Here is a 900,846-nt window from a genome sequence, read left to right on the forward strand (position 1 = left end):
CGATCGGTCACAAAACCGAATCCCACTTTTGCTAACCGTGCCCGCGAGCAGAACCCGCACAAAACTCTATAGCCCCCACGGGCTACGTGGAAGCGATTTATCATTGCCAATCTTGGATTATTTTAGGCAGTATGTCGTGGCAGGGTCTTAGGCGGGGGCTTTAGATTGACCGAGGCAAACAACGATCCGGTACGTTCGCCGATAGCCTTTGCCGATTTTTCAGCACCACCACGATCTCGACAATATTTCTGTATTTTGATCCAGTCCTTGCTGACTTTTGGGAGAGTCTCACCATGACAAAACTGACAAAGCTTATGATGGCGTCCGCATTGCTTTCCACCGCAATGTCGGCAGTCCCTGCTTTCGCCGCCGATCCTGGCTCCGCCAGTGCCGGCAATGGCGAAAGTATGCGGGACGTGACGTCAGGCGACTACAAGCCCGGGCGGGCCAAGCCGATCGCGCCGCCGACGCTGACTGACGAAGACAACCGCGCCGCGCCGATCACCGACGAGAAAGCGGCTGTCAAATCCTATGGCATCATCGGACGTTCCGCCGATGGCAAGGAGATCAAGATCGAACCGAGCGAAGCGCTGCGAGAGATCATCATCAAGGAACTGAATGCGCCGGCAAATGGCGCCGAGGGCGGCCCGCGCAAGACCGAGGATCCTGACCTTGGCGAAGGCGAAGCCGGACGTCAGGTTTTCGGCACCGACGATCGTGAGCAGGTCAAGAACACCAAGACCTATCCGTTCTCGGCAATCGGCTATCTCGAAGCCAAGTCGAAGACCGGCTACGGCAGCTGTTCGGCAACGCTGATCGGCCCGCGCACCGTGCTTACCGCCGCACACTGTCTCTACAGCCACGAGGACAAGGACTGGCTCTCCGACTACCTGTTCGTGCCGGGCCTCAATGGCAGCACCGCCGATGACGCTCCGTTCGGCGCCTTCAGCTATGAAAGCGCCTATGTGCTGCAGGGCTTCATCGACAACTACCAGGGCTATTATGGCTCCGTGATCCCGTGGGATCTCGGCATCATCACGCTGAAGCAGGATGTCGGCACCAATCTCGGCTGGCTGGGCTACGCCAACTATGACGATCTCGGCGACTTCACCGCCAACCTCGTCGGCTATCCCGGCGACAAGCCGATGGGGACGATGTGGAAGGCAAGCTGCGAAGTGCATGCCGAAAACATCGCTCCGGAATATTTCCAGTATGACTGCGATACGTTTCCGGGGTCGAGCGGCAGCTCGGTCTATGCCTATGACAACAACTCCAAGCAGCGCATCATCACCGGCGTCAACGTGGCGGAAAGTCCCGACGCGAACACTGCCGTACGCCTGAACGCCGCCAACATCCAGTGGATCAACAGCCTGTACAAATAACACTCGTACTCGCAGTTACCGTCAAAGGCGGCGGATCAATCCCGCCGCCTTTTTCATGCCGACCCTCCGCACGGCTTCTCTTGCACGAGGCCGGCGCCCCGACTACGCTTGATCCTCCAAGGGGTTGGGCGTCCAAAGGGGCTTGGAGCATGGCGCGGGCAAGGGCAGTGCTGGGGATCGCGGCCGCATTGATGCTGGCCACGCCGATGCTTTCACCGGCTTCCGCCGATACGGCCGCCGGTGCCTGGGCAGAGCGCGTCCAGATCCTCTACCAGAGCGATACGCGCTCGGTGCTGCGCAGGGCGGTGCGGGTGTGGGATTTCCACCCGGAGAAGAATCTCGACTTCACCTGGGAGCCGGCGGCGGGCCAGTCGCCAGACAGGACGGTCGCGCAGGACGGAACGATCAACGGCAAGGGCAGGCTGGTCTGGCGTGTGCGGGGCTCGGCGAGCTACGACCCCAAGACCGTCTATTCCAGTTATTTCGGCGATATCAGAAACGGCAGGCCCGACGGGCAGGGCCGGCTCGAGTTGCGCTCGGGCGAGGTTTTCGAGGGGCATTGGTTCGCTGGAGATCTCGACGGAAAGGGCATCCATGTCGATGCCGAGGGCAACCGCTATGAAGGGCAATTCGTCCGGGGCGTTCCGAGCGGCGAAGGCAGGTTGCTGTCGACGACGGGCGAAATATTCGTCGGCTCATTTGTTGACGGCCTGAAGGACGGCAAGGGCCAGACCCGGCTCGCCGGCGGCACGGTCTACAGCTCGCAATGGGTGATGGGCAAGGAGGTCGGCGGATCGCGTCCCGACGTGCTGGCAGACGCCAGGGTGGGCGGCCTGCTCAAGGCACAGGCCGGCGGCGGCGATGCCGACAGGGTCGAGATCGGCGTGGTGGTCGACCAGCGCATGACGCAGCAGGCCGACATGAGATACCAGCACCTGGTGCGAGACGAGGACATCGCGATCTATCCGGAGGACAACCTCTACAATGATGCCTGGAACGGCACCGGGCAGGTCAACACGACCAATGTCTATGAAGGTGCCGACTGGGAGGACACGCCGGCCTTTGCCGAGGTCGACCTGAAGACGACGGATCAGTCCAAGGTCAAACTCGACAGCCTGGAAATGAAGGTCGCGGCCAGCGACGCCTATCGCAAGCCGATGCTGTCGATCTCGGAGCATTTCGGCTGCATCGGTTTCCGGCCGGATTTCTCGATCGTCAACAATGGCTGGGGCGGCGCCAAGGACATGAAGATGTCGATCCAGTTCACCACTGTGGACGAAGAGGGCAATCCGACCGGTCAGCCGAGCCGCATGTTCACAAAAGATGTCGGCGGCTTCGGCGATGGCGTCGATGTGTCGATCAAGAGCGTGCTCGACGAGGCCGGCGTCGATACGGCCAGTCTGGAAACCGGACGTTTCCCCTGTCCCTCGGTCGACAGTCTCAATGTCTGCCGCGGCCAGCTCACCAACAAGATCAAGTTCGGCGAGGTCGGCGATTATCTCGGCAATTTCAACCAGGCGATGACGCTGAACGCGATCGGCAAGTTCGACTATTCCTGGGCCGACGACCAGGGCAATGTCACTCAGCAGAGCGAGCCGTTTCGCGCCCAGATGACGATGGCGGTTTTCGAGGTTCCCGAATCGATGGCCGAATGCGGCGACGGCGGTGGCGGCAGCCCGGAAGCGATGCGCTACCAGAACATCGAGTTCCCGATCGGCAAGCACGACTACACTTTTCCCATGCCGGTGCGTGGCAACAAGACTATCAGTGCCTACACGGCGCGACTGAAAATGTGGTCGGCGATGTCGTCGATCCACCGCTTCAGCATCGCCGCGCATTTCGCCGATGGCAGCGTGCGCGAGAGCAAGCCGGTGAGCTTCTTCTATTTCCGGCCGAAGCAGTCGCTGTTCGAGACCAAGACAGAGCCCGCGACGTGCTATTTGCCGCGCAGCATGGCCGGCTGCGGCTAGGGGGTATGTCGATATTCAGGTGAGGCCTAGAGCCGTTCCGCATTTCACGGAATCGCCGAACGGCTCTAACTCTTTGTTTTACGCAATTCCGAACGGAAAACCGCTACGCACTTTTCCTGGAATTGCTCTACGGCGGCTACTTGCGTCCCATCTCGAAATAGTTGGGCAGCGGGATGAGCCTTGTGAAGACGGTGCCTTGCGGGAAGACACGTAGTTCCAGCATCGACCCCGACGAGCGCTCTGCGCTCTGGTCGAACAGGAAATTGCCGAGCGAATAGACCTCCGCCACGTCGCCGCCGGCAAGCGGGACGATCGCTTCGCTCGACACATGCGGATGGCCGCCGACGATGACTGACGCGCCGCGCAATCGCATCTCGTCGGCGAGCCTGTCTTCGCGCGGCGACGGCTCGGTCTTGTACTCGCGGCCCCAGTGGACGAAGGCGGCCACCGGGCGTTCCGCATTCTCGTGCAGCAGCCGGTCGAGCAAGGCAGGGGTGAGCAGGTCGGTGTTCTTGGAGCCGTTGGTGTCGATGTCGGTCAGGCCGACGAGGTCGAGATCGGGGAGCGCCAGCGTCTCGCCCTGGCCGAAATGCGGGATGCGGGCCCCGTCCAGCGCGCGCAGCGTCTCGGCATAACCCGACGGACCGAGATCGTAGGCATGATTGTTGGCGAGGCCGACGCCGGCGACATGCAGCCGCTTCAGCATGTCGACAGCCAGGCCTTCCGGCATTGCCAGCGTCATGTCGTCGATGGCTTCCGGCACGTTGGGCAGGATGACGCCTTCGAGGTTGACGATCAGCGGCCGCGAGCCGGTCAGCGACAGGATGCTGCCGATGATCCGGTCGGCAACGCCGTCGCGCAGCAAAATCTTCTTCATGGCACGGCCGAAATTCACGTCGCCGGCGAGATAATAGATCTTGTCCTTGGGCCGCGCCGGGCTGTTGAAGCCAGGACCGAAGGCGCCGAACAGCGCCACCACATAGCTGGTGGTACGCTCGACATAGTCGGCTGTGTGCTCCTGCGAGTTCTCGTTGGCGACGACCAGCGGCTGGGCGCCGAACAATTCACGCTGCAGCCTGGTCTGGATGTAGAGCGCGCCCACGGAATCGGCATGATCTGGCTGGCGCAATGCCGCGACGCCGTCGAGCGATCCGGCGGCCAGCATGGTGAGCGACTGCTGGTCGAAACGCCTGGAGTCATGCTGGGGCAGATAGTGCGAAAAGTCGGTGGATTCGACGATCAGCGTGTCCTGATCGACGATTGTCTTGAGCGCCTCGGCAAGCCTGTCCCAGTCGCCGCGCCGCGCCTTCACCGACATCGCCACCGGCACGATTTTCGCCTCGGGGAAATAGTGGTGGAGGAAAGGCAGCATGGCGCGTACGCCATGCTCCTTGCCGAACAGACAGGACTCCTCGACCATGTCGCTGTTCTTCTCCAGCAGCCGCACCGCATCGGTGTCGGCTTCTACCGGACCAAGCACGGTGTCGAAGCCGCGCATGGAAGTGGCGTAGAGCTTGCGCGTCTTGTGGAAATGGTCCGGTGACAGAATAACGATGCGTTTGTAGCGGAAGCCGGAAGCGGCATGGAAACCCAGCGCCACCAGGTCGGCGGCCAGCAGATGATGCGGCACGGTGATGCCGGTCAGACGCTGATTGGATGGCTGGACCCCGGCCGCGCCGGCGATGGCATTCTCGAACAGCTTAGCGTCGTCGTAGAAGGGCGGGAAATTCTCGGCGCCGGGCGGGCAGACGAGAGGGGTGGCGAAGGCTGGGAGGGGGAACAGGAGACCGAGTACGAATATAAGCACAACGACAGTTTGCGCCCAGGCCCCCTCTCTGTCCTGCCGGACAGCTCCCCCTCAAGGCGGGAGATTGGCAGTTTCGTCGCCGGCTCGTTCTTTGAAACGTCGATGATTGGCGAAGTCGCAGACAACAGCCGATCTCCCCCCTTGAGGGGGAGATGTCCGGCAGGACAGAGAGGGGGGACCGGGCGCAGAGGCCTCACGGCTCGGCCAACACGATGTTTTCCACGCCGCCGACATAATAGAACGGCTTCTGCTTCGAAGCGGTCAGCCGCACCACTTCGCGCGAGATGAAATCGGCGAGCCCCAACAGCGTCACGCCGCCGTCGGAGGTCCTCGCCTTGCCGCGCAGGCCTTCGAGGATCGAATAGGTGAATACGCCGTGGCCGAGCTCCGGCAATTCGGCGGCGGTGTTGTTGGCCGCGGTCGCTGAAAACACGACGATGCGCGCGTCCTGCGCGTCCTTTTCCAGGCGCGGATTGAAGGCGTTGGCGGCATGGCAGGTGTCGAGCAGCATGAAGCGCATGCCCTTGGCTCGCTCGACCGATTTCTGGATGTCGGACCAATCCACCAGCGAAGAGCGCTTCCAGCGCTCGGCATCCTGTTTGCGGCCATCGGTCGGGATGAAATAATAGTCCTCGTCGATGTTGATGCCGTGGCCGGCGACGAAGATGATGGTGGTGTCGTGCTCGCCGGGCCTGTCGAGGAAATCGGCGAGTTGGTCGTCGATCGCGTGCGAGTCCGGTTCCATGATGCTGTCGGCACTGGCGACGGTGTAGGTCTGCCTGGCCATGTCGGGGCTCTCGTCGAGTGCTTGGCGGTTGACCAGCACCAGCGATTCCATCGACGAGAACAGCGGTGCCGATTTCTGCGCAACCACTTTGAGAAACTCGGTGGCGTCGTCGACGGGGTAGCGCAGGTCGCAGGCATGGCCCGAACAGGCGTCGGTCAGGAACGGATATTTGTCGACGCCGATGACCGCGACATAGAGCTTGCCCTTGGCCTCGGCCTTCTCGGTTTTTCTTGCCAGCGCCGTCACGCTGCGCTCGGTCAGATAGCCGTATTCATTGGTGCCGGTGATGCGGATGGTGTTTTGGCCATCCTCGACCGGAACCTCGACGATGGTGTTGCTGCCGTCCACTGAGCGTGCGGTGACGTCGCCGACATTGCGGCTGTTCGAAAGGATCGAGAAGCCGGCGGCATCAGTGCCGGCCTCCTTGGCGCCTGATATCTCGACCGCGACGTAGCCGTCGCGGGCCTTGCTCTGGTCGTCGGCGAGGCGGATGCCGAACTCCGGCGGCTTGCGCTGGAGAAGCTTCCGCAACTCGTCGTCGACGCCGGGCCGCATCTCCTTGACCGCCTGCCTGGCGCTGCGCAGGATGATGGCGCGGCGCACCATTTCCGGGCTCCAGAGATATTTCTTCAACTGGCCGGCGCGGATGAAGCGGCCTTCATGGTCGCGGCCTTGGTTAACGTGCCAGCCGATCAGCTTGTCGCCCTCGTCGGAGGAATAGTAATAGCCCTGCGGCATCCAAGCGATCCATTGCGACCCGGCAAAGAACATCGACACGATCAGTTCGTGCGTCTTCAGGTTCCAGAGCCGGAGCGTCTGGTCGGCACTGCCGGTGACCAGCAGACTGGCCTTTTGCGAGGCGACCATGGCATTGACCTCGCCGGTATGGCCGGTGAATTCACCTGACACCCTGGCGGTCGCGGATTTGTATTCCAGCAGCGTGCCGTCATTGCCGCCGGTGATCAGGCCAAGCCCGTTGTCGATCAGCGTGAAGGCGGAATGGGCAAAGCCGTTGGTGGCGTCATTCTCGATCGCACGCACGACCTTGCCGCCATTGGCGATCTCCAGCACGGCGTTTTCCAGCGCGTCCTTGCCGCCGACCGTGGCGTGCAGCGACCACTGGCCGTCGGTCAGCGTGGCGCGGGCAAACGCGTTTGGCTCCGCCAGCGGCTGGGGGTCGTCGAAGAACCGCTCGGCGGTAGGCAGTTCCAGCTTCTTGTCCAGCGCGCCCATTTGTTCCGGGCAGGCGACGCGCTCGGGGCAGGGGTAGGCATCGCCCCAGGCGATGACGCCGTTCGCCGCGTCGATGCCGACCGCGGTCACCGGTTCACCCGATCCCTGCAGTAGGGCTTTGCGTTCTCCTGTCGCCGGGTCCCAGACCTGGATGGCGTTGCGTGTGCCGCCGGCGGTCGCCACCAGCGAGCCGTCGGCATTGACGGCGCTGGCATAGACGGTGCCGTCATGGCCGGCATAGTCGAGCAGCTTGTCGCCAGTGTCGGTGTTCCAGACGATGGAGCGGTGCTTGTCGGCGCAACGATAGCCGCACGAAGCCACCAGCCGCGAGCCTTTGGCGAAGGTCAGCGAGCCGACGAGGAAATCCTGCTTCGGCATGGCGCGCACCAGCGTGCCGTCAGCCGCACGCCAGAGCTGCACCTGCCCGTCCTTGCTGCCGGTGGCAAACAGACCGCCGTTCAGCGAAACGGCCAGCGCCATGACGCCGACATCCCGGAGCGGCTCGGCGTCAGCCGGCAATGCGATCTGCTCGCCCTTCGTGATGTCCCAGAGCCGGATGCCATTGTCCGTCGTCGTTGCGGCCAACCGGGTTCCCGCCGCGGCGAAAGCCAGTTTGTCGATATGCCAGGAATCGGCGTCGAGCTTTTTGTCCAGTGTCCATCCGGCTGTGGACTTGTCGTCCAGCTTCCAGAGATAGACGACGCCATCGGCGCCACCGGCAGCCAGCATCTTTCCATCGGGAGAGAAGGCAAGGTCATAGGTCGCGTAGTCGGCGGCCTTGAGCACGGCCTTCATCTTGCCGGTGGCGAAGTCAAACAGCCTGACGTCGCCATAGGGTGGCTTGTCGCCGAGACCGGCGCCGAAATAGCCGCCGGCGGCTATCGTCTTGCCGTCCGGCGAGACCGCTACCGCGAAGATCTTGCCGTCGTTGCCCTTGCCGAGATAGCCACGGATGGTGCGCAGGCTGACGCCGCTTTGCCAGTCCCAGATGCGGATGGTCTTGTCGTCGGAGGCCGAGACGAGGTTCTCGCCATCGGGCGTGAAGGCGAGATCGGTGACCCGCGCGCTGTGGCCGCCGGTGTCGAGATCAAGATGGAAATCCGGGGCGTCCTCGGCATGGGCGACCGACGCCGAGATCAGGGCTCCGGCCATGGCAAGCCAGAGGCAGGCACCTATGAGGCGGAAGCTCACCCTTGTCATCGTTATTTGGTTTCAGCCGACGGTTGCCCGCTGCGCACATAGGCCTCGATCGCCGTCGCGAAAGTAGGCGACCCGGCCTTGCGCTGCTTGTCGACATAGCCGGCAAAGTAACTCCAGAAGGAGACGGCATAGTCGCGGAAATAGGCGTCGGTCACCTTGCGCGAACACAGGTCGCCATCGACGCAGAAGGAGAGCCGGTTGAGGAAATAGACGATGCGGTCGAACTTCTCGCTGAAGTCGGCGAGCGGCATGTCGCCGCCGGAAGCGCTCATCGCCTCGATGCCGATACGTTGCCGGAATACCTGCTCCTCGGTCGGCGAAGGGTTGGCGCTGAGCAGATTGTCGTATTTGGAATTGAGGGCCGCGAGGCGATCCTTGAGTGCCCGTTGCGCCTGCTGATAATCCTTGGTCTCCCAAAGCTCGACCAGCGACATGGTCTGCTCGACGCGCTTCTGCTCCTGGTTGGCCAGGAACTGATAGACCGAGAATGCCAAGGTGAAGATGATGGCGAAGCGCACCAGCATGCCCGACCAGGCATAGACCAGCATGCGCCAGTCGCGGTCGGTGAAGGGGTTGCTTTCCTTCTTGATCTCATGACTGCTCAGCCACGGGAAGCCTTCGGTGGTTTCCGGCAGCGCCTGCTTCGCAGCCGCCTCCTTTGCCGGTGTCACTGCTGCTGCCTGCTTCGTCGTGCCCCCGGCTTCTTCATTTGCAGCTATCCAGTTCGATGGTGGCGGAGGGATCGAGCACCACGCCCGGCGCTTCGAGCTGCTTCTTCAGGCACGCCAGTTGCGGGCGCGAGACAATGAAATGCACGTCCGGTTCCGCCGGCGCCTTGTTCGGCGACGGCAAGGCTTCGACGATGCCGCGCGAGGCGCAGCCCGAGAGATCGACGACGATCGCGTCGCTGCTGGCCTTGGCAATCTGGTCGTACTGGTCGAGAAAACAGGTCGCCAGTTCCGAATTGATGATCACCTGCTTGGCGCAGAGGCCGCAGGCGTCCTGCGCCGACGCGTCGGCAACCAGCAGCAGGCCGGCGGCGATGCCGCCCACCGTGGCACTCCAGGAAAATACGCTATAGCTCACGAACCACCCCATCCATTGCGCCGGCCGCGTCATCTCCCGACGCTGCGGCTAAAAGTTTTCACCCCATCGTGCCGGCAGTGCAAGGCCTGGCCATGAACACCCCCGCCTGGATTCTCAGGCGCGCGGCACCGTCTCCATCGGGAAGATCATCACCGCTCCCTTCGGGCCGCTCTTGTCGGCAAGCCGCATCACCGATCGGGTCGACGGCGCCACGCCGATATCGGCAAGCATGTCGGAGAAGCTGGCGGAGCCTATCCCGCGCGTCATCGACGCGACACCGTCCTGCGCCAGAAAGCTCAGATCCTCCTTTTCGCTTTCCGGCGGCGCCTCGGTCAGCACCGCGATCATCCGCTCCATGCCGAAGCTGGTGTCGGTGAAGGCAAGCAACCCTTCCTCGACGGTAGCCTGCGGGGCGAGGCGCTCGGCAACGATGTGGGTGATCGAATAGTCGCTGCCGACATAGAGCACATTGATGTCGACCAGCTGGTCCGACCTGTTCTTCGCCAGCACATGCACCTCGTCGCCGGGCGAGACGCGTGGCACCACCGAGGCCTGCAACGGCTCCAGACCGTCCTTGTCGCGACGCTTGACCTGGAATTGCACGTCGACGTCCTCCGGCTTGTAGTCGAAGGCCGCCGCCAGCCTGGAAAGCCCGGTGGCGCGGAAGATGGTGCGCAAATTCCTCGCCGTCGCATCGACAAGCTTCTGGCGGTCGTCGGGGTGGATGATGATCAGCGGCGGCCTGCCGCCATCCTTCAAGGTCACGTCGCCCGAAGCCGGCAGGAACCACAGGGCCGGCTTGTCGGTCGCGTTCCCGTCGGCGCCGGCAATGGCATTCTCGCGCATCACCGCGAAGCGAAGTTCGGCGCTCTTGCCCGGATCGACCAGTTCGATGTTGAAGCCGGTCTCCTTGGCCGCTGCAAGTTCGTCGAGAACCGAATTGACGAGTGCCGTTTCCGTCTCCAATCCCTTGGTCGCGGCCGGCCGTGCAACGGCGAGCTTGTAGTCGACAGCGATCTCCGCCACCCGGGCATACGCATTGGCGGGGATATCGGCAACGTTGAGTGCGGGCTTCTTGTCGAAATCGACCGGCTTGACCCGGCTCTCCAGGTTCTTGGCCGATTCCACTTCGAGATAGCCGACGGCGTCGGATAGCGACGACAGCGCCGACGGCAGGATGGCGAGCTTGCTACCCGGCGTGAGGCGATGCAGCAGGCCGGCGCCGATCGTCGCCTCGCCGTCCTTGACGATAATGGGCCATTGCATGACCGCATCCGTCTTGTCGGTGCCGAACACGCGCGCGTCGAGTTCGCCTTCGAACAGCGGCGTTGGCCGGGTACGGCTGTCGGCCGAATATTGCTGCAGCACAGCCTGGCCAAGCTGGCGATAGGTAACGTTGGGGTTTTCGGCGAGTTTCGACAGTATGGTGAAAGTGAACAGGCCGAAGCGCGGCGCATCCGCCGTGCCTCTGGGCAGCGGCATCTCCGGCGTCGTCTCCACCGTCTGCGCGGCATAGAAGGCGACCAGCTTGCCCTTGGTGATTGGCTCGCCGCCAGTCGGCGTCAGGTTGAAGGCCGGTTTGCGCTGGCCATTCTCGTCGAGGCCGCGCGATGCGCTTGCGACGGTGTTGTCATACGCCTTGACGGCTGCCGCCCTGGCCGCCTCGTCGCCACCTACCAGGTCGGCGAACTCGACCTTGCGTTCCAGCTCGTCATCGACATCGACGGCGCGGGTGGCGGTGCCGGAATGGCAGCAGTCGAACACCGCCCAGACGAAGGCGCCCTTGTTGCGGATGGCATCGAGCGCATCGCCGATCTCGTTGTCGACCAGCGCGTTCGGAACGCCGGCATCCCTGTTGATCCACTTCTCGATGTCGACGGGCAGGAAAATTTCGTCGAGTCCGTCGGTCTCGTCGCCCTTGACCCTCTCGGGCTGCTGGGCGCCGTGGCCGGACAGATGCAGGTAGACGAAGTCGTCGCGCCGAACCTTGGCGGCGAGATCGGCCAGTGCCGTCTTGATCGCGGCATGGGTCGGCAAGCCCTTGGCGCCGGGCACGTCCTTGGCGAGCAGCGTGACGTTCTCGGGCGCGAAGCGCACTGGATCGGGGACGTTCTTCAGCAGGTATTCGTGCACCAGGCCGGCATCGTTCTTCGGCCCGATCAGCCAGTTTCTCTGCGGCAAGGCCGGATATTCGGTGCAGGCGACGAGCAGCGCATGGTAGGTGCGCGACGCGGCCAACGCCCGGAACGAAACCGTGCCGGCAGCCATCAGCGCGGACGTGCCGACAAGCAGCGTCCGGCGTGTCAATTTGATCATATTGCTTCCCCAAGCCCGATCGAATTTCCCAAGCGAGACCATCCTCGTCGAGGATTTTGGCAGTATTTTGAATGTCGCTCCGTCATCAAGCCTGCCATCACCAATGTGCCGGCATGTCATCGATCGGCTCGGGACAGCAACAGAAGAGTAGCAAAGAAGGCGGTTCGTCGCTATCTGAATGGGATCAGGCCGTTTGCGTGAACAAACAGCCTTGTGATGGCGTAGGGCAGGTTGGAACAGAACCATGGCGGCAAGGGATGTGCTGACGAAAAACCAGTTGTGCGTGCTCGAGAAACTCGAGACCGCCAGCGGGCCGCTCAGCGCCTACACCTTGCTTGATCAGTTGCGCGAGCGCGGTTTTCGGGCGCCGCTGCAGGTCTATCGGGCGCTCGACACGCTGGTAAAATCAGGCTTCGTGCATCGGCTGGAGAGCATCAACTCCTTCGTCGCCTGTGCCGAGCCGCACGACCACAGCCACTCGATGACCGCCTTCGCCATTTGCGACAGCTGCGGGCAAGTGACCGAAATGTCCGATCACGACGTCGACCACCGGCTGAACGAATGGGTCAACTCGACCGGCTTCGCCGCCAGGAAGGCGGTGATCGAATTTCGCGGGACGTGTGCGAAATGCAGCGCTGAGGCCGCCTAGTGCGGTTCAGTGTTGATAGAGTCTCTGACCCGCTCTAACTTCTTGTTTTTACGCAATTCCGAACGGAAAACCGCCACGCACTTTTCCTGGAATTGCTCTAACGCGCCGTCGACCAAGCAAACCAGAAGGCAACGAGCGCAAGCAGAGTCGAAAGCAGCCGTCGGCTGGTCCGTTCCAGCCGCGGATCGTCGAGGAACGGCTGCAGTGCTCCCGCCAATATGACAATCAGACCGTGGATGGCGGTCGCAACAGCCACATATGTCAGGGTTAGCACGACAGTCTGGCCAAGGACGGGTCGTTCCGCCTCGACGAATGTCGGGAGCACGGCGACATAGAAGACCGCGGCCTTCGGATTGAGGAGGTTGGTGACAAATCCGCGCGTGAAATATTTTCCGCCCGGTTTGCCACTATTGGTGACGAGATCAGTTCCAGCGGTCCAGCCCTCCCAGGCGAGATAAAGCAGGAACAGTATACCTGCCCAGCGGAGACCCTCGTAGAGCAAGGATGAGGCCTGAATGAGTTCGGCAACGCCCAAGGCGGCGATGCCACCGATAAACGCAAGGCCCGCTGCGATGCCTGCCACCGTGGCAAAGCCCGCACGCCGACCGTCACTGGCGGAAACCAGCGCCAGATAAGTCATATTCGGACCCGGCGTCAGTTCGATCAGCAGGGACGCCAGCGTGAAGGAGAGGAGTGTGCCTATCGAAAACGGCAGCATTTTCAACCGGCCTCAGTGCGCCTCGTCCCAGTTGTTGGCGGCACGGGCGTCGACATGCAGCGGCACCGACATCGAGACCGCGGGCATCGCGGCGTTTTCCATGACGTGGCGCACGACCGGGATCGTCGCCTCGACTTCCGCCTCGACCGTCTCGAAGATCAGTTCGTCATGCACCTGCAGGAGCATGCGGGCGGACAGCTTGGCCTTGTCCAAGGCTTCCTCCATGCGGATCATGGCGCGGCGGATGATGTCAGCGGCGGTGCCCTGCAGGCGGGCATTGATGGAGGCGCGCTCGTTGAAGGCGCGCAGTGACGGGTTCGACGACCTGATGTCGGGATAGTGGATGCGGCGGCCGAAGATCGTTTCGACAAAGCCGTGCTCGCGGGCATAGGCCTTGGTCTCCTCGATATAGTCGCGGATGCCGGGGAAGCGCTCGAAATATTTCTTGATATAGGCGCTCGCCTCCTCGCGCGGGATCGACAGCTGGTTGGCGAGGCCAAAGGCCGAGATGCCGTAGATAATGCCGAAATTGATCGCCTTGGCACGGCGGCGCACTTCCGACGGCATGCCCTCCACGGGCACGTTGAACATTTCAGACGCGGTGATGGCGTGGATGTCCGCGCCATCCGCAAAGGCCTGGCGCAATTGCGGGATTTCGGCGACGTGGGCGAGCACGCGCAGTTCGATCTGGCTGTAGTCGGCTGAAACCAGCCGGTGGCTCTTGTCGGTGATGAAGGCGGTCCTGATCTTGCGCCCTTCAGCCGTGCGCACCGGAATGTTCTGCAGGTTCGGGTCGGAGGACGACAGACGGCCGGTCGTCGTTGCGGCAAGCGCGTAGGAGGTGTGGACGCGCTTGGTGTCGGGATTGACGAAGCCGGGCAGCGCATCGGTGTAGGTCGATTTCAGCTTGGTCAGCTGGCGCCAGTCGACGATCTTGCGCGGCAGTTCGTGACCTTCGGCGGCGAGATCTTCGAGCAGCTGCGCCGAGGTCGACCACTGGCCGGTCTTGGTCTTGGAGCCGCCGGGCAGCCCCATGCGGCCGAACAGGATGTCGCCGAGCTGCTTGGGCGAGCCGATGTTGATGCGCTCGCCGATGAGCTGGTAGATTTCCTCTTCCAGCCGGGCCGCACCTTGCGCCAGTTCCCCCGACAGCCGGGACAGGATCTGCCGGTCGACCGAGATACCGCGCTGTTCCATGCGCGCCAGCACCGGCACCAGCGGCCGCTCCAGGCGTTCATAGACCGAGACCAGTCCCTTGGCGGCAAGCCGCGGCTTCAGCACCAGCCACAGCCGCAACGTCACGTCGGCATCTTCGGCGGCGTGAGCGGTCGCCCTGTCGATGTCGACCTGGTCGAAACCGACAGAGCTCTTGCCGGAACCGGTCACGTCCTTGAGTTGAAGGGGGTATGGCCAAGCCATTTGTCGGCAAGGGCATCCATGCCGTGGCCATGGGGGGTGCCGGCGTCGAGCACGTAGGAGATCAGCATGGTGTCGTCGAAGGGTGCGACATCGACGCCGTAGCGGCTCATGATGACCAGATCATATTTCAGGTTCTGCGCGATCTTGAGGACCGATCCGTCCTCAAGCAGTGGTTTCAGCACCGCCAGCGCCTCGCGAAGCGGGATCTGGTTTTCGAGCATACCGCCGCCGAGCAGGTCGCCATTGCCGCTCTTGTGGGCGAAGGGGATGTAGGCGGCGCGGCCGGGCGCCGTGGCCATTGCCATGCCGATCAGTTCGGCCTGCATCGGATCGGTCGAGGTGGCCCTGACGTCGAAGGCCGCGATACCGGCCTCCCGCGCCTCGGCGACCCAGGCTTTCAGCGTCGCGATATCGCGGATGCACTGATAGGCCAAGGTATCGATCTTGGCGGTCGCCGCGCCCTCCAGCCGCAATGCGGCCAGGAGGGAAGGGGTGTCACCTTTTTTTGGCGTCTCCGTCTCGGCTTCAGCGGCCTGGCCCGGCTCGGTGGCCGCCCCGTTTCGGGCGACGGGCGGCGTTCCGGCCCCGACGTCGGGCCATGTGCGTTGTCGGCGCGTTCGACGGTCACCGCGACGGCCTGGACGTCGCCGGCCTCCGTGCCGGTCGCTTCCGCCACGCGGCGGGTCAGCGAGGTGAATTCCATGGTCTTGAGGAAGCCGATCAGCTTCGGCCCGTCGGGAGCATGCAGCACGAAATCGTCCAGTCCCTCGGCCACCGGCACGTCGTTCTTCAGCGTCACCAACTGGCGCGAGATGCGTGCCTTGTCAGCGTTGGCGATGATCGATTCCCGCCTTTTCTCCTGCTTGATCTCGCCGGCTCGGGCGAGCAATCCATCGAGATCGCCGAACTGCTCGAGCAGTTGCGCCGCGGTCTTTGGCCCGATGCCGGGCACGCCAGGCACATTGTCGACGGAGTCGCCGGTCAGCGCCTGCATGTCGATCATCTTTTCGGGCGGCACCCCCATTTCTCGATGACTTCAGGGATGCCGATCTGGCGATCCTTCATCGGGTCGTACATGCCCACCGTGTCGCCAACCAGTTGCATCAGGTCCTTGTCGGAGGAGATGATGGTGGTGTCGCCGCCGGCCTCGCAGGCCAGCCGGCAATAGGTGGCGATAAGATCGTCGGCCTCGAAGCCTTCCATCTCGACGCAAGGCAGGTTGAACGCCCTGGTTGCCTGGCGGATCAGGCCGAATTGCGGGATCAGATCCTCGGGCGGCGCCGAACGGTTGGCCTTGTATTCGGGATAGAGGTCGTTGCGGAAGGTTTTCGAGGAATAATCGAAAATGACGGCGAAATGCGTCGGCACAATGCCCACATCGGTGTTGCGGGCATCCTGCATCAGCTTCCACAGCATGTTGCAGAAGCCGGAAACGGCACCAACCGGCAGGCCATCGGACTTGCGGGTCAGCGGCGGCAGTGCGTGATAGGCCCGGAAGATGTAGCCAGAGCCGTCAATGAGGAAGAGATGATCGCCTTTTTTCATGCCGGCAGGGATAGCGCGGCGCGGTGGCTTGGTCCATGCCAAAGACATCGCCAGATAGAGGTTCCGTCAACACCCTGACAGATCGGGTGACGGATCAGGACCCTGACAGATCGGAGTTATTCAGCACCGCTCACGGCTACGTTACAAAAGTGTAACGTAGACGCCCTTGAATCGCCACGTTCAGAGACCCAAATACACCTCATCGGCAGTTTTCGCCGAAGTCCGGAGCAAGGCCCGTCCCCGCCTATACCGGACACCTGCGGCAGCCTATCCCCCTCTCCGGGCTGCCGCATCGTTTCGAGTAAAAGACCGCCGTGGTTCCCCCTCCACCACGGCGGTCTTTTTTGCCTGCGGCCGCCGTAGCGGGCCGTGGTCCAATCGTCTCGGGCTTTTCGTTTCGCCGCTCTGCCTTTACGGTTCCGGCACTGAATCGAAAGGCTTGCCAGATGTCCGCAATTTCCCCCGTCCTCGACCGTCTCGACAAAAATCTCGATCAGAGCCTGGAACGGCTCTTCGGCCTGCTCGGGATCAAGTCGATCTCCACCGATCCAGCCTACGCCGCCGACTGCCGCAAGGCGGCGGAATGGCTGGTCGGGGAACTCAAGGTGATCGGTTTCGACGCCAGCGTGCGCGACACGCCTGGACATCCGATGGTGGTCGCGCATCATGACGGGCCGGCGGGCGCGCCGCATGTGCTCTTCTACGGCCATTATGACGTGCAGCCGGTCGACCCGATCGAACTGTGGGAAAACGACCCCTTCGCCCCGCGATCAAGGAGGTCGGACCTGGTCACAAGGTCATCACCGGGCGTGGCTCGGCCGACGACAAGGGCCAGTTGATGACCTTCGTCGAAGCCTGCCGTGCATGGAAACAGGTGCACGGCAGTCTGCCGTGCCGCGTCACCATCCTGTTCGAAGGCGAAGAGGAATCCGGGTCGCCCTCGCTGAAGCCGTTCCTCGAGGCCAATGCGGAGGAACTCAAGGCCGACTTCGCGCTGGTCTGCGATACCAGCATGTGGGACCGAGACACGCCGTCGATCTGCGTCGGGCTGCGCGGTCTGGTCGGCGAGGAGATCACGGTGAAGGCCGCCGACCGCGATCTGCATTCGGGCCTCTATGGCGGGGCTGCAGCCAACCCGATCCGCATCCTGGCCAAGGTGCTGGCCGACATCCACGACAAGGACGGTCATATCACCATTCCGGGCTTCTATGACGGTGTCGAGGAAACGCCCTCGCAGGTGCTGAAATCATGGGAGACACTGGGCGAGACGGCCGAGACATTCCTCGGACCTGTCGGCCTCTCGATCCCGTCGGGCGAAAAGGGCCGCTCGGTGCTGGAACTGACCTGGGCGCGGCCGACCGCCGAGTTCAACGGCATCATCGGCGGCTACACCGGCAAGGGATTCAAGACTGTCATCGCGGCGGAAGCCTCGGCCAAGGTTTCGTTCCGCCTTGTTCACAAGCAGGATCCAAAGAAGATCCGTGCAGCCTTCCAGAAATTCGTCGAGGAGCGCATCCCGGCCGATTGTTCGGTCGAATTCCATGCCCATGGCGGCTCACCGGCAATCCAGCTTTCCTACGACTCGCCCTTCCTGGCCAAGGCCAAGATCGCGCTCTCGGACGAATGGCCAAAGCCCGCGGTGACGACCGGCAGCGGCGGCTCCATTCCGGTGGTGGGCGACTTCCAGACCTATCTCGGCATGGAATCGCTGCTGGTCGGCTTCGGCCTCGATGACGACCGCATCCATTCGCCCAACGAGAAATACGAGCTCAGCTCCTTCCACAAGGGCAGCGCTCATGGGCGCGCATTCTGGATGCTCTGACGCGGTAAGGCGGACGACGCTGGACGGCGGAAAAATCAACTTTCTGTTGATTTTTTCGCCGATCACGGCGAGGACGGGTCGACAGCGCAATGTGTTGGAGCGCGTGTGCGCTTCTTCGATGGATGCGCGACGCCGAAGGCCGCGACCCGGAGAAGACGATGAGCGATATCCGCTTCCATAAAAACGATCTGCCTGACCTTTCCCGCTACAATGTCGCGGCGGTGGCCATCGATACGGAAACGCTCGGCCTCAACCCGCACCGCGACCGGCTCTGCGTGGTGCAGATTTCGCCTGGCGACGGCAGCGCCGATGTCATCCAGATCGCGCCGGGCCAGAAGAAGGCGCCGAACCTTGTCAGCCTGTTGAGAAACCGCACGATCACCAAGCTGTTCCACTACGGTCGCTTCGATCTCGCCGTGCTCTACAATGCGTTTGGCGTAATGCCCGAGCCGGTGTTCTGCACCAAGATCGCCTCGCGGCTGACACGCACCTACACCGACCGGCACGGGCTGAAGGACATTTGCTTCGAGCTTCTCGGCGTTGGCTTGTCCAAGGCGCAGCAATCGTCGGATTGGGCGGCCGAAACGCTGTCGCCCGAGCAACTCGAATACGCCGCCTCGGACGTCCTCTATCTGCATCGGTTGCGCGACGTGCTGGCCGGTCGGCTGGCGCGCGAGGGGCGCACGAAGGAGGCGGACGCCTGTTTCCGCTTTCTGCCGACCCGGTCCAAGCTTGACCTGATGGGCTGGGCCGAAGAGGATATCTTCGCTCATAGCTGAAAAAGGGATGAGATGGCTGACAGAAAGCCGATATCGACCGCGCCGACCGACGGCTCCAAGGTCACCGTCACCTGGAAGGACAGCGATGGCGTCCTCAATGAATCCATAGCGCAATACCGCGACGGCGGCTGGTGGGTCTACACCGACAGCCACACCCTGAAGAAGGTCGAGCCGACCAGCTGGCGGCCCACTGCCGGCGACGACGACGACCAGTGAGCGCGCCGCTGGCTAGGCCGGGTGCTTTCGCATAGCCTGAAGCCGTTGATATCGGGGCCGATTCGGAGCCTTCCGCTCCGCGTTCGCCCGCTTGCTCGGAGGAAACCGCTATGGGTGTCGAAAGCCTTCTCGTCTTCATCATCATTGGTGCCATCGCCGGCTGGCTCGCCGGTCTCATCGTTTCGGGTTTCGGCTTCGGCCTGATCGGCAACATCATCGTCGGCATCGTCGGCGCGTTCATCGCCGGCTGGCTGTTCCCACGGATCGGCTTCTCGATCGGCGGCGGCATCATCGCCTCCATCATCCACGCCACGATCGGCGCCATCATCCTTCTGGTTCTGGTCAAGGTTCTGAAACGAGCCTGAGGCTCGGCACGACAAAGGGCGCGCCATGAAGCAGAACACACTCTATCTCATCATTGGCGCGCTCATCGTCGTGGTCATCGCGCTGGGCGTCTACGTCTACCGCGAGCAGACCAGGCCGAAAGGCGTCGAACTCAAGATCGACGACAAGGGCATTTCGATCCAGCAGAACTGAGCCTGCGATCGGGTTGGGATGTCGTTTGATTCTCCGGATGGCGGGCAGCCTTTGATCGACAAGCGCGACGGGCATGGTTGGCGACCCGAAATCCAGGGACTGCGCGGGGGTTCGTCAATGGTCCGGGTCTGCAAGACGGATCTTTCAAAGCTCGATCTCGACGGGAGTTGCACGAGGATACGTCCGGTCGCGTTCAAGGCCAGCCAAGCCGTTCGGGCGGCGCTTTCGGCCATGGGACGCACCGAGGATCTGCGCTTTTCGCCCAGCAACCGGCTGCTGGCGATCGCGGCCTTCGCGCGCAAACGCTGCCTGCTCCTGCGTATCGATGTCGAGATGCGGCCCGACGGTCCAGACATTACCATCCATGATTTCATGGAACTGAGGTCGGACGACATCGGCGAGGTCCATGGCCTCGACTTCATCGATGACAAGACCCTGGTGGTTGCCAACCGCGATGGGGAGCTTGCGATCTTTGCCCTGCCCGTGGAAAGCATGGCGGGCCAGCATCGGGAGATCACCGCGTTTCGGCGGATTGACGGCAAGCCTTTCTGCAAACTCAGGACACCCGGCTCGGTTGTCGTCCGCCGCGAGTCCGGCGGCCGCGTCAGCCTGCTGGTCTGCAACAACTATACGCATGTGGTCACGCGGCACGTGGCCATCCGCTGGCTTGGCCATCGGACGGTCAGGAACCAGCCATTGCTCAGCAACGGTCTCGACATACCCGACGGCATAGCAATCAGCCATGACGGTCGATGGATTGCCGTCAGCAGCCATGGCACCAGGGATGTGAAGCTTTATCGGATGTCCTCATCGCTTGGGCCGAAGAGTGAGCCTGTCGGCATCCTGCAGGACGCGGGCTTTCCACATGGCCTTCGCTTCACCGGGGATGACCGGCATATGCTCGTGGCCGATGCCGGCAGCCCCGCGGTGCATGTCTATGAACGCGGCGACGGCTGGACGGGGCGCCGCGGCCCTGTGCGTTCGGTCGGCGTGCTCGACGAGGAGACCTTCCTGCGGGGCAGGGCCAGCGTCGAGGAAGGCGGCCCCAAGGGTCTCGACATCGACCGCTCGAACAGTGTCGTTGCGGTTACTTGCGAGGAGCAGGCGCTGGCCTTCTATCCGCTGGCGTCGATTGTCGGAAAGACAAGGTCGGGGATCGAGCCAGGCGTGGCGCGCCGGTAGGCACCTAATCGATCGGAACAAAGCACCAGAAAATGGCCATGCTTACTTGCGTAGCCTGGCGGCAAAGGCCTTCATGCCCTTCTTGATTGCCCTGCGCGCATCACCGGCATCCTGCCAGCCTTTGAACTTGATGGTTTTGCCGGTGCCAAGCACTGACGACAGAAAGAACTGTTCGATCTCGCGCCTGAGATGCTCGGGCACGCGGTCGGCGGCCACGGGCTCGTCCTCAGCATCCTCCTTGTGAGGACAGAAGACGTAACGGTCGTTGCGCAGGGCCTCGCCGCCGTGATCCTTCTGCTTGACCCGCAGCGCACCCAAAAGGTTGCATTTGATGACGGTGCCGGGACCCGTGGCGGCCTGATGGATGACTAGCCCATCCAGTGGATCGCCATCGTCCCCCAATGTGGAGGGAATAAAACCCCAGTCGTAGGGGTAGGTCATTCCGACGGGTAAAGGGCGGACATAGCCGAATACCTGGGTAGCCGGCTCATAGGCTACTTTGGCTGCGGCACCGCGCGGGGTTTCGATGACGACCCTGACAAGGCCCTTCGTCGTCGTCGGCAGCTTGAGGTAGTCGGGCATGAAGCGCCTCTGTCGCGTTCCGGGTTGATCCGGGGTGGAACTCCAAGGCGCAATGAATGTTCCCAAGATCAGGCCGAGGAGATTTCAGGGCATGACAAAAGCTTCTTTGCACTTGCTCAAGGGCGTGGGCTATCTGATCTCAACCCTGAGCGTCGTGCTGCTGGCCATCGTCAGTTGGTCAAGCGCTTCCAAAAGCCCGCTGCTGACCACCTGTCTGCTTGTCGGCGCGGCGGCTTCGATTGCCGGCATGTTCTGCCGATGGCTGACCTATGAGATCGAAAAACGTAGGGAAGGCAAATAAGGCGCGTTGCGGCCTGCGTAAGCCGGCTGTCATCCGGCCACCAAGACCGGCGGCAACAGGATTAACAAATTCCTAACAAAATTCAAAGGCTTGGCCGAAGGCCTGCTTAACCCGCCCTTAAATCGCCGCATCTACTCTTCAACCCGAGCGCCATTGGCACCGGGGATATCAGCGCAGCGCATGGCGAACCGCAGAGACAGCCGCATCGAGCCCAGCTTCGAGGGACCGCCACGGGCGAAACCCCAGGCGGGTCTTTCGGTGAGCGAGGAGGACCGCGTCGTGCCGAGCAACCGCAAAGCCTCCGCCAAACGCAAATCATCGAAGGGGAAATCGGCCCGGGGAAGGCGCGGTGGAAGCGGGCGCGGCCTGGTCGGGGTGCTCGGCCGGCTGTTCTACTGGTGCTTCGTGCTGGCGATCTGGGGCGGCATCGCTGTCGCCGGCGTGGTTATCTACTACGGCGCCAAGATGCCGGCGGCCACCACCTGGTCGATCCCGGACCGTGCGCCCAACATCAAGATCGTCTCGGCCGATGGCCAGTTGCTGGCCAATCGCGGCATGAGCGGCGGCGAGGCGGTCGGCCTGCATGAAATGTCGCCCTATATCCCGGCAGCCGTCATCGCCATCGAGGACCGCCGGTTCTACTCGCATTTCGGCGTCGATCCGATCGGCCTGTCGCGCGCGATGGTCACCAATCTGCTCGGACGCCACTTCTCGCAGGGCGGTTCGACGCTGACCCAGCAATTGGCGAAAAACCTGTTCCTGAAGCCCGATCGCACCTTGGAGCGCAAGGTGCAGGAGGTGCTGTTGTCGCTGTGGCTGGAGCACAAGCACAGCAAGGACCAGATCCTCGAAATGTACCTCAACCGGGTCTATTTCGGCTCCGGCGCCTATGGCGTCGAGGCGGCCTCGCGCCGCTATTTCGGCAAAAGCGCGCGCGACGTCACCTTGTCCGAGGCAGCGTTGCTGGCCGGCCTGTTGAAGGCGCCGTCGCGGCTGTCGCCGGCGCGCGACCCCAAGGCGGCCGAGGAGCGGTCGCAACTGGTGCTCGCCGCGATGCGCGAGGAAGGCAGGATCAGCGAGAAGGAACTGAAGACGGCGCTCAGCGCGCCGGCGACGCGCTCGCCGTCCTACTGGACCGGCTCGGAAAACTATGTCGCCGACACGATCATGGAAGAACTGCCCGACCTGATCGGCGACGTGCGCGGCGATATCGTCATCGACTCTACCGTCGATCTGAACCTGCAGAAACTCGCCGAACAGTCGATCCGCCGGCTGATCGACGACAGCGGCAAGAAGCTCAACGTCACCCAGGGCGCCTTGGTATCGATCGACGATTCCGGCGCGGTGCGCGCCATGGTCGGCGGCTACGACTATTCGACCAGCCAGTTCGACCGCGCCTCCGAGGCGCGCCGGCAGCCTGGCTCGGCGTTCAAGCCGTTCGTCTACATGGCGGCGCTCGAGGCTGGCCGTACGCCCGACAGCGTGCGTAACGACGCGCCGATCAAGATCGGCAACTGGACGCCCGACAATTACGGCGGCAAGTACTTTGGCAAGGTGACGCTGGCGACGGCGCTGGCGAAATCGCTGAACTCGGTGGCGGCGCAGCTGGCGATGGAAGTCGGGCCGAACGCAGTGGTGGAAGCCGCGCACCGCATGGGCATCCAGTCCGACTTGCAGGCCAACACCTCGATCGCGCTCGGCACCTCCGAGGTGACGCCGCTGGAATTGACCTCGGCCTATGTGCCGTTCGCCAATGGCGGCTACAAGCCCGACATCCATTTCATCCGCCGTATCACCTCGGCCGACGGCAAGGTGCTCTATGACAGCGGCGGCAGCGGCAGCGCGCCGCGCGTGATCAAGCCCGAGATCGTCGGTATGATGAATTCGATGATGACCGGCACGGTCGAGGTCGGCACCGCCAAGAAGGCGGCCTTCGCCTGGCCGTCTGCCGGCAAGACCGGCACCAGCCAGAATTCGCGCGACGCCTGGTTCGTCGGCTACACCGCCAATCTCACCACCGGCGTGTGGTTCGGCAATGATGACGGCACGGCGATGAAGAAGGTCACCGGCGGCGCGCTGCCGGCGCAGGCCTGGCACGAATTCATGGTCGCCGCGCATGAGGGCGTGCCGGTGAGGCCGCTGCCCGGCACCTGGAAATCGACGCCTGCCGACACGGTGGTGCCCGACGAGATACCCTCCGCCAACAACAACCAGCAGGCGCCAGTGCCCCGGGCCCCGGTCGGCCAGTCCGCGCCAGTCGCAGCTTCGCCAACCGGACAGCCGGCGGTGCGTGCGCCCCGTCCCGCGCAGACGGTCGACGCGGACGACTTCGATATGCCGAGCGATTCCGGCACCACAGCGTCCGTCGGGCATCCGGTGCCGCCCGGCAGCGTTGGCGGTCCGCTGAAGAAGAAGCAGACCTCGATCCTGGATATTCTGGGCGGCGGCTGAACGGGCGCTTCTCTATTTGCGTCTTCGGCTGGGCGCGGCCGAGCAGTTTGCTGTCGAAGGCCAGCTTGTCGCTGTGGATCTTGCCGCCACTGACGGTGAGATGTTTCGCGCAGGACAGCGCGCCGGACGACTTTGTCATCAGATCGTACATCAGCAGTGCCTGGTGTTCGTCGCCGAAGGCGGCGATCATGCGCATGCCGGTCACATCCTGCGATAGTTTCGTCAGGCCTTTCAAATAGGGCTCCTTGCCGGTCGACTGCTGCATCGGTCCGTCGAAGACGACATCGTCGGCGACGAAGGATGCTGCCTTTTCGAGATCGTGGCCCGTCCATGCCCTGGTAAAGGCGGTGGCGATATCGAGTGGTGTTGTCTGTGTCATGGCTCTTGTCCTGACTGGCTGGCAGAGCCCCGCGCCCGCATCTTTCTCGTGTCGAACCAACGGCGTGCCTGCTGGGCGGTTCCGTACGCAAGGGCGCATGGTGACATTTCGGCCTCTCGCCACCTTGGCGGTGTTCGGCTACATGTCGAGCCCGGAGACCGCGACATGGCTGAACTCGACACCAGAAAAACCATCGTGCTGACCGGCGCCAGCCGGGGCATCGGCCATGCCACCGTCAAGCGCTTCTCGCGCGAGGGATGGCGCGTCATCACCTGTTCGCGCCAAGCGTTCGCCGAGGATTGCCCGTGGCCGGCCGGCCCGGAAGATCACATCAAGGTCGATCTCGCCGACCAGGAAGATGTCGGCATCGCCGTCTCCGAGATCCGCCACCGGCTCGAGGCGCATGGCGGCCAGTTGAACGCGCTAGTCAACAATGCCGGCATTTCGCCCAAGCTCAAGGACGGCAACAGCCGCATGAACTCGATCGATACGCCGATGCATGTCTGGCGCGACGTGTTCCAGGTGAATTTCTTCGCACCGATCATGCTCGCGCGGGGGTTGTTCAAAGAGTTAGCCGCCGCCAAGGGTTCGATCGTCAACGTCACCTCGATCGCCGGCACTCGCGTCCATCCCTTCGCCGGCACGGCCTATGCGACGTCGAAGGCCGCACTAGGCTCGCTGACGCGCGAGATGGCGCATGATTTCGGCCCGCACGGCATCCGCGTCAACGCCATCGCGCCGGGCGAGATCGACACCGCGATCCTGTCGCCAGGCACCGACAAGATCGTCGAGACCATTCCGCTCAGGCGGCTTGGCACCACGGCGGAAGTCGCCGACATCATCTTCTTCCTGTGCTCGGCCCAGTCGTCCTATGTGTCCGGCTCTGAAATCCACATCAATGGCGGCCAGCACGTGTGAACTGGTCGAGCCAAGGTCTGCTCATCCGGTCAGGGTGAGAACGGCCTTGCCGCTGAAGCTTCGCTGGCGCAGTGCGTCCAGGGCTTGTCCGATCTCCGTCCACGGCACGGTCATAGCCACGCGGGTTTCCAGCCGTCCGGCGGCGACCAGGGCGAGCAGCGTGGCGATATCCGCGCCGATGGCGGAACCGGACGTGTAGTAGGCGAATGTCTGAAGCCTCGCCCCCTCGTGGCCCGGAACGAACTGACGGAATCCAACCGGCGTGAGTTCGCCGCTGCTCGAACCGAAGATGACGATTGTCCCGCCAGGCGCGACGCGTTCGATCGCGCGTGCGAGGCTTTTGCCGCCGACCGACTCGGTGATCAGCGAAAACGGTCCCTCGGCCTGCTCGATCGACTCGACAATCTGATCGGCTCCCAATCCGCGCAGATCCTCGTGGTGCCGGGCCGCGGCGATGGCGGTCACCAACGCACCCAGCTCGCGGGCGATCTGGATCTGGAAGCGACCGACGGCACCGCTTGCACCGGTGATCAGGGCCTTTAGGCCGGCCAGGTCACCGCCATGACGCAAAGTCCTGAGCGCCGTCGTGCCCGCCACGGGGAGCGTGGCTGCCGAGACGAAGCTGACCTCATCCGATAGGACTGCGAGACGGTCGGTTGAAACGGCGACCCGTTCGGCCCAGCCGGCCTGGTCGACCAAAGCCGCGACCCGGGTGCCCGCAGCCGGACCGGAGCCATCGGCGGCCGCGCGTTCGACAATTCCAACGATGTCCTGGCCGGGTATCCAGCCGTTCGGACGGATGGTGAGCAGGCGCAGTTCACCCCGGTTCAACGAGGTTGCGTGGACGGACACGAGCGCTTCGTCCGCGAGGGGCCGAGGTTCTTCCACCTCGGCGAGCCTGAGCCGCGTGGCGCTGTCGGAAGATATGACTAAGGCGAGCATGTCTACGTACCGTTCTTGCTGGAGGCCGGACCTTACTGGCTTTCGCAGCTTGAAGAATTTAGCTATCATGGAATTTAATCGCTAAAAGCAGTCGATCATGAGACAGCCTCTTCGCTACCCATGGCTCAATTTCGATGTCGATGATGTGCTAGCGCCAGCCATCGCCGTTCGTGTCGACGTCACCGAAACCAGAGCGGAGGTGCCCGCCCATTGGCACCGCAAGGGCCAGCTCGTCTTTACGCTCGGAGGCGGCGTCACATGCCGTGTTCCGAGCGGCCTGTGGATGGTGCCGCCGCATTGCGGGGTATGGATCCCCGGTTCCATGGAGCATAGCAACATCGCGACGGCCAATGCCCGGATCTTCTTCGTATATATCGAGCCGGGAGCCGCCGAATTGCCGGACCGGTGCTGCACGCTCTCGATCTCGCCGCTGTTGCGCGAACTGATCGTCGAGCTGTCCGACAGCGTGCAGGACGACAAGGCAAGGGATGAGCTCCTGACCAAGACCCTGCTTGCCGAACTGCCGCGCATGCCTGTCCAGCAACTGCATCTGCCGATTTCAGCCGAGCCGCGATTGAGGCGGATCGCCGAGGCGTTGGCGCAGGACCCCGCCGATCGCAGCACGTTGGCGCAATGGGCCAATCGCGTTGCGCTCAGCGAAAGCAGTCTGGCGCGTCTCGTCGTCAAGGAGACTGGCTTGAGCTTCGGGCGCTGGCGCCAGCAATTGCACCTGATCGTCGCCATTCGCGAGCTGGCCTCGGGTGCGAGTGTGCAGCAGGTCTCGGGCGATCTCGGCTATGGCTCGGTCACCGCCTTCATCACCATGTTCAAGAAGGCGCTTGGCAAGCCTCCGGCAAAATACCTCGGCAGCGTCGCGCAAAACGGCGGTTCAGCATTCGTGGCATGATCAGCGCGCCTGTGGGCACGTCGGTTCAGGCAGCGGACGGTTCAGCGGCCCGCGGCTTGTGGCCAAGCACCTCTTCGACAATGCCGCGCGCGATCTCGCGTTCGCCCATGATCACCGTATCGGCGCCGAGCCCCTTCAGATGCTCGACCTCGGCGTCGGAATGGGCGCGGGCGACGACGTTGATGTTGGGATTGGCGGCGCGCGCCCGCAGCACGATCTGGCCGGCCTCGAAGGCATTGGGAATGGCGAGGATCAGCCGATTTGCGCCCTCCGGATTGGCGGCGGCGAACACTTCGGCATTGGCGGCATTGCCGGCGATGGTTTCGATGCCGTCTGCTTTCAGCTTCGCCAGCGTCTTGTCGGCGTCCTCGATGACGAGGAAAGGCAGTGCCGCTTCCTTCAGCGCGGCACCGACGAGGCCGCCGACCCGGCCATAGCCGATCAGGATGGCATGACCGGCAAGCGCCGTCCTCGGCGGCGGCCCGTCTTCCTTGCTGGATGTTGCGGCGACGGAGGCCACCTGGCCCGGTTCCGTCGCCGGACCAACCGGCTTGGCGTCCACCGGCGGTGCCGTCCTGGCGGCGCGGGCCTCCAGCCAAGGCTTCATCCAGTCGATGACCAGGAACATCAGCGGGTTGAGCACGATCGACAGGATGGCCCCGGCCAGGATCAGATCGCGGCCCTGTTCGGGCAGGAGTTTCAACCCGACGCCGAGTTCGGCCAGGATGAAGGAGAATTCGCCGATCTGGGCAAGGCTGGCCGAAATCATCAAGGCCGTGGCCAGGGGATAGCCGAAGGCAACGACGATGACGAACGCCGCCAGCGACTTGCCGATGACGATGATGGCCAGCGTCGCCAGGATCGGCAAGCCGTTGCTGATCAGGCTGAACGGGTCGAACAGCATGCCGACGGAAACGAAGAACAGCACCGAGAAGGCATCGCGCAGGGGCAGCGATTCTTCCGCCGCGCGGTGGCTGAGCTCGGATTCGCTCATGATCATGCCGGCGAAGAAGGCGCCCAGCGCCAGCGAAACGCCGAACAATTTTGCCGCGCCGAAGGCGACGCCGAGGGCGATGGCGAGCACCGAGAGACGGAACAGTTCGCGCGACCCGGTATGGGCGACGTAGTGCAGGATCCACGGAATGACCCGGCGGCCGACCACCAGCATGACGACGACGAAGGCGGCAACCTTGGCCAGCGTGATGCCGACTACACCCCAGATGCCGTAGCTGGCCGGCAGCGACAGCAGGCCGCTCGAATGGGCATCGGCCTGTTCCTGGCCGCCGAGCACGCCGGCAAGCGCCGGCAGCAGCACCAGCGCCAGCACCATTGCCAAGTCCTCGACGATCAGCCAGCCGACGGCGATGCGGCCGCGCTCGGTCTCGATCAGCCGGCGTTCCTGAAGTGCGCGCAGCAGCACCACGGTCGAGGCGACCGACAGCGCCAAGCCGAACACCAGGCCCGCACCCATCGACCAGCCGAGCATCCAGGACAGCCCGGCGCCGAGTGCGGTGGCAAAGCCGATCTGGACGATGGCGCCGGGCACGGCGATGGCGCGGACCGACAGAAGGTCCTTGAGCGAAAAATGCAGGCCAACGCCGAACATCAGGAGGATGACGCCGATTTCGGCCAATTCGTTGGCAAGCCCGGCGTCGGCGACGAAACCGGGCGTGTTCGGCCCGACCAGCACGCCGGCTACGAGATAGCCGACCAGTGGCGGAATGCGGAAACGATTGGCGAGAGCGCCGAAGACGAAAGCCAGCCCCAGACCGGCGACGATGGTGGCGATAAGGGGCGTGTCATGCGGCATTGTCTATGGAGCGCCTTTCAAGCTAGCGATGTCGGATATGCGCCGCCCGAAGCCGTCGCCTGTCTTGCAATATGGTGGAAGCGGTAACGATGATGCAACCCGCAAGGGTGCGAAAAGCGACGGCGCGGCGACAAAATGCCGGACCGGCGAACGGATGCCGCCGATCTGTTCGAGCCCGCGACGGTATTCGCCTGTTGCCGGCGATCAGGCTGCCTGCAGCAAGGCCTCGATCTCGGAAATGTCGTGGTTGGTCATGGTCTTCGGGATCTCGGCCGTCACCTTGTCACCAACCTCCTTATGCAGCTTCTTGCGCATGGCGCCGAGCACCACCGGTGGGGCGACAAGCACGATGCTGTCGAATTCGCCGTCATGGGCAAGCTTGTAGAGCCGGGCGGCAATCTCCTGGGCGAAGCGTTCCTTGCCGATACGGTGCCAGTCGGTCTCCTCGACCGCGCTGCGGTGCACGGATGGGCCGTCATTGTATCGGCCCGGGCTGTCGCTTCCCTGTTCGCGAGTGGGCGGGTTTTCCTGTTCCATCACCTGCACGACTTCAAGGTTGGGAAACTTGGTGTCGCCGGCGTTCTTAAGCAGGAGCGCCTTTTCACCGTCGGCCACCAGAACCCAAATGCCATGCTTCAATTTGATCGTGTTCATGAAAACGCTCCTTGTTGAGTGGTGGCTATTCCGGGAACGCGTTCTGGCCAGTCAACGTTCCAACTGAAACGGCGGACCGAGAGGTCGCGAAGACGGTCGTCGAACATGAAATCGCTTCTGCACGACTTTAATCTACTAAATTGGTAGAATTTAGAAAAAACTGTTTTGTGGGATAAGTCGCCGGCAGCTAAAAGTGCCTGAAATCAAGGCCTGTTTCGGCGGTCTTGATGTGCTCAGGGTATGGGCGTGGAATATTTTTCTCCGGCTCTTCGCGGTTGCGAAAAAGCGATTGCCTGCCATCACCGGATGCGCGAGTGCTTTGCTTCTGCTTTTTTACGCCTGGGCGTAAAACTGCGAAACTGTTCCCGGATTGCTTTTCTGATGCCGCAAGCCACCACCAAACTCAACGCCTTTCCCGTCTTCATGCGGGTCGAGGGCGAAGCTGTGGCCATTGTCGGCGGCGGCGAGCAGGCGCTGGCCAAGGCGCGGCTGATCGCCCAGTCGAGCGCGGCTCTGTACATCATCGCCGCAAATGCCGAACCGGAGCTGTTGGCCTTCATCGCCGAGACCGGCGCGAACCATGTGGCCGCGGGGTATGACGCCTCGCAGCTTGAAGACGCCGTGATGGTGTTTGCCGCCAGCGGCGACGAGGCGCTCGATCGTCGCGTGGCCGCCGACGCGCGCCGGCTGGGCATTCCGGTCAATGCGGTCGACCGGCCGGACCTCTGCGATTTCTTCACGCCTGCGCTGGTCAACCGCGCACCGGTCGCCATTGCCATCGGCACCGAAGGCGCGGGCCCGGTGCTGGCGCAGATGCTGCGCGGCCGCATCGACCGCATGCTGTCGCCGTCGCTCGGGCCGCTGGCGGCGCTTGCCGCCTCGTTCCGCAATGCCGCCGAGAGATTGCCCAAGGGCAATATACGCCGCCGTTTCTGGAGCGACTTCTTCGGCGGAGCGCCGGCGCGCGCCGTCGAGGCCGGCGAGTTTTCGCAGGCGCGCGAAGCCGCCGCCGATCTGTTGTTTTCCGACGCGCCGGTTCGCGGCCACATCGCCCTGGTGGGCGCCGGTCCCGGCGCCGAGGATCTCCTGACCCTGCGGGCGCATCGTCTCCTGATGGAAGCCGACGTCATCGTCCATGACGCGCTGGTGCCGGAGGCGGTCGTCGCCATGGGACGCCGCGATGCCGAGCGTCTGCCGGTGGGAAAGCGCAAGGGCTGCCACACCAAGAGCCAGACCGAAATCAATGCATTGCTGGTGGAGCTCGGCCGTGCGGGCAAGCGCGTCGTGCGGCTGAAGTCCGGCGACCCGCTGGTGTTCGGCCGCGCCGGCGAGGAGATGGCGGCGCTTCGCGATGCCGGCATCGCCTATGAGGTGGTTCCTGGCGTCACCGCGGCCTTCGCCGCTGCCGCCGATTTCGAGCTGCCGCTGACGCTGCGCGGTGTTTCCTCCTCGATGGTGTTCACCACCGGGCACGATCTCAAGGGCAATTCATTGCCAGACTGGGCCAAGCTCGCCATTTCCGGTGCTACCGTCGCCGTCTATATGGGCCGTTCGGTCGCGGCCGAAGTTGCCGGCCGGCTGATCGAGGCCGGCCTGTCGCCGGACACGGCGGTCGCCGTGGTCGAGAATGCCAGCCTGACCAATCGCCGACGCTTCCACGGCACGCTCGCCGACCTGCCGTCGCTGGAGGCGCGCGCCGATCTGTCGGGCCCGGTCATGACCATTATCGGCGACGCTGTCGCCGGCGCCAATTTCGAGCGGTCCGAGCCGCTCGCGGCACACAGGCATGCGCCCGTAGCGGTCACCGAGGGAGTTCAGCCATGAAGATACTGACCGCCAATCGCCTCGGCGACGGCATCGCCGTCTGGTACGCCGATGGCGGCTGGGCCGAGACGGTGGACCATGCAGACCTTGCCCATGACAAGGCGGCCGAGGATCGGCTGGAGGCAATCGGCGTCAAGGCCTATGCCGACAATGAAGTGGTGGACGTGAATCTGATCGACGCGGAAGTCGTCGACGGCGTCGTCGAGCCGGTGCGGCTGCGCGAGAAGATCCGCGCCGCCGGTCCCACCATTCGTGGCGATCTCGGCAAGCAGGCTATACGGGCGGCGTAAGCCAGACTGAAAGTGAAAGGTGGGCGGACGCGCCCTGAAAGACGAAGCATGTACCGTTACGATGAGTTCGACCACGATTTTGTCCAGGCCCGCGTCGCCGAGTTCAGCGACCAGGTCCAGCGCCGGCTGTCCGGCGAGATCACCGAGGACCAGTTCCGGCCGCTCAGGCTGATGAACGGCGTCTACCTGCAGCTGCACGCCTACATGCTGCGCATCGCCGTGCCCTACGGCACGCTGAACGGCAAGCAGTTGCGCATGCTCGGCCACATCGCCCGCAAATACGACAAGGGCTACGGCCATTTCACCACGCGCCAGAACATCCAGTTCAACTGGCCGGCGCTGTCGGACATTCCGGCGATCCTGGCGGACCTGGCCAGCGTCGAGATGCACGCCATCCAGACCAGCGGCAACTGCATCCGCAATGTCACCGCCGACCATTTTGCCGGCGCCGCCGCCGACGAGGTCGCCGATCCGCGCCCCTATGCGGAAATCCTGCGGCAGTGGTCGTCGGTGCATCCGGAATTCTCGTTCCTGCCGCGCAAATTCAAGATCGCGGTGACGGGAGCCGAGCGCGACCGCGCCGCCATCCAGACGCATGACATCGGCCTGCACCTGAAGAAGAACGCCGCCGGCGAACTTGGCTTCGCCGTTTATGTCGGTGGCGGCCAGGGCCGCACGCCGATGGTGGCGAGGAAGATCCGTGACTTCCTTCCGGAAGCCGATCTTTTGTCCTACTGCACGGCGATCCTGCGCGTTTACAATCTCTATGGGCGCCGCGACAACAAATACAAGGCGCGCATCAAGATCCTGGTCCACGAGACAGGCGCCGAGGAAATCACCCGCCAGGTCGAGGCCGAGTGGCAGGAGTTGAAGGATGCGGAGCTGAAGCTGCCTGAGGCGGACATCCGCGCCATCGAGGCCTATTTCGCGCCGCCGGCGCTGGCCGGGCGCCCGGAAGGCGACGCGGCCGTCAAGGTGGCGCGGCTGGATTCTAAGGGCTTCTCGGACTGGCTCGACCAGAACGTGGTGACGCATCGCCATCCCGACTACGCGGCGGTAACCATCTCGCTCAAGGGTATCGGCGAAGTACCGGGCGATGCGACCGACAGCCAGATGGAAGCGGTCGCCGACATCGCCGAGAAGTACGCCTTCGACGAGTTGCGCGTCAGCCACGAGCAGAACCTGATCCTGCCGCATGTGGCGCGCGCCGACCTGAAGGCCGTCTATGACGCGCTGGTCGACATCGGGCTGGCAACGGCCAATTCCAACCTGATCTCGGACATCATCTCGTGCCCGGGCCTCGATTATTGCGCGCTGGCGACGGCGCGCTCGATCCCGATCGCGCAGGAAATCTCGCAACGCTTCGCCTCACTGGAGCGGCAGCGCGAGATCGGCGAATTGAAGCTCAAGATTTCCGGCTGCATCAATGCCTGCGGCCACCACCATGTCGGCCATATCGGCATCCTCGGTGTCGAGAAGAAAGGCACCGAGCTCTACCAGGTGACACTCGGCGGTTCGGCCGACGAAAACACCTCCGTCGGCGAGATCATCGGCCGCGGCTTCTCGTCGGAAGAGATCACCGACGCCATCGAGACGATCGTCGATACCTATCTCGGCCTTCGACTCAATCCACAGGAAATATTCATCGACGCCTACCGCCGTGTCGGTCCCGGGCCGTTCAAGGAGGCGCTCTATGCTGGCGAAGCCAAGGCCGCTTGAGCGTATTGCCGACGTCGAGGACGGCGCCGCCGCCAAGGCGGCGGGCCTCGATGCGCTCTATGGCCATTTGAAGCCGCTTGAGATCATCGAACGTGCGGCCAGGGAGCTCTTCCACGATGAGATCGCCGCCGTGTCTTCGTTCGGCGCGGATTCGGCGGTGCTGCTGCACATGATCGCGGAGATCGACCGCACGCTACCGGTCATCTTCCTCGATACCGGCAAGCATTTCGAGGAGACGCTCGGCTATCGCGACGCGCTGGTCGCCGATTTCGGGCTGACCAACATCCGGGTGATCAAGCCCGACGAAGCGGCGCTCGAACGGATCGACCCGACCGGCAATCTGCATCAGAGCAACACCGATGCCTGTTGCGACGTGCGCAAGGTCGAGCCGCTGGCACGTGGCGTGGCCCCCTTCCGTGCCTGGTTCACAGGTCGCAAGCGCTTCCAGGCCTCGACACGGGCCGCACTTCCGGTGTTCGAGGCGGTCGGCCCGCGCATCCGCATCAATCCGCTGGCGCACTGGACGACGTCGGACCAGGCCGACTACATGCGTTCGCATGCGCTGCGCGAAAATCCGCTGGTCGCCTATGGTTATCTGTCGATCGGCTGCTTCCCGTGCACGCAGCCGGTGCAGCCGGGCGAGGACGCGCGCAGCGGCCGCTGGGTCGGCCACGCCAAGACCGAGTGCGGCATTCACCTGTCGGGACTGGAAGTGTCGCTGACCGACGCATCACTATAGGGTAGGTTGCAATTCAGGTGAGGCCGGCCTGCAAACGGCAGCTTCCTGCGCTTCCGGGGCTCACGTACTTCAAGTACGCTCCGCTCCGGTTCTCGGAAGCAGCCGTTTTCGAAGCGGCCTGACCTGAATTTCAGCACGCCCTTGAGCTCTTTGAATTTTTAGGAATTTTGATGACTGAACCGACGACACCGGAGACCCGGCTCTGGACCCCTGAAGGGTTTCGCGAGGACGAGTGGAGCCATGCCGAAAGCGCCGACGCGCTGGCAGGCAATGGCCGCTTCATCCTGCCGTTGCAGGCGTTCCTCGATCTCGACCCGGAGGTGCGCCGCTCGGCAAAGGAGCGGCTCGGCGTCGTGCTGCAGCCCGGTGATCAGCTCGAGAAGATCGCCGACCTGCTCGACCAGCTGTCGCTGGTGGCGCTGGCCTTCCCGGCTTTCGGCGACGGCCGGTCTTTCTCCAAGGGCGAACTGCTGCGCAACCGCTATCATTTCACGGGCGCGCTGCGTGCCACCGGGCAGATTCTGGTCGACCCGTTGCCGCATATGCTGCGGCTTGGCTTCGACGAGTTCGAGATCTCGAATCCAGTGCTCTTGAAGCGCCTGGAAGAGGGCCGTACCGGCGGATTGGGGCTTTACTACCAGCCGGCCGCCATAGCGGAGCCCAAGGGTCCGAAATATTCCTGGCGGCGCCTTCGCAACAGCTGACGCAGCGGTAATTGCGCAGCGCTTTACAACAGCTCTGATCGGGCCTTCTCTTGGCTGTCCGGACGGAAACATCCGCCGGTGCCGGGAGGAGATCATGGATTTCGATTATGTCATCGCCGGCGGCGGCTCCGCCGGCTGCACGCTGGCCGCGCGGCTGTCCGAAGACGCATCGAAAACGGTCTGCCTGATCGAAGCCGGCGGCGATGGCAGGAACCTGCTCATCCGCGCGCCGGCAGGCATCATTGCCTTGCTGCCGGGCCGGCCGAAGATCAACAACTGGGCCTTCCAGACGGTGCCGCAGCAGGGGCTCGGCGGTCGCAAGGGCTACCAGCCGCGAGGCAAGGCGCTCGGCGGCTCCAGTGCCATCAACGCCATGCTCTACACGCGCGGGCACCGTGGCGATTATGACGAATGGGCCGACCTCGGCTGCCAGGGCTGGTCGTGGGACGACGTGCTGCCCTATTTCCGGCGCGCCGAAGGCAATCAGCGCGGTGCAGACGCACTACATGGCAGCGAAGGACCGCTGCGGGTCGGCGAACAGCAGGAGCCGCGTGCGCTCTCAAGGGCCTTCGTCGAGGCCTGCGGCGAAAACCACATACGCCGCAACGACGATTTCAATGGACCGGAGCAGGAAGGGGCGGGGCTTTATAGGTGACGCAGTTCTGGGGCGAGCGCCGCAAAGGCGAACGATGCTCGGCGGCGGCGGCATATCTGCATCCGGCCATGAGCCGGCCCAACCTCACCGTCATCACCGGCGCGCATGCCACCGCTATTGTCTTGGACGGCAGGCGCGCCACCGGCCTGCGGTATCGCAAGGGCAACACCGAGGCCGTGGCGAAAGCCGGGCGCGAAGTCATCATCTGCGGCGGCGCCTTCGGTTCGCCGCAACTGCTGTTGTTGTCCGGCATCGGCCCAGCGGTCGAACTTGCCGCACATGGCATTGCCGTCGCGCACGAACTGCCCGGCGTCGGCAAGAACCTGCAGGATCATCTCGATTTCATCATGGGCTGGACATCAAGGGATGCCGATATGATGGGCATCGGCCTGCGCGGTCTGCCTGGCCTGCTGCGGCATATGCTGCGCTGGCGCAGGGATGGCGGCGGCATGATCGCCACGCCCTACGCGGAAGGCGGCGCCTTCCTCAAATCCAACCCGGCGATCGACCGGCCCGACCTGCAACTGCATTTCTGCATCGCCATCGTCGACGATCACGGCCGCAAGCTGCATATGGGTTACGGTTTTTCCTGCCACGTCTGCGTGCTGCGGCCATATTCGCGGGGCGAGGTCGGGCTGTCGAGCGCGGATCCGTTGGCGCCACCGCGCATCGACCCGCGCTTTCTATCGGACGAACGCGACGGCGAGCTTCTGCTGAGGGGTGTCCGAATGATGCGCGGTGTCCTGGAGGCCCCGGCACTGGCCAAATACCGCCACAAGGAAATCTACACGGCCGGCGTGTCGAGCGATGCGGAGCTTATGTCCCATATCCGCGCCCGCGCCGACACGATTTATCACCCGGCCGGCACCTGCAAGATGGGCATCGACGATATGGCGGTGGTTGATCCGGAACTGCGTGTGCACGGCATGCAAGCCTTGCGCGTCGTCGACGCCTCGGTGATGCCGAGGCTGATCGGCGGCAACACCAATGCGCCGACCATCATGATAGCCGAGAAGGCCGCGGACATGATCAAGGCGGTTGCCTGACCGTAGTCTGGTCGAACCAATGGCACCATTTCGGCCTTGTTAACGACTCTATTTGTGGGAGATCGTGCCAGTCTCCGAAAACTGGTCTTACCAATAGGGCGATTTCCGCTTTCCCTTTCACCGTCCTGCCCTTAGGATAAGTCGATTATTTCATCACCCGAAATTAATGGCCACAAAGGGAGGAACCGGGAATGGCTGGCAAGAAAATATTGATGCTCGTTGGCGAGTTCAGCGAGGAATATGAGATTTTCGTCTTTGAGCAGGCCATGCATGCCGTCGGCCACACCGTGCATGTCGTGTGCCCGGATAAGAAGGCTGGCGACGTGCTGAAGACATCGCTGCACGATTTCGAGGGCCACCAGACCTACACCGAAAAGCTCGGCCACGATTACATCCTCAACAAGACGTTTTCCGAAGTGGATCCGGGCCAGTACGATGCCGTCTACGCGGCGGGCGGGCGCGGGCCCGAATACATCCGCATCGACAAGCGCGTACAGGCGCTGGTGCGGCACTTCCATGAGACCGGCAAGCCGATCTTCACCATCTGCCACGGCGTGCAGATCCTGATCGCGGTCGACGGCGTGGTGCGGGGCAGGGAGGTGGCGGCGCTTCACTATTGCGAGCCGGAAGTGACGCTGGCCGGCGGCATCTATATCGACGTCGCGCCGAACGGAGCCCATGTCGACGGCAATCTCGTATCTGCCAAGGGCTGGCCGGGCCTGTCCAATTTCATCCGCGAATGCCTGAAGGTGCTGGGTACGGAGATCCGCCACGGCGAGATCCTGATGCGCGACGAGCGGCAGGCGGCCTGAGGCTCTGAGAACCGGCTGTTCGTCTATGCTTTCAACTCAGGTCGGAAAGCTCGGCGCTGCTTCCTCATCCGGCTCTTGGGCATTGTTCGAAAAGCCAGACAATTGGCTTTTCGTCCATTGCGCGGACCACGCTTCACCTCTCCGTTGATGGAGAGCAAGGCAAGCGCTACAGCGCCGCGTGTGCCTCTCGGAACGATATCAGCTTGCTGCGGCTTTCGTCCCACAAGGCCAGTTTGACGCAGCGCAGGCTGTCGAGCAGCGTGACGCGGCCGATACCGCGCAGTTCCGGATAATCACGCAGCACTTCCTGCAACCGGTAGCCGGGCACCTTGGCGGAGAGGTGGTGGACGTGGTGGACGCCGATATTGCCGGTGAACCAGTTCAGCACCGGCGGCAGGTCGTAGTAGGACGAGCCGTGCAGGGCGGCGTGCTGGAACTGCCATTCCTCGTCCTTCGCCCATTCGGTCTCCTCGAACTGATGCTGGACGTAGAACAACCAGATGCCGGCCGAACCGGCGAGAATGACGATCGGCAGATGGACGATCAGGAACGCGCCGGGACCGACGGCCCAGATAAGCAATGCCGCCGCAAGCGCAATGGCGAGATTGGTGGTCATCGACGACACCCAAGGCGTCAGGCCGCCGCGCATCATGCCGATGGGCAGCCTTTGTGAGAAGATGAACAGCCAGATCGGCCCGAGCCCGAACATCACCAGCGGATGACGATAGAGGCGATAGGCCAGGCGGCCGCGCCAGGACAGGCGCCGGTACTCGGCGACGGTCAACGTCCTGATGTCACCCATGCCGCGCTCATCGAGATTGCCGGCGCTGGCATGATGCACGGCGTGGGCACGCCGCCAGCAATCGTAGGGCGTCAGCGTCAGGACACCGAGCGCACGGCCGATCCAGTCGTCGGCAATGCGATTGGCGAAGAACGAGCCATGGCCGCAATCGTGCTGGATCATGAAGATCCGCACCAGGAACCCGGCCGCGGGCAGGATGAGGATCAGCCCCCACCAATGGCCGTAGGCATAGGTGGCGGAAGACAGAGCCCACAGCGTGGCGAAAGGAATGAGGGTAATGGCGAGTTCGAGTGCGCTGCGCCGCCTGTCGGGCTTCTTGTAGCGTGCCAGAATCTTGAGCCAGGCGCGCTTGCTACTGGCCGCCATTTCGGGGGAAATCATGTTCATCAGGAAGCATAGGCAGGGTGCGCCGCCGCCGCAAGCCGGCCATCACGTAAAGTTACTGTGCGTAATTGTCGCGTAAGGCCGGACGAGGAGCCTACTGCCGCCGCCAGGCGTCGCCGTCCTCGACCCGGTCAAGGCGGTCGAGCAATTGCCTGAATCGATCGGGGATGTCGGTCTCGGTGCGGAAGGTTGGCAAGGTGCGCAGAAAGCGCGCCATCGTCTCGGCACCGAGCTGGCGCCGAACTTCCGCGGCGAGCCTTTCGCTTTTTTCAAGCTTGTTGCGGGTCATCATCTTAAAAATCCTGTGTCGGGTCCGAAACTCCTCCAACGACGGAATGGTTCCCGCATCCCGTCCTTGTGGCAAGCAAAGCCGGCAAGTACGGTAAAATTTGAATTAAAATCGAAGTACCGCCTTGGCGCATTCCAGGTCCGGTCAAAGCTCCTTAGGGTCGCTTTCCCCTTGATTTTTGGCCTGCGAACCTCGATATCGGGCACAAAATCCACACCATTCAAGATGACGGGAAACGGCGATGAGCGACCAGGCAAAAGACGAACGCGCGCCCAGTGAAGCCGAGGCGGCCGAGGCCAATGCCGAGCGCACGGAAGGCAGCATCGATGGCGACTATGAAGCGCTTGTACGACTGCTGAAGGAAAACGAAGAACTGAAGGACCGCGCGCTGCGTGTCGCGGCCGAGATGGAGAACCTGCGCCGCCGCACCGCGCGCGACGTGCATGACGCGCGAACCTATGCGGTGGCGAATTTCGCTCGTGACATGCTGTCGGTGTCGGACAATCTGCGCCGCGCGCTGGATGCCATTCCCGCCGAGGCCAAGGCGTCGGGGGACGCCGGCTTCAAGGCACTGATCGAAGGCGTCGACCTGACCGAGCGCGCCATGCTGTCGGCGCTGGAACGGCACGGGGTCAAGAAACTCGCGCCGGAAGGCGAGAAGTTCGATCCCAATTTCCACCAGGCGATGTTCGAAGTGCCCAATCCCGACGTGCCGGCCAACACCGTGGTCCAGGTCGTGCAGCCGGGCTATTCGATCGGCGAGCGGGTGCTGCGCCCGGCCATGGTCGGCGTCGCCAAGGGCGGCCCGAAAATTGCCGCCGACGCGCCGGTCGAGCCAGGGCCGGTCAATGAGCAGGCGGAGAAGGATGCGTGATTAGGGAATAGGGAATAAGTGAGTAGGGGGCAGGGCAGGAAAACACGAAGCCGTATGAATCATGCGGCTTCGTGCTAAACATACTCCCATACTCCCATACTCCCATACTCCCATACTCCCATACTCCCATACTCCCATACTCCCTAACCGCCTAACTCATGAACCCCATCGCCCTTCTCGACTATGCCGGCGTTGCCGTCTTCGCGGCGACGGGGGCGTTGGCGGCGTCGCGCAAACAACTCGATATCATCGGCTTCCTGTTCCTGGCCAGCGTCACCGGTATCGGCGGCGGCACGCTCCGCGACGTCATCCTCAATCTGCCGGTTTTCTGGGTCGCCAACTCCAGCTACGTGCTGATCTGCGCGGCGGTCGCGGTGCTGGTGTTCTTTGGTGCGCACCGTGTCGAATCCCGCTGGAAATGGCTGCTCTGGCTCGACGCCATCGGGCTGGCCGCTTTTTCGGTGATGGGCGCAGCCAAGGGTCTGGCCATTACCGGTTCGCCGGTCGTCTCCGTCATCACCGGCGTGCTCACCGCCACGTCAGGCGGTATCCTGCGTGATCTGCTGGCCGGGGAGCCTTCGGTGCTGCTGAGGCCGGAAATCTACGTTACGGCCGCTCTCGCAGGCGCTGCAATCTTCACGGCTGGCGACGTCACAGGATTGCCGCCGATCGTTTCAGAACTCGCCGGCTTCGCCGCGGCGTTCGCGGTGCGCGGCGGTGCACTCCGTTTCGGCTGGACGTTTCCAGCCTACAAAAGCCGGCCCGGCCGGCGGCCGGAAGACATTCCATGAAGAGAGGGGATAGGGAATAGCCAGTAGTCACCGAAGCATGAATCGTAGCGTCTTCACTACTGCCTACTGCCTACTGCCTACTGCCTACTGCCTACTCGCTCACGCCGCGAAGCGCTGCGCTTCGCTGCCATAATAGTTGACGTAGCGGGCGCCGATCTCCTTGACCGGCATCACCACAAAAATGTCGACGGTCGAGAATTCGCGGTCGATGACGCAACCATCGCCGATGCGGGCGCCGACCCGCAGATAGCCCTTGACCAGGGGTGGCATCGCCGCGATCGCCGCCTTGGTGTTGACCGCCTCGATCGGCATCAGGTCCATGGAGCAATAGCGCCCGGACACAGCGCGCACGTCCCAGGCCGAGTTGGTGCGGCAGTGATGGGCGAGATAGGTGAGCGCCTCGGCGTGCGCGGCCGGCACGGTGCCGTGGAAGGAGGCACAGCCGGTCATCACCCCGATCTCGTAATGATTGATATAAGCCCAGATGCCTTGCCACAGCGCCTCGATGGTGCGCTTCGAACGGTATTCCGGCAAGACGCAGGAGCGGCCGAGTTCCAGGAAACGCTGGCCGGGATGACGAGCGATGAGCTTGGTCAGCTCGAATTCGCCTTCGGAATAGAAGCCTCCGGCGGTTGCCGCGATTTCTTGCCGCAGCAAGCGATAGGTGCCGACGATGCGGCGGTGCTCAGGGCCGGAAAGCGAGGTATCGAGGACGAGCAGATGGTCGCAGAGCGGGTCGAAGCGGTCGGCGTCGCGGCGATCCTGCGCCTGGAACAGATCTTTCCTGGCGCCAAGCTCGTCATAAAATACACGGTAGCGCACTTCCTGCGCGGCCGCGATCTCGGCCTCGTTGCGGGCGAGCCGCACTTCGAGATTGCCGATACGGCCGAGCGCTGCGCCTTTTATGACGGAATCGACATTACGTCCGGCGAGCAAGGCGCTGCTGGCGTTCGGCCGAGTGTCACATTCCGGCATAACTGTATGCACGAGTGATTCTCCTTCGAGCCATCCCTCTTGGCACGGGGATACGGTGTAGGTGCAACAGGATTGTGACAGTACCGTGATACGGCGTCGCGGGCAATACTTCGTCGGCTGGCGAAAACGGTCAACCGGCTATGTTGCGTCACAAGACCCTGCGCGCGTTGGGTTCGCGGGCGCCCGAAACCGGGCTGCTTTTTTTGGCGGACTTCGTCAGCCATGCACCGGAAAAAGGCTGCTCAAGCGGCGACCTGGCCTTCGACGGCACTGACCAGCGCGTCGGGGTCGAGCGGCTTGGTGACGAAGCCGCTGGCGCCGTGGGCGAGCACCGCATGGCGGGTCTTTTCCTGGCTGTCGGCCGACAGCACCATGATCGGCACCGGCGGTACGGAGGCTTCCTCCTCGTGGCGGCGGATCGCGGCAATGGCGTCCAATCCGTCCATGACAGGCATATGCAGATCCATCAGCACCACGTCGAAGCGCTGCTTGTGGCCGGCGCCGGTGACCGCCTCGACGGCAGCCTTGCCGTTGCCGACCACCTTGACGCGATGCCCGGCCTTCAACAGCGTTGCGCGGGCCAGCATGGCATTGATGTCGTTGTCCTCGGCGATCAGCACGGACAGGCCCTGTTGGCGTTCGCCTGAGGCACGAAGCGCCGGTGCGCGGCGTTTTTCCGGCCGCGGCGGGGCGAGGACCGGCGTCTGGCTGCTCAAAAGGACACGCAAAAGTGTTCCTCCGCGCACCGGCCGGGCAAGGAATGTCGCGTAGCCGCTGGCACGAAACTCGCCAAGCATGCCGCGGTCGGTGGGTGCGATCAGCGTGACGGCTTCGCAATCGGTAAACCCATGCTGGCGAAGCCGCTTGAGCAGCTTCCCGTCACTCTCTTCCAGGGCCGCGTCGACCAGAAGCACGTCACAGCCGTCGGCAAAGGATGCTGCCTGCGCCACGGTGGTGGCGATGCCGGCCGCGCCGCCATTGGCGCGGATGGTGCGGGCGATGGCGTCGGCCTCGACGGTGTTCTTGGACAGGATCACGGCGCGTCGGCCGGCAAGTGCGTTCAGCCGGCCTTGCGGCGGCTCGGTGGCCGATATGGCCGGAATCTCGAAAACGAATTCCGATCCCTGGCCAAGCCGGCTGGATACCGAAATCGTGCCGCCCATGGCGGTGACCAGGCGCTTGGAGATGGCAAGCCCCAGTCCGGCACCGCCATGCGTGCGCGTCGAGGTACCGTCGGCCTGCTCGAACTCCTCGAAGATGCGCTCCATGTCCTCGTCGCGCAGGCCGGGACCGGTATCGGCGATGGTGAAGCAGATGCGATCGCTGGTCTCGGTGCGGGCGCGCGCGACGCTGACCAGTACGCCGCCGCTGTCGGTGAACTTGATGGCGTTGCCGATGAGGTTGAGCAGCACCTGCCTGACCCGGCCCGGATCGGCGGTGATCAATTGCGGCACATCCGGTTCGACATGGCAGCCGAGGCCGATATTCTTGGCGAAGGCGCGCGCGGCCATCAATTCGATGATGTTGTCGGCGATCTCGCGCACGGACATGGGCTGCGGTTCGGGATCGAAGCGTCCGGCCTCGATCTTGGAATAGTCGAGCAGGTCCTCGATCAGGGCAAGCAAGGCGCTGGCCGAGGTCGAGATGGCGCCGACATAGGTCTGCTGCTCTGGCGACAGGCTGGTGTCGGCGAGCAGTCTGGCCATGCCCATGATGCCGTTCATCGGCGTGCGGATCTCATGGCTGACGGTGGCTAGGAAACGCGACTTGGCCTGGCTTGCGAACTCCGCCCGCTCGCGCGCCGTGATCATGGACGATTCGGCGCGCTTGCGTGCGGTGATGTCGCGGGCAATGGCGCGATGCGAGACGGCGTCGCTGTCCTTGTCGCGCACAGACAGCTCGATCCAGGAGAACCAGCGCGGCCCGGTGGGCGTGCGGATGGCGACGTCGGTGGAACTCAGGCACTCATGGTCGGAGAAAGCGGCATCGGGAACGATGCCGACCTCGATGCCGAGTTCGGCCAGCGTCTTGCCGGCAAGGTCGCGCTGATCGGTTTCGACAAGGTCGGCGAACACCTTGTTGGCATAGACGATGTAACCGTCGCGGTCGCGATGGATGACGAGGTCGCCGAGCGCGTCGATGAGACCGCGAAAGCGCTCCTCGCTTTCCTGCATCTCCCACATGCGGTCGGCCAGCGTCTCGATCTCGGCGCGGTTGCGGGCGGTGGTTTCGTCGAGCAGGACCGTACTTCGGCGTACGCTGCGCCTGGCGTGCAGGTGCATGGCCAGGCCGGCAAGGCCGGTTGCCAGCAACGCAAGGCTGATGAAGGCCGGCGCTCCGGTCAGGTAGGAGAGGCCGGCCAGCACCATGACAACAAAGGTCAGGATCGGCAGGCCTTCGCGCTTGGCCGGTTGCTGATCGGGCACCAGCGGTGGCGCGGCGATAAACCGCCGCGCCATTGCCGGCGCTTGCGCCGGTGCCGCAACGATGTCGTCGCCAGGGTCGGCCCGTTGGCTGTCGGATTCCGCGATCATGCGAAATCCTTTGCAGATAGACATTATGGAAAATTGCGGGGGATCGTTCGAATTTTAGCGGATCGGGGGTTTTTGTCCGGCGAAGACCGATTTGCCGGCCGATATGGCAACTCCGTCCGGCCTGCGATCCCTCAGTCCGGTCACATGTCGACGACGACGCGGCCGCGGATCTTGCCATCGACGATGTCGTGTGCCGCACCGATGATGCCGTCGAAGCCGATGGTCGTGGACAGGCTGGCGAGCTTGTCCACATCGAGATCGGAGCCGATGCGCCGCCAGGCTTCGAGGCGCACGGCCTTCGGCGCCATCACTGAATCGATGCCGAGCAGCGAGACGCCGCGCAGGATGAAGGGGGCGACGCTCGATGGCAGATCCATGCCACCGGCGAGACCGCAGGCCGCGACCGCCCCGCCATAGGAGGTCATCGACAGCACGTTGGCCAACGTGTGGCTGCCGACCGAATCGATACCACCGGCCCAGCGCTCCTTGGCCAGCGGCTTGGCGGGCTGGTTGAGCTCGTCGCGCGATATCACTTCGGCGGCGCCAAGGTTGATCAGATAAGGGCTTTCGGCATTGCGGCCGGTCGAGGCGACGACATGGTAGCCGAGGCTGGACAGGATGGAGACCGCGACCGAACCGACGCCGCCAGCAGCGCCCGTCACCACGACAGGGCCGCGATCGGGCAGGATGCCGTGCCGCTCCAGTGCCATGACGCAGAGCATGGCCGTGTAGCCGGCGGTGCCGACCGCCATGGCATCGTGCGCGCTCATGCCTTCCGGCAACGGCACCAGCCAATCGCCCTTCACCCGGGCGCGCGCCGCATAAGCGCCGAAATGGGTTTCGCCAACGCCCCAGCCGTTCAGGATGACCTTGTCACCCTTGCGCCAGTCGGGATTGGAAGAGGAGATGACAGTGCCGGCAAGGTCGATGCCCGGCACCAGCGGCCATCGGCGGATCACCGGCGCCTTGCCCGATATGGCCAGTCCATCCTTGTAGTTCACCGTCGTCGCCTCGACCGCGATGGTGACGTCGCCCTCCATCAGATCGGCGTCGGTGAGATCAGTCACGGCGACCGACTGTTTTTTCTCGGCGTCGCGCGAAACGAGGATGGCTTTGAAGGTTTCGGTCATCTTTCTCTCCGCGAACTTGCTTGGCGTCTGACTGTGCGGCGACGGCCGCGCGGGGTCAATCTTTGGAAGGCTTGGCGTTCGAAGGCTTGGGTTCACGCCGCCAGCCGATGAGTTCGTCGAACACGACCAGCGCCGCGCCCACGGAAATGAAGGTGTCCGCAAGGTTGAAGACTGCGAAGGACCAGACCGGCGTGTGGAACAGGATGTAATCGATGACATGGCCGTAGACGGCACGGTCGATCAGATTGCCCAGCGCGCCGCCGATGATCAGGGAAAAGCCGATGCGGGCGATGACATGGCCCGATGGCGTGCGCGTGGCGAGGTAAAGCACGAAAGCGACGACCAGCACGGCGATGACCACGAGGCCGGTATCGCCGAAGGAGGAGAACATCGAGAAGGCGATGCCGGTGTTGTAGGTGCGAAACAGCGCCAGGAAGGGCAGGAGGTCAAGCTTCTCCTGGAAGGGCAGGCCGGCCTCGACCAGTGTCTTTATCCATTGGTCGAGCGCGATGGCCACGATGACGAGCAGCGCGTAGGGAGACCATGATTTCACGATTGGACAACCTTCATTGCTGGTCCGGGATTGGTTCGAGTTTCAGCGCGCCGCGCCTGATCTCGAACAGCATGATGCCGGTGGCGACCGCGAGATTGAGGGAATCGGCACGGCCTACCTGCGGGATCCTGAGCAGTCTGTCGCAGCTCGCCGCCAGGCTTTCGGGCAGTCCCTGCTGCTCGTTGCCCATCATCAGCAGCACCGGCCCGCGGGAAAAATCAACCGAGCGGTAGTCGACCGCGCCTTTCAGATGGGTGCCGGCGACGAGACCTGAAAAGCCGCCGCGCCAGGTGAGGAATACCTCGGTCGTTGCCTTCGCCACTGGCACGGCGAAAATGGAACCCATGGTGGCGCGCACCGTCTCCACCGAAAACGGATCGGTGGTGTCGCCGACCAGGATGACGCCCTTGGCGCCGACGGCATCGACGGTGCGGATGACGGTGCCGAGATTGCCGGGATCGCGCACCCGGTCGAGTGCGACCCAGACATCGCCATTGTCGGCACGGATGTCCTTGAGGGCCAGGAATTTCTGCGAGAAGACGCCGACCACCATTTGCGGATTGTCGCGGCGGGTGATGGCGACAAGCACTTTTTCCGATACTTCGAGCACGGTGCCGCCGGCGGCAACCGTGCGCGCCGCGACCTTTTCCACGGCGGCGTTGCCGCGTCCGGCCTTGGCGAAAACAAGCGTCCTGATCTGCCAGCCCAGGTCGAGCGCATCGATGACCAGCTTCAGCCCTTCGGCCATGAAGGCGTTCTGCTGGTCGCGGAATTTCTTCAAGGCGAGTGCCTTGATGTCCTTGACCAGCGGATTGGCAAGACTGGTGACTTCCTTCACCTGGCCGGGTGCGCCGGCGTGCCGTTCGTTCATGTCAGGCCACCCAGCGCGAAAACAGTGAAGTCGAAAGCGCCCGGCCGGCGGACTTTTCACGGATGATCAACTCACCCGATTCAACCTTGCCGCCCATGCCGGCGAAGGTGTCGCGCATCAGAGCGTGGATGGCGAAGAAGGAGGCACGGATCGAATAGGCGGTCAGCACCACGGCGAGCGGTTTTGGGGTCAGGATCGAGCGACAGAGGTCCGTCAGATCAGGCAGGTCCTCGAACAATTGCCAGACCTCGCCTTTGGGGCCGCGGCCATAGGCCGGCGGATCGAACAGGATGATGTCGTAGCGGCTGCCGCGACGTTCCTCGCGCTCGGCGAACTTCACCGCGTCATCGACGATCCAGCGGATCGGCTTGGCGCCAAGGCCGGCCATCTCCTGGTTTTCGCGCGCCCAGCCGATCGCCTTCTTGGAGGCGTCGACATGGGTGACCTCGGCGCCCGCGCGCGCCGCCACCAGCGAGGCAAGGCCGGTATAACCGAACAGGTTGAGCACCTTGACCGGCCGCCTGGCCGCCGCGATCAGGCCCGCCATATGGTCCCAGTGCGAGGCCTGCTCGGGAAAGACGCCGACATGGCGAAACGAGGTAAAACGGCCGACGTAGTCGATGCCGTCATGCTTCATCGGCCAGGTTTCGCCGAGCGGCGTCTTGGGGAAGCGCCAGCGGCCGATGCCTTCCTCGTCGGTGTCGCCGGTGAAGATGGCGTCGGCGCGCCCCCAGTCCCTTGCCGGCAGAGCCTTCTGCCAGATCGCCTGGCCCTCGGGCCGCACGATGCGATAGGGGCCGTATTGTTCGAGTTTTTGTCCCGCGCCGCTGTCGAGCAACGCATAATCGGCGTTGGGAGCGACTTCCAGGATTACCGGGAGTTGCTCGGCGGGCAGGGCGCCGTCGCGGCGAGCGATGATGCGCGCCGCCGGCTTCGGCTCGGTCCGATCCTCGGCCCTGGCGGCCTGCTGCTCACGCGGCCGGGAATCAGGCCGCACGGCCGCGCGGTTCTCTGGCGTGCGCGATTGCGCGGCCCCACTCTTCGCCGGCTGGCGCGAGCGATCGTCGCGGCGTTTGTCGCGGAAGGATTTCAAGAAGCATCGTCTCCGGCGGTCTGGCCCGCTTCTGCCACAGCTACGCCCATTGGCGCAACAAACGCGCGCGACATTGCCTTGCCGGAAAGCTCAGCGCCTGATCGTAAGCAGGGCCAGGATCAGTGAGACGAAGCCTGCGGCCTTGAAGGCCGTGACAACCATATGGCCGGTCTCCCAACGCAGGCGGATGGCTTCGAAATCATCGGGAATCGGGCCTGGCACCCAGGTGGCAAGGACATCGTTGGCCGGCTTGACGAGTACGATCCAGAATATCAGCGACAGTGCATAGAGCAGGGCGGCGGAAAATGCGAACCAGAATGCCCGGCGATCCTCATGGATCAGCCATGCCAATAATGCCGGACAGGCGATCGCCGCGATATCCAGCGGTGCGCCGATGACGGCAAAGAGCAGGAACTGACCGTTGAAAACCGTGGTCTCGCGCCAGAGGACCGGCGGCCAATGCGAAAGCCGCGGCAGCGATTCCAGGACATGGGCGAAGGACGGTCCGAGGCTGAGCGCGCCGACCAGGGCGGTCAAGGCGGACCAGAACAGCAGGAAACCATATATCTGCATGGTGACTGAACGCTTCCGGGCCACGGCTGTTCCCCAGCTTGTGGTCGCCTGCGCTCCGGCCCTATCGTTGGCCCTTTCCGGATTGCCGCCAATGTCCCGTTCCGAACGCCTGCTTGACCTCATTCAGTCGCTGCGCCGGCACCGCCGGCCGGTGAGCGGGCAAGCATTGGCCGATGAACTCGGGATTTCGATCCGCACGCTCTACCGCGACATCGTAACGTTGCAGGGGCAAGGCGCACCGATCGAGGGCGAGGCGGGACTTGGCTATGTGCTCAAGCCCGGCTTCATGCTGCCGCCGCTGATGTTCAGCGATGAGGAGATCGAAGCCATCGTGCTTGGTTCGCGCTGGGTCGCCAAGCAGCCGGACCAGCGTCTTTCGGCTGCTGCCGCCAATGCGCTGGCCAAGATCGCGGCCGTGCTGCCGGACGATTTGCGTGAGGATCTCGATGCCTCGACGCTGCTGGTCGGGCCGCCGGCGGAGGTCATCGAGGGCATTGATCTCGGCCTTGTGCGGCAGGCCATCCGCAACGAACGCAAGCTCGCTTTCCACTACCGCGACGCTGGCGGCGCCTCCTCGCAACGTGTCGTCTGGCCGTTTGCGCTTGGCTTCTTCGACAAGGTGCGGGTCGTGGTGGCGTGGTGCGAGACGCGGCAGGATTTCCGGCATTTTCGCACGGACCGCATCGCGGAGCTGAAGCCGATCGACACACGCTATCCACGTCGGCGCCAGGCGATGCTCAAGGAATGGCGGGCGACGTTCGACAGGCCTCGCGGCTCTTAGTGGCTACTGCCAGAATCTGACAGTAGCCTGTTCTAAGGTCTCCAAATCGAAACACCGCCCTTGGAGAACAGACATGACCACCCCGAACTTTGTCATCCTCTATGTCGATCAGCCGCTCGAGAGCGGCGCCTTCTACAGCGCGCTGCTGGGACGCGAGCCGGTCGAAAGCGCACCGACCTTCGTGCTGTTCGTGCTCGATGCGGGCTTCAAGCTCGGGCTGTGGTCGCGTCATACGGTCGAGCCGGCCGCGACTGCCGTGGGCGGCGGCGCCGAGATCGTCTTTGCCCTGGAGACACCCGACGCGGTCGATGCCACTCATGCCGAATGGGCCGGGCGCGGCCTGAAGATATTGCAGGCGCCGACCGACATGGATTTCGGCCGCACTTTCGTTGCGCTCGATCCCGACAATCACCGTTTGCGTGTTTACTGGCTGAACGCGGGAGGACAGGCATGAACGCCTGCTGGATCGCGGTGGCGTCGGCCCAGCATGTCCGGCGCGGCCGGCAGGGCGGCTTCATGCAGGTCAACCACGGCAAGGCAGCACCGCTGCGCCGCATCAGGCCCGACGACGGCATCGTCTATTATTCGCCAACCACCGTTTTGGGGGAGAAAGACGGTCTGCAGGCGTTCACGGCGATCGGCACGGTGCGGGAAGGAGAACCCTATCAAGGCGAGATGGGCGGCGGCTTCACGCCGTTCCGCCGCGATGTCGACTGGGCGCAGGCCGGGGAAACGCCGATCAAGCCATTGCTTGAGAGGCTGGAATTCACCGCAGGCAAATCGAACTGGGGTTACCAGCTGCGCTTTGGCGTGTTTGCAATCAGCGCGGCCGATTTCGCCCTGATCGCAGGGGCAATGGGCGCCAAACTGGCTTCGACTAGCCCCTGAGTGCCTTGTAGACGGCGATGCCGGCTGCCAGGTCCTCAAGTGCCGCGCCGACCGACTTGAACAGCGTAATCTCGTCGGGGCTGCCGCGGCCTTGCTTCTGGCCGCGCGCCAGTTCGTGCAGGTCGGCGACGATGGCTTCCGGCTTCAGCACGCCGGAGGCCAGTGGCTGGACGATGTCGCCGGCCTCCTTGGTGGCGCCGGCGTGGGTGTCGACATAGACGCGGGCGCGCATGATCGCGTCGTCGTCGCTTTCGCGCATCGTCGGGGTGAAGCCGCCAACCAGATCGACATGGGTTCCCGGCCGCAGCAGCGCACCCTTGACCAGCGGCGTGGCGGTGATTGTCGCCGAGGAGACGATGTCGGCCTGGCCAAGCTCGGCATCCAGATCGGTCGCGGCGATGGCCGCGAAGCCCTCGGCGCACAGATCGGCCGCGACTTTCTCGGCGTTGGCTGGGGTACGGTTCCAGATGCGGATGGTCTTGATTGGCCGCACGGCGCTGTGCGCCTTGGCGAGGAAGGGTGACAGCGCGCCGGCGCCGACCACGAGCAGCCGGGAGGCATCGTCGCGGGCGAGATAGGACGCCGCGAGCGCCGAGGCGCAGGCCGTGCGCCACTGCGTCAGCCGCTGGCCGTCGATCAGGGCTTCCGGTTCGCCGGTGCTGCCGTCGAGCAGGAGATAGAGCCCCATCACGGCGGGCTTGCCGATGGCGTTGTTGTCGGGCGAGACGGTGACGATCTTGACGCCGATATGGCCGCCGGCCGAACCGCCCGCGGCGTGAAAATCAGTCCAGGCCGGCATCAGAAGCAGCGTCGACGCCGCGCCATCAGGCCTTTCGACCGCGTGATGATGCCTGACCGGCTGCACCGCGCCCTCGCGAAAAGCCGTGCGCAGCGTCTCGACCAGTCCAGGAAAGGTCAGCGCACGATCGACCTCCGCGGCCGAAATGGTCAGCATGAAAAGCTCCGTGAAAAGAAATGCGCCGGCCTGCGGTTCAAGTGGTCGGCTTCGGCAATACCGGTCCTTGGGCTGATCCTTGAACCGGCCCTTGCGGCACTGAGGGCGCGCGGCTGACCGCCTGGCGCAGGTTTTCCGCCTCGGCGCCGCGCTGGCGCGCCAGCTTGCGGTAGCGGCCCTGCTTGATCCAGGTTGCCAGGCTGCCGACGATCATGCCGATGGCGAGCGCCAGGAACAGGAAGATGAACAGCGGCAAGGTCAGCGTCAGCTTGGGATTGCCGGGATTGAACGGGTCCAGCGTGAAGGCGACGAGTTCGCGGTTGGCAACGGCCAAAGCGATCAGGATGATCGCCAGGGGTACGAAGACCACGATGAGCATGAAGCGATTGAGCATAATGTTTTCCGTTGCAAGCGGCCGGACAAGGCAGTCCGGCTACTTGCCGCCGTTCAGCCTTTCACGCAGTTCCTTGCCGGTCTTGAAGAACGGCACCCATTTCTCCTCGACCTCGACGGATTCGCCGGTACGCGGGTTGCGGCCGGTGCGGGCGGGTCGGTTCTTCACCGAAAAAGCGCCGAAGCCGCGCAATTCGACCCGGTTGCCCTCGGCAAGCGCGTCGGTGATTTCATCGAAGATCGCGCCGACGATGTTTTCGACGTCGCGCAGGAAAAGATGCGGATTGCGCGTGGCAATAATCTGCACAAGCTCGGACTTGATCATCAGACGGGTCCCCGTGAAAGCAGTTAGGCCAAAATTATCAGGATGATTTTATTTGCTTTTTCAGCTGTCCCAACGCGTCTCAAGGGTGCCAGACGGAAACGAGACCGTCAAGAAACAAGCGGTCGGCGCCAAGTTCATGGATGACGTCTCCGCCGGAATCCGGCAAGCCGAGCGCGCCGGCGATCGTGCGTGCCATCGCCTTCGAGAACAAGAAGCCGCCGCGCCGCTCCGTGTCCTTCCACTCGACCACCTTGAGCTTGGCATCGACACCCTTGGTCGCCAGCCAGTCGATGGCCACGGACTCGCCGCCGACGGCGTCGATCAACCCATTGGCAACACCCTGGCGGCCGGTGAAGATCGAACCGTCGGCGAGCGCCAGTGCTTGTTCGCGCGTCATCTTGCGGCGTTCCGCGACGATGCCGACGAACCAGTCGTAGCTGTCGAGGATGAGCTTGCGGACCATTGCGCGTTCGTCGTCATTGGTCGGCTTGAAGGGCGAGGGTGAGGCTTTCAGCGGCGAGGATTTCACTTCCTCCAGCTTGACGCCGAGCTTGTCCATCAGGCCGCTGACGTCAGGATACTGGATCAGCACGCCGATCGAGCCGACGATCGAGGTCTTGCGGGCGACGATATGGTCGGCGGCACTTGCGATCATGTAGCCCGCCGACGCGGCGAGCGTGCCGACCTCGGCCACGATCGGCTTGTCGGCGGCGAGCTTGCGCACCTCCTCGTAGATCGATTCCCCGCCGACGGTGGTGCCGCCGGGAGAATCGATCACTAGGATCACGCCTTTTACTTTCGGCGACTGGCGGATGGTCTCCAGCCGCTTGATCAGTTCGTCGTCCTCGGTGATGGTGCCTTCGATCCTGACCTTGGCGATGTGGTCGACGGTGGAGCCGCCGAAATCGTCGCCATAGAACCAAGCCGACAGCGCAATCACCCCGAGCGCCACGATGCCAAAGGCAGCGACACGCCAGAAAGTCAGCTTGCGCCGCAAGCGGCGGCGGTCGATCAGGTCGTCGGCTCTCAATGCCATCGTCAGCCTCACAGTCAGCGGGAAGACACGCTTTTAGACCATGATGTCTCCATCGGGAAGCAGTTCCATCCCGCACATGGCGCGGCAATCCGCGCGCGACGGTCCTTGTGCTGTCTGTTTTGTGACTGGCCTGTGCGAGGGACGCAAGGTAAGTGGGAAGAACTTCGGTGATGAAAAAAGACGCAAGGGCGACTATTTCTGCTATGAAGCACTGGCTGTTGCGCTGACCGGGGTTTCGTTTGTGCAATGGCAGCTGTCACATTTTTGCGGTTTTCGTCGGCTTGTGCTTGCGTGAGGACGCTGGCGTCCCACCTATAGGCGGTGCTCCCGGGGGCGGGTTTTTAGAAGAAAGCAGTCATGTTAGCGCGACCGAATGAACCGACCAGCCCGGAGACGGAGCTGGCTCCCCCGGCGGATGGCTGGACGCGGGACGAGGCTTTCGACCGCGCCCAGCGTCATTCACGCCGCGTGCGCGTGCTCAAATTCGCCGTGCCCTTGGCCGCGGCGCTGATCGCTGTCGCCTTCCCGATCTATTCGTATCTCGCCGCCCCCGTATCCGTCGCGGTGCAGGCGGAAGGCACCGCCTTCTCCAACGGCAAGCTGGTGATGGCCAATCCCAAACTCAATGGTTTCACCAAGCAGAAGCAGCCCTATTCGATGACGGCGCTGCGGGCGATACAGGATGTGAGCACGCAAGGCATCATCGAGCTCGAGGGCATCGACGCCGAGGTTCCGATCGCTCCCGACAATGTCGCGGCGGTAAAGGCCTCGCGTGGCACCTATGATCGCGACGGCAATACGATGAAACTGGACAGCGACGTCACCATCACCACGACCGACGGCATGCAGGCCAAGTTCAAATCGGTCTTCCTCGACATGGGCAAAGGCACTATGAAGACGGACGATCCCGTCGATGTCAGCCGTGGCGGGTCGCAGATCACAGCGAATTCCCTGTCGGTCCAGGACAATGGCAAGATCCTGGTGTTCGAGAATAGGGTGCGCGTCAACATTGATGCCGCCAGTCTGAAGGCGGCTGAGGCAAAGGGCGAAGAAGCGAATGTGGCTCAATAATTCGACACGGCTTGCGGCCGCAACTTCGGCGCTGCTCCTGCTCAGCCTGGCGCCGTCGCTGGCGCAGTCCTCTGCCGCCAGTCAGGTGTCAGGCCTTAAACTGGCCGGTGACAAGCCGATCCAGATCGAAAGCGACAAGCTGGAAGTGCGTCAAGCCGAGAATGTCGCCATCTTCACCGGCAATGTCACCGTCGTCCAGGGACCGACGCTGATGAAAGCCGGCAAGATGATGGTCTATTACATCAAGGATGCCAATGCCGCGGCCAAGGGCACGGAAGCCGCGGGCGCGGCGATGACCGGCTCGGCCAACATCGACCATCTGGAAATTTCCGACAAGGTGTACATCAAGTCGGATCAGCAGGTTGCGACCGGCGATCAGGGCAGTTTCGACATGAAGAGCCAGGTGCTGGTGCTTTCGGGCAAAAAGGTCGTCCTGTCGCAAAACGACAATGTCCTCGTCGGCTGCAAGCTTACCGTGCAGATGAAAAGCGGGCTTGCCCAGGTCGATCCATGCGTTGGGCAGCGCGTGCAGATGTCGATCACGCCGCCGCCGAAATCGGATGCGTCGAAATCGGGAGCGACGAACCCCTGATGGCCAGCCTGTCGTCGCTGACGGCGCGTCTTCCGGGACGGGCCGCAGGCAAGCTTTCGGCTCCGGCCACGGTCACCGTCGACAAGGCGAAGTTCAAGGGAACCTTGATCGCCAAGGGCCTGACCAAGAGCTACAAGGGCCGCAAGGTCGTCAGCGGCGTCACGCTGGGTGTGCGCGCCGGCGAGGCCGTCGGGCTGCTCGGCCCCAACGGCGCCGGCAAGACGACCTGCTTCTACATGGTTACCGGCCTGGTGCCGGTGGATGAAGGCACGATCGAGATCGACGGCTTCGACGTCACCTCGATGCCGATGTATCGCCGCGCGCGCCTCGGCATCGGCTATCTGCCCCAGGAGGCCTCCATCTTCCGCGGCCTCAATGTCGAACAGAACATCCGCGCCGTGCTCGAAGTGGTGGAAAAGGACCGCAAGGTCCGCGAGCGCAACCTCGACGAACTGCTCGAGGAATTCCACATCAGCCATCTGCGCAAGGCGCCGTCCATGTCGCTCTCGGGCGGCGAAAGGCGGCGCCTGGAAATAGCGCGCGCGCTGGCGACGCGCCCGGCCTACATGCTGCTCGACGAACCCTTCGCCGGCATCGATCCGATCGCGGTCGCCGACATCCAGCAATTGGTGCGTCACCTGACGGCGCGCGGCATCGGTGTCCTCATCACCGACCACAATGTGCGTGAGACGCTCGGCCTGATCGACCGTGCCTATATCATCCACGCCGGCCAGGTGCTGACCCATGGCCGCGCCGACGAAGTGGTGGCAAATCCCGACGTGCGGCGACTTTATCTCGGCGAGAGTTTTACGCTCTGAGCAATTCCCTCTCCTAAACGCCGCTCCGCTGCGTCTGTTTTTACGAAATTCCGGCCAGGAAGCTGTTTTTTCTCCGGCTCTTGGAATTGCTCTGAGCGTGAAATTTGTTTCCTGACACGATTTTTTGGGCGGTGCGGCCTGTTTTTTCGCGGTTTTGCCGCGGGATAACGCTCCGGTAAGCGGGTTTTGCTAGGCTTTGCCTTGACAAGCAAAAGCCGGGCCAGTTTCTATGCCCGCCGTGAAATTCATTCCGGAAGTCCGGACGCGTTCAGGAGGCGTTTGAAACCGAGCCATGGCGTTGGCGGCGAAACTACAGCTCCGACAGTCGCAGTCGCTGGTGATGACGCCGCAGCTGATGCAGTCGATTCGGCTGCTGCAGTTCACCCATGCCGAGCTCGAGCATTTCATCGACGAGGAGATCGAGCGCAACCCACTCCTGGAGCGCGCCGAGCCGCAGGACGATGCCGCGAGCGATCAGGCGCAGAAACTAGAGACAGAGCCGCAAGCCGCCCCCGCCGGCGACTGGTTCGAGAACGAGACGGCATGGAGCGCCGAGGCGATCTCGGAAAAGCTCGATACGTCCCTGGAAAACCTGTTTCCCGATGATCCCGGCAGCAGCGAACGGCTCGGGCCCGACCTGACGGCGCAATGGAAATCGGCTTCGGGCAGTGGCGGCGGCTCCTCGTCCGAGGGGCTCGATGCCGGCGACATGGCGGCGAGCGCGATCACGCTGCGCGACCATGTCGGCGAGCAGATCGCACTTGCCTTCACCGATCCCGTAGCGCGGCTGATCGCCGGAGAACTTTCCGATGGGCTCGACGAGACCGGTTATGTCAGGGCCGATCTGGCGGAAATCGCCGCGCGGCTTGGCATCGACGGCGTGGCGGTGGGCAAGGTGCTGGCCGTATGCCAGACCTTCGAACCGGCCGGCCTGTTTGCCCGCGATCTCGCCGAATGCCTTTCCCTGCAGCTTGCCGTGCGTGACCGGCTCGATCCGGCCATGAAGGCCCTGGTCGCCAACCTCGAACTGCTGGCGCGGCGCGATTTCCAGACCCTGAAGCGGCTCTGCGGTGTCGACGAGGAGGATTTGCTCGACATGCTGGCCGAAATCCGGGCGCTCGACCCGCGGCCGGGCATGGCGTTTTCGGGCGGCGCCAGCGACGCCATCGTCGCCGATGTCGAGGTGCGGGCGGCCAATGACGGCAGCTGGACCGTCGAACTCAATGCCGAAACGCTGCCGCGCGTGCTTGTCGACCATATTTATTTCGCCCAGGTGTCGCCGCACGCGAAGAACCAGGCGGAGAAGGACTTCCTGGCCGAGTGCCTGCAGAACGCCAACTGGCTGACGCGCAGCCTCGACCAGCGGGCAAAGACGATCCTCAAAGTGGCCTCGGAAATCGTGCGCCAGCAGGACGCCTTCCTCGTCCATGGCGTACGCCATCTGAAGCCGCTCAATCTGCGCACGGTGGCCGACGCCATCGGCATGCACGAATCGACGGTCAGCCGGGTCACCGCGAACAAATACATGCTGACCCCGCGTGGCGTGTTCGAGCTGCGCTATTTCTTCACCGCCTCGATCGCGGCATCGGGCGGCGGCGATGCGCATTCCTCCGAAGCAGTGCGTGATCGGATCAAGCAAATGATCGACGAGGAGAAGCCCGTCGATGTGCTGTCGGACGATGCTATCGTCGACATGCTCAGGGAAAGCGGCGTCGATATCGCCCGGCGTACGGTCGCCAAGTACCGGGAAGGCATGAATATTCCCTCGTCGGTGCAGCGCCGGCGCGAGAAACGGGCGCTCGCCAGCGCCGGCCGCTAAAGCAATTCCAGGAAAAGTGTGAAGCGGTTTTCCCGGGAAAAGCGCATGGCGCTTTCCCTTGGGAATTGCGCCAAGACAAAGAGATGGAGCGGTTCGGCCTTTCCGTGAAACGATGGACAGCTCCAGGCGCTCACTATTTCCACAGTTTTCGAGTTCATTGACAAGCCACGGTGAAGTGGCTAGAAGCCCGCCCGCATGAGACGGGCTTGATGCCCGCTAGCGGATGGTCCGTCACGACATGACCCCGGGACGGTCAAGAAGGCGGCTTGTGATCAACCGGAAAGTTCGGATTTAAATCGGCGCGAGTGACGCCGCAAAGCTTGTGCGCACGGATCACGAGTATAAACTCGGGCCAGTTTGAAGCCTGAGCAAGGAAGGTCAGTTTTCAGATGAATCTGCGCATATCGGGAAAGCACATGGATATCGGCGATGCGTTCCGCACACGCATCAATGATCGTGTCGGTGAAGCGATCGGCAAATATTTCGATCGCGGCTTCGCGGGACACGTCACCGTCATCAAATCGGGTTCGCGCTATTCGGCGGATTGCATGATCCGGCTGGATTCAGGCGCCTCGCTGCAAGCCACCGGCGATGCCCAGGATCCGACGCTGGCCTTCGAGGCCGCCGCCGACAGGCTGGAGACCCGGCTTCGGCGCTACAAGCGCCGTCTGAAATCGCACAATTCGGGCAATGGCAATGGCGAATTGACCGACATTGCCTATACCGTGATGGCACCGCTTGCCGATGACGATGAGGAAATCCCGGAGGATTTCGCACCGGCCATCGTCGCCGAATCAACCATGACGCTGAAGACCATGTCGGTGGCCTCGGCCGTCATCGAGCTCGATACCAAGGACAGTCCGGTGGTTGTTTTCCGCAATGCCGGAACCGACCATCTCAACATCGTCTATCGCCGGCCCGACGGAAACATCGGCTGGATCGATCCGTCCACGACCAAAGTCGCACAGGGATAAAAGCCAGCCGCACGAGGAGTGGGGACTGGCGCGGCAGGCGAACAAGGATTTTCAAGCATGGATCTGAGCGATCTTATCAGCGTTCCGGCGATTTTGCCGGCGTTGAAGGCGAACTCCAAGAAGCAGCTTCTGCAACTGCTGTCCGAGCGGGCGGCGGCGATTTCGGGCATTCCGGAACGGGAGGTGTTCGACACCATCCTGCAGCGTGAGCGCCTGGGTTCGACCGGCGTCGGCAACGGCATCGCCATCCCGCACGGCAAGCTCGCCGGCGTGAAGCGCATCGCCGGCGTTTTCGCCCGGCTGGAAACGCCGGTCGATTTCGAATCGCTGGATGACCAACCGGTCGATCTGGTGTTTCTGCTGCTGGCGCCTGAAGGGGCGGGGGCCGATCATCTCAAGGCGCTGTCCCGCATCGCGCGCGTGCTGCGCGACGCCGACACTGTGGCCAAGATCAGGGGAACGCGTGATGCCACGGCGATCCACGCGCTTTTGTCGGACACACAGGCCTCGCACGCGGCCTGAAGCCTTCTTCTTTAAGATAATCACCCCAAGGGCCGCCGTGAGCGGCCCTTTCGTTTCCGCCCCGCCTTAATGAATGGCGACGGTGGTCAGGTCGTTTTCCATGGCGCCGGCCAGGGCACGGTCACGCGCATCGGAAAGCAGGATCGGCTGGCCGTTGGCGCCAAACAGGGCCCACAGCTCCATGCCGGGCGCGATTTCACCGATGTTGGGGAAGCGACCGAGCAGTTCGTCGCTCGAGACCTTGCGCAGATAGGCGACCGAGCCTTCGCCGAGATGGGCGAACTCGCCGCTGGTCATGGTGATGGTTTCGTCAGTTCTGGTCATTTCAAGCCTCCTTGGCGCGAGGACGCCGCTCAAGGCCATCCCGCATGAGAGCCATCAGTGAAGATCAGTCTTTCACCGATATATTTATTTTCCGTACCAGCCGTTCGGACTCCGGCCGATCGAGGTCGATCGACAAAAGGCCGTTCTTCAGTTCCGCCGCGATCACGCGCATGCCGTCGGCCAGCACGAAACAGCGCTGGAACTGGCGCGCGGCAATGCCGCGATGAAGGAATTCGCGCTCGGTGTCGTCGGTTTGACGGCCGCGCACGACCAACTGGTTTTCCTCCGTAGTCACATCGAGATCGCTTTCGGCGAAACCGGCGACGGCGAGTGTAATGCGCAGCCTTTCGGCCTTGCCGTCGGCACCGCTGAGGCGCTCGATATTGTAGGGAGGGTAGCTGTCGCCGGACTTCGCCAGACGCTCCAGCGTCTTTTCCATGGCGTCGAAACCCAGGAGAAGCGGGCTGGAGAAAGGCGTCATTCGGCTCATGTTACACTGTCCTCTCAAGAGCGACATAAACTGGAAAAACCCGGATGGCATTTTTCCCGATGGTCTTGATATGGTCCGCCCCACGGCCAAGTTCAAGCCACCAAAAGACCCGCCCAAAAGACCAGGTCGTGGACTCACAGGAATAATCGCCATGGCGCTTGAAACGACGCGCGGATGCAACGAGAAGCGCGCAGGCCGGGACCGTTCCCCGTCAAGCGGTTCGGCAGCTTGCAGCCGGTCGGCGTCTTTCAGGCGCATGATCGACCCGGTGAGCTGATGGCCAGCCAAACAAGGAATTGAAATGCCTCAACCACGCAAGATCATCATCGACACCGACCCCGGCCAGGATGATGCCGTCGCCATTCTGCTGGCGCTCGGCAGTAGCGAACTGGACATCGTCGGCATTACCGCCGTTGCCGGCAACGTGCCGCTGAAACTGACCGAAAAGAACGCCCGCAAGATCTGCGAACTGGCCGGCCGGCCGGACGTCAAGGTCTATGCCGGCGCCATCCGTCCGTTGGCGCGCGAACTGGTCACCGCCGAGGAAGTGCATGGCAAGACTGGCCTCAACGGGCCGCAACTGCCCGAACCGACGATGACGCTGCAGGCGCAGTATGCCGTCGATTTCATCGTCGAGACGCTGATGCAGGAAGAGAGCGGCACCATCACGCTTTGCCCGCTCGGGCCGCTCACCAACATAGCGCTGGCATTGATCCGCGAACCGCGCATTGCACCGCGCTTCAAGGAAATCGTGCTGATGGGCGGCGGCTTCTTCGAGGGCGGCAACGTTACGCCCGCGGCCGAATTCAACATCTATGTCGATCCACAGGCCGCCGACCTGGTGTTCAAGTCCGGCATCCCGATCGTGATGATGCCGCTCGACGTCACCCACAAGGCGCTGACCACCACCAAGCGCATACAGGCATTTCGCGCGCTGGGCACCAAGGTCGGCACCGCGACCGCCGAGATGCTGGAATTCTTCGAACGCTACGACGAGGGCAAATACGGCACGGACGGCGGGCCGCTGCACGACCCCTGCGTCATCGCCTATCTCTTGAAGCCGGAGCTGTTCAAGGGGCGCCACTGCAACGTCAGCGTGGAGACCGCCTCGGAACTGACCATGGGCATGACCGTGGTCGACTGGTGGGGCGTCACCAAGCGGGAAAAGAACGCCATGGTCATGCGCGACATCGACCATGATGGGTTTTTCGCGCTGCTGGTGGAGAGATTGGGGCGGCTTTAGAGCCCCATACTCGGTGACTGAGCAGTCTGACCTTGTAGTTCATGGCGTGTCGGCACACGATGAACAGCCTCTCAATCGGCAAACCGGTAGAAGACGGAGCCGTTGTCGCGGGTAACGCGCTCAATTTTGACATGGGAGCCAATCAGGCGGGGTCGATCGTCGTCAACGAAAACCAGAGCATTGGTCTCTAGGAACAATCCATATTGAGACGTGCTGGTCATGTGCCAGTAGACGCCTTCGATGGTAGCGTTGATCGGGTCAATTGATCGAATCGGCGTTGCGTCATTCTCCCAATTACTCTGGGCCAATATGAACATTATCGCAAAAAAACCGGCGAAGAAGACCACGCTAGGCGCGTTCCTCTTCAAACCCTCATAAGTCGACGGTGAACGCATGAATCCCTCAACGTCGATTCATGTGGTAGCTGGAAGGTAGATTTTCATCAGCCGCCGGAGCAGCTTCAACGCGGCGCCGGCCTCGGCTGCCGTTACTTCGACCTTGAAAACGCCAGCCACAGGCCGCCGCCGACCATGAAGCTGCCGCTGATCCGCGACAAAAGTTTGATGCGGCTGGCCGAGAGCATGCGCCCGGCGCGGCCGGCGGCGAGCGCATAGGTCGAGTCCGACATGGCGGCGAAGATCATGGCGGTGAGGCCCATGATGACGATCTGCAGCGGGTAGTTGCCGGTGGGAGAGATGAATTGCGGGAAGAAGGCGCCGAAGAAGATCAGCGTCTTTGGATTGCTGAGCGCCACAGCCAAGCCCTGCAGGAAGAAGCCACCGCGTGGTTTCCGGGCGGTTCCGTCGGCGTTCAGCGTGCCCCTTGAGCGGAACATCTGCACGCCCATCCAGATCAGATAGGCCGCACCGATCAGCCTGACCCATTCGAACCAGTGGCCCATTCCCGCGATCAGCGTGTTGAGGCCGATGCCGACGATGGCGATCATGACGGCAAGGCCGGCCTGCGTGCCGGCGACGTTGGCGAGGCCGGCACGGGAACCATGGCGGATGCTGTTGGCGATGATCAGCGTGACCGTCGGCCCAGGCACCAGGATGATGACGATGCAAGCAAGAACATAGGCGGCGTAGAGTTCCAGCGACATGATTTTCCTCGCAATGCCGCTGTCGCGGCCTGTCAGGCGACAATCAATGCATGACGGCGAGGGCGAAGCAAGCTGGCGCGTCGCGCGTGGCTCAGGCGCCTGCCGGCCAAGGAAGCGTCGTTTCATAGGCGGCCGCGGCCTTCAACACGGCCAGGTCGCCGCGTGGCCGGCCGATCAGCTGCATGCCCATGGGCCGGCCCCTGTCGTCGAAGCCGACCGGGACATTGACCGCCGGGCAACCGCCCAAGGTGGCGAAGGCTGAAACCTGCATCCAGCGATGATAGCTGTCCATTGCCCGCCCGGCGACCTCGCGGGGCCAATGGGTGCCGACTTCGAAGGGAAAGACCTGCGCGGTCGGCAGCGCGATGAGGTCGAAGCGTTCGAAGATCGACAGCAGCATCCGGTGCCAAGAGGTGCGCATGACCGAGGCGGCGCGAATCTGCGGCGCCGTCAGCCGCAGGGCGTTCTCCACTTCCCAGACGGCTTCCGGCTTCAGCAGCCTGCGCCTGGCGGGATCGTCATAGTGCACTTTCAGCGCGCAGCCACTGCTGGCCTGGCGCAGCGTCACGAAGGCCTGCCAGAGTGCCTCGAAATCGAAATCCGGACGCAAGGGTTCGCTCCGGAAGGATGCATCCTTGAACCGTGCCAGCGCTGCCTCGCACAGGTCGAGGATGCCGGGCTCGACCGGCAGATGGCCGCCGAGATCGCCGAGCCAGGCGACGCGGCCGCCGGTCGCCGATGGCGAGAGCCCGTCGAGGAAGGATCCCGGTTTTTCATAGGAGAGAGGCGCTTGCGGATGGTAACCGGCCTGCACGTCGAGCAACAGCGCCATGTCGGCGACGTTGCGGCCCATCGGCCCCTCGACGCCCATCTGCGCGTGGAAAACCTCGAAGTCGGGACCACCGGGCACGAGCCCCTGCGATGGCCGAAAGCCGTAGACATTGTTCCAGGCGGCTGGGTTGCGCAGCGAACCGCCGAAATCGCTGCCATCGGCGACCGGCACCATGTCCAGCGCCAGCGCCACCGCCGCGCCGCCGCTCGAGCCGCCGGCGGTGAGCGCCGGATCGAAGGCGTTCAGCGTTGGCCCGAAAACGTTGTTGTAGGTGTTGGAGCCGAGCCCGAATTCGGGAACATTGGTCTTGCCGATGATGATGGCGCCGGCGTCGCGGATGCGTTCGACGAAGAAATCGTCTTCTTGCGGCACGAAATCGGCGAAGATCGGCGACCCGAACGAGGTTCTGAGGCCCGTTGTGGAGGCAAGGTCCTTGATGGCGATCGGCAGGCCAAAGAGGGAGCCGGTTCCATCCGCCCGCCTGGCATCGGCGGCGTCGGCCTCGCGCAGGATATCGGCGCGGTCGCGCAGCGAGACGATAGCGTTGACCAGTGGGTTGACCGCATCGATGCGATCGAGGAACGCCGTCACCACCTCGCGCACGGAGAGTTTCTTTCGGCGGATCGCGTCGGCGAGTTCGACAGCCGACAGGCGGCAGATGTCGCTGGCCGCGGGTACGGCATGCTTCGTGCGGGGGCGCATCATCTCAACTGGCCTCTTGCAAGGCCTGGTCGACGTCTTTCGCCAACGGGATCGCCGGCTGGGCGCCGGGCTTGAGGCAAGCAAGCGAACCGGCGGCACCGGCACGCGCAAGTGCCTGTTCGAGCGTGAGGCCCGACGACAGGCCGGCGGCGAAATAGCCGCAGAACGTGTCGCCGGCCCCGACCGTGTCGACCGGCGTGATCTTCAGCGCGGGAACAGTCAGGAAATCGCTCGGTGTCGCCGCCATCACGCCATCGCCGCCGAGCGTGACGACGATGGTGCGTCCGGTTTTCCCGGCAAAGTCGCGCATGCGTGCCGCACGATCGCGACCCTTCAAAGCCAGCGCTTCACCATAGAGGTCGAACTCGGTCTCATTGGCGACCGCGTAGTCGGCCCTGCCGAGGAAGGCGGCTGCCTCGCCATGAAAAGGAGCGGTGTTGAGGACAGTGACCGCGCCGGCCGTCCTTGCGTGGTCGAGTGCCGCGTCGATCGTCGCGAGCGGAATCTCATGCTGCAGCAGCACGACGTCGCCCTTTTTCAGAAAAGCCTTGGAGAGGTCGCCGGGCACCACGGAAGCATTGGCGCCGGGCACCACGGCGATGATGTTCTCGCCGTCATCGCCGACCATGATCAGCGCCGTGCCGGTCGAGGCAAAGGTTTCTCCCACGCCCGACAGGTCGACCTTGGCCTCGCGCAGCAACGCCAGTGCTTCGGGTGCGAAATTGTCCTTGCCGACGGCGCCGACCATGCGCACCTGAGCGCCGGCACGCGCGGCAGCCAGCGCCTGGTTGGCCCCTTTGCCGCCAGGCGCCGTCGAGAAACTGGAACCGCTCACCGTCTCGCCGGGGCTCGGCAAGCGTTCGACGTTGGCGATAAGGTCAAGGTTGATAGAGCCGACAACGACGATCAAGAAAGTGCCTCCTGCTGAATGCACGGGAAGCTACCCCGCCAGGCCGTTCGATGCCAGACCGCGCGGATGGTCCAGCGCGATTTGCTGCCTCACTCACATCGCACGGTGACGATGCCCTGATAATTGCCGGCGGGAAAGATGCCGCTCGATTTGGTGGCGGTGAGGTCGACCTGCATGGCGTGGGTACCGTTGATGACCCTTTGCGGCACGCTCCCATTGCTGTCGACCCCCGAGCCATCGAGGCGGTAGACCGAGGCGAAGGTCACGTTGGTGCCGCCGCCGCTCGGCGCCGACGAGAATGCGGCAGGCGCCGGCGCTGAAACAGAATAACAGTCAAGCAGGTTAAGTATCGAGCATAGCAGGGAGCTAGCCACCACGGTGGCATTGGCGCTCGATCCGCCTGCCTGCTTGGAGCCCAGTATGCCGATGGCCGGATTTGCGGTCATCGTTCCCGACGCCCCGACCATGATGGTGCAGGTGCCGATGATCGCCGCCTGCGCCGGAAGGCAGAAACCGGCGAGTGCGGCCATCGCAAGCAGCGCCCGGTTATTTCTTCTTCTTTTTCTTGCCATCGCTGTTTCCGGTCCTGATGCTCCAGCCTTCGTTGGCCCATCCAGGTGATGCGGCAGCGGTGGCGGGAGCGCTTGCGGCCACGCTCGCGGTCGTGCCGCCGTCGACATTGATGCCCATCTTCAACAGCTTCAGCTCCATCTGAAGGCGCTGCACCTCAAGTTCATAGAGCCGGCTGCAGTCGAGACGCTTCGGCGTCCGGCCAATCGGGATCACCACCCGGCCATAAGTGGCGACGCCATTGTTCGTCTGGCTGTTGCCTCTGATAACGCCGAGATCGACATAGGCACCGGAACCGGAAACGGCGGAACGGCAAGTGGTGCCATCCGCGGCGTGAACCTCGTCCTGGCCCTGGGGCAAGGTGACACCGGGCAAGTTGAAGCCGTTCTCGTTCTGGTTGAGATTGTAAATCTGTTCCTGGGCCTGGGTTGGAGCGGTGTTTGTCGCAGCAACCGCGAGCGCCAGCGTCAGGACTTGCGGTGCCCAAAAAACTTTCCGCATATCTGTGCCCTTATCTGCGTCTGTTGATTGGGAAAGGGGATGCTCTCGGTACAGATACGCACTTTACGCTCGGCAGCGCCGCCGAAGGGCACGACCACAAGGACAGGGCGGGAAGCCTGCGAGCCTAATTGGAAGACGCTTGGAGAGATCTTGGCGTCCACCGGCTGAAAATCCTGATCGTAGACGTGGATTTCGACCTTGATCTTCCGGTCGTAGGGATTGGCGGGGAACACGCGGACCGCGAAGGCGTCGGCGAAGCTGTTGACCTCACCCCGCATCGGCGACATCGACTGGGCGCCCGCGGCAATGGGCATCAATCCGACGGCCAGCGCCGCCGCCAGGTTCAGAGCATGTTTCAAGGATCCCTCCTTCGCGACGGCTTATTCGCAGCGCAGTGTTACGGTTGCCTGATAGTTGCCGTTCGCGAAGCGGTTGCTGCCACCCTTGGTGCCGGCGAGATGGACCGAGACAAGGTCGGCGCCGGGGGCGGTCAGGGCGGTGGAGGAACCCGTTTCCGCGATCGTGTGAGCGCCGCTGGACAAATAGGTCGGTGTCCAGGTGGTGGCCGTGCTGTCGGCGGCCGGCACGGTGGTCACGGTCACCGGATCGACGCTCAGCGAAACACCTCCGGTGGTGGTGAGCGTGACTGTTCCAGCCGAACCGCCGCTGTTGTGCGAACTCAGCGACTGGAGGTCGGGGCTCACCGTCATCGTGCCGTTGGAGCCGACAACGAGCGTGCAGGTCGCGGTTACCGTGCCGTTGAAAATGACATTCTGCGTTGTGGCCATTGCGGCGTGGTCCAGGCACGCGACCAGCAAGGCTGCACCGACGGTGGTGCGAAACAACGTCATCGAGACCCTCCTATTAAGTCGGACTGCCCGAATTAATATGGGTCATCATCGCTTTAGCATGGTTAATTTAGCGTAAACTCAAATAAATCGCCGAAACAACAGCCATGAAGAAACCGATGGTTGTCGCCGGTTGTATCCAGCAATTCCGAAAAGAATTCGCACTAATACTTTAAAATTCGAATATTAATATTTTCCTCGGAGTCGGAATTAAAAATCGAAATTTCAGGACGAAATCTGCCCCGCCTCCCAGCCCAGGATGGCGCGCTTGCGGGTCAGGCCCCAGTGATAGCCGGTAAGATCGCCTGATTTGCCGATGGCGCGGTGGCAAGGCACCACGAAAGAGAGCGGGTTGGCGCCGTTGGCGGCGCCGACCGCGCGGCTGGCGCTCGGCGCGCCGATGCTGGCGGCGATCGAGGAATAGGTGCGGGCCTTGCCCATCGGGATCTGCAGCAAGGCTTCCCAGACGCGGACCTGGAAGTCGGTGCCGATCATGACGACGTGCAGCGGCTGGTCGGCCCGCCATAGCGTCGGCTCGAAGATGCGCGCGGCATAAGGGCCTGTCGCTTCCCTGTCCTCGACATAGAGGGCGTTGGGCCAGCGGCCCGACATGTCGGCGAAGGCGGTGCGCTCCTCGCCGGCGTCGCAGAAGGCGAGGCCAGCAAGCCCGCGGTCCGTGGCCATGATCAAAGCGGTGCCGAATGGGGAGGGATGATAGCCGTAGCGGATGGTGAGGCCAGCGCCGCGCGTCTTGTAGTCGCCAGGCGACATCGCCTCATGGGTGACGAACAGGTCGTGCAGCCGGCCGGGACCGGACATGCCCAGTTCAAAAGAGGTTTCGAGCAGCGGCATGCCGGAATCGAGCAGCTTGCGCGCATGGTCCAGCGTCACCGCCTGCAGGAAGGCCTTGGGCGATAGACCGGCCCAGCGGGTGAAAAGTTTTTGCAAGCCGGTCGGCGTCTCGCCGACCTCTTCGGCCAGTTCTTCCAGGGATGGCTGGTCGCGATAGTCGAGGCTGATCTTCTCGATGGCACGACGCACGATTTCGTAGTCGCTGCCCTCGGGCGTGATGTCCCTCTTGAGGACTGCTGTGTGTGTGCTCATGGACCTGTCTCCTTGGGCTGGAATATCGCCCCTTGGGGCGCCGATCGCCACCCGAAACTTGCCTTCTTGCAGCACTTGCCCAGATAGACTCGGGATTCGAGCCACGGAGCCGCCCATGGCTGGCGAAAAAATACATTTGACGGGAGCAAAAGAGACTTTGCTCATGACCCTCTACGGCAAGGCGCTGGAGAGCCGGATGCCCCATTCGCTGCTCGGGGACCATTTCGCCGACCAGGCGCTGCGCAAGATCGACTATGATTTCGCCAGGCTCAAGGTCGACGAGAATCTCGGCATCGGCTTGGCGATCCGAGCCAAGACATTGGACGTCCGTGTCGAGGATTTTCTGGCCAGAAATCCTGGCGCCATCGTGCTGCATCTGGGTTGCGGACTTGATACTCGCATCTTCCGGGTCGACCCCCCACCGTGGGTGGACTGGTTCGATGTCGACTATCCCGAAGTGATCGAACTCAGGCGCAAGCTCTACCCGTCCCGCGACCATTACCACCTCATCGCTTCGTCGGTGACCGAGCCCGGCTGGTTGGCCGACGTGCCCCGCAACCGCTTGGCCATCGTGGTGGCGGAGGGGTTGACGCCATATCTCCCCGCCGACGAAGGGCCGCGCCTGCTTTCACGGCTTGTCTCGCATCTTGCCGGCGGCGAATTGATGTTCGACGCCTACAGCCGTTTCGGCCTGACGCTGCTTCGCCTCAATCCTACGATCAAGGCGACGGGCGCCGAGGTCCACTGGGCGATCGACGATCCGCACGAGCTGGAACTAGCCGTTCCGAAGCTGCGGTTCATCGAGGACATCTCGGCCTACAAGCCCGAGCACGCTGCCCGCATGGGCTGGTCCGCCAAGCTGTTCGTCCGCCTTTGGAAGCACATTCCGGCGCTGCGCAAGGTCGGCAGGCTGCTGCGGTATCGCTTCTGAAGCACATTGTTTGCCGCAATTGCGGACGGAAAACCGTTTCACACTTTTCCGGGAATTGCTTTAGCGCGCCTTGGCGGTCGCCAGAGCGCGCGCGAAGGCGGTGGCGAAGCTCTCGCGGGAATCGGGATCGAGGAAGCCGCCGATCGGCACGTTCTGGCCCTGTGCTTCCACGGTCATTCTGGTGATGCCGATCTCGGCGTGCCGGGCAACCGAAAACCGTGCCCAGAACGGATTGAAGCGGTGCGCTTCCGACTTTCCCGAGGGGGCCGTCTTGCGGATATCGAGGCTGGTTCGGGAGACCGACACTTCCTCGCGGGCGCGGGCGGCCCGATAGTTGACGCGGAAGGCAATGTAAACGGCGATCACGTCGAGGCCGAAGAAGCCGAACACCGGCCAGGCGCCGCGGGACAGGAAGAACGCCCCCGTCACCAGCCAGCCGAACATCAGCGCGCCCATCAGAATCAGGAAGCCCGTCCTGCCCAGCGACCGGTGTGGGGTCAGCAATGCATGAAAGAAGGGCTCGTCAGCCTGAAACGAGGCGTTTGTGTCGCTCATGACAGACTATTATAGGAGGGAAATGGCGAGCCCCAAGTCCAAAGATTCGTCCCTGCCCAAAAGTGAACTGTTGCCCGGACGGCGCGACGGCGCGAACGCCAAACCGCGCCCCAGGCCCGCGCGGTCCAGATCGATCTACAGCCCGACGGAAGTGCACGAGATATTCAGGCGCTTTTCGGTGCAGCGGCCGGAGCCCAAGGGCGAGCTCGAACATGTCAACGCCTTCACCTTGCTGGTGGCCGTGGTGCTTTCGGCGCAAGCGACCGATGCAGGCGTCAACAAGGCGACGCGTGCCCTGTTCAAGGTTGCCGATACGCCACAAAAGATGCTTGCGCTCGGTGAAGCCAGGGTCGGCGACTACATCAGGACCATCGGTCTCTGGCGCAACAAGGCCAAGAACGTCATCGCCCTGTCGGAAGCGCTGATCCGCGACCATGGCGGCGAGGTGCCTGACGACCGCGATGAGCTGGTCAAGCTGCCCGGTGTCGGGCGCAAGACCGCCAATGTCGTGCTCAACATGGCCTTCGGCCAGCATACGATGGCGGTCGACACGCACATCCTGCGCATCGGCAACCGGCTTGGCCTGGCGCCCGGCAAGACCCCGGACCAGGTCGAGCAGGGATTGTTGGCGATCATCCCGGACGAATATATGCGCCAGGCCCATCACTGGCTGATCCTGCATGGCCGCTATGTCTGCAAGGCGCGCAAGCCGGATTGTCCGGCCTGCGTCATCGCCGATATCTGCAAGGCGGAGGTGAAGACGACCAGCATTCCCGCTCCCCTGGTGCCGATCGCTCCACTTGAAACGGTCTCCGCTGACGATCAGTAGCCGTAGCCACGCGCCATCGCCGCCGCGAAGACCGGGATCAGCAGGAAGACGAACGCCTCGGCCCGGATATAGGTCTTCACCGAGGCCACTTCGCTGACAGGCACGGCGAAGGAAGGATTGGCACTCGCCTGCCGGCTCCAGGAAATGAAACGCACGGTCGGGACGATCGACAGCAGGCCGACGATGCCGAACGCCGCCATCTTGGCCCAGAACACCCAGTTGTGGACGTAGAACTCCCAGCCCTTGAGCCCCCAGAAGACACGGCCGATGCCGACGATGATGATGAGCGCGGCGATGATGCCGTAGTGGCGGTCGATGCCGGCGAGTCGCTTGAGTGTCGCGGCGGGCAGGTCGCCACGGATCAACACGAATTCGGCGCCAATGATCCCCGCCAGCGAGAACACCAGCAGATGGTGGATGATGGCGAGCACGAGGTCGGTGGTGTCCATGCTCGTTTCCCTTGGATCGGCGGCACCGGCCGGCGCCTCAAAATTTGGGCGTGCTGAATCAGCCCGCGTCGAAAATAACACCGCTACGGAAAAGTCCCAAAGCGCTGCCCGGATGTCGTGAAGGCAGGCGGACTTCGCACTGTCGTGCTGGATGACGGTCCCTGGGTTCGCTGGCTCTTGCACCGCGCCGGCGATTTGCTAACCGCAGGCCGTCACGCGAGGCAAATCCAATGAATACGACGCAAGCGAGCATCGCCCCCATCATCGAGACGCCACGAACCATCCTGCGGGCACACCGGCTCGGCGACTTCGATGCCTATGCCACGATGTGGGCCGACCCGGTCGTCACCCGTTTCATCGGCGGCAAGCCGCGCACGCGCGAGGAAAGCTGGATGCGCTTCCTGCGTCACGCCGGCCTGTGGTCGCTGCTCGGCTACGGGTTCTGGGCCATCGAGGAAAAGGCCACCGGCCATTTTATCGGTGAAGCCGGTTTTCACGATCTGAAGCGTGACATGCAGCCGTCGATCGAAGGCGTTCCGGAGGCCGGATGGGCGCTGGCGCCGGCCGTGCACGGGGCGGGCCTGGCCTCCGAGGTCGTCGGCCGCGTCCTGGCATGGGGCGAAGAGACGTTCGGGCGTGCCAGAACCGTCTGCATCATCGATCCCGAGAATACCGCCTCGTTGAACGTCGCAACGAAATGCGGCTACCGGGAAGTGGTGCGAACCGTCTATCACGAGGCTCCGACAATCCTGCTGGAGCGGCTGCCCTGAGAATCCAGATCTAGCTGGCTTTGCGACGCAGCTTCCTGGCCACATCGGCCCATGGATCCGCGATGCCCCGCTCGGCTGGTGCAGCGTTTTGGCAGAGCAGCACCGTCGAGGCATCGAAGGGCCGCGGCCTGGCGATCCCATAGCCCTGGGCGTAGTCGACGCCGATCTTCTTCAAGGCGGTGACGATGTCGTCGCTTTCGACGAACTCGGCGATGGTGCGCTTGCCCATGACCTTGCCGATATGGTGGATCATCTCGACCATGGCGCGGTCGATGCGGTCATCCAGCATGTCCTTGACGAAGCCACCGTCGATCTTGAGGTAGTCGACCGGCAGGTGCTTGAGGTAGGTGAAGGACGACATGCCGGAGCCGAAATCGTCGAGCGCGAAGCGGCAGCCCAACCCGCGCAGGTCGGCCATGAAGCGCATGGCATTGGTGAGATTGGCGATGGCGCTGGTTTCGGTGATCTCCAGGCAGATCATGGTCGGCGAAATACCATGGACGAGGAACTGCTCGCGCAGGAAACCGAGGAATGTCTCGTCGCCGAACGTCGCTCCGGAAAGATTGATGGCGCATGTGGCGATCGGCAGCATGCGCTGATCCGCTTGCCGCGCGGCCAGGATGCGGAACGTGTTGCGCACGACCCAACGGTCGATCGACGGCATCAGGCCGTAACGCTCGGCGGCGGGAATGAAGCTGTGCGGGGTGACGAAGCTGCCGTCTTCGTCGGTCAGTCGCAACAGGATCTCGATATGCGCTCCAGCCTCGGCGACATCGTCGTTGAGCGGCCAGATTTCCTGGGCATGAAGCCTGAAGCGATCTTCTTCGAGCGCGGCGTGCAGGCGTTGCACCCAGGCCATCTCGCCGAAGCGCTCGCGCAAGTCCATGTCGCCGTCGCTATGGATCTGGACGCGGTTGCGGCCTTTCTCCTTGGCCATGTAGCAGGCGACATCGGCGGCACGCAGGGCCTCCTCGATCGTCACATGCGCATTGGCGATCTCCACCATGCCGACGCTGACGCTGGTGTTGAAAGGCCTGCCGTCCCAGGCGAAATGCAACTCCTGCACGGCGGCGCGCAGCCGTTCGGCGATGTCGGCCGCCTTGTCTGCCTCGCAATCGATCAGCAGCACGCCGAATTCGTCGCCGCCCAACCTGGCCAGCACGTCGCCCGGCCGCAATTCGTTGGCCAGCAGCGCGGAAATCTGGCGCAGCAACTGGTCGCCCGCGGCATGGCCGCACGTATCGTTGACCAGCTTGAACTGGTCGAGATCGAGATACATCAACGCGTGCTGCCGGGGCCTATCCTGCGACTCGACGATCGTCCGCTCCAGCCGGCTCTCGAAATCGCGCCTGTTGGCAAGCCCGGTCAGCGCGTCATGCGAAGCCTGCCATGAAAGCCGCTCGATATAATCCTCTTCGCGCGTCATGTCGTGGAAGGCGAGCACGGCGCCGACGACTTCACCGGACACGAGCAGCGGCGCGCCGGTCAGCGCGACCGGAACAACGGAGCCGTCCGGCCGCTGCAGTAGTTGCGGACGGGCGCTGGAACGACGAGGCTCGCCGGCCAGGAGGCGTTCGATCAATTGGGGTTCTTCCACGCTTGTGTCCTTGTCCACCAGCCGAAACAGCGACGCCAACGGCTTGCCCCTGGCGGAGCCGAACGGGCATGCCAGCAATTTCTCGGCAACCGCGTTCATGTAGTCCAGTTGCCCGTCGGGGCCGGTGCTGATGACGGCCTGGCCGATTGAAGCCAGCGTGACCTGGGCGCGCTCGCGCTCGGCATTGAGCGCCAGCTGGAAGGCCTGGCGCTGCGCCAAGAGCTTGCGCGTGCGCCAGACGGCGAGCAGTATCAGCAATGCGGCCGTAACGAGATTGGCAAAGGTGAGCAGCATCTTGATGAAGCGCGACCCCTCGCCGAGGCTGTCCGAGAAGGCCTTGGAAAGCGGGCTGATCTCTCGGTCGAGCTGATGGATCTGCGCCTTCCAGCCGCTGATCTGAGCCGCCGATGCCGGGGCCTTGCTCAGCTTTTCATGCATCGCGTCGCCCAGCTCATGGATGGCGAGGATCATGACATCGGCCGCCGTCCAGTGCCGCACGGCGGCGTCGAGATAGCTGAAGCTACGGAAATTCTGGAACAGCCAGATCATCCCCGCAACGTCATCCGGGTGGTTCCCGCCCTGCAGAAAGCCCGCACGGGCGAGCTGCGTATCGGGCTCGGACTGCTCGAGGGCCAAGCGGGCCGAGCGATCGGCCAGTGGAACGGCGATCGCCGTACGATACTCGCTGAAGAATTCCTCATTGCCGGTATCGGCGTAGAGGCTGAGGAAATAGATGGCGTGCTTTTGCCCCTTGGACCACTGGCTCTCGCCACCGACATAGGCGCGAACCGCCGACAGCGTATAGAGGCTCAGGCTGGCGACCAGCGCCTGAATGAGAACGACGGCAACGAACGGCCACACAAGCCCGAGAAGACGGGGACTTGCGTCCATCGATGACAGCTTCATCGAATTCATGGACGTGCCATGATCCTATCAGCGTCCGTCCGGCTGTTTCATCCGCCGGTTGAGACGACGTTGCTCCCTCATGTCGCTCGCATGGCGACAACAATCGGGGTATCACGGTGGACTTAACAGCAAATAAATAGTTCCGCTTGCCAAGACGTCTTTTCTTGCCGAAGACGCCCGAATATTACGCAGCGTCAAGTGACTGCTTCAAGTTGAATCAGTTTGTATTCGAACTCAGCGGATTCTCGGACCGTAACCGCAGCCGCTAGACCGCGAGGCTCGCCTGCTCCAGCATGGAGGCATCCTCTCCGAAGGCACGGGTGGCACGGGCCGCCGCCTCGAGCAGCGGGCGCTTCATGCGCTGCAGGAAGGCTGCGTCGACCCGCGTGCTTGGACCAGCCAGCGTCAACGCGCCAAGCAGCACGTGTCCCGGCCCGAAAACCGGCGCCGACACGCCCGCAGTCTCGGGGTCGCGATCACCCACGGCGAGACAGGTGCAGGTTTTGCGGATGGTTTCGTAGGGTTCGCCCTGCTGGCCGCAAAACGCTGCCAGCACGCGGCCGCCGGAGCCGGCCAGCAGAGGCAATACGTCGCCTTCGCGTATCGTGTAGCGTATCGGATGCTTGGATTCGACCCGATAGAGACAGGTGCGCACGTCTCCCGAGCGGACGTAGAAGGCAACGCTCTCCCAGCTTCGTTCTGAGAGCTCGCGCATGATCGGCAACAGTATGTCGACCGCCACGACCGAGCGCTGGTAAAGCGCGCCCAGCCGAAAGGCGGCGGGTCCGACACGGTAGCGACCATCGTCGAGGCGCTCGAGCAGTTGGCCGCGCAACAGCGAATTGGCGAGCCGCAGGATCGTGCTTTTGTAGAGGCCGGTGCGCGCCGCGATTTCAGCCAGGCTGAGCGAGCGGTCGACCGTGGTGAAAGCATCGAGGATCGCGATCGCCCGGTCGAGTGCGGCAACACCTTCGGCGGACGCCCGCCGGATTTCCACATCGGCTGAGTTGGCTTGTAAGTCCATTGTGGTTCCCAAATCGGAGAAGCCCGAGCGGAATCACTCTGTCGCGCCGCTGGTGCGTTCTGTCCAGCAGAATATCGTTCCTGTTGACGGAACGAGGTAAAATCTGCTTGAACTCGATCACGGGTCTGTGAACAGACGCGTTTTGGCAGGCACCGGAGGAGGTGTCGTGATCTGGAGGAATCCCATGCTGAACAGACGCAGATTTTTGATGAGTACGGCGGCGGCAGGCGCGGCCGGGCTGGGGGCATCGCGTTTCTCACCCGCCTCCGCCGAAGGTGCACCGCAGATTCAGGTCTTCGTGCCGGCGGCACCCGGCGGCGGCTGGGACCAGACGGCGCGCACGATGGATCAGGTGCTGCGCAGCGAGAAGCTCATCTCCGGCTCGCAGATCACCAATGTCGGGGGCGCCGGCGGCACGGTCGGGCTGCCGCAGTTCATCAATCAGTGGAGCGGCAAGGGCAATTCGCTGATGGTCGCGGGCATGGTCATGGTGGGCGCCATCATCGCCAACAAGGCAGCCAACAACCTGACCCAAGTCACGCCCATCGCCCGTCTCACCGGGGAGTTCGAGGCGCTGGTGGTGCCGGCGGACTCGCCGTTCAAGACGGCCGCCGATTTCGTCGCGGCACTCAAGGCCGATCCGACGAAGGTTCCTGTCGCGGGTGGTTCCGCCGGAGGCTCAGACCACATCCTGTTCGGCCTGATTGCAAAGACGGTTGGCGTTCCAGCCCCCAGCCTTTCCTACGTGCCGTTCGCGGGCGGTGGCGAGGCCTTGTCGGCGTTGCTCGGCAACCAGGTCGCGGCCGGCATTTCCGGCTTCGGCGAGTTCTCTGAGCAGGTCAAGGCGGGCGCGCTCAGGCTGCTCGCCATTTCGGCCGACAAGCGCCAGGACGGTATCGACGCGCCGACGCTGAAGGAAGCCGGCATCGATGTGGAACTGTTCAACTGGCGCGGCGTCTTCGCGCCACCCGGCGTTTCCGATGCCGACAAGACGGCGATGATCACGCTGGTCGAGACCATGGCCAAGAGCGATGCATGGGCGACCGAATGCAAGAACCGCAACTGGACGTCCATCCTGCTCACCGGCGACGATTATGCGAAATTCGTCACCGAGGATTCGGCTCGCATCGAGGCCATCCTCAAGGATCTCGGTCTCGCCTGATTTTTCCCCAGGGGGCGGCTCGCGCCGCCCCTCATTTTTCAGTTGCGGCCGACCGCAGGGAGGCGATCGGTCTACAGGTGAAGGTACGGTGCAGGCTGGCTGCGGGCTGCCGCCGGTCTCGGCCATAACGGGGAGGACGTTCATGAGCACCATCAACCAGCCGGCGGCGCCCCCACGCCTTGCCGTACCGGAATTGTCGATCGGGATCGGCCTTCTGGCCTGCGCCGGGGCCGTCGCCTGGCAGACGCTGGCGATCCCGGTGTCGCCGCTCTATTCCAAGGTCGGTCCGACTGTCTTTCCCTATCTCACAATGGTCGGCCTCGTGGTGCTCTCCCTGCTGCTCATCCTCGCAGCGCTTCGCGGCGGCTGGCAGCCGGAGGAGGAAAAGGAAACGCCGACCGACTGGAAGGCGATGGGCTTCGTCGTCATCGGTCTTCTGGCCAATCTGCTGCTCATCCAGCCGCTCGGCTTCACGGCCGCATCCGTCATCATGTTCGTTCTCGTCTGTTACGGCTTCGGCAGCAGGCACACGCTGCGCGATGTGCTTACCGGCCTGGTACTGGCGCTGGCGGCTTATTTCGGCTTTGCCAAGGCGCTCGGCGTCAACATCGGCGCCGGCTTCATCGAGAACCAGTTGAATACGGTGATCGACGCCTTCACCAGCATGCTGGGAGGCTGAGACCATGGAAACGCTCGGCCATCTCGCACACGGTTTTGCGGTCGCGTTCAGCCCAACCAATCTTTTGTGGTGCCTGCTCGGCACCACGCTCGGCACGGCCATCGGCGTGCTGCCTGGCCTCGGGCCGGCGCTGACCATCGCGCTCCTCTTGCCGATCACCTACCAGGTGGCGCCGGAGGCGTCGTTCATCCTGTTCGCCGGCATCTATTACGGCGCCATGTATGGCGGCTCGACGACGTCGATCCTGCTCAACACGCCAGGCGAGAGCGCAACCATCGTCACAGCGCTGGAAGGCAACAAGATGGCCCGCTCGGGCCGCGGGGGCGCCGCGCTCGCCACCTCGGCGATCGGCTCCTTCGTCGCCGGCACGCTCGGCACGCTGGGCGTCGCCTTCCTGGCGCCTGTCGTGGTCAAGTTCGCGCTGGCCTTCGGCCCGGCCGAATATTTCTCGCTGATGGTGCTGGCCTTCATCACCGTTTCGGCGGTGCTTGGTTCATCGTCGGTGCGGGGTCTGACCAGCCTGTTTGCCGGATTCGTAATCGGCATGATTGGCGTCGATCTGCAGACGGGCCAGCCGCGCTTCACCTTCGGCATGACCGAACTGCTCGACGGCGTCGACGTCATCATCGCCGCCGTCGGCCTGTTTGCGGTCGGCGAGACACTCTACATGGCCTCGCGCCGCTATGCCGGCAAGGACGAGATCGTGCCGCTGAAAGGCTCGCTCTACATGACGGCGGCCGAATGGGGGCGTTCGTGGAAAGCCTGGCTGCGCGGCGCCGCGATCGGCTTTCCGATCGGCGCCATGCCGGCCGGCGGCGCCGAGATCCCGACCTTCCTGTCCTATGCGATCGAAAAGAAGCTGTCGAAGCACAAGGAGGAATTTGGAACGGTCGGCGCCATCGAGGGCGTTGCAGGCCCCGAGGCCGCCAACAACGCGTCCGCCGCCGGCGTGCTGGTGCCGATGCTGACGCTCGGTCTGCCGACCTCGGCGACGGCTGCGATCATGCTGTCGGCCTTCCAGAGCTACGGCATCAATCCCGGGCCGCTGCTCCTGACGACACAGGCCGACCTTGTCTGGGGCCTGATCGCCAGCCTGTTCATCGCCAACGTCATCCTGGTCATCCTGAACTTGCCGCTGATCGGGCTGTGGGTGCGGCTGCTGAAAATTCCGGCGCCGCAGCTTTATGCCGGAATTCTGGTGTTCGCCACTGTCGGCACCTATGGTATCTCGCAGTCGCCGATCGATCTCGTCATCCTCTATCTCCTGGGGGCCGCGGGCTTTCTGATGCGGCGGTTCGACTTCCCGACCGCGCCCGTCATCATCGGCATGATCCTGGGGCCGCTCGCCGAAACCCAGTTCCGACGGGCGATGACCATATCGAACGGCGACTGGTCGGTGTTCTACAAGCATCCACTGTCGCTGACCTTGCTGACGCTCGCCTTCATCGGCCTTGTCGGGCCGCATATCTGGGCCTTCATCGAGCACCGCCGACGGCGCGGGCCCGAACATGTGCCGGGCGATGCGTGAGCGATTTGAAAGATATGACAGACCTGCTTTCCGGTATCCGCGTCCTCGACCTCACCAATGTGCTCGCCGGGCCTTACTGCGCCTATCAGCTGGCCTTGCTGGGAGCCGACGTGATCAAGGTCGAAGGGCCGCAAGGCGGCGACCTGGCGCGCCAGCTCGGCGGTTCGCCAAAGCTCAACGGTGCCGGCATGGGCGCGTCGTTCCTGGCGCAGAACGCCGGCAAACGATCCGTCATGCTCGACCTCAAGAAAGAAGCGGATCGCGAGCGCTTCCTCGACCTGGTCGCCAGCGCCGATGCACTGGTCGAGAATTTTCGCCCCGGCGTGATGAAGCGCCTCGGTCTCGACTACGATGTGCTGAAGGCGGTGCGGCCCGGCCTCGTCTATTGCGCGATATCGGGTTTCGGGCAGAGCGGGCCGATGCGCGACAATCCCGCCTATGACCAGATTATCCAGGGCCTTTCGGGGATCATGAGCATAACCGGCACGCCGGAAACCGCGCCGCTGCGCGTCGGTTATCCCGTTGCCGACACGCTGGGAGGTTTGGTCGGAGCGTTCTCCATCGCCGCGGCACTGGTCAGGCAGAAGACATCGGGCGAGGGTGCGTTCCTCGACGTGTCGATGCTCGAATGCACGCTTTCAGCACTTGGCTGGCCTGTCTCCAACTATCTGACGGCAGGCGTCGATCCCAAGCCGATGGGCAATGAGAACATGACCGCGGCTCCCTCCGGCGCCTTCCGCACCGGCGACGGGCTCATCAACATCGCGGCCAACAAGCAGGAGCAGTTCGTGGCGCTGTGCCGGCTGATCGGACGGCCGGAGCTGGCATCGGACCCGCGCTTTGCCGAGCGCGAGACGCGCAAGAAGAACCGCGCGGCACTCAAGGGCGAGATCGAGGACGCTCTGGCAAGCGCTCCGGCGGCGGTTTGGGAAGAGACGCTCAATCGAGCCGGCGTGCCGGCGGGCAGGGTCCTGACGATCCCGCAAGTGCTGACCGAGCCACAAGTGCTCGAACGCCAGGTGACGGCTCGTTTCGAGGATGTGGCCGGCATGGACGGGCCGCTCACCGTCCTGCGCGGCGGGTTCATGGTCGACGGCACGGCACCGTTGCCGACGCGGCCGCCGCCGGTGCTGGGCGAGCACATGGACGAGGTGTTCGCCGGCCTGCCACCGCGCACCAAGGCAAAGGCCAGGGCGTGAGCGGCGTGGAGAAGAAAACAGGCCGCGACCGCGGCGAGGAATGGTGGCGGACCGGCATCATCGAGATGAGCCCCGGCATGATCCGGCTGCGCGGCTACGAGATCCAGGACCTGATCGGCCGTGTCAGCTTCCCCGCCATGATCTGGCTGATGCTGCGCGGCGAACTGCCCAGCGAGGACCAGGCGGCACTGCTCGGCATTGCTTTGGGAGCGGCCGTCGACCACGGGCCGCAGGCGCCGTCGATCGCCATCGCCCGCATGGCGGCAACCTGCGGCGTCGGCATCAACAGCGCCATGGCCTCTGCCATCAATGTGCTTGGCGACGTGCATGGCGGAGCCGGCGAGCAGGCGCTTTCCCTCTATGGCGATATTGCCGTGGCGCTCGAGGGCGGCATTGCCCTCAACGAAGCGGTCTCGACACGTCTCGACCAGTTCTTCGCGGAGGAAGAGGGCTACGTGCCGGGGCTTGGACATCGCTTCCACCCTGTCGATCCGCGCGCGCCGCGCCTGCTGGAACTGGTCAGAGATTTTGCCGCGCGTGGCGTCGTCAATGGACGGTACGCCGACATCGCCGAGGCGGCCGAGGCCGATGTCGCGCGGCGCAAGGGCAAAAAAATCCCGCTCAACATCGATGGCGCCACCGCCGTCATCTACGGCGAACTTGGCTTTCCGCCGCCGCTGACGCGTGGCCTCTTCGTGCTGTCGCGGTCTGTCGGCATCCTGGCGCATGCCTGGGAGCAATCGCAGCAGGCCGAGCGGAACAAGGGGCCGCTGCCGCGCGAATGGCTGTGGGCCTATAGCGGCCCGCCGGCGCGGCCGGTTCCTGAGGACGAAGGCACGGAGAATTGAGGCTTATGCCTGCTTGAGCGGCGTGGGCTCGGGCAGCGTCAAGCTCCTCACCAGCGTCGAGAGATCGGGCTCGTCGATGAGCATCGCGGCGTCGGCCGGCGCCAGCCAGGCTCGCTGCCGCCGTTTGGCCTCCTGCCAGGAGGCAAGCTCTTCCGTCACTTCCAGCAGAAACACGATGACATCGACGCGGACAAAGCGGTTGGCCAGGCGTTTCCAGTAGGAATAGGTGCCCGCCGGCTGCTTCAGCGTCTTGCCAAGCACGCCGGCCTCCTCCAATGCCTCGATGGTGGCTGCCTTGCGCCCGCTCTTGCCTTTCATCGGCCACCCCTTGGGCACGATGAAGCGTCTCGTCGTTCTCGACGTGACCAGCATCACCTCGATGTCTCCGTGCGCGTTCAGCCGAAAGGGAATCGCCGCCACCTGGCGGATCCTTTCGCCTTTCTTGGCCTGGCGTACGGCCTTTTTCTTGGTGGCTGCCATCTTAACAATCCAGTCGCTGCAATGCCCCTTAGCGTGATGCGATGCCTTTGCAAAATCCAAACTACCGCAGGGGCACCTGAAAGTGCCCTAGCATGTAAGTCGGCTAAATAAAAGAAGGTGCCCGTCTGTCAGCGGCAGGTGCTGACGGCGGTGTTGCCGATTATCTGGGTCTGGCAGCTCGGCCTGACCTGCGGAACGACAGGCGGCGGCTGCTGGACGATGACGCGATCCTGGGCACGATACTGCTGTTGCTGCTGCTGAAATTGCTGCCGCTGAACCTGGTTCTGCAAGGCCTGCAGATCATTCTGCTGGATGATCACATTGTTTCTGGCCGCAGGATTGAGCACCTGTGCGGAAGCGGGCGATGCAAAGCCAGCAGAAGCCGCCTCGGCCAGCACCGCCAATGCGAAAATCATCGATGAACGACGCATGCACAACCATTCCTGCAAAAAATCTCATCACGCCGGATATATAGGGTGTTTGTCCGGCGATGCCATGGCGGGAATGGTAATCGCCCTCACACCAACCACATCTGAGTACTGACTGCCATCCGGTCCCGGGGCGCAGATTGCCGTCAAATGACGACTATGAAAAGCAGATGGCTTTGGTCAGTGTCCCTTATGTAAGTTTTCGGTTCCTTCTGGCGCAAGTTTATGTATTCTAATTGAGCCAGTACTCCACAAGCGGGACTGCGGACTTGCTGGCCTCAATGCATTGAAGCTTGTTGCAAAGTGCCGGCATTTTATTGCGTGGACTGACCGTGGCGGGGGCGCCTAACTCAAGGAGGGATTGGGAGCGCCTGCTCTAAGGGGGCAAAGTGCATGGCGTTGTTCTCAAGGCGCTCTTTTGAGTGCGCGGATTTTGAGTGTGAGGATTTTGACGGCGAAGCGGTCGGACGCCGCTCCTGTATGCCGATCCTGACGGGAAGCCGACTTCTCCAGGTTGCACAATCTCCGGTGGCCGGAAACCCTCGTCTGGCAGTCATGGCAGCGCGGCTGACCCTGTTGCTTGGCGCCACGGCTCTGAGCGGGTTTGCCCTTCTGCACACAAGCCCGGTCCATGCGCAGGTCGTGATCAATCACGACGGCGCGCCCGGAGACAACGGCGCAAATGTGATCGGCGATGCCGATGCGGATGACGGCCATCCACCGACCGGACCGGTCAACTACACAAATAATGATCCGCAATCGAGCGTCGGCAGCGCCTTTGTCGGCAGCGCCGTTGGCGGCAGAGGCGGCAATGGCGGCTCGACCGTCGAGCCAACCCTTGTCCCTCCCTTCTTCGAGGTCGATGGCGGCAATGGCGGCAATGGGGCCAAGGGTGGCGTCGTCGATATCACGAATACGGCCCAGTTGCAGACCAGTGGCGCCTCCGCGAGCGGCATCGGTGCAAATGCAAGCGGCGGCGACGGCGGCAATGGCGGATTTGCCTTCCATCTGCTGCTGATCAACGGCGGTACCGGTGGCAGAGGCGGCGACGGCGGCACCGCGACCGTGACGACCACATCGACCAGCAACATCACAACGACAGCAGACCTGGCGAACGGTATCACCGTCAACGCCAGTGGCGGCAATGGCGGCAATGGCGGCACCGCCGTCGGCGGCATCGGATCCGGCAAAGGTGGTGATGGCGGTTCCGGCGGCAATGGTGGCTCGGCGTCCGCGGACAATGCAGGCGACATTCACACGCAAGGTGCCTTCGCAAAGGGAATCCTGGTTCGTTCGGCCGGTGGCTCCGGCGGCGACGGAGCGCAGGGAACCGGAATTATCAACGGTGGCGGTGGCAATGGCGGCGTACCGACCGTCGGCGGCTCGGCGGATGGCAAGAATTCCGGAAACATCACCACGATAGGCGACTTCGCCAGCGGCATGGTCGTCCAGTCCGTCGGCGGCGGCGGCGGCGACGGCGGCGGCGCCTTCGGCTTCTTCGGCGGCGGCGGCTCGGGCCAAGACGGTAACAATGGCGGTACAGCGACCGGCACCAACACGGGTTCCATCACCACCAGCGGCGTCGGCGCCATCGGCATGCTGGTTGAATCGGTCGGCGGTGGTGGCGGCGACGGCGGCGGCGCGATCGGATCGATCGCTCTCGGCGGCTCCGGCGGCGGCGGCGGCAAGGGCGGCAGTGTCTTCGGCAATCTCGGGGGCTCGATCAAGACCGGCGCCGACGGGAGCGGCGACGGCGCGATCGGCATCGTCATCCAGTCGATCGGCGGTGGTGGCGGTAATGGCGGTTTCGCCATCGCCGGCGGCCCCGTGGTCGCGGTCGGCGTCGGCGGTTCCGGCGGTGCGGCCAGCAATGGCGGCGACGTCAACGTCCAGCAAGCGGCCGGCGGTCCAACGGTCGAGACGAGCGGAATCTCGGCCATCGGCATACTGACGCAATCGGTGGGCGGCGGCGGCGGCAATGGCGGTGGCAGCTATACGGTCAGCGGAGCGGTTTCGGCCTCGATCGGCGGCAAGGGTGGCGCGGGCGGCGCCGGCGGCAACGTCATCTACAATGTCGGCACCTCGCATGTGACAACACATGGCACCGACTCGACAGGCATCCTGACCCAGTCGGTTGGTGGTGGCGGCGGCAATGGCGGGTTTGCGTTGTCGATCTCCGCGCTTATCTCGGTCGGCGTCGGCGGCGAAGGCGGCCCCGGCGGCAAGGGCGGCACGGTCAACATGACGACCGGCGGCAGCGTCGAAACATTCCAGGATCGCTCCGCCGGCATCATGGCGCAGTCGATCGGCGGCGGCGGCGGTAATGGCGGCGGCAGCGTCGCAGGCAGCGCCGGCGTCAGTGTCGGCATCGGCAGGAAGGGCGCCGGCGGCGGCATCGGCGATGCGGTCACCTTCAACGGCACCCAGTCCGATGTGACGACGCATGGCGCAGATTCGGCCGGCATCATTGTGCAGTCGGTTGGCGGCGGCGGCGGCAATGGCGGCTTTTCGATCGCCGTCTCGGCCATCGTTTCCGTGGGCGTTGGCGGCAGTGGCGGTGCCGCCGGCGATGGCGGCGTTGTCGATGCGCGTTCCAATGGCAGCGTGACAACGTCCAACGATCGGTCGGCCGGCATCATCGTGCAATCCATTGGCGGCGGCGGCGGCAATGCCGGCGCAGTGATCAGCGGCAGCCTGGGCGTGAATGTCGGCGTGGGCGGCAGCGGCGCGGGCGGCGGCAAAGGCATGGCCGCCAGCTTCTTCACGGACAATTCCGTCGTCAAAACCGCAGGTGCCGATTCGATCGGTATCCTTGTCCAGTCGATCGGCGGCGGTGGCGGCAATGGCAGCTTCGTCGGTGGCCTCGGCTTGGCCGCGTCCGTCGGCATCGGCGGCAGCGGCGGCGTTGCGGGCGACGCCAGTGCGGTAAAGATCACCGACAATGGCGGCTCCGTCACCACGACACGCGAGCGGTCTTCCGCCATGGTGGCGCAGTCGATCGGTGGTGGCGGCGGCAATGGTGGCGGCGTCGTCGCGCTCGGTGCCGGCGTCAACATCGGCATCGGCGGAAAGGGCGCAGGCGGCGGCGTTTCCAGCACGGTCGACGTCATCAACGCAGCCGCACTCAACACCGGGGGCTACCAGTCGCACGGTATCCTGGCACAATCGATCGGTGGCGGCGGCGGTTCGGGCGGCTTCAGCGTCACCTTGGGTGGCCCGTCCTTGTCGCTGGGCGGTACCGGCGCCTCGGCGGGCACGAGCGAAAAGGTGTTTGTCAACAACTCCGGCAAGATCGATACGGGTGGCGACCTGTCCAACGGTATCTTCGCGCAGTCGGTCGGTGGGTCCGGCGGCGACGGCGGCTTTGCCGTGGCCGGCGGGCTTTTCGCCGCCGTCGGCATCGGCGGCGCGGGCGGCGGTGGCGGCGCGGGTGGCGTGGTCGAGGTTATCAACAACGCCAACATTACAACCAAGGGCGCGCTCTCGAATGGCATACTGGCGCAGTCGGTCGGCGGCGGCGGCGGCAATGGCGGCAGCACCGGGGCCGTTGCCGTTGGCGCGTTCGGCGCGGCCGGCGTGGCGCTTGGCGGCGGTGGCGGCGACGCGAATCTAAGCAAGGAGGTCACGGTCACCCACAAGGGCGACATTCATGTGGCGGGAGCCGGCTCCAAGGGCATTCTTGCTCAGTCAGTCGGCGGCAGCGGCGGCAACGGCGGCAATGCCTATTCCGGTGCCTTCAGCGGCGGCCTTTATTTCTCCGCCGCCGTGGGTGTGTCGATTGGCGGCCCTGGCGGCGACGGCGGCCCTGGCGGCAAGGTCACGGTCAAGGCGGACGGCAACATCATCGCGGACACCGATTCGGTCGGCACCGGCGGCATCGTCGCGCAGTCGATCGGCGGCGGCGGCGGCAATGGCGGGCGGGCAACCACCATCACTGGTGCCGTCAGCACCGACGCCAGTGTCAGCCTGGGTGTTACGGTTGGCGGTTGGGGCGGCGATGGCGGCAGAAGCGATCTGGTGACTGTCGACACCGGCCTGAACGGTGGCGGCAGCATCGTCACCAGTGGCTATCAGGCGGTCGGCATTCTTGCCCAATCGGTCGCCGGCAGCGGTGGCAATGGCGGCGATTCCTGGGGGCGGCCGGCGGTTACGGCAACGATGTCGCCATCAACGCGACGGTCAGCATCGGCGGCGGTGGCGGTGACGGCAATGTCAGCGATGACGTCCTCGTCCACAACGCCTTGACGGTGCAAACCGCCGGCGACATGAGCGCGGCCATCATGGCTCAGTCGATCGGCGGCGGCGGCGGCAATGGCGGTTCGACCAATGGCGCGACGGCCGATCTCGGCGGCGGCGAGGGCGTCAACATCGCTGTCAATGTCGGCGTCGGCGGCGGCGGCGGGACCGGCAATACTTCCGGCGCGGTCGACGTGATCAACAGCGGCAATTTGACGACCACGGGCGATTTCTCCTCGGGCATCGTCGCGGAGTCGCTCGGCGGCGGCGGCGGCATGGGCGGAGCGAGCAACGCCAAGGCGTTCCATCTGGGCGGCACCAGCGAGACGAGCGTCACCGTCAATGTCGGCATTGGTGGCAAAGGCGGGTCCGGAAACGATGCGGCGATGTTCCGCCTCGATGGCGGCGGCAATGTCATCGGCGCCGGCGTGCATGTCGACAATTCCGGCGTGATCCGGACCCAGGGCTTCAATTCGATCGGCATACTGGCGATGTCGGTCGGCGGTGGCGGCGGCGGCGGCGGCGCGGCCTCGACCGACGAGGAGATCGTCGGCGACGGCAGCGAAGGCGACACCTCCGTCGGCATCGGCGCGGCCATCGGCCTTGCCGCTGGCGGCGCTGGCAATGGCGGCACGGTATCGGTCACCAACCGGTCCCTGATCGTCACCGACGGCGCCGATTCCTATGGCATATCAGCCAATTCCATTGGCGGTGGCGGCGGCGTCGGCGGTTCGGCGACATCGGCGTCATCGGCAAATATGCCATCGGTGGCGCACTCGGCGGCGCGGGCGGCGGCGGCGGCAGCGGCTTCGAGGTTGACGTCTTCAACCTATCCACTGCCGAAATCTGACCAAGCAGGAACGGTCGATCGGCATCTTCGCGCAGTCGGTGGGCGGCGGCGGCGGTGCCGGCGGCGCCGGTCAGAGCACGGGCAAGACCGACGATTCGGAAGTCAGCGTCAATCTCTCGCTCGGCGGCTCGGGCAAGGTCGGCGGCAATGGCGGCAAGGTAGTCGTAGAGAACAGCGGCTACATCCACACCGAGGCGGCCTATTCGCACGGCATCTTGGCGCAGTCGATCGGCGGCAGCGGTGGCGTCGGCGGTGCTTCCGGCACTTCGGCCAAGGACTCCAATGTGGCCATTACGCTCAGCCTCGGCGGAGCCGGTGGCGATGGCGGCAAGAGCGATTTCGTGCACGTGACCAACAATGCGTCAGGCGAGATTCTGACCAAGGGCGACAATTCCTACGGCATCTTCGCGCAGTCGATCGGCGGCGGCGGCGGCGCGGCCGGCGCCGGCTCGACCGAAACGGGCAGCGCGGAGACCTCCGTCTCGCTGGCGATCGGCGGCCTGGGTGGCGTCGGCAGCCGCGGTGGCGACGTCACGGTCGACAACCATGGCCAGATCACCACCCTGGGTTACCTCTCGCATGGTATTTTTGCGCAGTCGGTCGGTGGCGGCGGCGGTGCGTCAGGCGCAGCGGCCAATACGTCCAAGGCCGACATGACGATTGGCGGCGCGGCCTCGTTGCCAAGCGGCGACGGCTCCAATGGCGGCCATGTCATCGTCAACAATGACGGCGCCATCGAGACCTGGAAGGATGGCGCACTCGGCATCTTCGCCCAGTCCATCGGCGGCGGCGGCGGCTATGGCGGCGTGGTGTCGGCAGACACGGCGGGGGATGAATCGGTCGCGCTGCAGCTTGGCGGCTTCGGCGGCAATGGCGGCAATGGCGGGCAAGTGGATGTCACCGTTTCCGGCACCATCGTCACCCATGGCGAACGCGCGCATGGCGTGGTCGCCCAATCGGTCGGCGGCGGTGGCGGCTATGGCGGCGACGCCAAGGGCAAAAGCTCGAACGCGTTGGCCATTGGTGGTCTCGGCGGCAAAGGCGGCGATGGCGGCGACGTCACCGTCATCCGCACCGGCACGATCACCACGACCGGCAAGGATTCGATCGCCATCATCGCACAGTCGGTGGGCGGCGGCGGCGGCATCGGTGGTGCTGGCTTCGGCCGCTTTGGCGCCGACGACGATGGCGGCGGGCCAAATGCCATCGGCTTCAACACGCCCGGCGGCACCAAGGGCACCGGCGGCAAGGTGACCATCATCCAGTCGGGTGCGATCGAGACCGATGGCGACCGTGGCCACGGCATCGTCGCCCAGGCGGTTGGCGGCGGCGGTGGCGCCGGCGGCACGAATTCGCTCGGCATGGGCCAGTCGGCCGCCGGCTCACAAGGTGGCATCGGCGATGCCGCGGCGGCATCCGCCAGCACCGACAGCCGGGTCTGGGTGAAGGGCGCGAGTGCCTATGCCATGTTCGGGCAGAGCGCGACAGGCGACGGCGACGCCCATGCGGTCGACCTGACGGCGGGTGACAGCCTGTTCGCACAAGGCGCGGATTCGGTGGCTGTCTATGGCGAGAGCACGGCCAAAGGCGCCAAGGGCAACATCACCATCAACCTCAATGGCCAATATACGATCGGTGGGGCCGGAACCGGTGTCGCGGCGATGCTCGTCGGCGGCGCCGACAACACGCTGACCAACCACAGCCTGCTCTATGCGATGGGGGCGACGCCGACTTTCGAGATCCAGGCAGCACAGTTCCAGGCGTTTCAGGCTTTTCTGCTGGCGCCCGGCCCGGTGGTGCCGACAAACGCGATCCTGGAATCGCTGCTGGACAATTTCAGTCCGTTCGCCATCACCGGCACGTCGGGTGACGACCGTGTCGACAATTCGCAGGCGGCGGGCACGCTTGGGCGCGTGATTGGCAATATCGATCTCGGTGGCGGCAACAACAGCTTCCACAATTTCGCCGATGCCTCGATGGTCGGCCTCAAGACCATCAATCTCGGCGGCGGCCTGTTCACCAATGACGGGCTCTATACCAACCAGGGCATCGGCGTGGTTGCGAAAGTGGATGTCGGCGGCGGCTTCAAGCAGGTTCTCTCCGGCGACTTCGTCACCGACGTGGACCTCAACAACCAGATCACCGATGCCCTGGCGCTGACAGGCGCGGGCGACTTCAACGGCGAGGCTCCGTTGAACTTCCTCACGATCGACAAGCTGTTCACCGAATATGTGGTGGCCAAGGGTTCGGCGATGACCGATTCCGGCATCGTGGCGAAAACCCTGCATCCGGCAGTGGGCTTCAACTTCCAGTTCAAGGTGGATAACGGCACCGATCTCGTTCTCTACGCCGACAATCCGACCTTCCTCGAACTGGCACAGGATCCCGGTTCCGGAACCACCGATCCGGGCGTGTTCCAATTGGCGCAGTATCTCGACGACGTCGAGGCGGCCTCGACCCCGGACAACCCGATGGCGCGGTTGATCAACATGCTGCGCTTCCTGCCCAACGAGCAGGAACTGGGTGCCGCGCTGACGCGACTGACGCCGCACTATGCGGTGCATGCGTTCGACATGGTCAACCGCGAGGCCGACATCATGCTGGAAACGGCGCGCGAATGCACCGGCGTGCCGGCCTACAAGAATCCCGACGGCCGCTGCATCTGGGCGACGATCAGTCCGCAGGCCGAATACAGCCGCGATACGGGCGCCGGGACCACCAGCCGCGACGACGTCCTGAAGACCATGTCGCTTGGCGGCATCGGCGAGGTCGGCCAGAACTGGTCGCTCGGAGCCACCATCGGCCGGACGGAATTCGACTCCAAGATCGACTTCAACGGCGAACTGCTGTCGCAAACCACTGGCGAGGCCTGGCAGGCCTATGCGCTGGCGAAGTACGCCGACAAGAATTATTTCGTCGACTTCGCGCTCGGCGGCGGCACCGGCTCCTTCAAGGGCGAACGCGATACCCATATCGATCCGACGTTCTTCATTCCCGGCGAAACGCTAATCGGCGATTATCTGGACGAGGAAATGCTGCCCGGGATCGGCAACAGCGTCACCTACACGCAGAAGACCGCTCAGTTCGGCGGCTCGGCACGGCTTGGCTTCACGCAACAGATGGGCGCGTTCTACCTGCAGCCGACCTTGCAGTTCGACGCGCGCTGGCTGCGTGTTTCCGGAAAGGAAGAGGGATCGGTTGCCGGTTTCAACTTCGACGGATCGGCGGACACCTTCTATGCGGCGACGCCGGCGCTCGAAATCGGAACCGACATCGCACTCAGCGATATTGCCAGCCTTCGCCTCTATGGAAAGGCCGGGGTGGAGTTTTCAACCAAGGAGTGGGAGATCGAAGGACGCTTCGCGGCTGCGGAGAATCTGCCCGGCAACCCGGCATTGCACTTGACGGAGGCGATCGATTCGCCGCTCTATCGGGTCGGCGCTGGCCTCGAGTTGAATGGCGTCAATGGCGTCGGCATGTCCGTCAGGTATAGTGGCGCTTTCGGGGAAACGGTCAAACAGAATGCAGTCAGCGCGTCTCTCAAGGTCAGTTTCTAGGCTGGCTCGAGGCGGAGCCGGGCGGGAGAGGTCTTGATGAGGAAATACGCGTATTTCGCAGCCGTGCTGGGTGCTGCCTGTATCGCAGGCCTGCCGGCCATGGCGGCGCAAACCAAGAGCGACAAGGTGACGGCAACGCCGCCCGCCGCGGCTGACGCGCCGCAACTGCCCGGTGGTGCTTCGGCCTTGTCCGAAACCCATGGCGACTGGACGGTCAATTGCCAGATATCGGGCACCAACAAGGTCTGCAGCCTGTCGCACCAGCAGTTCAACAAGCAAAGCAACCAGCGGCTGCTGGCGATCGAGCTGTCGAGCAAGACCGGCGAGGATGCGACGGGAACCCTTGCCCTGCCGTTTGGCCTGGCGCTTGCCAAGGGCGTTACGCTGACCATCGACGACCAGAAGCTCGACGGCAGCCTGCCGTTCAACACCTGCCAGGTGGTCGGCTGCCTGGTGCCGGTGGCGTTCGATGCCAATGTCGCGCCGCTGCTCAAGAACGGCACCACGCTCAAGATCGATGCGTTCGCGGCGGATACGGGGCAAGTCGTAAGCTTTTCCATTCCGCTCAACGGCTTCGGTGGCGCGCTTGCCCGCACCGCGGAGCTTTTGGCCAACTGACGGCTTAGACCGTTACCGCAAGCGACAGGGTGTTGGCGGTAGATGCTTCCGCCGACACCTGTCAGACAACGATCGTTTTCAACCGCTCGGCGATGAGCGCGGCGAGCCGCGCCGCCACCTCGTCCTTGGTCATTTCAGGCCATTCCTCGACGCCGGCCTTCGACACGATCCGCACCCGGTTGCGATCGCCGCCCATCACGCCTGAAGGACCGATACCGCTGGCCTGCGACACATCGTTGGCGACGATGAGATCGGCGCCTTTCTTCCTGAGCTTGGCCTCGGCATTGCCCAAGAGATCCTGAGTCTCGGCGGCAAAGCCGACGACCAGGCCTGGTCGCTGCCTGTGGTGGCCGATGCCCGCCAGAATGTCGGGGTTCTCGACCATGCGCAGCACCGGCGGGCCTTCGCCCGCGACCTTCTTGATCTTCTCGCCGGCTGAAGTCTCGGTGCGCCAGTCGGCAACGGCGGCGACGAACACCGCGGCGTCGGCGGGCAGAAGCTGTTCCACCGCGTCGCGCATCTCTTGCGCCCGTTCGACATGGACGGTCTTCACCCCGGCCGGATCGGCGATGCCTACGGGACCGGAGACGAGACGCACGTCGGCGCCGAGCCTTGCCAATGCCGCGGCGATGGCGTGGCCCTGCTTGCCGGACGACCGGTTGGCGATATAGCGCACGGGATCGATCGGCTCGTGCGTCGGGCCTGACGTGACGATGATCTTGCGTCCCGCCAGCGGCCTGGGCCTGGCATCGAGCAGCGCCTCGACCGCGGCGACGATCTCCAGCGGCTCGGCCATGCGGCCTTCGCCGGCCTCGTTGCTCTCGGCCATCTCACCCTTGGCGGGGCCGACGAAGGCGATGCCGTCCTTGCCCAATGTCGCGCGGTTGCGGCGGGTGGCGGGATGCGACCACATCTTCGGGTTCATCGCCGGGGCCATCAGCACCGGCTTGTCGGCGGCGATGAGCACGGTCGAGGCCAGATCGTTGGCGTGGCCATTGGCGAGCTTGGCCATCAGGTCGGCGGTGGCGGGCGCCACCACCAGGAGGTCGGCCTCGCGCGACAGCCTGATGTGGCCGACATCGTGTTCATCGTTGGGGTCGAACAGGTCCGTGAAGACATGGTCGGCGGAGAGCGCGCCGACCGAGAGCGTCGTCACGAATTCCCGCGCCGCCGACGTCATGACCACCCGCACCGCCGCACCACGCTCGCGCAGCCTGCGGATCAGGTCGAGCGCCTTGTAGGCGGCGATGCCGCCGCAGATGATCAGCAGGATGCGTTTGTTGGAAAGTGTGCCTCGCGGCAAGCTCTTGCCTGCCAGGGCTGACGCCGGGGTGCCTTGCGAATTGGCCAGTTCCTGGAGGGCTTTCTCGATCTGGTCGAGACGGCCAACCGGGCCGATCTGACCGTCGACAGCGGCCCGGATCATCACCCGCGCCTGTTCTTCCATGGAGCGATCGTTTTCCGCCGCCAGCCGGCGCAGCAGCTCCTTGACCTCATCGTCAAGGTTGCGGATGGTGATGCTGGCCATATGATTGCACTCTACTCATCTTGCCTGATAGCGATGATAGCAATGCAATCAAATTGCCGCAAGCCGCAGGCCTCGCCTCGGAGTCTAAAGCAGCTTCCAGGCAATGTAGACCAGCGTCAGCGCGATCACCCACAGCGCCACGCGGCCGGATCGGCTGTAGCGCGCCTCGGCCTTGCCGATGGCGCGGGCGGTGGTCTCGTCGAAGCGCAGCCCGTGTTCGGCCATCAGGTCGATTTCGCGTGACAGCCGGTCGGTGCGCGCCGCAAGCTCCGGCGCCTGGCGCACCAGCGCCAGAAGCGCCTTGGTTCCGTCGCGGGCATCCACCATCAGACCGCGCGGCCCTAGATTGCCGGCGATCCAGCCGCCGACAACCGGTTCGGCGGTCTTCCACATGTTGAAGGCAGGGTCGAGCGTGCGTGCCACGCCCTCGACCACCACCATGGTCTTCTGCAGCAGGATCAATTCAGGCCGGGTCGCCATGTCGAAGAGTTCGGTCACCTCGAACAGCAGCGTCAAAAGCTTGGCCATCGAAATGGTTTCGGCGGGCTGGCCGTGGATCGGCTCGCCGATCGCACGGATTGCCTGCGCGAAGGCAGAGACATTGTGCTGGCGCGGCACATAGCCGGCCTCGAAATGCACCTCGGCGACGCGCAGATAGTCGCGTGTGATGAAGCCGTAGAGGATTTCGGCGAGGAAACGGCGCTCCTTCTTGCCGAGGCGCCCGGCAATGCCGAGATCGACGGCGACGATGGTGCCGTTTGCCTCGACGAACAAATTGCCCGGATGCATGTCGGCGTGGAAGAAGCCGTCGCGCAGCGTATGGCGCAGGAAGGACTGGATGAGGTTGGCGGCGATCGCCTTCAGGTCATGGCCGGCGGCTTCGAGGCCGGCGATGTTGTTCATCTTGATGCCGTCGACCCATTCCATCGTCAGCACGTCGCGGCCGGTGCGCTCCCAGTCGACGGTTGGGACACGGAAGCCGGGGTCATCCCTGGTGTTCTCGCCGAGTTCGGAGAGTGCCGCCGCCTCGAGCCGCAGGTCCATCTCGATCTTGGTGGTCTGGGCCAGCGTCTCGGTCACCTCGACCGGTCGCAGCCGGCGCGAGGAAGGAATGTATTTTTCCTGCAGGCGAGCGGCGAGAAAATAGCTTTCGAGATCGTGGAAGAAGCGGCGGCGAACGCCCGGCCGGATCACCTTCACCGCCACCTGGGTGGCCACGCCGTCATGCATGGTGTCGGCGGCATGCACCTGGGCGATGGAGGCAGCCGCAACGGGATCGCCGAACCGCGCATAGAGATCGCCCACCTTGCGCCCGAGCGAGGCCTCGATGGCCGCGATCGCTTCGGCCTTCGGGAAGGTGTGCATCTTGTCCTGCAGCATGGCGAGATCGAGCGCCATGTCGTTGCCGACGACGTCGGGCCGCGTCGCCAGGAACTGGCCAAGTTTGACGTAGGAAGGGCCGAGCCGGACCACCGCCTTCGCCAGCCGGTCGCTGCGCTCATAGGCGAGCGCGCGGCGACGGGTGAACAGCCGCGCCAGCCGCCAGCCGAATTTGGGCAGGCCGGACAGTTCTTCGCCGGGCAAGGCAGCAACGACGCCCTCGCGCACCAGCACCCAACCGGCCCGTATGAGCCGGAATCCCGCGCTGACGGTGCTCATGGCCGCGTCCGCCCCACCGGCTCATCGAACTGGCGCAAGGCACGCCGCGTGTCAGAGATGGGCGACGGCTTCAAAGCTTCCAGCCCGAATGCAGGGCCGCTATGCCGCCGGAATAGTTGCGGAAGGAGACGCGCTCGAAGCCGGCGCGGGAAATCATCGCCGCGAAGTTTTGCTGATTTGGGAATTTCGCGATCGATTCGACCAGATAGGAATAGGGCTCGCCGTCGCCGGTGACCATCTTGCCGATCTTGGGAATGGCATTGAACGACCAGGCTTCGTAAACCTTGTCGAGCAGCGGCATCTCGACCTCGGAAAACTCCAGGCACAGGAGGCGGCCGCCGGGCTTCAGCACGCGGAACGCCTCACCCAGGGCCACGTCGATATGCGGGACGTTGCGAATGCCGAAAGCGATGGTGTAGGCGTCGAAACTGGCGTCAGGGAACGGCAGTTCCTCCGCGTTGGCCTCGACGAAGTCGGTGTTGCCGGACAATCTCTTCTTTTCAGCCCTATCGCGGCCGACGGCGAGCATCGAGCCGTTGATGTCGAGCACGGTGGCATGGGCATGGCCATGGCTGGCATCGACGATACGGAAGGCGATGTCTCCGGTGCCGCCGGCAACATCGAGCACGCGCCAGCCGGCGCGCTTGGGCGGATTGAGCCAGGCGACCATGGCGTCCTTCCACAGCCGGTGCAGGCCGCCTGACATCAAGTCGTTCATCAGGTCGTAGCGGTTGGCGACCTTGTGGAAAACATCGTTGACCAGGGACTGCTTCTCGCCTTCCCCTACACGCTTGAAACCATAGGAGGTTTCCATGCCGCCGGCGGCCGTGGTTCTCTCAACTGACATTTTTTTGATCCGTCATAAAACCGGCGGGACCATAGCCGATCGATGATGCGGGCGCTATTGTTTAAGGCGCGGTGTTCAGCCGCGCTTCCAGGTGGTGGGTTTTCAAGACCTGGACTGACCGACGGGATGTTTGAATGCCTTTGAAAGCGGAACTGCACTGCCACATTGAAGGGGCAGCGGCGCCCGAGCTCGTCATCCGGCAGGCGCAGAAATACGGCAAGGATACCTCGCTTTATATCCAGAACGGTTCCTTCGTCTGGCACGATTTCACCTCCTTTCTCGCGGCCTACGACTTTTCCGCCGACCTGTTCCGAACCGAGGAGGATTACGCGCGGCTGGCCGACCATTATCTGACCAGCCTGGCCCGCGACGGGGCAATCTACTCCGAGGTGTTCACCTCGCCGGATCACGCGACGAAAGCCGGGCTGTCGCCCAAGGCCTACACCGACGCGCTCGGCGAAGGCATGCTGCGCGCCAAGGCCAAGACCGGCATAGAGGGCCGCATGATCGTCACCGGGGTGCGCCATGTCGGTGTTGAATCGATCGAGCGGGCGGCACGCTTCGCGGCGCGTTGCGGCCATCCGCTCGTCACCGGCTTCGGCGTCGCCGGCGACGAGCGCATGGGCGACATGGAGGATTATGTCAGGGCGTTCGAGATCGCACGCGAGGCCGGGCTCGGCATTACCATCCATGCCGGCGAACTGACGGGCTGGGAGACCGTCCAGGCGGCACTCGACCATATCCGCCCGTCGCGCATCGGCCATGGCGTGCGCGCCATCGAAAACCCCGACCTTGTCCGGCGCATCGCCGACGAGGGCGTCGTGCTGGAGTGCTGCCCCGGTTCCAACATCGCGCTCAAGGTGTTCGACAGTTTCGCCGATCATCCGTTTCCGGCCCTGCAGGCGGCGGGCTGCAAGGTAACGCTCAACTCCGACGACCCGCCCTATTTCTGGACTTCGCTGAAGCGCGAATACGACATCGCGGCGGAGCATTTCGCGATGAATGAGAAAGCGCTCGCCGCGGTCACCAGGACGGCTATCGAGGCGGCTTTCGTCGACCGCAAGACCAAAGCGGCGCTTCTGGCCCGCCTGAATGGTGCGGCTCGCTGATTTCTTCCGACAAAGCTGTGGTCGATGCGGGCCAAGCGGTTCCTTGGCCGGTCCAATACCGCTAGGGTTCGCCCAAGCAGCTTGAAGCGCGACACGTCCGAAAGGATCCATGCGCGCGGTTTCGGGCGACACCGCATCAGGAGACCATCAATGAAGGGCGTCACCGTCGTCGACCACCCGCTTGTCCAGCACAAGCTGACCATCATGCGCAAGAAGGAGACCTCGACGGCCGGCTTCCGGCGCCTGCTGCGCGAGATATCGCTGCTGCTCGGCTATGAGGTCACCCGCAATCTCGAATTGACGACGACAACGATCGAAACGCCCATGGAGACGATGGAAGCTCCGACACTGGAGGGCAAGAAGCTGGTGTTCGCCTCGGTGCTGCGCGCCGGCAACGGCTTGCTCGAAGGCCTGCTCGACCTGGTGCCGGCGGCCCGCGTGGCCCATGTCGGCCTCTACCGCGATCACGAAACGCTGGAGGCTGTCGAATATTTTTTCAAGGCGCCGAGCGACCTCGGCGACCGGCTGGTCATCGTCGTCGACCCGATGCTGGCGACCGCCAATTCGGCGATCGCGGCGATCGACAAGTTGAAAGAGCGCGGCGCCACCAACATCCGCTTCCTGTGCCTGCTGGCGGCGCCCGAAGGCATCGAGCGCTTTACCAAGGCGCATCCGGATGTTCCGGTCTTCACCGCGTCCATCGATCGCCAGCTCAACGAGAAGGGCTACATCATGCCTGGTCTCGGTGATGCCGGCGACCGTATGTACGGGACAAAATAATACCAAGCAAAGTGCTTGATATGATTTACCAAATGTTTACGCAAAGACGCGGTTTCGGCGTGCGTTAAGGCGGCAAACACCATCCAGCGCTAATGAATCGGCACGCACTACAGCGCCGTGCGTCTAATCGGATGCACAAAAGGACGCTGTAGCACTTTGTTTTTTGCGCATGAGGCTTTCCGAAAATCGATCTCGATTTTCGGGGTCATGCGGCGAGGCCGATCCATGCTGCGCAAGCTCCTTATCCTCAGCGTCTTTGCCGGTGCGTCGGCATCGATCCCGATTGTCTACCAGTCGAATCCGCGAATATTCGAAAACCTGTTGAAATCGGCTGTGACGGCCAAGCCCGGGGTCGAGACGCAACCCGAGGTCAGCCTGGCGTCCGTTCCCGACAAGCCGGTGGCGCCGCTGCCGACCGGCCGCAAGGTCGTGGTTGCGGCGGATGGGCGTGGACACTTTTCGTCCACCTTCAGGCTCAATGGCCGTCAGGTCGACGGCATGATCGACACCGGTGCGACGCTGGTGGCGGTCAATATGTCGACGGCACGCCGGATCGGGCTGTCGCTCAATCCCTCCGATTTCAGCCACGAGGTCAACACCGCCAACGGCTCCATCAAGGCAGCCGTGGTGATGATCGACCGCCTGCAGATCGGCAGCATCAGTGTCGACGGTGTGCAGGCGATCGTGCTCGACGACAAGGCACTGGGCACCAACCTGATCGGCATGAGTTTTCTCAATCGGCTGGGAAAATACCAGGCGGAGAACGGCACGCTGCTGTTGGTTCAGTAGGGCGCACTCAGCCGCGCGGCAGAATCCGCCGGATGACCGACTTGTCGGCGGACGGCTTCGAAGCACCGATCGCATAGGCTGAAAGCACCGCCGCGGCTGCCGCTTCGGCATCGGATGGTGAGCGGGCATGGATCAGCGCCAGCGCGTCTCCGGCGGCTACTTCCGCGCCTATCGGCAGCAGCCTGGTGATGCCGACCGCGGGATCAATCTTGTCGTCGGGCCGGGTGCGCCCGCCGCCCAGCCCGACCACCGCGAGGCCGATGTCGCGGGTGGCAATATTTGTGACGAAACCCTCTGTCGTCGCCTTGACCGCGAATTCCGTTGCCGCCTCGGGCAGGTATTTTTCCGGCTTCTCGACGAGATCGGCCGGGCCGCCAAGCACGGTCACCATGCGCGCGAAGGTGGCGGCGGCGCGGCCGCTGGCCAGCGTCTCGGTGGCGCGGCGCATGCCGTCCTGGTTGGACGATACCAGCCCCGCCGACTGCAGCATTTCAGCGGCAAGCGCCAGCGTCACATCCTCCAGCCGCCGGTCACGCAAGCGGCCGGTCAGGAAATCGACGGCATTGCGCACCTCGACCGCATTGCCGGCGGCCGAGGCCAGCGGTTCGTTCATGCCGGTGATCAGCGCCGAGACCTTCAGCCCGGCGCCGCTGGCGACCTCGACCAGGCTGTTGGCGAGCGCGGTCGCATCACGGGATTTCTCCATGAAGGCGCCGTTGCCGACCTTGACGTCGAGCACCAGCGATTGCAGGCCCGCCGCGAGCTTCTTCGACAGGATCGATGCGGTGATCAGCGGCACCGATTCCACGGTTCCGGTCACGTCGCGGATGGCGTAGAGCCGGCGATCGGCGGGTGCCAGATCAGCGGTCTGGCCGATGATGGCGCAGCCCGTTTCCAGCACCGCCTTGCGGAACAGCGTGATGTCGGGCTGGCTGGTGTAGCCGGGAATGGCATCCATCTTGTCCAGCGTGCCGCCGGTATGGCCGAGACCTCGGCCCGAGATCATCGGCACATAGGCGCCGCAGGCGGCGACGATCGGCGCCAGCATCAGCGAGACATTGTCGCCGACACCGCCGGTCGAATGCTTGTCGGTGACGGGGCCTGGCAAATCCGACCAGTCGAGCACGTCGCCGGAATCGCGCATGGCAAGCGTCATCGCCACGGCCTCGTCGCGGTTCATGCCGTTGAAGAACACCGCCATGGCGAAGGCCGCGACCTGGCCGTCGGTTACGGTGCCCGACGTCACGCCGTCGATGAAGGCGGCGATCTCATGAGGCGACAGCCTGTGGCCGTCGCGCTTGTGACGGATGATTTCCTGTGGAAGCATCAGCTCTCCAGCAGCCCGTCACGGAACACGCGCTGCAGCACCGTTGCCAGCCGCGATCCGCCAACCGGCGCCATGTCCTTGGTTTCCTGGTGCGAAAGCTCGGCTCCGGTCATGCCGGCGGCCAAATTGGTGATGACCGAACAGGCGGCGACGCGCAGGCCGAGGAAACGAGCGAGAATGACTTCCGGTACGGTCGACATGCCGACGGCGTTGGCGCCCATGGTGCGCGCCATGCGGATTTCGGCCGGCGTCTCGAAGCAGGGACCCGAGAACCACATATAGACGCCCTTGTGCAGCGCTGTGCCGGTCGCCTTCGCCGCGCGTTCGATCGCGTCGCGGATGTCGGCATCATAGGCTTCGGTCAGGCCGACGAAACGGCGGTCGCTCGGCTCGCCGATCAGCGGATTGGTGCCGGAGAAGTTGATATGGTCGGTGAGCAGCATCACCGAGCCCGGCGGCATGTCCGGATCGACCGAGCCGGCTGCGTTGGTGAGGATCAGTTTCGTGATGCCGATGCCGGCAAGCACCTCCAGCACCGGCCGCATCGCCGCGGCGTTGCCATGCTCATAGTAGTGGGCGCGGCCGGACAGCATCAGCACCGGAGCGCCGGCAAACAGCCCGGCGACCACTTCACCGGCATGGCCGCTGACACCGCTCCTGGGAAAGCCGGGCAGGTCGGCATAGGAGACGCGGATCGGATTGTCGATCCGGTCGACCAGGCCGCCCAGGCCCGAACCCAGCACCAGCGCGGTCGACGGCGCCAGGCCGTCAAGCCTCTCGATAAGATGGTCCAGCGCCTTTTCGGTCATCTCGGCCTACGCTTCATTTGAGCCAGCTTTTCATTTGAGCCAACGCGTCATTTGAGGATATCGCCGCGAAAACCGTAGGGCAGCATGTCGCCCATGGTCACCGTCTCGGCCACGCCGGTGTCGTCGCAGAGGTAGAGTTTCGTTTCCGGGCGGCAGAATTCGGCCAGCCGCTGACGGCAGCCGCCACACGGCGAGCATTTGGCCATGCGTTCGGCAAGGACGGCGATTTCCACGATCTTGCCGCCGCCGCCCATGATGTAGTGGCCAAGCGCGGTGGTCTCGGCGCACCAGCCCTCGGGATAAGAGGCGACCTCGATGTTGGCGCCGGTGAAGACGCGCCCGTCCTCGGTACGCAGGGCAGCACCCACCGGGAATTTCGAGTAGGGCGCATAGGCGTTGGCCATGGCAGCCTTGGCCGCTTCGAACAGATCATGCGACATTCAGGTGTTCTCTCCGATGATCGTGTCCAAACCCGGCGTGTGGAGTCTTGTCTTAGCGTTCCTTGACGTAAGGCACGCCGCCTGCGCGTGGCGGGATGGCCTTGCCGATGAAGCCGGCGAGCAGGATGACGGTCAGCACATAAGGCAGCGCCTGCATGAACTGCACCGACACCTTGCCGACAATGGGCAGCGGTGTCCCCTGCAGGCGGATCGACGCCGCATCGAGGAAGCCGAACAGCAGGCAGGCGAACATGGCGTTGACCGGTTTCCATTTGGCGAAGATCAGCGCGGCCAGTGCGATGTAGCCCTTGCCCGCCGTCATGTCCTTCACGAAGCCGCCATTCTGCACCATCGAAAGATAGGCGCCGGCGAATCCGGTCAGGATGCCGGTGCAGATCAGCGCGCGATAGCGCAGCCAGGCGACCGAGATGCCGGCGGTGTCGACCGCGGCTGGATTTTCGCCGACCGCGCGCAGCCTGAGGCCGAAGCGCGTGCGAAACAGCACCCACCAGGTGAACGGCACCATCGCAAAGGCGAAATAGACGAGGATCGAATGGCCGGAGATCAGTTCGGCATAGATCGGACCGATTATCGGCACGTCCCTGGCCGCTTCGGCGCCAGGCCAGATGATCGCCTCGAACCGCTCGCCCGGTTGCAGCGCCGGCGTGCGGCCACCCTGCTGGAACCAGGCCTGGCCGAGGATGATGGTCGATCCGGCGGCGACGAAGTTGATCGCCACGCCCGAAACGATCTGGTTGCCGCGATGGGTGATCGAGGCAAAACCGTGCACCAGCGCGAAGGCGACAGAGATCAGGACCGCCATGCCGAGACCGATAAGCGCCGAATGGAACACGGAAGCCGCGGCAGCCCCCGCGAAGGCGCCGACCAGCATCTTGCCCTCGAGGCCGATGTCGAAAATGCCGGCCCGCTCCGAATAGAGGCCGGCGAGGCAGGCAAGCAGCAGCGGCACCGACAGGCGGATGGTCGAGTCCAGCACCTGGATGATTGCGTTGAAGATATCCATCTCAGGCGCCCTTTCCGTTGACGGCCTGCATGCCCACCGATTTCGGGCTGAACGAGGCGAACAGAGCCTGGATATAGGGCCTGAACATGTGCTCCAGCGCGCCGGCGAAGAGGATGACCAACCCTTGAATGATGACGATCATGTCGCGGCTGATCGCCGGCATCTCGAAGGCGAGTTCGGCGCCGCCCTGGTAGAGCATGCCGAACAGGATCGCCGCCAGCACGATGCCGACCGGATGCAGGCGGCCCATCAGCGCCACGGCGATGCCGACGAAGCCGGCGCCCGAAACGAAGTCGATCGCGACATTGTGCTGGTCGCCCATCACCGGGTTGAGCGCCATCATGCCGGCCAGCGCGCCCGAGATCATCATGGCGGTGATGATGATGCGCGTTTCCGAAATGCCGGCATAGCGGGCCGCCTTCGGGCTGTGGCCATAGGTGCGCATCTCGTAGCCGAGCCTGGTGCGCCAGATCAGCAGCCAGACCAGGAAGGCCATCACCAGCGCCAGCAGGAAGCAGATGTTGAGCGGGGCCGAGCGGATCTTGGCGCCGAACAGTTCGATGATCCAGTTGAGCTTCGGCAGTTCGGCGCCGGCGAGGAAGTTGCGCGTCTGCGGCGCCTGCGACCCTGCCGGTTTCAGCGGACCGACCAGCAGGTAGACCATGATCGAGGCGGCGATGAAGTTGAACATGATCGTGGTGATGACGATGTGCGAGCCGCGCTTGGCCTGCAGATAGGCGGGGATCAACGCCCACAACGCGCCCACGAGCGCCGAGGCCACGATGGCCAGCGGAAATGTCAGCCACCAGGGCAGTGTGCTGTCGAAGGAAAGACAGACGATGGCGATGCCGAGGCCGGCGATGTAGGCCTGTCCCTCGGTGCCGATGTTGAACAGGCCGCAATGCGCCGCCACCGCCACCGAAAGCCCGGTGAATATGAAGGTCGTGGCATAGAACAGGGTGAAGGCGATGCCTGTTCCCTTGCCGAAGGCGCCTTCGACCAGGATGACGGCGGCGCGGAAAGGGTTTTCGCCGACCAGCATGACGACGAAGCCGGCAACGATGAAGGCGACCGACAGGTTGATCAGCGGGATCAGCCCATAGTCGGCCCAGGCCGGCAATTTGGCGTAAGGCGTGCTCACTGGGCGGCCTCCTGATGCTCGACACCGGCCATCAGCAGGCCAAGCTCGCCTTCGGTCGCCTCGGGGCCGCGCTCGCCGACGATGCGGCCGGCAAACATCACCAGGATGCGGTCGGAGAGCGAACGTATCTCGTCGAGTTCGACCGAGACCACCAGCACCGCCTTGCCCTGGTCGCGCATGGCGATCAGGCGCTTGTGGATGAATTCGATGGCGCCGACATCGACGCCGCGCGTCGGCTGACCGACGATCAGCACGCCCGGGTCCTGTTCGATTTCGCGCGCGAGCACGATCTTCTGCTGGTTGCCGCCCGAAAAATTGGCCGTCTTCAGGCGCGGATTGCCGGGACGAATGTCGTATTTCTCGATCTTGTCCTTGGCATCGGCCATGATGGCGTCGATGTTGAGGAACGGTCCCCTGAGGTAACGGGGATCGTCATGGTAGCCGAGGATGGAATTTTCGTTTTCCTCGAAGGCCAGCACCAGACCGACATGGTGGCGGTCTTCCGGCACGTGGGCGAGGCCGCGGTCGCGCAATTCGCCGGGATCGGCCTTGCCGGTGAGATCGATCGGCTTGCCCTCGAGCATCACGGAACCGGAAACGGCGTGCCTGATGCCGGAAATCGCCTCGAGCAATTCGGATTGGCCGTTGCCGGCGACGCCGGCGATGCCGACGATTTCGCCGGCGCGCAAATCGAAGGAGACGTCGTCGACCATGGTCACGCCGCGGGAATCCCTGACCGTCAGATTCTTGACCGCGAGCTTGACCGCACCGGCCTCGGCCTCGCGCTTTTCGACCCGGAGCAGCACGCGCCGCCCGACCATCAGTTCGGCCAGTTCCTCGACGGTGGTTTTCCTGGTCTCCCGGGTCGCCACCATTGTGCCTTGGCGCATCACCGACACGGTGTCGGTGATGGCCATGATCTCGCGCAGCTTGTGGGTGATCAGCACCACCGTCTTTCCCTGTTCCTTCAATTGCCTGAGGATGCGGAACAGGTGGTCGGCCTCGGCCGGCGTCAAGACGCCCGTCGGCTCGTCGAGGATCAGGATTTCGGCGCCGCGATAAAGCGCCTTCAGGATTTCGACGCGCTGCTGCAGGCCGACCGGCAGTTCCTCGATGATCGCATCGGGATCGACTTCCAGCCCGTATTCGCGCTCCAGCCGGTCAAGCTCGGAGCGCGCCTTGGCGATGCTGCTCTTCAGAAGCGCATCGGTTTCGGCGCCGAGGATGATGTTTTCCAGTACCGAGAAATTGTCGACCAGCATGAAATGCTGGTGCACCATGCCGATGCCGAGCGCGATCGCGTCGTTGGGGGTCTTGATCGACGCCGGCTTGCCGCCGACACGGATCTCGCCGCTGTCGGCCTGGTAGAAACCGTAGAGGATCGACATCAGCGTCGACTTGCCGGCACCGTTCTCGCCGACGATACCGTGAATAGTGCCGCGCGCGATCTCCAGATTGATGTCGCGGTTGGCGCGCACCGCACCAAAACTCTTGTTGATGCCTGTCAGTTCGATTGCGGCTTGCGCCATGCAGCCTGTCCCACTCTTATTTTTTTATCGCTTGGTCAAAATGCCTAGCATGACGCTCCGCCCATGCCAATTGTCCGGAGCAGCGTCCACTCTCGACAAATCCGCGCGCGCTTGTCAATTTCGAACGTGGCCGAAGCTCTCGCATTCGCTAATATGGCGAGGTCGATTTGACATTGCGGCGCAAGGTGTCGCGGCGCGAACTGGGGACTTTGCATGATCATGCCCGCCGACCGGCTGACGACGCTGGAAATCCGCGCCGCCGAACAGGAGAAGACCATCGAGGAACTGTCGGGCCAGATTGCCGAGCAGTGGAAGGTGATCGAACGCATGCAGCGCAAGCTCGATGCGTTGACCGACCGCTTCCTGGCCCTTGAAGAGCAGGCGGCACCGGATGTGCCGGTGACCAAACCGCCGCACTGGTGAGGAGAAGGGGAGGGTCCTGGCCATGGCCGGTGAAAGCGACCGCATCGCAAGGGCCGGCGATTATGTGCTGGGCCTGATGAACGATGCCGAGCGCGAGCGGGCCGAGCGCGATCTTGAGATCGACCCTGCCTTCCGCGACGCAGTGGTGCAACTCGCCGAACGCATGCATGTTTTCGACCGTGCCGAAAAACCAGCCGGCGCCAATCATTGGGCGCTGGTCACGCAACGCCTGGCCGAATTACCGCAAATGCGCAGCGTTGGCCTGGGCGGCAACGATGCCAAACCGCCGACAGTGATCCGAAGCCTGTCTCGACAGCCGTACGGCGTTGGCGTGCACGCGCTGGGCGGTCGGCGTGGGTACGTGGTCGCCGTGGCACTGATCGCGGCCTTCGCGCTGGGTTATCTGGCCGGCAAGCTGTAGGCCGACACAAAACCGCCGGGCGTTGCCCGGCGGTTCCAGTCATTGCCGTATGGTGCCGCCGATCAATAGGGGCAGGCGTTGTCGGCAGTGTAGTCGTGCACCTGGATCTTGCCGGCGATGATGTCGGCCTTGGCCTTTTCGACCGCCGCCTTCATTTCGTCGGTCACCAGCGCCTTGTTGTTGTCGTCCATGGCGTAGTCGACGCCGCCTTCCTTGAGGCCGAGATTTTGCAAGCCACCTTTGAAGGTGCCGTTCTTGCCGTCCATGAAGGCATTGTAGACGGCGACGTCCACACGCTTCATCATCGACGTCAGCACCTTGCCGGGCTGCAGGCCGTTCTGGTTGGAATCGACGCCGATGCCGAGCTTGCCGGCATCAGCCGCCGCCTGCAGCACGCCGACGCCGGTGCCGCCGGCCGCGGCATAGACCACGTCGGAGCCCTGGTCGATCTGCGTCTTGGCGATCTCGCCGCCCTTGGCCGGGTCGTTCCAGGCAGCCGGCGTGTCGCCGGTCATGTTCTGGATGACATCGGTCGCGCCTGCCGCCTTGGCGCCGCCGACATAGCCGCATTCGAATTTGCGGATCAGCGGGATGTCCATGCCGCCGATGAAGGAGACCTTCTTGGACTTCGAGGCCATCCCTGCCAGGATGCCGACGAGATAGGAGCCTTCATTCTCCTTGAACACCAGCGAACGGACGTTGGGCAGGTCGACGGCATCGTCGATGATGGCGAAGTTCAGGTCGGGATAATCTTTTGCGACCGCTTTGAGGGCGTCCTCCCAGGCAAAGCCGGCCATGACGATCGGGTTACGGCCGTCCTCGGCGAAGCGGCGCAGCGCCTGCTCGCGCTGCGAGGCGTTGGACACTTCGAACTCGACATAAGGGGTGCCGGTCTCGGTCTTGAATTTCTCGGCGCCGTGGAAGGCCGCCTCATTGAAGGATTTGTCGAACTTGCCGCCCAGATCATAGAGGATGGCCGGCTGGACATCCGCGGCGAAAGCCGGAAGAACCATTGCGGTTGCGGCCAGGAGGCCGAGAACGATACGTTTCATGTGATCCACACCCTGTCGGTTATTTTTTCCGTTACGCACCGCCTGTCTGCCCGGTTCTCCGGCAGGCAAACGACGTTAGCCAGGAGTGTATTCCCCTCCCGCTCCCGGCCAATCTGGCACGGCCCGAAACAAAATTCACGCGGAATTTTGACCTTTTGGAAAAGCATGCCATAGGCACGCCGCGCCGCGATCCGATCCTTGCGCGCAAGCCGTCAGGAGGTGGCCGGAACGACGCAGGCGATGCCGGTGGGTCAGTTCGCGGCGAACTGTCCCGTGCGCCGCTGCCGCCGGTAGCCTATGGCGTAAAGCAGGAAGGCCAGCACCGCGAAGACCGCAAAGCCCGGCTGGTTGAGCACCCAGGCGATGGCGCCATCCCACAACAGCGGACTGGCCTTGGCGCGGACATAGGTTTCGAAGGCCGCCCGCGTGTCCGGCGAGACAGCCAGCCAGCTGGCATTGAGCGGGGTCAGCACGAGGGCCGAAGCCGCCACCGTGCGCGTCGTGTCGAGCACCGCCATGATGACCGAAACCGACAGCGCGACCATGGCCGCAAGACGAAAGACGAAGCGAAACATCAAGGCTCTCCCCCGTTCATCCTGGGAACTGACCAGGAGCCCTCCGGCAGATGTCCCAACCAGAAATAGAATGAGTGCGGTTTGTCCGCAATCGCGATACGCGAATTTGAAGGCCGGCGCTTTCTGATCCCTATGCGACTGGCTTGCGCCCGCGGCGGTGGACGAGCCAGACGGCAAGAATGCCTCCGGCGATCGCGCCGACCACCAGCCCGGCCAAGCCGATGAAAGCGGCAAAGTAGCCGCAGCCGCCCTCGAAGCAACTGACCTCGGCGACATCGGCGATCACCGAGCCAGCCAGGAAGCCGCCAACGGCGCCAATGACCGCGCCCAGGATGATGCCGAGCAAGGCAGCGACGATGGAAACGAAGACCGACGGCGCTTCGGCCGGCGGCCTGGCATAGACGTCCTCGGCGCCGGAGCCGCGGCGCAACAGATAAATGCAAAGCAGGCCGATGGCGATTTCGGCGCCGCCGATGAGCTGGCTCCTGGCGGAGAAGACGAAATCGGGCACGGCAAGCACATAGGCCTGCCTCGCCAGCACCCAGACGATGGTCGCCACCTGCCAGATGATGAACTGGCGCGGGAAGCGCGCCGAGCGGCCAAAGGCAAGGCCGAGCAGGTAAAGGCCCCACAGGATGGTGATGATGTCGACGGCAAGCCCGCCAAGGAGGAAATAGAAGATCCTGTCCGGCAGGCCGGAGTCGCCGGTCAGCCACCAGGCCGAGGCCAGGCCGTAGACCGACCACGCCATGACGAAGATGAGCCAACCCACCGGGACATAAGACAGGTCATTGCCTGGCCGCCCGACTGGCGCCTGCCCACTGTTCGGTTGCCCACTGCTTGATGTCATGTCCGGACGATGCCCCCGCAAAGCCTCCGCATCACTCGACAGGTGGCCGGCGGCGAAGTCAAGCGCGGCGGGTCTTGCGGCCTCGCCTGTGCACATCATTCGGGGCGTCGGTACCTCGAAAACGGATGCAGCGGCGGCCTCACGAAGCGCTGTGTGGCCGGCAAAGCGAATAGACTGCCGTTATGGCTTGGCATTCGGCGCGGGATCGACTAGATGAGCCCCGCGCCTGTTGCTTTGACGGCTCAGGTGCGACGGGAAGGTGTTTGCTGGTTGGCGGCACCCACGGCGCGGAAATCGCGTCCCGGCTTCCTGAAGGGACTGCATTTGTCCCCAACCCGCGCGGCGAAACCGGCCGTCGCGAAAAATGCAAGGACGGAGAGGTGGCCGAGTGGTTGAAGGCGCACGCCTGGAAAGTGTGTTTACGGGAGACCGTAACGCGGGTTCGAATCCCGCTCTCTCCGCCATTTTTGTCGTCAAGCCACTGAATCACTTTTCTATTTGTAATATGCCGTGTGGCTCCGCTCGCTGAGACAACAGCGATTGCAGTAGCAAGCCGTCGGTCGCTTCCGCCCAGTTGATTACCAGACGCGGCTGCCTGCTCGGGAACCTCCTGCTTCGCAATGCGTTTCCCGGCGTCTCATCAGCAGATCCCGCCAGGATTTTCTGCGAGCACCGCCACCAATCAGGAGCCCGCTTCATGCATGACAAGCTGTTTCATTCGCCCGTCGCCTTGACCGTCGGCCTCGGCTTCAAGCGCGAGATCGCCTCGCTGGCCGAAATGCACGATTTCCTGACCAACTGGACGACCTCCCGCCGTGGTCCCCTTTATCGCAATGCCGTCGAGGCATGTGGCCTGGCCCTGGAAGGTTGCATCACGAGGGACGAGGCGCGACATGCGCTCGTTGAATTCGCGCAAGCCACCGGCATTCTCTGGCCCGAGATCGAGCCTGTCATCGTGGCGCGTGCCGTCGCGCGCGGCTATGGCGGCTACGCAGCCTGATCGTCCGACCTGCCATCATGGCGGCCAGTTTGTACGGCCACCACCGAAAGCCCGGCTTGGCCCTCCCGAGCCGGGCTTTCAATTTCATCTTGCAGAGGGTCTGCGTGGCCCAGCCGGCTGTCAGTCACACCAACTGGACGAGATGACGAGCGAAGCCTCGAAGACATGGCGCTCGCTCTCGTCGCGCACCTTCACGGTAATGGCCGTTCGGTCGTTTTCGATCATGCGGCCGACTCCCGAGCTGATGAAATTGACCGACAATTCGCGGGTTAAGCCGTTGTTCCATAAGAGATGATCTTCGCGGGCGAATAAGCGCCTTCTAACAAATGCCCCCCGAAGGAACAGGTGGCGATCGGCTCGGAGCCCTTTTCGCGCGCGTCGAGGCACCGCCCTTCGACGGCGAGCCCACGCCGGAAACCTTTATAAAATTCCTATTTCTTTGCGCCCCGCGCCGTCTCGAACCTTTATGGCGATCGGGTCCATATTCACACAACCAAGATTTGGTGCCACGTCGATGAACATGCGGCGGGGTTGTCACGGTATTGCGAGCCTTTCCAGGAAGGCACGAAGTACAAAGCACAAGGAACAGGCAAAATGGACATTATCGTGCTCGGGATCGGAGTTTTGTTCTTCGTCGTGTCCCTCGCCTACGTCAGAGCCTGCGACAGAATTTAAGCGGAAGGATCGAACCATGCTTGTCGTCTACATCCTCGGTGGCGGCGTGACCTTGTTCCTGCTCGCTTACCTGACCTACGCCCTCATTCGCCCAGAGCGTTTCTAGTCCACCGGTGCACGGAAGCTACATCATGACCATAAACGGATGGATACAGATCCTCATCTTCTGCGGGATCCTCGTTTTGCTGGTGAAGCCGCTCGGCGGCTACATGCACCGCGTCTTCAACGGCGATCGCACGCCGCTTTCGTCGGTCCTCGGCCCACTCGAGCGCGGACTCTACAGCATTTGCGGAACCAGCGAGCGCGAGGAACAGCACTGGACCACCTATGCGGTGTCCCTGCTGCTGTTCAACCTGGCGGGCTTTCTGGTGCTTTATTTCCTGCAGCGCCTGCAGGGCAGCCTCCCCTACAATCCGGCCGGCATGAGCGCGGTCGATCCGGCGCTCGCCTTCAACACCGCCGCCAGCTTCATGACCAACACCAACTGGCAGAACTACGGCGGCGAAAGCACGATGTCCTACCTCGTGCAGATGGCCGGCCTGACGGTCCAGAATTTCGTTTCGGCGGCCACCGGCATCGCCGTCGCGATTGCCCTGATCCGCGGATTTGCCCGCGCTTCGGGAAAATCGATCGGCAATTTCTGGGTCGATATGACGCGCGCCACGCTCTACGTGCTTTTGCCGCTCTGCATCGTGCTCACCCTGGTCTATGTCTGGCTCGGCATGCCGCAGACGCTCGGGCCTTATGTCGATGCCACCACGCTCGAAGGCGCCAAGCAGACGATCGCGCTCGGCCCGGTCGCCTCGCAGGTCGCCATCAAGATGCTCGGCACCAATGGCGGCGGGTTCTTCAATGCCAACGCGGCACATCCCTTCGAGAACCCCGACGCCATCTCCAACCTGATCCAGATGCTGTCGATCTTCGTCGTCGGCGCTGCCTTGACCAACGTCTTCGGCCGCATGGTCGGTAACCAGCGCCAGGGCTGGGCAATCCTTGCCTCGATGGGCGTGCTGTTCATCGCCGGCGTCGCCGTCTGCTACTGGGCGGAAGCCGCGGGCAATCCGCTGGTCCATGCGCTCGGCATCGACGGCGGCAACATGGAAGGCAAGGAGACCCGTTTCGGCATCGCGCTGTCGGCTTTGTTCGCGGTCATCACCACGGCAGCTTCATGCGGCGCGGTCAACGCCATGCACGACTCGTTCACCGCGCTTGGCGGCATGATCCCGCTCATCAACATGCAACTAGGCGAGGTCATCGTCGGCGGTGTCGGCGCCGGTTTCTATGGCATGCTGATGTTCATTCTGATTGCCGTCTTCGTCGCCGGCCTGATGGTAGGCCGCACGCCCGAATATCTCGGCAAGAAGATCGAGGCCAAGGAGGTCAAGATGGCGATGCTGGCCATCCTGTGCCTGCCTCTGGCGATGCTGGTCTTCACGGCCATCGCGGTGGTGCTGCCGAGCGCGGTCGCCTCGATCGCCAATGGCGGGCCGCACGGCTTCTCCGAAATCCTCTACGCCTACACCTCGGCGGCGGCCAATAACGGCTCGGCCTTCGGCGGCCTCACCGGCAACACGCCTTGGTACAACATCACCATCAGCATCGGCATGCTGATGGGCCGCTTCCTGGTCATCATCCCGGCGCTCGCCATCGCCGGCGCGTTGGCGGCGAAGAAGACCGTGCCCGCCTCGGCCGGCACTTTCCCGACCGACAGTCCGCTGTTCGTCGGGCTGCTGGTCGGCGTCATCGTCATCGTCGGCGGGCTGACTTTCTTCCCGGCGCTTGCCGTCGGACCAGTTGTCGAGCACCTGGCGATGATCCATGGACAGACATTCTGAGGTGCCCATGTCCTGGTTCAGCAACAAACGCCGCCATGTCAGGCGTCGGCCCGATCCGGGGAAAGAGGGGCTGCCGCCTCCTTTCCCGACCATGTCGACGTTTCTCGGGCTTGCCGGCGCCATGATCGCGCTTTGGCTGCTGGCCTACGGGCTTCCCCATCTTTTTTCGGCATCCGACCAATCGGCGCCGCACACCAACACTGAAGCCGGAGCTTCAAAATGAGCCAGTTAAAATCAGCGAGCATCGTGGATGCCCGCATCCTGTGGCCTGCCATTGGCGGCGCTTTCCGCAAACTCGATCCGCGCACGCTGGCTCGCAATCCGGTGATGTTCGTCGTCGCCGTCGTGTCGGCGCTGACATCGGTGCTGTTCGTCAAGGACCTCGTCACCGGCGGTGGCGATCTGCGCTTCACGCTGCAGATCATCATCTGGCTGTGGTTCACGGTGCTGTTCGCCAATTTCGCCGAAGCCGTCGCCGAAGGGCGCGGCAAGGCGCAGGCGGATTCGCTGCGCAAGGCGCGCACGGAAACCCAGGCCAAGCTTTTGACAGGCGAGGATCGCACCAGGTTCAAGCTGGTGCCCGGCACTGGTCTGAAGGTCGGCGACATCGTGCTGGTCGAGGCCGGCGACATCATCCCGTCCGACGGCGAGGTGGTGGAGGGCGTCGCCTCGGTCAACGAGGCGGCGATAACGGGCGAGTCCGCGCCGGTGATCCGCGAATCCGGCGGCGACCGCTCGGCTGTCACCGGCGGCACACAGGTGCTGTCCGACTGGATCCGCGTGCGCATCACCGCCGCCGCCGGCCATACTTTCCTCGATCGCATGATCTCGCTGGTCGAAGGCGCCGAGCGCCAGAAGACGCCGAACGAGATCGCGCTCAACATCCTTCTCGTCGGCATGACGCTGATCTTCGTGCTGGCCACCGCGACGATCCCGAGCTTTGCCTCCTATTCGGGCGGCTACATTTCGGTGACCGTGCTCGTCGCCCTGTTCGTGACGCTCATCCCGACCACGATCGGCGCGCTGCTGTCAGCCATCGGCATTGCCGGCATGGACCGCCTGGTGCGCTTCAATGTGCTGGCCATGTCGGGCCGCGCGGTGGAAGCCGCCGGTGATGTCGATACGCTGCTGCTCGACAAGACCGGCACGATCACGCTCGGCAATCGCCAGGCGACGGAATTCCGACCGGTCAAAGGCGTGAGCGAGCAGGAACTGGCCGACGCGGCACAGCTTGCCTCGCTCGCCGACGAGACGCCGGAAGGCCGCTCGATCGTCGTACTGGCCAAGGAGAAGTACGCCATCCGTGCCCGCGACATGGCGACGTTGCACGCCACGTTCGTGCCCTTCACGGCACAGACCCGCATGAGCGGCGTCGACATAGACGGCTCTTCGGTACGCAAGGGCGCGGTCGATTCGATCCTGACCTATGTCAGCCAGCCGACATCGGCCACGCATGGCATACGGCCCGGAAGCGATACCGTGCGCGACCTGCAGGCGATAGCCGACGAGGTCGCCAAATCGGGCGGTACGCCGCTGGCGGTCGAGCGGGACGGGCGCCTGCTCGGCGTCGTCCACCTGAAGGATATCGTCAAGGGCGGTATCCGCGAGCGTTTCGCCGAACTGCGCAGCATGGGCATCCGCACGGTGATGATCACCGGCGACAATCCGATGACGGCGGCAGCCATTGCGGCGGAAGCCGGCGTCGACGACTTCCTCGCCCAGGCGACGCCCGAGGACAAGCTGAAGCTGATCCGTGACGAGCAGGCCAGGGGCAAGCTGGTCGCCATGTGCGGCGACGGCACCAACGACGCGCCAGCGCTCGCGCAGGCCGATGTCGGCGTGGCCATGAACACCGGCACGGTCGCCGCCCGCGAGGCCGGCAACATGGTCGATCTCGACAGCGATCCGACCAAGCTGATCGAGATCGTCGAAATCGGCAAGGCGCTGTTGATGACGCGCGGTTCGTTGACGACCTTCTCCATCGCCAATGACGTCGCCAAGTACTTCGCCATCATCCCGGCCATGTTCGCCGTCTTCTACGTCGCGCCCGGCCACACGACCGGCCCGTTGCAGGCGCTCAACATCATGCACCTTGCGACACCGCAGAGCGCCATCCTGTCGGCCATCATCTTCAACGCGCTGATCATCATCGCGCTGATCCCGCTGTCGCTGCGCGGCGTGAAGTACCGGGCGATCGGCGCCGGCGCGCTGCTGAGCCGCAACCTTCTCGTCTACGGCCTTGGCGGCATCGTCGTGCCGTTCGTCGGCATCAAGATAATCGACATGGCTGTCACCGCCCTTGGCCTTGCATAAGGATCATTCCGATGCTCAAGCAAATCAGACCCGCGATCATCATGATCGTTTTCTTCACCGTGCTGACCGGGCTCGTCTATCCCATCGGCATGACCGGTATCGCGCAGGCGCTGTTCCCGCATCAGGCCAATGGCAGCCTGCTCGAGAAGGACGGCAAGGTGATCGGCTCCGACCTGATCGGCCAGGCCTTCGCCAGCGACAAATATTTCCACGGGCGGCCTTCAGCCGCGGGCAATGGCTATGATGCCAGCGCCTCGGGCGGTTCCAATCTCGGCCCGACCAACCCGAAGTTGATAGAGCGCATCAAGGGCGATGCCGAGAGGCTGAAGGCGGAAAATCCGAACGCGCCGGTGCCGATGGACCTGGTGACCACATCCGGCAGCGGCCTTGATCCGCAGATCAGCCCGCGGGCCGCTTATTTCCAGGTTCCGCGCGTGGCCAAGGCCAGGGACATCGACGAGGCCAAGGTCAAGGCGCTCGTCGACGGCCAGGTCGAGGACCGGGAATTGGGCGTGCTCGGCGAGCCGGCGGTCAATGTGCTGGCTCTCAACCTGGCGCTGGATGCCGCGAAATAGTTGATGGCAGGCGCCGGGGATCGACACGGTCCCCGGCGCCATTCATGATCGGACCCGATGCCGGACGACAGAAGCAACGTCGAAAACAGACCATCCCCCGACGCGCTGCTCGAGCACGCCGAGCGGGAAGGGCGCGGCCGTCTGCGCATATTCCTGGGCGCGGCACCGGGTGTCGGCAAGACTTACGAGATGCTGATGTCGGGCCGTGCCAGGCTGGCCGACGGCGTCGACGTGGTGATCGGCGTGGTCGAGACGCACGGCCGCAAGGAAACACAGGCCCTGGTCGAGGGGTATGAAGTCATTGCCCGCCGCAAGGTCGACTACAAGGGGCGTGTCCTCGACGAGATGGACATCGACGCCATCCTTGCCCGGCGCCCGGCGCTGGTCCTGGTCGACGAACTCGCCCACACCAATGCGCCCGGCAGCCGCCACCCCAAGCGCTACCTCGACGTTCAGGAAATCCTGGCGCGAGGCATAGACGTCTATACGACGCTCAACATCCAGCATGTCGAAAGCCTGAACGACGTCGTCGCCCAGATCACCCGGGTCCGGGTGCGCGAGACGGTTCCCGATTCCATCATCGACCGGGCCGACGATGTCGAAATCATCGATCTGACGCCGGACGACCTGATCAAGCGGCTGGAGGAGGGAAGGTCTATTTCCCCAACACGGCGCAGCGTGCCGTCGAGAACTATTTTTCGCCGGGCAATCTGACGGCGTTGCGGGAACTGGCGCTGCGCCGTACCGCCCAGCGCGTCGACGAACAGTTGCTCAACCACATGCAGTCCCACGCCATCCAGGGTCCGTGGGCGGCGGGCGAAAGGGTGCTCGTCTGCGTCGATGCGCGTCCGGGCGGAGCAGCCCGCATTCGCTACGCACGCAGGCTGGCCGACAGGCTTCGTGCGCCGTGGACGGCGCTTCATGTCGACACGCCTCGCTCGGCCGGCATGTCCGAGGATGACAAGGACAGGCTCGCCACGCTCCTGCGCCTCGCCGAGCAACTCGGCGCCGAGGTGACGACCATTCCGGGCCAGAGCGTCGCGCAGGACATCGTTCGCCATGCGACGGCGAACAATTTCACCCACATCGTGGTCGGCAGGCCGACCCGGTCGCGCTGGCGGGAACTTATCGAGGGGTCGCTCACCTATGATCTGATCCGCAATGCCGGCGATATCAGCGTCCATGTCATCTCCGGGACGGAGCGGGACACCGAGACGCCTTCGAGGAGAGTGAGCGCGGCAGCCGAGCAGAGGCAGTTTCAGGTCAAGCCGTATTTGCTCGCCACGGCTTACGTTGCCGGATCATTGGCCGTCAGCACCGCTCTCGACCAGTTCCTCGATGTCCGCAACCTGGCGATCGTCTTCCTGCTCTCCGTGCTGACATCGGCGGTGGCCGGTGGTCTCTGGCCGGCGCTTTACGCCTGTTTCCTCAGTGTCCTTGCCTTCAACTATTTTTTCCTCGAGCCGCGCTACACGCTGACGATCAGGGATCCCGAGAGCATCGTCGCGATTGCCGTCTTCATCGCCGTCGCCGTCATCGCCAGCAACCTGACGGCGCGCGTGCAGCGTCAGGCGGCCGCCGCCCGCTCGCGGGCGCGGGCAACCGAGGACATCTATCTCTTCTCCAAGAAGCTCGCCGGCGCCGGCACGCTCGATGACGTTCTTTGGGCCACAGCCTTCCAGATCGCCTCGATGCTGAAGCTGCGCGTGGTGCTGCTGCTGCCGGAAGACGGCACGATCACGGTCAAGGCAGGCTATCCGCCCGACGACACCCTGGCCGAGGCCGACATCGCCGCCGCCCGCTGGGCCTGGGAGCACAACCGTGCCGCGGGACGTGGAGCCGATACGCTGCCCGGCGCCAAGCGCCTCTATCTTCCCTTGCGCACGGGGCGCACCGCGATCGGCGTCGTCGGCCTCGACAATGACAAGCAAGGTCCGCTTCTGACGCCCGAGCAGCAGCGGCTGCTCGACGCGCTGGCCGATCAGGCGGCGGTGGCGATCGAACGTGTCCAGCTCGTCGCCGATGTCGACCGCGCCAAGCTCGCCGCCGAAGCCGACCGGCTGCGTTCGGCCCTGCTGACCTCGATTTCGCATGACCTGAAGACGCCGCTCGCGGCCATCATGGGGGCGGCCGGCACACTCAAGGAATTCGCGCCTGATCTGCCCGATCAGGACAGGGTGGAGCTTCTGTCGACGGTGATCGACGAATCGGAACGGCTGAACCGCTTCATCGCCAACCTGCTCGACATGACCAAGATCGAGTCCGGTGCGATGGAGCCCAACTACGCGCTCCACTATCTCGGCGATATCGTCGGCACGGCGCTCGACCGCGCCCGCAAGATCACCGGCGAACACCAGATCGAAGTCGACATTCCACCCGAACTGGCGATGCTTAGGCTTGATCCCGTGTTGTTCGAGCAGGTCCTGTTCAACCTTCTCGACAATGCCTCGAAATATTCGCCGCCCGGCTCGACGATCCGCGTCCAGGGATGGACCGACAATGGCTCCGTCGTCGTGCAGGTCATGGATGAAGGGCCGGGCATTCCGGCGCAGGACCTGGAACGCGTGTTCGACACATTCTACCGGGTTCGCAAGGGTGATCAGGTGCGTGCCGGCACCGGGCTCGGCCTGTCGATCTGCCGTGGCTTTGTCGAGGCAATGGGCGGCACGATCACGGCCGCCAACCGGACCGACCGCTCCGGTGCCGCCTTCACCATCCGGATGCCGGTGCCGGCGGAATTGCCCGATGTCGGCAATGGTGGCGACGAGCCCGGCGAGGATCAGCCCCGATGACCAATTCCAATGTCAGGATACTGGTTGTCGATGACGAGCCGCCGATCCGCAAGCTGCTGCGGGTCGGCCTCGCCAGCCAGGGTTACACGATCTGCGAGGCGCCGAACGCCAAGGTGGCGATCGAGCTGATCGAACAGGAAAAGCCCGACCTGGTGTTGCTCGATCTCGGCCTGCCCGGCATGGGAGGTCATGACCTCCTGCGCCAATGGCGTGACGGGGGCATCGACATTCCCGTCGTCATCCTCTCCAGCCGCACCGACGAGGCCGGTATCGTCAGCGCGCTCGAACTCGGCGCCGACGATTATGTCACCAAGCCGTTCGGCATGAACGAACTGGTGGCGCGCATCGGCGTGGCGCTGCGGCACAAGTTCCAGCAACAGGGCGAGAAGCCGGTTTTCCAGAGCGGCGACCTCAGCGTCGATCTGGTCAAGCGCATCGTCAAGGTCGATGACAGGGAGGTGAAGCTCTCGCCGAAGGAGTACGACATATTGCGCATCCTGGTGCAGCACGCCGGCAAGGTGCTCACCCACCACTTCATCCTGAAGCAGATCTGGGACGATTCGACCGATGTGCAGTATCTCAGGGTCTATGTGCGCCAGCTCAGGCAGAAGATCGAAAAAACCCCCGACCAGCCGCGCTACATCACCACCGAAACCGGTGTCGGCTATCGGCTGCGCGTCGAGTGAAATAACCCGTCTGCCGGAACCCGCGTCAGCCGATGACCGCGAGCGGCCGGTTTGCCGCCGCCGATGTCCGCAAGGCGGCGAGACAGCCAAGAATGCCGAGCGGCACGAAGGCAAGGAACAGCCAGCTCGCGACATCAGCGGCCGCGTCATGGGTCAGGCCTTGCGAAAAACCGCTGGCATTGGCGACGATGCCGGCGAGGGCTGCACCCACGGCATAGCCGATGCGCTGCATGGTCGGCACCGCAGCCGAGGCGATGGTCTGCTCGTCGTCCGGGGCGGAGGCGACGATGACGCGGGTCAGGAACGGCCAGGCAATGCCGAAGCCACCGCCCTGCAACAGGGCGCAGACCAGGATTAGTGGGATCGAGCCCAGCGGTATCGTGTAGGCGAAGCCGGCGATGCCCGCCGCGATCATCAGTGCGCCGCAGACGATGATCAGTCTTTCGCGCCGCGGCGGCGCGTTGGCGACGAGGATCGACAGGATCGACCAGGCGATCGATTCGGCGGCGATGATGTAGCCGGTGGTCAGCAGCGGAATGTCGTGCAGGCTGGTCAGCAGCAGCGGCCCGTAGACGCCGAAGGAGCAGGTCGCGATGGAAAAGGCGGCCACCATGGTCATGCCGGCGCCCACTGGCGTGCGCCACGAGAACAGCCGCGCCGGGAAGAGCCGGGAGCGCGGCTTCAGCGCGTCGATGTAGAAGAACAGCGCCAGCCCGGCGAGGCCCAGCACGATCAGCAGCGAGGAACGCAACAGGGCAATGTCGACGCCGGCCGAGGCAATCAGCACCACGGCGATGGCAAGGCAGCCAAGCGCCGAGAACGGGAAGGGCGGCGCCTTGCCGGCTCCGGTGCTGGGCCTTGTCGCTTCCGGTGTGTCGAGCACGAGGAAGCTTGCCAGCGCCATGGCGGTGCCGCCGAGAGTGAAGACGCCGAAGGCCCAGCGCCACGACAGCAATTCGGTCATGACAGCGCCGAGCAGGGGACCGCTGAAGGCAGCGACGCCCCAGATCGCCGACATGATGCCGAAAAGCTGCGGCCAGATGGCACGCGAAAACAGCCGCTCGACCGAGACGAAGGCCAGCGACACCAGCGCGCCGCCGCCCAGCCCCTCGATCAGACGGCCGGCCAGGAACAATTGCATGGAAGGCGAGGTGGCGCAGATCAGCGCCCCGGCGGCGTAAAGAAGGGCCGCGACCACCATGTTGGTGCGCAGCGCCACGTAGCTCACCAGCCGTCCGGCCGCGGCACCGGCGACGATGGCGCCGAGTTCGTAGATCGCCAGCGACCAGCCGACGAGCTGCACGCCGGCCAGTTCGCCGACCATGGCCGGCATGACCGTCGCCACCATTGTCTCATTGGTGGCGTGCAGCAGGATGCCGAGGCTGATGAAGCAGAAGCGCGCCAGGTCGCCGCTTGCCCACAATGCGCGCCAATCGACCTTCTTTGTGCTGATCTCAGTCATGTCCATCCCTGCTTTGCATATCGCGATGCCGGCGCACCGCACCAGAAGCCAGCAAGGGTTTCCGGCAGGACCATGCGCACGCGGTTCCAGTCCGGACGCGCTTGTAAAACCTCAACCTCGGTTGAGTTCAAGCGATTATTTCGAGGTATGTTTGGGCCAGTGTCGTCCTGGATGGACCGCTGGCGATCAGTTCTCGGTGCTGCGTAGCTGGAACTGGCTGACGCCGATGGCGAGATTGATGCCGGTCTGCGTCTGCAGGCTGAGCGGCTGCAGGGTGAAGGCCTGCGAGGAGCCGCCGACCAGCAGATTGGCGCCGGCGCCGACGGCGGCGGTCACTTCGGCGCTGGCGCCGACATAGTCACCCGCCAATGCGCCCGGCGCGTAGATGTTCTTCAGAGGCGTCAGCACCAGCCAGCGCATCACCGCCTGCTTGGTCGTGCCGATGTCGAGGCCGTATTTGTTGACGGCGCCGAAATAGGCTTCCGGGGCGAAGCTCTTGTCGACCGGGGTAAAGGTGCAGCTCAGATCCTTGCTCGAGCCGAAGATGAAGCCGGTGCCGCCTGATATGGCGCATTCAAGCGTGCCGAGCTCCACGCCTTGGTCTTGCGCTTGTGCAGTGCCGGCAAGCACGGTTACGATCATGGCAGCGGCGATGGCTGTCCTCGGCATGGCGTCCCCCAAATATCAAACGGCGCGGAACCATCCTATCCGGTTCCGCGCCGCCGAGTGAAGGGCCTGGAGCCAAGGCTCCGAACCGCTATTTGAGCGAGTGGATCAGCTCCAGCGAAGTCACCGCCACGGCGAGGTTGACGCCGGTCTGCGCCTGGACGCTGAGCGGCTCCAGCATGAAGGCGCTTTCAAAGCCGCCGACCAGCAGGTTGGCGCCGCCGCCGGTCACGACGCTCGCCTCGGCGTTGACGCCGTAGTAGCTACCGGCAAGGTCGCCCGCGTCACGATCGCGGGTCGCGGCAAAAACCGCCCAGACGAGCTGGCCCTGGTGCGTCTTGCCGACATCGACACCGAGCTTCGAGATGACGCCGGTATAAATTTCCGACGGCCCGTGATGATGGGGCCGGAAGACGCAGGACACACCCTTGTTGGAAGCGACGATATAGCCGGTGCCGCCATCGATGGTGCAGTCGAGCGTGCCGAGTTGCAGCCTGCCGGCGCTGGCCGGGGCGGCGGCGAATACGGTCGTTGCAAGGGCGGCGGCGCAGACGAGTTTCTTGATCATGGGAGGGTCCTTTCGCAGTCAGTCTTCAATAACGTCTCGGGTCCCGCGACCGTTCCGCTGAAAACTTGGCGCGAACAAGGCAAGGGTCAACGGCTTGCCGCCGGGGTTAACACAGGGTTGCCGGTTTCATGGCGATCCGACGCACCGCGTGTCCTTTCGGGCACGCACATGACGAAGTGGGGCGCTTGACGCGGTCCTGCGGAGCCGGTGTCAACTGACGCGGGCGAGGCCGTCCTTGGCCGGCTGGTAGCTGGGGTTGAGGCGCACGGCTTCATGATAGGCCTTCGCCGCCTTGGCCTTGTCGCCGCGCCGTTCGTAGATCAGCGCCTGGTTGGCCCAGGCCTCGGCGTTCTGGCCGTCGAGCTTGATGGCCATATTGAAGTCGGAGAATGCATTGTCCTCGTCGCCGGTCGCCAGATAGGAAAGGCCACGGCCGTTGTAGGGCTCGGCGGCATCCGGGGCCAGCGAGATGGCGGTCGAGAAGTCCTCGATGGCGAATTTGTGCTGGCCCTGGCTCTGATAGATCAGGCCGCGATTGTGGTAGGCGCGGGCGTCCGTCGTGTCGAGCTGGATCGCCTTCTGGAAGTCGTTGAAGGCGTCCTGGGTGCGGCCCGCCTTGCGGTAGAGGTTGCCGCGGCCGATATAGGCGGCGTCGTAATTGCCATTGATCTGGATCGAGCGGTTGTAGTCCGCCAGCGCCGCTTCCTGGTTGCCGAGGAAGCGCTGGATGAGGGCCCGGTTCGAATAGGCCTGATAGAAATTCGGATTGAGCTGGATGGCCTGGTTGAAGTCCTTGAGCGCCGCCTGGTACTGGCCGCCCCGACCATAGGCCGAACCGCGCACATTGTAGCCTTCGGGATCCTGGGGATTGCGCTGGATGACCGCCGACAGCGAGGAGATGTTCCCGCTCGACCCCTGCGCCTTGTCGATGTTGTTGAATTCGCCGGCTGGGCCAGATGTCTGGCAGCCGGCAAGTATCAGTCCGGAAAGCAGGGCCGCTGTCAGGGCGAAACCACGCAATACGGTTCCGCGCTCCACGCTTGTTGCGTTCATGTCTGCCCTGTCCTCACTTGCGCCGTCGTTCAGGTCCGGTTCCCCCTCCGGGCCGGGTCACAATCAAAATAAAAGGGTGGCGGCGATTCCGCATCGCGCCACCCTGGTATCCTTCGAAAAGGACGAAATATTGGCGATAATCAGCGCGGCGGACGCGCTGCACCGGCGGCACCGCCAGCAGCAACCGGACGCGGGGTCATCGGCAGCAGGCCTTCGCGCTGTGCGCGCTTGCGGGCCAGCTTGCGGGCGCGGCGAACGGCTTCGGCCTTTTCACGGGCGCGCTTCTCGGAAGGCTTCTCGTAATGGCCGCGCATCTTCATTTCGCGGAAAATGCCTTCGCGCTGCATCTTCTTCTTCAGCGCGCGAAGCGCCTGATCAACGTTATTGTCGCGGACGAGTACCTGCACGGGCAATCCTGTCTTTCGGGTTTGATATCAACAGGCAAGTAGCCATAGCCACAAGCCTCCGCGGCGCTCGACACCACGAATTGTGGCGGCTGATAGCAGAATCAAGCCTCGCTGTCCACAGTCGAAATGACGGACGGCAGCCAAATTGCCATGGTCGCGTGGAGACAGGGCGCCGTTACGCCGTGGCCAGGTGCAACCGCTCGAAATCCTCGAAGAACTCACCGTAATCACAGGTGATCTCCTCGCCGACGGCGATATCCCGGGTCGCGGTGGCGCCGCCATAGTGCGAAAAATCGGTGTTCGGGGTCGCCGAATGGTTCATGAAGCGGCCATTGTCGACCTCATAGACCATGAACCCGGGCTTGTCCGGGCTCGGATAGGCATAACGGTCGAGCAGTTCCTTCAGGGGCGGCGAGGCCGCCTCGTATTTTTCCATCGGGATCAGCCGATCGAAATCCGGATCGAGGCGCCAGATCGAGGCGCCCTTGCGGATCGGCTCGGCGGCGAACATGCCGACGCCTTCGATTGCGCTCTGGGCGACATAGGTTCGGATCAGCATCATGGTTCCAGGACCCGTCTTGGCAAGAAGACCCGTTTCGACAGGAAACGGAATCGCCAAATTGCGCCGAAAAAGCAAGACCGGCGGCCTGCGTCACAACGACGAACAGGCCTGTTCCCCGTAAAAGTCCTTCACGTCCGGTTGATCGACACACCGCCATCGGCAAACAGCGCGGTTCCCGTGGTGAAGCTCGAGGCGTCGGAGGCGAGGTAAAGCGCGGAGCGGGCGATCTCTTGCGGTTGCGCCATGCGCTTCAGGGCATGGAGGCCCTCGACGAAGGCGCGGGCCTCGGGCGTGGTCGTCGTCGCGCCTGGTGTGTCGGTGCCGCCCGGCAGCAGCGCGTTGACGCGCAGTCCCTTCGGTCCGTATTCGGCGGCCAACACCTGCGTCAAACCGATCAGGCCTGCCTTGGCGGCGGCATAGGCGGCCATGCCCGGCATGCCGGCGGTGTAACCGACAAAGCTCGACGTGAAGATGAGTGAGCCGCCGCCGCGCTCCAGCATGGCCGGTATCTGATACTTCGCGCCGAGAAAGGCGCTGGTCAGATTGGTGTCCATCGTCCCGTGCCATGTCTGTGCCGACATGTCGGGGACTGGCGCCATCGGCCCGACGGAGCCGGCATTGTTCAACGCGATGTCGAGTCCACCGAAGCTGCCGACAGCCAGCTCGACGAGGGCTTTCGCGTAGGTCTCGTCCGTGACATCCCCTGCGAGAGCGACGGCCGTGCCGCCGGCGTCCTCGATTTCGGCGGCGAGCGCATCAAGCTCCGTTTGGCGGCGGGCGGAAATGACGAGCCTGGCGCCCTCCTCGGCGAACAGCTTGGCGGTGGCGCGGCCGATGCCGGAACTGGCACCGGTGACGATGGCGATCTTGTTGGAAAGTGCGAGCATGTCTTGGCATCCCTGTCCTTCGCGCCAGCCTTGCCGGCGACCGGATGCTTGGTCGCAGGTTGGCGGGACAGGAGCCACCCGATACCTGCAGAGGTTCGCACCAACTATTGCCGAACCAGCCACGCCAGACGGTCTAGCGAGAACGCGTAGCTGATGACGATCAGCACGGCCATGATGATGCCCGTGGCGGCATGGCCTGCCAGATGAAAACCCGCCGCTCCGCCGAACAGGACGACGAATTCCAGCGCCAGCCTGACAGCGCCCGGCACAGGCACCGGTGCCCGGCCTGAACGGCTCGGATCGTTGAGGACCGCGAAGGTACCCCATGCCGCGGCTGCGGCGAGCGGCAAGGCAATGGCGAGGACCCAACGCCACGCTCCGTCCGAGAGACTCCAGCCTGCCATGCCGAGGCCAAGCAAAGCGGCAAGCTCCAGCAGGAAGCGCAATGTCAGATTCCACCAGGCGTTGCCCATCATCATCCTCCGAATCCCCAGCAGGGAGAAGTGTGACTGAAGGCGATCATCGTAGCCAGGCGGGCTACCTCTTTTTCAGCGCGGCGCAAAACGGCAAGCGCCGTCGCAAACAGCGCAAGGATCGCAGCGCCGTTTCGCTAGTGATACACCTCGCGCGCCGGGGCTTGATGATGAACGCCCGGCTGCCATTTGCGAGGCTGGACCGTGAAGAAATACTCTGTATTCGCCATCGCCCGAGAGGCCATGCGCGGCCACAAGGGCTGGGAGGAGCAATGGTCTTCGCCTGAGCCTAAAAAGGAATACGACGTCATCATCGTCGGCGCCGGCGGCCACGGCCTGGCCACCGCCTACTATCTCGCCACCGTGCATGGCATCACCAATGTCGCGGTGCTGGAAAAGGGCTGGCTGGGCGGCGGCAACACCGGCCGCAACACCACCATCATCCGTTCCAATTATCTCTATGACGAGAGCGCCGGCATTTACGACCATGCGCTGAAGCTGTGGGATGGGCTCTCCCAGGAGCTCAACTACAACGTCATGTATTCGGCGCGCGGCGTCATGATGCTCGCCCACAATGTGCACGACATCCAGGTGCTGAAGCGCCATGTCCACGCCAACCGGCTGAACGGCATCGACAATGAATGGCTGACGCCGGAGCAGGCCAAGGAATTCTGTCCGCCGCTCAACACCTCGAAGGACGCGCGCTATCCGGTCGTCGGGGCCGCCTTGCAGCGCCGGGGCGGAACGGCGCGCCATGACGCGGTCGCCTGGGGCTATGCGCGCGGCGCTTCGGCGCGCGGCGTCCATATCATCCAGAACTGCGAGGTTACCGGCGTCAAGCGGGCCGCCAATGGCGCGGTCATGGGCGTCGATACGACGCGTGGCTTCATAGGCGCCAAGAAAGTCGGCGTCGTCGCCGCTGGCCATTCTTCCGTCATCATGAACATGGCCGGCGTGCGTATGCCGCTGGAAAGCTATCCGCTGCAGGCGCTGGTGTCGGAGCCGATCAAGCCGGTCGTGCCTTGCGTGGTGATGTCGAATACGGTGCACGCCTATATCTCGCAGTCCGACAAGGGCGAACTGGTGATCGGCGCCGGCACCGACCAGTATGTCTCCTATTCGCAGACCGGCGGGCTTCACATTCTCCAGCATACGCTCGACGCCATCTGCGAGATGTTCCCGATCTTCACGCGCATGAAGATGCTGCGCTCGTGGGGCGGCATCGTCGACGTCACGCCCGACCGCTCGCCGATCCTGGCCAAGACGCCGGTGCCGGGCCTCTATGTCAATTGCGGCTGGGGCACAGGCGGCTTCAAGGCGACACCCGGCTCGGGCCATGTCTTTGCCCACACCATCGCCAAGGACGATCCGCATCCGATCAATGCGCCCTTCACCATCGAACGCTTCCGCACCGGCCGCCTCATCGACGAGGCGGCGGCGGCGGCCGTGGCGCACTGATGATGGCGCAGATGGCTGTTGCTATGCCGCTGATGCTGGCGGGGGAACAAGGCATGTTCCATTTTCCGACAGCGGCGGAGGTGCGGCTGCAGCCGATCGCGCGCGCCGGCAACGAAGCCGGATGGCCGTTTTCGGTCGACCATGGGACGCTCACCTGCGTCTGGAGTGGCGGCCAGAAAGTGGTGATGTTCTTCGAAGGCCGGCCACACGGGCTGGATGAGGACGAGGACTTCGAGCCGCGTGGGGTGATCGTCACCACCGACCCGCTGCAATTGACGCTCGGCAACATGGCCAACCGCGATCTGTTTCGTGCCGCGGCAAGCGTCGAGGAGCGGCTGCGGCTCGTCGCCCCGTTCATGGCCATGGGCCAAAAGCTTTGCGATCAACCCGCCGGCGCGCGCGTCGGCCACGGCGAATTGTAGGATCAAACACGATGCTTCTCATCCGCTGCCCCTATTGCGAGGAAGAGCGCCCGGAACTCGAGTTCCGCAACGCCGGCGAGGCGCATATAGCGCGCTCGGCCAACATATCAGGCGAGAGCGACGACGACTTCGAGAAGTTCTTCTTCATCCGCTCGAACCCAAAGGGCATCATCTATGAGCGCTGGCGGCACATGCATGGCTGCGCGCGCTTCTTCAACGCGGTGCGCGACACCGTCACCGACAAGTTCGTCATGACCTACAAGGCCGGCGAGCCGAAACCCTCCAAGCTGCCCGGAGTTGCGAAATGAGCGGCACGTTGCGCATTTCCGGCGCCGGGCGCCTCAGCCAGGCCAAGACCGCGCGGTTCAGCTTCGACGGCCAGTCCTATACCGGCATCGAGGGCGACACGCTGGCCTCGGCGCTGCTGGCTAATGGCGTGCATCTGGTCGGCCGTTCGTTCAAGTATCACCGCCCGCGCGGCATCCTGTCGGCCGGCGCGGAAGAGCCCAACGCGCTGGTGCAGATCGTGCGTGATGACGCGCGCAAGACACCTAACGTGCGCGCCACCGTGCAGGAGCTCTATGACGGGCTCGCCGCCAATTCGCAAAACCGCTGGCCGTCGCTGTCCTTCGATGTCGGCGCGGTCAACGACCTGGCATCGCCGCTGTTTTCGGCCGGCTTCTACTACAAGACCTTCATGTGGCCGAAGGCGGCCTGGAAGAGCCTTTACGAGCCCAAGATCCGCGAAGCCGCCGGCCTTGGCGTTTCGCCAGACAAGCCCGATCCTGACCATTATTCCTCGCGCTACGCGCATTGTGACGTGCTGGTGCTGGGCGGCGGTGCCGCCGGTATCGCGGCGGCACTTGCCGCGGCCGAGACCGGCGTGCGCGTCATCCTGGCCGACGAACAGGCCGAGTTCGGCGGCAGCCTGCGCTTCGAGAGCGGCGCCAGGATCGACGGCCAGGACGGCTTTGCCTGGGCGCAAGCGGCGATCGCCAGGCTGAGTGCGATGGGCAATGTCCGCGTGCTGCCGCGCACGACGGCGTTCGGCTATTACGCGCAGAATTTCGTCGGCCTGGTAGAGCGCGTCAGCGATCATTTGAAGGCCCCCGGCCACGACCTGCCGCGCGAGCGGCTCTGGCAGGTCCGCGCCAAGCGCGTGGTGCTGGCCTCCGGCGCCATCGAGCGCCACATGGTGTTTGCCAACAATGACCGGCCCGGCGTCATGCTGGCGGGCGCGGCGCGCACCTTCCTCAACCATTATGGTGTCGCCGTCGGCAAGAATGTCGGCGTCTACACCGCCAATGATTCAGCCTATGCGGCTGCGATCGACCTGAAGAAGGCCGGTGTCAACATCGCGGCGATCGTCGATTTGCGCGACAACCCGACCTGCCCGGTGATCGACGAGGCGAGGGCGCTCGGCATCGAGATCAATTTCGGCCGCGCGGTGATCCGCGCCGGCGGCAAGTTGCGGGTGTCGTCGATGACGGTGCAGCCGAAGAATGGCGGCGGCGAGCGCACTATTCCCGTCGACGCGATCCTGATGTCGGCGGGTTGGACGCCGTCTGTGCATCTGTTCTCGCAGTCGCGCGGCAAGGTCGCCTTCAACGACGAGACTAAGCGCTTCGTGCCCGGCACCTATGCGCAGGACTGCGTTTCGGTCGGAGCCTGCAACGGCACCGACGGCCTGTCGGCAACGGTCGACGAGGCCTATGCGGCGGGCGCCAAGGCGGCCAGGGATACCGGCGCCAAGACAGCCAAGGGCACCAAGCCGAAGGTGGACGCCTCGGAGAGCTGGTCGCGCGGCATGCTGGGCGCGGCCCCCGGCGCTGGGCCGGACACGACGGTGAAAGCCTTCGTCGATTTCCAGAACGACGTCACCGCCAAGGACATCCGCCAGGCGGTGCACGAAGGCATGCGCTCGATCGAGCATGTCAAGCGCTTCACCACCAACGGCATGGCCACCGACCAGGGCAAGACCTCCAACATGCACGGCCTGGCGATCGCCGCCGAGACGCTGGGCAAGCCGATCCCCGAGGTTGGGCTGACCACGTTCCGTGCGCCCTACACGCCTGTCACCTTCGGCGCGATCGTCAGCCATGCGCGCGGGCCGTTGTTCGACCCGACCCGCAAAACCGCAATTCATCCCTGGGCCGAGGCCCAAGGCGCGGTGTTCGAGGATGTTGGCCAGTGGAAGCGCGCCTGGTATTTCCCGAAAGCCGGCGAGGACATGCATGCGGCGGTCGACCGCGAATGCGTCGCCGTCCGCAACCAGGCCGGCCTGTTCGATGCCTCGACGCTGGGCAAGATCGAAGTGGTCGGGCCGGATGCGGCCAAGTTCATGGAACTGCTCTACACCAATCCGTGGGAGAAGCTGGAGCCAGGCCGCTGCCGCTATGGCATCATGCTGCGCGAGGACGGCTTCATCTATGATGACGGCGTCGTCGGCAGGCTGGCGCCGGACCGCTTCCATGTGACGACGACGACAGGCGGCGCGCCGCGTGTCATGAACCATATGGAAGATTACCTCCAGACCGAGTTCCCGCATCTCAATGTCTGGCTGACCTCGATCACCGAGCAATGGGCGGTGATCGCGGTGCAGGGGCCGAAGTCGCGAGACATCATCGCGCCTTTGGTCGAAGGCATCGACATGTCTGACGAGGCGCTGCCGCATATGTCGGTGCGCGAAGGCAAGATCTGCGGCGTGCCGACGAGGCTGTTCCGCATGTCGTTCACCGGCGAGCGCGGCTTCGAGGTCAACGTGCCGGCCGACTATGGCCAGGCGGTCTGGGAAGCTTTGTGGGCCGAGGGCCAGAAGCATGGCGCCACCGCCTATGGTACCGAGGCGATGCACGTGCTGCGCGCCGAGAAGGGCTACATCATCGTCGGTCAGGATACGGACGGCACGGTCACGCCAAACGATGCCGGTCTCGACTGGGCGGTCGGCAAGAAGAAGGCCGACTTCGTCGGCATCAGGGGCATGGCGCGGCCGGATCTGGTGGCCAAGGGCCGCAAGCAATTGGTCGGCCTCAAGACCAAGGACCCCAAGGTGGTGCTGGAAGAAGGCGCGCAGATCGTCGAGGACCCGAAGCAGGCGATTCCGATGAAGATGATCGGTCACGTCACCTCGAGCTATTGGTCGCAGAATTGCGGCCGTTCCATCGCGCTGGCGCTGGTCGCCGGCGGACGTGACCGGATGGGCGATACGCTCTACGTGCCGATGCCGAACGGGGTGATCGAAGTGGAGGTTACCGGCATGGTGTTCTTTGACGAGACAGGAGGGCGCCTCAATGGCTAAGGCTGCTGCAAGGACGGCGGCGACGGGTTCGCCCTCGGCAGAGCGGCGTCCGGCATTGGCCGGGAGCACCGTCTCCGCAACGGGTGTCAAGGTCGAAGTGCTGCCACCGGCCGAGCGCATCTCGCTGCGCGCGCCGGGAGCTTCGGTCGCCGCCCTGTCGAAGGCGCTCGGCGTGACTTTGCCGAAGCAGCCGAAAAACTCGGCGTCGAAAGGCGGGCGTACGGCGCTGTGCCTTGGGCCGGACGAGTGGCTTGTCATCGACGAGGCCGGCAAGGACCCGCTCGCCGATTGCGCGGAGGTTTCCGCCTTGCACTCGTCGGTCGGTATCTCGCATCGCAACATCGCGATATCCGTCACCGGTCCGGCGGCGGAAGCCGCGATCAATTCGGGCTGCCCGCAGGATCTGTCGCTCGAAGCCTTCCCGGTGGGCGCCGCTTCGCGCACCATCCTTGGCAAGGCCGAGATCGTGCTGTTGCGCACGGCCGACGACGCCTTCAGGGTCGAGTGCTGGCGTTCCTTCTCGGACTATGTCTTTACTTTCCTGTCCGAGGGAGCCCGCGACGCAGCCGGCTGACCCCGGAACGTTTGCCGCCCGCGTCCGTTGTGCGGCGACAAGTCGAGGGAGAGATGCCGATGTCGTCGAAGTCTGCGCCGAAATCGTCGAAAACCGCGGCGGTCCGTTCGCTCGAACATGAGCGGCATCAAGAGGCCGGCGCCGAAGAGGAACTCGAGGAAGGCCTCGAGGATACGTTCCCGGCCAGCGATCCGGTGTCCATCACCAGTTCGGCGATCCCTGGTGCACCCGCCAAGCCCGGCAAGGCCAAGACGGTGGCCGGACGCAAGACCCGCAAGCCCTGATTCTAGCAGATTCCGGTTGAAGGCATCTTCCCAACACCTCCGAAGATGCGATATTCAAAGCGCTTTGGAGAGGAAAAATGCCAATAAAAGCTGTTGTCTGGGGCGAAAACGTCCATGAACAGACCAACGCCGCCGTGCGCGAACTCTATCCGCTGGGCATGCACGGCACGATCGCCGCGGCGCTCAACCATGACAAGCGCATCGAGGCGACCACCGCGACCTTGCAGGAACCCGAACACGGCCTGAGCGAGCCGCGCCTAGCTGCCACCGACGTGCTGATATGGTGGGGCCATGCCGCCCATGGCGAGGTCAAGGACGAGATCGTCGAACGCGTGCAGAAGCGGGTCTGGGAAGGCATGGGGCTGATCGTGCTGCATTCCGGCCACTACTCGAAGATTTTCAAGCGGCTGATGGGCACGCCCTGTTCGCTGAAATGGCGCGAGGCGGGCGAGCGCGAGCGGGTCTGGGCGATCAATCGCGGCCATCCGATCGCGCAAGGCATCGGCGAATGCCTGGAGATCGGCGAGACGGAAATGTATGGCGAGCCGTTTGCGGTGCCCGAACCGCTGGAGACGGTGTTCATCTCCTGGTACGAGGGCGGCGAGGTGTTCCGCTCCGGCCTGACCTATCAGCGCGGCGCCGGAAAGATCTTCTACTTCTCGCCGGGCCACGAGACCTATCCGATCTATCACAATGAAGGCGTTCAGCAGGTGCTGCGCAACGCCGTGCATTGGGCACATAATTCCGCTCCGGCTTGGGCCGGCATCACCAACGCGCCGAATGTGCCGACGGACAAGGCCAAGGAGAAGATCGTCCAGAAAGGCCTGCGCCTGCATGCCGACGGTGATAAGGGGTTGAGCTGATGCACCGCCTGCTTTTGCTCGGCACCGGCTGGATCGCGGCACACCATATCGAGGAGTTCGGTCAGGTTCCTGGCTGCACCATCGTGGCTTGCGTCGATCGTCTGCCGGGCCGCGCGGCGGCGTTCGCCGCCGCCAACAAAATAGGCACTTTCTTCCAGAGCCTCGAAGCGGCGATCGCCTGGGGCGAGTTCGATGCCGCCATCAACGCGACGCCGGACCAGGTCCACAAGGCGACGACACTGGCCCTGCTGGCCGCCGGAAAACATGTCTTCTGCGAGAAGCCGCTGGCGCCGAACCATGCCGATGCGCTTGCGATGAGCGAAGCCGCCGAGGCGGCCGGGCTCGTCAATATGGTCAACCTGACCTATCGCAACACGCCGGTGATCCAGGAGGCGCGGCGCATGGTGCAGGCCGGCGAGATCGGCGAGCTGCGCCACGTCGAGGCCAGCTACAGGCAAAGCTGGCTGGTCAGCAAGTTCTGGGGCGACTGGCGGGTCGACGACAAATGGCTGTGGCGCCTGTCGAGCCGGCACGGTTCGACAGGGGTGCTGGGCGATGTCGGTATTCATATCCTCGACTTCGCCACCTATGCGGCGGCCGAGGATATCGTCTCCCTGCATGCCGATCTGGTGACGTTTCCGAAGGCGGAGGGCGACCGCGTCGGCGACTATGTGCTCGACGTCAATGACAGCTTGGCGATAACGGCGCGGCTCAGCTCAGGCGCGCTGGCCACGATCATGGCCAGCCGCTACACGACAGGCCATGGCAATGATTTGTCGCTCGCCCTGCACGGCACCAAGGGCGCGATCAAGGTCGAGACCGACGGCAAGGTTTCGCGGCTGTCCGCTTGCCTGGGTGACGACGTCGATCAGCACCGTTGGCGGACGCTGACGCCGCCTGACGTCAAGCACAATGCCCAGCGCTTCGCCGATGCGCTGGACACGGGACGGAACGGCGATCCGTCGTTCCGTCGCGCCGCCGAGATGCAGAAGCTGATCGACGCGGCCCTCGAAAGTTCAGCGACCAAGCTGCCGGTCTCGATCGCCTGAAATCACCATCTGGCCGGCCGAGCCGGCCAGAACCGGCTCTCCGAAATCTTAGTAGGCCGAAATCTCAGTAGGCGCTCGGCATAATCCACGGGTTCACCGTGATCCCGAGCCGCAGGCCCTTGCCGCTGGTCGTGGCTTCCGTGGAAGCTTTCTTGTCGACCGAACCGGTCGAAGCGCAATCGAGCTTCACATTGGTCTTGGTGTCGACGCAGGTCGCTGCAGTCGGGTGCTTGACCGGCTGGCTGGTGCCGGCGGCGAAGGCCGAACCCGAAAGTGCCAGCACGGCGGCGAGGGTGAGGAGTGTCTTTTTCATGGTCAGTCTCCGTGTTCGACGGGCGAACTTATTCCGTACATGTACGTTACTTCGTACAAATACGTCCGTCGATCGCGAAGTTCAAGGTAGAATCGTACACGTACGGTAGTTTTTTGTTAACCAAGATAAATCGTCCAGGTTTAGCTCTGCACTATGCGCAGATCTTCTCCGACTGGCGACTGATCGGCTCAAGGCTTGATTGCCACGTGGTTCCCCCAATCCGTCGCTGCTACGCAGCGCCACCTTTCCCCCCTCCGAAGGGAAAGGAAGGAGCGCTACTGGGCGAGCATTGACGGCAAAAAAGCTTGGCCTTTCCTCTCCCCCGTCGATCGGGGGAGAGGTGGCTCGGCGAAGCCGAGACGGAGTGGGGGTCGACCAGCGCAGAATAGGACAATCCATGCGCCAAGCTGCCATGCACGCTATCGGCAAAGATCAGCTGCTTGGAAAGAGATTTGGCTGAGCGATGGACATGGAAAATGAACGGCGGGCGCTCAGCAGTTGACCGGTTTTTCGGTCAATGGCGGCACATCTTGCGTGCTGAGTGTGGCAAGGGTGAAGTCGCACATCCGCTTCACGAAAGCCTGTGCGTCGCCGAAGGGATAGAAGGGGAAGGTGATCAACAGCGAGATCGTGCCATGGCCGACCGCCCACAGCATGGTGGCGATGGCGCGCGGATCGCCGTGCAATTTGCCGGCGGCGACACAGGCCTCGACCCTGCTGATCAGCACCTTCATCGCCGGATTGCCTTCCTCCATGTCTTCGTAGCTCCTGCCTTCCGGCAGCTTGGTCTTTTCGGTCATGAAGACGGTGCGGTACTCATTGGGATTGCCGAGCCCGAAGGCGGCATATTCGGTCATCACCGCCTGCAAGGCCTCGATCGGATCGTCGGACGGGTGCTCCTCGATGCGCCGGGCGAGCGTTTCGAACGCGTCCTCGGCCAGCGCGAACAGTATGTCCTGCTTGTCGGCGAAGTAGGAATAGACAGACATCGGCGCATAGCCGACCCGCTTGGCCAGCTTGCGGATGGTCAGGCCTTCATAGCCTTCTTCCTGGACGAGCTTGTGTGCGGCCTCGACAAGCTCCGAGCGCAGTTCGGCCTTTTGTTTCTCGCGGCGTTTCTGGACGCTCAGCGGCAAGTCTGTTGCCCTTGTCTGGTTGGTGCGTGGCTAAATTATATACGCTGTACGGAAACGGACAAGGGCGCCACGGGTTCCCGAGCGGCAGGCGTCAGATCGCTCCGACACCGCCATCGACGGCCAGCGCATGGCCGATCATGAAGGAGTTGGCCGGGTCGGCCGCACCCGTGATCAGCACCGTTGCTCCTTCGAAGCGGCCCATCCCGTCTTACGTCTGCTTGTCGATCAGTTTGGCGGCGAGGCGCGAGAGCAATTTCACCGCCTCGCCGTAGGTTTTGGCCGTCTCCGGATTGGAAGCATTGCCGTCGAGCGCGCGCTTGTAGACACCTTGGCAGATTGCCGCCAGCCGGAAGAAGGAGAAGGCGAGGAAGAACGTCCAATTGCCGATGCCGGTCAGCCCACGCCGCAGGCAATAGGCGGCGACATAGTCTTCCTCGGAGGGCAGGCCGAGTGCCGAGCGATCGATGCCGCCCAGGCCTCGAAAACCCGAGGCGTGCGGCAGGCGCCATTGCATGCATTGATAGGCGATGTCGGCGAAGGGGTGGCCAAGCGTCGACAGTTCCCAGTCGAGCACCGCCAGTACCCTCGGCTGGTCCGTCGCGAAGATCAGATTGTCCAGCCGGTAATCGCCATGCACCAGCGCAACCCTGATATCATCGGCTGGCATATGGGTTTCCAGCCATTCGATCAGCCGGTCCATGTCGGGAACGGCGCCAGTCTCCGAGGCGCGGTACTGGCTGGTCCAGCGTGCCAGCTGGCGCTCGAAGTAATTGCCGGGGCGGCCGAAATCGCCGAGGCCCACGGCCTCGACGTCGACGTCGTGCAGGGCGGCAAGCGTGGCGTTCATGGCATCGTAGATCGCGGCGCGCTCATCGTTGCCGCGGGCCTCGGGCAGCGCCGGATCCCAGAAGATGCGGCCCTCGAGGAAGTTCATGACGTAGAACATGCGGCCGGTCGGCGAGTCCTCGGCCGACAGATGCAGCATTTCCGGCACCGGCACGGCGGTGCCCGAAAGCGCCTTCATCACCCGGAATTCGCGGTCCACCTGGTGCGCCGATTTCAAGAGTTGGCCTGGCGGCTTGGCGCGCAGCACGTAACGGCCGCTTGCCGCCGTCAGGAGATAGGTCGGATTGGATTGGCCGGATTTGAATTTCTCGATTGCCGCGAGCCCGGAAAAGCCGGGGATGTGCGCCTCGAGGTAAGGCGCAAGCGCCGCCTGGTCGAGCACGTTCGGGTCGCTCATGCCGTCTCGGGCTGGCGTTCAATCAAGGTCAGCGTCAGCCAGCGGGCGGTCAGCGCCGGTTTCTTCGAACCTTCAATCTCGATGGTCACGTCGTGCGCCGTCTGCACCCAGCCCGACGGCCTGACCTTGACGTCGGCCAGCACGAAACGGGTGCGGATGCGCGCGCCGGTCTTCACCGGCGCCAGGAAGCGCAGCGAATCGAAGCCATGGTTGACGCCCATCTTGCCGTTTTCCAGCGGCGGCATGGTTTCGAAGGTCATGGCCGACAGCAGCGACAGCGACAGGAAGCCATGCGCGATGGTGCCACCGAACGGCGTTTCGCGCTTGGCCCGCTCCGGATCGCAGTGGATGAACTGATGGTCGTCGGTGGCGTCGGCGAACTGGTCGATCATGCGCTGCGTGACCACGCGCCACGGCGAAACGCCGACCTCCTTGCCGACACTGGCCAGAAGCACATCGAGACTGATCGGTTCCACGCTCATGTCCTCCTGTTTCACCCCCGGCTTCTGCGGCCGGAAAATGTCATTCCTTGAACAAGGTCAGCCCATGCTGCACCGACTGTCCGCCATCAATCGGCAGGATGGCGCCGGTGACATAGCTGCCTGCACGGCTGCACAAATAGAGCGTTGCGCCGGCAATGTCATCCGGTGTGCCGATGCGGCCGATCGGGACGTGGCTGCCGACATGCCTGGCCTGTTCGTCAGTGCCGGTGGCGAATGCCGTCATGCGGCTCTGGAAGGGGCCTGGTGCGAAGGCGTTGACGGTGATGCGGCGGCCGGCGAATTCGAGCGCCAGCGTGCGCGTCAAATGGTGAACCGCAGCCTTGGAGGTGGTGTAGGAATAGGCGTCGTCGGCCAGCGGCTGCGTGCCCATCACCGATCCCAGATTGATCACCCGGGCCGGATCGGCGTCGCGGGCAGCAGCATCGAGCAGCGGTAGCAATTCGCGCGTCAGATGGAAGACCGCAGTGACATTGACGCCGAACACCTTGGCCCATGCGTGGTAGGGAAAGCTCTCCAGGGGCGCGCCCCAGGAAACGCCGGCGTTGTTGACCAGAATATGCAGTCTTTCGGTCCGCGCCTTGACCTCGTCGACCAAGGCGGCAATGCCAGCCTCGCTGGAAACGTCGCCGGCAAAGCCTTCCGCCCGGCCCGGGGCGCCAAGTCCGTTCAATTCGCCGGCGACCTTGATGCAGTCCTCGCCCTTGCGCGAGGCGATCATCACGCTGGCGCCGGCCTTGACCAGCGCGGTTGCCGCCATGCGGCCGATGCCGGTCGCCGCTCCCGTTACCAGCGCGGTCTTGCCGGCAACCGAAAACAGCTCGTCCAGGTAGCTCATCCAAATTCTCCGCGCCGTTGCCCGCCTGCGGGCAAAACAGTTCGCGTTGACAAGGCTATCCGAAGTACGGTCATCCTTGCCACGGATAAAATGCCTGGCGTGCATGAAGGGTTGGCGACCGATGACGCAGATGAATCTCGGCATGACCGAGCGGCTGAAGCCGATCCACGCACGCGTCGCGGCCATGGTGCGCGACGAGATCATGCCGCTTGACAAGGAGTTCCTCAGCGAAGTCGGCAAGGCCGGCGACCGCTGGGTCTACAGCAAGCGCCAGAGCGAGATTCTCGAAGGGCTGAAGAAGACCGCCCGGGAACGCGGCCTGTGGAACTTCTGGCTGACCGGTTCGGAACGCGGCTACGGCCTGTCCACCGTCGAATACGCCTATCTGGCCGAGGAAATGGGCAAGGCACATCTCGGCGCCGAAACCTTCAACTGTTCCGCCCCCGACACCGGCAATATGGAGGTTCTGGAACGCTACGGCTCGGCCGAGCACAAGCGGGAATGGCTCGAGCCGCTGCTGGACGGCAAGATCCGCTCGGCCTATCTGATGACGGAGCCTGATGTCGCCTCCTCCGACGCCACCAACATTTCCATGCGCTGCCAGCGGCAGGGCAGCGATTATGTGCTCAACGGCGAGAAATGGTGGGCGTCCGGCGCCGGCGATCCGCGCTGCGCCATCTATATTGTCATGGTGCGAACCGGCGGCGATGAAGAGCCGCAGCACCGCCGCCATTCGATGATCCTGGTTCCGTCGGCCACGAAAGGCGTGACCAAGGTCCGCGCCATGCAGGTCTATGGCGACGATGACGCGCCGCACGGCCACATGCATCTTCGCTTCGACAATGTGCGGGTATCGGCGTCGAACTTGATCCTCGGCGAGGGCAGGGGCTTCGAGATCGCGCAAGGCCGGCTCGGGCCGGGCCGCATCCATCATTGCATGCGCGCCATCGGCCAGGCCGAGATGGCGCTGGAGATGCTGTGCCAGCGTTCGTTGCGCCGCGAGGCCTTCGGCCAGAAGCTGGCGAAACTCGGGGCCAATTTCGACATCATCGCCGAATGCCGCATGGAGATCGAAATGGCCCGGCTGCTCTGCCTCAAGGCGGCGTGGATGATCGACCAGGGCGACGCGCGGGCCGCGGCCCCTGGATCAGCCAGATCAAGGTCATCGCGCCACGCGTGGCGCTCAAGGTCACCGACGAGGCGGTGCAGATGTTCGGCGCGCAGGGGATCAGCCAGGACACGCCTCTCGCGCGCTCGTGGACGCATCTGAGGACGCTGCGCCTCGCCGACGGACCTGACGCAGTCCATCGCCGCCAGGTGGCGCGGACGGAGCTGAAGAAATACACGCAGGAGAAGGTCTGAGCGGCAGTTCGGCCGGCCACATACGGTTCTTCCCGCGGCAACCAAGGAGTGTCACCAATGACGATCCCGTCCGAAATGAAGGCGCTGTTCCTGGTCGGTGACGGCTACACCAGGACGCCGAGCGGCAGTGCGCTCGAGGCGATGGAGCCGTATCTCGAGGCGGGCAGCATCGCCGTGCCGGCACCGGGGCCGAGCCAGGTGCTGATCAAGGTCAGCCTGGCTTCGATCAATCCATCGGATGTCGCCTTCATCAAGGGCCAGTACGGGCAGCCGCGCGCCAAGGGCCAGCCGGCAGGCTTCGAGGGTGTCGGCACGGTCGTCGCGGGCGGCGAGGAGCCCTATCCCAGGAGCCTCGTCGGCAAGCGTGTCGCTTTCGCCACCGGTCTCAGCAATTGGGGCTCGTGGGCTGAATACGCGGTCGCCGAGGCGGCGGCCTGCATTCCGCTTCTCGATACGGTGCGCGACGAGGATGGCGCCGCGATGATCGTCAATCCGCTGACCGCGATCGCCATGTTCGACATCGTCAAACAGGAAGGCGAGAAGGCTTTCGTCATGACCGCAGGCGCCAGCCAACTCTGCAAGCTGATCATCGGCCTGGCCAGGGAGGAAGGGTTCCGGCCTGTCGTCACCGTGCGCCGCGACGAGCAGATCGCGTTGCTGAAAGGGCTTGGCGCGGCGCATGTCCTCAACGAGAAGGCGCCGGATTTCGAGACCACGCTGCGCGCGGTGATGAAGGCCGAACAGCCGCGCATCTTCCTCGATGCGGTCACCGGGCCGCTGGCTTCGGCGATCTTCAATGCGATGCCTAAACGGGCTCGCTGGATCATCTACGGCCGGCTCGATCCCGAGGCCACGGTCATCCGCGAGCCCGGCCAGCTGATCTTCCAGCACAAACACATCGAGGGCTTCTGGCTGAGCGAATGGATGCGCCAGTTCCGCGATCGCCGTGGTTCGGCGGTTCTCGAGGCGCAGAAGCGTTTTTCCGATGGACGCTGGTCGACCGACGTGACGGCGGTCATTCCGCTGGCAGAGGCAATGGCGCGCGTGCCGACGGACCTGGCCAAGCCCAACGGCAAGGTTTTCATCCGGCCTTGAAGCGGTGACCTTGCTCTCGATGGTCGACACATTCACGTGTCCGGGTGCCATCGGACCGACCGGATCGCCGCTTGCGCCATCGACCCCCTATGCCGCGCCGCTTTGTCCGTGATATGCCGCCGCCATCGAATGCCGGGACGACGTCAGGCTGAGGCGTCTTCCGCAATGGCGTGCGGGGTGTATTGATGACGATTTCCAAGCCGGTTTTCGACCGTTTGGGGCTGGGCCTGTGGGTCGGGGCGTTCCTGGTCGTCCTCGGGATGGTGCTATGGTCGCCCTACACGCGCACGGTGATGCAGGCCTACGGATTTGGCAGCGAGGCATTCCTCAGCGGCCAGCCACTGTACAATCTCCAGTCGGAGATGGGCTATCTCTACGCGCCGGCCTTTGCCGCGCTCTATGTTCCGGTGCTTAAGCTCGGTCCGCATCTGGGCGGACTGGTGTGGCACGTGCTGGGCTTTGCGGTGCTGACCTTCGCCGCGATGCGCCAGGTGCGCAAGCTCGGTGGCGGGGAATCGACGTGGCTGCTTTCCTTCGGGCTCTTCCTTGCCTTGCCGATGGCGCTGGGTGCGATCCGCAACGGCCAGGCGACGATCCTCCTGACCGGCGCCTGCTGGCTCCTGACCTTGTCGGCGCTCGAGGGACGGCGGGCCGAGACCTTCTTCTGGGCTTCGGTCGCCATCATTGCCAAACCGACCGCGATCGTCATGCTTTTGTTGGTGGGAGCCCTGCGCCTGCGCCTGATCCCCGTGCTCGTGCTGGCGGTGCTGTTCGTGCTCGCCATTCCATATGCCTTCGCACCTGCCGCCTACCTCAACGAGCAGTACGGTGATTTTGCCAGCATGCTGACCTCGATGGCGGTCGACAAGTCCGGCCACTTTGTGCCCACCGACTTCACGGCGCCTTTCACGTCGGCGGGCGTGCCCATGCCTGAATTCGCCGCCACTATCGTGCGCATCGTCGCGGCAATGCTTACGCTATCGACCGTTCTCTGGTTCGACCGCAAGCTCCAGCCTGGATTGGCGGGACTGGCCATCTTCCTGACGGCCGCCTTCTACATGTGCGTCTTCAATCCGCGCGTCGAGCCAAATACCTACGCCATGATCGCGGTGCCTGCCGGCCTCGCTATCGCCACACTGTGGCGGGAGGAGCGTGGCGGCGTCCTGGCTTCGGTGCTGTCGATGGTGTTGTTCCTCACAGGTTTGACGGGCGTCGAGCGCCACATGCATGATTTCTTCTTCCCCTGGTTCCGGCCGCTCGCGGTCACCTTCGTCGTCTGTCCGCTGATCTGGTGGTTCTGGGCCAAGGCGCGCGAAAAGATGGTGAATGTCGGACCCGTCGCACATGGCTGAGTTGCGTCAGAAACTCGATATCGTGGCGCCCTTCTTCAACGAGGCGCAATCGGCGTCGGCCTTTGCCGCGCTGCTCGACAGGCTCGAGGAAGCGGTATCAAGCCGTTTCGGCATGGTCGTCCACAAGATCCTGGTCGACGACGGCAGTCGTGACGATGGCGCCGAGCGGTTTTCGCTGGCGCTGTCGGGTTCCTGGGAGATCGTTCGCCTCAGCCGCAATTTCGGCAAGGAGGTCGCGGTGCTCGCCGGCCTCGACCAGGCGCGCGGCGACATGGTGCTGATCATGGATTCAGACCTGCAGCATTCCATGGACATCAGCCTGCAGATGATTGCCGAGTTGGTGAAGCACCCCGATATCGACGTCGTCTACGCCCAGAACGACCGGCGCGAGGCCAGCTGGCGGCGCAGTCAGCTGGCGAAGCTGTTCTATAGCCTGATCAACAGCAGCCAGCGTTTCGATATCCCCGAGAACGCGGGAGATTTTCGCGTCATGCGCGGCAGCGTCGCGCGCGCGCTGACCAGCCTGCGCGACAAGCGGCGCTTCAACAAGGGCCTGTTCGCCTGGGCGGGCTTCCGCCAGAAAGCCATACCCTATTCGCCGGAAAACCGGGCTGTCGGCACCTCGAAATGGAGCCGGCTCAACCTGATCGCCTTTTCGCTGGAAGGCTTTACGTCGTTTTCCGTCATCCCGCTGCGCATCATCAGCCTGAGCGGGATGCTGGCGGCGCTGGCGGGCATCGTTTACGGCGCCAAGGTGTTCTTCGAAGTGATGTTCTACGGCATCGCCGTGCCTGGCTATCCCAGCCTGATGGTCGCCGTCGTCCTGCTCGGTGGCCTCAACCTGACCTTGCTTGGCCTGATCGGCGAATATGTCTGGGTCACGCTGTCGGAGAGCAAGGACCGCCCGGTCTACATCGTGCGCGATGTCGTGCGCAGCGACATCTCGGACAGGCCGCCAGGCGCGTCCGGGATATGACGCGGCGCATTCGCCTGATCGCCGACGACTACGGCCTGGCGCCAGGGGTGTGCGCCGGAATTCTAGACCTGCTCGACCGGCGACGGCTGACCGGCACCAGCTGCATGACCGGTTTTCCGGAATGGGCCGGGGCGGCGGCGCGTATAAGACCGTTGTGCGGCCACGCGGCGATCGGGCTGCACCTGACACTTACGGACCAGCCGGCCGTCACAGGCAAATCGAGCCTGGCGCCTGAGGGCCGGCTGCCGCCGCTTCGTTCGCTCGCCCTGCCGGTCCTGCGCGGCCGGATCGACGGACGCGACATCCATGCCGAACTCGACGCGCAGTACAGTCGGTTCGTCGAGGCGCTCGGCCGCAAGCCCGACTTCATCGACGGTCATCAGCACGTGCATTTCCTGCCCGTCGTGCGCGGATGGTTGCGGGCGCATTTCCCCGACGCTGCCGGCAGGCCGGTGCTGCGCGGCGCTCCGGCGCTGGGCGATGCCGCCGTCGCACCGAAGATCGCGGCAATCGCTGCCGTGGCCGCCGGCTTCAACCAATCGATGCAGCGCGCCGGCTTTGCCGTTTGGAAGCCGCTCGCCGGCATCTACGACTGGCGGCAACCCGAAAAATTTGCGCCATTGCTGGAGGCTGCGGTCGAAGCGTTGCCGGATCGTGGGCTGTTCATGTGCCACCCCGGCCATGTCGACGAAACACTGCGCGCGCGCGACCCGATGCAAGGCGTGCGCGAAGTGGAATTCGGGGTGCTGGCCTCGGATGCGTTCGGCGCGAGCCTGGCCCGCGCCGGTGTCGAGATCATGGACGGCAAGGGATGAGCGGCGCCGAACGACCCCAGCGTTCAACGGGCAGCAAGATCGCCCGTTTTGCGCTTGTCGGACTGGCGAATACGGCCATCGACCTTGCCGGCTTTTCCCTGCTGCTCAAGCTGCACGTCCCGCCGCTTGCCGCCAATGTCCTCTCTTGGTCGGTCGCCGTCATCTTCTCTTTCGTGGCGAATGGCTTCTGGTCGTTCGAGCGCAATCACGCCATCCGGCTGCATGACGCCTTCCTGCGGTTTGTCACGGCCGGGGCGCTGATTTCGCTCGGCGTCTCCAGCCTGTCGATCGCACTCTTCGCCGGTATCACCGGCGTGTGGCCGGCAAAGATCGGCGGGGTCATCGTGGCGGCTGTGCTGAACTTCCTTGCCGCGCACTGGTCGATCGAAGGCCGGCTGCTGAAATAGCTATCTCTATTCCGCCGGTTCCACATTGGTGTAGGCGGCTTCCTCGAGTTCGCGCTTCACCCGCGCTTCTTCATGGGTCTTCGGCGTGACGAAGCGGCCAAGCAGGAGATAGGCGACCGGTGTCAGGAACAGCGTCGAGATGGTGGCCAGGCCAAGCCCTCCTACGATCACCCAGCCGAGCGCCACGCGTGCCTCTGCGCCCGCGCCGGCGGCCAGCACAAGCGGCACACCGCCAAGTATGGTGCAGATCAACGTCATCATCACCGGCCGCAGGCGGATGGTGGAAGCCTGCTCGATCGCTTCACGCACGCCCAGGCCGCGATCACGCAGCTGATTGGCGAATTCGACGATCAGGATGCCGTTCTTGGCCATGACGCCGACCAGAAGCACCAGGCCGATCTGGCTGAAGGCGTTGAGGCTGGTGCCCGACAGCAGCAGCGCGAAAATGGCGCAGGCAAGGCCGAGCGGCACTGTCGCCATGATGATGACGGCACTGACGAAACTTTCGAACTGGGCGGCCAGCACCAAAAGGATGATGACCAGCGCGAAGCCGAAGATGGTGACCATGGCGCTGTTGGTTTCGCCCAAAGTCGCGGCTTCGGCCAGCGGCAGGATGCGGCTGCCGGGCGGCAGGAGCGGCGTGGCGATCTCCTCGGCACGCGTCAGCGCATCGCCAAGCGCGAAATTGCCTGAGAGGTTGGAAGTGACTGCCACCGAAGGCTGCTGCTGTTCGCGCGACAGCGACGGCGGCACGGCGCGTTCGGTCAGCGTGGCGATGGTCGACATCGGCACGAAGCGGCCATCCGCGGTCTTGAGGAAGACATTTTCCAGATCGGTCGGGTCGTTGATCGGATTGGTGGTCGAGACCAGCTTCACGCCGTAGCTGCGGTCGGCGATGTAGACATCGACGACGTCGTTGCCGTCGAGCATGGCTTGCATGGTGTTGGCGAGCCCGGAGATGTCGATGCCGAGATCGGAAGCGCGCTCACGGTCGATGGCCACGGCCAGCTGCGGCTGCGTCGGGTCGATCGACAGGCGTGGCGTCTGGAAGCGCTGATCCTTCTGCATCTCGGCGATGATCTTGACCGCCGCATCTCCGAGCGCCTTGCGGTCGTTGCCGACCAGAGCGAATTGCAGGCCGTTGCCGGCGCCGCGGATGCCGAGACTGTTGGGCTGGACCGGGAAGATGCGCACGCTGGGCACCTGTTTGGTCAGCTGGCTGATCTCGGCCATGATCTCCTGCTGGCTGCGGCTGCGCTCGTCCCACGGCGCCAGCGTCATCACCATGAAGCCCGAGTTGTAGGAACCGTTCTGGCCGGCGTTCTCGAAGGTCGAGCGAATCTCGCCGGAATCGCGCATCGGCTGGATCAGCCGCTCGATCTTCTGCATCTGCTGCGTCGTGTAGTCGAGGCTGACGCCTTGCGGGGCGTTGATGCGCAACAGCACGGCGGCGCGATCCTCGGTGGGCGTCAGTTCCTGGCGGATCGTGCCGAACAGCGTGAAGGCGACGCCGGCAAACAGCACCGCGACCAGAACCACGATCCACGGCGCGTCGAGACATGCCTGGAGCGCGCGCTTGTAGCCGGCATTGAGGACGCCGCCGATGCGCGCGCCGATGCCGTGGCCGCCTTCGTGGTGAAGCGACGCGCTGGTGAGCATGCGCGAGGCAAGCATCGGGCAAAGCGTCAGCGCCACCACGCAGGACAGAAGCACCGACATCGCAAGCACGAAGCCGAATTCGCGGAACAGGCCGCCGGTCTGTCCCGGCAGGAACGAGATCGGCACGAAGACCGCGACCAATGTCAGCGTTGTGGCAACGACGGCGAAGAACACTTCCTGTGCGCCGAGCACGGCAGCCGCGCGCGGGCCCATGCCCTCATTGCGCCGTCGCACGATGTTTTCCAGCACCACGATTGCGTCATCGACGACAAGGCCGGTGGCCAGCACCAGAGCGAGCAGCGTCAGGATGTTGACCGAGAAGCCGGCCAGATAGATGGCGGCTATGGTGCCGATCATGGCAACCGGCATCGACAGGCCCGGGATCAGCGTGGCGCGCCAGTCGAGCAGGAAGACGTAGATGACGATCAGCACCATGGTGACCGACAGGCCGAGCGCGATCTCGACTTCGTGCACCGCACCCTTGACGAAGACGGCGTCGTCGCTGGTGATCTTGATCGCCATGCCCTTGGGCAGGTTCGCCTGCAGCTTGGCGACTGCGGCCTGGACGCCGGTCGAAATGTCCAGCGTGTTCGATTCCGCCTGCCGGATGATGCCGATGCCGATGCCGGTCTTGCCATCCGAACGCAGCGCCGTCTGGCCGACATCGGGGCCGAGCGTGACGGTCGCGACATCGCGAATGCGCGTCGTGCCGCCGATGATGATGTTCTCGAATTCGGCGGGCGTGGTCACGTCGGCCGTCGTGCGCACGATCAGGTCCTGATTGGTCGTGGTGATCGATCCGGCCGGGGAATCGAAGGCGACCGAGGCAAGCGCCGACCTCAGGCCAGCAACCGTGAAGCCGAGGCTGGCGAGCTTGTTCTGGTCGACGTCGATGCGGAAGATCTTGTCGCGGTCGCCATAGACCTGGACGTCGGCGACGCCCGGCACGGCGGCCAATTCGTCCTCGATCTGATCCTGGACAACGACCGTCATGTCCTGGATCGACATATTCTCCGAGGTCACCGCCAGCCGCATGACCGCGTCGGAATTGGCGTCGGCCTTGACGATGCGCGGCGGATCGGCGGTGTCCGGCATCTGGTTGGCGACGCGGCCGACCGCATCGCGCACGTCCGAGGCGGCGACGTTGAGGTCGACACCGTCGTTGAACTCGATGGTGACACGGCTCGAGCCGAAGGAAGAGGAAGACGAGATTGACTTGACGCCGGAGACGCGAGCGACGGCGCCCTCGATCGTGTCGGTCAATTCGCGGTCGACCGTTTCGGCGGCCGCGCCTTCGAAGGTGGTGGAGACTGTGACGACGGCGCGGTCGACGTCGGGCAATTCGCGGATCTCGACACCGTAGAAGGCCGCAAGGCCGGCAACCGCGATGAGGACGTTGAGCACGAAGGCCATGACCGGCCTGCGGATGAACAGCGCGGTGAAGCCAGTATCGGCGCCGGCATTGACGGGTCCGGTCATGATCCTTCCGCCGCGGTGGCGGCGCGCTGCTCCTGGCCGGCGATGCGGACTTCACCGCCCTCGCTGACACTTTGGGTGCCCTCGGTGACCACCATGTCGCCGCTGTCGATCTCCGCGTCGATCAGCACGGTCTCGGTGTTGCGCTGGATGACGCGAACCGGCAACCGCCTGGCCTTGCCGTCCTCGACCTGCCAGACATAGGCGCCGTCCGAACCCCACAGGATCGCCAGCGGGCTGACGGCCGGATAGGTCTCGCCGGGGAATTTCATGGTGATGGAGAACGACATGCCGGCGCGCAGCGAATCGGCCGGGTTGGCGATCTTGGCCTTGACCAGAAGCGTGCGGCTCTTTTCGTCGATATGATTGTCGATGGCCGACACTGTTCCGCTATAGGCGTTGCTCGGATTGGCGATCGACGTCGCCGTCAATTGCGCGCCGACCTTGACCGCGGCGGCGAAGCGCTCGGGCACCTGGAAATCGACCAGGATAGAGGACCGGTCGTCCAGCGTGGCGATTGCCGATTGATTGGTGACATAGTTGCCGGCCGAGATCGGCAGGATGCCGACGGTGCCTGATATCGGCGCGACGATCGAGCGACGCTGCAGCGCAAGCTCGGCATCCTGAAGCGCCAGCTTGGCGCCGGCCAGCACCACTTCGGCATCGGCGACCGCGACCGGCGTGGCGGCGTTGGAGGCGCGCAGCGACTTGACGCGGTCGAGCTTGGCTTGCGCATCCTGCAACGCGAGCTTGGCCCGATTCTGGGCGATGATCTCCGTCTCGGAATCGAGCGTGGCGATGGTCTGCCCCTTGTCGACGTGGCTGCCGGATTCGACCAGCAGTTCGGCAAGGCGGCCCGAACTATAGGGATTGACGGTCACCGAGGAGTTGGCGCGGCCGGTGCCGATGGCCTGCAGGCGGTCGTTGATGGTGGCCGTACCGGCAGGCAAGGCGATGACGTCGACCTGCCGGGGACCATTGCGGTTGCCAGCCTGTCTCGCGTCGGCCGCACTGTTTCCGGCCGGAGGCGTCGCCGCATAGGCCCAGTCTATCCCCCAACGCGCCAGCACTTCGGGAGCTCCGGGATAGAAGCGCGCCCAGGCAGCTCCGGCGGCAACCACGATCACAAGCGCAACGACAATTTGCTTTGAGGTGCGCATCGACACTCCGGTTTCAGGAATCGTCAGCCCTTCCCGGAGGAACGGCACAGCGACGGCACCGGCGCGCGGCGAAATCCGGCCACGCCGTAGCCGCATATCAGCGGTTTATGGCAATTATCACGCAATCGTGCACATTAAATCTCGGTAACGTGAAACCGAGACGCCCTGGCGGAGCCGATGCGATGATCCGGAGGATTCTGCCTATCGCAGGCCTTCCATCTCGCGGATGCGCCGGGCGCCGTCGGCCTCGAGCTGTCTTGTGACGGCGCCGATCAGCGTTTCGGCGACGACGAAAAGCGCCGCCGAGGAATCCCATGCGGAGGGCACGGCGGTTCGCCCGGCGATGACATGGCGGGCGAAGCGGGAGATGGGCGACAGCCACTGGTCGGTGAAGAGCACGATCTGCACGCCGCGCTGGTGGGCCTTCTCGGCGAAGCGGACGAGGCTGTCCTGATAGCGCCTGATGTCGAAGATCACCAGCACATCGCGCTTGCCCATGTCGATCAGCCTGTCGCGCCACATGCTCTCCTGCCCGGCAAGGTGGATGACGTCGGGCTGGATGATGGCGAGGTGGGCGGCCATGTAGCGCGCCAGGGGGTCGGTGAAGCGTCCGCCGATCAGAAATGTCTTGCCGCGCCGCTCGGCAAGCCTGGTGGCAATGTCGGCAAGCTGCTTGTCGGACAAATGCCGGAAGGTCTCGCGCATGTTGTCGAGCGTCGCTTCCAGCATTGGCGATCCAGTGCCGCCGGGCGAGGGCGGATTGAGTGTGCGGGTTGCCGGCGACTGCAATTGCGCCGCCAGTTCATCCTGCAGGCTCGACTGGAACTCGGGATAATTCTGGAAGCCCAACCGGGCGACGAAACGCAGGATTGTCGGCGAGGACACGCCGGCCGCGGCCGAGAATTCGGCGACCGTCTTCAGCCCGATCATCGGATAGAAGGCGATCAGCGTCTGGGCCGCCCGTCGTTCGCCGGCGGGCATCGCGCCGATGCGGTCGGCGATCAGTTCGGCAATGTTGGAAATCATGGTTTTCCCCACCCTTGGCCCGGCCGACGGTCTTTTCCCCAGATCGCATTTGACAAAGCCGGACAAACTGTATGAAATCATCCGTAGGGACGCAATGAGGCAAAATACGTAACATACGATACAGCGCTCCCCGGGGACGGCAGAGTATGGAGAAAGCACGGCCCGCCAGCCTTGCATTGCCTGATACCGTGGTGGTGACGAACCCCAGCGGATCGAGCCCTTTCGTACTGACCTGCGACCACGCTTCCAATTTCCTGCCGGCCGAATTCGGCACGCTCGGCCTGGCCGCCGAGGACCTGTCGCGCCACATCGCCTGGGATCCCGGCGCGCTGCCGGTTGCGCTGCGCATGGCGCAGGCGCTCGATGCGACGCTGGTTGAAACCCGCATTTCGCGGTTGATCATCGACTGCAACCGGCCGCTCGATGCGCCTGACCTGGTGCCGCCGGTCAGCGAAATCACAGCCATACCAGGCAATACCGGCCTCTCTGAAAAACAGCGCGCGGCTCGGGTCGCCCTGTCCTGGCAGCCGTTTCACGGCACCATCGAGCGCATTGTCGAAGACAGGCTGGCGCGCGGCCAGGAGACCCGCCTGGTTTCAGTCCACTCCTTCACGCCGGTTTACAAGGGCCGCCACCGGCCATGGCATATCGGCATCATCCATGACGAGGATCGCCGGTTGGCGGCGCCGCTGATCGGCGCGCTGCAGCGGTTGGCCGGCGTCACCGTCGGCGTCAACGAACCCTATTCGCCTGCCGACCGCGTCTATTTCACGCTCGAACGGCATGCGCGCTCGCGCGGGCTGCCCTGCGCGATGATCGAAATCCGCAACGATGAAATCTCCGGGGAAACCGGGCAGCGGAAATGGGCGGATCTGCTCACCGGCATTTTTTCGGATCTGGAACCGGAGGAGGCCACGCGGCCCAGATCGCATTCAGTCAGAAAGTCAGTCCAATCGGCCAGCTGAGAAACAAACAGGGGACTTCCAATGGCAGCACCGGGTTATACAGACGTTGACAAGGCGGAGGACGTAAAGGCCCTCCACAGCATGGGCTATGCCCAGGAACTGGAGCGGCGTCTCAGCCGCTTTTCGAATTTCGCGGTTTCCTTCTCCATCATCTGCATCCTGTCGGGCGGCATCAATTCGCTGGCCCAGGCAACTTCCGGCGCCGGCGGCATCGGCATCGGCATCGGCTGGCTGGTCGGCTGCTTTGTCTCGCTGACCTTTGCGGTCGCCATGTCGCAGATCAGCTCGGCCTATCCGACCGCCGGCGGCCTCTATCACTGGGGCTCGATCCTCGGCAATCGGGGCACCGGCTGGGTGACGGCCTGGCTCAACCTGCTCGGCCTGATCACCGTGCTAGGCGCCATCAATGTCGGCACCTGGACGTTCTTCGTCGGCGCCTTCGGGCCGGCGCTCGGCATCGAGGGCACGCTGACCAACCAGATGATCTTCCTGGTCATCATCACAGGCGCCCAGGCGCTGATCAACCATCTCGGCATCAAGCTGACGGCCAAGCTGACGGATTTCTCCGGCTACCTCATCTTCTTCGGCTCGATCCTGATCGCGGTCGTCTGCCTATTCTCCGCCGAGACCTGGGATTTCAGCCGTCTCTTCACGTTCCACAACTATTCGGGTGACGCCGGCGCCGGCGTCTGGCCTTCGGTCTCGAATGCTTGGGTGTTCGCACTAGGCCTCTTGCTGCCGATCTACACGATCACCGGCTACGACGCTTCGGCCCACACCTCCGAGGAAACCATCAAGGCGGCTTCCTCGGTGCCGCGCGCCATGGTCATGTCGGTGATCTGGTCGGCCGTCTTCGGCTACCTCTTCCTGGCCGCCTTCGTGCTGATGATCCCCAATATGGACGACGCCGCCAAGCAGGGCTGGAATGTTTTCTTCTGGGCTTTCGACCAGCGCGTCAGCCCCGGCCTCAAGGAGTTCGTCTACCTCGTCGTGTTCATCGCGCAGCTTCTGTGCGGTCTCGCCACCGTCACTTCGGCCTCGCGCATGATCTTCGCCTTCTCGCGTGACGGCGGTCTGCCCGGGTCGTCGGCACTCGCCAAAGTCAGCCCGACCTATCGCACGCCGGTGGCGGCGATCTGGACGGCGTCGATCCTGTCGGTGCTGTTCGTCTGGGGTTCGACGCTGGTTTCGGTCGCCGGCACTTCGGCCTACACCATCGTCGTGTCCTGCACCGTCATCTTCCTGTTCCTATCCTTCACCGTGCCGATCGTGCTCGGCATGCTGGCCTGGGGCACGCCGAAGTGGGACAAGATGGGGCCGTGGAACATGGGGCGCGGCGTGTTCATGCTGTTTGCCTTCCTGTCGATCGTGTCGATGATCCTGATCTTCATCATCGGCATTCAGCCGCCGAACGACTGGGCGCTCTACATCACCGTCGGTTTCTTCATCCTGACGGCGATCGTCTGGTTCGCCTTCGAGCGCAACCGCTTCCAGGGCCCGCCGCTCGGCGACATCATCGCTGCGCGCCAGGCTGCGATCAAGGCAGCCGAGCAGGCCGTCGGCGAGAGCGGTCACTGATCCCATGCCCTATCACCATGGCCGGCCTCGCGCCGGCCATGGCTTCGCTTCATCCCTCACAACGACCAAGCACTGGAGTGCCAAAGGAATGGCCGGAAATTTCTCGTTCGATCAGTTGAAGAAAGCGGTCTCCAATGGCGAGATCGACACGGTGCTGGCCTGCATTGTCGACATGCAGGGGCGGCTCGCGGGAAAGCGTTTCCTGGCCCAGTATTTCGTCGATTCCGCGCATGACGAAACGCATGGCTGCAACTACCTGCTGGCGGCCGATATCGATATGGAGCCGGTGCCGGGCTACAAGGCGGCAAGCTGGTCGAAGGGCTATGGCGATTTCGTCATGAAGCCGGACCTTGCGACGCTGCGGCGTATTCCCTGGCTGGAAAAGACCGCGCTGGTGATCTGCGACGTGCTCGACCACCATACCCATGACGACCTGCCGCATTCACCGCGCGCCATCCTGAAGAAGCAGGTCAAGCGGCTGACGGAGCGTGGCTATATCGGCTATTTCGCTTCCGAGCTCGAATTCTACCTGTTCAACGAAACCTACGATTCCGCCCGCAAGAAGCACTGGCAAGGTCTCGACACCGCGTCGCCCTATATCGGCGATTACCAGATCGGCATCACCACCAAGGAAGAAGGCGTCATGCGCCGGCTTCGCAACGAGATGGAAGCGGCCGGCATCCCGATCGAGAATTCCAAGGGCGAGTGGGGCCCGGGCCAGGAAGAGATCAATGTGCGCTACGCCGAGGCGCTCGACATGGCCGACCGCCACGTCATCCTGAAGAACGGCGCCAAGGAGATTGCCGAGTCCGAGGGAAAGGCGATTTCCTTCATGTCCAAGTACAATTACGGGCTCGCCGGCAATTCCAGCCACATCCACAATTCGCTGTGGAGCGCCGACGGCAAGACGCCTTTGTTCTTCGACAGACAAGCTGACTGGACCTTGTCGACGCTCGGCCAGCAATGGGCGGCCGGACAGTTGAAGTATGCGAAGGAATTCACCTGGTTCCTGGCGCCCTACATCAATTCCTACAAGCGCTTCCAGGCCGGCACCTTCGCGCCGACCAAGATCATGTGGAGCGAGGACAACCGCACCGCCGGCTTCCGCCTGTGCGGCGAGGGCACTAAGGGCATCCGCATGGAATGCCGCATCGGCGGCGCCGACCTCAATCCTTATCTGGCTTTCGCCGCACTGATCGCCGCCGGCCTTGCCGGCATCGACGAGAAGCTTGAGCTGCAGAAGCCGTTCGTCGGCGATGCCTACCAGGCCTCGCGCCTGCCGGAGATCCCGAAGACGCTGCGCGACGCCACCGAAACGCTGGCCAAGTCGAAAATGCTGAAACAGGCGCTCGGCGAGGATGTGCTTGAGCACTACGTCCACACGGCCAAGTGGGAGCAGTTCGAATACGACCGCCGCATTACGGATTGGGAGCTGCACAGAGGGTTCGAGCGGTACTAGGGTAGCCCGCGAACCGTCGGCGCTGCCCCTCACCCTTACCCTCTCCCCGTGAAGAACGGGGAGAGGGGGCGTCGACGTTGGTGCTTTCCCTTCTCCCCGTCACTATACGGGGAGAAGGTGCCGGCAGGCGGATGAGGGGCGGTACAAGCCAACTAATTTCGATTCTAAAGAAGTGCGAGGACTTACAAAATGACCGAAACGGTCAAACTCAAATCCCCCATCGATGGCTCGATCTATGCCGAGCGCCCGATCGCCACGGATCAGGCGGTCAGCGCCGCGGTCGAGCGTGCCAAGGCGGCGCAGGAGAAGTGGGCTGAGACGCCGATCGTCGAGCGCGGCAAGTACATGCTGGCGATGCTCGAAGCGCTGGTTGCGATGAGCGACGAGATCGTGCCGGAGATCGCCTGGCAGATGGGGCGTCCCGTTCGCTATGGCGGCGAGTTCGGTGGCGTCAAGGAACGCACCACCTACATGGTCGAGATCGCGGAGGCGGCGCTGAAGTCCGTGCCGGCTTCCAATCCCAAGGATGGCTTCCGCCGCTATGTGAAGAAGGATCCGCTCGGCGTGGTCATGGTGATCGCGCCATGGAACTATCCCTATCTCACCGCCGTCAACACAATCGTGCCGGCACTGATGGCCGGCAACGCCGTCATCCTGAAACATGCGGCGCAGACATTGCTGGTCGGCGAGCGCTTCCAACAGGCCTTCGACAAGGCCGGGCTGCCCAAGGGCGTGTTCCAGAACGTTGTTCTCAATCACGCCCAGACCGAAAAGCTGCTGGGTTCGGGCAAGATCGACCATGTCAATTTCACCGGATCGGTCGGCGGCGGCCGCGCCATCGAGAAGGCGGCGGCGGGTACTTTCATGACGCTCGGCCTCGAACTCGGCGGCAAGGATCCGGCCTATGTACTGCCGGATGCCAAGATGGACCACGCTGTGGCCAACCTGGTCGACGGCGCCTTCTTCAATTCCGGCCAGTGCTGCTGCGGCATCGAACGCGTCTATGTGCACGAAAAGGTCTATGACGAGTTCGTCGAGGGCTTCATCGCCGAGACCAGGAACTATGTCGTCGGCAATCCGCTCGACCAGGCGACGACGATGGGGCCGATGGCGCAGGCGCGTTTTGCCGATCTGATCCGCGAGCAGAAGGCCGAGGCGCTGCGCAAGGGTGCGGTGGCGCACATCAACATGAAGGTGGCCAAAGACCAGCCCGGCTCGCCCTATCTGGCGCCCGAGGTGTTGACCGGAGTCGACCACCAGATGAGCGTCATGCGCGAGGAAAGTTTTGGCCCGATCGTCGGCATCATGAAGGTGCGCAACGACGAGGAGGCAATCGCGCTGATGAACGACAGCCCCTATGGGCTGACGGCCTCGATCTGGACGCGCGACACCGAACGTGCGGTGGCGATCGGCGACCGCGTCGAGACCGGCACGGTGTTCATGAACCGTTGCGACTACCTCGATCCGGCGCTGGTCTGGACCGGCGTCAAGGATACCGGCAAGGGCGTTGCCCTGTCGGCGCTCGGCTATGACAATCTGACCCGGCCGAAATCCTTCCACCTGCGCGAAGCCATCTGATTTTTCGAAAGACAAAAAATGTCCAAGCTCATCTCCAAATGGAACTACCCCACCACCGTTCGCTTCGGCGCCGGGCGTATCGCGGAATTGCCTGAAGTGCTGGCGGCGACCGGCATCAAGCGGCCGCTGTTCGTCACCGATCCGGGCTGGCCAAACTGCCGGTCGTCGCCTCCACGCTCAGGATTCTCGACGACGCCAAGGTTCCTTACGGCGTCTTTTCGGAAGTGAGGCCGAACCCGGTGGAGTCCAACCTCACGGCCGGCATCGCCGTGTTCAAGAAGGGCAGGCATGACGGTGTCATCGCTTTTGGCGGCGGCTCGGCCCTCGACCTCGGCAAGCTGATCGCCTTCCAGGCGGGGCAGACGCGTCCGGTGTGGGATTTCGAGGATGTCGGCGACTGGTGGACGCGCGCCAATTCCGACGCGATCGCGCCGATCATCGCGGTGCCGACCACCGCCGGCACCGGATCGGAAGTCGGCCGCGCCGGCGTCATCACCAATGAGGAGACGCATACCAAGAAGGTCATCTTCCATCCGAAGTTGTTGCCGGCGATCGTGATCGCCGATCCGGAGCTGTCGGTCGGGATGCCCGGCTTCATCACCGCCGGCACCGGCATGGACGCGCTCGCCCACTGCCTCGAGGCCTATTGCGCACCCGGTTACCATCCGATGGCCGACGGCATCGCCGTCGAAGGCATCAGGCTGGTGTTCGAGAACCTGCCCAAGGCCTTCGCCAACGGCAAGGACCTCGTCGCCCGCGCGCATATGATGAGCGCCGCTGCCATGGGCGCCACCGCCTTCCAGAAGGGTTGGGCGCCATCCACTCGCTGTCGCACCCGATCGGCGCGCTCTACGACACCCATCACGGCATGACCAATGCGGTGTTCATGCCCTATGTGCTCGCCTTCAACCGCGACTCCATCGAGGAGCGTATTGCACGGCTCGCGGCCTATTGCGGCATCAAGGGCGGCTTCGACGGCTTCGCCAAGGCGATCATCAAATTGCGCAAGGAATTGAAGGTGCCGCATGCGCTGCCGGGCCTGATCAAGGGGCTCGACATGGACAAGAAGCGCAAGGGGCTGATCGCCGACATGGCGGTGGTCGATCCGACGGCCGGCGGCAACCCGGTCAAGCTGACCAAGAAGGCGGCGCTGACCTTGCTCGAAAACGCCATCGCCGGGACGGTCTGAGGCCGGTTTCGGGATGCGGAAATTTGGTTGGGAAACGAGGGGAAAGGAAAGGGGAAGCGGGGAAAGACAGGCGCATTAATGATTAGCCGGAAAATTAAGGGGTGGCTAATTGCTACAGCCGGTTAAAAAGAGTTAACTTTTCGTGCTGCTGGCGGCTGGTTTCACAAAGCTTTCATCTGGCTGTCACACGAAAACGATACCGCATCGCAGGCGTCCAACGGCGCCAGTTCAACGGAGAGGACACATGTTCAAATTCACGGGGAAAGTACTTTCCCTTTCGGCCGCGACCCTGATGGTGTCGTCGGTGATTTCGTCCGCGGCTTCGCTGGACGATCTCGTCAAGGCCGCGAAGGCTGAAGGCCAGCTCACCACCATCGCTTTGCCGCATGACTGGTGCGGCTATGGCGACGTCATCGCCGGCTTCAAGGCGAAGTATCCGGAAATCACTGTCAACGAACTCAACCCCGACGCCGGTTCCGGCGACGAGGTCGAGGCGATCAAGGCCAACAAGGACAACAAGGGCCCGCAGGCTCCCGACGTCATCGACGTCGGCCTGTCCTTCGGCCCGACCGCCAAGAAAGATGGGCTGCTGCTGCCTTACAAGGTGTCGACCTGGGACTCGATCCCGGACAGCGCCAAGGATGCCGATGGCGCCTGGTACGGCGACTATTACGGCGTGCTTGCTTTCGAAGTTAACAAGGATCTGGTCAAGGAAGCTCCGACGGATTGGGCTGACCTGCTCAAGCCGGAATTTGCCAACTCGGTTGCCCTTGCCGGCGATCCGCGCGCCTCGAACCAGGCTATCCAGGCCGTCTACGCTGCTGGCCTTTCCGGTGGCGCCGCCGCTGGTGAAGCCGCTGGCACCGCTGGCCTCGACTTCTTCAAGAAGCTCAACGCCGCCGGCAATTTCGTGCCGGTCATCGGCAAGACCGCGACGCTGGCGCAGGGCCAGACGCCGATCCTCGTCACCTGGGACTACAACGCGCTTTCGGGCCGCGACACGCTGAAGGGCAATCCGCCCGTCGACGTCATCGTGCCGAAGACCGGCGTCCTCGCCGGTGTCTACGTGCAGGCGATCAGCGCTTACGCGCCGCATCCGAACGCAGCCAAGCTCTGGATGGAGTATCTCTATTCCGACGAAGGCCAGATCGGCTGGCTGAAGGGCTATTGCCACCCGATCCGCTTCAACGATCTCGCCAAGAACGGCAAGATCCCGGCTGACGTGCTGGCCAAGCTGCCGCCGGCTGAATCGTATGCGGCCGCGGTGTTCCCGACGCTCGACGAGCAGGGCAAGGCCAAGGAAGCCATCACCAAGAACTGGGACGCCGTCGTCGGCGCCAACGTCAAGTAAGACTGAAATCCACCGGGCGGTCGCGAGGCCGCCCGGCCTTCCCTCGAAGACGGTAGGCGCATGACCGATCTCTCGCTTTCCAATCAGGCCATTGCGGGAAAGACCGCGCCGCCGGCACAGGCGCGCGCGCTGCGGTTACCGACGCAATGGCTCGGCGTGACGCCATTCTTCATCTTCGCCATCATGTTCCTGATTTTGCCGACGCTCTATCTGATGCTGGGCGCATTTCAGAACGATGCGGGCGAATTCACGCTGGAAAACATCTTTGCGTTGTCGCAGGCAAACATCGTTGCGGCCTATTGGATATCGATAAAGGTCAGCCTGGCCTCGTCGCTGATCGGCGCCTTCGCGGGCCTTGCCATCGCGATCGCCATCGTGCGTGGCGGCCTGCCCAACTGGATCCGCTCGGCAACGCTGACCTTTTCCGGAGTGGCTTCCAATTTTGCCGGCGTGCCGCTGGCCTTTGCCTTCATCGCAACGCTTGGCCGCCTTGGGCTGGTTACCGTTCTGCTCAATACGCTGGTCGGCCTGAACCTCTATGCGCATGGCTTCAACCTGTTGTCGTTCTGGGGGCTGACGCTCACCTATGTCTACTTCCAGATTCCGCTCATGGTGGTCATCATCGTGCCGGCGATCGACGGGCTGAAGAAGGAATGGGGTGAGGCCGCCGCGACGCTCGGCGCCACACAGTCGCAGTATTGGCGCATGGTTGTGATACCCGTGCTATGGCCAAGTTTCCTGGGCACTGTGATCTTGCTTTTCGCCAATGCCTTCGGCGCCATCGCCACGGCCTACGCGCTGACGGGCTCATCGCTCAACATCGTGCCCATCCTGCTCTACGCGCAGATACGCGGCGATGTACTGCACAATGCCCACCTCGGCTATGCGATTGCGTTCGGCATGATCTTCATCACCGGGCTGGCCAACATCTTCTACATCTGGTTCCGGACCCGTTCCGAGAGGTGGCTGAAATGAAGGCAGGCAAATTCTGGGCCTGGGTCGTCTTCATCCTCGGCGCGGCCTATTTCTTCATACCGCTGATCGCGACGATCGAGTTTTCGCTGCGCATGCGGCGCGGCGTTTATTCCTTCGATGCCTACAAGGTCGTGCTGGGCGACAGCCAGTTCCAGACAACTTTCATGTACTCGGTGATCGTGGCGGTCTTCACCATCCTGCTCGGTGTGCTGATCGTCGTGCCCACTGCCTACTGGATCCGGCTGCGGCTGCCCCATCTTCGTCCGGTGGTCGAATTCATCACGTTGTTGCCGCTGGTCATTCCGGCCATCGTCATCGTGTTCGGCTACATCAGAATGTACGGCTCGAATTCGCCGCTGCCGTTCCTGTCGAACAATACCGCCACAAATGCGCTTCTGGTCATTGGCTACGCGGCGCTGGCGCTGCCTTATATGTATAGGGCTGTCGACACCGGGCTGCGCACCATCGACGTGCGGACATTGACGGAGGCCGCGCAGATCCTCGGCGCCGGCTGGGGCACGATCGTCACCCGCGTCATCCTGCCCAACGTGCTGATCGCGGTGCTTTCGGGTGCCTTCCTTACCTTCGCGATCGTTATTGGCGAATTCACCATGGCCAGCCTGCTCAATCGGCCGGCTTTCGGGCCGTATTTGCAGAACCTGGTCGCCAACAGGGCCTATGAACCGGCGGCGTTGTCCATTATCGCCTTCGTAATCACCTGGGGCTGCATGTCGCTGATCCAGGTTCTGTCCCGCTTCGCGCCGAAATCGGCAAATAGACCGAACTGAAAGTCAAAGCCATGGCCGATCCATTCCTTTCCATCCAGCACGTTCGCAAATCCTTTGGCGCGACCACCGTCGTGGAGGATTTCAATCTCGACGTCGAGCCGGGTGAATTCGTCTCGTTCCTCGGCCCGTCGGGCTGCGGCAAGACGACGGTGCTGCGCATGGTCGCCGGCTTCGAGGAGCCTTCAGCCGGCAAGATCGTCGTCGCCGGCAAGGACATCACGCGGCTGAAGCCCAACCAGCGCAATGTCGGCATGGTGTTCCAGGCCTATGCGCTGTTCCCGAACCTGACCGTGGCGCAGAACATCGGCTTCGGCCTGAAGGTCGCCGGCATGCCGAGGGCGGACATCGATGCCCGGGTCGCCGAGATGCTGGGCATCATCAAGCTGCCGCAGATGGCCGACCGCTATCCCTACCAGCTTTCCGGCGGCCAGCAGCAGCGTATCGCGCTGGCGCGCGCGATCGCGCCGAAGCCGAAGCTGCTGCTGCTCGACGAGCCGCTGTCGGCGCTCGACGCGAAGGTGCGCGTGTCGCTGCGCGAGGAAATACGCTCGATCCAGAAGAAGCTCGGCATCACCACCATCTTCGTCACCCATGACCAGGAAGAGGCGCTGTCGATCTCCGACCGCATCGCGGTGATGTATGGCGGCAAGGCCGAGCAGGTCGGCACGCCGTTCGAGATCTACAACCGGCCGGCGACGAAGTTCGTCGCCAATTTCGTCGGTACGCTCAATGTGCTCGAGGGCAAGGTAACCGACGCCGCGTCCGGCAAGGTGCAGGTCAACACCCAGGAAGTCGAACTGAAGGGCAAGCTCAACGGCTCGAAGTCCGGCGATATGCTGTCGCTGGCGCTGCGGCCCGAGGCGATTTCGCTCGGCCGCCAGCCGGGCCGCGACTCCAGCCTGACCGGGGAGATTTCCGAAGTGCATTTTCTCGGCTCGGTGATCCGGGTCCGCGTCGGCATCGGCGGCAACACGGTGTCGCTCGACACGTTCAACAACTCCGCCACCCCGCCGCCCGCAGTCGGAGAAAAGGCCGAGATTTCGTTCTCGTCGAGCGATATGCTGGTGCTGCATTAGGGAGTGCCAATCGGTGCTCCAACAGTGCAGCGGCTCCTGATGTCGCGAGCAGCCTCTATGGCCCGCGTCGGGCCCTGGGTTATCGTTTCCCTCCATGACTTTGGCACTGCCAATCGTTTCGTTCGGCCGCTACGATAGAGCATGGCTCTTTTCGAACTGACGCTCGTCCTGCTTTTGACCGCCGTCGCGCTGACGGCGTTGTCGCGACGGCTGGAGATTCCCTATCCGTCCCTGCTGGCCTTGGCCGGCGTCGCGATTGCCTTCGTGCCGGGCGCGCCAGTGATCGAGATCGATCCGGAACTGGCGCTTGCCCTGTTCATCGCGCCGGTGCTGCTCGATGCCGCCTTTGACACGTCGCTGCGCGACCTGAAGCGCTACCGGCTGTCGCTGGTGCTGCTGGCGCTCGGCGCGGTGGTCTTCACCACCGTCGTGGTTGCCTTCGTCGGCTGGAAGATGGCCGGACTGCCGATCGCGGCGGCGGTCGCGCTTGGCGCCATCGTCGCGCCGCCGGATGCGGTGGCGGCAAGCGCGGTGCTTGGCCAGTTCAAGGTGCCGCACCGCATCACCGCCATCCTGCAGGGCGAGAGCCTGCTCAACGATGCCACGGCGCTGCTGATCTACAGGCTGGCGGTTTCGGCGGCGCTCGGCTCGATCATGCTGAGCAACGCCGTTCCGACCATCTTGCTGTCAACCATAGGCAGCCTGGTCGCGGGTTATGTGCTTGGCCGGTTCTCGCTGCTGACCCTCACCCGGATCGAGGACGCGGCGAGCAGCACCGTGGTGCAGTTCGCCGGGACATTCGGCGTATGGATCCTGGCCGACAGGCTCGGTCTTTCCGCCATCATCACCATTGTCGTCTATGCCATCACCCTTGCGCGCACGGCGCCACGCCGCATGTCGGCGAGACGTCGCGTCAGCACCTATTCGGTCTGGGAGTCAGCGGTGTTCGTGCTCAATGTGCTGGCTTTCGTGCTGATGGGCCTGCAGGCGCGATCGATCGTCGGCAGGCTTTCCGGCGACGGGCAGGGCGAAGCCTTTCTGTTCGCCGCAACCGTGCTGGTCGTCGTGATCGTGGCGCGTCTCGTCTGGGTGGCGAGTTACGTTGCGATCATCCGATGGTTCGCCCGCTTCCGCGGCGAAGGCAGGAGGCAGGACGCGCCGACATTTCGCGGCGCCGTGCTCGTCGGTTGGTGCGGCATGCGGGGGCTGGTGACGCTGGTGGTGGCGATTGCCCTGCCTGCCGACTTCCCAGGCCGAGACCCAATCGTTCTTGCGGCCTTCGCGGTGGTTCTGGGCACGCTGGTGCTGCAAGGCATGAGCCTTAAACCCTTGCTGCGAATACTCGCCTTCGAACGCGACACGACGATAGACCGTGAGGTGGCCCAGGCGCGCGTTGCCATCATGCAGGCCGCCCTTGACGTGTTGAGCCGCAAGACGTCGTCGGCGGCGGCCGTCGTGCGCGAGCAGTACGAGGCTCAGCGCGTGGTCGCGCAAAACCCGGAGGACGCTCAGGCGGCGACCGAATACGACCGGCTGCGCCTTTATGCCATCAACCGCCAGCGCGACACGCTTGAGGAACTGCGCAGCAATGGCACTATCGGTGACGAGGCCTATCACCGGCTGGAGGAAGAGATCGACTGGGCGGAATTGGCGGCATCGCCCGCCGGCCGCTTCCAGCCGCTGACCACCGACTAGCAGATACCGCGTCTCGACGGCCCTGCTGGCCCAAGCCCCCTCCGTCTTCCTGCACATTGCAAGCAATCGACCGAACCGCTACTGCCAACGCCGAGAAGTGAGCCGGATAAGCAATGAAGCTGGTCAGCTACAACATCCAGTACGGGTTCGGCAGCGACACGCGCTACGATCTTTCGCGCGCGGCGCGCCTTGTCGCCGGCGCCGACATCATCGCCTTGCAGGAGGTCGAGCGGCACTGGCAGCGCAGCAATTTCGACGACCAGCCGGAACTGCTTTCACGCCTTTTGCCTAGTTATCACTGGGTGTATGGCCCGGCCTTCGACATGGATGCCAGTGAGCGGCGTGACGGCCGCCTGGTCAACCGCCGCCGGCAGTTCGGCACCATGGTTCTGTCGAAGCTGCCGATCGTCTGGTCGCGGTTGCACGCGCTGCCGATGCGCCGCACGTTGCGGCCGCTCAACACGCGCAACGCCGCGCTCGAATGCATGATCCGCACACCGGCAGGGCCGGTCAGGGTGCTTTCGCTGCATCTCGCGCACATCGCGGCGGAAGAGCGGCTGGAACAGATTGATTATCTCTTGGCCGAGCACCGCCAGGCGCCATCGGAAGGCGGTCCGTGGAGCGGCACCGATGACGAGCCTTCGCGCAACTGGACGCATGGAGAATCAGAGCCGGAAAATCCGCCGGCGGCGATCTGGCTGGGCGATTTCAACATGGAGCCGGGCAGCGCCGAGTATCGCCGCATCGTCGGCAGCACGCCCTACCATCGGGGTGCTGCCTATCTTGACGGCTTCGTCGATGCCGCAGCCGTGGCGGTTGAACCGGCTGGTGATTTCCACACACATGAGAAGATCATCGACGGCAGACTGGCAAAGCGCCGGCTGGACCATTGCTTCGTCGGCGGTATGTTGGCCGGGCGGGTGAAATCGATCGGCTCCGACATCGGCGAGGTGGCGTCCGATCACTTCCCGGTCCGGGTCGACATCGACCTCGAAACGCCCCTCGGCTCGGGAGGTCGATGAGCCCCATATGACGCTTTTCGTCTTCTTCGCGGTGCTTGCCGCCGCCGCCATGCATGCGATCTGGAACGCGCTGGTCAAGGTGCATCTCGACCGCTTCCTGTCGATCACGCTGATGACGCTGGGTATGGGGGGCGCGGGCCTCGTCGTGCTGCCCTTTGTCGAGATGCCGAAGGCGGAAGTCTGGCCCTACATCATCGCTTCCGTCATCTTCCACATGGGCTATCGCACCTTCCTGATCGGCGCCTACCAGGCGGGCGATTTCGCCCAGACCTATCCGCTGGCGCGCGGCACGGCCCCTCTGCTGGCCGCGATTGGCGGCATGTTCGTGGTTGCCGAGGTGCCGGCGCCGCTCGCCATCGTCGGCATCCTGCTTTTGTCCGCCGGCACGCTGGTGATGTCGTTTCGCGGCGGCGCGCATCTGGAGAAGCTGAACCTGCGGGCGGTCGGCTTCGCCTTCGGCACCTCGGTGTTCATTGCCAGCTACACCCTGTCCGACGGCAGCGGCGCGCGGCTGGCGGCAACCGCGCAAAGCTATGCCGCCTGGCTGTTCATCTGCGATGCGCTTGGAGCACTGGTGCTGTGCCTCGTTTTCCGGGGGCCCAAGGCGTTGCCGGTGTTGGCGCGCGACTGGAAGACCGGGCTGTTCACCGGCGTGCTTAGCGGCGCGGCCTACTGGATCGTGATGTGGGCGATGACCAAGGCGCCGATCGCCTCGGTGGCGTCATTGCGCGAGACCTCGATCCTGTTCGCCATGATGATCTCGGTCTACGCGCTCGGCGAGAAGATGACGGGCTGGCGCGGTGCCGCCGCGCTCAGCATTGTCGCCGGAGTGATCGCGCTCCGGCTGGGGTGAGCCGTGCTCAACCCAGCACGGTCATCACCTGGCCGCGGCGTTCCGGACTGAAGCGGATGACGACGATGATGCATACGGCGACCACGCCGGCGAACAGCGCCAGCGCGTAGCCATAGCTGCCACCGGGCGCCTCGGCGACCCCCGCCTGATAGGGACCGCCATAGGAGGCGGCGAGATTGCCGGCCTGGTAGATGAAGCCGGGCAAGGTCGCGCGCACCGCTCCGGGCGACAGCTCATTGAGGTGCACCGGGATGACGCCCCAGGCGCCCTGGACCGCGATCTGCATGACGAAGGCCCCAATGGCCAGCATGAAGGGCGTTGAGCTGTAGGCCCATAGCGGGATCGCCGGCAGGGCGATGACGCAGGCCAAAGTAATGGCGTTGATGCGGCCGATCTTCTCGGACAGCGCGCCAAATGCCAGGCCGCCGACAATGGCGCCGATATTGGCGACGATGGTGATCCAGCTCACCGTGTGCGGGTCAAAGCCATGCTGCTTCTTCAGGAAGGTCGGGTAGAGATCCTGCGTGCCGTGGCTGAAGAAATTGAAGAACATCATCAGCACCACGGCATAGAGCGCGACGCTCCAATGCTTCTGCAGCGTCTCCAGAAGCCCCGGCTTGATGGATTTCTGCGCCTCGACGAAGGCGGGTGATTCCGGGACGTGCGAGCGGATGAAGAGTACGATCAGCGCCGGGATGAAGGAGAGCAGGAACATGAAGCGCCAGCCGATCGTGTAGCCGCCGATCGTCTGCTGGTAGAGCAAGCCATAGACTACCGCCGCCAGCAGATAGCCGGCGGGGTAGCCGCATTGCAGGATGCCCGAGACCATGCCGCGCGCGCTCGGCGGAATGGACTCCATGGCGAGCGAGGAGCCGAGGCCCCATTCGCCGCCCATGGCGATGCCGAACAGGGCACGTAACGCCAGGAAAATGCCGAGATTGGGGGAAAAGGCAGCCAGCGCCCCGATCACCGAGTAGCTGACGATGTTGAGCATCAGGATCGGCTTGCGCCCATACTTGTCGGCGAGCCTGCCGAAGAAGAACGCGCCGATGAAGCGCGTCGCCAAGGTCAGGAACAGGGCCTTCGAGACTGCCGGGACATCGGTCTGGAATTCACTCGCAATATCGGTGAGCAGAAATGTCAGAAGGAAGAAATCAAAAGCATCGAGCGTCCAGCCCAGAAATGAGGCCAGGACGGTTTTCTTCTGCTCGGCAGTGAGATTCAAGGCATCCTCCTTTGGTGCCCCCAAAGGAACGATATGTCGCCTTGTCGGTGAAAGAGAACAGCGATCAGCCGGCTTTCGAAAGGCCGGCGGTCACTTTTTCGTAAGGTCGAGATCGAAGACCATCAATCCATCCGTGCCGCCGTCGAGGGCCGCGACCAGTCGGGCGCCGGCACGCTGATGCGCCTCATGCACCAGATAGGCGTCGCGCGCCGCGGCATCGCGAAAGTCGATGGTGAAGCCATGGGTGAAACCCCGTGCGAAAGGCTCCGGACTGGCATTGACGCTGAAATGAACCGTCTCCATGCCTTCGATCACCTGTCGCAACGCCTCGAGGTCGGCGTGGATGGCCGTGCGCTCGGTCGGGGACACATCGGTACGAAATCTAGCGAAAACACAGTGTCTGATCATTTTACCACTCCCTAAGCAGCGCGATTGCCGGAAAACACCGCCGGCGCCAGCGGCTCGCGGCCAAGGATCAGATCAGCACCCTTTTCGCCAACCATGATGGTCGGCGCGTTGGTGTTGGAAGAAGGCACACGTGGCATCACCGAGGCATCGCACACCCGCAGGCCGTCGATGCCGCGCAGCCTGAGATCGGGCGTCACCACCGCCATCTCGTCATGGCCCATGCGGCAGGTGCCGACCGGGTGATGGTCGGTCTTGGAGGTGCGGCAGGCATAGTCGATCAACTCGTCGTCGCTGGCGAGCGACGGGCCGGGCAGCACCTCGCGCAGCACGTATGGGGCCAGCGCCTTCTGCCGCATGATTTCGCGGGCCAGCCGCAATCCCTTGAGCGACATGGCGCGGTCATAGGGATCGGACCAGTAGTTGGGGTCGATCAGCGGATGATCGGCGGGGTTGGCGCTTTTCAGCCGCACCGTGCCGCGAGAGCGCGGGCGCAGGAAGGCCGAGTTCAAGGTGACGCCCGGGTTGTTCAATTTCTCGACGCCAGCCTCGATGCCGGATCCCAAACCCAGATGGAACTGGATGTCGGGCGAGGCGGCGGTCGGGTCGGCGTACCAGAAGCCGCCGGTCTCGAACAGGCTGGAAGCCACCGGCCCCTTCTTCAAGAGCAGATATTGCAGGCCGGCCCAGGCCGTGCGGTGCAGCTTGGCGTAATTGTCATAGGTATGGTCGCCGGTGCATTCGGCGATTACGAACAGGTCGAGATGGTCCTGCATGTTGGAGCCGACGCCGGGCAGATCGTGTACCGGCGTCACACCGACCGATTTCAGATGGTCGGCCGGGCCGATGCCCGACTGCATCAACAGCTTCGGCGAGCCGATGGCGCCGGACGAGACGATCACCTCGCGGTCGGCGCGCACGATTTTTGTCTCACCGCCCGGCTTATCTACAACTTCGACGCCAACAGCGCGGGCTTTCTCGACGACGATGCGGGTAACCAGCACGTCTGTCCTGACGGTCAGGTTCTTGCGATCGCGGATCGGCTTCAAGTAAGCGACCGAGGCTGACGAGCGTCGGGCATCCTTCTGGGTCAGCTGGTAATAGCCGACGCCTTCTTGGGCAGCGCCGTTGAAATCCGGGTTGAAGGGAATGCCCATCTCCTGGCCGGCGCGGAAATAGGCCTCGCAGATCGGCAGCGGCGAAATCGGGTTCGACACGCCGAGCGGGCCCTGGTCGCCGTGGAAATCATTGGCGAAACGCTGGTTGTTCTCGGCGCGCTTGAAATAGGGCATCACGTCGCGGTAACCCCAGCCGGTCAGCCCTTCCTCCTTCTCCCAGGCGTCGTAATCGCGCGCATTGCCGCGCGTGTAGATCTGGGCGTTGATGGAGGAGCCGCCGCCTACCACCTTGGCCTGCGTGTACCAGAAGACGCGATCCTTCATGTGCTTCTGCGGCACGGTCGACCAGCCCCAGGAGGCAATGCCCTTGGTCATCTTGGCGAAACCCGCCGGCATGTGGATATAGGGGTGCCAGTCCCTGCCGCCGGCTTCGAGCAGCAGCACGGAATTGGAGGGATCCTCGCTCAGCCGGTTGGCCAGAACGCAGCCGGCCGGACCGGCGCCCACGATGATGTAGTCGGTCATTGTCTCATCCGTTCACAGCCGGGGCACGGAGAGCGCGCCGTCGACATTGATGATCGAGCCGGTCGAAAAGCCCAGTTTGCCGGCAGCGAGCGCCGCCACCATGGCGCCGATGTCGGAGGCTTCGCCCCAGCGTTTCGCCGGCACCAATCCACCTTCGATCAGCGCGTCATATTTGGCGGTCACGCCCGCCGTCATGTCGGTGCGGATGATGCCCGGCCGCAGCTCGAACACGCCGATGTTTTCCGGGGCGAGCCTGAGCGCCAGGTTCTTCACCCACATGGAAAGCCCTGCCTTCGACATGCAATATTCGGAGCGTTCCGGAGAGGCCATCTCGGCGCTGACCGAGGTGATGGTGATGATCGATTTCGCATGATCGCCTGGCTGGCGGAGCATCGCCTTGGCGACGGCCTGGCTGAGGAAGACGGTGCCTCGCAGGTTGATGCCAAGCGCGCGGTCGAAATTGTCGGGTTTGAGATCCAGCAGGTCGCCACGCACGACCGCGCCGATGCCGGCATTGTTGACCAGGCAGTCGATGCGGCCGAAGGTTTTTGTCGCGACATCGACAAGCGCTGCATGACTGGCGAGATCGGCGATGTCGCAGCTGACATAGGTGTATTTGGCACCGCGCGCGGCAAGATTATCGGCAAGTCCATTGGTGGATTTCTCGGCCAAGTCCGCGACAAGGATGTCAAAGCCGACGTTGGCGAGCGCTTCAGCGCAGGCAAGCCCGATGCCACGTGCGCCGCCAGTGATTATGGCCGCGGGACGGGTCATTGGAAACCAGCCTTACGGACGTTGGCGCTGCCCCTCATCGGCCTGCCGGACACTTCTCCCCGTATAGTGACGGGGAGAAGGATGCCGTCATCGCCGCTTTCGCCAATCGCCAGCGCTGCAAAAAGGTCGCCGGCGTTGCGGCCAGGTCCCTTCTCCCCGTCCTTCACGGGGAGAAGGTGCCGGCAGGCGGATGAGGGGCAGCGCCGACCTATCATGCCGCAAGCTCCGTCCTGCGGATATGGTCCGCCACCCGCAGCGCCTGGGCAGCGATCGACAGCGCCGGGTTCACGGCGGCGGAGTTCGGCAGGAAACTGGCGTCGACGACGAACAGGTTCCGGTGATCGAAGGCGCGGCAAAAGGGATCGAGCGGCGACGTCGCCGGATCGTCACCCATCTTCACCGTGCCGCACTGGTGCGAGGGTGTGCGCTTGTCGAAAGGGCGCGACAGCACGATGGGATAACCGCAGGCGCGAAAATTCGCGCGCATCACCTTGGTCAGGCCGTCGAGCGACTGCATGTTGGAGCGCCGCCATTGCATGACGATGTCCTTGCCGTCGACCATGATGCGGCTTTCGGGATCGGGGAGGTCCTCGCACATCAGGTACCAGTCGACGGCATGGCCGGCCATGTAATCGAGCGCGAATTTCGGCACATGTTTCACATTGGCCTTGAGCATGTTGCCGTCGATCTTGCCGAGAAGCTGGACATTGCCGAGCGGTTTGCCGCCCTTGCCGTCGGACAAATAGTAGTCGTTCAGCATCAGCGTCTTCTGGTAGACGGCATCGTTCCTGCGGCGCGGATCGATCGCCAGCATGGCGCTCGAATTGTGATTCATGAAGTTGCGGCCGACCTGGTCGGAGCGGTTGGCCAGGCCCTTGCCGCCCCCCTTGCCACTACCGGGTGAGGGCGAGCGCAGCAGGATGACCGCTGAATTGACCGCGCCGGCCGACAGGATGACCAGTTTCGGCGACAGCTTTTTCAACACGCCGTTCTGGCGATAATGAATGGCGGATATGGTTTTGCCGTCCGGGGACGTCTCGAGATATTCGACATAGGCGCCGGTTTCGAGCTTGATGTTCGGATCGGTCAATGCCGCCGCCAGCGGTGCGGTCTGCGCGTCCATCTTTCCCTGGCCCGTGTTTGGGAAGGCGTCCCAGCCGGTCCTGCCCTCCTTCAGCCATGTCTCTATGTCGACGCCGAGTGGCAGGGAGGCCGGATGCAGCCCCAGCCCCTTGAGTTCGGCGCGGGCGCGCGCGATCGGCGCCTCGTCGGGCACCGGCTTGAAGGCATAGGGAATCGAATGAAATGGCTCGGTTGGATCCTCGCCCAGCGCGCCGCGCACGCGGAAAAGCTGCTCTGCTTTCGAATACCAAGGCTCGAATTCGTCATAGGAAAACGGCCAGGCCGGCGAGACGCCGCCAAAGTGTTCCATGTCGGAAAAGTCTTCCTTGCGGTAGCGGATTAGCACCGCACCGAAGAACTTCGAGTTGCCGCCGACATAGTAGTAATTGCCTGGGTTGAAGGCAGCACCGCCGGCCTCGCGCCACATCTCCTTCGGCCGGTAGTGGCCGTCAACGAAGATCGAGCGCGTGTCGCGCGCGTGCGGCGTTGCCGGCAAGGGTTCGCCGCGCTCCAGCATCACGATGGCGGCGCCGCTGCCGGCCAGACCGGCGGCGATCGTGGCGCCGCCGATGCCGGAGCCGATGATGACGATATCGGGGTTTGCCATCACCTAAAGCGCGCCGCGTTTGAATTGACACATGCGCCGCGCATTAGGTCCTTTGTTTTGATGCATGTCGTTGCCCCAAAACCGGATCCACTGTTGGGCGACACGCATCAGCGAATACGGTTCTCGGTCGCCGGATCGAAGAACACCGCCTTGGTCAGGTTGAAGGCCAGTGGCGTGCTGGTGCCCGGCTGGATGTTGGCATCGGCGCGCAGCCGCGCCACCACGCCCTTGCCGCCGAGATTGGTGACGGCGAAAGTGTCGGAGCCGGCCGGTTCCACCACCTCGATATGGCAATCGGCGGTGGCGATCTGCGAGGCGTTGCGTTCCGCGCCTTCGGGATCGGTAAGCGCCTCCGGGCGAACGCCGAAGATGATTGACTTGCCCTTGAACGCCGACAATCCGGCCGGCGCGTTGGCCATCGGCAAGGTGATCGGCTGGCGTGCCTCGCGATCGAGCACGACGGCCAGATCGCCGCCATTGCCGTCGATGGTGGCCGGGATCAGGTTCATTGCCGGCGACCCCATGAAGTCGGCGACGAAGACATTGCTGGGGTTGTTGTAGATTTCCGCCGGCGTGCCGAATTGCTGCACCTCGCCGTCACGCATGACGGCGATCTTGGTCGCCAGCGTCATCGCCTCGATCTGGTCGTGGGTGACATAGACGATCGTTGTGCCCGTGGTGGCATGCAGGCGCTTGATCTCGATGCGCATGTCGACGCGCAGCTTGGCGTCGAGGTTGGACAGCGGCTCGTCGAACAGGAACAGTTTGGGGTCGCGCACCAGCGCCCGGCCCATGGCGACGCGCTGGCGCTGGCCGCCGGAGAGCTGGCTCGGCTTGCGCTGCAGGAGATGGCCGATCTGCAAGACCTTGGCCACCTTGTCGATCGCCTTCTGGCGTTCGTCGGCCGGCACGCCGCGCATTTCCATGCCGAAGGAGATATTCCCGGCCACCGTCATGTTCGGGTAGAGCGCATAGCTCTGGAACACCATGGCGATATCACGCTTGGACGGGTGAAGATCGGTGATGGTGCGGCCGTCGACGCGGATATCGCCGGAGGTGATCGTCTCCAGTCCGGCAATGGTGTTGAGCAAGGTCGACTTGCCGCAGCCGGAAGGACCGACCAGCACCAGGAAGCCGCCCTTTTCCAGCTCGAGATTGATCCCTTTCAGGATCTCGACCTGGCCGAAACGCTTCCTCAGACCATCAATTTCCAGAAAAGCCATTGGGTTATCCTTTGACCGCGCCCGCCATCAGGCCACGCACGAAATAGCGGCCGGCGAGCACATAGACGAGAAGGGTGGGGAGGGCGGCGATCATCGCAGCCGCCATGTTGACGTTGTATTCGACGACGCCGGTCGAGGTGTTGACGACGTTGTTGAGCGCCACCGTCATCGGCATCGCGTCGCCGGTGCCGGCATAGGCGGACGCGAACAGGAAGTCGTTCCAGATGTTGGTGAACTGATAGATGACGGTGACGACAAAGATCGGCATCGAGTTCGGCAGCATGATGCGCCGGAAGATCTGGAAGAAGGAAGCACCGTCGACCTGCGCGGCCTTGACCAGTTCGGTCGGGAACGCCTCGTAGTAGTTGCGGAAGAACAGCGTGGTGAAGCCGATGCCGTAGACGACGTGGACGAAGACCAGATTGACCGTCGAATTGCCGAGGCCGAAACTCGTTCCGATCGAGTTTTGCAGCGTCACGCCGAACCGGCCGACGCTGCCCAGGATCGTCGCCATCGGCAGCAGCACGGACTGGAACGGAATGAAGCAGGCAAACAGCATCAGTCCGAACACCAGCGTCGCACCGCGAAAGCGCCATTTGGTCAGCACGTAGCCATTGAGCGCACCGAGCATGGTCGAGATCAGCACGGCCGGAACCACCATCTTGATGGAGTTCCAGAAATAGCCCTTGATGCCGGCGCAGGTGAGGCCGACGCAGGTCTCGCCCCAGGCCTTCAGCCAGGGGTCGAAGGTCGGCGCCTTGGGCAGCGAAAGCATGTTGCCGTTCTGGATCTCGTCCATGGTCTTGAACGAGGTCACCAGCATGACGAACAGCGGCATCAGGTAGAACAGCGCGAACAGCGCCAGAAGCCCGTAGATGACGATGCGGTTGACGATCTTGACGTTCATGCCGCCGCTGGCCTGGCGGGCGGGAGTGGTCACGGCGCTCATCGCGGCTTCTCCCTCAGTTCTGAATAGAGATAGGGCACGATGATGGCGACGATGGTCATCAGCATGATCACGGCGCTTGCCGAACCGACCGCCATCTCGTTGCGCTTGAAGGTGTATTCATACATGAAATTGGATGGCAGCCATGCCGAGCCGCCGGGACCGCCGCTGGTCAGCGCCACGACCAGATCGTAGGATTTGATGGCAAGGTGCGCGAGCACGATGAAGGCCGACAGGAAGATCGGCCGCAGCAGCGGAATGACGATGCGGCGATAGAGCTGGAAGGTGGTGGCGCCGTCGATCTGCGCCGCCTTCATGATCTCGCCGTCAATGCCGCGCAGGCCGGCCAGGAACATCGCCATGATGAAGCCGGAGGCCTGCCAGACGCCGGCGATGACCACCGTGTAGATGACGAAATCCTTGTTCTTGATCCAGTCGAAATGGAAGCTCGTCCAGCCCCATTGATGCAGCGTCTGCTCGAGGCCGAGGCCAGGGTCGAGGAACCATTTCCAGGCGACGCCGGTGACGATGAAGGAGAGCGCCATCGGGTAGAGGTAGATGGGACGCAAAACGCCTTCGCCGCGGATCTTCTGGTCGAGCAGGATGGCCAGGAACAGGCCGAGCGCCAGGCAGATCAAGATGTAGAGAAGGCCGAAAATGCCCATGTTGGTGATCGACGTGTACCAACTCGACGGCGGATCGGTGTCGAAGGTCCAGTTCCACAGCCGCTGATAGGCACGCGGGCCGGTTATGGCGTAGGACGGGAAGGTCTTGGAATTGGTGAAGGACAGATAGATCGTCCACAGGATGAAGCCGTAGACGAAGACGACGGTGATGGCGAAGCTCGGCGCCAGCACGATCTTGGGCAAGGCGTCCTGCAGGCGCCCGCGCACCGAGGTGCGCGGGCGGGCATGCTCCGGCGTCAGCTTGATCTGGGTGGTCGCAACTGTGCTCATGGGGTTCCTCCCGTCGGCGTTCGGCCGACCGGCCTCACGGACCGGGAACCTTCCCCGCCGGAGCGGGGAAGGTGTTTGGGTGCGTAATGCTTACTTGGCGTCGTCGATTGCCTTGACCAGTTCGGTCACGGCCTCGTCCGAGGTCTTGATCTGACCGTGGACGAATTTGGAGACGACGTCCTTATAGGCATTGGCGACAGCCGGAGGCGCGCCATAACCCTGGGCCAGCGAGCCGAACAGCGTGCCACCTTCATTGGCCTTCTTCAGATCGGCAATACCCTTCTTGCCGCAAGCGTCGAAGTCGGTGTCAGGCACGTCGGTGCGGGCCGGAACCGAACCCTTGACGACGTTGAAGGCCGACTGGAAGCTCTTCGACAAGGTGGCTGTGGCCAGTGCGACCTGGGCGGCCTTGCGGTCTTCCGGGACGTTGAACATGCCGAACATGTCGGAGTTGTAGATCACCGAGCCGTCCGTGCCCGGGAAGCGATAGCACAGAAAATCCGTGCCCGGGGTCTTTTTGGCGGCGTGGAACTCGCCCTTGGCCCAGTCACCCATGACCTGCACCAGGGCATCGCCCTTGATGACCATGGCGGTGGCGAGGTTCCAGTCGCGGCCCGAGAAGTTCGGGTCGACATAGGTGACGAGCTTGGCGAGGTTGTCGAACGACTTCTTCATCGTGTCGGACTTGAGCGAGGCGTCGTCGAGGTCGTTCATCGCCTTCTTGTAGAACTCCGGCCCGCCGGTCGACAGCACGACGGAGTCGAACATGGTGGCTTCCTGCCAGTTCTGACCACCAAGCGCGAGCGGCGTGACGCCGGCCGCCTTGGCCTTGTCGAGCAGGGCGATGAAATCGTCGAAGGTCTTCGGCTCGGTGCCGCCGATCTTGTCCATCACCGCCTTGTTGATCCACAGCCAGTTGACCGAGTGAACGTTGACCGGAGCGGCGACCCACTTGCCTTCATAGACCGAGAACTTCTGCAAGGCGGCAGGAACCGATTTGTCCCAGCCTTCCTTCTTCGCCGTCTCGGTGAGGTCGCCCATGACGCCGGCTGCGGCATAGTCGAGCACGGTGTAGCCGAGCATCTGCGAGGCGGTCGGATAGTTGCCGGCCGCGACCATTGCCTTCAGCGCGGTCATGGCAGCGTCACCGCCACCGCCGGCGACAGGAACGTCCTTCCAGGCATAGCCTTCCTTGGCCAGATCCTGCTTGAGCACGTTGAGGGCAGCCGCTTCGCCGCCCGACGTCCACCAATGCAGCATCTGAACTTCCTTGACGTCGGCGGCGTGCGCCGCGAAGGCAAAGCTCGAAGCGAGAGCCGTTCCGATAAGCAGTTTGCGCAACATGTACTTCCTCCCTTGTTGCAACTCACATGACCGGCGGATGCCGCCGGGGTCTCCCAACTCAGCCGACCCACCAACCGGTGCGCTGGCCGCGATGAAACTGGATTGTCTTTTCCTCAGTATAGTCCTCGACGGCGCGCTTGCCGAGTTCGCGGCCCAGGCCCGACTGCTTGTAGCCGCCGAACGGCAGTTCTGGATAACCTTCCATGAACGTGTTCACCCAGACCGTCCCCGAACGCACGCCCCGCGCCACCGACATGCAGGTGTCGATGCTGGCGCTCCACACACCCGCCGACAGACCATAGGGCGTGTCGTTGGCGATGTGCAACGCCTTTTCAATCGTTTCAAAAGTCAGCACCGAGAGCACTGGTCCGAACACTTCCTCACGGGCGACGGCCATGTTTTCGGTGACGTTGCGTAAGATCGTCGGATCGAGATATTGGCCGGCATTCGAAGGCAGTTGCCCGCCGCCGCTGTAGATGCTGCCGCCCTCACTCGCGGCGGCCGCGACGTAATCGCTCACCTTGGCCAGATGGTCGGATGAAATCATCGCGCCGACCTTGGTCCTGTCGTCGAGCGGATCGCCAACCGTCACCTTGGCGGTAAGGGCCTTTACGGCGGCCAGAAAATCGTCGGCGATCGCCTCATGGACAATCAGCCGGCTGCCGGCATTGCAGCATTCGCCGGCGTTGAAGAATCCGCCGAACACTGCTGCATCGGCGGCCGCTTCAAGATCGGCATCGGGGAAGACGATCTGGCCGTTCTTGCCGCCGAGTTCCATCGAGACTTTCTTCAGCGACTGCGCGGCCGACGCCATGGTCATCTTGCCGACGCGGGTGGAACCGGTGAACGACACCATCTCGACCAGCGGATGGCTGACCATTGGCGCGCCGACATCGGCACCGAGACCGGCGAGGATGTTGACGACGCCGGAGGGCAGGCCGGCCTCCATCAGGATGTCGCCGAGCACGAAGGTCGAGGCCGACGTCATCTCGCTCGGCTTGACCACGGCCGTACAGCCGGCGGCCAGCGCGAAAGGCAGTTTCTGGCTGACGATGAGGAACGGGAAATTCCACGGCGTGATGATCGAGACGACGCCGATCGGTTCGCGCAGCACGACGCCCAGCATGGCGTCCCCGAGATTGGCGTAGCTCTCGCCGTGCAGCGTGCGGGCAAGCGAGGCGGCATAGCGCCAGATGTCGACGGCGCCACCGATCTCGCCGCGCGCCTGGGCGATCGGCTTGCCGGATTCCAGCGCATCGAGGCGGGCGATGTCTTCCAGTCGCACCTCGATCAGGTCGGCCGCCTTGAGCAGGATAGCGGCGCGCTCGGCCGCTTTCATGCGCGGCCAGGGACCGGTCTCGAACGCCCTATGTGCGGCCTGCGTCGCGGCTTCCACTTCGGCAGCACTTGCCTGAGCATAGTGTGAAACGGTGAAGCCGTGGCCGGGGCTCTTGCGTTCCAGCATGCGGCCGTCGCGGGCATCGACATGCTTGCCGTCGATCAGCAGCTTGTATGCCTTGGGCGCGGCGGAAGCCTCGGCGGGCATGGAAATCTTCAGAGGTGCATTCATGTGATTTCCACTCTGTCCTAGGAACGCGAAAACACGGGCTTCTGCTTGGTCTTGAAGGAGCCGACGCCGGCCTTGATATCCCCGGTGAGCGCTATGAAGCCGCTGGCCAGGGCTTCCGTCGCGGCAGCGCTTTCCTCGCCTTCGGCAATGGCGATCATCAGCTTGGCGGCTTCGGTCGCCAGCGGGCCGCGTTCGGCGATCTTTCCAGCCCAGGCCTTGGCTTCGTCTAACGCTTTGCCGGTTTCGACGACGCGGTCGACGATGGCAAGCACGAGCGCTTCAGCCGCCAGAACAATCTCGCCACCGACAGCCATACGGCGCACAGTCTGGGCGCCGAAGCGGCGCACCGCGCGTTGCGTGCCGGACCAGCCGGGGACGACGCCGATCGAGGTCTCGGGGAAGCCGAGCTTGATGTGCGCTTCCGCGACGCGAAAATCGCAAGCGACAGCCAGCTCCAGTCCGCCGCCGAGCGCATGACCAGACAGAACGGCGATGGTCGGCTGCCGCAGCCGTGCTAGCCGGTCGAAGACACGGTGGCCGTAGCGCACCCATTGCACCTGGAAATCGGCAGCACTCATGCCACCCCAGGCCTCGACATCGCCGCCAGCGCAAAATCCCTTGCCTTCGCCGCATATGAGGACGGCGCGGACACCTTGGGCGCTTTCCGCCTCATCGAGCGCCGCTTCCAGCGCGCGCAGCATCGGGATGTCGAGCGCGTTGAACTTTTCGGGTCGGCGCAAGGTGACGATGCCGATCCCACCATCCTGCTCGAAGGTAACGAGGCTCTCAGCCATGCGCGCCTCCGAGCGAGGCGCCGCCATTGAGCGAGAGGCCAATCGGCCGATCCTGGTAGAGCGCGGCCGGCGTCATCTTGAGGTCGTTGGCTACGTTGAGCGGGATCTCGGCCTGTGCCAGCACATCGCGCTCGAGGTCGATGCCCGGCGCCAGTTCCGTCACCATCAGCCCATCGGGCGTCAGCTTCATCACGCAGCGCTCGGTGACATAGGTGATGTCCTGTCCCTGCGCGACTGCACGCTTGCCCGAGAAGGAGATATGCTCGACCTCGTTGACGATCTTCTTGACCTTGCCCTCCGCATCGATGCGAATGCCGCCATCGGCCAGCGAGAGCTTTGCCCCGGCGTTGAAGAAGCCAGAGAAAACAATCTTCTTCGCCCGCGACGTGATGTCGACAAAGCCGCCGGCGCCGGCGGTGACATGCGGCCGCGCCGAAAGTTTCGAGACGTTGACCGAGCCGTGGCGGTCGATCTGCAGGAAGGAGAGCAGCGAAGCGTCGAAGCCGCCGGCCTGGAAATAAATGAACTGGTGCGGCGAGGGCATGATCGCCTCGGCATTGGAGGCGCAGCCGAACTTGAAGTCGAGCAGCGGCACGCCGCCGACGGCACCCTGTTCGATCACCCAGGTGACCTTGCCGTGCTGGCCTTCCTCCAAAAGAATGCGCGGCACGTTGGCCGAGATGCCGAAGCCGATGTTGACGGCCATGCCGTCGCGCAGCTCCATGGCGACGCGGCGCGCGATCACCTTCTGGACGTTCATCTCGGCATTGCGGAAGCTCGACAGCGGCCGGAAAATTTCACCCGAAATGGCCGGATCGTAAGGCGTCAGCGTCGTCTGCAACTGGTCCGGGGCGACGACGATATGGTCAACCAGCACGCCGGGCACGCGCACATCATGCGGCTTCAGCGTGCCGTTTTCGACGACGCGCTTTACCTGTGCGATGACGATGCCGCCATTGTTGCGGGCGGCGAGCGCCTGTTCCAGCCCACCGAGATAGGCGCCCTCATGCTCGTAGGTCAGGTTGCCGCGCTCGTCCGCCGTGGTGGCGCGGATGATCGAGACTTGCGGCACGATGGCGCGGAAATAGAGCCATTCCTCGCCGTCGAACTGCTGTACCGAGACGATCGGCTCGCCGGCGGCGGCGTTCATGGCGCAGCCCTGGTGGCGCGGGTCGGCGAAAGTGTCGAGGCCGACCTTGGTCAGCACGCCCGGCCGCTTGGCGGCGGCCTCGCGGTGCATGTCGAACAGGATGCCGGACGGCACGTTATAGGCGGCTACGGAATTGTTGCCTATCATCTTCCAGATCTGCGGCGGTTCGGCGGAGGAGGGGCCGGACGGATAGGAGCCGCAAAGCGTGCGCTTCAACAGGCCAGGCTTCGCCAGATGGTCGATGCCCTTGATGCCATACATGTCGCCGGCGGCGATGGGATGCAGCGTGGTGATGTCCTTCGGATGGCCCTCGCTGTCGAAGCGTTCGCCGATGGCGGCGAGTACGGCGTCGGGACAGCCAAGACCGCTCGACGAGGACACCGAGACGACCATGCCGTCCTTGATCAGGCTGGCTGCCTGCGCCGATGAAACGACCTTGCTCAATTCATGCTCCCGAATTTCGGGTCGATCTTGACGGCCTTGCCGGAATTGGCCGATTGCAATGCCGCCTCGGCCGCTGTGAGCGACCAGATGCCGTCCTCGCCGGTGGCGGAGGGCTGGTCCTCGCCACGGATCGCGGCATGGAACCGGCCCACCGACCTGACGTAGAGGTTCTCGCGGTCGAAGCTCAATTCTCCCTCGCTTTCCGCGGTGCGGAGCGTCACCGTGCCGACTGGTTTCTGCGTCATGACATTGCGGGCGATCAGCGAACCCTCCGAGCCGTGCACCTCGAAACCGGTGTCGGCAAACCTGGTGGTGAAGCCTTCATGCGATTGCGCGATGAGGCCCGACTTGAAGCGCCAGAGGCACATGGCGCCGTCTTCCAGCCCGCTGCCGGCCATGCCGGCTGATTGCGTGAAAGCGGAAACCTCGACCGGATCGTCGCCAAGCACGAAGCGCAGCGTGTCGGCATCGTGCACGGTGATGTCGAGCACCGCGCCGCCGCCGGCCTCGGGCCTGGCAATGCGCCAACCCTGCAGGTTCTCGGGCAGGTAGACGGAATGGAAGACCCGCGCGGCAATGGGCCGGCCGATGCGGCGGGCGGCAATCGCCTCGCGCATTACACGGTGCGCGCCGGCGTTGCGCAGATGATGATTGGTGCCGAGCACGATGCCCGCGGCTTTGGCCGCGGCGACCATTCTACGCGCGTCGGCGCTGGTCAGCGCCAGCGGCTTTTCACACAGCACATGCTTTCCTGCCTCTATCGCGGCGAGTGCTTGTTCGAGGTGCAGTTCGTTGGTTGTCGAGATGTAGACGGCGTCGATGTCGGACCCGAGCAAGGCATCGAGATTTGATACCGAGGCGGGAATGCCATTTTCCCTTGCATAGGCCGCGGCGCGTTCCGCGCTTGAACTCATCACAGCCGTGATCTCGCCATCGGCTTGCGCGCGAATGGCGTCGATCATGAATTGCCTGGCGATCGTGCTGGCGCCGATCAGCCCCCATTTCACGCTCATCTCGCGGCTCCCGTTGCGGCTGGCCTGTTTCGTGTGCGGCGATCTGGGCCGCAGCTTTCCCTGACCACGAGATTGACGGCGCCGATATGGTCCTCGGCGCGCGTGGTGCGTGACTGGATCATCTTGATCATGACGTGGGCCGCGCGTTCGCCGAGACCGGCGGAGTCCACCGCGACGCTGGTCAGCGCCGGCATGTAATGTTCGGCCTCGACCACATCGTCGAAGCCGACGACGGCGAAATCCGCGCCCGGCTCAAGTCCGCGCTTGCGCAGCGCCAGCATGACGCCAAAGGCGACGGCATCGTTGAAGCAGAGCGCCGCCGTTGGCGGCTCGACCATTGCGAGCGACGTCTCCAGGCAGGCCATGCCGCCCTTGCGATTTGTCTCGCCCTCGATGATGAGCGCGTCGCGGGGGTCTATGCCAAGCGTTTCGCAGGCTTCGCGAAAGCCGCCCAAGCGCTCATGATAGACGATGAGGTCGGACGAGCCGCCGAAGAAGGCCAGGCGGCGATGCCCCTTGCCGACGAGATGAGCGGTGGCGAGATAGGCGCCACGATGATTGTCGGGCGTGATCACCGGGATACGGCTTTCCGGCAAGCGGCGCATGGCGAAGACGACCGGCACGCCCGCCATCTCCAGTCGCCGGAAGGCACCGGGCGTGGTGCCGCGCGCCGGCGAGACGATGAGGCCGGCGACGCCTTGCTCCATCAGCGATTTCAACACTTCTTCCTGGCGCACCGGGTTCTCCGCCGTGTTGGCGATGAACGGCACGATGCCGGCCGACTGGAAGACGCGCTCCATGCCCACTGCCAGTTCAGCGAAGAACGGATTGGTGAGATCGTTGATGACCATGCCGATGACGTTGGAATGGGCCTTGCGCAGATTGGCGGCGCCGCGGTTGTAGACATAGCCGACATCCTCGATCGCCTTGCGAACCTTGACCGCGGTCTCGGGGCGGATCAGCCCGCTGCCCTGGAGCACGAGCGACACCGTCGATTTGGACACGCCTGCCTCGCGGGCGATGTCGAAGATCGTCGCCTTGGCGCGGCTGGCCATCCAGATATCTCCTCCCGGCTTTCTCAATCGAATTTATTGGAACGTTCTAATGTCTGCTCCATGGGTGAGTCAATCGAGATTTTTCTCAATCAAACCAGGACGATCATACGTGGTCCAACGATATGCCGTGCAAGGCTTCCTGTGTTGCAACGCAGCATTGGCCGGCGAGTCACTTTCGAATCTTAAAGGTTCTTGATTTATTGGAACGTTCCATTTAATAAACGCCGAAAACGGAGAGATCGATGGACATTGCCTTGCCCGGCGCGAGTGGCCGCAGCACCGGTTACGCGCTTGTCGGACAGCCGGTCCAGCCGGTGATCGGCGCGCGGTTCCCGCGCATCGCCTATGCCGCCGCGCATGTCGTCGCCGATCCCCTGGAAATGACCGATCCATGGTCGCGACCGGTTGTCGACTGGGACAGGACGATGGCGTTTCGCCATCATCTTTGGCGGCTCGGCTTCCGCATCGCCGAGGCGATGGACACGTCGCAGCGCGGCATGGGTTTCGATTGGGCGAGCGCCAGGGAATTGATCCGCCGTTCAATCGCGGAGGCGAGGACCGTCGCTGACGCCGATCTCGCCTCGGGCGCCGGAACCGACCATCTGCCGCCGGCGTCGGCCAGGACACTGGATGATGTGATCGCCGCCTATGAGGAGCAGTTCGCGTTTATCGAAGGACAGGGCGGCAAGGCGATCATGATGGCCAGCCGCGCGCTGGCCGCCGTCGCCAAGGGCCCGGACGACTATGCCTTGGTCTACGACCGCATACTGGGCCAGGCCTCCGGCAAGGTCATCCTGCACTGGCTGGGCGACATGTTCGATCCGGCCTTGAAAGGCTATTGGGGCAGCGACGATTTCGAGACCACACTCGATACGGTGGTCGCCATCATCGAGCGCCATGCCGGCAAGGTCGAGGGCATCAAGATATCGCTGCTCGATGCCGGCAAGGAGGTGGCGCTCAGGAACCGGCTGCCGGACGGCGTGGTGATGTTCACGGGCGACGACTTCAATTATCCCGAACTGATCGCCGGAGACGGCAAGCGCCACTCGCACGCGCTGCTCGGCATTTTCGACGCGATCGCGCCGGTTGCCAATGCGGCGCTGGCGAAGCTGGCTGACGGTGACCGTGCCGGCTATGACACGCTGATGGCGCCGACCGTGCCGCTGTCGCGAAAAATCTTCGAGGCGCCGACCGAATATTACAAGGCCGGCATTGTCTTCATGGCTTGGCTGAACGGCCATCAGGACCATTTCGCGATGGTCGGAGGCATGCAGTCGGCGCGCGGCATCCGCCATTATGCGGAAGTCTTCCGCCTTGCCGATCAGGCTGGATTGCTGGCCGATCCAGAGATAGCGGTTGCTAGGATGAAGAGCCTCTGCGCCGTCGCGGGCGTCTGAGTGGCACACAGGTGGGCCGTGTGCCGCCAACTTGAGTGTTGTGGCTTGACCCTTCGCAAAACTCGCTGACAGGCCTGGGAATACCCCTGATCCGACACCGCAATGATTCGATGAGGGAATAGGGCAGCGGGGGAATCAGGGCACGCAGCAGCGGCCAGGCCTTCTGCCCTATCTCTTCGACCTAGCTGGCTTGGATCTGGATGGTGGGCGTGACAGGGATTGAACCTGTGACCCCTGCAATGTCAATGCAGTGCTCTCCCGCTGAGCTACACGCCCATCCGAAGCCGCGCATACACCATTTTTGGTCCGGCGCGTCAATAGCAGGAAAAGAGGAAAAACACGTCGTCTCGCCGCGGCTGTGGACTGACCCCGGCGGCTTGCGGAAGGCGGCTCAGGCCGCGTGCAGCATCTTCTCGACCTCGTTGACGAGGTCGCGCAGGTGGAAGGGCTTGGACAGCACCTTGGCGTCTTTCGGCGCCTTGGAATCCGGGTTCAGCGCGACGGCGGCGAAACCGGTGATGAACATGACCTTGAGGTCGGGGTCGATCTCGGTGGCGCGGCGTGCCAATTCGATGCCGTCCATCTCCGGCATGACGATGTCGGTCAGGAGCAGCGAGAACGGTTCCTCGCGCAGCCGCTCATAGGCGCTGGCGCCGTTGTCGAAATCGCTGACCTGATAACCGGCGCGCTCCAGCGCCTTGACGAGGAACCGACGCATATCGTCGTCGTCTTCCGCCAGAAGAATGCGTGCCATGTTGTCCCGTCCGAATCACCCGCCGAGACTGCCGTGGGGCAGGCCCGTTAACCATCCTGTATATGAGGAGGTGAGAGTAAACATCAAGTGAACACGGACGCGCTTGTCCCACATTTGCCCAGCGGCACGACCGCCGAAATGCTGGACATGCGGCCAGCAAGGTGGCAGTTTCATGCCATGATGCACTGGTGTTTTCGGGTTCGTTCAAATTGAAGACGGCAGCCGAGGATTTTTCGGTCTTTCCACCCTTCGAAATCCGGTCGGGCGCCGAGCAGCGCGTCCCCTTCCTCTTCAATTCACCGCATAGCGGCCGCTACTATCCCGAACGCTTCCTTGCCATGGCAAGGCTCGATCGCAACGCCATCCGCCGCTCGGAGGATTGCTATGTCGACGAGCTGTTCGGCGGCGCCGTGGCACTGGGTGCGCCGATGCTGGCGGCAAATTTTCCGCGTGCCTATCTCGATGTCAACCGCGAGCCCTGGGAACTCGACCCGCGCATGTTCGCCGAGCCGGTGCCGTCCTTCTGCAACATCCGCTCCGCGCGCGTGGCCGGCGGGCTTGGCACCGTGCCGAAGCTGGTGGGCGAGGGGCTCGACATCTATGCTGGCCGCTTGCCGCTCGCCGAGGCGGTTGCCCGCATCGAAGCCGTCTACAAGCCCTATCACGAAACGCTGAAGCGGCTTTTGACCCGGACCCACGCCCGTTTCGGCTTTGCCGTGCTGATCGACTGCCATTCGATGCCGGCGAGCATCCGTGTCGGCGACAACGGGCTGCGGCCGGATTTCATCATCGGCGACCGTTTCGGCATATCGGCCACCGCGGCCCTGACCGAAACCGCGATCGGCCTATTGACCGCGATGGGCTATACCGTTGCTCACAACAAGCCTTATGCCGGTGGTTTCATCACGGAACATTACGGTCGCCCGGCGCGTCATCTGCATGCGCTGCAGATCGAGGTCAATCGCGGGCTCTACATGAATGAGCGGACATTCGAGAAAGCCGCCGGCTTCGACGCGCTGGCCGACGATCTGACGCGATTTTCAGCCGACCTGATGGCGATGCCGGACCACCATTTCATCGACCTGCCGCTGGCCGCGGAGTGAAGATCACGCCTTGTCCCATGCGTGCCACTGCCCGAACACCCTTTGTGTGGTTTTGGGCGGCACGCTCGGGAGCGGCGGCTGAAAAAAAGACCGCATCGTTTGCACGATACGGTCGAAGTCTAGGGAGGAAACGCCCAAGGAGGGCATGGACAGGAAACCCTGTCCGAGGTTGAGGGTATTGTGCAGCGCACAAATGTCAAGCGACGTTCAGGCTTTTTTAATTCAGAGTGATGTGGAAATTGCGTTTCGTTGACAGAAACGTGACATTTCAGCAACAGGTGTCGCTGCCGGAAAATTCTCGAACACCCTTGTCTTGGCGCGAGAGTGGCGGCAAACGACAGTCCAGGCATGCTGCAATGCGGGAGAATCAGTTGGACATCAGCATCGATTTCATGCGCCGCATCGCGCAAGCGGCAGCGGCTGAGACCTTGCCGCGCTTTCGCGCCCAGGGCGCGGTCGCCAACAAGGAAAAGGGCAGTTTCGATCCGGTCACCGAGGCCGATCGCGAGGCCGAGCGCGCCATCCGGGCATTGATATCGGCTGAGTATCCCGACCACGGTATCCTGGGCGAAGAGCACGGCAGCGAGAACATCTCCAGCCGGCATGTCTGGGTTATCGATCCGATCGACGGCACGCGCGCCTTCATCTCCGGCCTGCCGGTGTGGGGGACGCTGGTCGGGTTGACGGTCGACGGCGATGCGGTCGCCGGCATGATGGCGCAGCCCTTCACCGGCGAGCTGTTCTACGCCAATGAGTCCGGCTCGCATTACGAGGGACCGGGCGGTCCGCGAAAACTGTCGACCCGCAAGACGACAAAACTCGATGAGGCGACGCTGTTCACCACCACGCCGGCCCTGTTCAAGGGCGAAGCGCGCACGCGCTATGACGCGTTCGAGAAACAGGTCCAACTCGCCCGCTACGGCGCCGACTGCTATGCCTTCGCCATGATCGCTTCGGGCAGTGTCGACATCGTCACGGATCCCGGCCTGAAGCCTTACGACATCGTCGCGCTCATCCCGATCATCGAGAAGGCCGGTGGTGTCGTCACCACTTTCGACGGTGGGCCGGCGGAGAATGGCGGCGATGTGCTGGCGGCGGCGACACCGGAGCTTCATGCCGCCGCCATGGCTGCCCTGCGCGGCTGACATCACCTACGGTCAGCGCGACCGTATCGAACGCTGGAATTCCGCTGGCGTACGCCCGTAGACCTGCTTGAACGCCGCGCTGAAATGGCCGTGGCTGGAGAAGCCGAGATCCATGCCCAGCGTGGTCAGATTGTCGTAACGGCCAAGCAGGTCAAGCGCACGCGCCAGCCGCAGGCGCAGATGATAGCGGTAGAGCGGCATGGCTTCGACCTGCTGGAACACCTGCGTCAGGTAGACCGGCGAAACGCCGACCTCGACGGCGATCCCGGCCAGCGTCCAGCGCCGTGACAGGTCCGACGACAGCACGAGCTTGGCGCGGTCGACCAGCTTCTGCCGGCCGGGCTGGCGCCCGCGACATGCGAGGTGCGCTCGCCAAGCGAGCGCCGCACCAGTGTCAGGGCGAGTGTCTCGGCCTCCAGCGTTTCGGCGACCTTGCGGCTCAGGCTGTGGCGCAGCAGCGCCACCAGCGCCTGCGCGCGCGCGTCGATGCGCCGGCACTGACGACGAAACGCCAGCGTGCCGCCGGAGCGAAGCTGATCCTTCGGCGCCAGCTCCCGCAATTGACCCTCCTCGATGACGAGGTCGAGGCAGGCGTCGCCGCCCTCGATGGGATGGCTGACCTGATAAGGCTCGGCTTCATTGAAGAACAGCAGTTGATTGGCTTCCGCCACCGCGTCGTTGCGGCCGACATGGCGCACGAAGACACCGCGATAGGGAAACACCAGATGCATGGCCGCGGTGCATTCTTCATCGCTCCTGTGCCGGCACTCGCCACTGCAGACGACGTCCCTCACCCTGACGGTGCCGGTGTCGAGAAGCGGCTGTACCGTGAATTGCGACATGGCCGTTGCGCTCTTCCCCGCGCCGGAAAACGAACCCGGAATTGCGGAGAGCACTTTACGCAAGCGAACTGCCCAGTCCTGTCAGGAGACTTTCGACAGGCGCTTAGCGGCGCCTGAATTCCGCATAGGCCTGGCCACGCGAAAGACCGGTGTCCTTGAGCTGTTCGTCGCTCATTTCGAGCAAGGCAAGGCGGCTCCTTCGTTTCTCCATCTGGCGACCGAACCATCTTGCCACCGCAATGCAGTGGGCACGCAAGGACTGCTTGGCGGTCGCGGCGCGGACTGCCGGCGTCCGTCCGGAAAGGCGGTGCACGGTTGTGTGATCGGGGCGCATCGCTCAATCCTCGCCCGTGCCGGCCGCCGAGGCGCCGGCTTCGTTCAGCGCCTGCGCGCATTCCTCGCAGCAGACCTCGACGGTCTTGCCGCCGACCTTCACGCGGATCGGGTTGGCGTCCAGTTGGCAATCGCAGGCGGCGCAGGTTTTCTCGGTCATGATCTCATCTCCATGGCGTTCAATTCGACGCATGCAGATGAGCATTCCGGAGCGGCCGCGGGCTGTCAGAATCTTTAGCAGTTTGCGTACAGGGGGCCTGGCCGGCGCCTCCTTCCCGACAACGGGGTGTCAGCTATGCCGGCCTGTGGGAGGCGCTGCGGAGGGCCGTCAGGCCGTCGGGTCGTCCGAGCCGGGGACGAAGGCGTCGAAGGCGGCGAGGAATTGCTCGCGGTAGAGGTCGACTTCCTGCAGGATTTCGTGCTTGGCCCCGTCGATCATCAACAGCGATCCGAGTCTCAGATTTCTGGCGTATTTTTCCACCGCCTTTGTCGAGACGACCTGGTCGGCGCCGGCGGCGATGATCAGCAGAGGTACCTGGATGCGGGCCATGAAGTCGGGGTCGCTGATGGCTTCCGACGCCTTCGCCGCCGCCTGCAGCCAGCGGATCGTCGGCCCGCCAAGCGCCAGTTGCGGATATTCTTCATAGATGCGGGTGTTGCGGCGATAGCGCCGTGGATCCGACGTCACCTTGTTGGCTTCGAAGGGCAGGGTGTGTCTCGGCCGTGGACCCCAGGCGGCATAGAGCCTGCCGAGTCCCAGGGCGCAGAAAAGCGAACAGACCCGGCGCACCGTCCCTATCGAGACCGGCAGATCGGGCAATGTCAGGAATGGCGCGATCAGCACCATGCGCCGCACGCGGTTCACCATCGACGGCGCGGCAAGCAGCGTGATCACTGCTCCGGCGGAATGGGCAAGGATGTAGTAGGGTCCACGGCAGTCCGGCAGCACGATCTCCTCGAAGAACTGCTCCAGGTCGGCCGTATAGTCGCGGAACGACCTGACATAGCCGCGCTGACGATCCCGGATCAACCGGTCGGAATCGCCCTGGCCGCGCCAGTCGAGGGTGGCGACACCGAAGCCGCGCGCGGCAAGGTCGCGGATGGTCTCGAAATATTTCTCGATGCACTCGTTGCGGCCGCCAAGCAGCACCACGGTGCCGCGCAGTGGACGCGTCACCGCTGCGAACAGGCCATAACGTATCTTCTTGCCGTCGCGCGTGGTGAAAAAGCCGCCTGTGGCGTTTTCCGGCCGCGGATTGCCTTCAACTTCGTGAAAAAGGGGGGTGTCGTGGAAAAGATCCGTCATTCGGCGCTTTGTGCTCGGCGTCTTTGCGCGCCAGCTGTCGCGGCTGGCCTCGTCAAGGTGATAGACGCCAATACATCAAAAGCAAAGCAAATCCGGCTCATGGAGGACCGCAACGGGGAAGGCCGGAAGCGGCTTTGAGCGCGCTTCCGGCCCCTGTCGATCCGGGAGGAAGGGACGTTAACACCCGGTTCGGCCTCGATGCGGCACCTCTGGAAAACCGGCGCCGCCAATCCTTGATCTTGAGGGCCACTTTAGCGGCGGCTGTCTGAACGGACGCCGAAGCGCCGGTTCATCTGCCGTTCATCAAAAGGCTGGCCGCCTCACTCTTTTCCCGTCAAACGAAACTTGAAATGCTTTCGAGCGCTCCCCAGATGTGGTTTGCGGCCGCCAATGTCGGGGCCGCTGGTCTTCCCGAAACGCCGCTCACGGGTTTCGCACCGGCCATACGCAACCATGTTGCTCAACAGGAGAACACCTCATGCGTCACGTTGATTTTTCCCCGCTTTATCGTTCGACCGTCGGCTTCGACCGTCTCTTCACGATGCTGGATTCCCTCGCGCAGCCCGATGGCGCGCAGACCTACCCGCCCTACAACATCGAGCGCACCGGTGAGGATTCCTACCGCATCTCGATGGCGGTTGCCGGCTTCTCGGATGACGAGATCTCGATCGAAGCCCACCGCAACGTGCTGACCGTAAAGGGTGAGCGCAAGGACGAGGGCACCGGCGAAGGTTCGGAGCTGCTCTATCGCGGCATCGCCTCCAGGGCCTTCGAGCGCCGCTTCCAGCTTGCCGATCACGTTGAAGTCGTCGGTGCCGCGCTGAAGAACGGCCTGCTCTTCGTCGACCTCAAGCGCAACATTCCCGAAGAGCTGAAGCCGCGCAAGATCGCGATCACCTCGGCTCCGGCCAAGGCCAAGCAAATCGAGGCCAAGACCGCTGCGTAATATCTGTTCAGCGCAATTCCGGACGGAAAACCGCTTCACACTTTTCCTGGAATTGCTTTGAAGTCTCCCGAGACGGAAGCGGCGCCGAAAGGCGCCGCTTTTTTGTTGCCGGGGACACCGGTTAGCCGGCGATCAACTGGCCAAAGCGGTCGACTTCCTCCGGGGTCGTCGCAAAACTGGTGACGAAGCGATAGAGCAGCTCGTCCTCGCCGATATGACCGTCGAAGCCGTGCGGCCTGTGCCAGTCGTAGAAGGCCGCGCCGGCCGCCTGCAGTTTCTCGGCTTGCGTTTTCTTGATCACAGCGAAGACTTCGTTGGCCTGCGGCAGCCACGCTAGTTTGGCCGTGGCCGAATCCTCGATAGCTGCTGCCAGCCGCGCTGCCATGGCGTTGGCATGCCTTGCGGTGTCGAGCCACAGCCGGTCCTTGAAATAGGCTTCGAACTGCGCCGCGACGAAACGCGACTTCGAAAACAGCTGTGCCGCTCGCTTGCGCAGAAAGGCCAATTCCTTGGCGCGGTCGAGATCGAACAGCACGATCGCCTCGGCGCACCAGCAGCCGTTCTTGGTGCCGCCGAAGGACAGGATGTCGACGCCGCGTTTCCAGGTCATTTCGGCTGGCGTGGTGTCGAGCGCGGCCAGCGCATTGGCAAAGCGGGCGCCGTCCATGTGCAGCGGCACGGAATGGTGCTTGGCGATCGCCGAGATCGCTTCGATCTCGTCCAGGCCATAGATTGTGCCGACCTCGGTCGACTGGGTGATCGAAACGGCCATCGGCCGGCCCCAATGGACCACCTCGCCGGCGAAACGGCCGATCGCCCTGTCCAGATTGTGTGGTTCGATCTTGCCCAGCGCGCCGTCGACCGCGTGCAGTCGCGCGCCGCCTGAAAAATATTCCGGCGCGCCGCATTCATCTTCGATGACATGCGATTCGCGGTGGGCGAAGGAAATGCCGCCTGGCTTGTTATAGGTCGTCAGCGACAGCGAATTGGCGGCTGTGCCGGTCGCCACGAAGAATACGGCCACCTCGCGTTCGAAAATCTCGCTGAAGCGCTGGTAGACGGCCTGGTCGAGCGCACCGTCGCCGTAGGCGGTCGAAAAGCCGGCGGTATGAGCCGAGAGGCCGGCTGCAATGCTTGGGTGGGCGCCTGCCCAATTGTCGGAAGCGAAGAACATGCGTCTGCCTGTGTTGGGAAAATCGCCGGGGACCTTGACCGGTTTCATGACCCGCCCGCAAGAGCCAGCCACCAGAAAACGGGTAAAGCCAGTGTCGGGCTGGCGGCGGCCTTCAGAGACCGAAGCTTACGTTTTTCGGCTGCCTCACGAAATTTTGTGTCGCGATGCGGCCAAGTTTTTTGTGAATCGGTCTTGTGTGGGTTCTGGATTTCTGTCATAAAAATTTAGGACAGTAGTGCTGTCTTATTTTGTCGCACAAAACTGGCTGGATTGGCGTATCGTTTGGGCCACTCCGGCTTTTGCCGCGAGCGACAGGTGGACGGACCAGCTCTGGCCTGTACGATACCGGATGTGAACCTGCGGCGCGCCGCTTGGTTCGGCGATTTCGCAAGACGTGCCGCAAGAATGAAGGGGCGAGCCCAAGTGCTCGCCAAGGCAAACCAGCGCCCGCAGGCCATGCCAAGTGGCGCGGAACGGAGGATAGAACGATGACGGAATTGACGCTCTCTGCGACGAACGGCCAGGCCGCGCAGACGAAAGCGGCCGCCGTCAAAAATACCTCCATCAAAAATCGCGCGACTACCGGCGGCCTCACCCCTCAGGGTCTCTACGATCCGCGCAACGAGCATGACGCCTGCGGCGTCGGCTTCATCGTCAACATGAAGGGCGTGAAGTCGCATCAGATCGTCAAGGACGGGCTTGCCGTGCTCGAGAACCTGACGCATCGCGGCGCCGTCGGTGCCGATCCGCTGGTCGGCGACGGGGCCGGCGTGCTGGTGCAGCTTCCGGATCTTTTTTTCCGTGAGGAGATGGCGGCCCGAGGTATCGAACTGCCACCGGTCGGTCAGTATGGCGTCGGACACTGGTTCATGCCGCAGGATGCCATCCTTCGTGCCCATATCGAAGAGATCATCGCCGAATCGGCGCAGTCCGAGGGGCTGCCGCTGCTCGGATTCCGTGACGTGCCGGTCGACAATTCGTCGCTGTCCAAGGCGCCTGACATCGTCGCGTCCGAGCCGTTCCACCGCCAGGTCTTCATCGGCCGCACGGCCGATATCACCGATGACGAGGAATACGAGGCCAGGCTCTATCTGCTGCGCAAGGTCATCTCCGGTCGCATCTACGCCGAGAACGACAACAAGGATGTCGGCGCCTATTGCGTATCGCTGTCGGCGCGCACCATCGTCTACAAAGGCATGTTCCTGGCCTATCAGGTCGGCGCCTACTACAAGGACCTCAAGGACCCGCGTTTCGAAACCGCGCTGATCCTCGTCCACCAGCGCTTCTCGACCAACACCTTCCCGTCGTGGAAGCTGGCGCATCCCTACCGCATGGTCGCCCACAATGGCGAGATCAACACGGTGCGCGGCAACAACAACTGGATGGCGGCGCGCCAGGCGTCGGTCGATTCCGAACTGTTCGGCAACAACATCTCGAAGCTCTGGCCGATCTCCTATGACGGCCAGTCGGATACCGCGTGCTTCGACAATGCGCTCGAGTTCCTTTTCCAGGGCGGCTACAGCTTGAGCCACGCCATGATGATGCTGATCCCGGAAGCCTGGGCGGGCAACAAGCTCATGGATGCCGACCGCAAGGCTTTCTACGAGTATCATGCGGCGTTGATGGAGCCGTGGGATGGGCCGGCAGCAGTCGCCTTCACCGATGGCCGCCAGATTGGCGCCACGCTCGACCGCAACGGATTGCGTCCGGCACGCTACATCGTCACCGATGACGACCGCGTCATCATGGCTTCGGAAGCCGGCGTGCTGCCGGTGCCGGAGGAGAAGATCGTGCAGAAGTGGCGGCTGCAGCCCGGCCGCATGCTTCTGATCGACCTGGCCAAGGGCCGCATCGTCCCCGACGAGGAGATCAAGTCGGAGATCGCGACCAGGCACCCCTACAAGACCTGGCTCTCCAACACGCAGCTCATCCTGGAAGATTTGAAGCCGGTGGAGCCGCGCGCGCTGCGCAAGGACGTCAGCCTGCTCGATCGCCAGCAGGCGTTCGGCTACACCCAGGAAGACACCAAGCTGTTGATGTCGCCGATGGCGACCACCGGCCAGGAAGCGGTGGGCTCGATGGGCACCGACACGCCGATCTCGGCGATGTCGGACAAGTCGAAGCTGCTCTACACCTATTTCAAGCAGAATTTCGCCCAGGTCACCAATCCGCCGATCGACCCGATCCGCGAGGAGCTGGTAATGAGCCTGGTGTCCTTCATCGGACCGCGGCCGAACATCTTCGACCTGGTCGGCAATTCGCGCCGCAAGCGGCTCGAGGTGCGCCAGCCGATCCTGACCAATGGCGATCTCGAAAAGATCCGCTCCATCGGCCACACCGAGGACCGTTTCGACACCAAGACGATCGACATCACCTATGGGTCGAGCGAAGGCGCGGCCGGCATGCAGGGCGCCGTCGAACGTCTGTGCGAGCGGGCCGAAGCAGCGGTCGCCGGCGGCTACAACATCATCATCCTTTCCGATCGCCAGCTCGGACCGGACCGCATCGCCATTCCGGCACTGCTGGCGACGGCCGCCGTGCACCACCATCTGATCCGCAAGGGCCTGCGCACCGCGGTCGGCCTGGTCGTCGAATCGGGCGAGCCGCGTGAGGTGCATCATTTCTGCTGCCTTGCCGGCTATGGCGCGGAAGCGATCAACCCCTATCTCGCTTTCGACACGCTGCTCGACATGCACAAGCGCGGCGAGCTGCCGGAAGAGGTAGACGCCTATGAAGTGGTGTCGCGCTACATCAAGTCGATCGGCAAGGGCATTCTCAAGGTGATGTCCAAGATGGGCATCTCGACCTATCAGTCCTATTGCGGCGCGCAGATCTTCGACGCCATCGGGCTGAAGACCGATTTCGTGCAGCAGTACTTTACCGGCACCGCGACGCTGATCGAAGGCGTTGGACTTGATGAGGTCGCAGGTGAAACCGTCAGCCGCCACACAGACGGCTTCGGTAGCGATCCGGTGCTGCGCAACAGCCTGGAAGTCGGCGGCGAATATCTGTTCCGCATGCGCGGCGAGGCGCATATGTGGTCGCCCGACGCGGTTGCCACCTTGCAGCACGCCGTGCGCCAGGGTTCGTGGGACACGTTCAAGGAGTATTCGGCGCAGATCGACAGCGAGACGGCTCGCGCCCAGACCATACGCGGCCTGTTCAAGATCAAGCTGGCGGATGAGAGCGGGCGCAAGAAGGTCGCGCTCGACGACGTCATGCCGGCGGCCGACATCGTCAAGCGCTTCTCGACCGGGGCGATGTCGTTCGGTTCGATCTCCAGGGAAGCGCACACCACGCTGGCGCGCGCCATGAACCAGATCGGCGGCAAGTCGAACACGGGCGAGGGCGGAGAAGAGGCCGATCGCTATCTGCCGCCGCCTGGCGGCGGCAAGAACCCGGAACGCTCGGCGATCAAGCAGGTCGCCTCGGGCCGGTTCGGGGTGACGGCCGAGTATCTCGTCAATTCCGATGTCATGCAGATCAAGGTGGCGCAAGGCGCCAAGCCCGGCGAGGGCGGCCAATTGCCCGGCCACAAGGTCGACGCGACCATTGCCAAGGTGAGGCACTCGACGCCGGGCGTCGGCCTGATCTCACCGCCGCCGCACCACGACATCTATTCGATCGAGGATCTGGCGCAGCTGATCTACGATCTGAAGAACGTCAATCCGGCCGCCGACGTGTCGGTCAAGCTGGTGTCGGAAGTCGGTGTCGGCACGGTTGCCGCCGGCGTCGCCAAGGCGCGCGCCGACCACATCACGATCTCGGGCTACGATGGCGGCACTGGTGCATCGCCGCTGACCTCGCTCAAGCATGCCGGCAGCCCGTGGGAGATGGGTCTCGCCGAGACGCATCAGACGCTGGTGTTGAACGGCCTGCGCTCACGCGTGGCGCTGCAGGTCGATGGCGGCCTGCGCACCGGGCGCGACGTCATCATCGGCGCGCTGCTCGGCGCCGACGAGTTCGGCTTCTCGACCGCGCCGCTGATCGCGGCCGGCTGCATCATGATGCGCAAGTGCCATCTCAACACCTGTCCGGTCGGTGTGGCGACGCAGGACCCGGTGCTGCGCAAGCGCTTCAAGGGTACGCCCGAGCATGTCATCAACTTCTTCTTCTACGTGGCGGAAGAGGTGCGGGCGCTGCTCGCTGAAATGGGCTTTACCCATATCGACCAGATCATCGGCGACGCCGACCTTCTGGAAAAGCGCGACGTGATCAAGCACTGGAAGGCGCGCGGGCTCGATTTCTCGAAGATGTTCTACAAGCCCGATGCGCCGCATGAAGCAGTGCATTGGACCGAGCGGCAGAAGCACCCGATCGACGACGTGCTCGACCGCAAGCTGATCGAACTGGCGAAGCCTGCATTGGAGGCGAAGCAACCGGTCAAGATCGAAGTCGACATCCGCAATGTCGACCGTTCGACGGGCGCCATGCTGTCGGGTGAGGTGGCCAAGCGCTTCAAGCACAAGGGGCTGCGCGAGGACACGATCCAGGTCAAGCTCACAGGAACCGCCGGCCAGTCCTTCGGCGCCTTCCTGGCGCGCGGCGTTTCCTTCGAGTTGGTCGGTGCCGGCAACGACTATGTCGGCAAGGGCCTGTCGGGCGGCCGCATCGTCATCCGGCCGCCGCAAGAAGCTAGGATCGTGGCGGCCGATTCCATTATCGTCGGCAATACCGTGCTCTATGGCGCGACCGAGGGCGAGGCCTATTTCGCCGGCGTTGCCGGCGAGCGCTTCGCGGTGCGCAATTCGGGCGTGGCCGCCGTCGTCGAAGGCGTTGGCGACCATGGCTGCGAATATATGACGGGCGGTGTCGTCGTGGTCATCGGCAAGACCGGCCGCAACTTTGCCGCCGGCATGTCGGGCGGCGTCGCCTATGTGCTGGACGAGGCGGGCGATTTCGCCGAGCGCTGCAACATGGCCATGGTCGAGTTGGAGCCGGTTCCGGAAGAAGACGACCTGATGGAAAAGCTGCTGCACCATGGCGGCGACCTCGACCACAAGGGCCGCGTCGACGTCTCCGGCGACATGACCAGCCATGACGAGGAACGGCTCTACCAGCTGATCTCGAACCACGTGCACTATACGGGTTCGGTGCGCGGCCGCGAGATCCTGGACAACTGGGCGACGTTCCGGCCGAAATTCCGCAAGATCATGCCGGTCGAATACCGCCGCGCGCTGATCGAGATGGAACGCATGCGCATGGGCGTCGCGGCCGAATAGATTTTTGAGAATTGCCGGGGAGCCCAGGCTTCCCGGCTCCCTTCATCGACAAGTTTGACCTCGGGCTCAAGGTTGCCATGGCTGCCTCAAGAGGTTAACGGGTGCGGCGAAAACCGCACCATCTGGACAGCAGGAACTGGACTATGGGCAAGGTAACAGGCTTTCTCGAAATCGACCGGCAGGTGCACAAGTACCAGCCGGCCTCCGACCGCATCCGGCATTTCCGCGAATTCACGCTGCCGATGTCGGACAAGGAGGTCGAGAAACAGGCCGCGCGCTGCATGGATTGCGGCATTCCGTTCTGTCACGGGCCGACCGGCTGCCCGATCCACAACCAGATCCCCGACTGGAACGACCTCGTCTACAACAGGGACTGGGACAACGCGATCCGCAACCTGCACTCGACCAACAACTTCCCGGAGTTCACCGGCCGCATCTGTCCGGCACCTTGCGAGGAAGCCTGCACGCTGAACCTCGAGGACATTCCTGTCGCCATCAAGACGGTGGAGCAGGCGATCGCGGACAAGGCCTATGAGACCGGCCACATCCGGCCCTACCCGCCGGAGAAGAAGACCGGCAAGCGGGTCGCCATCATCGGCTCCGGGCCGGCCGGCATGGCGGCTGCCCAGCAGCTTGGCCGCGCCGGCCACGACGTGCATGTCTATGAGCGCGAGAGCCGGCCAGGCGGGCTGATGCGTTACGGCATTCCCGACTTCAAGATCGAGAAGCACTATATCGACCGGCGCATCGAACAGATGCAGGGCGAGGGCGTGACCTTCCATTGCGGCGTCAATGTCGGCGTCGACAAGCCCGTGGCTGAACTCCTCGCCGACCATGATGCCGTGCTCTATTGCGGCGGTTCGGAAACGCCGCGCGCCGCCGGTATTCCCGGCGACGATCTCGGCGGTGTGCATGACGCGATGCCCTACCTGGTGCAGCAGAACCGCCGCGTCGGCGGTGAGCCGATCCAGTCCGTGGCATGGCCGTCGCATCCGATCATCGCCGGCGGCCAGCATGTCGTCGTCGTCGGTGGTGGCGATACCGCCTCCGACTGCGTCGGCACCGCCTTCCGCCAGGGCGCCGTGCGCGTCACCCAGCTCGACATCCGCCCGCAGCCGCCCGAGAAGGAAGATAAGCTCGCCGTCTGGCCCTACTGGGCGACCAAGATGCGCACCTCGTCCTCGCAGGCCGAGGGCGCCGAACGCGAATTCCAGGTGGCGACGCTCGAATTCATCGGCGAAGAGGGCCAGCTTACCGGCGTCAAGTGCTGCGAGGTCGACGAGAAGCGCAAGCCGATCGCCGGCACCGAATTCGTCATCCGCGCCGATCTCGCCTTCATCGCCATCGGCTTTGCCGGACCGGCGACGGCAGGCGTTGCGGCGGAACTGGAAGGTGAGATGAAGATCACCACCGACAGCCGCCGTTCCAGGAATGTCGAGGCCAATGACCGCGACTACAGGACCAGCGTCGACCGGCTCTACGCGGCGGGCGACGTGCGCCGTGGCCAGTCGCTGGTCGTCTGGGCCATCCGCGAAGGCCGCCAGGCGGCACGCTCGATCGACGAGGCGCTGATGGGGACGACCGTCCTGCCGCGCTAAGGGGTGATCGCCGTCGTGGTATCGGCGGCCGCCGCCGCTGTTGCCGGACTTGCCTTCGGCGGCCAGGAAAAGTCGTCGGCGCGTCCGGGCGACGCTTCCGGCGCCTTGCCCTCGATCACCAGTCTTTCCCCGGGAAGAGCTGGATCGGCCTTCGGCAGTGGGGCGGCGCCGAGCAATTCGGTGCCGCCGTCGAGCGCGGGATCGCTGAGCAGCATGGGCTGGGTGCGATCGATGACGATGGGGGCGGCCGCCGGAGCGGGTGCCTCGACCGGTGCGCCTGCCGGCGCCGTCGTCGGTGCCACGCTTCCCGGCGCGGCCAGTCCAAGGATCTTCAGCAGCGGCTTTTCGGTGTAGAAGGCGAGCTTGCGCTTGCCTGCCTTGGACACGTTGATGCCGTCATCGGCACGCAGCCGCACGGGCTGGCCGTTCATGTCGGGGCCGTTGGTGATGAAGGCCCCGTTCTCGTCGACGAAGCCGTCCCAGACATCGACGAATTCGCCGCCGTGGCTTTCGGCCGCCTTGTGGTAGATGTCGTTGAAGGCCAGCATGTCCGAGGTCATCTTCGGCACCCGGAAGGCCGGCATGCCGACCCACAGGAAAGGCACCTTGGGGGTGGCGATTGCCTTGCCGAACTCATCGGTGCGGCGTTCGTATTCCTTGGTCCAGTTTTCGGAACGAGGCTGCTCGCGCACGTCCCCGACCTTCATCTGCTGGCGGTCGTTAGACCCAGCATGACGACCACCGCGGCGGGTTTCTCGGTTTCGATCAGCGATTTGATCTGTTCGGGCCAGTTGTAGAAATCATCGCGCACGAAGCCTGACGAGCCATTGCTGCGGACAACGATCCTGACGCCGGTATTCTCGGCGAAGGCTTCGTCCAGACCCTCGGCGAGGCCCGCCGCCATGAAGTCGCCGACCACAAGGACGGTGCGGGCGTCGGGCGCTTTTTCGGCCACGGGCGTCGCAGGCTCCTCGGGTGGGCGAGGCGCACGAGGTTTCTTCTTCGGCTTGGGTCTCGCCTGCTGGATGTCCAGCGGCGGCTCGACCCGCTCGCTGCGGCGCGGAAACAGAAGGTCGCGCAACGACCAGCCTCGGCTCTGCTGCGGCTGCTCCTGCGCCATGGCTGGGGCATGGACGGCGCCGGCCACGCCAATTGCCAGCAGGACGATCGCCAGAGTTAGGATCGGCATGCGACGAACAAACAACGCGATACGCGCGGCCGAAACCAATCACTCCTCCATCCCTAGTGCCTGGTCCCGCAAACCGGAGCCGTTTTTGGCGCCGGGCGCAAGTTCAAAGCGCCATGGCGCCGGGTTTGTGCGCAAAAAAAGCGCGTGGCGCCGTGGTCGGCTTTATTTCTGCCGGAGCCATTTCAGCACTTCCAAGCTCGGATAGCCATCCTGGGTCAAGCCAACCTTCGCCTGATAAGCCATGATGGCCGTCTTCGAGCCGTCACCGATCTTGCCGTCGAATTTGCCATCATAAAGGCCATGCTGGGAAAGTCGCTTCTGCAACTCCTGCCTTTCCTCGAAGCTGAGCTTGGTGAAAGGCCGCTGCCAGTCCTGCACCAGGCCGTTGCCGCCGGCGATCTCATCGGCAAGCAAACCGACGGCGAGCGCGTATTTATCGGCATTGTTGTAGGCCTTGATGACCGAGAAATTCCTGATCATCAGGAAGGCCGGCCCGCCACGGCCGTCCGGCACTTTCAGCGTCGCCTTGTCGGTAAGGGTCTTGAACGGCTTGCCGTTGGCCCTGACGACGCCGAGCGCCTGCCATTGCGCCAGCGTCTTCGATCCGCCCGGCAATTTGCCTGCCGGCAAGGTGACTTCGTAGCCCCAGGTCTTGCCGGCCTGCCAGCCATTCTTCTTGAGCAGGTTGGCCGATGTCGCCAGCGCATCGGGAATGGAATTCCAGATGTCGCGCTTGCCGTTACCATCCATGTCGACGGCATAGTGCTGGTAGCTGGTCGGAATGAACTGGGTCTGGCCCATGGCGCCCGCCCAGGAGCCCATCAGGTGGCTCTCGTCGCTGTCCCCGGTTTGCAGGATCTTCAGCGCTGCGACCAACTGGGTGCGGGCGTATTTCGAACGTTTCGGGTCGCCATAACCCAAAGTCGCCAGCGAACGCACGACGTTGCGCATGATGTCGTCGCGCTTGAGGATCTCGCCATAGTTCGATTCCATCGACCAGATGGCCAGGAGAACGTAGCGGTCGACGCCGAACCGCGCCTCGATCCTGTCCAGCCAAGGCTTCCACTTTTTCGCCATCTGCTGCCCGACGGCGACGGACTGGTCATGGACCCGGTTGTCGAAATAATCCCAGGCGGGTGCGGTGAATTCGGGCTGGGTGCGTGCCTTTTCCAGCACCACCGGATCGGGCTCGTTGATGCCCCTGAAGGCCTGGTCGTAGACGGCGCCGGAAACGCCGCCCGCCACGGCGGTGGCGCGGAAGCCGGCGACCCATTGCCGGAACCCGGCGTCGGCGAAGGCCGGCCCGGTGGGAATGAGCAAAGCGAGCGAGAGGCTGGCTGCCGTCATGACGCTGGTGAAAATTTTTGCGGCATTGCGAACGGACATCTTTTCCTCCTTCTTTGTCTCAGGAAAGACCATTCATCGCCGAACCGGGTTAGGAATTAGTTTACCATAGGCGTCGCCTGGAACGAAAAGACACCTCAATGCTTTAACCGGTGGAAGTTTCCCTCAGCCGCTCCAGTAATCTTCAATTCCGGCGTGAAAATGTCGCGAGACGGGATTGCGGAGCCGGCCAGCAAACGGATAATTGAAAGTATGAAGAGAGTTCGCAAGGCAGTTTTCCCGGTCGCCGGTCTCGGCACGCGGTTTCTCCCGGCCACCAAGGCTGTTCCCAAGGAAATGTTGACCGTCGTCGACAGGCCGGTCATCCAGTATGTCGTCGATGAGGCGCGCGAGGCTGGCATCGAGCATTTCATCTTCGTCACCGGCCGCAACAAGACGGTCATCGAGGACCATTTCGATATCCAGTTCGAGCTCTATGACACGCTGGCACAGCGCGGCAAGGACGAGCAGCTAGCCCGCTTGCAGCGGCTGCAGCCGGCGCCAGGCCAGACCAGCTTCACCCGCCAGCAGGTGCCGATGGGTCTCGGCCATGCCGTGTGGTGCGCGCGCGAACTGGTCGGCGACGAGCCGTTCGCGCTGTTGTTGCCCGACATGATCATGCAGTCGGAAAAGAGCTGCACGAAGGCGATGGTCGAACTCTACGAGGAAACCGGCAACAACATCATCGCCGTGCAGGAATGCGACCCGGCGGAGGCTCACAAATACGGCATTGTCGGCCGCGGCGAAGACACCCATCACGGCTTCCGCATCACCGAGATGGTGGAAAAGCCGCAGACCGGCACGGCGCCGTCCAACCTCTACATCAACGGCCGCTACATCCTGCAGCCGGAGATCTTCAAAATTCTCGAAGGCCAGGAGAAGGGCGCCGGCAACGAAATCCAGCTCACCGACGCGATGCTGAAGCTGGAAAAGCAGCAAGCGTTCTACGGCTACCATTATCAGGGCCGCACCTTCGATTGCGGCTCGCCCGAAGGCTTCGTCGAGGCCAATGTCGCCTTCGCGCTGTGGCGCAACGACATGAACCAGAGCATGGCCGGCGTCATCCGCACGCTTCTCGATGAGATGAAGCCATCAGAACGGCGCGGGGCGGCATTTTAGGCCCTACACTTCGTCATACTGGGGCGTAGCAAGGAGCGAAGCGACGCGGCGCAGGACGACGAAGTGCATACGCCTTCAGCGCTGCACTTTCATGCCGAGGTAGATGCTGTTGGCTGTGTAGTCGCGGCCGGGCAGGTTGCTGGTCAGCTTTTCGGTTCTTACCCGGGTGGTGAGGCCGGCATAGCGGTTCAGCCACCAGGTCAGGCCTGCTTCCGCGCTCAGGATCCTGTCATGGCCGTCGATGCCGACATAGTCGCGCCAGTCCAGGCCCAGGGCCGCATTCGCGGTGAGATTGGATCGGATCACGCGTTCGCCCGTCAGGCGTCCGGAGTAGAGGATATCGCCGCTTTCGCCCGATGTGGTCGTGGTCTCGACGGTGGTCTTGCCGGTCAGGCCGATCGTGGTGCCGCGTTCGGGCGACCATTTTAGATCGGCATTGACGGTGGCACCCGAAATCGCTTCAAGGCTTTTGTCGTCGACCGCTTCCCTGAGCCAGCCGGCCGAGAATTCACCCGACAGCTTCTCGCCCATGTCGACTTGCAGGCCCGCGCGGGCGCCGAGGCGCGTCGAGGATCGCTCGAAGCCTTCATTGTCGATGCGCTGGTCATAGGCCCGGCGGCCGACCTCGATTTCGGTGAAGGGCGTGAGCGCCGGGGAAATCTCGTAGCCCGTGCGCAAGGTTGCCGTGTAGAGCGTGTTGTCTTGATCCTTCTGCGACAGCGAGGTGCCGTCGGAGAGCTTGGCGTCACCGTAGAAGTCGTGTGAGACCGCTCCGGTCAACGTGTACTGCATCTTGCCGACCGCCTTCTCGACGCCGATGCTGCCATCGATCGTCTGCCGCAGCGGCTGGGTGCTGACGCCGGCAATGGCATCGGGCGAAGACGCCGATTCCGGCACGGCTTCGTAGCCGAGCTTGGCGATGGCGCGCAATTCCTTGTCGAGATCGACGTTGAGCTGGCCTTGGATGCGCCCCTGCGCATCGTGAACCGGGTAGCCCGACACGGTTTCGCGGAAAATGCCATAGCCGTCGATGGTCGCCGAGTTTTCGCGCCAGTCGGAAGCGGCGGTAAAGCGCAGCGCCGTCTCGGACAGCAGCGCCGAAGTGCCGGCACTGCTCGAATCGCCGTTGGTCGTCGCCGTCAGCCCCTGTTCGATGGTCGGCCGGATGACGAAGGAGCCCCATTTGACACCAGTGGCGGCGAACGGATCGTCCTCGGGCTTCTTGTTCCGGCCTTCGATCGCAGCGGTGCGCTCGGCGCCGGCGTCGAGTTTCTGCCTGTCCACACTGTCGATGGTAAGTGCACGGCGGTTGGCCGCTTCCTGGTCCGTCGCGGTGTTGTCGGTATCGTCGGTCGTCGCCGTAGTGGCGGTGGTGGTTGGATCCGTAGCCGCCGTGGTGCTCTTTTTCTTCTTGGACTTGTCGGCAGCCTTGTCCTTTGCCTTGTCGGCCGCGTTCTGCCTGGCGGTCGAAGTGCGGCGCGGCTTGGGCGGCGGCGGTGCGTCGGCGGAGGTATCGTCGGTGGCCTGGGGCGGGTCGAAGACGCTGGTGGTCGAGTTCGCGGCGTCGGCATCGTCAGGCACGGCACCGGCGCTGGCCGGCAGATAGGTGCGCGCCGACGCATCGCCCTGCGCGGCAGCATTGGCCGCCGCTTGCTGGACAAGAACCAGGTTTCTTGCCTTGCGCTGCTGGTCGGACAGGATCGCCGATTCCGACACTTCTCCACGCAGTTCCGTTTCCTGGGCCTGGAGGGGCGCAGGACGCAGCAAGGCAAGGACGCTGGTTGCCAGCAGCAAGGCGCAGACCGCCTTGCCCCGCCGTCCTCTCGATTTTTCTGGCTGGACCCCGGACATCGCCACCACTGCTTGCGCGGCGCGTGCGCGCCATACTTACCGAACCGTAAATGGGGATGGTTAACGGAGGATTGAGGCCGCGCGCGTCACCGGCCCAAACGCGATTTCCGCGGGCGACAATGCGGGTCCGCGTCGTGCTTTCTGTTTTGATCCTTGTGGCTGTCCCCAATTGCCGCACACATTCGGCCGTCATGCGGAAGGCCATTTCTGTTGGACAGGCGGGCGGCAAAGCGCTAATCGCATCATCCATGCATGCGAGACCTCTCGATAAGAAGCCCCTGGACAGGCAAGCGTCGATCGAATCGGCGCTGAGAACGGTGGCAACCGAGCAGGCCGGGATCGCGGCCCTTGCCGAGGCGCTCGAGAACGGATTGGCGGCACCCTTTGCCCATGCCGTCGACATGATCTCGAAGATCGAGGGCCGGCTCATCGTCACCGGCGTCGGCAAAAGCGGCCATATCGGTTCGAAGATCGCGGCGACGCTGGCCTCGACCGGCACGCCTGCCTTCTTCGTCCATCCCGTCGAGGCCAATCATGGTGATCTCGGCATGATCGCCAAGGACGACGCCATTATCGCCATCTCCTGGTCGGGCGAGAGCAAGGAGATGATGGGCATCGTCGCCTATTCCCGGCGTTTCTCGATTCCGCTCATCGCCGTCACTTCGGGCGAAACATCGGCGCTGGCGCGGGCGGCCGACGTCGTGCTTTTGTTGCCACGCGCCCCCGAGGCCTGCCCGCATGGCCTGGCGCCGACGACGTCGACGCTGCTGCAGCTGGTCGTCGGCGACGCACTGGCGATCGCGCTGCTCGAGGCGCGCGGCTTCACGCCCGACCATTTCCGCACCTTCCATCCCGGCGGCCAGCTCGGCGCCAACCTGACCATGGTCTCCGAGATCATGCGGGTCGGCGACCAGATGCCGTTGGCAGCGCTCGGCACCAAGATGCCGGAAGCGGTGATGACGTTGTCGCAGAAGAAGGTCGGCTGCGTGCTGATCGTCGACGCGAATGGCGAACTGGCCGGGATCATCACCGACGGCGATGTGGCGCGCAACCTGCACCGTAACCTGGCCGACGTCATCGTTGACGAGGTGATGACCCGTACGCCCAAGACGGTCGACCCGCAGACGCTTGCAGGCACGGCCATCGCGCTGCTCAACGAGCACAATATCGGCGCACTGGTGGTGACCAGGAACAACATGCCGCTGGGCGTGGTGCATTTCCACGACCTGCTGCGTATCGGCGCAGCCTGAGGCATCGATATTCAGGTGAGGCCGGCCTGCGAAAGACGGCTTTCTGCGCTTCCCCGTTCTACTGCGTCGCATTAGAACTGAGCTCACGTACTTAAGTACGCTCCGCTCCGGTTCTCGAAAGCCATCCTTCTCGACTCGGCCTGACCTGAATCTCAACACCTTAGCGCGTTGGCGCTGTCTGAATCTCAGACCTGCTCCACCGTCAGCTCCAGGTCGGTGTCGGCGGCGGCGGTGACGCGGACCTGGGTGCCGGCGGGCAAATCCGGGCCGGAGACGCGCCACAGCGTGTCGCCGAGCTTGATGCGGCCACGGCCGTCGCGGATCGGTTCGGCAAGTGTCGCCATCCTGCCGATCATCTGCGCGCCACGGCGGTTGAGCAGCGGCTGGTCGGTCGGCTGGTCGCGTCCGCCCATGAGTTTCTTGCCGACAAAGGCTGAAACCAGCGACAGCACGAGGAATAGCAGCACCTGGACCTGCCATGTCCAGATGGCGGCATCCCAGATCAGCAGCGACACCGCGCCGACGATCAGGGCGGCGACGCCGATCCAAAGCATGAAGAAACCCGGCGCGATGACCTCTACCACCAGCAGCACGAAGCCCAGAACCATCCAGTTCCAGGGACCCAGTTCAGAAACGATGCGGTCGATCATGAGCGTGGCCTATCTCAGTTTTCGGAGGGCCTGACGACAGGCGGACGTGCTGCCTGCCTTTGCGCACCGGTCGTACCTTCGCCGCGGAAGACTTCCTTGGCGATTTCGCCGATGCCGCCAAGCGAGCCGATCAGGGACGAGGCCTCGAAGGGCATCAGCACGATCTTGCTGTTGGTGGCGGTGCCGATCTTGCCCAGCGCCTCGGTGTATTTCTGGGCGACGAAGTAGTTCAGCGCCTGCACGTCGCCCTTGGAAATCGCTTCCGACACGACCTGGGTGGCGCGGGCTTCGGCTTCGGCGGAGCGTTCGCGCGCCTCGGCGTCGCGGAAGGCGGCTTCCTTGCGGCCCTCGGCTTCGAGGATCTGCGACTGCTTGAGGCCTTCGGCGGCCAGGATCTGCGCGCGCTTGTTGCGCTCGGCGGTCATCTGGCGGCCCATCGATTCGATCAGGTTGGCCGGCGGGTTGATGTCCTTGATCTCGACGCGGGTGATCTTGATGCCCCACGGATGCGCCGCTTCGTCGACGACGCGCAGCAGGCGCTCGTTGATGGCGTCGCGGTTGGACAACAGCTCATCGAGGTCCATCGAGCCCATGACGGTACGGATGTTGGTCATCGTCAGGTTGAGGATAGCGTTCTGCAGGCCGGCAACCTGATAGGCGGCCTGTGCCGCATTGAGGATCTGGTAGAAAGCGATGCCGTCGACGCCGACGATGGCGTTGTCGCGGGTGATGATCTCCTGGCTCGGAACGTCGAGCACCTGTTCCATCATGTTCATCTTGGCGCCGATACGGTCGACGAACGGCGTGATGAGGTTGAGGCCGGGGCTCAGTGTCTTGGTGTAACGACCAAAGCGTTCGACGGTATAGTTGTATCCCTGCGGAATTGTCTTGATGCCCTTGAACAGCACCAGCACGACAAGCGCGACCAGAACAACGACCGCAATATCGAAACCACTGAAATCCATTTGGCTCTCCCTCAGAGGCAGGCCACGCGAGCCATTCCCACGTGGCCGACTTCACCAAAGACTTAAGTGTGTTTCAGCAACGTTACAATCAGGTGATGAGGGATTGTTTGCGAGTATACACTCAACGGTTGAAGGCAAACAGGCTTGCATCCGTGTCTTCAAGCCCGCCGATCGAGGCCGGAACGATCTCGGCAGCGATGCGCGAGAAGGTGATGCCGTTGCCGCCATAACCCATCACGGCATGGATGCGCGGATGCCCGGGAATGGCGCCGATGTAGGGGAGGCCTGTGGTCGTCGTGCCGAAGGAGCCGGTCCAGGCGAATTCGGGCCTGGCGTCGAGATGCGGCAACAGCCTGCCAAGCTTTTCGGCAATGCGTTCGCTCTTGTCAGGGATGAGTTCGTCTCGCTGTGTCTCGTCGACGAAATCCTCGTCCTCGCCGCCGCATATGACCCGGCCGTCGGTGGTCGCCCTGACATAGAGGTAGGGATACGACGCCTCCCAGATGAACGTCGCACCCGGCCAGAGCTTTCGCGGCTGTGGGCGCGTCGCGATCGCCCAGGTCGAGATGATCTGGTGGGCCGCCGCCGGCACGATGTCGACTAACTCGTAACCGGTGGCCAAGACGACATGCCGCGCCGTGATGGTGGGGCCGTCCCTGGTTGCCACGACCACCTCGTCGGCACTGTCCTTGATCGCCGTCGCTTCGACGGGCGTGTAGAGGCGAGCCTTGCGCCCCAGCGCCTCGAGCAGCAGTCCTGCCGTCAGCTTGCGCGGGTCGAGCGCGACGTTGCCATGGCTGAGGATGGCGCCATCGCGGTCGACGCCAAACGCCTCGGCGAGCGGCCGAGGGGTCAGATAGGTCGCGGCGATCCCAGCTTGCCGGCGCGCCTCGGCTTCCTCACGCAATTGCGATGGGCCGAGCACGGTGCCGGCCAGATAGAGCGATTGGGTACGGCTCATGCCGCAGGTGATGCCGAGTTCGGTGACGCGGGCGGCAAGATTGGAAACGGCCAGCCGCGAGCGTCGCCACGCCTGCCGTGCCTCGGCCTTGCCAATCATTCTCGACAGAATTGAAAGCGGCTGGTCGATTTCGAACTGCACCAGCGCCGTGGTTGCCGCCGTCGAGCCTTTCAGCGGTCCGCGGCGGTCGATGCAGATCACGGCGTGACCGTCCGCCGTCAGCGCCTCGGCCATCATGGCGCCGCTGATCCCCATGCCGATGATCAGCACATCGGTCTTGACGTCCCGGGTCAGACTGTCGGTCGGCACCGCGGGCGCGCGATAGGCCGACCAGACGGGCCGGCCGGTTCTGAGGTCAAGTTTGCGCGGCATCCACGTCTCCGGAAGGTGCGCCTCAACGCCCCCGGAGTGGTGGTGGTTCCGGCGTCAGGCCCAGCCAGACAGCTCGCGCCGTACCATCGCTTCGATCACCGCCATGCCTTCCGGACTGTCGTTGAGGCAAGGAATATGGGCGAATTTTTCGCCACCGGCATGATGGAAGGTCTCGGCAGCTTCGCGGCCGATCTCGTCCAGCGTCTCGATGCAGTCTACGGAAAAGCCGGGATTGACGATGGCGATCGACTTGACGCCGTCCTTGGCCAGTTTCTCCACCGTCTTGTCGGTGTAGGGCTGCAGCCATTCCTGCGCGCCGAAGCGCGACTGGAAGGTGGTGATCAGCTTGTTCTCGTCCCAGCCCAGCCGCTCGCGCAGCAGCCGCGTCGTCTTGAGACAGTGGCAATGATAGGGATCGCCCTTCTCGAAATAGGGTTTCGGGACGCCGTGATAGGAGGTGATGACCACCTCCGGCTCGAAATCCAGCGTTGCCAGATGCTGCTCGATCGAATGTGCCAGCGCCTCGATGTAGACCGGCTCGTCGTAGTAGGGCGGCACGCTGCGGATCGCCGGCGCGCGGCGCATCTTCATCAGAGCGCGAAACAGCTGGTCGTTGGCGGTTGCGGTGGTGGTGGCGGAATATTGCGGGTAGAGCGGAAACGACAGGATGCGGTCGCAGCCTTGCGCGACCAGCCGCTCAGCCACGCTTGCCGTCGACGGATTGCCGTAGCGCATCGCCCAGTCGACGGTGACGTTGGGCAGGTCGCGCAGCGCCTCGGCCAGTTTTTCGCCTTGCGCGCGGGTATAGGTGCGCAGCGGCGACTCGTTTTTTTCCCGGTTCCAGATCCTGGCGTAGTTGGCGCCGGATTTTTTCGGCCGCGACGTCAGCACCAGGCCGTAGAGGATCGGATACCAGATCGCCTTGTTGAGCTCGATGACGCGCGGATCGGACAGGAATTCCCTGAGATAACGCCACATCGGCTTGAAATCGGTGCCGTCGGGCGTACCGAGATTGACCAGCATGACGCCAACCTTGCCCGTCTTGACCGGCGGATGGCCTGGCGGCAGCGGGCCAACCGCCTTTGCGGCGTCGGCATCGATCTGGGAAGAAAGCGTCATAAGGGTTCTCCGGATGGCGCGAACCTAACCATCTTGCGCAGGCTTTCAATGCTGCGTCTGGCCGCACCTTAGCCTTAAAAAGCGACACCCGCCCGGTTTCCCGGGCGGGTGGTGTTTTCCAGGCCTCGAAGCGAAGGCTATTTCGGCGGGATGGTCAGCGTGCCGCCAATCGGAAGCCGGTGAGGCTTCTGCCCCTTGTTGGCGTCGTAGATGAGCTTCCACTTGGTCGCGTCGCCATAGGCCTTCTTCGCCAGATCCCAGTAGGTGTCGCCCGTAACGATGACATGGCTGCCGGTGGCCGGTGCGGCTTCAGCGGGCTTTGCCGGCTCGGCGGGCGCGGGTGCTGCCGGGGCGGGAGCGGCTGGGGCAGTCTCGGCAGGCTTTGCCGGTTCAGGTGCCGGCGTGGCTGGTGAGGGAGGCGCGTTTTCCGTCGATATGGCTGGCGGCGTGTTGGCGATATCGCCTGAGTTGGCAGGCAGTTGAGGCATCGCCGGTGCGGCATCGGCGGGCTTTGCAGGTTCAGCCGGTTTGGCGGGCTCGGCCGGCGCTGCAGGCTTTGCTGGTTCGGCAGGCTTTGCCGGCTCGGCGGCAGGCGCCGCCGCAACCGTCGCCGCGATCTCGGTGATGCGGCCGTCGAGCTTCGGCGTATAGGGCCGGTGGGCGCCGAGATAGTCGGCAACCACCTGTTCGAGACCGGGGCCGTAGTCATAGGCGTTCTTGGCCTTTTCGGCGAAGACCTTGTAGCCGTCGCCGCCCTGGCGGACATAGTTGTTGGTGGCAACCAGATAGTCCTTGTCGGGATTGATCGGCGTCCAGGCGCCGTTTTCCATCACCTCCACCGACTTGACGCGGCCGGCATTGGGTGCGACCGACCTGTCGAAGGAATATTTGAGGCCCGCCACTTGCGGGAAGCGGCCGGCCCCGTCCTCGATCTGGCTGAGCCCGCCTTCGAGCCCGGCGACCAGGTCCTTGCCGGAAATCTGGAAGGTCGCCAGCGTGTTCTGGAACGGCAGCACGGTCAGCACCTCACCCATGGTGACGGTGCCCTTGTCGATCGAGGCGCGCAGGCCGCCACCGTTGGAGATGACGATCTCGACGCCCTGTCCCTTGACGCGGTCGAGGATGGCGTCGGAGACGAGGTTGCCCATCGCGCATTCCTTGGCGCGGCAGTTCTCACGGCTGCCGTCGATCACGTCGGTGGTCTCGGCCACTTCCTTGTTCTTCAAGGCCTCGATCGGTGCGCCGAGTTCCTTGATGCGGGCGAGCACCGCGGGGTCGGGCGTGATCGACTTGTCGAGATGGATCGGGTCGCCGCTCGCCGATTTGACGACGCCATTGTCGTCGAACACGACCTTGAACTCGCCGAGATATTTCGAATAGGACGCCGCCTGCACCACAGGTACCTTGTAGCCGCCGGGGTTGTCGACCATCGTCGGGTAGGGTCCCGCCGCCTTCGGGTCGGTGTTGGACAGAAGCGTGTGGCTGTGGCCGCCGACGACGACGTCGATGCCGGGGATCTTGGCAATGACGTCGCGCTCCCTGTTATAGCCGATATGGGTCACGGCGATGATCTTGTTGACGCCTTCTCCCTTGAGCTTCTCGACCTCCGCCGTGATCGACTTGACGTCGTCCTCGATGGTGATGTTGGGGCCAGGGGAGGCGAGTTCGGGCGTGTCGTTGGTGACGGCGCCGATGATGCCGATCTTCTGGCCGCCGACCTCGACGACGATCGACGGCTTGACGCGGTCGCCGAGCTTGGACTGGGCGTTGGCCTTGACGTTGGCGCCGAGCACGGGGAACTTGATCATGTCGAGGAAGGGCGCCAACGCCGTTTCGCCGTCGTCGAATTCATGGTTGCCGAGCGCCATGGCGTCGAACTTCATGTCGTTGAGGAACTCGCCTTCGACCTTGCCCTTGTAGGTGGTGTAGAACAGCGAACCCTGGAAATTGTCGCCGGCGCTGAGCAGCAACACGTTCTGGCCTTCCAGCTTCTTGCGTTCCTGGGCGATGGCGGTGATCAGCCGGCCGGCGCCGCCGATGCACTCGCCCTTGGTCTCCTCCTCGGCCGAGCAGGTCGATTCATATTTGTTGTTGCCTTCGATGCGGCTGTGCCAGTCATTGATGTGCAGGATGTTCAGTGTGTAGTCGGCAAAGGATGCGCCGGCCGACAGGCCAAGCGTCGACGCGGAAAGGGCGGCAATGGCGGCAAGCTTCTTCATCTTCGTCTCCCGGTAGGCTGATCAGAGGCGTCTAACGCCCTTGCTTGACTGGGATATAACAGCCAGCGTTGATCATGTTCCCATCGCCTTCCGGCCGACGCAAGCGGAAATCCAGGTGAGCTTTGCCGGCATAAAAAAGGACGGCGGCCAATGGCCGCCGTCCTTGAGCAAGCGAATGTTCTCCGGTTCAGGCGCGTCGCGTCAGCACGAAATTCTGGCCGCCCGAACTGGTGCAGTTGAGCTGGCTGGTCGACACCAGCAGGCAGTTGAAGCTGACGCCGGTCTGACGGATCAGCGAGGTGCCGTTGATCTGCACCGAAGTGGCGCCGGTCATCGTGTAGCTGCCATCGGCCAGCTTCTGGCCGGTGTCGGTGGCGACGGTCGTGAACTTGCCGCCGTTGAAGGTCGACAGGCCGGTGCCCTTGGCATCGATCCAGGAACCCTCGACGCCTTTCGGCGTCGTTGCCATCGGCGGCTCGCCGGGGCCGCTGGTGGTACAGGCAGCGAGCATCGAGACAATGGCGCCCGCCACGCCCATAGAAAGAACTTTGCGCGCAATAGTCATATGAATCCTCTCCAAACGCGTCGGTCCAAAAATCGGTCCGATTTCTGGAAATCGCGACGCGAACGTCCAAAGTGCTGGGGTGTGCTTATGCGTCCAACGGGACGCACTCGCCACTCCAGGCCGCATCCCTTCAATCGCCCGATTTCCGGGCGATTGCAAGGCAATGGCATAGGGTCCGCGCGATGCTATCGGACGAGGATGTTGCGGAATTGCCACGGGTCGCTGCGGTCGAGGTCCTCCGGGAAGAGACCTGGGCGCCTGTCGAGCGGCGTCCAGTCGGTATAATAGCCCTTGACCGGTCCGAGATAGGGCGACTGCACGTCGAGGCAGCGCTTGTAGTCCATCTCGTCGGCCTCGACGATGCCGGCGGCCGGATTTTCTAGCGCCCAGACCATGCCGGCCAGAACCGCCGAGGTGACCTGCATGCCGGTGGCGTTCTGATACGGGGCCAGCTTGCGCGCCTCGGCGAGCGACAGCTGCGAACCGTACCAGTAGGCATTCTTGTCATGGCCGTAGAGCAGGACGCCGAGTTCGTCGACACCGTCGACCAGTTCGTTCTCGTCGAGCACATGGTGCACCGGCTGCGGCTTGCCGGCGGCACCGAACATCTCGTCCAGCGACAGCATCGCATCGTTGCAGGGATGGTAGGCGTAGTGGCAGGTCGGGCGGTATTGAACCTTGCCCTTCTTGGAGCGCACGGTGAAGAAATCGGCGATCGAGATGGCCTCATTGTGCGTCACCAGCAGGCCATACTGCGGCCCGGGCGTCGGGCACCAAGAGCGCACGCGCGTGTTGGCACCCGGTTGCTCCAGGTAGATCGCGGCCTTGGACCCGTGCTTGTGCTTCTTGCCGTTCTTCGGCATCCAGGTCTCGTGCGTGCCCCAGCCGAGCTCGGCCGGCTGCAATCCTTCAGAGATGAAGCCCTCGACAGACCAGGTGTTCCAGAACACATCCATCGGCTTGGGCTTCTTGGTGCGCTGGGTGTCGCGCTCGGCGATGTGGATGCCCTTGACGCCGGCCTTCTTCATGAGCTTCGCCCAGCCCTCACGGTCGTCCTGCGCGGGCTCGGAGAATTCCATGCCAAGATCGGTGGCCAAATTGACCAGCGCCTGCTTGACGAACCATGACACCATGCCGGGGTTGGCACCGCAGGTGGAGATCGCCGTCGCGCCGCCGGGCTTGTCGTGCTTTTCCTTGATCAGCGCTTCGCGCAGCGCATAGTTGGTGCGGCTCGCATTGTCGGCCTTGGCGTCGAAATAGAAGCCAAGCCAGGGTTCGACGACGGTGTCGATATAAAGCACGCCCAGCTTGCGGCAGAGCCGCATCAAGTCCACCGAGCCGGTGTCGACCGACAGGTTGACGCAAAAGCCCTGCCCTGCGCCATTCGTCAGAAGCGGCGTCAAAAGCTTCTTGTAGTTCTTCTCGGTCACCGCTTCCTGGACAAAGGCGATGCCGCGCTCGTCGAGCAGCTTGCGATCGGTATCGCGCGGGTCGAGGACCGTCATGCGCGACTTGTCGAACTTGAAATGGCGTTCGATGAGCGGCAGCGTTCCGCGTCCGATCGAGCCAAAGCCGATCATCACCACGGGGCCGGTGATCTCACCGTAAACGGGCCAGTTTTCATTCGCCATTTTATCGAGCACTCCTTCAACTGCGTGCAAAGCCGGGCAACTACGTGCAAAAGCCGAGCAACCCCATGCAAAAGCCGGGCATTTTCGCCCAACGGCCATGCGCTACATCACAGATCATTGTCATAAACCAGCGAAAAGCGCCAACCCGCGGTTACGCGTCCTTGGCCATGTGGTTAAGGACAGCGATCAACCGATCGCGATCCGATGTCAGGCCCTTGTAGTCGAGCTGGGCGATATCGAGCGCTTCGAGTTGGGCAGCGAAGGACGCCGCCAGCGTCGCCCGGTCCGGGTGCCGCGCCAGCACGGCGAGCGGGTCGAGATGGATGCGGATGGTGAACAGGATATCGCGCGACGCCGGCAGTTTGCGCAACGTCTGGCGCTCCACTCGAATGAAGGCGTGCGCCTTGACGTCACCGTCGGGGAAACGTGTCGGCCGGCTGGTGGCGCGGTCGATGCGCTCGACATTGGACAGTGGATGGTAGAGCGCGTCCCCTGACTGGATCGACCAATTGTAACGCTCGACCGCCTGGCCCTGCAGGCCATCGAACATCCGGTTGATGAGATCGGCCGGCCTTGTGCCCGGGCCGAAGCCCGGCACCGGCTCGTGGATCTGCTGCAGCGGTTTGCCGAATTTTTCAGTGAGCGCCCAGGACGAGGGGAAGCACAGCGAACCCGCGGCCAGACGCCAGCCGCTGTCGTCGCGACGCATGAGGATGAGGTCTTCCTGGACAAGCAGCGAGGCCGCGACCAAGGGAGCGGCGGCGAGGCTGGAGGGGATCGTGGGACGGCCCGTCGCGCCCACGACCGCAACGCCCGCATCGCCGCGCCGGTGGGTGTCGGGGAATCTTTCCGGCAGGTAGGCGCCGAGCAATTCGAGCACCTCCTGCTGGGCGGCGCGCGTGCCGTCCTCCTCGACGAAAACTCGCTCGGGGATCTCGGCATAGAGCCGGCGCTTCTCGGCGAGATAGGGCAGCAGGTGATCGTCGACCTCGATCCAGTCCGCGGGGTCGAGCGGCTTCAGCCCGATGGTGAAGAGTTTCGACGAGCCATCATAGGGCGTGTGGGCGGGTAGGGACGTCATGCCTCAGATCAGTCTTACCGGGATCAGCCCGCGCAGCGAATTGCCGACGAACAGTGCCTTGGCGGATTTCAGGTCAGCCAAGCTGTAGATCGCTTCACTGGCGCGGCCTTCATCCAGAAGCGCGCCGCGCAATACGCCAGGCAGCAGGCCGCAATCGAGCCGCGGCGTCGCCAGTATGCCGTCGCCGAAATCGGCGAAGACATTGGTGATAGTGCCTTCGCAGATCTCGCCGCGCTCATTGGCCAGCAGCACCTCATCGGCCTGGGTGATGAGATATTCGGAGCGGGCCTGGGTGAAGAGCTGCCGGCGGCTGGTTTTGTGGCGCAGCAGCATGTTGCTCGAATCGAGTCTCGTCCGTGCCAGCCGCAGCGTCCACACCTTGTCGGAGGCAAGGGGTTCATAGGGTTGCGCAGAGGCGTTGGTCTCGCCATTTCGCGACAGAGCGAGCCGCGTGCGCATGGCGATGGGCGATCGATCGACCGCGCCGCTCAGGGCCTCGCCGACCTTTTGCGGATCATAGCTGAAGCCCAGTTCCACCGCCGAGCCATAAAGGCGAGCAAGATGGCGATCGAGGCGCAGGAAGCCCGAGGCGGGTTCCCAGCGCATGGTCTCGATCAGCTCGAAACCGGCGGTGTCCCCGTCGCGAAGCGGGCTTTGAGCAGACACTCCTGGTACTCCTCTTCCGCGACCGAATCGAAGACGATGCCGCCGCCGACATTGTAGACGGCCTCGCCGTTGGCAAAGAGCGAGATGGTACGGATCGCTACGGAAAAGCGCATCGTGCCGCCGGGTGCGATCCAACCGATGGCGCCACAATAGACATCGCGCGGCGTGCCCTCCAGATCGTGCAGGATCTCCATGGCGCGGATTTTCGGTGCGCCGGTGATCGAGCCGCAGGGAAACAGCGCCGCGAAGATCTGGCGTATGCCGAGGCCGGGCAGCAGCTTGGCCCTGACGTCGCTCACCATCTGGTGGACGGTCGGGTAGGTCTCGATGCGGAACAATTCCGGCACCTCCAGCGTGCCGACCTCGCTGATCAGCGATATGTCGTTGCGCAGCAGGTCGACGATCATCCGGTTCTCGGCCTGGTTCTTCTCGTCGGTACGCAGGAAATTCTTCTGCCGTTCGTCCTCGTCCCTGGTTGCGCCGCGCGGTGCGGTACCTTTCATCGGATGCGTCTCGATCCTCCCCGCCGCATCGATCTCGAAGAACAGTTCGGGCGAGCGCGACAGAACGATCGGGTCGCCGAGCGCGATCAGCGCGCCATATTTCACAGGCTGGCGTTCGGTCAGCGCGTCGAAGGCGGCGAGCGGATCGCCGGACCATTGCGCGTGCACCGGGAAGGTGAGGTTGCCCTGGTAACAATCGCCCCGCCTTATGTGCTGGTGCAGCCGCGAGAACCGCTTCTCGTAGTCTTCGAACGACCACGTCGCCCTTGCATCGAAGATCGGGCCATTGGTGGGCGTGCTTGGCTGCGGCACGGCTTCTTCATCAGGAGCATCGAAGACCCCGAGGCAAACCAGCGGGGCTCGGCGCCGGCCGGGCAGCAGGGGAACGAGTTTCGGCTCGAGCAGGTAACCGGCCTCGTAGGAGAAATAGCCGGCCAGCCATTTGCCGGCGTCATGCGCGGCCTGCGCCGCTTGCAACGCCGCCGGAAAGTCCTTGGCCTCATGCGCGACGATGATATCGGCCGGCCGCTCGAAAACGAGCTGGCGCGCGCTTTCGTCGTTGCGGAAAATTGCGGCGGGCAGGGACATGGGAACCGGGATCGATGTAGCCGACGATCGCTCTATATGGGGGGCCGTGCGCGCGCAATCGAGGGAACGGCACCCTGTCCCTCAAAGCCGACCTTTGCCGGATCGAACCTTGCCGGCAAAAAGAATGCGGCGGCGCCTTGGCGCCGCCGTCACATGGTCCCTGGATCCATCGCTCAGGTGTTGCTGGCGGTTCCGGCCGTCGGAAACTGCTTGGCGAATTCGGCCTCGTTGCCGGCGGCGAGCAACTTGGCCTGCTCGATCCAGCGTTCGCGGGCGATGCGGCCGTCGAAGTTCATGACATCCTCGATTCGCTTGATGTCGGCTGCCGTCCAGGCGGCGATCTGGGCGTAGGTGGTGACGCCTTGCGCCTTGAGCAGCTTTTCGTTGACCGGGCCAATGCCGATCAGCCGGCGCAGATTGTCGGGCTTGCCCGACGCCGGCTTGGCAGCTGGCGATGCCGTCTTTTTGGCGGCGGGCGCTGCCTTCGCCGGAGCTTTGGCAGCCGGTGCCTTGGTCGCTGGAGCCTTGGCCGCCGGTGCCGAAGCGGTTGCGGATTTGGCCGCAGCGGGCTTCGGCGCCGCCTTTGCCGGCGCGGCCTTCGCGGCGGCTGGCTTGGCCGTCGCCGGAGCGGATTTACCAACGGCAGGCGTCGACATCAGGGCTGCCGGTGGCTGGCTTGACGCCTTTGCTCCGCCGGCGCCCGACGAGGCCTGCGCCTCGCGCAGCTGGCGCTCGAGGTCGGAGCGGGTCTTGCCGCATGCGTTGAGTTCGCCGGTCAGGCGGTCACTGTCGGCGCGCAGCTTGTCGCGCTCGCTGCGGGTGCGATCGAGGTCGCCGCGCAGGCTGTCGAGCTCACCGCGCAGACGCCCCCAGATGAACCAGCCGACCAACACGCCTACCAGGAACGCCAGGACCACATAAAAAAAGTGCCCATTGTCTCTCTCCAGTCAGATCCGTCTGCCGCGGGGTCATGACCTTCGGCGAAGGACTACTCGATGATGGTCCCGCGGGTTCGCGGAACAGCCGGCTTCGGTTCGAGCTGTCGGCGATCGGCTTTCCTTGCCCATGGCCAACGGCCTTGTCGCGTTCGCCTGGACGCACGGCTGGCGGAGACTTTCCCTCGCCGATCCGCATGCGCTCCGGCTGAGCTTAAAGGGAAAGCTACCATAGAGCTTGCGGAAAGCTATCGGAAAACGTCCGTGGAGAGTTCTTCAAGAACAAATATTTAGGGCAAGAATAGCCGGGTCCAGACATGCATTCCGGCTAAACTGTTCTTGCCCGACCAGAGGGCGTCTCAATCGTCCAGCGTTTCCAGTTCGTCGATCAGGCCGCCGATCACGCCGAGCCCGATCTGCCAGAAGGCGGGGTCGGTTGCGTCGAGGCCGAATGGCGCCAGAAGCTGCGAATGATGCTTGGTCCCGCCGGCACGCAGCATCTCGAAATACTTGTCCTGAAAGCCGCGCTCGGCATTCTGGTAGACCGCATAGAGCGAGTTCACCAGGCAGTCGCCGAACGCATAGGCATAGACGTAGAAGGGCGAGTGGATGAAATGAGGGATGTAGGTCCAGAACACCTCGTAGCCCTCGCGCAATTTGATCGCCGGTCCCAGGCTTTCGGCCTGAACCTCCAGCCAGAACTGGCCGAGCCTGTCGGATGTCAATTCGCCTTTGCGGCGCTCGGCATGCACCTTGCGCTCGAATTCATAGAAGGCGATCTGGCGCACCACCGTGTTGATCATGTCCTCGACCTTCTGGGCGAGCATGGCCTTGCGCTCGCGCCGGTCGGTGGTCCGCTCGAGCAGCGAACGGAAGGTCAGCATCTCGCCGAAGACGGATGCCGTCTCCGCCAGCGTCAACGGCGTCGAGGCCATCAGCGCGCCTTGGCCGGCGGCGAGCACCTGATGCACGCCGTGCCCGAGTTCATGCGCCAGCGTCATCACGTCGCGCGGCTTGCCCATGTAGTTGAGCAGCACATAGGGGTGAGCCGATGGCACGGTCGGGTGCGCAAAGGCGCCGGGGGACTTGCCCGGACGCACCGGCGCATCGATCCAGTTGCGGTCGAAGAAGGTGCGCGCGATCTCGGCCATCTCGGGCGAGAAGCGGTGATAGGCCGACAGCACCGTGTTCCTGGCCTCGTCCCAGCCGATCACCGCCTGTGGCGTCTCCGGCAACGGCGCGTTGCGGTCCCAGTGGTTCATCACCTCCATGCCGAGCCAGCGCGCCTTCATGGCGTAGTAGCGGTGCGACAAGCGCGGATAGGCCTCGCGCACGGCGGTGGCCAGCGCATCGACCACGCCGCGTTCGACGCGGTTGGCGAGGTGGCGTGAATCGGCAATGTCCTCGAAGCCGCGCCAGCGGTCGGAAATTTCCTTGTCCTTGGCAAGCGTGTTGGTGATCAGCGTGAAGGTGCGCAGGTTCTTGCGGAAGGTGGTGGCCAGCGCCTCCGAGGCGCGCCGGCGGACCTCGCCGTCGGCATCCTGCAGGCGGTTGAGGGCCGGCTCCAGCGTCAGTTCCTCGCCGTCGATATCGAAGCGAAGATCGGTCATCGTCTCGTCGAACAAGCGATTCCAGGCGCCGCGTCCGGTGATCGATTTTTCGTGGAAAAGCTGCTCGACGCGGTCCTCGAGCTGGTAGGGCTTGTCCATGCGCAGATCGAGCACCCACGGGCGGTAATGCGCAAAGGCGGGGTCGCTGGCCAGCGCGCCTTCGATCGCCGCATCGTCGATCAGGTTCAACTCGAGCGCGAAGAACAGCAGATGCGCGCTGGCGTCGGTCATCTTCTCCTGGATGTCGCCATAGAGCTTGGCGCGCTGCGGATCGGCGGTGTTGCCGGCATAGACGAGGCCGGCATAGGAGACGATGCGGCCGATCAGTTCCTCGAGCGCTTCGTAGGCGACCAGCGCCTCGCCCAGTCGGCCGGCGCTGCCGCGCCCGGCCTCGGCGGCGAGCGTGCCTTTCCAGCGTGCCTCAAATGCGATGGCGTCGGCGGCCGCTTTGGCAAGGTCGCGTTTCAGTTCCGGCGCTTCCATGCCGGCATAAAGGTCGGCGAGGTTCCATTCCGGCAGATCGCCAAGCCCGGCCGCGCCCTGACCGGACGCTGGCGCCGCAATCCGCCGATCAAACATCATGCGCATCGACATACCTTCTTTGAACCAAACTGGCCTTCTTTGAATCAACTGGCCGCTTTGAATCAAGTGGCCGGAATTAGGGAGCCAGACTCAACGGGAATGGAGAAGCCGGTCAAATCCTAAGGAATTCGTTCACCGGGTTTTTTGAAACCTTATTTAGAACCCTGTGCCAAGATGATCCATGGGGAATTCGGGCGCGGGCAGACCAAGACAGTCATGACAGGTTCCATACTCATAGTCGATGACGATCCCGTGCAGCGCCGGCTGCTCGAGGCGGCGGTGACGCGGTTCGGCCATACCGCGATCGTCGCCGATGGCGGTGCCGCCGGCCTCGAAGTTCTCGACGGGCCTGGCGCCCGCGATGTCTCGGTCGTGATCCTCGACCTTGTCATGCCCGGTCTCGACGGCATCGGCGTGCTGAAGGCGATGCGCGAGCGCGACATCAGCGTGCCGGTCATCGTGCAGACCGCGCAGGGCGGTATCGAAACCGTGGTTTCGGCGATGCGCCACGGCGCTTTCGATTTCGTCGTCAAGCCGGCTTCGCCCGACAGGCTGCAGGCCTCGATCTCCAATGCGCTCAAGGTCGAAGCGGTCGAGGGCGAGGTCAAGCGCACGTCGCGCAAACGCGGCGGGCTGCTGACCTTCAAGGACATGGTCACCCACAGTCCGGCCATGGACAGGGTGATACGCCTCGGCCAGAAAGCGGCGGCCTCCCACATTCCGATTCTGATCGAAGGCGAATCCGGCGTCGGCAAGGAGCTGGTGGCGCGTGCCATCCAGGGCAGCGGCGACCGCCGCTCGAAACCGTTCGTCACGGTCAATTGCGGCGCCATCCCCGACAATCTGGTGGAATCCATCCTGTTCGGACACGAGAAAGGCTCGTTCACCGGCGCCACCGACAAGCACACCGGCAAATTCGTCGAGGCGCATTCGGGCACGCTGTTCCTCGACGAGATCGGCGACCTGCCGCTCGACGTCCAGGTCAAGCTGCTGCGCGCCGTCCAGGAGGGCGAGGTCGATCCGGTCGGCGGCCGCTCGACCGTCAAGGTCGACATCCGGCTGATCTCGGCGACGCACCGCAACCTCCTGCAGCAGGTCAAGGACGGCAAATTCCGCGAGGATCTGTTCTACCGGCTGAATGTCTACCCGATCTTCGTGCCGCCGTTGCGCGACCGCCGCGACGACATTCCCCATCTGGTCACGCATTTCATGGAAAAGGTGGCGCCGGCCGACCCGCGTCATCGGCTGAAGGGCATTTCGGCTGCGGCACTTGGCGTTCTGCAGGCCTATGACTGGCCCGGCAACATCCGGCAGCTCGAAAACGCCGTCTTCCGCGCCTCGGTGCTGTGCGAAGGCGATGTGTTGACCGCCGATGACTTTCCCCAGATCCGGGCGCAGGTGGAAGGCACTGTCAATCTCGAAGCGGATGACACGTTGGAAGCAAGCGGGGCTGCCCCCTCGCTGGCGCCGCGCGATGAGGATGTTGTGCCCGACGAGACCGCCCCGGCAGCTGTGCAGCCCGCCGGGGCGCAGCCCCGCTTCGGCACGCTGCGGGCGCTCGACGAGCGCGGCAATGTGCGTGCGCTGGCCGATGTCGAACTCGAAATGATCAAGCTCGCCATCGATCACTACAATGGCCAGATGAGCGAGGTCGCCCGCCGGCTCGGCATCGGCCGCTCGACGCTTTACCGCAAGCTCAAGGAATACGGCATCGACCCGGAAACCGGCCGCGTCGACAGGCTTGCTTCCTGAACCGCAAGGCCCGGACCAGTTTCCCTCGTCATTATAGGGGGCTGACAGAGTGCGTTCCCCGGACTATGGCGGGCCGGAGGCGGCACTCGATGGGGTGTTGTTCACGCATTGAGGCCAATGGTAACAGATCGTGTTCGGCCAAAGCCGGAATCCTGATCTAAACCAGCGGTTTACCAAGAAACCGTGCGAACAATTTTTGACGGGATATCGCCACGGTGTTACCGCATTTTGGCTTCAATAAGCGATGATTAACCATTAGGATCGATATTCGGATGTGAAAACGACACGTCCGTTTGGGCAAATCCGGGGACAAACGGCAGCCTGCAAGGCCTTTTGATTTGAACAGAATCGAACGACTCACAAACGGGCGGCACTATCATTTGAGCGTCTGGCCGAGATGGTTGGCGGCGGTGATTGTCGCATTTGGTTTTGTTGCCGCGGCCGCCACGGGCGCCCAGGCCGAAGTTCGTTCACTGAAGCTCTACCATCTCCACACGCACGAGAAGGCGGAGATCGTCTACAAGCGCAATGGCCGCTACGTTCCCGAGGGCCTGAGGAAGATCAACATCATCCTGCGCGACTGGCGCCGCAACGAGCCGACCAAGATGGACCCGCGTCTGCTGGATCTGGTCTGGGAGGCGTATCGTGAAAGCGGCGCCACCGACTACATCCAAGTCGTCTGCGGCTACCGTTCGCCGTCGACCAATTCGATGCTGCGCAGCCGCAGCCGCGGTGTCGCCGAGAAGAGCCAGCATATGCTCGGCAAGGCGATGGATTTCTATATTCCCGGCGTGCCGCTGAAGAAGCTGCGCAACATCGGCCTCAAGATGCAGGGCGGTGGCGTCGGTTATTACCCGACCTCCGGTTCGCCATTCGTCCACATGGATGTCGGTAATGTGCGCCACTGGCCCGGCATCAGCCGCCAGGAACTGGTCAGCCTGTTCCCCAATGGCAAGACGCTGCATGTGCCGAGCGACGGCCGGCCGCTGCCCGGCTATGAACAGGCGCTCGCCTCCTACAAGTCGCGCAAGGGTTCCGGCACACCGAATATCGAAATGGCCAGCGCTGGCGGCAGCGGCAAGAAATCCGGCGGGTTCCTCGCTGCCTTCTTCGGCGGCGGTGGCGACGACGAGGCCGACGATAGTGCCGACGTGGAAACCGCTTCGGCCGCACCTGCGCCCAAGGCTGGAAATCTGAAGCCGGCCGCGACCGCCAAGAGCAGCAACCTGCCCGGTATCGCCATCGTGGCCCCCGAGAATGCCCAGCGCGCCGAGATTCCGCAGGTTGCCGACGAGCAGGCTCCGGAACCGGAGAAGAACACGCCGGAGACGATCATCGCGGCGCTGCCGGCCAAGGAGATCCCGCTGCCCGATTTCGCGCCGCGGCCGAAGGCCGATGTCGGCGCACAGCCGCCTGAGAATGTTCCCTTCGCCATGGCGGACGCCACGGCCACCACCGAACAGGCAGTGGCGACCGCGCAGGCACCGGCGAACATGCCTTTCGGCAAGTCCGATCCGGCAGCGATCGCGGAAGCCGCGGCTGCCGATCCGGCGCAGGTTGCCCTCAACAACATCCCGCTGCCGACATGGCGCCCCGAGCGCTCGCTGCCGGCCGATCTCGCATCGCCGCCCAGCAAGGATGTGCTGATGGCGCTGGCCGATACGGCTGACCAGGGCAAGACCGCGACGGATGCGTTCTCCGTGCTGCCGACAGCGCGTCCCGAGCCGACCAAGCCGGATGCTGTCAAGGCCGTGCTCGACGAGGCCAACGCCCAGGCCGGCACCGCCGACGAATATCAGGTGGCTTCGCTGGCCGAAGAACCGCGTTCGGCGTTCAACGATCCGTCTGGTGTCGATGCGGCGTCGCCGCGCCAGGCTGTTGCCGCCCGTCCTGCCGGTTCCGACCCGGCCGCCGCGATCGGCGCCGGCGTGAAGACGACCCGCAAGGAAGCAAGGGCCACCGCCCGCGATCAGAAGCCTGGCCCCAGGGCCGTGGTTGTGGCCGCGGCGCCGCAGGCCGCCCGCTGGGCGCTGACCAGCGGCGAGAACGTCGCCACCGTTTCGAGCGCGACGACCGCGCCGGGCTACGCCTACAGCATCGTGCATACGCCGCCGAGCGAGGTCTATACGGCCGGCTTCCAGCCGAGCAACCAGATGGCCGACGCGAGCCGTTTTACCGGCAATGCCGTCAAGTTCATGTCGGTCGCCCGCTTCCAGACGAAGTAGCCACAGGCCACAATATTGGCGAAGCCGCGCCGGGCGACCCGCGCGGCTTTTTGCCGTCCAAGGCACGACGCGTGCGGTGCCTTGATCCTGTAGGATCACGCCCGGCTGAACTTCTCGTGAAGCTGGAACAGCCGAGCCGTTTCCGGGTTGAGGTGGGTGCGTTCCAACTGGCGATCTTCATGAAAAGAATTCTATTGGCATCAGTTCTGGCACTGGTGGCGGCATTGGCCGCGGTCGCTCCGTCACAGGCGGAGACAGTTGTCGTCAAGACCGACAATCATATGCAGATGAAGAAGCACTGCCGGACCAGGATGGTGACGCACTGGCGGCATCATCGCAAGGTGGCCGAGACGGTCAAAGTCTGCAACTAACCGCGTCTAGCCAGTCAAAGAGGCCCGGTCGACGCGAGTCGTCCGGGTTCTTTCGTGCCGTCCGGAAAGGCTATTTCGCGAGTTTGCTGGCAGCGCGTGCGAGAGCTTCGATCTCGTCCCACTTGCCGGCCTTGACCATGTCGTCGGGCGCCACCCACGAGCCGCCGACGCAGATGACATTGGACAGGCTGAGATAGTCGGCGGCGTTCTTGCCGGTGATGCCGCCGGTCGGGCAGAATTTGACGTCGGCCAGCGGCGAGGCAAAAGCCTTGAGCGAAGCGATGCCGCCGGACTGTTCGGCCGGGAAGAACTTCAGGAAGCGCAGGCCGGCTTCGCGCGCCGCCATAATCTCGCCGGGCGTGATGGCGCCGGGCAGCAACGGAACCTGGCTGTCGGCGGCGGCCGCCAGAAGCTCGCGGGTGATGCCGGGACTGACGATGAAGCGCGAACCGGCACCGGCCGCCTCGTCGAACTGCTTGCCGTCCAGAATGGTGCCGGCGCCGACGATGGCTTCCTCGACCTCGCCCGCCACGCGGCGGATCGCCTCGAGCGCATCCGCGGTCCTGAGCGTGATCTCGATCGCCGGCAAACCGCCACGCGCCAGAGCACGGGCCAGCGGCACCGCATCGGCTACATTGGCGATCTTCAACACGGGAATGACCGGCTGGCCATTGAGGAGCGACAGGAGTTTCTCGGTCTTGCTGGGCATCAGTCTCTCCTTGTCGAGGGCAGCATCGAGGCGAATTTCAACCGATTAGCAGACGGGTATTGCCCTGTCCACGGAACCGGTCGCGGCGCGATGTCACGCGTTGCCGCCGAGCTTAAAGGTTCTTTCCCGACAAGGCCATGACAGTCGGCCCGAACCCGTTTCACCTTGAATCGGTCTCCACGAGCGTCTAGTTGCTCTGGCAATGACAACACTGCCCGCGCCATCCCAGCCAGTCCGCGTCGCCGCGCTCTACCGCTTTGCCCGGCTCGACGCTTTCGAGGCGTTGCGCTCGCCGCTTGCGGCCTTCTGCTGCGGACGCGGCATCAAAGGCACGCTGCTCCTGGCGCATGAGGGCATCAACGGCACGGTCGCCGGCAGCGATGAAGCGATCGCCGCGCTGATCGAGCACATCGAAACGATCGACGGCCTGTCGGGCCTCGAGGTCAAGTACAGCAGCGCCGCGTCCATGCCGTTCCACCGCATGAAGGTGCGGCTGAAGCGCGAGATCGTCACCATGGGTGTCGAGACCATCGACCCGGCGACAAGCGCGGGCACCTATGTGGAGCCTGGCGACTGGAATGCGCTGATCTCGCAGCCCGACACGATCGTCATCGATACGCGCAACGCCTATGAGGTCTCGATCGGCACCTTCAAGGGCGCCGTCGATCCGGCGACGGCGAGCTTCCGCGAATTCCCGGCCTGGGTGGAAGCGCACCGGGCGGATCTCGAAGGCCGCAAGGTGGCGATGTTCTGCACCGGCGGCATACGCTGCGAAAAGGCGACCGCCTATGTGAAGTCGCTCGGCTTCAAGGACGTATTCCATCTCAGGGGCGGTATCCTCAAATATCTCGAGCAGGTGCCGGCGGAGCAGAGCCTGTGGCAGGGCGAATGCTTCGTCTTCGACGAGCGGGTTTCGGTGTCGCACGGCCTCGCGGAGGGCGGTGCGGAATTGTGCCGCGCGTGCCGACATCCGCTGACGGAGAGCGACCTGATGTCGCCGAAATATGCCGCCGGAGTTTCGTGTCCGCATTGCTTCGACGCCCGCTCGGATGAAGACCGCAAGCGCTACGCAGAGCGCCAGCGGCAGGTCGAACTCGCGCAAGCCCGGGGCAGGGGACCACACATCGGATCCTAATGAGGTGCCGGGCCGGCAAAGCGGCCACCTGTCATTGCAATGTCAAGCTTCGGGACCTACGTCTTCGGCGTTCGAAACCCGCCCGTTCGGCCGGGCAAATCCTGGAGGCATTGATGTTCGATCCCAAGAAGCTTCTCGACGATCTGCTCGGCTCGCAAGTTCCCGGCACCAGCGGCACCGTCCGCGACAAGGCCGGACAAGCCGTGCAGATGGCCAAGGACAATCCGCTGGCCGCCGGTGCATTGGCCGCCGTGCTGCTTGGAACGGGTGCCGGCCGGCAGGTGACGGGTGCCGCGGTGAAGCTCGGGGGCCTGGCCGCCATCGGTGGCCTCGCCTACAAGGCCTATCAGAACTACAAGGCCGGCAACACACCGGAACAGGCGCCCGCCGCGGGCGAGCCGGAATTGCTGCCGCCACCCAAGGATACCGCTTTCCACCCGTCGCAGGCGCCGCAAGGCGAGGATGAGTTCACGCTGACCCTGGTGCGGGCGATGATCTCGGCGGCCAAGGCCGACGGCCATGTCGACGACGAGGAACGCCAGAAGATCGCCGGCAAGCTCAGCCTTGCCGGGATCGGCTCCGATGCGGAAAAATTCCTGATGGCGGAGTTGGAGAGCCCGCTCGACTTCGACACGCTGGTGGCCGGCGCCAAGACCGACGCGCAGAAGCTCGAACTCTATACGGCGTCGCGCCTCACCATCGACCCCGACACGCGCGCCGAGCGCGGTTACCTCGACCTGCTTGCCGGGCGCCTTGGCCTGCCGGATGCGCTGGTCGACCATGTCGAGGCGACGGTGTCGGCGGCGAAAGTGCCGGCGGCAAAGGCTGGGACCTCACCCAACCCGCGCTGGTAGGCCAAAACGGGACAGGCGGGGGCCTCCCGGCGTTAACCTTTCGTTAACCCAGGAAGCGCATGATTCTACACAGTCGGATCGGCTTTCCTCCTCCCAAGCCCGGTTCAGATCAGGGCGGTCGCCAATGACCGCCCTTTTTGTCGGCGCTCGCCGGGCTTCCTCCAAGGAAACGAGTTCCATTTTTCGAGGGCATGTCCCGGCGCCCGCGCTTGCCATCGCCGCCGTCATTTGCGATGCCTTCTCCACTCGAACCAAACTTGTAGACCAAGCGAGCACGGACAGCGCTGCCGGAGGACAACTGCCATGACCGAGCAAAAAACCGCCATCGTCACCGGCGCCGGCACCGGAATCGGCAAGAGCGTCGCCACGGCATTGCTCAGGGCGGGCTGGAACACTGTGTTCTGCGGACGCCGCAAGCCGGTGCTGGATGCCGCGATCGCCGAGATCGGTTCGACCGAGGCCAAGGCATTGGCGGTTGCCTGCGACATCAGCAAGGCCGGTGAGGTCGACGATCTGTTCGAGACGGTGGCGGAGGCTTTCGGCCGTGTCGACCTGCTCTTCAACAATGCCGGCATGGGCTACAAGTCGACACCGATCGACGAGATCCCGGTCGAGGTTTGGAACGATATTGTCGGCGTCAATCTCACCGGTTCGTTCCTGTGCGCGCGCGCCGCCTTCGGCGCCATGCGCAAGCAGAAGCCGATGGGCGGCCGCATCATCAACAATGGCTCGGTGTCGGCCTATGCGCCCCGTCCGGGCTCGGTGCCCTATACGGCGACCAAGCACGCGATTACGGGGCTGACCAAGACGCTGGCGCTGGATGGCCGCCCCTTTGATATCGCCTGCGGCCAGATCGACATCGGCAATGCGCTGACCGACATGGCGCAGCCGATGACCGTCGGCGTGCCGCAGGCCAATGGCTCGATATCAGCCGAAGCGGTGATGGATGTCCAGCGCGTCGCCGATGCGGTCGTGCACATGGCCAGCCTGCCGCTCGACGCCAATGTGCTGTTCATGACTGTGATGGCGACCAAGATGCCGTTCGTCGGGCGTGGGTGACGACGGGCACCGGCATGGCTTTTCGCCGCCGGCTCACTTGCCCGCCAGCGGCACGCCGGGCCTGAACAGTAGAATCGGCCTGATCTCGTAAACGGCGGTAGGATTGACACTGCGAAGGTCACGGGCGATCGCGATGGCATCGTCTCTGGTGTCACAGTCGACGACATAGAGGCCGAGCAACTGTTCCTTGGTCTCGGCGAAAGGCCCATCGATGACCACACCGTCGCCCGGGCCGCGCAAAGTGAAGGCATCCTGTGTCGCCCCCAAACGCGCGGACGGTCCAAGGGTGCCTTCCGCATGAAGCCGGGTGTTGATCTTCAGCAACTCAGCCATCAGTGCCGCATCCTCTTGCGGCGTCAGCGCCTTGATCGCGTCTTCCACGTGATAGGCAAGGATTGCATAGAACATCCGGGGCACCCCAATTCGATCCTGATCCAGGGACCGTAGCGATTCCCGACAGGCTCGCCCAGCCTTGGCCGTGAGCCTCCGGACGGATCATGACACCGTCATCGCAGCCGACACTGGCGCGGAGGGAGATTGATGGAGCAAGCGCGCCCTGCCTTGACGCTCACTTGGCGAGGAACGTCCCGATCCGCTCCAGCGCGCGCAGGATGTTTTCCTCGGAGTTGGCGTAGGAGAGCCTGATATAGCCTTCTCCGAGAATGCCGAAATCGGGGCCGCCGATCAGCGCCACGCCGGCCTCGTCGAGCAGGGCCGAGGCGAGCTTCTTGGCCTTCCAGCCGGTCTTCGAGACGTTGGGGAAGGCATAGAAGGCGCCCTTGGGCGTGATACAGGAAATGTTTGGCAAGGCGTTCAGGCCGTCGACCACGATCTTGCGGCGGTTGTCGAAGGCGCGCATCATCGTGTCGACGTCGTCTTGGGGGCCGTCGATGGCCGCGATGCCGGCGAACTGGCTGGGCGCGTTGACGCAGGACCAGCAATTGACCGCCAGCTTGCGTACCTTGTCGTAGAGATGGGCGCCCTTGTCGCCGTTCGGCCAGATCGACCAGCCCATGCGCCAGCCGGTCATCGCCCAGGTCTTCGACCAGCCGTTGAGCACGATCAGCCGGTCGCGGATTTCGGGGTAGGCGAGCAGCGAGCAATGTGTCTCGCCGTCATAGGTCATCACGTCATAGATCTCGTCGGAGAGGATGGCGACGTCAGGGTGCTTCTCCAGCCCCTTGACCAGCTTCTCGATCTCGGCGCGGGGCGTGACGCCACCGGTCGGATTGGCCGGCGAGTTGAGGATCAGCAGCCTGGTCTTCGAGGTGATCAGCGCCAGCGTCTCCTCGGCCGAGAAGGCGAAGCCGTTCTCCTCGCGCATCGGCACGGGAATGGGGGTCGCACCGGTGAACTCGATCATCGAGCGGTAGATGGGAAAGCCGGGGTCGGGATAGAGGATCTCCGCACCCGGTTCGCCGAACATCAGGATGGCGGCGAACATGGTCGGCTTGCCGCCGGGCATGATCATCACCGCCTCCGGCGAGACCTCGACGCCGGTGGTGGTCAGCGTGCGGCGCACCACCGCCTCGCGCGTGGCCAAAAGGCCGTTGGCGGGCGTGTAGCCATGGTGGCCGTCACGCAGCGCCTTGATCGCCGCCTCGACGATGTGCTGCGGGGTCTTGAAGTCTGGTTGGCCGATGCCGAGGTTGACGATGTCGCGGCCCTGTTGGGCAAGTGCCGTTGCTCGCGCCAGCACCGCGAATGCATTTTCCTCGCCGAGACGGTCGAAGGCCGAAATCGTGTGGAGCATTTTTCCCGTCCCTGTGGTTCTTACTCTGCGGCAGCGTTTTTGTGAGCGTCCGCTCGCAAAAGTCAACGGATTGGAGATTCTGGTGTCGGAAAATCTTGAAAACTGGCAGCCACGTCCTCGGCCCGAGCGCAAGGTGCTGGAGGGACGGACCGTCAGGCTTGAGCCGCTGAACGCCGCGAAGCACGGCGACGGTCTCTACGAAGCCTCGTCCGTATCCGACGTCGGTGGCCGCTTTGCCTGGTTGCCCGACCATCCGCCGGAAACCCGCGCTGCCTTCCAGCCATGGCTGGATAAGGTGGAGGCGAGCGAGGATCCGCTGTTCTTCGCCGTCATCGACAAGGCCAGCGGCAAGATCGCGGGACGCCAGACGCTGATGCGCATCGAACCGGCCTATGGCGTCATCGAAATCGGCAACATCTATTGGGGACCGCTCATCTCGCGCAAGCCGGCGGCGACGGAAGCGCAGTTCCTGTTCATGAAATACATCTTCGACGAACTCGGCTATCGCCGCTACGAATGGAAGTGCAACAACCGCAACGACCCGTCGAAGCGCGCGGCGGAACGGTTCGGCTTCAAGTTCGAGGGCATTTTCCGCCAGCATCTCATCGTCAAGGGTGAAAACCGCGACACCGCGTGGTATTCGATCATCGACAAGGAATGGCCGGCTCTGCGCAAGGCTTATGAAGCTTGGCTCGATCCGGCCAATTTCGATGGCGACGGCCAGCAGAAGAGGCGGCTCGAGGATTTTCGCGCGGAATTCGGCGCCTAACGGGAGTTTGCCATTTGTCGCATACCCACGATCACGGCGGGCAGGATCACGGCGGCCATGACCATGGCGCCGGCCATGTGCATGGCTCGACCGACAAGAAGCGCGTCCTGATCGCGGCCTGCCTTACCGCCGGCTTCATGGTTGCCGAGGCGCTCGGCGGTCTGTTTACGGGGTCACTGGCGCTGCTGGCCGATGCCGGCCACATGCTCGCCGACGCCATTGCGCTCGGCCTGGCGTGGTACGCCTTCCATCTGGCAAGCCGGCCAGCGACCGGCCAGCTCACCTACGGCTTCGGCCGGGTCAAGACGCTGGTGGCCTACACCAACGGCATCGCCATCTTCGTCATCGCGCTGTGGATCGTCTACGAGGCTTGGGATCGCCTGCAGACACCGGCGCCGGTGCTGGGTGGACCGATGCTGGTGGTGGCGATCCTCGGCCTGCTGGTCAATATAGGCTCCTTCCTGGTGCTGCATGGCGGCGATCGAGACAACCTCAACATGCGCGGTGCCATCCTGCATGTGCTTGGCGATCTGCTCGGCTCGGCCGCCGCGATCGTGGCGGCACTGGTCATCCTGGCGACCGGCTGGACGCCGATCGACCCGATCCTCTCCGTGCTGGTCTCGTTGCTGATCCTGTCCACCGCCTGGTCGCTGATGCGTGCCGCCGCCCACGTCCTGCTCGAAGGCGTACCGCCAAGCCTCGACCGCGACCTCATCGCCGGGGACATCCAGGCAACGGTCGAGGGCGTGCGCGAAGTGCATCATATGCATATCTGGTCGATCGACGGGACAAGCAGCATGGCGACGCTGCATGCGTGCCTCGACGAGGGCGTCGATGCGCATCAGGCCGTCAGCGCCATCAAGAAGCGGCTTGCCAGCGAACACGGCATCAGCCATGCCACCGTGGAACCGGAATTCGGCCAGTGCGCCGACGATGGCGACGACCACTACCACGATCATGAGCATGAGCACGACGCGGCTGCGCATCACGGTCAGTCCGGTCGATGACCTTCGATCGGACCTGCCTCAGGAGTTCCCCAGCTTTGAAACTTAGGCCGATGAACGACCGCCGCTCCGGTGCGGCATGATGGACCGTGACACGCGCAATGCGGCCATCGCGGCGATATGGATCATGCTTCTGTTCGGCATTGCCGCCTTCTACTTGCCGACCGTGATGTTGGCACTCGGCAGTTTTTCGACTGTGCTGGCGGGTATCTTCGGCACCGTCTTCGTGCTGGCGTTTTTCTTGGTGTTCTGGCTGCGCGCGCGCACCCAGCGCAAAAATCGGGACAAGTAAGGGATATCGGACATGCGCATTCTGATCACCGGCGCCGCGGGCATGATCGGCCGCAAGCTCATCGCCCGGCTGGCCAAGGACGGCACGCTGCGGGGCAAGAAGATCACCGCGCTCGATCTGCACGACATCGTGCCACCGCAGGCGCCGGCCATGGACGGCGTCAGCATCAGCCTACACACCGGTGACCTTGCCGATGCGGGCGCCGCCGAGAGCCTGGCTGCGTCGCGTCCCGATGTCGTCTTCCACCTCGCCGGCGTCGTGTCGGGTGAGGCGGAAGCGAATTTCGACCTCGGCTACCGCGTCAACCTCGACGGCACGCGCGCGCTGTTTGACGCCATCCGCCTGGGCGGCTTCGCGCCGCGCGTCGTCTTCACCTCGTCGATCGCGGTGTTCGGCGCGCCGTTCCCGGATGTCATACCCGATGAATTCCACCCGACGCCGCTGACCTCCTACGGCACCCAGAAGCAGATGAGCGAAGCGCTGCTCGCCGACTACTCCAGGCGCGGCTTCTTCGACGGGATCGGCATCCGGCTGCCGACGATCTGCGTGCGGCCGGGCAAGCCGAACAAGGCGGCCTCGGGCTTCTTCTCCGGCATCATCCGCGAACCGCTGAGCGGGCAGGAGGCGATCCTGCCGGTGCCGCGCTCGGTCGTGCACACCCATGCCAGCCCGCGCTCGGCGGTGAATTTCCTGATCCATGCGGCTGGCATCGACGGTGCTGCCGTCGGGCCACGCCGCAACCTGACGATGCCGGGCGTCGCCGTCACCGTCGGCGAGCAGATCGAGGCGCTGGAACGCATTGCCGGATCGAAGACGGCAAGCCTGGTCCGCGAGGTTCCGGACGAGACGATCTGGGCGATCGTCAAGGGCTGGCCGACCCGGTTCGAGGCGCGGCGGTCAAGGGAACTCGGCTTCAGCGCCGAGAAGAGTTTCGACGAGATCATCCGCGCCCATATCGAGGATGAGCTCGGCGGCTAGATACCTGGTTAGAGGTCCGCAGCCACCCGTTCGATCGTGGTGGAGGCCTAGACGCTGCCCGTCAGGCTCGCCGACAGCAGCAGCAATCCGAACAGGAAGACGAAGGCGGCGCCGCCGATCTCGACGATCGAGTGGATACGGTTGCCCATGCGGCCATCGCCGGCGAAATAGACCGCCCAGTTCTTGGCCGTTACCGCGATCGTCGCCAGCGCCGAGACGGTGATGGCGGTGCCGATCGACATGGCAAGCACCGACAGCAGGCCGCCGAGCCAGAGCCCGTTGAGCAGCGCGAAGCTCAGCACGATCAGCGCGCCTGAGCAGGGGCGGATGCCGACGGCGGCCACCGCCGTCCAGGCGGTGCGCCAGTCGAAGCGGTCTCCCGACAGCAGCGCCGGATCCGGCGCATGCGAGTGGCCGCAGGTTTTGCAGACCTCGCCCGCCCCATGATCGTGATGGGTATGATCATGGTGCGCGTGGTCGTGATGATGGTCATGGTCGTGATGATCGTGCGCATGGCCATGGGCATGCTCGTGATCATCATGGGCGTGCGAATGCGCGGTGTGGCTGTGGACGGCATGCGAATGGGAATGGGCGCCATGAGAATGACCCGCATGCGAATGACCCGCATGCGAATGGCCCGCGTGCGAATGACCCGCGTGCGCCGCGGACAGGCTGTAGGCCGGGCCTCGCCCGAACAGCCGCAGGACCGAAGGGCCGAGCTTGCGCCACAGCAGCCACGCACCGAACAGGGTGACGAAAACAAAGCTCATGATCTCCATGAACCAGGCGGCGTCGGTCATGGAGACGGCGGTGCCGCGCAGGACGAAATAGGCGACCGCCATCACCGCGACCGCGGTCAGGCCCTGCAACAGCGCCGAGACGAAGGACAAAAGGATGCCGCGCCGCAGCGCCACTTCGTTGGCCACCATGTAGGAGGAGATCACCGCCTTGCCGTGGCCGGGGCCGGCGGCGTGGAAAATGCCATAGGCGAAGGACAGGCCGATGAGCACCCAGAGCTTGCTGTTGTCCTGGCGCATCGCCTTCATGGCCGTCGCCAGCGCGCGATAGAATTCCTGCTGCCTGAGATTGATCCACATCAGGATATGGGCGAACGGACCGGTGGTGGGCGCCATGCCGTCATTGACGCCGATGCCGAGCGAACTCTGGGCGTGCGCGGCGTCGGCGAAGTGCATCATGGCAAAGGTGAGGGCCAACAGGCCGAACGCCAAACGCAGGGACGGTTTCGTCACCGGATTCATCCTTCTGGCTGACAGGTCAGTTCGAGCTTGGTGGCGAAGATCTTGCTCATGTCGGTGCCTGTCGGATCGTTGAAGAAGGCGTCCGTCAGGGTCTTCTGGTTTTCCTTGATGGCTTCGTCCGGGTCCGGCCGGATGACCTTGCTCGCGCAGTTCGACGGTAGGCCTTCGACCGATATGTTGGAATCCTCGGTGAAGTCGATCGCGGTATAGAAGGTCGGATCGTAGACGCCGATGTCGATCTTGCCGGTCAGCTTGATCGGCGCCTTCGGCTCGGACTCGAACAGGATGATCAACTGGTCGTTGTCGAAATTGGCCATCAGGTGGGGCGGCGGCGTCATCGCCACGTCCTTGCCGTTCTGCGTGACGAGCTGGAAGTAATTGAACTCGGCCAGTGAGGCATGAACGGTGTCGGCGACCTCCTTCAGCTCCTTGTCGTCAAGCTTCAGGTCGGAGTTCTTGTCGAACTCCATCATCACCGTACTCGAAAACAGATCGTCGAAGCGCCAGAGATGGCGCAGTGCTTTCACACTTTGGTGATCCGGGGCCAGGATCACGTCGAGGCGTGCCTCGGCGAAGACGTGCGGATGCACCTCGGCCGGTCCCGTCGCGGCGAAAGTCGCCGCCAAGGCCGAAGCCAGCGTGATTGCGTGCCGTTTCAAATGCATTCGCGGTCGCGATTCCCTTGGCTTTCGGAAAGAGTTGCCGAAGGTTACCAGAAAGGGGGCGAAATTGGGACTGTCGGCGCATGTCACCCATAAGTGCGCGGCGGTTCTGGGACACGGCACGCAGGCAACGAGAACTCAAAGCGCATCGCGGCGCGACGCGCCTCGATGACTGCGGCAGGTCAGGCGCTCTCACGCGTCCTGAACCACTGCACCAGGAAGTCGACGAAAACGCGCACCTTCGCCGGCAGATAGCGGCGATGCGGATAGACGGCGAAGATGCCGCCGCCCGACAGGATGCGGTCGTCGAGCACCGCCACCAATTGGCCGCTCTTGAGGTCGGGCGCGGCGATGAAATCCGGCAGGATGCAAAATCCCAGCCCCGACAAGGCCGCGGCGCGCGCGGCCATCGGGCTGTTGACCTCGATCGGGCCCGACACTGCGATGCTCACCGGATCGCCATTGTCGCCCTTGAACGGCCAGTTGTTCAGGCCGCGGCCATTGGTGTCGACGATGCAGGGCATGTGGCCGAGATCCTGCGGCCGTGTCGGCATGCCATGCCTGGCGATCAGTTCGGGCGAGGCGCAGAGCTTGATCGAGAACGGCGCCAGCCGTCTGGCGATCAGCGACGAGTTCTCCAGCCGCGAGATGCGCACCGCGAGGTCGAAGCCCTCCTCGACGAGATCGACGAAGCGGTCGTCGAGCTGGATATCAAGCACGATGTCGGGATACTGCTTGGCGAAGTCGATCAGTGACTGGCCGATCGGCGCGTCGGCGAATGTGCGCGGCGCCGACAGCTTGATGCGGCCGCGCACGTCGCCTGAGGACTCGCGCACGGCGTCGGCCAGGCTGTCGACTTCGCGCACGATCTCCGAGGCGCGACGGTAGTAGGTGTGGCCGGCCTCGGTCATCGAGAACTGGCGCGTGGTGCGGTTCAGCAGCAGCGCGCCGAGTTCGTCCTCCAGCTCGCGCACATACTTCGACAGCAGCGCCTTGGAGCGGCCGATCTTGCGCGCCGCCGCCGAAAAGCCCTCGGCCTCGACGACGTCGATGAAGGCGCGCATGCGGGTCAGCGTGTCCATTATTCAGGCCCTCTGTGCTGCGTCGAGAAGTTTTCGGCCGAGCCGTATCAGGGCAATGTCGCTGCCGGAAGGGCCAAGCAGCGAAAGTCCAAACGGTGCGCCGGCGACCGAACCGATCGGCAAGGTGATTTGGGGAAAGCCGGAGAGCCCGGCCAGGCACAGAAGGTTCAAGGCGCGCTCGCGATAGGCCTGGAACTGCTCGGGTGTGCTGTCGACATAAGGCGCCGGACCCGGCACCGTCGGCAGAATAAGGAAACCGTCCTTGCCGAGCAGGGCGCTCAATTCACCGCGAAAGGTCAGCCGGCGTACTTTTTCGGCCTGTGCCGTGCGATCGTCGACGGCACGGCCGAAGCCGAACCGCTCTTCGACCCCAGGCCCAAGGTCGGGCTCGCCGCTGGTGATCCATTCGCCATGCACCGTCCAGGCCTCCTTGGCCTGCAGCCGGCGGAAGCACCAGTAGAGTTCATCAGGAGGAGAGCTGAAGCGCGTCGTCGGCGTCGCCGGCGTGCCGAACACCTTGCTCGCCAGCGCCTTCATTCCCGCATATTCGGCGAGCGCCGGCCGGGCGACCATTTCGTCCAGCCAGCCGAGCGTCAGCGGGCGGTCCAGCGAATGCTGGTGCGGATCGCGGCCAAGCAGCAGCTTGCCGACGGTCTCGTAGGTCTCGATGTCATCGGCGAACCAGCCGAACGTGTCGAAGCTCGGCGCCAGTTGCATGGTACCGTCGAGAGAAATGCGGCCATGCGTGGTGCGGAGGCCAATCAGCCCGCAGAAACTCGCCGGCGCGCGGATCGAACCCCCGGTGTCGGAGCCGGTGGCGATGTCGGCCAGCCTGCCCGCCACCGCCGCCGCCGACCCCGACGACGAGCCGCCGGTGACGCGATCGGGAGCCGCGGGATTCTCGGGAAACGGAAAATGCGCGTTCTGGCCGAACAGGGCGAAGGCGAGCTCGTCGGTCTGGGTCTTGCCGACGAAACGCGCGCCCGCGTCGAGAATCACCTGCACGGCGAGTGCCGTGCGCGAAGCGGTGTGGCCTTCGGCGAACTTTCGCAAATTGCCGCAACCGGTGCGGTAGCCGGCAACATCGTAAATGTCCTTGACCGCCAGCCGCAGCCCGGCCAGCGGCCCGAGCTCGGCATGCGCCACCGGCATCTGGCGGAGATCGAGGAAGGCGTTGAAGGGGCCATGCGTGCCTGTCATCGTTCGATATCCGGATACGGTTGCGCCAACATTGTTCGATGCCAGAAATTTTACAACCTGGGATACGATTTTTATTGATTGTGAAATGCTTCGCTCTTATATCGCGCTTGCCCAAAGTCGCACGTGCCTGTGGGTGTCCGCCGATCCTCGAATGGTGAGGGAAATCGGTAAGGTAACTGGAGCCAACCCCTCCAGTCGGTTTAGCGGCCAACCGCCAGACCGAGGACACCTTGAAGCAACGACGGTGCGGGCCTTTCTGGTTCTCTGCCGGTTGTCCAAAGACCGGGGTTACTGAAGAGGCACACCTTCATTGCCGGCAGTGCGGAACGGGGTTCTCCCAATCCAAGCCAAGGCAGACAAAGCGAACCGAAGCCGGGCAAGGCCAAGGTTCATCGCCGCGAGACGGCGTTTCATGGTTCCGGGGTCTCCACCGGCTGGTTCCATGGATTTTCCGTCCCGCCTTTGTTTGACCGCGTGTTCGCGAGGCCGACAGCCCGCGCCCGCACCCTTGTGCGCGCCGAAAGGCGCGATGGAGAAACCCGATGGCCACCCAGCGCATCCTCGACTTCCTCGCCACCCGACGTCCGTCCGGCCCCTGCCTCGTCGTCGACCTCGATGTCGTGCGCGACAATTTCCGCGCCTTCGAGAAGGCCCTGCCCGATTCCAAGATCTACTATGCGGTGAAAGCAAACCCGGCGCCGGAAATCCTGCGCCTGCTTGCTGCGATGGGCTCGTCCTTCGACACCGCTTCCGTTGCCGAAGTCGAGATGGCGATGGACGCCGGTGCGCCGGCGGACCGCATCTCCTTCGGCAACACCATCAAGAAGGAGCGCGATATCGCACGCGCCTACCAGCTCGGCATCAAGCTGTTCGCGGTCGATTGCGTCGAGGAGGTCGAGAAGATCGCCCGCGTCGCTCCCGGCGCGCGCATCTTCTGCCGCGTTTTGACCGATGGCGAAGGCGCCGAATGGCCGCTGTCGCGCAAGTTCGGCTGCGTGCCTGACATGGCCGTCGACGTGCTGCGCCATGCCAAGGGCCTCGGCCTCGACGCCTATGGCGTGTCGTTCCATGTCGGCTCGCAGCAGACCGACCTGACCGCATGGGACCGTGCGCTGGCCGACGCCAAGAAGGTGTTCGCCACACTGGCCGAGGAAGGCATCGTGCTCAAGATGGTCAATATGGGCGGCGGTTTCCCGACCCGGTATTTGCGTGACGTGCCGGCGGCGCAGGCCTATGGCCAGGCGATCTTCTCGGCGCTGCGCAAGCATTTCGGCAACGCCATTCCCGAGACGATCATCGAGCCGGGTCGCGGCATGGTCGGCAATGCCGGCGTCATCAAGTCGGAAGTCGTGCTGATCTCGAAGAAGGCCGACAACGACAATGTGCGCTGGGTGTTCCTCGACATCGGCAAGTTCGGCGGCCTGGCCGAGACGATGGACGAGGCGATCCGCTACCCGATCGTCACCGCGCATGACGGCACCGAGACCGCGCCTTGCGTGCTCGCCGGCCCGACCTGCGATTCGGCCGACGTGATGTACGAGAAGACCCCGTATCCGCTGCCTTTGTCGCTGACCATCGGCGACGAGGTGCTGATCGAAGGCACCGGCGCCTACACGACCACCTACTCGGCGGTCGCCTTCAACGGCTTCGAGCCTCTCCGATCCTACGTGATCTGACGGTTCGAAAGAGCCGATCAGATCATCCCAGGTGGGCGCCCGTCGCCCGCTTGGGCTCGCCTGTGGAACAGATCTCCGCTCGTGAAGGGATCGCGGAAATGGAAATGTCAGTTGAAATCATAGCTCATGCGCCGGCCTTCGCCGTGGTCGCCGAAACCGTTGCCGACGTGGCGGCGCGCGAAGCCTTGCTCGATCGCGCCATGGGGCCGAAGCGCAAGGCCAAATCGTCGGAAAAGCTGCGGCGTGGCCGTCGGCCCTCGGAGGGTCTTGCCTTCGTCGCGCGCGATGCCTCGGGCGGCGTAGCCGGCACGGTGCGGCTATGGGACGTCACGCTGGGCGAGGGTGGTTCGTCGGCGCTGCTGCTTGGCCCGCTCGCCGTCGACCCCTCGCTCAAGAGTGCCGGCATCGGTTCGGCGCTGATGCGGCACGCCATCGCGGAAGCCGCACGCCTCGGCCATGCGGCGATCCTGCTGGTTGGCGACGAGCCCTACTATGGCCGCTTCGGCTTTTCGGCCGCCAGGACCGGTGCGCTCGCCATGCCGGGACCTTACGAGCGGCACCGCCTGCTGGCGCTGGAACTGGTGGAGGGCGCGCTTGACGGCGCCGAGGGTACGCTGAAGGCGTCCGGCCGCAAGCTTAAGGCACAGGCGCCGATCCTGGCGCGCGAGGCTTAAGCGCGACTGCCTTCAAAACAAAACGCCGCCCGAAAAGGCGGCGTTTTGGTCTTCTCAAAGCCGCTTCTGGCGGCTACGTCCCTTCAGCCGATCAACTGGCTCAGCGCCATGGCGACGGTCATGTCGCCTTCGACCTTTATCTTGCCGGTCATGAAGGCCATGGTCGGATTCAAGTCGCCCGCGATCAGCGAATCCAGATCGTCGAGCGAGAGCTTGATGGTGCAGTCGGCGGGGGCGTCCGTGGTCGAGACGGTTGCGCCGTCGATGACGATGACGCCGTCGCTGCCGGTGTCGAATTTCACGGAACGATCGAACCCGCTGCTGGCCACGCGCGACCTGATCTTCTCGGCAATCTCCTGAACGCTCACGCTGTTCTCCTGTCTGGTTGCATTCTGTCGCGCAACGGCACTTCGGTCCAGCCGGAGGCCATGCTGCTTTTCTGGGCGATCATAATCGCTGCCGCATATAGCTTTGGATTGACGTTTACGTCAACGCAAATTGAGGAAATCGGCCCCGGCGCCAAACTGTTATCGGGGCCGCTGGCGCCTGCCCGACGGCCGATAGCTCAATGCGCGCTGACCGGCTTAGGCGTCTCGGTCGCAGGGGCGCTGGCGTCCTGCCGCCGGCGCAGCCAGTTGTCGCGGATCTCATCCTTGCTCAGGAAATTGACCTGATCGATCAGGACCTCATGCACCAGGGTTGCGCCGACACGTGTGTTGATCGTGTCGCGGATGGCGGCGCGAAAGGCATCGAGGTCGACCGTCGCCTTCTTGGTGAAGTCGATCTGGGGATGGCCGTAGAGATAGCTGTAGACCTCGTCTGTAATCAGCGCCTCGGCCGGGATCGACAGCTTCTTTATCTGCTCCGGCTCGACGGTGTAGACGAGCTTGGCCAGGAAGTAGCCGTCGATCTTTGAATCGTGGATCAGCGGCACCGAAATGACGTCGGTCTTGACGTAATCCAGCCCGCCCAGCATCGGCTTGGGTTTCTCGCCGACGCCGCGTTCGCCGGCGGCCTGGAACGAATAGAACACCGCGCCGAGCGTGGCGGCGCAGACCCAGACCGCTATGGCGATGACCTTGATCATTTTGAACCCGAGCCCGGCATCGCCGCGCTCTAACCTTTCACCCTGCCGAATTCGCCGGCGGAGTAGGTCCCATCGGTTTCGGCGCGCTGGATGGCGCTGCGCAGCAGGCCGGCGACCTCGTTGACGGCGCTCAGATGCGCCAGGATGGCGGCCTCGTTCTTCGCCAGCTTCTGGCGCAGCCGGGTCAGGCCCTCGCGATGCTGCTCGAGGAATTCGGCCTCGCTGCCGCCCTTCATGGCGCGGGTGAGCTCGTAGAGATAACGGCTCTTGCGAGCGTTCGACGCCTTCAGGTCATAGCCTGTATCGCTGCGGATGCCGGCGGTCTCTTCCTCGACCACCTCCTCGATGCGGCCGATGATGGCGGCAAGGTTTCCGGGCCGGGCGAATGGGGCCGGTGCGTCCGACGCGGTCGCTCGTGCTGGCAGGTTGGCGGTGAATTCGGAAGAGTCGGCCATGGTGTTTCCCAGTCTAGATCTTGATGTCTGTTTTTATGGTTGTCTCGTCGCCGGTCATCGACCTGGCGGCCTTGCGCTGCAATTCCTGGACGAGCGAGGTGGACAGACGGGTTTGCTGATCGATCTCGGTCTTTTCCGGTCCATTCGAGACCGGGCCGATCGGCACCTTGCGCTTGCCGTCCATGTAGTGGTCGGCGAGCAGCGACTTGGCGATGCCGATGCCGCCGCGATCGGCCATGACGTCGGCGACGCGCTCGGCGAGCTGCGATTTCCACATGTCGCCGGCAAGACCCGTACCGTAGACGCCCTCGGTGTCCTTGGGCAGCATGTTCTGGATGAAGGTCTGCAAGACCATCGCCTCGAACTTCTTGAACTTCTTGGCAGGATCGGCCGTGGCTGCGGCCTTGTCGGCCGTCGCGCGTGACAGGATCGAGCCGGCATCGACAGAAGCCGCGGTGTCGACCGAAAACGTGCCGGCGACGCCGCCGGCGCGCTTGGTCAGCGCGGCGCGGGCAGCCTCGATATCCATCGGATCGGCAGCTCGGGCGACATCCATCACGATGTCGCTGGGTGGAGAAATCGCCAAGAAAGTCCGCCTTTTACCGGGTTTCCTTAGCCAGGACCATGCCTCAACAAGCTTGTGGCAGGCTTGCGGGGAGGGCTGACTGACCCAAGCCAGAGCCAAGGGATCTCGCGACGCGGCCATTTCTCGTTGCGCTGTTGGCCTGGCTGATGCTGGTCTCGATGACCTTGCCGGTGACCTCAGTAGCTTTTCCGCACACGGCGCAAATAAATTGGTGCCACTAGCAATTAGGCTTGCTGCGGTTTCGATGTCACCAGTAGAGATCGGGGCATATGCCTGCTCGCGGGCATATGCCGTCGGCACGCTCGCCGATGTCTGTCAGGAATATAAGGCGGATCAAGATGACCACCTGTCTCAACGTCGCCCTTTGTGTCGACAGCGGAAACGTCGACCAAGCGGCTATAACGATTGCTTCAGTGCTGGCGCATCTCTCACTCGGGCCACCCCTGACTTTTCACGTATTTTATGACGCGCCACCCAGCCGTCGCTCCCGCCGCATAGAAAGGCTGCGAGTGGGTCCACATCGTGTGTTCGTGCGTTACGTCGAGAACCGGTTTCGAGACATGGCGCGCTTTGATCACGTTACGCCCGCGGCGTTGCTGCGGCTGCAACTTGGCGAGTTTCTTCCCGACCTGGATCGCGTTCTCTATCTCGACGCGGATATCCTGGCGGTGGCTGACATCCGGCCGTTGCTCGCTACCGATCTTGGTGGCGCCGTGGCCGGTGCCGTCCGGGATTTAGGCCTGCATGCGGCGCTGGCCGAGGAGGCGGCTACCGGCCGGCCTGACCATGTCTTCCATGTCCGCGACGCGCTCGGCTGGGACCCTGATGACTTCACCTATGTCAACTCCGGGATGCTGTTGCTTGACCTTGCCGCCCTTCGCCGCGAACGGTTCGGCGAGCGAGCGGGCCAACTCGTGCTCGACCATCCGCACAGGTTCCGCTGGCGTGATCAAGACGCCATAAATCTGCTGCTCCGAGGCCGCGTTGCCCTGCTGGATCCGCGCTGGAACACAATGGTCTGGCTCCTGGAGCGGGAGCCACGCCGGCACTATGTCGATATGGCCGCCGCGGCACTGCAGCGCCGCGATCCCTGGCTGTTGCATTTCTCCGGCGCCAGCAAACCATGGGACAGCCTTGTCGATATTCCGGATTATCGTCGCTGGTGGCGCGCGGCAATCCGTACCTCGCCGCTCTGGCGCCTGAGCTGGATCAGGCTGCTGCTCGCGACAGCGGTCACGTCGGTGTGTGGGGTCATCCGGAGAGAACGCAGGCGCTTGCGTGCAAAACTGCTCTCATCGAGCTCCACTCAATAAAGGCGCGGGGTCGTTCCATCGCGTGGTTGGTCTTCGTGTCGGTGAATGGCGGCAAAGACCTTTAAGGACCCTACTAGGGCGTGGTCTCAATCGCTGCGACTATTCCTGCCGCTTCTGCGTGATCAAATCGAGCCGCTCGCGGTCTGATCTCTCGCGCTCGTCGCGGTTGCGCACGTCCTTGTAGGCGCGCTCGACCATGTTGGTGCGGGCGCTTGCCGCGGCGATGAGGCCGGCTTCCTGCCTGGCGCTTTCCAGGCTCTCCTCCTGGCGCACGACAGCCTGGGCGATGCGGCGATGATAGAGATCGGGGAACAGGCTGGAGAGGGAATTGTCCTGGCCGAAATGGCCGATCAGTTCACGGGCCTCGGTCTCGGCGGCGTTTGCCGCGGCCACGAAGGTGGCGTGGCGGGTCTCGTGCAGGGCTTTCAGCTGCTCCTGCACCTTGACCAGTTTCCTCAAACGATCCTTGCGCGTGCTCATGTCACCTCGCCAGCGTGAGGTCGACGAAGCCGTCGACGAACAGCGACAGCATGGTGCCGATGGCGAAATAGAAGATCAGCATGCCGCCGGCGATGACGAAGGGCTGGGAGATGAAATAGATCGGAATCTGCGGGGTCAGCTTGTTGACGAAGCCGATGGTCAGGTTGACGAGAATGGCATAGGCGACGAACGGGCTGCCGAGGCGGATGACCAGGAAGAACGTGTCGGACACGGTGTCGGTGATGTCGACCAGCGCTGCCTGCGGGTTGAAGAAGACGTTGACCGGCGCGACCGTGTAGGACGTGACCAGGGCACGGACGATCTCGTGGTCGAAGTCGAAGACGAACAGCATCAGCAGCGCCGAGAACGAAATGATGGCGGCGAGCGCCGCCTGCGGCTCCGGCTCCTCGATCGCCGGTCCGCCGGAGCCGCCATAGCCGATCAGCATGGCGATGGCCGAGCCCATGAAGCGAAGCGCTTCCATGTAGAGCCTGGTCATGGCGCCGATCAGCCCGCCGACCAGCAGTTCCGAGATGATCATCGGCACCAGGACCTGCGGACGCGGATCGACGAAAGGAAAGATCTTGTCCCACAGAAAGGCGAGCAGACCGCCGGTGGCGGCGACCGCCACGAACAGCCTGACCTGAACGGGCACGCGGGCGCTGGACAGGCCCGGCATCAGCATGAAGCAGGCGCCGATGCGGCAGAAGGCGAGGAACGCCGCGATGACGACGGCCTGCGAGAGAACGCTCACGATATGGTCCCGAGCACCCTGATCTCGACGCCCTTGGCGATTTCGACGTGGGAGAGCACCGGCAGCGTGGTGAACAGGCGTTCGATGATCATGCGTACATAGGGGCGCGCGTCGGGCGCGGTGACCAGCACGAAGCGCTCGCCGGCTTCCAGATGTTTCTTGATCGCCTTGGTGGCGTCCTGGCCGAACTCCTCCAACTGGCGCGGATCGATGTCGAACTCGCGCACCTCGCCCTTGGCGTCGCGCTTGAGGCTCTGGTGGAAGGCAAGATCCCAGCGGTTGCCGAGGCGCAGCACCTTGAGCACGCCGCCTTCCGAGAGGTCGCCGCAGATCTGCTGGGCCATGCGGATGCGCACATGCTCGACTATCTGCTCGGTGCGGCGCACATGCGGCGCGATCTCGGCGATGGCCTCGATGATCAAATGCAGATTGCGGATCGAGACGCGTTCGGCAAGCAAAAGCTTCAGCACCGCCTGCAGGCCGGGATAGGAGATGTGGGTGGTGCAGATCTCGTCGGCGAGCTTGCGGTATTCCTGGTCCTGGCGTTCGAGCAACGCCTTCATGTCCTTGTAGGAGAGCAGCTGCGGCAGGTTGTTGCGGATGACTTCCGAGAGATGCGTGAGCAGCACCGACATGTTGTCGGCGAAGGTGAAGTTCTCGCGCTTCAGGTCCTCGGCGAAGGTTTCCATGACGGAGTAGGCGCGCATGCCGAAGGCGGGCTCGCGAATTTCCTCGCCGGGGATTTCGGGTATGTCGCGGTTGCCGAGCAGCACCATGATCTCACCGACGCGCATCGAATATTCGGCGACCACGGTGCCGTGCACCTTGATCTGATAACTTTTCGGCGGGATGGCGAAGTCGTCGGCGACACGGACTTCCGGTACGACGAAGCCGTATTGCTGCGCGAATTTCTTGCGCATCTTGGACATGCGGAAGACCAGCTCCTGATGCGAGACCAGAAGCCGGGTCGACAGCTGCTTGCCGATCAGGAGTTCGATCTCGGCGGTGGCGAGCGAGGCCTTGACCGAATTCTTTTCTTCCTCGGCCTTGGTCGCCTTCTCCTGGCTCTTCAATGCCTCGGCCTCGGCGACCGCCCGGTTGTGGCGCATCGGAATGACATAGCCGAGGCCCGCCATGCCGGCGGCCAGCGCGAAGAACGGGAACAGCGGCAGGCCGGGCATCAGGCCGAGCAGCACCAGCAGCGCGGCCGCCACATAGAGCGCGCGCGGATGAGCGCCGAGCTGGCCGAACACGGCCTGGTTGGTCGAGCCGCGCGTGCCGCCCTTGGAAACCAAGAGGCCGGCGGCCAGCGAGACGATCAGCGCCGGGATCTGGGTGACGAGACCGTCGCCGACCGACAGCTTGATGAACACGTCGGCGGCTTCGCCCATGCCCATGCCGTGCCTGATGTAGCCGATGGCGATGCCGCCGACGATGTTGATGGCGGTGATGATCAGGCCGGCGATGGCGTCGCCGCGGACGAATTTCGAGGCGCCGTCCATCGAGCCGAAGAAGGAGGATTCTTCTTCCAGTTCGCGGCGGCGCAGCTGCGCGGTCTTGTCGTCGATCATGCCGGCGGAGAGATCGGCGTCGATCGACATCTGCTTGCCGGGGATGGCGTCGAGGGTGAAGCGCGCGCCAACCTCGGCGATGCGGGTGGCGCCCTTGGTGATGACGATGAAGTTCACCACGATCAGGATCATGAAGACGATGAGGCCGATGACGAAGTCGCTGGCCATGACCAGCTTGGAGAATCCGGCGATGACATAGCCGGCGGCGTGCGTGCCCTCATTGCCATGCGACAGGATCATGCGCGTGGTGGCGATGTTGAGCGACAGGCGCAGCATGGTGGCGATGAGCAGCACGGTCGGGAAAGACGAGAAATCGAGCGGCCGCTGGATCCACAGCGCCACCATCAGGATCAGCACCGAAAGCGCGATCGAGAAGGCCAGCCCGATGTCGATGAGAAAGGCCGGGATCGGCAGGAACAGCACGGCCAGGATGATGACGATGCCGAGCGCGAAGAAGATGTCGCGGCCGTTCTTGGCCACCGCGCCGGGCTGGATGCTTTCGCTGATCGCCATTCTCGTCCTCGAACCCATAGGGCTGCCGAGCATGCGACAGCCCGGCGAGGGTAGCTGGCCAAGCTTGCGCGAGGGTGGGAGAGTGGCCGGATCGACTCTCTCGCGGAAGGATTTCCATGCTCTTGATCATCGGTACGATCCGCCTGCGGCCCGACAGGCTCGACGAGGCAAGGCCGGTGATGGAGCGCATGGTTCGCGCCAGCCGCGCCGAGGACGGCTGCCTTGAATATTCCTATGCGCAGGATGTGCTTGATCCCGGCTTGATCCGGGTCACCGAGGCATGGCGCGACCGGCCGGCACTCGATGCGCATTTCCGCTCGCCGCACATCGCCGACTGGCGCGCGAGCTGGCCGGGGCTCGGCATCGGCGAGCGCAATCTCTCGCTCTACGAGGCCGGCGAACCCATGCCGACCTGAACGGTCCGGCGCCCGGATCCTTGCCGGGCCGCCAGCGATGACGATCCCGGACTGACCACGGCGCCGGTGGCTTTCCGCTCCCAGGGCGGGAAAGGCCGGCGCGGGCGGTATCGGGGCCATATTGGCGCCTTCAGTGTCGGCATTGTGGTTGTCACGACGTGCCTCCCGGCGTATCAGGCGGGTCTTCCTTTGCCTTTGATGTCGGCGAGCCGCCCCGTGCTTTCCAGAAACCAGCCACAAGTCTACGCCCGCCGGCTGCGCGCGGTGCTTCTGAGGTCCGTCCCTCTGCTGGAGGCACGCGGCATTGCCGTGGTCATCCTGGCGGGCGTTGTCGGCGTCATGGCGGGCATGCTGGTCACCGCGATGAGCCAGATCGTGCAGGACCTGCACGGGCTGCTGTTCGGCGTCCAGCCCGGCGGGCGGCTGTCCGGCATGTTCTCGCTTAACAATCCGATGCAGGCGCTGATCCCGGCGATCGGCGGCATCCTGCTCGGGATATCGGTGGTCTGTCTGAGGCTTCGGAAATTCCGCACGCCGGTCGACCCGATCGAGGCCAACGCGCTCTATGGTGGGCGCATGTCGCTGACCGATACCTTCATCATCGTCGTCCAGACGATGATTTCCAGCGGCTTCGGCGCTTCGGTCGGCCTGGAGGCCGGCTATACGCAGGTCGGCTCCGGCGTCGCCTCGCGGCTGGCGCGCGCCTTCCGGTTGCGCCGCAACGATGTCCGCATCCTGGTCGGCTGTGGCGCCGGCGGCGCCATAGCAGCCGCCTTCGATGCGCCGCTGACCGGCGCCTTCTATGGTTTCGAGCTGGTCATCGGCATCTACTCGGTCGCCAATGTCGCGCCTGTCATGACCGCGGCGGTCTCCGCCTCGCTGACGGCGGAAGTGTTCGGCGGCGTGCCGTTTCCGCTCGAGCTCTCAGGGTTGCCGCAACTCACCGCTAGCCAATATGTGCCGTTCCTGCTGCTTGGCCTGCTTGGCGGGGCGGCCTCGATCGCCATCATGCAACTGGTGACGCTGATCGAACGCGGTTTCAACAGGCTGTCGGTCGATGCCTCGCTGCGCCCCGTCATCGGCGGTGTCCTGGTCGGACTCCTGGGGCTGATCACGCCGCAGGTCCTGTCCAGCGGCCACGGCGCGCTGCACCGCGAGTTTGCCATGAATTACGGGCTGGCGGTGGTGGCGAGCGTCTTCGTGCTGAAGCTGGCGGCGTCGGCCATCTCGCTGGGCTCGGGCTTTCGCGGCGGATTGTTCTTCGCCTCGCTGTTCCTCGGCGCGCTGCTCGGCAAAGCGTTCGCGGGCGTCATGGCGCTGGTCTCGCCGGCCACCGGCATCGACCCCTCCGTCGCCGCCGTCGTCGGCATGACGTCGCTTGCCGTCGGCGTCGTCGGCGGCCCGCTGACCATGACTTTCCTGGCTCTGGAATCGACCCGCGACCTGACGCTCACCGGCGTGGTGCTGGCTGCCTCGATCATGGCGGCGATCCTGGTGCGCGAGACCTTCGGCTATTCGTTCTCGACCTGGCGCTTCCATCTGCGCGGCGAGACGATCCGCAGCGCCCACGATGTCGGCTGGATGCGCAGCCTGACCGTCGGCTCGATGATGCGCAAGGACATCAAGACCATCGATGCATCGACGACGCTGGCCGCTTTCCGCGAGGCGTTCCCGCTGGGTTCGGCCCAGCGCGTGATCGCCGTCGATCCGGGGGATGAGTATGTCGGCGTGCTGATCGTGGCCGAACTGCACAGCGATCCTTCCGGAGGCGAGGTTCCAGTGCGCGATCTTGCCCAGTACAAGGATGCCGTGCTGGTGCCCAGCATGAACGTGCAGGCCGCCGCCGAGACCTTCCAGCGCGCCGGCGCCGAGGAACTGGCCGTGGTCGAGGACTTCGCCGACCACATCGTGCTCGGCCTGCTGACCGAGGGCCATTTGATGCGACGTTATGCCGAGGAACTGGAGAAGGCGCGCCGGGACCTGTCAGGGGAAGGGTAGGCGCCCGCGGTCTCCGAACTCGTCAGTGCTCGATCGGTCCCTTCGCCGGCACCAGAGCCGTGCCGGCGGTCGTCGGGCGCTCGATCACGCGGCGCACGCGCGGCGGCTCGTCGCCCGAGTGCAGCGCCCGCAAGCGTTCGCCGACCATGGCGTCGGCATGGGTGATGCGGCCGTTATGCCTGACATATTCGAGCCAGGTCGGCGTGTGGTAATGCTCGATCCAGATCGACGGATTTTCGAGATCGCGCGCCAGCGTCCAGTTGCGGGCGCCGTCACGGCGGCGGATGCGCCCGCGCTCGGCCATGGTGGCGAGGAATTCGGCCTCGTCCTCGCGCCGGATCACGTATTCGATCATGATGGCGATCGGACCGCTGCGCGGTTTGAGGTCGAGGGCGAGGTGCGGCTCCTTGAAGCGGTTGAGCGGATCGAGGTTGAGCACCTGCTGCTGCGGCAGCGGCAGCACGAGGCCGATGGCGCCACCGGCCAGCATGGCGATGGCCGCGGCGATCAGCGCCGTCTCGGCGCCATGGGCATCGGCGACGACACCCCAGATCCAGCTGCCCAGCGCGATGCCACCGAAGGTGGCGGTCTGGTAGACCGACAGAACCCGGCCCACCACCCAGCGCGGTGTCGCCATCTGCACGGTGACGTTGAAATGGGATAGCGCGATCACCCAGCAGGCACCGCCGACCAGCAGGCCGAGCGAGGTCTGCCAGGCATGCTGGCTGATGGCGGCGTTGAAGGCGCAGGCAGCGAAGCCGGCGAAGGCACAGCGCACCATCGTTTCGCTCGAGAGCAACTGCCGCAGCCGCACGCTGATCAGCGCGCCGCCGACAGCACCGATGCCGAAGGCGCCAAGCATGATGCCGTAGGTCAGCGCGTCGCCCTTGACGACGTCGCGCGCCACCAGCGGCAGCAGCGCCAGCACGGCGCCGGCGCTGAAGCCAAAGGCCGCGCCCCTGACCAGCACCTTGCCGATGTTGGGCGACATGGCGACGTAACGCAGGCCGGCGCCCATGGCGGCCCCCAACGATTCGCGCGGCAAGGCCGAGACCGGCAGATCCGGTTTCCAGCGTGCCAGCACGACGATGAGGCCGACATAGCTCACCGCGTTCGCCGCGAAGGCGGCGGCCGCGCCGGCGGCCGCGACGATGATGCCGCCGATCGCCGGGCCGACGCTGCGGGTCAGGTTGAAGCCCATGGAATTCAGTGCCACGGCGGCAGGCACCTTGTTGCGCGGAACGATGTCGCCGACGGAGGCCTGCCATGACGGGCTGTTGAGCGCCGTGCCGCTGTCGATCAGGAAGGTGAAGGCCAGCAGCGTCCATGGCGTGATCAGGTCCAGATAGGTGAACGCGGTTAGCAGCATCGAAACGACCAGCATGAAGGTCTGGGCGACCAGCATCACCTTGCGGCGGTCGAAGCTGTCGGCGATGGCGCCGGCGACAAGCGCGAACAGCATGATCGGCAAGGTGGTCGAGGCTTGGACCAGGGCGACCTGATAGGGCGAGGTGGCGATGGTGGTCATCATCCAGGCGGCGCCGACGCCCTGGATCAAGCCGCCGAAATTGGAGACGAGACTCGCGCTCCAGACGGCGCGGAAGATGCCGTGCCGGAACGGCGCCAGCGCCGGGACGCTTTCGCTATCCGGCTTTTCGTCAATCATCGGTGGGTTCCTGCCACGGCGCGCTGATCCTTGCGGTGATCCGTTTCCCCGCATGATTTGCCGAAACTATGGCATCGCGGCGCAAAGGGCGAATGCCTTGCGGGGAAGATCATGGTCCAACAAGGGGATAGCGAAGGGCCACACGCCCGTGCCGCCATCGCAAAACCGCTTTGCCCCTTGGTCCGGCCTGTCGTTTCAGCGCGCCTCGGCGACGGCCGCGTGCAGTGCCTCGGTCAGATGGCCGGTGGATTGGCCGCCGGCATGGAGACGGAGGAAAAGCTCCATTCCCACCAGCCGAAGTCTTGAGGCCTGGTCGCGCCTGGCGAGGTCGATCAGGTCCGTGACCGAAGATGCCGGCCATTTCATCGCATCGCGCAGAAAGCCGCCATGCAACAAGGCCTCGGTGCCGGCGGTGAAGTTCGCCGATACTTGGAAACCGTTCTTCCTGGCCCTCACGTTCTGAAGCGGAATGTGTTTTTCCGCGACTTTCTTCAAAAGCCATTTTCCTTGCTTCTGGCGGTATTTGTGTCGCCGAGGCAGATGGATGGCGAAGTCGATCAGCCGGTTTTCGAGGAACGGCACCCTGAGTTCAACCGAGGCCGCCATGCTGAGCCGGTCATGTCGGTTCAGCAGATCCTGCAGATGCGAATACATGTCGTGAAGGCAGCATCCGAGGAACGCGCGGTCGCCAAGCGGCGTCACCGGCTCCAGCCGGTCGAAGATCTTCGCCTGAAGGAAATTCAATTCCGGCGAAAGCGCCCTGAGCACGATGTTGCGATCCCAGGCATGGCCACCCGCGATCGATGTGCGGAAGGGGGCATGACGCTGGCGCTCGAATTTGCGGGTCAGGCTTCGCTTCGAAAGAAACAGCCGCCTCGGCCAGGACCAGGGCCGCCACAATTTCAGGCTGGCCTCCTGCCAGTCGTAGCCGCCAAAGAGTTCGTCGGCGCCTTCACCGGTCAGCAGCACCTTGATGCCATCGGCCCGGCACTGTTCGGCGAGCGCGAGCAGGCAGACATGGCTTGCATGCCAGCCGTCGCTTTCCAGATGCCAGATGGTCTTCGGCCATAGGTCGAGGAACCGGTCCTTGTCGACCGGCACCCTGTTCAGCGGCACGTGGGCGCGGCTGGCGGTGCGTTCGGCGTCATCGGCCTCGCTGTGGCCAATGCCGGGATCGACGACATAGGCTGTCATCTCCGGCCTGAACCGTTTGGCCAGCGTGGTGACGAGACCGGAATCGACACCGCCGCTGCAGGCGGCGGCCAGGCTGGTATCGGCGATGCAATGGAGCTCGACGCTGTCCTTGATCAGCGCTTCCAGCGTTGCCATGTGCTCGGCGTCGCTGGCCGTATCGCCAACGATGCGAGCGGCGTCGAGCGCATCGAGGACATGCCAGAAACAGCGCTTTTCAATGCCGGCATGACTGATCTTCCACAGGCCTGCCGGCGGCAGCCGCTCTATGCCCTGGAACAGGCTGGAACTGGAGTCACGGCTCTGCCAGGCAAGGCGCAAGGTGATCTCGCGCGCATCCACACTCCGTGCAATGCCATCACAGGCCAGGATCGCCTTGTCCTCGGACGCGAACAGGATTCGCTCACCCGTCTCGGCCACCGACATCGGCTTGATGCCGAGACGGTCGCGCGCGAGCCACAGGGCGCCGGCACGCGCGTCGAAATAGGCGATGGCGAACATGCCGTCGAACATCGGGATCGCCTTGTCCGGCCCCCAGTGATGCAGCGCTTCGAGAACCACCTCTGTATCCGACACCGTCCGGAACCGTCTGCCCTCAGCCTCCAGCGCGTCCCGCAACGAGCGATAATTGTAGACCTCGCCATTGTAGACCAGCACGCCCTTGCCACAGGCCGTGAGCATGGGCTCGCGCGCCTGCGCGGACAGATCGATGATCGATAGCCGCCGATGACCGAGCGCCAGCCGGCTGTCGTTCCAGCTGGCATGGTCGTCGGGCCCGCGATGGGCCAGCGCCTGCATCATGCGGGTGACGTCGGCGATGTCGCCGCCGCTGATCGGATCGCGTCTGCGCCAGACGCCGGCTATGCCGCACATGGCGTGCCGGCCGGTCTGGGCTGGTCCGGGGTTCTGCGAGAAGCCATTGGGACAAAACGATCGCCTGGCCGGGAGTGGCCAACACGGCAATCTAGCCGGAACCGGGTCAACCGCAAGCGGGCCGCCGCTTTCAGGGGAATGGAAGCCGCACCGTCCCGGAAGGTTCTAGATCAGAAACCGTTCTGGATGCGCTCGAAGATGACATTGGTGAAGGCCGATATCTGGCCGCCGATGAAGGGGCCTGTAAGCGCCACCACCAGCATGATGGCGACGATCTTGGGCACGAAGGTCAAGGTGATTTCCTGGACCTGTGTCAACGCCTGGATCAAGGCGATGCCGATGCCGACCGCCATTGCGACCAGCACCACCGGCGCGGAGGCGGTCAGCACCGTCCACACCGCATACTGGACGATGTCGAGGGCGTCGGCCTCATTCATGTGGCGGTTGGCCTAGCTCGCCGGCTTGATCGATACGCCCGCGCCGACGGGGACCGTGGTGCCATCCTGTAGCACTGCGATCAGTCCGTTGCTGCCAAGCGTCACTGACGCCACCGTGCCCGTGGTCTTGCCATCGGCCGAGGTGATGTTGCGGCCTATGAGAGCGTCGGCCTGCGACAGCGCCGACGACTGCATGATCTGGTCGAGCTTGGTGTTGGTCTGCACCGACTGCTCGACCTGCGAGAAGGTGGCGAGCTGGGCGACGTACTGCGTCGAATCCATCGGCTTGGTCGGATCCTGGTTCTTCATCTCGGCGATCAGAAGTTTCAGGAACGAATTATAGTCGACAGCGGTCTTGGCGGTCTGCGTGGTGGTCTGGTTGGCGCCAACCGGTATCGAAGTCGTCATGTCCACGGTCATTAGTATCGTGCTCCCACGGCCAGCGGGCGCGGGGCACCCGGAACGTCGTCATTGCCGCCAAGCGCGCGGCGTTCGAGAGGATAAAGCGAACGGATCGCCTTCAAGGCCTCGTAGATGTGATCCTCGCCTACCATGCGGTCGACCTGTTTCAGCGCGTTGCCGATCTCGGCGTCTTCGAAGCTTGCAATGAGCAGCGGCAGCGAGAGGCGGAACATCTCGCGCGCTTCATCGGCACCAGCGGGGTTCATCAGCATGACCTGCACGATGAAATAGAGCTGCCGCAATGGCGTCGACGCCTCGTCGGCCTGGATCACATGGCTCTCGAGCAGGAACTGCACGTCGTTCATCAGCTCGACAGTGACCTTGCGGTCGACGCGGATGACCGCGCCGTTGATGTAGATCTTCTCGTTGGGCTTCAGCGATATCTTCAGCGTGTTGGTCATTGAATGCCGTCACGGATGATCTGGGATACTTCGATCAGCCCCTCGAAATTGTCGGTGCGGCCCTGGCGGATGTCCTCGGCCTCGCGCAGCAGCCACAGGCCGATGGAAATCAGGTTGGCTCGCAATTCCTTGGGGAGCGCATTGTCGCTGGAGCCAAGGTCTTCGACGAAGACAGTCCAGACGCGGTTGGTGAAATTCAGTGCCTCCACGGCCTCCATCGAATCCCGGCCGGCCGCCGCAGCAGCCGACAGCATGTCGATCGAGCGGGTCAGCAGCTCGCGCTCGCGGTCCTTGGCGTCCGTGACGGAGGTGCTTTGGACGTCGGCGTAGGAGAATTGGTACATCGTTGGCTCTACCGTTCCGGTTCAGAGTGCTTTCAGGTCAGGTAATTCAACAGGCTAAGCTGCTGCAGGCGCGCCGTCAGAGCGAAAGACGTCTCGATATGCTGCGTCAGGTCGGCGACTCGGGTCGCGGCTTCCGCCGGATCGACTGCTTCGAGGTCCAGAATGTGCCGTTCGAACAGGTCGATCTGCGTCTTCATACGGTCGCTGGCGTCGGACACGCGCTTCTGGACGATACCGGTCTGGGATTGGACCTGCGCGATGCCGCTCAGCGCCTCGCCGACCAGTTTCTGCGAGTGGTCGACGATGCTGTCCTTGGCCGCCTGGCTGATATTGGTGGACATCAGGCTGGAGACCATGGCCGCCGCCATGGCGAGCTTCCTGATGCCGTCGTTATTGGCGCCGGTCGAGGTCTCGGTGGTTTCGTTGAGCGCGATGCGGCTGACGATCTGCTGGTCGGTGGCATTCGACATGTTGGTCTGCCAGCCCGCGCCGAGGAACTGCGGCGTGACATCGTTGGTGATGAAATCGTCCATCTGGGCCGCGGTGATGTTGGCCGCGAGCGGGTCACTGGGCGTGAAGCCGAATTTGGCGACGAAGGAGGCGTCGAAGGCAGCCTTGGCAGGCGAGCCGGCGGCGGTGAAATCGTTGATCGGTCTGACGTCGGTGTTGGTGCCAGCGAACAGATATTCGCCGTTGACGCTCGTGTTGAGGATCGACGTAAGCTGCTGGATAGTTGTCTGCCCGGTCGATTGGGTCAGGCTGTCGGAGTTGTCGCCCGAGGATGCGGTGGTCAGGCTGGACAGGAAAGTCTGCGCGACGTTGGAGAGCTGGCCGAGCGAGGTCTGGGTCGATGAGAGCCGGGCGGCCACCAGTCCGTTGGAATCGACAATGACGTTGAGCCGGTCGAGGTCGCGCGAAAAGGTAACGGACTGGGCCGTACGCCCCCCAAGTGCCAGACCGACATCGGCGACCTTGCCGGTCGATGACTCCTTCGTGGCTTTGACGAGATCGGCCTGCATGCGCATCTGCTGATAGCGCATGGCATTCGTAAGGGCAGCAGAGGAGACGAAGGTCATGGCTTATCCCACCGCGTTCAACAGCGCCGTCAGCATGTCGTCGACGGTCTTCATCATCCGGGCGGATGCCTGATAGGTGTGCTCGAGATCGAGCATCAGCGACATCTCCTGATCGACATTGACGCCGGTCGCGTTGGACAAGGCATCGGCACTGCGCTGTGCCAGGGCTTCCTTGGCGTCGGCGGCGGTTGAAGCCTGCTGACGAATGCCCTGCAACCAACCGATCGAATTGGCAGCGTAGTCGGCAACGCTGGAGGTTGCCGAAATCCCGGCCGAGGGATCGAACGTCATCGGCTTGTCGAGCTGGTCGCCATAGGCGACCAGAAGATTGGAGTATGAAGGCCCGCCAGTGGTGTTTGCGACGTAGGCGGCGCCGTTGGCGCCCCCGTCGCGCAGCAATGTCGGGTTGCCGCCAGTGCTGGGATCCATCGCGGCATTGATCTTGATCGTTCCAGCAAGGCCATCGACGAGCGTGCCTGCGGCTGGCACCGCCGGTGCGCCCGACCAGGTGAACAGGCCCGCCGCGTTGGGCATCGACGGTGCGGTTTCGGCAAAGGCGGTGATCAGGCCGCGGGCGGTTTCGTCGAGCTGGCTCTGCATTGTCGAGGCGACGTCGTCGCGCAATTGCAGCAGGCCGGCAATCGTGCCGCTGGCGGTGGTGTTGCCGCCGCTGCCCGCCGAGACCGGCACGTTGTCGATATAGACCGTGTTGCCGGCCGCACCCGCGGCATAGCCCGAAGATGGGGCGAAGCTGACGGTGCGCGGGATCGTCTCGAACAATGTCGTGCCGTCACCCGTGGTGATGACCATGTCATTGTCCCCACGCGTGAAGGTCGATACCGGAATGTAATTGGCGATCTTCTTCAACAATGCGTCGCGTTGGTCGAGCGCATCGGAAACGTCGGTGCCGGAACGGGTTCCGGACATGACCGCCGTGTTGGCATCCTGGAACTGGTTGAGCAGCGAGTTGAGATCTTTGACGGCGGTATCGATCTGGCCGTCGGTTTGGGTACGAAAGTCCTGAATGGCCTTGGAGCCTTCATTCAGGGACCGCACGACCTGTTTGGCCGCGTCGATGACGCTCGCGCCAAGATTCTGGTTGGATGGCGAGGTCGCGTATAGCTGCAGCGCCTGCTGCAGATTGCCGATCGCAGTCGAAGGTGAGGAGGCGTTGTCGACGCCATTCACTGAAACGTCGAGCTGATCCATGCCGCTGTAAAGCGCGCTCTGGCCGGCGTAGGCTGACAGGGCGCCGAGGTTCTGGCGAAACAGCAGGTCGTTGGCTGCGCGCTGGACATCAACCGAACGTGCGCCGGGCGTCGTGCTGGTGACGAGCGCGATGCGGCGCGAATAGTTCGGATTGTCGGCGTCTGCCACGTTGCGCGTGACGACGCTTGTCTGCCGCGAGGTGGCCAGAAGCGCCGATTGGGCGATGCTCAGTGCGGTGGAAAGCGACATGCTGGTCTTTCACGGGCGGGAGCCCGGCTATCTCTTCAGGTTGACAAGGACGTCCATCAGATCGGAACCGGTCTGGAAGACTTTCGAATTGGCGGTGTAACTGCGCTGGGCCGCGATCATGTCGGTCAATTCCTCCGCGATATCGACGTTGGAATTTTCGAGCGCGCCGGAGATGATCGAGCCGGCCTTGCCTTCATTGGCAAAGCCGACGCGGACTGCGCCGGACTCAGTGCCTTGCGCGTAGACGTTGCCAGGCAGCGCCTTGAGCTGGTCGGGGCTCTGCACGTCGGCCAGCGGAATTTTGTAGAGCGGCTTGGAGGTGCCATCCTTGTACTGGGCGTAGATGGTGCCATCCTTGCTGATCTGGATCTTGTCGATGGTGCTCGGCGCATTGCCGTTGACCTGGGCATCGGAAACGGTGAATCCGGTCCCGAGCTGGGTCAGCTTCGACAGATCGAGGTCGAGGCTGGCGCCACCCGGCACGGTGAATGAAATGCCTGTGGGTGTGCCGGTCAGCTTGCCCGTCGTGGTATCGAAGGTCAGGTTGGCTGAGCCGAGCGCGCCGCCGGCGGCGTAGGGGAAGCCGGTTCCAGCCGTCGCCTTCGATTGGTCGAAGACCGCCACTTGCCAGGTGCCGGCACCGGTGTTGGTGAAATAGACGTCGAGCAGCTTCTTGTTGCCGAGATTGTCATAGGCGACCATCGACGATTTTGAAGTGTACTGCGCGCCCGCGGCGTTGGTCGTGGGCAGGTTGGCGGCGGCGACTGGTGTCGCACCCGCCGGCAGATTGCCGCTGAAATTGCCCTCGGTGCTCGGTGTCGCGGTGAGTCCCTGGTCGGAGATGACGACCGGCTCGAGACCTTCGAAGCCGTTCACCGTCGCTGCCGGCGTGCCGTTGGCGTAGCTGTAGGCCATCAGCTGGAAGCCGGCGGCATTGACCAGCCTGCCTTGTGCGTCGGGCACGAAGGCGCCGGCGCGGGTCAGGAAAGGCGTGCCGCTGGGATCCTGGACAACGAAGAAGCCATCGCCGCTGACGGCAAGGTCGGAAACCGATGTCGTGTATTGAAGCACGCCCGGATCGCTGACTGCCTGGCGGATCGTCGTGGTGACGCCGCCGGAATTATAGGCGCCGCCTGTCGACGGCATGATCAGCGTCGAAAATTCAGCCGAGGACCGCTTGTAGCCCGTGGTGTCGGAGTTGGCGATGTTGTCGGCTGTCGTCGACAAGCGGTTTGCCTGTGCGTTCATGCCGGAAACGCCGGTCCGCATCATTCCGTAGAGGCTCATCGAGATGTCTCCGCAATATCCATGCCACTGGCTTCGAGGCTACGCGTCCTGTCTTGCGCGAGGCTGGCGCGGGGCCGCATCAGAACACGAGCCGGTAGCCGAGGAAGCGCTTGGAATCGATCGGGTCGGTGCCCAGCTTCTCGCGCAGTTTCTTGCGTAACTTGCTGATGTGGCTCTCCACCACGTTCTCCTCGACCTCTTCGTCGAAGATGCCGTAGATAGCGTTGAACACCTGGGTCTTGGTGACGCGGCGGCCGCGATTGCTCGCCAGATATTCCAGGATACGCCGCTCGCGGCGCGGCAAGGGCAAAGGCTGGCCGTCGATCTCGGGATCGCGGCCGTCCATGAAGATGCGCATGGAGCCGATCTCGGTATAGGCGACGTCCTCGCTGGCGCGTCGGCGGATGGCGGTAATGCGGGCCAGGATTTCGCGGATGTGCACCGGCTTGCGGATGACGTCGTCGACGCCGCTCTCGAACAACCGCAGCGTGTTTTCCAGCGAATGCTGCTCGCTGAGCGCAATGACCGGAGCCCCGGTGCGGTCGCGGATCTGGCGCGGCGAGATCGCGCCGTCACGGCAGTCGCCGATCAGGAAGGCCCGGACCGAGCGCAGATCGGTGTCGGCGGCCGAGTTGACCCACTCGCCGAATTCGCCCGGCGCGAAACCGGCGCAGGCGATCCCCTCGCGGTCGAAAAGTGAATTGTAGCCCTCTGTCACGAGCTCTCGCTCGTCAACGATAACGATCATCGGCCCCGCCTCCGAATCAGCACATCTGCCCCGTGGAGAAAGGCGTATCCGCTGCCGGGAATCCTGAACAACCGTCATTTCTTGTAACTAGTTTCTTGGGAGTCTGGAATCGGATCGGTTGCATTAGCGTGCAGCCAGATATGCTTGCGGGTGCAAGTCTTGACCAAGTCGTGCCAGCGGCTTCGCAGTCGGGGATTGACGTATTAGAAGCAGAAAATGCGCTTACGGGTTGCAGAAGGTCCGCGCGTTCGTGGTCCATTTGCCAAAGCCGGTGGCGACCATGTTGGCGATCACCCTGCAGACATAGACCTTCTGCGCCGGGTCGTTGTCGGGACCGGCATGATAGCGGGCGACGGCCATCGACCAGGTCTCGTGGCGGGCATGGAGGCTGGCCAGGAAGCGCGCCGCGTAGTCGACGTTCTGGCGTGGGTCGAGCATGTCCTCGACGCTGCGGAAATGCGAGGCATGGTAGTGATGGTTGATCTGCATGCAGCCGAGATCGATCAGTGTCTTGCCCTCGCGCTGGGCGTTGGCGAAGGCGGCAAGCGCTTCAGCCCGACTTCTCGGAAAGACTGCTTTTCCTTCTATATTCAAGGCGTTGGGCTGAAGACTGCCCTTGTTGCCGGTTTCCGTCAACCCGACGGCATAAAGGATGCCGGCGGGCACGCCATAACGGTCGGCGGCACGCAGGATCTCGGGTTCGCAAGGATTGGTGGCGGCGCCGGCGCTGCTCGCGAGGCTAGATAAATATATCGCCGCCAGCGCGCTCGCGAGAAGGCGAAGCGGCGCGGCCGTGTGCTTGCGCTTCATCATGGCTACCCCTTGCGGATTGCTGACCCGACTGCTGGCCGCCGGCTCCACCATTGCCGCCGCTGGAATTTCCGGGCTGGAAGGATGATGGATCGCGGCCGGGTGCAGCGCTCACGGAGGCGGTTGTATCCGTCCGGGTTGTAGAGGGAACTGCCACCGAGGGTTGCAGTATGGTGACCTTGTCAACCTCGAAACCGAGCCCGCGCAGCGACTTGACGATCGCCTCGCTGTCGCTGGAAAGCCGGCGATAGGCATCGTGTGTTTCGGGCTTCAACTCAATCGACAGTTGTTCTCCAGAGAGCCGAAGATGGGCCGTGACCATGCCCAGTTCGGCCGGGTGAAGTTCGATCTTCAAGACATGTGTCGGAACGGCAACAGAGCCCGTCAGCTGAGCGGTCGCGGAAGCCGTGGAGAGCGCCTGGTTCAGGCCGCCATCGGCCGAAATGGCGCCGATCACGTTGAGGGCCGCCTGGCTCATCGGGGCCTGCGGCGGCGCGGGGAAGCTGCGCTCGGAAACGACATCGATGCGTGCTGCCGCCGGCTGCTGTTTTCCCGGCTCGGACCGCAATGAGGACTGAAGGTCGGCGATGGATTTCAGCTGCGGCGCCGCCTGCTTCGTCTCCACGCCCGGCACCTCCGCTGATGTCTTGGGCAGGGGGCCGGCCTCGATCGTACTGTCGTGTTTCGGTCCGGCTGCGGCATCGCGGACGAGCTGACCGTCGAGTTTGGTCAACGGCCCGTCGACGAGCGATACCCGCTCAGGCTTGGACATGGGTTCGAGACCGTCACTCGCGGCGGCGGATTTCTGCCGATAGGCCCTCGAGGGAAGCTGTCCAACGACAGCCGCGTCCTGTCCTGTTTCGCTCGCGCTCGAGTCGGCCGACTTGGCTGACGTCGAGAAATGGCGCAGGTCATGAAACGCCATCAGCAGCGGCAGATGCTCGTCGAGCGCGGCTGCACCCGGTTCGGCGGCCGGCGCATCGGCATCGGCCTCCTTGTCCGTCCCGGTGTCCTTGCTGTCCTTCATGGATTTCGCGGCAGATGATCCACTCGGCGTGGTCCTTGCCTTGCCGGTGGGCATCGGCTCATCCTCGCCAGTCTTCGCCGCAAGGTCTGCCGCAAGCCTGCTCCAGCGCGGATCGCGAGAGCCTGCCTCGGCCGGTGGCTGCTTTTCCGAATTGGCGGGGCTCGCGCCGCCGTGCACCATCTTGCCGAAACCGGTGTCGTCCTTCTTTCCGGGCGCGGCCGGCTGCTCGGCAGTGCGCGCGGCGGTAAATCCTGGCAGAGCCGGGCCGAGGCTGGGGGTCATTTCGGGGCGGCTCCAAGCATCTGGTCGATCAGGTCGAGCTGTCGACGGGTTTTTGTCATGGCGGAGTCGGTCGGGTCTGTCGTGTCGGCGCTGGCCGAGGCCGCCGGCGCCGATGCCGGCAGGACGGTTGCCGCGTCGGCTGCCGGCGCGGATGCGTTCGGTGCAGCGGGCGCGGCGGCCACGGATGGCGCTACGGCCGGCCGTTCGGAGACGGCGCCCTCGACGGGGGGCAGTCCCGCGGCATCGGTGGTCGACGCGGCCGCAACCTCGGGTTCGGTCGATCGCGTCGTGGGCGCCGGATTTGCTGCCGCAAGGGCGGCAGGCGGCGCCACCACTTCGCCGGCGATGGCCTGGGCCGCGTCGAGCAAGGCGCGGTCGCCGTCCGACAATTTGCCGCGGTCGATCTTGCCCAGTTTGGCGCGCACGTCCTCGATGGTGTCGGAGGTCACCGTGGACAGGCTGGAATAGAGCAGGGCGCGCGGATCGCCCTGATTGGTGTTGCCGTCGCGACCCTGTTCGGCCCGTGCCGAGGCGAAGGCCGACAAGTCGCTCATGCCGTCAATCGCGGCGCGGCGAGCGATGCGCAGATAGATCACCTTCTCGCGCTCGGGATCCATCATCGAGGTGATGTCGGCAAGCTTGTCCTGGCTGATCGACATGTGCAGTGCGATGACGCCGGAGACGAAGGAGTCAGCGAACTGGCTGGCGTAAGGCGAATAGAGATAGCGCTCGACATATTGGGTCGAAGCAAGCGCGAACCGAGCCGCGTCGCCTTGCGTCACGGCAATACCGACCGAGCGCCGCAAAGCCGCTTCCTCGACCAGAGTGCCGGGGCTGAGCAGCTTGGCCTCATCGAGCAGCATGAGCGCGGCCGCCGGCTGGTCCGTGGCAAGCAGTGACCCTTTGACCAAAGCGAGGAACGCGCCGAGATCGCTTGGCAGGGTCATCGGGTCGACCAGCCTCAAGGCTTCGATCGCCTCGCCAGGCCGGCCGTTCAGATAGCCGATCACGCCTTTGGCGATTGCAAGGTTCCGCGGATCGGAGGCGGCGCGCGATACGGCCGCCTCGACTGTCACCGGATTGCCGCCGCTCATGCCGTAGACCAGCAGCGCACGAAAATTCTTGGGGTCCTTGAAATCCTCGGCATCCGCGGCGCGCAACCGGGCATCGGTCATCTCGAGCAATTTGGCCTGCATCGGCATCGCGGCATGATCGCCGGCCGCGATACGGTCCTGAACGAGCTGCAACGAGCGCACCAGCTGATAGGGCTGCAGCGTATCCTGGGCGAGGCCCGCCGACGGACACGCCGCGGCCAGCAGCAACAGGCCTGTCAAGCGGCTGGTCAGTGCCGCCCGCTTCATCCGCCGGTCGCCATCAGGATCTCGATGCGGCGGTTGGCCGCCGACATCGGGTCTGCCGGATCCTTGGGCTGGCGATCCGCGAAGCCGGCAACCTCGGTGATACGGCGTTCATCGACGCCACCACGCACGAGCATGTAATAGGCCGAATGCGCGCGCGCCGTCGACAGCCGCCAATTGTCGTAGCTGGCGCTGCGGAAAGGGCGCGCATCGGTGTGGCCGTTGATGCTGATGGTGCCCTTCTGGCTGTTGACGATACGGCCGATCTTTTCCATCGCCAGCACCAGTTCACGGCTCGGCACCGCCGATCCGACCTCGAACATGCCGAAGTCGAGCTGATCGGTGATGGAGATGACGACACCCTTGTCGGTGGCTTCGACCGAGACACCGTCATGCAGCTTGTCGCCGGGCTTGAAGGCATCGGCGAGCTGCTGCTTGACGTCGGCAGCCGCCTTCACCGCGGCGGCGGTCGGAGCCTTGTCCGACGCCTCGGGCTTTGCGGCCTCCTGCTGCGCGACGGCCGTGCCCGCCTTGGCTGTCTCCGCGGCCTTGCTGTCTCCAGCCTTGGCGTCGCCCGCCTTGGCCTCCCCGGCCTTGGTATCGCCGGCCTTGGCATCGCCAGTCTTGACCATTGTCGCGGCGGCGTCCTCGCCATCCCCGGCCAGGGGCTCCAGCGGTGCGTCCTTGACCGGTGGTGCCGGCGGCACGGCCTTGACCTTGGCGATCTGTGTATCGGCAGCCTTGTCGCCTGGCTTGAGCGGATCGCCCTCGACCTTGGGGCGCTGGGCACTCGCCTCGGCGCCGGGCGCGGCAACCTGCTGCGACCAGAAGTCAGGTTCGAAGGGGTCGCGGTAGGACGCGCCGCCCGAGGCGCCCGTCGCCGGGCCGGAATTCTGCGCGCCGCCATCGCCCTTCTGGCTGACATTCTGCATGACGCCGGTATCAGTGGCGATCTCTGAAAGCACCGCATAGGGGTCGGCGAAAAGATGCTCGTCGGACTGTTGCGACTGCTGCGCTTGCTGCTTGTCCTGTTTGCGGTTGGATGAGCCCGCTGCGCCGATGCCGTCCTGTCCGGCCTTGGTTGCCGCTTCCTGCGGGTCGTCGGCCGTCAGCCCGACCGCGCGCGGTCCGTTGCCGAGATCCTCAAGGCCCTTGCGGCTCGACTCACGGTCGACCAGCTTGACGGGGTTGAAGTAGCTGGCGACGGCCGCCTTGGTCTGCTCGTTGGCGGCATTGATCAGCCACATGACCAGGAAGAAGCACATCATCGCGGTCATGAAGTCGGCGAAGGCGATCTTCCAGACGCCGCCATGATGACCTTCGTCGTGGTCGTCATGCCCGCGCCGCACGATGATGATCTCGTGCCTGCCGTGATCGGCATCGGCGACGCTCATGACAGGACCTCGGAAAGGGTTGCCGCCCATTCGGCCATGCGCGTCTCGAACACGGCCTCGTCGATGGTGACCGTCAGGTCGAAGCCGGGCGCCTCGATGAAGTCGAGATTTTCGGCGCGCAGCCCAAGCGATGCCTTCAGCGTTTCGAACAGCGAGAGCGGCCCGCGTACGGCGATGCGCACGGCTTCGCCATCGCGAACAGCTTCGCGGATCGCGCCGGCGAGCGCTTCAAGCGAGCGCTTGCGCAGATCGTCGCTGACAACGCCGCCGATGATGCGGGCGACCGTAGCACCGACAAGATCCGTCACGCGCGCCTCCATGGCGTCGAGCCGCGACGAAACCGCCTTGCCGACATCGCCACCGAAGCTGTCGAGAAACGCGGTCGCTTCCTCGGCATTTGCCCGGCGTTCCGCTTCCAGCGCTGCTTCATGGGTCGCGGCAAGCCGCTCGCCGAGCGCTGCCTCCGCCTGGGCAACCGCCTCGGCGATCAGCGTGCCGATATCGGCCGGCGGTGCCGCCGCGTCGGGCTTGTCCTCGGCGGCGGGCTGGGGCTGGCTGGCGCGTTGCGCGCGCGTGCCGAAGTCCGGGAGAAGATCGAAGAGGGCTGCGGAGGGCATGGTCTACGCCGCGACTTCCTGGGCCGCCCATTTGCGCAGGATCTGCGCGGTGCGTTCCTCGTTGATGTCGACCATGCGGGCAAGCCGCTCCTGCGGGGCCGGCCTGATCTTCTGGCGCAAATCGTCGAGCGGGGTGGCGCCGGCACGCGTGCCGGGCAAGGCGCCGACGGCGGCACTCGCATCGGCGGAAGCGGCTGCCTCCGGGGTCGGCAGCGAGCGTTGGACTTCATCGAAATTGGGACCTGCTATGGCGGGCGTCGCCTTGGCCGTCAGCGCGGCCGCCATCGGCCGCAAGCCGAAGAAGGCGACCAGGAACACCACGACGATGAAGGCGCCGGCATTGATCAGCGTGCCGGCATGCTGGCCGATGGATTCGAGCATTCCGGCCTGCGGGATCGCCTCGCCGTCCAGCCCGTCGATGAACTCGACCGCCGAGACGTCGATGACATCGCCGCGCTTGTCGTCGAAGCCGGTGGCGGAGCTCACCATCTTCTGGATTTCGGCGACGCGCTTGGCGATCTGGTCCGGCGTCGCGTCCTTGCCCAGGATCGTCTTCAGGCGGTCCTGGTTGACGACGACGGCTATCGACATCTTGGAGACGGTGTAGCCGTTGGAGACGGTTGCGATCTTCTTGGAGTTGATCTCGTAATTGGTGATCTCTTCCTTGCGGTCGTTCGCCGACGAGGTCTGCGGACCCTCTGTCGCGGTGGCTTGGGTCTCCGGCAAATTCTGCTCGACGCTGGCCGGGGTCGAAGCCTGCTTCTGGTTGCTGTTCTCATTGGCACGCACCGACTGCACCGAACGTTCGACGCGGGAATTCGGGTCGAAGATGGTTTCCTCGGTCTGGCGGGTGTCGGTGTTGACATCGGCCTTGACACTGGCGCGGAAATTGTCAGGCCCGAGATAGGGCGTCAGCGCGCGGCGGATGTTGTCGCCGATCTGCGCCTCCACGGTCTGCTCGACGCCGAGTGTGCGGGCGGCGCTGGTGTTGGAGGGATCATCGCCCGCGGCCAGCAGATTGCCGTTGGAATCGAGCACCGTCACCTTGTCGGCCGACAGGCCAGGGACGGCGGCGGCGACGAGGTGGCGGATCGACATGGCGCTCTTCTCCGCGTCGATGCCGGCGTAGCGGATGACGACCGAGGCGGAGGGCTGCTGTTCGTCGCGGCGGAAATTGGCGCGCTCGGACATGACGATGTGGACGCGTGCCGCCTTGATGCCGGCGATGGACTGGATGGTGCGGGCGATCTCGCCTTCGAGCGCACGCACGCGGGTGATCTGCTGCATGAAGGAGGTGAGGCCCATGGCGCCGACATTGTCGAACAGCTCGTAGCCAGCATTGGCGCTGGTCGGCAGGCCCTTCTCGGCAAGCAGCATGCGGGCCTGCGCCGTGGTGCCGGCCGGCACCAGCACGGAGGTTCCGTCGGAGCCGACGTCGAAGCCGATGCCGGCCTCGCCGAGCACGAGGCCGATCTGGTTCACGTCGGAGCGGTCGAGCCCGACATAGAGCGTGTCATAGGCCGGGCGGTTGAGGTAGACCGAGGCAATACCGATGACGCCCATCACCAGGACAGCGATGCCCGCCAGCATGGCGAGGCGCCTGACGCCAAAGCCGCGGAGATTCGAGATGATGCTCTGGATCTGTTCCGGCACGATTGAGCGACTCCCAGCATGACTGTCCGCCGCAACACTAAGCCTCGAAGCTTGTGCGAAAATGAAATCGGGCCGCGCTTGCGGCGCGGCCCGTGAATTGGAAATCGAAGTATCCGTCGGCTAAGGCTGAACTAGCCGTTCTTGAACAGCGACAGGATCGACTGCGAGGAGCTGTTGGCGATCGACAGCGACTGGATGCCGAGCTGCTGCTGCACCTGCAGCGCCTGGAGGCGGGTCGATTCCTTGTTCATGTCGGCATCGACGAGCTGGCCGACGCCGCGGTCGATGGAGTCCATCAGGCTCTGCGTGAAGGTCTTCTGCAGATCGATGCTGCTCTTGGCCGAACCGAGGATGGTGGCCTGGTCGGTCAACTGGGCCATGACGTTGTCGATCTTGCCGATCATCTGGGTGATGATGTCGTCGGTCACGCCGGCCGCGGTGATGTCGAGATTGAACGCCGAGACGTTGTCGATCTTCGTGGCCGGGCTCGCCGCGGCCGCGGTCTGGCCAGCGGTGTTGGCGGCGGCGTCCGTGCCGCCGCCGGCGAGTGCTGTCGCATAGGCGGCGTCGTACAAGGCCTGGGCGGCGGCGGTGGAGTAGACCGAGGTCTGGCGGTCGAGCGTGCCCTGGTTCTTGACGACGGCAGGAAGGCCGGAATCGAACAGCTTGGTGCTCTCCAAATTGATGTCGATCGTTCCGAGCGAGATGGCGCCCGAGGAGGAGCGATTGAAGGAGGAGACAATCTTGGCGTCAGATTGGACGCCACCATTGGCGGCGTTGGACGTCACCGAAAGATAATTCGAACCCGAAAAGGTGGCGGCGTCGGCGAAGGACTTCATCTGCGCCTGAAGCGTCGTGATCTCGGTCTGCGTCTTTGCCTTGGCGGCTGCCGTCTGGCCAATGGTCGAAAGCAACTTGGTCTTGATCTTGCCGATCGTATCCAGCGCATTGTTCATGCCGGTATAGGCAATGTCCACTTTCGAGGCGCCGAGGCCGAGCGCGTCCTGCACTGTCGACAGCGCCTGGTTGTCGGAGCGCATCGTCGTGGCGATCGACCAGTAGGCGGCGTTGTCGGATGCTTCGGAGACCCTGTAGCCGGTCGAGATCCTGGCCTGGGTCTGCTCGAGCGACTTGTTGGTGGCGTTAAGGCTTTGAAGTGCGGTCAACGCCGCGGCGTTTGTCATGATGCTCGCCAAGAAACTCGCTCCTTTTTTCAGACCGGTCTTTGTCAAAGACCGTCGTTGCCCTCGCGAGCCGCTCGACCCGCCCCTGGATTGCCGCCACCCCGATCGGGCCGATTCGGCAATCCGTTGTAGTCATTGGTTAACCATGACTAGCTCGTTATGGTTAATGGCCTGTTAAAAGCCAGCTTCAGAGGGTTAAGGAACGAGGGTTGCGCGGGGCTGGAGCAAACGCAAAACGGGCCGCGCTTTTGGCGCGGCCCGTTTGCCTGGTCTGGTCGGTCGAGAGGGATCAGCCGCGGAAGAGCGACAGGATCGACTGCGAGGAGCCGTTGGCGATCGACAGCGCCTGGACGCCGAGCTGCTGCTGAACCTGCAGAGCCTGGAGGCGGGTCGATTCCTTGTTCATGTCGGCATCGACGAGCTGGCCGACGCCGCGATCGATGGAGTCCATCAGGCTCTGCGTGAAGGTCTTCTGCAGGTCGATGGAGCTCTTGGCGGCGCCGAGCTTGGTGGCGGCGGTCGTCATGTCCTTGAGCGCGGCGTCGACGACGGTCATCATCTGCGAAATCTGAGCGTCGCTGGCGGCCGTGGTGCCCGAGAAGATGGCCAGGCTGGCGACCGAATAGGTATCGCCGGCAACGATAGGGCCACCAAGGGTCGGGGCCTGTGCTGTGGTGGTTGCAGCGCCAGTGGTGCCAAGGCGGGCTGTGTCGAGGATGCCCTTGGCGGTCGGCGCGGCGCCGGAGTCATAGAGCTTGATGCTTTCGACTTTGACGTCGATCGTCGAGATCGAAACCGCGCCGGCGGAGGTGCGGTTGAAAGCCGAAACGACCTTGACGTCGGCTGCCGTGCCCGAGGCGGTGGACACCGACAGCATGTTGGTGCCGGAGAAGGTGGCGGAGTCGGCGTAACCCTTCAGCTGTGCCTGAAGGGCGGCGATTTCAACCTGGGTCTTTTCCTTGGCGGCGTCGGTCTGACCGTAGGACGCGGTCAGCTTCTGCTGGATCGCGTTGATGGTGGTGATCGCGCTGTTCATGCCGGTGTAGGCGGTGTCGACCTTCGAGGCGCCGAGGCCGAGCGAGTCCGAAACGGTGGACATGGCCTGGTTGTCGGAGCGCATCGTGGTCGCGATCGACCAGTAGGCGGCGTTGTCCGAAGCCTGGGAGACGCGATAGCCCGTCGAGATGCGGGACTGGGTGGTGTCGAGGCTCTTCTGCGTGGCGTTCAAGCTCTGCAGCGCGGTCAACGCTGCGGCGTTGGTCATGATACTGGCCATGGCTACTCGTACCTTGTTTTTACAGGTGTTTTTGCATACCGGTTTGTCCGGTATGACGGAGCGGCATCATGCCAATGACCGTTGCGTTTGGGTCACCCGCCATCTGCGAGCGACTATGGCGGCGAGTCCCTACCAAAGGACTAAATCGGACGGTTAATCGAAATAATTCGGAGAAAATTCGATGATGCTCGCGCCGCCCGGTTCCTCGGGCGCGCGATGCCTGATGTCGAGCGCGGACGATCAGGTGAAAGAGCGCACCAGGCTGCCGACGAGCAGGTTCCAGCCGTCGATCAGGACGAAGAACAGGATCTTGAACGGCAGCGACACCACTGTTGGCGGCAGCATCATCATGCCCATCGCCATGGTGATGGTGGCCACGATCAGGTCGATGACCAGGAATGGCAGCACGATCAGGAAGCCAATCTCGAAGCCGCGGCGTATCTCGGAGATCATGAAAGCAGGCACCAGGATGCGCAGGTCGACCGTCTCCTTGGCAACGACCTGGCCGCGCTCGCGGGCGAGGTCGGCGAAAAGGTCGAAGTCCTTGTCGCGCACATTGTGCAGCATGAAGGTGCGGAAGGGATCGGAAATCTTCTCGAAGGCCTCGGTCTGGCTGATCTGGTTGTCCATCAACGGCTTGACGCCGGTGTTCCAGGCCTGATCGAAGGTCGGCGCCATGACATAGAAGGTCATGAACAGCGACAGCGAAATGAGGATGAGGTTCGCCGGCGTCGATTGCAGGCCGATGCCGGCACGCAGGATCGAGAAGGCGATGACGAAGCGGGTGAAGCTCGTCACCATGATCAGCAGCCCCGGCGCCACCGACAAGACGGTAAGCAGGCCGAACATCTGGATGATGTAGCCGACGGTGGTGCCATCGGCCTTGCCGATGCCGCCGAGGTCGAGTTGCTGGGCTGCCGCGACGGAGGTGGCGGCACCGATCAGTACCGCGGCAAGAAGGAATTTTCTCATTCGAGCAGCAATGTCCTGATAAGAACCTGTTTGACGTGCCCCTGACTGCGGATCGAGGCGCGTTCGTCGAGATCGGCCTTCAGGTGCTGGTAGCCGCTGGCGCCTTCGATCTGGTGCATTTTCAGGGTGCGCACGAAAGCCAGAAGATCCTGTTGAATATCCTCCGTCATCGCCGGCGGCTGCGGCGCGTCATAGACCACGGATACTTCCATCCTGATCCATGTATCGGCAGGCGAGGCGATATTGGTGGTGATCGGCGCCAGTGCGACAAGCGTCGGACCCGTGCCAGGCTGTTGCGTGGCGGCGGGCTGTGCGACCTTGCCTTCATTTTCAGGCGCTACCGGCACCGATGATGGTGCGCCGACGCCTTTGAGATAGCCGCCTGACATCCAGCCCATGCCGATGGCGGCGGCCGTCACCACGAGCAGCATGGCGCCCTGGATGGCAAGGGAAGGACCCTTGCGAGGCTGAACCTGTTCGACATTGGCCACGGTGCGTTGCTCTCCAATCCCCAGAAGGCCAAGAACTAGAACGGAAGAACCTGGTCGAGGACCTGCTGGCCGTAGGCCGGCTGCTGGACCTCACTGACGCGACCACGGCCGCCATAGGAGATCCGCGCCTCGGCGATGCGTTCATAGGAGATGGTGTTCTCCGCGCCGATGTCCGACGGACGTACCATGCCGGCGAGGGTGAGCACCCTGAGCTCGTAGTTGACACGCACTTCCTGCGAACCCCTGATCATCAAATTCCCGTTGGGCAGGACCTCGGTGACGACGGCGGCGACGTTGAGCTCGAGGTTCTCCGAGCGCTTGATTTCGCCGTCGGCGTTGGTTTCGGTGCTGGAGTTCAAGCCGGCGTCGCCCTTGCCGCTCGTGCTGTGACCGTCCCATCCGAGCGTGACGTCATAGCCCAGCTTGCGCGCGGCAGTCCGGCTCCTGTCGTTCTGGTTCTTGAAGTTGGCCTTGTCGTTGAGCTTGATCCTGACGGTCAGAATGTCGCCTTCGCGCAGCGCCCTGGGATCGGTGAATAGCCGGCTCTGGCGATCGTCCCACAGAGAGAACTTCTTGACCGGCGTGGCGGGCGGCTGAGGATAGCTGTAGGGCGCTGCCCCGTCGCTGCCGATGCCCGACCCGACCGGTGACAGCGCCGGCTCCCTGCCGATCTCCTTGAAGTTGGTTCCGCAGCCCGACAAGGCTGCGGCCGCGCACAGGATGAGCATTCTGCGGATCATGACGGATCTACCCTTCGGGCTGCGCTGGCCATGATGCCGGTGAGCGTCGCCGCCGCCTTCTGGTCCATTTCGTTGAGGATGACGCCGGCCTTGCGTGAATCGAGCTTCATCAGGATCGCTGCGGCGAGGTCCGCGTTGACGATTGCCAGGCGTTCGGCCGCCGCATCGGGCTTCATGCCGGCATAGATCTTGACGACGCCGTCCTCGGCCCTGGCCAGGAACACTTCGCGCCGCTTCAGCCAGGTCTCGTATTCGGTTTTCTTTGCGTCCAGCGCCTTCATGCGCTCGTCAATGCCGGCCTGCAGCTGTTTCAACTCCTCCGCCTGCAAGGCATAGCGGCGGTCGCGGGCGGCGTCGGCGATATTGGAGCAGAAGCGTTCGATCTCGCTTTGGTCCGGTGCTTTCTCCCGCGTCAATTGCTGCGGCGCGACCGTGGGCTGCGCCCCGGGCAGAACCTGCCGCACGGTATCGTCCGCGTGTGCGCCGCCAAAGACAGGCATGGCCGAGAGGGCGGCCGCCAACAGGACGATGCGGGAGGGGCGTCTTTCACGGGGCGAGAGGGAGGAGATCATCGGCATCGCTATTGGAGAACCAGATCGGCTTGCAGGGCGCCGGCCGACTTGATGCCTTGCAGGATGGCAATGATGCCGTCCGGCTTGACGCCGAGACGGTTGAGGCCGGAAACAAGGGTTTGCAGGTCGGGCCCGTCCAGCACCGCGACGCGGGCGTCGGGACGGCTGGCATCGATGGCGGTGAACGGCTCGACGGCGGTTTCACCCTTGGAGAAGGGTTCGGGCTGCACGACGCGCGGCGCTTCCGTGATGCGCACCGTCAGCGTGCCGTGGCTGATGGCGACACGCGAGATCTTGACGTCGTTGCCGATGACGATGGTGCCGGTGCGCTCGTCGATGACGACGCGGGCCGGCGTGTCGGACTCGACCACCAGATTCTCGATCTCGGCATAGAAGCGGGCCGCCGAAACGTTCTTCGGCCGCCTGATCTGCACGGTGCGGGAATCGCGCTCGGCCGCCACGCGCATGCCGAAGCGCTGGGCGGTGTAGTCGTTGATCGCGTCGGCGATGCGGATGGCGGTCGAAAAATCGGGATTGCGCAATTGCAGCGTCAGTGTCGACTGATCGTCGAACTCGGCCTTCACCTGCCGCTCGACGATGGCGCCGTTCGGTACGCGGCCGGCGGTCGGCACGCCTTGCGTCAATTGCTGGGCCTGACCCTGGGCGGTGAAACCTGAAACGATGACCGCGCCCTGGCCGACGGCGTAGATCTCCCCGTCCGCCGCCTTGAGCGGCGTCATGATCAGTGTACCGCCGGCAAGCGAGGTGGCGTCGCCCATCGAGGAGATGTCGATGTCGATGCGTGCGCCCGACTGCACATAGGGTGGCATGTTGGCGGTGACGATGACGGCGGCGACGTTCTTGGCGCGCGCGCTGCCGCCTTCGGTGGCGATGCCGAGATTTTCGAGCATGGCGCGGATCGACTGTTCGGTGAACGGCGAGTTGCGCAGGCTGTCGCCGGATCCGGCGAGCCCGATGACGAGGCCGTAGCCGACGAGCTGGTTGTCGCGCGAGCTCTGCAACTGCGCGATGTCCTTGATGCGCGAGGCGACCTGGCCTGGCGGCAGCGAACTTGGCCCGGGCGAAACGCGGAACATGCGCGTGGTGGTGGCCGGATCATATTCCGGATCGTTGTAGACACCGCCATTCCTGGCGGCGAGCTCGCGCTTGGCCTTGGGCGTCAAGCCATCGGCCAGCGCCGGCTGCAGGCCAAGTGCCGCCGCGAGCAGAAGGGCAAATGGGCGCTTCATGAAGCGCCGACCTGGATGGTGCCGTCGGCCATCACCGTGCCGGAGAGGATCTTGCCGCTGTCGCTGTTGCGGACCTTGATGAAGTCGCCGGCCGAGCCTGGCTGCAAGGTCACGGCGGTCGCCGTGATCGTCAGCCCGCCGGCGATGAAGAAGACCTGCACGGCGGCACCCTGTTCGACCAGCCAGGCCTCGCGGATGGCGGTGGAGGGAATGTAGCGGCCCGGCAGCAGCGTGCGCTTGGCGATCTTGCCCTGGAGTTCCTCGGAACGGGTCGCCACCGCATCTGGCTTGTGCTTGCCCGGGATGAGGGTGACCTGCTTCAGGGCACCGAGTTCGATCGTCTCGCCGGGATAGATGACGCGGTTGGGGATCAGCACGACCTCGCCGCCGGGCTGATTGCTGGCGATCTGGTTGGTCGATTGGCTTGCCGATTGACTCGTCGATTCCTGGGCGAAAGCCGGCATGCCGCCGGCCACCAGCGCAAGGGTCAGCGCGGCGCGGCGGAATGTGGAGCGGGAGATCGGCATGGCCATCATCCGTTACCTGATGTTCTTGGACACAACGGAGGCCATGTCGTCGGCGGCCTGGATGACCTTGGAATTCATCTCATAGGCGCGCTGCGCCGAGATCAGCTCGGTGATTTCCTTGACCGGATCGACGTTGGAAGCCTCGAGATAGCCTTGCTGGATGGTGGCGAAGCCTGGATCGCCGGGCACGCCGACATTGGCGGGACCGGAGGCTGTCGTTTCCTGGAACAGATTGTCGCCGAGCGGTGCCAGGCCTGCCTCGTTGGCGAAGTTGACGATCTGGAGCTGGCCGAGAGTCTGCAGGTTGGTCTGACCGTCGATGCGGGCGAAGACCTGGCCGGTCTTGTTGACGATGACCTCGACCGCATCAGTCGGCACGGTGATGGCCGGAATGACGTTGGCGCCGTCCACCGTCACCAGCTGGCCGGTGGCATTGGTGTTGAAGGCGCCGGCGCGCGTATAGAGCGTGCCGCCATCGGCGCCCTCGATCTGGAACCAGCCCCTGCCGGTGAGCGCCATGTCGAAACTGTTGCCGGTGCTGGTCAGTTCGCCCTGTGTGTGCACGTTGCGCACGGCGGTCGTCTTGACGCCGAGGCCGATCGAAACGCCTTCCGGCACCAGCGAGGCGTTGGAACGGTTCGGCACACCTTGCGTGCGGTCGACCTGGTAGAGCAGGTCGGAGAATTCGGCACGCGCCCGCTTGTAGCCGGTGGTGTTGATGTTGGCGATGTTGTTGGCGATGACTTCCAGATTGGTCTGCTGGGCATTCATGCCGGTGGCGGCGATTGCGAGTGCTTTCATGGCCTGCTCCTCAGATGCCCATACGACTGACTTCGAGATAGGCCGAAACGACCTTGTCGCGGATGGCGACGGCGGTCTGCAGCGCCTGCTGGGCGCTCATCACGGCATCGACCACCTGGCGGGTGTCGGCGTCGCCCTTGAGCGCCTGCATCGACACCTGCTCGGCATTCTGCATGGTGCTGACGGTCTTGGAGGCTGCCTGGCTCACCGCTTCGGCAAAGGAGGTGCCGAGGTTTCCCGATGCCGCCGGCGCAACGCCACCCTGCAGCAGGTCGGTGGCCGTGTCGCCCAGCCCAGGCTTCAGGTTAGGCGCGCCGATGCCGTTGACGATCATTGGTTCCTCATCAGGTCGATGGTCATTGAAATGAGGTCGCGCGCCTGCTTCACGACTTGCAGGTTGGCCTCGTAGGAGCGGTTGGCCTCGGTCATGTCGGCCATTTCGATCAGCACGTTGACATTGGGCATCTTGACGTAGCCCTTGTCGTCGGCGGCCTCGTTGCCGGGCTGGAATTCGACGGGAAAGTCGCTCGGGTCGCGGTCGATCGAGTTCACCTCAACGGTCGAGCTGCCGGAGGCCCGGTCGAGTTCGGAGACGAAGCTGATGGTCTTGCGGCGATAAGGGTCGGCGCCCGGCGTGGTTCCTGTCGACTGGGCGTTGGCGAGGTTTTCCGAAACCACGCGCAAGCGCTCGGATTGGGCGCCGAGGCCTGATGCTGCGACTTTGAGGGCTGCGGTCAGCGCGTCCATGGTCAGCTCTTCACCGCCATCATCATCATTGAATGGAATGCCTTGACGATGGCCGTGTTGAGCTCGAAGGAGCGGCGCACCTCGCCGGCCTTGAGAAGCTGGTCCTCAAGCACGACCGTGTTCTTGGACGGCAAGATCACGCCGTCGTCTTCCTGCGGCTTGATGGCGAAGCCGGCATTGGTGGCAGCGCTGCCGAGATGGCCGGGCTCGGTGATCTCAAGCGACACCGCGGTACGGTCGAGCACCTTCTCGAACGGCTCGACATCGTTTGCCGTGTAGCCCGGCGTGTTGGCATTGGCGATGTTGCCGGCCACCGCCGACTGACGCACGGACAGCCACTGCGCTTGCTTGGCGGCGAGATCGAAAAGGGAAACAGGCTCCATGGGAATCTCCGGGCATGTGCCCAAAGACTAGGCCGCCAGTCTTGCGCGGACCTTGCGGACGGTCGCTAGAGCAGGATGCCGAAAAGCATGAAGCGGTTTTCGGTCGACATCTCTTTTTGAATTGGATCCGGCTCTGGGCAAAGCCGAGACGGCCTTACCTGGAAAGCTCGATCACCTGGTTGGCGCTGGTGAGCATGACCCATTTTCCGTTGCGCTGTTCGATCGCCGAGACCTTGCTGGAATCCGGCAGCGTCGAACCGCGCTGGACCACCCACAGGCCGGTGTCGTCCTCGATCATGGCACGGCCGTTGGCGACATGGACCATGCGGAACTTCGCGATATCGGCGGGGAAGGGCTGGTCGCCGGGCGGCTCCGTTTTGGCATCGTCCTGCACCGCGCCGGTGGCGAGCAGGTCGACACCTGCGTTGGGAACGTCCTTGGCGGTCAGCGGTGCGCTGCGTGCCGCGACCACGCCGCCGCCCGCGCGTCCCGAATTGGTGCCGGTGCCGCCGAACTTGATCGCCTGCACACCGAACTGGTCCTGGTTGAAGAAAATGTACCAGGGAAACAGGGCGCAGATCAGGCCGAGCGTGATGCCGAGCGCGGCGATGACGGCGTCGCTGCGACGGTCCGCCTTCTTTCTCATTTTTGGGAATTGCGCCTTTGGCGGTTGCGGCCATTCGGCGACCGGAAAAAGGTCTTCGATCAGCGATTCGCGGCTGGCCTGCGTCATCTCCGGAGCATCGGCGCCGGGAGCCACATGCGTTGAGGAAAGGGCGGTCCGGCCCACAACAGGTTCGGATCTGGGGAGAGCTGGTTTGACGGCCCTGGCCAGAACAGCCGCGGTCCTGGCAGCAATGGCGCCGGCGGCGTTTGCCTTGGCGACCCTGGCCTCCTCCGCGCGAGCCTGCTCCGCGGCGTTCGCCTCGGCGATCATCTCGTTCAGGAGGCGCTCGGTGTACTGGCGTTCAGTCTCCTGGTTCGGCATTCTGCTTTCCCTTGAGATGGCGGGCAAGGTCGGAGAACGGATCGGCGGACGGACGGTCCCTGGGGGATTGCGTCAGCGCCTCATAGATCAGGGGCACCTGGCGCACCGCCATGTCGAGTTCGGCGTCGACGCCGCCCTGATAGGCGCCGAGCAGGCGGATGTCGCGCGTGTCCTCGAAGCGGGAGATCATCGACTTCAGCCGCGTCACCAGGGCTCGCTGATCGATGCTCCAGGCCTTGCCTGCCAGCCGCGATATGGACGACAGCGGATTGACGGGCGGATAGCGGCCCTGTTCGGCGATCGCGCGGTCGAGCACGACATGGCCGTCGAGAATGCCGCGCACGGAATCAGCGACCGGATCGTTGTGGTCGTCGCCGTCGACGAGCACGGAAATGATGGCGGTTATAGAGCCTTTACCTTCGGCCCCCGGGCCGGCGCGCTCGAGCAGCTTGGGCAGTTCGGTGAAAACCGAGGCGGGATAGCCGCGCGCGACCGGCGGCTCGCCGGTTCCCGTCGCCACCTCGCGCAGCGCGTGAGCGAAGCGGGTGATGGAATCCAGCACCAGAAGCACACGGTGGCCCTGGTCGCGAAAATGCTCGGCCACACGCATGGCGGTGTCGGGCGCGCGCCGACGCATCATGGCGCTCTCGTCGCTGGTGGCGACGACGGCTACGGTCTTGGCCATGCTGTCGCCGATCGTGTCCTCGAGGAATTCGCGGACCTCGCGGCCACGTTCCCCGATCAGCGCCACGACGACGGTGTCGAACGCGTCGGCGCCGGCGAGCATGGCAAGCAGCGTCGACTTGCCGACGCCGGAGCCGGCGAAAACGCCCATGCGCTGGCCGAAGCAGAGCGGCGTGAAAATGTCGATGACCTTGACGCCGGTCATGAAGGCTGTGCCGACACGCTGCCGCGCCATGGCGCCGGGCGTCGCGGCTATCGCCGACAGGTCGTCGCCCCGCATCAAAGGCGGACCACCATCGATCGCCCGAGTGAGTGCGTCGATGGCGCGGCCGCGCCACGAGGCATGCGGCGCCACCGCGAGCGGACCCCTGCGGAACACGGCATCGCCGATGCCAGCGTCGGCACTGCGTTCGAAGGGGGCGATCACAACCTCGTCACGGCTGATCTTGACGATCTCGCCGCGACGCGCGCCGGCCTGGCCGCGCTGCTCGACAATGTCGCCTAGCCGGGTGAAATCGGAAAGGCCGCGCACCTTGTAATGCGTGGGCGTGACTTCGGTGACGAGGCCGCCGCGCTTGACCAGCCCGTCGCTATCGCCGAAGCGCCTGACAACCCGCTCCAAAGCGGCAAGCCGATCTTCCGGCGCCGGCTGGAGCTGTCTTTCGGGTGCGCGGATGGATGGCTGCTCTGACGACATGCTACGATTTCGAGCCGAGCGTCTTTATCGCCTCATCGGTCGAGGAATCGGTCTGCCGCATGAGCGCGGCGGTGTTCTCGAAGGCGCGCTGGACCATGATCAGCCGGGTCATTTCCAGCACCGGATTGACGTTGGATTCCTCGATGAAACCTTGCGCTATGCCGACATCGGAACGGTCGGTGACCGGTTCGGGCGTGCGTGCGGGCACAATGCCGGAATTGCCGTAGCGCACGAAATTCTGGCCCGGGTCGAAATTGTAGAGGCCGATCGAGCCGACGAGCTGTTCGTTCTGGCGCAGCGAGCCGTCGGCGCCCGCCTTGGGCGGGCCGTTGCGGGGATCGAGCTGGATCGGCGCGCCGCCGGCGTCGAGCACCGGGTGGCCTTCCACCGACATCAGCTCGCCATTCTCGTTCATGGAGAAGCGGCCGTCGCGGGTCATGACGGTGCCGGCCGGCGTGTCGATGGCGAACCAGGCGTCGCCCTGGATGGCGAAATCGAACGGGTTGCCGGTTTCCGTCATGGCACCGTGAGCCCCCGACATATAGGTCTTGCCCGAGGAAGCGAACGATACCGACTTCTGCCCTGCACCCGACACCACGTCCTCGAATTTCACGCCGGTGGCGCGAAAGCCGACGGTGCTGGCGTTGGCGACATTGTCGGCGATCGTATCGAGCCGCCGCTCGAGAGCCATCTGCGCGGAGAGGGCGACGTAAAGACTGTCTCGCATGGTCAGAACTTCAGTTTCTGCATGGCCATCATCAGGTCGGTGGAGATGCCCGACGTGACCGGTTTGGCGAAGAGCACGCTGATCGATGTCACGGCCGTCGAGGTCGGATTGTTGATCTCGTACATGCTGGTGAAGCGGGTCAGGAACTTGTTCAGTTTCACGGGATCCGTGAAATCCGAGATGTCGAGCTTCTGCTCGAACAGTTGCGCCTGCTTGTCGATGTCGGCGGTGGCAAAGGAATCAGGCAGCCCCAGCGCGGTGCGCACCACGCTGGCCAGCGCGGTGTCGGCCAGCACGTCGTACCAGCTGGTGATGTCGGGCGCTTTACGGTTGAAATAGAGCGCCAGCCGCACGCCCTCATTGGTCTGGCCGGCATCCTCTTCCAGCGTCTGGCGCATGTATTTGTCGACGGTCGGCTGCTGCGCCGGATTGATGGTGGTGGCATTCTCGCCGTACTGTTCGAAGTTGAGGGCCGTGGCCAGTCCCGCGTAAGCCGGGTTCGTCTGCTTGTTGGCGGCACTGTCGGGGTCGCGCACGCCACCCAGCAGGACCTGCTTGATAAGGTCCTTGTTCTCCGTCGCCGAATCGAGGCCGTACGCCGCCAGCGCGTAGGTGTAGACCCGGCTGTTCGACATCAGATCGTCGACCGACTTCACCTTGGTGATGTTGGCGAGATAGTAAGTCGTCTCGCCCTTCACATAGGCGGAATTCGGATCGAGGCCGGCGATTTGCGCCTGCGTGGCGTAGTTCTTCGCCACCAGCTGCTGCGCCTTGTTGTAGATGGTCGCATCGGCACCGTTGGCGGCGAAGTTGAAGGCGGTGACGAATGCGGCGTAGCGCTTGTCGGTGAGCTTGTTGGCAAAACTGTTGGGGTTGGAAACGCCTTCCTTGAGCGCCTTGACCATGAACGCCTTGGCGTAGTCCATGTCCCCCAGCCCGTAGGCCTTCATGGCATATTTGAACAAGCGGTCGTTGTTGACGAAATCGTCGATCGATTTCACCTTGGTGATGTTGGCGAGATAATATTTGGTATCGCGATCGACCGTCGGCTGTTGCTCGATACGATCGATCGACTTGTTGATGTCTTTGGTGATCAACTGGTAGCTGGTATAGGTACTGAGCAAGGACGCGCCTCCGGCCGAAGCTATGCCAACACAATAAGCGCACTTCCTTGCGCGAAACTGAATCGCCAACATTCGGCCCCATGGCGGCTCCGATTCAAGCCTCACACAAGGCACGGGGGCTATCCCTTGTCCGACGTGAAATGCGGAAGGACTGGTCGTGGGCATTCTGATTGGACTTGTGGTGACGCTCGGCTGCGTCCTTGGCGGCTTCATGGCCATGGGCGGGCATCTGCACGTGCTGGTGCAGCCATGGGAAGCCGTGGTCATCTGCGGCGCCGCACTTGGCACCTTCCTGGTCGCCAATCCGATGAAGACGGTCAAGGATACCGGCAAGGGCATTCTCGAAGCTTTCAAGCAGGCTGTGCCGAAGGAGCAGGACTATCTGGAAACGCTCGGCGTGCTGCACAGCCTGATGCGCGAGCTGCGCTCCAAGTCGCGCAGCGAGGTCGAGGCGCATATCGACAATCCGGAGGAGTCGGCGATCTTCCAGGCCTTTCCGACCGTGCTCAAGAATCACGACCTGATGAATTTCATCTGCGACTACTGCCGCATCATCATCATCGGCAATGCCCGCTCGCACGAGATCGAGGCGCTGATGGACGAGGAAATCCAGACCATCAAGTCCGACAAGATGAAGGCCTATCACGCGCTGGTCGCGGTGGGCGACGGCCTGCCGGCGCTCGGCATCGTCGCCGCCGTGCTCGGCGTGGTCAAGGCGATGGGGGCGCTCGACCAGTCGCCGGAAATCCTCGGCGGCCTGATCGGCGCAGCCCTGGTCGGCACCTTTCTCGGCATCTTCCTGTCCTATGCGGTGGTCGGGCCTGTCGCCACCAAGATCAAGACGGTGCGCGAGAAGAAGAACCGCCTGTACATCATCGTCAAGCAGACGCTGCTCGCCTACATGAACGGCGCGCTGCCGCAGGTGGCGATCGAGTTCGGCCGCAAGACGATCTCCTCCTATGAGCGGCCGACCATCGACGCCGTCGAGCAGAGCACGATGAACACCGGCAGCGCCGAGAAGAAGGCCGCTTGAGCGATGCGCGACAGACCGGTGCCAAAACTGTCATGACGAGTCCGGGCAGCCCCTCGCAACCGCGTTCGCTGATCATCGAGCGCCTGGTCGGCGACAGCGGCGAGGCCGACCAGGTCATCGACGCCGGACGCGCCATGGCCGAACGGGCCGTACCGCTGCTGCAGAAGGCGCTCTCTAGCGAGCTTGGCGCTCCCGTGAGCGTCGACCTCAGGACCGTGGAGATCAGCCGTGTCCCCGAGGCGCGTTCGCGCGCCGGCGAGACCTTCGCCATGACCGTTGTCGGCTCACCGGCATCCTCCGATGCGATGACCCTCGTCATCGACGCTGCCGCGATCGCGATCATCGTCTCGACGCTGTTCGGCGGCGACCCGGACATGCCGGTGTCGCCGATCGAGCGCGAGCTGTCGCAGATCGAGGGCGATGTCTCGACCATGGTGTTCCAGGAGGTTGCGCAGGCGCTGAACGGATCGGGGCGGCGCTCGCTCGAACTGCGGCTGCCCGCGCCGCGCGCCATGTCGGGCATCGAGGCCAGGCGGCACGTGTTGCGCGACGGCGCCGCGATCCGCATCGTCCTCGGCATCTCGACGCCGGTCGACAGCGGCTCGATCACGGTGATGATGCCGCAGCGCATCGTGCTGGCCGGCCGCGACGGTACGGCCAGCGTCAGCGAGGACGATCACGGCACCAGCTGGCGGGCCCGCTTTTCGGAAGAGGTGATGCGCTCGACCGTGGCGCTCGAAGCCACCATGCCGCTGACGCGGCTGACGCTTGGGGACCTCGCCAATCTCGAAGTGGGCCAGGTCATCGACTTCGACGAAACTGCGCAATCACGGGCTCGCCTCGGCGCGCGCGGCCAAACGCTGTTCGTATGCGAGTTCGGCAAACTGGGGCAGAATTACACCGTCCGAATCAGGCATCCTTTCGATGCCGGGCAGGATTTCATCGATGGGCTCATGCCGGCCGGTGCCGGGCGCGCCTGAGCTTTTGGAGACGACGCATGGCCAAGACCAAGGTAGAACCTGAGCTCGACCAGCCGGACGAGCAGCTCGATCGCGCCATCGAGGAATTGCGCGGGGTCCTGCACGAAGAAGAGCAGCGCCCCGAGATGGCGGCAAGGGCCGCGGCGTCGGCCAATTCAAGCGTCATCATGAACATCCCCGTCGATGTCCAGATCATCCTCGGCAGCACCGAGATGGCGGTTGCCGATCTGATGGCGCTACAGAAGGGGTCGACGGTCGCGCTCAACCGCCGCATCGGCGAACCGGTCGATGTCGTGGTGAACGGCCGCAAGATAGCGCGCGGCGAGATCACCGTGCTCGAAAGCGACCCTTCGCGCTTCGGCATCAGGCTGACCGAAATCATCGCCGGCACGAAGGGCGCCTAGACATGGCTGGCGGGGCTTGCCGATGGCAGCGGAGGCGAAAGGCATGACAACGCCGCTGACGACCCTGACACGCGCACAGAAGGCCGCCGCCATACTGGTGGCGATGGGCAAACCGTCCGCCAGCCGCCTGTTGAAATTCTTCAAGCAAGAAGAGCTGAAGGCGCTGATCGAGGGCGCCCGGCTGCTCAGGACCATTCCACAGAGCGATCTCGAGCGCATCGTCGCCGAATTCGAAGCCGAGTTCACCGAGGGCGCGGGCCTGCTCGATTCCGCCGACAGGATGGACACCATCCTCAACGAGTCGCTCTCGCCCGAAGAGATGAGCGCCATCATGGGCAACAAGAAGCCGGAGGTCGCACCCGAGGGGCCGCCGCCGATCTGGCCCGATCTCGAAAAGCTCGAACCCGCGCGGCTCGGCGCTTTCCTCGCGGGCGAACATCCGCAGACGGCGGCCATGGTGCTGTCGAAGCTGGCGCCGCAGGCGGCGGCGAGCGTGCTTTTGACGCTGACGAAGCCGATGCGCGGCGAAATCATCAAGCGCATGGTGACGATGGCCAATGTTCCGGCCGCCGCCACCAGGATCGTCGAGAACAGGCTGCGTGCCAGCGTGCTGTCGGACACCTCGACCAAGGACACTTCGGCCGGGCAGGCGCGCGTCGCCAGCGTGCTCAACGAGCTGGAAAAGCCTCTGCTCGACGAGGTCATGCAGGATCTCGAAGCCGCCGGCACGCCCGACCTCGACGGTGTTCGGGCCCGGCTGTTCGCTTTCGACGACCTGCCGCTGCTCACCCAGAAGGCACGCGTGCTTTTGTTCGACGGGCTGTCGACCGAGCTTGTCACGCTGGCGCTGCGCGGTACGTCGGCGGCACTGGCCGAAGCGGTGCTGTCGGCGATCGGCGCCCGCTCCCGGCGCATGATCGAGGCCGAACTCGGGCAAGGGTCGGAGGGTGTCCCCGCCGCCGACATCATGGCGGCACGCAAGACGATCGTGACGACCACCATCCGGCTGTCGCGCGAAGGCGCATTCGAACTTCCCTCGACGCAGAACGCCGCCTAAGGCATGTCCGACGCCGTCGACAAGGATTCGAAAACCGAAGAGGCGACGGAAAAGAAGATCCGCGACACCATCGAACAGGGCAAGTTGCCCCATTCGAGGGAAACCGCGATCCTGGCCTCCTTTGTCGCCATACTGGTGTTCACCGTCTTCTATGCCAAGGATGCCATCGTCGAGCTCGGCATGTTCTTGTCGATGTTTCTCGAGAAGCCCGAGGCCTGGCCGATGGACACCGAGACCGATGTCATCGAGCTCTACAAGATCGTCATGCTGGAAGTGGGCCGCGCCGTGCTCAGCCTGCTGGTGCTGCTGACCGTTGCCGGCATCGGCGCCTCGGTGCTGCAGAACATCCCGCAATTCGTCGGCGAGCGGATCAGGCCGCAGATGTCACGCATTTCGATCGTCAAGGGCTGGAACCGGATGTTCGGTGCCCAGGGCTGGGTCGAATTCCTGAAGTCCCTTGCAAAAGTCGGTTTTGCCATCGCCGTGCTCGCCTTCACGCTCTCGGAGGATCACCGCAAGCTGCTTGCCGGGATGATCACCAATCCGGTCGCTTTCGGTCTCGTCATCCGCGGCATCGCCGTCGACATACTGGTGGCGATCGTCTTCGTCATGGGACTGATCGCGGCGGTCGACATCGTCTGGTCGCGCTTCCACTGGAGGCAGGACCTGCGCATGAGCAAGCAGGAGGTCAAGGACGAGTTCAAGCAGTCAGAGGGCGACCCGATCGTCAAGTCGCGGCTGCGGTCATTGGCCCGCGATCGCGCGCGCAAGCGGATGATGACGGCGGTGCCGCGCGCGACGCTTGTTATCGCCAACCCGACCCACTTCTCGATCGCGCTGAAATATGTGCGCGACGAGGATTCGGCGCCGCTCGTGGTGGCGAAGGGGCAGGACCTCGTGGCGCTGAAAATTCGTGAAATCGCCAAGGAACATAACATCCCGATCTTCGAGGACGTGGCGCTCGCCCGCTCCATGTACAAGCAAGTTTCGGTCGATAATGTGATCCCGTCGCAATTCTACCAGGCCGTCGCCGAACTGGTGCGGATCGTCTACTCGAAAAGGCTGAGCGCAGACAGATTTCATGAACCGCCAACCGCACGCAAAATCCCGCGAGATCATCGTCGCCAGCGCCATCGAACAGGTGGTGGTGGAACTGAGGCTGATCGACGTCGCTGACTATATCGCCTTCATCCGGCTGGAGCATTTCGCCTGCCTGTCGGATCTGGTCGATTCAGCGGCGGAGCTGTTCTTCATGCCGGGTACGCTGAGGCTCGGCCATGGCGGCGAGGCGCATGTCGACTGGAGCGGCAGCCCGCGCATCGTGCTCGACCTGGAGCTCAGACCACCCGGCGTGACCGTCTATTTCCAGCTGACGCTGAGCGAGACCGGCAACACGGTCGTGGTCAATTACGTGTCGTTTGAAAAACCGGGCGAAGACCCCCAGCATAATACGGCACTGCTGGAGGCGGTGATTGAACAGGCCCGCATCCGCAAGGTTGAAGCGCTTACTCGATAAGCCCCAGCCGCAGCGCCTTGGCGACCGCCTGGTTGCGGTTGACGGCGTTGAGCTTCTGGGTCGACTGGGTGAGGTACTGGTTGGCGGTATGCACCGACAGTTTCAGCAGCCGCGCGATCTCCTCGCTGGTGTTGCCGTTGGCGGTCAGCTTCAGGCATTCGAGCTCGCGCTTGGAGATCGAGCGCATTCTGCCGGCATCGCCCGGCCGCATGCGCGCGACGGCGGAAAACAGCGAGAAGCAGCGAGCGTGGATTTCGTAGAGCGCATCCTGCGGCAGCGCGATCTCCGATCCCAGGAAGACGACGAGGCCGCATTGGCCGCGATCGGCGTGGACGGGAAAGGCAATGCCGCTCGATCCGGGGGCCAGCGGCGCTATCTGTCCGGTCCAGGCGAGATTGCCGAACATGTCGGCCATGGCCGACACGCCATCATCAGTCCACCAGCGCGGCTCGGTCGAAATCCGGCTATGGCGCACGATGTCCTCGCCGTTGGCGCCCGAAATGAACTTCGTCGCCACCGCGATGCCGGGATAATCGGAATCGAAGCACGGGACCAGCCGCGCGCGCTCGGGCGACGGGCTGACGAAGAACAGGCCGAAGGCCGAGGCGTTGATGTCGACTGATATCCAGCGGCAGCGGCGCACCGCATCGGGAATGGTGACGGCGTGATGCGTTTCGGAGCCCAGCGAGAAGGCGCCGAAAGGGCTGCGCTGCTCGTTGAAAAGGGCTTCCGCGGCGTCCTTGATGTCGGCGTGTTTCAAATGATGCCACTCCTGATCGCCGTGGCGATGGCCATCGCACGGTTGCTGGCAGCGAATTTCTGGATGGCGTGGGTGATGTAGCTGTTGACGGTGTTGGAGGAGACGCCAAGGATGACCGCCACCTCGTCGGTGGTCTTGCCTTCCGAAACCCAGAACAGGCATTCGCGCTCGCGGTCCGACAGCGGATCCTGCATGGCGGCTGCGGCGATCAACTGCGGAATATGCGAGAGTGCGTAGCAGCATTTCAGCTGCGCCCTCATCAGCGCGGGTTGGTCGATCCGGCCGGCGGCGGCCGCCGAGAACAAGGCGAACAGGCGCTGACGGCCGACATTCAGCCGCAGCGAATAGATCTCGGCATGGCCGAGCACGTCGAGGAGCCGGGCCTCTTCGCCCGAGACCAGCCCGTCGGCATCAGGCGCCTGGGCCGCCACCAGCGATGTCGGACGGATACCGGGTGCCGCGGTGAGCGGTCCCTGGGCAAGGCCGGCGATCAGCCGCTTGCCGATCAGCTCGATGGCGTCGAAGATCCAGTTCGAGGAGACGATACGCGCATCGTTGCGGTCTTGGTCATGGACGATGGCGACCAGCATGTAGCTGTCGGCGCCGATCTCGGCGGTCAGCTCCATGAAGAAGCTGGTGAGATCACCGCGCGACGTCAGGCGCGAGCCTAATGTGTCGGATTGAAGAGGCGCGGCGGGACTGCTCATCTGCTGCTTTTGGCCGGAATCGGTTCTGATGTCCGGTTGCTGGAGAGCCAGCCGCCGAACTCGAAAACGCGTTACTTTTACGAGACACACACGAGGCGCGGGGCCGCGCCCAACCAGACGGAATCCATTCAGGGAACGCGAAGACGTCCGCGTCTGGCGCCGGAAAAGTCCGGAACGTGAGACTTTGGGTGGTCGCCGCGCCCCCCGAGGACCGGCTGATTCGGGTCTAATCTACCCGCAGATGAATCCGACATCAAACGCGATTTGACAAAATCGAATCCGGGGACTCGATGCGCGACTCAGGGGCCGATTTCCGTGCCTTTCCATGGGCGGGAACATCGAGCCGCGCAGACCGGCCATGGCGTTTGCGATGGCCTCATGGGGTGCCGGTGGATGCAAAAAAGGGCGGCTGACGCCACCCTTCCTTTGTCCGACTTCCGCGCAGACGGCCGCGTTGCCTGGACGACGATCTACCGATCCTCGAAGCCGGTCAGCACGCCGACGGCATTGATGCCGATCTCCTCGACGGCATAGCCGCCCTCCTGGACGAATAGCGTCGGCAGGCCGAGCTTGGCGATGCGCTGGCCGATCTTGGGGTAGTCGGGGCTCTTCAGCTTGAACTGGCTGATCGGGTCCTTCTCGAACGTGTCGACGCCGAGCGAGACCACAACGATATCGGGCGCGTAGGCGGCTAGCTTGGCGCAGGCGTCTTCCAGTGAGGCGTTCCAGGCGTCCCAGCCGGTGCCGAACGGCATGGGGTAGTTGATGTTGAAGCCTTCCCCGGTGCCCGCGCCACGCTCGTCGGCATGGCCGAGGAAGAATGGGTACTCGACCATCGGATCGCCATGCAGGTTGATCACCTGCACGTCGGCGCGATCATAGAAGATCTCCTGCGTGCCGTTGCCGTGGTGATAATCAACGTCGAGGATCGAGACGCGTTTGGCGCCCTGGTCGCGGAACCATTGCGCGGCGACCGCCGCGTTGTTGATGTAGCAATAGCCGCCCATGAAGCCGGCGCCGGCGTGGTGGCCGGGCGGGCGGCAGAGCGCGAAGGCCGACCTCTCGCCGCCCTTGACCAAGGCTGCCGCGGTCAGCGCCACGTCATAGGAGGATTTGATCGCGGCCCAGGTGCCCTCGACGAAGGTGGCGCCGCCGTCGAAGGAATAATAGCCGAGCAGGGCGTCGATGCGCTTGGGTGGCACGTCGCCACGCAGGCCGCGCGTCGGCCAGGTGAAGGGCATCGCCGTCCCGGTGTGGCCCTCGGCGATCCATTGCGGCCAGACGGTCGGCAGGAATTCGATGTAGTCGGCCCTGTGGACGCGCTTGGCGGCGGCAAGGTCGTGCTCGACCGGCGCGATGATCGGTCCGAGCTTTTCGCTCTCCACGCGCGCCTTGATGAACTCGGCACGCGAGGGCTTTTCAAAGCCGGGCACGATGGCTGAGGTAACCAGTTCCATCTGGCCGGCATGGCCGGCGTGAAGCGGCGAATAGACAGTCTTCATGAAATTCCTCTCGATGTGCGAAACTAAGGCAATTCCAGGAAAAGTGTGAAGCGGTTTTCCGTCCGGAATTGCGTTGAAACCGGTCAGCCAAGATTGAGATAGGGGGTTACCAAAGCGAGCCACATGGTTTCGACATCGTCCTCGATGAGGTCGAATGTCCTGCGGTCCTTCTTCAGCCCGACGAGCCGGCAGGCATGCCCGACCTCCATCATCACGACGCCGAGCCGGCTGGCGATCTTGCCTTCGAGCGCCGGGTTCACATGCTGCAACCATGCGGCATAGAGGGCGATGATCTGGTCGTCATATTCGTTCTGGATCGGACGCAGGTCGGCATTGCCCGAAATGGCTTCGATCACCGGCATCAGCGTGGCGTTTTCAAGATAGAGCTTCGACGTGTCGATGAAGAGCTTGCGCACTTCGCGCCGAAACTCTTCGCGGTTGGTCGGCGGAGCGACCTTGATGCGCCGCGCGATCACCTCGGGAAAGGATGACAGCCAGCGCCGGGCGAGGTCCAGAAGAATGGCTTCCTTGTTGGGAAAGTACTGGTAGACCGAACCGACCGACAGGCCGGCGCGCTGCGCGATGGCGAGCGTCGTCGGCGTCTTGGTTCCTTGCTCCCGCGTCAGGATCAGCGCGGCGTCGAGAATCCTGTCGACCACCTTGCTGGACCGTTGTTGCCGCGGCTGCTTGCGCGGTTCAAGCGCTATCCTGGTTTTGCGGTCGAGACTGCGCTTCACGGATTGATGCCCTCGTTCCCCGCCTGGTCCCAACACAGGCGGAGCATGCTGTCCACAATACATTCTAAATCCGGCATGTTGACAAACGCGAATAATCAGTCGCATTCTTTTATCCACACTGTCTCTCGGGATAACAAGGGGAATCTCGAAGACAGCGCGCCGGCATCATTCGTTGTCCTATAGCCCGCTCCGTGGTGTGGCGGGCGTTGGACGCGAGCTTTGCCGGTCTAAGTCAGTCGTCAAAAGCGCGGAGTCGCGATGTCGGTTACGGGTACGGGTCATAGTGCGGATCTGATTGTCGTCAACGGTCGTGTGCTGACCATGGACAATGACAATCCCGCCGCCGAAGCCGTTGCCGTCAAGGACGGCGCCATCATCGCCATCGGCAGCAGCGCCTCCATCCAAGAGTTCAAGGGACCGGCTACCAAGGTCATCAATGCGCTTGGCGGATCAGTCCTGCCCGGCTTCATCGAAGCCCACATGCATCTGTTTTCGGGCGCCGCCGAACTCGCCCATCTGCAACTGGCCGGCGTGCATGGGTTCGAGGCGCTGCAGAAGGCGATCCGCGACTATGCAGCAACGCACCCCGACGCGCGGATGCTGGTTGGGCAGAGCGTCGACTACACCGTGCTCGGCGACGAGCGGGTGACGCGCCACCATCTCGACGCGATCCTGCCCGACCGGCCTTTCGTCATGGCCGCCCCCGACCACCATACGATGTGGGCCAACACCAAGGCGCTTGAACTGGCCGGCATCCTCAATGGGCGCACGCTTGGTCCCGGCAATGAGATCGTTATGGGCGACGATGGCTTGGCAGCGGGCGAATTGCGCGAGGGCGAGGCCTTCGGCCCGGTTCTCGACCTTGCCGGCGAAGGCCGCGTGCGGCTGGGCCTGGCGACCGGCGGCGAGCCCGACCCGACGCCGTCGGCCGCCGAACGCGCCGCCGACCGCGACATCATGCGGCGCGGGCTTGCCTGGTGCGCGCGCCACGGCATCACCTCGATCCAGAACATGGACGGCAACCTCTACCAACTCGAACTGCTGGCCGAGATCGAGGCCGAGGAAGGCCTGCCATGCCGCGTGCAGATGCCTTTCCACTACAAGAATTTCATGACGCTCGACATGCTCGACAAGGCGTCCGTCATGGCCGAACGCTACGACAGCGAGTGGCTGTCATCGGGCATGGTCAAGGTGTTCTACGACGGAGTGCTCGATTCCTGGACGGCTGTCATGATCGAGCCTTATGCCGATCGGCCCGACTGGGTCGGCGAGCCATTGTTCACGCCGCAGCAGTTCATCGATCTGGCTGTCGCCATCGACAGGCGCGGGCTGCAGATCGCGGTGCATTCGATCGGGGACGGCGCGGTGCGTGCCGTGCTCGACGGCTACGAGGCGGCGCAGAAAGCCAATGGCAAGCGTGACAGCCGGCATCGCGTCGAACATATCGAGGTCACCAGCACCGCGGACGTGCCGCGTTTTGCCGAACTCGGCGTCATCGCTTCCATGCAGCCGCCGCATCCGCCCGGCGCCATGGATTTCCCGCTGGAGCCGACCGTATCGCGCATCGGGCCGGCCCGCTGGCCGCTCAGCTACGCCTGGCGGACGTTGAAGGATGCCGGCGCCCATGTCGTGTTCGCGTCGGACTGGCCGGTATCGCCGATCGATCCGATCCTGGGCATCAAGGCGGCAGTGCTGCGCAAACCGTGGGCAGAAAACGATCCCGACCAGAGCTTCTCGCTGCATGAATCGATCGCCGCCTACACGGTCGAGGGCGCCTACGCGGAATTCGCCGAGCATCGCAAGGGCATGCTGAAATCAGGCTACATGGCGGACCTGGTGGTGCTGTCGGCCGATATCGAGAAGACGGCGCCGGCCGATCTGCACAAGCTGCGGCCGGTGACGACGATCTGCGGCGGCAAAGTCACCTATCGGGCCTGATAAGGCATGAGGCTTGCTGTCTAATGACTGACTGAACTGTGATTCAATGCCGGGCTTGCCAACCTACCGGCCATGTGGTCACATCCAACAGGGGACAAACTCCGCCAGCAAGAGCGGGGTCAACAGTGAGGCGTAATCGTGCCGGACAAACCGGATCGGAATGCGATTGAAGTAGTAAACGTCAGCAAAATTTTCGGATCGGGTGAAGGGCAGGTCGCTGCCCTCGACAAGGTCTCGGTGTCCATCCGCGAAAACGAGTTCTTCACGCTGCTGGGACCGTCCGGCTGCGGCAAGACCACCTTGCTGCGACTGATCGCCGGCTTCGACTTTCCAACCGCCGGCGAGATCCTGCTCTACGGCCAGGACATCGCGCCATTGCCGCCCTTCAAGCGGCCGGTCAACACCGTCTTCCAGTCCTACGCGCTGTTCCCGCACATGACGGTCGCCGACAATATCGGCTTTGGCCTGGAAATGCTGGGCAAGCCGAGGGCCGAGATCAAGGCGCGCGTCGCCGAGATGTTGAAGCTGGTCAAGATGGAAGCGCTGGCCGGTCGTCGCACCGGCCAGATTTCCGGCGGCCAGCAGCAGCGCGTGGCGCTGGCCCGGGCGCTGGCCCCGCAGCCGAAGGTGCTGTTGCTCGACGAACCCCTCTCGGCGCTCGACTACAAGCTGCGCAAGGAGATGCAGATCGAGCTGAAGCGGCTTCAGCACGAGACCGGCATTACCTTCATCTTCGTCACCCACGACCAGGAAGAAGCGTTGACCATGTCGGACCGCATCGCGGTGATGTCGTCGGGCAAGATCCTGCAGGTCGGCTCGCCCTGGGACATCTACGACAAGCCGGCGGAACGCTTCGTGGCCGACTTCATCGGCGAAACCAATTTCCTCACCGCCGCCATCTCGGGCGTCGGCAATGGCAAGGCGCGCGCGACGCTCAAATCCGGTACCACCATCGAGGCAACGGTTGCCGAAGGCTTTCAGCCGAAGGACAACGCAACCGTGGTGGTGAGGCCCGAGCATGCCAAGCTGACCAAGGACAAGGGCGACCTGCCGGGCACGGTCGAGAACATCGTCTATTTCGGCACCGATACGCACATCCATGTCCATCTCGACAGCGGCGAGGCCTTCACCGTGCGCCAGCAGAACACGCGCAGCGCCGGCTGCGGTTTCGAGCGCGGCGACAAGGTCGGCATCATCATCGGCAACGACGCCGCGCAAGTGCTGAGGGACTGATGGCCACCGCGGAAGAAGTCGCCAAGGCAGCGGAACGGCGCGATGTCCGTGACCGCTGGCTTTTGTCAGCGCCGGCGCTGCTGGTCATTCTGTTTGCCGCGACCGGCCCGCTGCTGATCGTGCTGGTCTATTCGTTCCTGACCCCCGGCGCCTATGGCGATGTGAAATGGCTATTCTCGGGCGATGCCTGGACGTCGGTATTCCTGGAACGCGATATTTTCGACGACACGCTGTCGCTCGCGGCGGCGCATGTCACCATCTTCTGGCGCTCGATCAAGCTTGCGGTGGTGACGACGCTCGCCACCTTGGCACTCGGTTTCCCGACCGCCTATTTCATGGCCACGCGTAGTGAGAAAACACGCGATCTCTGGCTGTTCCTGATCACCATCCCGTTCTGGACCAATCTCCTGATCCGCACCTTCGCCGTGCTGCAGATTATCCGCAACGAAGGCATCATCAACACGATCCTGCTCAAGCTCGGCATCGTCTCGGCGCCGGTCCAGATCCTGTACACCGACACGGCGATCCTCATAGGCATGGCCTATGTCTACCTGCCGCTGATGGTGCTGCCGATCTATGCCAGCATGGAGAAGCTCGACTTCCGGCTGGTCGAGGCGGGCTACGATCTCTACGCGACACGCTTCAAGGTTTTGCGCAAGATCATTTTCCCGCTGGTCAAACCCGGCGTCATTGCCGGCTCCATCCTGGTCTTCATTCCGGCGCTCGGCGCCTATGTGACGCCGAGCGTGCTCGGCGGCGGCAAGAACATGATGTTGTCCAACCTGATCGAGTTGCAGTTCGGGCAGGGCCGCAACTGGCCGCTCGGCTCGGCGCTGTCGATCACGGTGATGATTATCGTGATGGTGGCGCTGCTTGCCTATGTGCGCAATGCCGGTAAGTCAGGGGTGCGGCATGGCTAGCAACTTCTCCATCAAACACCAGCCGGGCTTCACCGCGATCGCGGCGACATGCTTCATCGTGCTCTACCTGCCGATTTTCGTGCTGGTGGTCTATGCCTTCAATGCGGCAAGCTCGACCTCGGAATGGGGCGGCTTTTCGCTGAAATGGTTCCAGTCGGCATACCAGAACACGCAAGTCATCGATGCGACGCTGCGCTCGTTCCAGATCGGCGCCATCGCGGCGGTGCTGTCGACCATCTTCGCCACCATGGCCGCGCTCGCCACCACGCGCACGGCGTCCTATCCCGGTCTCACCTTCAAATACGCGGCGATCAACCAGCCGCTGATGGTGCCCGAGATCGTCACCGGCGTGGCGCTGCTGATCTTCTTCTCGCGCATCAAGATCTTCACCGGCTATTCCGGCATCGGCTATCTGGTCGCCGCGCATACGGCGTTCTGCATTCCCTTTGCCTATTTGCCGATCCGGGCGCGGCTGGAGAACATGGACCTGACGCTGGAACGCGCCGCGGCAGATCTCTACGCCACGCCGTGGAAGACCTTCCGCCGCATCACGCTGCCGCTTTTGTGGCCCGGTATCCTGGCCGGGCTGATGCTGGCCTTCGTCATCTCGCTTGACGACGTCGTCATCACAGAATTCGTCAAATCGGGCGGCCAGGACACGCTGCCCACCTACATGCTCGGCCAGATCCGCCGCGGCATCACACCCGAGATCAACGCGATATCGACCGCCTTCCTGCTGCTTTCGGTCGCGATCGTCACGTTGTTTTTCTTCGTCAGCAGGAAACGAGACTGAAACCGATAATGGGAGTTAGAACGATGAACTGGAAAACCACAGCGACCGCCATGGGGCTGGCGCTGCTCGCTTCGACGGGCCTCGCCCGCGCCGATGGCGTGCTCAACATCTACAATTGGGGCAACTACACCAGCCCCGACGTGATCAAGAAGTTCGAAGCCAAATACAACGTCAAGGTGACGATCACCGATTATGATTCCAACGATACGGCGCTGGCCAAGGTTCGCCAGGGCGGCACCGGCTTCGACATAGCGGTGCCCTCGCAGACCTACGTGCCGATCTGGATCAAGGAAGGCCTCGTCCAGGAGACCGACCCGGGCCAGATGGAGAACGCCAAGAACATCGCGCCGGAATGGGCCAATCCCGACTTCGATCCCGGCCGTAAATACACTGTTCCGTGGGCCTGGGGCACGATCGGTGTCGTCGTCAATACCGACGCCTACAAAGGCCCGGCCAACACCTGGGGCATCGTCTTCAACACGCCCGACGAGTTGAAGGGCAAGGTCAACGTCGTGCCGGAGATGGGCGACGTGATGTTTGCCGCGATCAAGTATGTCGGCGGCCAGCAGTGCACCAACGACAAGGCGGTGCTGAAGAAGGTGCGTGATCTCCTGGTGGCGGCCAAGCCGAACTGGATCGCCATGGAATACAACACCATCGAGAAGATGGGCGCCGGCGACTTCAAGGCAACCAGCGACTGGAATGGCTCGGCGCTGCGCCAGCGCCTGGCCAACCCGGCCATCCACTTCAACTATCCGAAGGAAGGCTATGGCCTGTGGAGCGACAACGTCGTCGTGCTCAAGGAAGCCAAGAACGTCGAGAACGCCAAGCTGTTCCAGAACTTCATCATGGATCCGGAAAACGCGGCGGGCCTGTCGGCCTTCCACCGTTACGCCAATGCCATCACCGGTTCGGACAAGTATATGCCGGCCGACATGAAGGACGCTCCGGAAGTCGTCATTCCCGCCGACGCCAAGCCGCTTGGTGAACTGCAGCAGATGTGCGCGCCAGAGACGCAGGAACTCTACACCAAGATCTGGACGGAACTGCAGAAGTAATCACAGAACCCCAAGAGGCCCGGTGGCATATGCCGCCGGGCCTTTTCTTTTCCGGGAATTGCCTTTCATGGACTCCTATCGCAACAGCGATGCGCGGCCGCCGATCATGCAGGGCTCGCCGCCGGCCATGGTGCCGCCAAGGCTCGACTGGGACAGGCCGCCCTGGAACCGCTGGGCTTTCCAGCACATCAGGGAAATTCTGCCGACCGCCGAAGTCTGGCGCGGCACTGGTCACCGCCACCGTCTCGAACGCGCCGAGGTCGATCTCGACAGGTTGGCGGTCGAGGACAGCGAGGGCAGGCCTTCGACGCTCGCCGGCTTGCTCGACGAGACCTATACGGACGGCTTCCTGGTGCTCAAGCACGGCAGGATAGCCTATGAGCGCTATTTCAACGGCATGGACGAGCGCACGCTGCATCTGTCGCAGTCGATGGCCAAGTCGGTCACCGGCTCGGTGTTCGGCATACTGGCCGGACGCGGCCTGATCGATCCGGCCAGGCCGGTCACCGATTATTTGCCGGAGCTTGGCGCCACGGGCTGGGCCGGCGCCAGCGTCCAGCATGTGCTGGATATGACCACCGGCGTGCGGTTCTCCGAGGAATATACCGACCGCTATTCAAACATCGGTCAGGTCGATGTCGCCACCGGCTGGAAGCCGGTGCCACCGGGCAGCGATCCGGATTTCCGCTGGCCCTCACACATGTTCGAGCTGATCCTGGGCTTGAAAGAGACCGTGCGCCCGCACGGCGCTCAGTTCGAATACCGCTCGATCGAGACGGATGTGCTCGCCTTCATCATGGAGCGGGTGACCGGCAAGCGGCTGGCGCAACTGGTTTCCGAGGAACTCTGGCAAAAGCTCGGCGCCGACGAAAGCGCCTGCTTCACCGTCGACAGCGCCGGCTACGCGCTGGCCGATGGCGGCTTCAACGCGACGCTGCGCGACTACGCGCGCTTTGGCCAGCTGATCCTCGACAATGGCGGCGGCATCGTGCCAGCCGACTGGATCGAGGCAACGCGCACGGGCAAGCATGGTCCGGATTTCTCGGCCAGCCTGCCCGATGGCAGCTACCGCAACCAGTTCTGGATCGAGAATTCCAGGTCGCGGGCACTGATGTGCCGGGGAGTGTTCGGGCAGTTGATCCACATCGACTGGAACACAGGAATGGTGGTGGTGAAGCTGTCGACCTACCCGGATTTCAGCAACATGGCCTATTCCGCGGCAACGCTGAAGGCCGTGCACGCCATCGCCGCGGCGCTCGCCTGAACCTCAAGAAAGAAAAGACTGGGAGGAAACGCCATGACCGGCAAGACCGCGTTCGAGACCCGCTACGGCTTCCGCCGCAACGAGGTGCTGCTCGGCAACTGGCGCGAGAACCCGTTCAACCGGTGGTCATTCCAGAATCTCGGCGAACTGGTGCCGACGGCACGCGTGGCTGCATCACCGGGCGTCGTCGAAGCTCCTGTGCGGGATTTGGGCGGCTTGCTCGGGGAAAAGGTTTCGGTTGCCGGTGCGCCAGAGACGGTGTCCGAATTCCTCTTGCGCTCCAGCACCGACGCGCTGACGGTGATGAAAGGCGGCAAGGTCATAGGTGACTGGTTCGCCCCGCATATGGATTTCGGTGCCCGCCACATCATCTTCTCGGTCAGCAAATCGGTGACCGCCATCATCGCCGGCATACTGGAAGGCGAGGGGGTGTTCGATCCCAAGGCGCCGGTGACGCACTATATCCCCGAAGCCGCCGGTTCGGCTTATGGCGATGCGAGCGCACGGCATGTGCTCGACATGAGCGTCAGCCTCGATTTCGAGGAGGCCTATCTCGATCCGGAAAGCGCCTTCGCCCGCTATCGCCGCGCCACGCTGTGGAATCCCGGCGGCGGCACCGAAAGCCTGCGCGAATTCATCCTGACCCTGCAGCGGCTTGCCGAGCCGCATGGCCAGACCTTCCGCTACCGCTCACCCAATTCCGACCTGCTCGGCCTGCTGCTGGAGCGGCCGTCGGGACAGCGCTTCCCCGATCTGATGCGTGAGAAGCTGTGGCTGCCGCTCGGCGCCGTCAGCGAAGCCTCGATCGGCGTCGACATGGAAGGCACGGCACGCACCGCCGGCGGCATTTCGGTGACGCCGCGTGACCTGGCGCGCATTGGCGAGATGATGCGGCAAGGCGGCACGGCCAATGGCCGCCGCATCGTGCCCGAAGCCTGGGTGCGCGACACCACGGTCACCGGGGGCAGCTCGGAAGCCTGGCAGCGCGGTGCCATGCTGCCGTTGTTCCCGAAGGGCCGCTACCGCAACAAATGGTATCAGACCGGCTTCGAAAATGGCGCTTATTGCGGCATCGGCATCCATGGCCAGTGGCTTTATGTCGATCCCAGGACCGAAGTGGTGATCGCCAAGATGTCGTCGCAGCCGGAGCCCGTCGACGATCCGCTGGATGTCGAGATCGTCGCGTTTTTCGAGGCGCTGAGCCGGATGGTCTAAGGTGTGCTGATATTCAGGTGATGCCGGCCTGACCTGAATCTCAACACACCTTGGGCCGTGCCTGAGCGCCCAATCGGCGCCCGCTTTCCTGTGGACCCGCAGGGCTGATGGATGCGCGGGTGGTTGGCGGACCGAAAGGCTGCGCCTATGGTCGCCGCTCTTTTCGAAAAGTGTGGGAATGACATGGCATCCGACATCAAGCGCATCGCAGCCATCATCGCGGCCGAAATCAAGGCGCGGCCCGAACAGGCGGTCGCGGCGATCGGACTGCTCGATGAGGGTGCGACGGTGCCGTTCGTGGCGCGCTACCGCAAGGAAGTGACCGGCGGGCTGGACGACACGCAGCTGCGCGACCTTGCCGAGCGGCTCGCTTATCTGCGCGAGCTCGACGCGCGCCGCGACACCATCCTTGGCTCGATCCGCGAACAAGGCAAGCTGACGCAGGACCTGGAAGCCAAGATCGCGGCGGCCGCCACCAAGGCGGAGTTGGAAGACATATACCTGCCCTACAAGCCGAAGCGCCGCACCAAGGCCGAAATCGCCAGGGAGCGCGGGTTGGGGCCGCTGGCCGAAGCCATTCTCAACGACCGCGCTCTGGTGCCCGCTGAGGTGGCGTTGGCCTACATCACCGAGGAGGTGGCCGACGCCAAGGCGGCGCTCGAGGGCGCGCGCGACATCCTGTCGGAGCAGTTCGCGGAAAATGCCGATCTGGTCGGCAAGCTGCGGACCTACATGAAGGAGCGCGCCTTCCTGCGCGCCAGGGTGGTCGACGGCAAGCAGGAGGCGGGCGCGAAATTCTCGGACTATTTCGACCATGTCGAGCGATGGTCCGCGGCGCCAAGCCACCGCGCGCTGGCCATGCTGCGCGGCCGCAACGAGGAAGTGCTGTCGCTGGACATCGAGGTCGACGCGGATGACACCTCGCCGGTGAAGCCGGTCGAGCGGATGATCGCCAACGCCTATGCCATCGGCGGCAGCCTGCCGGGCGACCGCTGGCTGATGGAGGTCGCCGGTTGGACCTGGCGGATAAAACTATCGCTGCACCTGACGCTCGATCTGATGCGCGACCTGCGCGAACGGGCGGAGGAAGAGGCGATCCACGTCTTTGCCCGCAATCTGAAGGATCTGCTGCTGGCGGCACCTGCCGGCTCGCGGCCGACGATGGGGCTCGACCCCGGCATCCGAACCGGCGTCAAGGTTGCGGTGGTGGATGGCACCGGCAAGCTGGTGGCGACGACGACGGTCTATCCGTTTCCGCCGAAGAACGATGTGCGTGGCACGCAGGCCGAACTTGCCGCGCTGATCCGCCAGCACAAGGTCGAGCTGATCTCGATCGGCAACGGCACCGGCAGCCGCGAAACGGAAAAGCTGGTGGCCGACATGCTGTCCGACATGCCCGCGGGGGCAGGCCCGAAGCCGCTCAAGGTGATCGTCAGCGAGGCGGGTGCCTCGGTCTATTCGGCCTCGGCGGCGGCGGCGGCAGAGTTTCCCGGCCTCGATGTGTCGCTGCGCGGCGCGGTGTCCATCGCGCGGCGCCTGCAGGACCCGCTGGCCGAGCTGGTCAAGATCGAGCCGAAATCCATCGGTGTCGGCCAGTATCAGCACGATGTCGACCAATACCGGCTCGGCCGCTCGCTGGAAGCTGTCGTGGAGGATGCCGTCAACGCGGTCGGAGTTGATCTCAACACCGCCTCGGCGCCGTTGCTGGCGCGCGTCTCGGGCCTCGGCGCGTCTCTCGCCGAAGCCATTGTCGCGCATCGCGATGCGACCGGACCATTCGCCAGCCGCAAGGAGCTGCTCAAGGTGGCGCGGCTCGGGCCGCGCGCGTTCGAACAGTCCGCCGGCTTCCTGCGCATTGCCAATGGCAGCGAGCCGCTCGATGCCTCGTCGGTGCATCCAGAAGCCTATGGCGTGGCCAAGAAGATTGTCGCTGCATGCGGCCGCGACGTGCGTTCGCTGATGGGCGACAGCGCCGCACTCAAGGCCCTCGACCCGCGCGTCTTCGTCGACGAGCGTTTCGGTCTGCCGACGGTGCGTGACATCCTGGCGGAACTGGAAAAGCCCGGCCGCGACCCGCGCCCCGGCTTCAAGACCGCGACCTTCGCCGACGGCGTCGACGACATCAAGGATCTGAAGCCCGGTATGCTGCTGGAAGGGACGGTTACCAACGTCGCGGCGTTTGGCGCCTTCGTCGATATCGGCGTCCACCAGGACGGGCTGGTGCATGTCTCGCAGCTTGCCGACCGTTTCATCAAGGACGCGCATGAGGTGGTCAAGGCCGGCGACGTGGTCAAGGTGCGCGTCGTCGATGTCGACATCAAGCGCAAGCGCATCGCGCTGTCCATGCGCAGGGATGGCGGCGAGGGCGGCGCATCGAAGAGCGGACCGCGCGACAATGACGGCGGCAGGCCGGCGCCACGCTCGCCGGCGCCGCAGCGCCAGCCGGAGCGGCCGGCACAGCAAGGTGCGTTTGGCGCGGCGCTGGCGGACGCGCTGAAGCGCAAGTAGCTACCACGCCAGAACAGCCGGCTCCTTCTCGAGCCGGCCCAGCAGCCAGTCTCGAAAACTGGCAACCGGTGGATAGCCGCGCTTGTCTTGGGGAACGACGAGGTAATAGGCGCTGCGGCTTTGCATCGGCTGGCCGGGCGCTGGCACAAGCTGGCCGCGCTGTAATTCACCCTCGATGAGGAGCTGCGGCAACAGCGCCACGCCGAGCCCCGCCATGCAGGCCTGGGCAGCTGTGCCGAACTGTTCGAACTGCATTCCGGGTCCGGTCGGAGCGCTCAGGCCCTGATGCTCGAACCATTCCGTCCAGGCGCCGGGGCGTGTCGTCATGTGCAGCAGCGGCAAACGGCCGATGTCGGCCGGCGTGGCGATGGCGCGGCCGGCGAGGAATTCGGGCGACACCACCGGCGCCACCGTTTCGCGCACCAGAAGCGTCGAGTCGGCTTCCGGCCAGTCCGGCAGGCCGTAGTGGATGGCCGCATCCAGCCTCTCCCTGGCGAAGTCGAAGCGGCCGACACGGGTGACGAAGTTGATGGTTATGTCGGGATTGCTTTCGACGAAATCGGGGATCATCGGCATCAGCCAGCGCGTGCCGAAGGTCGGCAATATGGCCAGGTTCAGGATGCCGCTATGCTGATTGCTCATCAATCCGAGCGCTGCATCGCGCAACTGGCCAAGCGCGGAACGCACCGTCTCGGCATAGATTTCGCCTGCCGTCGACAGGCGGACGTTGCGGCTGTCGCGCTCGAACAATCGGCGGCCGAACTGATCCTCCAACAGCCTGATCTGCCGGCTGACCGCACCCTGGGTCAAATCCAGCTCCTGGGCAGCGGCGGTGAAGGAGCCGAGCCGGGCCACCGCCTCGAAGGCGGCGAGGGCACTGATGTTGGGCAAAAGGCGGCGCTGGACACTCATGATCCATTCCTAACGCTCATTGATCGGCGAAGCAATTTCGTTTGATTTTTTCAAGCCACGGGTCGATAAGCCGGACTTCACCCTTCGAAGGATCGAAAAGCCATGGCCGCCGACAAGAATGCATTCGTCTGGGAAGACCCGTTCCTGATCGAGGACCAGCTTTCGGAAGACGAGCGCATGGTGCGCGACGGCGCTGCCGCCTTTGCCGCCGACAAGCTCGCGCCGCGCATCGAGGAAGCGTATCTCAACGAGACTTTCGACACGGCGATCTTCCGCGAGATGGGCGAGGCCGGCCTGCTCGGCATCAACATCCCGGAGGAATTCGGCGGCCTCGGCGCAAACTATGTCACCTATGGGCTGGTGGCGCGGGAAGTCGAACGCGTCGATTCCGGCTACCGCTCGATGATGTCGGTGCAGTCGTCGCTGGTGATGTATCCGATCTATGCCTATGGCTCCGATGAACAGCGCAAGAAATACCTGCCGAAGCTCGCCAGCGGCGAATGGATCGGCTGTTTCGGCCTGACCGAGCCGGATGCCGGCTCCGACCCCGGCGGCATGAAGACCCGCGCCGAGAAGACCGCCAGCGGCTACAGGCTGACCGGCTCCAAGATGTGGATTTCCAATGCGCCGGTCGCCGACGTGTTCGTCGTCTGGGCGAAGGTGAAGGGCGAGAACGGCAAGGACGAGATCCGCGGTTTCGTGCTGGAAAAGGGCATGAAGGGGCTTTCGGCCCCGAAGATCGGCGGCAAGCTGTCGCTGCGCGCTTCGATCACCGGCGAAGTGGTGATGGAAGGCGTCGAGGTCGGCGAGGACGCACTGCTGCCCAACGCCAAGGGCCTCGGCGGACCGTTCGGTTGCCTCAACCGGGCCCGCTTCGGCATTTCCTGGGGCTCGATGGGAGCGGCGGAAGATTGCTGGCATCGCGCCCGCCAGTATGGCCTCGACCGCAAGCAGTTCGGCAAGCCGCTGGCCGGCACCCAGCTTTACCAGAAGAAGCTAGCCGACATGCAAACAGAGATCGCGCTTGGGCTGCAGGCATCCTTGCGCGTCGGGCGCCTGCTCGACGAGGGCAAGATGGCGCCGGAGATGATCTCCATCGTCAAGCGCAACAATTGCGGCAAGGCGCTCGACATCGCCCGCCAGGCCCGCGACATGCATGGCGGCAACGGCATCCAGATCGGCTACCACGTCATGCGCCACGCGCAGAACCTTGAGACCGTCAACACCTATGAGGGCACGCATGACGTGCACGCGCTGATCCTTGGACGGGCGCAGACGGGGATACAGGCGTTCTTTTGAGCGACTTTAAGCCGGCAACGGGTTGTTTAATTTAGGTGCGCCGCAACATCCGCTTGGAGAATGGCGGCCAGATGTGTCAGGGTTCGGCCAGCTAAACGCCGATCCCGGGGCCCCATGGCAATTCTGGCAGCCGTCTACCACCTGACCCACTACAAATATGACCGGCCGGTGGTGCTCGGCCCTCAAATCATCAGGCTTCAGCCTGCACCGCATTCCCGCACCAAGGTGCTGAGCCATTCGCTCAAGGTCGAGCCGACGAACCATTTCGTCAATCTGCAGCAGGACCCCTACGGCAATTTCCTCGCCCGGTTCGTCTTTCCCGAGCCGGTGACGGAGCTGAAGATCGAGGTCGACCTCGTCGCCGACATGACCGTCTACAATCCGTTCGACTTCTTCGTCGAACCGTCGGCGGAGGCGTTCCCGTTCGATTATCCCGAGGAAATCAGGGATGATCTCGCCATCTACCGGACACCGGAGCCGGCGGGGCCGCTTCTCCAGGCTTTCCTGGAATCCGTTGATCGCAGCGCGCCCAACACGGTCAATTTCCTGGTCGACCTCAATGCAAGGCTGCAGCGCGAGATTGCCTATATCGTGCGCATGGAGACCGGCGTGTTCTCGCCGGAGGAAACGCTGGCCGCGGGCAAGGGCTCGTGCCGCGATTCGAGCTGGCTGCTGGTGCAGATCCTGCGCAATCTCGGCATCGCCGCGCGCTTCGTCTCTGGCTATCTGATCCAGCTCAAGCCCGACCTTGTCGCGCTGGACGGGCCGGCCGGCACATCGGTCGATTTCACCGATCTGCATGCCTGGTGCGAGGTCTATCTTCCCGGCGCCGGGTGGATCGGCTTCGACCCGACCTCCGGCCTGCTCACCGGCGAAAGCCATGTGCCGCTGGCCGCCACGCCGCATTTTCGCAATGCGGCACCAATTTCGGGCATGGCGAGCTTTGCCAATGTCGAGTTCGGCTTCGACATGCGGGTCGATCGCATCGCCGAACATCCGCGCATCACCAAGCCGTTCTCGGATGAAAGCTGGCAGGCGCTCGACGCGCTCGGCAACAAGGTCGATGCCGCGCTCGCGGACGGCGATGTGCGGCTGACGATGGGCGGCGAACCGACCTTCGTGTCGATCGATGATTTCGAATCCGCCGAGTGGAACACGGCCGCCGTCGGCCCGACCAAGCGCGAAAAGGCCGACGCGCTGATCCGCCGGCTGCGCGAGCGTTTCGCTCCGGGCGGCTTTCTGCATTACGGCCAGGGCAAATGGTATCCCGGTGAAAGCCTGCCGCGCTGGACGTTTTCGCTCTACTGGCGCGCCGATGGCGAGCCGGTGTGGAGCGACCCGTCGCTGATCGCGCGTGAGAAAAGCTCGGCCGATATTGGGCCGAAACAGGCCGAAAGCCTGCTGACGGCGATCGCAGGCGAGCTCGGCATCGACACCTCCATGGTCAGCGAAGCCTATGAGGACCCAGCCGAATGGCTGCTCAAGGAAGGCAAGCTGCCCGAGAATGTCGACCCGTCCAACTCCAAGCTGGAAGACCCGGAAGAGCGCAGCCGCATGGCGAAGGTGTTCGAGCGCGGGCTGACCAAGCCGTCCGGCTATGTGCTGCCGGTTCAGCGCTGGAACAGCCAGGCGTCCGGCCAGCGCTGGCGGTCGGAAAAATGGACGACGCGGCGCGGCCGGTTGTTCCTGGTTCCCGGCGATTCGCCGGTCGGCTATCGTCTGCCGTTGGGAACGCTGCCCTATGTGCCGCCGGCGCAATTCCCCTACATCGTGCCTGTTGATCCGTCGCTGCCGCGTGGCCCGCTGCCCGTGCGCGAGGCGATCTTGCCGACGGCCGCTCCGGCCGAACTGGAAGGCGCCGACGAAATGGCCCGCCGCCAGCAGGCAGCCTCGTTCACGGCGACGACCGGTCAGCAGGACCGGGTCGAGCAGGAGATCACCGAGATCGGCGGCGCGGTGCGCACGGCACTTTCGGTCGAACCGCGTGACGGAAGGCTATGCGTTTTCATGCCGCCGGTCGAGGCGCTGGAAGACTATCTCGAACTCGTGGCCGCTGCCGAGAACGCGGCAAAGGCGATAGGTCTTCCCGTGCATATCGAGGGCTACGGCCCACCGCACGATCCGCGCCTCAATGTCATCCGCGTAGCACCCGATCCCGGCGTCATCGAGGTCAACATTCATCCCGCCTCGAATTGGCAGGATTGCGTGGCGACCACGACGGCGATCTACGAGGAGGCGCGGCAGACGCGGCTTGGCGCCGACAAGTTCATGATCGACGGCCGCCACACCGGTACCGGCGGCGGCAACCATGTCGTGGTCGGCGGCGCTACGCCCAACGACAGCCCGTTCCTGCGCCGGCCCGATCTGCTGAAAAGCCTGGTGCTGCAATGGCAGCGGCGTCCCTCGCTGTCCTATTTGTTCTCCGGCCTGTTCATCGGCCCGACCAGCCAGGCACCGCGCTTCGACGAAGCGCGGCACGATTCGCTCTATGAGCTCGAAATCGCGATGGCGCAGGTGCCGCATCCCGACCTGGGCAATCCACCTCTGCCATGGCTGGTCGACCGCCTGTTCCGCAATCTGTTGACCGACGTCACCGGCAACACGCACCGATCGGAAATCTGCATCGACAAGCTGTTTTCCCCGGATGGCCCAACTGGCCGGCTTGGCCTTGTCGAATTCCGTGGGTTCGAGATGCCACCCAATGCGCGCATGTCTCTGGCGCAGCAATTGCTGGTCAGGGCGATCATCGCACGCGCCTGGAAGAATCCGCTCGACGGACGTTTCGTGCGCTGGGGCACCTCGCTGCATGACCGCTTCATGCTGCCGCACTATGTCTGGGCGGACTTTCTCGACGTGCTCGACGACCTCAAGCTCAGCGGCTTCGAGTTTCGGCCCGAATGGTTCGACGCCCAGCTTGAATTCCGCTTTCCCTTCTGCGGCGAAGTCCAGCATGCCGGCATCAAGCTGGAGCTCAGGCAAGCGCTGGAGCCGTGGCATGTGATGGGCGAGCAGGGCGCGATCGGCGGCACGGTGCGTTTCGTCGATTCCTCGGTCGAACGGCTGCAGGTCAAGGCCGAAGGTCTCAATCCGGAGCGCCATGCGATCGTCTGCAACGGCCGCATCGTGCCGATGAGGGTTACCGACGACAGGGAGGTCGCGGTGGCGGGCGTGCGCTTCAAGGCCTGGCAGCCGGCCTCGGGGCTGCATCCCGCGCTGCCGGTCAACACGCCGCTGGTGTTCGACGTCTATGACCGCTGGTCCGGCAGGGCGGTTGGCGGCTGCGTCTACCATGTCGCGCATCCCGGTGGGCGCAACTACGACACTTTCCCGGTCAACGGCAACGAGGCGGAGGCACGGCGGCTCGCCCGCTTCGAACCGCGCGGCCATACGCCGTCCGGCTATGTGTTGCGCGAGGAACAGCCGGCGGAAGATTTCCCGATGACCCTTGACCTCAGGCGTCCACCAAGACTGTGATCTGACATGGCAAAGGGGAATCACAAAAGGGTACGCGGCAAGCCGCAGGCCCACAGCCTGCTGGAGCACTACCAGCCGATCGACGGCGTCGTCGACGAGATGGTCGACGCTTCGGGCAATCCCCGTCCGGTCTGGAAGCATTTTGTCGAGGCGCTGGATGAACTCGGAGCCGAAAAGCTCGGTCAGCGCTTCGCCCGCGCCGACCAGTATCTGCGCGACGCTGGTGTTTACTACCGCGTCTATGACAAGGCGGGCGCCAACGAGCGCGAATGGCCGCTGGCGCATATTCCCGTGCTCATCGAGGACAGCGAGTGGCAGGCGATCAGCGCCGGCCTGGTGCAGCGCGCCGACCTGTTGGAGGAAATTGTCGCCGATATCCATGGGCAGAACCGGCTGATCGAAAAAGGCATCCTGCCGGCAGGGCTTATCGCGGCGAGCCCTGAATATTTGCGACCCGTGGTCGGCACCAGGCCGGCCGGGGGACATTTCCTGCACTTCTGCGCCTTCGAACTCGGCCGAGGCTCGGACGGCCGCTGGTGGGTGCTGGGCGACCGCACCCAGGCGCCTTCGGGCGCCGGCTTCGCGCTGGAGAACCGCGTCGCCACCACGCGCGCCTTGTCCGATATCTATGGCGACATGCATGTGCACCGGCTCGCCGGCTTCTTCCGTCGCTTCCGCGACGCTCTGATCGGCATGGCAAAGGAGAGCGACGGCCGCGTCGCCATCCTGACGCCGGGACCCCTCAACGAAACCTACTATGAACACGCCTATATCGCCCGCTACCTTGGCATCATGCTGCTCGAAGGCGAGGACCTGACCGTTTCCGGCGGCAGGCTGATGGTGCGCACCGTGTCGGGCTTGATGCCGATCAGCGTGCTGTGGAGGCGGCTCGACGCCGCCTTTGCCGATCCGCTCGAACTGCGCCCGGATTCGCAGATCGGCACGCCGGGCCTGGTCGAAGCGATCCGGCAAGGCACGGTGTCCACTGTCAATGCGCTGGGTTCCGGCCTGATGGAAACGCGTGCGCTGCTTGCCTTCCTGCCCAAGATCGCGCGCGAATTGTGGGGCGAGGAGCTGCTTTTGCCCAGTGTGGCGACATGGTGGTGCGGGCAGGAGACGGAGCGCGCCCATGTGCTCGCCAATATCGATCGCATGGTGGTCGGCCCGGCGCTGTCGACAAGACTTGCCTTTGAGGATGACGGACAGACAAAGCTCGGCTCGGCGCTGTCGGTCGGGGAACGGGCGGAACTGGTGGCGCGCATCGAACGCGATGGCGAGGCCTTTGTCGGCCAGGAAGCGGTGACGCTTTCGACGACGCCCGTCTATGTCGGCGGCTGGCTGGAGCCCCGGCCGGCGAGCCTGCGCGTCTATCTGGCGCGCACGCCCGAGGGCTGGACGGTGATGCCGGGGGGTTCGCCCGTGTCGGCCTGTCGCTCGACCCGACGGCGATCGCCATGCAGCGCGGCGGCCAGGCGGCCGATGTCTGGGTGGTCAGTGAAAAACCGGTCGAGCGCGAGACGCTGCTGCCGCAAGAGGGCGACAGCTTCAACCGCACCAGGCCGGGCAGCCTACCCAGCCGCGCGGCGGAAAACCTGACCTGGCTCGGCCGCTACATCGAACGTTCGGAAGACACGGTGCGCATCCTGCGCGCCTATCATGTGCGGCTCGCCGAAACATCCGATCCCGACATGCCGCTGCTGGCCGACATCAGGGACTATCTCGAACCGTTCGGCATCGATGTCGAGACGGCCATCCCGTCAGGATTGATCGGTACGCTCGACAGCGCCGTCTACAGCGCCGGGCAGATCCGCGATCGTTTCTCGCCGGATGGCTGGCTGGCGCTCAAGGATTTGTCGAAGACCATCCATCAGTTCGCTACCACCGTGGCGCCCGGCGACGACGCGACGCGGGCCATGACTGTCATCCTGCGCAAGCTTGCCGGCTTCTCAGGCCTTTTGCATGAGAACATGTACCGTTTCGCCGGCTGGCGCTTCCTCGAGATCGGCCGGCGGCTGGAGCGCGGCATCCAGATCGCCGGCACGCTGGCCCGACTGACCGGCAGCAAGGCGCCGGATGGCGCGCTGGACATGATGCTGGAGATCGGCGACAGCGTCATGACCCATCGCCGGCAATATCCGGTGCAGGCCGGCCGGCGCACGGTGATCGATCTCCTGGCGCTCGATCCGCTCAATCCACGCTCCATCCTGTTCCAACTGGAAAGGCTGAAGGCCGAGATAGGGCTGTTGCCAGCGACAGGCAGCGAGGGGCATATGTCGGCGGCGGCCAAGGAGATCCTGCAGCTCAACACGGCCATCGCCATCAAGGAACCAGCTGACATGACGACGAAGGCGCTGAACGAACTCGCCAGCGAAATCGGCGGCCTCTACAACAGCCTCGCCAAGGCCTATTTCGGCTAGAAAGCAATGGCCATGCTGTACGACATCCGGCTTCTGCTCCATTACGACTACGCCGCCGCTGCCGGCGGCGGCCGGCATCAGGTGCGGGTGCTGCCGCCGACCATCAGCGGCGTGCAGCGGGTCATCGCCGCTTCGCTCTCCTTCGAGCCGGCGCCCAACGAACGATCCGACTTCACCGATTTTTTCGGCAACAACGTCACTTCGATCGCGTTTCGAGACGCGCATGAAGCGCTCGACATAAGGATGAGCGCGCGCGTGGCGGTGTCGCGGCCCGAGCCGGGGCTCGACGTGTCGCCGGATATCGGCCGGCTCAGACGGGAACTGGCCGCTGTGCGGTCGCTGGCGCCCGGCTCGCCGCACCATTTCCTGGCTGCCAGCAGCCATGCGGGCATCGATTCGGCGATCACCGCATTCGCGCAAGACAGCGTCGGAAACTCGGCCGCCGGGACGGCGACGGACCTATGCAACCGCATCTATCGCGATTTCACCTATGATGGCGAGGCGACCACGGTGCGGACCCGGGCCAGCGATGCCTTCCGGCTAAAGCGGGGGTCTGCCAGGATTTCTCCCACATCATGATCGCCGGGCTGCGCGGTCTCGGCATTCCGGCCGGCTATGTCAGCGGCTTCCTGCGCACCATTCCGCCCAAGGGCAAGCCCCGGCTGGAAGGCGCGGATGCCATGCATGCCTGGGTCAAGGTCTGGTGCGGGCGTGATGCCGGCTGGCAGGAGTTCGACCCGACCAACGGCATGCGGGCTTCCAACGACCATATCACTGTCGGTTACGGGCGCGACTATTCGGACGTGGCGCCCATCGTCGGTGTGCTGAAGACGACCGGCGGACAGGTCGGAGAGCAGGCTGTCGACGTCATCCCGGTGGTGCTCGAAAAGGCGTGAAAACGGGCGCGCCAACTTGCCCGGCGCCGCGAGTGCCCGCGAAAGATGGAGGAGACTTCTCAAACATCGATGCGGCCATTGGAGGAGTTCACCGTTTCACGGAAACGGCGAGCCGCTCTAACCCCTTGATTTGGCGCAATTCCGGACGGAAAAACCGTTTCGCACTTTACCTGGAATTGCTTTAGTCTGTATTCGTTTCGAGGGAGAATAGTCTTAAGCGGCTGCATACAGGTGCGGGTTTGTCATTGAAAACTGTCAGCGTCGTCATACCCGCGCACAATGCGGCGGCAACGATTGCCAAAACGCTGGCGTCGCTCAGCGGAGAGGCCGGGTTTATCGGCGAGATTCTGCTGGTCGACGATCAATCGACCGATGGCACGGCAGATGCAGCGCGGCAGGCGGCCGCGCGATCCTCCCTGCCGCTGCGTATGCTGCCGGCCAATTGCCGCGACGCCGGCGCCGCCCGCAACCTGGCGCTCGACGAGGTGGTTCATCCATGGGTCTACCTGATCGATGCCGACGACCTGCATCTTCAGGGTGGCTTGCGCTCCTTGCTGTCGCAAGCCGAAAACCAGCCCAAGGCCGACATGATCGTCGGCGCCTTCCGGCGCAGGGTGAACGGCCAGGACCGGCAGATCAAAGTGCCAAACGGATATACCGCGGCCTGCCTCACCAATGCCTCCGCCTATGTGAAGGGGGATATACGCTCGGTGGCGGTGGGCAGCGTGCTGGCTTCCCGGCGTCTCATCGGCGAGACCCGGTTCCCGGTCGGGCTGGCCTTCGATGAGGACACGCTGTTCTGGGCGCGGCTAATGAGCAAGGCCTCGCTGGCCATGGTTCAGCGCCCGGTCATGATTTACGAAGTTTCAGCGGAGCGCTCCGATGATCGCTTCACGGTCAACCCGGCGCGCCGCTTCCTGGATTGGCGCCGGGAGCTGCGGATGCTCACCGATTGCGGCATCCCGATTTCGGCACTGAAAGCCAGGGAGGGCCTTGTCGCGCTCAAGATCGCCCGCGTCCACTATGCGCGGGGCGACCTGGAGACCGCGTCGCGCTTCCTGGCAGTGGCCGCGGCCGCACCGAAGCGGCGTTCGGAAGCCTGGCGCTGCCTGCGCTACAAGCTCAAGCTCAAGGTGCGGCGGCGGCTGTCCTTTCCGCTGACCCAGATGCAGGGCGCGTTGTAGGCCTCGCGCCGCGCCAGGTTGCCGACGCCAGCAGGATCGCCTGCTTTGCAGACGGCGTGTGGAACCAGCAGTCAACCAGCAGCTTATCTACGCGTATTTGCGTGGAGCTTACATGCTGCAGAGATCAGGATTGTCGCTCAGCCCGTCGGCGGAGACAGATGCATTGCCGCGGAACGGGGGGCAAAGCTCAGCCAGGCATGTCGCGCTGACCTATGTCAGCGATGCCGAGCCCGGCATCCGCCGGCTGAAGGCTGGCAAGGGATTTGCTTACAGGGGACCCGAGGGGAAAGCGGTGTCCGATGCCGCCAGGGCGCGCATCGCGGCGATCGTCATTCCGCCGGCCTGGACCGATGTCTGGATTTCGCCCGATCCGAACGGGCATATCCAGGCGACGGGGAGGGATCAGCGGGGGCGCAAGCAGTATCGCTATCATCCGCAATGGGCCGAGGAGCGCGACGGCGCCAAATATTCGAGCCTCGTCGCTTTCGCCCAAAGCCTGCCGGACCTTCGGCGCAGGATCGACAGCGACCTGCGCCGTCGCGGTCTGCCCCTCGAACGCGTCGTCGCCGCGGTGGTCTGGCTGCTCGACAACACGATGATCCGTGTCGGCAATGCCGCCTATGCACGCGACAACAAGAGCTTCGGCCTGACGACATTGCGGGACCGGCATGTCGACATCAAGGGATCGAGCCTGCGCTTTGCCTTCAAGGGCAAGTCCGGCAAGGAATGGAGATTGAAGCTGGTCGACCGCCGCATCGCCGGGATCGTTCGGGGCGCGCAGGATCTGCCGGGGCAGAAGCTGTTCCAATATCTCGACGAGGACGGCAACAGGCGCCCCGTGCGCTCCGACGACGTCAACCGCTATATACGCGAAGCGGTCGGCGACGCGTTCAGTTCAAAGCATTTCCGCACTTGGGGCGGCACCATCCACGCCGCGTCGCTGTTTGCGCAGACGGAACTGCCCGAAAGCCAGGCGCAGCGAAAGCGGGTGATGAACAGCGTCATCGACAAGGTGGCCGAGCGGCTGGGCAATACCCGCGCGGTCTGCCGCAAATGCTATATCCATCCGCGGGTTTTCGAGGCCTGGTCGCAGGGACGGCTGCTTGCCGAAATGGCGGAAGCCAACAAGCGCAAGCGGTCCATAGACGGTCTCGATGAGGAGGAAGTGCTTGTGCTGAGATGGCTAGAAACACACGGAAGCTAACCCGGCGCAACTGACGAACACCGAATCCGCAGCTGCCGGATTTTTTTATCGACGCCGTGTCGGGATCGGTCCTACTGTTTCGTCCTTTGATCCAGAAAGGACCGATCATGCTCTACGCCATCCTGTGCTATGCTTCCGAAGACGTCGTCAGCTCCTGGAGCAAGGCGCAGGACGACGAAGTGATGGCGAATCTCCTCAACGTCCAGGACAAATATGCCAAGGCCGGCCGGCTCGGCCCGGTGGCGCGGCTTTTGCCGACGACAGCGGCGACGACGCTGCGGAAGGTCAAGGGCGAATCCGTTGTCATCGACGGGCCGTTCGCCGAGACCAAGGAACAATTCCTTGGCTTCTACACGCTCGAATGCGCCGATCTCGACGAGGCCGTGGAATTCGCCCGCGAACTCTCCGAGGTCAACCCCAGCGGCGGCTCGTATGAGATCAGGCCGGTGTCCGTCTTCAATCCCACCGGGGTTGCCGTATGACCGAACTTGCCTGGATAAGCTCGGCCATCAGTGCCGCCCGTCCGCAGGCGATGGGCGCGCTGCTGCGCTATTTCCGCGACCTCGATACCGCGGAGGAAGCTTTCCAGGATGCCTGCCTCAGGGCGCTCAAGAACTGGCCGCAGAATGGGCCGCCGCGCGACCCAGCGGCCTGGCTGATCTTTGTCGGCCGTAACAGTGGCATCGACGCGGTGCGCAAGCGCGCCAAGCAGGCGCCGATGCCGGAGGAAGACCAGATCTCCGATCTGGAGGATGCCGAGAGCGATATCGCCGAGCGGCTTGATGGCGCGCATTACCGCGACGATATATTGCGGCTGCTGTTCATCTGCTGTCACCCTGATTTGCCCGCGACGCAGCAGATCGCGGTCGCGCTGCGCATCGTCTCCGGCCTCACCGTCAAGCAGATTGCGCGCGCCTTCCTGGTCGGCGAGAGCGCCATGGAACAGCGCATCACCCGCGCCAAGGCGCGCATCGCGGACGCCGGCGTGCCGTTCGAGACACCAGGCGCGGTCGAGCGCTCCGAACGGCTCGCTGCGGTCGCCGCAATGGTCTACCTGATCTTCAACGAGGGGTACTCGACCAACAGCGGCGAAGCGCCGGCCCGCGCGCCGCTGTGCGAGGAGGCTATCCGGCTGGCTCGGCTGCTGCTCAGGTTGTTCCAGACCGAGCCGGAGATCATGGGGCTGACGGCATTGCTTCTGCTGCAGCACGCGCGCGCACCGGCCCGTTTCGACGGCGACGGCGAGATCGTGCTGCTCGAGGACCAGGATCGGCGCCTGTGGAGCCGCAAGATGATCGACGAAGGGCTGGCGCTGGTCGACAAGGCCTTGCGCCACCGCAAGCCCGGTCCTTACCAGGTGCAAGCGGCGATCGCCGCACTCCATGCGCGCGCTGAGAAAGCCGAGGACACGGACTGGGTGGAGATCGACCTGCTCTACGGCCTGCTCGAACAGATGCAGCCGTCGCCGGTCATCACCCTCAACCGTGCGGTCGCGGTCGCCAAGGTGCGCGGGCCGGAAGCGGCGCTGGCGATGATCGAGCCGCTCGAGCCGAGGCTTTCCGGCTATTTCCATTTCTTCGGCCTCAAGGGCGGGCTTCTGATGCAGCTCGACCGGGGCGAGGAGGCACGCATTGCCTTCGACCGCGCCATCGCGCTGGCCAACACGGCGGCGGAAGCAGCCCATATCCGCATGCATATCGACCGTCTGATCAAGGACGGCGCCGTGCGCACGCCGGCGAAAAAGGCAAACTGAGCACCCTCTGCCCGTTCATCCCAACGGATCGTCTGGCTCAATCGTGCGGCTTGGGCTTGGACCATGCCGGGGTGGCGATTTTCCCTTGAAACAGGTAATGGCACGCCATGACAGCCCCTTCCAGCCGCGACGGCGCCGGGAAGGCATGGCGCAAGGCGTTGACCCAGCCATATGAGCCGCGGGATCTGAAAGGAACAAAAATGACGATAGCGAAGGAAACAGCCGAGCTTCTGGCGAAACTGGGCGTGGCCAAGGAGGCGCTTGACGGCGGCGACCTGATCGTGCGCAGCCCGGTGACGGGTGAGCAGATCGCGGCGCTGAAGACGATCTCGCCGGCCGATGCGGCAAAGACCATCGACGAAGCGCACAAGGCATTCCAGTCCTGGCGGCTGGTGCCAGGTCCCAAGCGCGGCGAACTGGTGCGGCTGCTGGGCGAGGAACTGCGCGCGCACAAGGCTGAGCTTGGCCGGCTGGTGTCGATCGAGGTCGGCAAAATTCCGTCCGAAGGGCTCGGCGAAGTGCAGGAAATGATCGACATCTGCGATTTCGCCGTCGGTCTGTCCCGGCAATTGTACGGGCTGACCATCGCCACCGAGCGTCCCGGCCACCGTATGATGGAAACCTGGCATCCGCTGGGCGTCGTCGGTGTCATCTCGGCTTTCAACTTCCCGGTCGCGGTTTGGTCCTGGAACGCGGCACTTGCTCTGGTCTGCGGCGATGCCGTGGTATGGAAACCTTCCGAGAAGACGCCGCTGACGGCGCTTGCCTGCGAAGCGATCTTCAAGCGTGCCGTCAAGCGTTTCGGCCCCGACGCACCGCAAGGCCTGGCGCCGGTACTGATCGGCGACCGCGCGGTCGGCGAGATCCTTGTCGATCATCCCAAAGTGCCGCTGGTTTCGGCCACCGGCTCGACCCGAATGGGCCGGGATGTCGGTCCGCGCCTGGCCAAGCGTTTTGCACGCGCGGTGCTGGAACTGGGCGGCAACAATGCCGGCATCGTCTGCCCGACGGCCGATCTCGACATGGCGCTGCGCGCCATCGCCTTCGGCGCCATGGGCACGGCCGGCCAGCGCTGCACGACGCTGCGCCGCCTGTTCGTCCATGACAGCGTCTACGATGCCTTGGTGCCGCGCCTGAAGAAGGCCTATCAGAGCGTTTCGGTCGGCAATCCGCTGGAGACCTCCTCGCTGGTCGGGCCGTTGATCGACAAGGCCGCATTCGATGCCATGCAGAAGGCCCTGAGCGAAGCGACCGCCCATGGCGGCAAGGTGACCGGCGGGACGCGAGTCGAGAATGGCCATCCGGATGCCTATTATGTCCATCCGGCGCTGGTCGAAATGCCGAAACAGGTCGCACCGGTGACGGAAGAGACCTTCGCGCCGATCCTCTATGTGATGAAGTATTCCGACTTCGATGCCGTGCTCGAGGAGCACAATGCTGTCGGCGCCGGCCTGTCGTCATCGATCTTCACCCGTGACCTGCAGGAATCCGAGCGGTTCCTCGGTGTCGACGGCTCGGATTGCGGCATCGCCAACGTCAACATCGGCACCTCGGGAGCCGAAATCGGCGGCGCGTTCGGTGGCGAAAAGGAAACCGGCGGCGGCCGCGAGAGCGGCTCCGATGCGTGGAAGGCCTATATGCGGCGCGCCACCAACACGGTGAACTATTCCAAGGCGCTGCCGCTCGCCCAGGGCGTCTCCTTCGATATCGATTGAGAACGCCAGGGGCTACCCGCAGTCAGTGTCGATCAGGCTCCGCGAGCCATCAATCGACACAGGTGGAGGGTGTACACGCGGCTGTAACGCTGGACAGCTTCTGACGCTTGTCCAGCGTCGGGTTTTCGTAACTGGGCGCTGGCGGAGCCAGCCGACGCTGCCGAGGTCGTCGGCGTCGGGGCAGCCACGCAAAGGCGGAACCGGTCAATCCACCTGTTCTGGCACAATTCCGGACGGAAAACGTTTCACAGCTGGAATTGCTCTCATGCGCCACTGCTCAGCCGTCGCCTTGCGATGGCGGAAAACAGGCCTTGAAGGCGGTGTCGACAACGGCCAGCTTGGCCGCCTGGACGGTCATGTATTCCTCGTAAAATCCGTGCGACACCCACATCACCGAATGGCCACGCTGACCAAGCCAGCCAATGCTGCCGAGCTCCTCGGCCGTGCGCAGTTTGCGGCCGAGATGGGTCCGCGACAGCTTGAGCCATTTGGCGAAGTCACCGATCGAAACCACGCTCGTCGGAATCCGCTCCAGGCCGGCGTGGGCGGGGTCGATGCCCGACATCAGCCAGTCCATGACGATACCGCCATTGTTGAGCCAGATGAAAAGGGAAAAGGTCTGGTTGGGCTCGCGCACCGGCTTGGACGCAAGCAGGCCGTCAGCCACCAGGGGCTGCAGCGTGGCAAGCATCTCGGGCCGCTCCAGGTATCTGGCCAGCCGGTCGCCGCCATCGATATGGTCAAGCGTGCGCAGGTGGGCTGTTACCCAGCCGGTGAATCGCTCGATGGTCGCCGCTGTCGGCTGCAGGGGATGCGTGCGGCCGTCCCCGCCCGCCACATACTCGGCGATGTTGTAGTGCAGCATCTCCTTGATGAAGGCGTCCGCGGTATTGCGGCTGGCCACCGCGTTCTTGTGCACGACCTCGATGAAACGCGATACGGTCAGTTCCTTGCGGCGGTCATTCGGGTCGCGCCTGAAGTGCATGGCAAGGCCGACATGACCCAACAGCCAACGCTGCTGCGTGGCAAAGACGGAAGCCAGCCGCGGGCTTTCCTCGTAGATACGGATCAGGGACTGCGACTGTTCCTGAACGTAGCGGTGCAAGGCCGGGTGGCCGGCTATGTCTTCCAGATTCAGCGCTGATCTCCCGATGCTTTGAATCAACTCGGATGGCGAGGTTGCGTTCCCCATTTTCCAGTCTTCACCACGCGTGTCCAGACGTACCAATTGCGAAGGACAGGGCCAGCCGAGCCACAGATCCACGGCGGCGGTTAGATGCGCATTTCGCCAACTGCTATGGCTTGGAAAACGCCTCTCAACTATGGTCAGCCGAACGGTGGAATCCAGCCAAGCGAGCGGCGTGGTGCAACGATTGTCTGCAGGGGCATTTCCACTTGCTGGCCCATGGCGGCATCTTTCACCCCCATCCCCCGGGCGAAGTCGAATTAACGGTTGGACAGGTTCGATCCCACCTTCCGGCTGGAGGTCAGGCCGGCCCGGCGGGGTCAAGTCGCTTCACTCGGCGGCCTGGACCCGATTGGCCGCGATGATCGCCCGGATCTCGGACCGGCAGGAGCCGCAATTGGTGCCCGCCTTCAGCGTGGCGCCGATGGCGTCGACGCTGGTGCAGCCAGCTGCCACGGCAGCCGTGATCTGGTTGACCCCAACGTTGAAACAGGAGCAGACGGTCGCGCCGGCATCTGGCCGCTCGGCACCGGCGCGGCCGGCGACGATCCTGAAGCGCTGCCGCTGGCTGGCGTGGACCTCATCGAGTTGCTCGGCCGCCCAGCCGCGTGAGACCGCGACCGGACCGGGCGCAATGAACAAGGCACCCGCCAGATGCTCGCCGTCGAAGGCGGCGATGCGGTGCTGGCCGGCCTCGCGGTCGTGATAGGCAAGCATTTCGCCATCCGCAGCATCGAAGAGCGAACGGGCGAAGGCCGTCCAGTCGACCTCGTCTTTGGCAAAGGCAAGCTCGACCCGCCAGCCGCCCCGGCATCTGGCTACCGCCCAATAGTCGGGAGCCATCGCCACGGGCCTTTTGCGTGTCACGGCAAAGCCGAATGCCCCAGCGGTGAATTTCTCGATGCGGGCCGCGACATGCTTCAGCGCCGGCTGGCCTGACACGGGATCGGTAAGCGATGTGGTAAGCGTGTCGAGCCGACCCTTGGCGGCGAATTGGTCGGTCCAGTGCATCGGCGCGAACAGGCTGCCCTGACGCTGGCGCGTAGTCACCAGCGCGCGGACCAGCACTTCGCCGCTCGGAGTCGAGACGCGTGCGATGTCGGCATCGCTGATGCCGTGGCGTTGCGCATCTACCGGGTGGATTTCGGCGAAGGGCTCGGCGATGTGCTGGGACAGGCGCGGGCTTTTGCCAGTGCGGGTCATGGTATGCCAGTGGTCGCGGATGCGGCCGGTGTTGAGGATGAGCGGGAAGTCGGGGGTGATGCGGGTTTCGACGGTTGGGCGGATGGCGATGAAGCGCGCCTTGCGGTCGGGGGTGTAGAAGTTGCCGTTGGCGAAGAAGCGGGTGGGCTGGTGCCCGGTCGAGTTGACCGAGTCGGGCAGAGGTTCAGCTTGAGTACTTTCGCCTGGCTGAAGTGCTGGCCACTGGAATGGCGCCAACGCTTCGTAGTCTTCGGCGTCAACATCAGCATAACTGCCAATGTCAAAATCCCGCGCGCCGTCATTCTCGAATCCTGACAACGCGGCGTGCTCGGCAAATATCTCCGCTGGCGTCTGATGCGCGAACGCCTCGTCAAAGCCCATACGCCGCGCCACCTCGGCAATGATCCACCAGTCGGGCCGCGCCTCGCCAGGGGCCGGCAAGAACGCGCGCTGGCGCGAGATGCAGCGCTCGGAATTGGTGACGGTGCCGTCCTTCTCGCCCCAGGCCGTCGCCGGCAGCCGGACATGGGCATGGCGGACCGTGTCGGTCTCGGCCAGCACGTCCGACACCACGACGAAGGGGCAGGCCTTGATCGCCGCTTCGACGGCGCCTGCATCCGGCATCGAATCGACCGGGTTGGTGGCCATGATCCACAGTGCTTTCACGCGCCCGTCGGCAACCGCCTTGAACATCTCGAGCGCCTTGAGGCCGGGCTTGCCTGCAATCTCCGGTGTCTTCCAGAAGCGACGCACGCGTTCGCGATGCTCGAGATTTTCGATCTCCATATGGGCGGCGAGCATGTTGGCCATGCCGCCGACCTCGCGGCCGCCCATGGCATTGGGCTGGCCGGTGACCGAGAACGGTCCGGCGCCCGGCTTTCCGATACGGCTAGTGGCAAGATGGCAGTTGATGATGGCGTTGACCTTGTCGGTGCCCTGGGACGACTGGTTGACGCCCTGGCTGTAGACGGTGACGGTCCTTTCGGTCCTGGCAAACAGACTGTAGAAACGGCCGAGCTCGTCTTCGCTGAGCCCCGTGGCGGCAGCGACGCCGGCAAGGTCGAGCGCCGAGGCGGCGAACAGTGCCTGTCCAAAGCCGGATGTATGCGCCGTGATATAGGCACGGTCGAGCGCATTGTGCTGACCGAGCCATGCCAGCAGGCCGGTGAACAGGGCGACGTCGCCATCCGGCGCGATCGCCAGGTGCATGTCGGCGATATCAGATGTCATGGTGCGGCGCGGGTCGACCAGCACCACCTTCATCTCGGGCCGTTTTTCGCGGGCGGCCGCGATGCGCTGATAAAGCACCGGATGGCACCAGGCGAGGTTGGATCCGACCAGCACGATCAGATCAGCCAGTTCCAGATCCTCGTAGCTTCCCGGCACCGTGTCGGAGCCGAAGGCGCGGCGGTGGCCGGCGACGGACGAGGCCATGCAGAGCCGCGAATTGGTGTCGATGTTGGCCGAGCCGACAAAGCCCTTCATCAGCTTGTTGGCGAGGTAGTAGTCCTCGGTCAGCAACTGGCCGGAGACGTAGAAGGCGACCGCGTCGGGACCATGCTCGGAAATCACTTGCGAGAAGGTCGAGGCGACGAGGTCGAGCGCCTCGTCCCAAGAGGAGCCCCGGCCGTAGATTTGCGGACGGAGCAACCGGCCGTCGAGGCCGATGGTCTCGGCGAGCGCGGAGCCCTTCGAGCAGAGCCGGCCAAAATTCGCCGGATGATCGGGGTCGCCACGGACGGACACCTGCCCGTCCGTGGCGACCTTTGCCAGCACGCCGCAGCCCACCCCGCAATAGGGGCAGGTGGTCCTCACCTCTCGCGCTTCAACGATCTCCATGTCAGGCGGCGCGGCCGGCCAGCGCTTCCAGCGCGATGAACAGGCGCTCGCCTTCCCGCTTCACAGGAATGGTGCGCACGGCGCCTTCGTCGGCGCCAAGCGCCTTGCCCGTCTCCAGCGAGATGACCCAATTGTGCAGAGGGCACGTCACGGCCGCGCCGTGGATGATGCCCTGGCTCAGCGGTCCGCCCTTGTGCGGGCAGTGGTCGTCGATGGCGAAGACCTTGTCGTCAGCGGTGCGGAAGACGGCGATCTTGCCTTGCGGCGTGGCAACACAGCGCGCGCCACGGCGCGGGATGTCGGAGAGGGTGCCGATGGCGATCCAGTTCATAGCACTGCCTTTGCTTGATAGGATCGCGCCCAGGCGCCCCCCTCTGTCCTGCCGGACATCTCCACCTCAAGGGGGGAGATTGGCAGCTTCAGGCTCACCGCCCATTCTGCAACGTCGACAATTGGCGAAGGCCGCCATGGTGATCGATCTCCCCCTTGAGGGGGAGATGGCCGGCAGGCCAGAGGGGGTGGCTCGCGCTGACATCTCCATCATTCCGCCGCCTGCGCAAACCCGACCGAAGCCATCGGCCGGAACTCGTGCTTGTCCTTGCCGGAGACGCGCTCGGACCACGGATCGACCTGGGCAAACTTCTGCGAAAAGACGAAGCGCTCGTAATAGGCTCGACGCTTCTCGCCATCGTCCATGATCTGGCGCTTGACCTCGGCTATGCCTATGCGCTTGGCCCATTTGTAGATGCGCTCGAGGTATCGGCCTTGCTCGCGATACATCTGCGTCAGCGCCACGATGTGCTCCAGCGCCTCGTCCTCGGTCCTGACCAGGCCGAGCACTTCCGTGCCCTTGATATCGAGACCGGCGGCACCGGCGAAGTGGATCTCGTAGCCGCTGTCGACGCAGATCACGCCGACATCCTTGCACGTCGCCTCGGCGCAGTTGCGCGGACAACCCGACACCGCCATCTTGACCTTGGCGGGGGTCCACGAGCCCCACATGAATTTCTCGATGCGAATGCCGAGACCGGTCGAATCCTGCGTGCCGAAGCGGCACCAGTCCGAGCCGACGCAGGTCTTCACCGTGCGCAGCCCCTTGGCGTAAGCATGGCCGGAAACGAAGCCGGCCTGGCCGAGATCGGCCCACACCGCCGGCAAATCCTCCTTGCGGATGCCGAGCATGTCGATGCGCTGGCCGCCAGTGACCTTGACCATCGGGATCTCGAACTTGTCGACGACGTCGGCGATGGCGCGCAGTTCGGCGGCGTTGGTCACGCCGCCCCACATGCGCGGCACCACCGAATAGGTGCCGTCCTTCTGGATGTTGGCGTGGACGCGCTCGTTGATGAAGCGCGACTGGTAGTCGTCGGCATACTCGTCTGGCCAGTCGCAGACGAGGTAGTAGTTGAGCGCCGGCCGGCATTTGGCGCAGCCGCAGGAGGTCTTCCACTCCAGTTCCTGCATGACCGCCGGAATGGTCTTCAGGTGCTTGGCCTTGATCAGCCGGCGTACTTCGTCATGGCCGAACGTGGTGCAGGAACACATGGGCTGCACTGCGGCCGGGTTGTAGGTGTCGCCGAGGGTCAACACCATCAGCTTTTCGACCAGCCCGGTGCAGGAGCCGCAGGAGGCCGACGCCTTGGTGTGGGCGCGCACGTCGTCGAGCGAAGTCAGGCCTTTGCCCGTGATCGCGCCCGTGATCTTGCCCTTGCAAACGCCGTTGCAGCCGCAGATTTCCGCATCATCCGGCAAGGCTGCAACGGCCGCCATAGGGTCCAGCGGGGTACCCCCTGGTAGGACTGGCCGAAGATCAACGTATCGCGCATTTGCGATATGTCGGTTTGTTTCTTCTTCAGGTCGTTGAACCAGGCGCCGTCCGATGTCTCGCCATAAAGCACCGTGCCGATGATGCGGTCGTCCTTCAGCACCAGGCGCTTGTAGACGCCGGCCGCGGCATCGCGCAGCACGATCTCCTGGCGGTCATCGCCATCGGCGAAGTCGCCGAGCGAAAAGAGGTCGATGCCGGTGACCTTGAGCTTGGTCGGCGTGTCCATGTGGACGAAGGCGGCGGTCTCGTCGCCGGCAAGCTGATGAGCGGCAACACGCGCCATCTCGTAGAGCGGCGCCACCAGCCCATAAACCATACCGCCCACCTCGGCGCATTCGCCGAGCGCGAAGATGTCGGGGTCGTTGCTGCGCATGCCGGCATCGACGACGATGCCTCTGTTGACGGCGACGCCTGCATCCTTGGCCAGCGCCGCGTTTGGCCTGATGCCGACCGCCATCACCACCAGCGTCGCCGGGATGATGGTGCCGTCGGCGAGTTCCACCTGCTCGACCTTGCCATTGCCCGTAATCGCCTGGGTGTTGGCCTTGGTGATGACCTTGATGCCGCGCTCCTCCACCGCGCGCTGCAGGAGATAGCCGGCGGCCGGATCGAGCTGGCGCTCCATCAGCGTCGGCATGACATGCAGCACGGTGACGTCCATGCCTTGCGCGTTGAGGCCGGCCGCCGCCTCCAATCCGAGCAGGCCGCCGCCGATGACCACGGCCTTGGCCCGCGACTGGGCGGCGAGCATCATGGCCTGGACGTCGTCCAGGTCGCGATAGGTCAGTACGCCCGGCAGATTGTGGCCCGGCACCGGGATGATGAACGGCACCGAGCCGGTGGCGATGACGAGCTTGTCGTAGGGCTCGGTGACGCCATGGTCGGAGGTGATCGTCTTCGCCGTGCGGTCGATGGCCACGATCTTGTGGCCTTTGTAGAGGGTGATGCCGTGCTTGATGTACCAGCCGTCGCCATGGATGATGATTTCGTCATAGGCCTTCTCGCCTGAGAGAACCGGCGACAGCATGATGCGGTCGTAGTTCACGCGCGGCTCGGCGTTGAAGATGGTGACGGCGTAGCGGCCCGGCGCCTGCTCCAGCAGATGCTCCAGCATGCGCCCGGGGGCCATGCCGTTGCCGATGATGACGAGTTTTTCGGTCATGGCGTTACTCCGCGGCTTCGACGAAGCGGTGGCGTTCGTAGAGGAATTTCAGCACCGCCTCGCGGCAGCGCAGGAAGGTGCGGTCGGAAGCAAGTTCGATGCGCCGGCGTGGCCGCGCCAGCGGCACGGGAAGCACTTCGCCGATGGTCGCGGCCGGACCGTTGGTCATCATGACGATGCGGTCGGACAGCAGCACCGCCTCGTCGACGTCATGGGTGATCATGATCGTCGTCGAGCCGAGTCTGGAATGGATATCCATCACGGCGTCCTGCAGATGGGCGCGCGTCAGCGCGTCGAGAGCTCCGAACGGCTCGTCGAGCAGCAGGATCTTGGGCTCCATGGCCAACGCCCGTGCGATGCCGACGCGCTGCTTCATGCCGCCGGAGATTTCGGCCGGGCGCTTGTCGCGTGCATGTGCCATCTGCACGAGGTCGAGATTGCGCATGATCCAGTCATGCCGCTCGGCCTTGCTCTTCGAACGGCCGAAGACTTTCGACACCGCCAGGTTGATGTTTTCGTAGACGGTCAGCCACGGCAACAGCGAATGGTTCTGGAACACCACGGCACGTTCGGGGCCGGGGCTGTCGACTTCCTTGTCTTCCAAAAGCACGGCGCCGGCGGAAACCTTGGTCAAGCCGGCGATCAGGTTGAGCAAGGTCGACTTGCCGCAACCCGAATGGCCTATGATGGAGACGAATTCGCCCTTGTGGATGGTTAGTCTGATGTCCCTCAGCACCTCGCTGACCTGGCCGCCACGCGCGAAGGATTTGTCGATGTGGTCGAGTTTGAGATAGGCGGTCATGGCGCTGTCCTCACTTTGCCGTCGTGTTGCGGGTGACAAAGGCGCCGACCGCCGCGACCAGGCGGTCGAGGCAGAAGCCGGTGACGCCGATATAGGCGAGCGCGACGATGATGTCGGGCAGCCGTGACGAGTTCCACGCGTCCCAGATGAAGAAGCCGATGCCGACGCCGCCGGTCAGCATTTCGGCTGCGACGATGGCAAGCCAGGATAGGCCGATGCCGATCCTCAAGCCGGTGAAGATGTAAGGCGCCGCGGCCGGCACCATGATCTTGACGAAGAATTCGAGCTGGTTCAGCCGCAGGATGCGGGCGACATTGCGGTAGTCCTGCGGGATGTTGCGCACGCCGACGGCGGTGTTGATGATGACCGGCCAGATCGAGGTGATGAAGATCACGAACAGCGCCGATGGATTGGAGTCGCGGAAGGCGGCGAGCGACAGTGGCAGCCAGGCGAGCGGCGGCACGGTGCGCAGGATCTGGAACACCGGATCGAGGCCGCGCATCGCCCAGACCGACTGACCGACCAGCGCGCCGAGCGCGACGCCGACCACCGCCGCCATGCCGAAGCCGATGGCGACGCGCTGCAGCGAGATCAGCACCCGCCAGGCAAGACCGATGTCCTGGGGGCCGTTGTCGAAGAACGGATGCGCGATCAGGTCATAGGCTTCGTTCCATACCTGGCTCGGCGGCGGCAGGCTTGCCGTCGGCGACGAGCAGGCGACCTGCCAGACGACGAGCAGAAGGGCGATGACGATGGCGGGCGGGACGAGGGCGCTGGCGACCTTGCCTGCGATCGATACCGGATCAATGCGCCGCCGCGTCTTGGCGGTGAAGGCGACCACCTCGGCCGGCTTGGCCGGGAATGCTTTTACCTTGGTGTCCTCGATGGCTTGGATGGACATGTCCTGGGAAAACTCCGTGGCGTCTGGTCGAACTGAACGAGAGACGGCGAAATGCCGTTTGGCCTGACTAGGCCGATGCCTTGATCGTCAGGCTGTCGAGATAAGCCGAGGGGTTGGCCGGATCGAAAGTCTTGCCGTCGAAGAAAGTCTCGACGCCGCGCGAAGACGAGGCCGGGATGTCGCTTGCCGCGACACCGAGTTCCTTGGCCGCCTCGCGCCAAATATCCTCGCGGTTGACCTGGTCGACCAGCGCCTTGATGTCGGTGGTCGGCGCGAACTTGCCCCAGCGGATGTTCTCGGCGAGGAACCAGCTGTCGTGGCTCTTGAACGGGTAGGAGACGCCGCCCTTCCAGAATTTCATGTAGAGGTCGGTGGCGGTGGCGACCCGGCCGTTGCCGTAGTTGATGTCGCCCTTGAGGCGGCCGACGATGTCGGCGACAGGCACGTTCATCCATTGTCGCTTGCCGATGATGGCGGCCATCTCGTCCTTGTTCTCCTTGGCGTCGCACCATTGCTGTGCCGCCATCACCGCCATGACGATCGCCTTGGTGGCGTTCGGGTATTTCTCGATGAAGGCGGCGCGCAGGCCGAGCGCCTTTTCCGGATGACCCTTCCAGATCTCGCCGGTCGTGGCGGCGGTGAAGCCGACGCCCTGGTGGACGAGCTGTTCGTTCCACGGTTCGCCGACGCAGAACACGTCCATGTTGCCGACCTTCATGTTGGCTACCATCTGCGGCGGCGGCACGACGATGGTCGAGACGTCCTTGTCGGGGTTGATGCCGCCGGCGGCCAGCCAGTAGCGCAGCCACAGATCATGTGTGCCGCCCGGGAAGGTCATGGCGGCCTTGACCTCCTTGCCTGCTGCCTTCTTGGCGGCGAAGGCGTCCTTCAGCTTGGAGGCATCGAGGCCGCCGCCGGTGGCGGCATACTCCTGGGCTACTGAAATGCCCTGGCAATCGTAGTTGAGGCGAGCGACGATTGCCATCGGCAGCGGCTGGTTGTTCTGCGTCACCTTGCCGGTGTGCATGAGATAAGGCATCGGCGTCAGGATGTGGGCGCCGTCGATGCCGTTGGCTTCGCCGCCGAGCATCAGATTGTCTCGCGTCGCCCCCAGGAGGCCTGCTTGAGCACCTCGACATCAGGCATGCCGAATTTCGCGAACAGGCCCTTCTCCTTGGCGATGATCAGAGGCGCGGCATCGGTCAGCGCGATGAAGCCGAGCTTGGCGCCGGTCACTTCGGGACCTTTGCCTTCGGCATGGGCGCCCGCGGGAAACAATGTCCTTGCGGCAATAAACAGTCCCGCCGTCAGCGCGCTGCTAGCCAGAAAATCACGGCGGGTGAAATCCTTGAGGGATGTGCCAGTTCCGATCCGTTTCGTCATCGTCGTCTCCGGTTGAGCGCCTTGGAGGCGCCGTCGATTGCGTGTTCGGCCAAAAACAAAAAAGCCGCCGTCCAGGCCTTCGCGCATCCACGGGGGTTGCGCAGTGACCTGAGCGGCAGCTTTGCCTGTGGCGCCCGCCATTGGACGCCTGTTCCGTTGCCCGAGAAGGGCTCGCTCATTTCAATGCAGGAACCGTGCCAGCTTCCTTCTGGAAGACAACATCAAATGAAATCAGTGGGATCGGAGCATCACGCGGCAACTCGATCCACCGCGATTGGGGTCAAACATTGATCACCTTGCCTACAGGGGCGCATAATTTTTGTGCAATGCGCAAGCATGGCGCAGAAATGATCAGGCTTCCCCGAGGGTCGTTTTTTGGCTGTCGACATAGGCGTCGATCTCGTCCGGATCGAAGATCTGGCCGTTGAAGAAGCCGTCCGGGCCGAGCACCAGGCTGGCGCCCGCCGAGCCCACCGGCGTCGCCACCTTCAGCGCACCCTCGACCTTGGCATTGGCGCCCGGCAGCGCGACGCCGAGCGGCTTCAGCGCCGACCGGTAAAGGTCGGGCCGGTAGCAGTCGCGGGCGATGGCGAGATTCTCCGGCGTGTGCGCGACATGACCCCAGCGCACCATCTGGGTGTAGAACCACAGCGCATGGCTCTTCCAGGGGAAATTGGCGGCCTTGTCGGAAGGCACGAAGAAGTCCTCGACGGTCCGCTGTGCGCCGCCGCCGAGCCGCAGATGCCCGGTCAGGATCGGCATCTGAATGGCCGCCTCCTGGCCAAGGAAGCCGGGTTGCGCCATCAGCGCGGCCAGTTCGGCGCGATTTGCAGGGTCCTGGCACCAGCGCGCCGAGTGATGCAATGCGCGCAGCAGTGCAGCCAGGGCCTCGGGATTTTGCTCGGCCCATGCCTTGCGCGCACCGATCACCTTTTCCGGGCTGTTGCGCCACAGCAGCGCCTTGACGGTGACGATATGGCCGGTGTCGGCCGCCACAGCGGCGCTGTTCCAGGGTTCGCCGACGCAATAGCCGTCGATGCGCCCTGTGGCCAGCGCGTCGGCCATGAAGGGCGGCGGCACGATGACGATCTCGATCTGCCGCCCTGGATCGATGCCGCAGGCGGCAAGCCAGTAGCGCAGTTCGTAATTGTGCCCGGAATGCGGGTGCACGACGGCAAAGCGCAGCGCCTCGCGGCCGGCGGCCGCCCGCTCGCGGATGAACGCACCGAGGGCCGCGCCAGCGCGAGCCGGATCGAGATCGGGTACGGCGCCGCGCGCCGCCATGCCGGCCCAGACGGCGTTGGAGATGGTGACGCAGTTGCCGCCGAGCCCTAGCGAAAAGGGCACGATGGTCTCGGAGGCGAGGGGGTGAGGCCGAGATTGCAGGCAAGCGGCATCGGTCCGAGCATATGCGCAAGATCGAAATGGCCGATGGCGATGCGGTCGCGGATGTTGGCCCAGGAGGTCTCGCGGTGCAGCGCCAGATCGATGCCTTCGCGCGCGGCAAAGCCCAGTTCGCCGGCTGCCACCAGGACGGCGCTATCGAAAAGCGGCATGAAGCCGGCGGTGATCTGATGCTCGGCGCCCATGTCTATTCGTCCTCCGCCGGTCCGAGAAGCCCGGCGGCAGTCACCAGGCTCTGGGCGATATCGCTGATCTTGCGGTTCTGGTTCATCGCCGTCTTGCGCAGCAGCGAATAGGCGGCCTCTTCGCTCAGGCCGCGCGATTTCATCAGGATACCCTTGGCGCGGTCGATCACCTTGCGGCTCTCGAGTTCGCTGCGCGCCTCGTCCAGTTCGCGCGCCATGCGCGAGAAAGCGTTGAAGCGGCTCACCGCCATGTCGAGGATCGGCTTGACGCGCTCCTGCCTCAACCCGTCGACGACATAGGCGGAAACGCCGGCATCGACCGCGGCCTCGATCGAGGCCTGGTCGGAGCGGTCGACGAACATGGCGATCGGCCGCTTTACCGCACGTGACAGCTGGAACATGTTTTCCAGCATGTCGCGGTTGGGGTTTTCCAGGTCGATGACGATGACGTCGGGTTCGATCTCGGCGATGCGGCGCGCAATGCCACTGACGTCATGGATGACGGTGACCCGCTGATGGCCCGCCTCGCGCAAGCCAGCCTCGATTATCGAAGCACGGATGCGGTTTTCGTCGATCACCAGGACGGCGAGTGAAGTTCGGATCATGCCCGCATTGTGGGCATGCCTCGAAAATTTGTGCAATGCGGCAATGGCGGCGTCGGCGAAAGGCGACGACTGTCAACGGCTATCCTTGGCGGCAACCCGCCAAGGATTAGATCAGGAGACGGAGCGGCCTCAGCCGCAGACGCGGACGTCCTCGATCACTCTGTGATGGTGGCGCCAATGCACAATCGTTTCTGTGTGGCAGCGGTGATGGCGGTGGTGGCGCCAGCGGTAACCGCCATTGTCGTAGTCATCGTACTGAGCGTTCTGGTCGCCCTCATACTCGTTGTCATAGTGGCGCACATGATGACGGCGAACAACGATCCCGGAATCGTCATCTGAGGAATATTGGTTGCCCTCGTCGGACTGGATAGTCAGGCTGGCGGCTTGCGTTGGCGCAATCGCTGCCGCTGTCGCGGCAAACGCCAGCACCGAGGCCAAAATCAATTTCTTCATTCCATCCTCCTGTATAATCAACACACATAAACTCTCGGAAGAACCGGGTGTTCCGCGCGAATCCACACGCTTTGCGACGCCGGCGACATCAAGGCGTTATCGGCCACATACTACAGGCGAACGAAGGCGGTCAGCGGCAGATGGTCGGAGGCCACGCGCGACAGCGGTGTGTCATGCGCTTCGACGGTCGCGATCATGCCGTGCCGGTTGGCCATGATCCGGTCGAGCGCCAGCAGCGGCAGGTTGGACGGGAAGGTGGGGACTGCCGGCGGCTGCGGGCCGAAGGTTGCGTGCAGCGTGTTAAGCGCGGAGCGGTTTCCGAGCCGCCACTCGTTCAGATCGCCCAGCAGGAGCGTCGGCTTCTCGTCGGGGCTGTTCATGATATCCAACACGACCTGGGCCTGCTGCGAGCGGGAGCGGCGCAGCAATCCCAGATGGGCCGCGATGATGCGCAAGGACTGGTTCCCGTCGAGATCGATCTCGGCCACAACGGCGCCGCGGGGTTCGAGACCTGGAAGCCTGATCTGATGTACGTCGCGAACGACCCCTCGTTTGAACAGCAGGACATTGCCATGCCAGCCATGGCCTTTGCCCGTTGCCGAAATGGGCACCGGCACGAGGCCGGTTTCCAGTTCGAGACGGTGCAGGTCGAGGAGCCCGTCACGGTCGCCGAAACGGTTGTCGGCCTCCTGCAGGGCGATGACGTCGGGGGCGATCTCGCGGATGACGCGGCTGGTGCGGTCGGGATCGAACTTGCGGTCGACGCCGATGCATTTGTGGACGTTGTAGGAGGCGACCAGCGTCCCGGTAACGCCGTCCTTCTTCGGCGACAAGGCATTGGCCTTGCGCATCCGCCTGTCGCGAATGGACAGGAGCATGCTGGCCGGCAGGCTGCGCCCGTTCATTCGCATAGCGCGCCCATCATCCCTGCTGTTCTCACCATGCACCTAGAAATAGAGTCTTTCGGCCGATGTTCCATGGTTGGCGACACGCTATGGGGCAAACACGTCATTTTGTTAAAGACAGGGTTTCTCAGAGGTAGGGCGATCCCAGCCAGAGGATGCGGTCAAACAGGCGGATGATGAAGGGCCGGGCGCGCAAGGAGGCCAGCGTCACTGGAACAGCCGTTTCGATCGCCAATCCGATCCGGGTCTCGATCTCGGTGGCAAAACCTGCGTCGAGGACCTCCAGATCGATCTCGAAGTTGAGCCGCAGCGAGCGGGCATCGAGGTTGGAGGACCCGACATAGGCCCACACGCCGTCGATCGAAAGCAGCTTGGAATGGTCGAAGGGTCCTTCCGTGCGCCATATGCGGCAATAATTCTTCAGGATCTGGTCGAATTGGGCGGTCATGGCGCGGTCGACGAGGAAGAGGTTGTTCACCGCCGGCACCACGACATCGATCTCGACGCCGCGCCTGGCCGCGGTGACCAAGGCACTGATCAGTTCCCGGTCCGGCAGGAAATAGGGCGACATCAGGCGTATCGATTTGCGCGCGACCGAAAAGGCGCCGATCAGCATTTTGTGGTTGGTTTCGTTGCTGGCGTCCGGCCCGGATGCGACCGCACGCACCAGCATCGGCTGGCCGGCAGGCGGCGAAACCGGTGTGATCCGCCAGGCATCGCCCTTCAGCGCCTCCTTGGAGGCGAAGCGCCAGTCTTCCGCGGCGACCGAGAAGAGATCGGCCACAACGGGTCCGGTGACCTGGAAATGCGTGTCCTTGGCGCTGTTCGATCCGGCGAATTCCGCCGAAAAACCCTTGCGGATGTTCATGCCGCCGGTAAAGGCGACCGTGCCGTCGACCACCAGGATCTTGCGGTGGGTCCGCAGGTTGGCATAGGGCAAGCGCAGGCCCATGACGATGTTGCCGTTGAAGACATCCGCCGTGATGTTGGCGCGGCGCAGATGCCCCAGGATGCTGGGGACGGAGTAGCGGGCGCCGACGGCATCGATCAGCACACGGACGGTGACGCCGCGCTGGACAGCGCCGGCCAGCGCTTCGACGAAAAGCAGGCCGACCGCGTCATTGTCGAAAATATAGGTCTCGAGCAGGACGCTGCGCTCGGCCCCGTCGATCGCCGCGCACATGGCGGGGTAGGCCTCGTCGCCGCTTTCCAGCACGTCGATTGCATTTCCCGGGTTGAGCGCGCGCCGCGCCACCCTGTCGCCCAGCGTTCTGAGGCCGGTGAAGCGCTGTCCATAGCGCTCGATGATCAGCGCCTCTTCGGCGGCGACGTCGCGCTCATGCTTGGCCGACACCAGGCCCTCGGCAAGCGGGCGCTGCGCGCTGATCGTGGCGCGGCGGATGCGGTTGATGCCGGCTACGGCATAGATCAGCACGCCGAGGATCGGCGACAGCACCATGATGCCGACCCAGCCGGTGGCGGCGCGGACGTCCTCCTTGGTCATGACCGCATGGGCAATGCCGATGGTCGCCATCACCACCGAGATGATCGCCAGTATTTGGGGCCAGTGAATCGCCAGGGTCTCGAACATTGCCAGGACTATCCAGCGACCGCCCGCGGAAGGCAATGCAGCCGGCGATGTCCACACTTACCCATTGGGCGCGCGGCACCGCCAGGTTTTCTCCGCAGGTGAGAGAACGGCCGGCGCACGGTTATTTGAGCAAGCCAACCAGGACATTGAAAGCGGCGTCGATATCGGCGCGAACCGCGGCCTTGACGGCCTCGCCGTCGCGATCACGCAGGGCCGCGAACATCTCCTGATGATGTTCGTTGGCGGTCGAATAGTTTCCCGAATCGTGCAGCATGTTGAAATAGGGGCTGATCTGCAGCCACAGGTTCTCGATGATGTTGAGGATGTTCTCCGAGCCCGCAGCCCGGTAGATGGAGAAATGAAAGGCGTAGTTGGCACGCAGGTAGGATTTGACGTCTCCCGCCGCGTTGGCCTGTTCGAGGGCGTGGAGATGCTGGGCGAGCCGGGCAATGCCGTGCTCGTCCATGCGTTCGGCCGCCCACGCGGCGGCGATCGCCTCGATCTCGAAGCGGACATTCCTGAGATCGATGAGGCGGGCGCGGCTGAGTGCCGGAATTCCGATCGAGCGGCCTGAAACGACCATCAAGGCGTTGGCCGCCGTCAACCGCCGCAATGCCTCCCTGACCGGCATCGGGCTGACGCCGAAGGCGTCGGCGAGGCCTTGCACCGTCACCATCTCGCCAGGCACGATGCTGCCGTCGAGGATTAATTCGGTGACATGTCGATAGACCCTGTCCTGCAGGGTTTCCCTGGACAGTGGCGTGATCTCGACACCAGGCTTCCTGAACGCCGCTCCGGCCATGGCCAACCTTCCCGCGCAGAGGCTGCGCACCCTCCCGAAATGCAAGGTTCCGGGTGCGGCGTCAAGCGTCAGCACCGTCCGATATGATATTTCATCATTGATCTTTGATCAAATCACGGTACGGTCTTCGCGCTCGGCGGCTTGCTGCTCCTGACGGCGCTGCAGATGGTGCTGGCCGGCCGGCACCACGCTGCCTTATGCGACGCGGGCAATGTTTATGGGCCGTTCGTTCTGGGCGCCGTCATCGCGCTGCGCCAGCGGCAATTACAATGAAGGACGGGACGATGAGCACAAAGGCACCTGAAACGGCGGCGGAATTTCTGGCAGGCCTCAACGGACAGCGCGTTCTGGTGACAGCGGGCGCCGGTGGCATTGGTTTCGCCATCGCCGACACGCTGTCGCGGCTCGGGGCGCGCATCGTCGTTTGCGACGTGTCCGACGAGGCGCTGGCCGCCGCTCCCGGCAAGATCGATCTGGTGGCTGCGGTCAAGGCCGACGTCTCACACGAAGATGACGTCGACCGGCTGTTCGAGACGGTCGCCGAAAAGCTCGGCGGGCTCGATGCCCTGATCAACAATGCCGGCATTGCCGGACCGACCGGCGGCGTCGACGAGATCGAGCCGGACGACTGGCGGCGCTGTCTCGATGTCTGCCTGACCGGCCAGTTCCTGTGCGCGCGGCGCGCCGTGCCGATGATCAAGGCGGCGGGAGGCGGCTCGATCGTCTCGATGTCATCGGCCGCCGGCCGTCACGGCTATGCTTTCCGCACGCCTTACTCGGCCGCCAAGTTCGGCGTGATCGGCTTCACGCAGAGCCTTGCCAAGGAGCTCGGGCCGCACGGCATCAGGGTCAATGCGATCCTGCCCGGCATCATCGAGGGACCCCGCATCGAGGGCGTCATCTCGGCGCGCGCCAGGCAGATCGGTATCAGCCACGAAGAAATGACCGGGCGCTATCTGCAGAACATCTCGCTGCGCCGCATGACCAGCCCATATGATGTCGCCTCGATGGTCGCCTTCCTGCTTTCGGATGCGGGGATAAACATTTCCGGCCAGTCGCTCGGCGTCGACGGCAATGTCGAAACACTTTGAGGGCAAGATCCATGGCGCAGGTTGCGATCGTCGGCAGCGGATTCATCGGGCGGGCCTGGGCGATCAGTTTCGCGCGCGCCGGCCATGACGTGCGCATGTGGGACCAGTCCCGTGCCGCGACCGGCGGCGCGCGCGACTACATAGCTGGTGTGCTCGGCGATCTCGCTGCCAACGACCTGCTGCGGGGACAGTCCGCCGCCGCCGTGCTCGATCGCATCGCCATTGTCGCCGAACTCGGCGAGGCGCTTGCCGGTGCGGTCCATGTCCAGGAGAACACGCCGGAAAATCTCGAGGTGAAGCGTGAGGTGTTTTCGCTGATCGACTCTGCTGCCGATCCGCAAGCGGTGATCGCCAGTTCCACCTCGGCGCTGTCGCCGTCGAAATTCACCGACCATTTGCAAGGGCGACATCGCTGCCTTGTCGTGCATCCGATCAATCCGCCCTACCTCATTCCCGCCGCCGAGGTCGTTCCAGCGCCGTGGACATCGGCCGAGACGCTCGAAAGAACACGCGCCTTCCTCATTGAGGCCGGCCATGCGCCGCTGGTGATGAAGCGCGAACTCGACGGGTTCATCATGAACCGCCTGCAGGGCGCGTTGCTGGAGGAAGCGTTCCGGCTCGTCGCCGACGGCTATGCCAGTGTCGAGGATGTCGACATCGGCATCCGCGACGGCTTGGCGCTGCGCTGGTCTTTCATGGGGCCGTTCGAGACCATCGACCTCAATGCGCCCGGCGGCGTGCGCGACTATGTCGAGCGTTACCAGGGCATCTATTCCAACATCTTCCCGCAGATGCTGCGCCGGGTCGACTGGGCGGGCGAGGTGATGGAGACGGTCGAGGCCGAGCGCGGCAAGCGCTTGCCCAGGGAAAAACTCGGCGAGCGGCAAGTGTGGCGCGATCGCAGGCTGATGGCGCTGGCGGCGCACAAGAAGAAATCGGATCAGGAGTTCGGACGATGAAAGAAACCAGCAGCAAGCCCAGCGCCACGGTGGCCAGGGGCAAGGTCATCATCACCTGCGCGGTGACCGGAGCGATCCACACGCCGACCATGTCGCCCTATCTGCCGATCACGCCGGACCAGATCGCGTCGGAAGCGATCGCGGCGGCGGAAGCCGGTGCCGCAATCCTGCACCTGCATGCCCGCGACCCCGAGACCGGCAAGCCCGACCAGACGCCGGAGGCTTTTGCCCGCTTCCTGCCGCGCGTCAAGCAAGGCACCAATGCCGCCATCAACATCACCACCGGCGGCAGCCCCTACATGAAGGTCGAGGAGCGGGTGAAGCCCGCAGCTCAGTTCAAACCGGAAGTGGCCTCGCTCAACATGGGTTCGATCAATTTCGGGCTCTATCATCTCGCCGACAAATACGAGACCTTCAAATTCGACTGGGAAAGGCCACATCTGGAAGCGACGCGCGATCTCGTCTTCCGCAATTCGTTCAAGGACATCGAATACATTCTGGCGACCTGCTACGACAATGGCACGCGCTTCGAGTTCGAGTGCTACGACATCGCCCATCTCTACAATCTCGCTCATTTCGCCGATCGCGGGTTGGTGAAGCCGCCATTCTTCGTGCAGTCGGTGTTCGGGCTGCTCGGCGGCATCGGCACGCATCCGGAAGACGTCGCCCACATGAAGCGCACCGCCGACCGGCTGTTCGGCGACCAGTTCCGCTGGTCGGTTCTGGGCGCCGGTGCCAGCCAGTTGCGCATCGCCGCGCAATCGGCCGCCCTTGGCGGCAACATCCGCGTTGGGCTGGAGGACAGCCTGTGGGCCGGCAAGGGCAAACTGGCCAAATCGAATGCCGAGCAGGTCGTGCTGGCGCGCAAGATCATCGAAGGGCTCGGCATGGAAGTGGCGACACCGGACGAGGCGCGCGAAATCCTGTCATTGAAGGGCGGTGACCAGGTCGCCTTCTGACGCGGCCCGCTGCCGCGCTTTCCCGGCGACGGCGTCCTGCGCGGCAGCCTGTTCGCCATCACCGGCCTTGGAATCAAGGGTATCGCCGAACCGCGCTTTGGCGGCTGACCAAAAAGCATGGGCGACGGAGCCGAATCGTAACGCCACCAACCGCCACGAGGCGACGCGCGGCAGCAGGCGCGCCATTGATCGCGAGAGCTCCGCAGCGTAGCATTGCTCTCCTGCTGCCAGCGGGCGGCCGTTCGAGCGTTGAGCAATTGCTCGATCAAGCTTCGACGGAGTTCCCTTTGGGAAAGCCCACTCTGGCCCAGAGGAAAGCTTAGAGCCGGTGGGATCCGGCATCGTCCTGTGTTGCTTTGGTCCTCCGGGGCTTCCTGTTCTTTGGTACCGTATCTATTGTATATCAGAGGGAATGAAATTACCGATGTAACACTTGGATTGAAGGCGAGGGGGGCGCCGAATGATGACGTTCAACTTCCGGGGGCCACCCGTGGGCGACGGCGATATGTCGGGCGCGTGCGAGGACCAGTTGCTGCCTCTCATCGATGAGATCGTCCAGGCGGCGGTGGCTGCCGGCTGGAATCGGGACGACGTTCTTCTGGCTTTCGTAGAACTCGCCTGGGATCTGTACGAGAAACGGCGCGGTGATCTCTAGCAGCGGCTGCCAATCACCGGATCCACACCGCAGGCGTCGATCTCGCAGACAGGTTATGATCCGCGCACGCTGCGCCACCAGCCTCAATCAGCCGTTGACGAGAATACAGAATCGCATGACCGGTCGTGTCAGGACCGATCGACGAAATCCCGGATGACGAAGACCTCGCACCAGGCGAAAAAACGCTCGTCAACTCCGTTCGCTGGCCATTTTTTCTTTCTTTTCTCGAATAAAGATTTTTCTTTGCGCGTGGGAGTTCTTCCCAAGCCAAGGTGTGTGCGTTACGCTGCGTTCGGGTCGGGAAAAAGGGGATTCGAAGCAGCGTCGATACGGCTGAGGCAGCGCGAATGAAAAATGCGGACGAGGCTCGGGAAAGCGGCGTTTCCCGAGGCATCGATCGGGAGCGGACAGCTCGATTCGTCCTGGACATCATTCCTGAAAGTGCCGGTCCGCGAAGGGCCACCGCGCAAGGAAGCGTGATCTATTCCGTCCGCGGGCCCGGCTCGCAGGCATTCCTGGCCAAGGAACACTCCGTAGGCATCGTGCTTGCGCCCATACGCAAGTTGAAGGCCTCGCTCGGCAGCGACAAGCTCCAGGAATACGATGCGCCGGTCGGGTGTCTCGTCATCAATCCCGCCGGCGTGGACAGCAATCTTGCCTGGTCCGCGACCAGGGAAAACGCCGTGGTCTCCATCTCTCCCGAAGCACTGTCGGCTTTGGCGGCTCATGAGTTCGACATCGGCGATCCGGAACTCAGGCCGCCGGCGTTCGGCACGGTCGACCTCTGGGCTCTCACCATCGCCCAGAAGATCACCGCCGAGCTGACGGGCCAGGCATCTCCCAATGAGCTTTATCTGGACTCGCTGGTCACGCTGTTCGGCATTCATCTGCTGCGCACCTATACCGGCCGAAACAGGCAGCCGGCATCACCCAAGGGCGGGCTCTCCACCGATGGCGGCCGGCGCGTGCGGGAATACCTCAATCAGAGTTTCATGCGAAAAATTCTCGTTGCCGAACTCGCGTCGGTCGCCGGCGTCTCCCCCAATCATTTCATCGCCGGGTTCACCAGGACATTTGGAATGCCGCCGCATCGCTATCTGATCAATTTGCGGCTGGATTTCGCGGAAAGGCTGCTCGCCGGCGGCAAGCTTTCGATCGCCGAAGTCGCCTACCTCGCCGGTTTTTCGGATCAAAGCCATCTGGCCGCGACGATGAAGAAATACAGGGGGAGAACACCAACCGGAGCCGGCAATGCTTCTCTCAAGAATTGAAGAACCATGGCAAAGCTGCAACACCTGCTGGCCGGCGATCCAGGACCGGAATTTCCTACAAAGCTTTCGTTGTTTTGTAAAATACGTCCGTTACGGCCTGTGCCCCATGCTTTGCCGGAGTCATCTGGAATGTCATGCAGTCCGCGCATCGTTCGCCGTCCGGACGGATTGATCATATGAAAGTGGCTGGCTATGCGGGCCCGCTTCGATCAATCACGAATTGTTTTTCAGGGGAACGGCCAAGGGGGCCTCGGGTTGAACTTCATCTGGGACGTATCAGGAGGCCGAAGAATGCCGGGCGATGATGGTTTCCCCGGGCCGGTTTCCGGAATCAACTCCGCACGGCAGCCGGCGCTCAACGCGAAAGGCGGGCTTTCCCTCCGTGGCGCCCGGCGCGTGCAGGAGTTTCTGCGTGAGAACTTCACCCGCAAGCTGACGCTTGCCGAGATGGCCGCGGTCTGCGGATTGTCGCCGTCTCACTTTGTGCGCGCGTTCTCCAGGACGTTCGGCGTGCCGCCGCACCAATATGTTCTCGACCTGCGGCTGGACCTCGCCGAAAGGCTGCTTGCCGACGGCCGCTTGACAATCGCCGACATCGCTCATTCCTGCGGATTTTCTAGCCAGAGCCATTTTACCACTGTGATGAAGAAATACCGACAGGTGACGCCATTGCAGGCGCGGATGGAAAAGTTTAACGCCAAGGTTAGATGAAGCGTCTCTGGTGGCGTTGTTTGATTACTTGATTTTAAAGCAACGGCTAAGGTAACGAGCCGTTAACCTCTGCCGATATGCTGCGATCTTTTCTCACAAGACAGCAATTTCGTGAAATACGGAAGGCAGGAATCATGTCTTCCTGCCGTGGACTGGAATTGTCAGACGATTCGATGCCGGCCAGCGGAGAAGACCATGACCGACACTCAGATTTCAAGCGGCTTGCTTGTTGGGCAGCGTCGCGCGGCGCATTTCGCACGGCACTGGATCGCGGGGGCTGAGCACGGCTCTCGCTCGCTGCGTCGCCGCCTGATGGCGACACTGCGCATGGCTCATCGCGTGCTCGGCCTGAAGCGCAACCGGCTCGGGCTTGGGGCGCTTGGAACCGGCGGCGCACTTGGGGTGCTGCTTGCCGTCACAGGAGTGATGGCCCCACAGACGGCGTTCGCCCAGCTTGCCATCGGGAACGGGGTTCTGACCAACACCGCGAACTGCACGACTCCCTCTGCAGGGGTGCAAAGCACAGCTATCGGTTGCGGCAGCACCGCTACAGGCTCTGCTTCAACCGCCATCGGGACTGGCGCCCAGGTGAACGGCAACGATGGCGTGGCGTTGGGCACCAGTATCACCGCAACAGGCAACGCTTCGATCGCCATCGGCTATACGATGAGTGCGACAGGCCTCAACGCCATAGGCATAGGTGTCTTCGCGAACGCCAACGGCGTCAACGCTCTTGCCGTAGGCGGGAATGCCCGCGCACTCGTGGACGGAGCATCGGCCTTTGGTGTCAACAGCACCGCAAACGGGGCGAATGCCGTCGCGCTGGGCTCAACGGCCACTGCTTCGGGAGGTGCCTCGGTGGCGATTGGATTGTCGTCCAACGCCTCGTCTTCAAACGGTTCCGCCATAGCCATGGGGGTAGGCGCCAAGGCGAACGCCGGAACGGGAGGCGGTTCTCCCGTTGCCATCGGCGTGAATGCCAACGCAAGCGGCACCGCTCCTTCTGGCTTCACGTTCGAGGCCGTTGCGCTCGGCACAGGCTCAGCCTCAACGGGGGCATGGTCGGCCGCCGTGGGTTCGAGCTCTTCCGCGACCGGGACAGGGGCTAGCGCGTTCGGAACTTCCGCAACTGCGTCGGCGAACCAGTCCACGGCAATCGGCAACGGGGCTGCGGCCTCCGGTGTCGGAACTACGGCGATGGGTTACCTGGCCAAAGCCACCGGAACGAATGCCGTTTCGATTGGCAATCAGGCGAGCGCCGCGGGGTTGAACTCGCAAGCCCTTGGCAACGTCGCCAACGCTTCGGGCAATTTCGCACTGGCGCTTGGCAACCAGGCCGTGTCGAGCGGGGTAGGCTCCGTCGCGGCGGGTTCCGGCGCGCAGGCCACGGACGTATCGACCACGGCGCTCGGCAACAACGCCGCGGCGACCGCCGCGAACGCAACCGCGCTGGGACTGGGCGCCACGGCGAACGGCGTAGATGGCACGGCGGTCGGCAAGCAAGCCAATGCGAGTGCGCAGGACGCCATCGCCATGGGCACCACCTCAAAGGCGAGTGGCACCGCCAGCACAGCGGTTGGCAACGTCGCCGTTGCCAGCGGCGCAAACGCCTCCTCGTTCGGGTCCGGCGCGAATGCCACAGGAGACAATTCCCTCGCTGCCGGTGTCAGCGCCAGCGCCGGCGGACTCGACAGTACCGCGCTCGGCATCGGCACCGTAGCCAGCGCCGACAATACCACCGCCGTCGGACGCGAAGCCCGCGCCACCGGATTAAACAGTACCGCGCTCGGCCGCGGCGCACAAAGCAGCGCCCTGAACTCCATCTCTCTCGGCGCTGGGACGAGGGCGTCGGGGATAGGCGCCGTCTATGTCGGCTCGAGCACTTTCGCGACGAGCGCCAGTGGAGACAACGCCATCGGCATCGGCACGGACGTGACGGCATCCGCGGACGACGCCCTTGCGATGGGACGCGAAAGCCAGGCGACCGCAACCAACGCCATCGCGGTCGGTCTGCAGTCCGCCGCGCTCTCCGCCGACTCCGTCTCCATCGGCACGGGCGCGACCGCCGCTGGCGGCAAGGCCGTGGCCATCGGCGCCGGCAACACCGCTTACGGCGATGGTGCGGTCGCCATCGGCGATCCGAGCTATGCGAGCGGCACCGGCGCGTTTACCGGTGGCGCCAACAACATCGCCAACAGCGATGGTACGGCAACCGCCACTGCCGCGAACATGGCCAACGGCGCGGTCGCCATCGGCAACAACAACAAGGCGATCGGACAAGGTTCGGTGGCTTTGGGCAACGGCTCGACGGCGGGCGCCGCCGGCCTCGCGGGCAATGTCGCGCTGGGCAATGGCGCGACGGCGGCGGCAAGCTCCGGCGACGTGGCGCTTGGCTCGGGTTCGGTGACAGCGGTGGCGGTTGGCACGCCGAGCGCGGTCATCAACGGCACGACCTATGCCTTCCAGGGCACCACGCCAACCTCGACGGTCAGCATCGGCGCGCCCGGCGCCGAGCGCACGCTCACCAACCTGGCGGCGGGGCGGATCAGTGCGCTCTCGACCGACGCGGTCAATGGTTCGCAGCTCTTCGCCACCAACCAGGCGGTCGATGCCATCGGCGCCGCCGTCAACAACATCAATGTCGGCGGCGGCATCAAGTATTTCCATGCCAATTCGACCTTGCCGGATTCTCAGGCTCTGGGCACCAATTCCGTTGCTGTCGGCCCGAACGCGGTGGCCAACAACGCTGGCGACGTGGCGATCGGGCTGAATTCGGCATCGGGCGCGACGACGGCGGTCGGCGGCGCGACCATCGGCGGGGTCAACTACACCTTCGCCGGCACCACGCCGGCGGGCGCCTTCTCGGTCGGCGCGGCGGGCGCCGAACGCCAGATCCAGAATGTCGCGGCCGGTCAGTTGAACGGCGGTTCGACCGACGCCGTCAATGGTTCGCAGCTCTTCGCCACGAACCAGCAAGTGACGCAGAACACGACCGACATTGCCAATATCGGCAGCGGCGTGACCAATCTCGGCAACACGATCAACAACATCGCCGGCGATACGTCGACCGCCTATACCGACGCCAATGGCGTGGGCATCCGCTACGCGCGCACCAACGAGGCCGGCTTGGCGCAAACGGACTCCTTCGCACAGGGCGTCGGCTCCACGGCCGTCGGCTACCAGGCGACCGCGACCGGCGTCAGCGGGCTGGCGCTCGGCCGCGACAGCGCGGCCAGCATCGACGGCAGTGTGGCGCTCGGCTGGGGATCGGTCTCCGATCGTGCGATCGCTCCCGCTTCCGGGCAGATCGCCGCCGGTCCGTCGAACTTCATCCAATACAACACCACCGACAAGGCACTGCTCGGCGCGGTTTCGGTCGGTACCGCCACATCTTACCGACAGATCACCAACGTCGCCGACGGCACGCAGGACCAGGACGCCGTGACGGTGCGCCAGCTGGCGGGGGCGATCGCTGCGGTCTCTGCCACCTCGACGAAATATTTCCATGCCAATTCGACAGCTGGCGATTCGCTGGCGGTCGGAGCGGAATCGGTCGCGGTCGGCCCGACCACGGTCGTCAACGGAGACAACGGCATCGGTATCGGCAATGGCGCCATCGTCGACCAGACGGCGCCCGGCGGCACCGCCATCGGCCAGAACGCTCATGTGATGCTGGCCGACGGCATCGCGCTCGGCACCGACTCGACCGCATCGGGCATTCAGTCGGTGGCGCTCGGCGCCGGCGCCCAGAGCACCTTCGCCAACAGCGTCGCACTGGGTGCGTCGTCAACCACCACGGTTGGCGCGCAGGCCGGCTACGCCGCCTTTGGCCTGACCGCCCCGCAGACTTCCGCGGGCGAAGTATCGATCGGGGCCGCGGGCGCCGAGCGCAAGCTCACCAATGTCGCGGCGGGCTCAGCCGGGACCGATGCCGTCAACGTCTCGCAGCTGCGCGGCGTCTCGCAAAACGTTTCCAACCTGTTCGGCGGCGGCACCACGGTCAATCCCGACGGCTCGATCACTGGCCCGACCTACACCATCCAGGGCAACAACTATTCGACCGTCTATGACGGCTTCACGGCCGTCGACAATGCGCTGACCAACATCAGCAATGGCGGCGGCATCAAGTATTTCCACGCCAATTCGACGCTGGCCGACTCCACCGCCAGCGGCACCGACAGCGTCGCGATCGGGCCGGCCAGCGTGGCCAGCGGCACAAACAGCCTTGCCGCCGGCAATGGCTCGACAGCCACGGGGCAGGGCGCGGTGGCGCTCGGCCAGGGCGCCAAGGCCAACAACGCCAGCGACGTGGCGCTCGGTTCTGGTTCGGTGTCGCAGGCCGCCGTCGGCACCTCCAGCACCACCATCAACGGCAAGACCTACGCCTTCGCCGGCACGACCCCGACGGGCACCGTCAGCGTCGGCGATGCCGGCTCCGAGCGGACGATCACCAATGTCGCCGCCGGACGCGTTTCCTCCGGCAGCACCGATGCGATCAACGGGTCGCAGCTCTACGCCACCAACACGGCGATCGAGGACCTGACCAAGACGATCGGCGGCATCGGCGGCACCGTCCAAAACACCGTGCAATACGACACCGTCACCAATCCGGACGGATCGACGACCAAGACCAACAAGATAACGCTGCAGGGCGGCGACCCGAATGCGCCTGTCGTCATCTCCAATGTCGGCCCCGGTGTTACCGGCACCGACGCGGTCAACGTCAACCAGCTGAACCTGAACCTGGCTCAGAGCAAGACCTATACCGACCAGGTGGCGGTCACGACGTTGCAGCAGGCCAACAATTATACCGACCAGAAGTTCAGCCAGCTCAATTCCGACATCAGCGGCATCAGGGACGAGGCACGGCAGGCGGCGGCAATCGGACTGGCGGCAGCTTCGCTACGCTATGACGACCGTCCCGGCAAGCTGAGCGTGGCGGCCGGCGGCGGCTTCTGGCGGGATTCGAGCGCCTTTGCCTTCGGCGCTGGCTACACCAGCGAGGATGGCCGCATCCGTGGCAATGTGTCGGGCACGGCGGCGGGTGGAAATGTCGGTGTCGGCGCCGGCCTGAGCTTCACCTTGAACTGAGGCGGACAACAGGACGGCAATGAAAAGGCGAACCGGCCATTACAGGCTAGATGCGAATCCGGGAAGACCGTTTGGCTTTCCCGGATTTGCCATGGCATGCCTGACCTGCCTGACGCTTGTCGGCGGGCTGGCGCCGGCTGCCGGGCAGGTGGCTTCGCCCTACAGGGTCAAGCCCTCCGACGTGGTCTTGCCTCCCGACGTGAAGCTCGGACAATACCAGCGCACCATCCGTCCCTTCGAGAACTGGACGCTGATCTGCGACGAGAACCTCAAGGCGCGCAAGAAAGTCTGCAATGTCTCGCAGGTGATCGAGGACGGCGCCGGCAAGATGGCGTTCAGCTGGTCGCTCGCCGCCACCCAGGACGGCAAGCCCTACATGATCCTGCGCACCGCGCCGAACGCCAGGAGCGATGGGCTGGTGTCGCTGAAGTTCGATGGGCGCGCCGAGCCGATCGACGTGCATTTGAACGGCTGCAACGAAATGGTCTGCGTCGGCATGCTGCCGGTGGGACCCCTGATGCGCCAGGAGATAGCGCAGAACGCAACGCCGGCTATTTCCTATCCGACCGTCGATGGCCAGACCATTACCGTCACCGCAACGCTCAAGGGGCTGTCCGAGGCCCTTGCGCCAGTCAAATAACCGAGGCAGCACCGTGAGCCAGCAAGACCCGTTCATCTCCGCGACGCGCAGCAATCCGACCGTCGAGCCGGATCGGCAACGGGTCGTCGAGCCGGACCGCAAGAGAACCGTCGAGCCGCCGCGGCGGTGGCCGCGCGTCATTGGATTTTCGCTGCTGGGGCTGGTGATGATGGGCATTGGCTTCGCCGGCGCGAACTATGCCGCGATCGCCGGTCTGGTCGGCAGCCCGACGGCCGCTCAGGCCGAGGCGGCCGCCGATCCCGCACTGCCGGACTCGCCCTTCCTCCAGCACGTCAAGCAGGCCGGCGTGCAGGCCTGCTCGACCATCTTTCCGGTGCTCGGACAGCTTTTGACGACCGGCACGAAGTACAGCGTCAAATCCCTGTGGAACGACCAGGCCGCCGACAAGCACGCCGTCCAGGCCTTTGTCGGCATGGACTATGCCACGGACCGTTACAGCGGGCCGGCGGCCGGCGTGGTCTTCGCATCGCCCACCGCTTCGGGCTGCGAGGGCGCGATGGTGCGGGTGGCGCCGTTCGCCAGCCCGTGCGCGGACATTCCGTCCATTCTTCCGCAAGGCAGCAAGATCACCGACCATCTCGGACAGGTCGAAGTGTACGAGCTTGGCGGCAACACGGGCGAAGCGCTTCTGCTGCCGACGGGCAACACATGCGTGGTGATTTCCATCGCATCGGCGGCCAAGTGAGGATGTCAGGCGAATGGGCGAGACGCCCTGGAAAGGATTGCGGACCATGAAGTCGCGACGTTTGACAGTCTTGTGCATGGCCTTGCTGTGGAGCGGGCAGGTCGTCTCGGCCGATCTGGTGGAGCCGTCCGAGCCGTCACAGGAGGAGAAAGGCATCTGGGCGGCAATCGCCTACTCCCAGACCGACACCAAGTACGGCTTCTTCTGGGGCGCCGACAAGCGGCAGGAAGCGAAGGACATTGCGCAGAAATATTGCGAGAATGCCGGCGGAAAGGCCTGCAATGTTGTCGCCGTGTTCCGCAATCACCGTCATTGGAAGGACGACGACGAGACCGGATTTCCCTACAAGCATTGCGGCGCGCTGGCTGTGGCCGACAAGGTGGAGCACCGGTTCACCCCTTGGGGCGTGAACTCCGCCGAGACCCGCCGGGAAGCGGAGGACCTCGCCCTGCAGGCCTGCGAGGCAGGGGGATCCGATGCAAGATCCGCGAATGGGTCTGTACGTGATAATAACGGCGTCTCGAAGCCGACACTTTGGGCATTTGCCCGGCACCGAAGAGAAGGCCGCATTCATTGGTTCGTAGATATTTTTCGCTGAAGGCAGCCGCCATCTGCGCGGCTGCCTTCTCCGCTTCGCTGCCGGCTGCTTTCGCGCAACAGCAGCAGGCGGCGTCGCTTCCGAACGGCGCATCGTCGCTCCAGGAAACCTATCAGGACTGGCAGCTGGCCTGCGGCATGCAGGACAATGCCCGGGTCTGCACGGTCACGCAGGACCAGACGCAGAAAAACGGCCAAAGGCTTCTGGCCGTTGAGCTGCGCGTGGGGCAGAAGGGCGGACTGATCGGAACCTTGCTGCTGCCCTTCGGCATCCTGTTCGATCCCGGCGTGGCGGCACAGATCGACGGCCAGCCGCCCGTCGGGCCGTTGAAGTTCCGGACCTGCCTGCCGAATGGCTGCGTGGCGCTGTTTCCGATCGACCGGGCGCTGATGCAGAAGCTCAAGGCAGGTACCGAGCTCAAGCTCGACGTCACCACCGCGGCCGAGACCCAGCTGAGTTTTCCGGTGTCGCTGAAAGGCCTTGGCGCGGCCCTTGACCGCATGGTCGCGCTCAGCACACGTTGAGGAGCAAGGCGAATAAGGGCCTTGTCGCGAGGGAACGAACGCGCAGCCCTCGGATCAAGACAGCAGGATTTTCCGGCGAGCGAAGGTCTCGGCGATGGCGAGAACCGCGGCGTGTATCGGCCCCGCGGTCAGACTGGGCATGACCGACGCATCAACGACAAAAAGATTGTCGAGCGCCTTGAGCCGCAGATCCGCATCGACGACGGCGTCCGGGTCCCTACCCATCCTGCAAGTGCCACAAGGATGGTGGTGTGTAATGACCGACCGCGCGATGAAGTCGTCCATTTCAGCCGCACTGTTCAGGGTGCCTGGCAGGAGCTCGCGCTCTCGCCAGCCGGCGAGTTCATCTCGATGTCCGATTGTCCGGGCTGCCTCGAGCGCCTGGCGAAACAGCGCGCGGTCCCGATCGCTTTGCAGGTATGCAGGGTCGATGATCAATCGATCGTCGAGTTCCGGCCCGCTTATGCGCACGCTGCCGCGGCTCGTCGGATGGGTGATCCCGAACAGCAGCGAATATGCAGTGCCAGCGGCAGGCGCCTGAAAGCGTTCGGACACGATCGGCGCGATGCCGCAACCAACGACAATTTCGGGCTGACCGGTACCGGTAAACCCGTCGGCCCGCATATAGGCCATCGACTCAGAGTGCTGGAGGCGCGAGGGGGAAACGGGCTTGCGGGCGGCATAGAGGTTGCCGGCGCCAAGCAGGTGGTCCTGAAGGTTTCGCCCGATCTCCGGCATATCGATCAAACAGCTGACGCCCGCGGCGTCGAGTATATCGTGCGGACCGATGCCCGAGCGCATCAGCAAGGCCGGACTTTCCAGCGCGCCGGCGCAAAGCACGATTTGATCCGCAAGGATTTCGACCCGACCCTGCCGCCCCACGGCCTCGAGGCCGCGGACCTGATTGCCCTCAAGCTTGAGCCGCCGCACCCGCGATCCCGTAAGAATGGTCAGGTTCTTGCGGCTTCGAACGGCCGGCATGAGCCAGGCGTCGGCCACCGTGACCCGCCGCCCGTCTCGAATGTTCAAGGAGTTCGGGGTGACGCCGATCATCTGTCCGCTGTTGTGACCTTCAAGACGCGGCAGGCCGAGCGAAGCGCCGGCTTCCATGAACGCGCGCGCGACCGGACTTACCTCGTCGGTTGGCAAATGGACGGGCATCGGCCCGCCCTTGCCGTAAAGGCCGTTGCCACCGAGCGGGTGATCCTCGATAGCCTGAAACGCGGGCAGCAATCCATCCCAGCTCCATCTGCCATCGCCGGTCGCGTCGACCCATGCCTGGAAGTCGAGGGGATGGCCGCGCATGTAGCCCATCGCATGCAGGCAACTCGAGCCGCCCACCAGCCGCCCGCGCGCCCAGTGATGCACCCGGCCTGCGGTGCCCGCTTGGGGCTCCGTGCGATAGTCCCAATCGTAGCCGCGCCCCTGAAGCGCCGGCCAGGCGGCGGGGTTCCAGATGTCGGGGTCCGCCGCCTCTTCGCCGGCCTCGACCAGCAGAACGCGACTGTCCGGCTCTTCACTCAGCCGCGCTGCAAGCAACGCGCCAGCCGACCCGCCGCCGACGATGACGATATCGGCATCCCGTTCGCGCTCAAAATTCGCCCTGGTCATCATCACTCCATCTGACGCTTGCGTGTTTGGATGGTCGGCATTTCTGGCGCTGACACGGGTGAAGCCCCGCGATCGACCTGCGTTCGGCGGACCGTCGATCCGCAACGTCATGAAGGATTTCGAGTTTTCAGACGGAGCAGCTGTCTTTCGAAAAACTCAAATCGCGCTGTCCATGGACATCTTCGCTGCCGCTTTCGCCTTCAACAGGTGATTCTTCGAGGCTTTGCGGGCGGCCTTCTCGTCGCCGGCGGCGATGGATTCGAATATCTCCTTCATCTCCGCCAGACTGCTTTGTGCCCGGCCCTCCAATGACATCGATCGTCCTCGAAAGAAGCTGATCCTGGCCACCAGACCACGATGGACTTCCTCAAGAATGGGATTCCCGCAATTCGAGAGTATGATCGAATAGAAGTCCGCGGCGGTCATGACCTGCGCCAGGCTGTCATTGCTGGATGCCGCCTCTTCGAACGCGGAAAGAGATTTCTCGAGTTCAAGCAGCTGCTCCGGCGAAATTCTCGACGCGCATCGTCCCGCCGCCTCGACTTCCAGCAGCTCTCGAACCTCGTAGATGGCGGTTGCCACCTCCCACGAAAGCGACGGTATAGACGGCCCGCGGTTGGGTACAATCTCGATCAGGCGCTCGGCCTCGAGACTGCGCAAAGCCTCCCTCAGCGACGGGCGACTGATGCCAAGCTGTGTGCACAGCTGACTTTCGATGAGGCGGCTTCCCGGCTGGAACACTCCGGAGAAGATGGCGAGCCGTAACTTGTCGACGGTCTCCCGCTGCACAGTCCGTGGCGAAATCCGCAAATTCAAATCTGGAGGCATTGGCAACGTCTCATAGGTTTGAGTCGCAATCTCTGAGGCATCATACGCGACGCGGTGGAAAATAGCCAGATTGTCAAATCTGAAGATTGCAAGAATGTCAGACAATCTGCTTGACGTGCTCCCGGCTGTATGATCCTTTTGAATGACACGGGCAGTGATGGTGAGGATCATGAACATGGCGGCAGAGATAGCTTGCGACCCATTTGGCTCGCGACGCATCGACACCGGCCGCATCGCCCTGAACGTGCGCGAGACGGGTAACGGCCCGTTGATGCTGTTTTTCCACGGCATAACCTCCAACTCCGCGGTCTTCACGCCGTTGATGGCGCGGCTCTCGGATCGCTTCACGACCGTGGCTGTCGACCAGAGGGGCATGGCCTCAGCGACAAGCCGGAAAGCGGCTACGAGGCGAATGACTATGCTGACGACATTGCCGGCCTGATCCGCACGCTCGACCGGGGTCCTGCCATCCTCGTCGGACATTCGCTCGGCGCGAGAAATTCCGTCACCGCCGCCGTGAGATATCCGGATCTGGTGCGGTCGGTCGTCGCAATCGACTTCACGCCATACATCGAAACCGAGGCGCTGGATGCGCTGGAAGCCCGCGTGAACGCAGGAAGCCAGCTTTTCGAGGATATCAAGGCCGTCGAAGCCTATCTTGCCGGCCGCTATCCGAACATTCCCGCCGCTGCCATCAAGATCAGGGCCGAGAGCGGCTATCATCGGGTCGACGGCGGGCTGCGGCCATTGGCGTCGCCCGAGGCCATGGCCCAGACAGCCAAGGGCCTGCGATCAGACTTGGCGCCCGCCTATCGGGACGTGACGAAGTCCGTACTCATCGTTCGGGGCGAGGCGAGCAAATTGGTTTCGGCGGCGGCGCTGGCAAAAACAAGCCGGTTGCGGCCGGATCTGCCCGTGGTCGTCGTTCCGGGCGCCGACCATTACGTCAACGAGGTTTCTCCCGAGATCACGCTGAAAGCCATCACGAATTTCATCGACGCCTGACGGCCCAGCACGCCGTCTTCTTGTACGCAGCATCAGGATAGAAAATGGCCAATGTAAACAAAACCCAAGGTAAGGCGCGTCGTGCCGAGGTCGCTGGCGGCGGCTTTGCCGGCCTGGCAGCGGCCATCGCTCTGAGGCAGAACGGTTGGGATGTCAGGCTGCACGAAAAGAGCTCGGAGCTCCGGGCATTCGGCGCGGGTATCTATCTCTGGCACAATGGCCTGCGCGTCCTCGAGGGACTGGGCGCCCTGGATGAGGTTCTCCAAGGTTCGCACACGCCTCCGACCTACGAGACCTGGATGCACAACAAGTCGGTTTCCAAGGAGACGTTCAACGGTCTTCCCTGGCGCATCATGACCCGGAGTCACCTGCATGATGCCTTGGTCAACCGCGCCCGTGCGCTGGGTGTCGACATATCGGTCAACTCCGAAGCGGTCGCCGCCGATCCGGAAGGCCGCCTGACGCTTCAGACCGGAGAAGTTCTCGAAGCCGACCTGATCGTCGGCGCCGACGGCGTTGGCTCCAAGGTCAGGGATTCCATCGGCTTCAAGCAGGACCGATGGGTTTCGAAAGACGGTCTCATCCGGCTGATTGTCCCGCGCAAAAAAAAGGAACTCGGTCACGGCGAGTGGGACAACACCATCGACATGTGGAACTTCTGGCCACGCGTTCAGCGCATCCTCTACTCGCCCTGCAACGAGAATGAGCTCTATCTCGGGCTGATGGCACCGGCTGCCGATCCGCGTGGGTCGCAGGTTCCGATCGATCTAGAGGTTTGGGTCGAGATGTTTCCTTTCCTGGAGCCCTGCCTGATCGAGGCGGCGAAGCTGAAAACCGCCAGGTACGACAAGTACGAGACGACGAAGCTGGACAGCTGGACAAGAGGCAAGGTCGCCCTCGTGGGCGATGCCGCGCATGCGATGTGCCCGGCTCTTGCCCAGGGCGCCGGTTGCGCGATGGTGAATGCCTTCAGCCTGTCGCAGGACCTGGAGGCGGGTCCTTCGGTCGAGGACGCGCTCGTCGCGTGGGAAAGGCGCATTCGCCCGATCACCGATCGCTGCCAGGCGCTGTCCGGCGACTATGCGGCGAACCGCTCGCTCTCGAAGGGAAACATGTTCACGCCGGCAGCTCTGGAAGCAGCCCGCTACGACCCGCTGCGCGGCGTCTTCTCATGGCCGCAGTAAGCTCGGACCGGCGGTCAACGAATTAATCGGCGCGTGCGGAAACCGTGCGCACCCTTCAGGAGATAAAGATGAACTATTCCAGTGAAGTCGAACGGGACTATGATGTCAGGGGTTGGTACGCCTCGGTCCAGGAAAGCCGGCATGACGGCGGCCAGCCTGGCGAGACCCTCGTCAAAGTCGCGACTGGCGTCGTCATACGCAATCCGTACGCCGGAAAGTTCGTCGCCGAACTGTCCGAGCTGACGAATCCGAGCTCAGCCATCGGTCATGCGCTCGGTGAGCGGGCCGTGGCGCTGCTCGGCAACAGGCCGGTCGAAAGCTACGGCAAGGGCGGTATTGCGGGCACATCAGGCGAACAGGAGCATGTCGTCGCCTGCATCACCACGGTGTTTGGAGATCCGCTGCGGCAGCAGGTCGGGGGCGGCAAGGCCTGGATTTCGTCGGTCAGCAAGGTCGCCGCCGCCGGCACATCCATCGATATTCCGCTTGCCCACAAGGACGAGCTCTACATCCGTTCCCACTATGATGCGGTCACCTTCTCCGTGCCGGATGGCCCGCGCCCCGATGAGCTTTTGATCTGCGTCGCCGTCGCATCGGGGCCGCGCGTGCATCAGCGCGTCGGGGGTAAAACCGTCGCCGACCTCAAGGTCGGCGTCTAGTTCGATCGAAATTGGCGAAGGACGAATTCCATGCCCCTGAACATCAAGGACCTCAAGATTACATCGGCTGATTTCAAGCCGCTCGGGAGATTGCGCGACGAGCATGCCGGCGACAAAGGCAACGTATTGCCCAGGCTTACGGTCAGCGGCGTGCCGGCAGGCGCGAAGGAACTCGCGGTCATCTGCCATGATCCCGACGCGCCGTTGCCCAACGGCTTCACGCATTGGGTCGTCTACGGCATCGATCCGTCGACCACCGATCTTTCGGACGCGCAGGAAAAGTTCCGCGTCGGCCCCAATGGCGCCGGCGGCAAGCAGTATTACGGGCCTCAGCCGCCCGCTGGCCATGGCGAACATCACTACTACTTCTGGGTCTATGCCCTGGACACCAAAGTCGAAGGGACACCCACCAGGGAGGAGTTCCTGCAGAAATATGCCGGCAACATCATCGAGCAAAATCGGATCGTCGGCATCTACGAAAACAAGTGAAATCCGCGGCGCCGGCGACCGATAACAACAACAAGAATGGTCGCTGTCACCGCAATGGGAGAATTGGAAATGAAAGACAACAGCCCGGTGCACCAGAAGGTCTTCGAAGAGCTGGTCACAGCGACGAAGATCCTTCTGAACGAAGGCATTATGGATACGTTCGGGCACATCAGCGCCCGTGACCCCGAGGATCCCGAAAGCTTCTTCCTAGCCCAGAAGCTTGCTCCGAGCCTGATTAAGGTCGACGACATCCAGCGTTTCAATCTCGACGGCGAGACGTCGGATAATAGACCCTCCTATCTTGAGCGCTATATCCACAGCGAGATCTATAAGGCGCGACCTGACGTTCAGTGTGTGCTCCACACCCACTCTCCGGCTGTCCTGCCGTACTGCTTCGTCGATACGCCGCTTCGGCCGGTCACCCACATGGGAGCTTTCATCGGCGAGTCGGTCCCGGTCTACGAGATTCGCGACAAGAATGGCGACGAGACGGATCTCTTCGGCGGCAGCCCCGGGGTCTGCGCGGATATCGCCGAAAGTCTCGGCAACCAGACCGTGGTCCTCATGGCGCGGCATGGCGTCGTCAATGTCGGCAACTCCGTGCGGGAAGTCGTCTTCCGCGCCTTCTATCTCGAGCAGGAAGCGGCAGCGCTCACGGCCGGACTGCGGATCGGCAATATCAAATATCTGTCGCCGGGCGAGATAAAGACGGCAGGAAAACTCGTCGGTGCCCAGATCGATCGAGGATGGAATCACTGGTCGCAGCGTCTCAGGCAAGTGGGCCTTGCCTGATCCTTGAACATGGCCTGGAAAAGCTTGGTCCAAGCCAAGCTCTCTGGGCCTCGATCTCGATAATTCTCTGGCGCCTGAGCGTCAGGCGAAAGCAACAAAACCATGCCGCACGCGGAAAGTTACGACTACATCATCGTTGGGGCCGGATCGGCCGGTTGCGTGCTCGCCAACCGGCTGAGCGCCGACCCCGGATGTTCGGTGCTGTTGCTGGAGGCCGGCGGCTGGGATCGCGATCCCATGATCCACATACCGCTTGGCTGGGGCAAAATCCTGACGGAGCGCCGCCATGACTGGATGTATTTCTGCGAGCCGGAAGACAATGTCGGTGGCCGCAGGGTCGAGTGCGCGCGCGGCAAGGTGATCGGGGGGTCGTCGTCGACCAATGCCATGGCCTATGTGCGGGGCAATCGCGGCGACTACGACCGTTGGGCGGCCAGCGGGCTCCAAGGCTGGTCGTACGAGAAGGTGCTGCCGTATTTCCAGAAGCAGGAAAGCTGGGAAGGGGGCGGCAACCGTTTTCGTGGTGGCAATGGTCCGGTCAGCACCCAGTTCTGCCGCTACAAGGACCCGCTGATCGACGCCTTTGCGCAAGCCAGCGTCGAGGCGGGTTATCCGCAGACGGATGACTATAATGGCGAGCGGCAGGAAGGGTTCGGCCGGCTCCAAATGACGATTTCGAAAGGCCGGCGCAGCTCGACCGCGTCCGCCTATCTGCGGCCGGCCCTGAAGCGGCCCAATCTGACCGTCCTGACCGGAGCGACGGCGACGAAGATCACCTTGGAAGGCAGGCGCGCCACCGGGGTGATGATAAACCATGGTGGCGGCGAACGGACGGTCGTCGCCCGCAAGGAAGTGCTGCTCTCGGGCGGTGTGATCAACACGCCGCAACTCCTGATGCTGTCCGGCATCGGGGCGCCCGAGGAGCTCGCGGTGCACGGTATCGAGACGCGGGTCGACCTGCCGGCGGTCGGCAAGAACCTGCAGGATCACGTCTCGGTGATCCTCATGTACCGACGCCGGGCTCCGGGCGGCCCTTTCCTTCGCAACATGCGTGCCGATCGGATCGGGTTCGATTTCGCCAAGACCTACTTCACGGGTCGGGGCTTCTCGGGCGACGTGCCCGGCGGGGTTGTCGCTTTCCTGAAAAGCCGCCCGGAACGGCCGTTGCCCGATGTGCAACTGCTGTTCACCGCGGCTCCGCTCGCCGCGTGGCCATACTTCAAGCCGTTCAAGGCGCCATTTCCGGACGGTTTCGCCACGCGGATCGTGGCGACGCAGCCTGAAAGCCGGGGGCGGTGAAACTGGCCTCGGCCGATCCTCTCGCGGCACCGCTGATCCATCAGAATTTCCTCGCTTCGCCGAAGGACTGGGAGTCCCTCCGGGCCGGTTTCCGGGTGGCGAGGGATCTCGCGGCGCAGCCCTCCATGCAGCCCTTCATCGAGACGGAGTTCTTTCCCGGTCCCAAATGCCAGAGCGATGAGGAGATCGACGAGCATATCCGCAAGACTTCCATCACCGTGCATCATCCGGCCGGGACTTGCCGCATGGGCGCCGATGCGGCCTCCGTCGTCGATCCGCAATTGCGACTTCGCGGCGTCGACGGCCTTAGGGTGGTGGACGCGTCCGTCATGCCCGACCTGGTCTGCGGAAACATCAATGCGGCGGTGATCATGATTGCCGAGAAAGCCGCCGACCTCATCGCAGCATCAAAAGCAGCAATGGAAAGCAGGGCAGCGTGATGATCCAACGTATCGCCATCATCGGTCTGGGTACGATGGGGCCAGGTATGGCCGCCCGGCTCGCCAGGGGCGGCCTGCAGGTCGTCGCCTACGATGTTGCCCCGGCGGCGATCGAGCGCGCGGTGGCCATGCTGGGCGTGGCTGAGACCGTTCTGGATTCCCTGGGTATCGCGGTGCCTCCGGCCGGCGCAGGAACGGTCCGCTTCACGGATGATATCGCGGACGCGGTATCGGGTGCCGACCTCGTCATCGAGAACGTTCCTGAAAATATCTCGATCAAGGCCGACGTCTATCGCACGATCGACAGCCTGATCGCATCGGACACGATCGTCGCGTCCGACACGTCGGGCATCCCGATCACCAAGCTGCAGGCGCATATCTCGCATCCCGAGCGGATGGTGGGCATGCACTGGTCGAACCCGCCGCACATCATCCCCATGATCGAGGTGATCGCCGGCGAGAAGACGGCGCCGCGGACCGTGACTGTTATCCGCGACCTGATCCGCTCGATCGGCCTCTTGCCGGTGGTGGTGAAGAAGGACGTTCCGGGCTTCGTCGAAAACCGCGTGCTCTATGCGCTGCTGCGCGAGGCGGTCGATCTCGTCGAGCGCGGTGTCATCGAGGCGGAAGATCTCGACACCTGCGTTTCCTGGGGCATCGGTTACAAGATCGCCGTGATCGGGCCGATGGCGCTGCTCGATATGGCGGGCCTCGATATCTACAAGTCCGTCTCGTCCTTCCTCAACGCCGATCTCTCCAATCGCGACGACGTCGCGCCGATGGTGCTGGAAAAGACGAATGCGTCGAAGCTCGGCATCAAGTCGGGCGAGGGCATGTTCTCCTATACGCCCGAGCAGATAAAGGCGCTGCAAGGTGAGCGGGCGCGCAAACTCGTCGCGGTGCGGCGCATCCTGGAAGGCCGGGAGTAGCCAATGACACATCGTGCTCACAAGGCCGGTCGGATTGGGGCGCCGCATGGAGGACCAAGCCATGCGCGTTGAAACCATTCGAGCAGCCGGCGGCCGGCCGGCCCATATCCGTCACGACGACCTGATTTCGGCCAAGGGCGTTTCGGTGGTCATGGCCAAGCAGCTGGTTCTGCAGAACATCGATCTTTCGGTGCCGAAGGGATCGTTTGTTTCTCTCATCGGTCCTTCCGGTTGCGGCAAGAGCACTTTGCTCAAGGTTCTGGCCGGGCTGGTAAGTCCGACAAGCGGCAGCGTTTCGATCGCCGGGCTTTCGCCAGTCGAGGCGGCGCGCAAGCGCATGATCGGCCTCGTCTTCCAGGACGCCAACCTGCTGCCGTGGAAGAATGCCGTCGACAACGCGTCCATGCTGCTCGGCATCGCCGACAAGTCGCTGTCGGGCGCGGAGCTGCGGGCACGCGGACAGGAGATGCTTGAGCTGGTGGGCTTGGGCGATGCCGCCCACAAGCGTCCAAACGAATTGTCGGGTGGCATGCGTCAGCGCGTCGCCATCGCGCGGGCCCTGGCGCTCGACCCGGCGGTGCTGCTGATGGACGAGCCGTTCGGTGCGCTGGACGCCATTACCCGCGATCAGATGGGCCAGTCGCTGCTGGAGATCTGGCAGCGCACCGGCAAGACCATCGTTCTCGTCACCCACTCCATCGACGAGGCCATTCATTTGTCGCGCCATGTGCATGTGCTGGGGATCAAGCCCGGCCGGATCACCGAGAGCCTCGACATTGGCCTGCCCTATCCACGCGATCTGTCGGTGACGGAAGATCCGGAGTTCGTCAGGCTGGTGGTTCAACTGCGCACGATGCTGCGCGCCAGCCATCAACCGGGAGGCGCGTCATGAGCGATCAACCCATCACCAATCTCTCCGAGACGCGGCTTGCCTCGAACTGGGCGGCCGCCACCGGCAGCTGGCTCCCGGCGGTCATACTTCTGCTGGTGACGATCGTGGCGTGGGAAGCCGTGGTGCGGATTTTCGCCATCTCCGCCTACATCATTCCCGCCCCGTCCGAGATCGCGCAGTCGCTGGTCGCGCAATGGGCAACACTGATGCAGGCGACCCTGGTGACCGCGGGCGAGATCCTGTTCGGGTTCCTTGTCTCCGTCGTGGTCGGCGTCGCCATTGCGCTGGTCATCGTGCGCTTCGACTGGCTGGGGCGCGCGCTTTATCCGCTGGTGGTGCTGTTCCAGAACGTCCCCAAGGTGGCGCTGGCGCCGATCTTCATCCTCTGGTTCGGCTACGGCCTCGCGCCCAAGATCGGCCTCATCCTGGTCATCGCCTTCTTTCCGGTGACATTGTCGATGCTAGCGGGCATGCAGTCGGTCGACCGCTCGCTGCTGTCGCTGATGAATTCGGTCGGCGCCAGCCCGACGCAGATCCTGCTCAGGATCCGCGTTCCGCATTCGCTGCCGAACCTGATGGCGGGAACCAAGATCGCGGCCACGCTGAGCGTGATCGGCGCCATCGTCGGCGAATTCGCCGGCGCCTCGGACGGGTTGGGCTACGTCATCCAGTTCGCCTCGACCCAGCTCGACACCGCGCTGGTCTTCGCGGCGCTGCTGCTCGTCTCCGTGCTCGGCATCGCCTTCTACTACGCGGCCGAAATCCTCGAACGCATCGTGGTGCCCTGGGCACCCAAATTCAGCCAGGCCTAGGCCTCTCGATCAACCATCGACAATAAAAGGGAACAAAAATGCTGAGACGCTCACTTATCAAGGTAGCCACGCTTGCGGCATTTGCCGGCGCGCTTGGCTTCTCGAACGCGGCGCTGGCGGCGGACAAGGTCACTGTCCAGCTCGACTGGGTGGTGCGCGGCAACCACGCCATGTTCTTCGTCGGCAAGGAAAAAGGCTTCTTCGCCAAGAACGACATCGACGTCGCCGAAATCCGCAAGGGTTCGGGTTCGCCGGATGCCATGCGGCTGGTGGGCAACGGGAACGCTGATTTCGGTTTCGGCGATCTTCCCACGCTCGCCGTTGCCCGCTCGCAGAGCGTTCCGGTGGTGGCGGTGGCCGCCGTCAACCAGCACTCGCCGCTGGCGATCATGTCGCTCGCCAAGACAGTGAAACTCACCAAGCCGGCTGATCTCAAGGGCCTGACCATCGGCATTCATCCAGCCGGCTCGACCTACATTTTCTTCAAGGGCTTCCTGGCGGCCAATGGCCTGACCGAGAAGGACATGACGCTGAACAGCGTCTCGCCGCCCTATGAGAGCTATCTGCTTCTGGGCCGGGTCCAGACGGTGGTCGGCTATGTCGACGCCGAGGTGCCCGAACTGGAGGCCAAGGCGGGCGGTCCCGGTTCGCTCAGCATCATGATGGGCGCCGACCATGGCTGGAAGGCTTATGGCTCCGGCCTGTTCACCTCGGAGGCGATGATCAAGGACAAGCCCGACGTCGCCGCTCGCTTCGTCAAGGCGTACAGGGAAGCCTTCGACTATGTCGTCGCCCATCCGGAAGAGGCCGCCGAGATCACGGCAAAGGCTGCTCCGGGCTATGCGGACAAGAAGGATGTGCTGCTGGCGCAGATCAAGGCCGATATCGCCTCGACCTTCAACAGCCCCGACACCAAGGACCATGGCCTCGGCTGGATGACGAAGACGCAGTGGGAGGAAACCCTGAAGACGCTCACGGACCAGGGCGTGCTCAAGACGGCGCTGTCGGCCGACGACGTCTTCACCGACAAATTCCTGGCGAAGGAATAGGCCCGATGTTCCGGGCGGACGCATCAATGAGCGCCTACCGGCACGCCAGGCTGTCCTGCAGCATGCTGCAGGACACCGCCCGCGCGCCCTTGGCGGCGTCGGTCCGGTCGAGCGCGATCTGCACGCGAGTGGCGTATGCGCGGCCCGCCAGGCCGCACCACAGCCGCTCGACCGGCAGGTTCTCGCGCTTGTCGTTGAGAATGGTGAAGGTTCCCGTCTTGGGGTCGAACCAGAGTTCGACGCGAGCGCTCTTGCCCGGCTCGATCGTCGCGATCCCTTCCGAATACCAGTGGGCAAAGTCGGCGTTGCAGGACACGCCTTCCTTGCCCGCATTCGAAATCGTCAACGGCACCATGTCGAGCCCGTCGGTGCCCTTGCGGACAATCACCTGGTGCAACTCGACCGCGTTGGCGAGCGATGTGAACGCCAGAATCACGGGAAGGGCATAACGGATTTTCACTTTGCCTGAGCTCCATGGGGTAGTTTTCTCAGGCAGTCTATCTCGCTTCGGCGCAATAACAACAAGAATATTGATTGGAAAATCAAACAGAGAGGGTAACATGCTAAAGATTCTCAAGAGCAGTGTAAGTGCATTTATATTGTGCGGCGTCTTGATGGGCGGCGCGCTTGCCGGCGAAGTCAAGTCGATCGCCATCCTGACGCCCGAAGAGGGCACGGACTATGGCTGGAACCAGCAGGGCATCGACGCCGCCAAGGCAGCCGGCAAGGCCGCCGGTGTCGAGGTGGTCGTGGCCCAGGGCCTCGGCTATGGCGATGTCCGTCCGACGCTGCGCGAGCTCGCGTCCGACGGCGCCAGCCTGCTGATCGCGCATGCCAGCGGCTACAACACCTCGGCCCCTGAAATCGCCAAGGAACTGAAGGTTCCGGTGGCGATCGTCGACACGCCGAACGGCCTGGAGAAGGGCCTCGTCGCCGACTACACGCTGAGCGGTCACCAGGGCGCTTATCTGGCCGGCCGTCTCGCCGCCAAGATGTCGCGTTCGAAGTCGGTCGGCATCGTCGTCTCCGGCGAACCGCCATCGTGGAACTCGCAGTCGGCGGCGTTCGCGCAGGGCGTGAAGGCGGAGAATCCGGACGTCAAGATCACCTATGCGGTGATCGGGCCGGCCGCCTACAGTGACGCCGCCGGCGGCAAGCGCGTCACCGAAAGCGTTATCGCCTCGGGCGCCGACATCATCTTCGGCCAGGGCAACGGCTCCAGCTTCGGCATGCTGCAGGCGGTCGAGACGACCAAGGCCGCCGATGGCGGCAAGGTCTATTTCATCGACGTCATCGGCGACAAGTCGCCGATCGACAAGGGCTTCCTGCTGTCGTCGGTGGTGTGGAACATCGAACCGGTCTACGCGGCGATGATCGCCGACCTGAAGGCCGACACGTTCGGTACCAAGCACTATTCGATCGAACTCAAGGACAACTCGGTGCAACTGCTGAAGACCGCCGCCATCCCGGACAAGGTCTGGAGTGAAATCCAGGCGCTGCGCGAGGACGTCATTTCCGGCAAGATCAAGGTCGATCCGGTCTATGACGCCGCCGCTGTCAGGGCGCTGATGACCAGCGTCGCCCAGTAAGGCGATCAAAGTCGGCTGCCGGAGGGGCGATCGGTTCGCCCCTCCGGACCATTCCCATTTTCTGGTGCTGGGCTTTCATGAGCAGTCTTTCTTCATCGCCCGTCGATATCAGCGACATCGTCGCGCTTGAAGGCGTGACCAAACGCTTTCCCGGCATTGTCGCCAACGACAGCATCGACCTGTCGATCCGCCCTGGCGAGGTGCATGTGCTGCTGGGCGAGAACGGCGCGGGCAAATCCACCTTGATCGGCATGCTGTCGGGCCTGCAGCAGCCCGACGAGGGGTGCATCCTTGTCGACGGCAAACCGACGCCGATCACCTCGCCGCGCCACGCGCTGGCGCTCGGCATTGGCACGGTGTTCCAGCACATGATGCTGGTGCCCACCCTGACGGTCGCCGAGAACCTGCTTCTTGGCGGGTCCTGGTGGCAGCGTCCCAGGACCGAAGAGCTCGAGGCGCGCGTGGCCGAGATCACCCGCAGTCTCGGCATCACGGTGAAATTGCATGCCAGGGTTTCGGAACTTTCGCTCGGCGAGCAGCAGCAGGCCGAGATCCTGCGCGCCATGGTGCGCAACAGCCGGCTGCTGATCCTCGACGAATCCACCTCGATGCTGACACCGAAGGGCATCGAGGAACTTGGCGCACTGATGCGCCGCCTCGTCGAGCAAGGATTGGCCATCGTCTTCATCACCCACAAGCTCAAGGAGGCCGCCGCCTTCGGCGACCGCATCTCGGTGCTGAAGCTCGGCCGCAAGGTCGGCGAAATACCGCCCGAGCGGTTTCGCGCGCTTGGCGAACAGGAGATCATTTCCGAGATCGTGGAGTTGATGTTCGGTAAGCAGAAGGACGATCCCGAAGCGGTCGAACGCCCGGCCCGCGCGGTCGACGCGCAAGCCGCGCCGCTGCTTCAGGTCGCGAATCTCGCGGTCGCGCCGACCGACAACGCGCCCGGCCTGTCGTCGATCTCCTTCGACATCCGTCCGGGCGAGATACTCGGCATCGCCGGCATTGACGGCAACGGCCAGAAACAACTGGCGGAGGCCTTGGCCGGCCAGCGCGTGGCGACCGGTGGTTCGGTGTGGCTGGAGGGCACCCCCATCGAGACCCTGAGCGTCGGCGAACGCCGCCAGCGCGGCCTTCGCTACCTGACCGACGACCGGCTGGGCGAGGGCACCGTCGGCACGTTCCCGGTCTCCATCAATTTCTTCCTCAAACAGGTCGGCGCGGCGCCTTTCTGGCGCGGCGGTGTCGAGCAGCGTGCCGAGATCGACAAGCGCGCCGCCGAGCTCGTGCGCGAATACGATGTGCGCACGCCAAGCCTGAAGACGCCGGTCGCGCGGCTTTCGGGGGGCAACATCCAGAAGGTGCTGCTGGCGCGCGAACTGGCCGAAGGCGCCAAGGTGGTGATCTTCAACAAGCCGACCTACGGGCTCGATCTCGCCAACACGCTGGCCTCGCGCCAGCGCATCCGCGACACGGCGGCACGCGGCCTCGCCGTACTCCTGATCTCCACCGACCTCGAGGAATTGCTCAGCATGTGCGACCGTATCGCGGTGATCGCCAATGGCGCACTGGTCGGCACCGTCGCCAACGCCGACGACGCCCGCACCAGGGTCGGCCGCCTGATGATCGGACTTGCCGCATGAGCATCGACACCGCACCCGCCGCCAGCGCCACCGCACTCGATGCCACGAGCGGGGCGGCCACGCGCCGCGACATTCTGCACCGGCTGCTGATGACGATTGGGCCGATCCTTGCCGCTCTCGTCATTGCCGGCTGCATCCTGCTTGCCGTCGGCGTCGACCCGCTCGCCTACTATGGCTATGTGCTGGAAAAGGGCCTGTTCTCGCCGCTGGGCATCCAGCAGACGCTGACGCGCATGGCGCCGCTGCTGTTTCTCGCCGCCGGCCTGATCGTGGCCTTTCGCGCCGGCATGTGGAATCTGGGCGGCGACGGCCAGTTCCTGCTCGGCGCCGTCACGGCCGCCGCCAGCGCACCGGTTCTGGTGGAGATCTTGCCGACCTGGCTGGCGTTGATCTGCGCGTTCCTGATCGCCATGCTGGTGGCCATGATCTGGTCGCTGGTGCCGGCGCTGCTGCGCGCCTATCAGGGTGTCAACGAGATCATCACCACGCTGATGATGACGTTCCTCGGCACGTCGCTTGCCAATGTGCTGGTCAAGCTGGTGTTTCGCGATCCCGGCACGACCGTGCCGCAGACCCGCACGCTGCCGGTGGAAGACCGGCTGCCGCGCCTGTTTGAAACCTCGATTACCAGTGGCCTCCTGCTCGGCTTGGCGGCGATCATCATCGTGCATCTGGTGATGACGCGCACGGCTTTCGGGCTGAAATTGCGGATCGTCGGCGCCAACCCGCGCGCCGCGGTTCATGCGGGGCTGGGCGTGCCCGGGCTGACCATTGCGGTCTTTGCCATTTCGGCCGGGCTCGCGGGCCTTGCCGGCGCTGTCGACATCATCGGCGTACAGGGCAATGTCCGCGCCGACTGGAACCCCGCCTATGGGCTGGCGGTCATTCCGGCCGTGTTTCTCGCCCGCATGAACGGCTTTGCGGCGATAGGCTTCGTGTTCCTGCTCTCGGTGCTGTCGATCGGCGGCGAGAGCGCGGCGCGGCGGCTTGGCGTGCCTAATCATTTCACGCTGGTTCTGGTCTCCATCGTGCTGATCGTGCTCGCTCTCGCCGAGTACGTCGACCACCGCTATCACCAATCGAGAAAGGCTTAGGGCATGACCGGGCTCTTCAGCGAAGTCTTTCTCAGTGCGCTGCTGTTTGGCGCCGTCACGGCCGCCATTCCACTGCTGCTTGCGGGGCTCGGCGAACAGATGTCGGAAAAGGCAGGCGTGCTCAACATCGGCATCGAAGGCATGATGCTGGCAGGCGCCTATCTCGGGTTCGTCGGCGCCTTCTATTCGGGATCGCTGTGGCTGGGCTTCCTCACCGGAGCTGCCGGCGGCATCGCGGTGGCGCTGATCATGGCGCTGCTTTGCGTGCGCATCGGACTGAACCAGATCGTCATCGGCATCGCGCTGACGCTTGGTCTCGAGGGCCTGACGGCGCTGCTTCACCATTTCCAATTCTCGCGCAGTTATCCCCGCCTGCCGGCGGCGGACGCAACCGTCATTCCGCTGCTGTCGGACATTCCGGTCATCGGCCCGGCCTTCTTCATGCATCATCTGATCGTCTATCTGGCGGTCGCGCTGGTGTTCGGCATGGGCTATCTCTACCGGCGCACGCAACTCGGCCTCAATCTGCAGGCCGCCGGCGACAAGCCGGCCGCGCTCGACGTCGCCGGCATCGACGTCATCAGGACCCGCACCATCGCCGTGTTGACGACCGGCGCGCTGGCCGGGCTCGGCGGCGCCTATCTCGCCAATGTCGGGGCGGGCCTGTTCATTCCGTTCATCACCAATGGCGCCGGCTTTCTCGGCATCGTGCTGGCCATGCTGGCGCGCGGACGTCCGGTCTGGGTGCTCTTCGGGGCTCTTTTGTTCGGCGTCTGCCTGTCGCTGACCACGGCCATGCAGGTGGCGGGCATCAACATCCCGACCGACGTCATCCAGATGCTGCCGTTCCTGGCGGTGATGATCATGCTGGTGCTGTTCGGGCGGCGGGCCAGCCTGCCGGCGGCGCTCGGCATTCCATACGAGCGCGGCGCGCGCTGACTGAAACCAGATGCGCGGATGGACCCGCGCCGCAAACGGAGGCAACAATGTCGGATACCAAGGTCTACCTGCTCGACGGCGGCTCGCTCGTCCTCGACGGCTATCATGTCTTCTGGAATCGCGGCCCGGGCGGCGAGGTGCGCTTCCCGGTCTACTCGATCCTGATCGAGCATGCCGAGGGCCGCTTCCTCATCGATACCGGCTACGACTACGACCACGTCATGAAGGTGCTGCCTTTCGAGAAGCCGATCCAGGAAAAGCACCAGACCATTCCCGGCGCGCTTGCGCTGCTTGGGCTTGAGCCCAGGGATATCGACGTCGTCGTCAACTCGCACTTCCATTTCGACCATTGCGGCGGCAACAAGTATTTTCCGCACGCCAAGAAGATCTGCCATCGCACGGAGGTGCCGCAGGCCTGCAATCCACAGCCCTTCGAACATCTCGGCTATTCCGACCTGAGCTTCTCGGCCGAGGCCGCCGAAGCGCGTGGCGCGACCGGCCAGTTGCTGGAGGGCACGACGCGCGCCAACTCGACCTTCGAGGGCATCGACGGCGACGTCGAGCTGGCCAAGGGCGTCAAGCTGATCTCGACTCCCGGCCACTCGATCGGCCATTACAGCCTCCTGGTCGAGTTTCCCAAGCGCAAGCCGATCATGTTCACCATCGACGCCGCCTATACGCAGAAGAGCCTTGAAACGCTGTGCCAGGCGGCCTTCCATATCGACCCGATCGCGGGCGTCAATTCGATGCGCAAGGTGAAGAAACTTGCCGAGGATCACGGCGCCGAGCTCATGTACTCGCATGACATGGACAACTTCAAGACCTACAAAACCGGCACGCAGTTCTACGGCTGACCGCCGCCAATCCGGAGACCAAGACCATGCGCTATCTCGAACACGCCGATCCGGTCATCACGCTGACCGCGGGACCGGTGAACGCCTACGCGGAGGTGCTGCGGGGCCTCGGCCGCACCGTGCTCTACGATTACGACCCGGCCTTCCAGCTCTTCTACGAGAAGGTCGTCGATAAGGCGCAGAAGGCGATGCGGCTTTCCAACAAGCCTGTGATCCTGCATGGCGAGCCGGTGCTGGGCCTGGAAGCGGCGGCAGCGTCGCTGATCACGCCCGACGACGTGGTGCTCAACCTTGCCTCGGGTGTCTACGGCAAGGGGTTCGGCTACTGGGCGAAACGCTATTCGCCGCATCTGCTCGAAATCGAAGTGCCCTATAACGAGGCGATCGACCCGCAGGCGGTTGCCGACATGCTGAAGGCGCATCCGGAAATCACGATCGTCTCCGTCTGTCATCACGACACCCCGTCGGGCACTATCAATCCGATCGATGCCATCGGCGCGCTGGTGTCGGCGCATGGCGGCTACCTGATCGTCGATGCCGTCTCGTCGTTCGGGGGAATGAAGACGCATCCGGAGGACTGCAAGGCCGACATCTATGTCACCGGGCCGAACAAGTGCCTCGGCGCACCTCCCGGCCTGACGATGATGGGCGTCAGCGAGCGGGCCTGGGCCAAGATGAAGGCCAATCCGCTGGCGCCGCGCGCATCGATGCTGAGCATCGTCGATTGGGAAAATGCCTGGTCGAGGGAAAAGCCGTTTCCGTTCACGCCATCCGTCTCGGAGATCAACGGGCTCGATGTCGCGCTCGACCTCTATCTCAACGAGGGGCCGGAAGCGGTGTGGGCGCGCCATGCCCTGACTGCCAAGGCCATGCGTGCGGGCGTCACCGCGATGGGCCTGTCGATCTGGGCCGCCAGCGACAAGATCGCCTCGCCGACGACGACCGCTGTCCGCACGCCGGATGGTGTGGACGAGAAAGCACTTCGCCAGGCAGCGCGCGCCCGCTACGGCGTGGTGTTTTCGTCGGGTCGCGGAGAGACCCTGGGCAAGCTGACGCGCATCGGCCACATGGGCCCGACGGCACAGCCGATCTACGCGATCGCGGCACTGACGGCGCTTGGCGGCGCCATGAATGCGGCAGGCCGCAAGCTTGCGGTCGGCAAGGGCATCGACGCGGCGCTGGCCGTGATCGACGCCGACGCCTGAACAGACATCACAAGATTACGCATCGAGGGAGAAATTTCATGACTGAGCGGCTTGCGGGAAAGACGGCGCTGGTGACAGGCGCCGCACAAGGCATCGGCAAGGCGATCGCGGCGCGGCTGGCGGCCGACGGCGCGACCGTCATCGTCAGCGACATCAATGCCGAGGGTGCGAAGGCCGCGGCCGCCGCGATCGGCGGCAAGGCGAAGGCTGTCGCCGCCGATATTGCCGATCCGGGCGCGGTCAGGGCGCTGTTTGGCGAGATACAGGCGTCGACCGGCGGCATCGACATCCTCGTCAACAATGCCAGCATCGTGCCGTTCGTCGCCTGGGACGATGTCGACCTCGACCATTGGCGCAAGATCATCGACGTCAACCTGACAGGGACGTTCATCGTCACCCGCGCGGCCACCGACCAGATGCGGGCGGCCGGCAAGGCCGGACGCGTGATCAGCATCGCCTCCAATACTTTCTTCGCGGGCACGCCGAACATGGCGGCCTATGTCGCGGCCAAGGGCGGCGTCATCGGTTTCACCCGGGCGCTGGCCTCCGAGCTTGGCAAGTACAACATCACCGCCAATGCGGTGACGCCCGGTCTGATCGAGAGCGATGGCGTCAAGGCCAGCCCGCACAACGAGGCGTTCGGCTTCGTCGAGATGCTGCAGGCAATGAAGGGCAAGGGCCAGCCCGAACACATCGCCGATGTCGTGTCATTTCTCGCATCCGATGACGCGCGCTGGATCACCGGCCAGACGCTCAACGTTGATGCGGGCATGATCCGGCACTAGAGGCGATCGACACATCGACAGCCACGGCCGGCAGGTTGCGGGCGACATGGACCCGCCTGAGGCTATGATTGACTCGACGAAAGCGGGGCTTTCCGTACTCGTTCGCAGGCTAAGTGGGCTAGATCGGCCGAACGGGCCCACACGCCCCTGCTGATGACGGTGTTGCGGTAGGCTTCCCCAACCCGGTTGGGACTCGCCGCATTCAAAGGACCCATTGCAGCGCGAGACCGACCACGGACAGTCCCATTGTGACTGTCGCAAGCCATCCGAGAAAGCGCAGCCAACCCTCAACGGGGAATTCGCCCATGATGTCGGAACGCCCGGTCATCAGCATCATGACGACCATTACGGGGACGGCGCATATGCCGTTGATGACAGCGCTCCAGTAAAGCGCCTTTATGGGATCGATCGGCGTGAACATGATCCCCATGCCCAGCGCCACGGCGGCGGCCAAGGTCGCATAAAATGCCATCGCCTCCTTCGGCTTGCGCTCCAGTCCCACTGGCCAACGGCGCGCCTCACCCACGGCGAACGCAGCCGAGCCCGCCAGAACCGGAACCGCGAGAAGGCCGGTGCCGATAATCCCCATTGCAAAGACCGCAAATGCGAACTTGCCCGCGACCGGCTCCAGGGCCTTGGCCGCATCGGTGGAGGAATTGATGTCAGTCACTCCAGCCTTGTGCAAGGTGGCGGCTGTTGTGATGATGATTGCAATGGCTATCAGGTTCGAAAAAGCCATGCCCACCAAGGTGTCGGCGCGAATGCGCTGGAAGGCGCCCGACGCCTGCCACGGTGCCCACTTCAGCGGCTTGGCCTTCGGATCGAGCTTCTCCTCTTCGACCTCTTGCGACGCCTGCCAGAAGAACAGGTAGGGAGAAATCGTGGTGCCGAGTATGGCTAGAAGTGTCGTGAAGAACGCTCGGTTCCATTCCATGTGCGGAAGAACCACCCCCTTGAGGGCCTCGCCCCATGGGATATCCGCCAGAAACGCGGCCACCACATAGGCAAAGAGGCTCAGCGTTGTCCATTTCAGGACCGTGACGTATCGGCTGTAGTCGAGAAAGACGATCGCCAGAACGCATGCCACGCCGAACGCAACGACGTAGAGCGAGCTTGGGCCGCCTATCAGCAATCGCAGCGCATCAGCCATCGCGCTCAGATCCGCCCCGATGTTGATCACGTTGGCGGCGAACAAAAGCAAAGCTACAAAATACATCAGGGGAGACGGGTAGTGTCGGGAGAGATTGCCGGAAATACCTCGACCTGTCGTCCGGCCTATTCGCGCCGCTATCTCCTGGATCGCGACCATGAGCGGAAACGTGAATACCATGGTCCAACCGACATTGAACCCCAGCTGGGCGCCCGCTTGGCTGTATGTGCCGATGCCGGAGGGGTCGTCGTCCGAAGCGCCTGTGATGAAACCAGGTCCGATTGTGCGCAGGAATCGCTGAAATGGCCCTTTTGCCCGAACGTTGCTCTGTTTCTCAGAGACTTCGGCGCTTATGTTGCTCATTCAGGTGCTCCAGAGACGCAGTCCTTCGATATCCCCTTGAAGCAAACTTCAGCGATCGCGGTTCGGTTCCTTTAGCCATTGCTGAAACGTCCGGCAGTATCCCTTCGGCGCGTGAGAAATGTCATGTCGCCAGCAAAGGAAGCACACTCCAAGCGACAAGATACCAACGGCCGCTTAGCAGGAGCTTTTTTGGCGGAAGGCAACTGCGGGTTTGCGTCCAAGCACCGCCGCCTTCGCAGGCGTAGATCTTTGAGCCGCGCAGTTCGGCGCTACCGGGGGCGAGAAGGGGCCCGCCAACGGCCTTGTCGAGATGATGCTTTCGATGCTCGTTGCCGACCGGGTTGGACCGCAAATCCTACCGGATGAGGTCCCGGCACCCGTTGAGGAGGATTGATCGAGGATGGGCCGGCTGTACCGGCCCATTTGCGCTCTGCCGAAAACATGCCGGGAGGGGAGAGGCGCCTTTAATCTTGGGCCGCCGTCGACCGTGGCTCTCCACCCAGCGACCCTGCATGCCGAAAAGCGGGCTGCATCAGCCTGCCGCCGCAATACAACACTACGTGCGATAGTGGGCTTGAAGTGGTAGCGGGAGAGGGCTACCGCCAATATAGCGCTGTTGTAGAAATCGTCTGCTAGTGAAACGTTCGCACGCGAGTTTATAGGGTTTAGATCTAGTTCGCTTCAACCGCCTTGCGGCGCTTATATCAAGGGTTTCTCATAGCGCATCACCGGCAACAATCGCGTATGTGCGAGCACCCTTCAGTGTCGTCGCTGGTGGGGCAAATGACTGGCCTAATGCTTAGCACGCGTCCCCATCCACCGAGGGACCGGCAGGCAAGAGGGGCAAGGAAACAGAAACCTCGGCGCGCTACGGATCAATCACCAGCCGGCAACATGATCTCTAATTTCGTCGCCTTCGATCTTCTCCATGATCTTCGCGATATGGCGCTGGAGGACAGGCGCGACATACTAGCCGACTTGTTCCCGCCGGACATCAGCAGTCCTTGCCGGGCGATGCCGCCAGCATCTTTCATCTTGTCGACCAGGCTGGCCTTGAGGGCGTAGTTTCGAAGCGCCAGGATAGCATGTATCGCTCGCGCCCATCAACGAACTGGCTGAAGGCCAAATGCTATACGGTCGAGGAATATGAGCTGCTAGGCGAGTTTATCAAGCCAAGACCCGACATACTGCCGTCTTCCGACCGGCCATCAAAGCGCAAGCCGGCCTGCCGGGCTCTCGTTCGACGCTCTAGCCGGGCAACCCGGGGAGCGTCTATGGAAGCATATTCAGGAGTATGCAGGACCGGCGCCAAAGGCATGAAGCGGCCGGCGACGTAATGGGGTCAAGCCGGGGATCATCGGCCGCGTCAGGCATCTGCGTGGGTCTTGCAGGGAGGGAAACATGATTCGCATATTTGCACTGTCAGTCGCTGTCGCTGCGCATGTACTTCCGGCCATCGCCGAGGACACTGTCGATACCTCGAAGGCGACTTGCGAAGAGTACAACAAGCGCGGTCACAATTTGATTGTGGCCAGGAGGCGGCCTTTCACGAGGTCATGAAGCACGACCCTAAACTCGGTTCGCTTAGTCAGGGCGCCTTGTCCGACGTAATGTGGAAAAATTGCACCGGAAAGACAGACACGAAAGTAATCGACGCCCTTCAGCAGGAGTGAGCTTCGGCGTCCGCCTCGAAGGCGTCGCGCGCCTGGTGCTGCGTTGAAGAAAGATCGACTTGGCGACTCTTCGATGATTGGGCCCTGAATTCAGATAGCCGAGTCGCGCCCGCGTGGTCATGGCCACTAGTCTAGCCGTCACCGCCACAGGAACAACGCCCGAGCCAGCCGCTTCATGAACGGACATCCGCTTACCCCTCTCAGTGTTGCGGAACCACAGCGAAGCACTGAATAGGGTCAGAGTGCCCAAGGAGCGCACTCCGCTCGCCATCATACCAAATCGAAGTCATTTGAGCCTAGACTTGCGAGATTGACATTGAAGAGCCTGAGGGTATCTCCGGTCAGTGTGTCGAAGACGACATCCGCATTTTGTTGTGTCGCATGATCCAAGATCTGAGGTGTAGCGAACAGCTCATCGGGGATCCGAATTATATCGCTTCCCGGTGTGAAGTCTGTGACCACCGTGTTCCCGAAACCTGCCGAAAATACGAATGTGTCGCTACCTCCTTGGCCAGTCATGGTGTCATTGGCGATTGCATACAGGACGTTCGACTGATCGTTGCCGTAAAGCCCGCTATCGTCACGGATTGCTTCGACTGACTTAAATAAGAAAATGCTGTCCCTTTGATCGGCGGAGAGGGTCAAGCCGCTGGCGATGAGGGTATCGTTGCCGTCGCCGCCATAGACATGGGACAGCGTGGAGGCGTCGGCCACGGTGAAGGTGGTGCCGCCGGCATTGCTGCTCTCGATACGGGAGCTGACAGCCAGTCCCGACAGGTCGAGCGCGGCCTCCCCGGTGGTGAGCGTACCGCCACTGATGGAGCTGATGCCCGCCAGGTTCGCCTGATTGACCTTGAGCGTGCCGCCGATCGAATAGGCTTCGATATTGGAAATCACCGTCGAAAACGGAACTGTCAGGTCGAAGGTGCCGTTAAACGCGACGGTATCTTGGAGCGGGCGGGTAAAACCATCGTCATCATTGTAGCTGCCCGTGCCGCCATCGATCAGGCTACCCGTCTGAAGCTGCGCGGCATTGTTCAGGACAAAGATATCCTGGTTGGCATCGGCCCCATGCAGGGCATAGCTGCCATTGGCAAGATAATAGTAATTGTAGCCGTGGTCGGAATCGTAATCGTACGCTCCTCCCGCATGGATGGTCGCGGTCCCGCTCGACAGATAATAGCGGTTGCGGCCGGCATTGGCGTCCGAGACGGTGGCCTCGCCGGTCGAGAAATAATAGGATGAATCGTCGAAGCCGCTATCCGACCCATCAATGATCGCAGTGCCGCTCGACAAATAATAAAAGCCGCCATTGATGCCGTCCAGGTCGAGCGACACATCGCCCGAAGACAGATAGATCGACGTCTCGTTGCCGTAACCGCTGACACTCACCGAAACGTCCATCCCGTCGCGCAGCGTGAGCGCGGAGGGTCCGGAACCGTTCACATAGGTGAGGCGCACCTCATCGACGCCCGCCAGAACCGACGGCCCATTCAGGTCGAAGCTGCCGTTCCCAAACAGCGCCAGCACGTCATAGCCACCCCCAAGGTCGATGCTGTCCGTGGGGTTCAGGCTCGGCGCCGTCGTATTCAGCGTGCTGTTGGTCAGGTCGCTGGAACCAAAGGCCAGCGTATCCGCGCCGGCGGTCAGCTGCAGGGGCGGAACATAGGTTCCGCTTGCATCGATAATCGTCTCGACAGAACTGTTTTGGAAGATCACCGTCCTCTGATTGTCGGAGAGCGTGAAGCCGCTGGCGATGAGGGTATCGTTGCCCTCTCCGCCATAGACATCGAACGCCGCGGCAACGTCGGCCACGGTGAAGGTGGTGCCGTCGGCATTGCTGCTCTCGATACGGGAGCTGACAGCCAGTCCCGACAGGTCGAGCGCGGCCTCCCCGGTGGTGAGCGTACCGCCACTGATGGAGCTGATGCCCGCCAGGTTCGCCTGATTGACCTTGAGCGTGCCGCCGATCGAATAGGCTTCGATATTGGAAATCACCGTCGAAAACGGAACTGTCAGGTCGAAGGAGCCGTTAAACGCGACGGTATCTTGGAGCGGGCGGGTAAAACCATCGTCATCATTGTAGCTGCCCGTGCCGCCATCGATCAGGCTACCCGTCTGAAGCTGCGCGGCATTGTTCAGGACAAAGATATCCTGGTTGGCATCGGCCCCATGCAGGGCATAGCTGCCATTGGCAAGATAATAGTAATTGTAGCCGTGGTCGGAATCGTAATCGTACGCTCCTCCCGCATGGATGGTCGCGGTCCCGCTCGACAGATAATAGCGGTTGCGGCCGGCATTGGCGTCCGAGACGGTGGCCTCGCCGGTCGAGAAATAATAGGATGAATCGTCGAAGCCGCTATCCGACCCATCAATGATCGCAGTGCCGCTCGACAAATAATAAAAGCCGCCATTGATGCCGTCCAGGTCGAGCGACACATCGCCCGAAGACAGATAGATCGACGTCTCGTTGCCGTAACCGCTGACACTCACCGAAACGTCCATCCCGTCGCGCAGCGTGAGCGCGGAGGGTCCGGAACCGTTCACATAGGTGAGGCGCACCTCATCGACGCCCGCCAGAACCGACGGCCCATTCAGGTCGAAGCTGCCGTTCCCAAACAGCGCCAGCACGTCATAGCCACCCCCAAGGTCGATGCTGTCCGTGGGGTTCAGGCTCGGCGCCGTCGTATTCAGCGTGCTGTTGGTCAGGTCGCTGGAACCAAAGGCCAGCGTATCCGCGCCGGCGGTCAGCTGCAGGGGCGGAACATAGGTTCCGCTTGCATCGATAATCGTCTCGACAGAACTGTTTTGGAAGATCACCGTCCTCTGATTGTCGGAGAGCGTGAAGCCGCTGGCGATGAGGGTATCGTTGCCCTCTCCGCCATAGACATCGAACGCCGCGGCAACGTCGGCCACGGTGAAGGTGGTGCCGTCGGCATTGCTGCTCTCGATACGGGAGCTGACAGCCAGTCCCGACAGGTCGAGCGCGGCCTCCCCGGTGGTGAGCGTACCGCCACTGATGGAGCTGATGCCCGCCAGGTTCGCCTGATTGACCTTGAGCGTGCCGCCGATCGAATAGGCTTCGATATTGGAAATCACCGTCGAAAACGGAACTGTCAGGTCGAAGGAGCCGTTAAACGCGACGGTATCTTGGAGCGGGCGGGTAAAACCATCGTCATCATTGTAGCTGCCCGTGCCGCCATCGATCAGGCTACCCGTCTGAAGCTGCGCGGCATTGTTCAGGACAAAGATATCCTGGTTGGCATCGGCCCCATGCAGGGCATAGCTGCCATTGGCAAGATAATAGTAATTGTAGCCGTGGTCGGAATCGTAATCGTACGCTCCTCCCGCATGGATGGTCGCGGTCCCGCTCGACAGATAATAGCGGTTGCGGCCGGCATTGGCGTCCGAGACGGTGGCCTCGCCGGTCGAGAAATAATAGGATGAATCGTCGAAGCCGCTATCCGACCCATCAATGATCGCAGTGCCGCTCGACAAATAATAAAAGCCGCCATTGATGCCGTCCAGGTCGAGCGACACATCGCCCGAAGACAGATAGATCGACGTCTCGTTGCCGTAACCGCTGACACTCACCGAAACGTCCATCCCGTCGCGCAGCGTGAGCGCGGAGGGTCCGGAACCGTTCACATAGGTGAGGCGCACCTCATCGACGCCCGCCAGAACCGACGGCCCATTCAGGTCGAAGCTGCCGTTCCCAAACAGCGCCAGCACGTCATAGCCACCCCCAAGGTCGATGCTGTCCGTGGGGTTCAGGCTCGGCGCCGTCGATATAACCCTCGTATTCAAGATCGATGGTTCGAGATTGTCGGCTCCCTCCGTAAGGGTGGCATGGGCCTGTATCGCGGGCGCAATGTTGCCGATCTGGTTCAGAGCTGAACTGACGGCGGCATCAAGCCCAACGCCAGTATATGAATTGACGACAGTACCTATTTGGCCAGGGTCATCTGCCGCGGCGGCCAAGGCATCGGAAGCGCTGCCTTGGGCAACAAAAGCCCTGGCAGTGGCGTTTGTGACCAATTGCGCAGGCGTTGAAGCGGTCGCAGCATCATCCGCCAATGTCTGATTGCTGGCAACCACGACGTCTTCAAGGGCCTGAAGGAGATCGGCATCCAGAGCATCATTCCCTGCAGCGTCAGCGATCGCACCAATGGTCGACGAATTCGTCAGGTCCAGAACTTCCCCTGTGCTAAGACCCAATATCTGGTTTGCAAGAGCCGAAAAGACATCGGTTGCCGCGCCGTCCTGGTCTCCGCCGACGCCAGCAATCGTGGCCGCTACCATGCTGACGGTGTTCAGGACGGAGATGCCGGCAACGAAAGCATCGGCATTGTTCTGGAAAGCCGCCGTGACGGGATCGAGTGTCAGGAGATCGATACCCGTCGCGAGGCCTAAAGCGCCCCGCACCAGTGCTTCGGCGCCTGCGACATTCAGATTTGAAGCCGGGTCATTGACCAGAAGCGTGATCAAAGTTGTCAGCGGGGTGACAACTGCTGACCCCGATGGTGCCGTCAGCTTTCCAATCAGGGCTTGGTCGGTCGACGTATCTGTTCCCCCAACGACAACAAGGTCTCCTGATCCCCCTGGAGTACAAAGTGGCCGAAGTTGTCAGTAACTGACGAGTATTCGCCAAGGTCGAGTTGGCCGTTGCCGTCCGTGTCCGCAAACACGGTGGCGCCTGATATGTAGCCGTCAACGACGTATCCCTCCTGAACAGGCGCGACCACCTCGGTCGCCGCGCTGCTCAAAGACTCTGCCATGCCGTGCCCGTCGGTATAGCTCGCCACAACGCGCACTGTCGCGCCGACATCGGCGTCGCCAAGCGCGTAGGTGGTGTTGGTCGCCCCGCCGATGTTGACGAAGCCAGAGCCGTCGCCGCTGTCGCGCTGCCACTGGTAGCTGATGGTGCCGAGCCCATCGGCGTCGGCCAGCGTGTTGGAGGCTGTCAGCACCTGGTCCTCGGTCGCCACGCCGGCGACCGTCACAGAACCGGTCGGCGCGTCGTTGACATTGGCGATGGCCGCTGTCGCGGAACTCGCCACCGCTTCTGCCATGCCGTGCCCGTCGGTGTAGCCCGCCACCACGCGCAGCATCGCGCCGACATCGGTGTCGCCAAGCGTGTAGGTGGTGTTGGTCGCCCCGCCGATGTTGACGAAGCTAGAGCCATCGCCAGTGTCGCGCTGCCACTGATAGCTGATGGGGCCGAGCCCGTCGGCGTCGGCCAGCGTGTTGGAGGCCGTCAGCGCCTGGTCCTCGGTCGCCACGCCGGCGACCGACACCGCGCCCGTCGGCGCATCGTTGACATTGGCGATGGCCGCCGTCGCAGCACTCACCACCGACTCTGCCATGCCGTGCCCGTCGGTATAGCCCGCCACAACGCGCACCCTCGCGCCGACATCGGCGTCGCCAAGCGTGTAGGTGGTGTTGGTCGCCCCGCCGATGTTGACGAAGCCGGAGCCGTCGCCGCTGTCGCGCTGCCAATGATAGCTGATGGTGCCGAGCCCGTCGGCGTCGGCCAGCGTGTTCGAGGCCGACAATACCTCGTCTTCCGTCGCCGTGCCGGCGACCGAGACCGCACCAGTCGGGGCGTGATTGCTCGCGCCGACGTTGATCGTTGCCGTCGCAAGTCCCGTATCGGTCCCGCCATTTGCGGTTCCGCCGCCGTCCACCAGGCTGAATGTGACAGTGCGCGGGGACGCAGGGGGGCTGCCCAATGAATTCGAATAGGAAACGTGCTCGAGAAGCACGGAGACTGAACTGGGTGTCGCGCCGTTGACCAGGCTGACGACCAGATCGGAACCGTTGCTGCCGCCCGAGACCGTTCCGACCTTGATGCCGGCGACGAACACTGAGCCATTCGATATCGTCACCGACGCGTCCGTGGAGATGGTGAGCTGGTCCGATACCGCCTTATTCTGGGTGATCGAGACCCGCAGCGAGCCGCCGCCGAACTTGGAGGAGTCAATGTCGGTAACAGTTGCAGAAGGGGCGATCCGCGCGGCCGAACCGCCTGGCGAATAGGTGAGGGTTGCGGAAGTCCCACCAGCAGCGCCGTTGAGATCCAAGACCGGTGCGTCATTTACCGCCGCCACGTTGATCGTGACAGACGCCGAACTCGCCGAAACACCGCCTTTGTTATCGACGACATTGTAGTTGAAAGAGGCAGCACCGTTGAAATTTGATCCGGGCAAAAATAAAACGTCTTGCTCGCGTAAACCGTATTGCTGGCTGCGAGGATATTGTGCGCGGCATCGAGGTAGAGTGTGCCGTTCGAGGGCAATGAACTTAGGGAATATCCCGTGACCGAACCGTCCGGATCCGATCCGCTCAACACGATCGTGGAAAAGTGATCCTCAAGACCACTAACGGTGATTTTGTCGGCCTTCGGTAATTTGTTCGCCATAACACACCCCTGGTGATGGCCGTGGGGCTTACCCGGCGCTGCCGCTAGCTCGGAGTTTGCGCGTACGAAGGGAACTCATGGTTCAAGCCATGGGCGATGCGTTCACGCAGTGGGGCGGTGCAACCACCCAAGCATTCACGTCTCCGGAGCTACCGCGTTTGAGTAGCGTCCCCTGCTTTTTATTCATATTAGCAATATCTGATTTATCGCGTTGAGTCCAATATTCAGTACAGAAATCTAAGCCCGAACCGATCAGGTCGATGGTGAAGTTGGCCATGCCGCCGCTCATGCCGCTGAAGTCGGCATAGATCTGGTACCTCACCGGCGGGCACCCTTAAGCCCCCGCTAAAGGAATAGTCGCGTATTTCAAAACTCGGAAGTTTTGGAATAATGCACGCCCCAGCGAGTCACCCTTGGCCGAGGGCACAGTGGGGTCTTGCAGGGTAGTATAAGTTCCAGTTCCTTGGCTGAACTTGATTTATGTAGTGGATAATTCCACGGCGTCGCGCCTCCCTCACGAAATATCGCATAATGTCGGCGCCGAATTTAGATTTTGGCGGCGGCCGCGCACCGTGAAAAAGGTACCTGCACCAACAGCAGGACGATCCGTGTTGGCGACCTCGAAAAGCGTGTGCTTCCCGGCGTCCAGCGGCGATTGCTGGCGCCAGATGCCATTGCGGGCTTCCTTGCCGAATATCATGCCGAGCAAAAGCGGCTGAATGCCATGAACCGCCAACGGAACAAGGAAGCTGAGAAGCGGCTCATCGGCATCGACAGGCAGATCGCCAATATCGTTGATGCCATTGCCGACGGTGTCTCGACGGCCAGCATGAGATCGAAGTTGCTGGACCTCGAGAGCGAGAAGGAAAGTCTAGCGCGAGAGCTTCAGGCCATGGCAGCCGCTGAAAGCATCGTGGAGTTTCACCCGGCGGCGGTCGAAGCCTATCGCCGGAAAGTGTCAGAACTCCAGCAGGCGCTGCAATCCGACGAAAGCGAGCGTCACGAGGCAGCGCGGATTGTCCGTTCACTGGTTGCGAAGATCGAGATCATTCCGACGGAGGGCAGGGGGCAGATTGAGCTCAAGGTCCACGGTGCGCTAGCGGAGCTCCTCAACCTGGCAAACCGCAAACCAGGAGAGGCGCCTAACGCTGTATTGATGGTAGCGGGAGAGGGACTTGAACCCCCGACCCCAGGATTATGATTCCCGTGCTCTAACCAACTGAGCTACCCCGCCAGGGCGGCGAAAGGCCCGAAATCCGCCTTAAATCGCAAGGCATTTCGAGGCGTTCGCCAAGGTCGGGCGGATATAAGGTTGGCAGGGCGAGCCTGTCAAGCTTCGATGCATTCGATATCAGCGCATATTCTCGATGGCGAAAAGCTTTGCCGCGCGAACACCTGGATGCGGCCGCCGGGGTTGAGTTCGACGGGGCACGTCGCTATGTCTCGGCCACGAGTTTTTAGAGTTTGAAACAGATGAAGCCGCGCATTGCAGTCCTCGGTTGCGGATACTGGGGCTCAAACCACATCCGCACCCTCAAGGCGCTCGGCGCGTTGCACGCGGTTTCCGACACCAATCGTGCCCGCGCCGAAGGTTTTGCCAGCGAACAGGACTGCCTGGCGATCGAGCCGGACCAGTTGTTCGTCCGCGATGACATCGATGCCATCATCATGGCCTTGCCGCCGCAGTTCCATGCCGACCTCGCCGTGCGCGCCGTCGAGAACGGCAAGGACGTGCTGGTGGAAAAGCCGATCGCGCTGACGGTGGCCGATGCCGAGCGCTCGGTGCGGGCGGCCAAGGACAATAAGCGCGTGTTCATGGTCGGCCATGTCCTGCGTTTCCATCCCGCCTTCGAGACGCTGAAAGGGCTGATCGACAATGGCGAGCTCGGCGAGGTCCGTTACATCCATTCGCACCGGCTGGGGCTCGGCAAGTTCCATACCGAGAACGATGCGCTGTGGGACCTGGCGCCGCACGATCTGTCGATGATCCTAGCCATCACCGGCACCGAGCCGATCGAGGTGCGCGGCGAGGGGGCGGCACTCCTCGACAATCTCAGCGATTTCGCGCACCTGCATATGCGCTTTCCCAATGAGCTGCGCAGCCATCTCTTCACGTCGCGGCTCAACCCCTATCGCGAGCGCCGGCTGACCGTGGTCGGCACCAAGGCGATGGCGGTGTTCGACGATGTCGAGCCATGGGAGCGCAAGCTTGCGGTCTACCGCCACGCGGTGTGGCAGGACAGCGGCCAGTGGGCGTTCACCACCAACGAGCCGTCCTATGTCGCGGTTGCCCAGGGCATGCCGCTGACACGCGAGCTGGAGCATTTCATCCAGTGCATCGAGACGCGTGCCGAACCGCGCACCAGCGGCGAGGAAGCGATCAGGGTGCTGCGCATCCTGACTGCCGGCACCGTCACTCACACCAAATCCACATCCTGAGGGAGGGCCGCGTCGTACTCGTGGTACGGCGGGCAGAGAGCTACTCGGCGGGCACCCGCGCCGGCTTGGCGGCGAGCCGGCTCAGCATCGCTTCGGCCTCGGCGCCGCGCTCGGAGCGCTCGATGAAGCCGCCGCCGAAGACGCGGGCCTCATTGCCGTCGTCGGAATAGAGCACGCAGGCCTGTCCGGGCGCGATGCCCGATTCACCATCGGCCAGTTCGACCGAGGTCACGCCTGCCTCGTGGCGCAGCAGGGCCGGCCGTGGCGGCCTGGTCGAGCGCACCTTGGCGAACAGCTCGATGCCGCCGGCGGGAACATCGGCGAGTGTGCCGTCTCCCAGCCAGTTCATGTTTCGCAGATAGATCTTGTGCGTCTCCAGCGCCTCGCGCGGACCGACCACAACACGGGCGCGCTCGGCATCGAGATGGACGACATAGAGCGGCTCGCCCGACGCGATGCCGATGCCACGGCGCTGGCCGATCGTGTAGCGCAATATGCCCTCGTGGCGGCCCAGCACGCGGCCGTCGATATGGACGATGTCGCCCGGATTGGCGGCGGCCGGCTTCAGCTTGGCGATGATGTCGGAATATTTGCCCTGCGGCACGAAGCAGATGTCCTGGCTGTCCTGCTTGGCGGCGACCGTCAGCCCCATCTCCTCGGCGATGGCGCGAACCTGTGGCTTCGACAGGCCGCCAAGCGGAAAGCGCAGATAGTCGATCTGCGCCTGCGTGGTGGCGAACAGGAAATAGCTCTGGTCGCGGTCGGCGTCGACGGGCCGGTAGAGGGCGCGGTGCGTCCCATTGGCGCCGGAGCGGATGTAGTGGCCGGTGGCAAGCGCATCGGCGCCGAGATCCTTGGCCGTGGCCAGGAGATCGGCGAACTTGACCGTCTGGTTGCAGGAAACGCAAGGAATGGGCGTTTCGCCGGCGACATAGCTCTCGGCGAAGGGGTCGATGACCGCCTTGCGGAACCGCTCCTCATAATCGAGCACATAGTGGGGAATGCCCAGCGTCTCGGAGACGCGGCGGGCATCGTCGATGTCCTGGCCGGCGCAGCATGATCCGGCCCGATGCGTTGCCGCACCATGATCATAGAGCTGCAAGGTGACGCCGACGACATCGTAGCCCTCGCGCTTCAGCAGGCCGGCGACCACGGATGAATCGACGCCGCCCGACATGGCGACGACGATGCGGGTGTTTTCTGGGCGTCCGGGAAGGTCGAGGCTGTTCATGGTGCTTTCGTTCTAACGCGGCGTCTGAATGCCAATGTCGAGAATATAGGTCAAGCTTTCCTGCTGCGCCAGCTTGCAGGGCGACCGGCGGCGCGTCGCGGTGGCCGTGAATGGATACATTTCTCCGGGCTAAAACATGGCTTCCAGCCGGATATTTCAAATGCCCGCTAAAAGACTAACGCGGCGTTCACGATCCTTACCTAGTCATTAGGGTCTGCTTAGGCAATTTTTAAAGCTGTGGCGGTAACGTGGCGGGGATTGGGTCTTTGAGTTTTTTGTAGAGAGTACGATGACCGATCTGGTTAGACCTAGAGTCAAATATGTTATCGGGCCTGACGGCAGCCCGCTTACGATTGCCGATCTGCCGCCGACGAACACGCGTCGCTGGGTTATCCGGCGTAAGGCGGAAGTGGTTGCAGCGGTGCGCGGCGGACTTTTGAGCCTTGAAGAGGCATGCCAGCGCTACAAGCTGACCACGGAGGAATTCCTGTCCTGGCAAGCATCGATCGACGAATACGGCCTTGCCGGGCTGCGCACCACGCGTATCCAGCAATACCGGCACTAGGCCGGTCTCACCACGATCAAAGGGCGCGGCATGCCGCGCCCTTTTTCTTTCGGAGCGTTGGTGTCGCCGCTCAGATCGTCAGTGCTACCTTGCCGATCGGCCTGGTGGCGAGAAAGGCGTGGGCGGCTCCCGCCTGGTCGAGCGGAAAAGTCCTGGCCACGTGGACGGCAAGCTTTTGCGCGTCGATCAACCCGGCGAGTTCAAGCAGACCCTCGCGGTCGGGCACCACCGACATGCGCTCGACCCTGATATCGCGCGAACTGGCGTCGGCGCGCGTAGCGTCGTTGACGTTGAGCAACGATACGAGCACGCCACCATGCTTCAGCACCTTCAGCGAGCGATCGGCATGGTCGCCGCCCACCGGCTCCAGCACCAGGTCGATGTCGCTGATCCGGCCGGTGAAATCGCCCTTGGTGTAGTCGATCACCTCATCGGCGCCGAGCTTGCGTACAAAGTCGAGCTTGCCCGGGCTGGCCGTGGCAACGACGTAAGCACCACGCGCCTTGGCGATCTGCACGGCCAGATGGCCAACGCCGCCAGCTCCGGCGTGCACCAGCACGCGTTGGCCTGATCGCAATGCGCCGTGGCGGACAAGGCCTTGCCAGGCGGTGAGACCGGCCAGCGGCAATGCGCCGGCCTGGGTGTGGTCCGCCCCCTTCGGCTTCGGCGCGATCTCATCGGCCGGCACGGCCGCCAGTTCGGCGTAGGCCGCGGCCTGCTTGGGGAAGCGCGGCATGCCGAACACGTCGTCGCCGACCTTGAAGCTGGTGACGCCGGCGCCGAGTGCCTCGACCGTCCCCGAAATATCCCAGCCAAGGATGAAAGGTGGCTCGCCGAGCAGCGGATAGTTGCCGGCGCGCACCGCGCCGTCGACGGGATTGATGCCGGCCGCCTTGACGCGGACCAGCACCTCGCCGGCCTTCGGCGAGGGATCGGGCAATTCGGCGGTGACAAGAACGTCGGGTCCGCCGACGGAATTCTGGGTAACGGCACGCATGAAATCTCTCCTTCTGATCGATGGCACTATCATTTGGAGAGTAAGGACCTATTGTCCAGTATGCACCTTCCTGATATATAGGTACCTTATGGATAGTGACTGCGACTCCCCCTTCGGCTATGACGCGTTCCGGCGGACATGTCCGTCGCACACCGTTTTGGAGATGCTGGCCAGCAAATGGGTCTATCTGGTTGTCTGCGCGCTGCGCAAAGGCCGGATGCGCAATGGTGCGCTTGCCCGCAAGCTCGAAGGCATCACGCCCAAGATGCTGACCCAGACCTTGCGTGTGCTGGAACGTGATGGCCTGGTGCGGCGAGAGGTCTATCCGGTCATTCCGCCACACGTGGAGTATGAACTGACCGAGCTCGGCCAGAACCTGGCGGAACTGCTTACCCAGATCAGATCGTGGGCGGAGCAGCATGCGCCCGATATCAAGGATGCCCGGGCAAGGGCGATCAACGGAAATGAGGGGGACTGGGCGGCCTAGGTCTTGCGTGCCAGCAGCACTTCGCGAGGCCAGCCGGCTGCCGTCCCGACAGCGGGCGCGCTTGTGCGCGTGGACTAGCGCCGATGTCGGCCGGTTCAGCCGATCATGGCGCTGCGGCCGCCGGTTTCGGCCTCGCGAATCTTGGTATCGCGCGATTCCAGCATCTCAGCCTTGGAAAGCTCCGCTTCAGCTTCGCCGAGTAATGATTCGGCGGCGCTTCGCTGCTGGGCGAGGTCGCCTTGCGAGTTCCTGAGATTGTCGCGGCGCAGGCGCGCCGCCTTGGCGAAGGTCGGATAGGCGAAATGATTGATATCGGTGATGCCGGCTTTCTTTTCCTCGGCGGTGATCTGAAGCTCCAGTTCGACGGCCATGCGCTCGAACTCGGCGATCATCATGTCGAGCTGCAGCATCTGCCGCCGCTTCTCATTCACCTGAAATTGCTTCAGCCGAACGAGGTTTTCACGTGACTTCATGATTCGGTACTCCCGGAAACGCACACCCGCACATATCGTCCAAACCACTTGGAAAGGCCCAAGCACTGCCCGTATCCACCGGCTTTCCCCGCACTATGGGAAACAAAACCCTAAAGTTTTTTGCCGACGGTAACCATTCGTTTACGGGCATTGTTAATCATACGGGTCAGGGCTTAAGGCCGGGTAAAAATTCCGGCCGTCGAAGCGAAGCCGCGTCGATGAGTCCCTGGAGTCGCTTAGTCCAGGTTGTTAATGTGTTGCATTAGGAATTTTGGTCTGTGATTCGTTATTAGATTCAAGAGGGTGTAGAAAGAGGTTAAAAAATCTGATACCGTAGTGAACGGGAAATTAGGTTTTGTTAACCATTCGATGGCAGCCTCTCTACAAGGCAACCACTGCTCCGGGACAGGACGGGTCGTGAAATGGTCCGGCGGCAGAAAAGGGGAATGAAATGCGTGTTCTGCTGATAGAAGATGACAGTGCAACCGCACAAAGCATCGAGTTGATGCTGAAATCGGAAAGTTTCAATGTCTACACGACGGACCTCGGCGAAGAGGGCGTCGATCTGGGCAAGCTCTACGACTACGACATCATCCTTCTCGATCTCAACCTGCCCGACATGTCCGGCTACGAGGTCCTGAGAACGCTTCGCCTCTCCAAGGTAAAGACGCCCATCCTCATCCTCTCCGGCATGGCCGGCATCGAGGACAAGGTACGCGGCCTCGGCTTCGGCGCGGACGACTATATGACCAAGCCGTTCCACAAGGACGAGCTGGTGGCGCGCATTCATGCCATCGTGCGTCGCTCCAAGGGTCACGCCCAGTCGGTCATCACCACGGGCGATCTGGTGGTCAACCTTGACGCCAAGACCGTCGAGGTCGGTGGCCAGCGCGTGCACCTGACCGGCAAGGAATACCAGATGCTGGAGCTGCTCTCGCTGCGCAAGGGCACCACGCTCACCAAGGAAATGTTCCTCAACCACCTCTATGGCGGCATGGACGAGCCGGAACTGAAGATCATCGACGTCTTCATCTGCAAGCTGCGCAAGAAGCTCGACGCCGCTTCCGGTGGCCAGAACTACATCGAGACCGTCTGGGGCCGCGGCTATGTGCTGCGCGAACCGGAAGACATCCGCGTCAGCGCCTGAGCGCAGCCGGCAGAGCTTTTCTAAAAAACCCGGCCATGGCCGGGTTTTTGCATTGTAGGCCGATAATTATTTGCTTTTGCGCACTGCCAGACAGACGGCGGACCGCCGCGCGGTTCTCCTGGAACAGCGTTCAGGCAGCGATCTTCAGGGCGCGAAAGCGCTCGAGCAGTTGCGGGCGATTGAAGGGCTTCAACAGGTAGCCCTGGGCGCCGGCGCGCTTGGCCCGCATGATCGACGCGATATCGAGTTCGACCAGCGAGATCAGGATCTGCGGCCTGATCGGGCTTTCCATGGCGCGCACGCGCCGGATGAGGTCGACCGCCTGCACGTCCGGCAGGGCGCCGTCGACGACGATAATGTCGGGCATGTCGGCGGCGCACATCTCCAGTGCGTCAAGCCCGCTGGCCGCCTCGATGACCATCATGTCGGAACCGCCCAGGATGCGCTTTGCGACCTTCCTGATGACGCTTGAATCGTCGACGAACATGCAGCGTTTCATTTTCCGGGTCCTCTTTGCCGTTGGGCAATCCGGTCGTGCGGGGCATCTGCGGCGTAGCCTAGACCGATCTGGTAAAGAAGCCGAAAAGCCGTTAGGTAAAATTTTTGCAAAGATACCGTTCGTCGGGCTTTTCCTTGCGAATGCTTCGGCGTTGCCGGGCAGGCAAAGTTCATCGCACCCCGATTGGGGCGTCAATGAAATATTTCAGGTTGAAATACTTTGTTCGATCGCGCTGCCGGCGCCGATTTCAGGCCGCCGAAAGGACGATTTCTTCAGCCGTCGCATGGATCGAAATCGTCATGTTGGCCTCGCGGGCCAGCAGCAGCGTGTAATAGGGCTGCACCGAATGCGCGTCGATCGGCTCCTCAGGCTTGTGACCGGAATGCAGTTCGAGGAATTTCGGCGGCACACGCAGCATCGGCCCGCTTGCCGAAAGCGAAAAACGCGGCTCGGTTTCGAGATTTTCGAGCGTCACCACCAGCTTGCCGCCGCGCGGAATGGCGGCATTGGCAACCAGGAGCAGGTTGAGCAGCAGCTTGACCTTGTTCTTGGGCAGCAGCGCGCGGATGCCGTTCCAGACCAATTCCGGCTTTTCGTTCTTGAGGAAGGCGATGGCGACGGCCTCGGCATCTCCGGTGTCGATCATCATGCCCGCCGAGCCGGCGGCGCCGAAGGCGATCCGGGCGAACTGCAAACGGGCGGAGGCGTTCTTTGCGCTCTGGCGGATCAGCCGCATGGCGTCTTCGTCGGCGCCACCCTCGTCGAGCAGTTCAAGCCCGTTGTTGATCGCGCCGACCGGCGAAATGATGTCGTGGCAGACGCGGCTGCACAAGAGCGCCGCCAGATCGGGGCGGAGAGGGTGAACAGATCGGCCATCGGTGAAAATCCCTGCAAATTCCACTAGTCGTGACCGGGCGACCTGTTATCGCGCCGCCCACGCGAATCACGTCCCAACCCGAGGCCTTCTGAATACACAGCACTCGTTCGTACAGCAACAAATCCAAAATTGTCGTCGGGAAAAATGGCGTGTTCGCCCAGGCTGCCGGCCCCGCGCGATACCAAACAGCCTTCGAACCGCCATCTTCATGTGGGAATTTAATGGTTGAAAAAGGATTACGGCATAGTTTGCCCTTAACAGTCATCCTTAACGGCCGCCTAAAAAGAGCCGTACGGATGCGAGGCGTCGGCGAAAGTGCTTCATGACGGAGATTGGAAGCATGTTTTCCCGATTCTATGACCGGAGTTTTCTCCGCGTCCTCTCAATGGCGATCACGCTCATGGGCGTTCTCGTCTTCACGACATCGCCCTTGCGGGCCCAGGAGTACACCGCTCAGGAAATTATCGATTCCGGCCACAAGTTCTTCGGCGCGACGTCGGGCGGGTTGGCCACCGTCGTGGAGAAGATTTTCGCCTCCTACGGTCTGCCCAATGGCTATCTGCTCGGCGAGGAGGGATCCGGCGCGCTGATCGGCGGCCTGACCTATGGCGAAGGCACGCTCTACACCAAGAATGCCGGCGATCACAAAGTGTTCTGGCAAGGCCCGTCGCTGGGCTGGGATTTCGGCGGCGAAGGGTCACGCGTGATGATGCTAGTCTACAATCTCGACGATGTCGGCAACCTCTACAATCGCTATGGCGGCGTCGCCGGTTCGGCCTATGTGGTGGCGGGTGTCGGCTTCAACGTGCTGAAGAACAACAATGTGCTGCTGGTGCCGATCCGTACCGGCGTCGGCGCCCGGCTCGGCGTCAATCTCGGCTATCTGAAACTGACCGAGCGGGCGACCTGGAACCCGTTCTGATCTGTCCAACATGATCGAATCGCGGACAGTTTGACCGGATTCCCGAGCCCACGCCCCGAATGAGCCGCGGCAAGCCCTTGCCGCGGTGCCGGATTTCCGCCATGCCAAGATGGCACAGTCCAGCCTTCCAAGTTGTCGTCGATAACGGGTAGTCCTTTGGTTCAGTCGGTCCTGTTCTTTGCCCTCGGCTTTCTCTGTGCCGGCTTTCTGGCGCTGATGGTGGCTCCGGCCGTCTGGCGGCGTGCCGTCGCCCTGACCCGAAGGCGCATCGAAGCCTCCATCCCGCTGACGCAAGCTGAGATCCAGGCCGACAAGGACCGGATCCGGGCCGAGTACGCCATGACGACGCGGCGCCTCGAAATCAACGTCAAGACGCTGCGCGAAAAGGTGACCGAACAGCTCGTCGAGATCAATCGCGGCCGCGAGGCGCTGAAGGGGCTCGCGGTCGAGCGGACGGAAAAGGACCACGCGCTCGCCGAACTCGGCGCCAAGAGCGAGGCGTTGCGGCGGCGCGAAGAGGAACTGCATCAGCTTTCGGATCGGCTCAAGGAGACTGAACGAAAACTGGAAAGGCGGGCGCTCGAGCTCGAGAAGCTGGAGCGCATGTATGACGACGCCAGTTTTGCCTCCAGCAGCCGCCAGATCGAACTCGTAGCCCGCGAATCCGAATTGCAGAAGCTCGCCAGCGACATCTCGCTGCTGCGCGGCCAGCGCAAGGAAGCGGATCGGCGCGGCCAGGAGATCGCGGCCGAGAGCAAGGCCGCGCGCGATGCCTTGAAGGCCGAGAAGAAAAGGGCCGCCGAACTCGACAAGAAGGTCGAGCGGCTGCTGGCAACGCTCGCCGACCGTGAGGACAAGCTTGATCGGCGCGAAAAGGAGTTGGCGCGGTTACGGGAAAAAACGAAAGCCGAGGACGGCGCCCCGGCCTTGCGGCTGGTTGGCAAGCCCGATGAGTCGGACCGGCATGACGAGGCAGGCAAGCGCGACGACATGGACCTGGCGATTGCCAAGCTCGACAGCGACCGCGAGCGGCTGGAGGCCAGGCTGACGGCGCTGGCGCGCGAGAACAAGCGGCTGAAGGCGGATCTCGGCGCCGTGGCATCGGGTTTGGCGAATGGCAACGGCGCCGCGCTGCGTGAGCAGATGAACGAACTGGCGGCGGAGGTCGTCCATCTGACGGCCAAGCTCGAAGGCCCCGATTCACCGATCGCCAAGGCGCTGGCGGCACCGCAGGACAACCGCTCCGCCGGCCACGACCGCAGCCTTGCCGACCGCGTGCGCGCCTTGCAGAAGGCTGAAGCCAACTGACGCGTGCGGGTTCGCGGCCTCGCGGGCGTCTTGGGCTCAGACGGCGCCCCTCAGCGCGAGAAATGATGCAGGGCGATGGCCGACGCGGCAGCGACGTTCAAGCTGTCGAAGCCTTTCGACATGGTGATCCGCACGGTTTGCAAGCGGGCAAGCAGGCTTTCGGGCAGGCCTTCGCCCTCGGTGCCGAGATAGAGCGCCAGGCGCTCGCCGCGCCGTGCATGGCGTATGTCGATCCGGCCGCGCGGCGACAGTGCGAACTGGTCGTAACCTCGCCGATCGAGGTCCGCCGTGAAGTCCGCCGTGTCGAAGGACGCGAAAGGGATTTTGAGCGCGGCGCCGACCGAAACCCGGATCGCCTTGCGGTACAGCGGATCGCAGCATGTCGCGTCCATCAGCACCGCATCGGCGCCGAAAGCGGCGGCGTTGCGGAAGATCGAGCCCATATTGTCATGGTTGGCGATGCCGACAAGCACGACGACCAGGGCTTGAGCGGGCAAGGCATCCAGCAATGACCTAGACGGCAGGGGTGTCTCCTTGCGGCCGATGGCCAGGATGCCGCGATGCATGTGGAATCCGGCAATCGCGTCCATCACCGCGCCGGCGACGACATAGACCGGCAGGTCCCCTCCTGCCTTGCGCAGTATGTCCTCCAGGCCGCCAAGCCGGTTTTCCAGGACCAGGATGGATTCGGCGCTGAAGCGGCTCGACGACAAAAGCAGGTCGAGCACCACCTTGCCTTCGGCGACGAAGCGGCCTTGCCGGCCCGCCAGGTCGCGCTCGCGGATATCGAGATAGGCAGCGACACGTGGGTCGCGTGGATCGTCGATGCGAATTAGGTCCATGTCCCGCTCAACAATAAAGAGCGCGGCTCGTGTGCCGGGAAAGACACATGAACCACGCTCCGGAAATCGTCAGCGAGGTAAACGGCCGCGGCAGCGTCCGGTCAAGTCCCGGCGCGGCGCAACCTCTGCGCCATCTGGGACAGATCTTCCTTGCCGCTGCCGAAGATGCCGTCCAGCACGGCGAGCAATTCGCGCACTGCATCGGATTTGCAGGAATAATAGATCATCTGGCGATCGCGGCGGGTGTCCACGAGGTCGAGCGCCCGCAACTTGGCCAGATGCTGCGAGAGGGCGGATTGGCTGAGCATCACCTTTTCGGCGATGGCGCCGACCGACATTTCACCGTCGATCAGATAGCTCATGATCAACAGCCGTTTTTCGTTGCCCATCAGCATCAGAAATTCGGCAGCCGATTCGGCGTTGGCGATTAGCTTTGTCGAGACCATAGATGCCCCATGCTCTTTGCTCATCGAGGCGCCATGGGGGCAATGGTGCCTGAATCCATAAATTCACTTGTGAAGGTACCGACGAGTCAGCACCACGGCTAAGCCTAGAACATTTCTTTCAAATCTCAAGCGTTGCTTTTGATCAAATGCAATTTAGTTTCGTCTTATGTCGCCGATGCGGCCCTGCCGGCCCTGGCCATTTCGACCAGGGCGGGACGTAATTCCGAAGCCTTTACCAGCGGTTGCGGGAAGAATATCCGGCAAACATTGTCCCCCGACACCAGATCCATGCCATCGGCGTCCAAACCGGCGATCGTCCAGCCATCACCAGCTGCCTTGGCGAAATGACGGGCATAGATGGCGATCGCGTCGAGGTGGTCCGCATTCATGTGCTCGACGGCCGATTGTTCGCTTCCGGCAAGTTCCTCGATGATGGGCCCATTGGTGAGGAGGTCGGCCCGTTCGAGCAGATAGGCCTTGCCGAAGCCGCCGTTGAGGCTGGCGCGTTGCGGCTCCAGGCGGAAGATCGAAAAGTCGCCGAGCCCGGCATAGAGGCTCGCCTTGGGATTGCGGTTGAGATAGCGGCGCTCGGCAGGGGCATGCGCCTGCGAGCCGCGCTTCAGCCGCGACGCCTGGCAGGCCAGCGTCAGCCGCGGATGCGCCAGCGGATCACCTTTGCCGGGTTCGCCAAGCAGCAGGGAACAGCGCGGATCGGCAAGCAGGGCCGATGTGTGCGCCGCGAGCATCGACACCAGAATAAGCGGCGCGCCGTCGATGTCGGTAGCGACGCCGACCCGGCTCGCCAGCGGCGCGCCGGTCTTTGGTTCCAGCACCGCCAGGGCGCCGAAGCGGGCACTGCGCAGAAGCGTTTTCGCCAACCGGATCGCCTCGGCGTCGGTTTCTCGGATCACATCCTTATTTTGATTTTGCTGCATCGAAACGCTCGCCACGGTCCTTCCGACAACTTCGGCGAGCGCTATTTCGGAGCCATGCGGATGGCGCCGTCGAGGCGGATGGTTTCGCCGTTCAGCATCTGGTTTTCGATGATGTGCAGGGCAAGTGCGGCATATTCGGATGGTTCGCCGAGGCGTGAGGGGAAGGGCACGGCGGCACCCAGCGAATCCTGCACGTCCTGCGGCATGCCGGCCATCATCGGCGTCTTGAAGATGCCGGGCGCGATGGTGCAGACCCTGATGCCGGAACGGGCGAGATCACGCGCCACCGGCAGCGTCATGCCGACCACGCCGCCCTTGGAGGCGGAATAGGCCGCCTGGCCGATCTGGCCGTCATAGGCGGCGACCGAGGCGGTGTTGACGATGACGCCGCGCTCGCCGCCCTGGAGCGGCTCGAGCTTGGCGGCGCGGTCGGCAACCAGCCGGATCATGTTGAAGGTGCCGATCAGATTGACCTCGATCACCTTGCGGTACTGGTCGAGCGGATGCGGGCCATCCTTGCCGATCGTCTTCACGCCGATGGCGATGCCGGCGCAATTGACCAGGATGCGCGGCTCGCCCAGCTTGGCGGCGACATCGGCGAGGGCGGCGTCACCGCTGTCGGCACTCGCGACGTCGCACTGGACGGCGATGCCGCTGATCTCGGCCGCGACCTTGGCCGCGCGCTCGATGCCGACATCGAGGATGGCGATACGGGCTCCCTTGGCGGCAAGCGCGCGAGCGGTTGCCTCGCCAAGGCCGGAGCCGCCGCCGGTCACGATCGCGATCTGGCCGTTGGGATTCATGACGTCATCCTTCCTGTGAGCATGGGCTTTCCTATGAGAACGGGGACGGATCAGGCCCGGATCGACAGACGAGGTCAAGATGGAGCAGTTCGCCGTCTTGCAGAAACGGCGAACCGCGGCCCCGCTCATACCTTCCCGAAGCTGCCTCAGGCGTGCTCGACGATCCTGGCCTGGCTGGCGTGGCCGACCTCGCCCGAAAGCCTGGCCACCGCGCCCGGCGTGATCTCGTGCGATAGCAGCCGGTCGAGGTCGACAGGCCGCGGCATCGAAATCTGGCCGCGCGGTATGCGCTTGAAGCCGAGCGGCCCGTAATAGGGCTCGTCGCCAACCAGGATCACGGCGGGTGCACCGGCCTTGGCGGCGGCCTCCAGCGCGATCGCCACCAGCCGGCGGCCGATGCCGAGATTCTTGAAGGCGGGCCGTACCGCGAGCGGCCCAAGCATCAGCGCCCGGCCGACACCGGCCGCTATGCGCGTCATGCGCACCGAGGCGACGACGAGGTCGCCGTCGACCGCGACAAAGGACAGAGCGCGCTCATGCCCACCGGCCTCGCGGATCTTGTAGGCGGCCAGCACGAAACGGCCGGGCCCGAAGGCTTCGTCATTGATGGCTTCGATTTCAGGATCGTGCGCCGGGGTTTCCGGCAGGTACTTCACGTCGGCAAGGCTCATGGTCTTTGCGTTCCGGTAGAGGAGGAAGGGTTGCTGCAAACGGCAGCATTCGCCAGTCAGCGCTTCATCAAGCGCGGGCGCCCTTTCGTCGTCGGTCAAACCGGATCAAAGCAAAATCGAACATGCAAAGTGTCCGCTAGCATCAATTTTGCGCCGCCGCAATCAACCCGTTCGCTGGCCCTATCGATTGACGATCTGTTCAGCCCTGAATGATTCCGCCGTGCCGCATCGCGCTCTACATGAGGTGGAAACGCGAAAGGATATTTCCATGGGATTGTTGGTCGACGGTAAATGGCAAGACCGCTGGTATGACACCAAGGACAGCGGTGGCAAGTTCGTGCGGCCGCAATCGCAATGGCGAGATTGGATCACGCGCGACGGCGCACCGGCGGAAGGCGGACGAGGCTTCAAGGCGGAGCCCGGCCGCTATCACCTTTATGTTTCGCTCGCTTGTCCCTGGGCGCACCGGACGCTGATCTTTCGCGCGTTGAAGAGGCTCGAAGGCGTCATCTCCGTCTCGATCGTGCATCATTTCCTGGGCGCCAATGGCTGGACGTTTGTCGCCGAGGACGGCGCCACTGGCGACACGCTCTATGGCCTCGACTTCCTGCACCAGATCTACACCAGGGCGGATTCCGCCTATTCGGGCCGGGTGACGGTGCCAGTGCTTTGGGACAAAAAGGAACAGACCATCGTCTCCAACGAATCCTCCGAAATCATCCGGATGCTCAACTCAGCCTTCGATCAATGGGGCGATGCCGGCCTCGATTTCTATCCCCAGGCACTGCGCGGCGAGATCGACGCGATCAACGCGCTGGTCTATCCCTCAGTCAACAACGGCGTCTACCGCGCCGGCTTTGCCACCACCCAGGCGGCCTATGAAGAAGCGTTCGGCGAGCTGTTTTCGACGCTCGATGGGCTGGAGGATCGCCTGTCCAGGCAACGCTATCTGGTGGGTGACCGCATCACCGAGGCCGACTGGCGGCTTTTTACCACTCTAGTGCGCTTCGACCCGGTCTATGTCGGCCATTTCAAGTGTAACCTGCGCCGCATCGCCGATTATCCGAACCTGTCGAATTATCTGCGTGACCTCTATCAGGTGCCCGGTGTGGCGGGTACGGTGAACCTGCATCACATCAAGGCGCATTATTACGGCAGCCACGAAACGATCAATCCGACGCGGATTGTGCCGGTGGGACCGGCGCTTGACTATGGCGCGCCGCATAATCGGGCGAAGTTCGCGAGGGCGGCGGCCTGATCTACCAATAGGGCGATGCTGGCACGCTGCCGAAAACCTCGGCGATCCGCCGCAGCGTCGCCGGTGTGGTGCCTTCCGGCAAGCGGTCGAGTGGGAAAAATCCGGCCTCGGCGATCTCATGGTCGGGCAGTTTCGGCGCGGTCTGGCTGAAATTTTCGATGAGATAGAAACCGACATGGTCGCGGCGGCTGGCGCGGCGGTTGAAATGCATCGACTTCAGCACCGGCGTGGCGGCCATCGCGATGTTGCCCTCTTCGGCGAGTTCGCGGGCCAGCGCCTCGGCCAGCGTCTCGCCAACCTCGACGCCGCCGCCGGGAAGCTGCCAGCCGGGCACATAGGTGTGGCGAATGAGGAAGACGGAATTGGTGGCGGCATCGTGGATCAGGCCGCGCACACCGAGCGTCATCGGCCGCCGCAGCACGAAATAGAGATGGAACAGCCGAGCCCTCAAGCCCGCCCAGCCGGTCTGGCGGAACGCGGCTTCGTCGTCGGTCGGCATCAGTAGCGAAACTGTGGGTGGAAAGCGGCGTGCACGTCGCCTATGAAGGAGGAATGTTCAGGCTCGCGCATATTTCCGATGTCCATCTGGGGCCGCTTCCCGATGTATCCTATCGCGATCTCGCCTCCAAGCGCGTGCTCGGCTACGTCAACTGGCAGCGCAACCGCCGCCGCCACATGCACGATGCGGTCATCGACGCCATCGTCGCCGACATCAAGGCGCAAAGCCCGGACCATCTCGCCGTCACCGGCGACCTCGTCAACCTAGCGCTCGACGGCGAGATCGAGATGGCCAAACACTGGCTCGAGACGCTGGGGTCGCCCCATGACGTTTCGGTCGTGCCGGGAAACCATGATGCCTATGTACCCGGTGCCTTCGACAAGATCTGCCGGTCATGGGCGGCGTGGATGAGCGGCGACGGTGTCAACACGCCGGTCGATCGCAATGCATTTCCCTATCTGCGCGTGCGCGGCAATGTCGCGCTGATCGGCGTCTCGACGGCGCGCGCCACGGCGCCCTTCATGGCCAATGGTTTCTTCATTGAGGGGCAGGCGGCTCGGCTGGGCAAGATCCTCGACAGCACGGCGAAGCAAGGGCTGTTCCGCGCGATCATGATCCACCACCCGCCGGTGCGGGGCGCCGTCTCCCAGCACAAGCGGCTGTTCGGCATCGCCCGCTTCCACAAGATCATCCGCCGCCATGGCGCGGAGCTTGTGCTGCACGGCCATTCGCACCTGCCGTCGCTGTTCCAGATCGGGCCTCGCGATGCAAAGGTCCCGGTCGTCGGGGTCGCCGCCGCTGGCCAGGCGCCGGGCGGCAATCACCCGGCAGCACAGTACAATCTGTTCGATATCGATGGCGAAAAGGGAAACTGGCGCATCCGCCTGACACGACGCGGCCTGACCGGGCCGTCCATACCGCCTTCCGATCTGCAGACCGTGGAACTCGGTGTCGAGCCCGACGCGGTTATGGCCGCCAGTTGAGAACCATGGCCGAGACGCGGTCCCATAACAGCGCCGCCGACACCGCGAGACCAACCAGTCCGCCAGCGGCGACCAGCCCAAGGCCGGACAGGAAGGCCGACCAGCCCTTGCCTTGCGTAGACGCTCGCAGCGGCGGCTCGGCTTCCGTGACCTCGGCGCGTCTCATGCCGGCGACCGCTGGCTCGACGCCACCCTCCATCATTCTCCGGCGCTCGACGATGCGCTCGGCGACATAACGCGTCACGGAATCGGCGACCGGCTTCATCTCGGTCGACTCGGCAAGCACGACACGGCCAATGCGAGTGTCCTTGAGGAAGCGGTAGGTGCGGCGGTCGCGCCCCATCGCGACATGGCTGACGGCATCGATCCACAGGCGCGGCTGTAGCCCCGAGGAGACGACAAAGTCGAAATTGTCCATGTCGGCTGGAACATCGGCAAAGACGGGCGCGAGGTCCGCGGCCAGGAGGTCGAGGCGCATGCGGTGCGCCTCGCGCATGTCGACGACGACATCGTCGCGGTCGGCGAAGGCGTTCTTCACGTCACGGATGGCATCGGACAGTTTGCTTGACGGATCGATCTTCTCGCCTGCGTCCTTCATCGGCGTCTTGCCTCGCGGGGTTGGTTAACACGGAGTTAACACAGCCGCCGGCAAAATGCACTGGCGCGATCAGGGCGGCGAGGCGCCGGGGCGGTGTCGCGCTGGCCCTGTCAGTCGGTCGCGGCTAATTTCGGGCGCAAGGGCCTGGCTCGGCGGTTCATGTTGCGCTGGATGATCGCGGCGATCAGCTCTGGCGCCTCCTCGATCAGCATATGGCCAGCCCCCGGGACGTGGTGCACATGAAATTGCACGGGCAGATTATCCGTGTGGGTAAAGGGTAGCATCGGGTCATCGCTTCCCCATACCACCTTCACCGGCATGGTCAGTGTTTCCAACCGGTCGCGCGGGATGACGCCCTGCCGGTCTTGGCTGGTCATGGCGGCAGCGATCTCGATGAGTTTCTCGACCTGGCCGGGTCGCCGGCGCATGTCCCCGAGGGCGTCCACGGTGTGATCGATGGGCCGCGTCAGTGGTCCCGACATCGCCGAGAGGCACGCCTGGATGTCGGATGGGTCCCTTGCGGCGGCAAAGCGGCGCAACAGCGGACCGTTGATCTCGGCGCCGAAGCCGCCAGGCGCCAGAAGTGTCAGCGACGCCACCTTGTCGGGCTCAGCCAGCGCCATCAGCGCCGCCACCGCGCCGCCCATCGAGTGGCCGACCAGATGAACGCGCTTTACCGATCGCGCGGTGAGATCGGCCAGGACGGCCCTTGCCGCCAGCTTGGCCGGGCCGGCACCGGGGAAATCGAGCGACAGCCCGTGCCCCGGCAAATCATAGGCGAGTGTGCGTACCGCAGGCGACAGCGACGCGATCACTTCGTGCCAAATATCGTGGCAGCCGCCGAAGCCATGCAGCAGGACGATGGCCTTCGACCCAGCACCCTGTTCGGCGACGTGAAGCGATGCGATCATGAAATCTGAAAGCTTAATTGCGAGGCAAGATGGGAAATGCGACTGGTTTGCTCCTTGTCCAGAACGATGGCCAGTAAAATTTTCACGACGACTGGCGCTTGCGACCTCTCGATCTCGCGAGTTCGCGCGACAAGGCCGGAAAACCAGTCATATCGGGGCTTTGCCGCCTGCTTTCGGCGGCCAACAATTCGATTGGTCCAAACAATCCTGTCCGTGGGACGTCAGCTCGCGTTGCCGAGGCCTGCCGCGCGCAGGGCTCCAACCAGCCGCTCGGTCAGATCGGGCGGATATTTCCGATCGATGAAGGTCGCGCGCGGGTCGGCGGCGAATTTCGGAAATTTGGCGTTCAGCTCGTCGAGCAGCTTGCGCGCCAGATTGTCCTGACCGGCGATCTTGGCGCCGATCAGCCGGGCGGCAAGATAGTGCGACTTCGTTGCGGTTGTTCTCAGAGAGGAACTGGCGATCGCCGCCTTGTTGGTGTCGCCAAGCATGAGTTCGCCGGCGAAAAGTCCAAAATCCCACCATGTCGGATGACCGCTGGAGGCATCCACCGCCCGAGCCAGGATCGGCGTCCCCTCGGCATAGCGGCCGGCGAAAATCAGCCCGTAGCCGTAGGCGGCAGCCATGGCTATATCGTAGCGGTTAAGGTCGTAGGCCTTGCGCATCCAGCGCAGCGCCTCGTCGGCATTGCCAAGTCTCGAATAGATATAGCCATAGGCGCGATGCGCGTTGGGGCTGGTCGGTCCCATCTGCACGGCGCGGTGCGCGAATGTCAGTGCCTTATCGATCGTCGCATCAGGCGGGTAGGCGTAGTGATCGTTCACGGCCTCGAGCTGCAACGAGGCAAGCTCGGAATAAACCAGTGACGATTTGGCGCCGTTTTCGGCGAGGTTTTCGAGGCAGCGATAGGCGGCCTCGTGCGTTCTGGCATTCTGGTCGAGATAGTATTTGCCGTTGAACAACAGGCACTGTGTCAGGCCGGTTTGAACGCCGCTCTGTTCGAGATAGCTGTAGATCGTGCCGGAGCCAGGAAGAGCGGACGTCAAGATGCCGGCTATACGGCTCTCGACGGTGGTCGGCGCGCTGTCGGCGGCGGTCAGGTTGCGCGACAAAAGCACCCGTCCGGTCGCCACGCTCTGCAGTTCGATCGTGATGTCACCTGTATCCGGCCCAGGCAGGATATCGAAGATGAAGCTCGTCGCGCTAGTGACCGGATCGGCCTTGTTGACGGTGTCGCGACCGATGAACTCGATCGTATCGAAGCCGCTCAGTCCGGCGCGCAGCGTTGCGGCGACACGGCTGGCATCCGTGCCACTGGCCTTGACGGCAATGTAGACGAGCGGCAAAGCCTCGCTGGCGGGGGACGGCGCGATGCTGCCGGTCAGGCCCGCGGTCTCGACCGTGGCCGCAAGGTCGTTGCCTGCCAGCAGCGCACCGCTGCCCTGACGCAATATCAGAACGCCAAGCATGGCTATGACCACGGCGATAGCCATCCAGAAAAACCGGAGATGGCGTGCCACCGAGGGTTCCGGCGCCGCCGCCGGTGCCAGCAATGCAGTGGCCGCAATGGCATCACCGGGGTGCTCGGATGGAGCCGCTACGGCTTCGATCTGCTCGGCGGGTTTCGCGGGTTCCGGCAAGCGGATCGCGTTGAGCTCATAGGCCGGGACATAGCCCCCGCGCGGTATCGCTATGCGAACCGGCTCCGCGACGCCTTCATTGGCGAAATACTGCTGCAGCAGCTCGCGTAACCTGCCCGCCTGCACGCGTACCACCGCGTCGGTCGAAGGATCGAAATCGCCATCCTTGCCGAAGACATCCATGGCGATGGAAAAGCCCTTGAGCCGGTCGGCTTCGCCTGCCTGTTCGCGCTCGACAAGATAACGCAACAGCTTGCGTGCACGCTCGGATCGTCCGAACGTTTCGCTGGCAAGCAGTCGCTCTAGTGTCTCGCGCACTGCGGGGGCGGCAGGCGGGGCATGCTGCAAGTGTCGATCCTCTCGAAGTCGGCACAGGTTGAGGTGCGATCATATAGTTCCCGCACCGGCAAACAAGTATGCACCCATTATGCGATCGCGTACCTCACCGGAGAATTCTCCGGTGGTTAATTGCCCTGCCGTCATAAGCCACGGCATGGGCGTGAGAACCAGCATCCGCCAGTCGAGACCAAAGCCTTTTTCGGGCTTGAAAAATGGCGGCGCGGAGAGCTGTTCCTGCCTCCGCGCCGCCGACCGGCCGATGCTATCGCGCCTTGCGACCGACGATACGATTGGCCGCTGACGTCACCGCTTCCAGCGAGGCGGCGACGATGTTGGTGTTGATGCCGGCGCCGAACAGCTTGCCCCCGGGATATTCCATCTCGACATAGGAGATGGCCGACGCGTTCGAGCCGCGCTGCAACGAGTGCTCGGAATAATCGAGCACCGACATCTCGACGCCGACATGGCGCGACAGCGCATCGACGAAGCCATCGATCGGGCCGGTGCCGGTGCCTGATATCGTCACTTCCTTGCGGTGGTCGAGGATGACCGCCTCGACCACCCGTCGGCCCTTCACCTCGGTATCGGGATAGGTGTGGTGGTCGAGGAATTTCAGGCGCGCGCCCGGCTGGTCGACATAGGTCTCGAGGAAGCGCTCGTAAATGCGCTTGGCCGGAACCTCCTTGCCTTCGGCATCGGTGATCGCCTGGATCGCCTGGCTGAACTCGATCTGCAGGTTGCGCGGCAGATTGAGGCCGTAATCGGCCTGCAGCACATAGGCGATGCCGCCCTTGCCCGACTGCGAGTTGATGCGGATGATCGCCTCGTAGCTGCGGCCGACATCGGCCGGGTCGATCGGCAGATAGGGCACTTCCCAGTGCGGCGTGTTGGCCTTCTTCAGCGCCTTCATCCCCTTGTTGATGGCGTCCTGGTGCGAGCCGGAAAAGGCCGTGTAGACGAGTTCGCCGACATAGGGATGGCGCTCGGGAATCTTCAGCTGGTTCGAATATTCATAGACGTCCTTCATCCGGTTGATGTCGGAGCAATCGATGCCCGGATCGACGCCTTGCGTGTACATGTTGAGCGCCAAGGTGACGATGTCGACATTGCCGGTGCGCTCGCCATTGCCGAACAGCGTGCCTTCGACGCGGTCGGCACCGGCCATCAGACCGAGTTCGGTGGTGGCGATGCCGGTGCCGCGGTCATTGTGCGGATGCAGCGAGATGATCAGGTTTTCTCTGGCGTCGAGGTTGCGGCACATCCACTCGATGCGGTCGGCGTAGATGTTTGGCGTCGACATCTCGACCGTCGACGGCAGGTTGATGATCAGCTTGTTGTCAGGCGTCGGCCTGACGATCTCGGTGACGGCGTTGCAAATCTCCAGCGCGACCTCGAGTTCGGTGCCGGTGAAGCTCTCCGGCGAATATTCGAACCGGTAGCCGCCGCCCGCCTTGGCCGCCATGTCGGTGATCATCTTGGCGGCGTCGGTGGCGATGCGCTTGATGCCACCGACATCCTTCTCGAAGACGACGCGGCGCTGCAATTCGCTGGTCGAGTTGTAAAAATGCACGATCGGGTTGGCAGCGCCCTTGAGCGCCTCGAAGGTACGGCTGATCAGTTCGGGCCTGCACTGTACCAGCACCTGCAATGACACATCGGCCGGCACATTGCCTTCCTCGATGCACCAGCGGGCGAAGTCGAAGTCGGTTTGCGAAGCCGACGGGAAGCCGATCTCGATCTCCTTGAAACCCATGTCGAGCAGCAGCGCGAACATGCGCGCCTTGCGCTCGTGGCCCATTGGATCGATCAGTGCCTGGTTGCCGTCGCGCAGGTCAACCGAGCACCAGATCGGCGCCTTGTCGATCACCTTCGAGGGCCAGGTCCGGTCGATGAGACCGACCGTAGGATAAGGTTGGTATTTTCGGGCTGCGTCCGGCATGCCCCGGCCGACTTGCTTGCCGGTCGCGGCCTCGCTGGCGCGGATGTCTTCTCGTGCGTTCATCGTCGTTTCTCCCGGCGGCTGGCGGGTCCGCCTTTCAGGCGGATGTGGTGCCAAGCGGCGCCTTTACCAGATTTTCGTTCGCTTGATATGATTTGCCAAGGAGCATGCGCTTGCGCGGCGGTTCGACCGCCGGGCGCTCCTTCAGCGAACCCGGCGATCGCCGATAAGGCCGAGAAGAAGCAGGGTCGAGGCAAGCGCGCGAACGGTCTCGCCGGCAAAGCCGGTCTGACGGGAAGCGGTGGTGGCGCGCGTGTTCATGGCCGCTCTCATACAGGAGCGGCCTGTTGGAGGCAAGCGTTGCCGGCCCGATGGAATCTATCCCTGACGCGGATGCTCTTCCCCGCGCGCTGCAAATGCGCCAGACTTGAACGGTGGCGGGGTGCCCGCCGGCAGGGGGTCGTCCATGAATTTCGTGTTCTTCTCGCCGCATTTTCCCGCCAACGGCGCCGATTTCTGCGACCGGCTGAAGAAGGCCGGCGCGACCGTGCTCGGGATTGGCGACGCACCCTTTGACGTTCTGGACGGCAAGCTGAAGGCAGCGCTTTCGGAATATTACCGTATCGCCGACATGGAGGACTACGATGCGGTGTTCCGGGCGATCGGGCATTTCATCCACAAATGGGGCCGCATCGACCGGTTCGAATCGCTCAACGAGCATTGGCTGGAACTGGAAGCCAACATCCGCACCGACTTCAACATCTACGGCACCAAGCTCGATTTCGTGAAGAATCTGAAGCGCAAGAGCCGCATGCGCGCGTTCTTCCGCAAGAGCGGCGTCGAGACCATAGCGCAGCGCAAATGCTCCGACCGGGCCGGCGCCATGACCTTCATCCGCCGCGTCGGCTATCCCGTGGTGGTGAAACCGGATTCGGGCTCCGGCGCTTCGAACACGTTCAAGATCTCGAATGCGAGAGAGCTCGACCAGTTCTTCCGGGATAAGCCGGAGGATGTGACCTTCGTCATGGAGCAGTTCATCGAGGGGCTGGTGGTGACGTATGACGGGCTGGTCAACCGCGACGGCGAGGTGGTGCTGGCGGCCAGCCATCGATACGACCAGAGCGTCATGGAGGTGGTCAACAAGGACCGCCACATGAGTTACACCTGCTTTCCCCGGATCAGGCCTGTCGTCGAGGAGGCCGGCCGCAAGATCCTGAAAGCATTCGACGTGCGCGAACGCTTTTTCCATATCGAACTGTTCGAGACCAGGGACGACCGCATCATCGCGCTGGAGGTCAACATGCGCCCGCCCGGCGCCTGGATGACCGACGCGATCAACTACACGTTCGACATCGACGTCTATGCGGCCTGGGCGGACATGGTCGTCAAGGACGCAGCCGGAGGCCCCTATGAAGGCAAGTATTTCACCGCCTATGCCAGCCGCAAGCGCCACCTCGACTATTTGCACAGCCATGCGGATGTGCTAGCCGCGCACGGCGACAAGATCGTCCGCCATCAGGCCATCGAGAAGGTTTTCAGCCGCGCCATGGGAGATTACGCCTACCAGATGCGCTCGAAGGATCAGGCGGAACTGCGCGAGGCGGTTGCCTATATCCACGCGGAAAAGGCTTGAGGACATGGATATTTCCTATCACCAGGCTTTCGCCCGCAATCTCGGCCGCGACATGGAGTACAAGCGCTACGGCCATGCCGGCCGGCCGGTCGTGGTGTTCCCGACCTCGCAGGGGCGGTTCTACCAGTTCGAGGATTCCGGCGGGGTGGGCGCGCTCGCAGAGTTCATCGACACCGGCCGCATCCAGTTGTTCACGGTCGACGGCATCGACTCGGAATCCTTCTTCGACAAGCGTGCCGACCCCGCGCACCGCATCGCCCGCCACGAGGCCTATTTCCGCTATGTGCGAGAGGAGGCGCTGCCGGAATTTCTGGAAACCGCGGCGCAGGCCAATGGCGGACGGCGGCTGAAGCCGCTGTTCTCAGGCTGTTCGATGGGCGGCTACCATTCCTCGAACTTCGTCTTCCGTTTTCCCGAACTCGCCAGCGGCGTCATCTCCCTGTCGGGTGTCTATTCAGCCCGCGATTTCTTCGGCAAGGCGCTCGACGGCGATATCTTCTACAACTCGCCGCTCGATTATCTGCCCGGCATCGTCGACCCGAAATTGCTGGCGCGGCTGAAGGCGCTGAGGCTGATCTTCTGTTGCGGGCAGGGCGCCTGGGAAGAGCGCATGCTGGTCGAGACGCGCCAGCTGGAACAGATCCTGCGCGACAAGTCCATTCCCGCCTGGGTCGACTATTGGGGCGGCGACGTCAGCCATGATTGGCCGTGGTGGCACAAGCAGCTGGTCTATTTCTTCGGCCGCTGGCTGGATGACGATCTGATGCACAGGCTGGATTGATGACCACACCAGAGACCCTCGTCGCTTGCCTTGTCATCAGCCGCACCTACCTTCCTGGCAGGCCGGCAGCGGCACGGTCTCGTGTTCGGGCGCGGATCCTCGACGCAGGCCGAGGAAGACGACAAGGGCGGTGACGATGGTGATTGCCGCCAGCACGATCAGCAGCCTGTCGAACGCCGTTTCGTAGGCCTCGACCAGAACGGCGGCGCGGGCCGCCGGCAAATGTTGCGCGGTTCCACCGACATTACCGGTCACCAGCAATTGCGCAGCGGCAGCCGCGTCGCTGGACGGCGCAGCGCCTCGAGCGGCGAGCTGCGCCGCGGTGAAACCTGACAGCGTCGCCATGACGATGGCGAGTGCCACGCCCTCGCAAGCGACACGCGTGGTGTTGAATATGCCGACCGCCATGCCGGCGCGCTCCGTTGGCACGACGCTGACGGCGAGCCCATCCATCAATCCCCAGGGCAAGGCGATGCCGACGCCGATCAGGACCAGCGGCGCGACCAGTGCGACGTCGATCGATGGCGTCAGGCTCAGCCAGACCAAGCCAGCCGCCGCGACGAGCAGGCCAACGCCGCAAATGGTGGCCGGAGCGATCCAGCGCGCAAGCTGACCGGCAAGCAAGGGCAGGATCAGCAGCGGCCCCGACAGGCAGATCATCAATTGCCCGGCCTTGATCTCGCTCATACCCTCGATGCCGATGAAGCGGATCGGCAAAAGCACAAGCAGGACCACGAAGCCATAGGCGGGCGCCGCCGCAAGAAACTGGGCGCCGACGAAGCGAGGAAAGCGAAACAGGGTGAGATCGAGCATTGGCCGGCGCGCGCGCCGCTCGACGATGACGAACAGCACAAAGCAAAGGACGGCAACGCCGAGAAGCGTTACCACAAGAGGATCGGCCCAACCGCTCTGCGGCGCCTGCAACACGCCATAGGTCAGCGAGGCCAGCGCGACCGTGAAGGTGCCGGCGCCCGCCCAGTCGAGGCCGGTCGCATCCGGGTCACGCGAGTCCCTGATGGTGCGCAGGCCGAGGATTGCCGAGGCAACCGCGAGTGCCACGACCAGCACAAAGATCGACCGCCAGCCGAATGCGGCGATGAGCAGGCCGGAAGCGATCGGGCCGAAGGCCAGCCCGATGCCGAAACTGGTGCCGAGGAAGGAGAACGCGCGCAGCCGCAATGGTCCCTCGAATTCCTGGGCAAGTGCGGAGGCGCCGCCGGCAAAGGCCAAGGCGCTGCCCAGCCCTTGCGCGGCCCTGAAGACGTCGAACCAGGCGATGTCGGGCGCCAGCATCGCGCCGAGCGAAGCGAGGATGTAGAGGGCGAGACCGACGAGGAAGATTCGCTTGCGGCCATGATTGTCGGCCAGGGCGCCCGCCGCCATCAGGCTGGCGGCGAAGGTCAGCATGAAGGCGTTGGTCACCCAGTTGAGCGCGATCGGGCTGCCGCCGAGATCGGCTGCGATGCGGGAGAGCGCGACGGCCGGGCCGGTGAAGGTCAGGGGCATCGTCATGGCAGCAAGGCATACGGACAAGAGCACGAGCCATCTCTCGGCGCCGATTGTGATCTTCAAGGTCATGGTTTTTCCTATCTGGGCAGTCTGTGCCGGCATGCCGCGCAATCGCGGCGCCCGGTCATGCGATCAAGATAAGTCGGTGACGGCTCCGGAAAAATGGTATTAAATATCTCGACATAACGGACTGAAACGCTCGAATGGAGCAGTTTGATGGATCGCCTCAGCGGCCTTCTGGCTTTCGCCCGCACTGCCGAATTCGGCAGCTTCGTCGCCGCCGGCCGGGCGCTCGGCATCTCCGCCTCCGCGGTCGGCAAAAGTGTCGCGCGGCTCGAACAGGAACTCGGCGTGCGGCTGCTGCAGCGCTCCACGCGGCGGATCGGCCTGACCGAAGAGGGCAAGCTGTTCAACGAGCGCGTGCGGCGTATCCTCGACGACATCGACGATGCCGAGGCGATGCTGTCACGGACACGGGAGACGCCGCGCGGGCGGCTGCGCGTCTCGACCCCGATCGTCACCTATCATCTCTTGTTGCCGGTGCTGTCGGAGTTCATGGCGCGCTATCCCGAGATCGAGCTCGATATCGATTTCAACGACCGGATCGTCGACGTCATCGAGGAAGGCATCGACGTCGCGATCCGCAGCGGCGAGCTGCCCGATTCACGATTGGTGTCGAAACCCATTGCGCCCTTTCGCATGCTGCTGTGCGCGGCGCCTTCCTACCTCGAGCGCCATGGCATGCCCGGCGTGCCGGCGGATCTCACCAGGCACTTCGGCATAAACTTCCGCTATCTCAACAGCGGCAGGCTGCTGGACTGGCCGTTCATTACCGGGAGCGCCCAACCGCTGATCCGTTCGATGCTGACCTGCAACAACATGGAAGCCTTGAAAGGCGCCACGATCGCCGGTCTCGGCATCGCCTGCATGCCCGATTTCCTGGTGCGCGAGGCGCTGCGCGAGGACAGGCTGCGCACCGTGCTGGACGACCATGTCGACGGCCTCGGCCAGTTCCGGATGCTGTGGCCCTCCAATCGCCATCTGTCGCCAAAGGTGCGCGTCTTCGTCGATTTCCTGCCCGAGCGCCTTGCGGCGGCGCGGTAACATTGCCCGATGCCGGGCTTTCACTCCCTGATGCTTCTGGCCACCAGGCGCGCGATGCTAGGGCCGACGAGCAGCACGATCAGGAAACGCGCCGACTGCAGCGCCATGACGAAGGAGATGTCGACGTTGTGCGCGGCGGCGGCGATGATGGCGACGCTGTCCATGCCGCCGGGGCTGGTCGCCAGATAGGCGGTCAGCGGGTCGATGCCAGCGAGATGGCTGATGAGGAAGGCAAGGCCGCCGCAAAAGGCGATCAGTGCGACGATCGAAGTGATGATCTGCGGCAGGGCGCGGGCCGCATGGCGCAGGAGCGGCCTGGTGAAGTTCAGGCCGATCGACCAGCCGACCATCGCGTAACTGACCGCCAGCAGCCATTGCGGCAATTGCATCGGCACGCCGAGACCAAGATGGATGACGGTGCCCAAGATGAAGCTGCCGAGGAAGAAAGGCGAGGGCAGCCGGCAAAGCCTGCCCGCCAGGCCGCCGACGATTGCCATGCCGATCGTGGCGGCGAAGGGTTGCGGGTCGATCGTCGGGAACCAGACGATGGGCGGGACCTCGATGCCCGAGGTGTCGACCCACATCTTGGCGACGAGGGCTGCCGTCATCGACACGAAGATGACACGCAGATACTGCATGAAGGCGACCAGGCGCCGGTCGGCGCCGAAGGCGCCGGCCATCAGCACCATGGCGGTGGCGGCCCCCGGCGAAGAGCCCCAGACGGCGGTGGTGCCGGGCAGGATGCGCCAGCGGCTGATCAGCCAGCCAAGTAGGCTGGAGGCCGCGACGGTGGCGATCACCACGCCGAGGAACAGCGGCCATTCCTTGTAGAAAACCGGAAAGATATCGGCTGAGATCGAAGCCGCGACGAGGCAGCCGACGACAGCCTGGGCGGAGCCGAACACAAGGCGCGGCACGCGCACCGTGGCGCCGTTGGTGCCGGCGACGATGGCGGCAAGCATCGGGCCGATCAGCAGCGCCGCCGGCAAGGCGGCGAGTTCCAGCGCGCCGGCGAACAGCGCGGAGATGACCAGCAGGATCAGCCATTGCCAGCGCTTGCCCAGCCGCGTCATGCGCTCGACAGCGGGCTGGTCGGGAGGTGGCTGCTCGGCCGCTGAATCCATGCTCTGGTCTTAGACCCGGGATGTGAAAATGCGAACCCCGGCGTACCGGAAAAGCAGGTTCCGGCGCCTCAGCCGGTTTTGGCCTCAGCCAACCCAAAGCCGCCGACGGGATGCGTCTCCACCTGGAACTCGAAGCCGCCGATGAAGGGCCGCGCCTTGGCGATGGCCGCCTGGACTTCCGGAAGCTGCAGCGAGGCCTTGTGGCTTGCCTGATCGGTCCACACTTCGGTCACCCAGATCGCGTCGGCGTCGGCCGGGTCGGTGGCGATGATATAGCTCAGGCAGCCGGGCAGGGCGCCGGTGCTCTCGCGCAGCACAGTCATGACAGCGTCGCGTTGGCCGCGCGCCGCCCGCATCTTGCCGATCAGTCCGTACATGTCCTCGTCTTCCCCAGGGTTGGCGCGAAAGGAGTGTGTCCAGTATGCCGGTCGCTGGTCAAGGCATCAACTGGCCGCCATTGACCTCGATCACCTGGCCGGTGATGTAGCCGCTCAACAGGTCCGATGAGAGGAACAGATAGGCGCCGACGCAATCTTGCGCCGTGCCGGCGCGGCCCTGCGGAATGGTGGCGACCATGCCCTTCATCTGCTCGTCGGTCGAATAGCGTTCGTGGAAGGGAGTGAGGATGGTACCCGGCGCCACGGCGTTGACGCGAATGCCGAAGCCGATCAGTTCCTTGGCCATGCCGCGCGTAACGTTGGAGACGAAGGCCTTGGCCGAGCCGTAAAGGCCGGCGCCGCCGCCAGCGCCATTCCGCGCGGCGATCGACGAGGTGTTGACGATGAAGCCGCCCTGTTTCTTCAGCCATGGCATCGCCTTGCGCGAGGCGGTCAGCACCGAGCGTGCGTTGAGGTCCATCACCGCGTCGTAATGCGCCTCGGTCTGCTCGGCATAGGGGATGCGGCCAAGCATGCCGCCGGCATTGTTGACCAGCCCGTCGAGGCGGCCGAAATGTCGCGCGCTGTCCTCGACGACGCGTTCGACATCGGCGGGAAGGGAAAAATCGCCCTGGACGAGGAAGACCTCGCCGCCGCCGTCGCGAATGGTTTGGCCGAGTTTCTCGGCGGCGTCGCGGCTGGAATTGTAGTGCAGCGCCACCTTGCATTTCTGCTCGGCATAGGCGAGCGCGAGCGCCGCGCCAATGCCGGTCGAGGCGCCGGTGACCAGCACCGCCTTGCCGGCGAGGTCGGGGATGACAAGACCAAGGGCTGTCTCTGGCACGGCTGTTCCTCCGGGGATTTCCGAGATTCTTGGCGGGTCTTGCCACCTTGCATTCAAGGCGGTGCCGCTTCAAGGCCTGAGATAGACATAGCCCTGGGTTTGCAATTCGGCGAGCTTGACGACGCCGCCCTTGTCGGCGGCATGGAAGCCGTCGAGCAGGTCGGCGAGCGTAATATCCATGCCGCGCATAGTGTTGCCGCACGCATGCGGGTCGAGCCCCTGCTGGACAAGACCGGTAAAGCGACCCGAAATGGCCGCCGATATGCCCTTCGACTTGAAGCCGGCAAGGGCTGGACCATGCACGACCAGCGCGATCTCGACGTTGCCGCCGGTGCCCTCATAGTGGTTCTTGATATTGCCGAGCACGAAATTGACCTTGTCGAGGTCGCTGAGGTGATAGGCGACCTTCAGCCTCACAGGCTCGGTGGTTGCCGCCCGGACCGCACTCAGGCCGAGAAGCGTTCCGGCTCCGGCGAGAACCGCCCGGAACATGTCACGTCGGCGCATGGCGTCCCCTCCCTGGCTTGCCGGCGCAGCGCGATTTGCGTGGCCGCTGCCGCAATACTAGCATAAATTGACCTTGCGTCCTGTCGAGGCGGAGGAGGGGGTCACATGGCGTTCGGGGAATGGAAGACGTTCGCTAGCGCCGGACTTGGCGCGGCACTGCTTGGCGGACTTGTGGGATCCGTGTTTGCCGACGATGCGCTCAAGCTCACCGAACTCAGCCCCAACGGGGCAGACGCCTGTTTCGGCCGGGTCTATGACGCGGCGCACCTCAAGGCGCATCCGAAGCAGAAAGTGGCACGGATCTTCTTCTACTACGGCCATGACCCGGTCAGCCGCCCGAATGAGGAACCGAACGCGAATTCCGCTACGTCCTACAATGGTTTCCTCACCACCACGGTGCGTGGCGCCAAGGCGCCGGAATGGGCCGGCGGCTGGTGCAATCACGAGTCCGAGGACGGCAAATCGGGCCCGATCCGCTGCGGCATGGATTGCGACCGTACGCTGGCTTCGCTGAAGCTCGACGACAAGGGCCGGCTGATCCTGTCGGACCTGTCGTCCGACATCTACCTCGATCCGGACTCCGAGGAGCAGCTCGGCAAGGCGGAATACGTCAGGCAGGCGCTCGGTTCGGAGGACGACAATTTTCGCCTCGACCCGATGCCGGCGGCGACCTGCAAGGCGGAGTTCGCACGCATCGATCCGATCGACCCGGCGCTCGGGCCGCCGTTGCGCGAGCGGTTCAAACCCGATCAGGCCTTCTGCTACGGGCGCGACTATGACGCCGCGCATATGGGTTCGCATCCCGACCAGTTGACGCAGTCGATCCGGGTGTTCCGCGGGCCTGTGGAACTCGCTTCGTACGCCTCGGGCGGCGATGTCGCCAACTGGCCCGACGGCGCCGACATCGCCGTCTCGGTCATCACGCGGCAGAAGGGGGCCAAGGTCACGCAGACCTATTCCTGCCAGGGCGAGGCTGACCAGTGGCGCTGCGCGGCGAGCGCCAAGATGAGTAATTTTTCATGCGACATCGCGCAGAAGGAAATCTTCCTCAAGCGCGGCGCCAACGGCACGATGATGCTGGCCAATCCCAACAGCAGCATTGCAATCGTCGACCTGTGCTCGAAAGCCGCCGACGGCAAGACGAAGTCCGACGACAAGGTCTATCGGCTGCAGGCGATGCCGCAATCGGCGTGTGCGCCGTAAGCACGGGCTTGTCTACAATGCCGCGAAGGGATATATCTTTGCTATATCTCATTTGAGGATGGCATGATGGACAAGGCAAAGGTGTTCTGGTCGGGCCGGTCACAAGCTGTGCGTCTGCCCAAAGAGTTTCGTTTCGAAACGGACGAGGTTTCGATCCGTCGCCATGGGCATACTGTCATACTCGAGCCACTCGTGCAGGATTGGGCGTGGCTTGACCAGGTGATCGGACCAGTCGACGAGGATTTTGTCGAAGCGGCGCTGGAACGGCAGGAGGGGCAGGATAGACCTGCCTTGGACGACATCTTCAAGTGATCTACCTGCTTGATACCAATGCCGTTATTGCCGTCATCAAAGGTGACGCGAGTCTACTCGCGCTTCTGAAACAGCACACGCCGCAGGATTTTGCGCTTTCGGCGATCGTGGCACATGAACTGTACTATGGTGCCGAAAGGAGCAAGAGAAGAGCTGAAAATCTGGCGCGCATCGAAGCTTTGCAATTCCCGGTGCTTGAATTCGATCGAGAGGACGCGAGGCATGCCGGAGAGATTCGGGCAACGCTTGCAGCGTTGGGGACGCCAATTGGCCCCTATGATGCGCTCATTGGCGGGCAGGCGCGCGCTAGAAGCCTCATTCTGATCACCCGCAACGTCCGGGAATTCGAGCGCATCAACGGCCTCTCAATCGAGACTTGGTGAACCGCCTCAGGCGAACGGCACCGCCGTCGTACCCTTGGGCAGCTTGGCTTCGTCGTCGGGCTCGACATGGATGGTCACCCGCACCGAAGGGAGTTCGGCCTTCAGCGCGTCCTCGATTCGATCGCAGATGATATGGCTGGTACCGACCGACATGTCGGCGTCGACGACCAGATGGAATTCGATGAAGGTGGCGCGGCCGGCGATGCGGGTCTTGAGGTCATGCACCTCCATCGCGCCCTTGCAATTGGCCGAGATGATGTCGCGGATGCGCATGTGCTCCGCCGTGTCCACTGCCCGGTCCATCAGCCCGTTCATCGACGAGCCGATGACGTGCCAGCCCTGCCACAGGATGTTCAGCGCGACGATCACGGCCAGCGCCGGATCGAGGATCTGCCAGCCGGTCTGGATTGCTCCGACCAGGCCGCCGAAGACGCCGATCGAGGTTACAACATCGGTCATGATATGATTACCGTCGGCGACCAGCGCCGGTGACTTTTCGGCTCGGCCCACGCGGATCAGCGTCCAGGCCCAGAAGGCATTGACGACGGTGGCGACGCCGTTGACGGCAAGGCCTTTCCAAGGCTGTTGGAGCGGAGCCGGCGTCTGCCAGGAGCGCCAGACTTCGTTCAGGATCAAAAGCGCGGCGAGCACGATCAGCACGCCTTCCAGCACGGCCGAGAAATACTCGGCCTTGTGGTGGCCAAAGGGGTGATCCTGGTCGGCCGGCTTATAGCTGACCTGGATCGCCCAGAAGGCGGCCATCGAAGCAATGACGTTGACGATCGATTCCAGCGCGTCCGAATAGAGCGCCACGGATCCGGTTATGTACCAGGCGGCGGCTTTCAGCGCGAGCACGACAAAGGCGATCACGATCGACCAGAAGGCAAGGTTGGCGACCTTGCGCTTCGCGGCGGCTTTCGCCGCGATCGCCATGGTGTTCTCGGCTTCGGCCATTGCCGTCAGGCTGCCTTTTCCTTGGCCTTGCGCGGCAAATGGGCGACGATGTTCTCGATGATGCGCATGCCGGCATTGTGGCCGAGCGTCATGATCGATTCCGGGTGGAACTGCACCGCGGCGATCGGCTCCTTGCGGTGCTCGAAGGCCATGATGACGCCGTCCTCGGTCTCGGCGGTCACCATGAAATCATCCGGCAGGCGCACCGGATCGGCAAAGATCGAGTGGTAGCGGCCGACGGTGACTTCCTTCGGCAGGCCGGAGAAGATGACACCCGGCTTCGAGACGCGGATGCGCGACGGCTTGCCGTGCATGGGAATGTGCAACTGCCTGAGTTCGCCGCCATAGGCCTCGGCCAGTGCCTGCAGGCCAAGGCAGACGCCGAAGATCGGCAGCTCGCGGGCGCGCGCTCGTCTGATGGTCGCCGCGCAGTCGAAATCCTTGGGCGTGCCGGGTCCGGGCGACAGCACGACGAGGTCGGGCTTCAGCCGGTCGAAGACTTCCTCCGGCACCGGCGTGCGCACGGTCGAGACATTGGCGCCGGTCTGGCGGAAGTAGTTGGCCAGCGTGTGGACGAAGGAGTCCTCGTGGTCGACCAAAAGGATGTTGACGCCGTCGCCAACGCGCGCGGATGCGCGTTCGGTGCTGGTCGAATTGCCCGTCTTGGCGTCGCGGATGGCGGAGAGCATGGCGGATGCCTTCAGTTCGGTTTCGGCTTCTTCTTCCTCGGGAATGCTGTCGAAGAGCAATGTAGCGCCGGCGCGCACCTCGGCGATGCCGTCCTTGATGCGGATGGTGCGCAAGGTCAGGCCGGTGTTCATGTCGCCGTTGAAGTTGACCATGCCGATGGCCCCGCCATACCAGGCGCGCGGGCTCTTCTCGTTCTGCTCGATGAAGCGCATGGCCCACAGTTTCGGCGCGCCGGTGACGGTGACCGCCCAGGCGTGCGAGAGAAACGCATCGAAAGCGTCCATGCCCTCGCGCAACCGCCCCTCGATGTGATCGACCGTATGGATCAGGCGCGAATACATCTCGATCTGGCGGCGGCCGATGACGCGCACCGAACCTGGATCGCAGACCCGCGACTTGTCGTTGCGGTCGACGTCCGAGCACATGGTCAGCTCGGATTCATCCTTCTTCGAGTTGAGCAGTTTGATGATCTGCTCGGAGTCCGAAATGGCATCGTCGCCGCGCTTGATGGTGCCGGAGATCGGGCAGGTCTCGACGCGGCGGCCGTTGACGCGCACGAACATCTCCGGCGACGCGCCGATCAGGTATTCGTTCTCGCCCAGATTGATGAAGAAGGAATAGGGCGACGGGTTGATGGACTTCAGCTTGCGCGAAATCTCGGATGGCTGCGTCTCGCAGCGCTCGTAGAACATCTGGCCGGGGACGACCTCGAACAGGTCGCCGCGCTTGAAAGAGTCCATCGCCCGGCGCACCAGATTGGCGTATTCGCCGGGCTCATGGTCGCCGCGCGGCGGGATGCGATCGGCGGTCTTGAACGGCTCGGCGATCTGGTCGCGGGGCAGACCTTCGGTCGAGAAACCTTCGCCCGCATAGTCATAGCGGTCGGTCCAGGCCTTGGCCGAATAATGGTCGACGACCAGGATCTCGTCGGGCAGGAACAGCACCAGGTCGCGTTGGCTTTCCTTCCGAACGAGCGTGTGGTCGACCGGGTCGAACTGGAAGGCGAGGTCGTAGCCGAAAGCGCCGTAGAGGCCGAGATTGGCATCTTCGGCCGTCTTGAACAGAGCGGTGATGGCGCGCAGCACGGTGAAGACCGAGGGAACGCGGCTGCGTTCCTCCTCGGTGAAGACACGGCCGGGCTTGGCGACGTCGAGGCGGATCAGCTTTTTCGAGATATCGGCGATCGTGACCTCGGAGAGACCGCCGAGCGTCCTGCCGATGACCGGCAACAGCGCCTCGCCACGGCCGTTCAACGCCTCGATGCGCATGGCACGGCCGCGCGCAGAAATGACCAGCGGCGGATCGATGATGGCCGTATCCCAGCGCGTATAGCGGCCAGGATATTCGTAATTCGAGGAAAACACCGCGCCCCGGCGCGAATTCAGCCCATCGACATAAGTGTCGATCGCCCCTTCATAGGGCCGGTCGTGGCGCTCGCGGGTGATGGTGATGCCACCCGCCGTCACGAAGCTTTCAGCGCCGTTTTCCAGAACCTTCAACGTCATTGCCGTCTCCATCAGCTACTTGGGCAACGGACCCGGGAATGGCTTAAAAAACAAATGGCCGCCCGGACATTCCGTTGCGGCCACCTCTCTTTTCACGCGCACGCGTTCGAACAGGCCGCTGTCAGCAGGCCCACCACCAAATGGTCTTGGTCGAACGCATGTTCATGGCGATTCCATTAGCGGCGATTGGGCGGCGGCGCAACTGGATTCGACGGAGGCTCAGTCCTCCAGCGTGCCCGACCTGGCGTCGCTGCTCTTCCTGTCGCCGACCAGTTTCAACAGGTCCTCGCCGGCGCGGATGATGCGGCGCGAGCGCCGCGTCAGGATGATGCCATCCTGCGGCGCGAACACTTCGGTGCGGCCATCGGCTTCGCCCGGTGCGTGGACGATGGTGGCGAGACGAGCGCCCTTGGACACGCGGTCGCCGGGCTTCACGTCATAGAGGACGGCACCGGCACGGGGTGCGGGCATCATGTCGATGTTTTCCAGCGGCGCCGCGACACCCTTGAACGGGCCGGTTGCGGGGAGCGTGGCGTCGGATATCACGCCGCGCACCGCGAGCAGCCGGTAGAGGCCTTCGGCGTCGGCCTTGGCCACGGCGCCGTCGACATCGAGGATGCCGCGATATTCGACGGTGGTGGCGACGCGCCTGTCGAACTTCGCCACATCGGCTGATGCGGTCTGGTAGGGCATGATCGAGGCACCCTCGAAAGTGCCGTCGGCGTCCTCGCTCCACAGCACGACGGCATCGACACCCATGGCGGCGGCGCAATCGGCCATGGCTGGCCACAGGCTGGTGTGGACGTAGAGATAGGCTAGGGCCTCGTCGTCGCAGTGCAGGTCGAGCACGATGTCGTGGCCGAGCGAAAGCTGCACCAGGCGCGACTTCAGCCGCTGATCGGCGCCGCCAAACGTGGCATCCGGCAAAAGCCTGGCCTCGGGCGCGGCCAGCAGCGGAAAGCCGCGGTTGAAGTTGGTGCGGGTGCCCAGATGAAAGCGGCCCTGGTGCTCGCCGAAATGATATTGCGCGCGGCCGATCGGGTTGGCCCAGGGCACGATGGTGATGTCGCCTGTGATGCGACCTTCCGCCTCGGCCTTGTTGAGCATCGGCATCAATGCATCGATGGCGACGACGCCAGGCAATTCTTCGGCATGGAGTGCCGCCTGCAGATAGGCCGAAGGGGCCGCCTTGTCGCTACCTGCGAAGCGAAACACGGGGAATTCGTAGGAAACGCCGTCGCTGTCGCCGGCGATGCGTTCGATCGATTTCTGCATGACGTTCTCCATCAAGAGCGAGAAGACATGCCCATTTGAAGGTGCCGATGTCGATTGGTCCAGCCCGCCGCGCTATGGCGCAATGGTAGTCTTTTGCCTTGCCGCATGTCGTTGTCCCAAAACCGCTGCGCACTTCTGGGCGACAGGCAGCTATTCGGCGGCAGGCTGGAGGGCGGCGACCGGCGCGCGCCTGTCCAGCGCCTGCGACAGCACCGCCACGCCAACCGCCAGCAGGGCGAGCACCGCGCCGACCACCGGCAAATTGGCATAGGAAACGCCTGCGGACAGCGCCACGCCGCCGATCCAGGCGCCGCCGGCATTGCCGACATTGAAGGCGCCCTGGTTCAGCGTGGCGGCGAGGTTGGGTCCTTCGGACGCCGCCTCGACGACACGGATCTGCAGCGGCGGCACGACGACGAAGATGAGCAGGCCCCACAGGAAGACGATGCCGATGGCGACGCTGGCGATGGCGCCGAACTGCATGAAGCCGACGAACAGCAGGGCCATTAGCAGCAGCGTGCCGATCACCGTCGGCATCAGTTTCCAGTCGGCCAGCCTGCCGCCGATTATGTTGCCGATGGTCATGCCGGCGCCGAACAGCAAAAGCACCCAGGTGACCGCCGCGGTCGACAGGCCCGACACGTCGGTGAGGTAGGGTTTGATATAGGTGAAGACGGCGAACAGGCTGGCCGAGGTCAGCGCCGCGATCAGCATCGCCAGCCATACTTGCAGCTTGCCGAGCACGCGGACTTCGGCGCGTAGACCCCCGCCGCTCGGTTCCGTGACGTCGGACGGCACCAGCCAGGCGATGGCCGCGACCGAGATCAGGCCTATGCCGACCACGGCCAGGAAGGTGGCCCGCCAGCCGAAGGCTTCGCCGAGCGCGGTGCCGGCCGGAACGCCGAGGATGTTGGCGAGCGTCAGGCCCGCGAACATCAGCGCGATGGCGCTGGCGCGCTTGTTGCGCGGCACCAGGCTTGCCGCGACGACCGAGCCGATGCCGAAGAAGGCGCCGTGGCCGAAAGCGGTGACGACGCGCGCGGCCATCAGCAGCCAGTAATTTGGCGCGATGGCGCAGAAGAGATTGCCGACCACGAACAAAGCGGCCAGCCCCACCAGCACGGGCTTGCGCGGCAGATGCGCGGTGGCCATGGCGACGATCGGCGCGCCGAAGACGACGCCCAGCGCATAGCCGGTGACCAGCAGGCCGGCGGCCGGGATCGTCACGCCGAGATCGGCGGCGACCTCCGGCAGCAGCCCCATGATGACGAATTCAGTGGTGCCGATGCAGAAGGACGCAATGGCAAGCGCAAGGATCGGCAAAGGCATGAGAGGTCCAGACTGAATCGGTTCAATTTCAGACTGCGCGAGGATCCCCACTGGGCACAACGTCTATTGCCGCAATGCAGCAATGCAGAAAGTCGGGAGCTTGACGAGAGTGGCTCAGGCCAGCGGCTTCAGCTCCTGGGCGATGGTGGGCAGCAGTTCCGAGACATTCGGGTGGATGTGCATCGCGCGCGCCAGCGTGTCGACCGGCGCCTTGGCGTACATCAGGTCGAGCACGCAATGCACCGCCTCGTCGCCGCCGGGGCCAAGCACCGAGCAGCCGAGGATCTCCCTGGTGTCGGCGTCGACCAGGATCTTCATGAAGCCTTGCGTCTCGCCTTTCTCGACGGCGCGGCCGACGCGCGTCATCGGCCGCTGGCCAACAAGCGCGCGGCGTCCGGATTTCCTCACCGCCGTCTCGGTCATGCCGCAGCGGCCGAGCGGCGGGTCGATGTAGAGCGCATAGGCCTCGATGCGGTCGCTGATCCTCCGTGGGTCATTGTCGAGCAGATTGGCGGCCACGATCTCGTAGTCGTTGTAGGAGGTGTGGGTGAAGGCGCCCTTGCCGTTGCAGTCGCCCATCGCCCAGATGCCGGGCACATTGGTGCGCAACTGGTCGTCGACGACGATGAAGCCGCGCTGGTCGACCGCGACGCCGGCCTTGTCGAGATCGAGATCATCCGTATTCGGAACACGGCCGAGCGCCAGCAGCACATGCGAGCCGACCGCCGGCGGCTTGCCGGCGGAGAAGGTCACGGCAATGTCCCCGCCCTGTCTTGCGAAGCCGATATCGTCGGCGCCGACGTGAACCGCGATGCCTTCGTTTTCGAGGATCGACAGGATGGCGGCCGAGACGTCCTCGTCCTCACGCCCGGTGAGCCGAGGACTTTTTTCGATGACGGTGACTTCCGAGCCGAAGCGGCGGAACATCTGTGCAAATTCGAGCGAGATATAGCTGCCGCCGACGACGATCAGGTGGCGCGGCAAAACGTCGAGATCCATCATCGAGGAGTTGGTCAGATAGTCGATGTCGTGGATGCCGGGCAGGTCCGGCACCGAGGCGCGGCCACCCGTATTGAGGAAGATTCTTGGTGCGGTCAAAAGGTCGTCGCCGACACGCACCGTGTTGGCGGATTCGAAGCGGGCATGGCCGCGATAGAGCGTGCATTTGTCCATGCCGGCGATCCAGGTCTCGAGCCCGGTGCGAGAGGCGCCCGACACCTTGTCCTTGCGCGCCTTGATCGCCTTATAGTCGACACCGACCGGACCGCCGAGGGTCACGCCATAGTCGGCGGCGCGGCGAGCGAGATGCGCGGCATAGGCGCTTGCCACCATCGTCTTGGTCGGGATGCAGCCGGTGTTGACGCAGGTGCCGCCGACCAGCTTGCGCTCGATCAGCGCCACCGTCATGCCAGCCGCGTTGAGCCGGCCTGCAAGCGGCGTGCCGGCCTGTCCGGCGCCGATGATGATGGCGTCGAAGGTCTTTGCGTTCAAGGTCTGGGCCGTCATGCCACTGCCGCCACGATCAAAAGGCCGCCGATGATCGCCACCGCATCCTCGATGAAGGCGGCGGGCGGGTCCTTGCCGAAAGCGGCCGCCAGCCGGCCGCGCGCTTCGGCGCCACCCAGCGTGCCGATGACCGCGCCGATGGCGCCGGCGATCAGGCACACGATGGTGGCGCCGCCGGTCGCGCCGATCACTGCGCCAGAGAAGGCGCCGAGCAGGATGCGGGCGCCGAACTGTTGCGGCACCTTGCGGCTTGGCGTCGACGGCAGCTGGTCGGTGACCAGTTCGACGATGGCCAGGATGGTGAAGATGCCGACAGCCGCCCAATGGCTCATGAAACTCGCCCAGGTGCCGGCAACCGGCAGCCAGCCGAGATAGGCGCCCCAGGCGACGGTGGCAGGTGCCGTCATCGCGCGCAGGCCGGCGATGACGCCGATCAGAAGTGCAAGAATGTAGAGCATGGTCGATCCCCCTCGATCCCGGGCCGGGACGGCCCTGAGACGGCAGGCTACCATAGGTCGGATATTTGGCTAGGCCGTAGACTCATGAGCGCGCAAATGTGGTCGAGATGGAACCGCCGAGCGAACAGGCTCGGCTCCATGAGCCAATGTTTCAGTTGGCTGATGGAGCGTTGACCGCAAATTGCGCGGCGAAAGCCCTGATATAAGCTGGCCGTGCTTCCCCGCGCGCCACATAAGCAGCCAGGTTTTGGTATTCGTCCAGAATGCCTGACATTCTCAGTCTCAGCAGCACCGACACCATCAATAGATCGCCGGCGCTGAACGCATCGTCGAGCCAGTCGGCGTCGCCCAGGTGAGCCGAGAGCCTGTCCAGCCGGGCGCGGACACGGTCCTTTACCAGCGGCAAGCGCTCCTCGCTCCAAGGCTTGTCAGCTTCGAATATCCTTGCCGTGGTCAATTCGAGGACTGGCGGCTCGATGGTGTTCAATGCGGCAAACATCCACGTGATCGCACGCGCGCGGGCATCGCGCTCCCTCGGCAACAGGCCCGCATGCTGCTCGGCAAGATGAAAGACGATCGAGCCGGTCTCGAACAGCGAGAGAGAGCCGTCCTCATAGGTGGGGATCTGGCCAAAGGGATTGATGGCCAGGTGGTCGGGCGCCTTCATCCCCGCGAAGGAAACAAAACGAACCTCATAGGGCTGCCCCACTTCTTCCAGCGCCCAGCGAACGCGCGTATCGCGCGCCAGTCCCTTGCCGCCATCGGGCGATCGTTCAAACGCCGTGATCGTGATCGTCATCGCATCCGTTTACTTGATTGGGCGAATTTCCTCGGCTTCCTATCGAAGGACGAATGAGTTACCCGGAAATCGACAGCGGTCTTGAACTATTTTCATCGCCGGAGCAGGTCGCGAATGGCCGCTTCCAATCGAAGGTCATGATCGTACGGTGACCGCAAGGCGCGCAAATTTTCGGCCATTATGGGCTCACGGCTTGGTCCTTGCCTCGGCGCTTTTCTGTTTCGGTCAACTGTGCTTTGGCAGTGATGTCAAACGGAGGCACTGCCATGGCTGAGAGCGAACGTGCGAAAATGGCGGCCGGCGAATGGTACACGTGCCTGGATGAGGATCTTGGCGCGTTGCGCGCCGTGGCCGCGGATGCCGTGTTCGAACACAATACGCTGCCGCCCCGTCAGCGCGGGAACCTCGGGCCAGCCCTGCGGACACTGCTGGGCGGCGTGGGCGAGGGCGCCCGGATCGAGGCGCCCTTCCATTGCGCCTACGGCCTCAACATCTTTCTCGGCGACGGCGCCTTCCTCAATGCCGGCTGCACCATCCTCGATACCGCTTCGGTGCGCATCGGCAAAGGGACGCTGCTTGGCCCCAATGTGCAGATCTATTGTGCCGAGCACCATAAGGAGCCGGCAGGCCGGCAGGCGGGACTGGAGATAGCCAGGCCGGTCACGATCGGCGACAATGCCTGGATCGGCGGCAGCGCGATCATCCTTGGCGGCGTCAGCATCGGCGAGGGCGCCATAGTGGGCGCCGGGGCGGTGGTGACGCGCGACGTGGCGGCGAACACGACGGTGGTCGGCAATCCGGCGCGACCAGTCAAGGGTCGTTGACGTTACACAACGGGAAACCGGATCGTTGCTTCAAAGCCATCCCGCCGGCCGGTTGCTGGCGAGTTCAGGACCAGCGTCGCGTCGATCTGCTGCAGGATTTTGTTGACGATCGCCAGTCCGAGACCGGAACCCTCGGCACGTGTTGCACCGCGTTCGAACCGTTTGACGAGGCCGCTCGGGGCGGAAACCACCAGACCATCATTGATCACGCTAAGGCTGCCGTCGCCTATGCGCACCACCACATGCGCGCCTTCCGCACCATGTCGCAAGGCATTCTCGATGAGGTTGCGCAAGACAATTGCCAGTGCATCGGTGTCGATAGCTGCATAGGCCTTCCCATTTGCCGGTGTTTCGAGACAAAGGCGGCCCTTGTATTGGTTGTGCTGTTCGAAGTCCGCGACCACCAGCGAGGCGACAGCCATAATGTCGGCTGTCTTGCCGGCGACCGCTATTCCTGCGTCGGCACGCGCCAACTGCATCAATTTTTCGGACAGGCCGGCGAGTTCGGTCAGGGCCGCCTTGATCTGGCGCGGGCGTTTTCCGGCGGCTTCGTCCGTGGTTTCAGCGATCAGGCGTTCAGTCTGGGCCAGCGCCCCGGCGATCGGCGTGCGCAACTCATGCGCCGCATTCGTGGTGAACTCCTTCTCGGCGTCGAGAGCGATGCTCAGTCGCTGCATCAGGCTGTTGACGGACTTGGCGATGGCGGCAAGCTCGGAGGGGAGTTCGCCGGTGTGGATGGGCGCCAGATTGTCACCGTGGCGGGCGCTGATCTGCCCGCGCAGCGTTGCGATCGGCCTCAGCGAACGCGCCAGGACGAGCCAGGCAATGACCGCGCTCAACGGGATGAGGATGACCATCGGCGCCAGGAAGCCGGTCGCGGCTTCGAATGTTTCCTCGTTGCGTCGCGTGTCGAGTTCGGCGACCTGAACAAAGACCGTGCCGCTGACTGCCGGCTCGGTGTAAACGCGCCAGCCGGCTTCCTCCGAGAAACCTTGCGCCAATTTGATGGTCAACGGTTCGGCGGAGGCACCGTAGGAATGCATCAGCACGCGCCCGGCGCCATCACGAACCTGAAAGACCATGCGACCGCCGTCATCGTCGGGCACGGCCTCCGCCAGCTTGCGGGGGACTGTGACACGTCGCGCCCGAACAGATCGTCGATGACGAGCGGCAGCAGCCGGCGTGCCGCTTCCTGCATCGAGCTATCCATGGCCTCGTTGATCTCCCTGTGCAGGGTGATGCTCCCGGTGGCTGCCGAAATCAGCCCGAACATGACCGTGACCAGAAGCAGCGACGCGACGAGCCGACCGGAAAGGCTGTCCAGGATTCTCATGGCGACGCCAAGCGGTAGCCCAGCCCCCTGACGGTGGTGAGCGCCTCGCGCCCGATCTTCTTGCGCAGGCGGCTGACATAGACTTCGACGGTGTTGCTTTCGATCTCCGCGCCGAAGGCATAGAGCGCATCCTCGATCTGGTTCTTGCCGACCGTCATGCCCGGGCGCCGCAGGAACTGCTCCAGCACCGCCCATTCGCGGGATGTCAGCGTGGCTTCGGTACCGTTCACAAGGACGCGGCGCGCGGCCTGGTCGATTTCGACCGGCCCGCGCCTGATCAAGGGGTTCGGGTTCCCCGCATAGCGGCGGGCGACGGCGGCGAGGCGCGCGGACAATTCGCCGAGATCGAACGGTTTGACCAGATAGTCGTCGGCTCCGGCGTTCAGCCCCGCTATACGGTCGGAGAGCTGGTCGCGCGCGGTCAGGATGATGACTGGCGTGTCGGCGCCTCCGCGGCGCAGCGCTTTCAGGAATTCCAGACCCTTGCCGTCCGGCAGATGCAGGTCGAGCAGGACGAGCTCATAGGAGACGACATCAACGTGCCCGCCGGCATCGCCAAGCGTCGTGCTCCAGTCCACAGCATGGCCGTCGGCGGCGATGTGGTCGCGCACCGCCTCGCCCAGAACCGCGTCGTCTTCGATCAGCAGAACGCGCACCTTGCCTCCGTGGTCGGCAACACACCGCTTCCATGCGGCACGAGGCTGACAGGAACCTGAATGAAAGCCAACTGCGGCTTTTGGACGATGAGATGGATGTTCAGGTGGCTGTCAGCTTTCACGGCCAGGGTTCGCCGCATCGGAATTGGCCGATGGAGAAACAAGATGAAGACCTTGATCCTGACCGCGCTGGCGATGGCTGTTGCCGGGCCCGCCATTGCTGCCGACAAATGCGATGTGCCGACCGCCCAGTGGCAGCCGCGCGAGGCGCTGCAAAAGAAATTGGAAGGCGAAGGCTGGAAGGTGCGCAGCATCAAGACTGAAAACGGCTGCTACGAGGCCAAGGCGATCGATGCCAACGGCAAGAAGCTGGAGGGCGTCTTCAATCCCAAGACGCTCGAGTCGGTCGGTGCCGATTCCGACGACGGTTGATCGCCATGGACGCCACCGTTTCGACACGAGGAACCTCGGTCAAGGTCTGGAGCCTCTACGTCCGCCTCTTTCACTGGTCACTGGTCCTGTGCGTTGCCGTGGCGTGGCTGTCCTCCGGCGAAATCAGGAAGATGCATGAACTGGCCGGCTATTGCGCTGGGGTCCTGATTGCCTCGCGTCTGATGGCCGGCTTGGCGGGGTCCGGATACACGCGCTTCCGTCAGTTCGTGCGTGGGCCGCGTGTGGTGAGTTCATATCTCGCTGATGTGGCGCATGGCGATGAAAGGCGTTATCTCGGTCACAACCCCGCCGGCGGCGCCATGGTGCTGGCTCTTCTGGCTTGCGTGGCAGGGATTGCACTTACCGGCTGGATGCAAACCACGGATGCCTGGTGGGGCGTCGCCTGGGTGGAGAACACGCACAAGATCCTGGGCAATGGAATTCTCGTGCTCGTCGGGCTTCATGTCTGCGGCGTGTTGCTGGCCAGCCTGCGCCATAATGAGAATCTGGTTCGCGCCATGGTCACTGGCCGCAAACGGGCGCCATCGCCGGAAGACGTTGCCTGACCGGAGAGAGTTGAAATGCTGGGGGCGTCGCAGCGATGCGGCGCCCTTCGCCGTTCTCAAGATGACAGAGTCTGCGTCACCCGCTCGTCCCGGCCGGCTCGCCTGGAAAACTCGCGCCGATACTGCGCAGGCGAGGTCCTGAGGCGCGCCGAAAAATGCTGGCGCAGCGAGGTGGCGCTGCCGAAGCCGGCCTCGAAGGCGACCATATCCATCGATTTCTCCGTCGCTTCCAGCAAGCGCTGCGCCAGTTCGATCCGCTGGCTGGTCAGCCAGTCGCCAAAACTGGTGCCGATCGATTTCTGGAAGCGCCGGGTGAAGGTGCGCCGCGTCAGGCCGGCGGCTTCGGCGATGCTGTCGAGGCTGTGTGTTTCGCCAAGCGTCGCGCGAACCGCGTCGAGCGCCCCGGTGAAGCGGTCGGCCTTGGCGCTTTTTGCCACGGGGCGTTCGATGAACTGCGCCTGTCCACCCTGCCGGTGCGGCGAAAGCACGACGTGCCGGGCGAGCCGCAGCGCCGCCTCCGCGCCGTAGCGGGCGCGCACGATGTGCAGGCAGCAGTCGAGCCCGGCGGCGACGCCGGCGGAGGTGACGATGTCGCCATCATCGACATAGAGCACGTCGGCATCGACTGAAATGTCCGGATGGAGAGCCCGCAACTGCTCCGTATAGGCCCAATGGGTGGTGGCTTTTCGGCCCGAAAGCAGGCCGGCGGCGGCGATGGCAAAGGTGCCGAGACACAGGCCCACGATCAGCGCGCCGCGCCGGTGGACGCGGCCGAGCGCGTCCTCGAGCGGTTTGGCCAAAGGCGCCTCGAGATCCTTCCAGCTCGGGATGATGACCATATCGGCGTCCTCGAGCGCGGCAAGCCCGTGCGGGACCAGGATGCTCAGCCCGGCATCGGTCCGGATCAGCCCTTCCTCGATGCCGCAGACACGGAAGTCGAAGCGCGGCAGGCCAAGGCCGGTGCGATCCGCGCCAAACACCAGGCAAGGTACGGAGAGATGGAACGGGCTGATGCCGTCGAAGGCGAGGACGGCGATGATGGGAGCGGTCATGAGGCGATTTTCCAGTGTGAATGCGGATTGTCCCAATTCTTTCGAATGATGTCAATCGGGCCACTTTTGACTGCCCGCCAACCATCCTATTTTCGGTCCGTCGCTTTCAAGCCGGAAGGAAAACACCATGTCTGACCTAGCCAACACCGCGCCGCGCCGCGCGCTCGTCGTCATCGACGTCCAGAACGACTATGACGGGGGCAACCTGGCCATCCAGCATCCGCCGTTCCGCGACAGCGTCGTCAACGTGACACGCGCCATGGATGCCGCTGCCGCCGCCGGCATCAAGGTGGTGGTCGTCAAGCAGATGGCGCCCGAGACGTCGCCGATCTTCGCCAAGGGCAGCCATGGCGGCGAACTGCATCCCGAGATCGCCAAGCGTCGTCGCGACCACTATGTCGAAAAGAATTTGCCGAGCGCTTTTACCGGTACCGACCTAGAGGCCTGGCTGCGCGCCAACGCCGTCGATACGATCGCGGTCGTCGGTTACATGACGCACAATTGCGACCTGTCGACCATCATCCACGCGGTGCTTATGGGTTTCGCGGTCGAGTTCCTGTCCGACGCAACCGGTTCGGTGCCCTACGCCAACACCGCCGGTTATGCCTCGGCCGAGGAGATCCATCGCGTGGTGAGCATCATCCTGCAGTCCCGTTTCGCTGCCGTGCTCAAGACCGCCGAATGGATCGAGTGCCTGAAGACCGGCACGCTGCCGGAACGCGACACCATCTATGCGTCCAACCAGCGGGCGCTGGCGCGCAGCGCGGCGTAGGACGATTCCGCAAACAAAAAGGGCGCCGCGGCGGTGCGGCGCCCTTTTCAATTGTCGGGACAAAAGATCAGAACAAACCTTCGATCTGGCCGGCCTCGTTGAGGAAGATCTTTTCCGACGACGGCTTGCTTGGCAGGCCAGGCATGGTCATGACCTCGCCGCAGATGATGACGACGAAGCCCGCGCCGGCCGAAAGCCTGACCTCGCGCACCGGCACGGTGTGGCCGGTCGGCGCGCCGCGCAGGTTCGGGTCGGTCGAGAAGGAGTACTGGGTCTTGGCCATGCACACCGGTAGATTGCCGTAGCCGGCCTGCTCCCAGGCGTGCAACTGGTCGCGCACCGACTTGTCGGCAATCGCCTCCGAGCCGCGATAGATGCGCTGGACGATGGTGTTGATCTTCTCGAACAACGGCATGGCATCGGGATAGAGCGGCGCGAACTGCGAGGCGCCGGATTCGGCAAGCGCCACCACCTTGTTGGCGAGGTCCTCGATGCCGGCCGAGCCCTTGGCCCAGTGCTTGCACAGGATAGCCTCTTCGCCCATCGAGGCGACATAGTCCTTCATCGCCTGAATCTCGGCGTCGGTGTCGGAATAGAAGTGGTTGATGGCAACCACCGCCGGCACGCCGAACTGGCGGATGTTCTCGATGTGGCGGCCGAGATTGGCGCAGCCCTTCTTCACCGCCTCGATGTTTTCCTTGCCGAGGTCTTCCTTCTTGACGCCGCCATTCATCTTCATGGCGCGCACGGTGGCGACGATCACGGCTGCCGCCGGCTTCAGGCCCGCCTTGCGGCACTTGATGTCGAAGAATTTCTCGGCACCAAGGTCGGCGCCGAAGCCGGCTTCGGTGACGACGTAGTCGGCGAGCTTCAGCGCCGTGGTGGTGGCGACGACCGAGTTGCAGCCATGCGCGATGTTGGCGAACGGGCCGCCATGCACGAAAGCCGGGTTGTTCTCCAGCGTCTGCACCAGGTTCGGCTGCATGGCGTCCTTGAGCAGGACAGCCATGGCGCCATCGGCCTTCAGGTCGCGGGCGAAAACCGGCGTCTTGTCGCGGCGATAGGCGACGATGATGTCGCCGAGGCGCTTTTCCAGATCCTTCAGGTCGGTGGCGAGGCACAGGATCGCCATGACTTCGGAGGCGACGGTGATGTCGAAGCCGGCTTCGCGCGGGAAACCGTTGGCGACGCCGCCGAGCGAGGCGATGATCTCGCGCAGCGCCCGGTCGTTCATGTCCATGACGCGGCGCCACACCACGCGGCGCGTGTCGATGCCGAGTTCATTGCCCCAGTAGATGTGGTTGTCGATCAGAGCCGACAGAAGGTTGTGCGCCGTGGTGATGGCGTGGAAGTCACCGGTGAAGTGAAGGTTCATGTCCTCCATCGGGACCACCTGCGCGTAGCCGCCGCCTGCAGCCCCGCCCTTGACGCCGAAATTCGGGCCGAGCGAAGCTTCGCGGATGCACACGATCGCCTTCTTGCCGATGCGGTTCAGGCCATCGCCGAGGCCGACGGTGGTGGTGGTCTTGCCTTCGCCAGCCGGCGTCGGATTGATGGCGGTAACGAGGATCAGCTTGCCGTCCTTGTTGCCCTTCACCGACTTGATGAACTCGGCTGAGATCTTGGCCTTGTCGTGGCCGTACGGCAGCAGATGCTCGGTCGGGATGCCGATCTTCTGGCCGATCTCCTGGATCTGCTTTTTCTTGGCGCCACGCGCGATCTCGATGTCGGACTTCACTTCGGCCATGACGGCTTTCCTCTGGATTGGACGGTGGAGGGGACGGGGTTGATGTCACTCGCAAGAAGGCTGGAACCGGACGCGTGGGCATCTAACCCTGTCGCTGCGGTTGCGTCAACTTTCATGCAACTATGTTTCCTATAGAGAAAATTCCTCTGCGGCGGGCCGACCTATCCCCGGTTCTTTATGGCTCCGCTTGCCGCGCCGTATAGAAGCCAGAGCAGGGGCGCTTCCGCCGTCTCAAAACAGCCGCACAATGCACGGAATGCGACAGACGCGACGGCGCAAATTCGCCATCTCCGATGCATGTCGTTCTCCCAAAACCGGGATCACTTTTGGGCGACATGCATTGGGCCGTCGCTGCCCGCGAATGCCGTTACTGCGTCAGTACGTTGCTGATTTCGACCATGTTGGAGCGCACCCGCAGGATATAGAAGCCCATCGTCGTCAGATGCGTCGGCAGCAGCCAGCCGTCCTCGCGACCGTTGGCGATGATGAAGGGCTGGATACGCAGGGCCGACACGAACTGCGCGTCCATCGTATCCCAGAGGCTCTGCAGGTGCTTTTCCTTGAGGACGTCCTCGAAATCGGCCTGGGCGCCTTTCATCAGGCCGTAATAGGCATAGAGCTGGCCATAGGCGAACCAGTAGCGGTCGTCGGCGCGGGTGTCGAACCAGCCGTTGTTGTGGTTCTCGGCGCGCTCCTTGAGGATGGCGGAAGTCGAGCCGATGTCACTGGCGATGCGGTCGATATACTGCTTCAGATTGTCGGCGCGGGCATCGAAAGTGGCCTGGCAGGTGGCAAGCCGGGCGTTGAACGAACGCAGCTTGCGCACCGCGTCGCGATAGTAGCTCGGCGTCGGCGTCTTCGGCCCGAACGGACTCACGCCGAAATACCAGGTGTACTCGTCGAACTGCAGATTGCCGCGCGCGTCCTGCAGGTCGGCGTCGATCTGCGAGGTCGTGCGGACGCGGCCGAGATTGTCGGCAAGCTCGGTCGCGGTGCGCCGCACCGCCTGGTTGATGCCGCGCTGGAAAGAGGCCTTGTTGTCCATCCACGGGGTGCTGTCCCAGTCGATGCCGAACAGGCCGAGCTTGTAGAGGATCATCGACGAAATCCAGGCATTCTGGTTGACGTTGAAGTCCGTCAGGTCCGCCGCCACCTGGGCGATGCCGGAGTTGCCGCAAGTCTTGGCCGTGTCCGTGCCGGTGCCGGCGGCGACCTGCTCACCGGCCGAAACATTGCGCTTCTCGAACGTATAGGTGTCCGGATAGTTCGGGTTGAAATTGTTCCACCACTGGGTGGCGTAGAAGAAGTTGGCGTAAAGGCCGATCAGCACCAAAAGGACCAGGCCGACCACCGCCTTCAGGATCCAGCCGCGCTGCCCGTACCAGCGCCCGGCCCACATGAAGGGCCACAGGATGACGCCGATCAGAAAGCCGATGCCGCGGCCGATCCACTGGAAAATCCGGGTGAAGAAGTTCACGATCGGATCGAGCATGGCGATGTCACCCCCTCAACATGATGCCAAAAAGTTGCAGACTTTTCGGATAACATCATGCACCAAAACAATAAGTTAGAACGGAATGACGGTTCATTTCGTTCTAGTCGGTCAGGCCGTAGAGGCGTGTGCGAAACGCCACCTTGTCCTTCAAATATGTGGTTTTCAGAACGTCCACAACATGCGATCGCCAGGCGTCGCTGAAGCCGTCATAGTCCTTGTAGAAGCCGTCCTTGTTGAAGATGTAGCGCGAGACGAAGTCCGACGGCACGAAATCCGAGATCAGCCGGTTGGTCAGCCAGGCGTCGGGGTGGTCCGGCTTGGCGCGGACCACCAGGAAGCGCTGCTGGGGGAAGACATCGTCGATCTTGAGGTGGCCGAGCTGTGCGATCTCGCGCTTGGCGGCGTTGAGGAAGGGGAAATTGCCGTCCTTGGTGATTAGATCGGCGTGGCTCTGGATCCAGGTCTGCAGCCAGACCTTGTCGACATCGGTCAAATTGCGGTCCGGCTCGGCGTCGCGGATCAGCGCGCGCACCACCATTTCGGCGCGATGCTCGAGGTAGCCCGAGGCCTCGATCCAGGAGGCGCGCGGCAGTTCGATACGGCCGGTGGCTGCCAGAAATTTGAACACCTTGTCGGCGTCCTTGATGGAGAGATAGCTCACCTGCCAGGGCCGCGAGCGGCGGAAGCCGGGGGCGGCCGGATCGCTGATCACCGTCGTCATGTCGGGATCGACGAACACGTAGAGCCCGCCGAAATGGCTGGTCCAGTAGGCGTTGTGGCGGAAGATCACCTGGTCCGGCACCAGCGCGTTCTCGCGGATGTCGCCGCAGACCTTGGCGAGTTCGACCATGCGGGTCAGCATGGCATTGTCGCGCCAGGCGTCGGGCTCCTGCTTCAGCCGGTCGACGAGCTTGCCGAGTTCCGCGGCTTTGCCCAGCACGTTCTCGGCCGACAGCACCTTGAACTCGACCTGGTTGATCGACAGCAGATCCTCGATGTCGTTGACCTTGGGAACGGAATCCTCGATCTCGCCGTAAATGACGTCCTTGATGGTCAGCGCGTCGATGGCACGCTGGTTCCTGGACATGAACTCGAACATCAGTTGCGAGGTGTTGGAGAAGGCGGTGTGTACCACCGGCAGGTCGATCTGCGACGGCGTCAGGATGATGAAGCGGCGGTTGACCTCATTGGGATCGAGATAGTCGTAGTCGCCACACTCCTCGGCCACTTCGGGAGAAAAGCCGGTGCGGTCGATTTGGAAGCTCTTCAGCTTGGTCGGCTTGAGGCCGAAAGCGGCCAGCGCCTTGTTGTAGCGCTGGATGAGATGGGCTTCGTCGACGGTGAGCAAACGGCCGTAGATGAGCTCGTTGTCGCGAAGGAGGTCGGGTTTTTTGCTCATTTTGCCTTCTCCCCGTTCACGGGAAGAAGGTGCCCGAAGGGCGGATGAGGAGCGCGGGCTTCCCTTCTCCCCTTGTGGGAGAAGGTGGATCGGCGCGCAGCGCCGAGACGGATGAGGGGTGTTGGCCGGATCGCCGTCGATGCCAAGCTGGAGCACCCCTCATCCGTCGCCTTCGGCGACACCTTCTCCCACATGGGGAGAAGGGAGGGCTGGCGTGCCTTACGCATTCCACAGACCCTTCTTCTTCATCTCCTCCATCTCACGCGCAGCGCGTTCGCGCAGCCTTGCGTCACGCAACAGCTTTTCCACCGCGGCATCGTCGGATTTGTCGGAATACCGGAACTCGCTGTCGGCGTAGCGGTTGATCTCCTGCATGACCATGTCCATCGAGAACGGGCCGCGCAGTTCCTCGATCATGGCTTTCTTGTCGTCGTAGCTCTTGTGCATGAAGGCTTCCGGCTTCTCGAACCAGTCGTCCGGAAGCTCGATGTCCATGGCGCGCATCTTGATGGCGTCGGTGACGTTCTTGATGGCGCGGCCGGTGAAGCGCGGCTCGGCGTCCTTGATCAGGTGCAGGTAGGTGCCGATGTCGGCCATGGTCCTGGGCGCGCCGTTTTCCTTCATGTAGCGCTCATAGACCCGCATCAGCCCGTCCTCCTGCGGCTTTTCATGCTCCTCATAGGCCTCGGTCACGGCGCGCTGGATTTCCTGCGCTGCGTAGAGCTCGTGCTTGCCCAGAGGGATCTCGTGGTTCTTGCCGGCGAGCAGCACGAAAATGTCGATATAGTCGTCACGCGTCTGTGGCCCGTCGACCAGCCAGCGGGCGCCGGCGCGCTGGCGCAGTGCATCGTCGACGTTCTCGGGATAATTGGAAAACATGCCGAACGAGCAATTGCCGCGCACCACGGTGGCGGCACCCGCGAACGCATCCATCAGGACGCCGGTGATCTCCTGCTGGCCGGCCGAGGCGCGGTCGTCGGAGCGTCTGGCGGCCACTTGGTCGATGTCGTCGATGGTGCCGAAGCCGATGACGCGCGGGTTCAAGACATTGTTGATGAACTGGCGGCAGTTCTGGCCCGACTTGCCCTGGTAGGACGAAATCTGGTCGACGCCGAAATTCTCATAGGCGAAGGGATAGCCGGCGACCTGGCAATAGCCGTTGACGAGGCCGGCGATCATCTGGATCAGCGTCGTCTTGCCGGTGCCGGGCGCGCCGTCGCCGATGAAGGTGAACAGGAAGCCGCCGAGTTCCACGAAAGGGTTCAGCTCACGCCCGAAATCATAGGCCATCAGCATCTTGGCGAGCTTGACCGACTGGTATTTGGCGATGTGGTTGCCGACGACCTCTTCCGGCGTCTTGAAGGTCATCACCAGCGGCTTCGAGCGTTTGCCCGGCGCGACATCGAAGCCGTCGAGGGTGAAGTCATCGGCGTCGATGCGGATATGGGCGTTCTCGAACGGGCCGATGCCGTCGAAGCGGCCCTTGCGCGCCAAAAGCCCGTCGATGGCGATGCGGGCAAAGGCACGCGCCCTGGTCATCAGGTCGGTGTCGTCGGATGCGCCTGCTATTGCCTTGTCCAGGCCGGCCAGGATCGACTTCACCGCATCCTGCGGCGTGTCGAACAGGAAGTCCGGCTCGGGGATGTCGTTTGGCGCCTCGCGGTCGCTGTCGATGAGCTGGAACAGATAGGAGGCGAGGCTGAAGGCCGAAATATAGGCCGAAGCCGACAGGTGTTTCTTGAAGGCGGACGCCTCGTCGCCTTCGAGCGGGGCGCGGGTGTTCCTGGCCTGCAGGCTTTCGAGATCGGAACCTTCGGCGAACACGTCCGATACCGCCAGCGCGATGGCCGTGCCGCGCCGGGCGCGAAAGAGAAGCGTGTGCTGCGGGATGGTCAGCAACTGGTCGTCGGGATGGACGGCCCCGACGGTCTTCGACAGCTCGACCTCACGGGTGCGGCGCACCGAGCCGACCGAGACGGTGGAGACGAAACGCCGGTTGGTGCCGGCAAGCGCTGTGCCGGATTCGCGCGAGGGATCCTCCAGCACGACGATGCGGGTGATGAAGCTCTGCGCGGTGGCGCGGTGCTTTTCGATCGCCGCTTCCGGGATGGTGGTCAGGCCGGTGTCCATGGTCAGCTCCTTATCGGGATTACTTTCCCGGCTTCCGCAGAACGATCCTGCGCCTGACGCGCTGCGTCCAGATAGATGTCCAAAGTCTGATCCAGCCTTTCGAAAAGCAGCTTGTCGAAAGCGACGTGTCCGCCGCCGCCCTGGTCGATCTCAAGCGCTGCAATGTAATCGGGGCGATCTTCCGGGCGGATCGCTACCGGCGGGTATCCACCGCGTGCCAGCACCAGATTCATCAAAAGGCGCGCTGTACGTCCGTTGCCGTCATTGAACGGGTGAATGGCGACAAAGCGCCGATGAGCCTCGAAGGCAGTTCGTGGCGTGCTTGGCGTTGCGCTCAACCACCGGCAAAAAACCTCCATCAGCGCTGGAATCTCCACGGGGGCGGGAAAATTGAATACGCCGACATTCGTATTCACGTAACGAGCGCTGTCGGCGTATTGGCCTGCTATCTCCGGCTTGGAATTCGCCACGACCAGATGATGAAGATTGCGGATGTCCGCCTCCATGATCGGATGGTCGTCCTTTGAAGCGATTTCGAGTACCCAACTCAATGCGCGCGCGTGGTCGATTGCCTCGAGGTGATCCTTGAGCGGCTTGCCACTGATCGTGATGCCTTTTTCCAGAACGAGGGCCGTCTCGCCCGCCGTCAGCGTGTTTCCCTCGATCGCGTTCGACGTGTACGTTATGTCGATACGCTGGCTGTGTTCCAAGCCTTCCAGGGCGCCGGGCCGAACTCTCCTCTTCAGAGCATCGAGCTGCCGCTTCTTGCTGGATATATTAGCTGCGGCGGTCATTGCTGGCGCCTCGGTGCTGTGTGGCTTTCAATGACGCAAAGCAGGTTCCTAGACATCCGATATCACCTGCCCATTCGACAGGATGTGAACCTTGTAGCCGCCGAAGATCTTCTGTGCTTCGCCGGCGGCGTAGAGCGCCTGGTAGGCCTCGTGCGGGATCAGCGCGTGGTTTTCGTAGCTCGACACGCCCTGACGGGCGGCTTCGAGGTCGTCGGTGTTGATGAAGAATTCCTGCGTCGTCTTCTCGCTGGAGAACAGGCCCTTGCGGCCGGGCTTCTCGCCCTTGGAGTAGACCTCCTGGATGGTCCAGGTCAAAAGCCAGGCGTTTTCGGGCTTGCGCACCTTGGCCAGCACTTCCGTCACCGTCGAATTGTTGTCGGTGATGCCTGCCGAATAGAAGGGGCCGAGCACCACGCGCCTCAACTGCTTGGGGTGCAGTGGCTCGAAATCCTTGTCGAGGTTGACCGCGATGGTCGCCGGCGACAGCGTATAGGCCGAATTCTTCTCGGTGAAATCGTCGAAGCGGTGGGCAAGCTCGGGGTTGAGCAGACCGTCGACTGGCAGCGGAATGTCGACCTTGTCGTTGAGCTTGCCGCTCCGGTCGACAAGCTGGCTGACCATGCTTTCCGAAGAATCCTCCACAGTCACCATGTAGATCAAGGGCAGGTTGGCGCTGCCGTCGAAGGTCGCCCAGTGGACCAGGTAATAAGGCCGCGCCGTCTTCGGATTGACCGACACCTTGGCTGTCTGCGCCAGCGTGAACGGACCGAAGGTCTGCTCGCTTTTGACATCCTCGAGATAGAGCCGCTCGGCCATCGATTTCTGCAGCGCCTCGGGGAACTCCTTGTGGCGCAGGATGAAGTCGGCCATCTCCTCGCGCAGTTCGCCGGCCTGGGGAATGTTGGCGAGCCGGCTGTCGGCCTGGCGGCGGTCGTTTTCCAGTTCAAGCAGGTTCTGGAACACCGGATAGCCGCTCTCGGCGCGCGAAATGCGGAACGTGTCCATGAAGCCCAGCCGGTTGCGCCAGCAGGAAAAGGACTTGTCGAGCCGGGCGATGTATTCGGCAACGATCCTGGCGACGATGCCGTGCCGGTAGAGCGGCGAGCGGTCGTCGCGCATGAACACTTCAAGGCCGCTGAGCGCGGCCGTGATTGCCGAGAAATACCGCGCCGCCGCGTCGTTTTCGGGGGTCATGCTGTCAGCCCTGCGATTGTCGCACCGGTGCGTGCGGCAATTATGACTGCACGTAGTTGGCCGAATTGTGCTTCTTCAGCACCTCGTCGAAGCGGCGGGCGAAGGCATCGTCGGCCAGCTTTTTGCGGCGCTGGATGTCGGCGCTGGCGACCATGTTCTTCTCGTGCATCTCGAGCAGGTCACCAATGTGCTTCTGCGAGGCGGCGCCGATGCCGGCCATGGTTTCCTCGGCGGTGTTGTCGACCTGGCTGCCCAGCGTGTTGATCTTGTGGGCGACGTCCTGCTGCGCGGCGGTCTTCAGGGAATCTTCCAAAGCCTTGTAGAGCACGATGCGCTGCTCGGTATCGATGGTCAGCTTGTTGATCAGCGTCGACTGCGCGGCGATCTGGTTGTTCAGCGAATCGACGAAGGTCTGGAACATGGAGGTGTAGCGCTCCAGCGTCTGGCTTTCGGCCAGCAACTCCTGCTCCTTGGCCTGCTTTTCATTGTATTCAGTGGCGAGCTTGGAGCGCTCGCCCTCAAGCTGCGTGCGGTCCTTCTGGCTGGTCGAGGCGGCGATCTTGTTCTCGATGTCGAGCAGCATCGGGTTGAGCTCCTCGATGCGCTTCTGCACGGCTTCGAGGTTGGTCATGGTGGTCTTGCGGCGTTCGATAACCTGCGACAGGCTGGCCTCGGAGGTCTTGTAACGCTGGTCGAGAACTTCCTTCTGCGCCTTCAATATGCCGACGATGGTGTCGGACTTGGCCAGCAGTTCCTGCAAATTGCCGGCGAGCGACATGTTGCGCACGCGGTCGGTGCGCATGCGCTGCTTGCGCTGCGCCGAAAAAACGCCGACGAAGTTTTCCCAGCCGGTGTAGTTCTTCATGCTCTCGAACTCGGCGCCGAAGACATTGGTGGCGTCCTCGAGGCCGATGATCAGGTCGGCGATGTTGCCTTCCATCACCTTCTGCTGCTTCAGCACATCCTCGATGCGGGCGTTCTCGATGTCGAAATTGGCGTCGCCGATCTTCTTGTCGGCGGTGGCGAGCGTGTCGAGCACGGTGCCGGATTGCTCGATCTTGGTGCGCATATCCTGGACGACCTGCTTGGTCTTGGCAATTTCGGCATCGAAATTCTGCAATGTCGCCATAGGGGCCTCCCGCTTCGGCTTCCGCTCGCTGGTTGCGAACAGCGGCGAATATATGTGGGGTATCAGGGGATTGAAAGACGTGAAGAGAGTGCGCGGCGCGAAAACAAATATTCGGCCGAACCCTTGAAAGGCAATGGAGCCGTGGTCATGGCGGGATCAACTGGCCGGCCAAGCCTGGTTCAGCTGATTTTGAACTTTCATGCCGGCAAAGCAATCAGTCGAGGCCGAAGCGGATCGTTCTGAAACTCGACAACAACTGGCCATTTGCAGCCCCGACACGGCGGCACCAGTCGGCCCGCCCGACAACGAATGGCGTCTGCTCAGGGCTTGGGATCAGCTTTCAGATAGGCGATGACGTTGGCGATGTCGTCGTCATTGCTCAGCCCGCCAAAGGCCATCCTGTTGCCGGGCACCTTCAGCTTGGGCGATTTGAGGTATTCGGCAAGATTTGCCTCGTCCCAGAAGAGGCCGGCGGCACCCGCGCTCTTCATGGCATCCGAATAATGGCCGAGGAAGCTTTCGGCGGTCCCCGCCTTGCGGCCGACGACGCCCATCAGATGCGGCCCGACCTTGTCGCGGTCGGTCGCCGCCTCATGACAGGCCATGCACCGGTTGAAAACATGTTTGCCCAGCACAGGATCGCCCCCGGCCTGGGCTGCAACAGAAGTGGCAAGCAAAAGAAGGCTGGCGGACAAGACGGCTCGAAGCATGGCTGACCCCGGAGAGTTCTGGCTGAGCGCGGGAAAATACGGCGCTGACCTTAACAAAGGCACCATAGAATGGCGTGGCTGCAAGAGGTGGCAGCCGGCTACCCGATGCCGACGTCCAGCGGGCCTCCGTTTCAACCGCTGACAAAGCCGATGAAGTCGTCGGGTGCGGCGCGGCCCATTTCCTCTTCCCAGTGGCGGCGACAGAGCGAGACATAGACATCCTTGCCGATCGCCACCTGTTCGCCCTGCCGGGCCACCTTGCCGTCGGGGCCGAGGCGCACGACCATGGTCGCCTTGCGGCCGCAGCGGCAGATGGTGCGCACTTCACGCAGATCGTCGGCGATCGCCAGCAGCGCGCGCGAGCCGGGAAACAGCTTGCCCTGGAAATCGGTGCGCAGGCCATAGCACATGACCGGGATGTTGAGCCGGTCGGCGATGCGGGCAAGCTGCCAGACCTGCTCCTCCTCCAGGAACTGCGCCTCGTCGACGAAGATGCAATGCACCGCAGTGTGCTGGTGATGCTCGGCCACGCGGGCGAACAGGTCGTCGCCGTCGCGGAACATCTCGGCTTCCGTCTCCAACCCGATGCGCGACGAGATCAGACCGGTGTCGCCCTTGCGGTAATGGCCGGCGACGAACAGCATCGTCGTCATCCCGCGCTCGCGGTAATTATACGATGCCTGCAGCAGCATGGTCGTCTTGCCGGCGTTCATCGTCGCGTAATGGAAGTAAAGCTTGGCCATGCCGCCCTTTTAAGCCGACTTGCCGCCGCGCGGGGAGGGGGCGCCGCCGCATTCCCTGAAAAAGCCGCCGTTGCCGAGGCAGATTGCGCTTGAGCCTGGCACGGAAAGCGTCAGCGGTGTCGCTGATTGGCCAGCCAGCGCCGTTGATCGTGATTGTCTTAGCGCTTGAAACCACTCCAGAATGGTGTTTGGCTGACGAAACAAGGCGGACACAAAAACCGTAACTTCGCTTCGCCAAAGAATCGCAATGGGAGAATACAGATGTCGCGTATGAATTCCTTCGTCGCAGGCCTCGGCTTGGCGGCTTTGTTGTCCACGAGCGCCGCCTTCGCCGGTGATCCGGCAAGTTGCAAGGCGGTTCGCCTCTCCGATGTCGGCTGGACCGACATCCAGGCCACCACCGGGCTGGCCTCGGTGCTGCTCACCGCGCTCGGCTACGAGCCGCAGGTGATCCAGCTCTCGGTTCCGGTGACCTATGCGTCGCTGAAGAACAAGGACCTCGACGTCTTCCTCGGCAACTGGATGCCGTCGATGACCAACGACATCAAGGACTACACGGCCGACGGTTCGGTCGAGACCGTGAGCCAGAACCTGGCCGGCGCCGGTTACGGCATCGTCGTGCCGACCTATGTCGCGGATGCCGGCGTCAAGACGCTAACCGATCTCGGCAAATTCAAGGACAAGTTCAACGGCAAGATCTACGGCATCGAGGCCGGCAATGACGGCAATCGCATCATCCTCGACATGATCAAGAACCCGAAGGACAATCTCGACGGGTTCGAACTGGTCGAATCCTCGGAGGCCGGCATGCTGACGCAGGCCGAGCAGTCGATGAAGAACAATGAGTGGATCGCCTTCCTCGGCTGGACGCCGCATCCGGTGATGGGCGCCATGAAGATCACCTACCTCGACGGCATGGGCGACAGCGGTTTCGGCGCCGCCACCGTCTCGACCAACGTGCGCAAGGGCTACACGACCGAATGCCCGAACGTCGGCAAGTTCATCACCAACCTGAAGTTCAATCTGGATATGGAAGGCCAGATGATGGACGCCATCCTGAAGGGCAGCGATGCCAACAAGGTGGCGACCGACTGGCTGAAGAAAAATCCGGATGCGGTCAAGCCCTGGATCGCCGGCGTGACCACCTTCGACGGTGGCGACGCCGCGGCGGCGGTCAAGACCGCGCTCGGAGGCTAAGCCGGCTTTGATTTCGGCATGACCTCAAAAACAGGGCAGCCACTGGAAAAGGCTGCCCTTTTTCATATGCTGTGAGAAGATGACCGTCCGGCAAGGACGGCGCAGGCCAAAGAGGGGCAAGATGGATCCGATTTCCAAATTCCTGGTCGACTACAAGATTCCCATCGGGCCCTGGGGCAAGGCTTTCTTCGGGTTCCTCACCGACCATTTCGACACTGTGTTCAGGGCGTTTTCGAATGGCCTGAATTTCATCCTCGACGGGCTGGTCGAGATCCTGCTGATGGTGCCGCCCGTGCTGCTCGCCTTGGTGATCGCCGTCGTCGCCTGGCTGCTGCAGCGCTCACGGCCGCTCGCCATCGGGGTTTTCCTCGGCCTGATCTTCATCATCAACCAGAACCTCTGGAAACAGACGGTGCAGACGCTGGTGCTGGTCGTGGCCGCCGCCGCCATGGCGATGGCCATCGGCGTGCCGCTCGGCATCTGGGCGGCGCACAAGCCGAAGGTCTACCGCGTCATGCTGCCGGTGCTCGACCTGATGCAGACACTGCCGACCTTCGTCTACCTGATCCCGGTGCTGACGCTGTTCGGCCTTGGCAACGCGCCCGGCTTGATCGTCACCATCATTTTCGTCATCCCGACCGCGGTCAGGCTCACCCATCTCGGCGTCGTCTCGGTGCCGAAGTCGATCATCGAGGCCGGCGAGGCCTTCGGCGCCACCAAGAGCCAGCTGTTGTGGAAGGTCGAGCTGCCTTCGGCGCTGCCCACCATCATGGCGGGACTGACGCAGTCGATCATGCTGTCGCTGTCGATGGTGGTGTTCGCGGCCTTGATCGGCGCCGGTGGTCTGGGCACGGAAATCAACCGGGCGCTCGGCTCGCGCCGCATCGACCTTGGCCTTGAGGCCGGTCTCGCTATCGTCGTGCTCGCCATCGTGCTCGACCGGATGACCCGCATTGGCGTTGGAGGCAAGAAATGACCGTCGCCGTCGATTTCAGGAATGTCGATATCGTCTTCGGCGCCGACCAGGCCGGCTCGCTGGCGATGATCGACAAGGGCGCTACCCGGGCCGAGATCCTCGAGAAGACCGGCAATGTGCTCGGCTGCGCCGGCGCCAGCCTCACCGTGCATGAAGGCGAAATCTCGGTGCTGATGGGCCTGTCGGGCTCCGGCAAGTCGACGCTGCTTCGCGCGGTCAACCGGCTCAACGTGGTGTCGCGCGGCCAGGTGCTGGTCAAGGATGGCGACCGTACGGTCGACGTCGTCACCTGCGACGAGCCGACCTTGCGGCGGCTGCGACAGAAGCAGGTGGCGATGGTGTTCCAGCAGTTCGGCCTCCTGCCGTGGCGCACGGTGGAGGAGAATGTCGGCCTCGGTCTCGAACTCGCCGGCGTGCCGGATGCCGAGCGCAAGGAGCGGGTGCATCGGCAGCTCAAGCTGGTCAACCTCGATCAATGGTCGAACAAATACGCCCATGAGCTTTCGGGCGGCATGCAGCAGCGCGTCGGCCTGGCGCGTGCCTTCGCGACCGAGGCGCCTATCCTGTTGATGGACGAGCCGTTCTCGGCTCTCGACCCGCTGATCCGCACCAAGCTGCAGGACGAACTTCTGCAACTGCAGGCGGAGCTGAAGAAGACCATCATCTTCGTCAGCCACGACCTCGAGGAAGCGCTGAAGATCGGCAGCCACATCACCATCATGGAGGGCGGCCGTATCGTGCAGACAGGCGCGCCGGAAGACATCGTGCTACGGCCCGCCAACGACTATGTCCGCGACTTCATCGCCAATGTGAACCCACTCTCGGTGTTGACCGCATGGAACGTGATGCGCGACCGCCGCGATCTCGAACAGGGCACGGACGGCTGGGTGTGGCTCGACCGACGCAAGACGACCCGTTTCAAGATCGACGAGCACGGGCTGGTGGCGGCGGCCGAACGCGACGGCAAGCCGGCGGTGTGGACATCGTGCGCCGAAATCGAAGGCCAGCCCGAAGAAGCAGGACAGGTGTTCTGGGCCAATCCAGGCACGTCGCTGAAAACCGTGATGCTGGCCATGCACCGCTCGCAGACCGCACCGGTGGCGCTGTTCGATGACCAGTCGCGCTTTGTCGGCGCGATCGGCGTCCGTGATGTGCTGAGCGCGGTGCTGCGGCGATAGGCTTAAGCCGCCAGCGGCAGGCGCAGCTCTGTCAGCAGGCCACCATCCGGATGGTTGGACAGGCGGACTTCGCCGCCTGCCGCCCGCGCGATGTTGCGGGCGATGGTCAGCCCAAGCCCGAGCCCGCCGGTCTGGCGGTTGCGGGAGTGTTCGAGGCGCACGAAGGAGCCGAACACGGCGTCGATCTGGGCTTGGGGTATGCCCGGCCCTTCGTCGCGGATGGAGAGCGTGATCGTGCCGTCCGAGCGGCTGAGGCTGAGATGCGCATGCTTGCCGTAGGTGACGGCGTTCTGCACCAGATTGGTGACGCAGCGCTTGAGCGCCACCGGCCGCGCCATGCAGATCAGGCCGCGTGAGCGGGTGTCGTCATTGTCGAAGGAAACGGTCTCGTAGCTGTCGGCGATCGATTCCACGAGTGACCAGAAATCGATCCTCTCGGCCTTCTCTTCCGTGACCTCGAATTTGGCGAAGTCTATCACCGAGCTCGCGATGCTTTCGATGTCGGCGAGATCGTGGGCGAGCGCTTCGCGCGCCGGTGATCTGCGCAACAGTTCCAGACGCAGCCGCATCCTTGTCATCGGCGTGCGCAGGTCATGCGCAAGGGCCGCCGCGAGGTGCTCGCGGTCCTCGACATATTCGCGCAGCCTCTTCTGCATGGCGTTGATCGCCCTGGCGGCGGCACGCACCTCACGGCTGCCGCTCTCGGTGACCGGCGGACTCTTGAGATCATTGCCGATCCGGTTGACGGCGGTTTCCATCATCCGGTAGGGCGCGGTCAGCCGGCGCAGCGACCAGATCGACATGATCACCACCAGCCCGGCGATCAGCGCATAGAGCGGCAGGCTGTCGATGCTCAGGATCGGGCCGACGGGCGTGATCGGTTCGGTGAAATTCAGCCACTGACCGTCGGCGAAGCGCAGCGAGGCGGTCAGCTTGTCGCTCTGGGCAAAGTTGGCGGCCAGCACCAGAAGATCGCGCTCGACCTGGCCGATATCAGGGCCGGACACCATGCCGTCGGCGTCGTCGGCCTCGCGCGTCGCCGGATCGCGGCGCACGCGCGCGTCGGTGATGCCGAACTTCGAGAGCCGGCCGACGAGGATGTCCTCGAGCTCGGCCAGTTCGTCGTCGCCGGCGATCGAGGAGGTGACGGCGGGCGTGTCGGAGACGGTGAGCGCGTATGTCGAATTGAACAGGCCCGCGGCGGTCGTCTTGCGCTCCTCCGGCGTGGCACCGCTCATCAATTGCACGAGCGAGAAGGCGCGGTCGTTGAGGCGGTAGAGGTCCACGACGTCATTGGCGGCGGCGCGGTCACGCGACACGATGTAGAGCGTCGCGACCTGGCTGATCAGCAGGCCGGCAATGACGATCAGCAGCACCCAGACAGGCAAGGTCTGCGGCAGGAAACGTCTCATTCGGAGGTCGTCTCGGGCAGGAACTGGTAGCCGCCGCTGCGCACGGTGAGGATCAGTTTGGGCGTCTTGGGATCATCTTCCATCTTGCGCCGCAACCGGCTGACCAGGATGTCGATGCTGCGGTCGAAGGAATAGTCGCTGTCGCCGCCGGACAGTTCGATGAGCTGGTCGCGCGTCAGCACGCGCTGGGCGCTCTTGACGAAGGTCTGCAGGAGGTTGAACTCGGCCATGGTCAGTTCGACCCTGACGTCGTCGGGCGCGGTCAGCCGGCGCCGCGAGCAGTCCATCGTCCAGCCGGCGAAGTGGTAAATCTGCTTGGTGGTGGCGCGCTTGGGCTCGGCGGTGCCATTGCGCCGCAGCACGGCGCGGATGCGGGCCAGCAATTCGCGCGGGTCGAAGGGTTTGGGCACGTAGTCGTCGGCGCCCATCTCGAGGCCGACGACACGGTCCGTTGTCTCGGTGACGGCGGTCAGCATGATGATAGGCGTCGTATACTGGGCGCGCAGGTCGCGGCACAGTTCCAGCCCGCTCCTGCCGGGCAGCATCACGTCGAGCACGATGAGGTCCACCTGCGAGCGGTGCAGAATGGCCTCCATCTCGTTGCCGTCGGCGGCAACCGAGGTGTGAAGGCCCCGCTTCTGGAAGAACTCCTGAAGCAGGTCGCGGATGCCCTTGTCGTCGTCGACGATCAGTATGTGCGCATCGGATTTCACAGCTGCCCTGTCTGGTTTGCCGGCCAAGCCATTCTTGGCTGGTGAGCCACACGATAGAATTCGGGCCATATGTTGGCCAGTGCCTTGCTTTTCAAGGGAGAATGAATTCCGCCTTCTCCACATGGAAAGCGACGGCCAGCCTGGCACAGCCGGGCCAGACACAATCCAGAAACAAAATTCTACAATCGGGAAAAACTCCTGAAAAGGTAGGCCGGCATAACGGTGCCGTGGCGGTCAGGTCATCGGCTGCGACGCTAGTCTCCGGGTGTACGGATAAACCAATGCCAAGATTGTCGGTCAGTTTGTTGGGAGTTTTGCTGGGCCTTGGCCTGCTCGCTGCCGCTGTCGGCCAATCGGATGCAAAGGCGCCGCTCACCCGGAGCGAACGGTGCGCCAATCTCAGCCACCAATTTGATGAAGCCCTCGAAACCCATGCCACGGCAACGCAGGTCACCGCGGCAAAGGCACTTCAGAGAAAGGGCAACCGGTACTGTGCCGCCAAGAAACAGGCGCAGGGCATCCGGATGCTCGCCAATGCTTTGAAGCTGCTTGGAGTGACACCGAACGACCCGGTCCAGTGACACTCGAAATTCGACCCGCATACAAAAGGAAATGAAGCCATGAATAAGTCCATCCTGTCCGCCCTTGGTCTCTCCGTCGCTCTCGCCTTCTCGATGCCGGTTCTCGGCAACGCAGCCGCCACCACGACCGCTGCCCCGGCTGCCGCCACCACGACCACCGCTCCGGCTGCTGCCGCGACGACCACCGCTCCGGCCAAGGCTGCTCCGAAGAAGGTCGCCAAGAAGACCGTCTGCAAGCCGACCAAGAAGCACAAGTGCCCGGTCAAGAAGGCGCCCGCGAAGGCGGCCCCCGCGACGACGGCTCCGGCGACGGCGGCCCCCGCGAAGGCTGCTCCCAAGAAGCCCTGATCAGCTTCGAGGTCAGTTCTAGCAAGGCCGCTCCAGCCGCAAACCGGCTGGGGCGGCCTTCTGCCAAGTGCACGATCGATGAGCTGAACACCGGCGGCTTCCAGCCACGCATCTCGATCGTGCTTAACCCGTTTGCAATGCCGGCCCTGTAGGACAATCCGCATGAAGAAGCGGCCTTCGTCCATTTTTCGCTCCATGGTGATCGGCGGCCTGCTTGCCACCGGCGTCGCCAGGGTGCTTATTCTGCTCACCGCCAGCCCCGTGCCGGACCCTGCAAGCGGGCGCACCGAGCCCTCGCTGTTCGCGCCGGCGATTTCCAGCAACTGGGATTACATCACGCCCGTGCAGGCCTGGCTTTTGATCGTGCTCGCCAGCGTGACGCTGATCTGCGTTGCCGGATGGCCGATCGCCGCATGGCTGGAACGCCGGTCGGATGCCGATGCAAGTCGCCGCATCTTCGGCCGTCAGGGCCGTTGAACCGCGACAGACCATTTCCCACATGATCGTGAAGGACCGGGCATGCCCGCCGACGGTCCGCAAATGGACGATCGCTGCCGGCCGTGGCAAAATGGGACTGAAGCTTGATCGCGAAACAGTCGGTTCGAATGCCTGAAATCACCACAAAACCGCGCGTAAAGGTCAAGCCGCAGACCGAGCGGCCGAAGCTCTACAAGGTCATCCTCGTCAACGACGATTTCACGCCGCGCGAATTCGTGGTGACGGTGCTGAAGGGCGAATTCAAGCTCAGCGAGGACCAGGCGCACCGGGTCATGATCACCGCGCACCGGCACGGCGTCTGCGTGGTCGCGGTCTTCACCAGGGATGTCGCCGAAACCAAGGCGACGCGGGCGACCGATGCCGGCAAGGCCAAGGGCTACCCACTGCTGTTCACGACGGAACCGGAGGAGTAGAGCAGGGCGCTTTTTCCTTCTCCCCTTGTGGGAGAAGGTGGCCTCGCGAAGCGAGGTCGGATGAGGGGTGCTCCAGGAAAAGCCAACGTCTCACTCCGCTGGAACACCCCTCATCCGTCTCGGCGCTGACGCGCCGATCCACCTTCTCCCACAAAGGGAGAAGGGAAGAGCGCCCGCTACCTTCCTTCGCGGTACCACATCGAGCCCATCGCCAGAAGCAGCAGGCCGAGACCGAGGAAGCCGCCGAACAGCGGCACGCGCGACACGGCCTTCAGCACGCTGTCGTCGGTGGTGCGCAGGCCGATCCAGTCGCTGCCCGACGCTTCGCCGGCCGAACGCACCGGTACGATGGAAGGCAGCGTCACGTCGCTGCCCGTGGACGAGGCCAGCCGGCGCACGCTGCCGCCGGTGGCGTCCGCCGGCGCCTTCAGCCGCTCCTGCGTGGAGACGACGTCGGCGAATTCGGGCGCGTTGACCGGGCCGACATGGGCGAGCGCGGTAAGATCCCCATTGGCGACCTGGAAGAGGCCGATCTCGCTGGTCTGGACGCTGCCAAGAAAGACGCCGGGTTCGGATTTGTCGAGCTTGACGGTGAGCGTCTTGCCGGATGGGGTGATGATCTGCGCCGGGCCGGGATCGTCGGCCATGGTCTGGCGGCGGATCTCCAGGACCATGCCGCGTCCCTCGGCGGTCAGCCGTTCTTCCTCGAGCTCGGGCTCCTTCATCAGCCAGTGGGCGATGCGCCGGTAGAGCTGGACATGCGGGCCGCCGCCCTCGAAGCCGCGCGCCCAGAGCCAACCCTGATCGGACAGAAGCATGCCGACGCGGCCTTCGCCCTTGCGGTCGAGGAGCAGGAGCGGCCGGTTGTCGGCACCCTTCATCACCACTTCGCCTTGCGGGTTCTGAACGCCGATGGTTCGGAACCAGCGGCTCCAGTGCGGCGGCTCGGTGGCCGAACCATCGAGGCCGCGCGTCACCGGATGACGCTGGCCGAGTTCGGTGAGGCGGGGATAAAAGGCCTTGTCGACGACCTCGCCGGTCGGCATTGCCGGCAGGGCCGACATCAGCGGCGTGCGCGCGATCGACGCCTCGCCGGCATATTCCGGGCCCGCGGCGATCAGCAGCGCGCCGCCCTTTTCGACATATTCGGAGATGTAGTCGTAGTAGAGGATCGGCAGCACGTCGCGGTGCTGGTAGCGGTCGAAGATGATGAGGTCGAAATCCTTGATCTTCTCGACGAACAGCTCGCGGGTCGGAAAGGCGATCAGCGACAATTCATTGATCGGCGTGCCGTCCTGCTTCTCCGGCGGCCGCAGGATGGTGAAATGGACGAGATCGACCGAAGCGTCGGATTTCAGCAGGTTGCGCCAGGTGCGCTCGCCCGCATGCGGCTCGCCCGAAACCAGCAGCACCCGCAGGTTCTCGCGGATGCCGTCGACCAGCGCGATGGCGCGGTTGTTGGTATCGGTCAGTTCGCCCGGCTCGCGGTCGATGGCCAGTTCGATGATGTTGCGGCCGGCACCCGGGATGGTTACTTGCAGCGGCATGGCCTGGCCGACGGTGGCGTGCTCGACCGAAACCTGCTCGCCATTGACCGAGACCCTGACATCGACCGGTCCGGTCTCGTTTTCGGTCGAAATGACGCGGTAGGTCATGTCGAGCGGCTTGCCGACAAGGCCGAAACGCGGCGCGTTCTCGAAGCGGATGCGGCGATCTTTTTCATGATCGTTGCCGGTGATCAAGGCATGCAGCGGGGCGTTGAAATCGGGCGTGCCCGAGGGCGTATCATGCACCTCGCCATCGGTGATCATGATGGCGCCGCCGATGCGCGAGGGCGGCACGTCGCGGAAGGCGCCTTCCAGCGCGCCGAACAACCGCGTTTCGGTGCGCTCCTCGGCGGCTTCGGACTTGCCGGCTTCGACGACGCGGACGTCGAACTGCTTGAAGCGGCCAAGACGCTGCTGCAGCCCGGCCACTGCCTCGTCGGTCTGTTTGGTGCGGTCGCCAATATCCTGGCTCTGGCTACGGTCGACGATCAGCGCGACGACGCCTTTCAGCGGCTCGCGTTCCTCATTGAGGAACACCGGATTGAAGAGGGCGGCGGCGAGCGCCAGCAGGGCGACGAAGCGCAGGACCGCGCCGCGCTGGCGAAACCACAGGCCGACGAGCGCCAGCAGCGCCAACGGGACCAGCACCAGCGCCAAAAACGGCCAGGATAGAAGCGGTTCGAAGGAGATCGACCAGTTCATGCCCTATCCTCCCGCGCCGGGGGAGGATCGATCATCGTGAGCGGCGCAAGAAAACACATCATCCTACTGCCCCAGACGTTCGAGCAGGATGGGAACATGCACCTGGTCGGATTTGTAATTGCCGGTCAGCATGTACATCATGATGTTGACGCCGGCGCGCAGCGCGTAGACCCGCTGCATCGGGTCGGCGGGCACGGTCGGCAATAGCGGGTCGCCATTCTCGTCGACCGCCCAGGCGCCGGCGAAATCATTGGCGGTGATCATGATCGGCGACACGCCGTCGCCGGTGCGCACCGGCCGGTTGTCGGCATTGCTGGCATCGAGCGATGCCTCGACCCAGAGCGGGCTGCCGGCGAAGCGGCCGGGAAATTCGGGCAGGATGAAGAAGGACTTGGTCAGCACATGGTCCGACGGCACCGGCTCCAGCGGCGGCACGTTGAGGTTGCCGAGAATGTCGCGCAACCGCTCGGTCGCCGGGCTGGTTGAATCGGCGCCGATGCCATTGGCGAACTGGTCGCGCGTGTCGAACAGCACTGTGCCGCCCTGCTGCATATAGGCGTCGATGCGGGCGATGGCCGCCTGGCTCGGCATCGGTGCCGCCGGGTCGATCGGCCAGTAGATCAGGGGATAGAAGGACAGCTCGTCCTTCGAAATGTCGACGCCGGCCGGCGCGCCCGGTTCAAGCGCCGTCTTCTCGATCAGGAAGCGGGTCAGGCCCTCGAGCCCGGCACGGCTGATCGAATCGACACCCGGCACGCCGGTCAGCACATAGGCGATGCGGGTTTTCGAAATTGCCTCGATAGCGCCCTGGTCACCAGGCTTGGCGTCGTCGGCACGGGCAAGGTCGGCGTGACCGAACAGCGCGCCAAGCGCGATCAGCACGGCGGCGGTGGTTGCCGCGGCACCGGCCCGGCGGGGCCGGCGCGAAAACAGACCGCCCATCCACAACACCGCCAGCGTGTCGAGCAGCATCAGCAACAGAGCCGCGGCGACCAGCGCACCCTTCAGGTTGCGCGATTCATCAAAGGCATACTGGATGGTGGTGACGGGCACCGTCACTTGCGGGCGCGCCAGTGGCTCGAAGGTGCTTGCGACGTCGAGCAGATTGTGGGCGAAGACGCCCGTCTCCGAACCATATAAGCCCGGAGGGTTCTCGAAGGTGACCGGCAGCGTGCCAGCGCCCGGCACCAGCGGCCGTGCATCCGATGTCGGCGGCACCAGCGAGCCATCGGCCGCGATCATCCGATAGGGTGCCAGCGACGTGGCAGCGGCTTCGGCATTGGCGACCGCCGCGCCCTGGTTGCGCGAGAGCTGCACGATGCGGCGCAGCATCTCGACGAAGCTGCCCGAGATCGGCAGGTTCGACCACGTCGCCTCGGGCGTGACATGGAACAGCACCAGCGTGCCCTTGCCTTTCTTCAGCCCGGTGACCAGCGGCGTGCCATCGGCAAGGGCGGCCCAGGTGCGCTCGACGATGTCGGGTGTCGGTTCGGCCAGCACCTGCCTGGTCACCGTGACCTCGGTCGGCGGCGCCAGGTCGGCGAACGGGCCGGCCTTGGGAAATTCGGTGACCGGTTGCGGCGAGGTCCATGACAGCGCGCCGCCGAGCGAACGTTCGCCGGTGCGCAGGCGGACAGGCAGCAAATCGTCGTCATTGCCGGCGGCGGCCAGCCGCGAGCCGGCGAAGCGCACCAGCGTGCCGCCATTGTCGACCCAGTCGACCAGCCTTTGCCGAACCTGTGCGGGAATGGTGCCGATATCGGCCATGACGATCATCGCCGGCTTCTGGTCGAGGATCTGCGGGATGGCGTCGGCGAGATCGGCGCTGGAGGGCTCGACCAGATCGGCGAAGGGCTGCAGCGCGCGCCTGATGTAGTAGAGCGGCGACAGAAGCGGCTGCGCCTGGTCGGCCTCGGCTTGCGACAACAGCCCGACACGGCGGCGCTTGGAGCTTTCGTCGAGCACGCGCACGGCACCCGCATGCCGTTCGCCATCGAGCGCGATCGAGGCGAAGTCGTTGCGCAATTCGAACGGCACCGCCATGGTGCCGGTGGCCGCGGCCTTGCCCGGCGCGAAGGTCAGGGTCGCATCGGCGATGCGGCGGCCCTTGTCGTCGAAGGCGCCGGCGGTGACCTGCGCCGGGGCTGGATCGCCGGGCGCGCGGACGGCGGTCAGGGCAAAGCCATCGACCTGGTTTTCGGCAGACGTCAGGCCGGTCAGGGAAAGCCGGTCGGCCACCGCCCAGACGACGCGGGCGGCATTTTTCGACAACAGCGTGTTGAAGGCGGCCTCGTCGCCCTTTGCCGCCAGGCCATCGGCCAGCACGGCGACGCTGGCACCGGGCAAGCCCTCCAGCACGCCAGCGACGCGGGCATAGACGGCGGGCCGGTCGGTCGGGATCGGCCGCGGCTTGGCGGCGCGCAGCCGGTCGAGTGCGGCGGCGGCATCGAAAGGGCCGATCTCCGCATTGGGCTTTTCGGCGGTGAAGGCGATGACGACCGGCACGCCGTTCGAGCCGGCGTCGTTGATCAGCCGCTCGGCGGTGGCGACGCGCTTGTTCCAGTCGGCGGCGCTGGCCCAGTCATTGTCGATGACCAGGGCAAGGGCGGCACCCTCGGCCGGCAGCTTTTCACGCGGATTGAAGACCGGTTCTGCCAATGCCGCGACGACGAGGGCCGCCATCAGCAGCCTGAGCAGCGTCAGCCACCAGGGGCTGCGCTGCGGGGTTTCCTCACGCCTCAGCACACGGGCCAGGATCTTCAGCGGCGGAAACACCTCGGTCTGCGGCTTGGGCGGGGTGAGCCGCAGCAGCCACCAGATCACCGGCAGCGCCAACAGGCCCCACAGCACCATGGGGGCGCCGAAGGAGAGCGGCAGCCAGCTCATGCGACAGCCTTCCCAGGCTTATCGCCATCGGCGGAAATGCCAGGCTTACCGCCATCGGCGGTCATCGCCATGTGCAGGCGCACCAGCGCGTCGGAAGCCAGTCGGTCGGTGTGGTTGACGGTAAAGCTCCAGCCGAGTCGCTTGCACCAACTGGCCAGTTCCTGGCGGCGGGCGGTGTAGAGCAGGCGGTATTCGTCGGCCAGCATTTCGGCGCGGCCCGCAGTCAGCTTGTCGCCGGTCTCGGGATCGGTGAACTCGGTGCGGCCGGCATAGGGGAAAGTTTCCTCGGCCGGGTCGGCGACCTCGATCAGATGGGCGCGCACACCGTGGCGGGCGAGCACGTCGAGCCAGGCCATGGTCTCCTCGACCGGATCGAGGAAATCGCTGGCGATGACGATGTCGCAGAAGCGCCTGATGTCGGAGAGATCGGGTTTTGCCGGCAGCTCGCTGGCATGCATGAGCTGGGCGGCGATGCGCTCGGCGCCGTTGCGGGCGGTGAACGGATCGGTCAGCCCCGGCCAGGCAATGCGCTCGCCGCTGCGCGACAGAAGCTCGGCCATGGCAAGCGTCAGCACCAGGGCGCGCGATTGCTTGGAAACGCCGGCGCCGGTCGATTTGTAGAGCATGGACGGCGAGGGATCGGCCCACAGCCAGACCGTGTGGGCGGCTTCCCATTCACGGTCGCGCACATAGGTGTGGTCGTCGCGGGCCGAGCGGCGCCAGTCGATCCGCGAGGAATCGCCTTCGACATAGGGCCGGAACTGCCAGAAATTCTCGCCGATACCGCGCTTGCGGCGGCCATGCCAGCCGGCGATCACGGTGTTGACGATGCGGCGCGCCTCGACCAGCAGGTCAGGCACGAGCGAAGCCCGCAACCGGCCGCGGGCGAGCGCGTCGCGCGTCGCTGCCGGAGCCTGGACCTCGCCGATACGCGCCATCAAACGCCTTTCACGAGTTTCGCCACCACATCGCGCACGCTGGTGCCTTCGGCACGGGCGGCGAAGGTCAGCGCCATGCGGTGCTGCAGCACCGGCTCGGCCAGCGCCCTGACATCGTCGACCGAGGGCGCCAGCCGTCCGTCGTAGAGCGCGCGGGCCCTGGTGCACAGCATCAGCGCCTGGCTGGCGCGCGGGCCCGGACCCCAGGCGACATGCTTGTCGGTGTCGGCATTGCCCTGGCCCGGACGCGCCGAGCGCACCAGGGTAAGGATCGCCTCGACGACGCTTTCGGGCACCGGCATGCGGCGGATCAGTGTCTGGATCTCCTTCAGCCGTGCCGGCTGCAGCACGTTGGTGGCCTTGGCGTCCTCGACGCCGGTGGTTTCCAGAAGGATGCGGCGCTCGGCCTCGATTTCGGGGTAGAGGATGTCGACCTGCATCAGGAAGCGGTCGAGTTGGGCTTCGGGCAGCGGGTAAGTGCCTTCCTGCTCCAGCGGGTTCTGCGTCGCCAGCACATGGAAGGGCGAGGGCAGATCGTAGCGCGCGCCGGCAATGGTGACGTGATATTCCTGCATCGCCTGCAGCAGCGCCGATTGCGTGCGCGGCGAGGCGCGGTTGATCTCGTCGGCCATCAGCAGCTGGGCGAAGATCGGGCCGGAAATGAAGCGGAAGGAGCGCTTGCCGGTCTCGTCCTGCTCCATGACCTCGGAGCCGAGGATGTCGGACGGCATCAGGTCGGGCGTGAACTGGATGCGGCGTGAATCGAGCCCGAGCACGACGCCCAGCGTCTCGACCAGCTTGGTCTTGGCCAGGCCCGGCACGCCGACCAGAAGCGCGTGACCGCCGGCCAACAGCGCCACCAGGGTGCGCTCGACGACGTGCTCCTGGCCGAAGATCACCCGGCCAACCCCGTCACGGATCCTGGAGATGTCGGCAAGCGCCTTCTCGGCCTCGGCGACCATGTCCGTTTCGCTAATCGGGCTTTCCTTGACCATCACGCTCATGCCGCATCGATCCCTTTGGTTGGAAATGCCATGGTTTGGAAATACTGGCCCGCACCATACCATAGGTTGCCGCGATTCGGCCTCGCGGGGCGCCTATGCTGGAACTTAAATCACAGACTTAGGCTGACAAGCGGAACAACAGTGACTATTTCGTGACGATGAGCGAACACCACGAACATCGCCAACAAAGCCTTACGCAGGCCACCGAAGCTCGAGGCCTCGAGGCGCTGATCTCGCGCGCGGCCCGTGCCGGCAAGGGCGCGGCGCCCGTCGAACGCTGGAATCCCGACTTTTGCGGCGATCTCGACATGGAGATCAAGGCCGACGGCACCTGGTTCTACCTGGGCACGCCGATCGGCCGGATGCCGCTGGTGCAACTTTTCTCCTCCGTGCTGCGCAAGGACGCCGACGGCAGGACCTATCTGGTGACGCCGGTGGAAAAGGTCGGCATCCGCGTCGCCGATGCGCCGTTCATCGCCGTCGAGATGGATGTTTCGGGCGAAGGCGAGGATCAGGTCATCACCTTCCGCACCAATGTCGGCGACGTGGTCGAGGCCGGGCCGGAGCGGCCGCTGCGCTTCGTCGACGAGAACGAGACCGGCGGTTTGAAGCCCTATCTGCTGGTGCGCGGCAGGCTGGAGGCGCTGGTGGCGCGGCCCGTCATGTACGAGCTGGTCGGGCATGGCGAGGAGATCGAGATCGACGGCCGGACGATGTTTTCGGTGCGCTCGAACAATGCCGTGTTTCCGATCATGCCGGCGGATCAGTTGAAGCGGTTGAGCGCGTGATGGACCAGGTATCGCCGGCGCCGTTCTCATCGGCGGATTTTCGCGCGCGCTTTGCCGCGCAGCCGGACGCGCATGCCGGCGACGACTATGGCGATCACCGCTTCAATCCCGGCCACCCACGCCTCAACCCGGGCAAGCCGCTGCGCAATGCGGCGGTGCTGATCCCGGTGGTCGACCATGACGGCGAGGCGACGGTTCTCCTGACCAAACGGGCCGAGAGACTGCGCAATCATTCCGGGCAAGTGGCTTTCCCGGGCGGCACGATCGATGCGACCGACACGAGCCCGGAGGCGGCGGCGCTGCGCGAGACCTTCGAGGAGATCGGCCTTGGCCAGGATCGTATCGAGGTCATCGGCCGCATGCCGGATTACGTTGCCGGCAGCGGCTACCGCATCGCGCCGGTGCTCGGCATCGTGCGGCCGGGTTTCCAATTGGCTTTGAACGCCGACGAGGTCGATGCCGCCTTCGAGGTGCCGCTGCGCTTCCTGATGGACGCCGCCAATCACAAGCGCGACAGCCGCATGTGGAACGATCTCGAATGGTTCTTCTACGACATGCCCTATGGCGACCGGCGCATCTGGGGCGTCACCGCCGGTATCATCCGTACGCTCTATGAAAGGCTCTATGCGTGAGTGTTTCGATCGCGGACAGGGCCGACTGGCTCTCCGACAAGCATCTGCAGCGCCTGCTTGGCGCGCTCACCGAAGGCGGTGAAGAGGCGCGTATCGCCGGCGGCGCCGTGCGCAACGCGCTGATGGGCCAGCCTGTCGCCGACGTCGACATCGCCACCTCTTGCCTGCCGCAGGAGACCATCCGCCGCGCCGAGGGCGAAGGCTTCAAGGCGGTGCCGACCGGCATCGAGCATGGCACGATCACGGTGGTTGCCGGCGGCAAACCCTACGAGATCACCACCTTGCGCGCCGACGTCGAGACCGATGGCCGCCGCGCCAAGGTGTCTTTCGGACGCGACTGGAAGCTCGACGCCGAGCGGCGCGACTTCACCATCAACGCGCTCTACGCGGAGGCCGACGGACGGGTTGTCGACCTTGTCGGCGGCATCGCCGACATCGAGGCGCGCCGGCTGCGCTTCATCGGCGACCCGGAGGCGCGCATCCGCGAGGATTATCTGCGCATCCTGCGCTTCTTTCGTTTCTTTGCCTGGTATGGCGACGGCCGGCCGGACGCCGAGGGGTTGAAGGCCTGCGCCCGGCTGAAGGACGGCCTTGGCCAGCTCTCGGCCGAGCGCGTCTGGTCCGAGTTGAAAAAGCTGTTGTCGGCCCCCGATCCGTCGCGCGCACTGCTGTGGATGCGCCAGGCTGGTGTCCTGACCGCCACGCTGTCGGAAAGCGAGAAATGGGGTATCGATGCCATCCACGGGTTGACCAAGGCCGAGAAAGACCTGGGCTGGGCGGTGGATCCGATGCTGCGGCTGGAGGCGATCGTGCCGCCGGATGCAGCGCGCATGAAGACGCTGGCCGAGAGGCTCAGGTTCTCGACCGCCGAAGCCGACCGCATGCTCCACTGGGCGCTTACCACGGCCGTCGAGCCGAAGACGACCGAGGGCGAACTGGCGAAACGGCTCTATCGCGGCGACCGGCAAGGGTTTGTCGACCGCCTGCGGCTGTCGCTTGCCGCGGCGCGGGTGCGCGCCGTCGAGGACAATGACGCATTGCTTCAAGCGGGCGGCTTTTCGCGCCTGCTTGCCTTCGCGCTCAAATGGGAACGGCCCGAGTTTCCGCTCAGAGGGGCCGATCTGACGGCGCTCGGCGCAAAGCCGGGGCCGAAGCTCGGCGAAATCCTCAAGAATCTCGAAGCCGAATGGGTCGAGGCGGGATTTGCGGCTGATCGCGGCACGTTGCTCGAACGCGCCGCGCAAGCCCTTGAAACGTAGGCCGGAGCCGCCCGGTCTCCGCCGGTGTTGCCCTGCTGTTCCGTTCTGCTACTTGATCGACAGCGGAGCGAGGGCGCGCGAAAGGCTTGCCTCGCCCTTGCCATAGACGGAGGCGTTATAGTTGGCCAGCGTGTCGGTCCGGGCCGTATTCAGCAACTGGTTGGTGATCTGGGTCGGCGTTGCCTTGGTGAACTTGCTGCCGACGATGGCGGCGTAGCCGGCAACGATCGGCGCGGCGAAAGAGGTGCCGTAAAGGCCGGTCTTGTCCCCGGTGACACCCACGACCAGGAAATGGCTCTGCACAGCCGTGTTGGAACCGGCGGTATTGGAGTACCAGGCCATGGTGGCCTTGTTCGACGTCGTGCCGTTGCTGTTGAGCGCGCCGACGAAAATCGCGGATGCCTTTCCGACCAAAGCGAGGTCGAGATAATCCTGCTGGCCACTGGTGACGCCGCCCACGGCAACCGCGTCGTTGCCCGCCGCCTTCGAAACCACGGCCGTTCCCTTGGTGGCATAGGAGATGATGGAGGCTTCCTCGGCGCTCCATCCGATCTGGCTTGGGCTGTAGCCTGCCTTGGCGTACATGCCATAGCTCAGATTGAGCACGTTCAGGCCCGGCGCCAGCGCGACCGATGAACTGGTGGAAAAATCTTTCGACCTTATCGTCGCCAGCGGCGCGATCATGCTGGCTTCTTCGCGGGTCCATTCGCCATGGCGCTGGGTCTGCGTGCCGATGCCGAAATTGCCGCTGAACTTCGAGGTGCTGGAGAAGTCGTCGACGATCGTGATGGTGACGCCTTGGCCCTTGTAACCGGCGCGCCATGCGGCCCCGACATCCGGGCTCATCCAGTTTTGCAAGGTCTGCGACGTGGCCGCCGGCAGGGTCGCGCTCAGGCATATGGATGCGTTGGATTGACCGCCGACGCAGAGCGCGGACAGCGGATCAGGACCGACTGCTTCCTGAGCCATGGCAATCGATGCCGGCAGGAGGGCGAGGGCCGTGGCAATAGCGAATTTCCAATGCGCATTTGACATGTTTTTACCCCGGTTCAAACAAGAGCTAGGACGGACGATCGCGAATCTCCCGCGGCTACGCGACATCTCGTGCCCGGCCCCTCGCGATCAGAAAGTAACACGGTAATTCAGCCACAGATGCTGGCTCTCCGGTTTAGCGTTAACCAGATATTTCAAGGTTTCATCGGGTGCCATCTCCCCGGCGGCGAGCCGGCAGTTGACGCTGAAGGTGCCCAAATCGCCATAATCGGCCTGGCAGGGCTTTTCGCTGAGCTTGCCGCCGAAGGTCGTGGTGAACGACAGGGACAGGATGCTGTTCGCGCTCGGATGCAGCTGTGTGAGGAAACCAAGCTTGAGGCTGGGCGCGATGCGATACTTCTCGCCTTGTTCCCCGGTGCCAAATCCCCAAAGGATACCGGTGTCCTGCGTGATCTGCGTCATCAGGTCCACATGCATGTCGACCCAGTTTGTCTGGTACCACTGGTTGAACGAGACCCGGCTTCCGGTCTGCAGTTCATACCCGCCGTCACCCAGGCCTCTCGCCTTGTCGCTGAGCGGCGAGCCCTGATGGATGTCGATGAGCGATGTCGTCATTTCCTGGGCAATCGCCGGCGACGCGCCAAGGAGCGCCCACGACAGGAGCGCCATTGCGCACAAACTCGCACGATCGCCGGACTTTTCGCGCATGCGCGAACACCTCGCCCACCGATTCCGGACCAGTGCCTGGCGGCGACGGGCTTCTCTGGCAGCCCCCTGTAGTCTGGAAATCAGTCCGACGATCGCACGGGTTCGGTTACCGCGCGGTTTATTTTAGCTGGAGCAAATATAATTTTTTGAGATGCAGGCAGTGTCTCGCAATTAAATCGACGCGACGCGCGTTACCCGAGCGCACCGCGGTTCTTTTGCGATTACCTAAAAACCCCCGCCGCACCCTACGCGGCGTCGCGGACCTTCTCGATGCGCGAGCGGATCGCCTCGATCATCGTCTCACGGATGGTCGTCTCGCCATGCGTCTCGCGCATATGCTCGACGGCGCGGCGCATCACCTCGGCCTCCTCGTCGGCACGTGTGTGCCATTCGCAACCGGGAACGAGCGACCCGCAGTGAAATTGCTTCATGGGATTTCTCCTCTTGCTCCATGGAGCCGGTCGAGGCTCCGCCATTTTTGGCTTACGGTCGAATTGTCAGACGTAAGCGGGGCGAAAACTATAACACGGGAGGGGCGGCATGGTTGCATCAAAGCATCGTGCGTCCCGCCGCCCGCCCAGGTCATGGCCAGCGCACCTCCGGCGGCAGGCTGGAAAGGATCGAGGCGACGTTGCCCCCGGTCTTCAGCCCGAAGATGGTGCCGCGATCGTGCAGCAGGTTGAATTCGACGTAGCGGCCGCGGCGGATGAGCTGTTCGTCGCGGTCGCCATCGGTCCAGTTCTCGTTGAAGTTGGCGCGCACCAGGTGGCCGTAGACGACGAGGAACGAACGCCCGACATCCTGGACGAAATTGAAATCGGCGTTCCAGCCGCCCTTCTCCTCGCCCGAATGCAGCCAGTCGAAGAAGATGCCGCCGGTGCCGCGCGGCTCGTTGCGGTGCGGCAGGAAGAAGTACTCATCGCACCAGGCCTTGAATTTCGGATAGTCGGCGACGTCGGCATTCTTCTCGCAAGCGAACTGCATGGCGCGGTGGAAGGCCGTCGTGTCGGGATCATCCTGCGTGCGGCGGCGGTCGAGCACCGGCGTCAGGTCGGCGCCGCCGCCGAACCATTGCCTGGATGTGACCACCATGCGGGTGTTCATGTGCACGGCCGGAACGTTGGGATTCCACGGGTGCGCGATTAGCGAAATGCCCGATGCCCAGAAGCGCGGGTCTTCCTCGGCGCCGGGCATCTGCTTCCTGAACTCGGGCGAGAACTCTCCATAAACGGTCGAAGTGTGAACGCCGACCTTCTCGAAGACGCGGCCATGCATCATCGACATGGTGCCGCCCCCGCCCTTGCCCTGATCGCGTTCCCACGGCGTCTTTTCGAAGCGGCCGGGCGACCATGAGGCGAGCGGCCCCCAAGGTCCTGCTCGATCTGCTCGAAAGCGCCGCAGATGCGCTCGCGCAGCGCCTCGAACCAAAGCCGGGCCTTCATCATCTTCTCTTCGATGTCGGCGGGCAGGCCTGCCGGTATTTCGGGTCGTTCCAAGTGCCGTCTCCGGTTGTGGGCCACCCGTCGTGGGGATTCCCGATAAATGACTCGTCTTTTGCCGGCGCGATCCCTAATCTCTTAGGGATCAGGGTCAAGTCCCGTCTGATTTAGGGTGTAAGGAGTTGCTTCATGCGCACCCCGGCAAGACCGCCGCTGGATGGCCTGAAGAAAAGGCTCGACCAAAGCCGGGCCGAGCGCGCGCGCATGCCGCGCGACGGCTTTTTGCGCGAGACGTTCGTCCTGCCGCGCTCCGATGCCCGCTTGAAGGCCAAGGAATGGTTCGAGCGCTTTCCCAAGCAGGCCTACTGGACCGAGATCGAAAGCTGGTTCGAGCGCCCGGGCGATCTGATCGAGTTCACGATCAGGCGCCTGCCGGCGGCGGATTAACGCTCGACCAACAGCCGTCTCGCCCCCGTTCCCTCCCTGGCCAGCCGGTCGCCCTTGTTCCTCAGCGGGCATTTGTCGATCGACATGCAGCCGCAGCCGATGCAGTCGCTCAGCCCGTCGCGCAGTTTCTTCAGCTGGCTGATTTTCTGATCGAGGCTATCGCGCCAAGCCGTTGAAAGCAGATTCCAATCCTCGCGCGTCGGCGTGCGGCCTTCAGGTAATGATTCAAGTGCGGCACCGATCTCCGCGAGCGTAATGCCGACCTCCTGGGCAATCCGGATTACGGCCACGCGTCGCAGCACATCGCGGCCGTAGCGGCGCTGGTTGCCGGAGGTGCGGTGGCTGCGGATCAGCCCGCGGGCTTCATAGAAATGCAGCGCCGACACCGCCACGCCGCTGCGCGCGGCCACCTGGCCGACCGTCAATTCGGTTACCGGCGCCATCTTCGTACTTTCCGCTTGACCTCAAGTTAAGTTGAGCTTGTAGCCAAGAAAGCTTGGATGTGCAAACGAAGGAGAAGGCGGATGTGCGCCTGGGCAAAAATCATCGCGGACGGCGCTGCCGGCGATCCCCTATCCGAGCTGCCGGATGGCTTCGCCCGCCACCATGGCCACGGAAAGAGCGACGTTGAGGCTGCGCGCGGTGGGCTGCATCGGGATTGTCAGCCGAACATCCGCCGCCTGATGGACTGGTTCCGGCACGCCCGCGGATTCGCGGCCAAACAGGAGGATGTCGCGGTCGGTGAAGCTGAAGTCGGTATAGGGGGCCGTAGCCCTGGTCGACAGCAACACCAGCCGGTCCGCGCGGGCCTTGCGCCACTCCTCGAAGGCGTTCCAGTCGACATGCCGGGTCAGGGCAGCCATTTCGAGGTAGTCCATGCCGGCGCGTTTGAGCGCTCTGTCGGAAAGCGGAAAGCCGGCCGGCTCGATGATGTCGACGCCAAGGCCGAGGCAAGCGGCGAAGCGCAGGATTGTCCCGGTATTGCCGGCAATGTCAGGCTGGTAGAGCGCGATGCGGAGACCACGGTTCACTTTCGCGTCCTTCTAATAAGTGGCAGATCGGCCACAGCAGCTTCCTGGTTTTGGAAATTCCTGGACCTGCGGGTGGCCATTTTTTTCGAAGTCGGGTATACGACCAGCATTGTCAACCCGAACCGATGGAGGGGTAATTCATGATGACCATGCACATCCAGCGCCCCACCCGTGGGCTTACTTGCGCCCTGGCGGTTTCGGTACGACGTTTCTCCTGATCTTTTAGGCACTTCCGCACCGATCTCCGCCGAAACCATACCCTGGTCTTCGAAGGAATCCTGCGATGTTTTTCAAGCTGCCGAAGGGGCCGATGGCCCCGTCCCAATGCGTCCCGACTGATCCGCCGCCGACCCCGCGGCACGATCTCGATCATCCTTTTTATCTCTATTTCAACACGGAGGACGGACCGATGTTCGATCCATACAGAATACCGGGCTCGAGGAGCCTGCATATCCACCGGCTGCCGACCTGGGCGCTGCTGATCGGCGAAACCTATTCGTCGGCGGTTCATGCCGAAGTGCGCCGGCGTCCGCATCGCGGCATGTTGCCGGATGTCGATTTCTCGCACGCGGTTCCCGACCCGAGCCGACCGTCGCTGGTGCGCCGCATCATCCGGCTGATCCGACCGGGCGCAAAAAACCGCACTGGTGGCACCGTGTCGTCAGCATCGACAAAGGTGGCTGTCGGCGAAAAGCCGGCGAGCCCCTATATTGCGCGAAGCAGGGCCGACGCTCCGGATGATTCCGGAGCGTCGGCCCTCGACGCCATGCGGTCCGAGGACTTTGTACGTCGCCAAGCCGCGTAAGCGGAAAACAGATTTTACAGGCATGCCCTAATGTTGTTGTTTAGCTGGTTTGAAAGAAGGCTCGATCCGTTCCCGGCCGCGGAACCGGTCGAACCGCCCAAGACGCTGGTTGCCTTCTGCCTGCATTATACGCGCGGCGCATGGCCCTATATCCTGGTCGATGCGGTGCTGGTGGCGGCCATCGCCATCGCGGAAGTGTGGATGTTCGGCTTCCTTGGCCGCATCGTCGACTGGCTGTCGGGGCAGAACCGCGAGACCTTCCTGCAGACGGAGGGCTGGAAGCTCGCCGGCATGGCGTTCATCGTGCTGTTCGCGCTGCCCGGCACGGTTTGGCTGCATTCGTTGCTCAACCAGCAGACCCTGATGGGCAACTATCCCATGCGCATCCGCTGGCAGGTGCATCGCTACCTGCTCAAGCAATCGATGAGCTTCTACCAGGACGAATTCGCCGGCCGCATCGCCACCAAGCTGATGCAGACGGCACTCGCCGTGCGCGAATGCGTCATCAAGGTGATCGACGTCCTGAACTACGTCATCGTCTATTTCCTCGGCATGCTGCTGATCGTCGGTTCGGCCGACTGGCGGCTGGCCGCGCCGCTCGGCGTCTGGCTGGTCGGCTACATCCTGTTGCTGCGCTTTTTCATCCCGCGCCTGGGCAAGGTCGGCGAGGAGCAGGCCAATGCGCGCTCGACCATGACCGGCCGCGTCGTCGACAGCTACACCAACATCCAGACGGTAAAGCTGTTCAGCCATTCGCGCCGCGAGGCCGCCTTCGCCAGGGAAGGCATGATGGGCTTCCTCGACACGGTCTACCGGTCGATGCGGCTGGTGACGGTGCTGTTCGGCTCGCTCTACATACTGAACGCGCTTCTGCTGTTCTCGGTCACCGCCATCTCGCTGTGGCTGTGGATGGGGCAAGCAGTGACGATCGGCGCGGTCGCCGTGGTCATTGGCCTGGTGCTCCGGATGTGGGGCATGTCGCAGTGGATCATGTGGGAAATGTCGGGCCTGTTCGAGAATATCGGCACGGTGCAGGACGGCATTGCCTCCATCTCGCTGCCGCGCCTCGTCGAAGACAGGCCGGATGCCAAGGAGATCAACGTTTCCAAAGGCGATATCCGCTTCGAGGACATCCGCTTCCACTACGGCAAGCAGAAGGGCGTCATCGAAAACCTGTCGCTGGCGGTGAAACCGGGCGAGAAGGTCGGCATTGTCGGACGCTCGGGCGCCGGCAAGTCGACGCTGGTCAACCTCCTCCTGCGCTTCTACGATTTGGAGTCCGGCCGGATCCTGATCGACGGCCAGGAGATCGCCGGCGTGAAGCAGGATTCGCTGCGCGCCCAGATCGGCATGGTCACGCAGGATACCTCGCTGCTGCATCGTTCGGTGCGCGACAACATACTTTATGGCCGGCCCGATGCCAGCGACGAGATGTTGCTCGAGGCGGCGCGGCGGGCCGAGGCGCTGGATTTCATATCAGCGCTTTCGGACCATAGCGGCCGCAAGGGTTTCGATGCCTATGTCGGCGACCGTGGCGTCAAACTGTCCGGCGGCCAGCGGCAACGCATCGCCATTGCTCGCGTTATGTTGAAGGACGCCCCTATTCTTATCCTTGACGAAGCGACTTCGGCGCTCGATTCCGAGGCGGAAGCCGCCATCCAGGAGAATCTCTACAAACTCATGCAGGGCAAGACTGTCATCGCCATCGCGCACCGGCTGTCGACCATCGCGGCGATGGACAGGCTCGTCGTGATGGACCAGGGCCGCGTCATCGAGGAGGGGTCGCACGAGGAACTGGTCGCCAGCGGCGGGCTCTACGCGCAGCTCTGGCAGCGCCAGTCGGGTGGATTCCTGCTCGACGACGGCCCGGTCGGCGCCGCCAACCACAGTGTCGCCAACGACATTGGCGCGAAGGGGCAAGCCGCAGAATGATGGCCGCCGCATGATGACAGCCGTCTACCGCTGGTTCGAATCCTGGGTCTATCCGTTCAGGGAGCCGGCGCATCTTCGGCCACCGGCCAGCGTCGCCGGCTTCCTATGGCACTATGTCGGCCAGGCGAAGTTCGCCTTCTTCGCTATGCTGGTCGTCGGCGGGATCGCGCCGCTGGTCGAGGCCGGGCTGTTCTATTTCGTCGGGCGGCTGGTCGATATTCTCGACCAGTTGCCCGGCGAGCGGAGCTGGCATGCATTATGGACCGCCGCCGGCCCGGAACTGATGTTCATGGTCGCGGTGGTGCTGGTCCTCCGCACAATGGTCGTCGGGTTGTCGGCGCTGGTCGACGAACAGACGATCACGCCCGGCTTCTACAATCTGGTGCGCTGGCAGGCGCACCGGCACGTCTCGCGCCAGTCCTACGCCTTCTTCCAGAACGATTTCGCCGGCCGGATCGCGACGAAAGTCTGGCAGGCGGGGCAGGCGACCGGCGACCTGATGGAGAGCTTCATCGAGGTCGTCTGGTTCATGATCGTCTATACGGCGACGACGCTTGCGCTGGTCGCGGGGCTCGATCTCAGGCTGGCGGCATTGGTGGTGATCTGGATCACCGCCTTTGGCTTTCTGGCCAGGCGCTATCTGCCGGCGATCCGCAAGCACGCCGAAGCGACCGCCGAGGCGGGCTCGATGATCAATGGCCGCATCGTCGATTCCTACTCCAATGTGCAGACGCTGAAACTGTTCGCGGCCGACGGCGACGACCGCTACATCAGGAACGGCTTCGACATCTATCTCGACGCATTGCGCCCCTTCACCCGCCGGTTGACCGGCGTGCGCATGGCGCTGACGACGCTGTCGGGCATCATGATCACCGCGATCGGCTGCTTTGCGGTCTATCTCTGGGTCGAGAGCTCGATCACCGTCGGCGCCGTCGCCTTCACGCTGTCGCTGGTGCTGCGCCTCAACATGCTGCTCGGCCGGCTGATGATGCAGATGAACAGCATCTTGCGAAACCTCGGCGTGCTGGAGAACTCCAAGGCGCTGATCTCGCAGCCGCTCGGCCTGACCGACGTACCGGACGCGAAAGAGCTGGTCGTGACGGGCGGACGCATCGACGTGAAGAATGTCGAATTCCACTACGGTAAGGGGTTTGGCGTGCTGAACGGCATCGACCTTGTCGTCAGGCCGGGCGAGAAGGTCGGGCTGGTCGGGCCGTCGGGCGCCGGGAAGACGACGCTGGCCAACCTGATCCTGCGCCTCTACGACCTCGAAAGCGGCCAGATAACCATCGACGGCCAGGATATCTCCGGTGTGACGCAGAATTCGCTGCGCGCCAATATCGGCGTCGTAAGCCAGGACACCGCCCTATTCCATCGCTCGCTGCGCGACAACATCAAGCTCGGCATGCCCGACGCGACCGACGCGCAGGTGATCGCGGCGGCAGGGAAGGCCGAGGCCCACGAATTCATCCTGAGCTTGCGCGACAACAGGGACCGGCAGGGCTACGAAGCCTTTGTCGGCGAACGCGGCGTCAAGCTGTCGGGCGGCCAGCGCCAGCGCGTGGCGATCGCCCGCGTCTTCCTCAAGGACGCGCCGATCCTCATCCTCGACGAGGCGACGTCGGCGCTCGATTCCGACATCGAGGCGGCGATCCAGGAGAATCTGACGCGGCTGATGGAGAACAAGACCGTGATCGCCATTGCCCACCGGTTGTCGACGATCGCGGCACTTGACCGCCTGGTGGTGCTCGACGGCGGCCGCATCGTCGAGCAAGGCACGCATGACGAGCTGGTGGCGCTCGACGGCCTCTATGCCCGGCTGTGGAAGCGCCAGTCCGGCGGCTTCCTCTATCACGAGGAAAGCGTGCTCGAAGAGACGCGGCCGGCGGAGTAGGCGCATGGGTGGATCGCCAGAGGTCAGCCCCGAGATCGGCCGAGAGGTTGGCCCAGAGATCGACTATGCGCTCAAGCGTTTGCGACCATCCGCGGCGGCCTTCGACGCGTTGAAGGTAGAGAGCCGGCTGGAAGGCTACTGGATGCTGGTGCGGCTGGCGGATGGCTGGGCAAGCGGCCGCAACAAGTTCCTGAAGCGCGGCGAGGGACTTTTCGGGCTATGGCATGGCCGGGAACTCGCCGGCGTGTGCGGGCTGAACATCGATCCCTATTTCGAGGGCAGGGACCAGGGCCGGGTCCGGCACCTGTTCGTCAGCGCCCGCCACCGCCGCAACGGCCTCGGCCGCATACTGGTCGAGACCGTGATCGACCGGGCTCGCCAATATTTCTCCGTGTTGAACACCCGCGCGCCGCCGGAAGCCTTCGGTTTTTATGAACGGCTTGGCTTTCAGCGCGTGGAAGGCGAAGAATTCGTCACCCACCGCATGGTGTTCGGGAAAGGGAACTGAAATGTCCTTGCGTCCGCCATCTCATCTTGCCGGCGCGTCGGCCGCCGAAGCGGCCTTCGACGCGCTTGGTCATGAAATCCTCGCCGAGAAGGCTGCCGCACTCGGCCGAGCCGGTCAAAAGGTCGAGGAGACGCTGGCCCGGCTGACCAGCAATGCCGACGAGGACATGCGTCCCCTGCTTCTCAAGGAGGCTGCCGTGGCCGTTCACGCCTATTTCATCCAGCGCGAATTGTGCGGCCTTCGAAAGCATGACGCCGTCATCCGCGAATACAACATCCCCAAGGCCGTGCTGGTCAGGCTCGGCGCCATGTAAAGTTGGAACTTGCCGCGCTGATTTCCCTGTGGAAGCGCGCCAGGCGGGCGGCAAGCGCTTCGGGATTCTCATCGGCAACGAAGTGTCCGCTGTCGGCTATGATGTCGCCCTCGACATTTGAGAGCCCGGCTGCGCGCAGGCCATCGACATAGTCGCCGATGTCGCCGGACTCGGCCGAACCCCTCAGATACAGCACCGGAACCGCAATCGGCTTCGCGGGCCGCGCGGCATTGGCCTTGGCATCCTCGGGAAAGGCGCGATACCAGTCGAACCCCGCCTGGAGGCTTTCCGGCCTGGAATAGGCCTTGGCGTAGATTTCCCTGGCGTCGTCAGAGATCGAAGCTCGATCCTTCGAAAGCACATTGAAGAAGAAGTCGAAATAAGCGCTCTGATGGCCGCTGACCAGCGTTTCCGGCAAGGCTGGAATAGCGTGAAAAGCGAAATGCCAGATTTGCGGATTGCGAATGACCTTCTCCCACGGAGCGACGCCCGGAATGACGACGTCCATGATCGCCGCGCCGGAAAGAATGTCAGGATGGTCGCTCAACAAGGCAAATACGATCTGGCCGCCGACATCGTGGCCGGCGGCCACGAGCTGGCGCAACCCGCAAGTCTCTGCGACGCCTCTCATCAGCCTCGCCAAGGTTCTCTTGTCACCAGCCTCGGGCACGCCTTGCGAGCCGCCGATGCAGGGCAGGTCAGGGGCGACGACCCGGTAGTCGGCCGCCAACCGGCCGATCACCCGCTCGAAGGCGTAGGAGCTTTGCGGCCATCCGTGCAGCAGAAGGAAAGCCGGCGCGCCAGCGGGGCCTGCCTCGCGGATCGCAATGCTCAGCCCTTCGATTTCGATGGTCGAGGTTTGCATGTCCTGGCCCTGGCGGCTTTCTGGTTGGCGCCTATGCGGTAGATCTAGGCGTCAACCGGGAAGCCGCCAGGGCTATGCAGGAATTACTCCAGCCATTCCGTGATGAAGCTGCCGTTTTCGTGGATGTCGGTCGTTTCCAGCGGACCTGGACCGAGATTGGTGAATTTGTGCGGCGTGTGCGGCGGCACTATGACGATCTGTCCGGCCGAGGCCTCGATCTCCTGGTCGCCGACCGTGAACAGGCCGGTTCCCTCGCGGATGATGAAGATCTCCGCATAGGGATGAGCGTGCAGCCGAGGGCCGCCGCCGACATCAGGCAGGTAGTTGAAGATCAGGCAGGAGTTTGAGCCGTAGACGCCGCATTGCAGTTCGCCCTTCCAGTGGTTGGAGCGAACAGACCATTCCTCGCGATCGATGACATGCACCATGGCAGGGAAAATAGATCACTCGGGCAGCCTATGTCGAGGCAAACAACGATGCCGGATTTGCGGTTGTTTCCCGGTTGTTTAGACGCCTTTTGCGGCGCTTGGCGGCCCCGCCGGGCGACAGGGTAATTTGTCCCCGCGACAATCTGCCCTTGTGCCTTGACCCGTCTGGACAAAAACGGGCTTCACGCATAAACCGAAGTCCAAATGCCGGAGGAATTCGCTAGCCTGTTCGCCATGCGCTGTCGGGTTGGCGTGATTGAGCGGGGAACAAGGCTCAGCCACCGGCGCGGAAGAGGCGAAAGGATCAGGCACCCGTGAGCGCAACCGACATCCACGATCCCAACCGTCGAGATTTTCTCTACGTCGCCACCGGCATGGCCGCCGTGGTCGGCGCCGGTGCCGTCGCCTGGCCGTTCATCGACCAGATGCGCCCCGACGCCTCGACGCTGGCGCTCGCTTCGGTCGAGGTCGATGTCTCCTCGCTGACGCCTGGCAGTTCGCTGATCGTCAAGTGGCGCGGCAAGCCGGTCGTGGTGCGCAACCGCACCGAGAAGGAAATGAAGGACGGCGAGGCCGTCAGCCTCTCCGATCTCAAGGATCCGATCGCCCGCAACGCCAATTTGCCGTCCGATGCGCCGGCGACCGACGCCAACCGCACCACGCCCGGCAAGGAAGCCTGGATGGTGATGGTTCAGGTCTGCACCCATCTGGGCTGCATTCCGCTCGGCCAGGAAGGCGATTTCGGCGGCTGGTTCTGCCCGTGCCATGGCTCGCAATACGACACCGCCGGCCGCATCCGCAAAGGCCCGGCGCCGGAGAACATGGCGATTCCGGTATTCAAATTCATTTCCGATACCAAACTCCTTATCGGTTGAGGCAGGGGATATTTCGATGAGCGAGGGACACTCGACCTACACGCCGAAGACCGGTATCGAACGCTGGTTCGACGCCCGCATGCCGCTGCCCAGGATGGTCTATGACAGCTTCATCGCCTATCCGGTGCCGCGCAACCTGAACTATATGTGGACCTTCGGCGGCATCCTGGCCATCATGCTGGTCTCGCAGATACTGACCGGCATCGTGCTGGCGATGCATTATACGTCGGACAGCGCTCTCGCCTTCAATTCGGTCGAGAAGATCATGCGCGACGTGAATTCCGGCTGGCTCCTGCGCTACATGCACGCCAACGGCGCCTCGTTCTTCTTCATCGCCGTTTACCTGCACATCTTCCGCGGTCTCTATTACGGCTCCTACAAGGCGCCGCGCGAACTGCTGTGGATCCTGGGCTGCATCATCTACCTCCTGATGATGGCGACCGGCTTCATGGGCTATGTGCTGCCATGGGGGCAGATGAGCTTCTGGGGCGCCACCGTCATCACCGGCTTCTTCAGCGCCATTCCACTGGTCGGCGACTGGATCCAGCAACTGCTGCTCGGCGGCTTCGCCGTCGACAATCCGACGCTCAACCGCTTCTTCGCGCTGCATTACCTGCTGCCGTTCATGATCGCCGGCGTCGTCGTGCTGCACGTCTGGGCGCTGCATGTCGTCGGCCAGTCGAACCCGACCGGCATCGAGGTCAAGTCGAAGACCGACACCGTCGCCTTCACCCCCTACGCGACCATCAAAGACGCGTTCGGCATGATCGTGTTCCTGTTCATCTTCGCCTATTTCGTCTTCTTCCTGCCGAACTATCTCGGCCACGCCGACAACTACATCGTCGCCAACCCGCTGAAGACGCCAGCCCATATCGTTCCGGAATGGTACTTCCTGCCGTTCTACGCGATCCTGCGCGCCATCACCTTCAATATCGGGCCGATCAATTCCAAGCTCGGCGGCGTGCTGTGCATGTTCGGCGCCATCGTCATGCTGTTCCTGGTGCCGTGGCTCGACACTTCCAAGGTGCGCTCGGCGGTCTACCGGCCCTGGTACAAGCTGTTCTTCTGGCTGTTCGTGGCCGATGCCATCCTGCTGGGCTGGCTGGGCTCGCAGCCGGCGGAAGGCAGCTATGTGTTCATGGCGCAGATGGCGACGCTGTTCTACTTCGCCTTCTTCCTGGTCGCCCTGCCCGTGCTCGGCTTGATCGAGACACCGCGCAGGCTGCCGAACTCGATCACCGAGGCGGTGCTCGAAAAGAACAAGGGTGGCAGCGGACATCCGGCGGGCGCGACGGCAGCACCTGAGACCAAGGGCTGAGCGGTAGAGAATCTAAGGGGATTTGGCATGAAGAAGATTCTCACCTCGCTGGCGCTGGTCGGCCTTGTGGCCGCCGGCACTGGGGTTGCAGGCACTTGGGCGTTCGCGGCAGAAGAAGCGCACAACGCGGCGGCACCCACGCATTTCCCGATCAACGAGCCGAAGGAAATGAGCTGGAGCTTCACCGGCCCGTTCGGCACCTATGACAAGGCGCAGCTGCAGCGCGGCCTTAAAGTCTACAAGGAAGTCTGCTCGGCCTGCCATTCGATGAACCTGGTGGCGTTCCGCACGTTGTCGGACCTTGGCTACAGCGATGCCCAGATCAAGACGTTTGCAGCCGAATACACCATCCATGACGGCCCCAACGATGCCGGCGACATGTTCGACCGCCCCGGCAAGCCGTCGGACCATTTCCCGGCGCCTTTCGCCAATGAGGAGGCCGCCGCTGCCTCCAACGGCGGCGCCGCGCCGCCCGACATGTCGCTGCTGGCCAAGGCGCGCGGCGTCGAGCGCGGCTTCCCGCAGTTCGTCTTCGACATCTTCACCCAGTATGATGCCGGTGGTCCCGACTACATCCATTCGCTGCTGACCGGCTACGACCAGACGCCGCCCGCCGGCATGGTCATCCCGGAAGGCACCCACTACAATCCGTACTTCATGTCGGGCGTGTCGCTGAAGATGCCCAAGCCGCTCTCCGACGGCCAGGTGACCTATGACGACGGAGCGCCGCAGACCGTCGACCAGTATGCTCGCGACGTGTCGACCTTCCTGGCATGGGCGGCCGAGCCGCACATGGAGGACCGCAAGAAGACCGGCTTCCGCGTGCTGGTGTTCCTGCTTCTGTTCGGCGCCCTGGTCTACTTGACCAAGCGCAAGGTGTGGGAAGGCGTCGCTCACTAAGCGATGCCATAGTCTGGAATTCAAAGAGGGCGCCGCGAGGTGCCCTTTTTTGCTTTTTGGGTGGATAGCTCAGGCCACGCGTCGGCGGTGTCACATGGCCGTCATCGCACATCGCGATCCTGCGGTGCTCTCATCAAAGGATCACGCCCATGAAAAGATACGCATCGCTTGCGGCAGGCCTGCTGCTGCTCGTCGTTGGTTCCGCGGCCCGCGCCGAAGACGCAAAACCCTTCATCACCAACAAGGATGTCGACCTGACGATGATCCTGCCGCCGCCGCCGGCCAATGATTCGGCAGAGACAAAGGCCGAGTTGGGCGAGGTGCTGACCATGCAAGTCACGCGCACGCCCGAGATGGAAGCCCGCGCCATCGCCGATGCCGAGGAAAACGTCTGGCGTTTCGCCGATGTCATGGGGCCGAATTTCAACAAGGACAAGCTGCCGAAATTCAGCGCCTTCTTCGATCGCGTGGTGGAGACCGAAGGCGCCGTCGTCGATCCGGCCAAGGACGTCTGGAAGCGCCCGCGTCCGCACCAGCTCAGCGATCTCGTCAAGCCGGTGGTCAAGCTGTCGAGCTCCGGTTCCTGGCCGTCCGGCCATGCGACCGTCGGCACGATGATGGGCATCATCCTGTCCGACATGGTTCCGGAAAAGCGGGCGCAGATCATGGCGCGCGCGGCCGAGTTCGCCCACAACCGCATCGTCGGCGGCATCCATTATCCGTCCGACGTCGAGATGGGCAAGATTTCCGGCAGCGTCATTGCCGCGGTCCTGCTCAACCGCGAGGATTTCAAGGCCGAGTACGAAGTGGCCAGGGCGGAGCTTCGTTCCGATCTCGGCATGTAGGACCGGCCGGTAGCCATTTTTCCGAGCGGGGCGCCTTCGGGCGCCCCTTTTTCGTGTCGGCCACGGCCTGCACCCACGGCAAGGAAATCGCCTCGCGTTTGCTGCCACATCCTTTGCCGGATGTGCTTGTCTCGACCGTCACATCGCGCTAGCCGTTGTCGGCCGCGCCGGGTTACGATCGGCCCCGCGCCGTTTCGCTTCTGTCAGCTGGATCACCCGGAGCCGCTTCATGAAATCCTCTCTCGAAGACACGCTGCTGGCGTCGATCCGAACCATCCCGGACTATCCCCGGCCCGGCATCCTGTTTCGCGACATCACCACGCTGCTCGGAAACGCACGCGCCTTCCGCCGCGCCATCGACGAACTGGTGCATCCCTATGCCGGGCAGAAGATCGACAAGATCGCCGGCATCGAGGCGCGCGGCTTCATCCTTGGCGGCGCCGTCGCCCATCAGCTCTCGGCCGGCTTCGTGCCGATCCGCAAGAAGGGCAAGCTGCCTTACGAGACCGTGCGCGTCGCCTACAGCCTGGAATATGGGCTGGATGAGATGGAGATGCACAAGGACGGCGTCGCGCCCGGCGAGAAGGTCATCCTGGTCGACGACCTGATCGCCACCGGCGGCACGGCGGAAGCGGCGGTCAAGCTGCTGCGCCAGATCGGCGCCGACATCCTCGCCGCCTGCTTCGTCATCGACCTGCCGGATCTGGGCGGACGCGCCAAGCTCGAAGCGCTCGGCGTGCCGGTGAGGACGCTGATCGGGTTCGAGGGGCATTGAGGAAGCGCGTCTTCCTTCTCCCACAGGGGAGAAGGAAGACGCGCCTGTGCTACTCCACCTTCACCAATACCGCGCTCTCGAATTCCAGCACCTTGGCGCCGGTCGAATCGGAGGCCTCGCAGAGCAGCGCCAGCAACCGCCAACCGGGACGGGACGCGATGGGGCGGTGGGAAAGCGCCGTGCGTGCGAAGGTGATGGTTTGCCCGGCATAGACGGGCTTCAGCCATTTCAGGTTCTTGAATCCGGGCGAGGGGCCGAATTCGGGCACCGGGCCGTCCCAGCCTTCGGCGTCCAGGCGGGTTTCCAGATTAAGCTTCATCCAGGTGGCCGCGGTGTGCCAGCCGGAGGCGCAGAGCCCGCCAAGCACGCTCTTCCTCGCCGCGTCCTCGTCGATATGGAAGATCTGAGGGTCGTATTTGCGGGCGAACGCCTTGATCGCCTCGGCCTCGAATGTGTGCGAGCCCAGCGTCACCCTGGTGCCGATGCGGAAGAATTCGTCCAATGTCATGACAGGCTCCTCGCGGCATCGCGCGTCAGGAACATGATGGAGTTCTCGAGCTCGAAGACACTTTCGCCGCGCTGGTTGACCAGTTCGCTGCGCATGGTCACGAAGCCGAGTTGCGGCTTCGATTTCGACAGGCGCCTGGCGAGAACCACCAGGTTGCCCCGCAGCGTATCGCCGGCGAGCACCGGCTTCTTCCATTTGACCTGATCGACGCCGGGCGCGCCCTGGCAGGTGGAATCCAGCAGGAAGGCATCGCACAGCATGCGCATGAACATGGCGCAGGTGTGCCAGCCGGAGGCCGAGAGGCCACCGAGGATGCTGGCCTTGCCGGCTTCCTCGTCGAGATGCATCGGCTGAGCGTCGAACTCGCTGGCGAACTCGATGATCTCGGCCGCGCTTACTTTTTTCGCGCCGAGGTCGAACGAGGCCCCCTCGACGAAGTCCTCATACGCCCATGTCTTTCCGGTCATGGTCAGCAAATCCGGTTGTAGAATGCGCGATCCCTTTGGATCGGAAAACCCGGATGCAGGCCGCGGGCGGTTTGGTCAAGCCCTTTCTGGTGAGCCAGGCACAGGCAGCAGGTGTTCAGAGCCAGCCGCGGCGGCGGAAATACCAGAAGGCTGCCGCTTAGACCCGCGGCGACAAAATCAAGACAAGGCCCGGGACCGGGCCGGGATCGGCCGCTCAGAAGAACTCGTCGAGCAGCCGGTGGTACAAAGCTTCGCCGGCTCTACTTCCGCCAGACATTGTCGACCCGGAGCGTCACGTGTTGAACTTGAACAGCATGACGTCGCCGTCCTGGACGACGTATTCCTTGCCTTCATCGCGTGCCTTGCCGGCTTCCTTGGCCGGCACTTCGCCGCCCAGCGTGACGAAGTCGTTGTAGGCGATGGTCTGGGCGCGGATGAAGCCGCGCTCGAAATCGGTGTGGATGACGCCGGCGGCCTGCGGGGCCTTGTCGCCCTTGTGGATGGTCCAGGCGCGCGTTTCCTTCGGCCCGGCGGTGAAATAGGTGATCAGATGCAACAGGTCGTAGCCGGCGCGGATGACCTTGTTGAGGCCCGGCTCGTCGAGCCCGAGCGAGGACAGGAACTCCATCTCTTCCTCGTCCGAGAGCTGCGCGACTTCGGCCTCGATCGCGGCCGAGATCACCACGGTGCCGGCGCCTTGCGCGCTTGCCATCTTTTCCACGGCCCTTGTGTGCTCGTTGCCGGTCGCGGCATCGGCCTCGGCGACGTTGCAGACGTAGAGCACGGGATGCGAGGTCAGAAGGTTCAGCCCCTGCAGGATGCGCAGGTCCTCCGCCGAAATGCCCTTGAGCAGGACGCGGGTCGGCTTGCCGGCCTGCAGCAGCTCGAGTGCCGCCTCCATCATCGGCAGCACCGTGGTCGCTTCTTTGTCCTTGCTGCCGGCGCGCTTGCGGATCTGCACGATGCGGCGCTCGAGGCTGTCGAGGTCGGCGAGCATCAGCTCGGTCTCGACCGTCTCTGCGTCGGCGACCGGGTCGATGCGGCCCTCGACATGGGTGATGTCGTCATCCTCGAAGCAGCGCAGCACATGCACGATGGCGTCGACCTCGCGGATGTTGGCGAGGAACTGGTTGCCCAATCCTTCGCCCTTCGAGGCGCCGCGCACCAGGCCGGCAATGTCGACAAAGGAGATGCGTGTCGGGATGATCTCCTTGGACTTGGCGACTTCGGCGATCTTCTGCAGGCGCGGATCTGGGACCGCCACCTCGCCGGTGTTCGGTTCGATGGTGCAGAAGGGATAGTTGGCGGCCTGCGCGGCGGCCGTCCTCGTCAGCGCGTTGAAGAGCGTCGACTTGCCGACATTGGGCAAGCCAACGATGCCGCATTTGAAACCCATTTTGTCCGGTCCTATCGGGAAAAGCGAAATTTGATGAGGGCTATGGGCGATAGGGGTTGGGAACGTCAAGCCCTGTAACGCCGATGGTCCCGCGGCTCAGTCCTTGTTGCCGAAGAGTTTCTTCAGCATCGCCGCCATCGGGCCGGTCTCGGGCAGCTTGGCGGGCGCCTGCTGGGGGCGGGCCTGGCGGACATGGCTTTGCTGTTTCGGAGCCTGCTTTTGCGCTGGCTTTCCCGGTTCGACGCCGGTCTTGCCCTGGACGGCGAGAGCGGCCTTGTTCATGAAGCCGGATTCGTCGCCCTTGACGATCATCGCGGCGTTGTCGGCGATTGCGTCGAGCAGCGGGTCGAGCCAGTCGCGGTCGGCCTTGGCGAAATCGCCGAGCACATGATGCTGGACCATTTCCTTGACGCCGGGATGGCCGACGCCGATGCGGACGCGGCGATAGGCGTTGCCGACATGGCCATCGATCGAGCGGATGCCGTTGTGGCCGCCGGCACCGCCGCCGGTCTTGATGCGTAGCTTGCCTTCGGCAAGATCGATCTCGTCATAGAAGACGGTGAGGGCGGAAAGGTCGAGCTTGTAGAAGCGCAGCGCTTCGCCGACCGACTGGCCGGACAGGTTCATGAAGGTCTGCGGCTTGATCAGGATGATCTTTTCACCGCCGAGCGTGCCCTCGGCGATCAGGCCCTGGAACTTCTTCGACCAGGGCGAAAAGGAATGGCGGCGGGCGATGGCGTCCGCCGCCATGAAGCCGACATTGTGCCGGTTTTCAGCATATTTCGCGCCCGGATTGCCGAGGCCTGCAAAGACAAGCATCGTCCGCTCCGGGCGTGAAAGAGTTACTTCTCTTCGGCGGCAGGAGCCGCTTCGGGGGCCGCAACCTCAGCCGTCTCTTCCGTCTCCGGCTTCATCGCCGCCGAACCGGCAATGGTCGCGATGGTGAAGTCGCGATCGGAGATGACCGGCTTGACGCCAGCCGGCAGTTTCACCGCCGAGATATGGATCGAATCGCCGATGTCGGCGCCGGTGAGATCAACGGTGATGAATTCCGGGATCGCATTGGCCGGGCAGTGGAACTCGACCTCGTGACGCACGATGTTGAGCACGCCGCCGCGCTTGATGCCGGGCGACTTGTCTTCGTTGATGAAGTGGACAGGCACGTCGACATTGACTTCCGTGTCCTTGCCGATGCGCAGGAAATCCACATGCATCGGGAAGTCCTTGACCGGGTCGAGCTGGAAGTCCTTCGGGAGGACCTGGATCTTCTTGCCGTCGACATCGATCGTGGCGACCGTGGTCAGGAACCCGCCGCCATGGATCTTGTAGAAGATGTCCTTGTAGGTGAGCGCGATCGCCAGGGGAGGCTGCTTGTCGCCGTAAATTACTGCAGGCACTTTACCGTTGCGGCGAACTGCTCGGGCGGACCCCTTACCGACCTGTTCGCGCGCTTCGGCCTTGAGCTCGTAAGTATCGTGGCTCATGGCTTTTCCTTTCGCGTGTTATGGAGCGCCTACGGTTGGTGATGTGCCAGGCCGTAAACGTCGAAAGCCGCTGGACCTCGATGTCCGAATGCCGGAAACCGCAGCGAGCGGATCTTTGTTCGGGATCACAAGGGGAAGGCAGCCTTCCGCCGCGTTGCCTCCAAGGGTGTCTACGCGGGTGGCGGCTCTATAGCGGAAGGTGGTCCCAGGTGCAAGCGGCGGCCGAAGAGCCGTCGCTACCGGCTCAACGCATCGCGCAGGGCCTGGACCTGCCGGTTCAGGGCGTCGAGTTCGGCCAGCGTCATGCCCGAGCGCTCGATCAGGGTCTCGTTCAGGCAATTGCACTGGACGAGCAGCGTGCGACCGGCGGATGTCAGGCCGACCTGTACCTGGCGCTCGTCGGCCTGATTGCGCTGGCGGGTCACCAGGCCAGCCTGTTCCATACGCTTGACCAGCGGCGTGACGGTGCTCGATTCCAGAGCGAGCCTGTGCGCGATCGCGCCGACCGACATGCGGTCGGCCTCGCCCAACGCGTTGAGCACGAGATATTGCGGATAGGTGATGCCCATCTCGTCCAGCATCGGCTTGTAGGTGCGGTTGATCGCCATGCTGGTGGCGTAGAGCGTGAAGCAGAGCTGATTGTCCAACGGGAGAGGCACGACGCAGTCCTTTGCCGATTAAGCGCCTCAAGTATGTACCACGAGAAATGATATCGCGATATATATTTTTTGTGGACACGGGGATCAAGCTGCGATAAACAATATCGATATCGCGATATTGTTTATCGCGACATCAAATTTAACGGAGATTGAGATGACCTCGCAGACCAAATCAGGCTCAGGCAGCGGCACGATCACCACCAAGGACGGCACGCAGATCTATTACAAGGACTGGGGAACCGGCCAGCCTATCGTTTTCCATCACGGCTGGCCGTTGAGCAGCGACGACTGGGATGCCCAGATGCTGTTCTTCCTGGCACAAGGCTACCGCGTCATCGCCCATGATCGCCGCGGCCACGGCCGCTCGACCCAAACAGATGTCGGCAACGAGATGGACACCTACGCCGCCGATGTTGCGGAACTTGCCGCCCATCTCGACCTCAAGGATGCCATCCATGTCGGCCATTCGACCGGCGGCGGCGAGGTGGCGCGCTATGTCGCCCAGTATGGAGCGGGCGGCCGTGTCGCCAAGGCAGCGTTGCTCGGCGCGGTGCCGCCGATCATGCTCAAGACGCCAGCCAATCCCGGCGGCCTTCCGATCGAGGTCTTCGACGGCTTCCGCTCCGGCGTCGCCGCCAACCGCGCCCAGCTTTACGTGGATGTTCCCACCGGGCCGTTCTACGGTTTCAACCGTCCGGGCGCCGAGGTTTCGCAGGGTGTCATCGACAACTGGTACCGCCAGGGCATGATGGGCGGCACCAAGGCGCACTATGATTGCATCAAGGCCTTCTCGGAGACCGACTTCACCGAAGACCTCAAGAAGATCGACGTGCCGGTGCTGGTCATGCATGGCGATGACGACCAGATCGTTCCGATCGCCGACTCGGCGCTGTTGACCATCAAGCTGCTCAAGAAGGGCGAGCTCAAGGTCTACAAGGGTTTTCCGCACGGCATGGCCACGACCCACGCCGCAATCATCAACGCCGACCTGCTGTCCTTCTTCAAGGCCTGAAACCTTCCCGCCTGAACGAAAAAGGCACCCGCCATTTGGCGGGTGCCTTTGCCTGGACACAGCCCGGATGATTTAAGCGGCTGCTTGCGCCTTGCGGGCTTGCTTCATGTTGGGCAGGAACACCGTCAGCAGCCCCAGGAACGGCAGGTAGGAGCAGATCTGGAAGACGAAATCGATGCCCTTCATGTCGGCGACGACGCCGAGCACCGCGGCGGCGATGCCGCCGACGCCGAAGGCGAAGCCGAAGAAGATGCCGGCGATCGTGCCGACGCGGCCCGGCACCAGTTCCTGCGCGAAGACGACAATGTTGGAGAAGGCTGACGACAGGATGAGGCCGATCAGCACGGTCAGCACCATCGTCCATTCCAGGTTGGCGTAGGGGAGCGCCAGCGTGAAGGGCAGCACGCCGACGATCGAGAACCAGATCATCGCCTTTTGTCCATAGCGGTCGCCGAACGGACCGCCGAGCAGGATGCCCAGCGCCGAGGAGCCGAGGAAGAGGAACAGCATGACCTGCGACATCTGCACCGAAACGCCGAACTTATGGATGGAGTAGAAGGTGTAGTAGCTGGCCAGGCTGGCGATGTAGGCGTTCTTGGTCAGCACCAGCAAGGTCAGCACTGCCAAGGCCCACATCACCTTGCGGCGCGGGAAGGGCGAGACGAAGCTTGCCGTCTTGCGATTGCCTTGCGCGGCGCGCAGGCGGCTGTACCAGCCACCGACCTGCCACAGGATGACGATGCCGATCAGTGAGCCGACGGCGAACCAGGCGATGCTGGTCTGGCCGAAGGGCACGACGATGAAGGCAGCGAGCAACGGGCCCATGGACTGGCCGAAATTGCCGCCGACCTGGAACAGCGACTGCGCCAGGCCGAACCGGCCGCCGGAAGCGAAGCGAGCGATACGCGAGGATTCCGGATGGAAGATCGCCGAACCGATGCCGATCAGCGAGGCGCCGATCAGCAGCAGATAGTAGTGGCCGGCGTAGGCCAGCACAACCAGGCCGATCAGCGAGGAGGCCATGCCCCAGGGCAGCGAATAAGGCATCGGTCGCTTGTCGGTGACCGCACCGATGATCGGCTGCAGCAGGGATGCCGTCACCTGGAAGGTGAAGGTCAACAGGCCGATCTGCCAGAAGTCGAGACCGTAATTCTCTTTCAGCAGCGGATAGATGGCCGATAGCAGCGACTGCATGATGTCGTTGATGCAGTGGCACAGGCTCACCGCCAGGATGACGGTGAAGGCCGTCGCCTGGGCTGAAGCGTGACTGACGGTCGCAGGGGGCGCGACGCTGGTGGCTGTCGTATCGGTCAAGATAGGCTCCGTAGTCTTTTTGGCGGGTTGTTCCCGCAGGCGACGTGGCGGGCGCTTCCCGCAGGCAGCCTTATAGTCTGGTTGCCAAGCGACTTCTTTCGTGGTTTGGTCCAATAGTTTCGCAAGTGGGCCATACCGAATGCCAAAAGCCAGGGAGATTTTCGGCGCCGGCCATACGGATCTCGGGCAATTGCACGGGCTGCGTTGGCAGTGGCTCGAGCAGGCGGTCGGGCCGGCGGTGGTGTTGCCGACGGAATATCCGGACGGCTACCACGTGCCGCACCACCACCACAGCCGCAGCCAGTTGCTGCATGCGCTGGTCGGCGTCGTGCTGGTGACGACGCGGCATGGGCGCTGGATGGTGCCGCCTGACCATGCGATGTGGATTCCGGCCGGTATCGAACATTCCGTCGAGATGCTGGGCGATGTGTCGATGCGCTCGGTCTATGTCATGCCGCAGGCGATCCCGGGCCTGCCGGAGGGCATGCGCGTCGTCGGCATCACCGACCTGATGCACAGCCTGATCGTGGAATCAGAAAAGCTCCCGCAAGGCAGCGAGCTGGAAGGGCGCGGCGGCCTGATCATGAGCCTGCTCCTGCATGAGATCCCGCAATTGCCGGAGCGGCCGCTCGGCCTGCCGTTTCCGTCCGATCCCAAACTGGCGGCGCTCTGCCGGCGTTTCGTCGCCGCGCCCTCACCGCACGCAACGATCGACGAATGGGCCGATACTGTCGGCATGAGCCGGCGCTCCTTCACGCGCGCTTTCCAGCGCCAGACCGGCTTGTCGCTGTCGACGTGGCGCCAGCAGGCCTGCCTGTTCGCGGCCTTGCCGAGGCTCGCCGATGGCGAGCCCATCACCAGGGTGGCGCTCGATCTCGGCTATGACAGCGTGCCGGCCTTCATCACCATGTTCAAGCGTATGCTCGGCTCCTCGCCGCGCGGCTATATGCGCGGCGCGCGCGATGCCGGCGAAGGCATGCGGCGAGCCCCGGCCCGGCTGGAGGCGCCGATGCCATCGGCCTTGCCGCAGGGGTAACCGGCTTTCAGTCGAACAGGCTCGACACCGATTCCTCGGTCGCTGTGCGCGAGATGGCTTCGCCCATCAGGTCGGCGATCGAGATGACGCGGATGTTGGGCGCGTCGAGCACGCCTTGCGTCGGCTGGATGGAATCGGTGATCACCAGTTCCTGCAGCTTCGAGCCGCTGATGCGGGCGACCGCGCCGCCTGACAGCACGCCGTGGGTGATGTAGGCGGTGACGCTGGTGGCGCCGTTGGCCAGCAGCGCATCGGCGGCATTGCACAGCGTGCCGCCGGAATCGACGATATCGTCGATCAAGAGGCAATCCTTGCCGGCGACCGCGCCGATGATGTTCATGACTTCCGATTCGCCCGGGCGCTCGCGGCGCTTGTCGACGATGGCGAGCTGCGCGTCGAAGCGCTTGGCCAGCGCGCGGGCACGCACCACGCCGCCAATATCGGGCGACACCACCACGACGTTGCCGAGCTGCTTGTATTTCGCCTTCACGTCGCGGGCCATCACCGGCACCGAGAACAGATTGTCGGTCGGGATGTCGAAGAAGCCCTGGATCTGGCCGGCATGGAGATCCAGCGTCAAAACCCGGTCGACGCCGGCGCGTGTGATCATGTTGGCAACCAGCTTGGCCGAGATCGGCGTGCGCCCGGAAGCGCGGCGGTCCTGCCTGGCATAGCCGAAATAGGGGATCACCGCCGTGATGCGCTTGGCCGAGGAGCGCATGAAGGCGTCGATCATGATGAGCAGTTCCATCAGGTGATCATTGGTTGGGAACGAGGTCGACTGCAGGATGAAGACATCCTCGCCGCGCACATTCTCCTGGATTTCGACGAAGATTTCCTGGTCGGCGAAGCGCCTGACACTGGCCTTGCCCAGCGGGATGTTGAGATAGCGAGCGACCGCTTCGGCCAGCACCCTGTTGGAATTGCCTGCGAAGAGTTTCATGCACCGTTCCTGGTGGAGAAAGGAGAGTCCCAACAGACTCTCCTGCGCCTTTTAACCGGGCTTTTAGCGGCCCGCGCGGCTATTGCAAGCGTCGTGATCGCGAATCCGCCGGCTAAGCCTAAGAAAGCTGTTCGGCATCACCGGCTGGCAACACCTCAACCCGCCTTACCGCTGAGAAAGGCCGTAAACTGATCGATGGTCTGGTCGGCGATCGCCTGCATGGTGGCTGGCGAGACCGACTTCCAGCTGTCGGCCGCGCTGCCGCCGGAACCGGTCGAAGGCGCCTTCATCTGGCCGTTGATGCGGTGCAGCCGGTTGCCGGAGGGGTCGTAGACGTCCCAGACATAGATGACGGTGGTGTCCTTGCCTTCCGTCATCGCCGAGAAGTAACCCTTGAGTACATGGGTTGCGGCCTGGTCCTGGCTGCCGGCCAGCGTGATGCCGCGCTGCTTGGCGCGTGCCTGCAGTTCCGCCGTCAGCGGCGTGGCGGCGTCCACCGAAGCGCCGACGATCGGCGCGATCTGCAGCCGGGTCTTCGACAGGGTCGCGGCGGCCTGGGCGGAGGTGACGGGCGCGGCGGCGGGTGCGCCCGCCGCCGTGGTGGCCGGCGCGGCCGTCGATGGCGCCGGGGCGGGAACGGTCGCCGCGGCGCTGCCTTGCGTGGCGGGTGCAGGCTGTGCCGAGGCCGCCGGCGGGGTGATGGCGGAAGGTTCGAGGACGTCCTTTGCGTTGGTGCAGGCAGTCAAAGCCAATGCCACAAGCAATGACACGGTCGTCACATGCGATCGTCTCATTTGCCTTCTAACTCCTTGGCGAAGAACGCCTCCCATTATGGATTCACTGCACGATCAAGTCGAGATCATGGCGGGACAGCGGCTTCGGCTGGGATTCGGTGGTCAGGTAGGTGCGGCCAAGCGTCATCGCCGTCTCGGTCTCGGAATCCATGATGATCATGTGGGCAAACAGCGTCATGTTCGGCGCGATCGGCTCGGGATTGCCCTGATAGAACATCGGCATGTCCATCCAGGACGGCGTGAAGCGGGCGCCGACGGAATAGCCGCAGGCGTTCAGCCGATGCTTGGTCAGGCCGTGCGCTTCCATGGTGCGGGCGTGGGCGTCGAACACGTCGCCGAAGGAGTTCGCGGGCGTCATCGCCTTTTCGACGGCCAGAAGCGCGGCGCGTGCGGCGTCGAACAGCTCCTGATGGCGCTTGGACACCTTGCCGGTCAGCACCGTGCGCATCATCGGCGCATGGTAGTGATGGAAGACCCCGGCCCATTCGAGCGTCAGCTGGTCGTTCTTGGTGAGCTTGCGGCGGCCGGCCTTGTAGCGGCACAGCAGCGCGTCGACGCCGGAGCCGATGATGAACTCGTTGGCCGGGTAATCGCCGCCGCCGGCGAAGATCGCGCCCTGCATGGCGGCCAGGATCAGGGCCTCGTCGCCGCCCTGCTTGATCAGCGGCAGGGCCGCGTCCAGCGCGTCGTCGGAGAGATTGGCGGCCTTTTCCGCCTTGGCGACTTCGGCCGGGCTCTTGAACAGGCGCAGCCGGCCGACGATGCCGGAGGCATCGGCGATCTGGCCGAAGGTCTGCAACTGCTCGTCCAGGCGGCGGCCATTATAGGCGGTCAGACCGTGGGTGTCGTATTCGACGCCGATGCGGGCGCCGAGCAGGTCGAGTTCGTTGAGCAGGTTGCGCAGGTCGACCGCCGGATTGGCGCCGTCGCGGTCGGTCCACAGCACGATGTTGTCGATGATCGAGGTGTTGCGCGCCTGGCGCAGGTCGGCCGAGCGGGTCAGAAGCACCATGGAGCCGTCGGCCTTCACCACCAGGCACTGGAAGAAGCAGAAGCCGAACGTGTCGTAGCCGGTCAGCCAGTACATGCTTTCCTGCGCGAACAGCAGGATGGCGTCGAGCTTCTTCTCGGCCATCTCGATCATCAGCCGGTCGCGCCGGGCGTCGAATTCCGATCGTTCAAAATGCAGCGCCATTATATCTTCTCCAAAACGATTGCCGAAACCTGCCGGCCATAATCGGGCTCCTTGCGGTGCGTGGTGCGCCGGTAGGAGTAAAATAAATCTTCCTCGGCATAGGTGCAGCGGCCGAGACTCTCGGCCGTCACGCCGGCGCTGGCCAGCCGGTCGACCGTGTAGCTGGCGAGGTCGAACATCGAATGGCGGGCATGTGCCGAAGGTACGAAATACCGGGCATTTTCGCTGTCGGCCTCGACGAAGCGGGCGACGAATTCCGGCCCCACTTCGTAATTGTCGGGGCCGATGGAAGGGCCGAGCACGGCGATGATGTTTTCGCGACGGGCGCCGAGGCTCTCCATGGCGGCAATGGTGTTTTCGAGCACGCCGGTGAAAGCGCCTTTCCAGCCGGCATGCGCCGCGCCGATGACACGCGCGCCGGCATCCGCGAACAGGACCGGGCCGCAATCGGCGGTCGACGCGCCGATGGCGATGCCGGGCCGGTCGGTGACGATGGCGTCGGCCTTGGGCCGCTCGCCCGCGAAAGGTTCCCTGGCGATGATGACGTCGGGCGAATGGATCTGCCAGGCGGTCAGGAGATGGCTTGCGGGCACGCCCATCCAGGCGGCGACACGGGCCCGGTTCTCGGCCACCAGAGCCTGGTCGTCATCCGACCCGGTGCCGATGTTGAGGCCTTGGTAGATGCCGGTGGAGACGCCGCCAGTGCGGGTGAAATAGCCGTGGCGGATGCCTTGTGCCAGCGCCTTGTCCAGCAGTGGCGACCGAACGGGATCCGGTTTGGTCTGATTGAGCATGCGGGCGTTGTTGTCCGTGTGGGTGGTTTCGTCAAGGAAAAGCAGCCGGCGGTCCGGCCGCTCTCTTACCGGACGGGAGATTGGGAGGGGCAGCGGCAAAAAGTCAATCCGCCGTGGCGAAGGGCCTGACGGAGATACCACGTGGCATGACGGCAAGCACCTTGAACAACTCGCCCATCGCTTGCGGGCCGGCGAGGCGCTCGACGGCATCGGAGATCTTGTCGCGTGCCGCCTGGCCGGCATCGGCGCCCAGCTGGCCGGCGCGTTCCAGAATGCCCATGCCGAGCAGGAAATTGCCCTGCGTCGACAGATGGGCGTCGAGACCATGCCCGCGCACGACTGCTGCAAGAGCGGGGAAATCGACATGCGAGGTGAGGTCGGCCTCGCCGGGATTGGCCAGCACATCTTCATGATTGTGCCTGCGCAAGGCCTGCAGCGTGTCGCCAATACCAGGCCGCAGATGGCCGTAGTCGGGGAATAGTCCGGCGCCGCCGTCGCCGGCTATTCGCTCGGCGATGGCCGCCATCAGGGCGGTGCGGGCGGGCGCGACTTCGACGACCGCGCCTTGTGGTGCGTCGGCCGCATCCCTGGGCAGCAGCGTCGGGTCGACCGAGCCGGCGCCGGCGAAGAAGCAGAGATTGTCGGCGTCGTCCAGGCCGACCATGCGCTCGCGCCATTCGGCGCCGGCGCGGACGAACTGGCGGATGGGCACGGCATCGAACACTTCGTTGCCGACGATCAGCAGCGGCTGCCGCGGCAGCGTGTCGATCGTCTCGTGCCAGGAAACATCGAATGGTGTCGCGCCGAGCGTCTGTTTCTGGACTTCCGTCAGGCGCGGGCTGGTCTCGATCATGGCGAAGGCGGCGCCGTTGGCCAAGGCCGGATCGAGCCGCGACCAGGTGCGCAGCATGTCCTTCATCAGCGTGCCGCGGCCGGGGCCGATCTCGGCGATGGTGACGGGCATCGGCCGGCCGATTGCTGTCCAGGCCTGGTAAAGCCAGACGGCGACGAGTTCGCCGAACATCTGGCTGATCTCCGGCGCGGTGATGAAGTCGCCGGCCGCGCCGAACGGTTCGCGTGTCGTGTAGTAACCGTCGCGCGGATCGAACAGGCACAGCGCCATGTATTCGTTGACAGGCATCGGACCCACCGCCTCGATCAGGTCGACGATGCGGGATTTCAGTCGCGTCATGTCGCCTGCGGCTGAGCTTGCGTCACCGGCTTGGCTGTGACCATCGCCCAGATGCCGGCCAGCACCATCGGCGTCGACAGGATCATGCCCATGGTCAGCCAGTTGGTGCCGAGGAGATACCCGAGCTGCTGGTCGGGTTCGCGGAAGAACTCGACAAAGATGCGCGACAGGCCGTAGCCGCAGATGAAGGCGCCGCCGACAAAGCGCGGCGTCTTCAGCTTGAGACGCGAGTGGGTGAGGATGCGCAGCACGACAAACAGCACCAGGCCTTCGAGCAGGGCCTCGTAGAGCTGGCTCGGATGGCGGGTGAACGGACCGCCATTGGGGAATTCGATAGCCCAGGGCACATCGGTGGGCCGCCCCCAGAGTTCGGAGTTGATGAAGTTGGCGACGCGCACGAGGCCGAGGCCGACCGGCACGCCCGCTGCCACGACATCGAACAGCGACCATGTGCGGATGCCGCGCTTTATGGAAAACAGCGTCATAGCGATGATGACACCGAGCAGGCCGCCATGGAAAGACATGCCGCCTTGCCAGACGGCGAAGATATCGAGCGGATGGGCGATATAGCGCGCCAGGTCATAAAACAGGACATAGCCGGTGCGGCCGCCCAGAACCACGCCGATGGCCGCCCAGACGATGAAATCGTCGAGATCCTCCGGCCTCATCGGCAGGACGCCGTCGGGCCAGAGTTTCGGATTTGCCGCGAGCCGCTTGGCATACCACCATGCAAACAGGATGCCGACGATGTAACCGATGCCGTACCAGTGCACCGCCAGCGGCCCGATCTGGACGAGGATCGGGTTGATGTTCGGGAAAGGCAGCGAAGCCAGCGGCAGCAGGAAATATTCGTTCAACGGGGAGCTCTCGGTTGCGATCGGCGCGGACCATGCGGCAGGGTTTTGGCAGGGTCAAGGCAAGGTCACGGCCGTCCATGGTCCGTGAACAGGATCGCTTCAAGGTTCATCGCGCAGGTGGCGTGCTCAACCCCTGGTCCTGGCGGCCACCACTTCACGCAGGGCGTCGTTGATCCTGTCCTGCCAGCCTGGACCATCTTCCTGGAAATGATCCAGCACGGCCCGGTCGATCCTGATCGAGACAAGCTCGCGGACATTGGGAGCGGTGGAGGGCTCGCGAGGCGGGGCCGCGGCCGGCTTCTTGACCGGCTTGAAGACAGCTTCGGCGGCTTCCATCGCATTTGTCGGTCGGCGCGGGGGCGTTGCCATTGTTTATCCTGACTGAAACGTGCCTGAAGGGAGGCGAGACGAGGGCGTCATGATAGGCGACTTGCCACCCTCAAGTACAGCTTCGGAGTCGTCAGGGAGCCTCCCGCAGGGGGCGGCAGGCCGCCATGCGGCTATGCGCCATAGCAACGCAGAGGCCCAGCCAAGCTTCAACGTTCTTGCATTCCGCGCCCAGCACCACTAACTCAAATCAAGCAAGCGAGGATTTGCCATGTCGACCGGACCGAACCGCATTCTCGATGAATTCGCCAAGCTGATGACCGATGCCGCCGGTGCTGCTCAAGGTGTGCGGCGCGAGGTGGAAACGGCCTTCAAGGGCCAAGCGGAGCGCATTCTCAACTCCATGGACGTCGTGCAGCGCGAGGAGTTCGAGGCCGCGCGCGAGATGGCCGCCAAGGCGAGAGAAGAGAACGGCAGGCTTGCCGAGCGCATCGAGGCGCTCGAGGCCAGGATCGCCGAACTGACCGGTCAGGCCACACCTGCGGCTCCGGCGAAGCCCAAGCCGAAAAAATAATTCGTTAAACTTTTCCACAAAGCACCAGCCTGAAAATCGCTTTGCCGTGAATCGCTTACCGGCATTGCGTGACTCTTTGTGACAGGCACCTTTCCACATGCGAATGACGCAGTGCGAAAAATTGGGCTGTTCACGCGACTCCCGATCAATAGACTGAATTTGTTGCATGATTCGGAGCAGGGTCATGCCGCCGGGCGGTGGGGTTCGGTCTGGGGTCTTTGCGTTGATAAGTCCCGGCCGTCCGAGTTCTAGACAAGATTGTTCGTCGTGTGTGCCCCGCGGAGCGTGTGGCGCTCCTCTGAACACAGGAAGCATTCCATGGAACTTCTCGAACTCGAATTTTCCCGCGAAATCCATCCGGTGGATGTGATCGAGCAGGTGGCCCACAACAATGACTGGTCCTTCGAACGGGCCGGCGACGACGAAATCTCGATCTCGGTTGCCGGCAGCTGGACCGACTATCACGTCTCCTTCTCGTGGATGGAGGATTTCGAGGCGCTGCATCTCGCATGCGCCTTCGACATCAAGGTGCCGGAAACCCGCACGCTGGAAGTGATGCGGCTGTTGTCGCTGATCAACGAACAGATGCTGTTCGGCCATTTCGACCTCTGGGAGCAGGAAGGCGCCATCATGTTCCGCCAGTCGCTGCTGCTCGCCGGCGGGGTCGAACCCTCGAGCCAGCAGGTCGAGGTGCTTTTGTCCTCGGCGTTGGAAGCCTGCGAGTGCTACTTCCAGGCTTTCCAGTTCGTCGTGTGGTCGGGAACCTCGGCCAAGGACGCGCTCGCCGGCGTGCTGTTCGAGACCTTCGGCAACGCCTGAGCAAGACGCGTTCGAAATGAGTTCAAGCAACGAGCGCAAGCCCGAAATCAGCTTCGCCGATTTCGATCGTGTCGACATCCGTGCCGGCACGATCATTGAGGCCGTACCGTTTCCGGAGGCGCGCAAGCCTGCCTTCAAGCTGAAGATCGATTTCGGCGCCGCCATCGGCGTCAAGAAGTCGTCGGCGCAGATCACCAAATACTATACGCCGGAAACATTGATCGGCCGTCAGGTGTTCGCGGTGGTCAATTTCCCGCCGCGCCAGATCGGCCCGTTCATGTCGGAAGTGCTGACGCTCGGTTTTCCCGACGAGGAGGGCGCCGTGGTGTTGGGCGCCATTGAGCGCAAGGTGCCGGATGGCGGCAGACTGTTTTAGCGCTTAAGTGAGCTCGATTGGCTTGGATGACGCTTGTTTCCCAAATGTCTCTGCGACCCATCGATCTTTCGGATAGGTTCGGGAGAGATGATAAAGGTTCTGCTCATCCGTGTAGCCCAGAAGCTTGCCTTCCAGCCATTCCAATTGAGAGCACCAGGCCCGCGGCCCATTAGATCGAGCAGAAGCAAAAAGGCCTCCACCCGCCATTCTTCACCCCGACGGGAATAAAAGTAATAGTCGATGTCCAGTGAGGAGCCATCCGGGAGGTGCCTAGTGAAGGAGCGGATATGCTCCGACACTGTTCCATTGGCGACATAGGTCGCGAAATCCTGGTTGGCCAGCGCATCGGATTTTTCAAAGCCGTCCACGCGCTCATGGGCAAAGACGGCAAACGGCTTGGATCCGGCGAGCATCATCTCCAATTCGCGGTTGGTGTGCACGAGATACGGATAAGGCTCGTTTGCCATCCATTCCAATTTCCGTTCGCAGGGACCTGATCATAGCCAGAATACAATGGGGAAGGCGAGTAGCGCTGTGCGCAGAGGATTCTTGAACCACGAATCTGTCAGGCCGCCAGCTTGCGCGTCTTTCCCAATGCTTCCTCGACCGCGTCGAGGAACATTTCCGCGCAGGCCTTCCAGCTGTAGCGCATGGCGCGCTCGCGGGCCTGGTCGCGGCTGACGTTGAGCGCGGCGAGCGCGGCGTCGCGCAGATCGTTCGATACCGCGCCGCCAAAACCGTCGCCGACGATGTCGATCGGCCCAGTCACCGGATAGGCGGCGACCGGCGTGCCGCTGGCCAGCGCCTCGATGATGACGTTGCCGAAGGTGTCGGTGCGGCTGGGGAAGACGAAGACGTCGACCGAGGCATAGATTTCGGCCAGTTCGTCATTGGGACGATGGCCGAGGAAACGCGCCTGGGGATATTTCGCCTTGAGTTTGGCAAGCTCGGGACCTTCGCCGACGATCACCTTGCTACCGGGCAGGTCGAGATCGAGGAAGGCCGAGAGGTTCTTTTCGATGGCGACACGGCCGACGCACAGGAAGACCGGGCCGGGGAAGCCGAGGTCCTTGCGCTTGTCGGGCCGGAAATGGTCGGTGTCAACGCCGCGCGTCCAGGGCCTGAGCTTGTTGAAGCCGCGCGCCGTGAGATCGTCGGCGAGCGACTGCGTGGCGACCAGAGTGCCCTGGCCCGAATTGTGGAAATCGCGCAGCCAGCGATAGGCCCAGCTCTCCGGCACCGGCAGGCGGGCACTGAGATATTCGGGGAAGCGGGTGTGATAGCTGGTGGTGAACGGCCGGCCGGCATTGCGGCAATAGCGCCGCGCCATGATGCCCAGCGGCCCTTCGGTGACGATGTGGATGTGGTCGGCCTTGTAGCCGTCGATCAGGCGCGCGACATGGCCGGGCGTGGTCAGCGCCAGGCGGATGTCGGGGTAGGTCGGCAGGGGCAGGGTGCGAAAGATGTTCGGGGTCAGGAATTCGACCGCGACGTCGTAGGACTTCAGGGTCTCGGTGAGCCGCTCCAGCGTGTGGACGACGCCGTTGACTTGCGGGCGCCAGGCGTCGGTGACCATCAATATGCGCATGGCGGCCCTTTGCTCCGGAGGTCTGCGGTTGCCTTTAAACGATGCCGGAACGGCGACCATGCGGCCGCCCTCGCTTCGCCCCAGCGCACCCTGGCGGGCACGGGGTCGAAGTAAGGCGGCAAGGACGAATCAAGTGCGGTCGCGCGCTTCATGCGCGCTCTTGATCATGGTTTCATGACGGGCGGATGAAGCAGACCGTAACCCCGGAAAGTCGAAACCGGTTTTCAGGCAAGATCATGCTCAGTTAGTCAAATAGAAATCAGGCCGGAACCTTGATCACGGCGCGCAGGCCGCCCATCGGACTGTCGTCGAGCGTAATGTCGCCGCCATGGCTGCGGGCGATGTCACGGGCGATCGAGAGGCCGAGCCCGGTGCCGCTGGCGTCGAGGTTGCGGGCCTCGTCGAGCCGAACGAAGGGCTTGAAGACTTCCTCGCGCCTGTCGGCCGGAATGCCCGGGCCGTCGTCGTCGATGGTGACTAGAAGCGAGCCGCGGCCATGATTGGCGGTGACCTCCACCGTCTTGGCATAGCGGAAGGCATTGCCGATGACGTTGGACAAGAGCCGCGCGAAGGCGTTCGGCCGCACATGCACGGTCGGATCGCCGGAAAGCGTCGTCGACAGCTTGCATTTGCGCAAGCGCGCTTCCTCGCCGAGCTTCTGGAAATAGGCTTCGAGATCGAAACGTCCCGGATCCTCCGAGGCCTCGCCGCGGGCAAAGGCGAGATAGCCTTCCAGCATCGACTGCATGTCCTGGATGTCCTGGTCCAGCGCCGCCTTGGTCTCGGCCTTGCCGCCGGCCAGCGCCAGCTGCAGCTTGAAGCGGGTGAGGATGGTTCTGAGATCATGGCTGACACCGGTCAGCATGGCCGTGCGCTGCTCGATCTGGCGCTCGATGCGCTCTCGCATCTGGATGAAGGCAAAGCCGGCGCGGCGCACCTCCTCGGCCCCGCGCGGGCGGAAATCGCGAGGCATCGGCCGGCCCTTGCCGAAGCTCTCGGCGGCCTCGGCAAGCGCCAGAATCGGCCGGATCTGGTTGCGCAGGAAGGGGATGGCGATCATCAGGAGCACCAGCGAGGTACCGACCATCCAGATCAGGAAGATATGGGTGTTGGAGGCATAGGCCTGGCTGCGCCGCACGAAGACGCGCAGCACCTTGTTTTCGAGCTGGACTCGGACCTCGACGATGTTGGAATTGCCGACCGTGTCGATCCAGAATGGGCGGTTGATCTGGCGGGTAATTTCGGCGGAGAGAACATCGTCGAGGATCGAGAAGAACGGTTTTGGACCGGGCGGTGGCAACGGATCCGGCGGCAGGAGGTCTACCTTCAGCTGCATGCGGTCCTGCGCGATGCGGATGATGTTGGCGTAGTCGGCGTCGTGCGGGTAGGTCTCGATCAGGTCGATGATGGCGGCGATGTCACGCACGGTGGCCTGCGACAGGCGTTGCGTCACGGTTGCCCAGTGACGTTCCATGAAATCGAAGGCGACGACCGACTGCAAAAGGATCATCGGCGCGATGACGATGATCAATGAGCGCGCATAGAGGCGCTTGGGCATGTAAAGCGAAACGAGGCGCCAGAACCGGTTCCAGATGCGCGGCACCGCCTTGAACATCCGCGTGGCGCGTGCGCTCAAGCCGTCATTGTCCGGCTGTTCCAGTTCCGTGGTCGCCATTGGCTCTTTTCATCCACTTGGGCCGCCGCGGGCATTCTATTCCACGCTGAGCCGATACCCAATACCGCGCACGGTCTGCAGCCAGACCGGGTTGGACGGATCACGCTCGATCTTGCGGCGCAGCCGGTTGATCTGGACGTCGATGGTACGCTCGCCGACTTCCGAATCGTCACCGACCAGCTCGTGGCGGGGGATGGTTTCGCCGGCGCGCGCGGCGAAGATCGCCAGGATCTCCTGTTCGCGGTCGGTCAGCTTCAGCGCTTCGCCGCCGCGCTTCAGTTCGCGCCTGGCGATCTGGAATGTGTAGGGACCGAACACCAGCTGCTCGACCTTGGGCGTCGCCACCGGGCCGCCCCGGCGCAGGATATTGTTGATGCGCAGGATCAACTCGCGCGGGTCGAAGGGCTTTGGCAGGTAGTCGTCGGCGCCGGCCTCGAGCCCGGAAATGCGGCTGTCGGTCTCCGACAAGGCCGTCAGCATCAGGATCGGCACGTTCTTTTCGGCGCGCAGCGACTTTGTCAGGTCGACGCCGGTTTCACCCGGCATCATGACATCGAGCACGAGCAGGTCGAAGTCGAGGCCGGCGAGCTTGCGGCGGGCCTCGCCGGCATTGCCGGCGACGGTGACGCGAAAGCCGTTTTCGGTCAGATACTGCTTGAGGAGATTGCGGATACGGGTGTCGTCGTCGACCACGAGCAGATGCGGTGCGTCGTCGTCCGGTGCGGCCGCCTGGTCGACCCTCTCAGTGCTCTCCATGGCTTTTCCCTGACATTTTTGCGGACCCAACGTCGATCTGAGCTCTCAGTTCCGGATTGACCATCGCTTCGAGGAAGCGTTCCACCAAGGCCCGTTCGGCGGCGCCGGAATCTTCCAATGCAGCATGGATGCGGCGCGACTGTGGCCGCGCCAGCGCCAGCGCCAGCGCGCGGCCCTTGGCCGTGGGATAAAGTTCGCGCTGGCGGCGGTCGCGCGGGCCCTGCAACTGCACGACGTGATCGGTGTCGATCAATTGTTTGAGCACACGCGCCAGGCTCTGCTTGGTTATCTTCAGTACGTCGAGCAGTTCGGCGACGGTCAGGCCGGGCCGGCGGTTGACGAAATGCAGCACGCGGTGGTGGGCGCGGCCGAAGCCGTAATCGGCCAGGATCTGATCGGGATCGGAGGTGAAGTCGCGATAGGCGAAGAAGAAGAGTTCGATGATGGCGAAGTCGATGCCGTCCTCGCTGGTGATCGCGGTCCTGATCGGCTTTCCGGCAGCTGGGCTTTTATCCGTCATCATTTCTCCATGGGAACGGGAGATTATGTCAGTACTATTGACGTAATTTCCCTGCAATGGTAATTTTTGACAAGCTTTTGGGCGGATTGCGAACGAAAAGGCAAGGCAGGCCGGTTTTTCCGGAACTTCCTGAGTTTGCCAGGGCGCGATTATCCGCTTACGCTCCGAGACACCGGCCGGCGTCTCCAATCACCTGGCGCGGCCAAAAAAGAACACGCAACGACACTGAGATATGCGGGCCGTTGTCCGCGGGAGGTTACCATGGCATCCGTTCCTTTCGATCAACTGGACGGCTTCATCTGGATGAACGGCGAGTTTGTCCCGTGGGGAGACGCCAAGATCCACGTGCTGAGCCATGGCCTGCACTATGCCAGCGCTGTCTTCGAGGGCGAGCGCGCCTATGGCGGCGAGATCTTCAAACTCAACGAGCATACCGAGCGGCTGCATGAATCAGCGCGTCTGCTCGGCTTCAAGATTCCCTATTCGGTGGCCGAGCTCAACGATGCCTCGACCACGCTGCTGAAGAAGCAGGGCTTCCAGGACGCCTATGTCAGGCCGATCGCCTGGCGCGGCAGCGAGCAGATGGGCGTTTCGGCGCAAAACAACCGCATCAACGTCGCCATCGCCATCTGGCAGTGGCCGAGCTATTTCGACCCGGCGCAGAAGCTGAAGGGCATCCGTCTCGATGTGGCGGAATGGCGCCGGCCCGATCCGCGCACGGCGCCGTCGCGGTCGAAGGCCGCCGGCCTCTACATGATCTGCACCATGTCCAAGCATGCCGCCGAGGCCAAGGGCTACGCCGACGCCATGATGCTCGACTGGCGGGGCCAGGTCGCGGAAGCGACCGGCGCCAACATCTTCTTCGTCAAGGACGGCAAGATCCACACGCCCAAGCCCGACTGCTTCCTCGACGGCATCACCCGCCGCACGGTCATTGGCTTGGCCAGGGATCGTGGCGTGGAGATCATCGAACGCGCCATCATGCCGGAAGAACTCGAAGGGTTCGAGCAATGCTTCCTGACAGGAACGGCAGCGGAAGTAACTCCGGTTTCGGAGATCGGCCCTTACCGATTCGAGGTCGGCGAGATCGCCAAGAATCTCATGAACGACTATTCTGTGGCCGTTCAACCCAAGCATGCGATCGCCGCAGAATAACGATAGTCACAGCTTTTCTCGCAAGCAGGGGCGGTTTTCAGGCCGCCCCTTTTATTTATGCGTTTGTGCATTTGACTTTCGTCCAATTCGGCGTCTCATGATGGTGTCGGCCCGGGAGGCTGGCAGCTATGGAGGGACTAATCATATGGACATGAACACGCTTCTTCCGATCATCATTCAGATCATTACAGGCATTATCGGTGGTCAGGCGGTTGGCGCGGCGATCAAGACGGCGGCGATGGGTCAGCTTCCCAAAATCCTGGGCGGAGCCATCGGCGGCGTCGGCGGCGCGGCGATCCTCGGCAGCCTGCTCGGCGGCGGCGCGATCACTCCTGACGCAGCCGCGGCGGCCACCAGCGGCCTGGGCAGCGCGCTCAACCTGCAGAACATCGTCGGTGGCGCCGGCGGCGGCGCGATCCTGACCGGCATTCTCGGCGCGGTCATGGGCGCCATGAAAAAGTAGGCCTGCCAATCTCGGGCTGGCAAAATGGGCGGCTTCGGCCGCCCATTTCTTTTTGGACACGCACTGTTTGACCTTCCGGATGTGGACGGGTTTGGCCGATGCCTCTACATGATCGCTGACACAGCGAAAGGACGATCATGGGTCAGCTCAATGCCGGCATCGTGCCGGTCACCCCGTTCCAGCAGAACTGCACCATCCTGTTCGACATGGACGACAAGCATGGCGTGGTGGTCGATCCCGGCGGCGACATCGACAAGGTGCTGGCGGTGCTGAAGGACAATGCGATCACCGCCGAGGCGATCTGGATCACGCATGGCCATATCGACCATGCCGGCGGCGCCATGGAGCTGAAGGAAGCACTCGGCATCGAGATCCTCGGCCCGCATGAAGCCGACAAGATGCTGCTCGACAATCTGGAAAACCAGGGCAGGCGCTACGGCATCGACGGCGTGCGCAATTGCGTGCCCGACCGGTTCCTTGCAGAAGGGGAAACTGTGTCGTTTGGCGGCCATGTGTTCGAGGTGCTGCATTGCCCCGGCCACGCGCCCGGCCATGTCGTCTACTACAACCGGGCCGCCAAATTCGCCCATGTCGGCGACGTGCTGTTTCGCGGCTCGGTCGGCCGCACCGATCTGCCGGGCGGCGACCATGCGGCACTCATCGCCTCGATCAAGGACAAGCTGTTGCCGCTCGGCGACGACATCGGCTTCATCTGTGGCCATGGCCCAGGCGGGCGCTTCGGCGAGGAACGGCGGACCAATCCGTTTTTGACCTGATTGAGATCTGGACCGCCCCTGGATTCGAAAGCCCAACCAGCTGATAACAAAAAAGCGCCGGCCTTGCGGTCAGCGCTTTTTGTCTAGGGCAGGGAAGCCTCAGTTGGCGGTGCAGAAATGCTGCTCGCCGTCATTGCCGGTGAAGGTGCCGGTGCGGGAATTGAAGCTACGGTAGCGGTCCGAGCAATACTCATACCAGTCGCGTGTCCACGGCTCGGCATAACGGTCGGCATAGACTACCTGCGGCTCGGCGTAATAGCGACGGACCGGTGCCGGGCGCACCACTACCTCACGGTCGTAGCCGTCATCGTAGTAGCGGTCAGCGTAGGCCGGCGGCCGGTCATTGGCCAATGCGCCACCGATCAGCGCGCCGGCGGCAAGGCCGAGAACGCCGGCTGCCACAGCGTCGCCATTGCCATGGCCGTGATGGTGCCAACGGCGCCAGTCATCGGCATTGGCTGCCGAAAAGGTCCCCAGCGTGGTGGCGACCACGGCGGCGGACAGCACGGCTGTCTTGAAAATGCGGTTCATCTTGGTCTCCTTCGTACCGGGCCGTGCAGGTCTGAGGGGATACGGTCCGGCTTTACGAGTGACTAATATGAGACCGTGGCTGAACGGGGGCTGAACGAAATTTTGACCACAAATATTCTTTCACGGCGTCACAAGCCGCGCCCGCGGGGCGCGGACCTGACCTGCCGGAGCCGGCGTCGATCTGAAGCCGGCTCAGCCGACCGACAGGTTGACGGCCTTGGGTCCCTTGCCGCGCTTATCCGGCTCGGTGTCGAATGTCACTTTCTGCCCATCTTCGAGACCGGGAAGACCCGACGCCTGCACGGCCGAAATATGCACGAAGACATCCTTCGCGCCATCATCCGGTGTGATGAAGCCGAAGCCCTTGGCATGGTTGAAGAATTTGACGGTGCCGGTCTGCGGCATGGGAAGCTCCTTTGATCCCATAAACTCCAGTCTCGGGCCGGCAAATGCCCGAGAGGAAATTTGTCCTTTATTTTAGCGTCATCGGCAAGAGAAAGTTTTGCGGGCACTTAAAGCCCGCCGCGCTTTAAGTGCTTGTTATGATGCGCGTCATTGGCCCGGATCCAGATGAAACTCCGGGTAACATCTATTTATGCTGCACTGCTGACATGAAAAAGGCGCGGCGAAAACCGCCGCGCCTTTCAAAATCTGTTTGCCTGCCCAGGTGCTGGTCAAGCTCCTCGTTCGCCCATCCCCTGGGACGTGCGGCGCGCCGATCGCTCAGGCTGCGCGCAGGTTGACCGCCTTCGGGCCCTTGCCCATGCGGTCCGGCTCGACGTCGAAGGTGACCTTCTGGCCGTCGACGAGCGTGCGCAGGCCCGAGGCCTCGATCGCTGAAATGTGGACGAACACGTCCTTGGCGCCGCCGTCGGGCGTGATGAAACCGAAGCCTTTGGTCGCATTGAAGAATTTAACGGTGCCGGTCTGGGCCATTGGGGAAACTCCTTCACCCGTTCAGTCTTGGTGGTCCTGCCCGCCACCTGGCGTCGAGGGCAGTTCCTGGTGGTTGCTTTCGGCAGTCATGCATTGGCGCATGGTCAAACCCCCCGCCGAAAAACGGGGCCGTCAGAGATTCACAGTATCGGGGAAAGGTCGTCCAAAACGTTCCGCTCTCCGGGTCGCAAATGCCCGAACACAGAATTTATCGCACGGAAACGTGAAGGTTGCAAGATAGCGCCGCGGGCCGCCGCCATGGGCGCATCCCGACGCATAAATCGACCGATCAAAGCGTCGACCGGCCGCAGATAGGCTTCGTTGGCCGAGGGGTCATCGGCCCACAGCCCCGGTCATGCATGGGCCAGGAGCGATGATGCCGGCGACGCGCGGCGGGACGTGGCTGATCCCGCTGTCACTTCCCGACCGCGCCCGCGTCCGCCGCGCCCCGAACCGCAATTCTGCACCAAGCAGTACGAGCCGGTCTGCGCCCGGCGCGGCGGCGATCGCCAGACCTTCGCCAATGCCTGCCTTGCCAATAGGGCGGGTTACCGCATCGTGCGCGATGGCCCCTGCCGCGACGGTGGTGGTGGTGGCGGCGAGCAGGCCTTCTGCACGCGTGAATACGCGCCGGTGTGCGGCCGCCGGCATGGCGAGATGCGCACCTTCCCCGATGCCTGCGAGGCCCGTGCCTCGGACTATCGCATCGTCGGCGACGGGCCGTGTTGAGAACTTACCTTCTCCCCTTGTCGAAGAAACTGAAATTACAGTTATTCCTCTACGCCGACATAAGCTTTGGTCTTGAGCAGGCCGGCCAGATGAGCGGCGTTTGAAGCCGCCATTTCGATGGCTTCGGCGACCTTGTCGGGAGTCTTCGGCAGGTCGACATAATTGACGTCGCCCATGGCTTCACCGACCCAGTAGACGCCGCCATTGGCGGGGATGGTGAAGCCGACGTCGTTCAGCGCCTGGAAGCATTCCGCGTGGCAGTGATGCGCGCCGTCCTCGTTGCCGACGATCGCCACCAGCGCCACCTTGCCCGCCGCCGGCATGCGGCCCTTGTCGTCGGTTTCGTCCAGAAAGGCGTCCATGCGTTCCATGACGCGCTTGGCGACGCTCGACGGCTGGCCCAACCAGATCGGCAGGCCGAGGATGAAGATATCGGCGGCGACGATCTTCTCGCGCAGACCAGGCCAGTCGTCGCCCTTGCCCATGTCGGAGAGCACGCCGGGCTTGATGTCATGATCGGTGGCGCGCACGACCTCGCCCTTGACGCCATGCGGCTTCAGGGCTGAGAGCAGATCGGCGACGATCTTGTCGGTGGACGATTTCTCCTTGTCATCGGAGGCCTTCAGCGAGCAATTGATGGCAAAGGCGGTGAGGGACATTGCGCGAACTCCTGCGTGTGGGGTGTGCAGGCTCAACGTCGCGATGGGCTTGTGGTTGCGCGCTTTACAGGCGGCGCCGGCCGTTGCGCCGCGGCCCGCACCCTTGAATCTCTCTCCCGCATGGCTTAGGTCCCGCAGGCGCGAAAACACGGCAGGTGTCCCATCAACAGAGATCAGAGAAGAGCGGCGGGTGCGGGAGCAGCCAAGTCCGGGGCGGGCGGACAGCCGCCGCTGGGCCTCGACCAGTATGTGCAGCAGGCGCTGCAACTGCATCAGGCCGGGCGGCGGCAAGAGGCTGAGGCAATCTACCGGCAGGTGCTGGCGCGTCAGCCCAAACACGCGGCCGCGGCGCATTTCCTCGGCTTGCTGCTGCACCAGACCGGGCGCAGCGAAGAAGGCATGGATTTCCTGGAACAGTCGGTTCAGCTGCAGCCGACGAACCCCGACTTCCTCAACAATCTCGGCACGGTGATGCGCGATCTCGGCCGCGTCACGGCGGCGATCGATTTCTTCCGCGGCGCGGTGGACCTGCGGCCGGAGCAGCTCGCGGCGCGCGACAATCTCGGTTCGTCGCTGAAGCAGATCGGCCGGTTCGAGGAGGCCGAGGACATTTATCGCGGCACGGTGCAGCGCAATCCATTCCACGTGCGCGCGCGGATCGGGCTTGCCGAAACCCTGCAGGAAGCCGGACGCCTCGACGAGGCGCTGGCTGTCTTCCAGGAGGCCCTGACCATTCGCCCCAAGGATGCGGACCTGCTGCACGGGCTGGGCGTCGGGCTGATGGAGAAGGGCAAGCTCGACGAAGCGGCGGATCTGTTCCGGCAGGCGGTGGCGATCCAGCCCGGCATGGCCCGCGCGTGGCTGATGCTGACGCAGGTCAAGCGCCAGAAGGAGCGCGACGCCGAATTGGCAGGCATGGAGGCGCAGCACGCCAGGGCCCCTCAGGACAGCCTGGCACGCATGCAGCTGTCGTTTGGCCTCGGCAAGGCCAATGACGATCTCAAGGATTACGGCAAGGCCTTCGACTACTTCGCCGAGGGCAATGCCATCCGACGCAAGGGCATCGACTATGATCCGGTGAAGACGCGCGCCGAATTCGAGGCGATGAAGACGGTGTTCGATGCCGGCTTCTTCGAAAAGCACAGACCGAGCCCGATCACCGACGATGCGCCGATCTTTGTCGTCGGCATGCCGCGTTCGGGTACGACGCTGGTCGAACAGATCATCGCCAGCCACCCCCAGGTTTATGGCGCGGGCGAGCTCGGCATCTTGAAGACGGCGGTCGGCAGTCAGTTCCCGTCGGACATGCCGGGCGGCTTCCCCTGGGGCGTGGCCGACACCGACGATACCGATTTCGCGGAGGCGGGGCAGGCCTATCTCGACATGCTGCATGCCCGCTATCCGCATATGCGCCACGTCACCGACAAGATGCCGGGCAACTTCCTGCTCGTCGGCTTCATCCGCATGATGCTGCCGAAGGCCAGGATCATCCACTGCGCCCGCGATGCGGCGGCGACATGCCTGTCGATCTTCAAGGTGCATTTCCGCGGCGACAGCCACCGCTATGGCTATGACCTCGGCGAGCTCGCCGATTTCCACAATCTCTACACCGACATCATGGCGCATTGGCACAAGGTGCTGCCTGGCGTCGTGCACGATGTGCGCTACGAGGATTTCGTGGCCGACCAGGATGGGCAGAGCCGGGCGCTGATCGACTATCTCGGTCTGCCATGGGACGATGCCGTGCTGTCGTTCCACCAGACCGACAGGCCGGTGCGCACGGCATCCGCCGCGCAGGTGCGCCAGCCGATGTACCAGGGTTCGGTCGATTTGTGGAAGCGCTATGGCGACCGGCTGAAGCCGCTGCTCGACAGACTGGATTAGCGCGCGGCTCGCGGATTGGCGGAAGTCCCTTGGCCGAAGCTTCGGCCAAGGCCTACGATCGGACGGTCAGATAGCGTCGCGCCAGCTGCTCAAAGCTCCATGAAGGGCTGGAAGCCGCCGAAGATCATGCGCTTGGCGTCGAAGGGCATGGCCCCCCAATCGGGTTTCAGGCGCGGGTCGGCCATCACCTTGGCCATGACAGCATCGCGATCCTGCCTGGATTTGTAGACGGCCCAGGAGAAAACGACGATCTCGTCGTCCTTGGCCTGGACGGCGCGCGGAAACGAGGTCAGCTCGCCATAGGGCACATCGTCGCCGACACATTCGACATAGGCGAGCGCGCCGTGTTCCATCCATATGGGGCCTGTGAGGCTGGCCAGTTTCTTGTAGTCGTCGAGTTTTGCCTTTGGCACGGCAAGCACGAAGCCATCGACATAGGACATGGCGGTCTCCTCTTTGCTGGAAAAGGGCGCCGGGTCGGCGGGGATACGACCCGGCGCGGTTGGGCGCATCCCCCTCGGCGAGGGCGCGCTCACTGAAGCTTATTCCGTCGGTGCGTTCATTGCCCAGGCGACGCCGAAGGGATCCTTCACCTGGCCCCAGCGGTCGCCCCAGAACATCACCTGCAGCGGCGTGACGATCTCGCAGCCGGCGTCGACGGCGCGCTTCCACCAGGCGTCGATATCGTCCTTGCCGAGATGGAGCTGCAGCGTATAGCCCTGCGCCGCCTGGTGCGGATGGCCGTGTTCCGGATAGGCGTCGCCGAGCATCAGCGTCGAACCGTTGATGTAGAGATGGATATGCATGGTGCGGCCTTTTTCATCCGCCGGATAGGCAAAGACTTCCTCGGCCCCGAAAGCCTTCTTGTAGAATTCGGCGGCCTTGATGGCGCCGTCGACCTGCAGATAGGGGGTCAATCCGCCAAGTACCTTGGCGCGGGCGGGGTCTGGTCGGTCATTCTCGTGTTCCTCTTCACGTTTGGCATGGCCTTGCGGATCATAGGACGGATGAGGTGACGCCAATCCTACATGGTCGTGAAAATTTTTCGCGGCGGCCGGATCATCGGGCACCGGCCGGCCATTGTCATATGACCTTGGCCGAGGACGTGGCCGCGCGACGGCTGTCGCGGGCATCGAAGATTTCCGGAAAGCCGATATCCTTGCGCAGTTCGGCCGGCAGCGACAACAGGATGCGTTCGCTGCGGTGACGGGCGCGCGCCGCGGCATACCGGGTTGCGATGCGGCCGATGGATGAAAGGACGGACATGATGACTTCTCCCTGGGTTGACGCCGGCATCATCGTGTCGGCATCCCAAGGACGGGAGAGGTTCAGGCGATCCGACAGATTGTCGAATTTTTCTCTAATACCGGCGCGGCGCGCTTGCGTCAGGCAGCAGTCTCCAATCGTTCGATCGTTTCAAGGTCGGCTCTCTTGGCTTCCCCCTCGACGGCGAGGTCATAGCTTGCCTGCATGTTCATCCAAAACTGCGGCGTGGTCCCAAAAAACTTCGCAAGGCGCAGTGCGGTATCGGGCGTTACCGGTGTTGTCTCGCTGGCTAGGCGCTCGATGCGCGTGCGCGGCACATGCAGCTTTTGGCCAGCGTGTAAGGCTTCAGACCAAGCGGTATGAGATACTCTTCGCGGAGAATTTCTCCGGGATGGATGGGCGGGTTGATATCAAGCATTTGGGACCTGCCTTCAATGGTAGTCGGTTATTTCAACATCTTCTGCTTGCCCATCCACCCAGCGAAAGCAGATGCGAAACTGATCGTTGATGCGGATCGAATGCTGACCGGCACGGTTGCCTTTCAACGGCTCAAGCCTGTTGCCGGCGTCTTGAGATCTGACAGTTCGGCGGCGTTGTCGATCATGTACAGCTTCCGTTGGGCCGGTCGGACAAGATCCGAAGGGAAGCCCTTTGGAGCCTTGCCGTTCGAAACGGCTTGGCTGGTCTTGTCCTTGAACGAGCGTATCATCCGTGGGTTCCGACGGACGTACCATGACACGATACGTTCCAGGAATCAAGAGTACGTCTCATGAAATGATACCAAAGGTGCGCCCTGTCAATGACAGGCCGAAACTTCATCGGCAACGCATCTTCCTCGCCGCTCAGCCGGTTCCTTCAGCCACCTCGCGGAAGAAACTCTCCGGGTCTTCGACCTCGGTCAGCTTCCGCTTCTCGATCAGCCAGAAGCGGTTGCCGACGGCGCGGATGAAGGAGCGGTCGTGCGAGGCGAGCAGGCAGCTTGCCTGGTGCTTCAGCAACTCCTCCTCCAGTGCTTCCTGGCCGTCTATGTCGAGATGGTTGGTCGGCTCGTCGAGCAGGTAGAAGTTGGGGTTGGCGAGCCTGAGCGCCAGCATCATCAGCCGCGCCTTCTGGCCGCCCGACAACACGCCGATCTTTTTCTCCTGCATCTCGATGACCACGCCGGCGCCGGCGAGCAGCGAGCGTGCGCGCTGTTCGCCGACATCGTAACGGCGCGAGACCATCGCCAGCGGCGTGTCGTCGCCGCTGATGCCGGACAGAGCCTGGTCGCTGTAGCCGAGCACCGTCGACGGCGTCACCTTGACGTTGGGCACCCTATCCGGCTCGGCAATGGCGTTGTGGATCAGATTGACGAAACGCGACTTGCCGACGCCGTTGCGGCCGAGCAGCACGATGCGGTCGCCTTGGCAGATGTGACGCTTGCCGGTCCTGAACAGCAGCGTGCCTTCGGGCGTTTCCACCGCCGCGTCGTCGAGTGTGATCAGCACCTTGGCGTGCGTTCCGCGATTGGCGAGTTTGATCGCGCCCGCCGATTTTTCGCGATGCGCCGGATTGGCGGCCTCTTCGAGCTTTTCCGCGCGCTGGTTGAGCTGCTTGGTCTTGACCGTCAGCAGGTCGCTGCCCGAATTGATGCCGATATTGTTGAGCTTCGCCGCCTGCCGGCGCAATTGCTGCGCCACCTTCATGTCGCGCTGGAATTTTCGCTCGGTCGAGGCGTCGACCTCGTCCAGCGCTTCCCGGGCCCGTGAGTAGGGTAGCGAAAACACCGGCGACTGTTCCGGACGCAGGAACAGCGTGCGGTTGGTGGTGGCGTCGAGGAAGGCGCGGTCATGGCTGGCGATGACGACAGGCACGTCGCGCGGCAGCGTGTTGAGCCAGGTTTCCAACTGGCTGATGCGGGCGAGATCGAGATGATTGGTCGGCTCGTCGAGCAGCAGCACATCGGGATCGGTGACCCAGACGCGGGCGATCAGCGCCAGCCGCTGCCAGCCGCCGCTCAGCGCCCGCATCGCCCGCTCGCGCATCGGCTCGGGCACGTCGAGCGAATCGAGGACCACGTCGACGCGCCACATCTCGCTGTCGGCCTGCTCCGGCGGCAAGGCATTCGCCACCACCTCGTAAAAAGTACTGCCGAGCAGGGCGGGGGCAACGGACTGTTCGACATGGCCGACCCGCAGGCCGCGCGTGCGGGTGATGTCGCCTGTTGTCGGCTCCAGCTCGCCGGTCAGGCATTTCAACAAGGTCGACTTGCCGCGGCCATTGGCGGCAACGATGCCGAGCCGGTCGCCAGTGCCGATGCTGAGGTCGAGATTGGAGAAGAGCGGCGCACTCATGGTGACGCCGAGGGATTTGAGGCTGATCAGGGCCATTTTCGATTTCTCTGGTCTGTCCGGAAAGTCCGGTTCAATGCACTTTGACGGTGCGCGTGCCGGCCATCAGGCCAGGCGTTGCGGCACCACGAAGGGCAGACCAAAAAATCGAAGCGGGAAAAACCCGGACCGTCCCTGGTCAGCCCTGCAAGCTAGCTCGCAGGGCAGAAATCGGGCCACGCTGACGATGGTGACGAAAAAACGTGAACACGTGAGCCCTCCTTTCGAGACGTTCGAGTGTGACGACTGGCTACACCAAAGGCGGGGCTGATGGCAAGGCCACCGCTTTCGCGCGGCGCGGGAAGGGGTCCAGCACCAGGATGCAGCCGCAGATGATTGCCGCCGCGCCGAAGCCCTGGATGACGGTCAGCGCCTCGCCGAGCAGGATCGTTCCGGCCAGCACGGCGATCGTGGTCACAGCGAATTCGACGCTGATCGTCCTGGTCGCGCCGATTGAGGCCACCAGCCGGAAATAGACGACATAGGTCAATGCGCTCATCACGCAGGCCAGGATTGCCAGGTAGAGGAAGTCGACAGGGCGCGGCATGGCCGGCACCGGCACGGCGAGCAGCGGCGGCAGCGTCATCAGGCCACCGAACAGAAAGGCGGCGCTGGTGAGTTCCAGCGAGCCGGCCGAGCTCAGATGGCGATTGGCGTAATTGCTGCCGAAGGCGGCCGAGAACGAACTGAACAGCGAGGCGGCGCAGCCGATCGCAAACGATGCGGTGACCGGAACGGCGGGGAAGCCGACCAGGACGACAATGCCGGCAACGCCGAGCAGCAGTCCGGCCAGGCCACGAACAGTGATGCGCTCAAGCCCCCAGAGCTGCCCGATGATCATCGAGAACAGCGGGATCGCGGCAACCAGGATAGCCGCCATGGCCGTGCCGATGCGCGGCGTGGCATAGGACAGGCCTATCAGCTGAGCCGCGACGGTCGTCGCGCCGACCACCGCGAAATGCCGCCAGCCGGCGCTGAAATCCAGCCGGCGCCGTGTCGCTGCCGCGAGCAGAAAGAGCGTGATGCCGGCACTCAGCGCGCGCAAGGTAACCGCGCCGACCCAGCCGAATGCGTGCACCACCTTCAGCAGGACAAGAAAGGACAGGCCCCAGGTTATGGCCAGGAAGACGTAGGCGGCGATGTCTCTGGGTTTCATGTTGTGGTGGGTCGGCGGGAGTTTTGCGTGCAGAGGCAGTATCGCAGCCGTGCGTATCGTTTCCGCCGTCTGGCGGCAAGCGCGAGCGCATAGTCCAGAGGCTGTTCCGACTTTGACCGCGGACATTGTACGACGGCGGAGCGCTTTCCCTTCTCCCACAGGGGGAGAAGGAAGAGGCGATCTACCGTCCCGGCCTTCCGGTCTTCCCGGGCCGGCGCTTTTCGCGGCGGGCGTCGCCCGGGTCCTCGTAGGAGCCGATGCCGGCTCGCTCGCGCTTGACCGGCTTGTCGCCTTCGATCGGCGTCTCGGTACGCCGTACCGTCATCTCGTCGAGCGAGTTCTTCTTGAACAGCGGCTTGGTCGCGTCGCCCGGGATACCGAAGTCCGAACCATGCGCTTCCTGCGCGCTCTGCTTCTTGAACAGCGAGCGCGACACCGCGCCTGATGGCATCGGCATGTCGGTACCGGGGCCCATATCGTCCAGCGACGGCTTGGCGAACAGCGGCTTCTTCACCGGCACGGCGCCGTCGGCGCCCATCTCGTCGAGATCGGGCTTGCGGAAGAGGTTGGGCCGGGCGGCCTTGGCCGCCTCCTCGGCGGCACGTGCCTGGTCGAGCTTGCGGAAGCGCTCCTGTTCCTCAGCCGTACGATGTCTGGCCACGCCCTTGTTGTGCTTGCCCTTTTCGCGGCCCGAGGCCGGACTTTGGCCTTCCACCTCGCGCGCCAGCGGATCGTCGGAGATCGACAGTTCCATCTCGCGCAGCCGCTTGATCTCGTCGCGGATGCGGGCCGCCTTCTCGAAGTCGAGATTGGCAGCGGCGTCGCGCATCTGCTTGTCCAGTGCGTCGAGATGGGCCTTGAAATTGTTGCCCATCATGGCGCCGGCGCCGTCGGTGAACTGCGAGATGTCGGCGCGGACATGGTCCTTCTCGTAGACCGAATCGAGGATGTCGGAGATCCGCGACTTGACCGATTCCGGCGTGATGCCGTTGGCGGCGTTCCACTCCATCTGCTTTTCGCGGCGACGGTTGGTCTCGGCCATCGCCCGCTCCATCGAGCCGGTGACCTGGTCGGCGTAGAGGATGACCTTGCCGTCGACATTGCGGGCAGCGCGCCCGATGGTCTGGATCAGCGATGTCTCCGAACGCAGAAAACCTTCCTTGTCGGCGTCGAGGATGGCGACGAAGCCGCATTCGGGAATGTCGAGGCCTTCGCGCAGCAGGTTGATGCCGACCAGCACGTCGAAGGCGCCAAGCCGCAGATCGCGCAGGATCTCGATGCGCTCCAGCGTGTCGATGTCGGAATGCATGTAACGAACGCGCACGCCCTGCTCGTGCAAATATTCGGTCAGGTCCTCGGCCATGCGCTTGGTCAGCACAGTGACCAGCGTGCGGTAGCCGGCGGCGGTCGTCTCGCGGATTTCGCCGACGACATCGTCCACCTGGCTCTTGGCCGGGCGCACCTCGACCGGCGGATCGATCAGGCCGGTCGGGCGAATCACCTGCTCGGCGAAGACGCCGCCGGCCTGTTCCATTTCCCAGGCGCCCGGCGTCGCCGAAACGGCAACCGAGAGGGGCCGCATGGCGTCCCATTCCTCGAAGCGCAGCGGCCGGTTGTCCATGCAGGAGGGCAGGCGGAAGCCGTATTCGGCCAGTGTCGCCTTGCGCCTGAAGTCGCCGCGATACATGCCGCCGATCTGCGGCACGGTGACGTGGCTTTCGTCGATGAAGACCAGCGCGTTGTCTGGAATGTACTCGAACAAAGTCGGCGGCGGATCGCCGGGCTGGCGGCCGGTGAGATAGCGCGAATAGTTCTCGATGCCGGCGCAGGAGCCGGTGGCTTCCAGCATTTCGAGGTCGAAGCGGCAGCGCTGTTCCAGTCGCTGCGCTTCCAGCAGACGGCCGGCGCGCTCCAGTTCCACCAAACGGTGCTTGAGCTCTTCCTTGATCGACTTGATCGCCTGGTTCAGCGTCGGGCGCGGCGTCACATAGTGCGAATTGGCGTAGATCTTGACGCTCTTCAGCTCGCCGGTCTTCTGGCCGGTCAGCGGGTCGAATTCGGTGATCGCCTCGATCTCGTCGCCGAACATCGAGATGCGCCAGGCGCGGTCTTCCAGGTGGGCCGGGAAGATTTCGATCGTGTCGCCGCGCACGCGGAACGAGCCGCGCACGAAATTGATGTCCTGGCGCTTGTACTGCTGCGCAACGAGGTCGGCGAGCAGGGCGCGCTGGTCGAGCCTGTCGCCGATCTGCATCTGGAAGGTCATCGCCGTATAGGTCTCGACCGAGCCGATACCGTAGATGCAGGACACCGAGGCGACGATGATGACGTCGTCGCGCTCGAGCAGCGAACGCGTCGCCGAATGGCGCATGCGGTCGATCTGCTCGTTGATCGAGGATTCCTTCTCGATGAAGGTGTCGGTGCGCGGAACGTAGGCTTCCGGCTGGTAATAGTCGTAGTAGGAGACGAAATACTCCACCGCATTGTCGGGGAAGAATTTCTTGAACTCGGAATAGAGCTGCGCGGCCAGCGTCTTGTTGGGCGCCAGGATCAAGGCAGGCCGCTGCGTCTCCTCGATCACCTTGGCCATGGTGAAGGTTTTGCCGGAGCCGGTGACGCCGAGCAGCACCTGCGTACGGTCGTTGTTGTCGACGCCTTCGACCAGATCCTTGATGGCGGTCGGCTGGTCGCCCGCCGGTTCGAAGTCCGACACCATCTTGATGGCGATGCCGCCTTCGGATTTTTCCGGCCGGGCAGGGCGGTGCGGCGTCCACAGCACGCCGTCCTTGTGCAGCGGATTGCCGGATTCGATCAGCGCCGAGAGCGCGGCCACCGTTGCGGTGACGCCACTGGACGACATCGTCTCGGCTTCTTCCAGCGAGATGTCGAGCCCGGCGACCGGATTGAGGCCGGCTGCCGTGCGTTCGCGGGCCGACGCGGCGCCGCCCATCGAGGTGCCGCGCGCCGTACGGCCCGGCGCGGCGGAGCGCTCGGGAATCTTCTTCGGCGACTTGGCGCCACCGCCTTTGCCCGCGGCGCGCCCCTCCCGTTCAGCCTCCTGTTCGATCTGCTCGGCCCAATCCGCGATCGAGCCGGTCAGCGGCGTGCCCGTCAGTCCGGCCTGCGGCTTCTCGGCGAAGCCGCCCTTGTGCAGCGGCTCGGAGGCGTCGAGGAAATCGGTCAGCGGGCTGCGCCGCTTCGGCGCGGCGCGGTCGTCATCCGCCGTCGGCGGCGTTCTTTTATCGGGGGATTTGGCCATGTCCCGAATATGGGAGGTCTTGGCGAAAATGGAAAGAGCGCGATGAAGGCTGGCCGGCGGGCGCGTCACGCTCCTGACAGAAGGCTGTCAGGAGGTGGCGGTGGGTTCTGCCTTATCTCAAGCGCCGCTTCCGTTCGACGCGACCCGGGTCGCCGATCCCTTCAGGCGATCCACCACGACGAGGCGTGTAACCTTGCCCTTCTTGAAGGCGGCGAGGAAGCGGGCATAGTCCCTGAACACGACGCAGCCATTGGATTCGGCGCGGCCGCCGCGCAGCATGTAGGTATGCGCGAGGAGGCCGTTGCGGTTGTATTTGTTGCCGCCGCTCGTCGGTGTCAGGCGGATCGCCTCGACGCCGTGGAAGCGGGATTCGCGCAGCGACAGATTGTAGGTGTTGGGCGGCGTCGGACCACGGTCCTTCACGTGGACATAGCGCGGTTGGTCGACCATGGCGCCGAGGCCGGAATGCGCTTCGAGCCGCTGGCCGTCCGGCATGTAGACGGTCTTTGCGCTGATGTCGTAGACGGCCACGCCATGGCCGGCGCCGCTTCCGGCGCTGGGTCCGTTGAACAGGTTCCTGAACGCCTGGCCGAGGCCGCCCGCAGGGGTATCCGGCTTGGCATAGGCCAGCACGTCGCCGTTTTCGCCGGAGCGGCCCTGGCGGGCAGGCTGCCTGGCCACCTCGACCGGCTTTGCCTGAGGTGCGGGCTTCTGTGGCAGTGCCTTGGGCTGCGGAGCCGGCTTGTCCTGCTCCACGACCTTGGGCTGCGGAGCCGGCTTGTCCTTCTCCACGATCGTGGGCTGCGGCGCATCATATTGCGGGCGGCGGGTCGGCAGCGGCACGCCGCCCGTAAGCGCATCCGGCAGCGAGGCCGCGTCGCCTGGCTGTTCCTGCTGGATCTCTACCGGTGCAACCGCGACATCGGGCGAGGATTCTGTCATCGGCAGTGGCGAGGCGAAGGCTTCGTCCTCGACCGGCATGGACTCGACGAGGGCAAGCGCCAGTTGCGCGTTGTCAGGCGCTTCCGACTGGGCAAAGCCCGTCGGCGCCGGTGCGGTCTGTACGACGGAACCCATATCGGCGCGGGCGAAGCGTTCCGCCGCCGGAGCCGGCATGTCGTTGGACAGGCTGGCCACGACCTGGACGGATGGCACGAGAGACGCCTCGGTGACTTGCGGGGCGGCGCTGGTAATAAGGGGATGGGTGCTGGCTGGGGTCGCCGGCTTTCCCGCACCGGCGAAGGCAGCGGCAAGCTTTGTCGGCGACAGCGACGCTTCCATCAGCTCGAAGCGCTGCTGCGATTTCGACTTCGCCGGCGTTGGCTTGACCTGTGCCACCAGGCGCGCGGTTTTCTCCGCCTTGGAGGTTACCGCGGCCAGCTTGAAGCAGCTGGCGCCGCACTGCACGGCATGGTCGTGCAGCGCCTGCGCGCCGCCATGGGCATTGGCCATCACGAACGGCGCCGAAGAGCTGAGGAAATGCTGTTTCAGCGGATCGGCGAGAGCGAGCGTGCCCGGCATGGACAGCGTCTGCGGCATGCCGGCCGACGTCGCCGAGAGCGAGGCGCCGACGGAGCTGAGGCCGGCCATGGTGCCGATCAGCCATAGGCCGACGGCAACGCCGACGCCTGGCACAGCGACCCAGGGGACAACCCGTTCAGGGGTGAAGGATGAGGCACGTGACGCTTCGACAGCGGTCTCGCCGCTCCAACGCCTGTCCCCGACAATTTTACGACTCAAGAACGCCATGCAACCAATCTTGCTCCAATCGGCTCCCACGTCCGCGGCTGTGATAGCCGCGACGACCATTCTGTGAGTGATCCCAGGTGGTCCCCGACGCGTTTGCCGCGCCTGTCGTTAGTTGCCGATTGCTTCAAAATATGGACAAAGTTGGTTAACCAATCCCTCTCAAAACCAATCGAGAGACGTGGACTTTGTGCCGAAAAAGGCTCGTCCACGACCATGCACGCGGTATTGCAGCCCTTCCAAGGCTGTTTTGCTGCCTGTTTTTGCCTGTCGAGTCAAGCAAAACAGCCGTTGCTAATCCTTGCAAAATGACGATAGAGCGCCTCTCGCGGCAATGAGGCGCGCCGATATGGATCGGCCGCGCAGACGCGAACGCCACCGGGTGCCCGCGACTACTGTTGCCGTCCTGCCACAATTTTTCGGCCTGGCGGACCGACTTCCGGCGGCCGATTGACTCGTTTTGGGAGGCGGTGCAATCCGGTCAAGTGCTTGGTTTCAAGGTGGCAAAGGTCACCTTTGGAGGCTTTCCATGAAGCGTCGGAACTTCTTGGCGCTGTCGGCGGGAGCCGCGGCGTTTTCCATTCTTCCGGCAGCCGTCAAGGCTGCCGTGCCGGTTCCCTATGACCGCAATGCGGAGGTGCCGTTCAAGGATAAAAAGTCCTTCATCGACTGGATGGTGGCCAATCGTGGCGAGGATCCGAAGTTGCTGTCTGAGCGATTCGATCGCTTCCAGATCATGGTCTACAACAAGGACGTGCTGGACGACCGCAACAAGCGCGCCTTCCTGTTGACGCCGCGCGAGGAGTTCGTGCTGCCGCAGAACCTGGGCCGCGCCTATGATCACGCCTTCCTCGATATCGGTTACGGCGTGACGATTTCAGGCCCGCACCTGGTCGGGCGCATGACGACGTCCATCGACGTGCAGTTCGGCGAAGCCGTGCTCGAGATCGGCACCGGGTCGGGCTACCAGTCGGCCTATCTGGCCAACCTCACCGACAAGGTGCACACGATCGAGATCATCAATCCGCTGGCGCAGCGCACCCGCCGTACCTATGACGGGCTGATCGAGCGCGGCTACAGCGAGTTCGGTTCGGTCACCAGCCGCAATGCCGACGGCTATTATGGCTGGGAGAGCGTCGGTCCTTTCGACAAGATCATCGTCACCTGCGGCATCGACCATATTCCGCCATCGCTGCTGCAGCAGCTCAAGCCCAATGGCGTCATGGTCATTCCCGTCGGTCCGCCGGGCGCCCAGCATGTTCTCAAGGTGATCAAGCAGCAGCTTGCCGACGGCACGTTCAACATCGTCCGCTCGGACATCTACAACGGCAAGGTGGTGCCTTTCGTGCCCTTCACCAAGCTGGAAGGCGACCAGATCGTCGGCACGCATAACGGCTGAGTTGCCGCGCGGCGGCACCGGCCTTGCTGAATTTCGTATCGAGGGGCCTGAATGACAGCCGTCGCATCGATCTCTCGACCAGGCATCGCCTCGCTGGAGGCGCCACGGCTTGCGCATTATCTCGCCGTCGGGCTGATCGCCGGCGCCATCATCGCCCTGCAGATCGCCGTCATGCGCGTGTTCGCCGTGGGCAGCTGGTCGCATTTCGGATCGCTGGTGGTCAGCCTCGCCATGCTTGGTTTCTCCTTGTCCAGCGTCGTCATCTTCGCCGGCAAGGGCTGGTTCGACCGCCACTGGCAAGGGGCCGCGACTGCGGCCCTGCTGCTGATCGGCCCGCTCGCCGTCGGCGCCAACCTCATCGCCCAGACGGTGCCGTTCAATGCCATCTTCCTGGTTTCCGACCCCCAGCAGAAATGGCGGCTGCTCGCCAATTTCCTGCTCTACCTCCTGCCGTTCCTGGCCGGCGCCTTCTTCCTCGGCATCGTCTTCCTGAAAAGCCGCACCGCCTTCGGGCGCGTCTATTTCGCCGACCTGACCGGCTCGGGGCTTGCCGGCCTCGTCGTGCTGGTGTCGCTGTATCTGTTCGCGCCTGAAACCATCATCGTCGTGCCGCTGCTTTTGTGGGCCGCCGGCTCGCTGCTGTGGTTCGCCGCGTTCGGCGCCTGGAAGAGCGTTGTCGCGGGCGTGGTGGTCGCGACGCTGTCGATATCAGGCTACCTCTTGCTGCCCGGGCTTACAGGCATACCCGACATCACCGTCTCGCCATACAAGGGCGTCGCCTATGCCCGCAATTTTCCGGACGGCAAGCGCATCTACCGCAGCGTCTCGCCGTTCGGCGATTTGCAGGTCTATGCCAGCTCCTACATGCATTTCGCGCCGGGCCTAAGCGACAACGCCGCCTTCGGCATGCCCGAGGTTCCGGCCAACACCTATGTCGGCATGTATCGCGACGGCGATGGGCCGGAAGGCATAATGCGCAACCTGGCGCCGGCCGAGCAGGTCTATTTCCGCTATCTGCCGATGCACTATCCCTATGTCATCAAGGACAAGCCAAAGACATTCGTCGTGCAGTTCGGCGGCGGTATCTCCACGCAGGCCGCACTCAATGCCGGTTCGACCTCGGTGACCGTCGCCGAGAGCAACCCGATGACGTTGCGGGCCTTCCGCGATCCGATCCTCAGGGATGTCACCGGCAATATACTGGCCGAGCCGCAGCTCAAGGTGATCGACTATGACGGGCGGCTGTTCCTCGCCAACACGGCCGAGCGCTACGACGTCATCGACCTCAGCCTGGCCGATAGCGTCGGCCTGTCCAATCCCGGCGGCTTTGCCATTTCGGAGAAATACGCCTACACGCGTGAGGCGATGCTGAGCTACATGCACGCGCTTGCCGATGGCGGCGTGCTGTCGATCACCTTGTGGAACAAGGAAGAGCCGCCGAAATCGGTGCTCAAGCTTTATTCGACCGCCGCCGAAGCGGCAGAGCTTTTCGACCGCCAAGGCGCGGCCAACGACGTCTTCGCCGTGTCTAGCTATCTCTCCACCACGACGGTGCTGTTCAAGCGCGGCGGCTTCACGGAAACCGAAATCAAGACGCTGCGCGACTACACCAAATCGATGTCCTGGGAGGAAGTCTATTATCCAGGAATGGTTTATGAGGGCTCGGGGGCGCAAAAGGTACTCGATGATTACCGCGCGTCGATCTTCGGCAGCGGACAGGACGCGACGCTCACCCAACCCGCCGATGCGTCGGCGCCCGCCGACCCGACCACGCCCGCAAATCCCGATTGTGATCCGACCGCACCCGCCGATCCGACGCTCGATGCCTGCGCGGATGCCGGTGCCGGCCCGCAGGTGTTGCCGGCGACGGAACTGCAGCGCATGACCTGGCACGCGCTTCTGACCGGCGGCTGGGAAAAGCTCGCCGGCGACTATGTCTTCGACGCGCGTGCGCTGAGCAACGACCAGCCGTATTTCGCGGCCTATGTGAAGGTCGCCGACCTGCCGCGCACGCTCGACCGGCTCGACCTGTTCCAGGACGATTGGGGCTATCTCCTGATCTGGGCGACGCTCGGCATTGCCTGCATCACGGCGGCGTCGCTGGTGCTGCTGCCGGTGATCTTCGGCTGGCGCATCGTGTTCTCGCGCTCGCGCGGCAAGCTCGGCACCATCCTCTATTTCGCGTGCCTCGGCCTCGGCTATATCATGGTCGAGGTCGGGCTGATCAGCCGCTTCACCGTGGCGCTGGCCAACCCGACCGTTTCGGCCTCGGTGCTGATCTCCTCGATGCTGGTGTTTTCCGGCCTCGGCAGCCTGTTCGCCGAGCGCATCTTCGACCGTGCCAGGACGCTGCTGCCGATGGTGCTGCTGGCCGTCTGCGCGCTGCTGCTGGTTTACGGGTTCTATCTGTCGCCGGTGCTCGATCGGATCGGCGCCTATCCCTATGCCGTGCGGCTGCTGCTCTGCTTTCTGCTGGTGTCGCCGCCGGCCTTCCTGATGGGCATGCCGATGGCCACCGCCATGACCTGGCTGGCGCGGCTCGGCAAGGAGCATTTGTTCGTCTGGGCGTGGGGCATCAATGGCTGCTTCTCGGTGATCGGCTCGGCCGCGGTGCCGATCGTCGCCACCAGCTTCGGGCTGAGCGCGGTGCTGCAATGGGCAGCGATGGCCTATCTCGTCGCCATTCCGGCCTTCTTCGCGGTGATGTTGCCATCAAGGGCGCCGGCTCTCCGGGTGGTGCCCGCTTGATGCCGGACCGGCGCGCCATCGTCGCCGGACTGCTGGCCACGGCGGCGTTTCCAGCGGCAAGCCAGGGGGCGCGCTTGCACAAGGCGATCTCGACCGTCGTGCCGTTCAAGGCATCGCCGTTTCCGTACCGGGGCAAGCTGCCCGACGGCTCCGCGCCGTTTCTCGACGTCGATGCGAACGGCCGCCACGGCCATACCTCGCCGCGTGGGGGAATCTATTGGGAAGACGAGACCTATTCCGACCGCTCGACGCTGCTCGCGATTCCCAAAGGTTTTGATGCCGCCAAGCCTGCTGTCATCGTCGTGTTCCTCCACGGCAACGGCGCGACCTTGCAGCGCGACGTGGTCGGGCGCCAGCGCGTGGTCGCGCAGGTCGACGCTTCGGGCCTCAACGCCGTGCTGGTGGCGCCGCAATTTGCCCGCGATGCGCAGGATTCCAGCGCCGGCAATTTCTGGACGCCCGGCTATTTTTCCGGGTTCATGGCCGAGGCGGCGCAAGGCCTGGCCAGGCTGACCGGCGCCAAGGCGTCGAAATTCGATGCCATGCCGGTGGTGCTGGTCGCCTATAGCGGCGGCTACAATCCGGCCGCTTCCGTGCTTGGGAACGGTGACATTGGCGGCCGCCTGCTCGGCGTCATCCTGCTCGACGCCGTGTTCGACGAAGCCGACATCTTCGCCGACTGGATCGCGCATCACAGCAAGAGTTTCTTCGTCAGCGCTTATGGCAAATCCTCGGCCTCGGGCAATGCCGAGATCAGGCAGGCGCTGGCACTCATGGGCATCAATGCAAGCGCCGATCCGCCGCGGCGGCTGGAAGCCGGCACCATCGCTCTGCTCGCCTCCGACGCTGCCCACGACAGCTTCGTCACCAAGGCATTCGTCAACAATCCGCTGCAATGGCTGCTGGCCCGGCTGCACGGGTTTTCGCGCTAGGACGTGTCGACATCGGGCCGGCTGAATTCCATGAGCCCTTGCCACTTGAAACCTGGCACTTGAAAGGTTTGGTTTTGAAGCTTAGTGCCCCGCCATGCTTCTGACCGCTATCGTCATTGCCCAGATACTGGACCCGCTCAGGATCGTGCTGATCGCGATCGCCTATTTCCTCAGCCTCAGGGTCAAGCAGCCAAGCGTGAGCTGGCTTGGACTGGTGGCGGCGATTGTCATCATCGCCATTGGCTATCCCTTCGTAGTTCTTGGCCAGTCCGGCGATATCGCCTGGATGAGCGGCGCGGTCGGCGTGATATCGAACGCGCTGATAGCGGCGGTCGTGGCCGGGCTCCTGCGTCTGCAGCGCCGGTTCTTCTGATCGCCAGTGCGGTTCGAGGCACTTAGGTCCTCAATTGAACCACAGCGCGAACGTCAAAAACCCGCCGCCGCCGAACTCGCGCTGGATCTGGTCGAAATCCTCGCTGGTCAGAATCTTGCCGCTTTCGAGGTAAGGCGCGATGCCCGGGCCGGTGATCGACAGCACCAGGTCGAAGGGCTTCGGCTCGTCGAAGAAGCGCTTCATGTTGATGCCCTTGCCGGTGATGCGGAAATGCGGCAGCAGCGCCCGGCCTTCGAGCAAGTCCTCGGCCATGGTCAGGCTGGCGAGCCAGGCCTGCACCTGTTCCTCGCCGACTTCGAGGCCGGTGAGTGGGTTTTCGCCCTTCTGTTGCGGACCCGGCAGCCATTCGCGGTCATTGTCCGTCTCGGCGCGGATCGCCTTCCAGTCCTCGCGCGACAGCCGGATCATTTCCAGCAATTCCCCGCGCGCCGCCTTGCGGCGCTCCGGCTCGATCACCGGCCAGTTGATCATGTGCACCATCGAGATGAAATCGGCGATGCGCCATTCCGACGCGAACATGCTCGAGCCCATCTCGCTGGGCGGCGGCACGAGGATGTCCTGCAACGGCAGCTTGGCGCGCGGAAACAGCATGTGGAACGAGCCGTCGAACGTGCCCCTGAAATCATGCGCAAGCCAGAAATCGGCCTGCGCCATCAGGAACTCGGCATATCCCTGCAGCCAGTAGCCGTCGGCGCGATCGAAGCGGAAGGTGAGCGCCGGTGCGGCCCCGTCTGGCGCCATGCCGCCGTGCGACAGCGCGGCCATGATCGCCGCCATGCTTTCATCTGGTGCGATCGTGCCGTCCTCGTTGAGGTCGATCCCGACATGGATGAGGTCGATGACCATGCCGATATCGGCGCCGGCCGGTACCGAACCCAGTGTCGCGGCGGACTTTGCCAGCCGGTCGCGGAAGGCGACCAGGATGGCGCGGAACTCTTCGTAGGTCAGCGGCTCGGGGTTGGGGTTTGTCGGCACCGGGAGTTGCATCAGCGGCAGCATGAAGGATTGCGGGCTCTCGAAGCCATGGCGGTGCAGGCCGCTCGCCAGCAATTCGAGTGCCGTGAAGAACTCGCCGGCGCCGGCGGCATAGGCCGACGCCGGATCTTTCGGCGCGGCCGCTTCCAACGTCGACAGCGCGCCGTCGCGCGCGGCCACGGTCTTGGCTTCGAACAATGCGGTTGCCGCTTCGGGCATGGCGGCGTTAGCCGAAGACAACGGTACAAGCAGAATAAAGGCTGAGGCCAGCAGGCTCGCAACTCGTTTCATGTTCCCTCCAGGCGCGTTTCGCGCCGGCGACCATACACGAATTTGCCGTCCGCCGTCTGCCGGCCTCGGCGCATGATTGTCGCCGGATGGCTTCAACCCGCCGGACGGACGGTCTACACAGGGCAAGCAAATTGGGCATCGCGTGTCGAACTATCCGCTTTCCTACAAACTGTCCTGGCTGCCACGGTTCCTGAAGCCGTCGCTTGCCGGCGACGCAAACGGGTTTGCCCCAGCTGCCGGGACGCCGATGGATCCGCCGCCGAAGCAGATGGTGCGGCTTGCCTTTGTCGGGGACATCTCGGCCGTGGCCAACCGGAGCGCACCCGACTGCGATCCGGCGATCAGGGCTCTGCTGGGCTCAGCAGACTTGGTGATCGGCAATTGCGAAAGCCCGATCATGGACAAGCCAAGTGCCGTGCTGGGAACCAAGCTTGGCACGCATCATGCGATGAGCGAACGTTTTCTGGTGGAGGCACTGGCGGCGGTCGGGATCGGGCGCGAAAAACTCGTGCTGTCGCTGGCCAACAATCATGTGTTCGACCAGGGTGTCGCCGGTTTCGACGCGACGTTGGCCACGTTGAAGCAACTCGATATCCGCACCATCGGCCCGGCCGCCACTGGTCCGGTCGAACGCTTCGCGGTCGGGCCGCTCGCTCTCGGCTTCGCCGCTTTCACGCTCTGGCGCAACGCCGACGAAAGCCTGTTTGCCGGCCGCGTCTCCATGGAAGGCGATCCGGCGCGCTGGCCGCGCGAGGCGAGCGCGGGGATCGATCTCCTCTGTGCGGTGCCGCACTGGGATTGGGAATTCCGGCATTTTCCGCGTGCCGGGACACGGGCGCTGGCGCGGCGGCTGGCCGGGCACGGCGTCGGGCTGATCGCCGGCCATCATGCCCATGTCTTGCAGCCGGTGCAGCGGATCGGCGAGGCGATCGTCGCCTATGGGCTCGGCGACTTCCTCGGCACCGCCTTTGCCCGCCAGCCATGGCCGGGGCGCATCGGCGGGATTTTCATCGTCGACGTCAGTGCTGAAGCGGACACGCGCGGGGCTGTCGCGGCTTACCGGCTGTATCCGTTCGTGCGGCTGCGCGCCGGCGATCATGAGCGGCTGGCGACGATGGAAGGGGTGGGGGTGCGATGAGGGGAAAGGTTGAGGGGCGGCTGAGGGCGGTTTTCCCTTCTCCCTTGTGGGAGAAGGTGTCGCCGAAGGCGACGGATGAGGGGTGCTCCAGGGAATACCAGCGTCTCACTCCGCTGGAACACCCCTCATCCGTCTCGGCGCTGACGCGCCGATCCACTTTCTCCCACAACAAGGGAGAAGGAAGAAGTGCCCCCCGTCTGGCGCCGCTCCTGCAAAACCAGCTATCATGAACCTGTCGAGCCGACGGGGGATGGCGGTGGAAACAGCGGATTTCATGCCCGATGCAGCGGTCATCGCCGGCATCCGGAAAGATATCGAGGCCTACGAGACGGCGCGGGCGTCGGCGGTCCGACGGGTGCGCTGGCGGGTGCCGCTGTTCGTCGGCCTGGTGCTGGTTGCCGTGGCGGTGGTCGCCTGGCTGTTCAACAAGGTCGCCGATCCCCACGAGCAATGGTTCTCGACGCCGCATGTATTTCTCTATGCCATCGGCTTCGCCGCTTCGGTCCTGCTCTATTTCCAGGCCATGAAACCGGCGACGCGGCTGCAGCAATCGTTCCGCGACACGCTTCTGCCCATCATTTTCGGTTTTATCCGCGATGTGCACTACCAGCACGGCGGAAGGCCGAACTCCTTCGACCGGCTGCCGCGCGAGACGGTCGGGCCTTTCAACCGGCAATCCTTCGACGATGTCGTTTCCGGGCGCTACGAAGAGTTTCCGTTCGAGCTTTACGAGACGGAATTGCGGGAAGGGAACGGCAAGGGTTCGTCGACTGCATTCAAGGGTGTCATCGTCGCCTTCGAGGCCGTCGAGCCGTTCCCGGGCATCCTGGTGGCGACGCGGCGAACCAATGCGGTCGTCGGCTTTTTCCGTGGCATGTTTGGGTCCAAGCTGCAGGACCTGTCGTCGGGCGAGCCTTTTCTCGACGCCGCCTATGAATTCCGCAGCGACAATGTCGAGGCGGCGCGGCCGCTGGTGACCGGGCGGCTGGCGCAGGCACTGAAATGGCTCGGCGAAACCTGGCCGGACGAGCCGGCGCGTGTCGCGCTCAACGGAAGCGACGGTTTTCTGCTCCTGCCGCAAGCGAAGAACTTCTTCGAACTGCCCGCCATTTCGGTGCCGCTGAACTACCAGACCCATGTCGCGCCGATGATCTCGGACATGGGCGCCATGCTGGCGACGGCGGCCTTGGTGAGGAAGATCGGCGTGAGGGACGGGGCGATTTGATAGGCCGAAGCAGGCTCAGCAGTCGAAGCCGTATTTGCCGCGCATATAGTCCGCCTCTTCCTTGGACATTCTCTTGAACATCACACAGACGGTGAAGCTGCCGACCTGATGGCCGTCCCTGGTGTATCCCCAGTCGGAAATGTCGTTACGCGTGAATTCTATATTCTGACCGAGGACGACGTTGTGCACTTCTTCCGGTTCGTTCGCCAATATGCCGGCAAATCCGGTTTCCGTGCGGCGAAACGGTATGACCCAGAAGTGTTCGGTGACGTTGCCGTCACGCACCTTGACCTTCAGTTTGAACCTGTCGGTGCCGGACGGAGGTGTTTCGGACAGTGCCAGGAATTCATCCAGGCTGGCGAGGGCTCGCGCGGTCGCCGCCGCCATATCGGGATCGCCGGGCGCAAAGATCAGCGTCTTGTCGTCACCCGGATCGGCGCCTTGCGCGCCAGCCAGGCCCGGCAAAATCGCCAGCATCAGGGATAGCGTGGTCCGGACGGCGATTTTCATGGAAGTCCCCTTGTCACAAGCGCGACACCATCTCGCATCCGCTTCAAGTTTGCAACCTGAGCGCGAGATTGCTCTCCGCAAAGTGGAAGGATCGAGCCGACCCCACGACATAAAATGTGTACCGATGAAAATCACAGTCCTGTTTCGTGATGCGGTCGGGAAGGGATTGCGGCGGCCGCGTGATCGCCGGCAGCACGAGCCACAATCCGTCAAACGATTCTTTTCGTGCGGAGAACAGCCTTCCATCAGGGCGGGAAAGCTATCGGCGTCGGAGGGCTTGGAGGCTAATGTGTCGGAATTAAGCCAATGATTTCCTTTGCGAAAATTCATTCAACGTGATTTGCCGATGGCGCGCTTTCCGCTCCAGTCTCGGGCCGTTCGGTGCTGCCTCTCCCAAGCGGCGCCGGAAAACCGAAACAGCACGGAGTTCTATCCATGAAGAAGACCCTCGCAACCACCGCCGCTCTGCTCGCCTTTCTTGGCACCGCCTATGCCGCGACCGTTCAGGGCACCATCCAGGCGGTCGATCCGACAACCAAGTCGGTCACCCTCGACGACGGCAAGATCTACCAGTTGTCGCCCGATGCGTCGGTCGGGAAATTGAAGGTCGGCGCCAAGGTGGCGGTCACTGTCGACGACAAGACCGGCATGGTGACGTCGATCAAGAAGGCTTCATAAAGACTCCTGATCGGACTTTTGAGACCCTGCTCCAATCTGGCCGGTTCCTTCGGGGACCGGCCATTTTCATGACCTTGGACCCTCGCCGCCGGGCGACGACGGTGGCGAACCGCCGTAGCGGCAGCGCTGCTATGGTTTTTGCCAAAAGGCCGCGCTATTCCTTGGCTGCGGGGGATTTGCATGGCCGAGGAACAAAAGGGATTTCGCCTGTCGCGGCGGCTGCTACTGGGCGCGGCTGTCCTTAGCGGCGCCGTCCTGTGGGGCGGTACCACCGTGGCGCGGCTGGCGCGAGGCCCGTCAGGGCCGAAGAACACCGGACGCATCGCCGATATCGACGGCATCGCGCTGCCGCTGAAGCCGATCGACAGCCCGCCGGCCTTCGATCCGTCGCTGCCCTGGCTGGCAAAGGGCGGCGACATCAACGATGCCAGCGGCCTGTCGAGGACGCCGGTCTATGGCGTGGTCGAGGTCAGCGAGGAAGAGCATATCGCCAAGGCGCTGGCCTTCGCGCGCGCCAACGGGCTGAAAGTGTCGCTGGCGGCCATCCGCCATTCGATGGGCGGACATGCCTTCGACGACAATGCGCTGGTTCTCGACCTCAGAACGTTCAATAAGGTCAGCGTGGACGCCGCGGCCAAGACGATGACCCTGCAGCCGGGCGCGCGCTGGCACGACATCCAGACCATGCTGCATCCGCGCTTCGCGGTGAAGGCGATGCAGTCGACCGACATTTTTTCGGTCGGCGGCTCGCTGTCGGTGAACGCGCATGGCATGGACCATCAGGCGGGCTCGGTGGCCGGCTCGATCCGCTCGATGCGGGTGATGCTGGCCGACGGATCGGTGACCACCTGCTCCCCAGCCGACAACAGCGAGCTGTTCCGCCATGTTGTCGGCGGCTACGGCCTGTTCGGCGTGGTGCTGGAGGCGACGCTCGATATCGTCGACAACGCCGTCTACCGCACCTCGCGCGAGATCATCAAATCCGACGACTTTCCGAAATTCTTCGCCGAGGTGCTGGAGCCGAACAAGGACATCGGCCTGTTCTACGGCCATCTGTCGACGGCGCCGGGCAATTTCCTCGAGGACATGATCGTCTACCGCTACGACAAGGTGGCGGAGCAGCCGCCGGCGGACCAGCCGGCGCTCGGTGAACCCGATGGCGTCGGCCTCAAACGGGTGATCATGAACATGGCCAAATGGGGCAGCGCGTTCCAGGAACTGAAATGGTTCACCGAAAAGACGCTGGAGCCGAAATTCGAGAGCTGCACGGTGCCGCGCACCTCGGCGCTTGCCCAGGGCGAGGCCTGTCTCGTCACCCGCAACAACCCGATGCACGATTCGGTGCCGTATCTGTTCAACGACCTCATGAACGAGACCGACATACTGCACGAATATTTTATTCCTCGCGCCGCGTATAATCCATTCATCGCGGAAGCGCGCGAAATCCTGCGCAACCAGGATCTGCCCGTCCTCAACGCCTCGGTGCGCATCGTCCACAAGGAGGACGTGGCGCTGACCTACGCGCCCGAGCCGGCCTATTCGCTGGTGCTCTATATCAACCAGCCGACCGATGCCGATGGCAACGCCAGGATGCGGGCGCTGACGCGGGCGCTGATCGACGTGACGATCAAGCATGGCGGGCGATTCTTCCTGCCCTATCAGCTGCATTATACGGGCAAGGAGCTGCTGGCGTCCTATCCCGAACTGCCGGCCTTCCTGGCGGCAAAGCGGCGCCATGATCCGACGGAACTGTTTTCCTCGACCTTCTACCGTGCCATCAAGGCGCTGAGCGGGGTGGTATAAGAAGCAGTTCCAGGAAAAGCGTGAAGCGGTTTTCCCGCCTGGAACTGCTCAGGAATAGAGCAGGAGAACAGTCAATGCGCATGGTATCGGCGGCGGCCCTCACTCTTATCGCGCTGTGCGCTGGATCCGCCGGAGCCGAGGACCTCAAGGCCTTCAAGGTGACGATCGACGGCAAGGCGGTTGATATCGACGCCGGCGAGAGCACCCATGTGACGTTGCCGGACGGCAGACAGGTCGAAGTGAAGCTCGACAAGAACGATTTCGCCACCTTTTCCGGCGGCAGTTTCTCCTTCAACCATCCGAGTGGAATTTCGGTGACCAAGACCGATCTCGGCGAGAACATCACGCAATATCTGATGGCCTCGGCGCTGGGCACGATCGTCGTGGTGCAGGAATACAGCGAGATGAACCCGGTGTCGCTCAACCAGCTGATGCTGCAGGAGATGACCAAGGAATCGGTGCAGGCGGGTGCTGCGCTCACGCAGCAGCCGACGACGCGCAAGCTTGCCGACGGCAAGGAGTTGACCGGCATCACCGCCGAGGTGAAGACCCGAACCGACACCGCTTATTTCGAGATCGTCGGCTACGGTCGCGCCGACCAGGGGCTGTTGTTCATCACACGCGTCGCGGGCGAGGATGCGGCGACCGAGAAGCCGCTGATCGACAAATTCTGGCAGAGCCTGAAGGTAAAGATGTAGGCGAGGCCTACAGCTTGCTCGGCACCAGGCCGGCCAGCCAGTTCACGGAGCGCTTTGCCGCGTCGGCGGTTGCCGAGGCGGCGCGGCCGAGATCGGTCTTGACCACGGCGTAGCCGTTCTTCGTGCGATAGAGCACGCCCGTTCCGCCATCGACCACCTGTTCATAAGCGACGGGCCGAGCAGCGGCCGCGTCCACGGCCGTCGTCGGCGAACCGACCGGGACGCTCGGCCGATGGCTGAGCTCCGGCGGCAGCGGGCTTTCCGTTCTGACGGTCTTGCTGGCGGGCTTCAGTTCCGGGCCGGACGCGATCGCGGCCAGATGCGATGAGGACGCCGAGCCCTTGGTACGGCAGATGCCGGACACCAGCGGATAGTTGAAATTGCGCTCGTGCAGGATCTGGCTCTTCATCGCGGCTTCGCAATCGGCGATGGTCGACCACTTGGCCGGCGTCTCGCCGATATATTCGCACAGCTTGGCGTCGCAGTCACAGCCGACGATGGTCATGGCGACAAGGGCGGTCTTGATCACGGTCTCGTCCCTTCGAGATGCCCCCCGGCTACCTCAAGCAACCCATCGCGCCCGAACAAGGCGGGAATTTGGCCCCGATTGTGGGATGAGCGTGGCTGAGTGCTCGATATAGCAGATCTTTGTGGAGCGTGGCCGAAAGGTCTCAGTAGTCGTAGACGTGTTCGAGCCTGGCGCCGGCCTTGATCAGCGACGGCAGCACCAGGTGCAGCTTGCGCACGGCCACGACCATGCCGGTGCGGCGCGTCGAGGGATCAGCCGGGAGCGGATAGCTGAACAGGATGCGCATGCCTTCGGGAATGGCGATCGCGTCGGTCGACAGCACCGTGACCATGATCTCGTCATTGCCGCCGATCTCGACGAAGGAGACACCCTTGTCGATCAGCCGCGGGATCATGTCGGTGAAGACCTGATAGCGCTTGGTGACGAAGACGGTGCCGTCCGCGCCCATGTCCCGTTCTAGCAAGGTGTCGGGCTCGTTGCGGGTGGCCTCGCCGACCGGCCCCTTGGCCCAGACATGGACATCGAGGAAGGCCGGATCGGAGGTCGCGGCCAGCGCCTGCTTGATCAGATCGGCATAGCCTTGCTTGATGGTGTCGGCGAGACCGAAAGCGAGCTTGCGTTCGCTGGTGCGGATGGAACTGTCACCAGGCGCCGGCTGCACGGCAAACAGCCCGGCGCGCTTTTGCGCGTAGGGGAATTGGTACCACGGCACCTGGTCGAGAAAAGCTGCATAATCCGCCGCCACCTTGGCCTGGTAGATGTCGGCGGCGGTACGCTTGGTCGATGCCGCCTCGGTGATACGGCCGACCGTGTTCTCATAGGCCCATTGCAGGATATGCTCGATCGAATGGCTGGTGCCGATGATCACCAGCATCTGGTGGTTGGCGTAGTTGAACTTGTAGGGGGAACTGGCGCGGATGACCGTCGCGTAATCCTGCCAGAAGCGGCCGACATAGGACCAATAGGGAAAGCCGCTCGGCTGGTCCTTGGCGACGAAACCGGCATATTCGCGCGCGGCGTAGACGATCGCCCATTCGGGGTAGGTGAGGAAGGTCGATTCTTCCGGCCGCTGATAACCGGGAATCTCGGCGCGCACCTTGTCGGCCAGCGTTTTGGGCGGCGCGCCGTCGGCAATGCCGGGCAGCGGCGTCCTGTCGAGCGACGGCGTGGTTACGAAGCCATAGGCAAGCCCGGCGATGGGGATCAGGATGACGATGACGATCAGCCAGAGGATCGTCTTGACGATGCGCTTTATCAAGCGGAACAGGAACATGGCCGATCAGGCCGTGGCGAAGTGATCATAGATGCGCTTCGACAGCAAGAAGCCGACATAGACGGCGATGCCGCCGATGACGATGTGCGGCAGGTTGGCGAAGAAGCGGGCGGGGAACTCGATATCGTTGAGGGAGCGGAAGCCGTTGATGAAGATGCCGGCATCGAGGCAGCCGGAGCCGGTGACCAGTCCGAGCACGCCGTCGAACAGATAGACCGAGCCGAACAGCTTGAAATAGAACACTGCCTGGCGCTGCGAGATGAAGGCGGCGGCCAGCGCCCAGACGCCCGAAAAGGCGTGCAGCAGGTCGTCATACCATTGCAGGGAGAACAGGCCGAACAGATTGCCGTTGGCATCGTTGAAGGCCGGAATGTAGCCGATGGCAACGACCGCGAAGAACAGGAACGCGTAGGCGATGGCAAGCTTCTGGATCAGCGTCATGAAGTATCCCCCTCCGAAAAGCCCGTTGCAGACGGACTCTGACGACGCAGCGATACTAACCGATTTTGATGCGCGGTGAAGCGGCGCCCGCAACTTCGCCGGGAAAGGACTTTGCGAGGGTTAAAAAGACAGTCGGCGCCGGGATTTCTCCCAGCGCCTCCCTGTCAGATCAGGACACGGTCGCGGCAGCAACTTCCGTAAAGTCGTCGCGCCATGCCGGCCTTGATTTTGACGGTCCTGCCAGAAGCCACCCGAAGGCAGCGTCCGTTCCAGACCACGCTGGTCTTGGCCCTTGCGGGCTTTGCCCTGCGTGCCATCGAAGGTTTTTGCCGTCCTTCATGGCAGCATCGGTCCGCCGTCGGCGTTGGCACGCTTTCCGCGGCCCCGTAGGTCTCGGCTACCATCCCTCGAACAGGCAAGCCTGCTCTCGATCGGGGCCGTACGGGCCTCAGGAAATCCGCCTTTCACTTCGCCTTTCGGCTTGGCGATCGGTAGCCGCCTGAGATGGGTTGAACTTACGCCGGGTAAGGGTTGTGGGGAATGGGCTTGCCCCTGTGGATAGCGGGATTATCGGGGACCGATGCCAGAAGCCAAGGAAATTCAAGCGCGGGTGCCTTAGACAGCCTGCCCCGCTTTTTCGGCTGATGAACCGCCGCAGCTCTTGCCCTGCCGACAGGCGCGGGTTTCAATGTCGGCAAAGGATCGGGCCGGCAAAGGATCGGGCCGGCAAAGGATCGGGCCGGCGCCTTCCGGGGAGGAAAAGCATTGAAGGTCGGAGTGGTGCTCAATCCGATTGCCGGCGGCGGCCGGCTGAAACGGCATTGGCCCGATGTCGCCGCCGCGCTGAAAAAGCACTTCGGCGATTTCGAATTGCGCGAGACCCAGGCCGAGGGCGATGCCGAGCGGCTGGCGCTCGATCTTGCGGCAAACGGCTTCGACCTTGTGATCGCGGCCGGTGGCGACGGCACGGCGAGCGAAGTGGCCGACGGCCTGCTGCAGGCCCGCGAGGAGGGCGGCAGGACAACCGAACTCGGCCTTCTGCCGTGCGGCACCGGCATCGATTTCGCGCGCGGCCTCGGCCTGCCGAAGGAGATCGACGCGACGCTGAAGCGGATTGCCGAAGCCAAGGCAAGAGCGGTCGATGCGGGCCGTATCTGCTACATCGACGAGCATGGCGCGCTGGCCAGCCGCCACTTCATCAACATCGCCAGCCTTGGCCTGTCGGGCGCCACCGACCGCGCCGTCAATGCCGACAAGCGCAAGGGCAGGATGTCTGCCAAGGCGCTGTTCCTGTGGCGCACCGTGGTCGAGTTCGTCCGTTACCGCTTTCAGGACATACGGATCACCGTCGATGACGGCGACCCGGTCGAGGCGCGCACGGCGCTGGTGGCGGTGGCCAACGGCAAATTCTTCGGCGGCGGCATGATGATCGCGCCGGATGCGGAGCTGGCCGACGGACAGTTCGACATCGTCATCCTGCGCGCGGCGGGCAAGCTGAAGCTGATCTGGGATATCAGGCTGCTCTATGGCGGCAGGCATCGCAACCACCCCGCGATCACCATCCTGCGCGGCCGGAAAGTGGTGGTCGAACCGCTCGGCGACGTCGAAAAGAATGGCGCGCTGGTGGATATAGACGGCGAGTCGCCCGGGCGCATACCGGCGACCTTCGAGATCCTGCCCGGCGCGCTGACGCTGAGATATTGAGCAGGGCGTCGTTCGGCGTATATGGGTTGGAGCATCCCCCGACTTCGTCATCCACGGGCGGAGCAGGAGCGAAGCTCCGTCGCGGAGACCCGAGGATCCATTCCGTGACCTTCACCGCGGAGTGCAACGGAGCGGAATTCTGGACCGCCGCAACTCTCCGGAGTCCCGGCATGGATCCTATGGTCTGCGCCGCGTCGCTTCGCTCCTTGCTCCGCCATAGGATGACGAAGGGAGAGGCGTTTGCACCGACCTCCGCAGTGGATGAAACCTGTCAGGACAGACGATCCGGACGCTGCAGTTCTGATTCAAGTTGTTGCCGTTGCACCTGCGAATGTTTGCTCAGCATCTTGATTTCAATATATGATCCGTATCGTATCAAATCTCCAGCTTGGCCGGAAAACCAGGCGCGCGGAGCTCGGTGCCGACGGCATCCTCCAGCAATTTGACGATCTGGGTCGACCAGGCGCCGCCGCCATAGGCTGCCTTGCCTTGCTCGAAGATCGCGTTGACACGCGATGCAAGCTCGAGCGGCACGCCGGATTTTTCGCCCATGGCGAGCGCAAAACCAAGATCCTTCAGCGCCAGGTCCATGGTGAAGCCGATGTCGTAGGAGCCATTGAGGATGAGCTGGCTTTCGGTTTCGTGGACGAAGCTGTTGCCGGAGGAGGCAACGATGGCGTGGTAGCTCTGCGCGAGGTCGAGCCCGCCCTGCTTGGCCAGCATCAGCGCCTCGCCGGCCGCGACCAGATGGATGAAGGCCAGCATGTTGGTGATCACCTTGATCACCGCCGCCGAGCCGACCGGGCCCATCAGGAACGACTTGGCGCACATAGCTTCGATGGCCTTGCGGTGGCGCTCGTAGAGGGCCGCATCGCCGCCGACCAACGCGGTGATCTTGCCCACCGCCGCCAAATGCACACCGCCGGTGACCGGGCATTCCAATGTCTCGATGCCCTTGGCCGAGGCGAGGGCGGCAAGCCGCAAAATCTCGTCGCGGCCGTTGGTCGACATCTCGATCCAGGTGCCGCCCGGGGCCAAGCCTTCAAGCAACCCGCCCGGCCCGGCAAGCACCGCTTCGCTGACCTTCGGCGAAGGCAGGCAGGTTATGGCATTGCCCGCGCGGGTGGCGGCCTCGGCTGGGCTGCCGGCAGCCGTGGCGCCAAGCGCGACAAGGCGCTCGACGGCGGCGGGGTCGCGGTCGACAACGGTGACGGCAAAGCCGTTGCGGATCAGGCTGGCGGCAAGGTTGCCGCCGAGATGGCCAAGGCCGATGAAGGCGTAGCTTTCGCTCACGGCATCAGCGGCGTCTGCATCATCTGCAGATGCAGGTCCTTGCCGGTGTAGCGATGCGCGTCGCAGACCGCCTCGTTGAGCTCGACGCCGAGGCCGGGCTCTTTCGAAGGGATGACGTTGCCATCCTGCCATTCGATCTTCTTCTTCAAAAGCGTGGCGTGGAAGCCGTCCCATTGCTTCAGTGATTCCAGGATCAGGAAGTTGGGCAGCGTCACCGCGAGCTGGATGTTGGCGGCGCCGACGATCGGCCCGCAATAGCAATGCGGCGCGACCTGGATGTGGTAGGCCTCGGCCATGGCGGCGATCTTCTTGGTTTCGAGAATGCCGCCGGAGCGACCGAGGTCCGGCTGCAGGATGGTCGCCGCGCGGTTCTCGATGACGCGGGCGAATTCGGACTTGGTCGTCAGCCGCTCGCCGGTGGCGATCGGGATCGAAGTCGCACGCGCCACCTGCGCCATCACTTCGGGCATGTCCGGGGGCACCGGCTCCTCGAACCACAGGGGATCATAGGGTTCGATGGCGCGCGCCATGCGCAGCGCGCCCGATGCGGTGAACTGGCCGTGCGTGCCGAACAATATGTCGGCGCGGGTGCCGACCGCCTCGCGGATCGCCTTGATCATGCGGGTCGAGACATCGATGTCGACGAGGCGCGGCTGGTGGCCGTCGAAGGCGGTGTAGGGGCCGGCCGGGTCGAGCTTGACGGCGTTGAAGCCCTGCTCGACATATTCGAGCGCGCAGGCCGCCGCCATCTCGGGGTCGTTGTAGACGTTCCTGCCATCGGGCGCGTCCTCGGAATGGACGCTGCCCGTGTGGGGGTAGAGATAGGTGTAGGAGCGCAGCGTCTCGTGCACCTGGCCGCCGAGCAGCTTGTAAACCGGCTTGTTCGCTTCCTTGCCGATGATATCCCAGCAGGCCATTTCGAGTGCCGAGAAGCAGCCCATGCCGGAGACGTCGGGACGCTGGGTGAAGCCCGAGGAATAGGCGCGGCGGAAGAAGTTCTCGATGTCGTGGGGATCGCGGCCGACGAGGTAGCGCTCGGCCATGTCCTCGATCATCCTGGCCGTGACATGGGCGGAGAAAGTGGCGTTGTAGGCCTCGCCATAGCCGACCACGCCGCCATCGGTGGTCAGCTTGACGAAGATGAAATACTTGCCGCCGATGCCGGGCGGCGGGTTGCCGACAACCCAGGTCTTGACGTCGGTGATCTTCATGTGTGGTCCTCCAGAACCAGTTCGGCGCCCTTCCACCCGGTCATGACCGAGGCGGCGTTGGTGTTGCCGGTGATGTTGTCGGGAAAGATCGACGCGTCGATGACGCGCAGGCCTTCAAGGCCATGCACTTTCAGGCGCGGATCGACGACGGAGCGCGAGGGGTCGGGTCCCATGCGGCAGGTCGACACCGGGTGATAGACGGTTCCGGAGCGTTTCCTGAAATCGGAGATCATGTCGGCGTCGGACCGGATCGACGGACCGGGCAACACCTCCTCGGCGATGATCTCGGCCATGGCCGGCATCGAGGCGATTTTGCGGACGAATTTCACCGCCGCCAGCATCTCGTCGACATCGGCATTGATGGAATAGGCGTTGGCGACGATCTTGGGATAGTCGAGCGGGTTCCTGGAGCGGATCATGATCTCGCCTCGGCTCGACGGGCGGCAGTTGGACAGGCCGATGGAGAAGCCCGGCCATGGGTCGGGCGTCAGGATCGGACGCTCGCCGTTCTTGGGGATGAGGGTCGAGAAGGCCTGGAAATAAAGCTGCATGTTGGGCCGCGAGAAGGCCGGATCGGTGCGGAAGAAGCCACCGCCATGGTTCATCGACAAAGACAGCGGGCCGGAGCGCGTCAGGATGTACTGCATACCGACCAGAAGCTTGCCCCACCAGGGCCGCAGGATCTGGTTGAGCGTCGGCAACTTGCCCTTGAAGGTGTAGTTGATGCCGACATGGTCCTGCAGATTGGCGCCGACATTCTCGTTGGCTTGCACGACCGGGATGCCCAGCCCCTTGAGAAGCGCCGCAGGGCCGATGCCTGAGAGCTGCATGAGCTGCGGCGAGTTGATCGAGCCGGCCGAGAGGATGATTTCGCGACCGGCGTGGGCTGTCTTCGTCTGGCCGTTCTGCAGATACTCGACGCCGACGGCGCGCTGGCCTTCGAACAGGATGCGGCTGACCAATGCGTTGGTCTCGACGCGGACATTGGCGCGCTTCATCGCCGGGCGCAGGAAGGCCCGCGCCGCCGACATGCGGCGGCCGTTCTTGGTCGAGATCTGGTAGATGCCGACGCCTTCCTGGGCAGCACCATTGAAATCGGGGTTGAGCGGCAGGCCGGCCTGTTGTCCGGCGGCGAGATAGCGTTTCGTCAGTGGGTGGACGGCGTCCGTGGTATCGCTGATGTGCAGCGGGCCGCCGGTGCCGCGCCATTGGTCGGCGCCGGCCTCGTTGTCCTCGAGCGCCTTGAAGGCCGGCAACAGATCGTCATAGCCCCAGCCGGGATTGCCGGCGGCGCGCCAGTCGTCGAAATCCTCGCGCGCGCCGCGGATCCAGACCATGGCGTTGATCGAGCTGGACCCGCCGAGCAGCTTGCCGCGCGGCCAGTGGTCGACATTGCCGCCAAGGCCGGGATCCGGCTCGGTCTTGTAGTTCCAGTTCACCGTGGGATCGAAGAAGGTCTTGCCGTAGCCGAGCGGCATCTGCACGTAGAAGCGACGGTCGCTGCCGCCGGCTTCCAGCACCAGCACCGAGAAGCGGCCCGAGGCCGAGAGCTTGTCGGCGAGCACCGAGCCGGCCGAGCCGGAGCCGACGATGATGAAGTCATAGGTCTGCATGATGGAAATGGGCGGCTCCTGAAAACAGGGCGCAGCCTAGACGCCACCGGTTCGCCGCGTCGCCGCGCCTTCCGGCATCGGTTGTGAAAAAAGCGACTGGTATATCCGGCCGGGTTGCGGGGAATACCGACAATCGCGCTTGATATGCATGGGGTCGACGGACTATGCGGTGGCATCGGCCACTCTGCAGAAGGCAGGAGAATCCATGCGTGTCCTGTCGGATGCTTTCATTCCCGAACTGCCGGGCTATTACAAAGGCAAGGTCCGCGAAAATTACGACCTGGCCGACGGCAGGCGCATCATCATCGCCACCGACCGTCTCAGCGCCTTCGACATCATCCTGACCTCGATCCCGTTCAAGGGAGAGATCCTGACGCAGACGGCGCGCTACTGGTTCGAGGAAACCGCCGATATCTGTCCGAACCATGTGCTGGAATATCCCGACCCCAACGTCGTGGTCGGCACAAGGCTCGACATCCTGCCGGTCGAGATCGTCGTGCGCGGCTATCTGGCCGGGACCACCAGCACCTCGATCCTGACCCGGTACAAGCGCGGCGAACGGGAGATGTATGGAATGCGCCTGCCGGACGGCCTGCGCGACAATGAGAAGCTCGCCGAACCGATCATCACGCCGACCAGCAAGGCCGCCGATGGCGGCCATGACGAGCCGCTGTCCAGGGCCGAGATCCTGAGGCAGGGCCTGCTCACGCCAGCACAGTGGGAGACCGTTTCAAGCTATGCCTTGCAACTGTTCGCCCGCGGCCAGGCGCGCGCGGAGCGCGGCCTGATCCTGGCCGACACGAAATACGAATTCGGCACCGACAAGAACGGGACGATCATTCTCGCCGACGAAATCCACACGCCCGACAGCAGCCGTTACTGGATCGCGGCAAGCTACGAACAGGCGCTGGCTGGTGGCACACGGCCGGACAGCTTCGACAAGGATTTCATCCGCTCGTGGGTGGCGGCGCGCTGCGATCCCTACAAGGACCCGATCCCGAGGATTCCGGACGAGATCGTCGAACAGGCCTCCAACGTCTATAAGCAGGCCTACGAGGCGATCACGGGCAAGGCGTTCGTGCCGGACGTTTCCGGGAATACGGTTCTCGACCGCATCCGGGCGAACCTGGCGGGCTACTTCTAGGAGTTGCGGCCTAACGCCTGGACTTACGCCGCGCCGTCGACCCCCACTCCGTCGCCGCTTTGCGGCGCCACCTCTCCCCCGATCGGCGGGGGAGAGGAAGGGAGCCAGGCCGGGCAAGTCTCGCGCTCTTCCTCTCCCCCGTCGATCGGGGGAGAGGTGTCAGGCGGAGCTTGACGGAGTGGGGGTCGACGGCGCGGCGTGGAATTGGTTGCTCGCCGGTCACCGGCACCACGCGAGTGCCAAGGTTGGCCTATGACCCTGTGGGGGCGAGGAAACGGCAGCCGCCCCGCGTTGACCTGTTCCTGCTGCGGCGATACGGGATCTATGATCATCACCTCACAAGGATTCGTCCCATGGTGCAGTACGCTGATGGACGGCCGATCGGCGATCTGACGCTGCGCACGTTGGCCATGCCTTCGGATGCGAACGCCGCCGGCGACATTTTCGGCGGCTGGGTGATGGCGCAGATGGACCTTGCCTGCGGCATCCGCGCCGCCGAGCGCGCCAGGGGCCGCGTGGTGACGGCGGCGGTCAAGGAGATGTCCTTCGCCAAGCCGATGAAGATCGGCGACACGCTGTGCATCTACACCCATGTCGAACGCGTCGGCCGCACCTCGATGACGCTCAAGGTCGAGGCCTGGGCCCAGCGCTATCTCTCCGACCTGATGGAAAAGGTCACCCACGCCGACTTCGTCATGGTGGCGCTCGACGGCGAGGGCAAGCCGAAGGCCGTTCCAGCCGAGAGCTGATTCGATACCGCCACTCCGGGACATTTGTAACATCGCCCGAGCGGAGCGATGCGTTCAGCGACATCCTGCCGTTGCCTCCACGGCCAATTCTGCTGGCGTCGGAGGAAGACAATGCGTCAACACCTATTGAACGGCTGGCTTGCGGCGGCTCTCGCCGCCCTGGCCTGCCTGCTCGGCATAACGGCTTATGCCGAAGTCAAACAGGACCTCGGGCGCACCGCCTGTTTGCATGACACGACTGGTGTGAAGGAGCGGAGAGCGACGTGCGCGATCTGCAGCCCGATGCCTTGCGGGGCCATGGCGCCAAGAGCCTGATTGGCTGCCTTTGGAATGCGGTCACAGCCGCGGGGCGCGAGCATGCGTGAGGCCGAGCCTCGAGCGCCACAGACAAATTCCCAAGTCTTCTTCAGCGAACCAAGGTTTCTATTCTGGAACCCCTGACTTCGCTGCAAACACGCAGCGCCGCTCGGCGAGAATCCCGGAGCCCTTGCCGTGCAAGGGTTTCAGGCTTGCATCTCGTCGAATCTGGCGCGTGCCGACTGAACGCGCTGCGTGTTCTTGCGCGCCCATTCGCCGAGCGCGCCGACCGGGACCAGCAACTCATGGCCGAGTTCGGTCAGCTCGTAATCGACGCGTGGCGGAATGGTCGGAAACACTTTTCGCGTGACGAAGCCGTCGCGCTCCAGGCCGCGCAAGGTGGTCGTCAGCATCTTCTGCGAGATGCCGCCGACAGCCGCGCGCAGTTCGTTGAAACGCAGCGGTCCTCCGCCCAGTTTGCCGACAACGAGCACGGTCCATTTGTCGCCGACGCGCTGCAGGATCTCCGACACGGCCCGGCAGTCCTCGGTGTTATGCGGGTGCCTCAGTAACAAAAACGTGCCTCCTTGCGCGCCTGTTTGTCAGTATCACATATAGCGCCGGTATCCAAACGATACCAAAAATTCCCGCAAGGAGAGCCCCTTATGTCCAAGCCCAAAATCGCCATTGTCATCGGTTCGACGCGCGCCGCCCGCTTCGCCGACGTGCCGACGCAGTGGATCGCCAAGATCGCCAAGGCACATGCCGATATCGATGTCGAAATTGTCGATCTGCGCGACTTTCCGCTGCCCTTCTTCGATGAGGTCGCGTCTTCGGCCTGGGCGCCGTCGCAGAATGAAGTCGCACAGCGCTGGCAGAAGAAGGTCGCCGGATTCGACGGCTTCATCTTCACCGCCGCCGAATACAATCACGGCCCGACGGCCGTGCTGAAGAACGCCATCGACTACGCCGCCAACGAGTGGAACAAGAAGCCGGCCGGCTTTGTCGGCTATGGCAGTGTCGGTGGCTCGCGCGCCGTCGAACAGCTTCGTCTGCACGCCGTCGAATTGCAGATGGCGCCGGTCAAGTCCGCCGTCCATATCGCCTGGGGCGATTTCCTTGCCGTGCGCCAGGGCGAGAAGAAGCTCGAGGATCTCGAGCACCTGAACCAGGCCGCCACCGCGCTGGTCAACGACGTCGCCTGGTGGGCGAAGGTGCTGAAAGCCGCTCGTGCCGCTGATGCTGTCGTCGGGGAAGCCCAAGCGGCCTGATCTCGTAGTAGATCATCATACTCCCGAAGGGCGGCCCTTGCGCCGCCCTTTTTCATTGGGGTTCTTGCAAAGGAGTTGCGGCTGCGCCTGCAGTCATTTGCGCCTCTCGCTCACTCGCATGATCACGTCTCAGTGACTTGCATAATGCAACTAACTCGGCTATGAGTCACTTTCATATTGAAAGAGACTGTCGATCATGGTTGCGAAAACAAGTTTCGAAACACGCCCGTGCCCGATCGCGCGCAGCCTCGACGATGTCGGCGAATGGTGGAGCATCCTGCTACTGCGGGACGCGTTCCAGGGGCTGACGCGCTTCGACCAGTTTCAAAAGAGCCTGGCGATCGCGCCCAACATCCTGACGCGGCGGCTGAACAGCCTGGTCGAGCGCGGGCTGTTCGAAAAGCGCGTCTATTGCGAACGGCCACGTCGTCACGAATATGTGCTGACCGCCAAGGCGCGCGATTTCCGCCCGGTCCTGCTTTCCTTGCTCACCTGGGGAAACAAGCATCTGGCGCCCGAGGGCCCGAGCCTGGTGGTGGTTGACAAGGCTGATGGTCGCTGGGCCGAGCCGGTTCTGGTCGATCGCCAGAGCGGCAGGCAGCTCGACAGCGATGATTTCACCATGGCCACGGGGCCGATGGCCACCGACCGCATGCGCCAGCGATACCGCTTCACCAGCAACGGCTCGGGCCAGCCGCTTGTCGACAACGCGCTGGTTGATCAAAGCCGTGAAGAGGCGCGGGGCAAATGAACAAGGTTCTCTCCGCTGCCGAGTTGCAGCCAGTGCAGCCCTCGACCGTTGAAATTCCCGCGCCGGCAAGGAAGCGCCGCAAGCCGTTGCTGGTGTTGGGCGCCCTGGTCGCTGTCAGCGTCGCCGGATGGTATGGCCTCCAATGGTGGCAGGCAGGCCGTTTCCTCGTCTCGACCGACGATGCCTATGTCGGCGGCAACGTCACGCCGCTGGCGCCACGCGTTGCCGGGCACATCGACGAAATCCTCGTCGAGGATAACCAGCATGTCGCGGCGGGCCAGCTCGTCATCCGCATCGACGACCGGCCGTTCAAGGCGGCGTTGGACCGTGCGCGGGCTGCCGTCCAGCAGCAGCAATCGGCCCTCGATAACCTTCGCGCCCAGGTCCCACTGCAGAATTCGCTGATCGAGCAGGCGCAGGCGGATCTCGAGGCCAAGAACGTGGCCGCCGTCTTCACCGCCCAGGACGCCAAGCGCTATGAGGCGCTGGCCAGCACCAAAGCCGGCACGCAACAGGACGCGCAGAGAAGCCTTGCCGCCGATGGCCAGGCCAGGGCGTCGGTGACCGCCTCGCGCGCCGGGCTGGCGGCCGCCAAGCAACGGCTCGATGTGCTCAACACCCAGATATCGGAAGCGACCGCCGCGCTCGCGGCCGCCACAGCCGATGTCGATACAGCGCAGCTCGATCTCGGCTTTACCGAGGTCCGTTCACCCATCGACGGCATCGTCGGCAACAGGCTGGCGCAGGTCGGCACCTATGTGTCGCCGGGCAGTTATCTCCTGACCATCGTTCCGGCTTCGGGCCTGTGGGTCGATGCCAATTTCAAGGAGGACCAGCTGCGCGACATGGCCGACGGGCAGGCGGCGACGGTCTATACCGACATCGCGCCGGACGCGCCGCTCAAGGGTCATGTCACCAGCCTTGGACCCGCTACCGGAGCGATCTTCAGCGTGATCCCGCCACAGAACGCGACCGGCAATTTCACCAAGATCGTCCAGCGCGTGCCCGTCCGCATCGCCATCGACCAGGACCAGGACCAGGCGCAAAAGGTCGTGTTGCGGCCAGGCCTGTCGACAACAGTCACCGTCGATACCGTCGCGCGCTGAGGACGCCATGTCTGAGCGCGCCGCCCCGCAATCCTTCATCGCCAGCATTCTGCCATTCATGGTGATGTGTGTCGGGATGTTCATCGCGCTGCTCGACATCCAGATCGTGGCGTCGTCGCTGCAGGACATTGGCGGCGGCCTGTCGGCCGCGCAGGACCAGATCGGCTGGGTGCAGACATCCTATCTGGTGGCGGAAATCATCGTCATCCCGCTGTCGGGCTGGCTCACGCGGGTGTTTTCGACACGCTGGCTGTTCACCATATCGGCGGCCGGTTTCACGCTCGCCAGCATGCTGTGCGGCTTCGCCTGGAGCATCGAAAGCATGATCGTGTTCCGCGCGCTGCAGGGGCTGCTCGGCGCGTCGATGATCCCGACGGTGTTCACCTCGTCGTTCCATTATTTCCAGGGGCCAAGGCGGGTCTATGCCGCGGCGGTGGTCGGCAGTATCGCCTCGATCGCGCCGACGCTCGGGCCTGTCATCGGCGGCTGGATCACCGACACGCTGAACTGGCACTGGCTGTTCTATGTCAACGTCATTCCGGGCACCATCATCACCATCCTCGTTGCGCTGCTGGTCAAGATCGACAAGGCCGATCCGTCGCTGCTCAGGGGGGCCGACTATATCGGCATGGTGCTGATGGCGGTCAGCCTGGGCACGGCGGAATACGTGCTCGAAGAGGGCTCGCGCTGGAACTGGTTCGACGATGCCACGATCCGCAATGGCGCCATCGTCGCCGGGATCACCATGGTGCTGTTCATCATCCGCAGCCTGACCTTTGCGCAGCCCGTGGTCGATTTCCGAGCCTTCGGCAACCGCAATTTCGCCATTGGCTGCTTTCTCTCCTTCGTCACCGGCATCGGCATCTTCGCCACGATCTATCTGACGCCGCTGTTCCTCGGCTATGTCAGGGGCTACGACGCCTTGCAGACCGGGCTCGCGGTGTTCTCCACCGGCGTCGCCTCGATGGTCGGCGTTCCCGTCTACATCTTCCTCGCCAAGCGCTTCGACACGCGCTGGCTGATGATGTTCGGGCTGGCCTCCTTCGGCGCCTCGATGTGGAGTTTCAGCGCCATCACCAGCCAGTGGGGCGCGGCCGAGCTGCTCGTTCCGCAACTGTTTCGCGGTTTCCCACAGGTGTTCGCCGTCGCGCCGAGCGTCAATCTCGGCCTTGGCAGCCTGCCGCCCGAACGGCTGAAATATGCCAGTGGCCTGTTCAATACGATGCGAAATCTAGGTGGGGCGGTCGGCATCGCCATTTGCGGCGCGATCCTCAACGACCGCACCAACTTCCATTTCCTGACGATCGCTTCGCACCTGACGCCGCAGAACGAAGCCGCGATGCGTCTGGTCGACAACGTCGCGCTGCGTTACGGGCAGTTGCCCGGTGCGGTCGCCGACGGTCACACCGCCTCGCTGAAGCAGCTGTGGGCGCTGGCCTATCGCGAGGCCTCCACCATGGCTTATGCCGATGCGTTCCTGGCGATCATGGTCGCCTTCGTCATCGCAACCGCGCTGGTTCCGTTCCTGCGCAACGTCACGCCGAAGGCGCCGCCGCCGGACGCTCATTGAGGGTGGCACGGGCCAGCAACAGCGCGCGCTCCCTGTCATTGCCGGTCAATTGGGCGGCTTGGCGGAACGCTGCGCGGGCTTCCGCTGGCCGCCCCAGTTTCTCCAGAAGATCGCCGCGCACAGTGGGCAGGAGATGCGAGTCCTTCAGGCGCGGCTCGTCCTTCAGCGCCTCGACGATGGCGAGGCCTTGCGCGGGACCGAATGCCATGCCGACCGCCACGGCCCGGTTGATCTCGACGATGGGCGAGGGGGCCGCCAAGGCAAGCGCCTGATAATAGGCCGATATCGCGATCCAGTCGGTGTCGGCTGATGTCACCGCGCGGGCGTGGCAGGCCGCGATCATCGCCTGCAGCAGATAGGGGCCGGGCGCCGAGGTCAGGACCATGGCGCGATTCAGGCCGTCGAGGCCGCTCCGGATGAGTGACCAGTCCCAGCGGCCGCGGTCCTGATGGAGCAGCAGGATCGGATCGCCCGCTTTGCCGGTACGGGCCGCGAAGCGGGAGGCGTTGAACTCCATCAGCGACACCAGCCCCCCACCTCGGGCTCGTCGGGCATCAGCGCCGCCAGAGAGCGGCCGAGGCGCAGTGCCTCGGCGCACAGATCGGCGCGCAGCCAGTCCGGTCCGGCGGTCGCCACATAGCCCTCGTTGAAGATGAGATAGACCACCTCCAGCACGGCGGCGAGGCGTTCGCGGCGCTCTTCCGCGCGCGGCGTCTCGAACGGGATGGCAGCATCGCGAAGGGTTCGCTTGGCGCGCACGATGCGCTGGGCGGCGGTGGCTTCGGGCACCAGGAAAGCGCGGGCGATCTCCGGCGTCGACAGGCCGCCCAGGAGCCGCAGGGCCAGTGCGGCGCGCTGCTCTGCGGGAAGCACGGGATGGCAAGCGGTGAAGATCAGCCGCAAGAGATCGTCGTCGATATCCTCGTCGAGCGCGGTCTCGATGTCGGGCATCTCGCGTTCTAGTTCGGCGAGGTCGATGGCAAGTGCGCGATGCTTGCCGTCGATCATGGTGGTGCGACGCAGCCGGTCGAGCGCCCGGTTCCTGGCGACCTGCGTCAACCATGCGGCCGGATTGCGCGGGATGCCGTCGCGGGGCCAGCGCTCCAGCGCCGTCAGGAAGGCGTCCTGCGCGATTTCCTCGGCCAGCCCGATATCCCTGAGATAGCGGGCGAGCCTGGCGGTGAGCTTCGGCTGCTCGATCCGCCAGACCGCTTCTATGGTGGCCGTGGCCGTCAAGCTTTCAGCTCGCCGAAGCTTTCCACCACCTTCTGGACGTCCTCGGGAAATTCGCTCATTTCAAAAACCTGGCGGATTTCGATCACGTCATCCTCTCCGGCGGGGCAGCGGCGGGCCCATTCGATGGCCTCCTCGCGCGAGCGCACGTCGATCACCCAATAGCCGCCGAGAACTTCCTTGACCTCCGCGAAAGGCCCGTCCGTGACAACGGGCTTGCCACCCTTGTAGCTGACCCGCGCCCCGGCGGACGGCGGATGCAGCCCGTCGAGAGCCAACAGCACGCCGGCCCTCTTCAGCTCTTGATTGTATCTCATCATCCCCTCCACAGCCTCGGCGCCAGGCATGACATCGGGCGCCGCCTCCGCGTAGCCGCCGGGGATCATCAGCATCATGAACCGCATCGTCTTTCTCCTTGGTTGGGTTGGTTCAATCATATGACGAACGGGCCATGGTGAAATCGACACGCGCAGCAAAAAAAGCTCGAATCCAGATCTCGAACGCGCGTTGGACCGCCATATCGCCGAGGCTGCCATCTGGCCCCGCCAATCCGCCCTGATATATCCCGCTGCGATCCATCACATGAGGGGCCTCGTGAAGTCATCCAGCCTGGCAGGCGCCGTTTCTCCCATGGTCCCGGTACTTGTCTGCGCTCTTGGCATCTTCCTGCTGTCGGGGATGGACGCGGCCATGAAGGTCCTGGTCATCGCGGTCGGCGTCTACAACACGGTGCTGTGGCGCAGCATGCTGGCGACAGTGGTCGCGGGCACAGGCTGGTCGATGGGGCCACGCAGGCTGCCCGCGCCTTCCGTGCTCAGGCTGCATGCGCTGCGTGCCGCGGTCGTCGGCTTTGTCTTGCTGTCCTTCTTCTGGGGGCTCGCCCGGCTGCCACTGGCGGAGGCGATCGGGCTCAGTTTCGTCGCGCCGCTGTTTGCCCTGCTGCTCGCCGCGCTGCTGCTCGGCGAACGCATACAGCGGCAGGCGATCTGGGCCTCATTGGCGGGCATAGCCGGCGTCGCAATCATCGTGGGCGGCCAGTTCGGGCAGGCGAACCATGCCAGGGATGCCTTGCTCGGCACGGCGGCGGTGCTGGTATCGACAGTGTTCTATGCCTACAACCTGATCCTTGCGCGGCAGCAGGCGCTGGTGGCCAAGCCGATCGAGATCATGCTGTTCCAGAACCTTTGCGTAGCGGTCATGCTCGGTCTCGCGGCGCCCTGGCTCGCCATTGCCCTGCCGGGCGAGCTCTGGCTTCCGCTCGCCGGGGTGACGGCGCTGTCGCTCGCCGGCCAGTTCCTGATGAGCTGGGCCTACGCGCGCGCCGAAGCGCAATATCTGATCCCGACGGAGTACTCGGCCTTCATCTGGGCGATCGCGCTTGGCTGGTTCTTCTTCGACGAGGCGGTGACCTGGACCACGCTGGCGGGAGCGGGCCTCATCGTGGCCAGCTGCCTGATCGCGGCGCGTTCGAATCCCAGGCTTGCCGAGCCGATCGAAGCCGCCGTCTGAAGGCAGGTTTGCTGTCGGTTTTCACCAGGCGCGCTGCCCGTTTCCCAGGGAAGCGCGCCTGGCTCGACTTACCACTTCACCTTGAAGCCGACCGTGCCGCCGATGGAGCGGCTGTCGCCGAAGTCTTCCAGGCTGGTGCGCGCCAGGACCTCGCCATTGACGGAATAACGGTCATCGGCCCAGCTCAGCGAGCCGCCGACACCGAGCCCGCCCGACAGCTGCCGCGACTTGCTGCTGAACACGGTGCCCGAGACATCGACATCGGAGCCGTCGACGAAGTCGTAATAAAGATTGCCGATGCCGTAGACATGCGAGCGGCTCGTCCGGCCCGTCTTGTCCTTCCACCGGCTTTCATAGTCCGCCGACAGGCCGAGCCTGCCGATCAGGCTGTCGCTGCCGCCATTGGCGACGACGGCGCCGTAGGGGTCGGTAAAGCTGTCGAAATCGACCGAGGAATAGCTGAGCTGCGCCTGCGGCGTCAGCGACCAGTTGCCCTGGAGACCGATCTTTTGCCCGGCTTCGATACCGAGGCCATAGCCGAAGCCGTTATTGCCCTTGACCAGCCTGTTGCCGAGCGTGGCGGAGGACAGGTCGCTGTCGAACCAGGTCAGTTCGGCCTGCGCGTCGACATAGAAGCCGCTGTTGCCGTACCAGGTCAGCGTGCCGCCGAAGCCGTAGCCTGTCGTGTCGATCGAGCCGAGGCCGAAAGCCGAGGAGATATCCGACTTCACCGTGCCGTAATGGACCGTCACGCCACCGGTCAGGACGCCGGAAGCCATTTGCGCGAGCTGGCCGTCGAGGCCCGCCTGCAGTCTCCACAGATCCGCGTCGTAGTCGGTGCCGGTCGTGGACGTGCCGGGATCGAGCTTTTTGTGGGCGGCTTCGATGCGGCCCCAGATCGGACTGCCACCCTCGACGCGGTCGTCCGCATCGGGTAGCGCCGCTCCGGTCCATGAGCGGTTGCCGGCGCGCTGCTGCAGCGTTCCGAGCTGGTTGAAACTCTGCAGCACGCCGGCATATGCCTCGTAGACCGGCACGCTGGGAGCGTAGAGCGGCGACGACGGGCCGCCGGGATCGACGGGATTGATCAGCGCGGAGCGCAGGTACCAGTCGCCGTCGGCCGGCGTGGAAATGCCGTTCTGATACATACGGTAGGCATAGGCGCCGGCCACCACGGCCTGGTCGCCCTGGAAGACGTAATCGCCCAAAAGGTTGAAGGTACCGGCCGACGTGCCGCCGACATCGATGATCTTGATGCCGTCGACGGTCTGCGCGCCACCACCGCCGAGGCCGATCACCTTGACGTTGGCGGTGCCCGAGGTGTTGCCGGCGATGACGAGCTTGTCGGTGGAAGAGGCGTCGCCATCGAGAATAGCCTCGATCTCGACCGCGCCGCCTGCGCCGACGAAATTGCCCTGGATGGTCAGCAGGCCGATGGAGTTGCCGGGCGCGATGACGCCGCCGGCCTGGAGTGTCGTCGATCCCACGGTGCCGTTACCGCCAAGCGCTCCGCCACCGAGGATGGTGACGGCCGAGTTGGCAAGGGAGCCATTGACCGAGAGCTTGCCGGCCTCGATCGTGGTCGCGCCGTTCAGCGTATTGATGCCGGTGAGACCGAGATTGCCGGCGCCCCGCTTGGTGAGCGTGCCGCTGCCTTCGATGATGGAGGCAAAGGCGGCGTTGGCCGGCTGGTCGAAGACGAGCGCGGCGTCGTTCAGGATGTTGCCGGTGCCGAAGCTAGTTGCCTGGCCGATCAGCGTGCCGGCGGAGATCGTCGTGCCGCCGCCGTAGCTGTTCGTACCGGCGAGCGTCGTGCTGCCGGCGCCCTGCTGCACAACTGAGCCGCTGCCGGATATCGCGCCGGCGAGGGTCACGCCGTTGGAGCGGTCGACGATGAGGGTGCCGTTGTTGGTCACGTTGCCTGCTATCGAGCCTGACGTGCCGCCATTGCCGAGCTGCAGCGTGCCGGCCGAGATCGTGGTCACGCCGGTGTAGGTGTTGTCGGCGGTGAGTGTCGTAGTGCCGGTGCCGATCTGGTTCACCGCGCCGCTGCCGGAGATGACACCGGCAAAGGTCACTGCATCGGAACGATTGAAGGCAAGCGTGCCGTTGTCGGTTACGTCGCCGGAGATCGATCCTGACGTGCCGCCATTGCCGAGCTGCAGTGTGCCGGCCGAGATCGTCGTGCCGCCGGTGTAGGTGTTGTCGCCGGTGAGCACCGTCGTGCCGGCGCCGATCTGGCTCACCGCGCCGCTGCCGGAGATGACGCCGGCATAGGTGTAGGTGTCGGAGCGGTCGAAGGCGAGCGTGCCGTTGTTGGTGACATTGCCAAGAATGCTACCGGTCGTACCGCCATTACCGATCTGAAGCGTTCCCTGCGAGATCGTCCAGGCTTGCGTGGCGGTGTTGTCCGCGGTCAGCGCCCAGGTGCTGGCTCCGGTCTTCTGGAGGATGTCGAAGTTTCGGTACTGGCCGGCTGCGCCGATCATGCCGTCGAGGACCGCGGCGGTGTCGCCGCCGACGGTGAGGACGTCATTCGCTCCATTTCCGCCCACGACATTACCGATAATTGCCGAACCGGCCTGAAGTTCAAGCTTAAGGCTCCCTGTCGAGCCTGCGATAAGAGAAATGGCATTGGCGCCCGCGCCGCCACTGATGCTGCCGCTGTTGACGATGCTGAGCGATCCCCCGACGCTGTTGGTCATGATTGCAGCCGCTCCGGTGCCGCCTTGGATCTTGCCAGTATTGGTAATCGTTCCGACATTGTTGGTGCGCACCACGACACCGATGCCACCGCCGGTCGTACCCTCGCCACCCAGGATGGTGCCGTTATTGGTGAGCTTTGTCTGCGCGCCGGCAGGACTCCCAATGGCAACGCCGATGCCCCCCAATCCTTGGCTACCGCTACCTCCTTGAATGGTGCCGCTCACGTTGTTCGTCAACTGGCCACCGGAGCTCACTTGCACACCTGGACCGCCAGCCGTGGTGCCGTTGCCGCCTACGATGCTGCCGCTGTTGGCAAGCGTCGAATTGTTCATGACGCTCGCGCCAATCTGTCCGGTGGTGCCCGGAGTGCTGAATGAGGCGCCTTCAACCGATACCTCATTGGTGACGTTAGCCCCATTATTAACCACGAGCCCGGCCACGTTACTCAGTCCGACAACATTGCCGGTTCCGGTCACGATCACCGCTTGTCCACCGCTGAATTGAGGACCCGTCAGCGTGTGTCCATTGGTATCGACCGTCAGCGGGCTGGTCGAAGTCAGGACGTTAATGCTGGTCGTAATGTCGGCCCTCAGGACGATAACCGGAGTTGGGTCACCTGTCGAAGTGATCGTGGCCAGGGCATTGTTGAGTTCAGCCAGGCTGGCAACGTCGTATTGCGCCGCCGATGCCACACCTGGAAAAAGGCAGGCGAGCGCCGCGCCGCTCACACCCGCAAGGAGCATCCTGCCCCGAATGCGCCCAGACGCAACCGTGCCACTGCTTGCTCTCATCGAATGATGCCCTTACTGATTGCCGAATGCCTGCGGTGGCTCGCGCCGGACCAAACCGCCAATAGGTTAACTCCAGGTTTGATTCCTGTCTTGCATGTGACGCGTTCGTTACTGAATTTTTTCTACCGTTACTTCGATGCAACATTAGATAGTTTGAATATTACTAGTATATATAAGTACTTCCTTGAATGCCTGCACGGTCGCGAAACTGCCGGGGCGCGACGGGCGCGGCCTCGTTTCGAGGACCGGAAGGGGGAACCGCCCACGGCAGTGGTCAGCCTGAAATTTCCTAATCCGTCATTTGCGTTTGACGGCCTCGCCAAGAAGCAGAGAGCCATCCGGGTGACCCTGAAGCGGGCGTGGCCGCAAGTAAATTTATGTGTGTCGTGAAATTTTTATTAAATATTTCGCCCGCGCGATTACGGTCCATAGACTTTATGTTGGTCTGTTGTGCTGTCCGCTCAGAAAATGTCGCCGAATGGTCGATGCTATGACAGACTATGTGGCAAGTTCCTGGAACGATATCGTGCAAGGCAACGTTGGTCCGGATGCGGCCGGCGGGAATCGAACGATGCGAACTGGCCAGGCATCACGAGAAGGGTTTATCCGATGAGCTTCTTCGTCAACGCCGTGGGCGTTCCTCTTCCCTATAGCGGCGCTTCCAACCATTGGTACTCGGCGGCGGGATCTGGGCCGGATTTGTACGGCAGCACGGGAAATGACTCCTTCTATGGAGCAGGCAATGTCAACGTCACCATGCATGGTGGCACGGGGGACGACATCTATTACCTCTATGGGGCCGGCAACAAGGTGGCGGAGGCGGCTGGCGCAGGCATCGACACGATCAGCACATGGATGAGCTACAAGCTCCCCGACAATGTCGAGAACCTCATTGTCACACATGCCAACAACTATGCCTTCGGAAACGGGTTGGACAACATCATCACCGCCACGGTCGGGCACCAGACCTTGGACGGCGGCGCCGGAAACGATGTGCTGATCGACGGCGGCGGCGGTTACGACACGTTCGTCATATCGAAAGGCAATGGAAGCGACCTGATCGCCAATTTTGCCGCCACCGACACGGTCCGCCTCAATGGCTATGGGTTCACGTCGTTCGACGCCATCCATTCCAACATGATCCAGGCGGGATCGAACGTGCTGTTGAATTTGGGATCCGGCGAGATTCTCGAGTTCAAGGACACGACCATCGACAAGATGCAGCCCGGCCAGTTCGAACTGCCGATCAACATGTCGGCAATGAAGCTGTCGTTCAGCGACGAGTTCAACTCGCTCAATCTTCACAACGACCAGGGCGGCACATGGGATACCAATTTCTCGTGGGGAGCACCCAACGGCAGCACGTTGACCAACAATGGCGAGTTGCAATGGTACATCGACGCCAATTACGCGCCGACGAGTTCCGTCCACCCGTTCAGCGTGAACAACGGCGTTCTCACCATCACCGCCGCGCAGGCGCCGGCCGACATCAAGCCGCTGATCAACAACTACGAATACACGTCAGGCATCATCACCACGCATGACACCTTCTCGCAGACCTATGGCTATTTCGAAATGCGGGCCGACCTGCCCGAGAACGCCGGCGCCTGGCCGGCCTTCTGGCTGCTGCCGGAAGACGGTTCGTGGCCGCCGGAGCTGGATGTCGTGGAAACGCGCGGACAGGACCCGAACTCGTTGATCATGACGGCGCACTCGAATGAAACTGGAACACACACCAAGGTCTCGTCGACGGTGAATACCATGGATACCGCCGGTTTCCACACTTATGGCCTGCTCTGGACACCGGACAAGCTCGTCTGGACCTATGATGGTGTGCAGGTCGCGGAAGCTGCGACGCCGTCCGACATGAACAAGCCCATGTACATGCTGGCCGATCTCGCGGTCGGCGGCTTTGCCGGCGCGCCTCCCGATCATCTGGCGACGCCTGCCCAGATGAAGATCGACTACATCCGCGCCTATACGCTGGACAATGCGCCAGCGAGCGCCCTGCACCTCACCAGCAGCACCGCCACGCACAGCATCGCCAGCAGCACGCTGCATGGCGGTTCCGAATTCGGGGGCCACGCGTAGGTCCCGGGATCATGCAGCGGCGGGAAATGCGCAAATGACCGGACCGTCCGGCCTGCGTCCGGTCTTCATACGCGCCATCGCTGATGTCGGCGTCTTCTCGCTGCTGATCAACATCCTGCTGCTGGTGATTCCACTCTACCTGCTGCAGGTTTATGACCGCGTGCTGCCGTCCTCCAGCGTCGAGACGCTTGTCTACCTTTCGGGCATCGCGGTTCTCGCGCTCGCCTTTCTCGGGTTGCTGGACGCGATCCGTGCCGTTTACACGCAGCGCGTCGCGGCGACCGTCGACCGCAAGCTGGGTGCCGGCACCTTCGCCGTTTCGCTCGGCGCAAAATATGCCGGCGGCCTGTCGCCGCTGCGCGACCTCGCCTCGGTCTGCGCCTTCATCAGGTCGCGGGGCGTGGCGGTGCTGTTCGACCTGCCCTTTGCCCCTGTCTTCCTTGCCTTGCTCTATCTCATCCATCCGGTGCTGTTCTGGGTGACGGTCGCCGGCGCGGTGCTTCTGATTTTCCTGGTGGTGGCCAACCAGCTCGCCATCGGCCGGAACGACGCCTTGTCCACGGAGCGTTCGGCTCTGGCCAGCCAGGCGGAACAGGCCTTTGCCCGCAATGCCGAGACGCTGCGCGCCATGGGCATGGTGGAGAATGCCTCGCGGGTCTGGGGACGGCACGTAGCGGCGGCGCTCGCCTTCCATGACCGCTCTTCAAGCGCCAATGCAATCTTCAGCGGCGCCTCGCGGGCGTTGCGCATGATGCTGCAACTGGCGATCCTCGGCGCCGGCGCATGGCTGGTGCTTCAAGGGCAGATGACAGCGGGCATGATCTTCGCCTCGTCGCTGGTCTCGTCGCGCGCGCTGCAGCCGCTCGACCAGCTGATCGGCGCCTGGCGGCAGATCGCCGACGCCCGGCGCGCGTGGACGCGGCTGGAGAAGGCGCTTGCGGCGCGTCCGGCCGAGCCGCGAAAGCTGATCCTGCCCGATCCGGCAGGCGCGATTTCCGCGCAGGATGTTTTCTTCATGGCGCCGAATGCCCGGCCCGGCACCGAGCCCATCCTCAAGCGGCTTACCTTTGCGATCGGCGCCGGCGAAGCGTTGGCGATCGTCGGCCCGAGCGGCGCCGGCAAATCGACGCTCGCGCGGCTGCTCGTGGGCGCCGCCCAGCCGACCGGCGGCTCAATCAGGATCGACGGCGCCGATCTCGGGACATGGGACGAAAGCCAGCTCGGAAAGCATGTCGGCTACCTGGCGCAGGAGGTCGAGCTCTTCCCGGGATCGATCGCGCAAAACGTCGCCCGCTTCGACCCGGAGGCGGACGATGCCGCCATCGTGGACGCGGCACGGCGCGCCCAGGTGCATGAGCTGATCCTGGCGCAGCGCGACGGCTACCAGACCATGATCGGCCCGTCGGACAGGGCGCTGTCGGGCGGCGAGCGCCAGCGGATCGGGTTGGCGCGCGCCTTCTACGGCAATCCGCGGTTCCTGGTGCTCGACGAGCCCAGTTCCCATCTCGACGGTAGCGGCGAGGCTGCGCTCGAGGCGGCGCTTTCGGCCGCGCGGACGGCGGGCGTCACGGTCATCGTGATCACCCATCAGCCTTCGATCGCGGCTGCTTGCGATCGCGTGATGCTTTTGCGCGGCGGCATGATCGAAGCCTTCGGCCCAAGCAGCGAGATGCTGCGGCGTTCGGTCATCGGCAAGGGCGCCCAGCAGAGCACGGTGGTGACCGGGTCGTTCGTCCCGACGATCCGCGCGGGTGGCAGTTTCGGATCGTGAGATGACGACACAGAGCATCGCCTTGGACAGCCGGCCACGCACCGACATAAGACGCGTGGCCCTCACCGGCTATGCAGCCATGGCGCTGCTGGCGGGCGGCTTCGGCTACTGGGCCGTCAGCGCGCCCTTGTCCGGCGCGGTGATCACCCAAGGCACGATCTCGGCGACGGGAGGAAACATCCAGATCCAGCATCGCGAGGGCGGTATCGTGCAGGCGCTGCTGGTCCATGAAGGCGATCGCGTGCAACTGGCCCAGGATCTGGTCGTGCTGGATCCAACGGCCGCGCAGGCCGAGCTCAACCGGCTGACGAGACAGTCGATCGCGCTCAGGGCAAGCGCGGCGCGGCTGGAGGCGGAACGCGACGGGTTGGACAGGCTGGCGCCAATCGCCAAAGCGGCGCCGGCACCTTTCCAGCCGGATTTCGAAACCCTGATTCGAGAACAGCAAAAGGAATTCGATGCCAGGCTCGCCCGGTTCCGGTCGGAACAATCGATCCTGGCACAACGGGTCGCCATGCACAGGCAGTCGGTGGTGGGATTGCAAGCCCAGAAACAGGCCATTCAGCAACAAGCCGAAGTCGTCAAGAAAGAACTCGGCATCAAGACCGGCCTGCTGGACAGGGGCCTCACCAACCGTACCGAATACTCCCAGCTGTTGCGCAGCGAGGCCGATCTCGTCGGGCAGGCCGGGATGCTGGAGGCCAATCTGGCAACGGCCAATACCCAGATCGTCGAGGCCCAGGAGCAGACCGAGCGCCTGACCACGCAACGCGTCGAGGAGGCGCTGACGAAACTCGACGACGTTCGCTCCAATCTGGCCGATGTCGAGGAACAGATCAGGGCGGCGGAGGCGGTGCTGCAGCGAACGACGATCAAGGCGCCGGCGGCAGGCATCGTGGTGTCGTCGACCTACAATTCCAAGGGCAGCGTGATTGCTCCGGGCGAAAAGATCATGGAAATCCTGCCCACCGCGTCCGGCCTGGTCGTCGATGCGAAGCTGCGGCCGAAGGACATCGACCAGGTCCGTGTCGGTCAGCCGGCGAAACTGCGATTGTCCGCCTTGAACGCGCGGCTCACGCCGGAGGTTTCAGCCACCGTGACACAGATTTCGGCGGATCGGCTCATCGACCCGGCCACGCGTGAACCCTATTTCCGCGCCAAGTTGACGATTGCCGCCGAACTGCCGCCCGGCGTGAGACGCGACCAGCTTTATCCCGGGACGCCGGTCGAGGCGTTCATCAGCACGGGCGACCGCACCTTCCTGGAGTATCTCGCGCGGCCGATGCTCGATTCATTCGCGCGGGCTTTCGCGGAGCAGTAGATCGCAGCCCGGCGGTCAACCGGCGCGCCGCTAGAGCCGTTCCGCGTTTCACGGAATCGCGAACGGCTCTAACTCTTTGTTTTACGCAATTCCGAACGGAAAACCGTTTCACATTTTTCCTGGAATTGCTCTAGTAACCGCCCTCGGCGTTGGACATTTGAACGGTCAGCGCGCCACTTCGCGGTGGCCGCTGGGCAGGCGGGTGGCGATCAGCTTGTCGATGCGGCGGCCATCGAGATCGACCACCTCGAAGCGCCAGCCCTGGGCGTCGACGCACTCGCCGGTCGCCGGCAGATGGTGCATGTGCGACAGCACATAGCCGGCGACGGTCTCGTAATCGCGGTTCTCCGGCAGATCGATGCCCAGCACCTCGGCCATCTCGTCGGCCTGCATGTAACCGGCGAGCAGCCATGAGCCGTCGTCGCGCTGGACGGCGTTTTCTTCCTCGCCGGCCTCGAGGTCCGAGCGGAAGACGCCGGTGATGGCTTCCAGAATGTCGGCGGGCGTGACGATGCCTTCGAAGTGGCCGTATTCGTCATGCACCAGCGCCATCGGCACGTCGCTTTCCTTCAGCTTCTGCAGCACGTCGAGCGCGTCGGCCTGGTCGTGCACGATGGGTGCCGCGCGCACGTATTTGCGCGGGTCGAGCGCGCGGCCGCCGAGCAGTGCGGCCAGCACGTCACGCGTCTGGATGACGCCGATCATGGCGTCCACCCCGCCGTCGCCGGCGGGCAGGCGCGAATGCTGGGTGTCCATCAGCAGCTTGCGGATCGTGGTTTCATCGGACTGCAGGTTGATCCAGTCGACATCGGTGCGCGGCGACATGACGGCGCGCACGGCGCGGTCGCCAAGCCGCATGACGCCGGCGATCATGCGCCGCTCGTCGGATTCGATGGTGCCGTGATGCTCGGCTTCGGCTACCAGCATCTTGATCTCCTCGTCGGTGACCTTTTCCTCGCTTTCGCCGCGCTGGCCGAGCAGCCAGAGCACGGCACGGCCCGAAATATCGAGCAGGAAGACCAGAGGCGCCGAGATGGTGGCGAGGATGGTCATTGCCGGCGCGGCTCTCACGGCGACGCGCTCGGGATCGCGCAGCGCGATCTGCTTGGGCACGAGCTCGCCGATGATCAGCGAGGCGTAGGTGATGATGGCCACGACGATGCCGACGCCGAGCGGATCGGCGATGGTGTCGCGGATGCCTGTCGAGCCCAGATACTGCGCCAGCCTCTGGCCGAGCGTGGCACCGGAAAAGGCGCCAGAGAGCACGCCGACCAGCGTGATGCCGATCTGCACGGAGGACAGGAATTTGCCCGGATTGGAGCCAAGCGCCAGAGCGCGGCCGGCACCCTTGACGTTGCGGTCGATCATCGCCTTCAGGCGAGCCGGCCGCGACGAGACGATGGCGAGTTCGGACATCGACAGAAGGCCGTTCACGCAGATGAGGACGACCACGGTGGCGATTTCAACGTATAACATGAGGGGTCAATAGCATTGCCGCACAGCTTTCGAAAATAGTCGGCGACCATTTTAAAAAGATGACGGCGATACGGGCTGATCAGACGGCATCCCAGGGCGGCGACGAGAAATGCTCGACCAGCGCGTCGACGACGACCCGCACCTTGGGCGTCAAGGCTCGTGTCACCGGCCAGATGGCGTGGACGGAAATGTTTTCGACCAGCGTGTCCACCAGCACCATTTCCAGGGCGCCGCTTCTGAGGCTGTCCGCCACCAGCCAGGTCGGCAGGAAGGTGATGCCGCAGCCGGCAAGGACAGCGCCCAACATCGGCTCGCCATTGTCGAACACCAGCCTTGCCCGTGGCGTGAATTTCGCGACATGGCCATCGGCTTGCCTGATGCTCCAGGCGTGGGCGACGCCGTTGCGGGTGTAGCCGATCAGATCATGGCCAGCGAGATCCTCGATCGTCCGTGGCCTGCCGTTTGCGTCGAGATAGGCGGGGGCTGCGCATACGGCCGAGCGCTGGGTATAGAGCCGGCGCGCGGCGAGCGACAGGCTGTCGTCGAGGTCGCCCATGCGGACCGCAAGGTCGATGCCCTCCTCGATGAGGTCGACGCGGCGGTCGTTGAAGGAAATCTCCATGGCCAGGTCGGGAAATCGCTTGGAAATGTCGAACAGCACGGGCGCCACGCAGCGGTGGCCGAAGGCCGAGGGCAGGTCGACCCGAAGCCGGCCCGAGGGCACCTGCCGGCGCGAGGCAAGCAGCGCCTGGGCGGTTTCGATCTCGGACAGCGCCCTGACGCAGGCTTCATAATAGCACAGGCCTTCGCTGGTCGGGCTGAGGCTGCGCGTGGTGCGGTTGAGCAAGCGGATGCCAAGCCGCTGTTCCAGCTGCGCGACCGATTTGCCGACCGCCGATTTCGTCACACGCAGCCGCTCGCCGGCGCCGGTGAAGCTTCCGGCCTCGATCGTTTGAACAAAGGCGACGATGCCTTGCAGATCCGCGGATTCCATCGATCTCTTCCCATTGTAGAAATCTGATCACCAACTCGTTTCCGATTATGGATCATGGGAGCGCTTTTTTCCACAGTGAAACTGCGTAAATTTCTCGCCAGCCATGCAATCGGGAGCAGACGCAATGAAGAGCGACATCAACAGATCCTGGCGGATGACCGGTTTCGGCTTGCCCAGGCTGGAATTGGCCGAAGGGAGCATACCCGAGCCCGGGCCGCATGAACTGCTGGTGCGGATCAAGGCCATATCGCTGAATTACAAGGACAGGATGATCGTCGATGGCGTGCTGATCCCCGACCTTGCCTTCCCGTTCGTGCCGACATCGGATGCCGTCGGCGAAGTGGTGGCGGTCGGCGGCGGTGTCAGCCGTTTCCGGACCGGCCAGCGCGTGCTGGGGCAGGTGATTGCCGACTGGCCGGATGGCGATGCGCCGCCGGTGCTGCACCAGCACACGCTGGGATCGTCGCTGCCCGGCACGTTGAGCGACTATCTCGTCCTGCATGAGGACGCCGCCGTGCTGGCGCCGCCGTCGCTCGGCGATGCGGAGGCCTCGACGCTGCCGATCGCGGCGCTGACGGCCTGGTTCGCCATGGCCGAGGCGACAAGACCGGTGCCCGGCCAGATCGTTCTGATCCAGGGCACCGGCGGCGTTTCCCTGTTTGCGCTGCAATTCGCCCACGCCTTCGGCCTGCGCGCCATCGTCACGTCAAGCAGCGACGCCAAACTCGAGCGGGCAAAGGCGCTCGGCGCCTGGCAGGTGATCAACTATCGCGCTAAGCCGGCATGGGACGAGGTGGCGCGTGAGTTGACGGGTGGCGCCGGCGTCAATCATATCCTCGAAATGGTCGGCGGCGACAATGCGCGGCGATCGCTCGACGCACTGGCCGCCGACGGCCGGCTGTCGATCATCGGCCTGCTGGGCAGCATGGAGCTCAGCTTCCCCATCGTGCCCTTCCTGCGCAACCGTATTGTCGTGCAAGGCATTTCGATCGGCCACCGCCGCGCCTTCGACCGGATGAACCAGGCGATCGAGGCGCTGGCGATCAAGCCGGTCATAGACAAGGTCTTTGGTTTCGACGAGGTGCCACGGGCCTTCGAGCATCTGGAGAAGGGGCCGTTCGGCAAGATCGTCATCGCCACGGCCTGACCTCTGGTCACCGCAACTGCGTCAGCACGCCGACGATCGCCTTGCCATCGGTGAAATAGGGGTCGCCGCCGCCATTGCGGCCGGTTTTGGTGGCGCCGATGCCCGCCAGGTCGCTCGTCGAGGACAACAGGCCGGCGGCGTTGAGATCGCCGATCACAAAGTCGCGTTCGGCATCGATGTCGGGACTGATATGATGGGTGATGGCGCCCGTGTCGTGGCTCAAGCCGACACCGCGATCGAAGCTGGCGGCGCCCAGCCAGAGCGGCCTGCCATCATCGCCGACCGTATCCGTCCGCCAAAAGCGGATGTGGTGGCGCCGGTCAGCACTGTCGCCGACCGGCTTTTCGAAAGCGAGTTCCTGGGCGCGGCCCTCGAACAGCAGGCGGCTCACCGGGGCATCGGGATAGGGGCGGGAAAACAGGACACTCTCGCCGATATCGATGGCGGTCCTCAAGGTGACGGCGTCGGCGGTGTCCCAGCCGGCGACGGCGAAAGCGTGCACCAACTCCTTCTCCGTACCGACCACGCCGACATTGATCGGGTCGCCGGGAATGCCTTGCGGCGTGTGGGTGACCATCTCGAAGCGCTGGCTGCGAAAGCCGCGATCGCGGAATGTCCAGAATTCCGGCGCGGCGACATAGGCGAGCACCACATAGGCGGCCAACAAGGCCGCTACCCAGATCGTAATGCGTCGCTGGAGGCTTCGTTGGCTCATGAAGGAGGCTCGATCCGTGCGTATCTGTTGCCTGACGGTCCTTGGAAATCAATGGCCAGAGACGGGCAGCCGGGCTATCGTCAGCCATCATTTTTTCGTGGGGGCGGGGAATGAAGCGGAAGCCGACCGGCCGGAGAGCGATGGCGTTGACCGCCGATCTTGTCGCCAGGATCGAGCGCGTCGAACCGGATCCCGGGCCCGAACCTGGAACAGCCGAGCATACGGAAGCGGAGTTCGATGAATTGGTCGCTCGATTGCTTGCCCAATATCGGCCCGAAACGCTGTGGGTCTTCGCCTATGGTTCGTTGATCTGGAATCCCGAATTCGTTCCTGTCGAGCAGCGCCCGGCGACGGCGCCTGGATGGCACCGCTCATTCTGCCTGAAGTTGACCCGCTGGCGTGGAACGCGCCAATTGCCGGCCCTGATGCTGGCACTCGATCGCGGCGGCAGCTGCAATGGAATTGTCTATCGATTGCCCGCGGAAGATCATTTCGGGCAAATCGGCCAGCTGATGCGCCGCGAGATCGATGCCAACCCGCCAACCAACGTGCCCTGCTGGATCAAGGTCAAGACCAAGGAGGGTCCGCTGCGCGCCCTGGCTTTCGTCGCCGCGCCGGATGGCAAGGCCTATGCCGGACGGTTGCCGCTGGAGCAGGTCGCGGACACGCTGGCGCGAGCCGCCGGACACTGGGGCTCCTCGGCGCAGTATCTGTTCCGGACTGTCAGCAAGCTCGAGGAAAGCGGTATTCGCGACAAGAATCTCTGGCGCATCCAGGATCTCGTGGCTCAGCGAATTATCGCGGCCACCGGCGACACCTGATCCTTTCCTACCGGCAGGCGCGATAACCGTTCTTGCGGTTCTTGATGTCGAAGTGGAAATGGTTGCGGTGGTCGTAATTGTAGCCGGGGCCGAGCACGGTGGTGAAATACTGGCAGCCGTCGGCGCGCACATTGTTGAGGAAACCCCGGGTGCGGAAGGCGAACAGGCCGGGCTTGCGCACGTCGATGTCATCGCCGTTGTTGAGTTCGATGCTCATGACGTCGAGTGCGTTGCCCTTGCCGTGCTCGGACAGCACGCCCTCACCGGCAATGTTGCGGCAGGAATAGCTCGAGCCCTGGTGGATGGTCCTGACGCCGGAGAAATAGCGCCAGCGGGCGGAGGGAACGAGTTCGTTCTTCGTCCAGGCGGCGAAGGTGGCGGCCATGTCGCAGGTCAGCGTCGCTGCCGGTTTCATCTGGATGCTGCCGATGGCGGTGACCTTGACCGGATAGTCGATGCCGCACTGGCCTTCATGGATCGGCGCCAGGTCGGTGTAGGCGACATCGAGGCGCTTCAGCTGCTGGCGGCAATCGGTTTCGCTGGCTGGGATCTGCTCTACCGGCGACATCGGTTCATCCATGCGTGGATAGGCGGCCTGCGTCACGTAGGGATTGGTCGGGACAAGCCTCTGCATGCCCGTATATTCCGGCACGGCCGCGGTCTGCGAGCCGACATCGACGGCGGGCTGCAACGACAGCACGCTGCCCGTGTTGCAGGCCGAAACCGCGGCCAATGCAAGACCTGTGATCAGTAGCGTCGTAAATCGCGGTTGGCGCGCGATGGGGAGAAACACGGCGCGAAATTTGCCGGCCATTGGCGGAATCCTACTTCTGGATATCCGGCATTTTAACGATCAAGGGTAAAGGAAAACTCAGCGCCCGCGTTCATGCCTGCGGCTGAAATGCGGCGGAGGTTCCGCTCACTGGCAAAACGTACCGCCGTGACGGCGTGGCTCGAGATCAAAATGGAAATGCAGCGCGTGGTCGGCGTCGGCGCCGGGGCCGAGCACGGTCTTGAACGGCCCGCAGGCGGCCTTGCGCACGGCGTCGAGGAATTTGCCGTCCTTTTCCGGCGGCGCCGGGCCGACCTCGATCGTCTTGCCGTCGGACAGCGTAAAGCTGGCGATGTCGAGCGCGTTGCCGAAAGCGTGTTCCGACAGTTTGCGCGTGCCGTTGCGCGGCCGGCAGACGAAGGCCGACGCCTGGCTGATCGATTTGAGGTCGGCGCCGAATTCGGCCTTCGCCGCCGGCTGGATGACGTCGGCAGCAAAACGCACTGCCGCCTCCGCCATCGGGCAGTTGAGTTCGGCGCCGGGGGCAATCGCGATCGACTTGCCGAGCGACTTCAGCACGATCGGGTAGGGGATCGAGCAGCCGATTTCGGGATTGCTCTCGGCTTTGTGGTCTTCGAATTCGACGCCGAGCGTCTTCAGGCGCTCGCGGCAGGCGACTTCCTCAGCCGGCATCTTGTCGGCGGGAAGATCGGCCGAGCGCGGATCGGGCAGCATCTTTTCCTCGTCGCCCGCATCCGCCGGTTTTGGCGTCGGCTGGGGGGCGACGGTCGGCGGCTGAGGCTCGGGCGTCGTGGTGCCGGGCTTTGGCGCCGGTGTCGGCACCACGGCTGGCGGCTCCGGCTCGCTTTCCGTTTTGGCTGGGGGTTCGGGCGGCGTCTGGCTTTTCTGATGGGCCTCTTCGTCCTTGAGCAGATCGGGCGCTCCGCCACTCTTTGGACCTTCGGTGTTCCGTTCCTGCGTCTTTGGAGCGTCAGCCGGACGTGGCTCGGGCACCGGAACATCGGCGGACGGCCGGGCATCCTGCGTTTTTTGCGGTGCCGGATTTGGCGCGAGATGCTGCCTGGCCCGCGCTCTCGGCTGCCGCTTGCCTCTTGGCCGCAGCGGCTGGTCGGCCCGCTGCGTCAGGGGCTGATCCACGCGCGGGCTTAGCGGCCCGTGGTGTCTGTGACGGTGTCTGGCGTCGGCCGGCGTCACCAGCAGAACCGCCGCCGCCAAAAGCAGCGCCAGAGTGCAAAATCGGGAAAAGCTCAGCGTTGCCATCGCTCGGAAACGGCGCCGGTCGGCTGAAGTTGCCTGGACAGGCGCTTCGACCCGATCACAATCGGTTACCTCCGCGTTACGCGCCGATCGCTTCCAGCCCCTCTTCCAGCAAGTCGGCGAGCAGCGGCATGCCGAGCAGGTATTTCGCCGTGCGCTTGTTGGCGCGTTCTCGCGCCGCCGCCACCGCTTCGGCCCATTCCGAGGCGTCGTAGTCGCCGCGGCCGACCCAGGCCAGCGCGATCAGCTCGGCGGCCTCGTCGATATTGAGGTCGTTGATCAGCTCGCGCAGCTCTTCCTCGGTGAGGTTTTCCGAGCTTTCCTCGGCAAGGCCGTCATGGTGGTGGTTGTCATGCCTGTCGCCGTCGAACTCGACCTCGTGTTCGGCGCCGTCGGCGTAGTCCTCGTTGACGGCCGCGCTCAGCGCCTTGGCCTTGAGGATGAACAGCCGCACGGTGTCGGGTCCGATCGTCAGATCCCAGTCCTTTTCAAGCCGCCGCTGCACGGGCCTCTCCGTCAGTCATTTGCCGGATGATACCGGATTTGCGGCATCCGTCACCTCATGTTCTCCAGGCGGGCTTTTTTCCGGGATGAAACGCGGACCGCTCGGCGTTAGTGTGGCATTGTCACACCCTCAGGAGGTTTCCATGAATAAAAGAGTGCTTATCCAGGCGGCGGGCGCGCTTGTCGCTCTGCAGTTCCTCGCCGTTCCGGCGTTTGCCGCCGGCAGCAGCGGCGGTGGCAGCGACCAGACTGTCACCCAATGCAAAAAGGGCGAGGTCTGGGATAAGAAGAAGCAGAAATGCGTGCCGCCCAAGGAAGGCATGCTGGACGACGACAGCATCTATGATGCGGGCCATGCGCTGGCGATGGCCGGCCGCTACGACGAGGCGATCTCGGTTCTCGTTCTGGCCGCCAACAAGCAGGATCCGCGCATCCTCAACTATCTCGGCTATTCGCACCGCCATTCCGGCCGCGTCACCGTCGGCCTTGGCTATTACGAGGAAGCGCTGCGCATCGACCCGAATTACACGCTGGTGCGCGAATATCTCGGCGAGGCGCATCTGCAGATCGGCGACCTGGCCGGCGCCCAGCAGCAGCTGGCGGAGATCGAAAAGCGCACCGGCAAGGGTTCGCGCGAATACGGCATGCTGTCCGAGCAGATCGAACATTTCATGAGAAGCTGATCGGGCTCCATGGTTTCTCGAAGCGGCCGCGAGCGATCGCGGCCGTTTTCGTTCGCTCCATTCCACAGCCACCTTCGCTGACAAAAGAAGGGATGATTTTTACAAAACCGATTTTTGAGCGTGAAAAGCCCGCAAAGATTGCTATATTCAGGGAAATTGCGGTGAAACGGTTCCGTTAGCCCGAGGCTGCCGGACCGTTTTCTTTTTGTACCCAACGACAAGGCTTCCCCCGAAACGCGGGGGCGGCGGCAGGAAAGGTCAGGCACTATGAACAAGGTCCCGATGACAGGCGAGGGGTTCGCGTCATTGAAGGAAGAACTGCGTTGGCGCCAGCAGGAAGAGCGGCCCCGCATCATCGAGGCGATCTCCGAGGCGCGCTCGCATGGCGACCTGTCCGAAAATGCCGAATACCATGCCGCGAAAGAGGCACAGAGCCTCAATGAGGGCCGCGTCAACGAACTCGAGGATTATATCGCGCGCGCCGAGGTGATCGACGTCACCAAGCTCAGCGGCGACAAGGTCAAGTTCGGCGCCACCGTGGTGCTGGTCGACGAGGACACCGAGGAGAAGAAGACCTACCAGATCGTCGGTGACCAGGAAGCCGACGTGAAGTCCGGCCGCATCTCGATCTCCTCGCCGATCGCGCGCGCTCTGATCGGCAAGGAAGTCGGCGACGCCATCGAGGTCAACGCGCCTGGCGGCGCACGCGGGTACGAAATCGTCCAAGTGCAGTTTATCTGAGGGCGTGGGCTGGGTGAGGCTCCGCGCTGACAGGCGCTATTCGCGCGAAGGCTTGCGCCGCCCCTCATTGCCCTGCCGGGCATTTCTCCCCGTATAGAGACGGGGAGAAAGACGCTGTCATCGATGATTTCGCCAAGTGGCTGGCGCCGACCGCGTATTTCAGCCCCTTCTCCCCGTCACTATACGGGGAGAAGATGCCGGCAGGCAGATGAGGGGCAGCGCTGACCTTTCCAATCGTTCGGTCGAAAAGTCAGCCTTTCCCGGCAGTTGCCCGGCTAAGCTCTAAAAGTCGTTCCGCTTCCGCCACCACCTGCGCCGGCGTCACGCGCGCGCCGGGCGCTGCCAGAAGCGTCGATGCGTACGGCCCACGCGGCCCGGTCAAACCCGGCTCCGTGGCCAAAAACACCGCGACCGTTGGCAAGCCGAACGCGCTGGCGAGATGGGTCAATCCCGTATCGGCGCCGATGACCAGCGTCGAACGGCCGAGAATGGCTGCGATGTCGGCTAGCGGCGATTTGGGCAGCACCACCGTGGATGGCACGGCCTTGGCGATCGCTTCGGCCACCGCCTTCTCCCGTTCGTTCGACCAGGTGGTGACCGGCGTCATGCCGCGCTCGACCAGCAGGCGGGCGGTTCCGATCCAGTCCTCAGCAGGCCATTTCTTGTCCTCGCGGCTGGTGCCGTGCAGCAGGAAGGCCGCTTTTCCGTCGATTGCGGCGATCGTGCCCATCGGCGCGACGATGCCGGAGTCGAGCGCCGAAAGATCGGGCCGGTAGCCGAGCGCCAGCCCGAACAGCCGCCTTGTCCGGTCGATGGCGTGCAGGTCGCGCGGCACGGCGTAGGGGATGTCGTAGAATAGCGTCGCCGAGGGTTCGCGCGCGCTCGACCGATCGAAGCCGGCGATCGGCGCGCGGGCCTGGCGTGCTACCAGGGCCGACTTCAGGAGGCCTTGCGCATCGATGACGAGATCATATCGGCAGGCGCGCAAGGCACGGCGCAGGGCCGCCGCCTGGCGCCAGGTGTTCGTGTCGAAGAGGCTCTTTCGCCAGCGCCGTATCGCCACCGTGTGGATGGTGCCAATCGCCGGATGCAGCGCGACGATGCCGGCAAACGCCTCCTCCACGCACCAGTCGAAAGCGATATCGGGCCGCGCGCGGCAGGCATCCTCGAGTGCCGGAAAGGTGTGGATGACATCGCCCATCGACGATGTCTTGACGATCAGCACCTTCATGCCGCGGCCGGAACTTCCAGCAGCCGGTCCGCCGCCGCGGCGACCTGCCCAACTTCCAATGTCTTGAGGCAGTTGAGGTGGCCGAGCGGACAGATTTTCTGGTGGCAAGGCGAGCAGGACAGGCCGAGCCAGACCAGTTCGCGCCGTTCCGCCAGGGGCGGGGTATTTTCAGGCGAGGTCGAGCCGTAGACGGCAACGATCGGCGTGCCGACGGCGGCCGCGACATGCATCAGCCCGCTGTCGTTGGAGACCGCGAGCCGGGCGGCCGCGATCAGGTCGATGGCTTCCTCCAGCCGCGTCTGGCCGGCGAGGTCGACGACGCCGGGGGCCAACGCGGCGATTTCGGCCGTCACGTCGCGGTCGTTCTTCGAGCCGAACAGGGCAACCTTCAGCCCTTTGCCCATGAATTCGCGGGCAAGGCCGGCATAGCTTTCGCTTGGCCAGCGCTTGGCGGGGCCGAACTCGGCACCGGGCATCAGGGCCACGAATTTTTGCGGCGCCAGACCGAAGCGGTCGAGCAAGGCGACCTGGTTTTTCGCGTCCACGGTCAGCCGGGGTGCGCGGAAACTGCCGCCCTGGGCGAGGCCGAAATAGGCCTGCGCGGTGCGCCGTTTCACGGCGTCGGGCAATGCTACGATGTCGGTCAAAAGGCCATAGCGCATTTCGCGCAGATTGCCGAAACGGCGCGGAATGCGGGCAAAGAACGGGATCAGCGCCGACTTCCAGCTGCCTGGCAGAATATAGGCCATGTCGTAGCGGCCGCGCAGCAGGCGGCCGAAGCGGCGGCGATGGCTGAATTCGAGCGCGCCGGGCTTCAGCGGAAAGTCGATCTGCTGGCGGATCTCCGGCATGCGCTTGACCAGAGGTGCCGCCCAGGCCGGCGCCAGCACATCGATCGCGGCGTTGGGATGGAGCTCCTTCAGCGCCGAGAACAGGCACTGCGCCATCACCATATCGCCCACCCAGCGTGGGCCGATCACGAGGATCGTTGGGCTTTCAGCCATTCGACATAGTCTCTGACGCCGGTTTCTACTGTGCGGAATTGCCCGTTATAGCCGGCTGCGCGCAAGCGGGACATATCAGCCTGGGTAAAACTCTGGTAGCTGCCCTTGAGATGGTCGGGGAAGGGGATGAACTCGATCTCGCCCTTGCCCAGCGCGTCGATGACCGTTTCGGCGATGGCGCGGAACGGCTGGGCGCGGCCGGTGCCGCAGTTGAAGATGCCGCTCGCGCCACGCTTCCATAGCCACAGATTGACGTCGGCGACATCGCCGACATGGATGAAGTCGCGGCTTTGCTCGCCCGGTCCGAAGCCGTCATGGGCGCCGAACAGTTTCGGGTTTTCGCCGCGCTCGACCTGGTTGAACAGATGGAAGGCGACCGAGGCCATGGCGCCCTTATGCGCCTCGCGCGGGCCATAGACATTGAAGTAGCGCAACCCCGCGACCTGCGAATGATCGCTGTCGAAGACCGTGCGCCTGACATAGTCGTCGAAGAGTTTCTTGGAATAGGCATAGACGTTGAGCGGCCGCTCCAGCGCCGGCTCCTCGCGAAATTCGGCGCCGCCGCCATAGACCGAAGCGGACGAGGCGTAGAGGAAGGGCACACGCAGCGCCTGGCAGGCATGCAGCAGCCGTTTCGAATAGGCGTAATTCACTTCCATCATGAACTTGCCGTTCCACTCGGTGGTGGTCGAGCAGGCTCCCTGGTGGAACACGGCCTCGATGCGACCGAGCGCGCCGGCCTCCATGCGGGCCAGGAAATCGTCCTTGTCGAGATAGTCGGCTATCGTCAAATCGGCCAAGTTGGCAATCTTGTGGCCGTCGGTAAGGTCGTCGACGACCAGGATGTCGTCATGGCCTTCCGCGTTGAGCGCGGCGACGATGTTGGAGCCGATCATGCCGGCGCCGCCCGTGACGATGATCATGAAGGCCTCTGGTTGCGTGCGATTCCGGTCCTTATAAGGGAGGCTGGCCGGGCTGTCGACAAAGCAGGTGGTGGGCAGGCGCCGTCGTCACAGTGGCGCCGCAAAACCGCCGCTTCTGTCGGCTCGCCGCAGGGCAGGATCATGAGGGACAAAAAATGCCGTCGACCGAACTGCTGATCGCGTTTTTCGCCACCACGGCGATCTTCGCCTATATTCCGGGTCCAGCCATGCTCTACGCCGCCGCGCAGACCATGGCGCGCGGGCGCTGGTCGGGGCTGACGGCGGCACTCGGCATTCACCTCGGCGGCTATGTCCATGTCTTTGCCGCCGCCGCCGGCCTGTCGGTGCTGTTCCATGCCGTGCCGCCGCTCTACATGGCAGTCAAGCTGGTCGGCGCGCTGTACCTGATCTGGCTCGGCGTCTCGCTGTTTCGCAAGCGCGTGGAGGGCGACGTGGCGCTGCCGGCGATCGAGCGCAAATCGGCGCGTCGAGCGTTTTTCGAGAGCATCACCGTCGAGGTGCTCAATCCCAAGACCGCGATCTTCTTCATGGCCTTCCTGCCGCAGTTCATCGATGCGTCCGCGGCCTTCCCGGTCTGGCTGCAATTCGTCGTGCTGGGCACTGTCGTCAACCTGATGTTCTCCTCGGCCGACATCGTCTGCGTATTCCTGGCCGGCCTCGTGATCGGCCGGCTGCGCCGTTCAAGCCGGGCGCAGCGGCTGATGCAGCGGGCCGGCGGCGCCGTGCTGGTCGGGCTCGGCGTCCACGTCGCCCTGCAGAAAATCTGACCTGTCCGGGTTTGCCTCCGCCCCGGCGTTGCGCTGCGCCGAATTGCGGTATATCGGCAGGCATGACCGACCGGCCTCGCAAATCTGGTGTTTCGACCTATCTGAGATCGGCGTTTCCCGCGCGTGGCAGATGACATGATCAAGCACAATCCGCCTTCTCCCGAGCCCCTGCACCGCGCCATCGCGCGCTTCGGCGACATCGCCGTGCTGGTCGTCGGCGACTTCATCCTCGACCGCTTCGTCAATGGCGTCATCGAGCGGATTTCGCCGGAAGCGCCCATCCCGGTGCTGCACGGGCGCGGCGAAAGCTCGGCGATGGGTGGCGCCGGCAATGTCGTGGCCAACATCGTCTCGCTTGGCGCGCGCGCCATTCCGGTCTCCGTGATCGGCACTGATCCCGCCGGCGACAGCTTGGCGCGGATGCTGGGCGAGCTTGGCGCCGAGACAGCGGGCCTTTCACAGCAGCGCGGCCGCATGACCTCGTCGAAGAGCCGCTTCAGCGCGCTCAACCAACAGGTGCTGCGCTTCGACGAAGAAGAGATCAGGCCGCTCGGCGAAGCAGAACGGGCGGAGCTGATCCGCTGTTTCCGGGACGCGTTGCAACAGGCGGACATCGTTATCCTGTCCGATTACGGCAAGGGCATATTGCTGGACGGCGTCGCCGCCGAACTGATCGCCATCTGCCGGGAGGCGGGCAAGCCGGTGCTGGTCGACCCGAAGGGCCGCGACTATGCGCGCTATGCCGGCGCGACCGCCGTCACCCCCAACCGCAAGGAGCTCGGCGAGGCCGTTGGCCATGCGGTATTCGCCGATGACGAGATCGTGGCGGCGGCGCGGGAACTGATTTCGGCGCACGGCTTCGACTTCGTCGTCGCCACCCGCAGCGAAAAGGGCATGAGCGTGGTCGGCCCCAAAGAAGCGCGCCACATCGCCACCCAGGCGCGCGAGGTGTTCGACGTCTCGGGTGCCGGCGATACCGTGATCGCGACCTTCGCGCTGGCGCTTGCCGCCGGCGCCGATCCCGTCGCCGCGGCCTCCATCGCCAACGCCGCCGGCGGCGTCGTGGTCGGCAAGCGCGGCACCGCGCGGCTGAGCGTCGAGGAACTAACCGGCGCGCTCTTTCGCTCGCACGGACCGACCGCGCATAAGGACGCTATCCTCGACGCCGCCTCGGCCGCGCGCATGGTCACGGCATGGAAGGCGGAGGGGCTGAGCGTCGGCTTCACCAATGGCTGCTTCGACATCCTGCATGCCGGCCATGTCAGCCTGCTGCACGCGGCGCGCAGCCAGTGCGACCGGCTGGTGCTCGGCCTCAACAGCGATGCTTCCGTGCGCCGGCTGAAAGGGCCGGGCCGCCCAGTCAACGACCAGCATGACCGCGCCTGCGTGCTCGCCGCGCTCGCTTCCGTCGATGCCGTGGTGGTGTTCGAGGAGGATACGCCGCTGGCGCTGATCGAAGCGCTTCTGCCCGACATACTGGTCAAGGGCGCCGACTACACGATCGACACCGTGGTCGGCGCCGATGTGGTGCAGAAGGCGGGCGGCCGCGTCGTGCTGGTCGACCTCGTCGCCGGCAAGAGCACCACCGGCACGATCGGCAAATTGCGCGCCGGCTGCGCCACCAACTGAGGGATCTCATGTCCGAATTGAACGACTATCTGGTCCGCTCGGCGGCCGCCATCACTGCCACGGTAGAGCGAGACCTGACCAGCGAGATGGAGCGTGCGGCGAGTACCGTCGTGTCGGCGCTTTCCTCCGGAAAGGCCTTGCTGGTCTGTGGCAATGGCGGCTCGGCCAGCGATGCCATCCATATCGCCACCGAACTGGTCGGCCGCTTCCTGAAGGAGCGCAAGGCCTACAATGTGATTGCGCTGCCGGCCAATGCCGGGATGCTGACCGCCTGGGGCAATGACTACGGCTTCGACACGGTGTTTTCGCGCCAGGTCGAAGCGCATGGCGCTGTGGGCGGCGTGCTTTTGGCGATCTCGACCAGCGGCAATTCGCCGAGCATCCTTGCCGCGGCCGAACAGGCGCGCATGATGGACATGACGGTCATCGGCCTGACCGGCGACACCGGCGGCAAGCTGAAGCCGCTCTGCGACATCCTGCTCAACGTGCCGTCGACCTCGACGCCGATCATCCAGCAGGGGCATCTGTGCCTCTATCACTATCTGTGTGAGGTGGTCGAAGCGCGCCTGTCGAATGGCTGACAGTGGCGCAGTCTATCCCCTCGAGGAGCCAGGCCTGTGGGTCGAGCGGATTGGAAGCAGATCCTTTTCAGCCGGTCGACCGGCGCTTTTTCTCGACCGCGACGGCACCATCAATGTCGATACCGGCTATCCAAGCGATCCGGCACAAATAGTCCTGCGGCCCGAGACGCTGCCAGTGATCCGCACGGCCAATCTTAGCGACCTTCCCGCCATCATCGTGTCCAACCAGTCGGGCATAGCTCGGGGCTATTTCGGCTGGCCGGAATTCTCTGCGGTCAATGAGCGGCTGTTGGCGCTGCTCGAGGCGCAGGATTGCTCCGTCGACCTTGTGCTGGCCTGTGCCTACCACTCGAGCGGGACAGGTGAACTGGCAATAGGCGATCATCCCATGCGCAAGCCTAGTCCAGGCATGCTACTGCGCGCTCGCGATCTATTGGACCTGGACACAAGCCGATCCATCATCGTTGGCGATAAGGCCGACGATATGGAAGCTGGACGGCGGGCCGGGCTGCGCGAGGGTTGGCTGGTTGGCGGCAGAGTTAGTCGAAAGACCGATGACGGCAGTTTCGTCACCCGGAAGCTGGTGACGGGCAATGATCATCGGAGGCTTTGCGACGCGGTCGCTGAGCTTGGGAGGGCCTAAGGTTCATCCGACGAACGCCACAAGGTCATCCTCCTTAACGCAGCGGATGACCAAGGCCATGCGCACCATGTCGCTCATGCGGGATCGTCGCGCTGCGAGGCTTCGTAGAGCTTGGCCTCGGTGGCGAAGGAATAGATCATCACCGACATCGAGTAGACGAAGCCGTGGCGACCGCACAGGAAGTAGCGCTTGGCCAGGTAGAATTTCAGGAAATTTCCGAACGGTGACAGCACCAGCCGCATCAGGCCGGGCTTCTTGCCTTTCTCGACCAGCGTGACCGCCTTGAGGCTGGAATAGGCGTTGGCCCGGGCAAGATCCTCCTCGACCGATATTTCACGGCGATGCAGCAAAACACCGTCCTCGATCGTGTCGGTCTCGCCCGGCACGCGAACGGATTCATGCACCCGCGCGGTGAGATCCATGGCGGCGCCTTCCCTGCGGAAAAGCCTGAGCAGCCTGTTGTGCAGGACCCAGCGATGGGCATAGCCGTAGCCCTTCAGCCAGTCGCGGCGGCGCATGTACCATCCGCTGGCCTTGCCGCCGGACGCCTGAGTGATGGCCACGATCGACTGCCTCAGCCGGTCGTCGACACGTTCGTCCGGGTCGATCGAAAGGCACCAGGGCTGGTTGGCATGGTCGAGCGCGAATTGCCGCTGGCGGGGGAACCCCGGCCAGTCATTGTGCAGCAGCGTTATGGGATAGCCCTTGGCGATATAGCTTTTCACGCATTCGACGGTGCCGTCCGTCGAGCCGGAATCGACGATGATGATCTCGGCGCAGAAATCGATGCTTTCCAGGCACGGGCCGATCATGTCGGCCTCGTTCACGCAGATGATGAGCGCCGAGACCGGGCTTGCAAAACGGGTCATGGTCCCCTTCCCATGCGGATTCTCCCGGATTTCACGTTGCTCGCGCCATCTGTTCTCAAGCAATTCCGGGCGGAAAACCGTTACACATTTTTTCTGGAATGGCTTGAGAAACCAGTCAAGCGCCCAGTCAAGCAGTGAAGTCCGGCAGAGCCGTTCAGCCTTGTATATCAACGTCTTTCGAATACCAACGCGGCGCCGGTGTGGCGAAGGCCAGGAATTCGGCTCGCGCGGGCGTCGCCTGGCCTCAGGTTCGCTCGAACGACACCAAACCCTCATCCTTGACGCGACGAATGGTGAGCGCGGTGCGCACCGTGTCGACGTTCGGCGTCGAGGTCAGTTCCTCGATCACGAAGGTCTGGAAGCTGCCGAGGTCGCTTGCCACGCAATGCAGCAGGAAATCGGACTCGCCCGACACCATCCAGGCATCGCGCACGATCGGCCAGCCGCGCGTGCGGTCGGCGAAGATGCGCAGTTCGGCGTCAGCCTGGTGATGCAGCCCGACCAGGCAAAAGGCAACGACATCGAGGCCGAGCGCCGGGGCGTTGAGCAGCGCACGATAGCCACGGATGATACCGGCTTCCTCCAGCCGCTTGACCCGGCGCAGGCAGGGCGGGGCCGAAATGCCGACGCGGTTCGAGAGCTCGACATTGGTCATGCGCCCGTCCGACTGAAGCTCGCGCAGGATCTTCCAGTCGATGGCGTCAAGGTCGGCCTTGAGGGGCATTGGGGTTCTCGATGATCAGTGTGGCGCAAGAATCTTTCGCGATTTTGTAATTAAACGACTTTTGTGTCGAAGCCAGCCCTCGTCGACGCGATTTTGGCAGGTAACGAAAAGCGTTGGTCGCGCGAATATCCACATGGGCCGAAGCTTTCCGGGGACGACGGTCCGCTCGTCTTGCTGGCGTGGCTGGCAGCCCTTACATTAAGCCCGAAACTCCACGTCTTTTTCCAAGGCACACTCGTGTCCGCCCCGCAGAGGCTCCAAATGACCACCAAGCATGCGCCCGTTCTCATCATCGGTTCCGGTCCGGCCGGCTATACTGCGGCGGTCTATGCCGCGCGCGCTATGCTGAAGCCGATGCTCGTCGCCGGCCTGCAGCAGGGCGGCCAGCTGATGATCACCACGGACGTCGAAAACTATCCCGGCTTTGCCGACCCGATCCAGGGGCCGTGGCTGATGGAGCAGATGCTCAAGCAGGCCGAGCATGTCGGCACCGACATCATCAACGACATCATCACCGAGGTCGACCTCAATGTGCGGCCGTTCCGCGCCAAGGGCGATTCCGGCACGACCTACACGGCCGATGCGCTGATCATCGCCACCGGCGCGCAAGCCAAGTGGCTGGGCATTCCCACGGAGCAGGACTTCATGGGCTTCGGCGTTTCCGCCTGCGCCACCTGCGACGGCTTCTTCTATCGCGGCAAGGACGTCGCGGTGGTCGGCGGCGGCAATTCGGCGGTGGAGGAGGCGCTCTATCTGTCCAACCTCGCCAAGAGCGTCACCGTCATCCACAGGCGCTCAGACTTCCGTGCCGAGCGCATCCTGCGCGAGCGGCTGTTGAAGAAGGACAATGTCCGCGTTATCTGGGACACGATCGTCGACGAGATCACCGGCCGCCCCGGCAAGGCACCGCTGCCGCCTTCGGTGGAGGGGCTGAAGCTCAGGCATGCCGTGACCGGTGCCGAGAGCCACCTCAAGATCGACGGCGTCTTCGTGGCCATCGGCCATGCGCCCGCGGTCGAGCTGTTCGCCGGCAAGCTGAAGCAGAAGCCGAACGGCTATCTGTGGACAGCGCCGGATTCGACGCGCACCGACGTGCCTGGCGTGTTCGCCGCCGGCGACGTGACCGACGATATCTACCGCCAGGCGGTGACGGCGGCGGGGCTCGGCTGCATGGCCGCGCTCGAAGCGGAAAAATATCTGGCCGGCATCGAGGTGCATCGCGAGGCTGCGGAATAGGCAGCTCGCGAAACTGTTAAAAAAACGGCTTAGAAGCGCCGTGTAAAAGCCTGATTTTTCATTCAAACGCCAACGGGAACGAGGGGAAATCATGGCGTTGGACTGGGATAAGCTACGCGTGTTCCACGCTGCGGCGGAGGCGGGGTCGTTTACGCATGCGGCCGAGACGCTGCATCTGTCGCAATCTGCGATATCGAGGCAGGTCAGCGCGCTCGAACATGATGTCGGCGTGCCGCTGTTCAATCGCCATGCACGCGGCCTGGTGCTGACCGAACAGGGCGAGATGCTGTTCCGCACGGCGCATGACGTGCTGATGAAGCTGGAAACCATCAAGTCGCGGCTGACCGAGACCAAGGACCGCCCGTCCGGTGTGCTCAGGGTGACGACGACCGTCGGCCTCGGCGCCGGCTGGCTGACCGAGCGGGTGCAGGAGTTCATCGAACTCTACCCCGAAATCAGCCTGCAGCTGATCCTCGCCAATGAGGAGCTCGACCTCACCATGCGCCAGGCCGATTGCGCCATCCGGCTGCGCCAGCCGCAACAGCCGGACCTGATCCAGCGCCGTCTGTTCACCGTGCATTTCCATCTCTACGCCGCCCCATCCTACGTCGCCAAGTATGGCAAGCCGGGTTCGATCGCAGAGTTGAGAAGCCATCGCATCGTCACCTTCGGCCTGCCTGTGCCGTCGCATCTGTCGGAGTTGAACTGGCTGGAGACGGTCGGTGATTTCGAGAGCGGCCGGCGCGTGCCGACACTGCAGATCAACGACATCCTGTCGATCAAGCGTGCCGTGCAGGGCGGCGCCGGCATCGCCATGCTGCCGGACTACGTCATCAGCAAGGATTCCGGCCTGGTGCAGCTTTTGCCGGAAACCGAGGTACCGTCCTTCGACACCTATTTCGCCTATCCCGACGCGATGAAGAACCAGGCCAAGCTGCACGTGTTCCGCGACTTCATCATCGCCAAGGCCAGAAGCTGGTCGTTCTGATCCAAGGTCGCCTCCGCGAGCCTATCCTTTCCAGGGCGTGATCCGCGGCAGCCAGCCCGGTACGTTGCGGCGGTAGGCTTCGTATTCAGCGCCATAACGGCCGGTGAGCGTCGGCTCCTCATAGAGCTTGACGAAGGTCACCATGGCAGCCGCCGCGATTGCCGCGTAGGCGGCGATCGACCAGCTCGAGAACAACAGCGCCTGGCCGAGAATGATCGACAGCACGGCGACATACATGGGATTGCGGACATGGCGGTAGATGCCGCCGATCACCAGTCTTTCGGTTGGTGCGACGGGGGCTGGCGTGCCCAGCCCTTCCAGTGCAAAGCGGGCGAAGGCATGCAGCAGCACGGCGGCCGCGGCGGCAATGAGGACGCCGCCGGCAAGGACAAAGCCGGGCAGGGGCGACCATGGGCGAGCCCAGCGCTCGCTGAGCAGCCATGGAATCAGGCCGGCGACCAGGCCAGGGGCGGCAATCAGGAAAAGACCGCTGCCGGCAATCGCCGAAAACCTACGCATTGGTTGATCTCCGCTTGACTGCCTTGGAATTGAACCGCCGCTGCCTCATTCCACATCATCAGTGTTTTTCGGCATTTTGGGAACAAAACCGGCCGCGATCGGTGTTTTCGAGACGACAATGACCCGAAAGCGCGCTTGATTTTGACGATTCTGCTGGTCCTATTGGCTCCCGGAATGGGTTGGACCACAGCCTGTGCCTTTTTGCATGCGTGTGTTGCAAAATAGATGCTTGTTTCTTGGGCATGATGAGCAGATATATAGATCATCTCCTGGGCGCGTTCTCCTCCCATTAGCGCCCTCGAGTGTTCCCCTCTGGAGGTTAGCCTTAACAGGCACTTCCAATCAAACTCAGCCGGATCTTCGTTGATCCGGCTTTTTTGTTGCCCGGGGCCGGGCGGGACGGGCGAAAATTTCATCGGAATTGCCACGTAACAGTGTCATGTAACCTCTGGTAACATGACAACGATGCCTTCCGCTGCTATGTACATGGTAGGACGCGGTGTGGTTCGGACGGGAGATGGGGGCATCACTCGTACGGCCCGGGCTCAGGCGGCTACCGCGTCCGAACCTTTTCCGCCGAAGTGCGGCGACCATACATGCGGCGGACCTGCCGTTTCTCCTCCCAAGAAAACGGTCCGCACAACAAAACGGCGTCCGGCCCCCCGGGCGTCGTTTTTGGTTTTTGCCCCCTCGATGCTTCGAGGGGGCTTTTCATGAATCGGGTGAAATCAGGCGGCCTTGCCGTTGGCGTTCATCGCCTCGTCGGCGAGACGGCCAGTCAGCTCGGCCATATGGTCGAAGGCGGCGCGGTAGCTGGCAACGCCTGAAGTGGCCGACCGCAGCTCGATGATCAGATCGCCGATCTCGGCCTGCGGCATGGTCGCCTCGACGACATCCCATCCAGGCCAGTCGGGCCGCGCGTCATAGCCGAGGATCTGGCCGCGCCGCTGCGGGATCAGCGCGATGATCTTCGACGTCGCGTCCGACGGCGTGACGATCTCGACCTTCATCACCGGCTCCAGAAGCACCGGCGAGCAGGCGGCCATGCCTTCCTTCATGGCCAGCTTGGCCGCCATCTGGAAGGCCATGTCGGAGGAATCGACGGCATGGTAGGAGCCGTCCGACAGGTTGACCGCGACGTCGACCACGGGGAAGCCGAGCGGGCCGGTCTTCAGATAGTCGCGTATGCCTGTCTCGACCGACTGGATATAGGTCTTGGGCACGACGCCGCCGGTGATGGTGTCGGTGAACTGGAAGCCGGAGCCGCGCGGCAGCGGCTTGATCTCGATCACCACATCGCCGAATTGCCCGTGGCCGCCCGACTGCTTCTTGTGACGGCCGCGCTGCTGCACCGGTTTGCGGATCGTCTCGCGATAGGGCACCGCCGGCGCATGGCCTTCGACCGGTATCTGGTTCTTGCCCTCCAGCCGCTCGCGCACCACGCGCAGATGCATCTCTCCGTGACCCGACAGCACGGTCTCGGCCGAGTCCTGGTTGTGGCGCAGGCTGAGCGAGGGGTCTTCCTCGGCCAGGCGCTGGATGGCGGCCGACATCTTGACCTCGTCCTTGCGCTCCTTGGGGCGCAGGGCGAAGGCGAAGACCGGCTGCGGCGGCTCGATATCGAACAGCGGCTTGATGCCTCCCTTGGCGGAGCTGAGCGTCTGGCCCGTCTTGACCGCGTCCAGCTTGCCGAGCGCCACGGTGTCGCCGGTCCTGGCGGCGGTCAGCTTCACCTGGTCCTTGCCCAGCATCCTGTAGATGCCGGAAACCTTGGCGGTGTCGCCGCCAGGCAGCCACAGTTCCAAGCCGTCGGCGACCTGGCCGGACAGAATGCGCGACACCGACAGCTTGCCGCCATGCGGCGTGTGGATGGTCTTCATCACCTGGACCACCGTCGCGTTGCCGTCCGGGGCGCCGAGCCGCTTGCGGGTCGCCTCGATGTCGGGCGCGTCGTGGCGGATCGTCTTCAAGAGGCGCAGCACGCCATTGCCTTTCTCGGCGGTTCCGATCAGCACCGGCGTCACCGCGCCGTCGCGCAGGTCGGCGGCGAGATCGTCGAAGACCGCGTCCTTGGGCGGCTCGATCTCCTCGAGCAGCTGCTCCATCAACTGATCGTCATGGTCGGCCAGCGTCTCGAGCATGGAGAAGCGCGCCTCCAGCTCGCGCGCCTTGTCGTCGCCCGGTATTTCAGCCACCTCGCTCTCGGCATACTCGCGGTAGATGTAGGCGCGCTCCAGCGCCAGATCGATCGAGCCGATGACGACGCCGTCCTTGCGCAGCGGAATCTGGCGCAGAAGCAGCGGCGCCGCGCTTGTCGGCTGTAGCATCTTCAGCGTGTCGCGCACGCCCGCGATCGCCTTGTCGACCTTGTTGAGGAACAGGATGCGGGGCACGCGTAGATCGTCGAGCTTGCGCATGATGAGCTGCAAGGCGGGGATCTTCTTTTCGTCGGCCTCGGCCACGACCACCGCGACATCGCAGGCGGCCAGTACCGGCTCGGCCTCGAGAGGAATTCGATCGACCCGGGCAGTCGACGAAGGTGAACTGCTCGCCATGAATTCGGTGGTGGCGATCGACGCCTCGACGCTCATGGCGTGGGCGCGGGCCTCGGGCGAATGGTCTGAAACGGTGTTTCCCGAGGAAACCGGATTCTGGCGGGGAATGGCGCCCGTACGGGCCAATATGGCTTCGAGAAGTGTCGTCTTACCGCTTGCGAAGGGACCGACTATGGCAATGCATTTCGGTCCCGTGCGTCGTCCTCCGGCGCGAGTACCCATGACTGACCTCCACTCAGGCGTTTTCCTGGGGACCGACTGGCATTCATGGTTCAGGCCAAGGTCAATCGGTCCTGAGCGGCGGCCGGCCTGTTCGACCGTCGCGGGCGGGTCTGTTTCGACCTGCCCCGATTATCGTCCCACTTGTTTGCCTGGAGGGCAAGAAAAATAGGAAGCCGGCGCGGCTGGCCGGCTCAGGCGCTGAGCGCGAGCGGTTCCGAGCGCCCGGCAAGCAGCGCGAGCTTGTCGCGCGGCGCCGGCCTGCCGAAGAAATAGCCCTGGAAGCGGTTGCAGCCGGCAGCCTTGGCCAGCGCGAACTCTTCTTGCGTCTCGACACCTTCCGCCACAATGGTCACGTCCTGGATGCGGGCAATCTGCGCCAGCGCCGAAACGAAGATCTGCGCCACCTGGTCATGAGCGAGGCTGCGGATATAGGAGCGATCGATCTTGATGATATCGATCGGCAAGGTCTTCAGATAGTTGAAGCCGCAATGGCCGGTGCCGAAATCGTCGAGGGCGATGTGAAAGCCGAGACCGCGCAGCGCTTCGAGGCGCCGCAGGATCTCGGGCGTGGCGGCGGTCGCCACCGTCTCGGTGATCTCGATGATGAACCGTGACGCCGACCGGCCGGTTTCCCTAAGCACGCGGTCGCACATGGTGACGATCTCGTCGCGCTTGAGCTGCTCGCCGGAGACGTTGATCGAGATGCGGTGACCCGGGAACTGGCCGATATCGGCACAAGCCCGCTTGAACACCCATTCGCCGAGCATGTCGATCAGCGTGGAACGTTCGGCGATAGCAATGAACTCGGCCGGCGCGATCAATCCGCGAACCGGATGGCGCCAGCGGATCAACCCCTCGAGCGCATGGCTGGAGCCATCCGGGTTGACGATCGGCTGATAATGCAATTCGAGTTCGCCCAGATAGACCGCGGCGCGCAATTCCCGTTCGACCAGACGCCGGTAGCGCTTGTCGGACAGCATCTCCTCGTCGAAGACGGTGACGCGGCCACGGCCCGCCGCCTTGCTTTCATAAAGCGCCAGATCGGCAACCAGCATCAGTTCCGTCGTGTTCGAGGCATGGGCCGGCGCCAGCGCCACGCCGACCGAGATGGAGAGCGGAATCGTCTTGCCTTCATGCGATTTGCCGGCGCGCATGGCATCCAGCAATTGTCTGACATCCTTGTTGATGGCGTTGAGGTCGCCGTGCTGAATGATGACGCCGAATTCGTCGCCGCCGAGGCGTCCGACCATGGCACCGGCAAAGATGTGCTCCGAGGTCTTGACCAGATGCGTCAGGGTGAGGTCGCCGAACTGGTGACCGAACGTGTCGTTCAACTGCTTGAAATGGTCGAGGTCGATCAAGAGCAAGGCCGCCTCGCGCCTGTCGCGCATGGTGCCCAGGCTTTCGCGCAGCGCTTCGAGGAAATAGCGTCTCGTCATCGCGCCGGTCATCGCGTCCCTGGTGAGGAAATGATGTTTCTCGGCCTCGGCGGCTTCGGCCGAATGGAGGCGATGGACGACGCTGCTGCGCATATACATCAGTGCCAGCAAGGCCAGGCTGGTGGCCAGGATCGAGATGGCGAAGGCACTGCCGGCAGGCAGGTTTCGCAAGACGTCGAAAGCGCCAAGCACCGCCGCGCCGATGCTGATCACAAGCAGCGACTGGATACCGCGATAGATCCGGCCGCTGTGGTCCTTGATCGTCGTCAGTATGCTCATCCGCCAGCTCCCGCACTGCAGGCTCACGGCTAGTGGGCAGCCGTTAAGAAGACATTGAACTCGCCGGCATTCCGCTCGGCGATCCAAGCGGGCAAGGTTCATGGTTAAGAGAAAATCAGGTCTTCGCCCAAGCCGGCCGCAGGGCCGGTTGCATCAGGGCCAATCCGGGCCGAGAATGCGTTTCACTTCGAAAGGGCCGACGTTTCCCCAGCCCTGGCCAGTTTCAGGAACAGACGATGAAAATAATTGCTTGCGGCAGCGTGCCGACCATCATAGCGCCGGACAAATACTTCACCGGCCGGGTTCTGCAGACGCCGATCATCGAGACCGAGGCGCCGGCGCGGCTCAGGGCCACGCTGGTCAGTTTCGAACCCGGCGCGCGCACCCGCTGGCACACGCATCCGCTTGGCCAGACGCTTTATGTGACCGCGGGCGCCGGCCTGGCCCAGACATGGGACGGGCCAATCCGGGAGATCAGGGCCGGTGACGTCATCTCCTTCGCGCCCGGCGAGAAGCATTGGCATGGCGCGGCGCCGAAATCGGCGATGACGCACATCGCCATGCAGGAGGCCCTCGACGGCATCCATGCCGACTGGCTGGAAGCAGTGACGCCGGCGCAATATGGCGGCTGAGTGCTGAGCCTGGATTGACAAAACCCGGCGGTAACGCCTGACCGCGGTGACGCCGGGTCTTGTTTCGAACTTACCAGATCAGGTCAGCGATGCCGTGAAGCGCTGGATGCGGGTGCAGGCTTCCTCCAGCAGCGTCTCCGAGGTGGCGTAGGAGATGCGGAAGTTGGGGCCGAGGCCGAAGGCCGAGCCGAACACCACCGCGACGCCCTCGGCTTCGAGCAGTTCCGAGCAGAAGGTCTCATCGGTGTCGATCACCTTGCCGGCCTTGGTCTTCCTGCCAATCAGCTGGGCGCAGGACGGATAGACATAGAAGGCGCCTTCCGGCGACGGGCAGGTGATGCCGCGCGCCTGGTTGAGCATCGAGACGACGAGGTCGCGCCTGCCTTGAAAGATCGCCTTGTTCTTGGCGATGAAGTCCTGCGGGCCATTCAATGCCTCGACCGAAGCCCATTGCGCGATGGTGCAGGCGCCAGAGGTCTGCTGGCCCTGGATCATGTCCATCGCCTTGATCAGCGGTACCGGACCGGCGGCATAGCCGATGCGCCAGCCGGTCATGGCATAGGCTTTCGAGACGCCGTTCATGGTCAGCGTGCGCTCATAGAGGTTCGGCTCGACCTCCGCGATGGTCTTGAAGACGAACTCGCCATAGGTCAGGTGCTCGTACATGTCGTCGGTCAGCGTCCAGACATGCGGATGCTTGAGCAGCACGTCCGCCAGCGCGCGCAGTTCGGCGTGCGTGTAGGCCGCGCCCGACGGGTTGGACGGCGAGTTCATCAAAAGCCATTTGGTCTTCGGCGTGATTGCCTTTTCCAGGACCGCCGGGGTCAGCTTGAAGCCGTTGTCGATCGAGGTGTCGGCAAACACCGACGTGCCGCCGCAGATCGCCACCATTTCGGGATAGCTGACCCAGTAGGGGCGGGGGATGATGACCTCGTCGCCGGGGTTCAACGTCGCCATGAAGGCGTTGAACAGGATCTGCTTGCCGCCGGTGCCGACGATGGTCTGCTCGGGCTTGTAGTCGAGATTGTTCTCGCGCTTGAACTTTTTCGCGATCGCCTCGCGCAGCGGCACGATGCCCGAAACCGGCGGATACTTGGTCTCGCCACGGCGAATGGCTTCGATCGCCGCATTCTTGATGTTGTCGGGCGTATCGAAATCGGGCTCGCCGGCGCCAAGGCCAATGATATCCCGGCCGGCATTTTTCAGCTCGCGGGCTTTCTGCGTCACCGCGATGGTGGCGGAAGGCTTAACGCGGGAAAGGGTGTCGGCAAGAAAGGCCATGACCTTCTGTCTCTCCAAAGGATCGGCGCGGCCAGGAGCGGCCGCGGCGCTTCTCATGTCGCATCATTCCCCCCAGCGCAAGCCTTGTCGGCTGGGCCAGGTGGCGTGGCGCGGTCAATGAGGCGTGATCGGCAAAAGAAAGTTCATTAACGGGCGGTAGAGGCTTGCATGGCAGGATCGCGGTTCAATTCCGCCAGGTCGCGGAGCGAGGAACCCTTGTCACGCAGCATCGGACTTGCCCATATCATCCGTCATGATGACGGCACCTCGAGCGGTGTCTGGGGCATTTATACGCTGCAAAGCGCCTTCCAGCCGATCTTTGCCTTCAACGAGGGCAAGCTGTCGGTCGCCGCGTTCGAAGGCCTGATCCGCCCGTTTCGCGACGGCGAGCCGCAATCGCCGATGACCTTCTTCTCGACATGTCCGGCGGCCGACCGCCTGCATGTCGAAGCGCTGACCAGGACACTGCATCTGCTCAATGCCGGCGCCTGCCTGCCGCAGGAAGCATCGATCTTCGTGAATTTCGATCCCTCGGTGTTCACCGAGCGATCGATCGTCGACAACGCCTTGCGTGACATGAGGCTGGTCCTGCACGAAGCCGGTATCGATCCGGGCCGCGTCGTGTGCGAGGTGACAGAGCAGAGATCGGCATCGCAGGAGACCCTGCACAGCTTCGTCACCGCACTCAGAGCCAACGGCTTCCGGATCGCCGTCGACGACTATGGCGCCGACGATTCCGACATCACCCGCGTCAAGGAGTTGCGCCCCGACATCGTCAAGTTCGATGCGCACTGGATCACGCAACTGATGGAATCGGGCGCTGGTTTCGCGCTGCTGACATCCATGGTCAGGAGCTTCGAGGACCAGGGCATCCGCACCGTGTTCGAGGGCATCGAGGAAGGCTGGCAACTGGAGCTGGCGGAGCGATCGGGCGCCTCGATGGTCCAGGGCTACGTGCTGGCCCGTCCAGAACTCGCGCCGACAGGTTTCCGTGTTTTCGCGACGAGCAGTCCCGAACCTGTCTCCGCCGCAAGCCATACGTCCGCTCCCGCCGCCGTTGCGCCGCGCACGGGGCGGCCGGCAAAGGCTTTCGGGCGCAGGATCGTGCCATGAGTGCCGAGCGCCGGCGCACCATCGGCGATGCGATCTTCGTCGATGAGATCGGCATCGAATATGGCGTCCATGGCGACTTCCGCCTGCGCAGCGCCTACCAGCCGATCTACGCCCCGCATGGCGGCAGCTTGCATCCGGTGGCCGTCGAAGGCCTGATCGAGCCGCACCGGGCCGGCCGCCCAGGGTCGCCGCGGATGTTCTTCGACAGCGTCGCGGCCTCGGACCGGCTGTTCGTCGAAACCATGTGCCGCGTGCTGCATCTCAGGAATTTCCACAATATCGGCGTCGATGGGCTCGACCTGTTCTTCAACTACAATCCCCTGGTCAACGACCATGCCGGACGGGCGCTGGCCGAGATCCGGCTGATGAGCCGGCATCTCGACGAACTCGGCCTGGCGCCCGCCATGCTGGTCTGTGAAATCACCGAACAGGCGGCGGACGATGCGCTGCTGGCAAGGCTGGTACGTGAAATGCGGCGCGACGGTATCCGCATCGCCATCGATGATTTCGGGACCGGCCATTCGACCGAGGAGCGGGTGAGCCTGCTTCAGCCCGACATCGTCAAGATCGATGGCGGCTGGTTCGCGGAATTCTGCCGCCACGCCGCCGCGGAACGCTTCTTCCGCCCGCTGGTGTCCAGCCTGCACGACCGTGGCGCCAAGGTGCTGGTCGAGGGAATCGAGCAGCCCACCCACCTGCGCGTCGCGCTCGAAGGCGGAGTCGATTTGCTGCAGGGTTTTCTTCTCGGGCGTCCGGCGCTTGCCGGCACCATCTTCAACGAAGAGCCGCTTGCGGTCGATGCGCTGCTGGGCTTCGACAATAAGGTCGTGCCGTTGCATAAGCGGCGCTGATGGTCGGGCCAAAACAAATCATTGGTTGAGGATGCTGCTGCTGCGATAATCCGCCCGCAGAAGCAGCGCTTCGGGGACCGACAATGATACTTTACAGCATGATCGACAGCGGCAATTGCTACAAGCCCAGGCTGCTGATGGCCAAGCTCGGCCTCGCTTTCACCACCGTCGAAGTGAGTTCGCATACCGGCGATACGCGCAAGGCCGATTTCGTCGCCAAGAATCCGAACGCCATGGTGCCGCTGCTGGAACTGGACGATGGCCGGCGGCTGGCCGAATCCAACGCCATCCTGCTATATCTTGCGGAAGGCACGCGCTTGCTGCCGGCGGACAGATACGAGCGCGGGCTCGCCTATCAGTGGCTGTTCTTCGAGCAGTACAGCCACGAGCCTTACATAGCCGTGCGCAAGGCGCTGCTGACCTTTCCCGAACGGGCCGCAGATGCGACACCCGAGCGGCTGGCGGCGACGCTGGAACGCGGCAACAAGGCGCTCGGCGTCATGAACACATATCTCGAAAACAACGCCTTCTTCGCTGGCGGCACCTTCAGCATCGCCGACATCGCGCTCTATGCCTACACGCACACGGCGGAGCAGGGCGGCTTCCAGCTCGACGCCTATCCGGCGGTGGTGGCCTGGCTCGGCCGCGTGGAGGCCGATCCGGGGCATGTGCCGATCGAGTGGGTGGGGTAGGCGAATGGCGAAAGCGGCCAAAATTCAGGCAAATAAAAAGGCGGGATAAATCCCGCCTTCCCATTTCGGTAGCCTGATCGGGAGCGTCCGGTCCGGGCTGGCAGCTATCTGCTGTTCCAGCTTGTCGGGTCTTTCCACTCCGGCGCGCTTCTCGCGCGACCGTCAGTACATCCGTGACTTGCCGCGCGCCCCGAACTCTCGTCCGGCGCGCGCCATTTTCAAAATCAGGCTGCCTTGCTCAGAGAACCAGCGGACGACTTGCCAGTGCGGCGGTCCTGCTCGATCTCGAAGTTGATCTTCTGGCCTTCGACCAGGGTCGACAGGCCAGCGCGCTCGACAGCCGAGATGTGGACGAAAACGTCCGCGCCGCCGCTGTCAGGCTGGATGAAGCCGAAACCCTTGGTGGCGTTGAACCACTTGACCGTTCCAGTTGCCATAAAAATAGTCCTTCACATTTGCTTTGGTATGACCGGACCGAAATCCAGCCGGTGTGCATCGAGATTTTGGAGATAGACGTCAGCAAACGCGAAGATCGCGAGGCCCGGATCGATCGGCCGAAATATCAATGCGGCTGATATAGGCTGCTTTCGCACAAAAAACAAGACTGCGTGAAAAAGCCGTGATCGGGGGCCGCCCAACGGCCGCCCCAATCTGGTGAAACCGTGGCGCAAGATCGCGCCGTCCCTGGGCGGCGGATCGAGGGGAGAGGACCATGAAAATCATCCTGCTTGCCGCTTGCCTCACGCTGGTGGCCGCCCAGGCGCAGGCGATCTCGCGCTACGACCCGACGCGTATGAGCTGCGCCAAGGTCCAGTCGACGATCGCGCGCCAAGGCGCGGTTATCCTGCGTTATCAGTCGAAACGGGTGCCGGGGCTGCCGCTCTACGACCGCTATGTGCAGAGCCAGCAGTTCTGCACCATGGGCGAGGTGAGGACGCGCGCCTATGTGCCCAGCGCCGACACCAAGTCCTGCCCGGTCTACAATTGCAAGCGGCCGGACAATGAGCATTTCAGGCATCGCTTCATCCGCCGCCATTGATGTTCAGGTGATGCAGGCCTGCAAACAGCTCGGCCTGACCTGAATCTCAACACATCCGGGAGCGGCTTACTGCTCTCAAAACCCGAAGGACACCTGCGCCGGCGGCGGCGGGCCGACGCGCACGCCTTCCATGGCCAGCATCTTTTCCTTGGTGACCGAACCGCCGGGCGCCGAGAAGCCGCCGATCTTGCCGCCGGCGGCCAGGATGCGGTGGCACGGGATGACCAGCGGCACCGGATTGGCGCCAAGGGCGGCACCGGTTTCGCGTGGCAGGCCGGCATGGCCGGCGCGAGTGGCGAGTTCGCCATAGGTCGTGGTTTCGCCATAGCCGAGTTTTCGCGCCGCGTTGTAGATGGCGAGCCGGAAATCGTCGATACCGTCGAGATCGACGGGAAAGCCGGTGAAATCGACGTCCTCGCCCGCGGCGTAAGCCTTGATCGAGGCGATCAGCTCGACCACCCATGATGGCTGGGCCGTAGAGGCGGAAACGCCGGCGTGGCGCATCAGCCGCCGCTCTACCGCTTCGCGGCTGCGTTCGGGCAGGCAGAGCCGGATCAGGCCCTTTTCGCTCCACGCGATGCCCATGAAACCGATCACTGTTTCTAACACTGCGTGGCCAGCTGTGATCGAAGAGGTCGTTTCCATGCTGCGTTCCTTTCCGCAAAGCGGCGGAATCCGGGATTCCTGCCGGTACATATCAGGAACAATATGGCACCGCCGCCTGCGTCCCGCCACCCGAAAACCACCAGATGGCCCCGATTGCTACCCAAGAATCGCTGGTGTAAGGGAAATCTTAACGACCCGACAAACCGGACTTCGAGCGCGGCTTGCCAGCAAAACAAATCCTTATCGCCATCGGCGTGATCGCGGCGGCGGCCGGCATGAGCGGCTGTACCTCGACCTCGCAGATGAAAGCCGCGCCATCCCTGACGGAAACCGCGACCACGGCAGGCAGCGATGCCGGCTTCACCGTGCCGCTGCCGGACACGGTTTCGGTGCTGCCGCAATCCTCCGGAATCACGCCGGTTCAGACGGCCGAGTTGACCCCCGGCCCGGCCACGCCGGCACTCGATCCCGCCGCCCAGCCGGTCGCGGCGGCCGCCGCCTTTGCCGGGGCAACGCCTACGACGCCGGCAGTCCCCGCCGTGATGACCGCCAATGCCTGGCAGGCGCCGCCGCCGTCCAAGGCCGGCCAGCCGGTCGAGGCCGCCGGGACCTACACGACCGCGGGGCTCATCGTGCCGGCGGTTGCCAAGGGCGGCCAGAAGATGCCCGGCGTGCAGCAGGTTGCCTATGTCGTGCCGCAGAACCCGGCTGCCCTGGTGCAGTTCCCGTCGGCGCCGGTCGAGCCGGCTGAAGAACAGCATTCGACCGGCATGCGCGGCGACGTCGACCGGCTGATCGTCAAATACGCCGCCTTCTACCAGGTGCCGGTGGATCTGGTGCGCCATGTCGTCAACCGCGAAAGCACCTACAATCCCAAGGCCTACAATAACGGCCATTGGGGACTGATGCAGATCAAGCACGCGACGGCCCGCGGCATGGGCTATGACGGGCCGGCCAAGGGTCTGTTCGACGCCGAGACCAATCTCAAATACGCGGTCAAATATCTGCGCGGCGCCTGGCTGGTGTCGAACGGCAACGCCAAGAAGGCCGACTGGCTCTACCAGACCGGCTACTATTTCGACGCCAAGCGCAAGGGCCTGCTCGAGGCCACCGGCCTCGGTGTCGACCGCAAGCGCGGGCGCCTGCAGCCCGACGCCTGAGCGCGATGCCCGAACCGCGGCCGCCGGCTCCAAACGACATCCGGCTGCGCAAGATCCTCGATGAGACGCTGGTTGCGCCGCACTGGCCTGACGGCTTTGTCATGCGCAGCTTCGAGCGCGGTGACGCGCTGCCGCTGCATGCGTTGCTGGGCGAAGTGTTCGACGACGGCGCCGACGGCCCCTTCGACGAATGGTGGCCGCGCATATCCGAAGATCCCGAATTCGACCCGGCGCTGTGTTTCCTCGTCATCGATGCCAAGGGCCGGCTGGCGGCGGCCGCACTGTGCTGGAGCTCGGCGTTCGTCAAGGACCTGGCCGTTCATCCCGAGGCGCGCGGCAAGGGTGTCGGCGAAGCGCTGATGTGGCACGCCTTCGCCATTTTTCGCGACCGGGGCGCCGCCCATGTCGATCTCAAGACCAATACGCTCGGGAACGCGGCCGCCGTGCGGCTCTACGAGCGGCTGGGCATGCGGCCCGTCGCCTGGGAAGGCTGACAGCCGTCACCGGTCCCGGGCCCGTCACCGGTCATGGCCCGTTCGGAACCCAAAGCGTTGCTCCGCATTCAATGAACGGTGGGGTCTGACCGGCTGTCGGTGCTCTGTGCCGCCAGTTGCCAAGGAGATCCACCGCGATGAAGGTTTTCCACGCATTGCTAGCGTTGAGCGTCGCCGCCGTGCTCGCTGCGGGTCCGGCGCGCGCGGTCGAGCTGTCGATCGTGTCGGGCGACACCGGCAACGGCCTCAAGGTGCTGCGCGAGATCCTCGACCGCTATGAGAAAGAGACCGGCGACAAGGTCACCATCGTCGCCATGCCGTCGTCTGGGACCGACCAGTTCGGCCAGTACAGGCTGTGGCTCGCCGCCGGCAACAGCGACGTCGACGTCTACCAGACCGATGTCATCTGGGCGCCGCAGCTCGCCAGCCAGTTCGTCGATCTGACCGAGGCGACCAGGGATGTCGTGGCCACGCATTTCCCGTCGATCATCCAGTCGCAGACCGTCGACGGCAGGCTGGTGGCGCTGCCGATCTTCACCGATGCGCCGGCGCTGTATTATCGCAAGGATCTGCTCGACAAATACGGCGCCAGGGTGCCGGCCACCTGGAAGGAGCTGGGCGACACCGCCAGCCTGGTGATGGACAAGGAGCGGGCCTCGGGCAACAGGGATATCTGGGGCTTCGTCTTCCAGGGCAACGCCTATGAGGGGCTGACCTGCGACGCGTTCGAATGGGTGGTGTCGAACGGCGGCGGCCATATCGTCGAGCCGGATGGCGCGATTTCCATCAACAACGCCCGGGCGGCGGCAGCGCTCGACATGGCCAAGGGCTGGATCGGCACCATCGCGCCGCCTGGCGTGCTCGCCTATCAGGAAGAGGAGGCGCGCGGCGTGTGGCAGACCGGCAATGCGGTCTTCATGCGCAACTGGCCCTATGCCTATGCGCTGGGCAATAGCCAGGGATCGCCGATCAAGGGCAGGTTCGACGTCGCGCCGCTGCCGGCGGGCACCGGCGAGGGTGCCCGGCCGGCGGCGACGCTCGGCGGCTGGAACCTCGCGGTCTCGAAATATTCCAGGCACCCGGATGCGGCAATCGAACTGGTCAAGTTCATCGCTTCGCCGGCAATGCAGAAATACCGCACGCTGAAGACCGCCAACCTGCCGACCATCCAGGCGCTCTATGACGATGCCGACATCGCCAGGCAACAACCGATCATACCGCACTGGAAGGAGGTCTTCCTCGATGCCGGGTCGCGGCCCTCGGCGGTGACCAGGAATAAGTACAACGAGGCGTCGAGCCAGTTCTGGAACGCCGTCCACAAGACCTTGTCCGGCGAAGGCAGCGCCGCCGACAATCTGGCCGACCTCGAGGCGACGCTGACCCAGCTGAAAGGCAAGGGCTGGTGAGCGCGCGACCGGCTGATGCCGCCGACCGGCGCCAAGGCTCGCGGCTGATGCGCCAGCGTGTGCGCTCGGCGTGGCTGTTCCTGGCACCGATGCTTCTGGTGCTCGCCGCCGCTGCCGGCTGGCCGCTCGCCCGCACGGTCTATTTCAGCTTCACCGATGCCTCGCTGTCCGATCTCGACGCCCGCCAATGGGTAGGCCTCGCCAACTATGTCTCGGTTCTGCGCATGCCGAGCGGCAGGGTCATCCACGACGGGCTGCTTCTCGACCCGGTCTGGTGGCGCGCCGTGTGGAACACCGTGCGCTTCGCGGTGGTTTCGGTGACCTGCGAGACGATCCTCGGCATGGTCGTCGCCCTGGTGCTCAACGCCGAATTCCCCGGCCGCGGCATCGTCAGGGCGGCGATCCTCATCCCCTGGGCGATTCCGACCATCGTCTCGGCCAAGATGTGGCAGTGGATGCTGAACGACCAGTTCGGCATCATCAATGTCGTGCTGATCAATCTGGGGCTGATCGACACCAAGATCGCCTGGACAGCCAGCGCCGATACCGCGATGGCAGCGGTGCTGATCGTCGACATCTGGAAGACGACGCCGTTCATGGCGCTGCTGATCCTGGCCGCGCTGCAGATGCTGCCGCGCGAGATCATCGAGGTCGCCAGGCTCGACGGCGCCAACCCATGGCAGATCTTCTGGCGGGTGACCTTGCCGCTGATCCGTCCGGCGGTCATGGTGGCGGTGATCTTCCGGGCGCTCGATGCGCTGCGTATCTTCGACCTGATCTATGTGCTGACGCCCAACAATGCGCACACCAAGTCGATGTCGGTGTTCGCCCGCGAGAACCTGTTCGAGTTCGACAAGTTCGCCTATGGCTCGGCCGCCTCGACCCTGCTCTTCCTCGTCCTCGCCTTGCTCACAATCCTCACCATCCGCGTCGGCCGGATAAGCCTGGAAGGAGGCCGCTGAGATGTGGCTCCTGAAGCGCACGGCCTTTTATCTGCTGGTCGGGGCAATCGTGCTGATCGCGGTGTTTCCGTTCTACTATGCCATCGTCACCAGCCTGAAATCGGGGACCGAGCTGTTCCAGGCGGATCCGTGGCCGAAGGCACCCAGCCTCGACAATTATCGCAACGTGCTGGCCGAGGGCGCCTTCATGCGCAATCTCCTGAATTCGCTGGTCGTTTCGGGCGCGGTGGTGGCGCTCTCACTGTTCCTTGGCGTCACCGCGGCCTACGCCCTGGCGCGTGTCCGTTTTCGCGGCCGCTCGGCATTGCTGTTCGCCATCCTGTCGGTCTCGATGTTCCCGCAGGTGGCGGTGCTGGCCGGGTTGTTCGAACTGGTGCGGATGTTCGGCCTCTACAATTCGCTCTTCGCGCTGATCTTCTCCTACATGATCTTCACCTTGCCGTTCACCGTCTGGGTACTCACCGCCTTCGTGCGCGACCTGCCGGTCGAGGTCGAGGAGGCGGCGATCCTCGATGGCGCGACGCCATGGATCATCATTACCCGCATCTTCCTGCCGCTGATGTGGCCGGCGCTGGCGACCACCGGACTGCTGGCCTTCATCGGCGCGTGGAACGAGTTCCTGTTTGCCCTGACCTTCACCTCCAACGATGCGCGGCGGACCGTGCCGGTGGCGATCGCGCTGCTCTCGGGCAATTCGCAGTTCGAAATCCCGTGGGGCAACATCATGGCCGCCTCGGTGATCGTCACGGTGCCGCTGGTGGTGCTGGTGCTGATCTTCCAGCGCAAGATCGTCTCTGGCCTCACCGCAGGCGGGGTGAAAGGGTGAGCAGGGACCTTGCGCTCAGATATCGGGCGCGTTGCCGATCTTCTGCTTGAGCTCCAGCGCCCAGGCGCGGCCCTCGTCGCCGCCCCACAGCAGCCAGGCGATGGTGCCGGCGGAAGGGTTGTCTTCATTGCCGTAGTTCTTACCCCGCTTGTCGACCTCGTGGCGGGCAAAGTAGCTGACCATGCGGCGGATGGTGGACGGCGCCAGCTTCTCGCGGTTCATCAGTTCGGTGGCCCGCGCGACGCCGATCTCGGTGCCGCCGCGGCCGAACTGCTTGCGCAGGCGCAAACCCTTGGCGGCGTTGTCGGCCACCACTTGCGGACAGCGCAGGTCGATCTCGTCGGTCTCGCTCATTTCGTCCCTCCGTGATGAAAGCTGTAGCCGATGGAGGGAATGTCGCAAAGCCGAAGCGGTTCCGATGCAGGAATGTCGGAACCGGTTACGGCCAAACGTCCTTTGGGTCGCAGAGCAACCGCGCCGGGACGCTGCGCGCGGAACCAAGGAGCCGATCATGATCACCTTTCCCAACGAATCCGCCAAATACCGCACCGCACGCGAAAAGCTGCTGAAGAAGGAAATCGAGCTGCGCCGCGCCATGGAAGCCGTAGCCGAGGCGCGGCGCACCCTGCCGCCGGGCGGGCTGGTGCCGAAGGACTATGTGTTCGAGGGGCTGGATATCGCCGGCAAGACCGCGAAGATAAAACTGTCGGAGCTGTTCGCGCCCGGCAAGGACACGCTGATCCTCTACCAGATGATGTTTCCGCGCCACCCGCAAGAGACGCGCGACGTGGCGACCAGCGGCGGCACGGCGAAGCTCGCGCGGCCCGACCAGCCGTGCCCGTCCTGCACCGCGCTGCTCGACCAGTTCGACGGCGCGGTCGGCCATCTCGAAGCCGCCGGCTTCAACTTCGCCGTCGTGGCCAAGACGGCGCTCGAAAACCTGGTGACGCTCGGCAGCGATCGCGGCTGGCACAACATGCGGCTGGTGTCGTCGGCCAACAACAGCTTCAAGCGCGACTACAACGCCGAGGATGCCGATGGGGCGCAGATTCCGTTGCTGTCGGTGTTTCATCGAGATGCGGACGGCATCAGGCACTTCTGGTCGTCGGAACTCGGCTTCGCGCCAACCGAACCCGGCCAGGACCCGCGCGCCATCGGCACCTGCGAGATCCTATGGAACCTGATGGACTTTACCCCGGAAGGCCGGCCGGACTGGAACGAGCAGCTGCAATATGGCGAGGCGTGCTGCCACTGAGGCAGGCGCGCCCTTGCTGAAACTCTCGCTCAAGTCGGCGGAACATCGGAAGATCGGCTGCATTGATAGGAGACGGTTTCGACCCCTTCACGGATTCGAAGTGCGACCCACACTTAAAAACGTATGGGACCTGGTGCGAGAAAGCGTGGTTGGCTTTGTCAACGACAATGCCCTTAGTCATGGCGCGGCGATGGCCTTTTATGCCGCCACGTCGCTGGCCCCGGTTCTGATAATTGTCGTCGCGATAGTTGGCATCGCATTTGGTCATGACGCGGCACAGCTGGCCTTGTCTGCCCAGATATCGGGGCTGATGGGTGCAGAAAGTGCGGCGCTCCTACAGGCAGCGCTCGAAGGCGCATCCAGCAAATCATCGGGGACCCTGGCGGCCATCATCGGCGCGGTCACTTTGCTCGTAACCGCCTCCGCGGTGTTTGGCGAGATGCAGCAGGCCCTGAATGCAATATGGAAGGTCGAAGCGAAAGGGAGTTCGCTGTCGCGTCTCTTGCGCGCGCGCGCGGCAAGCCTCGGCCTGGTCGGCGCCCTCGGCTTTATGTTGCTGGTATCCTTGGTGGCGAGCGCCGCGATCTCCGCCCTGGGCAACGTGATCAGCGCTCATTTGCCGTTCGGCGAATTTGTTCTGAGCGCGATCAACACGTTGATTTCCTTTTCCCTGATCTCCGTGATGTTTGCTGCGATCTACAAAGTCCTGCCTGACCGTGCCTTGGAGTGGCGGGATGTCGGGATCGGTGCTGTCGTGACCGCCGCACTGTTCACATTGGGGAAGTCGCTTATCGGTTGGTATATCGGCACAAGTGCGATCGCATCCTCCTATGGTGCGGCCGGAGGGCTGCTCGTCATCCTGCTCTGGGTCTACTATTCATCGGAAATCTTTCTGCTCGGTGCAGAGTTGACCCGCGCCTATTCCGTTCGCCATGGGAGCAGGTCCGACCTGGACGGGTGGGTTCAAACTGCTCCCGCTCCACAAAACCTCGTTTCAATTCGCCGAAGGCCCAGCTCTTCGGGCGCCGTGGCGTTGTTGGCGGTGGCGAGCGTGAGCGCAATGATGACAGCCTTTCTGCTGGGGCCTCGTCGCCCGTAGGGAGTGGGCACGTTGCGGCAGTAAGGCTGCTTCCCCTGAGGAGAAGGGACGCGGCTGGCAACCTCACCGCATCTGCCGCGTTGGGTCTGCGAGGACACCTTCACGGAGCGTTTCGATGAAACCGCATCTCGCCATTGCCATGCTGGCCCTTCTGGCCGGAGCGCCTTCGGCCTTTTCCCAGCAGGCGGTCAGCACCTTGCCGGCGGTGTCGGAAAACAAGGTCGACACCGACACCTTCACCAAGACACTCGCAAGCGCCAACCGCTTCGAGATCGAAAGCAGCAAGCTGGCGCAGAAAAAGGGCGTCGCGGCCGATGTCGCCGATTTCGCGGCGCTGATGGTCAAGGACCACACCAAGGCCGGCCAGGATTTCAAGGCGGCGCTGGAAAAGAGCCAGACCACGGCATCCATCAAGCCCGAAGGCCCGCCGCTGCTGCCGAAAGACCAGACAATGCTCGACCAGCTCGAGGCGCTGGATGGCGAGGCCTTCCAGGCCAAGTACATCACCTTGCAGACCGAGGCGCACAAGCAGGCGGTGGCGATGTTTTCCACCTACGCCCGGTCCGGCGACGACCCGGCGCTGAAGGAATTCGCCAAGAAGACGCTGGAGGTGCTGAAGATGCACGAGATGCATTTGAGGGATGTGGCGGCGGTGCATTAGGGGGCTGGGCGTTCAAGGACAGCGCTCTACGGCGCCCCCCTCTGTCCTGCCGGACATCTCCCCCACGAGGGGGGAGATCGGCTGTCATCTCGGCCTTCGCCAATTTCCAACGTTGCAAGAAGAGAGCCGGCGCCGAAGCCGCCAATCTCCCCACCCGTGGGGGAGATGTCCGGCAGGACAGAGGGGGGCGCCGTAGGGTGCCAAGTCCGATGTCTCTCGCCCCGTGGCAACCCCACACCCAACATCGCCCTTTGCCTCCACCCGCCATGAACTACACTGCCCGACATCACCCTCGGGAGCACCCCATGCCCAAGATCGATCTCGCATCCGTGCCCGTCCGCAAAGGCTCCGGCTATCCCACCCCTTTCGACGCCCCTTGCGCCGACCGCACGCGGCGCCGCCTCGGCGATGCCGGCGGGCTCACCGATTTCGGCGTCAACCTGATGACCTTGCCGCCCGGCGGCTGGTCGAGCCAGCGCCACTGGCACAGCCATGAGGACGAGCTCGTCTATGTGCTGGAAGGCGAACTGGTGCTGGTCGAGGATGGCGGCGAGACGCTGCTCAGGGCGGGCGATAGTGCTGCCTTCGCCAAGAACAGCGGCAACGGCCACCACATGATCAACCGCTCATCGACGACGGCGCTCTATCTGGAGGTCGGCTCGCGCAAGCCGGACGATGTGATTACCTGCTCCGACATCGACATGATGAGCCCGAGTTCGGACGGGCGGTTTTTGCACAAGGACGGCACGCCCTATCCGGGGCAGGGGTGAGGGCTGGACCATGCGTCCGCGCTGGCGTTCCGCCCGTGTCGGGATAAGCTGCCTATAACCGCAGGAGTCGGCGCCAGCCCCCTCATCCGGCCGCTTCGCGTCCACCTTCTCCCCGCTGGGGAGAAGAGCTTGGCGCTGGCGCTCGTAATCTCCTCTCCCTCGGGAGAGGTCAGCCGAGCGAAGCGGAGGCTGGGTGAGGGGCCTGGCGCTAACCTTGCCAACCCAGGGAGCATCATCATGAAAAAACAAGTCATCGAAGTCCCCGTCATGTCTGACAAGGTGCGCTCACTCGGCCTGCCCTGTTCGACGGCGGTGAAGGCCAACGGCTTCGTGTTCATCTCGGCGACGCCGCCGGTGGACATGGTGACCGGCGAGATGGTGCGCGGCGACATCGAGGTCCAGACCGAGGCGTCGCTGAAAGCGCTGAAACACTGCCTGGAAGCGGCCGGCACGTCGCTGGAAAACGTGGTGATGGTGCGCATCTACGCCGTCAATTCCGGGTTCTACAACGCGATAAACAGGGTGTATGCCCGGTACTTTTCGACGAACCCGCCGGCGCGGAGCTTTGTGCCGGTGGCGTCGTGGCCGATGGAGTTCGATATTGAGATTGAGTGCGTGGCGGTGGCTTGAGGGCGCACTACAAGATTCCGTTCGCTGCGGCGGAGACCTTCAATTTGCTGAAAGCGCATGTTAGCTTCCTGTCTTGGAAGACTACTTTCTAAATACCTTTCTGGGGGCGGAAATGCGTAGTCTTTGGGTCGGGCTTCCTCGGCTTTTTACAATATTGGCGTTGGGCCTGTTGGCGGCGTCAACGGCTTCTCAATCAGCAGCCGCGGCATGCCCTGATATTCCCATGGCCGTGGCCGGTCCAATGACGGGAGATTGGGCCCTCATGGGCGAGGAAATGCGCCGTGGCGCTCAACTCGCAGCAGACGACATCAATGCCAAAGGTGGGATTGGGGGATGCAAGATAGCGCTTGTCGTCCTTGATGATCAGGGGAATCCGGTTACCGCCATCGCCATTGCCAAGGCATTTGCTAGGGACAGAGTTCGCTTTGTTGTCGGCCACTACAATTCAGGGTCTTCAATTCCAGCTTCGCAAATTTACGCCAAGAACAATACTGTGATGGTCAGTCCAGCATCCACAAATCCCGGGCTTACCGAATTCAAGCTCTGGAATGTTGTTCGCACGGCGGGGCGTGACGATGTTCAAGGGACGTTTGCCGGCGAATACATGGTGGATCATTTCGCAGCTCGCAATCTGGCCATCGTAAGTGATGGCACGCCCTATGGTGACGGCTTGGCGAACAAGGCCCGGAAGGCGCTGCGAGCAAAGGGGCATCCTGAAAAGCTGGCTATCAAGGTTAGATATGATCAGACCAATTTTGGGGATCTGATCGGCAGAATGAAAGCCGCGAAGATCGACGTTGCGTTCTTTGCCGGCTTGGGGGACCAGTTGGGCCGGCTTATTCGTCAAAGTGACGAGGCTGATATGCACCTGCAATTCATCTCCGGGACGGAGCCATGGTCAAGGGTCTGACTGGCTTGGCCGGGCCGGCTGTTCAGGGGACCCTGATCGTGTTTTCGCCCGAGGACCGGTCCAATCCAGCTGCAAAGGATGTGGTTGCGCGTTTTCGCTCCCAGGGGTTCGAGCCCGAGGCTTATACGTTGAAGTCCTATGCCGCCGTCCAGGTCATTGCCGGAGGTATCGAGATGGCAGGAGTCCAAGCGCCGAGGCTCGTCGCCGCCGCCATAAAATCAGGCAAGCCGATTTCGACCGTATTGGGCGATCTGACGTTCGACGCGAAAGGCGATCGGCGCCAGCCTGATGTGGCGATGTATGTCTGGACGAAACAGGCGAACGGTGGCCTGTCGTTGGAGCCGATGAAATAGGGCCGCTTGGCAGTCCGAACTTGAGATGTGAGTGCTGCCCCTCATCCGCCTGCCGGCACCTTCTCCCCGTTGAACGGGGAGAAGGGAGCCAATCACTCAAGCAAAATACTCCTGCAGCGGCCTGACCTCCAGGCTCCCAGCCTTCAACGCCGCGATCGCCTCCGCGACGGCCGCTGCGCCCGACAGCGTCGTGTAATACGGCACCTTCTGCATCAGCGTTGCCCTGCGTAGCGACTTCGAGTCCGACACCGCCTTCTGGCCGTCCGTCGTGTTGAAGACGATCTGGACCTGGCGGTTGCGGATGGCGTCTTCGATGTGGGGGCGGCCTTCGAGGACCTTGTTGATCTTTTCTGCCACGACGCCGTTTTCGGCGAGGAAGCGTTGCGTGCCTGAGGTGGCCAGCACCTTGAAGCCGAGGCCGGCGAGGCGCTTGACCGCCGGCAATATGCCTTTCTTGTCCTCGTCGCGCACCGAGACGAACAGCGTGCCGGAGCGGGGCAGGTCAACACCGGCGCCGAGCTGGCTCTTGGCGAAGGCCAGCGCGAAGTCGCGGTCCAGGCCCATGACCTCGCCGGTGGAGCGCATTTCCGGGCCGAGCAGGATGTCGACGCCGGGGAAGCGGGCGAAGGGGAAGACGGCTTCCTTGACCGCGATGTGGCCGGGGTTGCGCGGGTCGGGCATGGCGCCGTAATGTGAGAAGGCGTCTTCCAGCGTCTCGCCGGCCATGATGCGGGCGGCGATTTTCGCAATGGGACGCCCGATGGTCTTGGCGACGAAGGGCACGGTGCGTGACGCGCGCGGGTTGACCTCCAGCACATAGACCGTGCCGTCCTTGATCGCGTACTGCACGTTCATCAGGCCGCCGACATTGAGCGCGCGGGCAAGGCTTGCTGTCTGTCGTTCCAGCTCTTCGACCAATTCCGATGGCAGCGAGTGAACGGGGAGCGAGCAGGCCGAGTCGCCCGAGTGGATGCCGGCCTCCTCGATGTGTTCGAGAATGCCCGACACGAAGGTCGCCTTGCCGTCGCAGAGGCAGTCGACATCGACCTCGATGGCGCCCGAGAGATAGGTGTCGAACAGCAGCGGGTTCTTGCCCAGCAGCGTGTTGATCTGACCGGTCTTGTCGTTGGGGTATTTCTGCTTGATGTCCTCCGGCACCAGGCCGGGCACGGTGTCGAGCAGGTAATTTTGCAGCATGCCCTCGTCATGGATGATCTGCATGGCGCGGCCCCCGAGCACGTAGGAGGGGCGCACCACCAGCGGGAAGCCGAGCTCGCCGGCGACGAGGCGGGCCTGCTCGACCGAATAGGCGATGCCGTTCTTCGGCTGGCTGAGGTTCAGCTTGTGCAGCAGCTTCTGGAAGCGGTCGCGGTCTTCGGCCAGGTCGATCATGTCGGGCGAGGTGCCGAGGATCGGTATCCCTGCCTTCTCCAGCGCGTCGGCCAGCTTCAGCGGCGTCTGGCCGCCGAACTGGACGATGACGCCGACCAACTCGCCCGAGGCCTGCTCGGCGCGCAGGATCTCCAGCACGTCCTCCGCCGTCAGCGGCTCGAAATAGAGCCGGTCCGAAGTGTCGTAGTCGGTCGACACGGTTTCGGGGTTGCAGTTGATCATGATCGCTTCATAGCCTGCGTCGCGCAGCGCGAAGGCCGCGTGGCAGCAGCAATAGTCGAACTCGATGCCCTGGCCGATGCGGTTCGGACCGCCGCCGAGGATGACCACCTTCTTGCGCGCCGAGACCTGCGCCTCGTTGGCGAGCGCGCCGGCGAAGGGCACTTCATAGGTCGAATACATGTAGGCGGTGGGCGAGGCGAACTCGGCCGCGCAAGTGTCGATGCGCTTATAAACCGGATGAACGTCGAGCTTTTCACGAATCTTCTGAATCACTTCGGCGTCGGTCTTCGTCAGCGAGGCGAGGCGGGCGTCGGAGAAGCCCATGGCCTTCAACATGCGCAGATTGACGGCGTCCTCAGGAATGCCGTGCTCGCGGATGCGGGCTTCCATGGCCAGGATGCCAGCGATCTGTTCGAGGAACCACGGGTCGATCTTGCACATGGCGTGCACGTCTTCCAGCGACGTGCCCATGCGGATCGCCTGCGCCACCATGCGCAGCCGGTCCGGCGTCGGCGTGCCCAAGGCGGCGCGGATGGCGTTGCGGTCGTCGGCGTGGTTGGCCGCCACGGCGCCGTGGCCGAGGCCGGGGATCTCGATCTCGTCGAGGCCGGTGAGGCCGGTTTCCAGTCCGCGCAGCGCCTTCTGCAACGATTCCTGGAAAGTGCGGCCGATAGCCATGACTTCGCCCACCGACTTCATGGCGGTGGTCAGCACCGGCTCGGCGCCGGGAAATTTTTCGAAGGCAAAGCGCGGGATCTTCGTCACGACATAATCGATCGACGGCTCGAACGAGGCGGGCGTGGCGCCGCCGGTGATGTCGTTCTCCAGCTCGTCCAGCGTGTAGCCGACGGCGAGCTTGGCGGCGATCTTGGCGATCGGGAAACCGGTCGCCTTGGAGGCCAGAGCCGAGGAGCGCGAGACGCGCGGGTTCATCTCGATGACGACGAGACGGCCATCGGCCGGATTGACGGCGAACTGCACGTTGGAGCCGCCGGTCTCGACGCCGATCTCGCGCAGCACCGCGATCGAGGCGTTGCGCATCATTTGGTATTCTTTGTCTGTGAGGGTCAGCGCCGGGGCGACGGTGATGGAATCGCCGGTGTGCACGCCCATCGGGTCGATGTTCTCGATCGAGCAGACGATGATGCAATTGTCCGCTCTGTCGCGGACCACCTCCATCTCATATTCCTTCCAGCCGAGCACGCTTTCCTCGATCAGCACTTCGGTAGTCGGCGAGGCGTCGAGGCCGGACTGGACGATGTCGTAGAATTCGGCCCTGTTGTAGGCGATGCCGCCGCCGGTGCCGCCCATGGTGAAGGACGGGCGGATGATGGCGGGGAGGCCGACATGGTCGAGCGCCTGGGCGGCGATCGCCATGCCATGGCTGATATACCGCTGCTTGCGGTCGCCTTCGCCGAGGTTCCAGCGCGTTTCGAGCGCATCGAGCGCGGCGTCGAGATTGTCAGGTTTTTCGGCCTTCAGCGCGGCGCGCTCGGCCTCATGCGTCTTGCGGTCGGCGTTCTTGACGTCGGTGGCGTTGGCCAGCATCGACTTCGGCGTTTCGAGCCCAATCGTCTTCATCGCCTCGCGAAACAACGCGCGGTCCTCGGCCTTGTCGATGGCATGGGCATCGGCGCCGATCATCTCGACATTGTAACGCTCGAGCACGCCCATGCGGCGCAGCGACAGTGCGGTGTTGAGCGCGGTCTGGCCGCCCATGGTCGGCAAGAGCGCGTCGGGCCGTTCCTTGGCGATGATCTTGGCCACGACTTCGGGCGTGATCGGCTCGATATAGGTGGCGTCGGCCAGTTCCGGGTCGGTCATGATGGTGGCCGGGTTGGAATTGACCAGGATGACGCGGAAGCCTTCTTCCTTCAGCGCCTTGCACGCCTGGGTGCCGGAATAGTCGAACTCGCAGGCCTGGCCGATGACGATGGGGCCGGCCCCGATGATCAGGATCGACTTGATGTCGGTGCGTCTGGGCATGTCTATGAATTCCGTTCGGCAGCGGGCTTGCACAAAAAACCGGGACGGGAAGACCCGGCCGGTTGTGCTCGCGATTCTGGTATCAGGCTAGGAGGGCCTTATAGGGAAGAGTTTTGCCCGATGTAACCCCGAAAATGCGGGTTTGTGTGGCTCTCGGCAACAAGCGCTGTCCCGCCAGCGTCTCAATCCCCCAGCACCACCGTATCCATGATCTCGAAGCGCTCTGACACGCCAATGCGGATCATGTTGAGGCTGCCTTCCCTGGTGAAGCGGAAGTCGCTGCCGGCGTCCGAGCTTGCCGGCAGGCCGGCATCGAAGGAGATGACGCGGCTGCCGCCATCGGGCCAGGTCACGGTCACGTCGGCCTTGTCCGTACCCTTGCGCGTCACGTTCGCCGCGCAGGGCGCCATGGGCTGTCCAACGTAGCGGGCGCAGGGAATTTGCAGGGTTCCGTTCGCCGCCAGCGCCAGGCCATAGGCATCCTGCATGGCGATCTCCGCCGCGGATTTCGGCTTGGTTTCGGGGCTGGCCGGCTGGGTGGTGCTGCCCAGCCGAGCGGTCAGGTCGGGTGCATCGGGCGTCGCGCCGGTACCTCCTTCGGGGGCGCGCCGGCAGGCGTATCCGCGGCCTGGTCGGGCACCGTCGCCGGATTGAGGGGAATGAGATAGCGCGCTGGCGTCCAGCCGGTTGCCTTGGGATTGTCCGATTCGATCTTGCACCAAGGGTGGCCGTCAATGTCGTTGCAGCCGAGGTTTCGGACGCTCGCACCGGCGGCCAGACGGGCCTCGGTCTTGCCGATCGGCGATGGCTTGGCGCGGACATTGAGCAGGTCGTCGGGGGCGAGCCCGGTGACAACGGAGATGAACGGCGCCTCTTCGGCATGGGCCGGCACGACAGCCGGCCACGCCATCAGCAGCGGAGCGGCAATCAGCGCATGCAAACTTTGTCGGAGCGTGACCGTGCGCCTCATCATTTGGCTGTGCGCCGTACTCAAATCACCCTGCCGCGGCGGTCGCCGCATGCCCGGCCGGTTTTATAAGGGACGACGCGCCGCCATGTAAGTCGGAAAATTCAGTCTAGCCATGGTGCTGGGCCGCTTCCGGCATGAAGCCGGTGCGCAGGCCGTGCGCCCATTCCGGGCGTCCCGCCTGTTCGGCCTGACGCGCCGCCGCCTCGTGGTCGTAGTCCACCGCGATCATCTCGAATCGATCCTGCCGACCGGCGCCGCCCAAGGTGACGATGCCGTAGCGGGCGTGCGGCGAGCCCTGTTCGGAGACATGCGCCGGCGGCGTGTCGTCGTCATAGGCAGGGCAGCCGATGCTGCCCGGATTGAAGATGACTGGACCGTTCGGGATGCGGATCAATTCCGCGCGGTGGCTGTGGCCGCAGAGCGCAATGCGGCAGGCCGGGTCGAGTGTCTTCAGCCGCCGCCGGATCGCCGCCAGCGGGGCGCGCACCAAATGGCCATCGGTCACGGCATCGAGCAGATATTTCTCGTCATGGTCGGGGCGGGCATGGAAGGCAATGACGCCAGGCGCGACCTCCAGGGTCAGCGGCTGGGCGAACAGCGCATCGCGCTGCGCCTGCGTCAGCCGCTCCTGCGCATAGACATCGGACGCCCACATGGTTTCGTCAGGGGGATCGGCGGCGACGCGGCGGTCATGGTTGCCGCGCACCGTCGGCAGGTTGAGCGCTTGCAGCCGTTCCATCGTCTCGCGCGGCCACAGCGGCCCGGAAACGCTGTCGCCGAGATTGACGGTGAGGTCGGCGCCGCCGCGCCGCGTCAGGTCCTCAATCACGGCGTCGAGGGCGAGAACGTTGCCGTGGATGTCGGCGAGGACGGCTATGCGCATGAGGAGATTCCCGGTGGGTGGCAGGACCTGGCTTCCTTACCCGCGCTTCGCGAGGGAGAGGAAAAAGTTCAGGCCGGCATTTCCAAATCATGACCGCCGACCGCGGGCAGGGCGGTGTCGTCCGCGGCCGCGGCGATGACACTGTCGAGCAAGCCGGGGAAGCGGGCGTCGAGATCGGCCCGGCGGAGCGTGATCATGCGGTTGGTGCCGACCACCTCGGCGCGGGTGACGCCGGCCTCGCGCAGTTTGGCTAGGTGGTAACTCAGATTGGTCTTGGAGGCGAGGTCGAGGAAGCGGCTGCAGTTCAGTGGCACGCCTTCCTTGCTGGCCAGATAGCGCACGATGGCGAGCCGCGTCGGGTCGCCGAGCACGCCGAGCACGATGGGCAGGCTGATCTGGTCCGTATTGGGGTGTGGCAAGGTCATGGCAGGAACCTAAGCACAGTTCGGGCCGATTTCAACGCGTCGATCCTGCTCGGCCCATACACACTGCTTCTCCTTCCCGAGACCGTCCTGACACAGGGCTGTCAGCATAGTTCAGCTATTTTGCCCTGGCTTCATTGACATCATGGCCCGTTATGTCCAATTGTTCAATAACTTTTGAACTAAGGACACATTCCCATGGACAAGAGAATCTTCTGGCTGGCGCTCGGATCGTTCGCGATCTCGACGGAGGGCTTCGTCATCTCCAGCCTTCTGCCCGACATCGCCAGGGATGCCGGCATCTCCGTGCCGCTCGCCGGCTCGCTGATCACCGCTTTCGCGCTTGCCTATGCGATCGGCACGCCGATCCTGGCGACGCTGACCGGCGAATGGGACCGGCGCCGCGTCATCCTGTGGACGCTGGTGTTCTTCGTCATCGGCAATGTCGTCGCCGCCCTGAGCTCATCCTTCGAAGTGCTACTCGTCGCGCGCATCATCATGGCGCTGTCGTCGGGGCTGTTCGCGGCGACCGCGCAAGGCACGGCGGTGGCGCTGGTCGATGACCATCACCGGGCCCGCGCCATCGCCGTCGTCGTCGGCGGCACCACGGTGGCCGTCGCCATCGGCGCGCCGCTCGGTGCGCTGGTCGCGGCCATCGCCGGCTGGCGCGGCACCTTCTACGCCATTGCCGGCCTTGGCGCGCTGGCCGGCGCCATCCTGTGGTACCGGCTGCCACGCGGCATTATCGGCACCCGGCTGCCGCTGAAGCGCCGGCTGGCGGCGGCGATGCGTCCCGGCGTGATGCCGATCCTAGTGACGACGGCGCTTGCCCTCATCGGCGCGTTCACCGTGTTCAGCTTCATCGCGCCGCTCGCCATCGAAGGCGCCGGGCTGTCGCCGATCGCGCTGCCGGGCATGCTGCTCGCCTTCGGCGCCGGCGCCGTCATCGGCAACATTGCAGGCGGCCAGGCCGCCGATCGTTTCGGCGCGACGCGCACGGTCGGCTGGTCACTGACGCTCTCCGCCGCCATGCTCGTCACCTTCTCGCTGATCCCGACCTTCCTGCCGCATCACCTCGCCGGACCGGCGCTGATGGGCATGATGGTGCCGTGGGGCATCGTCGGCTGGGCCTTCCCGCCGGCGCAGGCGAGCCGCATCATCAAGCTCGCCCCCGACGCGGCCCCGATCGTGCTGTCGCTCAATGCCTCGGCGCTCTATCTGGGCGTGGCGCTCGGTGCCGTGGTGGGTGGAGCGGTATTGCGCTACGGCGCGCCGGCCGATCTCGGCCTGATCGCCGCGGCCTTCCCGGTCATCGGGCTCGGCATCGTGCTGGCGGGGCGGGTGTTTGCCAGACCGGTAGCGATGCCGGCGGAATAAGACCGGCCCCGAGGCTTACATCCCGGTTTTTTACGCGGCCGCTTCTTCAGCTGGAAGGAGTGGCCACGGGCAGTTCCAGGTTCAACGCAGCCACTTCATCGAGCGTGGCCCGCAGTTTCGCGGCCTGCTCGGCGCCGATCATGGCCTCGAATTGCCGCTGGGCAACGCTCCATAGCTTGATCGCCTCGTCGAGCTTGGCCTGGCCGGCCGGCGTCAGCCGCACGCGCTTTACGCGGCGATCGTCCTTGTCGGCGAAGGTTTCGACATAGCCGTCGCGGACCAGAGGCTTCAACGTGTGGCCGAGTGCCGAGAGATCCATGATCAACGCCTCGGCAATGGCTCCCATCGCCGGCTCGCCGCCGACACTGATCTGGAAGAGCAGGCCGAACTGCGTGCCCTTCAAGCCGGAAGGCGCCAGCGCATCGTCGTAGAAGCGGCCGAGCCTGCGCGCGGTGCGCCGCAAGGTGGCATTGTTGCACTGGCTGAATCCCGGCTGCTGAACGTCGGTCATGTCAACTCCTTGCCGGAGCATTTCCGGCGAAAACGGCATCGCTCCAATGCTCTCTCTTCTTACGCAATTTCGGGCGCAAAACCGCTGAGCACTTCTGCTGGAATTGCTCTGGCAGGGGCGCCAGCCTCCCGCAGAAATAGTTTTCGTGGCCGCCGTTGACAAGATAGTGGCATATACCTATTTCGGAAAAGTGGCATATGCCACTAATTAATACCAGGACAATGGGCTCGGCTGCCGGCGCGTTGGTCGAAGCCGAATAAGAGCGAACAGAAGGAACGTGACAATGAGCAAGAACGACAACAAGGGGACAGCCGTGATAACAGGCGCTTCCTCAGGCATCGGCGCCGTCTATGCCGACCGGCTGGCGGGGCAGGGCTATGACCTGGTGCTGGTGGCGCGCCGCGCCGATCGGCTCGGGGAATTGGCCGAGAAGCTGCGCCATGCCTACAGCCGTAACGTCAGCGTGATCGCGGCCGACCTGTCCGACGACGACGATGTGCGCCGCGTCGAGAAGGCGATATCAACCGACGAGAGTGTGACGCTGCTGGTCAACAATGCCGGCCTTGGCGGTCAGGCAGTGGTGGCAACCGCCGACGCGGATGCCGCCGAGCGCATGATCAAGGTCAATGTCGTGGCGCTGACCCGGCTGACCCGAGCCGTGCTGCCTGGACTGCTGGCGCGCAACCGTGGCGCCATCGTCAACATCGCGTCGGTGCTCGCCTATGAGACCTCGTTCGGCGGCATCTACAGCGGAACCAAGGCCTATGTCGTCAACTTCACCGAAGCCCTGCACCGCGAGGTCGCGGGCACCGGAGTGAAGGTGCAAGTGGTGCTGCCGGGGGCGACCCGGACCGATTTCTGGGAACTTGCCGGCAGCGATATCGATACGCTTCCGAAGGAGATCATCATGACCGCCGACGATATGGTCGATGCCGCTCTCGTCGGCCTGGCCCGGGGCGAAGCCGTCACCGTGCCAGCGCTTGCCGATACGGGAAAGCTGGATACGTTCCTCAGCGCCCGGCAGGCGTTCTATGGCAGCTTGCACGCCGACAAGCCGGCGGCCCGCTACGCGGCCTGAGGCCACTTCGGTCTGGGACTCTGGCGCTTGTGCACATCTTCCGTGACCAGCGTGGCGGATCGGCCCGAGGCTTAATTGCCACGTGGTTCCCCAAATCCGTCGCGGCTTCGCCGCGCCACCTTTCCCCCTCCGGAGGGAAAGGAAGGGAGCGCTACTGGGCGAGCATTGACGGCAAAGAGCCTGGCGCTTTTCCTCTCCCCCGTCGATCGGGGGAGAGGTGGCTCGGCGAAGCCGAGACGGAGTGGGGGTCGACCAGCGCGGCACAAGACAATTCACGCGCTAAGCCGTCATGCCACGCGATCGCCGCTACCAGAGCCGCCTGGAAATGCGCGCGTCCCGTAGCGCTATGGCGGGGCAAGAAACCCAACTCCTGGAAGGCCGACGCTTCTAGAGCCGTTCCGCATTTCACGGAATCGCCGAACGGCTCTAACTCTTTGTTTTTACGCAATTCCGAACGGAAAACCGTTTCACACTTTTCCTGGAATTGCTCTAATGCGTCTGCCACATCGGAATGATCGAGGCGGCGAGCACCAACGCCAGCACGATGTTGAGCGCTCGCCATTGCCACTCGGTCTTCAACAGCCGTGCCAGCACCATGCCGGCCGCGCACCAGGCAGACAGCGAGATGGCCGCGGCAAGGCCGAAGGTCGAGCCGAGCAGGAGCGCCAGTTGTCCTGGCCCGTCGGCAAGCGCGGCGAAGGAGGCTGCCGCGCCCAGTCCCATCGCCCAGCCCTTCGGGTTCATCCACTGGATGCCGGCGCCACCGAAGAAGCTGTTCGGCCTGGCCATGGTCACGTCAAGATTGGGTGGCCCGGCGCGGCCTATTCTGATTGACAGCCAGAGGAGATAGAGCGAGCCGGCGATCTTCATGGCAAGCTGCAGCGACGGCATGGCAAGCAGCAGCCCGGCAAGCCCGGCGGCGGCGGCCCCTGTCACGGTAGCGAGCCCGGCGGCGCTGCCGATCATCAGCGGGATCGACCTTCGGAAGCCGAACCGGGCCCCGGAAGCGGTCGACAGGGTGGTGGCGATGCCCGGCGTGGCGGTGGCCACAAAGGCAAACAGGATCAGCGGCAAGATAGGCTGGAGCATGGGGCATCCTTTGTCGGCAGCTCCATGGTAGACGTGGTCTTACATCAGTAAATGCAATGTTTGCGATGATCAGCATTAGCATCTATAATGCAGAATGATCCGCAATCTCGACACTAGCCTCGTGCGCACCTTCGTCACCGTCGCCGGCAAGGCCAGCATGACGGCGGCTGCGAACGCGCTGCATCTGACGCAGGGCGCGGTCAGCCAGCAGGTCAAGCGCTTGGAGGAGATGCTCGGCTGCAGCCTGTTCGAGCGCGACCGGCGCGGTCTGCGCCTGACCCATTCCGGCGAGCGGCTGTTCGACAAGGCCAGGCGCCTGCTCAGCCTCAATGACGAGATCTGGACCGAGATGGTGGGGAGCGCTGTCGCCGGCCAGGTGCGGCTCGGCGTGCCCTACGACCTTGTCGGCACCTTGCTGGCGCCCGTGCTGAAAGCCTATGCCGAAGCCTATCCCCAGGTCGAGATATCGCTGCTCTGCGCCTCCTCGCCGGAACTGGGGGCGGCACTGGCGGCGGGAACCATCGACCTCGCGGTGATCGAGGAGCGGGTCGGCCCGACCTCGGGCGAATGCCTGGCCATCGACCGGCTGGTCTGGGTCGGGGCAAGGGGTGGGGCGGCCCGCGCCAAGCGGCCATTGCCGGTCTCGATCGTTGCCGACACCTGCGCCTTCCGGCCGGTGGTGCTGTCTGCACTCAACGCGCATGGGCTGGAATGGCGCAGCGTGTTCGAGAACGGCAATATCGACGCGACCACGGCGACGGTGCGCTCGGACCTGGCCGTCACCACATGGCTGGCTTCCACCGTGCCGGCGGATCTCGACATATTGCCGTTCGACGCCGGCCTGCCGCCGCTGCCGAATTTTGCCATCAACCTGCATCTGCCGGGACATGGCGTGGGTACGGCTGCGCGGGAGTTCGCGCGGCATATCCGTGAGGGGCTGGGGCGGAGGGCGCAGGCGGCTTGAGACCAAGCAGAACCTGGTTTCCTCTCCCCCCTCCGGAGGGAGAGGAAAGGTGCCAAGGCCGGGTCCCGCTATTTCCAGTTCTTGCGCCGCTCGAGTTCGGCGCCGGATGGCTCGCCGGTGACAAAGGAGCCGACCTCGATTTCGCCCGCGCGCTCGTAGGTCGCCATGATGACGCCGGTGGTGGAAGCCTGCGATTTGACAAGCTTGAAGGCGGCCGGCATCGCGGCATCGCCGAACAACCGCTTGCCCCTGCCCAGCAACAGCGGGAAGATCATCAGCCGGATCTCGTCGATCAGCCCGTTGGCGAGCAAGGTCTGGATCAGATTGCCCGATCCCTGGATGAGCAGGTCAGGTCCATCTTCCTGGCTGAGGCGGCGCAAAGCCGCGATGATGTCGGGCCCAAGCGCGTGCGTGTTCTGCCAGGCCAGAGTATCCGGCCGATGCGTCGCCACATATTTGGTCGCGGGGTTGAAGGCATCCGCGATCGGATCTTTCTGATACGGCCAGTACGCGGCGAAGATGTCGTAGGTTCTGCGGCCGAGCAGCAGGGCGAACGGTTTGGAGAACAGGTCCTCCATTGCCGCGCTCGCCACCTCGTCAAAGTAGTGGAACGTCCAGCCGCCGAATTCGAACCCGCCGGCCGGATCTTCTTCCGGACCGCCCGGCGCTTGCATGACGCCATCGAGACTGACGAAGGTCGCGGCGATGATTTTTCTCATCCGTCTTCTCCTTTTTGCGATCCGCGCCATCACGGCCGGATTCAAGCTTACGACGAACGGCAGGCTTCCTTTTCGACACGCGACGACAAATTTCTAGCCGTTGTCGCCGGCGTGAACGGGATCGGAAGAGAACCAGACTTCGCCGAGGATTGCCGTGGCGGTGCTGTCTGGCTGCCTGTCCTCAATCAGCCAGACAGAACGGCTGCGCGTGGCCTCTTCGCGTGTCGGGATCTTCGCATCAGGAGGGATCGCCGAGGCGCCGACGCAAGGGATGAACCACGAGCGCATGAACGGATGGCAGGCAAAGCCTTTCTCGCCGCGGGTCACCATCACTGCGAACGGAATGCTCTCGGCCGGACGCCACGGGAAGATCATGCGGCCACCGGGGCGCAGCGCCCTCAGCCATCCGGCGGGAGGGGCCACGACGCCAGCATTGACATAGATGATGTCGGATGGCGGCAGGGGCGAGGTCACGGCATCGCCATGGACAACAGTCGCATTGCCATAGGCTTCGAGATTTCTGCGCGCCAGTTCGGCCATCCGGTCGTCGAGCTCGAAAGCGGCGACGGTGCCGCCTGGCGAAACCAGCGTGGCCAGCAAAGCCGTGTAGTAACCGCTGCCGGCGCCGATATGCGTGACGGCCTCGCCGGGTCTTGGCGCCAGCTTTCCGATCCACATGGCGTGCAGGAACGGCTCGCCATTGTTGATGCCCTTTTCGGCGTCGAGCGTCACCAGCACATTCTGGTAGACATGGGCCGGGTCGGCGCTCGGCGTCGTGATCTTGGCGTTGCCGGCAATGACCGTCCATGGCCCCGGACCGAGAAAGGCTTCGCGCGGCACGCTGGCGAACATATCTTCCAGGCGGGGATCCGATGAAGCGGTGTTGGCCGCCATCAGCCGCGCGTAGAATCTCCTGATGTCTTCGATGTTGCTCATGGCATCGGGAAAGATAGAGCGATCTGGCGGTTTGTCCCGGGATTAGACGGAGCTTCAACCAACGCCGGACATGGTGTCGTAGAGCAGCTTGAAATTGAGCACCAGGATGATGGCCGCGACCACCCAGGCCAATGCCGCCACGCCGCGCGGGATGGCGAGGTTGCCCATCTTCTTCTTGTCGGAGACGAACTGCACCAGCGGAATGACCGCGAAGGGCAGCTGCATGGACAATACCACCTGGCTGAACACCAGCAACTGGCCGGTGCCTTTCTCGCCATAGAGGGCGGTGACTGCCACCACAGGGACGATAGCGAGGCCGCGCGTCAGCAGCCGCCGTGCCCAGTTGGGGATGCGCAGCCGCAGAAAGCCTTCCATGATGATCTGGCCGGCGAGCGTTGCCGTCACCGTCGAGTTGAGGCCCGAGGCGAGCAGGGCCACGGCAAACAGGATCGAGGCGATGCCCAGGCCCAGCAGCGGCGACAGGAGCTTGAAGGCCTGGTCGATCTCGGCGACATCCTGGTGGCCGGTGTCGTGGAAGGCGACCGCCGCGACGATCAGGATTGCGGCGTTGACGAACAGCGCCAGCATCAAAGCGATAGTGGAGTCCGCCGTCGCCCATTTGATGGCATCGCGCTTGCCCGCGTCGGTGCGTTCATAGGCGCGGGTCTGCACGATCGAGGAGTGCAGATAGAGATTATGCGGCATGACCGTGGCGCCGATGATGCCGATGGCGATGTAGAGCATCGCCGGGTTGGTGACGATCTCGGAGGACGGCACGAACATCGAATGCAGGATCGTGCCGGCCGGCGGGGCGGCAACGAAAATCTGGATGGCAAAGCAGCTGAAAATGATGATCAGAAGCGCGACGACGAAGGCTTCAAGATAGCGGAACCCCTTGTTCATCAAGAGCAGCACGAGGAAAGCGTCGAGCGCGGTGAGTATGGCGCCGCCGATCAGCGGGATGCCGAACAAAAGCTGCAGCGCGATCGCGGTGCCGATCACCTCGGCGAGGTCACAGGCGATGATGGCGAGCTCGCAGGCGATCCACAGCACGAAATTGACCGGGCGCGGGTAGTAGGCGCGGCAGGCCTGGGCGAGGTCGCGGCCGGTGGCAATGCCAAGCCGCGCGGCCAGCGCCTGCAGCAGGATCGCCATCAGGTTGGACAGCATGATGATGAACAGCAATGTGTAGCCGAACTGGGCGCCGCCGGCGAGGTCGGTCGCCCAGTTGCCCGGGTCCATATAGCCGACCGAGACCATGTAGCCCGGCCCCATGAAGGCGAACAGCCGGCGAAACCAGACGCCCGAAGTCGGCACCGCGACGCTGGAATTGACCTCGCGCAGACTGGGCTGATCGTCCTCCTCCCGTTTGGCGAACCGCCATGCGGACCGGGGGGCTGTGACGTCTGCTTCTGACATGAAAAGGCTTTCCGCAGGTTCCGGAGAATGCGCATAAGCTATGCCATGGCTCAACATTATGCAATAGGCTATATTTCATTGTCGGTGCTTGTTGTGAGGCGGGCAGCCGGAGGCGCCGGTTGCACCTCTCGCGGAATGCAAATAAACGGCCTGAAGAATCAGAGCCTGTGCTATAAAAGCAGCGACGGCTAAACTTCCGAGGAGGAGCGCGCATTGGCGCTGAAGAACAGACCGGTTCCGCGTGAGCCGTTGCTCGATGCCGATGTCCATTCGGAAGGGTTCCGGCAGACGCGCGAAGCGCGCCGTAGCGCGCTGGTCGAGGATTATGTCGAGCTGATCGCCGACCTGATCGAGGACGGCAACGAGGCGCGCCAGGTCGACATCGCCGCGCGGCTCGGCGTCGCCCAGCCGACGGTGGCCAAGATGCTGACGCGGCTGTGCGCCGACGGGCTGGTGTCGCGAAAACCCTATCGCGGCGTCTTCCTCACCGAAGCCGGTCGCAAGGTCGCACAGGAAAGCCGCGTCCGCCACCAGACGGTGGAAGCCTTCCTGCGCTCGCTCGGCGTCAGTGCCGAGACGGCGCGCATCGACGCCGAGGGCATCGAGCACCATGTCAGCGCCGAAACGCTGGACGCGTTCCGCAAGGCGATGACGGCGCGCTGAGGCGTGTCATTGCCGGGTTGCCGGACAGCATTAGCCGCTGGAACCGCCGCCGCTTATGCGCGTTGCATCTCATCGCGCGCTTGTTGCGCGCCAGGGAGGAAGCAATGGGCGTCGAGCAGGCACCGACCGCAAAAGGCAAACAGGCAGCCACAGGACTAAAGCAGGCGGCGGCCAGGGATGAGCGCAAGACCGAGGCCGAAATGGGTCACTCGCTGAAGAAAGGCGCCGATCGTTTCGAGGAACGCTCGAAAAGCTCGGACGGCAAGAGCGCCGGCGCCAAGCAGAAAAAGTAAGTCCGCCAGCAATTCTGGGCCGATGCTGATGACGATCGAGTGGCGCCCATCCGAACGCTTTGTCTTTCAAGGACATTCAATTGCCTGGGGTGTGATGGGGGAAGGACCGCCCGCTGTCGTTCTCCATGGTACGCCATTCTCCTCGGTGGAGTGGCGCCGCATCGCGCCATGGCTCGCGAAGCAGCGGCGCGTCCACTATTTCGACATGCTTGGCTATGGCTGGTCGGACAAGCCTGACGGCGATGTGTCGCGCGGCATTCAGAACGAATTGTTCGCGGCGCTCTACGCCCACTGGAAGCTGGAACGGCCCGACGTGGTCGCGCATGATTTCGGCGGATCGACCGCTCTGCGCGGTCATCTGCTCAACGGTTTGGAGTTCCGCTCGCTGGTGTTGATCGATCCAGTGGCCATCAGCCCGCAAGGTTCGCCGCTGGTCCAGGCAGCCAAACAGAACGAGAAGGTTTTTGCCGATCTGCCAGCGTATGTTCACGAAGCGATCTTGCGCGCCTACATCGATGGCGCGACGTACAATCCGCTACGCGAAGACGAGATGCAGGCCTATCTGCGTCCATGGCTTGGCGACGAAGGCCAGAAGGCCTTCTGGAGGCAAGTCGCGCAGATGGATGACAAGTACACTGAGGAGGTGGAGTGGCGATACGACGAGATTCGATGTCCGGTCACCATCCTCTGGGGCGACAATGACGATTGGATCCCGGTAAAGGACGGCCGGGAACTGGCGCGGCGCATTTCCGGCGCGGCGTTTGAAACAGTCCCGAACGCCAAGCATCTCGTCCAGGAAGACGCGCCGGAAGCGATCGCCGCCACGGTCCTTCAGTTCTGGCGGAGCATGGAAGCCGGCTAGCGACATTCCAGCGTTCGATAGAAACGCCGGATCTATCCAGCGCCTTTTGTTTCTACGCAATTCCCGTGTCACTAACGGGTCCCGGCGAAGGCCGTCTGCTGGACCGTCGTCGCGGTGCCTGTCGTTAGCGATGACACCAGCGGTTCGCGGCTGCGGTGGCCGGGCACCAGCCGCACCACCTTGTAGCCCTTGGCTCGGAGGTCGGCGAGCAGGTGCGGCAGCATCTGCGCGGTGCGCGGATGGATGTCGTGCATCAGGATGATGCCGGAGCCGCGCTGTTCGATGCCCGCCATGGTGCGCTTGCGCACCTGGTCCGGCGTCGACGGGAAATAGTCCTTGGAATCGATATCGGCGTCGATGACGACGATGCCGCGCGCCGCGAGTTGACGGCGCAAGGCCGCCGTCGAGGCGAGATAAGGAAAGCGGAAGAAAGGCGCGACGCCGTGCATGGATGGCACCAGCGCGGCCGACACGCTCTTGATGCCGCCGTCGATCTGCGCTTGCGCCCCCGAGGCACTCATTTGCGTCAGGTTGGCATGGTTCTGGGTATGGGTGCCGATCGTGTGGCCGTGCGCGGCGACCTCGCGCACAAGGGCAGGGTAGGAGCGGGCCATCTGGCCGACCATCATGAAGGTCGCCTTGACGGCGGCATTGTCGAGCACCTTCAGGATGTTCTCGGTGCGGCCGGGCATCGGGCCGTCATCGAAGGTCAGCACCACTTCGTGGTTGCGCAGCCTGAGGTCGGCGATGCTGTTGACGGTGACGCTGCGGCCGGCAAGGCCGCTGAAGGAATGCGAGGAGAAGAAGCCGCCCGCGCCGGTCTCCTTCGGCTCTGTCGCATAGGCGAGCTTGCCACTCTTGGCGTCGGTCGCAGGTTTCGCCGTCGTGCAACCGGTGGCCAACGCGCCCAGGGCGACAATACCAAACAGCTGCGCCAGACGGCGCCCTGACACGAAAGCCATGGCGGAAGGATCCCTTTGAATCGCTTACGCTTTTATTCCGCTTATGGTTAATGAAGGTTTACTTGGTGCTGTTGCCCAGTCAGCCGACAGCTCACTCGCTGACATCCTGCTTCCAGCTGCGCGGGTGGCCGTCGACGCGGAACTGGAAGATGAAATAGGGCGGGATGCAGGTGCCTTCGCCAGGCTTGGCCTCGGGCAGATCGTCATATCCGGCGGTGCAGATATAGTCCTCGCGGCAGGGATGCGCCTTGTCGCAGGCGCGCAGGCCGGCGGTCTTGGTGGATTCCTTCGTGCAGAATTTATGGTCCTTGCCGGACGCGATGCAATCATTGAAGCCGGTCTTGGCGAGGCGACCGCAACTTGCCTCGTCGGGGAGCTTGTCGCAGCTCGCCTTGCGCAGCATGCCGCCGGGAAAGCCGCCGGTCTTCTGCTCGGGATTGTCGTAGCGCTGGCGCGCCGCGCCATAGCCGGCGAGCTTGACCACCGGCTTCCTGTCGCGCGCCGGGTCGATGCCACAATCCTTGGCGGTGGCGGGCGACAGTCGGCAATACCGGTCGCTGCCCCAGGTCGACATCCTGATCTCGCCGAATTCCACGGGGTCACCGACCGCGGTGCCTTTCTCGCTGACGCAGGTGCCGAAACCAGGATGGATGGCGCTTTCGTGGACCCCGGCGCAGCGCAGGCCGGCGCCGCAGGTCCAGTCCTTGAAGCTTTCATCCTCGCCGCGATAGCAGATCGAGCCCCAGCCATTGTAGAGATCGGTGCCTTTCAGCGCGTCAGCGTATTTCTGGTCGGGACGGGCGGCGAAACCCCTGGTGAAATCGGGATGGCCGCCGGCGGCGAATTCCTCGACGATGGCGCGGCGGCGCGGCAGGTCGGCGAAGAAGACCGCCGAGCCCGGCACGAAGACGGCGTTGCGGCGCGGCTCGCTGGCCGGGTCCGCGCCGGTATAGTGAAAGCCGGCAATGCCATGCGTCTGGTGGCAGCCGGTGCAGGACATCTCGTTGAGCCGCAGGTTGAAGCCGGCGACCGACTTGATGGTGGCAAGCGTGTTGCCCCTGGCGACATAGTCCTTCAGCGCCTTGTCGATGTCGGCGTCATCGACCAGCCCATGGACGATGTTGTTCTGCGAGCGGCTCAAGCCGCCGGGTGCCACCGAGACGGCGCTCTTGGCCAGGAATTTCTCGTCGACAACCAGCCGGCCATGGTCGAGATCGTAGATGTTGCGGTCGGTAAGCAGCCATTTGGCGAAGGCGGGCCTGTCAGCCAGCACGGTTGGCCGATCGATCTCGTTTTCCATCCTGGCTTCATAGAAGCTCGAAATGGCCGGGTCCCATTTGAAAATCTTCAGGAGATACTCGGCATGGCCGCCGAAATCGCGCCGCGTCGACGCCGACAGCCTGAGCACCTGCATGTTGAGCTCAAGCCTCATGATCTGCGAGGAATTCAGCATGGCGCCGGACAGCGGGCCTTCGTCGGAGCGCAGCCAGGCGGCCAATTGCTCCGGCGGCAGGTCCTTTCGACCGGCGGCCAGCCAGCGCCTGGCGACGTCCGCACAGGACGCATCGGTGGCGCTGGGCAGGTCCTTCGAAGCGCGGGCCTGCGCCTTTCCAGGCTTGGCGTTGAAGACCAGGCTCATGGTCAGCGGCAGGCGCGACGAAATGCGCTGGCCGGGCTTGCCGTTCACCGGTTTTTCCTGGACCGAATAGTGGAAGCGGTAGATCAGCCGGATCTCGCCGCATTCGGTGTGGCCGAGATAGCCTCGGTCCATGCGGTTGACGACGCCAGTCAGGTCGAGCGTCGAGCCGTCGTCATCGATATATCTGGGATTGAATTTCTGGCTGGTGTCGTTCGATTTCGCCATGGCCGCGACATAGGGGTCGGGGCTGGTCTCCGGCTCGTCTGATATCTCGCGCTTGACCGTGTCGCGCACCGTGGCCAGCGCCGGCACCGAAAACAGGCCGCGATTGTCGACGTCGCGGGTGAGGCCGAGGGCGGGGCCGAGCAGGCGGCTGATCGACAGGCCGCCACGCTCCAGCGCTTGCAAGGTGGCGGGATCGGTAACCGCGACGCTGGAATCGAGCGTCACCGCGCCGGCATTTTCAAGCCCAAGGCACAGCACCAGCAGCGACAGGAAACCTGTGATCGTTCTCAAGCCTCGAACCCCTCCGATGCCGGCGATGCTACAGGCCTCGCGCGCTCCCGGCCAGTGCGGTGAAACGGCCAGCCCAGCGCTGCCTGGTACGAAAAATGCTGTGACTTGGCGCAACCATTACGATAATTGTTTGTTGGATTGAGCCGGCCTTGCCGGAGCAATGGGAAAGTTGGGAGCGCGAGGAGTTGCCATGCTCTGGAGAGGCCGTCGTCAGAGTGACAATATCGAGGACGACCGCAGCGACAGTGGCGGCGGCGGGATCGGTGGCGGCGGCGGTCAATTCCAACTGCCCATCGGCGGCCGGACCGGTGGCGGCGGCAGCATCATCCTCGTCATCCTTGTCGTGCTTGCCGGCTGGTATTTCGGCTTCGATCCCTCAGCGATCCTGGGCGGCGGCGACGGCGGCCTGTTGCCGGGCGGTGGTGGCCAGATCACGGACAATAGCGGCGGTGGCCAGGATAGCGGCGCGGGTAGCCCGGCCAATGACGAGATGAAGCAGTTCGTGGCGACCGTGCTCGCCGAGACCGAGGATACCTGGACAGGCATCTTCAAGTCGCAAGGCCTGACCTATGAGGACCCCAAGCTGGTGCTGTTTTCCGGCCAGGTCCGCTCCGCCTGCGGTTTTGCTTCCGCCGCGGCCGGACCGTTCTATTGTCCGGGCGACCACAAGGTCTATCTCGACATGACCTTCTTCCAGCAACTCGACCAGCAGTTCGGCGCTTCCGGCGAGTTCGCCCGTGCCTACGTCATCGCGCATGAGGTCGGCCACCACGTGCAGAATCTCACCGGCATCATGGGGAAGTTCAACCAGATGCGCCAAGGCATGAGCGAAGCCGACGCCAACCAGCTGTCGGTGCGCATCGAACTGCAGGCCGACTGCTTCGCCGGCGTGTGGGCGCACTACACCGGGCAGAAGGGCATATTGGAGCAGGGCGACTTCGAAAGCGCGCTGAACGCGGCCAAGCAGATCGGCGACGACACGCTGCAGAAGAAGATGCAGGGCTATGTCGTGCCGGAAAGCTTCAACCACGGCACCTCGCAGCAGCGGCAGACCTGGCTGGCGCGCGGCTACAAGAGCGGCAAGCTGTCGGACTGCAATACGATGAGCGGGCCGCTCTAAGCAGTCGTTTTCGGAAAAAGACCTGACGGCGCGACGCCGTCAGGGAGTGTCAGGATCAAAGCTTCCTGCCTGTTCCCTCATTGTTCCTTTTCGCTTGCTCGCCTATAAGGTGCGTCCGCCCGCCGCCCCAGGGCGGCCAGAGGAGCTTGACCCATCATGATCGACCCCAAAACCGCCAGGCGGGGCCTCGCGCTCGTCTTCACGACGCTGCTGCTCGACATTATCGGCTTCGGCATGATCATGCCTGTGCTGCCGGCCTTTCTCAGGGAGTTGACCGGCGTCGGCATCAGCGAAGCGGCGATCGAGGGCGGTTGGCTGTTCTTCGTCTATGCGGCCATGCAGTTCTTCTTCGCGCCCATCATGGGCGGCCTGAGCGACCGGTTCGGACGGCGGCCAATCCTGCTCGCCTCGGTGCTGACCTTCTCCATCGACAATCTGATCTGCGCCATCGCCTGGTCCTATCCGATGCTGTTCATCGGACGTGTGCTGGCCGGCATTTCGGGCGCCAGCTATTCGACGACGTCGGCCTTCATCGCCGACATTTCGAACGACGAGAACCGGGCGAAGAATTTCGGCCTGCTCGGCATTGCCTTCGGCGTCGGCTTCGTCATCGGGCCGGTGCTGGGCGGCCTGCTCGGCACGTTCGGACCGCGCGTGCCGTTCTTTTTCGCCGCCGGGCTCGCCTTCGTGAACTTCCTGATCGCGATGTTCTTCCTGCCCGAGACGCTCGATGAAAAGCATCGCCGCCGCTTCGAGTGGAAACGTGCCAATCCGGTCGGCACGCTCCTGCAGATGCGCCAGTACCAAGGCATAGGCTGGATCGGGCTGGTCTTCTTCCTGATGACGCTCGGCCACATGATGTATCCAGCGGTGTGGTCGTTCGTCTCCAACTACCGCTATGGCTGGAGCGAGCAGCAGATCGGCTTCTCGCTCGGCGCCTTCGGCCTGTGCGGCGCGATCGTCATGGGCACGGTGCTGCCGCGTGTAATCCCCAGGCTCGGCGAGTGGAGAACGGCGGTCATCGGCCTGACGTTCACCGCGGCCAGCGCGTTTGGTTACGCCTTCGCCTCGCAGGGCTGGATGATCTATGCGGTGATCGTCGTCGGCTGCCTTGAAGCGCTGGCCGATCCGCCGCTGAGAAGCCTCGCCGCCGCCAAGGTGCCGCCTTCGGCGCAAGGCGAGTTGCAGGGCGCGATGACCTCGATCTTCTCGATCACCTCGATCATCACGCCGCTGCTTTATACCTCGATCTTTTCCTGGTTCACCGGACCCAGCGCGCCCGTCACCTTCGGCGGCGCGCCCTATCTGGTCGGCGCGTGCTTCCTGTTGCTGGCGGTCATCGTCTTCGTCACAAAGGTGGCGAGGCCGGCGCCGCTTGGCAGCACCTCGACCGGCGTGGCCAAGGATGGAGCACAGGCATGACAGTCGCATTCGCGCTACGCTGTCATCGGTCGTTTCGCCAATTGCCAACGTTGCAAGAAAGGGCGCCGGCGTTCGGTCAGCGGCCTTCTCCCTGTCTCCAAACGGGGAGAAGATGCCGGCAGGCAGGGGCAGCGCTGACGGATCGAGTCAGGCCCGCTCGGCCAGCAATTCCTCACCGCGCTTCTGGCGGATCAGGTTGACGAAGCGGCGGAACAGATAGTGCGAATCCTGCGGGCCGGGCGAAGCCTCAGGATGATGCTGGACCGAGAACACCGGACGGCCGGTGAGCGCGATGCCGCAATTCGAGCCGTCGAACAGCGAGACATGGGTTTCCTCGACACCCGCGGGCAGCGAGTCGGCATCGACGGCAAAGCCATGGTTCATCGAGACGATCTCGACCTTGCCGGTGGTGTGATCCTTGACCGGGTGGTTGGCGCCGTGATGGCCCTGATGCATCTTGGCGGTCTTGCCGCCCAGCGCCAGCGCCAGCATCTGATGGCCGAGGCAGATGCCGAACACCGGGATGTCGGTCTTGAGCAGGTCCTGGATGACCGGCACGGCATAGTCGCCGGTGGCCTCCGGATCGCCGGGGCCATTGGAGAGGAAGATGCCGTCGGGCTGCATGGCGAGGATTTCCTCCGCACCGGTCTTGGCCGGCACCACAGTGACCTTGGCGCCGAGGCCGGCGAGCAGCCGCAATATGTTGCGCTTGACGCCGTAGTCGATGGCGACGACGTGCAGCGAGGGTTCGTCCTGTTCGCCAAAGCCTTCGTTCCAGACCCAGGGCGTCTCGCGCCAGACCGAGGACTGGCCCGACGTGACCTCCTTGGCGAGATCGAGCCCGATCAGGCCCGACCATGCGGCGGCGCGCCGCTTCAGGTCGTCGAGGTCGAAGACGCCGTCCGGAGCGTGCGCGATGACGGCGTTGGGCATGCCCTTTTCGCGGATCAGCGCGGTGAGCGCGCGGGTGTCGATGCCCGAGAGCGCGACGATGCCGCGCTTCTTCAGCCACTGATCGAGATCGCCGGCGGCACGGTAATTGGACGGGTTGGTGACATCGGCCTTGAACACGGCGCCGACGGCGCCGGCACGGGCGGCCGGGTTGAGGTCTTCGATGTCCTCGCCATTGGTGCCGATATTGCCGATATGCGGGAAGGTGAAAGTGACGATCTGGCCGGCATAGGACGGATCGGTGAGGATTTCCTGGTAACCGGTGAGTGCCGTGTTGAAGCAGACTTCGGCCACCGCCGAACCGGTGGCGCCGAGGCCGCGACCCTCGATGACGGTGCCGTCTGCCAATACCAGAAGGGCGGTCGGCTTTTCAGTGGCCCAGGGTGGGGTCAGCGCGGGCGTCATCTCGGCCATGGCGGCACTCCTATCAGGCCGCGCTGCAACGAGCCCGGCGGGCCATCTGCGCGGCAAAGGGCGCAAAGCAGCGATTTCGCAGCCTCCACGCAGTCAAGCTTCACTTCATGCAAGGCCCAGTACATAGGGGAAGGGGCAGGGCGGTCAATGATCATGCGAAACGCCGCCGCGATTTATTTCATTGAGGAATATCATAGGCTTGCCCTGGCATATGAGGGTTTGCGTTGGCCTGCCCCCGGCGCTATTGTCCGCGCCGACCGAAGGAGAGAGATCAATGCGCGTGAAAATCGCCGAATCCCTGAAGACCGCGATGAAGGCGCAGGACAAGCACCGGCTGCCGACATTGCGGCTGATCCAGGCCGCCATCCACGATCGCGACATCGCCAATCGCGGTGCCGGCAAGGAACCCGCCAGCGACGAGGAAATCCTGCAGATCCTGGCCAAGATGGTGAAGCAGCGCGAGGAATCGGCCAAGGCCTTCGAGGACGGCAAGCGGCCGGAACTGGCGGCTCAGGAGCGCGGCGAGATGGAGATCATCCGCGGCTTCCTGCCGACGCAGCTTGACGATGTGGCGATTACGGCGGCGGCGCGCGAGGCAATTGCCGCGACCGGTGCGGCCAGCCAGAAGGACATGGGCAAGGTGATCGCCGCGCTCAAGCAGAAATATGCCGGCCAGATGGATTTCGGCAAGGCAAGCGGCATCGTCAAGGGGCTACTGCAATAGGGCTTTTACCCTCGCGTCGGCAGGCGTCCAACACGGCCAGTCACTCGAGGCAAAGCCGTAGCTTGCTATTGGGCTGATTTCCCAGGCTCCAACGCACGGCGCAGTGCCGGCGCTTCCTGCTGGATATGGTTCCACAGACGATTGGCGATCGGCCCGTGCGGCCGGTCGCGGCGGCGCGCCGCGACCAATTCGTCGGTGCGGCCCGGCAGATGACTGCCGGCAATGGACAGGAGCTGCCCGTCGCGCAGCTCTTGCGCGATCAGGAAATGCGGCAGGTGGCCCCAGCCGAGGCCTTGCAGGATGATTTCCTTCTTCATGGCTTGATCGGGACCAGACATTGCGGCGCGCCTTCGACCACGAAGTAGTCCTGTCGTGGCGAATGCTGGGCGGTGTCGCGCATCACGCATTGGGTGAATGCCTGCATCTTCTCCAGTGTGATCGGTCGTTCGATGCGTTCGGGCAGGAAGCCCGGCGCCACCACGGGAATGAAGGGCACCTTGCTGAGGTCGATCCATTCGATTCGTGCGTCGCCCTTGTCGATCCAGTGCAGGATCAGATCGGCTTTGTCGTCGAAAAGGCGCTCCCAGGGGCCGCCGACGGCTTCGAAATGGAGATGCAGCCGGGTGCCGGGGCACTGGGCGAAGAACCGCCCGAGCATGCCCAGCACCCGCGGGCGCGGGCAGAGATCGCCGATCACGACATGGACCTCGCTTTCCTCGCCCATAGAGAGCTGGGCGGCATGGACGCGCAGGCCGTCCAGTTCGCGCAGCAGGAGCTGCGCGCGCCGCTGGAACGACAGCCCCGCTCCGGTCGCACGAACGCGATAGCCGCTGCGATCCAAAAGCACCAGGCCGAGCTGGCGTTCCAGCCTGGCGACGGCCGCGAACACAGCCGGATGCGAGCGGTGCAGCATCGTCGCGGCCGGCTGAAAGCCGCCGGTGCGGATGACGGCGTCGAAGCACTGAAGATCGTGCAAGGTGAATTCGGCCATGTCAGTTTTTATTACAGAGATTGTCCTATCTTTGTAATATCACCAAAACCGGCCACAGCTACGCTTTGCCTCACTCAACGTTCCAAAAGGATCTTCACCATGAGTGAGCTGAATTTCGTGACTGTCGGCGACGGCACGCGCATCGCCTACCGCTTCGACGGCGACTCCGGAAAGCCGGTGCTGGTGCTGTCCAACTCCATCGCCACCACGCTGCGTATGTGGGATGGGCAGGTCGGAGAGTTGGCCAGGCATTTCCGCGTTCTGCGCTACGACTTTCGCGGCCATGGCGGGTCGAGCGCGCCAGTCGGCGCATATTCCCTCGACCGGCTTGGCCGCGACGTAATCGAACTCATCGATGCGCTCGGCCTCGGGCGCGTGCATTTTCTCGGCCTGTCGCTCGGCGGTTTCGTCGGGCAGTGGCTCGGCATTCACGCGCCCGAGCGGATCAACCGGCTGATCCTGAGCAACACCTCGTCTCACCTTTCGCCGGCGAGTTATTTCGACGAGCGGATTGCCGTCGTGCGGCAGGCGCCGGACATGTCGGAAACGGCCGAAGTGTTCCTCAATAACTGGTTCCCGGCGGACATGGTGGCGGCCAACGGACCCGTCATCGAGGAATTCCGCGCCATGCTGCTGGCGATCGACCGGCAAGGCCTGGCCGGCCTGTTCGCGGCGGTTCGCGATGTCGATCTTCGCCGCACCGTCGCGTTGATCTCCCGGCCGACACTGGTGATCGCCGGCGAGCACGACACGGTGACTGCGGCGAGCCATAGCGAGTTGATCGCGGCCGCGGTGCCCGGCGCGAAGCTCGTCGTGCTGCCCGCGGTCCACTTGTCGAACGTGGAATACCCCGCCGAGTTCATGCAGGCCGTGCTCGGCTTCCTGCTCTGAGTGTGATCCGCGAAGTCCGTTGTCGGAAGGCAGAGCGGACTTCACGACCCCTTGCAGATCGGCAGCGGCTGGGGTGGCGGGGCCGGATGGTCCGCCTGGTACTGAGCGATGACAGGCTCGAGGGTTTTTCGCGGCCAGAATTTCGGCGTACCGATCTCCTTCAGGCAGGATGCGTTCCAGTAGGTGCCCGAAGCGGAATGGCCGCTTGCAACGGCGGCGATGTCGCGCGATTCCGGGTAGATGTAGAGCGTGGTCGGATTGTCCTTCACCATCGAGATGAGTTGCCTGGCATCGGCCGGTGACCAGCTGGTGCAGCCATTGCTGCGGCCGCCGGCATAGTCCACCAGCTTGCCGAACGGCACCATGCCATCGTGGTCGGCATAGGCGCTGTTCGGGGTCTTGCGCATGCACATGGTGCGCAGCACCTGCGCCGCATGGCCGCCGATCACGCGCTGCCTGGCGTTGGCGGCCTCGCCTTCGCCGTCGAACTGGATGAAGGTGCGCTGGAAAGCCACATCCTGTTTCGCGCCGGTGCGATAAAAGCCCTTGAAAGAGGTTTTCGCTTCGCGTGTCATGTAGGCGCCGCCGGCGGTCAGTTCCGAATCCATGGCGTTGCCGAAGTTCTTGGCGCAGCGCCTGCCATTCGAAAAGTTCACGGTGCCTTTCAGGTTCCGGCCGCCGCCGTGGCCCGACGAAATCGCGCGAAACGACTGGCTGGCTTCGCACACGACATAGTAGCGGCGTCCCAGCACGCCATTGCCCAGATCGCCGGGACGGGTGGCGTCCATGGCGAAATAGCAGGGGTTCCGGACGGCGCCCTGCGCCACCTTCTGCAGGTAGAGCGCGCGTGCCCGCTCCAGCACCACTTGCGAGATCTGGCCGTCGGCGTCGCCGACATGGGCCTGCAGCCAGGCGGGAACGGCCGATGGCGCGGCAAAGGATCGGGCCGATGCCGTCAGCGCAATGACGATGATAAGAAGGCTGAGGGTGACGACGACACCCAACGGGACAGATCTCAACCGCACCGGTTCTATTCTCCTGCCGAATCCATGCGAATCCTTGCGGGTGTCGCCACCCGCAACCAATCATAAAAGGTCTCGCGCCGATCGGCGAGACACATCTTGTTTAGCGTGGACTGAAGCGTTCGTTTTGTGACCAGCCCTGTGGAGGCGGCATCGAAAGCCAGGCTACTTTCTCCCGCGGACCAAACTGGACATAGCGGCAGGACGATTTATAGACGATTTCCTGGAAATAATTATCTGTCGTCTGAAATGGATCCGCTTAGCGACGTCATCGCTCTTCTGAAACCCAACACGGCGGTCTCCAAACCCATCAGGGGCGCGGCCGATGGGGCGTGCGATACGCCGCCTACGATGCGCCCGGTTTTACGATCATCGTCGAAGGCGCGTGCTGGATCGCGTTCGAGGACCGGGAGCCGATCAAGTTCGAGACAGGCGACTTTCTGCTGTTGCCTTCCACACCGCCCTTCTCGCTGAGCAGCCATCCGGGCATCGACTGTGCGCTTCGCGAGCCCATGGATATTGACGTCCAGCATGGCGACCCGAATGGCGAACCCGATTTTGTCGCACTCGGTGGGACGTTCCGGGTCGAGCCGGTCAATGCCCCGCTTCTGGTCGCGCTGCTTCCAAGCGTCATCCATGTACCGGGATCGCAGGGGCGTGCCGGGAGGCTGGGTACGGTCATCGAACTCATCAGGCAAGAGTGCGAGAACGAAGATCCTGGCAAGGAGATGGTCCTGCAGCGATTGCTCGAGGTTCTGCTCGTCGAAGCGCTGCGATGGCGCGGCATCGCCTCCGGTGCGGCCGGCCTGCTCAGCGGGATGCGGGACCCTGTGCTCGCGCGCGTACTGCGCGCAATGCACGGGGATGTCCGGGCGGGCTGGACTGTCGTTGAACTTGCCAGGATTGCCGGGCTCTCGCGCTCGGCTTTCGCAGCCCGCTTTGTGCACGTGCTCGGCTGCGGTCCGATCGAGTATCTGGCGCGCTGGCGCATGGCGATCGCGAAAGACGCCCTTATCCGGGGCTCGAAGACATTGGACAAGATAGCGGAGGAGATCGGCTACGAATCCGCGAGCGCATTCAGCACCGCCTTCAGGAAGCGGCTTGGCTGTTCTCCTGGAAAGTTCGCCCGCGGCGGCGGTATCGGCTCGGCCGGATGAGGGCGCGCGCTTACGCCGAAGCCTTTCAAGGTGGTATGCAAGGGTACTGGACAGTTGGAAACAAAATAAGGATTTTTGATTATAGATCGTCTGTGATGACAAGCTTACGAGGATGCATTGCAACCAACGGAGCTTGTCATGCAAACGATCCTGATAACTGGCTGTTCGTCCGGCTACGGCCTAGAGACCGCCCGCCATTTCCTCGCCAAAGGGTGGAATGTCATCGCCACCATGCGGACGCCGCGAGAAGACATCCTGCCGCGCTCGGAGCGCCTGCGGATATTGCCCCTGGATGTCACCAGCGAGGACAGCATCGCCGCGGTGGTCAAGGCCGCCGGCCCGATCGATGTTCTGGTCAACAATGCCGGCATCGGCGTGGTCGGTGCCTTTGAAGCGACGACGATGTCACACATCCGTAAGGTCTTCGAGACCAATACGCTTGGCGTGATGGCGATGGCGCAGGCAGTGATTGCGCAGATGCGCGAGCGCCGGTCCGGTGTGATCGTCAACGTCACCTCCAGCGCCACCCTCGCTGCGATGCCCCTGGCGGCGGCCTACACCGCCAGCAAACAGGCCATCGAGGGCTTCACCGGATCGCTTGCGCACGAACTTGGCCATTTCGGTATCCGGGCAAAGCTGGTCGAACCCGGGTATGCACCGACGACACGGTTCGCGCAAAACACGTCGGTGCGCATCGAGGACATGATCCCGCAAGCCTACGCCGATTTCGCGGCGCCGGTCTTCGCTGCCTTCGCTCAGCCCGCGCTGACCACCAAGGAAAGCGACGTCGCCGAAGCGATCTGGGCGGCGGTCCACGACAATTCAGGACAACTGCGCTTCCCGGCTGGCGCGGATGCGGTCGCCCTGGCGAACGCCGGCTGAAGTGCGCCGGGCGAAATCCGGTTTCGAGCGGGCTTGAGCGTTCAGGCGGCCCCGATTATGCCTGCTTCGACTTCCAGGAAGCATCGACCATGATCGAGATCGTCAAACCCGCGCTCGAACATCTGCCGTCCTACAAGGCGGCGCTCGAACGCGGCTGGTCGCCGGACAATGTGCGGCTCATGGAGGCAACACGCGCGGAACTCGCGGCGATCGACGAGGACCCAGTAGCGTTCCTCGCCAGCCTCGACGATCCCGAGGCCAAGGGTGGCCCGATCACCTTGCCCGATGGCACACAGGTAGCGCGCCTGCCGGGGTTCCGGCGCTGGATCTGGGACGGCGAGGCATCGGGCTCGATCGGCTTCCGCTGGCGGAAGGGCACGGCGGAACTGCCGCCGCACGTGCTTGGCCATATCGGCTACGCGGTGGTGCCGTGGAAGCGGAGGCGCGGCTACGCCACCGAGGCGGTGAGGCTGATGCTGGACGAGGCGAGGGCGGTCGGCCTGCCCTATGTCGAGCTCACCGCCAAGCCGGGCAATCCGGCCTCGCACAAGGTGATCCTGGCCAATGGCGGCAAACTCGTCGAGCGCTTCTTCGAGGACGCCGCCTATGGCGGGGTGGAGAGCCTGCGGTTCCGGATCGATTTGTAAGAGGCCTATCGCCTTTCGGCCTGATCACGCAGCCAGTCGGCGAGCGATGCGCGGTGCGTGCCGGCCCTGCCGGTGAAAGCGTCGGCGGAAAGCATGGAGTTCAGCACCGCCTCCTGCGTCGCTTCCACCGCCGCCCTGAAAAGAATGTCGATGCGCGCTTCGTTGAGTGCGAGCAGCGGCACCAGATCGCGGTTTTCATCGTGGTCGATCAGGTTGCCGGTGCTGAAGGCGATGGCGATGTCCCCGCTGCCATTGCCCCAGAAGGAGCCAAGCCTGGCGATGCCGGCCCCGGTGCGGCGCGCCACGCGCTCGAGCTGGCGGTGTTCGAGCGGCACATCCGTCGCTAGAACGACCATGATCGAGCCGCGTTCGGCCTCGGCTTGCCGCCTGGGATCGGGCCGGCGCCCGTCGGGCAGGACGAGGTCGCCGGGCCTGCCGAAATTCGACAGGACGAGAACGCCAAGATGGTGTCCGCCGCCGAGCGCGATCTTCCTGGAGGCCGAGCCGATGCCGCCCTTGAAGCCGAAGCAGCTCATTCCCGTTCCGGCGCCGACATTGCCCTGTTCGATGGCGCCTTCTCGGGCATCGGCGAGCGCGGCAAGGGCATGCCCTTCCGATATCGCCATGGCCTGGATGTCGCTCAGCGGACCGTCATTGCACTCACCGACCACCGGATTGACGGTTCCGGTGGCGCGGCCGATATCGGGGTTCTGGCGGATGGCGTCGCGGATCAGCGCCGTGGCGCAGGTGCCGACCGAGAGCGTGTTGGTCAGGAGAACAGGCGTCTCGATCGTGCCGAGTTCCTGCACCTGCATCAGCCCGATGGTCTTGCCGAAGCCGTTGATGACATGGCTTGCCGCCGTCACCTTTTTGCGGAACAGGTTTCCGCCATGCGGCAGGATCGCGGTCACGCCGGTGTTGATGTCGCCGTCGCGCAGCGTGCAGTGACCGACGCGCACGCCAGGCACATCGGTGATCGCATTGTGCGTGCCCGCCGGCAAGGTGCCGCAGGTCAGGCCGAAATCAGCGACAGTCCTTGCCATGTTATTCGGCGGCCACCGGTACCGGCGGGCTGGTGTCGCTGCGGCGTTCCCAGAGATGGGAAATGACAGCCACAATGACGGCAACCGCCATCGCGAAGGCGCCAACAACCGGCAGGCTGCGATAACCGTAGCCGGCATTGAGCATGGCCGCGCCGAGCGATGCGGCCAATGCGATGCCGATATTGAAGCCGGACGGGATGAGCGAAGCGGCGAGACCGGAGGCGTCCGCCGTCCATGCCAGGATGCGGGTCTGGATGGGGGTGCCGATGGCGAAGTTGAGACCGCCCCAGACGATGATCGCGACAACCATCGGCAGGGGGTAGGGGCTGACGAGATAGATGATGGCCAGCGTCACCGCTTGCAGGGCGAGCATGGTGATGAGCGACGGCATCAGTTTCCAGTCGGACAGTTTGCCGCCGAGGAAGACGCCAAGCGTGGCGCCGACGCCGTTGAGCAGCAGCACCCAAGGCACCAGGTTTTCATCGAGCCCTGTGACCTCCAGCAGCGTCGGGGTGATGTAGGTGAACAAGCAGAACTGGCCGAGCATCAGCATGAGCATCAGGATCAGCGAGGTCCAGACCTGCTGGCGCGCCAGCACGCGGACCTCGCTGGCAAGGCTCGCCGACTTGGCCTGATATCCGGTGGCGCGCGGCAACAGGGCCGCCATGGCGAGAGTTGCCGCCACGCCCAGTGCGCCCATCACCCAGAAGGTCGCGCGCCAGCCCCAGATGTTGCCGATCGCGGTGCCCGCCGGCACGCCGATGACGTTGGAGACGGTGAGGCCCGACAGGATGACGGCGACCGCCATGCCGCGCTGATCCTCGCGCACCAGGCCGACGGCGACCACCATGGCAACGCCGAAATAGGCGCCGTGCGCGACCGCGACGGCAATGCGCAGCAACAGCATCGAGGTGAAGTCGGGCGCCAGCGCGCAGGCCGCCTGGCCGAGCGTGAAGGCGACAGCGAGGCCGAGCAGCAAGGCCTTGCGCGACAGGCTCTTGGTGGCGAGGGCCAGCAGCGGACCGCCGATGGCGATGCCGCAGGCATAGCCGGAGACGAGGTAGCCGGCGGAAGGAACCGAAACGCCAAGCCCTTGCGCCACCTGCGGCAGCACCCCGGCGATGACGAATTCGGTGGTGCCGAAAGCGAAAGCGGCGATGAACAGGGCGATGAGCGGCAGCGACATGAAAAAGAGACCCTCGAAATGGAGGCTCAAACCATGGATGGCCGTGGCGGGCAATCCAGAAATTTTGTCGCCGGTTTAGGTTTTCTTGAGCGGGGTGCAGCGATGAAGCGCCAAACTCCCCCTCGAGGGGGAAATTGGCGACTTTGTCAGCTCGCCTTCAGTCTGGATCCAAAAAGCAGGCCGCGCTCTTCCAGCACAGGATAGGCCATCGATGCCAGCAGCGAGTTGATCTGCTTCAGGTCGCGGATGGTATCGAGGTGGATCGAGCTGGTTTCGACGCTTTTGGCGGTGCCTTCGCGCAGGCGCAGGAAATGGCTGGCGCTGGTTTCCTTCTCGCGGTCACGCAGCCGGTCCTTCTCCAGCACAAGCTGGCGGGCGGTTTCGGGATCCCGCGACACCAGCACGTTGAAGGCAAGCCGGGCATTGGCCAGCACCGAGCCGTGGAAGGCGCAGAGCTCGCTCCAGCCTTCGTCGGTGAATTCCAGGCCGCGCTCGAGCTTCTTCTTCACATGCATCAGCATGTTGCGCACGATGATGTCGCCGACCTGCTCGAGCTTGACGCAGGCGCCGATCAATTCCTGGCAGCGCAGCGCCTCGTCTTCGGTCAGCGGGTTCTTGGTGACCTTGGCGAGGTAGAGTTTTATGGCCGCGTGCCTGCGGTCGACACGGTCGTCGAGGGCCGCCAGCGCCTTGATCTTGTCAGAGTCGGCGTCCTCATAGAGTTCGATGATGCGCTTGAGCATGATCTCGACAGTCTCGCAGACCCGCACCACCTCGCGTGTGGCGTTGGCCAGAGCCTGGCTCGGCACATCAAGCGCGCTTTCGTTGAGCGCCGACAGTTCGACGACGTCGAGCGTGGCGCCCGGCGCCGGCTTGGCGCCGAGCGCCACGATCCTCTCCGAGGCTCGGTAGACCAAACCGGCCAGCGGCAGGCCGGCGAGCAGGATGATCACATTGAACAGAATATGGGCGTTGACGATCTGATCGGCCGCCGTCGGGCCGAGGAAGGCGACATGCGGCCGGAAGATCATGAACAGGATCAGCATGACCAGCGAGCCCAGCCCGCGCATCAGGAGGTTGCCGACCGGCACGACACGGACTTCGGGGCTGGCCGAGCGTGTCAGCATCGGCGCGATCAGCGACGAACCGAGATTGACCCCGAGGATAAGGACGAGGCCGAGTTCAGGGCTGATCAGGCCGCGGCCGGCCAGCGTCGCCATCAACAGCACCGCCGCGATGCTCGACTGGAACAGCCACGTGATCATTGCCGCCAACAGGTAGGCGGTGATGGAATCGCTGGAGAAGTAATTGAGGATGACCGGCAGCAACTGGCTGTTGCGCAGCGGCTCGGACGCCTGGCCGATCATTTCCAGGGACAGGATCAAGAGGCCGATGCCGACCAGGATGCGGCCGGTCTGTCGCCAGTCGCGCCGCTCGGTGGCCATGAACATCACCGTGCCTGATATCAGGCAAAGCGGCACCAAGAGCGTGAGATCGAAGGTCAGCAGCTTGACCACCAGAGCCGAGCCGATCTCGGCGCCACGCACGGCCAACTGGCCGGCGGCGCCCGAGACGATGCCGGAACCGGCGAAGGAGCCGACCAGCAGCGTGACCGCCGTCGAGCTTTGTAGCGCGATCGCAAGGCCGGTGCCGGCCAGCACCGCCATGATCGGATTGCGCATGGTGGCGCGCAGGCGATGACGCAGCACGTCGCCATAGGCGCGCTCGACGCCGGTCTTGACCATGCGGGTGGCAAACAGCATCAGCGCGACGGCGCCGGCCAGATGCAGGAGAACGACGGAACCGCTCATCGCGGCGCCTGCATGCGTGCATGGCGCTTGCCGCGGCCAGCATGGCGACGGGGGGTGAAGGCGAGGGTACGAATCATGGTCATGACAGCCTTGGGAATATAGCCGGAATATTTTAGCCGGATAATAAAAATTTGTCGATCTCAAGGGGCCGCCGCGAGGCGACAGCCGGTGTCGGAAAATGGACGGGCTAGCAAATGGTTGCACCGGCATGAGCGGTGGATCGGCAGGATCTGCGATGTTTCGGCGCCGGTCTTTGTGACGATGTTCAAATCTTTTGGATAAGCACAAGAATTCATTACATAATTGTAATTCTGGCGTTCAGTTTCGGTTCATCCCGTGGCCGGTATCCCTCCTGGCATCGACAACCAAGGAGACCCCTGATGAAACGCATTGTTCTTTCCGCCCTCGCTTTCTCGATGCTGGCCGCCACCTCGCTTACCGGCCAGGCAGCGCCGATGAACGCGCCAGTGGCGCCGCAGTCGAACTACACCAAGGTCGACTGGCAGAAGCCTACTCACCGGGATGTCAAGAAGCGCGTCATCCAGAAGCGGTTCGTCCAGAAGAAGGTCGTCGTGAAGCGAAACACCTGGCGCAATGGCCAGAAATATTCCGGCTGGAGGCAGCACCAGCCGATCCGCGACTATGGCCGCTATGGCCTGCATCGTCCCGGCCGCGGCCAGGAATGGATCCGTGTCGGCAATGACTATGTGCTGGTCGGCATCCTCTCCGGCGTCATCTTCGGCGCGCTTGCCGCGCAGTAAGTCAGCGCAAATCTGACTGACAGCGAGGGGCGGCCTGCAATGGCCGCCGTTCTTTTTGCCCTGTGGAAACCGGGTATGGCCTCTATTGGGGGTCGTCTGAAATCGCGGGCATGATTATATGGTGGGGAAACGAGTTCCCACATGCGCTTTCCGCCTGCCTTCCTCGACGAGATACGCGACCGCGTGCCGATTTCACAGCTTATCGGCCAGCGTGTGGCGTGGGACCGCAAGAAGACCAATGCGTCGCGCGGCGACTATTGGGCGTGCTGTCCGTTCCATGGCGAGAAGAGCCCGTCCTTCCACTGCGAGGACAAGAAGGGCCGCTACCACTGTTTCGGCTGCTCGGTCTCGGGCGACCATTTCAAGTTCCTGACCGAACTCGAAGGGCTGAGTTTTCCCGAGGCGGTCGAGAAGATCGCCGACATGGCCGGCGTGCCGATGCCGGTCCGTGATGAACGGGAGGAACAGCGCGAGAAGGAACGCGCCAGCCTGACCGACGTCATGGAGATGGCGACGGTTTTCTTCCAGGAACGTCTGCAGGGTCCTGAAGGGGCGAAGGCCCGCGCCTACCTGCGAGACCGTGGGCTGACGCCGGCGACGCAGCAGTCGTTCCGGCTCGGCTTCGCGCCCGACAGCCGCAATGCGCTCAAGGAGTATCTGGCGGCCCAGGGTGTGCCGAAAGCCGATATCGAGGCCTGCGGGCTGGTGCGCCATGGCGACGACATTCCGGTCTCCTATGACTGGTTCCGCGACCGCATCATGTTCCCGATCCCGGATTCGCGCGGCAAGATCATCGCCTTTGGCGGCCGCGCTCTGGCGCCAGACGCGCTCGCCAAATACATGAACTCGCCCGACACCGAGCTCTTCCACAAGGGCAATGTGCTCTACAATTTCGCCCGCGCCCGCAAGGCCTTGGCGAAAGGCGGCACAGTCATCGCCGTCGAAGGCTATATGGACGTGATCGCGCTGGCGCAGGCCGGTTTCGAGAATGTCGTGGCGCCGCTCGGCACCGCGCTCACCGAAAACCAGCTCGAATTGTTGTGGCGCATGGCGCCAGAGCCGATGCTGTGCTTCGACGGCGACAAGGCCGGGCTGAAGGCGGCATGGCGGGCAGCCGACATGGCGCTGCCGTCAGTGCAGGCCGGACGCTCGGCGCGCTTCGCGCTACTGCCGGAAGGCAAGGACCCCGACGATCTGGTCAAGGCCGAGGGGCCGGACGCCTTCCGCGCCGTGCTGGCCGCTGCGCGGCCTCTGGTCGACCTGTTGTGGATGCGCGAGACGGCGGGCGGCGTCTTCGACACGCCGGAGCGGCGGGCTGAACTCGAGAAGACGCTGCGCGAACTGACCAGCCGCATCCGCGACGAAAGCCTGCGCTACCACTACCAGCAGGAGATGCGCGAGCGGGTGCTGAGCTTCTTCGGCTCGCAGCGCAGTGCGCGGCAAGGTCGTCAGGATGGCGGCCGGCCCGGTCAACGCGGCCAGGGCAAGCCCGCACCCGGCGGCCAATTCGCCAAGGCCGGTGGCGGCCGCATGCCGATCACCGAAAGCCTCGGCCAGTCGGCGCTGGTCAGGCGCGGCGAGGGGATGTCGGTGCGCGAGGCGACGATCATCGTGGCATTGGTCAACCATCCGGCTCTGATCGACGAGAATTTCGCCCATGTCGAGTTCCTCGACCTCGCCAATTCCGACCTGACGCGGCTGCACGCCGCCATTCTCGACGCGATGGCGCATGACATGGCCAATGACCGCCACGCCGTGGTGGCGACGATCGAACGCGCCGGCTGCGCCGAGATCTGGGAGCGCGCGGTCGGCCTGATCAAGCGGGCGCGGCAATGGCCGGCGCTGGAGACGGCGGCCCTCGAGGATGCCCGCGACGCCCTGAACCAGGCGTTGCACTTGCAGCGCAGCGCGCGCACCTTACATAAGGAACTGAAACAGGCGGAAGCGGCCCTCGAAGCGGATCCTTCGGACGAAAACTTCCGCCATCTGATCGAAATTCAGGCGCAATTTCAGGATGTACAAGCGACGGAAGCGCTGATCGAAGGATTCGGCGTTTCGTCGGGCAGGGCTGGGCGAGCCTAAGTGCACTGAGTGCGGGAATGAAGGCGCGGTCACGGTTCCCTTGGGGGCGAGGCGCGCTAAGTCGGGTAATTGATTCGCTTTTTTCATGCGAATCATGCCAGAGGCGCTTGACCTTCGGACAGAATGGCGGAATCAGGACGATTCGAAACGTTAACCCGCACTCGCATCGACGGGAAACAAGCGATGCAAGGTACTTGATCACTGGACAGGCGGCTCGCCTGCCACAGATATCAGGGTTAATCTGGACTTAATGTATGCCGCCCAAGAGTGGAACCCGGTTTTGGGGCAACGGCATGCACCAAACAAAAGAGTGGATGCAGTTCATGGGCCGGGTAAAGCGCGTTTTAGGGAAACGGGCGTATCCGATTTGACTGGTCCGACAGCTTACGCGGCCGCGATGGCCGGCCGCTAGGAGAAGATAAAGACTATGGCGACAAAGGAAAAGGAAGAGGTCGAGACCGAACGCGAAGGCGCCACCGATGGGCCCTTGCTCGACCTTTCCGATGATGCTGTCAAGAAGATGATCAAGGCCGCCAAGAAGCGCGGCTATGTCACCATGGACGAGCTGAATTCGGTGCTGCCTTCCGAGGAAGTGACCTCCGAGCAGATCGAGGACACGATGGCGATGCTGTCCGACATGGGCATCAACGTCGTCGAGGATGACGAGCAGGGCGAAGAGGCCGAGGCGGGCGACACAGCGGCGGACGCCGAGGAAGACGCCAACGAGCTGGCCGAGCAGACCGGCACCGCCGTCGCCGCCACCACGACCAAGAAAGAGCCGACCGACCGCACCGACGATCCGGTGCGCATGTATCTGCGCGAAATGGGTTCGGTCGAGCTTCTGTCGCGCGAAGGCGAAATCGCCATCGCCAAGCGCATCGAGGCCGGCCGCGAGACGATGATCGCGGGCCTGTGCGAAAGCCCGCTGACCTTCCAGGCCATTATCATCTGGCGCGACGAACTCAACGAATCCAAGATCCTTCTGCGCGAGATCATCGATCTCGAAGCCACCTATGCCGGCCCCGAAGCCAAGCAGGCCCCCGTGGTCGAACGCATCGAGGAAGCGCCCAAGGCCGAGGAAAAGCCGCGCCGCGGACGCGACGATGAAGACGACGTCACCAATGTCGGCGCCGATACGCGCGGCATCGGCGATGACGACGAGGAAGACGAGGACGAGGCGAGCCTGTCGCTGGCGGCGATGGAAGCGGAACTCCGCCCGCAGGTGATGGAGACGCTCGACGTCATCGCAGACACCTACAAGAAGCTGCGCAAGCTGCAGGACCAGCAGGTCGAGAACCGTCTGGCCGCTGCCGGTACGCTGTCGCCCAGCCAGGACCGCCGGCTGAAGGAACTGAAGGACCAGCTGATCAAGGCGGTGAAGTCGCTGTCGCTCAACACGGCGCGCATCGAGGCGCTGGTCGAGCAACTTTACGACATCAACAAGCGCCTGGTGCAGAACGAGGGCAAGCTTTTGCGCCTCGCCGAAAGCTATGGCGTGCGCCGCGAGGAGTTCCTGAAGGAATATCAGGGCTCCGAACTCGACCCGAACTGGACGCGCTCGATCGCCAATCTGACCTCGCGCGGCTGGAAGGAATTCACCAAGAACGAGAAGGATGCGATCAAGGACCTGCGCGCCGAGATCCAGCACCTGGCCACCGAAACGGCGATCTCGATCCTGGAATTCCGCAAGATCGTCAACCAGGTGCAGAAGGGCGAGCGCGAAGCCGCGATCGCCAAGAAGGAAATGGTCGAGGCCAATCTGCGCCTCGTCATCTCCATCGCCAAGAAGTACACCAATCGCGGCCTGCAGTTCCTCGACCTGATCCAGGAAGGCAATATCGGCCTGATGAAGGCGGTCGACAAATTCGAATACCGCCGCGGCTACAAGTTCTCGACCTACGCGACATGGTGGATCCGGCAGGCGATCACGCGTTCGATCGCCGACCAGGCGCGCACCATCCGCATTCCGGTGCACATGATCGAGACGATCAACAAGATCGTGCGCACCTCGCGCCAGATGCTGCACGAGATCGGCCGCGAGCCGACGCCGGAAGAACTGGCCGAAAAGCTCGCCATGCCGCTCGAAAAAGTGCGCAAGGTCTTGAAGATCGCCAAGGAGCCGATCTCGCTCGAAACGCCTGTCGGCGACGAGGAGGATTCGCATCTGGGCGACTTCATTGAGGACAAGATGGCGATCCTGCCGATCGACGCGGCGATCCAGGCCAATCTGCGCGAGACCACCACGCGCGTTCTGGCCTCGCTGACGCCGCGCGAGGAGCGCGTGCTCAGAATGCGCTTCGGCATCGGCATGAACACCGACCACACGCTGGAAGAAGTCGGCCAGCAGTTCTCGGTCACCCGCGAGCGTATCCGCCAGATCGAAGCCAAGGCGCTGCGCAAGCTCAAGCATCCGAGCCGCAGCCGCAAGCTGCGCAGCTTCCTGGACAGCTGAGCTTAGCTTGCATGGAGAAGACAACGGAGAGGCGACTGCCCCGCAGCCGTCTCCACCGGTTGATTTTTTTCAGTGTGGCTGGCCTTACGATTCACGGGTGGGTTCTAGTTACGGCCATGCGTTTCGGCCATTCATTTGTGCCGTCGCAAGCTTATGTAAGCCATCACGATATAGCCGCGAAATCGGTAGCGATGGCGGTTACCTGTTTGGCGTTCCTTTTTTTCTGCCGAAAGTTTGTGAAGGACTTTCAGGCCTCGGACATATCGACCAAAACCTTTCTTGTTTCCGTCTTCGGCGTTCTCGTGATGCCCTTCTTCGCCTGGATTATTGTCCGCGCAACAGTCCTGACAGTATACCCGCTTTGGCGGGCTGCACTGGTGGGCCAGGATATGCAACTCGAGTTTTCAGTTGGCGATACGGCGGGCTCGTCATTCCGTTGCCCCAATAAAGTCGATCTGGCGGGCATGCCAATTCTGACCGGCACTCTATGCGGTGTCCCGGGCGATTTTCAAAAAACACTTCATCAGGGCAGTCGGGTGGTTTTGACCGGGCGCGGCACGGCGGACGGGCTTTTTGCGGCGGCAATTGATGTTGTTCACTAACTGCAATTTCCGTGGGGATTGTCAGTTATAGCGGCACGTTCAGCCGTGTTCCCTCGACGATGATCCCGCCGCGGTCGCCGATCTCGATCGAGCCATAACGCTGTCGGAAGCAATCGGGCAGCGGACGATCGCCTGGAATCGACAGCCACAGGCGCAGCATATGGCGCCGCTTGTCGGGTTCCGGCCAATCGCGAAAACCCATGCGGTCGTGAAGCAGCGGATGATTGTAGACGAACTGCATGTCGCCGGGCCGCAGCCGCATCGACAGGTTCAACTGGGGATCATTGGCAAGGCTGTCGAAGAGATCAAGCGCCTCGACATGTGCGGCGCTCAGCCGCATGGCGTCCGGGAAGCGCTGGGCGCTGTCGATGTACTGGCGCTGATAGATGCCGGTCAGAAGTCCGGCATGCCAGTTGAGCACCGGGATTTCGAAATAGGGCTTTTGCCCTTCCGGTATTTCGCCCCGCCGGTCGGTGGCGATCGGATCAAACAGCAGACGGACCAGGTCGGGCCGCATTTTGCGCATCTCGTTGTAGATCGTCACCGTGCTGACCAGCAGCGACTCGCCGCCTTGCATGGCGTCTTGCAGGCAGAGCAGGCCGACGACATCGGCGGAATCGGTGTGGAATGTCTGGCGCTCCGCCGTCTGGTAGATCCGCGTCTTAGTGTCCCTGGCGTCGGCGCCTATGTCGCGGACATGGCCGAGTATGTGGCCTTGGCATTCTGGGATCGCGCGCTACCCAGATGGGCGCCAACCCCGCAGAAGATCGTTGCGGCCATCTCGGCTGAATATCTTTCGACCGGGAAACCGCGCAGCACCTCGAACCCGATGCCTGCGATCAGTTTTTCCCGAAGGGCGGCAAGATGGCCGCCCAGACGAGGCAAGGGGAAATCCGCCTTGGTCACGCCGCCGATATCATGCGAGCTGGCAAGGAAGCTGGTTGCTGCAGCTTCCAACTCCGCCACGTCTTGCGGCTCCAACTCGACCAGCCATGTCTCGGGATGCTTCGCTATATCCTCGCCGATCCACGCGGCGGGAATGTCGATCTGTGCCGGTGGCAGGTGTGTTGTTTCGTGCATGAAGCCCTCCGGCGGCTGGACCGGCTTCGGACGTTTTGCCGGGCTGACGCCACGACGGAGATTGCCGCAATCAAGCGGGTTTTCAAACAGGCTTCAACTGGCCGCGCTCACTCTGCAATGGGTGCCAGCGCGGTAGTGCTTGCGGGACGTTGGCAGCGGGAGGATAATTCGACGTCGGATGCATTTTTCGGGCGACAACCCCGGAAGCCCGCCCCGGTCGAGGCCGTGTCGACAGACCCAGGCCTGAGTGCCGTGCTCCGTGGCCCCGGAGGGAGGTGTGCCATGACAAGCTACATCGTGCTGATGAACTGGACGGAGCAGGGCGCCAAAAATGTGCGCGAGTCACCGAAGCGGCTCGATGCCGCCAGGAAGCAACTTGGCGAAATGGGCGGATCGTTCAAGGCGTTCTACCTGACCATGGGTGAATACGACATGGTGGCGGTGGTCGAGGCGCCCGACGACGCGATCCTGGCGCGTTTCTCGCTGATGCTGGCGGCGGCCGGCAACATCAGGACGCGGACGATGAAGGCCTTTCCCGAATTCGCCTATCGCGAGATCATCACCTCACTTGGATAATGAGGTTTTCCGACGGCCGGATCAGGTGCCGCCTCAACGGCACCTGATCCGGCGTTCCGTTAAATTTGACAGCTGCCTCGGGACAGGGCGCCTCGCCGTGGTAGACATGGGGCCGAGGAGAGATCGCATGAACAATTTTTTGATACTGGCCGTCGGTCTGGCCTTGATGTCGTTGATGCCCGTCGATGCCGGCGCCACGCAAAAACCGGTCGGCATGGCCAATCCGGCATCGGTCCATTGCGGTGCGATCGGCGGCCGCTTTGTGGTCAGGAAGGACAAGGCCGGCAACGAATACGGTTTTTGCCGCCTGCCCAATGGACGCCTGTGCGAGGAATGGGCGCTGTTTCGCGACAACAAATGCGTCGGGCCGAAGGCCGCGATGCATGCCAAGTGAATGATTGCAGGGCCACGCCTTTGCTGACCGTCTGGTACAACACGCGCTGCCCGGTCTGCGATGCCGGCATCAGCCGGCAGAAGCGGCGGCTGATCGAGGCGGTCAAGGCCGGTCGGATCGAATTTCGCGACATCAATCTGGAGCCGGATGCGCTGTCGTCGCATGGCGCCTCGCTGGAGGATATCCGCCGCCGGTTGCACGCGACCGATGCCAAGGGTGGATTGCTGGTTGGCGCCGATGTGGCGATCGCGGTCTGGCTGGTAGCGCCGGGCGAGGGCTGGCTGGCGAGCCTGTTCGGCAATCGGCTCATGCTGCCGCTGACCCGCCTTGCCTATGATCACTTCGCCGATCTGCTCTACGGCTGGAATCGGCGCAAGGGCCACTGGTAGCCTCCCTCCATTCACACACTATCCAACCCAGCCGGGCCTGACGCGTCGATGCCATGGATATCGCTTGGCTCATGACCAGATACATCGTAAGATATATCTTGACTCAGCGATTTGGTTTGCCTAATTAAGATACATCGTAAGATAGAACTCAAGGAGCAATCAAATGCACAGACACAATCATTCCGACCATCATCGTTTCGGCGAGCGCATGTTCATGCACATGGCCGGCAAGTTCGGTGGCAGAGGGGGCGGCGGCTTCGGTCCGTTCGGGGGCAGGGGCGGCGGGCGCGGCGGCCCGGGCGACTTCTTTCGCGCCGGGCGGATGCTTGCCGATGGGGACCTCAAGCTGATCACGCTGTCGCTGCTGGCCGAGGCGCCGCGCCATGGCTACGACATCATCAAGGCGCTGGAGGAGCGCACCAGCGGCATCTACAGCCCGAGCCCTGGCGTGGTCTACCCGACGCTGACCTTCCTGGAAGAGGCCGGCTATGCCGTGTCTTCGAGCGAAGGCAACAAGAAGGTGTTTTCGATTACCGAGGCCGGGCAGGCGCATCTGGCCGACAACCGCGAGATGATCGACGGCGTGCTCGAACATCTCGAGCGCTTCGGCCGCAAGATGGCCAAGGCGCGCGACTGGTTCGGCTGGAGCGACGACGGCGAGGACCGTCGTGGCGGCCGTGGCGGTCGTGGCGAACGCTCGGAAACGCGTGACGAATTCCGCGCCATCCGCCACCGGCTGCGCGCGGCGCTCGGCGACATCGTCGATGCCCCTGCCGAAAAGCAGGCCGAGGCGATCGCCATTCTCGAAGCCGCCGCCGAAGCGCTGGAAGCGCTGACACATCGCTGAGCTAGCAAGACCGGATCTTGCCAGTTGGGCGCAAGGCACAAAAAGCCCGGGGAGACCCGGGCTTTTCTCGTCAGCGGCGATGGCGATTATTCCTTGCCGACATATTCGCTGATCAGCTTTTCGTTGCGCGCCTTTTCGATCTTGGCGGTGGTCTCGGCCGAGATGCGCTCGTCCGTGCGATACTTGACCAGGTTCACCAGGCTGCCGGTGAGCAGCAGGATGCCCATGCCCCAGTAGCCCTTGGTCGACAGGTCGACGGGCGCCAGCCACAGCGATAGGCCAAGCATGAAGTAGGCGGCGCCGACCGAGACGGTGTTGAACATGATGTAGGTCTGATTGCTGTTCATTGTCGTGTTCCTTTGATTGGATCGAAGTTGGGTTTGATGTGGTCAGGTCCGAGATATTCAGTTGACGGTCTTCAGGCGTTCCAGCACGTCCCTGGCGCGCACCTTCACCGCCGGACCGTGCCCGGCGTCGGCAAGGCGGTCGCGGATCCCGTCGTGACGCAGCTCGCCGTCGATCTCGTCGAGAATGCCGGCTTCCTCGAACGGATCGCTGGCTCCCTTGATGCGGGCCAAAAGCTCCTCGGCGTCGTTGAGGCTCGCCGAATGACCGATCGACCTGACGAGACGCGACTGCGCCTTGCGCTCGGCATCGATGGCCCGTGCCGAGATCATGCCCTGGTTGAGGTCGATGATGCGGCGGTGCGCCCGCTCCACCGAAACGCGCATCCGCAAAGTCTTTTCGCCTAGGCTCTGCACCGTGGCGCGGCGGACCTCGCGTTCATTCTCCAGTTCGGCGATGGCTGCGGCACCGCTTTCGGCAAGCCCGTTGTTGCCGGCGGCCAGTGCGCTGACCGTGCGTGTCTCCAGGTCGGCGTGGCGGCGGTCGAGATGGTCGAGGCCGGCCTGCTCGGCACGCTGGCGCACGATCAGTGAGGCAAGCGTCTGCTTGGCGGCGGCAAGTCCCGCCTCGGCGTCGCGGATGCGCTGCGCCAGAAGGTCGATGGCGAAGCGATCCTTCAGGCCGTCCTCGACCCGTGCGCTGGCGCCGTCGAGCAATGTTCTGATCAGGCTAAGCATGGTTCTTCTCCCTTCGAAGTTTCCGTGAACAATGTTCACGAAGCCAACGTAACAGGAAATGAACATTGTTCAAGAGCTTTTTTGAACGCTGTTCACGATGCCTGGTCTATGGTAAACGAAGCGGCATCGGGGCCGGAAACAGCAGGCCATCCACAAGGCGCGCTCATTCAGAAGGAAAAGCATGGCACTGGACAAGGAAGAGGCGGGCGAGCGGGTGCTGGCCATTGCCGAGACGCTGCTCAACGAAGGCGGCATGGACAATCTGAAGGCCAGGACCATCGCCGAACAGGCGGGCATCTCGGTCGGCTCGGTCTACAATCTGTTTTCCGATCTCGACGGTGTGCACCGCGCCGTCAACATGCGGCTGCTCGACCGGCTGGGTGTCGCAGGGGCGGCGGCGATGGCCGATCTTGGCAGGCGTGGCATCACCGACGTGCGCCAACGGCTGATGGCACTGGCCGGCGCCTATGTGCGCTTCGTCGAGGCGCATCCCGGCAGCTGGCCGGCGCTGCTTGCCTTCAACAGGCGGCGTCCGGTGCTGACCGAGCCCGATGTCTATGAGGCGCGGCTCGACCAGTTGTTCGAGATCATCGCCAGTGTCCTTGCCGATGGCGGCTTCGACCTCGACGAGGACACGCGTCGGATCGCCGCGCGAACCCTCTGGTCAAGCGTGCATGGCATCGTCACCAGCGGTTATGCGGCCAGGTCCGTGCGTCGGCAGGCCGACGAGATCGACCAGCAGATCGCGCTCCTCGTCTCCGTCTTCATCAGGGGGCTGGAACGCGGCGGCACATTCGCGCATGCTGGGAAAACAACGTCGTGAATCGCACACCGACGGCGATCGAAAGCGACAAGGAGATTTGAGCGATGTCTTTTCTGAAACGTCTTTTCGGCGGCGGTGGCGGCGAAGCGGCCGAGCCTGCAAGTGCCGCGCCCGCCAAGCAGGTCGAACACAAGGGGTTCACGATCAGCGCCACGCCCTACAAGACCGAGGGTCAGTACCAGACCTGCGGCGTCGTCTCCAAGGAGGTTGACGGCGTGGTGAAGGAGCACAAGTTCATCCGCGCCGACCGCTTCGCCGGGCTGGACGATGCCGTCGACATCTCGATCAAGAAGGGCATCCAGCTCGTCGACGAGCAGGGCGAGCGGATTTTCGGGTAGGGCTGGCCGCTCCCGAAAGAGCGCGGATGCGTGTGAGACAGACCAACCCCTCGAGCACTCCGTCTGAAGCGCTCGAGGTCCCTATATCAGCCGGTGTGCCGTCAGGAGGGGTATCATCCGCGCTTTTGGATGACGCCGTAGAGCACGTTGCGGTTCTCGCCGAAGTACACCTGCGCCTCGACGGTGTTGCGGTCGACGCTGGCGTTGATGATGTTCCACATGTCGACCTCCGACCGCAGCAGCAGCACCCAGTCCATGAACGTTTCCCGATAGCCGGCGTCAGGAGTGCCCTCGGCGTAATTCGCAAACAGGAAAGTGCCGTTCGGCTTCAGCATCTGCAGGCATGTCTTGGTGAGCTTCACGGCGACATTGTGCTGGAGGTAGTCGTAAAGGCCCGAGGCATAGATAAGATCGAACTTGCCAAGCTTGTGGCTCCTGGTGAGCACGGTGCGTACCGAGCCGTCGATGGCCTCGACCGCGGTGCCCTGGAAGTCGCGCGCGATCAGTCCGACGCTCTGGGGGTCCTGGTCGAGCGCGACCCAGCGCTTGAGACGGCCCTCGGCCAACGCTGCCGAACGGTTCGCTTCGCGCAGATGGCCGGCCGCGATGGCCAGAACTTCGGTTTCCGGCCCATTTGTGGCCGCGGTTTCATCGACATAGCGGGTCAGCAGATCGCGGCGTTCCCGTGCCGCGACGCATGACGGAACGTTCTGGGTGTGGCTGTAGAGCGCCTTGCCGATCTCCGAGGCGTTTGCCACGCTCTCGGCCACGTGCGGGTCACAATAGATGTAGTCGAGCAACTGCGCGTCGCCGGAATACCCCCTGGGCTTGGTGAAGGACCAATGCGTCAGCGGATCCTCGAGAAAGTACTTCTGGAGCGGGTGGTTCTGCGCCAGCGGTATCAAGGCCTGCCACACGTCGGGATGGACCTTGGCACGCAGCGCGTTGAGGAGCGACAGCAGGCGGCGAACGATCTCGGCGGGAAATTTTTGCTGCTCGACCTGCTGCTGTGTCGCCTGGAGGATGAGCGCCAGCTCCGCGCGAGCGGTTTCAAACGCTTCGCCGTGATGCTCGGGCTTTCCGCGACGGAGACCGCCGGCGATCGCCTCCGCGGTAATCAGACTCTTGCCGTCAAAGACAGTTTGCACACCAAAGCTCCATAGTTAACAGTCAGTTAACTTATTGCTTAGAATACTCGATTTGCCAATGTCGGCTCGCGGGCATTTTATCGGTATGATTAATTTCCCGCTAACCATGTCAATTCTTTGGGGTTTTTAAGGAGGGGATTCCGGGTTCGAGTTAACGGAAACTTGTCCTGCATCATTGCATTTGATTGCGCGGCAAGACGTGTCGCGCCCAAGGAGTCGGTCTGCGTTGGGGGCAGAAGCTGCAAAAGAATTCGGAACGCGAAATGCCCTTCAGCCGGGATTCGTCGTGAACGAACGCTCGTCATCCAGAGTGGCTGATGCGGTGGATTCGGAACCGCACGATCCACGCCAGGAAACGGGGGCGGCTGAACTTCGCATCCTTTACCGGACGGAAGCCCAGGCCAAGCGAAGGAAGGAGGCCAGGCCGGGCCTTTGGATCGCCGTCGTCATCTACATCTTGTTTTCGGCATCCGATCTGCTGCTGATACCGGATGTGGCCGCCCTTACGATCACGGCCCGCTTCGCTGTCGGACTGACCGCACTGTTGGTGCTGGAAGCACAGCTTCGCCGGGGAGTCGCCACGGACTGGCTTGACGTAACCTGCGCCGGTGCCATCATCTTCGGCTATCTCGGCTGGCTTTGCCCTGCCTCCATGGGCGCGAACAAGGAAAGCGTTGCCTATTACATGGTCTTCGGCACCATTTTCATGATGAGTGCCAATCTTTTCTTCACGTTCCGGTTCAAAGTGTCGATCATAACGTCGACCATAATTTTGTGCATCTTGTATGTGGTGAACTACTTTCTACCGGCGTCGCTGACATACAAAATGGTATTCGGCACTTTCTACGTTTCGTGCTTCACGTTCACGTCCTATGTGAACTGGAAGCTGAACGAAGAGCGCTACAACGTCTTCCTCAACGCGCTGGAAGCCAAGATCCAGCACAATGAGGCCACCGAGCGCGGCAAGGCCCTGCTCAGGCTGTCGCGGACGGATCCGCTTACAGGCCTGGAGAACCGGCGCGCGATCGACGAGAAACTGCGCGACTACTGGAATGACTGGCAAAAGCTTGGCCATGGTTTTGCGGCGATCCTCATCGACGTCGACTTCTTCAAGAAGTTCAACGACTGCTATGGCCATCAGGAAGGCGACCGTTGCCTGATCCAGGTCGCCGAAGCGCTCAGCGATCTGATCAAACAATATGACGGCTCCATCGGCCGCTATGGCGGTGAGGAATTCATCGTCCTGGCCCGCATGGGCAGGAAAGACCAGGTCGCCGATCTCGCGGAAGCCATTTGCCGCACGGTCGAGAACCTGGCGATCGCGCACGAGTTGCGGCGGGACGGCATCGCGATCGTGACGGCGAGCGTGGGCGCCGCATTCACCAGGAAGCAGACCGCCGCCAAGCTGGAGAAGATCATCCACGAGGCCGATCGAGCGCTCTATCTGGCAAAAGCCAGCGGCCGAAACTGTGTCCGGCTGTTCGATCCGACCGATCCCCAGAGCAGCGACGAGAGCGAGAACCTGGCGGCTTTGCTGAAGATCGCGATCGGCCAGGATCTCGTTTCGCTCGTCTATCAGCCCATCCAGGACGTCGCGTCCGGCAGGCTCGAGGCGGTGGAGGCGCTGATGCGCCTCAAGATGCTGGACGGCACCCTGGTTCCGCCGAGCCTGTTCATTCCCGTCGCGGAGCGAACCGGCGCCATCCTCGAGCTCGGGCGTTGGGCAATAAGGACCGTGTGCGCCGAACTCCTGGCGCAGGATCACGTGCGCGTCGTCAGCGTCAACGTCTCGCCGATCCAGCTCAAGACGCCCGGCTTCGCGACATCGGTCGCGACCATTCTGGGCGAGACCGGCGTAACCGGCAACAGGCTGGCCTTCGAGATCACCGAGGGGCTGGAGATGGAGATGCACTCCGACATCCTGCGCTGCATCAGCGACCTGAAGCTGCTCGGGATCAGGATCTGGCTCGATGATTTCGGGACGGGCTTCGCCGGCCTTTCGTGGCTTCGTCTCATCGATTTCGATACGGTCAAGATCGACCGCTCGTTTCTCCACGACTGCGGGACCCCCAAGGGCATGGCGATGCTGCAGGACATCATCGCGCTGGTCAGAAATCGCGGCCACAAAATCCTGGTCGAAGGCGTGGAGACCGAAGAGCAGATGCTCCTCATGCGCCAGTTCGGCATAGACAAGGTCCAGGGCTTTCATGTCGGCCGCCCGGCTCCGGCCGCGATTTTCCAGGCCAAACGGGCCGTTCAAAAACGGCCGTTCACGGTCCTCAAGTCGGCGTGACGCCGAAGCAGGCGGTGCTTGACGGGCCATTGGCCCGTTAAGCCCGTTTTTTTCTGGCCACGATTGCCGTGCCTATGCCGTCTGCAACGCCCTGCGTGGCAGCGGCGGGAAGGCGATGGCTATGCCCGCGGCGCCCAGACCGATGAGAGCCGAGCCGAGGAACAGCCAATGGTAGCTGGCATAGGCGTCGAAGATCATGCCGCCGGCAAGCGGCCCCAGCGCCATGCCGAGGCTCGAGAGCATGGTGGCGGCGCCGAACACGGTGCCAAGGATGCGCTGGCCGAAATATTCACGCGCCAACACCGCGTAGAGCGGCATGACGCCGCCATAGGTGGCGCCGAAGATGACGGCCAGCATATAGAACTGGTCGAGCTGGCTGATCGAGAGATAGGCGGCAATGACGATCGCCTGGATCGCCAGCCCAGCGATCAGCACCGGCTTGACGCCCAGCCTGTCGGCCAGCACGCCGTAGAGCAGCCTGCCGCCGAGCCCAGCGAGACCCTCGACACTGTAGATCGAGACCGCCGCCATCGGGGCGACGCCGCACAGCATGGCGTAGCTGACCATGTGAAAGATCGGGCCGGAATGGGCAGCGCAGCAGGCGAAGAAGGTCAGCCCCAGCACGATGAATTGCGGCGAGCGCAGCGCCTGCCCGACCGTCAGGCTGGCGCCTTCGGCGACTGGCGCCGCGGTCGCATCGGAGGCGGCGGGTTTTGGCGGCTGGCGCACCAGAAGGACGGCGGGCAGCAGGAGCACCCAGGCCAGGAGGCCGATGTCGAACATGGCGGTGCGCCATTCATAGGCCGAAATCAGCCAGCGGGCCAAGGGCGAGATCGTCATCGGCGCCACGCCTATGCCGGCCGAGACCAGCGATACCGCCAACCCGCGATTGGTGTCGAACCAGCCTGAGGTCAGCGCGATCATGGGCGCGAAGAAGGCGCTGGCCGCGAGCCCGACGAGCACGCCATAGGTGATCTGGAAGGTGAGGAGCGAACCGGCGCGGCTTGCCAGCACCAGCGCCAGCCCGAGCAGCACGGCACCGATCGTCACGACGATGCGGGCGCCGAACCGGTCGGACAGGGCGCCCCAGGCGAATCCGCCGAGGCCCATCACCAGGAAGTTGAGCGTCATGGCGCTCGAAATGCCCGCGCGCGACCAGTTGGTATCGAGCGCCATGGGTTCGAGGAAGATCGCCAGCGAGAACATGGTGCCGATGGCGACGCAGGACATCAGCGCGCCAGCCGCGACGATGACCCAACGGTAGGAAAGGTTCATGGTTTTCTCCCATGCCGGAACGCAGTCTTGAGGCGGCACGGTCCAGCTTCGCCGTGCCCTTGCGTCCGTAGGACGCCGGCATCGGCGTCCATCCTACAATCCGGTTGCATTTTTTATCCAGTCTGGACGCCCGGTTTTCCAGCGGTGCCTCGAAATGCTGACTCCCTGGATTTGTGCCTCCATTTTCAATCGGGCTTTCGTGTCCAAACTGCTGCATTCCTGGCCTGTCCTAGATCGGCAGTTCCGACGTGTATTTGATCGTCTGGCTCGGCACGTCGGTCTTGACGTTCTGCACGCCCTTGATGCGGCTGAGATGTTCCGACTGGAAGCGGCGGTAGTCGTCGATGCCGGCCGCCACCACGCGCACCATGGCGTCGCAGTCGCCCAGCATGAGATAGCACTCCATCACTTGCGGCAGCTTGGCGACCTCGGTGGCGAAATGTTCGATCGTGTCCTCGTCCTGCGCCTTCAGCCAGATGCGGGTGAAGAAGGTGAGGCCCTTGCCGATGCTGGCCGGATTGATCACGGCGACATAGCGGTCGATGATGCCGGCTTCCTCCAGCAGCTTGACACGCCGCAGGCAAGGCGAGGGCGACAGGCCGACCTCACTGGCCAGATCATTGTTGGCCATGCGGCCGTCGCGCTGCAACGCCCGCAGGATGCGCTTGTCGATGTCGTCGAGTTTCATGGTGTTGAATTCCACGTTCCTGGCAGTATGTGACAGTGAATGCCAAAATTGGCCGAAAAACAACAATCTTCGCAACCAAATTGCGGAGAAGTGTGGGTATGTTTTGCTCCTGACACCACGAAATTTCAAACGCAGGGCAGGGCGGCTGTGAGGCTGGCCTATGGCAGACCATGAGCATTTCCCAGGCAGTCGAAGCCGCCGGCAATGGTTCGCAATCCGAGTTCCGCCGTGGTGTGACGTCCTGCGCGCCGGTGCTGGTCGGCACCATTCCCTACGCACTGGTGCTCGGCGCCCAGGCCACGCAGAAAGGGCTGAGCACGGTCGAGTTATCGATGATGACCGGGCTGAACTTCGCCGGCGGCTCGGAATTCGCGGCGATCCAGCTGTGGACGTCCCCGCCGCATATCCTCCTCATCGTCGCCATCACTTTCCTGGTCAACAGCCGTCATTTGCTGATGGGAGCGGCGCTGGCGCCGTTCCTGCGCGAACTGCCGCGGCGCAAGGTTTTCCCGGCGCTGTTCCTCATGTGCGACGAAAGCTGGGCGCTGGGCCTGGCCGATGCTAAGCAGCGCGCCGCCGCGGGCATCGGCCCGGCCTTCAGCCCGCGCTACTATATGGGCGCCGCGCTGGCGATGTATCTCACCTGGGTGGCTTTCACCTCGCTCGGCGCCTTGCTCGGCCCGATGCTGGGCGATGTCGGGACCTATGGTTTCGACATGGCGTTTCCGGCCGTCTTCCTGGTGCTGATGCGCGGCATGTGGAAGAGCGTGGCGGCGGCGCGGCCCTGGCTGGTCAGCCTGGTCGTCGCGGCCCTTGTCTATCTCTTCATTCCCGGCGCCTGGTATGTCGCGGCGGGTGCGGTGTCGGGGCTGCTTGCTGCCTGGTTGATGGCAGGTGATGCATGATCGACATGACAACCCTTTTCACCATCGTGCTGATGGCCGGCGTCACCTATCTCACACGGATCGGCGGCTATGTCGTGCTGCGCAACCGTGTGCTGAGCGCGCGGGCAACCGCGGTGATGGAGGCGGCACCCGGCTGCGTGCTGATCTCGGTCATCGCGCCGGCCTTCGTGTCGCGCAATCCCGCCGACCTTCTGGCGCTGGCCATCACCCTCATCGCCGCGACGCGGCTTTCCATGCTGCCGACCGTGCTGATCGGCGTCGCTTCGGCGGGCCTGCTCAGGCATTTCATTGGCTAAAATGAAAAAGGCAGGCGCGAACGCCTGCCTTTCGAGTTCAGTTGATCGAGAGCCTTACGCGGCAGCGGCGGCAACCTGTTGGCTGGCGACCACGGCATCGACCTTGGCGGTCGCCTTGGCGAGCGCCGCGGTGACCGCGTCGGGGCCCATGCCGACGCCCTCGATGCGGATGACATCGACATCGGTCATGCCGAGGAAGCCGAGCACGCCGCGCAGATAGGGAATGGCGTGATCGAACTGCACGGCCGCGCCCTCGGAATAGATGCCGCCCGAAGCCAGCACAATATAGACCTTCTTGCCGGTGACGAGGCCCTTGGGGCCGTTCTCGCCATAGGCAAAGCTTCGGCCGGAGCGGGCGATGTGGTCGACCCAGGACTTCAGCGTCGAGGAGATGTTGAAGTTGATGAAGCCGGTGGCAAGGATCACCGTGTCGGCGGCGAACAACTCGTCGAGCACGACGTCGGAAACGCCCACCACTTCGGCCTGGCGCGGGGTGCGCGCTTCAACCGGGGTGTAGATGCCGGTCGCATAGTCGCTATCGATATGCGGCAGCGGGTTGGCGACGAGGTCGCGCACGACCAGCGTGTTCGACGGGTCGGCGGCGAGAAGCTTCTGGGCGAACTCGGTGGCGATGTGGGTCGAGTGCGAGGCAGCGCCGCGCGGGCTCGAGGTAACAAGAAGAATGGACATAGCAGGTCTCTCCAGTGGATGAATTGTCCCGCTCCATATGGGGCTATCGATCCATCCGATAAACTGGTATATTTCTATATGATCCATCTACCGAATGGATGGGATGATGCAGCCGAACCCGACCCTCGACCAGCTCCAGATCCTTGTGGCCGTTGCCGACACCGGCAGTTTCTCGGCCGCCGGCCGCAAGCTCAACCGGGCGCAATCCGTCATCAGCTACGGCATCGCCAATCTCGAGGCGCAGCTTGGGCTGAAGCTGTTCGAACGCGAGGGCACGCGCGAGCCGCAACTGACCGAGATCGGCCGGGCCATGCTGGAAGACGCGCGGCGCATGGTGAGCGTGCTGCAGCGCATCCGTTCGCGCGCCGACGGCCACCATCATGGGCTGGAGGCCGAGGTGGCGCTGGCGGTCGACGTGGCATTGCCTTCACCCGTGCTGGTGCGGGTGCTGAAGGCGTTCGAGAAGCAGTTCCCGACCGTGACGCTGCGCCTGCATATCGGCACGCTCGGCCTCATTCCCGATCTCGTCGTCAGCGGCCAGGCGGATCTCGGCATTGGCGGCCTGCTGGGCGATGTCGACGTGCATCTCGTTCGCATCGGCTTCATGTCGCTGGTGCCGGCGGCCGCACCCAGCCATCCACTGGCGCTGCTGCCGAAGCCGGTGGCGCTGGAGGATGTGCGCGAGCACACGCAGCTCGTCGTCATTGACCAGTCCGAGCGCACCAAGGGGCGCGACTACGGCGTCTTCGCCTACCGCACCTGGCGACTGACCGATATGCGCACCAAGCACATATTGATGCGCGAGGGGCTGGGCTGGGGCGGGCTGCCGCGCTGGCTGATCGCCGACGATCTGGCCAGTGGCCGCCTGGTGGAACTTGATCTCGAGCCCTACAAGGAAACGAGCTCGCCCTTGTTTGCCATGCACCGCAACGACCGCAGCCCGAAGCCAGCGGCCGCCTGGCTGATCGACCGGTTCAAGCGCGGACTCGGCTGCTTCAACGAGTTCGAGCCGGGCGAGGTGCCCGAGGACGAGCCGGAGACCCATGGTGCGGCGGGTTCCGGTATCTGACCTGGCAACTCGCAGGCCGAGCTTCCATGTCCAGCCGGGGACATCATGGGATCAACGTCACCCCGGAAACCACGATCTGCGCCGTGCGGGCGGTCAATTTCCCGCGCTTGCGTAGCGTCGGTTTTTCATAGTCTTTTTCATGTGTCGATCCCGAATGTGAGCCTCGAGGGAATGGGTGAGCCCTGACATAACGAGATTGGAGGGTTCCGGTTGCGTCGTCATTCCATCCTCTGCCGCGGAGGGAGGGAGCGATTCAAATTAGATTGCATTCAAACTCTATCCTTGTTATAGATGTCGAACGAAATCTAATTGGAGAGCAGGAATGCGAGTCAGCCGCACACAGGCGGAAGCAAATCGCGACGCGGTGATCAACGCGGCGAGCCGGCTTTTTCGAGAGCACGGCTTTGACGGCATCGGGCTGAAGGATCTGATGAAGGGTGCCGGGCTGACCCAAGGCGCCTTTTACAAGCAGTTCGACTCCAAGGAGGATCTGGCAGCGCAGGCATCGAGGCGAGCGATGGAACACGCGACGCGCAGATGGTCGGCTGTTGCCGCCGGAAGCCCCGACCCCCTTGAAGCCCTTATCGGGCTCTACCTTTCAGCAGGACATCGCGAAGAGAAGAGCGACGGTTGTCCGATCGTGGCGCTTGGTTCGGACGCGGCGCGCCAAGGCAAGGAGGTCAGGGCGCCATTCCAGGATGGGATCGCAGCTCACCTCGAGGTTCTCGACGAACTGATACCGGCGGCGGAAGGTCCAAAAACCCATCGCAAGGCCATGGCGATGCTGTCGCTGATGGTGGGTGCCGTGACGATCTCCCGCATCCTTGGAGATGAAGAGATGTCGCAGCGTTTTCTCGATGCCGCCGCCGGCGAAGTTAGGCGAATTGCGGCCGCGCAAGGATAGAGGCGGTGATCGCGGCCGGGCGCCTGCGCTGCGCCATCACGCGAACGGATCAAGCAGAATGACAGCTGGAGTAGAAATGCGTCGGATCGTTATTACGGGCATGGGAGCAGTGAGCCCCCTTGGGACCAGCGTCGCGACTTCCTGGTCCCGGCTCCTGGCTGGCCGCTCGGGCATAAGGAGCCTGCCGGTCGAAATGGTGGGAGATCTGCCGGCGAAGGTCGGCGGAACGGTTCCCTCGTTGCAGGAAGACCCCGAAGCCGGCTTCGATCCAGACACCGTCCTGGCCCCGAAGGAACAGCGCAGGGCTGACCGCTTCATTGTCTTTGCACTGGCGGCGGCGGAAGAGGCACTGGCCCAGGCGCGGTGGAAGCCGGTCTCGGACGATGACAAGGCGCGCACCGCGACGATCATCGCTTCGGGGGTCGGAGGATTTCCCGCGATAACCGAAGCCGTGCGAACCGTCGACCAGCGCGGTGTTCGGCGCCTCTCACCGTTCACCGTGCCGTCTTTCCTGGTGAACATGGCGGCGGGACAAATTTCCATCCGACACGGGTTCAAGGGGCCGCTCGGCGCTCCGGTGACGGCCTGCGCGGCCGGCATTCAGGCGATCGGCGACGCGGCGCGTCTCATCCGCGCCAATGAGGCCGACATCGCGGTCTGCGGCGGAACGGAAGCCTGCATGAATGCGGTCAGCCTCGGCGGCTTTGCCGCGGCACGCTCCCTTTCGACCTCCTTCAATCACCGTCCGGATCAGGCCTCCCGTCCGTTCGACATGCTGCGTGACGGCTTCGTCATGGGCGAAGGAGCCGGAATCCTGGTCGTGGAGTCCTTGAGCCATGCGCTTGCGCGCGGCGCCAAGCCGCTGGCGGAGCTCGTCGGGTACGGCACGACGGCGGATGCTTATCACATCACATCCGGACCCGAGGATGGCGACGGTGCGCGGCGAGCCATGGAGATCGCGATCGCCCAAGCCGGCATTTCGGCACGGGAAGTCCGCCATCTCAACGCGCACGCGACCTCCACGCCGGTCGGCGACGCGGGAGAGATCGCGGCAATCAAAAGGGTCTTCGGCACGGATTTCGGCATAGCGGTCAGCGCAACGAAGTCGGCGACCGGACATCTGCTCGGAGCCGCCGGCGGGCTTGGAGCCATCTTCACGGTGCTGGCGCTCAGGGACCAGGTCGCGCCGCCGACCCTCAATCTGAGCGCCCCCGATCCCGCCGGCGACGGGATCGACTTCGTCGCAAACCAAGCCCGGCCAATGGAGATGGACTACGCGATCTCCAATGGCTTCGGCTTTGGCGGGGTTAACGCCAGTGCGTTGTTCCGGCGCTGGACCGACTAGCCAGCCGGTACGAGCACCGGAGCGGCCGGTGATTGAGCCGCTGACCGTGGACGACCAGCGGGCCACATTTCGAAACGCAACCTGGCTAAAGAAAGAATTTCCATGAACAAAACCAATCTCGGCGTCGCCCTGGTCACCGGGGCATCCTCCGGCATCGGGCACGCGACGGCCAAGGCCCTGCTCGAGGCGGGCTTTCGCGTGTTCGGAACCAGCCGTCGCGCGGCGGGCGAGAGGACCGACGGCGTCACCATGCTGACCTGCGACGTGACGGATGATGCGTCCGTGGCGAAACTGGTCGATGACGTTCTGGCCAAGGCCGGACGTATCGACCTGCTCGTCAACAATGCCGGGATGGGTCTGTTTGGCGGCGCGGAGGAGTCCTCGACCGCCCAGGCCCAGGCGCTGTTCGACGTGAACGTCTTCGGCGTGTTGCGCGTGACCAACGCGGTGTTGCCTGCAATGCGGCGCCAGGGAAAGGGCAGGATCGTCAATTTGAGTTCGGTACAAGGGTTCATCCCGGCTCCCTATTTCGCGCTTTACGCGTCGAGGCGACGCGCCCGAAGTGGTGGCGGCGACGGTGTTGAAAGCCGCCACAGAACCCGCTCCGAGGAGGCGCTACGCGGCGGGAAAGATGGCGCGCCAGGTCAGTCTCCTGCGCCGTTTCGTCCCCGCGACCGCATTCGACAAGAGCCTGCGAAAGCAGCTCGGGCTACCGGGCTGAGAGGGGCTTTGCTCGCGAACACCGACCTGATTGGGGACCAACTTCAGGCGCGCGACAGTCCGTCGATCAGCGCCGTCAGGACGGCGCGGTAGTCCTCGGCTGATGCGCCCGCCTCGATGGCGAGCGCCGCCCGATCGAAAGCCGAGCCGAGCAGGGCTGTCAGCGCCTCCGCCGGCAGCTTTGTCATCGATCGTGCGCGCATAGCCGCGACAAGGCCTTCGCGCAGCGAGCGATTGCCGTGTCGGTTGTCGATCGCGTCCATGGCGGCCCGGCCGAGCACGGCCGGGCCGTCGAGCAGCAAGAGCCGCGTGCGGCCGGACGCGCGCATGGCGGTGAGATAGGCTTTTGACCCGGCAATCAGCGCATCGCGGGGGCTGAGCGAAGGCGGTGAGGCGCGGTCGATCTCCTTCGCCACCGCCGCGGCTTCCTGTTCGACCACGGCGGCGAATAGCGCCTGCTTGTCGGCAAAGTGATGGTAGAGCGCGCCGCGCGTTACGCCGGCGGCGGCGACGATCTCCGGCGTGCCGGTCTCGGCATAGGACTTCTCCGTAAACAGTTTGCGCGCCGCCGCGATCAGGTCTGCGCGTGTCGCCTCGGTGCGGTCGCGGTTCGAGCGGCGTCCGGATTCCTGTTGCATACATGCAGCCTGTATGTTAATCGAATTTACATGCAGACTGTATGTTAATTGGCGGGAGAAGGAAAGATGAAGACGACAAGCTACTATCCGGTGCTGATGACCGGCGATGTCGCCGGCACAGCGGCCTTTTACGTCGAGCATTTCGGCTTCCGGCCCCTGTTTACGAGCGACTGGTACGTGCACCTGCGATCGGTGGACAACAGCAGAGTGAACCTCGGCATCGTCCAGGGCGACCACGAGACGATCCCGGAGGAGGGGCGAGGGCGGACCTCGGGCCTGCTGATCAATTTCGAGGTTCGGGATCCCGATGCGGTCTATGAGCGGATTCTTGCTGCCGGCCTGCCAGTCCTGCGCACGCTGCGCGACGAGCCCTTCGGCCAGCGCCACTTCATCACCAAAGATCCCAACGGAGTTCTGATCGACGTCATCAAGCCGATCCCGCCCAGCGAGGAGTTCCTGGCGCAGTATGCGGAAGGCGCGGCTGGGGCTTGAGCGGCCGCGTCAGCTCGCCCTGGCCACCGGCGTTACCACCACCTGGCTGACGCCGGTGCGGCGCACCACGGTGCACAGCGTCTCGCGGCCGATGCGCTCGGCGTCGAGCATGCGCACGAGGTCGTCGACGCCGGTGACCGGGCGCCCGTCAATGGCGGCGATGATGTCGCCTTCCTTGAGACCCGCCTTGGCTGCCGGGCCGTCCTTCTCGACGCTGCGCAGCCGCACGGCCGTGCTGGTCGACACTTGCGACAAGAGCGCTGCGCGGCGCGGCAAATTGACGGTGTCGGCGGAGATGCCGATGAAGGCGCGGCGCACGCGGCCGAAGCGGATGATCTCGGAGATGACGAACCTGGCGGTGTTGGAGGCGACGGCGAAGGCGATGCCTTGCGCGCCATGGATCATGGCGGTGTTGACGCCGATCACCTCGCCCGCCGACGACACCAGCGGCCCGCCGGAATTGCCGGGGTTGAGTGCCGCATCGGTCTGGATGACGTCGTCGATCAGCCTGCCGGTCGAAGCGCGCATCGAGCGGCCGAGCGCCGAAACGACGCCTGATGTGACGGTCCATTCGAAGCCCAGCGGATTGCCGATGGCAATCGCGATCTGGCCGCGCCGCAGCCGCTTGGAATCGCCGAGCGGCGCCACATCGGCGAAGCTGCCGTCGGCGCGCACCAGGGCGATGTCGGTGTCGGGGTCGCGGCCGAGCACGCGGCCCTCGCTGGAGGCGCCGTCCGGCATCGAGACGCGCACCGTCTTGGCGTCACCCACGACATGGAAATTGGTGACGACCAGCCCGTCCGGCGCGATGACGAAGCCCGAGCCATGGCCGCCCGGGCCGCCGATGCGCTCGATGCGGCAGACCGCCGGGCCGATGCGGTCGACGGCGTCCGCGACGGTCGTCGAATAGGCGTCAAGCAGCGTGTCATCGGCCAATATGTCATCGGCTTGGAATTTGGCGGCGGCGAGGGCCATGGGCGGGCTCCGTGTTTTCAGGCGCGGCGATGCGTTTCTTCCGTAGGTGCCGTTGTCCCAGAACCGCCGAGCACTTTCGGGCGACACGCACTATATGTGCGGAGCGGCCGGAACCGCCGCGACCTGACCAGATGGCCAGTCGAACCAGCAACTAGCCGTCAGGCGAGTACCTCTAGGCGCACTGCCGAGCGATATCTGGGGCACGAGAGAACCCAGGAGATCATCATGAGCGACTTCAATCTGAATGCATTTTCCGAGGCCATCGCCGATCTGGCCGCCGAGGCCGCCCCCGCAACGGCGAGCTTCACCACCCATCACCACCGCACGGCCAGTGCCTTCCATTGGAGCGACGGTTATTTCGTCACCGCCGAGGAAGCCGTCGAGGCCGGCGAGGAGATCGAACTGACGCTGGCCTCCGGCGAGACGGTGAAGGCCGAGCTGGTCGGCCGCGATCCTTCAACGGGCGTTGCCCTGCTGAAGCCCACGGATGCCGCCACCGCGCCTGTCCTTGCCAAGGCCGATGCCGTTCGGCCGGGCAACATCGCAATTGCCATCGGCAACAGCCAGGGTTCGGCACTGGCTGTGTCCGGCTCGGTCGGCGAGGTTGGTCCGGCCTGGCGCTCGATGCGCGGCGGCACCATCGACCGGCGCATCAATCTGGCCGTCGGCGCCGGCGGCCGCTTCGAGGGCGGCCCGGTGCTCGACGCCAAGGGCGCGCTGATCGGCATGCTGCTGTTCGGGCCGCGCGGGCGGGCGCTGGTCATGCCGTACGAGACGATCGAGCGGGCCGTCGCCACCTTGCGTGAAAAGGGCCATGTCGCGCGCGGCTATCTCGGCGCCGGCCTGCATCCGGTTCGCGACCGCGACGCGCATGGAGCAATGGTGATGAGCCTCGACGACGATGGCCCGGCCAAGGCCGCCGGTCTGTCGCTCGGCGACATCATCGTGGCGTGGAACGGCGAGGCCGTGCATGGTCCGCGCGACCTTATCCGCCGGCTCGGGCCCGACAGTGCCGGTGCTTCGGTGACGTTGGGTGTCGTGCGCGGCGGCGAGCAGCGCGACGTCGTGCTGACCATCGGCGAAAAGCCGCTGAGCTGAGAGGATCGATGGAAACACTCGCCCGCGACCGGATCGGGACCGACAGTGCGGCTTCGCGGCGGCTGGTGGTGCTGATTGCGCTTGCCGATGCCGGGCGCGCCGAGCGCCTGGCGGCATCGCTTGCCGCAAGCGATGACCTGCTGCCGGTGGTCGTTGGCGGCGGCAGGGCCGACGTTGCAGTCGTCGACGACAGGAGCGGTGATGCCGTGCCGGCCTCGGTGCCACGGGTGTTGCTCTCGGCACGTGCCAGCGCAGAGTGGCCTGCCGGCGAGGTGTTTGCCGTCATGCCCGCTGGCGCGGACGACCTGCTGATCGCCGCGGCGGCTCGATTGGCTGCGGCTGGCTACAGCATATCGGGCAATGGCCGCACGCCCGGACACCGCGAGGATTTCCACGCAGGCGAGCCGTTCGAGGATGAAATGTTGGACGAGCACGCCGCCCGGCCAGCGCTGTCGCCACGCGAGGCGGAAGTGCTGGCGCTGCTCGCCGAAGGGGCGCCCAACAAGGTGATCGCGCGGCGGCTCAACATTTCCGTGCACACGGCGAAGTTCCATGTCGCCGCGATCCTGATCAAGCTCGGGGCCGCCAATCGTACGGATGCCATCGCCATTGCGATGCGTCAGGGGCTGGTGCTGGTCTGATATTGCTCAGACGGCCGCTTCGATATCGGTCAGGCGGAAATCATCGCCCTTGAAAGGCAATGGCATGGCTTCGAGCCTTGCCGTGGCGTAGGCAATGCAGTCACCGAAATTCAGCGCCGCCGGGTGCCATCGGCCTCCGCAGCGTCACCATGGCTTCCCCTTGCAACCTCTTGTATCCCGCCGCGGCGCGGGCAAGGATCGCGCCGTCGAAAAGTTGCAGGGAGGCGAAGAAATGTCGCTCAAGGGAAAGACGCTGTTCATCTCCGGCGGGTCGCGCGGCATAGGGCTGGCGATCGCGCTGCGGGCCGCGCGCGACGGCGCCAATGTGACCATCGCGGCCAAGACCGCCGAGCCGCATCCCAAGCTGCCAGGCACGATTTACAGCGCGGCGCAAGAGATCGAGCAGGCGGGCGGCAAGGCACTGCCGGTGCTGTGCGACATTCGCGAGGGGGCGCAGGTCGCCGAGGCGGTCGCCAAGACCGTCGAAAGATTCGGCGGCATCGATATCTGCGTCAACAACGCCAGCGCCATACAACTCACAGGCACGTTGGAAACCGACATGAAGCGCTACGATCTGATGCACCAGATCAACACGCGCGGCACCTTCCTCGTGTCCAAAACGTGCATTCCGCACCTGAAGTTGGCTAAAAACCCTCACATCCTGAATCTGGCACCGCCGCTCGACATGAAGGCCAAATGGTTCAAGAACCACGTCGCCTACACCATGGCCAAGTTCGGCATGTCGATGTGCACGCTTGGCATGAGCGCGGAATTCGCCAGGGATGGCATCGCGGTCAATTCTCTATGGCCGATCTCGACCATCGACACGGCGGCGGTGCGCAATCTCCTGGGCGGGGCGACCGTGGCGGCGATGAGCCGCTCGCCCGACATCATGGCCGACGCCGCGCATGCGATCTTCATGCGGCCGTCGCGCGAGGCAACAGGCAATTTCTACATCGACGAGGAGGTGTTGCGCGCCGAGGGCACCAGCGATTTCTCGGTCTATGCGCCTGGCGCAACCGGACCGCTTGCCGGAGATTTCTTTGTGCCGGACGAGGTGTTTGCTAGGACAGACAGCAAGATCAGGAACATTTACTGAAGGGATCCTGCCGCCGCCGCTTGCCTTCGAAAAATACTCGAAATCGAACGGCTCCGGTTCACCTGACTGGTCGCCCTCATCGATTGCCCGACGAAGCCGCTCAAGCTTCTGATCGCCGTTTTTTTCCACAGGCATCAATTCTCGCCCTGCTTCTTGCCTTTGCTCAGGCCCATCAGCCGGTCGATATAGGCCAGCATCAGCGCCGAGACGACGAAGGCGAGGTGGATGATGGTCAGCCACATCAGCTGGTCCGTCGAATAGGACGACGAGTTGAGGAACACCTGCAATAGGTGGATGGAGGAAATCGCGACGATGGTCGAGGCGACCTTGACCTTCAGTGAGCCGACATCGATCGTGCCCAGCCAGTGCACGCCACCCTCGCCATCCTGAGCGTCGAAGCGGCTGACAAAGTTCTCGTAGCCCGAGATGATGACCATCACCACCAGCGAGGCGACAAGCGCGGCGTCGATCAGGCCTAGCATCTTCAGGATGGTGTCGGTGTCGCCGAGCAGGAACACCGTGGTGATGAACTCGTAGAGCTTCTTGCCGAAGGACAGCGCATACACGGCCAGTGCGAGACCCAGCCCGACATAGAAGACGACCAGCAGCCAGCGTGAGGCGAGGATGATCGATTCGATGGCGAGTTCGAGACGCTTCATGCACTGGTTCCGTTGCTCCATGGTCGGCGTTGAGGCCGTATTTCGGCCACCAGAGCACCGTTTGCAAGATTGGCTTGAAGCAAAAAACCCCGCCGGAGAGGGCCGGCGGGGCTCAATGCGTCCCGCTGGAGTCGGGACGGGGCAGGGAACGCCCAGTCCAGAATCTGGGGTGCAAAGCCCGATGATTCAATGAGCCGGCTCTAACGGCTGTACAATTGTTGTCGACCCGGTAGCGCTGCTCCTGGTTCCAGCCCATCCCGGTTGACCGGGATGGGCTGCTATTGCCGACCTGATTCCAGAAATCACCCCAAGGCGCTGGAAACGCAGGTCAATTGTTGCTCGCCACCGGCGCCACCAGCGAGGTGATGCGACGGATGGCGACGCGCCTGTTCTCGCGGTTGGGCGCCGAGGTGTCGACCTTCAGATACTCCTCGCCATAACCCTGTGTCGTCAGGTTCTCGGGCGGGATGCCGAAGGCATTGGTCAGCGCTTCCGCAACTGCTTCGGCACGGCGATCCGACAGAGCAAGGTTCGCCTCCGGCGTTCCGACGGCGTCGGTATGGCCCTCGATCAGGAAGGTTTCCGCCGGGTTCTTCTTCAACAGCTTCCCCATGGCATCGGCGACACCCTGGAGCTTCTGCACCTCGGTGTCGGAGATCGAAGAGGAGCCGAATTCGAAGTTCAGCGTGTCGAGGTCGATGCGCCGGGCAATGTCGCGCACGCGGGCCGAACGTTTGACCTCGTTGATCGAATAGAGGCGCTGCACCTTCTCCACGGGCGGCTGTTCGAGGAAGGTGTAGTAGTCGTCGTCGCTTTGGACATCCTCGGAATCGAGGATGTAATCCCGGCGCGGAATTGTCAGCCGCATCGGCGGCAGGTCATCGCCGGGGTCGCGCCAGTCATTTTCGTCCTGGTAGCTGCGCTCGTCGACATAGCTCAGCACATATTCGCGGCCGTCGGACCCGATGCGCGAACGCTGGATGACGTCGCCGTAGCGGTTCCGGATGGTGACGATCTGGACGCCATTGTCGCGCTCGACCGTCTCGCGCGTGCGGCCTTGCGGCAGGTCCTCGTAGTAGACGTCCCTGGCGCCGCGGGTCAGGCGCGGGCGATCATTGCTCTGGACAAACGTTTGGTCGTTGAACTGGATGATCACCCGGTCTCCGATCTCCTTGAGCACGTCGACGCCCTTGGGCCGGCGGCGCTCGCGAATGTTCTCGTCGGGCGCGCGGTCGAGGCGCTTGCCCTTCTCCTGCGTCACCGGCACGATCGTTTGCGGCTTGATCGCCTCCTGGGCGGCCTTGTCGTCGGTTGGAGGCGGACCCTGATCCGCGGGCGCCACTACCGGCTTCTGGCCCTGGTCACCGCCCTGCTGGGCATTCTGCCCGCCATTTTGCTGCCCACCATTCTGCTCTTCGCCGTTGGCGGGCTTGCGGCCGCCCTGGCCATTCTCGCCGCGACCCTTGCGCTTGGCATCCTTCTGGCTGTCGAGGATGGGGGCGGCGTTCTTGTCGGCGGGTGCTTCTCCCTGAACGGGGTTTTCGCCCTGTACAGGCGCGGCCTTCCCACCGGTAGCGGGCTGCTCTCCTGTCGCCGGCTGTTCGCCGGTGGCAGGCTGTTTGCCGGTCTGCGGCTGTTCGCCGGTCGCAGGCTGTTTGCCGGTCTGCGGCTGCTCGCCGGTCGCAGGCTGCTCGCCGGTCGCAGGCTGTTCGCCAGCCGGTTTCCTGCCGTGCTTCTTCGTCTTGTCCTGTGACTGCTCGCCCTGGGCGGGAGGCTGCTCGCCGGCGGGGGCCGGTTCAACCTTCGGTTTCGCTTCGCCGGCAGGAGCTTCCTTCGGCGTCGGGGCGGTCTCCGGCACAGCGGCCGGCGCCTCGTTCTGCTGATCCTGCTTGTGTTTCCTGCCGGGCTTGGCCGGCTGGTTGTCGTTGGCGGGCGCTGCTTCACCGGCGGGCGCCTGTTCGGTCTGTTGCTGCTGGTCGCGCTTCTTCCTGCGCGGCTGCTGTTCGTCGGTGGCGGGAGCCGCCTCGCCGGCCGGTGCCTGTTCGGTCTGTTGCTGCTGGTCGCGCTTCTTCCTGCGCGGCTGCTGTTCGTCGGTGGCGGGAGCCGCCTCGCCGGCCGGTGCCTGTTCGGTCTGTTGCTGCTGGCCACGCTTCTTCCTGCGCGGCTGCTGCTCGTCCGTGGCGGGCGCTGCCTCGCTGGCGGGCGCCTGCTCGGTCTGCTGCTGCTGGTCGCGCTTCTTCCTGCGCGGCTGCTGCTCGTCGGTGGCGGGCGCTGCCTCGCCGGCCGGGGCCTGCTCAGCCTGCTGCTGCTGGTCGCGCTTCTTCCTGCGCGGCTGCTGTTCTTCGGCCGCGGGGGCGGGCTTCTCGGCGGCCGGAGCGGACTCCGTCTGCTGCTGCTCGCGCTTCTTCTTGCGCAGCTCCTGGTCGCTCTGCCCCTGATCGGTCGGCGTGTCCTGCGCCAGGATGATCAGCGATGTCGCGCTGCGCTGCATGGGGCCGAACGCGGCTGTCCCCTGAAGTGGGGACGCGCCTAACGGCGCGGATGCCATCAACAGGCCAAGGGCTGTGCCTGCCAGAATCCGTGGTTGGCGTTTCATCGAAATTCTCCTTGTGGGGTCCCATCCTTGCCGAAACCGCTTTTAACGAAATTGGTTCCAGTGGCCCATCGTTAGGGGCCGTAAGGGGCTATTGGCCGGCCTTTTAAAGGCAAATTCGTGTCATTCGACCGAGTTATCGCGCCATTTCCCGCTGTTGCAGCGCTTGACGTCGGCGTCGGCTGAGGCCACATGCCGGAAATGGAAACGCCGTTCTGGAAAACCAAGACGCTGGAAGAGATGAGCCCCACGGAGTGGGAATCGCTCTGCGACGGCTGCGGCAAGTGCTGCCTGTCGAAGCTCGAGGACGAGGACACCGGCGAAATCTACTGGACCAGTGTCGGCTGCCGGCTGTTCGACGCCGAAAGCTGCCGCTGTGCCGACTATGCCAACCGGCTGGCGCGCGTTCCCGATTGCGTCGGCCTGACGCCGCAGAATGTGCGTACCATCAGCTGGCTGCCCAGCACCTGCGCCTACCGGCTGGTGGCCGAGGGCCGCGACCTTTACTGGTGGCACCGGTTGGTCTCGGGCAGTGCCGAGACCGTGCACGAGGCCGGCATTTCGATGCGCGGCCGGGTCAAGGCCAGCGAGACCGACCTTGCCGAGCCGGAAGACTATTTTGACTATATGCTCGATGACGAGCCCTGACGCGCAGGACATCGGCAGGAGTTTGCCTGTCGGGAACCAAGGGAGGCGTTGGGCGCGATATTGTTTAATGCCAGCGAGGGATTTGGCCGGCGACAGATTTGGCCGGCGAGGGATTTGCGAATGGCCGCGGCTTTGCCCGCTGGCGTCAGATGAACCGCGGATGAACGGGCAGTTCGTAAACAGTTCAGGCAGGCCAGTGCATTCTCCCGCCATCGGTTTCACGAGGACGGGCGCAAGCCCGCAACAAGGAGAGAGAACCATGTACACCACGATCAAGACGGCAGCGCTTTCGGCTCTGGTCGGCCTCGGGGCGCTGACGGCCATCCCCGCCCATGCCGACAGCCTCTATCTCGGCTTCGGCAACAACCAGGATCCGCGCTTCGGCGTCTATTCCGGCGACGACGGCTATCGCCACCGTAGGGACGAGCGCCGCGACGACTGGCGCGGTGACGACTGGCGCCGCGACGGCTGGCGCCGCGGCTGCTCGCCGGATCGCGCCCTCGACAAGGCCGAGCGCATGGGCCTCTACCGTGCCCGCATCGTCGACGTGAGCCGCCGTACGGTCAAGGTCATGGGCCGCCAGGATGGCGACCGCGTCGTCATCGTGTTCGCCAACGAACGCGGTTGCCCGGTTATCTATCGCTGAGGCCTAGGCCTGGAGGCTGATCTTCTGCGAAGACCAGCCTGGAGACACGACCTTCCATGAAGGTCGGTCTGGACTAGAGGAGCCCCTGTCTGTCTGACGGGTGCGGCTCGAAAAAAACCCCGCGGGAGTGATCCCGCGGCGTTTTCATGCGTGCCAAGGGGTGGACGATGGGGGTGGACGATGGCCGGCAGGACCGGCCATCGCCTCACCCCGTTACTTCAGTTCGAAGGTAACGGTGACCTGGACATTGTAAGCGTTCTCGCCGGCCTGCACCGGCGCTGCCCCGGCCGCGGCGTCGAAGGCCTTGGCGTTGATCGGCATTGGCGCCGGCCTGATGTTCTGATCCGTTATCTCGAGCACCCGGCCGAGGCTGACGCCGGCCGCCTCGGCCAGCGTTCTGGCCTTGGCCGTGGCGTCGGCGACAGCCTTCTTGCGCGCCTCGGTGACGGTGGCCGCCGGATTGTCATTGGTGAAGGCGATGCCGCCGCCCTGGTTGACGCCGAGCGACACCGCCTTGTCGAGGATTTCGCCTGTCTTGTCGACGTCGCGCACGCGCACCGAAAGCGTGTTGGTCACCTGATAGGCGACGAGTTCGGCCTCCTGGCTGCCGTCGGGCTTGTTGGTGTAGTTGTAGCGGGGGTTGATCTGGATGCCCGCGGTCTGCAGGTCGCGATCCTTGATGCCGGCGGCCTTCATCGCGGCGATCACGGCGGCCATGGCGTCATTGTTGGCGTCGAGCGCGGCGCGCGCGGTCTTGGCTTCGCGCATGACGCTGAGCGTCAGGATCGCCAGATCGGGGGCTACGGTTGCTTCGCCCTCGCCGGACACGATGATGCGGGGCGGCGTCGGCAGATCGGTGGCTCCAGCCATCGCCGGAAAAGCGATTGCAGCGGCGAGCGCGAGTGGCAAAAGATGTTTGGTCATGAAAATCTCCTTGGTCTGCGATCAGGTCGCAAGGGTCGCGTAGAGCGCGATTATGGGTTGATTTGGGCGATCTGCGAAAGCCCGCCGGTAAAGCCTTGTGCGGCGATGCGAAAAACATTAATCCAGCCCGCGTGGGGCCTGTAGCTCAATGGTTAGAGCCGGCGGCTCATAACCGCTTGGTTGGGGGTTCGAGTCCCTCCGGGCCCACCATAGTCCTTAATTTCATTGCGAAAAATTGGCCTTTGCCCACACGCCTTGCCCACGCCCATTGAACTTGAGCCAAGGCAGCCTACGCGCGCCGCGCGTTCGCTCCGGGCCAACGCGCGAATCAACTCCGCGCACCCCGGGAGGCATCCTCGTTTGACAATCGAGGTGTTCAGATAAGCGTCCGGCCATTCAAATTCTTATTTGTCCAAAACCTTGCGGATTTTTTCGGCGAGTTCATCGATGGTGTATGGCTTGCTGAGAAGCTCTGTCCCGAAATCCAGTGTACCATTGTGGACAATGGCATTGCGCGTGTAGCCCGTCGTGTATAGAATTCTCAACGAAGGTTGGACGAGCTTCACCTTGTCTGCCAGTTCGCGTCCCGACATTTCGGGCATCACGACGTCGGTGAAGAGTAGGGATGGCACCGTGCCGCCTTCCAGCGCCGTCAGTGCTTCCATTGGGCTACGCATCTCGAGAACCGAATAGCCGAGGTCTCGAAGTGCCTCGACTGCCATAGACCTGACGCGATCTTCGTCTTCAACGACCATGATGACTTCGGCGATGCTGCCTGTGTGTTCAACTGGTGGTCTTGCCGCCTCTACTTCGGGAGCGCTCTTGTGCGAGCGGGGCAAATAGATTTTCAGCGTGGTCCCGACGCCCTGCTCGGAGTAAATCTTGACGCTGCCGCCGGACTGGCGAACGAAGCCATAGACTTGGCTTAACCCGAGACCGGTGCCCTTGCCGACCGACTTCGTGGTGTAGAACGGATCGAAAGCCCGTGCGATGACTTCCGGAGACATCCCGATTCCGGTGTCGGTGACCGACAGGAGCACATACTGTCCGGCCGGGATGCCATTTTCTCTGGCAAACCGTTCGTCCACATGAGCGTTGGAGGTCTCGATCGTTAATCTGCCCCCAGCTGGCATCGCGTCACGGGCATTGACGCACAGGTTGAGCAAGGTGCTTTCCAATTGTCCGGCGTCGACCTCGACCTGCCACAGGCCAGCGGCAAGGACAGTCTCGATCTGGATAGGCTCCCCGAGGGTTCGACCAAGCAATTCGCTCATCTCGGACACCAGCCGGTTGGGGTTCATGACCTTGGGGGCGAGGGGCTGCTGGCGAGAAAACGCAAGGAGCCGTTTGGTGAGTTCGGCCGCACGTTGCGCCCCCTCGATGGCGCCTTCGACGAACATGTTGACGTTCGTATCGCCATTCCTGAGCTTGCGTTGCACCAGGTTCAAGCCACCGATTATAACGGCGAGCATGTTGTTAAAGTCGTGGGCAATGCCTCCGGTAAGCTGGCCGACCGCTTCCATCTTCTGGGCCTGGCGCAGGTGACCTTCCGCCATGGCTCGCTCCGCGACCGCTTCGACGACCCGCTGCTCAAGCGTTGAATTGAGGGTCTGCAACGCCTTGAATAGGCGTGAATTGTCAATTGCCGTGGCCGCGTGCCCAGCCAAACCAAGGATCGCTGCCTCGTGTTCTGAACCGAAGACGCTCGTTTCGGAATGCCCGAAGAAGAGCCCGCCCAATACCTCACCCGAGCGGGACGTGACCGGTACCGCCAGATAAGACCGCACAGGAAGGTGTCCCTCTGGCATTCCCTTGCGCGGAGTATTCTTGCCATATCGAGGGTCCAGCAGAATGTCGTCGGAACGAACCACACCCTCGCCACGGAATGTCGGATCGAAAACCGCGGTATTGCGCGGCATCGGAAAGTTCTCGAACGCAGACCGTGGTGCGCCGGACAAAGTGTACAGCATGTAGCTGTCACCGTTTTCGTCCATGACATTGTAGAAGAATGCACCGAATTGCGCTCCGGTGAGCTCGACACCAACGTCCGTTACGGTCTGGACAATAACGCTTACGTCCAGTTCAGCCGCCACGGCTGCCGCGGTGGAGTTTATGACCTGGAGCTGCCGCTCAACGCGCTTTCGCGATGTAATGTCGATTACCGTGCCGACAAAGCGCACAGCTCGTCCGTTGTCGAAAAGTGCATCGCCGGTGGCGGCTATCCATCGCTCTTTTCCATCCTGAAGGCCGATGGTGCGATATTCGATATCAAAACGGGACGAGCCTTCGGGCTTGAGCGCGACGCGCACGGCGTTGTCGGCACGCTCGCGGTCGTCCGGGTGCAGGCCTGCCAGGAAGGTATCCTCATAGGAAACATCCGCCTCCGGAGGCAGCCCGAAAAACGCCTTGCAACGGCCGTCCCAGCGAAGCGTGCCAGACACCGGATCGTAGTCCCAGATGCCGATTGCAGCGGCGTCTGTCGCAAGCCTTAGCCGTTCCTCGGAGGTTCGGGCGGCCTGTTCGGAGCGGACACGTTCGATGTGAGCCCATGAGCGTTCGGTCACCTCCGTCAGTAAGGCCAATTCGCGGTCGGACCAGACGCGAGGTTTCTTGTCATGAACGGCCATCAGGGCGGCGAGACGGCCCTGCTTGACCAGCGGCATGCAGATCGTGGCTGTTATCCCGATAGCCTGGAAGGTCTTGGCTTCGGTGGGGTCAATCTCGATCAGGTTGTTGTTAATGATGAGCGGCCTGTTCGCGCTTAGATTGCTGACCGCGAGCTTGCCGAAATCCTTAAGGCTGTAATAGCCGACGATGCTTGGCGATCCCGGCGCACTCCAGTCCCCCGGATCGTAAAATGATCTTGATCGGCCTCCATGTCTGCATAGGCACAAATGGCAACGCCAAGATGCTCGCCGAGCCGCCTGGTCGTGATCGCCATCACGGCATCGGCATCTTTCGCGATCGCGATTTCTTTTCCTAAACCGTCGAGAAACGCCAATCGCTGCGAACTGTCGCGCAGCGCTCGCTCCGCCCGCAGGCGTTCAATCGCGGTGCGCGTGCGCTCGGCGACCTCAGAAATGAGGGTGATCTCCTCCTCCGTCCACTGCCTGGGAGCGGCGTTGTTCAGGTAAAGCAGGGCGACCACCTGGCCATGCTCGGAAACCGGCATATTGACCACAGAGCGAGCGCTTATTGCTTCGAGAGCTCCAGCCCGATCACTGGTCCGGGGATCGGTCTCGGCGTCCTCGAAGATGACGAGTTCGCCGCGTTTCAGGTCTTCGATATAGGAGCCATAATCGCGAAACTGCAAAGTGCCGGCCAGGCTTTTGATGCCGGCGGCATTCCAGTCCCGATCGATCGAGATGGTTTCCTTTTCGAGGTCGACCGTCCCATAGCCGGCACGGCTTACACCAAGGTGCCGCCCCAGCAATTCGGCGGCGGCATAAGCCAGATCGGCTGGATCGGCAATTTCCCGAATGCGATCCCCAAGCTCAGCTAGAAGCTCCAGGCGCAGCTGTCCTGGCTGATGTGCGATAGTCCCCATTGCTTCCCCAACCGTGGCGCGCCATCAATGCGCTGGAGTGCATAAGGGTTCCGTCGAAGCCCAAGCGCACAACTCCCATCGCGTGCACTGCAATTCTATCTATAGTGTATCCAGATGTTGATGTTGCCTCTTGGGCAGCGGCCCGAGGGAGTTTCTTGGACGAGCCGCGCAGATTTCGGAACCAAGACGAGGCTCTGGTCTTCAGGATTATAGTTTGAAATCGCGATAATCCTCAGGAAAGCCCGGAGCGGCGCCATCCGCAGCTTTGCCGCTGGTCAGCTGCCTCACCTGTTCGATCAGAGGCTTACATAGGGTGGTTCGTCCGCACAGACGCTACAGCTGCGAGTGCAGTCTGCTCGCCAGCCAGTCCGTCACCTTTTCAGTCCACGGCCGCGCTTGCCACTCCTCGAGGCTGATTTGTCTAGACCGCCCAAGGTCGTGGTTGAACAGATCGATCTGCGTCTGTGCGAAATCCTTGCCGTAGATGTTCAGATTGGCCTCGTCGTTTAGACGCAGCGACCGCTCGTCCAGGTTGGCCGAACCGAAGCTGGCCCACACATCGTCCACGATCAGCAGCTTGGGGTGATACATTGTCGGCTGAAACTCGTGGATGCGCACTCCCGCCTCGAGCAATTCGCCCCAGAAATAGCGCGAGCCTTTTCGAACGATGGGAACATCCGTCAAAGAATTGGGAACGATGACGTCGACCGCGACCCCTCTTTTCCTGGCGTCCAGTATTTGCTGGATCGCAATGTCGTCGGGAACGAAATAGGCCATTCCGATCCGCAGATGATCCTTGGCGGCAGCCATCGCGGCCAGCATCATCAGCTCCATGTTTTCCGAGCCGTTCGGCTGCGAAGCGAGGATCAATTGCGCGCTGAGCGATCCCGCCGGTTCAGGTGGCGGGTAGAATTTCTTCCCCTGCAGGGTCTCGCCTGCGGCCTCGAGCCAGTTCTCGGCGAACGCCGCCTGGAAAGCGGAGACGGCGGGTCCTTCGATCTGGTAGTGCGTGTCGCGCCACTCGTTCGGGTTGCGTGCGTCTCCCAGCCAGTTGTCGGCGATCCCGACCCCGCCGGTAAATCCGATCTTCCCGTCGACTATGAGCAGCTTGCGGTGGGTCCGGTTGTTCACGCGATCCAGCGTGTACCAGTGGACGGGCCGATAGCGCTGAAACCGCACTCCGGCGCTGGTCATGATATGGATAAGGTCCTCGTCGAAGGGAAGGCTGCCGACCCAGTCGACGAGCACGCGAACCTCGACGCCTTCTCGCGCCTTCGCGGCCAGGGCCGTCGCGAAGTCGTAGCCGACCTTTCCAGACCAATAGATGTAGGTTTCCATATCGATGCTGGAGCGGGCCCCTTGGATGGCTCGCAGCATCGCAGGAAAGATCTCGTCGCCATTGACCAGGGTCTGCACGGCGTTCGCATCGAACATCTGTCCGTTTGAATAGCTGCTCATGCTCCTTGCGAATGCGGGATCCTCGGCATCGAAAACGTGTGGGACGATGGCCCGCAGCGCCCGTGGATCCGGCATCAGGTTAATCGCCGCCAGCGTGACCAAACCTGCGGTGATGGCAACCGCAAGATATTTGAGTTTATCGAGCCAGCGACCAAGCTTTGTTCGGGCGGCGACCGCCTTTCTGATAGCAGATCGCGTTCCAAAGATGCTCGGCCGCACGTCTCTCGCCATGTCCAAACGGTGAATTCGCCCGACAAGAACTCTAGATTGGGATGAGGGTTCCCGGATGGAATGGGCCGGGTTGGGTCCGGTCCGCGTGGTGTCGCTCGGCGATTGAAGTGGAACGCCGAGACCACTCCCGGAGTTGTAGCAAATCACCCTGTTCCGAAGGACAACTCATGACCCACGATCAAGAGCAAGATAGTGACCTGACCCCGGTCCAGGCCACGGACCGGATTTGGGAGCTCGCCAGAGATATCGACATCTGCATGTTTGTGACGTGGGACGGGGAATACAATCGCGCCCGTCCTCTCTCGGCGCGCGTCAGGAGGGAAGAGGGTGCCATCTATTTCCTCGTCAATGAGGACAGCGCCAAGAACGAGCAGCTGGCAAAATATCCCAAGGTGACGTTGGCCTGGAGCGACAGCAGCCACTACAAATACGTTACGATCTCGGGGTCGGCTACGGTGACAAACGACAGAGGCAAAATCGCGGAGCTCTGGGAAAAGACCGACAAGGCCTGGTGGGAAAGCGCCAGCGATCCTGAAATTAGGCTTATCAAGGTCACGCCGGACGAAGGCGAATTGTGGGACAGCCCAGGGTTTGTCGTGGCCACCGCGAAGATGGTTTTCGCCGCAGTTTCCGGGACCAAACCTGATGTCGGCGACAATGCCAAGGTGCAACTCTGAAAGTCCCGGTGAGGCTTGTTGCGGAAGCCGGAAGCGGCCTTGCCTCTGATGAGTCGTCGACTTTGTAGCGCGACGTTCGAGATCGATGACAATGGCAAACAATCAGGTGAGGAGCGCCATTACCAAGATCGGTACGGTGACGTCGCGGCCGTACGCCTTTCTGGTGTTTTTTGCGTACACCGGACTTTGGCTGATTTTCGAACGCAGCAGTCTCGACTGGCATGGTGTGGCGACGCTGGCGACCTGGGCGATGACGCTGTTCATACAGCGCGCCGAGCATCGGGATACTCAAGCCTTGCATGCTAAGCTCGACGAGCTGCTGCGCGCCTCTACGAAGGCGGACAGCACGACAGCCAAGATCGACGACAAGGAACCCGAAGAGATCGAAGCCGAGCGAAAGCGGCGACAGAATGACCGCTGACATTGATCGGTGCGGAACGTTCAGCCCATCGAAGCGGCGATGCCGAAAATCGCCGCTGCTACAACTACGACCGCCGCGATGACAAGTAACGGCCAATTCCGGCGCGGGCGCGGCCCGCTTTCCACCGGTCGCATTGCATTGGCAAAGGTAGCCTGGTTGGTGAAATCCGGCTCGCGCAAGGGAGCCGCAGCAGCGATACCCGGTGTGTCGGCGGCTTCCGCATCTGTTTCTAAGGGCGCTGCCGCGGGGTCGAAGCCGGGCGTCTTGTCATGCGTTTTGCCTGCCTGGACATCGCCTCGATCTTCGGATGGCGTTCTTCTGGTCGGGAACATGATGATACCTCCTGCCGCCGAACTTCTCCCCGGCATCATGGTTCCAATAGCCCCTTGTGAGCCAGCCACCTCAGCTTAAGGCGAAAGGCTACGTGCCGAGAAAGCGGAGAGGGCGCCGACGAGGAACAAACCGGCAGCCTGGTGGTTGGATTGCAGCGTGCCTGGCACGCCCAATGGAGCAGGAGAGAGAGATGGCAGAAAGAAAGCGATCGGAAGCCAACGCGAAAGGCTTGGAGGACCTGTTTTACGACGGCCTGAAGGACATTTACTACGCTGAGCGCAAGATACTCGCCGCCCTCAAAAAGATGGCAAAGGGCGCGGAGTCCGCCGAACTGACCGCCGCTTTCGAGAAGCATCGGGATGAAACCGAGGCCCAGGTTGAACGCCTGCAGCAGGTCTTCGACATTTTCGGCAAGCGAGCCCAAGGCAAGGTCTGCCCCGCGATCGACGGCATTCTTGAGGAAGGGCAGGAGATCCTGGAGGAGTTCGAGAATGCGCCGGCCCTCGATGCCGGGCTCACAGCCGCAGCGCAGGCCGTCGAACACTACGAGATCGCCCGCTATGGGACCTTGGTGACCTGGGCGGGCCTGCTTGGCCTGAAGGATGCGGTTCCGCTTTTGGAGCAGACGCTCAAGGAAGAGAAGGCGACGGATGAAGCGCTGACGAAGCTCGGTGATGCGGGCGTCAATCAAAGGGCCCTGCAAGAAGCGGCCTGATTGGCTCGATCGAGGAACGCTACATGACTATCCATGAAGACGCGCGACCCGAGCGGGGCGCACGTGAGGAGGCAATGCCGTGGGGCCAGGGCCCGAGCCAACGGCAGCTGCTGTTCGAGCCCAACATTTCCATCAACGGCCTGATCAACGAGGGCACGGTGCCTTTCTTCCTTGGGCGCCTCCAAGACGTGCGCGATAGTGGCCAGGACATGCTGATGGAACTGAACACCAATGGCGGCGATGCCGACGCGGCGCGACGCATAGCTCATGAGGTCCGGCTCTTTCGTCGCCACAGCGGCCGCAATGCTTATTGCGTCGGCAAGACGAATGTCTACTCGGCTGGCGTGACTGTGTTTGCCGCTTTCCCGAAGCCGTGCCGCTTCCTTACCGAGGACGCGGTTCTGCTTGTGCATGAACGGCGCATGGAGACGAACATAACCCTTAACGGCCCGATGAAGTCTTGCATCCAGATCATTCGCGAGCAGCTGGCTTTGCTCGAGACAGCGGAGCAATTGGAGAAGGAGGGCTTCACCGAACTCGTCGCCGGAAGCACGCTCAGCCCCGATGAGCTTTATCGGCGGGCGACCAAAAACTGTTACATCCACGCCAGGGAGGCTCTCGAGTTGGGGATCGTGGCCGGCGTGCTACGCTAGCGGGCCTTGGTAACGGCCGACACGCAGAATGCTGCCGCTTCGACGGTGGAACCTCCGTTCGCATAGGAAGTTTCGATAGGCCAATTCAAGGAGTCCCGTGATGCCCTCAGACAAGGTCCCAGCCGCTCCGGTCCCCGGGTCTCGCTCGGCGGTAAGGCAGAGCCGCCATCCCACGCCGTCTCCGGCAACGGAGAAAGTCTCCGGCGCTGGGCCGGCCATTTCAGAGCATTCGAAAGACGCCAAGGCGCCGAAATCGGGTCGTCAGCCCGGCGCCTACGTCAAGGATCGGACATGAACGCGGCGAACCTCCAACTCGAAGGCCTAATGATGGCGGTCGCGGCAATCAACAGCGCGCTCGTCCATCGCGGCATGTTGTCGGTCGATGACATCGATGTGGCTTTGCGCAAGGCCGAAGCCTCCGTGACCAGCGATGAGCGCGTTTACGAAGATATGTCACCCGCCAACCGGGACGCGATCTGTTTTCCGCTGCGGCTTTTGTTGTTGGCCAATCGGGGGCAGTACGAAGCCGGAGTCCCGTCATTCGGCGAGTTGGCCCGGCAGGTAGGCAAGACCAAGACGCTTTACAACGACCAGATGTAGCAGGAGGATCGCATGCAAATCGTGGCTACCACTGTCGACCATGCCGGCAGTCCGGTGGTGGAGTTCCAGGGCGAGGGAGGCGAACAGATCGCAGTGACCCTGGACGCCCCGACGACCCTGTCCGACGGCGAGTTGATTGCGAGGGCCAAGGTCATGCTGCTCCATGCGGCCCAATTCGAGGACGGCGCCCCAAACGGACCCTCCGAGCCCAACAACCGGGAGGCGTCCCTGTACACCCTCGAATACCAGGAAAAGGGCCGGATCCGCGCGGTAACCGGCTTGTCGTTTCCAAGCGTTCAGGCAGCTGCTGAGGAATGCAAACGCTCCGCCGAGGACCTGTGGCAAGACGCACTGTCACGGGGCGAAGCGCCGCTCGGATGGGCCGTGCGTGCGCGCGACGAACATGGCACGGTGGTGGCGACTGTCGACTTCGCTGACCTGCAGCGGGAGGCTGCCGCCGTCGATCCACGAAAAACCAGCAAGTCCGGCCCTGATGAGCCCTCAGCTGATCGCTGACGGCCTGCACAGATCCGGCCGTGCGCGGATACGGCGGAAAAGTCCCAATGCGACTGCCCTCTTGGCCTACACTTGCTGTGGCGGTTCTGGCGGCCACGGGGCTCGCTTCGGCCACTTTGTGGTATCTGACCGAAGTTCAGGCGCCGTATTCGCCTGATGATCCGTTGTTTTCTGAGGCCGGCGATGCAGCGCGCGGCCAGCTTGTCTTCGCTGCGGGTGGCTGCGCTTCCTGTCATACAACTCCCGGGCAACCCGATGATTTGAAACTCGGAGGCGGCTTGGCGCTCGCCTCGCCCTTTGGCACATTTCGGCCGCCCAATATCTCCCCCGATCCAGTGGACGGCATTGGGGCGTGGACGGTCGCGGATCTTGCGAACGCGTTGATCGGCGGCGTCTCGCCTTCGCGGGAGCATTATTATCCGGTATTTCCCTATACGAGTTTTACCGGGATGAAGGTGGGGGATGTAAAAGATCTGTACGCCTATTTACGGACCCTCCCCAAAGTGGCCGGGCGCGCGCCGCCGCACCGCCCGAAGCTTCTTTTCCGCATCCGCCGGTCCGTCGGGCTATGGAAGCTGATGTTTTTTCGCCAAGGACAGAACGCCAGCCACCTCACTGGAGATCCCGTGCATGACCGGGGTGCCTACCTGGTTGAAACGGTCTCTCATTGCGCCGAATGTCACTCCACGCGCAACGTTTTCGGTGCGATCAAACCGGATACGCGGTTTGCGGGCGGTGTCGACCCGCAAGGCACCGGCTTCGTTCCCAACATCACCCAGGCAAGACTGCGCGAATGGACCGAGGATGACATCGCCACCATGCTCGAAACCGGCGAGACGCCCAATCACGGCCGGGTTGGATCGTCCATGGCCGACGTCGTGAAGAACACCGCCATGTTGCCCGACAGCGACCGTCGGGCGATCGCACGCTACATCAAAGCCCTGTCGGCCGTAGCCACGCCGCATCCGTAAGGCCCCACGGTCGCGGGTCGATCTGCTTTCCGGTCTACGACTACCAGGATCCGCCAGGCCGGCGCGCCGGGTAGGCGTCATTGAGCGTAAAGATACGCGGCCAGGTCGCGGGCTTCTCGCTCCGAGATTCCTGTTACGGGCATTGCCGTTCGGGGAGAGAAGGTTTTCGGCGAGACGATCCAGGCGACGAGATTGTCGGGACGGTTTTCCAGCACGCCGGCAATGTATACGCGCTTCGATAGTTCTGTCAGCGGCGCGCCGGTCTGGCCGTCGGCACCTTCTATGCCGGGGATGGTGTGGCAACCCGAGCAACCGTAGCGACGGAAAATCTCTGGAGCATGGTCGGCATTGCCGCCGGTCATCATCCTGGCGGTGGCCGCCTTGGTGTTGTTGTCGCGCACGACATTCGTCGCGACAAGCGCGGCCGACGCAGCAAGAACGGTCACGGCGATGAAGCCGACCGGGCCGGAGATAAAGGCAGGATGGTCAGGCATTTTGCATCCCCCTGTCGCCTGAGCCACGGATCCAGAGCGCCAGCATGACCATTGCCACACCCGCATAGATGGTGCCGGCCGGTACCCACATGATCATGCCCGCCAGTTGCTGGTCTTCCAGGGGTGTCAGTCCCCACGCCATGGCCGTCTGCGTCTGCGCGACGTAGAGCACGCGCGGCGCCAACGCCATCAACGCCCCGAGCACGCTGGTGTGGATCATGGTCACGAACAGATGCCACGCGGCGACCCCATGGTCGCTTCTCCAGACCATCGCCCACCAGAACAGTATCGCCGTGGCGAGGAAGCTGAGATGCTGGAAACGGTGCAGGGTCGCATCTGTCACGGCCGTGTCGAACAGGATCGGCACATGCCACGCCCAGATGGCCACGCCGTGAAGGATCGTCGCATTCGCCGCGCTCGTGCACCAATCCCATGGCCGTCGCAGCAGGGGCGAGCGCATTGCCGCAGCAGCCATGTGGCGCGCGCGCCTGGGCAATCCCCAAAGCAGGATTCCGGCCGGCCGCGCGAAGACGATCAGCGGAGCCGAGACGGCCATGACGATCTCATGCTCGATCATGTGGAAGGTGAAAAGATGTTCCCCCAGCCAGTGCAGTGGGGACATCAGCGAGCCGGCGAGCGTCAGCAAGCCGCCGGCATAAAGCAGCGCACTGATCAGCGTGGCGCCGGGCCGTCTGGTTCGCCACGCCAGCCCTGTCACGCCCAGTCCGAACAGTATAGCGAGGACCGCGAGCGGCGTGACGATCCATGGATCGAACGTCCAGGACCCTCCAGCACCATGCGTCTCGTCGCCATGCGCCATGGCCGGAGTCGCGACCATGAACAGGATTGACGTGCGGATCAGCGTTGGCATGGGTCCAGCACCATTGCGGCCGTCCCCTGCAGGGCCAGCGCGAACAAAAAGGCGAGCGCGATAAGGAAGCCGGTATCGACGACGAATCGACCGGTTTTTCCCAGTCCTTGCAATCCAACTCGCGACACGACGATGCCTGCGATCGCGAAGACGATCAGAAGGCCGCAGAAGATCGCGGTCCAAGAGACATTCTGCCGGCAATCCAAATAGGGCGTGACCTGCCCAAGCTGGGTGCTGAGCCCCCAGGCCGCGAGGGGAAGCAGAAGTCCGATGTGTCTTAGCCAGGTTTTGGTCAAAGCCGTGGGACCCAATAAAGGCAGGCATACATCGGCAACCACGTCGCGACCACGAAGTTCCAGTACATCGCATTGTCGTTGACGTCACCGAAGCGGCGCGGATTGTCGGCGTGTCGTGAAAACATCAGGCAGGTCAGCACCAGGGTCTCGACCAGATCGGTCAGGATATGCGTGGTGTGGAGGCCGAGCATGACCCACACGATCGAGCCGTAGGCATTCTGGTCCCATTTGATGTGCATTGCGGGGAATTCGAAAGCGCGCAAGATAAGCGGCACAATGCCGACGAGCGACATGACAATCAGCCCGATGCGAACCTTGCGAAGATCCTGTTGGCGCGCCCAGCGGTTGACGAGGATGTTGGGCAGCACGCTCAGAACCAGGAACACCGTAAGCGTCGTCCCCGCCACCAGGTCAGGCGGTGCGGCATCGAGAGGCCACTGCGGCGCCAGACTCATCAGATAGAGATAGACCACGATCGCCAAGGCAAAGCCGGTGCCTTCGATCAGCATGAAGGCCAGGGTCCCCCACCAACTCTGGCTCGCCGTGCCGAGGCCATGCGGAGGAAGGTGGGCGAGATCGATGACGACTTTGTCCTTCATGCTTCATCCTCCGGCACGCCTTTCGGCCAGAACCAGCCAATGAGCGTGATCGCCAGCGGTATCGAGCCCCATACGACGGCCCATGGGCTGAAGATCGACCAGATCAGCATCAGCGTGCTTGCCAGCGCCGCCCATAGCGGCCAGATGGAGTCTCCGGGCGATGCCTCACGCGCTTCCGGCGATGCGTGAACGACGCTGCTGGTCAGCAGTTCCCGGCGGTCGACCCGCAGTCCGCTGGCGACCGGCACAGCTTCGATGTCATCGGACAAGGGATCGAGGCGATCCACTACCGGCAGCCGCGCGAAATTGTAGGGGGGCGGTGGCGACGAGGTTGCCCATTCCAGCGTCCTGGCGCCCCAAGGATTGGCTGGCGCCAAGGATCCTGATCTGGCGCTGCGTATGGCGTCGACGAAAAACAGCAGGAAACCCAATGCGAGGATGACGGCGCTTAGGCTGATGAACAGGTTCAAACCGGACCAGGGCATCTCCGGCTGGTAGGTGTAGATGCGGCGCGGCATGCCTTGCAGGCCAAGAATGTGCATGGGGAAAAAAGTCAGGTTGAACCCCGTGAAGATCAGGCCGAATATCCAGCGGCCAAGCGTCTCGCTCATCATTCGCCCGGTGAACTTCGGAAACCAGTAATAGACCGCGCCCAGCAACGGAAACACCGCGCCGCCGACCAGCACATAGTGGAAATGGGCGACGACGAAATAGGTGTCGTGAACCTGCGTGTCGAAGGGAACGGAGGCCACCATCACCCCGGTCAGGCCGCCGATGACGAATATGACCATGAAGCCGATGACGAACAGGAACGGCGTCTTGAACACGGGCCGGCCGGCCCACATCGTTGCCAGCCAGCAGAAGATCTGCAGCCCCGCCGGAACGGCGATGGCCATGCTTGAAGCGGTGAAGAAGCTCTCCCCGAGGCGCGGCAGCCCAGCGACGAACATATGATGAGCCCATAGCCCGAACGCCAGGACGCCGGTGGCGATCAGGGCCATGACCATGCCCAGATAGCCGAACACGGGCCGCCGCGTGAATGTCGCCACGATCGTCGAAACCATCCCCACCGCCGGCAGGAAGATGATGTAGACCTCAGGGTGCCCAAAGAACCAGAATAGGTGCTGCCACAACAGCACGTCGCCACCTTCGGCCGGGTTGAAGAAATGCGTGCCCACGAGGCGATCGAGAATGAGCGAGGTGCTGGCGACCATGATCGCCGGCATCGCTATGATGACTAGGAACGATGTGACCAGCATCGACCAGACGAACAGCGGAATCCTGTCGAGTGACATGCCCGGTGCGCGTTGCTTGAAGACTGTAACGACGATTTCGACGGCCACGGCCAAAGCCGACACCTCGGTGAAGGTGATCATCTGCGCCCAGATATCGGCCCGCTTTCCGGCGCCGTACTCCGGGCCGGCGAGGGGTACATAGGCGAACCACCCGACATCGGGACCGGTGTCGACAGCGAAAGCGATCCAGAGCAGTAGCCCGCCAGCGAGATACACCCAGTAGGAGAACGCGTTGAGCCTGGGGAAGGCGATGTTGCGCGTTCCCACCATCAACGGCACTAGATAGATCGCCATTGCCTGCATGACGGGCACGGCAAAGAGGAACATCATGTTCGTGCCGTGCATCGTGAAGATCTGATTGTAGCGATCCGGGCCGATGAAGCGGGCTTCGGGTTGCGCGAGTTGCAGCCGTATCAACAGCGACAGCACCCCACCCAGGGCCAGGAAGACGAAGGCCGTGGTGACGTAGCGCCGGCCGATGATCTTGTGATCGACCGTGGACAGCGCGCCCCACAGCCCGGACGGCGTCGACCAGATCGCCGTGAGGCGACGGTGGAGTTCGGACGCTTCCATTGAACTGTCACGGAGCCCGTCGCCATCCTGCGTCATTTAAGACTCTCCATATAGGCGGAGATATTTCGCAGCTCGATGCTCGTCAGCGGAACCATCGGCATGTTGTTTCCGGGTTTGAGCGTCTGCGGATCGGCTATCCAGGCCGCCAGCGAGCCGCGGGTGGTTTCCAGCAGCCCGGCGGCGATCGTCCGCCGGCCGCCAACATGCGTGAGGTCAGGCCCGGTTGTGCCGCCGGCAGGCGTGCCGCGGACCGTGTGGCAGGCAGCACAGGGTTTTGCCATGAAGGACGCTTGCCCGGCGGTTATGTCGGGATCGGCCGACCCGGCAGCGTCCAGGCGTTGGGTTGCGGCCCAGCCTTCAAAGGCGGCCTGGGTTTCGGCGATGACCAGAATGGCCATGTGGCTGTGCTGGAGGCCGCAGAACTCCGCACATTGCCCGCGATAGACGCCCGGCTTTTCAGCCCTGAGCAGCAGGCTGTTGGTCCGACCGGGGACAAGGTCCTGCTTGCCCGCGAGGCTCGGCACCCAGAAGGAGTGAATCACGTCGGGGCTTTCGAGCCGGAGCAGCACATCCCTGCCGACGGGTATGTGGATTTCATTGGCGGTCTGAAAGCCAGGGCCTGCCGGGGAATCGGCATAAAAGACCTGCCACCACCATTGCTGTCCTCGCACGGTGATGGTCAGGGCGGTGCTGTCGGGAAGACCGATGTTGCGCGTGGTGTAGAAGCTGGCGATGGTCATCCCGGCGATGATGACAACGGTCGCGGCGATCGCCGCCGATACCGCCACGGTCAGCGGCTTTTCGGATCCGACCGCTTGGCTCGCAACGCTGCGGCGTGCACGCACGAGCGCCAGCACAAGTATCATCATGACAAGGATCCAGATGACCGTGCATACCGCGACGATGCCGACGATGAGGTGCTCGACATGGATGGCCGGTGCGCCCTTGGCGCCGAGCGCCGACTGATAGCCGCCGCAGCCCGACGCGAGGACAAGGACGGATAGCGGGAGGGCGCGGTGCGTCTTCAAGGTGTCGGCCCCTGGTCCGGGTGAACGCCCGCCGGCCCTTCGTCGAAGAGTATCTTCGCCGGACCGCGATTCTCGGCCGGGCGGGTCTGCTTGTCGTCGTTGCGGCTCGGCGCGGCCACCTTCGGCTTGTAGGACCCGATCGTCTGCACATACCCGGCAAGCTGCCAGATCTGTTCCGAGGTCATCCGGTCGCGAAAGGCTGGCATGCCATGCGGGCGGCCGTCCCGAATGGAGGCGACGATCGAGACCATTTCGGGGCCGTAAAGCCACCAGCCATCGAGGAAGGAGGGACCGACGCCGCCACGGCCGTCGCCATGGCACGAGCCGCAACCGAACCACGCATAAAGCCGCTTGCCCTGGCTGAGGTTCCAGGCGTCAGATTCATAAGGTTTGCCGATTGCGAAGTAAGTCTCAGGTGGCGATCCGCTGATGCCGTTGGGCATCAGTTTGAAGCGGTCGAGATCGGCCGCGACGGGCGGGTCGAGGCGAAGCTCTCTCGGCTCCCCGAACCACCCCAGAATGGCGCCAGAGGCGGCAAAGAACAGAAGGCCCGCCAGCGCGAACGCTGCCTTCGAAAAGCTGGAAACCTTCTCTGCCAAGCGGCCCTCCGCCCGAGAGCAATTCCAGGAACGACTAAGCGGTTCGGCCAGGAATTGCGTTAAACAAAGAGATAGAGCGGTCCTGGTGGAAGGATACCGCTCTGAAATTCAACCATCCGGAGCGGTGGGCGATCGGCTGAGACGGACCGGCAAGAGTTTGTAGGAAGGCGTCTTCGACTTGGGGTCGTGATGAGCCAGCGGGAACAGCGGGTTCGTCTCTGGATAATAGGCCGCGCAGCAACCTTTCGGGATGTCATAGGCGACGACCTTCAGTTCGGTCACCGTGCGAGCTGTCGCCGCGTCGATTGCTGTCGTCAGGTCGACGTTCTCGCCCTCGGCGAGCCCCAGACGCGCAATGTCCTTTCGGTTCAGGAACACGACCCGGCGCGTGCCGCTGATGCCGCGGAAACGGTCGCTGTAACCGTAGATCGTGGTGTTGAACTGGTCGTTGGAGCGAAGCGTCGCGAGATGGAGGACATCGGCGCTCCGCTCAGTCCCCAGCTCCGGAAAAAGTCTTTCCGGCGTGATGAAATTCGCCTTGCCGCTTTGTGTCACCCATTTGCGCTCGCGCGCCGGCAGCGGCCTGGCGAAGCCCCCCGGTTTGAAAAGCCGCTTGTTGAAGTCCTTGAAGGTTTCCGGGTAGGTGCGCTCGATGGCGTCCCGTATTTCGGCATAGTTGCCGACCCAGGCGTCCCATGGAACCTTGGTGTCACCGAGCGTGGCCTTGGCGATGCCGGCGACGATGGCCGGTTCCGAAAGGAGTTCCGTGCTCGCGGGTTGAGCCTGGCCGCGCGACCCATGGAAATGGGCGATGGAGCTTTCCATGGAGACCGCTTGAGGGCCTGTCGCCTGTTTGTCCACTTCGATACGCCCCAGACAGGGGAGCAGGTAGGCGATCTCGCCGTGCACGACATGGCTACGGTTGAGCTTCGTCGCGATCTGAACGCTCAGGCGCAGTTTGCGCCATCCCTCTTCCATTGCGTCGGTATCTGGGACCGCTTTCAGGAAATTGCCGCCGAGGCTGATGAAAGCACGGGATTGGCCATTCATGATGGCTTCGCATGTCTCCACCGTCGAGCGGCCGGTCCAGCGCGGCGGTTGGAAGCCATACAGCTCGGCGAGCTTGTCCAATGGGACGAGACCCGGCTTTTCCGTGATCCCGACGGTGCGCTGGCCCTGCACGTTGGAATGCCCGCGCACGGCGCAGATATTTGCCCCGGGCTTGCCGATATTGCCGCGCAGCAAGGCAAGATTGCAGACCATATGGACGTTCTGGACCCCCATCAGATGTTGCGTCAGCCCCATGCCATAGACGGACAGCACTGCATCGGCGTTGGCATAGGTCGCAGCGGCCTGCATCATCTGGTCGCGACTGAGGCCGGAGACACGCTCCAGTTCCTCCCAGCGATGACCACGGCACGCCTCAGCGAATTCTTCAAACCCGGTCGTGTGCTGATTGATGAAATCGTGGTCGAGCACGTGTTTCTTGTCGGCTGCGCGCATTGAGGCCGCGAACGCGACCATTGCCGCATTGCCGGGATCTTTCGGCTTGCCATCCTCCCCCGCAACGATGCTTTTGCCGGAGGCCTTCAGAATGTCGTCGGCCTCGATCAGCGCCTTGCAGACGCCAAACAGCGCCGCGATATCGCCGCCATTGTTGACCTGGTAGTATTCCGACGAAATCTTCGTCTCTTTGCCGGTCAGCATCTGGACGGGCGATTGCGGATTGACGAAGCGCTCCAGGCCACGCTCGTGAAGCAGGTTGAAGGTGACGATCTTTACGCCGCGATTGACTGCATCCTGAAGGTCGTGGAGCAGGCGAGGCGACGACGTTCCGACATTCTGGGCGATGTAGAATATGCAGTCGGTGTTTTCGAAGTCCGACAGGATCGCCGTGCCGACCGAGGCGCCGATGCTTTCGGGAAGAGCCACCGACGAGCTTTCGTGGCACATGTTCGAACTGTCGGGCAGATTGTTGCTGCCATACATGCGAGCGAACAGCTGATACATGTAGCTGGTCTCGAGCGAGGCGCGCCCTGAGGTGTAGAGGTCGACCTGCCGCGGATCGAGCGCACGCAGTTCCCGTCCGATCTCGGCGAATGCTTCGCTCCACGCCACCGGTAGGTACCTGTCCGTGGCTGCATCCCAGCGCATGGGATGGGTCAACCGCCCCTGTTCCTCCAGATCATGGTCCGCCCAGCGTTCCAGTTCGCCCAGAGTGTGCTTCTCGAAAAAATCTGGGCCGGCGCGCCGCGACGTGACTTCCCAAGCCGTCGCCTTCGCGCCGTTCTCACAGAACTCGAGCGGGTGCGTCTTGGCCGGCTTCGCCCAGGCACAGCTGACGCACATATAGCCTTCCGGCTTGTTCTGCACCGCCAGCAGCTTCGGCCCTTTGAGAGGCACGTGTTCCTGGACTGTGATTGCTGTGACAGATTTTGCGGAGCCCCAGCCGCCGGCCGGTCCGCCATACGGTTTGCGTGGCGAGCGACGCGTTTCCGAAGTCATTTTCGTCTCTTTCCCTGCCCAAGCGACTGACGATGTATTGCAACGATCCAACTTGCCGCAGCGACGATTGTTCCTCCGTCATGTGACTTGGCTACGGGTGTTCAGGCTACAGGCCGACTTGCCAGGCCCGATACGAGGGCCTGCAGGACTTCGGTCCCGTTGACGCACTGTCGCGGCGCGCTAGGTCAAGGCAAAACGCCGGATGCTTGTCTCTGGCGCGGGGAGCTTACCGTGTGGCGCATCCAATGCCTTGCAATCGACGGCAAAGGCCAAGCTGGCCCTCTTGGCCCCATGTGGTTGCTGACGCTTGCGATTTGCACCGCATGTTCGCCTTCCGATCAGATCGACCAGCAATCGCGAACTGCCGCATCGGCGGCCCAGACGGTGGCGATGACGCTTGATGTCTGGGCAGCAGGCGAGGCGCCGTCCCGATATGCGCTCCGCACCCTGCAATCCGTCGGCAAGACGCTTGCCGACGTCCAGTCGCAACTCAGGTCCGCGGGATCGGCGGAACCTGCCGAACAGGCTGCGTTGGCCGCCGCCGTGGAGCAGATATCTGATGCAGTGGCGCGGGCCGAGGCGGGAGTGCAAACCGGCAGCCGCTCAGAGGTGCGAAACGCACAGGACGACGCTCAGGCGGCTGCCCGCGCCCTGGCTGCCGCTTACGCCAGATATTTTGCGCCGAAACCATGAAGAAGCTTCTGGAAATATCGCTCGGCGTCGTTACCAGCGTCGGCGGCTTCCTCGAAGTGGGGTCGATGGCGACTGCCGCCCAGGCAGGCGCGACCTTCGGTTTCCACCTGATCTGGGCGGTGGTTCTCGGCACGCTCTGCATCATTTTTCTGGTCGAAATGGCCGGCCGGTTTGCTGCTGTGAGCCAGCACACGATTGCCGACGGAATTCGGGAAAGGTTTGGCTTCCAAGTCTTTTTGTGGCCTTTGCTCGCGACATTGCTGGTCAACTTCCTGGTCATGTCGGCAGAGATCGGCGGTGTTTCGGTCGCGCTGGAACTGGCCACCGGCATAGGCTTTCAGTGGTGGGCACTGCCGGCTGCCCTGCTGGCATGGCTGATGCTTTGGAAAGGCACGTTCGGCCTGATCGAGAAAGGCGTCTCGATCCTCGGTCTGGTGACGCTGTGTTTCGTCGTCGGCGCGGTCATGCTGAAGCCGGATTGGAAGGCGGTCGCGGCTGGCGCCGTGCCCTCTTTGCCGGCGCACGACGCGGCAAACTACTGGTTCATGGCGGTCAGCATTCTTGGTGCTTCGATATCGCCATACCTGTTCATGTTCTATTCCTCGGGAGCGATCGAGGACAAATGGGACAAGAGCTATCTTGGGGTCAACCGGGCGATTGCCTGGCTCGGCATGACCTTCGGCGGCACGATCTCGGTCGGCGTGCTGGTCGTATCTGCGCTCGTGCTTGCAACGCATGGCATTGTGCAGGTGGACGATTATCACCAGTTGCCACTGATGCTTATACCGATATTCGGCTTTTGGGGCTTTGTGCTGTTCGTCGCTTCGCTCGGCATTGCCTGCTTCGGCGCGGCGGTCGAAGTCGGGCTGCAACAGGCCTATCTGGTGGCGCAAGGTTTCGGCTGGGATTGGGGTGAGGATCTCAAACCCCGTGACGATCCCGGGTTCAGCACCGTCTATACCGTTTCATTGTTTCTGGCCGCCATTCCCATCATGCTGGGACTCGACCCGCTCAAGCTCACCATATTCTCGATGGCGCTGACGGCCGCCAGCCTGCCGTTGACCGTGGTTCCATTCCTCTTTCTGCTCAACGACGAGCGCTATGTCGGCGAGCACCGCAACGGCATCGTCTCAAACGCCGCCGTCATCTTCATCATCACGCTCGCCTTCGTGCTCGCGGTGGTGACGATTCCGCTGCAGATATTCGGAGACGTATGATGAACTTGCTGCGCGATGTCCTCGACAAACAAGTACTCGACCGGAAGGGGGTGAAGATCGGCAAGGTCGACGGGCTGGTTGCCGAGCTGCGGCCCGGAAAGCCGCCCCGGATTGTCGCGGCCGAGCTCGGCTCGATCACCCTTGCGCGTCGCCTAGGTACGCGGCCCGGCCGCTGGGTAGCCCGGCTTGCCGCATGGCTTGGCGGCGAGCGCCATGGCGAGCCGCACCGGATCGCCTGGAAAAAGGTCCGAGACGTCGGCCTCGATATAGAGTTCGACATCGATGTCGACGAGACAGCGATCTTCGACTGGCAGGATTGGTTGCGCACTCATGTCATCGGTCGCATCCCGGGGGCGTGAGCATGACCGTCACCGTTAACCTCGAATATCTTGCCGGCCGTCGCGTGCTGTCGCTACGGGGCAAAAGCATTGGTCATATAGAGGAGATACTCGCCGAACAGGTCGGCGGCGATTTCGTCGTCAAGGAATTCCACGTTGGTATCTATGCCGCGTTCGAGCGGCTTTCCGCCTCGACCGTCGGGACGGCGTTCCTCGATCTTTTCACGCTGCGCCGGCGAGATGGCTTCTACCGCATCCCCTGGGATATGCTCGATATCTCGGATCCGAAGCGGCCACGTTTGCTATGTCCGATGAACGAGCTCTCCCACATGAAGGGCGGAGCCGAACCTCGCCGAAGTAAGGGACGCTCCGAAGAGCCGAAAAGCTAGAAGCATCAAGCCGGACTGGAGGATTCCTGCCCCGCCAGCGCCCCGCCATCGGTAGAGCGCGAAGCTGAAGCGGGCAGGCTCGGAGCGTCGTAACCGAAGCTATCCCAGGAAAAGCGCTAACATTCTGTCGTCCGGAGTTGCGTCAAAACAAACAATTAGACCGTAAACAGCAAAATGCTCTAGGCCGACCGCTTTCGGGACCTCGCGGCTTTGCCTTTCTTCGACTGGCCGTTCTCTTGCGCCAGGCTCTTGCGTAAGATCTCGGCCAGGTTGACGACGTTCTCCTTCGGCCTTGGGACCGGTTTTGGCGGCGCCTTGCCTTTGCGCTTTGCTTCGATCATCGCGATCAGCGCGTCCTCGTAGGTGTCTTCAAATTTCGACGGATCGAAGCTGGTCACTTTCTTGTCGATCAGCAGGCTGGCGATTTCGATCAGGTCCGCATCGTATTCGACCTTCTTGATATCGGCGAACACGCTTTGCTCGGAAATCATCTCGCCGTGGCTGCGCAGCTCAGTTAAAAGCATGCCTTTGCCGAAGGGCTGAATCAGCACTTCGCGGCCACGCTGGTAAAGCACGACGCACGAGCGTGCCGCGACCTTCTTCTCGTCCATGGCCTTGCGGATGACTTCAAAAGCCTGGGCGGCAGCGCCGTCGGCGGGGATGAGGTAATACGGCTTTTCAAGATAGCGCGTGTCGACATCGCCGAGGTCGACAAATTCTCCGACTTCCAACGTGTGGTCCGATGTTAGCTTCAGCTTTTGAGCTCATCGGGCTCGACATGGATGTAGCTGTCTTTGTCGATTTCGAAACCCTTTACTTGATCCTCAGGCTCGACTTCCTCTTCGGTCGCTTCATCGATGTAGGCGCTTTTTACCGGCAAACCGTCCTTGCGATTGAGGATTTTGAAATGGACCTTCGACGCCTCGCTGGTGGCGCCGACGATCTTCACGCCACATGTGACGGATCCGACTTTCAAGAAGCCCTTCCAGGCGGCTCGTGGCGCGGTCATGCGGGTTCCTCGATGGCAGATGGCCAACAAACGGACGCCACCCGCAATTGTTCCAGCGAAGCCCGCCATCTGCGCCCCGAGGCGATCAAGGCATCCATCAATTCCGGCGGAACATTGCCGTCGCGATGAGGTTAGGCGCTCGACCGCCGACGCCTCGATGTCACCAGCTCAATACCGGTAGGAGATTACCCATGTCGCAAGCGCAAACCACCACTGACCATGACGAAATCCGCAAATGGGCCGAGGCTCGCAAAGGCAGGCCGGCTGTGGTTCGCGGGCGAGGAGAAGGCGGTGTCCTTAGGATCGATTTCGGCGAACCGGAGCAAGCGTTCGAAGCGATCGAATGGGACGAGTTCTTTCGCATCTTCGACGACAACGACCTTGCCTTCCTTTACCAGGACAAGACCGGCGGCGGCCAGACCAGCCGCTTCAACAAGTTCGTCGACCGCGACAAGAATCATTGAGGTCCGTCTGTGCCGGTCCAAACGGACGACCGTTCGAGCTTGGTCGGTCAATGCGAAAGGCGCAGCGGCGCTTGGCTGGACGACATCGCGCATAGTGCGGTTTGGCCAATCCTCCCTGGAGAGGTCCACTTGCCTTTGGTCTATGTCGCGGTTCGCCGGCTTTGTAGGTCTGTCCGTTCCGGCATGGTGACGCTTGGCTGAGGGACAGCTGGATCCGGCTCAGCCATGGGGCCGCATCACCACCTTGATGCAGCCATCCTGCTTGTCGCGGAAGGTTTTGTAGAGGTCGGGCCCTGCTTCGAGATCCGCCCTGTGGGTGATGACGAAGGAGGGGTCGATCGCGCCCTCCTGAACTTTGGTCAAGAGCGGTTCCAGGTAGCGCTGCGTATGGGTCTGACCCATCCGGAAGGTAAGCCCCTTGTTCATCGCGGCGCCAAAGGGGATATGATCGACCAATCCGATATAGACACCGGGGACAGAGACCGTCCCGCCCTTGCGGCAGCAATAAATGGCCTCGCGCAACACATGCGGCCTGTCCGTTCCGAGATAGACAGCCGCCTTCACCTTGTCGACCATGGCGTCGAAACTGGCGCCTGGATCAGATTCGGTGCCGACGCAGTCGATGCAGCGGTCCGGACCGCGACCGTCCGTCATCGCCATCAACGCGTCATAGATGTCGGAATTGCTGAAGTCGAGCGTTTGGGCCTTGCCGTGGTCCCGAGCCATGGCAAGCCGCTCGGGAACCTTGTCGATTGCGATAACGCGACCGGCACCGAGCATCCATGCGCTTTGGATGGCGAATTGGCCGACCGGACCACAGCCCCAGATCGCAACAGTGTCGCCCGGCTGGATTTCCGCATTCTCGGCCGCCATGTAGCCGGTCGGAAAGATGTCGGACAGGAACAGCACTTGCTCGTCATCCATTCCGTCCGGCACCTTTATAGGTCCGACATCAGCGAAGGGAACGCGCAGATATTCGGCCTGGCCGCCCCAGTAGCCGCCCACCAGATGCGAGTAGCCGAACAGGCCGGCGGGCGACTGCCCCATGACCTTGGCGGCCTGCTTGGCGTTGGGGTTGGAGCGATCGCACAGCGAGAAAAGGCCGCTTTTGCAAAACCAGCACTCGCCGCAGGAAATGTTGAAAGGCACTACGATGCGGTCGCCTTTCATGAACTTCGAATGACCGCGGCCCACCTCGACGACTTCACCCATGGTCTCGTGGCCGAGGACGTCACCGGACTTCATGGTCGGCATATAGCCGTTCATGAGATGAAGATCCGATCCGCATATGGCGCAGCACGTGACCTTTATGATGACGTCACGGTCATCCTCGATCGCGGGATCGGCGACCTGTTCGCAGCGAATGTCGCCTTTGCCGTGCCATGTGAGGGCTTTCATCGGTTGCTCCTGAGCTGGATGGCGGCCGATTCGATCGCACCGCGCCTATGATGGTAAACATGCGAGTCCGCCTACCGGTGGGCCGGCGACCTTGGCTGTTGTCCTGATGTCAGCCTCTCGAGGCCGACCCCGGTTCGGCCATCTTGCGGTGCTGCTCGGCCAGTGTGCCCGCAGGCGTGACATGAGCGGCGGCGACTTGGAGTTTGTTCTTCAAGCCGCTGATGACTTGATCCTCGCCCGCCAGCATGGCGTCAAACCCGACGCGGGCGACGTCGGCGGGATTGTCCTTCTCGTCGGTGCCGACCTTCGTATCCAACATCTCCGCACGCTCGAAGAAACGCGTCTGCGTTGCGCCCGGCATCAGCACGGTTACTGTGACCCCAGTGTCCTTCAACTCGTGCCGCAGCGCGATAGCGAAGGAATCGATGAAGGCCTTGGTGCCGTTGTAGACCGCCTGGAACGTGCCCGGCATGAAGCCCGCGATCGATCCGGTAAAGAGGATACGGCCGCGACCGCGCTTGACCATGCCCGCGGCCAGTTGATGGGCGAGATAGATCGTTCCGGTGATATTTGTGTCGACGATTCGACGAGCCTTCTCCCAGTCCTGATCGAGGAAGCCGTGGCCGAGGCCGCGCCCCGCATTCAGAAAAAGAAGATCGATATCCCGATTGCCGATCCGTGCGATCAGTTCATCGGCGCCCTCTACGGTTGCCAGATCGACCTCAAGCGCTTCCACGGCCACATCGTGCGATGAAAGCGCCTCGGCCGCCTGTTTGATGGCCGGCTCGTCGGCCGCGATGATCAGGTCATAACCAGCTTTGGCGCATAGTTTGGCCAGCTCCTTGCCGATGCCGCTAGAGGCCCCGGTGACCACCGCGCGTTTTGTTGCTTCCGTCATCTTTTCGCTCCTGGTTGCGCCCCAACCATCGCGCGGCAAGATTGTTCCTTAACCCCTGCGCCAGCGTCACATGGTGCGGCGACGCGCTTTGTGCCTGCCTGAAAGCCCGATCCAGGGTTCGGCAGCTGGCGACGGCACCATCAGCGTTGAGCGTCGATCACGATCGAGTGCGTCGGCGTAGAGATGGTCGAACTCCTTGCTCAGTTGCGCTTGTTCTGTCTGTCGCCGCAAGCATTCGCCTTGGCTCGAGGGCAGACAGCACGCCACATTTACTGATCGCCAAATCGACACGCTCGTAATCACTGGTGCGGCAGACTGAGGTGTGGATTTTGGCCCACGAAAGCCGATACCATCAATCGCCCCGAACTGGTTGATTCTAGACCGGAATTTAAAATTTCTGGCCAGTAATTTCGCTTTGGCTCGGCGGACAACTCTGTTCGACCTTCAATCGGAGTCCGTCGAACCCGCCCACGCAGAATCGCGCCGCCAAATTCGGGGCACCAACAAAGCGGAGTCCTTCAGTTTTGCGCTTGAGGGAACATTCTTTCACCAGCCTGGTTCGATCAACCATCGGCAAAACTTGGTCGCCGAACGGGGTTGTGCTCCCCACGAGAGCTCGCCGGTGCTTTCGCTGCTGGCGAGCTCGCCTATGCGCCAGGAGGGCGATCTGATGAACGAAGACTTTACTCCCAGACAATCCCGGCGCGGCAGGTACAGGGTTTTTGCCTGGAGCATCCCTGTCATCGCGCTCATATTCGTGTGCCTCATAGCCTTCTTCGTCTTCGCGCCCATGTCGAACGGATCTTGGCATACGGCGCCATTCAAGCGCGCTCCGGTCCAAAACCAAGGCGGCGACGCCCCTGCCAATACGTCGCCACCGCCCGGAGTGAAGAAGAGTCCCCAGGAGAACACCGAAATGCCTGATGCGCATTAGAGAAGAAGTCGCGCAGACGAACGTACGGCACGCCGGGCTCGTGGCTTGCCTTCGGTGTCAGAAAAACGCTTTCATAGCGGCGGCCAATGTTCTTGGCGGCCGTTTTCACCGATCGGGCTGGTTCGTTTTGCCTGCCAGCGCAAGATGATCGAAGCTCGTGCGTGCACTGCGTTGTGAATCTCTCTTGAGCACAGCGATCTCCCGCGTTCGGTCGTTTTTACGCATCGCTGAACAATTGCGGCGATCTCGGCGACAAGGGTACGCGCCCGCTCTCTCTCGGCCCTTGCTTTGGCACACAACAGTCCACATTCGGCTCGGAGTTTCTCGGCCCGATCTATAACAACGTTGAGGTCGTCACTGTCCTCCATCAGGGCGAACGTCAACAGGCTGCTGACGTTCCGGAACCCATGCTCTTTGCTACGGACTGCGATACCGCAGCGATCAAGTCGACGCTGCTCGGGCATCGGCCTCTTCGATCTTGTCCAGAATGGCCTCCGGCGCTACGTCGCGCTTGAGTTCCTCCAACTCGTCATAAGCTTGCGTGTCGACGTCCAGGCGCTTCGCGATCGCCTCGACAAGCCTGATGAGCTTGGTCGTCTCATGCTCATTCAGCAAGGATACCTGCAGATCGAGGTCTGCCCTGGCATCGTCCTCGGCCGCCATGCGATTCTGATTTATCAAAACGAAGGTCGACAGGAAGATCGCCTCGACCGAAGCGAACATGGCTAAGATGACCAGTGATGGGTCCCACGGCTTGGTAACGGTTACAATGCCGAGATTGAGGACAATCCAGGCGCCGAAGAAAACAAGGTGGATGTACACGAACGTCATGCTGCCGGCAAAACCACTGATCGCCGCAGCCGCGCGTTGCTGCAGGGATGCAGCCATGGCGTCTCGTTTCCGCCTCTCGACCAGCGCTTCTATGTTGCGCGCCAGAGCAGGGGCTAAGCCTTCGGGCGCCGGCGTGGTTGGGGTCAGATAGCTCGCGATGTTCGGGGCGCCCGTGTTACTCATTCTTGTCTCCCTAGGAAACCTCCTGTTCGGCCATTCGCTCCATTGGTTGGAACTGAGAGCCTGCGCAATTTGGCGACCGGGCTGCTCAACCAGCGAATATGAACCTCTTCCTTCGAAGCTCCCTGCGAACCAGATCGAGCAACCGTTTTGGTTCTCGGGCGGTTGCCAGTTCTCCGGTGATCTGAGCAAACCTGATCGGCACGAATAAGTTCCGGCGCTCGGCGAGTGCGCCACTCCGTCAGCGGCCGCCTTACAGGGACCAAGCTAGATCAGCGTTATCTCCATATAGCGGACAACAACCGTATCCTGCCTAAAGCGGCGCTCCAGATCACCGCGGCGACGCTTCCAGTCTTCCAGGTCCAGCTCGTCCGACATCACCTCGAAGATGACGATATCATCGCTGTCGGTGCCGGCCCCTTGCCGCCATAACCCTTCCGCGGGTGCCTGCAGAAAGGCCGTCACGCCTTGGAACCGACTCGCCAACTCTTGTTTGACGCTATCGAATTCCTCCCGCGGAAACGGGTTGCCCTGGTTGTCGGCGCGAGGCAGCAGAATCTGGATGAGGTACACGGCGCTATCGTCCACTTTGAAACGGGCAAATGTTTCTCTGACCCGGATCGAAGCGGCGTTTTATGACGCTCGCAACCTTCCAGTCGGTCGCAGGTCCGCTCATACCGGCATCGTCGGCCTTCCAGTCGGGTTGGGGTCGTCATCGCCAAGTTCAATTGCGAACACACAGACGACCCCAGTTTCTTCAAACATGATGCTCACCTTGCCAGCCGACTCGGGGCCGAGCAGCCTCTCCAGCATTCTTGTGCCGAAGCCTTTGCGCTTGGCAGGCGCGACTGGCGGGCCATTTTGTTCGCGCCACTCTATTCGAACTTGCCTGCTTCCAGCTTGACGGCTGAGCGTCCAGGAGATCGTTACGATCCCCTGATCGCAAGCCAGAGCACCATACTTGACCGCATTGGTCGTCAGTTCATGGAACCCGAGCGACAAAGACAATGCAAGAGTAGGGGAAAGCCAGACCGGGTCGCCGGAGAGGTGGCATCGCTCGCGTATGGCGTGGGGCGAAATTGCTGCCGTGATGACGTCTCTGAGGTCTGCGCCGCTCCAGTTTTCTTGCGTCAGTATATCGTGCGCCTTCGCCAGCGAGACCAGCCTGCTTGCAAGCGAGCGCCCCGCTTCGGGCAAGTTGTCGGCGTTGCGCAGGGTCTGGCTTGCAATGGACTGGACCACCGCCAGGGTATTCTTTACCCGATGGTTGAGTTCGTTGACGAGCAGCTTGCGCTGCTCCTCGCCGCGCTTGCGTTCGCTGATATCGAGACTGACCTGTACCGCACCTATCACGTTCCCGGTTGCGCCCCGGATGGGCCGCGCACTCGACAAAAGGGTGCGTTGTACGCCTGACGGCAGGATGTAGGTAAATTCCTGGTTGTCGGTCTGCTCGCCGCGCATCGCTTTGCTCAGGGGCCGATCCTCGCGATCCACCCTGTGACCGTCCTGCAGTGCGATCGTGTCGATGACCCTGTCCGGAGTGCCAAAGGATTTTCGAAGATCGGTAGGCAGCCCCATGAGCTCCGCCGCGAACCGATTGCGGATCACGTTGCGTGCTTGTGGATCGTAAGTGAACCAGACCGCAGCAGGGGCGATTTCCAGGACGGTTTCAAGCTCGAACTCCCGTTCGGCAAGTGCGCGTTCAGCGGCCAGCAGGGCGTCGGCGATGGCTGCGAATTCGGAGATCGCCGTCGACATGGGTGTAACAGGCCGGCCTTGCCCCAAAGCGTCAGCGCGGCTCGCCAGATCGCGCGCGGCACTGGCGAACCCCGTCCCGACCACATAGGCGAGGGCCGTTGAGATCAACATCGCCGCGAGAGCCATGGCCGCTATCGCGGTCAGAGACCGCCAAAGTGGGGCTTGGACGACCGACAGCGGTACGTTCGCCGTGTAGAACCAATCGGACGCGCTCGAGCGGTAGTAGCCGGCGAGCAAAGTCATGCCTTGAAAATTGCTGGCGGTGAAGGTGCCTGAGCGGCCTTCTATTTTCTCCAGATACGCAGGCAACCCAGGCTTGCCTGTCATTTCGTCGTGCAGCGTCGAGCGCGTCACATAAGTTCCCTGACGATCGCCGACGCCGATCGTCCAACCCTCTGGTACTGCCGGCATCATTATATCGCGGATGTGAGCGGTCGGAACCGATATAAGGAAAAGCCAGTTCTCGCCTTCAGGGCCGTGCACAGCAATTGCTACATCGATCCGAAATTCCCCCGAGACGGCATGGACGCTGCTGACGATTGGCAGGTTGGATTTGAGTTTGGCGAGGTCCGCAGCCGATATGGGTTCAACGGGGGGCAGGTGCGTCCCATAGGGAACCTGGGTGTTGATCAGTTGCTGACGTTCCAGGTCGCGAAGCACTATGAAGGAACGCGTCCCTTGTGTCAGGCGCACCGCTTCCGTCTGCAACGTCATCAGGTCACCTGCGGCCAACGCCGCGGATTTCGACAGACCCTTCACGACCGTAGCGAGGTTGTTGATCTCGCCCTCCACTACCAGTGACATCTGACGCGCGACCTGCAGAGCCTCTGTGTCGAAGCGGCTTCGCTCATTCAATGCATATTGAGTGAGGAGATAGGCTGCAAAGAGCCAGACAGGCACGACCGCCGCAGTAATCAGCCCCAGCAGATACGATCGCGATGACAGACGAGGCATTTCAATCCCCATGCCGCGTTCATCGCGGCTCGATCTTTACCGAGTAAATCATCTACTCGCAGGCAAGCAGGACCGAAATCGCATCCGCGAGTTCTTGTAAAAGGAAGGGTTTTTGAAGCGTCATGATGCCTCGAAAGCGCTCATCCAGGCCCCTAAGCCCGTACCCTGTGGCGAAAACGAACGGCGTACCCTTCTCCTGCAGCAATTGGGCGACAGGAAAGGATTGTTCATTTGCCAGATTGACGTCGAGGATGGCGAAATCGAAAATCTCCTCCCGTGCCATCTTCAAGGCGGGCGCAAGGCGCATCGCAGGGCCGACGACCTCGTGACCCAACTCGCCCAACATGTCTTCGACAAGCATGGCGACCAGCGCTTCGTCCTCAACGACCAGCACTCTTAGCCCCCGTGCATCAGCCAAGTGAGATCACCCTCAATTCAGTTTGCGTAAGAACCTGCCTGCGATCAGCATATCAAAAAAGGCATTTCGGAAGCCAAGGCAAGGTGGATGACCTTTCGAAAGCTTCAGGCTTCGCTAATAAGCCATGGAGAAATTATTTGTTCCGACAACCACGCGCCATTGCTGAAAACGTTGCAATGGCCTGGTCTGCGCCCGTCAGCTTGTCCTCTTTCGAAGGATCATGTCTCTCACGCCACGTCGCTCAAAGCCTGTCCATCATGCACGTCATACCGCGCAGAAGCGAGGGCGCTGAATTCATACTGATTGGCCGGTTCCGATCGTGAAAGGGCGAATGCCCCCCGTTGGCCGTCAATGATCAGATCCAGGAATGCATTCGCGACTTCCCTGGGCGCATTGACATGATTGCACTGCAGCAGGAAGTCCTGGCCTTCCGGATAACGACAATGAAGCCGGACGGCACCGCTGTGAACACCGCTTGGTTCGTCAACTCCGACCGTGGCCCAAGCAGCGGTTGCCTTCATCATTTGCCACGTCTGGCTTGCGTTGACCGTCAAGACTGAAAGCCGGCGGGCGCTGCAGCAGGCCTCGATGGCCGCAAGCGTCAGTCCAGACCCTATCAGCAACAGCGGCCGCTTGCTGGTGCCTGCAAGGCAGGGTTCCTGGCGCCACCAGCCAGGCCGATCCATGACAGGATGATCGAAGCGACCATGTTCGGCGAGACTTGCGATCGCCGAGGAGAGCGCGGTGGGGCGCGGAGTTCCGCCACGAACATCGAACGCGCCGCATTCATAGTAACCGCATTTTGCCGACAGCATCGAGTTCCAGTCGACGGCGCCGAACAGCGACCAGGCGGTGACGGCGCGAACATCGGCTCCGCTTTCCCGTGCGGCTTGCGCTGCTTGCCACCCCTCGACCAGCCAGCGGACCTGCTCGTCGCGCGTCGAACCATTGTGCAATTCCGTTACCGCGATTGGCAGGTGGTAGCGGTTCCAGACTTCGTCGATCCTCTGCCTCAACCCGGTGTCGTGACGCCCGACCGGCCGGACTGCCGCGCTGTCGACATAGGTGTCAATGCCATTGCCGCCCACTTGCTCGTCTGGATAGCGGTCGACATTCTCGTCGAGCATCCGGTCGCTGGTCAGGTAGTAGTCGAGGCCGATGACATCGGGAGGACACGGCTCCACAGCCAGATGCGAGAGATGTTCGACAGCCACTCCGGCGTCCAACAGGCGTTCGTAGAACGGATGCCGGCGGTCGACGCGCCCGGCCAGGAGATCCAAGGCGAGCCAGCGGCGCTCATTTTCATGGCTTGCCTGGTAAGCCAGGCGCTCGGTCGAAAAGATCCGTCCGAAATCTTCCGTCTGCACCAGGCGCGCCGCCGGAGCATGCGCTCGAATTGCCTTCATCGCGAGCGATGTCGCTCGGCATTGCGCCACCGTCAATTGGAGGCATGTGGCTTCGCTCGTACCGTGGGGATGCCAAACCCCATAGAGCCCACTGATGCGGGCGGTGGTAAGCGGCTCGTTGATTGGAGTGTAGAGATCTATCCAAGGGTAGCGGTGCGCCACCAGCGCGGCGTAGCGCGCAAACATCTCCGGGAAGTCAGGATCGACAATCTGAGACCATGACGGGCCGCTGCCATGATGCAGCAGGCCAGCGATTGGCCGCATGCCGAGTTGGCGAATGCGCTGCAGTCGAGCATCCGTCCAGCTCCAGTCGTACCGGCCTCGTTCACTCTCGACCGTTTCCCACAAGACCGGGTATCTAAGCGTTCGAATGCCCAGCTCCGAGATGAGATCAAGGTCGTCGATGCGATGGAAGTGGCCGGTTTCCTTCAACTGATCGCGCACCGTTGCGCCGATGTGAACATGACTGCATTCTACGCCACCCCAAATCTCGAGCGCGTCGGTCATTCGGCAGCCTTGGACTGCTTAGTAATAACCGCTGGAACGCTTTTTTGAATTTTTGCGAAGGTGGCCAGCGCCTGGCCGACGACCTGGTCCATGTTGTAGTAGCGGTACGTCGCCAATCGCCCGACGAACCAGACGTTGGGAACGGCCGCCGCAAGCGCTTCATACCGCTTGTAGAGCGCTTCGTTCTCGGGTCGCGGCACGGGATAGTACGGGTCGCCGACGTCGGTTGGATATTCGTAGGTAAGACTGGTACGGGGGCTTTGCTGCCCTGTCAGGTGTTTGTATTCAGTGATGCGGGTGTACTCTTCCGTTTGCGGATAGTTGACCACGGCGACAGGCAGGAACTGCTCGCATTCCAGTGTGACATGCTCAAATCGCAGAGAACGGTAAGGTAGGCGACCAAGCGACCAGCCGAAATACTCGTCCACCGGACCGGTGTAGATCATCCGGCGAAACGGGATCTTGTCGCTAATATCCCTGTAGTCTGTCTGCAGCATGATGCTGATTTTGGGATTGTCGAGCATGCGTTGGAACATGCGCGTGTATCCGCCGGCGGGCATTTGCTGGAAGCTGTCGCCGAAATAGCGATCGTCGCGGTTCGTTCGGGTCGGAACACGCGCCGTCACGGATTTGCTCAACTGGGACGGATCGACACCCCACTGCTTGCGGGTGTAGCCGCGGAAGAATTTTTCATAAAGCTCGCGGCCGACAGTACTGACGACCACATCTTCCGCAGTGCGAACCTCGGCCACGGTCTCGCGGCGGGAGACGAAGAAATCCTCCAATTCCTGCGATGTCAGATCGAGCCCGTACAGCCGGTTGATCGTGTCGAGATTGATCGGGATCGGCAGCAACAGTCCATCGACGCTGGAGAGTACGCGATGCTCGTAAGGCCGCCAGGCGGTGAATTGAGACAGGTAGTCGACGATCGACTGCGCGTTTGTGTGAAAATATGCGGTCCGTACCGATGGACCAATATCCCGGCCTCGTCGTAGCAGTCATATGCGTTCCCTCCGACATGGCTGCGCCTGTCAATGAGCAGGACGCTCTCATTGCGCTGCGAAGCGATGCGTTCCGCTAATACGCTTCCGGCAAAGCCCGCGCCCACAATCAGCCAATCGAACATGATTCAGGCGCTCCGGCGGAGCGGCAGAATATGTTTGGCTGAACGCACTCGCTCGATATGACCGGCCATGGCGACCCAGGTGTTCTCCCAGGACATATCCATCAAATAGGCATCGACTTGCGCCAGCTTGGCGTCGCGCGGACGTCTCAGCACCGCGCGCAGCGTGGTCTCGATATCTTCGGCGTCGACGATGTCAACGAGACCTTCCGCGCCGTAGGTCCGAACAACGTCCACGATGGCCGTGGAAATCAACGGGATCCCGGCCGCCAAAAATTCAGGCGTCTTCGTGGGGCTGATGTAGCGGGTGGAGGAATTCAGTACGAATGGCATCCAACCGGCATCCCAATGCCTGAGGTAGTGCGGCAGGTCTGCATATTCCTTCCCTCCTAGCCAATGCAGGTTGGCCGCCTGAGGCAATTCGTTGGGATCGATTTTGACCACCGGCCCGACCATGATGAAATCTACGTCAGGCATGCTACGTGTCGCCCGCACCACCAGGTCGAGGTCGAGCCGTTCGTCGATGACTCCAAAAAAGCCGACACGCGGGTGGGGTATGCCCTGTTGGTCGACAGGATCCTCGCCCGGCCCCTGGCTTGATGGAAGTGAGTGAAGTCGATGCTGCTCGGGAACGGATAGATCGAGGCATGCATGGCTCGTTTGGCCTCATACAGGCTCAGTCCACCGGTGAACACCACATCCGCTCGCTGGAACAAACGCCGTTCCATTTGCACCAGTTCGGCCGGTGCATTCTTGAACGCGGACAATTCATCCATGCAGTCGTAGACGCAGACATCGGCAAGCAGATGGTCACTGAACCGGAGGGCCATCGGGGTGTAGTACCACAGCGTCAATCGCCCCTGAGGGACGGAGGCTAGAAGACGGTCAAGGAGTTTTCGCTGAGAGCTTACCGCATCGTCAGAATTGGTCCCGATAGGGAGGATCGGCGTCAATACACAGATAGAAGGGGTCACATCATTGGCTCTCAAGAACGCCTCGGGCACCTCTTCAAAAGCGGGCTCCTCGAAATACAGAATTTTCTGAGTCTTCGACGCAATTGATAATACATGCTGAGGCCTTTGATAGACAAAATTCCACCTGAGGTGAGAAAAGCAAAGCAGTGTATGGCTATCTTCGGAAATTCTATTTGATGTAATTTTTCTGATATGATGGTCCATTGCAGAGTCCTCTGTCAGGCGCGATCGTTGTCCAAAACAGATGGTATTGGACGATCGGGACGTGATGTTTCATGGCCTAACTTGCCGAAGAGCAACTTTGTTCCACCCGCGTTTAAGCCACCCAGATGCCTTGCAGAATGCCCGGTTTGACTGAGCGCACAACGGAACAGTCACTGAGGAAACGGGAGACCGCGCGTCGTATGTTCGGCATTCTGATGCGTGGTCGATTTCCGCTCGGGCTGGTGGCGCGACTGAGCCCTGGCGACGCCGCGACGTCTGTCTGTCTCTGCAAGGTGGGTGTCGATAGACGCCACCTGAAGTGGCGAGTTATCAGCACCCTTTCAGGTCGCATCAGCGTGACGAAGACCAGCAATCTATAGGTGGAACATTTATCCAGCCGGGTGGTTCGGCAGGCCAACCATGGAGAAATGCTGATGTTCATGCACAATAAAAGGCTGCAATATACCGTCCGCGTATCGGAACCGAACCCACGCCTTGCGTGCATGATCATGGAGCAGTTTGGGGGCGCTGATGGCGAGCTTGCCGCAGCGATGCGCTATTTCACGCAAGGGCTGGGCGAAGATGATATCGGTCGCAAGGATATGCTGCTCGACATCGCCACCGAGGAACTGAGCCATCTGGAAGTCGTTGGCTCGATAGTCACCATGCTCAACAAGACCGCGAAAGCTCAGATGGCTGAAGGTCAATTGAAGGAAGCCGACCTTTACCTGATGATCGGTGCCAGCGGCACAACCGCCAAGGAATCCATTCTGTTCGGCGGCGCGCCTGCGCTCTGCGATTCAGCGGGCGTGCCCTGGACAGCGGCTTATGTCGACTCGCGTGGAGAGCCCACCGTCGATCTGCGCTCCAACATTGCCGCCGAGGCGCGGGCCAAGATCGTCTATGAACGACTGATCAACATCACCGATGATCCCGGCGTCAAGGACGCCCTAGGCTTCTTGATGACCCGTGAAGTGGCTCATCAGAAGTCCTTCGAAAAAGCCCTGTATGCGATAGAAAACAACTTCCCGTCGGGCAAATTGCCGGGGATCGAAAAATACGCCAGCATGTACGTCAACACTTCCCAAGGTGACGGCGATACCACTGGTCCGTGGAACTCAGGACCGGAATGGGACCGAGTTGACGATCTCGAAGAGGTCATGCCGGTGGATGGCGGAGATGGAACCGCGACCGTAAAGCTCGCCACCAAGGATAGCAAAGTGGTGGCCAAGATGGCTGAGCGAACCCTATCCGACCCGACCTCGGACCCGACAACGGGGGCCGATCTGGGCGCCGGACCCGGGGCCGGTCGAACCAAGAATGTCGATATGGGTGGTGCTGCCGATATCCAGGAAGCTGCAAACAAAGCAAGAGCTGGCCGGAAGCAGTCGTAGCAGCCAGCCGCTGGAAATCCTTACCGGGGACCCGGCTCATGCGGGTCTCCGACGACGAAGTTTGATGAGCACGAATATACCTGAAAGCCCGTCGGGGCGGCCGGGTCGTCGTGGCTTCGCGATGCGGTCAGATCACCGGCGACAATGCACACGCCGGGCCCAGTCGACTGGCCCATCGCGGACAACCCTGGAAGAGACAGATCCGGTTAAATCTAAAGCTGAAAACGCTAACGTCGAACCTGTGGATCAAAAACCCAGATCGACCAGGATCCGACGCCGGAATCAAGCACTGGCGTGAACAACATGGCACCGGCCAACACTGCCCGCCTCACCCTCGCGCGGTTCGCATGCCAGCTGTTTCGCGAGCCACCGTTGGTTGCTCTATGACAACTCACGAACACGCTTGCGCAAAGGCAACTCTCAGCAGCCTTTATCGGCCTCTCATTGCCTCCGGCCGGATTCCGCATGGCGTGGCGTGCCGGTTCATTTCCCGCGCGTGAGAGTCGGAACGATACGAACGCCCGCACATTAAGCTAAGCGGCGCAGCGTGCGAGGAGTCTGTATGTCGGCAAGGCATCAAAATGCATCGGCGGGCAGGGCAGGCAACGACGCTTCCATCGTCGATCTCATCCCCGCATTGCGAGCTTTTGCGCGTACATTTTGCCGTAATCCAGACGACGCAGACGATCTGGTGCAGGAGACCCTGACCAAGGGGCTGGCAAACATCGATCAATTCGAGACAGGCACTCGGATGAAATCATGGCTATTCACGATCATGCGCAACACCTTCTACACGCGTGCACGAACCGCCGCGCGGGAAGCTCCTGGCCTCCTCGATTGCGCATCATCGAGGCCCGTATCGGAAGCCACCCAGGAGTGGTCAGTACAAAGCAGGGAGGTGCACGGCGCGATTCAAAAGCTGCCCGAACACCAGCGTGAGGTCGTGATGCTGATCGGCGTGCTGGGAGTGAGCTATGAAGAGGCAGCCGAGATTTGCGGTTGTGCCGTCGGAACGGTGAAAAGCCGGCTCAATCGAGCGCGCGAAAACATTCTGCGTCACCTGGGCGAAAGCTCGCTGCAAACTTTGGTCGAGAGGCGCGGCAGCCACCTTTCAGATGGGCACCTCGACCTCGGGGCGGACCGACGCGGCTAGTCCGCCAACACGGGGGAAGAAACTACCGATACCTCAGCCCCCACCGCGGTGACACGAAGCTGTGACAACCAAAAACGCGACAGCCGGAAACATTGTCCAATGTTGTGGGTTAGGGGCCTCTAAAGGAAGGCATCCCGATGGCTCCAGAGCCTGCAAAGCCCGAAATCCGAGGACTTGCCCGAAAGCTGATCGGTGAGACCGGCATCACTGAAGCTCAAGCCCTCGAACTCATCAGCCTGCTCGGCTGGGATTGGTCGTCGCTTATTCGGGAGGCAAAAGCTATCCGGCTCGGCTCGCCGCCGGTTGTGTTGTAAACGCGTCTGCGCGTGCGAATGTCGATCAACTGGCCCGTGGCAGTGGAACGACAGGACGTGCGCCTGCAAGCAGTTCCTCTTCCCGCGTGACCCCAGCCTCGAACAGGGCGACCAGTCTGATAGCTATCGCCTCGGCAACAGGTGAACCGGGAGCGCAATGGTAGTCACAACACAACAAGTCGAACACGCGCTTGAGCAAATCAAGGTCGGAAGGATAGATTCCGGCTGTGCGATTTTGACGTATGAGCATACCTGTATCCTTTTCGAGGCAGAGGATGCGCTGCACGCCCGTGCATAGCGGTCGAGAGGCCTCAGAACGCACCATGGGCTCTTTGTGAAAGAGAGTCTGTGTACTTTGATGCAGCGCCAAAAAAAATAGCTGGGCATTTCGGAAGATAAGCGTGTCGAAACGCGTCGGCTGTCGCGCCCCTCCTCCCGGTGCTTCCCAGACATTGCCCGCCGCCGAAAGGCGGCCGGCTTTTTCATGATACGGCCACGCACTCGTAAGGCAGAAGTCGCCTCGTGTCAGCATCGATGCCAGCAGGCCTGCGTGCAATCTCTGCTCGCGGGCAACCTACGGCCCCGGAACAAAGGTCTACATCGGAACTTTACGGCTGGATGAACATGTGCGGCAGGGGGGCAAATGGCCTCGACGATGTCCCTCTGGACAGCGACGACAGGCACCCCTCACGCACCAATCCAACATATCGTGGCTGCGGTGAAATGGCGCTGAAAGGTAAAGACTCCATCGAGTTTGCTGCGGAGGAAAACTATCCTACATCGAATGAGGTGCATCTTGCAGAGCCAGAAGAAGATCCGCCGGCCGGCGCAGTGGCTGCGGCGCTGTATCTGGAGAGTGAGCGGCACAATGACCTCATCCATATAGCCTGTTCCGAACGAGGCGCTGACGAGATCGCCCAAGCGTTAACGCGTTTCCTGCCTCGGACGGACATCCTGCTCTTCCCGCCGTGGGATTGCCTGCCTTATGACAGGGTGTGGCCTACCCGCGAGACCATGGGCCAACGGCTCGCGGTCCTGAACGCGATTGCCGATCCGCCCGGACGCCCGCGCATAACGGTTACCTCAGTAGAAGCAGCCGTGCAGCGCGTGCCACCGCGACATGTAATATCGCCTGCGTTCACGACGCTTGAGCTAGGAAAAACCCTTGATCTGAAGGCTTTCCAAGAATCGCTTCAGAGGTTTGGTTATTTCCTCGACGATCGCGTGGACGAGCCTGGAGAGTTCGCCTTGCGAGGGAGCATCATCGACATTTTTCCTGCGGGCGACAGCCTGCCATTGCGTATTGTCCTGGACCCTCGACAGTCGATTGCGGAACTGAAGACCTATGATCCCGTCAGCCAACTAAGCGAGCAATCCCTCACCCGTGCACTGATTGGCCCTGCGTCCGAACTCATCTTGGGCGCCGGCGATGATGTTGAAGCAGGGGACGTGCGCCCCGTTCCCATTGAGGAACGTCTCGTCTCAATCTATGGCGAGATGCCGACGCTTTTCGATACTGCACCCGGGGCGACAGTCTCCCTTCAAAGCGGCGTGGACTTTCTGCCGCTCAATCGCACCCTGCAGATCATCGAGGATGCCCGACTTGCCAAGCAGGAGACATCCAAGGCTGCAAAACCGTGCGCCGAGAAATTCTATCTGTCTCGCGAAGGCTGGATTGAGGCGCTCCGGGGGCGCAAATGCGTGCGCGTTACAGCGCGCGGTGGGCGAGTTCCAAGGTTCTTCAGGGGCGCACGCCCCGGCTACGAATTCACCGAGTTCGTGAAAACACAGCAAAGCTCCGGCGCTACCGTCCTCATCACCGGCCAAACCGCGGAACTGGAACGGGCAGGCCGACTGCTGGAACGGAAATTCACAACACGGGCTGCCAGGGTAACGGATTGGACGCAAGTTTTGGCAGCGCCGACTGGCTGTCTTCTAGAGGCTGAATTCGATCTCGACGAGGGGTTCGTCGCGCCCCAGTCAAACATCGTCGTCATTGCCACTGCGGACATATTCGGTTCGGTGTCGAAAACGGTTGCGGGACCCGATCCCGGCATGCTCGAAGCCGAGTTACAAATTGGCGACGCCGTGGTGCACGAAGGGCATGGCCTGGGGAAGCTCGCGGCGATCGAACGGACAGATTTGGCCGGTCAAGGACAGGACGTCGTGCGGCTGGAATACCGGGATGGGGCATCCTTGCTCGTGCCGGTCGACGAATTCGGCCGGATCTGGCGCTACGGATCAGAGCCGGATTCCGTGCGCATGGACCGTCTGGACGGCGATGACTGGTCGAAGCGACAACAATCTGTGATGCGCGAAATAAAGAAGCTGGCCAAACGGCTCGTGGCGCGCGCTCGGGCCAGGTCGGAGCAGCCGGCAGAGATCATCAAACCGAAGCGAGCCGACCTTGCGCGCTTCAGTGCGCGCTTTCCGCATCGCGAGACCCGTGACCAAACCAAAGCAATTGCGGCCGTCCTCCAAGATCTTTCATCGGGGAAAGCCATGAATCGTCTCATTTGCGGCGACGTCGGCTTCGGCAAAACCGAGGTGGCTTTGCGCGCTTGCGCGGCGGCCGCTCTATGCGGCATGCAGGTCGCCGTGGTTGCCCCCACGACCGTGCTGGCCCGTCAGCACTTCGAGACTTTTCGCGGTCGTTTCGCGGAAATGGGCATTCAGGTTGCTCACCTGTCACGGGTTGTAGGAGCCGCCGAAGCGGCAAAGGTCAAGGAGGGATTGCGAAGTGGAGCCATCCGGATCGTGGTAGGCACGCAGGCGATTCTGTCCAAGAGCGTTGCCATCGCCAATCTCGGGCTTTTGGTGATCGACGAAGAGCATCGTTTTGGCGTGAAGATGAAGCAGGCCCTGCGCGATCTGGCGCCCGGCATCCATACGTTGACGATGAGCGCCACACCCATACCCCGGACGCTGCAAAGCGCACTTTCAGGGGTGCAAGATGTCAGCACGCTAAGAACCCCACCGGCCAAACGGCGCCCCATTCGCACATTGCTGGCGCCCTTCGATGCCACATCCGTACGCAGCGCTGTCCTGCGAGAATATCGTCGCGGTGGGCAGACTTTCTTTGTCGTTCCGCGCATCCAAGACATCGAGCCAATCGCCGAGAAACTGAACCGGTTGGTCCCCACACTCTCAGTGAAAACAGCCCATGGCGAAATGAATGGGAGTGAACTCGACGACATCGTCGTCAGCTTTGCAGCCGGCGAGGGCGACGTTTTGGTCAGCACCGACATAATCGAAAGCGGTCTCGATGTGCCGAGGGCCAATACGATCATCATCTGGCGGCCAGACCGGTTCGGCCTCGCACAGCTGCACCAGCTGCGTGGCCGTGTCGGGAGAGGGAGGACGCAGGGCATTGCGTTTCTGTTGACAGAGCCGGGCCGTGACCTACCCGAAGGTACGAAAGCCCGTCTAGCCACGCTCGTAGCGCTGGATCGCCTTGGATCGGGTCTGGCGATCAGCCAAAGGGACCTCGATTTGCGCGGTGCCGGTGATCTCTTCGGTGAGGAGCAGGCGGGTCATGTGAAGCTGATTGGCGCGGCTCTCTACGAACAGATGCTCAAGCGAGCGCTCGCCATTGCCGGGGGTAGACCGGATCCCGACAAACAGATCGCTGAGATAAGCATAAATAGCAAAGGGTCGTTCCCGAACGATTATGTGCCTGACGCCAGCGTCCGGCTGAGTTTGTACGCAAGGCTTAGCCGAATCCGGTCACAGGCGGACCTCGATGCGTTCCGCGATGAATTGGAGGACCGCTTTGGCGCCATACCTGGAGAGGTGAAAATCCTGGTGGACCTTGCCGGCTTGCGAATATGCGCTGCGGAACTGGGTGTGAGCAAAATAGACGTCGGGCCCGAAGCAATCGCGGTTGCCTTTCGGGCAAAGGCAGCAGCGGCGTTATGGCGCGATCGTAAAGTGCCGCGAGGGTGCCAGCTCCGTAGCGGCCGGTTGATCTGCAAACGATCCCTGTTGCCCATGAGTTCACAAACACAAGCCATTCGCGTCATGCTCGATATGCTGCACCAATCCGTCGCCTAGTTTTCCGACTGGAGATCGGCGATCTGGATGCAGCTTCTGGAGGGAAATATTTCGTTCGCCTGGGGGAACATCGCACCTTACCGCTGCTAGGCTGGAAGTTCTGGCAGTGATCATCTTTGTTGGCGTTGTTGCTTTTTCCGTGTCGACACGGCGCAACATATGCTGGTGCTTGGGAAGTTGGACCGAATCCAGGGGGAGTTGGACCGCCTGACACGGGACCAGAGGCCCGGCCGGAAGTTCGACAGCTAGGTCCTGGATCACGATAAAGCCGCAGGTCGCCTTCGGCCCCGAGCGTCTCTCGATTGGCGACATCCCTGCATTGGTACCGCGCTTTCCGAAGAAAACTATCGGGCTCAGGGAACATGAGGCCGGCATGGAGGTTCGGTCTACATGGAGGAAATAGCACCATGAACAGTGTCATCTATCTAATCGGCCTGGTCGTCGTCGTGCTCGCGATCCTCTCATTCTTTGGCTTTCATTAGGAGCGGCCATGCAGCGCGAAGGCGAACAAGGGCAGGGTTCTGAAGCCGCCGGCAGCGAAGTTGCCGGCAGGCTGGAGCAGGAGACACAGGCTGCGAGGGAGGCGTTCGATGACGCCCGTGACGACCTCACTGCCAAGGCCGGCGATTACGTGTCCGAAGCTGGACAGGCGTTGCTGGAAAAGGCGAAAGGCGCGCAGCATGACATCAGCTCCAATCTGAAGGCAGTTGGCGGAGCATTGCGAGCGGCAAGCGAGCATCTGGCGAACGCCGACCAGAAAATTGCTTCCAAATTCGCGCTTGATGCTTCTGACGGGGTGGAGCGCCTATCTTCTTCCCTGAAGGACAAGCCCTTCCGAGACGTGCTGAATGATGTTCGATCCTTCGGCCGGGAAAACTCAGCGGCTCTTATTGCCGGATCCCTGCTGGCCGGTTTGGCCTTAGGACGATTTTTGAAGAGTTCTCCCCCCGCCGGGTCAGCCGAACATGTTTCGCCCGGCGGCGGATCTTCTCCCCTATCTCGTGGCGATACCGATGGTGAGACTGGCGAGGACGGACAGCCTGCCGCTTTCAGAGGTGACTGGATGGATGAGAGACTGGAGGATCCCCAATGAGCAATGTCGGGGACGACCGAGGCACCGGGGACAGCCGCAGTCTTGCAACCCTGGTCAGTGATCTCGCGCAACAGGTCGCTACGCTTCTTCAGACCGAAGGCCGGCTTTTGCGGGCAGAGTTGAGTGAGAAGGCCAGCCAGGCCGGAATGGGCGCAGTCGAGGTGCTTGGTGGCGCGATTTGTCTCCTGGCTGCCTTGGTTGTTCTTCTTCAAGCGCTGGTAATCGCATTGGCGAGTGCCGGCCTCGGCGCGGGATGGTCATCGCTGCTGGTGGGCGTGGTCGTGGCCGTCATTGGCGTTGTGCTTCTCAGGACGGGCATGGCGAGCATGAACCCTTCGGAGTTGACTCCCGACCGTACTCAAGACCAGCTCAAGCGCGACGCGCGCGTGATCAAGGAACAGGTAAGATGAGCGACAAATCCGCCGCCGAACTCGAACGTGACGCCGATATTGCACGAGCCAAATTGACGGATACAGCGGATTCAATCCGCAGCAAGATGACCCCTGGCCAGTTGATGGATGAGTTCACCGGGCTGTTCGCCGGAGGCGATCTTTCGTCAATGATGGACAATCTACGGACCCAAGTTCGAGACAACCCCTTGCCGCTCACCATGGTCGGTGCGGGACTGGCGTGGCTCATGCTTGGCAAAGGCACATCGCCCGACAGCTACCGTGGCCCGAATTCACCCGTTGCTTACGGCGTCCGCGGTGGTGATAACGCTCGTTCAGATGGGCGGGGCGGCTCGCAAGGTGACGCGAATGGCGAAACCGGTGCTGGCCCCGGTGCCAGTCTCTCGAGTGCGGCGGAGTCAATAACCGCCGCCGCTTCAAGCGCTACGGAGAGTGTGGTCAATGTCGCTGCCGACGCCAAGAGCGCGCTGTCGGCCGCAACGGAACGCCTTGGATCGGGTGCCGGGCAGGCCGGCCGCTCCGCCCAGGATGTTCTCCAGGGCGAGCCGCTGGCTGTTGCCGCCATGGGCCTGCTGGTTGGAACGGTGATCGGTGCAATGCTGCCGCACACGCAAACAGAAGATGAAAACCTCGGCGCCCTGAGCGAAGACCTGCGCGACAGCGCCCAGAAAGTTTTCGAGCGCGGAGTTGAGCAGGTCAAGGACGTTGCGTCGCAAGCTTATGATGCGGCCAATCAGGAAGCTGATCGGCAGGGCTTGAGCGGAGAGGGTGCCGAAACCCTGGTCGGCAAAGTCGACCAGGTGGTGCGAACGACGCTCAGCAAGACGGATGAAGCTGTTCGGGAACGGCTTGCCGGGGCCGGCGAGAGTTCTGAACCGGCCTAGCTAAAGGCGGCAAGGTTGTAAAACGTCGATTGGGCTCCCGCGTTGAAGCGAACGTCTTTGCTTCAACTCAAGTCCGATCGGCCTTCCGGAATTTCACGGTCTCCTCCTTTGTATCCACAGACGCTGTGTAGCCCGCGCTCAGCCAGGCCCCAGCTTCCGCATTGTCGTTCGACCACCAAAGCGGCTCACGCGCAGACTGGGGCAACGGGGCAAGCTCATTCAGCTGCGCGAACGTAACAACCACCTCATCGGCGTCCATGGTCTTCAAGAATTCGTGCCATGCATCATACTTCGGCATCGTCAGGTCCTCCAGGCCGATAGAGCCGCTCTGGACCGAGGGCGGCGCTGATACCGGGTCGGCTCTAATGATTGGCTCCAGGTCATTAGGAAAGTTTGGCGCGTCAACCGGCACATCAGGGTGCTTCGGTGCGAGCGCCGGCAGCAGTTCAGCCACCTCCATAAGAAGATCTTTCACCAGACCGTTCATGGGAAAGCCCTGCGTTTACCGCGACCGAACTTGGTTCTTCATTGCTTGTTCCATGCAGTGCAGCATTTGTGGCACCCTCCACACGCCTCATGCTTCGATGGGCCTTTGTGTCCGTGCAAATGCAAACAGGGCGCCATCCGCTGTGCCGGCGACGAACCCTAGTCCACCATCTCCCAAATCGACTTCACGTGCGGTGAGCTGTCGCACTCTGAGTAAGGACAAAGGCCACGCCGTCCCAATGACGGAACGGCCGCTCGCCATCAACGATCAGTTGCATTCCGTACTGTGTTGCCAGGCGACCGACTTCCTCGCGATCCAGAAGGTGGGATCCACGATAAGAGTAGTTCAGCAACACCAGCCAGCCCGGCCTTTTCAGCACTCGCGCGGTTTCGCTGAAATGTTGCTCGGCCACGTGCGCAAGAACAAGGTAGGGGAAACTGTCCACGGCCAGCACGCCGTCGAAACTAGCGTCCGCAAATCCCGCAAGATCAAGGCCGGACGTATTTCTGAATTCGACATTGGCAAGTCCCTTGCATCGGCTCGCGGCGATCGAAAGCATTTCTTGAGATATGTCTATGCCGATCAGACGCCCGCAGGCCTTTGCGAGAGCGCTTTCAAAACGGCCGATTCCGCAACCGATGTCCAGGATCTCGCGGTCAGCTCCCGTGAACCCTTGCCGATCTAGCCACTCGGCGATCTCTTGTGTCGCCGCCGAGAGGCGCTCCTCATCGCCCAGACTGGAGAGCTGGACGCTGGCTGCCGCGGACACCGCCGCGGCTGCATCGAACCCGGCCGCCAGCCGCATGACGACACCGGCATCCGTTTCTGTCTCGTCGCGTTCATGGCGCACTGCCAAACCGGTTTCCCGCAAGGTGGCAAACATCTCCGGCCGCCGGCGCAGCAGCCGAGCAATCTCCAGCAGCTTGTGCCCACGCCGCGAATCGATCGGTTCGATGTCCAGGACCATCTCCGCCAATCGCGCCGCGCTGAAACCGGCTGGGAAGCAAAGCGCCATGCGGGCGATCGCTGCTTCAGCGCCGCCCCCACCATCGACGCAGTCTTCCAAGGTAAATTCGTCCGGCTTGTGCGGCAGCATGGCCCTGAGCTCTCACGCTTGGTTCCGAGTAAAGACGCTGCGCATCGTCCATCTATCGGTCGCTCCCCAGGTGTACTTGTAGGCCTCCCGGCCTCGCAGGAAGTCAAACTCTCGAGCTTCTTCTCGAATCGACTGTGCGATGGCGTGCCCGATGAGGATGGCGCCCGGGCTCTCACGGTCGTATGCCGGGTCAAACCCGCCAAGATATGCGTATGAGCGACCGCGATGGTGAAATCCGTAGTATGCGCCGACCGTGTGGCCATCAATCGTGAGCAGCCAGCAACGCGCGAGCCCGCGTGCCTCAAGCAAAGGTAGCGCGCGACGATGAAACGCCTGGACGGACCCGTCAGCCAGCACGCCATTCCCGTTTCCTGCCCAGCGCGCGCAGTGCAGTCGGATGAGCTGGTCGAGGAAGGCGTCTGTATCGCCGCGGGCCGAAACCACCTCGAGCCGACCGCGCCTGGAAGCGGCTTGACAGGCTCGTCGCAACTGTCGTCTGCGTCGTGCAGGAACGCAGCCGGAAAGCGTGTCGTCGCCAATGGTTACAAGCACTGGACAGGCAGCGTGCTTGACAGTCTGGCCGATACCAAGCCTGCAATCAGCTATCGACAACGCCGCACCCCCGGCCGGCAGATCGGGCAAGATCCATTGAGACCATTCGATCGAGAGCAGACGCTCCGCCATGACCTCGGCGACTGCCGCTTCCATTCCAGGCAGGCATAACAGGTCGAGGTAGTCGCTGAGCGAAATCCCTACCGGTAGAAGCTTGAGACCAGCCATCCCGCGCTCGACATAAAATGGCGCCAGACCTACCAATTCGGTGCTTCGCCAGACTGCGACTGTCGCCAGTTCTCCCGGGGCGAATGTATGCCACCACGGCAACAGCCAAGCCGGACTTTGAAAAGGCGTCGCCGAGGAGCTGTGTTCCCATAGACTCCACCAGTGCGGAGCAAGGGCGGCGAATCGCGTGACATCGCTAATGATCTCGCTGCGAAGCAAAGTCCCGTTCATTGCATCGCGGGACGCTGCTCTGAGCCAAGCCGGGCCAAGGCGCGATAGGCGTCCATGTATGATGAAATCATCCGTTCCAACGGAAACCGCCGGCGGGCTTCGGAGCGGCATGTCTCTGCGTCGAGACTGGATGAGGCGACGATCGCCTTGGCCATCTCCTCGACATCGTCGACCAGAAAACCGGTCCTGCCGTGCTCTATCACATCCGGCAAGGCACCTTGTCGAAACGCGACCACCGGAGTGCCGCAGGCGAGTGCTTCCATCGCGACAAGCGAACTTGTCTCGGCGGCAAGGCTGGGAATGACAAGACAGCGGGCTGCGTTCAGAAACCGCCGCTTGGCTGAGAAGCCGAGCGGACCGAGGAACCGGCGGCTCCCGCCGAGAAGCGGTTCGACGTCTTCGTGGAAATACCGCAAGTGGGTTTCGTAAGGGTAGACCCGGCCGCCGATGGCGAGCGGCACCCCCGCCATCGCTGCTGCCTGCAGCGCCAGATGGACCCCCTTTTCCGGACAAATCCGGCTGAGGACGAGCGCGAAGTTCCGTCGCGCGCGGCTCTGCGACAAAGCTTCGGTGTCGACGCCGTTCTGGATCGGCTCGATGAAGCTGGCGCCTTGCGGTGCGGTCTTCTGCTGGGCACTTGACACCGTGTGCAGCCAAAGGTCACGGCGTGTTGGACGCAGGGCTTCGGCAGGATACCAAGCGAGCGGCAAATGGAGGGTGACCAATGTTGGGCCGTCATCCGGCAGATAGGCGGAGAAGTCCACGCCGTGCAGGTGGACCACATCGATCCGCCAGCGTTTCCGGCAAGTCGCGATCGCTTCTCGCAGGCACATCTGCGCACGCGTTTTCGCTGCTTCGTCGAGCACGCCACGCTCGGCGGGTACTTCCACGAGAATTCCGCTTGCACGGGATCCTTGGCAGCCGATGACGATGGACCGGTGACCTGCGCGCGCGAGCGCCTGGTCAAGCAGTGACAATATCTGCTCGGCGCCGCCAACGGCATCCGGCCCGACAGGAGCCAGCGGATAAGCAACGTTGAGGACGGTGAGCGTCACGGCAGCTACCTCGGCTTGGCCATCACGCCGTCGAGATCCGCGGCGCCGCACGGGAAGCAACGGGCATCTCAGGCGCGTAGCGGCGTACCATGTTGGCGCAAAACGCTGCGAATTCCTCCGGCACCAAAGGTGGGCTGGTGTGATGCGGCATCATTCCACGGTGCTCGGGCGTGAAGCAGAAGGTGACCGTAACGTCGAAGTCGACCAGCGCCTCCATCTGCCGGTCGAACCAATCCACCGCGTTGGGCCGGAAGCTGTCTGCCCACGAGAGTCCGGTGCGCAAATTGGTGACGCCGAGCCGCTTCATCCAAGCAACTGCATCGTCGAGGCGAGGGTCCTCAAAATGGAACCACTGAACCAGACCCATTTGCGGTGTGTGACGCAAGAACTCCTCCAGGGCAGGTTTTGGTGTCCCATCCTGGCGAAGCAGCCCCATGTGGAAGTGACGGTAATATGATGATCCTTCCGCCTCCCGATGGCGTGTGGTTGCCTCCCATTCACGCGGCAGATCATAGAGGCTGTACCACTGGATGCGTGGCGCATTGCCGACCAGCAGTTCGGCAGTGCGGCGCAGCCCCCAGACCTGGACTTCCTCGGCGCCGAAAGTCGACACCCCGACTTCGCTGACCCAGACAGGAAGGTCCGTGACCGCGGCGACCTCGCCGATCTTCTGGGGCCATTCCTGAATCTGCCACAGGTTCCAGTCGAGCGGAAATCCATGGACCGCCACGGCGTCGACATGATCCAGGACGCCGAGCTCCTTCATACGGACGATGAAACCGGCGTCGATCGGCGAGATTCCGCCAAGAACCTTGGTTAGGGAAGGGTTCTCGGATGCAATGGCATCGGCCGACAGTTTTGCCATGGCGGCGAAGCGGCTCCAGTCTGGATCAAGCTCGGGATCCCAATGTGATTTGTTGTTTGGCTCGTTCCATATCATCGCGGCTTCAATCATCGCGCCGTCCTTTCGAAGGGTAGACGGCGCAGCCGTCTGACCCTGCGCCGGCAACGCGGCAAAGATACACTTCCTGCTCGGGGTGCAGGACGATCTCGAAACCGGCGCTGCGCAGCATCGCTTCGGTGCAGGCACGGTTGGGAATCCACCAGTTGGTCGGGTCATCGGCATAGCGATGCTCGATGAAATGCAGTTTCGGAAATTCCGGCTGGTCGAACAAATCGCGCGTCCAGAAATGATAGTCCTGCTCCAATGCAGGCAGGTCGGCGCTGCCTCGCTGCATGGATTGGAAGATCATGAGATCTCCCGCCACATGTTCGCGGATCAAGTCGAGGGCGAGCAAGGGATGACGCAGATGATAGAGAACGCCCATGAACAGCACGATGTCAAAAGTCTCGCGCAAGGCGCCGACGTCATAGACCGAAAGTGTCTGAAAATCGATGTCGCAGTCCGCAACCTCGGCTGCAAAGCGCGCCTGGGCGAGATAGCTCTCATCGAAATCGATGCCCAGCACCCGGGCGGCGCCGCGCCGTTTCATTTCGATGGAGTAAAAGCCGGCGTTGCAGCCAATGTCGAGCACGGATTTGCCGGAAAGGTCGGCCGGAACGGCATCGGCGAACTTGCGCCATTTGATCAGGGGGTAATTGCCGAGGAAGTGATTGGGGGCGGTTTCAACCCCTGCCAAATCCATGTTGTGAAACCAGGGGCCAAGGGCATCGATCTGACGGCGGATTTCGGCATTCGTATGCAGCATGACTAGGCTCCTTCCCCGGGAACAATAGGTACGTGAACGTGCGACGAAGACACGACCACGGCCGATAGAGACGCGTCGGTGGACTTACGATCGTCCAGCAACTGCAGCGCCGTTCGATAGCCGTTCAAGGTGCCGACATCGACATAGGCGGCGCCCGCTTTGACCCCATAAGCTTCGCCACCGTCCGACAGGAATGCGTTGATCAGCGTGCCGATATATTCGTCGCTGCGATTTCGCTGGCGCCATAGCGCTTCTAACTGGTGAAGAATGCGGCCCGGCATCTTGAACGCTCCCCAAACCCAGTTGGTGCCGGCTCCCTGTTGCTTGACCTGAATTTCCACCACCCGGCCGTCGGGGTCGAGCAGCACGGCGTCGAAGAATTCAGGGCGCTCTACCGGGAAGAGCAGAAAAGACAAACGGTCGTCCGCCATGTGGCAAAAACCGTCCTCGGGAAACCAGATCGTATCGGGAAGGCCGACCAGCACCATCTCATCCGGGGGTACGAGCGGTGCTGCCCGGAATATTGCGTCGCAGAGTCCGACAGGCGTCGGTTGCACAACGAAGATGGCGGCCGCCGAGCCATATCCGGCCGCGTAGTATTCAAGGATGTCGGACTTGCCCGGACCGATTATGAAGCACAGCTTGTCGACGCCAGCGAGCACCATTCGCCGCACCAGGTATTCGCTTACCGCGCAAGGCCGTTCCGTTTCTCCATCACGCCGGCTGCCTACCGGCAGGAGCTCTTTGGAAAAGCCCAGGGGTTGTATGCGGCTGCCGCGTCCCGCCGCAGGCACGATGCCCAACATCAGACAGCCTCCATCCGTCGGCCGGCCGGATTTCGCGTCGCATCAGCCAAGATGCGGTTGAGTTCCGCAGCTCGCCTCGTGGAGGTGTGTTCGGCCAGGACACGCTGGCGTGCACGGCTCCCGATAGCGCTGAGTTCGCTTTCACGCATTCGCAAGGCTGCGACCACGTCATCGGTGGTGTGAGCCAGAATGACCTCGCGGCCCGGCTCGAAGAAACTGTCGATGCCTGGCCAGTCGTCAGTGACGATCGTCGCCCCACAGGCAGCTGCCTCGAACAGCCGGCCGGAGGGGCACCACCCCTTTCGCGCCATGGCTTCGCGCGTAACGTTGAGCGTCAGGCGCGACGATGAGAAGAAGGCGGGATGGTCTGCCGGCGGAACATGCCGGACGAAAAAGATGTTTTCGCTCCAAGGGAAGTTCTGCGGGTATTGCGCCCCGCCGATGACGAAGCGGTGGTCCGGCAGGCGTGCGGCGGGCCGCACCAGGAGCTTCTCGACGCCGAGTTGACGATCCGGCGCGTAAGTTCCCAAATACGACAGATCGCCGGCGAATTCGGTCCTTGTCGCTGCCGGTCGATGTCGTTCTGGATCAACATGTCCAAACAGGGGCACAACATGGCGCGCCCCAAGCACCGTCTTGAGCGCATCGATCGCCGACCCGCCGGTGTAGCTCAGCACGAGGTCGAAATCGGCAAGACCCTCGGGACCGAAATAAGGTGGACGTTCCCCTTGTTCGATACAGGCGAGCGTGATCGGTGTGTCCAGATCATAGAAAACCCGCAGGCCCGGGCACGCTTGCTGCGCAAGACGCGACGCTTCGATTGCATCGGGGCAATAGGATGTGACGACAACGACATCCGCTTGCTTCATTTCCCGCTCCGCAACGCGGCGAATGTCCTCCCAGTCCGGATAGATAACGACCTTGCCTCCGTCGAGGTGGCTGAGATCGCGAGTCCCGGCATAATAGGGCGTATCATGCTCGAAGAAGGTGGTAGACCAACCCATTCCGGCCATGGCGCGGATCAAGCCGCGCCAAAGCGTGGCATGTCCATTTCCCCAGGACGAGGTCACCGTGAGGCCGAAAATCAGCATCTGCATCCGGTAAGGTCCTCGTCAGGCGATTTCGTTCATTCTGATCAGCTTTGAGCCCCAGTCGCCCGAGACGATCGTGGTGATCGACGCTGGATCGATATCGAAGCGGAAACACTCGCCCGCTGCGAGGCCAAGAACGTGGCAGACGGCAGCCTTGATGACGTCGGCATGGCTGACCAGCGCCACACGTCTATTCGGATGAAACTCGCGCACGGTGGTCATGAGGGAAACGATACGCTCCTGGACGCTGAGCATTGTTTCGCCGCTGGGTGTGCTTGCGACCTGGCGTTCCTCATTCCACGCGCGCCAAGCGGCGTCACCGTTGAGTTCCTCGAACGTTTTTCCCGACCACGGGCCGAAGTCGATTTCATCCAGCTCGGGGCGAATTGCGATCTCCTCGATCCCGCAGGCTATTGCGACAGGCAGCGCCGTCTCCTGGGTGCGCTCGCGCGGGCTGCAGAAAATGGCGGTGATTCCCTCGCGCGCCATGCGTTCCCCAAGTTGGGCGGCTTGCGATTTACCGGCTTCGCCAAGGCAAACACCGGGCAAGCGTCCAGCGAGATAGCAGCCGACATTGTCGTGCGCAGCGTGGCGGATCAGGGAGAAGATCGTCGTCATTCCGCCGCGTCGAGCATGGGCTCGTCCTTGCCTGCGATGAACGCCAAGGTTCGCAGGCGCGCTTCGGCGTCCGTGAATTGCTCGGGCGGCGACTTCATGAAGTAGCTGCAAGGGCCGGTCAAAGCTCCGGCAATGCCGCGGTCGAGGGCCAGCTTGGCGCAGCGCACCGCATCGATGACCACGCCCGCGGAGTTGGGTGAGTCCCATACCTCCAGCTTGAGTTCTGCGTTGAGCGGCACGCCGCCGAAGGTGGTGCCTTCGAGGCGAATGTAGGCCCATTTGCGATCCGTCAGCCAAGGGACGTGGTCGCTCGGTCCGACATGGATGTCTCCCGGGTCCAGCGGGACGTCGATCTGGCTGGTCACGGATTGGGTCTTGGAGATCTTTTTCGATTCCAGTCGCTCACGCTCAAGCATATTCAGGAAATCGGTGTTGCCGCCGAAATTCAGCTGATAGGTGCGGTCGATGCGTACGCCGCGCTCGCGGAACAGGTTGGCGAGCAGGCGATGGACGATGGTGGCACCGACCTGGCTCTTGATGTCGTCACCGACCAGCGGCAGGCCTCTTTGCTCGAAGCGTTGGCGCCATTCCGGGCGCGACGCGATAAAAACGGGAATGCAGTTGACGAAGGCGCAGCCCGCCTCCAGCGCACAGGCAGCGTAAAAGTGAGTAGCCTGCTCCGACCCGACGGGGAGGTAAGAAACCAGGACATCGGCACCGCTCGCCCGCAGAATGTCGGTGACGTCGGCGACCGGTTCGGGCGCTTCGTCGATCTCGTCACGCAGATATTTGCCGATCCCATCGAGGGTTGGACCGCGCTCGACGCGCACCCCGGTCATTGCCACATCAGCAAAGCGGAAAGTGTTGTTCGGCCGACAAAAGACAGCTTCGGCCACGTCGCATCCGACCTTGCCCTGGGCGACATCGAATGCGCAGACGACCTCGATGTCGTCGACGTGATAGCCGCCCAGGTCGGCATGCATCAGACCGGGAATGGGCTCGTTGCCCTTGGCGTCGCGATAAAACGACAGGCCCTGCACAAGGGAGGATGCGCAGTTGCCGATTCCGATAATGCCGATACGAACTTTCTTCGATCCCACGAACCGCCACCTGTCTCGTTCAATGTAAGTTCCACGCGCCGAACCGGCAGCTTTCAGGAATGTTCCTTGGCGCATGAAAAAATGAGGACGGTGGTGGATCGAAACCACCCAATTCCTCGTTGCTCATCGCCGCCACAGGAAATCGAGGATGATCGTCTACGGCGACCACAAGCGTATGGACGATGCTCGACATCTCCGCACCAGGGTCAGCGACGTTGCAGAAAGCCTCGGTGATCTGGCCAGCGGGATAACGCGCCATGCGGAACTGGTGGGGCTGTTTATCGCCGTGTCGGAACTGGTGCAGGCCATGGCCGATCGCGAGTTTCAATCGACCGGCCTTGACGCCGATTCCCCGCCACGACAGCAGGGCGCTCGTCTGCTACTCGGTCTGGCGTCTGAAGTTGTCAGTTCCTGGCAGAGCGGCTTCGCGACGAGTGGTCCTCTAGATCTTGGCTTGCGTCGGATGCTAGCCGAACTCGACTGTCAAGGGCGGTTTCGACCGGGGCGGCCGAGGGTTATGCACACTATGCACTTTATCCCGAGAGCTACCTTGTCGCGGCGCGCGACTCCGGTCTTGGCCCGAACACATGCGTCATCGGCATCCGCAGCATCGGCCTGGGGCTGGCAGCCATCGTGGCCGCTGCGATCGGAGCGCCGGCGCCGCTCAGCGTGCGTCCGGTCGGCCATCCCTTTCAACGCCAAATCAGGGCTGATCCCGATGTGATTGCGCCTTGGCGGCATGATCCATCGGCCTCTTTCGCCATCGTCGATGAGGGGCCGGGGCTGTCGGGAAGTTCGGTGAATGCAGTTGTGCGATGGCTGCGGGAGATGGGCATTGCAATTGAACAGATACACCTATTTCCGAGCCACTCGGGTGAACCGGGCAGGGAAGCCTCGAGGGAAATTCGGCGGACCTGGTCGTACTGCCGCAAACATGTCGCGGCCAGTTTCGAGCGCACCTTTGCGATCGGTCCGCATATGCCGGCGCTGCGCGATTGGGTAGCCGAGGCGGTTGGCAATTCGGAAGTGATCGTCACCGACATCTCGGGCGGCACCTGGCGCGATCTGCATTATGCAAACGAGGCAGAATGGCCTGCAAGTTGGCGCGCACGGGAGGCTCAAAAATTCTTGGCTGTGGCAGGCGAGGCTCGCTGGCTGGTCAAATTTGCCGGCCTAGGCGCAACCGGACAACGCAAGTCAAGCACGGCTGTGATGTTGCACAAGGCGGGGTTCGGGCCGGAGGTGGTCGGGCTCTGCCATGGCTTTCTGATCGAACGATGGATCGACGGCACCACTTTGGACGGGGCACCGATTTCGAACCGGGATCTTGTCGTCGAATTGGGACGCTATCTGGCGTGGCGCGCGATCCATCTGCATACGAGCGAAGAAGGAGCATCCCTCTCGGCCCTTGCCGACATGGCGACGCACAATGCAGCCGAAGCTCTGGGCAGCGTGCGCGCTGCCGAGTTGCGGGAATGGTTTTCTCAACAGACTCCCCCGAAGCATGCGCGTCGTGTCGAGATTGACGGCAGGCTTCATCCCTGGGAATTCATCGTTTGCGCAGACAGGAAGCTGGTGAAGACAGATGCGGTCGATCATTGCGTCGCCCATGATCTGATCGGTTGCCAACCCGTCGAGTGGGATGTTGCGGCGGTGCGCTTCGAGCATGCATTGTCAGCGAGCGAAAGCGACACCCTTGCCGGCTACATCGAAGAGCAACTGCGGACCACGTTTCAACGCGGCATCGATGTCGAGCTGATCGACTATCTGCAACCGTGCTACTTGGCATTCCAACTGGGCTTCTGGTCGCTGGCTGCACAATCCGAGCATGGCGGTGAGAAAGCGAGGACGCAAAAAGCGGCGAAGCGTTATCGGGAAGGGCTCGTACGATTTCTGGACGATCTGAGAAGAAGGTCTCGAGCATAGGCACCCGCCGGTTCGCCTCAACCGAGGCGCCGCAGCATTTCTGCTTGTTCCTCAAGTATGACCGCGACTTCTTCGGTCTTAAGATGGGTCAGCATCAGGCTGATGCAACATTCGAGATAAGTGACCGACGCGCGCTTCAGATAGGCGGCAGTGGCACGCGTGGCCATGACGTCGATCTCTCTTGCTGCTTCTTTGCGGTGCACGGGTGCAATCTCCGGTCGGCTTTCTGCCAAACCTCGGGCGCGGCCATATGTTCCCGTAGACGCGACCGGCCGGGGCTGGCGAGGCCTATCCCCGATCGGAGGTCATCGGCGCGGCGCGACCCTTGGCAGGCGGGAAGGTTCCGTAGCCTATTTGCAGAGTATTCTCATTTGTGGCCATGGGCTTCGTTCTGGCGTTGGCCTGGTTGTTGTCGGGTTCGGCAAAGTAGCTGATGGTGCGCCTCAATCCCTGACTGAGCGGCACCTTCGGCCTCCACCCAAGCAGGGCCTTCGCGCGCGTGATATCGGGTCTCCTGCGGCGAGGGTCGTCCTGAGGCAGGGGAAGAAATTTCAAGTTCGACTTCGTGCCGGTCATCTCTTTGACCATTGCAGCCAAGCGCGTGATTGTGAATTCGTCGGGATTGCCGAGATTGATCGGCGCGCCGGGATTTGGTTCAACCTCCATCAGGCGGACCAATCCGTCGATCAGATCGGAGACGTAGCAGAAAGACCGGGTCTGCTCGCCATCGCCAAAAATCGTCATGGGGCGCCTCTCGAGGGCCTGCATGACGAGGTTGGAGACGATACGGCCATCCGCCGGGTCCATTCTTGGGCCGTAGGTATTGAAAATACGTGCGACGCGAACGTCCCCAGCGCCAGCCCTTAAATAGTCGAAGCAAAGTGTTTCGGCGGTACGCTTGCCTTCGTCGTAGCACGCCCGGGGGCCGGTGCAGTTCACATGGCCGACATAGTCTTCTGTTTGCGGATGGCGTTCGGGGTCGCCATACACTTCACTGGTTGAGGCCTGCAGGAACCGTGCCTTGTTGTGGGACGCAAGTTCGAGCAGGTTCAACGTTCCGACCACGCAGGTCCTAGTGGTGTGGATGGGATCGGCCTGGTAGCGCGGCGGTGAGGCTGCACATGCCAGATTGAAGACACGATCGAGCGGCCGTGCGATTTCCAATGGCTGACAGACGTCGTGCTCGATCAGTCTGAACCCTGGCATGTCCATGATCGGGTGAATGTTTTCCATGCGGCCCGTCAGGAAATTGTCGACGCAGATGACATGCCAGCCGCGGCCGAGCAAAGTTTCGCAAAGATGCGAACCGAGGAATCCTGCGCCACCGGCGACAAGCACCGTCTTTGGCTCTTCTCTCGTTGATTTCATCTCGTCTTCTCCTGTCTGTCACTTATGCCGCGCTTCCGACGACGAGGCCGGGATCTGCCGCCCTTGAGCGCTCCAGCGACGCAACGAACTGCTGGGCTCTGGCGGCACCAGTGTGTGCTTGCAAAACGCGCGCCCGGGCTTGGCGGGCAGTTGCGAGCCTGGTGCGTTCGCTCACCTCGGCCAGGATCTCGATCACATCGTCGGGCTTGGCCGCGGTGTGGATCGTCGATGCCGGGAAGAAGCTGTCGAGACCCGGCCAGCGATCGCTGATGATCGCCGTTCCGCACGCCGCGGCCTCGAAAAGGCGCACGCTGGGTGACCATCCCGCGGCGATCATGGATCTGCGCGTGACGTTCAGCGTATATCGTTGCTGGCTATAAAAGGCCGCATGGTCGGCGGGTGGCAGATGCTCGATGCGCTCGACATTGTCGGGCCACGAAATGTCGGAGGGAAATTGCGACCCGGCGACGACGAAGTGCCTGTCCGGCATGCGAAGCGCCGGCTGCAAGAGGAGTGCGTCCAGCGTTTCCTGCCGGTCGGCGCTGTAGGTTCCCAGATAGCCAAGGTCCCAGCGGATAGGGTCGTCGGTCTGGTGATGGCGTTCGGGGTCAACCGAGCAATAGAGCGGTTCGGCACACCGCGCCCCGAACTCAGTGACGAGCCGATCGAGGATGGGACCTCCGGCAAAGGAAAATAGACGTCGAAATACGGGATCTGACGCCAGCTCAGATAGTCGCAATCATCCGCGGAAAGCTTTGCCAGTGTCACCGGCGTATCGATGTCGTAGAAGCAGAACCGACCCTTGCAGATCGAGGCAACGACGTCGATGACGGTACGCCCTTCGGGGACAAATGAACCGACAACAACCACGTCAGCCTCTTCCAGACATCGAGCGTGATCGCGCTGCAATTCATGCGTCGATTGATAATAGCGCAGGGTGCAGAAGTCTGGGTCGCGCAGATCGCGGTGATTGGCATACCAGGGAACGTCGCGCTCGATGAAGGTCACGTTGTGGCCGAGTTCATGCAGGCCCTTCAGCAAGCCTCGAAACGTTGTGGCATGGCCATTTCCCCAGGATGAAGAGAGTGACAGCCCCAGAAAAACGATTTCGAGCCGGTCAGTCATTCGGCTGCCTCCACGGCGTCAAGACCCATATGCCGCCTGAAAACTGAATCGGCCACGGCAGCCCTCATGTCGTAAGTGTGTTCACCGAGCACGCGACGCAAAGCGGCGGCGCCGATCGTCTGCGCGCGGCTTGGCGTGAGGGTGCGCATGATCTCGGCGACATCGGCGCCGTCGCGCGCAACCAGTATTTCGTGGTCAGGCTTCAGGAAGAATTCGACTCCAGGCCACGCATCAGTGATAAGGCAGGCTCCAGCACCAGCGGCTTCGAAGATCCGCGTGGCTGGCGAGAAGCCGTTGGCGGCCATACTGTCGCGGCTGATGTTGAGCACGGCTTTCGGGGTGGCGTTGAAAGCATTGTGGTCGCGGGTGCCGACATGGCCTAGCCAGATGGTATTGGCCGGAAGCGGCTTGTCATCCCAGCCCGATCCGCCGAGCAGAAAACGTTGCCTTGGCAGCCGGGCGGCGGGATCGAGGAAGAAGGCCTCTACGCGTGCCTCGCGATCGGGTAGCCGGTTCCCCAAAAACGCAAGATCGCAGGCAAACCGCCTGTCGCCATCGACGGGGTGGTGAGTTTCGGGATCGAGTGCGTTGTAGATCGGCACACATTCGGCCGCGCCCATCGCCCGGTATGCCCAGACCACTGGATCACCACCGCCATAGGTCAAGACGAGGTCGATCTCCGCCAATGCCTGGTGCAGCGGATGGTCCGGCTCGTCGCGCAACTGAGCCAGAGTGGCTGGCGCGTCCACGTCCCAGAACACAACAAGCGCATCGGCGCGCGCACGGTCGAGCACCGCGCGCAACAGCGCCTCATCCTCGAAACCGACGCCACTCGCTTTGACGACTATGTCTGCCTCGGCGGCGCGCGCCGCCACTTGCAGCAGAGCTTGTCGGTTAGCTTCATAGACGACAACGCTGCACCAGTCGGGAACCTCGATGTCCCGGTTTTTCTGCCGATCATAAACGTCGGGCTCATAAAAGGTGATGTCGTAACCGCGCTTGGAAAGGGCCTTGAGCAGGCCACGGTAGTAAGTCGCGGCGCCGTTCCAGTATGAAGAAAGGAGGCTAGACCCGTAAAAGGCGATTTTCATGCGGCGGTCTCCTCGGCGGTTGTCGATGCCAGGGCGTGTTGGTTCCCGCATTCGCCGAGCACGCCGAACAGTTCGTCGACGCGGTGTCGGCAGGTGTGTCGTGAGCGGATCGTCTCATGGCCTGCCGCGGCGATGGAGGCGGCGAAATCAGTGTCGCCAAGCAAGGCGCGCAGATGGCGTTGCATCTGGGAGCCATTGTTCGCCAGCAAGTAGTCGACGCCGGGCCTGAACAGTCCCTCGACATCGGACCAAGGTGCTGAAACCAGTGGAATGCCGCAGGCGAGAGCTTCGAACATGCGGATAGTGGGAATGCCCGGCAGTGCCTCCCGGTAAGGACGCCTGGGAATGTGCATTGTGACACGGTGCGCCGCGAAGGTTTTCGGAACGTCGGCGTTGGCGATCCAGCCTTCGTAATGCAGGCCGGCGGCAGCCATGTCTGCGAGCGCGGTTGCGGGATAGCGCACCCCGTGAACGGAACCCCGGATGTGAAGCCGATTGACCGGTTCTATAAGAAATTCCTTTATTTCGGCAGTGCGTTCATCATCGCCCCAGTTCCCGATCCAGACCAAATCGGACGTTGGTTCGATCTCCGGATGCGGCTTGAACAGGCGCTGGTCGGCGGCCTCGTGCCAGGTGAAGACGCGCCGACCCCAGCCAGAGCGCAAATAGCTTTCGCGTAACGCTTCGCCAAAGGCCAGGACACCGTCATAATGCTCGAGCCGCAGCGCGGAGATGGCCTCGGCATGCGACACGGCGCGGTGATGCGTATCGTGAAAAAGAGCGGTGAAACAGCCGCCGGCCGCCCTGGCGCGCCCGATGCGGGCGACAAGAGACGGCTCCGTCCATTCATGAACGATGACGACATCGGCATCCGTGACCCAGGCTTCGTGGTCGAAACCGGCGTCATATGCAACCCACTCAAGCTCCGGGAAATCTTTCGCGAAGCGTTCGATCGCGGATGTCCCTTCATCCGCCACAAGGTTGGCGCGGCTCCAGCCGTCCGCTGGTTCGAGAGCAATTGCCTCGTGCCCGCGTGCAACGAGCTCCCGCATGATACCCCGCAGAAAGTGTGCGTTGCCGTGGTTCCAGTCGGAAACGATCGAGTGCGTGTAGAACAGAAAGCGCATGGTCAGCGCTCCGCCATGATGGAGGCTGCCCGGTCATAGACACCGCGCATCGCTGCTGCCTGGCGGGCCAGCGAAAACTCACGGCTGCGCCGGGCAGCTGCTTGGCCAAGTTCCCTCCGGTGTTGTTCGTCGCGGGAGACGCGGTCGATGCATGCGGCAAGCTGGCGCGGTTCGCGCTGGTCGTAGAACATAGCCGCCCCGTCCCACAATTCGCGGTAGGTGGCGATATCGGCGAGCACCAGGGGCGTTCCCGACGTTGCGGCTTCCAGCGCGGCCAGTCCGAATGGTTCGTAGCGGGAGGGTGATACGAAGATCCCGGCGATTGCCATCTGTGAGCGCACCTCTTGGTGCGGCAGCGACCCTAATGAAATGGCATGGTTGAACTCCGTGCGCTGGCCACCCGGACCGTGGAGCGGACCCGCGACAAAGACCGGCCATTGCGTCATTGACGCTGCCCTGTCCAAGCCCGCTGCATCTTTGCCTTCATCCCACCAGCGAGCGGCGGCGAAGACATGCGGTTGACGCTGTCGGGGCTTTGGCCCTGGGGGCGCGGCGTTTGCGACGACCACCAGGCTGGCCACGGGCCCATAGCAGGCTTCGAGCATATCGGCATGGCTGCGGCTGGGCGCGACGACGACATGGGCTCTCTCAAATCCGGATCTGTTGCGGTCCTTGTGCCAAGCCCACTCACCCTCGGCCGGTCCCCCTTTACGGCATGGAACCATGTCAGCACGCATGAGTGGGAGACCGCCACGACCGGGCATGCGACGTCGAGGCCTGCCGCTTGTGTCGGCGCGTTGAGGTGAACGAGATCGATGGCGTGGTTGCGTATTGGTTCGCGCAATTCCTGCGACAACGCGGTCAGTTCGCTGGGGTCGCGAGTCATCCAGTCGGGCGGGGTATTGAGCCAGATCAGGCTTGCGATGCTTCTCGCTTCCGCGCATTGCTGTGGGGAAGGCTGCGGGCCGAGGCCGGCAAGCACGACGCTGTCGCCATCGCGGACGAGGGTCCGGGTCAGGTCAAGCGCATAGCGCCAAACACCGCCTACTGCATCGACGGTCATCAGGATACGCCGCGAGCGTGAAGTCAATGCCCGCAGCATGCTGCCTCCAATTCCTGCAGCGGCCGCGGGCGTCTCTCCTGGATGTCGCTGAATGTCTGAAACGAAGCAAGATAGTGGTCGTGCGCGCGCTCCCAAGCGAGATCGTCCGGCTCACCCCACAGCTCGCGATAGCTGGGTGAGCTCGGATACGGGTAAAGCGGTACTGGCTCGTTCGCCCAAACGCCGTTGTCCATCAGGTGGCTTCTCCAATATTTAACCAGGGCAGGATCGTCCTCGACCACCCCGATCAAGTTGGCTTGAACGAAGGGAATGTGGAGCCGTGCACGAATCAGCAGCGCCGCAAGTTCTTCCGTTCCCAAACGGCAGCGCTTCGACAGCATGGCTCGGCCCTCGACTGTCAGGCTTTCAAGGCCGGCTTCGATGGACACGCAGCCTGCTTCTCCAAGCAGTTCCAGAAGCTCGGGCTTCCAGAGATCGATACGAGTTTGGACGCCAAACTTCACATCGCGCTGGACCAATGCCTCCAGGAGCGCTTTCTGGGGCAGGAATATCTCGTCGATAAAATAGATATACCCTACGCCCTGGCCGATCAGCCGATCGATCTCCGCGACCACCACCTCGTGACTTCGGCGGCGATAGGCGTCGCGAAAATCGATCTTGGCGCAGAAGCTGCAATTATAGGGGCAGCCGCGCGATGCCTCGACTTCGGCGCCGAACCCGACCTGCTGGTCATCGAACCTGTGATGATGGTGCGAATGGGTCGCGATCCATTCCGATGGCCATTCGAGCGGGGGTGATCTACGAAGGAACTGACGTGGACGCCGCCGTTGGAGACAAGCTTGCCGTCGCTGATGTAAGCAGTCGACGGCACGGACTTCCAGTCATCACGTCGGGCAAGTTCTGCAACAACCTCCTCGCACTCGCCGCGCACGACAATGTCGGCCCCGAGCTTGCGCAGGGTTGGCGCGGGTGTGGCCGAGCCATGCGGTCCGACCGCAACCGTGCGTCCGCCGCGCCCGGCGAGACGTCTGATGAAGTCGGCGGGCACCCGCAGTTCCGGTGGGGCGCAACGCCAGAACAGATAGGTTGGCGCGGTGCTGACGACCGTCATTTCTGGTGCGAATTTCGCGACCCTTTCGCAAAGCCCGGAATTGTCTAGCTTCTGCAACTGCCCATCCAGCATCAGAACCTGATGCCCGGCCGCTTCCAGCAGCGTTTTCGAATAGCCGAGCTCCAACGGAAGGTGCGGTTGGCGACAGCCGAAGTAGATGCTGTCGTCGTAGTTCCAGAGCGGGTTGACGAGGGCGACTTTCATGCAACGTACCTCACGGCCTCATCACTGACCTGAAGCCGATGCAGCGTCAGCCAGCCGGCCAGATCGCGGACGCCTGTGCGCCAGGCGACCTGGGCCTTCCAGCCGAGCGCTTGTTCGATCTTCTTGGTATTGGCAACGAAGAAGGGCTGGTCGCCCGGACGTTCACTCTCGTACCGGACCAACAGCTCTCGGCCAGTCAGTTCCCGGATTTCGCTCAACAAGAGGCGTAGGCTGAGCGCATTGCCAGGTCCGCCGCCGAGATTGAAAGCGCTACCTCGCACCGCATCGATTTTGTCGAGCGCGGCGCGGTACGCCCCAACCGCATCCGAGACGTGCAGAATGTCGCGCACCTGCCTGCCGCTGCCGTATATGGTGATCTGTCGTCCTGACAATGCGCTGAGCACGAAATGAGCGACCCAGCCCTGATCCTCGGTCCCGAACTGGCGCGGACCGTAGATGCAGCTCATGCGCAGCACCGCCGTCGGCAAGTCGTAGGACCTGGAGTAATCGAGTACATATTGATCCGCCGCACCCTTTGAGCAGCCATAGGGGGTGCAAAAGTCAAGTGCGCGGCTCTCATCGATGCCATGAGTTTCGATCCCGGCGTCGACCGAAACGTAGCGATCACCTTCCTCGCGAACGGCGATATCCGGGAGGCTGCCGTAAACCTTGTTGGTGCTGGCGAAGATGACCGGGATGTGCTCACCGCTGAGGCGCGCCGCCTCGAGCACGTTGAAAGTCCCCCGCAGGTTGATGTCGAAGTCTTCGCCAGGCTGCGCAAGGCTCGTCGTGACGGCGGTCTGGGCGGCAAGGTGGAAGATCGCCTTCGAGCCCATCAACGCCGGCGCCAACGCATTGGCGTCGCGTACGTCGATGGTTTCCACCGTGAGGCGGCGGCCGTGCTTTTGTGCCAGCCATTCCAGGTTTTGTTCGACGCCGGGGCGGCTCAAATTATCGATCACCAGCACCGGTTCTCCATCAGTCAACAGGCTGTCGGCGAGGTTGGATCCGATGAAGCCACTGCCGCCGACAATGGCGACCGGCGCTTCGCGGCGGCTGCGTGTACCCCTCATGTCACGAGCCCCCGTTCTTCGAGTTCGCGCCTCATGTCGGCACCGCGGTCCACGGCGATCGTGTTGCGCACCCAGGAGACGAATTCGTCCAGCGAATCCCCCAAGCGGTATTCGGGCTCGAAACCAAGCAATTCACGCGCCTTTGAAATGTCGGCGAAGCAGTTTCGGATATCGCCAGAGCGCGCCTTGCCGAGCAGGTCGGGCGAGAGGTCGGGTGTGCCCATGGCCTCGGCAAGCAACCGGGCAACCTCGCTGATGGCATAGGCTCGACCGTTGCCTATGTTGATGACGTGGCCCTTTGCCTGCCGTTGTTCGAGAGCAAGCCGAAAGCCGCGGGCAACGTCTCGCACATGAACAAAGTCCCGCTTCTGCTCACCATCCTCGAAGATCATCGGCCGTTGCCGGTTCGCAAGACGCGAAGCGAAGTTGGCAAGCACGCCGGTGTAGGGGTTTGACAGAGCCTGACCGGCTCCGAAGACGTTGAACAGTCGCAGCGCGACCGCATCAATGCCGTAAGCTTCGCCAAAGATTAGAACGGCGCGCTCCTGGGCGTATTTTGTCAGTGCATAAATGGAGGCGAGGTCGACGGGCTTTTCTTCATCTGTCGGCATCGGCGTGAGAGGCTCGCCCTCGGCGGATCGCGGATTCCATTGTCCGGTCTTGATGTCCGCTGCCTTGCGCCGCGCATTGTCGATGCGCTGGCCGCCCGGTGTCGCATAGAGACCCTCGCCGTAGACGCTCATCGATGATGCGACAACGATCCGCTCGACCGGATGCCTGATCAAGGCCTCGAGAAGCACCGCCGTGCCAAGATCATTGGTGCCGACATAGCGCGTGATCTCGTACATGGACTGACCGACGCCGACTTCGGCCGCCAGATGGATGACTGCGTCGATATCCTGCAAAGCTCTGGATACCGCGACAGGATCGCGAATGTCACCCTTGATCAGTTCGGCACCGGCCGGCATGGCCGTTGCTTCACCCGCATGAACCTGCTCCAGGAGAGAATCCAGTATGCATACGGAATAGCCCTGCTGGATGAGTTCCTGAGCTATATGACGGCCGATGAAGCCACAGCCTCCGGTAACCAATATGCGTTTCACGACAACTCCTTGGGCAGTGACCATGGCGCCCCGAACTTTTCCGCAAAAGGTTTGTTCCCTTGCAGCAACAAAGTTCCCGGTCGGTATCCGCCGGCGCGTCGCATGGATTGCCGCCTGCGTCCTTCGGGACACTCTCGGTAGAGCCGACCAAGCGGCGGTTCGTGGCTGGGCATGGAAATGCTGGGCGAGCGGGCGATATATCTACCGGTGGAGAGTTGCCCTCAGAGTGCCATCGGCAGCGTAAGACATGTGAGGCGAGCGGGTAGGCATCATGAAACGGCCCTCCCTCTACTCACGAGGGTCCCCCCGCTCCCACGGGGAAGGCCGCGAAGCCGACCTCAATGAAGCAGTTTGGCACCGCACGATTCTCCGACCGTGCGCATTATTTCGTTCAACCAATCTTCTGTCGACAACCCCGCAGCGCGTCGGTCAATGTCCCGAAGAGCCTGTTCGAGGGTCTTTTCGACCAGTCGGTCCGACGCCGCGACATCCCCGAGCCCCAGCCGGGCAGCCAACCTCAGCTTAGGCAGAATTGACAACACGTCATCAGTAGTGGCCGCACTTTCCTCTCGGACTCCTCGTTGCGGAAACAGCGCATCGAACACGGCCTGGCTGCCTGATGATTTGTGCAGGTTGCTGGCATAGCGAAGTCGATCCGGGATAACGGATTCACTGTCTCCAGTGAAGAACACGAACGGTATACCGCGGCGTTGCAACTCGTCAGCGACCGGAAACACTCGCCGGCCGTTGATGTTGATATCGAGGATGGCTGCCTGCGCGTTATCCGTGTAGTGGAACGCCTGCTCGATTGTCGCAACGGGCCCCAGGATTGTAGCGCCCATACTGCTGAAATAGCGAGCAAGGTCGTCAGCCAGCAGCCACTCATCTTCTACAATCAACAACTGAAGGCCCCGCACGTCCCGCACATCATTTTCCCTTCTTCACATCAGCGTCGGCTTCCATTTGGCGGTTCCGTTCGTCGATCGCAGCCTGCAGTTTTCGTGCAAGCGCCAGCATGCGGGGCGGAACTGGTCCCCTTTCGAGATTCTCCGGCGTCGAAGCGCCCGACAGCCAATCGGTGGATGTTCTCTCGCTGGAGCGTTTGGTCATATGATCACCTGAGCCATGCCCTTCAACGTAAAGCCGTGCAAACTTGTTCCTCGCCTTTCCAGAACGAGAGTTCTTCCCGGCCTCGCAGCCGTTTTGCCAGTTCTCCGAACCCCGCCGGGAGGCGGGACCCGCGGCGACCCCCGATCGGCACTGGACCTCGCTCTCCTACTTGCCCCGGCGATGCGACCGCTCACTGCACGAAGCCGACGAAACCTAGTCTAACTTTTCGCGGTCTCCCCCGCCTCCCTGAGCTTGGCGTATTGAAGGGTCACACTGCGCAGATTTTGCTGCAGCCATCGGGCCATGTTCTCTTCCTCGACCAGGTTCTGCTTCAGCACCCTTTCCGCGTCCTGAAAACCGCCGGCCTGCGACAGCACCAGCAACGAATTGTAGGCCGCTATCTCGAAGTTCTCGAACGCAAAATTCGCAAAGGAGTTCTTGAGTATCTCATCGCCCGCCATCGAATGCCCCATCGTTGCAAGGCTGCCGACCATCGACAAGGCGGTGTCTTTCAACATGGAGTGCTCCTCGTCGAAACTTTCCAGGATTGATTCCAGACGTGTGATCTGGCCCTCGGTTTCCTGGATATGCTGCTGCAGCCGATCAGCAACTTCGGGATAGTTTTCAATCCGCTCTACTTGCGGTTTCATGATGGATAGCGCCTGGTTCTCCATGGCATGCGCATTGCGCAGGCCGGTAATGAAAATCGACCGGGTCTCTGACGTGAAACTGGTGTTCATGAGGTTCTCCTACTGGTTCGACCGCGCCAAACCGAACGCCTTGCGATTTGTTCCACCGGCCTCGCATCGGCTTCCAGCAGGAAAAGCGTTGGGCTCGCACAATCTATCCGAGCGGGGAGACGAGACTGTCCGAAGGCATCCAGCGACTTGCCCTCAGGGGGTTCCGATTGTGAGCGGCCACGCACGGCATCACAAGTCTCGGTGCAAACCCAACCGGCCGCCAAACTTTGGCTGCGCAAAACTATATAATGCCCCGCAATGGGTGACGAACGATTCGCTGGCGCCAGGTGGGGTGGCGACGGGAGAACCCGGAAGGGCGGAACTATGATCAACTTCGAAACAAACATTTTCCCATTGTTCCATCCCCAGAGCGTGGACGACCTGAAGGATCCTTGTCCGGTGTTCGACGGGAAGCTGTGGCACGTGTTCGGATCGAGCGGCACCGTCAACAGCGAAACCTGGAAGATACTTCACGCCACCGCTCACGCCATTCACGGACCGTGGACGGAGCACGAAGCCATCGTCCTGCCGATTAGCGGTTCGGGTGTTGCCGCCCCTGGCGTCATCCATGATAGCGGCGTCTTCCACATGTTCATCCAGACTGAGTTCATGAAGTCGGGGGGCGTTGCGAGCATGCCGTATCCAATGACGGCTTTCATTGGGTCGTGCTGAAACCCGCGCTACTGTCGCTTCCCGATACCGGCGAGGATGGCATTTACGATCCTCATCCGGCCAACATCGGCGGGAAGCGATATCTTGTCTATTCAGGCATGCCCAAATTCACCAAGGTGCCGCAACCTGACATCTACCTGGCATACAGCCAATCCGATTCCTGGTTTGGGCCCTGGAAGCGGGCAGGCAAGATCCTGGACCATGCCGACCTGTCGCATCATAACAGCCGCGAGCATCCCGATTACGAATGGGGCATTGAAGGAGCCCAACTGGTGGAATTGCCAGACGGCCGCGTGCTTCTCAACGCCACGTGCTTCCTGCCTGAGGGGCAACGCGGCAGCCGCCAACGCGTCTTTTTCGCTCTGGCAGATGGCGTCAAGGGTCCTTACCGGTCCGTGGGGCCGGTGCTCAATCCTGGCGCGATCGGCGAAAACGGTCATTCCACCGTCATGATCGAGGGAGGCCAGCTCACGCTCTTTTACCAGAGCCGCGTCGAGGCCACGAACCACCGCTGGCGCTATGGCCTGGCAATATGCGACGTGGGCGTGTTTTCCAAGGTCGCCTGACGCCCGCTCAGAGGCGACGTGCCGGCCCGTGGTACTGAGAGCACCCAATCCTGGCGCAAAATCTGATGGGTCTCTAGTCGGGGAACAACCCACGACCTTGCTGGTTGGACAGTGTCCGAAAGATGCTGAACCGCTTGGATCCCTATCGTGTTTGCTAAACATTCCGGATACATTTTTCTTGGCGCTGCCGCTATCGCCTGTCTGGCGCTTGCCAACGCATCGCGTGCGAGACGAGCGCTTCTTGGCCGGCGGCCGGGCAAATTCATCGAGGTAAACGGAACATGCCTTCATTTCCTTGAAGCGGGCGTCGGCATGCCCCTGTTGCTGCTGCATGGCAACGGGGCCTCTGTCGAAGATTTCACCACCAGCGGCATCTTTGGCCAGGCAGCCGAGAAGTACCGCGTGGTCGCCTTCGATCGACCGGGCTTTGGCAGGAGCACGCGTCCCTCGGGCAAAGCCTGGTCCGCGTCAGCCCAAGCTGACCTTATCCATGCGGCCGCGGGCAAGCTTGGGATCCGCCACTATATGGTGCTTGGCCATTCGTGGGGCGCAGCGGTCGCGCTTGAGCTTGCACGCCGGCATCCGCGGTCTGTCACAGGGCTGGTCGTTGTCTCGGGCTATTACTACCCGCAGCCGCGTCTCGGCCTATTCCTGTCGGCGTTGCCGGCGTTGCCACTGGCCGGTCTGGCCTGGCGCCACACGCTTCTGCCGTTGCTGGTAAGGCTCGCCTGGCCCTGGGCAATGGCAAAGATATTCAATCCAGGCAGTGTCCCGGCCGAATTCGCAGGGATCACCAAGGAGCTTGCCAGCCGGCCCGCGCAGCTCCGGTCGATTTCCGCGGAATCTGCATTGATGCTTGCCGCTGCGCTGCTGCCAAGGCTCGACTACAGGGACATCGTGACGCTGACCGGCATCGTCGCAGGGGCCGGCGATAAGCTATTTGACGCGAAACGTCAGGCCAGCCGACTGCACGCCGAGCTTCGGGGTCGTTGCTCCAGATCGTACCTCATGCGGGCCACATGGCTCATCACACCGCGTCACAGGCTGTGCTCGCCATGATCGACGACGTTGCGGTGTTGGGGATGGCGCCGCCAAGCCGCGCCACCGCCAGCAGCGGGAACTAGCGCCCAAGCGGTTGCCTGGACACCGAAAGAAGCTCCTCCTCGTCCACAACTCCGGCCATGTAGTTGGCGATGATGCGCGAGGCCAGCGTCTCGCGCTGAGGACCAAGATCGTCACCCATCTTCAGCCTGTCGAACACGCGGCCCAGCAGGGCGACCTCTTCGGGAGTAAACCGTCCCGCTTCCTGGGCTTTTTTACGGATCGGCATAGCGTCAGGCGGCTTCTAGCGAAATTGCCGAGCCTGCCTCCTCGATGCGGACGTCCAGGCCTTGATCACGCGCGTACTCGGCGATCATTTGGGCGAGGAAGTTGTCCGATATCGGGTCCGTCTCGAATTGCCGGATGGCTCTGATAGCAAGGGCAATGCATATAAATTGATGTTTGCGCCGCCTCACGTCGACATAGTGCTCAACCAGAGTTTTCAGGCGTCTGGCCTGGGTGTATTCGCCAACCATATGACCTCCCTTGGTCGCGAGCCTGTTTCGGCTTCTGCGCCGAACTGCAAACCGTCATCAATGTTCCAGCTGAAATTGAATTTACCCACGCGAAGGTTCTGGGGCTATGGGAGGGTGGCGGCCCTAAGCTATCGCCGGGCTCGGGTGAAGAGTCGCGGAGTTTCCATCTAACTCGCCCGGAGCGCTGACAGTGACCCAAGCACCGGCGTCATCCGCCGGCATTTGGCCAAGCACGACAGGGAAGGCTCACACTCGCGCGAGTATTTCGCCGGTATTGTAAAATAATTCAGTCTCCCGCCTCTTTTTCGTAGAGACGCCGGGTTTGCTCTTCGCTGGCCCGGCGCGCCGCCAGGCTTCTCTTCCGCCTCGTTGCCAGCGCGTAAATGATCACGGCTAGCAGGATCAGCGGCCCGCCGGTGATGACCACCAGCCACATCTCGTTGCCTGACATTCACGTCTCCTTGATGCTGTTGGACCGCTGAGGCGCGACAAACCATGTCCGGCGAGCGGCGGCGACCAAACTTCGTCACAATCTGTATGTTCCGGCAGACGGTCCACATCGTTCTCTGCGATCAGGACATTGGGTGCAGTCATCAGGGACGGTGAGGCTGGTCGATGCCGGCGTGCTGTTCAATTCGTTGCCGCTCAAGTTCGGCAGCGTGCCATTCCCTGTCGATGCTGCCTTCCGCAGCCTTGTGAAAATACTGCGAACAAACAAGCCAGCCTTTCAACGGGCGGAGCAACAGGACGCACGCTGCAACGGTAAGCGGGAGGGTGATCAGGAGATGGATCCAGAAAGGCGGCTCACAGCTCAACTGCAGCCACAAGGCGGCCGCGAGCGCAGGAAATGCTACAATCGACATTGAGAAGAATGCCGGGCCGTCGGCAGGATCGGCAAATGAAAAGTCGAGGCCGCATATGTCGCAACGAGGGGCTAGTTTTATCAGGCCGGAAAATAGATGTCCTTTCTGGCACCGGGGGCACAAGCCTTTGATACCCGTCAGGAGTGGAGTGGTGGTTTCATCATAGGTCGCCATTCTGCCTAACTTGATCTAAGGTACGGTGTTCCATCGCTCGCCCCGATCAAGGCGCCGCATTTTGCTCAATGCGGAGCCCGGGCTTCAGTCAGATTCAGGGCGGTTTGCCCGATATTAATACATCCTCCGGCCCTACCAACTTATGACATATCAATAAGTTACGCATAATTCTCAGAAATTAAGCGAGCATCATCGGGCACCTTGATGAGTTTTGATGGAATGATTTTCGGCCCGTTGGTCAATTTTCTCCATGCTGTTGATGTTGCCTGTGAGACTTAGCGTGGGCCTCTGGATTTCGAAAGGCTCTCCGACGGTCGATGCGGTGATCGGCGGTAACGGCGTGCGAAAGGGCGGGCCTGACCGATACCAAACGTGCTCTGGAAGGCTTAGGAACGATGGCTTCGCGTCATCTCGGTCGCTGCAGTGAGTTCGGGCGTTTCCAAAAAGCGGTCATTGCCTGTGGCATCGAGGAGGCCAATCGCGATCGATTTGTTTCGTTAAGCTTCTCGGCTGAAGCGATCCACCCTGAAATCATCCAGCGGCGTTTCGCATCGGCCGGTCGCGATGAGCTCGGCCATGGCGTCGCCGACGCCCAGTCCGAGCTGGAAGCCGTGTCCGCTGAAGCCGAAGGCGTGGAACAGGCCCCGCGTCGTCGCCGAACGTCCGATGACTGGCAGCATGTCGCGCACATAACCCTCGCAGCCGGACCAGGTGCGGATGACCGTGGCCTGCGCGATGGCCGGCAGCAGTCTCGCGACGGCGCGCAATTGCGTGGGCAGGCTTGTCGGGTCCGCTGTTGCATGGCCGGGATCGAGGTCCACCTCTACTCTTTCGGACGCACCGCCGAACACGATGTTGCCGCGCTCGACCTGACGCAGATAGGCGCCATGGTCCTTGTCGCGCGTCCAGATGCCGACCACCGGCAGGATTCGATGCGGCAGCGGTTCGGTCACACCCATTTGCGGGCCGCGCGCGTCGAGCGGGACGTCCTCGCCGAACCGCGCGGCGATGCGCGCACCCCAGGCGCCGGCAGTGTTGAGCAGGCACTCGGCGGCAAATGTGCCTTTTGAGCTGGTGACTACGAAGCTGGACGCGGTATGCCCGATCGTCTGGACCGCCGCTTCGTCTACGATTTCCGCGCCCAGCCGGCGAGCAGCTTCGGCTAAAGCCGGCGCGATCAGCCTGGGATTTCCGCTGCCATCCTGCGGCGAGAATGACGCCGCGATGGCAGCAGGGCCGAGACCGGGAAAGCGAGCGCAAATCTCGCGCGGGCCGAGCTCTTCCAACGTGAGCCCCCAGGGCTGTGCCGCCTCGGCATAGGCGCGCATGTCGACAAGACTGGCCTCGTCGAAGATCAAGCGGATATGGCCTGTGGCGCGGAATTCGACGTCGCGGCCTAGCATTGTCTCGGCCTCGCGCCAAAGTCGGAGCGAGCGGTGAGCCAGCGGGAGCTGCGACAGGTGACGCGCCGTGCGCCTGATGTTGCCGAAAGAAGCGATGGTTGCCCCGCTGCCGATCCGGTTGCTCTCGACTAACGTCACACGCACGCCGCGCCGGGCGAGGAAATAGGCCGAAGCCGTTCCCATCAATCCGCCGCCCAGCACGATCACATCCATAGTCATTCCTTGTGCAGTGCGGATGAACCTAGAACACGCCGATCTTGTCCGCGCCGTGCTGTTGCGTCAAAGATGTGTTTGGACAGAAGCCATAAGCTTTACCTATGGAGTAGCCATGCGGGCCCGGCAGCTCGAAGTGTTCATCGCTGTCACGCGCGCAGGCACCGTCACCGCCGCGGCGCGGATGCTCAACATTTCCCAACCGGCGCTCAGCCAGATATTGCTCCACGCCGAGGACGAACTCGGCTTTACCCTGTTCGAGCGGGTGAAGGGTCGCTTGCGGCCGACCCCGGAGGCGCTCGAAATCTTTCCCGATGCCGAGAGACTGTCGGCGGGGCTTGAAGGCTTGCGCCGCAAGACCACCGACCTGCGTCTCGGCCGGGCAGGACTGGTGCGGGTCGCCGCCTCGCCGCCGCCGGCCATGGCGATATTGCCGCGTGCGTTCACCAAATTCCGGGTCCAGCACCCCAACATGATGCTGCGAGCCCACAGCGCGCCGATCGCGGCGATCGTCGACATGCTGCGCGCGGGCGATGCCAGCCTCGGCGTCGCCTTGGACGACCGGTTGCCGCCCGATATCGAAGCGGAGGTGATCGGCAGCATCGGCTTCGCCTGCCTGCTGCCCGAAGGGCATGCGCTGCGAGACAAAGCCGAACTGACGCTGGCCGACCTTGCCGGGGAGGAGTTGATATCCTATCGCGGCAACACCCGACCCGCCGACGAACTGGCCCACGCAGCGCGTGCGCAAGGCATTACGCTTTCGCCGTCGCTCGAGATCGACGTCTCCATCTCCGCCGTCGGCTTCGTCCAGGCCGGGCTGGGCATCGGTCTGGTCGACGCGTTGCTTCCCTGGCGCCAGTTCGCCGGGCTTGCGGTCAGGCCGCTGGCGGGGGGGCCGGAATTTCCGATCGCGCTTCTGACCTCGCGGACACGGGCCCTTTCACGCGCCGACGAGATGATGCGCGACGAAATCCGCGCGGCCTGTGCCACCGTCCTCGGCAACCATCGCACCAAGGCATAAGCAAGACTTATATCTTCGCCCTTCATCCGTCTTGGACCCGCCCCAGCCTCTCATGCCAGCTTTGGTGGGGAGACAGGAAGGGACGCATCATGGATGGTGTCATGGCGACGGATGCAGCGCGAAACGGGGCCGACTGGAAGGTCGGCGTCGATATCGGCGGGACATTCATCGATTTCTGCGCGCTCGAGGCAAACTCTGGCCGCGTCGCCTCGCTGAAGGTGCTGACGACGCCGGAGGATCCGGGCGCCGAGCTGATGACCGGCCTCACTTTGCTGGCCGAGCGCGAAGGCTTCGATCCCACCCATATGACGCGCTTCGTGCACGGCACCACCGTCGGCATCAACACCATCATCCAGCGCAAGGGCGCGCCGCTGGCGCTGTTCACCAATGCCGGCTTCGAGGATGTCATCGAACTCGCCCGGCTTCGCATGCCGGACATGTATTCGCTGTTCTGCTCGCGGCCGGACCCGCTGATCTCGCGCGACATGGTGTTCGGCATTCCGGCTCGCATGCGCGCCGATGGCACCGAGTCCAAGGCGCCCGATATGGCGGTGGTGGAAAGCGCGGTTGTTGCGGCGAAAGCGAATGGGGCGCAAGGCATCATCGTGTCCTTCCTCCATGCCTGGCGCAACGCCGCGCAGGAAGCCTCCGTCAAGGCGGCGATCACGCGTCTGGCGCCCGACCTCTTCGTCTTCACTTCGGCCGAGGTCTGGCCGGTCATCCGCGAATATGAGCGCAGCTCAACCGCCATTCTCAACGGCTATGTCCATCCGCGCGTCTCGGGCTATCTGACGGCGCTGGAAGAGCGGCTGAAGGGGCGGGGCGTGCCGGCGCGCCCGATGCTGACCCAGTCGAATGGCGGGCTGATGAACGCCGCCGAAGGCAAGCATGCCTGCGTCAACATGCTGCTTTCGGGAACGGCCTCCGGCGTCATCGGCGCCTCCTGGCTGGCGCGTCAGGCCGGCCAGGATAGGATCCTTACGCTCGACATCGGCGGCACCTCGGCCGACTTCGCGCTCATCATCGACGGCGAGCCGCAATTCGGCACCGGCGAGCTGATCGGCGAATTTCCTCTCCATATCCCATCGGTGTCGGTCAGCTCGATCGGCGTCGGCGGGGGGTCGATCGCCAGCGTCGATGCGCAAGGCGTTCTGCGCGTCGGACCTGAATCGGCCGGCTCGACACCGGGACCGGCCTGCTATGGCCGTGGCGGCAACAGGGCGACGGTGACCGACGCCATGGTGGTGTGCGGATGGCTCGGCCACAGCGAGATGGCCTATGGCCAGCTCCGCATCGACACCGGGCTGGCGCAGCGCGCGGTCGGCGAGCTCGCGGCGCGGCTTGGCCGCTCGGTCGAGCAGACCGCGCAGGCGATCCTCGACATCGCCGTGTCGGAAATGTTCGTCGAGGTCGAGAAGCTCGCCTCGCGCGCCGGCGTCGACTTGCGCGATTTCACGCTGATGCCGTTCGGCGGCGGCGGCCCGATGCTCGGCGCCTTTCTTGCCCGCGAACTCGGCATGAAGCGCGTCATGGCGCCGCGCCGCCCTGGCGTTGTGTCGGCGCTCGGCGGACTGGTGGCGGATCTGCGCGGCGACTTCATTCGCACCATCTTCAGCCCACTGTCGGCGGCGTCGCTTCCCGTGATCCGCGACGCCTTCGCGGCGCTGGCGCAGGAGGGCCGCGACTGGCTCGCGGCGCAGGGGCATGATGCAGCCGCCGAACTCAATCTCTCCTGCGACATGCGCTATCTCGGGCAGAGCTATGAGATCGAGGTCGTGCTGCTGGCGGACGGCGACGCCGACGCAATCGAACAGGCATTCCACCGCACCCATGAGCAGCTCTATGATTTCCATGATCCCGAGGGTGCGATCGAGCTTGTGAACATCAGGCTCTCGGCGATAGGCGCGGGGCCGGCGCTCTCCTTTCCCGAGGCCGAAGAGATCGACGTTGCGGCCAGCCCGGCGCGCCGGCTTCCGGTCTATACGGGCCTGGGCGTCGAAACCGTCGATCTCCATGACCGGCAGACCCTTGTACCCGGCAGCACCTTCAACGGGCCTGCGGTGGTGGTGCAGGAAGACACCACTTTCGCCATTCCAGGCGGCGCGCAGGCGCGCGTCGACCGCCACCTCAACCTTCTACTGACCTTCGCGGAGTGACCCCATGTTTGACCGCACAAACCTTCAGGTCCTGGCCAACCATGCTCGCGCCGCCGCCGAGAACATGGCCCATACGCTACACCGCACCGCGCACTCGGCCTTCGTCAAGGAGACGCAGGATTTCACGGTGATGCTGATGGACCGTTCCGGGGCAACCTTCGCTGTCCCGATGGAACTCGGCGCCACCTGGTATCCCGGGCTTTCCTACAGCCGCGCGATCGCGATGGTCGACGACTACCGGCCAGGGGATGTTGCGTTCACCAACGATCCCTATTCCGGGTACGTCGCCACGCATGCGCCGGACACGCATCTGTGGAAGCCGGTCTTCGTCGATGGCGAAATCGTCGCCTGGACCGGCGGCCATATCCACAACACCGACATGGGCGGCGCGGTGCCGGCTTCGCTCAGCCGCGCGCTGACCGAAATCCATCAGGAGGGCATCCGCTTTCCGCCCATGAAACTGGTGCGGGAGGGCGTCTTCGACGAGATGATCCTGCGCATCATGAGCACCAATGTGCGCAAACCGGATCTCAACATTGGCGACATCAAGGCGCTGGTCGGCGCGCTCAATACCGGCGAGCGCAAGATCCAGGCGATGGTCAGGAAGTTCGGCAAGGCCGGTTTCATCGAAGGCGTTGCAGCGCTTCTCGACCATGCCGAGGCGCAGGCGCGCGATGTGCTGCGCGCAATCCCCGACGGCACCTGGGAGTTCGCCGACTATGCCGACGAGGATTCGGTCGAGGCCAATCCCTGCCGGCTGAAGCTGACGCTGACGATCAGGGGTGACGAGGCGGTGCTTGACTTCACCGGTTCCGATCCGCAACTCGGCTCTTCACTCAACGTGCCCTCGGGCGGTGATCCGCGCCACACCATGCTGCTCGTCGGCGTCTACTACGTGCTCTATACGCTCAACCCGAAAATCCTGCTCAACACCGGTCTCACCCGGCCGTTCACCTGCATCACGCCTGAAGGTTCGGTGCTGAACCCAATCCACCCCGCCGCCGTCGGCATGCGCTCGCTTACCTGCGCCCGGCTGCGCTCGGTCATCTTCGGCGCCTTCTCGCAGGCAGTGCCGGAGCGCCTGCCGGCGGCGCCGGCCGGCAACAATTGCATTGTCAACGTCATGACCACGGACGAGCGCACCAGCCGGAGTGTGATTGCGGCGGTGAACCCGGTCGTCGGCGGCGGCGGCGCGATGCCGCACCGCGATGGCACCAACGGATCGGGCGCCGACGCCGCCTACCTCAAGAACACGCCGATCGAGATCACCGAGACCGAGACTCCGGTCGAATTCGTCAAATATGGCCTCGCCAGGGATAGCGGCGGCGCCGGCCGCTGGCGCGGTGGGCTGGCGACCGAGATGGCGTTTCGCGTCTTTGCGCCCGACTCCAGGATCACGGCGCGCAATCGCGACCGCAGCTTCTTTCGCCCCTGGGGCGTGCTTGGCGGCAAGGCGGCCGGCCTGTCTGACATGGTCGTCAACCCGGGGACCGAGCACGAGCGGCGGCTGGGCAACATCGATACGGCGGTCCTGCAGCCCGGCGACATGCTCGAGATCCGCTCCGCCGGCGGCGGTGGGCGCGGCAACCCGCTTCAGCGCGAGCCCTGGCGGGTCGCGCAGGACGTGCGGCGCGGCTATCTGTCGCCAGCAGCGGCCGAGCGTGACTATGGCGTCGTCCTCCGCGACGGCGAGGTCGACGTGCAGGCGACGGAGCATTCGCGCGCAGGCAAGGAGGCATCGGCCGGCCATTTCCATTTCGGTCCGGAGCGCGACGGTTACGAAGCACAGTGGACGCCTGCTGCCTATGACAGGCTCCATGCGGTGCTGGATGCGTTGCCGATCCATTGGCGCTTCTTCGCCAAGACGGAGATCTTCCGCCGCATGAAAGGGCGCTCCGGGCCGGAGGGCGTTCAGGCGGCGTTCGATGCGGTCTGCGAACGCTTCCCCGAATTGCCGCGCCCTCGCTCCCTGCAAGAGGCAGCGGAATGAACACTGCCGGCCGCATCGTCCGGCTGGCCGAGCGCGACCGGGCGGAGGTGCAGTTCTGTCTCGACGGGCAGATGCGTTCCGCTCTTGCTGGCGACACTGTGCTGACCGCCATGCTGGTGTCGGGACATGCCTTGCGGCGCTCCGAGTTCGGATCAGAGCCGCGCGCCGGTTTCTGCCTGATGGGCGCCTGCCAGGATTGCTGGATATGGCAGGAGGAAGGTCCGCGCTTGAGGGCATGTTCGACGCCGGTCACCAAAGGCATGCGGCTGTGCACGACGGCGCCGGAGAGCTGGCCGTGAGCGGGACTTCACCGCGATGGATCGTGATTGTCGGCGCCGGTCCCGCAGGGATAAGGGCTGCCGCGACGCTGGTCGAAGCCGGGCTTCATCCGGTGGTGATCGACGAAGGGCATCGCTCGGGCGGGCAGATCTATCGCCGTCCGCCGGACGGATGCGTCCGTACGCCGGAGCAGCTTTACGGGTCGGAAGCGGCAAAGGCGCGTGCGCTCCATTCACTCTTCGACCGGCTGGTCGAAGAGGGACGGCTCACCCATTGCGCGGGCAGTTCGGTCATCGCCATCCACGACGGGCAGTTGCACATTCTGGGAGAGGCCGGGGTGACGGTGATCTCCTGTGACAGCCTGATCCTTGCCACCGGCGCGTTCGACCGTGTCGCTCCGGTCCCCGGCTGGCAGACCGCCGGGGTCTACAGCCTGGGGGCGGCACAGATCGCCCTGAAGGCCCAGGGCGTGGCGCTTGGACTGCGCATCGTGCTCGCTGGATCGGGGCCTCTGCTGACGCTGGTCGGCGCGCAGCTACTCAAGGCTGGAGCGGATGTGGCGACGGTGCTGGATACCTCATCCTGGCGGCAGCAGATGCGTGGATTCTCAGGCCTTGCGGCTAGGCCGCTGGTCGCGCTGCGTGGCCTGGCTCTGCGGGCGCATCTCGGCCGCCGCTATCATGCCGGCGTGACGCTGGAGCGCATCGAGGCCGACGAGCAAGGTGTCACAGCCTTGCATTGGCGCGACGCCGGCGGCCGGCAGCAGCAGACTCCTTGCGACATGGTCGGTATGGGCTGGCACCTGCGGGCTGAGACACATCTCGCCGATCTGGCGGGATGCACTTTCACCTACGACGAGCAATGGCAGCAATGGCTGCCGAAGGCCGACGTAATGGGCCGGGCCGGCAACGGTGTCTACCTTGCCGGCGATGGGGTCCGTATTCTCGGCGCGGATGGCGCGGAGATCGCTGGACGCCTCGCCGCCGCTGCATGTCTTGCTGATCTCGGCTATCAGGCGCCGTCCGCCGGCGCCGATCTGCGCAAGCTCGCGCGGCTCGAGCGCTTTGCCGGTGGACTGGCGCGCGCCTTTCCCTGGCCGGCGGCGATGGTCCGGGCACTTCCCGGCGATGCGATCGTCTGCCGCTGCGAGAACGTCACGGCCGCAGCCGTGCGCGAGGGCGCGGATTTAGGCGGCGGTGAAGCCAACCGGGTGAAGTCGCTTTCACGCGTCGGCATGGGGCGATGCCAGGGGCGCTATTGCCAGTTGGCCGCCGTCGAACTCGTCGCGGCGCAAGCCGGCTGTGCGCCCGAGGCCGTCGGCCGGTTTCGCGGGCAGGCTCCTGTCCGGCCGGCGCCTATCAGTGCCTTTCTTCGGGAGGACTGATGCGATTGCCAAAGCCGCGCCCGGATGTCGGCATGGATGACATCTCAGAAATCGGCGACCTTGCCCCAGACCGAACCATCGAAGCGGCGCGGGTCGTAGGATGTCGCATCGACGATCGGTTCCGACCCGGTCACCAGATCTGCGACCAGATGCCCGGCGCCAGGCCCGATGCCGAAGCCATGTCCCGAGAAGCCGGCGGCGAGGAAGAAACCCGGAACGCTGTGGATCGCGCCGATGGCGGGCACACCGTCCGGCGTGCTGTCGATATAGCCGGCCCACACGGCTTCTATCCTGGTCTGGCGCAGCGCCGGCAGCAGCTCGAGCGCGCGGGCATGGGTCAGGCGAATGGTCGACTGGTCCGGAGCCGGATCGAGGATGCGCATCCGCTCCATCGGCGTCGGCCGGTCGAGCCGCCAGCGCCGCAGCGTTTCGTGCCCCGAACGCATGCCTTGCAAGCCGCCGGGCCCAAGGCTTCGCCAGCGCTTCAGGAACATGGGCACGAACTGCGACGAGAACCGCAGCAATTGCCGTGTCATGTCGACGCGTCCGCGTCCGCTGATGGCGAGCGTATAGCCGCCATCGCTGCGACGGGTAGTCGATATGCTTTTCGTGTGCAAAGCATCCGGCAGTCCCTCCGCGCCGGGCGATACGGACAGGATGGAAGAACGCACCGACGCCTGTGGAAAGCGGAAACCGAACTGGTGGCAAAAGGAAGAGGCCCACGCGCCGCCGGCCATGATAGCTGCCTTGGTCCGGATTGTTCCCCTCTCCGTGACCACGCCGCTCAGGCGTCCGCCCTCGGTCTCGATGCCGCGCGCGGCGCAATTCTGATGCACCGTGCCGCCAAGCTTGACGATGGCGCGGGCGACCGCCGGCGCGGCGCGCGACGGGTCGGCGGTGCCGTCGGTCGGCGAGAAGACGCCACCCTTCCAGCTCCGTCCCGTGGCGCGGCCCCGCTCGCCGGCCTCGGCGCTGTCGAGCATGTGCGTGGTGACACCGGCTGTCGTGGCGAAGTCGCGCCAGCGCGCCCAGCCGGCAAGTTCGGCGTCGTCATTGCTGAGATAGAGCAGGCCGCAGCGGCGAAAGCCGGTATCTTCGCCGGTCTCCGCCGCAAAACTGTCCCACAGGTCGAGGCTTCGTGTCGCCATCGGCAGCTCGCGGGCGTCGCGGTTCTGCTGGCGGCACCATCCCCAGTTCCTGCTCGATTGCTCGGCGCCGACGCGTCCCTTTTCGACCAGCGCGACCTTCAACCCGCGCCGGGCCAGGTAATACGCCGCAAAGACCCCGACGATGCCGGCGCCGATCACCACTACATCGGCGGATTGCGGCAGTTCGCCGGACGTTTCGATTTGCTGCAGCGGCGCGCGCATGGTTCTCTCTGTCTTGAAGCGCCACTCTATCGCGTCGCGCTGGCAGTCGCTGCCGCAGTTGCGGTCGAAGCAGAATTTTATTCCGGCAGCCGCATTGAAATCGCGAGTCCCTGCGTTTTAAAGCCGTATCCGCTCGGATGGACAGGCCAGCGGGCTGTGGTAGTCTCAACGGTCACCAGCAAGGCAGCATTTTGTGCTGCTGTACTCCGGAGGCAAATCGTGAAACTGGATCGGATCGATATCAAGATTCTTCACGAGCTGCAGAAGAACGGCCGCATCACCAATGTGGAACTGGCCGAACTGGTCCATCTGTCGCCGAGCCCATGCCTGATGCGGGTCAAGCGACTGCAGTCCGAGGGCTACATCGAGGGCTATTCGGCGCAGATCAACATCGGCAAGCTCGGCCAGACGCTGACCGTGTTCACCGAAATCACCTTGAAGAACCACCGCCAGGTCGACTTCGCCCGCTTTCTCGCCGTCGTCGAAAAGATCGAGCAGGTCATCGAATGCCATCTGGTGTCGGGCGGCTACGACTACCTGATGAAATTCGTCACCTCTGGCATCGGCGAGTATCAGACGATCATGGAGCGGCTGACCGACATGGATATCGGCATCGACAAGTATTTCAGCTTCGTCGTGCTGAAGTCGCCGATCGTGAAGGCGCACATGCCGCTGCCCAGCCTGTTTCCGCGGTAGAGCCTACGCGCGAGGTCCACGGCCTCGTCAGCGATGGCCGTACTGGCTGACGAGCTCCGGGTCGCGCACCAGGCCGTCGAGCCAGGTCGGATCGAGCTTCGGTACTGAGGAGAACAGAAGCTTGGAATAGGGGTGGGTGGCTGCCTTCACCTTGTCGGGGGTGATCTGCTCCACCCGCTCGCCATTGTACATGACCATGATCTCGTCGCAGATGGCCTCGACCACCGAGAGGTCGTGGCTGATGAAGATGTAGGAGAGACCCAGCTCGCGCTGCAGCTCCTTGAGCAGTTCGATCACGGCGGACGCCACCACCGTGTCGAGCGCCGAAGTGATTTCGTCGCATATGATGAGCTTGGGGTTGGCTGCCAGGGCGCGCGCGAAGTTGACGCGCTGCTTCTGACCGCCTGACAGTTCGGATGGATGGCGGTAGCGCAGCGCCTTGGGCAGGCGCACCATGTCGAGTAGTTCGTCGACGCGCTTCGAGCGCGCCTGCTTGTCGAGCCGGTGATAGAAGGCCAGCGGCCGGGCGATGATGTCTTCCACCGGCTTGGCCGGATTGAGCGCGGTGTCGGCATACTGAAACACGATCTGCATTTCGCGCAGTTGGTCCTGACTGCGATTGCCAGCCGCGCGCTGCAGTTCCTTGCCGTCGAAGACGATGTCGCCGGCCGCCGCCGGATGGATGCCGGCGATGACCCGCGCCAGTGTCGACTTTCCGCAGCCGGATTCGCCGATGACGCCGAGATTGCGTCCCTTCTCCACCACCAGGCTGACGGAATTGACAGCGCGGATGAGTGGCAGTCCGTCCTCCCGCGCCGCGCCATAGCCGGCGGTCACATTGTCGATGCGCAGCAGCTGGTTGGTCGAGGCCTCCGCCTGGGCTTGCCGCCGTTTCGGCTCGAAAGCGGCCAGCAGTTCGCGCGTATAGGGGTGCTGGGCAGCCGAAAGAATCTGAGCGGTCGTCCCCGTCTCCTGCACTTCGCCACCCTTCAGCACCACGATGCGGTCGGCGATCTGGGCGACGACCGCGAGGTCGTGGGACACGTAGACGCCGGCGATACCGCCAGCCCGCATGACCGACTTGAAGGCCTTCAGCACGTCGATCTGCGTCGTCACATCGAGCGCCGTCGTCGGCTCGTCGAAAATGACCAGCTTGGGATCGCCGATCAGCGCCATGGCCGCCGACAGCCGCTGCAACTGCCCGCCTGAAACCTGGTGCGGATAACGCGCGCCGATCCCGTCCGGATCCGGCAGCGACAAGGCCCGGAACAGCTCGACCGCCCGCTTGCGCGCCTGTTCGGGCGGCATTAGCCTGTGGATCCGCGTCACCTCGATCACCTGCTCCATGATGGTGGATGCGGGGTTGAAGGAGGCGGCCGCGCTTTGCGGAACATAGGCGATGTCGGTGCCGCGCAGCTTCGCCCGTTCCTTCTCGGAAAGTGCCGCCATGTCCTTGCCGTTGACGTTGATCGCGCCGCTGGTGATCCGGCAGCCGGGCCGCGCATGGCCCATGAGCGAAAGGGCCACCGTCGTCTTGCCGGAGCCACTCTCTCCGATCAGCGCAATGATCTCGCCGTCGGCGATGTCGAGGCTGACGCCCTTGATGATTTCGACGACGCGCCCGGCATCGGTGGTCGCCTCGATCTTCAGGTTCCTGACCTCGACGAGATTGGTCATGCGTCCCGGTCCCTGATCTTCTTCGGCAAATTGTCGATCAGCAGGTTGACGCTGATGGTGAGGCTGGCGATCGCCAGCGAGGGCACGAGGACGGCAGGGGCCGCGAAGGGCAGGCCACCGATGTTTTCGCGCACCAGCGCGCCCCAGTCGGCGAGCGGCGGCTGCAGGCCGAGCCCGAGGAAGGACAGGCCGGACAGCAGGAGCACGATGAAGACGAAGCGCAGGCCGAAGTCGGCCAGCACCGGGCGGATGATGTTCGGCAGGATTTCGGAGCCGATGAGGTAGATGGTGCTTTCGCCGCGGACGCGGGCGACCGTCATGAAGTCCATCGTGTTGATGTTGACCGCAAGCGCCCGTGCAAAACGGTAGGCGCCGGGAATGTAGATGACGGCGAGCGTCAGGATCAGCACCGGGATCGACGAGCCGACCGCGGCGACGACCACGAGGCCAAACAGCTTGCTGGGGATGGAGTTCATGGCGTCGAGGAAGCGGCTGAGGCAGGTGTCGAGCCAGCCACCGGTCACCGCCGCGATCATGCCGAGCACGACGCCTGAAAAACAGGCGATGGTGACGGCGGCGAGCGATATGCCGACGGTATAGCGCGCGCCCATCAGCACGCGCGAGAGCATATCGCGGCCCAGATAGTCCGAGCCCAGCCACAACCCTTGGCGCATCGGGCCGAAATAATCGTCGTCGACGATGTCGCCGATCGAGTGGGGAATGATATAGGGCGCGAAGATGGCGATCAGCGTCCACGCCAGGATGACCAGCGCGGCGATCACGCCTACAAGATTGTAGCTGTGGCCCAGGAAGGATCGTCGGGAGGCTGCCGCGCGCGCCATGGTCATCTGAGCCTCGGATTGGACATGATGGCGATGATGTCGGCGGCGGTGATGAGCAGGAGATAGCCGAGGCAGAAGATCATCGCGCAGCTCTGGATCAGCGGCAGGTCGCGGGTCGCGACCGCATCGACCATCAGCTTGGCGATACCGGGATAGTTGAAGATCGTCTCGACGATGATGACGCCGCCGACCAGATAGGACAGCGACAGCGCCACCGCGTTGACAATCGGGCCGAGCGCATTGGGCAAAGCGTGCTTCAGCACCATGCGGCTGCGCGACGCGCCCTTGAGGAGCGCCATCTCGACATAGGGCGTGGAAAGCGTTTCGATCACCGCGGCGCGGGTCATGCGGATCATCTGGGCGGAGATGACGAAAGTGAGCGTGATGACCGGCATCGCATAGATGCGCACGAGATCGGTCAACGAATGCGCCTCGTTGACCGAGGACAGCGCCGGCAGCCATCTGAGATAGACGGCGAACACCAGCACCGCCAGCGTCGCGACCATGAACTCCGGCACGGAAATGATGCCGATCGAAAGAATGGTGACGGTGCGGTCGTAGATGGAACCGCGCAGCATCGCGGCGGTGATGCCAAGCGTCAGCGCCAGCGGCACCGAGAGCAGCGTGGTGATGCCGGCGAGTTCCATCGTGTTGACGAAGCGCCCGCCGATCAGCTTGGCGACCGGCATCTCGTTGGCATAGGAGGTGCCGAGGTCGCCATGCAGCAGGCCGAAAAGCCAGCGCAGGAAGCGCAGAATCGCCGGATCGTTGAGATGCATGGCCTCGCGCAGGCCAGCGACCGCCTCCGGTGTCGCCGCCTGGCCAAGCAGGATCGACGCGGTGTCGCCGGGCAGCATGCTGGTGGCGAAGAACACCGCGAACAGCACGATCAGCAGGGTGACGATGGTGGTCGCCAGCCGCTTCAGCACGAGGTTGAGGACCCCGGATTTCATGGAAGCGCTCCCTGCTGCCGCGTGCGGCCGGTTGATCTCGCGCATGGCAGTACCGGAGGCCGGCCGATCGGCCTCCGGCAGGCGCCTCTCAGGCCTCGAGCCAGAGGTATTCCGCCATTGCATAGCCCATCATGCCACCGAGCGGGTTCGCCTCCAAACCTTTCACCTTGCTGGAGAGCGCATCCACGTTGGAAATATAGGCGGGGATGATGGTGCCGGCCTCCTCGGAGACCATGGACTGCATCTGGCCGTAGATCTCCTTGCGCTTGGTCTGGTCGAGCAGGCCGCGCGCCTCGACGAGCAGCTTGTCGAACTTCTCGGATTTGTACTGGCTCTCGTTCCAGGGCGCGTTGGAGGCGTAGAGCAGCGAGAACAGGATGTCCGGCGTCGGGCGCGGATTGATGTTGCCGAAATGGATCGGCGCCTTGAGCCAGTAATTGTCCCAGTAGCCGTCGGCCGGGACGCGCTGGACGTCGAGCTTCATGCCGATATCCGCGCCGGCGGCCTGGATGATGACAGCCATGTCGATCGACGAGGTCGCGGCGTCGGAAGCGATCACCGGGATGGACTGGCCGAGCAGGCCTGACTTCTGGAAGTGGAACTTCGCCTTGTCCGGGTCGAAAGCCTTCGGCTTGACCTCGGGATTATGGAAGATATTCGCCGGCGAGACGGGCTGGTCGTTGCCGATTTCGCCGAGGCCGCGCAATGCCGATTTGACGATCTGCTCGCGGTTGACGAGGTACTTCATGCCGGCAACGAAGTCGGCCTTGCTGCCCGGATCCATGTCGAGCCGGATGTTGAGGTCGGTGTAGTTGCCCGAGGTGGTCTTCGACAGCTCGAAGCCCTGCTGGCCGCCGATGAGCTTCATCGCACGCGGATTGATCGAGGCGGCAAAATTGATGTCGCCGGAAAGCAAGGCGTTGACGCGGGCGCTGTCGTCGCTGATAGCGATGAACTCGAAGGAGTCGAGATAGGGCTTGCCCGGCTTCCAGTAGTTCTTGTTCTTGGTAACCACCGAGCGCACGCCCGGCTCGAACGTCTGCAGCACGAAGGCGCCGGTGCCATTGCCCTTGGAGAAGTCGGTGGTGCCGTTCTGGACGATCATGAAGTGATGCAGCGCCAGGATGGTCGGAAGGTCGGCATTCGGGTCGGCGAGCGTGATTTCCACGGTCGATTTGTCGACCGCCTTGAAGCCGGTCATTTGCGCGGCGATCTTGGCGACCTTGGAACCGACCGCCGGATCGAGATGACGCTTCAGCGAGAAGACGACGTCATCGGCGGTTAGGTCCTTGCCGTCGTGGAAGGTGACGCCCTTGCGCAGCTTCACCGTCCAGGTCTTGGCGTCCTTGCTGTCGAAGCTCTCGGCCAGCTCCATCTGCGTGACGCCCTCCTTGTCGAGGAAGGTCAGGCGGTTGTAGAGCGAGCAGCAGCGGACATAGTCGGTGGAGAGTGACGCCTTCGCCGGATCGAGCGTGTCGGCGGTCGAGGACGACCAGCCGGCCGCCTTGAACGTTCCGCCGGAAACCGGCGTGGCCGCGACTGCGTTCGTGGCCCGGCCGAGCACCATGCTGCCCGCGGCAACCGCGGCGCCGCCGGCCAGCAGCATCTTGAGGAGTTCGCGGCGGCTCGCGCCCCGCCGGATGGCGTTTTCGACCATGGCATCGTCTGCGCTGGTCCAGTTGGTGATCTTGTCGGTCATGTCATTCCCCTTTCTGTTGGTTTCTCGGTCCGGATGCTCGTCTTGCCGCGCGCTTTCCGGCCTGGCTCAGGTTCGTTCCTTCAGACTTTCCCGCACGGCTGCCGCCAGGGCGGCCATCGAGGTGAAGTGGTGGTCCGGCTTGGTAAAGCGTTCGGGCTCGATCGTGCCGCCATAGCCCTTCCGGGCGTGCCGGCGCTCGATCCAGCAATTGGTCATGCCAAGCGCCCGGGATATGCCGATGTCGTGGTACTGACTTTGCGCGACATGCAGGATGTCGTCCTTGCTGTCGCCACGGGCAGCCACGAAGTCGAAGACCTTCTCGAAGAAAGCCGGGTCCGGTTTCTCTGTGCCTGTATCGTCCGCCGTGAAGGTGGCGAAAAAGGGCAAGCCGAGCTGCTTTTCGAAATGGTCGAGCGCCCAGCGCCGGGCATTGGTCATGGCAATCAGCCTGTGCGACTTGGCAAGGTCGGCCATCGCCGCCGCGCTGTCGGGGAAGCCTTTCCAGAGGCTGGCCGAATCCCGCAGGCGGATGCCATGTTTCTCGTCTGCTGGCAGGCCGAGCCGCGGCGCGATGACCCTGTAGACACGCACGAGATCGTCAGGAAACAAGCCTGCGTCCGGCATGTAGCGGGCCTGCCGGTAGAGTGCCAGCGCCTCTTCGCCGTCGATCGAGACCCCGGCTTCGGCGGCAATGCCAGCCAGGCAGCCCGTTATGCCGCCTTCGAAGTCGATCAGCGTGCCGACCACGTCGAAGGTCATGTATTTGAATTCGCTAAAGCCCCTGGCCAAAACTGGCTCTCCTTTGCGCGCGGCCGAAATGCATGTGCTGAACAGAACAAAATTCCGTGCTGTCCGGGGCGTCGGCCTTTTTCGAGTGCCCGGAACTACGGGCTTTCTGGCCTTGTCTTAACTGTAGTCTGGCACTTCCCCCGCGCTGGATTCGCCGAAAAGGCGCGGGGCCGCGGCACAAAATTGCGAAATCGTCCGCCCCGGCGATATTTCGAGATGCGAAGAAATCGCCGCCTTTCATGCCATCGCCTGGCGGACATCTGGATCGGCCAGCGTCTGGTCGAGCGTTCGGCGCGTGCGCTCGATGATCGCATCGATATCGCTGTCCGTGCAGCAGAGCGGCGGTGCGTAGCCGAGAACCCCATGCGCAAAGGCACGGATGATCAGGCCGTTGTCCCAGGCCCTGTCGAAGACCCGCCGCGCCGGCATCGCCGAGGCGGGAAGCGGTGTCTTCTTCTGCTTGTCGGTCACCAGTTCGACCGCAGCAAGCATACCGCGACCGCGCACGTCGCCGACCAGCGGGTGGTCGCTCAGTTCCGCCAATCCCGCCATCAGGCGGGCGCCGGCCTTGATGCCGTTCTCCAGGAGGCCGTTCTCATAGAGCTTCAACACTTCGAGCGCGACGGCGGCGCTGACGGGATGGGCGGAATAGGTGTAGCCATGGCCGACCGCCGAGTTGCCCGCGCCATCGGCGATGACATCATAGACATGATCGGCCATGAACACGGCGCCCATCGGAACGTAGCCCGAGGTCAGACCTTTCGCCGTCGTCATGAAATCGGGAACGATGTCCTCTTCCGTGCAGGCGAAAAGGGGGCCTGTGCGGCCGAATCCGGTGATCACCTCGTCGGCGATGAACAGGATGCCGTATGACCGGCAGAGTTCCCGTATCGCCTTGATCCAGCCTGTCGGCGGCACGATGACGCCGCCCGAGCCCTGGATGGGCTCGGCATAGAAGGCGGCGACCCGCTCCGGCCCGATCGCGTCGATCTTGGCCTTCAGCGCGGCGAGCGACGCGGCGATGATCGTGTTGCCGTCTTCGCCAACCGGGTTGCGGTAGGGATAGGGCGAGGGAATCTTGTGCTGCCATTCGAAGGGAATGCCGAAACCGGCGTGAAAGGCGGGGAGCGCAGTCAGGCCCGCGCCGACCACCGATGATCCGTGATAGCCCTGCTCGATCGAAATGAACTGGTCGCGCTGCGGCTCGCCCTTGGCGTTCCAGTAGTAGCGGACGAAACGGATCGTGCTGTCGACCGCGTCCGATCCGCCGAGCGTGAAATAGACGTGGTTCAGATCGCCAGGCGCGCGCTCGGCCAGCTCCGAAGCAAGCCGGATGGCCGGCTCCGAGCCGAGGTCGAAATAGGCGGTGGCATAGGGAAGCTCGCGCATCTGCCGGGTGGCTGCCTCGACGATGCTGTCGTGGCCATAGCCGGCGTTGACGCACCACAGCCCGGCGAACCCGTCGACGAGCTGCTTGCCGGACGCGTCGGTCACGGTCGCGCCCTTTGCCGATTTCAGCACGCGCACGCCGAGCGCCTCATGGCCGCGATAGGACGAGACCGGATGGATGAGATGGGCGCGATCGAGTTCGATCAGGGAATTGGCGAGCATTGTTGTCTCCGAACTAACCGAGCGCCTGGTTGGCGAGGGCGTAAATTTTTGGCCGAGGCTGTGCCGCGCCCTGCCTGGACGGACGGTCCATGGTCACGCCGCCGCCGACATGGGCGAGGCCGATTTCCGTGAGCCAATCGGCGATGCCGGTCCTGCTGTCGGTGTCGACACGCAGGAAGGCGCCGGGGCGCGACGCGGCGAAGAAGCTGATCAAGGCCCTGGCATCCTCGACATTTCCGGCGATGACCGGGCCGATCACTTCGCCGCGCCCGAACGGACGGATCGCTGCATAGGCCTCGATGTCGCCATTGCGGCGGATGACCGCGAATTGCCCTCGCTCGGCCAGCGCATCGATCAGGGCCTCGCGGTCGGCGCCATAGGCGTCGCGGTCCATGGTCTTGATGTCCGCCAGGTCGTTGGCGCCTGCGGCCTCGACGCCGCCGGGAGCGCTAAGCGCCGCCACGTTACCCTGATGCTGCACGACGGTGCCGGAAGGCACGAAGCCCAGTTTCTCGTAGAGGGGCATGCCGTCCCGCGTCGCCACAAGCCGCAGCGGACGGTCCTCGGCAAGCGCGAAGGCCTGTTCCATCAGCCGGCGCCCGAGCCCCTTGCCCCGCACGTTCCTGTCGACGATCACCATGTTGATCATGGCGCAATCATCGCCATAGGGCGTCACCAGGATGGTTCCGGTGACCTGGCCGTGGTCGCCGAGCGCAACCACGCCGCTCGAGAGCTGCAGCGCCATCTGCCAGTCCTGCGCGCGATGCGGCCAGTTCTCCTGACGAGAAAGCGCCACGGCGCCCTCGATATGGTCCGGCCCGAAGTCCCGGATTTCGATCTCGTCCTGCTGCATGAGGCGTCCTTCCGTCTGCCTGTAAGTCTCGACCATCATCGCGCCGCAGATCGTCTGAAGGCATCGGCTTCGGCGGTATCTTTCGCCGTAGCGCGAGGCGTGCGCCGCATCTTGTGCTGGCGCCGCCTGCTGCGGACGCGTTTCGGGTCGAGGAAGGCGTTCCGATTGGCCGTCAGCATGCTACAGCGTGCCAAACGGGACGCTGGATACGGAACTTTCTGCTTTCGGAAGGGCCATTTCGGTCAGTTGGCTCGTCGCCTGCCCGCCTATGATGAAGTGCATCCCATCGCTTGTGTGCTTCCACGGAGATCGACTGCTATGGCTTCCTTCAGGCCCAAATACATCACCTTCGACTGCTACGGCACGTTGACCAATTTCCAGATGGCGGAAGCGGCGCGCGATCTCTACGGCAGCCGGCTCGACGAACCGCGCATGCAGGAATTCATCAAGAACTTCGCGGCCTATCGGCTCGACGAGATCCTGGGCGACTGGAAGCCTTATGCCGACGTCGTCCACAATTCGCTCGAGCGGGCCTGCAAGCGCAACGGCGTCGCCTTCAGCCCCGACGATGCCAAAATGGTATATGAGCGTGTCCCGACCTGGGGTCCGCATGCGGACGTTCCTGCCGGCCTGGCCAAAGTCGCCAAGGAAATTCCGCTGGTCATTCTGTCAAACGCCATGAACGCGCAGATCATGTCCAATGTCGAGAAGCTCGGCGCGCCGTTCCATGCCGTCTATACGGCCGAGCAGGCGCAGTCCTACAAGCCCCGCTTCAGGGGATTCGAATACATGCTCGACATGCTGGGTTGCGGCCCGGAGGACATCCTCCACTGCTCGTCCTCGTTCCGCTACGACCTGATGTCGGCGCACGATCTCGGCATCGAGAACAAGGTCTGGGTCAATCGCGGCCACGAGCCGGCCAACCCGTACTATGGCTATGTCGAGATCTCAGACATATCAGGCCTTCCGGGCGTGGTCGGTCTCTAGAACAACAAGCGCGTAGCGCTTGCCTTGGGAATTGCGTCAAGCCAAACAGTCTAGGACAGGCGGGTTGCCGATGAAACTGGTCTCCTACTGGCACGATACGGCCCCTATATTCTCCGGCGGAGCGCCAGGCCCGGTCGAGGGGCACTACGATGCCGCCATCGTCGGCGGCGGCTTTACCGGTCTTGCCGCCGCGTACCGGCTGGCCAAGGCCGGCGCCAGGGTCGTCGTGCTGGAGGCGGAGCGGGTCGGCTGGGGGGCGTCCGGCCGCAATGGCGGCCACCTGAACAACGGCCTCGCCCACAGCTATCTCTCAGCCAAGGCGGAACTCGGCAAGGAACGCGCAATCGCGCTCTACAGGGCGCTGGATGATTCCGTCGACACCATCGAGGCGCTGGTCGCCGAGGAGGGTATAGACTGCAATTTCCGCCGCGCCGGCAAGCTCAAGCTCGCCTCCAAGCCGCAGCATTTTGAATCCATCGCCCGCAACTTCGAAGCCATCCATGCCGAGGTTGATGCGGATACGGCGCTGCTGTCGGCGGCCGATCTCAAATCCGAGATCGGTTCGCCCTTCCATGGTGCGATGCTGTCGAAGAAGAGCGCCATGATGCATATGGGCCGCTATGTTACCGGCTTGGCGACGGCAGCCGCCCGCCATGGCGCGGTCATTCACGAGAACACCAGGGTCACGGACCGCAAGCAGGCTGGCGTCCGGCATGAACTGACCACCTCGCGCGGCCGCATCGGCGCCGACAATGTGCTGGTGGCGACTGGTGCTTACACCACGCCCAATTTCGGCTATTTCCGCCGCAGGATCATTTCGGTCGGCAGCTTCATCATCGCCACGCGACCGCTGAGCGACACCGAGATCGCTGCCACCATGCCGGGCAACCGGACATGCGTGAACTCGATGAACATCGGCAACTACTTCCGGCTCTCGCCCGACAATCGCCTGATCTTCGGCGGCCGCGCACGCTTCTCCGCGACATCGGACCAGCGCTCCGACGCCAGGAGCGGCCAGATATTGCAGGCAAGCCTCGCGGCGATCTTTCCTCAGCTTGCCAGGGTCGAGATCGACTATTGCTGGGGCGGGCTGGTCGACATGACAAAGGACCGCTTCCCGCGCGCCGGCTACCATGACGGGGTCTGGTACGCGATGGGCTATTCCGGCCATGGCGCGCAGCTTTCCACGCATCTCGGCATGATCATGGCCGATGCCATGCTCGGCCGGGAGGACCGCAATCCGCTGAAGGGGCTCGAGTGGCCTGCCATTCCCGGCTATTCCGGCAAGCCCTGGTTCCTGCCGATGGTCGGTCTCTACTACAAGGCGCTGGACCGGATTCAGTAGGGCAGTAAGGCAGTAGGGCAGTAAGGCAGTAAGGAGGCAGTCTATTCCCTACTGCCCTACTGCCCTACTGCCCTATCCCCATATGAAAGCTCTTCATCTCGAGATATTCCTCGATACCGGCTTGCGCGCCCTCGCGCCCGAGGCCTGACTGCTTGACGCCGCCGAAGGGTGCTACCTCGATCGAGACCGAACCGGTGTTCAAGCCCACCATGCCGAACTCCAATGCCTCGCCGATCCGCCAGGCGCGCTTCAGGTTCTCGGTGTAGAAGTAGGAGGCGAGCCCGTAGGGCGTGCCATTGGCCAGCGCGATCGCTTCCTCTTCGGTTTCGAAACGGAAAAGCGGCGCGACAGGGCCGAAGGTTTCCTCGCTGGCAAGCTGCATGTCATGCGTGGCGCCGGTCAGCACCAGCGGTGCGACATATTGCGGACCCTCAGGCAGGGCCGGTCTCTCGGTGATGATCTCGGCACCCTTGGCGAGCGCGTCCTCGACGTGGCGGTTGATCTTCTCGACCGCCGCCATGTTGATCATCGGGCCGATGGCGACGCCGGGCTGCGTGCCGGGTCCCACCGTCATGGCGTTGACGCGGGCGGTAAGCTTCGCGGCGAAGGTGTCGTAGACGCCGGCCTGGACGAGGATACGGTTGGCGCAGACACAAGTCTGGCCGCCATTGCGGAATTTCGAGATGAGCGCGCCTTCGATGGCGAGATCGAGGTCGGCGTCGTCGAAGACGATGAAGGGTGCGTTGCCGCCGAGTTCGAGGCTGAGCCGCTTCACGCTGTCGGCGGCGCCGCGCATCAGCAGCGAGCCGACCCGCGTCGAGCCGGTGAAGGAGATCTTGCGCACCGTCTCGTTAGCCATGATCTCGTTGCCGATTTCGGTCGGCATGCCGGTGACGATGTTGATGACGCCGGTGGGGATGCCGGCGCGTTCGGCAAGCACGCCGAGCGCCAGCGCCGAATAGGGCGTGAACTCGGACGGCTTGATGACCACCGTGCAGCCCGCGGCCAGCGCTGGCGCGACCTTGCGGGTGATCATCGCATTGGGAAAGTTCCACGGCGTAATGATGCCGCAAACACCCACGGGCTCCTTCAGCACGACAATGCGGCGGTCCGGGGTGGGCGAGGGGATGGTGTGGCCGTTGATGCGGCGCGCTTCCTCCGCGAACCATTTGACGAAGGAGGCGCCGTAGCGGATCTCGCCCTTGGCCTCGTCCAGCGGCTTGCCCTGTTCGGTCGTCAGGATCAGCGCCAGATCGTCCAGATGCGTGAGCATCAGGGCATGCCACGCTTCCAGGAGGGCAGCGCGCTCGGCGTTGGTCTTTTTCCTCCAATCCCGATAGGCGGAAGCTGCGGCCTCTATGGCCGCACGGGTCTCCGCGCCAGCCATGTCGGGCACTGCGCCGATCGCCGACTGGGTCGCAGGGTCGAGGACATCGACTGTTTTGCCGGAACCGGGAGCAGCCCACCTGCCGCCGATCAGACCGGCTTCACGGAACAGACTTTTGTCTTTCAGGTTTTTCATCGAGAACAACCTTGCAATCAGGTGAGCGCGGCGATGACGGCGGCCGTGATGGCCTCCGTTCGGTCCTTGCCGGGAGCGGTGCCAATGCCGCGCGCGGTTGTCGCTTCTACGGCTTTCATGATGCGGCCGGCGGCAGCTGTCTCGCCGAGATGTTCCAGCATCATCGCCCCGGACCATATGGTGGCGATCGGGTTGGCGATGTCGAGATGCGCTATGTCGGGCGCCGAGCCATGCACCGGCTCGAACATCGACGGTGCCGAACGGTCGGGATTGATGTTGGCGGAGGCGGCGTAGCCGAGCCCGCCCTGTATCGCCGCGCCGATGTCGGTCAGTATGTCGCCGAACAGGTTGGAGGCGACGACCACGTCGAGGGTCTCAGGCGCCATGATCATGCGCGCGGCGAGCGCATCGACGTGGTAGCTGGTGACAGTGACATCGGGATACTCCGCCGCCAGCTTGCGCGTGACCTCGTCCCAGAACACCATCGAATATTTCTGCGCGTTCGACTTGGTGACGGAGGCAAGCTTGCCGCGCCGCGCCCGCGCCTGTTCGAAGCCGAAGCGCAGGATGCGCTCGACGCCGGCGCGGGTGAAGATCGAGGTCTCGACAGCCACCTCGTCCAGCGTACCTTGATGCACGCGCCCGCCGGCCCCCGAATATTCGCCTTCGGTGTTCTCGCGAATGCACAAAATGTCGAAGCTCTCGGCCCGCAGCGGTCCTGTCACACCCGGCAGCAGCCGGTGCGGCCGAATGTTGGCGTACTGCACGAATGCCTTGCGGATTGGCAGCAGCAGGCCGTGCAGCGAAACCGAATCCGGCACTTCCGCTGGCCAGCCGACGGCGCCCAAAAGAATGGCGTCGAAGCCGCGCAAGGTTTCGATAGCGTCTTCCGGCATCATGCGGCCGGTATCCCTGTAGAATTTGCAGGACCAGGGAAATTCGGTTCCGGCCAAGGCAAAGCCGGCGTGTTCGGCCGCCGTCTGCAACACGGACCATGCGGCGGCGGTCACATCAAGGCCGATGCCGTCACCGGGGATCAGGGCGATCGAATAGGACTTCATCGGCATCTTTCTAGCTAAAGGCTGATCAGGACGCTCTTGGTCCTGCGATTGGCGAGGTAGGCTTCGCGACCGAGGTCCTTGCCGATGCCGGAGCGCTTGTAGCCCCCGGTCGGCAGGATGTGGTCGCGCGAGCGGCTGTAGCGGTTGACCCAGACGGTGCCGGCTTCGAGCTTGCGCGCCAAGCGGATGGTGCGGGAGAGGTCTGACGTGAACAGGCCGGAAGCGAGCCCGTAGGTCGGATGGCTGGACAGCGCCAGCGCCTCTTCCTCGCTCTCGAAGGTCTGGACGGTCAGGACCGGGCCGAAGATTTCCTCAACGATCGCCGGATTGGCCTGGTCGACATTCGCGATCAGCGTCGGCTCGTAGAAGTAGCCGAGATGGTCCATGCTATTGCCGCCGGTCAGGCATTCGCCGCCGGCCGCGACCGCGCCGCGCACGATGCTGTCGATACGCGCCCGCTGCCGCTCGGAGATGATGGGTGAATACTTCGTCGTGGCGTCCCATGTCGGGCCGGGCCGGGCCGCCTTCATCTTCTCCAGGATGGCGGCCGTCAGCCGGTCGGCGACGCTCTTCTCGACGATCAAGCGCGTGCCGGCGACGCAGGCTTGGCCGGCATTGAAGGTGACGCTGCCGGCGATCGCGGATGCCGCTTTGTCGAGATCGGCATCGGCAAAGACAAGCTGGGGGCTCTTGCCGCCGAGTTCCAGCGTCATCGGCTTGACGCCGGTGCGGGCGACATTCTCCATGATGGCCGAGCCGGCGCGGGTCGAGCCGGTGAAGGAGACCTTGGCGATCTCGGGATGGCCGGTCAGCGCCGTGCCGGTGGTCAGCCCATCGCCGAGCACCACGTTAATCAGTCCTTCCGGCAGACCGGCTCTCGCGGCGAGCTGTGCCAGATAGATGGCCGAGAAGGGCGTCATCTCCGACGGCTTCAGCACGACCGCGTTGCCGGCGGCCAGCGCCGGGCCAAGCTTCCAGCCGGCCATCGAGACGGGAAAATTCCAGGGAGTGATCGCGCCGACGACGCCATAAGGTTCGCTCATGATCATGCCGAGGCTGGCGTCGTCGGTCGGCGCGAGCTCGCTGCCTTCCTTGTCGGCGAATTCGGCGAAGAAGCGGATCTGTTCGGCGGTGACGGCGATGTCGCCGGCGACCAACTGGCCGACCGGCCGAGTCGAGCTCAGCGCCTCGATGCGGGCCAGCGTCGCCGCTTCCGCCTCGATCAGGTCGGCCCAGGCCTGGAGCGCCCTGGTGCGCTCGCGTGGCCTGACGCCGCCCCAGTTGCTGGCCTTCAGCGCCGCCTTGGCGCTGTCCACCGCACGCTCGACCAAGTCAACGCCGGCCACGGGGCAGTCGGCGTACGACTTGCCGTCCGACGGGCGGCGCATCTCGATCCCGCCCTCGATCGGGATCAATTCCCCGCCGATGAAATGGCCGACGGGGAGGGAGATTTTATCGGGATCGAAGCTCAGGCTCATCGACAACCACTCTGCGGCACCGGCAGAAGCCTAGCGCGTGGCGGCACGCAGCATGCGCTGTTCGGCGTTCCGCCACCGACGAATGTTGCGTGCCGGGCCTTAGAGACGGCAAAATCTTCCGTGCGAGGATGTGCCTCGCTATCCGACGGTCACATAGATCTTGCGCACCGTTTCGATGGTCTTCCAGACGCCGGTGAAGCCAGGCTTCATCACAAAGCTGTCGCCGGCGCCGTAGGTCATCGGTTTGCCGCCGTCCGGCGTGATTTCGACCACGCCGGAGAGGATGTGGCAGAACTCGAAGGTCTCGCCCTTGATCGAGCGCGTCTCACCCGGCGTCGCTTCCCAGACGCCAGTGCGGACGAGATCGTCCTTGGCGGCGTCCTGCGCCCAAGTCTTGAAGGCCGGGCTGCCGGCAATTAGCCGTTCTGGCAGTGCCTTGGATTCGCGCGGCGAAAAGGCTGGGTTGGTGTCGACGGTCTTGAGCAGGGACAAGGGAAACGCCTTTCGTGTTGGACTTCAATAACCGCGCGACCGGTCGACGAGCCCGACAGGATCAAGGCCGGCGCGATAACGTCTGATGTTTTCGACGACGGCCCGCGCGGCGCTGGCGGGCTGGGTCACGCTAGCGACATGCGGGGTCAGGATGACCTTCGGATGCGACCAGAACGGATGGCCCGCTGGCAGTGGTTCGGGATCGGTGACGTCGATCATCGCCGCCGAAAGATGGCCGCTGTCGAGCGCGGCGACAAGGGCTTCATGGTCGAGTTGCGGTCCCCGGCCAGCGTGGACGAGCGCCGCGCCCTTGGGCAGTTGCGCGAACAGGTCGGCATCGAGGAAGCGGCGCGTCTCCTCGGTCAGCGGCAGCAGACAGATCAGTATGTCGCTGACCGCGAGCATCTCGTTCAACCCCAGCTCGCCGTGATGACAGGTCACGCCTTCGATCCGCCGGGGCGAGCGGCTCCATCCGGCGAGTGGGAACCCGAAGGGCTTCAGGCGGTCGAGGACGGCTTGGCCGAGCTGCCCGAGGCCGAGCACGCCGATCCGGCGTGATCCGGCCTGGAGCTGCGCGACATCAGCCCATTCACCCGCGCGCTGCTGCGCCAGATATCGAGGCAGGTTGCGGTGGAGCGCGAGCACGGCAAGCGTCACATATTCCTGCATCATACGCACGATGCCTTCCTCGATCATGCGCACGATCTTCACCTTTGCAGGCACCGTATCGAGGCGAAGCTGGTCGACACCGGCGCCGATGGAAAACAGGATTTCCAGTTTCCTGTAGCGGGCGAGATTATCCGGCACCGTCCAGCTGATCAGATAGCGCACGGCATCGGGATCGACCGTTGCGGCATCCATCGTGAAGGGGACGTCGGGCAGTTCTCGCGCGAATGCCTCGGCGAAGATCACCCCGCGCTGCGCATCGGAATTGAACAGGAATGTCATTCCGTTCCTTTCAAGCCGCGCTGTGGGCGCCCAGCGCCGCGATCAACCGCTGGCAGCCGGCGAGTTCGCTGGTGAGAATGTATTCATCCGGCTTGTGGGCGCGGTCGATGTCGCCGGGGCCGCAGATGATCGCATCGTGCCCGGCGGCCTGGTAAAGTCCGGCCTCGGTGCCGTAGCTGACGGCGGCGAGCGGCGCTTCGCCGGTCAGTTCGGCCAGCAGTGCCGCAAGTGCCGCATCTTGCGGCAGTGACAGCGCCGGATAGGCGCTCATCGGCGTCCAATCGACCCGAAAGCCGTCGGCGGCAAGAGCCTCTGCCCGCGCCCTTACAGGCGCCAGCAGGCTCGCCGGGTCGACGCCTGGAATGGCGCGCGCCTCCAGGTCCAGCGTGCAGGTGTCGGGGATGATGTTGACCTGATGTCCGCCCGCCACGACGCCCGCCTGCAGCGAGGAGTAGGGCGGCTCGAAGGCTGCGTCGAACGGACCATGCGTCAGCCGTTCGGCCTCGCTCACGGCCTCGCTCAGCGCCTGGGACAACGCATGGATGGCGTTGAGTCCGAGATCAGGCCGCGAGGAATGGCCGGAGCGTCCGGTGACACGCATACGGGCGGCCGCCTTGCCCTTGTGGCCGCGCACGGCGCGCAGCCGGCTCGGCTCGCCCACGATGACGCCGAGCGGCTTGGCGCAAAGTTCAGGAAGGCGGGCGATCAAATGCGGCACGCCGCGGCATCCCACCTCCTCGTCATAGGAGAAGGCCAGGTGGATTGGCCTGGCGAGGCGCAATTTCGCCAGCGCAGGCACGGCCGCAAGTGCCGCGGCAAGAAACCCCTTCATGTCCGTGGTTCCGCGTCCGTAGAGCCTCTCGCCCTCCCGGCGCAGCGCGAAAGGGGCCGAACTCCATTGCGGCTCACTGGCGGGGACGACGTCCATGTGGCCGGACAGAATGTAGCCCGGGACATCGGCGGGGCCGATCGTCGCGAACAGATTGGAACGATCGCCTTCCGGCCCTGGAAGTAGGGTGACCCGCGTTGCGTGCTTCGCCAGATAGGCCTCGATCCAGCCGGCGATATCGCTGTTCGGCCTGCCGGCGACCGATGGAAAGGCGACGAGACGGTCGAGGATGTCGAAGACGTCCATTCCAGCCCTCAAAGCATATCGGGTTCGCCGGGTTCGGTGCCGTCGACCATAGTTGCAACATTGCCGGAAAGGATGTGCGCGTTCTGACGCGATTGCATGCCGAAAGCGGAAATGTTTCAGTTGAATCTTGCGTTGGCACGTAGCTTTCGAGCAAATCGTACGGGCCTGTTTGTTTAGCGTTGGTGGGCAGAGGGCGGCTGCGGTATGTCGCCCGTCAATTTCGGGAATCTTTCAGGGGCATGGACTTGAAGCCGTCCGGAAGCTTGAAAATCGATACCTTCTCGATGCTGATTGGCGACATCGAAAGCGTTGAACTGGATCGCTTGCACGCGCTCTCGCTCTCAGTGGGCTGGCCGCATCGCGCCGAGGACTGGCAATTTCTGCGCGAATCAGGAGAGGGGTTCGTGGCGCTTGATGAGATCGGCCGGGTTCTCGGTTCGGCCATGTGGTTCGCGCATGGCGCCGATTTTGCGACCGTGGGCATGGTCATCACCTCGCCGCGTCTCCAGACGCTGGGGACGGGGCAATGGCTGATGAAGCGGGTCTTCGAGAACGTCGCCGGGCGCGATCTGCGCCTTAATGCAACCCGCGCGGCACGGCGGCTCTATCTCTCCCTCGGCTTCCAACCGGAAAAGACCGTCTATCAATGCCAGGGCATCGCCCGCTCGCAGACGATGAGCAGGCCGGCAAATGATCGAGGCGATGTCCGGGCTTTGGACACAAGGGACATTCCCGCCGTGATCGCGCTCGACGCCGCAGGGTTTGGCGTGAGCAGGACGGCGCTCATCGAAAAGCTCTTCGCACACTCGGCCGGCTATGGTCTTTTCAAGGGAGATGCGCTGAGCGCGTTCGCGCTTTGTCGGCCGTTCGGGCGGGGCCATGTCGTGGGGCCGGTCGTGGCGGAAAGCGACGCCGACGCTTTGGCGATCGTCCGGCCGCACGTGGCCGACCATTCCGGGTCTTTCCTGCGCATCGACACCCACATGGACAATGGCGAGTTCGCCGCATTTCTGTCGCACAGCGGAATGCCGGTTTTCGACACGGTGCTCACCATGTCGATGGGCAAACGCTTCGCCGATTTTTTCGTCGCCGGTGCAACTGCTCCGGTGACCTATGCCCTCGCCAGTCAAACTCTAGGGTAGTTCAGCCCAGGGACGCGGGCAATCGCGCGGCGATACTCTTGCGGCGCAACTCGGAGAACCGACATCGAGATAAGTGTGCCGGATCGAACGCAGCAGCCTGAACTGGAGGTGTCACAACCTTCTAAATTGTTTGAGGCGGTGAAACGTTGCGGACCATGCGGGACGATACGGAATGATTTCTGATTTTAGCCCACGAAAAATCCAATGAAATCAACGATTTTTGCACAACCTCCGGGCCCACCAAATTATATGTTACGGTCAATTCTTCGAAAATTAGGCGAGCATTGCCAGATAAATTCATGAGTTTTGGATGGAATGATTTTGGGTCGTCGGGCAATTTTCTCCGTCTTTTCGATGGCACCTGTGAGACGTAGTGCAAGCCCCTGGATTTCGAAAGCCTCCCCGACGGTGGATGCGGTGATCTGCGGCAACGGCGTGCGAAAGGGCGGGCCCGACCCATACCAGTCGTGCTCGCGACGGCTCGGGATGACCACTTTGCGCCGCAAGTCTGCCGGTGAATTCGGGGCATTCCGTTACCTGTCATGTCGGGGCGCTCGATCTGTAGGCGCGACCACTATTCAGCCGCCGATGCAGTCGGCTTTGGGTGTCGACGCCAGCCAAGCGTAGGCGCGATGCGGTCGACGAAGTCGGTGATGATCTGTTCGTATTCTTCCTGCTTGAAGTCGTAAGGCAGCTCCAGCCGAAGCTCCCGTATGCCGGCCAGGATCGGATCCCTGACCAATTGCTCCAGGATCTGCTCCGAGGTGCCGACGATGTCGCTAGCGAAAAGCGTGCGGGGCTCGCCATGGGCTCGCAGGGTGCGCTCGTGACGGCCGGCCGCATATTCGGCGTAGCGCCTTCTGGTCCTTGCATCCGCGCTGCAGAATGGAACAATTACCCGTCCCAACGCCACGCGTCCTGGCTTGCCGTCGCGTTGCGCCGCGAACGTCTCGAGCTGGTGCAACTGAGCTTCGAAGAAGTTGTCGGTGCCTTCGCCGGACGCGATGTTGCTGAGCAACAGGTTGAGGCCGTTGCGGCAAATAGCGTTGGAGGATTTGCCGGCGAGTTACGCCTGCCACTGCGAAGATTGTCAGACGTGGAGTGGAAGTGCCTTCGCGCTGCACGCCATGCTATCTGAGTCAGCTATCTGCTTCCAAGGCGCGGCCACGACCTTCGTTTTGAACGGCGCGGAACGGGCCGCCTCAGAGCATATCGGGTGTGAGGCTTGCATGACCCGCCTTGCCAATCGTAACTCGGCCGTTCCCGGAATGCTGATACTTCGGGCGGGGACGCTCGTCCGGAGTAGGGAGATCGAACCCTACGTGCATATCTGGACTTCTCGCAAACAGCCTTGGATCGCTTTGCCGGCTAGCGCTCAGGCGTTTCATCGCACTCCTACACCCGCAGAGTTTCAAGCGGCTGTAGCGACCGCCGCGGAAGGACGGCGGACCTGAGGTGGCAGACGACATCGCGAAGCGCGGCCCGCCCTCCCGAAAAGGATGGTGAACGGGAAGGATTGTAGGTGCTCTGCGGCCGCCCGAGCTTCGGGAATAGAGATTTGATCTGATGTTTGCGACAAGCCGGCAAGCGCATGAATGTGGCTGACACTCAGCCAACGGTGGAGTTCAACTGCTTTTCCATAACAACAAGTTCCAGGTCGGGGCGCAGCGGATGACCGACCGAAGGGTCGTCGTAGGGGAATGCTAGAGTTTCGCCCGTCAGCTCGTATCCACGCCGGCGATGCCAAGCGATCAATGCCTCACGCTGCCGGATCACCTCCATTCGCATCCGTGGCGCCCCAGCCGCCGCGGCCTGTCGCTCGACCTCCTGCTTGATCAACTTTCCGATGCCCGCGGTCTGCTCGTCCGGAGCCACGGCGAGCATCGACGTATGCCACGCGCCATCGTCGTCTATCGCGATGTTGATGCAGCCGGAGATCGCGCCATCCGTCAACCGGCGCAGCAGAAGAATGCGTCCCCGCGCGATGAGCGCACGAACGCCCTCCTCGCCGATGCGCGGTCCATCGAGCAACCCACGCTCGTTGGTCCATCCCTCAACTGCGCCATTGGCCCTGTATGCCCCGTTCACGACTGACACTATTGCAGCGGCATCGCCCGTCACGGCATCAATGAAACGCAATTTTTCTACTCCTATCGAAACGTTCGTCATTGCAGCTGCGATCACCGTTGGGGCGCCCCAGCATCCGGTTTTGGGGTCACGCCGTCTTCGCACCAGCAGGAGCTGGCGACGTGATCGACGCCTACCTCGCTTGTTCGCCCGTCGTAAAGCCTCGGTTACGATGAATTTGGTTCGGAGATATCTCCACCTTCAGGAGCGCGCTCCCGACACCGTCGCGATAAAGGCGCGCAGGTCGGCCAGCATCAGTTCCGGCTCTTCCAGCGCGGCGAAATGCCCGCCCCGCGGCATGTCGGTCCAATGCACGATGTTGTAGGTCTTCTCCGCGAACGAGCGCGGCGGCGGCAAGAACACTGGATCGGGGAAGGCCGCAACGCCGGTCGGCACCTGGATGCGGGTGCCGGCCGGAAGCATCCGCGACTCCTCAAGCCGGCTGCCGTAGTAGATCCAGGTTGCCGTCACGAACGATGCCGGCGCGATGTAGAGCATGATGTTGGTGAGGAGTTCCTCCTCGGAAAATTTGCTCCAGATGTCGGGGTCACCATCGGCGGTTGTCGGAAGATCGGCCCACTTGCCGAACTTTTCGAGTATCCAGCCCGCCGCTCCGACCGGGCTGTCGGCCATCGCGACGCCGAGCGTCTGCGGACGGGTTTCCTGCTCGTGAAAGTAGGCGCTCTCCTGATCGGCAATCGCGGCACGCTTGGCGGCGAAGGATTTCTCCTCGTCGGTCGTCGGAGCGGCATCCTCCGCACGCACGGTCATCATGTTGATATGGATGCCGAGCAGAGCGTCCGGTCGATCATGCGCTGCCCAGGCCGCGATGCCGTGGCCCCAATCGCCCCCTTGAACGAAATACCGCGCGTCGCCGAAAAGTTGTATCATCAGCCCATGCACGAGCGCAGCAGCCCGCCGCGGGCCGATCGGGCGCGTGATCGGGTTGGAGAACGCGAAGCCAGGAAGCGAGGGGACGACAACATCGTGCCCGTCCGCTAAGAGCGGCTCCAACAGCCGCTCGAACTCGAGATACGAGCCCGGCCAGCCGTGGAGAAGCAGGACGGGCGGCTTGGAGCCGTCGCCTTTCACATGAACGAAGTGGAGGTGCTCGCCTTCCACGTCGGCCGTGAAGTTGGGCAGCGCGTTGAGGCGCCGTTCGACCGCACGCCAGTCATAGCTGTCCCGCCAATAAGCGGCGAGTCGCTTGAGGTCATCAACCCCGACCCCGCCGACCAGCCTCCCGCATCCGGCAGCTGGCTCCAGTCATAAGCCTCGACCTTGGCTCTGATCGTGGGGAGCCGTTCGTCAGGGACGTTTATTGTGTAGGGTGAAATCATGATGTCCTCCGCTTAAGCTGGGATGCGGTTCCAGGAAGAGGGTGTCCACGAATCCGATATTGTCGATCGATGTTCTGATAGCCGAAGACTACTCGGCATACTGCTCGGTACGTCGCCGAGGTTGAATCGAACCTTCTGATCTCCGTTTCCGAAGCGGGGTGCGTGGCGCTGGCGACGCATAGCCTTTGACCGCAGCCTGTGGACGAGCCGCTGGTCGCCGGAAGCCAGTACGTGCCATTTCGCTATCACCGCAGCTCTCACCGCCGCCTTCCTGTTCTGGCCTACACGGTCGAAACCACAATACTGAGATACCAGTGCGAGGGCTTTCCCGATTGGGAAGGCCCAGCGGGACGATGATGCGTCCCGCCAGCATCGCGCCATAGCCGGACGCGAAGCCGCTCAAGGGATTGCCGAGCGCGAACAGCAGCATCAATCCAACCGCTAGCGGCCGGCGCGGCAGATGCCCGACTAACGCCGTGACCGTGGGGCACCGGCCGTCACGGCGAGGGCATAGCCGGAAACGAGCAGACCAGCCGCCGGGAGCGTTATCCCGAGATCGCGCGCGATCCCGGGAACCAGGCCGATGATCACGAACTCAGTCGTGCCAATGGCAAATGCTCCCGCGGCCAGCGCGATCAGCGAAGGCTTCATGATCGTCGTGCCTCACGCGTCAACCGTCTCGACCACCCTTTCGACATGCGCGACGATGCCGGTCTGGCCCGGCGCGACGTCGTCCGCCATGGTGTGGCGATCGGGGAAATCGCCTCCGTTCTGCGCACGGAACGGGATTGGCGCGTCCGTGAACAGCCCGGCGAGTCGCGCGCGCCAGCCCGCCTTGATCGCCTCGACCTCTTCGGCGGTGGAGACATGGCCGGCGCTGTAGACAGCGTGCGTGGGCAGCACATCCATGCCCGGATAGAAGAGCGCGCCGTGGGTCAGCGGAAAGAGCAGCTGCTCAATCGGCGCGTTGATCCCGCGCGGGCCATAGTCCACCACAGGTCCACCGGCCTGAACATTTACCAGCGCGCGCTTGCCCTTCAGGATGCCGTTCCCGAAGCGAAACTCGTTGGTGCCGTTCTGGTAGCCATAAGCGAAACCAAAGGCATAGACGCGTTCGATCCAGCCCTTCAGGATCGCGGGCACGCTGTACCACCACAGCGGGAACTGCAGGATGACCGCGTCCGCGGCAAGGAGTTTGGCCTGTTCGGCGACAACATCCGGCGTCTGGTTGCCGGTCGCATAGGCATGGCCGGATTCCATGATGAACGACAGCCGGTCGGGATTGGTGCGGACGGGAAAGTCGTCGGCGTCGAACACTGCTTTCCACTTCATGCCGTAAAGTTCGGATTGCACGATCTCGTGTCCGGCGGCGCCAAGCGTCTCGACAGTAACATCGACCAACTGCCGGGTGAGCGAGGTTGGTTCGGGGTGCGCAGATACAATCAGGATATTCTTCATCATCATGCTTCTCTGTCTCTATCGTGGAGTGGGGGGTGCGCTTCAGCGCTCGCTGGGATGTACCCAAGCCAGCGGCTTCACCCGATCATAAAGCTCGGTATGGGCCAGCGCGTTGGTGAAGTTGGAGATGAGCTGGGCGGCAAGCCCTATCAGCACTTCGAGCGCCTGACGCTTGGTGTAGCCGGCATCGATGAATGCCTCTGACGGCGCCGCCAAGCAGGCCCGGGGCCAAGGGCACATGTTTCTCGACAGAATGGGCAGCATTCGAAGCGTGCTTGCTCAGTATTGGATAAAGAAAACTGACGATGACCATCCTTGCCTCCCGCGGGAGAGATTGGTGAAGCTCCCGCGTCGATGCTTGCAGGATGGAGGCTTTCCGGCCATATTTGAAATCGATTATATTTGGTTCGGGAATAAAGGTGGTGGATACCAGCCGCATCGACCTCAACCTTCTGGCAACGCTCGAAGTGCTGCTCGCCGAACGGAACGTCACCAAGGCGGCGGCGAAGCTGCATCTCAGCCAGCCGGCAGTCAGTGCGCAACTCGCGCGGCTGCGGGATTTGTTCGACGATCCCTTGCTTCTTCCCGCCCAGCGCGGAATGACCCCGACCGCCAAGGCAACAGAACTTGCCCCGCAATTGCGCGAGGCGTTGGATCGGGTGCGCTCGACACTGCAATCCCACAGGGACTTCGATCCCGAAACGGCGCAACTCGCTGTGTCGATCGCTTGCTCGGATTATGTCCAGGCAGCCGTTGTGATGCCGCTCGTCTTAGCGCTCCGGCGGATAGCACCAGGCGTGCGCGTGGCGGTTTGGCACCTGTCCCCCGCCCTCATGGAACAGCAGTTGGCGAACGGCGACATCGATTTGGTGATCGCCACACCCGATCCCGCGATGCCGCATCTACGTGCATGTCATCTTTACGAGGAAACATATGTCCTCATCGGCAGGCAAAGCCACCCGGATCTGAAGCCTGGTCTGACGATCGAGAATTATCTCAGGCTGGAACATATCATCGTCTCACGGCGAGGCGGCAATTTCGAGACCCCAGTTGACGACGCCTTGGGGTTCTGGGTTATCGACGCAATGTCGTCATGTCAGCGGGCTCGTTCTTGTTCATTCCCGAAATTGTTTCCAGCAGCGATCTTGTCGCGCTCGTACCCAGGCGGCTGTTTCGTGCCCAATCGGAAAGGCTGACGATCATCGATCTGCCCTGGCTGAGCGAGCGGTTCGATATCGGCTTGATCTGGCACGAGCGTTGTCACGGCCATGCCGGGCAGCGCTGGGTTCGCGAATTGATCGGAAAGCTGATGGTCGAGGGCGAAGACGACGCGCCGCGCGGCTAGACTCATCGGGCAGCGACAGTTTCCCGCCATCGCCGAGGCTATCGAGTTCGTCGAGCTCGGCGGCGCGGCGGCGGCCCCATTTGCACAGGTCAAGTAGAACTGGCCTCAGGCTCATCCGCCTGTCCGGTTCCAGCCCGCAACAGGACAGCTATCGGATCGACAATCGATTTCACAAACATCAGGAATTTTAGGAAAAATCCCCACGCTTGTGGCGCATAAGTATACTAAATCCATAGACATATAAGCCGTGCCTGTGCGTAGGGCGTCATGACGCTGGATGTGCGCCCGTTGACCGGGAAGGCCGAGCTACGACACGCAGCGCGGGCATTCCGCACGGCTATGGTCGGCCTGCCACCGCTCGGCCATTATGGCCCGTGCCTGGATGTTGCATTCGGCCAGATAGGTGCCGAACGTGCGGCGTAGTCCATCAAGTTACGAGGGGCCTGGCATTGGTCCGCATCAAATTGACGACAACTTCCATATCGATGTTGAGAGCGCGGTCATCCTCCAATGGAGGAACGATCGCCCTGATCTCGTGGTAGATACGTTTCGTCGCGAGGCCGAGCTCTTCGGTCACGCCGCGCAATTCGACGGCTGTGCTTGCGCAGATCAATTCGATGGCGACGAGGTAGCGCATCCGTGTCACGATTTCGCTCGTCTTTGCCACCACGCGCGGAGCCATCGACGACTGGTCCTCGACCCAGTCAGAGGCCGGCATTGGATTGAGGGACATCGGATTGGCAAGGTGGCGGATCTCTACCTCGAGCGCGGACAGTGTTTTCTGCAACTGGGCGTACCCCATATGATTTTGGCCCCTGGCGGCAAGAAAGCGCGGTAGCCCCGACTTTACCGGCGACATCAGCTTCATGCAGCGGTTGACGGTCGCCGCCGAACAATGCGCCAGCGCCTGTCCCAGTTGTTCCCATGACAGGGCGAACGCTGTCATGTCGAAGTTGCCGTGCGAGACGGCGCGCCCTTCCTCGATCAGGATAATGGGATTGTCTCCAGAATGCGTGAGCTCAATCGCGGTCGCCTCGTCGGCCTGGGCATAGGAGTGCTGCAATGCGCCCAGGACCTGCGGCGCGCAGCGATAGCACAAAGGATCCTGCAGCCGTCGCGCCGAACTGTCCTGCCAGAGTGTGCTGCCGGCGAGCGCCATGCGCAGCCGTGCGGCGATCTCGCGTTGACCGAATGCCGGGCGCGCGGCATGGGCGCTGTCGTCGAGCGCGCTTAGCTGCGAGCGGAATCCTTCGTAGTTCAGCGCGAGCGCGGCCAAGGACCACTCCATCACTTGCGCAACGTCCGCGAGGCACAGGCAAGCCGTGCCGACCGACAGGCTGTTGGCCACCACGAGCGCGTGACCATCTTTCTCCCGGATATCGAGCGGCTCCAGTCCCGCAAGGGCCAGCGCTTTCGCGGCCGGCAGGATCTCGCCGCCGAATTCGGCCTCTCCTTCGCCGAGCAGCGAGCTGGACATATGCGCCAGCGGGGCCAAATCCGCAGCGCCGATGCTGCCCCATGCCGGGACCGCAGGATGAAAGCGTGCATTCAGGGCAGCAATCATGCCGGAGACCACGCCTATCGACATGCCAGTGCCGCCCGCCGCCGCGCCGGAAATCCGCGCCACCATCATCGCCCTTACCGCTTCGGTCGGCAGCAGCGGCCCCACGCCCACGCAGTGGCTGGGGCCGACGCGGCGCTGGAAGCTGACCAGGTCCGAATTGCTCAACGGCGTGTCCACGCTGGCTCCAAGCCCGGTATTCAGGCCGTAGACGGGGCGTCCGTCCTTTGCCATCGCCTCGATGAGATTACGGCTTGCATAAATGCGGCGCAGGGCGTTCTCGCCAAGTTCGAGGCGCGCTCCATGTCTTGCGATTGCCACGACCTCCGAGGAGGTCAGTGGCAGTTCGTCGAGTGTGATGGTCTGTTTGTCCAACATTGCCTATTTTCCGGATTAGGTAGGAGTTGTCATTGCCTGGCGGCGAGGCGGTCGTCATTCGTCGCGGAGCAGCTTCGACAGGTACGGCGGCACGCCAGTCCACTTGTCGGGTACGTGCTCGCGCCAGCAGTCGACACGGAGCTGAGGTCCACATGCTCTTGTCTATGCCGGCGCTGGATCGGCAAGACTTCGGTCGATAGCGATCACTGTCTCGAACAGTACGTCCGCGCCGACGGAGATGTCCTCGGGCGTTGCACTTTCCTCAGGACAATGGCTGCGCCCATCCTTGCAGGGGACGAATATCATCGCGGCTCGGGCGGTTTTGCTGATCCAAGCCGTATCGTGCCCGGCCCCGGAAACCATGCGGCGCGATTTGGCGCCGAGCTGGCGCGCGGCTGTTTCCAGTTCGAGACAGAGGTCCAGATCGCAGGGGCAGGGAGGATTATCCGAAATCACCTGCATCGTGATGGGGCAATCGGCGATTCTCGACCGCAGCCAATCCACGAAATGTGTCATGACACCGGGGTCCGAGGCGCGCGCGTCGATCAGCAACTCGGCAATTCCCGGCACGACATTCGCGGCTCCGGGTTTGATCGTGAATTCACCGACGGTTGCCGTGAAGTGATCGGCGCCATCGCTGGCCCGGCGACATGCCTCGTCATGGATGTCCAGGATAACGCCGGCGGCGGTCACGAGCGCGTCGTCGCGCAGCCCCATCGGTGTCGTGCCGGCATGGTCGGCGCGTCCGGTCACACTGAGAGCGATGCGGGTGATGCCGGTGATCGACATGACGATGCCGATCGTTTCGCCGGCGGTCTCCAGAACCGGACCCTGCTCGATATGCAGTTCCAGCGAAGCGCGGATGTCGTTTCGCGGGCTCAGGCTGCCTGGATCGCCTCCGACCTCGATGATCGCCTGCCGCAAGCTCCGGCCTTGATGATCCCGCTCCAGCCAGTCCGCGGGAATCTGCCCGGTCATCGCGCGACTGCCGATGCAGGACACTCCGAAGATCGAAACTTCTTCCGCAAGAAAATCCACGATCTCAAGATCGTGCTCCAAGGTGATGCCCGCGTCTTGAAGTGCACGCGCGACCTCAAGCCCCGCAATGACGCCCGCGGTCCCGTCGTAGCGCCCTCCATCGGGAACGGTGTCGGAATGCGATCCTATGACCAGCGTGCCGCGGCCGGGTTTCCGGCCGGCTCGCCGCCCGATCAGATTGCCGGCTGCGTCGATTGCCGGGTCGAGCCCGGCGTCGCGCATGCGTTCCGCCAGCCACCGCCGTCCTTCGAGAAATACAGGCGTAAAGGCGCGCCGGGTCCAAGGGCGATCAGGCTCGGTCAATGCCGCCAGATCTGCCAGATCTCTTGCGATCCGGGCCGCGTCGACCGGGAGATTTCCCCTGGACATCTAAATTCTCTCCCGACCGTGGGTTTGCGGCATCCGCGTCGATGCATCGCGGCTCGCGGGCGGCGTTATAAATCGGCCTCGGCCCGGCGCGGCGATGACATTGCGGCCGTCCCAGACCATCTCGCCGCGGTTCCATGTGGCGGCGACGCTCCAAGGCAGTTCCATGCCGTCATAGGGCGACCAACCCGATATGCTGTTGCCGCTCGCGGCCGTGTCGATCCGCCGTGGCTCCGGGGTCAGAACGGTGACATCGGCGTCTCGCCCCGGCGCGAGCGCGCCTTTGACGTGATCGATCCGGAAATGCCGGGCAGGGTTCTCCGCCATAAGCCGGGCAGCCCATGTCAGCGAAATCCCGCGTTGCGTGGCGCCGGCCACAAAGAGCGGCACCATGTGCTCCAAACCGGGGAGGCCCGAAGCATTGGCCAGCATGTCGGGGTTGGTCTTGCGCTCCAGCGACCAACTCACGTGATCGGTTGAGACGAGAGTGACATTGCCTGCAGCGATCTGGCGCCAGAGACCTTCGACCGACGCCCGGTCCCGTATCGGCGGATTGCACTTCGATCTCCCGGCCAAGCGCCGTGCGTCATTCTCCTCATCGAGAACAAGGTAGTGGATGCAGCATTCCGCCGTGGCGTCATAGCCCTGTGCGCGATAGGCGGCGGCCATTTCATAGCCACGCGGCAAAGAGCAATGGACAACATGGGCAGGGCAGCCAGTATGGACCCCGATCTCGTAGATCTCGGCCATGGCCAGCAGTTCCGTCAGGGGAGGGCGCGACATTCCATGGGAACGGTAGTCGGTAATTCCGCGCGCCCGCACGGCGTCCATGGCGAAGCGGACATACTCCTCGTTCTCGTTGTGCACACCGGCCGTCAGGCCGGTTTTCGCAACCTCGGCGAAGCATTCGGCCATAAGCGGTGGGATGATCCTGGGAAACCGCTTGGGGTCGGTGCCGAAAGTGGAGAATTTGAACGCCGCCACCCCGGCCTCGGCCTGCTCGGCTATTCTTCCGGTGCCCTCGGCTGGATCGATCGTGCCATAAAGCGTGAAATCGACCCGGGCCTGGGTGGAGGCATGCGCGGCCTTCGCCGCAACGGCCTTGGCCGAACAGACGAGGTTGCCCTCGTCGTAGGGCATATCGACGATGGTCGTCACACCGCCGGCGGCCGCGGCGCGGGTGGACCAGATGAAGTCTTCGGTTCCCTTTTGGCTCAGCGAATGAACCTGCGCGTCAATTGCGCCTGGAAGGATCAGTGCATCGCCCAACAGATGCCGATCCGATGCCGCGGGAGCGGTCCCCTGTCCGATATGGGCAATCATGCAGTCGCGGACGCAGACGTGCCCATTCGGAATTAATCGATCCGGCAACACAACGGTGCCGGACAGCACCAGATCAAAGTCGGACATCGGCAAGTTACCTCGCGGCGGATTTGGCGGGCCGCACTCTAGGCTCGACGGCGCCGCCGAGGGATATGCCGAATTCTGGACAGGCTATGCGTCGCCGATCGATTGCGCGATCTGCAGGGCGATTCGGCGCGAGGCCTGCGTCCGCCGCCAGACGAGATGAAAGCTGACCCGCGGGGCATCCGGCAACCTGATGATGCCGATCGGCCGGTCGAGCGCCGCCACCGCCTCCAGCGGCAGCACGGTGAGATAACCGTGGTCGAGGACGAGGTTGATGACGATCGAAAGGGCATCGACCTCCACCAGTCGTGCAGCGGCGTGGCCTTCGCCGCCGAGGAAGGGTTCTAGCGCCTCGCTGACCGATTGGCGCAGCCCGCTCCGCAGGCTTGGAACAGCGATGAGATGGCGATCGACCAGTGGCTGGATCGCGGCGTCCGGCGACACGACATCGGCTGAGCCCACGATCACGAGTTCGCCGGAAAAGATTTCCCGGCTCTCGAAGCGCTTGTTGCGCAGGGCTATGTCGGTCAATGCGACGTCGAACCGGCCGGTCCGCAGCCCTTCGGCCAGATCCTCGGCCGTCGTGCTGCTGACGAAAAGCTCGGGTTTGCCGTCGGCACGCCATGCGGCGACGAGGGCCGCCAAGCGCGCCGCCAGCCGGCTTTCATGACCGACCGGAATGATCGTGCCGAGCTTGACGGTGCGCAGTTCACGGGCAAAGCGCTTTCTCGCCGGCCCGGTCAGGCTGGCGACCTTGGTGGTGAGCGCCAGCGCCGCCTCGCTGAATTCCAATCCCTCCGGTGTAGGCTCGCAGCCATGCATTTCGCGGATGAGCAGCTTTTGCCGGAGTGCTCGTTCGAGCTCCGCCATCTGCCGCGAGAGGTTCGGTTGGCCGACGCCGAGCTCACGTGCCGCGCGCCGTATCGAGCCTGCGCGGATCACAGCGTTGAAATTGCCGAGCACTGCCACCGGAATGGCATTCTTCGCTGTCCATGCAAGCACGCGGCTGGCCTCGGCTGGCTCTTCACCGGCGATCTTGGCAATGCGAGCGAGGACCTCGGTTAGGGCAGGAATGGATCGTGCCAGGTTCTCTCCGGCCAAGGTGAGGGAAAGTCCGCCATCGCGCCGCGATGCCAGCTTCAGCGCTAGCTCGCTCTCGAACCGCTCGAAGGCATCGGCAACACTCGATGGCGGCTGGCCAAGCAGGGCGGCGGCGGCGCGCACGGAGCTTTCCCGCATCACCGCAAGTACCGTCGCCAGTGTGCCCGTGTCCATTCCCCGACCGCGCTCCATCCACCTGAAGCATCTATTGTCCGGTTTTTAGCATATCCCGTTCGACCGGCAAGCTCACTAGGCTCTGCCGGACAATCGAGAGGAATGGCCGATGGCGGCAACGGACCAAAGCTTTCGCGGCACGATCGAACGGCTCGAAGCCACGGGCGATTTGCATCGCGTCGAGCGTGGCGTCGATCCACGCTTCGAGCTTGGAGCTGTGCTCGCCCTGCGCGACAGGGAGCGGCCACAGCTTTTCACAGCCGTTAAGGGCCATGATATGCCCGTCATAGGCAACATCATGAATTCCCGCGAACGCGTCGCGAGACTGCTGGGCGTGGAAAAACCACGGCTGCACCAGGTGATCCTCGAAGCCTTGGGCAAGCCGGTCCAACCCGTCCTGGTCGACGAGGCGCCGGTGCAGGAGGTGGTGCACGGCAACGACATCGATCTTGGGCGCATTCTCCCCGTGCCGACCTGGTTCGAACATGAAGCCGGCCCCTACATCACCGCCGGCGTGATCGTCGCCAAGGACCCCGAGACCGGGCGCAGGAACGTGTCGATCGCCCGGTTGCGGCTCGAGGGCGGCGGCCGCGTTCTGGTCGGAATCGCCAGGAACCATCATCTCAACCTGTTGGCCGAGAAGGCGCGCAAGCTGGGTCAGAAACTGCCCATCGCGGTCGCGATCGGTAACCATCCGGCCGTTCTGCTCGGGTCTCAGATGTATCTGGGGCTGGGCGATGATGAATATGATGTCGTGGGCGGGTTGCTCGGCGAACCGCTCGAACTCGTACACTGCAGGACGGTGCCTCTCGAAGTGCCCGCGGGCGCCGAGATCGTCCTGGAAGGCCACATCGACAATGCGGATCCGATCGAGGAGGGCGACGTATCCGAGTTTCACGGCTTCTATGTCCGGTATGGTGCAGGCACGGGCGGTGCGATCACCTGCGTCACCCATCGTCGCGACACCACATACCAGGCAATTCTGCCCGGATATGCGTCCGAGCACTGCCTGCTCGGCGCGCTGGCGATCGAGGCTGTGACTTGCCAAGCCCTGCAGCGCGCGATTCCGTCCGTACGTCGGGTGTTGGTCACGGATGGCGGCATGGGCCGCCTGCATGCCATCATCAGCATGCACCGGCCGCGGCTCGGCGAAGGCAAGCGCGCCATCATCCTCGCCATGGGCCAGGTCAACCTGTTCAAGCTGGTGACCGTCGTGGAGGACGATATCGATCCCGAGGATCCGGTCGCGGTCGAGTGGTCGCTCGCCGCGCGTTTCCGGGGGCACGAGGACATGGTCATCCTGCCCGGCATGAAGGCGGACCGCTGCGATCCGGTGCATGAGAACCTCACCATCACCAAGATCGGCCTCGTCGCCTGCACCCGCCCGGGCGACGGCGAGCGGAACTCGCTCTCCGAATTCGCGAGTGCCCCCGAGGATATCCTGTCCTCGGTCCGTGCGCGGCTTCAGGAGTACTGATCGTGGCGGCGCCGAAGCGCATCATCGTCGGCGTGACCGGCGCATCGGGCTTCGACTATGCGGTCTGCCTCCTCAGGATGCTGCATGAACAGGAGGTCGAGATCCATCTCGTGGTATCGCGCGCCGCGATGACGGCCATGGCGCACGAGACCGACATGACCTTCGGCCAGATGAAAGCGCTGGCCGACCATTGTCATGACAACAGGGATATCGCAGCCCCCATTGCCAGCGGCAGTTTCCGCACCATGGGCATGATCGTCGCTCCCTGTTCGGCCAAGAGCCTGGCCGAAATCGCCATGGGCACGGGCGGCACGCTCGTCGCGCGGGCGGCGGATGTCGTGCTCAAGGAGCGGCGTCGCCTCGTCGTGCTGTTCCGCGAAACGCCGCTGCATCTCGGCCATTGCCACAACATGCTGCGGCTGACCGAGATGGGCGGCATCGTGATGCCGCCGGTCCCCGCGTTTTATCCAAAACCGAAAACCATCGAGGAGATGGTGGCCTATACGGGGGCGCGCGTGCTCGATCTCTTCGACATCGATGTCGAGATCGAGGGTCGGTGGAAGGCTTATCAGGCCAGGGAATAGCGTGTTCGGCCTGGGCAATACCTGCCGGGCGAACAAGTGGTAAATCGCGCTGGGCGGTTGCTGGTTTCATGTCCGCCAGTAGCGAAGATATTGAAGCAGACAACTGACCCCAATTTGACCGTTTGTCGGGTCGTGTGCAGCGCGTCGCGCCGATTTTCTGGAGTGATAAGCCGCGCCCGACGCGGCGAATTCGTACCCCTACTCGGCGGCCGTCTCCGATGGCGCCTCTGCCGGCCCCGAAGGCTCGGCCTCGGCACGGGGCATGCGCCGTGAAAACAGCGACCTGAGCGTGACGTAGAACACCGGCGTCAGGAACAGGCCGACGAAGGTGACGCCGAGCATGCCGGAGAACACCGCGGTGCCGAGCGACTGGCGCATTTCCGCGCCCGGGCCCGTGGCGATCATCAGCGGCACGACGCCGAGGATGAACGCGAAGGCGGTCATCAGGATCGGCCGCAACCTTAGCCGGCAGGCTTCGACGGCAGCCTCGGCGGCCGACAGGCCGCGTTCCTGCGCCTGCCGCGCGAATTCGACGATCAGGATCGCGTTCTTGGCGGCAAGCCCGATCAGCACGATGAGGCCGATCTGCACGAGGATGTTGTTGTCCAGCCCTCGGAGGGATACGCCGAGCAATGCCGCGAGCACGCCGAGCGGCACCACCAGCACAATGGCGAACGGCAGCACCCAGCTTTCATATTGCGCCGCCAGCGCCAGGAACACGAACAGCACCGACAGTCCGAAGATATAGACAGCGGCATTGCCGGTGTTGCGCTCCTGGTAGGCGAGCTCGGTCCATTCATAGGAGGTACCGGCCGGCAGCGTCTTTGCCGTGATCCCTTCCATCAATGCCAGCGCGTCGCCCGTGGAAACGCCGGGCGCGGCGTTGCCCTGCAGCGGCACCGAGACGTACATGTTGTAGCGCTGGACCAGCGCCGGGCCCGTGACGTCGCGGATCTCGATCAACGTGCCGAGCGGAACCAGCGCGCCGGTCGCCGAGCGCACCTTCAGTTTCAAGATGTCGGCGCGATCGAGGCGGAACGCCTGGTCGGCCTGCGCCCGCACCTGGTAGACGCGTCCGAAAGCGTTGAAGTCGTTGACGTAGGCGGTGCCCAAATTGATCGACAGCGTCTCGAAGATGTTGGGGATCGGCACATTCAGGATGCGCGCCTTGTCGCGATCGATCGCCAGGAAGAATTGCGGGCTCGACGCGGAGAAGGTGGTGAACACGCCCGTCAGCCCCGGCGTCTTGTTGGCCTTGCCGGCGATTTCGTAGGCAAGCGCCAGGATCTGCCGCATGTCGGCGCTGTTGCGCTCCTGGATCTGCAGCTTGAAGCCGCCGGCATTGCCGACACCGCGGATCGGCGGCGGCGGCAGTGCGATAATGAAGGCTTCCTTGATGCTTTGCAGGCTGCCGAACAGATTGCCGATGACCTGGGTCGCCGACTGGCCGGCTTTCAGTCGCTCGTCAAATGGCTTGAACCTGGCGAAGATCACGCCCGCGTTGCTGGCGTTGGTGAAGGTCGCGCCGGAGAAGCCGGCGAAGGCGACGGCGTAGTCGACGCCCGGCGTTTTCTGGATGATCTGCGACGCCTGCTGGATGACCGCATCGGTCCTCGACAGCGAGGAGCCGTCCGGCAACTGGACGACGACGATCGCATAGCCCTGGTCGAGCGAGGGAATGAAACCGCGCGGCACCGTCTGCACCATGTAGACCGTGGCGTAGATGAGGGCCGCGAAAACGGCCAGCATGGCGGCGATCGCAATCCACGATCCGACCAGCACGCGGATGATGCTCGAATACCAATGGGCGACCCTGTCGAAGCCGCTGTTAAAGCCGTCGGCGAGCGCCCGTCCGAACCGCGCCAGGAAAAAGCGCGGTGGCGCCGCAGCAGCGTGGTGCGGCTTGAACAGCAGTGCGGCCAGCGCCGGCGAAAGCGTCAGCGAATTGAACGCCGAGATCGCCGTCGACACGGCGATGGTGATCGCAAACTGCAGGTAGAACTGCCCGGAAATGCCGGGGATGAAGGCCGTCGGTACGAACACGGCTATCAGCACCAGCGAGATCGCGATGATGGCCGTTCCGACTTCGTTCATGGTCAGGTGCGCCGCCGGATTGGGCGCCAGCCCGCTGGCGATATTGCGCTCGACGTTCTCGACCACGACGATCGCATCGTCGACGACGATGCCGATCGCCAGAACGAGGCCGAACAGCGTCAGCATGTTGAGCGAGAAGCCGGCGGCGTAAAGCACCGCCAGCGTGCCGATCAGCGACACGGGGATCGCCACGATCGGCACGATCGCCATGCGCCACGATTGCAGGAAGACGATGATGACGATGATGACCAGCAGCATCGCCTCTATGATCGTCTTGTAGACCTCGTGGATCGACTCGGCGACGAACTCGGTCGGATTGTAGACGATGTCGTAGCTCAACCCCTTCGGGAAGTCGCGGGAAAGCTCCTTCATCTTGTCCTGGATCTCCGCGGCCGCGGCGAGCGCATTGGTGCCCGGCCGCTGGAAGATGGCGAGCGCCACCGCCGGTTTGCCGTTGAGATAGGAGTTGGTGACGTAATCCTTGGCGCCGAGCTCGATGCGCGCCACGTCCTGCAGCGAGATCAGGCGGCCGTCGTCGGTCGATTTGACGATCACGTATCGGAAGTCGCGTGCATCGTTGAAGCGGCCTTGCGTGGTGACCGTGTACTGGAACGCCGTGCCGGTGTTGGTCGGCGGCGCGCCGATCGAGCCGCCCGACACCTGGACGTTCTGGTCGCGCAGCGCCTGCACCACATCGCCCGAGGTCATCCCAAGGGCGGACAGTTTTTCCGGATCGAGCCAGATGCGCAGCGAATATTCGCGTTCGCCGAAAATGATGAGGTCGCCGACGCCATCCAGTCTGAGCAGTATGTCGCGCACCCGCGAGCGGGCGTAGTTCGAGACGTAGAGCTGGTCGTAGGTATTGTCGGGCGACAGCATGTGCACGACCATCATCAGGTCGGGCGAACTCTTGGTGGTGGTGATGCCGAGGCGGCGGACTTCTTCGGGCAGACGCGGCTCGGCGACCGACACGCGATTCTGCACCAGCACCTGCGCCTTGTCGAGATCGGTGCCCAGCTTGAAGGTGATGGTCAGCGCCATCGCTCCGTCGCCCGACGAATAGGACGACATGTAGAGCATACCCTCGACGCCGTTGATCTCCTGCTCGATCGGCGTTGCCACGGTCGCAGCGACCGTCTCGGCGTCGGCGCCCGGATACTGCGCGCGAACTACGATGGTCGGCGGCGCGATCTCGGGATATTGCGCGACCGGCAGCTGGGTATAAGCAATCCCGCCGAGGATCAGCAGGACGATCGAAACGACCGACGCGAAGATTGGGCGGTCGACGAAGAAATGTGCGAATCTCATTGCTGCAACCCGGCGGTCTCGGCCTTGGGCGGCAACATCACCATCTCGACCTTCACCTTGGTGCCGGGCCTGGCGTGCATCAGCCCGTTGACGACGATCGTCTCGCCGCCGGTCAGGCCCGAGCGGATCACCCGGTAGCCGTCGAGAAGCGGGCCGGTGCGCACAGGCTTCGCAGACACCATCCCGGCCTCATCCACCAGGAGCACGATGCGGCGATCCTGATCGGCGCCGATAGCCTCGTCGGGCACCAGCACGCCGCTATGCGGCAGCGACCCCGGCACATTGATGCGCCCGAACATGCCTGGCTGGAGAATGCCGTCGGCGTTGGGAAACGTCGCACGCACCCGCATGGTGCCGGTCGCATTGTCGATCCGGTTCTCGGCAAAATCGAGCTTGCCTTTGAATACCGCCTCCGCCCGGTCGGCGACACGAACCTGCACATCGAGCCCACCGGCGCCTTCCTGCATGGTGCCGCCACGCGCCTTCGCGTCGCGGGCGTAGCTGAAATACAGGCGCTCATCGACGTCGAAATAGAAGTCGATCGGATCGCGCGTAACGATGGTGGTCAGCAAGGTGGAATCCGGCTGCACGAGGTTGCCGACCGACACCAGCCGGCGGTCGATGCGGCCGGACAAGGGCGCCTTGATCTCGGTGAATTCCATGTTCAGGCTGGCCGTCGTCAGCGCTGCCGTCGCGCCCTGCATCTGCGCCTGCGCCGAAAGGTATTCCCGCCGGCGGTCGTCGACCGTCGCGGTTGAGATATTGCCGGTCTTGGCAAGTTCGTCGGCGCGATCCAGCTGCATCTTGGAGAATTCGAGCAGTGACTTGGCGACGTCCACTTGCGATTTGGCGGCATCATAAGCCGCCTGGTACGGACGCTGGTCGATGGTGAAGAGCAAGTCGCCCTTGTTGACCAGTGCGCCGTCCTGGAAGCTGACCTTGTCCAGATAGCCGCTGACGCGCGAACGGATGGCGACCTGGTCGACGGCTTCGAAGCGCCCGACGAACTCGTCGTCTTCGACGATTTCACGGACCACCGGCTTGGCCGCCGTCACCACGGGTAGCTGCTGGTCCTGCGCAAACGCAGTATTGCTGAAAGCCATGCCGAGCAGGAATGCCGCCGACACGGCGGCGCGGGCAAGCCAGCCGGCCGATCGACGGGGTCGCCCGCCCGCGTCGCGATGCAATAGCCCATTCCCTGGGGTGTCCATCTGCGTCCTCGCTCGCTAGACCCGGAGGTCGGTTGATCCGCTTCTACGTTCAGGCTTTCGTCGAGATCAGAGCACTGCAGTATTGTGCATGGCAACATGATCATTTTCCATGTGGGCTGAAATGTCCAGCCTGTGGCTGCCCCGCCACCGGGCTAAAACCAGTCGCGTTTTAATGGGTTCAGGATTTCTTTGATGGACGGCTTATGATTCATACTGGTCGAACGAGACCGATATGGGCATTGCCACGCCGGCGGGACTGGCGTGTTTGCCGAAGTTACCTCGGTGGCCCGGCTTGTGGCCAACCTCTCGGCCACGCGAGATGGGTGACCAAAAGCGTTATGTTGTTCCCCGCATTGGGAATGCTAGATTTGCCAGGACGCGGCAGCTTTGCGCCTCATTCGGTCGTCGACGTCGGCTTTACGTCCGCCCGAAAGCAGACATCCAGAAAACCACGGGCTCGTTTTGGTCGAGGTCCTCACGCTGCCGTTTGCACGGCCGCCCTCAGCAGCATTCCGAAGAGGTCGCGTGGCTCGTCGGGATCGGCAAGCAGGTCGAGCTCCTCATAGAGGCCGGTCGCTTGCAGTTGGTCGCGCACATAGCGCAGGGCCGAAAAATCCTCGATGGCGAAGCCGACTGAATCGAACAGCGTGATCTGCTTGGCGTCTCGGCGGCCTTGGGTCTTGGCGGCGATCACTTGCCAGAGCTCGGTCACCGGGTGGTCGGGGTCCAGCTGCTGGATTTCGCCCTCGATGCGTGTCTGCGGCGGAAACTCCACGAAAATGTCGGAGCGCAGCAGGATGTCCCTGTGCAGTTCGGTCTTGCCCGGGCAGTCGCCACCGACGGCGTTGATGTGGACGCCGGCACCGACCATGTTGTCGGTGAGAATGGTGGCGTTCTGCTTGTCGGCGGTAACGGTCGTGATGATCCCGGCGCCTTCAACCGCTTCCTGCCCTGTTTCGCAGATCGTGATGTCGAATCCCATGCCAGCCAGGTTCTTCGCGCATTTCAGCGAGGCGGATCGGTCGATGTCGTAGAGCCGGAGCCGATCGACACCGGTCAGCGCCTTGAAGGCGATCGCCTGGAACTCCGACTGTGCGCCATTGCCGATAATGGCCATGGTGCGAGCACCGCTCGGCGCCAGATACTTGGCCGCAACGGCGGATGTCGCGGCCGTGCGCAGCGCGGTCAGGATGGTCATTTCGGTGAGCAGCATCGGGTAGCCGCTTCCGACATCGGCGAGCACGCCGAAGGCGGTTACCGTCTGCAGGCCCTGGCGCATGTTCTTGGGATGGCCGTTGACGTATTTGAAGCCATAGAGGCGCCCATCGCTTGTCGGCATCAGCTCGATGACCCCGTCATGGCTGTGCGAGGCGATGCGAGGCGTCTTGTCGAAAAGATCCCAGCGACGAAAGTCTTCCTCGATGTAGCCGGCGAGCTCGGTCAGGAAGCGCTCGACGCCGATTGCAATCACCAGCTTCATCATGCGATCGACGCTGACGAAGGGGACGATGTTCAGCTTTGCCGCGGTCATGATCAAAAGCTCCCTGAATGGCTGCGAGTCGGGCGGTCCATGATGCGGCGGCCCATCAGGCTCGCCGTCAGGTCGACCATCAGCGTCGCGGTTCGGCCACGGTCGTCCAAAAAGGGGTTCAACTCGACCAGGTCCAGGCTGGAGACGAGCCCGCTGTCGGAAAGCATCTCCATCACCAGATGCGCCTCGCGAAACGTCGCGCCGCCGGGAACGGTGGTGCCGACCGCCGGCGCGATCGAGGGGTCGAGGAAGTCGACGTCGAGACTGACATGGAGCAGCCCGTCTTCATCGGACACGCGCGCCAGGAAGGCGCGCAGCAGCGGCGCGATGCCATGCTCGTCGATGGCGCGCATGTCGTGCACGATCACGCCCGCCTGGTTGAGCGCGCTGCGCTCGGCCGGGTCGACGCTGCGCAGGCCCATGGTGCAGATACGCCTGGGATCGACCGCCGCCGGCAGATCGGGAAAATAGCCGCTAAAACCGGCCTGGCCGCTGGCGTAGGCGAGAGGAACACCGTGCAGATTGCCGCTGGCGGTGGTGTCGAGCGTGTGAAAATCGGGATGCGCGTCGAGCCACAGGACGAATAGCGGGCGGCCGGCCTCCGAGGCACGGCGGGCGAGGCCAGACACGGTCCCAGCCGAGATCGAATGGTCGCCACCGAGAAAGATCGGCATGGCGTCCTCGCTCGCTGTGTAGGCCGCGGCGGCAATGGCGGATGTCCAGGCCGATATTTCGGGCAAGGCCTTCAGCGCCAGGTTGCCATGCACGACGCGCCTTACCGGAATTGGCTGGACGGCACCCATATCCTCCACGGCATGGCCGAGGCCGGACAGCATTTCGGCAAGCCCGGCGGTCCTCAGCGCGCTCGGCCCCATTTCGCATCCCATTCGGCCGGCGCCGTCCTGCACGGGCGCCCCGACGATTCTGCAACGCATTGTTTCTCCCGCGGTCCAAGCTCTGATAACGGCGAGGGAACCATGTCGACCCGGCGATATGAACAGATAAAATTGGCAATCCGAAAAGCGTAGTTTATCATAATGGCAGCGAAACTGAGCAAAATGGTACCCGATGGATACACTGGACGAACGGCTGGTGACCTTGCTGCGGCATGACGCCCGGCGCAGCGTATCGGATCTCGCCGTCGATCTCGGCGTCTCGCGCGCCACGGTTCGGGCACGCATGGAGCGGCTGGAACGGTCGGGCGACATTATCGGCTACACGGTGGTGTTGCGCGCCGACGCGGTCGATCAGCGCATCCGGGGCATCATGCTCATCGAGATCGAGGGCCATGCCGCCGACCGCGTGGTCCGGGCACTGGGCGGCTTCCCGGAAGTCTCGACCATCCATACCACCAATGGTCGCTGGGATCTGGTGGTCGAGCTCGGGACGGCATCCCTGACCGATTTCGATGCGGTGCTGCGGCGTATCCGGTTGATTCCCGGCATAACGGGCAGCGAAACGAGCCTGCTGCTGGCCACGCCGCGCACGACGCGGGCACGACTGACCTAGAGCGGTTCCGAGTTTGATAGAATCTCTGACCCGCTCTAACTTCTTGTTTTTACGCAATTCCCAAGGGGAAGCGCTACGCGCTTCTCCCGGGAAAACCGCTATGCACTTTTCCTGGAATTGCTCTAGACTGTATTCGACGCCGCCTTTCCCATGCAGATGGATTTCAGATTGCGGACAAACAGGGAGATGTTTCCAAAGTAATTCGGATACATGTCAACAAGTTTTTCGGCCTTGTCTACCTCGACCAAGGCAGCCTTTGCCTCGCTGCCCCTTAGCTCGATTTTTTTCTCTATATCTTCCAATTTCCGCGTGCCGGACATAAGAGTTCGGAATTGCTCGACGGTCACACTATGATCTTCGCTGTATTGGACCAAGTGGTATCTATATTTCCCGTCGTCTGTGCGAAGTTCGCTGAGTAGAGAGTAATATTTTTGATGTCTTCTAATATGCTTGTCGCACCTATACGTCTGTCGATATCCCGCAATTCTCGGATCCGGTCATTGTGATCCGGAGCGCCGATATGAACGGGGCACTGCTCAATGCGCGCGAATTCCGCCGACATAAGCTGGAAAAAGCGTAGCCAATCTTGTTCGCCCTTTCCGTGCTTCAAATCCTGTCGCCGGAATAGCCCGACAGCCTCAACTGCAGTAGCCCATGAGTGCTGAAGTGTGGTCCGAACTTGCAGTTCGATGCGTCGTCCCTCGAAAGCCTCAGTGTCGGCAGCTCTGGGTCGGTACTGGAAAACAATATGGTGACTTCGATAGCCGTCCGGCTTCGGCTCATCGATATAGTCAAATTCCCGAGGGTGTATCTCGTGGGGGAAGTTGTCTCGCATCGATTCGAGAAGCGAGCGAACACTTTTGATGTCGGGCATGATCGCTCGGCAACCGCCGATGTCGTTCATGGTGTCCAAATTGGTGGTGGACTCTCGAAGTTTCCGACGAATGGATTCCATGCGTTTCGGACGCGATGCCATGTCGCCCTTCAGTCGCAGCGCTCTCATGTGGTGACCGACAGAGAACTGAACGCTCCGCATCGGCAGAAAGTGCGAGGCGCGCCAGCTGTTGGCGATTGAGAAGATTTCGAGTGCGTCCACGTACTGGCCGGCAGTGATGTCTGGTCCGAAAAGCATAGGTTTTGCCAGCCGGTCACCTGCCTTGCGAACGGCTTTCATGCTGTATTCAAGGCGCGGGTACTGAGTCATTGGACCATAAAGTCAAGGTAGGGCGCCTCATTCTGGATTGGCGGGACTACCGCAAGCGAATCGGATCTCATGGACCGTATCCCTTTGAGTACGCGAAGTACGAAAGTAAGCACCTTTGCGCTTGCCTTGAAGGCATCCTATTCTGGGGAAATAGCATCCGCTCGTGGGCACAGAATGTCGGTACTGCGTTTCGTAAGAATTTACGCGCCGCTCAACGCGGTGCTGGCCGCGCCTGGGCTGCTGGCGGTGGCTGCGCTCACGATGCCGGACATGTCCGGACGAAGCAGGCTGGCTCTGACTGCCGTTCTCGCGGCCATTTGGGGCGCCTATCTTCTGCAGGTGGCCGAGACGCTGCTCAAGCGCTGGGCGGGAGACCTTCGGGACAGGACGCCGGCAATCGCCATTGATGTGCTCGCGGTTTTGGTTCCACTCGCGGCATTTCTGCTCGTCGGCACGCCCGACTGGAGCCTCTACTGTGCTGTCTGGCTGCTGAAACCGCTGCGCGACTCGACTTTCTTCCCGGTGCTGGGCAGGGTGCTGGCCAATGAAGCGCGCAACTTGATCGGCGTCACCACGCTCTTCGGCGTCGTTCTGTTCGGTGTCGCGCTCGCGGCCTATGTCATCGAGCGCGACATCCAACCGCAAAAGTTCGGCAGCATCCCCCAGGCAATGTGGTGGGCGGTGGTCACGCTGTCCACCACGGGCTATGGCGACGCCATTCCGGAAAGCTTCGCCGGCCGCCTCCTTTCCGGGGCGGTCATGATGAGTGGCATCGGCATCTTCGCGCTCTGGGCTGGCATTCTTGCCACCGGCTTTTATCAAGAAGTCCGTCGCGAGGATTTCGTTCGTAATTGGCAGTTGATCGCCGCCGTGCCGTTGTTTCAGAAGCTCGGCCCGGCCGTGCTGGTCGAGATCGTGCGCGCCTTAAGACCTCGCACGGTACCGGCGGGCGCCGTGATCTGCCGCAATGGCGAGACCGGTGATCAGATGTTCTTCGTCGTGGAGGGGCGTGTCAGCGTCGCGACGCCACACCCGGTGGAGCTTGGCCCTGGCGCCTTCTTCGGCGAGATGGCGCTGATCAGCGGCGAACCGCGCTCGGCGACTGTCAGCGCCACAACGGCGGTCTCGCTCATGTCGCTGCACGCGGTGGATTTCCAGATGCTGTGCAGCAGCAGCCCGGAGATCGCCGAAATCATCCGCAAGACCGCGCTCGAGCGGCGCGGCGCGGCACCTGCGGGTTGAAGGTGTTCGTCGGGAAGAGGATGCGATTTGAGGGCTGCCCAAAACGTCCTCGCTGCGGCTCTTGATGGCGGCGGACAGCTGCGCCTCTTCGTCCCTCTCGAGAAAACGAATCCGTCCCGGCCGCTCTTTCTGGCGGCGGAATTCGTGCAGGTTCTGGGGATCTCTCATCTTGTAAGTCTCGAGGAACAGGGGTGGCAGTTTCGGACCCACCAGAAGGTTCAGCCTCCTTTTGGCAGGGCAGCGGCTTCGACCACTCGGCCACCTCTCCGTTGCGCCGCTGGATAAAAAAGCGCCGGCACCATCGACAAGCTCGCATCATGATGTGGAAAAGTGTGAGCGCCGAACATCGGCTTTTCCGCGCATGCGGCGGATCCGCGGCAGTTCCTTGGCGGTTAACGCCAGGCCTTGCCATGATTCCGTCAGCCGATCGCCGGATTCGACCGGGAACAGGCGGTTGCGGTGGACCCGATAGTTAACAAGAGCTTTCTGAGTGAGGCCAAATCGTGTCATTTGTGCAACAACGCTGGGGGATAGCAGCCGAACAGCCCTTTCGCCGGTACGATCGTTGTTGAACGCCGCCGGCTCATGGGTAATGTCGAGTTCGAAGGAGCGGCGCGGTGCGCATCTTTTTCGGTAGTGGGGATGGGGCAGGGAACGCTGTCCTTCAGCAAAGAATACCCAGACCCGTTTTTTAACTTTTGACTGGAGGTCAGAAAATGAACATCAAGAGCCTGCTTCTCGGCTCCGCTGCGGCCCTGATCGCAGTTTCCGGTGCGCGCGCCGCCGACGCCGTCGTCGTCGCCGAGCCGGAGCCCGCTGAATACGTCAAGATTTGCGACGTCTACGGCGCTGGCTACTTCTACATCCCCGGCACCGAAACCTGCCTGCGCATTGGCGGCTATGTCCGTTATGACATCAGCGGTGGCGACGTCGGTTCGTTCGATGGTGCCAAGACCCGCGACGTGCAGAATGTCAACGACGAGAATGATACCTGGCGCAAGAAGGCCCGCTTCACGCTGAAGACCTGGACCGGCCAGGAAACCGAACTCGGCACGTTGAAGACCTACACCGAGACTCGCTGGAATTTCGGCAACCGCAACGACTACGCCTCCAATGGCACCGACACTGACAATGCTGCTGGCAACTCGGGCGTCTCACTGAACTTCGCCTGGATCCAGCTCGGTGGCCTGCGCGTCGGTAAGGACGAATCGGCCTTCAACACGTTCATCGGCTACGCCGGCAACGTCATCCAGGATACGCTTGTTCCTTACGGCGACTTCGACACCAACGTCATCCAGTACTACTTCGACGCCGGCAACGGCTTCTCGGCGGTGATCTCGCTCGAAGAAGGCTCGGGCGGCGGCACAGATGGTTTCTACGGCAAGGGTACGATCGACAGCTACGTTCCGCATGTCGTCGGCGGCGTGAAGTGGACGCAGGGTTGGGGCGCCATCACTGGCGTGATCGCTTACGACAGCAACTACGAGGAAGTGGCAGGCAAGGTTCGCTTGGACGTGAATGTCTCCGACGCACTGTCGCTGTGGGTCATGGGCGGCTACGGCACCGACGACAACCTCACCGATCCTACCTATGCGTTGGCGGCTGGCGGGCGCGGCTTCTACAAGCAGTGGGGCGGCAACTGGGCAGTGTGGGGCGGTGGCACATACAAGTTCAACGAGAAGACCTCGTTCAACGCCCAGATTTCGTATGACGATTGGAAGAACCTCGGTGTCGCTGCAAACATCGCCTACGACATCGTTCCCGGCATGACCATCACGGCCGAAGTCGACTACCTCAATGCAGGAAAGTTCGACGACGCCGACTTCTCCAACTGGACGAATGCCGACAAGAAGAGCAACATCGGCGGTATGCTCCGCTTCCAGCGCTCCTTCTAACAGGCGCGGCCTGATTGAAATCGAAAACCCGGCGGGCAACCGCCGGGTTTTTTCATGCCGTCTCTATCGAACTCGGACAGCCGATGGCATGGCAGTCCGGCTGCTGCCACGCTTGAGAGACGCGGAAGAGCAGTCCTCGCAGCGACAGGAAAAACTGCTTGGCAAGCGACGCTTGAAACGGCGGCAGGCCCGAGGCCAGGATACGGTGGCGGGACAGGTGAAGGAACGCGGCGTTCAGCCTGAGGAAACCCTCGTGGCGTAAAGCACACGCTGGCGGAGCAGGATGCGACCTAACATGCGCGCAGCATCAGGCACTACCACCGGTCAAACCTCGGCAAGATCGCCCAAGGCTTCGATCAACGGCTGAATCTCGCTTTCGTAATTCTTCCAGCGCTTGACGGACGACGTATAGATCGGCTGGCGGACCTGCCAATTGCTGTAGGTATTTACGGAGCCGCCCCTGTCAAAAAAGCGCAGGCAGGCATCGTCCCACGGCAATCCGAGATAATCCATGAGCCGGCGCGACTGCTCCTCCTGATTTTCGATCAACGTCTCGTAGCGATTTTCGAAAATACGACCCGGGAAAACCTTATCCCAATGCCGCATCAAGCGATCATACTCCCGGTAGTAAAGCGCCAGCGTCTCAAGATCGGCACTGTAGCTGTGGGTTTTATTGAACTGCAGGACGAAACAGGAGATGCAATTGTCGATAGCGTCGCGACGACAATGAATGATACGCGCTTTGGGGAAAAGAAGGCCAACCAGGCCGATTAGCTCGAAATTGTGAGGCATCTTGTCAACAATTCGCAGCGAGTCGGGAGCCCGCTCGCGCAGATAAGCAAGGTGCTCTTCGGCCAAAGTCCTGGTCAGATCGGGCGTAATCATCGCGATCGATTGGCCGAGGTTCGCGTTGGAGTGGTCTACGACGCCGAGTCCACCGGCTATTCGCCTGAGTTTGCTGAGCTCGCCGGCGCCATGGACATCGGGGTGGCTGGCACAGATCTGCTCTGTCAATGTCGTGCCCGAACGGGGCATGCCGACGACGAATACAGGCGCCTCCGAGGGATTGCCATACGCGGCTCTTGAGGCGACCAGTTCCGGCGTGAAGGTTTCGATCATGACATCGATCCAGCGACGGTAAGATTCCAGATCGAATGCATGGCCTCCGGCTTGATTCCCCTTCTTGAAGTGATCCATCGCCTCCTTATAGCGACGGAGGTCGTTGAGAATCTTTCCCGCGGCATGATGGAGCGCTGCCGCTCCTTCCGGCCCATGGCCCGGGTCTTGAAGCTCCGTCAAGATTGTCCCGAGTTCAGGCGGCTCTTCAGCGAATTTGCGCGTTTGTACAAGCGCATTGTAGGCGGCCGGTACCGCGATGCGCCGTTCTATTGCCTCTTTCAGAAGAACCGCGGCTTCGTCCATACGGCCGAGGCTTGCGAGCGCGCCGGGCAGCCCCAACCGGGCTATAGGATGATCTCGGTCGATCCGGAGCGCCTTCTCAAAGAGCGGCAGCGCCATTTCCCCCTTGTCAGACGCATTGTATGCTTCGCCCAAGGCGCAAAGCGCTTCCACCAGATCCGGCTTCAAGTCCAGGGCGTACTGAAAGTGGCTGATCGCCGGCGTAAATTCGCTGACCTTCAAATAGGTCTCGCCGAGGCTAAGATGGTAGTAGGGGTTCTGCGGATCCTCTGCCAGCGCCCGAGCGAAATACCGCAGTGATTTTTCGTTATCGAAACCGAGTCCAAGCGTTCCCAGGATATACAGGGCTAGCGGATGGTTTGACGTGCGAGCCAGGACCCTGAGGCACAGTTCCTCGGCCTCGGACAGACGTTGGGCTTGCTGCAACTCGAGCGCCTGCCGCAAAAGCAAGTCGTCGGCGTGGCTGCGGTGGGGGCCTGCATTGGACTGCGCTTTGTATGGCGCAGCTTTCGGTGATGCCGCCTTAGGCGAGGGTTGGGTCTTGAGGTGCTTTGCCCATGCGGGCGGCAATCGGTTGCTCATCCTGTCTGGCTAGCAAAAGGGGTTTGGAGAATCCAGCCTCGATAGCCGTTTTGCGCAGAGCGCCGGCGTGGCCCCATCGATTTGCCCATTCTTCCGGATCGACCCTTATCGGTTTCCGTTCCAGTCGGTCCGGTGACGGCGCTCTTTCCTATTCCGTTGCGCCAGCTTTTTTTCTGCGACGAATAGTGTGCGATTGCGCGGCGGCCAATTTCAACGCGGGTGTGATCTCCAACGGCGCATTCTGTGCCTCATGTGGGGTCTGCAGCCCCTCGACGTGCACGGTCGGGAATGGGAGCTCGATGCCCTGTTCCTTGAAGACCTGGCGCAGCCGGACATAGAATTTGCGTTTCATACCGAAAGCGCCTCCCGGTCTGGTCATGGCCTTGACCCTCAACACGATGCCGTACTCGCCGAACTCCTGTACGCCCTGCATCTTGATCGGGTCGAGCACCCAGTTTTTGAACTCGGGATCTTCCGCCAGTTCGAGGCCGATCCGCTTGATCAGCTTGCGAGCGAAGTCGATATCGGTGTCATAGCCAACGGTGATGTTGAATTTGTCGATAACCCAGTCACGGCTCTGGTTCTGGACTGCCCCGAGTTCACCGAAAGGTATCGTGAACAGCGGACCGCGATGGTGGCGCAGCTTCACCGAGCGCAGCGAAAAGCTTTCCACGGTACCCTTGTAGTTGCCCGAGGAAATATATTCGCCGACACGAAACGCATCATCGAGGAGAAAAAATACGCCCGAAATGATGTCCTTGACGACGGTCTGCGCCCCAAAGCCCACCGCGACGCCGACGACGCCAGCGCCGGCGATCAGCGGGCCGATCTGGATACCCAGCGAGGAGAGCATCATCAGCACGGCCATCACGATGATCGATGCGAGCAGAATGTTCTGAAGGATCGGCAACAGCGTGTGCAGCCGCGCCTGCTGCGGATCCAGGATCGGGATTTCCTCCTCGCTGATCACAGGGTGCGGTACTTCGATGCCCAGCTTTCGTTCGATCAAAGCCTTGATGATCGACCAGCCGAAATCGGCTGCAAGCGCAATGACCACGACATTGATCAAGCCGCGCAATATGAACATCGTCGTCGTATCGCTGCCCTGCATGGATTGCATGTCCAGGCCCCAGACACGCGCGAGAAGGTAAGCCGCCTCCAGGATGAAAATCATCCTGATACCGCGATCGATGACAGCGATCGTCACCGCCGGGATCGTCGGCCGGCCGGCCTCTTCCGAACCCGGGCGCAGCACGAAATTGACCCCGCGCTGCGTCAGCACGATTGCCAAAGGCAGGAAGAATGCGGCCAAGGTAAACCAGAAGAATATGTCAAAGCCGGCAATGCGCTCCAGGAACAGAACGACGAAATAAGCAGTCAACAGCCATGTCGCTCCCGTGTGACCGCTTTGGGGCGCCCCGTCTCGCTTCCTCGGCCGGCGCCACACGGCGAGCAGAAAGAGCACCAGCACGACGAAATCGGCGCCCAGCGACAGGACCATCATTCCGTCCGGATCGATGCCGAGACCCGGCAAGAGGTTGAACGCGGCGCCGAAGAAGGCGAAGACGCCGACGATCCGGGGTAGCCAATAGGACCAATGGTCAGCCGCTTCGTTGGTGACCGGCAAAGCACGAACCTCGACGGCGCTCTCGACCTTCATGAAGGAAGGGACGAGCGTGGCCATGACGTACATGCGCACACCCCATGTAACGACTGCCGCCATCAGGAATGTCAGTACAATCTCGCGGATGAGCATCGGCCAGTCGAACAACATGAATGCGCCGGCGCTGCCCAGTGCGAACGAGACGATCAGCATGCTGGAATAAAGCAGGCGGCCACCAATCTTCTTGGCTCGCCCCATGGGCGTATCCTTCGGCTGCGCGATAATCCAAAGGCGAAATGGGCGGGTCAACTTGTACGTTGCCCAAGTGAGCGCCAGGCCGGCTGCGATGAACAGCACAATCAGCATGACTATGCCGGCCGACCCCCTGCTGGACATATCCGCCATGGTCTTTGACCGAACGTGCGCGAACTGGCCCGGCAGCAGGGGCAAAGTTTGTACGATTCTTTCGATATGATGCTTGATCCGATCGAGCGTCGAGGATGCCATCGTATTCATCCGGCCCGGTGCGGCAACGGCGTCGGACGATGCGTCGGCCGGCGAAGCTCCCGCCTTGGCAGGCGCTCCGATTGGCCCGACGTCCTGATTTCGCTGCTCGGCCACCCAGGCCTTCACGGACGGATCGTCGAGAAGCTCGAATAGCTGTTTGACCTTTTCAGGCGGCACGGTCGCCGGCGCCTGTGCCTGTGCCTGACCAGCCAACAAGAGGGCCATCCCAACAACCAGTGCCCTGGCAGCCAGGACAAACACCGCACTCAGATGTCGGAGACGTTGTGTCGCGCGTGCCAGATACCTGGCTCCCAACCGTCGAATCATGAGTGGCATCGTGCTGTTAGCCTTCCGGTCAAATCGGCAAGCAACGACATCCATGCCCGCCATTGCTCCTACCTTGAAGAAGCCGATGTTGTGGTGCAAGACGCCATAGTTCAAGCTAGACCATCGCGCAGGGTCTGGTCGTGCAAATCATGGATCCGTAATTCGAAGACGTTGGGCATCACAGTGCTTCTGGTAGAGCAGAACGCGTAGGCCGCGTTGGGCATCGCGGACCGATGCCTACGTGATGGAAACCGGGCATGACCATGCAGAGGCCGGCCGAGGAACTGATTGCCGACGAGCGGTTGCCTAGAGGGGACCTGACACAGCTGTAGACGCAAGGTTAGGCAGCGAAGCGTCGCGTCGCTCTTGCGCATCGTGAGCGGAAATAATGACACTGACAAAGTTCACCGTTCAATTGAGCACGGCCTCGACGGTGGCAACAAAGTCATCGAGCGAGCGATCCCCACGAATCTCGATACGCGGAAGGTCGATGGGATCGCTATCAAGGTCCGCCGGCCCGTGTCTGCCGCCGAAGCCAACCCGATAGCCGCACTCCCTGGCCAGCCTGCCAAGCCGCCGGTCGGTGACGGAGAAGGGCGCCGCGAACGCCGAGGTTGGCCGACCGGTCCACCGTTCGACGAACATCCGAGAGCGCAGGAGCTCGGCCGCCAGGTCAGAGCTCGAAAGACCATCGATGGCGCGATGCGTCGCCAGATGGCTTCCGAAGAATGCACCTTCGGCGGCGAGACGTCGCACCGTCGCGGCGTCCATAAGCGGCGTCGGCGGACCGCTGACGGCGTCCCACTTTGCACTTTCACCCACCAGGTCCGTTACCAGGAACACTTCCGCGGTCAGGTCGTTCGCGCGCAAGATTGGCCAGGCATGGTCGGCAAAGTTCTGGAAGCCGTCATCGAAGGTGATGAGCACCGGGCGGCCAGCGAAAGGCTGACGGTTGGCGATGGACCATTCCAGTTGCTCGGACATGACCGCGTGAAAGCCATTGGCCCGCAACCATGCCATCTGGCCGGCGAATGCGGCGGGCGTGAGCCGGAAACGGGCGAGCGCGGCCGGACCTTCATCGGCGACGCCGTGATACATCAGGACAGGGATACGTTGCCGCCGCTCGTTACGCGCGACGTCGCGGCGCAAGGCCCGCGCCCCGCCCCAGACGATATTTCGCGCGACCCCGATTCCGATGGGCGCGCGGACCGGCACATGATCGATCACCGGCTCCGTCGCCATGTGGTCCGGTGACAGGCGGCGAAAGCGATCTATGCGATAGAGTTCGGTCTGGACCGATTGCTCGAGGACGAGGCCTTCGGTCGCCGCCAACGTCTCCGAGATCGTTTGGCCACCGAATGTGTTCCAGTCGAAGCCCGTCCTTTCGGGATTGTCACGAAGCACGAATGCGTGTGCGCTGATGAAACTGCCGCCAGGCGCCAACGCCTCAGCGACTTTTTTGGTGAAGCGTTTCAACTCGGCCAGATCATCGAGATAGTAGAGCACTTCCGAACAGAAGATCAGATCCATCTCGCCCGGGAGCGTATCCGCCATGAAATCCAGTACACCGAACTCAACATTCGGTTGATCGCTGCATCGCGCGCGCGCCCGCTCGACCGCTATCGCGGAGATATCAGTTGCAGTCAAATGGCCCACGCGCGGCGCCAGCTGCCGCGTGAAATGGCCCTCGGCGCAGGCCAGCTCAAGCGCCCGTCCAATGGGGCCGGCAGGCAGAATTTCGAGCTGCCGCTCATATTTTTCCTGCTCGTAGGGCGAGGTGTAGTTCCAGGGATCCTCTGTCGCAAAATAGCGATTCCAGAACGCCGTACGATCCTTGTCGTGACCATCCGAGGCCGGTGAACGGCGCGGTACCGCAAGAGGCTGCGTAGTTTCGGCGCTCGACAAATCCAGTTCCCGCGCTTCCGAGACCAATCGCTCGAGTTTGCCGAAGTGACTGTCCGGATCAGGCTGGCGTTCCGCTGTGGCCGACAGTGCCTCGGCTGCAAATGTGTTTGACGTGTCGGCACCGTCGTCCTTTTGCGGTGCCAAATTCAGGATCAGTTCAATCCAATGACGCCTTGTCACGTTCCCGAGTACGCCGAACTGAACGACAGCTTCGATCTGGCCATCCATCATCAGGTAGGCATAGATTTGGTCGATTCCTGCGGGAAGCTCGGTTGAGGTTGGATTTCGAGCGTCGACGCGAATTCCGAGTGTCCGCGCCAGCCTGCGAGGTGCGGCAAGATCGTCGGCATCGAGAAGCATTTGCTCGAGATGATACTGGACGCGACGAGCCGCGACCGGATCGCCCCAGACCTTGCCGAGTTCGATGATCAACTCGGTGAGGGCGCCGCCAAACCTGTCCCACCGGGCAGCCAAATGCGCTGGCGCCGATAGGCTTCCCACCATCAGGCCATCGAGGGCCACCTTGGCGATCTCGCGCGCCCATTTACGTCCTGCCGGGAGCGCGCGCAGGGATTGCGGGTTGATCGAGCTGCCGCCGCTGCCGCCATCCGATGCAGCGTTCCACAACGCGAACCACGCGAGTGCTTCGGAAGCGGTTCGCCCGGTCGCCTCGGTCGCTCCATTGGCATGAGCCAATCCTGGGCGTTTGACCCTGGGATCAGGAGAAAAGCCGCGGGCGATCACGATTCCCGCATCCGCCAGCATCTGCGTCGAATTGCGGCTGAGCGCGTTGGGGCTGGCTCGATGGAAAGCGAGCGGCTCGTCGACCATCACCCAATCTTTGCCGAGACGTGCGACGCGCTGCCACAGATCCCAGACTTCGCAGGTGCGCAGCGACGCATCGAAACCGCCCAACTCGACGATTGTTTCCCGGTCGACCAGCACCGCGTGAGTGGCGATGGCACATCGGCGGGCGAACGTTTCGAAGGGCTGGATCGCGACCTCGGGGGCGATGCTCGACGGGGTGAATGCACCATCGGGCATCACGCGCCGTGAACCGCAATAGGCGGCCACTGCATCGGGAGCGGTTTTTAGTGCGGCCAGCATTTTCGTAAGGAAGCTGGCATCCACCCAGTCGTCGGCATCCAGGAACATCAGCCAGTGGCCGCGCGCTGCCGAAATCCCTTCGTTACGCGCGCCGGCGGGGCTATGCGCGCAAGAACTCAACGTCCGAAATCGGGCATGTTGTTCCACATAACCGGCGATGATCGCGGGAGTGCGATCCGTGGAGGCGTCGTCGACGATGATCGCCTCCCAATCCACGATTTCCTGCTCGAGAAGGCAATCGAGTGCGCGCGCCAGCGTTGCTTCCGCGTTGTGCGCGGGAACCACGATTGAAACCAATGGATTGTGCGCCACGCGGTCTTACCCGCGCCTGGACGTCGGTACCACAACGCTTTCGGTAGCTTTGTCCTGGATCATCGAGTTTCGCTCTCTTCGGCGGGAGCCGGCGAATGTCACACACGGATACGCCATCGGACGGCAGCACTGCTCTGTCAAGATCGGGGCGCATTAGAGGCAGCAAGAAAACCTTGAAGACATGCTTGAACGGCAAGCGCTGATGCCCGACGGCTTAGATCCGAGGACGGTGCGCCGGCATTTCCGCTCGCACAATCGTCCACTGCTGCGGCGAGGGTCATCTAGCCCCACGCCATTCCGCTCATAATCAAGCCTGACCTGGCTTGCAGACGGGTCGCCCTGAGGCGGGCGCCGCATGGCAGTCATTTCTAAGGTCCTGTCGATTCATTAAAAGTAGACATCGCTAATGTAATGGCCGCAGGCAGCCTTGCGGCAATAACGGCCGTTCAACCTGGATTCTCGAACAGCCATCCTCTGTCCTGAAGAAGACCTTCCTTCTGGCGTTGGGTCCGCGTTGGAAGGTGGCGGTTACAGTATGCGGACCGATGCCAGAAGGTATCTGCACATTTAGATCAGATGATGGCAATTAATCTGATTAAAAATCATAATTTATTTTCTTTAAAGTATATATAGATTTTAGACGTGCTTTCGATAGTAAGTTCCGGCAAATGATCAATCGGATTTGCCGACTATTTCAGCTATCTAAAAAACACAAGAGCGACATCAATCGAAGCTTGTGCAGCTGTTGCTAGTTCATGGATTGAGCAAGAGGTGCTCGAATCGGCTGAAATCAAGAGAATTTCGGCTTGTGGGTCGGGTATTTGTCTGACATAATCCCCGTTTCCGGGTTTTCCACTGGGCAATTGGGGCATAGTGATGGCTAAGGAATCTTCGAGTGCCGCGTCTTCAGCAAATAAAGCGGACGCAAATCTGATCGGTAATGCAGAAGGAAATGGACTGAGCTTCATGGCTGGCCAAGCTCGCGAGAGCGGGGCTCCGGGCGACGCTGTAGGTGTCGACAAGATACGTGATCTGCTGTTCGGCAACCAGATGCAGGACTACGATCGCCGCTTTTCCAAGCTTGAAGAACGGGTCTTGCAGCGCTTCAAGGATGTCGAATCCGAGGCCAAGCGCAATCTTGAAATGTACGAATCAAATGCGAAGAAGCAGGTCGATTCGCTCGCGACGCAATTGCGGAACGAGAAAGATGCGCGAGCCGAGGGCGACAAGGAGATTGACCGGAATCTTCGCGAGCAAAATCAGGCACTTGAAAAGCAGGTGCGCGCATTGTCGGATCAAGTGAGCGAGCTCGAGCGCGATGTTGCAGACCGGATCAATCGAAACGATCATTTGCTGCGTGAGGAAATCAAGCAAAGGATCGAAAGCGTTCAGATGCTGATAGAGAAGGTGTTTTCTGATCTCAGCAACGTCAAGACCGACCGAAATCTTTTGGCCGGCCTGTTTGTCGAGGTCGCAAAATGCCTCAATCAGGATCCCGTCGGCAACAAGACCAACTCGGAGCGTGGCTGGAAAGTGAGTTGATCGGAACTTGACGTCAACCGTCGACCCAATCAGCCTTCCAAAAAAAGCAGCTTCGAACGATGCAGGGATTGATCGCGAGGCTCTCGCTAAGCTTTTGGTCGAAATAGCCCGGAACGTCGATCCGGACTATCGCGCGCAATTCGAGTCGGTTCCAACCGCCGACCCTCGCATGGAAGCGCTGCGCCAGTTGCTGGTCGGCCGCGAGATTTCGGAGCTTTCACGCGTCACGGATCTGCTGGACGAACCGGCGCAGCTTGCGACGGCGGTGGGCGGCGTTCTTCCCAGTGCGGCCGCACAAGCGCCGCATGCGCAACTCGGCGAGGCCCTCGCGCCGGCCGTCGAGCGGGCCGTGCAACGCTCGATCCAGAAGAGCCCGCGCACGCTGACGGATATATTGTATCCGGTGTTTCTGCCGGCAATTCGCAAGTCGATCGGAGAAAAGATCGACCAGACCTTTCAGTCGCTAAATGAAACTCTACGGCATATATTCACCTGGCATGGTCTCAAGTGGAGAGTGGAAGCCTGGAGAACCGGTGCCAGCTTCTCGGAAGTCGTTCTGAAGCATTCTCTCGTCTATCGCGTAGAGCATGTCTTTCTCATCAATCGCAATTCCGGGCTCTTGATAGCGCATGTTACGGCCGACAACGCAACGAGCGAGGATCCTCAGCTCATTTCCTCGATGCTCAGCGCCATTCAAGATTTTGTGAAGGATTCATTCAACGAGAAAGAACAGAGCGGCCTGGACACGATCCGCTTTGGCGAGCTTCGTCTCTGGTCGGAAGTCGGACCGCTTGCGACCCTGGTTGCAGTGATCCGGGGAAATCCGCCGGAGGGACTGCATGAAATATTTCGCGACGTATTGCTTCGCATCCATGACGAAAGCTCGGAGGCCTTAGAGCAGTTTGACGGCGACACCTCGCAGCTGTTCGGCGTGGAAGCGCAGCTGCAGACCTGCGTTGAACTGAAGCAGGAGGATACAAACCAGGGATTTCCGTGGCTGGTGATGGCTCTGGTCGCGCTGATTTTGGTTCTGGGGGGCGCCTGGTTCTTTCTTTCCTGGCAAACCGGGCAGCGCTGGCAGGCCTATGTGTCGCGATTGGCGGCCGAGCCGGGCATCATGGTTGCCGAGCAAAATATACGCGGTGGCCAATTCTATATTGCCGGCCTGCGGGATCCGCTTGCCGCCGACCCACAGGCGCTGTTGTCGGGAACCGAGGTCGATCCCGCGCGCGTGCATGCGCAGTGGCAGTTCTATGAGAGTCTCGAACCTCAATTCGTGTTGAAGCGGCTGACGGCGTCGCTGGCGCCGCCGGAGTCGGTGCGGCTTTCGGTGGTCAATAATCGCATCGTTGCCGAGGGTGAGGCTCCCGACACCTGGATAGATCGGGCGCGCGCAGCGGCCCGACAGCTTTCGGCAGGCGGACCGGAATTCGATATCTCCAAGGTTCGTGATGTGAGCCCCGAAGCACGCGCGGCGGAGCGCTGGCAGGCCTATGTGTCGCGACTGGGGACCCAGCCGGGCATCATCGTTGCCGAACAAAAGATACGCGATGGCCAATTCTATATTGCCGGCCTGCGAGATCCGCTTGCCGCCGACCCACAGTCGCTGCTGTCCGGAACGCAGGTCGATCCTGCCCGCGTTCATTCGCAGTGGCAATCCTATCAGAGCCTTGAACCCCAGTTCGTGTTGAAGCGGCTGACGGCGTCGCTGTCGCCGCCGAAATCGGTTCAGCTTTCGGTCGTCGAGGATCGCATCGTTGCCGAGGGAGAGGCTCCCGGCGCCTGGATCGACCGGGCACAGGCCGCCGCCCGGCAGCTTTCGGCAGGCGGGCCGGTATTCGATATTTCCAGGGTCCGTGACCCCGAAGAACGCGCGGCGGAGCACTGGCAGGCCTACGTGTCGCAACTGGGGACCCAGCCGGGCATCATCGTTGCCGACCAAAAGATACGCGACGGCCAATTCTACATTTCCGGCCTGAGAGACCCGCTTGCCGCCGACCCGCAGTTGCTGTTGTCCGGAGCCGAGGTCGATCCCGCCCGGGTTCATTCGCAGTGGCAATCCTATCAGAGCCTTGAACCGGAGTTCGTGTTGAAGCGGCTGACGGCGTCGCTCTATCCGCCGAAATCGGTTCGGTTTTCGATCGTCGAGGATCGCATTGTCGCCGAGGGTGAGGCTCCCGACACCTGGATAGATCGAGCGCGCGCAGCGGCCCGACAGCTTTCGGCAGGCGGACCGGAATTCGACATCTCCAAGGTTCGTGATGTGAGTCCCGAAGCGCGCGAGGCGGAGCACTGGCAGTATTATGTGGCGCGACTTGAGGCCCAATCGGGAATCATCGTCGCCCAACAACGGACGAGCGGCGGACAATTCTACATTTCCGGCCTGAGAGACCCGCTTGCCGCCGACCCGCAAGCTCTGCTGTCCGGAACGCAGGTTGATCCTGCCCGCGTTCATTCCCAGTGGCAATTCTATCAGAGCCTTGATCCGAAGTTCGTGGTGAAGCGGCTGACGGCGTCGCTGTCGCCGCCGAAATCGGTTCAGCTTTCGATCATCCAGGGTCGCATCGTTGCCGTGGGTGAGGCTCCCGCCGGCTGGATCAGCCGGGCGCAGGCCGCCTCCGAACAGCTTTCGGCGGACGGGGTGGTTCTGGATGTCTCGCAGCTGCGTGAGCTGAACCTTGCAGAACTTAATTATTTGAGAGAGGCCATCCAGACGACCGATATCTTCTTCTCTTCCGGCAAAGTCGTGCCGGGACCGGAGCAGCTGCCGGTTCTCGACAGGTTGGCGGATCAGATAAAGGAATTCGCCCAAAATGCCCGCAAGTCAGGCGTAACAGCGCGGTTCATGTTGACCGGCCATTCGGACACCACGGGCCGTGAGACGGCCAACGCGTCGATCAGCGCCGCCCGCGCCGAGACAGTTCGTGCGCTTCTCAACAAGCGCGGCGTCGCTCCGGAACTGCTGCTGGTTCGGGGCGCGGGCACTTTTGAGCCGCTGGTGCCTGAAAATAGTCAAGCCGGGAGCTCCACCAATCGCCGGGTTTCGATTACTGTGAACCTGGACTAGTGGAGCCCAAGATGTTGCAAAAAAAAATCTGCATGCTGGGCGGGTTCTCTGTCGGGAAGACGAGCCTGGTGCGCAGGTATGTGCAGAGCATCTTTTCAGAAACCTATCTGACCACGGTGGGAGTGAAGATCGACAAGAAGAATGTCGTGCTCCCGGACAAAACCGTGGATCTGATTTTGTGGGATTTAGCCGGTGAAGACGATATCGGCTCATTCCGGGTCAGCTATGTGCGAGGTGCAACCGGGCTTGTGCTTGTCGTCGATGGAACGCGCGCCGCCACTCTTGCCGTGGCGCTCACGCTACGCGAGCGGGTCGAGGCCGAATTCGGCGCCATGCCGTTTGTATTGCTGTTCAACAAATCCGATCTGACCGATCGGTGGGCAATATCGGATAGTGAGATTGACGAACTGAGGCAACGTGGATGGCAAATCTATCTAACAAGTGCGCTTTCGGGTGAACATGTTGATGATGCGTTTCGTCAACTTGCTTCGATGGTCACCAAATAGATCATGCATGGATTGCCAAAAGAGGTTGAAGGCTGGATTTTCAATTTCTTCTACAACGGGCATTCTGTCGCATATCTGAAAATCGACACTCAGCTTTGCGTCGCTGCGAAGGGCGGTAATGTTGAGCATTACGGGCTCTCATCGCTTCGCATCGGCGAGCCTGTTGCCGAGCAACTTGAATTCATGGAAGGTTTGCTGCCTTGCCCGGAGCTTCCGTTTCACATTGCCATGGTCGAACTGCCCAGCGGGCGTGTCGCGGACCTTCATTTTTTTGCTGACAATGCCTGCGTGTGGCTGCTCTTTCTTGACGCCACTGCCGAACGCGACAACAGGCAGCGGCTTCAACAAAAGGCTTATGAAATGACACTCCTGCAAGAGAGGGAGCGTCAACTCAACGAGAAATTACAATCGACGAACGAGGCGTTGAGGAAGAGCCAGGAGGGATTGGCGCGTGAATACCAGCGCGCCGAAACCCTGCTCCTCAACATTCTTCCGGCGTCGATCGCGGAGCGGTTAAAAGCGCACAAAAAAATTGCCGACAACCACGCAGAAGTGAGTGTGCTTTTTGCCGACATAGTCGGTTTTACGGAACGAGCGCGGAGCGTCGGAGCCGTAACGACGCTCGCTATTTTAAATTACTTCTTCAGGGCGGCGGATCGGCTCTCGGAACGATACGGCTGCGAAAAGATCAAGACGATCGGCGATTGTGTGATGGTGGTCGCTGGCCTGCCGACCGCGCGATCCGATCATGCAAAGGCGCTCGCGCGCTATGCGCTTGAGCTGCGCAAGGCGGTTAAGCGCGAGCGCTTCGCAGGAGAACCGCTGAGACTGAGAATCGGAATTCACTCAGGCCCAATCGTCGCGGGCGTGATAGGCAAGAGGCGGTTCGCCTATGACCTGTGGGGCGAAACCGTTAATCTCGCCTCGCGAATTCAAACGTCCGCGGAGCCCGATGAAATCCGTATTTCGGATGCAACTCGCCAAATGCTTGGGCCGAAATTTGCTTGCGACCCGCTCGAGGAAACGGAATTGCGTGGTACAGGTCGTGTGCGAATGTGGCGGCTCCCGGCCTGATTGCCGCACATCAACGCCGACCCTGGAGCCCGCGCATCCCAAGCCCAGAATGCAGTATTCCGACGGTCTATTGGGCGACTTGGGACACGGCTGACATCAGCTCCTTCGGGTTTGGCGCCCCAAACATGTAACGCCCACCCTCCGGAACCTCCGTGAAGCTCCAGCGGACGATCCCCTGCCGGTCCAGCAGGAACTGACCGATTAGTTGTCCGTGTCCCGTTGCCATCATCTGCTCGTCGGCTTCGGTGACTTCGTAATTGTCCTTCTTGTTGAGGAGTTCCCCGGCCACGATAGCACTGACAGGGCCGGGAAACTCGCCCGGCATGTTGATCCGCAAATCCTGTGCCGCCGCCATCGAGACCTTGTACGGCCAGTTCGTCTCGTCTTGGGTGAATTCGAGATTGGGCAGTCCAAAAGCACGATGTGAAGCGCGTTCCGGGTCGGAGGCCGCCAGCAGATTCGGCATCGGATGGTAGCGGAAATAGAGACGCGCCCGTTCGATCGGCGTGTTGACCACCGTCAGGCTCTCCACGCCCTTTTCGCGCAGTTCCGGATCAAGCCGCGCCTGGGCGGCGATATGGCGCCGGCAAAACGCACAATGCAGACCTCGAAACAGGCCGACCAGCACCGGTCTTTGTCCGCGGAAGTCGTCGAGCGCGATCTTGCCTTCCTGGGTAATGGCATCGAGTACCACGTTCGGCGCACGGTCGCCCGGTTGAAGCGGCACCAAGTCACTAGGCGCGGACATTTCCAACCTCCAACCCCGGCTAGTCGAGAAAAGGCAGCACCACAAGCACTTCCGGGTCGAGCCCGTGCTGGGCGCATATACCCTGCGCCAGGGAAAAGTAGCGTTCGGCCTCGGCCAGATTGTCGAGGTCGAGATTAAGCGTTGCGAGACCATCATAGCACGGAAACAGCAATTGGGGCTCGCCCGTTTCGCGGGCAACGTCCAGTGCTTCGTGGAACAAGCCGACCGCCAGTTCCGGGCGGCCGTTGCACTGGTGGATCTGCCCAAGCACGATCAACGGCACCGGCAGGTGCTCGCGCTGGTCGAGCGCCCGGTCGATCTCGATGGCCTTCTCGGCAGCAGGCACGCCCTCCGTTGGACAGCGATCCGTGAACGTACAACAAGCGACCGCCAGATTGGCGAGGAGGCGCGCCTGAAAACCCAGATCACCAATATGGCGCGCCACTTCCAGGCCGCGCCGACAGACCTCCATCGCCTTTGCCGGATCGATGGTCGTGTAAAGCACGCCGAGATTGGTGTAGCCGCGACAGGCCGCGCCCAGCAGTCCGGCGGCCTCGGCCAATTCGATGCTACGCTCAACCTGACCCACGGCTTCACGGTTTCGGCCAAGGCGGGCCAGCGCAACAGCCTTGGTATTAAGGGCTTCGGCGGTCACGAGGGTGGCATCATCGGAGACATGTTCAGTTGTAAGATCGCGTACGCAATCCAGCGCCGCGTCCGCCCATCTTGCCGCGAGAGCGTGATCTCCGCTCCGGAACGCCTGTCGGCCACGTTCCTGCCAGAGATACGCCTGCTCGATCGGGGCATCCGCTCCATCGAGGAGCGCCGCCGCTTCAGCATAGCGGGATTCCGCGTTGTCCCGCTTGCCGACGTCCCAGAGCAGCCGACCGATCTTGCGCAAAACGCGCGCCGACGCGACGCGATCAGCTGACTCGCGGTACGCCTGCAACACCGCCTCGTAGTGGCGGTGCGCGATCTCGCGGCGGCCTGTCGGGCCGCTCAAATCGGCAATGCGCTCTGCAATTGCCAGTTTGAGCGGTGTTTGCCCGGTCGCGCCCAACGCGGTCAGGGCTCGGTCGTAGAAACGAAGGGCGTCGTCATTGGCGTATATCATGCGAGCGCGATCTCCCGCCGCCTGAAGGTAATGCGCCCCTTTCTCCCGCTCGGCGCTCTGCGCGAAATGATGACCGAGCACGGCCAAATCCTCGAACCGTTCCGGCTTGTCGCCGCACAGTTTCTCCAGGGCGACACCGACACGGCCGTGGATGTCGGTCCGGCGTTGCAGGAGCAGGTTCTGGTAGATCACGTCCTGCAGCAATGTTTGCGTAAAGCGGTAACTTTGCGACGAGACCGAGCCTGATCCGGCAACTTCTTCGATGATCTCCGCATCGCAAAGCAGTTCGCAGCCGGCCTCCAGCCGGCGGGGATCGGCCGTCACGGTTTTCAGAAGCGTGGCATCGAAGCGCGGGCCGATTACCGCGGCTTCCTGGGCCAACCGGCGTACCTCCTGGGGCAGCCGGTCGACACGAGCAAGCAACATTGCCTGGATAGTGGCGGGAATGCCGGTTGCGACTTCGCCGGCCACCGTCCGCCATTGCTGGCCTTCGCGCATCAATACACCGCGATCGATAAGGCCGCGCACGATCTCCTCGATAAAAAGCGGGTTGCCGCCCGCGCGCTCAAGGATCTGGTCGAGAAACCCGCCTGCGGAGTTTACCCAGCTCTCGCCGAAAAGCGCCGCCACCATGCTGCGTCCGTCATGGCTGCTGAGCGGCGAAAGCCTGAGCGCTGTGTGACTGACCCGACTTGAGTCGAGCTGATCGTTATCCGGCGCCGGACGATGCGTGACCAGCAGCATCAACCGCGTGCGCTCCAGCCTGTCCATCACGAAACGCAGTGCCTCGAGCGATACGGCGTCGGCCCAGTGCAGGTCTTCGACAACGATCAGCAGCGGCGACAACGCAAGCCGCCGTTCGATGATTGTGCGGACCGCGTAGAGAATTTGCCGCCGCAGTTGCTCGGGCTCGACATGCTGCAAGGTTGCATCGGGGTCGCCAAGGCCGAGCACATGGTAGAGCAAAGGCATCAGCCGCTTCGCCTCTTCGCCCTGCAGGCCGAGATCGGTCAGCAAGGCTGCGAGCTTCCCCCGCATTTCGTCCCCATTGTCGTTTTGCATCATCCCGGCAGCGCTGCGCACCACTGCGCCCAGGGCGCCAAATGATTGTTCGCCCAGCGGTGAGCACATGGCCTGTCGCACGGCGACGTTGCGAAAACGATCGTCGTCGCCGACCCGGGTGACGAACTCCCTCACCAGCCGCGATTTCCCGATACCGGCTTCTCCGACCAGGCGGACAAGTTGGGCCGAGCCGCCGCACGCCTGGTCAAGGCTCGCCAGCATTCTGTTGAGCTCCGCATCACGGCCTATTATCGGCGCACTGAGGCCGAGCGCCTCGAGCCCACGCGCTGCACGCGGCGCCGCTAGCGGTGCATCCAGCCGATGGACGAGCACACTGCCAGCCTTGCCGCGAAGCACGACATCACCCATCGACTCGTAAGAGAAGGCATGCCGGGTCAGCCTGTGCGTGAGCTCGCCCACCAGCACCTCACCCGGTGCGGCCAGCGATTGGAGGCGTTGGGCCGTATTCACTGTGTCGCCGGTCACCGAATAGGATTTGGCGGCGCCGATGCCCAATCCTCCCGTAACGACCGGACCAGTGTTTATGCCGATGTGGAGTAGGAGAGGCGAGCCGGAGTAGGGGGTGCTTTCGCCGAGCCGCGCCGTCCGGGCGATCATGTCGAGAGCGGCGCGAAGGGCACGTTCCGGATCGTCCTCATGCGCGACCGGCGCACCGAACAAGGCGAGCAGTGCATCGCCTATGAACTTGTCGACGAAACCACCAAAGTTTCGCACGGCCGCCGTCAATTCCTTGAACAGTTCGTTCTGCAGCGTTTGCATGATCTCGGGGTCGAGCTGCTCGCTGAGTGTCGTGAAGCCGCAGAGGTCGGCGAACAGGACCGTTACCGTCCGGCGATCGGCGTCAGAGACAGAATGCGGCCCTTCTTCGCTTTCGATGTTCGGCGCCGGAGTTCGAGAAGGCGGCACAAAGGTCCGGCTTGGCGTCGGAGCGGGCCGTTCGACGGATCTTGCGGACGCCCCGAGGCTTGCCCCACATTTCGGACAGAACTCGAAATCAGGTGCGCAGACATAGCCGCAACTGGCGCATGACACGGGCTGGCGCCGGCCACACTTCGGACAGAAGGCGTAACCGCCCTCAATCTCGAAATCGCAGCCTGAGCAGTCCATAGAAGAAGACCTCACTAGGGGCCGTGACGACGTGATCTCGCCACGCATTTCACGGCCAGGGTATTCACAAGGATGAACCGATAGCCGTCAACCGGCAAGCGGCAGCGCAAATGGGCAGCCGTATGGGTCGGCGGCAGGGCGCTGCCAAAACAGGCGACTGCGCGGCCGTCGTTTGCGAAAGTTTCCTCCACCCTCTGCCTTCCTGCTATCGTGGAGCTAAGGAGACCGACGCATGAACGAGAACCGCAAGCTGGCCGCAATCCTGGCTGCAGATGTGGTTGGATACAGCCGGCTCGCCAGCGCGGACGAAGAGCGTACCTTGGCGAGGTTGCGGACCCTGCGCAGCGACCTGATCGATCCGACGATCGCAGTGCACAACGGGCGGGTGATCAAGCGCACCGGCGACGGAGCGCTGGTTGAGTTCCGCAGTGTGGTGGATGCCGTGCGCTGCGCCGTTGAGATCCAGAACGGCATGGTTGAGCGCAATGCCGGCGTGCCGCAGGACCGCCGCATCGAGTTCAGGATCGGAATCCATCTGGGGGATGTGGTCGAAGAAAGCGACGGCGACCTGATGGGCGACGGCGTCAACATCGCCTCGCGTCTGGAGGGTGTCGCGGCGCCCGGCGCCATCTGCCTGTCCGAGGATGCCTATCGCCAGGTCAAGGCGAGGCTCGACCTCTCGGTCAGCGATCTCGGCAGCACACAGCTCAAGAACATCGCCGAGCCGATCCGGGTCTATTCGCTGCAGGTCGGCGCGGGGGCCAAGGCGGCCGCGACCCCGGAAACCGTGACGAGCCGGCCGGCTGCGGCAGTGCCGCCGAAGCTGTCGATCGCCGTGCTGCCGTTCGCCAACATGAGCGGTGACGCCGAACAGGACTACTTCGCCGACGGCATCTCCGAAGACATCATCACGGCGCTGTCAAAACTGTCGCAACTCTTCGTCATCGCACGCAATTCGTCGTTCACCTTCAAGGGCCAGAACGTCCAAGTGCAGGAGGTGGGCGCGAAGCTCGGCGTGCGCCATGTGCTCGAAGGCAGCGTACGCAAGTCGGGCAACAGGGTGCGCATCACCGCGCAGCTCATCGATGCAATTTCGGGTGGCCATCTTTGGGCGGAGCGGTTCGATCGCGACTTGACCGACATATTCGCCGTGCAGGACGACGTGACGCAGCAGATCGTCGGTGCGCTGGCGCTCAACCTGACCGACGATGCCCGTCAACGGCTGGCGCCGGAGCACCCGCGCAACACCGAGGCGTATGACTGTTTCCTGCGCGGCCGGGAGCTGTGGCACCGGCTGACGAAGGAGACGAACGTCGCAGCCCGCGACCTCTTGCAACGTGCCACCGGACTGGACCCGAACTTTGCCTCTGCCTACGCTTTCCTCGCCCTCACGCACGGCGTCGATTACCTGAACAGGTGGGGTGCGTCGCCGCCGGAATCGATGGCGCAAGCCGAAGAGGCCGCAATGCGGGCGGTAACGCTGGATGACAACGATCCCTGGGCGCACTGGGCGCTGGCGATAGCCAGGCTGTACACACGACGGCACGATGAGGCCATCGACGAGGTCGAGCGCGCACTGGTCCTCAATCCGAACTTCGCCGAAGCGCACGTCTGCCGCGGCGAAACGCTGTACTATTCAGGCGAATCCGAGGAGGCCCTCGAGAGTTTCGCCCGGGCAAAGTCCTTGAACCCATACTTTCCGGATGTGCTTCTGCACTTCCAGGCTTTGGCGTTGTTTCAATTGGGACGATACGACGAGGCCGTTGATCTCCTGCTGCAACGGCTGGCTCGCAACGCTGTCACCGACGTCTCGCGCGCGCTTCTGGCCGCCAGCTACGGCCACCTGGGCCGTTTGGAGGAGGCCCGCGCTGCGTGGCAGGAGATGCTTCGGGTCAATCCCGACTATTCGCTGGAATACCGTCGCAAAGTCTTGCCTTACAAGAACCCTGCCGATTTCGAAGTCATGGTCGACGGGCTCCGCAAGGCCGGTTTGGTGCAATGACCGGGTAGTGGCCTGATCAGAGGCCGGCGGCCCGGCCGATCTTGCGCCATCGGTCGTTTTCGCGAACCAGTTTCAGGTCGTCGGTCGTCTCGGCAAATGTCCGCGAACGGTATTGCCGGAGCAGGTCCGCGAAGAGCGCCCCTTGCGGGAGGCCGGCAAGCTGCTCGCGGACCGACATCTTTTCATCGATGACCCGGGTGCCCCAGGCATTTTCCCGAACCTGCAACTCCGCAGCCAGATCGCGCTCTTCCGGCGCGTTTTCATCCAGCGCAGCCAGCAGGATCGAGTGGAAAAGCGCTACATAGCCAATCTGTCTCAAGCCGCCCACGACCCGCACGCGTGGCAATATGGCAAGGACGAGGAACGTCAGGAACAAGTCCGGCAGCAGCACACCGTCCAGCAGCGCCTGCTTCAGATGCTGCCGCTCGAACGGTATGGAAAGACCATGCGGCCTGTCAGGCTCGATCAACTGCCCGTTCTCGAGGACGAGCTTGCGCACCCGCTCCTCGCGGATGCCCCAGAAATAGGTGGTGGCATTGGGCAGGAATCTGCCAAATGGGCTCGACGCGGCCTCTTGTAGGGCATGCTCGAGACGCCTGCGTCTTGCGGGCTCGAAGAGCAGCTTGAAAAGAAGGCTGCCGTCATGGTCCAGATGCCGTGCCATGGCAGCAGCGGCGAGCCGGTCATCGATCAAAACCGGCAGGGCCATGCCGGAACGATCCCAACCAGCGACCAGGTCCTCGTTGAGTTCTGTCAGCGCATCGGCGGCGGTTGCAAACACCTTGTCCTGGCTGGCGAGCAATGTGCCCAGCCAGCGGTCGGCATCCGTTTCGTCGCACACCGCTTCGAGCGCGCGCCTGTTGAGGGTGAGGGGACCGGCCGCGCAAACGCTTTTGCGGCACAGTTTGTGACGCCCCATGCCAAACAGGTTGATCTTGTCGTCGCCGACATCGAGCCAGCCCGGCCCCTCCCGGCCAATTGTCTCCATGGTCATCGTCGTTCCCATGAAGCCGAAGAAGGCCGACAGCCCGTTTTCGACTGCGCCAAGCCAGGCAAGCAGGAGGGCATCGAAGGTGATGCGGTCCATCAGAAGCAGGCAGTGCAGGCCGGACTGAATCACCGGTCTGTGCTCGAACTCTTCGAGGGCCTTGCCGATCTCCTCAGGCTGCATGATCGCACCGAGGCGCTGATGCAGGACTTCGCGCAGGATCGAGCGGGCAGCGATCGCGGGGCCGGATGCAGGCCTTGCCACCGGCCGCCACAGATAGCGTGCATAATCGGAAACCGATGCATTCCAGTTCTGCTCGATGTCACGCACGACTTCCGGGCAGAGCAGCGACAGCACAGCCAGAATTTCCACCGGAGGGGTAGGGGCTGGGGTGACGACGGCGGTCATCAGAACCGCAGCCGGGCCATGCTGAGGAGGTCGTGATACTGCCCATCAGTAAAACCGGCCTTCACATGCCGGCCTTCGACCTCGAAGCCGTGGCTGGTGTAGAGGCGGATGGCCGGCTCGTTATCGGCATAGACGGTCAATTCGACCCGCTTCAGGGCGCGCCAATTGTCGGCAACGTCAAGCAGCGCGCCAAGTATGGCAGAGCCGATACCCTTGCCGACAAAGGCATCGTCAAGGCCGATATTGATCTCGCCGATATGCGAACGGCGCGGCGAACCCTGCACGACCAGGTTGCCATGGCCGACGACCCTGCCGTCCAACTCGGCAACGATCCAGGTGGTTTCCTGGCCGGACTTGGCGATGCGCCGCTCCACCTGCTCCACCATCTCGAAGGGCATCCTGAGCGTGCCCCAGCGGAAGCCCGGCATGTTGAAGATAGCGCAAAGCGCCTCCGCGTCGCTTGGCCGGACGGCCCGGAGCTCCGGCTGGATTTTTTCGGATGGCGAGGTCGTGCTGGTCATGGCTTTCCCGGCTACAGCAATTCCAGGAAAAGTGTGAGCGGTTTTCCGCCCGGAATTGCGTCAGAACAAAGGATAAAGCAGTTCGCCCTTGAAACGGTGAAGTGCCCTAACCCAATGGCCCCGGCAGAATGCACCGGACGTCACCTGAAAATCCAGCCGTCTCTGCAGTCTATGACGCCGATTGCGAGCCAAAATGCCGGGAGGCGGCGTAGAGTTTGAAGGCGCCGCTGATGCCGATCCAGCCGAAAAGGGCGAGCCAGCACAATGTCTTGGTCGCAGTCCAGTCGATCCGGTGCACCGCAGCGTCGGTGATGACGAGGCCAAGGATGGCAAGCAGGCCGACCAGAAACTGCGCCAGGCCCAGCACCAGCAGTTCCTCGCGCGGCGCGTTTTTCCAGACAAGATAGGCGCCGCCAGCGCCGGCGAGGAAGATGGCGCTGTAGACCTGGGCGTGGAAGGGATCGACCGGCCATGGCCAGGTGCTGCTGACCATTTGAGGGAACAGCAACATGCCGATGCCATAGAGGCCAAGGATCGCCGTTTCCGCCAACATGTAGCCGCGCCGTGCGGGGTTTGGGGTCACGCCTTTTGCTGAGGGACGGGCCCTGGCCCGCCATAGGAACAGCCCGGATACCGCGGCCGAGGCAAGATAGACCAGGAACCAGAGCCAGGCCGCTTTTCGTTCGAAGTTGAAATAGCCGAGATTGATCAACGAAACCGCCGACACGATGACGGTGAAGATGAAGGCCATGACGAGCACGAGCCTGCCGGGCGACCAGCGATTCCACACCAGCAGCGCCGCCATCACCGCCATTTCGGCGGTGTAGAAACCGCCGAGGAAGCGGGCGCTGAACGGCGTGACAGGCCAAGGCCACCGCGGCTTGACCAGCTCAGGCGCGAAAAACAGGCCGGCGCCGACGATCAGGACGATGATGACCCCCGCGGAGAAAAGGCGCAGGGCCGCGGGAAATGGCGGGTTGTCGGGTGTCGGCACAGGAGAAAACCCCAAAGATGAACGCCTATCGACCATCATAGTGCCGCTTGCGGCCGGAGAAAATCCACCGAATGGAAATTGAACCATCACCAGGCTTGCCTGTTCGAATGGTCCGTTTCGAAGTAAAATGCAGCACTCGCACCAAGGGCAGTCCGATCAACACGCCTGGGAGGCGCATTTTCTGGAGCCAGCAGGATGAATGAAGCTCAGGATCTGTTCTCGCTTCTGCGGCAATCGACCGATGTCGATCCGCTGGTAATCGACGCGATCAAGCGAACCGTCGCGGACGGCAACGACCGCGAACTTTGCCGCATCAATGCGCCAGCCTTCGCCAGCAAGCATGGCCTCGACGAGGAGCGCACCATAAGCGCATTTCTCCATGCGGCGCGGGTGGGCATCTTCGATGTTTCCTGGAATGTTCTGTGCCCAGGCTGTGGCGGCGTGCTCGACACCAACGCCACGCTGAAAACCCTGCAGAAAGACGAATACACCTGCGCGCTGTGCTCCGAGGGCTATTCGCCAACCCTCGACGAGATGGTCGAGGTGACATTCACCGTCAGTCCACGCATACGCAGGATCGCCGCCCACAATCCACACGAACTGCCGCTGGTGGAATATTTCCGCCAGATCTACTGGGCGTCGGGTGTTGATGTGCCGGATGAGGATTTCGCGAAAAGGTTGGAAGCGTTTTCGCTGGAAGATATCGAGCTTGCGCCCGGCGAAAAGGCGCTTCTGCCCATACAGCTTCCGTCCGAATTCATCATCGTCTTCGAGCCGGTCACCCATTCAGCGCAGTTCATCGACGTGAAGGGCGAACCAACAAAGGAGCGCCGAAGCCTCTCTCTGGTCTTCGACCGCGACCATGTCCAGAACCAGACGCTGGAGATGCAACCCGGCCCGTTGCGCATTTCCCTGGAAAACAGGACCGACACCCGCGTGCTGCCGACGGTTTTCATCGCCGGCCAGGCCTTGCACGATTTCCTGGGTAAACGCCGGCCCTTCCTCACCGCCAAGCGCCTGCTCACCAACCAGACGTTCCGCGATCTCTATCGCACGGATACGCTCGACATCAACCAGCGCCTGAAAATCACCAGCCTGACCTTCCTGTTCACCGACCTGCGCGGTTCGACCGCCCTTTACGAACGGGTGGGCGACCTCGCTGCCTTCGATCTCGTGCGCGCGCATTTCCAGGTTCTGCACGAGATCGTCGCGGCGGAGGCAGGCGCGGTGGTGAAGACGATCGGTGATGCGGTGATGGCGACCTTCGCAACACCTGATCGTGCGATTGCCGCCGCCCTCAGGATGCGCGATGCCATGCGTGCGCTCAACGACAAGAGCGGGCGCGAGGACCTGCTGCTCAAGATCGGCGTCCATGCCGGCCCCTGCATCGCCGTGTCCATGAACGAGCGGCAGGACTATTTCGGCCAGACGGTCAACATTGCTTCACGGGTACAGAACCTGGCCAACGCACAGGCGATCTTCGCCACCCATTCGGTGGTCGACGACAATCTCACCGCCGATCTGTTGCGCAGGAGCGCGCTGAAGCCCGTGCCCCACGAAGTCTCGCTGCGCGGCATTGAGCGGGAGATCGCGGTGTATACAATCCCCTGAGGAATTCCAGGAAAACTGTGAAACAGTTTTCCTGGAAAAGCACGAATTGCGTTAAAACAAAGAGCTGGGAGCAGCGTTTCCGTGAAGCGGCTCTCGGCCGCTCACACGCGCTTGCAGAGGAAATAACGATCGGCGGGCTCCGACGTCGGCGCCGGGAGGCGTTGCAGCAGCGGGTGGTCGAGCGGCGTGCCACTGACCGCGAAGCCGCCGACGCGAAGCAGGCTCGCGATCAGATCGGGAAGCCAGGTAGCGGTCACAGCATCGCGATCATCATAGCCGGTGCCGATGTCGGCATGAACAAGGGCGGCTTCGATGCCAATGAACTTGCGGCCCGTCTCGCGTATTTCGCCGAGCACGAGGTTTTCAGCGTCGGGAATTGAGCTGGCATGTGCGCCGACTTCGCGGTCGAACACCACGATCCGACGCCCGGGCAGGCGCTCGCGCAGATGGTGGAACGTCCGGCCATTGCCGAGGCCGAGCTCGAGCACAAGCCCCTCCATCTTCGCCACCTCGGCGCAGACGTGATCGAGAATGTCACGCTGTGCGGTCATTCTGCTGATGAAGTTCTCGAGACGACTCATATGCTTTTGTGTGTCCTAACCAGATCAAGAGATAGGCAATGCCCGCGACAAGAACTGTTCACGAATGCATCCCGAAGGCGACGCGCTGAGCTCGATTGCGTGTCGGCACGTATAGGGGCGGAAGATGAACACTGCAACAACCGTGCGGAGGCCGGCAGTCATACCGGGTGGAGCCCGCGGCCCGGCGCGCGGCGGAATAGCGATCTCACTTGTAGGGGTCCGCGGCGTCCCGCAAGCCGTCGCCGAGGAAGTTGAACGCCAAGATGACGAGAACGACGGGGAGCATCGGCAAAAGCAGCCATGGATAGAACGCGATGACGCTGACGCTGCGCGCCTCGGTCAGCAGGATGCCCCAGCTGGTTGTCGGTGGCCTCAGGCCCAGCCCAAGGAAGCTCAGCGCCGTCTCGCCCAGGATCATGCCGGGTATGGAGATCGTCGCCGTCGCGATCAGATGCGACATGAAACCGGGGATGAGGTGCCGCCGGATAATGCGGCTGCTGCTGGCGCCCATCAATTGCGCGGCCAGAACGTAATCCTCCTCGCGCAAGGCCAGAAGCTTTGAACGCACGGCCCGCGCCAGTCCGGTCCAGTGGATCAGCCCGAGGATGACGGTGATGCCGAAATAGATCAAGATTGGACTCCAGGTTATCGGCATGATCGCCGCCAGAGCCAGCCAAAGTGGAATGCTGGGGATTGATTGCAGAACTTCGATGATCCGTTGAACGATCAGGTCGAAGACACCGCCGTGATAGCCAGCCAGTCCGCCTATGACAATGCCGAGCAGGAAGCTGAAACCGATGCCGACAAGGCCGATTGTCAGTGAAATGCGTGCGCCATAGATGATACGCGAGAACACATCGCGCCCCAGTCTGTCGGTGCCGGCCAGAAAGAGCTGGCCGTTTTCGGCAGGACAGACAAAATGCCTGTCACCTTCGACCAGGCCCCAGAACCGGTAACGGTCGCCCTTGCAAAAGAAACGAATCCGCTGAACATCATCCTGGTTGTCGATGTAGTTCCGCCTGAGTGTGTCCATATCCAGCGTCATCTGGCGACCATAGACGAAGGGCCCGACAAGCTGGCCGTTATGGAACAGGTGCACCCGCTGTGGCGGCGAATAGATGTAGTCCATGTTGCGCGTGTGCAGATTGTAGGGCGCCAGGAACTCGCAGATCAGTATCCCGAAATAGAGCGCTGTCAGAAATATGCCGGATACAAGGGCAATCCGGTGCCGTCGGAATTTCCACCACATCAGGCGCAACTGCGACGCCTGAAAGACCTTCGACTGCTCCGCCGTCATCGCCTCGACTGATTGCAGGTCAAAGGGCGCGATGGAAACGTAGTGTTGCAGCGGGGCACCCGGAGCGGGCAGGGGGATTGCTTGTTCATTTGGTGCTGCCGCCCTGCAAACGAATTCGTGGATCAAGCAGCGCCAGCGCCAGGTCGGAAATCAGGACACCGATTACCGTCAGGAAGGCGAGGAACATCAGGAACGAACCCGCCAGATACATGTCCTGGCTCTGCAGCGCCTTGATCAGCATCGGCCCCGTCGTTTCCAAGGACAACACGATCGCCGTGATTTCGGCACCGGAGATGATGGCCGGCAGGATCGAGCCGATATCGGAAATGAAGAAATTGAGCGCCATGCGCAGCGGATATTTGACGAGCGCCTTGAAGGGATGAAGGCCTTTGGCGCGCGCTGTCACGACATATTGCTTGTGAAGCTCGTCGAGCAGATTGGCGCGCAGCCGCCGGATCATGCTCGCCGTGCCCCCGGTGCCGATGATCAAGACCGGGATCCAGAGATGGGCGAGGATCGACTTCGCCTTGGCCCAGCTCATCGGCTCACTGAGATATTGCGGGTCCATGAGATGGCCGATGGAGGTGCCGAACCAGATATTGGCGAAATACATCAGGATCAGCGCCAGCATGAAATTCGGAATGGCAAGGCCGAGAAGGCCGAAGAGAGTAAGGCCGTAGTCGCCCCAACTGTATTGATGCGTGGCGGAGTACATGCCGATGGGAAAGGCGATGAGCCAGGTGAAGATGATCGTGACGAAGGAAACCAGCACGGTCAGCCACATTCGGTCCCCGACGACGTCGCGAACCGGCAGCTCATACTCGAAGGAATAGCCGAAATCGCCGTGCAGCATCCCGCCGACCCAGTAGAAGTAGCGAATGACGGGCGGCTGGTCGAAACCATATTCCTTCCGCATCATTTTGATTCGATCGGAATCGACCGCTTCGCCCTGGGCCCGAAGCTCGGCGACATAGCTGTCGAAATAGTCACCCGGTGGAAGTTCGATGATGGTGAACACCAGCGCCGATATGACCAGCAGCGTTGGAACCATCACAGCGATGCGCCAGACAATATATCGAAGCACGCTCAGGAGCCTCCAAGCCAGAATGTATCCGGCATATAGACACCGAAATAGGCGGTCGGGTCATAGCCGAAGAGTGCCTTGTCAGGCAGATTGCGCAGCCGCGAGGACACCAGAACCGGCTGAAGTGTCTCGTTCACCGTACCGATCGAGAACACCTGATCGGTGTAGATCGACAGCATTGAATTCCAGATTTCGGCGCGCTCAGTGGCTTCGGTCGATGCGTTCCAGCGCTTGAGCAAAGCCATCAACTCGACCACTTCAGGAAGATCGGGCGCCTCACCCATCTTGCCATGGGACAGATAGTAAGCGCCCCACAGCGGCCATTGCAGTTGGTCGTCGATGGTGGGGGCCAGCTGATATGGGTTCATGTCTGCGGTCGGCACGCCATTGTCGATGCCCGACGACATCGACATCATGATCTCGCCGCCAAGCGCGCGGCTGCGGAAGATGTCGCGCTGCGAAGTCCGGATGAACAGGGCGAGGCCGATCTTGCGCCAGTGATCGGTGACGAGTTCGAGCGCGTCGGTTTCCAGCGTGCTTTCGCCGGCCGTTTCCACGATGATCTGCGCCGGGCGCCCATCGGGAAGTAACCGCAGGCCGTCATCGTCACGTTTCTGAAGCCCGGCCTCGTCCAGCAGGGCATTGGCCTGGTCGGGATCATGGGCAACCCAGGCCTTCGCGAATTCCGGGCGGTAGAGCGGGCTCTCCGGCAGGATCGTATCGGCGCTTTCCCGCGCCAATCCGTAGAACACGGCCAAATTGATCTCGCGCCGGTCCACAGCGAGCGAAAGTGCGCGGCGCACGCGCACGTCACGCAAAAGGCCACGCCACACCGGGTCGGCACAATTCAGATTGGGCAGCAGCGCCAGCCGCGAACCCTGTATGCGTTTCCACAGATGCATCTTCACGGGGTAACGCTTCTCCGCATCCTTCAGGAAGGAGTAATCGGCGAAGTCAATTCCCATGCATTGCAGGTCGCTCTCGCCCGCACCGGTCTTGGCCGAAATGATCGCCGACGAGCTGACATTCATGATGAACCGGTCGACATAGGGCAGTTGCCGGCCATTCTCGTCTATTCGATGAAAGAACGGGTTTCGCTCGAAGATGAACTGCTCAGCCGGCGGCTTGGTCCGGTTCTGCCAGGGATCGAGCGTGGGCAGCTCCGGATTCTCGGGGCGATACTGCCGCGACATGCGGATATGCAGGAGCGTCCATTTCGCGGCCCGGTTCTCCTTCATCAGGCCGGCGAGCCGGAATGGATCCTGATATTTCTTGTGAAACTGCTTGAGATAGGCGGCCGGCAAAACAAGCGGTGTCGGCGAGGCAGCGGCAAGCTTGGGCAGGAAGTCGGGATTTGGCGCATCCCAACTATAGCGGACAGTCAACGGATCGACGATCTCGAAACGTGGCGGCTTGCCGTCCGCCAGCAGGGCAGGGGCGAGCCCGCCTTGCGTAAGCTCATCGTTCAGCCAGACATCTTCCCAGCAATAACGAAAATCCTCCGGCGTCAGCAGGCTGCCGTCGGACCATTTATGACCTTCCCGAATCTTGAACGTGAATACGCGATCATCCGCTACATCGAAGCTTTCGAGAATGTCGGCTTGCAAGTTGAGCTTTTCGTCATAGCCGACCAGGCGGGCATATCCGTAGATCGTCATCATCCGGATATCTTTCTGGCTGCCGATGATGGTACGCAGCGTGCCGCCATACTGGCCGGGTTGCCGGCCCATCGCGGCGAGGTTCACTACGCGCGGGCTCTTGGGCAGGCGCTCTGCGAGTGCCGGCAGCGCCCTGGCTTTCAGCTCCGGCTGAAGAAAATCCGGCTCCAGATCGCCAGCGCGCGACGTGCCCGGCAGAAGTGCCGAAGCCATGAGACCAAGGAGGGTGCGACGGCTGATCAATGGCGCAACTCACTCACATCGGCCGAACGTCGGGCCAGCACGAGGTGGCCGCCGCCAAGATCGATCGGCGACAGCACATCCTCGTCGCCCTCGTCGCGGAATTGCGGTCCCCATGCGCTGGCGTCGGAAGCGCCGCCGAGCTTCAGCGTCTTGAAATCCATCGGCCGGTCGAGATCGGGGAAAGGCACCGCGGCGACCAGCGAGCGCGTGTAGGGGTGGATCGGTTTCCTGAGCAGAATTTCGCGCGGCGCAAGCTCGACGATACGTCCGCCGCACATCACCGCGATGCGGTCCGCCATGTAGTCCACCACCGCCAGATTGTGGGATATGAACAGATAAGTCAGGCCCAGTTCCTTCTGCAGGTCCTTCAGGAGGTTCAGGATCTGCGCCTGGACAGAGACGTCGAGCGCCGAAACCGGCTCGTCGCAGATCAGGAGTTCTGGCCCCAGGGCCAACGCGCGCGCGATGCCGATACGCTGACGCTGCCCGCCGGAGAAACTGTGCGGATAACGCTTGATGAAGCGCGGATCGAGCCCGATTGCCTGCATCAGGCTCTTGACGGTGGCTAGTCGGGACGCGGCATTGCCCCGTTGATGGATTTCCAGCGGCTCGCTCAAGATGTTTTCCACCGTCATGCGCGGTGAAAGCGACGAGACCGGATCCTGGAAGACCATCTGGATTTTCGCGCGTAGCGTGCGCAGGGCGTCTCCCTCAGCTTCCAGGACGTCGATCGGTCCTTGGCGGCTGTTGAAGACGACCGAGCCGCCGGAAGGGGTGATAGCCCGCATCAGAATCTTGCTGACGGTGGTTTTGCCGCAACCGCTTTCGCCGACCAGGCCCAGACACTCACCCCGCCTGATATCGAAGCTCACGCCGTCCACGGCGCGAACAGAGGTTTGACGATCCCCGCCGAACCATCCGGACTTGCGGGTGGTAAAGACCTTTGTCAGGTCCCTGACCGACAGCAGGATGTCGCTCGGCCCCTTCGATGCCGGCGCCGTCTGCTTGCCCAGCAGGGTGCCGACGTTCACTGGCACCTCGCGGAGCGCCTTTAGCCTCTCGCCCGGCTTCAGGTCGAAATGCGGAACAGCTGCCATCAGGCCCTTCAGGTAAGGGTGACCTGGCCGGCGGAATATCGCCTCGACAGGTCCCGCTTCCATGATCTCGCCATGGTACATGACCACCACCTCGTCGGCGACATTGGCGACAACGCCGAGATCGTGCGTGATCAGCAGCATCGCCATGTTCAGCTTGGTCTGAAGCCCGCGCAGCAATTGCAGGATCTGCGCCTGGATGGTGACATCCAACGCCGTCGTCGGCTCGTCGGCGATCAACAAAGCGGGCCGGCAGATCAGCGCCATGGCGATCATGGCGCGCTGACGCAATCCTCCGGAAAGTTCAAACGGATACATGTCATAGGCGCGCTTGGGATTAGGAAAGCCGACAAGGCTGAGCATTTCCTCGGTCCGCGCCTTTCGCTCCGCCCGCGGCATGGGCGAATGAATCTGCAGGGATTCGCTGACCTGGTTGCCGATCGTGTGCAGCGGCGACAGCGAGGTCATAGGCTCCTGAAAGATCTTGCCGATGCGGCTGCCTCTCAACGCCCGGATTTCGGGTCCGTCACGCGGCATCTGCAGGATATCCTGCGTCGTGCCGGGCTTTTCAGGATCGGAAAACAGGATACGGCCGCGAACATGGGCTGTGTTCGGCAAAATTCCCATCACTGCCTGGCTGAGAACCGATTTTCCGGAACCGGACTCGCCCACCAGCGCGGTAACCTTGCCGGGCAGGACGCGGAGATTTGCACGCCTGACGGCATGCAACGGTCCCCCGATAATGGCAAAAGAGATGCCAACATCTTCGATCCGCAGCAGATCAACGCCTGCATTCATTCTCACACCAGCCCCCACCCTGGGGCCTGCCAGGCGGCAGGTCCTGGAAGCAAGACTAGCGCATTGCCAGCCTAGAGCAACTTGGATTCGAAACGATCGCCAGCCGCTGAACCAGCGACCGGACTGCATACCAAAGCGTTCGGACCGGATTGGGGCTGGCTACTGGAGCTTCCTCGGGTCGCCCTCCGACAGCCGTGCGGCATCGCGATGAAGCAGCATGACCTGCTCGGCCTCCGATCTCCGGTCATAAATCGGCTCCAGCGCACCGTCTTCATCGAGTGCGAGAGCGCCCGACAGATCGGGTGAAAGCACCGTCAGCTTCTGCTTGATCCCCGCCAGTTCCTCGCTGCCGAGCGTCAGCCAGCTGCTGGCGCCGCAATAGCTGGCGAAGTCCTTGCTGGCGAGAACGCGGTGCGGATATTTCTTGGTCAGGGTCTGGAGGCGCTGGACCTCGTTTACCGCCGAGCCGAAGACAGAGAATGTGAGCCGGTCGGTAAGCCCGACATTGCCGAACATCACGTTGCCGACATGCAGGCCGATGCCAAATTTTATTTCGGACAACCCTTTTTCCTTCCTCCGCAGATTGAGATCCGTCATGCGCGCAGTGGCCTTGTGCGCTGCCGCAAGAGCAGACTGGCAGGCGATCTCGGACTGCGAGCGATGCCTTTCGCAAGGGTAGACGGCAATGAAGCCATCACCTATGAAACTCATGATCTGCCCGCCTTTGCGATTGAAAGGTGCGGCAATGGCATCGAAAAACTGGTTCAGCGTATCGATGTAGATTTCGCGGCCGGAAGTTTCGGCAAGCCTTGTGGACCCGCGCATATCGGCCATGACCAGTGCGGCCCGGATCGTGTCGCCCTCGCCGCGCTTGATCTGGCCGTCCAGCACGCGTCTGCCGGCGTCGCCGCCGAGATAAGTGGTCATCATGTTGTCGGCCAACTTGGTGAGCACCGCCATTTTGGTTGCGATGGCGAGATGGTTTTGGATACGCAGCAGCGCCGAAATCATGCTGTCGCTGAAACCTGAAGCACTGTCGGTGGACCAGGACCCGATCATGCCCTGACTCGTATTGCCGTTGAAGGGATGGACGAAAGCCATGTAATCGGTCACGCCCATAAGCCTGAGTTCATCGAAAACAGGAAATTCCGACGGGGCCGCCGGGTCGAGCCGACGCCGCAGATGGTCGAGCTTGTTGCTGAGCAGATGGTAGTATGGGCTGGTCAGGAACCTGTCAGAATGAACGCCGTCCTGTTTGCGGAAGCCTTCCACCTCCATGCCCTGGCCGCGAATCCAGGTGAAGCCAAGCGCGTCATAAAGCGGATGAAGCATCGAAAAGCTCAAATGCACCCGCTTCAGCGGCAGGCCGGCGGCAGCCAGCCGCTCGCAAAACCCCTTTACCAATGTTTCCAGCTCGTTACCCGCCAGCGCCGACTGAGTCAGCCAGTCGGCAACCTTGTCCATGAGAATGGTCGAAATTTCTGCTTGCGCTGTGCTCATGCTACCTCGAAACCCGTCGAAGACGAGCCTTCCCATTTTGATCCGCCACACCTCGAAGCAGGGAAGGAGCAGGCATAACTGCATCTATCTGCTGGGGCACATATGTGGCGAGGCTGCCGGCGGAGTGCAATCACGATCCTGACATCGGGCAAAAAATTTGCCGGCTCGGACGCCGTCAGGCCTTCACCACCGTCTCTCGGAGCAGCCCGAGACGGCCGAAAACATTGCGTGTGTCGACGATCAGAAGGGCGTGATCAGCGATCGCCTGGTAGTTGATCGCGTCGTGGTCGGTTGCAACGACGACGGCATCGAAGTCCTTCAAGGCCGCCTCGGTCAATTCGACCGAGCGGCGCCCCTTGATCGCCATATGCTCTCGTGTGGTCGGGATCTCGGCAACATGCGGGTCGTGGAATTCCGCCTTGCCGCCCCATTCCTCGATGAGCTCAATGAGCCGCAATGACGGGCTTTCGCGGATGTCGGGCACATTCTTCTTGTAGGCGAGCCCGATGATGAGAATGCGCGAGCGGCTGAGCGCCTTGCCGCAGCGCCGGTCCAGCGCCTTCGCCAGTTCATCGACCACATGACGCGGCATGGCCGTGTTGATCTCCGCCGCCAGCTCGATGAAGCGGGTCGGCAGTTCGTATTCGCGCGCCTTCCACGTCAGGTAGAAGGGATCGATCGGAACGCAGTGCCCGCCCAATCCGGGGCCAGGATAGAAAGGCATGTAGCCGAAGGGCTTGGTCTTGGCCGCCTCGATCACCTCCCAGATGTCGATGTCCATCGCGCCGAGCACGACCTTCAATTCATTGACGAGGGCTATGTTGACCGAACGGAAGATGTTTTCCGTCAGCTTGACCGCCTCGGCGGTCGCCGTGCTGGAAACCGGAACGACGGTCTCGACCACGCCCTGGTAGAAAGCCCGCACCAGCGTCGCCGCTTCAATGCCGTCACCTGCCACGACCTTGGGGATCGTCGCAACTTCAAAGCTGCGGTTGCCTGGATCCTCGCGTTCGGGCGAGAAGCCGAGGAAGAAGTCTAGCTTCGACTGCAAGCCGGTCTCTTCCAATATGGGCTTGATAACGTCGTCGGTGGTGCCGGGATAGGTGGTCGATTCCAACACGATCAGATGGCCGAGGCGCAGATGCTTCGCGATCGTGCCTGCCGTGTTCCTGACGAAGGAGAGGTCCGGTTCACGGTGTTTTGTCAGCGGTGTCGGCACGCAGATGATGATGACATCGCAGACGGTCAGTTCGGCAAAATCCGCAGTGGCGCGGAACCGTCCGCTCGCCACCTGGCCGGCAAGGGCTGTCGACGTCACCGCCTCAATGTAGGATTGGCCGTTGTTCAGGCTCTCGACCTTCTGGGCTTCGATGTCGAAGCCGGAAACAGGGAAGCCGGCGCGTGCGATGGCAACCGCCAGCGGCAACCCGACATAGCCCAGTCCGATCACGCCGACTTGCGCGGCGCGCGTCGAAATCCGGTTCAGGAGCCGGTCATATGTCGATCGTGAGGCGTCCAAAAGTCTGTTTTCGTCAATTCGCACAAGCTGTCCGCTTCCATGGCGAGGAACCACGGCCGAGGCATATTGCGGAGAACCGATTTCCGCAAGCGCCATCAACCCGGCACCTTGGCCTTCAGGCTTGCGGCAGCCATCGCATAGCCACCGGAGGCGCCGTCGATGAAATGAACGTGATCGGGCTGCAGGGGCGAGATGACGAGGCATGTCATCAAGGCCGACTGCTGGCGGTGCAGGCCATAGCTGCAGATGCCCGCCTCTTCCGCCTGTTTCAGCCGGTTCTCGATCCGTTGCAACACATCCGCGTCAACATCGATGGTCATCTTCAAGCCGTCGTCGAACTTGCGGAAATCCGAATTGCTGGCCACGTCGCGTTTGTAGACCTTCGGATCGAACTTGCCGATCGTCCAGCCAAACCTGTCGGTGACAGCCGTAAGCGTCATCAGGAAGATTACCCACAGCTTCGTCAACCACCGCCGCCCCGGCGGCGCCGTGGCCCGCGCCTCGACATCGAGGCCGGCGGGCAACAAACTGTAGGCCGGCCCCTCCACCGGCACCGGGTGACCATCGCGTTCCTGCCTGCCGGCGAGGGAGATGATATCGGAAGCCAGAAACTGAAAACCGCGCAAGTCGCGCGCCGGCCCCGGTATGGCTATGATCGAGACGATTTCGCCATGCCGGGCTTCGATCGGGTTCCAGCGACAGGAGAGGCCGGTCAGATCCGGCCGCGCGCCGGCCGGCGCAGGGTCGATGCGGTAGCGCCCCGCTTTCATCTCGGCTTCCGCCCAACTGCCGCCCCACCGGCGAACATGGCGTAGAAGGCCGCTTCGGAGGCCTGAAACCTCGCCACGCGGACGTCGAGGCCTTGCGCCCTTATATCCTTTATCGGCACGATTGCCGCACGCAAGGTCAGGTCCAGCTCGTCCGCCACCCATCTCTGGACAGCGGCCAGCGCGTTGCGGGCGAGCTCCAGCGCCGAGCCTGGAAACGCCACGAGCGCGCCGTCACCGCCGAAGACAAAGGGAAGGTCTTGCCGACCCAGCGCATTGAGCAGCGCCGAAATGACGCTGGCGCCGGCCATATTGACGGTTTTATAGCGCCCGGCCTCGATCGCCTTGGTCGAGCCGACGATGTCGGCGGTGGCGATCGCCCAGCCATCGGGGAGAGGCCGATAGTTGTCGATATCGGCAACGCTTTCGAACTTTGCGAAGACCGGCAAAGAGGCGACAAACGGGTCGGAAGCGGCAGCTATTTCCATGAGCATCAGATAGCACATTCCACTGCTTGAAGGTGAAGTCGATCGTGCTTCGAAATTGACTTGCGCTGGCTTTCCGATGATAGGGTCGCGCGATGCGAATTGCCTTCTATGCGCCGCTGAAGTCACCCAATCATCCCGTTGTCTCCGGCGACCGCCAGATGGCGCGGATGCTGGTCAAGGCGCTGGAGCATGGAGGGCATAGCGTCGAACTGGCATCCGAATTGCGCTTCTATCTACGCCAACCGGAGTCGAAAAGTTTCGATGCGCTCAAGATCGAGGCGCGAGAGGAAGCCGCTCGGCTGACAAAGCTTTGGCATCGTGACGGCAAGCCCGACCTCTGGTTCTCCTATCATCCCTACTACAAGGCGCCCGACCTGATCGGACCCGAGCTGGCGTCGGCCTTTGCTGTCCCCTATGTGACAGCGGAAGCCTCCTATTCCGGGCGGCGCAACGCTGGTTTGTGGGCCGATAGCCAAGCGTTGGTGGTGCGAGCCATCGAACAGGCAGCGCTGAACATCTGTTTCACGCAGAGGGATCGTCAGGGACTGGCAGATGCCATTCCCGACGCCGCCCTAGGCATACTGTCGCCCTTCATCGACACATCGGCATTCCGGGAAAAGCCCGCACGGGGTTGCCCGACGCGCCTCGTCACAGTCGCCATGATGCGCCCGGGCGACAAAGTCGAAAGTTATCGCATGCTGGCGCAGGCGCTCGGTTCGATCGGCCATCTGCCCTGGACCATGTCGGTCGTCGGGGAGGGGCCTGCCCGTGACGAGGTCAAAGCGCAATTCGCCGGCTTGCCCGCCGACCGTATCGAATGGCTCGGCGCGATTGAGCCGGCAGCCGTGGCGGATGTCCTTTACCGAGGGGGAATTTACGTCTGGCCCGGGTTCGGCGAGGCCTATGGTGTGGCCTATCTTGAAGCACAGGCCGCCGGCCTTCCGGTGGTGGCGCAGAACATCGCCGGCGTGCCGGAGGTCGTGCGGGATGGCCAGACCGGGTTTCTCACCCCGCCGGGCGATGTGGCGGCGTTCGCTTCTGCCATTGAAAGGCTTCTGGCCCGTAACGACGAAAGAACCCTCATGGCCGCGGAAGCCAGACGTTTCATCCTCGAAGAACGTTCCCTCGGTACCGCAGCGGCGCGGCTGGCCGAACTTCTCAAGAAGATTCCGGTCTCATGACATCCGATCCGATCTGGCAGCCCTTGGTGGAAGAGCTGGCGCGCCTGCAACGGGCGGGCCGCACGGCGGAGTTCTGGCTGCGCGACGACGATGCCGTGGATCCGACGCCGGCGCTTGATCGGCTGCTCGACCTCACCGGTGAATTCGCAATTCCGGCTACGCTGGCCGTCATCCCGGCCCTGACTGATGGGAAGCTTGTCGTCCGGCTTGACGAGGCGCCGCATGCCACGGTCGCCATCCATGGCTGGGCGCACCGAAATCATGCACCAGAGGATCAGAAAAAGCAGGAGCTCGGCGCACATCGCCCACACGAGGCGGTGATCGACGATCTGGCCCGCGGGCTGTCGCGCGTAACCGGCCTGCACGGCGCACGTGCCGTTCCGATGCTGGTCCCGCCCTGGAACAGGATCGACGCCGGCGTGGTATGCGACCTTGGATCCGTGGGATTTGCGGCATTGTCGGTCTTCGGCCCGCCGAAGCCCGCTCCCCTGGCGGTTGTCAACAGCAATGTCGACATCATGGATTGGCATGGCACCCGCGGCTGCCGCGACCATGGCCTGTTGGTTCAGGCCATCATCGCGCAATTGCAGCATGCATTCGACGGCGGCGAACCGGTCGGCCTGCTCACGCACCATCTCGTCCATGATCACTCGGCCTGGCTTTTCCTCGAACGGCTGTTCGCGGTCACCGCACGGACTGAAGCCTGCGCCTGGCTTCCGATCAGCACATTGATCGAACGCTGCGATCCGTCAGGACGGGGCTCTGGAGGAAAATAGCTCAGCGCTTTTTCTGCACTGGAAATTTGAGCGTTTGGCCATCCCGCGCGGCAAACGCGCCGGCAAACCTGTCCTTGGCCAGTTTCTCCATCTCGTCCAGTTGCTCGTCGGTGCGTGCTGGATCGTGGTGAAACAGCGCGAGCCCCCGCGCACCGGCCGCCTCACAGAGCTTGACGCCCTGTTGCCATGTCGAGTGGCCGTTGCCGCGGCGGCGTTCCATTTCCTTCTCGGTGTAGGTGCAATCGTAAATGACGAGGTCGGCATCGTCGATCAGGCCGAGCACCGACTGATCGAGTTTGCCCGGCTCGTGCTCGGTGTCCGTGATCACCGCCACAATGCGGCCGCCCCATTCGACCCGGTAGCCTATGCAGCCGCCCGGATGGGTAAGGCTGCCGGTCCGAACCACTACCCCTTCGCGCGGCCGAAGCACGTCTCCGGACACGAAATCGCGGCAGTCGAGCTTTGCCTTGCAGACGGTCATTGTCACCGGAAACCACGGCGGCCGTATGAACTCATCGATCATCTGCCGGGTCGTCATGCGTCCCGCAAGGTGCCCGGACCAAATGGTAAGCTTGACGCCTGGGTCGAAGATCGGCGCAAAGGCCGGCAGCCCGATGATGTGATCGTAATGGCAATGGGTGAAAAGCAGGTCGAAATCGGTCATATCCGCCGCCTGAAACGCCCTGCCGGCAGGCCGCAGGCCAGAGCCCGCGTCGAACAGAAGCGTATGCTTGCCGCATCGCATCTCAATGCAGATTGTGTTGCCGCCATAGCGAACGAATTCTGGCCCAGATACCGCAATGCTGCCGCGCACGCCCCAAAATCTGACCAGGAAAAAATCGTCGTCCATACTTTCGCCCACCGTAGCTCTAGGCGGTTCGTGCGTCGATCAGATCCGCGGTTGTATGGCTTAGCCGATCGGCAAGAACCCGCAATATCTCGATCGTCATTTCCGGGAACTCCCTCATAAGCCTCAGGAAATGATCCTTGCGGATTCTCAAGGCCTCCAGATCAGTTGCCGCTCTGACGGTGGCGGTGCGGGAGCTGTTGCACAATATGGCGATCTCGCCGACGATCGAATTTGGCAGCAGTTCGGCAACTTTTATCGGCCCGCTGTCGGAATCGACCAGGATATCCGCCCTGCCTGAAAGGATGACATAGGCGGCGTCCGCCTCGTCGCCCTGCCGGAAAAGAATCTGGTCGGCGCTGTATTTCACACGATCGGATGTGAACGCGAGCAGCTTGAGCTTTGCCGGCTCAATGCCAGAGAACAAGGGAACGCGTTGCAGCATTCCGACTTCATCCTTGAGCAGCATCGTCGCAAACCTTCCTAAATTCGCGTCTGCCAGACTATGACAGAAGTTCCTTGAAAATACCGTTCCCTGCCAAAAGTGTCTCGTGTGTACCGTCTTCCACCAATTGACCCGAGTCAAAGACGATAACGCGATCGAACCCTATCGCCATTGCCGGACTCGTCACGACCCACACAATTGCCGGCGAATGGCCGTCGCGTCTGGCTTCCTCGAGCACGTTTCGCAGCACCTTGTCCTGGATGCGCTGGTCGAGCGCCGACAGTGGCCGGTTGAGAATGAGAAAATCGGGACGCTTGAGCAGGGCCCGGGCAACATCGAGCTTCTGTCGCTGTCCACCGGTCAGCCGCCTGCCGCCGGCACCGACGTTGAAATCCAGGCCGACATTCAGAAGCTCGGCATAAAGCCCCAACTCGTCAAGAATTTCATAGACGATGGAGCGTATGCGGTCCGGCGCGTCGGGATGGTTGTTGCCCAGACGCCCGAACAGGACATTGTCCATGACGGTGGCCGCGGCGATGTATTTGTCAGGATCATACCGTTCGATCGCGTCTTGCAGCTCGGGCGGCAGGTTTTCATAGAACTGGTTGCGTGCGGCGACGATCTTGCTCATCAGCTCGTCGGTCAGCAGGCCGAAGCGGTGCCGGGGCTCGATATAGGCAAAGCTCAAAGTGATGATCATGGCGCGGTCGGCCTCCGAAACCGCCTCGTAGGAACGGTTCTTGAGCCGCTGCAGCAAGGTCTCGTAGGCGGGGATCTCCTCGGCGCTCATGAAGGCGAGCTGCTGAAAGAACTGGTGATCGGGCGGCAGGTCGGCAAACAGCTCGATCGCCTGTTCGGCGATCTCCATGCCCATTTCGTAGAGCGTGCGGTCGAGGCCGGCTTGCTTCAGCACGGAAGCAAAATAGGGATTGGCCGCCAGAGCCTTGTCGGCCAGTTCGGGGCCGGCGGCAGCGCCGAACAGAAGGTTCTGGCCGATCGTCGCTTCCGTGTTGTAAGCGCCCGGCTCGAAAGGAACCACCAGTTCGCTCAGCCCTTCCTGTTCCAGCCGGGTTCGCAGCGCCGCACGCAGTTCGACGATACGCCCGGCTAGCTTCGTGTGACGCGTTAGGTCGGCCGAAGAGCGCAAGCCGAGATCCAGAATGTCGCGCGACAGAAGAACCGCGTCGAGCACCCGGCGCACCGCTTCAAAGAGGTCGTGCGGGCCGGTAGCACCGGCGGAAGCATAGTCGATCCAGTCGCTGTGGATATCGAGATCAGGATTGCCCGACCGGCGCGCCTCCTCGATGTTCCAGCGCTGCTGGTCCGCCGCGGCGCCGTCATAAGTCACCGATGTCAGCGGTGCATGCTTCAACCCGTAGAGGAGGTTATCGCGCAGACTTGCCTGGAACAGGAAAACATCCGACGAGGCGTAGGACATGCGCCGGCCGGTCACTGCTTCGGGGAGTTCAAGCAGGTCATCGGCTCCCGAAGCGACCTTTCCGCTTTCCGGCCAGTTCAGCCGCGCGAAGGCTTCCGCCAGCGCCTCCGCTCCACCTGTCGGGGTGCTGACCAGCGCCACCGTCTCAGCCGGCTTGACCTGCATGGAAATACGGTTGAGGAGCATTGCCCCGCCATCGTCCGCCATTGACAGACCGACCGCCGACAGCGGGTTCGTCATCGGGCCGGGATTGTCGATCGTCAGTGCTCCGATCGCCGGCGCAATGATATCGTCGACGGTGAACTGTTCGACGACCTGCTGATATTTGACCTGGACATCCTGCCGATCCTGATCCCAGTCGATCAGTTCCTTCATCGGTCCGGGCAGGTCCTTGTAGGCGCCGATCACGGCCACGAGTTGGCCGACGTCCAGCCGGCCCCCGATGACCAGATACCCGCCGATCATGTAGAACAGAAAGGGCGTGAGCTGCGCGAGAAAATTGTTGAGGAACTTTACCATGAATTTCCATTGGTAAAGATCGAAGCGGATCTTGAAGATGAGCCCGAGCCGGGCAGCTATGTCGGCGCGCTCGTAGTTCGACGTATCGTGGACGTGAACAGCGCCGATGCCGTCGACGATTTCGCCAACCCGGCCCGAAAGCGCGCGCGCCGTCAACTGCCGTTGGCGGCCGAGCACGAGCAGCCGCCGTCGCATGCGCGGGATGAGCACGATCTGGATCACCACGATCACGATCGCTATCGCTCCGAGCCAGACGTTCTGGACCATGATGAACAGCATGGCCGTCAGCGCCTGGCCGCCGAGCAGCACCGGCTGTAGGAAGGCATCGCCGATGAAGCCGCCCAGCGGCTCCACCTCGTCCTTCACCATGGTCGCCACTTCGGCGGATTTCACCCGCTTGAAGTAAATCGGCGGAAAACGCAGCACACGATCGACCAGATCGAAGCGGATACGCCGCAGCATGCGTTCGCCGAGGCGGCCCTTGTAGGTGTTGATGTAGAGTTTGAACAGGCCGTTGATGACGACCAACAAGAGGAACACAATGCTCAGGGCAAGCAGCGTCGCCTTGCGGCCGAGCTGAAAACCGGAGAAAAACAGGACCTCGCCAATGAACGGCAGGTTATAGTGCAGCCTCATGAATGGCAGGGTTGCGCCCGGTTGCTCGAACCCCTTGCCCTGGATCGGGCCGTTGACGATCAGCTTCGGCAGGTCGAAGGACATGAAATATGGGATCATCGAAAGCAAGACGATCATCAATATCCAGATCTGCTGCTTCCTTGTGTGCTTCCAGATATAGCGGGCTAGGCTGGGTTCCATATGCGATCGTGGAGCCTTCAGTTGGAAGGATGCAGGATATAAAAGCACCTGCTGTCAAACGGCGTATCGGCAATTTCTTCGTCGCCAATGACAAGCTCGAAGCTGCGGTGCACGGAAGTAGTGCTGCGCTCAGCAAGATTGCGTTGTGTCGCCCGAAATCCCAACATACAAGGCGAATATGATGGATGTCACGCAACCGCGCAATGCCGGCAACATGGACTGGCACGAGCAAGCCTTCGACCTCGCCCGAGGAATCGCGGCCTATGTCGATCGCCCTCTCGTGGCAGGGCTGGCGCGCGTCATTGCCAAGCACCCGAAGGCCGATATCGCCAACGCCTTCAACCACAAGCAGGTCGCCTGCAAGATGTGGGCGCTCGACAGGCTGTTCGAAAGCCGCGGCGGCCGGTTCGGGCGCATATGGGTTCTGGGCGGATGGTACGGCGTGTTGCCGGCGATGCTTTTCAACGACGCCCGTTTCGACATCGCGGCGATCGACAGCATCGACATCGATCCTGAAGTCGGACCGGTCGCCCGGACCCTCAACCGGGAAGCCGGCGACCGCTTCCGGGCGCTGACCGAAGATATGTACGCACTCGACTATGCGGCCGGGCGGCCCGACCTGGTGGTCAACACGAGCTGCGAACACATAGCTGATCTGGGTGCATGGCTTGCCCTGCTTCCGCGAGGCACGAACGTGCTGCTGCAATCCAACGATTATTTCAGCGAGCCGACGCATATCAACTGCGTGGCTTCCCTGGCAGCCTTCGAAGCGATGGCGGCGCTACGGGAGGTGCGGTTCTCCGGTGAACTGCCGACCAAAAAATATACGCGCTTCATGCTGATTGGAACTGTTTGACGCGCTTTGCACGAATCCAACCCAGACGCGGCCCGCGTCAGGATTTTGGGGACCAGGTTCGATACCGCTCACGCAGAATCTGCGCCGAGCGACGCGCGCCTTCCAGATCGAGACGGTGCGCGGCTGGCGTCGGCGCCCCAAACGCCTGTTCAATCGCTTGCGCCAGACCTTCAGGCGTCAGGTCCTTTTCGGTCAACACCGTTGCCAGACCGAGTTCTTCGAGGATCAGGGCGCGAACCGTTTGTTCGGTTTCCCCGCCGGCCGCAAATGGAACAAGCAGGGAGCGACAACCCGCGCGCAGCACATCGCAAACCGTGTTGTAACCAGCCTGCGAGACTGACAGGCGGGCGCCGGTCAGCAGGCTGGCGAAATCCTCTCGGAACCGGAAAATGGACAGGCCAGGCGTGGCATCGCCTGCGATCGCGTCAAACTCGGCTTTCGGCAGGTTTGGGCCGGTGATCAAACACCATTTCCAACCGTTTTTGTCGTTCCGCGCCGCTGCGATGGTGGAGTGAACAAGGCTCTTTCCGGCAGCCCCGCCGCCAACCGACACCAGAATGTCGAAGCGCTCGGAGGCCGCGGGCGATGGCGGCGCCGCAACGAGCCCTGTGTAGGTGACCTCAGCCCTGATCGCCCCGGCCAGTGGAAATGTCTTGTCGATGGTTGCGAAAGCCGGGTCGCCGTGGACCATGACCAGGTCGAAATGCCTGTTGATGAGATCGACTGTTTCCTCGTTTCGGCCCGGCTTGACGCGCTCCTGGAGGATATCACGGACCGACGTCGCCAGCAGCGGTCTGGGTGACGTCGCCGCGATGGCCTCGATCAGCGGTAACAGTTCGAAACGCATCTGCCGGCGTCCAAACGGAAACGCCTCGACAATGACGATATCAGGCCTGCAATCCCGGAATGCCTGCAGCAGCATCTCCGAACGCCGTTTCTTGAAAGCATCGTCGATGGGTATGCCCTGCAAGTCGACAAGTCCGGAAAATCCTTCATCACCGGAGGTGACAGGTGGCAGGGTTACGGATTTTATCCCCGGTCCCGGAAACCCGGCGACCGGCGCTCCGCCGGTGACGACGGTTACGTCAAACCCGTCATCGAGCAGAGCCGCCGCGACGCGGCTGGTGCGTGCGAGATGGCCGATACCGAGCAGGTGCTGGACATAGAGGAATGCACGCAGCGGCTTCAATCGGCGGCCCGCCACTCGCGCTCGAACAGTTCCTTGAGCTGTCCAATGCTCGCCATATGATCGAAATTGCCGCGCACGCGCGCCTCCGCGGCGTTGCCGAGGCGGGCGCGCAGCATGGGATCACGGATCAGGCGCTCCAGCGCCTGTGCCAGGGCAATCGGGTTTTCTGTCGGAACCAGCAGGCCGGTTTCATCCGACGATAAGAGCTCCGGCACGCCGGAAATATCGGTGGACACGCAGGCAAGCCGCTGGCTGGCCGCCTCCACCAGAACATTAGGCAGACCGTCCCGGTCGCCATCCGCGGTAATCCTGCAGGCCAGGGCAAAGATGTCGGCCCTGCGGTAGTGCTCAAGCACCTCCTTCTGCGCCAGCGCACCATTCCAGGAGATGCGGCCATCCAGTCCGAGCCTTTTCGCCAGCGCCTTGAGCCGTTCCAGTTCCTCGCCGCCGCCGATATGCTCGAAACGCCAGTCCAGATCGCCAGGCAACAGGGCAAGGGCCCCCAGCAAGGTGTCGTAACCTTTCTTTGCAACGGCGCGCCCGACACTCAGAATGATGACCGGTTCGCCCTGCGCCGAGCCGTCATGTTGCTTTCGCGCCGCACCGAAACTGCCGAAGCGATCGAGGTCGAGCCCATGATAGCTCAGATGCACGGACGAGTTGCCATTGGCGAGTTTTTTCAGGTGGTCGAAGCCGGTTTTCGTGCAAGTGACCGTCCAACGCGCCGAGGAAAGCTTGCCGGCCAGGTCCCAGTCCGCCGAAGTCCAGATATCCTTGGCATGGGCCGAGCAGCTCCACGGCTGGCCACGAAGCTGGCTGGCATAGCGTGTCACCGATGCCGGCGTGTGCACGAAATGGGCATGCAACCACCCCGCGTCCTCCGGCCATTCGGCCGCCAGCACGAGCGCTTGCCCGAAGCGGCGTGCGCGATTGCGCGTAAAGTCGCGGGGGATATCGGCGGCCAGCGATCCGAGCGCGCGCCAGAAACCCGGCCGCGGCAAACAAGCAAACAGCGAGCGAAGCACGCGTAGCGGCTCCTCGTGCAGATATTCCGGCAGGTAGTGGACGGGCGCTTTGATCTCGTCATGCACGGGGTGGCGTTTTGCGTCGGTGGGCCGCCTGAGTGCGACGAGTATCAAGTCGAAGCCCGCGCGTTCAAGACCGAGCAGTTCCTGCGCGATAAAAGTTTCCGACAGCCGTGGATAGCCCTTCAGAACCACGACGATCTTGCGATGTTGCAAGTCAGTTGGTTCCTTCAACAACCGAAAGGTGATGGCCGGCCCGCCGGTCCAGCAGTTCCGCGACAATCTCGGAAATATGCGGCAGCCCTTCCAGCGTCAGATGCGGATTGCTCTGTGAGGGGCGGGACCGGTTCGGCAGCGCCACAAGTGCATCGGCAAACCGCTGGGAGTCCTTGGCTTCCTCCGGCAAAAGCATCTCGATGAGGCCGAGTTCGGCTGCGCGCCGAGCGCGGATCAGTTGTTCCTGGCGGGGCTCGATGCGCGGCACGATCAGCGCCGGCTTGTCGAAAGACAATATTTCGCAATAGGTGTTGTAACCACCCATCGCCACTACCGCCTTGGCGCCGGCAATCAGGTCTTCCATACGGTTGTCGAACTCGATGATCTTGATGTAAGGGATCTTGGACCCCTTCCTGAGCAGCTTGTTGCGCTTGCGCGCCGGCATGTAAGGCCCGAGCACGATCAGCGCCCTGTGCTGCAATTGCGGATCCTGCTGATAGGCATCGATGACGTCGTGGATCAATTCGGCACCGTCGCCGCCGCCGCCGGTGGTAACGAGGATATAGTCGCCCTCGGGCCGGTGGCCAGGCAACTCGTTCCGCTGCAGGCTCCGTTGCAGGAAGCCGACGAACCTCATCTTTGCCCTGACAGCCGGCGGCACATCCAAGCCGGTCAACGGATCGTAGAAGTCCGGCGGGCCATAGGCCCAGACCTTGTCGTAGAACAGGCCGATCTTGCGCATCACATCCCTGCGTGCCCACTCTGCTTCGAGCAGGTGCGGCGCATCCATCACCTCGCGCAGGCCAAGCACCAGGGTGGTGCCCCGCGTCTTGAGGTAGGACAGCGTGTCCTCGATCTCACCGCGCAGGCCGAGCGGTTCCTTGTCGACGATGAAGATATCTGGCCGGAAGGTCTCGGCCGTGTGGCGGATGATCGACTGCCGCATCCTGAGCGTCTCGTGCAGATCGATATCCTTTTCCAGCGAGGTGTACTCGCCGTTGCGCAACTTGATGACGCTGGGGATCTTCACGAAGTCGACACGGGCCCGATAGTCGAAGGCGCCAGCGATAGTCGCACCCGAAATGATAAGCACTTGAAGTCCGCGGAAATCCTCGACCAGCGAATGCGCGATAGTCCGGCAGCGCTGCAAGTGGCCGAGCCCGAAGGTGTCGTGGCTGTACATGAGAATTCGAGCGTTTTCTGCGTGCTGGGTCATTGTTGAACGTCTCTTAGAATTCTCGCCTTGAGGACCGTGAGCGGCGCGCCGGCTTCGAAAGCATCCTGGTTTTGAAAAATGAGGCCGCCATTTTCGATCTGTATTGCTTCTGTGGTGTGCCTGTCAGACAGGCTTTCTGATTGCTTGAGTCCGAAATTTGATGGATTGACGAATATCGCCTCGGCGGGAGCGGGCCGAGACTCCCGGTCGGTGTCTGGATCGAAGGGAAACGTGGTATCCAAAAGATCGGCAGAAATCATCCCTCTTGATTCCAAAAAGTTCCGGTGTCTCCGAACTCCATTGATTTCGGAGCGGTGAAGGTGAATTCCGCTATCTTGCCCATATAGTCAATTGATCGGTCGCCGGGCGTCGCATGGCCCATATTGTTGTAGAACTCATTTCGCGCGCCATTGCCCTCGGTCCCGGGGACCAAACGTGCTGCCCATCAATCTCTTGACGGGCGGTCTGATTGTGAGTCATCGACCGGAACTGAGCCATCTGTCGCCTAGGCTAGCCGGAATTCCAGCAAGAATCGAGTGGATGCCATCGCTCACAACGCAACGCCCGCAGGACGGCGTGTGCAAGACCCGTAGCTTGTAGATCGCCATGGCCTCCAGGTCTCTCTTGGGCTGGCAGTTCGATGACCCGGCGCTGGCCGCGTGCCATAAACAAAAAATGCAGCTAAATCAATGGCTTGGATGGGCTGGAAACAACCGAGTGGGCATCATTCCAGTTTCACTGGTCCGGGTATGCTTCCCACTTTTAGGCTCTCTTGGAACCATACGGAACGACGAAGATTTCCGATTTTGGCTCACGAAAAACGCAATAAATCAACATTCTGGATGCATCTTCCGGGCCGGAGGCTGTCGGTTTTTTGCGCAGAGCACCGTCGACGGCGGTCCGATCAGGCCGTCTCGCGCACGAAATGGGTCGGCGAAACGGCATTCATCGGTAGACGGACCGGAACAAAATCAACGCCGCGCACAGCGCTGGGAATCTCATCCGACATCGGTTCGCGTCCAACCGGTCGTCGCGCCGGATCCGCGACGGGAACCGCCGAAAGCAACTTGCGCGTATAAGGGTGCTGAGGATTGCCGAAGACCGATCGGCGGTCGCCGATCTCCACGATCTCGCCCAGATACATGACGGCAACGCGATGCGCGATGCGCTCGACCACGGCCATGTCATGGCTGATGAACAGGATGGCAATGCCCATGTCGCGCTGCAGGTCCATCAACAGGTTGATGACCTGGGCCTGGATCGTCACGTCGAGCGAGGCGACCGCTTCATCCGCGATGAGGAGGCGGGGATCGAGCGCCAAAGCCCTGGCGATACAGATGCGCTGCCGTTGACCGCCCGAGAAGGCATGAGGGTAGCGTTCGAGATGTTCCGGCGGCAGATGCACTTTTGCCAGCAGGGCCGCCGCCCGGTTCCGCAACTCACCGCCGCGCGCGATGCGGTGGACACGCATCGGGTCGGTCAGGGCCTGCCCGATCGTCATCCGCGGATTGAGCGAGGAGAACGGGTCCTGGAAGACCATCTGCACCTCGCGCCGGAAGCCCGCTAGGGTTGCCCGCGCCGCGCCGATCATCTCCTTGCCGTCATAGCGAATGGCGCCGGACAAGGGCTTGTCCAATTGCATGATGCTGCGCGCCACGGTCGACTTGCCGCAGCCCGATTCCCCCACCAACGCCAGGGTCTCACCCGGGAAAATATCGAAGGAAACGCCTTCCACCGCATGAACCCGGCCGGCGATGCCGCCGAAGATACCGCCTCTCAGGTCGAAGCGCGTAACAAGCTCGCGGACTTCGACCAGCGGCTTTCTGTCTGTTGCAGGCGGTGCGACGCTCATGCGGAAACCTCCGGCTGCGAGACTTCGGCATTGTATATGACGAGCGGGAATTTCTCCGGCCCATCCTTGTCGGCCATGCTGCCCAGCCTTGGCACCGCCGAGATCAGCGCGCGCGTGTAGCGGTGTCGGGGATCCACGAGTATCTGGTTCACCGAGCCGGATTCGACGATCTCGCCCTTCAGCATGACACAGACGCGATCGGCGATTTCCGCGACCACACCCATGTCATGGGTGATGAAAAGAACGGACATGCCGATCTCGCGCTGCAGTGCGCGGACAAGATCCAGAATCTGCGCCTGGATGGTGACGTCGAGCGCGGTGGTCGGCTCATCGAGGATCATCAAGGAGGGGCGGCACGCCAATGCAATGGCGATCATGACGCGCTGGCGCATGCCGCCGGACAATTGGTGCGGATATTGGTCGAGCCTGAGGGCGGCGTCGGGCACGCGCACGAGCTTGAGCACGTTCAGCGCGATGTCGCGCGCCTCGCGCGGCGACTTGCCCTGATGTCTCGTGACCACCTCCGCAATCTGGTCGCCGACGGTGAACACGGGATTGAGGCTCGACATCGGGTCCTGGAACACGATCGAGAACTCGAAGCCGCGGAGCCCCTCCATGCGCTTTTCGGAAAGCCTTGTCAGGTCGGCTACGCCGCCGTCCTTGAGCCTCATCAGGATGCGGCCCCCGTGATCCTGGCACCATCATATTCGGTCAGGCGCATCACGGTCATGGCGGTGACCGATTTGCCCGAACCGGACTCGCCCACCAATGCCACCGTCTCGCCACGCTTGATCTGGAACGATACGCCCTGAACAGCCGGCACCGCCTTTGTCCCCCTTGGCCCGAAGCAGACTTCAAGGTCCTCGACCGACAGGATCACGTCGTCGGTGAGGCTCGCTGTGGCGGCGGACTTGACGGTCAAAAGGCACTCCAGGTGCAATGGTCGCGACACCCGGTATCGAACGCAGTGAGCATGTGGGCTGTCAATAGGCGCCCATCACCAGATCGCCTGGAAGCCATGCCTTGGAACGGCCCGGAATGCCTCGCCAGACGGCATCGGCCCTGCGATTGTCAGGCTTCCCGGCGCTCCACCCGAAGTTATGCAATTTCTGCATCGCCCTGTCGGATTTCGCATTAACCGCGAATGGCGCCTCGACCCGCTCAGCGCATGGTCAGTGTCGGATCAACCAGGGTGCGTCCGCGCGCCTGCTCCGCGGTTCGCGAGAGATATTTCCACAGCGCTTCGCCGTCCCGGCTGCGCGCGCCCACACGGCGGAAAATCCTGATCTCGATCTCCAGGGACAGCTGTTGTCCGCCAATCTGGATGAGTTCGCCCTGGGCGATCGATTTCTGAACGCAGATCTGCGGCAGCCAGACCACGCCTTGCCCGGCGATCGCCATCTGCTTCAGGCCTTCGGCAAGCGAGGACTGATAGACGATGCTGAGATTGAGAGGACGCCGCCAGCGCGACTGGATAAGCGAGATCAGCTTGCCGAGATAGCCGTCGCTCCAGGAATAGGCGAGGTAGGGAATCGTGGTGCCTTCCGACACATCGACATCGAAGAGCGGCGCTCCCGTCTGGTCGACCCCAGACACCAGAACGAGGCGATCCCTGCCGATTTGAAGCGATTCGAAGGGTCCGCCCTCAAGGACCGGCGGACCGTCAGGGTGATCGTAGGTGATGGCGAAGTCGCATTTGCCGGACGACAGGTGCTCAACGCATTCCAGGAAGTCGCCCGTGTGCATGCTGCTGCGGACCGGCGCATTTGGCATTTCGGGATGGCTGATCCACTTGGGAAAGAAATAGATAGCCAGCGTATGAAGCGCGGCGAAAGTGAGAAGCCGTGAGCTGGCGCCGGCGGCGTTGCGGCAGTCCGTGCGCAGGCGGTACATGTCGCGAAGCATTTCCTGGCAGCGCGGAACGAAAATGTTGCCCGCGCTGGTGAGGTGCACCGGATATGTGCTGCGGTCGATAAGTTCGGCGCCGACCCAGGCCTCCAGCGCCTTGATGCGCCGGCTGAAGGCCGGCTGCGAGATATTTCGGGACGCCGCGGCGGTCGAGAAATTCCGCGTCGCGGCGATCTCGAGGAAGTCTTCAAACCACGCCAGCTCCACAGTCGACCTCATGCATTATCCGCATAACCGATCCTATCTACGCATTGGACAGTGGCGCAAGCCTGCTTCTAGCTTTCGCACGCAACGATAAAAAGACCTCGGGTCAATTGTGGGAACATATTCATGAAAATGAAACGTGCCTTGGCATTAGCCTTCTGCATGGGTATAGGCGCTTTTGCGTCGTCCGCCGTGGCAGAAACCAAGAATCCCGGAACGTTTGTGTTTCTTTGGACTGACGATGTTCAGTCGTTCGATCCGGCCTACATTGCAAACACGCCGAGCTCCTACGGCGTGCTCAACGTCTACAGCCGCCTGTTGAACTACAACGGCTCCCAGATTTCCGAATTCGTGCCTTCATTGTCCTCGCAAGTGCCGAGCCTCGAAAACGGCCTGATCAAGCAGAACGCGGATGGTTCGGTCAGCTACACCTTCCCGATCCGGAAGGGCGTCCACGCCCACAAGGTCGGCATCAAGGGCGACGACAGCAAGATCACCTGGCAGTACTATGACGGGCTCACCGACGAGCAGAAGGCCAAGATCGAGCCCGGCTATGGCGAGATCACGGCCGAAGACGTGCGTTACTCGCTGCTGCGCGCCATCCTGATGGGACAATCGTGGATGTCCAACGCCATCACCGAGGTGGTCACGGCGAGCAAATACACCGACGTCGCCAAATGGGTCGAAGCCGAAGGCAAGGTGTCGGACATCAAGGATGCCAGCCCCGAAGCGCTACGGAAGGTCTATGACGAACTCGCGTCGCAGATCACCGTCGAGGGCGACAATGTCACGCTGAAGCTGCCGAAATCCTTCCCCGCCACGCTTGGCGTTCTGGCGCTGCCGTTCGGTGCTTCGATCGTCGACAAGGAATGGGTCGCCTCCGTCGGCGGGTGGGATGGCAACGGGGACAACTGGAAGAAGTACTACCGTCCCGAACTCGGCGACGATCCGCTGTTCGCCCAGGAAAACGGGACCGGTCCGTTCATGCTCGACGAATGGGATCGCACCGATCGCCGCATCACGCTGAAGCGTTTCGACAATTACTTCATGGGCAAGGCCTCGCTCGAGCGGGTGGTCATGCGCACGGTTCCGGAATGGACCACGCGTCGCCTGCAGTTGCTGTCTGGCGACGCCGACTTCGTGACGACTCCCGTCGAGTTCCTGGACGAACTCGGCAAGACGGACGGTGTCAAGGTCATCGACGGTCTGCCCAAGGTGTTCAGCCGCGGCCTCTATTTCGCGTGGCCGCTGGACGATGCCGACAACCCCGCCATCGGCAGCGGCAAGCTGGACGGCAACGGCATCCCGCCGGACTTCTTCTCCGACATCGATGTCCGCAAGGGCTTCAACTACGCGCAGAACTACGATGCGCTGATAAAGCAGGCCCTGCTCGGCAAGACCGTGCAGGCGCGCGGCCCGACCGTGCGCGGCATCATGGGCTATCGCGCCGACTCGCCGATCTACGGCTATGATCCGGCGAAGGCCGCCGAGCACTTCAAGAAAGCCTTCGGCGGCAAGCTGTGGGATACCGGCTTCACCTTCACGGCCTATGTACAGGAAGGAACGCCGCAAGGTACGGCGGCACTATCCGCGCTCCAGCAGGGACTGCAGCGGATCAACCCGAAGTTCAAGATGAAGATCCAGTCGCTGCCCTGGGCCTCGATCTCGGACAAGCTCAACAATCGTGAAAAGCCTGCCTCGCCGCTCACCTACATGGGCTGGGGACCGGACTATTCCGACCCGGGTGGTCCGCTGGGTGCCGCGACTTACTATCTGTCCCCGACCGGTCTTGTCGGCGGCATGCTCGGCCAGGGCTACCGCGACCTGATGGCGGAGAAGTTCAAGCCGCTTCTCGACCAGGCCTGGGCCTCGAGCGATCCCGCCGTGCGCGAGCCGATCTATGCCAAGCTGCAGGACATGTCCTACGACTATGCCACCACGCAGTTCCTCTGGGAGGACTTCGGGTACATCGTCACGCGCAGCAACATCGACGGCTACGTGCACAACATGATCCTCTACGGCGCCTGGGACTTTTATCCCGTCACCAAGAAGGCCGACTAAAGAGCTTCGGGTTTCGCCGGGCGCCATCGTCGCCCGGCGAAACGGCTATTCCTCATGGTGCGGATGCTGATGTGCTGAACTACGCTTTGCGGCGGCTCCTGATGTTGCCCGTCGTTCTCTTCGCCCTGTCGCTGATGCTTTTCGCGCTGCAGATGTCGCTGTCGCCGACACAGCGCCTGGCGGCATACGCGCCGTCCCCGGACTTCCTCAAGGGCGGCCAGGACAGCATTCGCAGGATGATCGAGCAGTATGGGCTGAACGATCCCTTCTACATTCAATACGGACGCTGGATCGGCAACATCCTGACGGGCAATCTGGGCTGGTCCGAGACCGCGCGCCAGCCTGTCGCCCACGCGCTGGCTTCCCTGCTGCCCGCGACGCTGGAACTGGTCCTGCTGGCGTTCATTCCTGGCTTTCTGCTCGCCATCTACCTGGGCTCGCGGGCCGGCATCCATCTCAACCGCTGGCCGGACCATCTGATCCGCATCTTCACCATCCTGGGCTGGTCATTCCCGGTCTATGTGTTCGGACTGCTGATGCTGCTGATCTTCTACTCCGCGCTTGACTGGTTCCCGCCCGGGCGCCTCAGCCAGTGGGCCCAGGCCGCCGTCACGTCGCCCGGCTTCACCCGCTACACCGGCGCGAACACGATCGACGCGCTGCTCAACGGCAATCTGGCCATTTTCTGGGATACGCTCAGGCATCTCGCTGCCCCCGTCATCACGCTGACCTACGTCAATCTTGCCAACATGACGCGTGTCATGCGCACGTCGATGCTGGAAACGCTGCGCCAGGACTATGTCCGCACGGCACGCGCGAAGGGCATGTCCCGGCGTGTGGTGGAACTGCATCATGCCAGGCGCAACGCGTTGCTTCCGGTCACGACGATCGCCGGAATGGAGCTCGCCGCCATGATGGGTGGCGTCGTTATCACCGAAACCATCTTCGACTATGCGGGCCTCGGCCAGTTCGCGGCAAAGACGGCCGCCAATCTGGATTTTCCGGCGGTGCTGGGCTTCGGGCTCTACTTCGCGGTCGTCCTCGTGGTGCTGAACCTGGCCGTCGACCTGATCTATCCGCTGCTCGATCCGAGGGTAAAGACGCGATGAGAGCGCTTGGCTATCTGAAGCGTAACCCGATCTCGCTGATTGGTGTGCTGCTGCTGCTGGCATTCGTGCTGATCGCGATTTTCGCGCCGGTGCTCGCACCGCCGCAGGAATTCCAGATGTCGGTCTACGACACGCCGAGAGCGGGCTTCCTGGCAACGCCGCAACCGCCGTCGCCCGAGGCGATCTTCGGAACCACCGAAGGCCAGTACGACATCTACTACGCCGTGATCTGGGGCACCCGCACGGCCTTCAAGATCGGCCTCGGCGTCGTCGCCATCTCCGTGCTGATCGGCACGATCATCGGATCGCTCGCGGCCTTTTACGGCGGCATCGTGGACGAAGTGCTGATGCGTATCGTCGACGTGTTCATGGCGGTTCCCTTCCTCATCGCCGCCATGGTGCTGACTACCCTGCTCGGCAAGGGGCTCGGGCCGATAACCGTCGCGCTGACGACTTTCGGATGGATGGGTTACGCGCGTGTGGTGCGCAGCGAAATCCTGCGCATCCGCGAGATGGATTTCGTGAATGCGGCAAGAAGCTACGGCGCCGGCGACTTCAGGCTGATCGTGTTCCACATCCTGCCCAACGCGTTCTTTCCCGTGCTGGTGCTCGCGACCATGGCCACGGGTTCAATGGTGCTCACGGCCTCCGCCCTGAGCTTCCTTGGAGTGGGCACGGAAGAAGGGTACGCCGATTGGGGACAGTTCATCGCCTACGCCCGCAACTGGATCGTCGGCCAGCCCGGCAACCCGTTCCAGTACTGGTACACGCTTGCCTTCCCCGGAGCCGCGATCTTCCTGTTCGTGCTGGCGTGGAACCTCGTCGGCGACGCTTTGCGCGACATTCTCGATCCCCGCCATACAAATTGAAATCAGGGAGTATCCCCGTGTCTTCGCTTTCCCCCCACGCCATCGAGCTTCTTGAAGACCTTATCCGCCACGAGGTGGAGGACAAGGCGATCCCGTCGATCTCCTATGCCCTGATCGACAGGGACGGCCTCATGACGCACGGCCACATACAGCGGCACGATCGCCATTTCGACATGAAGGACGACACCTGTTTCCGCATCGGCTCGATCACAAAGACCTTCACGTCGGTTGCCATCATGCAACTCGTGGAGAAGGGACTGGTCGACCTTGATGTCGATGTCTCGGAGTATTTGCCCGGTTTTCACCCGGTCAATCCGTTCGCAGGGCGTGAAAGCGGACCCCACGGCTCGCAGATCAGCCTGGGCAAGCTCATGAGCCACACCGCCGGGATCGTGCGCGAACCCAAGAGCGGACACTATCTGGATTCACACAAGCCGCCGCTGGCCGACACCGTCGCCGAGCTTGCCACGTCCACGTTGAAGCAGGATCCCAGCGCCGGCATCATGCATTATTCCAATGCCGGCATTGCCGTGGTCGGCATGGTGATCGAGCGGGTGACGCGAAAGAGCTACGCCGACTACATCACCGAGAACATTCTGAAGCCGCTGGGCATGAACGACACGTCGTCAGGCATGGCCCCCGGCGTCCGCGAAAGGCTGGCGCCGGCCGATATGTGGACGCTGGACGGGGATAGCCCCGCGCCGGTGTTCAATCTGGGCGGATCGCCCGCCGGCAACATATTCTCCACCACTTCCGATATGGCCAACTATACGCGGTGCCTGCTGCGGGGCGGCTTCGCGCCTAACGGGGATTCCATCGTCAGCCCCGCATCGCTGCGCAAGATGTGGACCCCGATCGGCAAGCGCCCCGAAGGCCACAACAAGGACCTCAACGGGTATGGGCTGTGCTTCGGCGTCGGCGACATGGATGGGTGGACCTCCGTCGGCCATGGCGGCGCGGTTTATGGCTATGCCTCGCAGATGATGCTCCTGCCGAGGGCTGGCTTCGGCGTCCTGATCTTCGCCACGCTTGATTTCGCCAATCAGATAGCCTCCCGGCTCGCGGGCGACGGCTTGCGCATCGCGCTCGCCGATTGCGGCATGGGACGCATGCCGCTTCGCGGCCAGACCCCGCCGCCCATCACCGAAGACCAGTTCGCTAGCCTGCCCGGCCTCTATCGTCATGAGGCGGGCGGCGAGGTCGTCGAGGTGAAGCACAAGGACGGCAAGCTCTACCTGATGGGGGAGGGCGTACCGCTGCAGATCCGCCCGGTCTCGGGCAATGATTTCGTCATCGACGGACGCATCTACGGTCGCGGCGCCGACTACGCGCATATGAATCTCTCCTTCTCCAAGGCCAACCAGCTAGACTGGAAAGGGGCGACCTGGTCGCGTGTCGATAGTCTGCCTGTCGAGAAGGTGCCGCCGGAGATCGCGCCGCATCTGGGCGAATACGGGCCGGATTTCAACATCACCTATCTGACATACAGCCATGGCCAGCTGAAATGCCTGATCGAGTATTTCTGCACCCATAGCTGCGAGCCGGTGGATGCCGGCCGCTTCCGCATGCACGGGCTGCTCTACGAGGAGGAGATTCTCGAGCTGGGCGCCATCGACGACAACGGACGCCGCGGCATTCGCGTCGGCCCCATGTTTCTGGAGCGCCGGCAGGCTGAAATGGCGGCCTGAGCGGCCCAGGCAGCCACCGCCGCGGGGCCGCGTCGACCGCACCGGGCCGGACGCCATTGAAGCCGCGTGCGCGGCGACTTTCTCTGAAATCGAAAGGCAAGCACATGAAAGTCTTTATCAGCGCCGACATCGAAGGCACGGCGGGCATCACCAATTGGGACGAGGCGCGCAAGGGCAATCCCGACTATGCCGAGTTCCGGGAATACATGACCGACGAACTGGTCGCGGCCTGCGAAGGCGCCAAGGCGGCGGGCGCGACCGAAATCGTCGTCAAGGACGCCCATTCGACGGCGCGCAACCTGATCCTGTCCAAGCTTCCAGCCTATGTCCGCATCGTGCGCGGCTGGAGCGGCCATCCGGATGCGATGATGTTCGGCATCGATGACACCTTCGATGCCGCTCTTTATACCGGCTACCACAACAAGGCCGGTACCGACACGAACCCGCTGGCACACACGCTGACCGGCACCGTGTCCAGGATGCTGATCAACGGGGAGGTGGCATCCGAATATACGCTGAACGCGCACTGCGCTGCCCGTTACGGCGTGCCATCGGTCTTTCTGTCTGGCGATGCCGGCATGTGCGGAGAGGCGAAGGCACTGGTGCCCGAGATCGCAACCGTCGCAACCAGCGAGGGGTTCGGGCCGGCCACGTCGTCGCTCTCGCCGCAAGGCTCGGTCAAGGCCATACGCGAGACCGTGGAGGCCTCGCTTTCGCGCGACCTGTCGAAATGCCTGCCGAAGCTGGCCGACCGGTTCGAACTCATCGTGGAATATACCACCCCGATCGAAGCCTACAGGGGAAGCTGGTATCCGGGCATGGAGCATCCCGCCCCGCGCACGCTTCGTTTCGAGGCGGACAATTTCTTCGACATTCAGCGCGCGATACGGTTTGTCGTCTGACCATTGAGCGGAATAGGCGCGGCCCGTCCGATCCGTGGCGGGCCGCCCCGGCGAATACTTGCCCCCGATAGAGCCGTCGCAACCGCGCTGCGACTGTCCTGCGTCGATGGTGGGTCAGAAATAGGTCTTCAGCGCGCCGACGATGTCATAGTCGTCGTTGACCAGAAACAGAATCTGCCATTTGTCGAAGGTTGTGCAGGGATGCGACACGCCGAGCCCGATACGATCCCCGACCTTGACCGAAACCGTCTCCGGGACGCGCATGTAGGCGTGCTGGTCGTTGCTGGCGAAAATCGCACAGCCCGTCAGCGTTTCAGGCAAACCGTCGCCGCGCGAGACAAGCAGCGGCACCGGCAGTCCGGAGTCGGTTCCAAAGTCTCGCTTGCCGGCGGTCAGGATCGCCAGCCCGGGTTCCGGGCAGGACTGCACATGGGTCCAGACCTCCAGCGCGTTGACCAGCCCCTCATTCTCGCCCGTCGCGGCAAGGATACGCTTCTGCTCTGCCTGATAGACACCGCTGTCATGGCTGACATAGCAGCCGCTGCGCGTCATCACCTGCGCGCCGCTGCCGGAGAGGCGATCGAGGACGATGTCGTAGAACGACGAACCGCCGGCTGTTACGATCGGTGGGGCGCGCTCGAACAGGTTCTCGCCGGCGCATGCTTCGTAGAGCGCGCCGATCTCGTCGACGAAATCCGCGACTGCCTGTGCCGGGCCACCGTCCTTCGGCTTGATCAGTCCCTCGAAAGCCTCGACGCCGCAGAGCCGCAGTTGCGGCGCCGCATGCGCGGCACGCGCGACCTCGAGCGCCGTGTCGTTGTCGCGGCAACCGGTCCGGCCGCCCGGATAGCCGCGCTCGACCAGCACCTGGATCGGCCGCGAGGCCGTTCCGGAGCGGCCGACCGCCTCGCTCGCCAGGCGTACGGCGTCGAGGCTGTCGATCAGCATGTAGAAGTCGAGGCCGGGCGAAGCGTTGAGCTCGGCGACCAGAGCATCCAGTTCCAGCCGTCCGACAAGCTGGTTGGCGAGCACGATGCGATCGATGCCGAACCGACGACAAACCTTCATCTGGTGCAGCGTGGCGACGGTCACGCCCCAGGCGCCGTCGCGCAATTGCCTCTGCATGATCTGAGGGCACATCGTCGTCTTGACATGCGGCGCGATGACCGCGTTGCGCTTGGCGAGGAAACGCTGCATCCATCGCGAATTGTGGTCGAGCGCGGACTCCCTGATGACCGCTGCCGGCAGCGGCACATCTCCGCGCAGGAGGTTCCAGCCCATCGAACCGACATCATGAAGACGGACCGCAACGCCTGGCGGAATGGCCTTCGTGGTTTCGTCCAGCACCAGATCGTCGAGCGGGTGAAGATGCATGTGAATTTCCGATTCTGTGCCACCCGCCGGATGCCGCGTGAACGCGGTCTGGCGCAGCTCTTTACATGGTCCAGGTGCTTGCGGAAATCATATAATAGTTTGATGATGAGAAAAGATTTTTCTTAAACGAAAATCGGATTGAGGACGAAAGAATGCGCATTTTCATAGCGGGCATGGACACCGAGACCAACACGTTCGCGCCCATCCCGACCGGCTACCACAGTTTCGAGGAAATGGGCATTGCGCGGGGCGACGCCACCTCGAAGCCATTGAACGAGCCGTCCTGCCAGCTGTTCGTGTGGCGTCAGCGCGGAGAAGCCGACGGCCACGAGATCGTGGAAAGCCTGTGCGTCTGCGCCGAGCCCGGAGGCATAACCATCCGCAATGTCTACGAGCAGTTCCGCGACGAGATCCTCGACGAGCTCAAGGCCGCCATGCCGGTCGACTGCGTGCTTCTGGCGCTGCATGGCGCTTTCGTCGCGGAAGGCTATGACGATACCGAGGGTGATCTTCTCGCGCATGTCAGAGCTGTCGTCGGGCCCGACATCCCGATCGGGGCAGAGCTCGATCTGCACTGCCACACAACCCAGAAGATGGTCGACAACGCCACCGCCATCGTCGCTTACAAGGAATATCCGCACACCGACATCATGGACCGTGCCGGCGAGCTCTACCGCATTGTCGTCGACGCGGTGGAGGGCAAGGTTAGGCCGGTGATGGCGCTTTACGACTGCCGCATGATCAGCACCTTTCGCGTGCAGGAGCAGCCGATGCGCGGCTTCGTCGATGGCATGATCGCCGCCGAAGCCGAGCCAGGCATATTGTCAGTCTCGCTCGGACATGGTTTTCCGCATGGCGACGTCGAGGATGTAGGAGCCCGCATGCTGGTCGTCACCAACGATGACAAGTCGCTTGCAGAGCGCACAGCTGAAAGGTTCGGCAAGCAGCTTTTCGCATTGCGCAACGACCTGATCCCGAAATTCCTCGGCATCGACGAGGCGCTCGATATCGCGCTCGCCGAGCCGCAAGGGCCGGTCGTCATCGCGGATGTTTCGGACAATGCCGGCGGCGGTGCGCCGGGGACTCCACCTACATCCTGCGCCGGCTGATAGAGCGCGGCATTGGGAACGTGGCCAGCGCCATGTACTGGGACCCGATCGCCTATCGCTTCTGCGTCGAGGCCGGGGTCGGCGGTACCATAAACCTGCGGGTCGGCGGCAAGTGTGGCGTGTTCTCGGGTATGCCTGTCGATCTGCGCGTTACGGTAAAAGGCCTCGGTCGCGAGCTGACGCAGCTGTTCGGCACCATGCCGTGGCCGCTCGGGGATGCGGCATGGGTCACCACCGACGGCGGCATCGACCTGATCATCAACACGGTACGCACGCAGGTCTTCCATCCTGACTGCATGACCGCGCTCGGTCTCAATCCAAGCGAGCGGCGCATCGTCATCGTCAAATCCAATTACCATTTCCAGGCTGGTTTCGCACCGATCGCCAAGCGCATCCTGTTCTGCGCCCCGCCCGGTGCGACGCAGCCCAACTTTGCCGCGATCCCCTACACAAAGCTCAAGACGCCCTATTGGCCGAAAGTGGAAGACCCATTCGCGGCCGACGCGGCTTAGAGCGGTTCAGCGTTTGAAAGAATCGCCCGACCCGCTCTAGCTTCTTGTTTTTACGCAATTCCCAAAGGGAAGCGCTACGCGCTTCTCCCGGGAAAACCGCTACGCACTTTTCCTGGAATTGCTCTAAGCAATCGCATCATTCGGGAGGATAATACCGGTCGCGGCGCCGTGCGCGGCACCGCCGTACCGTTTGCGCGCGTGACCAGATGACAGCGGACTGTTCGCAATCCGTCGGCGGGGGCCAAAACCTGCGGCAGTTCGCAGCCGGTCGTCGCGGAGGGGCAGCGTTCCCGGAAGAAGCAGCCGGTCGGCAGTGTTCGGTTGCTCGGCAATTCGCCGGCGCGCGGTGCGATCGAGGTCAGCGGACGATCGAAACTCGGAACGGCATCGAGGAGCGTCTTGGTATAGGGATGCCTGGGAGCGTCAAGGACGTCGAGCGTCGGGCCTTCCTCGACGATCTGGCCCAGATACATGACGGCGACACGATCGGCCACGTGGCGCACCAGCGACACGTCATGCGAGATGAGCACGTAGGATAGCTTGCGCTCCGCCTGCAACGACAACAGCAGATTGACGATCTGCGCCTGCACCGACACGTCCAACGCCGAGGTCGGCTCATCGAGGACCAGCAGCGCCGGTTCAACGGCGAGTGCCCTGGCAATCGCGATGCGCTGGCGCTGGCCGCCCGAGAATTCGTGCGGATAGCGATCGACATGCTCCGGCCGCAAGCCGACCGAGACGGCCAGTTCGGTTGCGCGCCCGATCAGTTGTTTGCGGGTGTAGCCGCCGCGAATGTGCAGAGGTTCGGTGATCAGGCGCCAGACCGGAAGACGCGGATCGAGCGACGATTGGGGATCCTGGAAGATGATCTGCAATTGGGTGCGCCGTGCGCGGTCCCGTTCGGTTCCCCTGAGTTTGATGGCACCGGCGGAAATGTCGGTCAGGCCGAGAATCGCCTGTCCAAGCGTGGTTTTTCCGCAGCCGGATTCTCCGACAATGCCGACCGTCTCGCCTTCGGCTACGCTGAACGACACGCCGTTGACGGCATGGACGTCGGCGCCGCCGAACCAGCCCGAGGTGACACGGTAGCGGACTTCCAGGTCTTCGACGGAGAGGAGCGGAGGCTGGGTCACGCGGCTTGCGTCTCCTCGATACGGCGCCAGCAGGCGGCGCGGCGGGCCGGCTCCAAGGCAGCCAGCGGCGGCACCGACACGCAACGATCATTCGCCTCGCGGCAGCGCGCTCGAAAGAGGCAGCCGGCAGGCGGGTCAAGCAGGTCGGGCAAGGTGCCGGGGATCTGTTCCAGCGGCTGCTTTGGTGGTGCCAGCCCCGGCAGACAGCGTATCAGGGCGCGCGTGTAGGGATGGGCTGGCGCTGCCAGCACCGACGCGGTCGTTCCGGCTTCCGCGACCCGTCCCGCGTAAAGCACGTAGAGCCGGTCGCAAAGCTGCGACACCACGGCCATGTCATGCGATATGAAAACAACGGCCGTTCCCGTGCTCATCGCCTTGTGTTTGATGAGGCCCAGGATCAGCGCCTGCACCGTCACATCGAGTGCCGTGGTCGGCTCGTCGGCGATTATGAGCTTGGGTTCGCAGGAGAAGGCCATGGCGATCAGCACGCGCTGTCGCATGCCTCCGGAAAGCTCGAACGGATAGGCCTGCATGATCCGCTCCGGCTCGCTGATCAGCATGTCGCGCAGCAGGCCAGAGGCTTTGCTCGTCGCGGCCGCGTTGTCGAGACGCTGGTGGCGGCGGATGACTTCGACAATCTGCTCGCCGATCCGTCGGGTCGGGTTGAGAGCGTTCATCGGTTCCTGGAAGATGGTCGACACCAGCCGCCCGCGCACATGCTGGAGTTCACGCTCGCTGAGCTTCATCGGATCGTTGCCGAACAGACGGATGCCGCCGCCGGTAATGTGCGCGCTGCCTTTGGGCAAAAGCCGCGTCGCCGCCATCATGGTCACCGACTTGCCGCACCCGGATTCTCCCACGATGCCGACGATCTCGCCGGCACGGACATTGAGGCTGACCCCGTTCAGCGCCTTGATCGGCCCGCGATAGGTACGGAACTCGAGCGAAAGGTCGGAGATTTCGAGCAGGACGTCGCCGGACAGTTCGGTCATCGGCCACCCAGCCTGGGATCGAGCATGTCGCGCAATCCGTCACCCAGCAGATTGAAACCCATGGCGCTGATCAGAATGGCCAGGCCGGGAAAGGTGACATACCACCATTGGTCAAGGAAATAGTTGCGTCCGCTCGACACCATGGAGCCCCATTCAGACGTCGGCGGCTGGGCGCCGAGGCCGATGAAGCTCAAAGCCGCGGCCGTCAGGATGGTGCCACCGAGATCCAGTGTCGCCTGGACGATGATGGGCGACAGGGCGTTAGGCAGTATGTGCCAGCGCAGCATATAGGCGGGCGAAGCCCCGAAGCTGCGCGATGCCTTCACATAGGTGCGGTTGCGCAGCGACAGCGTCTGCCCACGCGCCAGCCGCACATAGGCGGGCACCCGCACCACGGCGACGGCCAGCATGGCGTTGAACAGGCTCGGTCCCAACGCCGCGGCCAGCGCCATGGCGAGGATGAGTGCCGGCAGCGCCAGGAAGACATCCATCAGCCGCATGATCGCGGTGTCGACGATGCCGCCGACGACACCGGACAGGCAGCCGATAATCGAGCCGATGAAGGTCGAGATGATGACGATGGCAAAGGCGATGCCGCAGGACGCGCGCGCGCCGAAGAGCACCCGCGAAAACAGATCGCGCCCGACCTCGTCGGTGCCGAAGAGGTGCTGCAGGCTGGGCGCGGCAAGCCGTGCTGCAAGTGAGATCTTGTCGGGCGGGTAGGGTGCGAGCAGGGGCGCGGCCATGATCACAAACAGCACCGCCAGCGCGATCGCGGCGCCGATCAGAGTGAGAGGACTTTCCTTCACGCGATACCACAACCGCCCCACGCGAAGCCGCGATGCCGGCCGGGGCGATGTGATGATGCCATCCGCCGCCATCAGCCGAGCTCCCTGATCTGTGGGTCGAGCACCATATAGGTCAGATCGACCGCGAGATTGATCAGCACGTAGCCCAGCGAAGCGACGATGGTGAAGCCCATGATCGCGGGAAAATCCAGCGTCTGGATCGATGACACCACATAACTCCCCATGCCTGGCCAGGCGAAGATCGTTTCTGTCAGCACCGCGCCGTAGAGCAGATCACCGAAGGCGAGGCCAAGCAGCGTCACCGACGGGATCAGGGCATTCGGCAAGGCGTGCCGCAGGATGACCGCCGATCGCGACAAACCATTCGCTCGCGCGGTGCGCACATAATCCTCCTGCAGGACATCCAGCATCGAGGCCCGAATCTGGCGCGTGATGATGCCGAGATTGGCGAAGGCGAGGACAAAGGCCGGCAGGATGAGGTGATAAAGCGACGACCAGAAGGCTTTCAGGTCGCCGGCGACAAGCGAGTCGACCAGGAAGAAGCCGGTGATGCGCGGCGGCGCGGCGATGCCAAGCGTGATGCGGCCGCTGCCCGGCAGGATCGGTATCTTGACGTAGAACAGGAGGATGAGCGCCAGCCCGAACCAGAATACCGGCATTGAAATGCCGGCAACCGACACGACACGCGCCGCCTGGTCGACCGGTCCGTCCTTGTAGATCGCCGAAAGCACACCGAGCGGCACGCCAATCATGATCGCCGTCACGAGCGCGGCGATGCCGAGCTCGAGCGTGGCGGGCAGGAACAGGGCAATATCGCCGGCCACCGGGCGCCGTGTCCGCAAGGACTGGCCGAGATCGCCCGACAGGAGCTGCTTGACGTATATGACAAACTGCTGGGTGACGGGCTTGTCCAGACCAAGCTCCTGGCGCACATGCGCCAGCGTCTCGGCCGAAGCCTTGTCACCGGCGATCAACTGAGCCGGATCGCCGGGGATCAAATGCGAAATCGTGAAGGTGATGACCGCGACGCCAGCCACCACGAAGACCAGCAAAACGAGGCGCCGAAGGATTGTTGAAATAAGCGACATGCCTTCGGCGCCGATTTCTATTCGGACTTAGACATATCGGCGATGTTGTAGACCTGGATCAGCATCGGATTGTAGACGTACCCCTTCACCGAGGATCGCATGGCGAAGATGTCGTTCTTCTGGAACAGAAGGACGTAAGGTGCATCCTCGTTGGTGATTTTCTGCGCGTCGATATAGAGCTGCTCACGCTTCTTCTGGTCGACGGTCGCGAGCGCCTGGGTGATCAAATCGGTCACTTTCGGATTTTCATAGAAGGCCCGGTTGCCGGGGGCTCCCATCTTGGTCGGGTCGAACCAGATGTTCATGAACATGAACGGATCGGCGAAATCGGGCGTCCACGCGCCCGTCGCGATGTCGTAGTCGCCCTTGGCGACCAGCTCGCGCTTGGTCGTGTCGGCGACATTCTTCATATCCATCGTGACGCCGATTTCGGCGAGCGAGGCCTGCAGCGCAAGACCCACCGGCTCCCAGGCGGAGTCGGCCTGCGAATAGGTGAAGCTGATGTGCAGATTGGAAACACCGGCATCGGCAAGCAGCTGCTTGGCCTTGTCCAGATCGTAGCTGTACTGCATGCCCTGCGGGTCATGGCCCCACATGCCGTCCGGTACAGCCCCGCGCATCTGTTCGGCCTGGCCCTGCATGACGCCATCGACCAGCCCCTTGTAGTCGGCCGCATAGGATATGGCCTGACGGACCTTCGGATTGTCGAAGGGCGCTTTCTTGTTGTTCAAATAGAGATAGACGACATAGAGGCTGGGATTGCTCTCGATGACCACCCCCGCGCTTGATTTCATGGCCTCGGCCTGGTCGACCGGAACCTGGTCGATCAGGTCGGCGTCTCCGTTCTCCAGTTGCAGGCGACGCGATGACATCTCGCGCACGATCTTGAAGATGACCTGCTTGAAAGCCGGCGCCTTGCCGGCATAGTGGGGATTGGGATCGAGCGTGATCTGCTGGTTGCGCTCCCAGCCCGAGATTTTGAAAGCTCCGCTGCCGGCGCTGTGCTCGGCGAGCCAGGCCTTCGCGTCGTCGCCGTTGACCGCGTGCTCTTGTGCCTTGGGATTGATGATCGATCCGGCCGAAGTGGCGAGCGCCGACAGGAACGGCGCAAACGGCGCCGACAATTCGAACTTCACGGTCTGCGCGTCGACAATGACGACATCCTTGATGGTCGGGAACATGTCGCCCGGGCCAGCCGCCAGCTTCTTTACGCGGTCGAATGAATATTTGACCGCGGCGGCATCGACCGGCGAACCATCGTCGAACATGTGTCCCGACGCCAGCTTGAAGGTCCAGCTGAGGTTGTCGGGCGCCGTGGTCCAGCTCTCGGCAAGCTCCGGAATGACCTCGGTCTTGGCGCCGTCATATTTCACCAGACGCTCGTAGGCCGGAAAGATCAGCGTATAGCCGTTGTTGCTGACCTCGACGCCGGGGTCGGCCGTGGGCGGATCCTCGGCCTTGGCGATGACCAGGACATCCTTGTCGGTGGCCCAGCTCGGCCCCGCAAAGGTCAAGGCTGTCAAAGCGGCAAATGCCGCAAAAGTCGGCAGGCGACGTAACAACATGATGCGCTCCCCTCGAGCTTGTGTTTTTGCATCTCTCACGGATGGACCGAGGGATGCCTCTCGCCCACGCTAACATCCGTATTTCGGATGGCAAGCCGATTTTTCTGATAGGAAAGATATTTTTCTAATTAGCCAAGCGTCATTTCCGTATCGACAGGCTCGCGCTCGTCATGGGGGCGCACGCTTTTGGCGCCGTTGATGATGGTCTGCTCCGACTGGCCGGATGCCGACGTGCACACGCACAGGATCCGGGCTGGGGTGTCGCCGACGCTGACATAGGCGTGTCCCATTGTGCTTTCGAAGTAGACCGACTCTCCTGTTTTCAGCCTCAGCGTCTCGTACACGTCGGTGTGCAGCTCGACTTCGCCTTCGAGAACATAAGTGAACTCCTGGCCGGGATGACGGATGAGCTCGCCGAACGTTTCGATGCTTTGCTGGGTGATTGACCCCAGCATGGGGATCATTTCCTTGCGCGACAGCTCCGTGCATAGAAAGCGATAGACGTAGTTGGGGGTCTCGACGATCCGCCCGTCCTCAAGCCGGCTGACGGCACGCGCGCCGTGGGCGATGGGGGAGGCGCTGGCCTTTCGCGCGCCGAAGAGCTCGGTTATGTCGACCTTGAGCCCTTGGGCAAGCTGCAGCAGCTTGTCATAGGTCAGCGACATCTGGTTGTTCTCGACCTTCGACAGGGTGGAGATGGCGAGCCCCGACATCTGGGCGACCTGCGTCAGTGTCCAGCCACGCTCCCGGCGCAGCAGTTTGAGGCATTCTCCCAGGCTTGGTTTCGAATCGCTCATGGCGGACCCTTTTCGACATTGGCGGCAGTCTAGGGTTGGGACCGGACAAAGTCGACTCGCAAGCGGCGCCGCCTTTATCATAGGAAAGAGGTTTGACCGATCAGAAATATTCTGCTTGGTTGCCGGCGCTTGCAAGAGGGAGGCCATGCAGGACGTTCTTATCATCGGCGGCGGCATGGCTGGCGCCTCGGCGGCTTTCTTTCTTGCGGCTGGTCGACAGGTGACCGTGCTTGAAGCCGAAGCCCATTGCGGCATGCACACGACGGGACGGTCCGCCGCTCTCTTCATCGAGGGTTACGGCAACATCGCCATCCGCGCGTTTACGCGCGCCAGCCGGCAGTTCTTCGTTGAGCCGCCGTCCGGCTTCTGCGACGTACCCTTGCTGACACCTCGCGGCACAATGTCGATCGGCACGGCCGCGCAGAGGCCCAGGCTGGAGGCGCTGTTTGCCGAGAGAGTCGCGGAATCGCCAACGGCCATCGAATGGCTCGACCCCGACGCTTCCCGATCGGTCATTCCAATCCTGCGACCCGAATACGAGGCGAGCGCGTTTCTGGACCGTTCGGCGATGGATATCGACGTCGACACCCTTCACCAGGGCTTTCTGCGGGGCGCACGCCGCCAGGGCGCGCGGGTGGTCACCAATGCTCGGGTCGAGGGGATCGAGAGGATCGGTGGCATATGGACCGTGACGACCACGGCCGGCGTCTTCGAGGCGCCCGTCCTTGTCGACGCGGCGGGTGCATGGGCGGACCAGGTGGCCGAGATGGCAGGAGCCATGCCGCTTGGCCTGGTCCCGAAACGGCGAACCGCGATGCTTGTCAAAACGCCGCCCGGCATCAACGCCAAGGACTGGCCGGGCGTGATCGATGTCGACGAGATGTTCTATTTCAAGCCATCCTCGGGAATGCTGTTGCTCTCACCAGCCGACGAGACGCCGAGCGAACCGTGCGATGCACAACCCGAGGAGATCGATATCGCCATCGCAGTCGATCGCGTTCAACAGGCCGCCGCGCTGCCGGTAACGCATGTGTCGCGCAGTTGGGCGGGGCTGCGGTCGTTCTTTGCGGACAAGACGCCGGCGGTTGGCTGGGACCCCCATGTCGAGGGCTTCTTCTGGCTGGCTGGACAAGGCGGCTACGGCATCCAGACCGGACCCGCGCTCGGTCAACTGACCGCGGCCCTCGTGACCGGAAGCGAGCTGCCCAAGCCATTTCTTGGCGAAGGCGCCGATCCCAGCCTGTTGTCGCCGGCCCGCTTTCATGCGCCACGATCGACCTGAATGACTGTTGAGGCGCCCATGTCGCCGGACATGCGCGTGGCCTCGTCTGGCCCCGGGCCGGGGCATCTGCCTGAAGCGCGGCGCGCCGCTGAGTTTGAAGCCGTGGTGACTTCGTCCAGGAGGATGCGCCCCCCGACACCGGGTCTCTCCGGCGCCGAACGGAGCGCCGATACGGATGCGCTGCGTGCTCCCGGTCGAGGCCGCCAGAACGCCCTTTCAGCTTTCCTTGCTTGAGGTCGCCAGCACCGGGAGTAATAGTCGCCATGGAATTCGTGAGGAGGAAGAGATGACGGTGAATTTCGACCCGAGGGCGAAGGCCGCGACGCTCTACCACGGCGAATTCCGGCCGATGTTCATCGGTGGCCACTGGGTTGCGGCGCAGTCCGGCGAGGTGATGCGGGCGCTGAACCCGGCGACCGGCGAAGTGCTGGCGACCGTGCCGCGTGGCGCAGCCGCCGATGTCGACGCGGCGGTGGCGGCAGCGCGCACGGCCTTCGAAGGGCCATGGTCGAAATTCTCACCCTATGAGCGGCAATGCGTGCTGCTCAGGATCGCCGATCTGTTCGAGACGCATTGGGAAGAGCTCAGCGTCTCCGACACGCTCGATATGGGACTGCCGATCACGCGCACGCTGGCCAACCGGCGCCGCGTCATCGGCATGCTGCGCTTCTATGCCGGCATGGCGACCGCGCTGCACGGCGAATCCATAGACAACTCCATTCCCGGCGAGATCGTCACCTTCACCCGGCGCGAGCCCGTGGGCGTCGTCGGTGCGATCATTCCCTGGAATGCGCCGACCGCCGCCTCGATCTGGAAGATCGCGCCGGCGCTCGCCACGGGTTGCACCATCGTGCTGAAACCCTCGGAGGAGGCATCGCTGACGCCGCTGCTGATCGCGCGGCTGATGCAGGAAGCGGGCGTGCCCGACGGCGTCGTCAACATCGTCACCGGAACCGGCGCCGAAGCGGGCGCGCGGCTTGCCGAACATCCCGACGTCAACAAGATCGTTTTCACCGGCTCGACGCTGACCGGCCAGGCGATCGCGCGGGCGGGCGTGACCAATCTCAAGCGCGTCTCGCTCGAGCTTGGCGGCAAGTCACCGATCATTGTCTGCCGCGACGCCGATATCGACAAGGCCGTTCCGGTCGCGGCCATGGCGGTGTTCGTGCATTCGGGCCAGATCTGCATTGCCGGCTCGCGGCTGTTCGTGGCGCGCGAGATCCATGACGAGTTCGTGCGCCGGCTGGCCGAGTTCGCCGGAAAACTGCGAATCGGCCACGGCATCGAGGCGGAAACCGAAATCGGGCCGCTCATCAATGCCAGGCAGGCCGGCAAGGTGGAAGGCTACATCAAGGCCGGCAGCGACGAAGGCGCCGAACTGGTCGCCGGCGGCGCGCGGCTGACGGGCGCGCTCTATGATGGCGGCAACTTCATCGCGCCGACCGTCTTCGGCGCGGTGTCGGACACCATGACCATCGCGCGCGAAGAGATCTTCGGGCCGGTCATTTTGGCGATGCCTTTCGACACGCTCGACGAGGCCGTCGCGCGCGCCAATGCGACGCCCTATGGGCTGGCCGCCGGCATCTTCACCAGCCATCTCGGCACCGCGCACAAGCTGGCGCGCCGCGTCAAGGCCGGCTCGGTGTGGGTCAACATGTACCATGCCATCGACCCCGCTGTGCCGTTCGGCGGCATGAAGATGTCCGGCTATGGCCGCGAGGGCGGCATCGAGCATCTGCATGAGTATCTGGAGACCAAGTCGGTCTGGATCCAGACCGACTAGCTGTGCTGATATTCAGGTGCTGGCAAGGCCCTTGTTCAGGAACTTTTCGTCATCTGAGGATTTGGATATAAGATGGACCCCGAACAGAAGGGTGTTTTGCGATGACGACCAAACGGCTGGCGATCTGTGTTCTTGCTCTCGCAATGGGCTGCGGCATGTCTTCTGCGGCATTCGCCGGGACCAAGCACCGTCACTACCAGCAGGGCGAACAGGAGCGATATGTTCCGGCCGAGAACGATCTCATCGATTTCCTGTTCGGCGGCCCGCGCTATTATGACCAGCAGTTGGTCACGACGGCCGCGGGGGCCTGCTCCTACCACCGGACAGGGCCGGACGGGTTTGCGATCAACAAGATCAACGATCACCACTGCGGGAAGTAGACGGCCTGGCGCCTACGACGCTCGCATCAACTTGCCGTAGCGCTTGATCAGCCGGTCGCGCTTGAGGCGCGTCAGCCTGTGCGTCCAGAACAGCCCGTCGAGCTGGTCGATCTCATGCTGATGGCAAACCGCCAGCAGGCCCTCGGCATCCTCGAACCGCTCATTGCCATCCAGATCCTGATAGCGGACGCGTATGCGGGCGTGCCGCTCGATATCCTCGGTGACGCCGGGCATGGAAACGCTGCCTTCCGCATGACGGATCATCTCGGTCGAGGCCTGGACGACGGATGGATTTAATAGACCCCCGGTTCCATGGCGGAAGGAAGCTGGATCACGACCAGGCGTTTCAAGACGCCGATATGCGGGCCGGTGATGCCTATCCCTGGCGCCGCGTGCATGGTGTCGATGAGATCGCCGGCCAAAGCGTGCAGCTCGCTGTCGAACAGCTCTACGGGTTCGGCCACGGTGCGGAGGAGGGATTGGGGAATTTTATGATCGACCGAACCGCCATGGACCTCGTCCTATCCGCCAATCATCTTCGTCGGGTGGGAATACTGGCATAGCCTAGCACGGCGCCATCACGATTCCGCCAGGCCCGCGCGGATTTCGGCATCGTGTTCGCCGCGCGCCGGGCTTTTGGGCGGCGTCCACCGCGCGCCGGAAAAGCGCGGGGCCGCGGCCGCTTGAAGCGCGCCGTCCACCGTCTGCCATGTACCGCGGGCGGCCATATGCGGATGCAGCGCCGCTTCATGCGGGCCAAGCACCGGCCCGACGCAGGCGTCGGACCCCTCGAACAGGCTGATCCATTCGTCACGGGGTTTCGTGGCAAAGATCGCCGCCAGCCGGTCGCCGAGTTCCGGCCAGAGTACGCGGTCGAACTGCCGGGCGAAGTTTGGATCGGTGGCGAGGCCAAGCCGGTCGAGGAAGAGCGCGTAGAATTTCGGCTCGATACACTGGACGCTGATGAAGCCGCCCTCCGACGTGCGGTAGACGCGGCACCAATGCGGCCCATCGAGCAGGCTTCGGCCGCGCTCCGTTGCCAGCGCGCCCGACTGGCCGAGCGACATCAGCAGGTTCATCATATGGGCGGAGCCGTCGACGATCGCGGCGTCGACCACGGTGCCCTTGCCGCCGGCGCGGGCATTCATGATGCCGGCCAGCATGCCGACCACCAGATAGAGCGCGCCGCCGCCTATGTCGCCGACAAGCGTCGGCGGCGCCATGGGCGGCTCGCCAGGCAAGGAGGCGTACCAGAGCGCGCCCGACAGGCCGATATAGTTCAGGTCGTGCCCGGCGGTGGCGGCCAGCGGTCCGTGCTGGCCCCAGCCGGTCATGCGGCCGTAGACCAGGCGCGGGTTGGCCGCGTGGCAGAGGTCGGGGCCGAGGCCGAGGCGCTCCATGACGCCGGGCCGGAACCCCTCGATCAGCCCGTCGGCGGTGGCGATCAGGCGCATCAGCACGGCCACGTCGTCTCCATTCTTCAGGTCGAGCGCGATGGAGCGCTTGCCGCGATCGAGCAGCGAGCGCTCAGGCGCACCCGGCATGGACGCGTGCTTGCGGTGGACGACGATGACATCGGCGCCGAGATCGGCCAGCAGCATGCCGGCGAAGGGCGCCGGTCCCAGCGCCTCGATCTCGACGATGCGGATTCCCCTGAGCATCCCATCCTCCACAGCGATCAACCCTTTGGCGCCTTGGTATCGCGAACGTTTGGTATCGAGAGGGCGACGGTGTGTAACCCCGCTCTTTCGCCATTGAAGCATGTGCCGCCGGCATATACTTCAGGGCCATGAAAAAAATCGGTTTCCTGTCATTCGGGCATTGGACGCCCTCGTCGCAATCGCAGGTGCGCTCGGCATCGGACGCGCTTCTGCAATCCATCGATCTCGCCGTCGCCGCCGAGCAGCTTGGCGCGGACGGCGCCTATTTCCGCGTGCATCACTTCGCCCGCCAGCTCGCCTCGCCATTTCCGCTGCTGGCCGCCGTCGGCGCCAAGACCAGCCGTATCGAGATCGGCACGGCGGTCGTCGACATGCGCTACGAAAATCCGCTCTACATGGCCGAGGATGCGGGTGCCGCCGACATCATCGCCGGCGGGCGTCTGCAGCTCGGCATCAGCCGTGGTTCGCCCGAACAGGTCATCGACGGCTGGCGCTATTTCGGCTACCAGCCGCAGGAAGGCCAGACCGACGCCGACATGGCGCGGCATCACGCAGAGGTCTTCCTCGACACGCTGCGCGGCGAGGGCTTTGGCCAGCCCAATCCACGGCCGATGTTCCCCAATCCGCCCGGCCTGCTCCGGCTCGAGCCGCATTCGGAAGGCCTGCGCGAGCGCATCTGGTGGGGCGCGGCCACCAACGCCACCTCGGAATGGGCGGCCAAGCTCGGCATGAATTTGCAGAGCTCAACGCTGAAATTCGACGAGAGTGGCAAGCCGTTCCATGTCCAGCAGGCCGAGCAGATCCGCGTCTATCGCGAGGCCTGGAAGGCGGCCGGGCACAAGCGCGAGCCGCGTGTTTCGGTCAGCCGCAGCATCTTCGCGCTGGTCGACGACCGCGACCGCGCCTATTTCGGGCGCGGCAATGAAAGCCGCGACCAGATCGGCTTCATCGAGGAAAACACGCGGGCGATCTTCGGCCGCAGCTATGCCGCCGAACCGGACGTGCTGATCAAGGAATTGGCCCAGGATGAGGCGATCGCCGAGGCCGACACGCTGCTGCTCACCGTGCCCAACCAGCTCGGCGTCGACTACAACGCCCATGTCATCGAGGCGATCCTGACCCATGTCGCGCCGGCGCTGGGGTGGCGCTGACGGCCGCTCCGTGTAACCATCCGCCATGGCGGGCGGTTCACGGAGATTCACGGTATGGCGAAGAAGGCGTTGATTGCCTGGGGCGGCTGGGAAGGCCACACGCCTGAGCGCAGCGCCAATGTCGTGCGCGACATGCTGGAGCGTAACGGGTTCGCGGTGACGCTCGGCCACGGCACGGCGATGTTCGCCGATCCGGACCTTGCTTCATTCGATCTCATCGTGCCAGTCATCACCATGGCGACGATCGAAAAGGCCGAGCTGAAGAACCTGACGCAGGCCGTTCGCGGCGGGAGCGGGCTTGGCGGCTTCCACGGCACGATGGGCGACAGTTTTCGCAATGAACCCGACTATCAGTTCATGACCGGCGGCCAGTGGGTCGCGCATCCCGGCGACATCATCGACTATACCGTCGTCATCACCCGGCCGGACGATCCGATCACCAGCGGCGTCCGTGAATTCGCCTACCGGTCGGAGCAATATTACATGCATGTCGACCCCGGCAACGAGGTGCTGGCGACAACCACCTTCACCGACGCGCATTTCCCCGGCATTGGCGGCGTCGTCATGCCGGTCGTCTGGAAGCGCCGGTATGGCGCGGGCAAGGTGTTTTACGGTGCGCTTGGGCACACGGCGGATGAGTTCGCGGTGCCGGAAATGGCGCTGATGGTCGAGCGCGGCTTGCTGTGGGCCGCGCGGGGGTAGCCTACCAGTCGGCGATGCGGTCGCCGCCGGTGAATTGCGCGCTTTTGCCGGTGTATTCGAACAGCTCGATCTTCACGCCGTTGGGGTCGCGCAGCCAGGCCTGGTAGGTGTCGTCGCAGGCGTGTTTCTTGGCGGTGACGTCGACGCCCATGGACGCGATGTGCGCGATCGCTGCGTCGATGTTCTCGACCTCCAGGCAGAAATGGTTGATCTGGTCCATCTCGCTGAACCGGGCTCCATCCTTCTGAAAGACCTCGACATGGCTGCGGCCGCCGCAATTGAGGTAGAACCCGAAAATCGCGCCGTCGCGCAGGAAATTGAACTGGATGTCCATGCCCAGGACATCGCGGTAGAAGTGCTGCGTCTCCTCGAGATCGTCGGCGAAGATGCAGACATGGGCGAGTTGCTTGACTTTGATCATCGCAGGGTTCCGTGGTCTGGCCGATTGCGCATGGTGAGGCGGCCTGTACAGCGCATCTTCACTCGATCCCGCCGGTGACCACATAGGCGCCGGCGGTGCGTCCATCTTTCACCCGCGCCACCGCCGTCACGATCGAGCCGTAGGAGCCGCGCCAGACGCTGTGGAAGCGCCGGTGCTCGGCGACCGGGATGAGCGCCTGCCCGGTGAAGCGCGCGCCGCTTCGCTGCATCGCGACGGGCTCTCCGTTGACGTGGACTTTCACGTCGGCGTTTTCCGTTTCGCCTGCCTCGGCTGCAAGGTCGAGCGTGATGGCCATCTCTTCCTGATCGCCCGAAGCCCGCGTCTCGGCCGCAAGCTTGATGGTGGGCGCGGGCGCGTTGCCATTGCCGGCTTCGGCGGGGCGGCGTGAAAAGACATCGCTGGCCAGTTCAGGCGTGCGCGGCGGGCTCGTGCGACGCTGCGTGGTGCGTTCGTAGTCGCCGGCCATGCGCAGCAGCCTATCGTCGTCGTAAGCCTTGCCGGCGAAGGTGAGGCCAACCGGCATGCCGATGTCGGCCATGGTGCCCATCGGCACGGTGACGGTCGGGATGCCGAAATGGCGCCAGACAAGATTGCCGTTGGCGACCCAGGTGCCGTTGCGCCAGGCGAGCGCGGCGGAGGCCTCGTTGACGTCGGCGTCGGCCGGGCCGACATCGGCGGCGGCCGGCAGCACCACGGCATCGAGGTGGTTGGCGTCAAGCCAGTCCTCGAAATCGACGCGCCTCGTCGCCTCCAGCCCGTTCAGCCCTTCCTCCATCGTCGGGATATCCTCGAAGGGCATGACGCCGGACTTCGCCCGCTCGACATAGTCCGCCAGGTCGAAGCCGCCGTCGTAACGGTCGGGCAAGGTGCCAGGCGGCTGCGGGAAAATCCTGGGGCCGTCGACAGAGGCGAGATCGGGCAAGGCAGGGTCGGCATTGGCGCGCAGAAAATCGTCCCAGGCCCAGATGCAGAGGTCCCAGATTTCGCGGTCGGCGAAGTCCGCCGGCACCAGTCCGCGCTCGACCATGGTTCGTGCGCCCGGGCGGTCGCGCTCGTAATTGGAGACGACCGGAAAGTCGACCTCCACCACCTCGGCGCCGAGCCGGCGCAAATCCTTCGCCGCCTGTTCCCACAGGGCAAGCACAGAGGCGCGGGTTTCGATCGGGCGGTCGGCTTCGCTGTCGCGGCCGATATACATTCTGGGCACGCCGAGCCGTTTGCCCTTGAGCGACCCTTCCAGCGCCAGATCGGTGTAACGCGGTGGGCGCAAGTCGGAACTCCTGGGCAGCGCCACCCAGGGCTGAGCGCGCCAGAAATCGCCTCTGGTTTCCGGATCATCGGCGACGATGACATCGAGCAGTTCCAGCATGTCGTGCATGGTTCGCGTGTGCGGCACCACCACATCCATGGTCGGCACCAAGGGCCAGTTGCCGCGCACGGAAATGACGCCGCGCGAGGGCGTGTAGGCGACCAGCGCGTTGTTGGTGGCCGGCGCGCGGCCGGACGACCATGTTTCCTCGCCGAGCCCGAAGGCACAGAAACTCGCCGCCGTCGCGGTGCCTGAGCCATTGGAGGAGCCCGACGCGAAGGCGGCGGTCAGGTAGTCGGCGTTGTACGGGCTTTCGGCGCGGCCATAGACGCCGCGCTGCATGCCGCCATTGGCCATGGGCGGCATGTTGGTGAGGCCGATCAGCACGGCGCCGCCGGCACGCAGCCGGGCGATGGTGAAGGCGTCCTCGTTGGCGACGAGATGCTCGAAGGCGGGCGAGCCGGCGGCCACCGTCAGGCCCTTGACCTTGTAGCTGTCCTTGGCGGTGTAGGGGAAGCCGTCGAGAGGCCCAAGCGTCTTGCCTTGCCGGCGCCGCTGGTCGGAAGCGGCGGCTTCCTCGAACATATCAGGGTTCAGCACAGGCACTGCGTTGAGGCTGATGCCGTGCCGGTCGAAATGCGCGATGCGCCTGACATAGGCCGCGACCAGTTCGACGCTGGTGACCGTGCCGTCGTCGAGCGCCTTGCGGAGTTGTTCGATCGTCGCTTCGACGAGGTGAAGGCTGGCGTCGGTCATCGCGGATCCCAGGCTGTTGTCCGGACGCCATGGATGAGCGAGGCCACCGGCTTCGGCAAGAGCCAATCAGTCGTCTTTGCCGAAACCCGTTGTTCCTGCCTATGCGGTCAGCCGCACGCGACCTTCGAAAAAATCGATTTTTTATGCAACCTCTGATGGGCGCGCGCGTTACAAGGCTCCCGGGGAGGATGAGGTTTGCATTGCACCGCTTCGAGATACTCAACGAGCCCACGGGCACGTATTCCATTTTCGACAGATCGACCGAATTGCCGGTAACCGTGGGAGGCAGGGCTTTCATCGGTCTTTACCGGCATGAAGTGCCGCTGGCTCTGCTCGCCGTCATGGAGCCCGATGACAGCGGGATGCCGTCGCTCTCGCTGCTGAGCGGCTGCCGATCCTGTCGGGATGATCGACAAGACGACTTGCAAGCATGAATGAACGCTCGCATAAGTTGCGGCCTGGCCTATGACATGAAAGAAAATGGTGCCGACATCATAGCATAAAGGGGATTTATGCCTGACCAGAATGCGCTTGTCCGCACGGCCATCGCGCGGCTGCTTTCCGAGAAAACCGGGGTCGCCGTCATCTCGATGAAGGAGAGTATCGCGGAGCTGCCGGCGGCAGCCGGCGCGGCGCTGACCATCGATAGCCTGCAGGATCTGCTGCTGGAAATGGCGGAGGTGCGCGGAATGATGGTGGCGCTCGATCTTTAGGATGGTTCATTCTTGGTTCGGGGTTCGCCAACTACTGGGCGCCGGGCGTCCATTCGGGCAGCGGCGCCAGGCTGCGGTTGAACTGCTTCCACCACATCGCCTCATCTACCTCGCAGCAGGCTCGAAGCATGGCGTGTGCCTTCTCGAAAGCCTGAGTCGCGAGATCGTCGAACGTCATCCGCGCGTCGTACGGCACCGACACCACCAGTTCCTGACCGGTCTGTGTACCCCTTCGTCGACCTGAAGATAAAGCCAGACGACGAAATGCGCGCCTTGGCCGCTCGCGTCCGCATTGCCGATCTTGATGCGGTCGATGCCTGCTGCGGTGACTCTCATGCGGGGACCTCTTCAATCGAGCTCAGAATGCCTCCAGAAGTCCGCCGCGATCAGGAAGGTTCCGCCACCGTTGTCGCTATGGTGAAGTATTGATGAAGAGGCGATTGGGCCGGCGTTGCTAGGCTATAGCCGAGCCCTGCCAGCGCCGTTGCATTGGCGCCGCCCCGGGTCGAAAATGCCGCCATGAAAGCAGTTCCCAGGCTAGTCACGGCAAGGCTCGTGCTTCGGGCGCCGGGCGAACGGGATATCCCGGCATGGTTCGCGCGCGCCACCGATGTCGAATCCGCCTCCCTTGCCGGCGATCCCGTTCCCGACGACATGAGCGCGGGCGCGCGGTGGCTGGCGCTTTCGCGTCAGCGGTTCGCCGACGGCAAGGCGATCAAATGGTCGATAGACCAGGCAGGCGTGTCGGATGCGATCGGGACGATCACCCTGTCCTTCGCAACCGACGCCAAGGCTGCCGCATTGGGATTTGTGCTGGGGCGAGCGCATTGGGGCAGGGGCTGGGCAGCGAGGCCGCGCGCGAAGTGCTTCGCTACGCCTTCGAAACCCTGGCGCTCGAACGGGTGACGGCCGAGGCGGCGACGCGCAATGTCGCGTCGCTGCGGATCCTGGCGAAGCTCGGCTTCGACCATATCGAGAGCTTCATCGATGAATCCGACGGCGAGCGCTGCGAGCGCTTTGTGCTCGACGCAGACGCCGGAACGTCACTGTTGGCGAGCCAGGCTTAGAGCAATTCCAGGAAAAGTGCGTAGCGGTTTTCCGTCCGGAATTGCGTGAAAACAAAGAGTTAGAGCGGGTCCGCGATTCTATCAAACGCTGAACCGCTCTAGAGTCATCGCCCGGGGCCTCGGCCACACCGGAGTTCGTCAAAGGCCCCCGGTGCTTGTGCGAGTCAATCGCAGGTGGTCGCGGCCTTGAGCGCTTCGGCGCGGGCAGGTTGGCGCAAATCCGCGATCCGTCGAACGGATGCGTAAAACCTCGGATAATCGCCGGAGCACAGGTCGAACAGGCGAAGAAACGCCGGAACCTGTTCGCCGTAGACAGAAGTCGCGGCGAGCTTTGCGTTGTTGATTGGCGCATCGAACCAAGCGTCGTAGCCCTTGTATCCGGCCCAGCGTTTGTCACGCATTTGCCGGTAGCGCATCCGCAGCCTGTCGAGCGTGGCGGCCTTGGTTGCCGCCATCTCGTCCGGGGGCGGGAACTTTGATAGACCTGCCTCAACTCGTCGCGGGTTTTCGCCACCAGTGCGAGAAAATCGGCGCTGCGCCTGCGATCGGCTTCGTAGCGGCGCAAGCCGGCGCGATCGCCGGCCGCGCGAAGCCATTTTCTTGTCCCGGTGGTTTCGACGGCAACCGCGAAAGCCTCGTTGAACGCGGAATCGCCGTTCACATAGAGGCGCTGATGCGCCAGTTCATGGAAGATGAGGCTCGCGAGATAGGTGTCGTCCTGACGCAGCATGGTGCTGAGCAGCGGGTCACTGGACCAGCCCAGCGTGGAATAGGCGGTGACGCCGGAGACATAGACGTCCAGCCCCTGTTCATGAAGCGCGGCAGCGCTTTCGGTCGCGGATTTCCGGTCGAAGTAACCCCGATAGGGAACGCAGCCGAAAACTGGAAAGCACCATGTTGTTGGCGTGAGCGAAAATTGCGGGGCGGCAAAAACGGCCCAGGTCACGGCATCCCGGTGGATGTCGACATAGCTGCGGTAGCTGCTGTTTTCGGGCAGTGCCAGTTCGTCCGTGGCGAACCGCCTGATAGCGCTCGCCGACGTCAACCTGGTGCGCAAGGCCTGTGGGGTCGAAGGGGCCTCGATCAGTTTTCCAACGTCTTCGCGCGCGGCCATGATCCGCACATGACCCTCCAGCGATTGCGCGTAATAGGAAATGCTGGTGCAGCCGCTGACTGCGGACGCCATGACCACCGCGACAAACAATCGAAAAACGCGCTTCACTTCTTCCCCACCGCTTCGTCACGTGCCCATGGAGCATATGTCTCGCGAACCGTCCACTGGGCATGCCCTTGAGGCTGCCGGTCCGCCGCCGGCCTCCAATCCTCTGTGGCAAATCAAAATCTATTTTGGCGTGGCGGTCGCCACGGTGATTGGCCTTGCAAGGAGAACGGCGTCCGGCAGTTACCGAACGCCGTGGTCTCTCGGTGTCATCTGCCGGCTAGCTGCGGAAGAAGACCAGCAGGTCAGCGTTGATAATGTCGGCGTGGGTCGTGGGCATGCCGTGTGGCAGGCCGGGATACGACTTCAGCGTGCCATGCTTCAGCAGCTTCCATGACACCGCGCCTGTGGTTGGGAACGGGCAGATCTGGTCGTCTTCGCCATGCAGGACCAGAACTGGGCATTCGATGACGGCGAGATCGTCATAAAATTCCGTCTCGGAGAGCACGCGGACGCACTCCCAATGTGCGATGGCCGCGCCCATCATGCCCTGGCGCCACCAATTCTGGCGGATGCCTTCTGAGACGACTGCACCGGGGCGGTTGAAGCCGTAGAAGGGAATGGTGATGTCCTGGTAGAACTGGGCTCGGTTGTACGCCGTGCCGTCGCGAATGCTGTCCACCACCGCCTTCGGCACACCGTTCGGATTGCGCTCCGACACCATGAACCTCGGCGGGATCGCGCTGATCAGAACGGCCTTCGAGACCTTGCCCTTGCCATACTTGGCAACATAGCGGGTTACTTCGCCGCCGCCTGTCGAGTGGCCAATATGGATCGCGTCCTTGAGGCCGAGTTCCTTGACCACCGCTTCCACGTCCGCCGCATAGGTGTCCATGTCGTGGCCGTTGGCGGTCTGGGTCGAGCGGCCGTGTCCCCGGCGATCATGGGCGATGACGCGGAAGCCCTGGGCCAGGAAGAACATCATCTGGCTATCCCAGTCGTCGGCCGAGAGCGGCCAGCCGTGGTGGAAGAACAGGGGCTGGCCTTTACCCCAGTCTTTGTAGAAGATTTCGGTTCCGTCCCTGGTGGTCACGAAAGGCATATCGATCTCCTTGGGTCCAATCTGGTTAGGCACTTATTTGCCCGAGATGAAGCTAGGCCAATGCCGTCAGCGACGACACTTAATCGCCGCTAAACGGTGCTAAATGGCGCTTCGGCAGGGGTTTAGGCCGCCATATTCGTGCTAAGCTTTGTGAGCAATGTGAGAGGGCGAGCAGAAATGGACTGGCAGATTTGCCGCTTCGGCCCTTTCGAGATGCGTCGCGAGCAGCGGCGCCTCTATCGTGATGGTAAGCTGCTGCCATTGGGCAGCCGTGCTTTCGATATTCTGCAAATCCTCGTCACGCGGGCTGGCGAAGTCGTCAGCCACGAAGAACTTATCGCAGCGGTCTGGCCAAACACCTTCGTCGCCGAAAATAACCTGCGCGTGAATATGACGGCCTTGCGAAAGGTGCTTGGACCGGAAGGCTCTGCAACCAATGGCATGATCGCCAACGTGCCAGGCCGTGGCTACAGCTTCACGGCCACGGTGGCGCATCAGACGATTGAGCCCGCGCCAGCGGGTCGCGGCCAGATTGGGGGATTGCGTCCATTGCCGAAGCCGTTGGGGCTGTGTTTGGACGCGAGGCCGCACTCGCCACGCTTGCCGGACAGATCCCGCTCGGCGGCTCGTTACAATCACCGGGGCCGGCGGCATTGGGAAGACCACCGTGGTTTTAGCTGCCTCCGATCATCTGAAACACGCCTATCCCGATGGCGTCATCTTTGTCGATCTTGCTCCGATTGGTGACCCTCGACTGGTCGCGAGCGCGGTTGCGACCGCGCTTGGTCAAGCTTTTCGCAACGAGAGCTTGGTGTCCGAGCTTGCCGCAGTCATTGCCGACCGTCGTATTCTCATAGTCCTGGACAGTTGCGAGCACGTCGTCGATGCCGTGGCTCTGTTTGCTGAGCAACTCCTGCAATCCACTTCGCGGCTCGGGATCATTGCTACGAGCCGAGAACTGCTTCGCGCAGAGGGCGAGTGGGTCTTGCCGCTTTCACCGCTTGAGCTTCCCGAGGAGGATGCCGACTTCACGGCCAAATCCGCTCTAGTGTCGCCTGCGGTTCGGCTCTTCGTTGAACGCGCTTCGGCAGCGGGCGGCGGCTTCGTCTTTGACGATACAAATGCACCCTACGTTGCCAATATTTGCCGCCAGCTTGACGGTATTGCCCTGGCGCTTGAATTGGCGGCGAGCCGCGTCGAAACCCTTGGCCCGAAGGCCCTGGCCGCCTCACTCAATGACCGCTTTCACGTGCTCACACGGGGCCGGCGCACGGCGGTGCCGCGCCATCAGACGCTACGCGCGACGCTTGACTGGAGCTACCAGCTTTTAACGGCATCCGAGCGACGAGTGCTCTGCCGGATTTCGACCCTGGTAGGGCGCTTTACCTCAAGGGCCGCAATGGCGGTCGCAAACGACAGCGCGATTTCCGATTTTGAAATCGAAGAGGCCTTGGCCAATCTGGTGGCCAAGTCTCTGATCTCGGTTGACGCCAACTACGACCATACGATTTTCCGGCTTGCGGACACGACGCGGGCCTACGCCGGTGAAAAGCTTAAAGAGTCTGGCGAACTCCCCAAGGTGCAAGCCGGCCATGCGCGATTCTTCATGGAGGCGTTCGCCCAAGCCGAGCGAGACTTTGAAAACCTCTCCGCAATCGACTGGCTCAATCTCTATGGCTGGCAAATTGACGATTTGCGGGCCGCTCTCGACTGGGCGTTCGCGCCAGACGGAGACCACGCGTTGGGTGTCGAGCTTACCGCAATGGCGATCCCGCTCTGGCACCAACTGTCACTTCTGGACGAATGCCTGGGTCGCGTCGCGCAAGCGTTGAGCGTTCATCCGGTAGAGACGCGTGACAAGCGGCGGATGCAGCTGCAAGCAGCCCTCGGTTGGCCGCAGATGGTTGCTGTTTCAGGCTTTCCGAGCGGCGCGAATGCTTGGAAGGAGACGCTGTTGCTAGCGGAAGGTCTAGGCGATATCGACTATCAGCTTCGGTCGCTCTGGGCCTTATGGGTTGATCGTACTAACGGTGCCGAGCCCCGTGAGGCGATGGCGGTAGCCGACCGCTTTCGGAAACTGACCGAGTCTTCCCGAGAGCGCAGCGACGACGCCATTGCCGACCGCATGCAGGGCGCTACCTTTCACCTGCTAGGCCAGCAATCGCATGCCCGGACCCTACTGGAAAAGATGCTGGCCAGTTATGGCGAGCACTCGCAAAGGCGACACATCATCCGCTTTCAGTATGACCAGCGGCTCTTGGCCGAGGTAGCACTTTCCCGCGTCCTCTGGCTGCAGGGAGAGTCCGCAACGTCCCTGGCCCTTGTCGAGAAGCTTATCGACCAAGCCAAGGCGCTCAACCACGGCCCGACCTATGCGAACATCCTGGCTGAATCGGCTTGCCCGATAGCCCTTATGGCCAACGATGTCCCACTCGCGAAGCGCTATATATCCTTGCTGCGTACCGAAACGCGGGCGCAATCCATGGACGTCTGGCGCACGTATGCCGACGCCTTCGATGCTGAATTGCTCATCCGGTGCGGCGATCCAAAGCATGGCTTGGCCATGATGTATCCAGCACTGACCAAGCTTCGAGCCACCGGCTTCGTCCTTTACGACATGGCGTTCCGCGGAGTTGTCGCGGCAGGACTCATGGCCGTTGGCGACAATGTCGGAGCCGCTGCTCAGCTTGATCTTGCTCTCGCGCAGTGCGCCAAAACTGGTGAAGGCTGGTGCCTGCCGGAACTTCAGCGCACCAGGGCAGAGCTGTATGCCGCTGTCAATGAGCGCAATGCGGGCAAAGACCTGCTGCGGCTAGCCTCTGAACTCGCATCTGCGCAAGGTTCGGGGTTCTGGCTGGCCAGCGTCGAAGCTTCCCCAGCCCGGTAACGCGCGGTGGGAAGAGGTTAAAAAGGAACCTGCGCTCGGCGACCATATGTCTTTCGATGGAGCGAGGGGTGGAGAAAGCGAGGCGTACGGCAACTTCGGGCTGACGGAAGAAAGGGCGCCTCGCGGCAAAGCAATGGCGTCATATGCGGCCCGCGCGATGAAGCGTCATTTGCCCATTGTGAACTTGTAATGCTTGCTTTTGATACCTAAGAGACCCTGGGTGCGGCCAGCGGCCTCGCCTAGAGCCCGTAGCGCATTGAAGAATGTCGCCCCTCCCGTAAAAGGCGCGAGCAACAATAGCACCAAGCCCGACAGCAGTTTGAAAATTGCCGACACAGGCGCACGGAGCCATTTCGATGCCGGCCGACGATCGGATTTGTCATTCAAGGAAACAAGGGCGTGGTCGCGCGCTCGTCTTATCTGATACCATGGCGACAACCGTTCGCGAACGATCTGCTCGCAAACGACAGCCTTGGGTGCCCACCCCGTTTTGGCGCCAAGTCGCCATGCATCACGTAAAAACCGCGTATCTTCTCCTCCAGTTAAATTAAAGCGCTCATCGAACCTCAGGTTCTCCTTTCGAACGAAAGGCAGGCTCACAAGCCAGTTGTTCGTTGACAGGACAATCTGTGACTCTTTGCCGTTGGCTTTCCTTTCGCCACATGTTCGCTCCACCTGCTGGACGCGGGATGAAAGACCCTTCCAGACGGTCCGATTCCAGAAGGTCAATGGACGCGGGTCGACAAATGCCCTGACCGGCCCTCCGACAATGTCATATTGGCCGCGTTGTTGTTCCGCCAGCAGTTCGAAAATCCAGGTGGGCGTGACGACCTCATCATCATCAACGAACGCCAGGCCATCGAAATCCGAATTGGTAGCAAACTCAAGAGCGGCGTTGCGCGCGAAAACAATACCCAGGCGCGGTTCGACAAGATGGTGGATCTTGATCCCGGCACAGTTTGCCGCAAAACGCTCAACTGCCTGCCGCAAGACTTCGCCATTGCCATTCTCAACAAGAATGATTGCCAGCTCAAGGTTCGCCTCGGTGTCGAGGCGAGCAACCGAGTCAAGAAGTTCCGAAACCATTTTCGGTCGATCTCGCGAGGCAATGCCGATATAGACGCGCGTCATGGCCCGATCACGCAGTTCGCCGATCATCGCCTTGCCGTCACTGATATCTGAGAGTCGGGACCTGGCTCATAGTGGAAATGACCTCGGCTGACGGTCCCATAATTCAGCAACTTGACGGAAAAGTTTTCTGCGAGCTCCTCAACGAGCATGCTGCTCAACTGAACTGTCCAACCAGCGCCTAGACACCGGTGATGATCAAGTCCAAGCGGAGCATAGGAAGCGCTTGAGAATTTCTTGTCGACAAACCGGTTTGGCTTGAAGACATCCGGGTCGAGAAACTGGCTCGCGTCTCTGTGCGCTTCCCAAATGCAGATCCTGACTCGACTTCGCCTTGGAATAAGGAAGCCTTCGAACACGATCGGCATGGTGGCAGTCCGAAGGATAAACTCGCTTTGCTGCATGCGGAGAGTTTCGGATACGGCTGATTTTGCCATCAACTCGCGTCGCCCAGCATCGGGTTCGGCTGCTACCAAATTCAGGTAACTCTCCTCGCCTGCCAGTTCGAGAAGTATCCAACGCCACAAGCCGTGAAAATCGTAACGAGCAAATTCGGTCATATGTATCAAATTGCCAATGACGGTGTCATCGAGCAGTTGGGACCGAACCATGTATTCTAGTAAGCTCGAAGGCGGACGTTCCGATCGTTTCAGGTCGTCCGTCAATGCAAGCACTAAACCTTTGATGCGCTCGTATTTGGCGCGCTCGGTGGGTGTGATGACAATATGCATGCCGTTTGGAGCATAGTCATTGTACGCGTCCGTGAGTTCACCAGCGATCTCGGACCCGTCTTTGGCACCCAAGACGAGTTGCAGCATCAACGCCGTCGACGCCTGTTTAAGAATTCGGGCTGCCGCCTGGGAGCGCAGCCGGTCTTCACCGGTGGTCAGTTCGGCCAGGCGGCTGTGAAGGATAGTCCTAAGTTCCGCGCTGCGACCTTCAAGCGAGACGGCTCGAAACGCAGCTAAAAACATGCGCCGATAATCGACGTGGGTACTTCCCTCCATGGCTCTTAGGAAGCCCTCTGGAAAGATCGGCGTCATATCGATCGTTGCAGCGCGCAGCCTGGCCTTGTTTTCCGTCAGAAACCTCAGGCCTAGTTCATGCCCGACGATGCAGGTTGTCAGCTTTCCACCCGACCAGGTTTTGAAAATATTGCCATATTCACGGTGCAGTTCCAGAAGGTGAAACTGGTCAGGGGGCGCCCCGCTACTTTCCGAAATTATTCGTCCCGGAGCCAGTCGGCTTGATGTGAACAGACCCTGCAGCCGGGCCTGGCCTATTTTGCTGGCAATCTTGAAGCGGTCTAGATGTCTTTTCGCAGCGCCCATTAGCCCCATCCCCGGATGTCGGCGAGCGTCCCTCAAACGTCGACCGACCGTTGACCCAATCAAGCTACCATTTGTAGTACATTAGCTCTAACTCATTTGAGGCGGCGGCTTCAATCTTTTGGCGAAGCTCCGCTCCTATGATGGATCGATATGGCTCACGATTGGTCCGCCACGCGCCCTTGGCACGCGGAAGTGCGAACTCATCGGCAATCCCCAACGATCGCAATATGCTTGCGATCTCGTCGGAGAGATTTTCATAGCGCATGATGTGGTCAACAAGCGGAACCTTATCGTCGGCATATATGTGCCAGTTTGTCAGATCGCGGTCTGGCAAAGTCAGCAAGTACGCATTGATATCGTCTTTGGAAGGCTGTGACCCCGGAACGGTCTCGAGCGATGCGTTGTGATGCCTGTCGTGAAAATATTTGCTGATGGCGCGGTCGAATGGATTTCGAGCGACGGTAAATTTGAGGAATGAATGCCATTCCTGGTCCGGAATCTGCGCCCGAAGCTCAATCGCGGATATATTGTGGTCGAAGCGACGTTTCTGTTTTCCGCGTTCCCATCCGAGCAGCCTTCCCGCCAATCGTTTGTGGAACGCGTCCCGATTGTTCTGCTCAGGGCGTCCGGCCAAGCTGCGACGCAGCCGTTCATCGGGGGCGGCAGATAGGTGATTACGTCTTTGGGACTGCAAAATCGCGACAAGACGATTTCGCAACTCGTGCCGCCAGTTTTGATCGTTTTGAAAAAAATGAACCTACGATGTCGACTGAGTATCAAACTGCCCGCCCTCTCTTCAATTCCTAAACGAATGGCGACCGAATTTAGTTCATCGGACGAGCGAATAACGCAGCGGATGCGTCCACCTTCGCTCTGCATTGCACTTCAAGGGCGTGTATAAGCCCGCCTGAGCAGGCCTTCAGGCCAACCTTCGCCTTCAAAGGCAGCCTGCCGCGTGGTAAGTGGCTTGTCCATGCGAATATTAGCGCCATCTTTTGCGAGGTTGCTTTCCACACCCACCGCCAAGGAGCGAAAACGCATACTTGCATCAATGTCAGCTGGACCGTGCACGTCGAAAACGACTCGGCCTAACCGGTTCATGGACTTGGACACGGCCATCATCTCGGCCATCCGGCGGCTGCCGATGGACAAGGAAGTCACCGTTCACGATATGGCGGCATCTGACGGCATTACGTCTTTGGAACTATTCGACAGGCTAAGCCATGAGCGACCTGTCAGGCTGACGGCAAGCGATTACTACGATGAGATTGGCGCGGCCCGCAAAGGGATGTTCTGGGTCTTCTACGACAAAGACCAGGTTGTCCTCCAAGTAGCGCTGGGCGCTATTGCATTGAGAAGCAGGCGGGCAAATGAGTTTCTGGCCTGGCTGTTGTCGCCCAGCCTTTCAACGCTGACGCCCGTGTCACTTTTTCATCCTGACGTCATCGAGAGAGCGAAAATTGACGGCCGCTTCGTGGCCACCAGGGATAATTTCTTTTCGCCGTCGCCTATGCAGTATGATGTCGTGCGCGTGATGAACGCCCTTGGGAAGAGGAACTTTCCTCGTGGTCAAATCGAACGCGCCCTCCGTGCCGTTGCAAAGACAGTCGTCGATGGTGGTTTGCTGGTTTTAGGTCGCAGTGCCGATGAACTCGACGGTAGTCCTGAAGCCACGATATTCCAGTGGCGTCAAAATATGTTCAGAGCTGTTTCCGACATGAGAGGCGGTTACGAATTGAGGGATTTCGTGTTGGAGCTGCAGCCTGATGCATAAATTGACAAGGCTGTGTTTCTTGCTTCGTCACTCGGCGATTGCTTGCGACCCGCCTCCGTGCCTGACACCTCAGTTCACCCCAAGGAAGTCCCTGAAGTTCGATTGAATGACAAAGCTATCTGATCAATCTCTGGCCGCCCTAGGAAGGTCGTCTGCGGAACGGCAGTTTTCCGGCTATTTGTTCAGAACCGGACAATCTGCTTGCGGCCCCATATTGGCGGGGTCCATATCCAGACGCCATCACCAAATCTCACCCACCGCTGACTCTTTTCCCGATTCTCAAACGTCTTAGCTACAGTGAAACACTGGAGCAGGATCCAATGAGCCTCAAGGACAGGAAAATCGTGGTCACCGGCGGCAGCCGGGGGCTTGGCCTCGGCCTGGTCGAAGCGCTGGTCGGGCAGGGCGCCGAGGTGACCGTTGTCGCGCGGGGCGCCGAGGCGCTGGAAGCGGTCGGTGCGCGGCTTGGGGTCGCCACCATTGCGGCCGATGTCACGGACGAGGACGCGGCCTATCGCATTCTGGGCGAGGTGCGCCCAGACATAGTGGTGCTCAACGCCGGTGCGACGCCGCGCATGGGGCGGCTGGACCAGTTGAAGTGGGACGATTTCTCCGTTGCCTGGGAGACCGACGTCAAGGCCGGGCTCTACTGGCTCCAGGCGGCGCTGAACCTGCCACTCAAGCCGGGCAGCCGGGTGCTGGTCGGGTCGAGCGGCGCCGCCGTCACCGGATCGCAGATGTCGGGCGGTTACGGCGGCTCCAAGCGCATGCTGTGGTTCATGGCCAAATACGCCAATGGCGTGGCGCAAGAGAAAGGCCTCGGCATACGCTTCCAGGCGATCCTGCCCCGCCAGATGATCCTCGGCACCGGGATCGGCGATGCGGCCGCCGGCGCCTATGCCGGCTCGATCGGCATCACGCCGGAACAATTCGTCACCCGCTTCGGCGCGCCGATGCCGCCCGGGCGTTCGGCGACAGGGTCGTCTCGCTGCTGGAGGACCCGGCCTATGCCGAGGGCGTCGTCTTCGGCCTCAGCGGCGATGCGGGCGTGACGATCATGGAGGGCGCGGGTCCTTGAGCGACGGAAAGCCAGCCGTGGAGCGCGACCGGCGGGAGGGGCTGCTTGCCCTTGCCGCCGCGCTGCGGCCGGAGCTGCACCGCTATTGTTCGCGCCTGATGGGATCGGTCATCGACGGCGAGGATGTCGTGCAGGACACGTTCGCTCGCGCCTTCGTGGCGCTCGACGAGTTGTGCGAGGTGCCGCAGCTGAGGCCCTGGCTGTTCCGGATCGCCCACAACCGCGCGCTCGACCTTTTGCGCAGCCGCGCGATCCGCGTGGCCGAGCCGATCGAGGCGGCGCTCGAAATTGCCGACGAGGCCGACCCGGTGGAGATGCTGATGCGCAGGCAAGCCGTGCAAACCGCCGTGTCGCGCTTCGCGGAGCTTCCCGTGCCGCAACGCAGCGTCGTCATCCTCCGGGATGTGCTCGACGAGCCGCTGGCCGACATCGCCGCCCTGCTTGGCACCACGGTGGATGCGGTGAAGGGGCATCTGGCGCGCGGCCGTGCCCGGCTTCGGCGGATCAACGCGCAGGCCGACCCGCGTCCCGATGCGCGCATCGCCTCCGCCGCTATCGTGCGCTACGTCAACATGTTCAACCAGCGCGACTGGAACGGCTTGCGCGCGCTGCTTGCCGACGATGTGAGGCTCCACCAGTCGATGCACCCGCCGCGCGCGGGCGCCGCCGACGTCGGCATGTTCTTCACGATCTACGCCAAGAGCGACGACTTGTGGCTCAAGCCGGCATGGGTCGAGGGCCGCGAGGTGATCGCGGTGTTCGAAGACCGGACCGCGGCGAAGCCCAATCACTTCATGTGGCTGGAATGGCGCGAAGGCCGGATCAGCTTCATTCGCGACTACCGCTACGTCCGCTACATCCTCGACGACGCGGAACTGGTGCTGGCAAGGGAAGCCGGAGCTTCCCGTGGTGGCGGCGGACGCTGACAGGCGACAGCCGGACGCGGGCCGGATCGACGCCTGACGGCGGCGTGCGCGGGCCGCCGCATCGAGGCGAGGCGTCGTGCCTTCAAGACGGGATGAGGGTGGAGACCTCGCGGTCGGACGGCCGCTCGCTGGCGGCCAGCCCGGCGGCGACGCCGGCGCGGTCGGCGGCGTTGCGGTTCTGGCTCATCTTGCGCTTGCCTTCGAGCCTCACGACCGGCATGCGCAGGCCGACAATGCCGCGAAGCTGCGACTGAATGAAGTCGGGCGGCGCATCCGACACCGCCCAGCGCGGCGCATCGCGTGCACCCTCATGCAGGTTGGTCAGCCGGGTGACGACCTCCAGCAGCCTGTCCGCATCGTCGAAGAACTCGACCGGCCCGTAGGCATGAACGGCCGCGTAGTTCCAGGTCGGCACGACCTTGCCGGTTTCCTGCTTGGTGGCGTACCAGGACGGCGTCACATAGGCGTCCGGCCCCATGAAGACGGCGAGCCCGTCGCCAATCGCGGGAACGCGCCACTGCGGGTTGGCCCTGGCCAGATGGCCATGGATCACGCCGTGCTCACCCTCCGTCTCGTCGAGAAAAAGCGGCAGGGGGGTGGCGAGCGGTCCGTCCGCCGTGGCGGTGACGAGGTTTGCCAGCCGCGCGGCGCGGATTGTCGCCATCAGGCTGTCCCTGTCGTCGTCGCGGAAGGCGGGCGGCGTATACATGATCGAACTCCTTGCGTTGCAGCCACAGATGCCAGACAATCTGGCCTGTTGGAATATCCAGTTTCGAAGAGTTAAGGTGGTCCAGTTGAAAGAGGACGGAGCTGCTCGCCGCATCATCGCTGGTATCAAGCAGCAGATCCACAGCGGCGCCTATCAGCCCGGCGACCGTCTGCCGTCGACCCGGGTCTTCGCCGCCGAATGGGGGGCGTCGCGCACGACGGTGACGGCGGCCTACAGCCAGCTCATCGCCGAGGGGTACCTGATCTCGCGGGCAGGGGCGCGCGCTGAAGTGGCGCAGGGGCTGGGGGCCACGGTGGCGCCCAAACCCGCCATGGCGGCCGCGCCCCGTCACCTCTCGGCCTTCGCGCAACGCCTGCTCGGCCTGCCGGTGCCAGCCCTGGCGCAGCCGGCGCGGGTCGCGGATTTCCGCTATGGCGACCTGTCGGGCGCCGACTTTCCGGTGCTGGCCTGGCGGCGCGCGATGAACAGGGCCAGCGTGCGGCGCGGCGCGCGGCTGGCCTATGGCGACCCGCAGGGCTCGGCCGATCTGCGTGCCTCGCTGCAAGGCTATCTCTGGCGGGCGCGCGGCATCTCCTGCACGCCGGACCGGATCGTGATCGTCAACGGTTCGCAGCAAGGGCTCGATCTCTGCGCCCGGCTGCTGCTCGATACGGGCGACCGCTTCGTCATCGAAAACCCCGGCTACCTGCTTGCCCGACAGGCCTTCGCGGCGGCGGGCGGTGTCGCCACGCCCATTGCCGTCGACGGCGACGGGCTGAGGACGGACGCGCTGCCGCCGGCGCGGCTCGCCTATGTGACGCCCTCGCACCAGTTTCCGCTCGGCGGCGTCCTGTCGGCGACGCGCCGGCGCGCGCTGCTGGCCTGGGCGGCGCGGGAAGGCGCCTATGTCATCGAGGACGATTACGACGGCGAATACCGCTACGACATCGCCCCCATCCCGCCGCTGCGGACGCTGGACGCGGATATGGTCATCTATGCCGGCACGCTGTCGAAAACGCTGTCGCCGACGCTGCGGCTCGGCTATCTCGTCGTTCCCGCCGGTCTGCGCCAGGCGTTCAGCGCGGCCAAGCGCCTGACGGACCGGCACTCGCCGCTGCTGGAGCAGGACGCGCTGGCCGACATGCTGGCCAGCGGCGCTTACGAGCGCCATGTGCGCGCCATCCGCAGGAAGAACGCCGAGCGAAGGGCGCTGCTGCTGCGGGCGCTGGCGGACAAGCTTGGCCAATCGGTCACCATCGAGGGCGCCGGCACCGGGCTGCATCTGGTCATCTGGGTGAACGGCGTCGGCGCCGATCGCGTTGCTTCGATCGTCGCGGCCGCGCAGGCCGCCGGGATCGGCCTCCATCCGGTGTCGCCGCTCTACGACCCGGCCGGGCCGCGGCCGGCCACGGCGGGGTTCATCCTCGGCTATGCCGGGCTCCACGTGGATGCCTTGCGGCAGGGCGTGGCGGTGCTGGCGGCGGTGCTGGCCGGGTTCCGCTGAAATCAGCCGAGAAGGTTGCGCGCCGTGCGCATGAAGATCTTCGAGCCGATCGGGATCAGGTCGTCGGGAAAGTCATAGTCGGGATTGTGCAGGGCGGGGTGGCGTTCGCCGGCGCCGAGGAAGAACATCGCCGACGAAGCGCTGTGGCCGAACAGGCCGAAATCTTCCGAGGCGCGCATCGGCAGGGCTTCCTCGCCATGCGTGACGCTCTCTTCGTCTAGGGCGCGCCGCAGATGTTCGACGGCGTCGGGCGCGTTGACGCTGGCGACGAAGATCTCGTGATAATCCCAACTGGCGGAGAGGCCGTGCCGGCCGGCAATCTCCTTGACCAGCGTTTCGGCGGCGGCGCAGAGGTCCGCCATGCGCTCGTCGCGGCGGGTGCGCAGCGTCGCCCAGACCTCGGCATGGGCGGGCGCGATGCCGAACACGGCTTCGCCCATCCGCGCATGGGTGACGGTGACCATGGAGAAGTCGTCATCGGCAAAGGTCGCGCGGCCGAGCGCGGGCAGAGCCGGCATCAGCTCCGAGATCGCCGGCATGGGCGAGGTTCCGGTCTCGGGCATGGAGGAATGCGCGGTCTTGCCTTCCAGCAAGATGCGCATGCCGCGCGAGGCGCAGTTGACCACGCCGGGCTTGAGCCTGACCTCTCCGAACGGCACGCCGGGCAGATTGTGCAGCGAGAAGGCGAAATCCGGCGCGATCTCGCCGAAGCGCGGATCGGCGACGACGCCGGCCGCGCCATTGCCGGTTTCCTCCGCCGGCTGGAACATCAGCACGACGCGGCCGCTGGCCGGCCGCTCGCGGCCGAACTGGCGGCCAAGGGCTGCCAGGATCGCGGTGTGTCCGTCATGGCCGCACATATGCGACTTGCCCGGCACTTGCGATGCATGCGGCACGCCCGACAGTTCCTTGATCGGCAGTGCGTCGAGTTCCGAACGAAACAGGACGGTCGGTCCGTTTTTGCCGCTGTCGTAGATGGCCGCGACGCCGTGTCCGCCGAGCCCGGTCAGCACCTTGTCCGGCCCGGTGTCGGCGAGGAAGGCGACGACCTCTTTCGCCGTCTTCTCCTCCTCGTTCGAGATTTCCGGCTGCCGGTGCAGCTTGCGCCGCCACCCGGTCAGTTCGACGATGTCGCGATTGGTCAGGGTCATGGTTTTTCGGCCTCCGCTGCAGCCCTCATGGCACGCCCGGCCGCATGAGAAACTGATGACGAATTGCTAGCGACAAATGGCCGGGTCCGCCACGGTCCAAGTTCCGGGCTTCGGCGGGCCAGAAACGCGATACCCGGCCGAGCAGCCAGTGATCCCGCCGAGCGCGGCACATGCAAACGTCAGGCTGGTGCCGAAGATCGTCTTGCCAATGTTCATTGTGTATCCCGCGTTGTTGCCGGGCCGACAGGGGAAGCGGCACGCCAGGCCAACGCGGCCAGGACGACAACCGCTATATGGGTGAGGGCCGTCAGTCCGGCGAGGCCTGCGACGCTTGCGTTGGCCCGATCGAGTTGCAGGAACACCTCCCGGCCATCGAGAATTGCGGCGACCCCCGCAAGCACGATAGCCAGCAAAAGCGTCGCGTTTCCAAAAGGTGCAACGAGCCCAAAGCGCATCACGGCGACGGCGAGCAAGATTGAAACAGCCACGAACCCCCATACCAGGCGAGAATCTTCGAGGTTCATGCCAAGAAACGTCGGCTCGGCATGACCGCTCGTTTCGCTGGTCGCGGCGTTGTCTTGATGTTTTGGGTTGGAGCTCTCGCCAGCTTCATCATGACCGCCCTGTTCCTGGGACTCGGCCGCCTCGTCATGGGCAACCACGCCAGCGGGCTCCCGATGCCCGGTGCCTTCCATCCACACGGCAGCGGCAAAGAAAAGCGCCGATATCGCCAGCATTGCCGACGTCCAACGGATGAGGGCGACGCGATTTCCGAAAAGATCTATCGGCGAGATCGCTCGCCGGCACCGGGGTGTGTCGTGCGGGGCGTCCGCCCGCGAAGTGCCTTACCGCACGCGGTTGGGGCAGAGCGCCTTGAACTGATCCAGCGTGTAGTCGTAACCGGAAGCGCCCGAGCCATCCAGCACCACGTTCTCCTCGACAGCCTTGATGAGGTAGTCCGTCGTCACCTCCGTGCCCTTGTTGCGGCCCTGGAAGATCATGCTGGCGCCATAGAAGGTGGTGAACTCGCCGGTCTTGCAGTTGGCGGTGATCTCGAAGTGAAGCGGCGATGCCATTTCCTCGTCGACGCAAGCCTTGGTGAAATCGTGGCCATACTCGCGGCAGAAGATGGTTGCGTACCGCCTGTTGTGTTTGGCCACGATGCTGGCGTGGGTGGAGCCAATGCCTGACTTCTTGACGATGGTGAGGGCCATGCCCACCCTGGCGCCGTAATAGATCGAGGCTGCCTGCGCCGCGGTCGGCAGCGTCAAGGCGGCCAGCACAACCAACAGATGTCGCATCGAAGCTCCTCCCTTTGGCCGGGAGGATCGGCGCCCAGCAAGGCGCGGTCAAGACCCCTGCACCAGCGCCCGCGCCATCTGGCCCAATCGCCTCGGCCTACCAACCGGATGGTCATTATGAGACGATTGTTTATAACGGTCGCTGAAATCGCCATACCAAGGGGAGACGATGCGCTACATACGTCCGCTTTCAATCGAAGACGCCGTCGGCCAACTGGCCGGATCGGCCGGTCCGGCCGCCATCCTTGCCGGAGGCAGTGACCTCCTGGTGAGGATGAAGGGCGGCTTTGTCGAACCCGAACTGATCATCGACATCAAGTCCATCGCCGGCCTGCGCGACATCAGGGAAACCGCCGACGGCTTCAGCATCGGTGCCGCCGTGCCTTGCGCGGTGCTGGGCGAGAACGCCGCGCTGAAGAAGGCGTGGCCAGGCGTCGTCGAGGCGGCGAAGCTGATCGGTTCCAAGCAGGTGCAGGGACGCTGCACGATCGTTGGCAATCTGTGCAACGCCTCGCCGGCGGCAGACAGCGTGCCGGCACTGGTGGCGGCGGGCGCCAGGGCGGTGGTTGTCGGCCCGTCGGGCAAGCGCACGATTGCCGTGGAGACCGTGCCGACCGCACCGGGCCGGACATCGCTCGCCAAGGGCGAGATCATCGAGGCGATCCTGCTCGGCAGCCAAGCGCCGCGCTCGGCCGATGCGTATCTCAGGTTCATTCCGCGCACGGAGATGGACATCGCCGTGGTCAGCGCCGGCGTCAACCTGACGCTGGACGAGGCCGGCGTCGTGACGGCGGCCCGCGTGGCGATCGGCGCCGCGGCGCCGACCGTGCTTTTGGTGGAAGAAGGGGCCGAGGCCCTGGTCGGCCGCAAGCTCGACGAGGCAGCGCTGGAGCGGCTGGCCAAGGTCTGCGCCGGGGCCTGCCGCCCCATCGACGACAAGCGCGGCACAATCGAATTCAGGCGCAAGGTTGCGGGCGTGCTGGCCAGCAGAGCCGCACAGACCGCCTATGCACGTGCAGGAGGCAAATGATGGCTGGCGTAGCGGTTTCAACCACGATCAACGGCGACACGATTGAATATCTCTGCCAGCCCGACGAGACGCTGCTCGACGTGCTGCGCGACCGGCTCGGCCTGACCGGCGCCAAGGAAGGCTGCGGCACCGGCGACTGCGGCGCCTGCAGCGTCATCCTCGATGACCGGCTGGTGTGTTCGTGCCTGGTGCTCGGCGCGGAAGCGGAAGGCCGCCGCATCGAGACGGTCGAAGGCATGGCGCATGGCGACAAGCTGCACCCGCTGCAGCAGAAGTTTTTGGAGCATGCCGCGCTGCAATGCGGCATCTGCACGCCCGGCTTCCTGATCGCGGCCAAGGACCTTTTGGCCAAGAACCCCGACCCGACCGAGGAGGAAATCCGCTTCGGCCTGGCCGGCAATCTCTGCCGCTGCACCGGCTATGACAAGATCGTGCGCGCCGTCCAGGACGCGGCAATCGTGATGAAGGGAGCCTGAGATGAATTTCGATCCGCGTTTTTCGGGGCGTAAATTCGCTTCCGTCGGCACGCGCCCGATCCGTCCCGACGGCGTCGACAAGGTGACCGGCCGCGCCCGCTACGGCGCCGACTTCAACATGGCCGGCCAGCTGGTCGGCCGCGTGCTGCGCAGCCCGCACGCGCATGCCAAGATCAGGAAGATCGACACCTCGAAGGCGGAAGCGCTTTCGGGCGTGAAGGCGGTGATCACGGCGAAAGACCTGCCCGATCTTACCGATGGCGATGCCGCCATGTACGACATCCTCGACAATTGCATGGCGCGCACCAAGGCGCTCTATGACGGCCATGCGGTGGCCGCCGTCGCCGCGATCGATGCCCGCACGGCCAGGCAAGCGCTGAAGCTGATCGTGGTCGACTACGAGGTGCTGCCGCATGTCACCGATGTCGACGAGGCGATGCAGCACCATGCCCCGCTGATCAACGACGCGGTGTTCACCGAGGGGCTTGAGGAAAAGCCGGTCAAGCCATCCAACGTCACCAAGCGCTCGCAGTTCGGCCATGGCGACGTGCATCAGGGTTTCGGCCACGCCGATTTCATCGTCGAGCGCTCGTTCAAGACCGAGCAGACGCACCAGGGCTATATCGAGCCGCATGCCTGCGTGGCCAATGTCAGCACCGACGGCACGGCGGACCTCTGGGTCTGCACGCAGGGCCATTTCGTCTACCGCCAGCACTGCGCGCAACTGCTCGGCATGGAAGCCTCGAAGCTGCGCGTCACCTCCTCGGAGATCGGCGGCGGCTTCGGCGGCAAGACCCATGTCTGGGCCGAGCCGGTGGCGCTCGCTTTGTCGCGCAAGGCCGGCCGCCCGGTGAAGCTGGTGATGACCCGCGACGAGGTGTTCCGCGCCTCCGGCCCGACCAGCGCCACCTCGATCGACGTCAAGATCGGCGCCCGCAAGGACGGCACGATCACGGCGGCGGAAGCCACGCTGCGCTATTCCGCCGGCCCCTATGCCGGTTCATGGGCCGAGATCGGCGCCATGACGGCGTTCGCCTGCTATAAGCTCGATAACGTCAAGACCGTCGGCTACGAAGTGCTGGTCAACCGGCCGAAGACCGCCGCTTACCGCGCGCCCTCGGCGCCGATGGCGGCCTTCGCGGTGGAAAGCGCGGTCGACGAGCTCGCCAAGGAGCTCGGCATGGATCCGGTCGAGTTCCGCATCAGGAACGCCGCCCAGGAAGGCACGCGCTCGTCCTACGGCCCGGTCTACGGCCCGATCGGCATCGGCCCGACGCTGGAAGCGGTGAAGAACCATGCGCACATGAAGGCGCCGCTGAAAGAAAACCAGGGGCGTGGCATGGCTTGCGGCTTCTGGTTCAATTTCGGCGGCCAGACCTGCGTCGACCTGAACATCGGCATGGACGGCTCTGTCTCGCTCGCGGTGGGTACCGTCGACGTGGGCGGTTCCCGCGCCTCGCTGTCGCTGGTGGCGGCGGAGGAACTGGGCATCGACTATTCCCAGCTCAAGGCTATCGTCGCCGACACGTCGAGCCTCGGCTACAACGACATGACCGACGGCAGCCGCGGCACCTTCTCCTCCTCCATGGCGACGATCTCGGCCGCCCGCAACGCGATCAAGATCCTGCGCGAGCGCGCCGCGCAGATGTGGGACATTTCGGTCGACGACGTGGTCTGGGAACAGGGCCACGCGGTCGCCAAGGGCGAGAAGCACGGCAATCTCGGCAAACTGTCGCTGAAGGAGATCGCGGCCAAGTCCGGCACCACAGGCGGGCCGATCGCCGGCCACAGCGAGCTCGTCGCCGACGGTGCCGGCGTCTCCTTCGCCACCCATATATGCGACGTCGAGGTCGACCCCGAGACGGGCGCGACCAAGGTGATCCGCTATACGGTGGTGCAGGATGCCGGCAAGGCGGTGCACCCGACCTATGTCGAGGGCCAGTACCAGGGCGGTGCCGCGCAAGGCATCGGCTGGGCGCTCAACGAGGAGTATATTTACGGCAAGGACGGCCGGCTGCAGAACGCCGGCTTCCTCGACTACCGCATCCCGGTGTGCTCCGACCTGCCGATGATCGACACGCAGATCCTGGAAATCCCCAACCCCAACCACCCCTATGGCGTGCGCGGCGTCGGCGAAACGTCGATCGTGCCTCCCCTGGCGGCGATCGCCAACGCGGTCTCGAACGCGGCCGGCGTGCGCATGACCCACATCCCGATGTCGCCGCCGCGCATCCTGGCGGCCATCGAGGCGGAACGGGAAGGGTAGGGCGAGGCTCCGGCGCGCGATGGTTGAAGTCACGCTCTGGGGCGCGCTCAGCCAGCTTGCCGGGGGCAAGAGCAAGGTCGAGGTCGAGGCCAAGGACATCAGGGAACTGTTCAGGAAACTGGCTGAACAGTATCCCGGATTTGAGCCCTGGATCGATCGCGGGATCGCGGTGGCGATCGACGGGACGATTTATCGGGATACGTGGAGCAAGGAGCTGCCGGAAGGGGCGGAGATTTTTTTGCTGCCGAGATTGGCGGGGGGTAGTGGGGCGAGCCGCTAAGGACCACCGCATCCCGCTCTGTAGGCAAACCATACCGACCGATGGCGGACCTGCGCCGCGAGAATAAGGCGCTCAGCCCTTTGAATGCCCTATAATTTACTGTGGCAAGATATCCCCGCTCGAGGCTCGGTCAGATCTATTCCGAAACTAACTATCGAAGCGCAGACAAAACGAGGGCATGACTTCATAGGTCGCGGCATCTTCCAGCACCATAGCCTGGGCCGACAAGGAATGTGAGCATTGGGGTCACGGTAGGCTTGAAATACCTCGACAATACTTTAAGCTTGTATATCCATTGCCCCATTGAGATTCAGTGTGTCCGCCAGTTCTAATTTTTTCGCTACCATCGCGGCTAACGGCGGTGCAGTCGACGTCATTTTTGTGCACGGTCTCTCTGGAGATCCCGTGGACACCTGGACTTTTGAGGGTTCAAGCGAGGTCGAGGGTGGATATTGGCCGCACTGGTTAGCCAAAGACATTCCACAGCTTAATCTTTATACACTTGGTTTCCCGGCAAGTGTCTTTGCCCAATGGGCGAAGAAGGAGATGAACTTATACGATCGAGCCAAGAATGTTATCGAAACACTCGCCAGCTATGATTTTGGCAATAGGCCTATTGTTTTTATATGTCACAGTCTTGGTGGGTTGCTGGTCAAGCAGATAATTAGAACCGCAAGGGAGTCAACGGACGAGGACTGGCAGAACATCGGTGAGCAATGTCTCGGAGTTATCTTTATTGCTACCCCGCACAGCGGATCCAGTTTGGCGAATTTACTTAAGTTCTTCGTTAAAGGTTTTACGTCGGTTCATGTTGAAAAGCTTATAAATGATAATTCCGAACTAAAGGAATTAAACGAGAGTTTTCGCGCGCATTGTCAAAGAACTTCACTGACAATTGCTATCTATCATGAAAAACATTTAACGAATAACGCGTTCCTTGTGGTCGATGAGAAGAGCGCGGACCCTGGTGTAAATGGAGCAATGCCCATCCCAATTGATGCTGATCACATTAACATTTGCAAACCGACGGATCGTAGCAGTCTAATCTACACCAGCATCAGGCATCGTATACGTAAATTGCTTCTCCTCGTCTGCTCCCCTGAGGCCACCGTCAATGACGCGTTCGCCGCCGACGATCTCGACGAGCCATCTGGCAGCGATAGGCGAGATCTGATGTCTAAAATGGTCGCCGCTGGGCGGGAGCATCAGTATGATTTCGCAAATGACTCTCAGAGCAAATTTGCACGCCCATTTCTCCGGACGGGGCTGAAGACATCAATATCGACAGTCTACAAGAGCTTACTTGCGGATATCGAACAACGCTTTCAAAGTCTTATCTTTTATCCCTTGATCTGTAATGATGCGGATGAAGCGACGGTCGCCGCTGCAATCCAAACCCAGATCGTTGATCCGCTCAGCCAAAAATATGCCCCCGAAAGTGCGACAGCAAAAACGATCATGAACGCGCTCTACTTTCTTACTGAGCGCTGTCATATTCGGTGGGATAAGCCGTGACATATCGGTTGTGGTATGCGCAGCTTGATCTGTTCGACACGGCCCGCCGGTACTTGGCACTGCTGTCGCATTGGAAGGGTGAGCCCCCGAATCGAGACCGACTCTTTGTTTCCGATTTTTATTTCGTCAATCCAAGTCTGCTTCATCTTACGCATATGAGCGCTGACGTGCGGCGCACCTTTACCGCGTTGCGCATCCCGAAACCCGACGAAACCTTCATTCAATATCCCTCCCCACCAATTCTTTATACCAAAATGGGTGGAATCCAGACGCTAGCGCTCCACAACCTTGTCGGAAAGGGTCTGGTCGAATTGGAGCCCGTCAACCGAGACAGGTATGGCCTCAGTGAGCACGGCCGTGATCTAGTATCTCAGCTAGGTTATCAACTGGTTTTGCCTGGAGAAGAAGAGATTCTAAATTTCCTAGTGACAGACTACGTCGCTATTGGACAAGGCAAGGGCGGCCTCCGCTCAATGACCGGATTGCGAAGGATCGGTACTTAAACGTGGTTTCTTTTTTAGCGCTCAAAAGACTTCGTGTTACCCGGGGGAAAGAGGTGGCCTACGATGAGCTATTCCATCGTGGCATCAACATTATAAGGGGTGAGAACGGATCAGGGAAATCTACAATTGCTGATTTCATATTCTATGGACTTGGCGGCGAGTTTGATCGGTGGAAGGACGCCGCGAGGAATTGCTCAGCGGTTCGCATAGAGGTTGAAACAGAACATTCAATACTCACGCTTCATCGGGCAGTCGGAAGCAAACAGGAGCCTATACTTGTCTACTACGGCTCGCTGGAAGAGTCTTTAGACAAGGGTATCGATGATTGGCAGCGTGTCCCCATCCGGCGCCCACCCAGTGGGCTGGATTTGTCGTTTACGCAGATAGCTTTCCGAGCGGCTGGAATCCCAGACGCACCGAACGCGGCCAATTCCAATATTACCATGCATCAGTTGCTTCGACTGCTTTATGCTGATCAGCAGACCCCACCCGGTAAGCTTTTTCGGTTCGAGAGCTTCGATACCCGTGAAATACGCGAGACGGTTGGACAACTTGTTATTGGCGTCAACGGATATGACCTCTACGAGAGTCTCATCAAACTGAGAGAGGCCAAAGCCGACTACGCCGAAAAGGACCGCCTTTATAAAGCTGCGATTCTATCCTTGCCGAGTCCGGAAGGGCTGACTTCAGTTGCAATTCTGGACACGCGGCTCGGCGAACTGAATACTCGAAAGGTGCGGATCGCAAACGAGATTCGCAATGTTGATTCAATTATTGAGGAAGATCAAGCCAAAGAGTTTGTGGCCGAACGCAAAGTAATGAGGCGACGACTTCAGAAGCTGGCGGGAGAACTTCAAGGATCTGAACAGCGTTTGAGTGATCTTGAAGGCGAGCAGGGAGAGATTAATCAATTCGTAGAGCACCTCGAACAACAGTTAGCCGCCCTCGGTGCCGCAGAGAATTTGTCGTTCCGGTTGGGAACCATCGAGTTCCAATATTGTCCTGCGTGCCTGAAACCGCTTTCGGACAAGCAAGCTCAACATTGCATAGTTTGTGATGAGATCATCGATGAAGACAAGGCAAAGTCCAAATATTTTGAACTGAAGGTGGATCATGAACTTCAGATCAGAGAGTCGCGGCAACTTCTGACCATGAAGGCGGCAGAAGTGGAGAGGTTGCAAAGTGAAGTCAGGACTCTGCGGCGGGCCTACTCCTCAACGATGGCCGATTTTTCGTCGCGGTATGACGTCAGCAATTCTCCACGCGAAGCCTACCTTGCCGAACGATACAAATTGCTAGGCGGGCTCGAACGGGAAGCCGAGTATATGGAGGAACTTCGCGCCACTCTTCAACGGATAGATGAGCTATCGGTGCAGCGGTCAACGCTCAATGATGAGATTGCATTGCTTGAGGCTAAAATCAAGCGGCTCGAGGCATCTTATATGGCGCGAGTTGCGAAGGCAATGAATTTGGTCGGCACGATTGGCAAGCGAATTCTGACAAAGGATCTCAAAAGACAGGAGGCTTTTGAGAATCCTACAGCCTTTTCTGTCAATTTTGGCGATGATGCGATGTTGGTTGACGGAAAGATGAACTTTGCAGAAAGTAGTAATGTTGTTTTGAAGAACACAGCAATATTGTCTCTACTATTAGCTGCATCGTATGATGCTGATTTTTGGCATCCGAAATTTCTTCTCATGGATAACATCGAAGATAAAGGTATGGAAGAGAAGCGGAGTCACAACTACCAACGGATTCTTATTGAAGAGTCGAAAAATGCGAAATTTCCGCACCAAATTATATTTACGACCTCGATGCTTGATCCGACATTGGAGCCAAGTGGGTTAACAGTTGGACCGCACTACACGAGGCAAATGAAGACATTGGCGAACGTCTAGAAGGCGCCGGCCCACTCGCCAGTGCAGGAGATAAGCAACGCCGACGACCTCGCGACGTGGCGCGAAGCGGTGGGCATTGCATGTCCTTTTCGTGACGACACCTGCCCGTTGTTGGTCGCCACCCTTCACACCACGTCGAATCCGTATCACCTCCAGCGCCTCTTCTACCTCACCGTCCTCCCGCGCGGCCCTGACGCAATCGCGAACCGAAACCCGCTTCGCGCTCCCTACGTTCCCCCAGCCGCCTTCGCCCGCACATACGCCAACCCCGCCACCGCCAGATCCCCAACCGCCAGCCCCCGAAAAACAAACGCCGTCGTCTCGCCCGGCCCTCCCGCCCCGCAAAATCGCCGCAAACTAAACCCGTCAGGTCACCCACAACCAGTGCAGGATCAACCATCGGCTTGGCCATATTTCGCTCCTGCTCCAGATCGTCGACGATGATGCGGTCGAAGCGGGGCATCGTCTCGGCCAGCCAGGGGAGGGCCTGGTCGGTCATCACGGTGAAGCTTCCCGGCTTCAGCCAGTTGGCGTCGAGGAACGGTTCGGGTTTGGGCACCAGGGTCACTGTCGTCACCACCATGTCGGCGCCTTCGATCGCGGCCTGTGCCGTGTCGCAGGGGATTGCTTGCAGCCCGCTCGAGCGCGCCATCTGGCACAGCGCGTCGCGGTTGGCGGTGCCGCGGCCGAAGGCGCGGATTTCGCGCAAGAGGAAGAGGTCGGCGAAGGCTTCGAGGTGGCCTCGGGCCTGCACGCCGCAGCCGATGAAGGCCAGGGATGACGCGTCGCTTCTCGCCATGCGCCTGGCGGCGACGGCGCTCAAGGCGGCCGTGCGTTTTTCGGTCACCCAGTTGCCGTCGACCAGGGCAAGCGGCAGGCCGGTTTCGGCGTCGAGCAGCGTGATCAGCGAATTGAGCGTGGGCAGTCCGCGCCCGGCGTTGCGCGGATTGACGACCAGCGATTTCGTGGCGAGCACCGGCGGCGTCGACGCAACGCCAAGCGTCGCCATGATGTAGCGGTCGTCGCCCGGCAGCACGACCGCCTTCGGCGCGCACCAGACTTCGCCCCGCCTCTGGCCTGATATCTGGCGTTCGATCTCGTCGACCATGTCGACTGTCGAGATCGACAGGCGGTCGAGCAGCGCGGCCGACAGATAGGGCAAGGTTTCGGCGGCCAAGGGTTGGTTGTTCATCTGGTCATTCCCCATGGGATCATCAAATCGTCGCGAGACCCCCTCATCGCGGGTCTGGACGCCCTCTCAGGCTTCCAGCGTCGGCTCCGTATTCACCTCCAGCGCATCTTCCGCCTCATCCTCTTCCCCCAGCACCTCGCCATGCACGCCCAATGCCTTTCCGATCCAGATCGGGTCGACCAGATGGTCGCGCTTGGGGTTGGTGGTGTTTGGGTGGATGAGGATGCTGAGGCCGCCATGGTTCAGCATCAGCCAGGGCACCAGCGTGGCGAAGATTTCGGTGGCGAAGGAGACCTGGTACATGGCCTGTTCGTGCGGGCCGACCGGCTCGTCGCGCCAACTGCCCAGGCGCACGCGAAAACGTTCGCCGATGCGCTGGCGCAGCCATTCGGCGTATTGGCGCTGGGCGGCGTCGCCGTAATAGATATGGGCGTGGTAGCTGGCGATCTCGGCGAGTTGTCTCGGGCTGGGCGGCCGGGGTTGCCCGGCCGGCGTTGAACTGGCTTTGCTCATCTCGATCCTCCCCCTGGTGACGCCCCCGAGGGAACTGTAGCCGAAGCGCGGGCGGCTTGTCTGTAGCCCTGCTCAGCCGGCGCGTTTCCAGCAGGCGATGACATGGCCGGGCTCGACTTCGCTCGCATCGCGCAAGGCATCGGCGCTTTCGAACAAGGCGACAAATAGGCTGTGGGCGCCGCGCAATGGTCGGCTATTCGATCGAATTTCTTTACAACCCGTTAATTCGGCCATGCATCAATAAGCATCCGCTAATTATCGGTGCGCGTGGGGTACGCAATGACCAAAAATCTCGGCAATGCACGCTATGTGCCGCCCAAGGACACAAGCATTTCCTTGTTCAGCAAGGTCGCGCCGGCGCTGTTCCCGCTCGTCGCGGCGGCGCTGGGCTACATGATCGGGCGGCAGTTCCTCGGCCTGTAGGACCGCAGACATCAGGCGCCGGTCTCGGCTGTCGCCTCCTCGGCGCCGGCTTCGGCTCGCCTGACGCGATCGCTCGCCAGAAGCACGACAGGGCAGGCGACGGCGGCCAGCACGGCGGTCGCCGTGTCGCCGAAGAACAGCTCTTCGCCCGGCCGTTGGGTGACGCCCATCACCACCATCGCCGCGCCCTTGGCCGCTTCCCTGGCGATCGCTTGGTCGGGCGTGGCGCGCGTTCTGATGGCGGTCTCGACGGCGACGCCATAGCGGTCGGCGAGATCGGCGACATCCTTGAGCACGGCCTCCTCGCGGCGGTGCGAAACCGAGCTTGGCCGGCTGCCCTTGCGGGCCTGCGAGACGTAAAGGACTTTTACGTGGGCCCGGTGCGGCCGCGCCAGGGCCAGCGCGAAATCGGCGGCGCGCCGCGCCACCTCGGTGCCGTTGACGGGAACCAGAATGGTCGCGCCGGCACGCAGCATCGGCATCTTGCCGCTGGATTTGGCGCCATTCAGCACCAGGCAGAGCGGGCCGTCGAAGCCGCTGGTGATATCGTTCAGCGTGCCGCTGAAGGTGCCTCTGTCGGTCAGCGCGTTGTCGAGCCCGACCAGCAGAAGGCCGTAGCCCTTGCGGGCCTCGGCGGCGATGGTCTCGGTGGTGGCTTCAGCCTCGGCGCGGGCCGTGAGGTGGACCTCGTCGACGGGCGTATCCTCGGCCTTGCGGACAGCCCTGGCGCTTCTGGCCGCCGCCTTCTTGACCTGTTTCGAGGCCCGCTCGGGACCTTTGTCGCGGGCAGGGCCGGGCAGTTTGCCGTCCTCGAGGTGAAGCAGCGTGGTCGGCATGCCGCTGCCGCCGCCGACGAGGCCGGCGAGATAGGCGGTGAACTTGCCGACCGGGCTGTCGTCGACGAGCAGCAGCAATCGCTCCAGCTTCGAGACGAAGCCGTGTTCGTCGAGCAGTTCGCGCTCGACGCGCTGCTTTTCCGCATCGCCGACCGGCAGCCGGCCGAGCGCCCAGCGCAGCATTGGCGGCATGGCGAGCGTGGTGATGACGGCCATGGTGACGATCATGGTGAACAGATTGTGCGACAGGATGTTCATCGACAGGCCGATCGAGGCGACGATGACCTCGGTCGAGCCGCGCGCGTTCATGGCGCTGCCGACGGCGATGGCCTCCCTCAGCGACATGCCGGCCAGCCGGCCACCGAGGAAGGCGCCCGAGAATTTGCCGATGCTGGCGATCAGTACCAGCGCTAGCGTCAGCAGCGCCAGAGTCGGGTCGGCAAGCACGGTGAGGTTTGCGGACAGGCCGGCCATGCCGAAGAACACCGGCATGAACAGCGCCGTGATGACGCCGCGCAGCTGGCCTTCGATGTGGTCGGACAGGATCGGCGATTCCCCGACCAGTATGCCGGCGACGAAGGCGCCGAGCACGGTGTGGACGCCGATCAGATTGGTGATCAGCGCCATCACGCCCATGATGATGAGGATGACGGTGACGACGGCATACTCGCTGCGGAAGGAGTCGTTGCTCCAGCGGATCAGGGTGAACACCACGCGGCGGCCGATGGTGAAGGAAAACACCATGAACAGCGCCACTTCGGCCACCGTGATGATGAGCGGCAGCACCTGCAGGCTGCCATTGGTGGCGATGCCGAAGGTGACGGCGATGATCAGCCAGCCGATCGTGTCCTCGATGATGGCGGAGGAGACGATGACCTGGCCGAGATTGCGGCGCATGAAGTTCATTTCGCGCACCACCATGGCGACGATCTTGACCGAGGAGATCGACAGCGCCGTGCCGAGGAACAGTCCGGCGACGATGCGCTCACTCGGCTCGGGCAGAAGGGAATCCGGCAGCGCCTGCGCGAGCGCGAAGCCGCAGGCAAAGGGCACGACGACGCCGGTGATCGAGATCGAGAAACAGGCCGCGCCCACCCGCCGCACGAGGCGCAGATCCGTCTCCATCCCGGTAAGCAGGAGAAGCAGCAGGATGCCGAGCTGCGAGACGGCATCGATCATGCTTTTCTGCGCCGGGTCGGTGGAGAAGATCAGATGCTGGGCGTCGGGCCATATCCAGCCGAACAGCGACGGCCCGAGCAGGATGCCGCCGATCAGCTGGCCCATGATCGCCGGCTGGCCATAGCGCTGGAAGATTTCGCCGAGGCCACGGCCGACCAGAAGCAGGAGCACGATCTCGGCGACGAATAGTCCCTCCGCCGAGCCGCCGATGCCCGAGGCGTGGCCGGCCGGCTGCGCGGCCAGCGCGTGGTGTGCCGGCGCCAGAACGAAAATGGCCAGCGAAAGGGCGGCCGCTGTACCGTGCGGCCTCATTGCCGATGGATGGATCATGGGTCCCTTCAAGACGCCGCCGCGGACTGACCATCACAACGCGCGGCCGACGTTTGTGTTGCAGCCATCCGTCGCGAGTTGTTGGCGTCCGGCATCGAGGTCAGACGTGGACGTCGCCGAAGGAGAGTTCGCCGTCGTCGCCCGGCGTCAGGAAGGCGGCCGCCAGCAGGCCGGCATAGAGGAGGGCAACCACGGCGACGATGGCCGCGCCCGGGATGGGACCGAGCGCCGCCGCGCCGACGGCCTCGCGCATTGTGCCGACAAAACCGACCGGCACGCCTTGATCGATCAGGCTCGGGGTCGACAGTTTGAGGACCCAGGCGAGCAACAGGATCAGCATCATGTGCAGGTAGTTGCGGCGCAGACGGCGCGCCAGCGCAACGCGCTGCGAAACCAGGAATTTTGGGGTGCGCAGGCTCTCACCGACGACCAGCAGCCAGTCGGAGGCGAAATCGGGCTGCGGCGAGAAGATCTGCGCGAAATAATGGCGCTCGAACTGGCGCACGCGGGCGCGGTAAACGTCGAAAAAGCGGTAGCGGCGCGCCTCGATCCACAACAAAAGCAGCACCAGCAGCATGGCGAACAGCAGCACGCCGTGATGGGCGCTGGCCGTCGACAGCGACACCGACAGCATCGCCGCGACAACGGTGATCGCCCAATTGCTGGTGCGATCGAGGCGGTCACGCCAGCCGGCCATACGGGCGATCTCGGCGCGATGGAAATGGGACATAACGGTGACCAGTTCGCCTGGCGAAAGCGGTCTGCCGACGGGCGTTGCCGGCGCATCGTTCATGACTTCCTCCCAACCGACAACGCTTATGAGGCAATGTCGTTCCGGCTGGCGGTCATTCCGGGCCGCCGATCCAGTCGACCAGCAGTGCGACGAGCCCAAAGCCGCCGCCGATGGCGCAGACCGCCGGCCACCCGGCCCAGGCCCAGGCAACACCGGCCAGCAATGAGCCGATGGCGCCGCCGATGAAGAAGATGCCGACGAACAGGCCGTTGAGGCGGCCGCGCGCCTCGGGCCGCAGCAGGTTGATGGCGCGGCGGCCGAGCGTCTGATCGCCGGTGACGCCGATATCGAGCAGCACGGCGCTGATGCCCATCGGCACGAGCGGCGTCCAGGACGTTCCGGACAAGGAGGAGCCGGCCCAGGCCGCGAGCGCCAGCGCGCCGATCAGCACGAGATGGCAGAAGATGGTGGCGGATCGCGTCCAGCCATGGTCGCCGGCGCGGCCAAACAAAGGCGTGACCACCGCACCGCCGGCGCCGACGAGCGCGAACAGCGCGATACCGCGCTGGCCAAGGCCGAAGGGTGGCTGCGCGAGGCGCAGGGCGACCGCCGTCCAGAACAGGCTGAACGCCGCCATCACCAGCGCCGCCGTCAGCGCGCGGCGCCGCAGCACCGGCTCCTCGCGCAGCAGATGGAACAGTGAAGCAATCAGCTTGCCATAAGACGATCCCGCCACCGGCCGCCGGCGCGGCAGCGTGAAGGCGAGCACGATGGCGAGCAGCGTCAGGGCGGCGGCGCTGAGGCCGTAGAAGGCGCGCCAGCCCAAGGCGTCGGCGACGAGGCTTGCCAACGGCCGCGCCAGCAGGATGCCGATCATCAGCCCGCTCATCACGTCGCCGATGACGCGGCCGGCCTCGCCGGGCGGGGCCATCGAGGCGGCGATCGGAACCAGAATCTGGATCGCCGAACAGGCGGCGCCGAGCACGAACAGGACGATCAGCAGCGAGGCGATGGTGGGCGCCAGCGCCGCCACGCCGGCCGCCAATGCCGCCGCGACCAGCATGCGCAGGATCAGGGTGCGGTTCTCGGCGAGATCGGCCATCGGCACCAGGAAGAACAGGCCGGCGGCATAGCCGAGCAGCGTCGCCATGGCGACAAGGCCAACGCTCGCGGCGCCAGCGCCGAGCGACGGGCCGATCAGCCCAACCAGTGTCTGCGGCGCGAACAGGTTGGTGACGATGATGCCGGTGGAGGCGGCAAACAGCAGCGTCTGCGGGCCGGTGATGGTTTGAACCGGAAGCCGGCCGGTTGTTTGGCCGTCATTGGTATCGAGCATGAAGTCCTCAATAAAGCTGCATATCGGGCAAGGACTTTATGCCAAAGCTTTATCATGCTACAATTCAATAAATTCGATAATGATTATGCGAGGTGCGCATGAACATCCATGATCTCGAAGCCTTCGTCGCCGTGGTGGAAACCGGCTCGATCGTCGGCGCCTCGGCCAGGCTCAACCTCACCCAGCCGGGTGTCACGCGCCGCATCCAGAACCTCGAGGACGGGCTGGCGACGGCACTTCTCGACCGCCAGTCGAAGCCGTTGAAGCCGACCGCCTCAGGACGCGAGGCCTATGAGCATGGCCGCCGCGTGCTGCGTTCGCTGGAGGATCTGAAGGCCGGCGTCTCGCCGCAAGGCGAGGTCAAGGGCGAGTTCCGGCTGGGCATCATGCCCTATCTCTCGGACGCAGCACTTGCGCTGCCGCTCGACAGCCTGCGCGCGGCTTTTCCGCAACTGACGCTGCGCATCAGTTCGGGCTGGTCGCCAAGGCTGGTGGAGCAGGTGGCGCGCAGCGAGCTCGACGCGGTGGCGGTGTGCCTTGCCGAAGGCCTGGCGCCGCCGGACGAACTGGTCTGCGACGATCTCGGTGCGCAATCGGTGCTGCTGGTCGCGTCCCCCAGCCTTGGCGTGCCGAAACCGGCGAAACTTGCCGACCTGTCGCGCTTCGCCTGGGTGATGAACGAAAACGGCTGCGGTTTTCGCGCCTTCATCAAGCAGAGTTTCGAGGCCGCGAGGCTGCAGTTCCAGGTCGGTGTGGAGGCGCTCAGCGTCGACCTCAGAATGTCTCTCGTGGTGCGCGGCCACGGCATCGGCATCGTCACCCCGGGCGCTTTCGCCGACAGCCGCTGGCGCGACGCGGTGGAGGTGATCGACTGCCCCGACTTCAAGCCGCAAGTGCGCGCCTGGCTGCTGCACCGCCCGCCGGCCGGGCGGCTGGGGCGTCCGATCGCGCTGTTCCGCGACGCACTGATCGACGGGCTGAAGGTGCCGATGCCGCTGGTGTCGTAGGTGCGCGGGACGTTGAATATCGCCAGAATTTCTCGAATCCGACCAAGCTTCTGCGCGGAACTGCTCAAGTGCCGATTCCAGGTTCAAACGGTTCTGGCTCTTGAGAATCCCTCTGCCTTCGGCAACATGGCTGCCATGGCCGAGGCACGAAAATGAACAAGCCGATTTCCGCCGCACCGCGCAAACCCGCGCCACGCAAACCTCCGATGGCGCTGACCGAGGCGCTGGTGGCGCGCACCATGCGCTTGGTCGAGGATGCCGGGCCGACGCCAGGCATGGTCTATATGACCGACCAGGATTATACGCGGTTTCGCGACGACATCCTGGCCTCGGCACCCGCCGGGCCGCTGAAACTGTTCGCCTATGGCTCGCTGCTGTGGAAGCCGGCCGGCGAGGTGAGGGGCGGCGAACGGGCGGTGGCGCGGGGCTGGCACCGGTCATTCTGCTTCACCGTGCAGCGCTTTCGCGGCACGCTCGAGCAGCCCGGCCTGATGATGGCGCTCGACCGTGGCGGCCAGTGCCAGGGCATGGTGTTCGAGATCGCCGAGCCGGTTGCCGAAAATCTGGAGGCGCTGCTGCGCCGCGAAATGACCATCCTGCCCGCCGTCAACGTGCCGCGCTGGCTGCGGGTGAGGACCGAAGGCGGGATGAGCCGAGCGCTCGGCTTCGTCGTCGATCCCGCCAATTCGCGCTACGCCGGCAAACTGGACAAGCAGGCGGTCGCCGCGACGCTGGCGAGCGCCGTCGGCCACTGGGGTTCGGGCGCGCAATATCTGTTCGAGACGATCCGCCACCTCGACGCCTGCGGCATACGCGACCGCAATCTGTGGCAGCTGCAGGAGCTGGTGGCGCAGGAGATCCTGGGTGCCAATAGCACCATGTAGGCTCCTGCCCATCCAATCTTCCGCTTGACGAACATATATCTCTGTGGTTATACGTCAATCAATAGCCAACGGGTTATCGATCTCGGATGCCGGACGCTCATGACATGATATTCAGGACGCTCGCCGACCCGACAAGGCGGGCGATCTTCGAACGGCTGTGCCGCCAAGGGGAGCAGACGGTTGGGGCGCTGACGACACAGGCAGGCGTCTCGCAGCCGGCGGTGTCGAAGCATCTGGGGGTGCTCAAGCAGGGGGGCTGGTGCGCGACCGCCATGAAGGCCGCCAGACGCATTACAGCGCGCAGCTTGCCGCGTTGGCGCCGCTGATGGACTGGACGCGTGAGATGGCCGGGTTCTGGGAAAGCCGGTTCGACGACCTCGAGGATTTACTCAAAAGGATGGACCAGTGAACGATAGTGCCCAGGAGACCCGCACTGTCGTCGTCGAGCGGCAGATTTCCCATCCGCCTGAAAAACTCTGGCGCGCGCTGACGCAGCCGCATCTGATGGAGGAATGGCTGATGAAGAACGATTTCAGTCCGGTCGTCGGTCATCGCTTCAACATCAGCGCCGATTGGGGCGGCGTGCTCGACTGCGAGGTGCTCGCCGTCGAGCCGCACAGGACGCTCTCCTACACCTGGAACCTGGCGCATCAGGACCCGGCCTTCGATCTCAGGAGCGTGGTGACTTTCACGCTCACTCCGACGCCAACGGGAACCCATCTGCGCATGGAGCAGGCCGGTTTCCGGCCCGACCAGAGACGGGCCTATGGCGGCGCCAAAACCGGTTGGCCGCAATTCCTGCAGAAGCTGGAAGAGCTTCTGGCGCGAACGGACTGAGAGTTCCCGGCCAGGCTGAAAACCACACAGCAGTAGTACAGGGCGGTTCTGCGCCAGCAAAACCCATGGAGAAATGCGATGAAGATCAAACTGACCAGCATCTATGTCGACGATCAGGAAAAGGCGCTCGCCTTCTACACCGGCGTGCTCGGCTTCACCAAGAAGGCCGATTTCAGCAATGGGCCGTTCCGCTGGCTGACGGTCGTCTCGGCCGAAGAGCCCGACGGGACCGAATTGCAGCTGGCGCTGAACGACAACCCGGCAGCCAAAACCTACCAGCAGGCGATCTTCAGGCAGGGCCAGCCAGCGCTGATGCTGTTCACCGACGACATCAAGGGCGATCATGAGCGCATCAAGGCGAATGGCGGTGCCTTCGCCATGGCGCCGACCGCGGTGACCGGCTCAACCATCGCGCAGGTGAACGACGGCTGCGGCAATCTCATCCAGATCACGGAGCTGGCGCGCTGGTAAGGCGCCGGGTTTCAACGAATAGCGCAAGAGGAGGCAGAATTGGACTGGAGCAAATGGATACGGCAGGCGCATCGCTGGCTGTCGATGATTTTCACGATCACCGTTGCCGCGAACTTCGCCACCATGGCGTTCGGGCAGCCGCCCGCCTGGGTGGTCTATTCGCCGCTCCCGCCGCTCTTCCTTTTGCTGTTCAGCGGCCTCTATATGTTCGTGCTGCCCTATGTCGCGAAAGGGCGCGTCGCGCAGCGCGCCAACGGATAAGAACGGATGGCGAAATCGACCAAACCAGCCGCCAAGGCTGAGCCGAAGCTGCTTTCCGGCGGCAACCCGCGGATCGCCAAGGGCCATGGCGATGCGCCGGTGCAGGCCTATATCGCGGCCATGCCGGGCTGGAAGCGCGAGGTCGGCCAACGCCTCGACGCGCTCATCGAGCACGCCGTGCCAGGCGTCCGGAAGGCCGGCAAATGGAACTCGCCGCTCTATGGCGTCGAAGGGGAGGGCTGGTTCCTCGGCATCCATTGCTTCACGCAGTACATCAAGGTGGCTTTCTTTCGCGGCCAATCGCTGGACCCGGTGCCGCCGGGCCCGTCCAAGAGCGGGGATACGCGCTATCTCGACATCCGCGAGGACGACGGGTTGGACGAGGCGCGGTTCAGCGCCTGGGTGAAGCAGGCCAGCCAGTTGCCTGGCGAGCGCATGTAAGCGCTCTATCTGTCAGTTCGAAGGAGAAACATAATGACGACCACGGATGCGCAGGCGAGCAAATCTCCCTCCGAGCTGATCGACGGCAGGATCAGCGAACTGGGCGACTGGCGCGGCGAGATGCTCGCCAGGTTGCGCGCGCTGATTCATCAAGCCGATCCGGATGTGATCGAGACGTGGAAATGGCGCGGCGTGCCGGTATGGGAGGATGCCGGCATGATTTGCACGGGCGAGACCTACAAGGCCGTCGTCAAGCTTACCTTCGCCAAGGGTGCGGCGTTGCCCGATCCGGCGCGGCTGTTCAACTCCAGTCTCGAAGGCAACACACGGCGCGCCATCGACTTCCAGAAAGGCGAAGAGGTGGACGAGGAGGCCTTCAAGGCGCTGGTGCGCGCCGCCGTGGCTTTGAACAAGTCGAAGGCGCGAAGGTAGTCTGCCGCGTGATAGTCATCGCGCGTGACGGTCACCGTCGGCGCTGCCCCTCACTGTCCTGCCGGACATCTCTCCCCGTAAACGGGGCGAGAGTGGCTGCCGCAACGGCGCGCGTTTTTTTGCAACGCTGACAACAGCTTCCCTCTCCCCGTCACTATACGGGGAGAGGATGCCGGCAGGCAGGTGAGGGGCAGCGCCGACGATGAAAGCCGTAATAGTTTCGTCGCCGCGAGCGAGCAGCCGCGTTTACGATCTGGGAAGCTTGATGGTGCTAGATAGCGCCGGATGAAGGCTGGCCAGCCGGGCCGGCCGGTTTTGGATTCGCCGCCATGAACAGCAGCCCGATGCGCATGCCGTGGGTGGACACGGCCAAAGGCCTCTCGATCATCCTCGTGGTCATGATGTACTCGGCCTACAACACCGGCGAGTACACGGGCGGGGTGGGCTTTCTCCATTATGTCATCGGCTTCGCCACGCCGTTTCGCATGCCGGAATTCTTCCTGATCTCGGGGCTTTTCCTGTCGCAGGTGATCGACCGGCCATGGCGGCGCTATGTCGATCGGCGCGTCGCTCATTACCTCTATTTCTACGTGCTGTGGGCGATCATCTCGATCGGGCTGAAGATCGGCATCTTCAGCAGGGACCCCGCCGGCATGCTGCATGATCTCGCAATGGCCGTCGTGCAGCCCTATGGCGTGCTGTGGTTCATCTACATGCTGGCGGTGTTCGGCCTTGCCGCGAAACTGCTGCGGCAGTTTGCCGTGCCCGCCTGGATCGTCATCCCGATCGCGGCCTGCCTGCAGATGTGGGCACCGCATCCCGACAGCTACGCGGTCGAACAGTTCGCGGCCTATTTCGTCTTTTTCTACGTCGGCTTCGTCATGGCGCCGCTGGTGTTCAGGCTCGTCGAATGGACGCAGGCCCGCCCGGCGCTGGCCGTCGCCGGCTTGGCCTTGTGGGCGGTCGTGAACGGCCTGCTGGTCTATTCGCCGGGCTACGCCATGCAGCCGGTCGGCATGCAGATGGGCTTGGCGGCATGGCCGCCGCTGCATCTCACTTTGGCGGTCGCAGGCGCCGTGGCGCTGTGCGTGCTTGGCGGCTTCCTGTCGAAATTCCCCGCCATGGAATGGCTGCGCTGGCTGGGCGAGCACTCACTGGTCGTCTATGTCGCCTTCACCATCCCGATGTCGCTCTTCCGTGGCGCCGCACTCGCAAGCGGCCTCCTGACCGACACCGGCATGCTCAGCCTGGCCGTGCTGCTGGTCTCGACCATCAGCCCGGTGGTGCTCTACTTCATCGTCCAGCGCATCGATTTCGGCATGTTCCTGTTCGAGCGGCCAGCCTGGGCGCATGTCGACGACGGCAGCGCCGCGCAAGCTGCGTCGAAAACACCGCTGCCTGCCGCCGCCACCCAGTCAAGCCGGACATAACAAAGCCGCAAGAGGCCCTGCAGCCAACCTCAGCCGTCCCGCAGCCAGACCAGCATCTCGCCGGGCTCGCGGTTGTTCCAGGCGAAATAGGGGATGGCGGTCAGGCGCGTCTCGACCTTGGCCGGCGGTTCGGAGCGATAAAGCCCGTCCTGCCAGCCGTCGCCGGCATCGGCTTGCGCCGTGGCTGCAAGCGTCACCACGCCGCCGAGCAGGTCCGGTTCGTCATGCGCCTCGATGCCGGCTGTGCGCGGCAGGGTCAGTCGATGCAGGCTGGTGTCATTGTCGGTCGCCTCGACGCAGTAGATCAGCGGCCCGCGCGACAGCGCGACGCGGCCGGCATCCTGCCGCACCTCGGGATTGGCATAGAGCCGCTCGATCGGCATTTCGAGGTCGAGCCTGACACGGTCGCCTTTTTTCCAGCTACGGCGGATGGCGGCGTAGCCGTCGCTGGTCACGTCCTCGAGGTCGATCGCCTGGCCGTTGATTTCCAGCCTGGCAGCGGAGCTCCAACCCGGCACCCGCAGATGCAGCGTGAACTCCACTGGCGCCTGCGGCTCGACCGTGATCTCGACGGCGCCGTCCCAGGGATAGCGGCTCGCCTGCGTCAGCGTCACCGGCACCCCCGCTATGTCGAAGCGGGCGGTGGAGTCGCCATAGAGATGAACCGCCAGCGCATTGTCGGACAGGCTGTAGAAATAACTGCCGATTGAAGCGACCATACGGCCGACATTGGGCGGGCAGCAGGGGCAGCGGTGCCATTTCCATCTGTTGTGCCTGCCCCGGCTTTCCAGCGGGTTCTCGTAGAAGAACAGCGAGCCGTCGAGCGACAGGCCGGAGATGGAGCCATTATAGAGCGCGCGCTCCATCATGTCGGCGTAGCGGGCGTTCGGCCCCATGCCGAGCATGCGGCTGGCCCAGAACACCAGCCCGACCGAGGCGCAGGTCTCGGCATAGGCGGTTTCGTTGGGCAGGTCATAGTCGCTGGTGAAACCCTCATTGTGCGCGGAGGGACCGAGCCCGCCGGTGATGTAGAGGTTTTTCGTGGTGAGGTCGTCCCACAGCCGGTCGAGCGCCACACGCAGCGTGTCGTCGCCATACTCGGTGGCGATGTCGGCCATGCCAGAGTAGAGGTACATGGCCCGCACCGCATGGCCGACGACCTTGTCCTGCTCGCGCACCGGGATGTGCGACTGGCTGTATTCATAGGTCTTGAAATGATAGGCCTTCGGATCGGCGCCACGAGCGCGCGCCTCCTCGTCGAAATAATGCGGCTGCTGGCCACGCTGGTCGATGAAGTATTTGGCCAGCTCCATGTATTTCCGCTCGCCGGTCACCCGCGCCAGCTTGACCAACGCCAGCTCGATCTCCTCATGGCCGCAATAGCCCTTTTTCTTGCCGGGCTCGGGGCCGAGTACCGAGGCGATGTGGTCGGCATAGCGGCACATGATGTCGAGCAGCTTGCGCTTGCCGGTCGCCTGGTAGTAGGCGACCGCGCCCTCGATCAGGTGGCCGGCGCAGTAAAGCTCGTGGCAGTCGCGCAGATTGGTCCAGCGCTTGCCGGGCTGGATGCGCTGGTACCAGCTGGAGAGATAGCCGTCCTCCTGCTGCAGTCTGCCATACATGTCGATGACGGCGTCGATCTTCTTCTCCAGTTCGGGATTCTTGCGCCGGTAGAGCGAATAGGCCGCGGTCTCGATCGTCTTGCCGAGATCGGAATCCCAGAACATCTGCGTGGTCACCGTCGAGCCGGTGAAGCCGGGGGAGGCGGCCTCGTCGGGCGACGGCGAGTGGAAGGGAATGACGATGCCGGGCGAGGGACGGTCGGGATCGATCTGCTCCAGCATGCGCGCCTCCACGCAGCGGTCGTAAAGGATGTCGGCGGTGCGCGTCGCGACCGCCTCGGCGCGGTCGCCCCAGAAGCCGCGCACGTCGACCTGCGGCACCGGCAGCGGGCGGAAGGCGAGCTTGGGCCTGGCTGTGGTGGCGGGCCGGGGGGATGGCGATGCTGTCATGAACTCACTCCATTCGATCGATTACTTGACGGCCCCGGCCATCAGGCCGCGGATGTAGAAGCGCTGCAAAGCCAGGAACAGGATCAGGCAGGGCACCATCATCACGGTGACGCCCGCCTGCACGGCGCCCCAGTCGATGGCGCCGAAGCGGCCCGACTGAAGCGCGGTCATCATCACCGGCAGCGTGAATTTGGACTGGTCGGTCATCAGCACCAGGGCAGCGAGGAACTCGTTCCAGGCGCCAAGGAAGGCAAACAGCGCGATGGTGACGACGCCAGGCCAGACCAGCGGCAGCATCACCTTTATGAGCATGGTGGCGTTGCCGGCGCCGTCCATGCGAGCGGCCTCCTCGATCTCGCGCGGCACCGCGTCGAAGGCGTTGCGCATCATGAAGATCGAGAACGGCAATTGAAGCGTCACATAGACGCCGACCAGCCCGGTCAGCGTGTTGTGCAGGCCAAGCTTGGTCAGCACCAGGAAGATCGGCGTCAGGATCGACTGGAACGGGATCATGATCGTCGACAGGATGAGGACGAAGAACAGGTCCTTGAACGGAAACCGAAACCGCGAGAAGCCGTAACCGGCGAGCACGCTGACAATGACCGACAATATGACGGTCATCACCGAGACATAGATGCTGTTCTGCGCCGAGACCCACAGGCCGTCGCCAAAACTGTTCAGCGTTTGATAGTTCTCGAGCGAGAAGCCCGTGGTCGGCCAGGGCGGCAGCGGTGGCAGGCGCGCCTCCTGCGCCGGCTTGAAGGCCGACAGCACCGTCCACACGATCGGTGCCACGAACAGCACCGAGGCGATGATGCCGGTGGAGTGCCTGGCGAGGCGGGCGGCGAGCTTGCCTCTGGCTGATATCGCCTGCGCCATCAGTCGAGCCCCTCGGGCTTGCGCAGCAGCCAGAGCTGGACGAGGCTGAGCGCCACCAGAATGACCAGCAGCACCATCGACAGCGCCGCGCCATAGCCGAGCTTGAACGACACGAACGACTGGTTGAAGATCCAGTAGACCGCCGTCAGCGTCTGGTTGCGCGGGCCGCCGCGCAGGATGATGTAGAACTGGTCGAAGGCGAGGATCGAGCCCGCCACCGACAGGATCAGCGCCAGCGCCAGCGTGCGGCGCATCAGCGGCAAGGTGATCGCCCGGAATCTGGCGAACGGCCCGGCGCCGTCGATGACGGCCGCCTCCTGCAGGTCTTGCGGGATCGATTGCAGGCCGGTCATCAGGATGATCATGGTGAAGCCGGCGACCTTCCACACCACCATGGCGATGATCGACCAGAAGGCCGGCTGGAAGGTGGCGAGCAGGTTGAACTTCCTGTCGATCAGGCCGAGGTCGTAGGCGGCGGGGCTGAACAGGCCGGAATCGACGTTGAGCAGCCACGACCAGAGCAGGCTCGCCGAGGCAAAGCCGACCACCGCCGGCATGAAGAACATGGTGCGGTAGAGATTGGTGAACGGGCGCGGCCGCTCGATGAAGATCGCCAGCGGAAAGGCGACGGCGAAGATCGCGATGGTGACGATTAGCGTGTAGTAGCCGGTGAATTTCAGCGCGTTCCAGAACCTGGTATCGCGCAGGATTGCCCAGTAATTACCGAGGCCTATGAAGGAATGCTCGCCCATCAGCGGCCAATTGTGCAGCGACATCCACGCCGTCATGCCGAGCGGGATGACGAAGAACAGCATGACGAGCGCGACCGCCGGCGCGACATAGAGCAGGCCGATCCACTGCCGGCGCCCAGCGCCGACGAGCTTGCGGGCGCGGGGCGGTGGGGTGGTTGTGATGGTGGTCATGGCTGGGCGCTCGTTCTTCCTTCTCCCCTTGTGGGAGAAGGTGGATCGGCGCGCAGCGCCCAGACGGTTGAGGGGTGCGCCAAGCAATGAGGCAGGTGCGATTTCGAACTTGTTGCCAAGCTGGCGCACCCCTCATCCGACCTCGCTTCGCGAGGCCACCTTCTCCCACAAGGGGAGAAGGGAGAACCAACCCTCCGACGCTCCGAAGCGGAGATGCAACCGAGTCTTCTCAACGCGATAGCCCTGCCATTTGAACCAAAACAATTTCCGGCCGCCCGCCCAGGGAGACAGGCGGGCGGCCGGCAGGCGAGCGCTACTTCTGCGGCGCCTGGTCGATGATCGACTGCATGGTTTCCTGGGCGTTGGCGATCGCGCCATCGACGTCGTCGCCGAAGAACACCTCGTTGATCATCTGCGTCCATGGGCCGTTGGCGGAGTTGATCAGGTCGTTGAACACCACCGAGTAGGGCGTCTTGCCCTTCGCCATCGCCTCGGCGGCGATCTGGTAGCGCGGATCGAGATCCTTGAGCGCGTCCTTGGCGATGTCGCCGCGCACCGGCAGGCTGCCGTATTTGGCGAGGATGGTCTGGCCCTCGAGCGAATAGGCGAAGTCCAGGAACTCCTTCACCACGGCGAGCTTCTTGGTGCCCTTGGTGACGACGAAATTATCGCCGCCGGCAAAGGACGACCAGTTGCCATCCTTGCCCGGCAGGAAGGTGATGCCGTAGTCGACATTGGGATACTGCGTGTTGAGCGCGCCGATGGCAAAGGCGCCAGAGGGCGAGATGCCGATATTGCCGGCGGCGAAGGCGGCGAAGAAATTGGCGCCGGTGTCGGTCTGCGCACCCGCCGGCACCAGGTCCTTCTTCACCATGGAGCGGTAGAGATCGATGGCGCCACGCAGCTGCGGGCTGTCCAGCGTCACCTTGGAGCCGTCCTCCGACAGGATGTCGCCGCCAGAGGCCCAGATCAGCGGCGTGAAGGTGAAGATGTTGCAGCCGCCGCAATTGCCGGAGAAATAGAAGCCCTTGATGTTGCCGCCAAGCGCGTTGACCTTCTCGGCGTCGGCTTCGATCTCGGCCCAGTTGGTGGGACCTTTCTCGGGGTCGAGGCCGGCCTGCTTGAACAGCTTCTTGTTCCAGATCAGCACCGAGGCGTCAGCCGAGAAGGGCAGGCCGTAAATATGGTCCTTGTAGGTGCCGGTCTTCACATGCGCCGGCGACAGGCTGGCGAAATAGGGCAGGGACTTGGCCCAATCGGTGATGTCCTCGAGCTGGCCGGCGGCGGCGAAGGACGGGGTGTAGATCAGGTCGAGCGACAGCGCGTCGGGCGCCGTGCCGCCGGCGGCGGCGGCACCATATTTCGGGATGATCTCGGCATTGGGGATGATGTCGAGCTTGACCTGGTCCTTGTTCGCCTTGTTGAAGGCGTCGACGATCCTCGGCATGAAGTTCGAGCCGTCGGCGCGCACCCAGATGTTGGCGGTCTCGGCGGCGGCGGCGCCAAGGCCGCCACCCAGAACGGCAGCGGCCAGGGCCAGTTTGGCAATCAGGTTCCTCATGTTCTCCTCCTCCAGGGTTGGCCGCTGTCCGCGGCTTGGCGCCGATCGCGTGGCGCTTTGTTTCAGCCGTCAGGCGGACGGCCACAGGACTGACGCACCACCAGCCGGCACGGCAGTTTTCGAATGCCTGGCGTGGCGGATTGGCCGCCGACCAGGGAAAGCAGGGTCAGGCCGGCCTCGCGGCCCAGGGCGGCGAGGTTCATGTCGACCGAGGTCAGCGGCGGGCGGGTCGCCTCGGCCACGATCTCCCAATTGTCGAAGCCGATGACGCCGACATCATTGGGCACGCCGAGGCCGCGTTCGCGCAGAGCATCGATGACGCCGCGCGCGATCTGGTCGTTGCCGCAGAAGACGGCGTCCGGTTTTTCGCCGTTGCCATCGAACAGTTTTGCCACGGCGTCATGTCCCCAGGCTTCCGACCAGGCGCCGAGCAGCGGCTCGATCACCGGCAGGCCGTTTTCCGTCAGCACGGCGCGGTAAGCCTGAGCCCGTTCGTGCACCACGGCAAAGCTCGCCGGGCCGCTGACATGGGCGATGCGCTTGCGGCCGAGCCGGCGGAAATGCTCGATCGCCAGCCGCGCCCCGCCGCCATCGTCGGAGACGAAGGCGACGGCGTCGGGATCGGGCTGGGTGAAGGCATAGATCACCGGGACGCGCAGGTTGGACAGGTCGACCGGCAAATGGCGGTCGATGCGCTTGCCGGTGGCGATGATGCCGTCGACGCGCTTGTCGAGCATGGCCTCGACATGGAGCTGGCCGAGGCGCGGATCCTCCTCGACATTGCACAGGAACACCGAAACGCCGGCATCGACCAGCGCGTCCGAAATGCCCGACATCAGCGGCAGCGAGAAACGGCCATAAGTATCGTTGGTGAGCAGTCCGACGGTGAAGGAACGTCGCCTCAGCAGGCTCTGCGCCAGGCTGTTGGGACGAAATCCCAGGCTGCGCGCCGTCTCGCGGATGCGCTCGCGGGTCTCGGCCGTCATGCGCCCTTGGTCGTTGAGCGCCTTCGACGCGGTGGCGACGCTGACGCCGGCCCGGGCGGCCACGTCACGCAAGGTGACGGGCTTGGGAAAGACCGGAATTGGCTGATCGTCCGATGCCATCGCGGCAAAAATCCTTAGCTGGGAAAAGGTTTTCCCTATCGGCCGGAATAAGGCCCGGCCAATGGCCGAGCCTGATCGGGACTGTTTGGAAAAACCTTTTCTCAACTCAAGCTAGGGCACATCAAAGACCTGTTCAAGAGAAAAATTGCAGTCGCTGGCGCGATCGGATTTCGCGGGGGCGCGGCCAATCGGTGCCGGGCTCACAGGTCGCCGTGCGCATTCATGGACTCAAGACCGCTTCGGCAGCGTCTCAGCGGAAATCATCCGATGTCAGCACATACAAGCTCTTGTGGGTGCGGCTGTAGGCCTTGGCGGCGACGTCGTGGATAGTGGAGCTCGACCTGTCGAAGGCGGCAAGATAGCCGGTCTCGTCGGCGGTGGTGTCGGGCTGCATCCTGGTCATGGCATCGGCGGCCACGCAGAAGGAAATCTGCAGCGTGCCGTCATGGCCGACGAAGCGAATGCGTTGACCGGCCACGTCATAGCTGCGGCTGCGGTTGGGAAGGGTCAGGCTTATGTTTTGACCCCCGTTGCGGCGGCCTTCTTGGCCACCCGTTTCGTCTTCGGCGTCGGGTTCAGCGCTTCGGCCGCGCGGTCGGCTTCTTCCTTGGCCAGCCGCAACTCCCTCAGCCGTTTCGTCTTGATCTCCCTGGCACGCGCCTCGGACATGTATTCAGCGGCCGCCTTGTTGTGCTCCGCCGTCTTCTTCTGCTTGTCGACGAAGCGGGCTTGGGCTTTTTCCATCAGAGTCTGATTGCCATCGGCCATCGAGCAAATCTCCTTCATGCTGAAATCGTGAAAACGAACTTGTCCGATAAATAGGCGCTCGGCAGGAAAAATTCAATCTTTCGAATTATTTGGCGTTTTGCGGGCACCGAGAAAGCGGGCGCTGAAATAATACTTTTGAGTATTTTCCCGCTGGCCAGATAATCCTTGCTGCCGGGAAATGGAGATCGGGCCGAGGTGCCAACGACGCTATTTCGAACGGAAATCCGTTTCGCACCTTCCTGAAATTGCCTAGGATGGTCCGGTGGTCGTTTGGGTGCAGGGCGTTTGCGGAAAACGGAACCGCGATTCTGAATACGGAGACCAGCCATGTTTGCCCCCAAGGCCATCGACGCCTCCAGCAAGGCCGAATTCTACCGCGACCTCGCCGTGCAACTGAAGGCATTGCTGGAGAGCGAGGGCGATTCCATCGCCAACGCCGCCAACACCTCGGCGCTGATCTTTCAGATGGTGCCCGACCTCAACTGGGCCGGGTTCTACTTCCTGGCATCGGACGAAGAACTGGTGCTTGGCCCCTTCCAGGGCAAGCCGGCCTGTGTGCGCATCGCGGTGGGCAAGGGCGTGTGCGGAACGGCTGTCGAGCTCGGCACCTCGATGCTGATCAAGGACGTGCATGATTTCCCCGGCCACATCGCCTGCGACGCCGACTCGCGCTCCGAACTGGTGGTGCTGCTGGAAGACGAGGAGGGTGTCTTCGGCGTTCTCGATCTCGACAGCCCGACGCCCGGCCGCTTCGACAGTGCCGACCAGGCCGGCATCGAGGCGCTGGCGGCGATCTATGTCGCGGCGAGTTCGTTCGACGATTGAATCCGGTTCACAAACAGATTCAGACAAGGCCTCCTGGAGCGGTTCAGAGTTTGATAGAATCTCTGACCCGCTCTAACTTCTTGTTTTTACGCAACTCCGGACGGAAAACCGCTACGCACTTTTCCTGGAATTGCTCTAAGCCATTGTTTTGACAGATGATGTGTGCCTTCACGCGCAGGGACAGGCGGATCAGGCCAGCTTCACCAGCATCAGGCTGAAGGCGCCGATGAACAGGAAAGCGCAGAAGGCGAGCGCCAGCGGGCGCAGGCCGCGCGAGCGAAGCTGCGAAATGTCGGCCTGCAGGCCCATGGCGGCGAGCCCCATGGTCAGCATGATGGTGGTGGCAAGGACTATCGCCTGCTTCACCTCGGCCGGCACCGCGACCAGGCTGTTCAGCGCCACGACGGCGACGAAGGCGGCGACGAACCACGGCATGGGCGGCCGCGCCGCCGAGGGGTCGCCGCTCTTGCGCCGCGCCGTCAGGCCGAGCGCGATGACCATCGGGGCCAGCATGGCAACGCGCGTCAGCTTGGCGACGGTGGCGATCTCGCCCGACTGGGTGCCGTTCTGGAAGCCGGCGCCGATGACCTGCGCCACCTCATGGATCGAGGCGCCCGCCCACAGGCCGAAGGCGTGCTGGTCGAGGCCGAGCAGCGGCGCCAGCAGCGGGAAGCCGAGCATGGCGACGGTGCCGAACAAGGTGATCGAGGCGACGGCATAGGTGACGTCTTCGTCGTGCGCATCGGTGACGATGTTGGTGGCGACGATCGCCGAGGCGCCGCAGATCGAGGTGCCGGCGGCGATCAGCTGCGCCAGCTTGGCATCGACGCCGATCAGCCGGCCGAGCGTGATGGTGAAGAGGAAGGTGGCGCCAAGGGTCGCCGCCACGATGCCGACGCCGCTGGCGCCGATCGAAACCACCTGGCCTAGCGTCAACTGGAAGCCGAGCAGCACGATGGCGAAGCGCAGCAGGCACTTTTGCGAGAAGGCGATGCCGGCCTTGGCGTGCGCCGGTGTGCCGAGCACATTGGAATAGACCATGCCGGCCACGACGGCCAGGATCATCTGGCTGAACAAGGCGAAGCCGGAGACGTTGCGGGCGGAGAAAGCGACGGCGGTGATCATCGCCACCAGCACGATGCCGGGTATGATGCCGTTGCACAGGGAATCGAGGCGCTTGCGGCCCCGCGCCAGATCGGCGGAAATCCTGCTTTTCGGAATATCGTTCGCAAGACGGGTGAGGGAAGACAATGCAATTCTCCAGGCGGCTATCCCGGGGAAATGCCATTTCACAATCGATCTTTCCAACGAATTATTGTGGTTAGAATGATCTATTTTTACGAACGATCTTTATCCCCTGCGGAGACACTAGCGCCCGGATCGAGGAGCGAAGAGGCTACAGCTGCGCCTCGATCGCCGCCTTGTCGATCACCGACCAGACGTTCCTGATCCTGTCGTTCAGATATTCATAGAAGACGTTCTCGCTGAAGGAGACCTTTTTGCCGTTGATGGGCAGGCCGAAGAAAGTTCCCTTCGGCGTGCAGTTGAACTGGAGGCGGCTGGCGATGAAAGGCGGATCGGAGATCAACAGTTGCACATCGAAATAGAGGTCGGGAATTTCCCGAAAGTCCCGCTCCAGCATGTCGCGGTAACCTGACAATCCGACGCGGTCGCCATTGTAATGCACCTCGTCATGAACGAAGCGGTGCAGCCTTTGCCAATCCTGGTTGTTGAGGCAGTCGATATAGCCTCGATAGAGGTCGGTTTCGGTCACGATGCTGGCTCCGTTGCTGGCGCTTGGACGAGATCATGCTCGACCGGAAGATAGAACGACCATGGGCACAATCCAGACGTTCTACCCCCGATACCGCAACGCATCGACCCCGCAGCGAGAAGGCTGATGTCGCAGTAGGCGTGCGCGCGCTCTACGACCGCGTGGCGATCCCGGCCGATTCCTTCGCCAGGACGATGGTGTTCGCCATGAGCCAGCCGGAGGTCGACATCGACAAGATCCCGTCTAGGCCGACGGCGCAGGAGTGCTGAGACAGCGCTGACAGTTCGATGGCTCGCTTGCGTTCATGACCCATATGCTCGGACGATCGGTGGAAACATCAACCGCGTCGTCATCCTCGGGTCTGCGCCGCGTCGCTACGCTCCTTGCTTCGCCCGTGGATGACGAAGTCGGGGGCTTGGGCCAATCCCCAGATCTTGACGCACCGCTCCTCCTGCTCCAGCTTGGCGCCATGTTCGCTCGCGCGCCCGCCACTTCCAAGCGACGCCGCTTCCGCCCAGCGCGGAGCGGCAGGCTGATTGCGCGACGATAAATCCGGCACGATAGATCCGGTTCGTTCGTTTCCCGCCCCGCCCGCACCATCAGCCGGCGGGGTTTTCATGTCTGGAGCATTGTGATGACAAATCCTTCCATCCGGTTTCGGCCGGCCGAGCCTGCCGACGCCGCCGCGATCAGGGATATCGTGCGTGCCGCCTATGCCAGATGGGTGCCGGTGATCGGCCGCGAACCGCTGCCGATGCGTGCCGATTACGACAAGGCTGTTGCCGAGCATCCGTTCGATCTCGCCGTCGAGGACGGCCGCATCGTCGGCATGATCGAGACTTTGCTCTCCGACGATCACCTCTGGGTCGAGAATGTCTGCGTCGCCCCGCAGGCGCAGGGCAGGGGCATCGGCCGGCTGCTGCTGAAGCGTGCGGAAACCAAAGCGCGCGCGGCAGGACGCGCGGAGCTGCGCCTGTTGACCAACGGCGCCTTCGAAGCCAATGTGTCGCTCTATCGCAAGCTTGGCTATACGGTCGATCGGGAGGAGCCGTTCCTGAACGGAACGACGGTCTATATGAGCAAGCGGCTTGTTGGATGCCCACCAACCGGAGCGTGAGGATGGCTGCCAGGATCAAGCTCAAGCAACTCCCCGGCTTGTATGCGATTTCGCGGCTTCAAGCCGGCGACGGCATTCCCGGCTGGGCGGACGGTCCGGGTTTCGTCAGCATCACCAGAACCGACGACGAGCTCTCGATCACCTGCCTTCAGGATCGCGTGCCGGATGCCGTCAAGCACGATCGCGACTGGGTCGCCTTCAAATTGCAGGGGCCGTTTGCGTTCGATGAAACCGGCATTGTGCTGTCCGTCATCAGGCCGCTGTCGGAAAACGGTTTGGGCATCTTCCTGGTATCGACCTTCGATGGCGACCACCTGCTGGTGAAAGCGACAGACGAGCCCGCGGCGAGAGGCTTTCTGGGCGAGGCGGGTCATACGCTGCTATAGTCCGCTCATCGCTGGCCGCTGATCAACGATTGGCGCTCTGGCTCAATCTCTGGCGCACCGGCTCAACCATTTCGGGGGTTGCGTTTGACAGCGCCGTTCGCGCATCGTTATTTCTAGCCCGATATCACGGCCGGAAAGGCCATGCGGCACCCCCAGGGAGAAAACCATGTCACACAATCTGCAGTTCTATATCGATGGCGCGTGGGTCGATCCTGTCCTGCCAAACACGCTCGGCGTCATCGATCCGTCGAATGAAGACGCCTTCGCGCAGATCTCGCTCGGCTCCAAGGCCGATGTCGACAAGGCGGTGGCCGCCGCCAAGCGCGCCTTCAGCACATACGGTTTCACCTCAGTCGAGGAGCGCCTCGATATCCTCAATCGCGTCATCGAGGTCTACAAGAAGCGCAGCAAGGACCTGGCGCTTGCCGTGTCGCGCGAGATGGGCGCGCCGCGCCAGATGGCGCTCGACAGCCAGGTGGGCGTCGGTCTCGCGCATCTGCAGAAGATGGCCGAGACGCTGAAGACTTTCCAGTTCCGCCACGTCAAGGGCAACCATCTCGTGGTCAAGGAGCCGATCGGCGTCGTCGGCCTGATCACGCCGTGGAACTGGCCGCTGAACCAGATCACCTGCAAGGTGGGTCCGGCACTCGCCGCCGGCTGCACCATGGTGCTGAAGCCGTCCGAAATCGCGCCGCTCGACGCCATCATCTTCGCCGAGATCATCGACGAGGCCGGCGTGCCGAAGGGTGTGTTCAATCTCGTCAACGGCGACGGCCCGGGCGTCGGCCAGGCGCTGTCCAGCCATCCCGACATCGACATGATGTCGTTCACCGGTTCGACCCGGGCCGGCATATTGGTGGCCAAGGCCGCCGCCGACACCGTCAAGCGCGTGCATCAGGAACTCGGCGGCAAGTCGGCCAACATCCTGTTTCCGGATGTCGACCTCGCCATCGCCGTTTCCAAGGGCGTCGCCGGCTGCTTCGGCAACAGCGGCCAGTCCTGCAACGCGCCGACGCGTATGTTCGTGCCGCGCGACCGCCACGACGAGGCCGCCGGACACGCCAAGGTCGCGGCTGAAAAATTCACCGTCGGCCCGGCCGACGGCGCCAACACCAAGCTCGGCCCTGTCGTCAGCCAGCTCCAGTTCGACAAGATCCAGGACCTGATCCAGAGCGGCATCGACGAGGGTGCGACGCTGGTCGCCGGCGGCCCCGGCCGCCCTGCCGAACTCAACCGCGGCTACTATGTCAGGCCGACCGTGTTCGCCGACGTCACTCACGACATGCGCATCGCGCGCGAAGAGGTTTTTGGGCCGGTGCTGGCGATCCTGCCCTACGACACGGTCGAGCAGGCCGTCGAGCAGGCCAACGACACCGTCTATGGCCTTGCTTCCTACATCCAGGCCAAGGACCTGCAGAAGGCCCGCGACGTGGCGGCGCGCATGCGCTCGGGCAATGTCTACATCAACTATCCCCAATGGGACGCTGGCCTGCCTTTCGGCGGCTACAAGCAGTCCGGCAATGGCCGCGAATATGCCGAATACGGGCTCGAGGATTTCTTAGAGATCAAGGGCATCGCGGGCTATGAGGCGGCGGAGTAAGCACTGCGCTCGACTTCCTCGCCCCCGCAAAGCGGGGGAGAGGTGGCCGCGAAGCGGTCGGAGAGGGGGCTGCGACGTTGGCGGGCTCGCGCTGAGTTGATGCCAAGTCGGCGCTGCCCCCGCTCCGTCTCGGCTTTGCCGAGCCACCTCTCCCCCATTTCATGGGGGCAAGGAACGCAAGTCCTGATGGGTCATTCCTTGCCAATTGGCAGATACATGCTATATATCTGCCATTAGCGAGGTCTAAACATGCAGCTTCAAGCCATCACCACCACGCCGGCCGCAGTCGGCTCAGCCATTTCGGATGAAGAGGCCGGTGCGCTCGCGCGCACCACGGTCAATCTGTTCAAGGCGTGGAACCTCACCGACTTCGAGGCCTGCGTCCTGCTTGGCGGGATTTCGGCGCGCACCTGGGCGCGGTGGAAGGAGGGCGCCGTCGGCCGGATCGACCGCGACCTGCGCACCCGCATGGCGCATCTGATGGGCATCCACAAGGGGCTGCGCTACCTCTTCACCGAACCGGCGCGTGGCTATGCCTGGATCCGCAAGCCGAATGCCACCTTCGGCGGGCAATCGGCGCTCGACCTGATGCTGCGCGGCGACATCTCCGATCTCGCGGCGATGCGCGAATGGCTCGACGCGGAGCGTGGTGCATGGTGAGTGGGCTTGCGGTCCGGCGCCGCGTCCACTGGCCCCAGACCTATCGCATCATCCGCTCCATCCATCCGCCGATCGACCTGTTCGAGGACATTGCCGACCCGCGCGACTGGGAGGCGCTGGCCGCCGTCGAGGAGAAGACCAACCCGCGCATCCGGCTCGAACTCGGCGATCTCGGCAAGGTGCCGGCCGCAAGGCGGGTTTCGGGCCCCGGCGCCAGCTTCGTCATGGCGCCTTTCGTGCATTGCTCGACCTTACGCCCCGGCCGTTTCTCGGACGGCAGCTACGGCATCTATTATGCCGGCGACAGCGAGGACGTGGCGCTGGCCGAAACCATCCACCATCACCAGAAATTCATGCGCGCCACCAATGAGGCGCCGGGCTGGACGGCCGATTTCCGCGTGCTGATCGGCAGCGTCGACCGCGACCTCGACGACGTCAACGCCGTGCCCGGCGTGCTCGACCCCGACGACTACACGGCGTCGCAGGCGGAAGGGCGGGCGCTGCGAGCCTCGGGAAGCGACGGGCTGGTGTGGAACAGCGTGCGCATGCCAGATGGGGAGTGCGTCGGCATCTTCTGGCCCGATGTCATCGGTGTCCCGGTCCAGGGCCGCCACTACAGTTACCACTGGGACGGCGGCCGCGTCGATTTCGTGCGCCAGCATGATACCGGCAAGGTGCTCGAAGTGGTGTGAACGTGGCCGAGATGGAGCCTGGCTGATTGGATTTCTTTTTAACGGTGACTTGCGGCGATCAAGAATTTGCCTGATCAAGTCCGTGTAAGTCCAACAACCGGCAAGTGTGGTTCAAACTCCGCTGACATGATGCTTCATAGATTTCCGCGATTGGTTGCGGGTGTGCGGCGGCTTCTCGCCGGTTCCGCTATCCTGCTTGCGCTGGGTATTCCCGCCATGGCTGGAGGCCCCGAGGATTGCGCCAACGACAAGCTCGATACCGCCAAGCGGATTGCCGCCTGCAAGGTCGTCATCGAGGACAAGGCGGCGACTTCCAGCGACCGGGCGCTGGCCTTTTTCAACCGCGCCAACGCATTGGCGGATATGGGCGCCTATGATTTTGCCATTGCCGATTACGGCGAGGCGATCAAGCTCGATCCGAAAGACGCCGACGCGTTCAACAACCGTGGGCTCGCCTGGGGCTACAAGCGGGACTACGACCGCGCCCTGGCCGATTATGACAAAGCGCTGGAGTTCAACCCACAACTCGCTGTCGCCTACAGCAACCGGGGCATGATCTGGAACGACATAAAACACGACCATGCCAAAGCCATCGCCGATTTCGACAAGGCGATCAGTCTCGATCCGGGGAACAGCGGTGTCTACAACGTGCGCGGCAACGCCTATCTGCGCACGGGCGACTATGACCAGGCGATCACCAGCTACAACCAGGCAATTTTTCTCGATCCCGAGGATGCGGACCAGTATTACAATCTCGGGCTGGCATGGGCCTCCAAGGGCAATGCGGAACGCGCCATCGCCGATTACAGCCAGGCGATCAGCCTCGAACCGAACCATGTCCAGGCCTATCGCTGGCGCGCCGATGCCTGGGTCAAGCGGGGCGACAGCGACCGTGCCGTCGCCGACTATGACCAGGCCATCCGCATCGATCCCAGGGACGCCGAGACGTTCCGCCACCGGGCCGACATCTGGCGCGGCAAGAAAGATTACGATCGTGCCATCGCGGATTACGGGCAAGCCATCGACGCCGATTCAAGAGATGCGGTGGCCTACAATAATCGTGGCTGGACGTGGTCGCTGAAGAACGACCCCGACCGCGCCATGGCGGATTTCGACGAGGCGATCAGGTTGGATCCGAATTACGCCAGGGCCTACAACAATCGCGGCCTGATCTGGTCCGAGAAGGGCGACCTCGACCGTGCCATCGCGGACTACGACCAGGCAATCATCATTACGCCTGGAGATGCCTGGATCTACAATGACAGGGGCCGGGCCTGGGCGTCCAAGAGCGAATATATCCGCGCCATTTCGGACTACAACGTCGCCCTCATGATCAAGCCCGACATGGCCGTCGCTTTCAGGAACCGTGGCTGGGTGTTCAGCCGCAAGGCCCAGTACGACAGCGCGATCGCCGACTATGACCAGGCGATTCGGCTCGACCCGAAATACGCCGTTGCCTACAGGGGCCGGGGCTGGGTGTGGGGCCGCAAGGGCCAGTACGACCGGGCCATCGCGGATTATAACCGGTCGATCAACCTCGAACCCAAATATGCCGATGCCTATGGCGGCAGGGGCCGTGTCTGGCTGTACAAGGCCGACTATGAGCGCGCCCTGTCGGACTGCGATCAGGCCGTCAGCCTCGGCCCGAAAGATGCCTCGGCCTTTGCGTGCCGTGGTCTCGTGCGGTTATACAAGGCGCAGTACGATCAGGCCTTCGCCGACTACGACCAGGCGATACGCCTCGATCCCAGGGATCCCGGCACCTATGGCGACCGGGGGCTGCTGAGCTTCTATTCCGGCTCGCCCGAAAAGGCGCAGGCCGACTTTGAACAGGCGGCCGCGATCGATCCCGACGGTGCGTATAATGCTTATTATGCGATTTGGATCGATCTTGCGCGGCGGCACATCGGGCTGCCGGGCAATTTGGGCAACGTCAGGCTCGACGCGACGAAATGGCCGGCTCCGGTGGTTCGCCTGATGCTGGGGCGGCAGACGCCTGAAGCCACGCTGGCCGCCGCCGACGATCCGGACGGCACGACGAAAAACGAGCATCTGTGCGAGGCGCGTGTCTTCGTCGCGGAGTTCCAGCGGCTGCAGCATCGCGACGACGAGGCCTTGCGCCTCTACCGGCTCGCGCTGCGCGACTGCCCCCGCGATTTTACCGAATACACCGCGGCGTTCGCCGCCATGCGGGCGATGGGCAAGGCGCCATGAGGTTGCATTGGCGGTCATGCCGCTTTGGCGGTGCTCGCAACACTCGCCACCACGGCGATGGCAGCCGGGAAGGATCATGCCGATTGCGTCAACGAAGGGGTTGAGCCGGCCTGCAAGATTGCCGCCTTTACAAAAGCGGAAGCCGTGGACAATCGCCCCTCGGCTTAATTTTATCGCGGCAATGCGCTCGCGGCACAAGGCGACTACGACCGGGCGATCGCCGATTACGATCAGGTGATCGCTCTCCATCCGGGTCTTGTCAGCGCTTATCAAAATCGCGGCCTCACCTCCGTGCGCAAAGGTGACTATGACAGTGCCATAAAGGGCGGTTCCGAACGCCTGATCGCCGACTACGAGAAGGCGCTCAGCCTCGATCCGAGCGACGCCGGAGCCTCCGGCCGGTCAGGTGTGCGAGGCCAATTTCTATACCGCCGAGTTCGATCGTTTGCAGGCCCGCAGCGATGAAGCCCTGCGGCTCTACAAGGTCGCCGCCAGCGCCTGCCCCAGGGGTTTCATCGAATACCGCGCCGCCATTGCCGGATTGCGCGCCATGAGCAAGGCGCCGTAAGGGCGATTCACACCGGCGCCGCCGCCAGCGTCCCTGCCGGCGCTAGCCGGCATGGCCTTCGGCCATGCGCTGCGCCAGAGGATGAACGTCGAGACTTTTCGCACGATGTTCTTCGCCGGCTTGCTGGCGCTCGGGGCCTATCTCGCGCTGGAGGCTGCGCTGCGGCTCTAAAAAAGCCAGGCCCCAAACCTCTTTCGAGTGTTTCGGCGGGGCCTGGCACTCTGGAGAATCAAGCGGTGCGCTTGCGTGCCTGCATGACGCTCAGCCATATGGCCGAGACGAGAAAATAGAAGGCGCCGAACGCGGCATAGGGCGCGATATCGGTGATGCCGGGCGTCGCGGCGCCGATCGCCTGTTTGATGAAGAAGCCGCCGGCGAGCGCCGACTGCGCACCGCTCAGCACCATTGCCCATTGCGCGCCTGCCCGCCAACGGCGCACGCCGGTGGCAAGCTGGAACAGGCCGGAGAGAATGGCCCACGCCCCGAACACCGCCAGGACCGCGTGCGGGCCCTGTCCAAGGGCGATCAAGACCGCGATGGCCGTGATCGTGCTGACCGCCGCGTTGAGCGCCTGGCTGGGATTGGCCTTCAGGCCGCCGCTGCGCTGCGCGTCCAGAATATTGGCGATCGCGTCCCAGGCGGGGTAGGCGACCAGGAGTATCGCCGCGACCGTCGGCGCGCTTTTGCCGAGGGTGAAGGCCGCCGCCACCCAGGCGACCGAAAAGCCGGCCCGGAGGAAATAGTATGACTTCAGCCACTGCGATGCGGCAACGCCGCTTGGCGCCTGGATGGTTTGAGTGCTCATTGGAAATTCCTGTCTTGTTGAGTGGCCCGAGGGTGAGAGGCGGCGGGTTGACCCGCTTGATCACATCCTTGGGGGTTGGATGATTGGAACAGCTCATTCTCGCGCCCTCGGCGCGGGAATGGCTTTGATCCAAGGCGAAAACAGCGCATAATCAACGGGAAATGCGCTATCCTTGCCAAGGAATGTATGAGAACCGGTCGGCTATCTCCATGATTGAATCGCCTGAAAATTTGACCATTCTTCCGGATGGAGGGCCGCGTGCCGGTGTCTCCGGCGACCTTCTCTCGCATGTTCTGGCGCAGATCAGGCTTACCGGCGACGAGGTTTTTTCACGCACGCTGGCGGAGGCGGAGCTACTCGATCTCGACGAGGGGCAGGCTCATATCGTCGTGGTGACCGCCGGCGCGCTGCGCATGGAGAGCGAGGATCAGGCCGCCGCCGTCATCGAGGCCGGCGACCTCGTGCTGCTGCCTCGCGGTCCCGGCGCGTTGCGGCTGGTGGCGTCGCATCCACGCGTGGCGATCGTCGTCTGCCGCTTCTGGTTCGATCCCGACAGCCTGCGGGGAATGATCTTCGCCTTGCCGCAATGCATTCACATCCAGCGTGCCCAGGGGCAGGGTGGGTCGATGGAATGTTGCCTTTCCTGATGGTCGAAACCAGCGGCGCCCAGCCAGGTGCTGCCTTGATGATTTCCCGCCTCATCGATCTCATGGTCATCCGCACCTTGCGCAACTGGGTCCATGAAGGGCACGCCACGGGCTGGCTCGGCGGGCTTTCCGATGCCCGCATCGCCCGTTCCCTGAAGGCCATCCACGAAAGGCCGCTGCAGCGGTGGAGCATCAATGAACTGGCCGACAAGGCCGGCATGTCGCGTTCGAGCTTCTGCGAGCGCTTCGCCGCGCTCGTCGGACGTTCACCGCTGCGCTACCAGAATGAATGGCGCCTGGGCCTGGCCCGCGACCTTTTGGCCAGGCGGGACGCGCGCGTGGGTGAGATCGGCTTGCGCATCGGCTACGAGTCCGAAGCCGCCTTCAGCCGGGCCTACAAACAGCTCTTCGGGCACCCGCCACGGGTTGAATATGCGCTGACCAATGAACCCGCCAAGCAGCCCTGACCGGCGGCGCCATTTTGTAAAAAGTGAGCTGCGGGACCTACCGCACCACCAGCACCGGGATCTCGGTATAGGACAGCACTTCCGCCGTCTGGCTGCCCAGAAGCAGCCTGCCCAGCCCGCGGCGGCCATGCGAGGCCATGACGATCAGATCGCAGCCCTGCGCCTTGGACAAGTCCAGGATCGCTTCGGCGGGCCGTTTGTCCTCGACATGGACCAGATTGGCGGACACGCCGGCGGCATCGGCGGATGCCTTGCATTTGTCGAGCACTTCCTTGCTGTAGCGGCGCGATTCTTCCTGGTAGACGGCCAGTTCATCGCCGGCGGCGTAGCCGGCCATGGTACCGCCCCAGGCGAAGATCGGGAATTGTTCCGACACGGTGACGAAGGTGACGGCGGCGCCGAGGTCCTTGGCCAAAATGAGGCCCTGGGCGACGCCCTTGCCGGCCAGTTCCGAGCCGTCGGTGGCGATGAGCAGATGTTTGTACATGATGATCCGACCTGTTGTGCCTGATTACTCTCCAACATAGATAGTTATGCCCCCGCGCTCATTCATTGAGCCAATGCGGCGGGGATCAGGGCCAGCGAAGGATTCGATATCGAGAGCTTGGTGTCACCGGCGGCCAATCGTTGGCGCCGGCGCCGCCCCTCATTGCCCTGCCGGGCATTTCTCCCCGTAAACGGGGAGAAAGAAGCTGCCGCAACGCCGCCGTCTCACTTGCAACGCTGCGGATTGGCGAAACCAGCGGCGACAGCGCCCTTCTCCCCGTTTTACGGGGAGAAGATGGCGGTAGCCAGATGAGGGGCAGCGCCAGCGCATCGAGAAGAGGCATGAATTTCGCCAGCCGGATTCCCCTTCGCGGAATCGTCCTCTAAGGTGCCGGCAACTTTGAGAGGCATTCCATGAGCAACGCGTATCCGCAGATCCATCTGGTCCGGCATGGCGAGACGGCATGGAGCCTTTCGGGGCAGCATACAGGCCGCACCGACATGCCGCTGACGTCGGCCGGCGAAGCGGCGGCGCGCGGTGTGGCGGACCGCCTGAAGGGCCTGTCGTTTTCGGAGGTTTGGTCGAGCCCGTCGCAGCGCGCCTACAACACCAGCGTGCTGGCCGGCTTTGGGGCCGCGAGCCTCAAGCTGGACGATCTGCAGGAGTGGGATTACGGCGCCTATGAGGGGCGTACGACGAAAGAAATCCTGGCAGAGCGGCCGGGCTGGAACGTGTTTCGCGACGGTTGCCCGCAAGGCGAGATGGCGGCCGATGTCGGCGCCCGCGCCGACAGGATCATCGACCGCCTGCGCAAGGCCAATGCCGACATACTGATCTTTTCCAGCGCGCATTTCCTGCGCGTGCTCGCCGCCCGCTGGCTCGGCCTGCCGCCCGAGGGCGGGGCGCTGTTCGTGCTCGACACGGCCAGCATCAGCGTGCTGGGCTACGAGCATGATCTGACGGAGCCAGTCGTGCGCAAATGGAACGGGAAGTAGGCAAGCCATATCAACCAGATGTGGTGACGCCTATCGTCTTCGTCATCCAGGGGTCTCCGCGACGGAGCTGCGCTCCTGCTTCGCCCTAGGATGACGACGTGTTGGGTGGCTTTGGCTAATTCCGATGCTGGACGCTAATCAACTCAAACCGCGCGCCCGCCTCCTACCTCTCGAACTTCCTGATCGCCTCGGCGGTGATGGGCTGGAAGAAATTCACCAGATTGCCGTCGGGGTCGCGGAACAGCAGCGAGCGGTTGCCCCAGGGCATGGTGGTCGGCTCCTGCACGGTCGTCTTCTTGATGAGGTCCGACAGCCGGGCGAATTCGGCATCGACGTCGCCGACGCGGAATTCGAGGATGGCGGTGTGGTTGGCAGCGGGGCGGGCGATGTCGCCGCCGAACAGCATCAGGGTGCGCGTGCTGCCGATCGCCAGCGTGCAGGCCGAGGTCGCCAGTTCGGCGAAGTCTTCCGTGTATACGGTCACCGGCATGCCGGTGATCTCACCGTAGAAGCGCACGAGGCGCTGGACATCCGACGTGATGATGCGGACAGAGACGAAATTCATCGCATTGGCTCCTTGATCTCGAAGCCGCGAGCGGGCTTCCCAGCCGATGCATAGACCAGGCCTCCTGACAGCTCTCTGTCAGGAGAGGCGTTGCGACGGTTACGCTTGCGGTTCGGTCCAGACCGGCGGCAGGCCGAAAGCCGCGAACAAATCGGGGCCGAGCGGGCCGACATAGATCGTCAGCGCGGTGATCTGGCCGTCGGCCGGCTCGATGACGTGCAGCGATTGCGCACGCCATTCCAGGTCGTGAAACCGCTGCGCGTAGATCGCGACGGCGGGCTGGCCGTTGGCCCTTGTCGCGACCGCGCGATAGCCGGCGAAATTGTTCCACACGGTCTTGAAGAAGTCGTGGATCGCCTGGCGCCCCTGATACCAGTCGTGCCATGGCGGCATGTGGTAGGTGGCGTCTTCGCGCAGCAGTTCGATGAAGCCGTCGAGATTGGCGGCCTCCCAGGTCC

At 63.3% G+C, this 900,846-nt stretch carries 831 protein-coding genes, 4 tRNA genes and 41 pseudogenes (1 of these 876 only partly in view); 391 read left to right on the top strand and 485 right to left on the bottom strand.

The genetic code is table 11. The features are described from left to right. Positions 1–293: 293 nt before the first annotated feature. Together EJ077_RS04855 and EJ077_RS04860 are read left to right on the top strand one after the other, a co-directional pair. Positions 294–1,382 (top strand): trypsin-like serine peptidase, encoded by a 1,089-nt coding sequence (locus EJ077_RS04855; RefSeq protein WP_135914975.1) that lies wholly within the window; start codon positions 294–296, stop codon positions 1,380–1,382. Positions 1,383–1,531: 149 nt separating this feature from the next. Beyond that, positions 1,532–3,352, top strand: a complete 1,821-nt coding sequence (locus EJ077_RS04860) for a hypothetical protein (protein WP_208700050.1) — start codon at positions 1,532–1,534, stop codon at positions 3,350–3,352. Positions 3,353–3,488: 136 nt separating this feature from the next. On the opposite strand, the gene amrB is transcribed toward EJ077_RS04860, so the two are convergent. The 5 genes from amrB to EJ077_RS04885 form a co-directional block, all read right to left on the bottom strand. Continuing rightward, positions 3,489–5,159 (bottom strand): AmmeMemoRadiSam system protein B, encoded by a 1,671-nt coding sequence (gene amrB / locus EJ077_RS04865; RefSeq protein ID WP_208700052.1) that lies wholly within the window; start codon positions 5,157–5,159, stop codon positions 3,489–3,491. A gap of 193 nt (positions 5,160–5,352) precedes the next feature. Continuing rightward, complete coding sequence (locus EJ077_RS04870) at positions 5,353–8,370, bottom strand: caspase family protein (protein WP_245458635.1); 3,018 nt, start codon at positions 8,368–8,370, stop codon at positions 5,353–5,355. An 11-nt stretch (positions 8,371–8,381) separates the two neighbouring features. Further along, complete coding sequence (locus EJ077_RS04875) at positions 8,382–9,050, bottom strand: DUF4760 domain-containing protein (protein WP_208700054.1); 669 nt, start codon at positions 9,048–9,050, stop codon at positions 8,382–8,384. A 34-nt stretch (positions 9,051–9,084) separates the two neighbouring features. After that, the gene (locus tag EJ077_RS04880; protein ID WP_208700056.1) at positions 9,085–9,465 is read right to left on the bottom strand and encodes a hypothetical protein; all 381 of its coding nucleotides are present in this window, start codon (positions 9,463–9,465) and stop codon (positions 9,085–9,087) included. 114 nt (positions 9,466–9,579) lie between these two features. Continuing rightward, the gene (locus tag EJ077_RS04885) at positions 9,580–11,781 is read right to left on the bottom strand and encodes a caspase family protein (protein ID WP_245458636.1); all 2,202 of its coding nucleotides are present in this window, start codon (positions 11,779–11,781) and stop codon (positions 9,580–9,582) included. 244 nt (positions 11,782–12,025) lie between these two features. Between EJ077_RS04885 and EJ077_RS04890 the strand changes: the two genes are divergently transcribed. Then, complete coding sequence (locus tag EJ077_RS04890; RefSeq protein WP_208700060.1) at positions 12,026–12,430, top strand: Fur family transcriptional regulator; 405 nt, start codon at positions 12,026–12,028, stop codon at positions 12,428–12,430. A gap of 97 nt (positions 12,431–12,527) precedes the next feature. Here EJ077_RS04890 and EJ077_RS04895 read toward each other — a convergent pair whose 3' ends face one another. Both EJ077_RS04895 and polA read right to left on the bottom strand, forming a co-directional pair. Continuing rightward, positions 12,528–13,148 (bottom strand): LysE family translocator, encoded by a 621-nt coding sequence (locus tag EJ077_RS04895; RefSeq protein WP_208700062.1) that lies wholly within the window; start codon positions 13,146–13,148, stop codon positions 12,528–12,530. A 12-nt stretch (positions 13,149–13,160) separates the two neighbouring features. Then, a pseudogene (gene polA / locus EJ077_RS04900) lies at positions 13,161–16,112 on the bottom strand (DNA polymerase I). Between the two features lie 446 nt (positions 16,113–16,558). Here polA and EJ077_RS04905 point away from each other — a divergent pair. The 6 genes and pseudogenes from EJ077_RS04905 (at position 16,559) to EJ077_RS04930 (ending at position 20,648) form a co-directional block, all read left to right on the top strand. Further along, positions 16,559–17,942, top strand: a pseudogene (locus EJ077_RS04905) (M20/M25/M40 family metallo-hydrolase). Positions 17,943–18,092: 150 nt separating this feature from the next. Continuing rightward, positions 18,093–18,713: a ribonuclease D gene (locus tag EJ077_RS04910; protein WP_208700065.1), complete on the top strand. Its 621-nt coding sequence runs from the start codon at positions 18,093–18,095 to the stop codon at positions 18,711–18,713. 12 nt (positions 18,714–18,725) lie between these two features. Further along, positions 18,726–18,929 carry a hypothetical protein gene (locus EJ077_RS04915; protein WP_208700067.1) on the top strand — a complete coding sequence of 68 codons (204 nt, stop codon included), beginning with the start codon at positions 18,726–18,728 and terminating at the stop codon, positions 18,927–18,929. Positions 18,930–19,039: 110 nt separating this feature from the next. Next, positions 19,040–19,294: a GlsB/YeaQ/YmgE family stress response membrane protein gene (locus EJ077_RS04920; protein ID WP_027056594.1), complete on the top strand. Its 255-nt coding sequence runs from the start codon at positions 19,040–19,042 to the stop codon at positions 19,292–19,294. A gap of 25 nt (positions 19,295–19,319) precedes the next feature. Then, entirely contained in the window at positions 19,320–19,466 is a 147-nt protein-coding gene (locus EJ077_RS04925; protein ID WP_135914977.1) for a hypothetical protein, read from the top strand. A gap of 231 nt (positions 19,467–19,697) precedes the next feature. Beyond that, complete coding sequence (locus EJ077_RS04930; protein WP_245458637.1) at positions 19,698–20,648, top strand: YncE family protein; 951 nt, start codon at positions 19,698–19,700, stop codon at positions 20,646–20,648. 42 nt (positions 20,649–20,690) lie between these two features. Here EJ077_RS04930 and EJ077_RS04935 read toward each other — a convergent pair whose 3' ends face one another. Continuing rightward, a complete protein-coding gene (locus EJ077_RS04935; protein ID WP_208700069.1) occupies positions 20,691–21,230 on the bottom strand; it encodes an inorganic diphosphatase in 540 nt (179 codons plus the stop codon). Positions 21,231–21,321: 91 nt separating this feature from the next. Between EJ077_RS04935 and EJ077_RS04940 the strand changes: the two genes are divergently transcribed. The 3 genes from EJ077_RS04940 (at position 21,322) to EJ077_RS31860 (ending at position 24,199) form a co-directional block, all read left to right on the top strand. Further along, on the top strand, positions 21,322–21,531 hold the full coding sequence (locus tag EJ077_RS04940; protein WP_127277475.1) for a hypothetical protein: 210 nt from the start codon (positions 21,322–21,324) through the stop codon (positions 21,529–21,531). A gap of 180 nt (positions 21,532–21,711) precedes the next feature. Continuing rightward, on the top strand, positions 21,712–23,982 hold the full coding sequence (locus EJ077_RS04945) for a transglycosylase domain-containing protein (protein WP_208700071.1): 2,271 nt from the start codon (positions 21,712–21,714) through the stop codon (positions 23,980–23,982). Positions 23,983–23,998: 16 nt separating this feature from the next. After that, the gene (locus EJ077_RS31860) at positions 23,999–24,199 is read left to right on the top strand and encodes a hypothetical protein (RefSeq protein ID WP_245458825.1); all 201 of its coding nucleotides are present in this window, start codon (positions 23,999–24,001) and stop codon (positions 24,197–24,199) included. On the opposite strand, the pseudogene EJ077_RS04950 reads toward EJ077_RS31860, so the two are convergent. Continuing rightward, positions 24,119–24,460, bottom strand: a pseudogene (locus tag EJ077_RS04950) (nuclear transport factor 2 family protein); the annotation flags it as partial. The gene EJ077_RS31860 and the pseudogene EJ077_RS04950 sit on opposite strands and share 81 nt — an antisense overlap. Before the next feature lie 66 nt (positions 24,461–24,526). Between EJ077_RS04950 and EJ077_RS04955 the strand changes: the two are divergent. Beyond that, positions 24,527–25,279 (top strand): SDR family NAD(P)-dependent oxidoreductase, encoded by a 753-nt coding sequence (locus EJ077_RS04955; RefSeq protein ID WP_208700073.1) that lies wholly within the window; start codon positions 24,527–24,529, stop codon positions 25,277–25,279. Positions 25,280–25,300: 21 nt separating this feature from the next. On the opposite strand, the gene EJ077_RS04960 is transcribed toward EJ077_RS04955, so the two are convergent. Then, complete coding sequence (locus EJ077_RS04960; protein ID WP_208700075.1) at positions 25,301–26,221, bottom strand: zinc-binding dehydrogenase; 921 nt, start codon at positions 26,219–26,221, stop codon at positions 25,301–25,303. Between the two features lie 97 nt (positions 26,222–26,318). On the opposite strand from EJ077_RS04960, the gene EJ077_RS04965 reads away from it, so the two are divergent. Further along, positions 26,319–27,128 carry an AraC family transcriptional regulator gene (locus EJ077_RS04965; RefSeq protein ID WP_208700077.1) on the top strand — a complete coding sequence of 270 codons (810 nt, stop codon included), beginning with the start codon at positions 26,319–26,321 and terminating at the stop codon, positions 27,126–27,128. A gap of 25 nt (positions 27,129–27,153) precedes the next feature. Here the strand turns inward: EJ077_RS04965 and EJ077_RS04970 are convergent, their stop codons facing one another. Both EJ077_RS04970 and EJ077_RS04975 read right to left on the bottom strand, forming a co-directional pair. Further along, positions 27,154–28,938: a cation:proton antiporter gene (locus EJ077_RS04970; RefSeq protein WP_208700079.1), complete on the bottom strand. Its 1,785-nt coding sequence runs from the start codon at positions 28,936–28,938 to the stop codon at positions 27,154–27,156. Positions 28,939–29,142: 204 nt separating this feature from the next. Next, positions 29,143–29,592, bottom strand: a complete 450-nt coding sequence (locus EJ077_RS04975) for a host attachment protein (RefSeq protein WP_208700081.1) — start codon at positions 29,590–29,592, stop codon at positions 29,143–29,145. A 381-nt stretch (positions 29,593–29,973) separates the two neighbouring features. Here EJ077_RS04975 and cysG point away from each other — a divergent pair, with 381 nt between their 5' ends. From cysG to EJ077_RS05010, 7 genes and pseudogenes are all read left to right on the top strand, one after another. Next, entirely contained in the window at positions 29,974–31,416 is a 1,443-nt protein-coding gene (gene cysG, locus EJ077_RS04980; protein ID WP_208700083.1) for a siroheme synthase CysG, read from the top strand. Then, positions 31,413–31,706 (top strand): DUF2849 domain-containing protein, encoded by a 294-nt coding sequence (locus EJ077_RS04985; protein ID WP_208700085.1) that lies wholly within the window; start codon positions 31,413–31,415, stop codon positions 31,704–31,706. Before cysG ends, EJ077_RS04985 begins: the two co-directional genes overlap by 4 nt. A 48-nt stretch (positions 31,707–31,754) precedes the next feature. Continuing rightward, on the top strand, positions 31,755–33,425 hold the full coding sequence (locus EJ077_RS04990; RefSeq protein WP_208700087.1) for a nitrite/sulfite reductase: 1,671 nt from the start codon (positions 31,755–31,757) through the stop codon (positions 33,423–33,425). Continuing rightward, complete coding sequence (locus tag EJ077_RS04995; protein ID WP_208700089.1) at positions 33,400–34,164, top strand: phosphoadenylyl-sulfate reductase; 765 nt, start codon at positions 33,400–33,402, stop codon at positions 34,162–34,164. Before EJ077_RS04990 ends, EJ077_RS04995 begins: the two co-directional genes overlap by 26 nt. 170 nt (positions 34,165–34,334) lie before the next feature. Then, on the top strand, positions 34,335–34,868 hold the full coding sequence (locus EJ077_RS05000; RefSeq protein WP_208700091.1) for a DUF934 domain-containing protein: 534 nt from the start codon (positions 34,335–34,337) through the stop codon (positions 34,866–34,868). 94 nt (positions 34,869–34,962) lie between these two features. Then, positions 34,963–36,569 (top strand): annotated as a pseudogene (locus EJ077_RS05005) (GMC family oxidoreductase). 191 nt (positions 36,570–36,760) lie between these two features. Continuing rightward, entirely contained in the window at positions 36,761–37,381 is a 621-nt protein-coding gene (locus EJ077_RS05010; RefSeq protein ID WP_127280673.1) for a DJ-1/PfpI family protein, read from the top strand. Positions 37,382–37,547: 166 nt separating this feature from the next. Here the strand turns inward: EJ077_RS05010 and EJ077_RS05015 are convergent, their stop codons facing one another. After that, on the bottom strand, positions 37,548–38,570 hold the full coding sequence (locus tag EJ077_RS05015) for a fatty acid desaturase (protein ID WP_208700093.1): 1,023 nt from the start codon (positions 38,568–38,570) through the stop codon (positions 37,548–37,550). Positions 38,571–38,661: 91 nt separating this feature from the next. Then, positions 38,662–38,859 (bottom strand): hypothetical protein, encoded by a 198-nt coding sequence (locus EJ077_RS05020; protein WP_208700095.1) that lies wholly within the window; start codon positions 38,857–38,859, stop codon positions 38,662–38,664. Between the two features lie 238 nt (positions 38,860–39,097). On the opposite strand from EJ077_RS05020, the gene grpE reads away from it, so the two are divergent. Continuing rightward, positions 39,098–39,730, top strand: a complete 633-nt coding sequence (gene grpE, locus EJ077_RS05025; protein WP_127280462.1) for a nucleotide exchange factor GrpE — start codon at positions 39,098–39,100, stop codon at positions 39,728–39,730. A gap of 158 nt (positions 39,731–39,888) precedes the next feature. Next, positions 39,889–40,521 (top strand): trimeric intracellular cation channel family protein, encoded by a 633-nt coding sequence (locus EJ077_RS05030; protein ID WP_127870002.1) that lies wholly within the window; start codon positions 39,889–39,891, stop codon positions 40,519–40,521. A 99-nt stretch (positions 40,522–40,620) separates the two neighbouring features. Here EJ077_RS05030 and EJ077_RS05035 read toward each other — a convergent pair whose 3' ends face one another. The 7 genes from EJ077_RS05035 to EJ077_RS05065 all read right to left on the bottom strand — a co-directional run bounded on the left by EJ077_RS05035 (position 40,621) and on the right by EJ077_RS05065 (position 48,250). Beyond that, a complete protein-coding gene (locus tag EJ077_RS05035; protein ID WP_245458766.1) occupies positions 40,621–41,496 on the bottom strand; it encodes a GNAT family N-acetyltransferase in 876 nt (291 codons plus the stop codon). Between the two features lie 242 nt (positions 41,497–41,738). After that, the gene (locus EJ077_RS05040; protein WP_208700099.1) at positions 41,739–44,030 is read right to left on the bottom strand and encodes a PAS domain-containing hybrid sensor histidine kinase/response regulator; all 2,292 of its coding nucleotides are present in this window, start codon (positions 44,028–44,030) and stop codon (positions 41,739–41,741) included. Between the two features lie 140 nt (positions 44,031–44,170). Beyond that, positions 44,171–45,160, bottom strand: a complete 990-nt coding sequence (locus EJ077_RS05045; RefSeq protein WP_208700101.1) for an MDR family oxidoreductase — start codon at positions 45,158–45,160, stop codon at positions 44,171–44,173. Positions 45,161–45,215: 55 nt separating this feature from the next. Beyond that, positions 45,216–45,713 carry a signal peptidase II gene (gene lspA, locus EJ077_RS05050; protein ID WP_208700103.1) on the bottom strand — a complete coding sequence of 166 codons (498 nt, stop codon included), beginning with the start codon at positions 45,711–45,713 and terminating at the stop codon, positions 45,216–45,218. Between the two features lie 13 nt (positions 45,714–45,726). Beyond that, positions 45,727–46,584 (bottom strand): TrmH family RNA methyltransferase, encoded by an 858-nt coding sequence (locus tag EJ077_RS05055; protein ID WP_208700105.1) that lies wholly within the window; start codon positions 46,582–46,584, stop codon positions 45,727–45,729. A gap of 1 nt (position 46,585) precedes the next feature. Beyond that, complete coding sequence (locus EJ077_RS05060; protein ID WP_208700107.1) at positions 46,586–47,677, bottom strand: class I SAM-dependent rRNA methyltransferase; 1,092 nt, start codon at positions 47,675–47,677, stop codon at positions 46,586–46,588. Positions 47,678–47,767: 90 nt separating this feature from the next. Further along, positions 47,768–48,250: a DUF1772 domain-containing protein gene (locus EJ077_RS05065; RefSeq protein ID WP_208700109.1), complete on the bottom strand. Its 483-nt coding sequence runs from the start codon at positions 48,248–48,250 to the stop codon at positions 47,768–47,770. Positions 48,251–48,341: 91 nt separating this feature from the next. Here EJ077_RS05065 and EJ077_RS05070 point away from each other — a divergent pair, with 91 nt between their 5' ends. From EJ077_RS05070 to EJ077_RS05080, 3 genes are all read left to right on the top strand, one after another. Then, entirely contained in the window at positions 48,342–49,031 is a 690-nt protein-coding gene (locus EJ077_RS05070) for a helix-turn-helix transcriptional regulator (RefSeq protein WP_208700111.1), read from the top strand. 73 nt (positions 49,032–49,104) lie between these two features. Continuing rightward, on the top strand, positions 49,105–49,485 hold the full coding sequence (locus tag EJ077_RS05075; protein ID WP_208700113.1) for a VOC family protein: 381 nt from the start codon (positions 49,105–49,107) through the stop codon (positions 49,483–49,485). Continuing rightward, entirely contained in the window at positions 49,482–49,919 is a 438-nt protein-coding gene (locus EJ077_RS05080; protein WP_208700116.1) for an EVE domain-containing protein, read from the top strand. Before EJ077_RS05075 ends, EJ077_RS05080 begins: the two co-directional genes overlap by 4 nt. Here EJ077_RS05080 and EJ077_RS05085 read toward each other — a convergent pair. The 4 genes from EJ077_RS05085 to sppA form a co-directional block, all read right to left on the bottom strand. Next, complete coding sequence (locus EJ077_RS05085) at positions 49,909–50,874, bottom strand: ornithine cyclodeaminase family protein (protein WP_208700118.1); 966 nt, start codon at positions 50,872–50,874, stop codon at positions 49,909–49,911. The two genes, EJ077_RS05080 and EJ077_RS05085, sit on opposite strands and share 11 nt — an antisense overlap. Before the next feature lie 37 nt (positions 50,875–50,911). Then, a complete protein-coding gene (locus tag EJ077_RS05090) occupies positions 50,912–51,268 on the bottom strand; it encodes a LapA family protein (RefSeq protein ID WP_208700120.1) in 357 nt (118 codons plus the stop codon). A gap of 39 nt (positions 51,269–51,307) precedes the next feature. Further along, a complete protein-coding gene (locus tag EJ077_RS05095; protein WP_006200394.1) occupies positions 51,308–51,592 on the bottom strand; it encodes an integration host factor subunit beta in 285 nt (94 codons plus the stop codon). A gap of 79 nt (positions 51,593–51,671) precedes the next feature. Continuing rightward, complete coding sequence (gene sppA / locus EJ077_RS05100) at positions 51,672–52,628, bottom strand: signal peptide peptidase SppA (RefSeq protein ID WP_208700122.1); 957 nt, start codon at positions 52,626–52,628, stop codon at positions 51,672–51,674. Between the two features lie 357 nt (positions 52,629–52,985). Between sppA and lptC the strand changes: the two genes are divergently transcribed. The 6 genes from lptC (at position 52,986) to ptsN (ending at position 58,424) form a co-directional block, all read left to right on the top strand. Next, positions 52,986–53,699 (top strand): LPS export ABC transporter periplasmic protein LptC, encoded by a 714-nt coding sequence (lptC, locus tag EJ077_RS05105; RefSeq protein WP_208700124.1) that lies wholly within the window; start codon positions 52,986–52,988, stop codon positions 53,697–53,699. Beyond that, entirely contained in the window at positions 53,686–54,291 is a 606-nt protein-coding gene (locus EJ077_RS05110) for an LptA/OstA family protein (protein WP_208700126.1), read from the top strand. The genes lptC and EJ077_RS05110 overlap by 14 nt, the downstream gene beginning before the upstream one ends. Further along, positions 54,291–55,109 carry an LPS export ABC transporter ATP-binding protein gene (gene lptB, locus EJ077_RS05115; RefSeq protein ID WP_208700128.1) on the top strand — a complete coding sequence of 273 codons (819 nt, stop codon included), beginning with the start codon at positions 54,291–54,293 and terminating at the stop codon, positions 55,107–55,109. The genes EJ077_RS05110 and lptB overlap by 1 nt, the downstream gene beginning before the upstream one ends. 292 nt (positions 55,110–55,401) lie before the next feature. Beyond that, positions 55,402–56,928, top strand: a complete 1,527-nt coding sequence (gene rpoN, locus EJ077_RS05120; RefSeq protein WP_208700130.1) for an RNA polymerase factor sigma-54 — start codon at positions 55,402–55,404, stop codon at positions 56,926–56,928. 389 nt (positions 56,929–57,317) lie between these two features. After that, a complete protein-coding gene (gene raiA, locus EJ077_RS05125; protein ID WP_127279801.1) occupies positions 57,318–57,902 on the top strand; it encodes a ribosome hibernation-promoting factor, HPF/YfiA family in 585 nt (194 codons plus the stop codon). Positions 57,903–57,959: 57 nt separating this feature from the next. Next, positions 57,960–58,424, top strand: coding sequence for a PTS IIA-like nitrogen regulatory protein PtsN (ptsN, locus tag EJ077_RS05130; protein WP_010911486.1), 465 nt, complete (start codon positions 57,960–57,962; stop codon positions 58,422–58,424). A gap of 66 nt (positions 58,425–58,490) precedes the next feature. On the opposite strand, the gene EJ077_RS05135 is transcribed toward ptsN, so the two are convergent. Then, positions 58,491–58,748, bottom strand: a complete 258-nt coding sequence (locus tag EJ077_RS05135; RefSeq protein ID WP_015315721.1) for a DUF1150 family protein — start codon at positions 58,746–58,748, stop codon at positions 58,491–58,493. Positions 58,749–58,812: 64 nt separating this feature from the next. Continuing rightward, positions 58,813–59,238 (bottom strand): Hsp20 family protein, encoded by a 426-nt coding sequence (locus EJ077_RS05140; RefSeq protein ID WP_013893014.1) that lies wholly within the window; start codon positions 59,236–59,238, stop codon positions 58,813–58,815. A 301-nt stretch (positions 59,239–59,539) separates the two neighbouring features. On the opposite strand from EJ077_RS05140, the gene EJ077_RS05145 reads away from it, so the two are divergent. After that, on the top strand, positions 59,540–60,481 hold the full coding sequence (locus EJ077_RS05145) for a nucleoside hydrolase (protein ID WP_208700132.1): 942 nt from the start codon (positions 59,540–59,542) through the stop codon (positions 60,479–60,481). A gap of 71 nt (positions 60,482–60,552) precedes the next feature. Here the strand turns inward: EJ077_RS05145 and EJ077_RS05150 are convergent, their stop codons facing one another. From EJ077_RS05150 to EJ077_RS05190, 9 genes are all read right to left on the bottom strand, one after another. Next, positions 60,553–60,828, bottom strand: coding sequence for a hypothetical protein (locus EJ077_RS05150; RefSeq protein WP_245458638.1), 276 nt, complete (start codon positions 60,826–60,828; stop codon positions 60,553–60,555). A gap of 140 nt (positions 60,829–60,968) precedes the next feature. Then, a complete protein-coding gene (locus EJ077_RS05155; RefSeq protein WP_208700136.1) occupies positions 60,969–61,583 on the bottom strand; it encodes a LysE family translocator in 615 nt (204 codons plus the stop codon). Between the two features lie 91 nt (positions 61,584–61,674). Beyond that, a complete protein-coding gene (locus tag EJ077_RS05160) occupies positions 61,675–63,120 on the bottom strand; it encodes an amidase (protein ID WP_208700138.1) in 1,446 nt (481 codons plus the stop codon). Between the two features lies 1 nt (position 63,121). Further along, the gene (locus tag EJ077_RS05165; RefSeq protein ID WP_208700140.1) at positions 63,122–64,027 is read right to left on the bottom strand and encodes a ribokinase; all 906 of its coding nucleotides are present in this window, start codon (positions 64,025–64,027) and stop codon (positions 63,122–63,124) included. Between the two features lie 89 nt (positions 64,028–64,116). After that, on the bottom strand, positions 64,117–64,599 hold the full coding sequence (locus tag EJ077_RS05170) for a hypothetical protein (protein WP_208700142.1): 483 nt from the start codon (positions 64,597–64,599) through the stop codon (positions 64,117–64,119). Then, complete coding sequence (locus EJ077_RS05175) at positions 64,574–65,098, bottom strand: hypothetical protein (RefSeq protein ID WP_208700144.1); 525 nt, start codon at positions 65,096–65,098, stop codon at positions 64,574–64,576. The genes EJ077_RS05170 and EJ077_RS05175 overlap by 26 nt, the downstream gene beginning before the upstream one ends. Further along, positions 65,065–65,457, bottom strand: a complete 393-nt coding sequence (locus tag EJ077_RS05180; protein ID WP_245458639.1) for a hypothetical protein — start codon at positions 65,455–65,457, stop codon at positions 65,065–65,067. The genes EJ077_RS05175 and EJ077_RS05180 overlap by 34 nt, the downstream gene beginning before the upstream one ends. 21 nt (positions 65,458–65,478) lie before the next feature. Beyond that, complete coding sequence (locus EJ077_RS05185) at positions 65,479–65,949, bottom strand: hypothetical protein (RefSeq protein WP_208700146.1); 471 nt, start codon at positions 65,947–65,949, stop codon at positions 65,479–65,481. Positions 65,950–66,171: 222 nt separating this feature from the next. Beyond that, positions 66,172–67,050 carry a methylated-DNA--[protein]-cysteine S-methyltransferase gene (locus tag EJ077_RS05190; RefSeq protein WP_208700148.1) on the bottom strand — a complete coding sequence of 293 codons (879 nt, stop codon included), beginning with the start codon at positions 67,048–67,050 and terminating at the stop codon, positions 66,172–66,174. A gap of 115 nt (positions 67,051–67,165) precedes the next feature. Here EJ077_RS05190 and EJ077_RS05195 point away from each other — a divergent pair, with 115 nt between their 5' ends. After that, entirely contained in the window at positions 67,166–67,981 is an 816-nt protein-coding gene (locus EJ077_RS05195; RefSeq protein WP_208700150.1) for a class I SAM-dependent methyltransferase, read from the top strand. Positions 67,982–68,041: 60 nt separating this feature from the next. On the opposite strand, the gene EJ077_RS05200 is transcribed toward EJ077_RS05195, so the two are convergent. Further along, entirely contained in the window at positions 68,042–68,536 is a 495-nt protein-coding gene (locus EJ077_RS05200) for a DUF2244 domain-containing protein (protein WP_208700152.1), read from the bottom strand. A 22-nt stretch (positions 68,537–68,558) separates the two neighbouring features. Here EJ077_RS05200 and nth point away from each other — a divergent pair, with 22 nt between their 5' ends. Further along, a complete protein-coding gene (nth, locus tag EJ077_RS05205; protein ID WP_208702910.1) occupies positions 68,559–69,365 on the top strand; it encodes an endonuclease III in 807 nt (268 codons plus the stop codon). Here the strand turns inward: nth and EJ077_RS05210 are convergent. Then, complete coding sequence (locus EJ077_RS05210) at positions 69,359–69,814, bottom strand: DUF2214 family protein (protein WP_208700154.1); 456 nt, start codon at positions 69,812–69,814, stop codon at positions 69,359–69,361. The genes nth and EJ077_RS05210 overlap by 7 nt on opposite strands. A 230-nt stretch (positions 69,815–70,044) precedes the next feature. Between EJ077_RS05210 and EJ077_RS05215 the strand changes: the two genes are divergently transcribed. Beyond that, positions 70,045–70,584: a GNAT family N-acetyltransferase gene (locus EJ077_RS05215; protein ID WP_208700156.1), complete on the top strand. Its 540-nt coding sequence runs from the start codon at positions 70,045–70,047 to the stop codon at positions 70,582–70,584. A 10-nt stretch (positions 70,585–70,594) separates the two neighbouring features. Here EJ077_RS05215 and EJ077_RS05220 read toward each other — a convergent pair whose 3' ends face one another. Both EJ077_RS05220 and EJ077_RS05225 read right to left on the bottom strand, forming a co-directional pair. Further along, a complete protein-coding gene (locus EJ077_RS05220) occupies positions 70,595–73,096 on the bottom strand; it encodes an EAL domain-containing protein (protein WP_208700158.1) in 2,502 nt (833 codons plus the stop codon). Positions 73,097–73,352: 256 nt separating this feature from the next. Beyond that, positions 73,353–74,111: an IclR family transcriptional regulator gene (locus EJ077_RS05225; protein WP_208700160.1), complete on the bottom strand. Its 759-nt coding sequence runs from the start codon at positions 74,109–74,111 to the stop codon at positions 73,353–73,355. 184 nt (positions 74,112–74,295) lie between these two features. Here EJ077_RS05225 and EJ077_RS05230 point away from each other — a divergent pair, with 184 nt between their 5' ends. The 5 genes from EJ077_RS05230 (at position 74,296) to EJ077_RS05250 (ending at position 79,527) form a co-directional block, all read left to right on the top strand. Beyond that, positions 74,296–75,273, top strand: a complete 978-nt coding sequence (locus EJ077_RS05230) for a Bug family tripartite tricarboxylate transporter substrate binding protein (RefSeq protein WP_208700162.1) — start codon at positions 74,296–74,298, stop codon at positions 75,271–75,273. Positions 75,274–75,415: 142 nt separating this feature from the next. Next, positions 75,416–75,952, top strand: coding sequence for a tripartite tricarboxylate transporter TctB family protein (locus tag EJ077_RS05235; protein ID WP_208700164.1), 537 nt, complete (start codon positions 75,416–75,418; stop codon positions 75,950–75,952). Positions 75,953–75,956: 4 nt separating this feature from the next. Then, positions 75,957–77,480, top strand: coding sequence for a tripartite tricarboxylate transporter permease (locus EJ077_RS05240; protein WP_208700166.1), 1,524 nt, complete (start codon positions 75,957–75,959; stop codon positions 77,478–77,480). A gap of 14 nt (positions 77,481–77,494) precedes the next feature. After that, on the top strand, positions 77,495–78,679 hold the full coding sequence (locus EJ077_RS05245) for a CaiB/BaiF CoA transferase family protein (RefSeq protein ID WP_208700168.1): 1,185 nt from the start codon (positions 77,495–77,497) through the stop codon (positions 78,677–78,679). Then, a complete protein-coding gene (locus tag EJ077_RS05250) occupies positions 78,676–79,527 on the top strand; it encodes a citryl-CoA lyase (protein ID WP_208700170.1) in 852 nt (283 codons plus the stop codon). The genes EJ077_RS05245 and EJ077_RS05250 overlap by 4 nt, the downstream gene beginning before the upstream one ends. Before the next feature lie 3 nt (positions 79,528–79,530). Here EJ077_RS05250 and EJ077_RS05255 read toward each other — a convergent pair whose 3' ends face one another. Continuing rightward, positions 79,531–80,007 carry an NUDIX hydrolase gene (locus tag EJ077_RS05255; protein WP_208700172.1) on the bottom strand — a complete coding sequence of 159 codons (477 nt, stop codon included), beginning with the start codon at positions 80,005–80,007 and terminating at the stop codon, positions 79,531–79,533. Positions 80,008–80,135: 128 nt separating this feature from the next. Then, positions 80,136–80,423, bottom strand: a complete 288-nt coding sequence (locus EJ077_RS05260) for a hypothetical protein (protein WP_245458767.1) — start codon at positions 80,421–80,423, stop codon at positions 80,136–80,138. A 567-nt stretch (positions 80,424–80,990) separates the two neighbouring features. Between EJ077_RS05260 and EJ077_RS32500 the strand changes: the two genes are divergently transcribed. Beyond that, positions 80,991–84,680 (top strand): hypothetical protein, encoded by a 3,690-nt coding sequence (locus EJ077_RS32500; RefSeq protein WP_281040194.1) that lies wholly within the window; start codon positions 80,991–80,993, stop codon positions 84,678–84,680. 40 nt (positions 84,681–84,720) lie between these two features. Here the strand turns inward: EJ077_RS32500 and EJ077_RS31880 are convergent, their stop codons facing one another. Continuing rightward, on the bottom strand, positions 84,721–85,338 hold the full coding sequence (locus EJ077_RS31880) for a hypothetical protein (protein ID WP_245458641.1): 618 nt from the start codon (positions 85,336–85,338) through the stop codon (positions 84,721–84,723). Between the two features lie 221 nt (positions 85,339–85,559). On the opposite strand from EJ077_RS31880, the gene EJ077_RS31885 reads away from it, so the two are divergent. Together EJ077_RS31885 and EJ077_RS05270 are read left to right on the top strand one after the other, a co-directional pair. Beyond that, positions 85,560–89,078 (top strand): autotransporter outer membrane beta-barrel domain-containing protein, encoded by a 3,519-nt coding sequence (locus tag EJ077_RS31885; RefSeq protein WP_245458642.1) that lies wholly within the window; start codon positions 85,560–85,562, stop codon positions 89,076–89,078. Between the two features lie 36 nt (positions 89,079–89,114). After that, the gene (locus tag EJ077_RS05270) at positions 89,115–89,696 is read left to right on the top strand and encodes an invasion associated locus B family protein (RefSeq protein WP_208700175.1); all 582 of its coding nucleotides are present in this window, start codon (positions 89,115–89,117) and stop codon (positions 89,694–89,696) included. A gap of 61 nt (positions 89,697–89,757) precedes the next feature. Here the strand turns inward: EJ077_RS05270 and coaBC are convergent, their stop codons facing one another. The 3 genes from coaBC to ubiE form a co-directional block, all read right to left on the bottom strand. Further along, a complete protein-coding gene (coaBC, locus tag EJ077_RS05275) occupies positions 89,758–91,224 on the bottom strand; it encodes a bifunctional phosphopantothenoylcysteine decarboxylase/phosphopantothenate--cysteine ligase CoaBC (protein ID WP_210212152.1) in 1,467 nt (488 codons plus the stop codon). 84 nt (positions 91,225–91,308) lie between these two features. Then, a complete protein-coding gene (gene ubiB / locus EJ077_RS05280) occupies positions 91,309–92,883 on the bottom strand; it encodes a 2-polyprenylphenol 6-hydroxylase (protein ID WP_208700177.1) in 1,575 nt (524 codons plus the stop codon). 70 nt (positions 92,884–92,953) lie between these two features. Further along, entirely contained in the window at positions 92,954–93,730 is a 777-nt protein-coding gene (gene ubiE / locus EJ077_RS05285) for a bifunctional demethylmenaquinone methyltransferase/2-methoxy-6-polyprenyl-1,4-benzoquinol methylase UbiE (protein WP_127280961.1), read from the bottom strand. A 134-nt stretch (positions 93,731–93,864) separates the two neighbouring features. Between ubiE and EJ077_RS05290 the strand changes: the two genes are divergently transcribed. The 3 genes from EJ077_RS05290 to EJ077_RS05300 all read left to right on the top strand — a co-directional run bounded on the left by EJ077_RS05290 (position 93,865) and on the right by EJ077_RS05300 (position 96,408). Continuing rightward, positions 93,865–94,839, top strand: a complete 975-nt coding sequence (locus EJ077_RS05290) for an adenosine deaminase (protein WP_208700179.1) — start codon at positions 93,865–93,867, stop codon at positions 94,837–94,839. Between the two features lie 150 nt (positions 94,840–94,989). Beyond that, positions 94,990–95,619, top strand: coding sequence for a uracil phosphoribosyltransferase (gene upp, locus EJ077_RS05295; protein WP_027143010.1), 630 nt, complete (start codon positions 94,990–94,992; stop codon positions 95,617–95,619). A gap of 225 nt (positions 95,620–95,844) precedes the next feature. Then, the gene (locus EJ077_RS05300) at positions 95,845–96,408 is read left to right on the top strand and encodes a TIGR02281 family clan AA aspartic protease (RefSeq protein ID WP_208700181.1); all 564 of its coding nucleotides are present in this window, start codon (positions 95,845–95,847) and stop codon (positions 96,406–96,408) included. Positions 96,409–96,415: 7 nt separating this feature from the next. Here EJ077_RS05300 and deoA read toward each other — a convergent pair whose 3' ends face one another. From deoA to EJ077_RS05330, 6 genes are read right to left on the bottom strand one after another with little or no spacing between them, the layout of a single operon-like run. Then, positions 96,416–97,735, bottom strand: coding sequence for a thymidine phosphorylase (deoA, locus tag EJ077_RS05305; RefSeq protein WP_208700183.1), 1,320 nt, complete (start codon positions 97,733–97,735; stop codon positions 96,416–96,418). Next, positions 97,735–98,544 carry a purine-nucleoside phosphorylase gene (locus tag EJ077_RS05310; protein WP_208700185.1) on the bottom strand — a complete coding sequence of 270 codons (810 nt, stop codon included), beginning with the start codon at positions 98,542–98,544 and terminating at the stop codon, positions 97,735–97,737. Before EJ077_RS05310 ends, deoA begins: the two co-directional genes overlap by 1 nt. A 47-nt stretch (positions 98,545–98,591) precedes the next feature. Beyond that, positions 98,592–98,984 carry a cytidine deaminase gene (cdd, locus tag EJ077_RS05315; RefSeq protein WP_208700187.1) on the bottom strand — a complete coding sequence of 131 codons (393 nt, stop codon included), beginning with the start codon at positions 98,982–98,984 and terminating at the stop codon, positions 98,592–98,594. 52 nt (positions 98,985–99,036) lie between these two features. Next, positions 99,037–100,008, bottom strand: a complete 972-nt coding sequence (locus EJ077_RS05320; protein ID WP_208700190.1) for an ABC transporter permease — start codon at positions 100,006–100,008, stop codon at positions 99,037–99,039. 1 nt (position 100,009) lies between these two features. Beyond that, positions 100,010–101,149, bottom strand: coding sequence for an ABC transporter permease (locus EJ077_RS05325; protein WP_136090865.1), 1,140 nt, complete (start codon positions 101,147–101,149; stop codon positions 100,010–100,012). After that, on the bottom strand, positions 101,146–102,678 hold the full coding sequence (locus EJ077_RS05330) for an ABC transporter ATP-binding protein (protein ID WP_208700192.1): 1,533 nt from the start codon (positions 102,676–102,678) through the stop codon (positions 101,146–101,148). The genes EJ077_RS05325 and EJ077_RS05330 overlap by 4 nt, the downstream gene beginning before the upstream one ends. Positions 102,679–102,894: 216 nt before the next feature. Here EJ077_RS05330 and EJ077_RS05335 point away from each other — a divergent pair, with 216 nt between their 5' ends. Together EJ077_RS05335 and EJ077_RS05340 are read left to right on the top strand one after the other, a co-directional pair. Further along, on the top strand, positions 102,895–103,101 hold the full coding sequence (locus EJ077_RS05335; RefSeq protein WP_123151274.1) for a SlyX family protein: 207 nt from the start codon (positions 102,895–102,897) through the stop codon (positions 103,099–103,101). A gap of 22 nt (positions 103,102–103,123) precedes the next feature. After that, positions 103,124–103,522, top strand: coding sequence for a hypothetical protein (locus EJ077_RS05340; protein ID WP_208700194.1), 399 nt, complete (start codon positions 103,124–103,126; stop codon positions 103,520–103,522). 62 nt (positions 103,523–103,584) lie between these two features. Here EJ077_RS05340 and EJ077_RS05345 read toward each other — a convergent pair whose 3' ends face one another. The 3 genes from EJ077_RS05345 to EJ077_RS05355 form a co-directional block, all read right to left on the bottom strand. Further along, positions 103,585–104,574 (bottom strand): BMP family lipoprotein, encoded by a 990-nt coding sequence (locus EJ077_RS05345; RefSeq protein WP_208700196.1) that lies wholly within the window; start codon positions 104,572–104,574, stop codon positions 103,585–103,587. A gap of 251 nt (positions 104,575–104,825) precedes the next feature. Next, positions 104,826–105,149 (bottom strand): hypothetical protein, encoded by a 324-nt coding sequence (locus EJ077_RS05350; protein ID WP_127869964.1) that lies wholly within the window; start codon positions 105,147–105,149, stop codon positions 104,826–104,828. A 130-nt stretch (positions 105,150–105,279) separates the two neighbouring features. Continuing rightward, positions 105,280–105,999: a DUF2569 domain-containing protein gene (locus EJ077_RS05355; RefSeq protein ID WP_245458643.1), complete on the bottom strand. Its 720-nt coding sequence runs from the start codon at positions 105,997–105,999 to the stop codon at positions 105,280–105,282. A 374-nt stretch (positions 106,000–106,373) separates the two neighbouring features. Here EJ077_RS05355 and EJ077_RS05360 point away from each other — a divergent pair. The 8 genes and pseudogenes from EJ077_RS05360 (at position 106,374) to EJ077_RS05395 (ending at position 115,875) form a co-directional block, all read left to right on the top strand. Then, positions 106,374–106,463: transfer RNA gene (locus tag EJ077_RS05360), tRNA-Ser, on the top strand. 233 nt (positions 106,464–106,696) lie between these two features. Next, positions 106,697–106,999 carry a DUF982 domain-containing protein gene (locus EJ077_RS05365; protein WP_140704254.1) on the top strand — a complete coding sequence of 101 codons (303 nt, stop codon included), beginning with the start codon at positions 106,697–106,699 and terminating at the stop codon, positions 106,997–106,999. A gap of 691 nt (positions 107,000–107,690) precedes the next feature. Then, positions 107,691–107,780 (top strand): K(+)-transporting ATPase subunit F, encoded by a 90-nt coding sequence (gene kdpF / locus EJ077_RS05370; RefSeq protein WP_208700200.1) that lies wholly within the window; start codon positions 107,691–107,693, stop codon positions 107,778–107,780. A gap of 25 nt (positions 107,781–107,805) precedes the next feature. After that, a complete protein-coding gene (gene kdpA / locus EJ077_RS05375) occupies positions 107,806–109,509 on the top strand; it encodes a potassium-transporting ATPase subunit KdpA (RefSeq protein WP_208700202.1) in 1,704 nt (567 codons plus the stop codon). A gap of 219 nt (positions 109,510–109,728) precedes the next feature. After that, entirely contained in the window at positions 109,729–111,822 is a 2,094-nt protein-coding gene (gene kdpB / locus EJ077_RS05380; protein ID WP_208700204.1) for a potassium-transporting ATPase subunit KdpB, read from the top strand. An 11-nt stretch (positions 111,823–111,833) separates the two neighbouring features. Continuing rightward, positions 111,834–112,397 (top strand): potassium-transporting ATPase subunit KdpC, encoded by a 564-nt coding sequence (gene kdpC, locus EJ077_RS05385; protein ID WP_208700206.1) that lies wholly within the window; start codon positions 111,834–111,836, stop codon positions 112,395–112,397. 57 nt (positions 112,398–112,454) lie between these two features. Further along, positions 112,455–115,189, top strand: a pseudogene (locus EJ077_RS05390) (DUF4118 domain-containing protein). Then, the gene (locus tag EJ077_RS05395; RefSeq protein WP_208700208.1) at positions 115,186–115,875 is read left to right on the top strand and encodes a response regulator transcription factor; all 690 of its coding nucleotides are present in this window, start codon (positions 115,186–115,188) and stop codon (positions 115,873–115,875) included. Before EJ077_RS05390 ends, EJ077_RS05395 begins: the two are co-directional and overlap by 4 nt. 25 nt (positions 115,876–115,900) lie before the next feature. On the opposite strand, the gene EJ077_RS05400 is transcribed toward EJ077_RS05395, so the two are convergent. The 8 genes from EJ077_RS05400 to EJ077_RS05435 all read right to left on the bottom strand — a co-directional run bounded on the left by EJ077_RS05400 (position 115,901) and on the right by EJ077_RS05435 (position 121,959). Further along, on the bottom strand, positions 115,901–117,337 hold the full coding sequence (locus EJ077_RS05400; RefSeq protein WP_208700210.1) for an MFS transporter: 1,437 nt from the start codon (positions 117,335–117,337) through the stop codon (positions 115,901–115,903). A 186-nt stretch (positions 117,338–117,523) separates the two neighbouring features. Continuing rightward, positions 117,524–118,006 (bottom strand): DUF992 domain-containing protein, encoded by a 483-nt coding sequence (locus EJ077_RS05405; RefSeq protein WP_208700212.1) that lies wholly within the window; start codon positions 118,004–118,006, stop codon positions 117,524–117,526. Positions 118,007–118,094: 88 nt separating this feature from the next. Continuing rightward, positions 118,095–118,571: a DUF992 domain-containing protein gene (locus EJ077_RS05410; RefSeq protein ID WP_208700214.1), complete on the bottom strand. Its 477-nt coding sequence runs from the start codon at positions 118,569–118,571 to the stop codon at positions 118,095–118,097. A gap of 210 nt (positions 118,572–118,781) precedes the next feature. Continuing rightward, complete coding sequence (locus EJ077_RS05415) at positions 118,782–119,624, bottom strand: tetratricopeptide repeat protein (RefSeq protein ID WP_208700216.1); 843 nt, start codon at positions 119,622–119,624, stop codon at positions 118,782–118,784. A gap of 140 nt (positions 119,625–119,764) precedes the next feature. Continuing rightward, positions 119,765–120,031 (bottom strand): 30S ribosomal protein S21, encoded by a 267-nt coding sequence (gene rpsU / locus EJ077_RS05420; protein WP_010911429.1) that lies wholly within the window; start codon positions 120,029–120,031, stop codon positions 119,765–119,767. Between the two features lie 175 nt (positions 120,032–120,206). Then, positions 120,207–120,593 carry an SET domain-containing protein gene (locus EJ077_RS05425; protein WP_208700218.1) on the bottom strand — a complete coding sequence of 129 codons (387 nt, stop codon included), beginning with the start codon at positions 120,591–120,593 and terminating at the stop codon, positions 120,207–120,209. A 128-nt stretch (positions 120,594–120,721) separates the two neighbouring features. Then, a complete protein-coding gene (locus tag EJ077_RS05430) occupies positions 120,722–121,480 on the bottom strand; it encodes an SDR family oxidoreductase (RefSeq protein ID WP_208700220.1) in 759 nt (252 codons plus the stop codon). Positions 121,481–121,584: 104 nt separating this feature from the next. After that, on the bottom strand, positions 121,585–121,959 hold the full coding sequence (locus tag EJ077_RS05435) for a DUF2568 domain-containing protein (protein WP_245458645.1): 375 nt from the start codon (positions 121,957–121,959) through the stop codon (positions 121,585–121,587). A 198-nt stretch (positions 121,960–122,157) separates the two neighbouring features. On the opposite strand from EJ077_RS05435, the gene EJ077_RS05440 reads away from it, so the two are divergent. From EJ077_RS05440 to EJ077_RS05475, 8 genes are all read left to right on the top strand, one after another. Continuing rightward, positions 122,158–123,411: a sarcosine oxidase subunit beta gene (locus tag EJ077_RS05440; protein WP_127869944.1), complete on the top strand. Its 1,254-nt coding sequence runs from the start codon at positions 122,158–122,160 to the stop codon at positions 123,409–123,411. Next, on the top strand, positions 123,411–123,833 hold the full coding sequence (locus EJ077_RS05445) for a hypothetical protein (protein ID WP_208700224.1): 423 nt from the start codon (positions 123,411–123,413) through the stop codon (positions 123,831–123,833). The genes EJ077_RS05440 and EJ077_RS05445 overlap by 1 nt, the downstream gene beginning before the upstream one ends. Before the next feature lie 11 nt (positions 123,834–123,844). After that, a complete protein-coding gene (locus tag EJ077_RS05450; protein WP_015315781.1) occupies positions 123,845–124,141 on the top strand; it encodes a sarcosine oxidase subunit delta in 297 nt (98 codons plus the stop codon). Further along, positions 124,138–127,131: a sarcosine oxidase subunit alpha gene (locus tag EJ077_RS05455; protein WP_208700226.1), complete on the top strand. Its 2,994-nt coding sequence runs from the start codon at positions 124,138–124,140 to the stop codon at positions 127,129–127,131. Before EJ077_RS05450 ends, EJ077_RS05455 begins: the two co-directional genes overlap by 4 nt. Continuing rightward, the gene (locus EJ077_RS05460; RefSeq protein WP_208700227.1) at positions 127,124–127,705 is read left to right on the top strand and encodes a sarcosine oxidase subunit gamma; all 582 of its coding nucleotides are present in this window, start codon (positions 127,124–127,126) and stop codon (positions 127,703–127,705) included. Before EJ077_RS05455 ends, EJ077_RS05460 begins: the two co-directional genes overlap by 8 nt. A gap of 59 nt (positions 127,706–127,764) precedes the next feature. Next, the gene (locus tag EJ077_RS05465) at positions 127,765–127,989 is read left to right on the top strand and encodes a hypothetical protein (RefSeq protein WP_208700229.1); all 225 of its coding nucleotides are present in this window, start codon (positions 127,765–127,767) and stop codon (positions 127,987–127,989) included. Positions 127,990–128,066: 77 nt separating this feature from the next. Beyond that, entirely contained in the window at positions 128,067–128,852 is a 786-nt protein-coding gene (locus EJ077_RS05470; RefSeq protein ID WP_208700231.1) for a ThuA domain-containing protein, read from the top strand. Then, positions 128,852–129,901: a Gfo/Idh/MocA family protein gene (locus EJ077_RS05475; RefSeq protein WP_208700233.1), complete on the top strand. Its 1,050-nt coding sequence runs from the start codon at positions 128,852–128,854 to the stop codon at positions 129,899–129,901. The genes EJ077_RS05470 and EJ077_RS05475 overlap by 1 nt, the downstream gene beginning before the upstream one ends. 64 nt (positions 129,902–129,965) lie before the next feature. Here the strand turns inward: EJ077_RS05475 and EJ077_RS05480 are convergent, their stop codons facing one another. From EJ077_RS05480 to EJ077_RS05500, 5 genes are all read right to left on the bottom strand, one after another. Continuing rightward, positions 129,966–130,214, bottom strand: a complete 249-nt coding sequence (locus EJ077_RS05480; protein ID WP_208700235.1) for a DUF680 domain-containing protein — start codon at positions 130,212–130,214, stop codon at positions 129,966–129,968. A 491-nt stretch (positions 130,215–130,705) separates the two neighbouring features. Further along, the gene (locus tag EJ077_RS05485) at positions 130,706–131,350 is read right to left on the bottom strand and encodes a TetR/AcrR family transcriptional regulator (protein ID WP_127869939.1); all 645 of its coding nucleotides are present in this window, start codon (positions 131,348–131,350) and stop codon (positions 130,706–130,708) included. 208 nt (positions 131,351–131,558) lie between these two features. After that, positions 131,559–132,593 (bottom strand): phosphotransferase family protein, encoded by a 1,035-nt coding sequence (locus EJ077_RS05490; RefSeq protein WP_208700237.1) that lies wholly within the window; start codon positions 132,591–132,593, stop codon positions 131,559–131,561. Continuing rightward, positions 132,590–133,075 (bottom strand): MaoC family dehydratase, encoded by a 486-nt coding sequence (locus EJ077_RS05495; RefSeq protein ID WP_019861112.1) that lies wholly within the window; start codon positions 133,073–133,075, stop codon positions 132,590–132,592. The genes EJ077_RS05490 and EJ077_RS05495 overlap by 4 nt, the downstream gene beginning before the upstream one ends. Positions 133,076–133,115: 40 nt before the next feature. Next, positions 133,116–133,931, bottom strand: a complete 816-nt coding sequence (locus tag EJ077_RS05500; RefSeq protein WP_208700239.1) for an SDR family oxidoreductase — start codon at positions 133,929–133,931, stop codon at positions 133,116–133,118. Between the two features lie 121 nt (positions 133,932–134,052). On the opposite strand from EJ077_RS05500, the pseudogene EJ077_RS05505 reads away from it, so the two are divergent. The 6 genes and pseudogenes from EJ077_RS05505 to EJ077_RS05530 all read left to right on the top strand — a co-directional run bounded on the left by EJ077_RS05505 (position 134,053) and on the right by EJ077_RS05530 (position 139,938). After that, a pseudogene (locus tag EJ077_RS05505) lies at positions 134,053–135,293 on the top strand (acyl-CoA dehydrogenase family protein). Between the two features lie 57 nt (positions 135,294–135,350). Further along, positions 135,351–136,388, top strand: coding sequence for a zinc-binding dehydrogenase (locus tag EJ077_RS05510; RefSeq protein WP_208700241.1), 1,038 nt, complete (start codon positions 135,351–135,353; stop codon positions 136,386–136,388). A gap of 185 nt (positions 136,389–136,573) precedes the next feature. Next, positions 136,574–137,740 carry a glycosyltransferase 87 family protein gene (locus tag EJ077_RS05515; RefSeq protein WP_208700243.1) on the top strand — a complete coding sequence of 389 codons (1,167 nt, stop codon included), beginning with the start codon at positions 136,574–136,576 and terminating at the stop codon, positions 137,738–137,740. Continuing rightward, positions 137,733–138,716 carry a glycosyltransferase family 2 protein gene (locus EJ077_RS05520; RefSeq protein ID WP_208700245.1) on the top strand — a complete coding sequence of 328 codons (984 nt, stop codon included), beginning with the start codon at positions 137,733–137,735 and terminating at the stop codon, positions 138,714–138,716. Before EJ077_RS05515 ends, EJ077_RS05520 begins: the two co-directional genes overlap by 8 nt. Further along, the gene (locus tag EJ077_RS05525; protein ID WP_208700247.1) at positions 138,713–139,531 is read left to right on the top strand and encodes a ChbG/HpnK family deacetylase; all 819 of its coding nucleotides are present in this window, start codon (positions 138,713–138,715) and stop codon (positions 139,529–139,531) included. Before EJ077_RS05520 ends, EJ077_RS05525 begins: the two co-directional genes overlap by 4 nt. Then, positions 139,528–139,938, top strand: coding sequence for a GtrA family protein (locus tag EJ077_RS05530; RefSeq protein ID WP_208700249.1), 411 nt, complete (start codon positions 139,528–139,530; stop codon positions 139,936–139,938). The genes EJ077_RS05525 and EJ077_RS05530 overlap by 4 nt, the downstream gene beginning before the upstream one ends. 6 nt (positions 139,939–139,944) lie before the next feature. Here EJ077_RS05530 and EJ077_RS05535 read toward each other — a convergent pair whose 3' ends face one another. From EJ077_RS05535 to EJ077_RS05545, 3 genes are all read right to left on the bottom strand, one after another. Further along, a complete protein-coding gene (locus EJ077_RS05535) occupies positions 139,945–143,076 on the bottom strand; it encodes an efflux RND transporter permease subunit (protein ID WP_208700251.1) in 3,132 nt (1,043 codons plus the stop codon). Continuing rightward, positions 143,073–144,233: an efflux RND transporter periplasmic adaptor subunit gene (locus EJ077_RS05540; protein ID WP_208700253.1), complete on the bottom strand. Its 1,161-nt coding sequence runs from the start codon at positions 144,231–144,233 to the stop codon at positions 143,073–143,075. Before EJ077_RS05540 ends, EJ077_RS05535 begins: the two co-directional genes overlap by 4 nt. A gap of 201 nt (positions 144,234–144,434) precedes the next feature. Beyond that, positions 144,435–145,259, bottom strand: coding sequence for a MurR/RpiR family transcriptional regulator (locus EJ077_RS05545; protein WP_208700255.1), 825 nt, complete (start codon positions 145,257–145,259; stop codon positions 144,435–144,437). A gap of 146 nt (positions 145,260–145,405) precedes the next feature. Between EJ077_RS05545 and EJ077_RS05550 the strand changes: the two genes are divergently transcribed. The 12 genes and pseudogenes from EJ077_RS05550 (at position 145,406) to EJ077_RS05605 (ending at position 159,788) form a co-directional block, all read left to right on the top strand. Beyond that, positions 145,406–146,224, top strand: coding sequence for an N-formylglutamate amidohydrolase (locus EJ077_RS05550; protein WP_208700257.1), 819 nt, complete (start codon positions 145,406–145,408; stop codon positions 146,222–146,224). 21 nt (positions 146,225–146,245) lie between these two features. Next, positions 146,246–147,802, top strand: a complete 1,557-nt coding sequence (locus tag EJ077_RS05555; protein WP_208700259.1) for an amino acid permease — start codon at positions 146,246–146,248, stop codon at positions 147,800–147,802. Between the two features lie 88 nt (positions 147,803–147,890). Continuing rightward, positions 147,891–149,261 carry a glutamine synthetase family protein gene (locus tag EJ077_RS05560; protein WP_208700262.1) on the top strand — a complete coding sequence of 457 codons (1,371 nt, stop codon included), beginning with the start codon at positions 147,891–147,893 and terminating at the stop codon, positions 149,259–149,261. 189 nt (positions 149,262–149,450) lie between these two features. Then, a complete protein-coding gene (locus tag EJ077_RS05565; RefSeq protein WP_208700264.1) occupies positions 149,451–150,839 on the top strand; it encodes an aldehyde dehydrogenase family protein in 1,389 nt (462 codons plus the stop codon). 18 nt (positions 150,840–150,857) lie between these two features. Beyond that, positions 150,858–152,028 (top strand): annotated as a pseudogene (locus EJ077_RS05570) (iron-containing alcohol dehydrogenase). 244 nt (positions 152,029–152,272) lie between these two features. Beyond that, the gene (locus tag EJ077_RS05575) at positions 152,273–153,379 is read left to right on the top strand and encodes an ABC transporter substrate-binding protein (RefSeq protein WP_208700266.1); all 1,107 of its coding nucleotides are present in this window, start codon (positions 152,273–152,275) and stop codon (positions 153,377–153,379) included. 60 nt (positions 153,380–153,439) lie between these two features. After that, positions 153,440–154,354, top strand: a complete 915-nt coding sequence (locus EJ077_RS05580; protein ID WP_208700267.1) for an ABC transporter permease — start codon at positions 153,440–153,442, stop codon at positions 154,352–154,354. Then, positions 154,351–155,142 (top strand): ABC transporter permease, encoded by a 792-nt coding sequence (locus tag EJ077_RS05585; RefSeq protein ID WP_208700269.1) that lies wholly within the window; start codon positions 154,351–154,353, stop codon positions 155,140–155,142. The genes EJ077_RS05580 and EJ077_RS05585 overlap by 4 nt, the downstream gene beginning before the upstream one ends. Before the next feature lie 11 nt (positions 155,143–155,153). After that, positions 155,154–156,218, top strand: coding sequence for an ABC transporter ATP-binding protein (locus EJ077_RS05590; protein ID WP_208700271.1), 1,065 nt, complete (start codon positions 155,154–155,156; stop codon positions 156,216–156,218). A 141-nt stretch (positions 156,219–156,359) separates the two neighbouring features. Beyond that, entirely contained in the window at positions 156,360–157,913 is a 1,554-nt protein-coding gene (locus EJ077_RS05595; protein WP_208700273.1) for a cation:proton antiporter, read from the top strand. A gap of 113 nt (positions 157,914–158,026) precedes the next feature. Beyond that, entirely contained in the window at positions 158,027–158,935 is a 909-nt protein-coding gene (locus EJ077_RS05600; RefSeq protein WP_208700275.1) for an endonuclease/exonuclease/phosphatase family protein, read from the top strand. Positions 158,936–158,942: 7 nt separating this feature from the next. After that, on the top strand, positions 158,943–159,788 hold the full coding sequence (locus EJ077_RS05605; RefSeq protein ID WP_208700277.1) for an EamA family transporter: 846 nt from the start codon (positions 158,943–158,945) through the stop codon (positions 159,786–159,788). Positions 159,789–159,795: 7 nt separating this feature from the next. Here EJ077_RS05605 and EJ077_RS05610 read toward each other — a convergent pair whose 3' ends face one another. The 14 genes from EJ077_RS05610 to EJ077_RS05675 form a co-directional block, all read right to left on the bottom strand. Next, positions 159,796–161,013 (bottom strand): MFS transporter, encoded by a 1,218-nt coding sequence (locus tag EJ077_RS05610; protein ID WP_208700279.1) that lies wholly within the window; start codon positions 161,011–161,013, stop codon positions 159,796–159,798. Positions 161,014–161,103: 90 nt separating this feature from the next. Next, a complete protein-coding gene (locus tag EJ077_RS05615) occupies positions 161,104–161,421 on the bottom strand; it encodes a Dabb family protein (protein WP_208700281.1) in 318 nt (105 codons plus the stop codon). 11 nt (positions 161,422–161,432) lie between these two features. Beyond that, a complete protein-coding gene (locus EJ077_RS05620; RefSeq protein ID WP_208700284.1) occupies positions 161,433–163,061 on the bottom strand; it encodes a GMC family oxidoreductase in 1,629 nt (542 codons plus the stop codon). Between the two features lie 12 nt (positions 163,062–163,073). Further along, the gene (locus EJ077_RS05625) at positions 163,074–163,835 is read right to left on the bottom strand and encodes a 3-ketoacyl-ACP reductase (protein WP_208700286.1); all 762 of its coding nucleotides are present in this window, start codon (positions 163,833–163,835) and stop codon (positions 163,074–163,076) included. A 211-nt stretch (positions 163,836–164,046) separates the two neighbouring features. Continuing rightward, positions 164,047–165,564, bottom strand: coding sequence for a GMC oxidoreductase (locus EJ077_RS05630; RefSeq protein WP_208700288.1), 1,518 nt, complete (start codon positions 165,562–165,564; stop codon positions 164,047–164,049). 107 nt (positions 165,565–165,671) lie between these two features. Next, positions 165,672–166,787, bottom strand: a complete 1,116-nt coding sequence (locus EJ077_RS05635) for an ABC transporter ATP-binding protein (RefSeq protein WP_208700290.1) — start codon at positions 166,785–166,787, stop codon at positions 165,672–165,674. 4 nt (positions 166,788–166,791) lie between these two features. Beyond that, a complete protein-coding gene (locus EJ077_RS05640; protein ID WP_208700292.1) occupies positions 166,792–167,736 on the bottom strand; it encodes a carbohydrate ABC transporter permease in 945 nt (314 codons plus the stop codon). Next, positions 167,733–168,689 carry a carbohydrate ABC transporter permease gene (locus EJ077_RS05645; RefSeq protein WP_208700294.1) on the bottom strand — a complete coding sequence of 319 codons (957 nt, stop codon included), beginning with the start codon at positions 168,687–168,689 and terminating at the stop codon, positions 167,733–167,735. The genes EJ077_RS05640 and EJ077_RS05645 overlap by 4 nt, the downstream gene beginning before the upstream one ends. A 90-nt stretch (positions 168,690–168,779) precedes the next feature. Beyond that, positions 168,780–170,033, bottom strand: coding sequence for an ABC transporter substrate-binding protein (locus EJ077_RS05650; protein WP_208700296.1), 1,254 nt, complete (start codon positions 170,031–170,033; stop codon positions 168,780–168,782). A gap of 58 nt (positions 170,034–170,091) precedes the next feature. Continuing rightward, positions 170,092–171,603 carry an aldehyde dehydrogenase family protein gene (locus EJ077_RS05655; protein ID WP_208700298.1) on the bottom strand — a complete coding sequence of 504 codons (1,512 nt, stop codon included), beginning with the start codon at positions 171,601–171,603 and terminating at the stop codon, positions 170,092–170,094. A 17-nt stretch (positions 171,604–171,620) separates the two neighbouring features. Further along, positions 171,621–172,397, bottom strand: a complete 777-nt coding sequence (locus tag EJ077_RS05660; RefSeq protein WP_208700300.1) for an enoyl-CoA hydratase/isomerase family protein — start codon at positions 172,395–172,397, stop codon at positions 171,621–171,623. After that, positions 172,390–173,991 carry an acyl CoA:acetate/3-ketoacid CoA transferase gene (locus EJ077_RS05665; protein WP_208700302.1) on the bottom strand — a complete coding sequence of 534 codons (1,602 nt, stop codon included), beginning with the start codon at positions 173,989–173,991 and terminating at the stop codon, positions 172,390–172,392. The genes EJ077_RS05660 and EJ077_RS05665 overlap by 8 nt, the downstream gene beginning before the upstream one ends. After that, complete coding sequence (locus EJ077_RS05670) at positions 173,988–175,004, bottom strand: Gfo/Idh/MocA family protein (protein WP_208700304.1); 1,017 nt, start codon at positions 175,002–175,004, stop codon at positions 173,988–173,990. Before EJ077_RS05670 ends, EJ077_RS05665 begins: the two co-directional genes overlap by 4 nt. After that, positions 175,001–176,059, bottom strand: coding sequence for a LacI family DNA-binding transcriptional regulator (locus EJ077_RS05675; protein ID WP_208700306.1), 1,059 nt, complete (start codon positions 176,057–176,059; stop codon positions 175,001–175,003). Before EJ077_RS05675 ends, EJ077_RS05670 begins: the two co-directional genes overlap by 4 nt. 242 nt (positions 176,060–176,301) lie before the next feature. On the opposite strand from EJ077_RS05675, the gene EJ077_RS05680 reads away from it, so the two are divergent. Beyond that, the gene (locus EJ077_RS05680; protein WP_208700308.1) at positions 176,302–177,456 is read left to right on the top strand and encodes a dihydrodipicolinate synthase family protein; all 1,155 of its coding nucleotides are present in this window, start codon (positions 176,302–176,304) and stop codon (positions 177,454–177,456) included. Between the two features lie 201 nt (positions 177,457–177,657). Here the strand turns inward: EJ077_RS05680 and EJ077_RS05685 are convergent. Beyond that, a tRNA-Val gene (locus EJ077_RS05685) sits at positions 177,658–177,732 on the bottom strand. A gap of 115 nt (positions 177,733–177,847) precedes the next feature. Beyond that, positions 177,848–178,210, bottom strand: coding sequence for a cell cycle two-component system response regulator CpdR (gene cpdR / locus EJ077_RS05690; RefSeq protein WP_010911372.1), 363 nt, complete (start codon positions 178,208–178,210; stop codon positions 177,848–177,850). A 161-nt stretch (positions 178,211–178,371) separates the two neighbouring features. Between cpdR and EJ077_RS05695 the strand changes: the two genes are divergently transcribed. Continuing rightward, positions 178,372–179,313 (top strand): N-formylglutamate amidohydrolase, encoded by a 942-nt coding sequence (locus EJ077_RS05695; protein ID WP_127869910.1) that lies wholly within the window; start codon positions 178,372–178,374, stop codon positions 179,311–179,313. A gap of 371 nt (positions 179,314–179,684) precedes the next feature. After that, positions 179,685–180,458, top strand: coding sequence for a histidinol-phosphatase (gene hisN / locus EJ077_RS05700; protein WP_208700310.1), 774 nt, complete (start codon positions 179,685–179,687; stop codon positions 180,456–180,458). Positions 180,459–180,470: 12 nt separating this feature from the next. Here the strand turns inward: hisN and EJ077_RS05705 are convergent. The 4 genes and pseudogenes from EJ077_RS05705 to EJ077_RS05720 form a co-directional block, all read right to left on the bottom strand. After that, positions 180,471–181,300, bottom strand: a pseudogene (locus EJ077_RS05705) (helix-turn-helix domain-containing protein). Positions 181,301–181,403: 103 nt separating this feature from the next. Then, the gene (locus tag EJ077_RS05710; protein ID WP_208700312.1) at positions 181,404–181,634 is read right to left on the bottom strand and encodes a DUF1127 domain-containing protein; all 231 of its coding nucleotides are present in this window, start codon (positions 181,632–181,634) and stop codon (positions 181,404–181,406) included. Positions 181,635–181,637: 3 nt separating this feature from the next. Next, positions 181,638–181,793, bottom strand: a complete 156-nt coding sequence (locus tag EJ077_RS05715; RefSeq protein WP_167531297.1) for a hypothetical protein — start codon at positions 181,791–181,793, stop codon at positions 181,638–181,640. 168 nt (positions 181,794–181,961) lie between these two features. Further along, positions 181,962–182,939: an alpha/beta fold hydrolase gene (locus EJ077_RS05720; RefSeq protein ID WP_208700314.1), complete on the bottom strand. Its 978-nt coding sequence runs from the start codon at positions 182,937–182,939 to the stop codon at positions 181,962–181,964. 478 nt (positions 182,940–183,417) lie between these two features. Here EJ077_RS05720 and EJ077_RS05725 point away from each other — a divergent pair, with 478 nt between their 5' ends. Then, on the top strand, positions 183,418–183,885 hold the full coding sequence (locus EJ077_RS05725; protein ID WP_027142918.1) for an Hsp20 family protein: 468 nt from the start codon (positions 183,418–183,420) through the stop codon (positions 183,883–183,885). A gap of 121 nt (positions 183,886–184,006) precedes the next feature. Here EJ077_RS05725 and EJ077_RS05730 read toward each other — a convergent pair whose 3' ends face one another. Further along, on the bottom strand, positions 184,007–185,059 hold the full coding sequence (locus tag EJ077_RS05730; protein WP_208702913.1) for a threonine aldolase family protein: 1,053 nt from the start codon (positions 185,057–185,059) through the stop codon (positions 184,007–184,009). Positions 185,060–185,547: 488 nt separating this feature from the next. Between EJ077_RS05730 and gltB the strand changes: the two genes are divergently transcribed. Then, positions 185,548–190,281, top strand: coding sequence for a glutamate synthase large subunit (gene gltB, locus EJ077_RS05735; RefSeq protein WP_208700316.1), 4,734 nt, complete (start codon positions 185,548–185,550; stop codon positions 190,279–190,281). A gap of 143 nt (positions 190,282–190,424) precedes the next feature. After that, on the top strand, positions 190,425–191,879 hold the full coding sequence (locus tag EJ077_RS05740) for a glutamate synthase subunit beta (RefSeq protein WP_208700318.1): 1,455 nt from the start codon (positions 190,425–190,427) through the stop codon (positions 191,877–191,879). Here EJ077_RS05740 and EJ077_RS05745 read toward each other — a convergent pair. Continuing rightward, positions 191,876–193,107 (bottom strand): annotated as a pseudogene (locus EJ077_RS05745) (SGNH family hydrolase). The gene EJ077_RS05740 and the pseudogene EJ077_RS05745 sit on opposite strands and share 4 nt — an antisense overlap. 123 nt (positions 193,108–193,230) lie before the next feature. After that, on the bottom strand, positions 193,231–194,454 hold the full coding sequence (locus EJ077_RS05750) for a lytic murein transglycosylase (RefSeq protein WP_208700320.1): 1,224 nt from the start codon (positions 194,452–194,454) through the stop codon (positions 193,231–193,233). Between the two features lie 201 nt (positions 194,455–194,655). Between EJ077_RS05750 and galU the strand changes: the two genes are divergently transcribed. After that, positions 194,656–195,570: a UTP--glucose-1-phosphate uridylyltransferase GalU gene (galU, locus tag EJ077_RS05755; protein WP_208702914.1), complete on the top strand. Its 915-nt coding sequence runs from the start codon at positions 194,656–194,658 to the stop codon at positions 195,568–195,570. A gap of 75 nt (positions 195,571–195,645) precedes the next feature. Here the strand turns inward: galU and EJ077_RS05760 are convergent, their stop codons facing one another. Beyond that, on the bottom strand, positions 195,646–197,421 hold the full coding sequence (locus tag EJ077_RS05760; RefSeq protein WP_208700322.1) for an outer membrane beta-barrel protein: 1,776 nt from the start codon (positions 197,419–197,421) through the stop codon (positions 195,646–195,648). Positions 197,422–197,669: 248 nt separating this feature from the next. On the opposite strand from EJ077_RS05760, the gene EJ077_RS05765 reads away from it, so the two are divergent. Next, on the top strand, positions 197,670–198,671 hold the full coding sequence (locus EJ077_RS05765; RefSeq protein ID WP_208700324.1) for a KpsF/GutQ family sugar-phosphate isomerase: 1,002 nt from the start codon (positions 197,670–197,672) through the stop codon (positions 198,669–198,671). Between the two features lie 185 nt (positions 198,672–198,856). Here the strand turns inward: EJ077_RS05765 and EJ077_RS05770 are convergent, their stop codons facing one another. The 12 genes from EJ077_RS05770 to EJ077_RS05825 all read right to left on the bottom strand — a co-directional run bounded on the left by EJ077_RS05770 (position 198,857) and on the right by EJ077_RS05825 (position 213,124). Next, positions 198,857–199,321: an NfeD family protein gene (locus EJ077_RS05770; protein WP_208700326.1), complete on the bottom strand. Its 465-nt coding sequence runs from the start codon at positions 199,319–199,321 to the stop codon at positions 198,857–198,859. 14 nt (positions 199,322–199,335) lie between these two features. Then, complete coding sequence (locus EJ077_RS05775; RefSeq protein WP_208700328.1) at positions 199,336–200,286, bottom strand: SPFH domain-containing protein; 951 nt, start codon at positions 200,284–200,286, stop codon at positions 199,336–199,338. A 121-nt stretch (positions 200,287–200,407) separates the two neighbouring features. Beyond that, positions 200,408–201,619: an NAD(P)/FAD-dependent oxidoreductase gene (locus EJ077_RS05780; RefSeq protein ID WP_208700330.1), complete on the bottom strand. Its 1,212-nt coding sequence runs from the start codon at positions 201,617–201,619 to the stop codon at positions 200,408–200,410. A gap of 54 nt (positions 201,620–201,673) precedes the next feature. Continuing rightward, on the bottom strand, positions 201,674–202,738 hold the full coding sequence (gene hemH, locus EJ077_RS05785; RefSeq protein WP_208700332.1) for a ferrochelatase: 1,065 nt from the start codon (positions 202,736–202,738) through the stop codon (positions 201,674–201,676). Between the two features lie 137 nt (positions 202,739–202,875). Next, positions 202,876–204,957: a bifunctional metallophosphatase/5'-nucleotidase gene (locus EJ077_RS05790; RefSeq protein ID WP_208700334.1), complete on the bottom strand. Its 2,082-nt coding sequence runs from the start codon at positions 204,955–204,957 to the stop codon at positions 202,876–202,878. A 187-nt stretch (positions 204,958–205,144) separates the two neighbouring features. After that, a complete protein-coding gene (locus EJ077_RS05795) occupies positions 205,145–205,522 on the bottom strand; it encodes a hypothetical protein (RefSeq protein WP_208700336.1) in 378 nt (125 codons plus the stop codon). 185 nt (positions 205,523–205,707) lie between these two features. Beyond that, the gene (locus EJ077_RS05800) at positions 205,708–207,153 is read right to left on the bottom strand and encodes a homospermidine synthase (protein ID WP_208700338.1); all 1,446 of its coding nucleotides are present in this window, start codon (positions 207,151–207,153) and stop codon (positions 205,708–205,710) included. A gap of 151 nt (positions 207,154–207,304) precedes the next feature. Further along, on the bottom strand, positions 207,305–208,234 hold the full coding sequence (locus EJ077_RS05805; RefSeq protein ID WP_208700340.1) for a heme-dependent oxidative N-demethylase family protein: 930 nt from the start codon (positions 208,232–208,234) through the stop codon (positions 207,305–207,307). Between the two features lie 3 nt (positions 208,235–208,237). Next, positions 208,238–208,900 (bottom strand): aminotransferase class IV family protein, encoded by a 663-nt coding sequence (locus EJ077_RS05810; RefSeq protein ID WP_208700342.1) that lies wholly within the window; start codon positions 208,898–208,900, stop codon positions 208,238–208,240. Further along, positions 208,849–209,991 carry an aminodeoxychorismate synthase component I gene (locus tag EJ077_RS05815; RefSeq protein WP_208700344.1) on the bottom strand — a complete coding sequence of 381 codons (1,143 nt, stop codon included), beginning with the start codon at positions 209,989–209,991 and terminating at the stop codon, positions 208,849–208,851. Before EJ077_RS05815 ends, EJ077_RS05810 begins: the two co-directional genes overlap by 52 nt. Positions 209,992–210,164: 173 nt before the next feature. Beyond that, the gene (locus EJ077_RS05820; RefSeq protein ID WP_245458647.1) at positions 210,165–210,908 is read right to left on the bottom strand and encodes a proton-conducting membrane transporter; all 744 of its coding nucleotides are present in this window, start codon (positions 210,906–210,908) and stop codon (positions 210,165–210,167) included. A gap of 377 nt (positions 210,909–211,285) precedes the next feature. Next, positions 211,286–213,124, bottom strand: coding sequence for a M3 family oligoendopeptidase (locus EJ077_RS05825; RefSeq protein ID WP_208700346.1), 1,839 nt, complete (start codon positions 213,122–213,124; stop codon positions 211,286–211,288). A gap of 210 nt (positions 213,125–213,334) precedes the next feature. Here EJ077_RS05825 and EJ077_RS05830 point away from each other — a divergent pair, with 210 nt between their 5' ends. From EJ077_RS05830 to EJ077_RS05840, 3 genes are all read left to right on the top strand, one after another. Continuing rightward, the gene (locus tag EJ077_RS05830; RefSeq protein ID WP_208700348.1) at positions 213,335–214,870 is read left to right on the top strand and encodes a sigma-54-dependent transcriptional regulator; all 1,536 of its coding nucleotides are present in this window, start codon (positions 213,335–213,337) and stop codon (positions 214,868–214,870) included. A gap of 410 nt (positions 214,871–215,280) precedes the next feature. After that, a complete protein-coding gene (locus EJ077_RS05835; RefSeq protein ID WP_245458648.1) occupies positions 215,281–217,095 on the top strand; it encodes a DUF882 domain-containing protein in 1,815 nt (604 codons plus the stop codon). Positions 217,096–217,211: 116 nt separating this feature from the next. Continuing rightward, the gene (locus EJ077_RS05840) at positions 217,212–217,466 is read left to right on the top strand and encodes a hypothetical protein (RefSeq protein ID WP_245458649.1); all 255 of its coding nucleotides are present in this window, start codon (positions 217,212–217,214) and stop codon (positions 217,464–217,466) included. A gap of 70 nt (positions 217,467–217,536) precedes the next feature. On the opposite strand, the gene EJ077_RS05845 is transcribed toward EJ077_RS05840, so the two are convergent. Further along, positions 217,537–218,175 (bottom strand): 2-dehydro-3-deoxy-phosphogluconate aldolase, encoded by a 639-nt coding sequence (locus tag EJ077_RS05845; protein ID WP_208700352.1) that lies wholly within the window; start codon positions 218,173–218,175, stop codon positions 217,537–217,539. A gap of 202 nt (positions 218,176–218,377) precedes the next feature. On the opposite strand from EJ077_RS05845, the gene EJ077_RS05850 reads away from it, so the two are divergent. From EJ077_RS05850 to EJ077_RS05860, 3 genes are all read left to right on the top strand, one after another. Next, positions 218,378–219,310: a rhodanese-related sulfurtransferase gene (locus EJ077_RS05850; protein ID WP_208700354.1), complete on the top strand. Its 933-nt coding sequence runs from the start codon at positions 218,378–218,380 to the stop codon at positions 219,308–219,310. 113 nt (positions 219,311–219,423) lie between these two features. Beyond that, entirely contained in the window at positions 219,424–220,164 is a 741-nt protein-coding gene (locus tag EJ077_RS05855) for a tellurite resistance TerB family protein (RefSeq protein ID WP_208700355.1), read from the top strand. A 303-nt stretch (positions 220,165–220,467) separates the two neighbouring features. Beyond that, on the top strand, positions 220,468–221,223 hold the full coding sequence (locus EJ077_RS05860) for an SDR family oxidoreductase (RefSeq protein WP_208700357.1): 756 nt from the start codon (positions 220,468–220,470) through the stop codon (positions 221,221–221,223). A 33-nt stretch (positions 221,224–221,256) separates the two neighbouring features. Here the strand turns inward: EJ077_RS05860 and EJ077_RS05865 are convergent, their stop codons facing one another. Then, complete coding sequence (locus EJ077_RS05865; RefSeq protein WP_208700359.1) at positions 221,257–221,631, bottom strand: YciI family protein; 375 nt, start codon at positions 221,629–221,631, stop codon at positions 221,257–221,259. A gap of 160 nt (positions 221,632–221,791) precedes the next feature. Next, positions 221,792–222,976: a pyridoxal phosphate-dependent aminotransferase gene (locus EJ077_RS05870; protein ID WP_208700360.1), complete on the bottom strand. Its 1,185-nt coding sequence runs from the start codon at positions 222,974–222,976 to the stop codon at positions 221,792–221,794. 82 nt (positions 222,977–223,058) lie between these two features. Here EJ077_RS05870 and EJ077_RS05875 point away from each other — a divergent pair, with 82 nt between their 5' ends. From EJ077_RS05875 to denD, 4 genes are all read left to right on the top strand, one after another. Continuing rightward, positions 223,059–223,745, top strand: coding sequence for a GNAT family N-acetyltransferase (locus EJ077_RS05875; protein ID WP_208700362.1), 687 nt, complete (start codon positions 223,059–223,061; stop codon positions 223,743–223,745). Between the two features lie 14 nt (positions 223,746–223,759). Further along, complete coding sequence (locus EJ077_RS05880) at positions 223,760–224,752, top strand: cation diffusion facilitator family transporter (RefSeq protein WP_208700364.1); 993 nt, start codon at positions 223,760–223,762, stop codon at positions 224,750–224,752. A gap of 76 nt (positions 224,753–224,828) precedes the next feature. Continuing rightward, the gene (locus tag EJ077_RS05885) at positions 224,829–225,041 is read left to right on the top strand and encodes a hypothetical protein (RefSeq protein WP_208700366.1); all 213 of its coding nucleotides are present in this window, start codon (positions 224,829–224,831) and stop codon (positions 225,039–225,041) included. Between the two features lie 12 nt (positions 225,042–225,053). Then, a complete protein-coding gene (denD, locus tag EJ077_RS05890) occupies positions 225,054–226,019 on the top strand; it encodes a D-erythronate dehydrogenase (RefSeq protein ID WP_208700368.1) in 966 nt (321 codons plus the stop codon). Between the two features lie 47 nt (positions 226,020–226,066). Here denD and EJ077_RS05895 read toward each other — a convergent pair whose 3' ends face one another. From EJ077_RS05895 to EJ077_RS05910, 4 genes are all read right to left on the bottom strand, one after another. Then, positions 226,067–227,278 (bottom strand): nickel/cobalt transporter, encoded by a 1,212-nt coding sequence (locus tag EJ077_RS05895; protein WP_208700370.1) that lies wholly within the window; start codon positions 227,276–227,278, stop codon positions 226,067–226,069. Further along, entirely contained in the window at positions 227,275–227,943 is a 669-nt protein-coding gene (locus EJ077_RS05900; RefSeq protein WP_208700372.1) for a DUF1007 family protein, read from the bottom strand. The genes EJ077_RS05895 and EJ077_RS05900 overlap by 4 nt, the downstream gene beginning before the upstream one ends. Positions 227,944–228,122: 179 nt before the next feature. Then, a complete protein-coding gene (locus tag EJ077_RS05905; RefSeq protein ID WP_208700374.1) occupies positions 228,123–229,022 on the bottom strand; it encodes a LysR family transcriptional regulator in 900 nt (299 codons plus the stop codon). 3 nt (positions 229,023–229,025) lie between these two features. Next, positions 229,026–230,222 carry an amidase gene (locus tag EJ077_RS05910; RefSeq protein WP_208700376.1) on the bottom strand — a complete coding sequence of 399 codons (1,197 nt, stop codon included), beginning with the start codon at positions 230,220–230,222 and terminating at the stop codon, positions 229,026–229,028. 542 nt (positions 230,223–230,764) lie between these two features. Here EJ077_RS05910 and odc2 point away from each other — a divergent pair. Together odc2 and EJ077_RS05920 are read left to right on the top strand one after the other, a co-directional pair. Next, positions 230,765–231,898 carry an ornithine/lysine decarboxylase gene (odc2, locus tag EJ077_RS05915; protein ID WP_208700378.1) on the top strand — a complete coding sequence of 378 codons (1,134 nt, stop codon included), beginning with the start codon at positions 230,765–230,767 and terminating at the stop codon, positions 231,896–231,898. Between the two features lie 98 nt (positions 231,899–231,996). Further along, positions 231,997–232,572 carry a GNAT family N-acetyltransferase gene (locus tag EJ077_RS05920; protein WP_208700380.1) on the top strand — a complete coding sequence of 192 codons (576 nt, stop codon included), beginning with the start codon at positions 231,997–231,999 and terminating at the stop codon, positions 232,570–232,572. An 83-nt stretch (positions 232,573–232,655) separates the two neighbouring features. On the opposite strand, the gene EJ077_RS05925 is transcribed toward EJ077_RS05920, so the two are convergent. The 4 genes from EJ077_RS05925 to EJ077_RS05940 all read right to left on the bottom strand — a co-directional run bounded on the left by EJ077_RS05925 (position 232,656) and on the right by EJ077_RS05940 (position 234,700). After that, positions 232,656–232,940 (bottom strand): SCP2 sterol-binding domain-containing protein, encoded by a 285-nt coding sequence (locus EJ077_RS05925; RefSeq protein WP_208700382.1) that lies wholly within the window; start codon positions 232,938–232,940, stop codon positions 232,656–232,658. A 197-nt stretch (positions 232,941–233,137) separates the two neighbouring features. Beyond that, a complete protein-coding gene (locus EJ077_RS05930; RefSeq protein WP_208700384.1) occupies positions 233,138–233,659 on the bottom strand; it encodes a hypothetical protein in 522 nt (173 codons plus the stop codon). Positions 233,660–233,688: 29 nt separating this feature from the next. Continuing rightward, positions 233,689–234,114, bottom strand: coding sequence for a hypothetical protein (locus tag EJ077_RS05935; protein WP_208700386.1), 426 nt, complete (start codon positions 234,112–234,114; stop codon positions 233,689–233,691). A gap of 13 nt (positions 234,115–234,127) precedes the next feature. Beyond that, positions 234,128–234,700 carry a rod-binding protein gene (locus EJ077_RS05940; RefSeq protein ID WP_189591020.1) on the bottom strand — a complete coding sequence of 191 codons (573 nt, stop codon included), beginning with the start codon at positions 234,698–234,700 and terminating at the stop codon, positions 234,128–234,130. A 338-nt stretch (positions 234,701–235,038) separates the two neighbouring features. Here EJ077_RS05940 and EJ077_RS05945 point away from each other — a divergent pair, with 338 nt between their 5' ends. Then, positions 235,039–236,013 (top strand): glycosyltransferase family 8 protein, encoded by a 975-nt coding sequence (locus EJ077_RS05945; protein WP_208700388.1) that lies wholly within the window; start codon positions 235,039–235,041, stop codon positions 236,011–236,013. Between the two features lie 99 nt (positions 236,014–236,112). Here EJ077_RS05945 and EJ077_RS05950 read toward each other — a convergent pair whose 3' ends face one another. The 3 genes from EJ077_RS05950 to flhA are packed head-to-tail and all read right to left on the bottom strand — an operon-like array spanning position 236,113 to position 239,331. Then, complete coding sequence (locus EJ077_RS05950; RefSeq protein ID WP_208700390.1) at positions 236,113–236,493, bottom strand: hypothetical protein; 381 nt, start codon at positions 236,491–236,493, stop codon at positions 236,113–236,115. Position 236,494: 1 nt separating this feature from the next. Further along, positions 236,495–237,247 carry a flagellar biosynthetic protein FliR gene (gene fliR / locus EJ077_RS05955; RefSeq protein ID WP_208700391.1) on the bottom strand — a complete coding sequence of 251 codons (753 nt, stop codon included), beginning with the start codon at positions 237,245–237,247 and terminating at the stop codon, positions 236,495–236,497. Continuing rightward, entirely contained in the window at positions 237,244–239,331 is a 2,088-nt protein-coding gene (gene flhA, locus EJ077_RS05960) for a flagellar biosynthesis protein FlhA (protein WP_127869888.1), read from the bottom strand. The genes fliR and flhA overlap by 4 nt, the downstream gene beginning before the upstream one ends. A gap of 116 nt (positions 239,332–239,447) precedes the next feature. Between flhA and EJ077_RS05965 the strand changes: the two genes are divergently transcribed. Next, a complete protein-coding gene (locus EJ077_RS05965; RefSeq protein ID WP_208700393.1) occupies positions 239,448–239,747 on the top strand; it encodes a putative quinol monooxygenase in 300 nt (99 codons plus the stop codon). Between the two features lie 216 nt (positions 239,748–239,963). Next, positions 239,964–241,745 (top strand): chloride channel protein, encoded by a 1,782-nt coding sequence (locus EJ077_RS05970; protein WP_208700395.1) that lies wholly within the window; start codon positions 239,964–239,966, stop codon positions 241,743–241,745. Positions 241,746–241,767: 22 nt separating this feature from the next. On the opposite strand, the gene EJ077_RS05975 is transcribed toward EJ077_RS05970, so the two are convergent. The 32 genes from EJ077_RS05975 to EJ077_RS06130 all read right to left on the bottom strand — a co-directional run bounded on the left by EJ077_RS05975 (position 241,768) and on the right by EJ077_RS06130 (position 271,992). Further along, positions 241,768–243,411: an MFS transporter gene (locus EJ077_RS05975; RefSeq protein ID WP_208700397.1), complete on the bottom strand. Its 1,644-nt coding sequence runs from the start codon at positions 243,409–243,411 to the stop codon at positions 241,768–241,770. Positions 243,412–243,606: 195 nt separating this feature from the next. Further along, positions 243,607–245,475, bottom strand: coding sequence for an asparagine synthase (glutamine-hydrolyzing) (gene asnB, locus EJ077_RS05980; RefSeq protein WP_208700399.1), 1,869 nt, complete (start codon positions 245,473–245,475; stop codon positions 243,607–243,609). Positions 245,476–245,645: 170 nt separating this feature from the next. Then, complete coding sequence (gene fliQ / locus EJ077_RS05985) at positions 245,646–245,912, bottom strand: flagellar biosynthesis protein FliQ (RefSeq protein WP_013893193.1); 267 nt, start codon at positions 245,910–245,912, stop codon at positions 245,646–245,648. Between the two features lie 12 nt (positions 245,913–245,924). Then, on the bottom strand, positions 245,925–246,332 hold the full coding sequence (gene flgD, locus EJ077_RS05990) for a flagellar hook assembly protein FlgD (RefSeq protein ID WP_127280391.1): 408 nt from the start codon (positions 246,330–246,332) through the stop codon (positions 245,925–245,927). Beyond that, positions 246,332–246,775, bottom strand: coding sequence for a flagellar biosynthesis repressor FlbT (flbT, locus tag EJ077_RS05995; protein WP_208700401.1), 444 nt, complete (start codon positions 246,773–246,775; stop codon positions 246,332–246,334). Before flbT ends, flgD begins: the two co-directional genes overlap by 1 nt. Beyond that, entirely contained in the window at positions 246,772–247,119 is a 348-nt protein-coding gene (gene flaF / locus EJ077_RS06000) for a flagellar biosynthesis regulator FlaF (protein WP_127280389.1), read from the bottom strand. Before flaF ends, flbT begins: the two co-directional genes overlap by 4 nt. Positions 247,120–247,151: 32 nt before the next feature. Further along, positions 247,152–248,195 (bottom strand): flagellar hook-associated family protein, encoded by a 1,044-nt coding sequence (locus tag EJ077_RS06005; RefSeq protein WP_208700403.1) that lies wholly within the window; start codon positions 248,193–248,195, stop codon positions 247,152–247,154. Positions 248,196–248,198: 3 nt separating this feature from the next. Beyond that, positions 248,199–249,653 (bottom strand): flagellar hook-associated protein FlgK, encoded by a 1,455-nt coding sequence (gene flgK / locus EJ077_RS06010; protein WP_208700405.1) that lies wholly within the window; start codon positions 249,651–249,653, stop codon positions 248,199–248,201. 27 nt (positions 249,654–249,680) lie between these two features. Further along, positions 249,681–250,940: a flagellar hook protein FlgE gene (locus tag EJ077_RS06015; RefSeq protein ID WP_208700407.1), complete on the bottom strand. Its 1,260-nt coding sequence runs from the start codon at positions 250,938–250,940 to the stop codon at positions 249,681–249,683. A gap of 79 nt (positions 250,941–251,019) precedes the next feature. After that, a complete protein-coding gene (locus EJ077_RS06020) occupies positions 251,020–251,688 on the bottom strand; it encodes a response regulator transcription factor (RefSeq protein ID WP_208700409.1) in 669 nt (222 codons plus the stop codon). Positions 251,689–251,910: 222 nt separating this feature from the next. Continuing rightward, entirely contained in the window at positions 251,911–252,498 is a 588-nt protein-coding gene (locus EJ077_RS06025; protein WP_208702917.1) for a transglycosylase SLT domain-containing protein, read from the bottom strand. After that, positions 252,428–253,807, bottom strand: coding sequence for a flagellar hook-length control protein FliK (locus EJ077_RS06030; RefSeq protein ID WP_208700411.1), 1,380 nt, complete (start codon positions 253,805–253,807; stop codon positions 252,428–252,430). Before EJ077_RS06030 ends, EJ077_RS06025 begins: the two co-directional genes overlap by 71 nt. After that, positions 253,804–255,168, bottom strand: a complete 1,365-nt coding sequence (locus EJ077_RS06035; RefSeq protein WP_208700413.1) for a chemotaxis protein MotC — start codon at positions 255,166–255,168, stop codon at positions 253,804–253,806. Before EJ077_RS06035 ends, EJ077_RS06030 begins: the two co-directional genes overlap by 4 nt. After that, positions 255,165–256,559, bottom strand: a complete 1,395-nt coding sequence (locus EJ077_RS06040; RefSeq protein ID WP_208700432.1) for a MotB family protein — start codon at positions 256,557–256,559, stop codon at positions 255,165–255,167. The genes EJ077_RS06035 and EJ077_RS06040 overlap by 4 nt, the downstream gene beginning before the upstream one ends. Continuing rightward, positions 256,556–257,176 (bottom strand): hypothetical protein, encoded by a 621-nt coding sequence (locus tag EJ077_RS06045; RefSeq protein ID WP_208700434.1) that lies wholly within the window; start codon positions 257,174–257,176, stop codon positions 256,556–256,558. Before EJ077_RS06045 ends, EJ077_RS06040 begins: the two co-directional genes overlap by 4 nt. Positions 257,177–257,179: 3 nt before the next feature. Continuing rightward, positions 257,180–258,829 (bottom strand): flagellar basal-body MS-ring/collar protein FliF, encoded by a 1,650-nt coding sequence (gene fliF / locus EJ077_RS06050; RefSeq protein ID WP_208700436.1) that lies wholly within the window; start codon positions 258,827–258,829, stop codon positions 257,180–257,182. Between the two features lie 131 nt (positions 258,830–258,960). Next, positions 258,961–260,025: a flagellin gene (locus tag EJ077_RS06055; protein ID WP_208700438.1), complete on the bottom strand. Its 1,065-nt coding sequence runs from the start codon at positions 260,023–260,025 to the stop codon at positions 258,961–258,963. 277 nt (positions 260,026–260,302) lie between these two features. Then, on the bottom strand, positions 260,303–261,289 hold the full coding sequence (locus tag EJ077_RS06060; protein ID WP_208700440.1) for a flagellin: 987 nt from the start codon (positions 261,287–261,289) through the stop codon (positions 260,303–260,305). 240 nt (positions 261,290–261,529) lie between these two features. Continuing rightward, positions 261,530–262,261 carry a flagellar type III secretion system pore protein FliP gene (fliP, locus tag EJ077_RS06065; RefSeq protein ID WP_027144757.1) on the bottom strand — a complete coding sequence of 244 codons (732 nt, stop codon included), beginning with the start codon at positions 262,259–262,261 and terminating at the stop codon, positions 261,530–261,532. After that, entirely contained in the window at positions 262,258–262,752 is a 495-nt protein-coding gene (locus EJ077_RS06070; protein WP_208700442.1) for a flagellar basal body-associated FliL family protein, read from the bottom strand. Before EJ077_RS06070 ends, fliP begins: the two co-directional genes overlap by 4 nt. Before the next feature lie 35 nt (positions 262,753–262,787). Then, the gene (gene flgH, locus EJ077_RS06075) at positions 262,788–263,492 is read right to left on the bottom strand and encodes a flagellar basal body L-ring protein FlgH (protein ID WP_208700443.1); all 705 of its coding nucleotides are present in this window, start codon (positions 263,490–263,492) and stop codon (positions 262,788–262,790) included. Next, on the bottom strand, positions 263,489–264,070 hold the full coding sequence (locus tag EJ077_RS06080) for a MotE family protein (protein ID WP_208700445.1): 582 nt from the start codon (positions 264,068–264,070) through the stop codon (positions 263,489–263,491). Before EJ077_RS06080 ends, flgH begins: the two co-directional genes overlap by 4 nt. Positions 264,071–264,072: 2 nt before the next feature. After that, a complete protein-coding gene (locus EJ077_RS06085; RefSeq protein WP_208700447.1) occupies positions 264,073–265,314 on the bottom strand; it encodes a flagellar basal body P-ring protein FlgI in 1,242 nt (413 codons plus the stop codon). Continuing rightward, positions 265,311–265,847, bottom strand: coding sequence for a flagellar basal body P-ring formation chaperone FlgA (gene flgA / locus EJ077_RS06090; protein WP_208700449.1), 537 nt, complete (start codon positions 265,845–265,847; stop codon positions 265,311–265,313). Before flgA ends, EJ077_RS06085 begins: the two co-directional genes overlap by 4 nt. Before the next feature lie 6 nt (positions 265,848–265,853). Continuing rightward, complete coding sequence (gene flgG, locus EJ077_RS06095; protein ID WP_208700451.1) at positions 265,854–266,642, bottom strand: flagellar basal-body rod protein FlgG; 789 nt, start codon at positions 266,640–266,642, stop codon at positions 265,854–265,856. Between the two features lie 10 nt (positions 266,643–266,652). Then, positions 266,653–266,976 (bottom strand): flagellar hook-basal body complex protein FliE, encoded by a 324-nt coding sequence (locus tag EJ077_RS06100; RefSeq protein WP_208700452.1) that lies wholly within the window; start codon positions 266,974–266,976, stop codon positions 266,653–266,655. Further along, positions 266,973–267,389, bottom strand: a complete 417-nt coding sequence (flgC, locus tag EJ077_RS06105; protein ID WP_127275715.1) for a flagellar basal body rod protein FlgC — start codon at positions 267,387–267,389, stop codon at positions 266,973–266,975. Before flgC ends, EJ077_RS06100 begins: the two co-directional genes overlap by 4 nt. Positions 267,390–267,391: 2 nt before the next feature. Continuing rightward, positions 267,392–267,772, bottom strand: a complete 381-nt coding sequence (gene flgB, locus EJ077_RS06110; protein WP_127275714.1) for a flagellar basal body rod protein FlgB — start codon at positions 267,770–267,772, stop codon at positions 267,392–267,394. Positions 267,773–267,926: 154 nt separating this feature from the next. Further along, complete coding sequence (locus tag EJ077_RS06115) at positions 267,927–268,760, bottom strand: hypothetical protein (protein WP_208700454.1); 834 nt, start codon at positions 268,758–268,760, stop codon at positions 267,927–267,929. After that, positions 268,741–270,141, bottom strand: coding sequence for a flagellar protein export ATPase FliI (fliI, locus tag EJ077_RS06120; RefSeq protein WP_208700456.1), 1,401 nt, complete (start codon positions 270,139–270,141; stop codon positions 268,741–268,743). Before fliI ends, EJ077_RS06115 begins: the two co-directional genes overlap by 20 nt. Position 270,142: 1 nt before the next feature. Then, positions 270,143–270,868: a flagellar basal-body rod protein FlgF gene (gene flgF / locus EJ077_RS06125; protein ID WP_208700458.1), complete on the bottom strand. Its 726-nt coding sequence runs from the start codon at positions 270,866–270,868 to the stop codon at positions 270,143–270,145. 2 nt (positions 270,869–270,870) lie between these two features. Beyond that, positions 270,871–271,992 (bottom strand): DUF1217 domain-containing protein, encoded by a 1,122-nt coding sequence (locus EJ077_RS06130; RefSeq protein WP_208700460.1) that lies wholly within the window; start codon positions 271,990–271,992, stop codon positions 270,871–270,873. Between the two features lie 157 nt (positions 271,993–272,149). Here EJ077_RS06130 and motA point away from each other — a divergent pair, with 157 nt between their 5' ends. From motA to EJ077_RS06160, 6 genes are read left to right on the top strand one after another with little or no spacing between them, the layout of a single operon-like run. Then, on the top strand, positions 272,150–273,025 hold the full coding sequence (gene motA, locus EJ077_RS06135) for a flagellar motor stator protein MotA (RefSeq protein WP_015315920.1): 876 nt from the start codon (positions 272,150–272,152) through the stop codon (positions 273,023–273,025). A 32-nt stretch (positions 273,026–273,057) separates the two neighbouring features. Beyond that, positions 273,058–274,005, top strand: a complete 948-nt coding sequence (locus EJ077_RS06140; protein ID WP_208702918.1) for a FliM/FliN family flagellar motor switch protein — start codon at positions 273,058–273,060, stop codon at positions 274,003–274,005. A 17-nt stretch (positions 274,006–274,022) separates the two neighbouring features. Beyond that, positions 274,023–274,409: a flagellar motor switch protein FliN gene (fliN, locus tag EJ077_RS06145; protein WP_127275709.1), complete on the top strand. Its 387-nt coding sequence runs from the start codon at positions 274,023–274,025 to the stop codon at positions 274,407–274,409. A 43-nt stretch (positions 274,410–274,452) separates the two neighbouring features. After that, positions 274,453–275,466, top strand: a complete 1,014-nt coding sequence (locus EJ077_RS06150) for a flagellar motor switch protein FliG (protein ID WP_208700462.1) — start codon at positions 274,453–274,455, stop codon at positions 275,464–275,466. A gap of 3 nt (positions 275,467–275,469) precedes the next feature. Next, complete coding sequence (flhB, locus tag EJ077_RS06155; protein ID WP_208700465.1) at positions 275,470–276,642, top strand: flagellar biosynthesis protein FlhB; 1,173 nt, start codon at positions 275,470–275,472, stop codon at positions 276,640–276,642. Beyond that, positions 276,548–276,982, top strand: a complete 435-nt coding sequence (locus EJ077_RS06160) for a hypothetical protein (protein WP_127275706.1) — start codon at positions 276,548–276,550, stop codon at positions 276,980–276,982. Before flhB ends, EJ077_RS06160 begins: the two co-directional genes overlap by 95 nt. On the opposite strand, the gene EJ077_RS06165 is transcribed toward EJ077_RS06160, so the two are convergent. The 4 genes from EJ077_RS06165 to EJ077_RS06180 form a co-directional block, all read right to left on the bottom strand. Further along, positions 276,972–277,742, bottom strand: coding sequence for a helix-turn-helix transcriptional regulator (locus EJ077_RS06165; RefSeq protein WP_208700467.1), 771 nt, complete (start codon positions 277,740–277,742; stop codon positions 276,972–276,974). The two genes, EJ077_RS06160 and EJ077_RS06165, sit on opposite strands and share 11 nt — an antisense overlap. Beyond that, positions 277,739–278,449, bottom strand: coding sequence for a helix-turn-helix transcriptional regulator (locus tag EJ077_RS06170; protein ID WP_208700469.1), 711 nt, complete (start codon positions 278,447–278,449; stop codon positions 277,739–277,741). The genes EJ077_RS06165 and EJ077_RS06170 overlap by 4 nt, the downstream gene beginning before the upstream one ends. Before the next feature lie 470 nt (positions 278,450–278,919). After that, entirely contained in the window at positions 278,920–279,951 is a 1,032-nt protein-coding gene (locus EJ077_RS06175) for a histone deacetylase family protein (protein ID WP_208700471.1), read from the bottom strand. A gap of 83 nt (positions 279,952–280,034) precedes the next feature. After that, on the bottom strand, positions 280,035–280,688 hold the full coding sequence (locus EJ077_RS06180) for a TetR/AcrR family transcriptional regulator (protein ID WP_208700473.1): 654 nt from the start codon (positions 280,686–280,688) through the stop codon (positions 280,035–280,037). 258 nt (positions 280,689–280,946) lie between these two features. Between EJ077_RS06180 and EJ077_RS06185 the strand changes: the two genes are divergently transcribed. The 8 genes from EJ077_RS06185 (at position 280,947) to EJ077_RS06220 (ending at position 291,617) form a co-directional block, all read left to right on the top strand. Beyond that, positions 280,947–282,626 (top strand): amidohydrolase, encoded by a 1,680-nt coding sequence (locus tag EJ077_RS06185; RefSeq protein WP_208700476.1) that lies wholly within the window; start codon positions 280,947–280,949, stop codon positions 282,624–282,626. Positions 282,627–282,764: 138 nt separating this feature from the next. After that, the gene (locus EJ077_RS06190) at positions 282,765–283,859 is read left to right on the top strand and encodes an ABC transporter ATP-binding protein (protein WP_208700477.1); all 1,095 of its coding nucleotides are present in this window, start codon (positions 282,765–282,767) and stop codon (positions 283,857–283,859) included. After that, the gene (locus tag EJ077_RS06195) at positions 283,859–284,779 is read left to right on the top strand and encodes an ABC transporter permease (RefSeq protein ID WP_208700479.1); all 921 of its coding nucleotides are present in this window, start codon (positions 283,859–283,861) and stop codon (positions 284,777–284,779) included. The genes EJ077_RS06190 and EJ077_RS06195 overlap by 1 nt, the downstream gene beginning before the upstream one ends. After that, entirely contained in the window at positions 284,772–285,572 is an 801-nt protein-coding gene (locus EJ077_RS06200) for an ABC transporter permease (RefSeq protein WP_127275698.1), read from the top strand. Before EJ077_RS06195 ends, EJ077_RS06200 begins: the two co-directional genes overlap by 8 nt. 23 nt (positions 285,573–285,595) lie before the next feature. After that, positions 285,596–286,630 carry an extracellular solute-binding protein gene (locus EJ077_RS06205; protein ID WP_208700481.1) on the top strand — a complete coding sequence of 345 codons (1,035 nt, stop codon included), beginning with the start codon at positions 285,596–285,598 and terminating at the stop codon, positions 286,628–286,630. A 67-nt stretch (positions 286,631–286,697) separates the two neighbouring features. After that, entirely contained in the window at positions 286,698–287,894 is a 1,197-nt protein-coding gene (locus tag EJ077_RS06210) for a serine hydrolase domain-containing protein (RefSeq protein WP_208700483.1), read from the top strand. Positions 287,895–287,927: 33 nt separating this feature from the next. Next, entirely contained in the window at positions 287,928–289,109 is a 1,182-nt protein-coding gene (locus EJ077_RS06215; protein WP_208700485.1) for a serine hydrolase domain-containing protein, read from the top strand. A 183-nt stretch (positions 289,110–289,292) separates the two neighbouring features. Next, positions 289,293–291,617 (top strand): Tex family protein, encoded by a 2,325-nt coding sequence (locus tag EJ077_RS06220; protein WP_208700487.1) that lies wholly within the window; start codon positions 289,293–289,295, stop codon positions 291,615–291,617. On the opposite strand, the gene EJ077_RS06225 is transcribed toward EJ077_RS06220, so the two are convergent. After that, positions 291,618–292,529: a LysR family transcriptional regulator gene (locus EJ077_RS06225; RefSeq protein WP_208700489.1), complete on the bottom strand. Its 912-nt coding sequence runs from the start codon at positions 292,527–292,529 to the stop codon at positions 291,618–291,620. Positions 292,530–292,631: 102 nt separating this feature from the next. Between EJ077_RS06225 and EJ077_RS06230 the strand changes: the two genes are divergently transcribed. The 9 genes and pseudogenes from EJ077_RS06230 (at position 292,632) to EJ077_RS06270 (ending at position 306,471) form a co-directional block, all read left to right on the top strand. After that, positions 292,632–293,828, top strand: coding sequence for an acyl-CoA dehydrogenase (locus EJ077_RS06230; protein ID WP_208700491.1), 1,197 nt, complete (start codon positions 292,632–292,634; stop codon positions 293,826–293,828). Between the two features lie 114 nt (positions 293,829–293,942). Then, complete coding sequence (locus EJ077_RS06235; RefSeq protein WP_208700493.1) at positions 293,943–297,302, top strand: DUF2126 domain-containing protein; 3,360 nt, start codon at positions 293,943–293,945, stop codon at positions 297,300–297,302. A gap of 6 nt (positions 297,303–297,308) precedes the next feature. After that, a pseudogene (locus EJ077_RS06240) lies at positions 297,309–299,719 on the top strand (circularly permuted type 2 ATP-grasp protein). Between the two features lie 12 nt (positions 299,720–299,731). Then, a pseudogene (locus EJ077_RS06245) lies at positions 299,732–300,615 on the top strand (transglutaminase N-terminal domain-containing protein). Between the two features lie 245 nt (positions 300,616–300,860). Continuing rightward, the gene (locus EJ077_RS06250) at positions 300,861–301,799 is read left to right on the top strand and encodes a glycosyltransferase family 2 protein (protein ID WP_208700495.1); all 939 of its coding nucleotides are present in this window, start codon (positions 300,861–300,863) and stop codon (positions 301,797–301,799) included. Between the two features lie 112 nt (positions 301,800–301,911). Further along, positions 301,912–303,003, top strand: coding sequence for a DNA topoisomerase IB (locus tag EJ077_RS06255; RefSeq protein WP_208700497.1), 1,092 nt, complete (start codon positions 301,912–301,914; stop codon positions 303,001–303,003). Positions 303,004–303,110: 107 nt separating this feature from the next. Beyond that, complete coding sequence (locus EJ077_RS06260; protein WP_127275602.1) at positions 303,111–303,485, top strand: YciI family protein; 375 nt, start codon at positions 303,111–303,113, stop codon at positions 303,483–303,485. Further along, positions 303,482–304,756 (top strand): RNA polymerase sigma factor, encoded by a 1,275-nt coding sequence (locus tag EJ077_RS06265; RefSeq protein WP_208700499.1) that lies wholly within the window; start codon positions 303,482–303,484, stop codon positions 304,754–304,756. Before EJ077_RS06260 ends, EJ077_RS06265 begins: the two co-directional genes overlap by 4 nt. Before the next feature lie 200 nt (positions 304,757–304,956). Then, a complete protein-coding gene (locus EJ077_RS06270; protein ID WP_208700501.1) occupies positions 304,957–306,471 on the top strand; it encodes an aldehyde dehydrogenase family protein in 1,515 nt (504 codons plus the stop codon). A gap of 277 nt (positions 306,472–306,748) precedes the next feature. Here EJ077_RS06270 and EJ077_RS06275 read toward each other — a convergent pair whose 3' ends face one another. From EJ077_RS06275 to EJ077_RS06335, 13 genes and pseudogenes are all read right to left on the bottom strand, one after another. Continuing rightward, complete coding sequence (locus EJ077_RS06275) at positions 306,749–307,663, bottom strand: hypothetical protein (protein WP_208700503.1); 915 nt, start codon at positions 307,661–307,663, stop codon at positions 306,749–306,751. A gap of 324 nt (positions 307,664–307,987) precedes the next feature. Further along, positions 307,988–310,699, bottom strand: coding sequence for a nitrate reductase (locus tag EJ077_RS06280; protein ID WP_208700505.1), 2,712 nt, complete (start codon positions 310,697–310,699; stop codon positions 307,988–307,990). Position 310,700: 1 nt separating this feature from the next. Beyond that, positions 310,701–311,030, bottom strand: coding sequence for a nitrite reductase small subunit NirD (gene nirD / locus EJ077_RS06285; protein WP_208700507.1), 330 nt, complete (start codon positions 311,028–311,030; stop codon positions 310,701–310,703). A gap of 209 nt (positions 311,031–311,239) precedes the next feature. After that, positions 311,240–313,689 (bottom strand): annotated as a pseudogene (gene nirB / locus EJ077_RS06290) (nitrite reductase large subunit NirB). Positions 313,690–313,693: 4 nt separating this feature from the next. Then, positions 313,694–314,491 carry an ABC transporter ATP-binding protein gene (locus EJ077_RS06295; RefSeq protein ID WP_208700509.1) on the bottom strand — a complete coding sequence of 266 codons (798 nt, stop codon included), beginning with the start codon at positions 314,489–314,491 and terminating at the stop codon, positions 313,694–313,696. 10 nt (positions 314,492–314,501) lie between these two features. Further along, entirely contained in the window at positions 314,502–315,392 is an 891-nt protein-coding gene (gene ntrB, locus EJ077_RS06300; RefSeq protein ID WP_208700511.1) for a nitrate ABC transporter permease, read from the bottom strand. A gap of 67 nt (positions 315,393–315,459) precedes the next feature. After that, positions 315,460–316,775, bottom strand: a pseudogene (locus tag EJ077_RS06305) (CmpA/NrtA family ABC transporter substrate-binding protein). 351 nt (positions 316,776–317,126) lie between these two features. Further along, a pseudogene (locus tag EJ077_RS06310) lies at positions 317,127–318,364 on the bottom strand (CmpA/NrtA family ABC transporter substrate-binding protein). A 2-nt stretch (positions 318,365–318,366) separates the two neighbouring features. After that, on the bottom strand, positions 318,367–318,969 hold the full coding sequence (locus EJ077_RS06315) for an ANTAR domain-containing response regulator (protein WP_208700513.1): 603 nt from the start codon (positions 318,967–318,969) through the stop codon (positions 318,367–318,369). Positions 318,970–319,098: 129 nt separating this feature from the next. After that, a complete protein-coding gene (locus EJ077_RS06320) occupies positions 319,099–319,422 on the bottom strand; it encodes a hypothetical protein (RefSeq protein WP_208700515.1) in 324 nt (107 codons plus the stop codon). Between the two features lie 110 nt (positions 319,423–319,532). Continuing rightward, the gene (locus EJ077_RS06325) at positions 319,533–320,333 is read right to left on the bottom strand and encodes an endonuclease/exonuclease/phosphatase family protein (protein WP_127275589.1); all 801 of its coding nucleotides are present in this window, start codon (positions 320,331–320,333) and stop codon (positions 319,533–319,535) included. A 121-nt stretch (positions 320,334–320,454) separates the two neighbouring features. Then, positions 320,455–321,918 (bottom strand): phospholipase D-like domain-containing protein, encoded by a 1,464-nt coding sequence (locus tag EJ077_RS06330; RefSeq protein WP_208700517.1) that lies wholly within the window; start codon positions 321,916–321,918, stop codon positions 320,455–320,457. A 121-nt stretch (positions 321,919–322,039) separates the two neighbouring features. Next, positions 322,040–322,720, bottom strand: coding sequence for a GntR family transcriptional regulator (locus EJ077_RS06335; RefSeq protein WP_208700519.1), 681 nt, complete (start codon positions 322,718–322,720; stop codon positions 322,040–322,042). Between the two features lie 141 nt (positions 322,721–322,861). On the opposite strand from EJ077_RS06335, the gene EJ077_RS32505 reads away from it, so the two are divergent. From EJ077_RS32505 to EJ077_RS06350, 4 genes are read left to right on the top strand one after another with little or no spacing between them, the layout of a single operon-like run. Further along, the gene (locus EJ077_RS32505) at positions 322,862–322,993 is read left to right on the top strand and encodes a hypothetical protein (RefSeq protein WP_281040195.1); all 132 of its coding nucleotides are present in this window, start codon (positions 322,862–322,864) and stop codon (positions 322,991–322,993) included. Between the two features lie 11 nt (positions 322,994–323,004). Continuing rightward, on the top strand, positions 323,005–323,811 hold the full coding sequence (locus EJ077_RS06340; RefSeq protein ID WP_135929262.1) for an SDR family oxidoreductase: 807 nt from the start codon (positions 323,005–323,007) through the stop codon (positions 323,809–323,811). Between the two features lie 11 nt (positions 323,812–323,822). Beyond that, positions 323,823–324,770 carry a 3-hydroxyacyl-CoA dehydrogenase gene (locus EJ077_RS06345; RefSeq protein WP_208700520.1) on the top strand — a complete coding sequence of 316 codons (948 nt, stop codon included), beginning with the start codon at positions 323,823–323,825 and terminating at the stop codon, positions 324,768–324,770. Further along, the gene (locus EJ077_RS06350; protein ID WP_208700522.1) at positions 324,767–325,729 is read left to right on the top strand and encodes a 3-keto-5-aminohexanoate cleavage protein; all 963 of its coding nucleotides are present in this window, start codon (positions 324,767–324,769) and stop codon (positions 325,727–325,729) included. The genes EJ077_RS06345 and EJ077_RS06350 overlap by 4 nt, the downstream gene beginning before the upstream one ends. Here EJ077_RS06350 and EJ077_RS06355 read toward each other — a convergent pair. Then, positions 325,697–325,915, bottom strand: coding sequence for a hypothetical protein (locus EJ077_RS06355; protein WP_208700524.1), 219 nt, complete (start codon positions 325,913–325,915; stop codon positions 325,697–325,699). The genes EJ077_RS06350 and EJ077_RS06355 overlap by 33 nt on opposite strands. A gap of 274 nt (positions 325,916–326,189) precedes the next feature. On the opposite strand from EJ077_RS06355, the gene EJ077_RS06360 reads away from it, so the two are divergent. The 8 genes and pseudogenes from EJ077_RS06360 to EJ077_RS06395 all read left to right on the top strand — a co-directional run bounded on the left by EJ077_RS06360 (position 326,190) and on the right by EJ077_RS06395 (position 335,925). Continuing rightward, the gene (locus EJ077_RS06360; protein ID WP_208700526.1) at positions 326,190–326,384 is read left to right on the top strand and encodes a hypothetical protein; all 195 of its coding nucleotides are present in this window, start codon (positions 326,190–326,192) and stop codon (positions 326,382–326,384) included. 476 nt (positions 326,385–326,860) lie between these two features. After that, a complete protein-coding gene (locus EJ077_RS06365) occupies positions 326,861–327,655 on the top strand; it encodes an AraC family transcriptional regulator (RefSeq protein WP_367142386.1) in 795 nt (264 codons plus the stop codon). Between the two features lie 291 nt (positions 327,656–327,946). Further along, a complete protein-coding gene (locus EJ077_RS06370) occupies positions 327,947–328,366 on the top strand; it encodes an AraC family transcriptional regulator (RefSeq protein ID WP_245458651.1) in 420 nt (139 codons plus the stop codon). Between the two features lie 195 nt (positions 328,367–328,561). Continuing rightward, complete coding sequence (locus EJ077_RS06375) at positions 328,562–333,457, top strand: YadA-like family protein (protein WP_208700532.1); 4,896 nt, start codon at positions 328,562–328,564, stop codon at positions 333,455–333,457. A 91-nt stretch (positions 333,458–333,548) separates the two neighbouring features. After that, positions 333,549–334,097 carry an invasion associated locus B family protein gene (locus EJ077_RS06380; RefSeq protein ID WP_208700534.1) on the top strand — a complete coding sequence of 183 codons (549 nt, stop codon included), beginning with the start codon at positions 333,549–333,551 and terminating at the stop codon, positions 334,095–334,097. Positions 334,098–334,110: 13 nt separating this feature from the next. Continuing rightward, positions 334,111–334,803 carry a hypothetical protein gene (locus tag EJ077_RS06385; RefSeq protein ID WP_208700536.1) on the top strand — a complete coding sequence of 231 codons (693 nt, stop codon included), beginning with the start codon at positions 334,111–334,113 and terminating at the stop codon, positions 334,801–334,803. Positions 334,804–334,849: 46 nt separating this feature from the next. Next, a pseudogene (locus EJ077_RS06390) lies at positions 334,850–335,310 on the top strand (DUF4189 domain-containing protein). Positions 335,311–335,376: 66 nt separating this feature from the next. After that, positions 335,377–335,925, top strand: coding sequence for an invasion associated locus B family protein (locus tag EJ077_RS06395; RefSeq protein ID WP_208700538.1), 549 nt, complete (start codon positions 335,377–335,379; stop codon positions 335,923–335,925). Positions 335,926–335,979: 54 nt separating this feature from the next. Here the strand turns inward: EJ077_RS06395 and EJ077_RS06400 are convergent, their stop codons facing one another. Together EJ077_RS06400 and EJ077_RS06405 are read right to left on the bottom strand one after the other, a co-directional pair. Next, positions 335,980–337,536 (bottom strand): GMC family oxidoreductase, encoded by a 1,557-nt coding sequence (locus EJ077_RS06400; protein WP_208702919.1) that lies wholly within the window; start codon positions 337,534–337,536, stop codon positions 335,980–335,982. A 156-nt stretch (positions 337,537–337,692) separates the two neighbouring features. Further along, positions 337,693–338,598: a GntR family transcriptional regulator gene (locus tag EJ077_RS06405; protein WP_416859541.1), complete on the bottom strand. Its 906-nt coding sequence runs from the start codon at positions 338,596–338,598 to the stop codon at positions 337,693–337,695. Between EJ077_RS06405 and EJ077_RS06410 the strand changes: the two are divergent. The 10 genes and pseudogenes from EJ077_RS06410 (at position 338,534) to EJ077_RS06455 (ending at position 347,914) form a co-directional block, all read left to right on the top strand. Further along, positions 338,534–339,369 (top strand): annotated as a pseudogene (locus EJ077_RS06410) (alpha/beta fold hydrolase). The gene EJ077_RS06405 and the pseudogene EJ077_RS06410 overlap by 65 nt on opposite strands. Positions 339,370–339,413: 44 nt before the next feature. After that, entirely contained in the window at positions 339,414–340,553 is a 1,140-nt protein-coding gene (locus EJ077_RS06415; protein ID WP_208700540.1) for an FAD-dependent oxidoreductase, read from the top strand. A gap of 68 nt (positions 340,554–340,621) precedes the next feature. Continuing rightward, positions 340,622–341,212, top strand: a complete 591-nt coding sequence (locus tag EJ077_RS06420) for an amino acid synthesis family protein (RefSeq protein ID WP_127275691.1) — start codon at positions 340,622–340,624, stop codon at positions 341,210–341,212. A 30-nt stretch (positions 341,213–341,242) separates the two neighbouring features. Further along, positions 341,243–341,701, top strand: coding sequence for a YbhB/YbcL family Raf kinase inhibitor-like protein (locus tag EJ077_RS06425; protein ID WP_208700542.1), 459 nt, complete (start codon positions 341,243–341,245; stop codon positions 341,699–341,701). Positions 341,702–341,770: 69 nt separating this feature from the next. Further along, positions 341,771–342,493 carry a class II aldolase/adducin family protein gene (locus tag EJ077_RS06430; RefSeq protein WP_208700544.1) on the top strand — a complete coding sequence of 241 codons (723 nt, stop codon included), beginning with the start codon at positions 341,771–341,773 and terminating at the stop codon, positions 342,491–342,493. Positions 342,494–342,595: 102 nt separating this feature from the next. After that, positions 342,596–344,232: pseudogene (locus EJ077_RS06435) on the top strand (GMC family oxidoreductase). Beyond that, the gene (gene fhmpcd1 / locus EJ077_RS06440) at positions 344,232–345,161 is read left to right on the top strand and encodes a 5-formyl-3-hydroxy-2-methylpyridine 4-carboxylate 5-dehydrogenase (RefSeq protein ID WP_208702920.1); all 930 of its coding nucleotides are present in this window, start codon (positions 344,232–344,234) and stop codon (positions 345,159–345,161) included. The pseudogene EJ077_RS06435 and the gene fhmpcd1 overlap by 1 nt, the downstream one beginning before the upstream one ends. A gap of 61 nt (positions 345,162–345,222) precedes the next feature. Further along, positions 345,223–346,053 (top strand): ABC transporter ATP-binding protein, encoded by an 831-nt coding sequence (locus tag EJ077_RS06445; protein WP_208700546.1) that lies wholly within the window; start codon positions 345,223–345,225, stop codon positions 346,051–346,053. Then, positions 346,050–346,865 carry an ABC transporter permease gene (locus EJ077_RS06450; protein WP_208700548.1) on the top strand — a complete coding sequence of 272 codons (816 nt, stop codon included), beginning with the start codon at positions 346,050–346,052 and terminating at the stop codon, positions 346,863–346,865. The genes EJ077_RS06445 and EJ077_RS06450 overlap by 4 nt, the downstream gene beginning before the upstream one ends. Positions 346,866–346,903: 38 nt before the next feature. Continuing rightward, complete coding sequence (locus EJ077_RS06455) at positions 346,904–347,914, top strand: ABC transporter substrate-binding protein (RefSeq protein ID WP_208700550.1); 1,011 nt, start codon at positions 346,904–346,906, stop codon at positions 347,912–347,914. Positions 347,915–347,948: 34 nt separating this feature from the next. On the opposite strand, the gene EJ077_RS06460 is transcribed toward EJ077_RS06455, so the two are convergent. After that, positions 347,949–348,374 carry a hypothetical protein gene (locus tag EJ077_RS06460; RefSeq protein WP_208700552.1) on the bottom strand — a complete coding sequence of 142 codons (426 nt, stop codon included), beginning with the start codon at positions 348,372–348,374 and terminating at the stop codon, positions 347,949–347,951. A 100-nt stretch (positions 348,375–348,474) separates the two neighbouring features. Between EJ077_RS06460 and EJ077_RS06465 the strand changes: the two genes are divergently transcribed. From EJ077_RS06465 to EJ077_RS06495, 7 genes are all read left to right on the top strand, one after another. Next, the gene (locus EJ077_RS06465) at positions 348,475–349,503 is read left to right on the top strand and encodes a putative B6 ABC transporter substrate-binding protein (RefSeq protein WP_208700555.1); all 1,029 of its coding nucleotides are present in this window, start codon (positions 348,475–348,477) and stop codon (positions 349,501–349,503) included. A 77-nt stretch (positions 349,504–349,580) separates the two neighbouring features. Continuing rightward, positions 349,581–351,149: a putative B6 ABC transporter ATP-binding protein gene (locus EJ077_RS06470; protein WP_208700558.1), complete on the top strand. Its 1,569-nt coding sequence runs from the start codon at positions 349,581–349,583 to the stop codon at positions 351,147–351,149. Beyond that, positions 351,146–352,243, top strand: coding sequence for a putative B6 ABC transporter permease subunit 2 (locus EJ077_RS06475; protein WP_208700559.1), 1,098 nt, complete (start codon positions 351,146–351,148; stop codon positions 352,241–352,243). Before EJ077_RS06470 ends, EJ077_RS06475 begins: the two co-directional genes overlap by 4 nt. Positions 352,244–352,246: 3 nt before the next feature. Further along, positions 352,247–353,182, top strand: coding sequence for a putative B6 ABC transporter permease subunit 1 (locus EJ077_RS06480; RefSeq protein WP_208700562.1), 936 nt, complete (start codon positions 352,247–352,249; stop codon positions 353,180–353,182). Between the two features lie 47 nt (positions 353,183–353,229). Then, positions 353,230–354,036 (top strand): 4-pyridoxolactonase, encoded by an 807-nt coding sequence (locus EJ077_RS06485; RefSeq protein ID WP_208700564.1) that lies wholly within the window; start codon positions 353,230–353,232, stop codon positions 354,034–354,036. A gap of 26 nt (positions 354,037–354,062) precedes the next feature. Further along, the gene (gene ppaT, locus EJ077_RS06490; RefSeq protein ID WP_208700566.1) at positions 354,063–355,241 is read left to right on the top strand and encodes a pyridoxamine--pyruvate transaminase; all 1,179 of its coding nucleotides are present in this window, start codon (positions 354,063–354,065) and stop codon (positions 355,239–355,241) included. A 38-nt stretch (positions 355,242–355,279) separates the two neighbouring features. Then, positions 355,280–356,026: a pyridoxal 4-dehydrogenase, SDR-type gene (locus EJ077_RS06495; RefSeq protein WP_208700568.1), complete on the top strand. Its 747-nt coding sequence runs from the start codon at positions 355,280–355,282 to the stop codon at positions 356,024–356,026. Between the two features lie 202 nt (positions 356,027–356,228). On the opposite strand, the gene EJ077_RS06500 is transcribed toward EJ077_RS06495, so the two are convergent. The 6 genes from EJ077_RS06500 to EJ077_RS06525 all read right to left on the bottom strand — a co-directional run bounded on the left by EJ077_RS06500 (position 356,229) and on the right by EJ077_RS06525 (position 366,867). Next, positions 356,229–357,539 (bottom strand): Nramp family divalent metal transporter, encoded by a 1,311-nt coding sequence (locus tag EJ077_RS06500; protein WP_208700570.1) that lies wholly within the window; start codon positions 357,537–357,539, stop codon positions 356,229–356,231. 1,943 nt (positions 357,540–359,482) lie between these two features. Further along, positions 359,483–363,700: a beta strand repeat-containing protein gene (locus tag EJ077_RS06505; RefSeq protein ID WP_208700572.1), complete on the bottom strand. Its 4,218-nt coding sequence runs from the start codon at positions 363,698–363,700 to the stop codon at positions 359,483–359,485. Positions 363,701–363,753: 53 nt separating this feature from the next. Then, complete coding sequence (locus EJ077_RS06510; RefSeq protein ID WP_210212153.1) at positions 363,754–365,421, bottom strand: hypothetical protein; 1,668 nt, start codon at positions 365,419–365,421, stop codon at positions 363,754–363,756. Positions 365,422–365,715: 294 nt separating this feature from the next. Further along, the gene (locus EJ077_RS06515) at positions 365,716–365,955 is read right to left on the bottom strand and encodes a hypothetical protein (RefSeq protein ID WP_208700576.1); all 240 of its coding nucleotides are present in this window, start codon (positions 365,953–365,955) and stop codon (positions 365,716–365,718) included. A gap of 192 nt (positions 365,956–366,147) precedes the next feature. Beyond that, on the bottom strand, positions 366,148–366,369 hold the full coding sequence (locus EJ077_RS06520; protein ID WP_208700577.1) for a hypothetical protein: 222 nt from the start codon (positions 366,367–366,369) through the stop codon (positions 366,148–366,150). A gap of 421 nt (positions 366,370–366,790) precedes the next feature. Further along, positions 366,791–366,867, bottom strand: a tRNA-Met gene (locus EJ077_RS06525). A 239-nt stretch (positions 366,868–367,106) separates the two neighbouring features. Between EJ077_RS06525 and EJ077_RS06530 the strand changes: the two genes are divergently transcribed. Continuing rightward, on the top strand, positions 367,107–368,072 hold the full coding sequence (locus tag EJ077_RS06530; RefSeq protein ID WP_208700579.1) for a Gfo/Idh/MocA family protein: 966 nt from the start codon (positions 367,107–367,109) through the stop codon (positions 368,070–368,072). A gap of 40 nt (positions 368,073–368,112) precedes the next feature. Here the strand turns inward: EJ077_RS06530 and mnmA are convergent, their stop codons facing one another. After that, the gene (gene mnmA / locus EJ077_RS06535) at positions 368,113–369,303 is read right to left on the bottom strand and encodes a tRNA 2-thiouridine(34) synthase MnmA (RefSeq protein WP_208700581.1); all 1,191 of its coding nucleotides are present in this window, start codon (positions 369,301–369,303) and stop codon (positions 368,113–368,115) included. 289 nt (positions 369,304–369,592) lie between these two features. Here mnmA and EJ077_RS06540 point away from each other — a divergent pair, with 289 nt between their 5' ends. After that, positions 369,593–369,868, top strand: coding sequence for a DUF1153 domain-containing protein (locus EJ077_RS06540; RefSeq protein WP_006203587.1), 276 nt, complete (start codon positions 369,593–369,595; stop codon positions 369,866–369,868). Between the two features lie 70 nt (positions 369,869–369,938). On the opposite strand, the gene EJ077_RS06545 is transcribed toward EJ077_RS06540, so the two are convergent. Continuing rightward, positions 369,939–370,865 carry an NADP-dependent oxidoreductase gene (locus EJ077_RS06545; protein ID WP_208700583.1) on the bottom strand — a complete coding sequence of 309 codons (927 nt, stop codon included), beginning with the start codon at positions 370,863–370,865 and terminating at the stop codon, positions 369,939–369,941. Between the two features lie 88 nt (positions 370,866–370,953). On the opposite strand from EJ077_RS06545, the gene EJ077_RS06550 reads away from it, so the two are divergent. Beyond that, positions 370,954–371,352: a winged helix-turn-helix transcriptional regulator gene (locus EJ077_RS06550; protein WP_208700585.1), complete on the top strand. Its 399-nt coding sequence runs from the start codon at positions 370,954–370,956 to the stop codon at positions 371,350–371,352. A gap of 95 nt (positions 371,353–371,447) precedes the next feature. On the opposite strand, the gene EJ077_RS06555 is transcribed toward EJ077_RS06550, so the two are convergent. After that, entirely contained in the window at positions 371,448–371,825 is a 378-nt protein-coding gene (locus EJ077_RS06555; RefSeq protein ID WP_027146385.1) for a flagellar export protein FliJ, read from the bottom strand. A gap of 451 nt (positions 371,826–372,276) precedes the next feature. Here EJ077_RS06555 and ctrA point away from each other — a divergent pair, with 451 nt between their 5' ends. Further along, positions 372,277–372,972 (top strand): response regulator transcription factor CtrA, encoded by a 696-nt coding sequence (gene ctrA / locus EJ077_RS06560; protein ID WP_006203583.1) that lies wholly within the window; start codon positions 372,277–372,279, stop codon positions 372,970–372,972. 130 nt (positions 372,973–373,102) lie between these two features. Here ctrA and EJ077_RS06565 read toward each other — a convergent pair whose 3' ends face one another. Both EJ077_RS06565 and chpT read right to left on the bottom strand, forming a co-directional pair. Beyond that, complete coding sequence (locus EJ077_RS06565; RefSeq protein ID WP_208700587.1) at positions 373,103–373,471, bottom strand: response regulator; 369 nt, start codon at positions 373,469–373,471, stop codon at positions 373,103–373,105. Positions 373,472–373,718: 247 nt separating this feature from the next. Beyond that, positions 373,719–374,347, bottom strand: a pseudogene (gene chpT, locus EJ077_RS06570) (histidine phosphotransferase ChpT). A 386-nt stretch (positions 374,348–374,733) separates the two neighbouring features. Between chpT and EJ077_RS06575 the strand changes: the two are divergent. Both EJ077_RS06575 and EJ077_RS06580 read left to right on the top strand, forming a co-directional pair. After that, on the top strand, positions 374,734–375,270 hold the full coding sequence (locus EJ077_RS06575) for a DUF1134 domain-containing protein (RefSeq protein ID WP_245458768.1): 537 nt from the start codon (positions 374,734–374,736) through the stop codon (positions 375,268–375,270). Positions 375,271–375,426: 156 nt separating this feature from the next. Beyond that, positions 375,427–376,578, top strand: a complete 1,152-nt coding sequence (locus tag EJ077_RS06580) for a hypothetical protein (protein WP_208700589.1) — start codon at positions 375,427–375,429, stop codon at positions 376,576–376,578. Positions 376,579–376,628: 50 nt separating this feature from the next. Here EJ077_RS06580 and EJ077_RS06585 read toward each other — a convergent pair whose 3' ends face one another. The 5 genes from EJ077_RS06585 to EJ077_RS06605 all read right to left on the bottom strand — a co-directional run bounded on the left by EJ077_RS06585 (position 376,629) and on the right by EJ077_RS06605 (position 380,275). Continuing rightward, positions 376,629–377,420: a TrmH family RNA methyltransferase gene (locus tag EJ077_RS06585; RefSeq protein WP_208700591.1), complete on the bottom strand. Its 792-nt coding sequence runs from the start codon at positions 377,418–377,420 to the stop codon at positions 376,629–376,631. Between the two features lie 101 nt (positions 377,421–377,521). Beyond that, positions 377,522–377,866 (bottom strand): ArsR/SmtB family transcription factor, encoded by a 345-nt coding sequence (locus tag EJ077_RS06590; protein WP_208702921.1) that lies wholly within the window; start codon positions 377,864–377,866, stop codon positions 377,522–377,524. Between the two features lie 164 nt (positions 377,867–378,030). Further along, positions 378,031–378,801, bottom strand: a complete 771-nt coding sequence (locus EJ077_RS06595) for a HugZ family protein (RefSeq protein WP_208700593.1) — start codon at positions 378,799–378,801, stop codon at positions 378,031–378,033. Positions 378,802–378,842: 41 nt separating this feature from the next. Next, the gene (locus EJ077_RS06600; RefSeq protein WP_208700595.1) at positions 378,843–379,604 is read right to left on the bottom strand and encodes a 3-hydroxyacyl-CoA dehydrogenase; all 762 of its coding nucleotides are present in this window, start codon (positions 379,602–379,604) and stop codon (positions 378,843–378,845) included. A 146-nt stretch (positions 379,605–379,750) separates the two neighbouring features. After that, positions 379,751–380,275: a GNAT family N-acetyltransferase gene (locus tag EJ077_RS06605; protein WP_208700597.1), complete on the bottom strand. Its 525-nt coding sequence runs from the start codon at positions 380,273–380,275 to the stop codon at positions 379,751–379,753. A 30-nt stretch (positions 380,276–380,305) separates the two neighbouring features. Here EJ077_RS06605 and EJ077_RS31570 point away from each other — a divergent pair, with 30 nt between their 5' ends. Further along, a complete protein-coding gene (locus tag EJ077_RS31570; RefSeq protein WP_210212154.1) occupies positions 380,306–380,488 on the top strand; it encodes a hypothetical protein in 183 nt (60 codons plus the stop codon). A 55-nt stretch (positions 380,489–380,543) separates the two neighbouring features. Further along, complete coding sequence (locus EJ077_RS06610) at positions 380,544–381,533, top strand: glutathione S-transferase family protein (RefSeq protein ID WP_208700598.1); 990 nt, start codon at positions 380,544–380,546, stop codon at positions 381,531–381,533. A gap of 1 nt (position 381,534) precedes the next feature. Here the strand turns inward: EJ077_RS06610 and EJ077_RS06615 are convergent, their stop codons facing one another. Next, the gene (locus tag EJ077_RS06615; protein WP_135881246.1) at positions 381,535–382,032 is read right to left on the bottom strand and encodes an NUDIX domain-containing protein; all 498 of its coding nucleotides are present in this window, start codon (positions 382,030–382,032) and stop codon (positions 381,535–381,537) included. A gap of 53 nt (positions 382,033–382,085) precedes the next feature. On the opposite strand from EJ077_RS06615, the gene EJ077_RS06620 reads away from it, so the two are divergent. Continuing rightward, on the top strand, positions 382,086–383,015 hold the full coding sequence (locus EJ077_RS06620; protein WP_208700600.1) for a metallophosphoesterase family protein: 930 nt from the start codon (positions 382,086–382,088) through the stop codon (positions 383,013–383,015). On the opposite strand, the gene EJ077_RS06625 is transcribed toward EJ077_RS06620, so the two are convergent. The 4 genes from EJ077_RS06625 to leuA form a co-directional block, all read right to left on the bottom strand. Continuing rightward, the gene (locus tag EJ077_RS06625) at positions 382,999–383,613 is read right to left on the bottom strand and encodes a hypothetical protein (RefSeq protein ID WP_127280843.1); all 615 of its coding nucleotides are present in this window, start codon (positions 383,611–383,613) and stop codon (positions 382,999–383,001) included. The genes EJ077_RS06620 and EJ077_RS06625 overlap by 17 nt on opposite strands. A 110-nt stretch (positions 383,614–383,723) precedes the next feature. Next, positions 383,724–384,524, bottom strand: coding sequence for an alpha/beta fold hydrolase (locus EJ077_RS06630; protein WP_208700602.1), 801 nt, complete (start codon positions 384,522–384,524; stop codon positions 383,724–383,726). Positions 384,525–384,745: 221 nt separating this feature from the next. Further along, the gene (locus EJ077_RS06635; RefSeq protein WP_208700604.1) at positions 384,746–386,512 is read right to left on the bottom strand and encodes a tetratricopeptide repeat protein; all 1,767 of its coding nucleotides are present in this window, start codon (positions 386,510–386,512) and stop codon (positions 384,746–384,748) included. A gap of 253 nt (positions 386,513–386,765) precedes the next feature. Further along, entirely contained in the window at positions 386,766–388,505 is a 1,740-nt protein-coding gene (gene leuA / locus EJ077_RS06640) for a 2-isopropylmalate synthase (protein ID WP_245458655.1), read from the bottom strand. Between the two features lie 403 nt (positions 388,506–388,908). Here leuA and EJ077_RS06645 point away from each other — a divergent pair, with 403 nt between their 5' ends. Both EJ077_RS06645 and EJ077_RS06650 read left to right on the top strand, forming a co-directional pair. After that, entirely contained in the window at positions 388,909–390,075 is a 1,167-nt protein-coding gene (locus EJ077_RS06645; protein WP_208700606.1) for an ATP-grasp domain-containing protein, read from the top strand. A gap of 4 nt (positions 390,076–390,079) precedes the next feature. After that, a complete protein-coding gene (locus EJ077_RS06650; protein ID WP_135915165.1) occupies positions 390,080–390,856 on the top strand; it encodes an esterase family protein in 777 nt (258 codons plus the stop codon). Positions 390,857–390,892: 36 nt separating this feature from the next. Here the strand turns inward: EJ077_RS06650 and EJ077_RS06655 are convergent, their stop codons facing one another. Next, the gene (locus EJ077_RS06655) at positions 390,893–392,434 is read right to left on the bottom strand and encodes an MFS transporter (protein WP_208700608.1); all 1,542 of its coding nucleotides are present in this window, start codon (positions 392,432–392,434) and stop codon (positions 390,893–390,895) included. 147 nt (positions 392,435–392,581) lie between these two features. On the opposite strand from EJ077_RS06655, the gene EJ077_RS06660 reads away from it, so the two are divergent. Beyond that, positions 392,582–393,469: a LysR family transcriptional regulator gene (locus EJ077_RS06660; protein WP_208700610.1), complete on the top strand. Its 888-nt coding sequence runs from the start codon at positions 392,582–392,584 to the stop codon at positions 393,467–393,469. A gap of 20 nt (positions 393,470–393,489) precedes the next feature. On the opposite strand, the gene EJ077_RS06665 is transcribed toward EJ077_RS06660, so the two are convergent. The 4 genes from EJ077_RS06665 to EJ077_RS06680 form a co-directional block, all read right to left on the bottom strand. Then, on the bottom strand, positions 393,490–394,593 hold the full coding sequence (locus EJ077_RS06665) for an AbrB family transcriptional regulator (protein ID WP_208700612.1): 1,104 nt from the start codon (positions 394,591–394,593) through the stop codon (positions 393,490–393,492). A 68-nt stretch (positions 394,594–394,661) separates the two neighbouring features. Next, positions 394,662–394,970 carry a putative quinol monooxygenase gene (locus EJ077_RS06670; RefSeq protein WP_023770344.1) on the bottom strand — a complete coding sequence of 103 codons (309 nt, stop codon included), beginning with the start codon at positions 394,968–394,970 and terminating at the stop codon, positions 394,662–394,664. 58 nt (positions 394,971–395,028) lie between these two features. After that, positions 395,029–395,814 carry an SDR family NAD(P)-dependent oxidoreductase gene (locus EJ077_RS06675; RefSeq protein WP_135929230.1) on the bottom strand — a complete coding sequence of 262 codons (786 nt, stop codon included), beginning with the start codon at positions 395,812–395,814 and terminating at the stop codon, positions 395,029–395,031. A 69-nt stretch (positions 395,815–395,883) separates the two neighbouring features. Continuing rightward, a complete protein-coding gene (locus EJ077_RS06680; RefSeq protein WP_208700614.1) occupies positions 395,884–396,321 on the bottom strand; it encodes a DsrE family protein in 438 nt (145 codons plus the stop codon). A 105-nt stretch (positions 396,322–396,426) separates the two neighbouring features. Here EJ077_RS06680 and EJ077_RS06685 point away from each other — a divergent pair, with 105 nt between their 5' ends. The 3 genes from EJ077_RS06685 (at position 396,427) to EJ077_RS06695 (ending at position 398,219) form a co-directional block, all read left to right on the top strand. Further along, the gene (locus EJ077_RS06685; protein ID WP_208700616.1) at positions 396,427–397,524 is read left to right on the top strand and encodes a hypothetical protein; all 1,098 of its coding nucleotides are present in this window, start codon (positions 396,427–396,429) and stop codon (positions 397,522–397,524) included. Between the two features lie 66 nt (positions 397,525–397,590). After that, a complete protein-coding gene (locus tag EJ077_RS06690) occupies positions 397,591–397,836 on the top strand; it encodes an antitoxin (RefSeq protein WP_127278955.1) in 246 nt (81 codons plus the stop codon). Continuing rightward, entirely contained in the window at positions 397,833–398,219 is a 387-nt protein-coding gene (locus EJ077_RS06695) for a type II toxin-antitoxin system VapC family toxin (RefSeq protein WP_208700619.1), read from the top strand. The genes EJ077_RS06690 and EJ077_RS06695 overlap by 4 nt, the downstream gene beginning before the upstream one ends. A 6-nt stretch (positions 398,220–398,225) precedes the next feature. On the opposite strand, the gene EJ077_RS06700 is transcribed toward EJ077_RS06695, so the two are convergent. The 7 genes from EJ077_RS06700 to EJ077_RS06730 all read right to left on the bottom strand — a co-directional run bounded on the left by EJ077_RS06700 (position 398,226) and on the right by EJ077_RS06730 (position 406,735). Further along, positions 398,226–399,173 (bottom strand): cation diffusion facilitator family transporter, encoded by a 948-nt coding sequence (locus EJ077_RS06700; protein ID WP_281040196.1) that lies wholly within the window; start codon positions 399,171–399,173, stop codon positions 398,226–398,228. A 5-nt stretch (positions 399,174–399,178) separates the two neighbouring features. Then, entirely contained in the window at positions 399,179–401,368 is a 2,190-nt protein-coding gene (locus EJ077_RS06705) for an anthranilate synthase (RefSeq protein ID WP_208700620.1), read from the bottom strand. Positions 401,369–401,587: 219 nt separating this feature from the next. Beyond that, complete coding sequence (locus EJ077_RS06710; protein ID WP_208700622.1) at positions 401,588–402,643, bottom strand: succinylglutamate desuccinylase/aspartoacylase domain-containing protein; 1,056 nt, start codon at positions 402,641–402,643, stop codon at positions 401,588–401,590. Positions 402,644–402,793: 150 nt separating this feature from the next. Beyond that, on the bottom strand, positions 402,794–403,972 hold the full coding sequence (locus EJ077_RS06715) for an MFS transporter (protein WP_208700624.1): 1,179 nt from the start codon (positions 403,970–403,972) through the stop codon (positions 402,794–402,796). Positions 403,973–404,086: 114 nt separating this feature from the next. Further along, positions 404,087–405,463 carry an FAD-containing oxidoreductase gene (locus tag EJ077_RS06720; protein ID WP_208702924.1) on the bottom strand — a complete coding sequence of 459 codons (1,377 nt, stop codon included), beginning with the start codon at positions 405,461–405,463 and terminating at the stop codon, positions 404,087–404,089. An 11-nt stretch (positions 405,464–405,474) separates the two neighbouring features. Beyond that, on the bottom strand, positions 405,475–405,936 hold the full coding sequence (locus EJ077_RS06725) for a DUF4126 domain-containing protein (RefSeq protein ID WP_208700625.1): 462 nt from the start codon (positions 405,934–405,936) through the stop codon (positions 405,475–405,477). Positions 405,937–406,087: 151 nt separating this feature from the next. Further along, positions 406,088–406,735, bottom strand: coding sequence for a glutathione S-transferase family protein (locus EJ077_RS06730; protein WP_208700627.1), 648 nt, complete (start codon positions 406,733–406,735; stop codon positions 406,088–406,090). Positions 406,736–407,001: 266 nt separating this feature from the next. On the opposite strand from EJ077_RS06730, the gene EJ077_RS06735 reads away from it, so the two are divergent. Further along, positions 407,002–407,559: a sugar O-acetyltransferase gene (locus tag EJ077_RS06735; RefSeq protein WP_208700629.1), complete on the top strand. Its 558-nt coding sequence runs from the start codon at positions 407,002–407,004 to the stop codon at positions 407,557–407,559. A gap of 2 nt (positions 407,560–407,561) precedes the next feature. On the opposite strand, the gene EJ077_RS06740 is transcribed toward EJ077_RS06735, so the two are convergent. The 3 genes from EJ077_RS06740 to EJ077_RS06745 are packed head-to-tail and all read right to left on the bottom strand — an operon-like array spanning position 407,562 to position 409,548. Beyond that, positions 407,562–408,641: an ATP-binding protein gene (locus EJ077_RS06740; RefSeq protein WP_245458656.1), complete on the bottom strand. Its 1,080-nt coding sequence runs from the start codon at positions 408,639–408,641 to the stop codon at positions 407,562–407,564. Then, positions 408,602–408,892: a hypothetical protein gene (locus tag EJ077_RS31895; protein ID WP_245458657.1), complete on the bottom strand. Its 291-nt coding sequence runs from the start codon at positions 408,890–408,892 to the stop codon at positions 408,602–408,604. Before EJ077_RS31895 ends, EJ077_RS06740 begins: the two co-directional genes overlap by 40 nt. Continuing rightward, positions 408,889–409,548, bottom strand: a complete 660-nt coding sequence (locus tag EJ077_RS06745; RefSeq protein ID WP_208700631.1) for a response regulator transcription factor — start codon at positions 409,546–409,548, stop codon at positions 408,889–408,891. The genes EJ077_RS31895 and EJ077_RS06745 overlap by 4 nt, the downstream gene beginning before the upstream one ends. Before the next feature lie 165 nt (positions 409,549–409,713). On the opposite strand from EJ077_RS06745, the gene EJ077_RS06750 reads away from it, so the two are divergent. Continuing rightward, positions 409,714–409,980, top strand: a complete 267-nt coding sequence (locus tag EJ077_RS06750) for a PepSY domain-containing protein (protein WP_208700633.1) — start codon at positions 409,714–409,716, stop codon at positions 409,978–409,980. 5 nt (positions 409,981–409,985) lie between these two features. Then, a complete protein-coding gene (locus EJ077_RS06755) occupies positions 409,986–410,546 on the top strand; it encodes a cytochrome b/b6 domain-containing protein (protein ID WP_208700634.1) in 561 nt (186 codons plus the stop codon). Positions 410,547–410,602: 56 nt separating this feature from the next. Here EJ077_RS06755 and EJ077_RS06760 read toward each other — a convergent pair whose 3' ends face one another. Then, positions 410,603–411,598: a GlxA family transcriptional regulator gene (locus EJ077_RS06760; protein WP_208700636.1), complete on the bottom strand. Its 996-nt coding sequence runs from the start codon at positions 411,596–411,598 to the stop codon at positions 410,603–410,605. A 127-nt stretch (positions 411,599–411,725) separates the two neighbouring features. On the opposite strand from EJ077_RS06760, the gene EJ077_RS06765 reads away from it, so the two are divergent. Then, complete coding sequence (locus EJ077_RS06765) at positions 411,726–412,370, top strand: cysteine hydrolase family protein (RefSeq protein WP_208700638.1); 645 nt, start codon at positions 411,726–411,728, stop codon at positions 412,368–412,370. A 67-nt stretch (positions 412,371–412,437) separates the two neighbouring features. Here the strand turns inward: EJ077_RS06765 and EJ077_RS06770 are convergent, their stop codons facing one another. From EJ077_RS06770 to EJ077_RS06810, 9 genes are all read right to left on the bottom strand, one after another. Further along, positions 412,438–414,117 carry a formate--tetrahydrofolate ligase gene (locus EJ077_RS06770; RefSeq protein ID WP_127869788.1) on the bottom strand — a complete coding sequence of 560 codons (1,680 nt, stop codon included), beginning with the start codon at positions 414,115–414,117 and terminating at the stop codon, positions 412,438–412,440. 367 nt (positions 414,118–414,484) lie between these two features. Beyond that, on the bottom strand, positions 414,485–415,609 hold the full coding sequence (locus EJ077_RS06775) for a DUF2333 family protein (RefSeq protein WP_208700640.1): 1,125 nt from the start codon (positions 415,607–415,609) through the stop codon (positions 414,485–414,487). A gap of 103 nt (positions 415,610–415,712) precedes the next feature. Then, positions 415,713–417,011 carry a DUF6638 family protein gene (locus tag EJ077_RS06780; RefSeq protein WP_208700642.1) on the bottom strand — a complete coding sequence of 433 codons (1,299 nt, stop codon included), beginning with the start codon at positions 417,009–417,011 and terminating at the stop codon, positions 415,713–415,715. Between the two features lie 219 nt (positions 417,012–417,230). Next, entirely contained in the window at positions 417,231–419,141 is a 1,911-nt protein-coding gene (locus EJ077_RS06785) for an AAA family ATPase (protein ID WP_208700644.1), read from the bottom strand. Between the two features lie 2 nt (positions 419,142–419,143). After that, on the bottom strand, positions 419,144–419,935 hold the full coding sequence (locus tag EJ077_RS06790) for a Fic family protein (protein ID WP_208700646.1): 792 nt from the start codon (positions 419,933–419,935) through the stop codon (positions 419,144–419,146). A gap of 48 nt (positions 419,936–419,983) precedes the next feature. Continuing rightward, positions 419,984–421,129 carry a hypothetical protein gene (locus tag EJ077_RS06795; protein WP_208700648.1) on the bottom strand — a complete coding sequence of 382 codons (1,146 nt, stop codon included), beginning with the start codon at positions 421,127–421,129 and terminating at the stop codon, positions 419,984–419,986. A 40-nt stretch (positions 421,130–421,169) separates the two neighbouring features. Next, positions 421,170–422,258: a hypothetical protein gene (locus tag EJ077_RS06800; protein ID WP_027143401.1), complete on the bottom strand. Its 1,089-nt coding sequence runs from the start codon at positions 422,256–422,258 to the stop codon at positions 421,170–421,172. Positions 422,259–422,578: 320 nt separating this feature from the next. Continuing rightward, positions 422,579–422,968 carry a c-type cytochrome gene (locus tag EJ077_RS06805; RefSeq protein ID WP_208700650.1) on the bottom strand — a complete coding sequence of 130 codons (390 nt, stop codon included), beginning with the start codon at positions 422,966–422,968 and terminating at the stop codon, positions 422,579–422,581. A 131-nt stretch (positions 422,969–423,099) separates the two neighbouring features. Further along, on the bottom strand, positions 423,100–423,711 hold the full coding sequence (locus EJ077_RS06810; protein ID WP_127278094.1) for a thymidine kinase: 612 nt from the start codon (positions 423,709–423,711) through the stop codon (positions 423,100–423,102). A gap of 261 nt (positions 423,712–423,972) precedes the next feature. Here EJ077_RS06810 and EJ077_RS06815 point away from each other — a divergent pair, with 261 nt between their 5' ends. From EJ077_RS06815 to choV, 3 genes are all read left to right on the top strand, one after another. After that, complete coding sequence (locus EJ077_RS06815) at positions 423,973–424,908, top strand: choline ABC transporter substrate-binding protein (RefSeq protein WP_208700652.1); 936 nt, start codon at positions 423,973–423,975, stop codon at positions 424,906–424,908. A gap of 121 nt (positions 424,909–425,029) precedes the next feature. Further along, entirely contained in the window at positions 425,030–425,884 is an 855-nt protein-coding gene (choW, locus tag EJ077_RS06820) for a choline ABC transporter permease subunit (protein WP_208700654.1), read from the top strand. Then, a complete protein-coding gene (gene choV, locus EJ077_RS06825) occupies positions 425,881–427,062 on the top strand; it encodes a choline ABC transporter ATP-binding protein (RefSeq protein WP_208700656.1) in 1,182 nt (393 codons plus the stop codon). The genes choW and choV overlap by 4 nt, the downstream gene beginning before the upstream one ends. A 2-nt stretch (positions 427,063–427,064) precedes the next feature. Here the strand turns inward: choV and EJ077_RS06830 are convergent, their stop codons facing one another. Together EJ077_RS06830 and EJ077_RS06835 are read right to left on the bottom strand one after the other, a co-directional pair. Then, positions 427,065–428,474 (bottom strand): ATP-binding protein, encoded by a 1,410-nt coding sequence (locus EJ077_RS06830; RefSeq protein ID WP_208700658.1) that lies wholly within the window; start codon positions 428,472–428,474, stop codon positions 427,065–427,067. Then, on the bottom strand, positions 428,471–429,187 hold the full coding sequence (locus tag EJ077_RS06835; RefSeq protein WP_208702925.1) for a response regulator: 717 nt from the start codon (positions 429,185–429,187) through the stop codon (positions 428,471–428,473). Before EJ077_RS06835 ends, EJ077_RS06830 begins: the two co-directional genes overlap by 4 nt. 281 nt (positions 429,188–429,468) lie before the next feature. Between EJ077_RS06835 and EJ077_RS06840 the strand changes: the two genes are divergently transcribed. The 4 genes from EJ077_RS06840 (at position 429,469) to clpS (ending at position 431,027) form a co-directional block, all read left to right on the top strand. After that, positions 429,469–429,768 carry a hypothetical protein gene (locus EJ077_RS06840; protein ID WP_208700660.1) on the top strand — a complete coding sequence of 100 codons (300 nt, stop codon included), beginning with the start codon at positions 429,469–429,471 and terminating at the stop codon, positions 429,766–429,768. 39 nt (positions 429,769–429,807) lie between these two features. Beyond that, the gene (locus EJ077_RS06845; protein WP_208700662.1) at positions 429,808–430,116 is read left to right on the top strand and encodes a hypothetical protein; all 309 of its coding nucleotides are present in this window, start codon (positions 429,808–429,810) and stop codon (positions 430,114–430,116) included. Positions 430,117–430,278: 162 nt separating this feature from the next. Next, positions 430,279–430,593 carry a hypothetical protein gene (locus tag EJ077_RS06850; protein WP_208700664.1) on the top strand — a complete coding sequence of 105 codons (315 nt, stop codon included), beginning with the start codon at positions 430,279–430,281 and terminating at the stop codon, positions 430,591–430,593. Between the two features lie 128 nt (positions 430,594–430,721). Beyond that, positions 430,722–431,027: an ATP-dependent Clp protease adapter ClpS gene (gene clpS, locus EJ077_RS06855; protein WP_140734332.1), complete on the top strand. Its 306-nt coding sequence runs from the start codon at positions 430,722–430,724 to the stop codon at positions 431,025–431,027. A gap of 176 nt (positions 431,028–431,203) precedes the next feature. Here the strand turns inward: clpS and EJ077_RS06860 are convergent, their stop codons facing one another. From EJ077_RS06860 to EJ077_RS06875, 4 genes are all read right to left on the bottom strand, one after another. After that, positions 431,204–433,276 (bottom strand): hypothetical protein, encoded by a 2,073-nt coding sequence (locus EJ077_RS06860; protein WP_208700666.1) that lies wholly within the window; start codon positions 433,274–433,276, stop codon positions 431,204–431,206. A 63-nt stretch (positions 433,277–433,339) separates the two neighbouring features. Beyond that, positions 433,340–436,162, bottom strand: a complete 2,823-nt coding sequence (locus EJ077_RS06865; RefSeq protein WP_208700669.1) for a DUF4159 domain-containing protein — start codon at positions 436,160–436,162, stop codon at positions 433,340–433,342. Next, a complete protein-coding gene (locus tag EJ077_RS06870; protein ID WP_208700671.1) occupies positions 436,159–437,100 on the bottom strand; it encodes a DUF58 domain-containing protein in 942 nt (313 codons plus the stop codon). The genes EJ077_RS06865 and EJ077_RS06870 overlap by 4 nt, the downstream gene beginning before the upstream one ends. After that, positions 437,100–438,104 carry an AAA family ATPase gene (locus EJ077_RS06875; protein WP_208700673.1) on the bottom strand — a complete coding sequence of 335 codons (1,005 nt, stop codon included), beginning with the start codon at positions 438,102–438,104 and terminating at the stop codon, positions 437,100–437,102. Before EJ077_RS06875 ends, EJ077_RS06870 begins: the two co-directional genes overlap by 1 nt. Positions 438,105–438,262: 158 nt before the next feature. Between EJ077_RS06875 and EJ077_RS06880 the strand changes: the two genes are divergently transcribed. Genes EJ077_RS06880 through EJ077_RS06890 form a run of 3 tightly spaced genes read left to right on the top strand, consistent with a single transcriptional unit; the run spans position 438,263 to position 440,783 of the window. Then, a complete protein-coding gene (locus EJ077_RS06880) occupies positions 438,263–438,892 on the top strand; it encodes a DUF1285 domain-containing protein (RefSeq protein WP_208702926.1) in 630 nt (209 codons plus the stop codon). Further along, the gene (locus EJ077_RS06885; protein ID WP_208700675.1) at positions 438,892–439,524 is read left to right on the top strand and encodes a CoA pyrophosphatase; all 633 of its coding nucleotides are present in this window, start codon (positions 438,892–438,894) and stop codon (positions 439,522–439,524) included. The genes EJ077_RS06880 and EJ077_RS06885 overlap by 1 nt, the downstream gene beginning before the upstream one ends. Then, complete coding sequence (locus EJ077_RS06890) at positions 439,521–440,783, top strand: CCA tRNA nucleotidyltransferase (RefSeq protein WP_208700677.1); 1,263 nt, start codon at positions 439,521–439,523, stop codon at positions 440,781–440,783. The genes EJ077_RS06885 and EJ077_RS06890 overlap by 4 nt, the downstream gene beginning before the upstream one ends. Before the next feature lie 48 nt (positions 440,784–440,831). Here EJ077_RS06890 and EJ077_RS06895 read toward each other — a convergent pair whose 3' ends face one another. From EJ077_RS06895 to hemF, 4 genes and pseudogenes are all read right to left on the bottom strand, one after another. Next, positions 440,832–441,818 (bottom strand): S8 family serine peptidase, encoded by a 987-nt coding sequence (locus EJ077_RS06895; RefSeq protein ID WP_208700679.1) that lies wholly within the window; start codon positions 441,816–441,818, stop codon positions 440,832–440,834. Positions 441,819–441,905: 87 nt separating this feature from the next. After that, positions 441,906–442,484, bottom strand: coding sequence for a hypothetical protein (locus EJ077_RS06900; protein ID WP_208700681.1), 579 nt, complete (start codon positions 442,482–442,484; stop codon positions 441,906–441,908). Between the two features lie 245 nt (positions 442,485–442,729). Further along, on the bottom strand, positions 442,730–442,915 hold the full coding sequence (locus EJ077_RS06905; RefSeq protein ID WP_027047304.1) for a DUF1059 domain-containing protein: 186 nt from the start codon (positions 442,913–442,915) through the stop codon (positions 442,730–442,732). A gap of 151 nt (positions 442,916–443,066) precedes the next feature. After that, positions 443,067–443,980: pseudogene (hemF, locus tag EJ077_RS06910) on the bottom strand (oxygen-dependent coproporphyrinogen oxidase). Positions 443,981–444,112: 132 nt separating this feature from the next. Here hemF and EJ077_RS06915 point away from each other — a divergent pair. Further along, the gene (locus EJ077_RS06915) at positions 444,113–444,370 is read left to right on the top strand and encodes a hypothetical protein (protein ID WP_023770299.1); all 258 of its coding nucleotides are present in this window, start codon (positions 444,113–444,115) and stop codon (positions 444,368–444,370) included. On the opposite strand, the gene soxR is transcribed toward EJ077_RS06915, so the two are convergent. Next, positions 444,367–444,813 (bottom strand): redox-sensitive transcriptional activator SoxR, encoded by a 447-nt coding sequence (soxR, locus tag EJ077_RS06920; RefSeq protein ID WP_208700683.1) that lies wholly within the window; start codon positions 444,811–444,813, stop codon positions 444,367–444,369. The two genes, EJ077_RS06915 and soxR, sit on opposite strands and share 4 nt — an antisense overlap. Before the next feature lie 129 nt (positions 444,814–444,942). Continuing rightward, the gene (locus EJ077_RS06925; RefSeq protein ID WP_208700685.1) at positions 444,943–445,401 is read right to left on the bottom strand and encodes a tRNA (cytidine(34)-2'-O)-methyltransferase; all 459 of its coding nucleotides are present in this window, start codon (positions 445,399–445,401) and stop codon (positions 444,943–444,945) included. A gap of 283 nt (positions 445,402–445,684) precedes the next feature. On the opposite strand from EJ077_RS06925, the gene EJ077_RS06930 reads away from it, so the two are divergent. Genes EJ077_RS06930 through EJ077_RS06950 form a run of 5 tightly spaced genes read left to right on the top strand, consistent with a single transcriptional unit; the run spans position 445,685 to position 450,853 of the window. Beyond that, on the top strand, positions 445,685–446,206 hold the full coding sequence (locus EJ077_RS06930; RefSeq protein ID WP_208700687.1) for a hypothetical protein: 522 nt from the start codon (positions 445,685–445,687) through the stop codon (positions 446,204–446,206). 30 nt (positions 446,207–446,236) lie between these two features. Beyond that, positions 446,237–448,138, top strand: a complete 1,902-nt coding sequence (locus tag EJ077_RS06935) for an ABC transporter ATP-binding protein (protein ID WP_208700689.1) — start codon at positions 446,237–446,239, stop codon at positions 448,136–448,138. A gap of 10 nt (positions 448,139–448,148) precedes the next feature. Continuing rightward, a complete protein-coding gene (locus EJ077_RS06940; protein ID WP_208700691.1) occupies positions 448,149–450,032 on the top strand; it encodes an ABC transporter ATP-binding protein in 1,884 nt (627 codons plus the stop codon). A 4-nt stretch (positions 450,033–450,036) separates the two neighbouring features. Then, entirely contained in the window at positions 450,037–450,540 is a 504-nt protein-coding gene (locus EJ077_RS06945) for a GNAT family N-acetyltransferase (protein WP_208700693.1), read from the top strand. A 1-nt stretch (position 450,541) separates the two neighbouring features. Further along, positions 450,542–450,853: a DUF6665 family protein gene (locus EJ077_RS06950; protein WP_208700695.1), complete on the top strand. Its 312-nt coding sequence runs from the start codon at positions 450,542–450,544 to the stop codon at positions 450,851–450,853. Here EJ077_RS06950 and EJ077_RS06955 read toward each other — a convergent pair. Further along, complete coding sequence (locus EJ077_RS06955) at positions 450,834–451,718, bottom strand: alpha/beta fold hydrolase (RefSeq protein WP_208700697.1); 885 nt, start codon at positions 451,716–451,718, stop codon at positions 450,834–450,836. The genes EJ077_RS06950 and EJ077_RS06955 overlap by 20 nt on opposite strands. An 83-nt stretch (positions 451,719–451,801) precedes the next feature. After that, a complete protein-coding gene (locus EJ077_RS06960) occupies positions 451,802–452,146 on the bottom strand; it encodes a cupin domain-containing protein (protein ID WP_208700698.1) in 345 nt (114 codons plus the stop codon). Between the two features lie 314 nt (positions 452,147–452,460). Between EJ077_RS06960 and petA the strand changes: the two genes are divergently transcribed. The 5 genes from petA to EJ077_RS06985 all read left to right on the top strand — a co-directional run bounded on the left by petA (position 452,461) and on the right by EJ077_RS06985 (position 456,859). Beyond that, positions 452,461–453,021, top strand: a complete 561-nt coding sequence (gene petA, locus EJ077_RS06965; RefSeq protein WP_127276061.1) for a ubiquinol-cytochrome c reductase iron-sulfur subunit — start codon at positions 452,461–452,463, stop codon at positions 453,019–453,021. 16 nt (positions 453,022–453,037) lie between these two features. Further along, positions 453,038–454,339, top strand: coding sequence for a cytochrome b (locus EJ077_RS06970; protein ID WP_208700700.1), 1,302 nt, complete (start codon positions 453,038–453,040; stop codon positions 454,337–454,339). A gap of 27 nt (positions 454,340–454,366) precedes the next feature. Next, a complete protein-coding gene (locus EJ077_RS06975) occupies positions 454,367–455,239 on the top strand; it encodes a cytochrome c1 (protein WP_208700702.1) in 873 nt (290 codons plus the stop codon). Positions 455,240–455,388: 149 nt separating this feature from the next. Further along, the gene (locus tag EJ077_RS06980; protein ID WP_127869761.1) at positions 455,389–456,084 is read left to right on the top strand and encodes an acid phosphatase; all 696 of its coding nucleotides are present in this window, start codon (positions 455,389–455,391) and stop codon (positions 456,082–456,084) included. Positions 456,085–456,313: 229 nt separating this feature from the next. Next, positions 456,314–456,859: an adenine phosphoribosyltransferase gene (locus EJ077_RS06985; protein WP_027143364.1), complete on the top strand. Its 546-nt coding sequence runs from the start codon at positions 456,314–456,316 to the stop codon at positions 456,857–456,859. 49 nt (positions 456,860–456,908) lie between these two features. Here EJ077_RS06985 and EJ077_RS06990 read toward each other — a convergent pair whose 3' ends face one another. The 6 genes from EJ077_RS06990 to EJ077_RS07015 form a co-directional block, all read right to left on the bottom strand. Next, positions 456,909–457,367 (bottom strand): MaoC family dehydratase, encoded by a 459-nt coding sequence (locus EJ077_RS06990; protein WP_208700704.1) that lies wholly within the window; start codon positions 457,365–457,367, stop codon positions 456,909–456,911. Then, positions 457,364–457,834, bottom strand: a complete 471-nt coding sequence (locus tag EJ077_RS06995) for a MaoC family dehydratase (RefSeq protein WP_208700706.1) — start codon at positions 457,832–457,834, stop codon at positions 457,364–457,366. Before EJ077_RS06995 ends, EJ077_RS06990 begins: the two co-directional genes overlap by 4 nt. A 292-nt stretch (positions 457,835–458,126) precedes the next feature. After that, positions 458,127–459,230 carry a redox-regulated ATPase YchF gene (ychF, locus tag EJ077_RS07000; RefSeq protein WP_208700708.1) on the bottom strand — a complete coding sequence of 368 codons (1,104 nt, stop codon included), beginning with the start codon at positions 459,228–459,230 and terminating at the stop codon, positions 458,127–458,129. A 96-nt stretch (positions 459,231–459,326) separates the two neighbouring features. Continuing rightward, the gene (pth, locus tag EJ077_RS07005; protein WP_208700710.1) at positions 459,327–460,049 is read right to left on the bottom strand and encodes an aminoacyl-tRNA hydrolase; all 723 of its coding nucleotides are present in this window, start codon (positions 460,047–460,049) and stop codon (positions 459,327–459,329) included. A 23-nt stretch (positions 460,050–460,072) separates the two neighbouring features. After that, positions 460,073–460,714, bottom strand: a complete 642-nt coding sequence (locus tag EJ077_RS07010; protein WP_135867490.1) for a 50S ribosomal protein L25/general stress protein Ctc — start codon at positions 460,712–460,714, stop codon at positions 460,073–460,075. Between the two features lie 236 nt (positions 460,715–460,950). Then, a complete protein-coding gene (locus tag EJ077_RS07015; protein ID WP_208700712.1) occupies positions 460,951–461,373 on the bottom strand; it encodes a MarR family winged helix-turn-helix transcriptional regulator in 423 nt (140 codons plus the stop codon). A gap of 154 nt (positions 461,374–461,527) precedes the next feature. Here EJ077_RS07015 and EJ077_RS07020 point away from each other — a divergent pair, with 154 nt between their 5' ends. After that, positions 461,528–462,385, top strand: coding sequence for an alpha/beta fold hydrolase (locus tag EJ077_RS07020; protein ID WP_208700714.1), 858 nt, complete (start codon positions 461,528–461,530; stop codon positions 462,383–462,385). Between the two features lie 72 nt (positions 462,386–462,457). Here the strand turns inward: EJ077_RS07020 and EJ077_RS07025 are convergent, their stop codons facing one another. Then, a complete protein-coding gene (locus EJ077_RS07025; protein WP_208700716.1) occupies positions 462,458–463,699 on the bottom strand; it encodes an MFS transporter in 1,242 nt (413 codons plus the stop codon). 139 nt (positions 463,700–463,838) lie between these two features. Between EJ077_RS07025 and EJ077_RS07030 the strand changes: the two genes are divergently transcribed. Then, positions 463,839–464,735: an AraC family transcriptional regulator gene (locus EJ077_RS07030; protein ID WP_208700718.1), complete on the top strand. Its 897-nt coding sequence runs from the start codon at positions 463,839–463,841 to the stop codon at positions 464,733–464,735. Between the two features lie 7 nt (positions 464,736–464,742). Here EJ077_RS07030 and EJ077_RS07035 read toward each other — a convergent pair whose 3' ends face one another. The 7 genes from EJ077_RS07035 to EJ077_RS07065 all read right to left on the bottom strand — a co-directional run bounded on the left by EJ077_RS07035 (position 464,743) and on the right by EJ077_RS07065 (position 470,879). After that, positions 464,743–465,678, bottom strand: coding sequence for a ribose-phosphate pyrophosphokinase (locus EJ077_RS07035; RefSeq protein WP_019860650.1), 936 nt, complete (start codon positions 465,676–465,678; stop codon positions 464,743–464,745). 155 nt (positions 465,679–465,833) lie between these two features. Beyond that, entirely contained in the window at positions 465,834–466,472 is a 639-nt protein-coding gene (locus EJ077_RS07040; protein WP_208700720.1) for a hypothetical protein, read from the bottom strand. Positions 466,473–466,515: 43 nt separating this feature from the next. Next, positions 466,516–467,667 carry a M24 family metallopeptidase gene (locus EJ077_RS07045; protein WP_208700722.1) on the bottom strand — a complete coding sequence of 384 codons (1,152 nt, stop codon included), beginning with the start codon at positions 467,665–467,667 and terminating at the stop codon, positions 466,516–466,518. After that, positions 467,667–468,461, bottom strand: coding sequence for a peptidoglycan editing factor PgeF (gene pgeF / locus EJ077_RS07050; protein ID WP_208700724.1), 795 nt, complete (start codon positions 468,459–468,461; stop codon positions 467,667–467,669). The genes EJ077_RS07045 and pgeF overlap by 1 nt, the downstream gene beginning before the upstream one ends. A 103-nt stretch (positions 468,462–468,564) precedes the next feature. After that, on the bottom strand, positions 468,565–469,653 hold the full coding sequence (locus EJ077_RS07055; RefSeq protein WP_208700726.1) for a class I SAM-dependent methyltransferase: 1,089 nt from the start codon (positions 469,651–469,653) through the stop codon (positions 468,565–468,567). Then, positions 469,650–470,510, bottom strand: coding sequence for a prolipoprotein diacylglyceryl transferase (gene lgt / locus EJ077_RS07060; RefSeq protein WP_208700728.1), 861 nt, complete (start codon positions 470,508–470,510; stop codon positions 469,650–469,652). Before lgt ends, EJ077_RS07055 begins: the two co-directional genes overlap by 4 nt. 126 nt (positions 470,511–470,636) lie before the next feature. After that, positions 470,637–470,879, bottom strand: a complete 243-nt coding sequence (locus tag EJ077_RS07065; protein ID WP_208700730.1) for a BrnA antitoxin family protein — start codon at positions 470,877–470,879, stop codon at positions 470,637–470,639. 229 nt (positions 470,880–471,108) lie between these two features. On the opposite strand from EJ077_RS07065, the gene EJ077_RS07070 reads away from it, so the two are divergent. From EJ077_RS07070 to EJ077_RS07080, 3 genes are all read left to right on the top strand, one after another. Next, positions 471,109–471,411 (top strand): accessory factor UbiK family protein, encoded by a 303-nt coding sequence (locus EJ077_RS07070; RefSeq protein WP_127280606.1) that lies wholly within the window; start codon positions 471,109–471,111, stop codon positions 471,409–471,411. 318 nt (positions 471,412–471,729) lie between these two features. Further along, a complete protein-coding gene (locus EJ077_RS07075) occupies positions 471,730–472,230 on the top strand; it encodes a YbjN domain-containing protein (RefSeq protein WP_027143347.1) in 501 nt (166 codons plus the stop codon). A gap of 16 nt (positions 472,231–472,246) precedes the next feature. Beyond that, complete coding sequence (locus EJ077_RS07080; RefSeq protein ID WP_127869754.1) at positions 472,247–472,606, top strand: tRNA-binding protein; 360 nt, start codon at positions 472,247–472,249, stop codon at positions 472,604–472,606. Here EJ077_RS07080 and EJ077_RS07085 read toward each other — a convergent pair. The 5 genes from EJ077_RS07085 to EJ077_RS07105 form a co-directional block, all read right to left on the bottom strand. Beyond that, positions 472,603–473,073 (bottom strand): hypothetical protein, encoded by a 471-nt coding sequence (locus tag EJ077_RS07085; protein ID WP_208700732.1) that lies wholly within the window; start codon positions 473,071–473,073, stop codon positions 472,603–472,605. The two genes, EJ077_RS07080 and EJ077_RS07085, sit on opposite strands and share 4 nt — an antisense overlap. A 98-nt stretch (positions 473,074–473,171) precedes the next feature. Next, positions 473,172–474,194: a glycosyltransferase family 4 protein gene (locus EJ077_RS07090; RefSeq protein ID WP_208700734.1), complete on the bottom strand. Its 1,023-nt coding sequence runs from the start codon at positions 474,192–474,194 to the stop codon at positions 473,172–473,174. Between the two features lie 259 nt (positions 474,195–474,453). Then, a complete protein-coding gene (locus tag EJ077_RS07095) occupies positions 474,454–475,869 on the bottom strand; it encodes an ATP-binding protein (protein ID WP_208700735.1) in 1,416 nt (471 codons plus the stop codon). A gap of 36 nt (positions 475,870–475,905) precedes the next feature. Next, positions 475,906–476,625 carry a response regulator gene (locus EJ077_RS07100; RefSeq protein ID WP_208700737.1) on the bottom strand — a complete coding sequence of 240 codons (720 nt, stop codon included), beginning with the start codon at positions 476,623–476,625 and terminating at the stop codon, positions 475,906–475,908. After that, complete coding sequence (locus tag EJ077_RS07105) at positions 476,612–477,145, bottom strand: MarR family winged helix-turn-helix transcriptional regulator (RefSeq protein ID WP_208702927.1); 534 nt, start codon at positions 477,143–477,145, stop codon at positions 476,612–476,614. Before EJ077_RS07105 ends, EJ077_RS07100 begins: the two co-directional genes overlap by 14 nt. Before the next feature lie 261 nt (positions 477,146–477,406). On the opposite strand from EJ077_RS07105, the gene EJ077_RS07110 reads away from it, so the two are divergent. The 3 genes from EJ077_RS07110 to EJ077_RS07120 all read left to right on the top strand — a co-directional run bounded on the left by EJ077_RS07110 (position 477,407) and on the right by EJ077_RS07120 (position 479,539). After that, a complete protein-coding gene (locus EJ077_RS07110) occupies positions 477,407–478,300 on the top strand; it encodes a branched-chain amino acid aminotransferase (RefSeq protein WP_208700739.1) in 894 nt (297 codons plus the stop codon). A gap of 145 nt (positions 478,301–478,445) precedes the next feature. Then, positions 478,446–478,763 (top strand): hypothetical protein, encoded by a 318-nt coding sequence (locus EJ077_RS07115; protein ID WP_127278400.1) that lies wholly within the window; start codon positions 478,446–478,448, stop codon positions 478,761–478,763. A 137-nt stretch (positions 478,764–478,900) separates the two neighbouring features. Then, complete coding sequence (locus EJ077_RS07120) at positions 478,901–479,539, top strand: MBL fold metallo-hydrolase (protein ID WP_208700740.1); 639 nt, start codon at positions 478,901–478,903, stop codon at positions 479,537–479,539. A gap of 99 nt (positions 479,540–479,638) precedes the next feature. On the opposite strand, the gene EJ077_RS07125 is transcribed toward EJ077_RS07120, so the two are convergent. The 3 genes from EJ077_RS07125 to EJ077_RS07135 all read right to left on the bottom strand — a co-directional run bounded on the left by EJ077_RS07125 (position 479,639) and on the right by EJ077_RS07135 (position 481,006). Beyond that, on the bottom strand, positions 479,639–480,070 hold the full coding sequence (locus tag EJ077_RS07125) for a BA14K family protein (RefSeq protein WP_208700742.1): 432 nt from the start codon (positions 480,068–480,070) through the stop codon (positions 479,639–479,641). 192 nt (positions 480,071–480,262) lie between these two features. Then, a complete protein-coding gene (locus EJ077_RS07130; RefSeq protein ID WP_008877668.1) occupies positions 480,263–480,475 on the bottom strand; it encodes a cold-shock protein in 213 nt (70 codons plus the stop codon). Positions 480,476–480,793: 318 nt separating this feature from the next. Next, positions 480,794–481,006, bottom strand: a complete 213-nt coding sequence (locus tag EJ077_RS07135; protein WP_006202520.1) for a cold-shock protein — start codon at positions 481,004–481,006, stop codon at positions 480,794–480,796. A gap of 399 nt (positions 481,007–481,405) precedes the next feature. Here EJ077_RS07135 and EJ077_RS07140 point away from each other — a divergent pair, with 399 nt between their 5' ends. Further along, positions 481,406–481,735: a Kazal-type serine protease inhibitor domain-containing protein gene (locus EJ077_RS07140; protein ID WP_245458658.1), complete on the top strand. Its 330-nt coding sequence runs from the start codon at positions 481,406–481,408 to the stop codon at positions 481,733–481,735. A gap of 41 nt (positions 481,736–481,776) precedes the next feature. On the opposite strand, the gene EJ077_RS07145 is transcribed toward EJ077_RS07140, so the two are convergent. Next, positions 481,777–482,394, bottom strand: coding sequence for a flavodoxin family protein (locus tag EJ077_RS07145; protein WP_208700744.1), 618 nt, complete (start codon positions 482,392–482,394; stop codon positions 481,777–481,779). A gap of 249 nt (positions 482,395–482,643) precedes the next feature. On the opposite strand from EJ077_RS07145, the gene EJ077_RS07150 reads away from it, so the two are divergent. After that, the gene (locus tag EJ077_RS07150) at positions 482,644–484,278 is read left to right on the top strand and encodes a tetratricopeptide repeat-containing sulfotransferase family protein (protein ID WP_208700746.1); all 1,635 of its coding nucleotides are present in this window, start codon (positions 482,644–482,646) and stop codon (positions 484,276–484,278) included. An 89-nt stretch (positions 484,279–484,367) separates the two neighbouring features. Here the strand turns inward: EJ077_RS07150 and EJ077_RS07155 are convergent, their stop codons facing one another. The 9 genes and pseudogenes from EJ077_RS07155 to EJ077_RS07195 all read right to left on the bottom strand — a co-directional run bounded on the left by EJ077_RS07155 (position 484,368) and on the right by EJ077_RS07195 (position 494,077). Continuing rightward, positions 484,368–484,721 carry a DUF1428 domain-containing protein gene (locus EJ077_RS07155; RefSeq protein ID WP_208700748.1) on the bottom strand — a complete coding sequence of 118 codons (354 nt, stop codon included), beginning with the start codon at positions 484,719–484,721 and terminating at the stop codon, positions 484,368–484,370. Positions 484,722–484,820: 99 nt separating this feature from the next. Next, positions 484,821–485,195 carry a VOC family protein gene (locus tag EJ077_RS07160; RefSeq protein ID WP_208702928.1) on the bottom strand — a complete coding sequence of 125 codons (375 nt, stop codon included), beginning with the start codon at positions 485,193–485,195 and terminating at the stop codon, positions 484,821–484,823. Between the two features lie 166 nt (positions 485,196–485,361). Next, positions 485,362–485,544, bottom strand: coding sequence for a hypothetical protein (locus tag EJ077_RS07165; protein ID WP_023770253.1), 183 nt, complete (start codon positions 485,542–485,544; stop codon positions 485,362–485,364). Positions 485,545–485,663: 119 nt separating this feature from the next. Further along, positions 485,664–485,962: pseudogene (locus EJ077_RS07170) on the bottom strand (HigA family addiction module antitoxin). Between the two features lie 13 nt (positions 485,963–485,975). After that, positions 485,976–486,253: pseudogene (locus EJ077_RS07175) on the bottom strand (type II toxin-antitoxin system RelE/ParE family toxin). Positions 486,254–486,386: 133 nt separating this feature from the next. Beyond that, on the bottom strand, positions 486,387–487,913 hold the full coding sequence (locus tag EJ077_RS07180; protein ID WP_208700750.1) for an ABC-F family ATP-binding cassette domain-containing protein: 1,527 nt from the start codon (positions 487,911–487,913) through the stop codon (positions 486,387–486,389). Between the two features lie 250 nt (positions 487,914–488,163). Continuing rightward, on the bottom strand, positions 488,164–489,069 hold the full coding sequence (locus EJ077_RS07185) for a DMT family transporter (RefSeq protein ID WP_208700752.1): 906 nt from the start codon (positions 489,067–489,069) through the stop codon (positions 488,164–488,166). 181 nt (positions 489,070–489,250) lie between these two features. Beyond that, complete coding sequence (gene uvrB / locus EJ077_RS07190) at positions 489,251–492,328, bottom strand: excinuclease ABC subunit UvrB (protein WP_208700754.1); 3,078 nt, start codon at positions 492,326–492,328, stop codon at positions 489,251–489,253. Positions 492,329–492,445: 117 nt separating this feature from the next. Next, on the bottom strand, positions 492,446–494,077 hold the full coding sequence (locus EJ077_RS07195; RefSeq protein ID WP_208700756.1) for a DUF2778 domain-containing protein: 1,632 nt from the start codon (positions 494,075–494,077) through the stop codon (positions 492,446–492,448). Positions 494,078–494,603: 526 nt separating this feature from the next. Here EJ077_RS07195 and EJ077_RS07200 point away from each other — a divergent pair. From EJ077_RS07200 to EJ077_RS07215, 4 genes are all read left to right on the top strand, one after another. Further along, on the top strand, positions 494,604–495,473 hold the full coding sequence (locus EJ077_RS07200) for a protein-L-isoaspartate O-methyltransferase family protein (RefSeq protein ID WP_208700758.1): 870 nt from the start codon (positions 494,604–494,606) through the stop codon (positions 495,471–495,473). Between the two features lie 51 nt (positions 495,474–495,524). Next, entirely contained in the window at positions 495,525–498,221 is a 2,697-nt protein-coding gene (locus EJ077_RS07205) for a hypothetical protein (protein ID WP_208700760.1), read from the top strand. Beyond that, complete coding sequence (locus tag EJ077_RS07210; protein WP_208700762.1) at positions 498,221–499,153, top strand: hypothetical protein; 933 nt, start codon at positions 498,221–498,223, stop codon at positions 499,151–499,153. The genes EJ077_RS07205 and EJ077_RS07210 overlap by 1 nt, the downstream gene beginning before the upstream one ends. 94 nt (positions 499,154–499,247) lie before the next feature. Continuing rightward, complete coding sequence (locus EJ077_RS07215) at positions 499,248–499,526, top strand: hypothetical protein (RefSeq protein ID WP_208700764.1); 279 nt, start codon at positions 499,248–499,250, stop codon at positions 499,524–499,526. Positions 499,527–499,556: 30 nt separating this feature from the next. On the opposite strand, the gene EJ077_RS07220 is transcribed toward EJ077_RS07215, so the two are convergent. Continuing rightward, a complete protein-coding gene (locus EJ077_RS07220) occupies positions 499,557–500,813 on the bottom strand; it encodes a hypothetical protein (RefSeq protein ID WP_208700767.1) in 1,257 nt (418 codons plus the stop codon). 142 nt (positions 500,814–500,955) lie between these two features. Between EJ077_RS07220 and EJ077_RS07225 the strand changes: the two genes are divergently transcribed. Next, positions 500,956–501,951 (top strand): CapA family protein, encoded by a 996-nt coding sequence (locus tag EJ077_RS07225; RefSeq protein ID WP_245458659.1) that lies wholly within the window; start codon positions 500,956–500,958, stop codon positions 501,949–501,951. 250 nt (positions 501,952–502,201) lie between these two features. Continuing rightward, on the top strand, positions 502,202–503,176 hold the full coding sequence (locus EJ077_RS07230; RefSeq protein ID WP_208700769.1) for a DUF3137 domain-containing protein: 975 nt from the start codon (positions 502,202–502,204) through the stop codon (positions 503,174–503,176). Positions 503,177–503,191: 15 nt separating this feature from the next. Here the strand turns inward: EJ077_RS07230 and EJ077_RS07235 are convergent, their stop codons facing one another. Then, entirely contained in the window at positions 503,192–503,686 is a 495-nt protein-coding gene (locus tag EJ077_RS07235; RefSeq protein WP_208700771.1) for a YegJ family protein, read from the bottom strand. A 435-nt stretch (positions 503,687–504,121) separates the two neighbouring features. Here EJ077_RS07235 and EJ077_RS07240 point away from each other — a divergent pair, with 435 nt between their 5' ends. The 3 genes from EJ077_RS07240 to EJ077_RS07250 all read left to right on the top strand — a co-directional run bounded on the left by EJ077_RS07240 (position 504,122) and on the right by EJ077_RS07250 (position 506,865). Further along, positions 504,122–504,364 carry a DUF1344 domain-containing protein gene (locus tag EJ077_RS07240; protein WP_015316128.1) on the top strand — a complete coding sequence of 81 codons (243 nt, stop codon included), beginning with the start codon at positions 504,122–504,124 and terminating at the stop codon, positions 504,362–504,364. A 180-nt stretch (positions 504,365–504,544) separates the two neighbouring features. Continuing rightward, positions 504,545–506,167, top strand: a complete 1,623-nt coding sequence (locus tag EJ077_RS07245; RefSeq protein WP_208700773.1) for an FAD-binding oxidoreductase — start codon at positions 504,545–504,547, stop codon at positions 506,165–506,167. Positions 506,168–506,241: 74 nt separating this feature from the next. Beyond that, positions 506,242–506,865: a hypothetical protein gene (locus EJ077_RS07250; protein WP_208700775.1), complete on the top strand. Its 624-nt coding sequence runs from the start codon at positions 506,242–506,244 to the stop codon at positions 506,863–506,865. A 7-nt stretch (positions 506,866–506,872) separates the two neighbouring features. Here EJ077_RS07250 and EJ077_RS07255 read toward each other — a convergent pair whose 3' ends face one another. From EJ077_RS07255 to EJ077_RS07265, 3 genes are all read right to left on the bottom strand, one after another. Next, positions 506,873–507,394 (bottom strand): hypothetical protein, encoded by a 522-nt coding sequence (locus EJ077_RS07255; protein ID WP_208700777.1) that lies wholly within the window; start codon positions 507,392–507,394, stop codon positions 506,873–506,875. Between the two features lie 142 nt (positions 507,395–507,536). Further along, positions 507,537–508,667, bottom strand: a complete 1,131-nt coding sequence (locus EJ077_RS07260) for a hypothetical protein (protein ID WP_208700779.1) — start codon at positions 508,665–508,667, stop codon at positions 507,537–507,539. A gap of 6 nt (positions 508,668–508,673) precedes the next feature. Beyond that, complete coding sequence (locus tag EJ077_RS07265; protein ID WP_208700781.1) at positions 508,674–509,108, bottom strand: DUF4383 domain-containing protein; 435 nt, start codon at positions 509,106–509,108, stop codon at positions 508,674–508,676. Between the two features lie 765 nt (positions 509,109–509,873). On the opposite strand from EJ077_RS07265, the gene EJ077_RS07270 reads away from it, so the two are divergent. Continuing rightward, complete coding sequence (locus EJ077_RS07270) at positions 509,874–510,812, top strand: diacylglycerol/lipid kinase family protein (protein WP_208700783.1); 939 nt, start codon at positions 509,874–509,876, stop codon at positions 510,810–510,812. A gap of 375 nt (positions 510,813–511,187) precedes the next feature. Here EJ077_RS07270 and EJ077_RS07275 read toward each other — a convergent pair whose 3' ends face one another. The 3 genes from EJ077_RS07275 to EJ077_RS07285 are packed head-to-tail and all read right to left on the bottom strand — an operon-like array spanning position 511,188 to position 514,929. Further along, positions 511,188–512,105: an NAD(P)-dependent oxidoreductase gene (locus EJ077_RS07275; protein WP_208700785.1), complete on the bottom strand. Its 918-nt coding sequence runs from the start codon at positions 512,103–512,105 to the stop codon at positions 511,188–511,190. Beyond that, a complete protein-coding gene (locus tag EJ077_RS07280; protein WP_208700787.1) occupies positions 512,102–513,316 on the bottom strand; it encodes a mandelate racemase/muconate lactonizing enzyme family protein in 1,215 nt (404 codons plus the stop codon). The genes EJ077_RS07275 and EJ077_RS07280 overlap by 4 nt, the downstream gene beginning before the upstream one ends. After that, positions 513,313–514,929 carry a GMC family oxidoreductase gene (locus tag EJ077_RS07285; RefSeq protein WP_208700789.1) on the bottom strand — a complete coding sequence of 539 codons (1,617 nt, stop codon included), beginning with the start codon at positions 514,927–514,929 and terminating at the stop codon, positions 513,313–513,315. The genes EJ077_RS07280 and EJ077_RS07285 overlap by 4 nt, the downstream gene beginning before the upstream one ends. Positions 514,930–515,134: 205 nt before the next feature. Here EJ077_RS07285 and EJ077_RS07290 point away from each other — a divergent pair, with 205 nt between their 5' ends. Together EJ077_RS07290 and EJ077_RS07295 are read left to right on the top strand one after the other, a co-directional pair. Continuing rightward, entirely contained in the window at positions 515,135–516,073 is a 939-nt protein-coding gene (locus tag EJ077_RS07290) for a phosphoribosylaminoimidazolesuccinocarboxamide synthase (protein WP_208700791.1), read from the top strand. Between the two features lie 353 nt (positions 516,074–516,426). Continuing rightward, complete coding sequence (locus EJ077_RS07295; protein ID WP_013893544.1) at positions 516,427–516,822, top strand: acyl-CoA thioesterase; 396 nt, start codon at positions 516,427–516,429, stop codon at positions 516,820–516,822. A gap of 503 nt (positions 516,823–517,325) precedes the next feature. Here EJ077_RS07295 and EJ077_RS07300 read toward each other — a convergent pair. Beyond that, complete coding sequence (locus EJ077_RS07300; protein ID WP_127281183.1) at positions 517,326–517,694, bottom strand: winged helix-turn-helix transcriptional regulator; 369 nt, start codon at positions 517,692–517,694, stop codon at positions 517,326–517,328. Positions 517,695–517,784: 90 nt separating this feature from the next. Here EJ077_RS07300 and EJ077_RS07305 point away from each other — a divergent pair, with 90 nt between their 5' ends. The 4 genes from EJ077_RS07305 to EJ077_RS07320 all read left to right on the top strand — a co-directional run bounded on the left by EJ077_RS07305 (position 517,785) and on the right by EJ077_RS07320 (position 521,817). Then, complete coding sequence (locus EJ077_RS07305) at positions 517,785–518,390, top strand: NADPH-dependent FMN reductase (protein WP_127873489.1); 606 nt, start codon at positions 517,785–517,787, stop codon at positions 518,388–518,390. A 196-nt stretch (positions 518,391–518,586) separates the two neighbouring features. Next, positions 518,587–519,141, top strand: coding sequence for a winged helix-turn-helix transcriptional regulator (locus EJ077_RS07310; RefSeq protein WP_208700793.1), 555 nt, complete (start codon positions 518,587–518,589; stop codon positions 519,139–519,141). Then, positions 519,138–520,247 (top strand): HlyD family secretion protein, encoded by a 1,110-nt coding sequence (locus tag EJ077_RS07315; RefSeq protein WP_208700795.1) that lies wholly within the window; start codon positions 519,138–519,140, stop codon positions 520,245–520,247. Before EJ077_RS07310 ends, EJ077_RS07315 begins: the two co-directional genes overlap by 4 nt. Before the next feature lie 7 nt (positions 520,248–520,254). After that, on the top strand, positions 520,255–521,817 hold the full coding sequence (locus EJ077_RS07320; RefSeq protein ID WP_208700797.1) for a DHA2 family efflux MFS transporter permease subunit: 1,563 nt from the start codon (positions 520,255–520,257) through the stop codon (positions 521,815–521,817). On the opposite strand, the pseudogene EJ077_RS07325 reads toward EJ077_RS07320, so the two are convergent. Next, positions 521,783–523,053 (bottom strand): annotated as a pseudogene (locus EJ077_RS07325) (RNA polymerase sigma factor). The gene EJ077_RS07320 and the pseudogene EJ077_RS07325 sit on opposite strands and share 35 nt — an antisense overlap. Continuing rightward, on the bottom strand, positions 523,050–523,454 hold the full coding sequence (locus tag EJ077_RS07330) for a YciI family protein (RefSeq protein WP_208700799.1): 405 nt from the start codon (positions 523,452–523,454) through the stop codon (positions 523,050–523,052). The pseudogene EJ077_RS07325 and the gene EJ077_RS07330 overlap by 4 nt, the downstream one beginning before the upstream one ends. A 178-nt stretch (positions 523,455–523,632) precedes the next feature. On the opposite strand from EJ077_RS07330, the gene EJ077_RS07335 reads away from it, so the two are divergent. Beyond that, on the top strand, positions 523,633–524,559 hold the full coding sequence (locus EJ077_RS07335) for a DMT family transporter (protein WP_208700802.1): 927 nt from the start codon (positions 523,633–523,635) through the stop codon (positions 524,557–524,559). Between the two features lie 68 nt (positions 524,560–524,627). Here EJ077_RS07335 and EJ077_RS07340 read toward each other — a convergent pair whose 3' ends face one another. Then, positions 524,628–527,993 (bottom strand): autotransporter outer membrane beta-barrel domain-containing protein, encoded by a 3,366-nt coding sequence (locus tag EJ077_RS07340; RefSeq protein WP_210212155.1) that lies wholly within the window; start codon positions 527,991–527,993, stop codon positions 524,628–524,630. 672 nt (positions 527,994–528,665) lie between these two features. Between EJ077_RS07340 and EJ077_RS07345 the strand changes: the two genes are divergently transcribed. Genes EJ077_RS07345 through EJ077_RS07355 form a run of 3 tightly spaced genes read left to right on the top strand, consistent with a single transcriptional unit; the run spans position 528,666 to position 533,239 of the window. Continuing rightward, complete coding sequence (locus EJ077_RS07345; RefSeq protein WP_208700806.1) at positions 528,666–530,147, top strand: family 16 glycosylhydrolase; 1,482 nt, start codon at positions 528,666–528,668, stop codon at positions 530,145–530,147. Between the two features lie 34 nt (positions 530,148–530,181). After that, positions 530,182–531,918, top strand: a complete 1,737-nt coding sequence (locus EJ077_RS07350; RefSeq protein ID WP_208700808.1) for a type I secretion system permease/ATPase — start codon at positions 530,182–530,184, stop codon at positions 531,916–531,918. Position 531,919: 1 nt separating this feature from the next. After that, positions 531,920–533,239, top strand: a complete 1,320-nt coding sequence (locus EJ077_RS07355; RefSeq protein ID WP_208700810.1) for an HlyD family type I secretion periplasmic adaptor subunit — start codon at positions 531,920–531,922, stop codon at positions 533,237–533,239. Positions 533,240–533,404: 165 nt separating this feature from the next. Here the strand turns inward: EJ077_RS07355 and EJ077_RS07360 are convergent, their stop codons facing one another. Together EJ077_RS07360 and EJ077_RS07365 are read right to left on the bottom strand one after the other, a co-directional pair. Continuing rightward, positions 533,405–534,715, bottom strand: coding sequence for a hemolysin family protein (locus EJ077_RS07360; protein WP_208700812.1), 1,311 nt, complete (start codon positions 534,713–534,715; stop codon positions 533,405–533,407). Positions 534,716–534,794: 79 nt separating this feature from the next. Then, positions 534,795–535,709 carry a LysR family transcriptional regulator gene (locus EJ077_RS07365; protein ID WP_208700814.1) on the bottom strand — a complete coding sequence of 305 codons (915 nt, stop codon included), beginning with the start codon at positions 535,707–535,709 and terminating at the stop codon, positions 534,795–534,797. A 124-nt stretch (positions 535,710–535,833) separates the two neighbouring features. Here EJ077_RS07365 and EJ077_RS07370 point away from each other — a divergent pair, with 124 nt between their 5' ends. Next, the gene (locus EJ077_RS07370) at positions 535,834–536,856 is read left to right on the top strand and encodes a zinc-dependent alcohol dehydrogenase family protein (protein WP_208700816.1); all 1,023 of its coding nucleotides are present in this window, start codon (positions 535,834–535,836) and stop codon (positions 536,854–536,856) included. 7 nt (positions 536,857–536,863) lie between these two features. On the opposite strand, the gene EJ077_RS07375 is transcribed toward EJ077_RS07370, so the two are convergent. Further along, positions 536,864–537,571: an LssY C-terminal domain-containing protein gene (locus EJ077_RS07375; RefSeq protein WP_208700818.1), complete on the bottom strand. Its 708-nt coding sequence runs from the start codon at positions 537,569–537,571 to the stop codon at positions 536,864–536,866. Positions 537,572–537,681: 110 nt separating this feature from the next. Here EJ077_RS07375 and EJ077_RS07380 point away from each other — a divergent pair, with 110 nt between their 5' ends. Continuing rightward, the gene (locus tag EJ077_RS07380) at positions 537,682–538,392 is read left to right on the top strand and encodes a gamma-glutamylcyclotransferase (RefSeq protein WP_208700821.1); all 711 of its coding nucleotides are present in this window, start codon (positions 537,682–537,684) and stop codon (positions 538,390–538,392) included. A 7-nt stretch (positions 538,393–538,399) separates the two neighbouring features. Here the strand turns inward: EJ077_RS07380 and EJ077_RS07385 are convergent, their stop codons facing one another. The 3 genes from EJ077_RS07385 to EJ077_RS07395 all read right to left on the bottom strand — a co-directional run bounded on the left by EJ077_RS07385 (position 538,400) and on the right by EJ077_RS07395 (position 540,947). Then, a complete protein-coding gene (locus EJ077_RS07385; protein WP_208700823.1) occupies positions 538,400–539,206 on the bottom strand; it encodes an extensin family protein in 807 nt (268 codons plus the stop codon). Positions 539,207–539,311: 105 nt separating this feature from the next. Then, positions 539,312–540,322: an extensin family protein gene (locus EJ077_RS07390; RefSeq protein WP_245458660.1), complete on the bottom strand. Its 1,011-nt coding sequence runs from the start codon at positions 540,320–540,322 to the stop codon at positions 539,312–539,314. A 199-nt stretch (positions 540,323–540,521) separates the two neighbouring features. Next, entirely contained in the window at positions 540,522–540,947 is a 426-nt protein-coding gene (locus EJ077_RS07395; RefSeq protein WP_127873474.1) for a DUF3775 domain-containing protein, read from the bottom strand. Positions 540,948–541,089: 142 nt separating this feature from the next. Here EJ077_RS07395 and EJ077_RS07400 point away from each other — a divergent pair, with 142 nt between their 5' ends. Further along, positions 541,090–541,629, top strand: a complete 540-nt coding sequence (locus EJ077_RS07400) for a tetratricopeptide repeat protein (RefSeq protein WP_208700827.1) — start codon at positions 541,090–541,092, stop codon at positions 541,627–541,629. A 267-nt stretch (positions 541,630–541,896) separates the two neighbouring features. Continuing rightward, entirely contained in the window at positions 541,897–542,370 is a 474-nt protein-coding gene (greA, locus tag EJ077_RS07405; RefSeq protein ID WP_023671981.1) for a transcription elongation factor GreA, read from the top strand. A 250-nt stretch (positions 542,371–542,620) separates the two neighbouring features. Here greA and waaC read toward each other — a convergent pair whose 3' ends face one another. The 3 genes from waaC to rfaD are packed head-to-tail and all read right to left on the bottom strand — an operon-like array spanning position 542,621 to position 545,528. After that, positions 542,621–543,601, bottom strand: coding sequence for a lipopolysaccharide heptosyltransferase I (gene waaC / locus EJ077_RS07410; RefSeq protein ID WP_208700829.1), 981 nt, complete (start codon positions 543,599–543,601; stop codon positions 542,621–542,623). Next, positions 543,598–544,605 (bottom strand): lipopolysaccharide heptosyltransferase II, encoded by a 1,008-nt coding sequence (gene waaF / locus EJ077_RS07415; RefSeq protein ID WP_208700831.1) that lies wholly within the window; start codon positions 544,603–544,605, stop codon positions 543,598–543,600. Before waaF ends, waaC begins: the two co-directional genes overlap by 4 nt. Then, positions 544,578–545,528: an ADP-glyceromanno-heptose 6-epimerase gene (gene rfaD / locus EJ077_RS07420; RefSeq protein ID WP_208700833.1), complete on the bottom strand. Its 951-nt coding sequence runs from the start codon at positions 545,526–545,528 to the stop codon at positions 544,578–544,580. Before rfaD ends, waaF begins: the two co-directional genes overlap by 28 nt. Positions 545,529–545,683: 155 nt before the next feature. On the opposite strand from rfaD, the gene EJ077_RS07425 reads away from it, so the two are divergent. The 4 genes from EJ077_RS07425 (at position 545,684) to EJ077_RS07440 (ending at position 549,169) form a co-directional block, all read left to right on the top strand. Continuing rightward, entirely contained in the window at positions 545,684–546,316 is a 633-nt protein-coding gene (locus EJ077_RS07425; RefSeq protein WP_208700835.1) for a LysE family translocator, read from the top strand. Positions 546,317–546,451: 135 nt separating this feature from the next. Continuing rightward, the gene (gene rfaE1 / locus EJ077_RS07430) at positions 546,452–547,945 is read left to right on the top strand and encodes a D-glycero-beta-D-manno-heptose-7-phosphate kinase (RefSeq protein ID WP_208700837.1); all 1,494 of its coding nucleotides are present in this window, start codon (positions 546,452–546,454) and stop codon (positions 547,943–547,945) included. Positions 547,946–547,953: 8 nt separating this feature from the next. Beyond that, positions 547,954–548,526 (top strand): D-sedoheptulose-7-phosphate isomerase, encoded by a 573-nt coding sequence (locus EJ077_RS07435; RefSeq protein ID WP_208700839.1) that lies wholly within the window; start codon positions 547,954–547,956, stop codon positions 548,524–548,526. After that, complete coding sequence (locus tag EJ077_RS07440; protein ID WP_208700841.1) at positions 548,519–549,169, top strand: D-glycero-alpha-D-manno-heptose-1,7-bisphosphate 7-phosphatase; 651 nt, start codon at positions 548,519–548,521, stop codon at positions 549,167–549,169. The genes EJ077_RS07435 and EJ077_RS07440 overlap by 8 nt, the downstream gene beginning before the upstream one ends. 74 nt (positions 549,170–549,243) lie before the next feature. Here EJ077_RS07440 and EJ077_RS07445 read toward each other — a convergent pair whose 3' ends face one another. Both EJ077_RS07445 and EJ077_RS07450 read right to left on the bottom strand, forming a co-directional pair. Further along, the gene (locus EJ077_RS07445) at positions 549,244–550,038 is read right to left on the bottom strand and encodes a glycosyltransferase family 2 protein (protein WP_208700842.1); all 795 of its coding nucleotides are present in this window, start codon (positions 550,036–550,038) and stop codon (positions 549,244–549,246) included. A gap of 244 nt (positions 550,039–550,282) precedes the next feature. Then, a complete protein-coding gene (locus EJ077_RS07450) occupies positions 550,283–550,762 on the bottom strand; it encodes an Lrp/AsnC family transcriptional regulator (protein ID WP_208700844.1) in 480 nt (159 codons plus the stop codon). A gap of 261 nt (positions 550,763–551,023) precedes the next feature. On the opposite strand from EJ077_RS07450, the gene trxB reads away from it, so the two are divergent. Further along, a complete protein-coding gene (trxB, locus tag EJ077_RS07455) occupies positions 551,024–551,998 on the top strand; it encodes a thioredoxin-disulfide reductase (RefSeq protein ID WP_127873462.1) in 975 nt (324 codons plus the stop codon). Positions 551,999–552,089: 91 nt separating this feature from the next. Then, entirely contained in the window at positions 552,090–552,986 is an 897-nt protein-coding gene (locus EJ077_RS07460; RefSeq protein ID WP_127873461.1) for a LysR family transcriptional regulator, read from the top strand. Between the two features lie 21 nt (positions 552,987–553,007). On the opposite strand, the gene EJ077_RS07465 is transcribed toward EJ077_RS07460, so the two are convergent. The 3 genes from EJ077_RS07465 to EJ077_RS07475 all read right to left on the bottom strand — a co-directional run bounded on the left by EJ077_RS07465 (position 553,008) and on the right by EJ077_RS07475 (position 558,000). Next, positions 553,008–553,505, bottom strand: coding sequence for a methyltransferase family protein (locus EJ077_RS07465; protein ID WP_208700846.1), 498 nt, complete (start codon positions 553,503–553,505; stop codon positions 553,008–553,010). A 728-nt stretch (positions 553,506–554,233) separates the two neighbouring features. Beyond that, positions 554,234–556,282, bottom strand: a complete 2,049-nt coding sequence (locus EJ077_RS07470; RefSeq protein ID WP_245458661.1) for an elongation factor G — start codon at positions 556,280–556,282, stop codon at positions 554,234–554,236. Positions 556,283–556,473: 191 nt separating this feature from the next. Beyond that, positions 556,474–558,000, bottom strand: a complete 1,527-nt coding sequence (locus EJ077_RS07475; RefSeq protein WP_208700848.1) for a putative bifunctional diguanylate cyclase/phosphodiesterase — start codon at positions 557,998–558,000, stop codon at positions 556,474–556,476. A 236-nt stretch (positions 558,001–558,236) separates the two neighbouring features. Between EJ077_RS07475 and EJ077_RS07480 the strand changes: the two genes are divergently transcribed. Then, entirely contained in the window at positions 558,237–558,632 is a 396-nt protein-coding gene (locus EJ077_RS07480; protein ID WP_208700850.1) for a cupin domain-containing protein, read from the top strand. A 78-nt stretch (positions 558,633–558,710) separates the two neighbouring features. Here EJ077_RS07480 and EJ077_RS07485 read toward each other — a convergent pair whose 3' ends face one another. After that, positions 558,711–559,913, bottom strand: coding sequence for a pyridoxal phosphate-dependent aminotransferase (locus tag EJ077_RS07485; RefSeq protein WP_208700852.1), 1,203 nt, complete (start codon positions 559,911–559,913; stop codon positions 558,711–558,713). 216 nt (positions 559,914–560,129) lie between these two features. On the opposite strand from EJ077_RS07485, the gene EJ077_RS07490 reads away from it, so the two are divergent. The 3 genes from EJ077_RS07490 (at position 560,130) to EJ077_RS07500 (ending at position 562,569) form a co-directional block, all read left to right on the top strand. Continuing rightward, complete coding sequence (locus EJ077_RS07490) at positions 560,130–561,026, top strand: EAL domain-containing protein (protein ID WP_208700853.1); 897 nt, start codon at positions 560,130–560,132, stop codon at positions 561,024–561,026. Further along, the gene (locus tag EJ077_RS07495; RefSeq protein WP_208700855.1) at positions 561,023–561,877 is read left to right on the top strand and encodes an EAL domain-containing protein; all 855 of its coding nucleotides are present in this window, start codon (positions 561,023–561,025) and stop codon (positions 561,875–561,877) included. The genes EJ077_RS07490 and EJ077_RS07495 overlap by 4 nt, the downstream gene beginning before the upstream one ends. An 83-nt stretch (positions 561,878–561,960) precedes the next feature. Beyond that, positions 561,961–562,569: a glutathione S-transferase family protein gene (locus EJ077_RS07500; RefSeq protein ID WP_208700857.1), complete on the top strand. Its 609-nt coding sequence runs from the start codon at positions 561,961–561,963 to the stop codon at positions 562,567–562,569. 224 nt (positions 562,570–562,793) lie between these two features. Here EJ077_RS07500 and EJ077_RS07505 read toward each other — a convergent pair whose 3' ends face one another. Continuing rightward, the gene (locus tag EJ077_RS07505) at positions 562,794–563,006 is read right to left on the bottom strand and encodes a cold-shock protein (protein ID WP_015316174.1); all 213 of its coding nucleotides are present in this window, start codon (positions 563,004–563,006) and stop codon (positions 562,794–562,796) included. A gap of 275 nt (positions 563,007–563,281) precedes the next feature. Here EJ077_RS07505 and EJ077_RS07510 point away from each other — a divergent pair, with 275 nt between their 5' ends. Beyond that, complete coding sequence (locus EJ077_RS07510) at positions 563,282–563,608, top strand: hypothetical protein (protein WP_208700859.1); 327 nt, start codon at positions 563,282–563,284, stop codon at positions 563,606–563,608. A 75-nt stretch (positions 563,609–563,683) separates the two neighbouring features. Here the strand turns inward: EJ077_RS07510 and EJ077_RS07515 are convergent, their stop codons facing one another. Further along, complete coding sequence (locus tag EJ077_RS07515; RefSeq protein WP_208700861.1) at positions 563,684–564,253, bottom strand: methylated-DNA--[protein]-cysteine S-methyltransferase; 570 nt, start codon at positions 564,251–564,253, stop codon at positions 563,684–563,686. Between the two features lie 182 nt (positions 564,254–564,435). On the opposite strand from EJ077_RS07515, the gene EJ077_RS07520 reads away from it, so the two are divergent. The 5 genes from EJ077_RS07520 (at position 564,436) to EJ077_RS07540 (ending at position 569,062) form a co-directional block, all read left to right on the top strand. Next, positions 564,436–565,374 (top strand): lytic transglycosylase domain-containing protein, encoded by a 939-nt coding sequence (locus EJ077_RS07520; protein WP_208700863.1) that lies wholly within the window; start codon positions 564,436–564,438, stop codon positions 565,372–565,374. A gap of 5 nt (positions 565,375–565,379) precedes the next feature. Further along, positions 565,380–565,868, top strand: a complete 489-nt coding sequence (locus tag EJ077_RS07525) for a GNAT family N-acetyltransferase (protein WP_208700865.1) — start codon at positions 565,380–565,382, stop codon at positions 565,866–565,868. Between the two features lie 137 nt (positions 565,869–566,005). Beyond that, a complete protein-coding gene (locus EJ077_RS07530) occupies positions 566,006–567,274 on the top strand; it encodes an ABC transporter substrate-binding protein (protein ID WP_208700866.1) in 1,269 nt (422 codons plus the stop codon). 47 nt (positions 567,275–567,321) lie between these two features. Further along, complete coding sequence (locus EJ077_RS07535; protein ID WP_208702929.1) at positions 567,322–568,236, top strand: carbohydrate ABC transporter permease; 915 nt, start codon at positions 567,322–567,324, stop codon at positions 568,234–568,236. Between the two features lies 1 nt (position 568,237). Next, positions 568,238–569,062, top strand: a complete 825-nt coding sequence (locus EJ077_RS07540; RefSeq protein WP_135930941.1) for a carbohydrate ABC transporter permease — start codon at positions 568,238–568,240, stop codon at positions 569,060–569,062. A 15-nt stretch (positions 569,063–569,077) separates the two neighbouring features. Here the strand turns inward: EJ077_RS07540 and EJ077_RS07545 are convergent, their stop codons facing one another. After that, positions 569,078–569,416, bottom strand: coding sequence for a hypothetical protein (locus EJ077_RS07545; protein ID WP_208700868.1), 339 nt, complete (start codon positions 569,414–569,416; stop codon positions 569,078–569,080). 157 nt (positions 569,417–569,573) lie between these two features. Here EJ077_RS07545 and EJ077_RS07550 point away from each other — a divergent pair, with 157 nt between their 5' ends. The 7 genes from EJ077_RS07550 to EJ077_RS32515 all read left to right on the top strand — a co-directional run bounded on the left by EJ077_RS07550 (position 569,574) and on the right by EJ077_RS32515 (position 574,740). After that, entirely contained in the window at positions 569,574–570,317 is a 744-nt protein-coding gene (locus EJ077_RS07550) for a DUF899 family protein (protein ID WP_208700870.1), read from the top strand. Positions 570,318–570,417: 100 nt separating this feature from the next. Next, positions 570,418–571,416, top strand: coding sequence for a YihY/virulence factor BrkB family protein (locus EJ077_RS07555; RefSeq protein ID WP_208702930.1), 999 nt, complete (start codon positions 570,418–570,420; stop codon positions 571,414–571,416). Between the two features lie 115 nt (positions 571,417–571,531). Beyond that, positions 571,532–572,077, top strand: a complete 546-nt coding sequence (locus EJ077_RS07560) for a DUF4142 domain-containing protein (protein WP_208700873.1) — start codon at positions 571,532–571,534, stop codon at positions 572,075–572,077. A 305-nt stretch (positions 572,078–572,382) separates the two neighbouring features. Beyond that, on the top strand, positions 572,383–572,847 hold the full coding sequence (locus EJ077_RS07565; RefSeq protein WP_208700875.1) for a cupin domain-containing protein: 465 nt from the start codon (positions 572,383–572,385) through the stop codon (positions 572,845–572,847). A 237-nt stretch (positions 572,848–573,084) separates the two neighbouring features. Next, a complete protein-coding gene (locus EJ077_RS07570; protein ID WP_208700877.1) occupies positions 573,085–573,477 on the top strand; it encodes a Rid family hydrolase in 393 nt (130 codons plus the stop codon). A 262-nt stretch (positions 573,478–573,739) separates the two neighbouring features. Continuing rightward, positions 573,740–574,387: a branched-chain amino acid ABC transporter substrate-binding protein gene (locus tag EJ077_RS32510; protein WP_281040197.1), complete on the top strand. Its 648-nt coding sequence runs from the start codon at positions 573,740–573,742 to the stop codon at positions 574,385–574,387. Further along, the gene (locus EJ077_RS32515) at positions 574,372–574,740 is read left to right on the top strand and encodes an ABC transporter substrate-binding protein (protein ID WP_208700881.1); all 369 of its coding nucleotides are present in this window, start codon (positions 574,372–574,374) and stop codon (positions 574,738–574,740) included. Before EJ077_RS32510 ends, EJ077_RS32515 begins: the two co-directional genes overlap by 16 nt. Positions 574,741–574,836: 96 nt before the next feature. Here the strand turns inward: EJ077_RS32515 and carB are convergent, their stop codons facing one another. From carB to EJ077_RS07600, 5 genes are all read right to left on the bottom strand, one after another. Next, positions 574,837–578,340: a carbamoyl-phosphate synthase large subunit gene (gene carB, locus EJ077_RS07585; protein WP_208700883.1), complete on the bottom strand. Its 3,504-nt coding sequence runs from the start codon at positions 578,338–578,340 to the stop codon at positions 574,837–574,839. Between the two features lie 182 nt (positions 578,341–578,522). Next, entirely contained in the window at positions 578,523–578,828 is a 306-nt protein-coding gene (locus EJ077_RS31905; protein ID WP_245458662.1) for a hypothetical protein, read from the bottom strand. 71 nt (positions 578,829–578,899) lie between these two features. Next, positions 578,900–579,313, bottom strand: a complete 414-nt coding sequence (locus EJ077_RS31910) for an SH3 domain-containing protein (protein WP_245458663.1) — start codon at positions 579,311–579,313, stop codon at positions 578,900–578,902. Between the two features lie 103 nt (positions 579,314–579,416). Then, positions 579,417–580,193, bottom strand: a complete 777-nt coding sequence (locus EJ077_RS07595; protein WP_208700885.1) for a metallophosphoesterase family protein — start codon at positions 580,191–580,193, stop codon at positions 579,417–579,419. A 68-nt stretch (positions 580,194–580,261) separates the two neighbouring features. Beyond that, a complete protein-coding gene (locus EJ077_RS07600; RefSeq protein ID WP_135884117.1) occupies positions 580,262–580,618 on the bottom strand; it encodes an ArsR/SmtB family transcription factor in 357 nt (118 codons plus the stop codon). A 195-nt stretch (positions 580,619–580,813) separates the two neighbouring features. Between EJ077_RS07600 and EJ077_RS07605 the strand changes: the two genes are divergently transcribed. Continuing rightward, entirely contained in the window at positions 580,814–581,992 is a 1,179-nt protein-coding gene (locus EJ077_RS07605) for an MFS transporter (RefSeq protein ID WP_208700887.1), read from the top strand. 46 nt (positions 581,993–582,038) lie between these two features. Here EJ077_RS07605 and EJ077_RS07610 read toward each other — a convergent pair whose 3' ends face one another. Next, on the bottom strand, positions 582,039–582,503 hold the full coding sequence (locus EJ077_RS07610) for a MarR family winged helix-turn-helix transcriptional regulator (RefSeq protein WP_208700889.1): 465 nt from the start codon (positions 582,501–582,503) through the stop codon (positions 582,039–582,041). A gap of 283 nt (positions 582,504–582,786) precedes the next feature. Between EJ077_RS07610 and EJ077_RS07615 the strand changes: the two genes are divergently transcribed. After that, positions 582,787–583,581: an SDR family NAD(P)-dependent oxidoreductase gene (locus tag EJ077_RS07615; protein ID WP_208700891.1), complete on the top strand. Its 795-nt coding sequence runs from the start codon at positions 582,787–582,789 to the stop codon at positions 583,579–583,581. Positions 583,582–584,070: 489 nt separating this feature from the next. On the opposite strand, the gene EJ077_RS07620 is transcribed toward EJ077_RS07615, so the two are convergent. Beyond that, a complete protein-coding gene (locus EJ077_RS07620; RefSeq protein ID WP_208700893.1) occupies positions 584,071–584,670 on the bottom strand; it encodes a LysE family translocator in 600 nt (199 codons plus the stop codon). A 94-nt stretch (positions 584,671–584,764) separates the two neighbouring features. On the opposite strand from EJ077_RS07620, the gene EJ077_RS07625 reads away from it, so the two are divergent. Further along, positions 584,765–585,634: a LysR family transcriptional regulator gene (locus EJ077_RS07625; RefSeq protein ID WP_208700895.1), complete on the top strand. Its 870-nt coding sequence runs from the start codon at positions 584,765–584,767 to the stop codon at positions 585,632–585,634. 68 nt (positions 585,635–585,702) lie between these two features. Here the strand turns inward: EJ077_RS07625 and EJ077_RS07630 are convergent, their stop codons facing one another. The 3 genes from EJ077_RS07630 to EJ077_RS07640 form a co-directional block, all read right to left on the bottom strand. Beyond that, positions 585,703–586,353 carry a dihydrofolate reductase family protein gene (locus tag EJ077_RS07630; protein WP_208700897.1) on the bottom strand — a complete coding sequence of 217 codons (651 nt, stop codon included), beginning with the start codon at positions 586,351–586,353 and terminating at the stop codon, positions 585,703–585,705. A gap of 93 nt (positions 586,354–586,446) precedes the next feature. Further along, positions 586,447–587,289, bottom strand: coding sequence for a protein-L-isoaspartate O-methyltransferase family protein (locus EJ077_RS07635; RefSeq protein ID WP_208700899.1), 843 nt, complete (start codon positions 587,287–587,289; stop codon positions 586,447–586,449). Positions 587,290–587,343: 54 nt separating this feature from the next. Then, a complete protein-coding gene (locus tag EJ077_RS07640) occupies positions 587,344–588,708 on the bottom strand; it encodes an Nramp family divalent metal transporter (protein WP_208700901.1) in 1,365 nt (454 codons plus the stop codon). A 213-nt stretch (positions 588,709–588,921) separates the two neighbouring features. Here EJ077_RS07640 and mntR point away from each other — a divergent pair, with 213 nt between their 5' ends. From mntR to EJ077_RS07655, 3 genes are all read left to right on the top strand, one after another. Beyond that, positions 588,922–589,371 (top strand): manganese-binding transcriptional regulator MntR, encoded by a 450-nt coding sequence (gene mntR / locus EJ077_RS07645; protein WP_208700903.1) that lies wholly within the window; start codon positions 588,922–588,924, stop codon positions 589,369–589,371. A gap of 104 nt (positions 589,372–589,475) precedes the next feature. Further along, positions 589,476–589,664 carry a hypothetical protein gene (locus tag EJ077_RS07650; RefSeq protein WP_208700905.1) on the top strand — a complete coding sequence of 63 codons (189 nt, stop codon included), beginning with the start codon at positions 589,476–589,478 and terminating at the stop codon, positions 589,662–589,664. Positions 589,665–589,758: 94 nt separating this feature from the next. Then, positions 589,759–590,526, top strand: a complete 768-nt coding sequence (locus EJ077_RS07655; protein ID WP_245458664.1) for an alpha/beta fold hydrolase — start codon at positions 589,759–589,761, stop codon at positions 590,524–590,526. Between the two features lie 71 nt (positions 590,527–590,597). Here EJ077_RS07655 and EJ077_RS07660 read toward each other — a convergent pair whose 3' ends face one another. Both EJ077_RS07660 and EJ077_RS07665 read right to left on the bottom strand, forming a co-directional pair. After that, on the bottom strand, positions 590,598–591,488 hold the full coding sequence (locus EJ077_RS07660; RefSeq protein WP_208700908.1) for a polysaccharide deacetylase family protein: 891 nt from the start codon (positions 591,486–591,488) through the stop codon (positions 590,598–590,600). A 91-nt stretch (positions 591,489–591,579) separates the two neighbouring features. Beyond that, positions 591,580–593,643, bottom strand: coding sequence for a hypothetical protein (locus EJ077_RS07665; protein WP_208700911.1), 2,064 nt, complete (start codon positions 593,641–593,643; stop codon positions 591,580–591,582). A gap of 190 nt (positions 593,644–593,833) precedes the next feature. Between EJ077_RS07665 and EJ077_RS07670 the strand changes: the two genes are divergently transcribed. Both EJ077_RS07670 and EJ077_RS07675 read left to right on the top strand, forming a co-directional pair. Next, positions 593,834–594,763, top strand: coding sequence for a neutral zinc metallopeptidase (locus EJ077_RS07670; protein ID WP_208700913.1), 930 nt, complete (start codon positions 593,834–593,836; stop codon positions 594,761–594,763). A 156-nt stretch (positions 594,764–594,919) separates the two neighbouring features. Further along, positions 594,920–596,185 carry a TCR/Tet family MFS transporter gene (locus EJ077_RS07675; protein WP_208700915.1) on the top strand — a complete coding sequence of 422 codons (1,266 nt, stop codon included), beginning with the start codon at positions 594,920–594,922 and terminating at the stop codon, positions 596,183–596,185. Positions 596,186–596,332: 147 nt separating this feature from the next. Here EJ077_RS07675 and carA read toward each other — a convergent pair whose 3' ends face one another. After that, positions 596,333–597,550: a glutamine-hydrolyzing carbamoyl-phosphate synthase small subunit gene (carA, locus tag EJ077_RS07680; RefSeq protein ID WP_208700917.1), complete on the bottom strand. Its 1,218-nt coding sequence runs from the start codon at positions 597,548–597,550 to the stop codon at positions 596,333–596,335. A 274-nt stretch (positions 597,551–597,824) separates the two neighbouring features. Between carA and EJ077_RS07685 the strand changes: the two genes are divergently transcribed. Further along, a complete protein-coding gene (locus EJ077_RS07685; RefSeq protein WP_208700919.1) occupies positions 597,825–598,274 on the top strand; it encodes a GatB/YqeY domain-containing protein in 450 nt (149 codons plus the stop codon). A gap of 65 nt (positions 598,275–598,339) precedes the next feature. Here the strand turns inward: EJ077_RS07685 and EJ077_RS07690 are convergent. Next, positions 598,340–599,265 (bottom strand): annotated as a pseudogene (locus EJ077_RS07690) (LysR family transcriptional regulator). Between the two features lie 99 nt (positions 599,266–599,364). Here EJ077_RS07690 and EJ077_RS07695 point away from each other — a divergent pair. Then, the gene (locus EJ077_RS07695; RefSeq protein WP_208700921.1) at positions 599,365–600,156 is read left to right on the top strand and encodes an alpha/beta fold hydrolase; all 792 of its coding nucleotides are present in this window, start codon (positions 599,365–599,367) and stop codon (positions 600,154–600,156) included. Positions 600,157–600,197: 41 nt separating this feature from the next. Here the strand turns inward: EJ077_RS07695 and EJ077_RS07700 are convergent, their stop codons facing one another. Next, positions 600,198–601,181, bottom strand: coding sequence for a hypothetical protein (locus EJ077_RS07700; RefSeq protein ID WP_208700923.1), 984 nt, complete (start codon positions 601,179–601,181; stop codon positions 600,198–600,200). Between the two features lie 329 nt (positions 601,182–601,510). Between EJ077_RS07700 and EJ077_RS07705 the strand changes: the two genes are divergently transcribed. From EJ077_RS07705 to EJ077_RS07715, 3 genes are all read left to right on the top strand, one after another. Next, positions 601,511–602,335 carry a helix-turn-helix transcriptional regulator gene (locus tag EJ077_RS07705; RefSeq protein ID WP_367142394.1) on the top strand — a complete coding sequence of 275 codons (825 nt, stop codon included), beginning with the start codon at positions 601,511–601,513 and terminating at the stop codon, positions 602,333–602,335. A gap of 138 nt (positions 602,336–602,473) precedes the next feature. Beyond that, positions 602,474–603,217 carry an SDR family oxidoreductase gene (locus EJ077_RS07710; protein ID WP_208700925.1) on the top strand — a complete coding sequence of 248 codons (744 nt, stop codon included), beginning with the start codon at positions 602,474–602,476 and terminating at the stop codon, positions 603,215–603,217. A gap of 89 nt (positions 603,218–603,306) precedes the next feature. After that, positions 603,307–603,864 (top strand): GNAT family N-acetyltransferase, encoded by a 558-nt coding sequence (locus EJ077_RS07715; protein WP_208700926.1) that lies wholly within the window; start codon positions 603,307–603,309, stop codon positions 603,862–603,864. Positions 603,865–603,869: 5 nt separating this feature from the next. On the opposite strand, the gene EJ077_RS07720 is transcribed toward EJ077_RS07715, so the two are convergent. The 3 genes from EJ077_RS07720 to EJ077_RS07730 all read right to left on the bottom strand — a co-directional run bounded on the left by EJ077_RS07720 (position 603,870) and on the right by EJ077_RS07730 (position 607,904). After that, the gene (locus EJ077_RS07720; protein WP_208700928.1) at positions 603,870–604,907 is read right to left on the bottom strand and encodes a P1 family peptidase; all 1,038 of its coding nucleotides are present in this window, start codon (positions 604,905–604,907) and stop codon (positions 603,870–603,872) included. 1 nt (position 604,908) lies between these two features. Beyond that, entirely contained in the window at positions 604,909–606,093 is a 1,185-nt protein-coding gene (locus EJ077_RS07725) for an MFS transporter (RefSeq protein ID WP_208700930.1), read from the bottom strand. Between the two features lie 146 nt (positions 606,094–606,239). Beyond that, positions 606,240–607,904 carry a Na/Pi cotransporter family protein gene (locus EJ077_RS07730; protein WP_208700932.1) on the bottom strand — a complete coding sequence of 555 codons (1,665 nt, stop codon included), beginning with the start codon at positions 607,902–607,904 and terminating at the stop codon, positions 606,240–606,242. Positions 607,905–608,284: 380 nt separating this feature from the next. On the opposite strand from EJ077_RS07730, the gene EJ077_RS07735 reads away from it, so the two are divergent. The 4 genes from EJ077_RS07735 (at position 608,285) to EJ077_RS07750 (ending at position 613,801) form a co-directional block, all read left to right on the top strand. Then, positions 608,285–608,665, top strand: a complete 381-nt coding sequence (locus tag EJ077_RS07735; RefSeq protein WP_208700934.1) for an RcnB family protein — start codon at positions 608,285–608,287, stop codon at positions 608,663–608,665. 141 nt (positions 608,666–608,806) lie between these two features. Beyond that, positions 608,807–610,747, top strand: a complete 1,941-nt coding sequence (gene dnaG / locus EJ077_RS07740) for a DNA primase (RefSeq protein ID WP_208700936.1) — start codon at positions 608,807–608,809, stop codon at positions 610,745–610,747. Positions 610,748–611,174: 427 nt separating this feature from the next. Further along, complete coding sequence (gene rpoD, locus EJ077_RS07745; RefSeq protein ID WP_127278332.1) at positions 611,175–613,199, top strand: RNA polymerase sigma factor RpoD; 2,025 nt, start codon at positions 611,175–611,177, stop codon at positions 613,197–613,199. A gap of 116 nt (positions 613,200–613,315) precedes the next feature. After that, entirely contained in the window at positions 613,316–613,801 is a 486-nt protein-coding gene (locus EJ077_RS07750; protein WP_208700937.1) for a hypothetical protein, read from the top strand. A gap of 25 nt (positions 613,802–613,826) precedes the next feature. Here the strand turns inward: EJ077_RS07750 and EJ077_RS31915 are convergent, their stop codons facing one another. Further along, positions 613,827–614,531, bottom strand: a complete 705-nt coding sequence (locus tag EJ077_RS31915) for a TauD/TfdA family dioxygenase (protein WP_416859550.1) — start codon at positions 614,529–614,531, stop codon at positions 613,827–613,829. Continuing rightward, positions 614,486–614,881: a hypothetical protein gene (locus tag EJ077_RS31920; RefSeq protein WP_245458665.1), complete on the bottom strand. Its 396-nt coding sequence runs from the start codon at positions 614,879–614,881 to the stop codon at positions 614,486–614,488. The genes EJ077_RS31915 and EJ077_RS31920 overlap by 46 nt, the downstream gene beginning before the upstream one ends. A 282-nt stretch (positions 614,882–615,163) precedes the next feature. Here EJ077_RS31920 and EJ077_RS07760 point away from each other — a divergent pair, with 282 nt between their 5' ends. The 4 genes from EJ077_RS07760 to EJ077_RS07775 all read left to right on the top strand — a co-directional run bounded on the left by EJ077_RS07760 (position 615,164) and on the right by EJ077_RS07775 (position 617,087). Further along, complete coding sequence (locus EJ077_RS07760) at positions 615,164–615,457, top strand: GYD domain-containing protein (protein WP_027145767.1); 294 nt, start codon at positions 615,164–615,166, stop codon at positions 615,455–615,457. 127 nt (positions 615,458–615,584) lie between these two features. Next, positions 615,585–615,851, top strand: coding sequence for a DUF333 domain-containing protein (locus EJ077_RS07765; RefSeq protein WP_208700939.1), 267 nt, complete (start codon positions 615,585–615,587; stop codon positions 615,849–615,851). A 20-nt stretch (positions 615,852–615,871) separates the two neighbouring features. Continuing rightward, positions 615,872–616,240 (top strand): thiol-disulfide oxidoreductase DCC family protein, encoded by a 369-nt coding sequence (locus EJ077_RS07770; RefSeq protein WP_208700941.1) that lies wholly within the window; start codon positions 615,872–615,874, stop codon positions 616,238–616,240. A 163-nt stretch (positions 616,241–616,403) separates the two neighbouring features. Further along, a complete protein-coding gene (locus EJ077_RS07775; RefSeq protein WP_208700943.1) occupies positions 616,404–617,087 on the top strand; it encodes a PadR family transcriptional regulator in 684 nt (227 codons plus the stop codon). Positions 617,088–617,173: 86 nt separating this feature from the next. Here EJ077_RS07775 and EJ077_RS07780 read toward each other — a convergent pair whose 3' ends face one another. Next, positions 617,174–617,434 carry a YiaA/YiaB family inner membrane protein gene (locus tag EJ077_RS07780; RefSeq protein WP_127280449.1) on the bottom strand — a complete coding sequence of 87 codons (261 nt, stop codon included), beginning with the start codon at positions 617,432–617,434 and terminating at the stop codon, positions 617,174–617,176. A 57-nt stretch (positions 617,435–617,491) separates the two neighbouring features. Next, positions 617,492–618,169, bottom strand: coding sequence for a PspA/IM30 family protein (locus EJ077_RS07785; protein ID WP_208700945.1), 678 nt, complete (start codon positions 618,167–618,169; stop codon positions 617,492–617,494). A 181-nt stretch (positions 618,170–618,350) separates the two neighbouring features. Here EJ077_RS07785 and EJ077_RS07790 point away from each other — a divergent pair, with 181 nt between their 5' ends. Further along, positions 618,351–618,992: a TetR/AcrR family transcriptional regulator gene (locus tag EJ077_RS07790; RefSeq protein ID WP_135920897.1), complete on the top strand. Its 642-nt coding sequence runs from the start codon at positions 618,351–618,353 to the stop codon at positions 618,990–618,992. A 44-nt stretch (positions 618,993–619,036) separates the two neighbouring features. Next, positions 619,037–619,330, top strand: a complete 294-nt coding sequence (locus EJ077_RS07795) for an HlyU family transcriptional regulator (RefSeq protein WP_127278827.1) — start codon at positions 619,037–619,039, stop codon at positions 619,328–619,330. Between the two features lie 113 nt (positions 619,331–619,443). On the opposite strand, the gene EJ077_RS07800 is transcribed toward EJ077_RS07795, so the two are convergent. Next, positions 619,444–620,478 carry a class I SAM-dependent methyltransferase gene (locus EJ077_RS07800; RefSeq protein ID WP_208700947.1) on the bottom strand — a complete coding sequence of 345 codons (1,035 nt, stop codon included), beginning with the start codon at positions 620,476–620,478 and terminating at the stop codon, positions 619,444–619,446. Positions 620,479–620,800: 322 nt separating this feature from the next. On the opposite strand from EJ077_RS07800, the gene EJ077_RS07805 reads away from it, so the two are divergent. Beyond that, positions 620,801–622,771 carry a putative bifunctional diguanylate cyclase/phosphodiesterase gene (locus EJ077_RS07805; protein ID WP_245458666.1) on the top strand — a complete coding sequence of 657 codons (1,971 nt, stop codon included), beginning with the start codon at positions 620,801–620,803 and terminating at the stop codon, positions 622,769–622,771. Positions 622,772–622,843: 72 nt separating this feature from the next. Here the strand turns inward: EJ077_RS07805 and EJ077_RS07810 are convergent, their stop codons facing one another. Together EJ077_RS07810 and EJ077_RS07815 are read right to left on the bottom strand one after the other, a co-directional pair. Then, positions 622,844–624,046, bottom strand: coding sequence for an MFS transporter (locus EJ077_RS07810; RefSeq protein WP_208700950.1), 1,203 nt, complete (start codon positions 624,044–624,046; stop codon positions 622,844–622,846). A 229-nt stretch (positions 624,047–624,275) separates the two neighbouring features. Further along, a complete protein-coding gene (locus tag EJ077_RS07815; RefSeq protein ID WP_208700952.1) occupies positions 624,276–624,734 on the bottom strand; it encodes an Lrp/AsnC family transcriptional regulator in 459 nt (152 codons plus the stop codon). Between the two features lie 170 nt (positions 624,735–624,904). Here EJ077_RS07815 and EJ077_RS07820 point away from each other — a divergent pair, with 170 nt between their 5' ends. Both EJ077_RS07820 and EJ077_RS07825 read left to right on the top strand, forming a co-directional pair. Then, positions 624,905–625,639 carry an AzlC family ABC transporter permease gene (locus EJ077_RS07820; protein ID WP_127870064.1) on the top strand — a complete coding sequence of 245 codons (735 nt, stop codon included), beginning with the start codon at positions 624,905–624,907 and terminating at the stop codon, positions 625,637–625,639. Further along, the gene (locus tag EJ077_RS07825) at positions 625,636–625,935 is read left to right on the top strand and encodes an AzlD family protein (protein ID WP_208700954.1); all 300 of its coding nucleotides are present in this window, start codon (positions 625,636–625,638) and stop codon (positions 625,933–625,935) included. The genes EJ077_RS07820 and EJ077_RS07825 overlap by 4 nt, the downstream gene beginning before the upstream one ends. 54 nt (positions 625,936–625,989) lie before the next feature. Here the strand turns inward: EJ077_RS07825 and EJ077_RS07830 are convergent, their stop codons facing one another. After that, positions 625,990–626,625 carry an FMN-dependent NADH-azoreductase gene (locus EJ077_RS07830; protein WP_208700956.1) on the bottom strand — a complete coding sequence of 212 codons (636 nt, stop codon included), beginning with the start codon at positions 626,623–626,625 and terminating at the stop codon, positions 625,990–625,992. Between the two features lie 106 nt (positions 626,626–626,731). Between EJ077_RS07830 and EJ077_RS07835 the strand changes: the two genes are divergently transcribed. The 4 genes and pseudogenes from EJ077_RS07835 to EJ077_RS07850 all read left to right on the top strand — a co-directional run bounded on the left by EJ077_RS07835 (position 626,732) and on the right by EJ077_RS07850 (position 630,664). Continuing rightward, positions 626,732–627,694, top strand: a complete 963-nt coding sequence (locus EJ077_RS07835) for a LysR family transcriptional regulator (protein ID WP_208700958.1) — start codon at positions 626,732–626,734, stop codon at positions 627,692–627,694. Between the two features lie 322 nt (positions 627,695–628,016). Then, the gene (locus EJ077_RS07840) at positions 628,017–628,598 is read left to right on the top strand and encodes a TetR/AcrR family transcriptional regulator (protein ID WP_208700960.1); all 582 of its coding nucleotides are present in this window, start codon (positions 628,017–628,019) and stop codon (positions 628,596–628,598) included. Between the two features lie 76 nt (positions 628,599–628,674). Continuing rightward, complete coding sequence (gene fabF / locus EJ077_RS07845) at positions 628,675–629,943, top strand: beta-ketoacyl-ACP synthase II (protein ID WP_208700962.1); 1,269 nt, start codon at positions 628,675–628,677, stop codon at positions 629,941–629,943. A gap of 102 nt (positions 629,944–630,045) precedes the next feature. Continuing rightward, positions 630,046–630,664: pseudogene (locus EJ077_RS07850) on the top strand (SDR family NAD(P)-dependent oxidoreductase). Positions 630,665–630,707: 43 nt separating this feature from the next. Here EJ077_RS07850 and EJ077_RS07855 read toward each other — a convergent pair. After that, entirely contained in the window at positions 630,708–631,301 is a 594-nt protein-coding gene (locus EJ077_RS07855) for a TetR/AcrR family transcriptional regulator (protein ID WP_208700964.1), read from the bottom strand. Positions 631,302–631,367: 66 nt separating this feature from the next. Between EJ077_RS07855 and EJ077_RS07860 the strand changes: the two genes are divergently transcribed. After that, positions 631,368–631,793: a VOC family protein gene (locus tag EJ077_RS07860; protein ID WP_208700966.1), complete on the top strand. Its 426-nt coding sequence runs from the start codon at positions 631,368–631,370 to the stop codon at positions 631,791–631,793. Between the two features lie 9 nt (positions 631,794–631,802). Here EJ077_RS07860 and EJ077_RS07865 read toward each other — a convergent pair whose 3' ends face one another. Then, positions 631,803–632,768, bottom strand: a complete 966-nt coding sequence (locus tag EJ077_RS07865) for a S1C family serine protease (RefSeq protein WP_208700968.1) — start codon at positions 632,766–632,768, stop codon at positions 631,803–631,805. 225 nt (positions 632,769–632,993) lie between these two features. Between EJ077_RS07865 and EJ077_RS07870 the strand changes: the two genes are divergently transcribed. Together EJ077_RS07870 and EJ077_RS07875 are read left to right on the top strand one after the other, a co-directional pair. Then, complete coding sequence (locus tag EJ077_RS07870; RefSeq protein WP_208700970.1) at positions 632,994–633,866, top strand: S1C family serine protease; 873 nt, start codon at positions 632,994–632,996, stop codon at positions 633,864–633,866. Between the two features lie 8 nt (positions 633,867–633,874). Continuing rightward, positions 633,875–634,507: a helix-turn-helix transcriptional regulator gene (locus tag EJ077_RS07875; protein ID WP_208700972.1), complete on the top strand. Its 633-nt coding sequence runs from the start codon at positions 633,875–633,877 to the stop codon at positions 634,505–634,507. 6 nt (positions 634,508–634,513) lie between these two features. On the opposite strand, the pseudogene EJ077_RS31925 reads toward EJ077_RS07875, so the two are convergent. Continuing rightward, a pseudogene (locus tag EJ077_RS31925) lies at positions 634,514–634,633 on the bottom strand (VapC toxin family PIN domain ribonuclease); the annotation flags it as partial. Positions 634,634–634,739: 106 nt separating this feature from the next. Between EJ077_RS31925 and EJ077_RS07880 the strand changes: the two are divergent. Beyond that, complete coding sequence (locus EJ077_RS07880; protein WP_208700974.1) at positions 634,740–635,606, top strand: SDR family oxidoreductase; 867 nt, start codon at positions 634,740–634,742, stop codon at positions 635,604–635,606. A 69-nt stretch (positions 635,607–635,675) separates the two neighbouring features. On the opposite strand, the pseudogene EJ077_RS32730 reads toward EJ077_RS07880, so the two are convergent. The 3 genes and pseudogenes from EJ077_RS32730 to EJ077_RS07895 form a co-directional block, all read right to left on the bottom strand. Next, positions 635,676–635,741, bottom strand: a pseudogene (locus EJ077_RS32730) (hypothetical protein); the annotation flags it as partial. Continuing rightward, positions 635,741–636,265, bottom strand: a complete 525-nt coding sequence (locus EJ077_RS07890) for a TIGR00645 family protein (protein ID WP_208700975.1) — start codon at positions 636,263–636,265, stop codon at positions 635,741–635,743. The gene EJ077_RS07890 and the pseudogene EJ077_RS32730, both read right to left, overlap by 1 nt. A 328-nt stretch (positions 636,266–636,593) precedes the next feature. After that, positions 636,594–638,861, bottom strand: coding sequence for an OmpA family protein (locus tag EJ077_RS07895; RefSeq protein ID WP_208700977.1), 2,268 nt, complete (start codon positions 638,859–638,861; stop codon positions 636,594–636,596). Between the two features lie 189 nt (positions 638,862–639,050). Between EJ077_RS07895 and EJ077_RS07900 the strand changes: the two genes are divergently transcribed. Beyond that, positions 639,051–639,506, top strand: a complete 456-nt coding sequence (locus EJ077_RS07900) for a YcgN family cysteine cluster protein (RefSeq protein WP_245458668.1) — start codon at positions 639,051–639,053, stop codon at positions 639,504–639,506. Between the two features lie 259 nt (positions 639,507–639,765). Beyond that, complete coding sequence (locus EJ077_RS07905; RefSeq protein ID WP_208700979.1) at positions 639,766–640,152, top strand: hypothetical protein; 387 nt, start codon at positions 639,766–639,768, stop codon at positions 640,150–640,152. Positions 640,153–640,365: 213 nt separating this feature from the next. Here EJ077_RS07905 and EJ077_RS07910 read toward each other — a convergent pair whose 3' ends face one another. Then, complete coding sequence (locus EJ077_RS07910; RefSeq protein WP_127870079.1) at positions 640,366–641,076, bottom strand: SIMPL domain-containing protein; 711 nt, start codon at positions 641,074–641,076, stop codon at positions 640,366–640,368. Between the two features lie 134 nt (positions 641,077–641,210). Between EJ077_RS07910 and EJ077_RS07915 the strand changes: the two genes are divergently transcribed. Beyond that, positions 641,211–641,286, top strand: a tRNA-Ile gene (locus tag EJ077_RS07915). A 194-nt stretch (positions 641,287–641,480) separates the two neighbouring features. On the opposite strand, the pseudogene EJ077_RS07920 reads toward EJ077_RS07915, so the two are convergent. Then, positions 641,481–644,623, bottom strand: a pseudogene (locus EJ077_RS07920) (GAF domain-containing protein). A 333-nt stretch (positions 644,624–644,956) separates the two neighbouring features. Beyond that, entirely contained in the window at positions 644,957–646,300 is a 1,344-nt protein-coding gene (locus EJ077_RS07925; RefSeq protein ID WP_245458669.1) for a phospholipase D-like domain-containing protein, read from the bottom strand. Positions 646,301–646,479: 179 nt separating this feature from the next. Here EJ077_RS07925 and EJ077_RS07930 point away from each other — a divergent pair, with 179 nt between their 5' ends. Further along, positions 646,480–646,989 (top strand): pyridoxamine 5'-phosphate oxidase family protein, encoded by a 510-nt coding sequence (locus tag EJ077_RS07930; protein ID WP_208700981.1) that lies wholly within the window; start codon positions 646,480–646,482, stop codon positions 646,987–646,989. 91 nt (positions 646,990–647,080) lie between these two features. Beyond that, on the top strand, positions 647,081–647,410 hold the full coding sequence (locus tag EJ077_RS07935; RefSeq protein WP_208700983.1) for a low affinity iron permease family protein: 330 nt from the start codon (positions 647,081–647,083) through the stop codon (positions 647,408–647,410). Positions 647,411–647,430: 20 nt separating this feature from the next. Here EJ077_RS07935 and EJ077_RS07940 read toward each other — a convergent pair whose 3' ends face one another. Next, positions 647,431–647,742, bottom strand: coding sequence for a hypothetical protein (locus EJ077_RS07940; protein WP_208700985.1), 312 nt, complete (start codon positions 647,740–647,742; stop codon positions 647,431–647,433). 191 nt (positions 647,743–647,933) lie between these two features. Here EJ077_RS07940 and EJ077_RS07945 point away from each other — a divergent pair, with 191 nt between their 5' ends. The 5 genes from EJ077_RS07945 to EJ077_RS07965 all read left to right on the top strand — a co-directional run bounded on the left by EJ077_RS07945 (position 647,934) and on the right by EJ077_RS07965 (position 651,198). After that, complete coding sequence (locus EJ077_RS07945) at positions 647,934–648,458, top strand: ferritin-like domain-containing protein (RefSeq protein ID WP_208700987.1); 525 nt, start codon at positions 647,934–647,936, stop codon at positions 648,456–648,458. A 23-nt stretch (positions 648,459–648,481) separates the two neighbouring features. Beyond that, positions 648,482–649,111: an ATP-dependent Clp protease proteolytic subunit gene (locus EJ077_RS07950; protein WP_208700989.1), complete on the top strand. Its 630-nt coding sequence runs from the start codon at positions 648,482–648,484 to the stop codon at positions 649,109–649,111. Between the two features lie 291 nt (positions 649,112–649,402). Then, positions 649,403–649,711, top strand: a complete 309-nt coding sequence (locus tag EJ077_RS07955) for a hypothetical protein (RefSeq protein ID WP_208700991.1) — start codon at positions 649,403–649,405, stop codon at positions 649,709–649,711. 12 nt (positions 649,712–649,723) lie between these two features. After that, positions 649,724–650,227: a DUF6894 family protein gene (locus EJ077_RS07960; protein ID WP_208700993.1), complete on the top strand. Its 504-nt coding sequence runs from the start codon at positions 649,724–649,726 to the stop codon at positions 650,225–650,227. 47 nt (positions 650,228–650,274) lie between these two features. After that, a complete protein-coding gene (locus EJ077_RS07965; protein ID WP_208700995.1) occupies positions 650,275–651,198 on the top strand; it encodes a c-type cytochrome in 924 nt (307 codons plus the stop codon). Between the two features lie 77 nt (positions 651,199–651,275). Here the strand turns inward: EJ077_RS07965 and EJ077_RS07970 are convergent, their stop codons facing one another. The 8 genes from EJ077_RS07970 to EJ077_RS08005 all read right to left on the bottom strand — a co-directional run bounded on the left by EJ077_RS07970 (position 651,276) and on the right by EJ077_RS08005 (position 659,458). Then, the gene (locus EJ077_RS07970; RefSeq protein WP_127279974.1) at positions 651,276–651,692 is read right to left on the bottom strand and encodes a c-type cytochrome; all 417 of its coding nucleotides are present in this window, start codon (positions 651,690–651,692) and stop codon (positions 651,276–651,278) included. After that, entirely contained in the window at positions 651,685–652,563 is an 879-nt protein-coding gene (locus EJ077_RS07975; RefSeq protein WP_208700997.1) for a cytochrome c oxidase assembly protein, read from the bottom strand. The genes EJ077_RS07970 and EJ077_RS07975 overlap by 8 nt, the downstream gene beginning before the upstream one ends. Continuing rightward, positions 652,551–652,859 carry a hypothetical protein gene (locus EJ077_RS07980; protein ID WP_127279972.1) on the bottom strand — a complete coding sequence of 103 codons (309 nt, stop codon included), beginning with the start codon at positions 652,857–652,859 and terminating at the stop codon, positions 652,551–652,553. The genes EJ077_RS07975 and EJ077_RS07980 overlap by 13 nt, the downstream gene beginning before the upstream one ends. Continuing rightward, positions 652,856–653,458: a cytochrome c oxidase subunit 3 gene (locus EJ077_RS07985; protein WP_127279971.1), complete on the bottom strand. Its 603-nt coding sequence runs from the start codon at positions 653,456–653,458 to the stop codon at positions 652,856–652,858. Before EJ077_RS07985 ends, EJ077_RS07980 begins: the two co-directional genes overlap by 4 nt. After that, complete coding sequence (gene ctaD, locus EJ077_RS07990) at positions 653,455–655,326, bottom strand: cytochrome c oxidase subunit I (protein WP_208702932.1); 1,872 nt, start codon at positions 655,324–655,326, stop codon at positions 653,455–653,457. The genes EJ077_RS07985 and ctaD overlap by 4 nt, the downstream gene beginning before the upstream one ends. 32 nt (positions 655,327–655,358) lie before the next feature. Further along, a complete protein-coding gene (coxB, locus tag EJ077_RS07995; RefSeq protein WP_208700998.1) occupies positions 655,359–656,354 on the bottom strand; it encodes a cytochrome c oxidase subunit II in 996 nt (331 codons plus the stop codon). Beyond that, on the bottom strand, positions 656,351–656,911 hold the full coding sequence (locus EJ077_RS08000; protein ID WP_208702933.1) for a c-type cytochrome: 561 nt from the start codon (positions 656,909–656,911) through the stop codon (positions 656,351–656,353). Before EJ077_RS08000 ends, coxB begins: the two co-directional genes overlap by 4 nt. Before the next feature lie 150 nt (positions 656,912–657,061). Then, the gene (locus tag EJ077_RS08005) at positions 657,062–659,458 is read right to left on the bottom strand and encodes an FdhF/YdeP family oxidoreductase (protein ID WP_208701000.1); all 2,397 of its coding nucleotides are present in this window, start codon (positions 659,456–659,458) and stop codon (positions 657,062–657,064) included. A gap of 231 nt (positions 659,459–659,689) precedes the next feature. Here EJ077_RS08005 and EJ077_RS08010 point away from each other — a divergent pair, with 231 nt between their 5' ends. The 4 genes from EJ077_RS08010 to EJ077_RS08025 are packed head-to-tail and all read left to right on the top strand — an operon-like array spanning position 659,690 to position 662,095. After that, positions 659,690–660,151 carry a hypothetical protein gene (locus EJ077_RS08010; protein WP_245458670.1) on the top strand — a complete coding sequence of 154 codons (462 nt, stop codon included), beginning with the start codon at positions 659,690–659,692 and terminating at the stop codon, positions 660,149–660,151. Next, on the top strand, positions 660,148–661,368 hold the full coding sequence (locus tag EJ077_RS08015) for an NRAMP family divalent metal transporter (RefSeq protein WP_208701002.1): 1,221 nt from the start codon (positions 660,148–660,150) through the stop codon (positions 661,366–661,368). Before EJ077_RS08010 ends, EJ077_RS08015 begins: the two co-directional genes overlap by 4 nt. Further along, positions 661,368–661,727 carry a hypothetical protein gene (locus EJ077_RS08020; protein WP_208701004.1) on the top strand — a complete coding sequence of 120 codons (360 nt, stop codon included), beginning with the start codon at positions 661,368–661,370 and terminating at the stop codon, positions 661,725–661,727. The genes EJ077_RS08015 and EJ077_RS08020 overlap by 1 nt, the downstream gene beginning before the upstream one ends. A 2-nt stretch (positions 661,728–661,729) precedes the next feature. Beyond that, the gene (locus EJ077_RS08025) at positions 661,730–662,095 is read left to right on the top strand and encodes a hypothetical protein (RefSeq protein ID WP_208702934.1); all 366 of its coding nucleotides are present in this window, start codon (positions 661,730–661,732) and stop codon (positions 662,093–662,095) included. 179 nt (positions 662,096–662,274) lie between these two features. On the opposite strand, the pseudogene EJ077_RS32735 reads toward EJ077_RS08025, so the two are convergent. Next, positions 662,275–663,173 (bottom strand): annotated as a pseudogene (locus EJ077_RS32735) (Ku protein). A gap of 122 nt (positions 663,174–663,295) precedes the next feature. Between EJ077_RS32735 and EJ077_RS08035 the strand changes: the two are divergent. Then, the gene (locus EJ077_RS08035; protein WP_208701006.1) at positions 663,296–663,568 is read left to right on the top strand and encodes a hypothetical protein; all 273 of its coding nucleotides are present in this window, start codon (positions 663,296–663,298) and stop codon (positions 663,566–663,568) included. A gap of 219 nt (positions 663,569–663,787) precedes the next feature. Here EJ077_RS08035 and EJ077_RS08040 read toward each other — a convergent pair whose 3' ends face one another. From EJ077_RS08040 to EJ077_RS08050, 3 genes are all read right to left on the bottom strand, one after another. Next, complete coding sequence (locus EJ077_RS08040) at positions 663,788–664,966, bottom strand: zinc-dependent alcohol dehydrogenase (RefSeq protein ID WP_208701008.1); 1,179 nt, start codon at positions 664,964–664,966, stop codon at positions 663,788–663,790. A 109-nt stretch (positions 664,967–665,075) separates the two neighbouring features. Further along, positions 665,076–665,864, bottom strand: a complete 789-nt coding sequence (locus EJ077_RS08045) for an SDR family NAD(P)-dependent oxidoreductase (RefSeq protein ID WP_208701010.1) — start codon at positions 665,862–665,864, stop codon at positions 665,076–665,078. 66 nt (positions 665,865–665,930) lie between these two features. After that, positions 665,931–666,095 (bottom strand): hypothetical protein, encoded by a 165-nt coding sequence (locus EJ077_RS08050; protein ID WP_208701012.1) that lies wholly within the window; start codon positions 666,093–666,095, stop codon positions 665,931–665,933. A gap of 91 nt (positions 666,096–666,186) precedes the next feature. Between EJ077_RS08050 and EJ077_RS31930 the strand changes: the two genes are divergently transcribed. Beyond that, entirely contained in the window at positions 666,187–666,798 is a 612-nt protein-coding gene (locus EJ077_RS31930) for a hypothetical protein (RefSeq protein WP_245458671.1), read from the top strand. A 441-nt stretch (positions 666,799–667,239) separates the two neighbouring features. On the opposite strand, the gene EJ077_RS08060 is transcribed toward EJ077_RS31930, so the two are convergent. From EJ077_RS08060 to EJ077_RS31940, 8 genes and pseudogenes are all read right to left on the bottom strand, one after another. Next, positions 667,240–667,812 (bottom strand): DUF1003 domain-containing protein, encoded by a 573-nt coding sequence (locus EJ077_RS08060; RefSeq protein ID WP_208701014.1) that lies wholly within the window; start codon positions 667,810–667,812, stop codon positions 667,240–667,242. A gap of 264 nt (positions 667,813–668,076) precedes the next feature. Continuing rightward, positions 668,077–668,382: a hypothetical protein gene (locus EJ077_RS08065; RefSeq protein WP_208701016.1), complete on the bottom strand. Its 306-nt coding sequence runs from the start codon at positions 668,380–668,382 to the stop codon at positions 668,077–668,079. Positions 668,383–668,481: 99 nt separating this feature from the next. Continuing rightward, positions 668,482–670,521 carry a sensor histidine kinase gene (locus EJ077_RS08070; RefSeq protein ID WP_245458672.1) on the bottom strand — a complete coding sequence of 680 codons (2,040 nt, stop codon included), beginning with the start codon at positions 670,519–670,521 and terminating at the stop codon, positions 668,482–668,484. 52 nt (positions 670,522–670,573) lie between these two features. Beyond that, complete coding sequence (locus EJ077_RS08075) at positions 670,574–670,882, bottom strand: response regulator (protein ID WP_208702936.1); 309 nt, start codon at positions 670,880–670,882, stop codon at positions 670,574–670,576. 284 nt (positions 670,883–671,166) lie between these two features. Further along, positions 671,167–672,852: a family 1 glycosylhydrolase gene (locus EJ077_RS08080; protein ID WP_208701020.1), complete on the bottom strand. Its 1,686-nt coding sequence runs from the start codon at positions 672,850–672,852 to the stop codon at positions 671,167–671,169. Continuing rightward, positions 672,849–673,978: pseudogene (gene glf / locus EJ077_RS08085) on the bottom strand (UDP-galactopyranose mutase). Before glf ends, EJ077_RS08080 begins: the two are co-directional and overlap by 4 nt. Before the next feature lie 3 nt (positions 673,979–673,981). Next, the gene (locus tag EJ077_RS31935) at positions 673,982–674,452 is read right to left on the bottom strand and encodes a hypothetical protein (RefSeq protein ID WP_416859542.1); all 471 of its coding nucleotides are present in this window, start codon (positions 674,450–674,452) and stop codon (positions 673,982–673,984) included. Then, a complete protein-coding gene (locus tag EJ077_RS31940; protein ID WP_245458673.1) occupies positions 674,440–675,153 on the bottom strand; it encodes a hypothetical protein in 714 nt (237 codons plus the stop codon). Before EJ077_RS31940 ends, EJ077_RS31935 begins: the two co-directional genes overlap by 13 nt. A 434-nt stretch (positions 675,154–675,587) precedes the next feature. Between EJ077_RS31940 and EJ077_RS08095 the strand changes: the two genes are divergently transcribed. Further along, positions 675,588–676,547 (top strand): manganese catalase family protein, encoded by a 960-nt coding sequence (locus EJ077_RS08095; RefSeq protein ID WP_208701022.1) that lies wholly within the window; start codon positions 675,588–675,590, stop codon positions 676,545–676,547. Between the two features lie 562 nt (positions 676,548–677,109). Then, positions 677,110–677,700: a sigma-70 family RNA polymerase sigma factor gene (locus tag EJ077_RS08100; protein WP_208701024.1), complete on the top strand. Its 591-nt coding sequence runs from the start codon at positions 677,110–677,112 to the stop codon at positions 677,698–677,700. A gap of 339 nt (positions 677,701–678,039) precedes the next feature. Here the strand turns inward: EJ077_RS08100 and EJ077_RS08105 are convergent, their stop codons facing one another. Then, the gene (locus EJ077_RS08105; RefSeq protein ID WP_208701025.1) at positions 678,040–678,570 is read right to left on the bottom strand and encodes a hypothetical protein; all 531 of its coding nucleotides are present in this window, start codon (positions 678,568–678,570) and stop codon (positions 678,040–678,042) included. A 167-nt stretch (positions 678,571–678,737) separates the two neighbouring features. Here EJ077_RS08105 and EJ077_RS08110 point away from each other — a divergent pair, with 167 nt between their 5' ends. The 4 genes from EJ077_RS08110 to EJ077_RS08125 all read left to right on the top strand — a co-directional run bounded on the left by EJ077_RS08110 (position 678,738) and on the right by EJ077_RS08125 (position 684,454). After that, on the top strand, positions 678,738–682,067 hold the full coding sequence (locus EJ077_RS08110; protein WP_208701027.1) for a DEAD/DEAH box helicase: 3,330 nt from the start codon (positions 678,738–678,740) through the stop codon (positions 682,065–682,067). A gap of 490 nt (positions 682,068–682,557) precedes the next feature. Beyond that, on the top strand, positions 682,558–683,160 hold the full coding sequence (locus EJ077_RS08115; RefSeq protein ID WP_208701029.1) for a hypothetical protein: 603 nt from the start codon (positions 682,558–682,560) through the stop codon (positions 683,158–683,160). Continuing rightward, a complete protein-coding gene (locus tag EJ077_RS08120) occupies positions 683,157–683,570 on the top strand; it encodes a phage holin family protein (protein WP_208701031.1) in 414 nt (137 codons plus the stop codon). The genes EJ077_RS08115 and EJ077_RS08120 overlap by 4 nt, the downstream gene beginning before the upstream one ends. Beyond that, a complete protein-coding gene (locus EJ077_RS08125) occupies positions 683,567–684,454 on the top strand; it encodes a hypothetical protein (protein WP_208701033.1) in 888 nt (295 codons plus the stop codon). Before EJ077_RS08120 ends, EJ077_RS08125 begins: the two co-directional genes overlap by 4 nt. Positions 684,455–684,521: 67 nt before the next feature. Here the strand turns inward: EJ077_RS08125 and EJ077_RS08130 are convergent, their stop codons facing one another. The 11 genes from EJ077_RS08130 to EJ077_RS31945 all read right to left on the bottom strand — a co-directional run bounded on the left by EJ077_RS08130 (position 684,522) and on the right by EJ077_RS31945 (position 693,755). Then, complete coding sequence (locus tag EJ077_RS08130) at positions 684,522–684,941, bottom strand: DUF7662 domain-containing protein (RefSeq protein ID WP_208701035.1); 420 nt, start codon at positions 684,939–684,941, stop codon at positions 684,522–684,524. 184 nt (positions 684,942–685,125) lie between these two features. Next, the gene (locus tag EJ077_RS08135; protein WP_208701037.1) at positions 685,126–686,037 is read right to left on the bottom strand and encodes a class I SAM-dependent methyltransferase; all 912 of its coding nucleotides are present in this window, start codon (positions 686,035–686,037) and stop codon (positions 685,126–685,128) included. A 12-nt stretch (positions 686,038–686,049) separates the two neighbouring features. Continuing rightward, positions 686,050–686,817, bottom strand: a complete 768-nt coding sequence (locus tag EJ077_RS08140; RefSeq protein WP_245458674.1) for a GNAT family N-acetyltransferase — start codon at positions 686,815–686,817, stop codon at positions 686,050–686,052. A gap of 227 nt (positions 686,818–687,044) precedes the next feature. Further along, a complete protein-coding gene (locus tag EJ077_RS08145) occupies positions 687,045–688,103 on the bottom strand; it encodes a glycosyltransferase (protein WP_208701041.1) in 1,059 nt (352 codons plus the stop codon). 22 nt (positions 688,104–688,125) lie between these two features. Further along, positions 688,126–689,058, bottom strand: coding sequence for a beta-xylosidase (locus EJ077_RS08150; RefSeq protein ID WP_208701044.1), 933 nt, complete (start codon positions 689,056–689,058; stop codon positions 688,126–688,128). Then, a complete protein-coding gene (locus EJ077_RS08155) occupies positions 689,051–689,812 on the bottom strand; it encodes a TIGR04290 family methyltransferase (protein ID WP_208701045.1) in 762 nt (253 codons plus the stop codon). Before EJ077_RS08155 ends, EJ077_RS08150 begins: the two co-directional genes overlap by 8 nt. Before the next feature lie 2 nt (positions 689,813–689,814). Continuing rightward, positions 689,815–690,618, bottom strand: coding sequence for a sugar phosphate nucleotidyltransferase (locus EJ077_RS08160; protein WP_208701047.1), 804 nt, complete (start codon positions 690,616–690,618; stop codon positions 689,815–689,817). After that, a complete protein-coding gene (locus tag EJ077_RS08165; protein WP_208701049.1) occupies positions 690,618–691,715 on the bottom strand; it encodes a CgeB family protein in 1,098 nt (365 codons plus the stop codon). Before EJ077_RS08165 ends, EJ077_RS08160 begins: the two co-directional genes overlap by 1 nt. A gap of 15 nt (positions 691,716–691,730) precedes the next feature. After that, positions 691,731–692,327 carry a histidine phosphatase family protein gene (locus EJ077_RS08170; RefSeq protein WP_208701051.1) on the bottom strand — a complete coding sequence of 199 codons (597 nt, stop codon included), beginning with the start codon at positions 692,325–692,327 and terminating at the stop codon, positions 691,731–691,733. Beyond that, on the bottom strand, positions 692,324–693,427 hold the full coding sequence (locus EJ077_RS08175) for an inositol-3-phosphate synthase (protein WP_208701053.1): 1,104 nt from the start codon (positions 693,425–693,427) through the stop codon (positions 692,324–692,326). The genes EJ077_RS08170 and EJ077_RS08175 overlap by 4 nt, the downstream gene beginning before the upstream one ends. A 19-nt stretch (positions 693,428–693,446) precedes the next feature. Further along, entirely contained in the window at positions 693,447–693,755 is a 309-nt protein-coding gene (locus EJ077_RS31945; protein WP_245458675.1) for a hypothetical protein, read from the bottom strand. 305 nt (positions 693,756–694,060) lie between these two features. Between EJ077_RS31945 and EJ077_RS08180 the strand changes: the two genes are divergently transcribed. Beyond that, positions 694,061–695,353, top strand: a complete 1,293-nt coding sequence (locus EJ077_RS08180) for a hypothetical protein (RefSeq protein ID WP_245458676.1) — start codon at positions 694,061–694,063, stop codon at positions 695,351–695,353. 17 nt (positions 695,354–695,370) lie between these two features. Here the strand turns inward: EJ077_RS08180 and EJ077_RS08185 are convergent, their stop codons facing one another. The 13 genes and pseudogenes from EJ077_RS08185 to EJ077_RS08240 form a co-directional block, all read right to left on the bottom strand. Further along, positions 695,371–695,556, bottom strand: a complete 186-nt coding sequence (locus tag EJ077_RS08185; RefSeq protein ID WP_208703200.1) for a hypothetical protein — start codon at positions 695,554–695,556, stop codon at positions 695,371–695,373. An 85-nt stretch (positions 695,557–695,641) separates the two neighbouring features. Continuing rightward, complete coding sequence (locus tag EJ077_RS08190; RefSeq protein ID WP_208701055.1) at positions 695,642–696,721, bottom strand: UDP-glucuronic acid decarboxylase family protein; 1,080 nt, start codon at positions 696,719–696,721, stop codon at positions 695,642–695,644. A gap of 22 nt (positions 696,722–696,743) precedes the next feature. Further along, a pseudogene (locus tag EJ077_RS08195) lies at positions 696,744–697,846 on the bottom strand (glycosyltransferase). Continuing rightward, on the bottom strand, positions 697,843–698,937 hold the full coding sequence (locus EJ077_RS08200; RefSeq protein WP_208701057.1) for a CgeB family protein: 1,095 nt from the start codon (positions 698,935–698,937) through the stop codon (positions 697,843–697,845). The pseudogene EJ077_RS08195 and the gene EJ077_RS08200 overlap by 4 nt, the downstream one beginning before the upstream one ends. Further along, positions 698,934–700,064 carry a CgeB family protein gene (locus EJ077_RS08205; protein WP_208701058.1) on the bottom strand — a complete coding sequence of 377 codons (1,131 nt, stop codon included), beginning with the start codon at positions 700,062–700,064 and terminating at the stop codon, positions 698,934–698,936. Before EJ077_RS08205 ends, EJ077_RS08200 begins: the two co-directional genes overlap by 4 nt. Before the next feature lie 2 nt (positions 700,065–700,066). Beyond that, complete coding sequence (locus tag EJ077_RS31950; RefSeq protein ID WP_245458677.1) at positions 700,067–700,510, bottom strand: glycosyltransferase family 4 protein; 444 nt, start codon at positions 700,508–700,510, stop codon at positions 700,067–700,069. Further along, positions 700,507–701,166, bottom strand: coding sequence for a glycosyltransferase family 4 protein (locus EJ077_RS31955; RefSeq protein ID WP_245458678.1), 660 nt, complete (start codon positions 701,164–701,166; stop codon positions 700,507–700,509). The genes EJ077_RS31950 and EJ077_RS31955 overlap by 4 nt, the downstream gene beginning before the upstream one ends. Then, a pseudogene (locus EJ077_RS08215) lies at positions 701,151–702,442 on the bottom strand (TIGR04295 family B12-binding domain-containing radical SAM protein). The gene EJ077_RS31955 and the pseudogene EJ077_RS08215 overlap by 16 nt, the downstream one beginning before the upstream one ends. Beyond that, positions 702,439–703,515, bottom strand: coding sequence for an NAD-dependent epimerase/dehydratase family protein (locus tag EJ077_RS08220; protein WP_208701063.1), 1,077 nt, complete (start codon positions 703,513–703,515; stop codon positions 702,439–702,441). Before EJ077_RS08220 ends, EJ077_RS08215 begins: the two are co-directional and overlap by 4 nt. Beyond that, positions 703,512–704,618 (bottom strand): NAD-dependent epimerase/dehydratase family protein, encoded by a 1,107-nt coding sequence (locus EJ077_RS08225; protein ID WP_208701065.1) that lies wholly within the window; start codon positions 704,616–704,618, stop codon positions 703,512–703,514. The genes EJ077_RS08220 and EJ077_RS08225 overlap by 4 nt, the downstream gene beginning before the upstream one ends. Positions 704,619–704,956: 338 nt before the next feature. After that, positions 704,957–705,520: a response regulator gene (locus EJ077_RS08230; RefSeq protein WP_245458679.1), complete on the bottom strand. Its 564-nt coding sequence runs from the start codon at positions 705,518–705,520 to the stop codon at positions 704,957–704,959. Between the two features lie 25 nt (positions 705,521–705,545). After that, positions 705,546–705,728: a hypothetical protein gene (locus EJ077_RS08235; RefSeq protein ID WP_208701069.1), complete on the bottom strand. Its 183-nt coding sequence runs from the start codon at positions 705,726–705,728 to the stop codon at positions 705,546–705,548. Between the two features lie 218 nt (positions 705,729–705,946). Next, on the bottom strand, positions 705,947–706,468 hold the full coding sequence (locus EJ077_RS08240; protein ID WP_208701071.1) for a ferritin-like domain-containing protein: 522 nt from the start codon (positions 706,466–706,468) through the stop codon (positions 705,947–705,949). Between the two features lie 324 nt (positions 706,469–706,792). Between EJ077_RS08240 and EJ077_RS31960 the strand changes: the two genes are divergently transcribed. The 3 genes from EJ077_RS31960 to EJ077_RS08250 all read left to right on the top strand — a co-directional run bounded on the left by EJ077_RS31960 (position 706,793) and on the right by EJ077_RS08250 (position 708,765). Further along, positions 706,793–707,140 (top strand): hypothetical protein, encoded by a 348-nt coding sequence (locus tag EJ077_RS31960; protein ID WP_245458680.1) that lies wholly within the window; start codon positions 706,793–706,795, stop codon positions 707,138–707,140. Beyond that, the gene (locus tag EJ077_RS31965; protein ID WP_245458681.1) at positions 707,134–707,706 is read left to right on the top strand and encodes a hypothetical protein; all 573 of its coding nucleotides are present in this window, start codon (positions 707,134–707,136) and stop codon (positions 707,704–707,706) included. The genes EJ077_RS31960 and EJ077_RS31965 overlap by 7 nt, the downstream gene beginning before the upstream one ends. A 147-nt stretch (positions 707,707–707,853) precedes the next feature. Beyond that, positions 707,854–708,765, top strand: coding sequence for an alpha/beta hydrolase (locus EJ077_RS08250; protein WP_245458682.1), 912 nt, complete (start codon positions 707,854–707,856; stop codon positions 708,763–708,765). A 61-nt stretch (positions 708,766–708,826) separates the two neighbouring features. Here EJ077_RS08250 and EJ077_RS08255 read toward each other — a convergent pair whose 3' ends face one another. From EJ077_RS08255 to EJ077_RS08275, 5 genes are all read right to left on the bottom strand, one after another. Then, the gene (locus EJ077_RS08255; RefSeq protein WP_208701073.1) at positions 708,827–709,036 is read right to left on the bottom strand and encodes a hypothetical protein; all 210 of its coding nucleotides are present in this window, start codon (positions 709,034–709,036) and stop codon (positions 708,827–708,829) included. A 4-nt stretch (positions 709,037–709,040) separates the two neighbouring features. Further along, on the bottom strand, positions 709,041–709,283 hold the full coding sequence (locus EJ077_RS08260) for a hypothetical protein (RefSeq protein WP_208701075.1): 243 nt from the start codon (positions 709,281–709,283) through the stop codon (positions 709,041–709,043). A 286-nt stretch (positions 709,284–709,569) separates the two neighbouring features. Next, positions 709,570–709,734, bottom strand: coding sequence for a hypothetical protein (locus tag EJ077_RS08265; RefSeq protein WP_208701077.1), 165 nt, complete (start codon positions 709,732–709,734; stop codon positions 709,570–709,572). A 142-nt stretch (positions 709,735–709,876) separates the two neighbouring features. Then, positions 709,877–710,320, bottom strand: coding sequence for a DUF983 domain-containing protein (locus EJ077_RS08270; RefSeq protein WP_208701079.1), 444 nt, complete (start codon positions 710,318–710,320; stop codon positions 709,877–709,879). 497 nt (positions 710,321–710,817) lie between these two features. Further along, positions 710,818–711,936: an NAD(P)/FAD-dependent oxidoreductase gene (locus tag EJ077_RS08275; protein ID WP_208702937.1), complete on the bottom strand. Its 1,119-nt coding sequence runs from the start codon at positions 711,934–711,936 to the stop codon at positions 710,818–710,820. Positions 711,937–712,051: 115 nt separating this feature from the next. Here EJ077_RS08275 and EJ077_RS08280 point away from each other — a divergent pair, with 115 nt between their 5' ends. From EJ077_RS08280 to EJ077_RS08300, 5 genes are all read left to right on the top strand, one after another. Further along, positions 712,052–712,957, top strand: a complete 906-nt coding sequence (locus tag EJ077_RS08280; RefSeq protein WP_208701081.1) for a LysR family transcriptional regulator — start codon at positions 712,052–712,054, stop codon at positions 712,955–712,957. Between the two features lie 89 nt (positions 712,958–713,046). After that, on the top strand, positions 713,047–715,113 hold the full coding sequence (locus tag EJ077_RS08285) for a hydantoinase/oxoprolinase family protein (RefSeq protein WP_208701083.1): 2,067 nt from the start codon (positions 713,047–713,049) through the stop codon (positions 715,111–715,113). 4 nt (positions 715,114–715,117) lie between these two features. Beyond that, a complete protein-coding gene (locus tag EJ077_RS08290; protein WP_208701085.1) occupies positions 715,118–717,103 on the top strand; it encodes a hydantoinase B/oxoprolinase family protein in 1,986 nt (661 codons plus the stop codon). Further along, positions 717,100–717,402 (top strand): (2Fe-2S)-binding protein, encoded by a 303-nt coding sequence (locus tag EJ077_RS08295; RefSeq protein ID WP_208701087.1) that lies wholly within the window; start codon positions 717,100–717,102, stop codon positions 717,400–717,402. Before EJ077_RS08290 ends, EJ077_RS08295 begins: the two co-directional genes overlap by 4 nt. After that, positions 717,399–718,766 (top strand): NAD(P)/FAD-dependent oxidoreductase, encoded by a 1,368-nt coding sequence (locus EJ077_RS08300; RefSeq protein ID WP_245458683.1) that lies wholly within the window; start codon positions 717,399–717,401, stop codon positions 718,764–718,766. The genes EJ077_RS08295 and EJ077_RS08300 overlap by 4 nt, the downstream gene beginning before the upstream one ends. A 44-nt stretch (positions 718,767–718,810) precedes the next feature. On the opposite strand, the gene EJ077_RS08305 is transcribed toward EJ077_RS08300, so the two are convergent. Next, the gene (locus tag EJ077_RS08305) at positions 718,811–720,136 is read right to left on the bottom strand and encodes an NAD(P)/FAD-dependent oxidoreductase (RefSeq protein ID WP_208701091.1); all 1,326 of its coding nucleotides are present in this window, start codon (positions 720,134–720,136) and stop codon (positions 718,811–718,813) included. A 219-nt stretch (positions 720,137–720,355) separates the two neighbouring features. Here EJ077_RS08305 and EJ077_RS08310 point away from each other — a divergent pair, with 219 nt between their 5' ends. Further along, complete coding sequence (locus EJ077_RS08310) at positions 720,356–720,832, top strand: Lrp/AsnC family transcriptional regulator (protein ID WP_208701094.1); 477 nt, start codon at positions 720,356–720,358, stop codon at positions 720,830–720,832. A gap of 27 nt (positions 720,833–720,859) precedes the next feature. On the opposite strand, the gene EJ077_RS08315 is transcribed toward EJ077_RS08310, so the two are convergent. From EJ077_RS08315 to EJ077_RS08345, 7 genes are all read right to left on the bottom strand, one after another. Next, on the bottom strand, positions 720,860–722,509 hold the full coding sequence (locus EJ077_RS08315) for an ABC transporter ATP-binding protein (RefSeq protein ID WP_208701096.1): 1,650 nt from the start codon (positions 722,507–722,509) through the stop codon (positions 720,860–720,862). Continuing rightward, positions 722,506–723,357, bottom strand: coding sequence for an ABC transporter permease (locus tag EJ077_RS08320; protein WP_208701098.1), 852 nt, complete (start codon positions 723,355–723,357; stop codon positions 722,506–722,508). The genes EJ077_RS08315 and EJ077_RS08320 overlap by 4 nt, the downstream gene beginning before the upstream one ends. Further along, on the bottom strand, positions 723,354–724,304 hold the full coding sequence (locus EJ077_RS08325) for an ABC transporter permease (RefSeq protein WP_208701100.1): 951 nt from the start codon (positions 724,302–724,304) through the stop codon (positions 723,354–723,356). The genes EJ077_RS08320 and EJ077_RS08325 overlap by 4 nt, the downstream gene beginning before the upstream one ends. 88 nt (positions 724,305–724,392) lie before the next feature. Next, positions 724,393–726,003 carry an ABC transporter substrate-binding protein gene (locus tag EJ077_RS08330; protein ID WP_208701102.1) on the bottom strand — a complete coding sequence of 537 codons (1,611 nt, stop codon included), beginning with the start codon at positions 726,001–726,003 and terminating at the stop codon, positions 724,393–724,395. A 66-nt stretch (positions 726,004–726,069) separates the two neighbouring features. After that, complete coding sequence (locus EJ077_RS08335) at positions 726,070–726,792, bottom strand: HAD-IA family hydrolase (protein WP_208701104.1); 723 nt, start codon at positions 726,790–726,792, stop codon at positions 726,070–726,072. A gap of 237 nt (positions 726,793–727,029) precedes the next feature. Continuing rightward, positions 727,030–728,403 carry an aspartate aminotransferase family protein gene (locus EJ077_RS08340; RefSeq protein ID WP_208701106.1) on the bottom strand — a complete coding sequence of 458 codons (1,374 nt, stop codon included), beginning with the start codon at positions 728,401–728,403 and terminating at the stop codon, positions 727,030–727,032. Between the two features lie 13 nt (positions 728,404–728,416). Next, the gene (locus EJ077_RS08345; RefSeq protein WP_208701109.1) at positions 728,417–729,256 is read right to left on the bottom strand and encodes a GNAT family N-acetyltransferase; all 840 of its coding nucleotides are present in this window, start codon (positions 729,254–729,256) and stop codon (positions 728,417–728,419) included. 318 nt (positions 729,257–729,574) lie between these two features. Here EJ077_RS08345 and EJ077_RS08350 point away from each other — a divergent pair, with 318 nt between their 5' ends. Together EJ077_RS08350 and EJ077_RS08355 are read left to right on the top strand one after the other, a co-directional pair. Continuing rightward, entirely contained in the window at positions 729,575–730,243 is a 669-nt protein-coding gene (locus EJ077_RS08350) for a haloacid dehalogenase type II (RefSeq protein ID WP_208701111.1), read from the top strand. A 70-nt stretch (positions 730,244–730,313) separates the two neighbouring features. Next, positions 730,314–731,588, top strand: coding sequence for an NAD(P)/FAD-dependent oxidoreductase (locus EJ077_RS08355; protein ID WP_208701113.1), 1,275 nt, complete (start codon positions 730,314–730,316; stop codon positions 731,586–731,588). 64 nt (positions 731,589–731,652) lie between these two features. Here the strand turns inward: EJ077_RS08355 and EJ077_RS08360 are convergent, their stop codons facing one another. From EJ077_RS08360 to argE, 6 genes are all read right to left on the bottom strand, one after another. After that, the gene (locus EJ077_RS08360) at positions 731,653–733,110 is read right to left on the bottom strand and encodes an NAD-dependent succinate-semialdehyde dehydrogenase (protein WP_208701115.1); all 1,458 of its coding nucleotides are present in this window, start codon (positions 733,108–733,110) and stop codon (positions 731,653–731,655) included. A gap of 17 nt (positions 733,111–733,127) precedes the next feature. Then, positions 733,128–734,171, bottom strand: coding sequence for a tartrate dehydrogenase (locus EJ077_RS08365; RefSeq protein WP_208701117.1), 1,044 nt, complete (start codon positions 734,169–734,171; stop codon positions 733,128–733,130). Positions 734,172–734,185: 14 nt separating this feature from the next. Then, entirely contained in the window at positions 734,186–735,649 is a 1,464-nt protein-coding gene (locus EJ077_RS08370) for an aldehyde dehydrogenase family protein (RefSeq protein ID WP_208701119.1), read from the bottom strand. A gap of 138 nt (positions 735,650–735,787) precedes the next feature. Then, on the bottom strand, positions 735,788–736,141 hold the full coding sequence (locus EJ077_RS08375; RefSeq protein ID WP_208701121.1) for a cupin domain-containing protein: 354 nt from the start codon (positions 736,139–736,141) through the stop codon (positions 735,788–735,790). A 24-nt stretch (positions 736,142–736,165) separates the two neighbouring features. Then, a complete protein-coding gene (locus EJ077_RS08380; protein WP_208701123.1) occupies positions 736,166–737,089 on the bottom strand; it encodes a 2-hydroxyacid dehydrogenase in 924 nt (307 codons plus the stop codon). 10 nt (positions 737,090–737,099) lie between these two features. Next, the gene (gene argE / locus EJ077_RS08385; protein WP_208701125.1) at positions 737,100–738,224 is read right to left on the bottom strand and encodes an acetylornithine deacetylase; all 1,125 of its coding nucleotides are present in this window, start codon (positions 738,222–738,224) and stop codon (positions 737,100–737,102) included. 239 nt (positions 738,225–738,463) lie between these two features. Here argE and EJ077_RS08390 point away from each other — a divergent pair, with 239 nt between their 5' ends. Beyond that, positions 738,464–739,366, top strand: a complete 903-nt coding sequence (locus EJ077_RS08390) for a GNAT family N-acetyltransferase (RefSeq protein ID WP_208701127.1) — start codon at positions 738,464–738,466, stop codon at positions 739,364–739,366. A gap of 574 nt (positions 739,367–739,940) precedes the next feature. On the opposite strand, the pseudogene EJ077_RS08395 reads toward EJ077_RS08390, so the two are convergent. Next, positions 739,941–740,402 (bottom strand): annotated as a pseudogene (locus tag EJ077_RS08395) (LLM class flavin-dependent oxidoreductase); the annotation flags it as partial. A 91-nt stretch (positions 740,403–740,493) separates the two neighbouring features. On the opposite strand from EJ077_RS08395, the gene EJ077_RS32740 reads away from it, so the two are divergent. After that, complete coding sequence (locus tag EJ077_RS32740) at positions 740,494–740,820, top strand: GFA family protein (protein WP_416859551.1); 327 nt, start codon at positions 740,494–740,496, stop codon at positions 740,818–740,820. Positions 740,821–740,974: 154 nt separating this feature from the next. Here the strand turns inward: EJ077_RS32740 and EJ077_RS08405 are convergent, their stop codons facing one another. From EJ077_RS08405 to EJ077_RS08425, 5 genes are all read right to left on the bottom strand, one after another. Then, a complete protein-coding gene (locus EJ077_RS08405; protein ID WP_181178225.1) occupies positions 740,975–741,505 on the bottom strand; it encodes a GNAT family N-acetyltransferase in 531 nt (176 codons plus the stop codon). A 189-nt stretch (positions 741,506–741,694) separates the two neighbouring features. After that, positions 741,695–742,759: an epoxide hydrolase gene (locus tag EJ077_RS08410; protein WP_416859552.1), complete on the bottom strand. Its 1,065-nt coding sequence runs from the start codon at positions 742,757–742,759 to the stop codon at positions 741,695–741,697. Between the two features lie 542 nt (positions 742,760–743,301). Next, entirely contained in the window at positions 743,302–743,484 is a 183-nt protein-coding gene (locus tag EJ077_RS08415; protein ID WP_208701134.1) for a hypothetical protein, read from the bottom strand. 12 nt (positions 743,485–743,496) lie between these two features. Next, positions 743,497–744,291 (bottom strand): NAD(P)H-dependent oxidoreductase, encoded by a 795-nt coding sequence (locus EJ077_RS08420; protein WP_245458684.1) that lies wholly within the window; start codon positions 744,289–744,291, stop codon positions 743,497–743,499. 42 nt (positions 744,292–744,333) lie between these two features. Beyond that, positions 744,334–744,507, bottom strand: a complete 174-nt coding sequence (locus tag EJ077_RS08425; RefSeq protein WP_210212158.1) for a hypothetical protein — start codon at positions 744,505–744,507, stop codon at positions 744,334–744,336. Positions 744,508–744,713: 206 nt separating this feature from the next. Here EJ077_RS08425 and EJ077_RS08430 point away from each other — a divergent pair, with 206 nt between their 5' ends. Both EJ077_RS08430 and EJ077_RS32520 read left to right on the top strand, forming a co-directional pair. Further along, positions 744,714–745,487 (top strand): LysR family transcriptional regulator, encoded by a 774-nt coding sequence (locus tag EJ077_RS08430; protein ID WP_281040198.1) that lies wholly within the window; start codon positions 744,714–744,716, stop codon positions 745,485–745,487. After that, complete coding sequence (locus EJ077_RS32520) at positions 745,385–745,636, top strand: hypothetical protein (RefSeq protein ID WP_281040199.1); 252 nt, start codon at positions 745,385–745,387, stop codon at positions 745,634–745,636. Before EJ077_RS08430 ends, EJ077_RS32520 begins: the two co-directional genes overlap by 103 nt. Before the next feature lie 427 nt (positions 745,637–746,063). Here the strand turns inward: EJ077_RS32520 and hutH are convergent, their stop codons facing one another. The 5 genes from hutH to EJ077_RS31970 form a co-directional block, all read right to left on the bottom strand. Then, a complete protein-coding gene (gene hutH, locus EJ077_RS08435; protein WP_208701136.1) occupies positions 746,064–747,575 on the bottom strand; it encodes an HAL/PAL/TAL family ammonia-lyase in 1,512 nt (503 codons plus the stop codon). Positions 747,576–747,737: 162 nt separating this feature from the next. Beyond that, complete coding sequence (locus EJ077_RS08440) at positions 747,738–748,982, bottom strand: Zn-dependent hydrolase (RefSeq protein WP_208701137.1); 1,245 nt, start codon at positions 748,980–748,982, stop codon at positions 747,738–747,740. After that, complete coding sequence (locus tag EJ077_RS08445) at positions 748,983–750,389, bottom strand: dihydroorotase (RefSeq protein WP_208702938.1); 1,407 nt, start codon at positions 750,387–750,389, stop codon at positions 748,983–748,985. It abuts the gene before it with no gap. Positions 750,390–750,473: 84 nt separating this feature from the next. After that, positions 750,474–751,661, bottom strand: a complete 1,188-nt coding sequence (locus EJ077_RS08450) for a LysR family transcriptional regulator (RefSeq protein WP_208701139.1) — start codon at positions 751,659–751,661, stop codon at positions 750,474–750,476. 31 nt (positions 751,662–751,692) lie between these two features. After that, positions 751,693–751,935, bottom strand: a complete 243-nt coding sequence (locus EJ077_RS31970) for a hypothetical protein (protein WP_245458826.1) — start codon at positions 751,933–751,935, stop codon at positions 751,693–751,695. Between EJ077_RS31970 and EJ077_RS08455 the strand changes: the two genes are divergently transcribed. After that, a complete protein-coding gene (locus EJ077_RS08455; protein ID WP_245458685.1) occupies positions 751,831–753,138 on the top strand; it encodes a UbiD family decarboxylase in 1,308 nt (435 codons plus the stop codon). The genes EJ077_RS31970 and EJ077_RS08455 overlap by 105 nt on opposite strands. A gap of 2 nt (positions 753,139–753,140) precedes the next feature. Further along, positions 753,141–753,722: a UbiX family flavin prenyltransferase gene (locus tag EJ077_RS08460; protein WP_367142392.1), complete on the top strand. Its 582-nt coding sequence runs from the start codon at positions 753,141–753,143 to the stop codon at positions 753,720–753,722. Between the two features lie 198 nt (positions 753,723–753,920). Here the strand turns inward: EJ077_RS08460 and EJ077_RS08465 are convergent, their stop codons facing one another. The 4 genes from EJ077_RS08465 to rocF form a co-directional block, all read right to left on the bottom strand. Beyond that, a complete protein-coding gene (locus EJ077_RS08465) occupies positions 753,921–757,124 on the bottom strand; it encodes an efflux RND transporter permease subunit (RefSeq protein WP_208701143.1) in 3,204 nt (1,067 codons plus the stop codon). Continuing rightward, on the bottom strand, positions 757,121–758,227 hold the full coding sequence (locus tag EJ077_RS08470) for an efflux RND transporter periplasmic adaptor subunit (protein ID WP_245458772.1): 1,107 nt from the start codon (positions 758,225–758,227) through the stop codon (positions 757,121–757,123). Before EJ077_RS08470 ends, EJ077_RS08465 begins: the two co-directional genes overlap by 4 nt. Positions 758,228–758,810: 583 nt before the next feature. Next, positions 758,811–759,866: an ornithine cyclodeaminase gene (locus EJ077_RS08475; protein WP_208701147.1), complete on the bottom strand. Its 1,056-nt coding sequence runs from the start codon at positions 759,864–759,866 to the stop codon at positions 758,811–758,813. A gap of 2 nt (positions 759,867–759,868) precedes the next feature. Then, on the bottom strand, positions 759,869–760,801 hold the full coding sequence (gene rocF / locus EJ077_RS08480; protein ID WP_172737316.1) for an arginase: 933 nt from the start codon (positions 760,799–760,801) through the stop codon (positions 759,869–759,871). 133 nt (positions 760,802–760,934) lie between these two features. Between rocF and EJ077_RS08485 the strand changes: the two genes are divergently transcribed. Continuing rightward, positions 760,935–761,375 carry an Lrp/AsnC family transcriptional regulator gene (locus EJ077_RS08485; protein WP_135882392.1) on the top strand — a complete coding sequence of 147 codons (441 nt, stop codon included), beginning with the start codon at positions 760,935–760,937 and terminating at the stop codon, positions 761,373–761,375. 122 nt (positions 761,376–761,497) lie between these two features. Here EJ077_RS08485 and EJ077_RS08490 read toward each other — a convergent pair whose 3' ends face one another. Continuing rightward, entirely contained in the window at positions 761,498–761,722 is a 225-nt protein-coding gene (locus EJ077_RS08490; RefSeq protein ID WP_208701149.1) for a hypothetical protein, read from the bottom strand. Further along, positions 761,719–762,549, bottom strand: coding sequence for a RelA/SpoT domain-containing protein (locus tag EJ077_RS08495; protein ID WP_208701151.1), 831 nt, complete (start codon positions 762,547–762,549; stop codon positions 761,719–761,721). Before EJ077_RS08495 ends, EJ077_RS08490 begins: the two co-directional genes overlap by 4 nt. A 204-nt stretch (positions 762,550–762,753) precedes the next feature. Here EJ077_RS08495 and EJ077_RS08500 point away from each other — a divergent pair, with 204 nt between their 5' ends. Next, positions 762,754–763,821: a cyclic nucleotide-gated potassium channel gene (locus EJ077_RS08500; RefSeq protein WP_208701152.1), complete on the top strand. Its 1,068-nt coding sequence runs from the start codon at positions 762,754–762,756 to the stop codon at positions 763,819–763,821. Between the two features lie 45 nt (positions 763,822–763,866). Here EJ077_RS08500 and EJ077_RS31975 read toward each other — a convergent pair. Further along, positions 763,867–764,001, bottom strand: a pseudogene (locus EJ077_RS31975) (site-specific integrase); the annotation flags it as partial. A 536-nt stretch (positions 764,002–764,537) separates the two neighbouring features. Between EJ077_RS31975 and EJ077_RS08505 the strand changes: the two are divergent. Then, on the top strand, positions 764,538–765,716 hold the full coding sequence (locus EJ077_RS08505; protein ID WP_208701154.1) for a porin: 1,179 nt from the start codon (positions 764,538–764,540) through the stop codon (positions 765,714–765,716). Between the two features lie 324 nt (positions 765,717–766,040). On the opposite strand, the gene EJ077_RS08510 is transcribed toward EJ077_RS08505, so the two are convergent. The 3 genes from EJ077_RS08510 to EJ077_RS08520 form a co-directional block, all read right to left on the bottom strand. After that, a complete protein-coding gene (locus tag EJ077_RS08510) occupies positions 766,041–767,717 on the bottom strand; it encodes a tetratricopeptide repeat-containing sulfotransferase family protein (protein WP_208701156.1) in 1,677 nt (558 codons plus the stop codon). Between the two features lie 148 nt (positions 767,718–767,865). Continuing rightward, entirely contained in the window at positions 767,866–770,268 is a 2,403-nt protein-coding gene (locus EJ077_RS08515; RefSeq protein ID WP_245458686.1) for a mechanosensitive ion channel family protein, read from the bottom strand. A gap of 297 nt (positions 770,269–770,565) precedes the next feature. Next, positions 770,566–773,478, bottom strand: a complete 2,913-nt coding sequence (locus EJ077_RS08520) for a glycosyltransferase (protein WP_208701158.1) — start codon at positions 773,476–773,478, stop codon at positions 770,566–770,568. A gap of 876 nt (positions 773,479–774,354) precedes the next feature. On the opposite strand from EJ077_RS08520, the gene EJ077_RS08525 reads away from it, so the two are divergent. Genes EJ077_RS08525 through EJ077_RS08540 form a run of 4 tightly spaced genes read left to right on the top strand, consistent with a single transcriptional unit; the run spans position 774,355 to position 779,667 of the window. After that, complete coding sequence (locus EJ077_RS08525; protein WP_208701160.1) at positions 774,355–775,020, top strand: hypothetical protein; 666 nt, start codon at positions 774,355–774,357, stop codon at positions 775,018–775,020. Between the two features lie 7 nt (positions 775,021–775,027). Then, on the top strand, positions 775,028–778,087 hold the full coding sequence (locus EJ077_RS08530; protein ID WP_208701162.1) for an OmpA family protein: 3,060 nt from the start codon (positions 775,028–775,030) through the stop codon (positions 778,085–778,087). An 11-nt stretch (positions 778,088–778,098) separates the two neighbouring features. Beyond that, entirely contained in the window at positions 778,099–778,593 is a 495-nt protein-coding gene (locus EJ077_RS08535; protein ID WP_208701165.1) for a Rab family GTPase, read from the top strand. 3 nt (positions 778,594–778,596) lie between these two features. Beyond that, on the top strand, positions 778,597–779,667 hold the full coding sequence (locus EJ077_RS08540) for an adenylate/guanylate cyclase domain-containing protein (protein ID WP_208701166.1): 1,071 nt from the start codon (positions 778,597–778,599) through the stop codon (positions 779,665–779,667). A gap of 67 nt (positions 779,668–779,734) precedes the next feature. Here EJ077_RS08540 and EJ077_RS08545 read toward each other — a convergent pair whose 3' ends face one another. Both EJ077_RS08545 and EJ077_RS08550 read right to left on the bottom strand, forming a co-directional pair. Then, positions 779,735–780,415, bottom strand: a complete 681-nt coding sequence (locus tag EJ077_RS08545) for a peroxiredoxin-like family protein (protein ID WP_208702941.1) — start codon at positions 780,413–780,415, stop codon at positions 779,735–779,737. Between the two features lie 19 nt (positions 780,416–780,434). Further along, a complete protein-coding gene (locus tag EJ077_RS08550; protein ID WP_208701168.1) occupies positions 780,435–783,719 on the bottom strand; it encodes an ATP-binding protein in 3,285 nt (1,094 codons plus the stop codon). A gap of 232 nt (positions 783,720–783,951) precedes the next feature. Between EJ077_RS08550 and EJ077_RS08555 the strand changes: the two genes are divergently transcribed. Beyond that, positions 783,952–785,721, top strand: a complete 1,770-nt coding sequence (locus tag EJ077_RS08555) for an adenylate/guanylate cyclase domain-containing protein (protein WP_208701170.1) — start codon at positions 783,952–783,954, stop codon at positions 785,719–785,721. A 16-nt stretch (positions 785,722–785,737) separates the two neighbouring features. Here EJ077_RS08555 and EJ077_RS08560 read toward each other — a convergent pair whose 3' ends face one another. The 3 genes from EJ077_RS08560 to EJ077_RS08570 form a co-directional block, all read right to left on the bottom strand. Beyond that, positions 785,738–787,117: a hypothetical protein gene (locus EJ077_RS08560; RefSeq protein WP_208701172.1), complete on the bottom strand. Its 1,380-nt coding sequence runs from the start codon at positions 787,115–787,117 to the stop codon at positions 785,738–785,740. Beyond that, entirely contained in the window at positions 787,117–787,638 is a 522-nt protein-coding gene (locus tag EJ077_RS08565; protein ID WP_208701174.1) for a GNAT family N-acetyltransferase, read from the bottom strand. The genes EJ077_RS08560 and EJ077_RS08565 overlap by 1 nt, the downstream gene beginning before the upstream one ends. 169 nt (positions 787,639–787,807) lie before the next feature. After that, positions 787,808–788,632, bottom strand: a complete 825-nt coding sequence (locus EJ077_RS08570) for a hypothetical protein (RefSeq protein ID WP_208701176.1) — start codon at positions 788,630–788,632, stop codon at positions 787,808–787,810. A gap of 195 nt (positions 788,633–788,827) precedes the next feature. On the opposite strand from EJ077_RS08570, the gene EJ077_RS08575 reads away from it, so the two are divergent. Next, positions 788,828–790,243, top strand: coding sequence for an adenylate/guanylate cyclase domain-containing protein (locus EJ077_RS08575; protein WP_208701178.1), 1,416 nt, complete (start codon positions 788,828–788,830; stop codon positions 790,241–790,243). A gap of 101 nt (positions 790,244–790,344) precedes the next feature. Here EJ077_RS08575 and EJ077_RS08580 read toward each other — a convergent pair whose 3' ends face one another. From EJ077_RS08580 to EJ077_RS08615, 8 genes and pseudogenes are all read right to left on the bottom strand, one after another. Continuing rightward, positions 790,345–790,824, bottom strand: coding sequence for a class I SAM-dependent methyltransferase (locus tag EJ077_RS08580; RefSeq protein WP_208701180.1), 480 nt, complete (start codon positions 790,822–790,824; stop codon positions 790,345–790,347). Between the two features lie 205 nt (positions 790,825–791,029). Continuing rightward, the gene (locus tag EJ077_RS08585) at positions 791,030–792,121 is read right to left on the bottom strand and encodes an ABC transporter permease (protein WP_245458687.1); all 1,092 of its coding nucleotides are present in this window, start codon (positions 792,119–792,121) and stop codon (positions 791,030–791,032) included. Positions 792,122–792,206: 85 nt separating this feature from the next. Further along, positions 792,207–793,205 carry an ABC transporter permease gene (locus EJ077_RS08590; protein ID WP_127275921.1) on the bottom strand — a complete coding sequence of 333 codons (999 nt, stop codon included), beginning with the start codon at positions 793,203–793,205 and terminating at the stop codon, positions 792,207–792,209. A gap of 2 nt (positions 793,206–793,207) precedes the next feature. Further along, entirely contained in the window at positions 793,208–795,106 is a 1,899-nt protein-coding gene (locus EJ077_RS08595; RefSeq protein ID WP_208701182.1) for an ABC transporter substrate-binding protein, read from the bottom strand. After that, on the bottom strand, positions 795,103–796,998 hold the full coding sequence (locus EJ077_RS08600; RefSeq protein WP_208701183.1) for an ABC transporter ATP-binding protein: 1,896 nt from the start codon (positions 796,996–796,998) through the stop codon (positions 795,103–795,105). Before EJ077_RS08600 ends, EJ077_RS08595 begins: the two co-directional genes overlap by 4 nt. 159 nt (positions 796,999–797,157) lie before the next feature. Next, complete coding sequence (locus EJ077_RS08605; protein WP_208701186.1) at positions 797,158–798,498, bottom strand: adenylate/guanylate cyclase domain-containing protein; 1,341 nt, start codon at positions 798,496–798,498, stop codon at positions 797,158–797,160. A gap of 175 nt (positions 798,499–798,673) precedes the next feature. Beyond that, entirely contained in the window at positions 798,674–800,017 is a 1,344-nt protein-coding gene (locus EJ077_RS08610) for a nucleotide sugar dehydrogenase (protein WP_208701188.1), read from the bottom strand. Between the two features lie 95 nt (positions 800,018–800,112). After that, positions 800,113–801,290, bottom strand: a pseudogene (locus tag EJ077_RS08615) (DUF3095 domain-containing protein). 74 nt (positions 801,291–801,364) lie between these two features. Here EJ077_RS08615 and EJ077_RS08620 point away from each other — a divergent pair. Continuing rightward, positions 801,365–802,453, top strand: a complete 1,089-nt coding sequence (locus tag EJ077_RS08620) for a glycosyltransferase family 4 protein (protein WP_208701189.1) — start codon at positions 801,365–801,367, stop codon at positions 802,451–802,453. Then, the gene (locus EJ077_RS08625; RefSeq protein ID WP_208701191.1) at positions 802,450–803,229 is read left to right on the top strand and encodes a polysaccharide deacetylase family protein; all 780 of its coding nucleotides are present in this window, start codon (positions 802,450–802,452) and stop codon (positions 803,227–803,229) included. The genes EJ077_RS08620 and EJ077_RS08625 overlap by 4 nt, the downstream gene beginning before the upstream one ends. Position 803,230: 1 nt before the next feature. Here the strand turns inward: EJ077_RS08625 and EJ077_RS08630 are convergent, their stop codons facing one another. The 3 genes from EJ077_RS08630 to EJ077_RS08640 are packed head-to-tail and all read right to left on the bottom strand — an operon-like array spanning position 803,231 to position 807,294. Then, complete coding sequence (locus EJ077_RS08630; protein WP_208701193.1) at positions 803,231–804,079, bottom strand: MBL fold metallo-hydrolase; 849 nt, start codon at positions 804,077–804,079, stop codon at positions 803,231–803,233. A 19-nt stretch (positions 804,080–804,098) separates the two neighbouring features. Continuing rightward, positions 804,099–804,545 (bottom strand): cyclic nucleotide-binding domain-containing protein, encoded by a 447-nt coding sequence (locus EJ077_RS08635; RefSeq protein ID WP_208701196.1) that lies wholly within the window; start codon positions 804,543–804,545, stop codon positions 804,099–804,101. A gap of 34 nt (positions 804,546–804,579) precedes the next feature. Then, positions 804,580–807,294, bottom strand: coding sequence for an ABC transporter ATP-binding protein (locus EJ077_RS08640; protein ID WP_208701198.1), 2,715 nt, complete (start codon positions 807,292–807,294; stop codon positions 804,580–804,582). Positions 807,295–807,475: 181 nt separating this feature from the next. Here EJ077_RS08640 and EJ077_RS08645 point away from each other — a divergent pair, with 181 nt between their 5' ends. Further along, positions 807,476–808,150 (top strand): class I SAM-dependent methyltransferase, encoded by a 675-nt coding sequence (locus EJ077_RS08645; protein WP_208701201.1) that lies wholly within the window; start codon positions 807,476–807,478, stop codon positions 808,148–808,150. A gap of 37 nt (positions 808,151–808,187) precedes the next feature. Here the strand turns inward: EJ077_RS08645 and EJ077_RS08650 are convergent, their stop codons facing one another. The 8 genes from EJ077_RS08650 to EJ077_RS08680 all read right to left on the bottom strand — a co-directional run bounded on the left by EJ077_RS08650 (position 808,188) and on the right by EJ077_RS08680 (position 815,775). Then, the gene (locus tag EJ077_RS08650) at positions 808,188–809,339 is read right to left on the bottom strand and encodes a glycosyltransferase family protein (RefSeq protein WP_208701203.1); all 1,152 of its coding nucleotides are present in this window, start codon (positions 809,337–809,339) and stop codon (positions 808,188–808,190) included. Further along, complete coding sequence (locus EJ077_RS08655) at positions 809,336–810,580, bottom strand: glycosyltransferase (RefSeq protein ID WP_208702943.1); 1,245 nt, start codon at positions 810,578–810,580, stop codon at positions 809,336–809,338. Before EJ077_RS08655 ends, EJ077_RS08650 begins: the two co-directional genes overlap by 4 nt. 1 nt (position 810,581) lies before the next feature. Further along, complete coding sequence (locus tag EJ077_RS08660; protein WP_208701205.1) at positions 810,582–811,796, bottom strand: glycosyltransferase family protein; 1,215 nt, start codon at positions 811,794–811,796, stop codon at positions 810,582–810,584. Next, the gene (locus EJ077_RS08665) at positions 811,793–812,056 is read right to left on the bottom strand and encodes a hypothetical protein (RefSeq protein ID WP_208701207.1); all 264 of its coding nucleotides are present in this window, start codon (positions 812,054–812,056) and stop codon (positions 811,793–811,795) included. The genes EJ077_RS08660 and EJ077_RS08665 overlap by 4 nt, the downstream gene beginning before the upstream one ends. Positions 812,057–812,700: 644 nt before the next feature. After that, the gene (locus EJ077_RS08670; RefSeq protein ID WP_208701209.1) at positions 812,701–813,648 is read right to left on the bottom strand and encodes an ABC transporter ATP-binding protein; all 948 of its coding nucleotides are present in this window, start codon (positions 813,646–813,648) and stop codon (positions 812,701–812,703) included. After that, positions 813,645–814,319 (bottom strand): ABC transporter ATP-binding protein, encoded by a 675-nt coding sequence (locus EJ077_RS08675; RefSeq protein WP_281040201.1) that lies wholly within the window; start codon positions 814,317–814,319, stop codon positions 813,645–813,647. Before EJ077_RS08675 ends, EJ077_RS08670 begins: the two co-directional genes overlap by 4 nt. Continuing rightward, positions 814,319–814,570 (bottom strand): ATP-binding cassette domain-containing protein, encoded by a 252-nt coding sequence (locus EJ077_RS32525; protein WP_281040202.1) that lies wholly within the window; start codon positions 814,568–814,570, stop codon positions 814,319–814,321. Before EJ077_RS32525 ends, EJ077_RS08675 begins: the two co-directional genes overlap by 1 nt. Positions 814,571–814,809: 239 nt before the next feature. Beyond that, the gene (locus tag EJ077_RS08680; protein ID WP_245458688.1) at positions 814,810–815,775 is read right to left on the bottom strand and encodes a LysR substrate-binding domain-containing protein; all 966 of its coding nucleotides are present in this window, start codon (positions 815,773–815,775) and stop codon (positions 814,810–814,812) included. Between the two features lie 207 nt (positions 815,776–815,982). On the opposite strand from EJ077_RS08680, the gene EJ077_RS08685 reads away from it, so the two are divergent. From EJ077_RS08685 to EJ077_RS08705, 5 genes are all read left to right on the top strand, one after another. Further along, positions 815,983–817,821, top strand: coding sequence for an ABC transporter substrate-binding protein (locus EJ077_RS08685; RefSeq protein ID WP_245458689.1), 1,839 nt, complete (start codon positions 815,983–815,985; stop codon positions 817,819–817,821). A gap of 101 nt (positions 817,822–817,922) precedes the next feature. Next, the gene (locus tag EJ077_RS08690; protein WP_245458690.1) at positions 817,923–818,930 is read left to right on the top strand and encodes an ABC transporter permease; all 1,008 of its coding nucleotides are present in this window, start codon (positions 817,923–817,925) and stop codon (positions 818,928–818,930) included. Further along, positions 818,927–819,799: an ABC transporter permease gene (locus tag EJ077_RS08695; RefSeq protein ID WP_208701211.1), complete on the top strand. Its 873-nt coding sequence runs from the start codon at positions 818,927–818,929 to the stop codon at positions 819,797–819,799. Before EJ077_RS08690 ends, EJ077_RS08695 begins: the two co-directional genes overlap by 4 nt. Before the next feature lie 17 nt (positions 819,800–819,816). Then, the gene (locus tag EJ077_RS08700; RefSeq protein WP_208701213.1) at positions 819,817–821,487 is read left to right on the top strand and encodes a serine hydrolase domain-containing protein; all 1,671 of its coding nucleotides are present in this window, start codon (positions 819,817–819,819) and stop codon (positions 821,485–821,487) included. Between the two features lie 104 nt (positions 821,488–821,591). After that, positions 821,592–822,389, top strand: coding sequence for a M55 family metallopeptidase (locus EJ077_RS08705; protein ID WP_135916400.1), 798 nt, complete (start codon positions 821,592–821,594; stop codon positions 822,387–822,389). Between the two features lie 114 nt (positions 822,390–822,503). Here the strand turns inward: EJ077_RS08705 and EJ077_RS08710 are convergent, their stop codons facing one another. Further along, complete coding sequence (locus EJ077_RS08710) at positions 822,504–823,763, bottom strand: amino acid deaminase (RefSeq protein ID WP_208701215.1); 1,260 nt, start codon at positions 823,761–823,763, stop codon at positions 822,504–822,506. 152 nt (positions 823,764–823,915) lie between these two features. On the opposite strand from EJ077_RS08710, the pseudogene EJ077_RS08715 reads away from it, so the two are divergent. Further along, positions 823,916–825,384 (top strand): annotated as a pseudogene (locus EJ077_RS08715) (M81 family metallopeptidase). A 74-nt stretch (positions 825,385–825,458) separates the two neighbouring features. Here the strand turns inward: EJ077_RS08715 and EJ077_RS08720 are convergent. The 6 genes from EJ077_RS08720 to EJ077_RS08745 all read right to left on the bottom strand — a co-directional run bounded on the left by EJ077_RS08720 (position 825,459) and on the right by EJ077_RS08745 (position 831,768). Further along, positions 825,459–826,517, bottom strand: coding sequence for an ABC transporter ATP-binding protein (locus EJ077_RS08720; RefSeq protein ID WP_208701217.1), 1,059 nt, complete (start codon positions 826,515–826,517; stop codon positions 825,459–825,461). Beyond that, positions 826,514–827,509, bottom strand: coding sequence for an ABC transporter ATP-binding protein (locus EJ077_RS08725; protein ID WP_210212159.1), 996 nt, complete (start codon positions 827,507–827,509; stop codon positions 826,514–826,516). Before EJ077_RS08725 ends, EJ077_RS08720 begins: the two co-directional genes overlap by 4 nt. Continuing rightward, positions 827,506–828,390: a D,D-dipeptide ABC transporter permease gene (ddpC, locus tag EJ077_RS08730; protein WP_208701219.1), complete on the bottom strand. Its 885-nt coding sequence runs from the start codon at positions 828,388–828,390 to the stop codon at positions 827,506–827,508. Before ddpC ends, EJ077_RS08725 begins: the two co-directional genes overlap by 4 nt. Then, the gene (locus EJ077_RS08735; RefSeq protein WP_127277257.1) at positions 828,390–829,406 is read right to left on the bottom strand and encodes an ABC transporter permease; all 1,017 of its coding nucleotides are present in this window, start codon (positions 829,404–829,406) and stop codon (positions 828,390–828,392) included. The genes ddpC and EJ077_RS08735 overlap by 1 nt, the downstream gene beginning before the upstream one ends. A gap of 17 nt (positions 829,407–829,423) precedes the next feature. Continuing rightward, the gene (locus EJ077_RS08740) at positions 829,424–830,971 is read right to left on the bottom strand and encodes an ABC transporter substrate-binding protein (RefSeq protein ID WP_208701221.1); all 1,548 of its coding nucleotides are present in this window, start codon (positions 830,969–830,971) and stop codon (positions 829,424–829,426) included. Between the two features lie 128 nt (positions 830,972–831,099). Next, positions 831,100–831,768, bottom strand: a complete 669-nt coding sequence (locus EJ077_RS08745; RefSeq protein WP_208701224.1) for a helix-turn-helix domain-containing protein — start codon at positions 831,766–831,768, stop codon at positions 831,100–831,102. A gap of 145 nt (positions 831,769–831,913) precedes the next feature. On the opposite strand from EJ077_RS08745, the gene EJ077_RS08750 reads away from it, so the two are divergent. The 3 genes from EJ077_RS08750 to EJ077_RS08760 all read left to right on the top strand — a co-directional run bounded on the left by EJ077_RS08750 (position 831,914) and on the right by EJ077_RS08760 (position 835,213). Further along, complete coding sequence (locus EJ077_RS08750) at positions 831,914–833,050, top strand: NAD(P)/FAD-dependent oxidoreductase (protein WP_208701226.1); 1,137 nt, start codon at positions 831,914–831,916, stop codon at positions 833,048–833,050. A 286-nt stretch (positions 833,051–833,336) separates the two neighbouring features. Next, positions 833,337–834,833, top strand: coding sequence for an aldehyde dehydrogenase family protein (locus tag EJ077_RS08755; RefSeq protein ID WP_208701228.1), 1,497 nt, complete (start codon positions 833,337–833,339; stop codon positions 834,831–834,833). 101 nt (positions 834,834–834,934) lie between these two features. Next, positions 834,935–835,213: a hypothetical protein gene (locus EJ077_RS08760; RefSeq protein ID WP_208701230.1), complete on the top strand. Its 279-nt coding sequence runs from the start codon at positions 834,935–834,937 to the stop codon at positions 835,211–835,213. 12 nt (positions 835,214–835,225) lie between these two features. Here EJ077_RS08760 and EJ077_RS08765 read toward each other — a convergent pair. After that, positions 835,226–835,724 (bottom strand): annotated as a pseudogene (locus EJ077_RS08765) (peptide deformylase). A 67-nt stretch (positions 835,725–835,791) separates the two neighbouring features. Continuing rightward, positions 835,792–836,874 carry a CaiB/BaiF CoA transferase family protein gene (locus tag EJ077_RS08770; RefSeq protein ID WP_208701232.1) on the bottom strand — a complete coding sequence of 361 codons (1,083 nt, stop codon included), beginning with the start codon at positions 836,872–836,874 and terminating at the stop codon, positions 835,792–835,794. 128 nt (positions 836,875–837,002) lie between these two features. Here EJ077_RS08770 and EJ077_RS08775 point away from each other — a divergent pair, with 128 nt between their 5' ends. Then, positions 837,003–838,025 (top strand): LLM class flavin-dependent oxidoreductase, encoded by a 1,023-nt coding sequence (locus EJ077_RS08775; protein WP_208701234.1) that lies wholly within the window; start codon positions 837,003–837,005, stop codon positions 838,023–838,025. Between the two features lie 54 nt (positions 838,026–838,079). After that, positions 838,080–838,727 (top strand): ThuA domain-containing protein, encoded by a 648-nt coding sequence (locus EJ077_RS08780; RefSeq protein WP_208701236.1) that lies wholly within the window; start codon positions 838,080–838,082, stop codon positions 838,725–838,727. A gap of 1 nt (position 838,728) precedes the next feature. On the opposite strand, the gene EJ077_RS08785 is transcribed toward EJ077_RS08780, so the two are convergent. Both EJ077_RS08785 and EJ077_RS08790 read right to left on the bottom strand, forming a co-directional pair. Beyond that, the gene (locus tag EJ077_RS08785) at positions 838,729–839,148 is read right to left on the bottom strand and encodes a VOC family protein (protein WP_208701238.1); all 420 of its coding nucleotides are present in this window, start codon (positions 839,146–839,148) and stop codon (positions 838,729–838,731) included. Between the two features lie 58 nt (positions 839,149–839,206). Then, positions 839,207–841,234 carry an amidase gene (locus EJ077_RS08790; RefSeq protein WP_208701240.1) on the bottom strand — a complete coding sequence of 676 codons (2,028 nt, stop codon included), beginning with the start codon at positions 841,232–841,234 and terminating at the stop codon, positions 839,207–839,209. A 33-nt stretch (positions 841,235–841,267) separates the two neighbouring features. On the opposite strand from EJ077_RS08790, the gene EJ077_RS32530 reads away from it, so the two are divergent. The 3 genes from EJ077_RS32530 (at position 841,268) to EJ077_RS08800 (ending at position 841,947) form a co-directional block, all read left to right on the top strand. Beyond that, positions 841,268–841,390 carry a hypothetical protein gene (locus EJ077_RS32530; protein WP_281040203.1) on the top strand — a complete coding sequence of 41 codons (123 nt, stop codon included), beginning with the start codon at positions 841,268–841,270 and terminating at the stop codon, positions 841,388–841,390. Positions 841,391–841,434: 44 nt separating this feature from the next. Further along, positions 841,435–841,668, top strand: a complete 234-nt coding sequence (locus tag EJ077_RS08795) for a hypothetical protein (RefSeq protein WP_208701242.1) — start codon at positions 841,435–841,437, stop codon at positions 841,666–841,668. A 78-nt stretch (positions 841,669–841,746) separates the two neighbouring features. Further along, positions 841,747–841,947: a hypothetical protein gene (locus EJ077_RS08800; protein WP_208701244.1), complete on the top strand. Its 201-nt coding sequence runs from the start codon at positions 841,747–841,749 to the stop codon at positions 841,945–841,947. 31 nt (positions 841,948–841,978) lie between these two features. Here the strand turns inward: EJ077_RS08800 and EJ077_RS08805 are convergent, their stop codons facing one another. Together EJ077_RS08805 and EJ077_RS08810 are read right to left on the bottom strand one after the other, a co-directional pair. Next, on the bottom strand, positions 841,979–842,125 hold the full coding sequence (locus tag EJ077_RS08805; RefSeq protein WP_208701246.1) for a hypothetical protein: 147 nt from the start codon (positions 842,123–842,125) through the stop codon (positions 841,979–841,981). Beyond that, complete coding sequence (locus EJ077_RS08810) at positions 842,122–842,283, bottom strand: hypothetical protein (RefSeq protein WP_208701247.1); 162 nt, start codon at positions 842,281–842,283, stop codon at positions 842,122–842,124. Before EJ077_RS08810 ends, EJ077_RS08805 begins: the two co-directional genes overlap by 4 nt. Before the next feature lie 183 nt (positions 842,284–842,466). Here EJ077_RS08810 and EJ077_RS08815 point away from each other — a divergent pair. After that, positions 842,467–843,014, top strand: a pseudogene (locus EJ077_RS08815) (GNAT family N-acetyltransferase). Between the two features lie 164 nt (positions 843,015–843,178). On the opposite strand, the pseudogene EJ077_RS32745 reads toward EJ077_RS08815, so the two are convergent. Continuing rightward, positions 843,179–844,200 (bottom strand): annotated as a pseudogene (locus tag EJ077_RS32745) (aminopeptidase). Between the two features lie 253 nt (positions 844,201–844,453). Beyond that, on the bottom strand, positions 844,454–845,275 hold the full coding sequence (locus tag EJ077_RS08825; protein WP_208701249.1) for an alpha/beta fold hydrolase: 822 nt from the start codon (positions 845,273–845,275) through the stop codon (positions 844,454–844,456). Between the two features lie 213 nt (positions 845,276–845,488). Here EJ077_RS08825 and EJ077_RS31990 point away from each other — a divergent pair, with 213 nt between their 5' ends. Both EJ077_RS31990 and EJ077_RS08835 read left to right on the top strand, forming a co-directional pair. Then, positions 845,489–846,022 carry a winged helix-turn-helix domain-containing protein gene (locus EJ077_RS31990; protein WP_245458774.1) on the top strand — a complete coding sequence of 178 codons (534 nt, stop codon included), beginning with the start codon at positions 845,489–845,491 and terminating at the stop codon, positions 846,020–846,022. Continuing rightward, positions 845,943–848,162 (top strand): ATP-binding protein, encoded by a 2,220-nt coding sequence (locus EJ077_RS08835; RefSeq protein ID WP_245458691.1) that lies wholly within the window; start codon positions 845,943–845,945, stop codon positions 848,160–848,162. Before EJ077_RS31990 ends, EJ077_RS08835 begins: the two co-directional genes overlap by 80 nt. A 165-nt stretch (positions 848,163–848,327) precedes the next feature. Here the strand turns inward: EJ077_RS08835 and EJ077_RS08840 are convergent, their stop codons facing one another. From EJ077_RS08840 to EJ077_RS08855, 4 genes are all read right to left on the bottom strand, one after another. Next, on the bottom strand, positions 848,328–849,320 hold the full coding sequence (locus tag EJ077_RS08840) for a glycosyltransferase (RefSeq protein WP_208701253.1): 993 nt from the start codon (positions 849,318–849,320) through the stop codon (positions 848,328–848,330). After that, positions 849,317–850,621 carry a cytochrome P450 gene (locus EJ077_RS08845; RefSeq protein WP_208701255.1) on the bottom strand — a complete coding sequence of 435 codons (1,305 nt, stop codon included), beginning with the start codon at positions 850,619–850,621 and terminating at the stop codon, positions 849,317–849,319. Before EJ077_RS08845 ends, EJ077_RS08840 begins: the two co-directional genes overlap by 4 nt. A 64-nt stretch (positions 850,622–850,685) precedes the next feature. Then, positions 850,686–851,339, bottom strand: a complete 654-nt coding sequence (locus tag EJ077_RS08850) for a sulfotransferase family 2 domain-containing protein (RefSeq protein WP_208701257.1) — start codon at positions 851,337–851,339, stop codon at positions 850,686–850,688. 167 nt (positions 851,340–851,506) lie between these two features. Further along, entirely contained in the window at positions 851,507–851,773 is a 267-nt protein-coding gene (locus tag EJ077_RS08855) for a hypothetical protein (protein WP_208701259.1), read from the bottom strand. On the opposite strand from EJ077_RS08855, the gene EJ077_RS08860 reads away from it, so the two are divergent. The 3 genes and pseudogenes from EJ077_RS08860 to EJ077_RS08870 all read left to right on the top strand — a co-directional run bounded on the left by EJ077_RS08860 (position 851,766) and on the right by EJ077_RS08870 (position 854,399). After that, the gene (locus EJ077_RS08860; protein WP_208701261.1) at positions 851,766–852,395 is read left to right on the top strand and encodes a hypothetical protein; all 630 of its coding nucleotides are present in this window, start codon (positions 851,766–851,768) and stop codon (positions 852,393–852,395) included. The two genes, EJ077_RS08855 and EJ077_RS08860, sit on opposite strands and share 8 nt — an antisense overlap. A 320-nt stretch (positions 852,396–852,715) precedes the next feature. Next, a pseudogene (locus EJ077_RS08865) lies at positions 852,716–853,473 on the top strand (SDR family NAD(P)-dependent oxidoreductase). Beyond that, positions 853,470–854,399 (top strand): sigma-70 family RNA polymerase sigma factor, encoded by a 930-nt coding sequence (locus EJ077_RS08870; protein WP_208701263.1) that lies wholly within the window; start codon positions 853,470–853,472, stop codon positions 854,397–854,399. Before EJ077_RS08865 ends, EJ077_RS08870 begins: the two are co-directional and overlap by 4 nt. 82 nt (positions 854,400–854,481) lie before the next feature. On the opposite strand, the gene EJ077_RS08875 is transcribed toward EJ077_RS08870, so the two are convergent. Further along, the gene (locus EJ077_RS08875; protein ID WP_208701265.1) at positions 854,482–855,108 is read right to left on the bottom strand and encodes an FMN-binding negative transcriptional regulator; all 627 of its coding nucleotides are present in this window, start codon (positions 855,106–855,108) and stop codon (positions 854,482–854,484) included. A gap of 76 nt (positions 855,109–855,184) precedes the next feature. On the opposite strand from EJ077_RS08875, the gene EJ077_RS08880 reads away from it, so the two are divergent. Continuing rightward, a complete protein-coding gene (locus EJ077_RS08880; protein ID WP_416859543.1) occupies positions 855,185–856,612 on the top strand; it encodes a PLP-dependent aminotransferase family protein in 1,428 nt (475 codons plus the stop codon). Between the two features lie 2 nt (positions 856,613–856,614). Here EJ077_RS08880 and EJ077_RS08885 read toward each other — a convergent pair whose 3' ends face one another. The 3 genes from EJ077_RS08885 to EJ077_RS08895 all read right to left on the bottom strand — a co-directional run bounded on the left by EJ077_RS08885 (position 856,615) and on the right by EJ077_RS08895 (position 859,064). Then, positions 856,615–857,763, bottom strand: a complete 1,149-nt coding sequence (locus EJ077_RS08885; RefSeq protein WP_208701267.1) for an amidohydrolase — start codon at positions 857,761–857,763, stop codon at positions 856,615–856,617. Between the two features lie 212 nt (positions 857,764–857,975). After that, the gene (locus tag EJ077_RS08890; RefSeq protein ID WP_208701269.1) at positions 857,976–858,500 is read right to left on the bottom strand and encodes a hypothetical protein; all 525 of its coding nucleotides are present in this window, start codon (positions 858,498–858,500) and stop codon (positions 857,976–857,978) included. A gap of 108 nt (positions 858,501–858,608) precedes the next feature. Continuing rightward, on the bottom strand, positions 858,609–859,064 hold the full coding sequence (locus tag EJ077_RS08895; protein ID WP_208701271.1) for a hypothetical protein: 456 nt from the start codon (positions 859,062–859,064) through the stop codon (positions 858,609–858,611). A 169-nt stretch (positions 859,065–859,233) separates the two neighbouring features. Here EJ077_RS08895 and EJ077_RS08900 point away from each other — a divergent pair, with 169 nt between their 5' ends. The 7 genes from EJ077_RS08900 (at position 859,234) to EJ077_RS08930 (ending at position 867,032) form a co-directional block, all read left to right on the top strand. Continuing rightward, the gene (locus EJ077_RS08900; protein ID WP_208701273.1) at positions 859,234–860,094 is read left to right on the top strand and encodes an FAD binding domain-containing protein; all 861 of its coding nucleotides are present in this window, start codon (positions 859,234–859,236) and stop codon (positions 860,092–860,094) included. Continuing rightward, positions 860,094–860,570, top strand: coding sequence for a (2Fe-2S)-binding protein (locus EJ077_RS08905; protein ID WP_127277000.1), 477 nt, complete (start codon positions 860,094–860,096; stop codon positions 860,568–860,570). The genes EJ077_RS08900 and EJ077_RS08905 overlap by 1 nt, the downstream gene beginning before the upstream one ends. Position 860,571: 1 nt before the next feature. Then, positions 860,572–862,836 carry a xanthine dehydrogenase family protein molybdopterin-binding subunit gene (locus EJ077_RS08910; RefSeq protein ID WP_208701275.1) on the top strand — a complete coding sequence of 755 codons (2,265 nt, stop codon included), beginning with the start codon at positions 860,572–860,574 and terminating at the stop codon, positions 862,834–862,836. Positions 862,837–862,855: 19 nt separating this feature from the next. Then, complete coding sequence (locus EJ077_RS08915; protein WP_208701277.1) at positions 862,856–863,116, top strand: MoaD/ThiS family protein; 261 nt, start codon at positions 862,856–862,858, stop codon at positions 863,114–863,116. 315 nt (positions 863,117–863,431) lie between these two features. Next, positions 863,432–864,631: an ABC-three component system protein gene (locus tag EJ077_RS08920; RefSeq protein ID WP_208701278.1), complete on the top strand. Its 1,200-nt coding sequence runs from the start codon at positions 863,432–863,434 to the stop codon at positions 864,629–864,631. After that, the gene (locus tag EJ077_RS08925; RefSeq protein ID WP_208701280.1) at positions 864,628–865,134 is read left to right on the top strand and encodes an ABC-three component system middle component 5; all 507 of its coding nucleotides are present in this window, start codon (positions 864,628–864,630) and stop codon (positions 865,132–865,134) included. The genes EJ077_RS08920 and EJ077_RS08925 overlap by 4 nt, the downstream gene beginning before the upstream one ends. A 53-nt stretch (positions 865,135–865,187) precedes the next feature. Next, positions 865,188–867,032 (top strand): AAA family ATPase, encoded by a 1,845-nt coding sequence (locus tag EJ077_RS08930; protein WP_208701282.1) that lies wholly within the window; start codon positions 865,188–865,190, stop codon positions 867,030–867,032. Between the two features lie 169 nt (positions 867,033–867,201). On the opposite strand, the gene EJ077_RS08935 is transcribed toward EJ077_RS08930, so the two are convergent. The 3 genes from EJ077_RS08935 to EJ077_RS08945 all read right to left on the bottom strand — a co-directional run bounded on the left by EJ077_RS08935 (position 867,202) and on the right by EJ077_RS08945 (position 868,971). After that, complete coding sequence (locus tag EJ077_RS08935; protein ID WP_245458693.1) at positions 867,202–868,224, bottom strand: ornithine cyclodeaminase family protein; 1,023 nt, start codon at positions 868,222–868,224, stop codon at positions 867,202–867,204. 66 nt (positions 868,225–868,290) lie between these two features. Next, entirely contained in the window at positions 868,291–868,737 is a 447-nt protein-coding gene (locus tag EJ077_RS08940) for a DOPA 4,5-dioxygenase family protein (RefSeq protein ID WP_208701284.1), read from the bottom strand. Positions 868,738–868,809: 72 nt separating this feature from the next. Further along, positions 868,810–868,971 (bottom strand): hypothetical protein, encoded by a 162-nt coding sequence (locus tag EJ077_RS08945; RefSeq protein WP_208701286.1) that lies wholly within the window; start codon positions 868,969–868,971, stop codon positions 868,810–868,812. Positions 868,972–869,016: 45 nt separating this feature from the next. On the opposite strand from EJ077_RS08945, the gene EJ077_RS08950 reads away from it, so the two are divergent. Next, positions 869,017–869,160, top strand: a complete 144-nt coding sequence (locus EJ077_RS08950) for a hypothetical protein (RefSeq protein ID WP_208701288.1) — start codon at positions 869,017–869,019, stop codon at positions 869,158–869,160. Between the two features lie 11 nt (positions 869,161–869,171). Here the strand turns inward: EJ077_RS08950 and EJ077_RS08955 are convergent, their stop codons facing one another. The 3 genes from EJ077_RS08955 to EJ077_RS08965 all read right to left on the bottom strand — a co-directional run bounded on the left by EJ077_RS08955 (position 869,172) and on the right by EJ077_RS08965 (position 873,574). Further along, positions 869,172–871,505, bottom strand: a complete 2,334-nt coding sequence (locus EJ077_RS08955; protein WP_245458694.1) for a cation:proton antiporter — start codon at positions 871,503–871,505, stop codon at positions 869,172–869,174. Positions 871,506–871,605: 100 nt separating this feature from the next. After that, complete coding sequence (locus EJ077_RS08960; protein WP_208701289.1) at positions 871,606–872,298, bottom strand: DUF2270 domain-containing protein; 693 nt, start codon at positions 872,296–872,298, stop codon at positions 871,606–871,608. 52 nt (positions 872,299–872,350) lie between these two features. Then, entirely contained in the window at positions 872,351–873,574 is a 1,224-nt protein-coding gene (locus tag EJ077_RS08965; RefSeq protein WP_208701291.1) for an MFS transporter, read from the bottom strand. Positions 873,575–873,672: 98 nt separating this feature from the next. Here EJ077_RS08965 and EJ077_RS08970 point away from each other — a divergent pair, with 98 nt between their 5' ends. The 9 genes and pseudogenes from EJ077_RS08970 (at position 873,673) to EJ077_RS09010 (ending at position 879,337) form a co-directional block, all read left to right on the top strand. Beyond that, on the top strand, positions 873,673–874,581 hold the full coding sequence (locus tag EJ077_RS08970) for a LysR family transcriptional regulator (RefSeq protein WP_208701293.1): 909 nt from the start codon (positions 873,673–873,675) through the stop codon (positions 874,579–874,581). A gap of 152 nt (positions 874,582–874,733) precedes the next feature. Then, positions 874,734–875,465: a gamma-glutamylcyclotransferase gene (locus tag EJ077_RS08975; RefSeq protein WP_208701295.1), complete on the top strand. Its 732-nt coding sequence runs from the start codon at positions 874,734–874,736 to the stop codon at positions 875,463–875,465. An 86-nt stretch (positions 875,466–875,551) separates the two neighbouring features. Then, positions 875,552–875,874 (top strand): annotated as a pseudogene (locus EJ077_RS08980) (ArsR/SmtB family transcription factor). Continuing rightward, a complete protein-coding gene (locus EJ077_RS08985) occupies positions 875,871–876,302 on the top strand; it encodes an SRPBCC family protein (protein WP_208701297.1) in 432 nt (143 codons plus the stop codon). The pseudogene EJ077_RS08980 and the gene EJ077_RS08985 overlap by 4 nt, the downstream one beginning before the upstream one ends. 78 nt (positions 876,303–876,380) lie before the next feature. After that, positions 876,381–876,773: a VOC family protein gene (locus EJ077_RS08990; RefSeq protein ID WP_208701299.1), complete on the top strand. Its 393-nt coding sequence runs from the start codon at positions 876,381–876,383 to the stop codon at positions 876,771–876,773. Positions 876,774–876,812: 39 nt separating this feature from the next. Then, positions 876,813–877,034 (top strand): hypothetical protein, encoded by a 222-nt coding sequence (locus tag EJ077_RS08995; protein ID WP_135867369.1) that lies wholly within the window; start codon positions 876,813–876,815, stop codon positions 877,032–877,034. Positions 877,035–877,040: 6 nt separating this feature from the next. Next, positions 877,041–877,475 carry a DUF1801 domain-containing protein gene (locus EJ077_RS09000; RefSeq protein ID WP_208701301.1) on the top strand — a complete coding sequence of 145 codons (435 nt, stop codon included), beginning with the start codon at positions 877,041–877,043 and terminating at the stop codon, positions 877,473–877,475. A 33-nt stretch (positions 877,476–877,508) separates the two neighbouring features. Beyond that, positions 877,509–877,907, top strand: coding sequence for a DUF1801 domain-containing protein (locus EJ077_RS09005; protein WP_208701302.1), 399 nt, complete (start codon positions 877,509–877,511; stop codon positions 877,905–877,907). A gap of 329 nt (positions 877,908–878,236) precedes the next feature. After that, complete coding sequence (locus EJ077_RS09010; protein ID WP_208701304.1) at positions 878,237–879,337, top strand: acyltransferase family protein; 1,101 nt, start codon at positions 878,237–878,239, stop codon at positions 879,335–879,337. Between the two features lie 29 nt (positions 879,338–879,366). Here the strand turns inward: EJ077_RS09010 and EJ077_RS09015 are convergent, their stop codons facing one another. The 8 genes from EJ077_RS09015 to EJ077_RS09050 form a co-directional block, all read right to left on the bottom strand. Then, positions 879,367–881,349, bottom strand: a complete 1,983-nt coding sequence (locus EJ077_RS09015) for a glycoside hydrolase family 127 protein (protein ID WP_208701306.1) — start codon at positions 881,347–881,349, stop codon at positions 879,367–879,369. A 21-nt stretch (positions 881,350–881,370) separates the two neighbouring features. Further along, a complete protein-coding gene (locus EJ077_RS09020) occupies positions 881,371–882,228 on the bottom strand; it encodes a carbohydrate ABC transporter permease (protein ID WP_127280141.1) in 858 nt (285 codons plus the stop codon). Then, positions 882,228–883,151, bottom strand: a complete 924-nt coding sequence (locus EJ077_RS09025; RefSeq protein WP_208701308.1) for a carbohydrate ABC transporter permease — start codon at positions 883,149–883,151, stop codon at positions 882,228–882,230. Before EJ077_RS09025 ends, EJ077_RS09020 begins: the two co-directional genes overlap by 1 nt. Positions 883,152–883,464: 313 nt before the next feature. Further along, positions 883,465–884,712, bottom strand: coding sequence for an ABC transporter substrate-binding protein (locus tag EJ077_RS09030; RefSeq protein ID WP_208701309.1), 1,248 nt, complete (start codon positions 884,710–884,712; stop codon positions 883,465–883,467). A 62-nt stretch (positions 884,713–884,774) separates the two neighbouring features. Next, positions 884,775–885,818, bottom strand: coding sequence for a LacI family DNA-binding transcriptional regulator (locus EJ077_RS09035; protein ID WP_208701311.1), 1,044 nt, complete (start codon positions 885,816–885,818; stop codon positions 884,775–884,777). A 250-nt stretch (positions 885,819–886,068) separates the two neighbouring features. Then, positions 886,069–886,335 carry a DUF1488 domain-containing protein gene (locus EJ077_RS09040; protein WP_208702950.1) on the bottom strand — a complete coding sequence of 89 codons (267 nt, stop codon included), beginning with the start codon at positions 886,333–886,335 and terminating at the stop codon, positions 886,069–886,071. Next, positions 886,332–886,586, bottom strand: coding sequence for a hypothetical protein (locus tag EJ077_RS09045; RefSeq protein ID WP_208701313.1), 255 nt, complete (start codon positions 886,584–886,586; stop codon positions 886,332–886,334). Before EJ077_RS09045 ends, EJ077_RS09040 begins: the two co-directional genes overlap by 4 nt. A gap of 14 nt (positions 886,587–886,600) precedes the next feature. Beyond that, a complete protein-coding gene (locus EJ077_RS09050; RefSeq protein ID WP_208701315.1) occupies positions 886,601–886,933 on the bottom strand; it encodes a hypothetical protein in 333 nt (110 codons plus the stop codon). Here EJ077_RS09050 and EJ077_RS09055 point away from each other — a divergent pair. After that, positions 886,914–887,411 carry a GAF domain-containing protein gene (locus EJ077_RS09055; protein WP_208701317.1) on the top strand — a complete coding sequence of 166 codons (498 nt, stop codon included), beginning with the start codon at positions 886,914–886,916 and terminating at the stop codon, positions 887,409–887,411. The two genes, EJ077_RS09050 and EJ077_RS09055, sit on opposite strands and share 20 nt — an antisense overlap. Before the next feature lie 189 nt (positions 887,412–887,600). Here EJ077_RS09055 and EJ077_RS09060 read toward each other — a convergent pair whose 3' ends face one another. Beyond that, a complete protein-coding gene (locus EJ077_RS09060) occupies positions 887,601–888,662 on the bottom strand; it encodes a YeiH family protein (protein ID WP_208701318.1) in 1,062 nt (353 codons plus the stop codon). A 145-nt stretch (positions 888,663–888,807) separates the two neighbouring features. Then, a complete protein-coding gene (locus tag EJ077_RS09065) occupies positions 888,808–889,185 on the bottom strand; it encodes an ester cyclase (protein ID WP_208701320.1) in 378 nt (125 codons plus the stop codon). 35 nt (positions 889,186–889,220) lie between these two features. On the opposite strand from EJ077_RS09065, the gene EJ077_RS31995 reads away from it, so the two are divergent. From EJ077_RS31995 to EJ077_RS09110, 9 genes are all read left to right on the top strand, one after another. Continuing rightward, positions 889,221–889,454 carry a hypothetical protein gene (locus EJ077_RS31995; RefSeq protein ID WP_208701322.1) on the top strand — a complete coding sequence of 78 codons (234 nt, stop codon included), beginning with the start codon at positions 889,221–889,223 and terminating at the stop codon, positions 889,452–889,454. A 362-nt stretch (positions 889,455–889,816) separates the two neighbouring features. Next, entirely contained in the window at positions 889,817–890,302 is a 486-nt protein-coding gene (locus tag EJ077_RS09075) for a GNAT family N-acetyltransferase (RefSeq protein ID WP_208701324.1), read from the top strand. Positions 890,303–890,304: 2 nt separating this feature from the next. Further along, complete coding sequence (locus tag EJ077_RS09080; protein WP_208701326.1) at positions 890,305–890,688, top strand: ACT domain-containing protein; 384 nt, start codon at positions 890,305–890,307, stop codon at positions 890,686–890,688. A 166-nt stretch (positions 890,689–890,854) separates the two neighbouring features. Next, entirely contained in the window at positions 890,855–892,288 is a 1,434-nt protein-coding gene (locus EJ077_RS09085; protein ID WP_208701328.1) for an aldehyde dehydrogenase family protein, read from the top strand. A 249-nt stretch (positions 892,289–892,537) separates the two neighbouring features. Beyond that, positions 892,538–892,948, top strand: a complete 411-nt coding sequence (locus EJ077_RS09090) for an MbcA/ParS/Xre antitoxin family protein (protein WP_135920691.1) — start codon at positions 892,538–892,540, stop codon at positions 892,946–892,948. Then, positions 892,942–893,640: an RES family NAD+ phosphorylase gene (locus EJ077_RS09095; RefSeq protein WP_208701330.1), complete on the top strand. Its 699-nt coding sequence runs from the start codon at positions 892,942–892,944 to the stop codon at positions 893,638–893,640. Before EJ077_RS09090 ends, EJ077_RS09095 begins: the two co-directional genes overlap by 7 nt. Before the next feature lie 162 nt (positions 893,641–893,802). Beyond that, positions 893,803–895,854: a tetratricopeptide repeat protein gene (locus EJ077_RS09100; protein WP_208701332.1), complete on the top strand. Its 2,052-nt coding sequence runs from the start codon at positions 893,803–893,805 to the stop codon at positions 895,852–895,854. Positions 895,855–896,070: 216 nt separating this feature from the next. Continuing rightward, positions 896,071–896,319 carry a tetratricopeptide repeat protein gene (locus tag EJ077_RS32750; protein ID WP_208702951.1) on the top strand — a complete coding sequence of 83 codons (249 nt, stop codon included), beginning with the start codon at positions 896,071–896,073 and terminating at the stop codon, positions 896,317–896,319. Beyond that, positions 896,261–896,422, top strand: a complete 162-nt coding sequence (locus EJ077_RS09110) for a hypothetical protein (protein ID WP_208701334.1) — start codon at positions 896,261–896,263, stop codon at positions 896,420–896,422. Before EJ077_RS32750 ends, EJ077_RS09110 begins: the two co-directional genes overlap by 59 nt. Positions 896,423–896,651: 229 nt before the next feature. Here EJ077_RS09110 and EJ077_RS09120 read toward each other — a convergent pair whose 3' ends face one another. Next, the gene (locus tag EJ077_RS09120) at positions 896,652–897,227 is read right to left on the bottom strand and encodes a DUF308 domain-containing protein (RefSeq protein WP_208701336.1); all 576 of its coding nucleotides are present in this window, start codon (positions 897,225–897,227) and stop codon (positions 896,652–896,654) included. A 209-nt stretch (positions 897,228–897,436) separates the two neighbouring features. Here EJ077_RS09120 and EJ077_RS09125 point away from each other — a divergent pair. Further along, positions 897,437–898,341: pseudogene (locus EJ077_RS09125) on the top strand (AraC family transcriptional regulator). 37 nt (positions 898,342–898,378) lie between these two features. Here the strand turns inward: EJ077_RS09125 and EJ077_RS09130 are convergent. Beyond that, complete coding sequence (locus EJ077_RS09130; RefSeq protein ID WP_208701338.1) at positions 898,379–898,828, bottom strand: universal stress protein; 450 nt, start codon at positions 898,826–898,828, stop codon at positions 898,379–898,381. Positions 898,829–899,241: 413 nt separating this feature from the next. Between EJ077_RS09130 and EJ077_RS09135 the strand changes: the two genes are divergently transcribed. Then, complete coding sequence (locus EJ077_RS09135) at positions 899,242–899,823, top strand: histidine phosphatase family protein (RefSeq protein WP_208701340.1); 582 nt, start codon at positions 899,242–899,244, stop codon at positions 899,821–899,823. Between the two features lie 163 nt (positions 899,824–899,986). Here the strand turns inward: EJ077_RS09135 and EJ077_RS09140 are convergent, their stop codons facing one another. Continuing rightward, positions 899,987–900,388: a VOC family protein gene (locus tag EJ077_RS09140; RefSeq protein WP_208701342.1), complete on the bottom strand. Its 402-nt coding sequence runs from the start codon at positions 900,386–900,388 to the stop codon at positions 899,987–899,989. Between the two features lie 99 nt (positions 900,389–900,487). Further along, positions 900,488–900,846: the end of an RNA polymerase subunit sigma-70 gene (locus EJ077_RS09145; protein ID WP_208701344.1), read on the bottom strand. It continues 685 nt past the right edge of the window; 359 of the gene's 1,044 nt are visible here — the last part of the coding sequence; the start codon falls outside the window, past its right edge — the gene reads right to left on this strand; it ends in the stop codon at positions 900,488–900,490.

Source organism: Mesorhizobium sp. M8A.F.Ca.ET.057.01.1.1 (genome assembly GCF_003952565.1).
Taxonomy (GTDB): domain Bacteria; phylum Pseudomonadota; class Alphaproteobacteria; order Rhizobiales; family Rhizobiaceae; genus Mesorhizobium.

Excerpts from the sequence above, each read along its gene's own strand:
- flgG (WP_208700451.1), bottom strand. The coding sequence starts at position 266,642 with ATGAAAGCACTCGCAATCGCCGCCACCGGCATGAATGCCCAGCAGACC.
- EJ077_RS31910 (WP_245458663.1), bottom strand. The coding sequence starts at position 579,313 with ATGATGAGGCGCACGGTCACGCTCCGACAAAGTTTGCATGCGCTGATT.
- EJ077_RS06975 (WP_208700702.1), top strand. The coding sequence starts at position 454,367 with ATGAAGAAGATTCTCACCTCGCTGGCGCTGGTCGGCCTTGTGGCCGCC.
- EJ077_RS06715 (WP_208700624.1), bottom strand. The coding sequence starts at position 403,972 with ATGCCTTTGCCGATCCTTGCGCTTGCCATTGCGTCCTTCTGCATCGGC.
- EJ077_RS31920 (WP_245458665.1), bottom strand. The coding sequence starts at position 614,881 with ATGCACGAAACAACACACCTGCCACCGGCACAGATCGACATTCCCGCC.
- EJ077_RS06400 (WP_208702919.1), bottom strand. The coding sequence starts at position 337,536 with ATGACCAGGGCGAATTTTGAGCGCGAACGGGATGCCGATATCGTCATC.
- EJ077_RS05345 (WP_208700196.1), bottom strand. The coding sequence starts at position 104,574 with ATGAAACGTATCGTTCTCGGCCTCCTGGCCGCAACCGCAATGGTTCTT.
- EJ077_RS08390 (WP_208701127.1), top strand. The coding sequence starts at position 738,464 with ATGGACTTGAAGCCGTCCGGAAGCTTGAAAATCGATACCTTCTCGATG.
- EJ077_RS07670 (WP_208700913.1), top strand. The coding sequence starts at position 593,834 with ATGCTCTGGAGAGGCCGTCGTCAGAGTGACAATATCGAGGACGACCGC.
- EJ077_RS31970 (WP_245458826.1), bottom strand. The coding sequence starts at position 751,935 with ATGGCCCTTAACGGCTGTGAAAAGCTGTGGCCGCTCCCTGTCGCGCAG.
- EJ077_RS05910 (WP_208700376.1), bottom strand. The coding sequence starts at position 230,222 with ATGACAGGCACGCATGGCCCCTTCAACGCCTTCCTCGATCTCCGCCAG.
- rocF (WP_172737316.1), bottom strand. The coding sequence starts at position 760,801 with ATGCGTTGCAGAATCGTCGGGGCGCCCGTGCAGGACGGCGCCGGCCGA.
- EJ077_RS07640 (WP_208700901.1), bottom strand. The coding sequence starts at position 588,708 with ATGTCAGAAGCAGACGTCACAGCCCCCCGGTCCGCATGGCGGTTCGCC.
- nth (WP_208702910.1), top strand. The coding sequence starts at position 68,559 with ATGGCGAGCCCCAAGTCCAAAGATTCGTCCCTGCCCAAAAGTGAACTG.
- EJ077_RS08545 (WP_208702941.1), bottom strand. The coding sequence starts at position 780,415 with ATGTCCGCGCCTAGTGACTTGGTGCCGCTTCAACCGGGCGACCGTGCG.
- EJ077_RS06895 (WP_208700679.1), bottom strand. The coding sequence starts at position 441,818 with ATGTCAAATGCGCATTGGAAATTCGCTATTGCCACGGCCCTCGCCCTC.
- flbT (WP_208700401.1), bottom strand. The coding sequence starts at position 246,775 with ATGACCAACACGCTGAAGATATCGCTGAAGCCCAACGAGAAGATCTAC.
- EJ077_RS06185 (WP_208700476.1), top strand. The coding sequence starts at position 280,947 with ATGTCGGTTACGGGTACGGGTCATAGTGCGGATCTGATTGTCGTCAAC.
- EJ077_RS08445 (WP_208702938.1), bottom strand. The coding sequence starts at position 750,389 with ATGTCCGACTTTGATCTGGTGCTGTCCGGCACCGTTGTGTTGCCGGAT.
- EJ077_RS07835 (WP_208700958.1), top strand. The coding sequence starts at position 626,732 with ATGCAGCCGAACCCGACCCTCGACCAGCTCCAGATCCTTGTGGCCGTT.
- EJ077_RS05530 (WP_208700249.1), top strand. The coding sequence starts at position 139,528 with ATGAGCGGCGCCGAACGACCCCAGCGTTCAACGGGCAGCAAGATCGCC.
- EJ077_RS05550 (WP_208700257.1), top strand. The coding sequence starts at position 145,406 with ATGGAGAAAGCACGGCCCGCCAGCCTTGCATTGCCTGATACCGTGGTG.
- EJ077_RS08760 (WP_208701230.1), top strand. The coding sequence starts at position 834,935 with ATGACGACCAAACGGCTGGCGATCTGTGTTCTTGCTCTCGCAATGGGC.
- EJ077_RS08170 (WP_208701051.1), bottom strand. The coding sequence starts at position 692,327 with ATGACGACGATCTTCTCCCTGATCCGCCACGCTGCGCACGACAATGTC.
- ctaD (WP_208702932.1), bottom strand. The coding sequence starts at position 655,326 with ATGGAAGCGTCCGAACTCCACCGTCGCCTCACGGCGATCTGGTCGACG.
- EJ077_RS06575 (WP_245458768.1), top strand. The coding sequence starts at position 374,734 with ATGGCGATCACGCTCATGGGCGTTCTCGTCTTCACGACATCGCCCTTG.
- EJ077_RS06480 (WP_208700562.1), top strand. The coding sequence starts at position 352,247 with ATGACCGGGCTCTTCAGCGAAGTCTTTCTCAGTGCGCTGCTGTTTGGC.
- EJ077_RS06335 (WP_208700519.1), bottom strand. The coding sequence starts at position 322,720 with ATGGCCGGAGCGGCGTTCAGGAAGCCTGGTGTCGAGATCACGCCACTG.
- deoA (WP_208700183.1), bottom strand. The coding sequence starts at position 97,735 with ATGCTTCCACAGGAAATCATCCGTCACAAGCGCGACGGCCACAGGCTG.
- EJ077_RS06770 (WP_127869788.1), bottom strand. The coding sequence starts at position 414,117 with ATGGCCGAAGTGAAGTCCGACATCGAGATCGCGCGTGGCGCCAAGAAA.
- EJ077_RS05750 (WP_208700320.1), bottom strand. The coding sequence starts at position 194,454 with ATGTCCGTTCGCAATGCCGCAAAAATTTTCACCAGCGTCATGACGGCA.
- soxR (WP_208700683.1), bottom strand. The coding sequence starts at position 444,813 with ATGGCGCCGGTAACCGAATTGACGGTCGGCCAGGTGGCCGCGCGCAGC.
- EJ077_RS08955 (WP_245458694.1), bottom strand. The coding sequence starts at position 871,505 with ATGATCCATCCATCGGCAATGAGGCCGCACGGTACAGCGGCCGCCCTT.
- flgB (WP_127275714.1), bottom strand. The coding sequence starts at position 267,772 with ATGGAGCCTGTTTCCCTTTTCGATCTCGCCGCCAAGCAAGCGCAGTGG.
- EJ077_RS08825 (WP_208701249.1), bottom strand. The coding sequence starts at position 845,275 with ATGCCTTTCGTGACCACCAGGGACGGAACCGAAATCTTCTACAAAGAC.
- EJ077_RS06005 (WP_208700403.1), bottom strand. The coding sequence starts at position 248,195 with ATGACCTTCGTCTCCTCTGCTGCCCTTACGAATGCCATGCGCTATCAG.
- odc2 (WP_208700378.1), top strand. The coding sequence starts at position 230,765 with ATGGCCACCCAGCGCATCCTCGACTTCCTCGCCACCCGACGTCCGTCC.
- EJ077_RS04995 (WP_208700089.1), top strand. The coding sequence starts at position 33,400 with ATGCTGGCGAAGCCAAGGCCGCTTGAGCGTATTGCCGACGTCGAGGAC.
- EJ077_RS07685 (WP_208700919.1), top strand. The coding sequence starts at position 597,825 with ATGCGCGTGAAAATCGCCGAATCCCTGAAGACCGCGATGAAGGCGCAG.
- EJ077_RS08605 (WP_208701186.1), bottom strand. The coding sequence starts at position 798,498 with ATGAGCACAGCGCAAGCAGAAATTTCGACCATTCTCATGGACAAGGTT.
- EJ077_RS06345 (WP_208700520.1), top strand. The coding sequence starts at position 323,823 with ATGGCGCAGGTTGCGATCGTCGGCAGCGGATTCATCGGGCGGGCCTGG.
- EJ077_RS05300 (WP_208700181.1), top strand. The coding sequence starts at position 95,845 with ATGCTGCGCAAGCTCCTTATCCTCAGCGTCTTTGCCGGTGCGTCGGCA.
- EJ077_RS06405 (WP_416859541.1), bottom strand. The coding sequence starts at position 338,598 with ATGCGGCCGGTGTCGATGCGTCGCGAGCCAAATGGGTCGCAAGCTATC.
- EJ077_RS08840 (WP_208701253.1), bottom strand. The coding sequence starts at position 849,320 with ATGATCGGCGAACTGCGTGATCGGGCCATGACGCGCGTCTATATCGGC.
- EJ077_RS05855 (WP_208700355.1), top strand. The coding sequence starts at position 219,424 with ATGTTCGATCCCAAGAAGCTTCTCGACGATCTGCTCGGCTCGCAAGTT.
- EJ077_RS08150 (WP_208701044.1), bottom strand. The coding sequence starts at position 689,058 with ATGATTGAAGCCGCGATGATATGGAACGAGCCAAACAACAAATCACAT.
- EJ077_RS06845 (WP_208700662.1), top strand. The coding sequence starts at position 429,808 with ATGAATAAGTCCATCCTGTCCGCCCTTGGTCTCTCCGTCGCTCTCGCC.
- EJ077_RS05480 (WP_208700235.1), bottom strand. The coding sequence starts at position 130,214 with ATGAAAAAGACACTCCTCACCCTCGCCGCCGTGCTGGCACTTTCGGGT.
- EJ077_RS08100 (WP_208701024.1), top strand. The coding sequence starts at position 677,110 with ATGTCGGCAAGGCATCAAAATGCATCGGCGGGCAGGGCAGGCAACGAC.
- EJ077_RS05085 (WP_208700118.1), bottom strand. The coding sequence starts at position 50,874 with ATGCTGACCATTTCGGCCGCGGAGGTCGATCGTGCGCTGACCTTTCCT.
- EJ077_RS06995 (WP_208700706.1), bottom strand. The coding sequence starts at position 457,834 with ATGACCGGAAAGACATGGGCGTATGAGGACTTCGTCGAGGGGGCCTCG.
- EJ077_RS07730 (WP_208700932.1), bottom strand. The coding sequence starts at position 607,904 with ATGAGCGGTTCCGTCGTTCTCCTGCATCTGGCCGGCGCCGTCGCGCTG.
- EJ077_RS07815 (WP_208700952.1), bottom strand. The coding sequence starts at position 624,734 with ATGAAACTCGACGACATCGACAAGCGCATCCTGCGGGCGTTGCAGCGC.
- EJ077_RS06880 (WP_208702926.1), top strand. The coding sequence starts at position 438,263 with ATGAGCGAACACCACGAACATCGCCAACAAAGCCTTACGCAGGCCACC.
- EJ077_RS08845 (WP_208701255.1), bottom strand. The coding sequence starts at position 850,621 with ATGGGCGCTGCGAAAAGACATCTAGACCGCTTCAAGATTGCCAGCAAA.
- sppA (WP_208700122.1), bottom strand. The coding sequence starts at position 52,628 with ATGGCATTGAGAGCCGACGACCTGATCGACCGCCGCCGCTTGCGGCGC.
- EJ077_RS06415 (WP_208700540.1), top strand. The coding sequence starts at position 339,414 with ATGGCCAATGTAAACAAAACCCAAGGTAAGGCGCGTCGTGCCGAGGTC.
- EJ077_RS06430 (WP_208700544.1), top strand. The coding sequence starts at position 341,771 with ATGAAAGACAACAGCCCGGTGCACCAGAAGGTCTTCGAAGAGCTGGTC.
- EJ077_RS05645 (WP_208700294.1), bottom strand. The coding sequence starts at position 168,689 with ATGAGCACAGTTGCGACCACCCAGATCAAGCTGACGCCGGAGCATGCC.
- EJ077_RS05720 (WP_208700314.1), bottom strand. The coding sequence starts at position 182,939 with ATGACGGATCTTTTCCACGACACCCCCCTTTTTCACGAAGTTGAAGGC.
- EJ077_RS06710 (WP_208700622.1), bottom strand. The coding sequence starts at position 402,643 with ATGCAGAAATCGATCGAACGCATCGCCGGCGACAGCGACGGCGTTTCC.
- EJ077_RS06475 (WP_208700559.1), top strand. The coding sequence starts at position 351,146 with ATGAGCATCGACACCGCACCCGCCGCCAGCGCCACCGCACTCGATGCC.
- EJ077_RS06265 (WP_208700499.1), top strand. The coding sequence starts at position 303,482 with ATGACCGAACTTGCCTGGATAAGCTCGGCCATCAGTGCCGCCCGTCCG.
- EJ077_RS07375 (WP_208700818.1), bottom strand. The coding sequence starts at position 537,571 with ATGAGCCAACGAAGCCTCCAGCGACGCATTACGATCTGGGTAGCGGCC.
- EJ077_RS05830 (WP_208700348.1), top strand. The coding sequence starts at position 213,335 with ATGACAGGTTCCATACTCATAGTCGATGACGATCCCGTGCAGCGCCGG.
- EJ077_RS05035 (WP_245458766.1), bottom strand. The coding sequence starts at position 41,496 with ATGCCGGAATGTGACACTCGGCCGAACGCCAGCAGCGCCTTGCTCGCC.
- EJ077_RS06650 (WP_135915165.1), top strand. The coding sequence starts at position 390,080 with ATGGATATTTCCTATCACCAGGCTTTCGCCCGCAATCTCGGCCGCGAC.
- EJ077_RS05065 (WP_208700109.1), bottom strand. The coding sequence starts at position 48,250 with ATGCAGATATATGGTTTCCTGCTGTTCTGGTCCGCCTTGACCGCCCTG.
- EJ077_RS07070 (WP_127280606.1), top strand. The coding sequence starts at position 471,109 with ATGTCGACCGGACCGAACCGCATTCTCGATGAATTCGCCAAGCTGATG.
- flgD (WP_127280391.1), bottom strand. The coding sequence starts at position 246,332 with ATGACCGTGGACATGACGACTTCGATACCGGTTGGCGCCAACCAGACC.
- EJ077_RS07065 (WP_208700730.1), bottom strand. The coding sequence starts at position 470,879 with ATGGCAACGCCCCCGCGCCGACCGACAAATGCGATGGAAGCCGCCGAA.
- EJ077_RS07115 (WP_127278400.1), top strand. The coding sequence starts at position 478,446 with ATGGACATGAACACGCTTCTTCCGATCATCATTCAGATCATTACAGGC.
- EJ077_RS06565 (WP_208700587.1), bottom strand. The coding sequence starts at position 373,471 with ATGAAACGCTGCATGTTCGTCGACGATTCAAGCGTCATCAGGAAGGTC.
- EJ077_RS08670 (WP_208701209.1), bottom strand. The coding sequence starts at position 813,648 with ATGAGCGTCGCACCGCCTGCAACAGACAGAAAGCCGCTGGTCGAAGTC.
- EJ077_RS07285 (WP_208700789.1), bottom strand. The coding sequence starts at position 514,929 with ATGCAGACCTATGACTTCATCATCGTCGGCTCCGGCTCGGCCGGCTCG.
- EJ077_RS07905 (WP_208700979.1), top strand. The coding sequence starts at position 639,766 with ATGTACACCACGATCAAGACGGCAGCGCTTTCGGCTCTGGTCGGCCTC.
- EJ077_RS05015 (WP_208700093.1), bottom strand. The coding sequence starts at position 38,570 with ATGAACATGATTTCCCCCGAAATGGCGGCCAGTAGCAAGCGCGCCTGG.
- EJ077_RS07825 (WP_208700954.1), top strand. The coding sequence starts at position 625,636 with ATGATCGACATGACAACCCTTTTCACCATCGTGCTGATGGCCGGCGTC.
- EJ077_RS07950 (WP_208700989.1), top strand. The coding sequence starts at position 648,482 with ATGACTATCCATGAAGACGCGCGACCCGAGCGGGGCGCACGTGAGGAG.
- EJ077_RS07610 (WP_208700889.1), bottom strand. The coding sequence starts at position 582,503 with ATGACCGACGTTCAGCAGCCGGGATTCAGCCAGTGCAACAATGCCACC.
- EJ077_RS06280 (WP_208700505.1), bottom strand. The coding sequence starts at position 310,699 with ATGGAGATCGTTGAAGCGCGAGAGGTGAGGACCACCTGCCCCTATTGC.
- EJ077_RS31990 (WP_245458774.1), top strand. The coding sequence starts at position 845,489 with ATGCGTCGCGAGCAGCGGCGCCTCTATCGTGATGGTAAGCTGCTGCCA.
- EJ077_RS06900 (WP_208700681.1), bottom strand. The coding sequence starts at position 442,484 with ATGCGCGAAAAGTCCGGCGATCGTGCGAGTTTGTGCGCAATGGCGCTC.
- EJ077_RS08585 (WP_245458687.1), bottom strand. The coding sequence starts at position 792,121 with ATGACGGCGGAGCAGTCGAAGGTCTTTCAGGCGTCGCAGTTGCGCCTG.
- EJ077_RS07345 (WP_208700806.1), top strand. The coding sequence starts at position 528,666 with ATGAGCTTCTTCGTCAACGCCGTGGGCGTTCCTCTTCCCTATAGCGGC.
- EJ077_RS05010 (WP_127280673.1), top strand. The coding sequence starts at position 36,761 with ATGGCTGGCAAGAAAATATTGATGCTCGTTGGCGAGTTCAGCGAGGAA.
- EJ077_RS05575 (WP_208700266.1), top strand. The coding sequence starts at position 152,273 with ATGTTCAAATTCACGGGGAAAGTACTTTCCCTTTCGGCCGCGACCCTG.
- EJ077_RS08285 (WP_208701083.1), top strand. The coding sequence starts at position 713,047 with ATGGATGGTGTCATGGCGACGGATGCAGCGCGAAACGGGGCCGACTGG.
- kdpB (WP_208700204.1), top strand. The coding sequence starts at position 109,729 with ATGAGCCAGTTAAAATCAGCGAGCATCGTGGATGCCCGCATCCTGTGG.
- EJ077_RS06935 (WP_208700689.1), top strand. The coding sequence starts at position 446,237 with ATGTTGTTGTTTAGCTGGTTTGAAAGAAGGCTCGATCCGTTCCCGGCC.
- EJ077_RS08910 (WP_208701275.1), top strand. The coding sequence starts at position 860,572 with ATGAATTTCGATCCGCGTTTTTCGGGGCGTAAATTCGCTTCCGTCGGC.
- EJ077_RS07975 (WP_208700997.1), bottom strand. The coding sequence starts at position 652,563 with ATGCCAACGCTGATCCGCACGTCAATCCTGTTCATGGTCGCGACTCCG.
- EJ077_RS05965 (WP_208700393.1), top strand. The coding sequence starts at position 239,448 with ATGCTCTTGATCATCGGTACGATCCGCCTGCGGCCCGACAGGCTCGAC.
- EJ077_RS08665 (WP_208701207.1), bottom strand. The coding sequence starts at position 812,056 with ATGATTTCTGCCGATCTTTTGGATACCACGTTTCCCTTCGATCCAGAC.
- rpoN (WP_208700130.1), top strand. The coding sequence starts at position 55,402 with ATGGCGTTGGCGGCGAAACTACAGCTCCGACAGTCGCAGTCGCTGGTG.
- nirD (WP_208700507.1), bottom strand. The coding sequence starts at position 311,030 with ATGAACTGGATCGCCATCGGCACCCTCTCCGACATCCCGCGCCGTGGC.
- EJ077_RS06275 (WP_208700503.1), bottom strand. The coding sequence starts at position 307,663 with ATGGGGAACGCAACCTCGCCATCCGAGTTGATTCAAAGCATCGGGAGA.
- EJ077_RS07605 (WP_208700887.1), top strand. The coding sequence starts at position 580,814 with ATGGACAAGAGAATCTTCTGGCTGGCGCTCGGATCGTTCGCGATCTCG.
- EJ077_RS05585 (WP_208700269.1), top strand. The coding sequence starts at position 154,351 with ATGAAGGCAGGCAAATTCTGGGCCTGGGTCGTCTTCATCCTCGGCGCG.
- EJ077_RS05885 (WP_208700366.1), top strand. The coding sequence starts at position 224,829 with ATGATGGACCGTGACACGCGCAATGCGGCCATCGCGGCGATATGGATC.
- EJ077_RS06225 (WP_208700489.1), bottom strand. The coding sequence starts at position 292,529 with ATGAGTGTCCAGCGCCGCCTTTTGCCCAACATCAGTGCCCTCGCCGCC.
- EJ077_RS05595 (WP_208700273.1), top strand. The coding sequence starts at position 156,360 with ATGGCTCTTTTCGAACTGACGCTCGTCCTGCTTTTGACCGCCGTCGCG.
- EJ077_RS09130 (WP_208701338.1), bottom strand. The coding sequence starts at position 898,828 with ATGTACAAACATCTGCTCATCGCCACCGACGGCTCGGAACTGGCCGGC.
- clpS (WP_140734332.1), top strand. The coding sequence starts at position 430,722 with ATGCCTGAAATCACCACAAAACCGCGCGTAAAGGTCAAGCCGCAGACC.
- EJ077_RS07505 (WP_015316174.1), bottom strand. The coding sequence starts at position 563,006 with ATGGCAACTGGAACGGTCAAGTGGTTCAACGCCACCAAGGGTTTCGGC.
- EJ077_RS07515 (WP_208700861.1), bottom strand. The coding sequence starts at position 564,253 with ATGGAAACGACCTCTTCGATCACAGCTGGCCACGCAGTGTTAGAAACA.
- kdpC (WP_208700206.1), top strand. The coding sequence starts at position 111,834 with ATGCTCAAGCAAATCAGACCCGCGATCATCATGATCGTTTTCTTCACC.
- EJ077_RS05330 (WP_208700192.1), bottom strand. The coding sequence starts at position 102,678 with ATGGCGCAAGCCGCAATCGAACTGACAGGCATCAACAAGAGTTTTGGT.
- EJ077_RS06545 (WP_208700583.1), bottom strand. The coding sequence starts at position 370,865 with ATGCGTGCCGTTACCCAGAATTCCGTCGGCGGACCCGACGTTCTTGTC.
- EJ077_RS06595 (WP_208700593.1), bottom strand. The coding sequence starts at position 378,801 with ATGCAGCAAAATCAAAATAAGGATGTGATCCGAGAAACCGACGCCGAG.
- EJ077_RS08005 (WP_208701000.1), bottom strand. The coding sequence starts at position 659,458 with ATGACTTCGGAAACGCGTCGCTCGCCACGCAAACCGTATGGCGGACCG.
- EJ077_RS08565 (WP_208701174.1), bottom strand. The coding sequence starts at position 787,638 with ATGACCAGCACGACCTCGCCATCCGAAAAAATCCAGCCGGAGCTCCGG.
- EJ077_RS07760 (WP_027145767.1), top strand. The coding sequence starts at position 615,164 with ATGACAAGCTACATCGTGCTGATGAACTGGACGGAGCAGGGCGCCAAA.
- EJ077_RS08900 (WP_208701273.1), top strand. The coding sequence starts at position 859,234 with ATGCGCTACATACGTCCGCTTTCAATCGAAGACGCCGTCGGCCAACTG.
- EJ077_RS07695 (WP_208700921.1), top strand. The coding sequence starts at position 599,365 with ATGAGTGAGCTGAATTTCGTGACTGTCGGCGACGGCACGCGCATCGCC.
- EJ077_RS07435 (WP_208700839.1), top strand. The coding sequence starts at position 547,954 with ATGTCCGAATTGAACGACTATCTGGTCCGCTCGGCGGCCGCCATCACT.
- EJ077_RS07355 (WP_208700810.1), top strand. The coding sequence starts at position 531,920 with ATGACGACACAGAGCATCGCCTTGGACAGCCGGCCACGCACCGACATA.
- EJ077_RS08345 (WP_208701109.1), bottom strand. The coding sequence starts at position 729,256 with ATGCAGCAGGACGAGATCGAAATCCGGGACTTCGGGCCGGACCATATC.
- EJ077_RS07385 (WP_208700823.1), bottom strand. The coding sequence starts at position 539,206 with ATGGCCGGCAAATTTCGCGCCGTGTTTCTCCCCATCGCGCGCCAACCG.
- EJ077_RS31935 (WP_416859542.1), bottom strand. The coding sequence starts at position 674,452 with ATGCCTGACGTAGATTTCATCATGGTCGGGCCGGTGGTCAAAATCGAT.
- rpoD (WP_127278332.1), top strand. The coding sequence starts at position 611,175 with ATGGCGACAAAGGAAAAGGAAGAGGTCGAGACCGAACGCGAAGGCGCC.
- EJ077_RS05500 (WP_208700239.1), bottom strand. The coding sequence starts at position 133,931 with ATGAGCTACCTGGACGAGCTGTTTTCGGTTGCCGGCAAGACCGCGCTG.
- EJ077_RS08750 (WP_208701226.1), top strand. The coding sequence starts at position 831,914 with ATGCAGGACGTTCTTATCATCGGCGGCGGCATGGCTGGCGCCTCGGCG.
- EJ077_RS09055 (WP_208701317.1), top strand. The coding sequence starts at position 886,914 with ATGTTTGCCCCCAAGGCCATCGACGCCTCCAGCAAGGCCGAATTCTAC.
- EJ077_RS04860 (WP_208700050.1), top strand. The coding sequence starts at position 1,532 with ATGGCGCGGGCAAGGGCAGTGCTGGGGATCGCGGCCGCATTGATGCTG.
- EJ077_RS31955 (WP_245458678.1), bottom strand. The coding sequence starts at position 701,166 with ATGCTGCGGGCATTGACTTCACGCTCGCGGCGTATCCTGATGACCGTC.
- EJ077_RS07495 (WP_208700855.1), top strand. The coding sequence starts at position 561,023 with ATGAGTGCCGAGCGCCGGCGCACCATCGGCGATGCGATCTTCGTCGAT.
- EJ077_RS07855 (WP_208700964.1), bottom strand. The coding sequence starts at position 631,301 with ATGCAACAGGAATCCGGACGCCGCTCGAACCGCGACCGCACCGAGGCG.
- EJ077_RS05365 (WP_140704254.1), top strand. The coding sequence starts at position 106,697 with ATGCATGACAAGCTGTTTCATTCGCCCGTCGCCTTGACCGTCGGCCTC.
- EJ077_RS07865 (WP_208700968.1), bottom strand. The coding sequence starts at position 632,768 with ATGGCCCTCGCCGCCGCCAAATTCCAAGCCGATGACATATTGGCCGAT.
- EJ077_RS05235 (WP_208700164.1), top strand. The coding sequence starts at position 75,416 with ATGAGCACCATCAACCAGCCGGCGGCGCCCCCACGCCTTGCCGTACCG.
- EJ077_RS06495 (WP_208700568.1), top strand. The coding sequence starts at position 355,280 with ATGACTGAGCGGCTTGCGGGAAAGACGGCGCTGGTGACAGGCGCCGCA.
- flgA (WP_208700449.1), bottom strand. The coding sequence starts at position 265,847 with ATGGCCATGCCGATCTCCCGCTCCACATTCCGCCGCGCCGCGCTGACC.
- EJ077_RS07625 (WP_208700895.1), top strand. The coding sequence starts at position 584,765 with ATGATCCGCAATCTCGACACTAGCCTCGTGCGCACCTTCGTCACCGTC.
- EJ077_RS06015 (WP_208700407.1), bottom strand. The coding sequence starts at position 250,940 with ATGAGCCTCTACGGAATGATGCGGACCGGCGTTTCCGGCATGAACGCA.
- EJ077_RS09120 (WP_208701336.1), bottom strand. The coding sequence starts at position 897,227 with ATGAGCACTCAAACCATCCAGGCGCCAAGCGGCGTTGCCGCATCGCAG.
- EJ077_RS08075 (WP_208702936.1), bottom strand. The coding sequence starts at position 670,882 with ATGCTTGTCGAAGACATGTTGGGCGAGTTGGGTCACGAGGTCGTCGGC.
- EJ077_RS08060 (WP_208701014.1), bottom strand. The coding sequence starts at position 667,812 with ATGAGTAACACGGGCGCCCCGAACATCGCGAGCTATCTGACCCCAACC.
- flgK (WP_208700405.1), bottom strand. The coding sequence starts at position 249,653 with ATGTCGCTTTCCACCGCACTGAGCATCGCCCAATCGGCGCTTCTGGCC.
- EJ077_RS07485 (WP_208700852.1), bottom strand. The coding sequence starts at position 559,913 with ATGGCCTTTCTTGCCGACACCCTTTCCCGCGTTAAGCCTTCCGCCACC.
- EJ077_RS07265 (WP_208700781.1), bottom strand. The coding sequence starts at position 509,108 with ATGACGCTGATCCAGAAGCTTGCCATCGCCTACGCGTTCCTGTTCTTC.
- EJ077_RS07615 (WP_208700891.1), top strand. The coding sequence starts at position 582,787 with ATGAGCAAGAACGACAACAAGGGGACAGCCGTGATAACAGGCGCTTCC.
- EJ077_RS04930 (WP_245458637.1), top strand. The coding sequence starts at position 19,698 with ATGGGACGCACCGAGGATCTGCGCTTTTCGCCCAGCAACCGGCTGCTG.
- EJ077_RS06690 (WP_127278955.1), top strand. The coding sequence starts at position 397,591 with ATGGACAAGGCAAAGGTGTTCTGGTCGGGCCGGTCACAAGCTGTGCGT.
- EJ077_RS07080 (WP_127869754.1), top strand. The coding sequence starts at position 472,247 with ATGAGTTCAAGCAACGAGCGCAAGCCCGAAATCAGCTTCGCCGATTTC.
- EJ077_RS05475 (WP_208700233.1), top strand. The coding sequence starts at position 128,852 with ATGCACCGCCTGCTTTTGCTCGGCACCGGCTGGATCGCGGCACACCAT.
- EJ077_RS05760 (WP_208700322.1), bottom strand. The coding sequence starts at position 197,421 with ATGTCCGGGGTCCAGCCAGAAAAATCGAGAGGACGGCGGGGCAAGGCG.
- EJ077_RS07230 (WP_208700769.1), top strand. The coding sequence starts at position 502,202 with ATGGCGGTGGAAACAGCGGATTTCATGCCCGATGCAGCGGTCATCGCC.
- EJ077_RS06330 (WP_208700517.1), bottom strand. The coding sequence starts at position 321,918 with ATGTTCGAGACCCTGGCGATTCACTGGCCCCAAATACTGGCGATCATC.
- EJ077_RS07595 (WP_208700885.1), bottom strand. The coding sequence starts at position 580,193 with ATGCGCATAGCCGTCCTCGCCGACATCCACGGCAACGTTCTCGCCCTC.
- EJ077_RS09050 (WP_208701315.1), bottom strand. The coding sequence starts at position 886,933 with ATGGCCTTGGGGGCAAACATGGCTGGTCTCCGTATTCAGAATCGCGGT.
- EJ077_RS09135 (WP_208701340.1), top strand. The coding sequence starts at position 899,242 with ATGAGCAACGCGTATCCGCAGATCCATCTGGTCCGGCATGGCGAGACG.
- EJ077_RS06780 (WP_208700642.1), bottom strand. The coding sequence starts at position 417,011 with ATGAGCAAAAAACCCGACCTCCTTCGCGACAACGAGCTCATCTACGGC.
- EJ077_RS07880 (WP_208700974.1), top strand. The coding sequence starts at position 634,740 with ATGTCGCTCAAGGGAAAGACGCTGTTCATCTCCGGCGGGTCGCGCGGC.
- EJ077_RS08600 (WP_208701183.1), bottom strand. The coding sequence starts at position 796,998 with ATGAATGCAGGCGTTGATCTGCTGCGGATCGAAGATGTTGGCATCTCT.
- EJ077_RS05240 (WP_208700166.1), top strand. The coding sequence starts at position 75,957 with ATGGAAACGCTCGGCCATCTCGCACACGGTTTTGCGGTCGCGTTCAGC.
- dnaG (WP_208700936.1), top strand. The coding sequence starts at position 608,807 with ATGCGCTTTCCGCCTGCCTTCCTCGACGAGATACGCGACCGCGTGCCG.
- EJ077_RS06915 (WP_023770299.1), top strand. The coding sequence starts at position 444,113 with ATGCGCACCCCGGCAAGACCGCCGCTGGATGGCCTGAAGAAAAGGCTC.
- EJ077_RS06115 (WP_208700454.1), bottom strand. The coding sequence starts at position 268,760 with ATGCCGAACCAGGAGACTGAACGCCAGTACACCGAGCGCCTCCTGAAC.
- EJ077_RS08465 (WP_208701143.1), bottom strand. The coding sequence starts at position 757,124 with ATGAGATTCGCACATTTCTTCGTCGACCGCCCAATCTTCGCGTCGGTC.
- EJ077_RS08110 (WP_208701027.1), top strand. The coding sequence starts at position 678,738 with ATGGCGCTGAAAGGTAAAGACTCCATCGAGTTTGCTGCGGAGGAAAAC.
- EJ077_RS06795 (WP_208700648.1), bottom strand. The coding sequence starts at position 421,129 with ATGACCCCCGAAAACGACGCGGCGGCGCGGTATTTCTCGGCAATCACG.
- EJ077_RS05800 (WP_208700338.1), bottom strand. The coding sequence starts at position 207,153 with ATGGCGAATGAAAACTGGCCCGTTTACGGTGAGATCACCGGCCCCGTG.
- EJ077_RS08070 (WP_245458672.1), bottom strand. The coding sequence starts at position 670,521 with ATGCCTCGTCTGTCATCGCGATCGTATCTGCTGGGGCTGATTACTGCG.
- EJ077_RS07450 (WP_208700844.1), bottom strand. The coding sequence starts at position 550,762 with ATGCCCCTCAAGGCCGACCTTGACGCCATCGACTGGAAGATCCTGCGC.
- ppaT (WP_208700566.1), top strand. The coding sequence starts at position 354,063 with ATGCGCTATCTCGAACACGCCGATCCGGTCATCACGCTGACCGCGGGA.
- EJ077_RS05260 (WP_245458767.1), bottom strand. The coding sequence starts at position 80,423 with ATGATTTTCGCATTGGCGGTGCTGGCCGAGGCGGCTTCTGCTGGCTTT.
- EJ077_RS05175 (WP_208700144.1), bottom strand. The coding sequence starts at position 65,098 with ATGCGGAAAGTTTTTTGGGCACCGCAAGTCCTGACGCTGGCGCTCGCG.
- EJ077_RS09035 (WP_208701311.1), bottom strand. The coding sequence starts at position 885,818 with ATGGCATCGGACGATCAGCCAATTCCGGTCTTTCCCAAGCCCGTCACC.
- ptsN (WP_010911486.1), top strand. The coding sequence starts at position 57,960 with ATGGATCTGAGCGATCTTATCAGCGTTCCGGCGATTTTGCCGGCGTTG.
- EJ077_RS05470 (WP_208700231.1), top strand. The coding sequence starts at position 128,067 with ATGCCAATAAAAGCTGTTGTCTGGGGCGAAAACGTCCATGAACAGACC.
- EJ077_RS07360 (WP_208700812.1), bottom strand. The coding sequence starts at position 534,715 with ATGTTATACGTTGAAATCGCCACCGTGGTCGTCCTCATCTGCGTGAAC.
- EJ077_RS08080 (WP_208701020.1), bottom strand. The coding sequence starts at position 672,852 with ATGACCGACGCGCTCGAGATTTGGGGTGGCGTAGAATGCAGTCATGTT.
- EJ077_RS04990 (WP_208700087.1), top strand. The coding sequence starts at position 31,755 with ATGTACCGTTACGATGAGTTCGACCACGATTTTGTCCAGGCCCGCGTC.
- EJ077_RS08260 (WP_208701075.1), bottom strand. The coding sequence starts at position 709,283 with ATGGTTGGCGAATACACCCAGGCCAGACGCCTGAAAACTCTGGTTGAG.
- EJ077_RS07240 (WP_015316128.1), top strand. The coding sequence starts at position 504,122 with ATGAAGAAGACCCTCGCAACCACCGCCGCTCTGCTCGCCTTTCTTGGC.
- EJ077_RS08505 (WP_208701154.1), top strand. The coding sequence starts at position 764,538 with ATGAACATCAAGAGCCTGCTTCTCGGCTCCGCTGCGGCCCTGATCGCA.
- EJ077_RS07720 (WP_208700928.1), bottom strand. The coding sequence starts at position 604,907 with ATGGCAAGGACTGTCGCTGATTTCGGCCTGACCTGCGGCACCTTGCCG.
- EJ077_RS07100 (WP_208700737.1), bottom strand. The coding sequence starts at position 476,625 with ATGGAGAGCACTGAGAGGGTCGACCAGGCGGCCGCACCGGACGACGAC.
- EJ077_RS05615 (WP_208700281.1), bottom strand. The coding sequence starts at position 161,421 with ATGATCAGACACTGTGTTTTCGCTAGATTTCGTACCGATGTGTCCCCG.
- EJ077_RS05555 (WP_208700259.1), top strand. The coding sequence starts at position 146,246 with ATGGCAGCACCGGGTTATACAGACGTTGACAAGGCGGAGGACGTAAAG.
- EJ077_RS07525 (WP_208700865.1), top strand. The coding sequence starts at position 565,380 with ATGCCCGAACCGCGGCCGCCGGCTCCAAACGACATCCGGCTGCGCAAG.
- EJ077_RS05725 (WP_027142918.1), top strand. The coding sequence starts at position 183,418 with ATGCGTCACGTTGATTTTTCCCCGCTTTATCGTTCGACCGTCGGCTTC.
- EJ077_RS06605 (WP_208700597.1), bottom strand. The coding sequence starts at position 380,275 with ATGAGCCTTGCCGACGTGAAGTACCTGCCGGAAACCCCGGCGCACGAT.
- EJ077_RS07960 (WP_208700993.1), top strand. The coding sequence starts at position 649,724 with ATGCAAATCGTGGCTACCACTGTCGACCATGCCGGCAGTCCGGTGGTG.
- EJ077_RS09095 (WP_208701330.1), top strand. The coding sequence starts at position 892,942 with ATGGTGAGTGGGCTTGCGGTCCGGCGCCGCGTCCACTGGCCCCAGACC.
- EJ077_RS06325 (WP_127275589.1), bottom strand. The coding sequence starts at position 320,333 with ATGCGAATGAACGGGCGCAGCCTGCCGGCCAGCATGCTCCTGTCCATT.
- greA (WP_023671981.1), top strand. The coding sequence starts at position 541,897 with ATGAACAAGGTCCCGATGACAGGCGAGGGGTTCGCGTCATTGAAGGAA.
- fliI (WP_208700456.1), bottom strand. The coding sequence starts at position 270,141 with ATGTCGTCAGAGCAGCCATCCATCCGCGCACCCGAAAGACAGCTCCAG.
- EJ077_RS06750 (WP_208700633.1), top strand. The coding sequence starts at position 409,714 with ATGAAGACCTTGATCCTGACCGCGCTGGCGATGGCTGTTGCCGGGCCC.
- EJ077_RS08135 (WP_208701037.1), bottom strand. The coding sequence starts at position 686,037 with ATGCTGCCGCACAAGCCGGACGAATTTACCTTGGAAGACTGCGTCGAT.
- EJ077_RS08680 (WP_245458688.1), bottom strand. The coding sequence starts at position 815,775 with ATGAGGTCGACTGTGGAGCTGGCGTGGTTTGAAGACTTCCTCGAGATC.
- EJ077_RS06060 (WP_208700440.1), bottom strand. The coding sequence starts at position 261,289 with ATGGCCAGTATCATGACCAACGCCGCAGCGTTGACCGCGCTGCAGAGC.
- EJ077_RS08580 (WP_208701180.1), bottom strand. The coding sequence starts at position 790,824 with ATGAGTCGTCTCGAGAACTTCATCAGCAGAATGACCGCACAGCGTGAC.
- EJ077_RS05190 (WP_208700148.1), bottom strand. The coding sequence starts at position 67,050 with ATGAGCACACACACAGCAGTCCTCAAGAGGGACATCACGCCCGAGGGC.
- EJ077_RS07095 (WP_208700735.1), bottom strand. The coding sequence starts at position 475,869 with ATGGCGACCACGGAACTGGAACAGCCGGACAATGACGGCTTGAGCGCA.
- EJ077_RS05510 (WP_208700241.1), top strand. The coding sequence starts at position 135,351 with ATGACGATCCCGTCCGAAATGAAGGCGCTGTTCCTGGTCGGTGACGGC.
- EJ077_RS04960 (WP_208700075.1), bottom strand. The coding sequence starts at position 26,221 with ATGCTCGCCTTAGTCATATCTTCCGACAGCGCCACGCGGCTCAGGCTC.
- ubiB (WP_208700177.1), bottom strand. The coding sequence starts at position 92,883 with ATGAGCACCGTCAGCGCGGGATTCCGGCTCATACGGGCCGGTTGGGTG.
- EJ077_RS08725 (WP_210212159.1), bottom strand. The coding sequence starts at position 827,509 with ATGACCGAACTGTCCGGCGACGTCCTGCTCGAAATCTCCGACCTTTCG.
- EJ077_RS06630 (WP_208700602.1), bottom strand. The coding sequence starts at position 384,524 with ATGATCGCATCGCTTCACGTCGCCGAACAGGGTGCTGGGTCGAAGGCC.
- choV (WP_208700656.1), top strand. The coding sequence starts at position 425,881 with ATGACCGTCGCCGTCGATTTCAGGAATGTCGATATCGTCTTCGGCGCC.
- EJ077_RS05135 (WP_015315721.1), bottom strand. The coding sequence starts at position 58,748 with ATGACCAGAACTGACGAAACCATCACCATGACCAGCGGCGAGTTCGCC.
- fabF (WP_208700962.1), top strand. The coding sequence starts at position 628,675 with ATGCGTCGGATCGTTATTACGGGCATGGGAGCAGTGAGCCCCCTTGGG.
- EJ077_RS08635 (WP_208701196.1), bottom strand. The coding sequence starts at position 804,545 with ATGCTGCTCAAGGATGAAGTCGGAATGCTGCAACGCGTTCCCTTGTTC.
- EJ077_RS05355 (WP_245458643.1), bottom strand. The coding sequence starts at position 105,999 with ATGACATCAAGCAGTGGGCAACCGAACAGTGGGCAGGCGCCAGTCGGG.
- waaF (WP_208700831.1), bottom strand. The coding sequence starts at position 544,605 with ATGGCTGAAAGCCCAACGATCCTCGTGATCGGCCCACGCTGGGTGGGC.
- EJ077_RS09010 (WP_208701304.1), top strand. The coding sequence starts at position 878,237 with ATGAACAGCAGCCCGATGCGCATGCCGTGGGTGGACACGGCCAAAGGC.
- EJ077_RS05525 (WP_208700247.1), top strand. The coding sequence starts at position 138,713 with ATGACGCGGCGCATTCGCCTGATCGCCGACGACTACGGCCTGGCGCCA.
- EJ077_RS08165 (WP_208701049.1), bottom strand. The coding sequence starts at position 691,715 with ATGCAGATGCTGATTTTCGGCCTCACGGTGACCTCGTCCTGGGGAAAT.
- EJ077_RS07135 (WP_006202520.1), bottom strand. The coding sequence starts at position 481,006 with ATGGCCCAGACCGGCACCGTTAAATTCTTCAATGCGACCAAAGGCTTC.
- EJ077_RS08990 (WP_208701299.1), top strand. The coding sequence starts at position 876,381 with ATGAAGATCAAACTGACCAGCATCTATGTCGACGATCAGGAAAAGGCG.
- EJ077_RS04920 (WP_027056594.1), top strand. The coding sequence starts at position 19,040 with ATGGGTGTCGAAAGCCTTCTCGTCTTCATCATCATTGGTGCCATCGCC.
- EJ077_RS07305 (WP_127873489.1), top strand. The coding sequence starts at position 517,785 with ATGTCCAAGCCCAAAATCGCCATTGTCATCGGTTCGACGCGCGCCGCC.
- EJ077_RS06555 (WP_027146385.1), bottom strand. The coding sequence starts at position 371,825 with ATGAAGTCACGTGAAAACCTCGTTCGGCTGAAGCAATTTCAGGTGAAT.
- EJ077_RS08945 (WP_208701286.1), bottom strand. The coding sequence starts at position 868,971 with ATGGCCGAATTAACGGGTTGTAAAGAAATTCGATCGAATAGCCGACCA.
- EJ077_RS04940 (WP_127277475.1), top strand. The coding sequence starts at position 21,322 with ATGACAAAAGCTTCTTTGCACTTGCTCAAGGGCGTGGGCTATCTGATC.
- EJ077_RS07655 (WP_245458664.1), top strand. The coding sequence starts at position 589,759 with ATGGGGGAAGGACCGCCCGCTGTCGTTCTCCATGGTACGCCATTCTCC.
- EJ077_RS05415 (WP_208700216.1), bottom strand. The coding sequence starts at position 119,624 with ATGAACGCAACAAGCGTGGAGCGCGGAACCGTATTGCGTGGTTTCGCC.
- EJ077_RS07875 (WP_208700972.1), top strand. The coding sequence starts at position 633,875 with ATGGAAACACTCGCCCGCGACCGGATCGGGACCGACAGTGCGGCTTCG.
- EJ077_RS04925 (WP_135914977.1), top strand. The coding sequence starts at position 19,320 with ATGAAGCAGAACACACTCTATCTCATCATTGGCGCGCTCATCGTCGTG.
- EJ077_RS05850 (WP_208700354.1), top strand. The coding sequence starts at position 218,378 with ATGACAACACTGCCCGCGCCATCCCAGCCAGTCCGCGTCGCCGCGCTC.
- carB (WP_208700883.1), bottom strand. The coding sequence starts at position 578,340 with ATGCCCAGACGCACCGACATCAAGTCGATCCTGATCATCGGGGCCGGC.
- EJ077_RS06930 (WP_208700687.1), top strand. The coding sequence starts at position 445,685 with ATGTTTTTCAAGCTGCCGAAGGGGCCGATGGCCCCGTCCCAATGCGTC.
- EJ077_RS07110 (WP_208700739.1), top strand. The coding sequence starts at position 477,407 with ATGGCATCCGTTCCTTTCGATCAACTGGACGGCTTCATCTGGATGAAC.
- EJ077_RS05225 (WP_208700160.1), bottom strand. The coding sequence starts at position 74,111 with ATGGACTTACAAGCCAACTCAGCCGATGTGGAAATCCGGCGGGCGTCC.
- EJ077_RS06045 (WP_208700434.1), bottom strand. The coding sequence starts at position 257,176 with ATGCCCTCCGCAGCCCTCTTCGATCTTCTCCCGGACTTCGGCACGCGC.
- rfaD (WP_208700833.1), bottom strand. The coding sequence starts at position 545,528 with ATGATCATCGTCACGGGCGGCGCCGGCATGATCGGCTCCAACATCGTC.
- EJ077_RS07130 (WP_008877668.1), bottom strand. The coding sequence starts at position 480,475 with ATGCCGCAGACCGGCACCGTCAAATTCTTCAACCATGCCAAGGGCTTC.
- EJ077_RS05290 (WP_208700179.1), top strand. The coding sequence starts at position 93,865 with ATGCCTTTGAAAGCGGAACTGCACTGCCACATTGAAGGGGCAGCGGCG.
- EJ077_RS07185 (WP_208700752.1), bottom strand. The coding sequence starts at position 489,069 with ATGAAACCCAGAGACATCGCCGCCTACGTCTTCCTGGCCATAACCTGG.
- ubiE (WP_127280961.1), bottom strand. The coding sequence starts at position 93,730 with ATGTCAGTTGAGAGAACCACGGCCGCCGGCGGCATGGAAACCTCCTAT.
- EJ077_RS06450 (WP_208700548.1), top strand. The coding sequence starts at position 346,050 with ATGAGCGATCAACCCATCACCAATCTCTCCGAGACGCGGCTTGCCTCG.
- EJ077_RS08675 (WP_281040201.1), bottom strand. The coding sequence starts at position 814,319 with ATGAGGCTCAAGGACGGCGGCGTAGCCGACCTGACAAGGCTTTCCGAA.
- EJ077_RS05590 (WP_208700271.1), top strand. The coding sequence starts at position 155,154 with ATGGCCGATCCATTCCTTTCCATCCAGCACGTTCGCAAATCCTTTGGC.
- EJ077_RS05460 (WP_208700227.1), top strand. The coding sequence starts at position 127,124 with ATGGCTAAGGCTGCTGCAAGGACGGCGGCGACGGGTTCGCCCTCGGCA.
- EJ077_RS05650 (WP_208700296.1), bottom strand. The coding sequence starts at position 170,033 with ATGTTGCGCAAACTGCTTATCGGAACGGCTCTCGCTTCGAGCTTTGCC.
- EJ077_RS09085 (WP_208701328.1), top strand. The coding sequence starts at position 890,855 with ATGTCACACAATCTGCAGTTCTATATCGATGGCGCGTGGGTCGATCCT.
- EJ077_RS05680 (WP_208700308.1), top strand. The coding sequence starts at position 176,302 with ATGGACATTGCCTTGCCCGGCGCGAGTGGCCGCAGCACCGGTTACGCG.
- EJ077_RS07970 (WP_127279974.1), bottom strand. The coding sequence starts at position 651,692 with ATGCCTGACCATCCTGCCTTTATCTCCGGCCCGGTCGGCTTCATCGCC.
- EJ077_RS07010 (WP_135867490.1), bottom strand. The coding sequence starts at position 460,714 with ATGAGCCACGATACTTACGAGCTCAAGGCCGAAGCGCGCGAACAGGTC.
- EJ077_RS06865 (WP_208700669.1), bottom strand. The coding sequence starts at position 436,162 with ATGAGCTGGCTGCCGCTCTCCTTCGGCGCCCCCATGGTGCTGTGGGGC.
- EJ077_RS06530 (WP_208700579.1), top strand. The coding sequence starts at position 367,107 with ATGAAGCCGCGCATTGCAGTCCTCGGTTGCGGATACTGGGGCTCAAAC.
- EJ077_RS05080 (WP_208700116.1), top strand. The coding sequence starts at position 49,482 with ATGAACGCCTGCTGGATCGCGGTGGCGTCGGCCCAGCATGTCCGGCGC.
- EJ077_RS06315 (WP_208700513.1), bottom strand. The coding sequence starts at position 318,969 with ATGATCCGAACTTCACTCGCCGTCCTGGTGATCGACGAAAACCGCATC.
- EJ077_RS06815 (WP_208700652.1), top strand. The coding sequence starts at position 423,973 with ATGTCGCGTATGAATTCCTTCGTCGCAGGCCTCGGCTTGGCGGCTTTG.
- EJ077_RS07035 (WP_019860650.1), bottom strand. The coding sequence starts at position 465,678 with ATGAAACTCTTCGCAGGCAATTCCAACAGGGTGCTGGCCGAAGCGGTC.
- EJ077_RS07295 (WP_013893544.1), top strand. The coding sequence starts at position 516,427 with ATGGTGCAGTACGCTGATGGACGGCCGATCGGCGATCTGACGCTGCGC.
- EJ077_RS08355 (WP_208701113.1), top strand. The coding sequence starts at position 730,314 with ATGAAACTGGTCTCCTACTGGCACGATACGGCCCCTATATTCTCCGGC.
- EJ077_RS05110 (WP_208700126.1), top strand. The coding sequence starts at position 53,686 with ATGTGGCTCAATAATTCGACACGGCTTGCGGCCGCAACTTCGGCGCTG.
- EJ077_RS31995 (WP_208701322.1), top strand. The coding sequence starts at position 889,221 with ATGCTCGACCGGAAGATAGAACGACCATGGGCACAATCCAGACGTTCT.
- EJ077_RS05790 (WP_208700334.1), bottom strand. The coding sequence starts at position 204,957 with ATGAAGAAGCTTGCCGCCATTGCCGCCCTTTCCGCGTCGACGCTTGGC.
- EJ077_RS06340 (WP_135929262.1), top strand. The coding sequence starts at position 323,005 with ATGAGCACAAAGGCACCTGAAACGGCGGCGGAATTTCTGGCAGGCCTC.
- EJ077_RS06465 (WP_208700555.1), top strand. The coding sequence starts at position 348,475 with ATGCTAAAGATTCTCAAGAGCAGTGTAAGTGCATTTATATTGTGCGGC.
- EJ077_RS07820 (WP_127870064.1), top strand. The coding sequence starts at position 624,905 with ATGAGCATTTCCCAGGCAGTCGAAGCCGCCGGCAATGGTTCGCAATCC.
- EJ077_RS05675 (WP_208700306.1), bottom strand. The coding sequence starts at position 176,059 with ATGGCCAGCCGCGCCAAGGCGACGATCTTCGACATCGCCCGCGAGGCA.
- EJ077_RS06470 (WP_208700558.1), top strand. The coding sequence starts at position 349,581 with ATGAGCAGTCTTTCTTCATCGCCCGTCGATATCAGCGACATCGTCGCG.
- lptB (WP_208700128.1), top strand. The coding sequence starts at position 54,291 with ATGGCCAGCCTGTCGTCGCTGACGGCGCGTCTTCCGGGACGGGCCGCA.
- EJ077_RS05160 (WP_208700138.1), bottom strand. The coding sequence starts at position 63,120 with ATGATGCGCCCCCGCACGAAGCATGCCGTACCCGCGGCCAGCGACATC.
- EJ077_RS06170 (WP_208700469.1), bottom strand. The coding sequence starts at position 278,449 with ATGAGCAGTCCCGCCGCGCCTCTTCAATCCGACACATTAGGCTCGCGC.
- EJ077_RS05040 (WP_208700099.1), bottom strand. The coding sequence starts at position 44,030 with ATGATCGCGGAATCCGACAGCCAACGGGCCGACCCTGGCGACGACATC.
- ctrA (WP_006203583.1), top strand. The coding sequence starts at position 372,277 with ATGCGTGTTCTGCTGATAGAAGATGACAGTGCAACCGCACAAAGCATC.
- EJ077_RS07810 (WP_208700950.1), bottom strand. The coding sequence starts at position 624,046 with ATGAACCTTTCCTACCGTTGGGTCATCGTCGCGGCTGGCGCGCTGATG.
- EJ077_RS05660 (WP_208700300.1), bottom strand. The coding sequence starts at position 172,397 with ATGGCTGAGAGCCTCGTTACCTTCGAGCAGGATGGTGGGATCGGCATC.
- EJ077_RS08450 (WP_208701139.1), bottom strand. The coding sequence starts at position 751,661 with ATGGACACGGGCACACTGGCGACGGTACTTGCGGTGATGCGGGAAAGC.
- EJ077_RS08370 (WP_208701119.1), bottom strand. The coding sequence starts at position 735,649 with ATGAGCCTGAGCTTCGATCCCGATAAAATCTCCCTCCCCGTCGGCCAT.
- EJ077_RS05865 (WP_208700359.1), bottom strand. The coding sequence starts at position 221,631 with ATGTTCTATGCAATCCTTGCCTATCACGTGGAAGACGCGATCAAGGCG.
- EJ077_RS06655 (WP_208700608.1), bottom strand. The coding sequence starts at position 392,434 with ATGACCTTGAAGATCACAATCGGCGCCGAGAGATGGCTCGTGCTCTTG.
- EJ077_RS08555 (WP_208701170.1), top strand. The coding sequence starts at position 783,952 with ATGAACGAGAACCGCAAGCTGGCCGCAATCCTGGCTGCAGATGTGGTT.
- EJ077_RS05515 (WP_208700243.1), top strand. The coding sequence starts at position 136,574 with ATGACGATTTCCAAGCCGGTTTTCGACCGTTTGGGGCTGGGCCTGTGG.
- EJ077_RS09030 (WP_208701309.1), bottom strand. The coding sequence starts at position 884,712 with ATGAGGAACCTGATTGCCAAACTGGCCCTGGCCGCTGCCGTTCTGGGT.
- EJ077_RS06980 (WP_127869761.1), top strand. The coding sequence starts at position 455,389 with ATGAAAAGATACGCATCGCTTGCGGCAGGCCTGCTGCTGCTCGTCGTT.
- EJ077_RS06610 (WP_208700598.1), top strand. The coding sequence starts at position 380,544 with ATGGGATTGTTGGTCGACGGTAAATGGCAAGACCGCTGGTATGACACC.
- EJ077_RS06735 (WP_208700629.1), top strand. The coding sequence starts at position 407,002 with ATGGCTGAGAGCGAACGTGCGAAAATGGCGGCCGGCGAATGGTACACG.
- EJ077_RS08205 (WP_208701058.1), bottom strand. The coding sequence starts at position 700,064 with ATGCGCTTTCTGTTCTACACGCACTCGATCGTTTCCGACTGGAACCAC.
- EJ077_RS07155 (WP_208700748.1), bottom strand. The coding sequence starts at position 484,721 with ATGTCCTATGTCGATGGCTTCGTGCTTGCCGTGCCAAAGGCAAAACTC.
- EJ077_RS05670 (WP_208700304.1), bottom strand. The coding sequence starts at position 175,004 with ATGAGCGTGAAATGGGGGCTGATCGGCGCCAGCACGATCGCCAGGCAA.
- EJ077_RS07710 (WP_208700925.1), top strand. The coding sequence starts at position 602,474 with ATGCAAACGATCCTGATAACTGGCTGTTCGTCCGGCTACGGCCTAGAG.
- EJ077_RS31905 (WP_245458662.1), bottom strand. The coding sequence starts at position 578,828 with ATGCAGGATGCCTATGGCCTGGCGCTGGCGGCGAACGGAACCCTGCAA.
- EJ077_RS08295 (WP_208701087.1), top strand. The coding sequence starts at position 717,100 with ATGAACACTGCCGGCCGCATCGTCCGGCTGGCCGAGCGCGACCGGGCG.
- EJ077_RS07220 (WP_208700767.1), bottom strand. The coding sequence starts at position 500,813 with ATGAAACGAGTTGCGAGCCTGCTGGCCTCAGCCTTTATTCTGCTTGTA.
- ntrB (WP_208700511.1), bottom strand. The coding sequence starts at position 315,392 with ATGTCCATCCAAGCCATCGAGGACACCAAGGTAAAAGCATTCCCGGCC.
- EJ077_RS07280 (WP_208700787.1), bottom strand. The coding sequence starts at position 513,316 with ATGAAGATCACCGACGTCAAGACCTGGGTTGTCGGCAACCCGCCGCCC.
- EJ077_RS05600 (WP_208700275.1), top strand. The coding sequence starts at position 158,027 with ATGAAGCTGGTCAGCTACAACATCCAGTACGGGTTCGGCAGCGACACG.
- EJ077_RS05255 (WP_208700172.1), bottom strand. The coding sequence starts at position 80,007 with ATGGCAGCCACCAAGAAAAAGGCCGTACGCCAGGCCAAGAAAGGCGAA.
- EJ077_RS06370 (WP_245458651.1), top strand. The coding sequence starts at position 327,947 with ATGCCGGGCGATGATGGTTTCCCCGGGCCGGTTTCCGGAATCAACTCC.
- EJ077_RS06550 (WP_208700585.1), top strand. The coding sequence starts at position 370,954 with ATGGATAGTGACTGCGACTCCCCCTTCGGCTATGACGCGTTCCGGCGG.
- EJ077_RS08810 (WP_208701247.1), bottom strand. The coding sequence starts at position 842,283 with ATGAGAGTCACCGCAGCAGGCATCGACCGCATCAAGATCGGCAATGCG.
- kdpF (WP_208700200.1), top strand. The coding sequence starts at position 107,691 with ATGCTTGTCGTCTACATCCTCGGTGGCGGCGTGACCTTGTTCCTGCTC.
- uvrB (WP_208700754.1), bottom strand. The coding sequence starts at position 492,328 with ATGGCCAAATCCCCCGATAAAAGAACGCCGCCGACGGCGGATGACGAC.
- hemH (WP_208700332.1), bottom strand. The coding sequence starts at position 202,738 with ATGACGCTTTCTTCCCAGATCGATGCCGACGCCGCAAAGGCGGTTGGC.
- pgeF (WP_208700724.1), bottom strand. The coding sequence starts at position 468,461 with ATGCTCAATCAGACCAAACCGGATCCCGTTCGGTCGCCACTGCTGGAC.
- EJ077_RS08885 (WP_208701267.1), bottom strand. The coding sequence starts at position 857,763 with ATGACCCTGACCAATCGCGACATCGTCGAACTGACCGGGTGGCGGCGC.
- EJ077_RS08645 (WP_208701201.1), top strand. The coding sequence starts at position 807,476 with ATGGATGTCACGCAACCGCGCAATGCCGGCAACATGGACTGGCACGAG.
- raiA (WP_127279801.1), top strand. The coding sequence starts at position 57,318 with ATGAATCTGCGCATATCGGGAAAGCACATGGATATCGGCGATGCGTTC.
- EJ077_RS08510 (WP_208701156.1), bottom strand. The coding sequence starts at position 767,717 with ATGAGCAACCGATTGCCGCCCGCATGGGCAAAGCACCTCAAGACCCAA.
- EJ077_RS06540 (WP_006203587.1), top strand. The coding sequence starts at position 369,593 with ATGACCGATCTGGTTAGACCTAGAGTCAAATATGTTATCGGGCCTGAC.
- EJ077_RS07250 (WP_208700775.1), top strand. The coding sequence starts at position 506,242 with ATGCGCATGGTATCGGCGGCGGCCCTCACTCTTATCGCGCTGTGCGCT.
- EJ077_RS08140 (WP_245458674.1), bottom strand. The coding sequence starts at position 686,817 with ATGGCTGGTCTCAAGCTTCTACCGGTAGGGATTTCGCTCAGCGACTAC.
- EJ077_RS05560 (WP_208700262.1), top strand. The coding sequence starts at position 147,891 with ATGGCCGGAAATTTCTCGTTCGATCAGTTGAAGAAAGCGGTCTCCAAT.
- EJ077_RS08535 (WP_208701165.1), top strand. The coding sequence starts at position 778,099 with ATGTTGCAAAAAAAAATCTGCATGCTGGGCGGGTTCTCTGTCGGGAAG.
- EJ077_RS08035 (WP_208701006.1), top strand. The coding sequence starts at position 663,296 with ATGTCGCAAGCGCAAACCACCACTGACCATGACGAAATCCGCAAATGG.
- EJ077_RS05435 (WP_245458645.1), bottom strand. The coding sequence starts at position 121,959 with ATGATGATGGGCAACGCCTGGTGGAATCTGACATTGCGCTTCCTGCTG.
- EJ077_RS07955 (WP_208700991.1), top strand. The coding sequence starts at position 649,403 with ATGAACGCGGCGAACCTCCAACTCGAAGGCCTAATGATGGCGGTCGCG.
- EJ077_RS07380 (WP_208700821.1), top strand. The coding sequence starts at position 537,682 with ATGAAGCGGAAGCCGACCGGCCGGAGAGCGATGGCGTTGACCGCCGAT.
- EJ077_RS08365 (WP_208701117.1), bottom strand. The coding sequence starts at position 734,171 with ATGAAGTCCTATTCGATCGCCCTGATCCCCGGTGACGGCATCGGCCTT.
- EJ077_RS06350 (WP_208700522.1), top strand. The coding sequence starts at position 324,767 with ATGAAAGAAACCAGCAGCAAGCCCAGCGCCACGGTGGCCAGGGGCAAG.
- kdpA (WP_208700202.1), top strand. The coding sequence starts at position 107,806 with ATGACCATAAACGGATGGATACAGATCCTCATCTTCTGCGGGATCCTC.
- EJ077_RS05030 (WP_127870002.1), top strand. The coding sequence starts at position 39,889 with ATGAACCCCATCGCCCTTCTCGACTATGCCGGCGTTGCCGTCTTCGCG.
- EJ077_RS31940 (WP_245458673.1), bottom strand. The coding sequence starts at position 675,153 with ATGGACCATCATATCAGAAAAATTACATCAAATAGAATTTCCGAAGAT.
- EJ077_RS05710 (WP_208700312.1), bottom strand. The coding sequence starts at position 181,634 with ATGCGCCCCGATCACACAACCGTGCACCGCCTTTCCGGACGGACGCCG.
- EJ077_RS07570 (WP_208700877.1), top strand. The coding sequence starts at position 573,085 with ATGAAAAAACAAGTCATCGAAGTCCCCGTCATGTCTGACAAGGTGCGC.
- EJ077_RS06195 (WP_208700479.1), top strand. The coding sequence starts at position 283,859 with ATGGCCACCGCGGAAGAAGTCGCCAAGGCAGCGGAACGGCGCGATGTC.
- EJ077_RS08255 (WP_208701073.1), bottom strand. The coding sequence starts at position 709,036 with ATGCCGATCCGTAAAAAAGCCCAGGAAGCGGGACGGTTTACTCCCGAA.
- EJ077_RS06205 (WP_208700481.1), top strand. The coding sequence starts at position 285,596 with ATGAACTGGAAAACCACAGCGACCGCCATGGGGCTGGCGCTGCTCGCT.
- EJ077_RS08280 (WP_208701081.1), top strand. The coding sequence starts at position 712,052 with ATGCGGGCCCGGCAGCTCGAAGTGTTCATCGCTGTCACGCGCGCAGGC.
- EJ077_RS06455 (WP_208700550.1), top strand. The coding sequence starts at position 346,904 with ATGCTGAGACGCTCACTTATCAAGGTAGCCACGCTTGCGGCATTTGCC.
- EJ077_RS05795 (WP_208700336.1), bottom strand. The coding sequence starts at position 205,522 with ATGACTATTGCGCGCAAAGTTCTTTCTATGGGCGTGGCGGGCGCCATT.
- EJ077_RS08485 (WP_135882392.1), top strand. The coding sequence starts at position 760,935 with ATGGATACACTGGACGAACGGCTGGTGACCTTGCTGCGGCATGACGCC.
- EJ077_RS05945 (WP_208700388.1), top strand. The coding sequence starts at position 235,039 with ATGACCACCTGTCTCAACGTCGCCCTTTGTGTCGACAGCGGAAACGTC.
- EJ077_RS05400 (WP_208700210.1), bottom strand. The coding sequence starts at position 117,337 with ATGACTGAGATCAGCACAAAGAAGGTCGATTGGCGCGCATTGTGGGCA.
- EJ077_RS05895 (WP_208700370.1), bottom strand. The coding sequence starts at position 227,278 with ATGAATCCGGTGACGAAACCGTCCCTGCGTTTGGCGTTCGGCCTGTTG.
- EJ077_RS06080 (WP_208700445.1), bottom strand. The coding sequence starts at position 264,070 with ATGCCGATGATCTCCTCCCTCTCGCCCCGTGAAAGACGCCCCTCCCGC.
- EJ077_RS06380 (WP_208700534.1), top strand. The coding sequence starts at position 333,549 with ATGGCATGCCTGACCTGCCTGACGCTTGTCGGCGGGCTGGCGCCGGCT.
- EJ077_RS08860 (WP_208701261.1), top strand. The coding sequence starts at position 851,766 with ATGGACAAGGAAGTCACCGTTCACGATATGGCGGCATCTGACGGCATT.
- EJ077_RS07940 (WP_208700985.1), bottom strand. The coding sequence starts at position 647,742 with ATGTTCCCGACCAGAAGAACGCCATCCGAAGATCGAGGCGATGTCCAG.
- EJ077_RS06585 (WP_208700591.1), bottom strand. The coding sequence starts at position 377,420 with ATGGACCTAATTCGCATCGACGATCCACGCGACCCACGTGTCGCTGCC.
- EJ077_RS04910 (WP_208700065.1), top strand. The coding sequence starts at position 18,093 with ATGAGCGATATCCGCTTCCATAAAAACGATCTGCCTGACCTTTCCCGC.
- EJ077_RS07860 (WP_208700966.1), top strand. The coding sequence starts at position 631,368 with ATGAAGACGACAAGCTACTATCCGGTGCTGATGACCGGCGATGTCGCC.
- EJ077_RS05405 (WP_208700212.1), bottom strand. The coding sequence starts at position 118,006 with ATGCCGAGGACAGCCATCGCCGCTGCCATGATCGTAACCGTGCTTGCC.
- EJ077_RS05740 (WP_208700318.1), top strand. The coding sequence starts at position 190,425 with ATGGGCAAGGTAACAGGCTTTCTCGAAATCGACCGGCAGGTGCACAAG.
- EJ077_RS06040 (WP_208700432.1), bottom strand. The coding sequence starts at position 256,559 with ATGAGCGTCGCCGATGCCGATCACGGCAGGCACGAGATCATCATCGTG.
- EJ077_RS08525 (WP_208701160.1), top strand. The coding sequence starts at position 774,355 with ATGGCTAAGGAATCTTCGAGTGCCGCGTCTTCAGCAAATAAAGCGGAC.
- EJ077_RS06260 (WP_127275602.1), top strand. The coding sequence starts at position 303,111 with ATGCTCTACGCCATCCTGTGCTATGCTTCCGAAGACGTCGTCAGCTCC.
- EJ077_RS08800 (WP_208701244.1), top strand. The coding sequence starts at position 841,747 with ATGCCTGACCAGAATGCGCTTGTCCGCACGGCCATCGCGCGGCTGCTT.
- EJ077_RS05410 (WP_208700214.1), bottom strand. The coding sequence starts at position 118,571 with ATGATCAAGAAACTCGTCTGCGCCGCCGCCCTTGCAACGACCGTATTC.
- EJ077_RS08735 (WP_127277257.1), bottom strand. The coding sequence starts at position 829,406 with ATGTCGCTTATTTCAACAATCCTTCGGCGCCTCGTTTTGCTGGTCTTC.
- EJ077_RS05210 (WP_208700154.1), bottom strand. The coding sequence starts at position 69,814 with ATGGACACCACCGACCTCGTGCTCGCCATCATCCACCATCTGCTGGTG.
- EJ077_RS05170 (WP_208700142.1), bottom strand. The coding sequence starts at position 64,599 with ATGGCAAGAAAAAGAAGAAGAAATAACCGGGCGCTGCTTGCGATGGCC.
- EJ077_RS06150 (WP_208700462.1), top strand. The coding sequence starts at position 274,453 with ATGACAACGCCGCTGACGACCCTGACACGCGCACAGAAGGCCGCCGCC.
- EJ077_RS07400 (WP_208700827.1), top strand. The coding sequence starts at position 541,090 with ATGAATAAAAGAGTGCTTATCCAGGCGGCGGGCGCGCTTGTCGCTCTG.
- EJ077_RS07120 (WP_208700740.1), top strand. The coding sequence starts at position 478,901 with ATGGGTCAGCTCAATGCCGGCATCGTGCCGGTCACCCCGTTCCAGCAG.
- EJ077_RS07675 (WP_208700915.1), top strand. The coding sequence starts at position 594,920 with ATGATCGACCCCAAAACCGCCAGGCGGGGCCTCGCGCTCGTCTTCACG.
- EJ077_RS08495 (WP_208701151.1), bottom strand. The coding sequence starts at position 762,549 with ATGAAAGCCGTTCGCAAGGCAGGTGACCGGCTGGCAAAACCTATGCTT.
- EJ077_RS07550 (WP_208700870.1), top strand. The coding sequence starts at position 569,574 with ATGATCACCTTTCCCAACGAATCCGCCAAATACCGCACCGCACGCGAA.
- EJ077_RS07040 (WP_208700720.1), bottom strand. The coding sequence starts at position 466,472 with ATGAGACGATCGCATGTGACGACCGTGTCATTGCTTGTGGCATTGGCT.
- EJ077_RS07750 (WP_208700937.1), top strand. The coding sequence starts at position 613,316 with ATGCGTTTCGGCCATTCATTTGTGCCGTCGCAAGCTTATGTAAGCCAT.
- EJ077_RS07560 (WP_208700873.1), top strand. The coding sequence starts at position 571,532 with ATGAAACCGCATCTCGCCATTGCCATGCTGGCCCTTCTGGCCGGAGCG.
- EJ077_RS05495 (WP_019861112.1), bottom strand. The coding sequence starts at position 133,075 with ATGAGCGTGGAACCGATCAGTCTCGATGTGCTTCTGGCCAGTGTCGGC.
- EJ077_RS06030 (WP_208700411.1), bottom strand. The coding sequence starts at position 253,807 with ATGACCCCCAGCCTCGGCCCGGCTCTGCCAGGATTTACCGCCGCGCGC.
- EJ077_RS06355 (WP_208700524.1), bottom strand. The coding sequence starts at position 325,915 with ATGGCGCGCCTGCTGCCGCGCGTCGCCTCGTGGCGGTTGGTGGCGTTA.
- EJ077_RS08440 (WP_208701137.1), bottom strand. The coding sequence starts at position 748,982 with ATGTCCAGGGGAAATCTCCCGGTCGACGCGGCCCGGATCGCAAGAGAT.
- EJ077_RS08015 (WP_208701002.1), top strand. The coding sequence starts at position 660,148 with ATGAAGAAGCTTCTGGAAATATCGCTCGGCGTCGTTACCAGCGTCGGC.
- EJ077_RS32500 (WP_281040194.1), top strand. The coding sequence starts at position 80,991 with ATGGCAGCGCGGCTGACCCTGTTGCTTGGCGCCACGGCTCTGAGCGGG.
- EJ077_RS05950 (WP_208700390.1), bottom strand. The coding sequence starts at position 236,493 with ATGAGCACGCGCAAGGATCGTTTGAGGAAACTGGTCAAGGTGCAGGAG.
- EJ077_RS05770 (WP_208700326.1), bottom strand. The coding sequence starts at position 199,321 with ATGATCGACCGCATCGTTTCTGAACTGGGTCCCTGGAACTGGATGGTT.
- EJ077_RS08415 (WP_208701134.1), bottom strand. The coding sequence starts at position 743,484 with ATGAAGCCTTCGCTGATCGCGCTGGCCGCGGGAGCATTTGCCATTGGC.
- EJ077_RS08290 (WP_208701085.1), top strand. The coding sequence starts at position 715,118 with ATGTTTGACCGCACAAACCTTCAGGTCCTGGCCAACCATGCTCGCGCC.
- EJ077_RS06940 (WP_208700691.1), top strand. The coding sequence starts at position 448,149 with ATGATGACAGCCGTCTACCGCTGGTTCGAATCCTGGGTCTATCCGTTC.
- EJ077_RS07620 (WP_208700893.1), bottom strand. The coding sequence starts at position 584,670 with ATGCTCCAGCCTATCTTGCCGCTGATCCTGTTTGCCTTTGTGGCCACC.
- ddpC (WP_208701219.1), bottom strand. The coding sequence starts at position 828,390 with ATGGCGGCGGATGGCATCATCACATCGCCCCGGCCGGCATCGCGGCTT.
- EJ077_RS06870 (WP_208700671.1), bottom strand. The coding sequence starts at position 437,100 with ATGGCGCGTATCGGCGAGGTCCAGGCTCCGGCAGCGACGCGCGACGCG.
- EJ077_RS06035 (WP_208700413.1), bottom strand. The coding sequence starts at position 255,168 with ATGAAGCGGGCGGCACTGACCAGCCGCTTGACAGGCCTGTTGCTGCTG.
- EJ077_RS06500 (WP_208700570.1), bottom strand. The coding sequence starts at position 357,539 with ATGAGCAACATAAGCGCCGAAGTCTCTGAGAAACAGAGCAACGTTCGG.
- EJ077_RS05395 (WP_208700208.1), top strand. The coding sequence starts at position 115,186 with ATGACCAATTCCAATGTCAGGATACTGGTTGTCGATGACGAGCCGCCG.
- leuA (WP_245458655.1), bottom strand. The coding sequence starts at position 388,505 with ATGAACGCACGAGAAGACATCCGCGCCAGCGAGGCCGCGACCGGCAAG.
- EJ077_RS07335 (WP_208700802.1), top strand. The coding sequence starts at position 523,633 with ATGAGGGGCCTCGTGAAGTCATCCAGCCTGGCAGGCGCCGTTTCTCCC.
- EJ077_RS07900 (WP_245458668.1), top strand. The coding sequence starts at position 639,051 with ATGCCGGAAATGGAAACGCCGTTCTGGAAAACCAAGACGCTGGAAGAG.
- EJ077_RS07320 (WP_208700797.1), top strand. The coding sequence starts at position 520,255 with ATGTCTGAGCGCGCCGCCCCGCAATCCTTCATCGCCAGCATTCTGCCA.
- EJ077_RS08805 (WP_208701246.1), bottom strand. The coding sequence starts at position 842,125 with ATGACGTTCGACGATCTCGCGACTCAGGCTTTCGAGAAGGCACACGCC.
- EJ077_RS06445 (WP_208700546.1), top strand. The coding sequence starts at position 345,223 with ATGCGCGTTGAAACCATTCGAGCAGCCGGCGGCCGGCCGGCCCATATC.
- EJ077_RS08975 (WP_208701295.1), top strand. The coding sequence starts at position 874,734 with ATGAACAAGCCGATTTCCGCCGCACCGCGCAAACCCGCGCCACGCAAA.
- EJ077_RS05845 (WP_208700352.1), bottom strand. The coding sequence starts at position 218,175 with ATGCCCAGCAAGACCGAGAAACTCCTGTCGCTCCTCAATGGCCAGCCG.
- lptC (WP_208700124.1), top strand. The coding sequence starts at position 52,986 with ATGTTAGCGCGACCGAATGAACCGACCAGCCCGGAGACGGAGCTGGCT.
- EJ077_RS05185 (WP_208700146.1), bottom strand. The coding sequence starts at position 65,949 with ATGACGTTGTTTCGCACCACCGTCGGTGCAGCCTTGCTGGTCGCGTGC.
- EJ077_RS32530 (WP_281040203.1), top strand. The coding sequence starts at position 841,268 with ATGAGCGAGGCCACCGGCTTCGGCAAGAGCCAATCAGTCGTCTTTGCC.
- EJ077_RS08115 (WP_208701029.1), top strand. The coding sequence starts at position 682,558 with ATGCAGCGCGAAGGCGAACAAGGGCAGGGTTCTGAAGCCGCCGGCAGC.
- EJ077_RS06320 (WP_208700515.1), bottom strand. The coding sequence starts at position 319,422 with ATGAAGAAATTGATTTTGGCCTCGGTGCTGGCGTTTGCCGCGACAGCG.
- EJ077_RS07545 (WP_208700868.1), bottom strand. The coding sequence starts at position 569,416 with ATGAGCGAGACCGACGAGATCGACCTGCGCTGTCCGCAAGTGGTGGCC.
- EJ077_RS06625 (WP_127280843.1), bottom strand. The coding sequence starts at position 383,613 with ATGAAGGACGCAGGCGAGAAGATCGATCCGTCAAGCAAACTGTCCGAT.
- flgC (WP_127275715.1), bottom strand. The coding sequence starts at position 267,389 with ATGGACGCGCTGACCGCAGCCCTCAAAGTCGCAGCATCAGGCCTCGGC.
- EJ077_RS07180 (WP_208700750.1), bottom strand. The coding sequence starts at position 487,913 with ATGGCCCTGATCAGCCTCAAATCCCTCGGCGTCACCATGAGTGCGCCG.
- EJ077_RS05090 (WP_208700120.1), bottom strand. The coding sequence starts at position 51,268 with ATGCTCAATCGCTTCATGCTCATCGTGGTCTTCGTACCCCTGGCGATC.
- EJ077_RS07425 (WP_208700835.1), top strand. The coding sequence starts at position 545,684 with ATGCCGTCGACCGAACTGCTGATCGCGTTTTTCGCCACCACGGCGATC.
- EJ077_RS08940 (WP_208701284.1), bottom strand. The coding sequence starts at position 868,737 with ATGAGCAAAGCCAGTTCAACGCCGGCCGGGCAACCCCGGCCGCCCAGC.
- EJ077_RS08270 (WP_208701079.1), bottom strand. The coding sequence starts at position 710,320 with ATGGCGACCTATGATGAAACCACCACTCCACTCCTGACGGGTATCAAA.
- EJ077_RS07440 (WP_208700841.1), top strand. The coding sequence starts at position 548,519 with ATGGCTGACAGTGGCGCAGTCTATCCCCTCGAGGAGCCAGGCCTGTGG.
- argE (WP_208701125.1), bottom strand. The coding sequence starts at position 738,224 with ATGGACGTCTTCGACATCCTCGACCGTCTCGTCGCCTTTCCATCGGTC.
- EJ077_RS06220 (WP_208700487.1), top strand. The coding sequence starts at position 289,293 with ATGGCATCCGACATCAAGCGCATCGCAGCCATCATCGCGGCCGAAATC.
- EJ077_RS07790 (WP_135920897.1), top strand. The coding sequence starts at position 618,351 with ATGGCACTGGACAAGGAAGAGGCGGGCGAGCGGGTGCTGGCCATTGCC.
- EJ077_RS08325 (WP_208701100.1), bottom strand. The coding sequence starts at position 724,304 with ATGAAATCCGGGGTCCTCAACCTCGTGCTGAAGCGGCTGGCGACCACC.
- coaBC (WP_210212152.1), bottom strand. The coding sequence starts at position 91,224 with ATGGCCAGCATCACCATCCGCAACCTTGACGATGAGGTCAAGGAGCTG.
- EJ077_RS08625 (WP_208701191.1), top strand. The coding sequence starts at position 802,450 with ATGACATCCGATCCGATCTGGCAGCCCTTGGTGGAAGAGCTGGCGCGC.
- EJ077_RS05780 (WP_208700330.1), bottom strand. The coding sequence starts at position 201,619 with ATGCCGCGCAAACTTGACCTCAGAACCGGCCGGCCCGTCTGGTCGGCC.
- EJ077_RS07200 (WP_208700758.1), top strand. The coding sequence starts at position 494,604 with ATGAAGCGTCGGAACTTCTTGGCGCTGTCGGCGGGAGCCGCGGCGTTT.
- EJ077_RS06685 (WP_208700616.1), top strand. The coding sequence starts at position 396,427 with ATGGCGTTCGGGGAATGGAAGACGTTCGCTAGCGCCGGACTTGGCGCG.
- EJ077_RS08025 (WP_208702934.1), top strand. The coding sequence starts at position 661,730 with ATGACCGTCACCGTTAACCTCGAATATCTTGCCGGCCGTCGCGTGCTG.
- EJ077_RS06175 (WP_208700471.1), bottom strand. The coding sequence starts at position 279,951 with ATGAAGACTGTCTATTCGCCGCTTCACGCCGGCCATGCCGGCCAGATG.
- EJ077_RS07105 (WP_208702927.1), bottom strand. The coding sequence starts at position 477,145 with ATGACGGATAAAAGCCCAGCTGCCGGAAAGCCGATCAGGACCGCGATC.
- EJ077_RS08315 (WP_208701096.1), bottom strand. The coding sequence starts at position 722,509 with ATGACCAATCTCGTCGAGGTCAGGAACCTGAAGATCGAGGCGACCACC.
- EJ077_RS06875 (WP_208700673.1), bottom strand. The coding sequence starts at position 438,104 with ATGAGCGTGATGGTCAAGGAAAGCCCGATTAGCGAAACGGACATGGTC.
- EJ077_RS08915 (WP_208701277.1), top strand. The coding sequence starts at position 862,856 with ATGGTTGAAGTCACGCTCTGGGGCGCGCTCAGCCAGCTTGCCGGGGGC.
- EJ077_RS07165 (WP_023770253.1), bottom strand. The coding sequence starts at position 485,544 with ATGTCCGTCCTTTCATCCATCGGCCGCATCGCAACCCGGTATGCCGCG.
- EJ077_RS08690 (WP_245458690.1), top strand. The coding sequence starts at position 817,923 with ATGTTGCCCGTCGTTCTCTTCGCCCTGTCGCTGATGCTTTTCGCGCTG.
- EJ077_RS06645 (WP_208700606.1), top strand. The coding sequence starts at position 388,909 with ATGAATTTCGTGTTCTTCTCGCCGCATTTTCCCGCCAACGGCGCCGAT.
- EJ077_RS05055 (WP_208700105.1), bottom strand. The coding sequence starts at position 46,584 with ATGAACGAACGGCACGCCGGCGCACCCGGCCAGGTGAAGGAAGTCACC.
- EJ077_RS05230 (WP_208700162.1), top strand. The coding sequence starts at position 74,296 with ATGCTGAACAGACGCAGATTTTTGATGAGTACGGCGGCGGCAGGCGCG.
- EJ077_RS08130 (WP_208701035.1), bottom strand. The coding sequence starts at position 684,941 with ATGAACGGTCTGGTGAAAGATCTTCTTATGGAGGTGGCTGAACTGCTG.
- EJ077_RS07785 (WP_208700945.1), bottom strand. The coding sequence starts at position 618,169 with ATGCTTAGCCTGATCAGAACATTGCTCGACGGCGCCAGCGCACGGGTC.
- EJ077_RS07470 (WP_245458661.1), bottom strand. The coding sequence starts at position 556,282 with ATGGGTACTCGCGCCGGAGGACGACGCACGGGACCGAAATGCATTGCC.
- EJ077_RS05815 (WP_208700344.1), bottom strand. The coding sequence starts at position 209,991 with ATGTCCCTGCCCGCCGCAATTTTCCGCAACGACGAAAGCGCGCGCCAG.
- EJ077_RS04970 (WP_208700079.1), bottom strand. The coding sequence starts at position 28,938 with ATGCCGCATGACACGCCCCTTATCGCCACCATCGTCGCCGGTCTGGGG.
- EJ077_RS06850 (WP_208700664.1), top strand. The coding sequence starts at position 430,279 with ATGAAGAAGCGGCCTTCGTCCATTTTTCGCTCCATGGTGATCGGCGGC.
- EJ077_RS06955 (WP_208700697.1), bottom strand. The coding sequence starts at position 451,718 with ATGCAAACCTCGACCATCGAAATCGAAGGGCTGAGCATTGCGATCCGC.
- EJ077_RS05070 (WP_208700111.1), top strand. The coding sequence starts at position 48,342 with ATGTCCCGTTCCGAACGCCTGCTTGACCTCATTCAGTCGCTGCGCCGG.
- trxB (WP_127873462.1), top strand. The coding sequence starts at position 551,024 with ATGACCACCAAGCATGCGCCCGTTCTCATCATCGGTTCCGGTCCGGCC.
- EJ077_RS08305 (WP_208701091.1), bottom strand. The coding sequence starts at position 720,136 with ATGCGCGCGCCGCTGCAGCAAATCGAAACGTCCGGCGAACTGCCGCAA.
- EJ077_RS06755 (WP_208700634.1), top strand. The coding sequence starts at position 409,986 with ATGGACGCCACCGTTTCGACACGAGGAACCTCGGTCAAGGTCTGGAGC.
- EJ077_RS08320 (WP_208701098.1), bottom strand. The coding sequence starts at position 723,357 with ATGACCATGGCGCGCGCGGCAGCCTCCCGACGATCCTTCCTGGGCCAC.
- EJ077_RS05455 (WP_208700226.1), top strand. The coding sequence starts at position 124,138 with ATGAGCGGCACGTTGCGCATTTCCGGCGCCGGGCGCCTCAGCCAGGCC.
- EJ077_RS07075 (WP_027143347.1), top strand. The coding sequence starts at position 471,730 with ATGGAACTTCTCGAACTCGAATTTTCCCGCGAAATCCATCCGGTGGAT.
- EJ077_RS05580 (WP_208700267.1), top strand. The coding sequence starts at position 153,440 with ATGACCGATCTCTCGCTTTCCAATCAGGCCATTGCGGGAAAGACCGCG.
- EJ077_RS08965 (WP_208701291.1), bottom strand. The coding sequence starts at position 873,574 with ATGCTCGATACCAATGACGGCCAAACAACCGGCCGGCTTCCGGTTCAA.
- EJ077_RS08120 (WP_208701031.1), top strand. The coding sequence starts at position 683,157 with ATGAGCAATGTCGGGGACGACCGAGGCACCGGGGACAGCCGCAGTCTT.
- EJ077_RS08235 (WP_208701069.1), bottom strand. The coding sequence starts at position 705,728 with ATGACCAAACGCTCCAGCGAGAGAACATCCACCGATTGGCTGTCGGGC.
- EJ077_RS07535 (WP_208702929.1), top strand. The coding sequence starts at position 567,322 with ATGCGCCAGCGTGTGCGCTCGGCGTGGCTGTTCCTGGCACCGATGCTT.
- EJ077_RS31960 (WP_245458680.1), top strand. The coding sequence starts at position 706,793 with ATGATCAACTTCGAAACAAACATTTTCCCATTGTTCCATCCCCAGAGC.
- EJ077_RS07205 (WP_208700760.1), top strand. The coding sequence starts at position 495,525 with ATGACAGCCGTCGCATCGATCTCTCGACCAGGCATCGCCTCGCTGGAG.
- denD (WP_208700368.1), top strand. The coding sequence starts at position 225,054 with ATGCGCATTCTGATCACCGGCGCCGCGGGCATGATCGGCCGCAAGCTC.
- EJ077_RS07480 (WP_208700850.1), top strand. The coding sequence starts at position 558,237 with ATGAAAATAATTGCTTGCGGCAGCGTGCCGACCATCATAGCGCCGGAC.
- EJ077_RS07935 (WP_208700983.1), top strand. The coding sequence starts at position 647,081 with ATGGCAAACAATCAGGTGAGGAGCGCCATTACCAAGATCGGTACGGTG.
- carA (WP_208700917.1), bottom strand. The coding sequence starts at position 597,550 with ATGGCCGAGATGACGCCCGCGCTGACCCCACCCTGGGCCACTGAAAAG.
- EJ077_RS05450 (WP_015315781.1), top strand. The coding sequence starts at position 123,845 with ATGCTTCTCATCCGCTGCCCCTATTGCGAGGAAGAGCGCCCGGAACTC.
- EJ077_RS07510 (WP_208700859.1), top strand. The coding sequence starts at position 563,282 with ATGAAAATCATCCTGCTTGCCGCTTGCCTCACGCTGGTGGCCGCCCAG.
- EJ077_RS07530 (WP_208700866.1), top strand. The coding sequence starts at position 566,006 with ATGAAGGTTTTCCACGCATTGCTAGCGTTGAGCGTCGCCGCCGTGCTC.
- EJ077_RS07660 (WP_208700908.1), bottom strand. The coding sequence starts at position 591,488 with ATGGCTTTCGTGTCAGGGCGCCGTCTGGCGCAGCTGTTTGGTATTGTC.
- pth (WP_208700710.1), bottom strand. The coding sequence starts at position 460,049 with ATGCTTGTCTTTGCAGGCCTCGGCAATCCGGGCGCGAAATATGCTGAA.
- EJ077_RS06765 (WP_208700638.1), top strand. The coding sequence starts at position 411,726 with ATGTCTGACCTAGCCAACACCGCGCCGCGCCGCGCGCTCGTCGTCATC.
- EJ077_RS05860 (WP_208700357.1), top strand. The coding sequence starts at position 220,468 with ATGACCGAGCAAAAAACCGCCATCGTCACCGGCGCCGGCACCGGAATC.
- EJ077_RS07830 (WP_208700956.1), bottom strand. The coding sequence starts at position 626,625 with ATGTCCATTCTTCTTGTTACCTCGAGCCCGCGCGGCGCTGCCTCGCAC.
- EJ077_RS06230 (WP_208700491.1), top strand. The coding sequence starts at position 292,632 with ATGGCCGCCGACAAGAATGCATTCGTCTGGGAAGACCCGTTCCTGATC.
- EJ077_RS05535 (WP_208700251.1), bottom strand. The coding sequence starts at position 143,076 with ATGACCGGACCCGTCAATGCCGGCGCCGATACTGGCTTCACCGCGCTG.
- EJ077_RS05620 (WP_208700284.1), bottom strand. The coding sequence starts at position 163,061 with ATGACCGACTACATCATCGTGGGCGCCGGTCCGGCCGGCTGCGTTCTG.
- EJ077_RS07260 (WP_208700779.1), bottom strand. The coding sequence starts at position 508,667 with ATGTTCCTGTTCCGCTTGATAAAGCGCATCGTCAAGACGATCCTCTGG.
- EJ077_RS07840 (WP_208700960.1), top strand. The coding sequence starts at position 628,017 with ATGCGAGTCAGCCGCACACAGGCGGAAGCAAATCGCGACGCGGTGATC.
- EJ077_RS06985 (WP_027143364.1), top strand. The coding sequence starts at position 456,314 with ATGAAATCCTCTCTCGAAGACACGCTGCTGGCGTCGATCCGAACCATC.
- EJ077_RS06990 (WP_208700704.1), bottom strand. The coding sequence starts at position 457,367 with ATGACATTGGACGAATTCTTCCGCATCGGCACCAGGGTGACGCTGGGC.
- EJ077_RS06785 (WP_208700644.1), bottom strand. The coding sequence starts at position 419,141 with ATGGACACCGGCCTGACCACCATCCCGGAAGCGGCGATCGAAAAGCAC.
- EJ077_RS06085 (WP_208700447.1), bottom strand. The coding sequence starts at position 265,314 with ATGAAGCGCCCATTTGCCCTTCTGCTCGCGGCGGCACTTGGCCTGCAG.
- EJ077_RS07870 (WP_208700970.1), top strand. The coding sequence starts at position 632,994 with ATGAGCGACTTCAATCTGAATGCATTTTCCGAGGCCATCGCCGATCTG.
- EJ077_RS08360 (WP_208701115.1), bottom strand. The coding sequence starts at position 733,110 with ATGAAAAACCTGAAAGACAAAAGTCTGTTCCGTGAAGCCGGTCTGATC.
- EJ077_RS08705 (WP_135916400.1), top strand. The coding sequence starts at position 821,592 with ATGAAAGTCTTTATCAGCGCCGACATCGAAGGCACGGCGGGCATCACC.
- EJ077_RS04895 (WP_208700062.1), bottom strand. The coding sequence starts at position 13,148 with ATGCTGCCGTTTTCGATAGGCACACTCCTCTCCTTCACGCTGGCGTCC.
- EJ077_RS07780 (WP_127280449.1), bottom strand. The coding sequence starts at position 617,434 with ATGAACAGCAATCAGACCTACATCATGTTCAACACCGTCTCGGTCGGC.
- EJ077_RS06700 (WP_281040196.1), bottom strand. The coding sequence starts at position 399,173 with ATGGCCGAAGCCGAGAACACCATGGCGATCGCGGCGAAAGCCGCCGCG.
- EJ077_RS06970 (WP_208700700.1), top strand. The coding sequence starts at position 453,038 with ATGAGCGAGGGACACTCGACCTACACGCCGAAGACCGGTATCGAACGC.
- EJ077_RS07235 (WP_208700771.1), bottom strand. The coding sequence starts at position 503,686 with ATGAAAATCGCCGTCCGGACCACGCTATCCCTGATGCTGGCGATTTTG.
- EJ077_RS04890 (WP_208700060.1), top strand. The coding sequence starts at position 12,026 with ATGGCGGCAAGGGATGTGCTGACGAAAAACCAGTTGTGCGTGCTCGAG.
- EJ077_RS05825 (WP_208700346.1), bottom strand. The coding sequence starts at position 213,124 with ATGCGCATGATGTTTGATCGGCGGATTGCGGCGCCAGCGTCCGGTCAG.
- fhmpcd1 (WP_208702920.1), top strand. The coding sequence starts at position 344,232 with ATGATCCAACGTATCGCCATCATCGGTCTGGGTACGATGGGGCCAGGT.
- EJ077_RS06660 (WP_208700610.1), top strand. The coding sequence starts at position 392,582 with ATGGATCGCCTCAGCGGCCTTCTGGCTTTCGCCCGCACTGCCGAATTC.
- EJ077_RS08200 (WP_208701057.1), bottom strand. The coding sequence starts at position 698,937 with ATGAAAATCGCCTTTTACGGGTCTAGCCTCCTTTCTTCATACTGGAAC.
- EJ077_RS31895 (WP_245458657.1), bottom strand. The coding sequence starts at position 408,892 with ATGAGAATCCTGGACAGCCTTTCCGGTCGGCTCGTCGCGTCGCTGCTT.
- EJ077_RS05490 (WP_208700237.1), bottom strand. The coding sequence starts at position 132,593 with ATGAGCGACCCGAACGTGCTCGACCAGGCGGCGCTTGCGCCTTACCTC.
- EJ077_RS08040 (WP_208701008.1), bottom strand. The coding sequence starts at position 664,966 with ATGAAAGCCCTCACATGGCACGGCAAAGGCGACATTCGCTGCGAACAG.
- EJ077_RS08265 (WP_208701077.1), bottom strand. The coding sequence starts at position 709,734 with ATGTCAGGCAACGAGATGTGGCTGGTGGTCATCACCGGCGGGCCGCTG.
- EJ077_RS07125 (WP_208700742.1), bottom strand. The coding sequence starts at position 480,070 with ATGAACCGCATTTTCAAGACAGCCGTGCTGTCCGCCGCCGTGGTCGCC.
- EJ077_RS07310 (WP_208700793.1), top strand. The coding sequence starts at position 518,587 with ATGGTTGCGAAAACAAGTTTCGAAACACGCCCGTGCCCGATCGCGCGC.
- EJ077_RS07895 (WP_208700977.1), bottom strand. The coding sequence starts at position 638,861 with ATGAAACGCCAACCACGGATTCTGGCAGGCACAGCCCTTGGCCTGTTG.
- gltB (WP_208700316.1), top strand. The coding sequence starts at position 185,548 with ATGACGGAATTGACGCTCTCTGCGACGAACGGCCAGGCCGCGCAGACG.
- EJ077_RS05425 (WP_208700218.1), bottom strand. The coding sequence starts at position 120,593 with ATGATGCTGATCCGAACCTATGTCGCCCAGAGCGCAATCGAAGGCGTC.
- EJ077_RS07965 (WP_208700995.1), top strand. The coding sequence starts at position 650,275 with ATGCGACTGCCCTCTTGGCCTACACTTGCTGTGGCGGTTCTGGCGGCC.
- EJ077_RS06885 (WP_208700675.1), top strand. The coding sequence starts at position 438,892 with ATGGACCAGGTATCGCCGGCGCCGTTCTCATCGGCGGATTTTCGCGCG.
- EJ077_RS06800 (WP_027143401.1), bottom strand. The coding sequence starts at position 422,258 with ATGGCGACATTGCAGAATTTCGATGCCGAAATTGCCAAGACCAAGCAG.
- cdd (WP_208700187.1), bottom strand. The coding sequence starts at position 98,984 with ATGTCGCATGATCTGTTCGAAGCGGCCAAGGCTGCCATGGCCAACGCC.
- EJ077_RS04985 (WP_208700085.1), top strand. The coding sequence starts at position 31,413 with ATGAAGATACTGACCGCCAATCGCCTCGGCGACGGCATCGCCGTCTGG.
- fliN (WP_127275709.1), top strand. The coding sequence starts at position 274,023 with ATGGCCAAGACCAAGGTAGAACCTGAGCTCGACCAGCCGGACGAGCAG.
- EJ077_RS06485 (WP_208700564.1), top strand. The coding sequence starts at position 353,230 with ATGTCGGATACCAAGGTCTACCTGCTCGACGGCGGCTCGCTCGTCCTC.
- flgF (WP_208700458.1), bottom strand. The coding sequence starts at position 270,868 with ATGCGAGACAGTCTTTACGTCGCCCTCTCCGCGCAGATGGCTCTCGAG.
- EJ077_RS08560 (WP_208701172.1), bottom strand. The coding sequence starts at position 787,117 with ATGACCGCCGTCGTCACCCCAGCCCCTACCCCTCCGGTGGAAATTCTG.
- EJ077_RS08695 (WP_208701211.1), top strand. The coding sequence starts at position 818,927 with ATGAGAGCGCTTGGCTATCTGAAGCGTAACCCGATCTCGCTGATTGGT.
- EJ077_RS05920 (WP_208700380.1), top strand. The coding sequence starts at position 231,997 with ATGGAAATGTCAGTTGAAATCATAGCTCATGCGCCGGCCTTCGCCGTG.
- EJ077_RS07245 (WP_208700773.1), top strand. The coding sequence starts at position 504,545 with ATGGCCGAGGAACAAAAGGGATTTCGCCTGTCGCGGCGGCTGCTACTG.
- EJ077_RS07315 (WP_208700795.1), top strand. The coding sequence starts at position 519,138 with ATGAACAAGGTTCTCTCCGCTGCCGAGTTGCAGCCAGTGCAGCCCTCG.
- EJ077_RS05340 (WP_208700194.1), top strand. The coding sequence starts at position 103,124 with ATGGCCGGTGAAAGCGACCGCATCGCAAGGGCCGGCGATTATGTGCTG.
- upp (WP_027143010.1), top strand. The coding sequence starts at position 94,990 with ATGAAGGGCGTCACCGTCGTCGACCACCCGCTTGTCCAGCACAAGCTG.
- EJ077_RS07370 (WP_208700816.1), top strand. The coding sequence starts at position 535,834 with ATGAAGAGCGACATCAACAGATCCTGGCGGATGACCGGTTTCGGCTTG.
- EJ077_RS09005 (WP_208701302.1), top strand. The coding sequence starts at position 877,509 with ATGACGACCACGGATGCGCAGGCGAGCAAATCTCCCTCCGAGCTGATC.
- EJ077_RS06830 (WP_208700658.1), bottom strand. The coding sequence starts at position 428,474 with ATGAGACGTTTCCTGCCGCAGACCTTGCCTGTCTGGGTGCTGCTGATC.
- EJ077_RS08240 (WP_208701071.1), bottom strand. The coding sequence starts at position 706,468 with ATGAACACCAGTTTCACGTCAGAGACCCGGTCGATTTTCATTACCGGC.
- EJ077_RS05465 (WP_208700229.1), top strand. The coding sequence starts at position 127,765 with ATGTCGTCGAAGTCTGCGCCGAAATCGTCGAAAACCGCGGCGGTCCGT.
- EJ077_RS05870 (WP_208700360.1), bottom strand. The coding sequence starts at position 222,976 with ATGCTCCACACGATTTCGGCCTTCGACCGTCTCGGCGAGGAAAATGCA.
- EJ077_RS06760 (WP_208700636.1), bottom strand. The coding sequence starts at position 411,598 with ATGACCGCTCCCATCATCGCCGTCCTCGCCTTCGACGGCATCAGCCCG.
- EJ077_RS07365 (WP_208700814.1), bottom strand. The coding sequence starts at position 535,709 with ATGGAATCCGCGGATCTGCAAGGCATCGTCGCCTTTGTTCAAACGATC.
- EJ077_RS06215 (WP_208700485.1), top strand. The coding sequence starts at position 287,928 with ATGACCGGCAAGACCGCGTTCGAGACCCGCTACGGCTTCCGCCGCAAC.
- EJ077_RS05095 (WP_006200394.1), bottom strand. The coding sequence starts at position 51,592 with ATGATCAAGTCCGAGCTTGTGCAGATTATTGCCACGCGCAATCCGCAT.
- EJ077_RS05145 (WP_208700132.1), top strand. The coding sequence starts at position 59,540 with ATGCCTCAACCACGCAAGATCATCATCGACACCGACCCCGGCCAGGAT.
- EJ077_RS06665 (WP_208700612.1), bottom strand. The coding sequence starts at position 394,593 with ATGGATTCAGCGGCCGAGCAGCCACCTCCCGACCAGCCCGCTGTCGAG.
- EJ077_RS08125 (WP_208701033.1), top strand. The coding sequence starts at position 683,567 with ATGAGCGACAAATCCGCCGCCGAACTCGAACGTGACGCCGATATTGCA.
- rfaE1 (WP_208700837.1), top strand. The coding sequence starts at position 546,452 with ATGATCAAGCACAATCCGCCTTCTCCCGAGCCCCTGCACCGCGCCATC.
- EJ077_RS07465 (WP_208700846.1), bottom strand. The coding sequence starts at position 553,505 with ATGCGTAGGTTTTCGGCGATTGCCGGCAGCGGTCTTTTCCTGATTGCC.
- EJ077_RS05565 (WP_208700264.1), top strand. The coding sequence starts at position 149,451 with ATGACCGAAACGGTCAAACTCAAATCCCCCATCGATGGCTCGATCTAT.
- EJ077_RS08045 (WP_208701010.1), bottom strand. The coding sequence starts at position 665,864 with ATGACGGAAGCAACAAAACGCGCGGTGGTCACCGGGGCCTCTAGCGGC.
- EJ077_RS04915 (WP_208700067.1), top strand. The coding sequence starts at position 18,726 with ATGGCTGACAGAAAGCCGATATCGACCGCGCCGACCGACGGCTCCAAG.
- EJ077_RS08155 (WP_208701045.1), bottom strand. The coding sequence starts at position 689,812 with ATGCTGCATACGAATGCCGAAATCCGCCGTCAGATCGATGCCCTTGGC.
- EJ077_RS04885 (WP_245458636.1), bottom strand. The coding sequence starts at position 11,781 with ATGATCAAATTGACACGCCGGACGCTGCTTGTCGGCACGTCCGCGCTG.
- EJ077_RS08970 (WP_208701293.1), top strand. The coding sequence starts at position 873,673 with ATGAACATCCATGATCTCGAAGCCTTCGTCGCCGTGGTGGAAACCGGC.
- EJ077_RS06840 (WP_208700660.1), top strand. The coding sequence starts at position 429,469 with ATGCCAAGATTGTCGGTCAGTTTGTTGGGAGTTTTGCTGGGCCTTGGC.
- EJ077_RS04935 (WP_208700069.1), bottom strand. The coding sequence starts at position 21,230 with ATGCCCGACTACCTCAAGCTGCCGACGACGACGAAGGGCCTTGTCAGG.
- EJ077_RS05195 (WP_208700150.1), top strand. The coding sequence starts at position 67,166 with ATGGCTGGCGAAAAAATACATTTGACGGGAGCAAAAGAGACTTTGCTC.
- EJ077_RS09090 (WP_135920691.1), top strand. The coding sequence starts at position 892,538 with ATGCAGCTTCAAGCCATCACCACCACGCCGGCCGCAGTCGGCTCAGCC.
- EJ077_RS05155 (WP_208700136.1), bottom strand. The coding sequence starts at position 61,583 with ATGTCGCTGGAACTCTACGCCGCCTATGTTCTTGCTTGCATCGTCATC.
- hutH (WP_208701136.1), bottom strand. The coding sequence starts at position 747,575 with ATGTTGGACAAACAGACCATCACACTCGACGAACTGCCACTGACCTCC.
- EJ077_RS08620 (WP_208701189.1), top strand. The coding sequence starts at position 801,365 with ATGCGAATTGCCTTCTATGCGCCGCTGAAGTCACCCAATCATCCCGTT.
- EJ077_RS08895 (WP_208701271.1), bottom strand. The coding sequence starts at position 859,064 with ATGCGACATCTGTTGGTTGTGCTGGCCGCCTTGACGCTGCCGACCGCG.
- EJ077_RS07475 (WP_208700848.1), bottom strand. The coding sequence starts at position 558,000 with ATGAGCATACTGACGACGATCAAGGACCACAGCGGCCGGATCTATCGC.
- EJ077_RS06730 (WP_208700627.1), bottom strand. The coding sequence starts at position 406,735 with ATGACGATCACGATCACGGCGTTTGAACGATCGCCCGATGGCGGCAAG.
- EJ077_RS05765 (WP_208700324.1), top strand. The coding sequence starts at position 197,670 with ATGCATGCGAGACCTCTCGATAAGAAGCCCCTGGACAGGCAAGCGTCG.
- EJ077_RS07020 (WP_208700714.1), top strand. The coding sequence starts at position 461,528 with ATGACCTCGCAGACCAAATCAGGCTCAGGCAGCGGCACGATCACCACC.
- EJ077_RS08540 (WP_208701166.1), top strand. The coding sequence starts at position 778,597 with ATGCATGGATTGCCAAAAGAGGTTGAAGGCTGGATTTTCAATTTCTTC.
- EJ077_RS05200 (WP_208700152.1), bottom strand. The coding sequence starts at position 68,536 with ATGAGCGACACAAACGCCTCGTTTCAGGCTGACGAGCCCTTCTTTCAT.
- EJ077_RS07030 (WP_208700718.1), top strand. The coding sequence starts at position 463,839 with ATGCCAAAAGCCAGGGAGATTTTCGGCGCCGGCCATACGGATCTCGGG.
- EJ077_RS07500 (WP_208700857.1), top strand. The coding sequence starts at position 561,961 with ATGATACTTTACAGCATGATCGACAGCGGCAATTGCTACAAGCCCAGG.
- flgH (WP_208700443.1), bottom strand. The coding sequence starts at position 263,492 with ATGATCCGCAGAATGCTCATCCTGTGCGCGGCCGCAGCCTTGTCGGGC.
- EJ077_RS06775 (WP_208700640.1), bottom strand. The coding sequence starts at position 415,609 with ATGCTCGATCCGATCGTGAACTTCTTCACCCGGATTTTCCAGTGGATC.
- choW (WP_208700654.1), top strand. The coding sequence starts at position 425,030 with ATGGATCCGATTTCCAAATTCCTGGTCGACTACAAGATTCCCATCGGG.
- EJ077_RS07045 (WP_208700722.1), bottom strand. The coding sequence starts at position 467,667 with ATGGCGCTGCATTTTGAACGATCGGAATTCGACGCCCGGCGCGACCGG.
- EJ077_RS09045 (WP_208701313.1), bottom strand. The coding sequence starts at position 886,586 with ATGGCCGATGGCAATCAGACTCTGATGGAAAAAGCCCAAGCCCGCTTC.
- EJ077_RS32515 (WP_208700881.1), top strand. The coding sequence starts at position 574,372 with ATGGTCAAGGGTCTGACTGGCTTGGCCGGGCCGGCTGTTCAGGGGACC.
- EJ077_RS07565 (WP_208700875.1), top strand. The coding sequence starts at position 572,383 with ATGCCCAAGATCGATCTCGCATCCGTGCCCGTCCGCAAAGGCTCCGGC.
- EJ077_RS07650 (WP_208700905.1), top strand. The coding sequence starts at position 589,476 with ATGGGCGTCGAGCAGGCACCGACCGCAAAAGGCAAACAGGCAGCCACA.
- EJ077_RS07910 (WP_127870079.1), bottom strand. The coding sequence starts at position 641,076 with ATGACCAAACATCTTTTGCCACTCGCGCTCGCCGCTGCAATCGCTTTT.
- EJ077_RS08095 (WP_208701022.1), top strand. The coding sequence starts at position 675,588 with ATGTTCATGCACAATAAAAGGCTGCAATATACCGTCCGCGTATCGGAA.
- EJ077_RS05140 (WP_013893014.1), bottom strand. The coding sequence starts at position 59,238 with ATGAGCCGAATGACGCCTTTCTCCAGCCCGCTTCTCCTGGGTTTCGAC.
- EJ077_RS05630 (WP_208700288.1), bottom strand. The coding sequence starts at position 165,564 with ATGGCAAACCCCGATATCGTCATCATCGGCTCCGGCATCGGCGGCGCC.
- EJ077_RS07725 (WP_208700930.1), bottom strand. The coding sequence starts at position 606,093 with ATGTCGCTGCCGCTCATCGCCCTGTTCATCGCCGCTTTCGCTTTCGGC.
- EJ077_RS09000 (WP_208701301.1), top strand. The coding sequence starts at position 877,041 with ATGGCGAAATCGACCAAACCAGCCGCCAAGGCTGAGCCGAAGCTGCTT.
- EJ077_RS08785 (WP_208701238.1), bottom strand. The coding sequence starts at position 839,148 with ATGATCAAAGTCAAGCAACTCGCCCATGTCTGCATCTTCGCCGACGAT.
- EJ077_RS06945 (WP_208700693.1), top strand. The coding sequence starts at position 450,037 with ATGGGTGGATCGCCAGAGGTCAGCCCCGAGATCGGCCGAGAGGTTGGC.
- EJ077_RS08420 (WP_245458684.1), bottom strand. The coding sequence starts at position 744,291 with ATGAAGAATATCCTGATTGTATCTGCGCACCCCGAACCAACCTCGCTC.
- grpE (WP_127280462.1), top strand. The coding sequence starts at position 39,098 with ATGAGCGACCAGGCAAAAGACGAACGCGCGCCCAGTGAAGCCGAGGCG.
- EJ077_RS07195 (WP_208700756.1), bottom strand. The coding sequence starts at position 494,077 with ATGGCGTTCTTGAGTCGTAAAATTGTCGGGGACAGGCGTTGGAGCGGC.
- EJ077_RS08475 (WP_208701147.1), bottom strand. The coding sequence starts at position 759,866 with ATGACCGCGGCAAAGCTGAACATCGTCCCCTTCGTCAGCGTCGATCGC.
- EJ077_RS06600 (WP_208700595.1), bottom strand. The coding sequence starts at position 379,604 with ATGAATCCCAACGGCCAGATCGCGATCGTGACCGGCGGCGGCTCCGGC.
- EJ077_RS07330 (WP_208700799.1), bottom strand. The coding sequence starts at position 523,454 with ATGCGGTTCATGATGCTGATGATCCCCGGCGGCTACGCGGAGGCGGCG.
- EJ077_RS06805 (WP_208700650.1), bottom strand. The coding sequence starts at position 422,968 with ATGCTTCGAGCCGTCTTGTCCGCCAGCCTTCTTTTGCTTGCCACTTCT.
- EJ077_RS05310 (WP_208700185.1), bottom strand. The coding sequence starts at position 98,544 with ATGACCGAAAAGGCGCTGGACCATCTTATCGAGAGGCTTGACGGCCTG.
- EJ077_RS04955 (WP_208700073.1), top strand. The coding sequence starts at position 24,527 with ATGGCTGAACTCGACACCAGAAAAACCATCGTGCTGACCGGCGCCAGC.
- EJ077_RS08755 (WP_208701228.1), top strand. The coding sequence starts at position 833,337 with ATGACGGTGAATTTCGACCCGAGGGCGAAGGCCGCGACGCTCTACCAC.
- EJ077_RS06680 (WP_208700614.1), bottom strand. The coding sequence starts at position 396,321 with ATGCGCCGACGTGACATGTTCCGGGCGGTTCTCGCCGGAGCCGGAACG.
- EJ077_RS05640 (WP_208700292.1), bottom strand. The coding sequence starts at position 167,736 with ATGAGCGCCGTGACCACTCCCGCCCGCCAGGCCAGCGGCGGCATGAAC.
- EJ077_RS08640 (WP_208701198.1), bottom strand. The coding sequence starts at position 807,294 with ATGGAACCCAGCCTAGCCCGCTATATCTGGAAGCACACAAGGAAGCAG.
- EJ077_RS07945 (WP_208700987.1), top strand. The coding sequence starts at position 647,934 with ATGGCAGAAAGAAAGCGATCGGAAGCCAACGCGAAAGGCTTGGAGGAC.
- EJ077_RS06255 (WP_208700497.1), top strand. The coding sequence starts at position 301,912 with ATGCTGCAGAGATCAGGATTGTCGCTCAGCCCGTCGGCGGAGACAGAT.
- EJ077_RS05270 (WP_208700175.1), top strand. The coding sequence starts at position 89,115 with ATGAGGAAATACGCGTATTTCGCAGCCGTGCTGGGTGCTGCCTGTATC.
- EJ077_RS08190 (WP_208701055.1), bottom strand. The coding sequence starts at position 696,721 with ATGAAATCAACGAGAGAAGAGCCAAAGACGGTGCTTGTCGCCGGTGGC.
- EJ077_RS07445 (WP_208700842.1), bottom strand. The coding sequence starts at position 550,038 with ATGACCCGTTTTGCAAGCCCGGTCTCGGCGCTCATCATCTGCGTGAAC.
- EJ077_RS08275 (WP_208702937.1), bottom strand. The coding sequence starts at position 711,936 with ATGGATGTGATCGTGCTGGGCGGCGGATTGATGGGAACGGCTTCGGCC.
- cysG (WP_208700083.1), top strand. The coding sequence starts at position 29,974 with ATGCCGCAAGCCACCACCAAACTCAACGCCTTTCCCGTCTTCATGCGG.
- EJ077_RS05905 (WP_208700374.1), bottom strand. The coding sequence starts at position 229,022 with ATGGACACGCTGACCCGCATGCGCGCCTTCATCGACGTCGTCGAGGCC.
- EJ077_RS09080 (WP_208701326.1), top strand. The coding sequence starts at position 890,305 with ATGGCTGCCAGGATCAAGCTCAAGCAACTCCCCGGCTTGTATGCGATT.
- EJ077_RS07055 (WP_208700726.1), bottom strand. The coding sequence starts at position 469,653 with ATGACGCGACTGAAATCCCGCATCGTCGACCTGATCGAGGCGGTGGGT.
- EJ077_RS06905 (WP_027047304.1), bottom strand. The coding sequence starts at position 442,915 with ATGAAGCAATTTCACTGCGGGTCGCTCGTTCCCGGTTGCGAATGGCAC.
- EJ077_RS05000 (WP_208700091.1), top strand. The coding sequence starts at position 34,335 with ATGACTGAACCGACGACACCGGAGACCCGGCTCTGGACCCCTGAAGGG.
- EJ077_RS08660 (WP_208701205.1), bottom strand. The coding sequence starts at position 811,796 with ATGACCCAGCACGCAGAAAACGCTCGAATTCTCATGTACAGCCACGAC.
- EJ077_RS05540 (WP_208700253.1), bottom strand. The coding sequence starts at position 144,233 with ATGCGCACCTCAAAGCAAATTGTCGTTGCGCTTGTGATCGTGGTTGCC.
- EJ077_RS06790 (WP_208700646.1), bottom strand. The coding sequence starts at position 419,935 with ATGACCGCCGCAGCTAATATATCCAGCAAGAAGCGGCAGCTCGATGCT.
- EJ077_RS07145 (WP_208700744.1), bottom strand. The coding sequence starts at position 482,394 with ATGTCCCTCACCGCCTTTGCCATCAATTGCTCGCTGAAGGCCTCCGAT.
- EJ077_RS08330 (WP_208701102.1), bottom strand. The coding sequence starts at position 726,003 with ATGACCGACAAGATCACCAACTGGACCAGCGCAGACGATGCCATGGTC.
- EJ077_RS08745 (WP_208701224.1), bottom strand. The coding sequence starts at position 831,768 with ATGAGCGATTCGAAACCAAGCCTGGGAGAATGCCTCAAACTGCTGCGC.
- EJ077_RS06810 (WP_127278094.1), bottom strand. The coding sequence starts at position 423,711 with ATGGCCAAGCTTTACTTCCATTACGCGACGATGAACGCCGGCAAGACG.
- EJ077_RS05730 (WP_208702913.1), bottom strand. The coding sequence starts at position 185,059 with ATGTTCTTCGCTTCCGACAATTGGGCAGGCGCCCACCCAAGCATTGCA.
- EJ077_RS06235 (WP_208700493.1), top strand. The coding sequence starts at position 293,943 with ATGGCAATTCTGGCAGCCGTCTACCACCTGACCCACTACAAATATGAC.
- EJ077_RS05350 (WP_127869964.1), bottom strand. The coding sequence starts at position 105,149 with ATGTTTCGCTTCGTCTTTCGTCTTGCGGCCATGGTCGCGCTGTCGGTT.
- EJ077_RS06025 (WP_208702917.1), bottom strand. The coding sequence starts at position 252,498 with ATGAAGCGCAAGCACACGGCCGCGCCGCTTCGCCTTCTCGCGAGCGCG.
- EJ077_RS09025 (WP_208701308.1), bottom strand. The coding sequence starts at position 883,151 with ATGACCACCATCACAACCACCCCACCGCCCCGCGCCCGCAAGCTCGTC.
- EJ077_RS08890 (WP_208701269.1), bottom strand. The coding sequence starts at position 858,500 with ATGCTGGCGATATCGGCGCTTTTCTTTGCCGCTGCCGTGTGGATGGAA.
- EJ077_RS08470 (WP_245458772.1), bottom strand. The coding sequence starts at position 758,227 with ATGGCTTTCAGCAATACTGCGTTTGCGCAGGACCAGCAGCTACCCGTG.
- EJ077_RS06705 (WP_208700620.1), bottom strand. The coding sequence starts at position 401,368 with ATGACGTTGAAGGTTCTGGAAAACGGCGCTGAAAGCTTCGTGACGGCG.
- EJ077_RS08710 (WP_208701215.1), bottom strand. The coding sequence starts at position 823,763 with ATGCATCTTCACCCGCTCGACGATCTGGTGCTGGACGAAACCACGAAG.
- mnmA (WP_208700581.1), bottom strand. The coding sequence starts at position 369,303 with ATGAACAGCCTCGACCTTCCCGGACGCCCAGAAAACACCCGCATCGTC.
- EJ077_RS07215 (WP_208700764.1), top strand. The coding sequence starts at position 499,248 with ATGCTTCTGACCGCTATCGTCATTGCCCAGATACTGGACCCGCTCAGG.
- EJ077_RS05430 (WP_208700220.1), bottom strand. The coding sequence starts at position 121,480 with ATGCTCGCACTTTCCAACAAGATCGCCATCGTCACCGGTGCCAGTTCC.
- EJ077_RS08950 (WP_208701288.1), top strand. The coding sequence starts at position 869,017 with ATGACCAAAAATCTCGGCAATGCACGCTATGTGCCGCCCAAGGACACA.
- EJ077_RS08020 (WP_208701004.1), top strand. The coding sequence starts at position 661,368 with ATGAACTTGCTGCGCGATGTCCTCGACAAACAAGTACTCGACCGGAAG.
- EJ077_RS05215 (WP_208700156.1), top strand. The coding sequence starts at position 70,045 with ATGAATACGACGCAAGCGAGCATCGCCCCCATCATCGAGACGCCACGA.
- EJ077_RS06375 (WP_208700532.1), top strand. The coding sequence starts at position 328,562 with ATGACCGACACTCAGATTTCAAGCGGCTTGCTTGTTGGGCAGCGTCGC.
- EJ077_RS32520 (WP_281040199.1), top strand. The coding sequence starts at position 745,385 with ATGTCAGCGGGCTCGTTCTTGTTCATTCCCGAAATTGTTTCCAGCAGC.
- EJ077_RS07540 (WP_135930941.1), top strand. The coding sequence starts at position 568,238 with ATGTGGCTCCTGAAGCGCACGGCCTTTTATCTGCTGGTCGGGGCAATC.
- EJ077_RS06020 (WP_208700409.1), bottom strand. The coding sequence starts at position 251,688 with ATGATCGTTATCGTTGACGAGCGAGAGCTCGTGACAGAGGGCTACAAT.
- EJ077_RS06725 (WP_208700625.1), bottom strand. The coding sequence starts at position 405,936 with ATGCTCTACATTCTTGCACTTCTGATCGGCGTCATCGCCGGCCTGCGC.
- EJ077_RS08380 (WP_208701123.1), bottom strand. The coding sequence starts at position 737,089 with ATGACATTCCTGTTCAATTCCGATGCGCAGCGCGGGGTGATCTTCGCC.
- EJ077_RS07635 (WP_208700899.1), bottom strand. The coding sequence starts at position 587,289 with ATGAGCAACATCGAAGACATCAGGAGATTCTACGCGCGGCTGATGGCG.
- EJ077_RS05715 (WP_167531297.1), bottom strand. The coding sequence starts at position 181,793 with ATGACCGAGAAAACCTGCGCCGCCTGCGATTGCCAACTGGACGCCAAC.
- EJ077_RS07930 (WP_208700981.1), top strand. The coding sequence starts at position 646,480 with ATGACCCACGATCAAGAGCAAGATAGTGACCTGACCCCGGTCCAGGCC.
- EJ077_RS05520 (WP_208700245.1), top strand. The coding sequence starts at position 137,733 with ATGGCTGAGTTGCGTCAGAAACTCGATATCGTGGCGCCCTTCTTCAAC.
- EJ077_RS08790 (WP_208701240.1), bottom strand. The coding sequence starts at position 841,234 with ATGACCGACGCCAGCCTTCACCTCGTCGAAGCGACGATCGAACAACTC.
- EJ077_RS05045 (WP_208700101.1), bottom strand. The coding sequence starts at position 45,160 with ATGACCGAAACCTTCAAAGCCATCCTCGTTTCGCGCGACGCCGAGAAA.
- asnB (WP_208700399.1), bottom strand. The coding sequence starts at position 245,475 with ATGTGCGGCATAGCCGGCGTCTGGCGCAGACGCGATCCGATCAGCGGC.
- EJ077_RS05625 (WP_208700286.1), bottom strand. The coding sequence starts at position 163,835 with ATGACCCGTCCCGCGGCCATAATCACTGGCGGCGCACGTGGCATCGGG.
- EJ077_RS05805 (WP_208700340.1), bottom strand. The coding sequence starts at position 208,234 with ATGACGTCCCTACCCGCCCACACGCCCTATGATGGCTCGTCGAAACTC.
- EJ077_RS05900 (WP_208700372.1), bottom strand. The coding sequence starts at position 227,943 with ATGCATTTGAAACGGCACGCAATCACGCTGGCTTCGGCCTTGGCGGCG.
- EJ077_RS07350 (WP_208700808.1), top strand. The coding sequence starts at position 530,182 with ATGACCGGACCGTCCGGCCTGCGTCCGGTCTTCATACGCGCCATCGCT.
- EJ077_RS07630 (WP_208700897.1), bottom strand. The coding sequence starts at position 586,353 with ATGAGAAAAATCATCGCCGCGACCTTCGTCAGTCTCGATGGCGTCATG.
- EJ077_RS06360 (WP_208700526.1), top strand. The coding sequence starts at position 326,190 with ATGATGACGTTCAACTTCCGGGGGCCACCCGTGGGCGACGGCGATATG.
- EJ077_RS05545 (WP_208700255.1), bottom strand. The coding sequence starts at position 145,259 with ATGATTTCCAACATTGCCGAACTGATCGCCGACCGCATCGGCGCGATG.
- EJ077_RS06200 (WP_127275698.1), top strand. The coding sequence starts at position 284,772 with ATGGCTAGCAACTTCTCCATCAAACACCAGCCGGGCTTCACCGCGATC.
- EJ077_RS07460 (WP_127873461.1), top strand. The coding sequence starts at position 552,090 with ATGGCGTTGGACTGGGATAAGCTACGCGTGTTCCACGCTGCGGCGGAG.
- ychF (WP_208700708.1), bottom strand. The coding sequence starts at position 459,230 with ATGGGTTTCAAATGCGGCATCGTTGGCTTGCCCAATGTCGGCAAGTCG.
- EJ077_RS08905 (WP_127277000.1), top strand. The coding sequence starts at position 860,094 with ATGGCTGGCGTAGCGGTTTCAACCACGATCAACGGCGACACGATTGAA.
- EJ077_RS08780 (WP_208701236.1), top strand. The coding sequence starts at position 838,080 with ATGGCGAAGAAGGCGTTGATTGCCTGGGGCGGCTGGGAAGGCCACACG.
- EJ077_RS05020 (WP_208700095.1), bottom strand. The coding sequence starts at position 38,859 with ATGATGACCCGCAACAAGCTTGAAAAAAGCGAAAGGCTCGCCGCGGAA.
- EJ077_RS07890 (WP_208700975.1), bottom strand. The coding sequence starts at position 636,265 with ATGAAGCGTCTCGAACTCGCCATCGAATCGATCATCCTCGCCTCACGC.
- cpdR (WP_010911372.1), bottom strand. The coding sequence starts at position 178,210 with ATGGCACGCATTCTTCTGGCGGAAGACGACGACGATATGCGTCGGTTC.
- EJ077_RS06270 (WP_208700501.1), top strand. The coding sequence starts at position 304,957 with ATGACGATAGCGAAGGAAACAGCCGAGCTTCTGGCGAAACTGGGCGTG.
- EJ077_RS04965 (WP_208700077.1), top strand. The coding sequence starts at position 26,319 with ATGAGACAGCCTCTTCGCTACCCATGGCTCAATTTCGATGTCGATGAT.
- EJ077_RS08770 (WP_208701232.1), bottom strand. The coding sequence starts at position 836,874 with ATGCTCAGGGGAATCCGCATCGTCGAGATCGAGGCGCTGGGACCGGCG.
- EJ077_RS04975 (WP_208700081.1), bottom strand. The coding sequence starts at position 29,592 with ATGAACACGATCAAATTGAAGCATGGCATTTGGGTTCTGGTGGCCGAC.
- EJ077_RS08550 (WP_208701168.1), bottom strand. The coding sequence starts at position 783,719 with ATGGACTGCTCAGGCTGCGATTTCGAGATTGAGGGCGGTTACGCCTTC.
- flaF (WP_127280389.1), bottom strand. The coding sequence starts at position 247,119 with ATGTACCAATTCTCCTACGCCGACGTCCAAAGCACCTCCGTCACGGAC.
- EJ077_RS08875 (WP_208701265.1), bottom strand. The coding sequence starts at position 855,108 with ATGTATACGCCGCCCGCCTTCCGCGACGACGACAGGGACAGCCTGATG.
- EJ077_RS05930 (WP_208700384.1), bottom strand. The coding sequence starts at position 233,659 with ATGATCAAGGTCATCGCCATAGCGGTCTGGGTCTGCGCCGCCACGCTC.
- EJ077_RS06100 (WP_208700452.1), bottom strand. The coding sequence starts at position 266,976 with ATGATCGTCAACGGCATCGGCGCGCCTAACCTGAAGCCTGGGCTGGGC.
- waaC (WP_208700829.1), bottom strand. The coding sequence starts at position 543,601 with ATGAAGGTGCTGATCGTCAAGACATCGTCGATGGGCGATGTCATCCAC.
- EJ077_RS07795 (WP_127278827.1), top strand. The coding sequence starts at position 619,037 with ATGTCTTTTCTGAAACGTCTTTTCGGCGGCGGTGGCGGCGAAGCGGCC.
- EJ077_RS07765 (WP_208700939.1), top strand. The coding sequence starts at position 615,585 with ATGAACAATTTTTTGATACTGGCCGTCGGTCTGGCCTTGATGTCGTTG.
- EJ077_RS08350 (WP_208701111.1), top strand. The coding sequence starts at position 729,575 with ATGGCTTCCTTCAGGCCCAAATACATCACCTTCGACTGCTACGGCACG.
- EJ077_RS08935 (WP_245458693.1), bottom strand. The coding sequence starts at position 868,224 with ATGAACAACCAACCCTTGGCCGCCGAAACCTTGCCCTATCTGTCGGCC.
- EJ077_RS08575 (WP_208701178.1), top strand. The coding sequence starts at position 788,828 with ATGAATGAAGCTCAGGATCTGTTCTCGCTTCTGCGGCAATCGACCGAT.
- fliP (WP_027144757.1), bottom strand. The coding sequence starts at position 262,261 with ATGAGAAAATTCCTTCTTGCCGCGGTACTGATCGGTGCCGCCACCTCC.
- EJ077_RS06160 (WP_127275706.1), top strand. The coding sequence starts at position 276,548 with ATGAACCGCCAACCGCACGCAAAATCCCGCGAGATCATCGTCGCCAGC.
- EJ077_RS05775 (WP_208700328.1), bottom strand. The coding sequence starts at position 200,286 with ATGGATTTCAGTGGTTTCGATATTGCGGTCGTTGTTCTGGTCGCGCTT.
- EJ077_RS32510 (WP_281040197.1), top strand. The coding sequence starts at position 573,740 with ATGGGCGAGGAAATGCGCCGTGGCGCTCAACTCGCAGCAGACGACATC.
- EJ077_RS05245 (WP_208700168.1), top strand. The coding sequence starts at position 77,495 with ATGACAGACCTGCTTTCCGGTATCCGCGTCCTCGACCTCACCAATGTG.
- EJ077_RS05935 (WP_208700386.1), bottom strand. The coding sequence starts at position 234,114 with ATGGCCGACTCTTCCGAATTCACCGCCAACCTGCCAGCACGAGCGACC.
- EJ077_RS05075 (WP_208700113.1), top strand. The coding sequence starts at position 49,105 with ATGACCACCCCGAACTTTGTCATCCTCTATGTCGATCAGCCGCTCGAG.
- EJ077_RS05605 (WP_208700277.1), top strand. The coding sequence starts at position 158,943 with ATGACGCTTTTCGTCTTCTTCGCGGTGCTTGCCGCCGCCGCCATGCAT.
- EJ077_RS05220 (WP_208700158.1), bottom strand. The coding sequence starts at position 73,096 with ATGAATTCGATGAAGCTGTCATCGATGGACGCAAGTCCCCGTCTTCTC.
- EJ077_RS04855 (WP_135914975.1), top strand. The coding sequence starts at position 294 with ATGACAAAACTGACAAAGCTTATGATGGCGTCCGCATTGCTTTCCACC.
- EJ077_RS06425 (WP_208700542.1), top strand. The coding sequence starts at position 341,243 with ATGCCCCTGAACATCAAGGACCTCAAGATTACATCGGCTGATTTCAAG.
- EJ077_RS31950 (WP_245458677.1), bottom strand. The coding sequence starts at position 700,510 with ATGACGCAATGGCCGGTCTTTGTCGCGGGTCCGCTCCACGGTCCGGGT.
- EJ077_RS06860 (WP_208700666.1), bottom strand. The coding sequence starts at position 433,276 with ATGAACTGGTCGATCTCCTTCGAACCGCTTCTATCCTGGCCGTTTTTG.
- EJ077_RS06590 (WP_208702921.1), bottom strand. The coding sequence starts at position 377,866 with ATGGTCTCGACAAAGCTAATCGCCAACGCCGAATCGGCTGCCGAATTT.
- EJ077_RS07715 (WP_208700926.1), top strand. The coding sequence starts at position 603,307 with ATGATCGAGATCGTCAAACCCGCGCTCGAACATCTGCCGTCCTACAAG.
- EJ077_RS06210 (WP_208700483.1), top strand. The coding sequence starts at position 286,698 with ATGGACTCCTATCGCAACAGCGATGCGCGGCCGCCGATCATGCAGGGC.
- EJ077_RS06960 (WP_208700698.1), bottom strand. The coding sequence starts at position 452,146 with ATGGTGCATGTCATCGATCGCGAGGAATGGTCTGTTCGCTCCAACCAC.
- EJ077_RS05320 (WP_208700190.1), bottom strand. The coding sequence starts at position 100,008 with ATGGATATCTTCAACGCAATCATCCAGGTGCTGGACTCGACCATCCGC.
- EJ077_RS04945 (WP_208700071.1), top strand. The coding sequence starts at position 21,712 with ATGGCGAACCGCAGAGACAGCCGCATCGAGCCCAGCTTCGAGGGACCG.
- EJ077_RS07985 (WP_127279971.1), bottom strand. The coding sequence starts at position 653,458 with ATGAAGGACAAAGTCGTCATCGATCTCGCCCACCTTCCTCCGCATGGC.
- EJ077_RS07735 (WP_208700934.1), top strand. The coding sequence starts at position 608,285 with ATGAAACGCATTGTTCTTTCCGCCCTCGCTTTCTCGATGCTGGCCGCC.
- EJ077_RS06140 (WP_208702918.1), top strand. The coding sequence starts at position 273,058 with ATGACGAGTCCGGGCAGCCCCTCGCAACCGCGTTCGCTGATCATCGAG.
- EJ077_RS05445 (WP_208700224.1), top strand. The coding sequence starts at position 123,411 with ATGATGGCGCAGATGGCTGTTGCTATGCCGCTGATGCTGGCGGGGGAA.
- EJ077_RS07600 (WP_135884117.1), bottom strand. The coding sequence starts at position 580,618 with ATGACCTTGCCACACCCCAATACGGACCAGATCAGCCTGCCCATCGTG.
- EJ077_RS32740 (WP_416859551.1), top strand. The coding sequence starts at position 740,494 with ATGCTATCTGAGTCAGCTATCTGCTTCCAAGGCGCGGCCACGACCTTC.
- flhA (WP_127869888.1), bottom strand. The coding sequence starts at position 239,331 with ATGGCGATCAGCGAAAGCATCCAGCCCGGCGCGGTGGCCAAGAACGGC.
- EJ077_RS06615 (WP_135881246.1), bottom strand. The coding sequence starts at position 382,032 with ATGCCGACCGACGACGAAGCCGCGTTCCGCCAGACCGGCTGGGCGGGC.
- EJ077_RS06620 (WP_208700600.1), top strand. The coding sequence starts at position 382,086 with ATGTTCAGGCTCGCGCATATTTCCGATGTCCATCTGGGGCCGCTTCCC.
- fliQ (WP_013893193.1), bottom strand. The coding sequence starts at position 245,912 with ATGAATGAGGCCGACGCCCTCGACATCGTCCAGTATGCGGTGTGGACG.
- EJ077_RS05635 (WP_208700290.1), bottom strand. The coding sequence starts at position 166,787 with ATGGCTTTTCTGGAAATTGATGGTCTGAGGAAGCGTTTCGGCCAGGTC.
- EJ077_RS08775 (WP_208701234.1), top strand. The coding sequence starts at position 837,003 with ATGAAAAAAATCGGTTTCCTGTCATTCGGGCATTGGACGCCCTCGTCG.
- EJ077_RS06420 (WP_127275691.1), top strand. The coding sequence starts at position 340,622 with ATGAACTATTCCAGTGAAGTCGAACGGGACTATGATGTCAGGGGTTGG.
- EJ077_RS07085 (WP_208700732.1), bottom strand. The coding sequence starts at position 473,073 with ATGGCAAACGAGCCTTATCCGTATCTCGTGCACACCAACCGCGAATTG.
- EJ077_RS08630 (WP_208701193.1), bottom strand. The coding sequence starts at position 804,079 with ATGGACGACGATTTTTTCCTGGTCAGATTTTGGGGCGTGCGCGGCAGC.
- EJ077_RS09015 (WP_208701306.1), bottom strand. The coding sequence starts at position 881,349 with ATGACAGCATCGCCATCCCCCCGGCCCGCCACCACAGCCAGGCCCAAG.
- EJ077_RS08220 (WP_208701063.1), bottom strand. The coding sequence starts at position 703,515 with ATGAGGGGTACACGCAGCCGCCGCGAAGCGCCGGTCGCCATTGTCGGC.
- EJ077_RS05975 (WP_208700397.1), bottom strand. The coding sequence starts at position 243,411 with ATGATTGACGAAAAGCCGGATAGCGAAAGCGTCCCGGCGCTGGCGCCG.
- EJ077_RS07290 (WP_208700791.1), top strand. The coding sequence starts at position 515,135 with ATGCGTGTCCTGTCGGATGCTTTCATTCCCGAACTGCCGGGCTATTAC.
- EJ077_RS08160 (WP_208701047.1), bottom strand. The coding sequence starts at position 690,618 with ATGTTGGGCATCGTGCCTGCGGCGGGACGCGGCAGCCGCATACAACCC.
- EJ077_RS07775 (WP_208700943.1), top strand. The coding sequence starts at position 616,404 with ATGCACAGACACAATCATTCCGACCATCATCGTTTCGGCGAGCGCATG.
- EJ077_RS06950 (WP_208700695.1), top strand. The coding sequence starts at position 450,542 with ATGTCCTTGCGTCCGCCATCTCATCTTGCCGGCGCGTCGGCCGCCGAA.
- EJ077_RS08740 (WP_208701221.1), bottom strand. The coding sequence starts at position 830,971 with ATGTTGTTACGTCGCCTGCCGACTTTTGCGGCATTTGCCGCTTTGACA.
- EJ077_RS09020 (WP_127280141.1), bottom strand. The coding sequence starts at position 882,228 with ATGGCGCAGGCGATATCAGCCAGAGGCAAGCTCGCCGCCCGCCTCGCC.
- EJ077_RS08340 (WP_208701106.1), bottom strand. The coding sequence starts at position 728,403 with ATGCTCGCCAATTCCCTGATCGAACTCGATCGCGCCCATCTCATCCAT.
- EJ077_RS05655 (WP_208700298.1), bottom strand. The coding sequence starts at position 171,603 with ATGAATGCACCTCTGAAGATTTCCATGCCCGCCGAGGCTTCCGCCGCG.
- EJ077_RS07210 (WP_208700762.1), top strand. The coding sequence starts at position 498,221 with ATGCCGGACCGGCGCGCCATCGTCGCCGGACTGCTGGCCACGGCGGCG.
- EJ077_RS08500 (WP_208701152.1), top strand. The coding sequence starts at position 762,754 with ATGTCGGTACTGCGTTTCGTAAGAATTTACGCGCCGCTCAACGCGGTG.
- flhB (WP_208700465.1), top strand. The coding sequence starts at position 275,470 with ATGTCCGACGCCGTCGACAAGGATTCGAAAACCGAAGAGGCGACGGAA.
- EJ077_RS06740 (WP_245458656.1), bottom strand. The coding sequence starts at position 408,641 with ATGGTCTTTCAGGTTCGTGATGGCGCCGGGCGCGTGCTGATGCATTCC.
- EJ077_RS09140 (WP_208701342.1), bottom strand. The coding sequence starts at position 900,388 with ATGAATTTCGTCTCTGTCCGCATCATCACGTCGGATGTCCAGCGCCTC.
- EJ077_RS06670 (WP_023770344.1), bottom strand. The coding sequence starts at position 394,970 with ATGTACGGACTGATCGGCAAGATGCGGGCGGCGCGCGGCCAACGCGAC.
- EJ077_RS07090 (WP_208700734.1), bottom strand. The coding sequence starts at position 474,194 with ATGCGCATATTGATGGTCACCGACGCCTGGCGCCCGCAAGTCAACGGC.
- EJ077_RS08960 (WP_208701289.1), bottom strand. The coding sequence starts at position 872,298 with ATGAACGATGCGCCGGCAACGCCCGTCGGCAGACCGCTTTCGCCAGGC.
- EJ077_RS06295 (WP_208700509.1), bottom strand. The coding sequence starts at position 314,491 with ATGACCGCCTATCTCAAACTCGACCACATCGACAAATCCTTCGCGCGT.